Origin of the sequence: Polaromonas aquatica, from assembly GCF_050626995.1 — a bacterium.
Classification (GTDB): Bacteria; Pseudomonadota; Gammaproteobacteria; order Burkholderiales; family Burkholderiaceae_C; genus Polaromonas; species Polaromonas aquatica_A.
In genome coordinates this window covers 723,713-1,620,378 of the sequence record NZ_CP192467.1, presented here as the reverse complement: position 1 = coordinate 1,620,378, position 896,666 = coordinate 723,713, and the positions used below count along the sequence as shown (strand labels likewise).

Sequence of the window (896,666 nt, the reverse complement as noted above, 5' to 3'; positions counted from 1 at the left end):
CGGGTGCTCACAAATCCATAGCTGGTCGCGCGCATTTTGATTGGGCTGGAGCCCGTTTTCGCTTGAATTTTCCGCGCTGCGCGCCGCCGTGAAAGCTTGCATGGCTTCGTAGGTCGGGAGGTAGTCGACCCGGCCCAGAGTGCGTGTTTCGGCCTGCATGACGGCGCTTCTCCGTGCCTGCCTAGAGCACTACTTTGACCATGGGGTGCGTCGACAGCGTGCGGTAAAGCTCGTCCAGCTGCTCGCGGCTGGTCGCCGTGACAGTGATGGTCACGCCCAGGTAGTTGCCGCCCTTGCTTTCGCGCAGTTCAATGGTGGAGGCGTCGAAGGCAGGGTCGAACTGGTGCGCCACCGAAGTAATGGCCGCAACCAGGCCGTCGACTTTGTGGCCCATGACCTTGATGGGGAATTGCGACGGGTACTCGATCAAAGACTCCTGGCGCGAAGGCTCGGTACCGGGAACACCGATGATTTTCGGGAGGTCGGGGGAAGTCGTCATGGCAAGGGGTCCTTTCAGGCCTGTTTGGCGCGCTGGTATTCAGCGTACAGCTTTTTGTAGATGGGGCCGGGCTGGCCTTTTTCCACGCCGTGGCCTACGGGCTGGCCGTCCAGCAGGGTCACCGGCAACACTTCCTTGGTGGCGGACGACAGCAAAACTTCATCGGCGTCCAGCACCTCGGCGCGCGTGATGCGGCGCAGCTCAAAAGGGATGCCCGCCGCGCTGCAGATTTCTTCGATGAGGCCAAAGCGGATGCCTTCGAGCACGAGGTTGTCCTTGGGCGGGCCCATGACTTTGCCGCCCTTGACGATCCAGACATTGCTGGACGCGGCTTCGCTCAGGTAGTCGCCGCGGAACATCACGGTCTCGACCGCGCCGGCGTCCACGCTGATCTGGCGCGCAAACACCGCGCCCAGGAGGCTGGTGCTTTTGATGTGGGCTTTTTCCCAGCGGAAGTCGTCGGCGGTGACGCAGGCCACGCCTTTTGTGCGCGCCTCCTCGCCTGGCAGTTTCATCGGATTGCACATGACAAACACGGTAGGTGTCAGGCCCGGCAGCATGGGGTGGTCGCGCATGGCCACACCGCGGGTGATCTGGATATACACCAGTTGATTGCCTTTTTCGGCTGCAGTCCCTGTGGTTTGTGCGCAACCAGCTATCAATTTAAGAGCAATTTCCAGCCACTCGGCACGGGTCAACGGGTTGGTGATGCGCAGTTCAGTGAGGCTGCGCTCCAGCCGCGCCATGTGATGCGCGAAGCGAAACAGTTTGCCTGCGTACGCGGGCACCACTTCGTAGATGCCGTCGCCGAAGATGAAGCCCCGGTCCATCACGCTGATCTTTGCATCCTTGAGCGGCGTGAATTCGCCGTTGAGGTAGCAGGGTGTTTCGGGAAGGGCACTGGCAATAGGCGTTGTCATGAAGTTTGGAAAGAAGATGAAGTGAAGTGCCGGGGTGGCTGATGGGATGGCCTGAGCCAGATTGTCTAACGTCTACCGCCTGATGGCCTGGCGCCGGCGGCGTTTGAACCAGATGCGAATACGCCAGCCAAGCTTGACCAGCAGGTAGCCGGTAGTGGAGCCGACCACGGCGAAAATACCCATGCCCAGAATGGCGGGCCCGCCGAAAGAGGCCAGCCAGGCCATGATGCCTGCGCCATCCGTCATGGGAATGGGCGGGGGCGCATCCAGGACGAGGCCGCCCACCTGGTAGGCCAGCCAGAGCCAGAAGCCGACCGTAAAGGGGTTGGTGATGAAGGTGATGCCGGCGGCAACCGGAATATTAGCGCGCCACCAGACGCTGTGAATGGCTGCGGCCACAATTTGAGCAAACGGCAGGGCAAACGCCCAGAAAATGCCAATGGCCACGCCGCGTGCCACGGCCTCATGTTGCAGGCGCCACAGCTGGGGCTCCAGTAGCCGGTGTGCGACAGGCCTGAGCCAGGGGTTGGCTACCAATACTTCGCGCGTGGGCACGGACGCCTTCAGCCGGTCGGTCCAGTGTGTGGGCTGCGGCGCCTTCTTTTTAGGCGCACTCATGACGGGCTGCGTTCAAGGTGGTCGGTTCGCCCCGGCATCAAACAAGAAAGATGACCGCGGCGATCGCCAGGGTGCCCAGGACCAGGTTGACTATGGCCAGGGTGGCGATCTGTGCGACACGGCGGCCACCCTCGGGCCAGTCAGATGTTGCGACGGCAAGTTTCAGGCGCCGGAACGGGCCGAAATATAAATGTCCGAACAAGGCAAACATCAAAAGACCGATACCGAACATCAGGTGCCAGCCTATGGGGACGTTTTTCATGCCTACCGACAGCAGCATGGCCAGGCCCGTGACCAGCAGGATGCCGATGGCTGCCCAGACCAGTCCAAAAAACCGGCGGAGTATCTGTGCGATCAATGGCAGCCGTTGTGGCGGCGCCAACTGCTCGGCGGCAACGGGCCTCAGGGCAAACAACATGAAGGCGACCCCGCCCAGCCAGGCAATCGCAGCAGCAAGGTGCAGGAATTTCATCAGGGCGGGCATGGCATCTTTCGTGGGATTTGATTCGCAGCGGGCATACCGGCGGGTGTGCTGCTTCAGCGGTGATTGTGAACCAGCGCCCGTGTTTCGGGATGAAAACCCCCAATCGCCCCAAATTCAGATTCAAACCCTGGGTTTTGCGGGCGCTCAGGGGTTTCTACGTATAATCAAGGGCTTTGCTAATAACGGCTTGCGTAACTTTCCCGTAATTTGTGGTGTCCAGAATGGCAAATTCGGCGAAATCAGCAGCGAGCCCGGGAAACCGGGGCGTTGCACAAGACTTTGAGGCAGGGGAAGAGAGTTTCAAGACCCTAACCCGCGAAGAAGCCCAAAAGCTTCGTGAAGCGAGGCCTCAGGTGTCTCCCTGGTCGGTGTTGGCGGGGCAGTTGGTAGCCGGAATTGTGGTGGCATGTGTCGCCTGGGCTCTGACTGGGCAGCGGTCAATTGGATGGTCGGCGCTCTATGGGGCGTTGGCGGTGGTGATTCCGGCGGCGCTCTTTGCGCGCGGTTTGACCGGCAAGGTTTGGTCGATGAACCCCGGCACTGCGGTGATGGGGTTCTTCTTGTGGGAAATGGTCAAGATCGCCTTGACGGTGGCAATGCTTTTTGCCGCTCCAAGGCTGGTTTCGATGCTGAGTTGGCCGGCAATGCTGGTTGGCCTGGTGGTGACAATGAAAGTGTCCTGGCTGGCGTTAATGTTCGCGGCCAGGCGCAATAAACTTTGAGGCGAGCAATAAATGGCTGCTGAGAATGCTGCTGGACAAGGTGGTCAGACCGCTGGTGAATACATCGTTCACCATTTGACGCATTGGCGTAACAAAGAGCTGGTTGGCCCATTCGATCTGACCGTCATCAATATCGATTCAACGATTTTCAGCATTCTGCTGGGCGTGATCGGCTGCTTCCTGCTCTGGAAGGCTGCTCGCAAGGCCACCTCCGGCGTTCCTGGGCGCTTCCAGGCTGCGGTTGAAATTCTGGTCGAAATGGTCGACGCGCAAGCCAAGGGCATCGTGCACAACGCTGAAAGCCGCAAGCTGGTCGCCCCGCTGGCACTGACGGTGTTTGTCTGGATTTTTCTGCTCAATGCGATGGACTTGCTGCCGGTCGATCTGCTCCCCGCGATCTGGGCTGCCATCTATGGCGCTGCCGGCCTTGATCCGCATCACGCCTACATGCGCTCTGTGCCAACTGCTGACTTGTCCGTCACCATGGGCCTGTCGCTCGGCGTGCTGATCACTTGCCTGGTTTACAACGTCAAGATCAAGGGCGCTGGCGGCTGGGTTCATGAGTTGTTCACGGCGCCTTTCGGCAACCACTGGGCGCTTTACCCCTTCAACTTCCTCATGCAGATGATCGAGTTCGTCGCCAAGACCGTCTCGCACGGCATGCGGCTGTTCGGCAATATGTATGCCGGTGAACTGATTTTCCTGCTGATCGCCCTGATGGGTGGCGCGTTTGCCTCCGTCTCGCTGGGCACCGGTATTGCGCTGGCCATTGGTCACATCATCGCCGGCTCGGCCTGGGCGATTTTCCACATCCTGATCATCACGCTGCAGGCGTTTGTGTTCATGATGCTGACCCTGGTGTACATCGGCCAGGCGCACGATCACCATTAATCAGGTATCCCTGTTTTTCGTTTCTTTTTTCTCTCGTAACCAAGTCCTAAGGAGTCATCATGGAAGTTATTAGTTTTGTCGCTCTGGCCGCCGGCCTCATCATCGGTCTCGGCGCTGTCGGTGCTTGTATCGGCATCGGCATCATGGGCAGCAAATACCTCGAAGCAGCTGCACGCCAGCCTGAGCTGATGGGCGAACTGCAGACCAAGATGTTCCTGCTGGCCGGTCTGATCGACGCGGCTTTCATTATCGGTACGGGTATTGCGCTGTGGTTTGCCACTGCCAACCCATTCCTGGCGCAAATCGCCAACCTGCCTAAGTAAGCAATCATCAAAGTCCCAAGAATGTCATTCCTTCGGGTCGGCCATTGGCTGGGCCCCAAGGGAAAGGATGAGCAGTGAGCATTACCGGTACCCTTATTGTCCAGATGATCGTGTTCCTGATTTTGGTCGGGTTCACGATGAAATTTGTATGGCCACCCATCGCGGCGGCCCTGGACGCGCGTGCGCAAAAAATCGCTGACGGCCTTGCTGCCGCCGATAAAGCCAAGTCTGAACTCTCCGTCGCCAACAAGCGCGTGGAAGAAGAGCTGGCCAAGTCGCGCAACGAAGCGGCCGTGCGCCTGGCTGAAGCCGAGCGCAGGGGCCAGGCCCTGGTGGAAGAAGCCAAGGCCCGGGCAACCGAAGAAGGCAGCAAGATCATTGCCGCCGCCAAGGCCGAAGCTGAGCAGCAATCCGTCAAGGCTCGCGAAACCCTGCGTGAGCAGGTCGCCGCGCTGGCCGTCAAGGGCGCCGAGCAGATTCTGCGCAAGGAAGTCAATGCCAGCGTGCATGCCGACTTGCTGGGCCGCCTGAAGACCGAACTCTAAGCGAGCATCAACATGGCCGAACTAGCCACCATTGCCCGTCCTTACGCCGAAGCCCTGTTCAAGGCCTCCGGCTCTGACCTGGGCGGCACCGCCGTCTGGCTCGATGAGCTGGCCGCCATTGCTGCGAATGAGCAGCTGCAGCAGTTCGCCGGTAACCCCAGCGTGACTTCGGCGCAGGCGTTCGACGTGATTTCAGGCGTTGCCAAGACGAAACTGCCGGACGCCGCAAAGAACTTCCTGCGTACGGTGATCGAGAACGATCGCCTCAGCGTCTTGCCGGAAATCGCCGCGCAGTTTCGCGCGCTGAAAAATGCGCAAAGTGGTTCGTCCGATGCGACTGTCTATAGTGCGTTTGCGCTTGACGGTGCAGCGTTAGCCGATCTGTCGGCAACGCTGGAAAAACGCTTTGGCAAGAAGCTCAACCTTCAGGTTGAGCTGGAGCCGGCCCTAATCGGGGGCGTGCGAGTCGTGGTGGGTGACGAGGTGCTGGACACCTCGGTGAAAGCCCGTTTAGAGCAAATGAAAGTGGCGCTGATTTCCTGAGCCCGGTGCCCAGGCGCCATCACAGGTTTTTAGCCAACAACATACTGAAAGAAGGAAAGAGTCATGCAACTCAATCCCGCAGAAATTTCTGAACTGATCAAGAGCCGCATCGAGGGCTTGGCCGGAAGCAGCGACATTCGCAACCAGGGCACCGTGGTGTCCGTCACCGACGGTATCGTCCGTATCCACGGCTTGTCCGACGTGATGCAGGGCGAGATGCTGGAATTCCCCGCAACCGCTGATGGCACCCCCACCTACGGCCTGGCGCTGAATCTTGAGCGCGACTCCGTCGGCTCCGTGATTTTGGGCGAGTACGAGCACATCGCCGAAGGCGACACCGTGAAGTGCACGGGCCGTATTCTGGAAGTGCCTGTGGGTCCTGAGCTGCTTGGCCGCGTGGTCAATGCACTGGGCCAGCCAATCGACGGCAAGGGTCCGATCAACGCCAAACTTACTGATGTGATTGAAAAGGTCGCGCCTGGCGTGATCGCCCGTAAATCCGTAGACCAACCTCTGCAGACCGGCCTGAAGTCCATCGACTCCATGGTGCCCGTCGGCCGCGGCCAGCGCGAACTGATCATCGGCGACCGCCAGACCGGCAAGACCGCCGTGGCCATCGACGCCATCATCAACCAGAAGGGCAAGGGCGTTTCCTGCGTCTACGTCGCGATCGGCCAGAAGGCTTCGTCGATCAAGAACGTGGTGCGCGCGTTGGAGCAAGCCGGCGCGATGGAGTACACCATCGTTGTGGCCGCTGCCGCTTCCGAGTCCGCCGCCATGCAATACGTGAGCGCCTACTCCGGTTGCACGATGGGTGAATACTTCCGCGACCGCGGCGAAGACGCGCTGATCGTGTACGACGACCTGTCCAAGCAAGCTGTGGCTTACCGCCAGGTCTCGCTGCTGCTGCGCCGTCCACCAGGACGCGAAGCCTATCCTGGCGACGTGTTCTATCTGCACAGCCGTCTGCTCGAGCGCGCAGCTCGCGTGAACGAAAAATACGTTGAAGATTTCACCAAGGGCGCCGTCAAGGGCAAGACCGGTTCGCTGACCGCGCTGCCGATCATTGAAACGCAAGCCGGTGACGTGTCCGCTTTCGTTCCGACCAACGTGATCTCGATCACCGATGGCCAGATCTTCCTGGAAACCAGCCTGTTCAATGCCGGTATTCGTCCCGCCATTAACGCCGGTATCTCGGTATCCCGCGTCGGTGGCGCTGCCCAGACCAAGCTGATCAAGAACCTCTCCGGCGGTATCCGTACCGACCTGGCCCAGTACCGCGAGTTGGCTGCTTTCGCGCAGTTCGCTTCCGACCTGGACGAAGCCACCCGCAAGCAGCTGGACCGCGGCGCCCGCGTGACCGAGTTGCTCAAGCAGGCCCAGTACTCGCCTTTGTCCATCTCCAACATGGGCGCCACGCTGTTCGCCGTGAACAAGGGTTTCATGGACGACGTGGAAGTCAAGAAGGTCCTGGCTTTCGAGCACGGCCTGCATGCCTTCCTGAAGGACAAGAACGCGGCCCTGATGGCCAAGCTCGAAGCCAACAAGGCCATGGACAAGGACGCTGAGGCTGAACTGAACGCGGCCGTGACCGAGTTCAAGAAGTCGTTTGCCTGATCTCGCCTGACGCATCGTCAAGCAAGTAATTAAGCAACCCTCAGGAACCCCTTAGGAATCCATATGGCAGCAGGCAAGGAAATACGCGGCAAGATCAAATCGGTGGAAAACACCAAGAAGATCACCAAGGCCATGGAAATGGTGGCCGCCTCCAAGATGCGCAAGGCGCAGGAGCGGATGCGCGCTGCCCGTCCTTACAGCGACAAGATCCGTAACATCACCGCCAACCTGAGTCAGGCCAACCCCGAGTACACCCACGCGTTCATGGAGTCCAACGACGCCAAGGCCACCGGGTTCATCGTGGTGACGACTGACAAGGGCCTGTGCGGCGGCATGAATACCAACGTGCTGCGTGCTGTGACCGGCAAGCTCAAGGAAGTGCAGGCCGCAGGCCATGACACGAAGGCAGTGGCCATCGGCAACAAAGGTCTCGGTTTTCTGAACCGGGTGGGCGCCAAGGTGGTGTCGCATGCGACGCAACTGGGCGACAAGCCGCACCTGGAAAAGCTGATCGGCCCCGTCAAGGTTTTGCTCGACGCCTACAGCGAAGGCAAGATCAACGCGGTGTACCTGTGCTACACCAAGTTCATCAACACCATGCGCCAGGAGCCTGTGGTCGAGCAGCTGCTGCCTTTGACGGCAGCACACCTGCAGGCCGACAAGGACCAGCATGGCTGGGACTATATCTACGAGCCTGACGCGCAGACCGTGATCGACGACCTGTTGATCCGCTACGTGGAAGCGCTGGTGTATCAGGCGGTTGCCGAGAACATGGCGTCCGAGCAGTCTGCCCGCATGGTGGCCATGAAGGCCGCAACGGACAACGCCGGCAGCGTGATTGGCGAACTCAAGCTGGTTTACAACAAAACGCGTCAAGCGGCGATCACGAAAGAACTTTCGGAAATCGTTGCCGGTGCTGCAGCGGTCTGATGCGCATGAAAACCATCCTCACCGTGATCCTGGCTTCAGTTTTGGCGCTTGCCGGTTGCGGCATCTCGTCGAAGTCGAAGACGCTCAGCAGCAACTCTTCGACGGCGACCAATGTCGCGGGGTTGAGCATGAAAATTTCGGACGCAGCCCGCGCCCGCATGCGGGACAATCCAGGTTTCAAGGAAGACCAGTTGCAGTCAACGATCAAAGATGATCTGACCAAACGCAAGCTGTTGCTGTCTAGCTCGAAGCAAACCCTTGATGTGAATGTGACTGATCTGCGCGTGCGTAATGGCGCGGCTGTCTACTTCGCCGGCGTGTTCGCGGGCAATGACTTTGTGGTGGCCGATGTCATCGTCAAGGACGCGGCTGGCAACATTCTCAAAAGCAGCCAGATTAACGTGACGTTCCGCCTTGCGAGTTGGGCAAGCTTGGGAACCGCCGCGCGCAATGCGCAAATGTATGAGACGTTTGCGCGCCATGTGGCCGCAGTAGTCGATCCTTCCATCTCGGTGGAATGAGTCAAAAATCTGATAACGGAGTTTCAATATGAATAACGCTTCAAAAGCCCAAGGCAAAATCGTTCAGTGTATTGGTGCGGTGGTTGACGTGGAATTTGCCCGCGACCAGATGCCCAAGATCTATGACGCGCTGAAAATGGAAGGCTCCGCGCTGACGCTGGAAGTTCAGCAGCAGCTGGGTGACGGCATTGTGCGTACCATCGCGCTGGGCACATCCGACGGCCTGCGCCGCGGTAACGTCGTGTACAACACCGGCGCCAACATCACGGTTCCCGTGGGCAAAGCCACGCTGGGCCGCATCATGGACGTGCTGGGTGCGCCTATTGACGAGCGCGGCCCGGTTGACCAGACCCTGACCGCCCCGATCCACCGCAAGGCGCCTGCTTATGACGAACTGTCGCCATCGCAGGAACTGCTGGAAACCGGCATCAAGGTGATTGACCTGGTTTGCCCGTTCGCCAAGGGCGGCAAGGTGGGCCTGTTCGGCGGTGCCGGCGTCGGCAAGACCGTGAACATGATGGAACTCATCAACAACATCGCCAAGGCGCACTCGGGCTTGTCCGTGTTCGCCGGTGTGGGTGAGCGTACCCGCGAAGGCAATGACTTCTATCACGAGATGGCCGACTCCGGCGTCGTGAACCTCGAGAACCTCGGCGAATCCAAAGTGGCCATGGTCTACGGCCAAATGAACGAGCCCCCAGGAAACCGTCTGCGCGTGGCGCTGACTGGCCTGACCATCGCCGAGTCTTTCCGTGACGAAGGCCGTGACGTGCTGTTCTTTGTGGACAACATCTATCGTTACACGCTGGCCGGTACCGAAGTTTCCGCGCTGCTGGGCCGTATGCCTTCCGCCGTGGGCTACCAGCCTACGCTGGCCGAAGAAATGGGCCGCCTGCAAGAGCGTATTACCTCCACCAAGGTCGGCTCCATCACTTCCATCCAGGCCGTTTACGTTCCTGCCGATGACTTGACCGACCCGTCGCCTGCCACCACCTTTGCCCACCTGGACTCCACCGTGGTGCTTTCGCGTGACATCGCTTCGCTGGGCATCTATCCCGCTGTGGACCCGCTCGACTCCACCAGCCGCCAGCTGGACCCGAACGTCGTGGGCGAAGACCACTACGCCACGGCCCGTGCCGTGCAGGGCACGCTGCAGCGCTACAAGGAACTTCGCGACATCATCGCGATTCTGGGTATGGACGAACTGGCCCCTGAAGACAAGCTGGCCGTGGCTCGTGCCCGCAAGATCCAGCGTTTCCTGTCGCAGCCTTTCCACGTCGCTGAAGTGTTCACCGGCTCTCCCGGCAAGTACGTCAGCCTGGCCGAAACGATTCGCGGCTTCAAGATGATTGTGTCCGGCGAGTGCGATCACCTGCCGGAACAGGCTTTCTACATGGTCGGGACCATCGACGAAGCCTTCGAAAAAGCCAAAAAGGTGGCGTAAAGCGGCCATTTGGGCGATCCGCGTTGTTGGCGTGCTCAATGTGCATTTGCACATTTCCGCGCGCCGCCTAGCGGCTCATCTCAACTGACCACTTTCCATCCCCCTTTTTAATTGGAGTACGTATGAGCACCATTCACGTCGACGTCGTATCCGCAGAAGAGTCCATCTTCTCGGGCGAAGCCAAGTTCGTGGCATTGCCCGGCGAGGCTGGCGAGCTGGGCATTTACCCGCGCCACACGCCGCTGATCACCCGCATCAAGCCGGGCGCCGTGCGCATTGAAAAGGCCGACGGCACGGAAGAATTCGTCTTCGTGGCTGGCGGCCTGCTCGAAGTGCAGCCCAACTGCGTGACGGTCTTGAGCGACACCGCCATCCGCGGCAAGGACCTGGACGAGACCAAGGCCAGCGAAGCCAAGGCTGCAGCCGAAGAAGCGCTGAAGAACGCCAAGAGCGACATCGACATCGCCATGGCCCAGTCCGAGCTTGCCGTCATGGCCGCGCAGATCGCCGCCCTGCGCAAGTATCGCCAGAAGAAGTAACAGACAAACAAGCCTCCGGTCTAACGGATCGCATCAAGCCCCTGCCGAAAGTCAGGGGCTTTTTTCATGGCCGGGCGACATGAAATGTAAGCCCTTGCTGACAGTACAAACGCCTTGTGGCGCTCAGTAAGCCGGAAACGGCCAGATTAGCATCATTGCCTGACCGGCGCCGGTGTATTGGCTTCGGTTCCCGAACTGCATGCACGGAGCGAGCGCACAGCATGGACCTGATCGTGGCAAGGCCGGAAGGCCTGTATTGCGCGGCGGGCGATTTTTACATCGACCCGTGGCGGCCTGTCGGCCATGCCGTGATCACGCATGCCCACTCGGACCACGCGCGCGCCGGCCACGGCAACTATTTGGCGCACGCCGACAGCGAAGGCACGCTGCGCACGCGGCTCGGGGAGATCAGGCTCCAGACCCTGGCTTACGGCAAAACGCAGGAACGCAACGGCGTCAAGATCTCGCTGCACCCGGCCGGCCATGTGCTGGGCTCGGCGCAGGTCAGGGTGGAGTTCCGCGGTGAAGTGTGGGTCGCCTCGGGCGACTACAAACTCGACGCCGACGGCACCTGCGCGCCGTTTGAGCCCGTGCCCTGCGACACCTTTATCACCGAGTCCACCTTCGGCCTGCCGATCTACCGCTGGCCCACGCAGCAGGCGCTGTTCGCGGAGATCAACGCCTGGTGGCGGGGCAATGCGGATGAAGGTCGCGCGTCGGTGCTGTTCTGCTACGCCTTCGGCAAGGCGCAGCGCATCCTGCACGGCGTGGACGCCGGCATAGGGCCCCTCATCATGCACGGCGCGGTCGAGCCGCTCAATGCGGTGTACCGCGTGGCCGGCGTCGCCTTGCCACCCACGCTGCGCGTGACCGATGCCGGCGTCACACCTGCGCTGCTCAAGCGCGCCCTGGTGCTGGCGCCGCCCTCGGCCCAGGGAACGCCGTGGATGCGGCGCTTCGGTAATTACTCGGACGCCTTCGCCAGCGGCTGGATGCAATTGCGCGGCACGCGGCGGCGCCGCGGTGTGGACCGCGGGTTTGTCATGTCCGACCATGCCGACTGGCCCGGCCTGCAGAACGCCATCGCCGGCACCGGTGCCGGGCGCGTCATGGTCACGCACGGCAGCGTTGCAGTGATGGTGCGCTGGCTCAGGGAGCTGGGCCTGCAGGCCGAAGGTTTCAAGACTGAGTATGGAGACGAGGACGTGGCCGACCGGGCCCAAGCTGAAGCCCCGGCACAAACGGCGGCGGCCACGACTGCGGACGGTGAAAAAACCGGCGACGCATGAAGGCCTTCGCCGCGCTTTACCGCGAACTCGACGCGACCACCTCCAGCCTGGCCAAGCAGGCGGCACTGCAGCGCTACCTGCAGGATGCCGCTCCAGGCGACGCAGCCTGGGCCGTCTATTTCCTGGCCGGCGGCAAACCGCGCCAGCTGGTGCCGACCAAGCTGCTTCGCCTGCTCGCGCAGGAGGCCGCCGGCCTGCCCGAATGGCTGTTCGACGAGAGTTACGAGGCCGTGGGTGACCTCGCAGAGACGATTTCGCTGCTGCTGCCGCCACCCACCGAGCAGCATGACCTGGGCCTCGCCGCCTGGGTGGAGCAGCACCTGCTGCCGCTGCGGGCTTTGGGTAAAAACCATCCGGATGCATTGCCTGATACCTTGCGCGCGCAGTGGCACCGCCTCGCCGAGGAGCGGCTGGTTTACTTCAAGCTCATGACCGGCAGCTTTCGCGTCGGCGTCTCGCGCCTGCAGGTGACGCAGGCGCTGGCAGCCGTGGCTGGTGTCGACGCCAAGCGCGTGGCCCAGCGCCTTATGGGCTACACCCACATCAGCGGCCAGCCCACAGCCGCCGACTATGCCGCGCTGGTTTCCGCAGAAAGCAACGGTGAGCTGGACCAGAAGACCAGCGGCCAGCCCTATCCCTTCTTTCTCGCGCATCCCTTCAACGCCGACGTCGAGCAGTTCGATGCGCTGCTGGGTCCATCGGCCGGCTGGCTGGTCGAATGGAAGTGGGACGGCATACGCGCGCAACTCGTCAAACGCGCGGGCCAGGTCTGGTTGTGGTCGCGCGGGGAGGAGCTTGTGACCGAACGCTTTCCCGAACTCGCCGCCATGGGCGAGACGCTTCCCGACGGCACGGTGCTCGACGGCGAAATCGCCGTCTGGCGCGAAGACAAGGTCAGGCCCTTCGCCGAGCTGCAAAAACGCATAGGCCGAAAGACGCTGGGCCCGAAGCTGCTGCGCGACATCCCGGTGGTGTTGCTGGCTTACGACCTGCTTGAGTGGCAGGGCCGGGACCTGCGCGCCTTACCGCAGGTGGAACGCCGCGTGTTGATGGACGAGCTGGTCACGCAGCTGCAACACCCGCAGCTAATCGCCAGCCCGATGCTGACCGGCGAGAGCTGGCAGGACCTGGCGCGCCAGCGCGAAGCCGCGCGCGAGATGGGCGTCGAAGGTTTGATGCTCAAGCAGCGGCAGGCCGCCTACGGCGTGGGCCGCACCAAGGACGTCGGCACCTGGTGGAAGTGGAAGATAGACCCGTTCAGCGTGGACGCAGTGCTGATTTATGCGCAGCGCGGCCACGGCCGGCGCGCCAGCCTCTACAGCGACTACACCTTCGCCGTCTGGGATGCAGCGCCCGGCACGCCGGATCGCAAGCTCGTTCCCTTTGCCAAGGCCTACTCGGGCCTGACCGACGAGGAGATGGGCCGTGTCGACGCGGTGATCCGCAAGACCACGGTCGAAAGCTTCGGGCCCGTGCGCAGCGTCAAGCCCACGCTGGTGTTCGAACTCGGCTTTGAAGGCATTGCGCGCAGCAGCAGACACAAGAGTGGCATCGCCGTGCGCTTTCCGCGCATGCTCCGCTGGCGCGAAGACAAGCCGGTGGAAGAGGCCGACACGCTGGAAACACTGGCCGCGTTGCTTCCACCATGAATACGGCCTGCCCCGCTGCTCAAGCCGCACCAGACAGCGGCATCGGGGCGCGCGGCTGGAAGTCCTTCAAATTCCGGCGCGAGGTACAAACGGTTCCAGCGAGGCAGTCAGGTCTGCTCCCTGTCAACTTGGGGGATGGCAAATGTACGCCTCTGGTTGGCCATTCTTGGAGTTTTACGGCCCTAGCCCCTTATAAACATGCGCAAGTTGCTATCAAAATAATAGCGAATTGTCGCGTGAAAAATCTGCACCCGCCCAAGCACCGACTGTCCCGTAGGCCGCGCCCAGCAGGCACAGGCCGTGCACCTGATACGGAAGATGCCCTGGTTGGGTGAGACTGGCCGTTGCCGATGAATGACACGGGTTGCCTGGCAGCAAGCGCGGCATGCAGGTGTACCTCGTCCTGTGGCAATGACGGCGGCTGGTTGTGGATCTGGGGTCGATGCGCAGTGGCTGCGGCGCCACATGCGCATTTCACCATGCGGATCCTCGAAGGCATGCACACTCAGGAGAAATATGCGGCTATCCCCATATAGGCTGTGCACAGGCAGCTATCAAATATGAAGCGTTCGCTGAAAAATGACGTGTCTGGTCCGGCGAAGTAACAACTAGACACCCTAAATGACAGCCATGGAGCGGGCTGCCCCTTATCGTGGTGGTGGGTCAAGCCAACAAGGAGGTGCGAAATGGACAGTCTTCTAGACAGCCTGATATGGGGAGAAGAAGCACCAGGACGTCCGGCCAGGCGCGTGCGCAAGACATGGCTGGCGCGGGCCGCGCTCGCCGTGGTTGCTCTCTTTGTGTTGGTCGTGGTTCTGGCGCCTTGACGCGGCCTTATCGGTTCCAGGCGCGCAGCGGCTACCAGCCGGCTATTGCAGCACAGGCGCGTCAGGCAGTTCGTTCGGGTTGTGCAATGCGCTGCCCGGCGTGCCGTCGCCGGAAAAATGCGTCATCAGCAGCGCAGAGGTTTCTTCCAGTGCCTGCGTCAATCCGTCCTCATACCGTTTTTCCCTGAACGCCTTGGCCATGCGGGCCATCATGGCTTGCCACTGCTCCTGGCTTACATGCCGTGCCACGCCGCGATCCGCGACTATTTCAATGGCATGTTCGGCCAGCAAGACATAGATCAGCACGCCGTTGTTGTGCTCGGTGTCCCACACCCGCAATTTGCCAAACATCGTGACTGCGCGCTGGCGCGTGAGCTGGCCGATGGACTGGTGCTTGCCCAGCCGCCACAGATAGCTCATCGGCAGCGAAGCTTCCACGCAGATGCGGATCTCGCCGCTGTGCCTTCGCTCGCTGGCTGCCACCCGCCTGGCCAGCCGGTCAAGCATGTCAGGTGCAATGACGCGCTGGGCATCGGAGGCATCCAGCCACAGGTGTTTGAGAAAGGTTTTGAGCTTGCCTGACATGATGCCTACCAATCTCCTGACGCGCCGCCGCCGCCGAAATCACCGCCGCCGCCACTGCTGAATCCGCCGCCGCCCCAGCTTCCCCCGCTGCTGCCGCCGCCAAATCCACCGCCAAAGCCACCGGTGGTCCAGCCGCCGGAGCGGCCGCCGCGGCTCAAGGCCCCCAGACTGGCCACCAGCGCAAACACCATGGCCGCCACTGTCGCCAGGCCGGCCACGACCAGGCTGCTGGTGAACACCCAGGCCAGCACCCCGACGGCGCCACCGGTGGCGATGGAACCCAGCTTTCGTCCCAGCAGTCCGGCTGCCAGGCGCCCGCCAATTGGCACGGCAAAAAAGAGGAACACCGCGAGGTCAGTCCACTCAAAGCCGCTGTCCGCTATGCCTGACGTTTTCTTTCGCTGGGGCGCCGGCAGGTTTTCACCGCTGATCAGCGCCATGATCTGGCCAGCCGCGGCATCCAGCCCACCGGCAAAATCGCCTTGCTTGAAGCGTGGGGTGATGGCAGTGTCTATCACCTGGCGCGCCGCGAGGTCTGGAATGGCACCTTCCAGCGCCTTGGTAGTTTCGATACGAACCTTGCGGTCGTTTTTGGCCACGACCAGCAACAGGCCGTCGCCCACGTCCTTGCGGCCTATTTTCCAGGTATCGCCTACGCGCTGGGCATAGGCTGCGATGTCTTCGGGCTGGGTGCTCGGCACGATGAGCACCACCACCTGTGCCCCGCGGCTTTGCTCGAACGCCGTGAGTTTGGCTTCCAGTGCTGCGCGCTGCGCGGTGTCCAGCGTACCGGTGCTGTCCATGACATGGGCTGTGAGGGCCGGCACCGGCTGTACGCCTTGCGCCCATGCCGCAAGTGGCAGCCACACGGCAAGCAGCAACGCCGGTACCCAGCGGAGGCTGCGGCGAGACATCCAACCCGCTAGTTGCTGCACGTCAGGACCCGTAAACTTATTTCTTGGTGAAGTCCACCACCGGCGGCGCGGAAATCTGCGCCTCATTGGCCACAGTGAAGTTCGGCTTGACGTTGTAGCTGAAGATCATGGCCGTCAGGTTGCTTGGAAAGCTGCGCGTCAGCACGTTGTACTCCTGCACCGCCTGGATATAACGGTTGCGTGCCACCGTGATGCGGTTCTCAGTGCCTTCCAGCTGCACGCGCAGGTCGCGAAAGCCCTGGTTGGCCTTGAGGTCGGGATAACGTTCACTGACCACCATCAGGCGGCTCAGCGCACTGCCGAGTTCGCCTTGTGCCGCCTGGAATTTCTGGAAGGCGGCCGGGTTGTTCAGGGTCTCCGGCGTCACCTGGATGGAGGTGGCCTTGGCGCGTGCTTCAATCACCTTGGTCAGGGTGTCCTGTTCAAAAGCGGCTTCGCCCTTGACCGTGGCCACAATGTTGGGCACCAGGTCGGCGCGGCGCTGGTACTGGTTCAGCACTTCGGACCAGGCCGATTTGGTTTGTTCATCCAGGCGCTGAAAGTCGTTGTAGCCGCAACCTGTGAGGAGCAGGCCCAGCATGCTGACAAGAATCAGGTTTAAAAAGCGGGAATTCATGGCGATGCCTTTCGAAAATGCAAGCCGCAACACTAACATAGTCGAATGTCGCTGACGTCCCGTTCTTCTACTCCCAACAACCCACTACATGCCCTGCAGGCTGCGTTGCGTCCGTCGCCTGCTGGGACTGAAAAGCCGCGCCTGATGGTTGCCGGCGCCACCGGCGTTTTGGGCAATGAAGTGTTGCGCCGCCTTGTGGGCGGTGGACGGTATGCGCACACCGAAGTGCTGGCCACCGAAGCCATGACTGCGGGAATGGCTGGGGTCGGCATCGTGCTGGCGCAAGACCCGGCATTAATGGAAACATGGAACGCCCGGCCAGGGCAGGTTCATACCGGCCTTGTCATGTTTGAACCACCGCGGCTTTATTACGGACGTGAGCGCACGCTGTGGACGCCGGTGCCGGGGCAACTTCCGGCGTTGGCGCGCTGGCTGAAACGCTGCGGTGCGCAGACCCTGGTCGTGGTGGTGCCCCATGCCTCGGGGCGGTTGCCTGACGCACTCAAGCGTGGGCTGGCCGATCTTGATGAACAGGCGGTCGCGTCGCTGGGTTTCGAGCGCGTGCTGCTGGTGCGCTCGGCGCGCAAGACGGAAGGCATTGCGGGCGCCAATTTTTTCGAGAAGACGGCGTCGTGGATGCTGTCGACCCTCAGGTTCATGATTCCCGCTGCCGAGCAGCCAGTGCGCCCCGCCAAGCTGGCGGAATTTATCGACGCCGCACTGCAGGTCCTGCCGCCCGGTACCCACGTCGCGGCGCCCGAACTGCTTTGGCAGGCCAACCAGAGTGGAGGCCACGGCTGGCGGGCCAAGGCAGAAGACACCGGTATGCAAAGTGTCGTACGCTCGTGGCTTGCTGCGAGGGGTAATCCCGAGCAGAATTCAACACCCAACGCCAAGCCGGACTGACGCCTTCCATGCCCAAACCCAAAGTCCCGCCCGCGAGCAGCGGCAACGCCGATGACATCGAGGCGGCTTTTTACGAGGCGCTGCAAAGCGGCGATATTGAAAAGCTCATGGCTTGCTGGGGCGATGAGGATGACATCGTCTGCGTGCATCCGGGTAGCGCCCGGCTGGTGGGTCCGGCGGCCATACGCGCTACCTTTGACGCCATGTTTTCCAACGGCACCATCAACGCCCAGGCCATCAAGGTGCGCAAGGTCGAAACCATGAGTGCCTGTGTGCACAGCGTGCTCGAACGCATCGAAGTGCTGACTGACGAAGGGCCACGGCATGCCTACGTGATTGCCACCAACGTCTACCACAAGGGTGCACAAGGCTGGCGCATGGTGGCCCACCATGCGAGCCCCGGCACGCCGCGCGAAATGCAGGAAGTGTCGGAAACGCCGGCCGTCCTGCACTGAAGAGGAATGCGATGAACTACGCAGCACCCTGGTGGCTGCCGGGCGGCAACTTGCAAACCATCTGGGCTGCGCTGCGGTCACGCCGCTACCTCGGCCCGCCGCCTGTGTTTCGGCGCGAGCGTTGGGATACTCCCGACAGCGATTTTGTCGACGTGGACTGGCTAGATGATGCCCCCACACTTGTCACTGCGTGTACTACGCTGCCCCCCGGGGGGGCTGGCCTTGCTTGGGGCGGCCCGGGGCTGCAGCCTTCGGCTGCTCAGCGGCCGCTTCTGGTGGTGTTCCATGGGCTGGAGGGTTCATCTGCCAGCCACTATGCCGAAGCGTTTGCCGACGTTGCCCGCGAGCGTGGCTGGGGCTGCGCCATTCCGCATTTTCGGGGCTGTTCAGGTGAGCTGAACCTGGCGCCACGGGCGTATCACTCCGGGGATTTCGCAGAGATCGACTGGATACTGCGGCGTTTCGCACAATTTCATCCGGGGCCGATCGTTGCCGTAGGCATTTCATTGGGCGGCAATGCGTTGATGCGCTGGGCCGGGGAGCTTGGCGCAGAGGCTCGCGAAGTGGTTGCCGGCATTGCGTCAGTCTGTTCACCACTGGACCTGACAGCTGCCGGCTGGGCGATAGGGCAGGGATTCAACCGTCAGGTCTATACCCGGATGTTTCTCAGGACCATGGTGCCGAAGGCGCTGAAAAAGCTGGAGCAGCACCCGGGTCTATTTGACCGCGACCGATTGCTGGCCGCACGCGATTTGTACGCCTTTGACAATGTATTCACCGCGCCGGTCCATGGGTTCAAGGATGCGGATGACTACTGGCTGCGAGCCTCTGCCAAACCGCATTTGCGCAACATTGCCGTGCCAGCGCTCGCCTTGAACGCATTGAACGATCCCTTTGTGCCGGCCGGCAGCCTGCCGCAGGCCGCGGATGCGGGCGCCCATGTCACGCTGTGGCAGCCGGCACAAGGCGGCCATGTCGGATTTCCGTCGTCGCCGTTCCCGGGGCATGTGCGCGTCATGCCGGAGGCCGTCACCGGTTTCCTGGCCGCGCATCTTTAATGCGGCCTTAACCCTGCGGGAATCACGTGTGCCTGGCGCGGCGCAAAATGGCGGCATGGATGACATCGTCAGGCAAGCCATCGCCAAGTGGCCCAACGTTCCCGATTGCTATGGCTGGCTCGGGCTGGACGCGCGCGGCAACTGGTACATGCGTGACGACAGGGCCCAGGCTGCCGGTCCCTTCGGCGGGACTCCAGGCCTTGATGCTGCGCGCAATGCGGCCAGCAAGGGCTCACTGCTCAAGCACGACAAGCTGATCGATTTCATCCAGCGGAACTACGAAAGCGACGCTGCCGGACAGTGGTTTTTCCAGAATGGCCCGCAACGCGTATATGTGGAACTGGAGGCGACGCCGCTGATCTGGCGCGTGGGGGCTGCGCCTGTTTTTGAGGTCACTTCCCACACCGGTCAAACCGCGCGGCCCCAGCGGTGCATCGTGGACGAATCAGGCCGGGTGTATCTGGAAACCGACCTCGGCTTTGGCCTGGTGCACACGCAGGACATGACGCATGCCGCCGACGCGGTGGAGCAGGGCCTTTGGGTACCCGAGGAATCGCCCGCGGGTGACTTGCCTTCGCGGTTCGGCTATGTGCGCAGCCCTCAGGCGCTACAAAAAATATAGCATTCCGCGCAGGTGTTTCCTGGGCTACACGTTCTTTTTGCTTGAGAAATCAACAAAAAAGCCGGTCAAGACCGGCTTTGTGAGAGTGCAAGGCAGCTTACTTGGCGGCACTGGCCGCTGCTTGCGGCGCGGAAGCCGCGGCGGCAGGCGCTTTGGGTTCGGCAAATTTGCCACCGGCGGCTGCCGTCAGGTAAACCACGGCCTTGCCGATTTCAACATCTTCAAAGTCGCCGCCGCCCTGTGCGCCCATTGCGCCTTTGCCCTTCAGGGCCGAATGCCAGAGATTGTCGAAACCTGTCTTGATGCGTGCAGCCCAGGCGCCTGCATCGCCAAACTTCGGGGCACCTGCTGCGCCCGTGGCATGGCAGGCTGCGCACTGCGCCTTATAGACTTCTTCGCCGGATTTGAGAGGGCGATTGGCATCGCGAATTTCAACGGCGCCGATCTTCTGGATACGCTGCGCTACTGCTTTTGCGCTTTCGTCCGCGCCGGCAGCGGGTTTGTTGGCCGAGGCCACGTAGTACACCAGCCCGATGATGGCAAAAACGGGAACGACGAAAGAGAAAAAAACCGCGGCCAGCAGTTGCTGTGGGGTCTTGATAGGGCCGGTGTGGGCTTCTTCGTGGGCCGTGGTGTGGTCGTTTGCGCTCATGGCGTCCTCAAAAAACTAAAAATCGGGGGGCTATCGTATGGATGTTGCACTCTTGAGGAGCGCTCGCTCAGCAACCTCGCATTATAACTGGGGCTCCGCCGCACACTGAAGGGGCCGTGGCTGGCTGGTAGAATCAAGCGCTCTGCACAGTGCCTGTCATATGTGCAGTGCAAATTGCCTGAAGCCCGCCTTGCCGCAGGCTCCTGCGCAAACAATCTTCAGCGTTGCGGCTGTAGCTCAGTGGATAGAGTATTGGCCTCCGAAGCCAAGGGTCGTGGGTTCGATCCCCGCCAGCCGCACCAATTGCCGTCGTCGCGCAGCGGCATCATCACCATCATTGGCCACGCGAATCAGCGCGACTCCCGCCAGAAAAAGCGAGCCTCGAAGGCCGCTGTTGTGCATCGCGGCAGCCACGGACATTGGTGCGCTTAGGCTCTTCGCACTCGACAGCTGCACAGACCACGTTATCGGGAAACGTTAACCCCGCTGCATTGGCCCACTCGCCGAGCCCCCCCGTTTGCTCGCGCCGCGCGTTGCGTATTCGCTCTCCCGCTTGGTGCGTGATAGGGGCCAGTGGAAGGCGGATCCCATTTAAATACTTTAAAAGTATCAAGTGGATGAAATCTAGATATTTTACATGCGGCAAATGCGTTCCTAGAATCGCCAAAAGCCCGGTGATTTGCAAGTTGTTACAAACACGCTTCCCCCGGTAGCTGACAAAAAAGAATCGTGAAGGAAACGCTGGATCCGTGATCCATCTGTGGACGTATGCCGGGGAGAGACGGGCATTCGGGCACAAAGCGTCAATCCTTTCGATACCTGTTTTTTGACAAGGCGAGATAACAATCATGACGCGTAGTCGTAATAGATGGTTACAAGTAGTCGTGGCGGTGGGTCTGGCGTTCTTTGGTGCGCGGCTTTTCGCCGCAGCCGACAAGACAGCCGGCCAGCAGCCTGAGGAACAGGTGATCGATCTGGAGGCGGCGGGCGTCGCATACCCCTTTGCGGTCTATTCCAACATCGACATGCGCAGGCCGGTCGCCGGCATCAGCCGCGCAATCGTTTTTGTGCATGGTGTGAAGCGCGATGCCGACCGCTACTTTGGCGTGGGCCTCCGGCTGCTCGAGGCCGCGCGGCTCGATTCATCAAACACCTTGCTGCTGGTGCCCCACTTCCTGACCCAGTCGGATAACTCGCCTGACGGCAGTATTCCGCTTTGGCGCGGCGGTAACTGGATGCAGTGCCATGAATCCCGTGGCAAGGAGGCCATCAATTCCTGCGGCGTGCTGGACGACATCGCCCGCTACCTGAGCAACGGCAAGCGTTTTCCGGTGCTCAAGGAGATCGTCTTCATCGGCCACTCCGCTGGCGGCCAGCTGATGCAGCGCTACGCCGTGTTGAACAACAGCGAGGAAGCCCTGGGCAAGACGGGCATCCGTGTGCGTTATGTGATTTCCAGCCCGTCTTCCTACTTGTATCTGGATGGCAACCGTCCCGAGGGCGGGAGCTTCAAGCCGGTGAATACCGTTCTTTGTCCCGGCTACAACAACTTCCGCTACGGCCTGGGCAACATGGTTCCCTATGGACAGGGCCTGGACGGCGAACAGCTGTTCAAGCGCTATGCAGCGCGCGAGGTTCTCTACCTGGTCGGGGCACAGGACAACGACCCCGCTTACGAGTCGCTCGACAAAACCTGTGGTGCCGCCATGCAGGGCACGGACCGGCTGGACCGGCACAGGAACTACCTGCGCTACGAACAATTTTTGGCCCGGAAGTGGCAGACCCCGGTGACTCGCGGAGTCATGGTCGTGCCGGGTGCGGGTCACGAGGCGGCCGATATCTTTGAGTCGCGCGATGTCGCCGCAAAAATTTTCCAGGGAACTGACAAATAGCGGCGAGACGACAAGCACCAAGCCGGGAGCGGCAAAAAGAGAGCGCAAAAGGCGCGAAGCCACAACGAAAAGAAGACCACAACGAGAAGAAAACCAACCATGATGATCCCTCCACGTCTTGCCAAGCACCGCCGAAAAATCCTTGCCTCGCAAATCTGCGCGATGCTGGCCGCCGCGCCTTTTGCCACCCATGCACAAACGGGACCTAGCGCTGGCACCCTGTTTGACGCCAACCGGCAACAGCTTTCGCCTGCAGAAAACACCGGTGTGCCGGCGACGATGCAGCGCCCGGCGCGGATCGAGAAAGAGACCGAAGGCAGTGATGAGGGCCAGGGGCCTTCCGCGGGCGGGCCGGGCATCCAGGTCACTGGCTTTGTGCTGAGCGGCAACCGGTCCTTGCCGGCTTCCGAGCTGCAGGCCGAACTGCGGGAATTCGTCGGCCTTGAACTGGACTTCGCGGGGCTGGGCAAAGCCGCCACAAAAATCACGGCCTACTACCGTGCCCGGGGCTATCTGGTGGCGCGTGCATACCTGCCCGCGCAGGAAATAGCGGGCGGCCTGGTCACCCTCGGGATCCGCGAAGGCGTCATAGGCCGGGTGGTGGCCGAGCCCGATGCCAACGTGCGCCTGGACCGGACCCTGATAGATCGTCACCTCGCCGGATTGCGCCCGGGCGAGGTGATCCAGGAAAACGACCTGGAAAACACGCTGCTGCGATTGACCGATATCGCCGGCGTAACGATCAAGGCAGTGTTGCGTCCGTCGGCTGAGCCGGGCGCTACCGACATCGTCGTCAAGATCAGCGAGATGAGCGCGATCACCTCGCGCGTCAGCATCGACAACGCCGGCAGCTACTACACCGGTACCAACAGATTGTCCGCCAACCTGAGCCTCAATGATGCCCTGGGACAGGGCGAAACCTTCAGTCTGAACACGCAGCAGTCGTTTGAAGGCATGCGTATCGCCGGTATCAGCTACGCGCAGCCTATCGGCGCTACGGGCCTGTCTGTTGGCGCCGGTTTCGCCGGGCTGCAATACAACATCGGGAAGAACCTCAAGGAGGTGCAAGCCAGCGGTGAAGCCCAGATCAGCACAGTGTTCCTCAACGCTGCGCTGCTGCGCAGCCGGCGCGCCAACATCAATTTGTCGCTGGCCGCGGAAGACCGCCGCTTCCAGGATACGACAAGCGCTACGACTGTCGACAAATCCGCAAACTTCCTGAGCGCCGGCCTGTCTGGCGACTGGCGTGACGACTGGACCGGAGCGCCGGCCAGCAACAGCTGGAATGTGCGCGGCGGCCTGGGCCATTTGAAAAAGGAAACACCCAACGATGCCGCGCTCGACCGCTTCACTGCCAACGCGGCTGGCGACTATAAAAAACTCAACCTGTCTTTCAGCCGTCTGCAGCAACTGGGTGGTGGTTTTTCCCTGCTGGGCGCGGTTACGGCGCAGTATGCTGACAAGAACCTCGACGCGTCGGAAAAAATGAGTCTGGGCGGCGTCAACGGTGTACGCGCTTACCCGGCTGGTGAAGCTGCGGGCGACGAAGGCCTGCTCGCACGGCTGGAGCTGCGTAAAACCTTGGGCGTTGTCGGCAACTCCGTCGTGGAAGGCGCGCTGTTCGCTGACGCGGGGCGCGTGACGATCAACAAGAGGCCTTGGGACAACAGCGAAAACCGTGCAAGCCGCTATGGCTACGGCGTAGGCCTGAACATCTATAACAAGGATCTGGTATTCAATGCCAGCATTGCGGTGTCGCCCGGCGTTAATCCGTCCAGCGAGCCGAAGAGCGCGCGCCGCCTGTGGCTGTCGGTGTCGGGTTCGCCCCAAGCCTTCACGGGGTTGGCCTCCAGCAACCGCAGCCGAAGCGAGGATTTCGAGGAAGCGGAGGACGGCATGCTGCTGTACGGCTCGCTGGGCGTGATTCCCGAATACGTGGACCGCGCAGGCGCCACGCCTGCGGCACCTGCCGATCAAAGCAAGCTCGCCACGCCCAACGGGCGCAACATGTCGGGTTTCTGGCGCGCGCGTGACAACGTGTCATATATAGGCGCGCGGGGCGGCATCCCGATTCATGAGCGGTGGAAGCTGCTGTGGCAGCTGGAGCTGGGCCTGTCGCTGAGCGTAGGTGCTCCTGGTCCGGACCCCACACCGGATTGGACGCACAGGCAAGAGCTGCGCAATACCGGCGTGGCCGTCGCCCATCCTGACGCCGGCACCGCCATGTATGGCAATTGGGACATGCCGCTCAAGGAGAGCACCTCTTCCTTCGACCCTTTTGGGTCTACCACCAGCGCGGCCCACTACAACATCATCGGCTCGCCGGGCTTCGCGACCAGCATCACCCGGAACTCCGGGCCGGTGGGCACGGCGGCGGTAAACAACAATGACGACGCTGCCTTCAATCGCCGCCAGGCAGGTGTGTTCGGCTACTGGACGCCCAAGATGGGCGGGTTCCAGCTCAAGCTGGCGTATTCGAACAACGGCATGAAAGCCGCGCCGGACGTCGATACCGGCTACCTCTACGGCGGCAGCCTGTCGTATGAGCGCGGTGGCTTCTCCGCCGTGGTGGCAGTAGAGCAGCACGTGAACTACTTCGGCATCGCCAGCCTGGGCCGCAACGCGCGCGGCGTAGGCACCAACACTCACGTCACGCAGGGCACGTCGTCGAACGACTACAGCGTGCGCTATGGCGTAGCCTACGATTTCGGTGATACCAAGGTATCACTGATCGCCGACGAGCTGCACTATGCCGAGTCTGGCGTCATCAATACCAGCCTTACCTCGAGCGATCTTTCCAGCTACCGCCGCCATGCCTACATGCTCGGCGTCTCGCACAAGATAGGCGCCTGGCAGTTGCGCGCCAGCCATGCCAAGGCCTTCGCGGGCGACTGCACCATGATTTCCGGCAATGGTGTCAACTGCTCGACCGATGGCATGGGCGCAACCTCCCAGGCAATCGGCTTCTCCTATGCCTGGAGCAAGCAGCTCAGGATCTTCGGGCAGTACGTGGTGCTGCGCAACCAGCCGCTGGCCAACTACAACTATGCCGTCGCGGGTGTGTTTGGGTCCTCTGGCGTCGGCACCACGATTCGCGCAATCGGCTTCGGTATCAACTACACATTCTGAGGGGCTCGCATGACACACCACTCTTCCCCGGCCTTCCCACGTAAAAGCAGGCCGGCGCTGTCGCCGCTGAGCGCCGCCATCCTGTCGGCGCTGTGCAGCATCTACCCGGTTCGCCTCTATGCGCTGGACGCCAACGCCTTGCCAACCAACGGGCAAGTCACGGCCGGCAGCGGCAGCATCAGCCAGAGCGGCAATGTCATGAATGTGGTGCAGGGCACTGACCGCATGGCCGCTACCTGGAATACGTTCAACATCGGCAGTGCGGCCAAGGTCAATTTCGTGCAACCCTCGGCCTCGTCGGTTGCTCTCAACCGCGTCACATCCAGTGACGCATCGCAGATCATGGGGCAGCTCAATGCGAACGGGCAGGTGTACCTGATCAACCCCTCGGGCATCCTGTTCGGCCAGGGTTCGGCCGTCAACGTCGGTGGCGTGGTAGCCAGTTCGCTGAACATCTCGGATGCCAACTTCATGGCCGGCAACAACCGGTTTGAGGCCGGTGGCGCGGGCGGCGCCGTGATCAACGAAGGCAGCATCGTGGCGGCTGATGGAGGGTACGTGGCGCTGCTCGGTGCACAAGTGCGCAATGCAGGAACCATTACGGCCCGCCTGGGCAGCGTGATGCTGGGCGCCGGCAGGAATATCACGCTGGACTTCAACGGCGACGGCCTGATCAATATGCAGGTGAGCGACCCTTCGCTGGGCGCCAGCGTGGTGAACCAGGGATTGCTCAAGGCCAACGGCGGTGTGGTCGTCATGTCGGCGCGGTCCGGCGATGCGTTGCTGTCCAATGTGGTCAACAACGAAGGCGTAATCGAAGCCACCAGCCTGCAGCGCCGTAACGGCACGGTGCTGCTGGACGGTGGCGACGCAGGCATCGTCGCCGTGAGCGGCCGCATCGATGTCTCGGGCCGAAACGCCGGCGAAACCGGCGGCAGCGTCAAGGCCCTGGGCCAGTACGTCGGCGTTTTCGATGGCGCCCGCATCGACGCCTCGGGCGATGCCGGCGGCGGCGCCGTGCTGGTAGGCGGCAATTACCAGGGAACAGGTACCGAGCGCCAGGCCGTCGGAACTTACATGGGCGAAAACGCCCGCATCCACGCTGACGCGCTGAACAGCGGCGATGGCGGAAAAGTCATCCTGTGGTCCACCGGCAGCACCCGCTTTCACGGCGGCATCACCGTGCTGGGCGGCGGGCAGACCGGCAGCGGCGGCCTGGTCGAGACCTCGGGCCACCACCTGGATGCAACGGGTTTGGTGGATATCAGCGCGGCCTCCGGCAAGGGCGGCACCTGGCTGATCGATCCCTACAACATCAACATCACGAGCACGGCAAGCGTCGGCGCGACCGGGAGCTCACCCTTCACCTCCAGCGGCGCGGCCAGCTCCAACCTGAGTTCGGCCGTGCTCAACGCCTCGCTGTCCGAAGGCGCCAACGTGATAGTCCAAACCTCCGCCGTCGGCGGAACCTCGGGTGACATCAATGTGCTGGACAACGTCAAGGGTGTGGGCAATGCCTCGCTGACCCTGCAGGCGCACCGCAACATCATCATCGGCAGCGGCCGTGTCATTTCCAACGGCACCGGCAAAACCCTTAACGTCTCGCTGGTCTCCAACTACGGCAACACCGGCAACGGCTCGGTGGCATTGACGGGCAGCACCATCACGACCAACGGCGGGGCCATCACCATCAGCGGTGGCAGCAATCCACTGACCGGCTACGCCAGCACCAACCAGAGCGGCGCCTCGGGTGTGGCGCTGAATGGCGCTTCGCTGAACACCAGCGGCGGCGACATCACGATACGCGGCGCTTCCACCTCGACAAGCTCCACCACCAATGCGGTGAATATATCCGGCGCCTCCACGCTCAATGCCGGCGGCGGCAACATCTCCATCCTGGCCAATGTCGCGAGTGCCAGCGCGACCGGCGACGCTTTTGTGCTCACCGGCGGCAGCAATGTCCTCACCAGCGGGGCCGGTTCCATCACGGTGGACAGTACCAACCTGGGTAGCGGCAACGGCACGCGCATTTTCAGCACCAACAACACCCTGGCCGCCAGCGGTTCCGGCAACCTGACGATCAGCGGCAATGCCAGCTCGGGCTTCGGCGTGCTGATCTGCTCCACCGCCAGCGCCTCCACGCAACAACTCACCGTAGGCAGCGGCAACCTGACCGTGCAGGCCAATGCCAACGGCTTCGCAGGCTCGGGCCGCGGTGTGTACCTGGCCGCATCCGGCAGCGGCGCCGTGATGCTCAATGCCACGGCGGGCGGCGCCATCACGCTGGGCGGCAGCAGCACCGGCAGCTATGGCACGGTACTCAACTCGACGGGGGCCGGCTCATCCATCAGCATTTTCTCCGACGGCAACATCACGGTGGCCGGTAATACCTCAGGGGGCACAACGCCCGCGTTGGGGCTGCTGAGTTCGGGCAGCGGCACCAGCGCGGCCACCGCTTCGAAAATCAACATCACTACCACGGCGGGCGCGCTCAAGCTGCTGGCCAACAACAGCGTGGTCAATCCCACCACGGGTTCCTTCAAGGCTGTATCGCTGGACGCCAGCGGCGCCTACGCCAGCATCAACCTGGGCACGCAGTCGGGTGCGCTGACGCTGGACGGCACCAGCCACTCGGGGCGAGGCGTGGACATCGCGCCGTCCGGCACCAATGCGGCGATCAACATCACGACCGGCAGCGGTGCTGTTGCCGTCAACGGCAACAGCACCAGCAGCTTCGGCGGCTACGGCATCGTGCTGAACTCCAGCGGCAATTCCATCGGCGTCAACGTCAGCACCGTGAGCGGCGACATCACCTTTAAGGGCGATTCCATAGGCACCTCAGACGCCATCGCCCTGACCGGCAGCGCTTCCAGTACCAGCTCGGTCAACAATATCGCCTCGCAGGGCGGCAACATCACGCTGCTCGGTAATTTCCACTCGCCGAACACCGGGGAGCTGGATCACGGCATCGCCATCCAGAACGTCGCCAACCGCATCCAGACCACCGGCGCGGGCAACGTGACGCTGGTCGGCAGCGCCGCCGGCCAAGGCAACGGTGTCAGCATCTACGGCGGCGGCAAGGCTTCGCTCAGCGTCGAGAACGGTGCGCTTGCGATCACCGGCAGCGGCGTTCAAGGCGACGGAGTAGGTGTGTTGACCGGCAACAACGTCATACGTGCCACCGGTAGCGGTTCTGTGAGCCTGGCGGGCAGTTCCGCCTCCGGCAGCGGCGTCACCATCTACCCTTCGACGGCGACCAGTTCCGCCGCCATCTCAACGGTATCGGGCAAGCTCTCGATCACCGGCAATAGCGGGGCGGCGTCCACGGCACCAGCGGTTTTGCTGCGCAGCGCTGCCTCCGGCCCGAGCAACGGCGTGAGCATCACCTCGTCCAGCGGAGATATCGCCATCAAGGCCAGCACGGCCGGTTCCGGCGAGGGACTGTCCATTGTTGGCAGCAGCGCCAGTGCCTTCAACACTGTCAGCACCAGCGGCACCGGCAACCTGAGCATTTCAGCCTCTGGCGGGGCTTACGGTATGCGCATAGACGGCGGTACCAACAAGCTGCAGGTGCAGGACGGCCTTTTGTTCATTAACGCCAGTGCACCCAACGGACAGGCATTCAGCCAGTCCTCGGATGTCACGACGATTTCCGCTACCGGCTCCGGTGCTGTGCTGCGCAGTTTTGGCGGCAGGATAAGCAGCAGCCTGACCAGCGGGGATTCGGCTGCGGCCACCGCCGCGCTGCAGTCAGACATGGCAAGCAACAACTGGATGGCGCCATTGGCCGAAACCGTATTCCCACCCTCCGGTAGTGGCCCGGACAAGCTCACCATTTCCGTGGTTTCGTCCAATCCGTCCAGCAAAGGCGAAGAATGAAAACTCCTGTAGTCTCATCCGGCACGGCTTTTAGCTTCTCCACGCTGTCACGCCGAGCCGGGCGGCTGGCGCTAGTCCCGCTGTTGTTGGTGTCGCTGTCCGCCATGGCGGATGGAAAGGCAGGGAAGACCGAGCACGACAATTTCCATTTCCTCGGCGAGATGAACAAGGCCTCGACTGTCATGGTGGTTGAAACCAGGATCGTTCCACCTGAGCTCGGCAAGAAGATTGCATTGGCGGTCGGCCAGGTGATCAGGGACGGCAACCAACCCGGTGCGAAGCGCCCCGGGGATTATCTGCAGTACGAGCCGTTGATACTGGCGCTGGCCGGTCCCGACGGCTCGCGCGTGCATTCCGGCCGTAGCCGCCAGGACATCCTGTCCACTACACGGCGCCTGATGCAGCGGGAGCGCACGCTTGCCCTGATGGAAGCGATGATCCAGTCAAAAACGCAGTTGCTGGCCGTGGCAGAGAAGAACCTGGACACCATTGTGCCGGCCTATACCAATGGCGTGCAGGCTCAGCCCACCACTTACGCACACTACCTGCTGGCTTTCTCCTCGGTTTTCGGGCGCGACAGTGCGCGCCTGAAGGAGGCCCATGCACGACTCAATATGAGCCCGCTGGGCGCCGGCGCGCTCGGCACCTCGAGCTTTCCGGTGAATCGCCAGCGCCTCGCGGAGCTGCTGGGTTTTGACGGCGCAGTGGAAAACTCCTACGACGCGACCCAGCTCGGCGCACTTGACCAGGGTGTGGAACTGGTGAGTCTGTGCAGCAATGCGGCGCTGATGATGGGCGTCCTGGTGCAGGACATGCATACCCAGTACCACCAGACCGCCCCCTGGATCGCAATCCAGGAAGGGCGCCTGACCGGCACGAGCAGCATCATGCCGCAAAAACGCAATCCTTATGCCCTCAACGTGCTGAGGTTACAGGCCAGCGAGGTGGTGGGCGGTGCCTTCACTTACCAGCTGGAGGCGCACAACGTCACGCCCGGCATGCCTGACTACAAGCGCGACCAGGTCGAAAAAACCCTGGACCTCACGACCGGTGCCTTTGTGAAGCTGGCCGACCTGATGAGCAACCTCGTCATTGACCGCAACCGTGCCCTGCAGGAAGTCGACGCCGAGTATTCGACCACCACCGAGCTGGCGGACATCCTGCAGCGAGACGCCGACATCCCCTTCCGGGTTGGCCATCATTTCGCTTCGGACCTCGTCAACTACGGCCGCGCCAACAAGCTCAAGCCCGCCGAGATTCCCTTTGACGTCGCCAGACAGTTATATGCCGAGGCGGTGAAGGCCTTCAATTTTCCGCGGACGGAATTCCCGCTGACGCAGGAGCGTTTCCGGATGTCGCTGACTGCGCAAAACATGCTGGCCTCCAGCAAGGGCCTGGGCGGCCCGCAGCGCGCGGAGACGGTCAGGATGCTGGCGGCCGAGAAGGGCCGGCTGGACCAGGATATAGCTTGGCTCAAGGGACAGCGGGACAAGCTCGCGCGTGCCCAGGACAACCTGGACCGCAGCTTCTCCCGGCTGGGCCAGTGAAGGAGAAGGTGAAACGGGCATCAGCGGTGATACTGGCGCTGCCGGCACGGCTACCGCCGGTTTTCCGCAACGGGAGCACACCGTGACTGACAATGTTTTTTCCCTGGAAAACTTCGAATATCTGTGCTATTCCCGGCAGCAGGAGCCGGCCGCGCGCGAGCTGGTCAAACTGTTGCTTCTGATAGACAGGAACTACGGCAACCTGGACGGTAACTTTGCGCTCAGCCTGTCGACGGCCATAGGCGCGCAGGAGCGCGATGCGCACGGCCTGACCCGCATCACGAGCGCCATCTCGGCCCTGTTTTCCGACCCGGGCTTTCACGTAACGCCCGGCGGCTTTGGACAGCTCATCAACTTCCAGCGTTGGCTCTCGGCGCTGTTTGCCGCCAGCGCTTTCGTCAACTGTGACCACATCCTGAAGTCGCTCAACTTTCTGGGTCCCGGCTCGCCGGAGTTTCATGTGAGCGAGCAGAACCTGGTGAAGTTCTGCATCCTGTATTCACCCGAGTCGGAAATTCCGCTGGACGCGGAACTGCTGTGGCGGCAGAACAAAAAGCTGGCCGCGGCACTGTTCACGGCTTTGCTGTCACCGCGTTTCCTCGGCTCTCCCGCCGCGCACTCCAAGCGCGAGGCACTGCTGGCCTGGCTACCCGCCCATCTCGAAGAAATCGACACCCTGGACCTGCTGCCGCTGGGTATCCTGCACGATGTGTACATGCACTGCAGCTATGCCGACCAGCCCGGCCGCCACGAAATCAAGCGGCCCATCAACCGCCTGGTCCGCAAGAAGCTCGAAGCGCTGGGTCTGGACCGTGTTACGCCCGCGCTCGCCGTGAGAAGCGTGGACAAGCCCATCATGCTGGTGTTGCTCGAGTGGTTCTCCGGCGGACATTCGATTTACCGCACGCATTCCAGAACCCTGGAGGCCGCGCGCCGGCATTTCCGCCTGGTGGCCATTGCCTACTCCGGCAACATCGACGAACTGGGCCGGGCGGTGTTTGACGAGGTGATTGATTTTGCCGCGCCCAACGACATGATCGCCTGCCTGCGTCAGCTGCACGCGCTGGCGGGCGCCCTCAGGCCGGCCGTGTTCTACATGCCCAGCGTCGGCATGTTTCCCATCACCATGTTCGCGGCCAACCAGCGCCTGGCGCCCGTGCAGGTGGCCGCGCTGGGACATCCGGCCACCACGCACTCCGACCGCATTGACTATGTCAGTGTGGAAGACGATTTTGTCGGCGATCCCGCCTGCTTCAGCGAAACCCTGTTGCGCTTGCCGAAAGACGGGCAGCCCTACAGGCCGTCCGCTATTGAGGTCTCATTGGTGCGGCAGCAGCGGCAGGATTCGAGCGTCGTCAACATCGCCGTGGCCGCGACCACCATGAAGCTCAACCCGAAATTCCTGCTGGCCTGCCAGAAGATCAAGGTGAGCGCGCGCAGGCAAGTTCGTTTCCACTTCCTGATCGGGCAGGCGACAGGGCTGATCTATCCGCAGGTGCGAAGGGTGATACACCGCTACCTGCCGGATGCCGAAATCTACGCGCACCAGCCCTATCCAGACTACCTCGCGACCTTCAGCCGCTGTGACATGTTCCTGAGCCCTTTTCCTTTCGGCAACACCAATGGCATTACCGACGCGGTGACGGTCGGCCTGCCCGGTGTGTGCAAGACAGGGCCCGAGGTGTTCGAACATATTGATGAAGCGCTGTTCCGGCGAGTGGGCCTGCCAGACTGGAGCATTGCCGCCAGTGTGGAGGGCTATGTCGCCGCTGCCATCCGCTTGGCCGACGATTACGCGGAGCGGGCCGCACTCTATCAACGGCTGGAGCGGCCTGAGCGCTTGAACGCTTTATTCGAAGGCCGCCCTGAGTGTCTGGGCGAGCGCCTCCATCAGATCTGGTCGGCGATGGGTGAAGCGGCTTTGCCAGTTTTGCCAGACAGGGCGTGATGCATGGCATGACGGTCGAGCGATTTTTCCCAGGCGCACACAGCGACGCAGGCCACACAATTGCCCATCATATTGGTAAGAGAGCGGCATTTCATCAGCCGCTCTATGCCCAGCAACAGGACAATGCCTGCCACCGGAATGAGGTTCAGGCTGGTCAGCGTCGCGGTCAGGGCCAGGAAGGCCGAACCGGCGACGCTGGTGGCGCTCTTCGAAGTCAGCATCGCGATGCCTAGCAGTGACAGCAATGACCAGAAGCCGAGCTCTATATGCGCCACCTGCGCCAGGAAGATCGCCGCCATGGCGATGTAGATGTTGCTGCCGTTCAGGTTGAAGCTGTAGCCGGTCGGCAGCACCAGATTCACCACCGGTTTGGCGCATCCCAGTCTTTCCATTTTTCCGACAAGGCTCGGCAGGGCGGCGATCGATGAGCTGGTGAAAAAAACCAGCAGCAACTCTTCCTTCACATAGGCGACCAGACGGAAGATGTTGCAGCCGGCGGCTCGCGCGATGAGGCCCATCACCACGCAGACAAACAGGATGCTGACGAAGTAGATCGCGGCGAGAAAATGCAGCAGCGGCAGCACGGAGGACATCCCGTAGCGGCCGATCATGAAGGCCACAGCGCCGAAGGCAGCCAATGGCGCCAGCTTCAACACCATGCCCACCATGCTGAGCAATACTTGCTGCACCGCTTCAATGAAATTCAGCAGGCTGCGGCCGCGTTCACCCACGCGTGCCAGTGCGATGCCCGAGAGCAGCGCCAGCAGCAGGACCTGCAGGTTGTTGTTGCCGGTGAAGGCTCCGACAAATGTCGAAGGAATGATGTCGAGCAGAAAGCCCGTTGTGGTTTGTGCGGCCGCTTTTGGTGCCGCCTGTGCGGCATCGACGGAAAAATCCGGGGGGAAACCTTTGCCGGGCGCCAGCAGCACGGCACCCAGAATACCCGCCAGCAGAGAGATCAGTGTCATGGCCTCGAAGTAGATGATGGCCTTGACGCCCACCTGCGTGGCCTGCAGACGGTTGCGCATGCTGGCGATACCGGACGCCACCAGGCAAAAAATCAGCACGCCGATCAGCATGCCGATCAGTCGCAGAAAGCCGTCGCTAAGGGGTTTCATCAGCGCGCCGGTTGACGGCGAAAAGTGCCCGAGCAGCATTCCCGCGGCAAAGGCGAGGGCCATCTGCGCGATGGGATGGCAAAGCGTTTTTCTGATTCTGATCATCGCCCGGCCAGTCTACGGGTGATCCCTGTAGATGCCCGGCGGCCGCGCCATACGGTGGTTTTTTGAGGATGGACGGCATGGGCAATGACGCGAAGGTGTCACGCGCCGCCACAGGTATATACATAAAATCCGGAAACACGATCTCTAATACAAAAAAAAGATGGACTGACGCGATGGAACTGAGGCACCTGCGCTACTTCCTGATGGTTGCCGAGGAGCAGCATTTCACGCGCGCTGCCGAGCGGCTGAACATGCAGCAGCCACCCCTGAGTCACCAGATCCGGTTGCTCGAGGAAGAGCTGGGTTTCGAGCTGTTCCGCCGCCACCCCAAAGGCGCGGCGCTGACGGCTGGCGGCGCGGTGTTTGTGCAGGAAGCCCAGGCCATCTTGCGCAGCGTTGAGCAGGCTTCAGCACGCGCTGCGCGCGCCGCGCAGGGCTTTGAGGGCACACTGGCCATTGGCTTTACCAGTTCAGCCGCGGCCCACCCCTTGATTCCGGGAATCATCCGGGCCTACCGCGGCGCCTATCCCGATGTGCACCTGGACCTCAGGGAGGCCAATGCGGCCGAGCTGACCGAAGGCATAGACAGGGGCAAGGTCAATGTCGCAATTTTGCGTACGCCCGTCAGCCATCCGCATGGCGTGAGCTTTTTCCCCTTGCTCGAAGAAGAACTGCTGTTGATCCTGCCGGTGGGCCACGCATTGGTGGCGGGCGCCGCGAAGGGCAAGATGCCGGTCATTGACTTGAAATCCCTGGTCGATGAGCAATTCATTCTGGTGCGCAGGCACGGCGCGCCAGGCATGTATTCGGATCTGATCGAAGCGTGCGAACAGGCAGGCTTCACACCCAAAATCGCCTCGGAGGTCGAGCGTATGCTGACCAACATCAGCCTGGTCGCGGCGGGCGCGGGCGTTTCTGTGGTTCCCGCATCCATGAAGGATTTCCACCGCGAGAGCGTGGTGTACTGCCGCATCCGCTATGCCAAGCCCGCACTGATGGCGCCCATCACGATGGTGAACCGGGACGACAGCAACTCACCGGCCGAAAAGAATTTCATGGACCTGGCCAAGAGCCTGGCGCGGCAGTACAAAGCCTGAGCGCGGATGCCTGGGCATCAAACACCTCAGCCCCAAGCCAGTTCCGGTGCAAAATGAAGCTGGTAGTCACCTGGGTTTGGTGCATTGTGTTAATTCCGGTTTCAGTCCTTTGGCCGTGTGCCAGGGATGCCAGAAACAACATGGCAGTGTTCGGCACGGCTTCAGCGGGAATGGCAAGATGCCAAACGCCGTTGCTTCAGCCTGCCGCGATCCGCTGGACGCGACTTTGAGGCGGGCGCCACGGTGCCAGGGGCGGGAGCGTTCTGGCGAGGCGGAGATATCAACGTCCATGAACCCAATCATTCAATCATTCAATTTCAGGCAGAGGTGTGCCATGAGGGCATTTAAATCAGGTTCAAGTTTTGTGATTGTCGCGGCGCTGTTGGCGGCCGGCTGTGCGTTTACGCCGGTAAAGCCCGGCATGACCCGCGAGGAGGTCTTCGCTCTTCGCGGGACACCGTCCAGGGTGTTGCCGCTGGATGCGGGGACCCGGCTGCAGTATTCGGGCCAGCCGCTCGGCCAGTTCGCCACCATGATCGACCTGGACGCCTCTGGCAGGGTCGTCAGTGTCCGCGAGGTCTTGACGCCGGCAGAGTTTTCAAGAGTCCAGCCGGGCAAGTGGACCCGCGCGGACATGGAGCGTGAATTTGGCCGACCCGCAAGGATTGACCGTGTCGCCTCCTGGTCGGGAGACATCATGACTTACCGCTGGCGGGACAACGACCAGCCGATGTTTTTCTGGGCATATCTGGACGGCAACAACGTGATTCAACGCACCGGCCAGGGCATGGAATTCCCTTTGCGGGTCAAAGACCGTTAAAGGGTGTATTCCCCGTTAATCGGGCGTCGCGGAGCGGCCGATATCCGGCCACCGGTGATGCAGGTAGACCCAGGCCAGCAAGCCGATACACATCATCCCGAGCGAGACTGCGGCCAGCGCGCGCGTTGAGTGCATTGCCAGCGGGGCAATGACACCGGCAACAATGCCGTTGGCGGTGGATCCCACGAAGGCTTGCAGCGAAGACGCCATGCCGCGCCGCGCGGGATAAAGGTCCAGCACCAGCAGCGTGACCACCGGCACCATCAGCGCCCAGCCGAATGCAAACACGGCGATGGGAATGAGGGACCAGGAAACATGCGGAGGAAACAGCATGTTGGCCGCCAGGTTGAGCACTGAGGTGACCAGCATGATGACAAAGCCGTGCCGTATCTGCTGCTTGGGGGCAATCTTCCCCGCCAGGCGGCCGCTCAGCCAGGCGCCGGACATGATGCCGGAAATGGTCAGGACGAAAAACCAGAAAAATTCGGTAGGCTGCAGCGCCAGGTGCGCTCCCAAAAACTCTGGCGCTGACAGTACATACAAAAACATGCCGTTGAAGGGCACGCCGCTGGCCAGCGCCAGCAATAAAAAGCGTGGACTCGAACCCAGCTGCCAATAGCCCCGCATCAGGTGCCTGACCTCAAACGGCTGGCGTTCCAGCGCCGGAAGCGTCTCTGGCAAAAAACGGAAGTTGGTAACCCACAGGATCGCGCCCACTCCCGTCAGGAACCAGAAAATGCTGTGCCAGCCCAGATGCACAAAAAGCCAGCCGCCGACGATTGGGGCCAATGCAGGCGCCACCCCGAAATAAATGGTGACCTGACTCATCACCTGCTGTGCCTGGGCTGGCGGGTACATATCCCGTATGACGGCGCGCGACACCACGATGCCAGCGCCAGTCGACAGGCCCTGTACGGCCCGGAAGAAAACCAGTTGCCCGATGCTTTGCGACAGCGCGCAACCTGCCGACGCCAGGGTGAACAGCGCGATACCCCACAGCACTACCGGCCGCCGGCCGAAACTATCGGCCAGCGCGCCGTGAAACAGGTTCATGAAGGCAAAACCGAACAGGTAAGCCGACAGTGTCTGCTGCATCTCTACGGGCGACGCCCCCAGCGACTGCGCCATGCCGGCAAACGCCGGAATATAGGTGTCGATGGAAAAGGGCCCGAGCATGCCGAGGACGGCCAGCAGGGCGGCAAGGGTCCAGCGCGGGGCACGCCAGAGTTCGTCGGCGTTCGGGTTCATTCTTTCTTCAGTTTGAGGGCCGTCTCGTACAGCTCGTTGCGGCCCATGCCTGTGATTTCCGCGGCGACTTTCACGGCGGTCTTGAGAGGCAATTCCGCCAGCAGCAGCTGCAGGACCCGTGTGCCATCTTCAGGGCTATCGGCTGCAGCGCAAGGATGCAGCACCAGCGCAAACTCGCCGCGCGTGCGCTGGGATCCAGCGGCCAGCCAGCCGGAAAAATCCTGCGCCGGCACAGTGGCAATTTCCTCGAACTGTTTGGTCAGCTCGCGGCCGATTGTGACCAGGCGGCCTTGCAGTACAGCCAGCGCTTTGGCAAGTGCTTCAATGCGGTGCGGCGCTTCCAGAATCACGATAGCTCGCGTATCGGTTTGCAGCGCCTGGATAGCCTGGTCGCGTTCACCGGCCTTGCTCGGCAAAAAACCCGCAAACACAAAACCTGTTTCGCCCCCCGGGCTGCCGAGCCCGGCCACGCTCAGCACTGCGGTGACGCTGCTGGCGCCTGGCAAAGGCATGATGGCCAATCCAGCCGCACGAACGGACGCAACCAAACGTGCGCCAGGGTCGCTTACGGCCGGCGTACCGGCGTCGCTGATATAGGCCACACGCTCACCTCGCTGCAGGCGTTCGATCACAAGGCCCGCGGCCTCTGCTTCATTGTGTTCGTGCACCGCCAGCAAAGGCTTGTCAATGCCGTACTGGCGAAGCAGGGGCTGGGAATGGCGCTTGTCTTCGCAGGCGATGGCGTCAACCAGTTGGAGCACCTGCAGGGCGCGCAGGCTGATGTCGGCCAGGTTTCCGATGGGCGTGGCCACGACATAGAGCGCACTTTCCGGATAATGCTGCATGCCTGCTGCGGCACGTGCCGCATCCAGTGCCAGGTCGAAAGAAGCGTTCAATGTGGTTTTCCAGAAAACAGGTTGCCAAGGTGCTGCCGGGCGGTGCCGTGAATGGCACCCGATCAACAGGCACCCAACCGTCACCCGGGCAGGTTACCACCAAGTCCCGGGGCGACGCTGCCGAGTCCGCTGCGCTCGCCTATCTGCTGAAGGCCGGTCTCAAGCTGGTGGAAGTCAATTACAAAACACCCGGCCGTGGCGGTGGGGAAATCGACCTGGTGATGCGCGCGCCAGACGGTACGCTGGTGTTTGTGGAGGTGCGCCAGCGCACGGGCAATCTGCATGGGGGGGCGGGCGCCAGTATCAGCACCGTCAAGCAGCAGCGCATCATTTTTGCGGCGCGTCATTACCTTACGCGGTTTGCCAGTCCGCCGCCGTGCCGCTTTGATGTGGTTCTGGTCAATGGTGCGCTGGGTGGCTCGGTGGGTGGGGCGCCGGCCTCTTCTGCCGGCATTGAGTGGCTCCCTGCGGCGTTTGATGCCTCATGATGTGCCTGGAGAGGCCTTCCATTCGTTTTTTTACATAAAATAGGCCTCATGCCCTTTAGGGCCGCGCGCTAGCAGCTATCAAATTGATAGCTATTGGTGCTATCACGAGGCGTCACTGAATGACGCCTGCAGCCCTGGGGCCTGCCATGTGCGTTGGCGCGTCGCCCTGTAGCGGGAACACAAACACTCACAAATCACCTTCCCACGACAAAGCCATGGGGCCTCTGTAAGTTATTGATTCATATAGCGCGTTGCACCGGTTTCGCGAGGCAAACGGGGCTTCACCGCTGAAGGGCAATCATGACCCGCTATCATTGGCGCCATGCTTGAACAACGTATCGAACAGCAGTTCATTGACAGCGCCGACTTGAAATACCAGGCAGCGCAAGTGCTTTCCAAGCCGATTGCGGCTGCTGTACAGGCCATATTGGCCAGTGTCACCAGTGGCGGCAAGGTGCTGGCCTGCGGCAACGGCGGGTCGGCGGCCGATGCCCAGCACTTCGCTGCCGAGTTTGTGGGACGCTATGAGCGCGAGCGGCCGGAATTGGGCGCGATTGCGCTGACCACCGACAGCTCCATCCTCACGGCGATCGCCAACGATTACGACTTCACGGTGATCTTCTCGAAGCAGGTGCGTGCCCTGGGCGGCGCTGGCGACGTGTTGCTGGCTATCAGCACCAGCGGTAACTCCGCCAATGTGCTGGCCGCCATCGAAGCGGCGCACGAGCGTGAAATGACCGTGGTAGCGCTGACAGGCCGGGGCGGCGGCAAGATGACGCATGCCCTGCGTGAAACCGATGTGCATATCTGTGTGCCGCATGAAAGAACCGCGCGCATCCAGGAAGTCCATCTTCTCGTCCTTCACTGTATTTGCGACGGTGTGGACACCCAGTTACTTGGTGATCAGGAGACCTCTGTATGAAATTTGCCTCGTTGAAGCGGCTGAGTTTGGCCATCGGTACATCGGTGTTGATCGGCGGGACGCTGACGGCCTGTTTTCCTTTGGTGGTGGGTGGCATGGCCGGCGGCGCGCTGGTTGCCACTGACCGCCGCACATCAGGCGCGCAGCTGGAAGATGAAGGCATTGAATTGCGGGCCGCCAGCCGGATTCGCACCAACGTGGGCGACCGCGTGCATGTCAATCTGACCAGCTACAACCGCCAGGTGTTGCTGACAGGTGAAGTGCCCAGTGCGCAGGACAAGCAGCTGGTCGAGCAGATCGTTTCACGTGTGGAAAATGTGACCTCGGTGGTCAACGAGCTGGCCGTGATGGGCAACTCGACGCTGACGCAGCGCTCATCCGACACGTTCGTCACCGGCCGTGTCAAGGCAATGCTGGTGGATGCCCGAGACTTGTCCCTGAACGCTTTCAAAGTGGTAACCGAGCGTGGTACGACCTACCTGATGGGACGTGTGACGCAGCGCGAGGCGGATCGCGCCACCGAAGTGGTCCGTTCTACCCCGGGGGTGCAAAAAGTCATCCGCATGTTCGAGATCATCAGCGAGGAAGAGTTGGCCCGCATGCTGCCAAAGCCTGATGCACCGCCTGCCGCCGCCAAGCCCGCGGGCGGCTGAAAACCGGGGCTGGCGGCCCCTGCCTGGGCCGCTTAAATCTTTCCCTCGTTCCCTTCGGCCGTCCTGACGTTTATTTCAGGCGTTTGATCAGGCTGGAAGTGTCCCACCGCTGGCCACCCATGGCCTGCACATCCGCATAAAACTGGTCCACCAGTGCCGTGACGGGCAGGCGTGCCCCATTGCGCTTGGCCTCGTCGAGCACGAGGCCAAGGTCCTTGCGCATCCAGTCGACAGCAAAACCGAAGTCAAACTTGTCGGCCACCATGGTCTTGCCGCGGTTGTCGAGCTGCCAGCTTTGTGCGGCCCCCTTGCCGATGACGTCGAGCACCTGGTTCACATCCAGCCCGGCTTTCTGGCCAAACGCGACCGCTTCACTGAGGCCCTGCACCAGCCCGGCAATGCAGATCTGGTTGACCATCTTGGTGAGTTGGCCCGCGCCGCTTGGGCCCATCAGGGTGAAGGCTTTTGAAAAGGCCATGCCGACCGGCTTCACGGCGTCAAACGCCACAACATCACCGCCACACATCACCGTCAGCGCGCCGTTCTGCGCGCCAGCCTGGCCGCCTGACACGGGGGCGTCAATGAACTGGAGGCCAAGTTTGATGGCTGCTGCCGAGAGCTCGCGTGCCACGTCGGCCGAAGCGGTGGTGTGGTCGACGAAAATCGCGCCTGGCTTCATGCCGGCAAACGCGCCGTCGGCGCCCAGCGTGACGGAACGCAAATCGTCATCGTTGCCGACACAGCAAAACACAATGTCGGCATCTGCTGCAGCCAGACGCGGCAGCGGAGCATGCGCCGGTGTTGCTGCAGACGCAAACTCTGCACACCAGGCCTCTGCCTTGGCGGGGCTGCGGTTGTACACCGTGACCCGGTGGCCGGCAAGCGCCAGATGCCCGGCCATGGGATAACCCATGACACCAAGGCCCAGAAAGGCGACTTTGCGGGCCGGCGAGGGATCGTACGTTTTAGTGGTGGTGCTGGACATGGATTTGAAGTGCGCTGAGGTTGCAGGGCGGAGCGAAATGGCGAAAAAATAATGACCAAAAGACGGCGGCGGAAGGCGTGGCGGAAACGGCTGCGCCAATCAAACCGCGGGCGTGAAACCAGGCCCGCGGGGTGCTTTATACGATGGCGAAGTTTTCGGTGCCTGCGGCCAGGTCCACCGACTTGGCGCGTTGCGAATTGAGCTTGATCTGCAAGCGCAGGTCGTTCACCGAATCCGCATTGCGCAAGGCATCTTCATAAGTGATGAAGTGGCTCTCGAACGCGTCATACAGCGCCTGGTCGAAAGTCTGCATGCCCAGGTTGCGGCTCTTCTTCATGATCTCCTTGATTTCGGAGACTTCGCCTTTGAAGATCAGGTCGGAGATCAGTGGTGAGTTGAGCATGACTTCGACCGCCGCAAAACGGCCCTTGCCGTCCTGCTTGGGCACCAGGCGCTGTGAAATCATGGCCTTGAGGTTGAGTGACAAGTCCATCAGCAATTGGGTGCGACGCTCTTCAGGGAAGAAGTTGATCACGCGGTCCAGCGCCTGGTTGGCGCTGTTGGCGTGCAGAGTGGCCAGGCACAGGTGGCCTGTTTCGGCAAACGCGATGGCGTGTTCCATGGTTTCGCGGTCGCGGATCTCGCCCATCAGGATCACATCGGGCGCCTGGCGCAACGTGTTTTTCAGGGCCGCTTCCCAGCTGTCGGTGTCCAGACCCACTTCGCGCTGTGTGATCACACAGTTCTTGTGCGCATGGACAAACTCCACCGGGTCTTCAATGGTGATGATGTGGCCGAAGGATTGTTCGTTGCGCCAGTCGACCATGGCCGCCAGCGTGGTCGATTTGCCCGAGCCGGTGGCGCCGACCAGGATGGTCAGGCCGCGCTTGCTCATCACGACTTCTTTCAGCACCTGGGGCACACCCAGTCCGTCGATGGTGGGCAGCACGGCTGGAATCGTCCGCATCACCATGCCGACCTTGCCTTGCTGGATGAAGGCATTGACACGGAAGCGCCCCACGCCGGGCGGCGAAATCGCAAAATTGCATTCCTTGGTGCGCTCAAACTCGGCAGCCTGCTTGTCGTTCATGATGGAACGGGCCAGCGCCAGCGTGTGGCCGGCGTTCAGCGGCTGCGGCGACACCTTGGTCACTTTGCCGTCGACTTTCATGGCCGGCGGAAAGTCGCCCGTGATGAACAAGTCACTGCCATTACGGCTGACCATCAGTTTGAGAAGGTCGTTAATGAATTTACTAGCCTGGTCGCGTTCCATTTGCGACTCCTTTCAAACAGATTGCAGTGGTCAACGGAAAGACGGCGAAATTGACGGACCAGCAATTTTTCGCCGGGCCGCCCCAAGAAAAATTAGCCCCTCGGGGGGCAGCGCATTACACGAAGTGAAAAACGTGGGGGCCATGCCTAACCCGGGAAATTCTCCGGAATCTTGGCTTTGCCGCGTGCCTCCGCGGCGGAAATCACATTGCGCTTGACCAGGTCGGTCAAATTCTGGTCCAGCGTCTGCATGCCCACGCTGTTGCCGGTCTGGATGGAAGAGTACATCTGTGCGACCTTGGCTTCACGGATCAGATTGCGGATGGCGCTGGTGCCCAGCATGATCTCGTGCGCAGCAACCCGGCCCGCGCCGTCCTTGGTCTTGCACAGCGTTTGCGAGATCACCGCCTGCAGCGACTCCGACAGCATGGAGCGGATCATTTCCTTTTCTTCGGCCGGGAACACGTCGATGATCCGGTCAATCGTTTTTGCGGCGCTGGACGTGTGCAGCGTGCCAAACACAAGGTGGCCGGTTTCAGCGGCCGACATGGCCAGGCGAATGGTTTCCAGGTCGCGCATTTCACCCACCAGGATGGCGTCCGGATCTTCACGCAGCGCGGATTTCAGCGCGGCGTTGAAGCTCAGGGTGTGCGGGCCGACCTCACGCTGGTTGATCAGGCATTTTTTGGATTCGTGCACGAATTCAATCGGGTCTTCCACCGTGAGGATGTGGCCGTACTCGGTTTCGTTCAGGAAGTTGACCATGGCGGCCAGAGTGGTGGATTTACCCGAACCCGTGGGCCCCGTCACCAGCACCATGCCGCGCGGCTTGAGTGCCAGGTCGCCGAAAATCTTGGGCGCGTTGAGCTGTTCCAGCGTCAGGATCTTGGACGGGATGGTTCGCAGCACAGCGCCGGCGCCGCGATTCTGGTTGAAGGCATTGACCCGGAAGCGGGCCAGCCCGTCGATTTCGAAGGAGAAGTCGACTTCCAGGAATTCTTCATACGTTTTGCGCTGGGTGTCGTTCATGATGTCGTACACCATGGAATGCACCTGCTTGTGGTCCAGCGGATCGATGTTGATGCGCCGCACATCGCCGTGAACCCGGATCATGGGGGGCAAGCCTGCCGACAAATGCAAGTCAGACGCCTTGTTCTTGACGCTAAAAGCCAGCAGCTGCGTGATATCCATCCCGGGGCCCTTTGAAAATGGTTTCCAAACTTAAGTTTACAGTTCGATTATGACCACGATTGTGCGCAATCTCCAGCTTGTCCGTGACCGGATAACCACGGCTTGCTTCGCCGCCAACCGCAATCCGGCTACCGTGCGGCTGCTGGCTGTATCCAAAACCTTTGGCGCCGACGCGGTGGCGGATGCCGCCTCGGACGGCCAGCGCGCCTTTGGCGAAAACTACATTGCCGAGGGCGTAGAGAAGATCCTGGCGCTGCGGACGCAAGCTGGCATGCCGGCGCTCGAGTGGCACTGCATCGGCCCGGTGCAAAGCAACAAAACCCGGGTGGTGGCCGAGCACTTCGACTGGGTACAGTCGGTGGATCGCCTGAAGATCGCCCAGCGCTTGAGCGAGCAACGGCCGCCTGATCTGCCGCCGCTCCAGATCTGCCTGCAGGTCAACGTAGACGGCGGCGCCAACAAGTCAGGCCTGCCGCCTGATGAGGTCCTGGCGCTGGCGCGAGAGGTGGCCCAGTTGCCGCGCCTGGTGCTGCGTGGTTTCATGTCGATTCCAGAGCCTGCTATTGATTTTATAGCGGCGTGCGCAGTACATGCGCGGGCCAAGGCCATTTTTGATGAGATAAATGCATCGGGCGTGTTGCCCACGCGCATGGACACCTTGTCAATGGGCATGACGGGCGACCTGGAGGCAGCCATTCATGCCGGCAGCACCATGGTTCGCGTAGGGACTGCCATCTTCGGTGATAGATAGACCCCCACGGTCGCTCACTGCGTGTAGCTTCCTGCCCCCGAGGGGCCGCTGCGCCTGCGGCCCGGCAAAGCCGGTTCCGCGGCCCCTGCTGGTGAAGATGTCCCCGCCTCGGGAGCTGCTTCTACTTCCTGGGTGGCGCGATGGGTTTGATATTGCCGCAGTCGGCTGACAGCCATTTGCCCGCGGCGTCCATGGTCATCTTCTCGGGCTTGCCTTTGACGGTGGTCGTGGCGTTCATTTTCATCGTGTAGGCGGTGTCACCGTTGAAGGTAATCACCCCTTCACCGCTGGAAGGGGGCTGGGTGCAGACGTAGGAGAGCTTCATGGTGTTGCCACTGCGCGGCGACTGGGTGGTCTTGCAGTCGCCCTGTTGCTGTTGCGGCAACTCGTTGCGATCGGCCATCTCCTTCGTAATACACATTTTCATGCTCATGCCGCCGCCGGCGGCCGTGCCCATGGACATTCCCTGTTTTGCCAGCATGTCCTGCATCTGTTTGCGTTGTTCTGGCGGCATGCTTGCTATCTGTTTTTCCATGTTGGCCATGGCTTTTTCCATCTCGCCGGAGCTCGATTGCATCTTGTTTGTCATCTCCCACAGTCCCGGTTTGGTGGTTTGAGCCATCGCGGGCAGGGCAGTCAGGATCAGCAGGCCCAGCAATGTGGTGCGTGGGGCGGATAAAGGATTCAGCAAGCTCTTGTTCATGGATTCTCCAAAGGCCACCGATTGCGGCGGCCCAGTCTAGGATGGGTATGCGCATTCATGCAAGTGCGAAATTTCCCGAAACGGCATGCAACTCCGGTCGGCTCCCCCAAAGCGCATCGAGTGTGCCGCCGGGATTCCAGGACGCAGGAAATCGTAGCGCGGGCGGAATGCAGCAGTGCCGGGTGTTGTTGCAAGTCAACAGGGACTGGGGGATTTCGCTTCAGGTGAAGGCGGCCATGGTTTTGGGCGTTACGGGCATCATTGCTAGCGGACAAACCGGCCGCCCCGTCCAATGATGGTCAGGTCGGTATAACGCGAGCCTTCGTGATTCTTGGGTCCATAGCTCACGATGAAGCCGCCAAGGTTGACCTCGCGCATCGACTCCAGCCCGGTAACCAGGCCCTCGCGCGTCAGTGTCTTGCCGGCGCGGCGCAAGCCTTCGGTGAAGACCTTGGCCGCCATGAAACCCTCCATGCTGGAGAAGTCAAAATCCTTGTGGCCGGCTTCTGTCATGCGCTGCTGGTATTCGCGCACGATGGCCGATGACGGTGTGTAAGGGAAGGGCACTACCTGCGAAATCGTCACCCCTGCGCCTGTGTCGCCCAGCTCCTCGGCCAATGCCTTTGAGCCGACAAAACTGACGTTGAAGAACTGGCCGCCATACGCCTTGGCCCGGGCCTGCTTGATCAGCGCCGCGCAGGACTTGTAGGCGCTGATCTGGATCACCGCTTCGGGCGCCGCCTTGAGGATCTCCGCCAGCGGCGCTGTCACGTCCACGCTGTTGCGCTCGACCGTGACGCTGGCCGCCGGCTTGAGGTTGCGTTTGGCCAGCGCCCGCGTCACGCCTTCGAGTCCGGCCTTGCCGTAGGAGTCGTTCTGGTAGAAGACGGCAATCTTGGTGATGCCGACGGTACTCAGGTGCTGCACGATACGCTCGGTTTCATCAAAGTAGCTGGCGCGCACATGGAACAGGTTGCGGTTGAAGGGCTCGCGCAGCGCCTGCGCTCCGGTGAAGGGGCCCACCAGCGGAATGCCCGCCGCATTGATGGCCGGTACCGCGGCCAGTGTCGTCGGCGTACCGACCGAGCCGATCAGTGCGAACACCTTGTCTTCTTCTATCAGCGCCTTCACTGCGGCCGCCGCTTTTTCCGGCTCATAGCCGTCGTCACGTGAAACCAGCTTGAGGGTGCGGCCGTTGACGCCGCCCGCAGCATTGACGGCATTGAAATGGGCCAGGATACCCATCTGCATGCGTTTGCCCAGCTCGGCCGCGGGCCCGGTCTGGGCCGCGAACTGCCCGATGCGAACTTCAGTATCCGTGACGCCGACTTCCGCCGCCTGGGCGGCGCCGGCGGCTGCGAGTGCGCAGACTGCAGCAAAGGTTTGCAACATTGCGCTGTACGAGAACCATGGCTTGACGTTCATCTGGAGGACCCTCCGAAGGCTCAATGGCCGATGTTGTCTGGCTGTATTGGACTTATGCAATCCGCTTCTTATGTGCTTGCAAGGTATTCCAATGCCGGTGGTTTGGCAACGCGGTAAGCCCGTGACTGGGCGGTTTAGGGTCCAGATTCGTGAAAAAAGCCGGATTTTGGGCCCAGATGTGAGCGCTGGTTACACGCCCAATGCCAGCCGGGTCGTGTTTTTCACTTCTTCCATGACCGCGTAGGTGCGGGTTTCGCGCACGCCTGGCAGCTGCCAAAGCACCGTACCGGCAAAGGAGCGGTAGGCGGCCATGTCGGCCATGCGGGTCTTGAGTAAATAGTCAAAGCCGCCGGCCACCATATGGCATTCGGTGATTTCGGGGTGCACCTGCACCGCCGCCTTGAAGGCTTCAAACACGTTGGGCGTGGTGCGGTCCAGCAGCACTTCGACAAACACCATCATCCCCGCGCCCAGCTTGAGGGGGTTCAGCAGCGCTTCATACCCCAGGATGTAGCCATCCCGGGTGAGGCGCTGCACACGGGCCAGCACCGCCGTAGGGGACAGCGCCACGCTTTCAGCAAGTTTGAGGTTGGAAACCCGGCCGTCCTGCTGCAGAACATTCAGGATTTTCAGGTCAATGCGGTCAATGTCTGGTGATGTTTCGAGCATGAGTAGTGAATTATTCGGAGAATTGTCCAAATTTAGCGGGAAATTCAGCATGCTTCAAGAGAATATCGCCATATCGAGCCTGAATTGGCTGCTTTCACCGTGAAACCCTCTATGGAGTCCCCAAATGCCAATGTCCCCCCGCCTGCCGTTTCCCTATCGCCCTGAAGCCGACATCGTCGCTGGCCATCTGCAGGGTCTGGCAGGCGCGCTCGACTGGGCGGCGGCGGCGCACTCTGCCCAACCTTGGGTGCAGGCCGTGCGCGACAACCCGCCGCCCTTCTGGGCCATGGAAAGCCTGCTCAAGGAATACCCGATCTCCAGCGCCGAGGGCCTGGCCCTGATGCGCCTGGCTGAAGCGCTGCTGCGCGTCCCGGATGCGGAAACCGCGATTGCGCTCACGGCCGACCAGCTGGGCCGTGCTGATTTTGACGGCGCAGGTGATGGTGTGATGGCGCGGCTGTCGGCTTCGGCGATCGCGATGTCCAAGATGTTTTTGCCCGAGGGCGGGCACCCAAACCTCATGAGCAAGCTGGGCGCGCGCACCGTGGTGGCTGCCACCTTGCGCGCGGTGCAATTGCTGGGCCGGCAGTTTGTACTCGGCCAGACGATCGGTGATGCCATGGCCGAGGCCGACGACAGCCGCAAAAAAATCCCCAATCTGCGTTTCAGCTACGACATGCTGGGCGAGGGCGCGCGTACTGGCACCGACGCGCTGCGTTATCTGGCCAGCTACACGAACGCTATCAAATCAATAGCTACTCGCGCTCAATCGACTGGGGCTACAGAGAAAAATGATGGAATTTCCATCAAGCTCAGCGCGCTGCACCCGCGCTACGAGGACGCCCAGCGTGAGCGTGTGATGGCCGAATTGGTGCCGCGCGTGTGGGGCTTGTGCGAGCTGTCGGCCCGGGCCAATATCAACCTGACGATTGACGCGGAAGAGGTCGACCGGCTGGAGCTCTCGCTGGACGTATTTGAGGCGCTGGCTGCTCTCGTGGCAAAACATCACCCGCAGTGGCAGGGCTTTGGCCTGGCCATGCAGGCTTACCAGACCCGCGCGCTGGAGCTGATCGGGCACATCGCCGCCATCGGCCGCAAATACAAGCTGCGCCTGATGTGCCGGCTGGTCAAGGGCGCGTACTGGGACTCGGAAATCAAGCGCGCGCAGGAGATGGGGCTGCCGCATTACCCGGTGTTCACGCACAAGCACCACACCGACGTGTCTTACCTGGCTTGCGCGCAGGCGCTGCTGGCCGTGCCGGATGCGATCTACCCGCAGTTTGCAGGCCATAACGCCGCCACCATCGCCGCGATTTTGCAGATGGCGTCGCGCAATGCAGTTCCGTTCGAGTTGCAGCGGCTGCACGGCATGGGCGAGGGTGTGTTTCGTGAGGTGCTGAAGAACCCGTTGATCAGCTGCCGCGTGTATGCCCCCGTGGGCGCCCACCGGGACCTGCTGGCCTACCTGGTGCGCCGCCTGCTTGAGAACGGCGCCAACTCTTCGTTTGTGCACCAGCTGGCCGACGAGTCGATCGGTATGGGCGAACTGCTGACGTCCCCGCTGCGCCTGGAGTCCGAATCGTCGCTGCCGCTGCCGCCCGTGCTGTATGGCCCGGGCCGGCCCAACAGCCGGGGGCTGGACCTGACGGTTCAGAGCATGCGCGCGCCGCTGCTGGACGCGCTGGCGACCACGCGGGTTCCCGTGGTGCCGGAGTTCGATGTCAAATCGGCCGCCAGCGCAATCATGACGGGCGCAAACAGCTATCAAAAGTGGAGCAAAGTGCCCGTTGCCGAGCGTGCCGCCGTCCTGCGCCGTGCCGCTGACGCGCTGGAGCAGCAGATGCCGAAATTTTGTGCGCTGCTGGTGAAAGAAGCCTTCAAGACCTGGGGCGACGCGGTGTCCGAAGTGCGCGAGGCGGTGGACTTTTTGCGCTACTACGCCAACGAGGCGGAACGCATCATGCAGCCGGTGGCGCTGCCCGGCCCGACGGGCGAGACCAACGAGCTGCGCCTGGCGGCGCGCGGCGTCTGGGTCTGCATCAGTCCCTGGAATTTCCCGCTGGCCATCTTCACCGGCCAGGTCGCGGCAGCGTTGGCGACAGGCAATGCGGTGGTCGCCAAACCCGCCGAGCAAACGCCCGGCGTAGCCTGGGAAGCCGTGAAGCTGTTGTATGAAGCCGGCGTGCCCGAGGGCGCATTGCAGTTGGCCCACGGTCCCGGCGACACCGTGGGCGCCGCGCTGGTGGCAGCGCCGCAGGTGGCCGGCGTGGTGTTCACCGGCTCCACCCAGGTCGCCAGGATCATCAACCGCGCGCTGGCCGCCAAAGACGGTCCCATCGTCCCGCTGATCGCCGAGACCGGCGGCATCAACGCCATGCTGGTGGACAGCACAGCCCTGCCCGAGCAGGTGACCGACGCCGTAGTGCAAAGCGCATTCCGTTCCGCCGGCCAGCGCTGCTCGGCGCTGCGCCTGCTGTGCGTGCACGAAGGCATCGCCGACCACGTGATCGAGATGATCAAGGGCGCCGCGCAGGAACTCGTGGTGGGCGGGACGGCCGACCTGGCGACAGACGTCGGCCCGGTGATTGACCGCGAAGCCTTTGACAACATCCAGAAGCACCTGGAGCGCCTGAATTCAACGTCAAAAGTGGTTGTAAGCCAGGTAAATAATGCACAAGCCGCTCCTGATTTAATAGCAAATACCGTTCCTCCCTCAGCCTTTGAAGTGAGCAGCCTGGCAGAGGTGAAAGATGAAATCTTCGGCCCTGTGCTGCAGATCGTGCGCTGGGGCAGCGGCGAGCTGGCCACGCCGGAGGCCGTCACCGCGCAGATCAATGCGCTGGGCTACGGCCTCACGCTCGGTATCCAGACCCGCATCGATTCGCGGGCACAGGCGCTTGCGGCCAGCGCCCATGTGGGCAACATTTATGTGAACCGCAACATGATCGGCGCGGTGGTCGGGGTGCAGCCGTTTGGTGGTGAAGGCCTGTCCGGAACGGGGCCCAAAGCGGGTGGGCCGCATTACCTGTATCGCTTTTGTGCGGAGCAGACGGTGACAGTGAATACGACGGCGGCTGGGGGGAATGCGGCGCTTCTGGCTGGAGGGGCTTGAGGGCAGGTCGCTGTTTGTACCGACAGGGCGCTCTTTTCTAAGTCCTGCTGGCCGGGGGTAGCCCGGCAGCTACTCACTTTTCTTTTGCTTCGCCAAAAGAAAAGTAAGCAAAGAAAAGGCGACCCTGCTGTCTGCGTCCCCTTCGCTGCGCTCCGGGGCAACCTGCGGTGCTCGGTCCAGCCGGGGTCAAAAACAACTCGCTCCGCTCAAACAAGTTTTTGCCCTGATCCGTCTGGCCCTCCGCTCCTCGGCGCATACAGAAGGGGTGGGAAGGGAACCAATATCCAACAGCCCAAGACAAGAACCCGATACCTGGAGAAACAAGGACACGCCATGGCGTGTCCTTGTTGGTATTCGTCTTTGTATTCGAATTCGGACTTCCCCGTTCTGGCTGGGCCGAGCAGCGCAGACGGAGGCGGAAGGTCGGGCCGCAGTTGTTTGAGCGAAGTGCAACGTAGCGAGTTCTGCGGAACGCCGCCGGAGTCGAGCAGCGCAGGTTGCCTGAAGCGAAGCGTAAGGACCCAGACTGCGGGTCGCCTTTCTTTTGGTGACTTTTCTTTGGCGAAGCAAAGAAAAGTTACTTGCAGCCGGGCAACCCCCGGCCAGCCACTCTCAGCAGAGCGCGCAACAATAGCAATAAAGACTGATCAACCGAGTGGATCTGCCGCTGGACAGGGCACTGCGTGCCGAAGCGTCAGATCTCCCCCGCACAAACCTCCCGAACACAACTCCGTAGCCATCGATGCGCCGGATCCGCATCCAGGCGCGGATGCCAGAGCAATGACACCGTGATCTCCGGCGTGAAAACCGGCAGCGCAAAACTATGCATTCCGGCGCGCAGGTTTCCTGTGTGCCGTTCAGGAACCGTGGCGATCAAGTCCGAAGCCCGGGCCAGTGCCAGCGCCGCCGCAAAACCGCCAACGATCGTGGCGATCTCCCTTTGCAGCCCCAACGGCGCCAGGGCACCATCCACCGGCCCCTGGCCGAGGCCCCGCCGCGAGACTTCGATGTGCCTGCCGGCCGCATAGCGGGCGGGCGTGATTTCGCCTTCGCTGAGCGGGTGCCCCATTCGCACGACGCCGATGAAACGGTCCCGAAACAGTGCCTGCACGCGCAGCTCCGGTGCTGCCGTCTTTCCCACCACGCCGGTTTCCAGGTCTACGAGCCCGTCGCGAAGGGGCGTGCTGTCCTTGTCGAGTTTTTGTATGAAGCACAGCCGCACGCCAGGTGCCTCCTTGCCGACGCGGGCAATGAGCGCCGGCCCGAAGTTCTCCACAAAACCTTCGCGCGTGCGCAGCGTGAAGGTTCGGGCCAGTTGTTTGAGCTTGAGCTTTTGGGCGGGACGCAGCACCGCTTCGGCGTGCTGCACGAGCTGGCTGACTTGTTCACGCAGCTCGATGGCGCGCGGTGTGGGAACGAGGCCGCGCCCGGCCCTGACGAGCAAAGGGTCGCCCGTCGTTTCGCGCAATCGGGCCAGCGCCCGGCTCATCGCCGAAGGGCTTAGCCGCAGGCGCCGGGCCGCGCCCGCGACGCTGCCTTCCGCGAGCAGCACATCCAGGGTGACAAGCAGGTTGAAATCGGGCGTGGACATGCACGGACCATAGCGTATTTGCGCATGATATGGCGTCAGACACACATATAAAGTGCAAATGGTGCGTCTTCCGCCATGTCAATCAAAGCACTACGCTTCAGGCAGCTCCATTTTTGGGGCTACCAACCCGTCTTCACTGGATTGATCTTGACCACTTCCGACGCTTCCGACGCTTCCGACGCTTCCCACGCGTCCCCGCGCTCATCCCAAAACGCAAATACCGAACCGGAGCCGTCCGTGCGGTGGGTGCTTGCCAGCCTTTCGCTGTCGATGCTGCTGTCGTCGCTTGGCACCAGCATCGCCAATGTAGGCTTGCCGACGTTGGCCCAGGCTTTCAATGCATCTTTTCAGGAAGTGCAGTGGATCGTCCTGGCCTATCTGCTTTCCATCACCGCTCTGATCGTCAGCGCCGGACGGCTTGGGGACCTGATGGGCCGGAAGCGCGTGTTGCTGGCGGGCATCTTCCTGTTCTCGGCGGCCTCGATCCTGTGTGCCGTCGCGCCCACGCTATGGCTGCTGGTTGCTGCCCGGGCGGCACAAGGGCTGGGGGCGGCCGTGATGATGGCGCTCACCATGGCGCTTGTTGGCGAGGCGGTTCCAAAAGCCAGGACCGGCAGTGCCATGGGACTGCTCGGAACGATGTCCGCGGCCGGCACTGCGCTGGGGCCGTCGTTGGGTGGCGTGCTGATCGCCATATCGGGCTGGCAGGCCATTTTTTGGGTCAATGTACCGCTGGGTATCCTGACTTTTTTCCTGGCCCGTCGCTACCTGCCTGCTGGCCCCAACGGACCAACGGCGGCGTCCCCGCGCTTTGATCATGGGGGCACGCTGCTGCTGGCACTGACGCTCGCGGCTTATGGGCTGGCCATGACAACGGGGCACGGCAATTCTGGTTTGCCCAACATGGCGCTGCTGCCGGCGGTTGTTCTCGGCGCCGGCCTTTTTGTGTTCGTCGAATCGAAAGCGAAATTTCCCCTGGTCCGGCTCGCGATGTTCCGCGCCCCAGGTTTCAGTGCAAGCCTTGCCGCGAACATGCTCGTTGCGACGGTGATGATGGCAACGCTCGTCGTCGGGCCGTTTTACCTGTCTCGTGCTCTCGGGCTCAACGCCGCGCTGGTCGGCGCCGTCATGTCGATGGGCCCCATCATTTCCGCATTGAGCGGCGTTCCGGCCGGCCGCATGGTGGATCGCCTGGGAGCACCGTCCATGGCCATCGCCGGTCTCATCGCCGTTGCCGCCGGCGCGGCGGCGCTGGCCGCGCTCCCGGCGTTGGTGGGTATTGCGGGTTACGTGGCCGCCATGTTTATCCTGACTCCCGGCTACCAGCTGTTCCAGGCTGCCAACAACACGGCAATCATGGCGAATGTTGCTTCGGACCAGCGGGGCGTCGTTTCCGGCATGCTCAGCCTGTCGCGCAACCTGGGGCTCATGACGGGAGCCTCCGCGATGGGCTCCCTGTTCGCGTTCGCATCGGCGGCCACCGACATCACGGCGGCTAGCCCGGGGGCTGTTGCCACCGGCATGCAGGTCACGTTCGCGGTTGCGGCGGTGCTGGTTGTCATCGCAATCACAATCACTATTGCTTTCGGAGGCCGTGTGCGCGCAAAACCCAGGCTCAGCCAGTAGCCTTCTCTTCTTTTGTCACCAGCCAGATCCCGTAGCAAACCAGCAATAAGGCCAGCCCGTTTTTCCACTCCAGGAATCTCTCATCCAGAAACACCGCCGACAGCAGCGTCCCAAAAATCGGGATCATGAAGTTGAATACCGTGATCATGCTGACCCGGTTGTACTTCAGCAAAATCGTCCACAGTGAAAATGCCGCTGACGAGAGCACCACAAGGTAAACCATCAGCAGGGTCGACTGGAGCGTGAAGCCCGTCAGCGTTCCACCGGTCGCAACACCGATCAGCAGCAGGGCCAGGCCGCCTATGGCCAGCTGCCAGCCTGTGAGCACCACGGAGTCCACGCGCTGCGACACCTTCTTGCCGTAAATGCTGGCAGCGGACAGCACAAAGGCAGCGATCACCACAAAGCCTTCGCCCAGCAGCGTGAAGTCGAAAGCCAGCAGGCCTTCGCTGAAGTTGACCACCATCACGCCGGCAAAACCCGCCACGCAACCCAGCACCTTGTTGAAGCTGAGCCTGTCGTTCTTGTAGATGTAATGCGCCAGCAGCACGCTGAAGAAGGTGCCCGTTGCATTCATGATCGAGCTCTTCACGCCCGTGGCGTAGGCCAGGCCGATGTAGAAGAAAACGTACTGCAGACTGGTTTGCGTGAGCCCCACGAGTGTGACCTGGCCGAAGGTGCGACGGTCCAGCTCGAATACCGGCTTCTTGCTGAGGAGTGCGAACACCAGCAGCACCAGGCCGGCAAACACAAAACGCCAGCCCGCGAACACCAGCTTGGAGGGAATGTCATCGGCGGCGATGTGGAACAGAGCGTAGCCGTTCTTGATCGCGGGGTAGGCGCTGCCCCAAAGCAGGCAGCACAGCGAAGCCAGCAGGAAAACGACTTTGCGCTGGGTGAAAAACGTGGAGCTATTCAAAACCTGGATCCGTTGAAAAATAGATGAAAGGGACGCGGGCCGGGGGCAAGAGCCGCTCACAAAGCCCAGCGAAGCGGTCCTGGCTAGGCGCGCCGCCGCAGACAGTGCACCAGCACGGCAAGGCGGCGCAACAACGCCAGGAGGGATTTGAGCGGCTCTACAGCAGGCGTGCCAGATAGCGCCCGGTATGACTTGCCGGATTGGCCGCGATGTCTTCCGGCGTTCCCACGCCCACGACGGTACCGCCGCCCGCGCCGCCTTCCGGCCCCATGTCGATCAGCCAGTCGGCTGTCTTGATGACGTCCAGGTTGTGCTCGATCACCACAATCGTGTTGCCCGCGTCGCGCAGCTGGTGCAATACCTTGAGCAGCAGGTCGATGTCGGCGAAGTGCAGGCCGGTCGTCGGTTCATCGAGGATGTACAAGGTGCGGCCGGTGTCGCGTTTGCTCAGCTCCAGCGCAAGCTTGACGCGCTGTGCCTCGCCACCCGAAAGCGTGGTGGCGGCCTGGCCCAGCTTGATGTAGGACAGGCCCACGTCGAGCAGGGTGTGCAGTTTGCGTGCAATGGTCGGCACAGCCTTGAAGAACTCGGCGGCAACTTCCACCGTCAGGTCGAGGATCTGCGCGATGTTCTTGCCCTTGTATTGCACCTCGAGTGTTTCGCGGTTGTAGCGCATGCCCTTGCAGACATCGCAGGGCACATACACATCGGGCAGGAAGTGCATTTCGACTTTCACCACGCCGTCGCCCTGGCAGGCTTCGCAGCGGCCGCCGGCCACGTTGAAGCTGAAGCGGCCGGCGCCGTAACCGCGTTCGCGCGCCGTGTTCATCTCGGCCATCAACTCGCGGATCGGCGTGAACAGGCCGGTGTAGGTGGCCGGGTTGCTGCGCGGTGTGCGGCCGATCGGTGACTGGTCCACGTTGATGACCTTGTCGAAATGCTCGATGCCTTCAATGGCTTCGTGCGGCGCTGGTTCTTCATGCGCACGGTACAGCGTGCGCGCCACGGCGGCATACAGCGTGTCGTTGACCAGGGTCGATTTGCCGGACCCGGAGACGCCCGTCACGCAGGTGAGCAGGCCCACCGGGAACTCAACGCTCACGCCCTTGAGGTTGTGGCCGGTGGCGTTGATGACGCGCAGCGCCTGCATGTCGCCCAGCGTGGCCTGGTGAATCGCTTCGCGGGCGGCGCGGCGTTCGGCGGCCGGGCTTTGCGGAAAGCGCGAGACCTTCTTTTTCTCGGCCGCTTCCACCGCCTTGACGGTTGGCAGCCAGGGTGTGCGGCGCTGGGGCACGGCGATCTTCAGTGTCTGCGCCAGGTACTTGCCGGTCAGCGAATCGGGGTTGTTCTTCACCTCGTCAAACGTACCCTGGGCCATCACACGCCCGCCGTGGATGCCGGCGCCCGGCCCCATGTCGATCACGTGGTCGGCGGCGCGGATCATGTCTTCGTCGTGCTCGACCACCAGCACGCTGTTGCCAATGTCGCGCAAATGCTTGAGCGTGCCGATCAGGCGGTCGTTGTCGCGCTGGTGCAGGCCGATGCTGGGCTCGTCGAGCACATACATCACGCCGGTCAGGCCCGAGCCGATCTGCGACGCCAGGCGGATGCGCTGCGATTCGCCGCCCGAAAGCGTTTCGGCGCTGCGGTCCAGGCTGAGGTAATTGAGGCCCACGTCATTGAGGAACTTCAGGCGCAGGCCGATCTCACGCACCACCTTGGCGGCAATCTCGGCTTTGGCGCCTTCCATCTTGAGGCCGTTGAAATACTCAAAACTCTCGCGCAGGGTGGCGCGGCTGATCTCATAGATCGCCTTGCGCTGGGGCTGGTCAGCGCCCTCGGGCGCGCTAACCAGGTAGACGTGGCGCGCCTCGGTGCGCAGGCGCGTGCCTTCGCAGTCGGGGCAAGGCTGAACGCTGCGGTAGCGGGCCAGCTCCTCTCGTACGGCGGCGGAGTCGGTTTCGCGGTAACGCCGTTCAAAGTTGGTGATGACGCCTTCAAACGGATGTTTTTTGGTGATTTTTTTGCCGGCGAAATTGCCTGAATCCATCACGTAGCTGAATTTGATTTCTTCTTCGCCCGAGCCGTATAGAACAACCTGCCGCACGTTGTCGGGCAGGTTCTCAAAAGCGGCGTCGATGTCGAATTTGTAGTGCTTGGCCAGGCTCTCGAGCATCGAGAAGTAGTAGCCGTTGCGCCTGTCCCATCCCTTGACGGCGCCGCTGGCCAGGCTCAATGACGGGAAGGCCACCACCCGCGCCGGGTCAAAAAATTCCATGTGGCCCAGGCCGTCGCAGGTGGGGCAGGCTCCGACCGGCGAATTGAATGAAAAGAGCCGCGGCTCCATCTCGCTGAGCGAGTAGTCACACACCGGGCAGGAAAATTTCGCGCTGAAGAGGTGTTCTCTGGCTGTGTCCATTTCGAGCGCGATCGCCTTGCCGTCGGCCAGGCGCAGCGCCGCTTCAAAGCTTTCGGCCAGCCGCTGCTGCATGTCCGCGCGCACCTTGATGCGGTCAATCACCACGTCGATGTTGTGCTTCTCGGTCTTCTTGAGCTTGGGCAGGTCGTCAAACTCATAGGCCGTGCCGTCGACGCGAAAGCGCACATAGCCTTGCGACTGCATTTCGGCGAACACGTCGACGAACTCGCCCTTGCGGTCGCGCGCCACAGGCGCCAGGATCATCAGCTTGGTGTCTTCGGGCAGGGCCAGCACGGTGTCGACCATTTCGCTGACGCTTTGCGCCTGCAGCGGCAAGTCGTGGTTCGGGCAGTAGGGCGTGCCGGCACGGGCGAACAGCAGGCGCAGGTAATCGTGAATTTCAGTCACCGTGCCCACGGTAGAACGCGGATTGTGCGATGTCGCCTTCTGCTCGATGGAGATCGCGGGCGAAAGGCCCTCAATCATGTCCACGTCGGGCTTGTCCATCAGCTGCAAAAACTGGCGCGCGTAAGTGGACAGGCTTTCGACGTAGCGGCGCTGGCCCTCGGCATAGAGCGTGTCAAAGGCAAGGGACGACTTGCCCGACCCGCTCAGCCCGGTGATCACCACAAGCTGGTTCCGCGGGATATCGAGGTCGATATTTTTGAGGTTGTGCGTGCGCGCACCCCTGATGCTGATGCGCTGGGCTGCAAGCACTTTGGCAAGGTATTTGCTATCGTCAGGAGAGTTCAAAATGTGGGCGCCGCAAAACTCTCCATCATAGACCGAAGCACTGTTTCAAGCACAATAGCCGGTTGGGTACCGGCCGGACGGCTGGGGGTTGTTGTGTCTCGAAGGCCGATTCCCGTTTTGACCCCTTCTTAGTCCTTGCTCAGCCCTTTTTCAGCCCCTTTTTGCTCCTTTTTATCCCTTGACTGCGCCTTCCGCCCCTTTGTCCTTCCCGATGACAGCCACCGAGCGGCGTGCCAGTGTTTCGCTGGCGTCGATTTTTGCGCTGCGCATGCTGGGCCTTTTCCTGGTGCTGCCCGTGTTTGCGCTGGAAGCGGCGAAGTACCCCGGCGGTGATGACCCGGTACGGGTCGGGCTGGCCATGGGCATTTACGGCCTGACCCAGGGATTGCTGCAAATTCCGTTTGGCATTGCATCGGACTGGTGGGGCCGAAAACGTGTGATTATTTCCGGGCTGGTGATTTTCGCGCTGGGCAGCCTGATGGCGGCCTGGGCGCCTGACCTCAGCTGGTTGATTGCCGGCCGTTCACTGCAGGGCGCTGGCGCCATTTCGGCTGCCGTGACTGCGCTGCTGGCCGACGCCACGCGGGACGAGGTGCGCACCAAGGCCATGGCGTTGGTGGGCGGCAGCATTGCGCTGATGTTTGCGCTGTCGCTGGTGGCGGCCCCGTTGCTGGGTGGGCTGATCGGCCTGCACGGCCTTTTTGCGCTGACGGGCGTGCTGGCGCTGGCCGGCATCGCGGTGGTGGTCTGGTGGGTGCCGCCTGAGCCGCAAGAGCACATCAGCCGCCCGCGCGGCAGCGTGGCCGAAGTGCTGAAAGACGTGGCCCTGCTGCGGCTGGATTTTGGTGTGTTCATCCTTCACGCCGTGCAATTGGCCATGTGGGTCGCCATTCCAGCCCTGCTGGTTGGCGCCGGGCTGGACAAGGCCGGCCACTGGCAGGTCTACCTGCCGGCGGTGCTGGCATCGTTTGTCGTGATGGGCGTGACGCTGTTCCCGCTGGAAAGGCGGGGCTACCTGCGGGCCGTATTCCTGGGGGCTATCGGCCTGATCGGGCTGGTTCAGCTGGGCCTGCTCTGGGCGACTGTGGTGGCTTCGGGTTCTGGCGCTTTGCCGGCACCGTATGGCATGGGCGTGCTGGCGGTTTTGCTGTTTCTGTTTTTTTGCGGGTTCAATGTGCTGGAAGCGACGCAGCCCAGCCTGGCGTCCCGCGTGGCGCCGGCACATGCGCGCGGCGCGGCCCTGGGGGTGTACAACACGCTGCAGTCGCTCGGTTTCTTCGCCGGTGGCGCCGTGGGCGGCTGGCTCACCAAAACACAGGGGGCTGAAGGGCTTTTTGCCGTGTGCGGCGGCCTGATGCTGCTGTGGCTGCTGGTGGCCTGGCCCATGCGGGCGCCCAGCCGGCACGGGGCCGCGGCAGTTACAGGCGGGCATGGCGCTGCCCGGCCAGCCAGTTAAACTCTGATGTCAGGTTAGACCAGGAAGATCAGGAGAACACCCCATGGCATCCGTCAATAAAGTCATCGTCGTCGGCAATCTCGGCCGCGACCCCGAAATGCGCACTTTCCCCAGCGGCGACCAGGTCGCCAACGTCACCATTGCCACCACCGACAAATGGAAAGACAAGCAGAGCGGCGAAATGAAAGAAGCCACCGAGTGGCACCGCGTGGTGTTCAACGGCCGCCTGGCGGAAATCGTCGGCCAGTACCTGCGCAAAGGCTCGCAGGTCTATGTCGAAGGCAGCCTGCGCACGCGCAAGTGGACCGACAAGGACGGCATCGAAAAATTCACCACCGAAATCCGCGCCGACCAGATGCAGATGCTGGGCAGCCGCCAAGGCATGGGCGGCCCCGGGGGCGATGACGGCGGTGGCGGCGGCTATGAAGCCCCGCGCCAGTCTGCGCCAGCGCGTGCACCCGCTGCGGCGGCACCCCGGCAGGCGCCTGCGGCCTCCAGGGCGGCCAGCGGTTTTGACGACATGGACGACGACATCCCATTCTGAAACCTGCGAAGCATTCCGGCCTCCGGCAACGGGCAAGGCCCCATTAAAGCCCGCTTGTGCGGGCTTTTTCTTTTTCGTTTCACCCTTTCCACTCCCTCTTCTTTTGCTATCTATTTAATAGCTGTCTGCCCAGGGTTTGCATGAGCGAGAGCCGGATTTGCGCCGCAAAAAGAATGACCCATCGTCAACCGCTGCGCAAATGCGGCATGGTGGCCTAGGCGTTGAATGCGCGTTCTCTTACAAGTGGCGGGGCACACAGGCGTTGTTCATGGATAGCATCGGAAATGATCGGCTATCCCGCCTGGGCAACCCGGTTCTCTCCCAGAACAATAGATCCACATGAAACGCCTCCCGTTCTATCGCGCTTCTCCATTTTCTGTTTTCGGGCCCGTTGGCGCGGCCTTGTTGGCCGGCCTTTGCGTCATGGCACCGGCCCAGGCGGGCGGCAACACCGAGCCGCTCACCGATATCCTCTCGACACCCGGAAGCGCGGGGCTGGGCTTTGTGACCCGTATCGAGCGCTCGCCCTACAAAGATGCGGGCACGCGTTATGACCTGCTGCCGCTGTATCTGTACGAAGGCGAACGGCTTTTCCTGCATGCCAACCGCGGCGGGGTGAAGCTGATCAACGGCACCGAGCAGCGTCTGGACCTTTTTGTGGAGCAACGCCTGGAAGGTTTCCCGGCCGACCGTCTGCCTGCCAGTCTCACCGGCATGTCGCCGCGCGATTCCGCCATTGACCTGGGCCTGGCGTATCGATGGCGCCAGCCCTGGGGAACGCTGCAGGCCGAACTGGTGCAGGACGTCAGCAGCACCTACAAGGGCAACGAATTTCGTATCGGCTACACCTACGACTGGCGCTCCGGCCCGTGGATGCTGCGCCCCAGCCTGACGGTGGCGATGCGCGACGCCAGGCTCAACAACTATTACTACGGCGTGCAGGCCAGTGAGGCCACCGCCGGCCGCCCTGCCTATGCACCGGGTGCGGGCGTGCAGACCTCGATCGGCCTGTATGGCTCCTATGACATGACCGAGCGTTGGCGGCTGCTGGCGGGTGTTTCGGCGACCCTGCTGGACAGCAAGACCAAGAACAGCCCCATCGTGCAAAAAGGCGTGCTGCCGGCGGTGTATGTGGGAGCGGCCTACGACTTCGGCGGCCACAAGCGCGAATGGGCTGAAGAGAGCTCGCCCACCTACTTCAAGCTGCTGTACGGCAAATCCACCGAGGACGGTTGCCACCTGGCCAAAATCATCACGGCGCAGTGCCTGTCGACGGCAAAAGTCAATTCGACCCGCATCACCGGCATTCAGGTGGGCAAACCCTTCCTGAACAACGTGAACGGCTGGCCGCTGGACTTCATCGGCTACGTCGGCCTCACCCACCACGACGAACGCGGCCTGCAGGCCAACGGCGCGCAACTGGACCTGTTCATGAAAGCGGTTTATTCAGGCTTCCCCTGGAGCGACCGTGTGAAGACCCGCCTGGGCCTGGGCGTAGGGGTGTCGGTAGCGCAGCGTGCACCCTACACTGAGGCCACCAGCCAGGCCGCCGCCGGCAAGTCGCCTTCGCGCGTCCTGAATTTCCTGGACCCGACGCTCGACGTGAGCCTGGGCGACCTGATCGGCTACCGGCCGCTGAAAGACACCTATATCGGCTTCGGTGTGTCACACCGTTCCGGCATCTTCGGCTCGTCGCGCCTGCTGGGCAATGTCAACGGCGGCTCCAACTACATCTACACCTATATCGAATCGGCGTTGTAGCGGCTGAAGCCGCTGGTCCGCCGGTTGGTGTGCGGCGTGATGCTATGAATTCAGGAGCTGCCGGCGCCCGTAATTATTGGGCTAAGCCCTGATTTGAGTAACAACCAGTCCGTGAAGCAGCTGAAGCAGCGTTACAGTGCGCCCCAGCCCGAACTCATGTCCATGGCATGGATGACGTCATCCGTCGCCATCTTGAGCGCCGACACGTCCATCATGACGAGCCGTATGCTGGCTTTCCCCGTGAGGTCATCCTTGTACATGCGCGCCTGGGCGTTTACGTAAAGGGGCAACTGCCGGGTTCGCCGGACTTCCAGCGAAGACGAGAAAACTTCCTCACTGCTTTCCTGCGCCGCTGCCAGCAGCTTGTCCGCACTGGCCGCGCACGTCGCACCAAAAAATTCCCGCAGGTTGCGGCCTGTGAGGGCATTGGGGCTTTGCCCCAGCAGCATGGCCGCGCGGCCGTTGAGCTCCAGAATTTTCCCGTCCATCGAAAGCGTGAAGTAACCGACTGGGGCGGATTCATAAAGGTCCTGGTATTTGGCCCGCAGTTCGTTGGCCTGGGCAAAGGCCTCGGCAAGCATCTCGTTTTGCATTTCCAGTTCGATCTGGTGCACCTGCAATTCGTGGATCAGCTTGAGATGATCCGTTTCGTTGTCGGGCAGCAGCCAGGCCTTTTGGGCTGCAAGCTGTTTTTCAGCCCTGCTGCGCAGCACTTCAGGGCTTAAGAGGGACATATTCATGGATCTCCTCGGGGTGCCGCGGCCGGGATATGCTGCGGCGTAGACTATCGGATCATGCGAAGCAACGGCCCCCAGTTTTACCAAACATGACATCCCAATACAAGCCAGCCTCTCCTGCTGCGGAGGCAAACCCGATAGCCGTTGTGGGTATTGGCGCCTCTGCAGGCGGGCTGGAGGCGCTGGAGCAATTTTTCTCCCATCTGCCGGCGGACAGCGGCTTTGCCTGTGTGGTGGTGCAGCACCTCGATCCTGACAAGGACAGCGCGCTGGTGCCTTTGCTGCAGCGCGTGTCGCTGGTGCCCGTGGTGCAGATCAAGGACCGTACACCGCTGGCACGCGACCATGTCTATATCGCCCCGCCGGGCTTTGAGGTGTCCATCCTGCATGGGGTGCTGCACCTGCTTAAACCACCGGCTTCGCAAGGGCCGGGGCTTCCCATCGATTCGTTCTTTCGATCTCTGGCGCTGGACCAGCAGATCAGGGCCGCCGGGGTGGTCCTCTCGGGCATGGGCTCCGACGGCACCCTGGGGGCGCGCGCCCTGAAGGAAAAGGCCGGCATCGTGCTGGCGCAATCGCCTGAATCTGCCAGGTTCAGCGCCATGCCCCGCAGCGTGATCGATGCCAGCCTGGCTGACATCGTTGCGTCTCCCGGACAGCTGCCCCAAAGGATCGGGGCTTACTTCACCCATCTCATGAGGACAGGCGATATCGCGGACGACGAGGCCGAACCGCGGGCGGAAAGCCTGCATTCGATGCTGGAGAAGGTGCTGATCCTGGTGCGCAACCAGACGGGCCACGACTTCAGCCTCTACAAAAAAGGCACGGTGTACCGGCGCATCCAGCGGCGCATGGCCATCCATCAGATCGACACCGCCGACGCCTATGTGCGCCATATCCAGGACAACGCTTTCGAGGCCGATCTGCTCCACAAGGAACTGCTGATCGGCGTCACCTGTTTCTTTCGCGATCCGCAGGTCTGGCAGCAGCTGCGGCAGGAGGTTTTCCCGCGGCTGATCCAGGACAGCCCCGCAGGGAGCGCCTTGCGCGCCTGGGTGGCGGCTTGCTCCACCGGTGAGGAAGCTTTTACGCTCGCCATGGTGTTTGCCGAGGCTGCCGCCGAATTCGGCAACCCTCATGGGGTGACGCTGCAGATTTTTGCGACGGACCTGGAAGAAGATTCGGTGGCCAGCGCGCGCAAGGGCTTCTACCCGGAAAACATCTCGGCCGATGTGTCGCCGGAGCGGCTGGACCGGTTTTTCACCGCAGTGGCGGGCGGCTACCGCGTCAAGCAGGACATACGCTCCATGGTCGTCTTTGCCCAGCAGAGCATCGCCAGCGACCCGCCCTTTGCACGGCTGGACATACTGACCTGCCGCAACCTGCTGATTTACCTGGAGCCCGAGCTGCAGCAAAAACTGCTGCCGCTGTTCCATCGCAGCCTCAATCCCGGCGGCATCCTGGTGCTGGGCACGGCCGAAACCATCGGCCAGTCCAGCGACCTCTTCACCCCCCTGGGCGCGAAAACCCGGATTTACCGCCGCCTCGACGTATCCACGCGGCCTGCCAATCTCCCGCCCTATCCCGAACTGCTCATGCCCACACCCGCGCATTCTGCATCTCCACGCCAGCCCTCTCCGGGCACCGGCAGTCTGCAAGTTCTGGCCGACCAGGTCCTGGCGCGAAAGTACGCCCCGGCCGCAGTACTGGTCAGCGCGCAGGGAGACATCGTTTATTTCAGCGGCAAGACCGGCAAATACCTGGAACCCGCCGCAGGCAAGGCCAACCTGAACCTTTTTGCCATGGCGCGTGCCGGACTGAGCCAGCCGCTGAGCGAGGTGTTCTATCGCGCTCTGCGGCAAAAGGCCGCGGCGGTGCTGGATCCGGTGACGGTCGATGTGGATGGAAAACCTCTTGCCTTTGCTGTCACGGTGGAGCCGCTCAACGCGCCCGAATCGCTGCAGGGCCTGGTTCTGGTGGTGTTTGCCGATGTGCCGCTGCCTTTCGCGCGGCCGGCCAGCGCCGGTGCGGACAGCGAGGCCGGGACCGACCATGAACGGCAGGTGTCGGATCTTTTGCGCGAACTGGCCCGCTCGCGCGAGGAACACCAGGCTACGCGCAACGAAATGCAGGCGGCCCAGGAAAGCCTGATGTCCGCCAACGGAGAACTGCAATCGGCCAACGAGGAGCTGACCACGTCGTGCGAAGAGATGCAGTCCATCAACGAAGAGCTGCAGACTGTCAATGCCGAGCTGCAGGCGCGCGTGGACGCGCTGGCGCGCGCCAGCGACGACATGGAGAACCTGTTGAACGCCACCGACATCGCGACGGTATTTCTGGACCAGCGCCTGAACGTGCGGCGCTTCACCACACGCAGCCGCGGGCTCTTCAAACTCATTGCCGGCGACGTCGGCAGGCCCATCACCGACATCGTGTCCGAGATGGATTACCCGGACCTTGCCAGTGACGCCCGTGAGGTGCTGCGTACGCTGATGTTCCAGGAGAAGGAGGTGACCGCCAGCGGTGACCGCTGGTTCATGGTGCGCACCATGCCGTACCGCACGCAGGACAACCGCATCGACGGCGTTGTCATCACCTTCACCGACATCAGCGTGGCCAAGCGGCTGGAAGCCTCGCTGCGCAAGGCCGGGGCCGGCACCGCACAGGCGAAGGCCACCCAGGCAAAACCGGCCAGCCGCCGCAGCACCAAAAAGAGCGGGCAGGCTGGCCCTGGCGAACAGGGCACCCAGGATGGCGGAGAAGACTGAATCTGCTGAACCTGGTTTGCTATTTAATTAATAGCGAGTTGCGCCCAATTTTATTGGGCTAGAGCCTGTTTTTTCTCATAAACGGGGGCATGGCCGGCGGTCACGGGCAGGTTTTGCACATTGCTGGCTGCAATCACGCCGCCCCCCAAGCAGACATCTCCCTGGTACAGCACGGCCGACTGGCCCGGCGTCACTGCCCACTGGGCTTCGGTAAACGCCAGTTCGCAGGTTGCGCCGGTAGCGCTGCGCAGCTCGCAGGAGGCGTCCGCCTGCCGGTAGCGTGTTTTGGCTGCCAGGGCGCCGGGTGCTGGCGCGCTGCCGGCCACCCAGCTGCAGTCCTGCGCCTGCAGCACGGTCGATTGCAGCCAGGGGTGGCCATGGCCCTGCACCACCCACAGCGTATTCGTTTCAAGGTCCTTGCGCGCCACGAACCAGGGCTCGTGTTCCCCCACGCCGCGCAGCCCGAGTGCCTGTACCGCCTTGAGCTCGGCGCCCTTGGCCTTCACGCCGCCTATGCCCAGGCCCTGGCGCTGGCCGAGTGTGTAGAAGGACAAGCCCACATGTTCGCCCAGTACGCGGCCCTTGTCGTTCCTGATGGGGCCGGGTTCTTTGGCGATGTAGCGGTTCAGGAATTCGCGGAAAGGCCGCTCACCAATGAAGCAGATGCCGGTGGAGTCCTTTTTCTTCGCGTTGGGCAGGCCGATCTCGTCGGCGATGCGGCGTACCTCGGTCTTGCGCAGCTCACCCACAGGGAACAGCGTTTTGGACAGCTGCGCCTGGTTCAGGCGGTGCAGAAAGTAGCTTTGGTCCTTGGCCGGGTCCAGGCCTTTGAGCAGCTCGTGCAGGCCGGTGGTTTCGTTGTGGCGAACCCTGGCGTAATGCCCGGTCGCGATTTTTTCAGCGCCCAGCCGCATGGCATGGTCCAGAAAAGCCTTGAACTTGATCTCGGCGTTGCACAGGATGTCCGGGTTGGGTGTGCGGCCGGCCTGGTATTCGCGCAGGAATTCGGCGAAGACGCGGTCCTTGTAGTCGGCGGCAAAGTTGACGTGTTCGATCTCGATGCCGATCACGTCCGCCACGGCCGCGGCGTCGACAAAATCGATGTTGGACGAGCAGAATTCGCTGTCGTCGTCATCTTCCCAGTTCTTCATGAAGATGCCGATGACCTCGTGGCCCTGCTGTTTGAGCAGCCAGGCAGTAACGGCGGAGTCGACCCCGCCGCTCAGGCCGACGACGATCCGTTGCCGCCTGCCGTCGTGGCTGTGTGTGCTGATTTGCGTGTTGCCCATGCCCCATTGTAAAAAGGCGAGGGCTTTTGCGCCGGCTCCGGGCCTTCCGGCCCTGTTGGCCATGCGGCCGACGGCCGGCGAAGGGTGCCCGTCGGGGGTAAACCGCTGGTTGGCGAGCCATTCGGACTATTGTCGATGGCCGCACCGCGCCGGCGCAGTCGTTTCCAGCACAATGGAAAGCCTCATTTTTGCAGGAGCTGCCACTTTGCAACGACGTCACTTTCTTTCCCGTACCGGGCAGGCCGTCACGGCTGCCGGCATGGCCACCGGGCTGCCATGGCTTTCGTCACTGGCCCAGGCCGCAGGCCTCAAACCCGTGGGCAAGGCCCAGGCTTTCGACTACGCGACTCTCAAGGGCCAGGCGCGCGAGCTGTCGGCCAAACCCTACCGGCCCCGGTCAACGGCCTTGCCGGCCGGTATTTCGGACCTGAACTGGGACCAGCACCAGGCCATCCGCTTTCGGGACGACCATGCCTTGTGGGGCGATGACAAGCTGCGTTTCGTGGCGAAGTTTTTCCACCTCGGCCTGTTTTACAAGACGCCGGTGCGCATGCATGAAGTGAGCAACGGCCAGGCGCAGGAACTGGCCTACGACCCGGCCATGTTTGATTACGGGAAAAGCGGCGTGCGGGGCGACAAACTGCCCGCTGATCTCGGTTTTGCCGGCTTTCGCCTGAATTTTCATACCGATCCTGTGCGTGACGTGGCGGCATTCCTCGGCGCGAGCTACTTTCGCGCCGTGGGCGGCGAATGGCAGTATGGCCAGTCGGCACGGGGCCTGGCCATCGACACGGCGCAACCTTTCCCGGAAGAGTTCCCGGATTTCATTGGCTATTGGCTCGAAAAACCGGACCCGAAATCCGCTTCGCTGACCGTTTATGCGTTGCTGGACTCGCCGAGCGTCAGCGGTGCCTACCGCTTTGTGATCACGCCCGGCGACACGCAGATCATGGACCTGGACGTAGCGCTGTACCCGCGCAAAACCATTGACCGCCTGGGCATTGCGCCGTGCACCAGCATGTTCCAGACCGGCGAGAACGACAGGCGCATGGGCTGGGACTGGCGTGGGGAAATCCACGACACCGACGGCCTGGCCATGCACAGCGGCACGGGCGAATGGCTGTGGCGCCCGTTGACCAACCCGGCGCAACTGCAGTTCAACGCCTTCCAGGACAACAATCCGCGCGGTTTTGGCCTGATGCAGCGCGACCGGAACTTTGACCATTACCAGGACGACGGTGTGTTCTATGAAAAACGCCCGAGCCTGTGGGTCGAGCCCAGGGCCGGCTGGGGCGCGGGCACGGTACAGCTGGTGGAAATCCCGACCGTGGACGAAACCTTTGACAACATCGTGGCCTTCTGGAACCCGAAAGATAAGCCGCAGGCAGGGCAGGAGCTGCTCTTTTCTTACCGGCTGCACTGGGGTGGCGAGCCGCCCGCCGCGCAAGGCCCGCTGGCGCGTTGCGTGGCCACGCGCACCGGCCTCGGCGGCGTGGTCGGGCAGAAGCGCACTGCCTACTCACGGCGGTTTGCGGTCGATTTTGCGGGCGGAGACTTCGCCTTGCTGAACCGCGGGGCCCAGGTCAAGGCCGTGATCACCGCCTCGCGCGGCACGATTGAATTGACGTCGGCCCGGCCGCTGGATGCCATCAAGGGATGGCGCGCCATGTTCGATCTGCGCCCTGATGGCGACAGCACGGCGCCCATCAACCTGCGCATGCATTTGCAGGTCGACGGCCAGTCAATGACGGAAACCTGGCTGTACCAATGGACGCCGCCGCCGGTGGCGCAGCGGATTCTCTACTGAGGACTGCGCTGGCCCAGCGGTGCATGCACGCTGGGATCCGTGGTCACCAGCCCCAGCGGGTAGCGCTTGCCGGCCAGGTAGTCTTCCATGCAAGTCAGCAGCAGGGGGCTGCGGTGCATGGGGACGCTGGCCCGGATTTCGTCGGCCGTCAGCCACAGGGTGCGCACAATACCTTCGTCCAGCGCCTGGCCGGGCATGTGCTCACCGAGTTCGCCGCAGAACGCGAAGCGCAGGTAGGTGATGTCCAGCGGCTCGTCCTGGCCGGGTATGGCCCGCTCGAAGCGCGACAGGTAGACGCCGACGATGGCGGTGGGCTTGAAGTGGAAGGCGGTTTCTTCCAGCGTTTCGCGGGCGCAGCCCTGCACCGGGCTTTCGCCCGGGTCCAGGTGGCCGGCGGGGTTGTTGAGTTTCAGGCCGTCCCGGGTTTCCTCTTCCACCAGCAGGAATTTGGGGACGCCGTCGATTATTTTTTCTATGACCGCAGCGACCGTGACGCTGGGCTTCCATCGATTGTTCATGGCCGTGATTATCCGTGTCGCGGATGACAGTTCTTCCGGGTATTTTTTTCCCGGCCCGGGCGAGCGGGGCTCTAGGGCATCGGCGCCGTGTGGGCGGCGCCGAATCCCCGGGCAAAGCTTTCGCGCAGGTGCTCGACAAAATACTGCACCGCTTTGGGCACCTGGGCCGACCAGGGCCGCAGGGCGTAGATGCGCTCGCCGAAAAAACCCTGCACCTGCCAGTCGGGCAGCACGTGCACCAGGGGCGGCCGTCCCGATGAAGCCCCGCCGCCCGCAGGCACGCTGAAGTCCGGCAGCAGGCCAATGCCCAGGCCGGCTATCAGCGCTTCGCGCAGGACCTCGCTGTTGTTGGCTTTCAGGGTGCCGGTGATGTTGACGCCGACCTGCTCGCGCGATTTGCGCTTGCCGCTGCGCACAAAGGTCCAGCTCGCGGTGTTGTGGCTGCCCAGGTAGAGCAGGCAGTCGTGCGCGGCGAGTTCCGCCGGCTGCGTGGGTATGCCGCGCCGCGCCAGGTAGTCGGGGCTGGCCAGCAGGGTGGAGCGCGTCTCGCACAGCACCCACGCCACATGGGTGTCGGGCGGCGCGTTGGTGTGGCGTATCGCCAGGTCAAAGCCCTCGTTGGCCAGGTTCACAAAACGGTCGGTCAGCTCGAGCTCGATGTGGATGTCGGGAAATCGCTTGAGGAAGGCCGCCACGCAGGGCGCCAGGTGCTGGCGTCCCAGCGCGACCGGCGCCGTCACGCGGATCAGCCCGCGCGGCGTGCCCACCAGGTCTTTCACGGCCGAATAGCTCTCGCTGATGCGGTTGAAGGCCGGCTGCATGCCGTTGACCAGCTGCTGGCCGGCCTCGGTCAAGCCTACCGAACGTGTGGTGCGCCGCACCAGCGTCACGCCTGCGGCGCGCTCCAGTTCGCTGATGCGCATGCTGGCCGAGGCCTTGGAGACACCAAGGCGTCGCGCCGTCTCGGTGAAGCTGCGGGTGGCAGCCAGCACGGTCAGCAGGTGCAGGTCGGCCACAAGGGGAGAAAGCTGGTCGGAGGACATCGGTAAAGCGCCCTAAGGGCGGGTGATTGTTCAAAAATATGAACAATGTAATCACAAATGAGGGAGTTATCAATCCGGCCCCGCGCGCCTAGACTGCCATCAAGCCGACCCTTTCGGCGCTTGCAACCCGCCGCCAGGCCCTTCCAGAGGATTCCCCCATGTCTTTATCCCCCGCCGCCACCGCTCCTCAGGCCACCATAGGCCACTACCTGAACGGGCGCGTCGCCGCGCCTTCGTCGGGCCGCAGCCAGGAAGTCTTTAACCCCGCGACAGGGGCGGTATCAGGCCATGTGGCGCTGGCCAGCACGGCGGAAGTCGATGCTGCCGTGGCGTCCGCGCAGGCGGCCTTCCCGGCGTGGGCGGACACGCCGCCGCTGCGCCGCGCGCGTGTGCTGTTCAAATTCCTGGAGCTGCTGAACCAGAACAAGGACAAGCTGGCCCACATGATCACCGCCGAACACGGCAAGGTCTTCACTGATGCACAAGGCGAGGTCTCGCGAGGCATCGACATCGTGGAATTCGCCTGCGGCATCCCCCAACTTCTCAAGGGCGACTTCACCGACCAGGTCTCCACCGGCATCGATAACTGGACGCTGCGCCAGCCGCTCGGTGTGGTGGCCGGCATCACGCCCTTCAACTTCCCTGTGATGGTGCCGATGTGGATGTTCCCGGTGGCGATCGCCGCCGGCAACTGTTTTGTCCTGAAGCCCAGCCCGATCGATCCGAGCCCCAGCCTCTTCATGGCCGACCTGCTCAAGCAGGCCGGCTTGCCCGACGGCGTCTTCAATGTGGTGCAGGGCGACAAGGAAGCGGTCGATGCGCTGCTGGTGCACCCGGATGTGAAGGCCGTGTCCTTCGTCGGCTCCACCCCGATCGCCAACTACATCTACGAAACCGGCGCGCGCCACGGCAAGCGCGTGCAGGCCCTGGGCGGTGCAAAGAACCACATGGTGGTCATGCCTGACGCCGACCTCGAGCAGGCGGTGGATGCGCTGATAGGCGCGGGTTACGGCTCGGCTGGCGAGCGCTGCATGGCGATCTCGGTGGCCGTGCTGGTGGGCAATGTGGCTGAGAAGCTCATTCCCATGCTGGAAGCGCGCGCCAAAACACTGGTGATCAAAAACGGTGTGGAACTTGACGCAGAGATGGGTCCCATCGTCACATCGGCCGCGCACCAGCGCATCACCGGCTATATCGACACCGGTGTGAAAGAAGGCGCCAAACTGCTGGTCGACGGCCGCACCTTCACTGGCGCCAAGGCCGGCAAGGGCTGCGACAAGGGATTCTGGATGGGTGGCACGCTGTTTGACCACGTCACGCCCGGGATGCGCATCTACAAGGAAGAAATCTTCGGCCCGGTGCTGGGCTGTGTGCGCGTCAAAGACTTCGCCGAGGCGGTGAACCTTATCAACGCCCATGAGTTCGGCAACGGCGTGAGCTGCTTTACCCGCGACGGTAACGTGGCGCGCGAATTCAGCCGCCGCATCGAAGTCGGAATGGTCGGCATCAATGTGCCGATTCCGGTGCCCATGGCGTGGCACGGGTTCGGCGGCTGGAAAAAGAGCCTCTTCGGCGACATGCACGCCTATGGCGAAGAAGGCGTGCGCTTCTATACCAAGCAAAAGTCCATCATGCAGCGCTGGCCCGAGAGCATCGGCAAGGGCGCCGAGTTCGTGATGCCTACAGCCAAATAGCGCTTCAGCCATCAAGGCAAGCCAGCCTCACCCGCCATGCGCTGGCCGGTGGGGCTTTTTTATTGCGCGGCTTGACTCGGGTCAAAAACTGTAGACTGCCCTGACAAAAATTTGCAAAAAACTCATGTAAGCTTCATGACAGGTACAAAAACGGATACGCAGACAGACATACCAAAGCAGATCGCGCGCAAGCCCGTCCTGGGCTGACGTCAATCAAACCAACACCAACGTACTGAGGAGAGACCCATGCTCATTGGGGTACCCGCCGAAATCACGGCCGGAGAAACACGCGTCGCCATCACGCCTGAAACGGCCAAAAAACTCAAGGCCCAGGGGCATACCGTTCGCGTGCAGTCGGGCGCTGGCGTGGCAGCCAGCGTTCCCGACGAGGCTTACACCGCCGTCGGCGCGGAAATCACCGATGCAGCAGGCGCTTACAGCGCCGACATCGTCCTCAAGGTGCGTTGCCCGCTGGACAGCGAAATGGGCCTAGCCAAAGCCGGCGGCGTGCTGGTCGGCATGCTCAACCCTTTTGACGCCGCCGGCCTGCAGCGCCTGGCCGCGGGCAAGCTGACATCGTTCGCGCTCGAAGCCGCGCCGCGCACCAGCCGCGCGCAAAGCATGGACGTGCTGTCCTCCCAGGCCAATATCGCCGGCTACAAGGCCGTGATGATGGCGGCCGACCGCTACCAGCGTTTCTTCCCCATGCTGATGACGGCGGCCGGCACGGTCAAGGCCGCGCGCGTGGTGATCCTGGGTGTCGGCGTGGCCGGCCTGCAGGCCATCGCCACGGCCAAGCGCCTGGGCGCGGTCATCGAGGCCAGCGACGTGCGCCCCAGCGTGAAGGAGCAGGTCGAATCGCTGGGCGGCAAGTTCATTGACGTGCCCTATGAGACCGACGAAGAGCGCGTAGCCGCCGTCGGTGTGGGTGGTTATGCCAAACCCATGCCGCCGAGCTGGCTGGAACGGCAAAAGGCCGAGGTCGCCAAGCGCGTGGCGCAGGCCGACGTGGTCATCACCACGGCGCTGATTCCGGGCCGCGCGGCCCCGGTGCTGGTTACCGAGGACATGGTCAAGGCCATGAAGCCCGGCAGCGTGATCGTCGACCTGGCCGCGCCGCAGGGCGGAAACTGCCCGCTCACCGAAGCCGGCAAGACCGTGGTCAAGCACGGTGTGACCCTGATCGGTGAAACCAATGTGCCGGCGCTTGTCGCCGCCGATGCCAGCGCGCTGTACGCGCGCAACCTGCTCGACTTCCTCAAGCTCATCATCACCAAAGAGGGTGAACTGAAGATCGACCTCGAAGACGACATCGTGGCAGCCTGCCTGATGACGCAGGGCGGCGACGTCAAACGTAAATAAGCGCACCGGACCGACCGGACCCTTCGGACCCAACGTAACAAGCCGGCGCCAGCCGGCGCAGCTCTCGGAGAAGACCATGGATGCAGTGTCACCCACCATCATCAACCTGATTATTTTTGTACTGGCCATCTACGTGGGTTACCACGTGGTGTGGACCGTCACGCCGGCCCTGCACACGCCGCTGATGGCGGTGACCAATGCGATTTCGGCCATCGTGATCGTGGGCGCCATGCTGGCGGCCGCGCTGACCGAAACCCCTCTCGGTAAAACCATGGGTTGGCTGGCGGTGGCGCTGGCGGCGGTGAACGTCTTCGGCGGCTTTCTGGTGACGCGCCGCATGCTGGAGATGTTCCGCAAGAAAGACAAGAAAGCTGCCGCGCCCGCTGAAGGAGCCGCCAAATGAGCATGAACCTCGTCACGCTGCTGTACCTGGTGGCTTCGGTCTTTTTCATCCAGGCGCTCAAGGGCCTGTCCCACCCGACCACGTCGATACGCGGCAACATCTTCGGCATGGCCGGCATGACGATTGCCGTGCTGACGACCGGTGCGCTGATTGTTGAAACCTCAGGCGGCAAGGCCGTGGGCATGGTCTATGTATTGAGCGCCCTGCTGGTCGGCGGCACCGCAGGTACGCTGATGGCCAAGCGCGTCGAGATGACCAAGATGCCTGAGCTGGTCGCCTTCATGCACAGCATGATCGGCCTTGCCGCAGTGTTCATCGGTGTCGCAGCCGTTGCTGAACCTCATGCTTTCGGCATCGTTGCCAAGGGCCAGCCGATTCCCGCAGGTAACCGGCTGGAGCTTTTCCTGGGTGCGGCCATCGGCGCGATTACCTTCAGCGGCTCGGTCATTGCCTTCGGCAAGCTCAGCGGCAAGTACAAGTTCCGCCTGTTCCAGGGCGCGCCGGTCACCTTCTCCGGCCAGCACATGCTGAACCTGGTGCTGGGTCTGGTCACCATTGGCCTGGGCCTGACCTTCATGCTGACCGGCAACTGGACCGCGTTTTTTGTCATGCTGGCGCTGAGCTTCGTGATGGGCGTGCTGATCATCATCCCGATCGGCGGCGCCGACATGCCGGTGGTGGTGTCCATGCTCAACAGCTACTCGGGCTGGGCGGCGGCCGGTATTGGTTTTTCGCTCAACAACTCCATGCTGATCATCGCCGGCTCGCTGGTCGGCTCGTCGGGCGCCATCCTTTCGTACATCATGTGCAAGGCGATGAACCGCTCCTTCTTCAACGTGATCCTGGGCGGTTTCGGCGGTGAGGCCGGTACGGCCGCCGCGGGTGCCAAGGAACAGCGTCCCGTCAAGTCGGGCTCCGCTGACGATGCGGCCTTCATCCTGGGCAATGCGGAAACCGTGATCATCGTGCCGGGCTACGGCCTGGCGGTCGCGCGTGCGCAACATTCGGTCAAGGAACTCGCGCAAAAGCTCATCGAGAAGGGCGTCAACGTCAAATACGCCATCCATCCGGTGGCCGGCCGCATGCCGGGCCACATGAACGTGCTGTTGGCCGAGGCCGAAGTGCCTTACGACCAGGTGCATGAAATGGAAGACATCAACGCCGAGTTCGGCCAGGCCGACGTCGCCATCATCCTGGGCGCCAACGACGTGGTGAACCCTGCCGCGCACGTCAAGGGCAGCGCCATCTACGGCATGCCCATCCTGGAGGCCTACAAGGCCAAGACGGTCATCGTCAACAAGCGCTCCATGGCGGCCGGCTATGCGGGCCTGGACAACGAACTTTTCTACATGGACAAGACCATGATGGTGTTCGGCGATGCCAAAAAAGTGATCGAAGACATGGGTAAGGCCATCGAATAAGCCCTGGCCACCGGGTTCCCGCGGCTCTGCGCTGCGGGCCTCTGCTGATTTAGAGAGCTTTCCCTCCTGATTTCCCGGTTTTCCTAGGGAAAACGCAATAGCCACGAAGAGGGCACACCATGAGAATCCATGGCAGTAAGCAACACGTAATGGAGAAGACAAACATGAATGCAGCGATCAACCCAGGGGTGATTGACCGCCCATGGCTCAAAGCCTATCCACCGGGCGTTCCTACCGATATCGACGCGTCCCAGTACCCGTCGCTGGTCGCGCTGATGGAGGAAAGCTTCAAGAAGTACGGCAGCCGCGTGGCCTACAGCTTCATGGGCAAGGACGTCACCTTCGGCCAGACGGACAGCCTGTCGCTCGCCTTCGGCGCCTACCTGCAGAGCCTGGGCCTGGCCAAGGGCGACCGCATCGCCATCATGATGCCCAACGTGCCGCAGTACCCGGTGGCCGTGGCCGCCATCCTGCGCGCCGGGTATGTGGTGGTCAATGTCAACCCGCTGTACACCCCGCGCGAACTGGAGCACCAGCTCAAGGATTCGGGCTCCAAGGCGATTGTCATCATCGAGAACTTCGCCAATACGCTGGAGCAGTGCATTGCCGCCACGCCGGTCAAGCACGTGGTGCTGTGCGCCATGGGCGACCAGCTGGGCATGCTCAAGGGTGCACTCGTCAACTATGTGGTGCGCAACGTCAAGAAAATGGTGCCGCCCTTCAACCTGCCCGGCGCCGTGCGTTTTAACGACGCCGTCGCGCAAGGCACGCGCCTGACGCTCAAGCGCCCCGACATCAAGCCCGAAGATGTCGCCGTGCTCCAGTACACCGGCGGCACTACCGGTGTCTCCAAAGGCGCCGTCCTGCTGCACCGCAACGTGATCGCCAACGTGTTGCAGTCCGAAGCCTGGAACAGCCCGGCCATGGCCGCCTTGCCGTCCGACCAGCAGCTCACGTATGTCTGCGCGCTGCCGCTGTATCACATCTTCGCCTTCACGGTGAACATGATGCTGGGCATGCGGACCGGCGGCAAAAACATCCTGATCCCCAATCCGCGCGACTTGCCCGCGGTGCTCAAAGAGCTGTCCAAGCACAAGATCAACAGCTTTCCCGCGGTCAACACGCTGTTCAACGGCCTGGCCAACCACCCTGACTTCAACACGGTCGACTGGTCGCACCTGAAGATTTCGCTCGGCGGCGGCATGGCGGTCACGGGCGCGGTCGCCAAGCTGTGGCTCGAAAAAACCGGTTGCCCCGTCTGCGAAGGCTACGGCCTGTCCGAGACCTCACCCTCGGCCAGCTGCAACCCGACCAACAGCAAGGCCTTCACCGGCACCATCGGCGTGCCGATTCCCGGCACTTACTTCAAGCTGCTTGACGACGACGGCAACGAAGTGCCGCCCGGCCAGCCCGGCGAGATCGCCATCAAGGGCCCGCAGGTCATGGCAGGCTACTGGCAGCGCCCCGATGAGACGGCCAAGGTCATGACACCCGACGGCTACTTCAAGTCCGGCGACATCGGCGTGCTCGATGAAAACGGCTTCTTCAAGATCGTCGACCGCAAGAAAGACATGATCCTGGTGAGCGGCTTCAACGTCTACCCGAACGAGATCGAAGACGTGGTCTCCAAGCTCGAGGGCGTGATGGAATGCGCCTGCGTGGGCGTGGCCGACGAGAAGTCCGGCGAAGCCGTGAAACTCGTCATCGTCAAGAAAAACCCCGACCTGACCGAAGCCCAGGTGCGCGAATACTGCAAGACCAACCTGACCGGCTATAAACAGCCCAAGGTGGTGGAGTTCCGCACCGATCTGCCCAAGACACCGGTCGGCAAAATCCTTCGCCGCGAACTGCGCGACAAAAAATAAACAGCAAGTTTCAGAGCTCGCCGCGCTTGCGCGGCAAGTTTTCTAGAGGGCGGCGCAGGCTGCCCTTTTTTCTGGGCGCTAGTATTGAAAGCACGGGCAGAATCAGGGCATGACTTCCGTTGACACATTTCCCCAAGCCCCCACCGCCATCCTCAGCGCCCTTGCCGAAGAACAGTCCGGCCTGATTGATCTGCTGGAAAACGCGCGGCGGGTAAAGCACGCTGGCCGTGAGTTCTGGCTTGGCATCCTGCACGGCCACCCCGTCGTGCTGGTGCTGGCACGCATCGGCAAGGTGGCGGCAACCACCACGGCAGTCGCGCTGATCGAGCACTTCAAAGTCGGCCGCATTATCTTTACCGGTGTAGCCGGCGGGCTGGGCGAAAGCGTGAATGTGGGCGATGTGGTGGTGGCCGACAGTTTTGTGCAGCATGACATGGATGCATCACCGCTGTTTCCCCGTTATGAAGTGCCGCTGTATGGCAGGACGGTTTTTGAAAGCAACGCAGCATTGACGGCGTTGTTGCACGCGGCGGCGCTGGCTGCCGGTACGGTGCCGGCGTATCCATCTGCGCGCGTCCATCGCGGGCTGATGATCAGCGGTGATCGCTTTGTCTGCGGCGCCCAGGAAGCAGCCGGTATCCGTGCAGGGCTGATGGCTGCAGGCCATACGCCGCTGGCGGTCGAGATGGAGGGCGCGGCCGTGGCGCAGGTTTGCCATGACTACGGCGTGGCGTTTGCGTCGGTGAGAACGATTTCCGACCGTGCCGACGACACCGCGCACGTGGACTTTCCGGCATTTGTGGCAGAAGTGGCCAGCGTCTATGCGCGCGCCATTGTCGAAAAGCTGCTGCCGGAAATTTCTGCCTGAACGAATGCTATTAATTTGATAGCTGTTCGCGCTGGTCTTTATTGGGCTGGAGGCTTATTTCGTACAAAATTCAGCGCCACAGGCCAACTCAGAGCCGCCCCAAGCGGTCCGGAACGCGGGAGACCGCCTTATTGCAGCCAGCCGCGCTTCCTGAAGTACCACATGGGCACCACCGCGCTCGCAATCATCAGCCCCAGTGCATACGGGTAGCCATAAGCCCATTCCAGTTCGGGGAAGTAGCCCTTGAAGTTCATGCCGTACACACTGGCGATCAGCGTGGGTGGCAACAGGGCAACGCTGGCCACCGAGAAGATCTTGATGATCTTGTTCTGGTTGATGTTGATGAAACCGACCGTCGCGTCCATCAGGAAGTTGATCTTGTCGAAAAGGAAGGCGGTGTGTGAATCGAGCGAGTCGATGTCGCGCAGAATCTGACGCGCCTCCTCGAACTGCTCGGCATTGAGCATTTTGCTGCGCATCATGAAGCTCACGGCGCGGCGCGTGTCCATCATGTTGCGGCGGATCCGGCCGTTCAGGTCTTCGTGGCGTGCGATGGCGCCCAGCACTTCACCGGCCAGGGCGTCGGTCACATCGCCCGACAGCACCTGCGCACTGACCTTTTCGAGCTCGACATAAACGCCTTCCAGCGTATCGGCCGAATACTCCGCATCGGCGTCAAACAGCTTGAGCAGCACTTCCTTGGCGTCTTCAATCAGTCCGGGTGCACGGCGCGCGCGCATGCGCAGCAGCCTGAACACCGGTACATCCTCATCGTGGATGGAAAACAGCACGCCCTTGCTTTTGAGGTCGTCGTTGACCAGGTTCAGGATGAAGGCGACACGCACCGTGCGCGGCTCGGCATCATCGGCGATGAGGAAGTCGGAGCGGATGTGCAGTTCGCCGTTGTCTTCTTCATAGAAACGCGCGGACTCCTCGATGTCCTCGTCCATAGCGTCTTCGGGAATGGACAGGCCGTAGTACTGCTTGATCCAGCGTTTTTCTTCGAGGGTGGGAGATTCCAGGTCGACCCAGATGGGCTGGAATTTCGAGAGTTCTTCCAGGGACTCGATTTCTTCCTGGAAAAGCCGGCCGTTGGCAAGCGTGAAAATATTGAGCATGACTGGCTGCCTATCGGTTCAGGAGCGTGCGCAAGGCATGCGGCGGGGCCTTGCGCAAAGCGCGGTAAAGGGCGGTGGGATGTGGCGTCGCTTTCAACCCCCTTCAGCGCCAGCCTTTGCAAGCCTGCGTCAGTCTGCGGTGTTGAAAGCTAGCGACTAGGGCTGCTTTCCAAGGATTTCTCCGTAATGAATAAGCGGCGATTATGGCATTCCAATCCTGGTTTATCCACCGTCGGTTCTACATAAAGAAGTCGATGAGTTCGCTTTTGCGTGCATAGGCATCGCGCTCTCCCAAGGCCATCAGCGCCTTCACAAAGCCCGGCTCGAAAAGCAGGTAGCTCGCCAGCGCGGCGCCTCCCGGGCTGCCTTTGGCGCCCAGCGCACCAAGGCCTGCGAGCGCGTTGTAGGTGCCGGCCGGCAGTTCGCCCGCGTGGGCCTGGGCCAGCGCGTCGAGTGACTGCGAAGGCGCGATCGCCAGGATGTCTACGGGCCGGTAGGGCATGACGGCCGCGATTTCCCTCGGCATTTGCCGCACGGTCTTGCTCACGCGCTGGGCTTGTTCCACGTCAGCCTGCAGCGTGTCCTGAAACACGCTGGCCATGGCGTGGCCGGCAATGGCGCCCAGCGTCGGCTTGCCGCTTACGCTGGGCCCGTTGCCGCCCACAAAACCGGCACGCTCGGGCTGCCCGACCCCAATCACCAGCACTTTGCTTGCCCCCAGGTGCAGGGCCGGCGACAGGGGCGAACTCTGGCGCATGGAGCCATCTCCAAAATACTCGCGGTGACCATCCACCCAAAGCGGCGTGGAAGGGAACAGGAAAGGGATGGCGCTGGAGGCCATCAGGTGTTCGATGGTGACGGGTTGAAACTCCGCTCGCCGGCCCGGCCGGCTCCACAGGTCGGCATGGCGGCCGGCGGCCATCTGGCAAAACGTCCAGTGCAGGCCGCTGCTATAGCTGGACGCTGTGATGGCCAGCGCATGAAGGGTTTTTTCCTGGAGGGCCTGGTCGATATGGCTCAGCGAGATGGCGTGGTGCAAGGTATCGACCAGAGGGGTGTTGTCCAGCAGGGACTGCTGCGCACGCACCTGCTGCGATAAAAACAGCGCTGCCGCAATCCGGCTTGAGCGGATCCATGCCGGAACCTTGAGTTTGTAGACCTGTGACGAGCGCAAGGTGGTCCAGAAACTGGCCAGCTGGCCAAACGCCTGCAAACCCTCACCGGCACGGGCGGCGAGAAAGGCGGCATTCAGTGCGCCAGCCGAGGTGCCCACCAGTATCTTGAACGGGAATGTCTGGTTGGCCGCGCCGCCCTGCAAACCGAGCATGGTCGACAGGGCGTGCAGCACACCCGCTTGGTAGGCGGTGCGTGCACCGCCGCCCATGAGGACGAGTGCATTTTGATCCTCGTCAGGCCGGGTCAGCGCGGAGGAAATGATGGTTTCAAGCGACATGGCCGGGCCGGATGTGCGGCGAACGCGTTGAAAACAAGGGGGGCATCGCTGGTATGGCTGGTTGTTATGGTTTTGGACCGCGGCGGGAACTTCTTTTTGATTGTTTTGCCATGGCTCGCGGCTGCAGGTCACCGCGGGCAAAGTCCAAAGTCAATTGTTTCAGCATGATGCCGACACGGAGGACTTCCTGCAAGCGTGCTGCCCCAGCCGCTGCGCCGTATGAGGCCGCGGAAAAGCCAGAAGAATCAAGGGCTCTCAGGCCTCGGCGGGATGAAGCGCTGGCACTGCCACGCGCTGCGAAATGAGGGTCAAGGTGTTTTTCATAAGGTTTCATTATTTATTGCAGCGCAAGGTTGCAATTGCAGGGTATAGCGCGCATAGTAAATCCAAGAGAGTGTCCCCGTCTGCTGCTTCGCCGCATGGGCCCTGCAGTGTTTTCAACCCAGCTCCAACCTTGGAATAGGAGTCTCTTTATGAACTTGACGATCAGCGGCCACCATCTTGAAGTTACCCCCGCGCTGCGCGGTTATGTGACAAGCAAGCTGGATCGGATTACCCGGCATTTCGACCAGGTAGTAGATGTAAAAGTCCTGTTGACAGTGGACAACATGAAAGAAAAGGAAAGACGCCAGCGGGCTGAATGCAATGTGCATGTCAAGGGCCGCGACCTGTTTGCCGAGAGTTCCCACGCTGATCTTTACGCCGCCGTTGATGAGTTGACGGACAAGCTGGACCGCCAGGTTGGACGTTACAAAACCAAAACCCAGGATCACCACCACGTTGCCGCCAAGCGTCAGGCCTGAAGGCTCCCACCGGTATTGCCTTTGCGCGGTGTACGGCTACCGGAAGGAGCCGTATTTCCTGCAGATTCCCTGTAGTGTGAAGGCGCAAACCCCCGCCGCAGGCCGTCCTCGAAGTAGTGAGTTGCGGGGCGCCTGCAGGGCCAGTGCAAAACAGGTGCAAAAGCCGCTTGTGTCGTCAAGCGGCTTTTTTATGCCATTTTTTGCAGTCAACCCGCTGCAAAGTGCATAATTCGGCGACTAAAAGATTGTTATGAACCGTCTTTCGCAAATTTTGCCCTCCTCCCAGGTTCTGGTTCGTGTTGAAGCGACCAGCAAGAAACGTGCTTTTGAAGAAGCCGGATTGCTGTTTGAAAACCAGCACGGCCTGAACCGCGCGTTGATCACTGACAGCCTGTTCGCACGTGAGCGCCTGGGTTCCACCGGGCTTGGCCACGGTGTGGCGATTCCGCACGGCCGCATCAAGGGCCTTAAAGCGCCCATGGCCGCGGTTTTTCTGCTGCAGTCGCCCATTGGCTTTGATGCGCCGGATGAACAGGCCGTGGCCTTGCTGATTTTTTTGCTGGTCCCCGAAGCCGCCACGCAGAAGCACCTTGAAATCCTTTCGGAAATTGCCGAGTTGCTCAGCGACAGCACCTTGCGCGAGCAACTCAAGAGCAGCACCGATGCCGCTGGACTGCACAACCTGATCGCTTCCTGGCACTCTGTCCACGAAGTCAGTTCTTAGTACGGGCCTGTCCCGAATCACAGGACGGCATGAAGCCCACCGTTGTCAGCGCCGACGTTTTATTTGAAGATCACCGCGCCGCCCTGAAGTGGGAATGGGTGGCTGGCCTTGGGGCATCCGAACGGCGCTTTGACGAAGTGGCCGTGCGTGCCGCGCGCTCCGGCGCCGACCTGGTCGGCTACCTTAATTACATCCATCCCTATCGCGTTCAGATCCTGGGCGAGCGCGAGGTTGCCTACCTTACCAATGCCAGCCCCGAGGACTGCGCCCGCCGCATTTCGCGCATCATCACGCTGGAGCCTCCCGTGCTGGTGGTTGCCGATGGGCAGACTGCGCCGGACACGCTGCTGTCGATGTGTGAGCGTGCGCAGTTGCCCATGTTTTCCACGCCGGAGTCCGCTGCTTTCGTCATTGACGTGCTTCGGGCCTATTTGTCCAAACACTTTGCCGACCGCACCTCAATGCATGGCGTGTTCATGGATATCCTGGGCCTGGGCGTCATGATCACCGGTGAATCCGGTCTGGGCAAAAGCGAGCTGGGCCTGGAGCTGATCTCACGCGGGCACGGCCTGGTGGCCGACGACGCGGTGGACCTGTACCGGATCAACCAGACCACGATTGAGGGGCGTTGCCCCGAACTCCTGCAGAACCTGCTGGAAGTGCGGGGTATCGGCCTGCTGGACATCAAGGCCATTTTTGGCGAGACGGCGGTTCGCCGCAAGATGCGCCTCAAAATGATCGTGCACCTGGTGCGCCGCGAGACCCTGGAGCGCGACTATGAACGCATTCCCTACGAGCCACTGACACAGGACGTGCTGGGCATTCCCGTGCGCAAGGTCATCATCCAGGTGGAGGCGGGCCGCAATATCGCCGTGCTGGTTGAGGCCGCAGTGCGCAATGCGATTCTGCAGCTCCGCGGCATCAATACCTACCAGGAATTTGTGGAACGGCACCGCAAGGCCATGGAACAGGATGATTAGCCCCCACGCTTTTCACTGCGTGTAATGCGCTGCCCCCGAGGGGGCAGCTGCGCCTGCGGCCCGGCAAAGCCAGTTCCGCGGCCCCTGCTGGTACAGAAACCTGGCGGTTTCCAGCTCCGGTCCTCAGCGCGACCTCGAACCGCTCGCTACGGTTTCTTCACACCTTCGCCGTCTCAATCCATCTGCTATCAAGTTGATAGCTGCCTGCCCACGCCGGTAACGGGCTAGGGTCATTTTTACTCAAAAATCAAGCGTGATGGTGCCGCACCGGTGTGCCGGTGCGGTTGGGGCACTTGTCCTTGGTGCAGTTGGCATAGATCGACAGCGAATGGTCGGCAATGGCGAAACCTTTGCCCTTGGCGACGGCGTTCTGGCGTTTTTCGATCTCGGCGTCGTAAAACTCTTCAACTTTGCCGCAATCCAGGCAGACCAGGTGGTCATGGTGCTGGCCTTCGTTGATTTCATAGACTGCTTTGCCCGACTCGAAATTGCTGCGGTTCAGCAGCCCGGCCTGCTCGAACTGGGTCAGCACCCGGTAGACCGTGGCCAGGCCGATGTCCGACCGGTCTTCCAGCAACACGCGGAACACATCTTCGGCTGTCATATGGCGTTGTTTGCCTGCCTGGAAAATTTCCAGGATTTTCAGGCGCGGCAGGGTTGCCTTGAGACCGGTGTTCTTCAACTCGTCAATGTTGCTCATGGAAACTCTCTGGGTGAAACCGCTGTGTAAAGCGGTGGTGCGACCCTTCTGGGCGAGTGCCGGCCGGGAGCCCCCAGCCGCTACAATGAACAATCATATCGCTACACCTCCTTACTATGTCAGCCATGCCTGCAAATCATCGTTACAGCGCCCAAACCGCGCTCTTGCTTCTGGCCTGCACGGTACTGGCATCCTGCGGCAGCCTGAGCAAGGTGAGCGACAGTTCAATTAATCCGGTTAACTGGGTCACCCCCTATAAAGTGGACGTTATCCAAGGCAATTTTGTCTCCAAAGAGCAGGTTGAGCTGCTTCGCCCGGGCATGGCACGCGACCAGGTGAAGGCCATCCTGGGCACACCCCTGATGGCCAGCCTGTTCCATGGGGATCGCTGGGATTACGTCTTCACCCTGAAGCGCCAGGGCGTGGAACCCCAGTCGTACAAGTACACCGTATTCTTCAAGGGTGACCAGCTGGAGCGTTTTGAAGGTGACGCCATGCCCAGCGAGAGCGAATTCATCGCCAAACTGGGTAACAAGCGCAAACTGGGCGAAATCCCGGTGCTGGAAGCCACCGAGGAGCAGCTCACCAAGGCCGCAGCCAAGTCCAGGCCCGCTTCGGAAACTGCTTCGGCGCCCGCCAGCGTGCCTGCCGGCTCACCGACTGCCTCCTATCCGCCGCTCGAGAGCCCGAAACAGTGAGCGCGGCCAGCTCTATCCAGGCGACCCAGGCCCGACAGCACCGGGTCGCGGTGGCGGGTGCCAGTGGCCGCATGGGCCAGATGCTGATTGAAGCGGTCAACGCCAGTACCGATTGCCAGCTGACCGGCGCGCTCGATATAGCTGCCAGCCCGTCTATCGGCATCGACGCCGCCGCGTTCACTGGTCGCGCCAGCGGTGTCCTCATCGGCGCTGACATACGCCAGGGCCTGGAAAATTCCGGCGTACTGATTGACTTCACACGCCCTGAAGGCACCTTGGCTCATCTGGCTGTTTGCCGCGAGCTGGGTGTCAAGCTGGTGATCGGAACGACCGGTTTTTCCGACGCGCAGAAAGCCGAAATCGCCGCGGCCGCCAAAGACATTGCCATCGTCATGGCACCCAACATGAGCGTGGGCGTCAACGTCACGTTCAAGCTGCTCGAGATGGCGGCCCAAGCCCTGTCGACGGGCTATGACATCGAAATCGTCGAAGCGCACCACCGTCACAAGGTCGACGCGCCCTCCGGCACCGCGCTCAAGATGGGCGAGGTCATCGCCGAAGCGCTGGGCCGCGACCTGAAAGACTGCGGCGTCTATGCCCGCGAAGGCGTGACGGGCGAACGCGACCCGCTGTCCATCGGCTTTTCCGCCGTGCGCGGCGGCGACGTCGTGGGTGACCACACCGTCATGTTCCTGGGCACCGGAGAGCGCATAGAGATCAGCCACAAGTCGTCAAGCCGCAGCAACTATGCCCAGGGCAGTCTGCGCGCGGCCCGGTTCCTGGGCGCCCATGCCACCGGTCTTTTCGACATGTTTGATGTGCTGGGCCTGAAAAAATGAATCCGGCGCCGGTCACGCCAGCGCTGCAGGACTGACGCTGATGGACTTCATGAGCCTGATGACCCAGGGCGGCGCCGTCAGCATGATCGTGGCCTTGCTGCTGCTGGCCATGTCGGTCGCCAGCTGGGTCGTAATTCTCTGGAAGGCCTGGCTGCTTCACCGCGCCGGCGGTGACGTGGCGCGCAGCACCGCCGCATTCTGGCAATCAAGCTCTGTGGAGCAGGCACGCGAGAAAGTGACAGCCTTTGACCGCGAAGCGCTGGTGCTCCCGCTCATCGCCGCCACAGACATCCAGGCCAGCGGCACGCTGGCCTCGGCAGGCGACAAATCCCAGCAACTCACCCGCGTCCTGCGTGACGCGCTGCACGGCGTGTTGCACAAACTGCAATTCGGCCAGGTGCTGCTGGCTACCGTCGGCTCTACCGCCCCCTTTGTGGGCTTGCTGGGCACGGTTTGGGGCATCTACCACGCGCTGGTGGGCATCGCCTCGGCCGGGCAGATCACCATCGACAAGGTCTCAGGCCCCGTCGGCGAGGCGCTCATCATGACGGCCGCAGGCCTGGCGGTGGCCATCCCGGCTGTGCTGGCCTACAACGTGTTCGGGCGCTACATCGGCCGCATCGAGGCCGATCTTGAAGGCTTTGCCCGCGATTTACGCGAGCTGTTAACGCACAAGGGCTAGCCAGATGGCTTTTGGACGTTTAGAGCGCACACAAGGCCCGCAGCCCATGAGTGACATCAACGTCACGCCGCTGGTTGACGTGATGCTGGTGCTGGTCGTGATCTTCATCATCACCGCGCCCTTGCTGGCCAGCACCATCCCGCTCAGCCTGCCCAAAACCGATGCCGCCCAGCCGGCCGCCACACCGAAGTTTGTGACGCTGGTGGTCGACAAAACCGGCGAGGCCTTCCTGAACGACCGGCCGCTCAGCCTCGACGAACTGGCGCAGCAGCTGGCCGAAACCGCCCGCCAGAACCCCGACACCGAGATCCAGTTGCGGGCCGATGAAGGCGTGGCGTACGGCAAGGTGGTGCAGGTGATGGGCCTGGCGCAAAAGGCCGGCCTCAATCGCATCGGTTTCGTGGCTGACCCCGGGCCGCTTGTGGCCGCCCCGCGCAAGTAACCCGCCCGGCGCGGCCCAGCCCCTAAAATCGGGGATTCGCGTCGAAAAGACTGTGAGGCCCGCCCGGCCAGCCTTTTCATCGCTTCCTGGCTTTTTGCCGCTTTCGATTTCCGTACTTTTCGTTTTCCGCTTTCCGGTTCTCCATGCAAGACAAATACAACCACCTCGACGTTGAGCGCGATGCTCAAGCCCACTGGACCGCAGCCGACGCCTACCGCGTGACGGAAGACGCCAGCCGCAAGAAGTACTACGCCTGCTCCATGCTGCCCTATCCAAGTGGCAAGCTGCACATGGGCCATGTGCGCAACTACACCATCAACGACATGCTCACGCGCCACCTGCGCATGAAGGGCTACAACGTGTTGATGCCCATGGGCTGGGACGCCTTCGGCCTGCCGGCCGAGAACGCCGCCATGAAAAACGGCGTGCCGCCGGCGAAGTGGACCTACGACAACATCGCCTACATGAAGAAACAGATGCAGGCGATGGGACTGGCCATCGACTGGAGCCGCGAAGTCGCCACCTGCGACGCGAGCTATTACAAGTGGAACCAGTGGCTCTTTTTGAAGATGCTGGAAAAAGGCATCGCCTACCGCAAGACCCAGGTCGTGAACTGGGACCCGGTCGACCAGACCGTGCTGGCCAACGAACAGGTGATTGACGGAAAAGGCTGGCGCACCGGCGCCGTGGTGGAAAAGCGCGAGATCCCGGGCTACTACCTCAAGATCACCCAGTACGCCGACGAGCTGCTCGACAGCGTCAGCAACAAGCTGCCCGGCTGGCCCGAACGCGTCAAGCTGATGCAGGAAAACTGGATCGGCAAGAGCGAAGGCGTGCGCTTTGCCTTCACGCACGACATCCAGGATGCTTCCGGCAAGCTCATCGGCGACGGGAAGATGTATGTCTTCACCACACGCGCCGACACCATCATGGGTGTGACCTTCTGCGCCGTGGCGCCCGAGCACCCGCTGGCCCAGCATGCCGCCGCGTCCAATCCAAAGATCGCTGCCTTCATCGAAGAATCCAAAGCCGGCGGCACGACCGAAGCCGAGCTCGCCACGCAAGAGAAAAAAGGCGTGGCCACAGGCCTCTTCGTCACGCACCCGCTCACCGGCGACAAGGTCGAAGTCTGGGTCGGCAACTACGTGCTCATGAGCTATGGCGACGGCGCCGTGATGGGCGTTCCCGCGCATGACGAACGCGACTTCGAGTTCGCCCAAAAATACAAGCTGCCGATCAAGCAGGTGGTTGACGTCAAGGGCCAGTCCTACAGCCTGGATGCCTGGGCCGACTGGTACGGCGACAAGCAGCAGGGCGTGACCATCAATTCCGGCAAATACGACGGCCTGGGCTTCAAGGCTGCAGTAGACGCCGTGGCCGCCGATCTCGCAGCCAAGGGCCTGGGTGAGAAAAAAACCACCTGGCGCCTGCGCGACTGGGGCGTGAGCCGCCAGCGCTATTGGGGCACGCCGATCCCCATCATCCACTGCGAAGCGCACGGCGCCGTGCCGGTGCCTGAAAAAGACCTGCCTGTGGTGCTGCCGCAAGATTGCGTGCCTGACGGCTCGGGCAACCCGCTGCACAAACACGCGGGCTTTCACGCCGGCGTGGTCTGCCCCGTCTGCGGCAAGCCAGGCCGCCGCGAAACCGACACCATGGACACCTTTGTCGATTCGTCCTGGTACTTCATGCGCTATTGCGACCCGAAGAACGACGAGAAGATGGTGGCCGAAGGCGCCAACTACTGGATGCCGATGGACCAGTACATCGGCGGCATCGAGCACGCCATCCTGCATTTGCTCTATGCGCGCTTCTGGACCAAGGTCATGCGTGACCTCGGCCTGGTGAAAGTCGACGAGCCTTTTACGAAGCTGCTCACGCAGGGCATGGTGCTCAACGAGGCTTTCTCGCGCGTCACCACCGGCAAGCAATATTTCTGGGCGCATGAGCTCGACATCGTGCGCGACGAGCACGCTAAGGTGATCTCTGCCACCTCCAAGGCTGACGGCCTGCCGGTGCCTTACGAAGGCTGGACCACCATGTCCAAGTCCAAGAACAACGGCGTCGACCCGCAGGACCTGATCGAGAAGTACGGCGCGGACACCGCCCGGCTCTACACCATGTTCACCGCGCCGCCCGACACCACCCTCGAGTGGAACGACGCCGCGCTGGAAGGCTCTTACCGCTTTTTGCGCCGCGTCTGGAACTTCGGTGTCAAGCTTCATGCTATGAATTCAGGAGCTGATGACCAAGGCGACACCTCGGCTGCAGCCTCTTTTGACAAGGAAGCCAAGGCACTGCGCCTGGAAATCCACACGGTGCTCAAGCAGATCGACTACGACTACCAGCGCATGCAATACAACACGGTGGTGTCGGGCAACATGAAATTGCTGAACGCCATGGAGGACTTTAAAGGCGCGCCATCGGCCGGTGCAAATGCGGCGCTGCGCGAAGGCTTCAGCATCCTGCTGCGCTGCCTCTACCCGGCTACGCCGCATCTGGCGCATGCGCTGTGGTCCCAACTTGGCTACGCCGCGCAGCACGGCGAACTGCTCGACGCTCCCTGGCCTGAAGTCGACGCGGCCGCGCTGCAGCAGGACGAGATCGAGCTGGTGCTGCAGATCAACGGCAAACTGCGCGGGTCTGTCACCGTTCCCGCTGGGGCCGACAAAGCTGCCATCGAGGCCGCGGCGTTGGCGTCGGAGGCTTTCACGAAGCAGGCCGCGGGCGCACCCCCCAAGAAGGTGATCGTGGTGCCAGGCCGGTTGGTCAACATCGTTGTCTGAGTTTTTGAGACCGCTTCACACAAAGAGAAGGCAGCCCATGCAGCGTCGCACACTCCTCATCTTGTCGGCCTCCGCCGTCGCACTGAGCCTGAGCGGGTGCGGCTTCGCCCTGCGCAAGGCGCCTACCTTTGCTTTCACCACGCTCTATTCGGGCCTGGCTGAAACTTCGCCGCTGGGGGTGGAGCTCAGGCGCTCGCTGCAGGCCACCCGGAAGGTGGAGGTCATCACAGAGGCCCGCAGGATCAATGAGGCGCAGGTCATCCTTGATGTGGTGAACGACTTGCGCGAAAAAGTAGTCCTGAGCCGCAATGCTTCAGGGCAGGTGCGTGAGTTCCAGCTGCGCCTGATCTTTCGCTTCAAGCTTCGCACCCTGGCGGGCAAGGAGCTTATTCCTGAAACTGAAATCACGCAGCAGCGTGACATCAGCTTCAATGAATCCGCCGTGCTGGCCAAGGAAGCGGAAGAAGCCCTGCTTTACCGGGACATGCAGAGCGATATTGTCCAGCAGATCATGCGCCGCCTGGCCGCAGTGACGGAGCTGTGAAGCTCCAGTCCGTCAGGCCCGCATCAGCGTGCTCTTGCCGAACAGGCTCTCAATCAAATCCACCGCCACTTCAGCCGTGCCATTGCGCACGTCCAGCGCCGGGTTGAGTTCCATCACATCGAGCGAGCCCAGCAGGCCGGTGTCGGCGATCATCTCCATGCACAGCTGCGCCTCGCGGTAGGTGGGCCCGCCCTTGATGGCAGTGTCCACGCCGGGCGCGATGGACGGGTCCAGGAAGTCCACGTCAAAGCTCACATGCAGGTGCGTGTTGGCGTCCATGCCAGAGAGTGCTTTTTCCATGGTGTGGCGCATGCCCATCTCGTCGATGAAGCGCATGTCGAACACCTCCAGGCCCTCTTGCCGCACAAAGCGCTTTTCGCCTTCGTCTACGCTGCGGATGCCGATTTGGCGGATCGCCTTGGGGCTCATGGCGGGCACGGTGCCGCCGATGTTGGTGAGCTCGGCCGGGCCGTGGCCGCACAGCACCGCCACCGGCATGCCGTGCACATTGCCGGTGGGCGTGAGGGCGTTGGTGTTGAAGTCGGTATGCGCGTCCAGCCAGAGCACACGCAGCATCTTGCCGGTGTCACGGCAGTGCCGCGCCACGGCGCTGATCGAGCCGATACCCAGGCAGTGGTCGCCGCCCAGCAGGATAGGCAGGTGGCCGCTGGCTAGGCTCTGGTACATCGCTTCGTGCACCGACCTGTTCCACGCGACCACTTCGTCCAGATGCCGGTAGCCTTCGTCGGGCGGCAGCCAGGGATTGGTGGGGCCGGCGAGGTTGCCGGTGTCGACCACTTCGAGCCCGCGGCCATGCAGCGCTTCGCGGATGCCCGCCACGCGCAAGGCTTCAGGGCCCATCGAAGCGCCGCGGCTGCCCGCGCCGATGTCGGTGGGGGCGCCAATCAGGGCTACAGAAGTGATCATCAACGTGCCATTTCAGGGATGGGGGAAATACGTGGTGCTTTGGCGGCGGGGGCTGCCGCTGGCGCCAGCAGGCCGAACAGGTTTTTGGGGTTGTCCAGGTGCGGGACCAGGTCGATCTGGCGGCGGTTGGCAAGGTCTGCCAGTTGCAGCTTGTGCAGGTAGCGCAGCGCCGAATAGTCTTCCAGTGCAAAACCGACCGAATCAAAAATCGTGACTTCCTCCGCCGAGGCGCGACCTTGGGCCGTGCCTTTGAGCACGTCAGCGAATTCGGCCACCTTGAAGTCGTCGGGCATTTGCTGGATTTCGCCTTCAATGCGCGACTGGGGCTCGAATTCCACCACGACACGGGCGTCCTTGCGCAGCAGGATGTCGGCATGCAGTTCGGTCTTGCCGGGGCAGTCGCCGCCGACGGCGTTCAGGTGCATGCCGGGCTGGATCATCTCTGGCGTCAGGATGACGGCGTTGCGCTTGTCGGCGGTGATGGTGGTCACGATGTCGGCTCCTTGCACGGCCTCAGCCGCTGACTGGCAAATCGCTACGCGAAGGCCCTGCAGCCCCATGGCATGCAGGTTACGGGCCAGTTTATCGCTGGCGGCGGCATCGATGTCAAACAGGCGCATCTCGCGGATGCCCAGCATGTGGTGAAAGGCAATCGCCTGGAACTCACTTTGCGCGCCGTTGCCGATAAGGGCCATGACGCGGCTGTCCGGCCGGGCCATCCACTTTGCAGCAAGGGCCGACATGGCCGCGGTGCGCAAAGCGGTGGTGATGGTGAGTTCTGAGAGCAGCAGTGGGTAGCCGGTGTCCACATCGGCCAGCACGCCGAAAGCCGTCACCGTCAGCAAACCCAGCTCGGTGTTTTTGGGGTGGCCATTGACGTACTTGAAAGAGTACTGGTGGCCGTCACTGGTGGGCATGAGTTCAATCACGCCGTCGGGCGAATGGATCGCGTGGCGTGCCGATTTGTCAAAGTCGTTCCAGCGCCGGTAGTCGTGCTCAATTTCGCCAGCCAGGCCTTCGATAAAGGCGGCGGCGCCGCGCTGGCGGACGATTTTCTGAATGCTTTCAATGCCAATGTAGTCAACCATGATGGGGCTCCCGGTCTTGCGTTGATTTCCATTGTCCGCAGCCGCAGTGCTAAAGAAAAGACAGTAAGTTGACCAATTTCATTCATTGTTTGTACAAATAGACAGTCTAAACTCACGTTTCGCCAATAAAATCAGTCCATGGACGACACCGACCGCCAATTGCTTTCCCTGCTGCGGGACGACGCCCGGGCTTCCGTCGCTTCCATCGCCAAGGTTTTGCGCGTCTCTCGCGGTACGGTACAAAACCGGCTGGCCAAGCTGGAGGCTGACGGCACCATCACCGGCTACACCGTGCGGCTCAAACCACAGGCCGAGGGCCACCGCATCCGCGCCTTCATGACGGTGGCGGTCGAGGGCAACCGCACCGACGCGGTGCTGGCCGCCTTGCGCGGCGACCCGGCCGTTAGCGCGCTGCACACCACCAACGGCCGCTGGGACATGGTCGCAGAGTTACAGGCAGACAGCCTGGAAGCCTTTGACCGCGTGCTGAGCCGCATCCGGCTGCTCGAAGGCATTGCCAATACTGAGACCAGTTTGCTGCTGTCGACCACGAAACTCTGACCTCAAACTCATGCCACCCACTAAACTCCCGTCATGAATCTGGCCCCAGCCCAACTCCAGGAACACCTCAAGCGCGGCTTGAAAAGCCTGTACACCTTGCACGGCGACGAGCCCCTGCTGGTGCAGGAGTTTGCGGACGCGCTGCGCGCAGCGGCGCGTGAGCAGGGCTACACCGAGCGCACGGTGCACACCGTGGCAGGTGCGCATTTCGACTGGAGCGAGGTGCTGGCCAGCGGCGGTTCGCTGAGCCTTTTCGCCGACAAACAGATCGTCGAGATCCGCATCCCCAGCGGCAAGCCCGGAAAAGACGGCTCGGTCGCGCTGCAGCAGATCGCCGAACGCGCACAGGGCGACGACTCCACCCTCACCCTGGTCATGCTGCCGCGGCTGGACAGCATGACAGCCAAAGGTGCGTGGTTCGGTGCGCTTGAGAGCTTCGGCGTCACCGTCAAGTTCGACCCGATAGACCGGCGCAGCCTGCCACAGTGGATCGCCCAGCGCCTGCAGCAGCAGGGCCAGCGCGTGGCCGCCGGTGAAGAAGGCCAGCGCACGCTGCAGTTTTTTGCCGACCGGGTGGAAGGCAACCTGCTGGCCGCGCATCAGGAAATCCAGAAGCTGGGGCTGCTGTACCCGGCCCAGTCCGGCGGCAGCGACGGCATCCTTACGTTTGACCAAGTCGAAAACGCCGTGCTCAATGTGGCGCGCTACGACGTCTTCAAACTCTCTGAAGCCGTGCTGGGCGGTCAGTCGGTCCGCGTGGCGCGCATGCTCGACGGCCTGCAGTCCGAAGGCGAATCCGAAGTGCTGGTGCACTGGGCGCTGGCCGAAGACATCCGCAGCATGAAGCGCGTGAAAGATGCGATTAGCGCCGGGCGCCCCATGCCGATGGCCCTGCGCGAGAACCGCGTCTGGGGCATCAAGGAAAAGTTGTTTGAACGCGTGCTGCCGCAAATCGGCGACACCACCCTGGCCAACCTGCTGCACGCCGCCCACAAGGTCGACGGCATCGTCAAAGGCCTGAAGCAGCCCGACTGGCCGGCCGATGGCTGGCAGGCGCTGCACCGGCTGGCGGGGATGGTGTGTGAGCAATGCGCCATGCAAGGAACGGGGCGCACGAGGCAAGCATAGCCCCCAGCGCACCAGGCGCGCGTCCGAAGCCTAAAATGGTGCGATGAACGCGCCTGACTCCCACAAAGCCCTTTCTTCCTCCAGCGACATCGCCAGCGATGTTCCGGGGTTAATGCAAGCGCTGGGATCCAAGGCAAAAGCGGCCTCAGCCCAGGTAGCTCGGGCGCAAGCAGCTATCAAAAACAGAGCGCTTCTGAATCTGGCCGCCTTGCTGCGCCAGAACGTGGCGGCGCTGGAAACCGCCAACCAGCGTGATACCGAGCGCGCCACTGCTTCAGGCCTGGCCGGCCCCATGCTGGACCGGCTCAACCTCACACCCAAAATCATCGAAACCGTGGCGATTGGCTGCGAACAGCTCGCCGTGATGCCCGATGTGATCGGCGACATCATCGGTATGAAAGAGCAGCCCAGCGGCATCCGCGTAGGGCAGATGCGTGTGCCGATCGGCGTCTTCGGCATGATTTACGAGAGCCGGCCCAATGTGACGATTGAGGCCGCGTCGCTGGCCATCAAGAGCGGCAATGCATGCATCTTGCGCGGCGGCTCTGAAGCGATTGAATCGAACAAGGCGCTGGCCGCGCTGGTGCAGCAGGCCCTGGTCGATGCTGGTCTGCCGGCTGATGTCGTGCAACTGGTGCCCACCACCGATCGTGAGGCGGTTGGCCACCTGATCGCCATGCCGCAGTATGTGGACGTGATCATCCCCCGCGGCGGCAAGGGTTTGATCGAGCGCATCAGCCGCGACGCCAAGGTGCCAGTCATCAAGCACCTGGACGGCAACTGCCACGTTTACGTCGACGACCCTTGCGATATCGACATGGCGGTCAAAGTAGCCGACAACGCCAAAACGCAGAAATACAGCCCCTGCAATGCCAGCGAAGGTTTGCTGGTGGCGCGCGGTGTGGCGCCGCAGTTTCTGCCGAAGATCGGTGCGATTTACGCCGCCAAAGGCGTGGAAATGCGCTGCGATGCCGAAGCCCAGGCCATCCTGGCGAACGTCAAAGGCGCGAATTTGAAGGCCGCGACTGAGCAGGACTGGTACGAGGAATACCTCGCACCCATCATCAGCATCAAAGTGGTGGCAGGTATTGATGAAGCGATCGCCCACATCAACCAGTACTCCAGCCACCATACCGACGCCATCCTGACGCGCGACCACATCCATGCCCAGCGCTTTTTGCGCGAGGTGGATTCGGCCAGCGTGATCGTGAATGCGAGCACCCGCTTCGCCGACGGATTCGAATTCGGGCTGGGCGCCGAAATCGGCATCAGCACCGACAAGTTCCATGCGCGCGGGCCGGTAGGCATTGAGGGGCTGACGTCGCTGAAATACGTGGTGCTGGGCCAGGGCGAAGTCCGCTCCTGAAGTCATGCCGGGCCGCGACGCCGGCCCACGGATTTTTGGACGCCTTGCGTCGGCGTTACCCCTTGTAACCCTCAGATCCGACCCCAATCTCCCTAGAATTCGGTCAGATATAGCCGAAGCAAATAACAGATTCCCTACTCGAAAGTGGCCGAATGGTTCCGCACCTCATCACCGCCCTGAACGGCCCCATCAACGAACTCGAACAACGCGTCCTGGACTCCACGCCAGCGATTGAGCGCTGGTTCAGGCTGGAGTGGATGGAGCACACGCCGCCGTTTTACAGCTCGGTCGACATCCGCAACGCCGGCTTCAAGCTGGCCCCGGTCGACACCAACCTTTATCCCGGCGGCTGGAACAATCTCACACCCGAAATGCTGCCGCTGGCGGTGCAGGCCGCCATGGCCGCGATCGAAAAGATCTGCCCCGAAGCGCGCAACCTGCTGGTCGTGCCCGAGAACCACACGCGCAACAGCTTTTACCTGTCCAACGTGCTGCAGCTCAAGCGCATCTTTCACCAGGCCGGCCTCAACGTGCGCTTCGGCTCGCTGAGCGCCGATATCAAGGAACCCACCACATTGAACCTGCCGACCGGCGAGACCATCACCATCGAGCCGTTGATCCGCAACGACCGGCGCCTGGGCCTGAAAGATTTCGATCCCTGCACCATCCTGCTGAACAACGACCTGTCGGCCGGCATTCCGGGCATCCTGGAAGACATCAACGAGCAGTACCTGCTGCCGCCGCTGCACGCGGGCTGGTCGGTGCGCCGCAAGTCGCACCACTTCAAGGCTTATGAAGAAATTTCCAAACGCTTCGGCAAGCTGCTGGGCATAGACCCCTGGCTGATCAACCCGATGTTTGCGCAATGCGGTGAAGTCAACTTTGCCGAGAACACCGGCATGGAGTGCCTGACCACTAACGTCGACGCGCTGCTGACCAAGATCAAGCGCAAGTACAAGGAATACGGGATCAACGAAAAGCCGTTTGTTGTCGTCAAGGCCGACAACGGCACCTACGGCATGGGCATCATGACGGTACGCGACGTGAAAGACCTGGACGTCCTGAACCGCAAGACCAAGAACAAGATGAGCACGACCAAAGACGGCCAGCCGCTGTCTGAAGTGATCATCCAGGAAGGCGTTCTGACCAACGAGCGCGTGAATGACGCGGTGGCCGAACCCGTGGTCTACATGATGGACCGCTATGTGGTGGGCGGCTTTTACCGCGTGCATGCCGAGCGCGGCGTGGACGAAAACCTCAACGCGCCCGGCGCGAGTTTTGTGCCGCTGGCCTTTGCCGACAGCGGCCGCCTGCCGCAGCCCGGTGAAAAGCCCGGCTCCAGCAATCCCAACCGCTTCTATATGTATGGCGTGATTGCCCGCCTGGCGATGCTGGCGGCGAGCTATGAACTCGAAGCTACCGATCCAGACGCCGAGGTGTATGACTAGACCTTGGCGCACCCCTATCTTCCTCACTACGCTGCGCTTCGTTTAGTTCCTTTCCCCCCTTGGTAGGGACGCCGCAAGGCATTCGGGAAAGCCGGCCGGCCCGCGGCCGCTCTGTAAGTCGGGCACCCTCTGTGGCGAAGACGGGCCGAAGTATATGAGTCTTTACGCCTCTAGCCCAAGCAATCCGTGCACTACCAGCTATTAAAAGGATAGCGCCAGAACTCGCGCGTCCGCATTCGTTCGATCAGCATCAGTCAGCCAGTTTTGTTACAAGTTGTTGCGGTGCAACAAAATCGGGATTAGTTGGATTTAGGGGTGTTCGCCGACTTGCAAGCGGGGGCTCCGGGAGCAAAATAGCGTTCCCAAAGGTAACCATTCCCGCCGTTTTGTCCCCCGCCTGGAGCAGGCCAAACGCAAAAAGACGGGAAGTTTTTGTGTCCAGTAAAAAATCATCACTTGCGGCGCTCACCCTGAGCGCCATCGGCGTCGTCTATGGCGACATCGGAACCAGCGTCCTGTATGCCGTCAAGGAAGTTTTCGGTTCCGGGCACGTCCCCTTCACCCCCGACAACGTCTACGGCATCCTGTCCATCTTCTTCTGGACGCTGACCGTCATCGTTTCGATCAAGTATGTGGCGCTGGTGCTGCGTGCCGACAACAACGGCGAGGGCGGCCTGATCGCCATGCTGGCGCTGGCCTCTACCGCGGTGAAGGACAAGCCCCAGCTTCGCAAGACGCTGCTGATCGTCGGCATCTTCGGCACCTCCCTGTTTTACGGCGACGGCGTCATCACGCCGGCCATCTCGGTGTTGTCAGCGGTGGAAGGCCTGGAAGTCGTCTCGCCGGCCTTCAAGCAGGGGGTGATCCCGATCACGCTGATCATTTTGTTTGCCCTCTTCGCGGTGCAAAAGCACGGCACGGCCGGCATCGGCAAGTTCTTCGGGCCCATCACACTGATCTGGTTTGCCGTGCTGGCGCTGCTGGGCATTGCGCAGATCGCGACCAACCCCGGCATCCTGGTGGCGCTGAGCCCGCATTACGCCGTCATGTTCATGTGGGCCAACCCCGGCACCACCTTCATCATCCTGGGCGCCGTGGTGCTGTGCGTGACCGGTGCCGAGGCGCTGTACGCCGACCTCGGCCACTTCGGCAAGAAGCCGATCCGCCTGGCCTGGTTCTCGGTGGTCATGCCCTCGCTGGTGCTCAATTACTTTGGCCAGGGGGCGCTGCTCATCAGCAACCCCTCCGCCGTGAAAAACCCCTTCTACCTGATGGCGCCCGAATGGGCACTGCTGCCGCTGGTGGGCCTGGCCACCATGGCCACGGTGATCGCCTCGCAGGCGCTGATCACCGGCGCTTTCAGCGTGACCAAGCAGGCCATCCAGATGGGCTACTTGCCGCGCCTGAACGTCCAGCACACCAGCGTGCGCGATACCGGCCAGATCTACATGCCCTTCGTCAACTGGGGCCTCTTCATCACCATCGTGCTGGCGGTAGTGATGTTCCGCTCGTCGAGCAACCTGGCGGCGGCCTACGGCATTGCGGTCTGCACCGACATGCTGATCACCACCATCCTGACCTTCTACGTGATCCGCTACGGCTGGAAATACCCGCTGGGCCTGTGCATCGCGGCCACCGGTGTTTTCTTTCTCGTCGACTTCGCCTTCTTCGCCTCCAACCTCATGAAGCTGTTCGCCGGCGGCTGGTTCCCGCTCGTGATCGGCGGCGCGGTCTTCACGCTGATGATCACCTGGAAGGAAGGCCGGCACCTCCTCAACGAAAAGCTGCGCGCCGACGCGATAGACCTGCCCAGTTTCCTGGACGCCGTGTTCGTCAGCCCGCCGGCCCGCGTTGAAGGCACGGCCGTATTCCTGACCGCCGAGCCCGGCAGCGTGCCCAACGCGCTGCTGCACAACCTCAAGCACAACAAGGTGCTGCACGAGCAGAACCTGTTCGTGACTGTGCGCAACCACGAAGTGCCCTGGATTGGCATGAACAAACGCCTGGAGATTGAATCGCTGGGCCATGACTGCTGGCAGGTCAGCGTTCACTACGGCTTCAAGAATGACCTGGACCTGCCCAAGGCGTTGCAGCAGATCAAGGGCCGGGGTTGCGAGCTGGAGTCCATGACCACCAGCTACTTCCTCTCGCGCGACACCGTCATCCCGACCATCGGCAGCGGCATGGCACCGTGGCGGGAGAAGCTTTTTGCGCAGATGCACCACAACGCCAGCGGCGCGGCGGACTTCCTGAACTTGCCGAACAACTCTGTGGTGGAGTTGGGCAGCAAGATCGAGATTTAAGACGATTTCTTGGACTTTTAATGCGCTGAGCCCATAAAAATGGGCACAAACAGCTATCGAATTGATAGCATTTGGTCTTTTGATCTGGCTTAAGCGTGCCCCAGGGCGACGCTACGGCTGCTCCGGGGCCGTCAAGCGCAACCTCATTGTGCCCGCGTTGCCATTACACCAATAGCTGCTCGCGCCTGTGCAATTGGGCCGGAGGCCAAACGTCAACCAGGACCACCTACCACCAGCTGAAAAGCAGGCCGTCTTTCCCCCACCACCACGCCGCGTGCATTCACGATCTCCCGCGCCCGCCACGGCGCAAGCATCTCCCGCTGGGCATCATCCAGCCATCCCAGCTGGTCCAGTACCTCCACAGTCGCGGCATGCAGCGCCACCTTGTTGGCATCCATGATCTTCAGCGCCATCGCTTCACCGCGAGATTTGCTGCCCACCACTTGCACTCCGTCTGCACCAATCTTGGTGACCCAGTCGCCCCGGCCCGCGCGCATGAAAGCGAGGTCGTTTCGGCCCGTGCCAGACACCAGTTCCGGGTGCGATGTCATGGCCTCTCCCAATGCTGAAAAGCTCTCCCCGAATTCGGGGTCCCGCGCGCCGCTGGCCAGCCGAGCGTAACCCCGCGCCAGATGGGTCAGGGGCAATGCGTAGTTGGGCGCTGAGCAACCGTCGATGCCCATCCTGAGTTCGTTGGCATCCATGCCCACGGCGCGGGCGACGTCGCGGCGTATAGCCTGTTGCAGGGGATGGCCAGGCGCGATGTAGTCGTCCAGGCTCAAGCCGTGCTGCACGCAGTAGGCCAGGAAGCCGGCGTGTTTGCCGCTGCAATTGTTGTGGCGTTCGTCAAACAGAAGGCCGGGCGGCGGCGCCTGCTCCAGTTGCGTGAAGATGCCCGGCACGTGGCATCCGCAACGCAGCGCCTTGTACGTCAGCCCGGCTTTGTCCAGCATGCCCTGCGTTTCGGCCACATGCATCTCTTCGCCGTTGTGGCTGGCGCACAGCATCGCCAGTTGCCGGGTGCTGAAGCCAAACTGTGCGGAGCCTCCGCTTTCCATGAAGGGCAGGGCCTGCAAGGCCTTCAGGGTGGAACGCGAGAAGGTCAGCCAGTACGGGTCCCCCGCGTGGGCCAGCAGCCGGCCTTCAGTGTTAACGACGGCCACGGACCCGAGGTGCAGGCATTCCAGCGTGCCGCCACGGGTCAACTCGATCAGGGGTAAGTGCTTCATGCGGGCATTGTGGCCCATACACCGCCACCGGTGGGCAACGGGTTTGGGTTGTCAATGCCCGTCAATCCGGCTAAGGCCGGCTGGCATGCGGCCAGGTCAGGTCAGGTCAGGTCAGTGGGCATGATGGTGGGTTTCCCTCCAGACCCTGAACTTGTCATAAAGCACACGTTCCAGGGCCCAGCCGGAGGTGAGCGTGACCAGAAAGCCCATGACCACCGCATTGAGCATGGCGTTGTCGTGCCCGGCGTAACCCCATACCCAGGGCGAAATCATCAATCCGATGCCCAGCAGGGCATTGGCCCAGTCATCCATATGGTTGGGCAGGAAAAGGTCTTGCGACGCGAGGACGATGATGGCAACGCCGACTGCCACGGCGCACCAAGCCGCTGCTGCGGGCAGCACCAGTGCCCAGGGCGCGATGCATAGCCAGAGTCCGACAAAAATTTCCAGCCTGTCTTGCCAACGATTGAGGGTATCCATGACAACCTCCATATGTAGCTAAGGGAATTTCAGTGTAAAACTCCCACCGGAATAAGCAACGGAGCCGTGCCGACCCTGAGGCTGACGCTGTCTTTGCCTGCGGGGCGCGCCTAGCTACCCTTGCCCCGCATGATGCCCGCGGCAACGTCGGCCGGCGCTTCCGCATAGCGTTTGAACTCCATGGTGTAAGTTGCGCGGCCCTGCGTGAGCGAGCGCAGCGTGGTCGAATAGCCGAACATTTCCGACAGCGGCACCTCGGCGCGCACCAGCTTGCCGCCGCCGCCCGCGATGTCTTCCATGCCCTGCACCATGCCGCGCCGTGACGAGAGGTCGCCCATTACATTGCCCATGAAGTCCTCGGGCATTTCAACCTCGACCGCCATCACGGGCTCCAGCAACACCGGTTTGGCGCGGCGCATGGCTTCCTTGAAGGCGAGTGAGCCGGCCATGCGGAATGCGTTCTCGTTCGAATCGACGTCATGGTAGGAGCCGAACACCAGCGTGGCCTTCACGTCGACCACCGGGTAGCCCGCCAGCACGCCGGCCTTGAGCGTTTCGACAATGCCCTTATTGACGGCCGGAATATATTCACGCGGAATGACACCGCCCTTGATGGCGTCGACAAACTCAAAGCCTTTGCCCGAAGGCTGCGGCTCCAGGTTGAGCACGGCGTGACCGTACTGCCCGCGCCCGCCCGACTGCTTGATGAACTTGCCTTCGACGTCGTTCACCGCCTGCCGGATCGTTTCGCGGTAAGCCACCTGCGGCTTGCCCACATTGGCTTCGACGCTGAACTCGCGCTTCATGCGGTCGACCAGAATCTCAAGGTGCAACTCGCCCATGCCAGAGATGATGGTCTGGCCCGACTCTTCATCGGTGTGCACGCGGAATGACGGATCCTCTTGCGCCAGGCGGTTCAGTGCGATGCCCATCTTTTCCTGGTCGGCCTGGGTCTTGGGTTCCACGGCTTGTGAAATCACAGGCTCGGGAAACACCATCTTCTCCAGGATGATGACGTGGGCCGGGTCGCACAGCGTGTCGCCGGTGGTGGCTTCTTTCAGGCCGACAGCGGCCGCGATATCGCCGGCGCGCACTTCCTTGACCTCGTTGCGTTCATTGGCGTGCATCTGCAGGATGCGGCCCAGGCGCTCGCGCTTGCCCTTGATGGGGTTGTAGACCGTGTCGCCGGCCTTGACGACGCCCGAATACACGCGAAAGAAAATCAGCTGGCCCACGTAAGGGTCGGTCATGATCTTGAAAGCCAGCGCCGAGAAGGGCTCATCGTCGTTGGGGTGGCGCTCGGCCTCGCCATCGTTTTCTGTGTGGCCCAGGATGGCGGGTACATCCACTGGCGAAGGCAGGTAGTCGATCACAGCGTCCAGCATGGCCTGCACGCCCTTGTTCTTGAAGGCGCTGCCGCAGAGCATGGGCACAATCTCGTTGGCCACTGTGCGCTGGCGCAGGCCGCTTTTGATTTCGTCTTCGCTCAGAGCATCTCCCGCCAGGTATTTGTTGAGCAACTCGTCGTTGGCTTCCGCGGCAGCCTCAATCATTTTGGTGCGCCACTCATTGGCGGTGTCCACCAGGTCTGCCGGGATGTCGCCGTATTCAAAATGCAGGCCCTGGCTGGTGTCGTCCCAGATGATGGCTTTCATCTTGACGAGGTCGACGACACCCTGGAAGTGGTCCTCGGCGCCGACCGGAATCTGCACCGGCACGGCCACACCTTTGAGGCGCTCGCTGATCTGGCGCTGAACGCGGAAAAAATCCGCGCCTACGCGGTCCATCTTGTTGACGAAGGCCAGGCGCGGCACCTTGTATTTGTTGGCCTGGCGCCAGACGGTTTCCGACTGCGGCTGCACGCCGCCCACGGCGTCATACACCATCACCGCGCCGTCGAGCACGCGCATGGAGCGCTCGACCTCGATGGTGAAATCGACGTGGCCCGGCGTGTCGATGATGTTGATGCGGTGCTCGGGATAGTTGCCGGCCATGCCCTTCCAGAAGGCGGTGGTCGCGGCCGACGTAATGGTGATGCCGCGCTCCTGCTCCTGCTCCATCCAGTCCATGGTGGCCGTGCCTTCATGGACTTCGCCGATCTTGTAGTTCACGCCTGTGTAAAAAAGGATGCGCTCGGTCGTGGTGGTTTTGCCGGCATCAATGTGCGCACTGATGCCGATGTTGCGATAACGCTCGATGGGGGTGTGGCGGGGCATGGCGGACTCCTTTTGGCCAACCCGCACTTGTTTGATTTGTGGCGCGGCTGGGCCTGCCAGTTTGCGCCAAAGTAACGGTTTTTGCTCGGCTTCCTGCAGCACCCACGTTGTGCGTGGGCCTTGTTGTCAGGACGCCTGCAGCATCGCCGCCATGAAGGCAGGCAAGGGCCTTCCGTCGGACAGCAGATATTTCGCCATGGGAACCACCGTGCTTTGGACCGACGGCCGCGCGCTCATCCTGTCCCGCCAGGCCAGCAGCAGCGGTGTGGCAGGTGTGAGGGGGGCGCCCAGGCGTTCGCCGAACAGCATCGCCATATACAGCGCGATGTCGGCAAAGGAAAAGGTTTCCATCATGAATTCGCGGCCGCGCAGGAGGTTTTCAAGCCGCGTGTAGAAGTCCCGCGCGCCGGCGATCGCGGTGACGGCCTGCGGGTCGTTCAGGTCGTGCTGCAAACCCATGAGCCGGATGATGTGAGGGAAGTAAACCTCGTCTGACATGTGCTCCATCTGGCGGGCCCGTGCGCGGGCGGCAATGCCGGCAGGCCACAGCGCAGGCTCGGGTTGCAGGTCCTCCAGGTACTCCAGGATCTGCGTCGAATCGAACAGCTCCAGGTCGCCGTTGATCAGCACAGGTACCTGCTTTTTCGGGTTGATGCGAACGACCTCCGGGTTCTTGGGCGAGTAGCCCTCGGTCTGCGTGAAAGGCACCATGACGATGTCTAGCGGAATGCCTTTTTCAAATGCGGCGATTTGCACCTTGGCGCCGAACATGCTGAGCGCGGCCGAGTACAGGCGAATGGAGGGCGATGCAGTGCCAAGGATGGAGGACATGGGCGACAGGTTTCCGTGTGAGGTTGAAGATTCAGTGCGTCATTGCATCATGACGTGGAATGCGGCGGTTCGCGGTCAAACAGGCCGGGCGCGCCGCCGATCTCGGCGCCCTCAATCAGCAGCATGCGCAGTTTGGTCGACACGCCGCCCGGCGCGGAGAACCCGCCCGACTGCGCACCGGACGCCAGCACGCGGTGGCAAGGCACGATGATGGGAAACGGGTTGCGTCCCAAGGCTTGGCCCACGGCGCGCGCCGAGCCGGGCTCACCCAGCTGGGCTGCAATGTCGCCGTACGTGCTTGTCTTGCCCGGAAGAATGTCCTGCGTAATGGCGTACACCCGGCGATGAAAAGGTGGCGTGTGGCGAAGGTCCAGCGTGCAAAAACGCAAGTCGCGAGCTTCACCCCCGAGCAAGGCGGTCATGGCCTCTATGGCCTGCTCCATGTCTGGCGGCGGTGTAGCGGGCGCCAGTAGCGAAAACTGGCTGTGCAGGCGGGAAAGCATCCTGGCCTCCGACGTCTCTGGCAGTTGCACGGCCGCGATCCCGTGGTCGTTCCACACCAAGGCGCACTGCCCAACGGCTGTGCCAAAAAGCGCAAGGGCATGAAGTTCGCTGTCGGTGGGCATGGTGTGCGACATGCTACACGCGACTGGTATTTTTGGCGCTGCGCGTGGCGTAGAGAAAGGGTAGGGGCCAATCGGCATTGACTCTCCGCGATGTGGGGCAAGTGGTGTGGCCTGAATGGCATGCGTGGTCATCATGAAGATTGGATTGGACGGGTGGACGGCATGCTGCATCGCTGTCCAGCAAGTGGACTGCTTTCGCATGCCACGCGTTTCCCTCGAAGCGAAAACTGCAGCAACCAAGGGTCAGCCACGAATACACAACTGGATGTAAGAATTAATTTCGTTACCTATCTTGCATACCGCTGAAGCTTTTAATTTTTTGCAGACGTACCATGCGTTCTTTTTGAAGGAACTCACAATGGCAACACCGTTCTTTGGCAAGCGAGAAAATGAGACGCAGACGGGCTTGCGTCATGGCCCCGGAAATGGCTATGGCACGTCCGGTTCCTCCGGTGCGTTGCAGCCCGGGGCGTCATCCTTGAATGCGAACCCGCTGAACGCCGCCAAGGCCGTGACCGAGTCCCCGGCGGCGGCTGCCGCCGGTAAAGAGGGCGGCAGCAAGCTGACGGTGGGTCCCAACATCAAGCTCAAGGGCGTTGAGATCACGGACTGCGATACCCTCGTGGTTGAAGGTTTGGTGGAGGCCACCATGGATTCGCGAGTGATCCAGATCTCCGAGCAGGGCGCGTTCAAGGGCTCCGCGGAAATCGATGTGGCTGAAATCCGCGGCGAATTCAACGGTAACCTCACCGTGCGTCAGAAGCTGGTGATCTATTCAACTGGAAAGGTCACAGGCATCATTCGCTACGGCAAGCTTGTGATTGAAGAAGGCGGGCAGCTCTCGGGAGAAATTCTGTTCGGCGCCCTGGCGGCCGCCAAGCCCGCGAGTGTGGCCAAACCCGGTTTGCAGGCGGTGTAGGAGACAGTTAAAGCAACAATTCGGCAGCGCCATGCTGCCGCCCACCTGAACACCCGCCCCATCCTTGCCGCCCGCGGCAGGGATGGGGCGGGTTGTTTGCTGGGTTCTGTCAAAACCGTCTGCCGCCCCGGTGCCAGTCCGGCCCCGGCATCCGCACCCCTGTTGGCTGCAAGAGACGCTTGCAGGCATACGACCGTCCACAGCAAAGCAGGATGCTGGCTCAGGGAAGCCTCGCCCGAGTGCCTGGGTGGCCTGCGTCAACGCGACACCGTCAGCTGCCGCCGTCAAGCCGAAAAGCTGGCCGAGCGGTAAGCCAGCTCCGCAAACACCGGGAATGTGGCGGCTCCTCCGAATGCTCTGGCCGGAGTGTTGCCGCGGTCCCGTAACAGGTGCGCTGTCATACAGCAGCCGACAAACCGGCTGATCTGCGCGTTAATTACCGCCAGTAGCATGTGCACGCCGTCCTGGTTTGCCCGCAAAAGATGGGTCGGCCACCCACACCGGCAGGCACAAAGAGTAACGAAAGGTGTGAGAGCCGAAAGTCTGCGCACACTGACGCAGTGTGCCGCGCCGGATCTAAACACTGGTCGGCGAGCGACAAACACTTGTCGATCACAGGTGCGAAAACCCGAGAAAAAACCGCGTTAGCTGCTCAACGATGGATTGCAGCAATCACCAGACGATTCGCGCGTGGGTGCCAGGTTGCCTAAAAGCGCGGCAAATCCGGATGGCTGATCTGGCCGCCCCGCACCAGCATTTTTCCGTATTCGGCGCAGCGATTTAATGTCGGAATCACCTTGCCCGGATTGAGCAAGCTCTTGCTGTCGAAGGCACGCTTGACGCCGAACATCTGCTCGTTCTCTTCAGCCGAAAACTGCACACACATGGAATTGAGTTTTTCCACGCCCACGCCGTGTTCGCCGGTCACGGTGCCACCCATGGCAACACTGGTTTCCAGGATGTCGGCGCCGAAGAGTTCGCAGCGGTGCAACTGGTCGGGGTCGTTGGCGTCAAACAGAATCAAGGGGTGCAGGTTGCCGTCGCCCGCATGAAACACGTTGGCGCAGCGCAGCTGGTATTTTTTCTCCATCTCCGCGATCGCCAGCAGGATGTCGGCCAGGCGCTTGCGGGGAATGGTCGAGTCCATGCACATGTAGTCGGGGCTGATTCGGCCTGATGCGGGGAATGCGTTTTTGCGTCCGCTCCAAAAGCGCAGGCGTTCGGCTTCGTCCTGGCTCACGGCAATGGCAGTGGCGCCGCAGCGGCGAAGCACGTCGCTCATGCGGCCAATTTCCTCTTCGACTTCTTCAGGCGTGCCGTCGCTTTCGCACAGCAAGATGGCTTCGGCGGCGAGGTCGTAGCCGGCGTGCACGAAGTCTTCCACCGCGGCCGTCATCGGCTTGTCCATCATCTCAAGACCCGCAGGAATGATGCCTGCGGCAATCACGGAAGCCACGGCATCGCCGGCTTTGCGCAGGTCGTCAAAGCTGGCCATGATGCAGCGTGCCAACCTGGGCTTGGGGATCAGCTTCACGGTCACTTCGGTAGTGACGGCCAGCATGCCTTCGCTCCCGATGATCACACTCAGCAAATCGTAGCCTGCGGCATCCAGTGCATTGCTGCCGAACTCGACCTCTTCGCCTTCGATGGTGAAGCCCTTGACCTTGAGCACGTTGTGCACCGTCAGGCCGTACTTGAGGCAGTGCACGCCTCCGGAGTTTTCAGCCACGTTGCCGCCTATGGTGCAAGCGATCTGGCTGGAAGGATCGGGTGCATAGTAAAGGCCCAGCGGCGCGGCGGCTTCGGAAATGGCCAGATTGCGCACGCCGCCTTGCACGACTGCCGTACGGCTGGCGGCATCGAGCTTGAGGATCTTGTTGAACTTGGCCAGCGATAGCGTGACGCCCAGCTTGTGCGGCATGGCGCCCCCGGAAAGTCCGGTGCCCGCACCGCGGGCTACCACCGGCACATCCAGCGCATGGCAGGTTTTGAGGACAGCCTGTACCTGCTCATAAGTTTCCGGCAGGGCCACGACCAATGGCCGCTGGCGGTAGGCGGTCAGGCCGTCACACTCGTACGGTGTGGTGTCTTCGTTGTTCCACAGCAGCGCATGCGCGGGCAATACGGCTTGCAGCGCACGAACGACCTGCAATTGCCGCTCTGATCGCTCAATCAGGCTGTTTTGCTCAGGTGAGGCGGGGGCGTTCATGAGTGGCTTTGGGGGATGAAACCGGTTCTCGCAGGTGATGAAGGCACTTTAAGGCAAAGCCGGGCTGGCGGCGTGAAGAAAATGGGGTTGTTTTGTGAAAATGAATCTGCTATTAATTAGATAGCTGCTCGCGCACAAAAACAAAGGGCTGTAGGCATAAAACCTGATACCAGGCGAAAAGAGCTTGCTGGGATTTTTAGCCACTCGGTAAAGGCTTTCCTTTTCAGCGGTCCATCATGCACATTCGCCGCGCTTCGCCCCTTGGTCACTCCTTGCGGATGTCGAATAGCTCCAGAGTCTCGTCGATAAGAAAGGTACTGCCGCCCGTTCCGCCGCGCGCTTTCGCGTCAAATCTCACGATGCGGCCAAGCTCAGGCGCATACCATGCGTTGGCGGTGAAAACTCCCGCGTTAGGAACCCTGATGTGACTTCTGCGTTCTGTAAACCCGGTGAACTCAACCCGCATGATCTGGAACTCCCGGTCACCAATGCGCATAGTCGACTCATCAGTTGCGCGGGCCTTGAGGCTCATTCTGATCGGCTGGTTCTGTACCTGGTTTTCGTACCGAAGCTGCCATGTCTGCCCGCGCTCCGGTGTCTTGGTTATCCAGCCACGCGGCGGCATTGCCACCTCATATTCTCCGGCCACGACGCTGGCCAGTGTGACAACCTCGCCACCAGCCCGCTCCACCCGGCCTCCCTGGTTGAAGATCAGTTGATCTCCATCAATGCGGTCCAGCCGGTACCTGATGTTCCGCGTCAATCCGGTGACTCGGTCGCGCAGTCGATACTCGAAGACTTGCGCAACTCCTGCCTGAGTGGTCGTGACGGGTTTGGGTTCACTGCGAGTGGCCAGCGCTGCCGCCGCACGCGCAGGGACTTCGGCAATCCAGGCGGACGGCAAGGCGAAATTCAGGTTTTGTGAATCACGCAAGCCAAAGGTGGTGATGCCAATCAGACGGCCTTGCGCGTCGAAAAGGCCGCCGCCGCTGGAGCCATGCGAGATGGGTACCGTGATTTGCAGCGCGACGAACTCATCGTTGGCTGTACGACGGATGCCAGACAGAAGGCCATCGCTGATCGTCATTTCCAGCCCGCGCGGATTTCCAATGGCATAGACCCTGGAGCCGATTTTCGGCGTTTCTGAAGGAGCTACGGTGACCGGCGGCGCGTTGAAATTTGCCACCTTGAGCTGGCACAGGTCGCGCGCGGTGTCCGCATGCTCCAGGGTGGCGCCGTAAGCGACGTTTTCGCGTGTGACCGAAACCTTGCGTGCCTTGGCCAGCACATGGCAATTTGTTATGAGGGTTCCGGCTTGAATGACAACCGCGCTGCCTGTAGCAATTGGTTTTCCTGCGTCATCAAAGGTCTTGACAACCCAGATACTGGGTGACAAGCGCTCAAAGAGTTGTTCGGCGCTCGGTGTTGCATTTTGCGCAAGAACACTGGAGCCAACAAGAAACAGGCCTATGCCGCGAAGCATGAATTGAAATATCACAGTGCACCTCATGGAGCGTTTGGTTTATCGTGCGGGAGGCAGCAGGCCGCTCAGGTCGTCGAGCGTCACGGGGCCGGATGGGCGGTTTCGTTCATCGGCGCTGACCGCTGCCGTGTTGTTTACGGCCTTGGCGCGCGGTGTACGCGGCGCGACAGGAATTCCGCCGGTATAAGCCAGACGAGGTAGGTGTTGCACTGCCGCATTTTCGCTCTGAAGTGTCAGCCTGGGATGGCCCACAAAGAGGCCTATCGTGATACTGCTCTGAACATAGGTGGTGCGGCCTTCCACCAGTTCGGTGTCCAGAACTGTTTCGACTTCTGTGCGAGCACTGACGGTATATTTGCCCGCTGCGCGGTCAACGAAGAAGAAACCATTGGGCTGTGATTTCCCGATAATTTCGCCATTGAGTTTGATGTCTGGCTGGACCGCCGCCCCCAAGCCACCCGAGCGGTAGATTATCAGGCGTCCATAGCCCGAACGCAGGGTGGGGAAGCTGGCCTCAACTTCGGCATATCGCGGGCCAGTGGCGGCACAACCGGTAAGAAAAATTGCTGCAGCAATAACAAGCAATCGAAAAATTTGCATCCCATCCCCCTCATTTTTTGTTCGACTCGCGTGAGTCTAGCATTCAGTCGGCCTGGTGATGGGCTGAGAAAAGCGGGCCCAGAAGGGCCGGACGCGAGCGCTTCAAACCGATGCTTTTACGAAGCTAATCGGCAAGAGGCGCATTTTCACTGTTCATCAAGCCGGCTGAGGCTGCGCCGCATTGCGCATCAGGCCGATGCCATTGAACTGCGGGCTTTCCACCCGCTTGTGCGAGTCCAGGTTCTCAGGATTTGGTGCCGGAGGCGGCTTTGCTTGCGCCCGGCACGTCATAGAACTTGACCTTGCCCGTCTTCACGTCGTACATGGCGCCCACGATCATGATCTCGCCCTTTTGCTCCATCTCGCGCAGGATGGGGCTTTTTTCGCGGATCGTTTCCACCGTGAGGTGCACGTTGCTCTCGGCCACCATCTCGACAAAGGCATAGTTCTTGGACGTGCGGTCCTTGATGTCGGCGGACACCAGGCTCGCGGCCGGCTTGATCTTGCCGATAAGGCCCGTCAGGTTGCCGAGTTGGGCATCGTCGCAAGCACCTTTGATGGCACCACAGCTGGTGTGGCCCATCACCACCAGCAGCTTGGCGCCCACGACTTTGTGCGCGAATTCCAGGCTGCCCAGGATGTCTTCGTTGACGATGTTGCCCGCCACGCGCGCATTGAAGAGGTCGCCTATGCCCTGATCGAAAACGATTTCGGCCGGCGCGCGCGAATCGATGCAGGACACTACGCTTGCCAGCGGGAACTGGCCGTCCGCGGTGGCCTTCATTTCCTTGAGGTAGTTCTGGTGGCGCGGCTTGCCCGAGACAAAGCGCATGTTGCCGGCTTTGAAGCGCGACAGGATTTGCGCGGGCGTCACGGCGTCCTGGCATGCCTTGGCGTCCTGGATGGTGCAGAAGGTGCCGGGCTTGACGGCCTTGGCCTTAGCCGCCTTGCCTTCGGCGTGAACCGCAGGCGACAGGGCGAGCATTGAGAACAGTACTCCGGCCACGCCGATGGCTAATTGATTTTTCCGCATGAGAATTTCCCTCGTTAAACAAGTTGGTTTTGACTATGTGCCGCTGGCCGCACCCTCAACCGGTGTCACGGCCAGCCCATAATAGGTATGAGCCGGCATGGGCGCACAACCACTTGTCGGACGCCTGGGGGATTGCTAATGCTATTGGCGTACGCAAAATGCGCTACAAATCAAAAGGCCTTGAGCAAGGTGCAAAACCCAGGCGGGGTGAATCCACGTTCAGGCGTTTGCAACGCCGGGTAGCCGGTAAGGAGTTCTCATTCAAACGCCCTTGGGGCCCTAGCCCAGACTTTTTTGCAGCCAGTCCGCAAACGCCGCGCATTCCCAGCGGTCCATGGTGCCGGTACGCCAGCACAGGTAGTGTGCGTGCGGGCTGGGGACGTTGCCGGCGAACACCGCGTTGCTGCCCAGGCGTACCAGCGAGCCGTTTTCCAGCCAGGGCGCGCCCAGCTTGAGGCGTATCAACGCAATGCCCATGCCGGCGGCTGCGGCGTCGCACATCAGGCCTATGTCGTTGAACTGGGAACCGTCGGGGGGTTCCGGCCAATCGAGTTTGTGGGCGGCAAACCAGGTACGCCAGGGCTCCAGGGGCGAGCGCAACAGGCTCTCGCCTTCGAGGTCTTCGGCCGCTTCAAAGGGGCCGTTCTCACGTACAAAAGCGGGCGAAGCCAGTGGCGCCACTTCGTCCTTGCTGAGGCAGACATGTTCAAGGTCCGCATAACGGCCAGTGCCGAAGCGCACGATGAGATCGGCGTCCTCGGCCACCACGTCCAGCAGCGGGATTGACACCTGCAAGGTCAGGTCGATCTCGGGGTAGGCGTCGGTGAACTGGCGCAGGCGCGGGATCAGGATGGAGCGCGCGAAGGTCGGCGTAACCGCCAGGCGCAGCTTGCGCTTGCCGGGCGTGGTGCTTTGTCCGGCGGCACCCGGAAATTTCTGCAGCGTGGCCAGGCCTTCACGCACATGGGCGAGGTATTCGCTGCCTTCGGTGGTCAGCGAGAAATCGGCGCGGCCGAAGAGCTTGGTGCCGATGATCTGCTCTAGCTGCTTGACGCGGTGGCTGACGGCGCTGGGCGTGACGCACAACTCCTCGGCCGCCTGCGTCACGCTGCGCAGCCGCGCCAGCGCCTCGAATGTCAGCAGGCATTGAATGGGCGGGATTCGCGCCGGCGTGGCCATGTTGCTTATTTAAAAATGACCGTCTTATGGCCGTTCAAAAGCACGCGGTGTTCGCTGTGCCACTTAACGGCCCGCGCCAGCACCTGGCTTTCGGTGTCGCGGCCCATGGCGGTCAGGTCTTCCACGGTCTTGCTGTGGTCGGCGCGCGCCACGTCCTGCTCGATGATGGGGCCTTCGTCAAGGTCGGCCGTCACGTAGTGCGCGGTCGCGCCGATCAGCTTCACGCCGCGGTCGTGCGCCTGGTAATAAGGTTTGGCACCCTTGAAGCTGGGCAGAAACGAATGGTGGATGTTGATGGCGCGGCCTGAGAGCTTCTGGCACAGGTCATTTGACAATACCTGCATGTAGCGCGCCAGCACCACGAGTTCGGCGCCTTCGGATTCGATGATCTCCAGCTGCTTCGCCTCGGCCTGGGCCTTGGTGGCCGCTGTGACGGGGATGTGGTGAAACGGGATGTTGTAGCTGGCCGCCAGCTGGTAGAACTCGCGGTGATTGGAAACGATGGCGCGCACCTCAATCGGCAGCAGGCCGGACTTGCAGCGAAACAGCAGGTCGTTGAGGCAGTGGCCCTCTTTGCTGACCATGATGACGGTGCGCATAGGCTGGGTGGTGGCGTGCAGCTTCCAGTTCATGCCGAAGGGCTCGGCGAAGGCCTTGAGCTGACTGGAGAGTTCCTCGTGGGTGAGCTTGTCGCAGGCGAACTGCACGCGCATGAAAAACAGGCCCGTGTCGTGGTCGTTGTACTGTGCGGCCTCTTCGATGTTGCCGTCGTTGTCCAGAAGGAAGCCGGACACGGCATGAACAATACCCATACGGTCCAGGCAGGACAAGGTGAGGATATAAGCGTGATTCATAGGGGATGAATTGTCGCAGGTGAGGCCCGCTTCCGCCCGGACGGGGCCCCAATCAACGCTGCGCCGGGACGGCAACGGTGCCAGAATGCCGGAAACCCCTTTTCCAGACGCAGGAGACACGCCATGGCTTACCAGAATTTCAACATGGAGCACCAATGGCTCCCGTTCACGCCCAACCGGAGCTTCAAAAAAGACCCGCGCGTGTTTGTGGCCGCCGACGGCATGCATTTCACGACCCATGACGGGCGCCAGGTCATCGACGGCATCTCCAGTCTTTGGTGCGTGGGCGCGGGGCATAACCGCAAGCCCATCAACGAGGCGATCAAGAAGCAGCTCGATACGCTTGACTACGCGACGGCCTTCCAGGCCAGCAACGACCAGGCCTTCAAGGCTGCCGAAATCATTGCCGGCATGGCGCCGGGCGACCTGAACAAGGTGCTGTTCTGCAATTCAGGCTCGGAAGCGGCCGACACATCGCTCAAGGTCGCGCTGGCCTACCACCGTGCGCGCGGCGAGGGTCACCGCAACATCTTCATAGGCCGCGAGAAAGGCTATCACGGCGTCGGCTTTGGAGGCATGAGCGTGGGCGGCATTCCGGCCAACCGCAAGGTCTACGGCGCGGCGCTGCTGCCGCGCGTGGACCACCTGCGCTTCATCCATGATCCGGTCAACCATGCCTACATCAACGGTACCGAGCCCGTATGGCAGGAAGACCTGCTGCTGGAATTGGAGAACCGTATCCTGCCGCTGCACGACCCGAGCAATGTGGCCGCCGTCATTGTCGAGCCGGTTTCCGGCAGCGCCGGTTGGTATTTGCCGCCCAAGGGCTACCTCAAGCGCCTGCGCGAGATCTGCGACAAGCACGGCATTCTGCTGATTTTTGACGAGGTCATCACCGGCTTCGGCCGCCTTGGAACGGGCTTCGGTGCGGACTACTACGGCGTCGTGCCTGACATGCTCAACTTCGCCAAGTGCGTGACCAATGGCGTCATCCCGCTGGGCGGCGTGATCTGCTCGGACCGCATTTACGACGGCATGATGAACGCCAACAGCGGCGCGCCCGAACACGCCATCGAGTTTTTCCACGGCTACACCTACTCGGGCCACCCGGTGGCCTGTGCCGCCGCTATTGCCACACTGGAACTGCTCAAGAAGGAAAAATTGTATGAGCGCGCCGGCCAGATGGGCAGGGTGCTCGGCGATGCAATGCATGGCGCCTTCAAAGGCCTGCCCAACGTGATCGGCATTCGCAGCCTGGGGTTAGCTGGCGCGGTGGAGCTGGCATCGGTGGCCGGTGCCCCGGGCAAGCGCGCCTATGACATTTTCATGGACTGTTTCCATCAGGGCGTGCTGGTGCGTCCGGCAGCCGACAATATCGTCATCTGCCCGCCCTACATCATCGAAAACGAGCATGTGGACCGCATCATCAACGTAGTGGCCGACGCGATTCGCAAAAACGCCTGAGCGGCTGGGGACTCAGGGTTTGGGAGCCAATCTTTTCTCCAGACCCGCACAGTAGTCCTTCTCGGGCAACGCGGGTGTGGTCCACACTGCATCAAAGACCTCGGGCTGTTCGTTCCCAACGCCTCCCGCGCGCAGGCGGACGGCTTTTGCCTTCAGGTCTGCCGGCAGATGTTGTGGCACGCCCAGCTGGCGGTCTGCATGGCCACTGCCGGCCAGCAGCAGCACGGTTTTGCCAGGCAGCGCCGCCTGGGCCAGCGTATTGGCCATGGTGATGTCCTTGGCGATCTGGATTCGGGTCATGGGGGTGATCTGGCTTTCGGGCAACAGATTGCAGTGGCCGGTACGTATGAGCTGCTGCTGCGCCTTCAGGGCCGGCCCCGGCAAGCGGGCATCAAGCTGGCTGTCGGCCATGCTCGCCGGCATCTGCGCCCGGGGCAAATTTGCGCCTAATACCGGCACGCCAGCGCGCACGGCCGTCATCACGGCGGGACCATAGGCAACCCATGGCCAGCCCTTGTCGTTCCATTTCAGGGCATTGCGCACCTGTTGTTCGGTGGCGCTGGGTCGGAGTGTGGAAGTGCTTGCGCCCGTGTCAGCCATCTCTAGCGCCACGGCAGCCAGCACCCCTTTGGCCGCCAGAGCGGTGACCACCTCCTGTTCGATTGTCTGGTGTTCAACAGCATCGTGCTGTTCCCCGAGGATCAGAACGTCGGTGGGGAGAAGCGTCTCCAGCCGGGTGGATATTTGCGCGGTATCGTTGCCAGGGGCCTGCAAAATGGGCGCTTCCGGCCTTGCTGCACAGCCGCTCAACAAAGCCATCATGGCGATGCAGACAAGGCATGCCAGAGCACGAGAAGTGAGGAAATGGCGCATCGATGGATACTACCGCTTCCAGCGGCAGTTTCACACCGTAGTGCTCTGCATACCCTACCTGGTTACGTGCCGCCGCAGCTGTGGCGGTCAGTGCAATGAAATGGGGGTATTGGCAAGCCCGCTGTAGCCTTCCAGCGTGTCTTCGATTTCTTCCTGCGTGGGGGTGTTTTGCGCCCAGGCGCTCAGGCGCTGCTGGAACATTTCGGCCCACGAACCATCCAGGTAGACCTCCTTGCCTGAACGTTTGTCCACAATTTCAAAGCCATGGCGGGCTAGCTGTGGAACGGCCGGTGCAGGCGCGGATTCCTCCGGGGCATTGGCATGAATCTGCATAACAACAAAAGATTCCGAGTCGTAAAGCATGTGCATGGTGTGGTCCTTTGTCTTCAGATAGCAACGATGAGGCCAAGTTCAAGTGCAAGGGCCTTTAGGCACGCAAGTGTTCGGTAAAGAGGCGCTAAGCCGTGTAAAACCGCACAAAAAGCGCGCCTCACTGTGCGTCATAACAACGCGGCCACCGGCTTCAATTCTTGCTGAGTGCATTGAGCTGCTGGTCAACAAAATCCCCGTTGAACTGGGTTATTTTGTTGCGCACCGGCAGGTAGCCCAATGAGGGCGCGAACCAGATCTCGACTTTGGTGTCGAACTCCCTTCGCGGCAGCCGGGTGAGCTTGACGGTGTCTATCTCGCCTAAGGGCAGGCGAAGTTTTTCCTCTTTTTCCACCCGGAAAGTCCAGGTGTCGGCCTCGCGCGGCCCGACGGTGTAAATAGAAATGCTGGACTCCACTGGGAAACCTGACGGATTGGCAGCCAGCATGCCGGCCAACTGAAAGAACACGCTGATACGGTCTTGCGCGCCCTTGGCCCAAGGCGCCGTTGGTGTGTTGGCGCTGAAAATGATCAAACCCTTGTCAGGTTCGAAATGTGCGGCGACCTCGCTGCGCGATCTCTCAAAGTAACGAATCGGAGAAAGCCCCTCGGCATTGATCTGGCCGGTGCTGCCCACGCTGCGCGAGCCCAGACCCCACGCGCTGGCTTCGACGCGAGCGTCGTAGCCGTCACCGCGGTTTTGCCACCGGAGTTCCGCGGTCGCATGCCATGACAACCCTCTCGCGTTACTGGTCATCTTGTATTCCAGCTGGACGCTCTCAGGCAGCGCGACAGCCGTCACTGGCGTCTGAGCAGGGCCGGCGGGCGCTGCGGGCGCGCTTGCCGCGGATTCCGGTACGAGGGCGGCTGCCGCTTCCTGGGCAGATGTTTTGCCTGCGCCTTCAGTGGCGGGGGATTCGCTGGGAACGGGTATTTCGAGGGATGGGGTCGCTACAGAATTGATAGCGAAAGGCTCAAGCGATGATTGGGCTGGAGGTGTTTTTGGCTTGAGAGATTTTGGACGAGGCCGCGGAGGCGCCGGCTGAGGTGCCGCCGCGGGTTGCACCACAGGCGGCGGGGCGATGCTGCGGGTGATCAGGGGCCGGACGCGTTGTGGGGCTGGGTCCAGCTCGGGGCCAAACCGCACAGGCGAAGACATAAGCACCAGTGCGTGTATGCCAAGCACGGCCGCTGCCAGCACGGCCAATGCGCCCCAGGGCGGTGCAGCGTCATGGCCGCGCGTGATGCCGGCTTGCGTGGCCGCCAACATCGTCATTCCTGTTTGAACCCCAAGTCGCGGGAAAGTTGCCGCGCTGCTGCCGCCAGGGGCCGGGCGACGGCGCCGTCCCAGGCGGTATCAAAAGTAGCCAGCGAGCCCAGCGCGACCATGCCCAGCACCAGGTGGCCGTCGGCATCAAACACCGGTGCGCACAAGCCGGCCACACCGGGCAGCAGAGTGTTGACGGCGCGCGCCATGCCGCGCAGGCGCACTTCTTCGAGCAGGGCGGCTACCTCGGCCATGCTGGCGGGAACGTCCTTGCGCGCGAGCTTCTGGTTCCGTACGAGTTCGTCTTTGACGAGCAGCGCCAGTCGGCTTTGCGGCCGGGCGCCAGCCGCCAGGCGGGGAAGTGAAAACGCCGCGAAACACAGGCCTGTGGCCGACGACAGCAGCGGCATGACATCGCCCAGCCGCAAGTTGACCGTTACGGCCTGAGGTGATTCTTCCCAGTGCACCAGCGTGGGTCCCTGGTTGCCCCAGACGGCCAAGGCCAGGGTCTGCCCGGTTTGCGCCATCAGCGTGGGCATCAGTTGCCGGGCCAGCTTCACACTGTCGAGCCGCGACAAGGCGGCCAGACCCAGCTTGAGTGATGCAGGGCCCAGGTTGTAGCGGGTGGTGCCGCTGTCCTGGGTTACCAGGTCCAGGCGTTGAAAGCTCACCAGGTAGCGGTGGGCTTTGGCCGCGCTCATGCCGGCAGCCGCTGCGAGGTCACGCAGCATAAGCGGGCCGGGCGAGGTAGACAGAACCTCCAGCAAGGCAAAGCCGACTTCGACCGACTGGATGCCGGCGCGCTGCGGCGCCGGGCTGCTGCGGACGGGAGAGGTTGCGCCGGGACTTGCTTTCATGGAGATGAATAGAATTTCAGATGACGCGTCGGGCGGGATGGATGGATCGTAACGCGGGGGCCGGGGACATGCCGCTCCGGAAGACGCTGCCGGCACGGCACAATCAGTCCTTTAGCGATGCCGACACTGCCCTATCAGGATACCGATGAAACTAGCCACTTACAAAGACTCTTCCCGCGACGGCCAACTCGTTGTGGTTTCGCGTGATCTCTCAACGGCGCATTATGCGACGGGCATCGCCAGCAAACTGCAGCAGGTGCTGGACGACTGGAACTTCATGTCGCCACAATTGCAGGACTTGTATGAGGCCCTGAATAATGGAAAAGCACGGCACGCTTTCCCGTTCGAGCCGTCGCGCTGCATGGCCCCGTTGCCGCGCGCCTACCAGTGGGCCGACGGTTCGGCTTTCATCAACCATGTGGAACTGGTACGCAAGGCCCGCAATGCTGAGGTGCCCGAAAGCTTTTACACCGACCCGCTGATGTACCAGGGCGGTAGCGACGATTTCATCGGTGCTTGCGACAATGTGGTGGTGGCCAGCGAAGATTTCGGCATCGATTTTGAGGCGGAAGTCGCCGTCATCACGGGGGACGTGCCCATGGGGGCCACGCCTGCCCAGGCACTGGAAGGCGTGCGTCTTCTGATGCTGGCCAACGATGTCTCGCTGCGCAACCTGATTCCCGACGAACTCGCCAAAGGCTTCGGCTTCCTGCAAAGCAAGCCGGCCACAGCCTTCAGCCCGGTCGCGGTGACGCTGGACGAGGTGGGTGATGCCTGGGACAAAGGCCGCCTGCACATGACATTGCAAAGCACCTGGAACGGCCGCAAGGTCGGCATGTGCGAAGCCGGCCCCGAGATGACCTTTCATTTCGGCCAGCTCATCGCCCATATCTGCAAGACCCGCAATGTGCGCGCCGGCAGCATCGTCGGTTCAGGCACCGTCAGCAACAAGGACTGGAGCCACGGCTACAGCTGCATCGCCGAAAAGCGTGCGATCGAAACCATCGAAGACGGCAAACCCAAGACAGAGTTCATGAAATTTGGCGACACCATACGCATCGAAGCCAAGGGCAAGGACGGAATGTCGGTGTTCGGGGCGATTGACCAAAAGGTCGCTGCAGCGAACTGAGCACTTTGTAGTGCAGACTACCTTGAATAAGCCTTTCTCGAGCCGTCTTCAAACACGGCATCGTCGCGCAGCGGCTTGCCTTCATCGTCCCAGCTTCTCTCGCGCGTGATGCGCCCGCGCTCGTCGTAGCTTGATTCCGCCACCAGCTTGCCGGCCTCATTGAAGCGCTGGTGCGTGCCCAGCGGCAATTGCCGGTAGCGGTTGGAGGCGTTGAAGCGGCCGGTCGCGGCGGTTTTTCCGCTGTCGAAAAACTCGGTGATCTGCAGCCATGCCGCGTCGCCCTCGCCGCCGTATTCGGTCTTGCTGCGCGGCTGGCCGTTGAGGTAGTAGCTCTGGTCGCTGACGGGTTTGCCGGCCGACCAGCGCCTGTCGCGCGTCAGCGCGCCGCTGTCGGCGAACTCCTGCTCCCGTTCCCTGAGGGACGTCTTGCCGTCGAGCTGCCACTGGATTTCACGCCGCTTGACACCGGCATTGTTGAAATGACGTTCGGTGCGCGTGCTGCCCGAGAGCTCTTCCTGGTAATCCGGCTTGCCGCCTTCGCCCAGCGTCTCATGGCGCACGCGCTTGCCGGCCAGGTAGCTGCTGCGTCCTTTGAGCACGCCTTTGCCGCTGAACAGGTCAAGCTGCGAGGTGCCACCTGAAAAACCGCACCAGCGGGCATCGTCGGCCGGCGGCGCCAGCAAGGGCTTGTCACCGCAGCGCAGGGCCTGGAGCTGGCCGCTTTCGTTGAACTCGGCATAGGCCTGCTCGATGCTGCCGCCCTCGCGCGGCCCGTAAAACACGATGCGCTGCAGCTGCCCGTTGGCGTGGAAACTGCGCGCCAGCCCCATCTGGCTGCCGTTGTCGTAGACACTGTCGCGCAGCACCTGTCCGCCGGGCGCGAAGTCGCGCGAGCGGCCGTGCTGGTTGCCGCGCTCGTTCACGCTGTACTCGCGCTGTAGCTTGCCATCTTTGTAATAGCGCACCAGGCCCATGAACTTGCCGCCCTGCAGCTCCTGCTCGCGCGTCGGCAGCCCGGAGTCGCGATCCTTGCAGCGCATGATGCCGGTCTTGCCGGCAGTGGTGCCGCCGTGGTGGGGGTTGACGCTTTCTCCATTGAGTTCGCAGTCCTGCACCGCATGCGCCCAGGCCGGCGCCAGGAGGCAGATGCACAGCAGGGCGATCCGGTGCGCGGCCTTCACGCGGCGGCCCCGGCCTGGCTGATGAAGAGGCGTATGCCGCGCAGGAACATCTCGACCGAAATTGCCACCAGGATCAGGCCCATCAGCCGTTCAAACGCCATCATGACGCGATCGCCGGCCACACGCTGGATGCGCTCGGACAGCACCAGGACCACGGCGCAAACGGCCATGGTGACGCACAGTGCGGCGATCCACTCGAGCCTGCGCGCCGGCGCCTGAGACACCAGCAGCATGACTGTGGCCAACGCTGAAGGACCGGCCAGCGCGGGAATTGCCAGCGGCACGATCAGCGGCTCGCCCTGCAGGGGCGCGGCTTCGGGCTGGTCCGACGGGAAAATCATGCGCAGCGCGATCAGGAACATGACAACGGCGCCGGCAATCTGGAGCGACAGATCGCTGAGGTTCATCAGACGCAGAAAACCGTCGCCGACGAACATGAAGGCCAGCAGCAGCAAGAATGCGATCAGCACCTCGCGCAGGATGACGCGCATGCGCCGCTCGGGCGCTACGCCCTTGAGGGCGTTGACAAAAATCGGGATGTTGCCGAAAGGGTCCGTGATGAGCAGCAACAGCACGGTGGCGGAAGCAAAGGTGTAGGCCATGATCCAAGCTTAGCAGGGCAGTCCCGTGTTGGCGGGCATGGGCCCGCTTTTGGGCGATGTGAGAGGCTATGCGTTGCTAGAGATATGCTATTAAATCAGGAGCTGTTTGCGCACGATTAATAAGGGCTGCAGCCTATTTTTGTCATTAATGCGTTGCGGGGGCCATTTGTGCCGGTTCGATTCTGGCATTCGCTTCCAGAGGATAAAAACCGGTTGACGCGCCGCTGTGGCGTTGCACAATGAAGGTGTGTGCCGGGCTGCCCGGCATCCCCCGCTATCGATGCAATCATGCACAACTTGCCAGGAGACATCCATGAGTGACGCAGACAATCCATCTTTCCCCGGTTTTGGCAAGCTGGTGCCCGGTTTCGATTTTCTGCAGAACCTGACCAAGCAGGCGGCCGGTAGTGCGGCGCAGAGCATTCCCCAGCTGCCCAACCTGGGCAACTGGGTGGCGCCGACACTCAATGTCGAGGAGCTCGACAAACGCATTGAAGAACTCAAGGCCGTCCAGTTCTGGCTAGACCAGAACGCCATGGCGCTTAAGGCCACCATCCAGGCCCTTGAGGTGCAGAAGATGACGCTGGCCACCCTTAAAGGGATGAATTTCAACATGGGCGACGTGGCCAACGCCTTCAAACTCAAGGTGGCCGACAGCGTGGCGGGGGGCGTGCAGCGGGTAGCCGACAAGGCCCGCACGTTCTCGGGGCTGGAGGTTCCGCCGACCAACTTTGGTACGGACAAGCCCGCCGCCAAACCCAAAGCCAAGGCGCCCGCAGCTGCCAAGGCCGCCGCGCCGGCAGCCGGCGTGGTGGACCCGATGCAATGGTGGGGCGCGCTCACGCAGCAGTTTCAGACCATCGCGACGGACGCTATGAAGGAAGCCGCCAAAAAGACAGCAATGGACACTACCAAGAGCCTGGCCACGGGCCTGGCCAAAGACGCCATGAAAACTGCCACCGGCATGGCAACAGGCATGGCCCGCAACATGGCCGAAACCGCCGGTAAAACGGTGGCGGGCGGCGCACGCGCGGCCATGAACACCGCACTGCGCAGCAGCCAGGGCTGGCCGACGCCCACCGCTGGAAAAGTCGCCGCCAAACCCGCCACTAAACCTGTCACCAAAACGGCCGCCAAAGCAAAACCCAAGGCACCGGCGCGCAAGGCCGCGCGTAAAACGGCGCGTTGATCCGCACGCTAATCCGTGCACTGATGTACGCTGGAACCTTACTGAATTTCCGTTGAATTTCACCAGGATCTCATGAAGCTTTTCCCCTACGGTCACGCCACCCATCCGCAATGGCAGATGGCGGCCGGCCTCGTGCTCGCGCAGCTGCGTGCCTACCTGGCGCTGCCCGGTTATGCGAAGTCGCCGACGCTGGCACTGCTTTACATCACCGACCATTACGCCCCCCATGCGCAGGACATCCTCGACCACCTGAGCGCCGAATTACCCGACATCACCGACTGGAGCGGCACGGTGGGCGTAGGCATCGCGTCCAACAACGTCGAATACTTCGACGAACCGGCTCTCACGGTGATGCTGTGTGAGCTTCCGCACGACCAGTACCGCGTGTTCTCCGGTGTGTCGCCGTTGCCTCAAGCAGGCCAGGGAAGATTCAAGGCGCATACGGCGCTGGTGCATGCGGACGCCACCACGCCCGACGTCGCCGAGCTGATTGACGAAATGGCGCAGCGAACCGGCAGCGGCTATGTGTTTGGCGGCCTGGCCTCAAGCCGCTCCGGCACAGTGCAGTTTGCGCTCAGCGGCCACGGCAATGTCAAGGGCCAGGGTGCAGCTGGCGGCGCCTTTACCGGTGGCCTGAGCGGTGTGGCTTTTGGGCAGGGTGCGGCACTGATGTCGCGCATCACGCAGGGTTGCAGACCCGTGTCGGCGCATCACGAGATCACGGCATGTGAGTCCAATGTGGTGACAGAACTCGACGGCCAGCCCGCACTGGATGTGATGCTGGCCGACCTTGGCGTATCGCTGGATGAGCCCCGGGAAGCCCTGGCCAAAGTGCGAAGCACACTGGTCGGCCTGAGCCGGCCGGCGGATATTCCCCATGATGGCGCGGGCCATGCCGCCCGCCGGCACGGCCAGTTTGGCGCGGAGGTGCTGGTTCGCCACCTGATCGGGCTGGACCCGGCGCGCAAGGGTATTGCCATCGCGGAGGTGCCTGCCGTGGGCATGAAGCTGGCATTCTGCGAACGCAATGTGGAAGCTGCACGCGCCGATCTGGTTCGTGTGTGCGCCGAGATCCGGGAGGAATTGGAGCCGGAAGAGGTCACGCTGGAAGTGGCCAGCGCCTTGAGCGCGTCAGAGGCAGAGTCCGCGCCGCATGCAGCCCGGCGCATTGCGGGTGCCGTGTACGTCAGTTGCTCCGGCCGTGGCGGCCCGCACTTCGGTGCGCCCAGCGCTGAACTGCAGATCGTTCGGCGCGCGTTGGGTGATGTGCCGTTGGTCGGGTTTTTCGCCGGCGGTGAAATCGCCCGCCATCATCTGTACGGTTACACCGGCGTGCTGACGGTGTTTACCTCGCAGGAATAGGCTCGCCCCTATCGGAGGCCACTGCGTGTAGCTCCATTGCCCCTTTCAGGGGATGGTGTCTCGGCCAGGCAAAGCTGGTTCCGCGGCCGCGCTTGAAGTGACCGTGGAACTATAAGACCTGAGCTTCCAGCAATTCCACGGGGTCGCCGTAACGCGCTGCCAGTGCCACCACTGACGGGTCGCGCAACGCGCACAAAAAACCGTCCTTGATCAGGGTCTGGTCACCCGCTGTGACGGTGCCGTCCAGTGTGATCAGGTCCATGTGCACGGGCGGCTCTTCCCAATCAGGCATGACGCGGCGTATGTAGTCGCTGGGCTGCGCCAGGTCAATGCCGAAGTGCAGCGCGCCGGGTGCGTTGGAGCCGGCCGGGTACACGGTGTGGCGCGGAGCCTTGGGGTTGAAACCACAGCCTCCGCCTTCGATCATGCGGCCGCCCACCAGCATCTCGCGCAGGATCACCGCCTCTTCGGAAATGCCTTCAACCGAAGAAATCGTGTCGCCTTCAAAATGCACGGCGATTCTTTCTTCAAAGGGTTCTGCAAAGCCGACGGCCCATTGCGGATAGAGCACGCCGGCCATGGGCACCACGGCCTTGAAGTCATTTTTGACCGAGTTGTGGTCCCACAGGTTGGGGCCGTGCGTGGGCAGATAGTGCACGTAACAGCCGTCTTCCTCGGCCGTCATCTGCCCGCGCCAGCGATTGGTGGCCAGCTGGTTGGTGCGCATCTCCTGTGTGAACGTGATCCGGAAATCGCTGCCGCGCGGATCGGTAAACCGCAGGTCGAAGTCGCCTTCAGTGGGGTAGCGGCTGGCCGTGTTGCGGATGATCTCACCGATGAGATCGATCGGAAAGCGGGCCTGCGGTGTGTGCAGCAGATCGAGGTTGCGAAAGTAAGTGATCTTGACCCAGCGCTGCCCACCGCGGCGCAGATTGATGCACAGCGGATCCAGGATGGAGCAGAACCAGGTCGACACCACAAAGGTGGCCTTCTTCAGCATGGCATGCACTTCTTCAGGCACGGCAGTCACCTGCGTGCTCGGCTCCATATAGATGCGCACCTCTGCGCCGCGCGACCTGGCAATGCCGATAACCGCATCGATCACGCGCGGATCCAGCAGCGGATCCGCCAGCATCAGCACCCGGTCGCCTGGACGTATCGCCATCACGCGCGAGAAATTGTCCAGGGCCTGGAAAAAGTACTTCGTCTCGGTGAGGTTGGCCGCCACGGGGATGGGCAGGCCAACGTAGGTGGAGGTGGTGTTCATTGTGGTTTGGTGAAAGTTGCACGCATAGAGCGCCATGCGGGTTTTAATTGATTGAATATTACCGCCAGCCGCCAAACTACTTAACTGCCCCAATGTGAGCGGCTTGCCGGTCGAAGGCGCCCCTCTGAAGATGCTGCTGGCGACCTGCATGAGCTGGACGGGGTGCTACCTCCTTAGTGCAGCGAAGGCCTCGAACTCCCAGCTGCGCATTGCCAGCAGTAGCGTGAAGCCCTCACGGTCCTTGTCGCCCAGCTTCTGGTCGGTCTGGTGCTGCTGCGCGAAGTCCTGCGCTACGCGTTGCATGCGCTCTAAAAAGGAGGGGGCCAGTCCCCGGCTGATGGACCCGTGCACCAGCAACAGGCCTTCGCCATTGCCGTCAAAGCCGCCCGAGAAGTAATCGAGCAAGGCGTTGTCGCGAAAATAGTCCATCACCGGGCCATGCGGGCGCCAGCGAAAGGTTTTGGCGAGTTTGAGCCGGTAGCGGTTCAGGGGTTTGAGTTCAATGATGCCGATGCGATCCAGTTGCGCCAGGTATTTGATGCACTCTGCTTCCGATACGCGGTAGCTGGTGGTGATTTGTTCCAGCGTCCATTGCGACAGCACGCATATGGCGGCCAACAACAGCTTTTTGTCGGCCACCACGGCTTTTTCCTGCGCTTCGGTAAGTTCTGCCAGCAGGGGCTGTGTGTCGGCCACGCGCCGGGCCAGGTCGGCAAAGTCCAGCTTCAGCGCGCGGCAGATGGCGTCGATGCGCGACAACGGCATGTCACCCTTGGCCAGCATGCGCTTGACGCTGGATTCCGCCATGCCCAGCTTGGCGGCCAGGTCCGCATAGGTCATGCGGGCGGCCTTGAGTTCTTTTTTGAGGAGGGTGACGAGGTCGGCGGTGGTGCTCATGGGTATCGATTATCGGTACTTGTGGTGTGAAATACCGCCTTTATGTTGAATTTTTGATGCCTTATGCCATCCTTGCCCAGCACAGTGTGAGCCACTTAACAACCAAGGGCTCCGCATGCAAACCACCTCTCCCATCCCTCATCGCCGGGTCAAACCGCTCCCTTGGCACGTGCGCCCGGCGGCCCTTGCCTGGCGCCGCGAATGCGCGCTCGCCGGGCTGCTGCTTGCGCTGCTGCTGGGCGCGTTGTTCGGCCCCTCAGTGGCGCAGCCCTCGCACTATCACGACTTTGCCGACCAGCGCAGCTGGGGCTGGTTGCCGCATGCGATGGACGTAATCAGCAACCTGCCCTTTGCGCTATGGGGCATGGTGGGCATGTGGGCGATGTTGCGGGCAATGCGCGTGCGGGCCGTCAGTGGTGCGGCCGCAGCCATGGCGGCGCTGTTTTTTGGCGGCTTGTGGGTAACGACGGCCGTGTCCGCGGCCTATCACCTGCAGCCTGACGATGCGGGCCTGGTCTGGGACCGTGCCGGCATGGTGGTGGCCTTTGCCGGCTTGCTGGGCCTGGCGGTGATGCAGACAGTCAGCACCCGTGCCGGCCTGGCGCTGGCTGCCGCGGTGCTGGCGCTAGGGCCGCTGTCGGTGCATGTCTGGTCGTTAACCGGCAATGTGCTGCCGTGGGCGGTGCTGCAGTTTGGCGGCATGGCACTCATCCTGGCGTGTGCGTTTATGCGGCCCACGCTGGTGCGCGCATTGCCGGTTCGTTGGGGGCTGTTGATTGCGATCTACGCGCTGGCCAAGCTACTGGAGCTGGGCGACCACGCGGTGTTTGAATGGACGGGGCACATCGTGTCGGGCCACAGCCTTAAACATGTGGTGGCCAGCTTTGCCGCCTGGCCCGTGGTGTCTGCCTTGTTAGCCGCCCGGAAAATCAAGGCAGAATCCAGAGCAATATCCACATCCACCAGAGAGCAGGCGAGCCGTTCGGCCAAAGCCCGCCGCACAACAACTGAAATGAGGGGTCAAGCATGAGTGTTGATAAGGCCGCACCGGTGTCACCACCGCCTGTTCACGGGCATCCAAACCAGTTCGCGTTGCTCAGGCAACGCCGCTTCGCACCTTTTTTCTGGACGCAATTCTCAGGCGCTGCCAACGACAACCTCTTCAAGTTTGCCTTCACCGTGATGGTGACTTATCAGCTCAGCGTGAGCTGGCTACCACCGGCGCTGGCGGGGCTGGTGATCGGTGCGTTGTTCATACTGCCATTTTTGCTGTTCTCCGCCACCAGCGGGCAACTGACCGACAAGTTTGAAAAAACGCGCGTCATCCGCTTCGTCAAAAATCTGGAGGTGGTGATCATGCTGATCGCCGCGGCCGGTTTCATGAGCCCCAATCCGGATGTCCAGGTGCCTGTGTTGCTGGCCTGCACCTTCCTGATGGGCTTGCACTCCACCATCTTCGGCCCGGTCAAATTCGCCTACCTGCCCCAGGCGCTCAGCGAGCGCGAATTGACCGGCGGCAACGGCATGGTCGAGATGGGTACCTTCGTAGCCATCTTGCTGGGCCAGGTGGTCGGCGGGCTGATGGTGGCTGTGCCGCTTGTGGGACCTGACTATGTGGCCATCGCCTGCGTGGCCCTGGCACTGGCCGGCCGGGTTGTTTCGCAGTTCATTCCGCTTACGCCGGCGACCGATCCGGGCCTGAAGATCAACTGGAACCCCGTGACGGAAACCTGGCGCAACCTCAAGCTCGCCAAAGAGAACACGGTGGTGTTCCGCTCCATGCTGGGCATCAGCTGGATGTGGTTTTTCGGTGCCGTATTTTTGAGCCAATTCCCGAGTTTTGCCAAGGAAGTGCTGCACGGCAATGAGCAGGTGGCTTCGCTACTGCTCGTGGTGTTTTCCATCGGCATTGCGACCGGGTCTTTGCTGTGCGAAGTGCTCAGCAAGCGCCACGTTGAAATCGGGCTGGTGCCGGTAGGGGCGATCGGCATGAGCGTGTTTGCGATCGATCTATATTTCGCCTCGCGTGGCCTGCCCGCCATGCCCGTCATGAGCGTGGCCGCTTTCATGTCGCAGCATGCGCACTGGCGCGTGATGATCGACCTGGCCTTGCTCAGCCTCTTCGCTGGTTTGTACAGCGTACCCATGTATGCGCTGATCCAGCTGCGCAGCCAGCCCACGCACCGCGCCCGCATCATTGCGGCCAACAACATTCTCAATGCGCTGTTCATGATCGTCAGCGCGATTCTGGCCGGTGCGCTGCTGAAAGCCGACTTCAGCATTCCGCAGATATTCCTCTTCGTAGGCTTGGCCAACGCGGTGGTCGCGTTCTACATCTTCCTGCTGGTGCCCGAGTACCTGCTGCGCTTTATCGCGCTGATCGCCTCGCGCCTGGTGTATCGCTTCAAAATCACCGGTGACGAGAACATCCCGGCGCAAGGCGCGGCCGTGCTGACCTGCAACCATGTCAGCTTTGTCGACCCGGTGCTGCTGATGGCCGCCAGCCCGCGCCCGATCTATTTCGTGATGGACCACCGCATCTTCAAAATGCCGGTGCTGGGCTGGCTGTTCCGGCTGGCCAAGGCAATCCCGATTGCGCCGCGCACTGAAGACCCAGCGCTGTACGAGGCGGCGTTTGAGGCCGCTGCCAAGGTGCTGCGTGACGGTGACCTGCTGGCCATCTTCCCTGAGGGCGGTATCACCAAAAACGGCGAGCTCCAGGCCTTCAAGGGCGGCATCATGAAGATTCTTGAGAACGCCGAGCGCGACGGGCTGCAGGTGCCGGTAGTGCCCATGGCGCTGACCAATCTGTGGGGTTCCTTCTTCAGCCGTGTGGAAAAAGGCACGGCTATGGTCAAGCCGTTCCGCCGCGGCATCTTCAGCCGGGTGGGCCTGAACGCGGGGCCCGCCCTGGCGCCGGTAGAGGTCCAGCCCGAAGCTTTACGGGATCGTGTCGCTGCGCTGATGACGATCTAAAAGTATCAGTAAACGGTACCTGAGAGCTATTTTCAGGAAACTGTATCGATATCTGCATGGTTCTGAGGGGCCCCGGCGCACATTAGGGGCTCCTCAACAACCTCAAAGGTTTTTATGCAGACGCTGATACACCGTGACTCCAAACCCTGGCAGTTCCAGGTCTGGGCTTCGTTCCTGATCGCCGTTTTCCTGTGTGCCGTGGGCTTGTCCTGGCTGCCGGGCAAGGACCTGGACCGGGCTTTCATGATCATGGGCTACTTCTTCTGCCTGTCGGCCGCCTTTGTGCTGGCCAAGTATGTGCGTGACCAGGAGCAAAGCCGGGCCGAAGGCCGGCTCACCGACACCCCGATGTTCAAGCTTGTGGTGTGGGGCGGTTTTTTCCTGGCGATGTCACTGACCGGTTGGGGTCTCTGGCGCATGGAGATCAATGAAACCTACAAGGCCTTTCTGGGCGTGAGCTGGCTTTACCTGATTACCTGCAGCTTTACCCTGGCCAAAACCCTGCGCGACCGACACGAAGCCGACCTGAGCGAAGCCCGCATGGCTGGCCGGATGTCCCGCAGCCACGCCGCCAGTGAATAAAACCCGACATACGAACACAAGGAGTACGTCATGAAAAATCGATTTGCTACATATTTGATAGCTGCTTCCATAATATTTGCGACGGCTGGAGCCTCTTTTCATGCTAAAGCCCAGTCGGAGGCCTCTGCCTTGAGTGCTGTCTCGGCATTGCCGGTGGCCTCGGTTGTGGTGGGCGCCAGCGCCGCGGCAGGGGCGGTGGTGGCAGTCCCGGTGGTGCTGTCCACGGCGGGCACTGTGCTAGTGGTCAAGGCCGTGGAGAGCACGGCGCGCGGCACGGTGTATGTGCTGGAGCGCGCATCGGACGGCGCCCGCGCCAGCATTGAAGTGGTGGGCAAGGGCGTTGCGGGCGTTTCCATGGTGGCGGGAACGGCGGTGGTGGTGAGCGTGGTCGGTGCGGGCATCGTCCTGTCTGCCGCGGGTGAGGCCATTGCCTTTATCCCGAATGCGCTGGGCCGCGCCTTGCTACACAACGAACGGCTGACTTACTGATCCCGCAAGAAAGCTGAGTCATCCATGAAAACTCTGAAGCCTTTTCTTTCTCTGTTACTGGCAGCCGCTGTTTTGGCGGTGGCCCCGGCCGCGCATGCGGGGCGCTCTTGCGAAGCCCGCAAGACCACTCCCCAGACCGTTGAGCGCGGCATGACGCTAGCCGAGAAAACGCTGGCGTCGCTCAACGCCAGCGGCGACAAGGTCGTGGTGCTGGCGCGGGCCGGCCAGGACTTGGGCAAGTACGGGGTGCGCTATTCGCACCTGGGCCTGGCGTATCAAGTGCCTGATGGCCAGGGCGGCATGACCTGGCGCGTGGTGCACAAGCTCAACACCTGCGGTACCAGTGAGTCGGCGGTTTACCGCCAGGGGCTGGGCGAATTTTTCCTGGACGACCTGTGGCGCTACGAAGCCGCCTGGGCTGCCCCGTCGCCGGAGATTCAGTCAAAACTGCTGGCGTTGTTGCAGGACCCAGGCCGGATGACGGCCATGCACCACAAGCCCTACAGCATCGTGAGTTATGCCTGGGGGACCCGATACCAGCAGTCCAACCAATGGGCGATTGAAACAATGGCGGCCGCGATGGAGCCGGGCGTCGGCGGGCGGCAGCAAGCGCAGGCGTGGTTGCAGTTCAAAGGCTACGAGCCCACTGCGCTGAGGCTGGGGCCTTTGACCCGGCTGGGCGGGCGCCTGACCGCGGCGAATGTCGCGTTCGACGACCACCCCAACGACAAGCGCTTTTCCGATCGCATTGAAACCGTCACCGTGGATTCGGTGTTCAGCTGGCTGCAGCGTGCCCGCATGACAGACGGCAAGCTCGTGAACATCGTAAAGCTGTGAAAAGCTTTCTGAAATTTTTTAGAAGACAGAGATAACCATGGCCAATACCTTGCGATTGACTGAAAAATGGATGCACCGCGGCCTCTGGCTGGTGGCGTTGGTGTTTTCCGGCTTCCTGATCGGGCTGGGCGGCACGGTGGTAGGCGACTTGCCGAAAGTCGAGAAGCAACTCTCGCTTGATGACTACATGGATCCCGCCGCCACCAGTGCGCTGCGCGGTGCGATCAAAACGGCTGAGCGCAACGAGCGCGACGCGCAGGCTGCGCTCGAGCAAGCCCAGCTCAAACGCCGGGCGGCCCAGGCGGACTCGGCCGTCGCCCGCGAGACCTTCGACAACTGGCTATCGACGCGGCGTGCTACGCAGCTGGCTGAGCAAGACACCGAACTGCTGTCGCGCACGCGTGCGCTGGACGCCTTGAAAGACCGCGAGCGTGCAACCGGTGTCGCGGTGGAGGCCCAACAGCAGGCCGCGCTGGATGCGCGGCAAGGTGCAACGCGCGAACGCCGCAAGCTCAGGGAACTGGAAGACGCCGCGCAAGTTCAGCTCAATGCCGAATACCGGCGCGTGGAACTGCGCGTCTTCTTGTACCGCCTGGCCCTCACGCTGCCGCTGCTGGTGGCGGCAGGCTGGCTGTTCGCGAAAAAACGCAAAGGGACTTACTGGCCTTTTGTCTGGGGCTTCATCTTCTTTGCCGTGTTTGCGTTCTTTGTCGAGCTGGTGCCGTATCTGCCGAGCTACGGCGGTTACGTCCGTTACATCGTGGGCATCATCGTGACGGCGCTGGTAGGCCGGCAGGCCATCATTTCGCTGAACCGCTACCTAGAAAAGCAGAAGCTGGCCGAACAACTGCCGGACGCGCAGCGCCGCGAAGAACTCAGTTACGACACGGCGCTGACGCGCTTGTCAAAAAGCGTGTGCCCCGGCTGTGAGCGGGCTGTCGACTTGAAGAATACGGAGATTGATTTTTGCCCGCATTGCGGTATTGGCCTGTTTGACCACTGCTTCAAATGCACGACCCGCAAGAGCGCGTTTGCCAAGTTTTGCCACGCCTGCGGCACCACGGCGGACAAGAAGCTCAACCTGCCACAGACCGGTGCGGACGAGGTGCCGGCGCTCTGACCGGCTGATTTAGAGAGGGCGGCCGAAGAATGGGTAGCCCGGGTCGTTGTAGCCATGGCTCGACGCATGGCCGGGTACCACCAGTTCGTTGACAAAGGTTTCGTCGTCCTTGTCCAGCACGATGTCTAGTGCTCCGTACACGTCCTCCAGATGAGACAGTGTGCGCGGGCCGACGATGACCGAGCTGATCAGGGGATTGGCGAGCACCCAGGCTGCCGCAAACTGCCCGGGCACCTGGCCTCTGGCCTCGCAGCGCGCCTTGATCTTTTGCGCGATGACCAGTGACTCCTCTCGGAATTCGGTTTCCAGGATGCGCTTGTCGCCGCTGCCGGCGCGCGTGCCCTCGGCAGGCGGCAGGCCCGGCGGGTACTTGCCGGTGAGCACGCCGCGCGCCAGCGGGCTGTAGGGCACCACACCAATACCATAGTGGCCGCAGGCCGGCAGGATCTCGACCTCGGGGCCGCGGTTGAGCAGGTTGTAGTAAGGCTGGCACACGGCAGGTTGTGGCACGCCCAGTTCCTTGCACAAGCGCACCACTTCCGCGATGCGCCATCCCCGGAAGTTGGACAAACCAAAGCTGCGCAGCTTGCCCGCGCGGATCAAATCGCCCAGTGCGCGCACCGCCTCTTCAAGATTTTCTTCGTGGTAGTCGCGGTGCAGGTAGAGGATGTCCAGGTAATCCGTCTGCAGCCGCGCCAGGATGGCATCGGTTTGCTGCAGGATCCAGCGGCGCGAATAGTGGCTTTCGTTGACGGCTTCGCTGACGGGGTTGCCCAGCTTGCTGGCTAGCACCCAGTGGTGCCGCTGGCCGGCCAGCAATTTGCCCACATCTTTCTCGGACTGCCCCTGGTTGTAAACATCAGCGGTGTCGATGAAGTTGATGCCGTGCTCACGAGCCGAGGCCACGATACGGCCAGCATCCTCAAACGGTGTTTGTTTGCCAAACATCATGGTGCCAAGGCACAGGGCGGAGACTTTGAGGTTGCTGTTTCCGAGGCGGCGGTATTGCATGGGCATCTTTGAGGCAAAAAAGAGGAAACCGTGATGGTGCCTGAGCTTGCGGCTTTGCGCTGCGGGCCGGGATTTTCGTAGGTGAAAGCCTGGTGCGTGATGCCTGTCACGGGGATGCCGATTTTCGGTGAAGTATCTTTTGGCGATCCTTTTCGTACATTGCAAGTAGCCTTGTATCTTTAGAAGAAACTTTTCGGTCATCACGCCCCACACTGCGTTCACAAGCATTTGCTTGGGCCTTCGGGTAATTTATGAAGATCGATTCGACCCTGTTTTCCATATCACGCATGGCACGCCTTTCACGCCGCAAGGCCGTGGCTGCGGCCTTGCTGGGTACGGTGGCACTGACGGGCTGCTACGTCGTGCCGGTTCAGCCCGCTCATCCGGTCACTTCTACTGTGTATGTCACGCCGGCCATGCCGGCCAGCACGACCTTCGCGGCGCGCTTGTACCCGGCCAACGATGCCGCCAAGGTTTACGGCATGGTGGGCGCGGTGGTAACCAACGACATGAACGGGCGCGGGACCTTCACGACCAACATCAATGGCGAGAGCTTTACCGGTGAAGCCACGCGCATTGCGGGCTCTTCAACGCGTGAAGGTGTGGCCAATGGCTCGGGCAACCGCGGCAGCTACATCAGCTGCCGCTACCAGATGAACTCGTCCACCCTGGGAACCGGGCAGTGCAAACTGTCCAATGGGGCGCAGTTCACGATGCACGTGGGTGGTTGATCAGCCGGCAGGCGAGCTGACTATTGCCTCAGTTGCTCCGCTGCCACCATCAGTGGGGCCGCCTTGAGATGGCCCACGTACTTCAGCGGCTTGTGAATCATGATGGAGGGCACATCGCCCTCCCGCATGTGCAGCAGGTCGCCGGGGTTGATCAGGCGCGGGTCGGCATCGGTGAGCGGCAGGCCCGCGCTGCGATAGGCCTCCAGGATGAACTGCGAGCAGAAGAACTGGTCGTTGCGGCCCAGCCCGAGCTGCACAGCCGCGATGCCGCGAATGCAGAAGTCCCTCACCAGGGAAGGCACCAGCGGCAGCTCGCACAGGCGCCGCTCCAGTGCGAAAGGGGCTTGCAGCATCACGCCGAGGTAGTTGTATTTTTTGCCTTCATGACCGGCTACGAAGGTGTTGATCCGGACAGCCTGCCCCGCGGTGAGGTCCGGGTGGCGAAAGGCCACTACCGTCGCTTCGTCGCCCAGCATGGCATCCATGCTTCGAATGCGTATGCCCGAACCGACGGCTTCGGCGATTTGCTGGTTGCCCATGTAAATCGCGGCATGGCTGACGGGCGAGAGTGTGATCAGGCGAATGCCTACCGAGTTGAGACCGTTTTCGGCGGTGAGGATGATGTCGCCTGGCATCAGGACGTCGGGTGCGATCAGCTCTCCACCGTTGCCCGGGTGAAGGGCTTTATTCTGAAAACCCAGCATCGGTGCACCGGTTTCCGCATGCGGCTTGATGGCCGTGGCGCAACCGCCGAGGGCAAGCAGCAAGGTGCCCAGGACAGTCATCGACGACAGAAATCGGGCCATCGCGGCTTGTGGTGAAGGTTTAGGCATGCGTCGGTCCAGTTAAATACGGCGATGAAATCAGGAAAGCAAGCAGCGCGCTCATGGCGCGGCGCGCTCGACCAGGTATTCGCGGGCATACCAGAACGTTTCGGGCGATTTGAATGCGCCCAACGTGCCTTCCCTCTCGTCCTGCCGTGAACGCAGGTCCCAGCGGGTGTCGATGATGCGGCAACCGTCGCAGGGTTTTTCACCCACCCGGCGCTGCACCAGTGCGTAGCGCGTATTCTTGAACAGGGCATCGACGTCTTGGTAGTCCACCGGTTGAGCGGCAAAGTAGGGAACGATCTTGGCGCCCGGGATGATGAACTCGTAACGCTCGAAGTGCCCGTTGAAGTTGCTCGGCACCGAAATGGGCTGGCCTTTGAGCAATGCGTCGGTTTCGGGACGGAAGTGGCCCATGTCGCCGTTGAAGGGCGACGTCACCCATGCCAGCGCAAAGAGCACGGCGAAGCTGCTTAGCGCTGCGACCGGTCGCGTGAGCTCGCGCCTGGCTATGCCGGCGATGCATGCCACCGCAAGAGCCCCTATAAAGAACCAGTAAAGCGGTGAATACAGCCAGGAATCCTGCGTGGCCCGCAGGCCGCCAAAGGCAATCAGTCCCATGGCCAGCGCGCCACCCAGGCACAGCAGCAAAGTCAGGCTGAACCAGATGCGCGAGATGCGCTCCCAGTACAGTGCGATCAGCACGGCCAGCGCCGGCATGGCGGGAATCAGGTAGCGGGTGGAGCGCTGGGTGGGCACCATAAACACCAGCGCAAAGGCCAGCATCCATATCCACATGGCTTTTTCGGCATCACTGATGGCCGTGCCAGTGCCCTGGCGTTGCCGCCAGGCCCGCCACGCCGCCACACAACAGCCTACAGCAACGGGCAGCAGAAAGAGGGCGTTGGAAAAATAGCCCGTCAATATCGTCAGCAGGCCGCTGCTGCCGCTGAAAGCTATGGCGAAATAGCCGCGCGACGAGTTCAACTTGCCGGCGTTTTCGCCGACGACGAACTCGCGCCAGACCTCTCCGGGCTGTGGATCGATGGCAAACCACAAGCCGAAAATGGCCAATGCCAGCATGCAAATGCCAGCGACCTTGGCGCCGTCGGCCACAACGCCGGGGCGAAATATTTGCCACGGTGCTTTTCGCGCGCCCAGAGTTTGATAGCACAGGGCGAGTGCAAACCCGACCGGCACCACCATGACGAAAGACTTGTAGAGGCATCCCATGCCAATGGCCAGCCCGGCCAGCAGCGGGAACTTCCAGCGCGAGGCCATCAGTCTTGTCGGCGCCCAGGCAATGGCAAACAGCACACCAAACAGCCAGAAGGTTTCAGGCGCGCTGGTGAGATATGGCCTGCCATAGCGGTATGTGGTGAAGAAAGACAGGTAGACGATGGTCGCGATGGCGCCCATGGTCAGGGCGTGGTGGTGATTTCCGGCTGAATGCATCCGGTCTGCGGGATCTTCCGTGCCAGTGACAAGGGGGGCTGCCGTGTTCCGGACGGTCTTCCAGGTCAGCAGCCCCACCATGAGCGCAATTCCCCAGGTGTACACCACGCTGGGCAGCCGTAGGTTTAACAGCGTCCAGTGCTCTCCCCATCCGCCAGCCACCATCGCCTGCCAGAACAGCACAGGCGGTTTGGTATTGCGCATGAAGTCATACGAACTGACCAGCGGCAGCCATTTTCCGGTTTCTGCCGTCAACTTCGCGATGTGGGCATAGACGAGCTCGTCGCCATTGCGCGGGATGTGGTCACCGCCGAGGCCGAATAAATAACCGAGAGCTACCAGGAGGGCCAGTCCTATCCAGAGGCGATGGACGGGAAAGTGGTTCTTCAGTGACTCAAGGCTTGTCATGGGTATCAGGTGAAGGTTCTTCGTCGGGGCTCACCATCTTGGCGCGGCGGCGGAACGTCATGCGGTCGTTGGCCACAAAATTGCACACGCTGGACAGCGCAATCGACAGAACGTTGGCCAGGAGGTAATGCATATGCAGGGCTAGCCATTTTGTCAGCAACGACTGCAGCACGATGGCCAGCCCGGCAGCCATCACGTACTTGGAAAACAGGAACAGCGCCGAGTGATGCACTTCATGCTTGCGGTCACGCCAGGTCAGGCGCCGGTTCCAGTAGAAGTTGTTGAACGTGGCGACGGTGATCGCCAGCGCAATGGAGTAGTTGAGCCGCGAGTGGAAATCCACGATCCAGCTGAACAAAAATTCCTGCGCGACGTACAGCACGGCGACGTTGACCACCGTGCCACTGGCGCCAACCACGCCAAACTTGATGAAACGCCAGCGGACCATCGGCTGAAGGCGCGCAGGGAGGCGGCTGATGACCGCCTCTGCAATGGATCTGAGTGTTGGCATCAGGCGTTGGCTGTCATCGGGGCCGCCAGGCATTCTCGCGCTTTGGCCAGAACGGCAGCTGGCTCAATGACCTTCAGGCACTGGTTGTCGCCGTCGCAATAGGACGAACGATGGTTGTAGGCGGTCAGGCAGGGAGAACAGGGCCAGTGGCTGTAAAACGAATGACACTGCGGCGTCAGTGGCGCATACAGGCCAGGGGTCTCGGGGCCGAACAGCATCAGCGTCCAGATGGGCGTCAACGCAGCGAACTGCCCCGGCCCGCCGTCGTTGGTGACCAGCAGGCGCGCTACGTGAAAGAGCGCCAGCAGCTCGGAAATGGACCGGGTATAACCGGTCAGGTCAATTACGGGGCTTCCCGGGAAGGCCATTTGCACATTGGCCACGAGCTGTTGTGCCAGAGCCTGGTCGTCTTTCAGTCCAATGACGGCCACTGCACACCCGTCGGCCACCAGGCCCTCGCACAGGGCGGTGTAGGAAGCCAATGGCCAGGCGCGTATCGGCAAAATGCCCCCGCCTGGGTAGACCAGCACCAGGGGCTTGTTAGCGACCGTGGGGAAGTCTTGCGCGAGGCGGGCCTGGATGCCGGGCACCCGTGCCGCGTCCAGCTGCACGTGCGGCGGCGGCTTGCCAATGCCAGTCGCCGCCATGTTGGCCGGAAGCTTTGACTTCGGTACGGCAGTCGAATCAATCGCGCGCGCCAGCGTCAGGAACTGCGCGCTGATGTGGTGATAGGGGTTGTAGGGCACGGGGCGGTTGATGTGCGAGCCGCGGTAGAGGCCTTCTTGCGTATGGCGGTGAAAACCCACGCGGATGCGCGCGCCGCTGGCATACGACAGCAGGCTGCTGATGCGCGAGAACAGCTCGCAGTCGATCGCCACATCGACGTTCGCCCGGCGCAGCTCGCCAATCGCCTTCCACAGGCTCGACAGCAGCCCGCCCAGCGATTTGTCATTGACCGTGTGCACGTTGGCCGGATCCACGACCTTCATCAGGTCGAGGATCTCGCGGTTTTTCCCGAAGAGCAGCGCATGCAATGGTGCGTCGGGGTAGCGCTGCTTCAGGCGCGCAAACATCTCGTGCGCCAGCACCAGGCTGCCCATCTCAGACAACAAAATCACCACGATGGCACGCGGCGCCTTGTCGGCGCTGTCGTCCCTGCGGAAGCGGCGCATGGCCGCATCAATGCCCGACACAGCCGCGCACAGCGGAATGCCCGCCCATCGGTCTATCCAGCGTTGCAGGTTGATGTTCATCACACCCCCCGCTGCCGGTCGCCGCGGAACTGCGCAGCGAATTCGCCAAAGCGCCCCGCATCAAGCGCATCGCGGATCTCCTGCATGAGGTTGAGGTAGTAGTGCAGGTTGTGGATGCTCGACAGCATGGGTCCCAGCATCTCGCCGCAGCGGTCCAGGTGGTGCATGTAGGCACGCGAGAAGTTTTTGCAGGTGTAGCAGCTGCAGGTTGCGTCCACCGGCTGGTCCTCGGTCTTGTAGCGCGCGTTGCGGATTTTCAGGTCGCCGAAACGGGTGAACATGTGGCCGTTGCGCGCATTGCGGGTCGGCATCACGCAGTCGAACATGTCGACGCCGGCCGCGACGCCCTCGACCAGGTCTTCGGGTGTACCGACGCCCATCAGGTAGCGCGGCTTGTTCGTTGGCAGGCGATGCGGCGTGTGCGCCATGATGCGTTGCATCTCTTCCTTGGGCTCGCCCACGCTCACACCGCCGATTGCGTAGCCCGGCAGGTCGAGCTCAACCAGCGCATCCAGCGATTCCTGACGCAGGTTTTCAAACATGCCGCCCTGCACGATGCCGAAGAGCGCGTTGGGATTCTCGAGCTTCTTGAACTCGGCGATGCAGCGGCTGGCCCAGCGCAGGCTCAGCTCCATCGAGCTGCGTGCTTCGCTTTCGGTGGTGATATGGCCTTTGGTGTCGTACGGCGTGCACTCGTCGAACTGCATCACGATGTCGCTGTTGAGCACGGTCTGGATCTGCATCGAGATTTCAGGCGTCAAAAAGAGCTTGTCGCCGTTCACGGGCGACGCGAACTTCACACCTTCTTCGGAAATCTTGCGCATCTCGCCCAGCGACCAGACCTGGAAGCCGCCGCTATCGGTCAGGATGGGTTTGTTCCAGCTTTCAAACTTGTGCAGGCCGCCGAACTTTTGCATCACATCGAGGCCGGGACGCATCCAGAGATGAAAAGTGTTGCCCAGGATGATTTGCGCGCCCATGTCGTGCAGCGATTGGGGCATCACGCCCTTGACGGTGCCGTATGTGCCGACTGGCATGAAGATGGGGGTTTGCACCACACCGTGGTTGAGCGTCAGCTTGCCGCGCCGGGCATAGGAGCCGAGGTAGGCGCCGGCCCCTTCGCCGGCCGGGGCATCGGTCTTCAGAACTTCAAATTCGAGCATCTTGGGATTGTCGCAGGTGTGCGCAGGAGATTCAGACGGCCTCAGGCGCGTACCAATGGGGGTTTGCGCGCCAGCAGCATGGCGTCGCCATAGCTGAAAAAACGATAGCGCTCCGCAATCGCGTGGCGATACAGCGCCATGATGTGTTCGTAGCCCGAAAACGCGCTGACCAGCATCATGAGTGTGCTTTTGGGCAGGTGAAAGTTCGTCAGCAGCAGATCGACGACGGCAAACTCAAAGCCGGGTGTGATGAAGATATTGGTGTCGTTGCAGTCCGGGCCGAATTTGGCGTGGGACTCCAGCGCCCGCACGGTGGTGGTGCCCACCGCCACCACCCGGCCGCCGCGCGCCTTGCAGGCCGCGATGGCTTCTTGCGTGGCGGGGGGGACCTCAAAACGTTCGAAGTGCATGGTGTGGTCGGCAATGTTTTCGGCCTTGACCGGCTGGAAAGTGCCTGCACCCACGTGCAAGGTTACGCTGGCGCGCCGGATGCCGCGCGCCTCCAGCTCGGCCAGCACGGCCTCATCAAAATGCAGCGCGGCCGTGGGCGCCGCCACGGCGCCAGGGTTTTTGGCAAACACCGTCTGGTAGCGCTGCTCGTCGTCGGCGGAATCCGTGTGGGTGATGTAGGGCGGCAACGGCACATGGCCGTGCTGCGCCATCAACGCATACGGGTCGCTGCTCAGGCGGAAGCGATAAAGCGGCCCGCTTTCTTCGGGCCAGCGGCCCAGCAAGGTAGCGGTAAAGCCGCCGTCCATCTGCAGCACCGCGCCCGGCAGAGGCTTCTTGCTGACCTTCATATGGGCGGCGACTTCATGGCCTTCGTCCGCATGGGGCGATAGCACACGCTCGATCAGCAGTTCGAGTTTTCCGCCGCTGGCCTTTTGGCCGAAGAGCCGCGCCTTGACGACTTTGGTGTCGTTGAAGACCAGCAGGTCGCCCGGCAGCAGCAAGCCGGGAAGCTCGGTGAACCGGCGGTCCACAGGCGGGTCGTCCCGGCCGTCAAGCAGGCGCGACGCGCTGCGCTGGGCCGCGGGGTGTTGGGCTATGAGTTCTGCGGGCAGTATGAAATCAAAATCGCTGAGGCTGAAATGAGTCTTCTTCATGAAGGCACAATTGTCCCATGTCGCCACCTGGTGCCTCCGCCCCAAAAGCCGCCTCGCCCGAGGCCGGGGACAGGGGTGCGCTCCGGCCGCTGGCTGCAAAAGCCCCGCCCAAATCCCCCGCGCAAAAAGCGCTCGAGAAAATGGGCCTGCGCCGCGACATCGACCTGGCCTTGCACCTTCCCCTGCGTTATGAGGACGAAACCCGCATCGTGCGGCTGGCCGATGCACGCGATGGCGACCTGGTGCAAATAGAAGGCGAGGTGACACACAGCGACATCGCCTTTCGGCCGCGCCGCCAGTTGCGGGTGACCGTGGACGACGGCAGCGGCACCTGCGTGTTGCGCTTCATCAATTTCTATCCGGCCCACCAGAAGACGCTCAGCGTGGGCGCCCGCGTTCGGGTGCGCGGCGAGATTCGCGGCGGCTTTGTGGCCCGTGAAATGATTCACCCCGCCTTCAGGCTGGCGGGCGGCGAGTTGCCGGGGGCGCTGACGCCGGTGTACCCCACCGTGGCCGGCCTGCCGCAGAACTATCTGCGCAAGGCGGTGCTCAGCGGCCTGGCGCGCGCCGATCTGCGTGAGACGGTTCCGGCGGAATTTTTAAGCAAAAACATGCCGCAGTCCCTATGGAACCTGCGCGACGCGCTACAGTTTTTGCACCACCCCACGCCGGATGTGGCGCTGTCCACGCTTGAAGATCGCAGCCACCCGGCCTGGCAGCGCCTGAAGGCCGAGGAGCTGCTGGCACAGCAGCTGTCGCAATTGCAGGCCAGGCGCATACGCGCCGCCATGCGCGCGCCGGCGCTCACCGGCCCGGCGATGCGCGGCACGCAGTGCACGCTGGAGGAGCAGTTGCTCGAGCGCCTGCCGTTTCGCCTCACGGGCGCCCAGCAGCGCGTGTGCAACGAGATCGAGGCCGACCTGAAGAAAAACATTCCCATGCACCGTCTGCTGCAGGGCGACGTGGGCGCCGGCAAAACGGTGGTGGCGGCCCGGGCCGCAGCCCGATGCATTGACGCAGGCTGGCAGTGCGCCCTGATGGCGCCCACGGAAATCCTGGCCGAGCAGCATTTCAGCAAGCTGATCGGCTGGCTTGAGCCCCTGGGCATCAAAACTGCCTGGCTGACCGGCAGCCAGAAGGCCAAGGAGCGGCGCGAGATGCTGGCGCTGATTGAAAGCGGCGCGGCGGGCCTGGTGATAGGCACGCATGCCGTGATCCAGGACAAGGTGAAGTTCAAAAACCTGGCACTTGCCATCATCGACGAGCAGCACCGCTTCGGCGTGGCGCAGCGGCTGGCCTTGCGCAGCAAGATGACCGAAGGCGGGCAGGAGCCACACCTTTTGATGATGACCGCCACACCGATTCCGCGCACGCTGGCGATGAGTTATTACGCTGACCTGGATGTGTCCACCATCGACGAGCTTCCACCCGGCCGAACGCCTATCGTGACAAAGGTAGTGAGCGATGCGCGCCGTGATGAAGTGATTACGCGCATCCGTGGCCAGCTGGCTGAAGGGCGGCAGATTTACTGGGTCTGTCCGTTGATCGAGGAAAGCGAGTCCATCGACCTGGTCAATGCCACACAGACACACGAAGCGCTGAGCGCGGCACTGCCCGGCGTCAACGTGGGGCTGCTGCATTCACGTATGCCGGTTGCCGACAAAAAAGCCGTCATGGGTCTTTTCACCGCCGGGAAAATGGGCGTTCTGGTCAGCACCACGGTGATCGAGGTCGGGGTGGACGTGCCCAATGCCTCACTGATGGTGATTGAGCACGCCGAGCGCTTTGGCCTCAGCCAGCTGCACCAGCTGCGCGGGCGGGTGGGACGGGGTGCGGCGGCTTCTGCCTGCGTGCTGCTGTATTCGACCGGTGAATCTTCGCGGCTGGGCGAAATGGCACGCGAACGCCTCAAGGCCATGGCGCAAACCAATGATGGTTTTGAAATCGCCCGGCGTGACCTGGAAATCCGCGGGCCCGGCGAATTCCTGGGGGCGCGGCAGTCGGGAGCGCCATTGCTGCGTTTCGCGGATCTCACGGTGGACACGCAATGGCTGGACTGGGCAAGGGATTTGGCACCCAGAATGCTGGATCACTACCGGCCATTGGCAAATTTGCACATCGCCCGCTGGTTGGGTGGAAAATCGGAATACCTCAAGGCTTGAGTGATCGGCCAACGGGGCAGGCAAAAATGATTTCAACAACACTTCACTAATAGACAAAGAGAGGGAAGACGAATGAACTGGATGACCAAATGCGCCGCTCTGGCACTGGCTGTAACCTTGACAGGCTGTGCCGGGACAAAATTCGTGAGACCAGCCGACAGCGAGCTGACATTGGGAAAAACCACCGAACAGGAGGTGATGGCTCGCTTGGGCAAACCCTTCCAGGAGGCAAGCGGCCTGTCCAATGGCAAGCAGATCCGCACGCTGGGATATGCCTACGCCTCCATGGGCGGTCAGGCCAAGACCGCGGGCGTGACGCCGGTTTATGCCTTGACCCTGGTGTTCAGTGAGGGCAAACTGGTCTCCAAGGCCTATTTGTCCAACATGAAGGATGACGCCACCGATTTCGACGAGAGCAAGGTTCCCTTGGTTGAGGTCGGCAAGACCACCGTGGCCCAGGTCAATACCCTGTTCGGGCCTGCGCCAGGCGAGGCGATTTTTCCGGTGATCAAACAGCCGGCAGGCCGTGCCGCGATATACAACTACCAGGAGATGAGGGGTTTCACGCCTAGCCAAAAAACCCTGATGGTGGTGTTTGATGTCCAAGGTGTCGTTGCCGACGTGGACTATAAGAACCAGGGTAAGTGGAAATAGGCGAAAGCCTGGAATCGCGAGACGCCATGACGCTGACCGAACTCAAATACATCGTTGCCGTTGCCCGGGAAAAGCATTTCGGCAAAGGGGCCGATGCGTGCCACGTCTCGCAGCCCACGCTCAGCGTGGCCATCAAGAAGCTGGAAGAAGAGCTGCAGGTCAAGCTCTTCGAGCGCAACGCCAACGAAATCACCGTGACGCCTCTGGGCGAAGAAATCGTGCGACAGGCTCAGAGCGTGCTCGAGCAGGCCGACAACATCCGTGAAATCGCCAAGCGCGGCAAGGATCCGCTGGCCGGGGCACTGCGGCTGGGCGTGATTTACACCATTGGCCCCTATTTGCTGCCGGATCTGGTGCGACAGGCCATTGCCCACACGCCCCAGATGCCGCTGATGCTTCAGGAAAATTTCACGGTCAAGCTGCTGGAAGAGTTGCGCACCGGGGAAATTGACTGCGCCATCCTGGCCGAGCCTTTTCCCGACACCAACCTGGCCATTGCGCCCCTGTATGACGAGCCTTTCATGGCGGCGGTGCCCAGCGCCCATGCGCTGGCGTCGCGCAAGAGCGTGACGGCCGAGGAACTCAAGAAGGAAACCATGCTGCTGCTCGGCACCGGCCATTGCTTCCGCGACCATGTGCTTGAGGTCTGTCCCGAATTTGCGCGCTTTTCCAGCAGCGCTGAAGGCATCAGCAAAAGCTTTGAAGGCTCCTCGCTGGAAACCATCAAGCACATGGTGGCGGCGGGCATGGGCATCACGCTGGTGCCCCGACTCGGTGTGCCCAAAGAGGCACTGGCCGAACAGGCTGCGGCCAAAAAGCCTGCCAAGGGGAAAACTGTCGCAGGCCGCAGCAAGGTCGCGGCAGAGCAGCCATCCTTCATCAAATACCTGCCGTTTGATGGCGATGTGCCGAGTCGGCGCGTAGTGCTGGCCTGGCGTCGCAGCTTCACGCGTTATGAGGCCATTGCCGCATTGCGCAACGCAATTTACGCTTGCGAGTTACCCGGGGTTATTCGCCTGTCGTGAGCCCGTCTGTGTCGGGTATTGCGGGCGGCCGCTGCGGCCCTCACCCTGATTTCGTAAAGTTAAAGTTACCCCTGCATTTTTAAAAAAGGAAACACCATGGCCAAGTCTTCTGCCAAGCCAGCCGGCAAAACCACCGGAAAGCCTGCACCTGCCATCAATATCGGCATCAGCGAAAAAGACCGCGCGGCAATCGCCAAGGGGCTGAGCCGCCTGCTGGCCGATACCTACACGCTCTACCTCACCACCCATAACTTCCACTGGAACGTGACCGGGCCGATGTTCAACACGCTGCACCTGATGTTCATGGCGCAGTACACCGAACTCTGGGCCGCGGTCGACCCGGTGGCGGAGCGCATCCGCTCGCTGGGCCACCCCGCACCGGGCTCCTACGCCCAGTTCAGCAAGCTGGCTTCCATTCCGGACGTGCCGGTGGTGCCGCCCAAAGCACTGGAGATGGTGCGCATTCTGGTGCAGGGCCATGAGGCTGTGGCACGTACCGCGCGCGAACTGTTTCCGCTGGCCGACAAGGCCAGCGATGAACCAACGGCCGATTTGCTGACGCAGCGCCTCACGGTGCATGAGCAGACGGCCTGGATGCTGCGTTCGTTGCTCGAAGAGTAATGTCCTCTGGCTTGCTGAAGCAAAAGCTCGGCCTCTACCTTCAGCTCGTTCGCTGGAGCCGTCCCGCGGGCTGGTTGCTGCTGCTCTGGCCCACGCTGTCGGCGCTTTGGATTGCGTCGCATGGCTTTCCGGGCTGGCATCTCATCGCAGTGTTCACGCTGGGAACCATCCTGATGCGCAGCGCGGGCTGCTGCATCAACGACGTGGCTGACCGGGAGTTTGACCGCCACGTCAAGCGCACCGCAGAACGGCCCGTGACTCGCGGGGCTGTGTCGGTGCGGGAGGCTCTTATCGTCGGCGCGGTGCTGGCGCTGCTCGCCTTTGGCCTGGTTCTCACCACCAACGCCGCCGCCATCGCCTGGTCATTTGCCGCGCTGGCCGTCACGCTGGTCTATCCGTATGCCAAGCGTTATGTTTCCATGCCGCAGGCAGTGCTGGGCGTTGCCTTCAGCTTCGGCATTCCGATGGCGTTTGCCGCTGTGCAGTCGCGGGTACCGATGCTGGCCTGGGTACTGCTGTTCGGTAACCTGTTCTGGGTGATCGCCTATGACACCGAATACGCCATGGTGGACCGTGACGATGACCTCAAGATAGGCATGAAAACTTCGGCCATAACGCTGGGGCGTTTTGACGTTGCAGGCGTCATGCTCTGCTACCTCCTTTACTTGTCAATTTGGGCTTGGGTCCTTATGGGCATTGTTCAGTCAGCTATTTATTTGATAGCGAGTGGAGTGGCCCTGGCGCAAGCACTGTGGCATGGCTGGCTGATCCGCAAACGGGAACGCGACGACTGCTTCAAGGCTTTCCGCCTGAATCACTGGCTGGGTTTTACGGTGTTTGCGGGGATTGCGCTGTCTTACCTGGGCCGTTGATGCGAAACCCCATCCATGAAAAAAGCCCGCGCTTCGCGGGCTTTTTGGGTAGCGTCTGCGATCAGACTGCGCCAGGATCATTTCGCTATTAAAAGCATAGCAACATGCGCCAATGTTAATTGGGCTAACGGCTATTTAGCCTCTAAATCTCAGCCGACGCCAAATTCATCACCCAGCTCGGCGGCGCGCTGCCGGGCAGCGTGAATGGCACGCATGAACTGCATCTTGACGCGGTCCTGTTCCATGGAAGTCAGTGCCGCATAGGTTGTCCCGCCCTTGGAAGTGACCCTCGCGCGCAACTCCTGGGGCGGCTCATCGGAGGCTTGCGCCAGGGCTGAAGCGCCCACAAAGGTGCCGATCGCGAGCTGGCGCGCCTGCGCGGGCGGCAGGCCCATGTCGGTACCGGCCTCGATCATCGCTTCGATGAAATAAAACACATAGGCCGGGCCCGAGCCGGACAGTGCGGTGACCGCGTCCAGCTGGGTTTCGTCCGCCAGCCACAGGTAATCTCCCGTGGGCTGGATAACTTTTTCGATCGTCAGCCGATCGGTGTTGGTGGCGGCAGTCCGGGCAAACAGCGCCGTCATGCCTTTGCCCACCAGCGCCGGCGTATTGGGCATGGCGCGCACCACCCGGTGCGTACCCAGCCAGTGCGCGATGCTGCTGGAGCGCACGCCCGCCGCCACGCTCAGGTGCAGCGCAGCTTTGGTATGAAGCTGCGTTTGCAGCGCCGCGTCCTTGAAGGTCTGCGGCTTGACGGCCCAGACCACCAGGCCAACGGTGGCCAGCGACGCGCCCGGCGCTTCATGGACCTGCACGCCGAATTGCTGCGTCAGCTTGGCGCGTTGCTCGGCGAATGGCTCAACGACCTGAATCTGGCCGGCGGGCAAGCCCTGCTTGATCAGGCCGCCAATGATGGCGCTGGCCATGTTGCCGCCGCCAATGAAGGCGATGTGCCCGTTGTTTGCGAGAGAGGTGGGTGTCATGCGTTGTCAGTCCAAAAATTCAAAGGCCAGCCATTGGCTGATTTGCCGGGAGCTGAAATTGTCGTCGCTAATGAAGACCAGGCTGCGGTTTCCGTTCGGAAGCACCGGGCCCCAAGCCATGCCCTCGGTATTGTCCAGGCGCTCCAGCCGCCGGCCGGGGCCTGGACCGGTGAAGGCGGAGAAGTCGGCAATGAGGGTTTTGTCCGCGGCGCGCCAGGCGCCAGCCTGCAGGGCGGGCGTTGCCAGCGTATCGGAACCCTGCCGGGTGTCGATGAGGTACAGGCGCAGCGAATTACCCCTTTCCGGGCCCCAGCCAGCCATATAAGCCCGCTCCAGCACCAGCATGCGGTCCGCATCGAGCATCAGGATTTCCACCACGCCGTTGTCGGCTTGGGTGGCCGGCGCGACAGGCGCGCGCGGAATGGCGTCGGGAACGTAGGCGATTTGCCGCAATACTTTCGCGTTGGCAAGATCAATTTGGGTGAAGCGGCAAGGTCCGCCCGGTGCCTGCACCGTGGGCATGGGGCCATCCTGGCGCATGGCGCTTTCCATGGCGATCCAGGCTGTCTTCCCATCGGGTGTCAGGGCCAGGCCTTCGAGTGCCCGATTGATGCGCGGCCCCCGGGTGAGATGAAAATCAAACATGGCCGGCAGCGTAAATTCGCGAACCAGTGTCCCGTCAGCCCGGCTTTCGCGCAGCTCCGGTGCCACGCCCGTCAGGGAATGCCCCTCAGTAATCCACAGCAGCGTCTGGCTATCGGAGCGCCAGCGGATCGCTTCCGGATCGGGAGCCTGGATGCCCCGCAATGCAGCGGCATACGTGCTGCTGTCGCCCTGGCGCAGGGGGGTGACGCCCAACAATTCCGGTGGACCCAGGCTGTTCATGCCCAGCGCGATGCGTGCGGTGTAAAACCGGGCGGGGTTGATGTTGGAACCATCGTCGCTGACGAGGTAATACAGGCCGCTGGCGGCGTCGTAGTCAATGCCCGAGAGCCCGCCCACCGTGGTGCCCTGGAATTGCAGGCGGTGCGCGATGCGGGACTCGCCGATCAGGCGCAGGCGCGTCGGCGCCAGCTGAGTGGACGCGGCCACCGGCTGCGGCGCTCCGCAGCCGGCCAGGCCCAGGACGGCCGCCGCGCCGGCTCCGAAGACCAGCCGGCGCCTTGAGGGTGTTGTGGCATACGCATTCATGCGGCCAAGTCTAGCGGCCGCGTTTGTGGGGAATGTGACAAGGCAGGGCACGCAGCCCGTATCGGGGCAGGGCGCGCCTACTGCAGCACGGTTTGCCGGACGGCGCGTTCCCACTGCTCCATGAGCGCGGCGGCCCGGTCCGCACCCAGTGTGGGCAAGAACTTGCGCTCGGCGCGCCACATGCCGGAGAGTTCGTCGATGCTGCTGTATACACCGCTGGACAACCCCGCCAGATAGGCTGCACCCAGCGCAGTGGTTTCGATCACGGCCGGCCGAATCACCGGGATGCCCAGCAAGTCGGCCTGGAACTGCATCAACAGGTCGTTGACACAAGCGCCGCCGTCCACTCGCAGCTCGGCCACGGGCGCGGCGCCGGCGCTCACTGCGTCGCGGCTCATGGCCTGAAGCAAGGCCGCGCTTTGGTAGGCGATGCTTTCCAGTGCGGCGCGCGCGATGTGGGCCACCGTGGTGCCGCGTGTGAGCCCGGTGATGGTGCCGCGCGCGTCGGGTTTCCAGTAGGGCGCGCCCAGGCCGGTGAAGGCCGGCACCATCATCACGCCGCCCGAGTCGGGCACGCTTTCGGCCAGGCCCTGCACTTCGGCGCTGCCCTTGATGGCGTGCAGGCCGTCACGCAGCCACTGCACAACCGCGCCGCCGACGAACACGCTGCCTTCGATGGCGAACCGGGTTTCTGTAGTCGCCTGCGCTGCACTGGTGGTTAATAGCCCGTTGTGCGAAGTTTGAAATTGCCCGCCGGTATGCATCAGCATGAAGCAGCCCGTGCCGTAAGTATTTTTGGCCATGCCGGCCTTGAAGCAGGCCTGGCCGAAGAGGGCGCTTTGCTGGTCGCCGGCCACGCCGCCGATAGGGATGGCATGGCCCAGCAACTCGGGACGCACCTCTGCGTAACGCGCACTCGAAGGCAGCACGCTGGGCATCAGCGAGGCCGGGATGCCCAGCAAGTCCAGCAGCTCGGCATCCCACTGGTTGGTATGCACATTGAACAGCATGGTGCGGGACGCATTGCTGACGTCGGTGGCATGCAGCGTGCCGCCCGTGAGCTGCCACATCAGCCAGCTGTCGATGGTCCCGAAAGCCAGTTCGCCGCGCTCTGCCTGCGTGCGCGCGCCGGGCACGTTGTCGAGCAGCCATTTGAGTTTGGTACCGGAGAAGTAGGCGTCGATCAGCAGACCGGTCTTGGACTGGATCAGGCTTTCCTTGCCCTGTTCGCGCAAGGCGGCGCAGGTGGCTTCGGCGCGCCTGTCTTGCCAGACGATGGCGTGGTGGACCGGCTGGCCGGTCTTGCGGTTCCAGACGGCGGTGGTTTCGCGCTGGTTGGTAATGCCCAGCGCACGGATATCGCTGGCCTTGATGTTGGCTTTGGCCAGCACTTCGCGCGCCGTGGCCAGCTGGGTGCGCCAGATTTCCATCAAGTCGTGCTCGACCCAGCCTGGCCTGGGGTAGATCTGCGGCAGCTCCTGCTGGGCCAGGGCCACTATGTGGCCGTGTTCGTCAAACACGATGCTGCGGGAACTGGAGGTCCCCTGGTCAAGGGCGAGGAGGTAGGTCATGCGCTGGAGTGTATGAAAAGGGGCCGGCGGCGCACAAGTGCGGTGGGATCAAGGGTGGGCGACTTCGCAGTTGACGTCAGCCTCGGCCAGCAAGGCCGGAAAGGGCTCGGGTGGGGGCAGGTCGGTGAACAACCGGTCAATCTGGGAGAGCGTGGCCAGTTCCACCATGGCGGGCCTGTTGAACTTGCTGCTGTCGGCTGCCAGCCAGACCTCGCGTGCGTGCTCAATGATGGTCTGGGCAACCTTGACTTCTCGGTAGTCAAAGTCGCGCAGCGAACCGTCGGACTCAATCCCGGAGATGCCGATGACGGCGATGTCGACCCGGAACTGGCGGATGAAGTCGACCGCCGCCTCGCCCACAATGCCCCGGTCACGTGCGCGCACCACGCCGCCGGCCACGATGACCTCGCAGTCGGTGTTGTCGCAGAGTATGGCCGCCACATTGAGGTTGTTGGTAATGACGCGCAGTCCCTTGTGGCCGAGCAGCGCCTTGGCGATGGCCTCGGTGGTCGTCCCGATATTCAGGATCAGCGAACAGTCATTGGGGATCCGCCTCGCCACCGCCTGGGCAATGCGCGCCTTGCCCTCGGCGTTGAGGCTTTCGCGCTGGCGGTGCGCAATGTTTTCAATGGTCGAGCTGGGCATGCGCACGCCGCCGTGAAAGCGTGTGAGCAGGCCTGCCTCGGACAGCCGCTGTACGTCCCGCCGAACGGTCTGCAGGGTGACGTCGAGTTTTTCCGCCAGCTGCTCGACGGAGGCCGAGCCATGGGTTCGCACAACGTCAAGAAGTTTGATTTGCCTGGGGTTGGAGTTCACGCGGGTCCGACTCTGGAGGATGTAGAAACTTTATATCGAAACAAAAGGAAACCGATTAGGGAAAACAATTAGATAAAACAAACACAAAAGAAGAAAAATAGAAAAAAATCGAACTTCACCCAGTTTCACCCAAAAGTTTCGCCGGGAGTGTTTTTCTTTGTTTACTTCGTCACGTTTTCTGTTTGCCGTGTGCCGGGCAGGGACGCCATCTGGCGTCCTTGTCTCTGTACAACACGGCTGTTCAGCCCGGCTTGACAGGGGAGCGCGATGATGCAGCTGGCCCTGGACCACATCACTAAAAAGGTGGGCGCCGAGCAATGGCTGTATGAGATGAGCCTTGCGCCGCGCAGCGGTGAAGTCACTGTGCTGCTGGGGGCAACGCAGGCTGGAAAAACCAGCCTGATGCGCATCATGGCGGGCCTTGATGTTCCCACGCAAGGCAAAGTCCTGGTCAATGAAGCCGACGTGACCGGCATGCCGGTTCGCGAACGGAACGTTGCGATGGTCTATCAGCAGTTCATCAACTACCCTTCGCTCCGGGTGGCGGACAACATCGCTTCACCTCTCAAGCTGCGCGGCGAAAAGAACGTTGACCAGACAGTGCGCAAACTGGCAGAGCGTCTGCATATCGAGATGTTCCTGGATCGTTATCCGGCGGAGCTGTCAGGCGGGCAGCAACAGCGGGTGGCCCTGGCGCGCGCTCTGGCCAAGGGTGCTCCCCTGATGCTGCTGGACGAGCCGCTGGTCAATCTGGACTACAAACTGCGCGAGGAATTGCGTGAAGAGCTGACCCAGCTTTTTGCGGCTGGCGATTCCACCGTGATCTATGCCACCACCGAGCCTGGCGAAGCCCTGCTGTTGGGCGGCTACACCGCAGTGATGGATGGCGGTGAATTGCTGCAGTACGGCCCGACGGCCGAGGTATTCCACTCGCCACGCTCGCTGCGCGTGGCCCGGGCTTTCAGTGACCCGCCCATGAACCTGATGGCGGCGCTGCCGGCCGCGCAAGGCCTGCAGCTGGCTGCAGGCCCGACCCTGGCGGTGGACTTGCCTGATGCGCCGGCGCAAAACCTCGCAACCCTCACGGCCGGTGTTCGCGGCAGTGCCTTGCGCGTCGAAGCGCGTGAAGGCGATGCAGCGTTGCCGGGAAAGGTCGAACTCGCAGAAATTTCCGGCTCCGACACGTTTGTCCACGTCGCCACGGCGGTGGGCGAGCTTGTGGCGCAACTGACCGGTGTGCATTACTTCGAGCTGGGCGCACCCATCACCCTGTTTCTCAGTCCGGCGCAGGTGTATGTGTTTGACGCGACCGGCACCCTGTTGCTGGCGCCTGAGCGCAAAGGGGGATCCGCATGAAGCATCTTCTTGCGCCGGCGGCTGCATTGTGGAGGTCTTATGGCGCGTATTGATCTTGATCTGGCCCACGCCTACCGGCCCAACCCTCGGGAGGACAGCGACTACGCGCTGCTTCCGTTGACCATGAGCTTTCGTGACGGCGGCGCCTATGCGCTGCTGGGCCCCTCGGGCTGCGGCAAGACCACCATGCTCAACATCATGTCGGGTCTGCTGGTGCCGTCGCAGGGTACGGTCAAATTTGACGGTGTGGATGTGACGCATGCTTCGCCGCAGCAGCGCAATATCGCACAGGTGTTTCAGTTCCCGGTGATCTACGACACCATGACGGTGGCGGAGAACCTGGCCTTTCCGCTGCGCAATCGCAAGGTGCCGGAAGACCAGATCAAAAAACGCGTCGGTGAAATCGCCGAGATGCTGGACATGAGTGGCCAGTTGAATCACCGTGCGGCCGGGCTGGCGGCGGACGCCAAGCAGAAAATCTCGCTCGGCCGCGGTTTGGTACGGCCTGATGTATCTGCCGTGCTGTTTGACGAGCCGCTCACGGTGATTGACCCGCATCTCAAATGGCAGCTGCGGCGCAAGCTCAAGCAGATTCACCATGAACTGAAGCTGACCCTGATTTACGTCACGCACGACCAGGTGGAGGCATTGACCTTTGCCGAGGAGGTGGTGGTCATGACCCGCGGCCGTGCGGTGCAAACCGGCTCTGCCGACGCGCTGTTCGAACGGCCTCGCCACACGTTTGTGGGGCACTTTATTGGCTCGCCGGGTATGAATTTCTTGCCGGCCACGGTTACCGATGGTGCACTGCGTGTCGCGGGCCGGCCCCTGGCCTTGCCGCAAGAGCGTGCCATGCCAGACGGCGAACTCAAGCTGGGCGTGCGTCCTGAATACGTGGTGAACACGGCGGCAGGCGATCCGGCGGCGTTGCCTTTTACTGTCACGCTGGTGCAGGACATCGGCACACATCTGATGCTGACGGCGCGGATTGGCGAGCACACGCTCAAGGCGCGTTTGAATCCGGCCTCCCGCGCGCCACAGGTGGGGGAAGAGGTTTGGCTGCAGGTCATGGGGCCGCATACCTGCCTGTATCTCAACGACGAATTGGTGGATGTATGAGCGCAGCGCAGAACCGCTTCAAGCAAGCTCCGGCCCCCTCGGGGGGCAGCGCAGTACACGCAGTGACAAGCGTGGGGGTAAATCCATGAGCACAACGACTAAACCGGTGAACCAGAAGGCCTGGCTGCTGGTGTTGCCAGTCATCATTTGCGTGGCGTTTTCTGCCATTCTGCCGCTCATGACGGTGGTTAACTATTCGGTGCAGGACATCATTTCGCCGGAGCGACGTGTGTTTGTCGGTACGGAATGGTTTGCATCGGTGATGCGCGACGAAGAACTTCATGCGGCGTTATGGCGGCAACTCACCTTCTCGCTGGCGGTGCTGGCCGTTGAAATTCCACTGGGCATCGCGCTGGCGCTGTCTATGCCCGCCCAAGGCTGGAAAGCCTCGCTGGTATTGGTGCTGGTGGCGCTCTCGCTGTTGATCCCGTGGAATGTGGTGGGCACGATCTGGCAGATCTATGGCCGGGCCGACATCGGGCTCCTGGGTGCCATGCTGCAAAAAGTGGGGTTTGACTACAGCTATACCGGCAACGCGGTGCATGCCTGGGTGACGGTGCTGTTGATGGATGTGTGGCATTGGACGCCGTTGGTGGCGCTGCTGGGTTACGCCGGCCTGCGCTCCATCCCGGACGCTTACTATCAGGCCGCGCGCATTGACGGGGCCAGTAAATTCGCGGTGTTCCGCTACATCCAACTGCCAAAAATGCGCGGCGTTCTGATGATTGCCGTGCTGCTGCGTTTCATGGACAGCTTCATGATTTACACCGAGCCTTTTGTGCTCACGGGCGGCGGGCCGGGAAATGCGACCACCTTCCTTTCGCAATACCTCACGCAAAAAGCCGTCGGTCAGTTCGACCTGGGACCGGCGGCGGCTTTCTCGTTGATTTACTTTTTGATCATCCTGTTGCTGTGCTTCATTCTCTACAACTGGATGCAGCGCGTGGGCACGCAGGAAAAGGAGGGTGGCAATGAATAAGCCCAAATTCCAGGCGCGCACGCTGTTCCTGGTTGCCTACATCGTTTTCGCGCTGTTGCCCATCTACTGGATGGTCAACATGAGCTTCAAGACAAACGCTGAAATTCTGTCGAGTTTCTCATTCTTCCCCCAGCACTTCACCTGGAACAACTACAAGACGATCTTCACCGACCCGTCCTGGTATTCGGGCTACATCAACAGCCTGATCTATGTGGCCATCAACACGGTGATTTCGGTGACGGTGGCGCTGCCGGCAGCCTACGCGTTTTCGCGTTACAGCTTCCTGGGCGACAAACACGTATTTTTCTGGTTGCTGACCAACCGCATGACGCCGCCGGCGGTGTTTTTGCTGCCGTTTTTCCAGCTTTACACCACAGTGGGGCTGATGGACACGCACATCGCCGTGGCGTTGGCGCATCTGCTGTTCAACGTGCCGCTGGCGGTGTGGATCCTGGAAGGTTTCATGAGCGGCATCCCGCGCGAGATTGATGAGACGGCATATATCGACGGCTATTCCTTTCCACGCTTCTTCGTGCGCATCTTCCTGCCACTCATCAAGGCCGGTGTTGGCGTGGCGGCCTTCTTCTGCTTCATGTTCAGCTGGGTGGAGCTGTTGCTGGCACGTACGCTGACCAGCGTCAACGCCAAACCCATCGTCGCGACCATGACACGCACGGTGTCGGCATCCGGCATGGATTGGGCCACGCTCGCCGCGGCGGGGGTATTGACCATCGTGCCGGGCGCCATCGTGATCTGGTTTGTGCGCAACTACATCGCCAAAGGCTTCGCAATGGGCAGGGTATGACCCCGTGCGAAAGAAAAGGAGAAGACCTTATGACCATCATTGGACCTATCAAGCGGCCGCCGCGGAACTGGCTTTGCCAGGCCGCTAGCGGCGCCCCCTTGAGGGGGAGCGCCGCAGGCGCACGGGGGGGAGCCCATGTTTGAGTGGATGGCCTGGACGACGCCCGTGGCAATTTTCTTTACCTGCATTGTGCTGATGCTGGTGGGCATGACGGTGTGGGAGCTGAAGTCGCCGACGACGATGCGGCGCGGCTTTTTGCCGCTGGAGACTACCCGCGGCGACCGGCTTTTTATCGGTCTGCTCAGTGCTGCGTACCTCAATCTTATCTTTGTGGGCATCAGCGGCAAGCTGGCCGGGTGGCTGGGCCTGGAGGGCGACCCGTCGATCTGGATCAGTTTTTTGCTGTCGATGGCTTTGCTCGCGTTCGTCATGCGCAAGGGATAGAAGTCAGAAAAAGGAACCCGGCTCATATTCCCCGGAGCCGAACAAGCCTTCAACCACGGGGAGTGAACCAATGAGGAGACAAATCATGAAGATGCGTTATACGGCCCTGGCAGTGGCCGCAGTGTGTGCCATGGCCAGCCCCAGCTGGGCCGACGAGGCGGCGGCCAAGAAATGGGTTGACAACGAATTCCAGCCTTCGACGCTGGCCAAGGACAAGCAACTGGCGGAGATGAAATGGTTCATCGATGCCGCCAAGAAGTTGCAGGCCAAGGGCGTGAAGGAAATCTCGGTGGTGTCCGAGACCATCACCACCCATGAGTACGAATCGAAGACGCTGGCCAAGGCCTTCGAGGAAATCACCGGCATCAAGGTCAAGCACGACCTGATCCAGGAGGGCGACGTGGTCGAGAAGCTGCAGACCTCCATGCAGTCCGGCAAGTCGATTTATGACGGCTGGATTTCCGACTCCGACCTGATCGGTACCCATTACCGCTACGGCAAGGTGCTGAACCTGACCGACTACATGGCTGGCAAGGGCAAGGAATACACCAATCCAGGCCTGGATCTCAAGGACTTCATCGGCACGAAGTTCACTACCGCCCCTGACGGCAAGCTCTACCAGCTGCCCGACCAGCAGTTCGCCAATCTGTATTGGTTCCGCGCCGACCTGTTTGCGCGCAAGGACCTGCAGGACAAGTTCAAGGCCAAGTACGGCTATGACCTGGGCGTGCCGCTGAACTGGAGTGCCTACGAGGACATTGCCGAGTTCTTCACCAACGATGTGAAGACCATTGACGGCAAGCCGATCTATGGCCACATGGACTACGGCAAAAAGGATCCCTCGCTGGGCTGGCGTTTCACCGATGCCTGGCTCTCGATGGCCGGCACCGCCGACATCGGTGCGCCCAACGGCCTGCCGATCGACGAATGGGGCATTCGCGTGGGGGCCGACAAGTGCACGCCCGTTGGGGCCTCGGTAGCCCGTGGTGGTGCGACGAACTCGCCAGCCGCCGTCTATGCGCTGACCAAGTATGTGGACTGGATGAAGAAGTACGCGCCCAAGGAAGCCACCGGCATGACTTTCGGTGAAGCCGGCCCGGTGCCTGCCCAGGGGCAGATCGCCCAGCAGATCTTCTGGTACACGGCTTTTACCGCCGACATGACCAAGAAGGGCTTGCCGGTCGTGAATGCTGATGGCACGCCGAAGTGGCGCATGGCGCCCGGCCCGAACGGCCCTTACTGGAAACAGGGCATGCAGAACGGCTACCAGGACGTCGGCAGCTGGACCTTCTTCGCCGCACACGACGAGAACAAAACGGCGGCCGCCTGGTTGTACGCGCAGTTCATCACCGCCAAAACCACGTCGCTGAAGAAGACCATCGTCGGCCTCACGCCGATTCGTGAGTCGGACATCCAGTCCAAGGCGATGACGGACATGGCGCCCAAGCTGGGCGGCCTGGTGGAGTTCTACCGCAGCCCAGCCCGTGTGGCATGGTCGCCGACCGGCACCAACGTTCCCGACTACCCCAAGCTGGCCCAGCTGTGGTGGAAGAACGTGGCGCAGGCCGTGACCGGTGAGAAGACACCGCAGGCCTCCATGGACACACTGGCCAATGAAATGGACGATGTGATGGGCCGACTCGAGCGTGCCGGCATGGCCAAGTGCCCGCCCAAGCTCAACCCCAAGGGCGACCCCGCCAAATGGCTGAGCGACAAGGCGGCGCCTTGGGCCAAACTGGCCAATGAAAAGCCCAAAGGCGAAACCATCAACTACGACAAGTTGCTGCAGGCCTGGAAAGACGGAAAAGTACGCTGATCCCGTGGCCGTGCAGTTCGCAAGTGCTGCACGGCCCTTTTTTTTCGGGATTCAGGTTAATGCAACAAGCGCCGGGGTAAGCTCGGCGCATTTTTATCAATGGGTTTGTATGGAAACGGGAAACAAGGCCCATGACGACTGAATTAGCGCCTGCGCAAACGCGGCGCCAGGATTTGATGGCCCGGCTCGCCGAGCCGCAGCATTACGACATCGCAATCATTGGCGGCGGCGCTACCGGCCTGGGGGTTGCACTGGATGCGGCCGCCCGTGGATTCTCCGTCGTGCTGGTCGAGTCGCACGACTTTGCCAAGGGAACATCATCGCGCGCCACCAAGCTGGTGCATGGCGGGGTGCGTTACCTCGCGCAGGGCAATATTTCCCTGGTGCGCGAAGCTTTGCACGAACGTACGACGCTGCTGGCCAATGCGCCGCACCTGGCGCAGCCATTGCCTTTTGTCATGCCTTCGTACAAATTCTGGGAAGCTCCGTTCTACGGTATCGGGCTCAAGATGTATGACGCGCTGGCCGGCAAGGCGGGCCTGGGTGCCACGGAATTCCTGAACCGCCAGGAAACCCTGGCCTGCCTGCCGACGGTGCAGGCGCACGATCTCAAAGGCGGTGTCAAGTACTGGGATGGCCAGTTTGACGACGCACGGCTGGCTTTGGCGCTGGCCCGCACCGCGGCCCGCCAGGGTGCGTTGCTGGTGAACTACTGTGCGGCCACGGGCCTGATCCATGAGGACGGGAAGCTGGTCGGCCTGCATGCGCGGGACCAGGAAACAGGACAGGCATTTGAGATCAGGGCCCGTTGCGTGGTGAATGCGGCTGGCGTCTGGGTGGACCAGCTGCGGCTGCAGGATGGGCAAGCCATAGGGCGCGATGCCAAGCCTATGGTGGCGCCCAGCCAAGGTGTTCATATTGTGGTGGACCGATCGTTTCTGCCCGGCGACCACGCCCTGCTGGTACCCAAGACGGCGGATGGCCGGGTGCTGTTTGCCGTGCCCTGGCTGGGTAAAACCATCCTCGGAACCACCGACACGCCACGCCACGACCTGGCGCGCGAGCCACTGCCTTTCCGGGAAGAAGTGGACTTCATCCTGCGTGAATCGGCCCGCTACTTGAGCCGTGCGCCCGGCCCGGCTGACATCAAAAGCATCTGGGTGGGGTTACGGCCACTGGTCAAGCCGCCGGACGAGGAGGCAGGAAGTACCCAGGCGCTGTCGCGTGAGCACACTGTGATCGTCAGCAAAAGCGGCCTGGTCACGGTGACGGGAGGGAAATGGACCACTTACCGGGCGATGGCGGAAGACGTACTGGACAAATGTTTTGGTGCGGCCTTGTTGCCGGCGCGGGGGGCCGGTGCTACTACGCATCTAAAGTTAGTTGGCGCTCACAACTCGAGCCGCAAGATCAGTGAGGCGCCGGGAGCTCATCTTTATGGCAGCGAGGCTGCCGCCATGGAATGCCTGCCGGGCGCCAGTCACGAGCTGGGTGGTGGCCTGACAGAAGCCATGGTGCGTTTCGCTGCCCGCTATGAATATGCGCGCACCGTGGAAGATGTGCTGGCACGGCGTTCGCGCCTGTTGTTCCTTGACGCGGCACTGGCCAGAAACCTGGCACCGGAAGTGGCCATCCTGCTGCAGCAGGAAAACGGCGTGGATCCCCAACTGGATAAATTCCTGACGCTGTGTGGTCAATACCTCAGCCTGCCAGCCTGATCTGCTGCGGGTTGCCTCCCTCGGAGGGGTCAGGATTTGATTCTCTGGACAGGATTTGCTATCTATTTGATAGCTATTGGCGCCCAAATATATTGGGCCGCAGCCATATTTAATGCCAAAAATCTGCGCCCTGCGCAAACCCAAGGCGCAGGGCCGCGCCGGCGGTTTTTCGGGCTTTGGATGGCTCGCCGCTTTATTGTGGGGATATTTTCACAACAAGCGGTTGACAGTGGCTTTGCACTCAGTCATAATCGTGGGCTTCGCTCTAAAAAGCGAGGAATTCTGCCTAACGGAAGCATTGCAAGTGGTTTGCGGTGTGGACGACAGGCCCAAGACTGATTGGTCGGTGATCCCAAGGGGTTGCCTTCCGGTGCAAGTTGGGAACACATTTAAATGATTCAAACGCAATCCAAGCTCGATGTTGCTGACAACACGGGTGCCAAGTCCGTGATGTGCATCAAGGTTCTGGGCGGCTCCAAGCGCCGGTATGCCAGCGTTGGTGACGTCATCAAGGTGAGCATCAAAGAAGCCGCTCCGCGTGGCCGCGTCAAAAAAGGCGAGGTTTACAGTGCTGTGGTTGTTCGCACCGCCAAAGGCATCCGCCGCGGTGACGGCTCCCTTGTCAAATTCGACGGCAACGCAGCAGTGTTGCTTAACGCCAAGCTGGAGCCCATCGGCACCCGCATCTTCGGACCAGTGACGCGCGAACTGCGCACTGAAAAGTTCATGAAGATCGTGTCCCTGGCTCCTGAAGTTCTGTAAGGACTCGCCATGAACAAAATCCGTAAAGGCGACGAGATCATCGTGATCGCTGGTCGCGACAAAGGCAAGCGCGGCAAGATTTCGCTGCGCAAAGACGACAGCTATGTGCTGGTGGATGGGATCAACCTGGTGAAAAAACACACCAAGCCCAATCCCCTCAAGGGCACCACCGGCGGCATCGTCGAAAAAAGCATGCCGATTCACCAGTCGAATGTGGCAATCTTCAATGCCGCTACCGGCAAGGCGGATCGTGTTGGCATCAAGCTCCTGGCAGACGGCAAAAAAGTACGCGTCTTCAAGTCCAGCGGCGAAGAAATCAAGGCTGCATAACATGGCAAAGACCACCCCTGTACAAGCCGCTCCGCAGGCCCGCCTGCAAGCCCAGTACCGCGAAAAAATCGCCCCGAGCCTGATTGAAAAATTCGGCTACACCTCGCCCATGCAGGTTCCCCGCATCACCAAGATCACGCTCAATATGGGTGTGAGTGAGGCTGTTGCCGACAAGAAGGTCATGGACAACGCCGTCGGCGACATGACCAAGATTGCCGGCCAGAAGCCTGTCGTGACCAAGGCCAAGAAGGCTATCGCCGGTTTCAAGATCCGCGAAGATTTGCCTATTGGCTGCATGGTGACCCTGCGCGGCGTGAAGATGTATGAATTCCTCGATCGTTTCGTCACCGTGGCTCTGCCGCGCGTGCGTGACTTCCGCGGTATTTCCGGCCGGGCCTTTGATGGCCGCGGAAACTACAACATCGGCGTGAAAGAGCAGATCATTTTCCCTGAGATCGAGTACGACAAGGTTGACGCCTTGCGCGGTCTCAATATCAGCATCACCACCACGGCAAAGACCGATGAAGAGTGCAAGGCGCTCCTCACCGCTTTCCGTTTTCCGTTCAAGAACTGAGGCGGGACATGGCAAAACAAGCTTTACTGCAACGTGAACTGAAGCGCGAGAAACTCGCGGCCAAGTTCGCCAAAAAATACGCTGAACTCAAGGCGACGTCTAACGATGCCAAGCGCTCTGATGAAGAGCGCGCTCTGGCCCGTCTTGAGCTGCAAAAATTGCCCCGTAATGCGAACCCGACCCGCCAGCGCAACCGCTGTGCGATCACGGGCCGCCCACGCGGTACGTTCCGTCAATTCGGTCTGGCTCGCGCCAAGATCCGTGAATTGGCATTTGCTGGTGATATCCCTGGTATCACCAAGGCAAGCTGGTAAGCATAGGAGAACCACAAAATGAGCATGAGTGATCCTATCGCCGACATGTTGACCCGCATCCGCAATGCACAGATGGTTGAAAAAGCCGTCGTGCTGGTGCCGTCGTCAAAAGTCAAAGTTGCCATCGCGCAGGTTCTGAAGGATGAGGGCTACATCGATGGCTTCTCCGTCAAGACCGACGAAGGCAAGTCCCAGCTGGAAATCGCCCTGAAGTATTACGCAGGCAAGCCCGTGATTGAGCGCATTGAGCGCGTCAGCCGCCCCGGCCTTCGTGTTTACAAAGGCCATGGCGCCATCCCCCAGGTTATGAACGGCCTTGGTGTGGCAATTGTCACGACCCCGCAAGGCGTCATGACTGATCGTAAAGCCCGCGCTACCGGTATCGGTGGTGAAGTGCTTTGCTACGTGGCCTAACGGCGGCATTGAGGAGAAACTGAAATGTCTCGTGTAGGAAAAATGCCAGTGACCGTGCCCCAGGGTGTGGACGTGGCCATGAAAGCAGACCAGATCAATGTCAAGGGTGCCCTTGGCACCCTGGCGCTGACGCAGAACGCGCTTGTCACCATCAAGAACGATGCCGGCAAGCTGACCTTTGTGCCAGCCAATGATTCGCGTGAAGCCAATGCCATGAGCGGCACGATGCGGCAGCTCGTGAACAACATGGTGACGGGCGTGACCAAGGGCTTCGAGAAGAAGCTCAGCCTGATCGGCGTGGGTTACAAGGCCCAGGCCCAGGGCGCCAAGCTGAACCTGACCGTCGGCTATTCCCACCCTGTGATCATGGATATGCCTGCTGGCATCACCGTCGCAACTCCGACCCCCACAGAAGTGGTGATCAAGGGTTCTGACCGCCAGCGCGTCGGCCAGATCGCCGCTGAAGTTCGTGCTGTTCGTCCTCCCGAGCCTTACAAGGGCAAGGGCATCCGTTACGCGGATGAGAAGATCACGATCAAAGAAACCAAGAAGAAATAAGGAGCTGCATCATGTTGACCAAAAAAGAGCAGCGCCTTCGTCGTTCACGCCAGACCCGCATCCGCATTGCCACGCAAGGCGTTGCCCGTCTGACCGTCAACCGCACCAATCTGCACATTTACGCCAGCGTTATTTCTGGCGACGGCACCAAGGTGCTGGCTGCCGCTTCCACCGCGGAAGTCGAAATGCGCAAGGAAATCGGCGCCTCGGGTAAGGGCGGAAACGTTGCTGCCGCGCAAGCCATTGGCAAGCGCATTGCCGAAAAGGCAAAAGCGGCAGGTGTAGAAAAAGTGGCGTTTGATCGCGCTGGTTTTGCGTACCACGGCCGCGTCAAAGCGCTGGCTGATGCGGCCCGCGAAGCTGGCTTGCAGTTCTAAGCAGACTGGAATTAAGTATGGCTAAGTTTCAAGCAAAATCGAACAACGACGCTCCAGACGATGGTCTGAAGGAAAAAATGATCGCGGTCAACCGCGTGACCAAAGTCGTGAAGGGCGGCCGTATCCTCGGTTTCGCTGCACTCACGGTCGTTGGTGACGGTGATGGCCGCGTTGGCATGGGCAAGGGCAAGTCGAAAGAAGTGCCAGCTGCCGTGCAAAAGGCGATGGAAGAAGCGCGCCGCAACATGACCAAGGTCTCGTTGAAGAACGGCACCATTCACCACAATGTGTTCGGCCACCACGGTGCGGCCAGCGTCATGATGGCGCCGGCTCCCAAGGGTACCGGCATCATTGCCGGCGGTCCGATGCGCGCTGTTTTCGAGGTGATGGGCATCACGGATATCGTCGCAAAGAGTCACGGCTCCAGCAACCCATACAACATGGTGCGCGCGACGATGGATGCACTGAACAACTCCACGACTGCTTCGGAAATCGCGGCCAAGCGTGGCAAATCCGTCGAAGAAATCTTCGGCTAAGGCGGCACTGAAATGACCAAAGAAACCAAAGTAAAAGTCCAGCTGGTTCGCAGCCCGATTGGCACCAAGGAATCGCATCGCGCCACCGTGCGCGGTCTGGGCCTTCGTGGCGTCAACAGCGTGAGCGAGCTGCAGGATACGCCCGCAGTGCGCGGCATGATCAACAAGATCGCGTACCTGGTCAAGATTGTCTGAGCTCCGGCTCGATAGGAATTCAAAATGGAACTGAACGGAATCAAGCCAGGCCAAGGCGCCAAACATGCCAAGCGCCGTGTTGGCCGCGGCATCGGCTCCGGCCTTGGCAAAACGGCCGGTCGTGGTCACAAGGGCCAGAAATCGCGCTCGGGTGGTTACCACAAGGTGGGCTTCGAGGGTGGTCAAATGCCCATGCAGCGTCGCTTGCCCAAGCGCGGCTTCAAGTCGCACCTGCTCAAGTTCAACGCCGAAGTCACGCTGGCTGCCCTTGAGCAGCTGGGTCTGGCTGAAGTCGACCTGCTGGCACTGAAGACCGCTGGTCTCGTGGGTCAACTCGCCAAGAACGTCAAGATCGTCAAGACCGGTGAACTGACCAAGGCTGTGAAGCTGAATGGGATTGGTGCAACGGCAGGCGCGAAATCGGCTATCGAAGCGGCTGGCGGCTCGATCGCCTAATTACTGAACGTAACTGACAGGATCCATCAGTGGCAACCAGCTCGGCTCAAATTGCAAAAACCGGCAAGTACGGTGACTTGCGCAATCGGCTCGTCTTTTTGTTGCTGGCTCTGGTGGTGTATCGCATCGGCGCACACATCCCGGTGCCGGGCATTGATCCTGGTCAGTTGAAAGAATTGTTCAAGGGTCAGCAAGGTGGCATATTGAACCTGTTCAATATGTTCTCCGGCGGTGCTCTGTCGCGTTTCACGGTGTTTGCCTTGGGCATCATGCCGTACATCTCGGCCTCGATCATCATGCAACTGCTCACGTACGTTGTTCCGACGTTCGAGCAGATGAAAAAAGAGGGTGAAAGCGGTCGTCGCAAGATTACCCAGTACACGCGCTACGGCACACTGGCGCTGGCTTTGTTCCAGTCCATGGGGATTGCGGTGGCGCTGGAAAGCTCACCGGGTTTGGTGTTGATGCCAGGCTTTGGTTTTCGCATGACGGCGGTGTTCAGTCTGACGGCTGGCACGATGTTCCTGATGTGGTTGGGTGAGCAGATTACAGAACGTGGTTTGGGCAACGGTATCTCGATCCTGATTTTTGCAGGTATCGCGGCCGGTTTGCCGAGTGCGATGGGTGGTTTGCTCGAGCTGGTGCGTACAGGCGCCATGAGCATTTTGATCGCCATTGTGATCGTTGCCGTCGTGGTGCTGGTGACCTATTTCGTGGTGTTTGTGGAGCGTGGGCAACGCAAGATTCTTGTGAATTATGCGCGGCGTCAGGTGGGTAATAAGGTCTACGGTGGCCAATCATCGCACTTGCCGCTGAAGCTAAACATGGCAGGTGTGATTCCTCCCATCTTTGCTTCGTCGATCATTCTGTTGCCTGCGACCGTGGTGGGGTGGTTTAGCTCGGGTGAAAGCATGCGCTGGCTGAAGGATATCGCCAGCACGCTGACACCGGGCCAGCCCATCTATGTGATGCTGTACGCCAGTGCGATTGTGTTCTTCTGCTTTTTCTATACGGCGCTGGTGTTCAACAGCCGTGAAACGGCGGACAACCTGAAAAAGAGTGGTGCGTTCATTCCTGGTATTCGTCCGGGCGACCAGACGGCTCGCTACATTGACAAAATCCTGGTGCGTTTGACATTAGCAGGTGCGGTTTACATCACATTTGTATGTTTGCTGCCGGAGTTTTTGATTTTGAAATACAACGTGCCTTTTTACTTTGGCGGCACGTCGTTAATGATTATTGTCGTGGTGACCATGGATTTCATGGCCCAAGTTCAGAACTACATGATGTCGCAACAGTATGAGTCGTTGCTTAAAAAGGCGAACTTTAAAACGTCACTGGGCGGTTAACTGAGTATTTGATGGGATATGTCTAAAGACGATGTGATCCAGATGCAAGGTGAGGTTGTAGAAAACCTCCCCAATGCGACTTTCAGGGTGAAGCTGGAAAACGGACATGTTGTACTGGGACATATCTCGGGGAAAATGCGTATGCACTACATCCGCATCCTTCCCGGTGACAAGGTAACGGTTGAATTGACGCCTTACGATTTATCGCGCGCACGTATTGTTTTCCGTGCCAAGTAAGCACAGAGTGAAAGTTTAGGAGAATAGAAATGAGAGTTTCAGCTTCGGTCAAGAAGATTTGCCGTAACTGCAAAGTTATCCGTCGCAAGGGCGTTGTCCGTGTGATTTGCACGGATCCGCGTCACAAACAGCGTCAAGGCTGATTTCAAGAGTTTTAGAGGACGAACATGGCTCGTATCGCTGGTATCAATATCCCGCCGCAGCAGCACGCCGAAATCGGTTTGACTGCTATCTTTGGCATCGGTCGCACGCGCGCTCGCAAAATTTGCGAGGCATGCGACATCGCCTACGCCAAGAAGGTCAAAGACCTGACCGACGGCGATCTGGAAAAAATCCGTGAGCAGATCGCCCTGTTCACCATCGAAGGTGACTTGCGTCGTGAAACCACGATGAACATCAAGCGCCTGATGGACATCGGCTGCTACCGCGGCTTCCGCCACCGTCGCGGTCTGCCTATGCGCGGCCAGCGCACTCGGACCAATGCCCGCACCCGCAAGGGTCCGCGCAAGGCCGCTGCAGCTTTGAAGAAATAATTGAGAGGTCGTCATGGCAAAATCACCAAGCAATAACGCCGCACAGCGCGTTCGCAAGAAAGTTCGCAAGAACGTGGCCGATGGCATCGCCCACGTCCACGCTTCTTTCAACAACACGATCATCACCATCACGGACCGCCAGGGCAATGCCTTGTCCTGGGCTTCCTCCGGTGGTCAGGGTTTCAAGGGCTCGCGCAAATCCACGCCTTTCGCAGCGCAGGTCGCTTCTGAAGTGGCAGGGCGTGCCGCCATTGAGCAGGGCATCAAGAACCTTGACGTTGAAATCAAGGGCCCTGGTCCTGGTCGTGAATCGTCTGTCCGCGCCTTGGGCGCACTCGGCATCCGGATCAATTCGATTGCCGACGTGACCCCGGTTCCGCACAACGGCTGCCGCCCGCAAAAGCGCCGCCGCATCTAATTCTCCGAGCCTGGCTATCCGGTGGACTTCAATCCCTCGGTTACCAGGCATTTTTACCAAGCCCACCGCCGGCAGGTCACGACCTCCGGCTCCTGCATGTAAATGCAGCAGATGACAAAAGGACACTCAAGTGGCACGTTATCTAGGCCCCAAGGCCAAACTATCCCGCCGTGAAGGCACTGACCTGTTCCTGAAGAGCGCACGCCGCGCCATCAGCGACAAGGCCAAATTCGACTCCAAGCCGGGTCAGCACGGTCGTACCTCCGGTACCCGCACTTCCGACTTCGGCCTGCAGCTGCGCGAGAAGCAAAAAGTCAAGCGCATGTACGGCGTGCTCGAGAAGCAGTTCCGCCGCTACTTCGAAGAAGCCGACCGCCGCAAGGGCAATACCGGCGCCAACCTGTTGTTCATCCTGGAATGCCGCCTGGACAACGTGGTTTACCGCATGGGCTTCGGCTCAACCCGTGCTGAAGCACGCCAGCTGGTGTCGCATAAGGCCATCACCGTCAATGGTGGTTCGGTCAACATTCCTTCGTATATGGTCAAGGCCGGCGATATCATCGCCGTGCGCGACAAGTCGAAGAAGCAGACCCGCATTACCGAAGCCCTCGAGCTCGCAAAACAGGTCGGCCTGCCCGCCTGGGTCGATGTGAACGCCGACAAGGGCGAAGGTACCTTCAAGAAGGTTCCTGACCGCGACGAGTTTGCCGCCGACGTCAACGAATCGTTGATCGTCGAGTTGTACTCACGCTAATTTTTCGTTCCTGCGATACGGGGCACCGTATCGCCAGGGTGTGCTTCGCCGGCCTTATCGGTGTAACGAACCGAGGGTATTGAGAGGAAGACTGCATGCAGACCAATTTGTTGAAACCAAAAACCATTAATGTTGAGCAGCTTGGCGCTAACCGCGCCAAGGTGACTCTGGAGCCGTTCGAGCGTGGCTACGGCCATACGCTGGGCAACGCGCTGCGCCGCGTACTGTTGTCTTCCATGGTCGGCCACGCCGCCACCGAAGTCACCATCGCGGGTGTCCTGCACGAGTACTCGTCCATCGACGGTGTGCAGGAAGACGTCGTCAACATCCTGTTGAACCTCAAGGGAGTGGTGTTCAAGCTCCACAACCGTGACGAAGTCACGCTGAGCCTGCGCAAGGACGGCGAAGGCCCCGTCACCGCCGCCGACATCCAGACCCCGCACGACGTGGAAATCATCAACCCTGAACACGTGATCGTGAACCTGTCGCACGGCGGCAAGATCGACATGCAGATCAAGGTGGAAAACGGCCGCGGCTATGTGCCAGGCAATCAGCGCCGCTATGGTGATGAATCGCCAAAATCGATCGGCCGTATCGTGCTGGACGCGTCGTTCTCGCCCGTCAAGCGCGTGAGCTACACCGTGGAAAGCGCTCGCGTCGAGCAGCGTACCGACCTCGACAAGCTCGTGCTGGAAATCGAAACCAACGGCGCTGTGACGGCTGAAGATGCTGTTCGTGCTTCGGCCAAGATCCTGGTTGAGCAGCTGGCTGTGTTCGCGCAGCTCGAAGGCAACGAACTGGCCGCGTTTGACGCACCCGTTCAGCGCAGCTCACAGCAGTTTGACCCGATCCTGCTGCGCCCCGTCGATGAGCTCGAACTTACCGTGCGCTCGGCAAATTGCCTCAAGGCTGAAAACATTTACTACATTGGCGACCTGATCCAGCGCACTGAAAACGAGCTGCTGAAGACGCCTAATCTGGGCCGTAAATCGCTCAACGAAATCAAGGAAGTGCTTGCATCGCGCGGCCTGACCCTTGGTATGCGCCTTGAGAGCTGGCCACCCGCCGGCCTCGACAAGCGTTAATTTGAACCACAAGATCCCGCCTCAACGGGGATCTCGCACGGGCAGTACCTGATACGGCTGCCTGGATTTTAAAAAAGGAAACACCATGCGCCACGGACACGGACTACGTAAACTCAACCGCACCAGCGAGCACCGCCTCGCCATGCTGCGCAACATGATGAATTCGCTGCTGCAGCACGAAGTCATCAAGACCACCCTGCCAAAGGCCAAGGAATTGCGCCGCGTGGTGGAACCCATGATCACCTTGGGCAAAGAACCCACGCTGGCCAACAAGCGCCTGGCATTCGACCGCCTGCGCGACCGCGACATGGTCGTCAAGCTGTTTGCTGAAATCGGCCCGCGCTATAAAGCTCGTCCCGGCGGCTACACGCGCATCCTGAAGATGGGTTTCCGCGTTGGTGACAATGCACCCATGGCTCTGGTCGAACTGGTGGACCGCCCTGATGTGTCGGAAGACACTACCGCTGACGCGGCCAAGGCAGAATAAGCTACAATATAGATATACCGCGCGGTGGAGCAGCCTGGTAGCTCGTTGGGCTCATAACCCAAAGGTCGTAAGTTCAAATCTTGCCCGCGCAACCAACACGTGAGTCTCCGGACTCACAGCAAAACGCCTGCATCAGCAGGCGTTTTGCTTTCCGGCTCGCATTCTTCCGTGCGCCATGATTGAGCCCCTCAGCGGCGATGCATGCATCGCCACCCGATGGGCCCGGACACTCAGTCCGGCACCACCGCCGTTACTTCAATCTCCACCCGCGCGCGGTCTTCAACCAGGCCCGACACCTCAACGCAGGTCATGGCCGGGAAGTTCTTGCCCATGACCTCGCGGTAGGCGCTGCCCAGCTCTTTGAGTCTGGCTACATACTCCACGCGGTCCACCACGTACCAGGTCATGCGCACCATGTGTTCGGGCCCGGCACCGCCGGCCTGCAGAACCGCCAGGATGTTCTGCAACGCCTGCTTCGTTTGCGCAATGAAGTCGTCACTCTCGAACTCCTGCTTCGCATTCCAGCCGATCTGGCCGCCCACGAACAGCAGCGCGCCGCGCGCGAGCATGCCGTTGGCGTAGCCCTTGGGTTCGGCCCAGCCGGGGGGGTGTAGTTTCTTGATCATGTGTCTCCAGGGGATGTTTGCAGATAGGGTAGCAACGCGCTGCGCAGCGCTTGGGGAATGCGCACAGGCTTGCCGTGGGGGACTTCGGAATAGACGACCACGCCGTGCGCTCGTAACTTGATGGCTCCGGCCTCACCAGGCGCGGCCGGCGCGCCATGGATCTCATACAGCATGCCCATGCTCGAGTTGCCGATGCGGGTGAGCTCCAGCGTGATCGTGAGCGCATCGCCGTTGCGGCACATGCCGAGGAATTCGGTCTTCAGGTCGACGATGGGCACACCGATGCCGCCGTCGATCAGCTTGTGCTCCGGAAAACCGATGTGAGCCAGGAAGTCTTCCTGCACCTCATGTAGCAGGTAAAAAAACTGCGGGTAAAAAACAATGCCGGCCGGGTCGCAGTGGTGGAAGCGCACGCGTTTGGGAACGGTGAACTTCATGGCTGGCGCAGCTTGAAGCGTTGCAGCTTGCCGGTCTCGGTGCGCGGCAGCTTGTCCACGAACTCGACCTGGCGGGGGTACTTGAACGGCGCCAGTGTGGCCTTGACGTGGTCTTGCAGGGCCTTGGCCAGCGTGTCGCCGGCGGCCTCGCCGGGCTTGAGCACGATGAAGGCCTTCACCACCATGCCGCGGTCCTCGTCGGCCAGGCCGACCACACCGCACTCGGCCACGGCAGGGTGCTTGAGCAGTGCGTCTTCCACCTCCGGGCCGGCCACGTTGTAGCCCGCCGTGATGATCATGTCGTCGGCGCGGGCCTGGTAGAAGAAGTAACCATCGGCGTCCTGCATGAACGCATCGCCGGGGTAGTTCCAGCCGTCCTTCACATAGTTGCCCTGGCGAGCGTCCTCAAGGTAGCGGCAACCGGTCGGCCCCACCACCGCCAGCTTGCCGACGGTGCCACGCGGCACCTCCGTGCCCGTGTCGTCTACCACTTTGGCGGTATAGCCGGGCACCACCTTGCCGATGGCGCCGCGGCGCACGTCGGCCCCGGCCGCAGAGATGAAGATGTGGAACATCTCGGTCGCGCCTATGCCGTCGATCAGCTCGATGCCGGTGGCATCCTTCCACAGTTGACGCGTGGCGTCCGGCAGGCTTTCGCCGGCGCTCACGCACAGCCGCAGGCCGGGCACGCCATGCTGCCTGGCAAAGGGAGCCATCTGCCGGTAAAACGTGGGCGCGGTGTAGCAAATCGTCGCGCCGACCTGTTGGATGAGCTTGACCATCGCTTCTGGCGTGTAGCCGATGGAGGGGTAATACACCGATGCGCCGGCCCACATCGGGAAAATCAGCATGCCGCCCAGGCCGAAGGTAAAGGCCAGTGGCGGCGAACCAACCACGATGTCGTCCGGTTTCGCCTTGAGCACATGGCGCGGCCAGGCCTCGCAAGCGGCCAGCACATCGCGGTGCGTGTGTACAGCGGCCTTGGGCTTGCCGGTGGTGCCAGAGGTAAACGCCATCAAGGCGATGTCATCGGCAGACGTTGGACAGGGCGTGAACTTGCCGTCCTTCTGCGCCGACAGCACGGCCAGCGATCCCGGCGCGTCCATCACATTGAAGGGCACGATGGCGGGCAGCGTATCGCTTCGCGCCTGCGCCGCCCGCAATTCGTCCAGCAGGCCGGCATCGCACAAGGCCAGCGCGGGCCGCGCTTTTCCGATGATCTCGCCGAGCTCCTTGGCGCGCAGCAGCGGCATGGTGGCCACCGCCACCAGCCCGGCCTGCACCACACCCAGCCAGGCCAGCGCCATGCCTATCGAATTGCCACCGCGCAGCAGCACGCGGTTGCCCGGTTTGAGGCCGAAGTCTTCGGTCAGCACCTGCGCGATGCGGTTCACGCGCTCCAGCGTGTCGGCGTAGGTTAGCGTAATCTTGTCCGAACGCAGTAGCGGCTTGCCCGCACGCCCCTCACGAAAGGCCTTCTCGAACAGGTTCTGCACGAGGTTGGCCCGCTCCGGGATGCGCAGTTCGGGCAGCGAATACACCATGCGCGGCAGCTGTTCGGGCGGCGGCAGGCGCTCATGCACAAACCGGTCCACCTGCGCTGAGGGTGCCGCGGGAGCCGTTTCGGTAGAAGGAAGCTCGGGGTCGGAAACTGAGGTGCTCATGATTGCAATACCGCCTTTCCAATGATGAGTTGTTGCACTTCGGTCGCGCCTTCATAAATGCGCAGCGAGCGTATGTCGCGGTACAGGCTTTCCACCTTGGTACCCACCTTCACGCCCAGGCCGCCGTGCATCTGCAGAGCCATGTCGATGACTTTCTGCGCGTTCTCCGTCGCCGTCATCTTGGCCATGGCGGCCTCGGCTGTGATGCGTGCGCCGCTGCCCAGGCGTTCGCTTTCGTCGCGCATCCAGGCCGCGCGGTAGGTCAGCAGCGCGGCCGCGTCGACCAGCGCCGCCATCTCGCCGAGCTTGGCCTGCGTGAGCTGGAAGTCGGCCAGGGTCTGGCCGAACATCTTGCGCTCTTTCGAGAAGTGCACCGCCTCGGCCAGCGCGCGGCGCGCCATGCCCAGCGCGGCAGCAGCGACGGAGGCGCGGAAGATGTCCAGTGTCTGCATGGCCAGCTTGAAGCCGCCGTGCAGCGCACCCAGCTGCGCGTTCCGCGGCAGCTTGCAGTGCGCGAACTTCAGCGTGGCCAGCGGGTGTGGCGCCATCACGGCGATATGCTCGCTGCTGTCCAGGCCAGCGCTGTCGGCATCAACGATGAAGGCCGTGATGCCGCGCGTGCCGGCCTGCAGGTCGGTCTTGGCGAAGGTCACATAAAAATCCGCGATCCCGCCATTGCTGATCCAGGTCTTGCTGCCGTTCAGGGTCCAGCCTTCGCCGGTGTCCGTGGCCGCGGTCGCCATGGCACCGGCATCCGAGCCCGCGTCCGGCTCGCTCAAGGCGAAGGCCGCGATCTTTTGGCCGCTCGCTACCAGCGGTAAATACGCCGCCTGCTGTGCCGGCGTGCCCGCCAGTGTGATGGCGCCGCTGCCCAGGCCCTGCATCGCAAAGGCGAAGTCGGCCAGGGGCGAATGAAAGGCCAGCGTCTCACGCAGGATCACCAGCGCGCGTGAATCGAGTTTTTCCAGCGCGCCGCCCAGCGCGCCGTCCTTGCCGGCAGGCACGCAATAGCGCAGCCAGCCCTCAGCGCCCAGCAGGCTCACCCACTCCTTGCAGGCCTTGCGGTCGTCGCTCTCGTCGATGTGCTGCCGGGGCATCCACCCGGCCAGGCGTGAGCCCAGCTCACGGTGAACTTCGTCAAAAAAAGGCAATGCAAGGTGGGCAGTCGTCGAGTTCATCTTCAATCACCCTGGAACACGGGTTTCTGTTTGGCCGAAAACGCCTGGTAGGCGCGCGTGAAGTCCTGCGTCTGCATGCAGATGGCCTGCGCCTGCGCCTCGGCTTCAATGGCTTGATCGAGCGTCATGGCCCATTCCTGGTGCAACATGGTCTTGGTCATGCCATGCGCAAAGGTCGGTCCGTCGGCCAGCTCCTGCGCGAGCTTCTGCGCCTGCGCAAGCACCTCCTGCGGTTCATGCAGCGCATTGAAGAAGCCCCATTGCAGGCCTTCCTGCGCGCTCATGGCCCGGCCAGTGAACAGCAGCTCCGAGGCGCGACCCTGGCCGATCAGGCGCGGCAGCAGCGCGCAGGCGCCCATATCGGCGCCGGCCAGACCCACGCGAGTGAAAAGGAAAGCCGTCTTGGCTTGCGCTGTTCCGAGCCGCATGTCGGCGGCCAGCGCCATCATGGCCCCGGCCCCGGCACAAATGCCGTCTATGGCCGCAATGATGGGCTGCGGGCACAGGCGCATGGCCTTGATCAGGTCGCCCGTCATCCGGGTGAACTCCAACAACTCGGGCATGGTCATTTTGGTGAGGGGGCCAATGATCTCGTGTACGTCCCCACCCGAGCAGAAGTTGCCGCCGGCGCCGGTGATCACCACGGCCTTTACGTCAGTGGCACTGTTCAACGTGCGAAACAGGTCCCGCAGCTCCGCATAAGAGTCGAACGTCAACGGGTTCTTGCGCTCCGGGCGATTGAGTGTCAACGTCGCCACCCCCGCGTCGAACGAATACGCAAAGTGTTCCGCCTGGTGATGGGCCAGCGCATCAAACTGCGCGTGCATGGGATTTCCGAGCTTGATGTAGTGCTTCATATCGTTTCCAGTTTGGCGTCGAGTTGGGCATTGTGGTGGTGCTTGACCTTGCCCAGCAGTTTGTGCAGGGATTCGACTTCGCGCGGCGACAGGGCCTCGAAGGCCGCCACGATCCAGGCCTCATGTTCCTTCGCCATTTCGTCAAACAGCTTGCGGCCGCGTGCCGTCAGGCGTACGCGGTAGGCGCGGCGGTCGCCTTCCACGTCCACGCGTTCCACCAGACCTTCAGCCACCAGCTGGTCGGTGATGCCGGTGATGTTGCCGCCGGTCACCATCATGCGGCGCGACAGCTCGTTCATTTTCAGTCCTTCCGGGTTGCGCTCCAGTTGCGCCATCAGGTCAAAGCGTGGCAGGGTGGTGTCAAACTGTTCACGCAGCTGGGCGCGCACCTGCTTTTCCACCAGCTGCGTACAAGTCAGCATGCGCAGCCAGAGCCGCAAAGCCTCGGGGTGTTCACTGTGGCCTCTTGCTTCCATGTCCATGACTTGTCTCCTTGGTGTGTTGGTTGCGTGCTATTTATTTGATAGCTATCTGCGCCTGATTTGCTTGGGCTGCAAGGTCTTTTTGCTTTGAAATTTCACGATAGAGCTGGTCCCGGCCGCTCAGGTAGGGCTGCGGCCAGCTCACATGCCGGCTTTGCAGTTTGGCGGCCTCGTGCAGCGTCCAGGCGGGGTCGGCCAAGTGCGGGCGGGCAATGGCACACAGGTCGGCGCGCCCCGCCGCGATGATGCTGTTGACATGGTCCACCTCCGAGATCGCGCCCACGGCGATGGTCTGTATGCCCACCTCGTTGCGGATGCGGTCGGCAAACGGTGTCTGGTACATGCGGCCATAGACCGGCTTGGCCGCGCGGGTGGTCTGGCCGGACGACACGTCGATGAAATCGCAGCCGGCAGCCTTGAACATCCGCGCAATGGCCACCGCGTCGTCCGCCGTGTTGCCGCCCGGCGCCCAGTCGTGCGCGGAGATCCGCACACTCATCGGCAGATGTTTCGGCCAGACTTCGCGCATGGCGGCAAACACCTCGAGCGGAAAGCGGCAGCGGTTTTCCAGGCTGCCGCCGTACTCGTCGGTGCGCTGGTTGGTCAGCGGTGTGATGAAGCTCGACAGCAGATAGCCGTGCGCGCAGTGCAGCTCCAGCCAGTCAAAACCGGCTTCAGCTGCGTAGCGGGTGGACTGGACGAACTCCGCCTTGACGCGGTCCATGTCTGCGCGCGCCATCGCTTTCGGTACCTGGTTGGTTGGGCCGTAGGCGACAGCGCTAGCCGCCAGTAGCGGCCAATTGCCGGCGACGAGTGGTTCATCGGGCTGCTCCCAGCCGACTTGCGTCGAGCCCTTGGGTCCGCTGTGGCCGAGCTGCATGCCGATCTTCGCGCCAGCGCCTGATGCGTGCACAAAATCCACAATGCGCTTGAAGGCCTTGGCCTGTGTTTCATTCCAGAGGCCCGGGCAGCCAGGGGTGATACGGCCTTCTGCGCACGGTGCGGTCATTTCGACAAACACCAGCGCAGCGCCGCCCAATGCGCGCGCGCCAAGGTGAACCAGGTGGAAGTCTTGCGGCACGCCGTCAATCGCGCTGTAGGTGGCCATGGGCGAGACCACGATGCGGTTCTTCAGTGAAAGCTCGCGAACCTTGAGTGGCAACAGCATCGGCGGAGGCGCCGGCTTGCTATCCGCCTGACGGGCCAGCCACTGCTCATAGCCCTGCAACCACGCAGCATCACGCACACGCAGATTTTCATGGCTGATGCGCTGCGAGCGTGTCAGCAGCGAGTAAAAGAACTGCTCAGCCTCCATGCCGCTGTAGCGGTCAACGTTCTCGAACCATTCGGTCGAGTTGCGTGCCGCGTTCTGGATCTTCAGCACTTCGACCGATCGCAAGGCTTCATACGCCTGCAGCGCCGAAGCCGCATCGGCATGCTGTGCGAAACAGTTGGCCAGCTCGATCGCATCTTCCAGCGCCAGCTTGGTGCCGCTGCCGATCGAAAAATGCGCCGTGTGCGCCGCATCGCCCATGAGCACGATGGGCACCTGTTTGCCGTTGATGGAAGCCTCATGCACCCAGCGCTCACACACCACGCGCGGAAAGCGGATCCAGATCGCCGAGCCGCGCACATGCGTAGCGTTGTTCATCAGCGCATTGCCGTCCAGGTACTTGGCGAATAGGCGCTCGCAGAAGGCGATGCCGTCTTCCTGGCTCATCTGGTCGAGGCCGTGGGCCTTCCATACTGCCTCGGGCGTCTCGACGATAAAGGTCGAGGTGTTTTCGTCGAACTTGTAGGCGTGCGCGGCGAACCAGCCATGCTCGGTCTGCTCAAACGCGAAGGTGAAGGCGTCGAAGGTCTTGCGCGTGCCCAGCCAGACAAAACGGCAGGCGCGCAGCTCCACGTCGGGCTTGAAGGTTTCCGCATAACGGTTGCGGATGCGGCTGTTCAGGCCGTCGCTTGCGATCACTACATCGGCGCCATAGTGCGCGGCAATGGCCTGATCGTTCTGTACGTCGGTTTCGAACACCAGGTCCACGCCCAGCGCCATGCAGCGCTCCTGCAAGATGTTGAGCAGGCGTTTGCGCCCAATGCCGCAAAAACCATGGCCGCCCGAGCGTACCGAGCGCCCCTTGAAGAAGACCTCGACGTCGTCCCAGTGGTTGAAGGCATCGCCGATCAGCTGCGCGCTGACCGGGTCGGCCGAGCGCAGGTTGCCCAGCGTCTGGTCGGACAGCACCACACCCCAGCCAAAAGTGTCAAAGGGCCGGTTGCGCTCGACCACGGTCACCTGGTGTGCCGGGTTTTGCAGCTTCATCAACAGGGCGAAATACAAACCTGCGGGACCGCCGCCCAGGCAAAGAATGTGCATGAATGCGACTCTCTAGATTAATTTAACCTTAATTGTTTAGGTTTAAACTAAATCCGTCAAGCGGGTTTTCCGGCATCTTTCGCAACACTGGAAAACGGGTGTTACCGCGGCGGCGGTGGGGCGCCGGGTATTCCCGTGGCCGGGCACCGGCTGCGTATCAGGGAGCTTGGAAACCGGCTGCCCGGTAAGTGAGCACCAGCGTGTCCCTGAAGCCGCTGCCGGCCCGATCGTCGGCAGGGAGGATGGGCGTGGTCTCATGAATTACCCGGGCGTCGTCCAGCAGCAGGGCTGTCAGAGGCTCCTGCATGACAAAGCGCACACCGTGCGGACCGTTCGCATCAAACACCCGGGTTTCTCCGCCTTTGACACCGTGCCGCGCGACCATCATCACCACCACGAAGTCCACGCCATCGCGGTGTGCGCCCTCTGGCGTGGGTCGGCCTACGCCGCCTTCGGTATCAATCCGGAACTGGTGCGCCTCGATGTGCCAGCGCCCGACAGGCTGTACCTGTGCAAACAGCCTGCCCAGGCCTGCGAGCAGATCCGTCCATGCCGAGGCTGTGGCCACAGCGGGCTCCACCGGGTCGAACCAGCGCTCAAAGCCGCCGTGCAGCGCGTTGTAATCCGTGGGCTGCCAATGCGCGCGGTGGGGCGTCTGCGTCAGAGTGCCCGCTGCGAGTTCCTGGACAAAGCAGGAATGGCGGCGCTTGCGGTAATGCCCGCCGTCTTTGAGATGCGCGTCCGGAGGCAGACGATCCCAGGAGCCTGTGAGCGCATGCCAGCCTGGTGCCCAGGTGGCGTTGTCGAGTTCCAGTGTAGCGGTCAGCTCTGCGGGTTTGAGCAGGCTCAGGCCGTCCTGGCTGAGCGCCTGGCGGGCCGACTTGGGAACAGTGGCGATATTGAACATAGGCCGCTATTTTGCTTGAGCCGCGCGGCCGGGCCGCTGCCCGTGCCCGTAAACCCCCGCTGCCCCTGGAAGTGGAACCTGCCTACATACACAAGCTTCAAAACTTTCCATAATGGGGCTGTCCAACTTGAGGAGCCATCCATGCTTTACAAATTCAAATCAAAAGACGCCGGCGACGTGATCATGCTGGAAGCCAATGGCCGCAAGGTTCTCGAAATCATCGGCAAGGATGCCGGCCCCAAAGGCATCATCCTGCCCGAGCAAATGCCGGCGGCCATCGCCGCGTTGCAGGCCGCGATTGCCCACGAAGAGTCGCAGGACCCCGACGAAGGGGCGGTGCCGGGGGACGGATTGGGCTTGCGCCAGCGTGCCATGCCCTTTATCGACATGCTCCAACGGAACCACAAAGGCGGCCACGAAGTGGTCTGGGGTGTCTAGGCGCGGCCAGCCCCAGCCCCCGGAAAGCAAAAAAGCCCTGGTGACAGGGCTTTTTGCTTTCCGGGGGCGTGCGCGGTGGCGGTCAGTCGACCTTGGCGCCTGACGCCTTGACAACCTGCGCCCACTTCTTGTGCTCGGCATTAATGAAGGCGGTGAACTGCTGGGGCGTGTTACCGCTGGGAATCGCTCCCTGCGCCAGCAATTTTTCCTTGATGGCCGGCGTGTTGAGCGCCTTGGAAGTTTCCTGCTGGATACGGTTGATGATGTCGGGTGGCGTACCCGCAGGGGCCAGCAAGCCAAACCACGAGCTGGCATCAAAACCCTTGAGGGTCGGGCCGCCGGCCTGCTCCACGGTAGGAACATCCGGCACCGCGGCCGACCGCTCCGAACTGGTCACGGCCAGCGCCTTGAGTTTGCCGGACTTGATCAGCTGCATCGATGACGGCAGATTGTCGAACATGACATCCATGTCGCCACCCACCATCGCCAGCAGTGCCGGACCGGAGCCGCTGTACGGGAAGTGCGTCATATAGGTGCCACTCATGGTTTTAAACAGCTCGCCGGCCAGATGGATGGAAGTGCCGTTGCCGCTGGAAGCCATGTTGAACTTGCCAGGGCTGGCTTTGGCTACGCGGATGAAATCAGCCACATTGTTGATACCAGCCGCCTTGGCTTTCTCGGTGTTCACCACCATCACGTTTGGTACACCCGCTACCAACGTGATGGGCGCAAAGTCTTTTTGCGGATCGTAGGTCATCTTGCTGTAAAGCGACTTGTTGATACCGTGGGTGCCGACGGTTCCCATCAGCAGCGTGTAGCCGTCGGGCGCGGACTTGGCGACCACGTCGGCACCTATGTTGCCGCCGGCGCCGGCGCGGTTCTCAACCACAAAAGGCTGGCCGAAGGCTTTCGACAGCTCAGGTGCCATGGCGCGGGCCAGGATGTCGGTGGTGCCGCCGGGTGCGAAGGGCACAACGATCTTGACGGGCTTTGCCGGCCAGCTGGCGCTCTGCGCCCAGGCAGAAGGCGTTGCCATAAAGGTCGCGACGGCGGTCAGCGCAGTGGCCAGGAAGGCGCCGTACCGATGGGAAAGAAGGGGTTTGCTGTTCAAAAGTGTCTCCGGGGAATGGCCGGCACACGGCCGGGGGTCATACGAACATAGCGTGCGTACGCGGGCGCTTCAAGAGGGTTTAAACCCAGCCACTATAAAAAAAGCCGCCCGGCATTAACCGGGCGGCTTGCAAACTCAGCTTGAAACCAGTCAATCAGTCGGCAAATTTGCCGGCGGCTTCGACCACGGGCTTGATCTTGCTGATCTCGGAAGAAACAAAGGCTTTGTGGGCCGCAGGGTCCACGCGCTTGTCGTTCACCACGACGGCGCCCAGGCCTTCCTGCTTCTTGATGAACTCGGGGTCCTTGAGGGCGACCTTCAGCGCGTTGTTGATCTGGGTGATGACGGCCGCAGGGGTGCCCTTGGGCGCGTACATGCCGTGCCAGATCGTCAGGTCAAAGCCCTTGAGTCCCATTTCCTGCAGCGTCGGATAGTCTTTCAGCAGCTTGTTCTTCGACAGCGGTTTGGCGGTCGTTACGGCAAAGGCCTTGACGCGGCCGGCCTCGATCTGCCCGGTGGTGTTGGTTGTCTGGTCGCACATCATGTCAACCTGCCCGCCCACCAGTGCATTCATTGCCGGCGCGGTGCCGCCAAAGGGAATGGTGGTCATTGCGTCTTTGGCGTTGATTGCCGCTTGCCACATCAAGCCACACAGGTGCGATGCGGAGCCCAGCCCGGCATGGGCGATGTTGAGTTTGCCGGCATTGGCGCGAATGTAGTTTTCGAAGTCCCGGTAGTTGTTGGCTGGTAACTGTGGTTTGCCGATGATGGTCATGGGCACTTCGTTGATCATGCCCAGGAACTCGAAGTCTTCCAGCACCTTGTAGGGAAGTTTGCGATACAGGGCTGGAGCGGCCGCCATGCCGATGTGATGCACCAGCAGCGTATGGCCGTCCGGCGCTGCGCGGGCTACCTTGGCCGCACCGATGGTGCCGCCGGCGCCGTTGACGTTTTCGACGACGAAGTTGGCGCTGCCGCCCATGGCTTTGCGCATGGCTTCGGCCAGGTCGCGCGCGACGCGGTCGGTCGGGCCGCCGGCCGCGAAGGGCACCACCAGGGTGACAGGCTTGGAGCCGGGGAATGCGGGTGCTTGCGCGTGGGCAACAAAGGCTGTCGCGGCGGCAGCGAGGATTAACAGGCGTTTCATGAGCGTCTCCTTTAAATGAACGCGCCCAGTTTACGTTTCCATTATCGGCAGAACATCGCGGGAACTACGTAAGGGCAAGCCCCCGGGTCCCTCAACGGGTAGCGCGCAACTCCTGGGAGTTCAAACCAGCAGGGGCCGCGGGACTGGCTTCGCCAGACCGCAGGCGCAACGCCCCCTCGGGGGCAGCGCATTACGCGCAGCGAAAAGCGTGGGGGCCTACTTGTAACTCCGTGCATCTTCAATAACCTTGCCGTCGTTGGGGAGACTGCCGGGCGGCAGAAGTTGCACCGTTCCGCGCAGCTTGGTGACGTCGCGGACCGCTTCGCCGATACGTTGGTCCAAGCCCTCCGGAGTGGCTGTGGTTTCAACCTGGAAGTGCATGCTGTCGTTGGCCATCTCACCGCTCACCACCAGCCTGGCCTTGAGCACTTCCGGAAAGCGCCGGGCGATGTCGGCGACCTGGCCCGGGTGCACAAACATCCCGCGCACCTTGACGGTCTGGTCGGCCCGGCCCATCCAGCCCTTGATGCGCGTGTTGGTACGGCCGGTGGGGCAGCTGCCCGGCAGTACGGCCGAGAGGTCACCGGTGCCGAAACGGATCAGCGGGTAGTCGGGGTTCAGCGTGGTAACCACCAGCTCGCCGACCTCGCCCTCGGCGACCGGGTCGCCGGTGCCGGGACGCACGATTTCCACGATCACGCCTTCGTCGAGTACCAGGCCTTCGCGGGCCTCGGTTTCGTAGGCAATCAGCCCCAGGTCGGCCGAGGCGTAGCACTGGTAGGCGGCGATGCCGCGCTCGGCCAGCCAGTCGCGCAGGCTGGGCGGGCAAGCTTCGCCCGAGACCATCGCGCGCGCCACGCTGGGCAGCGCCACCTTCATCTCGGCGGCCTTGTCGACAATGATCTTGAGGAAGCTCGGCGTGCCCACATAACCGGCGGGCTTGAGCTCGGCCATAGCTTGCACCTGCTGCTCGGTCTGCCCGGTACCGCCCGGAAACACCGTGCAGCCCAGCGCATGGGCGCCGCTTTCCATCATGGTGCCGGCCGGCACGAAGTGGTAGCTGAAGCAGTTGTGCACCAGTTGCCCCGGCCGGAAGCCGGCGGCGTGCAGCGCGCGGGCCATGCGCCAGTAGTCCTTGCGCGTGCTGTCGGGTTCGTAAATCGTGCCGGGGCTGGCGAACACGCGCGGCATCGCGGCGCCGTAGTGCAGCGCACTGAAGCCGCCGAAAGGATCACCGCCCGCCTGGCGCGTGGCCTGCTGTCGCTCCAGCAGCTCATATTTGCGCGTTACGGGCAGGCGCGCCAGCGCGGCGCGGGAGCTGACGGTTGCGCCATTCACGCCCTTGAGGATGGCGGCAAAAGCTGGCGCATGCGACTGCGCATGCGCGATCTGCTGCGGCAGCGCGGCCAGCTGAGCGGCCTCGCGGCTGGCATGCGGCCGGTGTTCCAGGGTGTCGTAATGTGTTGTCATTCGATATCGTCCAAATCCTGTCAATACCTCAGCGCGAAATCCGAAACCAGCAGGGGCCGCGGAACCGGCTTCGCCGGGCCGCAGGCGCAGCGCCCCCTCGGGGGCAGCGACCCCCGCAGCGACGGAGCGTGGGGGCTCTATGCAAGCCAGCGTTTGCGGCGCTTGTAGCTTTTGACATCTTTAAAACTCTTGCGCTCACCACCACCTACGCCCAGGTAAAACTCTTTGACGTCCTCGTTGTTGGCGAGGTCGGCGGCCGCGCCGTCCATCACCACGCGGCCGCTTTCCATGATGTAGCCGTAGTCGGCGTACTTGAGCGCCATGTTGGTGTTCTGCTCGGCCAGCAGGAAGGTGACCTGCTCCTTCTGGTTCAGGTCTTTCACGATGTTGAACACTTCCTCGACGATCTGCGGTGCCAGGCCCATGGAAGGTTCGTCCAGCAGCACCATCGAAGGGTTCGCCATGAGCGCGCGGCCGATGGCGCACATCTGCTGCTCGCCACCGGAGGTATACGCGGCCTGAGAGGTGCGCCGGGTCTTGAGGCGCGGGAAGTAGTTGTAGACCTTCTCCAGATTGGCGGCCACTTCGGCCTTGCTACTTCGCGTGTAGGCGCCGGTCAACAGGTTCTCCTCGATGGTCAGGTGGGCAAAGCAGTGCCGCCCTTCCATGACCTGCACTACGCCGCGCTGTACCAGATCGGCCGGCGAAAGGTTTTCAATACGCTCGCCGCGAAGCTCGATGGAGCCCTTGGTGACCTCGCCGCGCTCGCCTCTAAGCAGGTTGGAGATGGCGCGCAACGTGGTGGTCTTGCCCGCGCCGTTGCCGCCCAGGATGGCCACGATGCGGCCCTGCGGGACCTGCAGCGAGACGCCCTTGAGCACCAGGATCACGTGGTTGTAGATAACCTCGATGCCGTTGACGTTGAGAACGATGTTAGGTGTGTCCATAATTTTTCCTGACCAATCTTGAGGGCTGCCGGTAAGGCAATCAGCCCTCAAGGCTGGCGGCTCGCGAGAGCCGCGCCCCTCCCGCTTGGCGGGGGAGGTTAGGGTGGGTGCCGTCAGTACCTGGCAAAGCCAGCTGAGCGGCTACGCCGCTCAAGACTGGCAGTCGGCCGGCGTGCGCGCCGTCAGCTTTTTCTCGGCGGCGTATTTGGCGGCAGTGGTCTTGACCAGGGGCTTGATCACCTGCTCATCGGCCTGCAGCCAGTCGGAGGTGAACTTCCATTCCTTGCCGTCCCAGGTGTGGATGCGGGCCCATGCCGAACCCATGTGGTCGGTGCAGGAGGTGCTGATAGGCCGCATCACCCCGGCAAAGCCCAGCGCATCCAGTTTGGCCTGCGTCAGGTTCAGGTTTTCCAGGCCCCAGCGCACTTGTTCGCCGGTCATGATCTTTCCCTTGCCGAAACGGTCTTGTGCCGCGCGCAAACCTTCCACGCCCAGCATGGCGCTCATGGCGCCGCGCATGTAGAGCACCTGGCCGACTTCTTCTTTCGGGCCCGTGCCTTGGCCTTTGCCGTGCACCAAAGCCATGACGTCCTTGACCAGCTTGGAGTTCGGCTCTGCGCCGTGCTGCATGGTCACCGCGTTGTAGCCCTTCGCGCCATCGGCCACGTCTTTCACATCAGGCTCGGCGCCGGCCCACCACACGCCGTACATCTTCTCGCGCGGGTAACCGGTGGCTTGCGCTTCCTTGATGGCTGTGGTGTTCATGATGCCCCAGCCCCATAGCGCCACATAGTCAGGGCGCGACTGGCGAACCTGCAACCAGGTGGCTTTCTGCTCGACGCCGGGCGCGGTGACGGGCAGCAGTTGCAGGGTAAAACCGTGCATGGCGGCACGCTCCTGCATCAGGGGAATAGGTTCCTTGCCGAAGGGCGAATCGTGATAGACCAGCGCAACGCGCTTGCCCTTGAGCTTGTCGAAGCCGCCTTCCTTCTTGGCGATGGCCTGCAGGATGGCGTCAGCGGCGACCCAGTAGGTGCCGGCGATCGGGAAATTCCACTTGAAGATGGAGCCGTCAGCACTCTCGCTGCGTCCGTAGCCGACGGTCACCACGGGAATCTTGTCGACAGGGGCTTTTTCGGTGATGGCAAATGTGGCGCCGGTTGACAGCGGTTGTACCAGCGTGGCGCCGCCGTTCTTGCCTTTGAGGCGCTCATAGCATTCCACGCTGCGCGCGGTGTCGTAACCGGTTTCGCACTCTTCAAACGAGATCTTCACACCGTTGATGCCGCCGCGCGCGTTGACCAGCTTGAGATAGTCCACATAGCCGTTAGCCCAGGGCACGCCGTTGGGCGCGTAGGGTCCGGTGCGGTAAGACAGCACCGGAAAGAATTGCTCCTTCGCCTGGGCGAATGCGCTGGTCGCCGTCAAGGACGAGGCGCCGGTGGCGAGGATGGCCACCGCCAACATCAATTTACGAATCTTCATTGTTGTCTCCTGGAAAAATTTATAAACACCCTGAAAAACTGACACCTCAGTAAACGACCTAAGCCTCTGCAACGCATCGGTGATTTCGAGTAGTCCTTAACCCTATAAGCGGTAGCGCGGAAAGGTTCAGTGCGGAAAGGGCCATAGCCTGAGTTTTTGTTTACCCACTGCCCACAGCTTGGCCAACCCATGCGGCTCGACAATCAGGAACCACACGATCAGCCCGCCGAAAATCATCAGCTCCGCGTGCGAGATGCCCGCCGTGGAGATCGAGAGGCCCAGCCAGCCCGCCAGCACCGGCAGCAGCTGGCTCAGCACAATCGGCAGTACCACGATGAAGGCCGCGCCGAAGAAGCTGCCCATGATCGCGCCCATGCCGCCGATGATCACCATGAACAGCAGGCGGAAGGAATAGTCCACCGAGAAGGCGGCAGGCTCCCAAGCGCCAAGGTAAATAAAGGCCCACAGGCCACCGGCGATGCCGATGATGAAAGAGCTGACCGCAAAAGCGCTGAGCTTGGCGTACATCGGGCGTATGCCGATCACCGCGGCGGCCACGTCCATGTCGCGAATCGCCATCCACTCGCGGCCGATGGCGCTGCGCACCAGGTTTTTGGCCAGCAGGGTGATCACCACCACGATGGCCAGGCAAAAGAGGTACTTGCTCAGCGCGCTTTCAATCGGCAGGCCGAACACCTGCAGGTTGGACACGGACACCGAGCCCGAAGGCGTGTCCATGGTGAACCACTTGATCCGCAGGAACATCCAGTCGCTGAAGAACTGCGCGGCCAGCGTCGTCACTGCGAGATACAAGCCCTTCACGCGCAGGCTGGGCAGCCCGAACAGGATGCCGAACAGCATGGAGCACAAACCGCCCAGGATCAGCGCCGGAATCAGCGGCATACCGGGAATGCGCACAAAGAAGTTGTAGGCCCCGTAGGCTCCGACAGCCATGAAGGCGCCCGAGCCCAGCGAGATCTGCCCGCAGTAACCGACCAGGATGTTCACCCCGACAGCAGCCAGCGAAAAGATCAGGAAGGGAATCAGGATGGCGCGGAACAGGTAGTCGCTGGCTAGCAGCGGGACGGCAATGAAGGCAAAGGCCAGCAGCAGGGCTATGGCGATGCGGTCTTGCAGGATCGGGAAGATTTGCTGGTCCGCCCGATAGCTGGTTTTGAACTGGCCGTTTTCTCTGTAGAACATAAAGGTGAGCCGCCGTTAGATCGCAATAAAAGAAGTTGTGCGCTGGGCTTTACCGCAGCCAGCAGGGGCCGCGGAACCGGCTTTGCCGGGCCGCAGGCGCAGCGGCCCCCTCGGGGGGAAGCGCAGTACACGGAGTGACAAGCGTGGAGGCTTCATGTTTAAACACGGTCAATAATTTTCTCGCCGAACAGACCCTGGGGCCGCACCAGCAGGACACACAAGGCGAGGACATAAGCAAACCAGATCTCGATACCGCCCCCCACGTAGGGCCCGAGAAAAACCTCGGCGAGTTTTTCGCCAACGCCAAGAATCAACCCGCCGACAATCGCGCCCGGAACCGACGTCAGGCCGCCCAGAATGACAAGCGGCAGCGCCTTCAACGCCAGCACCGACAGCGAAAACTGCACGCCCAGCTTGCTGCCCCAGATCACGCCGGAGACCAGCGCGACGAAGCCCGCCACACTCCAGACAATCACCCAGATGCGGTTCAGCGGAATGCCGATGGATTGCGCGGCCTGGTGGTCGTCTGCCACCGCGCGCAGGGCCCGGCCTGTGCTGGTGTACTGGAAGAAGGCGGCCAGTGCCGCCACCAGGGCGGTGGCGATCAGCGCGGCGACCAGGTCTTCCTGGTTCACCAGCAGGCCGCCCTGGAACACGCCTTCCAGCAGGAACATCGGGTCCTTGGGCATGCCCACGTCGATCTTGTAGATGCTGGAGCCGAAGATGGTCTGGCCAAAGCCGTCCAGGAAATACGAGATACCCAGCGTCGCCATCAGCAGCGCGACACCTTCCTGGTTCACGAGTTTGCTGAGCACCAGTTTTTCGATCAGCCAGGCAATCACCACCATGATGGCGAGGGCGGCCGCGAAGGCCAGCGCGTTGTTGATGAACTTGCTGTCCAGGCCTGTCCACTGCGGGATCCATTCCGAAAACCGCGCCATGGCCAGTGCCGCGAACAGCACCATCGCACCCTGCGCGAAGTTGAAGACACCCGAGGCTTTGTAGATCAGCACAAAGCCCAGTGCGACCAGCGAATACAGCATGCCCGACATCAGGCCGCCAATAATGGTTTCAAGAACTGAACCTAGCATTCTGGGCTCCCCCCTGTTGCGGACTCACTTCGTGTAGCCGCCTCTCCCCCTCCGGGGGACGCCGCTTGTGGCCCGGCAAAGCCGGTTCCACTGCGGCCACTGGCACGAACGGGTACCGTCCGTTGGTAAGCGTTGAACACCGGCGTCTTGTCGTGGTTCATATTCATATCAGTGGCTGGTTCCGAGGTAGGCCCGGATCACGTCTTCGTTGTTGCGTACTTCGTCGGGGGTGCCGTCGCCGATTTTTTTGCCGTAGTCGAGCACCACCACGCGGTCGGAAATGTCCATCACCACGCCCATGTCGTGCTCGATCAGCACGACGGTGGTGCCGAACTCGTCATTGACATCGAGTACGAAGCGGCACATGTCCTGTTTTTCTTCCACGTTCATGCCGGCCATGGGCTCGTCGAGCAGCAGCACTTGCGGTTCCATCGCCAGCGCACGTCCCAGGTCCACGCGCTTTTGCAGGCCATAGGGCAGCTGGCCCACCGGTGTTTTGCGGTAAGCCTGGATTTCCAGGAAGTCGATGATTTTTTCGACTGCCTCGCGGTGCATGATTTCTTCTTTTTCGGCGGGGCCTATACGCAGCGCCTGCAGCAGCAGGTTGCTTTTGATTTTGAGATTTCGGCCCGACATGATGTTGTCGAGCACGCTCATGCCTTTGAAGAGCGCCAGGTTCTGGAAGGTGCGGGCCACGCCCATCACCGCCACCTGGTGGCTGTTCATGTGCTTGAAGGTTTGGCCGCGAAAGGTGATGGAGCCCTGCTGCGGCGCATAGACGCCGTTGATGCAGTTCAGCATGGAGCTTTTGCCCGCGCCGTTGGGGCCGATGATGGCGCGGATCTCGTGCTCTTTCACATTGAAGGAAATGTCGGACAGCGCTTTCACGCCGCCGAAGCTGAGGGAGATGTTGTTGACGTCAAGAATGACGTCGCCTATTTTTTTTGTCATCAAGCGGCCGCCTTCACGGGTGCAAACTTTGCCCCCACGCTTTTCACTTCGTGTAATGCGCGAGGCCTTGCAGGCCGCGGCTCGCGAGACGCTTCGCCTCTGTCGCCCGTCCAACCCTGCTCAAGCAGGCTTGGAGCCGCGGGCTCCAGCCCCTCTGGGGCCGCCCGCCTGTGGCCCGGCAAAGCCGGTTCCACGGCTTGAACTTGGATGGAGCCCGATAGCTGCCGGTTGTTCATGCTGCTGCCTTCACGGGGGAAAATGTTTTGGTGTCATCGATCTTCAGCGTCGCACTGACACTGCCTGACCGGCCGTCCTCAAACTTCACGACGGTTTCAATGAACTGCTCGGTCTTGTCGCCATAGAGCGCATCGATCAGCGGCTGGTATTTCTCGGCAATGAAACCGCGCCGCACCTTGTTCGTCCGTGTGAGTTCGCCGTCGTCCGCGTCCAGCTCCTTGTGCAACACCAGGAAGCGGCTGACCTGTGATCCGGCCAATAAGGCGTCCACGCTCAGGTCGGCGTTGACCTTCTCGACGCACTCCTTGATGAGCTGGTAGACCTCGGGCTTTTGCGCCAGGTCGGTGTAGCCGGCATAGGGCAGGTTGCGGCGTTCGGCCCAGTTGCCCACGGCGTCGAAGTCGATGTTGATCATCACGCAGACTTTTTCGCGGCCGTCGCCGTAAGCCACGACTTCCTTGATGTGCGGGAAGAACTTGAGTTTGTTCTCCACATACTTGGGCGCGAACATGGCGCCATCGTTGGCGCCGCCCTTGATGCGGCCCACGTCTTTTACGCGGTCGATGATCTTGAGGTGGCCGCTGGCGTCAATAAAGCCCGCGTCGCTGGTGTGGTACCAGCCGTCGGCGCTCAGCACCTCGGCCGTCGCCGTGGGGTTTTTGTAGTATTCCTTGAGCAGGCCGGCGGACTTCACCAGGATTTCCCCGTTGTCGGCCACCTTGATCTGCACGCCGCTGATCGGAACCCCGACCGTGTCGGCGCGTGCCTCGTTGTCCGGCTGCAGGCATACGAACACAGCGGTCTCGGTCGAGCCATACAGCTGCTTGAGGTTGATGCCGATGGAGCGGTAAAAGGTGAAAAGGTCGGGGCCGATGGCCTCGCCGGCGGTGTAAGCCACCCGCACACGCGAAAACCCCAGCGTGTTGCGCAGCGGGCCATAAACCAACACGCTGCCCAGCGCATACAGCAACCTGTCCATGGCGGCTACGGGCTTGCCGTCCATCAGGGCCGGGCCGGCGCGTTTGGCCACGCCCATGAAATAGTGGAACATGCCGCGCTTGATGCGGCCCGCGTCTTCCATGCGGATCATCACGGTGGTGAGCAGGCTTTCGAAAATCCGCGGTGGCGCAAAGTAATAGGTCGGGCCGACTTCCTTCAGGTCGATCGTCACGGTGCTTGCGCTCTCGGGGCAATTCACCACATAGCCGCAGGCCAGCCACTGCGCGTAACTGAAGATGTTCTGGCCGACCCAGGCGGGTGGCAGGTAAGCCAGCACTTCCTCGCCGGAGGTGAGTTTGTCGAAGTCGGCGCCGGCCTTGGCGCGGTCCAACAGGGTGTTGTGGGTATGGACCACGCCCTTGGGGTTGCCTGTGGTGCCCGAGGTGAAAAACATCGCGGCCACGTCGTCCGGCTGGGCCTTGTCGACTTCAGCCTTGAAGAAGCCGGGCTGCCCCGCGGCAAAGGCCTCACCCTTTTCCAGCAAGGCGTCCAGCGACTGCAGGCCGTCTTCCGCATAGTTGCGCAGGCCGCGCGGATCGTCATAAACGATCTGCGCCAGCTGCGGGCACTGGCCGCGGATCTCCAGCAGCTTGTCGACCTGCTCCTGGTCTTCCACCAGCGCAAAGCGCACGTCGGCGTTGTTAATGGGATAGATGCACTCGGCGCCCACCGCGTCCTGGTACAGCGGAATCGGCACGGCGCCCAGAGCCTGCGCGGCCAGCATGGTGGCATAGAGACGCGGCCGGTTGGCGCCGATGATCACCATGTGTTCGCCGCGCTGCAAGCCCAGCTGGTGCAGACCGCAGGCGATGTGCTCGACCAGTAGCGCCATATTGGCCCAGCTGTGCGCCTGCCAGATGCCGTACTCTTTTTCGCGCATGGCCGGGGCGCCTGGGCGCTCGGCCGCATGTTTGAGCAACAGTCTGGGAAAAGTGGTCTGCATGGTCCTTGTCTCGCGGTCGTTATGCCTTCGGGCCCGGCTGCTTGTTTGCCCGATAGCCCGAAAGTCGTCTTGTGAAGTGCATGGTAGGCATGCATTTGACGTTAAGTTGTCGTTCGGACGACAATTCAAGGGTGATTACTCCCCCGGACTTTCCCTTAGCCTCACCCTTGGCCTCAATCTTTTTCAAGGTGCGCACATGGTGACGATGACGGGCCAGTCGATGCAGATCCGCGCCCGCATGCCCGACGCGCAGGAGCTTGCCGGCATCCATTGGCTGAACGAGCTGCGGCCGGCCGAGCGCGAGCGCGCCGTGGCGAGCGTGCGCGTGGGTGACGCCAACGTCGGTGACTACGTCTGCCGTGTCGGCAAGCCGGTGACCTACTGGTTCGGCGTCGTCGAAGGGCTGCTCAAGATGAGCACCGACAGCGAACAGGGCGCCACCATGACCTTCACCGGCCTGCCGCCGGGCGCCTGGTTCGGCGAGGGTACGGTGCTCAAGCGCGAGCCGTACCGCTACAACATCCAGGCACTGCGCAAGACGGTGGTGGCGGGGCTGCCGGTCGACGATTTCCACTGGCTGCTGGACCACTCCATCGGCTTTAACCGCTTTGTGATGAACCAGCTCAACGAACGCCTTGGGCAGTTCATTGTCGCGCGCGAGATCGACCGCATGAACAATCCCGACATTCGCGTGGCGCGCAGCCTGGCCACGCTGTTTAACCCGGTGCTATACCCGGGTGTAGGGGAAATCCTGCGCATCACGCAGCAGGAAATGGCTTATCTGGTGGGCCTGTCGCGCCAGCGCGTGAATAAGGCGCTGAGCACGCTGCAGGCCCGGGGGTTTATCCGCATCGAGTACGGTGGCCTGCGCGTACTGGACCTTGGGGCCCTGCGGTCCAGTGTTTTCTCAAGCAAATAGTCGCTGCAGGCCCATTCGGGCGGGCGTAAGCTGCTATTGAATAAATAGCATGGCTTGAGCGTTCAAACTGTCCCGGAAACCCTTTCGGGCCGTTGGGCGCGCATTGATGTTTTATGTCAAAAGCGCCTGTAGTCCCAATCAAATTGAGCTCTAAACGCTATGAAATCAGTAGCAATCGGGCGTGACGGGAGACCTCGCCCTCAGGAAAGAAACGAAATCAAAACAGATATTGTGGCAACCGCCCAATTGGCCCGGTTTGCGGCTTGAGCGTGCTCCTTGAGGATCGGCGAAAGCGTTTCGCGCTGCCAGGCCCACACGTTGTAGGCCGCCGCCAGAAGGTAACCTGACAGCCCCGCCAGCCATGAGTTGGTTAAAAAGCCGACAAAGATGGCCACCATCATGAGGATGGATGTCAGGACAAATGTGCCGCCGGCGGCGCTGCTCAGAACATGCGAGAGACCTCCGCACAAGGTGCAGGTGGCGGGGTTGCCACGGCTGGAGAAACGCTTTTCCCAGGATTTGATTCCGGCCTGGCGGCAATGGGGGCAGGTGTTCATTGCGTGAGAGGGCTGGTTGCTGAAGCCGCGGCGGCAATCGCTTTGCACAGGTTCTCGCGTGCACGCGCCTCCAGCGTCTCGCGAAAGTACGCAGTGCTGTAGATCACGGGCCGGTCCAGAAAACCCTGCAGGATTTCGCTCCGCTTTTGCCTGAACAGGGCCGCGGGCACAAAGGCATACTCGTCCCGGATCTGCCGCTCGTATTCCGCAAACCTGTCCGGACCGGCGCCCAGGATGGAGAGGTCGATGTCAACCAGCAGCTGTTCGTCGGCAGAGACCGGTAGCGCGGTATGGCGGGTGGCCATGACCAGGTCGTGAACGCGCTGGGCAGTGGCCGCAGAGGCGCCGTGCGCCAGCAGCGCGTCCCGTGCCCAGCCGGCGCTTTTTTCCTCGTTATCGTGGCGCTGTGTGTCGTAAATCGCATCGTGGAACCACAGCGCCATCTCGATGTCGTCGGGCTGTTCAGCCAGATGGCGAGCGGCCTCGAAGTGCATGAGGCATTCGCACAGATGCTGCGCGGTATGGTATTTGCGGTGGGGCTCCGAATACCGCGCCAGCAGTTCGCCAAACATCCTGCTTTCAATGGTGTGGGGCACAAGCGCATGGGTGCAGCGTTGCCACGAGCGGGCCAGCAGGCCCATGGTTTCAGGGACGTCGCCTGACATCAGTACAGCGTGGACTTCTGCCGCGCGGGCAATTCACGGTCGTATTGTTCGCCGTCGATGGCCGCCGCCGTCAACGCCTGCAGCATGGCGCCCGGCGTGGGCACATCCGGACGGCTTTGCGATGCGGCCTGCCAGAGCTTTGAGCGCTGGATGGCCCGCGCGCACTGGAAAAATACCGACTCGACATCGATCACCATGACGCAATGGGGCAGCTTTCCTTCCATGGCAAAACGCTGCAGCATGTCGGGTGCGGTGGTGATACGGGCCCGGCCGTTCACGCGCAGTGTCTCGCCAGCGCCGGGAATCAGGAAAAGCAGCGCCACACGCGGGTCGGCCAGCAGGTTGCGCAGGCTGTCGATGCGGTTGTTGCCGCGGCGCTCCGGCAGCAGCAGGGTTTTGTCGTCCTGGATCACCACAAAACCCGGCGGATCGCCGCGCGGCGATGCGTCCAACCCGCCGGGCCCTGCCGTGGCCAGCACCGCGAAAGGCGAGGCCTGTATCAGCGCCTGGTAGGCCGGATGCAGGAAGTCCACTTCTTTCTTGAGCGACGCTTCGCCTATGTTGCCGAACAGCGCCTCCAGCTGCGGCAGGCTGGTGACGGCGTGCGGGTCGGCTTGCGGGTCAGCGTGTGGTTTGATGGTTTGCATGGGCATGACTTTATCGCCTGGCTGATCGGCTTGCGCGTTGAGGGCCCGGCGCCGAGGCCGGCGCGCACAGAGCCTCCACCAGCCGGATCGCCGGCAGCGACAGCTGGTCAAAGCGGCGCGCGCAAATCAGCAGCTGCCGGTCGGCCCAGGCGTCGGTCAGCGTGAGGACACGCAAGCGGCTCGCGCCTGCATGACGCTGGGCCGCGACGGCCGGCACTACGGCCACCCCGACGCCGGCCTCCACCATGCGGCAGACTGCATCAAAACTGCGAAGCCGGATGCGGGTGCGCATGCGTTGCCCCAGGCGTTCGGCCTGCAGCGCCAGGTGCTGCTGCAGGGCGCTGTCTTCCCCGAGGCCGACGAAGTCGTAGGTCAGGGCTTGCTCGAACGCGACTTGCCGTTGCCGGCCGAATCCGCTGCCGGCGGGCACCACCAGCACCAACTGGTCGCGCCGGAAGGGTTTTGATTCGAGGCTGGCGATGCCGGCGGAGTCGGCCACGATGCCGAGGTCGGCGGCCTGGGCCAGCAGCTGCGAAACGATCAAATGGCTGGGGCGCTCTTCCAGTTCCACGTCGATGGCCGGATGGGTGTTGAGGAAATACGCCAGCGCCTGCGGCAGGTAGTCGGTGATGGCGGCTGTGTTGGACAGCAAGCGCACCTTGCCCGCCAGGCCGCCCGCATAGTCGTCGATTTCGCCGTGCATGCGCTCGATTTGTTGCAGCACCAGCCGCGCGTGGTGGGCCACGGACACCCCAGCCTTGGTCGGCTTGATGCCGGAGCGCAGGCGCTCGAGCAGCGGCACATCCAATGCGTCTTCCATGCCGCGGATGCGTGCGCTGGCCGAGGCGAGCGCCAGATGCGAGAGCTTCGCGCCCGCGGTGATGCTGCCGGTGTCCGTGACATGCAAAAACAGGCGGAGGTCAATAAGGTCAAAGCGGATGTTGGCAACCACAGGCTTCTCCTGGCCTTCGAAAATGACGAAGGCTGGCAGCAGATATTACAGCTTGAACCCGCGGATGCACTTGCCCAAAATGAAAGCCATGACCACCGCCAACATTGATCAAAATGGTGCCGCCGCCATCGTAGGTTCGGGGCAGGAAGCCTTCATCCTCGGCGTAGTCGTGGCGGTATTCCTGCTGGCCGGCCTGGTCAAAGGCGTGGTCGGGTTGGGGCTACCGACGCTTTCCATGGGGCTGCTGGCCAGTGTCATGTCGCCCGCCCATGCCGCCGTGATTCTGATCCTGCCTTCGTTTTTGACGAATGCCTGGCAGATGTGGGACGGCGCTGCGCTGGGCCAGCTGGTGAGGCGGCTCTGGCCTTTGCAGCTGGGCGTGATCGCCGCAACGCTGTGGGCGCCGGTCAGCCTTGTCACTCTCGATGCCAATGTGGCCTCGGCGGGATTGGGCGCCGCGTTGATGGTGTACGCCGTGCTGGGGCTCGCCGCTGTGCCGCTGTCAGCGCCCCGACGCGGCGAGCGGCTTTTATCCGGCGCCACCGGTTTGGTCACCGGTGCCATCACAGCGGCCACGGGTGTTTTTGTCTTTCCAGCGGTGCCTTATCTGCAGGCCTTGTCGCTGACGAAAGATGAGCTGGTGCAGGCACTGGGACTGTCGTTCACCGTTTCCACCCTTGCGCTTTTCGCTCGCCTGGTGCTCGAAGGATCATTCACGGCAGGCGCGATGCCCGGCGGTTGGGGCTGGCTGGCGGCTTTGCCTGCGGCCTTGCTGGGGATGGCGGCGGGCCAAATGCTGCGGGGGCGGCTGGACGAGAGAAATTTCAAGCGTCTGTTCTTTGCGGGCTTGCTGGCCATCGGCCTATATATGGTCATCGGCAGCGCCATACGCTGGCTTGCGGGATAAAGGCAAAATCAGGGGGCCGCATCTATGCACATTGCCTCTGGGTGGTCTGAAGGCCGTAGCCGGCGGCATTTAAGTGCCAAATACGCCTGCGACCCAAGAATAACCTGCGCGAGCAGCTATAAAATAGATAGCAAATGACAGAACCCTTGAAACCCGGATCGGGCCCCAAACCCGTCGGCGTCGCCGTACGAATCCAGAAAACCCCGCCAGCAGCGGCTGCGCCGGGCGCGCCAGCTGCCACCGTGCGGCTGAACAAGCGCATGGCCGAACTGGGGCTGTGCTCGCGCCGTGAGGCCGATGACTGGATTGCCCGCGGCTGGGTGCGTGTGAATGGTGCGCCGGCCGTCATGGGACAACCCGTGGCCGTGGATGCCCGCATCGAGATTGACCGCCAGGCCGAGCAGCAGCAGCGCCAGCAGGTCACCATCCTGATCAACAAGCCGGTCGGTTATGTCAGCGGCCAGGCAGAAGACGGACATGAGCCGGCGGTGGTGCTGGTGCAGCCGCAAAACCGCTGGCGCGAATGCAACAGCCGCATGCGCTGGGGCCATGAGCAGTTGCGCGGCCTCGCGCCGGCGGGACGGCTGGACATTGATTCCATCGGGCTGCTGGTGCTGACGCAGGACGGCCGTGTGGCGCGCCAGCTCATCGGCGAAGACTCGGAGATTGAAAAAGAGTATCTGGTGCGGGTCAGCTACGGACCTGAGTCTGTCAACGTACAGGCTTTGTTCCCGCGCGAAAAACTGGCCCTGCTGAATCATGGCTTGAGCCTGGATGGCCAGCCGCTCAAGCCTGCACAGGTGTCCTGGCAAAACCCCGAGCAGCTGCGTTTTGTCCTGAAAGAAGGCAAAAAGCGCCAGATCCGCCGCATGTGCGAGCAGGTGGGCCTGTTTGTTACTGGCCTGAAGCGTGTGCGTATCGGCAATGTCAACCTGGGCCATTTGCCGGTCGGCCAATGGCGTTATCTGGCACCGCACGAGCACTTCTAGCCTACACCGTCCGGGCTTGGCGGGCAGCTCGCTGTGGGGGCCTCTGTCCTACCCGGATGCGCGCCAACGGATGGCAGGCTCCCGTGGGCTGCGGCCTAAAGTGGGCGCATGGCACTAATTACCTACCTGGTTGAGGACAACGAGATCGTTCTTGAGAACCTGATAGAGGCGCTCAAGGAGATTGCCGCAGTCCAGGTGACAGGCCATGGTGCCACCCAGACCGAGGCCACCCGCTGGCTGAAGCTCCACAACGGCGAGTGGCATCTGGCCATCGTGGATCTTTTCCTGAAAGAGGGCAGTGGTTTGGGCGTGCTCGCGGGTTGCCGCAATCGCGAGCCCTACCAGAAGGTCGTCGTCCTGAGCAACTACGCGACGGATGAAATTCGCAGGCGCGCCGCCGAACTGGGGGCTGACGCCGTCTTCGACAAGTCCAGCGAGCTTGACAGTCTGTTTGACTATTGCCAGGTACAAACGGCCCTGCATTGATCGAGCATGATGGCCCGTGTTTGCAGCTGGCGCGGGTTGAAACCTTTTAGCTATTAAATTGATAGCTATTTGCGCCCGTATTGCTTGGGCAAACGCCGCTTTTTATTCATGAAACTGCTGCCGCGGCTGTACCGGCGTGCTGCCCGCTGGCGCATCGCCGTCTATAGCGCCACAATCGCGCCATGAGCACACCAGACCGGCCCGGCGCCACGGCAGCCACCTCCACGCCCGGGGCTTCCAGGCTGCCGACCTGGTTGCATGTCTCCGACATCCAGGGGTTGGCGCAGCTTGCCACGCAGGCAACCCTGGGCGTCACGGGCCTGGCCGAAACCGTGCAGGGCAATGTGTACAAGGCCGTCGCCGCACCGTTTGGCCTGCTGGGCTCAAGGTTCGTCGACAGCACGCCTGGAAGCAGTGGCGTCAAATCTTCCGGGATTACCGGACTGGTTTACGGCAGCGTCAAGGGCGCGACGCGGCTGGCGGGCGGCGCTGTCAATGCAATGTTGTCGCGTGCCGTTCCCCTGGCCGGTGCGCAGCCCTCTTCGCCTTCGCGCGAGGCCATGCTCTCTGCCCTCAACGGCGTGCTGGGGGACCTTTTGCTCGACACGGCCAATCCGCTTGCCATCCCCATGAGTTTGCGCCATGAAGGCCGGTCGCTGGTGCTGGATCCGCAGGCGCTTGCCGTCAGCTTGCCGCAGGCGACGGGCAAGATTCTGGTGCTGGTCCACGGCCTGTGCATGAATGATTTGCAATGGCGCGGCGACACCGCTGCCGCGTTGGGCCATGGCGGGCACCTGGCGCGCGAATTGGGCTATACCCCGGTGTACCTGCACTACAACACCGGCCTGCACACCTCGGCCAATGGTGAGCAGCTTGCCGGTTTGCTGCAGCAATTGGTCAAGGCCTGGCCGCAGCCCGTGCAAGACTTGACGCTGCTGGTGCACAGCATGGGCGGTCTGGTGGCGCGCAGCGCCTGTCACCATGCAGCGCAGGTTGGCCACAGCTGGCTGCAGCAACTCAAGTCACTGGTATTTTTGGGAACGCCGCATCACGGCGCACCGCTGGAGCGGCTGGGCAGCTGGGTGGATGGCGTGCTGGGCAGCAACCTGATCACGCGGCCCTTCGCGAGAGTCGGCCAGTTGCGCAGCGCCGGTATCACGGACTTGCGCCATGGCAACGTGCTGGAACCCGACTGGAAGCAGACCGGACGCTTTGAACGCGGCCCAGACACCCGGACGCCTGTCCCGCTGCCTGCGTGCGTGGATTGTTATGCGGTAGCCGCGACCACGCTGTCAGCTGGGCGCGGCCCGCTGATGCCGGCCAGGGATGCACTGGCGCGCAAGGTCGTCGGTGATGGACTGGTGTCGCTGGAAAGCGCCTTGGGGTTGCATGAAGAGCTGGATCGCACGCTGGCGTTTGCGCCGGAGAACCAGTGGATTGCGCAAGGCATGAATCACATGGAATTGCTGAGCCGTCCTGAAGTCACGCGCCAGCTGGTCCAGTGGCTGCGCAGCGCAGCGGGCCGTCGTGGTTTCAGGGGGTCGCCAGGCTCACACTGACGGGCCAGTTGAGACTGGAGGCCTGGGTGGCTGTGCCTGGATGGCGGTCCTTCAAACTGAAAGCGTGTTGCAGCGCCAGTTCAAAGCGGCCGGGACGCGTTGCACAGACCCGGTAGCCGCCTTCGGCTGCCTCGACCCGTGTGCCGGCGCTCCCGCTGACGTTCAGCTGCCAGCCTGCAACCTGTTGCTGATTGAGCTGCAAATCCATGCAAAAGCCCTTGCCCAGGGTCGATACAAGCACCATGCGCTGTGTGGCCGAAATGAGGGATCCCGCCGTGTCGGCAGAGAGCAGGGCTGCCGGATGGCTGTTTTCCAGGATCCGGAGCACGGCCGGAATGACGATGGCGAAATCCAGCTTGGCGCTGGCTTGGGGTTTGTCAACACTCAGCATTTCGCCGGCGCGTGAATTCAAAGATGTGCAAAGCAGGCCCACCACCAGCGTTGCCAGCGCCATGAAGCGGCTGAGAAGCGTTGGGTAGGTAGTGCAGGAGGACACGGAGCGAAGCCTGTGAATTGATTAAGTACGCCTCAATAGTAACTAAATTGATAAAAGTGATGCAAGTCATTAATGACTGTAAGTTTGTGACATATTTCCGTGTTTTTGGCTTTTATTGTCAAATTTTGCGTGGATTTTGGAGATTTCATCAGATTCTGGCCGTGCTTTGGACCGGAATTTATCAATTTCGCCTCTGCCAGAGCTATGCGCAGTGTTAGCGCATAGGGGAGAAACGAGATATCGCACCCAGGAGCCAGCAGCCTGAGCCTCAAGCGAGACCGGCACTTTTAGGGGCTTTTTTTCAGCGTTCGCGTTGTACGGCGAAGTCGAGCGAGTGGGTTTGCCGTACGAATACCACGGTCTTCGCGGGGTCGCGAAGCGCGGGACTCCAGGGCAGGGGGACGTTGTCCGGAGAGACTTCGATCAGGTGCTCCCCGGCTGCCACAAACGGAAATTCGTAGCGCCCCTGGCCGTCCGTTCGTGTCACGTAGCGCCTGTCAAGAATGACCGTCACGCCGGGCACACCAGCTTCAGACGCCTCCCTGCGGCCATTGCCGTCGGCGTCATAAAACACGGCGCCTGTCAGCCCGCCGGAGCCGGTTCCGGGCAAGCCGCCGAGCGGAGCCGTTGCGGTGCCTGCCCGGTCTTCATAGCGCAGCAGCAGCTGGATGCTGCGATTGGTTTGGGTGGTGGGAATCGTCTGCAGTGTTGCCGCCGTGAGGGCGGATACGACCAGCGCCGGCAGCGGCTCCTGCCCGCGTGACTCGGTATACCGCAGGGAAAGTGACCAGCCGCCGTAAGGCTGCCAGCTCACCCCGATATTGGCGTTCACCGATTCGCCGCCGTCGCTGCGCTGCGCGCCGCGCACCGCGCCGTCGATAGACCATTGCGACCAAGGCGACAGGGTGCCCAGAATGCCCCATATCAGGCCTGTGGTCGGACTGATATTGCCACTCATGCGCTCCCAAGCCAGGGAGGTGCCGAAGGTGGCCGGCACTGCGACCGGCCAGCTCTGGTCCACCCCGAAACGGGTCGTTCGGATGCCGGATGCGTTGGCCAGATCGGCGCGCCATTGTGTCTGGCCCCAATCGCTGGTGCGGTTCCACGACAACTGTGCAGACTGCCCGGGGCTGGTGATGGTTCGAAAGCTCAGGGCTGCGCCGACTGAATTGCGCGAATCGAGCAGGTAGCGGCCATTGAGGTTTAGAAAAGCACTGCGTCCTGAAGCGCTTCCGGTCGATCCTCCGCGGCTGACGCTGTCGCTCAGCTCGACGGCAAAACCGGCTTGCCACTGCCGCGTGGAGGTGTCTGCCTGCCAGTAGAGGCCTTGCAGGTCGCTGGCAAGAACGGTGGTGCCCCAGCGGAGATTGGGTTCAAAGCGGAAAACGCCCGCAGCATTGCGCCAGCGCTCGGTTCGCCATGCGGCGTCCATCCAGAGGCCGGTGGCGCCGCCTTCCCGCGAGCCCTCACTCTGCACTACATTGGCTTGCATACGCAGCCCGCCAACGCGTTCGCTGGCTGAACCATAGCCGGCAGGCAGGCCGGATCCCCACGGCGCTGCGCCTTCCCAAGAGGCCGCAGCAAAATAGGCGCGGGTATTCAGGACGCTGCCGGATCCGCCGTCTGAAATATTTTTGCCGTCAATCAGCTGCAATGCGGCGTCGCTGCGGCCCCCCACACCAAGCGCTTCGCCCAGCGGCAGGCGAAATTGCGCCCCCACGGATCCGATGCTGCCGCCTGAAGTTTGAAACCCCGCGGCATCCAGTCCGCTGAAGAGCCCGGTGCGGCCCGCAGCTGCGTTCAGGTCGATGGAGTCGTTCAGGTACCACTGCCCGCCGACGCCCCGGATGGGCGTGGCCGGAACGGATACCCGGCCCATGCCGCGCGCCAGCCGCGTACTGACGGTGTTGATGTCGCCGGCGTTGTGGTTGGCAAACCAGCCGCCGTCCAGCGGCAGGGCACGCTGGTCAATGCGCCAGGTGCTACCGCTGTTTTGCGCCTGGTTGCCTGGCGCGCTGGATTGCTGCTGAACCAGGTTGGCATTGATCGAGAGCGCACCGTGGTTGGGTGTATCCACGAATCCGCCGAGGCCCAGCGCGCGGGATGTTGTGTCGCCACCGCCCGTTTGCCGGAACAGTGAATAGTCAACACGCCAGCTTCGCGGCCAGCCTGCTTCGTTGTATTCGCTGGACTTTAGTTGCAGCGCGCTGTCGGGGTCCGGCAGGCCTTCAATGACGCGGTCCACATAGGGCTGGCCGGCATCGGGCGTGGCGGGTGTTGCCTGGGCCAAGGCAGCGGCCGCCGCAAAGCCCCCGCTGAGCCCCAATAGCCCGATGCGCCACCACTTCAGTAGGAAGGAAGAAGGAATGGTCGGCGTGTGTGCCTGTCGCTTCATGGGGCGAAGCGTTGCTCGATACTTTGTGTCTGGCCTTTGCCCCACTCGAGCTTGCCACGCACCGTCACGGGAAAGCGGATTTGTGCCGCGGTGTCCTGGTCTCCGGGACGTGTCGCGCTCAACGGGATGGTTCGCGTTTCACCGGGCAGTATGGGGGTGTTGGCAGGTGAAAATTCCAGGGACGTGTTCGAGGCATCGGTACCGCTCAGGAAGCCGGTGACGCGGCCATGGGCGGTGCCGCTGTTGCGGATCTGCAGGACCGGGGTGGGCTTGCCATTCACGGTCTGGACACCCGCCCCGGCTACGCTCAGCTCCGGTGTGGCGTCGCCGATGGTGACGTAAACCACCACCCCGAGACGCGCGGAAAATGGAATAGGCGGACCCGATTCCATGCGGGTGATCTGTTCCTGCCCTTCCAGCATGATGGCAAAGCGGCATTGCCCTGGCTTGGCATCGGGCGGCACGCTGACTTCATAGCGAAACCGGTACGGACGGCCACCCGCAATGGTAAGTTCCCGACGTTCAATCGCCACCCATGGGCGGCAGCTGCCGGGCTGCACTTCATCAAGAAATGTGACCGAGTTGTCCATGCCCAGCCGCCAGTCCGCGGTTTTGATGCCGAAGGTCGTAGAGGCGGCTGACGCATTGGTTATTTCCATGATCTGGCGGCTTCGCTCACCGGGTTTTAGCTCGAGCTCAAACCGTGGGGGGGAAACTGCCAGTGCGAATTCGCTTGCCGTTGCACAAGGCGCAATCAGGGCACAAGCCAGGCCAAGAAGGCTGGCCGCACACCGCGGGAGTGCGGGGAACCGAAGGCGGATCATGGGGTGTCTACCTCAAAATAGAACTGCAGTGCTTGTGAAGATACCAGCGCGCGGCCGTCGGTCCTGAGCGTCAGCTCGATGGTTTCCTCCAGTGAGGCGGTACTGGCCACACCGTCAAAAATCAGTGTGCGACCGCCAGACCGGACTGCGCCCGGCAACAGGCGGCCCTGGGTGCGCCAGGTGACAAAAATCGGCTCGCCCGCCGCCGGCGCAAGCGCCATGTAGAGCCTGACCGGCTGGTTGAGCCAGCGAGACAGGTTCAGGCGCAGGGCAACCCGCACGCTGGCTTCCACTGAATTGTCGGCCCCGCGGCCGGGGACCAGTTGCCGCCAGCGCATGGGGACAACGCTCTGGGTGACCACGGTACCGGTGTCGTCCACGCGGGTCGTGGCAGCCGCTGCGTAGTGCGGCGTCAGCACGCTGGCAGCAAACAGGCAAGGGGCGAATATAAAAACAAGGCGGCGCGGCAGGCTGATCAGTCGTTTCATCATGGAGCGGTCAGGGTGTAACTGACCCGGCCGGTAAAGGTGCCGGAGCCTACCAATTGCGCGTTGGCGTAATTGAACTGCAGGCAGCTTTCAAACCACGTGTTGCGCGTGACACTGAGCAAAGTCTGTGACGTGCCACCGACAAAAGTACCGCTGGGAATGGTGGCTGTTGGATCCGATGCACCGCCTGAAACCCAGGAGATGGTGTTGAACGGGATGGTGTTTCCGCTGGCGTTGACCAGCGAAGCCGGTGCCGTGGCACTGAGGGTGGCGTTGGCGGCCGCGCCCGGTGTGCGGTAAAAACCACCCACGTAAACCTGCGCGGGTACCGTGCAAAAAGCAAAACCGTCGTAAGGGCTCGCCGTGACGGTGCTGTCGGTCGTCATGGCACTGGTGCCAGCTCCGAGGTTGGCAGCTGGAATCGTGACCGAGACGCGATTGATGGTGGAGTTGTTGCCCGGCGTGCCTCCGGAGTTGAAGGTGCCGCCGGTCATGGCTCCTGCGCCCACCTGCAAAAACAGGGAGCGGGTACCTGCGGCAATGTTCACAACAAAGGCCTGGGCACCCGCGCAGGCCAGTGCGCCACTCGTCAACAGGATGATACGCAGCAGGGGCAACATACCGCCGCCGGGAGACAGGAAGAGGTCGGGTTGGGCGCGCATGAGTATTACTTTACGCTAACTGGCAAGTATCAACAAAAATAAAAATGGCCCCGCCAGGCGGAGCCATTTGTAATAGGCCGCTAGTTCAGACTTGCGTGGCGGTATAAGTTACGCGGCCTTTATTGGCCACTGTGCCGCCGTAGGTGCCTGCTGCGGGCAAGGTGGTATTGAGGTAGGTATAGGTCCAGCGGCCCTCAACACGGACCAGCTTGTTAGTCGCTGTCAAGGTAGTGGCCGTTCCCGCTCCGCCAGCGCCGCCAAGATTAAATGCAGGGTGGGCAATGGCTGCGTTGGTAAAACCAGGGGTTGTTGCACCAAGCGCAGCGCCTGCCACACTGATCTGGCTCCACGGAATCGTTTCGCCGGCTACACCCGTTGTCAGTGGTCCATCGGTGTTTGAGTTCAGAGTAATGTTGCCGCCGTTGCCGTAAACGCGCACTGTTACAGCGCCTGCAGTCAAGTCGCCGTTCACACCTGCGATCACGCTGCTGTCACCGACATTGGCGCCCGGAACCGTGAAGATAATGTTGTCAACCGTGCCGGTAGTCGATGTGTTGCTGGCGCTGGTGCCAACACGCAGAAACAGAACCTGCGGGATGGTGATAGTCATGTCGACGCGTGCAGTGGCAGTGGAACCAGACACTGCAGCTGCGTTGAATGTGGACTCGGCGTGGGCGGTTGCGCTCAAAAGGCCGGCAAAGCCCATGGTGCTGACAAGAAGGATTTTTTTCATGATGTATTTCCTGAGTTTTTGGGGTTAAGTTGACGGGTTAAACTTGTGCGGCGGTATAGGTCACGCGGCCTTTATTGGCGACGGTGCCGCCGTAGGTGCCGGCTGCGGGCAGGGTGGTATTAAGGTAGGTGTAGGTCCACCGGCCTTCAACACGCACCAGTTTGTTGGTGGCAGTCAAAGTGGTTGCCGTGCCTGCCCCGCCGGTCGCACCGAGGTTGAATGCGGGGTGGGTGATGGCGGCATTGGTGAAGCCCGCGGTGGTGGCCCCGAGCGCAGCGCCTGCCACACTGATTTGGCTCCAGGGAATCGTTTCGCCAGCGACGCCTGTTGTCAGTGGTCCATCGGTGTTTGAATTCAGTGTGATGTTGCCGCCGTTGCCGTAAACGCGCACCGTCACAGCCCCTGCAGTCAAGTCGCCGCCCGTACCTGCGATCGGGGTGCTGTTGCCAAGGCTGGCAGCAGGAACGGCGAACGTGAGCATGTCGATCGTGCCGGTGGTCGATGTATTGCTGGCGCTGGTGCCAACACGCAAAAACAGCACTTGTGGGATCACGATCGTAAAGTCCAGACGTGCGGTGGCAGTGGAGCCAGATACTGCAGCCGCATTGAATGTGGATTCTGCGTGAGCGGGTGCGGCCAGCAGACCTGCCAGGCTCAAGGCGCTTGCAAAAACAATCTTTTTCATCAATGTTCTCCAGATCGTGGACGGGTGAATCGGGTTCGGGTTTCCGGTTTTTCTGAACGTGAATGGACTGTAACCAAGCGTTTCGAAAAAAGGTGGCTTTACATTCGTAACACGAGCCTCAATTGGTAAATCCGTCACGGTTAAGTCGTTGAAAACAATGAGTTTCTACGAAATAGCGACGAAGGTGACGGTTTCAGAAGTGGTTGTAACGACTGTCGCTGTTCGCGATCTGTGAGATATTTCCCAAAACTCTGTAACTATCGGGAAACAATTTCGATGACGTGCCAAGCGGTGCACTTTTCCCCTTGCCAGCGGACCAAGAAGGAAATTAAGCCGGTCAGATGCTTCTCGTAGAGGGTGTCAATAAAGGTCGCGTAGCGCCCTCATTCAGTCAAGGCGGGCGTGAAGCGGTCACTCGGCGACAGAGGTGGAGATGGATGGCCAAGGGCCACGTGCCTCTAGCCGTAGGTGGCAAGCGTGCCTGTGACATAGATGGAGATAGCGCGCTCTCTTGTGATCGCGCGGGGTTGTGTCATGCGCGCAGCGCAGGCAACCGGATCAATGGCGTGTTGGTGGGCGTCTTGCGACGGCTTCCGCCAGAACCATCAGCCAGCGTGCTGAGTCGCTGTCACGCTAGCGGATTGATCGAGGTGTTGTGAACACGGTCCGCTGGCGCCCGGTAACTCGCGCCTTGTTTGTCGACGTGGATCGCGATGTTGCCGCTTGCCAGGCAAGGCTTGATGTCCTGTATGGGCGGTGCCGGCGTACGGGATGACGAACTTGGGTGCCGCGTCAAGCGGCGTGTTGGCCGCTGCTTACCAGGAAATGGTCAATTCAACCGGATCCCGTGAGTTCATGGGCTTGCCTGCCACCACGGCAAGGCGGCTGCCTGCATCGGAATCGGTCATGGCGTTCATGCGCTGTGTCTGGCCTGTTCTGCTGGTCGATGCGGCGGCAATGGCCTGAATGTCCACAGTGGCCGGGCAACTGATACGCAAGGTAGCTTGGCTGCCGTCTGGCTGGCCGCGATGGGTGCAGCGATGGTCTGCCGTGACGGCTTCACTGAAGCTGCGCAACATGATGGTGACACCAAAGGAGCCGGACGTTTGCGCTTGAGCGGCGCCGTGAATCCCGAGCAGGGACTGGGCGACCAGGGCGGCAGCAAAAACAAATTTGATGGTTTTCATGGTGCAACTCCTTAAATTTCTCAGTTGTTGCAGTCATGCTATCGAATTTGACAATTTGAATCAATTGGTAAAAGTGGCCACAAAACTGTTAATTAGTGACATTTCACACAAATTGAATTTTAAATTTGATTTTTCCTTGAGTTAATGGTTTGTTGGTATTTTTATCACTTTAATGGGGTGCTGCCATCAATTGAGCGGGATGGCGCTGTGGAATGGTGCCTCCTTAGGTCTAAAACGCCAGAGTATTGGTTTACCCGGGCACAGGCGGGCTGCGCTGGCGTTATGTCGAGGGCGGACTAGCTTGGCTAGTAGGTGACAGTGACCGTGACCCCGGGCTGGGTGGCGGTGCAGGTGGCTGTGGAGCAGGTGCCTGCCTGATTTGCTGGAATGGTGCCTGTGACCGTGTAGGGCTGGGCGAAGCCCGTACCCGTTGCCCCTGCGCCGCTTAGCGCAAGGGTGTAGTTAAGGCCCAGCAAGGTGCCTGCTGTCGGCGAGAGTGCGAGGGTGTAGGTTGTGTTTCGGGTGCAGTCCACTGTGAAATTCATGGTGGCCGTTTGAGGCGCCAGTGCAAAAGAGGTGTAGTTCAGCGTGAGGGTTGACGGCGAAATAGCCCCTGGGGCGGTATTGCCGGAGGCAACCTGGCCGACGAAGCACGCAGCAACGATACTCACGGTGGGCGTGAACGCCGTAGTCGCGACGACTGGCCCATTCGTGGTGAGTTGCAGGTTAGTGACAAAGATGTCATCGTAAATGCCAAAGGAGTTGCCGTTCTGACCGGATGTAACCCGAAAGTTATAGGTTAACACCACGCTTGCGTTCAGGGCGGCGCCAAAATTCAGCGTTCCGTTGACGCGTCCGCCCCCGGTATTGGTCCAGTTGGTTGCAGTGCCGTTTTTGAAGATGCTGACGTTGAGGCGGTCTGCGTCAGCGGTGCCTCCTCCGTGGCGGAAGATACGGCGGGGAATACCCGCTTGGGTTCCAAAACCGATACTGACCCAATAGTTCTGGGTGTTTAAGTCGCTTGCCAAGCGTGTGCAGTTCAGCGTGATGTTGCCGCTGGCATTTGCGTTGGTGCCCTGGTTGTTGACGTAGTTAAGGCTGACCGAAGTGGCCGTCAATGTGCAGGTTACGGCTGCTTTGGCGTGCAGCGCGCAAGTGCACAGCAGGGTTGCCAGAGCAATGCGCAATGCGTAAGAAACACTCATCAATGGACTCCGTTAGTCGTCCGGCCTTTTCTGTCGGGACGGCTCTTGACTGCTGATGGTAACGTTTTGTAGCAGTACTGTGCATGGTGCCGTTATTGCGCCGTTCCGGGGATATAGGCGGCACAAATTTGTGACAAAAATCACGCCGGCGGACAACAAAGGTGGTATCAATAGGTGATGGTCAGGGTCCGCGTCTGCGTGCTGGTACACATGCCCGTGGCGCAGGTGCCAGATTGGCCACCCGGGATGGTTCCGTTGATCGTGAAATTCTGCGGGAAGCCGGTACCGGTCTGACCTGTGGGATTGCTCAAAGCCAGGTTGTAATTGAGCGCGAGCAGGTTTCCTGCCGTCGCGTCCAGCGCCATGGTGTAGGTTTCGCCGATGGTACAGCGCACCGCATATGCTGTGCTGGCTGTGGCCGCGGCGAGCTGAAAGGATGCGTAGGTGAACTGGATATTGCCCGGCGGCGTGCTGAGCAGGCAGACGGACTGGTTGTTAATGCTCACGGGGAATGTGGGGAAGGCATCCACATTGCCTGGGCCATTGTCATAGCGCAGGCGCATGGTCACGGTGTCGCTAAAGAGCTTGGCGCTCTTGTTGAGCCCGGCCGCAATGCGGCTGTAGAAGACATGGGTGGCACTGGCGGTCAGGGCGCCACCGAAGTTGATCGTTCCGGCGAAGTCCGTGGCCGCGGTTCCACCCCATGCGCCGTTGCCCGGGGCCGTCCTGTAAAGCTCGTAAGCGATCCGGTTGGTCTGGCCGTTACCGTTGACCGCCTGGTTGGTGTTGCCGATGGGGTTGAAGCCGTTATCGGCCTGCAAGGTGTAGTCTGTGCTGGCTGGATCTGTGGGGCCGCGTGTGCAGCTGATCGTCACGGTCCACGCGTCGTCTGTGGGATTCGGGTCGTTCTCAAAGTACACCGTCTGTACGGGCGTCGCTGCGGCATTGCAGACCAAGGCGGCCGAAGCCGGCGCCGCGGCCAGAAGGGGCAGACATAGTGCGGTGGCAATGCGCCAGGGGTTGGTGTAAATCATCGTTTGACTCCACTGCAGCGTACCGGCCCCACCCGGGCGATGTCTTCCAGGTTGCCGGGCGGCAATTCCACCGCAAATGTGCAGGTAGCTCCGTTCCACTTCAGGCGCAAGCGGTTCTGGGCCTGCAGGCCAGTCACAAAAGCCTCGCCGCGGCGAGCGGTGAAAAACTCTTTCTTGTCGCCTATCAGTTCGACTTCAGCGCCGGAAGGCGCCGGCTCGCCATCGTCGAACTCAATGCGAATCAGGGCGCCTCGCCCTGAGCGGACGGGAAACGCGATCTTGACCGCGCCGCGAAGGGCCGGAACGGCTTCGAGTTCGATAGAGTCGAGTTCGGCGCTGATTGGCAATTCGCTCGGATCCAGCCGTACGCTGTTGCGCTGGAAGGGCAGCAAGCGCGGTAGCAGCGCGACGCCGTCCGCATTGGTGCGGGTCAGGGTGCTGCCCTGGAAGCCGACTCCTACATTGGCGTAACCCGGCACCTCCACAATGGCAAAACTTTCCTGCACGCGGCGGGTGGCGAAGACTTGCCCCTCGGCCGCCACCATGCCCCCGATCAGGCCCAGGCGCATGTTTTGCTGACTTTCGCCGCTGCTGACGTCGGCCGAAAACAGGCCTTTGGTGCCCTGGTAGTAGGCGCCGCCTTCCACGTAGCGACCGTCCACACGAGAGCCCAGCGCCGTGCGCCAGCCCCAGCCGGTTTCGGCACTCAATGCGCGGCTGGCGTTTACATAGCCTTCAGTGGTACCGCTGCGGGTGGTGACGCCTGCGGCGATGGTGATGCGATTTTCAAGCGGCACGATCAGGGTGGCGCCTACCGAATTACCCGAGCTGATGCCGCTGAGGCGGGTCGCGCTCAGGGTCAGGGCTGCGCGCTGGCCGAGGCGCACGGTGTAATTCAAGCTGACAGTCCTGAGCCTTCCGAGGTCGTAGTTGTCAAAGCCGGCGTAACTCACGTTGAACGCGCCGAAGTTGTCAGTGCTGTAGCTGTAACTGGCGGTCGTTTGCAGGCGGGGTGACAGCGTGTCGATGCCGATTTGCCGGTAGCTGCGCGATGCCCCCTCCGCGCTGAGCGACACACCGTGCCGCAGTCCGCTGCGCTCGATCCCCACCATCCAGTTGGCACCCTGGCCCGCCGCGTCGCTGCGGCTGACCGAAAATGCTGTCTGCCCCAGCATCTGGAAGGGCAGCTCATAGCTGGCGCCGGCACCGGCGCGCATCAGGGACTTCGACCATTCGCCGTTGGCCTCGACCGTGAGGCTTTTACTCAAGCCCTGGCGCCAGAGGCCTGAAAAAAAACGATCTCCGTAATCGGCGTTCTCGAGCCCGAGGTCACGGCGTACGGCGCCCAGCTCAAAGCTCCAGTCACTGAGATTTTCTTCCAGCAGGTTGGCATTACTGAAGAATGATTGGGTGATGACGGTTTCCCGGCCCAGGATGTCGCGCACCACCACACGGGCTTCCCCGGCGCCGGTGAGCGCGGGAAAGTTGTCGATGCTGAAGGGGCCGGACGGCACTTTCGAGGTTTGCCGCAACGCGTCGTTCACATAGAGCTCAACGGTGCTGGGCGCGGCCGACAGACCGGTAACCGTGGGAATGGGCTGGGTGACGAAGCCCGGCTGGAGTGAGAAGTTCTTGCTGAACTGTATCCCGCCGAAATACACCTGACGCCCCGAAATGCCGGTGCGCGTGCTGCTGTCGCCCAGGCGCAGGGAGCTGTTGCTGTCCAGGAAATTTCGGGTGTAAGTGGTTTCAAGCCGGCGCCATGAAGGCCTGAGCGTCGGGTCCTGGCTGACGAGGTTGCGTCCCACATAGCTGCTGGTCAACAGTCCCAGCTCTCCCGACATGCCAAACTCTGTGAGGGCGCCGAGGTCCTTCGAATCCGTGGTGTTGCCGGCAATGCGGTTGCGCGTGGTGATGTAGTTCAGGTCGTAGTTGGCAAATGCGGCGGGGATCGAGGGTGACAGCGGGGGACGCATGGCCGACTCCTGCGTCAGGCGCACGGCGTTGAAGGCTGCAGGCGAAAACACCAGATCCACGGACTGGTCGGCGAAATTAAGCCGCGCTTCGAATCCCGGAATAGCCGAAAGCGGGAACCACTTTTGACCCTGAAAATCAACATCCTGTGCACTGGGCCGGTGATTCAGCCGCCATTCTTCAAAGGCATCCTGGGGTGCGTACAGGATGCCGTTGCGCTCCAGCAGGGTCCAGACGCCTCCCTTGGTGCTGTTGATGAAAACTTCTAGCGGAAGGAGACGGTCATTGACTGACCGGGCCGCAGGCGGGGCATTGGAAGAGGGCGGTATCTGGGCATGGGCCATCAAGCCGTAACAAAGGCCTGCAATGCCTAGAGCTACGGGATGCTTTTGTAAAGTCCACCAGCGCCTCATTGAAATCGGGTGCCATCAAGGCAGCGTGATGCTGGTCGTCAGGCTTTGTCCGTCATCAAAGGTCACCACCAGTTGGGCGTCCCCTTTTGTAAGGGCCTGCTCTGCCTTAAGCCCGACCGTTTTACGGGCACCGGGCAGGATGTAACTGCCGCCCTCAAACCGGGCCAGGACTTGCGTGCTGCGCGTGACAGTCGCTTCCCGTATCTGGGCGTAAGCCGTGCCGGTATTGCTGCATTGCAGGTTGAGGGTTTTGGCGTCCGCAACCTGGTTGGTGCAATTGACCTGGCGTTTGGCCGCCGGCGGAGTAACGAACACCGGCATGCTCAGGGCCAGCGCGATCGGAACCTGGATGCCTGTTGCAGGCACGGCCTCGGGAACTTCGCGAATGATCATGCGGTAGGTCAGCTGCCGGCTTGCATCTGCAGGTTTGAGCATGGCCAGGCGCACTACCTGCCGGGCTTTTGGAGCCAGCTTGATGATGGGAGGCGCCAGGATCAGGTCTTCTGTCAGCACGAGTTCGTCAGTGCCGTCCGCTTTCTGGCTCCAGGTATTGATATCGGCCTGCAGCACGACTTCGGTGTCGGCTTCGTTGGACAGTGTGACTGCAATCGCGCGATCGCGCGGCGTCATGTAAAGACGCACCGGTGTGACGGAAAAAACGCCTGCTGTGGCAGCCGCCCAAGGTCCTAACAGGCTTATCAGGACGGCGTAGGTAACAAGCTTGCTTCGGCGCTGTAGGACGTTCATCCTCAGAAGGATACCAGCATCTCTACCGATCCAGCATGGTTGCCGGCGTGGGCGAGGTGCAGTGCGGTCACAGTGCCACGGTCATCCTGAAGCCGCAAACGCGCCTGTTTTTCAGTTGCCGCGGCTTCTGTATCCAGCGCATAACGCCGGCTTTCGATTTCCCAGCCATCATCAGACTCTTCTCCGGCCGTCGCGACCTGGCGCTGGTCCTGAAGCCGGCAGGTATAGCGGGCTCCTGGGTCATTGCGGGACAACTCATTGCGGCAATAGTCAGGCAGCAAGGAATCCCGCGTGGGCCGGTAACCGGGCATGAATCGGGCGTTTCCCAGCCGGACCTGCGCGATATTGACAAAGACATTCGAGTTGCAGGTCACCTGTACCGAGGCACCGCTGCCGCCAGAGCCGGTGGCGCTGGTACAGGCGTTGCCATTGCCGGTGGTGTTTCCCGGGACGTTCAGCGTGATCCGGACCGACAACTGCCCCGCCGCCGCGCCCGCGAAGCAGGCAGCAGCGGCCAGCATCAGGAGAACACCGAAGGCGGCCTTGCGGATCATGGCGGTCTACGTGGCTGGCATCAGGCCCGGGGTGATCAGTAGGTGATCGTCAGGGTCTTGACTTTGTTGGTCGCGGCCGTGTTGGTGCAAGTCGCTGCGGCGCAGGTGCCGGCTTGGCCAGCGGCCATGGTACCGGTGACCGTGAAGGCCTGGTCGGTGCCGTTGCCGGTGCCGGATGCGGCGCTCAGTGCCAGGGTATAAGCCAGGTTGACGGCATCATCGGTCACACCGGAGTTGCTCAGTGCCAGGGTGTAAGGCAGGGAGTTGGTGCAACGAACGTTGAAGCCGCCGCCGGTGGAGGTAGCCGCCGTGGTTTGGAACGAGGTGTAGTTGAACACCACGTCGTTGATGACCGCGCCGGTGGCAGCGTTGGTGGAGTTGATCTCGCACTTCGAGGTCAGGTTGATCACGACATTGAAGGTGCCGGCTGCTGTTGCAGCGTAGACGGGCAGGGTGGCAATAGCGGCAAGGCCGAGGGCGATTACTAAAATGAGCTTTTTCATGACTGTTCTCCAGTTAAAAAACGAATAACAAACAAGGGAAATGTGAAGGTGAATGGACTGTAACCAGATATTTCTTAAATCGGTTGATTTGTATCTGTAACAGCGCATCTAATGGGGAATTTGTCACGTCAAACCGTTGAAATTATTGAGTTTATTCGTAAATTAGATCAAAAGAACTACAGGTAACAAGCGTAAATACTGACATTTGAACCGGCCTTTCTCTCCAATCTTTCGGTGAATTAGTAACAAACCTGAAACAACTATGCCTCAGACCATGCAGAAACAAACCCTGTCTTTTCAAGCCGAAGTAGCCCAGCTGCTCAAGCTGGTCACGCACTCCCTGTACTCGAATCCGGACATCTTTTTGCGCGAGCTGGTTTCCAATGCATCGGACGCCTGCGACAAGCTGCGCTTCGAAGCGCTGAACGATGCGTCCCTGTATGAAAGCGACCCCGACCTCAAGGTGAAAGTGAGCTTTGACAAGGCGGCCGGGACGCTGACCATTGCCGATAACGGCATCGGCCTGTCGCAGCAGGAGGCCATCGACAACCTCGGCACGATTGCCAAGAGCGGCACGCGCGACTTCATGGCCAAACTCTCGGGCGACCAGAAGAACGACGCGCAGCTGATCGGCCAGTTCGGCGTGGGGTTTTATTCGGGCTTTATCGTGGCGGACAAGATCACGGTGGAAAGCCGCCGTGCAGGCCTTCCGGCCAACCAGGGCGTGCGCTGGAGCAGCGACGGCACCGGCGAGTTTGAAGTCAGCGAGATCGAACGCGCCGAGCGCGGAAGCAGCATCATCCTGCACCTGAAGGAAGAGTCGCTCGACTACCTGAACGCCTGGAAGCTCAAGGGCATCATCAACAAATACTCCGACCACATCTCGCTGCCCATCCTGATGCAGAAGGAAGAGTGGAAAGAAGGCGAAAACGACCAGCCCGGCGAGATGGTCGTGACCGGTGAATGGGAAACCGTCAACCAGGCGGCCGCGCTTTGGACCCGCGCCAAGAAGGACATCACGCAAGACCAGTACGACGAGTTCTACAAGCAGATCAGCTACGACAGCGAAGCGCCGCTGGCCACCACGCACAACCGGGTGGAAGGCGCCACCGAATACACGCAGCTGCTGTTCATCCCGGCCAAGGCGCCCATGGACATGTTCAACCGCGACAAGGCCGCGGGCGTCAAGCTTTACGTCAAGCGCGTTTTCATCATGGATGACGCCCAGGCGTTGATGCCGACCTACCTGCGCTTCGTCAAGGGCGTGGTGGACTCGTCCGACCTGCCGCTCAATGTCTCCCGCGAACTGCTGCAGGAAAGCCGCGCCGTCAAGGCGATCCGCGAAGGCTGCACCAAGCGCGTGCTGTCGATGATTGAAGACCTGGCTGCCAACGACGCCGACAAGTTCAAGGCTTTTTATGGCGAGTTCGGCGCCGTGCTCAAGGAAGGCCTGGGCGAAGACTTTGCCAACCGCGAGCGCCTGGCCAAGCTGCTGCGGTTTGCTTCATCGACGACCGACACCGTCAGCGTGGGTTTTGCCGACTACAAGGCCCGCATGAAGGAAGGCCAGGACGCGATTTACTACATCACTGCCGACACGTTAGCTGCCGCGAAGAACAGCCCCCAGCTCGAAATCTTCCGCAAGAAGGGGATCGAAGTGCTGCTGATGGCCGACCGTGTGGACGAGTGGGCGCTCAATTACCTGCACGACTTTGACGGCACGCCACTGCAGTCGGTGGCCAAGGGCGCGGTTGACCTGGGCAAGCTGCAGGACGAGGACGAGAAGAAGGCTGCTGAAGAAGCGCAGACCCAGTTCAAGCCCATCCTCGACAAGCTGAAGAAAGCGCTGAAAGACAAAGCCAAGGATGTGCGCGCCACCTCGCGCCTCGTGGATTCACCCGCCTGCCTCGTCGTGCAGGACGGCGACATGTCGACCCAGCTGGCCCGCATGCTCAAGCAGGCCGGCCAGGCCGTGCCAGAGTCCAAGCCCATCCTGGAAGTCAACGCCCAGCACCCGCTGGTCAAAAAACTCGAGGCCGGTGTGGACGGCGCGCATTTTGACGACCTGGCGCACATCCTGTTTGACCAGGCCTTGCTGGCTGAAGGCGGCATGCCGGAAGACCCGGCGGCGTACGTGCGGCGGGTGAACGCGTTGCTGGTGTAAGCAACACCTGCTGATTCAGCGGCACAGCCAGCGGCAATGCAAAAAGAGGCGATATCGCCTCCTTTTGCATTAAATCGGCCTGTAACCCTTTAGGGTCGTGCGCGAGCAGCTATCAAATAAATAGCAGTGTTGGGCGCGCGCGCTGCGCATCCAGCGCCTCAGCACACCAGCGGCGGATCCTGCATCGCCTCGGTCTGCTCTTCCAGCATGTCGACCTGGCCCTTCCAGTAATCACTGGAGCCAAACCATGGGAAGTTGATCGGGAAGATCGGGTCATGCCAGCGCTGCGCGAGCCAGGCGCTGTAGTGCACCAGGCGCAGCGTGCGCAGCGGCTCGATCAGCGCGAGTTCGCGTCGGTCGAATTCGCGGAACTCCTCGTAGCCGTCTACCAGCGCACCCAGCTGGCGGGTGCACTGCGCGCGGTCGCCCGACACCAGCATCCACAAATCCTGCACTGCCGGCCCGGTGCGCGCATCGTCCAGGTCGACAAAATGCGGACCGGCCAGCGGCAGGCCCTCGGGCGTCCACAAAATGTTGCCGGGGTGGCAGTCGCCATGCAGGCGCAGGTTCTTCACGTCGCCCACGCTTTCAAACACGGTTTGCGCCACCAGCATGGCTTCTTCAAAGGCCTTGCGCCAGCGTGACTCCATGTCGAGCGGGATGTATCCGTGTGTCCCGGAGCTCCCGCCCAGCAGGATGTCGCGCGGAGCAAGGCCAAAGGTCTGCAAGTTCAGGGCCGGACGATGGACAAACGGTTTGGCGCTGCCGACGGTGTGGATGCGAGCCAGGAAGCGGCCTATCCATTCCAGCACCTCCAGGTTGTCCAGCTCGGGCCTGCGCCCGCCGCGGCTGGGCGACACGCTGAAGCTGAAGCCCTTGAAGTGATGCACCGTGCGGCCTTCCAGCACAAGCGCGCCCACCACCGGGATCTCTGCGGCCATCAGCTCGGCGGCAAAGGCGTGCTCTTCGGCGATCTGTTCGTCGGTCCAGCGGTCCGGCCGGTAAAACTTGGCCACCACCACGTCGCCCGCCAGGTCGGCGTCTCCCACCGGGCTTTCCAGGTGGACTTGGTAGACCCGGTTCTCGTAGCTTGAAAGCGCCATCAGCCGACCATCGCCCAGCAAACCGACGCTGGCCAGCGCATCGAGCACCACATCGGGTGTCAATGTCTCGTACGCGTGCACCTCGGCCTTGTGTTTTTCTGTCATGCCTGATTGTCGGCGCAGATGACGGTGCGCTGCCAGCAGGGGCTTGTAAACGCCTGTTTCTCAAGCGAAAAATGCCTGCAAGCCAATAAAGACGGGCGCAAGCAGCTATAAAAACCGTAGCGCCTTTCCATTGAAGGCGGAAAAAATCAGGGCTGCAGGATGTGGCCGGTGCGCGGATCTCCCTTGCCGGCCAGCACCGCCTGGTAGGCCGCTGCACCGCAAGACCTACTGTTTGCCAGCCACTCTATTGAGCGCTATCGCCTCACCGAATTGCACCGCATGCCAAGCACCTGGGTAAGCGGAAACCGGAGCTATAGCCTGGAGGGGTGATGGTTGCGGACACTACCAACCAGATAGACCGCCTTGTGGCTTCGCATTGAGCAATTATGTTTTTGAGGCCAGCAAATTGATATTCTGGCGAGGACATGCTTTTCGGCGGTACGGGTACAGGAGTCGGGGGGGAGAGGTGAGGGGCACCATCAAATACTCTGAACGGGCAGTTAGCTCAGCGCGTACTAAGAGAATTCATAAACCGAAGAAAAATTCACGTTGCTCTAGACGTTCAGCTTTAACGGGAAGCAAATATGGCCTACGTAGTTGAAAAAGTTACAGCTGCAGATCAAGAATCCTGATGGAGCTTGAGTCTGAGCAGCAAAAAATAAACCTAGTAGAAAGTCCAAGAAAAACTCTCTCTAGGGAAAAATCATGTTGGCGCGCTCACATGGTGCGACCATCACCAACACAACAGTCATAAGGGAAAAAGAATGCGTGATTACTGGTTAACGAAAGACCTGCTGCAAGCCGCAGGCATCGGTTTTTTACTGCTGGCCTTGATTGGAACTGGACTGGCGTTGTGGTTGCCCAAGAAATGGTGGGGAAAGCTGCTGGCAGTCTTGGCGGTGGGATTCGTGATTGCCATACCGATTTACAAGGCCATTCAGGATAACCATCAGCAGCAGGTGGCGGTGGATGACTACAAAGAGCGGCTTGCCAAGGCAGAAGCGCTGTTCGAGAAGCGATGCAAAACGGCGGGGGAGAAGATTTACAAGGCTGTTGATAACGTGGAGGGCGTGTTTTTGATGAAAGTTAGACCCGATGGGATCAATTTCTCAAACCAATATGCAATGGACGACCCGTATGGTCGTGATGTTGGCGGGAAGGGCTATATCGGCTCGTTCGTACGCTCCACTGCTGGCGACTCCTTAAACCCACGGGTGGCTGAAGGGCGTCGGGCTGGGTTTTCATTTGTAGAGGTAAAAGATACCGCCGACAACAGGCTTTACAGCTATAGAGGTGTGATCAAAGCCGTTGACGGACGTGATCCAAATTTTGAGCTTGAGGTTAGCGAAGTGAGTAACGCAAAAGCCCGCTACGGAGTTACTTATGAAGACATTTCGACTCGCGAAGATCGAGAGAGTTGGATTGCTGGCGGCATACTCAAGGTGGTCGATATGAAGACGGATGAAGTCATCGGTCAGCGAATTGGATACATATTTGACCCGGCTCTCGGCGATATCACTGGAGGACGTGGTCCTTGGGAGGCTGCAATTGCATGCAAGGGTGCTGAACGCAAGTATGGGCACAACGCTCAATTTGTATTGAAGACTCTAGCGCCGTCCACGGCGAAATGATCATGGCAAACGAAATCTCGACCTATCTCAAGTTTTCTAGTGTGCAGATGGCTGCGGAAGCGGACTATAAGGACGTTACAGACTTTAGTGACCAAGCCTCTATTAAAGTGGCATTAACTCGCGGTAACAATGGGCTGTTTTAAGGGCTGTACGACCGCTTGACAGCTTTTTGGTGAAAGACCTTTTATCGCCCCACCTTTAGAACCGTCGATTTCAATGCCGTGGCCCTGGACTAATACAGATGCGCAAGCTGCTATAGATTTAGATAGCTGTTCCCGCACGTGGATATTGGCCAGAGGGCTAATTTGAATGTTAAAGAGGACTGCTGGAGACGCTTTGCCCCGCTGGCGCCGAACTGCTACTTCCATACCGAAAAAAATAGCCAGTTTTCAGCATAAAAATTGGCTGTAACCCATTAAAGACGCGCGCAAGCAGCTATAAAAATCATAGTGGGTGCTGGTCGGGAAGGATGATCAGGGCTGCAGGATGTGGCCGGTGCGCGGATCTCCCTTGCCAGCCAGCACTTCCTGGTAAGCGGCTTGCACTGCAGCCTGCCCGGCATGCTGCTGGGCGATGAGCCAGGGCGTTTTGGCGCCCGTCACCTGCCGCGTGAAATCTCGCCAGGCGCGTACCAGCTGCTTTCCAAAGCCTTCTTCACCCCAGTCGGTGATGCGTTTTTTCACCTGTGAGGGCGCAAAGAACAACGTAGCCCGCGGGCCGGGCAAGTCTTTCGCGCTGCCTTTGGCGGCCAAGTCGTCCACATGCGTGCCGCCTATCGAGCAGTTGTAGCGAAGCTGGTCAAAGCGGCTGTGAATGCGCTGGCGCAAGCTGGCGCTGCCCGCGAAGTCGACGTAAGCGCAAGCCGTGTCGGCGGCAATCGCATCGAGCTGGTCATAGGTCAGCACCCGGCTGTAGCACCCCAGGCTTTCGCAAAAAGCGACATTGCCTGGCGACGTGAGGGCGATCACCTCGATCCCCGGCCGCTTGGCCAATTGAAAGGCGGTGCCATACGCCGTTTTGCTGGAGGCGCTGGACAGCAGCATGGCATTGGCGCCGAAGAAACCGTTGTCCGCCAGGAAGTCATCAATCAGGAAGGAGGTGATGAACAGTGGACGTAGCAGCGACTGCACATCCTCGGTGGCCGCGTCGTAAAAGGGGTCCGCGCTGCAGCGCATGTACTGGTTGTAGGCCACGGGCAAGGCCCTCCGGTGCGCGGCTCCGTCAAAGAACCCGGCGGGTGTCACCCGCGCCGGCTGCAGCACCAGCTCACTGGCCATGGGGTAGTAGCCGTAGAACTTTTCCCCGACGGCCACGCCTTCACATTGCGATTCCGCCACCGTGGCAAACCCCCAAACGGGGATGCAGCCCCAGCCCTCTTCACCGGTCGGGAAAAACTGCCAGTAGCTCATTGCGTCACCGAAGGCAGCGTACGTGATGTTGTTGGAGGTCAGCGCAAATGATTTGATGCCAAGCCGCACCTGGCCGGGCGTGAGCGGCAAATGGGGATCGGCGTGCCAGCGGGTGTCGGAAAGCACGTCCTTGCGGACCTGGAAGGTGGTGGGGGCTGCGGTGCTCATGCGCACACCGTAAATGAAACGGCCCGCCGGTTCAACACCGGCGGGCCGCGTAGGTGACAACCACCCCCGTCCAGGCTCACTGCGTGTAGCCTGTTCCCCCTCAAGGGGGCGGCGCCTGCGGTCTGGCAAAGCCAGTCCCGCGGCCCCTGCTGGCTTTATTTCAGGGTAATGGTCACGTCAATATTGCCGCGGGTGGCGTTCGAGTAAGGGCAAACCTGGTGTGCAGCGTCAATCAGGTCTTGCGCGGCGGCGCGGTCCATGCCGGGCAGGGTGATGTCCAGACGCACGGCGATGCCGTAGGCGTTCGGGATCTTGCCCAGGTCAACGCTGGAGTCGATGGACACGTCGTCAGGGACAGCGATCTTCTTCATGCCGCCGACAGCCTTCATCGCACCGATGAAGCAGGCTGCGTAGCCGGCTGCGAACAGCTGCTCTGGGTTGGTGCCGGTGCCGGCGGTGCCGGGCGAGCTCAGCGTGACGTCCAGGCGGCCGTCGTCGGTTTTGGACTTGCCGTCACGGCCGCCGGTGGTATGTGCGTGGGCGGTGTAGAGAACTTTTTCGAGCTTGGTCATGGTGGTTTCCTTTGGAGAATGCCCCGGATCGGGACGGGTTTAAAAAACAGAAAGGTGAATATGTCAGGCCGTGAGGCGCTGGCGAAATGACTGGACTTGCTGCGTCAGCGACACCAGCTCAGGGACAGAGCATTGGGTGGCGCTCATGATGCAGCCGGGAATCTTGGCGGCCCTGGCCTTGAGCTTGCGGCCCGCGGCCGTCAGCGTGATGTGCACACGGCGCTCGTCTTCGACGGCACGGATGCGTGAGACGAGCCCGGCCGATTCCATGCGCTTGAGCAGCGGCGTCAGCGTGCCTGAGTCCAGGTACAGCCGTTCGCCGAGTTCCGAGACCGTGAGGCCGTCCTGCTCCCACAGCACCAGCATCGCCAAGTATTGCGGGTAGGTCAGGCCCATCTCTTCGAGCATGGGCTTGTACAGCTTGGTCATGGCCAGGGAGGTGGAATACAGCGCAAAACACAGCTGGTTGTCCAGCTGCAGCATGGCGTCAGCGGCATTCGCGGTGTCGGTTTTGTTCGGCATGTCTGAATTATGGCGAACAATTGAATTGTGTGCAAGTTAATTGCTTCGGAATGTTCCAGCCTGCTTTCCAGGGGCTTTTAACCGGCTCAGCCTGTACCGGGTACACGCCACTAAACTTGAGGCATGCAAACACCCAGCTCCGCGCGCGCGGCAAAGCCTATGAAGGGGGCCGCAAAGCCCGCACCCGCAGCACAAGCTATTGAAGAACTCCGCCCAGGCCAGTCGATCGAGCTGCTCAAGGAACTGCACATCCTCACGCGTGAGGGAAAACTAAACCAGGACACGCGGCGCAAGCTCAAGCAGGTCTACCACCTGTACCAGTTCATCGAGCCACTGCTCAATGAGGTGGCGGCGGAGAAGGCGGATTTCACACTGGCCGACCACGGGGCCGGCAAGTCTTATCTGGGCTTCATCCTGTACGACCTGTTTTTTAATGTCGCGCACCGCGGCGAAAAAATCGACGGCCATGTCTACGGCATTGAAACGCGCGCCGAGCTGGTCGACAAGTCACGCGTGCTGGCCCAGCGGTTGGGCTTTGGGCGCATGTCGTTCCTGAATCTGTCCGTGCAGGAGGCCACCACCTCGGCCGAACTCCCGCCTACTGTGGACATCGTCACCGCCCTGCACGCCTGCGACACCGCCACCGATGACGCCATTGCGTTCGGCCTGGCCAAAAACGCCCGCCACATGGTGCTGGTGCCGTGCTGCCAGGCCGAAGTGGCCGGTGTGCTGAAGAAAAGCCGTGCATTGTCACTGTCTCGCACGCCCCTGGCCGAGCTTTGGCGGCACCCGCTGCATACGCGCGAATTCGGCAGCCAGATCACCAATGTGCTGCGCTGCCTGCAGCTCGAAGCCCATGGCTATCAGGTCACCGTGACCGAGCTGGTGGGCTGGGAGCATTCGATGAAGAACGAACTCATTCTGGCCAGCCGGCCCGCGCAGCCGCAGCTCGGCAAAACACGCGCAGCCCAGACGCGCTTGCGCGAGGTGCTGGAGGAACTGGGCCTGGGTGAGCTGACTGCCCGCTTTGCGGCGTAAACCGCGCCGGCCTGAAAACTAGGGAAAGGCCGATGCCTCGTTGCGGCGTTCCGCGGCCAGCACGCGTATGGTGGCGATCAGCTGATGCTGTGCTTCGGTAGGCGCCATGTCGGCGCGCAACGTCAGCCCCACCAGTTCTTCGGTGCCGGCCATGCTGACGGGCAGGCGCGCCAGCGTTCCCTTGTCCAGGTCCGGCCGGACAGCCCCTAGCGGCGCCAGCCACACAGCATCGCTTTGCAGCGTGTAGCCGCGTGCGATGGACACCGACAGCGTTTCGACCAAGCGCACAGGCGGCGGCAAGCCGCGTGTGAGGAAAAAGCCGTCGGCGGTATGGCGTATGGCCGTGCCCTGCGTGGGTAGGATGGTCGTGAAGCCTTGCAAGCCGGCCAGCGCATCGGCCTTGTACCCGGCCTGCGCCAGCAACGGGTGGCCGGGGCGCACCGCCAGCACCAGCGGGTCTGCATACAGGTGCTCAAACGTCAGGCCCAGCATATGGGCGGGTTCTGCGAAACGCCCGATCACCAAGTCCAGTTCGCGCTGGCGCAGGCTGGCCAGCAGTTCGGGGTTCGAACCAGTCTGGATGCGAAGGCTGGTTTGCGCCTCTGGCCCGGCCTGGGCCTCTTGCCGCACCAGCAGCAAGGGCATCAGCCACGGCGCCACGGTGGGAAGCACGCCGATGGCAATCACCGCGCTGCCCTGCCGCCGTGTCTGCGCGACGCTGGCGACCGCTTCGCGCAGCGCACTCACGCTGGCGCCGGCATGCCGCATAAAAGCTTCGCCTTCGCGTGTAGGCACGGCGCCCTTGCGTCCGCGCTCAAACAGCCGCACGGTGAGGAGGTCCTCAAGTTCTTTCAGCGTTTTGGACACTGCGGGCTGTGTGATGGCCAGCACGTCGGCGGCCTTTTGCAGGCTGCCGTGCTGCGCCACCGCCAGGAAACACTGCAGGTGCCGGTATTTGATGCGTTCATCGACCATGCTCCAATTGGAACATTTGGTTATGGATAAGTCGAGAAAATGTCAATATACATAACCATTAAGGCCGATTACAGTCACGGCAGCGTAGAAAAGCGTGCCCGCTACAAGGGCGCCAGCGCATGCAACCCAATGGAGACACCATGAAACCCGACCTGAACAACAGCTTTCTGGCCCCACGCGACTGGACCAGCCATTCGCCCCATATTTATCCCGGCTACAAATCCACGCTGCTGCGCGGCCCCAAGCAGCCGCTGGTGCCCATCAAACAGGCGCTCGCACAGCTCGATGCGCCGGTTTACGGCGCCGAACAGCTGGGTTCGCTCGACAACGACCTCACCAAAAACGCCGTGAAGAATGGTGACCCGCTGGGTGAACGCATCATCGTCACCGGCCGCGTGCTGGACGAGGACGGCCGGCCGGTGCGCAACACGCTGGTGGAAGTCTGGCAGGCCAATGCCGCCGGCCGCTACGTGCACAAGGTCGACCAGCACGACGCGCCGCTGGACCCGAACTTCCTGGGTGCCGGCCGCTGCATGACCGACAACGAAGGCCGCTACAGCTTCAAGACCATCAAGCCCGGCGCCTATCCCTGGGGCAACCATCCCAACGCGTGGCGGCCGCAGCATATTCACTTCTCGCTGTTCGGTGATTACTTTGCCAGCCGCCTGGTCACGCAAATGTATTTCCCGGGTGATCCGCTGCTGGGCTACGACCCCATGTACATGGGCGCGCCCGAAAGCGTGCGCGAGCTGATGGTCTCGAAATTCAGCCTCGACGTGACCCAGGCCGATTACGCGCTCGGCTATGTGTTCGACATCGTGCTGCGCGGCCCCAAAGCCACGCGTTTTGAATAAGGACGGGACAACAACATGAGCCAGCTCAAACAAACCCCTTCCCAGACCGTCGGCCCTTTCTTTGCCTACGGCCTCACACCCACGCAATATGGCTACGACCTCAAAAGCCTGTTCACGCCCGTGCTGGCCCAGCCCACTGCGAAAGGCGAACACATCCGCATCACCGGCCAGGTGTTTGACGGCGCCGGCAATGCCGTGATGGACGCCATGGTCGAGATCGCCCAGCCCGACGGCAGCGGCCAGTCCATCGCTTCAGTCGCCGATGCCGAAGCACGGGGCTTTACAGGGTTTGGCCGCTGCGGCACCGGCACCTTGCCGCAAAGCCATTACGAGTTTTTCACCGTCAAGCCCGGTGCTGTGGCGGGGCAAGCGCCCTTCATCAACGTCTGCGTCACCATGCGCGGCCTGCTGGTGCATACCTTCACGCGTATCTACTTTGATGATGAGGTGGATGCGAACGCCAAAGACGCCGTGCTGGCCAGCGTACCGGTCGAACGGCGGGGCACACTGGTTGCCCAGCGCAGCATGACGGGCGCCGGGCCGGTTTACCGCTTCGATATCCGCATGCAGGACAGCGCGGCCGGCAAGGAAACGGTGTTCTTTGATCTGTGAGCGCGCACCCTGAGAGATTGTTCTGCTATCAATTAAATAGCTGATTGCGCCGCAATTATTGGGCTGCGGTTGTTTTTTTGCGAAAATTTTCGGGTTCCAACTGCCCTTCAGCGCGGTTGGCTGCAGGTGCAGCGTATAGCCGCCATAGCGGCAATACCGCAAGGAAGGTTGTACGCGCGCCGCTGTGCAGGCGCGGCGCGACCGGGCTATAAAACAGGCCATCACCCTAAGGAGCTTGCCATGACCATTCACCTTGACCACTTCATCGTATCGGCACGCGACAAGGTGGCCTCTGCCAGACTTCTGGCAGAGCTGCTGGGCGTACCCTGGGCTGAAACCACGATAGGACCCTTCTCAGCCGTCTACATCAACGACGGCCTGACGCTGGACTTCATCGACACCGACGAAGACTTTCCCGTCGAGCATTTCTGCTTTCGCGTGAGCGATCAGAAGTTCGATGCGATCCTGGGACGCATCCAGGCCGCCGGCATTAAATACCGCAGCTCGGTGCGCGGCCCCATGGACATGCAGGTCAGCACATATCTTGGCGGCAAAGGCATTTACTGGAATGAGCCCGAGGGGCACCAGTGGGAGATGTTGACTGTGAGCTATGCGAGGCAGGCTGGGTGAGGCTTTAACGAATGCCTTCGCAGTCAAAGGATGCCTCCTTTGAGAAAAGGCTGATATAACTCGGACGATTGCATCAAAAGCACCACTCATGCAGCGAGGCGCTGGCGTGGCTACTGATCTCGAACGCTAGGTCTACGTATATGCGCCAAGTCACCGATTTTTTTGCGACGTCCGCCGATAAGTCTCTATTTCACTATACGGGGGTTGGTTCCCTCCTCGGAATTGCAAAGTCAGGCAAGGTCTGGGCAAGCCATATCTATTACCTCAACGATTCAAAAGAAATAGTACATGCATGTGATTTACTTCGGGACGCGCTTGAGCCGCGCTTGATGTTCGATCAACTATTAACTGCAGAGGATCGTGCTTTTGGGGAGCAATTCCAATCATGGGCCAAGAGTTTTTACAACACCCATTACTGCCTATTCGTCTTCTCCCTCTCCGAAAAAGAATCTCTGCTCAGTCAATGGCGAAGCTATACGCCACATGGCAAAGGGGTCAGCATCGGGTTTAGCCCTGAGCTCCTCAATGAATTGATCCAGACCAACGATCTGAAGATTGCTCGCTGTGTGTATGACCCTGTCGAGCAGAGCACACTCCTCTACAGTCTCTTTGGCAAGCTCCTGACAACATTTCGGCAGGAGCGACCAATATTCGATCCGCATCAGGCGACAGTAGACACGCGATACTTTCCTTTTCTGGAGCGCTTTCGCGGAGAGGTTTTACAGGTCTTAGCAATCATGAAACATAGGGCATTTGAGGAAGAGCAGGAATGGAGGCTCATCACTCCATACTTCCCTAGTTACGCAACTCCCGCTATTCAATTTCGCGAAGGAGCATCCCTTTTAGTGCCATACACCGAACTTTCGCTAAGCGAATCGCGCCCGATTTTTGAAAAGATCATCCTCGGACCTACCGCTCACGAAAATCTATCGATGTCAGCTTTGTCAATGTTCCTGAGTAATCAGGGACTATGCAATCAAGTTGTCAATAGCCACATTCCTTATCGAGAGTGGTGAGACTCAGGTCCACTACCCGCAGGACTTACGAGCTCAATCCTCACCATAGTCATGGTCCGGGTGATTGACGGTGCCCAGCTTCCAGTAGCCGCGACCCACGACGAGGCTGCGCTCTACGCCCAGCTCTTCAATCAATAGTTTCCGGATGCGGCGCATGGCCGCGGCCTCGCAGGCCAGGTAAATGCGGGTGCCGGGTGCGGGCGCGCCGGCTTTGCGCAACGCGGCTTCGAGTGCTTGGCCGGCTTGGGTGTTGTCGCTGCCACGTGCGGTCCAGTGCGCATCCACTTTGGCAGCGCTGTGCAGCGGACGTTCTTCTGCCGCATCCACCACTTCAATCAGCACGCGAGCCTGGGCCGTGGCGGGCAGCGCGGCCAGGATGGTTTCAAACGCGGGCAGGGCGCTGTCGTCGCCGATCAAAAAATGCGCCGGCGCGTCCAGCGCGACTTTGTAGCCCGGGCCTGGGCCCATCAAATACAGTACCTGGCCCGGCTGCGCCTGTGCAGCCCAGGTGGATGCGGGGCCGTCGCCGTGCAGCACAAAGTCAACGTCCACCTCATGCACATCGGCACGCACCGCCAGCGGCGTGTAAGTGCGCATGGATTTCGCACGCGGCCCGTCGGGCAGTGGGCGGTCAGGTTCGGTCTGCCCCGGCTCGGGAAAGATCAGCTTCATGTAGCAAGCCGGGTCTGCCACCTCAAAGCCTTCCAGCTCCGCACCTTGCAGCGTGATGCGGCGCATCAGCGGGCTTAGCGTCTGCACGCGGGTGACCTGTACGCGACGAGGCGGCCGCCGCTTGCGCGGTGCGGCCTCGGGAGAAGGAGATGCGGCCGTGGGCGCTGGAGTGGCGGCCGGGTTGGTTGTGGACATGGGTGTCTTTCAGGGCGGCGCATCGCGCTGCAAAGGTTAAAGAGGGTTAAAGATGGTAAAGCTCTAATTGAGAATAATTATCATCTGAATGCAATGGACTGGTAGTGCGCAGGGGAAAGACTGGCACGTGTCCTACTTGGAGCGTGGCTCCGCTGCAGTAGAGTAAATGAGAACGAGCAAGGTAAAAAGCCAGCACGCGCTGTTCCCCGGGTCCAGGGCCACCGGCCCCCCGGCGTTTTCCTGTTCTTCCGCTCTCCTTCTTGCGTTCCTTCTTCCGTTTTCCGTTGCCACTTCATCTCCAGCGTATGACCACCATTGGAATCCCCGCTTCCCCCATGCCAGCCGAGCCATGCTGCACGGCTGCGGCGAGCCGGCCAGGGAACTCCCTGAAACACGCCTGGGCCTGCAATGAACCTCGCTGAACTCCTCTCCTGGGCGGACGACTCTTCCCTGCACGTGCTGCTGGCAGCGGGCGTCAGCGTGGCACTGGCCCTGGTGGTGCACTCCATAGGCGCTGTTATTGTCCTGCGCCTGACGCGCTCCATGCCGGTGATGGCCAAGGTCGTCGAACAATGCCGCTCCCCCGTGCAGGTGCTGCTGCCGCTGATTGCCCTGCAGGCCGTATGGCACGGTGCGCCGGATACCTTTCCGCTGATCAGCGGCGTGCGCCACGCCAATGGCCTGCTGCTGCTGGCCGCACTGACCTGGGCGGGCATGCGCGCGGCGCGCGGGGCTGCGCTGGGCGTGGTCGGCCTGCACCCGGTCGATGTGGAAGACAACCTCAATGCCCGCCGCATCCACACGCAGACCCGCATGCTGGCGCGCACCGCCATGTTCATCGTGCTGCTGACCGGGCTGGCACTGATGCTGATGACCTTTCCCGGCGCCCGCCAGTTCGGGGCCAGCCTGCTGGCTTCTGCGGGTGTGGCGGGGCTGGTGATCGGTATCGCGGCCCGGCCTGTGTTCAGCAACCTGATTGCCGGGCTGCAACTGGCGCTGGCACAGCCCATCCGCCTGGACGACGTGCTGATCGTGCAGGGCGAATGGGGCCGTGTGGAGGAGATCACCGGTACCTACGTGGTGCTGAAGATCTGGGACGAGCGGCGCCTGATCGTCCCGCTGCAATGGTTCATTGAAAACCCCTTCCAGAACTGGACACGTACGGGCGCGCAGATCATCGGCACCGTGTTCCTGTGGGTGGACTACCGCATGCCGATCGAGCCCCTGCGTGATGCTGCCCGCCGCGCCTGCGAGGAAGCGCCCGAGTGGGACAAGCGCCTGTGCCTGCTGCAGGTGGTTGAATCAGGCGAGCGCAGCATGCAGCTCCGGGTACTGGTGACCTCCGCCAACTCCAGCCTGAACTGGGACCTGCGCTGCAAGGTGCGCGAGGCGCTGGTGGACTTCATGCAGCGTGAATACCCGCAGCATTTGCCGCTGGTGCGCACCGAATCGGCCGAACCGCGGCCTCCTGCCGAGCCGCCCGCGGACGGCTCGGCCGGTGAGCTCAGGCGGCCTTGAGGCGGGCGGGCTGCTGGCCCTTGCTCACGCAGTGCATGAAGGCGTGGCTGTCGATCAGCGGAAAGCTTTTGGCGTCCGGCAGCTGGTAATGCCACCACTCGTTGGGGTGATGCACAAAACCCGCTTCCAGCATGATGGTCAGCAGCCTCATGCGGTTGAGCTGGACGGCCACGGAATGCGCCGCATGAAAATGGTGTGACGCTGTGCTCATGGTGTCGACGGGTGTGCCCATGTCCAGTTCCTGCCCGTCCGGGGACAACAGCGTGACGTCAAGCGCTACGCCCCGTGTGTGGTTGGAGCCCTTGGCCGGGTCTGCAATGTAGGCGGGGTTGGGGGCCACAGCCCAAAGTGCCTCCTGGGCTTCCTGCGGCCTGAAAGCATCAAAGATCTTGAACTGAAAGCCCATGCCTTTCGCGGCGGCTATGGCCTTGCGCAGGCCGGCGTCGGCTTGTGGATGCAAAAAGCACAGCGCGCTGTCATAAATCACCTGGCCGGTGAAGTTGTTTGTGCCTGCGTAGATCAGGTCGATTACCACGCCATGGCTTGCTTCTGTGACGGGAACGAGCGGTAAAAGGGAGTCCATGGAGTGGTTCTATGTATGAAATTGGCCTGTAGCCCAATGATATTGGGCGCAATGAGCTATCAAAAAGATAGCAATTAGTGATTCTACTGGAACGCGACTTCCGAAAAACTGCGCAGTTTGCGGCTGTGCAACTGGGTGATGCCTTCGGCGCGCAGCAGTTCGATGGCACGTATGCCGATGCGCAGGTGCTGGTCGACGCGTTCGCGGTAGAAGTGGTTGGCCATGCCGGGCAGCTTGATCTCGCCGTGCAGCGGCTTGTCGCTCACGCACAGCAGGGTGCCATAGGGCACGCGAAAGCGAAAACCGTTAGCGGCAATCGTGGCGCTTTCCATGTCCAGCGCCACGGCGCGGCTCTGGCTGAAGCGGCGCTGCGGCTGGTTGCCCGGCAGCAGTTCCCAGTTGCGGTTGTCGGTGGAAGCCACCGTGCCGGTGCGCATGATGCGTTTGAGGTCAGGGCCTTCCGCATGCGTCACGTCAGCCACGGCTTTTTCCAGTGCCACCTGGATTTCGGCCAGCGCCGGGATCGGCACCCACAGCGGCAGTTCCTCGTCCAGTACATGGTCTTCGCGGACATAGCCGTGGGCCAGCACATAGTCGCCCAGCTGCTGGCTGTTGCGCAGGCCGGCGCAGTGGCCCAGCATGATCCAGGCGTGCGGTCGCAGCACGGCGATGTGGTCGGTGATGTTCTTGGCATTGGCCGGGCCCACGCCGATGTTGACCATCGTGATGCCGGTGCGGTCGGCGCGCAGCAGGTGGTAACCCGGCATCTGCGGCAGGCGGGGCGGCTGCACGCCAAGCTCGTCGCCGGGCTCGGCGGGCAGGCCGGTGCGCCGGGTCACCACATTGCCGGGCTCGATGAAAGCGGTGTACTCGCTGTTGGGGTCGGCCATGGCTTCGTGACCCAGGCGCACGAACTCGTCGATGTAGAACTGGTAGTTGGTGAACAGCACGAAGTTCTGGAACCAGTGCGGCGAAGTGCCCGTGTAATGGCGCAGGCGCTGCAGCGAATAGTCCACGCGTGCCGCTGTGAACAGCGACAGCGGCTGCGGCTCGCCCGGCAGGGGTTCATACGTTCCGTTGGCGATGCCGTCGTCCATGGCGGCCAGGTCGGGCAGGTCGAACACGTCGCGCATCAGCATGCGACGCGCGGCATCCATGCTGCCCTCGATATGGTCGTTCTCCGCAAACGAGAAGTGAATCGGGATGGGCTGCGTGCTCGTGCCTATTTCCAGTTCCACATCGTGGTTCTGCATCAGCAGGCGGAACTGCTCGAGGTAGTAGTTGCCATAAAGGTCTGGGCGGGTCAGCGTGGTCTCAAAACGGCCGGGCCCCGCCACAAAGCCGAAACTCAGCTGCGAGATGTCCGGCGTCTCCAGGATGGCCCTGGCCACCGTGTCGGTGTGGATACGCACGAAGGGATAGCAGGCGCGCACATGGCCGGGCAGGGTTTCGCCGGCCACGTAACGCTGCATGGCGTCGCGCAGGTGGGAAATCTGCTGGTCATAGATGGCACGCACTTGCGCCAGTGCGGCGGCTGGGTCCCGATAGCGGGTGGGGGCAATGAAGGGCGGCAGGTAGGGCATCAAAAAGCCTTGTTGTTATGAGGCAGGGAGGGCGGGTACAACGGATGAATATCGGCAAGCGTAGCACCGCGGGACATGCGCATCATTGTGCGGCAAGTGCCACGGCACACCCTAGAATGCCCTGATGAAACACCACAATCCCCCGGGGCACCTGCGCGCGGCGGCAGCAGCCTTGCTGTGTGCCCTGTGCATGCATCTTGCCCAGGCGCAGGCTCCCGTACCGGGCCGCGCCCCGCAGGCACCGGCGGCCGCACCTGCCCAGATTTCCCGCGACGCCCAGCGCGCTTATGAAACCACGCGCGACAAGCTGGTGCAGATCCGCACGTTGCTGCGCAACTCCAACACGCAAGCCAGCGTGGGATCAGGCTTTTTTGTGTCCGCGAACGGGCTGATCATCACCAACTTCCATGTGGCCAGCCAGCTTGCGCTGGAGCCTGAGCGTTACCGCGGCGTTTACGTGCCGGTGGACGGCAAGGAAGCCGAAGTCGAACTGCTCGCCTTCGATGTGCGCAACGACCTGGCCCTGCTGCGCGTGAAGACACCGGCCACGCAAATGCCGCAGCTGGCTTTTCGCGGCGCCGACAGGCCTCTGGCACGCGGCGAGCGGATTTATTCGCTCGGCAATCCGCTTGATATCGGCTTTGCCGTCACGGAAGGCACTTACAACGGCCTGGTGCAGCGCAGCTTTTACCCGCGCATCTTTTTTGGTGGCGCGCTGAACCCCGGCATGAGCGGCGGCCCGGCACTGGACGATGCCGGCCAGGTGGTCGGTGTGAACGTGTCCAAGCGCCTGGATGGCGATTTGCTGAGCTTTCTGATCCCCGCCGAATTCGCCCAGGCCCTGCTGGCGAAGGCCGCGTCAGCCAAACCCATCACCAAACCCGCACATGCCGAAGTGGCGCGCCAGCTCGGTGAACACCAGGCGCTGCTGACGCAAAAATTCACGGCGGCTCCCCTGACGGGGCAAAAGCACGGCGGCTACAGCGTGCCTGTACCCGATGACGCGCTGGCCCGCTGCTGGGGCCGCGGGCGCGAGCCTGACTTCAAGGCCTTCGACCTGGAGCGCACCGACTGCCAGATCGACAGCCATGTGTTTGCGGGCGACTTCAACACGGGGTATATCCGCCTGCGCTATGAGGCCTATGACGCGCCGAGACTAGGTCCTCTGCGTTTTGCCGCCATGTATTCGCAAAGTTTTGGCAATGAATATTTCTCCACACGGGGTTCCCGCAAAGCCACGCCGGCCGAATGCTCGGAACGTTTTATCGAGACCGGTGGCATGCCGATGCGCGCCGTGGTGTGCATGAGCGCTTACCGCAAGCTGCCCGGCCTGTACGACGTTTCAGTGCTCACCATGTCGGTCAACCAGTCCACGCGCGGCGTGCAGGGCCGCATGGATGCGCAGGGCGTGAGTTTTGACAACGGCCTCAAGTTGGTCGCGCACTACCTCGGCGGCTTCAAGTGGGAGGCCGCACCATGAGCGCCGGCAACCTGGGCCTGCTGCAGGCCACCGACCGTAACGGCGCGCTGGTGGGCTGGCATGACATCAGGCACTGGCCCGTGACTGTGGGCCGCTCCCTGCAGGCCGACATGGTGCTTGATGACAGCCACGTCGCCGCCGAGCACCTTCGCATAGACCGTTCGCCTGAAGGCGAGGTGCTGGTGCAGGTGCTGGACACCGTCAATGGTGTGGCGCTGAACCGTGCGCAACATGGCCGCGATACGCAGTTCACCTGGCCGCCTGGTGAGACCTTAACGCTTGGGCGCCTGAAGCTCGGCCTGCGGCTGGCGGAAGAGCCGGTCGTTGCCGAAGAGCCTTTGCCGCACTTTCCCTGGCGCACGGTCGGCTGGACGGCGCTGGCGGTGGCGGGCATGCTGGCCCTGGTGGTGGGCCAGTCGTGGTTAACGTTGACGGAGCCGTCGCAGCTGGCGCGTCAGCTGCCCGGCCTGGTGGCCGTGGTGGTGATGGCGGTGGCCGTCTGGGCGGGGCTATGGGCGCTGGCGACCAAGCTTTTCACCCATCGCCTGCAGTTCTGGCGCCATGTGCGCATCGCCTGCACCAGTTCGTTGGCCATACAGTTTGTTTCCACACTGGCCGGCATGCTGGCCTTCATGTTTTCGCTGGAAAGCCTGGCGCGATTTGAGTTACCGCTGGTGCTGCTCGGCACTGCAGCGGCGATCTACGTACACCTGACGGTCATCGTTCCGCAACGCCGCCGTGGCCTGGCGGGACTGGTGGCCGGCGTGGCCGTGCTGGGCATTGTGGCGATGCTGGGGACCAACTGGCTGCAGAACAAGCGCCTGTCCAACAAACTCTACATGTCCACCCTCTATCCGCCATCCCTGCGCATGGCGCCTGCGGTGCCGGTCACGCAGTTTCTGGATGAAGCCGGCGCCATTCGCCAGCGGCTGGATGAACGCCTGAAGGACCGCGAACCGGATTCCGATACCCCGGAAGATCCGGACGTGGACTGAACCAGGCCTGGGCGTGCGGCTTACGTCCGTCCCTGGCTGGCCAATGCCTGCTTGATCTTCTGGTCCGTCTTGTACTGGCTGAGCGCATAAACCGCCCAGATTGTGGCCGGCAGCCATCCGATCAGGGTGATCTGCAGCAGCAGGCAGAAGATGCCTGCAAACGGTCGCCCGATGGTGAAGAAGGTCAGCCACGGAAGAATCAGCGCAATCAGCAATCTCATTTTTCTTTCTCCTCAGTCGTTAAAAAAATGCTGGCCCCTCCACGGGTCATTGGCACTAGGAATGGCACCGGCGGATCGTGAAGTCAGCCTTTGACCGGTTCGCGCATGGTGACAAACTCTTCCGCCACGGTGGGATGGATGCCGATGGTGCTGTCAAAAATCGCCTTGGTCGCGCCGGCCTTCATGGCCACCGCAAATCCCTGCACGATCTCGCCGGCATCCGGCCCGACCATGTGCAGGCCCACCACGCGGTCGGTGGCGTCCTCGACCAGCAGCTTCATCAGCGTGCGTTCGGTACTGCCGCTCAGCGTGTGCTTGAGGGCCTTGAAGTCGGCCCGGAACACCGTGACCTTGCCGAATCTCGCGCGCGCATCGGCTTCTGAATACCCGACCGTGCCGATATTGGGATGGGTGAAAACCGCCGTCGGGATGAACTCGTAGCTCATGCTGCGCGGCTTTTTGCCTGCGGCGGGGCCGAAGAGCTGATCCACCACCACCATGGCTTCGCCTGTTGCCACCGGGGTGAGCTGTATGCGCGCCGTCACGTCGCCCAATGCATAGATGGACGGCACCGAGCTCTGGTAGTGCTCGTTGACCTGTATCGCACCGGCTGCGTTCACCGCCACACCCACCGTTTCCAGCCCGATGCCGCTGGCGTTGGGCACACGGCCCGTGGCGTAAAGCACCGCGTCCACTTCGAGGCCGGCGGCGCCGCCCTTGAAAGCGATTCGCAAGCCGGTGTCCGTTTTGGTGATGGAGTCCACTTCGGTGCCCAGCTGCAGCTTGACGCCGGTCTTGCTCATTTCGGCAGCGATGAAGCGGCGCACGTCGTCGTCAAAACCTGTGAGCAGCATGTCGCGGCGATGCACCTGCGTGACCTCGGCCCCCAGGCCGTTGAAGATGGAGGCGAACTCGCAGGCGATGTAGCCGCCGCCCACCACCATCAGGCGCTTGGGAAAGGGATCGAGGTCGAACATGTGGTCGGAGGTCAGCACATGCTCACGGCCCGGCAGTGCGGGCACGGTGGCGGTGCCGCCCGTGGATACCAGGATGTGTTTCGCGGTGAATTTTTTATCGTCGACCTCGACGGTGTGCTCGTCGAGCAGCCGGGCCCAGCCCTTGACGATTTTCACGCCGGCGTTTTCGAGCAGCTGCACGTAAATGCCGTTGAGCCGTGCGATCTCGCGCGCGCGGTTGGCCTTCAGGACGTTCCAGTCGAAGACCGGTGCCTCGCCGCTCCAGCCGAAGCCGCGGGACTCTTCAAAGCTGTCGCCGTAATGGGCGGCGTAGCTGTAGAGCTTTTTCGGAATGCAGCCGACGTTGACGCAGGTGCCGCCCATGGCCGCGAACTCGGCCAGGCCCACGCGCGCACCGCGCTGCGCCGACATGCGCGCGGCGCGAACGCCGCCGCTGCCGCCGCCGATCACAAAAAGGTCAAAGTCAAAAGTCTGCATGCGCTGTGTTCCTTGTTCTGCTGTCTGCTGGTCGTGGTTTTTTCGGATGCCTGGATGGCGGCCCTCAGGGCTGGAATTCCCGGAGTTCCTGTTTCATCCACTCAATGAACACCCGCGTGCGCATGGGCAGCAGCCGGGCGTGCGGGTAAACGATGTTGATGGGCCGGGGCGGTGGCTCGTACTCCTCCAGCACGGTGCGCAATTGTTTGGCCTTCAAAAATGGCGCCACCTGGTAGGACAAAAACGACCCGAATCCCGTCCCGGCCGCGCAGGCCGCCACGGCCGGTGCGATCTGGTTGAACTCCAGATTACCACTGACCGCCAGCCGAAGCGGCCGGCCCCTGTCATTGAACGGGCCCCATGTGGGGGAATGGTCGGTGATGCGCACGCAGTTGGCCTTGAGCAGGTCTTTGGGGTGCTTTGGCACGCCGTGGCGGCGAATCCAGGCCGGGCTGGCCACCACGAGGCGCCGGATGGTACCCACCTTCTGCGCCACCAGGCTGGAATCTTCGGGCTCGCCTATGCGTATGCCTACGTCGATGCCTTCCTCCAGCAGGTTGACCACGCGGTCCAGCAGCACCATGGAGCAGCGCATCTTCTCGTGCTGCTGCACAAAGCGCGTGACAGCCGGCGCCACATGCATTTGCCCGAACAGCATGGGCGCGGTGATGGTCAGGTGGCCCGCCGGCTCGGCCGCGTCGGCCGAGAGTGCTGCCTCGGCATCGGCGAGTGCTGCCAGCAGCTGACGGCAGCTCTCCAGGTGGCGCCGGCCTTCCTCGGTCAGCGAGATGCGGCGCGTCGTGCGGTTGAAGAGGCGCACGCCTAGCTGCGCCTCAAAACCGGCCAGTGTGCGCACCATGGCCGGCAAGGATGACTCCATGACCTGGGCCGCGGCCGTGAGGCTGCCTTGTTCGGCAATGTGAATAAAGGCCTGCATGGCTCTGAGTTTGTCCATGGGCGCCATGCTACGCCTGTTCAGGTGATTCATCCAGTTAATGGATTAGTCAAATACATCTTCAGACATTTATTCAGGATAACGGTTCAAACAGAATCCATTCCCGAGAGCCTCTCTTTCACTTCAACCTTTTTCGACCCACAGAAAGTCCGCCATGAGCACTCCCGCAGCCAAAGCCCAGCCCGCCCAGCCCATACGCCTGTACCGTGTCGCCGTCTCCGGCCATTCGCACCGGGTGGAACTGTTTCTTTCGCTGCTGGGCCTGCCCTTCGAGCGCATCGAGATCGACCTGGCCACCAAGGGGCACAAGACGCCGGCCTTCCTGGCCATGAACGCCTTCGGCCAGGTGCCGGTGATCCAGGACGGCGAGGTCACGCTGGCCGACTCCAATGCCATCCTGGTCTACCTCAACGCGCGCTACGCACCGGATGCCGAGCAGTGGCTGCCGCGCGACCCGTTGGCCGCTGCGGCTGTGCAGCGCTGGTTGTCGGTTGCGGCCGGGCAGCTCGCCTACGGCCCGGCGGCCGCGCGAGTCATCCAGCTGTTCAAGCGACCGGAAAGCCCGGAAGCCATTGAGCGCGCGCACGCCCTGTTCGCGGTAATGGAGCAGCAACTCGGCCAGTCGGCCTTTCTTGCGGGCAGCACACCCACGCTGGCCGACATTGCCAACTACAGCTATTCGGCCCATGCACCCGAGGGCAAGGTTTCGCTGGAAGCCTACCCGCGCATACGCGATTGGTTGGCCCGCATCGAGGCCTTGCCGCGTTTTGTGCCTATGGTCAGGACACCGATAGGGCTGGCTGCATGAGCACCGCCACTTTCCATGAAGGCGAGCGCGCCGCGCAGGCGCGCGTGGGGGCTGCCGTGCGCGCACGCATGGCGGAAATCGGTCCACGCGTGATCCGCGACTTCATGCCCGACCAGCACCGCGAGTTTTTTGAGCAGCTGCCTTTTGTGGTCGCCGGCACGGTGGATGCCGCCGGCCAGCCCTGGGCTTCGGTGCTGGCCCAGCCGCCGGGGTTTATCCAGTCGCCCGATGCGCGTCATTTGACTTTGCGTGCCCAACCGCTGTCGGGCGACCCCCTGCAAGGCACGTTGATGGATGGCGCCGCGATAGGTTTGCTGGGCATAGAGCCGCATACGCGCCGGCGCAACCGCATGAACGGCATCGTGCGCGGCGTCAATGCTTCGGGCTTCGCGGTGGAACTGAGCCAGAGTTTTGGCAACTGTCCCAAATACATCCAGGCGCGCGAGCCCGTCTATGTGGACCGTCCTTCGCCCGCGAATGGGCCGGTCGTCCACGAGTCGGCGCAGCTGAGCGATGCGGCGCGCCGCATGATTGAGCAGGCCGACACGCTGTTCATCGCCACCGCCTATGCGGGCAACGGAAGGGCCAATAGCGAACAAGCCGGCCGCGCCGGCGGCGCCGATGTTTCGCACCGCGGCGGCAAGCCCGGCTTTGTGCGCGTGGAGGCCGACAGCACGCTGACCGTGCCGGACTTCGTCGGCAACTACTTTTTCAACACGCTGGGCAACCTGGTGGTCAACCCGCGCGCCGGCCTGCTGTTCATTGACTTCGACACCGGCGACCTGCTGTACCTGGCCGTCACGGCCGACATCATCTGGGAGGGCCCCGAGGTTGATTCCTTCGCCGGGGCGCAGCGCCTGATGCGTTTCAAGGTGCAATCCATGCGCCTGGTGGAATCTTCCTTGCCGCTGCGCTGGGGCGAGGCGGAACTGTCGCCGATGCTGGAGGCCACAGGAACCTGGAATTGAATTTCAGGCTTGAGTTCTAGACAAGGCGAGGGCGAGGTTCAGCTGATTTTTTTGGAATGCATCATCCTGTGTTGAACCAACCCCAGAGGCCGGTTTAAGGATTTGAGGGCCAAAGCCGATAATGGGGGATGAGTTCCTCTTCTGCATCTTCTTCCGCCTCTTCTCCCAGCAACACCGACTTCGCCAGCCTGCCGCTGAACGCCGCCGTGCTGGCCAATCTGCAGCAGCTCGGCTACCTCAGCATGACACCTATCCAGGCTGCCAGCCTGCCGGTGGCGCTGCTGGGCAAGGACCTGATTGCCCAGGCCAAAACCGGCAGCGGCAAGACCGCTGCCTTTGCGATCCCGTTGCTGGCCAACCTGAACGCCAGGCGCTTCGCGGTGCAAGCCATGGTGCTGTGCCCCACGCGTGAGCTGGCCGACCAGGTGGCGACTGAAATCCGCCGCCTGGCGCGCGCCGAAGAAAACACCAAGGTCGTGGTGTTGTGCGGCGGTGTGCCGCTGCGCAACCAGACCGCCAGCCTGGAAAACGGCGCGCACATCGTGGTGGGCACGCCCGGCCGCATCATGGACCATCTGGCGCGCGGCAACCTTACGCTGGAGGCACTCAACACCCTGGTGCTCGATGAAGCCGACCGCATGCTGGATATGGGATTTTTCGAAGACATCGTTACCGTCGCCAAGCAGTGCCCGAAAGAGCGGCAGACCCTGTTGTTCTCGGCGACCTACCCCGAAGGCATCGCCAAACTGAGTCAGCAGTTCATGAAGACGCCGCAAACCATTAGGGTAGAGGCCCAGCATGAGAAAACCAAGATCCAGCAGCGCTGGTACCAGGTACCCGACAGCGACCACGACGAAGCCCGGCTGGGCGCCGTCGCGCAGGTGCTGCGGCACTTCCGCCCGGCCAGCACGCTGGCTTTTTGCAACACCAAGTCGCAGTGCCGCGCACTGGTGGCCTATTTAAAAGAGCAGGGCTTCAGCGCACTGGCCCTGTTTGGTGAGCTCGAGCAGCGCGAGCGCGACCAGGTGCTCGTGCAGTTTGCCAACCGCAGCTGTTCGGTGCTGGTCGCCACCGATGTGGCTGCACGCGGCCTGGACATCGCGCAACTCGCGATGGTCATCAACGTCGACGTCACGCCCGACGCCGAGGTACACATCCACCGCATAGGCCGCACCGGCCGCGCCGACGAAGAGGGTTGGGCCATCAGCCTGGCCAGCATGGATGAGATGGGTTACGTCGGAAAAATCGAGGTGCTACAGAAGGCCGAGTCCGAGTGGCACAAATTGTCCGAACTGACGCCTGCCAGCAATGAGCCACTGCTGCCACCCATGGTGACCCTGCAAATCGTCGGCGGCCGCAAGGAAAAAATTCGCGCCGGCGACGTGCTGGGCGCGCTGACCGGCGAGGCAGGCTTCACACGTGAGCAAGTCGGCAAGATCAACGTCAACGAGTTTTCCACCTATGTGGCGGTGGACCGCGCGATTGCCGCTGAAGCTCTGCACAAGCTGTCCACCGGCCGCGTCAAGGGCAAGAGCGTGAAGGTGCGGTTGCTGGATGACGAGCGTGAAGGCCGCTGATCCGGATTTGAGAGCCAAATTGGCCTCTGGCCCAGGAATTCAAGCAGTCTATTGCTATTAAATTAATAGCAAATTGTGGACTGGGTGGCGGGGATGCGTGCTTGATGTAGGCGTCCGCGCTACCGGCAAGCCGGACACCACATCCAGATGCTGGGCGCCAAAACCGCAAACTGCTGATCCGCTACCTGGGGAGGTCCACAATGACCGCTACACCAGGTCAGCGCCATTTGTGACATGGGCTGCGCCGCAAGAGGGACCGATTGCGCTGGTGAAATGCTCCCCCTTTTCATTGATTGAAGGCTGCGCGGCGCACGGCCCATTCGGGCTTTGCTTCTGTAATGTCGGCAAAGAAAGAACGCCATGGTCAGGCTCCAGTTCTCTGTTGAACTCAACTACGAGGTCGCGCCTCCCGGCGGCGACTTCATCTTTAATGTGCATGCTGCGCACACGCAGCAGCAGGTCGTGCTGAGCGAGAACCTTCTGCTGAGCCAGCAAGTGCCCTACACCATAGACACCGATCCGGCGAGCCGGAACCGCTACCTGCGCTTGCAGGCCCAGCCGGGCCCGCTGCAGGTGCGCTATGAGGCCGCAGTTGATATTTATCACCACACGGCGTCACCGGCTGAGCTGGGCGAAGTGCCGGTCTGCCAGCTCCCCGGCGCCGTGCTGCCCTACATCTACCCGAGCCGCTACTGCCAGTCAGACCGGCTGCAGAAGCTGGCTTCCAATGAGTTCGGCCATTTGCAGCAGGGTTACAGCCGGGCGGAAGCCATTTGCCAATGGGTGCAGCAGCGCGTGAGTTTCGAGTCCAACAGCTCGCACGGCAGCACCTCGGCGATCGACACGGTGGTTGAACGCGTCGGCGTGTGCCGCGATTTTGCGCACCTGATGATCGCGCTGTGCCGGGCTCTCAACCTGCCGGCGCGTTTTGCCACCGGCATTGATTACGGCGCCGATCCGGCCCTGGGTCCCCCCGACTTCCATGCCTATGTCGAGGTCTACCTGGGTCATCGCTGGTACCTGTTCGACCCGTCGGGCACCGCCATTCCCATGGGGTTTGTGCGTTTTGCCACCGGCCGTGACGCCGCCGATGCGGCTTTTGCGATGCTGTTCGGCAGCGTCACTTCCAGCGCGCCCACCATCCACATCCGGGCCGTGCCCGATGGCTACGGGCAGCTGGTGGTGCCCCAGCATGTGAGCCAAGCGCTGTCGACCGACGGCCTTTGAGCGCGGAGCGGCTCGTGACATGCCCCGGTGCTTAACGTGCTGCCAATGCCGCGTGGTTGGATGCGAGCACGTTGTTCTTCTCCAGCCGGCCGCCAGCCTGGATTGCAGCGATCCATGCATCGGTGGAGCCCGTGGCGGCAAAACGCGAGTGAAACACCACGCTGAACACGCGGTGGATTTCTTCGGCGCTGGCCCGGCCGGCTTCATTGGCATAAGGCAGCGCACCACTGGCGTCTTGTAAAAACTCCACATGCAGCCCTTGGTGCGTGGCCTCAAAAATCGTGGAGGCATCGCAGTTATGCGTCATGTAGCCGACGACTGTGAGGGTGTCGATGCGGTTTTTCCCCAGCCACGCGGCGAAGTCCGTCCCGGTGTAAACGCTGGGCCAGGACTTTTCGATGTAATGGTCGCGCGGGCGGCTGGCCACAGTCTCATGCAGTTCCCACGTGGCTGAGCCTTTGGCGAACACCGGCGCTGCAGCCGACTCGCTGTGTTGCACCACGATGACCGGAATGCCCGCTGCGCGTGCAGCATCCATGGCGCGGCCGATGTTGGGCAGTGTCTTTTCTACCGGCGGGTATTCGATCAGCAGGCCGCCGCCGCTGAAATATTCCTTTTGCACGTCGATGACGACAAGGGCGCGGCGAGGTGACGGGGTGTTGGGTGTTGTAGCTGGCATGGAGGTTCCTGGTTGATGAATGAAAGTGCATGAATGAAAGTCGATGGGTTGATTGTTGAGCTGCGAAGGTGTTTTCAAAAGTGGCCCAATTGACAATATTCGATAGAATCGGGCCATGTCGCGCATGCCTACGCCCAAAGCACCCCGTTCAACCACCACTGCAAAGACCGCACCGCGTGGCCGGGCGCGTGCTGCCGTCAGCACCGTCGCCGTCATCGCCTTCGATGGCATCAGTCCGTTCCACCTCTCCGTGCCGTGCATGGTGTTCGGCAATGATTTTTCGGGGCCAGACCTGCCGCGCTTCAGGCTGCAGGTATGCGCCGAAACGCCGGGTAACCTGCGCACGACTGCCGGCTTCACCATCGCGGTGGAACACAGCCTGAGCGCGCTGGCCAAAGCACAAACCGTGGTCGTGCCGTCGTGGCGGGATCCGATGGAGCGGCCTTCCGAAGCCTTGCTGAAAGCGCTGCGGGCGGCGCATAAGCGCGGCGCGCGCATCGTCGGCCTGTGTCTTGGCGCTTTTGTGCTGGCAGAGGCCGGCCTGCTGGATGGCCGCCCCGCCGCCACACATTGGGCGCTGGCGCCGGCCTTTGCCGCGCGCTACCCGCAGGTCAGCCTGCGGCCCGATGTGCTGTATGTGGACGACGGCGATGTGCTCACCTCGGCGGGCACGGCCGCCGGCATTGACTGCTGCCTGCATTTGCTGCGCCGGGACTTTGGCGCCGAGGTGGCTAACCGCGTGGCACGCCGCATGGTGGTGGCGCCGCAGCGGCAGGGCGGGCAGGCGCAGTATGTGGAGCAACCCTTGCCCGCCACCGGCTCTGACCACAGGCTGTCGGCCATTCTGGCGTGGGTACAGGAAAACCTGCGGCAGCCCCACAGCCTGGATACGCTGGCCGCGCGGGCCCTGATGAGCCGGCGTACCTTCACCCGGCACTTTCGGCAGATCACCGGCACCACCGTGGGCCAATGGCTGGCCAGCCAGCGCCTGGCGCTGGCGCAGCGGCAACTCGAATCCACCAGCCGCTCGATGGAGCAAATCGCGCAGGATGCGGGATTTGGCTCGGCCGTGTCCCTGCGGCAGCACTTTGCGGCGACCTTGGGTACATCACCGTCCATGTACCGGCGCGAGTTCCATCGAACTGATTTCTAAGAAAAGAGAAGCTGTAGCCCAATACTTTCGGGCACAAATGCTATTAAAACAATAGCACGGCGACGCGCTTGAAAGACATTTGGCGGACTTGCGCTACACCGGCTATTGCTCGCGGTTGCGGCCGGGCCCACCATCTCCGCGCGGGCCGCGCGGGTTGGCGGCGTCCGCCTGGCGGGTGATCGGCCGGTTCTGGGCCGCTTCCCTGCTGCGCTGCGCGGCTTCGCGCTGCGCCTGCTGCTGTTGATGCAGTTGCTGTTGCTGTTGTTGTTGCCTTTGCAGTTGCTCCTGGACTTGCGCCTGCGCCTGTCGTTGTTGCTGCAGTTGCTGCTGTTGTTGCAAATGCTGTTGCCGTTGAGCGGCCTGCTGCTGGCGCACATTCTCTTGCTCGCGTTGCGCCTGTTCGCGCAGGGCGCGCTGGCCTATCGGTTCTTCGCCCAGGCGGCGTTGTTGTTCCAGTTGCGGTGCCTGCAGCAGTTCCCGCTGTGCCCTCTGCTGGCGTTGCTGCTCGCGCTGGGCTTGTTGCTGGCTACGCTGCATCTGTTCGGCTGCGCGGGCTTCGGCATGGGCTGCCTGGGCGCGCTCCTGGGCTTCGCTGCGGGCCCGCGCATCCCGCTGGGCCTGCTCGCGCAGCGCGCGCTGTCCTATGGGTTCTTCACCGAGGCGGCGTTGTTGTTCCAGCTGGGGCGCTTGCAGGTGCTCTTGCCGCTCTCTTTGCTGGCGCTGCTGTTCGCGCTGCGCGCGGGGGCTGATTTCGAGAGCGCTGCGCTCCGGTCCGGACCGCACGGTGGGGGGTTGTGCATCGCGATCCCTGTTGTCATCACGCCGGCTGTCGCGGCGGTCATCACGTCGGTCATCACGCCGGTCGTCACGGCTGCTGACGACGGGGCGAGCCACGACGGCCGGTGGCGGCAAGGCGGCCGCGGCGACAGGCCGCTGTTGCTCACGCAGCCCGGACTGGGCGGGACGCTGCGGCAGGGCGGCGCGGTCCGCCACGAGCTGTGCGCGGCTCAGGTCTGCGCTGCTGAGCCGATGCTGCTGCCTGTGCACCGGCCGGCCACGCATGAAGTCGTCGCGGCTGACAGCCGTCACGGCCGCGGGCTGGCGCTGGTAGCGGTAAACGTTCGTGATGTTGACGGTGTTGTTGACCACGATGTTGTGGTTCACACGGTTGATGTAGCGAGGGCTCACCCGGTAAGCCGGGCGGAAAGCCTCGCCGGGGGCCAGCGGGAACCAGCCCACGCCAGGCCGCGGCGCGCCACCGATGGAAATGTTCCAGTTCACACCGCCGCTGCTGCCGCCCACAAAGGCGACGAGGGCGGGCGCATAGGCAGGGCGTGGTGGCAGCCGGCCGGGCACCCAGGCCCAGCGGGGCCCTATTTGAGCCCACCGTCCATAGTGAAACGGTGCAAACCCCCAGGGCGCGTCATCCACCCAGGTCCATCCCCAAGGCGAAACCCAGGCCCAATGGCCGACGCGGTAAGGCGCCCAGTTGGCGGGCACGGCGCGAGGCATCCAGACGGCGCCATAAGCCGGGTCCTGGCTCCAGGTGCCGTAGGTGTCGAGCTGCTGGTAGCCGACGGTTTCGCGCGGAACGTAACGCGCCGACACCGACTGGTCTTCAAGCCGGTCGCGGTCGGCGGCCCATAAATCAAAACTGTCCTGCTGTGCGGCGCCTGGTGCGGCCGGGGTGAGTTGTGTGCCGCTGAAGTTGGCTTGCTGCCGGCTTTCCAGCGTGACGGGGGCGACGCCATCGCCGTAGATGACGCCACTACCCGACTGGGCCACCACGCGCGTGGTGTTGCCGGCAGGGTCTACATCCAGGCGGTAGTCACCGGGTTGGGACACCACAAACGCCAGGTTGGGTGTGTCCACCTCCAGGCGCTGGCCTTCATACAGTGCCCGTACACGCAGCTTGAGCGTACCCTGGGCCAGCCGCAGCTGGGTGGTGTTGTCGTCCAGCGCCTGGAAATCCAGGCTGGTCTGGCTGTTCATGCGCAGCGCGGTGGAGCCCACGTACAGCTCCGCCCGCGCTCCTGAGCCTGTCCACAACCTGTCGCCTGCTGTCAGTGGCCGGTTGAGCACGGCAGGCGTCCACGCGGAAGATCCTGCCGGGTTGCCGCTGTCGCCCGGCGCGAAACTCACAGCGCCCTCGACCAGGTTCAGCCGGGCTACCTGGCCGGGTGGATCCAGCGGGGTGGGCTCTTGCGCCCAGGCAACAGGCTGCAGCAGGGCCAGCAGGAATGTGAGGACCAGCAGCATGATGTACCAGCAAAGGTGCGCGGGCCGGAATGCTGAAAGGGTGGGGCGGGAAAAAGTTGTGCCGGTGTCGGATGCTGTCATGTTGAACGCTCTCTTCCTGTCTTGCGGGAGATGGATGGACTGGATGCTGGGTGATCCGTGTGGGTGATCCGTGACCATCGTTGATCGTCCCGATAAGGGGACCTTACCCAGTACAACGTGCATCAAGATGGATTGAGTGCTAACAGGCGGTAAAGATTGCGAGATGGAAGCTGGGAATGAAACGGGATGTAATGCCCACAGCGGGCGATATGTCTGCCGGGTTCATTTCTATAAATAAAAAATGCCCCCAGCCCAATAAGAACGGGTGCGAGCAGCTATTAAAAGAGGAGCGTCCGGCACGCGCTGGAAAAGTGCCGTGTGCAATATGAGACGATTGCACCATGCAAGATTTCTGGCCCTCCAGCGGCTTTTCACACCTCCAGCGCAACCCACGCGGCTGGCTCCTGCCCTCTGACGACTACCTGCGGCTTTTTCTTGCGCGGCCGGAGCTCGCTCTGGTGGAGGAGTCCTGCGGCGCCGAGCGTGCCCTGCATGCCGCGCTGGTGGCCGCGCCGTCCCGGCCGGTAGCGCCCGCTGAGCTCGCTGCCCTCCAGGATGCGGATGCGCGTGACAACTACGCGCTGTTCTTGCGTTTTCGCGATGGCCTGCTTTCCGCCGGCACGCTGGAGGCGTACTACCTCGGCCTGTTTCCGCGGGACGGAACCGGCCGCATCGACATTCCGCCTTTGTTCATCGACCTGATTGCCCAGGCCATCGTCCACAGCCTGCTGGAAGCCTCTACCGATGCATATGAAGTGCGCGCCGCCGAAATGCTGTTTCGTCCGCAGCGCATCAGCACACAGGACGGCCAGGTGCTCAGCGGCGACCGCGAGGTCATCGACATGTTCAACGAAACCGGCGGGGTGGGCGACTTCGGCCGCTTCCTGGCGGAGGCCAAGGCGCCCATGCCTGTGGTTGAGCTGCAGGTGCTCAACGACGGCAACGCCTTCGCCTACTGGCAGCAGGCGGGCCGTCACCGCTTTTTACTGGACCTGACGCATGAGGTCAGCAATGACCTGAGCCACGGCCTGGTCTTGACCATGGTGCGCGCCCGCTCCGGCCTCAAGGCACTGGCTGGCGTGCTGCAGAAGTGGATAAGGCATTTCCTGGGCATTGAAGTCACCATCCGGCCCGTGCAAAAAGTGGACGACGAAGCCTGGCGCTGGCATGTGGGGCTGGATACGGACGCCACGGCGCTGCTCAATGACCTGTACGAGGAAAGGGACGTTGCGCCGGACCGCCTGCAGCGCCTGGTCAGCCTGTTCCGGCTGGAGTTTGCCGACCCACGGGAAATGCGTGCCGATGTGGCCGGCAAGCCGGTGTACCTGGGGCTGATGATGAACGCGGAAGGCGTTGTCAGGTTGAAGCCGCAAAACCTGCTGGTGAACTTGCCGTTGTCAGCCATGGTTGCCTGAAGCACGGCGGATTCAGTGGCGCCTCTGCGCCGGGGTTTATTCGCTGCCTTCCACCTCTACTACCAATATGCGGGCCGGGCCCTGCGGCGCTGCAACATGCTCGGTGCCGACGCTGGCGAAAAAGATGTCGCCGGTTTCCAGCATCACCGAGCATTGCCCGCAGTTGTCGCGGTAGCGCATTTCCACGCGGCCATCGAGCACCGCAAACACTTCTTCTCCCTCATTGATATGCCACTTGTAGGGTTTGTCGGTCCAGTGCAGCCGGGTGGTGATGCCGTTCATGTTGGCCACTGTCAGGGCGCCCCAGGCGCGGTCTGCTGTGAAGTCCTTGCTGCGAATGATCTTCATGTCTGTCTTTCATTGTGAGGATGCGGCTCATGAAAAGGCCCCCACAAATGCTACGCCGCAGCGCCGGTTGAACCATGATTTCTTCGGCCGGAATTGATTCCCTTTGCGCATCATTGACGTATTCGCAGGCCTCGGGCGTGCCGCGCCGGTAGTCGCATCGGGCCATCCCCTGGCATCTGGTGCGGCGCTAAGATGGCTTGATGAAAAACGTATTGATGCCTTGCGGCGAAGCCGTACCGGCCCTGGGCATGGGAACCTGGAACATGGGCGATGCCCCGGCGCGGCGCGCCGACGAACTGGCAACCTTGCGGTCAGGCCTGGACCTGGGTTGCACACTGGTCGATACGGCGGAAATGTACGGCGAAGGCCTCTCGGAAGAACTCGTCGGTGAGGCTTTGCAAGGGCGGCGCGATGAAGCCTTCATCGTCACCAAGGTGTATCCGCACAATGCCTCAAAGGCCGGAACGGTGGCGGCGTGCGAACGCAGCCTGCGGCGGCTGCGCACTGATCGCATCGACCTTTATCTGCTGCATTGGCGGGGCTCGATTCCCCTGGCTGAAACCATGCAGGCCCTGGTGACGCTGCAGAGGGCTGGCAAGATCCGGCATTACGGTGTGAGCAACCTTGACCTCGCCGACATGCAGGAGCTGTGGCAAGTGCCCGGTGGGCAGGGTGTACAAACCAACCAGCTGCTGTACAACCTCACACGCCGCGGCATCGAGTGGAACCTGCTGCCCTGGCTGCGCGAGCGCAACGTACCGGTGATGGCCTATTCGCCGATCGAGCAGGCGCGGCTGCTGCGTCACGCAGGCCTGACCCGTTTCGCCGCGCGCCACGGCATGCAACCCGCTCAGGCGGCACTGGCCTGGGTGCTGGCACAGGAGGGCGTCATCGCGATCCCCAAAACCAGCCATCCGGACCGGCTAAGGGAAAACGTCGCGGCCGCGCAGATCGAGCTCAGCCGCGAGCAGCTGGCCGAACTGGATGCGCTGTTCAAGCCGCCGTCCCGCGCTACTCCTCTGGAGATGATCTAGGGGGCGATGGGTCAGCGCGTCAGCCACATCCCCACTGCCAGCAAGGCCGCCTGGGCGGCCATGGCGATGTAGAGCGGCTTGTTGGACGGCGTCGCGGCGTTCTGCAGCATTTCCCCAATGCGCTGCGTGAGCAGGGCACGCAACACGGGATCAGGCGCGCCGGGCGCAGGGGCCGCCTCTGCGGCGCGGCTCTGCTGCCATTGCACCATCAGGTCACTCAGCGGCAGACGATCCAACACGAAATTGATCACGCCGCGCACGGCACGGCCCTGGCCCAGCACGGGCGCCAATTGCTGGCCAATGGCATCGGGTGACAGCACGTCCGACACCCGCTCCAGCGCGCCCTTGGTTCGGGGCATGGCCTCGATGCGTCCGGCAATCACGTCCGTCACGCGCTGCGACATGGCTTCTCCATGACCCATCACGAATTGCTGTATGGCACGGCTGCGGCCACGCGCCACGCCCAGCATCAGGTAAATCGGTACAAAGGCCAGCAGCAGCATGCTGACGAGCAATGGCGGCGAAAACAGCAAGGCAGGCATGCCCGGGCCGGACAGCCGGCTCAGGTAGAAGAAGAACACCCCGCCACCCAGCAGCAAAGCCAGCAAACCGCCGATTGCGACGGAGCTGGCAAAGGCCGCACCGGCTTTGGCACCCGTGCGCACCATGGATGGCGCGGCGGAAGAATTTGATGACATGTTCGGCCTCCCTTATTTTGAAGGCCTGATCATATTGGGGCGCTTGCGGCGCTTGCGGCGGCGGCGAAGGGCTCGCATGGCCGCATGCTGCCACGTCCGGCCATCGCCGATAGAGACGCCCGTCCCCGCGGATCACGGTCCGGACATGTGGCACCGCCATGTTGTATAGACAGGCCGGCGAATAAAATCGAACACCAAACCGGCTGCATGCGAGAGCGTTTTTTTTATTCGCTCTATGCTTGGCAGCCCCATAAGGAGACCTTCCCCATGCTTCGCAAGTTTCTGTCTTTCATTGCCCTCGCGCTCATGCTCTGTGCCGCGCAGGCCCAGACCTACCCGGCCAAACCGATTCGCCTGATTGTTCCCTTCCCGCCCGGCGGCGGCACCGACATCCTGTCGCGCCTGGTCGCCAGCAAGCTGACCGAGGTGAGCAAATGGAACGTGGTTCCCGACAACCGCGGCGGCGCCGGCGGCACCATCGGCATTGCCGAGGCCGTGCGTGCAGCGCCCACGGGCTATGACATGGTCATGGGCCAGAAGGACAACCTGGTGGTCGCGCCGTGGCTCTATAAAAACCTCAGCTACGACCCAACCAAGGACCTGGTGGCCGTGGCCCATGTTGCGTACACCCCGGTCGTGATCGTCACGGGTGTGCAGTCGCGCTTCAAGACGCTGGCCGACGTGGTGGCTGCGGCCAAAGCTGCACCAGACTCCGTCACGTACGGCTCACCCGGCAATGGCACAACCATTCACCTTGCAGGCGAGATTTTTAACGGTGCGGCCCATATCAAGCTGCGCCATGTGCCGTACAAAGGCTCCAACCCGGCCATGATGGACGTACTGGCGGGCAACGTGGACCTGATGGTCTCGTCGCTGCCTTCGGCCATCGCCCAGATCAAGGCAGGCAAGCTGCGCCCGCTGGCCGTCACCTCGGCACGCCGCAGCACCTCCATGCCCGACATTCCTACTGTGGCCGAACTGGGATACAAGGACTTTGATGTGAGCACCTGGTATGGCCTGTTCATGCCGGCTGCAACGCCCAAGGACATCGTGGCCACGGTCAATGCCGAGGTCAACAAGCTGCTAGCCACACCCGAGATGAAGGCCGCCATTCACGCCCAGGGCGCTGAGCTGCAGAGCATGACACCCGAGCAGTTTTCCACGCTGCTGAAAACCGACTACCAAAAGTGGAAGGGCATTGTGCAGGCTTCCGGCGCGACCATCGAGTAAGGGTCAGGGCCCCCCGCTTTTCACCGAAAAGGCGACGCCCGGTCGGGTGCCGCCTTTTTTCTGGCCGGACGCTGCTTTTTGTGCGCTGCCCGCCGTCCGGACGGGGCTCGGAACCCCCGCGCACGGCCCCTGCCCGGAGTGGCTTAAAATCACGGGCTACGCCATTTTTAACCCGGAGTCTTCCATGCCCAAGAAAATCAGAGTCGAAGCCGACATCTGCGCCCCCAAGCCAGTCCCTCCCAAGGGCTACACCATCACGACCGGCCGCGGCCAGAAGATCAGCCTGGAGCGCGGTTCGCACACCCGCAGCAAAAAGAACCCAGGCAAGCGCCCGCACCAGGGTTGAACCGGTTTGCCGATGCGGCCGCCAGGTCGCATCCATGAAAAAAGCGCCTTTTCAGGCGCTTTTTTCATGGTCAAAACAGCTGGCGTTCGGTGAATTGGGTTCGACGCGCATCCAATCCAGATTAAAAACCCCTCTTGATGAAAGACGGCCATGATGTTTAATCCATGGATAACGTCAACGGGGGAGTACTGAAAGATGTTGTCCAGAATTGCAGTTTTCCTGGCATTGATACTGGGACTTGGATGTTTTTCCATTTCAAGCAGCCAGCCCGTCGCAAAACCCGTCGTAACAATAGATCCAAGCGTGCCGCATGCATTTCCCGTGGCGATCTACCGCAATATCAGGGCGGATCATTTGAATCAAATGCTGGTTGATTCATTTTCGGAGTTCAATTTTTCCCTGTTTGCCAAAAGAAGAGATTCGGATGACAGCACGATCTTCCAGTTTTCCTATCCTATTGATAAGAACGGAAAATCCGGAACTGTGATCTTCGAATTCAAGGTCGACGGCACCGTTGTCAAGAACAAGTGCATGAATTGCTTTTTGCGACGGGGACGAATACTGAACGGGGGTGACGTCGGAAAACTGCCATGGATGGCGCAGTACGATTTGAGCAGCCGGCTCTACCCGGACATCGATCAAGCGTATGCGTCAATTAAAAGCAAGTCCCAGAACTACCTGGATCCGCAGCACGGGTTTGATTACAAAAACATGTGGATGGGGGAGCGTAATCGCCCAGGTTACGACAACTCGTACGCCAAGATCAAATTGCCGGATCTGAAGCGGGAGGTGGCCCGCGCCTTTACGGATTCCGGATTCATCCTGCTGCGCGACAGCAATCCTGCCGCCGATGCTACCGATTCTGTTCTGGCATTTTCATTTCCGGTTGACGGTGATAAACCTGCCGGAGTGGCCTATTCGATTCAATTCGCGAGTCAGTTTGACATCGATGGCTTTTGCTACCCTTGCGAAACAGCGCGGCTGTATAACCCCTATCAAACACTGCAGCCCGCAGGAGTGTCCGCCATGTCCAGCAGACTGACACTGGCTTCGCGGTTTGAGTCCAGCCTCAGCAGCGCAAACGAGAAAACCAGGGCGTCAACGGAGCGGTATCTTCGGCCGGGAACGCAGTACATTCAACCGCCAAAATCTGCTTCGCTGGGCTCTGCACGGCCACCACCCCCTCCTCCGACATGAGTCCGCACTGGCCGGTCGGTACTGTCAATCACGGTCCGCTTCTCTTCGGACCGTGGTTTGACAGGCTGTTCATCTTTGGCACAGCCGGCATTGCGCTGGTGCTGGGTGCCTTGGCGACGATCTCGCCCGCGATATTTTTGGTGGTGGTACTGGTCGATATCTGGTTGTTTGCCAGCCCACACGTCATTGCGACCTATACCCGGATCGGCTTTGACAAAGACCATGTCAAAAAGCACTGGTTCCTGATTTTTGGTTTGCCGCCCATCGTGCTTGTCGGGGTCACGATGGTCGCGCTGGCTTATGAGCTGGGCGGCCTGTTTACCTTGTATTTCATGGCTCAAACCTACCATGTCACCCGGCAGTCGTTCGGTATTGCAAGGGCGTACAGAAGGGCTGATCCGCAAGCAGCGGGCCCGGATCGTTTGTCGGAAAGCCTGATCTACCTCTTTCCGCTTTGGGGCTTGATGCACCGGTGTACAACGTCCCCTGAATTCTTTTATGGCTATCCCATTTACCTTCCGCCTGTGGACGCCGCGCTGACCGGTGCAACAGGCATCGGCGCCGTCTTTGTGTGCGCATGGTGGGGGTACCGGCAGGTGCGCCTTGCGCTGGCCGGGCGACTCAACGTGGGGCATTGCGTGTTTGTGGCATCGCACCTGCTTGTCGTTGCGGTCGCTTACCTCTGGGTCACGGACATCACTTCGGGGTGGCTGATAGTCAATATCTGGCACAACCTGCAATACCTGCAGTTTGTATGGCTACAGAACGTTCGCCGTGACGCGCAGTTGCCGGGCGCGGACGGCCAACGATCCCCCGGGAGCCCGGACATTCAGCGCCTGGTCAAGCCATTCAAAAATGCGGCCAAATACCTCGCCGTATGCCTGGTGCTGGGCGCGGTGATGTACGAAGCGCTTTCGGTAGTCGGGCAGCAACTGATCTGGCTAGGTCTGCCAACTGTGTTCATTTTGCATTTCACCGTCAATTTCCACCACTATTTGGTGGACGGCGTGATCTGGAAAAGGCGCAAATCCGCTGCTTGATCTGTTTGCGCAAGCCGCGTCTGCCTGGGAACAGGTGGTGCCGCAGGGTGCTGCCACCTTGCCAAACTCGGTTTACCGACCTCAGAAGTCCCCGAGCCTGCAAGTTGGGTTGAAAACTGCTTATTTTGAGTCGAATTGGCATCCAGCCCAATAAAAATGGGCGCAAGCAGCTATAAAAAACATAGCAAGCTGATTGCGATGGACGCTTGCCTTGTCCTGGTCGCGAGCCGGATACCCGTTCCGGTACTGGTATTGAGGCCAACTCACTGCCGGGCCGCATATTCAGCCGGTTTCTGCAACAGTCGTGTGCAGGCGTCAACATGGAAAATTCATCCCGCAGGCATGGGCGGACATGGCCCGCCGCCGGTTGGACAGTGGTGGCGTACATCGGCCATAATGAGAATAATTCCCATCTACGACGCGCGCATCAGGTCAGCCGCCGCCACATCTCGACGTCAGCTGTTGAGGGAATCCTCCACTCCATGGCATTGACCGACCTGTGCTTGAGCGCTACTACCAAGAACTGCTGAATTTCTGTTTCCGGACGATGCGAAACCGCGATGCCGCGGCCGATGTCGTGCAGGAAAGCTACGCGCGCGTCCTGGCGTTGCAGCATTCGGGCCAGCCGGTGGCTGAGCCGCGTGCGCTGCTTTACCGGACGGCCCGCAATCTGCAGATTGATCAATACCGCCGCAGCGAAGTACGTGGCGAAGCGCTGCAGCCAGATGCTGAGGCATACGCCGCCGAACTCGACAACCTGACCGCACCCGAGGCCTGTGAACCCGATGCGGCCGCCGAATCCGCGCAAGGGGTGAACGCCCTCCTGGGCGCGATTGATGCGCTGCCGCTGCGCTGCCGTGAAGCCTTCATCCTGCACAAGTTCGACGGCTTGCCACATGCGGAAGTGGCTGAGCGGATGAATATATCGCGCAAGATGGTCGAGCAGCACATCAAGCTCGCCATGGAGGCCTGCCGGCGTTGCAAGGACCTGCTGGACGCCGTGCCGGCCACGGCTGAAACTCCGGTACTGCGGCGAAGAAAATCTGCTCGCCAATGAGTTTTTATGGGCAGTTTCCCTCCCTGGCATGGGGTTTTGGGCTGCTCGTGCGTCTACATCCAAGAATCGCCAAGAATTTAACAAACAAGACATGACTACCCAGCCGCCAGCCAACCCGCCAGCCGCACCTTCCATAGATCCCGATGAAGCAGCGCTGGACTGGTTCGTGCGCCGCAGCGGAGGCGGGCTTGATGCCACTGAAGAGGCCGCGTTCGAGGGCTGGCTCGCTGCGGATCACGCCAATCGCGCGGCCTTCAAGCGCCGGCAGAGCGACTGGGACACGCTCAACAGGTTGCCGGCCGGCGGCCTGCGTACGCTGAGGGAGAACCTGGCTGACGACAAGGCCGCTGCACGCCCGCAACCGCTGCGGAGTGCCTGGTGGCGGGCGTTAACGGACTGGGCGCCGCATGGAGCGGTGGCCGCCACGGTTGTCATGGCCATGGGCGGGGGTTACCTGGCGTGGGGTTATTGGCAACAGCAGCCAGTCTTTGCGCAGGGATTTTCCACCACGCGCGGCCAGCAGCGGGATGTGACATTGCCGGACGGCAGCCGCTTGCGTCTGGACACCATCACCCGCGCCGATGTGGCGCTTTATCGCCAGCGCCGCGAGGTTCGTCTGCCCGAGGGGCAGGCGATGTTTCAGATCAGGGGCGACGCCGGCCGGCCTTTCGATGTGCTGGCCGGGCCATTGCGTATCACGGTCGTCGGTACGCGCTTTTCGGTGCGCTACACGCCCGGTGTACCGGGCAACGAGGGCGTACACATTGCAGTGGAAGAGGGCCGGGTACGCGTGGCGCGCGCCGAAAGCCCGGCAAACGGCGCCCCGCAACAGGCGAGCGAGGCCGTTGTCGAGCTTGGTGCCGGCCAGCAGATTGCCAGTGACATGGCGGGCATGCTCGGGGCGGTGTCTGCTGTGCCCGTGACGGGCATTGCCCCCTGGCGCGAAAGCCGGATCAGTTTCGACAATACGCCGCTGGACCAGGCCCTGACGGAATTCGGGCGCTACGGCCCGGTGCACCTGAGGGTGCGGGACCCTGCGGTGGCCGCACTGCGCGTGACCGGTACCTTTGATCCACGCCGGCTTGACAACTTCTCGCGCCTGTTGCCGCAGGTGCTGCCGGTGCGCTTGCGCGAACTTGGCGGCGAAGCTGAAATAGTTTCCAGTCGTTAGCGATTGTGTGTTTGATTGATCGTTTATGGGTCGTTGGTTGTCAGTTCTAGTGGCTCTTCTACTGTCTCTATAAGTTAGTAACCATTGGGCGAGGCTGCGTGCCCCCTGCGTGGTCTTGCCGTTTCGCGGCGTCCAAAAAACTTTGCGGCCGACCTAGGGTTTCCCCAAGCCCGTGCGTCTACATGAGAAGGATTCTTATTTAACCCCTTCTCGGAGATTGCACGCATGCCCCGTCCCCGCTTCCGCTTACCCCCGTTGGCCCTGGCTTTGGCCCTCGGAAGTACAGCGGCTTATTCCCAAACCACCGGCAGCGCACGTGTCTCCACACCGGTGCAGATCAGCATTGCGGTGCAGCCCTTGGCTCAGGCGCTCAACGACCTGGCGCAGCAGGCCCGGCTGGAGTTGATGGTTGAGCCGGCCCTGGTGGCGGGCAAGACGGCGCCAGCCGTGTCCGGCCAGTTGACGCCGCAGCAAGCGCTGGACCGGCTGCTGGCCGGCAGCGGCCTGGCGGCGGCCATTGACGGCAATGTGTTTGTCGTGAAGGCGGCTTCTGCCGCGCCGGGCACGCGGACCCTGCCGGTGGTGACCGTGACGGCCGACGCGGAGACCGCCACCAGCGGCGGCAATGGCTACGTCGCTAAACGCAGCGCTTCAGGTTCCAAGACCGATACACCCATCATAGAAACGCCCCAGTCCATTTCGGTGGTAACCAAGCAGCAACTGGAGGACCAGAAGCCGCGCAGCGTTCCCGAGGCGCTGAACTACGCGCCCGGCGTCTTCACCGGGCTGGTGGGTTCCTCCAACCGTTACGACTACGTGGCCCTGCGTGGTTTCAAGGACAGCAGCGTCGACAGCACCCTGCTGGACGGACTGCGCATGTTGAGCGACCAGGGCAGCTACACGTCGATGCAGGTGGACCCGTATTTCCTGGAGCGCATTGACGTGGTGCGGGGCCCGGCTTCCGTGCTGTATGGCCGCGCATCACCGGGCGGCCTGGTGGCGCTGACCAGCATGACCCCCCACTTCCAGCCTTACCGGGAAGTGCAGGTCACCACCGGCAACCGCAACCGGCGCGAAGCGGCAATCGATCTTTCGGGGCCTATCGACAAAGATGGTGTGGCGGCCTTCCGCCTGACGGCGCTGACACGCGCGCTCGATTCACAATTCAGTACGGTCAAGGAAGAGCGCCAGGCGATTGCCTCATCCCTGGCGATCCATCCGTCCAAAGACACGCGCCTGCTGTTGCAGGCTTATCTCCAGGACGACCCGGAAGGCAGTTATCACAGCGGGGTTCCAGCAGACGCCAGCCTTAACGCGAACCACAACGGCCGCCTGATTTCACGCTACTTCTTTGATGGAGATTCCAGTGTCGAGAAATACAAGCGCAAGCAGCGATTTTTCGGCTACCAGCTGGAGCATGCCTTCAACGATGCCTGGAAGTTCCGCCAGAACTTCCGCCACGTGACGGCGGACACCACGCTGCGCCAGATCTACGGCTTCGGATGGGCCAGCGCCAACGAGCTGACGCGTTTTTATTCCGGCGCTACGGAGTCAACACGCGGCAACACAGTCGATAACCAGCTCGAAGGCCACTTCCAGACGGGCGCATTCAAGCACACCCTGTTGACCGGGCTGGATTTCCAGAAGCGCCGCGTCAACGGAAGCTGGGAGTCGGGCAGCGCATTGCCCATCAACGTATTCAATCCGAGCTATGGCGCACCAGGCCTCACGGGTGTGACCCGCGACCCTATTGACCGCCATCTTGAGCAAACCGGCCTCTACCTGCAAAACCAGACGGAGCTGGACCGCTGGCGCTTCACGTTGGGTGGCCGCATGGACTGGGCCAAGGCTTCCAACCAGTATGGTGCGGGCAATCCGGCGCAGTGGAGCGGCTCAAAGTTCACGAAGCGTGCCGGTGTTGTCTACCTGTTTGACAACGGCGTCGCGCCCTATGTGGGCTACTCGGATGGCTTTAACCCCAGCCTGCGCAATGACCAGCGGGGCAACAACCTGCCACCGGCCGAAACCAGCCAGGTGGAAGTCGGCATCCGTTACCAGCCCAAGGGCTCGAACACTCTGCTGTCGGCGGCGGTGTACGACCTGTCGCAGAAGAATGTCGCCACCCGTCCGGTGGGTGCCACCTACTTTGAGCCAACCGGCAAGGTGCGCTCGCGGGGCCTGGAGCTGGAGGCGCGCTCGCAGTTGACGAGCAAGGTGTCGGTGCTGGCGAGCTACACCTATACCGACATGAAGTTCACCGAATCGTCGGACGGTTTCACCGGAAAAACACCCTACCAGGCGCCGCGTCACATGGCCTCGATCTGGGGCGACTGGAACTTCGCACAGGGCTACACCATGGGTGCGGGCGTGCGCCACGTGGGCTCCAGCTGGGTTGACAACGCCAACAGCATGAAGGTGCCGCCCTACACGCTGGTGGACCTGATGCTGCGCATAGACCTGGCCCAGCTGAACCCGTCGCTCAAAGGCGCCAACCTTCGCTTGAGCGTCAACAACCTCCTCGACAAAACCTATGTGGCGTCGTGCCTGAGCCAGCAGTATTGCTACTGGGGCGACGCCCGCAGCGTGAACGCGACCCTGACGTATCAGTGGTAGGGCGCGGCCCGGTGCCGTATCCGGCCCGGGCATTCTTTTGATCACCATGCGCCGGATGGCGTGCCAGAAATCAGGGAGTTCAGTGCAATGAGAAATGATGTCTATGACTTTATTGCCATCGGGCTTGGCCCTTTCAATTTGAGCCTGGCCTGTCTGGCGGAGCCGATCGCCGAGGTGAACGCAGTCTTTCTGGAACGCAATGCGGAATTCAATTGGCATCCCGGGATGCTGATCGACAACACTACGCTGCAAAACCCTTTCCTGGCCGACCTGGTGAGCCTGGCGGACCCCAAGAGCTGCTTCAGCTTCCTGAACTACTGCAAGGAAGAAGGGAAAATTTACTCGTACTACTTCCGTGAAAGCTTCTACCTGACACGGGCGGAGTACAACGCCTACTGCCGCTGGGCGGCGGCGCGGCTGTCCAAAGCCCGCTTCGAGTACGACGTGCAGGAGATCGTCCACGACATCGAGAACGGCTGCTATGTCGTGACCGGTGTACAGGGCCCGCAGCGCGAGCCCTTCATCATGCGCTGCCGGAAACTGGTTCTGGGCGTCGGCTCGAAGCCCCGTTTCCCCCAATGCTGCACACCGGACGGGCACCGCTACCTGCACACCGCCGACTACATCACACGCAAGGCCGAGCTGCAGAGAAAGCGCTCCATCACCGTCGTCGGCAGCGGACAGAGCGCGGCCGAGGTCTACCATGACCTGCTCAAGGAGGCCGGGGACCATGACTACAGCCTGACCTGGATCACCCGCTCCTCGCGCTTCTTCCAGATGGAGACCACCAAACTCACGCTGGAAATGTTCTCCCCGGACTACATCGACTACTTCTACAACCTCGACGACGGGAAAAAGGAGCGCATTGTTCGCGCGCAGGACAGCCTCTACAAGGGCGTGAACGCCAGCCTGATCAACCAGATCTACGACCTGCTCGACGACAGGCGAAAGCAGGGGCCGCTACGCACGCACCTCATCACCAATTGCGAGCTGCAGGGCTGCCGCTACGACGCGGAAAAGGGTTGTTACGACATCGAATTTCGCCAGCTTGACTGCGATGCGCGTTATGCGCACCGTAGCGAGGGGCTGGTGTTTGCCACCGGCTACCGCGAGAACATCCCGCCTTTCGTCGACGGCATTCGTCACCGCCTGCGCTGGGACGAACACGGGCGCTACCGGCTGGCGCGCAACTATGCCGCCGACTTCAACGGCAATGAGATCTTCGTGCAGAACGCCGGCCAGCACACCCACGGCATGACCAACCAGGACCTGGGCATGAGCTGCTACCGCAACTCCTACATCCTGCGCGAACTCACGGGTGTCGAGCACTACAAGATAGAGCGTCGCGTCGCGATCCAGGATTTCACCATTCCGTCCACCGCGGACTTCGTCCTGCTTTGAGGCTTGAGACGCACCCCATGAACCTCAGATTCCACATCATCACCATGACGGTGCTCGCCGTCATCAGTGACGCCATCCTGATCCCTTTCTACCCGCAGTTCTTCAGTGCGCGTTACGGGATCGACAGCCCCGTGCACGTGGGCGCCTACGTAGCGGCGATTTCCATCGCCGTGATGTGCACGCTGCCTTTCTGGGCGCGCGTGGCGCGCCGCGTCGAGCCACTGCACCTGCTGGTCTACACGCAGTTTGCGGCCGGCACTTTCAGCCTGCTGAGCGACTGGGCGCCCACCGTGGAAATCTACTGGGTGCTGTCGATGCTGATGTTCATGTGCAAGAGCAGCTACCTGCTGATGTACCCCTACATGATGCGCCTGACCCCCAAGGACCAGCATGCGGCAACCATTGGCATCCTGTCAGTGGTGGTTCACTTTGGCGCCATCTTCGGAGCGGTGGTGGGCGGCTTTGTGCTGCAGACCTGGGGGCCGCGCGCCAGTATTTTTGCCATGGCCGCCGGAGACTATTTCCAGATGGCAGTTTGCTTCTATCTAATCCGCAGCGGGAAAATCATCCGTGTCAACACCGGCGAGCAGGCGCTGGCGGAAGCGACCGAAGCGAAGCGCGTCGGCCTGCTGGCACGCCTGCCGGTACTGCGGCTCGCGCTGGTCATGCTGATGTTCGACTTCAGCGCCTACCTGATCCGCCCTTTCTTCGCGCTGTACTGGCAGAAGATCACCAGCAACGACAGTGAACTGCTGTCGGGCATGGCCTTCGCCATCCCGGGCGTGGTGGCCATCGTTGCATTGCGCCTGCATGCCTGGATACGGGCGCGCGGCGGTGAGCTGCCCGACCACACGGTGGGCAACCTGCTGCTGGGCGCGGCCGGCTTGCTGCTGCATGCAGCACCTGATCCTTTTCTGGTTGTGCTGGGGCGTGTGCTTTACGGCTGGGCCTTCTTCCAGATCATCGTCAAGCTCGAAGTCAACCTGTTCCGCCTCTCCACCCCCCAGCGCTATGCGCAGGACTACAGCATCACCAACTTCTTCCAGAACATGGGCGTGCTGCTGTCCTCGTTTGCGGCCGGCGCCATCGTCAACCAGTACGGGCTGCACGTGCCTTTCCTGCTGGCCGCCGGCGGTTTTGTGCTCACCGCGCTGCTGGACCGCCTGATCCTCAAGGTGCCCAGTGCAGGACACATGGATGAAGCCAGCAACGCCGCAAATTCCTCGCCATTGAAGGAGCCCGCCCATGCCAACTGATACGCTGCACCGCCGCGCCGACGCCGTGCAAAAGCCGTACCGCGACGAGGCCGGTTTTGTGTTCCTCCCGCTGCGGATACCGGACGACATCCCGACGCTGCACCGCTGGTTCACCCAGGAGCGCGCCGCCTTCTGGCTGATGCAGGAAAAAACAGAAGCAGAAGTGCGCGAGGCCTACCAACGCATGATGGATTCGGGCACTGCCACGCCCTACATCGGCTGGCACGAAGGCCGCCCGGCCTTTCTGGCCGAATGCTACGACCCCGCACAGGACCGCATCAAGGCCTTCTACGCAGTGCGGCCCGGCGACCTGGGCATGCACATCTTTATTGGGCCGCCCGAGCGGCGCATCGCCGGTTATTCGCGCACCGTGTTCCATGCGCTGATGCGCTTCATGTTCGAACACCTGGGCGCGCAGCGCATCGTCGTCGAGCCCGACGCCAGCAATCACAAGGTCCATGCCTTGAACCGGTCGGCAGGCTTCGCTTACGACCGTGATGTGGTCTTCCCCGAGAAGATCGCCAGCCTCGCCTTTTGCACACGGCGGGATTTTGAACAGGCTACGGCCGCCACCCTAGAGGAAGTCCATTCATGAACGTCACCATTGCCAACCAGATCGCGCACGAACCGGCGCAGTTCGCCGCCCACCTGACGCCTGAGGCCTGGGCCCAGGCCAACCGGCTGTTGCTGCGCAAGGCCATCGCCGAATACGCCCACGAACTCATCGTCGAGCCCGAACAGCTGCGCCCGCGCGAAGGCGGCTTTGCGCTGTACCAGCTGTTCTCGGATGACGGCACCGCCTGCTACCAGTTCGAGGCGCGTCGCCTGGCGCTGCGCCACTGGTTCATCAAGCCTGAATCCATCCACAAGTACCTGAAGGGCGCTGAGCAGCCGCTGGATGCGCTGCAGTTCATCATCGAGTGCCGACAGCGACTGGGCATACGCGAGGAGCTGCTGCCCATCTACCTCGACGAGATCAGCAGCACGCTTTTCGGCAGCGCCTACAAGCGCATGAAGGCCGACGCGCCCAGCAGCGCCCAGCTGGCGGACGCCACCGACTTCCAGGCCATCGAGGTCGCCATGACCGAAGGCCATCCAGGCTTTGTCGCCAACAACGGACGACTGGGATTTACGGCAGCTGATTACCAGGCCTATGCGCCGGAAGCGGGCTCTGAGATCCGCGTGATCTGGCTGGCCGTGCACAAGGACCATGCGGCTTTCTCCAGCATCTCCACACTCAGCTACGAACAGCTGCTGCTGGAAGAACTCGGCCAGGAGACGGTGGATGGCTTTACCCGCGAGGTCGCCGCGCTGGGCGTGAATCCTGCCGACTACAACTTCATGCCGGCGCACCCCTGGCAGTGGTTCAACAAGCTGTCGATTGCCTTCGCTGGTTATGTCGCCCAACGCAAGATCATCTGCCTGGCCTATGGCCGCGACAACTACATCGCCCAGCAGTCGATACGCACCTTTTTCAACACCAGCGACCGCAGCAAGCGTTACGTCAAGACCTCGCTGTCCATCCTGAACATGGGCTTCATGCGCGGTTTGTCACCGTATTACATGTCGGGCACGCCGGCCATCAACGAGTTCATCAAGGGCCTGGTGTCCGGCGATGCCTTCCTGCGCGCCAACGGTTTCACCATCCTGCAGGAGGTTGCCTCCATAGGCTTTCGTAACCACTACTACGAAGCCGCGATACCGGTTGATACGCCTTACAAAAAGATGTTCTCGGCGCTATGGCGCGAAAGCCCGCTGCCGCTGCTGAAGCCGGGCGAGCGCCTGATGACCATGGCCGCGCTGCTGCATGTCGACAAGGACGGCCATGCCCTGTTGCCGGAACTCATCCGCCGTTCGGGTCTGAGTACAAAGGCCTGGATGAAAAGCTATCTGCAGGCTTACCTGACGCCGCTGCTGCATTGCTTCTACAAGCACGACCTGACCTTCATGCCGCACGGCGAGAACCTGATCCTGGTGCTCGACAGGCATGTGCCGGTGCGCGCCATCATGAAAGACATCGCCGAAGAATGCGCCATCCTCAACATTGAAGCCAAGGCAACGCTGCCGGAGCGCGTCAATCGGCTGGCGGTCGATGTGCCCGACCACTTCAAGCTGCTGGGTATCTTCATCGACGTGTTCGACGGCGTGTTGCGCCACATCAACCAGGTACTGGTCGAAAACGCCTGCTGCAGCGAGGACGACTTCTGGAAATCGGTGGCTGATTGCGTGTCCGACTATGAAGACGGCCATCCCGAAATGGCCGCGAAGTTCGCGCACTACGACATGTTTGTGCCCGAGTTCCTGCATTCCTGCCTGAACCGGCTGCAGCTCGGCAACAACGTGCAGATGGTCAACCTGGCCGACCCCGCTTCCAGCCTGAAGATGGCCGGCAACCTCGTGAATCCGATTGCCGGATTGCGCCGCCGTGCCGCTTCCCGCGCCCAGGCGGAAACGGCCCTGGAAAGCGTTGCATGAGCCTGGACATGCGGGCAGAAGCATCGGCGCACGACAGCGCATCGATGCAGGCGTGGGCCTACGAGCCCGACGCTGACCTCGCCCGCGTGTTGAAACTGGCCGCACGCCTTGCACCCGCGCTGCGCGGCGAGCAGGGCGATGCGCCGCTCCCCGGCGCGCTGCGCCACGGCGATGGGGCGGTGTGCGGAACGAGCGCATTGCAGGCGTTGTGCCGTCATTGGGCGGACGCTTATCCGGAAGCCGGCGCTCACTATGTAGCGCTGCGTTGCTGGGGGCTGGCGATCTGGCAGCCTATCTATCTCTGTGTGATCGCCGCGCATCTTGATACAAACGTGCCTCGGCTTGCCGGCCTGGCGCAGCCCGTGGTGGACGGGTTTCCCAGCGGCTTTCAATTGCCGATGCATACCCCGTTGAAGGCCGCGGCGCTGCCTTCGCGCATTCGCCTCGCTGCGGATGAGTTACGCATTTTGTGTGACTCCACGCGCCGTGCGCTCATGCCCATGGTGGCGCTGCACGCTCGCGCCGCGGACCGGCTGCAAGCAGAGTGCGTGTTGGGTGCCTTGCTGTTGGTCCATCGCAGCATGCCCGGTCTGGGTGATGCCGAGGTCAGGGCGATCGGAGAGGACTGGCTGCTGCAGTTGGGCATTGCCGGAGGCTGCGGATTCTTTGCCTACCGTGCGCGTGACGGGACGCCTGCGCTCGCCCTCGACCGCAAGGTGTGCTGCCACTACTTTCGCCGCCATGACGGCGAGAAGTGCAGCACCTGTCCCAAGCTCCCGCTCGACAAGCGCATCGCCCGATTGCAGGCCGATCCTTCGTAGTCCGGGCCTTTGATTTCGCGATGAGGCCGTGCCGTTCAGGCCGGTGTGCTTCGCCACGCCCTGGAGAATTCCATGAACGATATCGCGCGCCTGGTGCATGTTCTGCCGGAAACCCCGCAATTGCCCGTCAGCGCCTATTTTGATGAGAGCCTGTTTGCGCGTGAGCAGGCATTGATTTTCGACAGGTCCGCCCGCTACCTCGGCCATGAAAAAGCCGTGCCGCAGGCTGGTGACTGGCGCCGGCTCGCGCAGGAAGGGGGAGGACGCGTGCTGGTGCGCAACCCCCAGGGCGTGGAGCTGCTGTCCAATGTCTGCCGTCACCGGCAGGCCCTGATCCTGGGCGGTGAAACCGGTGATGTGAGTGGGCCGGCCAATCCCAAAGGCAACCTGGCTGCGGCGGGCGGGAACATTGTCTGTCCCCTGCACCGCTGGACTTACAACAGCAATGGCGAGTTGCTGGGCGCGCCGCAGTTCGAGCAAAAGCCCTGCAAGAACCTGCAGCGCTTTCCCCTGCGCAACTGCCATGGCCTGCTGTTCGAAGGCGCACGCGATCCGGCAGAGGACATGGCGCCGCTGTTCAAACGGCCGGAGTTCGATTTCTCGGACTACGTGCTCGACCATGTGGAAGTGCACCAGTGCAATTACAACTGGAAGACCTTCATCGAGGTCTACCTCGAGGACTATCACGTTGCGCCGTTTCATCCCGGTCTGGGCAGCTTCGTCAGCTGCGATGACCTGACCTGGGATTTTGCCGACTGGTACAGCATGCAGCGTGTGGGCGTGCACGAGGCGCTGGACGCGCCGGGCTCGGACATCTACAGCGCCTGGCACGACCGCCTTCTGAACTACCGTACCGGGACGCCACCTGATTTCGGCGCGGTGTGGGTGACGTATTTCCCCACCCACATGATCGAGCTGTATCCGCACGTGCTGGTCCTGTCTACGCTTTACCCCAAGGGTCCGCAGGACACAGTCAATGTCGTGGAGTTCTACTATCCTGAGGAGATCGTGGCCTTCGAGCCCGAGTTCATCGAAGCGCACCGCGCGGCTTATATGGAAACCGCCAGGGAAGATGACGAGATCGGCGAGCGTATGGATGCGGGTCGCGGCGCCTTGCTCGCGCGAGGCGTTTCGGATGTGGGGCCCTACCAGTCACCGCTGGAAGATGGCATGCAACATTTTCACGGGTGGTACCGGCGGATGATGGGCGCGTTATGAAAGCCGGACCGGATTGCGGGATGCCGGCTGGCAGTCTGCATGCTATGAATTTCGTAGCTTTTCGCCCACGAATGTATTGGGCTTGAGCCGCTTTTTATGAAAAATCTCCGGTTCCCCGGTTTTTTGGCTGCGCTCAACTTCCCGCTCGACAAACCTGGCGCTGTCGACAATGTGCTGCGCGGTCGTTTGCCTGATGCGGGTGCCGGCTATGCGTACCGTGGTCGGGCCGGCTGCAGGCTGGTTTGAATGGGATATGGAAAGCAAGCTTTCCCGAAGGCGCGCAGGCCTGGCCGGTTCAGGTCTCGAGCGCAGCCGCCATGCGGTGGGGCATGAGGCGTTCGCGTGGCGCTTCGCCGCCCCACAGGCTCAGCATCAGGTCCACGATAGCCGGTCCGAAATCCTGATGCGGAATTTTGACCGAGGTGAGCCACGGGGCGAGCCAGGCGTTGATCGGGTTGCCGTCGATGCCGACCAGCTCGCAATCGCCGGGCACCCGGATCCCGTTCTCGCGGGCCACGCGGTGCACCCCATAGGCGACCTGGTCGCTGATGCACATCGCGCCACGCGGCCAGGCACTGGGCGCCGCGAACTGGGCCGCGGCGGCGTAGCCGATTTCCAGGTGCGAGATGCCCGGGGCCTCCACCTGACGGATCCGGTCGGCTGACAGGCCTCTGGCGGCGGCCCGCTCGCAGAAGCCCTGCACGCGTTCCCTGGTGGTGGACGATCCGCGCGACGGAAATACCACGGCCGGCGCGTCGATGCCGCGGTCGAGCAGGTAGTCTGCGGCGGCGGCGCCGGCCGCCAGGTTGTCCGGCCCCACGAAGGCGCAGGTGCCGAACGGGCTGCGCCGGCTTACGAAGACCATAGGCGCACCGCGCTCCACGAAGTCACGCAGGCCGGCACTGGGCTGAGCCGCGACCATCACGTAGCCCTGCACGACTTGCGAACGCATGGCGTTGAGATAGTCGTCCTGCAGCTCCGGCCGGTCGTGCGTGTCGCACAGGATCATCGTGTAGCCGGCCTCGCGCAACGCGGCCTCGGTGGAGGCGGCCAGCGTGGCCATCACCGGGTTGTCGAGGTTGGCGGCCAGCATTGCGACCAGGCGGCTCTCGCGGCTGCGTAGCGCGCGCCCCAGCTGGTTCGGGTGGTAGCCCACTGTCCTGATCGCCTCGCGTACGCGCGCCAGCGTTTCCGGCGAAGCCCGCCGGGTCTCGCCGTTCACGATGCGCGAGACGGTGGAGATGGAGACGCCGGCCTGCACGGCGACTTCGCTCAGCGAAACCGGGCCGACGCCCTTGCGCCTGCGCGGGGTGTCGTCGCTCATCGGTGTGGGCGGCAGGCCTGCCGGGTCTGGACGCCGCAGCGAATATCGGGTTGGCGCGAAGGCCGGTCATGCGGATGGCGGGGGGTGAGTCCGGCGAGTGGAAAGCGAAGCATCAATGGGTCGTATTTTGGAAAACAAGGGGCGGCGGCGGGCGGCCGGCCAACGGCGCGATCTGTGTGTGCCAAGACAACATATAACCGAGAAAACCGCGACTGACAAGTATGGCAAACGATTGCCAAGCTTTGGCAAACGTTTGCCATAATAGTCCAAAAGTGAGCAACGATCTCAAAAGAACGACACAAAACGACATGGTTTTCACCTCCAGCAGCACGCACAGCGACGGTAAGCCCCTGCCGATGCTCATGCTCGATCCGTATCTGCGGACCGAGGAAATGCTGACCCGAGGTGGAACGGATGCCGCGCTGGGTTCCGTCGCGCACCTTGAATCCCATTTCGGCTCCGTTGCACCTGCGGCCGACGCGCATTCCTGAAGCCGGCGACCGATCGGCCCCCACCCTTCCTTTTTTCCAGAAAGAGACAACCATGAACTTCCAGTTTCGTTCCTTCGCCAGGCACGCCACTCGCGCCGGCCTCCTGGGCGCCGCCGTCGCCACGTTCGCTACCAGCGCCTTCGCCGACATCCGGGTCATGTGTTACCAGGACGGCAATGAATGCGATGTCACGGCCGACCTCATCAAGCGCTACGAGGCCCAGAACGCCGGCGCCAAGGTCATCCTCGACATCGTGCCCTACAAGACGGTGGTCGAGCAGCTGCCCGTGCAGCTCGCGGCCGGGCAGGGACCCGACATCGCGCGTGTCGCCGAGATCGGCGGCCTGTCGAAAAACTACATCGATATCAGCGCCCATGTGAAGGACCGCAAGTACTGGGAAGACAACTTCGGCAGCACCTTGCCCTGGATGCGCAACAAGGCGGGCGACAAGGGCATCTACGGTTTCCTGTCGCAGATGACCATGACTGGCCCCTTCGTCAACAAGACCCTGTTTGAGCAGGCCAAGGTGCCGATGCCCGGCCCCAAGGCCACCTGGGAAGAGTGGGCCGATGCGGCACGCAAGGTGGCCAAGGCCACGCAGACCCCGGCCGCCATGGCCTGGGACCGCTCGGGTCACCGCTTCGCGGGCCCTGCAGTCAGCTACGGTGCGAAGATTTTCGACGCCAAGGGAAACCTCACGGTGGATGCGGGCTACAAGAACGCTGTGGGCAAGTTCGTTGCCTGGCACAAGGACGGCACCATGCTGAAGGATGTCTGGGGCGGCTCGGGCGGCTCCAGCTATGCCGATGCGGTGGGCGAGTTCAAGAACGGCCGCGTGGTGATGATTTTGTCGGGCTCATGGCAGATCAACCGCATGCAAAAGGAAATCGGCAACGCCTTTGACTGGGTCGCCGTGCCCAACCCTTGCGGTCCTGCCGCCTGCTCGGGCATGCCCGGTGGCGCGGCCTGGGTGGCGCTGAAAACCACCAAATCGCCGAAGGAGGTGGGCCACTTCCTGGACTTCATGGCGCAGGAAGCCAACGTCGCTGAATTCGCTTCCCGCACCAACAACATCCCGGCCCATGCCGGCGTAGCAAAAAAAGGCGTGAGCTATCCGAGTGCCGGCCCCGCGGCGCGGGCGGCGCTGGAGACGTTCACCAGCGGCACCTCCACCATCGCGCAGCCGGCCTATGCACTGCAAGGCTACAAGTACAACCGTGCCCTGATGCTGCCGACCGTGACCCGCGTCACCCAGGCCATCGTGGGGGAAATCAGCGTCGACGAGGCCGTGACCAAGATCGGCACCGACATGGCCGAAGCGGTCAAGCAAGCCGAGAAATAGGCGCACCCCCGTGGCGCGCACTGCGTGCGCGCCTCCCCCTTGCAGGGGGCGACACCTGCGGCCTGGCGGAGCCAGTTCCGCGCTGTCACTGGCATAAGGCAATGCGCTAGCGGCGTCATAGGTACAGATCGGAGTCGGTATGTCGGTTTTTTCCGCCTTCCTGGGCTTTTTGTTCAACCTGTTCGAGCCGGTCTTCCGGCTGGGCCAGAAATGGCTGGGTGCTTCGCGCATCGGCTGGTTGTTCGTCGGACCCAACCTGGTGGTGATCAGCATCTTCACCTTTTTGCCCATCGTGGTGAACCTGGTGTATGCAGTGACGGGCGGGGTGAATTTGCTGCCCACGCAGCGGCCGTTCACGGGGCTGGAGAACTTCGCCATCCTGCTTGAATGCCGTGACTACACCGACCTGCAGACCTGCCGCACCGACATCTTCTGGCGCTCCATCGCCAACACGGTGAAATTCAGCCTGATCCAGGTGGCCTTGATGGTGTTCTTCTCGCTGGTCACGGCCCTGGTGCTGAACCGCAAGATCGTCGGCCGCGGTTTCTGGCGCGGCGTGTTCTTCTACCCCGTGCTGCTGTCGCCGGTGGTGGTGGCGCTGATCTGGAAATGGCTGCTGCAAAGCCAGGGCGTGTTCAATGCCGGGCTGGTGGCCATGGGTGCCTCGCCCATGGACTGGTTGCTGGACCGGCACTGGGCTTTTTTCTGGGTCGTGGTGGTGTCGATCTGGGCCCACATGGGGTTCTACACGCTGATCCTGCTGGCCGGCCTGCAGGCCATCCCGAAGGATGTGTATGAAGCCGCCGAGATGGATGCCGCGCCGCCATTCCGCGTGCTGCGGCGCATCACGTTGCCGTTGCTCATGCCCAACCTGATCGTGGTGCTGGTGCTCGTGATGATCCGCGCGGTACAGAGCTTTGACGAAGTGTTTGTGCTCACAGGCGGCGGACCGGGCTCAGCCACCACCTTCATCGTGCAGTACATCTACCAGACCGGTTTTGCCGAGCAGATCCACCTCTACGGCCTGGCCGCCGCGGCCTCGCTGATCCTGGCCGCCGGCCTGATGGCCCTGACGCTCGCGCAACTGCGGTTGTCCAAAGCCGGCGAGGCCGGAAAAATCAAGAAGTAAGGAAAAAAAGCGATGGCAAATTTCCTGACTCGCACCAGGGGTCACAAATACGGCGGCACCAGCCTGCATTGGACCGACTGGGTCTCCTACGCCTACCTGCTGGCCGGCCTCCTCGTGATGTTCGGCCCGGTCCTGTGGCTTGTGATGTCGTCCTTCAAGACCGAAAGCGCGCTGAGCCAGTTTCCACCGACCTTTCTGCCTTACAGCCAGAAGGAAGCTGTGGTGGCGGGTTACGACAAGCCTTTGCCGCTGTTCATGGCCAAGGACGAGTCGGGCCGCGTCCGTGAACTGGCGCAGGTGCGCCGCATAGGACTGGTCGCCACTATGGTCGACCCGGCGGCGCCGCAGACCGAACTGCGCGTGAACATCAATGACCGCAAGCCGGTGAATGAGCTCAAGTTCGCCGGCGGCAACTACACCGAGCTGTTCGGCAAGTTCGCCTTCGGTACTTACCTGTGGAACAGCGTGTTCATCACCGTGGTGGCCACCATCCTCACGCTGCTGTTCAACTCAATGGCGGCGTTCGCGCTGTCCAAGTACCAGTTCACCGGGCAAAAGACAGTGTTCGTTCTGATTATCGCCACGCTGATGATCCCGCCCACCATCATTCTGGTGCCCGCCTTCCTGGTGATCTCGGAATTGAACCTGCTGAACAACCTCTGGGGCGTGATCCTGCCCGCGGTGGCCACGCCCACCGGCGTCTTCCTGCTGCGCCAGTACATGCTGACCATTCCCGACGAACTGCTGGAGGCCGCGCGCATGGACAACGCCAGCGAGTGGCGCATCTACTGGAAGATCATCCTGCCGCTGGCCGCGCCGGCCATGGCGGTGCTGGCCATCTTCTCGTTCATGTGGCGCTGGAACGATTTTCTCTGGCCGCTGATCGTGCTGTCCAAGTCGGAGCACTTCACCTTGCAGCTCGCGCTCAACGCCTTCCAGGGTGAACTCAACACGCAGTGGCACTACCTGCTGGCGATGACCGTGATTACCCTGATCCCGATCACCCTGGTCTTCGCCTTCCTGCAGAAATACATCGCCACCGGCATTGCCAGCGCCGGCGTCAAATAACCGAGGACTCTTCCGTGGCCACTCTTGAACTCGCCAGCGTCGTTAAAACCTTCGACAAAATCACCATCATCCACGGCGTGGATCTGACCGTTTCCGACGGTGAATTTGTGGTCTTCGTCGGCCCCTCAGGCTGCGGAAAATCCACCCTGCTGCGCATCATCTCGGGCCTGGAGCCCGCCAGCGCCGGCGACATACGCATCGACGGCCAGCGCGTCAACGAGGTCAGCGCTGCGCACCGCGGCTGCTCCATGGTGTTCCAGTCCTATGCGCTGTACCCGCACATGAGCGTCTACGACAACATGGCCTTTGGCCTGGAAAACCTGGGCGTGGCCAAGGCGGTGATCGAAAGCAAGGTCAACGCCGCCGCCACCATGCTGCAACTTACGCCGCTGCTGCAGCGAAAGCCCACCCAGCTCTCCGGCGGACAGCGCCAGCGCGTGGCCATAGGCCGCTCCATCGTGCGCGAACCCAAGCTGTTTTTGTTCGACGAGCCGCTGTCCAATCTGGACGCCGAACTCCGTGTTTCCATGCGCGCCGAGATCCGCGACCTGCACGCCCGCCTGGGCGCGACCATGATTTACGTCACTCACGACCAGGTCGAGGCCATGACCATGGCCGACAAGATCGTGGTGCTGCGTGCCGGCCGCATCGAGCAGGTCGGCTCGCCGCTGGAGCTGTACAACAAGCCCTGCAACCAGTTCGTGGCCGGCTTCATCGGCAGCCCGCGCATGAACTTCGTGCCGGTGGCGCAGATGCCCGGCGCCAGGCCCGGCACCTCCACCGTGGGCATACGGCCCGAGCACGCACAACTGTCCAACGACGGTCCGCTGCAGATGAAGGTATCGCAGGTCGAGCAACTGGGAAGTACCAGCATCCTGCATGGCAATGTGGTGCCCGATGCGCCTTTCGAAGTCATCCTGGGTGGACAGACCAGCATCCAGCGCGGCGACACCGTCAAGGTGACCGCTCCTTCGGAGCACCTGCATTTCTTTGACCAGAACGGCTTGCGTCTTTGAGCGCCGTACCTTCCCTATCTGACCCGCTGACCATGCGCCTGGACCATCCCCCCGTATTCGCCCTGCAATCCCGCAACGACAACCACCTTGTGCTGGCCAGCGACGACGGCGCCGTGGCCCACATTTGGGTGCTCGAAGAAGACATCGTCCGCGTGCTGGTGCTGCCGCAAGGCAAGCTGCAAATGCCGCGCAGCTGGACGGTGGCGCCCGGCCTGGAAAACCTGCCCGTCGAAGGCCGTGACCGTTTTGACGTGAGCGGCTTTTCCTTGCCCGCGTTCGAGCTCAAGGAAGAGGGCGCGCAATTGCAAATCACCACGCGTGCTGTGCGCCTGACCGTCGCGCTCAAAGGTTTTTTCTGCCGCTGGGAAAGCCTGCACCAGGGCCGTTGGCAAGCTACTGCCGCCGACCGTTCCACGCAAAGCTACAACTTCGGCTGGTGGGATGAAAAGGTCTACCACTACCTGCAGCGTGACCGCGGTGAAGCTTACTTCGGCCTGGGCGAGCGCGCCGGCGACGCCAACCGCGCCGGCCAGCGTTACCGCATGTGCAACCTGGATCCCATGGGCTACAGCGCGCGCAGCACCGACCCGCTGTACAAACACATCCCGTTCTACATCACGCGAAAATCAGGTGATGGTGGCGAGCAGGACGCGGGCCTTTGTTATGGCTTGTTCTACGACACCCTGTCCGACTGCAGCTTCGACATGGGCCGCGAGATGGACAACTACCACGGCCACTACCGCTACTTTGTGGCCGACCATGGCGACCTCGACCTGTATTACATCGCCGGCGACGGCCCGGCGGCCATCACGCGCCGCTACACATGGCTGACCGGCCGGCCCATCTTTCCGCCGCGCTACGCGCTCGGTTACTCGGGCTCGACCATGAGCTACACCGACGCGCCGAACGCGCAGGAGCGCATGGGTGAGTTCCTCGAGCGCTGCGAAGAACACGACATTCCCTGCGACTCCTTCCACCTGTCCTCGGGCTACACCTCGATAGGCGACGGCCGCTATGTCTTCAACTGGAATCGCGAGAAATTTCCTGAACCCGCACGCTTTGTGAAGAGCTACCTGGACCGCGGCGTGCGCCTGGTACCCAACATCAAGCCCGCGCTGCTCGGCAACCACCCGCGTTTCGAAGAGGCCAGGCAGGCCGGCCTGCTGGTGCAGGACCCGGACGGCCAACCCACCGCCATCCAGTTCTGGGACGGCACCGGCGCCTACCTCGACTTCACAAACCCCAAGACCATCGCCTGGTGGAAGCAGCAGGTCACGGAGCAGTTGCTCGAATACGGCATTCCAGCCACCTGGAACGACAACAACGAGTACGAGATCTGGAGCGACAAGGCGCTGGCCCACGGCTTCGGTGCGCCGCGGCCTGCGCGCGAGACGCGCCCGCTGCAGACCCTGCTGATGATGCAGGCCTCGCACGCCGCGCAGACCGAGTTCGCGCCCGAGGAACGGCCCTACCTGGTGTCGCGCTCCGGCGCCGCCGGCATGCAGCGGTATGTGCAGACCTGGTCGGGCGACAACTACACGGCTTGGGAAACGCTGCGCTACAACATCCGCATGGGCCTGGGCCTGGCAATGTCCGGCGTCTCCAACACCGGCCACGACATCGGCGGCTTCTCAGGCCCAGCGCCGGGCCCTGAGTTGTTGGTGCGTTGGGTGCAGCACGGCATCTTTCTGCCGCGCTTCAGCATCCATTCATGGAATGACGACAAAACCGTCAATGAACCCTGGATGTACCCTGAAGCGACGCCCCAGGTACGCGAACTGATTCGCCTGCGCTACCGGCTCATGCCTTACCTGTACGACCTGGTGTGGCGTTACCACAGCGCTTATGAGCCCATCATCCGGCCCACCTACCACGACTTCCCCGAGGATGCGCGCTGCCTGGAAGAAAACGACGACATGCTGCTGGGTGCCAATTTGCTGGCGGCGGCGGTGGTTGAACCCGGCCAGACCGAGCGTCGCGTTTGGTTGCCCGGCACCGGCGGTTGGTACGACGCACACACGGCACGGCATCTGGACGCCGGCCAATGGGTGGCGCTGGAAGCGCCGCTGGATGGTCCACCTCCGCTGCTTGCGCGCGAAGGCTGCGCCATTCCGCTAAACCTCGGTGAGATCCATTTTGCGAAAACCGAAGATGTGCGCGGCTTCCAGGTGTTCCCCTTCAAGGGCCACGGCAGTTTTGAGGCCACGTGTTTTGAAGACGACGGCCACACCCAGGCCTGGCGCAGCGGCGCGTATGGGCAGTGGCGCCTGCGCGTCGAGTCCACCGCACATGGCCTGCGCATCGCGGTTTCCCGCGAGGGCGCGCGGCCGCCTGAGCAAGACAGTCTCATCTTGTTGTTGCCGGCGGCAGAACGGCGTGCGCTGGTTTTTGCCGGCGCAACGCTGCTGCAGGATCAGCCGGAAGGCGCCTGGCGGCGGCTGACATTGAAGCTCTGAGCCGGTACCAGGGTCGGCTGTGGCCCAGATGCCCCGCGACCCGGCATTGCGGACCACCCCGCTTGAGGCAACGCCATGATAGCGAGACTCCAACGTACGGAAGTGTGATGCGGCAGTTGTGGCACGTCCTTTGCATGCTGCCCTGCAGTGACGACATTCACTACGGAAGGCTTCAAATGTTGGACCTGATCTTGCGACCCCTTGCATCTGTCGGCCTGGCGGCTGCTTTCACAACAACCGGCCTACACGCCTCAGACGTCGTCGCAGGCCGCCCAGCCAGTCCAGCCAGCCAAACGCAAGCCCCGCGTGCGCCGGAGGCCAAGGGCAAGCCGGCGAAAACCGGGGCCACGGCAAAACGCACGCTGGGTATAAACCCGGCGATGCCGCTTTGGGAAGGCCCCTGGGGTCCTCACCATTGAGGTGGACTTCGACGGAATTTGTGACTTAGCCCATTGCACTCTCCGGCGTCTCCGGTTTGATTGGCCGAGAGCAGCAACTTTGCGCGTTGATCAGTCTCTGGACCACGCCGCCTCTGCCTCATTCACCTGGCCGCCGCCGGAGCGTCAAGGGGAAGGCGGCGACTGGCTCGTCAACCACTGGCGCAGCGATTGGATTACGGGCGCCTTGGCGCGCTCGTTCGTCGTCACCAGAAAGTAACTGCGCGGCGAAATAAAGGGCTTGTCATTCAGCTTGACCAGGCGCCCGGTCTGCAGTGCCGATGCGCTCACATAGTCCGGCACCAATGCGACACCCAGACCGGCCTCCGCTGCCGTCAATGCAAGCGACAGCAGACCGTAGTGGGCGCCCGGCATCGGGACTTCTACAGATGCGCCCAGCTGCCGCAGGTAGGCCGGCCATGAGTTGGGGACCATGCTCTGGTGCAGCAAGGGCAGCGCTGCCATTTGCGTGCCCGTTAGCGGCGCCGCCAGCCGGCTCAGCGTGGGCGCCGCAAGAGGAAAGGAGTGCAAGGGGTGTAGCAGGTCGGCCACGCAGCCGGGCTCCGGCCCTTCGCAGTAGACGATGGCCGCGTCCAGCCCTGAGTCGCGCATGCTGATGGGCCCGGTATGCGTGGCCACGTCCAGCTGGATTTGCCGGTGCGCGATGGCGAAGGCGCACAGCCGAGGCATGGCCCACAGCCTGCCAAAGGTGGTGGGCACAGACAGCCGCAGTATCTTGCCTGGCATGGAGCCCATGGACGCGGCGATGGTCGCTGACTCCAGCTCGTCCAGCAGGGTTCGCACCCGCCGCAGGTAGCTCGCACCGTCAACCGTCAGCTCCATCCCGCTAGTTGTGCGCCGGCACAGGGCAACGCCGACAAAGCCCTCCAGGTCCGACAGCTGGCGGCTCACCGCGCTTTGCGTGAGGCCCAGTTCATCCGCTGCGGCAGTGATGCTCAGGCGCCGTGCAATCACCTCGAAGGTGTTGAGGTTGACGATGGAGGGCAGGTGGCGCTGCGTCGGATATTTCATGGTGGGTGCGGCCATTATTGGCATGGCATCCGTTCGCCCGCAATGAAAATGACTATGCGGGCATGAAATAAATGCAAGGGGGTATGCGGTTATTCCGTTGGACAGTCCGGCGCTCATGCTTGATATTCAGGGCGCCCTAGTGGGCAGCCCATCAAGAACAGAACGTTGGAGTCACAGATGCTGAAATTTCAAACACGCCTTGCGCTGCTGTTGGCGGCGGCCGCGCTGGCTGGCCCCGTCCTGGCGGCGGACTGGCCGACCGCCCAGCCCGTCAAGCTGATCGTACCCTCGGCCGCCGGCGGCACGCCCGACCAGACCAGTCGCAAGCTGGCCAACTACCTGCAGGACAAACTCAAGCAATCGGTGACCGTCGATAACCGCCCCGGCGCGTTAGGCACCATTGCAATGCTGGCGGTGGCCAAAGCCCAGCCCGATGGCTACACGCTGGGCTTCGGCAACATCGTGACCATGGCGATCAACCGCAGCCTGATTCGCAAGATGCCTTACAACCCCGACAAGGACCTGGTGCCAGTGGCAGTGCTCTCGCAGGTGCCCAATGTGCTGGTGGTCCGCCAGGGTTTTCCTGCGACCTCGGTGCGCGACCTGATCATCGCCGCCAAGAGCAAGCCGGGTCACTTCAACATGGGCTCGGGCGGCAACGGCACGACCAGCCACCTCAGCGGCGAAATCCTCAAGGATAAGGCCGGTATCAGCTTCAACCACATCCCCTACAAAGGTGCCCCGCAGGCGCAGACTGACCTGATCGGCGGGCAGATCGATTTCATGTTCGACAACCTGCCGTCCATGCTGAGCGCCATCCAGGCAGGCAGGGTGCGCCCGCTTGCGGTTACCAGCAAACGGCGCTCGGCGATGCTGCCCAATGTGCCGACCATGGAAGAAGCGGGCATTGCAGGCTTCGAGGTGGTGGCCTGGGGCGGCATTGTGGCACCGGCTGGCACGCCTCGGCCGGTGATCCTGCGCCTGAACCGCGAGATCAACAATTGGCTGCAGGCGCCTGCGACCAAGGCCGAAATGGCGCAAGTGGGGCAGGTCGCGCTGGGGGGAACGCCCGAGTTTTTCAAGACGCATATCGACAGCGAGGTAAAAAAATGGGGTGACGTCATCCGCAACGCCGGAGTGCAGCTTGACTGAGCGTGCCCTGCCTTCTCGTGTAGACCTGCTGCTGCGTGTCTGCCATTCGTTCCACGCCCGGTTGCGCCGATAGGCGCAACTACATACCAAATCACGCCCCAAGTACAAGCATGCTCAGTTCCCATATCCCCGCTACCCAGGTTCTCGCGCACTGGGCTGCCACGGTCCCCCATCGATGGGGTGAATCCACCCTGCGCACGGCAGAGCACTCCCTGGAGGACACCATCGCCGCCATGGTGGCAGGCGCTGGGGACCCGGTTTGCGCCTCAGTACGGGCGGGCTTGCGCGCCACGGGGCCGGTCCCGGTGGTCGGTAGCAGCATTGGGACTTGTGCCGCCTTCAGTGCGCTGGCCAACGGCACGGCCGCCCATGCGCGGGAGCTGGATGAGATGTTTTTCGTCGCCGGGGGGCATTTTGGCTGCGCCGTGATCCCAGCCATCCTGGCGCAAGCCCACGAGATGGATGCCACACTGGACGCCGTGCTGGACGCGCTGATCGTCGGAAGCGAGGTGATGGCCCGCGTCGGGATGGCGATGGACCGGTCCCATGCCGAAAAAGGCTGGCACGGCACTCAAACCATTGGTGTAATTGCTGCCGCAGTAGCTTGCGGCAGACTGCTTGGGCTGGACGCGGCCAGGATGACACATGCCCTGAGTCTGGCCGTTTCCATGGCAGCTGGACCCAAGGTCCAGTTCGGCACCGACACGAAACCCGTACATGCTGGACTGGCGGCTCAAGGCGGTGTGCTGGCCGCATCGCTTGCAGCGTCGGGCGTCACGGGCAGCGATAAAGCCCTGGAAGGCCCGCATGGGTTTGGCGCACTGTATGCTGGCGACTCGGCTGCCAACTGGCAGTCCGTGGCGGCGGTCAACGACGGCCCGCTGGCGATCGACAGCCACGGCCTGGGATTCAAGCTGTATCCCAACTGTGCGTCCACACACCGCTGCCTGGACGCGTTGCAAGCCCTGGCCACCGAATACCGATTCGGCATGGAGGACGTTGAGCGTGTCGAAACACTGGTTGGGCGCGTCAACCTGGTGAACCTCAAATACCCGGAGCCCCGGGATCCCCGTGAGGCCATGTTCTCCATGCCTTATGCGGTGGCAACGATGCTGCGTTACGGCACGGTCACGTTGGCCGACTTCACGCCGCAAGCGGTGCAGGACGATGTGACCCGGCGCCTCATGCCACGCGTCGCAATGCACCTGGACTCGACACGCGTAGAAACCGCAACGCAGCTGCTTCCCCACACCACAGTCGTAACCTTGAAGGACGGACGGCACCTGGAGCGCGTAGTTCACCACGCCAAGGGGTCGTTCCTGAATCCGTTTTCTGCGCTGGAGCGGCAAATCAAATTCGAACAATGCACGTCGGGCATCCTTCCGGAAGAGCGCTTGGCACCGCTTCGCGACAACCTGGCTCGACCGCAAGGCGTCAAGGTTCGCCAACTGCTGGCACTGTTGCAGTTCGAAGCCCGGGTCGATGACGGCACGCGTTTCGGCCGTCCACGAGGAGGCGGGCCGGGCCCCCTTCCTTGATCCATGGAATCCAGCCCCTGCTCAGGCGGGCCCGAACCCGACGGTTTCCCCGCCGGGATCACAGTCGAAACGGCGCTGGCAACGGGGAGTCCGCGTTTGGAAATGACCGAGTTTGCAGCAGGTTGACCACTGATCGATACCCAAGCGCGTCAGATTCGCAGCACAAAAGGAAACTCTTATCATGCGCAACCGTTGTTTATCGTCGGCCTTCGCCAAGGCCCTGATGGCACTGGCCGTGGGTGCCCTTGTGACGGGAACTGGTCCGTTACTCGCCGCAGAGATCATCGTGGGCCAGGTCGGCCCCATGTCAGGGCCGGAGGCCGGTCAAGGCCGCGCTTACGCCGCCGGCATGCAATTGCATTTCAACGCCATGAACAAGGCCGGCGGCATCCACGGTCATAAGCTCACACTCTTGCGCAAGGATGATGGCGGGAGGCCCGACGACACGGTCGCTTTGACCAAGCAGATGATTGCCGAAGATAAGCCGCTGGTCCTGGCCGGCTACTTTGGCGGCAAGAATGTTGCAGACTTGGTGTCTGCGGGGATTTTGGCAAAAGAAAAGATCGCTCTGGTGGGCTACCGTACTTCAGAGATCCAGCCGGACGCTCCGTATCTATATGGAGTTCGGGCGGGCCTGCGCGACGAGATTTCCAAACTCATTGAGCATTTGGCCACCATTGGGATTAAGCGCCTGGGGCTTTTTCATGAGGCTGGGCCGGGCTCGACTGCGGCAATCGCCGCGGCCGAGGACGCGACTAGGAAAGTCAGGGCAACGATCGAAGGACGCGCCTCCTACGCCGCTAACACGGTCAACGTCACTGATGCAGTGGACACCTTCATAAACATGCAGCCGCAAGCGATCATCATGATCTCCAGTGGGTCTGCTGCGGCCGGATTTATTGAGAAGTACCGTATCGCTGGTGGCGCGGCTCAACTGCTTGCACATTCGGGTGCCGACATCGAGCAGCTTTCGAAGCGGTTGTCTCCGGAGCAGATGCAAGGTGTGGCTATCGCTCAGGTGACGCCAAGTCCGTATAAGGTCTCCAACCAGCTCGTCAAGGAATTTACTGACACTGCAGCCAAGATACATAACCTGGAAGTGCCTGTGAGCTACGCCATGATGGAGGGCTATATCGCCGCCCGCGTCATTTCTGAAGCGATACGCCGCCAAGGCAGCAGGCCCAGCCGCGAAGGGACCGTTCTAGCCTTGGACAGCATGAGTAATTTTGATCTTGGCGGTTACTTGATCAGCTTCAAGCCTGGACAGCACACTGGTTCTGGCTTTGTCGAATTGTCCATCGTCACCAGTGCCGGCAAGATCCGTCAATAGCCGAAATAACTTGCGCGCACCGCCTCCACCAACACCTCGAACACATTGAGGTTTTCGATCACGGCCTGCTCCAGGCGCTTGAGCGTCGAATCCACCGCGCAAGGCCTGAACATCGCGGTGCTCCGTGATGGCGCACGGCCGCCCGTGCAAGACAACCTGGTCTTGCTGTTGCCGGTGACAGAGCAACGCCCGCTTGGCTTTGATGGCGGGGCGGTGGGGCAGGACCAGCTCGAAGGCGCCTGGAGACGATTGACCTTGAAGCTCTAGCGGGCATCCACGAGGTCCTGGCCCGCATGGCTCTGGATCTTGTAGAGCAGCCACGAAACTGACTTCTGCTTGCGCAGGTAGAAGCGGACCGAGCAATTGAAAAAATTAAGCTGACCTCCGCCGGGTCAGGGTCCTGGTTGCCGGCCAGGCGGCGAAGCCAGTTGCCGTTGGTCTGGAAGGGCGTGACCGAGGTCGGGTTGGCGCAGCTGCGCAGCCGGGCTTTCCAGCCAAGGCCGGTTTCCACGCCTTTGATGTAGGCATGGGTTGCGGCAATGGCTTCCACCGGCATGTGTTCGAGCTTGACCCGGAAAGCCAGCAAGGCCGCGGCGAGGGTGGACACCAGGACTTTGCGCACCAGGCTTTGCCCGCTCGCGGGTCTCCCTCAACCCTTGCCCAGCGGAGGTCTTCCAAACAAGGTCGACGCGTTGCTGATAGGCCCCAGCTCCGCACTTGCCGCCTGGAGCACCGGCGCCAGCTCATGCACGCGCTCGCTGCTCAGGCGCGTACGCGGCCCTGCGATGCTGATGACGCCGATGGCCGCCTTGCGGTGGATCACCGGCACGGCCATGGCCGACATGCCCGGCGCAAACACCTCGTCGATCATCGCGTAGCCGCGCACACGCGCGTCGTGCAGGAAACCGAGCAGCGCCTTGAGCGTGGTGGGCGCCTTCGGCCCGTATTGCGCCGGTGTGCCGAAGCCCTGCTTGCTGACGAGTTCCAACGCCCGTTCGTCGCTCAGCGTCATCAGCCACGCGTGCCCGGATGAGGTGCACGACAGGCGCACATCCATGCCCATGTCCGGGTCGTAGCGCAGGCCCGACTGCCGCTGGCCCTGCGCCTTGGCTACAAAGGTGAGGCGATGCTCGTCGACGATGGACAGGCGCACCAGCTCACCTGATGTTTGTGCCAGCCGCTCCAGCAGCGGTTCGGCGATGTTGACGATGCCGGCGCTGCTGAGGAATCCCAGACCCAGCGACACGACTTTGGTGGTGAGCACGTAATCGCCCTGTTTGCGGGCCTGGCGCACATAGCCCAGGCGCTGCAGGTCCGCCAGCACGCGGTGGCAGGCGCTCAGCGGTATGTCCAGTTCCGTCGCGATCAGCGACAGCGGCGAGCCCTGCGGGAAGTGCGCCAGGTGCTCCAGCACGGCGAAGCCGCGGTCCAAGGCATTGCTCATGTCGTCATATGGAAAGGGTTTCCAGTCTGGAAAGATTGTGGCACAGCGGGGCAAGAATCGGATCGCGCACGTGATGAACCCTGTGAGAAAAGCAATGCAAGCGAAGACGATCTACGTCCTGAACGGTCCCAACCTCAACCTGCTCGGTGTGAGGGAGCCGCATCTCTATGGCAGCACCACGCTGGCTCAAGTGGAAAAGCTGTGCCGCCGCGTTACGGACGAGCTGGGCTATGCCTGTGAGTTTCACCAGACCAATCACGAGGGCGTGATGGTGGACTGGGTGCAGGAGGCGCGCGAGCGCGCCGCGGCCGTCGTCATCAATCCCGCCGGCCTCTCCTTCCGATCCATCCCCTTGCTGGACGCGCTCAAGACGCTGGACGTGCCGATTGCCGAAGTGCACGTCACCAATATCCATCGGCGCGATGTGCTGTACCAGAACTCGCTGGTGTCCCTGGCGGCCACGGGCGTCATCTGCGGCTTCGGCCCCTTCGGTTACGAGCTGGCGCTGCGGGCACTCGCGCAGCGCCTAGCCTCTTAGGGATCGATTGCCTCGGCTGCAAATTTCGCAGATTTCATTTCCCTCGTTTCATTCACCCAATACATCAAAGGAGACAAACATGAGCCATCCTGTCCAAAATCCTATCGCCCGGCGCGCGCTGCTCGGCGTGGGCGCCGCGCTGGCCGCCGGCGGCGCCCTGCCGGTCTGGGCCCAAGCCCCCGCCACCATACGCTTCGCCGCCGTGTTCTCCGACAAGGACATTCGCGCCGAGATGATGAACCAGTTTGCCAGGGACGTCGCCGCCGACTTCAAGGTCGAGATGCACCTGAACTCCACGCTGTTCCGCCAGGGGACCGAGCTGGTCGCGCTGCAGCGCGACAACCTGGAGATGGGCAATATCGCGCCGCAGGACATCTCCAAGCAGGTGCCGGCCTGGTCTATCCTGACTTCGGCCTACCTGTTTCGCGATGCCAACCACCTCAACACCTTCTTCGCCAGCGAGCAGGGCGCGCAAATGAAGAAGATGGTGGAAGACCAGCTGAAGGTGAAGATCCTCGGCCCGACGTTCTTTGGCACGCGCCATGTCGGCCTGAAGGGCAAGAAGAAGATCAACACACCCGCAGACCTGGCCGGTGTGAAGCTGCGCATGCCCCCTGGCGACGCCTGGCAGCTGCTGGGCCGCTCACTCGGCGCCAACCCCACACCCATGGCCTACGCGGAGACCTACACCGGCTTGCAGACCGGCGCCATCGACGGCCAGGACAATCCCTTGCCCAATGTGCAGAACATGAAGTTCAACGAGGTGATGGGCCAGCTGGTGCTGACCTCGCACCTGGTGGGCTTCGACTTGCTTACCGTCAACATGAAGACCTGGAACAGCATGCCCCCCGCGAAGCAGCGCACCTTCCAGGCTGCGGCAGACAAGGCCATCGCCTGGAGCACGGCGGAGCACCAGAAGCGCGAAGCCGAGCTGGCCGAGAGCTTCCGTAAGGGAGGGCTCGATGTCTACGTGCCCAACATCGCCGCCTTTCGCGAGCATGCGCAGAAGGTCTACCTGGCGTCGGACGAAGCCAAGGCCTGGCCTGCCGGCCTGCTGGCGCAAATCAATGCCATGAAGTGACGCGCGGTCCATGCTGACCCGAGTGCTGAAAGCGCTGCACCGCTTCGCCGAAGCGGTGGCGGCCGGCCTGCTGGCCGTGATCTTCATCGCCTTTCTGGTGCAGATCGTCATGCGTTACGCGTTCAATGCGCCGGTGGGCTGGACCCCCGAGCTGTCGCTGGTGTGCTGGCTCTGGCTGGTGCTGTGGGGCGCGGCCTTTGTGCTGAAGGACGATGAGGAGATCCGCATCGACATGATCAGTTCGCGCGGCAGCTACCGCACGCGACGGGTGGTCGGTGGCGCCGTGGCAATCGCCATCATCGTGCTGTTCGGCATGTCCTTGCCCGGCGCTTGGAGTTACGTCACCTTCATGAAGGTCGAAAAGAGTTCCTACCTCGGTGTCCGCATGGACATCACCTATTCAATCTACATTGTCTTCGTCGTGGCGGTCATCCTCCGCGCGGTGCGTCAGCTGACACGCGGGCCTGGCAAGGCCATCCGCGACATGCCGTCCTCAGCGTCCGCCCTATGAATTTCACAAGTCCCTTTTCGCTGGCGATCGTCGCCATCGTCGCTTTGAGCCTGCTCGGCGCACCCATCGGCCTGGCCATGATCGCCGGCTCGGTGCTGTACCTGTACATGAAAGGCATGGACGTCGGCGCCGCGGCCGAGCAGCTGCTCAATGGCACCTATTCCAGCTTCCTGCTGCTGGCCATTCCGCTGTTCATCCTGGCGGCAACTTTCATGAGCACAGGCAGCGTCATGGACCGGCTGCTGCGCTTTTGCAATGCTATTGTCGGCCGCTTCCCGGGCGGGCTGGCACAGGTCAATGTGCTGCAAAGCGTGGTCTTCGCCAGCATGTCGGGTTCGGCCCTGGCGGACGCCGCGGGCTCGGGCAAAGTCATGCAGGTGATGATGACCCGCGAGGGAAAGTACACGCCGGCCTTCGCTGCGGCCCTGAGCGCTGTGTCGTCGGTCATAGGGCCGATACTGCCGCCGTCCATCCCCATGGTGCTCTATGCGCTGGTGTCCGGAACGTCCATCGGCTACCTCTTCATCGGTGGTGTGCTGCCCGGCCTGTTGCTGGGCGCGGTGCAGATGGTGTTGATCTGGTTGCAGGCCAAACGGCGCGGTTTCCCTGTGGAAGAGCGGGTGCCCTTGTCCGAGATGCCGCGCATCACAAAAGAGGCCTTTCCCGCGCTCATGCTGCCAGTGATTTTGTTGGGCTGCTTATACAGCGGCATCACCACGCCGACCGAGGCGGCGGGTGTCGCCGCCGCCTATGCCCTGCTGATCTCCGCCGGCCTGTACCGCAGCATGCGATGGACCGACATTTACGATTCGCTGCTGTCCAGTGCGAAGATGAGTATCTCCATCGGCATGCTGATTGCCGGGGCGTTGGTGTTCAATTACGTCATCACCTCAGAGAACATTCCCACCCACCTGAGCGGCGTGCTCAAGGGCATGGAGATGACGCCCCTCGCCTTCCTGCTGCTGGTCAACCTCATCCTGCTGTTGCTAGGCGCCTTTCTTGAAGGCTCGACCATCATCCTGATCATCCTGCCGGTGCTGCTGCCCACCGCGGTGGCGCTGGGCATTGATCCGGTGCACTTCGGCGTGATGGCTGTGCTCAACATCATGATCGGGCTGGTGACGCCGCCGTATGGCTTGTTGCTCTTCATGATGATGAAGATCGCCGATGTCTCGTTTTCCGAGCTGATGGCCGAGGTTTGGCCTTATCTTCTCGTCATGCTCGGCGCGCTGGCCCTTGTGACCTTCTGGCCGGGCATGGTGCTGTGGCTGCCGCGCATGGCCGGGTACACCGGGTGACTACATATTCCGCCGGTACTGCCCACCCACCTCAAACAGTGCATTGGTAATTTGCCCCAGCGAGCAAATCTGCACGGCCTCCATCAGCACTTCGAACACGTTGAGGTTTTCAATCACAGCCTGTTGCAGGCGCTTGAGCATGGCCGGTGATTCGGCCGCATGGCGGCGGTGGAAATCGTCCAGGCGCTTGAGCTGGTTTTGTTTTTCTTCTTCGGTGGAGCGGGCCAGTTCGAGCTTGTCCTGCACCGCGTCGCCGTGCGGGTTGCGGAAGGTGTTGACGCCGATGATGGGCAGCTCGCCGGTGTGCTTGAGCATCTCATAGTGCATGGACTCGTCCTGGATGCGGCCGCGCTGGTAGCCGGTCTCCATGGCGCCCAGCACGCCGCCGCGCTCGGCGATGCGCTCGAACTCCTGCAGCACGGCTTCTTCGAGCAGCTCGGTGAGTTCTTCGATGATGAAAGCGCCTTGTGACGGATTCTCGTTCTTGGCCAAACCCCACTCGCGGTTGATGATGAGCTGGATGGCCATGGCACGGCGCACCGATTCTTCGGTGGGCGTGGTGATGGCTTCGTCAAACGCGTTGGTGTGCAGCGAGTTGCAGTTGTCGTAAATCGCGATCAGCGCCTGCAGCGTGGTGCGTATGTCGTTGAACTGGATCTCTTGCGCGTGCAGGCTGCGGCCCGAGGTCTGGATGTGGTATTTGAGCTTCTGGCTGCGCTCGTTGGCGCCGTACTTTTCTTTCATGGCCACGGCCCAGATGCGGCGCGCGACGCGGCCCATCACGGTGTATTCCGGGTCCATGCCGTTGCTGAAGAAGAAGCTCAGGTTGGGCGCGAAGTCGTCGATGTGCATGCCGCGCGCCAAATATGCTTCGACAAAGGTGAAACCGTTGGACAGCGTAAAGGCCAGCTGGCTGATGGGGTTGGCACCGGCTTCGGCGATGTGGTAACCGCTGATGGAAACACTGTAGAAGTTACGCACCCGGTTGTGCACAAAGTACTGGGCGATGTCGCCCATGACCTTGAGGCTGAATTCGGTCGAGAAGATGCAGGTGTTCTGGCCCTGGTCTTCTTTGAGGATATCGGCCTGCACCGTGCCGCGCACGTTCTCCTGCACCCACCCGCGTATCTTGGCAGCCTCTGTCGCCGTGGGGTCGCGGCCGTTGTCTTTCCTGAACTTGTCGAGGTTCTGATCAATCGCCGTGTTCATGAACATCGCGAGGATGGTCGGTGCCGGGCCGTTGATGGTCATGGAGACCGAGGTCGACGGGTTGCACAAATCGAAGCCGTCGTACAGCACCTTCATGTCGTCCAGCGTGGCGATGGAAACGCCCGAGTTGCCGACCTTGCCGTAGATGTCGGGCCGCAGGGCCGGGTCGTTGCCGTAGAGCGTGACGGAGTCAAACGCGGTGGATAGGCGCTTGGCGGCCATGCCTTCGCTGAGCAGCTTGAAGCGGGTGTTGGTGCGAAAGGGGTCGCCTTCGCCGGCGAACATGCGGGTCGGGTCTTCACCTTCGCGCTTGAAGGCGAAAGTGCCGGCGGTGTAGGGGTAGCTGCCGGGCACGTTGTCCAGCATCAGCCACTTGAGGATTTCACCGTGATCTTCATACTGCGGCAAGGCCACCTTGCGAATGGTGGTGCCAGAGAGAGATTTGGTCGTCAGCGCGGTGCGGATTTCCTTGTCGCGGATTTTCACCACGTATTCGTCACCGGCATAGGCGGCCTGCATGTCGGGCCATTGGGCGAGCAGGGCGCGGGCGTCGGCGTCCATGCGGGCCTTGCGATGGCCGGCCAGGTCCAGCGCGGCTTCTGCGGCGGGTGCGCGGTCGGGCTTGTCGATCTTGAGCATGGCGGCTGCCGCCTTGAGTTGCTGCACTTCGCGCGCCAGCTGGGCCTGCGCCCGGGCGCGCTTTTTGTAGCCGCGCACGGTGTCGCTGATCTCGGCCAGGTAGCGCGTGCGCGCAGCAGGCACCACAGGTGTCTGGTTGGTGCTGTGGCGCACGTCGGTTGCGGGCAATGCCCCGCTCTCAAGCGCCAGGCCCAGCGCGGCAAGGCGGGGCTTGAGTGCCTGGTAGAGCGCAGTCACGCCGTCGTCGTTGAAGCGTGCGGCCATGGTGCCGAAGACCGGCATCTTTTCAGCCGGCGTGCCCCAGGCTTCCTTGTTGCGCTGCACTTGTTTGGAGACATCGCGCAAGGCATCGAGAGAGCCCTTGCGGTCGAACTTGTTGATGGCGATGAATTCGGCGAAGTCCAGCATGTCGATTTTTTCGAGCTGGCTGGCCGCGCCGAACTCCGGCGTCATCACATACATGGGCACATCCACGTGCGGCACGATGGCGGCGTCGCCCTGGCCTATGCCCGAGGTCTCGACCACGATCAGGTCAAAACCCGCACATTTGCAGGCGGCGATCACGTCGGGCAGGGCCTGGCTGATTTCGGAGCCGAAGTCGCGTGTGGCCAAAGAACGCATGAAGACGCGTTGCCCGCTGTCGGCGTTCTTCTGCCCGGCCAGCGGCACCGTCCAGGGGTTGATGGCGTTCATGCGGATACGGTCGCCGAGCAGGGCGCCGCCGCTCTTGCGGCGTGACGGATCAATGCTGATGACGGCCACGCGCAGTTTGTCGTTCTGGTCCAAGCGCAGACGGCGGATGAGCTCGTCGGTCAGTGAGGATTTGCCAGCGCCACCGGTGCCGGTGATGCCGAGCACGGGGATCTTGCGGGTGGTGGCTTGCGTGCGCACCTTTTCAACCAGCGCGGCATCGGCTTTTCCGTTCTCCAGCGCAGTGATCAGCTGGGCAAGAGCCCGCCAGTTCATCTCGCCGTGGCCTGCTATGGCCTTGACGGTTTTGGGTGCGAAGCCGGTCAGGTCCTTGTCGCAGCGCATGACCATTTCACCGATCATGCCGGCCAGGCCCATCTTCTGGCCGTCTTCGGGGCTGTAGATGCGGGTGACGCCGTAGGCATGCAGTTCGCGGATTTCGGGCGGCACGATGACACCGCCGCCGCCGCCGAACACCTGGATGTGCTCGCCGCCGCGGCTTTTGAGCAGGTCGACCATGTACTTGAAGTATTCGACGTGCCCGCCCTGGTAGGAGCTGATGGCGATCCCCTGCGCGTCTTCCTGCAGGGCGGCCGTTACGACCTCGTCGACGCTGCGGTTGTGGCCCAGGTGGATGACCTCCGCGCCCATGCTTTGCAGGATGCGCCGCATGATGTTGATGGCCGCGTCATGACCATCGAACAGGCTGGCTGCCGTGATGAAACGCACCTTGTGGGTGGGGCGATAGCTGGCGAGCGCTTTGTATTCAGCGGACATGTCGGTCATGCGTGTCTCCGGGAGGGCGGGGGTGCCGCCGGCCTGTGGCCTGTAAATTGACGTTTACGTAAACGTCAATCTTACTGCGTTCCCCGAAAAATACAAAGGGGCGCCCGCAGCGCCCCTTTCCTTGTGTTTCGGTCGTCCGCGAGGTCAGCGGCTGTATAGCAGTTGCGGTAGCCACATGCCAATGCCGGGAAACATGTACAGCAGGACGATGGCCACGAGCTGGATACCCATGAAGGGCAGCATCCCCATGAATATCTGGTTCAGGGTGACGTGCGGCGGACTCACGCCCTTCAGGTAGAACGCGGCCATGGCCACCGGCGGGCTGAGGAACGCTGTTTGCAGGTTCAGCGCCACCAGCAATCCGAAAAACAGCGGGTCGACCCCGAAATTGTCCAGTAGCGGGATGAAGATCGGCATGAAGATCACGATGATTTCCGTCCATTCCAGCGGCCAGCCCAGCACGAAGATGATGACCTGCGAGAGGATCAGGAACTGGGTCTTGGACAGGTTCATCGACAGCACCCAGCGCTCGACCAGTTCCTGCCCGCCCAGCAGCGCAAAGGCCGCCGAGAAAATGGCTGAGCCCACGAACAGCCAGCACACCATGGCGGACGTCTTGGCGGTCAGGAATACGCTTTCCTTGACGACTGAAAGAGTAAGCTGCCGGTAGGCCACGGCCAGCAGGAAGCCGCCCAGCGCACCCACGGCGGCCGCTTCGGTCGGCGTGGCCAGTCCCATCACGATGGATCCCAGCACGGCCAGGATGAGAATCAGCAGCGGAAAGAAGCTGGTCAGCAGCATCTTGAAGACTTCCAGCCGCGTGAAACTCAGCAGGCCATAGAACAGCACCAGGGCCGCGGCGCCGGCGGCCACGCCGATCCAGTAGCCTTTGGGTGCCGGCACATCCCGGGCCGGCTGGGCCGCGCCGGCGGCCGCCGGCGCCGCGCCGGGCGGCTCCTGGACGCTGCCGCTCGCCGGCGGTTCCGCGACACTTCCGCTTCCCGGCGGCTCCTTGAGCGCTTCGGTTCCGGGCGGTTCCTGCAGGCCGCCTGAGGGTGGTGGTTCCTTGAGGGCATCGTCAGACGGCGGCTCGGCCAGGCCGCCTTCCTGGGGCTTGGCGGTGGCGGCCTCGGTATCGCCGATCCGCGTCATGGTGGAGACTTCTTCGACCGCCACGGTGGTGACGCTGCGATAGCTCCACAAGGCCACAAACACAAACAGCAGCAGGGGCAGCAGAACGATCAGGAGCTGCCGCAGGATGTAGCCCGTGGGTACGCCCTGGTTGCGGCTGCCCTTGAGGGCTTTCAGCAGGCCCGGCAGGGCGCGTGTGCCGTGCGAGGGCGCGATTTTTTCCGTCAGGGGCGGTAGCGGCACATAACGGTCCGCCATCGACAGCGGCGGTGCCATCGACGGCCTGAGTTTGGCCACGATGATCACGTAGAGGATGTACAGGCCCGCCAGCATCAACCCCGGAAAGAAAGCACCGGCGTACAGCTGCACCACCGACACCCCGGCCGTCGCGCCGTACACGATCAGGAGCACGGAGGGCGGGATCAGGATGCCCAGGCAACCCCCGGCGGTGATGGCGCCGGCCGACAGCTGCACGCTGTAACCCGCGCGCAGCATGGCCGGCAGGGCCAGCAGGCCCATCAGCGTCACGACCGCGCCGACAATCCCGGTGGCGGTGGCAAACACCGCGCAGGTCACCAGCGTGGCCACCGCCAGCGCGCCCGGCAGGCGAACCATGGCCAGGTGCAGGCTGCGGAAGAGCTTTTCGATCAGGTTGGCGCGCTCCACGAGGTAGCCCATGAAAACGAAGAGCGGAATGGAGATGAGCACGTCGTTGCCCATGACCTTGAAGGCCGACTGCACCATCAGGTCCAGGGTCTTGGTGGTGTCGCGGTCGTAGGCCAGCCAGGTGAAGATCATGCCCATGCCCATCAGCGTGAACGCGGTGGGAAATCCCAGCATGATGGCGACCACCACCAGCGACAGCATGAGCAGGCCGACGTGGCCGCTTTCGATCCTGGGCACGCTGACCAGCATGTACAGCGCGGCCAGCACGATCAGCCCCATGAGGATGAAGCCGAACCAGAGTTCCTTGCGGATTTTCATCGCGCGGCTCCTTCGCGGGCCACGAACTTGTCGAGCGCCTGGATGTCCTCGTCCTTGACGTTGACCATGGCCTTGAGCTTGTCCACGTCAACTTCCTCCACGTCCTCGCCCCGGGAGGGCCATGCCCCCTCGCGGATGCAGATGATGCAGCGCGCGATCTCCACCAGTCCCTGCAGCAGCAAAATGGCGCCGGCGAAGGGAATGAAAAACTTGAAGGGGTAGACCGGGATGGGATCGGCATTGAAGGTCTGCTCGCGGATCGCTACCGATTCGGTGAAGAAGTTCCAGCCGGCCCAGGTCATGGCCACCACACCGGGCAGGAAAAACAGGAAGTAAAGGATCAGGTCCAGCGTGGCCTGAGTGCGCGGCCTGAAGAATCCGTACAGCACGTCTCCGCGCACATGGCCGTTCTTGGACAAGGTATAGGCGCCCGCCATCATGAACAGCACGCCGTACAGCATGATCTGCACGTCCAGCATCCATGCGTGCGGTGTGCCGAGCACGTAGCGCGAGAACACTTCCCATGAAATCGAAAGAGTCAGCAGCACGATCGCCCATGCGAAGAACTGGCCCAGCCATGTGGATAACTTGTCAACGCCCAGCAGTAGTTTTTGCATTTTGTTGTGTCTCCAGCCATAAAAAAGGGCGGCCGCTGCGCAGCCGCCCTCCATCAAGCGAACCGCCGGCTCAGGCCTTCTTGCCCTTGCTGAAATAACGGTTGTAGGCCATCTTGAAATCGACCATGTAATCGTTCTGCCACTGGCCGGCACGCTCCGCGAAGGCCTTCTGCGAATCCAGCACCTTCTTGAACAGCGCGTTTTCGCCCGCCTTCTTGGCGATGACCTTGTCCCAGGCGTCCAGCTGGGCTTTCAGGATGGAGTCGGGCGTTTTATAAAAGCTGATCTTGTCCTTGGTCTTGAGTTCGATGTAGTCCTTGGAGTTGCGGTCGATGGCTTTCCAGCTCATGTCGGCCGACGAGGCCTGCACGCCGTAGTCAATGATGGCCTTGAGCTCGGCCGGCAAGGCGTTGTATTTGCCTTTGTTGAACAGTATTTCAAACTGCTCGCCGCTTTGGTGGAAGCTCTGCAGCATGCAGTTCTTGGCCACGTCCGGAAAGCCGAGCACGCGGTCGGACGATGCATTGTTGAACTCGGCCGCGTCGATCAGGCCGCGGTCCAGCGCCGGGACGATTTCGCCGCCGGGCAGCGGGTTGACCGCCGCGCCGAGCTCGGTGAACACATCCACGGCCAGCCCGACGGTGCGGAACTTCAGGCCCTTCATCTGCGACACGTTGGACACCGGTTTCTTGAACCAGCCCAGCGGCTGCGTGGGCATGGGGCCGTACAGGTAGGACACCACGTCCATGTTGATGGATTTGTAGATTTCTTCCAGCAGCGCCTTGCCGCCGCCGTAGTTGTGCCAGGCCAGGACCATGTTGGGATCCATGCCGTACGCGGGGCCGGAACCCCACAAGGCCAGTGCCGACTGCTTGCCGTAGTGGTAGGCCACCACGCCGTGGCCGCCATCCAGCGTGCCCTTGTTCACCGCGTCCAGCAGCTGGAAGGCGGGAACCACTGCGCCGGCGGGCAGCACTTCAATCTTCAGGCGGCCGCCGGCCATGTCATTGACCTTCTTCGCAAAATCGTTGGCGTACTCATGGAAGATGTCCTTGGCCGGCCAGGTGCTCTGGAAGCGCAAAGAGGTTGTCTGCGCCATGGCGACCATGGGGGCTGACATGGCGCCGGCGGCAATCGCGGCGCCTTTCAGAAGGCCGCGCCTGCGGGGGCTCTTGCTCTCAGTCATGACTTGTCTCCTGTTGTTTGGGAAATGGTAAGAGCACTCATCATTCCGCCTGGTCCCTGGCTTACAAAGAGGGTTTCCACCAACGCTAAAGGTTCGTTACCCTTTACCAGTTGAAACTGTTTATGACAACACAGGTGAATTTGCCCGCACCTTCAGATGCCCTTCAGAGGACCTTCAGATCACCTTCAGTCCTTTGAGTGCGGGATCGCCCGGCGGGAACCGCAGTTTCAACGCCTGCAGCCTGGCTCGAACCACCGTGGCGATCATCAGATTACGGTGCGTCTTGGAGTCGGATGGCACCACTGTCCAGGGCGCCCAGGATGTGCTGGTGGCCTGAAGCAGCGCTCCATAGGCCCTTTGGTATTGCTTCCACTGTTTGCGGACCTCCAGATCACCGTGGCTGAATTTCCAGTGCTTGGCGGGGTCATCGAGCCGCTCCTGCAGCCGTTTCCGCTGTTCGTCCGCACTGATGTGCAGCATGAACTTGAGTATCACGGTGCCGGTTTCGGTAAGCATGCGCTCAAAGTCGTTGATATGCCGAAACCGCTGCAATGTTTGCGCCGGTGTGATCCATCTGTTGACGGGCGGCACCAACACATCCTCGTAGTGACTGCGGTTGAAAATCGTGATTTCGCCGGACCCTGGCAACTGCTGGTGGATTCGCCAAAGATAGTCATGCGCGCGCTCATCTTCGGTTGGCGCTTTCCAGCTCACCGTCTGCACGCCCAGCGGGCTGATGCGCCCAAATACACCGCGTAGCGTCCCATCCTTGCCCGAGGTATCGGTGCCTTGCAGGATCACCAGAAGCTTGTAGCGTTTGTCCGCATAAAACAGGTTTTGCAACTCGTCAATTTCCACAGACAGCGCATCGACGGCTGCTTTGTCAACCAGCTTGTCACCCATTGAAAACGGCTTGGCGGCCGGATCAAGGCGGGCAAGAGAAAATCCTTTGGGCGCCGAAGGGGCCGGCTGCCACAAGGCCAGGGTTTTGGCCAGCGCTTTGGCGCTGGCCTTGCCAGGCAGTACCTCTTTGGAAGAGGCCGTGTCAGTGTTGTTGTGGGGCATCCGGGTCTCCTGCGGTACATCAGTATCGCGATTGTGCATCTCCGGTGATCGGCAGGAAGAGCACGCGACCCGCCTGCCTATTCCCTCACCGCCTGATGGGTGGTTTCAGCGCGATAAACTGGATCGACCAGTTTCCAGGCCGTGGCCACGCGATGCGTGGACGGCGGACCGACATGTCCCATCAACATCCATTGAGAGGCTCCTCCGTGAAAAAAACAACTGCTGAAAATGCATCCAGTCCGGCTGGCATCCAGCCTGCTTCCGGTTATGCCGGTGATATTCCTGCGCAACTTGCCTTTGAATGGATGCAGTCAGGCGAAGCCGTGCTGGTGGACGTACGCACCGATGCCGAGCGCGAGTGGGTGGGCTATGTGCCCGGCGCCGTGCCTTTGGCATGGAAACAGTGGCCCGGCATGGCGATGAACGCCGGTTTCGATGAAGGACTGAAAGCCGCCGTGCCCGCTGGAAAAAAAACTGTGCTGCTGTGTCGCAGCGGCGTGCGCTCGGTTGCTGCGGCGAAACGCGCGACGGAACTGGGCATGGAGGCATACAACATCCTCGAAGGCTTTGAGGGCGATGCCGATGAGCAAGGACAGCGCGGCCGAAAGGGCGGCTGGCGTTTTCGGGGCTTGCCGTGGAAACAGGGTTGAGGTAACTGCAGCCTTCGGTGGTCGGCGTATCTACTTTTTGTAACCTGAAGATGTAAGCAAATAGCGATTGGACTTCCTCGAAATGAGGTGAATAGTTCACACCACGGTGCCGCAAATTTGGTGTATTGATGTACCCCCTGTTAATTCTGACAGGGGGTAAGACGTATCAATTTGTTTGAGCGCTTTCAATGGGGTTCCCCTTTTTAACGGAGCTCCTCATGCAAGTACTCGAACGTAAACTTTCCCCTGACGTCACCCCTTTCCCCAACCCCACTCTGGGGGCCCAGCTGTGCCGGCGCATCTCGCGTGATTTCACGCCGCGCTGGAACCAGCAGTGGGGCGGAAAGTTCATGCTTCATGGCAGAACACCGGATTCCAATGCCATCCGCCTGGACGGCAATGACTATCTCAGTGTGACAGGCCATCCGCACATCGTCCACGCCCAGGTAGAGGCCTTGCGCAAAGAGCAGGAGTTCGTCGTGCAGTCTGGGGTGTTTCACCTGAACCAGCACCCCACGCACACGCTGGAGATGGCGCTGGCCGGCTGGGTAGGCAAGGACGACGGCTTTATCTGCCAATCGGGCTACGCCGCCAACGTCGGCCTGCTGCAGGCGATTGCCGACGCGCAAACACCGGTCTACCTGGACACCCTGGCCCATGCCTCACTGTGGGAGGGTGCCCACGCGGCGCGTGCCCCGGCTTTTTCCTTCCGCCATAACGACCCCGTTCATCTCGCCCGGGTGATCGCCAAAAATGGGCCAGGCATTGTGGTGGTGGATTCTGTTTACAGCACCACGGGCGCCATTTGCCCCCTGACGGAAATTGTCGAGGTGGCCGAGCAGAATGGTTGCATGATCTTGGTTGACGAGTCGCATTCGCTGGGCACCCATGGCCCGAAAGGTGCAGGGCTATGTGCCGAACTGGGACTCACCGGACGCGTGCATTTCATCACCGCCAGCCTGGCCAAGGCCTTTGCAGGCCGCGCCGGCTTCTTTACTGCGCCGGCGCACATGCGCTATTACATCCTTTGCTCGAGCTTCCCCAATATCTTCAGCTCCAGCCTGCTTCCGCACGAAATTGCGGGTCTTGCTGCCACGCTGGAGGTGATCCGCAACAGCGACGACGCGCGAGCGCGGCTTCACGCCCACACCCGCCGGTTGCGGTCTACCCTGAGCGAGCTGGGTTACCCCATCCACCAGGGCAGCCAGCAGATCATTGCACTGGAAGTCGGCCTGGAGTGCGACACCATGGTGCTGCGGGACCGGCTCGAGGAGCGCAATGTGTTTTCATCCATGTTCTGTGCTCCGGCCACCAGCAGCAAACGCGCCATGATGCGTTTGACTCTGAACGCCGGCCTGATGGATTCCGAGCTGGACCATGTGGAGGCGGTCGCACGCGAGATCGCGCCGATCGTGAAACCATGGGACTGGCCTATTGCGCGGCGCGCACGGGCCGGCCAGGAAGCATGACGTCGGCGTCAGTCCAGCAGGTGCCTTTCGCCCGCGGTCGCAATAAACCGTTCATGGCTGCTCATGAAGCCGGGGGTGAAGGGCTCGCCGATGCTGAAGAGGGCGGCGTGGAGGACGGCCGAGCCGGACGCGATGGCGAAAGCCTGCCGCGGCTGGGGCTTGTGGCCGGCCCCCAGCGCGAGTTGCAGTTCCAGGTCGATGAGCTTCCGGCCCGCCGCCACGTCCTGCACGGTCGCGGCGTCCCAGCCTTGCGAAGCGGCCATTTCGGCCAGCTCGGGCAGGTTTTCGGCGGGCTCCAGTTGCAGCCAGCTGACGCCGCCCTTGCGGTCAAGCGCCAGCACGCCGAAGGGTGCTCCTATGACCACGTGCTCGATCCAGCCCTGCCGCAGCGCCAGGTTTTCCAGCTCCTGCGCGATGGATGTCTCACACAGCAGCGCGTGCTGCTTGCGGGAAAGGGTGGCCCGCCAGGTTTGCTGGTGCCGTGCGTCAGGCTGGCGCAGCAGCGCTTGTATTGCATCCGTCAGGCGCAGCCGGATTTCCGGAGACTGTTTGGGAATGAATTGCTCGATCAGCCCGCGGTTGAAGGCCGATACGGCAAGCTGCTCGTCGGCGCGGCCGGTCAGCAGCACGCGGGAGCCCGACCAGCCGTTCAGCTCGCTCAGCACCCGCAATCCGCTCATGGCCGGCATGGAATAGTCCACCACGCAGACCTGGGTGAGCGAAAAACGGGTCGCGCCGTCTTCGCGCCAGTACTGCAGCACCTGCGGTATCAGGGCCGTTCCTTCGCGCCAGCGGTTGATGATCTCCTGCTGGCGCCAGGCGTCGGCCTCCCAGCGCGCCGGCTCCTGCAGCAGGAGGTCGATACAGGCCACGGGGCGCAGGAACAGGCGTACATACCAGTCCAGCGGCATGACTTCGGCCAGCATTTCAAGGTAATCGGGGTCGTCATCCAGAAAGACCACGCCTCCGGGACGGCGATAGAGTGCAAAGGACATGTTTGTCAGTCTAGCTTGTCAAAAGCAGTCATGTGCTATCAGGTTGCAATAGGCAGCTCAATGGTAAAGGCTGCTCCCACCGCAAACTCCGATTTCACATGGATGGTGCCACCCGCACTTTGTACCACTTGCTGGCAAAAGGCCAGGCCCAGGCCGTGTCCCGTGCCGCGGTTGCTTGAGAAGAACGGTTTAAAAATCTGCGGCAGCAAGGCAGCGTCGATTCCCATGCCTTCGTCAGCCACCATGATCCGGCCGCGGGTTCCCCCCCGTCCGACCTCAATGCGCAGCGCACCGGGCGGGTATTTCGAGTCAGCTGCCATCAGGGAGTGCAGCGCGTTCTTGATGAGATTGTCCAGCACCTGGGAAAACTGCGTGGCGGACGAACGGAAAGTGAAATCATCGTGAACAATCACCCGCACGCACTCCTTCTGGCGGCTGGACTGGTAGGGATACGCTGCCACGACGTCCTGCGCCAGCTTTCCCGCCGCCACCAGTTCGATGTGCCGCGGCAGCTGCAGCAGCTTGGCGTTCGCGATCTGGGTATCGATCTGGTGGTTCATGTTTCGGACAAGCGCATGAAGGCGCAGTGCCAGCTTGTCGAGCTGCAGCGCGCGCGGGTTGTCGGGCTGGCGCTGCACTTCCAGCTGGATTGCGTCGCCCAGCAGCGCGGCCGTCGACAGCGGCGTGCGCAGCTCATGCGCCATGATCCCTATGGTGGTCAGCGTACTGGAGAGCTGCTCCCGCCGCAAGTTGGCAGAAGAAAGGTTGAGCACCAGCGCGATCGACCAGGCAAACGCAAATACCACAGCATGTACGGTGCGTTGGCCTTCCGGCAGTGCGGGCACGGCAGGCCCTGCGTACTGGAACATGACCAGGGCCAGCAGGCCGCCCGTGATGGTCCCCAAGGTGGCCAGGCGCCAGTCGGTAACGTGGTAATAGATCAGCACCATGGCTGCCAGCGTGGCCAGCCACACGGTATTGCCGCTGTTGCACAGGTACATCCAGCTGAAGAGGACCGGCAGCTCCAGCCAGAACACCACGCCAAACACGCGTTGCGCCAGACGGCTGCGCGGGTCGTGGTTGACGCGCTTGGTCATCAGGCTGTAGCCCAGGACGCTGGCCACCACGCGCAGCGGCAGATTCTCATAGGGCTGCGGCAGCCAGACCGACCAGATCCAGGCAAACAGCGCATTGCCCGAGAAAAAAGAAAGACCCAGCCACCACAGGCGCCGCGGCGATGGATGCAAAATGGGTTCCAGGGGCGCAAGGACCAGTTCCTCGCGCAGCCACTGAAGCAAAGGGCGCTGCGCAAGCCACGCATGGAAGCGGGCGCTCCTCACGTTAAAAACTTCTCCAGCACAACCGGGAAACTGACTGATGATGCATTTGACATGTGACTGTATTGTCCCGGTTCTTTTTCCGTCAAGCTAATGCTGTTACCTGCCAACTTTGACAGCGTCAGCCTGGACGGCGTCATCAGCGACTGGCTGTGCGCCCTGCGCGAGTTCTCGGTCGAGGCCCTCATGGTGCTGGGCCCCGACCCGTTTGGGGGCCAGGAAGACCGGCTCGTGCTGGCCATCCACCCCCCACGCCTGCTGGATGCCGCCGAGGCCCTGGCAGAGAGCCGGGACTTCGGCGCCCCGTGGCGCGACTCCGATGCGCCCCTGGTGGCCTGGCAGGACATCTCAAAATCCGCGTTCGAAAACCTGGGGCGCTGGCGCCGGCTCTGGCTGGCCCATGGCTACCAGAGCGTGGTCCGCATCGCTTTTCCGCTCACGGTGGGGCGCGCCTTCGAATGCTACCTCTTCAGCCCGCGCCAGTGGCATGACCGCAGTGAGGCGGCGCTGCTGGCCTGGTCGGCCCTCAACATCTGGCCTCTCCTGAAGCGCGCACTGGCCGAAGCGCGCAGCCCGCTGAGCCCGCGCGAACTCGAATGCCTGAGCCTGGCTTTCCAGGGAATGACGGCACGCGAGACCGGCGAATTGCTGGCCTGCAGCGAACGTACGGTGAACTTCCACCTTTCCAATGCCATGACCAAACTCAAGGTCGACAACAAGCTCGCTGCCATTCAGCGCGCCTGCTGGTTTGGCTTGATCTGAACACGGGCCGCCGGGGCAGGCCCTACTGGAAAACGTGTAGGCCTCAGTCCAGAGGTTGGCTGCAAACCTGTTCATAATCCGCCAAATGACTTTTCTAGCGCTTGACGTGGGTAATACCCGGCTGAAATGGGCCCAGTACGAAGCCCCCGCACGCGGGGCAAAGCTGCTGGCGCATGGCGCAGTGTTCCTCGAAAACATCGACAAGCTCGCGGAAGAGGAATGGGGTGCCATGCCAGCGCCGTCGCGCATCCTGGGTTGCATCGTTGCCGGTGACGCCATCAAGCGGCGTGTGGCCGAGCAGATGGAACTCTGGGAGGTGGCGCCGCGCTGGGTCGTTTCCAGCCCCCAGGAGGCGGGCCTTACCAATGGGTATGACCATCCGGCCAGGTTGGGCGCCGACCGCTGGGTGGCCATGATCGGTGCGCGCCACCGTCTGCTGGCCCGCGGCCTTGACAAACCCTGCGTGGTGGTCATGGTGGGCACTGCCGTGACAGTCGAGGCGATCGATGCCAGTGGAAAATTTCTCGGCGGTTTCATCCTTCCGGGCCACGGCATCATGCTGCGCGCGCTGGAGTCCGGCACTGCCGGCCTGCATGTGCCGACCGGCGAAGTGCGCGATTTCCCCACCAACACCAGCGACGCACTGACCAGCGGCGGTACCTTCGCCATTGCCGGCGCAATACATCGCATGGTGGAAAACGTCGCCCGCCACTGTGGTGAAGCGCCCGAATGCATCATGACCGGCGGTGCCGGCTGGAAGATGGCGCCCAGCATGTCGGTGAAGTTCGAACTGGTGGACAGCCTGATTTTTGATGGACTGCTGGAGATCGCCTCGCGGCGCTTCGCCGGTTGATTGGTACACCCCTGTTGAGGCTCACTTCGTGTAGCCTCCTCTCCCCTTGCAGGGGACAGGCGCCTTGCGGCCGGCGAAGCCGGACCGCGGCCCCCGCTTGAAGAGGCCACGCGCCCATCTCTAATTGCTATTAAATTAATAGCTATTAGTCAAGACTTTACCTGGGCTAGAGGTCTAAAACGCTTAAAGGTCTTGGGTCGCCCACTCATTCACCCCAAGGCAGCATCAGAGTGACGATCGAGAGTTTGGCGAATTCGGGCACAAACTCGTCGATGATGCGCTGCGGCTCGGGGCACAGGGTGCTGTCGGTGATCACGCCGAACTGCACGCCGCCGCCATAGCTCAGGATGGACACCCCCAGGCCTACATCGCCCGACTGCGGCACCCAGAACATGCTTTGCTCCAGCGTGGACCCGCAAAACTTGAGTTTCTCGCGCGGACCCGGCACGTTGGTCATCACCGCCGTGGTCTTCTTGGCGAAGAGATTGAGCATCACGTCCTGCGCGGGCTTGATCAACAGGCCCGCCACCGCCAGCAGGCTGAAGGCCAGCAGCGGCTGGTAGCTGCCCTTGAGCGCGGCCATGCGCCGGCGCACCTCGTACACGCGCTCAATCGGGTTCTCGACGCCAATGGGCAGCACCAGCGGAACCAGGCCGAAGCGGTTGCCCAGCTTGTGCGCCTGGTCCATGGGGCGCAGGTTCACTGGCACCATGGCGCGGATTTCCTGGCCCGCCACATCGTCGCCGAAGGTTTTTAAATATTCGCCGAGAGCCCCGGCCACGCAGCTGAGCAGCACGTCGTTGATCGAGCAGTTCAGCGCCTTGCCCACCGCCTTGACCTCGTCCAGCGGAATCGGCTGGCACCAGGCCACCTTCTTGGCGCCGCCGGGCTTGCCCTTGAGCCGGGTCTTGGAGTCGTCGGGCATCAGCGCCAGCGCCGCCGAGTCCGACAGCAGCTGGAACAGCACCTTGGCCATGTCAAAAGAGCCGCTCACCCCTTGCTCCATGCCCTTCTTCGGGTCGCCCAGCATGCCCAGCGATCGCGCCGCACCTTCACCCACCGCGCCCAGCGCTTTGACAGTAATGTCGGTGAAAGGCTTAAGCAGCGTGTCGGCAATCCAGTCCTCCGCGCCTGCCGCGGGCTCCTTTTTACGCCGCTCGGGCGGAGGCGCACCGCCGTCAACCAGCGACATGGTCACCGAGATCAGCGCGATACCGTCGGCAATGCAGTGGTGGATGCGCACGATCATGGCGCTGCCCTTGACGCCGTCGGGCCCGGTGTAGTCCTCGATCAGGTGGATTTGCCACAAGGGGCGTTTCGGGTCCAGGGGCAGGGTCGCCAGCTCGGCCACGCGATCCTGCAGGGCCTGCTCCTGGTTGGCCGACTTCGGCAGCTTCTCGGGCACCACATGGTTGGCCAGGTCGAAGTTGCGGTCCATCACCCAGGTTGCGCCGGCGGCGTCTTCCATCACGCGCTGCTTGAAGCGGTCGTACTTGAGCAGGCTGTTCTCAATGCGTTCGCAGACGGCGGCATGCTTGACACCTGGCGCCAGTTGCCACACACCGACGATCATCATGAGGTTGGCGTCGCTGTCCATGCGCAGCCAGGCCGTATCGACCTTGCTCATGCGCTCCCCCGAAATGCCCAAGGTTCCCGAGACGGCCCGCTTGACGTTCTTCTGGACGTTTTTTGCCACTTTGCGGCCAGCGGCCTGGGCGGTAACGCGTGTAACCATGAGCACTCCCGATGCGAAACTGATGCGAACTCACCCCGGATGGGGTAACTTCCCTATTTTGCAAGCAACGGCCTCGCTAAGATACCGGGCAGTTACCCCAAGCACCTTCATTGGTGACCCACTTCTAAAAACGGAGATCCCTCATGTCAGACCTGAAAGCCGCCTTCGACAAAGCCATGGCCGATTCGAAAAACCTCAGCGAGCGCCCTGACAACGCGACGCTGCTGAAGATTTACGCGCTCTACAAGCAGGGCAGCATCGGCGACAACACTGAAAAGAAGCCCGGCTTCGGCGACATGGTGGCCCGTGCCAAATGGGACGCGTGGAACAACCTCAAGGGCACGTCGCAGGACGATGCGATGCAGCAGTATGTGGATTTGATTGAGTCTTTGAGCTGATGGACCAATCAGTGTCCGGCTGGTTTTTGGTCGGCGCTGATGTGTCTTCGGTACCGTTTGAGGCGAGGTGCATGAGCCACCTTGCCGACACATGCCCTTTCGATTGAAGGGCTGGTCATCTTCTGCGTTGGCTCACAGTCGCTATTGCTTGGCTTGACGACAAACAGTCCTGGCCTACGCGCCTGGAAAGAACACCCGCCACAGGATAAAGAGAATGCTGCCTAAGACGAGGCCGCCTGCAACTATGGCTACAAGCGCCCCCTTGCGGAATTTCGTCGATGACTCTCCAAGCAGATGTTCGTCCGGATCCCCCAGAGTCATGGCGAAAAGAAGAAATGGAGCAACCGCAATCGCCACGAGCCATTTCGGAGCATCAAATTCCGCGGCCGCCCAAGGCGGAATTGCGAGCACCAACAACCAAACGTACTTGAGCATATTTTCCTTTGCAGGGTATCAATAGCGTAGCAACTGGTCTCTCACCCCACAATCCCACGCTCCCTCAACACACCGATCTGCGTCTCCGTCAACCCAATCTCACGCAATACCGCATCGGTGTCCTGGCCCAACGCGGGCGCATTGCGATGCTGGCTGCCGGGTGTGGCTGACAACTTGGGTACAAAGCCGGGCACGGCGATTTCCGAGCCGTCGTCCATGCGCACTTTTTGCAGCATGCCGCGCGCGGCGTAATGCGGGTCGGCGGCGATGTCGGCCACGGTGTAGATTTTTCCTGCGGGTACTTCGGCGGCTTCCAGCGCTTCTAGCACTTCCTCTACCGTCAGTCCCGCCGTCCATTGCCCAATCGCGGCGTCAATTTCCTGCACGCGCGCCACGCGGCCGGCGTTGTCTGCCAGGGCCGGATCGGTGGCGAGGTCCTGGCGATTCATCACCGTCATCAGGCGCTTGAAAATACTGTCGCCATTGCCTGCGATCAACGCGTATCCATCATCCTTGCAGCGGTAGGCGTTGCTGGGTGCAATGCCGGGCAGTGCGCTGCCGGCCGGGCCGCGCACTGCGCCGAAAGCGCTGTATTCGGGCAGCAGGCTTTCCATGCAGTTGAAAACAGCTTCGTACAGCGCCACGTCAACGACCTGACCTTTGCCCGAGGCATGGCGGTGCTGCAGCGCCAGCAGGATGCCGATCACGCCGTGCAGCGCGGCCAGCGTATCGCCTATGCTGACGCCGACGCGCACCGGCACGCGGCCGGGCTCGCCGGTCAGGTGACGCAGGCCGCTCATGGCTTCGGCCACCACGCCAAAACCCGGGCGGTCGCGGTAGGGCCCGGTCTGGCCGTAACCGCTGATGCGCAGCATGATGAGCCGGGGATTGAGGGCCAGCAACTCATCAGGCCCCAGGCCCCAGCCCTCCATCGCGCCGGGGCGGAAGTTTTCAATCAGCACGTCGGCGTCTAGAGCGAGCTTGCGCACGATGTCCTGCGCTTCAACCTGTCGCAAATCAAGCGCCACCGAGCGCTTGTTGCGCGACTGGACTTGCCACCACACCGAGGTGCCGTCTTTCAGCAGCCGCCATTTGCGCAGCGGGTCACCACTACGGGGCGCTTCGATCTTGATGACGTCGGCGCCAAAGTCGGCGAGTGTCTTGGCGGCAAATGGCCCGGCGATGAGCTGGCCCAGCTCCACCACTTTCAGGCCAGTCAAGGGACCCGAAGAGGCAGTCATTTCGTCGCGGGCTTCTTTTTTGCGTCGGCTTTCTTCGGCGCGGGCTTCTTTGCGATCAGGGTGTCCAGGTTTTTCACGATTTCCTCCTCGATCCTGTCCTTGAACGCACCGAGCAGGAAACCCAGCCTGGCCTCAAGTTCGAAGCGGTCTTTGGTGACGGTCAGGGTGCCGCTGACGCCCGAGCGGGTGAAGCTGACCAGGTCTTCGGTTTTACCCTCTTCATAGGTGCACTCCATGTCGAACTTTTCTTCGGCCTGCTCGGCCCATTTGAAGGCGATCTTGCGCGCCTCCGCAAGGCCAAGGGTGTGTTCGCGCTGGATCTGGATGTCAGCCATTCGGGGTCTCCGTGTTGTTGTCGGTGTTGTTCGTTTGAAGTGCCTTGTGCCGCTCATCCTTGGGAAGGCGGGCCAGCTTTTTCACTGCATCATAAAACCGTTGCCAGTCACGGCCCTCACGTTCGAACAGCGCTTCAAAGCCAGGCACCAGGTCGTCGTACGCGGCTTGTGCGCCAAATGAGGCGTTGTTGGCATTCGCCACCCACCGGTCATAGCCGGCGAAGCCGCCCCATGACGCCTTGAGTTCAGCGTAGGCGTCACGAAAACGCTGGTACGCTATCATTTTGGTAGCTGCTTGCGCAGATTTTGATTGGGCTGCGGCATCTTTTTGTTCATAAACGGCGGCCAATTCGCGGCGTGTGGCCAGCGCCAGCGCCCGGAACTGCCGGCGCCGCCCGTCAAACACGGCGTAAGCCTTGCGCGCATCGTCACCAGCCTGTGTGGCCAGCCAGCGCTCGCTGCCCAGGCGCTCGACAGCGGTGGCAAACGATTCATTGAACATCGTGTCACCCGCTGCAAACACCACCTGGTGCGACAGTTCATGGAAGATCAAGCGCGCCAGTTCGCCCTCCGGGTAGCCGATGAAGGTGTTCAGCAAAGGGTCGCCGCCGGCCCAGTTCATCCAGCCCAGGGTGGAGTAGGCGGGCACGCCATAGACGCTGGCCTCCAGGCCCTCGGCCTTGAGCCGCTCCGCTTCGGCGCGGGCGTCGGCCTCGTTGAAGTAACCGCGGTAGCCGACGCAGCCCGTCACCGGGAAGCACCATGTTTTGAGCGTGAGCGAAAACTCCGGCGCCGCCACCACGTTCCACACCACAGCGCTGCGGCGCAGGTCGGCATACCGGCGGTAACTGGGGTTGTCGGGCAGGTTGAGTTCGGTCACGGCAAAACTGCGGATCCGCTGTGCCAGCGCCAGCCGGGTCTTGAGTTGCCCGGAGGCTTCGGCATCGCCCAGCCATTCATCCACAGGTCGGGCCGCGTTAAGCATCTGCAAATGGCCGCTGACGGACTGCCAGTAGTAGCCCAGGTCGGCGCAGCCCGCAAGACCGAGCAAGGCCAATGCAACAGCCAGCGCCGCGGCGCGGTTTCTTTTGACCGTGATGGGCTTCACGTGAATCTCAGGCAGCCTCAGCTTCGCGCTGCACCTCGACCAGGCAGTCATAGAACACCGGCCCGCGGCCCATGTCGGTCAGGTGTTGGCTGGTGAGCTGGTTGACGTTGGTGCCGTCCAGGCCCAGCTTGCGCCACCAGATGCCCAGGCCATTGACCACGCCTGGGCGCGCCCGTGTGGAGACCTCGGCTTTCACGCGGTATTCGCCGCGCTGGTTGAAGACTTTGACGATGGCGCCGCTGGTAATGCCGCGCAGCGCGGCGTCATCGGCGTGCATTTCCAGCACGGGCTCGGTCTCGATGTCGCGCAGGCTTTTGACGTTGACGAAGCTGGAGTTGAGGAAGTTGCGCGCCGGCGGCGAGATCATGGCCAGCGGGAACTGCGTGGACGAGCCCACGGGCTCATGGTTGGGCACGTGGTCGGGCAAGCCGTCCGCGCCGTCCGCCGCCAGGCGCGCGCTGAAGAATTCGCAGCGGCCCGAAGCCGTGGGGAAGTTGCCTTCGGCAAACGGCGCATCAGGCAGCTTCAAGGTGGCAAAACCCTTGTCCAGCAGCTGCTGGAAGTCCACCTTGTCACCATAGGCCGCACGGCAGAGCAATTCATCGCTCTCGGCAAAGCACGGGTCGGTATAGCCCATGTGAGCGGCGAGTTCGCGAAAGATCTGCGTGTTGGGCTTGGCTTGGCCCATCGGCACGATAGCCGGGCGATTCAGCAACGCGTCGGTGTGGCCGTAGGAAGCATGCACATCCCAGTGCTCCAGCTGTGTGGTGGCCGGCAGGATGTAGTCGGCGTAGTCGGCGGTGTCGGTCTGGAAGTGCTCCAGCACCACGGTGAAGAGGTCTTCGCGCGCGAAACCCTGCACCACCTTGCCGGATTCGGGGGCCACTGCCACGGGGTTGCTGTTGTAGACGATCAACGCCTCGATCTTCGGGCCGAACTGCGTTGATGCGGGCTCAAGCAGCGCGTTGCCAATCGTGCTCATGTTGATGGTGCGCGGCTGGCGGCCCTTGAGCAGGTCGGGCCGCTGCAGTGCGGCTTTGTCGATCGGGAACAGGCCCGAGCTGCTCAGCAGCACGCCGCCGGCACGGTGCCGCCACGCGCCCGTCAGCGCGGGCAGGCATGCCACTGCGCGTGCCGCGTTGCCGCCGCCGCGCACGCGCTGCATGCCGTAGTTCAGGCGGATCGCTGCGGGTTGCCGCTTCAGCATGCATTCGCCATAGTCGCGGGCCAGCGAGCGGATCTGTTCCACAGGAACGCCGCAGACCTGGGCCGCGCGCTCAGGCGGCCACTGCAGCGCACGTTCGCGCAACCCGCCTTCCGGGCCCTGCCAGCCCAGGGTGTGTTGCGCGATGTAGTCGTGGTCGAGCCAATCGTGGGTGATCAGTTCGTGCATTAAGGCGAGTGCCAGCGCCGCGTCGGTGCCGGGCAGCAGGGCGATGTGTTCGTGGCATTTTTCGGCGGTTTCGCTTTTGCGCGGATCAATGCAGACGAGCCTGGCACCGTCTCGTTTGGCCTGCTGTGCGTAGCGCCAGAAATGCAGGTTGCTGCCGATGGAGTTGCTGCCCCAGATGATGATGAGTTTGGATTCGGCGAAAAACTCCACCCGCATGCCGACTTTGCCACCCAGTGTTTGCGTCAGGCCCTCGCTGCCCGCCGACGCGCAGATGGTGCGATCCAGCAACGAGGCACCCAGCTGGTTGAAAAAGCGCCCGGCCATGCTCTCACCCTGTACCTGGCCCATGGTGCCGGCATAACTGTAGGGCACGATGCTTTCGGGATTGCGCGCAGCGATGGGTTTCAGGCGTGCCGCGATGCCGGCCAGTGCGGCCTCCCAGCTCACGGGCTCGAAGCGGCCGCTGCCCTTGGGCCCGCTGCGCTTGAGCGGATGCAGCAGGCGCTCGGGGTGGTAGGTGCGTTCCGTGTAGCGAGAGACCTTGTTGCACAACACGCCGCCGGTATGGGGATGGCCAGGGTTGCCCTGTACACGGGTGGCGACACCGCCTTCCACCGTCGTCAGCAGCGAGCAGGTATCGGGGCAGTCGTGCGGGCACGCACCCAGCACCTGCACCGCGGCGGGCTTCAGCCCGCTGTCAGGTTCGGCCGTCGTGCTAGGGGAGATGCTGATGGTATTGCTCATGGTTCAACTTTATATTGGTCCTCATCGCTGGATCACGGGGAGACACATCATGACAACAACAATGAACGGAATGCGGCCATTCCGCGCCGCCGCCAGAATCACCATGGTAGCGGCACTCGCCGCCCTGATGGCGGCAGGGGCCATGGCCCAGGACGGCGTCAGCAAGACGGCCGTCACGCTGGGGCAGTCTCTGGCCATGACGGGCCCTGGTGCGACGCTGGCCATGCCGTTTGCGCAAGGCGCGCGCCTTTATTTTGACCGCGTCAATGCGGGCGGCGGCGTCAACGGCCGCAAGATCGAATTGACCACGCTCGACGATGCGGGCAACCCTGAGACCGCTGCGGCCAATACCCGCAAGCTCCTGGACCAGAAGGTGTTTTCGCTGTTCGGCTACTACGGCTCACCGCAGGTCACGGCGGTCAACCCGCTGCTCAAGGACACCGACATCCTGCTGTTTGCTCCCATGGCCGGCGCCGACGAGTTGCGCGGCTCGCTCTACCCCAATGTGTATTCGGTGCGGCCCGGGTATTCGGAAGAAGCCGCCGTGATCACAAAGCATGCCGAAACCCTGGGCATGCGCAAGCTGGCCATCCTGCACGGCAAGGATGCCGAATCGCTGGCGGCGCTGGACTCCGCCGAACGCACGATGGGCGGCCTGGGCGCCAACCTGGTGGCGAAGGCGGCCTTGTCGGGCGGCAGCGTTGACCAGGTGCTCGCCAAAAAGCCGGAATCGGTGCTCGTCATCAGCGACGCACCCGGTGCTGCCGGCGTGATACGGGATTTGCGGGCCAAGGGCTTTCGCGGGCCGATTTACGGCTTTTCCAGCACAGGCGAAAGCCTGCTGGCCGAGCAGCTTGGCGCGGCTGGCGCGGGGGTGGTGGTGGTGCGTGTCACACCCAAATCAGACAACGCCAAGAGCATCCTGGTGCGTGAATTACAGGCCGATGCCGTAAACGCCAAGCTGGGCAAGTCCAATGTTTACATGCTTGAAGGCTATATCGCTGCCTGGGCCTACACCGAGGCCCTGCGCAAGGCCGGAAAGGACCCGACGCGCGCCAAACTGCGCAAGGCGCTGGACACCATGCAGGAGCTGAACCTGGGCGGATTTCGCGTTCACTTTGATGGGGACCGCGTGGGTTCCAAGCTGGTGGAGCTGAGCCTCATCGATGCTACAGGCCGTGTGCGGGAGTAGGCCTGAAAGGCGGGGGCTGCAGCCTTAAAGCTGGCAGTTTCCTGAATTTAGGGCCTAAAACAACGCCGGGAGGGGCTCATAGCGCTCTGAAACAGTGATTGATGTCACGAGGTTGCCTTCTGTTACGAAGCCGGTAACCAACTTGTAAGGTGTGTTGCGAGAATGAAGCAATGACCTCTATAACCACATCTATCCCCACACTCACGCGCAGAAAATTTTCCGTCGTTGCCGGCGCGTCGATGCTCGCCGGCTTCAACCTGGCCCGCGCGCAGAGCGACAAAATCATCCTCGGCCAATCAGCCCCCTTCACGGGCCCGGCCGCGCAGCTGGGTATCCAGTTCTACCAGGGTGCGAAGGTGTACTTCGACCAGGTCAACGAACAGGGTGGCGTCAACAAGCGGCTGATTGAAATCCGCAACCTGGACGACGGCTACGAGCCCGCCCGCTGCGCCGAAAATACCCGCAAGTTGATTGACGGCGATGTGTTTGCGCTGTTTGGCTATATCGGCACACCCACCAGCGTTGTTGCCCTGCCGATGGCCATCAAGGAGAAAGTCCCGTTCATTGCGCCGTTCACCGGTGCCATGGCCCTGCGTGAACCCTTCAACAGGTATGCCTTCCATGTGCGCGCTTCCTACAACGACGAAACCGGCCTCATCGTCAAACAGCTGACCGCCCTGGGACTGAAAAAAATCGCCGTGTTCTACCAGAACGACGCCTACGGCAAGGCCGGGCTGGACGGTGTCACGCTGGCCCTGGGTGCGCAAAACCTCAAGCCCGTGGCTTTGGCGACAGTCGAGCGCAATACGGTGGACGTGGCCAAGGCCGTCGCCACGCTGGTGGCCGCAGGTCCCGATGCGGTGGTGCAGATCGGCGCTTACAAGGCTTGCGCCGCGTTCATCCGTGAAGCCCGCAAGGCCGGCTACGGCGGGACGTTCTACAACGTATCGTTTGTCGGTACGCAGGCGCTCGCCGATGAGCTGGGCAAGGATGGCGCCGGTGTGGTGGTGTCGCAGGTCATGCCTTCGCCCTACAACGGAGCGCGGCCGATCGTGCGCGAGTTTACCGATGCGGTGAAGGCCGCTGGCAAGGACGCGCAGGTCAATTTCTCCAGCATGGAAGGCTATGTGGCCGCCAAGGTGCTGGTGGACGGCCTCAAGCGCGGCGGCGCCAAGATGAGCCGCGAATCGCTGATTGCGGGCCTGGAGGGAATGGGCAACCAGTCGCTGGGCGGCTTTTCCGTGACGTTCTCCCCGACCGACCATGTGGCGTCCCACTTCGTGGAGCTGTCCATGCTGACCGGTGACGGCCGGATACGGACGTAACCCCCCGAAGCGGCCTGCGGCCGCCTCCCTCTAAGGGGGCGCCACCTGCGGCCCGGCAAAGCCGGTTCCGCGATGGCCTGCGCGAAAGCCAGCCTCTAGCGAAGCTCGCTGGTGTTCGCCAAGCCTTGCATGAAGTCCTCGCAGCGCGAGAGCTGTTCCAGGCTCACGAATTCATCGGGCTGGTGCGCCTGGTTGATGCTGCCGGGCCCGCAGACCACGGTGGGAATACCGGCGTTCTTGAAAAGGCCTGCTTCGGTGCCAAAAGCGACCAGCGTGGTTTCTTTCGTGCCGGCCAGGCGCTGGGCCAGTTGGGTCACCGCGTCACTGGCGGAGCCGAGGAAGGCCGGCACTTCACAAATCGTCTCAAAACTGAAGCCGGCGTCTGGCGCTATCTTTTTCATAGCTGGTTGTGCCCGTTCCGTATAGGCGACAAGCTCTCTTTGCATAAGAATTGCGTCCGCAGTGGGCAGGTTGCGGAATTCATAGCGGAACTCCGCGTCGCGCGGCACCACGTTGTCGGCAATGCCGCCATGGAACTGCCCGACGCTGGCGGTGCTGAAGGGTACGTCGAAACCTTCATAGCGCGGCTCGTTCGCTTCGAAACCGTCGGCCATGTCACGCAGCTTGCCGACGACACGCGCCGCCATCTCGATGGCGTTGACGGATTGCGGTGTGAGCGAAGAGTGCGCTTCCTTGCCGCGCACACAGCATTTGTAGCGGTACACGCCCTTGTGCGCGGTAGCCGGCACCATGCTCGTTGGCTCACCGATGATGCAGGCGAGCGGCGCGATGCCCGCGTCTTTCATGTCGGCGATCAGCTCCCGCACGCCCAGGCAGCCGACTTCCTCGTCGTAGCTGAGTGCCAGGTGCACCGCAAAAGGCGCCGGGCTGTTCAGAAAGCCCTCGGCGTGGGCCAGTGCCAGGCCAATAAAACCCTTCATGTCACAACTGCCGCGGCCATAGAGCCGGCCGTCACTGACCGTGGCTGACAACGGGTCCAGGGTCCAGTCCTGGCCGTCCCAGGGCACCGTGTCGGTATGGCCCGAAAGGATGATGCCGGCCGGCTTGCCTTCACCCAGCGTGGCGAACAGGTTGGCCTTGGTCTTGTCGGTATTGGTGGTGATGCGGCTGGTCACGCCGAGCTTTTGCAGCTCATCGCGCACGAAATGAATCAGCGCCAGGTTGGAGTTGTGGCTGACCGTGTTCATGCGGACCAGCGTCTGGACCAGCTGCAGGGCGCGGGGGGAGACAGAAGAAGGTGAAGAAGGAGACGAAGAAGGATGTGAGGTCAAGGTAGGGGCCGGGAGTGTGGAAGGAAAGGCACGGAAAAAGACAAGGAAGCGATGGCCTATTTTGGCCGGATTCCCGGATATCTGGCGCCGTCCCGTCAGGTATGCTTCAACGTCGCTTTCCTACGGGGCGTTTTTGCCCATCCTGATGTCTTCCCTGTCCCCTTCCTTGTTCTCTTCCCTGCTTGCATTGGTGCGGCTCATGCGGCCGCACCAATGGGTCAAAAACGTCTTTGTGTTCGCCGGCCTGGTATTCAGCCAGAGCTGGCAGGACACCGCGCTGGACCTGCGCGTGTTTTACGCCTTTGCCGCGTTCTGCTGCCTCTCAAGCATGGTCTACATCATCAACGACTGGCATGACCGCGCGAGCGACGCCCTGCACCCCACCAAGCGCCACCGGCCGCTGGCCAGCGGTGCGGTCGCCGCCCCGGTGGCGCTGGTGCTGGCGGGCCTGTTGCTGGTGGCCGGCCTGCTGCTGGCCGCGGGCAACCGCACGCTGCTGGTGCTGCTGGCCCTCTACGCGGCGCTCAACCTGGCGTATTCATGGCGGCTCAAGCAGGTGCCGGTGGTCGATGTGTCCATCATTGCGTCGGGCTTCATGCTGCGCCTGCTGGCCGGCACCGTGGCGGTGGGGATTCCGCCTTCGCGCTGGCTGCTGCTCACCGGCATTTTTGTGGCCCTGTTCCTCGGTTTTTCCAAACGCAAGGCCGAAAGCTTTCATGAAGAAGCCAGCCAGCGCGCCGTGCTGGCGCACTACCCGGCGGCCTTGCTCGACACCTTCATGGCTGTGACCATGACGGCCACGCTGACCACCTACAGCCTGTTTGCCACCAGCCCCGAAGCGCAGCTGCAACACGGCGAACGCCTGCTCTACACCGTGCCGGTGGTGATCTTCGGCATGCTGCGCTACACCTACCAGGTGCACCGCGGCCATGGCGAAGACGTGGCGCGCGACATGCTGCGGGATCCGTGGATCCTGGCCGCCGGCGTGCTCTGGCTGGCTATCTTCCTGAGCCGCTGGTTGTGATCCCCGAGGGCGATTCGCCGCCAGCGCAGGGCGTCTTGCCGTTCAAGCGGCTTTTGCTGGTACTCGGCGTGGTAGCCACCGCTTATGCGGTCGTGCTACTGCTCTGGGGCGACAGCCCCCGCACGTCGCTCGCGCTGCTGTGGTCCTGGACGGGCGCACAGGCCGCAGGCCTGTGCCTGCTCAATTACCTGCTGCGCGGCCTGCGCTGGCGTCTCTGGATGGCTCATTTTGGGCGCCACTTCGGCTGGCTGCAGGGATTGCGGCTGTACTTGGCCGGTTATGCCTTCACCCCCACGCCGGGCAATGTGGGTGAAGCGGTGCGCGGCCTGATGCTGGCGCAGCAACCGCTGGGCACCGCGCAAAGCCTGGCGATCTTCGGCGCCGAGCGGCTGGCCGATTTGCTGTGCCTGTTGCTGCTGAGCCTGCCGGCCCTGGGTTGGGTCTTGGGGCACGGCGCGCTACAGGCTGTGTCCACGCTGATAAGCGCTTTGCTAGCGGTCGCTGTGGTGTTGCTGCTGGCGGTTGCGGGCCTGCTCTTCAAACACCGGGACCGGGTCTTCGCGAGCCTGCCCTGGCTGCAAGAGGCCTGGTATTGCCTGTCGGTTCGGCCCTGGCTGTGGTTTGGCCTCACGCTGGCGGCCTGGGCCGCGCAGGGCCTGGCGGTCTGGCTGATTTGCCGTGCGATGAATGTCCATCTTGAGCTGTTGACGGCCACTGGCTTTTACGCGGTGGCCATGGTGGCCGGCGCCTTGTCGGCCCTGCCGGCCGGCCTGGGCGGCACCGAAGCCGTGCTGACCGGCCTCCTGGTGGTGCAAAGCGCTACGCCGGCTGCGGCCTTGTCCATCACGGTGATGGTGCGGCTGCTCACGCTGTGGCTGGCCGTCGCCATTGGCGTGGTGGCCTTGCTTTATAGTGCGGCCATCCGCAAGGAAATCAGTTTTCGCTAGCCCCTGCGGGCCTTCTTTCCTGGCCTTCCCCGGCGACGTGCCGAGCCGCCCGACCTACCCGTTCTTTCCCCCAGTTCTCCCAGTTCTCCCCAGTTTCATGCCCCAGAACCAAGACACCGCCGCCTTCCCCGTCACGCTGAGCCGCTGGCTGCTGGCCGCCGGCCTGCTCTCGCTTCTGTTGCGCCTGTGGATTTCCGTCACCTTCCCCGTCACCGGCGACGAGGCCTTTTTTTACTGGTGGGGGGTGTACCCCGCCTGGGGGTATTCCGACCATCCGCCCATGGTTGGCTGGCTGATCGCGCTGATGCGTTCCACGCTGGGCGACACCCTCTGGTCGATACGCCTGCCCATCGTGCTGCTGCCGCTGGCGCTGGGCGGAGCGCTGTGGTGGGCGCTCAAAGGTGTTGACCGCGTGCGTGCGGCCTGGGCTGTGCTGTTTTTCTGGCTCGCGCCGCTGAACTGGCTCAACGTCCTGATCACCACCGACACGCCGCTGATTTTCTGGTCGGTGCTCTCGGTGGCCGCGCTGATGCGCGCCGAACGCCGGCCGCAGCTGGACCGCGCCGCCTGCGGGCTCTACGCCCTGTCGGGCCTCTTTCTGGGCTGTGCCTTTCTTTCGAAGTACTTCTCGGTGGTGCTCGGCTTCAGTTATCTCGTCTACTTTGTGTTGTACCGGCGTGAACGGTTCGCGGGTTTTGCGCTGCTGGTGCTGTGCGCCTTGCCCGGCCCGGCCATCAACATCGCCTACAACATGTCGCACGGCTGGTCGAACATCATGTTCAACGTCTACAACCGCAATGAAGGCGCGGTGTTTGAATGGCGCAAGCCGTTGACCTACATCGGCATGATGGCCTACCTGATCACGCCTGCCGCGCTCTGGATGGCGGTGCGCTACCGCCATGCATTGCTGGCTGCCGCGCGAGGCCAGCGCCTGCTGGCTTGCCTGGTGGTGGTGCCGCTGGTGTTTTTTGCATTGCTGTCGACCAGGAAAATCATTGGCCTGCATTGGGTGCTGTCGTTTTACCCTTTTGGTTTTGCCTTCCTGGCGTTTGCCTTGCCGGCTGACAGGCTCAAGGCGTGCGCCCAGGGGCTGGCCGTGTTTGCCGGCCTGCACGTACTGGTGGTGGCGGGGCTCTACATGACCTCGCTCGACAACTGGAAGGACACCCGGCTTTATCCCCAAATCATCCGCAGCTACAAGACCGCCGAGATGCTGAAGCAAGTCAGCGCGCCCGGTGTGGTGCTGATGGGCGAGGCCTACACGCCCGCATCAATTTTCGGTTTCGAACGCCGCGAGTACATGCCGGTGTTCGGCGTCGGCAAGTTCCATGCGCGCCAGGACGACATGCTGGTTGATTTTTCGCTTTACCAGGGCAAGACGGTGCGTGTCATCGTCACCGGCAAACCGAGGCTGGAGGAGTTTGCACCTTACTTCGAGTCGGTGCGTGTGCTCAGCTTCGAGCAGGACGGCGTTCCCTTTTACGCGGTCGAAGGCACGGGCTTTAATTACCAGGCTTACCGCGAAGGCGTGCTGGGCACGATTTTCAAGCGCTACTTCAACATCCCTTCGTGGCTGCCCATGACGGGCTGCCCGTTCTGCGTGCGCTACTGCGGGCAGGTGCGATGCCCGAGGTGAATGCTGAAGGGGCCGTGCCCGTTGTCGCCGCCTTTGACTTCGACGGCACGCTGACCCGCGGCGACACCCTCACGGTCTTCCTGGCTCGCGGCCTGGGCTGGCCGCGGTTCCTATGGGCCCTGGTGCGCTGCTTTCCCTGGCTGGCCGGCTATGCATTGCGCCTGGTGCCCAACCATGTCGCCAAGGGCAGGCTGATGCAGGCCACGCTGGCCGGCCGCAGCCTGGCCGAGATGCAGGACTGGACAGCCCGTTGGCTCGCCCACGATTTCCCGGGCCAGTTGCGCGAAGACGCCATGACGCGTCTGGCCTGGCACCGCGAAGCCGGGCATTGCTGCGTGATGGTGAGCGCGTCGCCCGACATCTACCTGCAGGTGGTCGCACTGCAGCTGGGGTTTGACGCGCTGCTCTGCACCGAAATGGAAGTGGTGGGTGAGGGCGAGAGCGAACGCCTCACCGGCCGCATGCGCACACCCAACTGTCACGGCGAGCAAAAGGTGCTGCGCCTCCAGGCCTGGGCGCTGGCGCGCTTTGGAGCAACGGCGCTGGGCGGCGTCACCCTGTATGCCTATGGTGATACCTCCGGCGACAAGCCCATGCTGCGGCTGGCCCGGCATGCGTGGTACCGGGGCAAGCCGTGGGGGGATGCGGCACGGCGGGTGTGAAGGGCTGAGCCGCTGGCCTTGTACATGCCGCCGGGCAGGCGTGTGACGCGATGTGACGGTGTGAGGCGAGGACCGGTCGGCACTGTTGTTGCTATGCTTTTAATAGCTGCTCGCGCAGATTCCTCATGGGCTGCAGGCATTTTTAATGCCCAAAAACACCTCAAAACGGCCTGCCAGGCCAGAAAATCGCCAAAACGCCATCTACAACACTGCCAGAAAGCTCCCTGCAGGCCTTTTGGCTCGTTTTTGAGCATCAATTTGGCCGCTAGCCCAATGGTTATGTGTGCGAGGAGCTATCAAAATAATAGCAAAGCAGGCCGGGCCCGCACGCCTTGCGACGCGGGGCCCTGCCGGGCGTGCTTGCGATGAGGCGGCGGTGCCGGCTCAGTCCTCGAGCTCGGCCTTGGCCATCTCCACGTCCAGCCGTTCGGTGGCGTCCAGCGGTTTGCTGGCTGCGGCCTGCTCGTACAGCTTGGTCGCTTCCTTCATTCTCTTGTCGCCTTCCAGCATGACCAGGCCATTGGCGTATTCGATCATGCCGATGGCCGAGCCCGGGTTCAGCTTGAGCGCGTCCTTGTAGAGCGCCAGGCCGATGTCTTTTTTGGCGCCGTAGGTCATGCCGCCGATCAGTGAACCCACCTTGTCGATCACTTCGGCATGAAAGGCCGCCAGCGCAATGTGCGCGTCCGCGTGTTTGGGGGAGAGCTTGATGGCCTGCTCCAGCGAGTTCTTCACCTTGGTTCCCAGGCCCTGGGCCAGCGCCTTGGCCACGCTGATGCCCTGGCTGTAGCGGCCCAGTGCGTAGGCCTGCCAGTACCAGGCGTTGGCGTTCTTCGGGTCGTTCTTTTGCTGGGCTTCGGCGCGCGCGGCGACTTCCATGAACATGTCCAGCTTGGCTTTTTCCTTGGTTTCCAGGTAGGTGGCGTACATGCTGGTGGCCTTATTGGCCACCGTGATGCCGTCCCCGCCGGCCTTGGTGCCAGCCTCTGCGGCCTTCTGGAAATCACCGTTATGAAACAGCACCCAGGCCTGCAATACATCGGCATCCTTGGGCAGCGGTTCGCAGTCGCCCTGGTGCAGCCGGGTCCAGCTCTTTTTCAGGCTGGCGGCATCAAATGTGTAGTCGCCGGCGTGGGGAAAGGCAGTCCATTTGGCCATTTTTGTTGTCTCCTTGGTAAAAATTGTTGGTGTTATGTATTCGGCATTTTGAGGGAACTCAAGCCGGGTTGCTGTAGGCGCCCACCAGCGCCTGCAAATGCGCGCGCTGGCTTTGCTCGAGGTAGGGAATCAGCAGGTTGAGCACGTGGTGCGCGCCGCGCAGCAGTGCGGCCTGCGCGTTGGCCGGCTCCAGCGCGTTGCGCGGGTCGCGCACGTACTCAAAACTCAGCCAGTACGTCAGCACCACCACCATGCTGGTGGCCGTGGCTTCGACCTCGCGCGAATCGATCGCCACGGCGCCGGTACGGCTCATGCCGTCCAGCAGGGCTTTCACGGCGCGGGTCTTGTTTTTGAGGACCCACTGGAAGTGCGTTTCGAGCCGGCGATTTTTGCTCAGCAGGTCGTTGAGGTCGCGGTACAGGAAGCGGTATTGCCAGATCAGCTCGAACAGCGTGTGCATGAAAAACCAGGCGTCTTCCACATCGCGCACGCCGTCGCTGGCGTTGAGCAGTTCGCTCAGGGACTTCTCATAGCGGTCAAACAGCGAGTTGATGAGCTCGTCTTTGGCGGGGTAGTGGTAGTACAGGTTGCCTGGGCTGATGTTGAGCTCGGCGGAGATCAGGGTGGTCGACACATTGGGCTCGCCAAAGCGGTTGAACAGGTCCAGGGTGACCTCCAGGATCCGCTCTGCTGTACGGCGCGGCGCTTTTTTCGCCATAAGTTGTCTACCTTGTGTTGTTCTTTACTCTAACCCAGCGTTTCCCTGCGCGGCACTAGGGAAGTCCATCAATCCGCAGGCGCTTCGCGGCGGTGTGAGCGGCTGGTGCGCTTTCCCCAAATCTTTGGCAAACCTTTGGGTTACGCTGCGGCAGAAGCCGAAGCGGGCCGCAGCGCGTGGCTCAGGTCTTCCATCACATCTTCCAGTGTGGCAATGGCGCGTCCCACCCGTGTGGCAGCAGGCCTTTCCGTCACCAGGTGGCGCCTGGGGTCTTCCAGCACGTCCAGGTTCAACGATACGCCGTGCCGCGCCAGTGTGGCCGACAGCGTGGTCTTGCGGGAGCGCAGCATCTCCCGGGTCTTCTGGTAGGCGTGTTCGGCCAGCTCGCGGCGCTGCCGGTAACTGAACGTATTGGCCAGGAACATCTCGGCGTCACGGGCGTCGGGCTCCAGCAACACGATGTCGGTGCCGGGGTAGGCGTGCGCGTAATGCTTCATGCCAAGCTCCAGCCGCGAATGGATCATCGAGCGGAAGGTCTGGCTCATCACGGCCGTCAGGCCGCCGTTGACGATGCGTGGAATGGCCTGTTTTTCGGCCGGCAGGCCGCGGCGCATGACGCGCTGGTTCATGGCCAGCGCGGGCGCGCGGGTGGCGTTAAAGGGCACCAGCGGGTTCAGGCAGAACATCAGGTCAACGCCATCGTCCAGGGCCACGCCGGCATGCATGGTTTTTTTCAGTGCGCCGTCCACGTAGTAGTGGCGGTCGATCTCCACCGGCGGAAACAGGCCCGGTAGCGCCGAGCTGGCCTGCACGGCTTTGGAGATCGGCACGTGGTCCCAGCCGGGGCGGCCAAAGGGCGCGGCATCGCCGCTGTCCAGGTTCGTGGCCACCAGTGTCAGGCGCGTGCGGAGCTGGCGAAAGTCATTGGTGCGGCCGGGCTTTGAAAACAGCGCGGCCAGGCGTGTGTCGATTTCATCGTTGGAGAAAACGCCTGTCGGCAAGGCTGGGCCCAGCGCCTCCAGCGCATTGACCAGCGACTTGCGCCCGAAGGTGGCGCGCCAGGCAGCCGACGCCAGCAAGCCGGGCAGCATGACGCCGCGCCGCAAAAATTCACCATACGCCGGCACCATCAGCCACGCCGGGTCAAACACCTCCGACGCCTGGTCGCCGTTTTCAATGAAGGCGGCGCAGAGCTCGCGCGGTGTCATGCCGTTGGCCAGGCCTGCGGCAATAAAGCCGCCGGCGGAAACACCGACATAGTGGTCCAGTTCGGTGAATGACAACCCCTGCAGCGATTCGTCGAGTGCGCACAGCGCGCCGATTTCGTAGATGGCGCCCAACGGGCCGCCGCCAGAGAGTGCCAAAGCAATGCGCGGCTTGGCGGCGGCCCGTTTCGTCATTTTTGCCGGATCGGCTGGCTGCGCAGCAGCTAGATGACCGCCGCCAGAGAGAGCCAAAGCAATGCGCGGCTTATCGGATGAGGGTTTGCTTTTAGAACGCTTGGCTGAAGTCATGAAAAGAAAGTGTAGACGGCGGCTGAAGAAATATTTGCTGCTTTGCAGCAAAACGCCGCAGGTGGGCAGGTATGCACGGGCGTAAAAAAAGGGACGACATGTCCCTTTCTTGTGAGGTCGCCGTGCTTAAGCCGATTTGCGTGCAGCAGGGCGTTTTGCCGCGGGGCGGGCCGCCTTTTTTGCGGCGGGTTTTGCCGCTGCGGTTTTGGCTGCTGGCTTACCGCCCATTTTTTGCACATTGCGGTTGAGCTCGTCAATGCGTGCGATCAGGGCGTCCACGTCTTTGGCCGAAGGCACGCCGAGTTTGTTCAGGGCCTTGGCCACACGGTCTTCGAAAATGTTTTCCAGCTTGTCCCACTGGTGGCCGGCTTTGGACTGGATGTCGGTGGCCATGCTGGCCATCTTGTTGGTGGCTTCAGAGATTTTCCCTTCGGCCACTGCCTGGGTCTTGCGCTGGATGGACAGGCCTTCCTTGACCAGGGTCTCAAACACTTTGCCGCCTTCTTCCTGTGCCTTGGAGAAGGCGCCCAGGCCGGCGAGCCAGATTTGCTGGGCAGACTCCTTGACGGCACCGGACAGCTGGGGACCGGATTTTTTGTCGGCGCTCATTTTTTGCAGTTTCTTGACCATGGTGTACTCCAGACAGTTTGGTTATGGAACGTCGCGGGGCAGTATGCCGCACGCATCCGGAAAATATAAGCCCTCCCCATGGCAGCGTTTAGGTGCTACGTTCTAGAACGTTAGGGATACAGCTCTATGGAAAAGCAGGCGCAGCTGGGCTGAGCGCGGGTTTCTGCTGAATAGAGACCTATGCGCTTTAAGCAAGAATCGCTTTTTGACTTGGTCGTTCAGCGGAGGAAACACAAATGCATTATTTCGTTACAGGGGCCACAGGCTTCATTGGCAAGCGCCTGGTTAAAAAACTTCTGGAACGAAAAGGAACGACCGTTCATTTCCTGATCCGCAAGGAAAGCGCCGGCAAAGTGGCGGCGCTAAGGGAATTCTGGGGCGTGCCAGCAGCCCGCGCCGTTGCTGTGCACGGCGACCTCACCAGCAAAAAACTCGGTGTCAGCAGTGAAGACATCAAGCAACTCAAGGGCCAGGTCGACCATTTTTATCACCTTGCCGCGGTTTATGACCTGGGCGCCGATGAGGAAAGCCAGGTCGCCGTGAATATTGACGGGACCCGCAACACCGTGGAATTTGCCAAGGCCATCGACGCCGGCCATTTTCACCACGTGAGCTCCATCGCCGCGGCGGGCCTGTATGAGGGCGTGTTCCGGGAAGACATGTTCGAGGAGGCCGAAAACTACGAGCATCCTTACTTCATGACCAAGCACGAGAGCGAAAAAATCGTGCGCAAGGAATGCAAGGTCCCCTGGACGGTGTTTCGGCCGGCTATGGTGGTCGGCGACAGTACCACCGGCGAAATGGACAAGATCGACGGGCCGTATTACTTCTTCAAGCTGATCCAGCGCATGCGGCAGCTGCTGCCGCCCTGGATGCCGGCAGTGGGGCTTGAAGGCGGGCGGGTCAATATCGTTCCGGTCGACTTTGTCGTCGATGCGCTGGACCACCTCAGCCACAAAACCGGCATCGCCAAAAAATGCTTCCACCTGGTGGACCCTGTGGGTTACCGGGTTGGCGACGTGCTGGACATCTTCAGCCGTGCGGCGCATGCGCCCAAGATGAACCTGTTCGTGAATGCCGCCCTGCTGGGCTTTATTCCGCGCGGCGTCAAAAAGAGCCTGATGGCGTTGGCGCCGGTGCGCCGTGTGCGCAACGCGGTGCTGGCCGACCTGGGCCTGCCCGAAGACATGCTGACGTTTGTCAACTACCCGACCCGCTTTGACTGCCGCGATACCATGGCCGCGCTCAAGGGCTCGGGCATTGAGTGCCCGAACCTCAAGGACTATGCCTGGCGGCTCTGGGATTACTGGGAGCGCCACCTGGACCCGGACCTGCACATCGACCGCTCGCTGCGGGGCACGGTCAACGGCAAGGTGGTACTGGTCACCGGGGGGTCATCGGGCATCGGCCTGGCGGCGGCGCACAAGTTTGCCGACGCCGGCGCCATCACCATCATCTGCGGGCGTGACCAGGACAAGCTCGACGAAGCCTGCAAGGAAGCCAAGGCCAAGGGTTATAACTTCGTGGCTTACCAGGCCGACATCGCTGACATGGCGGACTGCGACCGCTTCATTCAGGAGCTGATCGCCAACCACGGCGGCGTGGATTTCCTGATCAACAACGCGGGCCGGTCCATCCGCCGCGCCATTGAGGCCAGCTACGACCGTTTTCACGATTACGAACGCACCATGCAGCTCAACTACTTTGGCTGCCTGCGCGTGACCATGGGCCTGCTGCCAGGCATGGCGGCCAAGCGCAAGGGACATGTTGTCAACATCAGCTCCATCGGCGTGCTGACCAATGCGCCGCGCTTCTCGGCGTACGTCGCCTCCAAGGCCGCGCTGGACGCGTGGACGCGCTGCGCCTCGAGTGAGTTCGCGGATGTGGGCATCAGCTTCACGACCATCAACATGCCGCTGGTGCGCACGCCCATGATCGCGCCGACCAACCTGTACAACAACGTGCCCACGCTGTCGCCTGAGGAAGCCGCCGACATGATTGCGCAGGCCTGCATCTTCAAGCCGGTTCGTGTGGCCACCCGTCTGGGCATCACCGGCCAGCTCCTGCACGCGCTGGTGCCGCGCATCGCCCAGATCGCCATGAACACCAGCTTTCGCATGTTCCCCGACTCATCGGCCGCCAAGGGCGAGAAGGCTGCAAAACCGACGCTTTCGGCCGAAGCGGTGGCGATGCAGCAGATGATGCGCGGAATTCATTTCTGATCGCCGATTCGCGGCGGTGATTCTAGGCGGGCCTGTTTTTCAGGCCGGTTTTTCGTGAGGCTCGGCCGGCGACTGAGGGATAATCCCGGTCCCAGGCGCCGTCACCGCACGCGCCTCTATCAAAGGCTATCCATGATTCTGGTCACCGGTGGCGCCGGATTTATTGGCGCCAATTTCATTCTGGACTGGCTGTCGTTGCACGATGAGCCGGTCTTGAATCTCGACAAGCTGACCTATGCCGGCAACCTGGACAATCTGCGTGTGCTCGATGGCGATCCCCGTCACGTGTTTGCGCAAGGTGATATCGCCGATGCGGTACGGGTGGCGGGTTTATTGACCCGGTACAGGCCGCGTGCCATCATCAATTTTGCGGCGGAATCGCACGTGGACCGCTCGATTGCCGGCGGCGAAGAGTTCATCCAGACCAATATTGTCGGCGTTTTCAGACTGCTGGAGACCGCTCGCGCCTACTGGAGTAACTTGCCGCCAGAGGAGCGCGATGGCTTCCGCTTCCTGCAGGTCTCGACAGATGAGGTCTATGGCTCGCTTTCTCCTTCAGCTGCAGCCTTTCAGGAGTCAGACCGTTACGAACCCAACAGTCCGTATTCGGCCAGCAAGGCCGCCGCGGACCACTTGGTCCGTGCCAGCTACCGCACGTACGGCCTGCCCGTGTTGACCACGAACTGCGCTAACAATTATGGTCCGTGCCAGTTTCCTGAGAAACTGATTCCGCACATGATCGTTGCTGCGTTGAATGGGCAAACCTTGCCGGTCTACGGTGATGGCATGCAGGTGCGCGACTGGCTCTATGTGAAGGACCATTGCAAGGCAGTCCGCCGGGTACTGGAGGCGGGCCGGCCCGGCGAGACCTACAACATCGGATCGCGGGACGAGAAAACCAATATCGAGGTGGTGCGCTCGATCTGCAGGCTACTCGACGAGCTGCGGCCGGTTGATGGCGGCTACGAAAAGCTGATCAAGCATGTCGCGGACCGGCCTGGTCACGACGTTCGGTATGCGATCGATGCAAGCAAGATCAGCGACGAACTGGGCTGGAAGGCCGATCAGAGTTTCGAGGCGGGTCTCCGCGAAACCGTGAACTGGTATCTGGCCTATCCCGCGTGGGTGGAGCGGGTGCGTTCGCACGCGCAGGCGGTGTGACCGCATGCCCGGCATTTTGCTGTTTGGACAGGGCGGGCAGCTTGGCGCAGAGCTGTCGCGCAGCCTCAGCGCAATCGGCGATGTGCTGGCGCCTGCGCGCGCCAGCGACGCGCCGGCAGGCGATTTGAGCGATCCTGCCGGGGTGGCGGCGACGGTACGCGCGCTGAGGCCCGACATCGTAATCAACGCGGCGGCGTGGACCGACGTCGATGCTGCCGAACGGCATCCCTCGGCCGTCTACCGTGTCAACGCCGAGGCCCCCGCCGCGCTGGCCGAAGCCGCGCACGATGTCGGTGCCTGGTTGGTGCATTATTCGAGTGATTATGTTTTCGACGGAAGTGGCGACCGGCCGTGGACCGAAGGTGATACCCCGCGGCCGCTTAATGTCTATGGCCAAAGCAAGCTGCTCGGCGACCTCGCGGTGTCGCGGAATTGCCCGCGCCATCTGATCTTTCGTTCGAGCTGGCTTTACGGTGCTAATGGCGAGAACTTTGTGACGAGGATCCTGCGCAACTTTCGCGACAGTGGCACGCTCACGGTGGTGGACGATCAGATCGGCGCACCGACGGCAACGCGCTGGCTGGCCGATCTGACGGCCAACGCGCTCTGCAAGGCACAACGCGATGCCGGTGTGGCAGGGCTCTATCACGCTGTAGCCAGTGGTGCGACTTCGCGGTATGACTACGCCCGGTTTATCGTTGCCGAAGCGGTCCGCCTGGGCCTGCTTCCGGAGACCTCGGCGCAGCGTGTCGTCGCCGCCGCGTCGGTGGCGCGGGCCGGCCTAGCTCTGCGGCCACTCAATTCGCGCCTCGATACGACCCGGCTGCTACAGGTTTTTGGGCATCCTCAGCCGCCTTGGCAGGAGGGGATCACCGATATGCTGGAACACCTGTCATGAATGTCACGCCGACCACGATACCCGAGGTGCTGCTGATCGAGCCGCGGGTGCACGAGGACGATCGGGGCCTCTTCTTCGAGAGTTTCAACCAACGCGACTTCGCTCGCGAGACTGGCGTCGATGCGCATTTCGTGCAGGATAACCATTCGCGCTCCGCGCGCCATGTACTTCGCGGTATGCATTATCAGGTGGTACAGCCGCAGGGCAAGCTGGTGCGGGTCGCCTACGGCGCGGTGTTTGACGTAGCCCTCGACCTGCGCCCACGGTCCCCGACCTTCCTGCGGTCGGTTGGGTTGGAGTTGACTGCACTGAACCGTCGTCAACTCTGGATTCCGCCGGGATTTGCCCACGGATACCTGGTCTTAAGTGAATTTGCCGACTTTTTGTATAAAACAACAAAGTATTACAGCCCTGCGCATGAGCGCTGTGTACGCTGGGACGACCCGGCATTCAGCATTGCCTGGCCACTGAGTGCTTCTGTACGCCTGTCGACACGCGATGCTAATGCAGCACCTGTGATCTTTCCAGGTTTTTCGGGAGCCGACGAAGTCTCTTAGTCACCTGGAGGACTCTCCCGGCCGGACAGGTCTTCGCCGTACAATATCGAGGCACCAAATAGCAGCGGTAAACGCTGCGTAAACGGTATCGTCAGCGGACGAGACCAGAAACTACCGGTCGACAACGACCAAACCCGCAAACAGCATGAATAGAAAAATAGCAATGGTTGGGCTGGGCTACGTGGGCCTGCCCGTCGCAGTGGCATTCGGAAAAACCCATCCAGTTATTGGATTCGACATCAAGGCCGCCCGCATCGCAGAGCTTCAGGCCGGCAAGGACAGCACCGGGGAGGTCGCGCCAGCCGATCTGGCTCAGGCGAATATCCGCTACACCGATCGCATCGAGGACCTCAAGTCCTGCGACTTCTTCATCATCGCCGTCCCTACGCCTGTTGACACCGGTAACAAGCCCGATCTGTCGCCGCTGGTTGGTGCTTCAACCTCGGTTGGCAAAGCGCTCAAGAAGGGCGATATCGTGGTCTACGAGTCGACTGTCTACCCGGGCGCCACCGAAGAAGAATGCATCCCGGTGCTGGAAAAGCATTCCGGCCTCAAATTCGGTGTTGACTTTACGGTCGGCTACAGCCCCGAGCGTATCAACCCGGGCGACAAGGAGCATACGTTCACGAAGATCAAAAAAATCGTCTCAGGCTCCGACGCCGCGACGCTTGAGATCGTCGCTGACGTTTATGGCTCAGTCGTGACGGCAGGTGTGCATCGCGCCAGCAGCATCAAGGTGGCAGAGGCTGCCAAGGTCATTGAAAACACCCAGCGTGACCTGAACATCGCACTTATGAACGAACTGTCGGTGGTATTCAAGCGCATGAATATCGACACCCAGGAGGTGCTTGAGGCCGCCGGCAGCAAATGGAATTTCCTGCCGTTTCGGCCGGGGCTGGTTGGCGGTCACTGTATCGGTGTCGATCCGTATTACCTCACGCACCAGGCTGAAAAGCTCGGCTATATACCGCAGGTTATCCTGGCCGGCCGCCGCATCAACGACAACATGGGGCGCTTTGTCGCACGCAACACCATCAAGCAAATGATCGCGCAGGGCATCGATGTCGCGCGTTCGCGTATCGGCGTCCTCGGCATTACCTTTAAGGAAAATTGCCCCGACACCCGAAATTCCAAAGTGGTCGACATCATTCGGGAACTGCAGGATTACGGCGTGGAAGTCGTGGTTTGCGACCCCCAGGCCGACGCCGCCGAAGTTCACGAAGAATACGGCCTCAAGCTCGGCACGGTCGACGCCAGCCAGCCGGTCGATGCGCTTGTTATCGCGGTTGCCCACAGTGAGTACAAAGCCCTTTCGCCGGCCGAATTGCGGGCCATGGCGCGCGGCGACAAGCCGGTGCTGATCGACGTCAAATGCATCCAGCCGCGTCAGGCCCTCGAAGCCGTCGGCTTCACCGTTTGGCGCTTGTAACAGGAACATCTCATGAAAAGCACCGTCAGCGGCCGCAAGATCCGCTTTGCCCTCGTCGGCTGTGGCCGCATCTCGAAAAATCACTTCGATTCGATTACCCAGCATGGCGACCGCGCTGAACTGGTTGATGTTTGCGACATTAACGCCGCGGCGCTTGAGAGCGCCGTCAAGGCGACCGGCGCGAAGGGTCATGCCAGCCTGACCGCAATGCTCGAAGCTACCACGGCCGATTGCATCGTCGTCACCACGCCGAGCGGCCTGCATCCGCAGCAGACGGTCGAGATCGCGCGCAGCGGCCGCCATGTGCTGACCGAAAAGCCGATGGCCACGAAATGGGAGCATGGCGTGCGCATGGTGCGCGCTTGTGAAGAGGCTGGCGTGCACTTGTTTGTGGTCAAGCAGAACCGCCGCAACGCCACCTTGCAGTTGCTCAAACAGGCCGTCGACAAAAAACGTTTCGGCCAAATATATATGGTCACGCTGAACGTCTTCTGGCAGCGTCCGCAGGTTGGTTATTACGACCAGGCCAAGTGGCGCGGCACCTGGGAGATGGATGGCGGCGCCTTCATGAACCAGGCTAGTCATTACGTCGACCTGCTTGAGTGGATCGTTGGCCCCATCGAGTCGCTGCATGCTTATACCGCGACCTTGGCGCGCGATATCGAAGCCGAAGACACCGGCGTGCTCAGCGTCAAGTGGCGCAACGGTGCGCTCGGCTCACTCAATTGCACGATGCTGACCTATCCCAAGAACCTCGAGGGATCGATCACGATCCTTGGTGAAAAGGGCACAGTCCGGGTCGGTGGTGTCGCCGTCAACGAAATCAAGGAATGGCAGTTCGCCGACGTCGATGCTGACGACGAGAAGATTAAGGAAGCCAGCTACGCCACGACTTCGGTCTACGGCTTCGGTCACCCGCTCTATTACGACAACGTGATCAAGGTGCTTCGCGGCGAGGCTCAACCTGACGTCGATGGGTGGGAAGGACTCAAGTCGCTTGAGGTGCTGATCGCTACCTATCGATCGGCGCGGGACGGCGTGCGCGTCGGACTGCCGCTCGAACTCTGAACCGTTCTGCATCACAAGCCTAAACTTCATGAGCTACACCGCCCATCCCAGCGCAATCGTCGACGTAGGCGCGCAAATCGGCGCTGGAACCCGAATCTGGCATTGGGTGCACGTCAGCGGGGGCGCGCGTATCGGCGAGCGCTGCTCGTTCGGTCAGGGTGTCTATGTTGGTAACGAGGTGACCGTCGGTGACAATGTCAAGGTCCAGAACAATGTTTCGGTCTACGACGCGGTGACGCTAGAGGACGACGTCTTCTGCGGCCCGAGCATGGTTTTCACCAATGTCTACAATCCGCGTTCGGCCGTTGCCCGCAAGGACGAATATCGGCGAACGCTGGTGCGGCGTGGCGCAACGCTCGGCGCCAACTGCACGGTAGTTTGCGGAACGACGATAGGCCGCTATGCCTTCGTCGGCGCTGGCGCGGTGATCAACAAGGATGTGCCGGATTTCGCGCTGATGGTTGGCGTGCCGGCACGCCAGATCGGCTGGATGAGCCGCTTTGGCGAGCGCCTGGCGCTGCCGCTGCAAGGCGACGGCAGCGCCACCTGCGAACACACCGGCGAACGCTACCAGCTCAGTGACGGCGTCTGTACGCTGATCGAATGAACCCATTGCACTCTCGAGGAAACCCATGAATGCCGTGTTGAAAGAAACCCCTGTCCAGCCAAAGATCGAATTCATCGACCTCAAGGCCCAGTACCGGGCGCTGCAGCCGAGCATCGATGCGCGCATTAAGAAGGTCCTCGACCACGGCCAATACATCATGGGCCCCGAGGTCGCCGAACTCGAGCAGCAACTCGCCGCCTACACCGGCAGCAAGCACTGCATCACCTGTTCGTCCGGCACCGAAGCCCTGCTGATGTCAATGATGGCGCTGGGCATCGGCCAGGGCGACGAGGTCATTACCACTCCCTTTACCTTTGCCGCGACGGCCGAGATGATAGTGCTGGCCGGCGCCACCCCGGTGTTTGTGGACATCGAGCGCGATACCTGCCTGATCGACGTTTCCAAAATCGAAGCCAAGATCACGCCGCGTACCAAGGCCATCATGCCGGTCTCGCTGTATGGCCAGGTGTGTGACATGGACGCCATCAACGCACTGGCCACGCGCCACGGAAATATTCCCGTGATTGAGGACGCGGCGCAGAGCTTCGGTGCGAGCTACAGCGGCGATACCGGCGTCAAAAGGAAAAGCTGCAACCTGTCGACGATCGGTTGCACCAGCTTCTTTCCGAGCAAGCCACTCGGCTGCTACGGCGACGGCGGCGCCATTTTCACCAACGATGACGCACTGGCCAAGGCAATGCGCGAAATCCGTGTGCATGGGCAAGAGCGTCGTTATTACCATACGCGCGTTGGCGTTGGCGGCCGCATGGACACCATTCAATGTGCAATTGTGCTCGGCAAGCTCGAGCGTTTTGACTGGGAAATCGAGCGCCGGCTGGCGCTCGGTGACTCCTACCGCAAGCTGATCACCGAAGCGGGTGTGCCGGTCAAGTTGATTACGGTACGTCCAGACCGCGACTGCGTCTGGGCTCAGTTCACCGTCATCGTCGAGAACCGCGCCGAGCTGCAAAAGCACCTTCAGGAACAGGGTGTTCCAACCGCAGTGCATTACCCGTTGTCGCTGAACCGCCAGCCTGCCTATCGCAATGATGCATCGGCCGCGGAGACCGTCAACAGCCACTGGGCCGGCGAACGTGTGATGAGTTTGCCGCTGAGTCCTGATCTAGACTCCGCGACGCAACAGCGCGTTGTTTCCGCAATTATTGAGATGGCAAACAGATGAAAATTCAAGGTTCGAAAATCCTCGTTATCGGCGGTGCTGGCTTCATCGGCAGTCACGTCGTGGCGGAGCTTCTTAAGACCGACGTGGCTGAAGTCGTCATTTATGACAACTTCGCGCGCGGCAAGCGTTCGCACATCACCCCCTACCTCAAGGACCCGCGCTGCCGGCTTTACGCCAATGGTGGCGACGTGCGCGAGACCGACCTGCTTGACGATGCGATGCGCGGCATGGATGGCGTGATCCACCTGGCGGCCATGTGGCTTCTGCATTGCAAGGATTTTCCGCGCACTGCGTTTCACGTGAACATCGAAGGCACCTTCAATGTCCTCGAGGCTTGTGTGAAAAACAATATCAAGCGCCTGGTGTATTCGTCGTCTGCGTCTGTTTACGGCGACGCGGTCGAAGTGCCAATGACCGAAGCTCATCCGTTCAAGAACCGCAATTTCTACGGCGCTACCAAGATCGCCGGCGAAGCCATGTGCCGTGCTTATGGCGACCGTTACGGTCTGTCGTATGTCGGTCTGCGCTACATGAATGTCTATGGCCCCCACCAGGACCAGACGGCAGCCTATACCGGCGTGATTCCGATCATGCTCAACAAGATTGACGTCAACGAGTCTCCAGTCATCAATGGCGACGGATCGCAGGCTTACGACTTCATCACGGTCGAGGATGTTGCGCGCAGCAACGTGCTGGCATTGCAGTCCGATGTTACCGACGAGTTTTATAACGTGGGTTCCGGCGTGCAGACCAGCATCAAGCAGCTCTGCGACCTGATTCTCGAATTGAAAAAATCCGACCTCAAGGTGACGTACAAGCCCTACAGCGCTGATGACGCGCGTCGCATGGTGCAGAACCGTATCGGCTGCCCCAAGAAGGCCGAGGCCGACCTCGGTTTTGTCTATAAGGAAAGCCTTCGCGAAGGGCTTCTGAAGTTGATCGCGTGGCGCGAGAGCAATATGGCGGAGCCGAGTAAGCCATGAAGCGTTCCATCCAGATTTCGCTGCCCAGTACCGGGGAAGACGAATGGCAAGCCACACGCGAACCATTAATGAGTGGCTGGCTTACGCAGGGGCCCAAGGTGGCGGCTTTCGAAAAAGCATTTGCGGCGCGGCACCAGGTCGCGCACGCACTGGCCACAACCAGTTGCACCACCGGTCTGCATCTGATCCTTGCCGGCATGGACATCGGTCCCGGGGATGAGGTAGTCGTCCCGGCCTTTACCTGGGTGGCTACTGCTAACGTCATCGTGTATTGCGGCGCCACTCCGGTTTTTGTCGACGTTGATCGTTCCACCAACAACCTCGATCTCGAAGATCTGGTGCGCAAAATCACCCCGAAAACCAAGGCCGTGATCGCAGTGCATCTTTTTGGTTTGTGCGCAGACATCGATGCGATCCGTAAGGCTGTTCCAGCCCAGGTGAAGATCATCGAGGATGCTGCTTGCGCCGCTGGCGCAAGCCTGGACGGGCGACCTGCCGGCGGACTCGGCGATGCCGCAGCTTTTTCGTTTCACCCGAGAAAGTCGATCACCACGGGTGAAGGAGGCATGGTCACGACGCAGGATCCGGCGCTGGCTGACCGCATGAACATGCTGCGCAACCACGGCGCTTCGATTTCCGAAGAGCAGCGGCATAACGGCGCGCGGCCCTATTTGCTGCCCGACTTCAATCTGCTGGGTTTCAACTACCGGATGACGGATCTCCAGGGTGCAGTTGGTTTGGTGCAACTTGAAAAGCTGGACCGCTTCATCGCCGAACGCCAGCGCTGGGCTGAGTTCTATATTGCGCAATTGGCGGACCTGCCTTGGCTTGGCATGCCGAAAATGCCACAAAATGGCTCACACGCATGGCAGGCGTTCGTCACCTATGTGGATCCGGACCGCGCGCCGATGCCGCGCAACGACATCATGGCCCGTTTGCAAGAGCAAGGTATCGCGACCCGTCCAGGCACCCACGCTTGCCACATGCTGGGCTACTACCGTGACCGCTTCCATACCAAAGCGGATGATTGCCCAGGTGCACGAGATTGCGACGCCTACACCATGGCCATTCCGCTGCACAATCGCATGAGCGCCGATGATTACAAATATGTCGTCGACGCCCTGCATTCGCTGAATTGATATGTGTGGCATTGCCGGCTTGATCCATCTGCGGGGTGAGCCGGTCTCTCCTGTCGTGCTCAAAAAAATGACGGATGCCATTGCGCACCGCGGGCCGGATGGCGAAGGGCAGTGGATAGAAAACAATGTCGGCATGGGTCATCGACGGCTTGCGATCATCGACTTAACATCGGGCGGCCATCAGCCCATGGTGTCGGTCGATCAACGCTACGTATTGAGTTACAACGGCGAGGTCTACAACTATCGCGAGGTCCGCGCCGAGCTGGAGGCTCTGGGGCGTCGCTTCCATTCCGCGTCGGATACGGAGGTGGTGCTTGGCGCTCTGGCCGAATGGGGTCCCAGGGCCGTCGAACGATTCAACGGCATGTTCGCAATCGCACTGTGGGATCGCGTCGCCCAAGAGCTTTTTCTGGCGCGCGATCGCTATGGCATCAAGCCGCTTTACTACAGCGAGCAGGGACACGATTTCGTATTCGGATCCGAGCAGAAAGCTTTGCTGGCCCGGCCAGAATTCGAGCGCAAGGTCGACAAGGCGGCGTTGCTGGAGTATTTCACTTTCCAGAACATATTCACCGACCGGACTTTGCTCGAGGATGTCAGGCTGCTTCCGGCCGGGCACTACGGCATCATCAAGCTTCGGGACAGCCACCCGAAACTGAAGCTCACGCAGTATTGGGATTTTGATTTTCGCGAACCCGAATTGGCGGCAAGCGACGACGAATACCGCGAGGAGCTTGACCGACTTTTTCGGCAAGCCGTCAATCGACAACTCGTGACAGATGTGGAGCTAGGTAGCTATCTCAGCGGAGGCATGGACTCCGGGTCCATCACCGCGGTCGCCGCCCGGTCTTATCCGTATATGAAGACGTTCACTTGCGGTTTCGATCTCAATTCGGCGTCGGGCATAGAGCTGGGTTTCGATGAGCGGTCCAAAGCCGAATACATGTCTTACCATTTCAAGACCGAGCACTATGAGATGGTGTTGAAGGCCGGTGACATGGAGCGCGTACTCCCCAAGCTGGCATGGCACCTCGAAGAGCCGAGGGTCGGCCAGAGCTACCCCAACTATTACGCCGCGAAATTGGCGTCCAAATTCGTCAAGGTGGTGTTGAGCGGCGCTGGCGGTGACGAGCTTTTCGGCGGCTATCCGTGGCGCTACTACCGCGCCGTCGTGAACGACGATTTCGAGCATTACATCGATAAGTACTACGCGTTCTGGCAAAGGCTCATACCCAACACACAGATCAAGCAGGTTTTCTCGCCGATATGGGGCGATGTCGACAAGGTGTGGACGCGTGATATTTTCCGCGACGTATTCAAACACCATGCGGAAAAATTCACCAGTCCTGAGGACTACATCAACCATTCGTTGTACTTCGAGGCCAAGACCTTCCTGCACGGGCTGCTTGTCGTCGAGGACAAGCTCAGCATGGCGCACGGCCTGGAGAGCAGGGTGCCGTTCCTGGATAACGATCTGGTGGATTTTTCAATGCGCTGCCCGGTCCGGCTCAAGTTGAACAACCTTTCCCAAGTCTTGCGCATCAACGAAAACGAAATGGGCGGCAAGGCCAACCAGTACTTCCAGAAAACCCGCGACGGCAAGCAGATTCTGCGCGATGTCATGCAGCGGCATCTGCCTGGCGATATTGCAAAGGCAGAGAAGCAGGGGTTTTCTGCGCCCGATGCTAGCTGGTTCAAAGGCGAAAGTATCGACTTTGTGCGGCGCAAACTGACGGCTGGCCAGCCTCTTTTGTACGCGTATCTTGATCGCGATGCCGTTACCAAACTTCTTCAAGAACATCTTTCGGGTGAGCAAAACAGACGACTATTGATATGGTCATTGCTTAGCATCGAACAGTGGTTGCAGTGCCACTTGGGGGGGCGGAGGGTAGGATGAATATTCCACATTCAGCTCCTTGGATTTCTGCTGACGACATTTCTAGTGTTTCCGCAGTGCTCGCCCGCGGAATGCTTGCCAATGGAGTTTTGGTTCAAGAGTTCGAAGCGGAGTGCCAACGGTATTTGCAGCTCGATAGGGCGTGGGCGACAACAAGCGGACAAGCAGCATTGGTTCGTGCGTTACTTGCTCTGGGCGTGGGCTCAGAGGGAGAGGTTGTGATGCCAACTTACGTGTGTCAGTCGGTCGCTGATGCGGTGCGCGCTATAGGTGCGAGACCTGTTTACTGTGACGTCGGTGAAGACTGGTGCATTAATGCAGCTAGCGTTTCTTCTGTTCTTTCGTCAAAAACAGTGGCCATTGTTGCTGTTCACGCTTTTGGAGTCTTTGCGGATGTCCAGGCACTACTGCAATTTGGAGTTCCAGTTATTGAGGATTGTTGCCAATGTTTTTCTCCACAAGTTGGAGCGATCGGGGCTGTTGCAATTTATTCGCTTCATGCCACAAAGTGTTTGACTGGCGCCGAGGGTGGGCTAATTGCCACGGCTCACCCCGAAATCGCAAAAGCCATCACAAACAGCTACGAGCGTACACCGGAGAGCGGGAGATTTTCCGATTTGCAGGCAGCACTTGCACTAAGTCAATTGCGACGTTATCCGGAAATGCTTCATAGGCGAGCGTTGCTGGCTAATACCTATTTTGAGAGCCTGCCTCCCGAAGCGACCAAGCGCTTGTCCAGGGTTAAGAATCGATGCATGTTCTTTCGATTTCCATTGTCTTTGGCTTCTGGATTCGACGCATTTTCTGAGAATTTTCAGATATATGGCGTGACGACGCGCAGGGGTGTTGACCAACTTCTTCATCGGCAGCAGACGACTGATGACAGGAACTTTCCTGTTGCTGCCGAACTGTATAGAACTACATTGTCCTTGCCGTTATATCCATCGCTGCAGCAGACGGACTTAAATCATATTCTTGAGGTCGCGACAAAGGTTCTGGCATGAATTTCACTGTCGAACTTCTCACCGAAGATACGGAACCTGAGTACGAAGCTTTCATTGCCTCGATTCCGACAGCGCTGATATATGCGTCTTTACGATACCGAAACCTTTTAAGGGACTTTTTGGGGGGGGCTGATGATCGTTATCTCATTGCTAGAAATAGCGCAGCCCAGATAGTCGGCGTACTTCCAGCATTTGTGAAAAGCATTCCTGGAAAAGTGGGCGTTGCCAATTCAATGCCGTTTTACGGTAGTCATGGCGGCCCAATTATTCGTGAAGGAAATGCCCAAGTTGGGCAACTTCTATTGAAGTACTTTAACGACCTCGCTGTGCAAATGGGCTGCGGTAGCAGTACGATTATTTTCTCCCCTTTGACGGCTAAGCATGACGTAAAAGAATGGGGCGCGAATGTAAAGGTTACGGACTCAAGAATTGGTCAAATGACGCGATTGCCTGAAAATAGTGATGAGCCACGATCTGCCGTAATGACATTCTTGCAACCCAAAACGCGAAATATGGTGCGGAAGGCAGAAAAATTAGGTGTTACTGTGGCTCACTCCGAAACGGTGGCCGCGATGCAGTTTTTATCTGATACCCATGCATCAAATATGTTGGAACTCGGTGGACTGGCAAAACCCAAACTTTTTTTTGAACTCTTAACGAAGCACTTCCGATATGGATCTGACTACCGAATTTATACAGCGACGATTGAAGGGGCCCCGATTGCCGGCCTCCTTTTGTTTTACTTTAATAGAACAGTCGACTACTTTACGCCTGTAATTGTCAAGGAGCATCGCTCGACTCAGGCGCTAAGCATGCTGATATCTCACGCAATGGCCGACGCCGTTGCCGAGGGAATGACGTGGTGGAATTGGGGCGGTACGTGGCATAGTCAATCCGGGGTATATAAATTCAAGCAAAGTTGGGGTGCAATTGATATGCCTTATCACTATTCGACGACCATTATGGACAAGAGTTTGCTTGAGCAATCGAAGGAGGATCTAATTCGAGATTATCCCTACTTCTATGTGGCTCCATTTGCCTGGCTCAAGGCATGAGAATTGCCTTTCTAAGCGGTGGCGCACGCGAACATGCGCTTAGATTTCTGTTAGAAAAAGGCGAGAATGTGTGCGGTGTAATCACACCCGCGCTCACGCCTCAGAATCGTCGATTCGAACGTGTGGTTACTACCGCTATCGAGTTCTTCGTGCCAGTTATTCCGACAAAACGTAACGGACTCGGTGCCATCTTGGATCAGCTCAAGCCAGATGTTATTGTGTCTTGCGGCTATCCCTACGTGATTGACCGTCGCCATATAGCGTCTGTTCGCCATGCAATCAATGTGCATCCAACGCTCTTGCCGAAATACAGAGGATATCGGAGTGGGCCCTTTGTGCTGATCAATGGGGAAAAAAGAACCGGCGTCACTGTCCACTTCTTGACTAACGAACTGGATCGCGGAAATATCATCATTCAGAGAGAAGTAGAGCTCAGCAGTTTTGATACTCCTAAAAGCATGTATCGCAAGTGTCAGGAAATAGAGCCTCAGGCTTTATATGACGCAATTCAATTATTAAAAACCGGAAACGTTGTCGGGCATCCTCAGGATGAAATGTTGGCCTCGGAGTACTTGAAGCTGCGGACTCCTGAGGACTCCGAGATTGACGCGACAAAATCCTTACTTTCGCTTTTCAACTCGATCCGTGCCTGCGACCCCGTTAGTTATCCCGCATTCTTTTTTGTAGAGGGGCAGAAGGTCTGCATCACACTATGGCGCCCTGAGCGACCAGATGGAGATGGCGATGACACGTTATAACCGCAACCGATCTTTCAGAACTCGTATTGAAAGTACAGATGAATTCGTCCGAAATCTGTCTTTAGTGAGTTTAGTAATGACCCGCACTTTTGGGGCGAAGCTTTTCTATGGGACGCATCCCTCGCTGCGAAACACTTGCATTCTCCAAATCAATGAGTTGCTCAATGCATAGTAGGCGAGAACGCGATCACGCCGGGACTGCTTCGTACAGGCCGGTGTCCTTTGCGAAAATATCAGAGTGTGTGATTACGCCCACCGTCGAGCTGAAGTCAGAGATTCATTTAACGTTCGATATTGATTGGGCGCATGACGAAGTGCTCGCAGACACCATTGAGTTGGTCGAGGCAGCTGGCGTCGCGGCAACTTGGTTCGTAACTCATGACACTCCCTTGCTGAGTCGACTACGGGGTAACCGCAGGTTTGAACTCGGTATTCACCCGAACTTTAATTTTCTCCTTCAGGGTGACGACAGAAATGGACGAACAGCTGCGGAAGTTATTGATCGCCTGCTTCAATTCGTGCCCGAGGCTAAATCAGTGCGAAGTCATTCGATTACACAAAACACAGGGGTGCTCGACCTTTTTAGGTCTCGCAAGTTAACCCACGATTGCAATCACTTTATTCCGGAGCAGACTCAAATCGAACTTAAGCCGTGGATTCACTGGAACGGTTTAATCCGGGTCCCCTATTTTTGGGAGGATGATGTTTGGTGCCTGAGCGACGAAAACACTGCACTTGAAGCGCTGATTCAACGAGCTGGCTTGAAGGTATTCAACTTCCATCCCATCCATATTTTTCTAAATACCGAGCGTCTAGATCGCTATGAACGCACTCGCTCTTTGCATCAAAGACCGGATGAGCTAGAGAAACATCGTTACGATGGAATCGGTACACGTACCCGTATGCTGGACCTCTTGGCAATGACGAGTGCGGTACAAGAGCGGAAAGCAGGCGGGCTGTGAGAGTCAGTATTATTGGCCGGACAGAAATCTTGTTCGAAACCGCCAAATTTCTTAGGAAAAATGGACATGAAATTGTTCATATCATTACCGCCAAAGAAGCTCCGGAATACACCAAGACCGCAGAGGATTTTCGCATTCTGGCCGCGCAGTGGGATGTGCCATTTATCCAATCCGGACGCATCGAAGGGCAGGAGGCCTTTATCCGGCGTGACTTTCCAGATATCTGTGTCAGCGTTAATTACAGTAGCGTCATACCAAATTCCGTGATCGAACTCTTCCCACTTGGTATTTTGAACGCGCATGGCGGGGACCTGCCTCGTTATCGCGGGAATGCTTGTCAGGCTTGGGCGATCATCAATGGCGAAGATAAGGTTGGGTTGTGCATCCATCGCATGATCGGTGGTGAACTGGACAGTGGTGATATCGTTGCGCGTGACTATTTTCCGTTGTGCCTTGATACCAAGGTGACCGCCGTCTATCAATGGATGAATGAGCGGATTCCAGATTTGTTTTTGGATGCGCTGAATCACCTTGGGGCGGACCCTAATTTTGTACTCGAAACTCAGTCAAAAGACCCAGGGAGAGCTCTTCGTTGCTATCCTCGAAAACCGGAAGATGGGCGAATCGACTGGGGTAAAAGCGCTGTCGAAATTCTTCGCTTGATTAACGCCTGCAACAAGCCATACGCAGGAGCATTTTGCAACTTCGAAACGCAAAAAATCATTGTCTGGGATGCCGAGCTTGCGCCGGCAGAAAATTTTCTCGCAATTCCTGGGCAGGTGACGCTGATCGGCGAAGGCTTTGTTGAGGTGGCTACGGGAGTGGGGAAATTGAGACTGAAAGAAATTGAGTCGCCGAACGGGGAAAAGATGCCTAATCAGCTCGTTCGATCTATAAGGCAGAGATTCGCCTGATGAAGATTTAAGATTTGCAGAATGAGTGCGTTCAAATTAAACCAAATAGAAGACTTCACTACTGCGCAATATGTGGAATTGTTGCGGCTCGCCAAACTAAATTACAAATTTATCGATTATCGCGAGCTTGCTTTTGAGGAGCGAGGGGTGCTTTGGCGGCACGACTGTGACTATTCTCTTAATCGTTCTTTGCGATTGGCACAACTCGAGTCCCAAGAGTCGGTGAACTCAACTTATTTTTTAAATCCACACTGCGAATTTTATAATCTGCTTGAGAAAAGGCAAACCGAAATCGTCGAGAAAATTCTTCTTCTCGGGCACGATATCGGGTTGCACTTTGATGCTGCGTACTACGACATTGAATCCGAAGATCAATTAGACGCGCTCGTTAAGCGCGAAGCAGGTTGGTTGAAGAATTGGTTTGATGTTGAACCTGTCGCTTTCAGCTTTCACAATCCCACTCAATTTTTGCTGTCGTGCGAACGCGCCACCTACGGTGGGCTGATTAATTGCTACTCTCGAACACTCAAGACGGCCATTCCTTATTGTTCAGATTCCAACGGATATTGGCGTTTCAGACGTTTGCGAGAGGTTCTAGAAAGCGCACAAGACCCCTGTCTGCAGGTTCTGACGCATCCGGGTTGGTGGCAGGAAACGCCTTTGCATCCTCGTGAGCGAATATTCCGAAGTGTTTACGGTCGAGCTCATTCTGTGATGAATCATTATGATCATGGCCTTCAAACGCATGAGCGGAAAAATCTAGCTGGACCCGCTGGGAGTCTTCAATTCCTTAAAAAAATTAGTATCGTTCAGTATCAACTTTGCGACTTCCTTTGGAACAGCGGGCATCTGAATGAATTGCTCCTGGAGTTGTACCGCTTGCACATTCGGCAGCTTAAAAGCTTCTTCCGAGCAGCTGCAGTCAACTACTGGCATGTTCGGCCGTCTGATGTTGATGAGTTTTTGCAGCAAATTGAGCTGGAGAGGTGCATAAGCCAGCTGACTCCCGCAGTCTGTGATGTGGCGTGGGACGTCATAACCAGTACTTCGGATATTGAGTATCAGCGCTGGTCCCAGATTTGCAGAACGCTTTTTAGGCAGGGGCACGACGTTTCGTCCGATATCGCCGAAGAGGGGTGCTTATATTTTTGCAAAATACTTGCGAGCGCTGCGGTATGGGGAGGGGCAGAAGACGCGATTTTTAACGAGGGAATCTCAGTTATTGAATCCGTTGAGATGCCACTCAATACTAAGACTCGGAGGCAAACATCTCCGTTGTTGGGTTCGCAAAAATGGAGGGCTCTCAAGCAGAAGTTTGCAACCGATCCATAACAGTAGGCTTATAGCCGTAATATGAAGAAAATAGTATTGGTAGGTGACCTCCACGGCATCCCGGAGTTACTAGAAAGAATTCCGCGTTCCCGCATCGCCGCGGTGGTTGTCGCCGGTATACGCGGTCACGAGCACGAACAGCTTCTGAAGCTGGCAGACCTGTCTGGGTTGCCTCTGATCGTCCAGCCGCGTAAAACATCGGCAGAGTACGCCAATTTCCAATCGAGTATCTCGCGGCTTCGACCAGATGGGTTGATATGCCATTCCTACTCGATGCTCATTCAAAAAGAGATTCTTGATCTTGTTGAGGGGCGGGCATTCAATGTCCACATGGCTTTATTGCCCCGCAACCGCGGTCCCAACCCTGTTCAGTGGGCACTGATACATGGGGAGAGTCAAACCGGCGTGACGCTGCACTTGATGGACGAGACCTTCGACGCTGGACCGCTCATTGCGCAAGAATCCACGGAAATCGGCATCACAGACACCTGGGTCACGCTCAGCCTTAAGTTAAAGGCGTTGACAAAGCAGCTGCTGGATAGGGCGCTACCAGATATTTTGAGTGGCAACTGGACCGCGGTCCGTCAAAACGAGGCCGAGGCAACCAGCAATTCCCGAATTTCCAAGGACAGCTTCGCGATTGATTTCGCTGTAATGGATGATCTCCAGATTTACAACCTCATCAGGGCTCAAGTTGCGCCACTCGCCGGTGCTTATCTGCAAACGGCGGCAGGCCGCCAGCATTTCTCGGAACTGATTTCAATCGAGCAAATCGCTCAAATGCGGTGCCGTGATGAATAGCCATTCCGTTGTAGAACCTGCACCTGTAGTTGTTGCCATTCACCAGCCCAACTTCTTTCCGTGGCTAGGCTACTTCGACAAAATTCGTAGAAGTGATGTATTTGTCTTTCTCGACCACGTTCAGTTGCCCAAGACCGGCGGCACCTGGTCTAACCGCGTCAAATTGCTCGTTTCGGGTGAGGCAAAGTGGGCGACGGTGCCGATAGACCGATCATTTCATGGCGTTCGTGCGATCAATGAAATGTATTTCCAGTCCAGCGTCTCGTGGCGAGGAGACTTTCTGGGCTTGCTCGAAAGAAGTTATCGCAACGCACCCTGCTACGGTGAAGTGATGCCTATCTTGATACCTCTTGTATCTAATCCGGAGAACAATATGGCTCGATACAACGCCAACGCGGTGATGGAGCTAGCTAAGACGCTTGGCGTGTCCCGGGAGAAATTTCGTTTATCGTCGGAGATGGGTTCGGTGGGGCAGTCCAACCGTATGTTGATATCGCTTGTACGCGCCGCGAAGGGGGATGTTTATATGTATGGAGGCGGGGCGGATGGTTATCAAGATGAGTCCTTGTTTGCCGCCGCTCAAATCCGCTTGGCGAGCCAGGGTTTTATTAGTCCCGTATATCCCCAGTTCGGCGTCGATAGCACGGTACACGGTTTGTCAATAATTGATGCCTTAATGCAACTCGGTTTTGAGGGGGTCACGCGACTGATCGGCGGGAATCGCGATTCGGGGAGCATGGTATGAGCGGAAAGTTTATTCGCTGGATATGGCGGCGTAGCGGATTTCGTCGGCTGATGCAACTTTTGAATGCGTCGCTGAAGGCTGAATTGAGGGCCGAGTTGAAGGTCGAGCTAAAAGCTGAATTGAAGGCGGAACTGCGAGAGGAGGTCATCGATGATCTTCACCGTCATTTCGAGCTGCCTGCCATCGTCGGTACTTTTATCAATCGTATTTCTGCAGAACTGGCTTTGGCCTCGGGGCCCGAGCAGGTCGCCAAATCGCTAGACAGTCTGAGCGACGAGTGGAGAATGACGGTACGTGAACTAGTGGGACTTAGGTCGGAGTGGAGCGAGGAGGGCGGGCAGCAGGATTTACTGGCGGAAATGGCGTTCCTTCGCAAAAACCAGAGATTATTGGCGCCGGTTTTTCAGGCGCTCTCCGGAAAAAGAGTTCTTTATGCCGGTCAGGCTTATTACAACGCCTGGTATCTCTCACGCATGCTCAGGCAGTTTGGTTGGAAGGCAGATCTCCTTAACTGGGATGTCAATCCGGACGCGCAAATTTATTACCACGGGGAGGATTTTCGGTTTGGGGCTGCCGGCCTGTCCTCTTTCGACACAAGGTTGGAGTTTTACCTTTCTTCTTTATATCGCTATGACGTGTTTCATTTCAGCAATGCGCATGGCATAAGTTTTGGCGGAGAGCTTCAGGAATTTATGCGGCAAAAATTCGGAATGCACAGCGAGATTCAACTTCTGAAGGCTTTGGGGAAGAAGATCGTGTACAGCAACAATGGCTGTCAGGACGGTGTCTCGCAAACCGCATTTTCCAGATGGAGCCCCGAATCGGTATGCGCGATTTGCATCTGGAAAGATCGGCCACTTGTGTGTAGCGATGAGAAAAATTTGTCTTGGGGGAAATTCAGAAATTCTGTCGCAGACTTTCAATGCTTGCTGGGAGGCAACAGGGTCGACTACAACGACGACGCGAGAGTTCATGAGGTACCTGAATTTTATTGTTTGGATTCGGAAGTCTGGCACCCTGACATCGAAATACCCGCCGCCTATCGCATCAGTCGTGTTGCGTCTGATGCCCTGGTGCTTTATCACGCGGTCGGGAATAAAATGGATCGAACCAGCAAGGCCGGCGTGAATATCAAGTCGTCGCATATCTACATGCCCTTGATAGAGAAACTTAAATCCGAAGGAATGCCGCTCCAAATGATCGAGCCGCTCGGCATCCCGAATAAGGACGTGCGGTTCCTGCAGGCGCAGGCTGATATTTTTCTCGAGATGCTGACTTTCGGCTGGTTTGGCGCCAATGCGCGTGAAGCCATGATGCTCGGCAAGCCCGTAGTCTGCTACATCCGGCCGGCCTGGCTCGACAGCGTGCGCGAAGAAATTCCCGAGTATGCTGACGAGCTTCCGGTGGTCAGTGCAACACCCGCCACCGTGGAGGCCGTGCTTCGTGGCCTGATTGCAGACCCGGAGCGGCGGCGCGTAATCGGCGAGCGCTCGAGAGCCTTTGCCGTCAAATGGCATTCCGCAGAGGCTGCCGGGCGCCGCTTCGACACCATTTATTCGAAACTGCTGGCGGGTGACGCCTTGCTGCGAGAACCATTGCCAGGAGTCACTCCATGAGTCTTCCGTCGGTGCTGGCGCTCAAATGCGTCGATGTCAGCAAAAGCTATCCGGTCCAAAAAGACCTGAAGGCCTGGCGTGTGTTGCTGGGCGCGCCTGTGCGGGGGGAAAGCATTCGTGCGCTGGACGGTATTTCGATGGAAGTTCCGCGCGGGAAGATTCTGGGCGTACTTGGTAAAAACGGTGCCGGAAAAAGCACCTTGTTGCGCGTGCTGGGTGGTGTTTACGAGCCGACCTCCGGATATGTGGAAAGCTATGGCCAGGTTGCCGGGCTGTTCGAGCTCGGTGGCATGGGAAACCCGAATCTGACGGGGCTGGAATATGCGACGCGATATCTCCGACTGACGGGGGCAGAGACGCATGAGCTAGGAAGGTTGCTGGAAGATATTCTGGAGTTCTCGGAGCTGGGGGACGCTTTCGGTCAGCGTATCCGGACCTATTCCTCAGGCATGCGTGCGCGTCTTTATTTCGCGACCGCCACGGTGCTTCAACATGAGATATATCTGATCGACGAGTTGCTTTCCGTCGGGGACGAACATTTCCAGGCTAAGTGCTGGCGTCGCATGCGGCAACGCTTGTTGAGCGGCGCGTCCGGCGTTTTGGTGACCCATGACTGGGCGGCGATTCTGCGGCTTTGCGAACAGACCAGCCTCATCGATCGCGGACGTTTCGTTTTTTCGGGTGCCAGCGACAGGGCAGTTGTCCGCTATCTCGATCTCAAGCCGATTGACCTCAGCGTCGCAGAGTTCTCGCCCGAAAATACGGGGCGCTATGTTGCGCGGGCGGGGCAAGACACCGAGTTCGTTTTCCAGGTCAATCTACTGGAGGATGCGCCGGTCGATTTTTCGATATCGATCGAAGTCCTGCGGGTCGGCATTGGCTGGGAGATCGTATTGCTGTCGGATGCGCGAGCAGTCGGCGACGTCGCCGGTAAGTACGCCGTTCGCGTGAACGTGCCCCAACTGCCGCTGGTGGCCGGCTCCTATTCCGTCAACGTATTTCTGAGCAGCAGAAAAGCCACACCGCTCGAGCCATCCGTTGCCTACGACGCGCGAACATGGACAGCCGGCAACGGGTATTCGCTGGTCGTCGAAGGTTCCGGGTCCACGGCTGCAGTGCGGCTGCCTTTTTCGGTGGGTGACACCCGGAGGGGCAGTTAAATGGTTCCAAATATCGACATCGACGGACTGACCAAGGTTTTCTCAAAAGGCAATTCGCTGGGTAGCGACCTGACCGCGATGTTTCGCGCCTTGTTGCCCGGGGAAGGAAAGGTCGCGGTCGACAACCTTTCCCTGACCATCCGCCAAGGGGAGCGACTTGGAATTGTGGGGCGCAACGGTGCCGGCAAGTCTACTTTGCTGCATCTTGTAGCTGGATTGTCTACGCCCAGTTCCGGTCGCATCACCAGTACCGGCAAGATCACCTCCATCCTTACTTTGGGCGTCGGTTTGCGTGAAGACCTTACCGGACGCGAAAACATCTATATCGACGCGGAGATACAGGGCAAAGCGAAAAGTGCGGTAGATCTTGCAATCAACGAGATCATCGAATTCGCCGATCTCGGCGAGTTCATCGATTACCCCATTCGTACCTATTCCACCGGGATGAAAGCCCGGTTGGCATTCTCTATGATCGCTCACGTCGATCCTGAAATACTGATCATCGACGAGGCCCTCTCGGTCGGTGACGCCGCGTTCTCCGTCAAAGCGACGCAACGCATACGGGATATTTGCGCACGTGGAAAAATCGTCATCATCGTTTCCCATTCGATGCAGGCGATTGAGAGTATCTGCAATCGCTGCATCTGGATGGATGCGGGTCGGGTAGTGATGGATGGACATCCGGGGGACGTGACCAGGGCCTATATCGACGCGGTCAAGGCCGAGGATGAGGCACAACTCGTCGCGAAGTTCAGGTCATTGATCGGAACGCGATCGCACCGTGACGGCTGGCTGATACGAAGCGTGACCTGCCATGTGGGTGACGAGGTATCCGCGAGAAGCCTTCTCGAGGTCGGTTCGCCCGCCCGCTTCGCTGTGAGCGGCGGGGTTCCTGTGGATGTCGTTAACGCCACCATACAAATCCGGATGGTCAGACTCGACGGCGTGGTGGTTTTCGACGAGGCATTCGAGCTGCGGGATCACCTGCAGCTGGACGGGGTGTTACGGCTGGAAATCGGGATGACACCGCTAGTTCTTGGGATCGGAATCTATCGGTTGGATGTCGTTCTGACAGATGGAGGTGCCACCAGGGCGGAAAGCACTAGCATTTTCGAAGTACGCTCTGAGAGGGTGCCCGCCGGCGGCAAGCCCATGTTGCTTTATCCCATCGCCGTTAACTGCGAAAACTCTTAAAGAAAAATGTATATGTTCGGGTTCGTTAAACAGGATTTACGACTTGCGTTCAATCTGCTGAAGATGAACATGCGTGATCGTTATCTAGGGTCCTCGCTTGGCAGTTTCTGGGCCATTGCGAATCCACTCTTCATGTTAGGGCTTTACACCTTTGTTTTTGGCTTTGTTTTCAAGGTTCGTTTACCGGGCGCCGACACAACGCTCGCGTATGTCGTCTGGCTGATCAGCGGCTACGGTCCCTGGTTGGCGACGGTGGAAGCTCTGTCTGCTGCTACCGCCTCCGTAGTCGGTGCGGCGGGGATGGTGAAAAATATGGCGTTCAAGACGGAACTTGTTCCGATTGCCGCGGCACTGGTCGGCATGGTTTCCCTGGTGGTCAGCATCGTCTTTCTGTTCGTGCTTCTTTTCGCCGCCGGAAACCTGCCGAGTTGGCACGTGATCTGGCTGCTCTTGATCGTCGTGCTTCAGTTTTTTCTGATCGTTGCCATCGGTCTGTGGCTCTCCGCGTTGAATGTTTTTTTTCGCGACTTGAGCGTCGTCCTGCCTAATCTCCTGACGATCATGATGTTTGCTACGCCTATTTTTTATCCTCTTGATGCCATGCCGGTAGTGGTTCAGAAGCTCAGTCTCGCCAATCCGTTTTATCTGATTTCGACGGCATATCGCGACGTCATGTTGCAGCACCAATCACCTAGCACGTGGGGTATTTTGTATGTCTTTCTGCTGGCTTTGGTACTGTTCTGGGGTGGTCTCAAAGCATTCAGACGGGCCAAAGGTTACTTCGACGCTGCGCTTTGAACGGGCGCGCCAGAAAACCTCCGATAATCATGAAAAACTCTTAACCGCTTACGGATACTCATGGCTACCCAAGAAGACATCAACACCCAGAACTCCGAATTCTGGAACACGCTATGCGGCACAAGTCTCGCACAGGGTATCGGCATCAAGGACGGCAGTCGCGAGTCTCTCGAGATTTTCGACAAGTGGTACATGGATTTATACCCATATCTCCTCGATCGGGTCCCTGTGAATACGATGAAGGACAAAGCGGTACTTGAGATCGGTCTTGGATACGGCACTTTGTCGCAGAAAATTGCCGAGGCGGGGGCCAGGTACCATGGCCTGGATATCGCCAGCGGGCCGGTTGCCATGGTTAATTCGCGCATGGGAATGCTTGGTGTCGATGGGCTTGCGCAGCAGGGAAACATGCTCGAATGTCCGTTTGAGGACGGGACTTTCGATGCGGTGGTGTCGATTGGCTGCTTTCACCACACTGGAGATACACAGCGTTGCCTCGACGAAACCTTCCGGGTTCTCAAGCCGGGTGGGCATGCGTATCTGATGGTCTACAACCAGTTCTCTTTTCGGCAGTGGGTCAGATTTCCAAAGGAAACTTGGGAAAAGTTGCGGCGCGAGCGTGCGGGCTACGCTGGTTATGTGCGCGTCGAAGGAACAGAAGCGCAGCGCAAGGCATATGACGCTGATATGAGTGGCAAGGCTGCACCTGAGACCGATTTCTTCTCCATCAAGCAACTGCAGCACATGATGCGCAGGTATAAGTCGGTGCACTGCCGCAAGGAGAACTTTGATCCCCTGTGGCGCATTCCACGCAAGAATCTGCTCGGAAATTTTGGGCGTATCGCTGGCCTCGATATATATATCCATGCGGAAAAATGAAAGTACTCGTTTTTTTTGAGACTCGGCAGACTTTTACAAACACCGTTCTCGAGCACGTCAGCAGTTTCGCGAAACATTCGGAAAACGACTATTTTTTCTGCGACAGCGGGCAGACGATCACCGTCGACCTCGACAGTTTCGATGCAGTGATACTGCATTACACGCTGCGCCTTCCATTTGACCTCGTCAACGACAGCTTGGCCGCCAAGCTAGAGGCCTATCGTGGGCTGAAGGCTTTGTTTATTCAGGATGAGTATGACCATACCTATCGCGCCTGGTACTGGATCAAGCGGCTTGGCATCGCGCTGGTATTCACGGTGGTCCCCAAAGACGGAATAGCGCGTGTTTATCCTCCTGAGGAGTTTCCGGATACACGCTTTGTCAATAACCTGACAGGTTATGTGCCGGAGAAGCTGCCCGTCGCTTCCGGCGTGCTGACCTCCGCGCGGCCCTTGACAATCGCTTACCGTGGTCGCTCGCTGCCAGTCCAATACGGCCAACTCGGCTTCGAAAAAATCGAAGTCGGCCAGATGGTCAAGGCCTACTGCGTTGAGAAAAACATCGCTCACGATATTGCCTGGGACGAAAAGTCGCGCATCTACGGAGCCGACTGGTACAGGTTCATGGCGTCCTGCCGCAGCATGCTGGGCTCTGAAAGCGGATCGAACGTGTTCGACTGGGACGGAACTTTGGCAAGAGATGTGGCCGCCTATCAGGAGAAAAACCCGAGGGCTGGTTTGTTGCAGGTCTACCGCGACGTGGTCAGCGCTCGGGAGATCCCCGGTCTCATGAATCAGGTGTCGCCGCGGGTCTTTGAGGCGATCGCACTGCGTACGGCACTTGTCATGTTTCGGGGGAACTACTCCGGTGTGGTGGTCGCTGACGAGCACTACATCCCGCTTGACAAGGATGGCGGAAATCTACCGGAGGTGTTTGAAAAACTTGCCGATAGCGCGTATGTCGATGCGATGGTTGATCGGGCTTATCGTGATGTTATTGCATCCGGGAAATACACCTATGCGGCTTTTGTCAGGATGGTCGACGCAGAACTCGGGGTGAACCGGGTACCCGGCGTACCTGCGGTACGCGACGTGCTGCGCGATGCCGAAGATCTCATCAACCCACCTGCCCCGCTTTTGCGAGCTCCTGGCCCCTATGTTCCGCCCAAGCCCAGCCGTTCGCCAGTAGATTTCGTGTGGAGAAACCTGCCGGAAGAGCTGAGGGTAATCCTGCGGCCGTTGGTGCCGTCGTTTCTGCGAAGAAAGAAGAAGTGACGATTTATGTGTGGAATATTCGGTTTCCTGAGTAATACCCCCCAGTCCCGGGATACGGCCGCGGCCGAGATCTCAAGCGGTCTCGACATCATCCGCCATCGCGGTCCCGACGGCCGAAGCCAGTGGGTTTCCCCCGACGGGCAGGTCGGTCTGGGACACGTGCGGCTGAGCATCATCGACATCGAAACCGGCGCTCAGCCGATGCACAGCGAAAGTGGTCGTTACACGATCATTTTCAACGGCGAAATCTACAACTACATCGAGTTGCGCGAAGAGCTCGGCGGTCGCGCGAGCTTCCGCACGGCGTCAGACACCGAGGTGATCATCCGGGCTTTCGAGCGCTGGGGCATCGATTGTGTGACCCGCCTGCGCGGCATGTTCGCGTTCGCCATCTGGGACGCACAGGACAAGAAGCTGTTTCTGGCGCGCGATCGATTTGGCATCAAACCACTGTATTGGGCGAAGACTCGCAAAGGGCTGTATTTCGCTTCGGAAATGAAAGCCCTGAAACCCTTTCTCGACGGCGCTCGAGTCAGCAAGGCTGCGCTCTCGGACTACTTCACCTTCCAGTTCTGCCTCGGCGAAAAGACCTTGCTGGATGGCGTTTTTCAGATGCCCGCGGCGCACCATGCCGTGCTGGCGCCTGGTCAGGGGCTTCAACCCCAGCGCTACTGGGAGGTGCACTACGACATAGATTATCAGCACGATGAAAAATGGTTCACTGAGCGCTTACGCGAACTCATGGCCGATTCCGTCAATGTACACATGCGGGCCGATGTCGAAGTTGGCAGTTATGTCAGCGGCGGCGTCGATTCGAGCTTGATCGCAGCCATGGCGCGTGAGGTTCGGCCCGAAGGTCGGTTCCAGGCGTTCAACGGGCGGTTCACCGATAGCGCGGATTTCGACGAATCGCACTATGCACGCGCGTTAACCGACGCCCAGGGCATGCAACTGCATGTCGCCGATATCACCGAGCGTGACTTCGTGGACAACATCTCTAAGGTCATCTGGCACCTCGACCAGCCGGTGGCGGGCCCAGGTTCCTTTCCGCAGTACATGGTGTCCAAACTCGTCAAAAGCCATGTCAAAGTCGTATTGGGTGGCCAGGGTGGCGACGAAATATTCGGTGGCTATGCGCGCTATCTGGTGGCCTATTTCGAGCAGTGCATCAAGGGAGCCATCGAAGGCACGCTTCACAATGGCAACTACGTGGTTACCTACGAATCGATCATCCCCAACCTTGAAACGCTGCGGCAATACAAGCCGATGATCAAGGAGTTCTGGGCATCGGGCGTGTTCGAGGAGCGCGACCGACGTTACTGGCGCCTAGTTAACCGAGCCAACACTTTCGCCGGCGCATTGTCGGCCGATGTGATCGACGGCGAAAGCACTTTCCGTGAGTTCGGCCAGATCTTCTGGGGCAGCAACGTGGGCAAAGAGTCGTATTTCGACTCGATGACGCATTTCGATTTCAAGACCCTGTTACCCGCCTTGCTGCAGGTCGAAGACCGCATGAGCATGGCGCACGGCGTCGAGTCCCGCGTTCCTTTCCTGGATCATCCGCTGATCGAATTTGCCGCAACCGTGCCAGCAGACGTCAAATTCCGCAACGGTGAACTTAAGCGCCTGCTCAAGACCGTATTCAGCGACAAGCTGCCACCGGCGATCCGCGATCGTAAGGACAAGATGGGTTTTCCGGTGCCGTTGACGCTCTGGCTGCGCCAAGGTGGGGCAGCCGCGGAATTCGTCAAGGACACCTTCAGCAGCAGGGCGGCACGCGAACGCTCGTATCTGGCCGGTCCGGTGGATATGGACCAGGTCCTCAGCGGGCAAAGCGTCTATAGCCGCAACCTCTGGGCGCTGCTGTCGCTGGAGCTTTGGCACCAGCAGTTTATCGACTGACGACTCCAGTAAAATGGCGGATCGCCGCGAAAAGCGGCATTTCGGGTTCCGGCAGGGGCCTTCGACAACTATTATTAGGAAAACATCATGAAGGTACTTGTTACTGGCGGTTTGGGCCAGATTGGCTCGCATGTGTGCGAAATGCTGCTGGCGCGCGGCGATGACGTCGTGGTCATCGACAATCTCGCGACCGGTCAGCGCCATCACCTGGCCGAACACCCCAAATTGACGATCGTGATCGAGACCATCGCCAACCGCGAAGCGGTATATGCGCTGGCAAAAGAGCACAACTTCGGCGCCATCGTGCACACCGCAGCTTCCTACAAGGAGCCCAACGACTGGTACAACGATACCCTGACCAACTGCGTAGGCGGTACCAACTTGATACAGGCCGCGCAGGAGTTCAAGATTGGCCGATTCATTTATTTCCAGACCGCGCTGTGCTACGGTACCAAGCCGCTACAGCAGCCGATCCGTCTGGACCACCCCAAGTTCCCGGCCAACAGCAGCTATGCAATCTCCAAGACCGTTACGGAAGACTACCTTGAGATCTCAGGCGTTGACTATGTCTCGTTCCGCTTGGCCAATGTGATCGGCCCGCGTAATGTCAGCGGTCCGCTGCCGATCTTTTTTCAGCGCCTCAGCGAGGGCAAAAAGTGCTTTGTGACCAAGGCGCGTCGTGACTTCTGTTTCAACCAGGATCTGGCGCGCGCGGTTATCAAGGCTGTCGATGGCACCGGCACCGGCGCCTACCATTTCTCGTCGGGCAAAGACGTGGCGATCAAGGAGCTCTACGATGCGGTTGTGAAAGCCATGGAACTGCCGACCTACCCTGAGGCTGAAGTGCGCGAACTCGGCCCCGATGATGCGGCCAGCATCCTGCTCGATCCATCGCGCACGATGGAAGATTTCGGCCCGATCGAATTCACACCGCTTGACGAGATCGCGCGCCAGGCCGTGGCGTACTTCCGTAAACACGGCGCCAGCGGCGGCTACACCCACCTCAAGCACGAGGAAAAGAAATAATGCGCATCCTGATCACAGGCGGGGCCGGCTGCCTGGGCTCCAACCTGATCGAGCATTGGCTGCCGCAGGGGCATGAGTTCATGGTGCTCGACAACTTCGCAACCGGCAAGCGCGAGGTGGTTCCGGAGGTCGCGGGCCTCGAGGTCCGCGAAGGTCACATCGCCTCGGCAGATTTTGTGGGCAAGGCATTTGCAGACTTCCGGCCTGAGGTCGTGATCCATTCCGCCGCTTCCTACAAAGACCCGGAGAACTGGCAGGAGGACGCGCTGACCAACGTGCAGGGCACGATCGAGGTCGTGCGGGCCAGTGAGAAGGCTGAAGTTGCGCGCCTGATCAACTTCCAGACCGTGCTGTGCTACGGCAAGTCGGGTGTCTCGCCAATCCCTGTTGACCACCCGGTCGCACCGTTCACCAGCTACGGGATCTCCAAAACCGCTGGCGAGCAGTACCTGCTGCAGGCCAGGGTGCCGGCGGTGTCGCTGCGGCTTGCCAACGTGACTGGTCCCCGTCTGGCGATCGGCCCGATCCCAACCTTTTACAAGCGGCTCAAGGCCGGTCAGAAGTGTTTCTGTTCGGATACCGCGCGCGATTTTCTCGACATGTCGGACTTCCTCTCGATGATGGATCTGGCCGTCAAGCCGGGTGCCGCGTCAGGCGTTTTCAACGTCGCGTCGGGTGAGGCCCACTACATCAAGGAAATCTTCGAGCTGGTGGCGAAGCACCTGAAGCTCGAACCCGGCGATGTGCCGGTGACGCCACCGGCTGCAGACGACGTGCCTGTGGTGGCGCTTGACTCGAGCAAAACCACGCAAGCCTTCGGCTGGAAGCCTCTGTTGGGATTCGAAGAGACGATCCAGCGCCAGCTGGCCTGGTACGACAAATACGGCGTCACCGACGTCTTCAGCCACCTCAAAGCGGCCAGCTAAATACGGACGACGGACAAATGACTCAGGAAACAGGATTCAAAAATGCGCGCATTCTGGTAGCCGGTGGCGCCGGCTTCGTCGGCAGCAACCTGGTGCACATGCTTCTGGCCGAAGACCCGAAGCAAATCATCGTGGTCGACAACTTGCTGTCGTCGGATGAGGTCAATGTGCCATCAGACAAGCGAGTCAAGTTCGTGGTTGGCTCGGTGACCGATACGCAGGTTCTGGCTAACCTGCCGGACGATCTCGACTACGCTTTCAACTTGGTCTGCTATCACGGCAACCAGTCGTCGATCGCCAACCCGATGGCCGACCATGACAACAACCTGTTGCCTGCGCTGACCTTGTTCGACCGCCTCAAGGACATCAAGACATTGCGTCGTGTCGTTTATGCCGCCGCTGCTTGTGCGGTCGCCGAAAAAACCTATGACGATCCAAGTCCGACGACGGAAGAGCAGCCGGTGTCGCTGGTGCATGACAGCCCGTATTCGATTTCCAAGCTCGTCGGCGAGCTCTACGGCAATTACTTCCATATCCGTCATGGCCTGCCCATAGTGAAGGCGCGTTTCAGCAACGTTTACGGCCCGCGGGAAATTTTGGGTGCCGGCCGCTGGCGCGGCACCGCACACACGGTATGGCGTAACGTCACGCCGACGTTTGTCTGGAAGTCGCTCAATGGGGAGTCGTTGCCGCTGGATAATGGCGGCAATACCAGCCGCGACTTCATCTTCGTAGAAGACATGGCGCGAGGCCTCATGGCTTGTGCGCTGCGCGGCGAAGCCGGCGGCGTGTACAACCTGGCGACCGGGCGCGAGACCACGATTCTCGAGCTGGCCAATGCGATCAATGCGGCGACCGGCAACAAGTCACCGCTCGACCTGAAACCTGCGCGCGACTGGGACCGCTCGGGCAAACGTTTTGCCTCTACCGAAAAGGCGCGCACGCAGCTCGGTTTCGAGGCCAAAGTGTCGATTCAGGAAGGCATCAACCGCACGGTCGAATGGACCCGGCAAAACACCGCTGTGATCCAGACCTGCATGGACCAGCACCGCAAGCAGTTGTCGCAGCTCGGTTGACCATGAAGATATTTACCGTCGTGGGCGCGCGACCGCAGTTTGTCAAGGCGGCAGTCGTTTCCCGCGAAATCAACCGCCTCGCCGGCACCGGACTCGCGATCTCGGAATGTCTGGTCCATACGGGCCAGCACTACGACGAAAAAATGTCGGACATTTTTTTCGACGAGATGCATATTCCCAAGCCAGTTCATCGCCTGCAGATTGGGGGCATGTCGCATGGCAGCATGACCGGTCGCATGCTCGAACAGCTGGAGCCGCTAATGCAGGCCGAAGCACCCGATTGGGTTTTGGTCTATGGGGACACCAACTCGACGCTCGCCGGAGCATTGGCGGCCGCGAAGTTGCACATTCCCGTGGCGCATGTCGAAGCCGGCCTGCGCTCGTTCAACCGGGCCATGCCCGAGGAAATCAACCGCGTGATGGCCGACCATCTGGCCAGCCTGTTGCTGGCTCCGACCGACCAGGCGATTCGCAACCTGGCCGCGGAAGGTCTGACCGGCGGTAAGGTGGTTCCCAGCGGCGACGTGATGTACGACGCTTCGCTTTATTACAGCAAGTTGGTCGGGCAGACCGATCTTTTGCAGCGGCTCGGCGTCACTGCGGGAAACTATTTCCTCGCGACGATCCATCGCGCCGAAAATGTCGACGACGCTGCCAGGCTGGGCGTGATCGTCGAGGCGCTGGCGCAATCCTCGAAGCGCCAGCCCGTGGTCTGGCCGATACATCCGCGTACCCACAAGGCCTTGCGTGAACTGAAGTTGCTCGAAGGCGACCGCCTCGCGAATGTCCGCCTGATAGATCCAGTCGGTTACCTCGAGATGGTGCAACTCGAGCAGCACGCCAGTGTGATCCTGACCGATTCCGGGGGCGTGCAGAAGGAAGCCTATTTCTTCGAGGTGCCCTGCGTCACGATCCGGCACGAGACCGAGTGGGTGGAGCTGGTCGAGTGCGGCGCCAATCGCCTCGCACCACCAGACAGTGCCGAATCGATTGTTGCTGCAGTTGACGCTGCCTTGCAGACGGGCGTATTTCCGGCCGGCGGGCTTTATGGTGACGGCAACTGTGCCCAGGCTATCGTCGCCGCATTGCTGGCCGCGCCGGCGAGCAGGGTGCGCCGGGGGTGAACGCAAAACTCAACGTCCTGCTACTGTGTAATCGGCCGGTGGGTAACGCGGACGCCTCGACCATTACCGACCACCTGGATGCGATCAAGGGCTGCGGCCACAACGTCCTCGAGCTGTCTTTCCTGCGCAATCTGCCAGTACGTCTCGACCTCGATCGTTTCGACGTGATCGTCGTCCATTATTCAATCGCGCTCGGCTATCTCAGTGACCACTACATCAGCCCCGAATCTCGCCGCCAGGTAGCGGCCGCAAAAGGCCTCAAGGTAGTCTTCATCCAGGATGAATACCGCAGCATCAACAGCGTGCTGAAGATACTCGCCGAACTTGATGTCGGGCTGTTGTTCACCTGCATACCGACGCCCGAGATTGAAAAGGTCTACCCGGCGGCGCAGCTTCCGAATACCGTGCGCCTGAACACTCTGACCGGCTATGTACCCAGCGCGCTGCTCGGCTATCCCAAGCTGCCTGTGGCGCAGCGGCCCATCGATGTCGGTTACCGCACCCGCAAACCGCCGTTCTGGCTCGGTGAGCTGGGCTACGAAAAATGGACGATCGCCGATCGATTCCGCGAAGCCGCAGAAGGCACCGGGCTGGCGCTTGACCTGTCCTACGACGAGTCCGCGCGCATCTACGGTCCGAAGTGGACTGAATTTGTCGTCGGCTGCAAAGCCATGCTCGGCGTCGAAAGCGGTGCCAGCGTTTTTGATTTCGAGGGCGATCTTCAGTCGCGCGTCGATAGCTACGTGTCCGGGCATCCGGAGACGACGTTCAGGGAGGTGCACGACAAGTTCCTGACACCGTATGAGGGGCTGATCCGGCACAACCAGATTTCGCCGCGCTGCTTCGAAGCGGCCGCTCTGAAGACCGTGCTGGTGCTCTACGAGGGTGAGTACTCGGGCATCCTGAAACCCGGGCGGCATTTCGTTCCGCTCAAGAAGGACTTCAGCAATTTTGCAGAGGTGCTGGCGGTTCTCCGCGATGTGGCCCGCATGCAGCAGATCGCCGACGATACGTTCAACGAGGTCGCGATGAATCCGCTGTATAGCTACGAGCAATTCGGCAAGACTTTCGCCGCAGAGGTGGCCGGGCGGTTTGCCACCGCGGCCATCACGCCAACCTCTAGGCCCTATTCGCCGGCCGAATTTCGCTTTGCCGTGGTGACCAGTGTCCGGTTCATCGTGCATCGTGTGTCGGCACAAGGGCTGCAGAAAATCCTGCTCGGCACCGCTTTGCGAAAAATCATTTTCAGGCTGTGGGGCATGACGCCATTTGCGCTGCGCAACGCCCTCAGGCCGTTGCTGCGCGTGATAGGGCGCTGATCGCCTGGTCGCCATGGTCTGCTGCACGAGACCCGCCAACGGCACTGCTAACAGGGAAACAACATGTGTGGTTTAGTCACGGTCATCGGCCCGGCGCCATCCCTGTCGGATGCGATGATCGGCGCGATGCGCGATCGTCTTGCGCACCGCGGTCCGGATGGCGCGGGCCTGGTCGTCAAGCATCTTGGCGCCATGAGTATCGCCATGGCGCATCGCCGGCTGTCCATCATCGACTTGACCGAAGCGGCCAGCCAGCCGATGACGAGTGACGATGGCCGGCTCACCATCGTGTTCAACGGCGAGATTTACAACTACATCGAATTGCGCGCGCAACTGCAGGCCGAGGGCGTGAGCTTTCGCACCTCGAGCGACACCGAAGTGCTGCTGGCCTGCTATCGGCACTGGGGTGCGGAGTGTCTTTCTCGCCTTAATGGAATGTTCGCGTTCGTGATTCTCGACGAAGGCAAAGGCCAGGTCATTGTGGCGCGCGACCGCTTCGGCGAAAAGCCGCTGTTTTTCTCGCGAGTCGACGAGGGCGGCGTCGCATTTGCTTCGGAGATCAAGGCGCTGTTCGCCCATCCGCGTATCGCTGCACGGGTCAACCCCAAAGTGGTTGAGAAGTATACGGCGGGGACTTACCACGAGGACTCCGCGGAGACGATGTTCCTCGACGTCTATCGCGTCCTGCCGGCTACCGCGATGATCCTCGACAGCACGGGCCAGGTGCTGCGCTCATGGCGTTACTGGATACCAGACTACGGGCAAGTTGCGGATCCGGCACCCATTGAACAAAAGATCGAGGAGTTCTCGGCTCTGTTCGAGCGCAGTCTCAGGCTGCGCCTGCGCGCCGACGTCCCGGTAGGCACCAGTTTGTCGGGAGGGCTCGACTCTTCGATGATCGCCGGTTCGCTTTCGCGCATGAGGCTCCAGGGTACGGCACTGACGCAAAATTCTTTCTCTGCCCGCTTCGATGCAGATCCCAGCTTATCGGAGGGCGAATTCATCGACCTGGTGGTCGATCACACGGGGGTCAACTCGCATTCGGTTTCACCGACCCCGACCGGACTGATGAGCGAGTCGCGCGCGTTGCACTGGCATCAGGAGGAGCCCTTCCTGTCGGCGTCGATCTACCTGCAATGGTGTGTTGCCCGCTGCGCGCGAGCCAACGCCACGACGGTGCTGCTCGACGGCCAGGGCGCTGACGAAATCCTGGCCGGCTACCAGTACTACTTCAGAAGCCACCAGCTTGACCTCGCCGAAAAATTTCGGTGGAGAGATCTTTTCAATGAAACCCGGTTGTTCGACGCTCGCTTGCGTTCGGCTAGTGAAAAATACCCCGATAGCGCCAGGCGCTTCAACCATCAGGTGTCGTTGTCGGCAATACGGTTGGTGCACGCTCTGGCGTTCCGTGCTCCCCGGGCACATGCCGGCCACTACGAGATCGGTGTGCCGTTGCCGCAGCGTGGCATGCGTCTCAAACGCCAACTAGCCGAGGCCGTGCAATACAACTCACTGCCCGCGCTGCTGCGTTATGCGGACCGCAATTCAATGGCGTTCGGCTTGGAATCTCGTCTGCCTTTCCTCGACTACGAACTGGTGGACTGGTGTATCCGGCAACCCGAAGATGTGCTGATTCGTGACGGCTGGCAAAAGTATGTGATGCGGCGCGCTGGCGAGGGCCTATTGCCTTCGCAGGTGCAGTGGCGTGCCGACAAGGTTGGCTACGCCGCGCCGCTGGATATCTGGCTGCGCGGTGAAATCAAGGACTGGGCCCACAGCATGTTGTTTTCGGGTTCGTTGCACGAGTTAGCGGGATTTGATGCTGCTGAGGTGAGTCGGATGTGGGATATGCACCAGTCCGGTCGGGCTAACCTGTCCTGGGCCCTGTGGCGATGGATCAGCCTTGGAGAATGGCTGTCCATGCACGATGAAGGCGTTTGGTCGTCGGGACTTTGAGCGGCGCTCAACTGCCCAGATCGGTCGGATTGAAGGTTTTTCCGGCACCCATGCGCACCCTGCTGCGTAGGTCTCGCAGCGCTCGGTAGGCTGAGATCATCAGCGAGTAGGGCTCAAAAAACCAGTGCCAGCGCTGGCTTTTACGACCGAGCAAGGTGGCAATGTGTTGGCGCCAAGCGTCATCGGGCGCTGGTGTCAAGCCACGGTCAGCAAGCTGCGCGAGGTCCTCAGCAATGGTCGCGCGGATGCGCGCGAACTTGTTGTCATAGCCCTCGCGCTGTGCCACACCAATCAGTTCCTGTACTTGCCGTGGGTTCATCGACGCGCGGTCCAGATGCCGAACGGCGTCGATAAACTGTTCCGCCGTCGATGTGACCACAATTGCATCGGCAAGTCCCTGCAGCGGCTTCATGAGAGTCGATACGACGGGCAGTCCGCTTGCACCCATTTCGAGCGCTTTCAGCGGGAAGCCGCTTTCTTTAATCATTGGTGTGGCGAGATAAGGAATGATTCCTAGATCCGCCCCGGCGTAAAGATTACGCAACTGCTCTGGTGTAGCGGCGCCGAGGTAACGGAAGTTAGGGGTCGCTAGCAACTGTTTCCACGACTTCAGATCATGCCCGGACAGGTCGGCTAAGGGACCAAAAAGCACGAAATGTGTCTCGGGCAGGCTGACGCAGGCGCGCAAAATCAGCGCGAAGTCGAGTCGTGCGTTGACGTTGCCTGCATAGATTGCCACGCGCCGGTCCAATTGGGCCAATTTGATGGGATGTTGCCGCACTTTGGGATCGGCGTAAAAATCAAAATCGCAGCCGTTGGTTTCGATAGTGACTCGTCGCGCCGCCGCGTGGGTCGCAATCGAACTTGCTACGCCGCTGGACACCGCCACTACAAGATCGCTCAGGTCGATAGAGAAAATCAACTGTGGAATCAGCCCTCGTTCAGGACCACTGAAGCGAAAGTAGTCCTCGGTTGCATGAAAAACTCGATAGGCTGCGGGTAGCCGCGCATAGAGGTCGCTAAGCCCGGGGTTGTAGGCCCATAACAGGGGGCGCCGGACTTGGTGTTGCTCCATGTCTCGCTCCACCTGTGCCAGCTGAATATCGAGCTGCGTCGACGCGTCGAAAAATGGCGAAGCACGGAGCGACTGAATCTTCAGCACGCGTGCGCCGGGAATCCGCCGCTCGGGCGTCGAATCCGGCCTAGGAGAGGGGAAATTCTGGGTCGGCTGAATTAAGACAACCGGAGCATGACGCGCCCAGCGAGAGATAAAGTGCCAACGATTTGAGCGCATCTCGTTCTCCCAACCGGGAAACATCAGAAAATAGACTGCGTCGAAAGAATCGTTATTCATAGGGAAAATGCGGCCAAACTAGAAGCTTAAATCAAGCTAGGCGTGACAAAGCTCGTTCTTCAGGCAGCATAAGGCTAAACTTGTTTCGAAATCCTCTCTCCTTTCCTATGCACGTCTGTTTCGTCCTTACAACCCCGTTTGCCCTCAATGCGTTTGTTGCGCCGGCGATCCGCGCCCTGCTGGCGCGCGGCGACCGCGTAACAGTCGTCGTCAACGCCGACTCGGGGCCGATCGCCAAGGACATCTATGGCCGCATCGAGATCGTCAACCTTGAGATCGCCCGCGCGATTGCGCTGTTGCACGACCTGGCGGCGTTGCACACGCTGTTCGACCTGTTTCGCGCACGCCGCTTCGATGTCGTCCACAGCGTAACGCCGAAAGCCGGCTTGTTAGCGATGATGGCGGCGCGACTGGCCGGGATATCAGTACGCATCCACACCTTCACAGGCCAGGTATGGGCCACGCGCAGCGGCACGATGCGCTGGTTGCTGCGCTCGATTGATCGGTTGCTGGCGGCGTGCGCTAGCTCTTTGTTGGTCGACAGCGCTTCGCAGCGCGATTTTCTCGTTGCCGAAAACATCGTGGCACCGGGCCGCCTGCATGTGCTCGGTGAGGGCTCGATCGCTGGGGTCGACACCGTGCGCTTCGCACCGCAGCCGCAATGGCGTGCCGAGGTGCGTAGCCAACTGGGCGTGCCGGAGCAAGCCTCGCTGCTGCTTTACATTGGCCGTATGCATGTCGAGAAGGGCTTGCTGGAACTGGCTCAGGCGTTTGCGGAACTGGCTCTGCGCGATCCGGCCGTGCATCTGTTGCTGGTCGGGCCCGACGAAGGTGCGTTACAGCCGGCGCTGACTTTTGCCGGCGCGGCGCGCGAGCGCGTACATGTAGTAGGTCTCACCTCGGAACCGCAAAAATACATGGCGGCCGCCGACATCTTTTGCCTTGCAAGCTATCGAGAGGGTTTTGGGCTATCGCTGATCGAAGCTGCCGCCGCCGGTTTGCCGTGCGTGGCCTCGCGCATCTACGGCATCACCGATGCAGTGGTGGAGGGCGAAACTGGGTTGCTGGTGCCGGCGCGCGATGTGCCAGCCCTGACCGGCGCCCTCGAGCAATTGCTGGGTGATCCGGTGCGCCGCGCCGAACTCGGCGCTGCGGCCCGGCTGCGCGCCCAGCGGCAGTTCTCGCAGCCGGTGGTCGTGGCGGCTTGGCTGGAATTTTACGATCATCAGCTGCGTCGATAATCGCACCAAAGAGTTTGGGAGCGCCATGGTTTTCCTGTTGTGTCTGAGTTTCGCGGTGTCATTGGTTTCGGCCGTGCTGGTCATCCGCATGGCGCATGACCACGCCGCGGCATATGACACCGCGAAGCCGCAGCGTTTTCACGCCGGGCATGTGCCGCGCCTCGGGGGCGTCGGCATACTGGCAGGGCTGTTGATTGGTTGGACTGCGGCCGTGCTGACGGTTGGCCGCTTCCAAGTACCGGTTACTTGGCAGATGGCGCTGGCGCTGGCCGCGATGCTTCTGCCTGCTGTGGTAGGCGGCATCTATGAGGACATGACACAGCGACTGGCGGTGCGCTATCGGTTGTTACTTACCGCACTGTCGGCCGCTCTGGCCTGCACCTTGCTTGGGTTGTCGGTGCCGAGGCTCGGCATACCGGGCGTCGACAGCCTGCTGGCAGTTGTGCCAGGGCTCGGCATCGCCTTGGCTTTTCTTGCGATCTGCGGACTGCCGCACGCGTTTAACATCATCGACGGGTACAACGGTCTGGCGGGCACTGTCACGATCTTGATCAGCCTGTCTATTGTCTATGTCGCACTCCAGCTCGGGGACCGACAACTTGCGGGCATCGTGCTTTGCTTAGCCGCCGCGACCGCAGGGTTCTTGTATTGGAATTACCCGCGAGGTTTGATTTTCGCGGGTGACGGCGGAGCCTATCTCTGGGGCGTTGTGATTGCCGCGACGTCTATCTTGCTAGTGCAGCGTCACGAATCGGTATCGCCGTGGTTTCCTATGCTGCTGTTGATCTACCCGGTATGGGAAACGGTGTTTTCGATCTATCGCAAGCTTGCACGTGGTGGGTCGCCCGGTGTTGCCGACGCGCTGCATTTCCACCAACTGATATTCCGTCGAATCGTACGTGGCGTGTTCCACGACGATGCTTCGCGTCGTATGCTGATCCGCAACAACCGCACTTCGCCGTATCTCTGGAGCTTCACGCTGATGACAGTAGTGCCGGCGGTGCTGTTCTGGCGTGACACTTCGATACTGATGCTTTTCTGCGCGCTATTCGTCGTCTCTTACGTTAGCTTTTACGTGGCCATCGTGCGCTTCAAGGTACCGAAGTGGCTTCGCCGCTGAGGTGCATAAGGCATCGCTTGATGCGGCACAATTCGGATATCTATCCTTTCAACCATCAAGGCCAACCCGAATGACCGCCTCTACCGACCCAGACCTCTCCCATGTAGGCCCGCGCGACAAGGCCGAAATCCTTGCCCAGGCGCTGCCTTACATCCGCAAGTTCCATGGCAAGACCATGGTCATCAAATACGGCGGAAATGCCATGACGGACCCGGCCCTGCAGGCGGATTTTGCGGAAGATGTGGTGCTGCTCAAGCTGGTGGGTATGAACCCGGTGGTGGTGCACGGCGGCGGCCCGCAAATCGAGACCGCGCTGAACCGCCTGGGCAAGAAGGGCCACTTCATCCAGGGCATGCGCGTCACCGATGAGGAAACCATGGAAGTGGTGGAATGGGTTCTGGCAGGCCAGGTGCAGCAAGACATTGTCGGGTTGATTAATCAGGCCGGCGGCAAGGCAGTGGGCCTGACGGGCCGCGATGGCGGATTGATCCGCGCGCAAAAACTCAAAATGGTCGATAAGGACGACGCCACGAAGGAGCATGACATCGGTTTTGTCGGCGACATCGTCAGCATTGATCCCAGCGTGGTCAAGGCGCTGCAGGATGATGCCTTCATCCCGGTGATCAGCCCCATAGGTTTCGGCGAGGAAAACGAGAGCTATAACATTAACGCCGACGTGGTGGCCGGCAAGCTGGCCACTGTGCTGAAAGCCGAAAAGCTGGTGCTGCTGACAAACACGCCCGGCGTACTCAACAAGGCCGGCGAGCTGCTCACCGACCTGAGCGCCCGCGAGATCGACGAACTATTCGCCGACGGCACGATTTCAGGCGGCATGCTGCCCAAAATCGAAGGTGCGCTGGATGCCGCCAAAAGCGGCGTGAATTCGGTCCACATCATCGACGGCCGGGTGCCGCATGCCATGCTGCTGGAAATTCTGACCGATCAAGCATACGGCACGATGATTCGTTCGCACTGAGCAAGTATTGCTATCGAGGCGGGAAAAAAGAACCGCGATTGCGGCACTTTTTATTGCTGCAGTCCGGATGGACCACCGGTCCTCGACACCTCGAAATTAATGTGCTTATGCTCGACTGCAAGCAGACGTTTCATGATGTTCGACGACCGTATTGGAGTGCCAACCAGAACAAAGCACAAACGAATCGAGGACTGGTGACGGCACAGTCAGCGGAGGCACTTTTCGCGGGAAGTCAGGCCGATGGGCTGTGTGGCACCGCTGCAAGGGCGAGCATTGCCCGGGCTTCATGTAAGACGCCATCAATGGAAGTGAAGTAGGGTTTGTAGCCGAAATCTGCGGCACGACGGTTGAGTGAGTAGTAGTACGGCTTGCTGCCTGTGGCGTTCACCGTCGAGCCGTTGTCAGTCACCTCATAACGCAAACCCAGAGCGGTGTGCATGGCTTGGAGCAATGCGGGCTTGTCTACTGGTGCGGCGCTGTAGCAATCGATGGCTGTATTGGCTGGAGGTGCCTGCAACAGCGCTTCGATTAACTGATAGAAGTCGGACGGGTGAATGTAGTCGCGAACCATGTAATCGCCTGAGGTCTTGAGTATCGCGCCGTCGCGCGCCGCTCTCAAAAGATCGGTAATGAAAAATCTGGCTGAAATATCCTGGGTACGACTGAAGTAGTTGAAGACCCGGACATCCGTAATGGGCAGGGCGGGTAGCGCTCTGTGGCGGCACTCTGCATACAGCTTGGCCACTGCATACCAGTCCTGCGGCTTGAGTCCGTTGATTGCGACGTTCGCTACCGTGTCGGCATCCACCGGTTCCTCGAATGTGGAGCCATATGCTGCGCCGCTGCTGAGGAAGATATAGCGACAGGCTTGATGAGTCTGGATATAGTCCAGGGCCATCATGTCGTGGATCAGTGTGACGTCGAAGATTGCAGCACCCATGGCCTCGGTTTTTGCAGGGTTACCAACGCCAACAAAGTTGATGATTGCGTCATAGTTGTGGTCCGACCCGAAGGCCTCAAAACTGGCGACCGGAAACATCCGTGGCAACCGGGCGCGCTGTTGCCACTCCTGTACCGCCGTAGGCCTACGTGCAAAGAGTCCCAGCGCATGTTCGCTGTCAGTTGAAAAAGCCTGAATCAAGTCAGATGCGATCTGACTGGACGCGCCGAGAATGGCTATCCGCATAACATCGCAGCGGTCAGGCCGCCCTCCGCATTTAGCGTAGCCTGCTTTCCGACCATGCCACAGACTCTGGCGTCGAGCGCCTTGATACGCAGGCGTGCGAGAAGAGCCGGTTCTGCGCAAGCGGCTTCAAGCAGCCAACTACCGAAGCCGCCATCCATCAAGTGGTCTTCTACTGTGACTGTTGTTTCGAAGGCGGCGATCTGACGGGCCTGGGCGGGTTTGGTTTTCATGCTCCACAACGGCATGGAGAAAAGCGTGCAATCCCGCATGTCGGACTGGTCGACCAGCATGCGGTGCACAGCTTCCAGTGCCGCGCCGGTTGTGAGATAGGCTTGCCCTCCAGATCTGCCGTGGCGAACAGCAACCCATTGGCCGGGTTGAACGACCGGAATATCTCCATGGATGCGAGGTTCACCGGATTTCCCCAAGCGAAGGTAGCTGGGCTGAGGGTTGTCGACTAGATAACGCATACAGGCTTGTACCTCCAGAGGATCCCCGGGAGCAGCGATCAACATGTGCGGTAGCACGCGCATCAGGGCGTAATCTTGAACGGCATGATGCGAATAACCCAGATTGCCGTACGCCAGCCCACCGCCAACTGCGACAACGGTCACTGATAGTTGGTGGTAGTCCACATCGTTGCGGATCTGCTCCGCGCAGCGAAAGGTCGGGAAATTGGCAATGGAATAGACGAAGACATGAAACCCTTCGGATGCAAGGCCAGCTGCCAGTCCCATCATATTTTGTTCGGCCACTCCAGCATTGAAGAAGCGCTCGGGAAAGCGAGTGGCAAAGGGTTCGACCACTCCGTAGCCCAAATCACCGACGACGAGAGCAATTTTTTTATTGTGTTCTGCCGCTGCGATGAGTTCGCTGATGAAGGCGTTACGCATGAGCTCGCTCCAGTTCAGCAAGTGCCTCGGCTAGTTGAACTTCACTCGGGTTCTTGTAGTGCCACTCTACACGGTTCTCCATGAAGCTGACACCTTTCCCCTTGATGGTATGCGCGACCACGACGGTCGGTGTATAGGGGGTGATTTTCTGCAGCGCTGTGAGAAGCTGCGAGTGGTCGTGCCCGTCCACTTCATGAACTGTGCACCCGAATGCGTGCAGTTTGTCGACGAGAGGCTCCAGGCCCAGTGTTCTTGCAACGGTATCCAGACTCTGGAGTTTGTTGTAATCGATAACGGCGGTCAGTCGGTCGAGCTTGTGGTGGGCGGCGAACATCAGAGCTTCCCAATTCGCGCCCTCGTCCATTTCACCATCGCTCAGTAGCACGAAGGTGCGCCACGATTCGCTTCGACTTTGCGCTGCTAACGCCTTGCCCACGCCGAATGGCAGGCCGTGCCCCAACGCTCCGGTTGAGAACTCCACTCCGGCCACCTTGTGGCTAATGTGGTTCATCAACCAGGAGAAGTCTTCGCCGTAAGTCAGTAGTTGCTCACGGGCAATGATTCCCACTTCAGCGAGCGCCGCGTACACCGCGACGCATGCATGACCCTTACTCAGGATAAAGCGGTCCCGTGAGGGCTCGGCTGGGTTTGATGGTGCGTATTGCATCACTTCGCCATACAGCACGGCCAGGATGTCGACGATCGACAGCGCGCTTCCGATGTGAGATGCCTTGGCCTTGCAGGCCATCGACAATGCGTTTTTCCGGATGTCTCTGGCAAGCGTCAACGTGGTTGTCATCAGAAGTTTACGCCCAAGTAGGTTTCTATCTTGCTGCACGAATACTCCATCATGCTTTCTGTAAGCGACGGCTGCACGCCAATCCAGAATGTGTTATTCATGACGTTGTCTGTGTTGGTCAGCTCGCCGCTGATGCGATATTGTTGTTCCTTCATATAAGGCTGGCGAACCAGGTTGCCGGCGAACAGCAGCCGAGTGCCGACCTTGTTCTGGTCCAGATAGGTTAGCAGGTCCAGCCGCGTTACCGGGGAGTTCTCCTTGAGGGTAATGGGAAAGCCGAACCACGACGGGTCGGAATGCTCGGTGGCTTGCGGCAGGTATACGAATTCCTCGCAAGCCGCCAGACGTTTCTTGAGGAATTTAAAGTTGTCCTTGCGCGCCTGGATGAATGCTGGTGCCTTGTCGAGTTGCGCCAGTCCGCAGGCGGCTTGCATGTCCGTGATTTTTAAGTTGTAGCCGAGATGACTGTAGGTGTATTTGTGGTCGTAGCCCTCGGGCAGGTTACCCAGCTTCCAGCAAAAGCGTTTGCCGCAGGTGTTGTCCTTGCCGGGGGGGCAGTAGCAGTCGCGACCCCAGTCCCGAAAACTCTCGGCGATGACCTTGAGCTCGTCATTGTTAGTGAACACCGCGCCGCCTTCACCCATAGTGATGTGGTGCGCGGGGTAGAAGCTCAATGTAGCGATGTCGCCGAAGGTGCCGACCATCTGACCGCGGTAAGTGGTGCCCAGCGCGTCGCAGCAGTCTTCGACCAGCCACAAATGGTGTTTCTTGCAGATCGCGGTGACCACGTCTAGGTTGAATGGGTTGCCTAGCGAATGAGCCAGCATGATGGCCTTGGTTTTCGGCGAGATCGCCGCTTCGATCTTGGCAGCGTCGATGTTGTGCGTGAGGCGGTCGACGTCCACGAAGACCGGCACGGCGCCGAACTGCAGGATGGGGTTGACGGTAGTCGGGAAGCCGGCGGCCACACCAATCACTTCATCACCGCGCTGAATCGCTCGTTCGCCCAGCCTTGGCGAAGTTAAGGCGCTGAAGGCCACGAGATTGGCAGATGAGCCCGAATTTACCGTGATCAAGTGTTTGATGCCAATGAATGCTGCCAGCCTTTTCTCGAACTCCACATTGAACCGGCCGGTCGTTAGCCAGCCATCCAAGCTGGCTTCCACCATGTTTTTGAGCTCTGCTGAATCTAGGACCTTGCCTGAGGGAGGAATCGCCGACATGCCCGGCATGAAGGGATTAGGGGTCAATGCAATGGCTGCATATTCCTCAACCAGCAGTGCTATCTGTTGCCTGAGGGCGTGCGTTTTGTCATTCTGCATTTTTAATTGAGAGTAATGGTCTGGCAGGTTTGGCAATAGGCCTGTATTTGGGCCAGGCAGAGCTTGCGCAAGCTGGCACCCGCCTGCTTTTGCTGTGTCCAGTCCACGATCATGCTAAGTGCGTCGTTCAGTCGTAAGATCGGTTGCCAGCCGAACCGGCTACGCACTTTGGAAATGTCGAGTTTCAGGTAGGTAGCTTCATGGGGGTGTATCGACTCGTCGGTTTGCCAGCTCGCGCCTACACCCCACCGGATGGCAAGTTGTTCTGCGATCCAGCCGACGTTCCGCGCATCTTCATCATGGGGGCCGAAATTCCAGGCTTCAGCGAAGGTTGTGCCTTGCTGGTAAAGATGTTCTGCCAAGGTCAGATAGCCGCGAAGTGGTTCCAGCACATGTTGCCACGGCCTGACAGCATGCGGATTGCGGATAACCGCTGGCCGGCCTGATTCGAAGGCAGTCAGGATGTCAGGTACCAATCTGTCACTAGCCCAGTCGCCGCCGCCAATGACGTTGCCAGCACGTGCGGTTGCAATCGCTACACCGTGTTGGTTATATTGAAGAGGATTAAAGAATGACGATCTATAGGCCGCGCTTACCAGTTCGGCGCAGCCCTTGCTGCTACTGTAGGGGTCGTAACCGCCCATGGGTTCATTTTCTCGGTAGGCCCAAACCCATTCCCGGTTTTCATAGCATTTATCAGTTGTTACATTGACCACGGCCTTGACGCCGGGAGTGCAGCGTACTGCTTCGAGCAGGTGAACCGTCCCCATGATGTTAGTTGCGTAGGTTTCAACGGGACTGATGTATGACCGGCGGACCAGTGATTGGGCAGCCATGTGGATAACTATTTCAGGCTGGGCCTCTCGCAGCGTCGCACCGAGCTTGGACAGATCGCGGATATCGCCGATGACCGACTTCATGCCCGATTCAACATGGGCTTCGCTATAGAGATTGGGTATCGTCGACGGTGCAAGCGCGTAACCCGTGACCTCGGCGCCCAGATCCTGAAGCCATAGGGACAACCAACTGCCTTTAAACCCAGTATGTCCAGTCAGGAAAACACGCTTGCCCTGCCAGAAACCGGGGGTCATTTCCAGGCTTTCCAAGGCGCCTGCCCGGCGGCCCAGAGAGCTTCCAGGTAGGTCTTGTCACGTAGAGTGTCCATGGGTTGCCAGAACCCAGTGTGCTGATATGCAGCAAGCTGACCCTCTTGCGCTAGCCTTTCCAGCGGCTCACTCTCCCAGGCGGTGTTGTCGTCCTGGATGTAGTCAATGACCTCAGGAGAGAGGACAAAAAAGCCACCGTTGATCATGCCGCCGTCGCCTTTGGGTTTTTCACGAAAGCTGCGCACCCTGGAACCTTCGAGGTCCAGTGCGCCAAAGCGTCCCGGCGGAAAAGTTGCCGTCATGGTGGCCTTTGTGTTCCCGGATTTATGATATGCGATTAGATCCGTGATGTTGACGTCGCTCACGCCGTCCCCATACGTAAAACAAAATGCGTCCTCGCCCTCAAGGTAGGTTGAGACACGTTTCAGGCGCCCCCCAGTCATGGTTTCCTCGCCGGTGTCGATCAACGTTACACGCCAAGGTTCGGCGCTACGCTGGTGAACTTCCATGCTGTTTTTGCTCATATCAAAAGTAACATCGGACATATGAAGGAAATAGTTGGCGAAGTATTCCTTGATGACATAGCCCTTGTATCCGCAACAGATTATGAAATCGTTGACGCCATGCGAAGAATAAATTTTCAGGATGTGCCAGAGTATGGGCATCCCACCGATTTCTATCATGGGCTTGGGTCTGGTGTGCGTTTCTTCTGAAATGCGTGTTCCCAGGCCACCGGCGAGTATGACTGCTTTCATTGTTTACAGACCTCGGTAAGTTATCACTGATTTTAGGTGGAAGCGGTTGCGAATCCATGGGCCGTCGGGGTCTGGCTTCTGGCCCGCCCAAACCCTTTCGAGGGGGCGTTCCAGCTGTTGCTGCAAGGGCTTCTTGACAAAAGGCTGTCTGGCGGTGCGCTGCTGGTGTATTCCCGATGAGTTCCCTTATCTGCAGCCCCTATGCTTAGAGTATGAGACTCCTATTGGTAGAAGACGACGTGATGGTAGCCAGCGGCATCAAGCTGGGGCTCAGCGACGCCGGTTATGCGGTCGACTGGGTCGGCAGCGCCGAACGCGCCGAGGAGGTGCTGCAGGGCGAGTCGTTCGATGCCGCGATCATCGACATCGGGCTGCCGCGTATTGATGGGCTGGAACTGACCCGGCGCCTGCGCCGCGGCGGGATGTCCATGCCGGTACTCATCCTGACGGCGCGCGATGCCTTGCAGGACCGTGTCCAGGGGCTGGATCTGGGGGCGGATGACTATATGGTCAAACCATTCGAACTACCCGAACTGCTGGCGCGCCTGCGCGCGCTGCTGCGACGTTCGCAGGCTGCCACCAGCGCCACCTTGAGTTTTGGAGCGCTGGAGCTGGATACTGCCAACCGCGAGGCTCGCGCCAATGGCCAGCTGATGGAGCTCGGACCTCGCGAATGGACGGTGATGGAATATTTACTGATCCACGCTCCCAAGCCCGCCAGCAAGGACAAGCTCCTGCAGGCCATGACCGGCTGGGACAAGGAAATCACGCCCAACGCCATCGAGGTCTACATCTCACGCCTGCGCGGCAAGCTCGAGCCGCACGGCATCGCCGTGCGCTCGATTCGCGGTTTTGGCTACCGCCTGGAACTGACGGAAGCCGTGTCCGGCACGCCCGGCGCGGGCGCCGAGTAAGCATCGCGCATGGACGACGCCCCTGGCCATCCCTGGGCCGTCCGCCTGAAGGCCCGCCTGGCCGGCCTGGCCGTACGAACCGGCAACAGCCGCCTGGTGCCGCCGGCCATGAAGTCCGGCCTGCAGCGCCGCCTGCTCCTGCTCCTGCTGGTGCCGCTGGGGATTTTTGCGCTGATCAGCGTTTACTTCGATTACCAGACCGCCGGCAGCGTCGCGCTTCAGAAAGACCAGCAACTTGCGCGGCTGATTCCCTTGTTGGCGGACTCTGTGGTGGGACCCGGCATCACGCCCGGGGGGCGCGAACCCTTGCTGTTGCTGGCACCTGCGGTGGACGACTTCCTCAAGGGCCGTGTCGGCTCCGCCGGGTTCCGGATTTCCGATGCCCAGGGCGAATTCATGGCGGGAGAGGACTGGATCCCCGACCTGCTGCCTGCCACGCATGAAACCGAGTTCCACAGCATCGAACACAAGGGCGTGACCTACCGCATCGCGGCCCAGCGCGCCAACACAGCCGCGGGCGGGCTGATCGTGCAGCTGGCAGACGGCTCCGACCCGCGCCAGCAATGGGTGCGCTCCGTGCTGATAAAGGTGCTGCTGCCCAACCTCATCCTGGTGCTGGCTGCGGGCTTCGCACTCAACTGGGCCGTGACGCGGGCACTCAAACCATTGATTGAACTCAAGGACGCTGTGGAGCGCCGCAACCCGCGTGACCTGAGCGCCATCGACCCACTGGCCACACCGGCCGAAGTTCAGCCGCTGGTCAGTGCCTTGAATCGCCTTTTTGGCCTGGTGAACGACCAGGCGGAAGGGCAGCGCCGGTTTGTGGCCGATGCCGCGCACCAGCTTCGCACGCCTTTGGCGGGGCTTCAGGCGCAGGTCGAAGCCTGGGCACAAGCCGCCAAAGTGGCTCAGGCTGCAGGCTCGGATGGTGCTGTTACGTTATCCGCCGAAAAAATCATCAAGCTGCGCAATGCCACGCGACGGACGTCGCAGCTGGCCAACCAGTTGCTGGCGCTTTCACGTGCCGACGCGTCGGCCGCCGGCGCCCAGCCCATGCAGCGGGTGGACCTGAAGGAACTCTGCGAATCTATCTTGCCGCTGCACCTGGATGCCGCCATGCGCAAAGGCATCGACCTGGGGCTGGAAACGCAGCCTGCGCAGGTCAGCGGGCATGAGTGGCTGCTGCGCGAGCTGCTGGGTAATCTGGTGGACAACGCCGTCAAATACACACCACCGGGCGGCACAGTCACCATCCGTTGCGGCCGGGTGTCGGGGTTGATCGCGTCAGATGCGCCCACACCGCCGGTTCCTGGCAGCAGTGGCGCCGGGCAGCCGCGCTGGGGCTTCTTTCTGGAGGTAGAAGACGACGGCCCTGGTATTGCCCCCAACGAGCGCGGGATGGCGCTGCAGCGCTTTTACCGTGTGCAAGGCACTGCCGGCGAGGGCAATGGCCTTGGATTGGCCATTGCCGATGAAATCGCCCGGGTCCATCATTCGCAGCTGGAGCTGGACTACGCTGGCACTGGCCCTGCCGGACCGTATGGATTGCGGGTTCGATTGAGTTTGTAGCTCGTCCACCACAGTAAGCGCTTGCTGTTACGAAACAGAACGTTGCGCCTTTGCCTCACCCATTAAAACCCGGGCATGGTGAGAGGCGAACTGTCACTTGGCTGTGCGAGAATCAATTGCAACGATTCCCGGTTTTTTGAAACATTCTTCATTTCCTTCCATCGCCTATGTCCGACTTAGCGTCTGAATCCGAAGTGAGCCCGCAGGCCACGCCAGCTTCTGCCGAGCCTGCGGCGCGCAAGCGCCCCAAACCGGGGGAGCGCCGGGTTCAGATTCTGCAGGCGCTGGCGACCATGCTGGAGCAGCCGGGTGCTGAGCGCATCACGACGTCGGCACTGGCGGCCAAGCTGGATGTGAGTGAGGCCGCACTTTATCGTCATTTCGCCAGCAAGGCGCAAATGTTCGAAGGCCTGATCGAATTCATCGAGCAAAGCGTCTTCACGCTGATCAACCAGATTGGTGAACGCGAACCCGACCATTCTGCCCGCACCCGCAAGCTCGTCATCATGATTTTGCAGTTCGCTGAAAAGAACCCCGGCATGACGCGCGTGATGGTGGGCGATGCGCTGGTGTTTGAAAACGACCGCTTGCAAGAGCGCATGAACCAGTTCTTCGACAAGCTCGAATCCAGCCTCAAGCAGAGTCTGCGCGACGCCGCTACCGCCGGCGGTGCGGCAACCCCCACCGTTGATGCCCAGGTGCGCGCCTCCGTTATCGTCGCTTTTATGGTCGGCCGCCTGCAGCGCTTCGCCCGCTCAGGCTTCAAGCGCCTGCCATCTGAGCATCTGGAAGCCAGCCTGGCTAACCTGCTGGGCTGACCCTATCGGACGCGCACGGCGTGTCGTGCCTTTTCTTCCTTCCAGGGGGTGGCGCCTGCGGCCGGGTAAAACCCGTTTCGCGCCCCCAACTGGCAAATCCCGCAGGAACCAGCAAATGGTGATTCTTTTTCAGCCGGGCGCCGGCTCGCCGGTGATGAAGCCGCCCATCGGGTGCGCCAGAAAAAGCATGCCGTGGGTGAACGGCACGTTCGCAGGAACGGCTCACCGGTATCTTCTGGCGCTGCAACCTGCCGCTACAGGACGTGTCGTGACCTTGTCTTGAATCGGCGGGAGGATGGTTTCCCGGGAGATTGAGAGTCGTTTCAGCCAATGGCCCTGATGCCACGAGCGCAAGCAGCTACTGATTTAATAGCGCTCGGTGCCTAGTCCTGCATATCTACGCCGACCTTTTGGCCGGCTGCGACAATTTCGCGCCAGGTTTCACCGTCTATTTCAATGCCGTCCTGTTCGCGCGCCAGGCGCGCGCGGCGTTCGGGTTCACCGGCAATCTGCACGGCATCCACGCCGTCGGCCGGCGGGCTTTTGCGCAGCCATTCGACGAAAGCCAGGGCTTCGGTCTCCATGGCTGACTGGGTGCCCAGCTTGCCGGGGTCGATCAGGATGGTGAGCATGCTGTTGTAGACCGCCCGGCCGCTCACCGTGGGGTGGTGCCAGGTGCCGCCACCGGTGAGCGCGCCGCCCAGCAGCTCGCAGGCCACCGCCAGGCCGTAGCCCTTGTGTTCACCGAAAGGCATGAGTGCGCCAAAGAGCCCGTTGGCCTGCGGCACGACTACAACGCCGGGGGTAGTGGTCGGTTGGCCGTGTTCGTCGATCAACAGGCCCGGCTGGACGGATTTCCCCTGGTTGTGCGCCACACGCATTTTTCCCTGGGCCACGCGGCTTGTTGCGAAGTCGAGAATGAAAGGCGGCTGGTCTTTCAGCGGTATGCCGATGCAGCAGGGGTTGGTGCCGTAGCGCCCGTCCGCGCCGCCCCACGCGGCCACGACCGGCCGCGTCATCACGTTCACAAAGTGCAGTGACACCAGCCCCTGGGCAACGGCCATCTCGGCGAAATGGCCTATGCGGCCCAGGTGATGGGATTCCGCCAGCGCGATGATGCAGCTTCCGTGGGTTTTGGCGCGCGCCATGCCGAGCGTCATCGCCTGCTCGCCGATCGACTGGCCGTAACCGCGCTGGCCGTTCAGGCTGAGCAGCGAGCCGGTGTCGAGCAGGGTTTTGACCTGCGCGTTCGGCGTTAGTCCACCTTCGAGCACGGCGTCGACATAGCGCGGCAGCATGCCGATGCCGTGCGAGTCGTGGCCGCTCAGGTTGGCCATGACCAGGTTGGCGGCGACCTTTTCCGCTTCAGCCGCCGTACTGCCGGCTGCTATCAAAATAGTAGCTGTTTGTGCCCGAAGATATTGGGCTTGAAGCACTTTTTGCATGTAAAAGCCCTCTTACATCACCGCGCCGACTTGCCACGGCACAAATTCGTTCTGGCCGTAGCCATGTTTTTCGCTCTTGCTGGGCTCGCCCGAGGCGGTGGCCAGAACCATCTCGAAAATGCGCTGTCCCATTTCCTGCACCGACACGCCGCTGTCGATGATCTCGCCGCAATTGATGTCCATGTCTTCCTCCTGCCGCTGCCACAAGGCCGAGTTGGTAGCGAGCTTGAGCGAAGGCGAAGGCGCGCAGCCATAGGCCGAGCCGCGGCCGGTGGTAAAGCAGATGATGTTGGCGCCGCCTGCCACCTGGCCCGTGGCGCTGACCGGGTCGTAGCCCGGTGTGTCCATGTAGACGAAGCCGTGGTCCTTCACGGGCTCGGCGTATTCATACACCGCCTCCAGGTTGGAGGTGCCGCCCTTGGCCACTGCGCCCAGCGACTTCTCAAGAATCGTGGTCAGCCCGCCGGCCTTGTTGCCTGGCGAGGGGTTGTTGTTCATCTCACCCTCGTTGATCTGGGTGTAGTGCTCCCACCACTTGATGCGCGAGATCAGTTTCTCGGCGATGTCGGGGCGCACGGCGCGCCGCGTCAGCAAATGCTCGGCACCGTAAATCTCGGGCGTTTCGCTGAGGATGGCGGTGCCGCCGTGGGCGACCAGCAGGTCCACCGCCGCGCCCAGTGCGGGGTTGGCGCTGATGCCCGAATAGCCGTCGGAGCCACCGCACTGCAGGCCGATGGTGATGTGCGCGGCGCTACAGGGCTCGCGCTTGACCTTGTTGGCCTCGGGCAGCATCTCCTTGATCATCGCGATGCCCTTGGCCACCGTCTTGGCGGTGCCGCCCGTGTCCTGGATGCTGAAGACGCGCAGGGTTTCGCCTTCCCGCAGGCTGCCATGGGCCAGCCAGGCATTGATCTGGTTGGACTCGCAGCCCAGGCCCACCACCAGCACGCCGGCAAAGTTCGGGTGCGTGGCATAACCCGTCAGTGTGCGCTGCAGGATCTGCAGGCCCAGGCCGTCCGAGTCCATGCCGCAGCCCGTACCGTGCGTGAGCGCCACCACGCCGTCGACGTTGGGGAAGTCTTGCAGTGCCGACGGATTGTTCTGCCGCGAAAAATGGTCGGCGATCGCGCGTGCCGCCGTGGCCGAGCAGTTCACGCTGGAAAGGATGCCGATGTAGTTGCGCGTGGCGACACGGCCATCGGGCCGCTTGATACCCATGAAGGTGGCTTCCCGCTTTGCGGGCGCGGGCTTCACGTCGGCGCCAAACGCGTAATCCCGCGTGAAGTCGCCCTTGTCGGGGCCCATGTCGAGGTTGTGCGTATGCACATGCTCGCCGGGCGCGATGGGCTTGCTGGCAAAACCGATGATCTGGTTGTAGCGCCGCACGGGCTCGCCCGCAGCCAGCGCGCGGGTGGCAATTTTGTGGCCGGCAGGGATCAAGCCGCGCACGGCGATGTTTTCGACCTGGGTGCCGCCCACCAGCTGCGCGCGGGCAATCAGGACGTCATCGGCAGGGTGGAGGCGGATAAAGGGGGTCATGGCTCGGCTCTGTGTGATTTCCACCTGCGGCCACCGCGGAACCGGCTTCGCCGGGCCGCAAGTGGCGCCCCCTTGAGGGGGAAGCGCCGAAGGCGCTTCGGGGGTGGTTGGTTTATTTGCGCTTCTGGGGTGATTGTTTCATCTTCAGTAAAACATCTTCGGCAACCAGAGTACCAATTTGGGGAAGTACGTGATGACCACCAGGCTGCCCAGCAGCGGAAACAGCCACGGAAGGATCGCGATGGTCGTGCGTTCCACCGACAGTTTGGCCACCCGGGCCAGCACAAACAGCACCATGCCCATGGGCGGATGCAGCAGGCCGATCATCAGGTTGAGCACCATCACCAGTCCGAAATGGACGGGGTCGATGCCCAGTTGGTGGACGATGGGCATCAGGATAGGCACCAGGATGGTGATGGCGGCGGTGGGCTCCAGGAAACAGCCGACGAACAGCATCAGCAGGTTGGCCAGCAGCAGGAAGACCCAGGCTTCCTTGGTGAAGCCCAGCACCCACTGCGAGATCGCGGCCGTGACGCCGGTGGCCGTGAGCATCCAGCCGAAGATGCTGGCCGCCGCCACGATGAACATCACCGTGGCCGTGGTCTCCACCGTATCCAGGCAGACCTTGACAAACATCTTCCAGTTGAGGGTGCGGTACCAGGCCAGGCCCAGCACCATGGCCCAGATGCACGCGGCGATCGCGCCCTCGGTGGGCGTGAAGATGCCGGTGGTCATGCCGCCGATGAGCAGCACCGGCGTCATGATGGGCAGCACCGCCTGGAAGTTGAAGAACTTGTCTGCGGCGAACAGCGCCAGCAGGCCGGCAAATACTGTGACCTGCGGCGGGAAGCCGAGTTTGACGATCAGCACCCACAGCACCAGCGGCCAACCGACAACCACCAGTGTCTCGGCCAGCGCCTTGATGACGCGGGGCCACTCGAACTTGATATCTGCCCCCCAACCGTTCTTGTGGGCGAAGTAAGCCACCGTGAGCATCATCAAGCCGCCCATCAGCACACCCGGCAGTATGCCGGCGAGGAACAGGGCGCCGACGCTGACATTGGCCATCATCCCGTAGATCACGAAAGGCAGCGAAGGCGGAATGATGGGCCCCAGCGTGGCCGAAGCGGCGGTCACGCCGACGGCAAATTCCTTGCTGTACCCGTGATCGGTCATGGCCTTGATTTCGATCGTGCCCAGGCCCGCCGCATCGGCAATCGCCGTGCCGCTCATGCCGGCAAAGACCACCGAACCGACCACGTTCACATGGCCCAGGCCGCCCTTGAGCCAGCCCACCAGGGCCAGCGCGTAGTTGTAGATGCGGTTGGTGATGCCGGCGTTGTTCATCAGGTTGCCGGCGAGGATAAAGAAAGGCACGGCCAGCAGCGGGAAACTGTCGATCCCGCTGACCATGCGGTGGATCACCACAAAGGATGGCAGGTTGCCAGTCCACCAGATGTAGATCAGGGACGAGCCGGCCATGGCGATCGCCACCGGAATACCGCCGCTCATGAGAAGAAGAAAAATGATTTTGAGCATGGGTCTTGTTTATTTGTCGTCCATGGAGGATTCGGGACGCTCCAACACCGTGTAGCCGCGCTTGCGGTGGAACAGCGCGACCTGCACCGAACGGAAGGCCATGGCGGCGAAACCCAGCATGCAGATGCCGTATACCCAATTCATCGGCAGGTCGACCATGGTCATGCGCGAATTGCTGCCCAGCTTGACCATCATCATTACCGTGAGGATGGCGGCCGTGGCAAAGAAGCCGATGCGCAACACATCGACGGCCATGGCCATGGCGCGTGCCACCGGCCTGGGCATGAACTTGTAGAAGAAATCGACCTGGATGTGGTTGTTCTTGACCACGCCGATGGTGGCGCCGGTGAACACCACCGCGATCAGCAGGTAGCGGGCGATCTCCTCGGTCCAGGCGGCCGAATCGTTCAGCACATAGCGGGTGAAGAACTGGTAGAAGACCGTCAGGCCCAGGATCCAGAAAAAGCCCAGGGCGACCCAGGCTTCGGCGTTGGTGCCGGAGAAATCCACCGCTTCATCCTGCGCGTGGAATTCTCCGTCCGCCCCCATCACGGGGGCCATGTCGTCGATGGTTTCGATCGTCATGCGGCGGGCTTATTTGATGCCGACCACGCGGTCCCAATCCTTCTTGTCCAGTTTCATGGATTCGAAGGTGATGGCCTTGAGGACACGCTGCTGGAAGTCGTTGCGGTCCACGCTGACCACGTTGATGCCTTTTTTCTTGAACTCCTCGACCAGCTCGCCTTCGCGCTTGCGAATGTCGTTGGTCGCGTTCACGGCGGCTTCCTGCGTCACGTCCGCGAGCATCTTCTGCTCGGCCGGCGTCATTTTGCCCAGGGTGCTGGGAGAGACCACGGTGAGTAACGCGTCGGCGATGTGGCCGGTCAGGATGATGTTCTTCTGCACTTCGAAGAATTTCTTGGCTTCGATGGTCGGCAACGGGTTCTCCTGCGCGTCCACGGTGCCGTTTTGCAGCGCCAGGTAGACCTCGGCGAAGGCGATCGGTGTCGGGTTGGCACCGCAGGCGCGCGGCAGCGCGGTGTAGGCGGGCGCGTCCGGTACGCGGATCTTCAGGCCCTTCATCTCGTCGCAGTTCTTGAACAGCTTGTTGCTGGTGGCGTGGCGCGCGCCGTAGTAGGTCAGGGCCGTCACGGTGTTGCCGGTGGCTTTTTTGTAGCCCTCAGTCAGCTCCTTGAAGATGTCGCTCTTGCCGTAGGCGATCACGTGGTCGGCGTCACGGAAAGTGAACGGGTAGTAGCTGACTGCCAGCCGCGGATAGGAATTGGCTGCGAATGAGGCGCCAGTGAGGATGATGTCCACCGTGCCCAGCTGCAGGCCCTGGTTGATCTCGCTTTCCTTACCCAGGCTGGAAGCCGGGAAGACCTGGATCTCATACTTGCCGTTGGTGCGTTTCTTGAACTCGTCAGCTGCCCAGACCGACCACTTGTGATACGGCTCCGACGTTTCATACACGTGCGCCCATTTCAGTTTGGTCTGTGCCGACGCGATACCGGAAAGGCCCATGGCGCCTATAAACAGGACGCAAGTGGCTATCGTTTTGATAGCATTTCGTTTTTTCTTCAATGCACTCATGATGTCTCCTCTAGGGGGTGGTGGCTGGCTTTGGAAATCCCCGCATGCGCGCCAGTCGCATACGGTCTGCTTTCATCCCGGTGCAGTGGTCTGCTCGCCGGGTTCCTTCAACTCCTGCGCCTCTGTCCAGCTCACGCTGAAACGGGTGTGCGAGTTGTCCATGTGCTGGTGCATCGCCAGGCGGGCACCTGCTGTGTCTTGGTTGCGGATGGCCGCCAGGATCGCCTCATGCTCGACGATGGCCGCGCGCCAGGAATGAACGGTTTCGAAATAGCCGCCCAGCCGTTCGAAAAGCGGCCCGCGGCGTGAATCCCAGAAGTTCTGGACGGTTTCGATCAGCACCACGTTGTCACAGGCTTCCACGATGGCAGTGTGAAAGGCGCGGTCGCCGTCCAGTGGCATGACGCCGCGGTTGGCGTCGTGTTTCATGGACTCCAGCGCCTCTGCCATGGCTGCGATGTCGCGGCTCCTGGACTGGGCCGCCGCCATGGCGGCGGTTTCGCCTTCCACCACGCGACGCGCGCGTATCAGTTCCAGCGGGCCCCATTCATCAGCCGCGATTTGCGTGCGCACATGGTTGTCCGGGCCGGCCGGCATATTCCTGTCCAGCACATAAATGCCGGAGCCTGTGCGCACCTCTACCCAACCCTCAACCTCCATGGCAATCAACGCTTCCCGCACAGAGGGACGGCTCACGCCCAGCTGTTTGGCCAGGTCCCGTTCGGCTGGTAACCGTGTGCCCACGGCAAACTCTCCCGCGGTGATCAACGAGCGCAACTGCTCGGCGATCTGGCGGTAAAGGCGCTTAGGCTCAACGGTGTGCAGTGGCATGCGATGGCGCGGTCAAAAAAAGCTGAAAACGGACCCAATTAAGGGTTAGCCAGAATTGGACAAGTGGTAAGGCCAATTAATAATCCCATGAAACCGCAGCAGAAACATCCGGCAAAACCCTGTAAAGCCTGATGGTTCGCTTTTTTGCGGCCGGCTGTGGCCTCGGCGATGCGCGGCCGCCAACCATTTACCGGCAGCTCAGCGCCCGTTTATCAAGGAGAACACATTGAGATTAAAAGGAAAAAAGGCACTGGTCACCGCAGCCGGACAGGGTATTGGCCATGCAACGGCGCTGGCACTGGCGGCTGAAGGCGCAGAAGTGTGGGCCACCGACCTGAAGCCCGAGCTGCTGGCAAGTTACAAGGGCGTCGCCAATATCACCGCTTTGCCGCTGGATGTATTGGACAAGGCGGCGATCCAGAAACTGGTGGGTGGCTTGCCGCCCATGGACATTCTTTTTAACTGCGCCGGGTTTGTGCATGGCGGTACGGCTTTGCAGGCCACCGATGCAGACCTTGAGTTCGCTTTCAACCTGAATGTGCGGGCCCAGTTCTGGATGATCCAGGCGGTGTTGCCGGGCATGCAGGCTAAAAAAGGTGGAAGCATCGTCAATATGGCCAGCGTCTGCAGCAGCATCAAGGGCCTGCCCAACCGGTTTGTCTATGGCACCACCAAGGCGGCCGTGATTGGGCTGACCAAAAGTGTCGCGGCTGATTTCGTGAGCGACGGCGTGCGCTGCAATGCGATCTGTCCCGGCACCGTGGACACCCCTTCGCTGCAGGACCGTATCAATGCCAACGAGGACCCGGTTGCGGCGCGCAAGGCTTTTATCGCCCGCCAGCCGTTGGGCCGTCTTGCGCAGGCGCATGAAATTGCCCCGCTGGTGGTGTTCCTGGCCAGCGATGAAGCCGCATTCGTCACCGGCCAGGCCTACAACGTGGACGGCGGCATCACCATATGAACCAGCTCGACCTCCGGGGTCGCCATGCGGTTATTACCGGCGGCGCTGTGGGGCTGGGTTACGCGGTTGCTGAACGCATGCTGGCTTCGGGCGCCACAGTCACCCTGTGGGACATCAATCCCGAGTCGCTGGCTGCGGCCAAGGGTGCGCTGGGCGCGGGTGTGCAGGCCGTGGTCGTCGATGTCGCCAGCCATGCGAGCGTGGTGGAGGCGGTCGAACAAACCGTGGCACATAACCCGGCCATTGATGCGCTTGTCAACTCGGCCGGCATCACCGGCCCCAACGTGAAGTTGTGGGACTACCCGCCCGAGCAGTGGATGCAGGTGCAACAGGTCAATCTCAATGGCCTGTTCTTCTGTTGCCGTGAAGTCGTGCCGCACATGCGTTCTCGCAACTATGGCCGCATCGTCAACATCGCTTCGGTGGCCGGCAAGGAAGGCAACCCGAATGCCAGCGCCTACAGCGCGAGCAAGGCAGCGGTGATCGCGCTGACCAAATCGCTGGGCAAGGAGCTGGCCGACAGCGGTGTGCGCGTGAACTGCGTGACGCCGGCCGCGGTGAAAACGCCAATTTTTGCGCAGATGACGCCCGAGTTCATCCAGTTCATGCTCTCGAAAATCCCCATGGGCCGCTTCGGCACGCCCGATGAGGTGGCCGCGATGGTCAGCTGGCTGTGCACCGAAGATTGTTCTTTCTCCACCGGCGCCGTTTTCGATCTCTCCGGCGGCCGCTCAACTTACTGATTACCAACCACAAGGAAAACCATGAAACTCGTTCGTTATGGCAACCCCGGCAAAGAAAAGCCGGGCCTCATCGACGCCAACGGCAAGCTGCGCGACCTGAGCGCTGTTGTCAAAGACATCGGTCCGGATCAGCTTGGCGATGCTGCGCTTGCCAAACTGCGCAAGCTCAAAACCGACAAGCTGCCGCTGGTCAAAGGCTCGCCGCGTTATGGCAGCCCGGTCAAGGGCGTGCCCAAGTTCATCGCCATCGGTCTGAACTATGCCGACCATGCCGCTGAATCCGGCTTGCCGATTCCCGCCGAGCCGGTAGTCTTCATGAAGGCCACCAGCTGCATCCAGGGCCCGAACGATCCCATCATGTTGCCCAAGGGCTCCGTCAAGACCGACTGGGAAGTTGAGCTCGGTGTGGTGATCGGCAAAACGGCGCGTTATGTGTCGCAAAAAGAAGCGCTGGACTACGTGGCCGGCTACTGCACCATCAATGATGTGAGCGAGCGCGAGTTCCAGATCGAACGCGGAGGCACCTGGGACAAGGGCAAAGGCTGCGACACCTTCGGCCCGCTCGGCCCCTGGCTGGTCACGCGCGACGAAGTGCCCAACCCGCAAAAGCTGGGTTTGTGGCTCGAGGTGAACGGCAAGCGCGTGCAGAACGGCAACACCAAAACCATGATCTTCAGCGTCGCCAAGATCGTCAGCTACGTAAGCCAGTTCATGACGCTTGAGCCCGGCGACGTCATCACTACCGGCACTCCGCCCGGCGTGGGCCTGGGCATGAAGCCGCCTGTGTACCTGAAGAAGGGCGACAAAATCTCCCTGGGCATCGAAGGCTTGGGCGAGCAGCACCAGACGGTGGTGGCGTTCAAGAGTAGCCCAAAAAATGTAGCCCCCACGGTCGTTCACTGCGTGTAACTCCCTGCCCCCCGAGGGGGCCGCCCGCCTGTGGCCCGGCAAAGCCGGTTCCACGGCTCATGCTGAGCTAAAGAGTTCTTTGGACACCACCAGTGGGGCCGCGGGTCCGGCTTCGCCGGCCCCAGGCGCCGTCCCCTCGAGGGGGGAACAGGCTACACGCAGTGAGCCTGGACGGGGGTGGACTCATATTGTGGGGTTTACCCTTGTTTTGGTTAGAACTGGGTCCCTATAAGCAGGGGCCTGACAACCCCTGCTTGCAGATGGTCATCAAAGTGTTGCAAAATAGAACGACCGTTCGTTTTATTTTGTAGGCACTCATGTCCGTCACAGAACTTCCCGCTAAAGCCTCCCGCGCCCCGGCAACGGGCGGCGCTGTGGCGAAAAGCCAGCAAAAAGGCCAGCAGACCAAGGCAGCCATTGTGGACGCCGCTCTGGGCCTGGCCACACAAATCGGGCTTGAGGGCCTGAGCATAGGCGCGCTGGCCGAGGTCATGCGCATGAGCAAGTCCGGCGTATTTGCCCATTTCGGCTCGCGCGAAGAGTTGCAGATTTCCGTCATTCGTGAGTACCACGTGCGTTTCGAGGAAGAGGTTTTCTTCCCTGCGCTGCAGCAGCCGCGCGGTTTGCCGCGCCTGGCGGCGCTGTTCCATAACTGGATGAACCGCACCTCCATCGAAATCGACTCGGGCTGCCTCTATATCAGCGGGGCGGTCGAGTTTGACGACCGGCCAGGTCCGGTGCGCGATGCCCTGGCCGGTTCGGTCCGCACCTGGCTTGCCGCCATGTATCGCTCCGTCGTGCAGGCCAAGGAAGCCGGGCATCTGCATCCCGACGCTGACGAGCACCAGATGGCTTTTGAGATACACGGCCTCATTCTCGCCCTGCACTACGAAGCCCGGTTCCTGAAAACACCGGGCTCCATTGACCGCGCCAATACCGGCTTTTCCAACATCCTGGCGCGCTACGGAAGCGCTACTCCTCTATCCACTTTGCCGAAGAAAGCTTCCGGCAAGGCATCTCCTTCCAAACCAGTTTAAGCAAAAGGAATCACCATGCCCCAGTACAACCCACCCCTGCGCGACATGCAATTCGTCATGCACGAAGTGCTCAAGGTCACCGATGAATTCAAGGCCATCCCCAAGCACGCAGATGTCGATCTCGACACCATCAACGCGGTGCTCGAAGAGGCCGGCAAGTTCGCAGCCGAGGTGACTTTTCCGCTGAACATCAGCGGCGACGAAGAGGGCTGCAAGCTCGACAAGACCACACACGAAGTCACGCCGCCCAAGGGCTTCAAGGAAGCCTACGCACAATACGTCGAAGGCGGCTGGGCCGCGCTGAGCTGCGACCCTGAATACGGCGGCCAGGGCCTGCCGTTTGTGCTGAACCAGTGCCTCTACGAAATGCTCAACTCGGCCAACCAGGCATGGACCATGTACCCCGGTCTGTCGCATGGCGCGTACGAGGCCCTGCACGCCCACGGCACGGACGAACAGAAAAAGCTCTACCTTCCCAAGCTCACCAGCGGCGAATGGACCGGCACCATGTGCCTGACCGAACCGCACTGCGGCACCGACCTGGGCCTTTTGCGCACCAAGGCCGAGCCGCAACCCGACGGCACCTACCGCCTGACTGGCAACAAAATCTTCATCAGCGCGGGTGAACACGATATGGCCGCCAACATCGTGCACCTGGTGCTGGCCCGCCTGCCGGATGCGCCCCAGGGCAGCAAAGGCATCAGTCTCTTCGCCGTGCCCAAATTCAACATCGGCAAGGACGGCTCCCTCGGTTCGCGCAACGGCATCTACTGTGGCGGCCTGGAGCACAAGATGGGCATCCACGGCAATGCCACCGCACAGATGGTGCTCGAAGACGCCGTCGGCACCATGGTGGGCGCGCCCAACAAGGGCCTGGCCGCGATGTTCGTCATGATGAATGCCGCCCGCCTGGGCGTGGGCAACCAGTCGCTGGGCCTGACCGAAGTGGCCTTCCAGAATGCGCTGGCCTACGCCAAAGACCGCATCCAGATGCGCTCGCTGTCCGGCGTCAAGGCCAAAGACAAACCGGCCGATCCGATCATCGTGCACCCCGACGTGCGCAAGATGCTGCTGACGGCCAAGGCCTATGCCGAAGGCGGCCGCGCGCTGGCCATCTACTGCACGCTGCTGCTCGACAAGGAACTGCACCACCCCGACGAAAAAGTGCGCAAGGACTCCGGCGAAATCGTCGCCTTGCTCACGCCCATCGTCAAAGCCTTCCTGACCGACAACGGCCACATCTCCACCAATGCCTGCATGCAGGTGTTCGGCGGCCACGGCTTCATTAAAGAGTGGGGCATGGAGCAGTTTGTGCGCGACAACCGCATCAACATGATTTACGAAGGCACCAACACCGTCCAGTCGCTGGACTTGCTGGGCCGCAAGGTGCTGGGCAACAACGGCGCGACGCTGAAGAAATTCGGCAAGGTGATTGGTGCGCTCATCGCCGAAGAAGGCGTCAACGAGAAGATGGCCGAGTTCATCAACCCGCTGGCATATCTTGCCGACCAGATGACCAAGTTCACGACCGAACTGGGCTTCAAGGGGTTCCAGAATCCCGACGAAGTGGGCGCCGCCGCGGTCGACTACCTGCGCGTGGCCGGCCACCTGGTGTTCGGCTATTTCTGGGCGCTGATGGCGCAAACCGCACTGCGCGAAATCGCAGCCGGCAACACCGACAAGTTCTATGTCGCCAAGCTGCAGACCGCACGTTTTTACTTCGCCAAGCTCTTCCCCGAAACAGCGACGCTGATGCGCACGGCACGCTCGGGCAGCAAGGCGCTGATGGAAACCGACGAAGCACTGGCTTGAACCTTTGTACAGATCAACGGGAGACACCATGAAACGCAAATTGCTGGTCCTGGCCTTGAGTCTGGTTGCTATCCCCGCCCTTGCCCAGAACACGCCAGTCGGCTTGTGGCGCGGCTTTGACGAAAAGACCGGCGAGCCCAAAGTCGAGGTTCGCATCGCTGAAGCCGGCGGCGTGTTGAATGGCAAAGTCGAAAAACGCCTGTCCGCAGGTGTCAAGCCTGACGACGTCTGCACCGAATGCACGGACGACCGCAAGGATAAGCCGCGGCTGGGCCTGGAGATCATTCGTGGTGCCAAAAAATCGCCCGATGGTGATGTTTGGGAAGGCGGCAAGATTCTCGACCCCGAGAACGGAAAAAGCTACTCACTCAGGATGACACCTGTTGAGGGTGGCAAGAAGATGGAGGTACGCGGCTCCATCGGACCGTTCGGCCGCACCCAAACCTGGGTGCGCGTGCAATGAGCCTGCTGAAAGTGAGGACTCGCCATGGGTGAAGCAATTTCCCGTTTGCGGTCACTGCCTTTTGGTGGCGGTGGCAGCACTGCGCCGGCCGCGCGCCGCTGGTATGGCCACCACCTGCTCAAGAAACCGTTTTTCGGCCGCTTCATGAAACCCTGGCGCTGGCCGGCAGACGTGCCGCAAGATGGCTGGGACCGGGTGCAGATAGCCAGCCGCAGCAGCAGCCTGCTTGAAGCCATCGTGGCGCGCACGCCGCTGGCCCCGCTCGGTGTGGTGGTGTGCGCCCACCCAATGGGCTTTGCCTGCAAAGGTTTCTGGTTGCGCCACGGCCACGCCCAGGCGCTGCTCGATGCGGGCTTTCATGTGGTGGCTTTTGATTTCAACGGCTTCGGTGAAAGCCCGTCGACCAACTTCGATTACCCGGGTGACGTGATATCGGTAGGCTACTGGGCGCGTAGCGCTTTTGCCGGGCTGCCGGTGCATGCGCTCACGGCGTCTTTCGGCGCGATCAATACGCTGAGCGCCATTGATGAAGCGGATTTTCCTTATGACAAGGTGGTGGCCGAGGCTTGCTCGCCCACCTTGCCCGATTTCTGGAAAGCCTACCCTGTTGCCCATGCGGTGCTCAACATCAGCCGGCGCATCAATCCGCAAGGTGAGCTGCGCCTTCGGCCCACCCATCACCTCGCCCGTATGCGCGACGTGGACGTGCTTCTGATCCACAGCCGGGGCGACCGCTGGACGCCGGTGCATTTCGGCGATGCGCTGCAGCAGGCCGCCTCGAGGCCCGAGCGCATCCAGCGTGTGATCCTCGACAAGGCCGACCATACCCACGGCATGCGCGACGAGCCGCAGCGCTACTGGAACGCGGTGCTCGAATTTTTCAACCAGTCATCTCCCACAAGGTTTTAACCATGTCACCCACGTCACGATTCCAAGTCAAAAAAGTCGCCGTCCTCGGCGCCGGCGTCATGGGCGCTCAGATCGCCGCCCACCTGGTCAACGTCAAGGTGCCCGTGATCCTGTTCGACCTGCCCGCCAAGGAAGGCCCGAAGAACGGCATCGTCATCAAGGCGGTCGAGGGCCTGAAAAAGCTCAAGCCCGCGCCGCTAGGTGTGCCCGAAGACGCGGCGTTGATCCAGCAGGCCAACTACGAAGAGAACATGGAGCTGCTCAAGGAATGCGACCTCATCATCGAGGCGATTGCCGAGCGTATGGACTGGAAGACCGACCTGTACCACAAGATCGCGCCTTTCATTGCCGAAGGCGCCATCGTGGCCAGCAATACTTCGGGCCTGTCTATCACCAAGCTCAGCGAAGCGTTGCCCGAATCTATCAAACCGCGTTTTTGCGGCATCCACTTCTTCAACCCCCCGCGCTACATGACGCTGGTGGAGCTGATCAACACGCCGACCACCGAACCCAAGGTGTTGGATGACCTGGAAGCGTTTGTGACCAGCGCGCTGGGCAAGGGCGTGATCCGTGCGCACGACACGCCTAACTTTATCGCCAACCGCGTGGGTATCGCCAGCATGCTGGCCACCATCAAGGAAGCCGGCACCTTCAACCTGAGCTACGACGTGGTGGACGACCTGACCGGAAAGAAGCTGGGCCGCGCAAGCTCGGGCACCTTCCGCACCGCCGACGTGGTGGGCCTGGACACCATGGCACACGTCATCAAGACGCTGCAAGACAACCTGGGCCCCGGCAAGGTCGAAGATCCGTTCTCCGATGTATACGGCACGCCACCTGTGCTCGCCAAGCTGCTTGAGTCAAAAAGCCTGGGCCAGAAGACCGGCGCCGGCTTCTACAAAAAGCAGGGCCGCGACATCCTGCGCCTGGACCCCGAGAGCATGGAATACGTGCCTGCCGGCGCCAAGGCCAATGAAGTCGTCGGTCGCATGCTGAAAAAACCTGCGGGTGAGCGCCTGAAACTCTTGCGCGAAGCCGAAGGCGCCGAAGCGCGTTTCCTCTGGGCGATCCTGCGCGACCAGTTCCATTACGCCGCTGTGCATCTGGAAACCATTGCCGAAACCGCACGCGACATCGACTTCGCCATGCGCTGGGGTTTTGGTTCCAAGCAGGGTCCCTTCGAGCTGTGGCAGCAGGCCGGCTGGAAGCAGGTCGCCACCTGGATCCAGGAAGACATTGACGCGGGCAAGGCGTTGTCCAAAGCGCCGCTGCCTGACTGGGTGTTCAAAGGCCCGGTGGCCGACGCCGGTGGCGTGCACACGGCAGAAGGCTCGTGGAGCGCCTCGGCCAAAAAATTCATTCCGCGCCGCAAGCTACCGGTGTACGAGCGCCAGTTCTTCCCCGAGGACGTGCTGGGCTCGAAAGCGCCGGCCTTTGAAACAGCGGGTACCACCTTGCATGAAGACGACGCGATCCGCCTCTGGACGCTGGGCGGCGCGAACGACGACGTGCTGATCGCCAGCATCAAGACCAAGATGCACGCCATCAGCCCCGACGTGGCCGAAGGCCTGGCCATGGGTGTGGAACTGGCCGAGAAAAGCTACAAGGGCATGGTCATCTGGTCCAACGACGAGATGTTCTCGGCCGGCGCCGACCTGCAGGCCATGCTGCCCGCCTTCATGATGGGCGGCGCCAAGGCGATCGAGGGAGCCGAGGCTGAACTGCAGAACGTGATGCTCAAACTGCGTTACGCGGCCGTACCCGTGGTGTCGGCGATTCGCGGCATCGCACTGGGCGGCGGCTGCGAAATGGCGGTCTACTCGGCCAGGCGTGTGGCCGCGATGGAAAGCTACATTGGTCTGGTCGAGGTCGGCGTGGGCCTGGTACCCGGCGCCGGCGGCCTGACCTACATCGCGCGCCGCGCTGCAGAAAATGCCGGCACCTCGACCAACAAGGACATCCTGCCCTTCCTGACCGAAGGCTTCACGGCCGCGGCCATGGCCAAGGTCGGCACCAGCGCGATCGAAAGCCGCAAGATCGGCTATTTGCTCGACAGCGACGTGATCGTGCCGAACAAGGACGAGCTGCTCTTCGTCGCGCTCAACGAGGCGCGCGCGCTGTTCAACTCGGGCTACCGCGCGCCGCACAAGCGCCAGTTCCCGGTGGTGGGCCGCAACGGCTGGGCCACCATCAAGGGCCAGTTGGTCAACATGCGCGACGGCGGCTTCATCAGTGCCCACGACTTCCACATCGCCGGCCTGATCGCGGGTGTGGTCTGCGGCGGCGACGTGGACGCCGGCACGCTGGTGACGGAAGAGTATTTGATGACGCTGGAGCGCAAGGCCTTCTGTTCCTTGCTCGAACACCCGAAAACGCAAGAGCGGATCATGGGAATGATGAGCACCGGAAAACCGGTCCGTAACTGATGACCGACCAACAGCCCAACCGCCTGGCGCGGCAACTGCAGCGGCTCGATGACGTGCCGGCCTTTGCGCGCTCCTGGTTCCGTAGCGTGGTGTTGCGCCGCGCCGTGCCTTTCACCGGCACCGCCGGCCTGGACTTCCTTGAGATGGGCACGGGCCGCGTCGAGATCGGCATCAGGAACGAGAAGAAGGTGCAGAACCACATAGGCGGCGTGCACGCCTCGGCCATGAACCTGCTGGCGGAAACCGCCACCGGCATGGTGGTCGGCATGAACGTGCGCGACGACTGCATCCCGCTGGCCAAGGAACTGAAGATGGCGTTCAAGAAGCGCGCCACAGGGGCCCTGCGCGCCGTGGCCACGCTGAGCGATGAGCAGCGCGCGGCCATGCAGGCCAGCGACAAGGGTGAAGTCACCGTGCCGGTCATCGTGACCGATGAAGCCGGCGTGAACCCGGTGGAATGCGAATTTGTCTGGGCCTGGATTCCCTCCGGCCCACGGAAAAGTTAACTGAGAAATTGAAGGAAACCATCATGGCCAAACAAGTCCAGGAAGCCTATATCGTCGCCGCCACCCGCACGCCTATCGGACGCTCGGGCCGCGGCTATTTCCGCAACATGCGACCCGACGACCTGCTGGTCAAGGCGCTGCAGGCGGCGCTGGCGCAAGTGCCTTCGCTCGACCCCAAGGCGATTGAAGACATCATCTGCGGCTGCGCAATCCCCGAAGGCCCGCAAGGCCTGAACGTGGCGCGCATCGGCGCGGTGCTGGCGGGGCTGCCCACCAGCGTGGGCGGTATCACTGTCAACCGCTTCTGCGCATCCGGCCTTTCGGCGATCCAGATGGCGGCGGACCGCATCCGTGTGGGCGAAGCCGATGTGATGATCGCTGCCGGCACCGAAAGCATGAGCATGGTGCCCATGTCGGGCAACTCGCCGTCGCTTTCGCCCAATATGTTCATGGACGACGAAAACGTCGGCATTGCCTACGGCATGGGCCTGACAGCCGAGAAGGTCGCGCAGCAGTGGAAGGTCTCGCGTGAAGCGCAGGACCAGTTCGCGCTCGAGTCGCACCTCAAGGCCATCAAGGCGCAACAGGCCGGTGAGTTCGCCAATGAGATCACGCCGGTCGAAGTGACCGACCGCAGCGCCAATCTGGAAACCGGCGAAGTCATCAGCAAGACGCGTACTGTGAGCCTGGATGAAGGTCCGCGGCCCGATACCTCGCTGGAAGGCCTCGCCAAACTCAAGACGGTGTTTGCCGCGCGCGGCTCTGTCACGGCCGGCAACAGCTCGCAGACGTCAGACGGCGCGGGCGCTCTGGTGCTGGCCAGCGAAAAGGCCGTCAAGGATTTCGGCCTGAAGCCACTGGCCCGTTTTGTCAGCTATGCCGCCAAGGGCGTGCCGCCCGAGATCATGGGCATCGGCCCGATCGAAGCCATTCCCGCCGCCTTGCGTTACGCCGGCCTCAAGCAGGAAGACATCGACTGGTTTGAATTGAACGAAGCATTTGCCGCGCAGTCGCTGGCCGTCATCAACACGCTCAAGCTGGATGCGTCCAAGGTCAATCGCATGGGCGGCGCGATTGCGCTGGGCCATCCGCTGGGCGCGACCGGTGCGATCCGCGCCGCGACCGTGATCCACGCATTGCACCGCCACCAGCTCAAGTACGGCATGGTGACCATGTGTGTGGGGATGGGACAGGGCGCAGCCGGTATTTTTGAACGCGTGTAAAGTCGGCGGCCGCGACGGGTGTCGCGCTTGCGGCAGCGTACTTCGCCGCTGCGGAGCAGACTGGGATTTCCTGACTGGAGGCAGAAGATGGAGCGAACCACGGTTCTGACCCAGGACTCCTGGGCGCTGGCCGCGACGGTATTTACAGCGGCTTCCACAGAGGGCTCGGTGCGCGGCGGCGTCTTGCTGGCCGGTGCCATGGCCACGCCGCAGCAGCATTACGAACCCTTCGCCCGCTGGCTTGCCGCCCAGGGGTTCACCGTAGTGACGCTTGATTACCGCGGAACGTTTGCCTCGGGCGGTGAGCGCGTGGCGTCTACCGACGCGACATTTGATACCTGGGGCCAGCAGGACGTGAGTGCGGCCGCACGCTTCTTGCAGCAACGCGTGCCAGGCCTGCCGCTTTATTACCTGGGCCACAGCCTGGGCGGGCAATTGTTCGCCAGTTCGGAAACCACACACCTCTTTCAGCGTGCCGTTCTGGTTGCCAGCGGCAGTGGTTACTGGCCCCGTCTGCGCAAGGCCGTGCCACGCTGGGGCCTCTTTGCCGCCACGCAGATCTGGGCGCCGCTGCTGGTGCCATTGTTCGGCTATTTCCCGGGCCAAAGACTGCGCAAGGTGGGCAACATTCCCGCAGGGGTGATGCGGCAATGGACGCGCTGGTGTCGGCATCCCGACTACCTCGCGCGTGATGCCCATCAGCGTGAACGTTTTGAACGCGTAGAGACGCCGATCACTTACTTCAACTCCAGCGACGACGAGGTTTTTTCACAGTGGTCCGCGGACCGGTTTGTGGCCTTGTTCGGTGCGCGGCGTGAACCGGTGCAATGCCTCACCCTGGAGCCGAAACACCTGGGCGTCAGGCGTATCGGCCACTTCGGGTACTTCCGTGACAAGCTGCGCGCCAGCTTCTGGCCGCAGCTGGTGCAACACCTGCACGCATGACGCGTGCACCTCTTTTCAGTCCAGACATTTCAAGGAGCATGTGATGCAGATGCAAACCCTCAGTTCAGGGACGGCGCAACTGGCCACCCGTGTATATGCGCCTTCCATACCTGCACGCGCCAGCGTGGTCATTGGCGGCGCCATGGGTGTGCGGCAAGACTATTACGCGCCGTTTGCCCAATGGCTTTCCGTCCAGGGCTTTCGCGTCACCACATTCGACTACCGCGGCTCGGGAGAGTCCCTGCCCGACACCGCCAGCGGCAGTCTGCGCGGTTTCAAGGCCGACCTGCTCGACTGGGCTGCCGACTATGAAGCGGTGGTGGATGCCGCCAAGGCGGCCTTGCCCGATGCACCGCTTTACCTGCTGGGCCACAGCCTCGGTGCACAGCTGCCAGGTTTTCTGAACAACCAGGACAAGGTAGCCGGCCTGGTCAGCATCGCGGCGGGAAGCGGTTACTGGCGCGACAACACGCCCCAGCTCAGGCGCATGATTTTGTATTTCTGGTATGTGCTGGTGCCTCTGGCTACGCGCCTTTGCGGTTATTTTCCCGGGCGCAGGCTGAGAAAGGTTGGTGATCTGCCAGCGGGGGTGATGCTGCAGTGGCGCAAATGGTGCCTGGATCCGCATTACAGCGTTGGGGCGGAGGGGGAAAGCGCGCGGCTCAGTTATGGGCGCGTCAGTTTTCCGGTGACCGCGCTGTCCATGACAGACGACGAGCTGATGACCTGGCGCGGCACGCAAAACCTGATCAACCTGTATGCCAACGCGCCGCGCACTTTTGAGCGCATCGCGCCGGCTGACCTGAAGGTCAGGCGCATCGGGCACTTTGGTTTCTTCCGCGAGCAGTTCAACCAGTCCCTGTGGCCGCGCGCGCAGCAGATCATCGAAGGCATGACGGGTGTCGCCAAAAGGGCGGCGTAAAGCGCCGGGCATCCGCATACTGCTGGCATGACGACATCACCCCATTCCTTTGACCAGGCGCTGCGGCTCGAAGCCGCCGGCAGCGATCGCCCGGACACATGGCTGGGCCACACCAGCCCTGACTACTGGAACATGGTGGGGCCGTTTGGCGGCACCACCGCCGCCACGGCCCTGCGCGCCATCCTCTTGCATCCGGCCTTGCTGGGTGAGCCGGTTGCACTCACCGTCAACTACGCTGCCGCGCTGGCCGAAGGGCCGTTCGCGGTCACTGCCAGGGCGGTGAGAACCAACCGCTCCACCCAACACTGGACGGTGGAGCTTTCACAGACCGATGCGAACGGTGGTGCAGGTGTGGTGATGACCGCCACCGCCGTGACAGCTGCGCGTCGCGAGACCTGGAGCCAGAACGACACGCCCATGCCGGCGGTCACGCTGGCTGACGCGTCCGGCCGGCTGAAATTTTCAACTTCCGCATGGACCCACCGCTACGACATGCGGCCGGTGCGCGGCACCATGCCGCAGGTCTGGGACGGCAGCGGCACAGGGAGCCTCACCCAGCTGTGGGTGCGCGACGACCCGCCGCGGCCCCTCGATTTTCCGGCGCTGGCCGCCATGTCGGATGTGTTCTACCCGCGCGCCTGGCTGCGCCGTGCTACGCGCGTGCCGGCCGGCACGGTTTCGATCACGACCTACTTCCATGCGGACAGCAGGCAGCTCGCGGAATGCGGCGAGGGTTTTTTGCTGGGGCAGGCAAAGGCGCAGGCTTTTCGCAACGGCTTTTTCGACCAGACTGCGCAACTGTGGAGCGAAGCCGGCGTGCTGCTGGCCACGAGCACGCAGATCGTCTATTACAAAGAATGAGAACGGCTTCCAAGGCCCCTACACTTGGCGTCTCAACGGAAAACACCATGAACACTCCAGCCCCTATTCCCGAAGTCCTGAGCCACATCGACGCGGGTGTGATGACCATCACGCTGAACCGCCTGGACAAGAAAAATTCCATCACTTCTGCGATGTATGGCGCGATGGCCGATGCGCTGGAGTCGGCCCACCACGACGGGGCTGTGCGTGTGGTGGTGATCCAGGGACATGAAACCATTTTTTCCGCCGGCAACGATATCGGCGATTTCCTGAACAAGCCGCCTTCAACGCCCGACTCGCCGGTCTTCCGTTTCCTGCGTGGCATCAGCAGCTTTCCCAAGCCGCTGGTTGCCGCCGTGTGCGGCCCCGCGGTGGGCATAGGCACTACGCTGCTGCTGCATTGCGACCTGGTCTATGCTGGGGACAACGCTGCGTTTTCCATGCCTTTTGTCAACCTGGGCCTGTGCCCTGAAGCGGCTTCCAGCTTCCTGGTGCCACAGCTTATGGGTTACCCGCGCGCCGCGGAGGCACTGCTGTTGGGTGAGCCCTTCACGGCCGAGACCGCGCTGGAGATGGGCCTGATCAACCGCATCGTTCCACCCGCCGAAGCCAACGCGCTGGCCCAGCGGCAGGCGCAAAAACTGGTCGCCAAGCCGCTCAGCGCGTTGATGGAAACCAAGCGCCTCATGAAAAAAGGCAACGCTACCCTTGTAGCCGAGCGCATGGCCGAAGAGGGTGCCAGCTTTGGTCGCATGCTGGGTGAGCCCGCTGCGCGTGAAGCGTTCTCGGCTTTCATGGAAAAGCGCCGGCCAGACTTCAGCGCAGTCTGAAGTCTGCGCCCGAAGGGCGACTGCGAAGCAGGCCGGCGGTTTCGCTAAAAGCGCAAGCCGGATTTCAGCGCAGTCTGAGTTTCCCGCTCCTTTCCCCGAGGGGAAGGAGTCCAGTCTCGCAGCAAAGCGACCGGTTTAAATCTCGAAACGTATGCCCTGGGCCAGCGGCAGGCTGGATCCGTAATTGACGGTATTGGTTGCCCGGCGCATGTAAGCCTTCCAAGCGTCCGAGCCAGATTCGCGTCCGCCACCGGTTTCCTTCTCGCCACCAAAGGCCCCCCCTATCTCCGCGCCGCTGGTGCCGATGTTGACGTTGGCGATGCCGCAGTCGGAGCCCCGCGCCGAGGTGAAAATCTCGGCCTCGTGCAGGTCCTGCGTGAAAACGGCTGACGACAGGCCGTGCACCACGGCGTTGTTCATCGCGATGGCCTCCTCAAAATTGTCATAGGGCACGACGTAGAGGATGGGCGCGAAGGTCTCGTGCAGCATGGGGCCGGTTTGTGCCTTGAGCTCGACGATGGCGGGGCGCACATAGTGGGCCGAGCCTTCGCCGGCTTGTTTGTCGCCGAAGTGAACCGTGGCGCCCAGCTTCTTCGCATCGGCCAGCGCCGCCTGCATGGCCTCAAACGCGCGGCCGTCGATCAGTGGGCCGACCAGCGTGCCGTCTTTCAGTGGGTTGCCGACGGGCAGGCGTTCAAAGACCGCGACCATGCGTTTGACCAGTTCAGGATAGATGGACCGGTGCACGATCAGGCGGCGCAGGCTGGTGCAACGCTGGCCGGCGGTGCCTGCCGCCGCGAAGGCCGCGCCGCGCACCACGAGTTCCAGGTTCGCTGACGGGCAAACGATGGCGGCGTTGTTGCCGCCGAGTTCGAGCAGTGAGCGCTTGAACAGGCCGGCGCAAGCCATCGCCACGTTCTTGCCCATGGCGGTGGAGCCGGTCGCGCTGACCAGTTTCACATGGGGGTGATTGACCAGCGCCTCACCGGTGGCACGCTCACCGATCAGCAATTCGCTCAGGCCTTCCGTCCCCAGGCCCAGGTCTTTCGCCGTTTGCAGCAGCAGTCCGTTCAGCGCGATGGCCGACAGCGGTGTTTTTTCCGACGGCTTCCAGGCCAGGGTGTTGCCGCAGACCAGCGCCAGCGCGGCGTTCCAGGCGAACACCGCCATCGGGAAGTTGAAGGCCGAGATGATGCCGACCACGCCCACGGGGTGCCAGGTTTCCAGCAACTTGTGGTCGGGGCGCTCGCTGGCGATCGTCAGGCCGTAGAGCTGGCGCGACAGGCCGACCGCGAACTCGCAGATGTCGATGACTTCCTGCACTTCGCCCAGGCCCTCCTGCAAAATCTTGCCGGTCTCCAGCGAGATCAACTGGCCTAGCCCGGCCTTGTGTCGGCGCACGGTTTCGCCGAAGGCGCGCACCAGTTCGCCGCGCTTGGGCGCTGGCACGTTGCGCCACTCAAGAAAACGCTGGTGCGCGGCGTTGAGCGCGCTGTCCACTTCGGCCGCGCTGTGCACCGCCACACGGGCCAGCGGGCTGCCGTCGATAGGTGTGGCCACCGTGAGGGCCGCAGGTGCTTTGCTGGCCAGCTCGGCGTTGAGGCCCAGGGCCTTGAAGAGGGATGAAACGTCGTTGGCGTGACTCATGATGAAGTCCTTTCGTGGGTGTCTTGAAATCAGGTGTTGGTGACGAGCTCGCGGAGGCCACCGCCCAGTCGTTCGGCGCCTTGCCGAAGTGTGATCGGCGTGGGGTTGGCAAAACTCAGGCGCAGCCAGGGCTGTGGGTTGTTGCTGACGCTGAAGGCGGCGCCCGGCACCACCAGCACCTGGTGTTGAAGGCCGAAGTCCACCCAGGCTTGTGTGGGCAGCAGGGGCAGGGCAGCGCTGAGCTTTGCCCATATGAACATGCCGCCCCGCGGCGCGTCAAATTCAAGCATGCCGCCGCAGTGAGCGCGCAAAGCCTGGTCCAGCGTTGCGCCCTTGGCGGCGTAGGCCGGGCGCAGATCTGCCAGGTGAGGCAGCAGGCGCCCGGAGGCCAGCATGGCAGCCATCGTCAGCTGCTCCAGCGAACCGCTGTGCACGTCGGCCGCCTGCTTGGCCAGCACCACGCCGCGTGTGATCTCGGCCGGGGCGAGTAGCACGCCCAGGCGCAAGGCCGGCGCAACCACCTTGGAGTAGCTGGTCATATAAGCGATCTGCGCGGGTGAACCTGCCTGCTGGTTAAGCTGCGCGAGCGAAGGCGGCGGCGCTTCATCAAACCAGAGTTCGCCATAAGGATCGTCTTCGATCAGCGTGACGCCGTACCGCGCGGCCAGTTCCAGCAGGCGCAGACGGCGCGACAGCGGCATCACGGCGCCGGTCGGGTTCGCGAAATTGGGTACGACGTAAAGCACACGCGGGCGGTCGGCCTGAAGGATGGGTTCGAGCTGGTCGACGTCCATGCCTTGCGCGTCAGTCGGCACCTCAACCAGCCGCGCGCCCGCGAAACGGAAGGCCTGCAGCGCGGCCGGGTAGTTGAAGGATTCCAGCGCCACGCCCTCGCCGGGCTCAACCAGCACCCGCGCGAGCAGGTCTATGGCCTGCTGCGAGCCGGTGGTGATCAGCACGTCGCCGGCCTGTGCCGCGAGGCCGCGTTGCTGCAGCAAGGCCGCGCTGGCCTCGCGCAATGCGGTCAGGCCTTCGGTGGCGCCGTATTGCAGGCTGCGGCCCTGCAGCTGGCCGGCCACTTCCAGCAGCGACTCGCGCAGCCAGTCGGCGGGCAGCAGCGCCGGGTCGGGATGGCCGCCGGCCAGTGAAATCATGCCGTCGCGGCCGGCGAGCGCCAGCATGGCGCGTATCGGCGAGCCGCTGGCCTGCGCATACAGCGGGCGCAATGCCCCGCGCGCGTCTGTCATGAGCGGGCGGCCGTCATGCCGAAGATGCCAGTGGCATTGCCGGCGTCAAAGGCCAGATCCAGCCGCGGCTGCACCGGGTCGTTGGCCGCGCCGGCTGTTTGCAATTCGTCGCGCGTGATGAACTCGTAGAACGAGCCGGGCACCTCGCGCGAGACGCGGCCTTCGGCGGTGATGAAGTCGCGCCGCACACTGGCGGCGCGAAAGGCGGTTTGCCGCACGCGGCCGCTGGCCGAGACCTCGACCTTGTCCTTGATGGGCCGGCCCAGCGCGCGCTGGCGTTCGGCCACCGCATCGACGTCGTCCACGCGATCGGTCGCATGGTTGAAGGCATTGCCTTCGGTGGAAATCCAGGCCATCTCGGCGGATTCGGCCAGCAACAATTCATAGTCACCCATGTCAAAGACGCCGTGCTGCCGGTCAAAGCACTGCAGCAGTTGCGGCAACAGGCGCAGCGCTTGCGCCAGCGGCAAAACACCATCGCGCGTGAGCTGCTCCAGGTCGGTGACGTCCTGTGGCCCCAGCGGGTCGCGCGAGCTGGCCAGCACGCGTGTGACGGCGGACTGGAAGGGTGCGGAGAACTGCTCGGGGTGCAACTCGGAAACGAAGAACTGCGCGATGTCTTCGGGGAAATCACAGTGGCTGTAGGCACGTCCGGTCATCTTGAGGCGCGGCAGCGGGTAAGTGCCCTGCAATTCAAAGCCCAGCGGGCGGAGTACACGCGTAAAGGCCGCTTCGCCGGCCGGCAATGCTCCGCTGGGCCAGCGCACCGTGCGCAGCGCGCCGTGGTCGAACACCACCTTGCGCTGCTGCCCCATGACGTCGCTCGCGATGTAGTCCTGCCCGGCCGGCACGCGTTGCACCAAGCCGTGGAACAAGGCCATATTGAGCGCCTGGGCCAGTTCCGCGCGTGTCACCGTGCCGGAAGCGGCTTGCTGCAGTCCGGAATGGACGTACATCTGCTCATGGATTGTTTTGACGGCTTCGGGCGGCAGTACAGCGGCGAGCAGCTTGTGGAGATGAGTCATTTCAGGTGTATTTTGTGCAGTTGAAGGCCGGATTTTCGGCAATTATGGTATCCGGGGCAAAGGATGAATTTCAATGCATGCATGAGATATATTCATGTGATGCGCCGGAAAATCCCCTCTACCCAGGCCCTGCTGGCTTTTGAAGCCGCCGCCCACCGCGCCAGCTTCACCTTGGCGGCGCAAGACCTGTCGGTGAGCCAGAGCGCCGTCAGCCACCAGATCCTGGGGCTGGAGCAGGAGCTGGACGTGAGCCTGTTTCGCCGCCTGCCGCGCCAGTTGGAACTCACCGACGCCGGCCGTTCGCTGCTGGCGCGCGTCAGCCCGGCGCTGGATTCGCTGGAGGCCGCGATGCTGGATCTGGTCTCGTCCAAAGGCGAGGGCGGCACGCTGGAGCTGGGCGTGGTGCCCACTTTTGCCACGAAGTGGCTGATCCCGCGCATGCCGTCTTTCCTGAAGGCGCACCCGCATGTGACCTTGAACCTGGCGACGCGCCTGCAGCCTTTCGATTTCTCGCTGACGGGGCTGGATGCCGCCATCCACTATGGCCGGCCCGACTGGCCGGGCACGGAGTCTGAATACCTGATGGGCGAAGAAAGCGTGGTGGTGTGCAGCCCGGCGCTCATCAAGAAACGCCAACTCCGCAAGCCGGCTGACGTGCTGAAGTTCACCTTGATCCACCAGAGCACGCGCCCGAACGCTTGGCGCGACTGGTTCCAGTTGGCCGGTATCGCCGACACCCAAAGTGCAGCCACAGGCCCCAAGTACGAGCTGTTTTCCATGATCGCCCAGGCTGTCAAGGCTGGCCTGGGCCTGGCCGTGCTGCCGCGCTTCCTGGTGGCCGACGATATCGCCGACGGCACGCTGGCCGTGCCGTTTGATCTTTCGCTCAGTTCGGACTTCGCCTATTACCTGGTCTGGCCTTCGCAGAAAACCAGCTGGCGGCCGTTGGTGCAGCTACGCGGCTGGTTGCGCGAAGAGGCGACAGCGCGTTAGGGCGTCACACGCTGTCAGCAGGCGCCAGGCTTTGCGCCGGCCTTCGCAGCGTGCTGTCAAATGGATTGATCTGCGCGCTGATGGCCGCGGCTTCGCGCTTGAGCAGTTCCACCACCGTGGGCAGGCGGTCCGGGCTCAGGCGTGAAGAGATTGTGCCCACGCTGAGCGCGGCGACGGCGCGGCCTTCGCGGTCCAGCACGGGCACACCGACACCGGCCATGCCATCCAGCAGACCGGTGTTGCGCCCGGCGTAGCCGAGCTGGCGCACGCGTTCGATCTCGGTGCGCAGGTAGACCTCGTCATACACGCCGAATTCGCGCACGCGCGGCAGGTTGTAGCGGATCACTTCTTCGCGCTCTGTCTCCGGCAGAAAGGCCAGGATGGCCAGGCCGCCTTGGCCCATGCCCAGCGCTACACGCCCGCCGATGTCTCCGGTGAAAGAACGGATGGGGAACGGGCCTTCGCTGCGGTCCAGGCAGACCGCGTCAAAGCCGCTGCGCACCAGCAAAAAGATGGTGTCGCCCAAACTGGCGCACAGGCGAAGCATGGACGGCCGGCACAGGCCGCGCAGATCCATGGAATTGCCGGCCTGGGCGGCGAGCGCGAAAAATTCGATGCTCAACCGGTAGAGCTTGGAGCTCGCCTCCTGCTCCACCACGCGCTCGGCCACCAGGCTTTGCAAGATACGGTGGGTGGTCGCCTGGGTCAGGCCAGTGGCCTTGGCGATATGCGTGATGCGCCCGCCCTTGGCTTGCGTGGCGGCCAGCGCACGGATGATGGAAAAGGCGCGCTGCACGCTGCTGGAGCTATTGTCTTCGTCTTTCAAGGCATCTCCTTTGGCGGAATCAGTGTTGGGTTAAGTTTATATAAATTCCGTTAAATGGAATAAGTTAAATAAAAATATCTCTATACGGAATAACCTATTGACGATTTTTTGGTGGATGCCCTAGCATGAAGTCATCAAGGTGTCATCGTTTTGCACATCGTTTGTACGTGCGGCGGTGGCCACCCCTTGTTGCAGAGGTGCTCCCCATGTCTTTTCTGACCCTGGCGAACGTGAACAAGTCCTATGGCGCGACGCGCGCCGTAGCCGACATGAACCTGTCGGTGGACAAAGGCGAATTCGTCTCGCTGCTGGGCCCCTCGGGCTGCGGCAAGACCACCACCCTGCAGATGATCGCGGGCTTTTGCGAAGTGACCTCGGGGCAGGTCACGCTGGACGGCCGCGACATCACTCACGCCAAACCCAATTCGCGCGGCCTGGGCATCGTGTTCCAGAGTTATGCGCTGTTCCCGCACATGAGTGTTTATGACAACGTGAGCTTCGGCCTGGAAATGCGGCGTGTCGACAGGCGGGAGCGCGCCGAGCGCGTGAAGGCCTCGCTCGCGCTGGTGCACCTGGAGGCGCACGCCGGTCGTTACCCACGCGAGCTTTCGGGCGGGCAGCGGCAGCGCGTGGCCCTGGCTCGTGCCCTCGTTATAGAGCCGCCCGTGTTACTGCTCGACGAGCCGTTGTCCAACCTGGACGCCAAGTTGCGCGAGGAGATGCAGTTCGAGCTGCGGCAGATCCAGCGCAAGGTCGGCACCACCACGGTGATGGTCACGCATGACCAGACCGAGGCCATGTCCATCAGCGACCGCGTGGTCGTGATGGAAGCCGGCCGCGTCACGCAGATCGACCAGCCGCACCGTCTCTATGAACACCCGCAGACCCGCTTCATCTCGAGTTTTGTCGGCAAGGCCAATTTGCTGGAAGGCCGTGTGACGGCCGTCGGCCCCTGGGCCACGGTGAACGTGGGCGGCAATGTGCCGCTGGAGGTCGAGGCGCCCGGCGTGTCCGAAGGCGAGGCCGTGGTGCTGAGCCTGCGCCCCGAAAAAATCCGGCTGGTGCCCGAGTCCCACGGTCGGTTAGGCGGCACGGTCAACGAGCGCTTTTTCCTGGGCAGTCAGTGGCTTTACCAGGTGTCCACCGCCGCCGGCGAACTCGCGGTGGTGTGTCCCAATGACGGCACGGCACCGGCGGAAGAAGGCGCCAACGTGGGCCTGGACTGGACCGCGCAGCAGGTGCGCCTGCTGCCCGGCGCCTTAGGGGTGCCGGCATGAGCAGCGCCGCTGTGGCCATAGCCGCGCCGTCGGCATCGCCGCAAGGACCCAGCGCATCGCGTGCGCCCTGGCTGCTGTCGGCGCCGGCCTTCACGCTCTTCGCATGCCTGTTGCTGGTGCCGCTGGCGCTGACCGCCGTGCTGTCTTTCCAGGTTTTCGACCATGCGACCGGCGTCAAGAACAGCTTCACGCTTGCGCACTACGCCGCCGTGCTGACGGACGACTATTACCACGGCATCTTCTGGCGCACGTTGTGGATTTCGGCGCTGACCACGCTGATCTGCGTACTCGTGGGCGCGCCGGAAGCCTATGTGCTGAGCCGCATGCGTAGCCCCTGGCGTTCGATTTTGCTGCTGGTGGTGCTGGCGCCGCTGCTGGTCTCGGTGGTGGTGCGCGCTTTCGGCTGGAGCATGCTGCTGGGCCCTGAGGGCGTGGTCAACCAGGCCATGCGCGCCGTGGGCCTGCCCTCCATGCGCATCCTCTATACCGAGGCGGCCGTGGTCATTGCGCTGGTACACGTGATGCTTCCATTCATGGTGATCCCGGTGTGGACCTCGCTGCAAAAACTCGACCCAGGCGTGGAAGACGCGGCGCTGTCGCTGCAGGCCTCCCACTTCACCACCTTGCGCCGCATCATTTTTCCGCAGGTCTTGCCGGGCATCCTCTCGGGCAGCCTGATCGTCTTCGGCCTCTCCGCCAGCGCCTTCGCGATCCCGGGCCTGCTGGGTGGACGCCGCCTGAAGATGGTGGCCACCGTGGTCTATGACGAATACCTGCACGAACTCAACTGGCCGCTGGGCGCGGCCATCGCGCTGACCTTGCTGCTGGCCAACCTGGCCATCATGCTGAGCTACAACCGCGTGCTGGAGCGCTCCTACAAAAAATCACTCGGGTAATTCCATGCCTACTTCAGTCCGATACGTCGTTGCCCCGCCTTGCCGTGCTGTAGCACTGTCTGCGGCAGTGCGCCTGGTCTCGAACTGAATTAGACATGGAATAGAAAGTCAAACATGTCCAAAAACGGCCCCCTCGCGCTGCTCTTCAACGCGCTGGTCATCACCTTCATGCTGGCGCCGCTGGTCATCGTCTGTGTGGTGGCCTTCACGCCCGGCAACACACTGGCCATCCCGACCACGGAATTTTCGCTGCGCTGGTTCCGCGCGGTGTTCGCGCATTCGGATTTTGTGCAGTCCTTCAAAAACAGCCTCTGGCTGGCCGCGATTTCGGCCACGCTGGCGACGGTGCTGGCCGTCCCGGCCGGGCTGGCCATCGCGCGCCATACCTTTCCCGGCCGTGATTTTCTCAACGGCCTGTTCCTGTCGCCGCTGATCATTCCGCACCTGGTGCTGGGCGTTGCGCTGCTGCGCACCTTCTCCCTGATAGGCGCCACCGGCAGCTTCTTCTGGCTGGCGCTGGCGCACGTGGTGATCGTCACGCCCTATGTGCTGCGCCTGGTGCTGGCCTCGGTGGCGGGCAGCGACCGCAGCGCCGAGCAAGCGGCCCTGTCGCTGGGCGCTAGTCAGGCGACAGTGTTCACCCGCGTCACGCTGCCCATGATTTTGCCCGGCGTCACGGGCGGCTGGTTGCTGGCCTTCATCAACAGTTTTGACGAAGTCACCATGTCCATTTTCGTCACCGCGCCTTCGACCGTGACCCTGCCGGTGCGCATGTATATGTATGCGACCGAGTCCATAGACCCGCTGATGGCGGCGGTATCGGCGCTCATGGTGGCGCTGACGGCGGTGGCCATGCTGGTGCTGGACCGCATCTACGGCCTTGACAAGATTCTTGTGGGACACAAATGACGCTTCCCGTTGAAACCCCCGTTAAAAGCCCCGCGCTGCTCCAGCGCCTGGCCGAAGCCGACCGCAAGCCTGTCGGCTTTGTGCTCAACGGGCAGCCGCTGACGGCGCTGGCCGGTGACACCGTGCTGACGGCGGTGCTCACGCACAGCGCACGCCTGCGCTTCAGCGAATTCAGCGGCGAGCCGCGCGCCGGCTTTTGCCTGATGGGCGCCTGCCAGGACTGCTGGGTCGCCACCGAATCGGGCAAGCGTCTGCGCGCCTGCGGCACCTTCATTGAAGAAGGCATGCGGCTGGTGACCGGCGCGGAGGGGCTGGCATGAGCGTGCAGCCCGTGATTGTGGGCGCCGGCCCGGCCGGCGTGCGCGCGGCCCAGGCCCTGGTGGCGCACGGCTTGCGGCCGGTGGTGGTGGACGAAGCGCCGCGCTGGGGCGGGCAGATCTACCGCCAGCCGCCCGCGGGTTTCACGCGGCCCAAAGAAGCGCTTTATGGTTTTGAAGCCGGGCGCGCCGATGCATTGCACAGCGCCATGGCCGGCATCCTGGACAAGGTCGATTACAGGCCCGACACCCTGGTCTGGAGCGCCGAGGGCGGAAAGCTGGACTTGCTCCATCACGGCGCCATGAGCACCTTGCCCTACAGCCATTTGATCGTTGCCACCGGCGCGACCGACCGAGTCCTGCCTTTCCCAGGCTGGACCCTGCCCGGCGTCTACACCTTGGGCGCCGCGCAAGTGGCGCTCAAGTTCCAGGGCTGCTCTATCGGTTCGCGTGTGGTGTTTGCCGGCACCGGGCCGCTGCTGTATTTGATCGCCTACCAATACGCGAAGGCCGGCGCCACGGTGGCCGCGGTGCTGGACACTGCAGGCTTCGCGGGAAAGCTCGCCGCCGTGCCGGCCATGCTGCGCCAGCCGGCGCTGCTGGCCAAAGGCCTGTATTACCTGGGCTGGTTGCGCGCTCACGGCATTGTCGTGCACCAGGGCGTGGAGCTGGTCCGCGCTGAAGGCGGCGATCGTGTGCAGGCCATGCACTGGCGCAAGGCCGGCCGCGAACACCAAATCGCTTGCGACGGCGTGGGCTTTGGCTACGCGCTGCGTTCCGAGACACAACTGGCCGACCTGCTGGGCTGCCGCTTTTCTTATGACGGCCTGCAGCGCGGCGCACTGCCCGAACGCGACGCCGTGGGGCGTTCCAGCGTGGCCGGTGTCTACCTGGCCGGCGATGGTGCCGGCATCATGGGCGCGGACGCCGCCGAGTGGGCCGGTGAACGCACCGCGCTGGCGCTGCTTGCGGACACCGGGCATCGCATTGACCTCTTACGCGCAGCCTGGCTGGAGCGGCAGCTGGCGCGCACCGCGGCCTTTCGCCAAGGGCTGGAGCGCGCCTTCCCGTTTCCGGTGCAGTGGGCCGCCAACGCACCCGACGAGCTCGTGGTCTGCCGCTGCGAGGAAATCACGGCGGGTGAATTGCGCCGCTGCGTGGCCGACACCGGCGCGCGCGAAATGAACCGCCTCAAGGCGCTGACGCGGGTCGGCATGGGCCGCTGCCAGGGCCGCACCTGCGGCGTGGCGGCGGCCGAGATCCTTGCGCACGCCTGCAGCATGCAACCCGATGCCGTGGGCCGGCTGCGCGGGCAGTCGCCCATCAAGCCGCTGCCGTTTTCGGCCACGGCTGCACCTGCGCTCCTGCAGGAGGCCGCATGATGGAGCGCATCACGGCCGATGTGGCGATTGTGGGCGGCGGCATCATGGGTGCGTCGGCCGCGCTGTTTTTGCGCCGCATGGGTTTTTCAGTTGTGCTGCTCGAGCGCGACCTTTGCGGCTCCCGCTCCAGCGGCGTGAACTACGGCGGCGTGCGGCGGCAGGGCCGGCCGCTGAGCCAGCTGCCGCTGTCACAGCGCGCGCAGGACCTGTGGGCACGCCTGCCCGAACTCATCGGCATAGACGGCGAATACCTCCAGTCAGGCCACCTCAAGATCGCGCGCAGCGAGGCCGACATGGCTTCGCTTGAAAGCTACCGCGAGCGTACGCTGGGCTTCGGCATGGACTTGCAAATGCTGTCCACGCGCGCCCTGCGCGAGCGCTGCCCCTGGCTGGGTCGGGCCGCCGTCGGCGCCTCGCTGTGCCCCGGCGACGGCCAGGCCAACCCGCGCCTGGTGTCGCCGGCCTTCGCGCTGGCTGCGCGCAACCTGGGCGCCCACATCCGCGAGCAGACCCGCGTGGACGAGGTCGCGCATGACGGCGAGCTGTTTGTGCTGCGGTCGGGCGGGGCGCTGGAAGTGCGCGCCAAACATTTGCTCAACTGTGCCGGCGCCTGGGCCGACCGCATCGCCGCGCAGTTCGGCGAGACCGTGCCCATGGAAGCCGGCCACCCCGAGATGGCGGTGACCGAGCCGCTTCCTGTGTTCATGAACCTGAGCCTGGGCGTAGAGGGCGGCGGCGTTTACGCCCGCCAGGTTGCGCGCGGCAACTGCGTCATAGGCGGCGGCCGGGGTTATGCGCTCGACGACCAGCGCGCCCGCGTGCAGCGCAGCGGCCTGTCCGGCCTGATGCAGCAGACCGTGGAGCTGCTGCCGGCGCTGAAAAACGCCCACATCATCCGTACCTGGAGCGGCACCGAAGGTTACCTGCCGGACCGCCTGCCGGTCATAGGCCCCAGTGCCACCACACCGGGCCTGATTCATGCATTCGGCTTTGCCGGCGGCGGCTTCCAGCTGGGGCCGGGCGTGGGCGCGGTGCTGGCCGACCTGGTCTGCGAAGGCCGCAGTGCTACACCGATTGATGCCTTTTCGATTGAACGTTTTTCTTCAAGCCCGCGTGCGGCAACCACCGGGCTTGCCTCTTCCGCCGTTGCCTAGCCATCTTCCTTTCACTGCCATTTCTTCACTGTCATTTCTTTTCACCCACGCCACAGGAGCTTTCCATGCACACCTCCCCACGATTCCCGACCGCCCGCGCCACCGCGGTATCGCTTGCCGTTCTCGCGGCGAGTTTTACCGGGCTGACTAGCAGTAGCGCCATGGCCCAGACCAAGACGCTGTACATCGGCATGAACGGCGGCACCATGGAAAAGACCTACACCGAACACGTCTTCGGCGCATTTGAGAAAGCCAACAACGTCAAGGTCGTGGTCGTGCCCGGAACTTCCTCGGACATCCTGGCCAAAGCCCAGGCCAACAAGGACAACCCGCAGATGCACGTGATGTTCCTGGACGACGGCATCATGTACCGCGCCATCGGCATGGGCCTGTGCGAAAAAATGCAGGCCACCCCCGCGCTGAACGACCTGTTCCCGACCGCGCGCTTCAAGGGCGACATGGCCGCCGGCGTCAACGTCGGCATGACCGGCATCGCCTACAACAAGAAGATGTTCACCGAAAAGGGCTGGACGCCGCCCACCTCGTGGATGGACATGGCCAATCCCAAGTACAAGGGCAAGGTGGTGTTCCAGTCGCTGTCATCGTCGACCTTCGGCCTGCACGGCTTCCTGCTGTTCAACCGGATCCAGGGCGGCAACGACAAGAACGTGGAGCCCGGCTTCAAGGCCTGGCCCACCACCATAGGCCCCAACGTGCTCGAGTACATCCCGAGCTCGGCCAAGCTCGCCGAAATGGTGCAGACCGGCGAGGCCGCGATGTTCCCGCTCACGCCTACCGCCGTCGGCGTGCTGAAAGACAAGGGCCTGCCGGTGGAATACGTGCAGCCCAAGGAAGGCTCGGCCGTGCTGACTGTCGGCGAATGTGTGATCGCCAAAAACAGCGAACCCGCGCTGGCCCACAAGCTGGCGCAGTATCTGCTGTCGCCCGAAGCCCAGGCCGCGGCGCTGGAACACGGCGACCAGATCCCGTCCAACCCCAAGACCAAGGCCAGCGGCAAGGCCGCAGCGCTGGTGACCCAGATGAACACTTACATGAAGACGGCGACCACGGTGGACTGGGACGCGATCAACGAAAACCGCCCGGCCTGGAACGCGCGCTGGAACAAGACCGTCGAGCGCTGAGCGCTGCTCCGGCCGGATGACGCCGCCTCACTCGCGGGAGGTGGTTGGTCAGCCCGTTTTTTGACGAGCCTGCGAAATCAGCTCCCGAAGCGAGGGATCGACCTGCATGGTCATGAATGCGCTTACCGTCGCGCGCCCGCTGTTCCCGGCGGGAAGCCGGCCTGCCAGATGCCCGAAGGGCACCAGGCTCAGGCGCATCAGCTGGCCTCTTGCTTCGCGGTAGTCCCGCGTTTGTAGCGCAAACCGCAGCATGGCGATGTGACTGCGCCAATGCAAACCGAAATCCTGCTGGCCCACAATGTGCGCGGCCATCAGCCATGTCCAACGTGCTTCAAGGTCCTGGCCGGTGTCTTCCTGAAAACCGAGCATCAATTGCCGGTAGGTGCGGCGGCTGTGTTCCTGCGCCATTGCCTGTGTTGATGTGGCGCCCATCATGGGTTCTGCTTGCGCAGCAGACGCAGGCCATTGCCCACCACCAGCAAGCTGGCGCCCATATCGGCAAACACCGCCATCCACATCGTGGCGGTGCCGAAGACGGCCATCACCAGGAAGATGCCCTTGATGCCAAGCGCCAGGCTGATGTTTTGCCACAGGATGGTGTGCGTGCGTTTCGACAGGCGCACGGTTTCGGCCACACGCTCCAGGTTGTCGTTCATGATCACGACGTCTGCCGCTTCCATGGCCGTGTCGGCGCCGGCCCCGCCCATGGCAAAACCAATGTCGGCCTGCGCCAGCGCCGGCGCATCGTTGATGCCGTCGCCTGTCATGCCGGTGATGCCGTAGCGCTGCTGCATCTGCTGGATGGCGGTGAGTTTGGCCTCGGGCAGCAAGTCTCCGCGTGCGTCGTCAATGCCGGCCTGCGCGGCGATGGCTTGTGCGGTGGCGGCGTTGTCGCCGGTCAGCATCACGGGGGTGACGCCCAGAGCTTTGAGGTCAGCAATCGCTTGCCGGGAGCTTTGTTTGATGGTGTCGGCGACGGCGAAGAGGGCCAGCACGCGCACGTCGTCAGCCAGCAAGGTCACAGTGCGGCCTTGTTGTTCATGCAGCGCGAGTTCGGACTCCAGTGCCACCTCGCACAAGCCCCGTTCATGTATCAACCGGTGATTACCCAGCACGAGGCGTTTGCCCCCGATGACGCCCTCAACACCCCGGCCTGGAAAAGCCCTGAAGGCTTGCACGTCGGCGGCTTCAACACTCAAGCCCGCCGCAATCGCTTTGGACACCGGATGATCGGAGCGTGATGCCATATCGGCGGCCAGCTGTGCGGCCATCGATGCGTCTGCGTTTCCCCAGGCGCGCCAATCCACGAGTCGGGGCTTGCCCTCCGTGAGGGTGCCGGTCTTGTCGAGCGCGACGGCTTTGAGCAGGCGCGCTTGTTCAAGGTAGGTGCCGCCCTTGATCAGGATGCCCCGGCGCGCAGCGGCTGACAGGCCGCTCACGACAGTGACCGGTGTGGAAATCACCAGCGCGCAGGGGCAGGCAATCACCAGCAGCACCAGCGCTTTGTACAGCGACTCTTGCCAGGTAAGGCCTCCCAGCAGCGGCATCAGCACCGCCACCGCGACGGCGATGGCAAAAACCGCCGGCGTGTAGACGGCGGCAAAGCGGTCGACAAAGCGCTGTGTCGGTGCGCGGCTGCCTTGTGCCTGCTCGACGGCATAGATGATGCGCGCCAGCGTCGTGTTGCCGGCCGTGGCCGTGACGCGGACCTCGATCTCGCTGGTTTCATTGATGGTGCCGGCAAAAACGCTATCACCGGGTTCCTTGTCGGCCGGAATGCTCTCGCCCGTGATGGGCGCCTGGTTGACCGCGCTGCTGCCAGCGGTGACCACGCCGTCCAGTGGCAGCCGCTCACCCGGCTTGATGCGCACCACAGCCTCCAGCGGTACAGCGGCCACAGGTGTTGCCAACCAGGTGCCGTTTGCGCCCCGCATCAGCGCTTCCTCAGGCGCCATGTCCAGCAGGCCCTTGATCGCATTGCGGGCGCGGTCCACCGCGCGGGCTTCGATCAGCTCGGCAATCGCGTAGAGCGCCATCACCATGGCGGCTTCCGGCCATTGGCCAATCAGGAAGGCGCCGGTGACGGCCACCGACATCAGGGCATTGATGTTGAGCTTGCCGCGTAGCAGCGCAGCCAAGCCTTTTTTGTAGGTGTCCAGGCCGGCCAGGGCAATGGCCAAAGCAGCCACCGCCATGCCGGTGATCTTCCAGGCCAGCAGCTCGGGTGCAAAAAAAGACACCAGCTCGGCCCCCGCAGCCAGCGCCAGTGCCGCGGCCAGGCGGATACCGCCACCGGAATCGAAACCACCTTCATGGCTGTGGCCGTGCTCATGTTCATGCACTTCATGGACACGGGCGCCGTCTTGCGCGGCAGGACCCGCCAGGACCGGGTGGGGATCAAACCCGGCCTTGCGGATTGCCTCCAGGGCTGGCGTGTAAGCCTCTTCGCTGGCGACTATTCTGAGAGTGCGCGCGCCCAGCTGAAAGCCAAGCGAACGGATGCCGGTGACCGGCTCCAGCGCCCGCCGTATATCCGATTCCTCGGCGCTGCAGTCCATGCTGGCGATGCGAAATAACCGGCCCGCGGTTCCCGCCGCGGCGGGAACGGGCGCGTGTGCTGCATGGGCTCTGCCGCAACAGTCGCCGGTAGGGGTTTGCGGGCCGGAAACAAGGTGTTTTTCAGATTTCATGGCTTAATTGGAAACCCTGTAGCGGCCTTAGAGTCAAGCTTGCTGAGTACCCCTACAGCGCTGTTGGGACGATGTTCAAGGAGTCGCCATGAAAATCGGAGAACTGGCAAAAACTGCGCATACCCAGACGGAAACCATTCGTTACTACGAACGCGAGGGCCTCCTGCCCGAAGCGGCGCGCACCGAGGCCAATTACCGCATCTACGATGAAAGCCATGTGCAGCGGCTCGCCTTTATCCGCCACTGCCGGTCGCTGGACATGACGCTGGCCGAAATCCGCACCCTGCTGAGCTTCAAGGACACCCCGGATGACAGCTGCGCCGATGTCAATGCGCTGCTGGATGAGCACATCGGCCATGTCGCGAGCCGCATCCGTGAACTCAAGGCGCTTGAAAAGGACCTCAAGCTGCTGCGCGAGCAATGTGCCAGCGGCCAGGCCAGCGCCTCATGCGGCATCTTGAGCGAGTTGGAAAAGGCCGCGCTCCAGCACAGCCGCCTCCCTGCGGACAAAGGCCACGCCGCACATATCCACGGGGCGCATCCCCAGGTCAGGGTGACGGACAAGGATGGCCCGGTAGAAACGGCAACCGGGAAGAAAACCTCCACGCGCTGACAGGGTGCTATCGCCCAGATATTTTTACAAAGCACGTGCTTGCTAAAAATATCGGGTTTTGATAAGGTCTGCCCTCATGGACAAACCCGCTGCGCGATCGCGCCTCCACGCACGTGCCACACGCGCCCTTGCGCCGGCCAGAACCCAACCCCAGTCCGAATCCGGCGCCACCGAAAAACGCCCGCGCGGCCGCCCACGCAAGACGCTGGACGAGCGCGACGACGGCAACCGCCGTGTTGAACTTGTCAACACCGCCGCCCGGCTGTTTCGCAAAAAAGGCTTTGACGCCACCAGCACGCGCGACATCGCGGCCGCGGTCGGCATGCACAGCGGCTCACCCTTCTACCACTTCAAAAGCAAGGGTGCGCTGCTCAATGCCGTGATGGAGGAAGGCATGCGCTCAGCCCTGCAGCGCCAGGCGGCGGCCCTGCAAGCGGCGGCGGCGGGGCTTTCCACCGCGGAGGCGCCGGCGCTGTTTCGCGTGCTGATTCGCAACCACTTCGATGTGTTGCTGGGCCCCGGCAGTGACTTCATTCCCGTGATGCTGTACGAGTCGCGCTCCATCACAGCCCGGCAGCGCGGCCTGCTGGCCAAGTTGCAAAGCGACTATGAAGCGGTGTGGGAGCCTGTGCTGGCCGCACTGGCCAAAGCGGGGCAAATCAAGGGGCCGGTGAAGCTCGCGCGCCTGCTGATCTTTGGCGCGCTCAACTGGTCGGTGCAGTGGTTTGATGTCAACAAAAATGCCTCACTCGACGACCTGACGGACGCTGCCATGGCGTTGTTCATTGGGGAAAAACCTTCCAAAACACCGGCAAGAAAGATCCGCACATGACTTACCAATCCGTCTTCCAGCCGGGCCTCTTTGCCGGCCAGGTCATCGTGGTCACCGGCGGCGGCTCCGGCATTGGCCGCTGCATCGCGCATGAGCTGGCCGCGCTGGGCGCGCATGTGGTGCTGATAGGCCGCAACACCGAAAAGCTGCACAGCGTGGCCGGTGAAATCGTAGCCCAGGGCGGGCGCGTGAGTTTTCATCCCTGCGACATCCGCCAGGAAGAGGCCGTCAAAACCACCATCACCGCCATCGCGGTGGCGCAGGGCCGCATCGACGGACTGGTCAACAACGCGGGTGGCCAGTACATCACACCGCTGGAGTCCATCAGCGCCAAGGGCTGGGAAGCCGTGATAAACACCAACCTGACCGGCGGTTTTTTAATGGCGCGCGAATGCTACCTGCAGGCCATGCGGGAAAAAGGCGGCAGCATCGTCAACATCGTGGCCGACATGTGGGGCTCCATGCCCAGCATGGGCCACAGCGGCGCGGCGCGTGCCGGCATGGTGAGCTTTACCGAAACCGCGGCCGCCGAATGGGCCCACAGCGGCGTGCGCGTCAATGCGGTCGCGCCCGGGTACATCGCCTCCAGCGGCATGGACCACTATCCGCCAGAGGCTGGTCCCATGCTGCGCGAGATGCGCAACACCGTGCCGCTGGGCCGCTTCGGCACCGAGAGTGAAACCTCGGCCGCCGTCGTCTTCCTGCTCAGCAAGGCCGCCAACTTCATCAGCGGCAGCACCTTGCGTATTGATGGCGCCCGGCCCCAGGTGCGCATGGGCTGGCCCATGAAGCGGCCTGATGCAGAGGCTTTGCAGCGCAATGCCATCAAGCCGTTTGAAGGTTTTCACCTGGCCGAAACACCCAAGGTCTTCCAGTCATGACGGTGTTCCAGTCGGCATGGAACGCGGACGGGGCTGTGGCCCTGCAGCGGCGAGAAGCGATGCTCGCGCGCATCGCTGCGCTGCGCGCGCTGGAAGAGCGCAGCGCCGAAACGTCAGCCAAATCCCGGCCTGCGTTTGACAAGCGCGGACAGCTTCTGCCGCGTGAGCGTGTGGCGCTGTTGCTGGATGCAGGCGCGCCCTGGCTGGGCCTGTGTTCCCTTGCAGGCTATTTGCAAGACAGCAAGGACGCCGCGCAGTCGGTGCCCGGCGGCGGCGTGGTCGCCGGCATCGGCTTTGTGAGCGGTGTGCGCTGCATGGTGGTGGCCAGCGACTCGGGCATAGAGGCCGGTGCCGTCCAAGCCATGGGGCTGGAAAAGATTCTGCGCGTGCAGGAGATCGCGCTGCAAAACAAGCTGCCCTTCATCCATCTGGTGGAAAGCGCGGGCGCCAACCTCATGCGCTACCGGGTCGAAGGTTTTGTGCACGGAGGCAGCCTGTTTCGCAACCTCGCGCGGCTGTCGGCGGCGGGAATTCCCGTCATCACCGTGCAGCACGGCTCGGGCACGGCGGGCGGCGCCTATATGCCGGGCTTGAGCGACGTCGTCATCATGGTGCGCAAGCGGTCGCGCGCCTTTCTCGCGGGCCCGCCGCTCTTGATGGCGGCCACCGGCGAGGTGGCCACGGAAGAAGAACTGGGTGGCGCTGAAATGCACACCGGCGTGTCGGGCCTGGGGGAGCAACTGGCCGAGGACGACCGCCACGCGTTGGGACTGGCGCGCGAGGTGGTTGCACGGACTTCATGGTCAAATCGGCCTTTTGCCCAGGAAAGTTTTGGGCAAGCAGCTATTAATTTGATAGCGAAAGAGGCAAAACCTCTCGAACCGCTGTACCCGGCCGATGAACTCCTGGGCCTGGTCCCCAGCGACCTGCGCCAGCCCCTGGACATGCACGAGGTGATTGCGCGGCTGGTAGACGGCTCGGACTTTCTACCCTTCAAGGCGCTCTATGGCGCCGCCACCGTGTGCGTGCAGGCGTCGATAAACGGCCATGCCGTCGGCATCATCAGCAACAACGGCCCCATCGACGTGGCGGGCGCCAACAAGGCCACGCACTTCATCCAGCTGATGTGCCAGCTGGGCCACCCCATCATCTATTTGCAAAACACCACCGGCTACATGGTGGGCAAAGAAAGCGAGCAGGCCGGCATGATCAAGCACGGCTCCAAGATGATCCAGGCGGTGACCAATGCCACCGTGCCGCAAATCACCATCCAGTGCGGCGCATCGTTCGGCGCGGGCAATTACGGCATGTGCGGCCGCGGTTATGCACCACGCTTTCTCTTCAGCTGGCCCAGCGCCAAGACGGCGGTCATGGGCGGCGAGCAGGCCGCGCGCACCATGCAGATCGTCGGCGAAGCGGCGCTGGCGCGCAGGGGCGTTGCGCCAGACCCGGCCCAGTCGCAAGCCCAGTACAACAAGATCGTCGCGATGTTTGAGGCCCAGGCCGATGTGTTCTACACCTCCGGCCTGGTGCTGGATGACGGCGTGATCGACCCGCGCGATACGCGTGCCGTACTGGCGCAATGCCTGGCGATGTGTGTCGAGGCTGAAGCGCGGCAACTGCGACCCATGCAATTTGGCGTGGCGCGTATGTAGGCCAGTCGCGAACGGAAAGAACCGGAGACAAAATGCAGTACACCCACGAACATCTGGAAATCCAGAAAACCCTCAAGCGCTTTATAGACGCCGAGATCAACCCGCATGTCGACGAATGGGAAGCCGCCGAGATATTTCCGGCGCATGAAGTCTTCAAGAAGCTGGGCAATCTCGGCCTGCTGGGCCTGACCAAACCCGAAACGTACGGTGGCGCCGGGCTGGACTACTCCTACGCCATGGCCATGGCCGAAGCGCTGGGCCACATTGATTGCGGTGGCGTACCCATGGCCATCGGCGTGCAGACCGACATGTGCACCCCGGCATTGGCGCGCTTTGGCAGCGACGAACTCAAGCATGAATTCCTGGCGCCTGCGATTTCTGGCGACGCTGTCGGTTGCGTCGGCGTCAGCGAGCCGGGAGCCGGAAGCGACGTCGCCTCCATCAAAAGCCACGCCCGCAAGGATGGCGGCGACTACCTCATCAGCGGCCAGAAGATGTGGATCACCAACAGCCTGCAGGCTGACTGGATGTGCATGCTGGTTAACACCGGCGAAGGCCCGGCGCACAAAAACAAAAGCCTGGTCATGGTGCCCATGCGCGAAGGCGGCAAGCTGCGCAAAGGCATCGAGGCGGCGAAGAAGATCAGGAAGATCGGCATGCATTCGTCCGACACCGGCTTGATTTACTTTGACGAAGTGCGTGTGCCGCAGCGGTACCTCATCGGCACCGAAGGCTCGGGTTTTGTCTACCAAATGATGCAGTTCCAGGAAGAGCGCCTGTGGTGCGCGGCCAGCTGCATCCAGTCGCTTACCAACTGCATTGAATGGACGGTCGAGTGGGCCCATGAACGCAAGCTCTTCGGCGCGGCCCTGGCCGACCAGCAATGGGTGCAGTTCAAGCTGGCCGAGATGAAGACCGAAGTCGAAAGCCTGCGGGCCATGACTTACCGCGCTTGCGAACTCTATGTACAGGGCCAGGACGTGACCGAACTCGCTTCCATGGCCAAGCTCAAGGCCGGGCGGCTGAACCGCCTGGTGCCCGACACCTGCCTCCAGTTCTGGGGCGGCATGGGCTACACCTGGGAGAACAAGGTCTCGCGCATGTTTCGCGACGGCCGGCTCGGCTCCATAGGCGGCGGCGCCGACGAAGTGATGATGGGCATCATCGCCAGGATCATGGGTGTTGCCAAATCCGGCAAGAAGCCTGCTGCATGACCAACATAAAAACCCTGCTGGTCGCCAACCGCGGCGAAATTGCGCGCCGCATCATGCGCACCGCGCAGGCCATGGGTATGCAGACGGTGGCGGTGTACTCAGACGCCGACGCCGGTGCGCTGCATGTGCGTGAGGCGGGAAGCGCGTTTGCGCTGGACGGTGTCAGCTCGGCCGACTCGTATTTGCGCATCGACAAGCTGATTGCCGCGGCCAGGGACAGCGGCGCCGATGCGGTGCATCCCGGCTACGGTTTCCTCAGTGAGAACGCCGCGTTCGCCGACGCGGTGCTTGCAGCGGGCCTCACGTGGGTAGGGCCGCCGCCAGCCGCCATACGGCAGCTCGGCAGCAAGTCGGCCGCCAAGCAGCTTGCGGCTTCGCAGGGTGTACCTTGCTTGCCCGGCTACCAGGGCGATGACCAGTCTGTTGGCCGGTTTGCGTCCGAAGCCGAACGCATCGGCTATCCGCTGATGGTCAAAGCCGTCGCCGGCGGCGGCGGACGCGGCATGCGGCTGGTGCATGAGGCTGCGCAGTTGCTGGCGGCTCTGCAGAGCGCGCGTTCGGAAGCGCTTGCGGCTTTTGGCAGCGCGGAGCTGCTGATCGAACGGGCTCTGCTGAACCCGCGCCACGTGGAGGTCCAGGTGTTTGCCGATGCGCACGGCAATTGCATTCACCTGGGTGAGCGCGACTGCTCGGTGCAGCGCCGCCACCAGAAGATCATTGAAGAGACGCCCAGCCCGGCGGTGGATGCGGCGCTGCGCGCGCGCATGTGTGGCGCGGCCGTGTCGCTGGCGCAGGCCGCGGGCTACGTTGGGGCGGGGACGGTGGAGTTTCTTGTCGAGGGGCCGGAGTTGAGCGCCGCCGGGCCGCCCCAAGGCGCGAAGGCCCCCTTGGGGGGCAGCGCACACGAAGTGGCAAGCGTGGGGGCCAATTTCTTCCTGATGGAAATGAATACCCGTTTGCAGGTGGAACATCCGGTGACGGAAGCGGTGACCGGGCTTGACCTCGTTGATTGGCAGTTGCGCGTGGCGCGAGGAGAGACGCTGCCTCTCACGCAAGAGCAGGTGGTATTCACCGGCCATGCGATTGAAGTGCGCCTGTGCGCCGAAGACGAAAACTTCACGCCGCACACGGGCACGGTGCAGCGCTTTCGGGAACCCGGTGGCGTCCGCTTTGACCACGCGCTGTTTGAAGGGCAGGTGGTTTCGCCGCATTACGACTCGATGCTAGGTAAGCTGATTGCACATGCCTCGACGCGCGGCCAAGCCATTGACCAGTTGACGGCGGCGCTGGGCCGCACCGAGGTGCTGGGGTTGCCGACCAATCGGCGCTCTCTGGCGGCTTGCCTTGGGCACCCGGTGTTCCGCTGCGGCCAGGCGCTAGTTCCTTTTTTGACTGAGCAGGGCGGGGTAATCAGGGGGTTGCTACAAAAGGAGGAGCTGAATGCGCAGGTGATTGCTGGGCTATCCGCCATTTTTACTAAAAACTCTGATCTGCCATGTCCTTTTCCCAAACCGGTCAGGCTGCGACACCGTGCGAAGTTGTTGGACTTGCGCGTCCGCGAACTCGGCCGGGGAGAACTGGAAGTTGAAGTGGGAGGCGAAGTACTGCGCGCCGCAATCACGCCGCAAGCCGATGGGACTGTGGCGGTAAGCATGGGCCAGATGCTGCAGCACGTATCTGTTGTGCGCCTGAAAGAAGCTGCGGGTCAATCGGCTGTGCGTTGGCATGTTCAGATGGGCGCCGTTGACCTGTTTCTGGAAGATGCCACGTTTGAACCCGCAACATCTGGCGGTACGGTCGCCGCGCAGGAGTTGCGCGCACCGTTCAACGGCAAGATCATCGCGGTCCACGCCGGGCCCGGCCAGGCCGTGAAGCGCGGCGAGACGCTGCTGGTGATTGAATCCATGAAACTGGAGCATGCGATCGACGCCCCGCATGATGCCGTGCTGGCTGCCGTGATGGCAGAGGTGGGCCGGCAAACCAGCCCTGGCCAGGTGCTGCTGAGGTTTGAAGCATGAGCGCACCGCTTCAACCAACGCATCACGAAGATGCTGAGGCCGTTGCGGCCATGGTAGATACCGTACGCCGTTTCGCCGAACGCGAGATTGCGCCGCATGTCACGCGGTGGGACGAAGCCGGCGGGTTTCCGCGCCAGCTTTATTCACAGGCCGCGGCATTGGGCTTGCTGGGGCTGGGCTACCCTGAATCACTGGGTGGCACGCCTGCCTCTTGGCGGCTGCGCAATGCGGTCACCCTGGCGCTGTGTCGTTATGGCGGCAGCGGCGGCGTCATGGCCAGCCTCTTCTCCCACAACATCGCGCTGCCGCCGGTGCTGCGTCACGGCAGCCCGGCCTTGCAGCAAGAGGTCGTCGCGCCCGTGCTGCGCGGTGAAAAAATCGCAGCGCTGGCCGTCACCGAGCCGGGGGGTGGCTCCGACGTGGCCTCTATGCGAACGACAGCGCGGCGGGACGGCGCTGACTATGTGGTCAATGGCGAGAAGGTCTTTATTACTTCGGGCATGCGGGCCGACTTTCTGACGGTGGCGGTACGCACGGGCGAGGCCAAAGGCCCGAGCGGCATTTCCATGCTGGTGGTGCCGGGCGATGCGGTGGGCCTCTCGCGCAGCCCTTTGCAGAAGATGGGCTGGTGGTGCTCGGACACGGCGCATTTGCGCTTTGACCATGTGCGCGTGCCGGCCCGCTATTTGATCGGCGAAGAAGGTACCGGCTTTCGCATGGTCATGGGCAACTTCAATGGCGAGCGCATGGCCTTGTCGGTGGCTGCATTGGGTTTTGCCCAGGCCTGCCATGACGAAGCGCTGGACTGGGCGCGCCAGCGCCAGACCTTTGGCGCGGCGCTGGTCGAGCGCCAGGTGATACGCCACAAACTGATGGACATGCAGATGCGCATCGCATCGACCCACGCCTGGGCCGATGCGCTGGCCGCGCGTGCCGATGCGGGTGAGGAAGCCGCGGTCAACGCGGAATGGGTCGCGCAGGTGTGTCTGCTGAAGAACCACGCCACGCAAACCATGCAGTTCTGTGCCGACCAGGCGGTGCAGATTCTGGGCGGCATGGGCTATATGCGCGGCACAAAAAGCGAGCGTATCTACCGCGAGGTCAAGGTCATGATGATTGGCGGCGGTGCTGAAGAAATCATGAAAGACCTCGCTGCACGACAATTGGGCCTATGACCAAAGCTTCCATCACCCCCGCCGACACGATTGAGTTCGAGCCCGAATTCGTTGCCAGCCTCAAAGAGCTGTTTGAAGAAAAAATCGTTTTCAACAAGCTGTTGGGGCTGAAGATCACCTCGGTGACGGCTGAACAGGTCACCGCACGCATCGACATGCGCAACGAGCTGATAGGCCACTATGCGCACAACCGCATTCACGGCGGCGTGATCAGCGCGGGGCTTGATGCGATGGGCGGGCTGGCGGTGATGGCGGCCATAGGTGCACGCCACATGGACGAATCGCCGACGCAGCGGCTGCACCGATTTTCCAAGCTGGGCACCATCGATCTGCGGGTGGATTATTTGCGGCCCGGTATCAGTGAGTTTTTTGAGTTGCGGGCTGAGGTGATGCGGCTTGGGTCGAGGGTGGCGAGTACGAGGATGGAGTTTTTGGGTGCCGACGGGAAGCTGTTTTCTACCGGGGCTGGGGCTTATATCGTTTCTTAGTGTTTTGCTTTTTGCTGAGAGTGGCTGGCCGGGGTTGCCCGGCTGCAAGTAACTTTTCTTTGCTTCGCCAAAGAAAAGTCACCAAAAGAAAGGCGACCCGCAGTCTGGGTCCCTACGCTTCGCTTCGGGCAACCTGCGCTGCTCGACTCCGGCGGCGTTCCGCAGAACTCGCTACGTTGCACTTCGCTCAAACAACTGCGGCCCGACCTTCCGCCTCCGTCTGCGCTGCTCGGCCCAGCCAGAACGGGGAAGTCCGAATTCGAATACAAAGACGAATACCAACAAGGACACGCCATGGCGTGTCCTTGTTTCTCCAGGTATCGGGTTCTTGTCTTGGGCTGTGGGCTGTTTGGTATTCCTTCCCCACCCCCTTCTGTATGCGCCGAGGAGCGCAGGGCCAGACGGATCAGGGCAAAAACTTGTTTGAGCGAAGCGAGTTGTTTTTGACCCCGGCTGGACCGAGCACCGCAGGTTGCCCCGTAGCGCAGCGCAGGGGTCGCAGACAGCAGGGTCGCCTTTTCTTTTGCTTACTTTTCTTTTGGCGAAGCAAAAGAAAAGTGAGTAGCTGCCGGGCTACCCCCGGCCAGCAGACCTCAGAAGTACACGCTAAAGCCGGAGCAAGACCGACTCAACTAAGCTGGCCCCTCATACCCAAGCGCATTCAAAAACTCCTTCCGCCACCAGTGCACATCGTATTCGCGGATTTTCTTGAGCAGCTTCTGGTGCCTGGCCTGGCGCTCTTCCAGGGGCATCTGCAACGCGCGCTGTACGGTGTCAGCCGTGCCGTCGGTATCGTAAGGATTGACGAGCAGCGCGTCCTCAAGCTGCTCGGCCGCACCTGCAAAGCGCGACAACACCAGCACCCCCGGATCGGCCGGATCCTGCGCGGCGATGAATTCCTTGGCCACCAGGTTCATGCCGTCGCGCAGTGGCGTGACCAGCGCCACTCGGGCTACGCGGTACAGGCCCGGCAGGCGCTTGCGCGCCACGTTGCGGTGAATATAGCGAACGGGCATCCAGTCAAGCTCGCCGAAATTGCCGTTGATGGCGCCGCACAGGCTTTCAAGTTCCTGCAACAGATCGGTGTAGGTGCCCATGTCTTCGCGGCTCGGTGATGCGATCTGGATCAGCGTGGCACTGCGGATGTTTTCCGGATATTTTGTCAGCAGGGTTTCAAACGTCCGAAGCCGCTGCGGCAGGCCTTTGGAATAGTCGAGCCGCTCCACGCCCAGCAGCAGCTTGCGGCGTGAATATTCTTCCTTCATGCGTTCGTACATATCGCGCGCATCCTGTGCATGCGTGAGCGCCGCGAACTCGTCCACATCGAGGCCGATCGGGAAGGCGCCTGCGCGCACCGTGCGGTGAAAAGCCCTGAAACGGTGGTCGCCCAACGCTACGGCGCCGGCTTCTGCCTGGACGTAACGCGAGAAGTGCAGCAAGTCGTTTTCGCTCTGGAAGCCGACCAGGTCATAAGCGAACAAGGCGCGCATCAGCCACTCATGCTGGGGAATGGCGGCAAGCACCTGCTGCGGTGGCAGCGGAATGTGCAGGAAAAAACCGATGCGGTTGTTGCATCCCATGGCACGCAGTTCCGCGGCCATGGGGATCAGGTGGTAGTCGTGGATCCAGATGATGTCGTCAGGCCGCAGCAGGCTCATGAGCTTGTGGGCAAACAGCCGGTTGACGCGGCGGTAGGCCTCGATGAAGGCCGCATCGAAGCGCGCCAGGTCCAGCCGGTAGTGAAACACCGGCCAGAGCACACCATTGCTGTAGCCCAGGTAATAGCCTGCGTGATCTTCAGTCGACAAATCCACCGTGGCCAGCTTGACGTTGCCCGCCTGCTGCACATGCAGCTCGCCTTCGCCCGGCGCGCCACCCTCAACGACCGTGCCGCTCCAGCCAAACCACAGACCGCCCGTGGCGTTCAGTGCATCGCCCAGTGCGACTGCCAGGCCACCGGCTGCGGCTTTGCGCGGATCAGCCACGCGATTCGAGACAACCACCAGGCGACTCACGACATGCCCCCCACGCTTGTCACTTCGTGTACTGCGCGAGGCCTTGCAGGCCGCGGCTCGCGAGACGCTTCGCCTCTGTCGCCTGTCCAAACCTGCGCAGGCAGGCTTGGAGCCGCAGGCTCCAGCCCCTCGGGGGCCGTTTTTTCCTTGGGGTGGCCCGGCGGAAAAATGGCGCTCATACCTGTGACTCCCAAGGCATTGAAAGGCGCACGGCCGCATTGATGATGCCTACCATCGAATACGTCTGCGGAAAATTTCCCCACATCTCGCCGGTCACGGGATGTGTGTCTTCCGACAGCAGGCCGACGTGATTGCGGGCTGCCAGCATGGTCTTGAAAATCTCGCGCGCCTGCTCCTTGCGGCCTATGCGTGCCAGCGCGTCGATGCGCCAGAAAGTGCAGATGTTGAAGGCGGTTTCGGGTTTGCCAAAGTCGTCGGGCGCCTCATAGCGGCGCATGTAGGGGCCGTCGCACAAATGGGTTTCCAGTGCATCCACCGTGGCGATGAAGCGCGGATCTTTCGGGTCGATGAAACCCACCTCAATCATCAGCAGGACGCTGGCGTCCAGGTCGCGCCCGCCAAAGCTTTCGGCAAAGGCCTGCCGCTCTTCGCTCCAGGACTCGCGCAGGATGCGTTCCTGCATCACGGCAGCGTGGCTGCGCCAGTAATCGGCCCTGTCGGGCAGCGCCAGCACCAGTGCGATCTTGGCCAGCCGGTCGGCGGCCGCCCAGCACATCAGGGCCGAAGAGGTATGGATGCGTGCGCGTGTGCGCAGTTCCCACATGCCGGCGTCGGGCTGGTCGTAGTTGCGCACGGCCTGTTCGCCGACGTCCTCCAGCCGCTTGAACTCGGCAATGCCCGCGCGGTGGAGCAGGCGGTGGTCGTGGAAGGACTGGGCCGCGCCCAGCAGCACATTGCCGTAAACGTCGTGCTGGAAGTGCTCTTGTGCCTGGTTGCCTACGCGTACGGGGCCCATGCCGCGGTAGCCGCCCAGGTGCACCATGATGGATTCGGGCAGCTCGCGCTCCAGGCCTATGCCGTAGAGCGGCTGGATATGCCCGCCATTGGATTGCACCACCACATTGCTGAGCCAGCGCAGGTAGTCTTCCATGGTGCCGACTTCCGACAAGCTGTTGAGCGCGCGCACCACGAAGAATGCGTCGCGCAGCCAGCAAAAGCGGTAGTCCCAGTTGCGCTGGCTGCCGGGTGCCTCGGGAATGCTGGTGGTCATGGCCGCGACGATGGCGCCGGTGTCCTCGAACAGCGAAAGCTTGAGTGTGATGGCCGCGCGTATCACGGCCTCCTGCCACTCCAGCGGAATGTGCAGGCGCTGGCTCCATTTTTTCCAGTAGGAGATGGTTTCCTGCTCAAACAGGCGCGCCGTGTCGGCGATGCCGTCGGCAAGCGACTCGTCGGCGCCCAGCAAAAAATTGTGCTCACGCGTCAGCACAAACGGCTGTTTTGACAGCAGGTGGGAAATCGACACGTCGGTGTTCAGGCGCAGCGTGAATTCGTCGCCCACATAGCGCAGGTGATTGCTCCCCTGTGTGATGAGCGGCTTGCGCCGGCCCCAGTCGAAGCGCACGTCAAGCGACACGCGGATGCGCGGCGCGCCATGGATGGGTTTGACGCGGCGCACGATCGTCATCGGCCTGAAGAAGCGCGAGCGGCTGAAAAAGCGAGGCGCGAAGTCGGTGATCTCTATACCCTGTCCGCGTTTGTCGAACAGCTGGGTGCGCAGCACGGCGGTATTGGGCTCATACCACTGCCTGGCCTCGGCGAAGTCTTCGATTTCGATGGCGAAGGCGCTGGCCTGCGAGTCCCCCGAACCAGGGGTTGTCGCATCGGCTTGCCCAGGCTGCGGCTCCAGCAGCGCATTGAACACGGGGGCGCTGTCAAACCGCGGCAGGCAGCACCAGACGATGCGGCCGCGCACGTCAATCAGTGCGCTGAACGCGCAGTTGCCGATGACACCCATCGCCAGGGACGGCTCGGCCGGCGGTGCAAAGCGAATGGAGTCGTCCGTGACGCTCATGGGCGGCTTTCCTGGATGGCTGCCTGCCGCTGCGGGCCCCTTGCGCCAGCCGTGTCTTCCGCGGGGCCGCCCAGGGCGGCGTGCAACCACTGCCGCAGGTGGGCCGGCGATGCGCAGCGGTGCTGCGCAAGCGTCGCGCCTTCGCCGACCTTGATGCCTTTTCCGCCCAACAGTTGAACTGCGGAGAACCCGTCTTCATCGGTAGTGTCATCCCCCGCGAAGATGGGTTGGCGTCCGGCAAAGGGTGGCTCGGTCATGAAGGCCCTGATGGCAATACCCTTGCTGACGTTGGCCGGTTTGACTTCAAATACAAACTTGCCGCTCAGCAGTTCTACCCCCGGCGTGCTGTCCGCGGCTTGTTGCATGACCTCCAGGCACAGCGCCTCGAGCGTTGGCGCATGGCGGTAGTGCAGGGCGACCGCTGCTGATTTGATTTCCACACGAAGGCCGTCGTGGTGTGCCGCCAGTTCCGCGGCGCGGCGCGCCACTTCCTGCACATCGGGGGCTGCCAGGCTGACGACGCGGCCATCGGCCTGGCGGCGCAGGGCGCCGTGTTCGGCTGCCGCGGGCAGCCGCAGCGGCGCCAGGAAGCTGTCCAGGTCGGCCAGCCTGCGTCCCGACACGATAGCCAGTGCACCCCCCAGCTGTTCTGAAAGCCGGACCAGGGCCGGAATCACGCCTGATGCCAATTCAACGCCCTCAGGCTCGGACGCGAGGTCGGCGAGCGTGCCGTCAAAATCCAGGAAGAGGGCCGTCTGCAGACCTATGGTCGGTAATGCCGCCGAAAGCGGTGTAAGCGCCGGTGATGGGGACAGTGGGGATGAGGAGGAGGGAGGGAGATGCATCGCCCTCCACCTTAGCAGCGCCTTTTTCCCGCAGCTGTAGGTCAGTTTCGCTTTTTCACGTTCAGCCGGGCGCTACGACGCCCCGGCCACCCCGGGGCGTGCATCCTGTACGGCCTTGACCCGTGCCTGGTGAATGACTTCGCCGATTTTCCGGCCATCCTGCCCTGCAGCTTGCGCATTCAGCGCCAGCGGCTGCGTTTGCACAGCCTGCGCAGCGGCCAGAGCCTCCAGCAGCCGTGTGCGCTGGGGATAGGGAGAGTCCTCCAGGCCCAGGCGGCCGCGGGCGTCGCACTCACAGGCCAGCAGCACATCGGCAAAGCGCTGTGGCTTGCGAAAGGCGTCGCAGCGCTCCAGCAGGCGCACCACTGCGGCCGCGCTGAAGTCCTCGCTGCGGTGGATGTTGCCGTGTTCGCGTGCCACCACGTCGGCCATTTCCCGGCACTCCACGGGTACGCGCAGGCGTTCGCAAACATCCTTGAGCAGGAAGGCGCTGCGCTCCTCGTGGTTGATGTGCCGCGGCAGGATATCCGCGGGTGTGGTTCCTTTGCCCAAATCGTGGCACAGGCAGGAAAAACGCACCGCCAGGCCGGCTTGCAGCCGCGCCGACATGTCCATCACCATCGTCAGGTGGACACCGGTGTCGACTTCGGGGTGGTAGTCGGCCCGCTGGGGAACGCCCCAGAGGCGCGCCACCTCGGGCAGCAGTTTTTGCAACGCACCGCTTTCGCGCAGCACTTCGAGCATGCGCGATGGTTTTGTTTCCATCAGGCCGCGCGCCAGCTCCTGCCATACGCGCTCGGGCACCAGGGCATCGACCTCGCCGCCCTCCACCATGTCCTGCATCAAGGCCATGGTTTCAGGTGCCACCGAAAAGTCCGGAAAGCGCGCCGCAAACCGGGCCAGCCGCAGGATGCGGACGGGGTCTTCACGGAAGGCGTCTGTTACGTGGCGCAACACTTTGTCCCGGATGTCCTGCTGCCCGCCGAACGGATCGATCAATGCCGAAAAATCAGGATCAAAAACGGCTGAAGCCGTTTCTGAACGGGCGGGAGCAGCTATCGAATTGATAGTAAGGTCGCGCCGCGCCAAATCCTGTTCCAGCGTGACGTCGGGCTCGGCATGCACCACAAAGCCACGGTAGCCGCGCGCCGTCTTGCGCTCGGTGCGGGCCAGCGCGTACTCTTCGCGGGTGTCGGGGTGCAGGAACACCGGAAAGTCTTTGCCGACCGGCAGGTAACCCTGCGCCACCAGCGTTTCAGGGGTGGCGCCTACGACGACCCAATCGTGGTCCTGCACAGGCAGGCCCAGCAAGGCATCTCGCACCGCGCCACCAACCATGTAAATTTCCATGAAGCCAGTTTAGCGGCTTGGGCTTTGGCTGGGGCATCCGCCCTCTGCCGAGGGCCAGGAGCTCAGGAGAAAACCGGCCGGAAGAAACTGCGTTCGTAGCTGATGATGCAGCCCGTGGTTTCGGCGTACTTGAAGGCCGCCAGGCAGTCCTGGTCGGCAAAGGAGTCCTTGCGGTAGATCTCATAGGCTGCCAGGCTCTCAAAGGTGAACAGGGCTAGCGCAATGTTGTTGGCACCTTCGCTGGGCATGAAGTAGCCGTGGTGTGTACCGCCGAATTTTTCGACCAGCGGAATCCACAGCTTCGCGTAGTGCTCGAACTCCTTGAGCCTGGCGGTGTTGAGCACGTAGCGCAAATAGATGGTGACCATGAGCGGATCCTGATTACCGCTTGATGCGGTAAGGTTCTTCGAACTCGCGAAAGTCGTTTTCCGCCAGTGCGTCGTCGATCCAGGCCTTGACACCGGGCAGGGCGCTGACGCGCTGGATGTAAGCGCTGATCTGTGCAGGCACCGGCAGGCCGTAGCGGCTCAGGCGCATGCAAACCGGCGCAAAGAACGCGTCGGCAATGCTGAATTCACCAAATAAAAAATTGGCCCCCACGGTCGACTCCGTCTCCCTGCCCCCCGAGGGGGCGCTCGCACCTTGGGGCGGCCCGGCGGTGCGATGGCCCTTGTATTGCGCGAGCAACTCGGTCCACATGTCCACCAGCCGCTGCACGTCCGCCCGCACGGCCGGTTTGTCACGCCAGATCAGCTGGCCCACCTCCGAAAGGTCCGCCTCGATGTTCATCGGGCAGGCCGAGCGCAATGCGCCAAAGCCGCTGTGCATCTCGGCGCACACGCTGCGCGCCCGGGCACGCGCTTTCACGTCCTGCGGCCAGAGTTTTTTGTCGGGAAAGCGTTCGGCGGCGTATTCGGCAATCGCCAGCGTGTCCCACACCACAAAACCGTCGTCATCCAGCGCCGGCACCCGGCCGGTCGGGTTCACGCCGCCGATTTTTTCCTTGAAAGTCGAATTTGCGTCGAACGAATCAAAACGCAGCTTGATCTCTTCAAAAGGAATGCCCACCTGCTTGAGCAGCACCCAGGGGCGCATCGACCAGGAAGAGTAATTTTTATTGCCGATATAGAGCTTGAGCATGATGTGCCTGTTCTGCTGACGATGAAGGAAAGAAGTCAAATTGAAACGACTTTCGATGCTACCGCCGTGCGAAATCCGGATTGATGCAAAAAATCCTCGAAATTAATGCGACACCCATGCCGAATAAGAAGGGCGGTTTCCCTCTTCAGGCCAGCCGGGGCCGCGGAACCGGCTTTGCCGGGCCGCAGGCGCAGCGCCCCCTCGGGGGGCAGGGAGCTACACGAAGTGAGCGACCGTGGGGGCTCTATTCCACCGTGGGGGCTCAGAACCTGCCGGCCGTCTTGCGTTTGGCCGTCAGTCCGCTGCGCAAACCCTGCGCACCCAGATAGGAAGGGCCGATGGCATCCAGCGCAGCAGGGTGGATGCCCAGCGCCTGCAGGCCGGGCAGCTTGCCGGTGGCCACGTTGTCCGTGGCCATGGCGTCCAGGTTGTCGCGGCTCAGCAAGGGGTCACCGGGAGCAAGTTCCATGAGGCGCGCCTGCAGGCGCGCCAGCACCGCCGGCAGCGCGATCACGGGCCGTCCCTTGCCACCGTTGATGCCGGCATAGCGGCCTGCCAGTTTTACCAGCTGCTGCAGCGTGAACACCTCAGGCCCGCAGATTTCATAGATCTGGCCGGCGGTATCGGGGTTCTGCAGGCACCGCACGATGGCACTGGCCACATCTTCCACCCACACGGGCTGAAAGCGCGCGTTGGCGGCGGCCAGTGGAACGACCGGGAACATTTGCTGCAGCTGCGCGAAGGTGTTGAGGAACCTGTCTTCGGCGCCAAAGATCACGCTGGGCCGCAGCACGGTCACGTCCAGCCCGGTGCTGAGCAGCACGGCTTCGCCGCGCGCCTTGGTGCGCTGATACATCGATGCCGAGCCGGGTGACGCGCCCAGTGCGCTGATGTGAATGATGCGCCTGAGGCCGCTGGCCTCGCAAGCGCGGGCGAGTTCCAGCGGCAGTTGCACATGCGCTTTGTTGAACGCAGCCTCGGTGCCGTGCAGGATGGCGATCAGGTTGACCACGGCGTCGTGGCCGGCCAGCAGCGGCGCCAGTGAGAGCGCGTCATGGGCATTAGCCTCTATCACGTCGACCAGCGGCAGCATCTGCAGGTGCCGGGCATTGACGCTGCGGCGTGTGACGACGGTGACGCGGCATTGCAACTGGGCGAGTTTTTCGCAGACGTGCTGGCCGACAAAGCCAGTGCCGCCAAGGAGGAGAATTTTGTTCATAGACCGCTAATTTAGCGCGCTTCGGCTGCCTTTGCCGGTTTTAGCGCTGGCGGCACATGCCGCAGCATCATTTTGGGCATTCACCCAGGTGGAATGGGTGAAGGTAGCTATCAATTTGATAGTGAATGGGCAGACTCCATCTCCTCAGATTTCGTCTTTGGACTACACGGCCGTGCCAGGCCGGCTCGCACAATGGCCTGATGAACATCTTTGAAGCACTGCGAACAAGCCACGAGAACCAGCGCACCCTGGCCGATCACCTGATCAGGACGCAGGGTGACAGCAAGGAAAGGGACTCACTGTTCAAGGAGCTCAAGCGAGAGCTGGCAGCGCATGCTGCCGCCGAAGAACGGTTTTTTTATGTGCCGCTGATCGCGCATGACATGACGCAGGAACCCTCGCGGCATGGCATTGCGGAACACCACCAGATGGACAAGCTGGTCGAAACACTGGAGGAGACAGACTTCAGCTCACCGGCCTGGCTGGCCACGGCCAAAGAGTTGCACCACAAGATCTACCATCACCTCGAAGACGAGGAACAAGGCGTGTTTCAACTGGCGGGCAAGGTATTGTCCGACGTGGAGAAGTTGTCCCTGGCCAAGGGTTACGAAGGCGAATTTGTCTCGCAGCGCATGAAGGACTGAACCGGCTACTTAAGCTGCTCACCGAACTTGAGCAGGTTGCCGCGCGGGTCGATGACACGATGACAGGCGGCGTCGTGTGGATGCGGGCTGGTTCATGGTTTACCTTCGGGCTTGTTGCCATCGGTCAGCAGCGGCTCGGGCTTCTCAAAAATGCGCACGAGGCGGGGCACTAGCGCCAGGATGCCGAGCGCCAGCAGGGCGCTGAGCACAGCCGTGGCCTCGCGCCCCATGCCTGCTGCCATGCCGATGGCCGCAGTCAGCCAGATGCCGGCCGCAGTGGTCAGGCCCTTGACCTGCTCCTCGTCGCTGAGGCCTTTGAAGTGGCCCTTGATGATGGTCCCCGCGCCGAGGAAGCCAATGCCGGCGGTGACCCCCTGGATCACCCGGCTCAAGTCGGCTGTGATCATGCCGGCCTGCTGGGACACCAGCACGAACATGGCAGAACCCATGGCCACCAGCATGTGCGTGCGCACACCGGCCGCTTTGCCTTTTTGCTCGCGCTCTATGCCCAGCAGGCCGCCCAGCAAGGCTGCGAGCGTGAGGCGAATCATCACGCGGGTCGCCTGCTCGGCATCCGGCAAATCCGAAAACTCCGAGATGATGGTTTCACCGACTTGTTGCCACCAGGTGGACGCCATGCGGACTCCTTTGGATCGTAAACAGGTTCTTACGTGTTCGGTTGATGGGAGGGGTTCGATCAATTGAATGTACCGTGTATGCCCAGCCGCGTCACCGCAAAGCCCCGTCTGCTTTCAGGGGTGGATTTTTTCGCCGCGCTTGAGCATGTCCGCAAACTTCACCAGCCGGCGCTCGCGTGTCTCGCTCTTTTTGGCGGCCTGCAGCCTGAACAGAATCGCGAAACGGTTGCGTGAGTCCAGTGATTCGAAGAAGGCTTTGGCCTTGATGCTTTTTGCAAGCAGCGCCGCCAGGTCTTCGGGTACCGTCATCTTGCTCTGCGCGTCGTAGGCGGCATCCCAGCGGCCATCGGCCCTGGCGCGTTCGACTTCGGCCAGGCCCGCCGGCTGCATGGCGCCGGATTCAATCAGCGCCAGGGCCTTGGCGCAGTTCACCTTGGACCAGGTGCTGCGTGCGCGGCGCGGGGTGAACTTCTGCAAAAAGTACTGCGCGTCCATGGCGTTGCGCTGGCCATCTATCCAGCCCTGGCACAGGGCTGCTTCCAGCGCTTCTGCGTGGGTGATGGAGGCTATGCCCGAATCCTTTTTCGCGATCTGCAGCCGCACGCCTGCGCTGCTCCCATGGTGTTTGGCCAGCCACTGGGTGAAGGCCTGGGTGTCTTTGCAGCGTATGGTGGAGAGCGCCGGCGCAGGGCTTTTGGCGGGAGTTTTCGCGGAGGCCTTCGAGGCAGCTTTGGAGGCGGGTTTGGCGGAGGTGGGCATGCCGCATTTTGCGTGACACAAAGGGCTTCCGGCAAGGCACGACCGGCAGGAGCCCGGCGCGATCTGCTACAAATTCAGGAGCTACCTGTGCGTATGAATAAAGGGGCGCATTGTGTTTTGGCATAAAAAAACCACCCGAAGGTGGTTTGGGAAAGCGTCTGACAACTTCACTGCGTGATGTAGTCAGACACCACTTTCCAGCGCGCGTCCTGCAAGACCGACAGGCGCGACTGGTTGTTGCCCAGGCGCTTTTGCGGGCCGAACTTGCCTTCGGCGCTGCCAAAGATGTCGGGTGGGTAGACCATGGTGTCCATGGCCTTGATGAAGCTGTCGGTCGAAAGGTTGGCGCCGGCTTTCTGCGATGCGCGCAGGAAGCTGTCGATCACCGTATAGCCGTAGACCGAGAACACCGTCGGGTCTTCATTGAAGGCGGTCTTGTACTTGTTGGCCCAGAAGCGGATGGGCTGCGAAGCCTCGTCCAGGTAGGGGTTCTGCACGGTCATGGTGGCGTAGAGGCCGTCCATGGCCTTGCCGCCCAGCTTGTGGATCAGGTCGGTGTAGGCGGCGCTGGAGCCCAGGAAGACCGGGTTGTAGCCAAGCTTGCGCGCGGTGCCGATGCCGCCAATGGTTTCGCGGATGATGGTGCCCAGCACCACCAGGTCGCACTCGGATGCCTTGAGCTTGGCGATCTGCGATGAGAAGTCGGTGGCGCCGCGCTTGAAGGAGGTTTTCTCGACCATGGTCATGCCGATGGTCTTGAGGCCGTCATCGGCGCCGCGCTGCACCTCCAGGCCGAACTCGTCGTCCTGGTACATCGAGCAGACCTTTTTGGCGTTCTTTTCCTTCACCAGCTTGGGTACTGCCGATTTCATCTGGTCGTAGTAGGTGGCGGCGAAGGAGTACTTGAGCTTGTGAAAGGGCTCATACATTTCACGCGCAGCCGTCACCGGGAAGAAGTTGATGACGTTTTTCTCGAACTGCACCGGCATGGCGGCCAGGTTTTGCGCGGTGCCCAGGTGGCCCACCATTGCGAAGATCTTGTCCTGGTTCACCAGCTTCTGCGCAGCCAGCACCGCCTTTTTGGGGTCATAGCCCGAATCCTCGACGATCAGCTTGACCTTGCGGCCGTTGATGCCGCCTTGTTCATTGAGCTCGTTGACGCGCAGCATCATGCCGTTGCGGATCTGCTTGCCGAAGCCCGCGAGCGGGCCCGACAGATCCTGGATGGAGCCGAGCGTGATCTCGGTTTTGCTGACGCCCTGGCTTTGCGCCTGCGCTGTAGCAGCCGTGAGGGCTGCCGCACAGGCCAGTACGCAAAGTGCGGCGGTTGATTTCAGTTTCATGATGTTGTCTCCTGTAAAGGTTCTTGCTCTTGTTGACTTGATGCACTGTGCTTGGTACTCAATACATGGCCTCAATCTGCGGCGCGTATTTTTTCTCCACGAGCTTGCGCTTGAGCTTCATGGTCGGGGTCAGTTCTTCGTCCTCGGCGGTGAGCTGTGTGTCGAGCAGGAAGAATTTCTTGATCTGCTCGACCCGCGCAAACTTCTTGTTGACCCGGTCGATCTCTGCCTGAATCAATTCTTGCACTTCGGTTGCGCGCGTCAAGCTGGCGTAATTACTGAAGGGTATGTCCGCATCCTGGGCGAATTTCTCGACGTTTTCCTGGTCGATCATGATGATGACGGTGAGGTAGGCTCGCTTGTCGCCGATGACCACCGCGTCGGTGATGTAGGGCGAGACCTTGAGTTCGTTCTCCAGCTCGCTGGGGGTCACGTTCTTGCCGCCGGCGGTGATGATGATGTCCTTCATCCGGTCGGTGATGCGGAAAAACCCTTCCTCGTCCACGACGCCCACATCGCCGGTGTGCAGCCAGCCTTCGGCATCCAGCGTTTCGGCGGTTTTTTCGGGCTGGTTGAGGTAGCCCATGAAAACATTGGTGCCGCGCACCAGGATTTCGCCGGTGGCCGGGTCCAGCCGCATTTCGTTGTAGCCGGCGGCCGGGCCTATGGAGCCGGGTTTCATGCGGCTGGCCGGCACGCCGCTGGCGGCGCCGCAGGTCTCCGTCATGCCCCAGACCTCCAGCATGGGCACGCCCAGCGCCATGTACCACTTCACCAGGTCGGGCGAAATGGGCGCCGCGCCGGTGACGCAAAAACGCGCCTTGTGAATGCCGATGAGCTTGCGCGTGTTGTTCAGTGCCAGCCAGCGCGCTAGCATGAACCGGGCCTTGAGCGATGCGCTGACCGGCTGGCCGGCCAGCACGGTGTCGGCAATGCGCATGCCCACGCCAATGCTCCAGGCGTACGTCGCTTGTTGAAGCCAGCTGGCTTCCTTCAGCGCGATCATCACGCCGGAATAAAACTTTTCCCACACACGCGGCACGGCGGTGAATACCGTGGGGGCGATCTCGCGTACGTTCTCGGGAATGGTTTCGGGGTTTTCGACAAAGTTGAGCTTGGCCCCCGCGTACATCGAGAAGTATTCACCGCCCATGCGTTCGGCGATGTGGCACAGCGGCAAGAAGCACATGCGCTCGTCGTTCTCGTCCTGCGCCACCAGCGTGTTGTAGCCGCGCGCGGTAAACACCAGGCCGCGCTGGCGGTGCATCGCGCCCTTGGGCTTGCCGGTGGTGCCTGAGGTGTAAACCAGGATGGCCAGGTCTTCAGGTTTGCAGGCGTCGGCGCTGTCTTTCACGGCATCGGGGTGGTCGGCCAGGTAGCTGCGGCCCAGCGCGCGCAGTTCGTCCAGACCCATCACGCCTGGGTCGTTCAGGTCGCGCAGGCCTTCGGTGTCAAACACGATGACCTTGCGCAGCAGCGGCAACTGCGGCCGCACTTCCAGAGCCTTGTCGAGCTGCTCGTCGTCTTCGACAAAGAGCACGGTGGTGCGCGAGTCTTCGCAGAGGTAGTGCACCTGCGATGCGGCGTCGGTGGGGTAAATGCCGCTGCAAACGCCGCCGCAGCTCAGCACCGCCAGGTCGGACAGTACCCATTCGATAACGGTGTTGGAAAGAATGGATGCGCATTCACCGCGTGCAAAGCCCAGGCTCATCAGGCCGGCAGTGATCTCGCGCACCGCATCGCCGGTTTGAGCCCATGTCCAGCTGCGCCAGATGCCGAGCTTTTTCTGCCGCATCCATGTTTTATGGCTGCGCTGCTCCACCGCGTTCCAGAACACGGCGGGAATGGTTTCGCCCGGCATGACGATGGCATGCTCGGGTTGAATGTGGCTCAGATCCCAAAGATTGCTCATTCGAAACTCCAATGCCGAAACACAGCAGGCTCAGTGCAAGGATGCCGCGGAACCGGCTTTGCCGGGCCGCCAGCATCGCCCCCCAGTGGGGGGAGGAGGCCGAAGGCCGATTCAGGGGGCGCCTTTCTCATCTCCAGGTCTTTTTTTTCTTCCAGCGCCGCTCGCCACGCACGCCGTCCTCTTTCATCCCGAGGTAGAACTCCTTGATGTCCTCCTTCTCGCGCAGGCGGGCGCAGGTATCTTCCATCACGATGCGTCCGTTTTCCAGCACATAGCCGTAATCGGATGCGTTGAGCGCCATGTTGGCGTTCTGCTCGACCAGCAGGATGGTGGTGCCGCGCTCGCGGTTGATGCGCACCACGATCTCGAAAATCTCCTTGGTCAGCTTGGGTGACAGGCCCAGGCTGGGCTCGTCCAGCAGGATGAGGTCGGGCGAGGCCATGAGTGCGCGCGAGATCGCCAGCATCTGCTGCTGCCCTCCTGAGAGCAGCCCGGCATCTTGCAGGGCGCGCTCTTTCAGAATGGGGAAGTAGCTGTACACCGACTCCATGTCGAGTGCCACGCCGTCGCGGTCTTTGCGGGTGTAGGCGCCCATCAGCAGGTTGTCGCGCACGCTGAGCAGCGGAAACACTTCACGGCCTTCAGGCACATGGCTCAGGCCTTGCTGCACGATCAGCGCCGGGTCTTGCGCGGTGATGTCCTGGCCCTTGAACTCGATGGAGCCCTTGCGCGGGTCGAGGATGCCGGAGATGGTTTTCAGGATGGTGGACTTGCCCGCGCCGTTGGAGCCCAGCACGGTGGCGATCTCGCTGCGCCGCACCTGCAGGCTCACGCCGCGTATGGCTTTGATCGGGCCGTAGGAGCTCTCGACGTTGAGGAGCTTCAACACCGGCTGGTCGCTGACGGGGGGCGGCACTGCGCTCATGACGTCCTCCGCAAGGAGGTAACTTCGTCAACGGAACCCAGGTAGGCCTCAATGACGCCAGGATCGTTTTGCACCTCACGCGGCGTGCCCACAGCCAGCACCTCACCCTGGTTCATGGCCAGGACGCGGTCAGACACGCGGGAGACCAGTGACATGTCGTGCTCGACCATCAGCACCGTGATGCCCAGCTCGTGCTGGATGTCCTGGATCCAGAAAGCCATGTCACCGGTTTCTTCCACATTGAGGCCGGAGGAGGGCTCGTCGAGCAGCAGCAGTTGCGGCTCGGTGCACAGGGCGCGCGCCAGTTCGACCACCTTGCGCACGCCGTAAGGCAGGCCTGCCACCATCGAATCGCGGTGGTGCTGCAGGTCGAGGAAATCAATCACCTGTTCGGCTTTTTCGCGTGCCAGCAATTCAGCCTCGCGCGCCTTGGCGGTAAAGAAAAGATCGTGCAGCAAGCCGGTTTGCCGGTGTGTATGCCGGCCGATCAGCAGGTTGTGCAGCACGGTGGCGTGTTCAAACAGCTCGATGTTCTGGAAGGTGCGCGCAATGCCCAGGGAGGCGATCTTGTGCGGCGGCTGGTGGGTGAGCTTTTCACCGCGGTATTCGATCTCGCCGGCGGTGGGCGTGTAGATGCGGCTGATCAGGTTGAACACCGTGGTCTTGCCTGCGCCGTTGGGGCCTATCAGCGTGAAGACTTCACCCTGCTTGACGTCAAAGCTCACGTTGTTGACGGCCAGTACACCGCCGAAGCGCACACTCAGATTTTTGGCTGAAAGAAGTGTCATGTTCATTTCAGGCGATCTGACTTCTGGAAAGATTTCTGCCGCTTGAACAGGCCTTTGCGATAGAAGGGAAAGAGCTGCAGGTAGGTCCGAATCTTGAGCCAGCGGCCATACAGGCCCATCGGCTCAAACAGCACAAAGGCAATCAGCACAATGCCGTAGACGGCCGCCTGCAGGCCGGGCGCCTGGCCTATGGTGGTGGGCAGGTAATCTTTGGTGAGGCCAATCACCTGCGGCATGGAGATCAAAAAAATGGCACCCAGAAAAGCGCCGTGCACTGAGCCTACGCCCCCGATCACGATCATCAGCAACAGGTCGATGGATTGCAAAATGTTGAACTGGTCAGGCGAGATGAACTGCAGCTTGTGCGCATAGAGCGCGCCGGCCACGCCAGCCAGCGCGGCGGACAAGGCGAATGACAGCGTCTTGTAGCGCGCCAGGTGAATGCCCATGCTTTGCGCGGAAATTTCGGAATCACGAATCGCCACAAAAGCCCGGCCTGTGGGCGAGCGCAGCAGGTTGAGAATGCCCAGCGTGGCGGCCACGGTGATGATGAGGCAGAGGAAATAAAACGACTCGCCGCTGGCCAGCTTCCAGCCGAACATGTCGGGCACCTTGATGTGGATGCCTGCATTGCCGCCGGTGACGCTTTCCCAGCGCGCAAACACTTCTTCAACAATAAAGCCGAAAGACAGCGTGGCCATGCCGAGGTAAATACCTTTCACCCGCAGTGCGGGCAGGCCTACGACCAGGCCGACCGCAGCCGACAGGCCGGCGGCGCACAACAAGGCAATGGGAAAGGGCAGGCCGGCATTGGTCATCACTGCCTGCGTGTAGGCGCCCACGCCCAGGAAGGCCGCATGTCCCAAGGAGAAGAGGCCGGTAAAGCCCGCGAGCAACATCAGGCCCAGGCCGGCAATCGCATAGATCATCACGAAGGTGAGTTGGGCGAGCCAGTATTCGGGGAACAGCCAGGGCGCGGCCAGTAGCAACAGCATTAACGCGCCGTACCAGAACACATGGCCGGCGTGCTTGGCCAGCTTGATGTCTTGCCCGTAATCAGTTTTGAAAATAAAGCGCATGGGTGATCAAACTTTCTTGCGCAATTTTTCGCCGAACAGGCCGCTGGGCTTGACCATCAGCATGATGAGCACCACCACATAAGCAGCGATGTCCTTGAAGCCGTCGGGCAAATAAAAGCCCGAGAACGATTCGACCAGGCCAATGACAAGGCCGCCCACAATGGCGCCGGGCAAGCTGCCGAAACCGCCCACCACCGCAGCCGGGAAGGCCTTGAGCCCGATGAAGCCCATGTTGGCGTGCACAAAGGTGATGGGCGCGAGCAAGAGGCCTGCGATGGCGGCGACGGCCGAGGCCAGCGCCCACACCAGGCCGTTCAGCCGCTTGACGGGAATGCCCATGTAATACGCGGCCAGCTGGTTTTGTGACGAGGCCTGCATCGCGATGCCCAGCTTGCTGTACTTGAACATCGCAAACAGGATGAGGCACAGCACCGCGGTGGTGACGATGATGGCGACCTGCTCGACGTTGATGACCAGCGTGCCCAGGTTCCAGATCTGGTCTTTGTAGGGCACGGGCAGCACATAGGTTTCAGTGCCGATGCCGGGGATCATGGTGATGAGGCCACGCGCCGTGTAGCCCACGCCGATGGTCAGCATGACGATGGAAAACGCGGGCTGGCCGAGGATGGGACGTATGACGAGGCGCTCAAGCACCATGCCGAAGAGCGCCATGCCCGCGATCGCGCTGATCACCGAGAGCCAGAAGGGAAAGCCCAGCAAGGTCATGCAGGCCAGGCCACCGAATGCGCCCAGCATCATCAGCTCGCCCTGCGCGAAGCTGACCGTTTCGGTGGCTTTGTAGATGAGTACAAAGCCCAGCGCGATCAGCCCATAGATACAGCCTTGGGCAATGCCGCTGATGAGCAGCTGCAGAAATTGCAATCGCGTCTCCTTAGTGAGACTTGGTTATAGCTGTCACCTATTGGTCTGTCGCTAGGGGTTGTTCCGAATACGTGTCACCTTGGTGATCAAGCGTAATCCCTTAGCATGGGTTCATGCGGGTGCTGGGCCACCAACTCATCCCGATTGCCCCCGGCCTGATCCCCCACAAAATCGTAAGCAGGTTCTATATGCAAGGAAATATTCGAATCGGCGCCGGCTTGGGTTTCTATGGCGACGCATGGGAGCCCGTGGCCGCGAGCATTGAGCGTGGTGGTGTGCACTACATCGCGAGCGACCATCTCGCCGAGTTGACGCTGGCCATCCTGCAGAAAGACCGGCAGCGTGATCCCTCGCTCGGTTACGCGCGCGACGTGGTGCCCATGCTGATGAAGCTGTGGCCATTGATGCAGGCGCGGGGCGTGAAGTTCATCTGCAATGCGGGCGGGCTCAATCCTGCGGGGGCAGGTGCCGCATTACGTGCGGCGTTTGCGATCAAGGGATGGCAAGCGCGCATCGCGGTGGTTACCGGCGATGAGGTGCTGCCACAGCTGGCAGCGCTCGCGCCGCCGCATATGTTCAATGGCCAGGCTTTTGAATCCGTGCGCGAGCGCATGGTGTTTGCCAATGCCTATGTCGGTGCGCGGCCCATTGTTTCGGCGTTGCAGCAGGGTGCCGACATTGTGGTGACGGGGCGCGTGGCCGATGCGGCGCTGTTTCTGGCGCCGCTGGTGCATGAGTTCAACTGGAAGCTGGAGGACGCAGAGACGCAAGCCGATCTCGACCGGCTGGCGCAAGGCCTCGCGGTGGGGCACTTGCTGGAATGCTCGGGCCAGGGCAGCGGCGGCAACTTTGGCAGCCAGGAGGCTTGGAAGGCCATTCCCGATCTGGCGCATATCGGCTACCCGATTGCAGAAGTGAGTGAAGACGGCAGCGCGCTGATCACCAAGGCGCCCGGCACCGGCGGGCGCATCAACTTTGACACCGTGCGCCAGCAACTTTTGTATGAAGTGCACGACCCGGGGCACTACGCCTCGCCCGACGTGGTGATGGATTTGTCGGCCGTGCGGCTGGAGGACCTGGGCAACGATGCCGTGCGCATGACCGGCGTTCGCGGCCATGCGCGGCCCGCGCAGCTCAAGGTAGTGGGTGGGTTTCGTGACGGCTACAAGGCCGAAGTCACCTGGGGTTTTAGCTGGCCCGATGCGTATGACAAGGCGCTGGCGGCGGTGGAGATGGTGAAGGCGCAACTGGCTGACAAGCGCATGGCGCATGACGAGTTGTTTGTCGAATTTCCGGGGCTTAACTCGGCGCACGGCCCGCTGGCGCCGCTGCCGGCGCCGGAGGTGCTGGCTGAACTCAATGAAGTCTGGATGCGCGTGGTCATCAGAACGCAGGACAAGGCGGTGGCCGACGGCTTCGGCCGGCTGTTTCCATGGATGGCCTTGAGCGGGCCGGCCTACACCTGCGGCTTTCACGGCCTGAACAATGCCAGTGAGCTCCTGGGCATCTGGCCTGCGCTGATAGACCGGCAGGCGGTTGAGGCGGCGGTGCGCATGGAGGTGCTGCCATCATGAAAGTGCCACTGGTGAAACTGGCCCACGCGCGCAGCGGCGACAAGGCCGACTGGGTGGACTTCGGCCTTTTTGCGTGGAATGAAGCCGGCTACCGGCTGATGGAGCGCGAGGTGACGGCGGAGCGCGTGCAGGCGCACTTTGCGCCCTGGTTGCCGGGCGATGTGACGTGCTGGCGCTTGCCAAATATCCTGGCGCTCAAGCTGGTGCTGAAGGGCGCACTGCAAGGCGGCGGGGCGCGCAACCTGCGCATGGACAACCTGGGCAAGTCCATGGCGGCGGCCTTGCTGCGCATGGAAATCGAAGTGAGCGCGGAGGAGCTCGCCGGAGCCGGCGCCGCGCCGCGTGTGGGGTGGTGGCCGGATCGACGCGGGTAGGGTGAGATTAAGAATGAAAAAGCCCTGTAGCCCAGGAATTTGCTGGGTTAGTAGCTATCAAAATAATAGCAACCGCAACGTGCTCAGTTCCTGGCAATCTTGCGCGGCTTGCCGAAATCATCGATGGCTACATAAGTCAGGCTCGCTTCGGTGACCTTGATGTAGCGGCCCTGCGCGCGAAAGCGCTCGGCATAGACCTCGACCTGCACGGTGATGGAGGTGGTGCCAATCCGGGTGACGCCGGCAAAAAACGAGAGGATGTCGCCGACGCGCACCGGCTGCTTGAAGATGAACTGATTGACCGCTACGGTGGCCAGGCGGCCGTCGACATGGCGGGCCGGTACGACGGATCCGGCCAGGTCGACCTGCGCCATGACCCAGCCGCCGAAGATGTCGCCGTTTGCGTTGCAGTCGGCCGGCATGGGAATGACCTTGAGCACCAGCTCCTTGTCGGTGGGCAGCTGGACGTTGAGGGCATCCTCGGCGTGAATGTCCGTAGGGGTGCTTGATTCGGTAGACATAGGCACAATCTGAAAAGTCAAAAGTTATTACAACAACCCCCACGATTGTCCCTCATGCGCTCCCGAGCTTCCGCTGCTGATTCTTCCCTTGCCGTGCCGGCAGTTGCGACCGCTGTGAGTACCGGCAAAACGCCAGCGCCCCAGCGCTCCGACCTGGACACCCTGAAACGGCTCTTCCCTTATTTGTGGGATTACAAGTGGCGCGTGCTGGCGGCCCTGAGCTTCATGGTGGGCGCCAAGATGGCCAACGTCGGTGTGCCGGTCTTGCTGAAGAACCTGGTTGATACCATGAACTTCAAGCCCGGCGACGCGCAAGCGGTGCTGGTGGTTCCGGTGGCACTATTGATTGCCTATGGCCTGCTGCGCCTGTCGACCACGCTTTTTACCGAACTGCGTGAACTGGTGTTCGCCAAGGCCACCGAAGGCGCAGCGCGGCGGATTTCGCTGGAGGTGTTCAGGCACCTGCATGCGCTCAGCCTGCGTTTTCACCTGGAGCGGCAAACCGGCGGCATGACGCGCGACATCGAGCGCGGCACGCGCGGCGTGCATTCGCTGATCTCCTATTCGCTTTACAGCATCATCCCCACGCTGATCGAAGTGACCCTGGTGCTTACGCTGCTGGCGGTGAAGTTCGACGCCTGGTTCGCCGGCATCACCGGTATCGCGCTGGTGTTCTATATCTTCTTCACGGTCACCGTGACCGAATGGCGCACGCAGTTCCGCAAGACCATGAATGAGCTGGATTCGTCGGCCCACAGCCGCGCCATCGACTCGCTGCTGAACTACGAGACGGTCAAGTATTTCAACAATGAGGAGTTCGAGGCCGCCCGCTACGACGAGAACCTTCAGCGCTACCGGCGCGCCGCCATCAAGAGCCAGAACACGCTGAGCCTGCTTAACACCGGCCAGCAGCTCATCATCGCCATCGGGTTGGTGGCGATGCTGTGGCGCGCGACGCAGGGCGTGGTCGATGGCCGCATGACGCTGGGCGACCTGGTCATGGTCAACGCTTTCATGATCCAGCTTTACATCCCGCTGGGATTTCTGGGGGTGATTTACCGCGAGATCAAGCAAAGCCTGACCGACCTTGACAAGATGTTTGTGCTGATGGAGCGTGAACGCGAAATTGCCGACCAGCCGGGTGCCCAGCCGCTTCATATTGAGGGCATGCCGGCGGTGCGCTTCGAGAACGTTAATTTTGCGTACGACCCGGCGCGGCCAATTCTGCACAACGTGAGCTTTGAGATCCCGCCGGGGAAAACGGTGGCGGTTGTGGGTTCGTCCGGCGCTGGCAAATCCACGCTGGCGCGACTGCTTTACCGGTTTTACGATGTCCAGCAGGGCCGCATCACCATCGCCGGCCAGGACATCAAGCAGGTTACCCAGTCCAGCGTGCGCCAGTCCATTGGCATCGTGCCGCAGGACACCGTACTTTTCAATGACACGGTGGAATACAACATCGCGTACGGCAAGCCGGGCGCCACCCATGCCGAGGTGGAAGAAGCCGCACGCGCGGCGCGCATCCACAGTTTCATCGCCTCGACGCCGCTGGGCTACCAGACCATGGTGGGCGAGCGCGGCCTGAAACTGTCGGGTGGCGAAAAGCAGCGTGTGGCCATCGCCCGCACCTTGCTCAAGAACCCGCCGGTCGTGATTTTTGACGAGGCGACCTCGGCGCTGGATTCGGCCAACGAGCGTGCCATCCAGGCCGAGCTGCGCACCGCCGCGCAGAACAAAACCACGCTGGTGATTGCGCACCGCCTCTCCACCGTGGTGGATGCGCACGAAATCCTCGTGATGGATGCCGGGCGCATCGTGGAGCGCGGAACGCATGCGCAGTTGCTGGCGTTGGAGGGCGCTTATGCCCGCATGTGGGCGTTGCAGCAGAGTTCGGCTGAGGCTTGAGATTTAGGTGAAATCCCGGCTTTTCCCATAACTGACGGGACGAACAGCTATTAAATTTATAACGGTCTGGCGCCTGGCCATGTGGCCAGGAATTTCCGGTTTCTCTGCAGCCATGGGATTCCCCGTAGGTCGAAATGCTTCAGGCCTCGCATAATTGCTTCATGGAAACCAAATGGCTGGAAGATTTCGTGAGCCTGGCTGAAACCCGCAGTTTCAGCCGCTCCGCCCAATTGCGTCACGTCACCCAGCCTGCGTTTTCACGGCGCATCCAGGCGCTGGAAGCCTGGGCCGGCACCGACCTGGTAGACCGCAGTTCCTATCCCACGCGGCTGACGCCGGCGGGCGAAACCCTGTACAGCCAGTCGCTGGAAATGCTGCAGGGCCTGCAGTCCACCCGTGCCATGCTGCGCGGCCATACCTCCGCTGGGCAGGACGTCATTGAGTTCGCGGTGCCGCATACGCTCGCTTTCACTTTCTTTCCCGCCTGGGTCAGCAGCCTGCGCGAGAAGTTCGGCCCCATCAAAAGCCGGCTGATTGCCCTGAATGTCCATGATGCCGTGTTGCGGCTGGTTGAGGGCAGCTGCGACCTGCTGATTGCCTACCACCACGACTCCCAGCCTTTTCAGCTCGATCCGGACCGCTATGAGATGGTGTCGCTGGGCCAGGAAGTGCTGGCGCCTTTTGTGCGGGCCAATCCGGCGGGTCAACCCGAGTTCAGCCTGCCGGGGCGCGCCGGCCAGCCCCTGCCATACTTGGGGTATGCGCCGGGCGCCTACCTGGGCCGCATGGTCGACATGATCCTCAAACAATCCAGTACGGCCATTCATCTGGACCGGGTTTACGAAACCGATATGGCCGAGGGCCTGAAGGCGATGGCCCTGGAAGGCCACGGCATCGCGTTTTTGCCACTCAGCGCAGTCAAAAAGGAATTGCGCGCCAAAAAGCTGGTCAGCGCCGGTGGTAACCTGGAAATGACCATGGACGTGCGTGTGTACCGTGAGCGGCCCACGTCCAAGGAGTCCGCCAAAAGCCACGCGCAGGCCCTGTGGACCTACCTGCAGGCGCAACCTGGCGGCAAGGACAAGGCTGGCAGCCGCGTTAGCAGCAGCCCGGCCTTACGCTGACGGGTTGGCAGGCACCCGCGGGGCGGCAGGCCCATTGACGGATGCTGGTTCTCAGCCGACGACTAGTAGTAACCCTAAGTGGTTATAAGAAAAACGCATAGAAGATCGTCGAAACAGCATTGGTCTTTTCAAACCTGCAAACTTACAGTTCGTGACGTTCAAATTTTGATGGTGGCCCGTGCTTCTTGATTCATCTACTGCTTCCGTAACCAGCCCTGTTGCCGTGCCCGGCGCGGCGACACGCACCGAGCACGATTTCCTCGGCGAAAAGCAGATCCCCGTGACGGCCTATTGGGGCGTCCATACCGCGCGTGCGGTAGAAAATTTCCCCATCTCCGGCACCCGCATTTCAGCGATGCCCGACCTGATCCGCGCGCTTGGTTTTGTCAAAAAAGCCGCCGCACGCACCAACCAGCAGCTAGGCGCGCTGGACGCCAAACGCGCCGCCGTCATCATGGCTGCCTGTGACGACCTGATCGCAGGAAGGCACCATGCCGAATTCGTGGTTGACGTGATCCAGGGCGGCGCGGGTACCTCCACCAACATGAATGCCAACGAGGTGATCGCCAACCTCGCGCTGGAAAAAATGGGCGTGGAAAAGGGCCGCTACGACGCGCTGCACCCGAACGACCATGTCAACGCCTCGCAAAGCACCAACGACGTTTATCCCACGGCCGTGCGTATCGCCCTGTGGTTTGCCATTGAACGCCTGCTGGCCTCGATGGCCATCCTGCGCGCCGGCTTTGAAGCCAAGGCGCACGAGTTCAGGGACATCCTGAAAATCGGCCGTACCCAGCTGCAGGACGCCGTGCCTATGACGCTGGGCCAGGAGTTCCTCACCTACGCCGTCATGATCGGCGAGGACGAAGCGCGTTTGCGCGAAGCCCGCGTGCTGATCCAGGAAATCAACCTGGGCGCCACGGCCATCGGCACCGGCATCAATGCACCCGCTGATTACGCCGAGCTGGCCTGCCGCTACCTGGCTGAGGAAAGCGGGATCCCCGTCGAAAAAGCCGCGAACCTGATCGAGGCTACACAAGATACAGGTGCATTTGTGCAGCTCTCCGGCGTGCTCAAGCGCGTGGCGACCAAGCTCAGCAAAATCTGCAACGACCTGCGCCTGCTCTCAAGCGGTCCGCAGGCCGGCTTTGGCGACATCCGGCTGCCGCCGCGCCAGGCTGGTTCGTCCATCATGCCCGGCAAGGTCAACCCGGTGATTCCAGAGGTCATGAACCAGGTTGCCTTTGAAGTGATCGGCAACGATATGACCGTGACCATGGCTTCCGAAGCCGGGCAGCTGCAGCTCAATGCCTTTGAGCCCATCATGGGGTGGAGCCTCTTCAAGAGCATTGAGCATTTGAGCCAGGCGTGCCTCACATTGCAAGCAAACTGTGTGGCAGGCATCGAGGCCAACCGCGAACTTCTGGCCAGGCGGGTGCGTGAATCTGTCACGCTGGTCACCGCGCTTAACCCCATCATCGGCTATGAAAAAGCGGCGCTGATTGCCAAGACAGCCATTGCCACCGGTGCGCCAATTGCCGAGATCGCGGAGTCGTTGGGCATCATGACGCAAGCCGAAGTTGAAGCCTTGCTGGTGCCTGACAAGTTGACGCAACCGATGCGTCTGGTGGTTTGAGCCTCACTGGCACAAAGACTGCTTACATCTACCGTATAGTTCCGGACTTCTTTTATGCGTGCACCACTTTGGAAAACTCCGGCAACGGCTATTGATGCCGCAGGGCCACAAAGTCCATCCACGCGATCCGTTCCCCATTTTTAGAGGCCGGGTAAACCTAGGTTTGTCCCCGGGTACCATCTCTCTAGAATAGTTTGCTAACCGTTTCATTCATTACAGGAGATTCCATGAAACTCAAGCTCGTTGCTCTGTCTGTCGCCCTGCTCGCCACCGGCGGTGCATTTGCCGACACCCTCTCCAAAGTCAAGGCTTCCGGCGTTGTCACCATGGGCGTTCGCGACTCCTCCGGCGCGCTGTCTTATACTTTGGGCGACGGTAAATACACCGGCTACCACGTTGAAATCTGCCAGCGTATCCTGGCCGGCCTCGAAAAAGCCGCCGAACGCAAGCTGGAAGTCAAGTACCAGCCCGTGACCTCACAAAACCGCATTCCCCTCGTGCAAAACGGCACGGTCGACATCGAGTGCGGCTCCACCACCAACAACGCGACCCGCCAGAAAGACGTGGCCTTCGTCGTCACCACCTTCGTGGAAGAAGTCCGCATTGCCGTGAAGGCCGACTCCGGCATCACGTCCGTGGCCCAGCTGAAAGGCAAGACCGTGGCGACCACTACCGGTACCACGTCCGTGCAGACGCTGCGCAAGAACAAACGCGCCACCGGCGTCGAGTTCAAGGAAATCTTCGGCAAGGACCACTCCGACAGCTTCCTGCTGCTCGAGTCCGGCCGCGCTGATGCGTTCGTCATGGACGGCTCCATCCTGGCCGGCAACATCGCCACCGCCAAGAAGCCTTCGGACTTCAAGATCGTCGGTGAAGTGCTCAACGTGGAGCCCATCGCCATCATGATCCGCAAGGACGACCCCCTGCTCAAGCGCCTGGCCGATGACACCGTGAAGGGCATGATCAAGTCCGGCGAAATGAACAAGCTCTGGACCAAGTGGTTCCTGTCGCCGATCCCACCGAAGAACACCAAGGTTGGCCTGGCACTGAGCGCCAGCACCAAGGCTGCCTGGGCCAACCCGAACGACAAGCCGATGGAAGAGTACGCCCAGAAGTAATTCTGGTCAGGTAAATTGACAAACCCCGCCGGTCGCCTTGCTCTGGCGGGGTTTCTCGTTTACCGTGGCATGGGACAACAACACAACAACCATTTGCTGGAGCCGCGATGACTTGGGATTGGCAGGTATTTTTAAATGATGACGGTAGTGGTCGAACCTACCTGCAGTGGATGTTTGACGCCTGGGGTTGGACACTGTCCGTTGCCGGTGCATCCTGGGTGATTGCCATGCTGTGCGGTGCGTTGATCGGCACGCTGCGCACCTTGCCCAACAGCCCGTGGCTGGTGCGTTTTGCCAATGCCTGGGTCGAGCTGTTCCGCAACGTTCCCCTGCTGGTCCAGATTTTCATCTGGTACTTCGTGGTCCCCAAGATTTTCCCAGTGATGAAAGACCTGCCCAGCTTTGTCCTGGTCGTGTTTGCGCTCGGTTTTTTCACCTCGGCGCGTATTGCCGAGCAGGTGAGGGCGGGCGTTCAGGCGCTGCCCCGCGGTCAACGCTATGCCGGCATGGCCATGGGCTTTACCACCCTGCAGACCTATCGCTATGTCATCTTGCCGATGGCCTTTCGCATCATCATTCCGCCGCTCACCAGCGAGTCGATGAATCTCCTGAAGAATTCCTCCGTGGCTTTTGCAGTGTCGATCGCCGAGCTCACCATGTTCGCGATGCAGGCGCAGGAAGAAACCTCGCGCGGTATTGAAATTTACCTAGCAGTGACGGCTCTTTATGCAGTTTCCGCCTTCGCGGTCAACCGGGTCATGGCCTTTGTTGAAAAGAAAGTCCAGATCCCCGGCTTCGTTGTAGCCGGCTCAACAGGCGGAGGGCACTGACATGCTTGGACTCGACATGAGCTTCCTGAACTGGGAGATGATTTCCCAGTTCGTGATCAAAGGCTTTATCTTCAGCATCCAGCTGACCATCATTGCCACCATTGGCGGCATCATCTTCGGCACCGTGCTGGCTCTGATGCGGCTGTCGGGAAAAGCCTTTCTCACCATTCCCGCGACGTTTTATGTCAACGGCATGCGCTCCATTCCGCTGGTCATGGTGATCCTGTGGTTCTTCCTGCTGGTGCCAGCGTCGTTTTACGGCCTGATTCCCGGCGGCAGCAACTACCGCGCAGAGATCTCCGCCATCATCACCTTCGTGGCTTTTGAAGCGGCTTATTTCAGCGAAATCATGCGCGCGGGCATCCAGTCCATCTCGCGCGGCCAGGTCAATGCCGGGCGCGCCCTGGGCATGAGCTACGCGCAGAACATGAAGCTGATCATCCTGCCGCAGGCTTTCCGCAACATGGTGCCCATCCTGCTGACGCAAACCATCATCCTGTTCCAGGATACGTCGCTCGTCTACGCCATCGGCGCTTATGACCTGCTCAAGGGTTTCAGCACCGCCGGAAAGATTTATGGCCGCCCTGAAGAGGCTTACCTGCTGGCCGCCGTAGTTTATTTCGTGATCTGCTTCGGGCTGTCCTATATGGTCAAGCGCCTGAACAGCAGAATCGCCATCATTCGCTGAGGCGCTGTTCGCCGAAACACGCAACCTCAAAGAGAACACTGGAGAAGAAGATGATTGAGCTGAAAGAAGTTTCCAAATGGTACGGTGACGTGCAGGTTCTCAACAACTGCACCACCAGCATCAAGAAGGGTGAAGTTGTTGTGGTCTGCGGCCCTTCGGGCTCGGGCAAGTCAACGCTCATCAAGACCATCAACGCGCTGGAGCCTTTCCAGAAGGGCCAGATTTTTGTCGACGGCAAGGCTGTGCACGACCCCAAGACCGACCTGCCCAAGCTGCGCAGCCGCGTCGGCATGGTGTTCCAGAATTTTGAGCTGTTCCCGCATTTGAGCGTGACGGAGAACCTGACGCTGGCGCAGGTCAAGGTGCTGGGCCGCAAGCCTGATGAAGCCAAAAAACACGGCCTCAAGTACCTGGACCGCGTGGGCCTGATGGCGCACAAGGACAAGTTCCCCGGCCAGCTCTCTGGCGGCCAGCAGCAGCGTGTGGCGATTGCCCGTGCTCTCAGCATGGACCCCATTGCCATGCTGTTTGACGAACCCACTTCCGCGCTCGATCCCGAAATGGTGGGCGAAGTGCTTGATTGCATGATGGGCTTGGCCGTCGAGGGCATGACCATGATGGTGGTGACCCACGAAATGGGCTTTGCCCGCAAGGTCGGCAGCCGCGTGATTTTTATGGACGTCGGCGGCAAGATCCTGGAAGACTGCTCGAAAGACGAGTTCTTCAACCATCCCGAGAACCGCCAGGCGCGGACCAAGGACTTTCTCAACAAGATCCTGTCTCACTGAAGCACTGAAAAATCATCGCAACTGCAAAAAGAAGAAGAAACAAGAAAGCCCCGCATTGCGGGGCTTTTTTCATGGCGCTGCCTGGCGCCTGCTGCCGTGCCTGCTGCCGTGCCTGCCGTACCGTATCCTGATTTTCAATCAAGGATGGATACGCACTCCCCACGCCCCGGCCAGATGGCGTAAAGCGGCTTTGCCGGCCCCGCGGTGCGACAATTCAGCCCATGACTTCAGCCACCAGCACCCCCGCTTCGACCCGGACCTCCGCCCTGACGATTACGCGCCCCGATGACTGGCACCTGCACGTGCGTGACGGCGAGGCCCTGCACACCGTGGTGCCGCATACGGCGGCGCAATTCGGCCGGGCCATCATCATGCCCAATCTGCGCCCGCCCGTGACTACGGCCGCGCAGGCCGTGGCCTACCGCGAGCGCATCCAGGCCGCGGTGCCCGCCGGCGTGAAATTCGAGCCGCTGATGACGCTCTACCTCACAGACAACCTGCCACCCGACGAAATTGCCCGCGCCAAAGACGCTGGTGTGGTCGCAGCCAAGCTCTACCCGGCCGGTGCCACCACCAACAGTGACGCCGGTGTGACTGATCTGCGCAAGACCTACAAGACGCTGGAAGCCATGCAGAAAGCCGGCCTGTTGCTGCTGGTGCACGGCGAGGTAACTTCCTCCGACATCGACCTGTTCGACCGTGAAGCCGTGTTCATCGATACGCAGCTCATTCCACTGCGCCGTGATTTTCCCGAGCTCAAGATCGTTTTTGAGCACATCACCACCCGCGAAGCCGCCCACTACGTGCGAGATGCCGGCAAGTTCACGGGCGCGACTGTCACCGCGCATCACCTGCTCTACAACCGCAATGCGATCTTCACCGGCGGCATTCGCCCACATTACTACTGCCTGCCGGTGCTCAAGCGCGAGACCCACCGCCTGGCGCTGGTCGAGGCCGCCACCAGCGGCAATAACCGCTTCTTCCTCGGCACCGACAGCGCGCCGCATCCCGCGCACCTCAAGGAACACGCAACGGGCTGCGCAGGGTGCTACACCGCCCACGCTGCCATGGAGCTTTACGCCGAAGCGTTTGATGACGCCGGCGCGCTGGACAAGCTTGAGGCCTTTGCCAGCTTCAATGGTGCCGACTTTTACGGCTTGCCGCGCAACACCGGCAGCATCACGCTGAAGAAGGAGAGCTGGCATCCGCCCGAAAGTTATGCCTTCGGCGAAGCTGAACTCAAACCGTTGCGCTCGGGTGAGAACCTGCCTTGGAAACTGCATGCTTCCGAAAGCCCCTGATGGAACATAAGCCGCGCGTTGCCTTGCTCATAGACGCCGACAACTCGCCGGCGTCCAAAATCGACCTCATCCTCAACGAGTTGTCGACCTTCGGCGAGACCAGCATCCGGCGCGCTTACGGCAACTGGAAAAAGAACGAACTCAAGGGCTGGGAAGAGGTGCTGCATGAGCATGCCATCCGCCCCATGCAGCAGTTTGATTACACCAAGGGCAAGAACGCCAGCGACATGGCCATGGTGATCGATGCGCTGGAGTTGCTCTACACCGACCGGTCCGACGCGTTCGGCATCGTTTCATCGGATGCCGACTTCACGCCGCTGGTGATGCATCTGCGTGCCAAGGGCGCGGCGGTTTACGGCTTTGGCGCGCAGAAGACACCGGAGCCTTTCGTCAATGCGTGCTCGAGATTCCTGTTCCTCGACAAGCTGCGTCCCATCGCCGTCAATGATGCGGTGGGCAGTACCCAGGCGGACAGTCGTGACGACGGCGAGGCGGTTTCCGCCGCGCCCCTTCGGGCCACACCGGCCCAGCTCAAGCAGGACGCCAAGCTGGTCATGCTGCTGCGCAACGCTGTCCAGGCCGCTGCCGACGATGAAGGCTGGGCACGCGTGGGCGCTGTAGGTACCCAGATTGCCAACCAGGCTTCGTTTGACCATCGCAACTATGGCTACGCCACATTGACCAAGCTTCTGGTGGCCACCCAGCTCTTCGATATCGCGGACGAAGGAAAGTCCACCGTCGCAGTGCGCGACAAGCGCCTGAACAAGGCGTCGCGTACCTAGGAGTTGCCGGTGCGAGCTTCCGTAGCTTTACCACCAGCGACGGCGATGCCGCTTCCGGCATGGCACCAGCCCTGGCTGCGGTCCTGGCAGGAATCTGGCGAGCGTGTGGCCCAGGCGGTAGCAGAGGGCGCTGCGTTGCACCAGGCCCTCAATGCCGGGCCGCGCGCCCCGGTGCGCTTTGTCCCCCAAAGTGCATTGCCCGCCGGTGAAGCCTACGAGAGCTTTATTTTCAGGACGGGCGAATGCCCCACCCGCGAAGGCCTGCATGATTTTTTTAACGGCCTGTGCTGGATGTGTTTCCCTGAAACCAAAAAGAAGCTCAACCAGCTGCAGGCTGCAGAAATCGCGCGGGCCGGTGTTCAGCAGGTGCGCGGCCCGGTCCGTGACGCGCTCACGCTCTTTGATGAAAACGCCGCTTTCCTGCTGGCGCCCCAGCCCTTGTGGAATGCCTTGGTGGTCCAGGATTGGCAGCAGCTCTTTGTAGGTTTGCGCCCACTCTGGCAACAGGCCCGGCTGGTGCTGTTTGGCCACGCTTTGCTTGAAAAACTGGTTGATCCACGAAAAGCGATTACAGCCCATGTATATCGGGCGCAACCAGCTATCAAATCAATAGCGGATCTGGACCGGTGGATTGCCGGCGACCTGCGTACGGAGAAACTAGCTGGCAAGCCTTTTGCACCCTTGCCGGTGCTGGGCGTGCCCGGATGGTGGGCCGGGAACGAGAACTTTTCCTTTTATGATGACTCCCTTGTGTTCCGACCACCACGGCTGCCAAACAACAGATAGAAATCGGCCACCGGCTTGCGGCGCAGCTTGAACTGGGCTGGCAAGCCCTCATATCCTGCGCAAGGCGGGCTTTTTTACCGACCCCACGGAGAACCCATGAAACGTATTTTCCTGTTTGTCCTGACCAACATTGCCGTCGTGGCGGTGCTGGGCATCGTCGCCAGCCTGCTGGGCGTCAACCGCTACCTCACGGCCAACGGCCTGAACCTGACGGCGCTCCTCGGCTTTGCGCTGATCATGGGCTTTGGCGGCGCCATCATCTCGCTGTTGATCAGCAAGCCGGTCGCCAAATGGAGCGCCGGCGTGCGCGTCATCAACGAAGCGCAGAACGCTGACGAGGCCTGGATCGTCGAGACCGTGCGCAAGCTGGCCGACAAGGCCCAGATCGGCATGCCTGAAGTCGGCATCTTTGAGGGCGCGCCCAACGCCTTCGCCACGGGCGCATTCAAGAACTCTTCGCTCGTGGCCGTGTCCACCGGTTTGCTGCAAGGCATGACCAAGGAAGAAATTGAGGCCGTGCTGGGCCATGAGATCGCCCACATCGCCAACGGCGACATGGTCACCATGACCCTGATCCAGGGCGTGATGAACACCTTTGTGGTCTTCCTCTCGCGCGTGATCGGCTACGCCGTCGACAGCTTCCTGCGCCGCGGCAGCGACAACAACTCCGGCCCCGGCATCGGTTATTACGTCAGCACCATCGTGCTGGACATCGTGCTCGGTTTCGCCGCCGCCATCGTCGTGGCCTGGTTCTCGCGCCAGCGCGAATTCCGCGCCGACGCCGGTGCCGCGCAGCTGATGGGCCGGCGGCAGCCCATGATGAACGCCCTGGCCCGCCTGGGCGGCATGCAACCGGGCGAGCTGCCCAAGGCCGTGGAAGCCATGGGCATCACCGGCAGCATCGGCAAGCTGTTTGCCACGCACCCGCCGATTGAAGAGCGTATCGCGGCGCTGCAAAACAGCCAGGCTTGAATATCCAAGGCGCCCCGCAAGGGGCGCTTTTTTTTGCACGGAATTCACGGGAGCACGAGTATGAAAAGCTGGATGAAACAGAATCGTGGTTTTCTGGTATTTCTGCTGTTGTTCGGGCTGTTCCGCACCGCCATCGCGGACTGGAACCCGATTCCCTCGGGTTCCATGCGGCCCAACCTGCTCGAAGGCGACGTGGTTTTTGTCAACCGGCTGGCCTATAACGTCAAGGTCCCGCTGACCGACACGGTGCTGGCGCGCACGGCCGACCCTCAGCGCGGCGACGTGGTCACGTTTTCCTCACCGGTGGACGGCGTGCGCCTGATCAAGCGGTTGGTGGCACTGCCGGGTGATGTCGTGGAAATGCGCGCGAAGGTGCTCGTCATCAACGGGCATGCGGCGCGCTATGAAGCGCTGGATACGGCGCTGGAGCCGGCGGGCCCCGTGGGCGTGCTGGTGGCCACCCATGTAAAAGAGAGCACGGCCCAGGGCCAGCATGAAATCCAGTGGCTGACCGGCGTGGCAGCCAAGGACACCTGGGGCCCGATCACGATTCCGCCCGATCACTTCATGATGCTGGGCGACAACCGTGACAACAGCGCCGATTCGCGCTACATCGGCCTGGTGCCGCGCCAGCTGCTGATAGGCCGGGCCGAACGCATCCTGGTGTCGGCCGACATCCTCGAGAAGTGGCAGCCCCGCTTCGAGCGCTTCGGCCGCTCGCTCTACTGACGCTGCCTTATTGAGGCTGGGCCGCGCCGGCCTGCCGCGTGCGTTCCACCGCCTGGGCGACGTCCGCCGGTGCCATGCCGTACATCTCGGCAAACTGCTCCACCGTCTTGCCGCTGGCCTCAAAAGCCCGCATCAGGGCCTCGCGTTTCGCGGTCTGCACCGCGATTTCGGCAAAAGCCTCTTCGAGCAGCGCGTTGGCGGCCTCATCCTGCGTGCGGGTGCGCTCGGCGTATTCGTCGCGGCTCAGGCCCGAGGCTTCGATGGCCGCGACCAGGCGGGCAACCACCTTGGGACGCAAATCCTCCTTGGATCGCGCCTGGCGGCGCCGGAAGACTTCCATGATGGCGTGGTGCACGTGCTCGGGCGCCACGGGCTCCACCGCCTCGCCCTGCAGGTTGTGGCGCGGATGGCCGGCTGCCACGCATTCGAGGTAGCGGGTGGAACGCGCGTGCAGGCCCAGTGCCACCTTGAGTTCGTCGCGTTTGAAAACGTCGGGGTTCTCGGCCAGCAGGTCCTGGAAGGCACCCAGCTTGAGTGGCAGGAACTGCGCGCCGAACATCTTGGGATAGAGCTCGAACAGCTTTTCCAGCACCGGGTGGACTTCGCGCGTGCGCTGCTGTTGCTGCGGCGGGCCGGCGGGCCGGGTGCGCTGTGCCGGGCGGGGGCGCTTGGCGCGCGGAGTGGGGGTGGTGGTGTCGGTCATGTGATGGGGTGAAAAAGTGGAGTGCCGGGGTGCCTTGGCCGCCTAACGTGGCCTGAACATGCGAAAGAGGTTGTCGGGGGTGACGGCGAAATAGTCGGCCGGCCCGCCGCCGCGAAGAATCGGTTCGGCGGCCGCCGTGTCGTAAATGCCGTCCTTGAGCAGATGCCTTGCAATGTACACGCCGACCACCTCGCCCAGGACCAGCCAGGTGGGCACCGGCACGCCGTCCGCGCCCTGCAGCTGCAGGATTTGCGTCAGCCGGCACTCGAAGGACACCGGGCTTTCCAGCACGCGCGGCGCGGCGATGCGCTGCGAGGCTACCGGCGTGAGGCCGGCCAGCTCGAATTCATTGACCTCGGGCGCCACCATCGCACAGGAGCGGTTCATGGCCTCGGCCAGCGGGCGGGTCGCCAGGTTCCAGCCGAACTCACCGGTTTCGCGGATGTTGCGCAGGCTGTCCTTGGCGCCAATGCTGGCAAAACCGATGATTGGAGGCGTGTAGTTGAAGGCGTTGAAAAAACTGTAGGGCGCCAGGTTCAGCTGTCCTTTCGCGTCCTGCGAAGAAATCCAGCCTATGGGCCGCGGCCCCACCATGGCGTTGAAGGGATCGTGCGGCAGGCCGTGGCCGTTGACCGGCTCATAAAAGTGAAAATCGTCGTGAGCCATCATGCTGCCACTCGCTGCCGTTCAGCATCCTGCAGCACGCTACGCGCCAGCGCCTCGGCGACCTTGATGCCGTCCACCCCGGCCGACAGGATGCCGCCCGCGTAGCTGGCGCCTTCGCCGGCCGGGTAGAGGCCGCGTACATTGACGCTTTGCAGGTCTTCGCCGCGGCTGATGCGGATGGGCGAGGAGGTGCGTGTTTCCACGCCGGTCAGTACCGCGTCGTGGGTGTCGAAGCCCTTGATCTTCTTGCCGAACACGGGAAAAGCCTCGCGCATGGCGGCGATGGCGTACGCGGGCAGGGCCGACGACAGGTCACCCAGGGTCACGCCCGGTTTGTAGGACGGGGTGATGCTGCCCAGCGCGGTTGAAGGGCGGCTGGCCAGGAAATCACCGACCAGTTGCCCCGGGGCGTTGTAATTGCCGCCGCCCAGCACAAAGGCGTGCGATTCGAGCTGGCGCTGCAGCGCGATGCCGGCCAGCGCGTCGCCGGCTTCAAAGCCGGGGTAGTCGCGCGGGTCTATGCCCACCACGATGCCGGCGTTGGCATTGCGCTCGTTGCGCGAGTACTGGCTCATGCCGTTGGTCACCACGCGTCCAGGCTCCGACGTGGCGGCCACCACCGTGCCGCCCGGGCACATGCAAAAACTGTAGACCGAGCGGCCATTGCTCGCGTGGTGCACCAGCTTGTATTCGGCCGCGCCCAGCGAAGGGTGGCCGGCATGGCGGCCCCAGCGCGCGCGGTCGATGATGCCCTGCGGGTGCTCGACCCGAAAGCCGATCGAAAAAGATTTGGCCTCGATGTACACGCCGCGCGCGTACAGCATGGCGAAGGTGTCGCGTGAGCTGTGGCCCAGCGCCATCACCACCTGGTCGGCGCGCATCTCGTGGCTCTGGCCCGTGGCCTGGTCCAGTACCGTGAGGCCGCGCAGTTGCTTGCCCTCGCGGCCGTCCTCGATCAGCACGTCAGTTACGCGCTGCTCGAAACGGATTTCGCCGCCCAGTGCGACGATCTGCGCACGCATGTTCTCGACCACCTTCACCAGTTTGAAGGTGCCTATGTGCGGATGCGCCTCGAACAGGATGTCGGCGGGCGCGCCGGCTTTCACGAATTCATTCATCACCTTGCGGCCCAGGTGGCGCGGGTCCTTGATCTGGCTATAGAGCTTGCCGTCGGAAAAGGTGCCGGCGCCGCCTTCGCCGAACTGCACGTTGGACTCGGGGTTCAGCACGTTCTTGCGCCACAGGCCCCAGGTGTCGCGGGTGCGCTGGCGCACTGTCTTGCCGCGCTCCAGCACGATGGGCTTGAAACCCATTTGCGCCAGCAGCAGCGCGGCGAACATGCCGCAAGGCCCGAAGCCGACGACGACAGGGCGCAGAGGCAGGCCGACAGGCGCCTGGCCGACGCTGCGGTAAGCCATGTCGGGCGTGGGCAGGATGTGCGGGTTGCCGGAAAATTTCGCGAGCAGCGCGCTTTCCAGGGAAGCATCGGCCAGCGTGACGTCGACGATGTAGACCTTGAGCAGGTCGGCCTTGCGCGCGTCAAAGCTGCGTTTGTGGATGTGGACGTTTTGCAGCTCGGCCGCGGCGATGCCCAGGGTTTGGGCCGCCAGGGCGGGCAGGGCGTCTTCCGCGTGGTCCAGCGGAAGTTTGAGTTCGGTCAGGCGAATCATGGAAAGGGGCTCGTGTTGATCAAGCAACCCGCATTTTAAAGGCTTGGCGGATAATAGACCCCGTGAAGCCTGCCAGACCGCCGCTGGTGCAATCTGGGAAACCAGGCACTGGAGGAACGTCCGGACTGCACAGGACAGCGTAGGAGGTAACACCTCTCCACCGTGAGGTGAGGATCAGAGCAACAGAGACGAGTCGGCCTTGGGGCAACCCCGGGCCGGGTGAAACGGGCAATCTCTACGCGCAGCAATACCAAGTAGGCCAGCGTTGATGTGGTTCCGCAGAGTTGGCGGGTAGGTAGCATTGAGCCGCGGGGGCGACCCCCGGCCCAGATTAATGGCGGTCACGCCGGGCCTTCTCCAAGGGGGCCCGGTGCACAGAATCCGGCTTATCGGCGGGCTTCACACTAATAAAAAAAGCCCCGTTCAGCGGTGAACGGGGCTTTGTCTTTCAGGGCGTTGCCAGCCCTGCCTGTGCCTTATTTGGCGGGAGAGGCGGCGGCAGCTGGTGCCGATGCTGTGCCAGCGGTTGCGGCTGCAGCGGGGGCCTTGCCGAAGTACTGGGCGTAAATCTTGTCGTACGTGCCATCGGCCTTGATGTCCGCCAGGCCCTTGTTGAGTTTTTCCAGCAGCTCGGTGTTGCCCTTCTTCACGGCCAGACCGTATTGCTCAGGCGCAAAGCTGGCGTCGGCGATGGTCTTGAACTGGGTGCCGCTGTTGTTGTTGACGTAGTGCTCCACCACGCCGTTGTCGGCCACCACGGCATCCACGCCGCCGGCTTCCAGTTCTTTCAGCGCCAGGGGCGTTGCTTCAAAGCGCTTGATGTTGGGGCTGTCCTTGCCCTGCAGCTTGGTGATGACTTCATCGCCCGTGGTGCCGTTCTGCACGCCGACCTTGAGTTTTTTCAGGTCGTTGAACTTGGCGATCTTCGAGTCCTTCTTCACGGCGATCAGCTGCTGCGCGTCGAAGTAGGGCGTCGAAAAATCCATGGTCTGCTTGCGCTCGGCCGTGATGGTGATGGCGGATACCAGCAGGTCGCGGTCGCCCTGGTTGAGCGAGTTGAAGATGCCTTCCCACGGCGTGTTCAGGAATTTGACCTCAATGCCGGCTTTCTGTGCCACGGCCTTGACGATCTCAATGTCAAAGCCGACGATCTCGCCCTTGTCGTTCTGCGACTCAAAAGGTACGTACGCGGCGTCCGTGCCGACGACATACACCTTGGCAGGGGCGGGTGCTGCTGCTGCGGGTGCGGAGGCGCCAGCGGCCGGTGCGGGAGGCTCCTGCTTCCCGCAGGCTGCCAAAAGCAGGCCAGCCAGCAGCATGCCGGCGCCTTGAAGGAAATGTCGGGTCGTGATGGAAGACATGAAAAAAACCTCGCTGAATGTTGAATGCGTGAGTTCAGAATCCCGCGGAAAAGGCGGGCTGGTGGCCCGGATTCCCGGCAGGTATGAGAAAAAAAGTATAAACCGTGGCCGCCAAAAACCTAGCAATTGGTGTGCCCGAAGTGACGGAGTTTCAAAATAGCCCACCGCTGACTGGCCGCCGCCTGCGTATTCCGTTGTGGCGGACGGACATGGCGGGCAGGGTTGCAGACGCGACGCGCAGCGCTACAGGTTGGCAAATCCCTGTGACTCAATGCGCTCTACATGCGCGAGCAGTGAACGTTTGGCCACCGGCCAGATACGCGGATCCACGTCGTCGTATGCGGCCGCAACCCAGTCGTCTGTCGTGCCCTCCGGCCGGCTCTGCATCACGCCGATGATCTTGGCCTCGCGCTTGAGGCGGTGCGCCTTGAGCTGGGCAATCGTGCTTTTGGCCCCGCCGATCACATAGCCGTGCGCGGGGGCGATGAATTCGACCTGATGCGCATCGCATGCTGCACTGAGTGCGTCCAGCGAATCCAGGTAGGCATTCATGTTGCCGTCCGGCGGATCTATCACCGTGGTGCTGCCGTTGAGGATGTGGTCACCGCTGAACAGCAGGCCGTCCTCCAGCAGCACCAGGCATACATGGTTGGCGGCATGGCCGGGCGTATGCAGTACCTTCAGGGTATGGGTGATTTCCCCATCCAGCCCTTTTCTGACAAGCGTCAGATGCTCCTGATTTAATAGCGCACGATCTGGCGTGAAGGTGCTGGCGGCGCGCGCCGTGGGTGCCGAAGGCAGGCCCAGGATGGGCGGCGCAACGCGGCACATGGCCTGTAGCGGCCTCGCGCCGGGCGAATGGTCCGGGTGGGAATGGGTGCACACAATCATGCGGATGTCACCGCCTGCCGCGCGCCACAGCCGCTGCAGATGCTCGTGATCGGCCGGGCCGGGGTCGATGGCGATGTAGCCGCTGCCCGGCTCACCGACAAGGTAGCTGTTGGTGCCTGGCCCGGTCATCACGCCCGGGTTGGGAGCCGTCAGGCGCATGACGTTTTTGAGCAGAGCCACGGGCTGTGATGTCTGCCAGTCAAGCGGGTGCACGATCTGCCCGTCCGGGCAGGTCAGCGCCAGCTCGCCGTAAGGCGCTTCATGCTCCATGTAGCGTGCCTCCTTGCCGGCCAGCATCCCGGCGCGCGGGCAGGAGGTCCAGAGCGGAACTTCAGACGCGCAGGCCGCCAGCACCGAACCGACATCACGGTAGTGCTGCAACTTCTCCAGCGTGCGTATGGTCGGAAAGATGATGAAGAAGCCTCCCGCCAGGTGCCGCGCCAGTGCGTCGGCCGGCCGGACCCAGACGGGCTCGAACTGTTCGGCCTCGTCGGCCACCGGGTTCTGGCCTTCTGGCATGCGGGCAACGAGAAAAGGCACGTCAAAGCGGCGCGGCAGGTCGCGGTCCGTGATCCAGTGCGCCAGAACAAACACCTCGTCGCCCGCCAGCGTCAGGCCGCGCTCCTTGCACTGCGCGGCAAACGGTGCCTTGCGGTCCAGTGCTGCGATATCTGCCGTGGTGGCATGGCTGCCGTCGGCATGGCGCGCCAGCAATACACCGAGTTCTTCAAAGCTCTCCCGGATGGCGGCGATGGCCTGCGTCAGGTGCAGGTCGCTTTGCGTGGCCCGCCGTGTGGATTGCGCATGCGCCTGCGCATCGGCCGGGTCGATGCCGCCGCCGGGGAAAACGTACGCCCCCGGGGCAAAACTGGCGGTCATGGAGCGCCGCGTCATCAGGACTTCAATACCTTGCGGGGTGTCGCGCAGCAGCAGGACTGTGGCTGCGGGCCGAAGGGGCGCGGGGTCGCGCGGGGGGTGGAGCAGTTGGGAAAGGCGCGGCATCCACAAATTATGGCGTCAGAGTTGTGCGGGCGCTGAACGCTGGTCCTGAACGGTTTTCGCCAGCGAACCGGAACAAATCGTGCGTACTGCGCGGAATTCCTTTAAAACAACGGTGGGCAGGCGAGAAATGACCCATTCACCTCTTCAAGCGCTGTCTTCGCAGCACCGATAATTCCTTCCATGCGAATCCGATTCACCAAAATGCAAGGCGCGGGCAACGACTTCGTCATGCTCGACGAAACCCAGAAGCCGCTGGGCTTGACCACCGCGCAATACCGCTTCCTCGCCGACCGTCACTTCGGCGTCGGCGCCGACCAGATCCTCACCGTACGGCCGCCGCCCAAGGATGCCGGCGAAGGCATCGACTTTGAATACGTGATCCACAACGCCGACGGCGGCGAGGTTGAGCAGTGCGGCAACGGCGCGCGCTGCTTTGTGCGCTTTGTGCGGGAGCAGGGCCTGACAACCAAAGACGTCGTAAGGGTCAAAACGCTGAGCGGCGTCATCGAGCCGCGCATGCAGGCCGACGGGCGCGTGACAGTGGACATGGGTGCGCCGGTGTTTGAGCTCACGCGCGTTCCCTTTGACGCGTCCGGGCTACGCTCCCAGGTTCAGGGTTCGTGGGAAAAATGGCCGTTAGCCCTTGAGAAATCAGCGCAGGCAGCTACTATTTTGATAGCAGCTTTGTCGATGGGGAACCCACACGCGGTGCAGCTGGTGGATGACGTGGACACTGCGCCGGTGCTGCAGAACGGCCCGCTGATTGAAAACCATGCGCGCTTTCCACGCCGCGTGAACGCCGGTTTCATGCAGGTGGTTTCGCGCGGGCAGATCCGCCTTCGGGTGTTTGAACGCGGCGTGGGTGAAACCCTGGCCTGCGGCACGGGTGCCTGCGCGGCGGTGGTGGCCGGCATACGCTGGGGCTTGCTGGATACTCGGGTAGAGGTGATGACACGGGGCGGCCAGCTCACCATTGAATGGCCGGGGCAGCTTGATGCACCCGTCATGATGACCGGGCCGGCGACCACGGTGTTCGAGTCCGAAATCGAGATTCCCGACGGGATCTAAGTCCACCCCCGTCCAGGCTCACTTCGTGTAGCCCGTTCCCCCCTTCCAGGGGGCGGCGCCTGGGGCCGGCAAAGCCGGACCCTCGGCCCCCGCTGGTGGAATGCCTCGTTAGTTACGCCCATCGGCCTCTTCAAGCCAGGGTGCCGTGGAACCGGCTTTGCCGGGCCGCAGGCACCGTCCCCTGCAAGGGGAAAAGGGCTACACGCAGTGAGCCCGATAGGGGTGTGCCAATTTTTCGGCTTTGCCGGGCCGCAGGCGGGCGGCCCCCTCGGGGGGCAAGGAGTTACACGAAGTGAACGACTGTGGGAGCCCATTTACGGCCCATTTCCCTACAATGCCCGACATGAACCCTACCGAACACCCCATCACCGAAGACGACATCGCCAATTTCCTGGCCAACACGCCCGATTTCTTCGAGCGTCACGCCGAGTTGCTGGCTTCGGTGCAGCTGTCCAGCGGCCACGGCAACCGCGCCGTCAGCCTCCAGGAGCGCCAGGCACTCATGCTGCGTGAAAAAATCAAGGGGCTGGAGACGCGGATGGTCGACATGATCCGCCACGGCCAGGAAAACGTGGCCATTGCCGACAAGATGCAGCGCTGGACGCGCAAGCTCCTGCAGGCGACGCAGGCGCGCGACCTGCCCGGCGCCATCGTCGAAGGCATCACCACCGAATTCCTGATTCCCCAGGCCGCCATCAAGGTCTGGGACGTTAACGGAATCTTTTCCGATGAGAGTTTCGCCACCGATGTGAGTGAAGACGCCAAAACCTTTGCGTCTTCATTGAGTGCGCCGTACTGCGGCGTCAATTCGGGTTTCGAGGCGGTCAACTGGCTGCCCGAACCTGCCGTGGCGCTGTCGATGGCCCTGATACCGCTGCGTGCGGCAACGGGCGCGGAGGTCTCGGGCCTGCTGGTACTGGCTTCACCCGACCCGGAACGCTTCCACAGCGGCATGGGTACTGACTTCCTGGAGCGGCTCGGCGAGCTGGCGGGTGCGGCGCTGACACGCCTGCGGCCCCAGCAGGTTGCCGCCCTCTAAATACCCCGGCCATGACGCAAATATCGCCTCTTGCGTCTGGACCCGGCGGCGCGCAAACGGAAGCGGCGCCTGCGTTGCCGCCTCCCAATCCACTGGTGGAGCGTTATCTCGAGCATGTGCGCGTTGAAAAACGCCTGGCCCAGCGCACGGTGGAGCTCTACGCCCTCGACCTGCAAAAACTTGAGGCCAATGCGCACCAGGCCAACGTGGCGCTGACAGCGGTGCAAAACATGCACATGCGGCGCTGGGTGGCGCAGATGCATGGCGCTGGGCGCAGCGGCCGGGGCATTGCGCTGATCCTCTCGGGCTGGCGCGGTTTTTACACCTGGCTGGGCCGGGAAGGGCTGGTCAACGGCAATCCCGTGCAGGACGTGCGTGCCCCCAAGGCCGCCAAACCCCTGCCCAAAGCGCTGAGTGTGGACGAAGCCGTGCAGCTGGCCGCCTACCAGGCTGACGTTTCTGATGGAGACCCCCTGCTGGAGTCGCGCGATGAATGCATTACCGAGCTGCTTTACGGCTGCGGGCTGCGCATTGGCGAGCTGGTGGGGCTGGACGTGCAGGCCAGCGCAGGGGCGCGGGGCTGGATCGACAGGGACGCGGCAGAAGCCCATGTGCTGGGCAAAGGCGCCAAGCGGCGTAGCGTGCCGGTCGGCCAGGCAGCGCTGCGGTCGTTGCAGCGTTGGCTGGCCGCGCGCGCCGGCTGGGCAGGGGAAGACCCTGCCCTCTTTATCAGCCAGCGCGGCACCCGCTTGACGCCGCAGCATATTCGCGTACGGCTGAAGCGGCGCTCCCTCAACGCCGGGCTGGCCACGCCGGTGCATCCGCACATGCTGCGCCATTCCTTTGCCAGCCATGTGCTGCAGTCCAGTGGCGACCTGCGCGCGGTGCAGGAATTGCTGGGCCACGCCAACATCACGACCACGCAGGTCTACACCCGGCTGGATTTCCAGCACCTGGCCAAGGTGTATGACGCGGCCCATCCGCGGGCATTGTCGAAAACGCCAGCGCGCCCCGTCGTTGCGTCCGCACTGGCGCCGGAGCAAGCCGCTGCCGAATTTTCGGGCGAAAGCAAGAAAAAAAGCTGAATCAGGTGCGAGTCCTCCATCGGCTTGCGGAGCTGTGAGCGGCTTACAGGAAACCCCGCGGCCGCAACCGTGAGCGCGGTGGCGGCCTGGCCGGCGGTGCTTCACCCAGCATGAATACCGCGCGCTTGCCGTCAGTGGGCGCAGCGGCCAGACGCTCCTCAAGCTGCGTCAGCAGGCCCTGCGCGTTGGAGCCCTGGTGGGGGACCAGCGCATAAGCCACATGCACCTGTGCCACACAATCCACATGCAGGCCTTTGTAGGGCATGAGGCAGCGCGCCACGATGCGCGGCCCGAGCGTGGCGGCATCTTCGGCGCTGAAGGGCCCTTCCACCAACATGCCGAAACGCCGCTCCGACAGCCGTGCGGCGCTGTCGATTTCCCGTGCCGTGGACAACAGCCGCTCGGCCACGCGCAGCGGCAACTCGTCGGCCGCCTTGCGCCCGAAGTCCCGCTGTACCTGCTCGGAGTTGACCAGGTCGATGATCATCACCGCGCTTTGGTGGCGCAGCCGCTCGGAGCGCGCAATCATGCGGATCAGCCGCTCGGCGAATACGTGCCCGTTGATGAGGCCGGTCGCCGGGTCCACCCGGTCCAGGCCCTGGATGCGGCGGATGTTTTCGCGCCGGTGCTGGCTGCGCAGCATCAGCACCAGCATCACGATGGGCAGATGCAGCGCCACGCCGAGCTGCATGCCGTGTTGGGTGAAGAAGTCAATGGGTACCAGCTCGGCGTTTCGGGCCATGGTCCAGCCGGCGGCAGCCAGCACCGGTACATAGGCCAGCATCAGCCAGGGCGCGAAACGGTCCCCACGTCGCCAGGCCCATGCCAGGACCAACAGGCTGCTGAACGCCAGCAGCAGCACGATGGGAATGAACACGTCCATGCGTGTGGCTGCGGGAACAAGCGCCAGCACCACGGCGGCCAGGACGCCCAGCACGGTCTGGCCGACCATCAGCCGATGCAGCCGCAATGCACGCTGGGGAAGGGATATCGCCGCCGAGATGAACAGCAAGGTAGCCGAGACCGTCAGCATGGGCAGCACCGACGTCGCAATGTCGCTCCATGCCGGCCATGAGGGCCACAGGTGCAGCCCCGCGATGCCGGTGACCGTGGCTTGGGTCAAGCCCATCAGGGTCACGCAGAGTGCGTAGTAGCCGTAGGCGGCGTCGCGCAGCGAAACCGCGCCCAGCGCCGAAATCAGGGCGGCCAGCCCGGTCAATCCAAAAAAAATGCCCAGGATCAGCGAAATACGCTGCTCGGAATAGCTCAGGCGGCCCTCGCTGATGAATTGCAGCGGAGCGCTGAAGGCGTGGCCATTTTCCAGGCGTAGCAGGTAATTGGTGGGTACCTCGGCCGACAGCGCGATAGGCAGCAGGGGGTGGCGGTGCGGTACCGGCCATTGGTCCACCGCTACCAGATCGCCTGCGTGTTGTTCATTCCATTGGCCGGCGCTGTCCAGTGTGTACAGCGAAGCCCGGTTGACGGACGGGTAGGGCACTTCAAGGTACCAGCGTTCCGCGTCGGGCGCCGGCGGCACGTTAAAGCGCACCCACATGGCCTGCCCGCTGGTGACCGGGTAGATGGCATCACCCCGTGTCGGTTTCCAGGGAATGCCGGGTGTGGCAGCGACCTGTCCGGGCGTGAACCGGCCGGTCGTGTCTATCCAGTAATCTCCCCAGTCCTGCAGTGCCACGGGTTCCGAGCGCGTGTCCAGGTCCAGTACCGTGCGCGACTGCGCCTCCACGCTGGTCAGCGCCAGCAGTGCGCCCATGAAAAAACTGATAACCAGGCCCAGCAACACGGTGCGGACGGTTTCGGGCGTGCGGAAGCCCGGGCTTGCCAGCGGCCCGTATTTTTTCCATCGCCGCGAAAAGAAGGTTAAAAACATCAACCCGGGATTGTCGCAAAAACTTTCACGAAAATTACACAGAGCTGTCAAACCGCTGTCGACCCGTCCGTTGACCTGCTCGAGGTCCAGGGCCCTGGAGGCGGCCGCCACCAGCCGCGACAATAGCGTCATGAAAATTATTCGATTGCGGGACGGCAAGGAGCGCTCATTGCTGCGGCGCCACCCCTGGATTTTTGACGGCGCCATCGCCAAAGGCGGAGGCGACGCGGGCGAGACGGTGCGGGTGGAGAGTCATGCGGGCCAGTTTCTGGGCTGGGCGGCTTTTAGTCCGGCTTCCAAGATCAGGGCAAGAGTCTGGAGCTTTGACGAGGCCCAGCGCATTGATGCGGCTTTCTTTACTGGGCGCATCGCCCAGGCGCTCAAAGCCCGGGAGCTGTTCGACATCCAGAGCGACGGCCGGCGGTTGATCCACGGCGAATCTGACGGCCTCCCGGGTTTGGTCGTAGACCGTTACGCCGATACGCTGGTGGCGCAGTTTTCCAGCTGCGGCGCAGAAAAGTGGAAAAGCGTGATTGTCGACGCCTTGCTCGCGCAGACCGGTCTCTCGCGCCTGTACGAACGCTCCGACGCCAGTTCACGCGTCCTGGAAGGTCTGCCTGAAGTCACCGGCTGGCTGGCCAGCTCGGGTAAGACGGGCATCACCATTACCGAACACGACTGGAAACTCAGCCTGGACATCGCTGAAGGTCATAAAACCGGTTTTTACCTGGACCAGCGCGACAGCCGGCACAAGTTTGCCGCCTATACGCGGCGCCTCGGGTTCCAGAATGTGCTCAACTGCTACAGCTACACCGGTGGTTTCACCGTGGCTGGGCTGGCCGGGGGGGCGGGCCATGTCACCTCGATTGATTCATCCGGGCCGGCCATTGAACGCGCCAGGGCCAACGTGGCGCTGAATGGCTTTGACGCAGGACGTACCACCATGCTGGATGCCGACGTGAACGCTTCGCTGCGCCAGTACCAGAAGGAGGGACGGATGTTTGACGCCATCGTGCTGGATCCGCCCAAATTCGCGCCCACGGTGACACATGCAGAGCGGGCGGCCCGTGCCTACAAGGACATCAACCGCCTGGCACTGTCGATCCTGGCGCCCGGCGGCGTGCTGTTTACCTATTCCTGCTCGGGCGGCATCAGCGCCGACCTGTTCCACAAGATCGTGGCCTCGGCCGGCATCGATGCCGGGGTGGATGCTTTCATCTCCGAGCGCATGGGCGGCGCGCCCGACCACCCCATGACGGTAGCCTTCCCGGAAGGTGAATACCTGAAGGGCTTGGTGCTGGTGAAGCGCGTGGGCGGCTGATTTTTGCATAAATAATGGCCTCGGCCCAAGAGAAACGGGCGCCGTATGCTATTAAAATGATAGCAAAATACGAGGACGCAAGTGGCCGGCCGGAGCTGCTGCCGGGAGCCGTGCACTTGACACAACCTGTAAAGTAACTGGTGGGCAAGGTGGTATTCACCGGGGCTGCGCGACGGGCTTGAACCCGCCGCTAAACTCCCCCACCTGTGTGCTGCGACCTGACCCGTTTCCCCATGTGCCGCCACTCCTGCAATCTTCCTGTTTTTAGGTAACACCATGAGCTTGATCCCCGTCACCATCCTCACCGGCTTCCTGGGCTCCGGCAAAACCACGTTGCTCAAGCGTGTCCTGACCGAAGCGCACGGCCAGAAGATCGCCGTTATCGAAAACGAATTTGGCGAGGAAAACATCGACAACGAAATCCTGGTCAATGACACCGAGGAAAACATCATCCAGATGAACAATGGCTGCATTTGCTGCTCGATCCGCGAGGATTTGCGCGAAACGCTGCAGTTGCTGGCGGCCAAAAAACGCAAGGGCCTGCTGGATTTTGAACGTGTGGTGATCGAAACCACCGGGCTGGCCGACCCGGGCCCGGTGGCGCAAACGTTTTTCATGGACGAGGAAATTGCCGAGCAGTACCTGCTGGACTCGATCCTGACCCTGGTCGACGCCAAGCATGCCGCTACCCAGCTGAACGACCGCCAGGAAGCGCGCCGCCAGGTCGGGTTTGCCGACCAGATATTCATCAGCAAGACAGATCTGGTGGCCAAGGACGAAGTGGACGCGCTCATGCACCGCCTCAAGCACATGAACCCCCGCGCGCCCCAGAAGGCCGTGCACTTCGGGGAAGTTGCCATCAAGGATGTGTTCGACCTGCGCGGTTTCAACCTCAATGCCAAGCTGGACATCGACCCTGATTTTCTCAAGGAAGACGGCCACGCCGGGCATGACCATGAACACGACCATGTGCACGGCGAACATTGCGACCATCCTTCCCATGCCCACGACGGCAAGGATGGCCATGAAGGCCACGGCCATCACCACCACCATGACGACGACGTCAAGAGCTTTGTCTTCAGGTCCGACAAGGCCTTCAGCCCCGCCAAGCTGGAGGATTTCCTGGGTGCGGTCGTCAATATTTACGGCCCGCGCATGCTGCGCTACAAGGGTGTATTGAACATGGAAGGCACGGACCGCAAGGTGATTTTCCAGGGCGTGCACCAGCTCATGGGCAGCGACCTTGGCCCCGCCTGGGCCGAGGGCGAGAAGAAAAACAGCAAGATGGTCTTCATCGGCATCGATTTGCCCAAAGATATTTTCGTGCAGGGCCTGGAGCAGTGCCTGGTTTGAGGTAGGCTGTCCGCCTGTGGCCTGTAATAGGCGGAGGGCTCCATGTTTGTGTCGATTCTCCAACGATTTGTTTTAAGGGCGGTACGGCTGGCTGGCCAGCCGCTACAATCGCGCGCCGACCAAAATACCCGAAAAGTGAAATCGGGAGGCCAGTCAGGCACAAAACCAGCTACAAAGCAGGTTGAGAGCCGCCTTGGTGCGGTTTTCGCGACTGGCAGGCGGCAGACAAACCAGGAAATCTGGCAACAGGTAGGGTTGAACTGCGCTGCAGTAGTTTGGCCAGAAAGCCGCCGCGAAAGCCCAAGGGCCATTTCGGGGTTGCTTTCCAGAGGAGACACATTGTGAAAGCCCAAGCAAAGAAGACCAAGACGCCTGCAAAACCGGCCCCCAAAGCCAAGCCGGCGCAAAAGGCTGCTGCCAAAACCGTGAAAAAGGCTGTCAAGCCTGTCACCAAAGCCAAACCGGCGCCTAAACCCGTCGCCAAAAAAGCCGCCAAACCGGCTGTCAAGGCGGCCGCCCCGAAAAAACCTGCTCCCGCAGCTGTCAAGAAAACCGCTGCCAAGCCTTTGCCTAAAGCCAAGGCCGTTGCCAAACCCGCCAAGCCTGTGCTCAAAACATCTCCCAAACCTGCAGCGAAGCCCGTCGCAAAATCAGCCGCGAAACCGGTTGCCAAGCCGGCGACGCCTGTTGCTGTCGCCGTTGCGCCTGCGCCGGCTCCCGTGAGAGCTGGGCTTGTGGCTCCGCCGCCCCTCAAACCCGGCCGGCGCAGTTCGGCCCGGGTCGCCACCCAATCACCCCCTCCCGCACCGATGGTGCCAACCCATGCGCCCGACGCAGCCAAAGCCAGTTACTCCACAATGACCGAACGCGTGATTGCGCCGCCACCCCAGGCGGCGGCCAAAAAAGATCCCAAGCTTGCCAACAACTGGAAAACCAAATCCGCTGAGCAGCTGACAGACGACGAAGTCAAGGCGATGCCTGACTCCGAGTACATGAACGAAAAGCAGCTGGCGTTCTTTCGCCACAAGCTGTCGGTCCTCAAGCAGGACATTCATAACAGTGCCGGTGAAACCACTGAACACCTGCGTGAAGATACGGTCGTGGTGCCCGATCCTGCAGACCGCGCTACCATTGAAGAAGAGCATGCACTGGAATTGCGTACCCGTGATCGCGAGCGCAAACTGCTCAAGAAGATCGAGCAATCCATCGCCCGCATCGACTCCGGTGATTACGGTTACTGCGACGAAACCGGCGAACCTATTGGGGTGGGCCGGCTGATCGCCCGCCCGACGGCCAATTTGTCGCTGGAAGCGCAGCAACGCCGGGAGCTCAAACAGAAGATGTTTGGCGATTGACGCCAGACTGTCGGTTGATGTTTTTTTAATCGTCCTGCCATGTCCAAAGAAGATACCGCTTCAGGCTTGTTGTCCAAGATGGTGAAGTTCGTCCGGAATCCGGCCACGAACTGGTCGGATCTGGACGCCGCGCAAACGGACCGTGACGAAGCCATGAGCAAGCAGTTGCTCAAGGAAATGATTGAGCGCAAGCGGCAGAACGACTTTGTGCGCAAGCGTGAATTTGACATGCTGCGCAAGATGCGCAAGCGTGAGGCAATGGTGGGCATCGGCCAGGACCCGGGCGGGAGACCGTCGTTCTTTCAGAGCAGCATGCCTTCAAAGCCCGATGACCGGGCCTCTACGCTCAAGAAAATCGACGAGATCGAAGCGCAGATGTCCATGCAGTGGTGGAAGACCAAGAATGGCGGCATGCCGGACAATTCGGTGCATGCGCCTTTGTCGCATGGTGCCGCGACGCAGCCACCCATGCTGGACAATGCGTTGCCCACCGCATACCGGGCTACCGCGCCGGCAGGTTTGCAGCACATGAATGCCGCCAAAATGGCTGAGCTGCAGGCTGCGCGGGAGGCTGCTGCCCAGGAGGCCTCCCAGACTGAGCCCGATTCCCTGTCAGTTGCGCTGGCTGCAGCCCGGTCTGCTCCCCAGCCGCTGCCCAAGCCCCCTCCTGCGATGGGGGCGCCGACCGGGGTCGGTGGTGGCTATGACACCACAGGTGCATCCGGCTTTTCCCCTTCCAAGATCACTGCGGTGGATGTGGAGGAGGTGGTTGCCCATGACGCCGAACTGGAGGAAGCCGCTATCCGATTCGCCAATGGCGACGATGCCGGCGCCGAAGCCGGCTTGCTGGAAATTCTCGCCCCCGGCGCGGTTCGCGCAGGCCATCCCGATACCTGGCTAACCCTGTTTGACCTGTACCGCGCCACGGCCCAGCAGGATAAATTTGAAACGGCCGCCATCCAGTTTGTGGAACGGTTTGACCGGTCAGCACCGCAGTGGTTTTCCATGCCTGACATGGTGAAAATGCTCAGCGCGCCAGCAGCGGGCAAAGCCGCTACAAACGGCCCTGCGGTCGATTGGGTATGTCCGTCTGTGCTGGGCATACAAACCGTGGCAGCCCTCAAGGCGGCTATGGCCAAGGCACCCATGCCGTGGCGCCTAGACTGGAACAATCTTAAAAGCATCGAACCCGCTGCCCTTGAGCCTTTGTACAAGGTCTTTAGCGGCTGGGCCGCACAACCCGTTCAGCTGCGCTTCATGGGTGATGCTCAGCTGCAGAAGGTGCTTCAAAACGCCACGCCTTCAGGAAGCCGCGACACTGAACAGAACTGGTGGCTCTTGCGCATGGAGGCGCTGCGCGTGACGCACCGCCCCGACGATTTTGAACTGGCTGCGCTCGACTTTTGCGTCACCTATGAGGTTTCCCCGCCCGCATGGGATAGTGCACGCTGTGAGTACAAGCCGCTCGATGCACAGGGAGGCGTCATGAGCGGACGGGCGATCATCGGCGATGTGTACCGTGATTCCGTGTCTTCCAGCCTCAGCGCCATTGATGGGGATACCCAGATCGATGCGCCGAGTTCCCAGATGAGCAACGTGCTGTCGGTTGAGCTTTCAGGCCAGATCCAGGGCGATGCGATAGCGGTGCTGGACAAACTGGAAGTCAAGTTGATGGGTGCAGACATGATGATGATCTCCTGCGCCAAGCTTATTCGCGTGGATTTTTCTGCTGCCGGAACACTGCTGAACTGGGTATCGGCCCGCGAAGACGAAAATCGGTCCGTGCAATTTACAGAGGTCAACCGCCTCGTCGCAGCCTTCTTCAACGTGATCGGGATCACCGAGCACGCAAGGGTGACGGTTCGCATCGACTGAGGTTTGCAATGAATCTCTGAGGTGTTTTGCAACCAGCGTGCCTGGCTGCATTTCAGCTCAACTTTCGCCATGTCGCTCGACTGGCTTGAACTTTATCCATACAGCGAAGCGAGCAGCAAGGCAGCCGGCGGATGCCTTGTGTACTGTCATTACTTCGCTATATCTTTTATAGCGAAGCCGGGTTGCGTGCCGTGAAAACATGTTGCCCAACCTCGATGGATGATGGAAATAGTCACCTACTTTTCGTGGGTTGCCGGCATTCAAACTCTATTGGCTTAAAGCAATACTTTCAGTGCATCTTCTAAGTGCTTAATTTAGAACGACTTTTAATTTCCGCCTTTCATTCGGAGGCGCTCCTAAGTCCTTGATTTCATTGAAAAAATTTGTTTCAAATCCCTTGCTTGCAAATGGTTTCCTGCTAAAGTGGGGAAAAGTGCAATTTAGTGGTGAAAAGTGCTTTTCAAGGGTTTGTAGCAGTGTTTCAAGGTGCCTCATCGTTAGTTCTCGATACCAAAGGTCGGCTCTCAGTGCCGACCCGGCATCGTGACGTGCTGAGTGCCACTGCTTCCAGTCAACTCACCATCACCAAGCACCCACACGGTTGCCTCATGATCTTCCCCCGCAGTGAGTGGGAAAAATTCCGCGACCGGATAGCTTCGCTGCCGATGCAGGCGCAATGGTGGAAACGCATCTTCCTTGGCAATGCGATGGACGTGGATATGGATGCTACCGGCCGTGTGCTGGTGTCTCCCGAGCTGCGCGCGGCCGCTGGCATCAGCAAAGATACCGTTTTACTGGGCATGGGCGGTTACTTCGAACTCTGGGATGCCGCAACCTACGCGGCCCAGGAGGCGGAGCAAATGAAGGGCGAGATGCCCGATGTCTTCAGAGACTTTTCGTTCTGAAAGAAGACGGTGAACGGCACATGGATACACCGCACCGTCCTGTTGAACGAAGCCATAGAGGCGCTTCTTGTCAACCCGGACGGCCACTACGTCGACGCGACCTTCGGACGCGGCGGGCACTCGCGGTTGTTGCTGTCGCGGCTGTCGCCCCAAGGGCGGCTCACCGCCTTCGACAAGGACCTCGACGCCATCGCCGAGGCACAGACCATTACCGACCCGCGCTTTTCCATCCGCCACGAGGGCTTTATGCATTTGGGCCAGTTGCCGGCCGCCAGTGCGGCTGGCGTGCTGATGGACCTGGGCGTGAGCTCGCCGCAGATCGACAATCCGGTGCGCGGTTTTTCCTTTCGGCAAGAGGGACCTTTGGACATGCGGATGGACACCACACGTGGCCAGAGCGTGGCCGAGTGGTTGGTGGATGCATCCATAGAAACCATGGCGGAGGTGATTCGTGAATATGGCGAAGAACGGTTTGCTCAACAGATTGCAAAGGCGATTGATCGTCGCCGACAGGAACGGGGCCCTCTTCGAACCACCGCTGAGCTGGCCGAAGTCGTGGCTGGCGCGGTCAAAACCCGCGAGCCGGGCAAGGACCCTGCAACGCGCACATTTCAGGCTCTTCGGATTTTCATCAACGCCGAGCTTGAAGAGCTGCAACAGGCGCTAGCTGCGTCACTGAAAGTTCTCCAACCGGGAGGCCGTCTGGTGGTGATCAGTTTTCATTCGCTCGAAGACCGGATCGTCAAGCAATTTATCGCCACACACTCGCGCGAGGTGTACGACCGCCGCGCGCCTTTTGCCGAACCCAAGGCGATGCAACTCAAGGCGCTCGGCCGCATCAAGCCCAGTGAGGAAGAGGTGGATGGCAATCCGCGCTCGCGTAGCGCCGTGATGCGCGTCGCCGAACGCACCGGGGTGGCCGCATGAACGGCACGGCACTTCGGGCGGCAAGCGTGGGGGCCGGGTTTTTCCGCCGGGCCGCCCCAAGGAAAAATGCAGCCCCCTCGGGGGGGAGCGCAGCACGCGAAGCGACAAGCGTGGGGGCCATATCATGGCCAGGCTAAACCTCGTACTGCTTCTCGCAGTACTGGCCAGTGCGCTGTATCTGGTGCGCACCCAGTATGAGTCGCGTCGCCTGTACGTCGAACTGGAGAAGGCGACTGCAGAGAGCCGGAAACTCGAAACTGAGAACGAGCGGTTGCAGGTGGAAAAACGCGCCCAGGCTACGCCCTTGAAAGTTGAAAAGCTTGCGAAAGACCGCTTGCAGATGCGCACGGTCACGCCGGCCATTACGCAATACGTGACATACACGGATGCCGCGACGACGCCAGAGCCTTCGCAGGAAGGCCTGAGGCCATGAGCCGTAGCGTCCTGTACTCCTCCAGTCCTCTCCTGGCCAGCAAAACGCCGGTGTGGCGCAGCAAATTTATTGTGGCTGGCATTGCCCTGGCCTTTGTCGGGTTGGCGGGCCGGGCGGCATATATCCAGATATTTGGCAATGAGTTCTTCCAGCGCCAGGGTGAGGTGCGCTTTGCGCGCACGCTGGAGCTGCCCGCCAACCGCGGCCGTATTCTGGATCGCAATGGCCTGATTCTCGCGTCCAGCGTGCCTGCACCCAGCATCTGGGCGATTCCGGAAGATGTCGAAGCGAGCAAGGCCCAGCTTGCGGAGCTTGCCAGGCTGCTTGAAATGCCTCTTCCCGATCTGAAGAAAAAGCTGGGTAACGAGGATAAAACTTTTGTCTGGCTGAAGCGCCAGGTCGATGAGCCTGTGGCGCAGAAGATCCACGCCATCGGGATCAAAGGCATTTACCAGCGCAAGGAATACAAACGCCAGTACCCGGAAGGTGAGACAACGGCCCACATTGTCGGTTTTACCAATGTGGAAGACCGCGGGCAGGAGGGCATGGAATTGGCCTTCAACAAGGACCTGGCGGGACGCGCAGGCTCGCGCCGGGTGATCAAGGACCGCCTGGGCCGCGTGGTGGAAGATGTGGGAGAGCAGGTGCCGCCCGTTGACGGCAAAGACTTGCAGCTGTCCATTGACAGCAAGATGCAGTTCGTCGCTTATCAAAAGCTGCGCGATGCGGTGATTGCCAACAAGGCGCATGCCGGCAGCGTGGTAATGCTCGATGCCGTCACGGGCGAAGTGCTTGCCATGGCCAACTACCCCAGTTATGTGCCGGACAAGCGGCAGAACATGACGGGAGCACAGTTGCGCAACCGCGCTTTGACTGACACCTTTGAGCCAGGCTCGGTCATGAAGGCGTTCACCGTCGGGTTGGCGCTTGAGTCCGGCCGGGTCAAGCCCGAAACCCAGATACAGACCGCGCCCGGCCGTATCCAGATCACCGGCTCCACCATCAGTGATTCGCACGCGAACGGCATGCTGACGGTGCAGCAGGTGATCCAGAAATCGAGCAATGTCGGTACGGTCAAGATGGCTATGCAAATGCAGCCGCGCGAAATGTGGGAGACTTTTTCCCAGGCCGGTTTCGGACAAAAACCGCAGCTCGCCTTCCCGGGCGTGGTATCCGGGCGCCTTCGTCCCTACAAGACCTGGCGGCCCATTGAGCAAGCCACGATGTCTTATGGCTATGGCCTTTCGGCGTCATTGTTTCAAATGGCGCGGGCGTACACCGTGTTCGGCCACGATGGGCAGATTATTTCCGCCACCATGCTAAAGAGCGAAGAGCCCGCAGTGGGCGTGCAGGTGTTTTCTCCCAAAACGGCGTTTGAGATACGCAAGATGCTGCAGATGGCCGCCGGGCCTGGCGGCACCGGCCAGAAAGCGCAAACCCTCGGCTACTCGGTCGGCGGGAAATCCGGTACAGCGTACAAGCAGGTTGGCAAGGGCTACGGCACTGATAAGGACCGCAAATACCGAGGCTGGTTTGTTGGCATGGCACCCATCGACAAGCCTCGCGTGATCATCGGCGTGATGATTGACGAGCCAAGTGCGGGCAAGTACTTCGGCGGCGACGTGGCCGCCCCCGTGTTCAGCGAAGTGGTGCAGCAGACGTTGCGCATGATGGGCGTGCAGCCTGACATGAGCGTCAAGCCGCAAATCACCACCCAGGCCGTTGAGGAATCGTTTTGAGCACGCAGCTCCACACCCCTGAACAGGCCGCGGGCTGGTTGCGCGAACGCGTGACCGGCAGCCTGCGTACGGACAGCCGCAAGCTGGCCCCGGGTGACGGTTTTATCGCCTGGCCTGGCGCCGCGACCGACGGTCGCAAATTTGTCGGCAGTGCGTTGGATGCGGGCGCCAATGCATGCCTGGTTGAGCAGGAAGGCGCAGCTGCCTACGCTTTTGAGGATGGCAAAGTCGCGGAATATGCCGACCTCAAGGCCGCGACTGGTCCCATCGCTGCCGTCTATTTCAAGGAGCCGAGCCGGCAGTTGCGGATTTCCGCCGTCACCGGCACCAACGGCAAGACTTCGACCGCCTGGTGGCTGGCCCAGGCCCTGGACCGGCTGGGACACAAATGCGGCCTCATCGGCACGCTGGGCATAGGCGAGCCGGGTGCCATGGTTTCCAACGGCCTGACTACGCCTGACCCTGTGCTGTTGCAACAGGAACTGCGGCGCTTCGCCGATGAGGGTTTTGCCGCCTGCGCGCTGGAGGCCTCCTCCATCGGCCTGGTCGAGCACCGCCTGGACGCGACCGCCATCGAGGTTGCCATCTTCACCAATTTCACGCAGGACCACCTCGACTACCACGGCTCCATGCAGACCTACTGGGAGGCCAAGGCCGCGCTGTTCGGCTGGCCGGGGCTGAAGGCAGCGGTCATCAACATCGACGATGCCAAGGGCGCCGAGCTCAAGGACTCCCTTGCCGGCAGCGGCCTGGATCTCTGGGCTGTCTCCTGCGTGGAGCCGGCCCGCCTGCAGGCGCGCAATATCGAGCATGGCACCGATGCCCTGAGCTTTGAAGTGGCCGAGGGTGTCGAAAGCCATACGCTGGCGACCCGGCTGGTGGGCCAGTACAACGTGTCCAACCTGCTCGGCGTGCTGGGGGCCCTGCGCGCCATGGGTGTGCCGCTGGCTGATGCGGTGAAGGCCTGCACCGGCCTGTTGCCCGTGCCCGGTCGCGCCGAGACCCTGGCCGTGCCGGGCCGGCCGCTGGTGGTCATCGATTACGCGCATACACCCGACGCCCTCGAGAAAGTGCTGCTCGCGTTGCGGCCGGCGGCGGCGCACCGCGGCGGCCGGCTGTGGTGCGTGTTCGGCTGCGGTGGCGACCGCGACGCAACCAAGCGTCCGCTGATGGCGGCCGTGGCTGAAAAGAACGCCGACCAGGTGGTGGTCACCAGCGACAATCCGCGCAGTGAGAACCCGCTGGCCATCATCTGCCAGGTGTTGCTGGGTCTGAGTCACCGTGACGCCGTGCATGTGCAGGCAGACCGGGCCGCCGCCATCGCTTACACCCTGGGCCTGGCCCGCCCCGAAGACGTGGTGCTGTTGGCCGGCAAAGGCCACGAGAGTTTCCAGGAAGTGGGCAGCGTCAAGCTTCCTTTCTCCGACCGCGAGCATGCGCAGGCGGCGCTCGATGCTTTGAACACACATCCGCGAGGTGCGCAATCATGATGCGCCTCCAACAAGCCCTCGATTGGCTGCCCGGTGCCCGCCTCGTGGGTGACGGCGGCGTGCAGGCTTTGCGCGTCAACACCGATACGCGCAGCCTGCAGGCCGGTGACCTGTTCGTGGCGCTCAAGGGTGAGCGCTTCGACGCCCACGACTTCCTCGCGCAAGCCCGGGCGCAGGGCGCCGTCGCGGCGATTGCCCACCACGGGCTGGCGCAAGCCGGTATGCCGGGACTGGAAGTGGCTGACACGCGCCTGGCGCTGGGGCGGCTGGCGGTGGGTTGGCGTTCGCAGTTTCGGCTTCCGTTGGTGGCGGTCACGGGCAGCAACGGCAAAACCACAGTCACGCAGATGATCGCCTCGATACTGCGTGCCTGGAAAGCCGACAAGGCGTTCGCCACCGAAGGCAACCTCAACAACGACATCGGCGTGCCGCTTACGCTGCTGCGGCTGTCGGCCGCGCATGAAGTGGGCGTAGTCGAACTCGGCATGAACCACCCCGGCGAGATCGCCTACCTGGCCGAACTCACAATGCCCACCGTCGCGCTGGTCAACAACGCGCAGCGTGAGCACCTCGAATTCATGGCCACGGTGGAAGCGGTGGCGCGCGAAAACGGCTCGGTGTTCGCGTCGCTGGATGCGGGCGGCACGGCGGTCTTTCCTGCTGACGACGACTACACCCCGCTGTGGCGTGAGCTGGTCGGCAAGCGCAAGGTCCTGACCTTCGCGCTCTCGGGCGCCGCCGATGTCACAGGCACCGCGCAATGGGAGGGCGGCTGCTGGAAGGTGGCCGCATCCACCCCGGCGGGCAACACCGATTTCTCGTTGCACATCGCGGGCCGGCACAACGTCAAAAACGCACTGGCCGCCGCGGCCTGCGCGCTGGCGGCGGGTGCGCCCCTTGCCGCTATCTCCGCGGGTCTGTCGGCTTTTGTGCCGGTCAAGGGCCGTTCCCGCGCCATCGCCGTGGCCTTGCCGGGCCGGGTGCTGACGCTGGTCGACGACAGTTACAACGCCAATCCCGACTCGATGCGCGCCGCGCTGGAGGTGCTCGCCGAACTGCCCGGTCCGCGCCTGATGGTGATGGGCGACATGGGCGAGGTCGGCGACCAGGGGCCACAGTTCCACGATGAAGCCGGGCGCTATGCGCGCACGCTGGGCATTGAAAAATTATTCACTTTGGGTGAGCAATCAAAACAAGCCGCGGCCAGTTTCGTTGGGGCGCAAGTTTTCGAAGGCATGGATGAACTCGCTGCCGCCGTGCTGGCTGAGCTTCCGAACACCGGTAGCGTGCTGGTCAAAGGTTCGCGTTTCATGAAGATGGAACGGGTGGCCCAGGCCATCACGAATCATGCGCTCGATCAAGCTCAACATCAACAAAACCATAAGGGAGGGCCCCATGCTGCTTAGTCTGGCCCAGTGGCTTCAGTCGATTTCCCCGGAATTCGGGTTCTTCAGGGTATTTCAGTACCTGACTTTTCGCGCCGTCATGGCCGCGCTCACCGCGCTGCTCATCGGCCTGCTGGCGGGCCCCTTCGTGATTCGCCGGCTCATCTCGCTCAAGATCGGCCAGCCCATCCGCCAATACGCGATGCAGACGCATTTGAGCAAGAGCGGCACGCCCACCATGGGCGGTGTGCTCATCCTGCTGGCCATCGGCATCTCCACGCTGCTGTGGTTCGACCTCTCCAACCGTTTTGTCTGGATTGTCCTCATCGTCACGCTGGGCTTCGGCGCCGTCGGCTGGGCCGACGATTGGCGCAAAGTGGTGCTCAAGGATCCGGAAGGCATGCGCTCGCGTGAGAAATATCTGTGGCAGTCGATCATCGGCCTGATCGCGGCGCTGTACCTGGTGTTCAGCATTTCCGAGAGCTCCAACATGCGCGTGCTGGAGCTGTTTTTCAGCTGGGTGCAGTCCGGCTTTGACGTGGATCTTCCGCCCAAGGCGGGCCTTCTGGTGCCTTTCGTCAAGGAAATCAGCTACCCGTTGGGGGTATTCGGCTTCGTGATCCTGACCTATCTTGTGATCGTTGGCTCCAGCAATGCCGTCAACCTGACGGATGGGCTGGATGGCCTGGCCATCATGCCGGTGGTCATGGTCGGTTCCGCACTCGGCGTGTTCGCCTACGTCACTGGCAGCTCGGTTTACTCCAAATACCTGTTCTTCCCGCACATTCCAGGCTCTGGCGAGTTGCTGATTTTTTGCTCAGCTATGGCTGGCGCCGGTTTGGCCTTTCTGTGGTTCAACACACACCCGGCCCAGGTTTTCATGGGAGATGTGGGTGCGCTGGCTTTGGGCGCCGCGCTTGGCACCATCGCGGTCATTGTGCGGCAGGAAATCGTGCTGGCCATCATGGGCGGTATCTTCGTTGTTGAGGCCTTGTCCGTGATGATGCAGGTGACCTGGTTCAAGTACACCAAGAAACGCTACGGCGAAGGCCGTCGCCTTCTCAAGATGGCACCGCTGCACCATCATTTCGAAAAAAGCGGCTGGAAAGAAACGCAGGTGGTCGTCCGGTTCTGGATCATCACCATGCTGCTGTGCCTTATCGGCCTCTCCACCTTGAAGCTCAGGTAAACAGGCATGCGGCATCTACAAGACCAAACCGTGTTGATCCTGGGCCTGGGTGCGTCCGGCCTGGCCATGGTGCGCTGGTGCGCGCGCCACGGGGCGCATGTGATGGTCGCCGATACGCGCGAGGCGCCGCCCCTGCTTGCCACGCTGCGCGAGGAGCTGCCGGGCGTCGTTTTTGTCGGCGGCGCTTTCACGCCAGAACTGGTGCAGGGCACGGCAGTGCGCGCCGTCTACCGCTCGCCCGGTCTGGCGCCGGCGACTATTGCCCCTGTGGCTGATGCCGCACGCGCGATGGGCCTGCCTGTGGGCGGTGAATTGGACCTGTTTGCACGCGCTTTGGCAGATTTGCGCGAGCCGCCGGTCGCCGAAGCGGCTGAGGCATCCGGCGAAGAGCTTGCATCTCCCGAGACATTGAGCGAGTCGCCTTCGCCCCATGCACTTGATGCGTCCGATACGTCGGATGCACCGAGCGAAAGCGATACGATTGATGAAGGCGCTGCGGCCCTTGATGAGCCTCATGCACCTGATGCATCTGACGGTGAGGCAGCGCTGGCGGCCGATGCCGTCAGAGACGTTCACGAGGCAAGTGCAGCGATCGTCCCGGACGCCGCGCCTGCCCCTGACGAGGCCGGCGAAGAATCGGCGCTGCCCGCCTTGCTGGCACTCGCTCAAGCCGAACCGGAGCCTGGCTACCGTCCCGCGGTGCTGGCCATCACAGGCACCAATGGCAAGACCACGGTGACTTCGCTGCTGGGCCAGTTGGTGCAGCGCGCCGGCAAAACCGTGGCTGTGGCCGGCAACATAGGCCCGACGCTGCTGGATACCTTGTCGGCCCATATGGACGCGCAAACCCTGCCGCAAGTCTGGGTGCTGGAACTGTCCAGTTTCCAGTTGGCCGACGTGCAGGGCTTTGAACCAACGGCCGCCGTGGTGCTCAACATCACGCAGGATCATCTCGATTGGCACGGCGACATGGACGCCTATGTCGCGGCGAAAGCCAAGATCTTCGGCAGCACAACCTTCATGCTGCTCAACCGCGACGACGACCGCGTGATGGCCATGCTGCCGCCTCCCGTCAAGGTGCGCCTGAAACCGCCGCAATTGCGACCGCATGCCACCTTTGGTGTGGGTGAGCCGCAGCGGCCCGGCGACTACGGCATAGAAACCGTCAATGGCATGACCTGGCTGGTGCGCGCCGCCGAGGCCGATGAGACCATCAAACGCCGCAAGGACGAAGAGGTGGAGCTTCACGTGCAGAAGCTGATGCCGATTGAAGCCCTGCGCATACGCGGACGCCACAACGCCACCAATGCCCTGGCGGCGCTGGGCCTGGCCGTGGCCGCGGGCTGCACTCTGGCGCCCATGCTGCACGGCTTGCGCGAATATCGTGGCGAGCCGCATCGCGTGGAGTCGGTGGCGGTTGTCAATGATGTCGAATACTTCGACGACAGCAAGGGCACCAACGTGGGCGCCACCGTAGCGGCTCTGACAGGGCTGGGCCTGGAGCGCAAGCTGGTGGTGATCCTGGGCGGCGAAGGCAAGGGGCAGGACTTTTCGCCGCTGGCCGACCCGGTGCAGCGCCATGTGCGGGCTGTGGTGCTGATAGGGCGCGATGCACCTCTCATCAAGGAAGCCTTGCCGCGAAATATTCCTATGTTTGACGCCGCCTCGATGGAAGAAGCCGTCACCCTGGCGGCGCAGCACGCGCAGACCGGGGACGCCGTGCTGATGTCTCCGGCTTGCGCCAGCTTCGACATGTTCGACAACTACGAGCATCGTGCCAAGGTATTTTGCGAAGCCGTCCGGACCTTGGCGCAAGAACAGGGGCAGGTATTGTGACGGCCGCTGCGCGCTTTTTCGGCTGGTTCTCCGGTGTCGGTAAGGCTGCGTCGGACGTTCTTCCTGTACGGCTTGGCGGACACAGCCGGCCGCAGACGCTGGCCACGCCTCCCGTGCGCATGGCGGGGTTTGACCAGGCACTGCTCTGGGTTACCGTAGCCTTGCTGATGTGGGGCCTGGTGATGGTGTACTCCGCCTCCGTCGCCATGCCCGACAACCCCAAGTTCGCGCGCTATGCGCACACCCATTTCCTGGTGCGCCATGTGTTGTCGCTGGCGGTCGCCTTCACTGTCGCTGTTCTGGCCTTCCAGGTGCCGCTGGCGACGTGGGAGAAACTGGCGCCCTGGCTGTTTGTGGTGTCCCTGTTGCTCTTGATTCTGGTGCTGGTTCCGTTCATCGGCAAGGGCGTGAACGGCGCCCGCCGCTGGATATCTCTCGGGGTCATGAACTTTCAGCCCTCGGAGCTTGCGAAGTTTGCGGTGCTTCTTTACGCGGCGGATTACATGGTGCGCAAGATGGAAGTGAAAGAACGCTTCTTTCGTGCCGTCATGCCTATGGCTGTCGCCATAGCGATTGTCGGGCTGTTGTTACTTGCGGAACCCGATATGGGCGCCTTTATGGTGATCTCGGTCATCGCCATGGGCATTCTCTTTCTCGGTGGTGTCAATGCCCGCATGTTCTTTGTCATCGCCGCAGTCGTGGTGGTCGCTTTCAGCCTGATGGTGATGCTTAGCGAGTGGCGGCGCGAGCGGATTTTTGCCTATCTGGATCCGTGGAGCGACAAATATTCCATGGGCAAGGGCTACCAGCTTTCGCACTCGCTGATCGCCTTCGGCCGCGGCGAAATCTTCGGCGTCGGCCTGGGCGGCAGCATCGAAAAACTGCATTGGCTCCCTGAAGCCCATACCGATTTCCTCATGGCCGTGATCGGTGAGGAATTCGGCTTGTTGGGTGTACTGGCCGTCATAGGAATGTTCATGTGGATGACCCGGCGCATCATGCACATCGGCCGGCAGTCGATTGCACTCGACCGCTTGTTTGCCGGACTGGTGGCGCAGGGCGTAGGCATCTGGATAGGCTTTCAGACTTTCATCAACATAGGTGTGAACCTGGGTGCATTGCCAACCAAAGGCCTGACCTTGCCGCTCATGAGTTACGGGGGTTCCGCCATTTTGATGAACCTCATTTCCCTGGCCGTCGTGCTGAGGATTGATTATGAAAACAGGCTATTGATGCGCGGAGGCCGCGCATGAGTAGTCAACGCTGCGCCCTTGTTATGGCAGGTGGGACCGGCGGGCATATCTTCCCGGGCCTGGCTGTGGCGGAAGCTCTGCGCGATCGCGGCTGGCGTGTGCATTGGCTGGGCGGGCGCGGCAGTGCGGGACGCCCCAGCATGGAAAGCCAGCTGGTGCCGCCACGTGGCTTCCCTTTTGAATCCATTGATTTTTCCGGCGTGCGGGGCAAAGGCCCGGCTACGCTGGTGTTTCTGCCGCTGCGCCTGCTTAAGGCCTTTTGGCAAAGCATCCAGGTGGTGCGCCGCGTCAAACCCGATGTGGTGGTGGGGCTGGGTGGTTACATCACCTTTCCGGCCGGGATGATGAGCGTGCTGCTGGGCAAGCCGCTGGTGTTGCATGAGCAGAATTCCGTGGCCGGCATGGTCAACAAGGTGCTGGCGGGTGTGGCCGACCGCGTCTTCACGGCATTTCCAGGCGTGCTGCCCAAAGCCGAATGGATAGGCAACCCCTTGCGGCCAGCGTTCACCCGGCAGCCGGGTCCTGAAGAGCGTTTTGCCGGCCGCAGCAGCGCTCTGAAACTGCTGGTGATCGGCGGTAGCTTGGGTGCACGTGGGTTGAACGAACTGGTGCCCAAGGCCCTTGCGATGATTCCTGAAGCAGAGCGGCCGCAAGCCATTCACCAAAGCGGAGCGCTGCAGATCGAGGAGTTGCGTGCCAACTATGCAGCAGCGGGCGTGCAGGCTGAACTCACCCCCTTCATTGAAGACACCGCACAAGCCTTTGCCGACGCCGACATGATCATTTGCCGCGCGGGTGCCAGCACGGTGACTGAGATCGCAGCGGTCGGCGCTGCGGCGCTGTTTGTGCCTTTCCCTGCTGCGGTGGATGACCATCAGACTGCCAACGCGAAGTTCCTCGTGGACCAGGGCGGCGGCTGGTTGATCCAGCAGCGGGACCTGACGCCCGGAAAGCTCTCGGAAATGCTACAAAAAACAGAGCGCCTTGAGCTTATCCAACGGGCGCTACAGGCCAAAAAAATGCAGAAAACTGATGCCACGGCACGCGTAGTGGCCGCTTGTGAGGAACTGGCGACATGAAACACGCGATCAAGAACATTCACTTCATCGGCCTGGGTGGTTCCGGCATGTCCGGCATCGCCGAGGTGCTGCACAACCTGGGCTATGCCATTTCAGGGTCTGATCTTTCGGACAGCCCGACGCTGCGGCGCCTGGCCAAGCTCGGCATCAAGACCTTTGTCGGCCATGCCGCCAGTAACCTGGCCGCCGTTGATGCGGTGGTGACTTCCACGGCCGTGCAGGCCGACAACCCTGAGGTACTGGCGGCGCGCGAAAAACGCATTCCCGTGGTACCGCGCGCTTTGATGCTTGCCGAGTTGATGCGCCTGAAGCAGGGCATCGCGATTGCGGGGACGCACGGCAAGACCACTACCACCAGCCTGGTTGCCAGCGTGCTGGCCGAAGCCGGCCTGGATCCAACCTTTGTCATCGGCGGGCGGCTCAATAGCGCCGGCGCCAACGCCAAACTCGGCTCGGGCGACTACATCGTGGTGGAGGCCGACGAGTCGGATGCTTCATTCCTGAACCTCCTGCCTGTGATGGCGGTCGTCACCAATATCGACGCCGACCACATGGAGACCTATGGCCACGACTTCGGCAACCTCAAGAAGGCCTTTGTCGACTTCCTGCACCGCATGCCCTTTTACGGAACAGCGATCCTGTGTACCGACGATCCAGCCGTGCGCGAGATCGTGCCACAGGTCTCCTGTCCCATCACCAGCTACGGTTTTGGCGAAGACGCGCAGGTGCGCGCCGTCAATGTGCGGCCGGTGGGGGCCCAAATGCATTTCACCGCGCAGCGGCGCAACGGTGTCACGCTGCCCGACCTGGAGGTAGTGCTCAACCTCGCCGGCGAGCACAACGTACTCAATGCGCTCTCTGCCATTGCGATCGCGGTCGAACTCAATGTTCCGGACGCGTCGGTGCAGAAAGCGCTGGCTGAATTCCGGGGTGTGGGGCGGCGTTTCCAGAGCTACGGCGACCTGCCGGCCAGAGGTGGCGGTCGCTTCACTGTGATCGAAGACTACGGTCACCATCCCGTCGAGGTGGCCGCTACGCTGGCCGCCGCGCGCGGCGCCTTCCCCGGCCGCCGCCTGGTACTGGCCTTTCAGCCACACCGCTATACCCGCACGCGCGACTGCTTCGAAGACTTCGTCAAGGTGATCGGCAATGCCGATGCCGTGCTGTTGTCGGAGGTGTATGCCGCCGGCGAAGCACCTATTGTGGCCGCCGACGGCCGTTCCCTGGCGCGTGCACTGCGCGTCACCGGCAAGGTGGAACCCGTCTTCGTGGACGAGATCGAAGCCATGCCGCAAGCCATCCTGGAGAACGCGTTGGATGGCGATGTGGTGATGTGCATGGGCGCAGGATCGATCGGTCAGGTGCCGGGCAAAGTCGTTGAAATGCTGGAGCCGGCAGGAGCCAGAACATGAAAGAGAACACCGTGAACTTTGGGAAAGTCGCCGTTCTGATGGGCGGCATGTCGGCAGAGCGTGAGGTTTCGCTGATGTCGGGCAATGGCGTGCTGAAGGCGCTTCGTTCGCGCGGTGTGGACGCCCACGGTTTTGACCCGGCAGAGCGCGACCTGAGTGAGCTCAGGAAGGACGGGTTCGACCGCTGCTTCATTGCACTGCATGGACGTTTTGGGGAAGACGGCACAGTGCAGGGCGCGCTTGAGCTGCTGGGCATTCCCTACACCGGCTCGGGTGTCATGGCCTCCAGCATGGCCATCGACAAGGTCATGACCAAACGCGTGATGATTTCCGAGGGTTTGCCGACGCCACAATATCGCCTGCTGCGGCGCGGCACCTACAACGCAGCCGACATTGCAGCCTTGCCGGATGCGCTTGGGCTGCCGCTGATCGTCAAACCTGCGCGTGAAGGTTCATCGATCGGGTTGACCAAGGTGACGGAGCGTTCCGGTATGGCGGAGGCTGTGGTACAGGCCGAAAAACTCGATGCCGATGTGCTGTGTGAACAGTTCATCAGCGGTGATGAAGTGACGTGCCCGGTTCTGGGAACCGGTGCCAAGGCGCGCGCGCTGCCCGTCATCCGCATCGTGGCGCCGGACGGCAACTACGACTACCAGAACAAGTATTTCACGGACACCACGCAGTACCTGGTGCCCTGCGGGCTTCCAGAAGGCGAAGAGACAGCCATCCAGCAACTGGTGCTGGATACCTTCCGGATCCTCAACTGCCGCGGCTGGGCGCGCGCCGACGTGATGATCGACAAGGCGACACGCAAGCCCTACTTGCTGGAAATCAACACGTCGCCGGGCATGACCAGCCATTCGCTGGTGCCCATGTCCGCGCGCGCGGCCGGGATCTCGTACGAAGACCTGTGCGTCGAAGTGCTCAAGACTGCCACCCTGGACCACCAGAAACAGGGGGAGGCCTGATTTGAACCGCCGAACGCCCATGCCCACCGCCATGCCACTGGACGTCAAGCTCATGAACACCTTTTCGGTGGTCCTGGGCCTGGCGTTTGCCGCCATGGTCGTGGCGCTGGGCGTAGCCTGGGTTTTGCGTCAGTCGCTGTTCAGCCTGAGCGCCATCCGCGTGCAGGGGGACCTTGCGCACAACAACGCCGTGACGCTGCGTGCCAATGTGGCGCCCCGGTTGTCCGGCAATTTTTTCACGGTGGACCTGGGCGCCACGCGCGCGGTGTTCGAGTCGGTTCCCTGGGTGCGCAGGGCGCTGGTGCAGCGGGAGTTTCCTAATCGCCTGAAGGTCGTGCTGCAAGAACACAAACCGGTTGCCTTTTGGGGCACTGAAGGGGATGCCCGGCTGGTCAACAGCTTCGGTGAAGTGTTTGAGGCCAACCAGGGCGACGTCGAGGCGGAAGACCTGCCGGTGCTCAATGGGCCGCCGGGTCAGGCGGCGCAGGTGCTGCAGGCCTACCAGATGCTGGCGCCGATGTTCGATGAAACAGACGCCACACTGGAGCAGTTGCAGATGACCGGCCAGGGTGGCTGGCGCGCCCAGCTGGACAGTGGCGCCGTGATTGAGCTCGGGCACGGCTCGCTGGATGAAATACAGGCGCGTACCCGCCGCTTTATTGCCACGGTGACGCAGGTGTCATCCAGGTATGGGCGGGACCTGGAGTCCGCCGATCTGCGTTATGGCAACGGTTATGCGATCAGGCTCAGGGGCGTCACCACGGGAAGCCCCGCTGACAAAGACGACGGAAAGAAAAAAAGGTAAACATATGGCCAAGGAATACAAAGATCTGGTGGTCGGGCTGGACATCGGAACCAGCAAGGTCATGGCGGTGGTCGCCGAGGTCATGCCGGGCGGGGAGCTCAAGCTCGCCGGCCTGGGCATCGCGGCGAGCAACGGGCTCAAGCGCGGCGTGGTTGTCAATATCGACGCCACCGTGCAAAGCATCCAGCAGGCCCTGAAAGAGGCCGAACTGATGGCTGATTGCAAGATCGCCCGTGTCTATACCGGCATTACCGGCAGCCATATCCGCGGCATCAACTCCAGCGGGATGGTGGCGGTCAAGGACAAAGAAGTCACGCAGGCCGATGTAGCGCGCGTGATCGAGACGGCCAAGGCCATCAACATCTCGACCGACCAGCGCCTGTTACTGGTGGAGCCGCAGGAGTTCGTCATTGACGGCCAGGATGTGCGCGAGCCCATCGGCATGAGCGGCATACGCCTGGAAGCCAAGGTGCACATCGTGACAGGGGCCCAGAGTGCCGCTGAAAACATCATCAAGTGCGTGCGGCGCTGCGGGCTCGAAGTGGACCAGCTGATGCTCAACCCCCTGGCCTCCAGCCTGGCGGTGCTCACGCAGGACGAGCAGGAGCTCGGTGTGGCAATGGTCGACATCGGCGCGGGAACCACCGATGTGGCCATCTTTACCGGCGGCGCCATCCGGCATACCGCGGTGATTCCAATTGCCGGCGACCTGATCACCAGCGACATCGCGATGGCACTGCGCACGCCCACCAAGGACGCCGAAGACATCAAGGTCGAAAGCGGTTATGCCAAGCAGTTGCTGGCGGACCCGGATACCCAGGTAGAAGTGCCGGGCCTGGGTGACCGTGGGCCTCGCATGCTCAGCAAGCAGGCACTGGCGGGCGTCATCGAGCCGCGCATCGAGGAAATTTTCTCTCTGGTCCAGCAGGTGATCCGGGAGTCGGGCTACGAAGAGGTGCTGTCTTCCGGCATCGTCATCACCGGCGGCAGCGCCGTCATGCCGGGCATGGTGGAGTTGGGCGAGGACATTTTCCTCAAGCCAGTGCGCCGCGGCATCCCGCGCTACAACAGTGCGCTGTCAGACATGGTGGCCCAGGCCCGGGCGGCCACGGTCATGGGTTTGCTGGAAGAAGCCCGGTTGGCACGCATGCGTGGCTACAAGGTGTCCCAAAAGGCGGGCAGCGTACACAACGCATTTGGCCGGGTCAAAGACTGGTTTGTGGGGAATTTCTGATCATGAATACCTATTCCACTTTCATTGGCCGGCCATCGCGTTGCATGCATTCAGGCGGGGCGGATCCCCCTGCGTGAGAAAGCCATGTCAACCATAAATACAAATTTCCAACTATTGGCAACTGCAGTTTATTGAATTAGGAGGCTCCCAATGAGCATCGAAATGATTGAAATCGAAGAATTCAACCAGGGCACACAGATCAAAGTGATCGGTGTGGGCGGCGGCGGCGGTAACGCTGTCGGGCACATGATCGAATGCGGCGTGCAAGGCGTCGAATTCATCTGCGCCAATACCGACGCGCAGGCGCTCAGCCGCGGCAGCGCGCACAAGACCATCCAGCTGGGCGCCAGCGGTTTGGGCGCGGGCAGCAAGCCCGACAAGGGGCGCGACGCCGCTGAACTGGCGGTGGACGACATCCGCAGCGCCATTGCTGGTGCTCACATGCTGTTCATTACCGCAGGCATGGGCGGCGGCACGGGTACCGGCGCGGCACCTGTGATCGCACGTGTGGCCAAAGAAATGGGCATCCTGACCGTTGGCGTGGTGACCAAGCCGTTTGACTTTGAGGGCGGCCGCCGCATGACCAATGCCGACCTCGGCCTGGCGGAGCTCGAAGCCAACGTTGACTCGCTGATCGTGGTGCTCAATGAAAAGCTGCTTGAAGTGCTGGGTGACGACGTGACGCAGGACGAGGCTTTCGCGCATGCCAATGACGTGCTGAAAAACGCTGTGGGCGGCATTGCCGAAATCATCAACGTTCCCGGCCACGTGAACGTCGACTTCGAGGACGTGCGAACCGTGATGGGTGAGCCCGGCAAGGCCATGATGGGCACCGCCAAAGCCAACGGACCGGATCGCGCGCGCATTGCTGCCGAGCAGGCCGTGGCCTGCCCGCTGCTCGAAGGCATCGACCTGTCGGGTGCAAAGGGCGTGCTGGTGCTGATTACCGCGGCCAAGGGCTCGCTCAAGCTGAGTGAATCCAAGCTCGCGATGAACACCATCCGTGCCTACGCATCACCCGATGCGCATGTGATCTACGGTACGGCTTATGACGACGAGCTGGGCGACGACATCCGTGTGACGGTGGTCGCTACGGGTCTCTCTCGCCAGGGTGTGCGCCGCCATGCGCCGCCGCTGCAGGTGCTGCGTACGGGTACCGACAATGTGCCGTTCAACGTTCCCACACTGAGCACAACGGCCAATGGCGCCGGCACGGCGCAGACGGCCATGGGATCGGTTCAGCCCGACTACGGCAATATGTCGGTGCCCAGCGTGTGGCGTACCAACCGGACGCAGGCGGCTGCAAAGGTGGATGCATTGGCTTCTGGCGGGATGGACGATTTCGAGATCCCGGCCTTCCTCCGCAAACAAGCCGACTAATCGATTAATGGGTGTAAAGCTACTGCGCAACCCGATCTTGAGGCTGTGGTGCTCACCGTACCTGAGTACGGTTCCGCGCCTCGCCTCAACCTCGGGCTGCTCGCTACGCTTTCCATCCCATTAATCGCCGTTGGGCAGTGGGCCGGGCGCTCGTCGCTAGCGCCCAATGCACTCTGCCTATGCCCGGCATTGTTATCCCCTACCCTTGAAATGGCCTTGCGCCACCTAAAATAGAGACCATGCTTGCCCAAAGAACCCTTAAATCACTGACCAAAGCCGTAGGTGTGGGCCTGCACAGCGGGCAGCGGGTAGAGCTGACTCTGCGGCCTGCGGCGCCCGACACGGGCATTGTGTTTCGTCGGGTGGATTTGCCGCAGCCGGTGGATATTGTGGTTTCAGCGCAGGCTGTTACCGACACGCGGCTGGCCTCTACGATTTCCAGCGGCGCGGCCAAGGTGCATACGGTAGAGCATCTGATGTCGGCCTGTGCGGGCCTGGGCATCGACAACCTGTATGTCGACATTACGGCTGAGGAGGTTCCCATTCTTGACGGCTCGGCCTCTTCATTTGTGTTCTTGCTGCAATCGGCTGGCATTGCGCTGCAGGCGGCGCCCAAGCGCTTTATCCGTGTGATCAAGCCTGTGGAGGTGCGTGATGGCGGGGGCGCCAATACCAAATGGGCGCGCCTGTCCCCCTATGAAGGCTACAAGCTCAGTTTTGAAATTGACTTCGACCACCCTGCGGTGGACTCCACCGGCCAGCGCGTGGAATTCGACATGGGCTCGGGTGCCTACACGCGCGACATTGCGCGAGCCCGTACCTTCGGTTTCACCAAGGACGTCGAAATGATGCGCGCCAACGGCCTGGCGCTGGGCGGCGGGCTGGACAACGCCATCGTCATGGATGACTACAAGGTGCTCAATAGCGACGGGCTGCGCTACAACGACGAGTTTGTGAAGCACAAAATCCTCGACGCCATGGGCGACCTGTATGTGCTGGGCAAGCCGTTGCTGGCGGCCTACAGCGCGTTCCGCTCCGGCCATGCGATGAACAACAAGCTGCTGCGCGAGCTGCTGGCGCACCAGGATGCCTACGAAGTCGTCACCTTCGAAGACGAGAAAAAAGCACCACAGGGTTTCGCCAAGCTGGCGCGGGCCTGGTAGAACCGGACAAGATTTGCCATGCTGCTGTTTCGCTGGCTCATCCTGCTCTTTTTGTTGGCTGCGGTGGTGTCGTTCATGCTGTACGCAGGCACCGGGCAACCGCGGTTCAAGCGGTTCGGGCTCACGATTCTCAAGTGGACGCTGATCGCCGCATTTGGCTTTTTTGCGGTGCTGATCCTCGAACGCGTCGCTTGAGGCCACGGCCTCCCCCTACATTTCCGCTGCAACAACAGCTCCATTCAACGGCTGCGTCCACCCCGGTAATTTCCTGTCATCTGTGAAGCGGTGCCGCCGGCCTGCGCCAGCCGTGCCATGGCGGTGCCTACATGAGCGTGGGTAATCGCCAGTCCCAATGCATCGGCTGCGTCCTTGCCGGGCAGGGAGGGCAGCTTCAGCAGGCGCATCACCATCTCCTGCATCTCAGCCTTGCCTGCTTTGCCGTAACCTGCAACCGCCTTTTTGAGTTGAAGTGCGGTGTATTCGGCCACCGACAGCTGGCTGGAGACCAGCGCTGTGATGCAGGCCCCGCGTGCCTGCCCCAGCAGCAGCGTTGCTTGTGGATTGACGTTGACAAAGACGATTTCGACGGAGGCCGCATCGGGCTGGTAGCGCTCCACCACTTCGCACACGCCTTCAAACAACACCTTCAGCCGGCCCGGCAGGTCGCTGCGTTCCATGTGCGTGGTCTTGATGGTGCCGCTGGCCACATAGTGCAGGTGCTGGCCGTCCATGTCGATCACACCAAATCCTGCAACCTGCAGGCCGGGGTCGATTCCAAGGATTCTCATTTGCTATACATTTGGTAGCAGCTTGCGCCGGTATTTATTGGCCTAGAGGCCAAAATACCATCTAACCGAATGAAAGAAGACGGGTGCGCCAAAACACAGCGCATCCACCCGGTCCAGCAGGCCGCTGGCGCCGGTGACGCCCACGCCGCGGTTGCCCCAGTTGGGAATGCCGCGGTCACGCTTGAGGGCTTTCATCACCAGGTGCCCGAGCGAGCCCGACACGCAGGCGATGAAAGCCATGGCCACCGCCTGCGCCGGTTTGAAGGGCGTGAGGCCCGCCAGCAGGCCGCCCAGGAAGCTGGCCACAACGACGGCGATCAACCAGCTGGTCCAGTTAAAGCTCTTGCTGACATTGGGCGCATTGGCCGGCCGCTTCAGCTTGCGGCCCACCAGGTGCTGGACGATCATGCAGCTTTGCACCACAAACACCAGGAAGAACACCAGAAAGGCGTTTTTGCCCTGGTAATTGGGAAATTTCAGCAGCAGCAGGGCCGGTACATGGCTGATGCCGTAGATGCAGACCATGATGCCCCATTGCAGCTTGGCGTTGCGCTCCAGGAAGCGGTGCGGGTCGTCGGCCAGCGCGCTCACCACCGGAATGGCCAGGAATACATACACCGGTATGAACACGGTCACCAGGTCAAAGTGCCGCGTGATCACCAAGGCAAACTGCACCGGCAGCACGACAAAAAACGCCAGCACCAGGCTGCGGTGGTCGCCCTGCCGGGTGGGGGAGAGCGTGATGAACTCGCGCAGTGCAAAAAAGGCCACCATGCCGAACAGTACGGTCGCCACGGTTTCTCCCAGCGTCCAGCCGATCCAGAACACTGCGGACATGAACCACGAGGTGCGTAGCAGGCCGTTGAACTCCTTCAGTTTCTGGGTGTGCAGGTCGTCCCCATGGGTGTCCTTGAGAGACATCACGAACGCGGCCACACTGATGAGTGCCAGGATGCCGAACACCAGCACGAACAGCAGGCCGACCTGGTGCGAAGGCGAAAGATTGCGCAAAAAGGTGTTCATCAGGATTCCAGGCCTTGTGTCAGGTTTCCCTCAGCGCCATGACGGCCTGACGGGCGCGCGCCAGGAATTCGCCGCGGTCTTCACCCGCGCTGAGCGCAATCGGCGCGCCAAAGGTGACCGAACAGAGAATGGGTACGGGCACGACTTCACCTTTGGGCATGACGCGCTGCACATTGTTGATCCAGGCCGGCACAAGCACCACCTGCGGGAACTTCAGCGCCAGGTTGTAAAGGCCGGCCTTGAATTTTTGCGGCTCTTCCTGGTTGCCACGTGTGCCTTCCGGAAACAGGATGATCGAGTCGCCGCTGTTCAGGGCATCGATCAGCGGTTCCAGCGGGTCCTGGTCGCCGGTCTTGGCGCGGTCCACGTAAATCGCGTTGAAGACCGCTGTCGTGATCCATTTCTTGAACGGCGTTTTGGTCCAGTAGTCCTTCGCGGCAATCGGCCGTGTGATGCTGCGAAGCTCCTGCGGCAGCGCTGCCCACATCAATACCAGGTCGGCGTGACTCTGGTGGTTGGCAAAATAAATGCGCTGCTCCGCTTTGGGCGGGCAGCCTTGCCAGCGGGCCTGCGCACCGGTCAGTGTGCGGATCAGTCCCAACAGGAAAAGTCCCATCAGCTTGGCCAGGATCGGAGAAAACTTGTCATTCATGGGACGGGGCCTTTTTGCCTTTCAGCATTCAGGGTAGTTCCACGCCGCCCATGCGGGCCGTGATGGTGCTGGCGCGCGAAGCCAGGTAGCCGGAGCCGGGCCGTGTTTCAAAATACTTCGGCCGCGGCAGCATCACGGCCAGCCGTGCGGATTCGTATGCGCTCAGTTTTGACGCGGGCTTGCGGTAGTAGTGTTGCGCAGCCGCTTCAGCGCCAAAAATGCCTTCGCCCCATTCCACGCTGTTGAGGTAAATCTCCAGGATGCGCTCCTTGCTGAGCAAGGCTTCGAGCAGCAGTGTCAGCAACAGCTCCTGGCCCTTGCGCAGCAGTGTGCGCTCACCCGACAGGAAAAGATTTTTAGCCAGTTGCTGCGTGATGGTGGAGCCACCCACAATCTTGGGGGGCTTGGCCGGTGCTGCCGCCGCTTTGGACGGGGCCAGCCGGCTGGCTGACTGCGCGGCACGCAGCTGGGCCTTGGCATTTTTGTCCCAGGCTTTTTCCAGCGCTTCCATGTCCACGCCATCGTGCTCGGCAAAGCTGGCATCTTCGGATGCGATGACCGCGCGTTTGAGGCTGTCCGGCAGGTCGGCATAAGGCACCCACTGCTGCCGCCATTTCAGCGAACCGGTGTTGCGCACCACCAGGTAAGCCTCCGAGCGCTGGAAAGCCGTGGACTCCGGGTTCACCACGGCCATCATGGCGATGCGCGCCACAAAAAAAATCTGCAGCGCCAGACCCGCCAGCAGCCCGAGGCCGATGAGCCTGAAGATGGCTTTCATGGCGTATACACCTTCATGCCAGCTGCGCCCGCATTTCCTGCAATACCTGGCCGGACGGCGGACGAACCCCGCGCCATAGTGCAAAGGCCTCGGCGGCCTGCTCTACCAGCATGCCGAGTCCGTCGCGCGGCGTGGCACCATTGTCCCGGGCCCAGGCCATAAAGCCCGCCGCTGCGGGACCGTACATCATGTCGCAGGCGAGGGCACCGGGTTTGAGCACGCTCGCCGGGACTGGCACGTCCGCGCCTGCAAGGCTGCTTGCGCTGGCGTTGATAACCACATCAAAATTACCCGTGAGCCCTTGAAGATCCTGCGCGAGCAGCTCCGTTTTTTGTAGCAAACCCTGCATGGAAGTGTGCGCCAGGTGACGTGCCACCAGCGCGTCGGCTTTTGCCCGCGTGCGGTTGACCAGCACCAGGCGGCGCGGCCCGGCCGCCATCAGGGAGGCCAGCGCACCTGCGCCTGCGCCGCCCGCCCCAATCAGCAACACATCACGCCCGTCCAGTGAAACACCGGCGTTGTTCTGGATGTCGCTGACCAGGCCCACGCCGTCGGTGTTGTCGGCATGGATGGCACCGCCTTGCAGCACCAGGGTGTTCGCCGCCTGGGCCAGCTGCGCCCGGTCGGTCCGCGTGGCAGCGGCGTCAAAGGCTTGCAGCTTGAAAGGCACCGTGACATTGCAGCCCTTGATGCCATCCTGGACCAGTTCGGCCAACGTGGCGGTGAAGCTCTCCAGCGGTACCAGCAGACGTTCGTACTGCAGCGACTGGCCGGTGAGCTCGGCAAAACGCGCATGGATCAGCGGGGATTTGCTGTGCGCGATCGGGTTGCCGAGGACGTAGTATTTATCCATGGCGGGGCCGGGTGTTCATGGGTGGCAGTCGGGAGGCGGCGGTCGGCTTAGCGGCTGGTGAGTTTGGTCTCAAGCGTGTCGTCGCGTGTGAACTTGAAGCGGGATACCACCACGATCTGGTCCGCTTTGCGGCGCATCGCATCGTTGAACTTGCCGAAAGGCCCGGTGCCGCGCACGATGCTTTGCGCGCGCCGGTCCAGGGTCAGGTTGCCAGAGGTCTGCACGACTTCCGTGTCGAGGATGCTGCCGTCGAAATTGACGGTGACGACCATGGTGAGCTCGCCATACAGTTTTTTGCCGGCCTGCTCGGGGAAGTTGACGGTACCCTTGTCTTCAATCTTCCGGCGCAGCTCGTCGTAATACACCGCGTAGACTTCTTCGCGCGTGGCCGGGCTGATGTAGCGTTTCTTGGGCCGCGCATTTTCTTCATTGATGCGCCGTTCGATTTCCGCCAGGATCTTGATCAGTTGCTTGCGTTTTTCCTCGCGCTCGGCCTGGGCCGGGCTGTTGGCGGGCTGGGTCAGGTCGGGCGGTGGCATGGAAGCCAGCTGTTTCTTGATCTGCGCCAGCAGCTGGGTCTGCTGCTCTTGCAGCGATTCGACCTTGCGCTGTGCATCTTCGGTGGCGTCGCCCAACTCCATCAGGGCCGAAGGCGGCAGGGGAGAGGTGGCTCGGCCTTTTTCAGCCTCGCCACCGCCGGCCAGTGAGGCCTGGGCGATGGCCTTGGCAAAGTCGGGTTTCTCGTTGGACTTTGCGTTGACCAGGATGACCTCGAGCGGGGTGTCCTGGAACACGCGGTTGAAGCGCTCGGGGTCGACAAAACGCACCGTCAGCAACACCACATGAAAGGCGATGGATGCGCCGAGGGCAATTTGTAGTGTGCTGGGTGACTTCACAGAAAGAGATTATCCGGGTTTATGCGCGTATTTCGGTGTTAACCAGCCACCGGAGCGGCAGCAGCGGCGTCGGTTTGTGGTTCATTGACATCGACTGCAATCGAGATCGGGCCGGCGGCCATCTCGGACTCGCCATCGTCTTCGCCCAGCGGGTCGGGCGACTCATCAATTTCAACATCCAGCCGCTCGACCACTGTGCCCGAAATATCCAGCGTGATCTCGTCAATCTCGCCCAGCTTGACACGCACCTTCGCACCGCGCGGCAGGCCTTGCGCGCCTACGGCGGGCAGTACCAGCGGCAACTCGTCGGCACGCACCAGGTTGTCCTTGAAGGCGGTGGCCGTCAGTTCGGTGATGCTGTTTTGCTGCAGGTATTTGAGTGTCCAGTAACGCTCGATGCCGGCCTGAAAGCCGTTGTAGGCACTGTAGGCTGCATCAAAGCCCGAGATGATGGAAAACAGCTCGGCGTCTTTGGGTTTGAAGGGCGCAGCCAGCGCGGCTGTGCGGCCATGGCGCGCACAGGCAATGATTTGCCACTGGTTGACCAGGTCGGTGTAGCGGCGCAGCGGCGAGGTGCTCCATGCATAACTTTTGACGCCAATGCCTGCGTGCGGCAAGGCCTTGGTGCCCATGCGCACTTTCACGCCTGGCGCGAGGCTTGCCTGGCTGCGGTAAATGCCGGGCACGCCGTGCTCGGCCAGCCATTGGCCCCAGGTGCTGTTGGCCAGGATCATCGCTTCGGCCACAATCAAATCCAGTGGCGCGCCGCGCTGGCGTGTGCTGATGCTGACCGTCTCGTTGCCCTGTGGTTCGCCGCCTGTGGGGTTGTCCAGGCGGAAGTTGTAATCAGGCCGGTTGAAGTTTTCCGGCTTGCCGCGCACGACTTCGCGCTGCGCCTTGAGGTGTTTGGCGAGGCGGTGCAAAAAGGTCAGCTCCACACCCCATTGCACGCCGGTGGGCGGGCTGGTTTGCGCGGCTTCAAAAAAGGCCTCGGTAAAGGTGCTGTCCAGCATGTCGTGGCGCAGGTTGCTCACGATGGGCACCTGCTCCAGCCGGGTTGCGCTGTCCTTGATCTCCAGCGTGGCTTCGTCCAGCGTGAGGTAGAGCGACAGGGCCGGGCAGTTGCGGCCTTCCTGCAAGGTGTAGCTTTTGACGATCTCGTCGGGCAGCATGGTTAGCTTGTAGCCCGGCATGTAAACGGTGGAAAGCCGCGCGCGGCCCACGGTGTCGATCGGGCTGCCGGGCAGCACCGCCAGGCCCGGCGCGGCGATGTGGATGCCCAACGTGACAGTGCCGGTGCCCAAACCTTGCACCGAGAGCGCATCGTCGATTTCGGTCGTGGCCGAGTCATCGATGGAAAACGCCTTCACGTCAGCCAGCGGCAACTCGTCTTTGACTTCAGGCGCCTGCAAAGCCGGAAAGCCGGTTCCCTTGGGGAAGTTTTCGAACAGGAAGCGCTTCCAGTGGAACTGGTAGGGCGAAGCGATGGCGCCGGCCTTTTGCAGCAGATCAAGCGGCGCAGTGTGCGTGGCACGCGAGGCCTCAACCACGGCCTTGTATTCTGGGCTGTTCTTGTCGGGTTTGAAGAGGATTTTGTACAGCTGCTCACGCACGGGTGCCGGGCATTCGCCTCGGCCCAGCTCCTCGGCCCAGGCGGTGATCTGCGCCGCCACCTGTTTTTTCTTCTCGATCGCAGCCAGCGCCTGCTGCAGGATTTCTGCGGGCGCTTTTTTAAACCGGCCTTTGCCGGCGCGGCGGAAGTAGTGCGGCGCGTCGTAGAGGCGGAACAGCGCGGCGGCCTGCTGCTCCAGCGTGGCGGGTTTGCCGTCAGCACTGAAATAGTCGCGGGCAAGGTCGGCAAAGCCGAATTCCTCTTCGCTGGCAAATTCCCAGGCCAGGTCCAGTTCGATGTCCTGGCTCAGTTTCTGGCCCGCGGCCACCATCTCGGCGGGCGAGGGTTTTTCAAATCTCAGCAAGGCGTTGACGCCCTTGACTTTCACGCGCTTGCCCGAGTCGAGCTCGACCTGCAGCGAAGCGTCGCTCTCGGACAAAATGCGGCCGGCCAGGAACTTGCCGGCTTCTTCAAACAATACAAACAAAACGGGATCCCTTTGGTGTCTTTGATGACTTGGGACTAGTGTAATCAGGCCGATTTCCGGAAACCGGATCAGGCTGCTTCAGGCTAAAACCAGAAAGTCCAGAATGGCCGGCAGATGCTGGTCAAAGTCGCTCAGGGCGTGGTCCCCGCCTTCGAGAAGCCGGATGTGAGCGCCCGCATAACGGGCAGTCATTTCACGCCAGTCCAATACTTCATCCCCCTTGGCAATGATGGGAAGGTAATTTTGCGGTGCTTTCAGCGGCCCGGCATGCAGTTCTTTCAGCTCATCCACAAAGCGGGGCTCGAAGAAGAAGTGCTCGTCCGGGTTGTGCCAGGCCGTTTGCGCACCAATATAGCGGGCCAGGTCGCGCGCGGGCTCAACAGCGGGATTGAGCAGCACGGCTTTGCAACCGGTCTGTTCGGCCACCGCAGTGGCGTAGAAGCCGCCTAGCGAAGAACCCATCACCGCCATGCTTTCGTATCCGGCCTTGCTCGGCCAGCCGGCAATTTCGTTCTTCACCATGTCAAGCGCGGCGTGCGGGGATGGCGGCAGTTGCGGGCACCACCAGTGCACCGCGGGGTGGCGCTGCTGTACCGCAGCTGCCATTTTCTGTGCCTTCACGGACTGCGGGGAAGAGCGGAATCCGTGGAGATAAAGCAGGTGGGTGGTACGCATGCCGCATGTTAGACGGCAGGCCACCTGGATGTTTGGTATGGGCTGATTTTTGCGGTTTCGCAGTGTTTCACGCAATTTTCAAATCAAACAGGGCTGTAGCCCAATCAGAACGGGCGCAGACAGCTATCTAATTGATAGCGATATACGCTCCCGCGGGATAGACTCAGCCCGTTTGTGGCTGCAAGCCTGACGGATAATCCGGGCATGGCTGCCGTTTTCGACAAACCCTCCCTTTATCAGCGAACCCTGCCCCTGCTCCAGGGTTTTGACGGCTTGCTGGCGTTTGCCGTGTTTTTGCTGGCCTGCGCCGGGCTGCTCATCATGTATTCGTCGGGGTATGACCACGGCACCCGCTTTATCGACCACGGCCGCAACATGCTGATTGCCGGCGCCATCATGTTTGTGGTGGCCCAAGTCCCGCCGCAGCGCCTGATGGCATTTGCCGTGCCGCTGTACATCGCCGGGGTGGCGCTACTGGTGGCGGTGGCCGTCTTCGGCATCACCAAAAAGGGCGCGCGGCGCTGGCTCAACGTGGGCGTGGTGATCCAGCCCAGTGAAATCATGAAAATCGCCATGCCCCTGATGCTGGCCTGGTGGTTCCAGAAGCGCGAAGGGCAGTTGCGTCCGCTGGACTTCTTCGCCGCGCTGCTGTTGCTGGCCGTGCCCGTCGGGTTGATCATGAAGCAGCCCGACCTGGGGACCTCGTTGCTGGTCATGGCGGCAGGCCTGGCCGTGATTTTTTTTGCCGGGCTGAGCTGGAAGGTGATAGTTCCACCCGTACTGTTGGGCCTGGTCGGCATTTTTCTCCTGGTGTGGTTCGAGCCGCAGATCTGCGCCGACGGTGTGCGCTGGCCCATCCTGCACGACTACCAGCAGCAACGCATCTGCACCCTGCTGGACCCATCGCGTGATCCGCTGGGCAAAGGATTCCACATCATCCAGGGCATGATTGCCATTGGTTCCGGGGGTATCACCGGCAAGGGGTTTATGGCCGGTACCCAGACGCACCTGGAGTTCATCCCCGAGCGCACCACCGACTTCATCTTCGCGGCGTACTCCGAAGAGTTCGGCCTCCTGGGAAACCTGCTGCTGATCGCTGCTTTCATCTTCCTGATCCTGCGCGGGCTGGCCATTGCGCTGGAGGCGTCCACCCTGTTTTCACGCCTGTTGGCCGGCGCGCTGACGATGATTTTTTTCACCTATGCTTTTGTCAACATGGGTATGGTCAGCGGAATCCTTCCCGTCGTGGGTGTGCCCCTGCCTTTTATCAGCTACGGCGGCACGGCCATGGTGACACTGGGCCTTGCCGTCGGTATGCTGATGTCGGTTGCCAAGGCCAAGCGGCTGGTGCAATCCTGAACAGCGCAAACGCGCCGGAGGATAGCTGGCACCGGGATCGCCGAGTCAGTTGGCAAAGCCCTTGGGCTGTGTCTGGAGGCGCGGCCGGGCTTGGACACTTGAGGGGCAGACTGCCTACAATGACCGCATGACCTCACTCCGCTCCACACCCGCCTCCGCCTCTAACAAGTCCACGGCTTCATCGACGACCAAGCCGACGGCGGCGTCCACCTCGGGGCGGCTGGAGATCGCAGAAAAGCTGTTGCTGGCGCCGTTCGGCCTCACGCACGCGCATTTGGGCCGTGCGCTGGGCGAAATCACCTCCCACGGCGCCGACGACGCCGACCTGTATTTCCAGTACACCCGCAGCGAAGGCTGGAGCCTGGAAGAGGGCATTGTGAAGACAGGCTCGTTCAGCATTGACCAGGGCGTCGGCGTACGGGCCGTGAGCGGTGAGAAAACCGCCTTTGCCTATTCGGACGACATTTCAGAAGCCTCGCTGCTCGACGCGGCGCGCACCGTGCGCAGCATTTCGGCGGGAGGAAAATCGGCCCGCGTGAAAACTCCGTCCGCAAGAATTGCCGGCAGCCGCTCGCTCTATCAGGGGCTGGACCCGATCGCCACGCTGGACAGCACCGCCAAGGTCAAGCTGCTGGAAAAGGTCGAAAAGCTCGCCAAAGCCAAAGATCCGCGCATCGTGCAAGTGATGGCGGGCCTGGCCAGCGAATACGACGTGGTGATGGTCGCGCGCGCAGACGGCACGCTGGCCGCGGATGTGCGCCCCTTGGTGCGGCTGAGCGTGACAGTGATTGCCGAGCAAAAAGGCCGGCGCGAAGTCGGCTCCGGCGGCGGTGGCGGCCGTTTTGGCCTGGCCTATTTTGACGACGCCCAGATCGCCGAATATGTGAACGACGCGGTCAAGGCCGCGCTGACCAACCTGGATGCGCGCCCGGCACCGGCCGGTGAAATGACCGTGGTGCTGGGTTCCGGCTGGCCCGGCATCTTGCTGCACGAAGCCATCGGCCACGGCCTGGAGGGCGACTTCAACCGCAAGGGCTCCAGCGCATTCTCCGGCAAAATCGGCCAGCGCGTGGCGGCCAAAGGCGTCACGGTGCTGGATGACGGCACGATTGCCGACCGCCGCGGCTCGCTCAATGTGGACGACGAAGGCAACGCCAGCCAGCGCAATGTGCTGATCGAAGACGGCATTTTGAAGGGCTACATCCAGGACTCGCTCAATGCGCGCCTGATGAAGGTCAAGCCCACGGGCAACGGCCGCCGCGAAAGCTACGCCCACGTGCCCATGCCGCGCATGACCAACACCTACATGCTGGGGGGCGACAAGCAGCCCGAAGAAATCGTGGCCAGCATCAAGAAGGGGCTCTACGCCACCAACTTCGGCGGTGGCCAGGTCGACATCACTTCGGGCAAGTTCGTGTTTTCGGCCAGCGAAGCTTTCTGGGTTGAAAACGGCAAGATTCTGTATCCGGTGAAGGGCGCGACGATTGTTGGCAATGGCCCTGACGCGCTGACCCGCGTCACCATGATGGGCAACGACATGGCGCTGGACAGCGGCGTGGGCACCTGCGGCAAGGAAGGCCAGAGCGTACCGGTGGGCGTCGGCCAGCCGACGCTGCGCATCGACGGCCTTACGGTGGGCGGAACGGCCTGATCCGGGCCTGAAAAAGGCCCCCACGCTCCCCACTTTGTGTGGTCGCTGCCCCCCGAGGGGGCGCTTTTCATCTTGGGGCGGCCCGGCGATGAAAAAACCTGTTTTTGACCTGTGCTACATTTCAGTTTATGAATTCGGCCAAGTTTTACTTCGGTTACTTTTGGTTCTCAAGCGCTTCCGGCGGTAGAGAGATCAAGGCGTGACCCGATAAAACGCACCGATTCTCCAAAAACCGCCGGACCCCGGCGGTTTTTTTTTTGCCCGTTCAATTTTTCAAATGACCTGACTTGTGACGACCTGATTGATATCCCGAAAGAAAAGGAAAACAGCGATGAATGCCAAGCCAACCTCCGCCAGCGACAACTGGTATGCGACCGTCGAAAAGACCAGCCAGACCGACGACGAACGCATCAAGGACATCACCGTGTTACCCCCTCCCGAGCATCTCATCCGCTTTTTCCCGATCCGCGGCACCGCCGTCGAGACGCTGATCAGCAAGACCCGCAAAAGCATCCACAACATCATCCAGGGCAAGGATGACCGCCTGCTCGTCGTCGTCGGGCCTTGCTCCATCCACGACCCGATGGCGGCGCTGGATTACGCCCGCAAGCTGGTCGAGCAGCGCAAGAAGTACGAAGGCACGCTGGAAATCGTCATGCGCGTCTACTTCGAAAAGCCGCGCACCACCGTCGGCTGGAAGGGTCTGATCAATGATCCGTACCTCGATGAAACCTACCGCATTGATGAAGGCCTGCGCATCGCGCGCCAATTGCTGATCGACATCAACCGCATCGGCTTGCCTGCGGGCAGCGAGTTCCTCGACGTGATTTCCCCGCAGTACATCGGCGACCTGATTTCCTGGGGCGCCATCGGCGCACGCACGACAGAAAGCCAGGTGCATCGCGAACTGGCTTCGGGCCTGTCGGCGCCTATCGGCTTCAAAAACGGCACTGACGGCAACATCCGCATCGCGACGGACGCCATCCAGGCGGCGGCGCGCGGCCACCACTTTTTGTCGGTGCACAAAAACGGCCAGGTCGCCATCGTGCAGACCAACGGCAACAAGGACTGCCACGTCATTTTGCGCGGCGGGAAGGCACCCAACTACGACGCGGCCAGCGTCGCCGCCGCCTGCAAGGAACTCGAAGCGTCCAAGCTACCGGCCACGCTGATGGTCGACTGCAGCCATGCCAACAGCTCCAAGCAGCATGAAAAGCAGGTCGAAGTTGCGCGCGACATCGCCGGACAGGTCGCTGGCGGTTCGCGCCACGTGTTCGGCCTGATGGTGGAAAGCCACCTCAACCCCGGCGCGCAGAAATTCACGCCCGGCAAGGACGACTCCAAAGCGCTGGAATACGGCAAGAGCATCACCGACGCCTGCCTTGGCTGGAACGACTCGCTGGACGTGCTGGAAATCCTGTCAAACGCGGTGCAGACACGCCGGGCCAAAAAATAAGGCTACCGACGCGCGGGTTTGTGCGAATAGCCGCCGGGCCCGCAAGTCGCCGACCATGAATCCTTGATCAGGAGCCCATCATGCGCAGCGAAGTCAGTGTGACCTTCAAGGGCCATCCGCCCATACGCCTGGATCTCAATGAAGTGCAGCCCATGCCGCACGATGCAGCAAGGGCGTGGCTGGACGGTGAGTTCACCCGGATGGAATGCGAGCCGCTGCGGCCGACCGGCAAACTGCTGACTGCCGACAAGGTAGTTGTCATTGCCCAAGCCGCCGGGCCGGGGAAATTTGCCGATGCCGACTGGGCGCAGGCGTTTGCCCGCGCAGCCAGCGCGGCTCTGGCCAAACCTGTCGTGCATGTAGATGTAGATGTACTAAGCATCAGCTATTAGTGTGGACCAGGCGAGCCGGCAATGGCACCTGCCCGGTACCCGCAGATAGCATCGCTTTATCCCCAAATTTCAAGCAAAAAAGGCCTTCAGGCCAATAAAAACCCGCGCAAGCAGCTATTAAATTGATAGCGTCATTCGCGACGGATCAGCCTTTCAGCGCCTCCAGCAGCTTGGCGTGGATGCCGCCAAACCCCCCGTTGCTCATGCACAGCAAATGGTCGCCAGGCCGTGTCGCGGCTTTGACCTGACTGAGGAGTTGGTCAATGGTGCCGGCGACCTGGGCGCGTTCACCCATGGGCGCCAGCGCGGCGCGCGCGTCCCAGTCCAGCCCACCGGCGTGGCAGAACGCGAGATCGGCCTGCTCCAGGCTCCAGGGCAGCTGGGCCGTCATGGCGCCGAGTTTCATGGTGTTGCTGCGCGGCTCGAAGATGGCCAGGATGCGTTCGCTGCCACGGCCAGCGCTTTGCAGCTGGCGACGCAGGCCGTCCACTGTGGTGTGGATGGCTGTCGGGTGATGGGCGAAGTCGTCATACACCGTGATGTCGCCATCTTTGCGCGAAATCACGCCGCGCACTTCCATGCGGCGCTTGACGTTCTGGAACTCCGCCAGCGCCCGGGCCGCAGCCTCGGGTGCCACGCCCACATGTTCCGCAGCCGCGATGGCGGCCAGCGCGTTGAGCTGGTTGTGCACACCGCTGATGCCCCACTGCACGTGGGCAACGGCCTCGCCGGCCTTGAGTACGTGGAAGTCATGCGGTTCGCCGTGGGCCATGAAGCCACTCTTGTTCAGCAGTCCGCTGCCAAAGAGCAACTGCTCACTCCAGCAGCCCTGGGCCAGCACGCGCTGCAGGCTGGCTTCGGCCGCATTAACAACTACGCGGCCTTGCGACGGCACGGTGCGCACCAAGTGGTGGAACTGCCGCTCGATTGCGGCCAGGTCGTCAAAAATATCGGCATGGTCGAATTCGAGGTTGTTCAAAATGGCAGTGCGAGGGCGGTAGTGCACAAACTTGCTGCGCTTGTCGAAAAAGGCCGTGTCGTATTCGTCGGCTTCAATGACAAAGGTGTTGCCTTCGCCCAGCCGGGCCGACACGCCGAAGTTCAGCGGCACGCCTCCGACCAGAAAACCCGGTTTGAGACCCGCGTGCTCCAGGATCCAGGCCAGCATCGCTGTGGTGGTGGTCTTGCCATGCGTTCCGGCCACGGCCAGTACATGGCGCGGGCCGGTGGCGTGGTGCGTGGGATGGTGCAGTACGTGGCCCGAGAGCCATTGCGGACCGCTGGTGTAAGGCTTGCCGCTGTTGAGGATGGCTTCCATGAGCGGGTATTTGGCGCTGCCGTCGGGCTGCCGGGCCCGCGACACTACGTTGCCGACCACAAACACATCCGGCTCAAAGGCCATCTGGTCGACGCCGTAACCTTCGATCAATTCAATTCCCAAACTGCGTAGCTGGTCGCTCATGGGCGGGTAGACGCCGGTGTCGCAGCCAGTCACTTTGTGCCCCGCCTCCCGCGCCAGGGCGGCCAGGCCGCCCATAAAGGTGCCGCAGATTCCCAGAATATGTATGTGCATGGCCTGTATTCTAGGCAGGGCTTCCCGGGGGATCGCGGGACCCGCGCCGGGTGGGAACGTCAAAATTTGTAGAAAAAGTGCCTGCCGGGCAGTGTGCACCGGCGCAACAGCTATGGGTTTTATAGCGGCGCGATGTGCGGGGAGCGGGTGAACTTTCGCCTCATGTGGGGACCTAACTCAAGGCACAATCGCTTCGCCTCCCCATCTGGCAATTCGCCACCCCATCTCCAGATTACCCGCCTCCCCACCAACCCATTGACCCCGATTCGGCCTTTTTGGCCGAGGCCAGCCGATCTTGACACCTCAAACCCTCAAATCCGAAATCGCCGCCACGGCCGCCGCGCTGGTAGTCGAAGAAGGGCTGGAATATGGTCCGGCCAAGCGCCGCGCCGTCAAACAGATGGCGCTGCCTGCCCGCACCGAGCTGCCGGGCAATGAGGAGCTGGAAGACGCCGTTCGCGAATACATTGCGCTTTTCTGTGCTGACACCCAGCCCGCCGAGCTGGCGGCGCTGCGGGAACTGGCGCTGGTCTGGATGGAGCGGCTGGTGCAGTTCCGGCCGCACCTGGGGGGGGCAGTCTGGCACGGAACGGCCACACGGCTGTCTGATATCTACATCCAGCTGTTTTGCGATGACCCCAAATCAGCCGAGATTGCGCTGATTGAGCACAATGTCGACTATGAGCCGCGCACCGTGACCGGTTTTACCGGCGACAGCGTGGAAGCGCTCAGCCTGCGAAGTGTGTGCAAACCTTTGAACGAAACAGTGGGTGTGCACTTGATGGTTTATGACCACGACGACCTGCGCGGTGCCCTGCGGCCCGACGCCAAGGGCCGGACGCCGCGGGGCGACCTTGCCGCCGTGAAAAAATTACTGAATCCCCAACCCGGAGCATCAGACACGTGAATCGCAGAAACATGCTTTATGGCGCCGCCGCAGCCATAGCCGGTGTGGCGGGTGCCTCGGTTGCCTGGTGGAAATTCCAGCCGCACAGCGTTGAAGCCGCCGCGCCTGCCGAAGCGGGCCTCGTGGGCTCGGCAGGCAATGCGTCGGATTCGTTCTGGAGCCTGAGCTTTGATACGCCGGATGGCAAAAACCTGTCGATGAGCAGCTTTCGCGGCAAAGTCCTGCTGGTGAATTTCTGGGCGACCTGGTGCCCTCCCTGCGTCGAGGAGCTTCCGCTGCTGGACTACTTCTTCCAGGAAAACAAGGAAAAGAACCTGCAAGTGCTGGGATTGGCTGTTGATCAGCCCAGCGCGGTACGAACCTGGTTGCAGGCCAGGCCACTGCATTTTCCTGTCGGCATGGCTGGATTGGGTGGGACGGAACTCAGCAAGTCACTGGGTAATATCGCAGGGGGCTTGCCATTTTCGGTGGTGTTCAGTGCGACTGGAGAACTGCTGCATCGCAAGATTGGTAAAGTCCTGCCGGAAGACCTTGCACAGTGGGCCCGGTTGCAATAGTTCGCGGCCTTATTCAGCCCCGTGTGCTCCAACTTCTGCGAAAGTGCGCCTAATTGTGCGTTTCTGATGCGTAATTTGATTTCCATCAAATAATTTTTCAGGCGAAAACAATGCTTTGCTTGATGTACACTCTGCGCTTTCACAGGCTGGCCGGTGCGGCAGGGTCCTGGAGTAATTAACTGATAAGCGCTTTAAAGCGTAAAAGCAGAAAGTAAGTGAAAAAAGAAAGAAGATCCGGCATTGTCTGCCGGGACTTCCATTTTCAGACTTCCTTTTCAAAAAGCTGCGTGCTGATCTTTGCCGCCCAGCATCTACCGTCGTTGGAGAACCCATGGATCTAAGAAAACTCAAGACCCTGATTGACCTTGTCTCAGAGTCCAATGTGTCCGAACTCGAAATCACCGAAGCCGAAGGCAAGGTACGCATCGTCAAATCCAGCGGTGCCCCGCTCGTGATGCAGCAGCCGGTTGCCATGGTAGCAGCTCCCGCAGCGGCCCCCGTAGCCGGCGCGCCTGCCGCACCGGTGGCCGAAGCCGCGCCCGCAGCGCCTGCCGGGCATGCCGTCAAGTCGCCTATGGTGGGCACCTTCTACCGCTCTGCCAGCCCCGGCGCCAAGCCTTTTGTCGAGCTGGGCAGCGTCATCAAGGAAGGCGAGACCATCTGCATCATTGAGGCCATGAAGATCCTCAACGAGATCGAAGCCGACAAGTCGGGCACGGTCACCAAGATACTTTCGGAAAACGGCCAGGCTGTCGAATACGGCCAACCCCTCTTCATCATTGAGTAAGCGGGCCCCCTGCCTCCTTTCCAAACCGGGCTTACCGACGCATGTTCAAGAAAATACTGATCGCCAACAGGGGTGAGATTGCCCTGCGCATCCAGCGCGCCTGCCGTGAACTCGGCGTGAAGGCCGTGATGGTCTACTCCGAAGCCGACCGCGAGGCCAAGTACATCAAGCTGGCCGACGAGTCGGTCTGTATCGGCCCCGCCCCGTCAGCCCAGAGTTACCTCAACATGCCGGCCATCATCTCGGCAGCAGAGGTGACGGACGCGGAAGCCATACACCCCGGATACGGCTTCCTGAGCGAAAACGCTGACTTCGCCGAACGGGTGGAAAAAAGCGGCTTCAAGTTCATCGGCCCCACGCCCGAGTCGATCCGCATCATGGGCGACAAGGTTTCCGCCAAGCAGACCATGATCAAGGCGGGCGTGCCCTGCGTTCCCGGCTCCGAGGGCGCTCTGCCCGATGACCCGGTTGTCATCAAGCGCACGGCCAAACAGGTGGGCTATCCAGTCATCATCAAGGCGGCAGGCGGCGGCGGCGGTCGCGGCATGCGTGTGGTGCATACCGAGGCGGCGTTGCTGCACGCGGTGCAGACCACCAAGGCCGAGGCCGGTGCGGCCTTCGGCAACCCCGAGGTCTACATGGAGAAATTCCTGCAGAACCCGCGGCACATTGAAATCCAGATCCTGGCCGACCAGCATAAAAATGCGGTCTGGCTGGGCGAGCGCGACTGCTCCATGCAGCGGCGCCACCAGAAAGTCATTGAAGAAGCGCCGGCGCCCGGCATTCCGCGCAAGCTGATCGAGCGCATTGGCGAGCGTTGTGTCGCGGCCGTCAAGAAGATCGGCTACCGCGGCGCTGGCACCTTTGAGTTCCTCTACGAAAACGGTGAGTTCTACTTCATCGAGATGAACACCCGCGTGCAGGTGGAGCACCCTGTCACCGAGTGGATCACCGGCGTGGACATCGTGCGCACCCAGATCATGGTGGCGGCCGGCGAGAAGCTGCCTTTCGCCCAGCGCGACATCGAACTCAAGGGCCATTCCATCGAATGCCGCATCAATGCGGAAGATCCCTACAAGTTCATCCCCTCGCCGGGCCGCATCACGACCTGGCACACGCCCGGCGGGCCGGGCGTGCGCGTGGATTCTCACATTTACGCCAACTATTTCGTGCCCCCCAACTACGACTCCATGATCGGCAAGATCATCGTGCACGGCGACACGCGCGAGCAGGCCCTGGCCCGCATGAGCACGGCGCTGGCCGAAACCGTGGTCGAAGGCATCAACACCAATATCCCGCTGCACCGCGAACTGATGGTGGACGCCAAGTTCATGGATGGCGGCACCAACATCCATTACCTCGAAGAGTGGTTGTCCAAACGAGAGCGTTAGCCCCCACGCTCCCCCACTGCGTGTGGGTCGCTGCCCCCTGAGGGCCGCCCGCCTGCGGTCTGGCAAAGCCAGTCCCGCGGCTCATGCTTGCTGGGGATTGCCAGTTGACTCCAACCTCCAATGCGTTAAATCATGTTTGAACTGATCCTGCTGGCTCCCGTCGATGAGGTGGAAACACTCAGCGAGGCGCTGGACGCGCTCGATGCGCTTAGTGTGTCGGTGGAAGACGCTGACGCCCAGACACCCGCCGAGCAGGCGCTGTTCGGCGAACCCGACATGCCGCCGCCCAAGGCGGGCTGGGAGCGCTCCCGCATCGTCTCGTTGTTTGCCACAGAAGCCCTGGCGCGTGACGCGGCCGGTGTGCTGGCGGCGCAGGATTTTTTCGCGGGCTGCCGTGTGGTCGCCATCCAGCCCGTGCCCGAACAGGATTGGGTTCGCCTGACGCAGTCGCAATTCGAGCCGGTGGACATCACGCCTGAATTCTGGATCGTACCGACCTGGCACGAGCCGCCTGCCGGGGCCAAACAGGTGATTCGCCTGGATCCGGGCCTGGCATTTGGTACCGGAACCCATCCCACCACACGCATGTGTCTGCGATGGATAGCAAGCCAGGGTTCCGCCGGTAAGGATTTGGGCCGTGTCCTGGACTACGGCTGCGGTTCCGGCATCCTGGCCATCGGCGCGGCGAAGTTCGGCGCGCTGGACATTGATGCCGTCGATATCGACCCGGCCGCCGTGGAATCGACACGCGCCAATGCTGAGGCCAACCACGTGGCGCTCAACGCCGGATTGCCCGACAAGGCCTCCGGCCAGTACCAGACCGTGCTGGCCAATATTCTCGCCACGCCACTCAAAGTGCTGGCGCCGCTGCTGTGCGCACATGTCAGGAAGGGCGGCCACCTCGTGCTGGCCGGCATCCTGGAGCGACAGGCTGAGGAGTTGAAAGAGGCCTATGCGCCGTATTGCCGGCTCACGGTACATGATGCGCAAGAAGGCTGGATACTGATGACCGCTGGCTTCTAAGTCGGCCCGGTTCGGGTGCATGATGGTTTCCGCGTTTTAGCGGTGGCGCGACCCCTACAATACAGCGCTACATGAGCCTGATTACGCGCTGCCCCGCATGCGGCACGATGTTCAAAGTCGTGACCGACCAACTCAAAGTCTCGCAAGGCTGGGTGCGATGCGGGCACTGCACTGAAGTTTTTGACGCATCAGCGCACTTGCTGCCACGCGACATGGCGTCGCTTGCCTCCTCTGCTTCGTTTCAGGCCGCTGATACGGAACCCATGCCCTTGCCTGAGGTTGCAGCATCTGCGCCTCCGCCCCCTCCATCTCCACCGCAAGTTGTGTCTGCAGCGGACCCGCAAGAGTGGGCACCGGCCAGGACATTTGCCGACCGGGTCCCCTTGAGGCCTTCCGGTGCGGGTTTTCTGGAGGCGCAGGATAGCGCCGCTGATTTTGACCCTGTGCGCTGGAAACGCGCACAACAGGAGCGTCAGCTGGATCCTCTGGAGTTGCCTGGCAGCCCGGCTGCCGCCGGGCTACCTCCCCGACCAGCCATGATGCGCGAAGCCATCGAAGATGATTCCAGTTTCGCCTATTCGGATGTGGATTCGGGCATGCCGGATTCGCGGGTGGAACACGACGTCTCTTTTGTGCGGGAAGCCAGGCGCAAGGCCTTCTGGAAAAGGCCGCTGACCCGCTGGATCATGTCCTTGCTGTCCCTGGTGCTGCTGGCTATGCTGGTGTTGCAGTGGAGTATCCAGCAAAGAGATACGCTTGCCGCGCTGGAGCCACGGCTCTTACCGCTGCTGCAGGCTATTTGTGGCCCGCTTCACTGTGAGATCCGCGCACCCCGGCACATTGAGGCACTGGTAATCGACAGTTCCACCTTCAACCGCATCGGGCCTGATGCGTACCGCCTCAGCTTCATGCTCAAGAACACGGGCGTGACGCCTCTTGAAATGCCGTCCCTGGAAGTGACCTTGACCGACACCCAGGACCAGGCTGTTGTGCGCCGCATCCTGGCGCCGGCGCAGTTTGGCGCAAAATCGCCAACCTTGGCAGCCGGCTCCGAGGTGCCAGGTCTTGTCATCATGAAAATATCCGGCGACGCGGGCGTTTCTGCGCCCTTGTCCTCACCTTCCGCGCCAGCCGCCCCCCTTCGGGTAGCCGGCTACCGTGTCCTGGTTTTTTATCCCTGACTGAAACGAGAGAACTGAATGTCTGCTGTTATCTGTGGTTCCCTGGCGTTTGACACCATCATGACTTTTGAGGGGCGCTTTTCCGAGCAGATACTGCCCGATCAGTTGCATATCCTCAATGTGTCTTTTCTTGTGCCGGCCCTGCGCCGTGAATTCGGCGGCTGCGCCGGCAACATTGCCTATAGCCTGCAGCAGCTTGGCGGTAAGCCGCTGCCCATGGCCACAGTCGGCACCGATGGTGCGGAGTACGTGGAACGCATGAAGGCCCTGGGCGTCAGCACGGAGTTTGTCCGCCAGGTCAGCGATACCTACACCGCGCAGGCCATGATCATGACCGACCGCGATAACAATCAGATCACTGCTTTTCACCCCGGTGCGATGATGCAGGCTCACGTAACCCGCATTCAGGCGCGCAGCGACATCAAGCTGGGCATCATTGCCCCGGACGGGCGCGATGCCATGCTGCAGCACGCCGAACAGTTCAAGGCGGCGGGCATTCCGTTTGTGTTTGATCCGGGCCAGGGCCTGCCGATGTTTGACGGCAAGGAGCTGGCGCATTTTGTCGAGCTCGCAAGCTGGGTCACGGTTAACGACTACGAAGCCAAGATGCTGTGCGACCGCACGGGCCTGTCTTGTGCCGAGCTGTCGCGCAAGGTCGAAGGTTTGGTGGTGACGCTAGGCGCCGAGGGCTGCGAAGTCTGGGTGGGCGGTGAAAAAACGCTGGTGCCGCCCGTCAAGGCTGACGTGGTGGTGGACCCGACCGGCTGTGGCGATGCCTTCCGCGGCGCTTTGCTGTATGGCCTGGAGCAGGGCTGGTCACTAGCGCGTTGCGCCGCACTGGGCAACCGGGTTGGCGCGCTCAAGATCGCCACGCGTGGCGGCCAGAATTACACCCTGACTTCGGATCAAATCGCTGCCTAGCCCAATAATTACTTGGGTATTTAGCTGCTAAATTGATAGCATTTGTTGCTGGTCCCGAGTTCGCCCTTACGGCGCGGGCCCACCCGTCACCTCCAGCAACTCATCCCAGGTGGCCTGACTTGCCGCCGAGGCTTGCACGCGCAACTGCTTGCGTCTGGAGGTTTCCCCCCGCGCCAGCGTGACGGCTTGTTGGGGGATGCCCAGGCAGACTGCCAGCCATTTCATCAGCGCCTGGTTGGCCTTGCCGTCCACCGGGGGCGCCTGCAGCCGCAGGCGCAGCGCCATCTGGCCAGCCTCGCCGTACAGACCCACTGCCTGGGTTTTGGCGGCATTCGGCACCACGTGCACGTCCAGCAGCACATCACCGTTTTTTTCCACCCGGATGAAGGGCAGGTCAGGCAACGTGGCGGATGTATTCATGGCGGCAAAAGGTGTGAAGGGGGCAGGTGAACTGTAAAAACGGGACAGGCATGAAAAAAGCCCGACACCTTTCGATATCGGGCTCCAAGCAGAAATACCTTACTGCTTACGGCTTGCTGGCTGTTGGAAACGGCCAGGCAGCTTGCGGGTTCAGAGTAGTCTGAGCCGCAGGGGCAGCCGCTGCAGCAGGCGCTTTCGCAGCTTTGGCAGCAGGTTTTTTCGCGGCTTTCTTCGCAGCGGGCTTTTTCGCTGCTTTCTTGGCGGCAGGCTTTTTCGCAGCGGCTTTCTTGGCCGCTGGTTTCTTCGCTACCTTTTTCGCGGCCTTCTTGGCTGCTGGCTTTTTCGCTGCAGCTTTTTTCGCTGCTGGCTTCTTGGCCGCTACCTTCTTGGCTGCTGGCTTTTTCGCAGGCGATTTTTTCGCAGCTGGCTTCTTGGCCGCTACTTTTTTCGCTGGCGCTTTTTTAGCCGGAGCTTTTTTCGCTGCTGCTTTTTTCGCAGGAGCCTTCTTAGCCGCTACTTTTTTCGCAGGGGCTTTCTTTGGAGCAGCTTTTTTAGCCGCAGTTTTTTTCGCAGTTGCCATAGTTTTCTCCTTGATCACGTTGCAAAGAGCACTTCACGGTTGGAGTACGTAAAGCGATTCACGGCGTTGGGCAGCGGATAAACCGGGCCCAGCGCCGCGAACACAGGAGCAATGCTCAATGCGCACTCTTCGGTGCTGTCATTGATCATTGCAATTCTTGAAATCATTGGTCGCTTGTCTCGCGTATTTTTTCTTGTCAATCAATCCCAGGAAAGGGCACCACCGGATTGGTACTCGATCACACGGGTTTCAAAAAAGTTACGCTCTTTTTTCAGATCGATCATTTCGCTCATCCATGGGAACGGATTCTCCTCGTTAGGGAAGAGAGTTTCAAGTCCGATCTGCGTGGCGCGGCGATTGGCAATGTAGCGGAGGTAGCCTTTGAACATGGAGGCGTTGAGGCCGAGCACGCCGCGGGGCATGGTGTCTTCGGCGTAGCGGTATTCCAGTTCGACGGCTTTCATGAACAAGGCCTTGATCTCGGCCTTGAACTCTGCGGTCCAGAGATGGGGGTTTTCCAGCTTCAGCTGGTTGATCAAGTCAATGCCGAAGTTGCAGTGCATCGACTCGTCGCGCAGGATGTACTGGTACTGCTCGGCAGCGCCGGTCATCTTGTTCTGGCGGCCCAGGGCAAGAATTTGCGTGAAGCCGACGTAGAAGAACAGGCCTTCCATCAGGCAGGCAAACACGATCAGCGACTTGAGCAGGGTCTGGTCAGCTTCGGGCGTACCGGTCTTGAAGTGCGGGTTGGAGATGACTTCAATGAAAGGGATCAGGAACTGGTCCTTGTCCTTGATGGACTGGACTTCGTTGTAGGCATTGAAGATCTCGGCTTCGTCCAGGCCCAGCGACTCGGTGATGTACTGATAGGCATGGGTGTGGATGGCTTCTTCGAAAGCCTGGCGCAGCAGGAACTGGCGGCACTCGGGCGCCGTGATGTGGCGGTAAGTACCCAGCACGATGTTGTTGGCTGCCAGCGAGTCGGCCGTCACAAAGAAGCCCAGGTTGCGCTTGACCAGGCGGCGCTCGTCTTCGGTCAGGCCGTTCGGGTCTTTCCAAAGCGCGATGTCGCGCGTCATGTTCACTTCCTGCGGCATCCAGTGGTTGGCGCAGGTGGCGAGGTATTTTTCCCAGGCCCATTTGTATTTGAACGGCACCAGCTGGTTGACGTCGGTCTGGCCGTTAATGATGCGCTTGTCGGAGGCCTTGACGCGTTGCGCCTTGGCAGGTTCGGCAGAGACAGGAGCCGAGGGAGTTGCGGCTGGCGCAGGTGTGAATGCGCCGTCGTTGAGCATGCGCACTTGCGCTTGGGGTTGCTCGGCGGTATTCAAAGAAAGAGGCGGAAGTTCCATCGAGCGGCCTTCGGGCGTGCCGCTGTTATGAGATGTTTGCAACGATGGTTTGACTTCTTCGTCCCAGGTCAACATAGAGGTTTCCAATACTTTGGGATTATGAAAGCAGCGATACAAAATGAAAAGTGTTCATTCACATCGCTACAAAATTGTGTTGCTCAATTACATCGAATCGTGCAGTGAAGCTCAGCGCACGGTTCGATTTTTTATTGGCAGGCCTCGCAACCCGGATCATCGATCGCACAGAACTTGATGTCAGTCGCAGGCGTTGCATTCATCTGCGCTTGCGCCGCGGCAGCTGCCGCTTCAAGCGCGCTCATGCTGCTGCTCGCAGTCGCGGTGCCGGAGGAAACCGAGTTCATCTTGCCTGCCGTCACGGTTGACTTCTCGGCGTGCGTAGCGCTCTGGGTGCGCAGGTAGTAAGTGGTTTTGAGACCGCGCAGCCAGGCCAGCTTGTAGGTGTCGTCGAGCTTCTTGCCCGAAGCGCCCGCCATATAGATATTGAGCGACTGGGCCTGGTCGATCCATTTCTGGCGGCGCGCCGCCGCTTCGACGATCCAGGAGGTCTCGATTTCAAACGCCGTGGCGTAGAGCGCCTTGACGTCCTGCGGCACACGGTCGATCGGGCGCAGCGAGCCATCAAAGTGCTTCAGGTCCACCACCATCACGTCGTCCCACAGGTTCAGGCGCTTGAGATCGCGCACCAGGTAGTGGTTGATGACGGTGAATTCGCCGGACAGGTTGGACTTGACCGAGAGGTTGCCGAAGCAGGGCTCGATGCAGGCGTCCACGCCAATGATGTTGGAGATGGTGGCTGTCGGGGCAATGGCGACGCAATTGGAATTGCGCATGCCGTCCTTGGCGATCTTCTTGCGCAGCGCTTCCCAGTCCAGTGTGGCGGAACGGTCGACTTCCACATAGCCGCCGCGTTGCTCGGCCAGCATGTCCAGTGTGTCCAGCGGCAGGATGCCCTTGTCCCAGAGCGAACCTTTGTACGTGGCATATTTTCCGCGTTCCTTGGCGAGCTCGGTCGATGCCCAGTAAGCGTGATAGCAGACGGCCTCCATGGACTTGTCGGCAAACTCGACGGCTTCCTGTGATGCATATGGCACGCGCAGCTCATACAGGCAGTCCTGGAAACCCATGATGCCCAGGCCCACGGGGCGGTGGCGCATGTTGGAGTCGCGGGCCTTCTTGACGGCGTAGTAATTGATGTCGATCACGTTGTCCAGCATGCGCATGGCCGTGGTGATGGTTTTCTTGAGCTTCTCGTGGTCGACCGCGCCGTCTTTCAGGTGCTGGACGAGGTTGACCGAACCCAGGTTGCAGACAGCGGTTTCGGTGTCGCTGGTGTTGAGCGTGATCTCGGTGCACAGATTGGACGAGTGCACGACGCCGGTGTGCTGCTGCGGCGAGCGCACATTGCAGGCGTCCTTGAAGGTGATCCAGGGATGGCCGGTCTCAAACAGCATCGACAGCATCTTGCGCCACATGTCGGTGGCCTGCAGCTTGCGGGACGGCTTGATCTCGCCGCGTTCGGCCTTGGCTTCGTAGGCGGTGTAGATTTTCTCGAAGTCCTTGCCGAACTTGTCGTGCAGGTCGGGCGTGTCGGACGGTGAGAACAGCGTCCAGGTGCCCTTTTCCATCACGCGGCGCATGAAGAGGTCGGGAATCCAGTTGGCGGTATTCATGTCGTGCGTGCGGCGGCGGTCGTCGCCGGTGTTCTTGCGCAGTTCCAGGAACTCTTCAATATCCAGGTGCCAGGTTTCCAGGTAGGCGCAGACAGCGCCCTTGCGCTTGCCGCCCTGGTTTACCGCCACGGCGGTGTCATTGACGACCTTCAGGAAAGGCACAACCCCTTGCGATTCGCCGTTGGTGCCCTTGATGTGGGCGCCCAGGGCGCGCACTGGCGTCCAGTCATTGCCCAGGCCGCCTGCAAATTTGGACAGCAGGGCGTTTTCCTTGATGGCGTCGTAGATGCCGCCCAGGTCGTCGGCCACCGTGGTCAGGTAGCAGGACGACAGCTGTGAGCGCAGGGTGCCGGCATTGAACAGGGTGGGCGTGCTCGACATGAAGTCAAAGGACGACAGGATCTCGTAGAACTCGATGGCGCGTTCTTCGCGGTTGATCTCGTTGAGCGACAGGCCCATGGCCACGCGCATGAAGAACGCCTGTGGCAGCTCGATGCGCTGCTTGCGCACGTGCAGGAAATAGCGGTCAAACAGGGTCTGCAGGCCGAGGTAGTCGAACTTCAGGTCGCGCTCGGGCTTGAGCGCGGCGCCCAGGCGGGCCAGGTCGAACTGCTGCAGCTTTTCGTCGAGCAGCTCGTTCTGCACGCCCTTGGCGATGAATTGTGGGAAGTATTCGGCATAGCGGACGGCCATGTCTTCCTGGTTGACTTCCTCGCCCAGCACTTCCCGACGGATGGTGTGCATCAGCAGGCGCGCGGTGGCATAGGTGTAGTCGGGGTCTTTTTCAATCAGGGTGCGCGCCGCCAGGATGGACGCCTTGTAGACCTCGTCGATGGGCACGCCGTCGTAGAGGTTGCGCATGGTTTCCGCGACGATGGGATCGGGCTTGATGTCGGCGCCCAGGTTGGCACAAGACGCTTCAATCAGCGCCTGCAGGTTGCGCACGTCGAGGGCCACGCGGTTGCCGCGGTCGGTCACGTGGATCAGCGGCGCTGCGGGCGTCTGGGTTTGCGGCTGGCGTGCGCGCTCTTGCGTGCGCTTTTCGCGGTACAGCACGTAGGCGCGGGCAATCTCGTGGTGGCCGCCGCGCATCAGGCCGAGCTCGACCTGATCCTGCACGTCTTCTATATGAAAGGTGCCACCGCCTGGGCGCGAGCGCATCAGGGCGCGAATGACCGCCTGGGTCAGGCCGTCGACCGTTTCGCGCACGCTGGCCGAGGCAGCGCCCTGCGTGCCGTGAACGGCCAGGAAGGCCTTCATCATGGCCACGGCAATCTTGTTGGGCTCGAACGGCACGACACCGCCGTTGCGGCGGATGATCTGGTAATGGGCGAGCGGGTTGCTTTGCGCGCTGGTATCGGCGGGGGCTGGATTATTTGCCAGAGCGCTCGACGTGACTGGCACCGCGTGTTGTGCTGTTTGCATGACTTCCTCTTTGCTTTGTTTTTGGGTGGTTTGATGTGCTGTTCGTGGTCTCTGGATATCTTGAGGTGTTGCACAGGCCAATCAACCTGTCCCTTCATTTCCTGACCCGAATTACATCAAACTGAATTAGGGCTTAGACACTATACCTAGGGTGTAGGGGGAATACAAGCCACTACAGGTAGTGTATCGCTGTCTTGATTGACCGTTACGTTTTGTGGCTTTTTTGTCCGGTTTCCAGGCATCCTGATTGGGCTTGCGGAGCGGCCCTCAATCTCTGCGTGAAGCCTGATGGCATCAGGCTTGGGAAGCCAAAGGAGATGGCCGGCATACCTTCGCAAGACTCTGGCCTGGCGGCGCTGGTCATTGCCGGCACGGTAAAAATTACCCGAAGGTTTTCCTAAAAAGACGCACTGCATTGGTGGCCTCGCGAGACCGGGCCGTCACATGATGTCGGGAAAATACCTAGCCGGCGACGACAGTGAGTTCTGCAGCAAGGGCCAGTCGAAGCCAGCGCCTGGATCCTGCTTGCGGCCAGGCGCAATGTGCTCATGCCCGGCGATGTGCTCTATGGGGTAGGCCTGAAGGAGTGAGGCGCATAGCCCCGTCAGCGTTTCATACTGGGATGCTTCGAAGGTACCTCCTTCAAGGCCTTCCAGTTCGATGCCAATGGAGTCGTCGTTGCAATTGGAGCGCCCGCGGTAGTGGGACTCTCCGGCGTGCCAGGCACGGTCCGTACAGCTCACGAATTGCCACAGCGCGCCGGTGCGGGCGATGAAAAAATGGGATGAAACCTGCAGGCCGCGAATGTCCTGGAAATAAGGGTGTGCTTCCCAGTCAAGCTGGTTGGTAAAAAGGCGCTGGATGTTGCCATTGCCGAACTCACCAGGCGGCAGGCTAATGGAGTGAATGACGATCAGGTCGATGCGCGCATCGGACGGGCGTGGCCCAAAGTTGGGCGAAGGCTGTGCACGCGCATACCGGTACCAGCCGTCTTGCCACAAGGGCCGGGAAGGAGCGTCCTGGCTTTCAGGTGGGGTCATCGGCAGGGTCAAGTCCATCGGCAAGGTCGTCGTTGCCCGGGGTGGCGATATTCAGGCGGGCAATGCGGTAGCGGATCTGCCGCAGGCTCAGGCCCAGCTTGGCGGCGGCTGCGGTGCGGTTGAAGCCCGTTTCCAGCAATACCTTGGTCAGAATATTCCGTTCCTGCCCATCGAGATAGTCCTGCAGATTTTCCGGGATGACGACATGTTCTTCAACCGGTGCATCAAAATGCAGCGCGTTTCCTTCCCCCAGCGCCACGGCGCGGTGCAGGATGTTTTCCAGCTCCCTGACGTTGCCGTTGAAAGGCCGGGACTGCAACTGCTCCATCACGGAATCCGTCAGCTCGGGCATCCTGAACCCGGACTCGTGGCAAATTCGGGTAAGCAGGGCGTTGCAAAGGGCTGGCAGGTCTTCCCTGCGTTCGCGTAATGCAGGTACGGCAATTTCAATCACATTGAGCCGGTAATAAAGGTCTTGGCGAAAGGTCCCCTCCTGGGCTTCCGTAGCCAGATTTTTGTGTGTTGCGCTGACAATGCGCACGTCCACGGTATCTTCCTGCGGCGAGCCCAGCGGCCTGACGGTGCGCTCCTGAATGGCGCGCAGAAGTTTGGATTGCATGGCCAGCGGCAGGTCGCCGATTTCATCGAGGAACAAGGTTCCGCCCTTGGCTGCCTGGAAGTAGCCTTGCCGATCCTGCGCCGATCCGGTGTATGCGCCCTTGCGAGCCCCGAAAAATTCCGCTTCGAGAAGGTTCTCGGGTATGGCACTGCAATTGACGGCCACAAAAGGCCCTGCGGCGCGGTGGCTGCAACCGTGCACGGCGCGTGCCACCAGTTCTTTGCCGGTCCCGGATTCCCCCTGGATGAGAACGGGCGCCATGCTGCCCGCCACCTTGACGATGCGCGACTTGACGGCGCGCATGACCGCCGACTCACCAACCAGTTTATGCAGAATCGCTGCGCCTTCAGTGCTTTTTTTCTGGCCTGGAACTGATGGCGAAGTGCCGGGTTCCGGCATATTTCGATCACCTTTGGCCATTGCTGCCGGATGTTTGGCTCCCTGTACTGCAGATGCCACCACGCTGCGGAACTGTTTGAGGTCGACTGGTTTTGTGAGGTAGTCAAACGCGCCGGCCTTGAGCGCTTCCACCGCATTTTCAGCCGAGCCGTGCGCTGTAATCACCACGCATCGCTCGGCTCTTTGCTGGTCCACCATATCCCGCAGCAATTCGAGGCCCAGGCCGTCGGGCAAGCGCATGTCGGTGATCACCGCATCGAAATGGTGTGCTTTGAGCTGTTCGCGGGCCTGCAGCAGGTCGCCAGCCGCCTCTACCCTGTATCCCTCCCTGAGCAGTGTCAGCTCATACAGTGTTCGCAGGTCCGGCTCATCATCAATGACGAGAATACGGGCCTGCTGGGGGATGTGGGCTGGCGTGCTCATGTTTCAAGTAGGCATTGTGGCAAAAGATGCAGTGGGTAAAGCCAGCGTTGAACCGGAAGGGCTGAACATGACGAAAAACTCGTTTCCCTCAATGCCGGCGCGCTGCACGCGCTGGTAGCCAATCAGGGCGCCATAGCGCTCGCATAATTCGCGGCAAATATACAGGCCCAACCCGCTGGAGCGGCTTTCAGAAGAGAAAAATGGCTCGAACAGGTGTGTCTGCACAGTTTGCTCCATGGGCTGCCCATCGCTCCATACCGACAGGCGTGCCTGCCCCGGCGTGACGAGTTGAGTCGAGACTTCAATAGCCCGCTCAGACGTGCTGGCATAGCGCAAGGCGTTGTCCAGCAGATTGATCATCAGACGTCGCAGGTGTTCCGGTTCAAAACGTACAACGGCATTGTTTGAGTCCGCAGTAATTCGCATGCGTTGAGAGGCTGCGGTTTGTCCTGCCCAGTCCGACGCGATTTTCTGGACAGTTTCATCAAGCGCCAGAGTGGTCGCTTGCGGCGAAGGCAGTTGGGTCTGGGCACGTGAGATATTCAGCACCTCGTCGACGATTCTGGCCAGGCGCTGTGCGTTCTGCCGGATCATGCCGGTGAGTTGGCGGTGTGGCTCGTCCTGCAGGTCTTCTTCCAGCAAGGCATTGGCTTGGGAAATGGCCGCTAGCGGATTTCTGATTTCGTGCGCCACCGCGGCCGACATGCGCCCCATGGCCGCCATTTTCTCGGTCCTCACGCGCGCTTCCATTTCCCGGAGATCTTCCAGGAACATGACACAAAGGCTTTCGTGGGTGCCGTTTTTTGAGGAAGCAAGGCGGGTGCGCACGTGAAGCCGCCGGGTATTGCTGCCCGGATATTCAAGGCCGATGTCCGCTTCCTGGGGGACCTGCGTGCTGAATGTGCTGTGCATCAATTCTGCCAGCGGCAGCCAGGCTGCTTCCATGACAAGGATGAACGGTCCGCTCCGAACCGTATCCCGAACCCCCAGCAGGCGCCTGGACGCCGGATTGGCCGACCGGACGATGCCATTGATATCGACCACCAGCACCCCATCGGCCAACGTTTCGATGACCAGTTCGTTCACCTGCGTCTGCATGCGGGCAGCGGACTGGCTGCGCTTTGCCAGTTGTTCTTCACGTGCCAGGCGCAACGCCAGATGGTTGGCGAGCAGCGCAACCAGGAAAAAACCGGAGCCACTCAGACCCGACTGCAGGAATCGTGCGTTGAAATCGCCGAACGCCTGGAGTGAGCTCCACCAGGCATCGGCCAGCAGCAGCAACGTCACGCTGGCGGCGGTTCCGAAGGCAAGCAAAATCGGCCCGAGGATGGAGGCCAGGAGCACCGGCAAGGCAAACAGCGGCGTGTAATTGATGCCACTTGACTGCAGGGCATTGAGTGCAGAGAACGTGATGACGTCCACGCCGATGGTCAATACCCACTGCGCGTCAAAAGTGCTTCCCGGTGGCCGCGGCTTGGCCCAAACGCGCACGGCCAGTGTGGCGCACAGATAGGCTATGCAAACCGCAATCGACCAGCGATTGGTGATGCTGCCCAGAGCATAGATAACCGCCTGCAAAATGACGAGCACCGTGGCGATGGCAACGCGCGCCGTCATGAAAACGCGCCACAGGCGGCCGAAGGATCCCAGTTCAGGGACCGCCTCCCACGCACCTGATGCCCTGCCTCCGGTCTCAAACCAGTGGGATGGCGTGCTCATCTAGTCTCCTGCCTGCCGGCGGTGTGCGTCACTGCAATAGATGCCTTTGCCGCCTGTCAGGGCGTCAGACTTCGGAAGATGCACGTGGCAGACATCGCATGCAACCATCTCTGCAACGGCGGCCTCGCGGTTAGGTGCCTGACGCGGGCGGGTGGCTGCAGCGTCTTTTCTTTCCGCATCGCGGTTATGGCGCCAGAGCCAGAAAACCACCAGCACGAATCCCATGACCAACAGGTATTTCATGCCCGCCTCAAGATGACTTCAAGCACGAAACGCGAACCCGCATAGCCCAGCAGCAGCAGCCCGGAGCCCAGGTACAACACATGCACCGCCTTGCGGCCACGCCAGCCCAGGCGGGCCCGACCTATCAGCAGCCCGGCGAATGTCAGCCAGGCCAGAACGGAAAACACGGTTTTATGATTCCACTTCCAGGCCAGGCCAGGTCCGTAAAGTGTTTCGGCGAACAGCCAGCCCACAAACAGCGTGGCTGACAGCAGTACAAAGCCGGCCTCCACAAAGCGGAAGGTGAGGCGCTCCAACGTCAGCAGTGGTACGCCCTCATCGGTTTGTGCGGCCAGCCGGATGGAACGCTCAACACGCGTCATCAGCCAGCCATGCACCACGGCGGCGGCAAACAGCCCGTAGGACGCAATTCCCAGCGCCCAGTGCAGCGGCAGCCAGGGTGATGCGATGGCGTGATAAGTAGTGCCGGGAAACATGACCGTCAAGATGACTGCTGCGCTTCCCAGTCCCGCCAGCGCCCAGTGGGCCTGAAGTTGCGGAAACAGGCGGCTTTCGATGGCGTAAACGGTCAGCACCAGCCAGACTGTCATGGACAGCGCCGGTGCAAAACCAAACCGGGGGGGCTCGCCCAGCAAGCCATCGGCCAACGCCAGTGCGTGCAGCAGCCAAGCTGCAACCAGCATCCTCCGGGTGGCTGAGGGGCCGAGGCGCGGCGAGGCCAGCGCCAATGCCGCGTAGGCGATAGCAGCGCCGGCCGCCGCCGCAAGACCCCACCAGTCGCTCAAAGCTAAAATCATGGCTAGAGTTTAGCCTTTACTGCCTTGCGGCTGCCTCCCCGCTGCCCTTCTATTCCACCTAACTGCTCCACGTTCGTGGCGCCCTCTCATGGCTTCAGCCCTTACCGACAAGTTATCCCGCCTCGTCAAGGAAATGCGAGGCCAGGCCCGCATCACCGAATCCAATGTGCAGGACATGCTGCGCGAGGTGCGAATGGCGCTGCTGGAGGCCGACGTGGCCCTGCCGGTGGTGCGCGACTTCATCGCCCGGGTCAAAGACAAGGCGCTCGGCCAGGAGGTGATGGGATCGCTGTCACCGGGCCAGGCGCTGGTTGGCATCGTCAACCGCGAGCTGGCCGCCACCATGGGCGAAGGCGTGAGCGACATCAACCTGGCGGCCCAGCCGCCGGCTGTGATCCTGATGGCAGGCCTGCAGGGCGCGGGTAAAACCACCACCACGGCCAAGCTGGCCAAGCACCTGATCGAAAAGCGCAAGAAGAAGGTGCTGACGGTGTCGGGCGACGTCTACCGCCCTGCCGCCATTGAGCAGCTCAAGACAGTGACCAAACAGGCCGGCGCCGAGTGGTTTCCCAGCACGCCTGATCAGAAGCCCGCCGACATCGCCCGCGCCGCGATTGACTACGCCCGCAAGCATTTCTTTGATGTGCTGCTGGTCGACACGGCTGGCCGGCTGGCGATTGACGAAGCCCTGATGGCCGAAATCAAGGAGCTGCATTCAATCCTGAACCCGGTCGAAACTTTGTTCGTGGTCGATGCGATGCAGGGCCAGGACGCGGTCAACACCGCCAAGGCCTTCAAGGAAGCGCTCCCGCTCACCGGCATCATCCTGACCAAGACTGACGGCGATTCACGTGGTGGCGCGGCGCTGAGCGTGCGGCAGGTCACCGGCGCACCCATCAAGTTCTCAGGCACCAGCGAGAAGATCGACGGCCTCGAAGTGTTCGACGCCGAGCGCCACGCCGGCCGCATTCTGGGCATGGGCGACATCGTGGCGCTGGTCGAGCAGGTGGCAGCCGGGGTGGACATGGCTTCGGCGCAGAAGCTCGCGGCCAAGATCAAGTCCGGCGACAGTTTTGACCTCAATGACTTCCTGAGCCAGCTGCAGCAGATGAAAAACATGGGCGGGCTGTCCAGCCTGCTCGACAAGCTGCCCGCGCAGATGGCCGCCAAGGCTGGCCAGGTCGACATGGACAAGGCCGAAAAAGACATCAAGCGCAAGGAAGGCATCATCCAGAGCATGACGCCACTGGAGCGCCGCAAGCCCGAGCTCATCAAGGCCACACGCAAGCGCCGTATCGCCGCCGGCTCCGGCGTGCACGTTCAGGAAGTCAACCGCCTGCTCAATGAGTTCGAGCAGATGCAGGGCATGATGAAGAAGATGAAGGGCAGCGGCATGATGAAGATGATGAAACGCATGGGTGGCATGAAGGGCATGCCCAAGTTCTGATATGCCAGTTGTTGATAAAAGAAACCCTTAGCCCAATAAATACGGGCGGCAGAAGCTATTAAATCTATAGCAAACACTGACGGGGCAACATGAAAAAAGCCGCTTCAAGCGGCTTTTTTCATGTTCGGCGTATCCCAGGGCTCAAGCGGCCACATTCAGCCGCGGCTTGGCCAGCCGGCTTGCATGCAGCCAGGCGCGGCGCAGCACCGCCGGCGAACGGGTTTCTTCGGGAATCAGCAGGTAGTTCTGCGCGCGCAGGGCCGTGCCCACGCCGACCTTGCTGGTGAGCACCGTCATCGGAATCGCCAGCAGCAGCGGCAGGCCCACCGGGATCAGCCAGATCAGCGCGCGCGCATCGATCACGGCAATGCCGACGGCCAGCAGCGCGATGATTCCCGACATGGGCGCCAGTTGCGCCAGCGCATGGCGCCAGGGTACGGCGGCCGCTTCGCGCGGAGGCGACTTCCATTCCAGTTTGAGGCCGGTCAGGGCCACCACCACAAACAGCGAATGCGCCAGCATGCGGATGGGCGCCTGCAGGAGCGCAATCAGCGTTTCAAGCAAAGCACTGCGCAGCAGGGCGACGGTGCCGCCGTAGGATTGCTGCTGGCGGTTGACCAGCACGGCCACGATGCCCAGAACGCGCGGCAAAAACAGCATGCACAGCGTCCAGCCCCAGAGCGCCATCAGCTCGCCGGGCAGCAGCGTCCAGTCGGCGATCATGGGCGAGCCCGACAGCCACAGCGCCGTGCCCAGCGTGAGGAAACACAGCCACAGTGGCGCCGAAAGATAGGCCATCGCGCCGGTTCCGAACATCGAGCGGTGCACGGGGTGGATGCCCGGTTCGGCGATCAGGCGGGAGTTTTGCAGGTTGCCCTGGCACCAGCGGCGGTCGCGTTGCAGCTCGGCCAGCAAATCGGGCGGCTGCTGCTCGTAGCTGCCTACCAGGTCGCCCACCAGCCACACGTGGTAGCCGGCGCGGCGCATCAGCGCGGCCTCAACAAAATCATGCGACATGATGCTGCCGGCCATGCCGCCAGTGCCCTTGATGTGTGCCAGCGCGCAATGCTTCATGAAGGGCTCAATCCGGATGATGGCGTTGTGGCCCCAGTAGTGCGACTCGCCCATCTGCCAGTACTGCATGCCCAGCGTGAAGAGACGTCCCGTCACGCGTGAGGCAAATTGCTGCGCGCGTGCGTGCAGCGTCACATGGCCAATGGCCTGCGTGGCGGTTTGAATAATGCCGGCCTTGGGGTTGGCTTCCATGAGCTTGACCATGGAGACCAGGCAATCACCGCTCATCACGCTGTCGGCATCCAGCACCACCATGTAGCGGTAATCCTTGCCCCAGCGGCGGCAGAAGTCGGCCACGTTACCGGCCTTGCGGTCGGTGCGGCGTTTGCGCAGGCGGTAGTACACCTCGATCTGCGGCTGGTCCGGATGGCCGGCCAGTTGGGTGCGCAGGTCTTCCCATGCGGCGCGCTCGGCCTGGATGATGGCCGGATTGTTGCTGTCAGACAGCACGAACACGTCAAAGCTTTGCACATGGCCGGTCATCGCGACGGACTCGCAGGTGGCGCGCAGGCCGGCGAACACGGTGCGCACGTCCTCGTTGCAGATCGGCATGATGATCGCCGTGCGTGTGGAGGCATCCAGCGGCACATGCTGCACTTTTTTGGCGGACAGCGCGTGCTTGTCACCGCGGATTGTCACGTAAAAACCCATCATCGCGGTCATAAAACCAGTCACCACCCAGGCCGAGAGCAGCGCAAACAGGCTGATCTGGCCGTATTGCAGCCAGGCGCTGTCGTAGTCGGGCTGCATGTCTGCAAAGATGCTGGTGGCCAGCACGGTGCTGACGAGCGTCAGCAACAGGAACACCGTGCGGCGGCGTTTTGCCGCTCGCTGCCAGGGCTCCGGGCGCGCGGCGGGCAGGGGCCGAAGCGCCGCAGGGTCAGCCGCCCTGAAGAGCGCCAGCACGGGCAGCAGCGCGGCTGTGGCCATGCTGTTCCAGAAGCCGCGCCAGGGGCGCGGCACCATCGAACCACGGTTCAGCGGCGGCGCCGTGACCGAATTCGGATGACGTTCCTCGCGCAGGGGGCTGCGTGCGGCAGCGACGGTCAGAGTGTGATCAGGTTGGTCCATGTTTCGCTTACGGTATGGTTGTCGTGTTGAAGGAGGTGGGCGAATTGAGATGGCTGAAAAAGCGCGCGCTGCCCTGGCCCAGGTTGTCCCGCGTCTCAGGTGACAACCTGTTTTTTCCGAAATTGAAAGTTGCGGGATCGCAGGGCAGGTGCTTCACGCCAGCTGTCGTGATTTCCTGAGTGCACACCGAATCACCGCGCCGGCCGACGTGGAAAAAACTCGCTTCAGTGGGCGTTTTTTCCAGGCCGGAGAAGTGCGCCTCGCTCGCAGCAGGCGTCAGCGCCACGAGGCTTGCGCAGGCTGCGATGCGGTCTCGCAGGCGCGAATCGGGCCGGTCGGTGGAGGCACCGGCGTCGATAAAAAAAGGCAGGGGAAAGGCTGGCATGCCATGACTAGGGCAAACCCTGTGCCAGCTTGAAAAAACTGTTTTAAATCAATGAGTTAAACGTGATACTTGATTTAACCAAATGTAATCCAGCTAAAAAGTACCCAGAATCGCCGTTTTTGTCGCCAACGAGCGACAGCCATACATGGGGAGCGGATTTTATCGTTATAAATCAACAGTTTAAGGCTGTCGCCAGCCAGCGACGCCGCGCTGTGGCGCAGCGACAGACTCAGGAGGAGCCAGAGCTCTCAGCTTTGAAATGTCCTGGCGTCAGCCCGTGCTTTTGCATGAGGCGGTAAAACTCGGTCCGGTTGCGGTCGGCCAGCCGGGCCGCGTCGGCCACGTTGCCGTCGGTCAATTTGAGCAACCCGACCAGGTAGTCGCGCTCAAAGTGCTGCTTGGCCTCGGCAAAAGTGAGCACCTGCACGCTCGGTGAGCGCAGGGCCCGCTGCACCAGTGCCAGCGGCACCAGCGGTGTGGTCGACAGCGCACAGACCTGTTCCACCACGTTGTAGAGCTGGCGGACGTTGCCCGGCCACGCTGCGGTGGTCAGGGCCTTTAGGGCTTCGGGCGCGAAGCCGCTCAGGCGTTTGTTGTATTTGGTGGCGAGCTTCAGCAGGAAATGGTTGGCCAGCAGAGGGATGTCCTCGCGGCGTTCAGACAGCGGGGGCAGGGTCAGCGTGACCACGTTGAGCCGGTAATACAGATCGGCGCGGAATTGGCCCTCCGCCATGGCGGCGTCCAGGTCGCGGTGTGTGGCCGAGATGATGCGCACGTCCACCGGGATAGACTGGCTGGAGCCCAGCGGCCGGACCACGCGCTCCTGCAGCACGCGCAGCAGCTTGACCTGCAGCGCAGGCGGCATGTCACCGATTTCATCGAGCAGCAGGGTGCCGCCGTCCGCCGCCTGGAAGAGGCCCTTGTGATTGGCTACTGCGTCGGTGAAGGCGCCCTTGACGTGGCCGAACAGCTCGGATTCCAGCAGGGCTTCCGGGATTGCGCCGCAATTGACCGCAATGAAAGGCTTGCTGGCCCGTGCGCCTGCCTGATGGATGGCCTGGGCCAGCAGCTCTTTGCCGGTGCCGCTTTCACCGCGTAGCAGCACACTGGCGTCCGACTGCGCCACCATGCGTGCTTCAGCCAGGGCTTCCGCCATGCGGCTGGAGCGGCTGATGATCTGGTTCTGCCAGGCATCGGGGCTGCCCCGTTTGGCTGGGTTGGTAGGTGCACTGAGCGCCAGGGCCTGGGCGATCTTGTCGAGCAAACCCTTGCCGTCAAAGGGCTTGGTGAGGTAGGTGAACACACCGCGCTCCGTAGCCTCCACGGCGTCGGGAATGGTGCCATGCGCGGTCAGCAGAATTACCGGCAGCGAGGGGTGTTGCTGGCGGATGTCATCAAACAGCGCCAGGCCGTCCCGGCCGGGCAGGCGCACGTCGCTGAGCACCAGCTGCGGCCGCTCGATATGCAGCTGGGTTAGTGCCGCCTCGGCCGAGGTGACTGCGGTGACGCGATAACCCGCCGCGGTGAGCCGCATGGTGAGCAGGCGCAGCATGTCGGCGTCATCATCCACGACAAGCAGGTGGGGCGCGGTCAGGGCTGGGTCGCTCATGGCGCAGTGGGGCGGGCCCGGCTGGCGGGGGGTATGGGGGCTGAGGCCGTTGCCGCCGGCTGCCGGCTGGTCAGGCTGCGTTCAATGGCCTTGAGCGCTTCGAGGCGCTCGTTGGTCTGGTCCAGCTTGCGCTGCGCGTCGCGCAGTTGCTGGCCCTGTTTGTCAAGCTGCTCTTCAAGGCGGCGCTGCTCGGCATAACGTGACGCCAGCAGGCGGGCCAGGGGGTGCAGGGGCTGGGCATCGGCATTGCCCAGCACACGGGCGAGCAGCTCCTGGGCGCGTATCAGGTCGGGCAGCTGCCGCAACTGCGCGAGCACCAGGGAGAGCTGCAGCTGGGTTTCGGGGCTGGCTGCGTCGCCGAGCCGGCCGGCCTCCTGGGTAAGTTCGGTCGGCGGCATGACGCGCACACGTTCGGCGTAAGCCAGCATGCGCAAAGTCATGCCGCTGGCGAAAACAACCGCCTCCGGTAGTGGCGGGGGCTGGCTGGCACTGGCCCGTGCGGCTTCGGCGGCGGAGGCTGCGGCTCGGGCGGCAAGGACCGCGGCTGTGTCGGCGTCGGCCCGCTCGTTGGCGGGACCATCGCTGCTGCAGGCTGCCAGCGCGAGCGCCGCCATCAAGGCCAAAGCCGGTCGCAAGCCGCGCCCAGCCGGGCGGGCCGCAAGTGAATGGTGGGAAATGTCAGTGCTTGGAAGCATGGGGAAGCTCTATTCTGAAGTGTGCACCAGGTTGATCCGGCATCAAGGCAATACTTCCGCCGTGCGCAGCAATGTACTCGTGCACGATGGAAAGGCCAATTCCGCTGCCACGGACCACGTCGTTCGGCTGGCGCTCGCCGCGGTAAAAAGGCTCGAACACGCGGTCGCGATCGGCCTCTGCCACGCCCACGCCCTGGTCATGGATATCGATACGGGCAAACCCCTTGAGCTGGCTGAGCTCCAGCCGGATCATGCCTTTGTGCGGGGAATAGCGAATGGCGTTGGAAAGAAGGTTGGCCACCGCAGTGCCGATTTTTTCGGGGTCAATTTCCATCACCAGCGGTTCGCCAACGACAGTGACCGTCAGTTCCCGCGCGCGCCACTGCAGGCGCTGGGCATACACCTGCTCTTCCAGGAGTTGCAGCAGGTCGATACTTTGGCGGTTCAGGTGACGCGCCTCGAACGCGGCGGTATTAAAGCGCAGCAGGTCCTCGATCTGGCTTTGCAGTACGCCGGTGTTGTGCCTGAGGATTTGCGCTATTTCGCGTTGGTCATTGCTCAGCGTGCCGGCCACGCCGTCTTCCAGCAGCGACACCCCTTCGCGCAGCGACGCCAGCGGTGTTTTGAGTTCGTGCGAAATATGGCGAAGGAAGCGCGATTTGTCGGCATCCAGCTCGACCAGCCGCAGGCGCAACCAGTTCAAACGCTGTCCCACCAGGGCGAGGTCGGCAGGCCCCTGGATGGTGATCACCTGGTCGAGGCGGTTCTCGCCCAGGCCCACGATGGCGCTTTCCAGGCGCCTGAGCGGCAGCGTAAACCACACCCCGAATGCCAGCGCCATGGCGATGGCCAGCACGATGGCCCAGGTCACCTGCTGGGTCAGCCGCTGGCGGCTGGCCTCCAGCTTGCCTTCGAGCAACCTGTTGCGCTGCTGGATTGCCTGTTGCACTTGCACCGCAATGGCGGCGTTGACACTTTCCAGTTCGCGGAATTCCAGTGCCAGCTGGCGTTCGCGGTCCAGCGCCGTGCCCGCCGGCCCGGTCAGCAAATCCTGGATGTTTTGCATGTGCGTGCGCCATTGCCGGGCCTGGGCGACTGGTATGTCTTCGCGCGCCAGACTGGTCAGGATGTCCGCGGCTTCACGGGCTTCATCACCGAAGCGCTCACGCAGTACCCGGTCGTCGAGGACGACCGATTGGCGGGATGTGCGTTCCATCGATACGCTGCGCTCGGCCAGGGACTGCGCGGCGCTGCTGAGCTCGAGCGCGCGGGCAGCGTTGCTCCGGCTTTGCAGCGAAAGGTCTTCCAGGGTAAACAGCGCCCGCAGTGAAGCGGCGCCCAGCAGGGCGGCAATCAACAGGAACGCGATGACCAGGAGTTGCCGGAACGAAAACCGTTGCAGCATGTGCGTGGGGCGTGTCAGCAGTGGTTTCAGGCCGCCAGCGCGACGTCCTGTATGAGGACTTCACCGCGCAGCGAGCGCTGCGTGGCCTGGGTGATGGTGATGTCCAGCATCTGGCCGATGAGGCGCGGCTGGCCCTTGAAGTTGACCACGCGGTTGCATTCCGTGCGGCCCATGAGCTCGGTTGGGTCCTTGCGCGAGGTGCCCTCGACCAGGATGCGCTGCACCGTGCCTTGGCGGCTGGCGCTGATGGCGCGCACGCTGTCGTCGATGGTGGCCTGCAGGTGCTGCAGCCGCCGCAGCTTGACCTCGTGCGGCGTGTCGTCGTGCAGCGCGGCGGCCGGCGTGCCGGGACGCGGGCTGTAGATAAAACTGAACGAGGTGTCGTAGCCGATCTCGTCGATCAGCTTCATCATCTTGCCGAAGTCGTCTTCGGTCTCACCGGGAAAACCGACGATGAAATCGCTGCTCATCGCAAGATCCGGGCGAATGGCGCGCAGCTTGCGGATGGTGCTCTTGTATTCCATGGCGGTATAGCCGCGTTTCATGGCCATCAGGATGCGGTCGGAGCCGTGTTGCACCGGCAGGTGCAGGTGGTTTACCAGCTTGGGCAGTTTGGCATAGGCATCGATCAGGCGCTGCGTGAACTCATTGGGGTGGCTGGTCACATAGCGGATGCGTTCAATGCCGGGGATGTCGGAGACGTATTCGAGCAGCGTCGCGAAGTCGGCGATCTCGGCGGTGCCGCCCATGGGGCCGCGGTAGGCGTTGACGTTTTGCCCAAGCAGTGTGACTTCCTTGACGCCCTGGTCGGCCAGTCCGGCGACTTCGACCAGCACGTCCTCAAAGGGCCGCGAGACTTCTTCGCCGCGGGTGTAGGGCACGACGCAGTAGCTGCAGTATTTGGAGCAGCCTTCCATGATGCTCACGAACGCACTCGCGCCCTCCACCCGCGCCGGCGGCAAGTGATCGAATTTTTCGATTTCCGGGAAGCTGATGTCGACCTGCGGCTTGCCCAGGCGCGCCCGGCTGGCCAGCATCTGCGGCAGGCGGTGCAGGGTCTGCGGGCCGAAAACGACGTCGACATACGGCGCGCGCTGGATGATGGCCGCGCCTTCCTGGCTGGCCACGCAGCCGCCTACACCGATCAGTACGCCTTTTTCCTTGAGGTGCTTGACACGGCCCAGGTCGCTGAAGACTTTTTCCTGCGCCTTTTCGCGCACCGAGCAGGTGTTGAAAAGGATCAGGTCGGCCTGTTCCATGTCCTGCGTCGGCTCGTAGCCCTCGGCGGCATGGAGCACGTCGGACATCTTGTCCGAGTCGTACTCGTTCATCTGGCAACCGAAGGTTTTGATGAAGACTTTTTTGCTCATGATGCTGACCCTGACCGATTGGCGTTTTCCGTTGGCCTGCCGCGATTGCTATTAAATTAATAGCTGCTTGCGCCCTTATTTAAGGGGCATGAGGCCAATTTGATGCTTGAAGAAGTGGACGTTACTGCTTGTAGGCAGGTAACTGGTCGTACGGTGTCTTGCCGTTGTCCACTGCCTTGGCTGGGGCACCGCTGCCGAAGTTGAAAATCGTGCCAGTATTGCCGCCGGGCCGCTTTTCCCTGGCCTCTTCTGCGTTGAGGATCCAGACCTCATGCACCTCGCCGGTGTTGCTGCGCACATAGTTCACCACCAGCTTTTGGTTCAGGAATGGGCCGGACAACACAAAATTGTTGTTGATGTCACGTATGCGTGCACCCACTGACAGTTTGTCCTGCCTGCCATCCATGGTGATGACCGGCGGTGCCACCACTACCATTTCGCCGCGGACGGCTTTTGGCGGGAATTGCCGGACGTTGGGTTTGACAGGCTCGGCCGGGTCGGTCTGCGCCAGCGCAGGCAGGCCTATCAGGCCGGCAGAGGCGCTCAGGGCCGCGAGGAGGGGAATTAAACGGGAGCAGCGGTTCATGGTATGTGTCCAGAGGCTGTTGTGAATATGAAAAGGATAGCAAAGAATGGCCAAAACGCGCCACGAAATGCCATAAAGGGCCAGGAAGACCCAAAACACAATGAACAAAGCCCCAGGGGAGGGGACCCTCTGGGGCTTCGAAAGCATTCTTGGTGGTCGTAGGTGGACTTGAACCACCGACATCAGCATTATGAATGCTGCGCTCTAACCAACTGAGCTATACGACCGACAGCCGATGATTATAGCCAAAACTTGAGCCATCCCGCAACGCCGGGCACCCAAAACTAGCCAGTCCAGCACCACTGGTAGTGCCCAAAGAATTCTTCAAGCCATGCGCCCCGGCACCGGCTTTGCCGGGCCGGAGGGCGGGCAGCCCCTCGAGGGGCAGGAAACTACACGAAGTAAGCGGCCGTGGGGGCTCTTTTTCTATCGGTGTTTGAAGACGGGTTTGCGCTTGTTGACGAAGGCGTCCATGCCTTCTTTCTGGTCTTCGGTGGAAAACAACGAATGAAAGAGGCGGCGCTCGAACATCACGCCGTCGCTCAGGCCGCTTTCAAACGCGCGGTTGACGGCTTCCTTGGCGGCCATGACGCTGGGCTGGCCAAAGGTACAGATCATCAGCGCAGCGCCCAGCGCCTCGTCCATGAGTTTTTCCAGCGGCACCACGCGGCTCACCAGGCCTGAGCGTTCGGCCTCCTGGGCATCCATCATGCGGCCGGTCAAGGCCATATCCATGGCTTTCGCCTTGCCTACGGCACGAGGCAGGCGCTGCGTGCCGCCGGCGCCGGGGATGATGCCCAGCTTGATTTCGGGCTGGCCAAATTTGGCATTATCAGCGGCGATGATGAAGTCGCACATCATGGCGAGTTCGCAGCCGCCGCCCAGTGCGAAACCGCTGACAGCGGCAATCACCGGCTTGCGGATGCTGCGGATCTGCTCCCAGTTGCGGGTGATGTAATCGTTGTTGTACACATCGGCAAAGCTGTACGTGGCCATGGCGCCAATGTCGGCGCCGGCGGCAAAGGCTTTTTCACTACCGGTCAGGATGATGCAGCCTATGGTTTCATCGGAATCAAACGCTTTGAGCGCCCGGCCCAGTTCATCCATGAGCAAGTCGTTCAGGGCGTTAAGTTGTTTGGGCCGGTTGAGCGTAACGATGCCAACCTTGCGGCCATCCGGGCCTTCGCTGCGTGTTTCAATGGTTTCGTAGGGTGCGGCAGGCATGAAATAAGTCCTTTTGGCTGAGAATGCGTCCGCAATGATGCCACGGGGTCTTCCCGTTCCGGTCAGTCGCTGATTCCCCGAGTTCGGGGGACTGAGCCAGTCAGGCCTTGGGCCCCAGCCACTGGTCCATCAGCGCAGCATCCTGCACCGCCAGGCGCCAGGTCGTGAGTGCGGGTGGCATGGCCAGCACCAGCCGCATCAGGCGCTTGTCGCGGGAGACCAGGGCGATGACCTTTTTTGCGCTGCCGGCGTAGTGCGTCACGTCGTCGAGCCGGCTCATGCGCCAGCCGCTGTCGGCTGGCCGGCCGGCCGATTTGCCCACTGATTCCACGCCTAGCCATTCGTCACCCGCAGCAAAGCCAGCGCGCTCGGCGGTGCCGCCGCGCAGCACAGCCTTGATCTGCACCACGCCCTGGGCTTCACTGACGCGCAGACCCAGCCGATGGGCAAGTTGCGCCGGCTCTTCCGTGACTGCCACACCATGTTGCTGCAGCAGGGTTTTGAGCGGGAGCTCCTCCCGCCCATGGACCCAGCGGGCCAGCTCGGCGGCAAACGAGCGATGGCCCGCCGCTGCAAGTTCCTCCGCAAAATCCGCCTCGCGCATGGGCCCGGCCTTGCAACGCTGCCATAGCGCCCGCATCACATTGTCCAGCGTCGCGCCTCTTGTAGCCCCGCCTTCTGTCCGAAGCGTCAGGTCAAAACACAGCGCCACCAGCGCCCCCTTGGTGTAGTAGCTCACGGTGGCGTTCGGGGTATTTTCATCCTGGCGGTAGTACTTCACCCAGGCGTCGAAACTGGCCTGGGCCACCGACTGCACCAGCCGTCCCGGCGTCTGCATCACCTGGTTAATGGTTTTGTTGAGGACCTTCAAATAACCCGCGTTGTCCAGCAGGCCTGCGCGGCGCAGGAACAGATCGTCGTAGTAGCTGGTAAAGCCTTCGAAAAACCACAGCAGGCTGGTGTAGTTCTCGCTGCTGTAGTCGTAGCTTTCAAATTCTGCGGGACGCAGCTGTTTGACGTTCCAGGTGTGGAAGTATTCATGGCTGATGAGGCCGCGCAGCGTGGTGTAGCCCTCAGCGGTGCGGGATTCACCCACGCGCGGCAAGTCCTTGCGGTTGCAGATTAGCGCGGTCGAGTTGCGATGCTCCAGCCCGCCATAACCGTCGTCCACCGCATTGAGCATGAAGAGGTAGTTCCGGAAGGGCGGTTTTTTGGTGCCGTGCCAGAAGCGGATTTCCGTTTCGCAGATCTTCTGGGTGTCCGTCAGTAGCCTGTCGCCATCAAAGCTGGCGGCGGCTCCCGCCACCACCAGCCGGTGCGGCACACCGCGGGCCATGAAAGTGCCACTCCAGAATGTGCCCATCTCCACGGGGCAGTCCACCAGCTCATCGTAGTTGGCTGCCTCATAGGTACCGAAGCCCTGTTTGCTGGTGTGGCGCGGCGTCAGGCCGGTGGCCAGCGACCAGCCCTTGGGGGATTGGGGCGCCGGGACTTCCAGCGCATGCACTGCGTTTTCGCGGCCATGCACCTTCAGGCACAGGCTGGTTCCGTTGAAAAAGCCGCGATGGGCATCCAGCCAGGCGCTGCGTACGGAGTTGTCGTTGGCATACACCTCATAACGCAGCACCAGCGGCCGGACTGGCGAACACTGCACTTGCCAGGTGCATTTGTCGAGTTGCTCGACATGAAGCGGCGTGCGGCCCGTCTGGCGCGCATCCAGGTGCTGCAGGTTTTTGGCGAACTCCCGCACCAGATAGCTGCCGGGGATCCATACGGGCAACGAGACCCGCTGCAAGGCTTCGGGTTGCGCAATCGTGAGGGTTACGCGAAAGAGATGGGCGTGCAGGTCGCCTATTTCGACGCGGTAATGAAGGGGGAAGGGAGAGGTTTTTGGGGTGCCTGGCATCTTGTGGACAGAATACCCCAGGTCTGCCGCAAGCTGCCTGAGCGCTCCTGTAGATCGAATCACTCAGCTGAAGTGTGCTATCAAAAAAGGAGCTGATCGCGCTGGTTGTATATGGGCTGGCGGCTTGCTTTTATGAAATTAGGCTGTTTGGCCTCACTCTCAGGGGGTTTTGGCACTGAGCAACATTTTTTCGACCTCTTGGGCGCTGACTGCACCTGGCGCGCGGGACCCATCGGCAAAAATCAGGGTAGGCGTGCCGGTGATATTGTATTTCTGGCCAAACTCGCGGTTTCGCTTGATGGCCGAAATGTCGCATTCGGCAGCCGCAGGCGCGGTGTTGCGAAGCATCCAGTCGTTCCAGGCCTTTGGTTTGTCTTTGGCGCACCAGATGTTGCGTGACTTGGCTAGGGAGTCCGGCCCAAGTACCGGGAACAGAAAGAGATAAACGGTGACATTGTCGATGTTGGTCAGCTCCCGTTCGAACTGTTTGCAATAACCGCAATTCGGATCCTCGAACACCGCCAGCTTGCGTTTGCCATCACCACGGACAATCTTGAAAGCGTCCTTCAAAGGAAGTTTGTCGAAGTCGACCGCGCTGAGTTTCCCGATGCGTTCTTCGGTCAGATTCTTACGGGCTCTTACATCCATAAGCTGGCCCTCCAGCAGGTAATTGCCCTGCTCATCGGTATAGAAAATGTTAAACCCGACACGCACTTCATAAAGGCCATTGATCGGTGTCTTGCTGACTTCATCGATCTTGGCAAAAGCGGGGAATTTTTCGGAGAGGTTTTTGCGTATGACGGCTTCCTGCGCAAATGCAGGGACAAGGCTGAATGCCAGCAGGCCGAGCGCGGTGATCAATTTCACGATTTTCATTTCAGTTCCAGTGTGTTTCGCTCTCGCTACAAACCTGCGGCCTGCCGCGCCAGCCAGCCCTTGAGCAAACCGCTGCGTTCAAACCCTTTCATGCCCCAGTTGCGCAAAGCCTGCCAGCGTTCGTCGGTTTGCGCAAAAATCCCGTGCAGGCCGTCAGTCACCGCGCCCATTGCCGCTACATCGGCCTTGCGGGCTCTTTCGTAGCGCCGCAGCAGCTTTTCGTCGCCCAGTCCGCGCCAGTATTCCCGTTTGGAAACCACCTCGGCCAGGCACACCGCATCGGCCAGCCCCAGGTTCAAACCCTGGCCGGCCAGCGGATGCACCGTGTGCGCTGCATCTCCCGCCAAAGCCCAGCCTGGACCCACCCAATGCCCGGCGCTTGACAGGGAGAGCTGCCAGCTGGCCCGCTCGCTTGTCAGCTCCAACCGGCCGGTTTCCAGGCCGCAGACGGCTTCAAGGGCGCTGCAAAATTCCTCCGGCGGCAATTTCTCCAGCATGCCGGCGCGCTGTACCGGGACAGACCACACCAGCGCCGCCAAGTTCCCGTTCGCACCGGATAAAGGCAAAAGCGCGAGTATGTCGCTGCCAGTAAACCATTGGCGGGCGATTCCCCCATGGGGTTTATCCATTTCAAGCCTGGCTGCGATGGCCTTTTGCGGATAGGGTTTGACGGTCCAGTTGACCGGCCGGGTCTGTGCGAATTCGTCGCGGCTCGCGCTTTTTTGCCCTTCGCAGATGACGGTGAGTGCAGCTTTGGCGGGAGCCTCCACCGTTTCGATCTGCGGCTGGTAGCGCACTGCCTGGATCAGTTGCTGCTCCAGTGCGGGAACATCCACGATCCAGGCCAGCGCTTCCTGACCGGCACTGCGTGCCGTGAAATCCACCTTGCCGCCACCGTCCCCCCAAACCTGCATCTCAACCACCGGTGTGGCAAACGCCGCATCAGGCCAGGCGCGCAGGGTTTCCAGCACCTTGCGTGAGGCGTTGTTAAGGGCGTATGCACGCACATCTGCGACCGGATTCGACCCCGCGGGCTTTTCCGGCCGGACAACCAGGGCTACACGCAGGCGCTCGCGCGCCAGCAGCAGGGCCAGCGTGCGGCCCACCACGCCGTCGCCGCGAATACAGACATCAAAGGTCTTGGACATGCCCCATTTTAGGAGGCAGGGCAAAATTGAGGCTGGGGCCAACAATCATTCCGCACTTTTGCCCCGGCACCCGTGAACATAAAGGCTGAAAAAGTGAGCGATCCGTTAAACCACACATTGCCGGCTGATGCGCCGTCCGACCTCAGCGCCGTGATTTCACGTCTCTACGTATATCCGGTGAAATCCTGCGCCGGCGTGCAGGTGCAGGATGCCCTCCTGACCGAAACCGGGCTGGAATTTGACCGTGCCTGGATGGTGGTGGACGACAAGGGGCATTTCCTTACGCAGCGCGAATTGCCGCGCATGGCGCTCATCAAGCCCCAGTTGAGGCATCACGACATGGTGCTTCGCGCACCCGGCATGCTGGCGCTGCATATCGCACTGGACCAGGTGGAAGAGCCGGTGCGCGTGCAGGTCTGGAAGGATGAGGTTCACGCTTACGACATGGGCCCGATCGCGGCGCAGTGGTTCACTGATTTTCTCGGGCAGACGGCGCGCCTGGTGCGGTTTGATCCGGAGCACAAGCGGGTGAGCAGTCCGCAGTGGACGGGCGATGTGGAAGCTCTCAACCAGTTCAGCGACGGCTACCCGCTGCTCATGCTCAGCGAGGCTTCATTGGCGCAATTCAACGAAAAGCTGGCGGCTGCAGGCGCGCCCGCTGTGGGTATGGAGCGCTTTCGGCCCAACATTGTGTTGGGCGACGCAACCGGCGCTGATGGCCTGGCGCCGCATGACGAGGACCGCATTGAGATATTGCACATCGCAACGGAGCAGGGCGTAGTCCAGCTCAAACCGGTCAAACCCTGCCCGCGCTGCCCGATTCCCAATATCGACCCCGCCACGGCCGTCAGCAGCCCGGAGGTGGGCGACATGCTGCAAACCTATCGCCAGGACGCCCGGGTGAACGGCGCGTTGACGTTCGGCATGAATGTCATCGTGCTGGCGGGTGTTGATCATCAACTCAAGGTGGGTCAGCAGGTGGGGGCGAACTATCTGTTTGAATGACTTTTGACAGCGCGCAGGTGTGGCGGCGCGTGGGCTGCTGCGGGAGGGGGAAGCACCTGCGGCGCCTGCGGGCCGCTTGAAAGGCTGTCGAGGGCTGATTCGGTGTCCAGAGGCATTGGATGTGTGGACTCCGGCTCGAGGAAGCGGATGGGCCTGCGCGTGCGGGATGCCATGCTGTGCAGCAGGTCGCCCAGGGCCGTGGATATCTGCTCATGGCTGCCAAGACGTTCGCTGAGGAGTACGCCCGCGACATGAAACTGCAGCACTACTTCCGGCTTGAGGCCTTTGAGCGGCATGAGGCCTGCCGCGATCAGGCGCGCCGCCAGCTCGGTGACCGGCGAGCGTGAGGCAACGCCTTCGAGGATCAGGCCGAAGCGCGCCTCGTCAATACGACCCACCGTGTTGACATCACGCAGGATGCGGCGCAACTTGATGACACTGCGCAGCAGGCTTTGCTCGGCTACGGCCGTGCCCCAGGTTTTCTTGATGTACCGGTAGTTGACCAGTTCGATGTACACCACGGCGGCAGGCTCCTGATGGCGTTGGGCCCGGCCCACCACCTGCTTGAAACGGTCATGGAAAAGATGGGCGGCGAGGAGGCCGGTCAGGGCGTCCTGGCTGGACATGGCCTGCTCGCGCGCTTCCACCGCGTGGCGTTCGTGCGAGCGTGTGTTCAGCGCTATCAACAGCAGGGGCACCTCTAGGGTCAGTGCCACCATCAGGCCGTACTGCGACAGCCATGAAACAGAATACAGGCCGAAGATGCTGGTGACAGTAAAGAGTGTCACCAGCCCCAGCGGAGTGAAGGCCGCCATTACCCAGAAGCCCACGATGTCCTGGCGGCGCCAGGTCATGTAGGCCCGGCTTATCCCGAGCAGGACCACAGCAATCAGGTAAACACCAATAAGACGAACGCCCGATCCACGTTCCAGAAAAAGATATACCAGTGCAAGCGGCACGCCGGCCACACCGGTCCGGTAAGCAAACCGTTCAAACCACTTGTAGCGCGGGCCCGGACCGCACAGGTGATGCACCACCAGCAGCGCCGAGCCACCGCCCAGAATGGCCAGGCAACCCTGCGCCATGTTGTTCCAGGTGCTGAAATTGCCCCACAGGATATGACCGGCCAAGCCCGTCCAGGCGGCCACCACCAGCGCCATGATGGTTGCATACACGGCATACCAGCCATAAGCCCGGTCGCGGTAAATCCAGCTCTGCACCGCGCAGGCAATGATCAGCAGCACCAGTGCGCCGAATACCGCGCCGATGGCAAGGTATTCCAGCTGAAGCCGCTGCGCCAGGCTGCTTTGGGTGCTGACGCGAACAGGAATGCTGATTTCCGTCTGGTGCTGTATGCGCACATAAACGTCGTGCACGCCGCTGTCAGGCAAATTCAGGCGAAAACGCCCGTAACGGCCCGGTTCGGGCCAGGTGGAAACGGCCACGGTGTCCCCGGCAGTTTTTGAGGTCCACCCGCCTGATGGGGTGCGCTGGTAAACCGTCACCAAATCCAGCAGAGGTATTGGGAACTCCAGCAACCAGTCCTGGCGCGAGTCGGACGCCTTGCTAAGCCGGTAATGCAGCCACAGCGCTGCGTTGGGCCCGAGCGAATAAACCGCGCGATCCCCGGCCGGCACAAAAGCGGCGCCCGGCCGGCCCCCCGCCAGCTGGTCGATGCCGGCCTGGCCGTCGGGGTCAACCCAGGCGGAGCTTGCTGTGCTGACGTCCAGCGTCGGGCTGGTGTCGTTCAATGACACGACGGGCTGGGCACGCACTGAACCGGCAAGCATCCCCAAAGACCCGGCCAGTAAAAAGGTGGCGAACGCCTGCCACAAAGCGCTCCATCCCCGGCCGCCCGCGCATCGAATACACTTCTCAGCCTGTTTTTGAAGGTTTGTCATGAGTTTGAAGTGCGGCATTGTAGGCTTGCCTAACGTCGGTAAATCCACCCTTTTCAATGCGTTGACCAAGGCGGGGATCGCGGCTGAAAACTACCCCTTTTGCACCATTGAGCCCAATGTTGGCATCGTGGAAGTACCCGACCCTAGGTTGGCGCAATTGGCAGAAATCGTCAAGCCCGAGCGCATTGTTCCGGCGATCGTCGAATTTGTGGACATTGCCGGCCTGGTGGCAGGCGCCAGCACGGGGGAGGGCCTGGGCAACAAGTTCCTGGCTCACATCCGCGAAACCGACGCCACGGTCAATGTGGTGCGTTGCTTTGAAGACGACAACGTGATCCACGTCGCCGGCAAGGTGGACCCGATTTCCGACATCGAAGTCATCCAGACCGAACTCTGCCTTGCGGACCTGGCTGCGGTTGAGAAAGCCCTGCACCGTGTGACTAAAACCGCTCGCTCTGGCGACAAGGAGTCCATCAAGCTGGTGGCCATCCTGGAGAAATGCCAGGCCGCGCTCAATGAAGGCAAGCCGGTACGTACCGTGGATTTCAGCAAGGAAGAAGCACCGCTGCTCAGCCAGTTTTTCCTGATCACCGCCAAGCCAGCCATGTTTGTGGCCAACGTGGCCGAAGACGGCTTCGAGAACAACACTTTCCTCGACCGCCTCAAGGCTTATGCGGCAGAGCAAAAGGCACCGGTCGTGGCGATCTGCGCCAAGATGGAGGCCGAAATGGCCGACATGGAAGAAGAAGACAAAAAAATGTTTCTCGCGGAGATCGGCCAGGACGAGCCGGGGCTCAACCGCCTCATCCTGGCGGCGTACAAATTGCTGGGTTTGCAGACCTACTTCACCGCAGGCGTGAAGGAAGTGCGTGCCTGGACCATCCACGTAGGTGACACCGGACCGCAGGCCGCGGGCGTGATTCACACGGACTTCGAGAAGGGCTATATCCGCGCCCAGACCATTGCGTTTGCCGACTTCATCACCTACAAAGGTGAGCAGGGCGCCAAGGATGCGGGCAAGATGCGCAGCGAAGGAAAGGAATACGTCGTCAAGGATGGCGATGTGATGAACTTCCTGTTCAGCAGCTGAGCTGCAGTGTCTGGCGCCTGAAGGGCCGGGCATCAGGGCCCCGGCCGCGCCACAATACGACACAACAGCCCGCATAGCGGGAAATGCTGGGCTGCTTGAACTTCGCACGTGATGTCCCCTTCACCGGCCCGCAGGCAGATATTCCCCGTTAACACATCCCTTCGAAAGAAAACACATGTCCATCCAGCGCATTGAAACCGGCCCACGCATGTCCCAGGCTGTCATCCACAACCAAACCGTTTATCTCGCAGGCCAGGTGGCTGGCGACGACGCCGGCCCCGGTGTGTACGAACAGACCCGCAGCATCCTGGCCAATATCGACCGCCTGCTGGCCGCCTCCGGCAGCGACAAGTCGCGCCTCCTGAGCGCCACCATCTGGCTGACTGACATGGACAGCTTTGGCGAAATGAACCGCGCCTGGGAAGCCTGGGTCGTGCCGGGTGCCACGCCGGCGCGCGCCACGGTCATGAGCCCGCGCCTGGCTGCAGCCAAATACCATGTTGAAATCGGCGTGGTGGCGGCGCAAGGCTGACATCTGTTTGACGCCTGTGCCGTCATAAGGCCTGCCGCGATGACAGAACCCGTTCGCCTTGCCAAGCGTCTGGCTGAAATGCTGTCCTGCTCTCGCCGTGAGGCCGAACAGTACATCGAAGGCGGCTGGGTCACTGTTGACGGCGTGACCATCGAAGAACCCCAGTTCCGGGTATCGGGCCAGGCTGTCGTGCTGGACAGGGATGCCAGCCTGCTGGCGATGACCCCGGTGACCATGCTGCTGCACAAGCCGGCCGGCCAGGAAGCGCAACCCGAGGGCGGTGCGGCACAGGCGGCCCAGTTGTTGTCGGCCGCCACGCAATCGCCCGATGACCGCTCCGGTATCCGGCCGCTCAGGAAGCATTTCTCCACAGCGGAACTGGTGACGCCGCTGGCAACGCCTGCCAGTGGGTTGGTCGTACTGACGCAGGACTGGCGCGTCGTGCGCAAGTTGCGCGAAGACGCGCGTGTGATGGAACATGAGGTGATCGTCGATGTCAGCGGCAACATCAAGCCTGGCGGGCTGGACCGGTTGAACCGTGTGGACCACGGGTTTACTTTCAGGGGCGTTCTGTTGCCCCCGGCCAAGGTGAGCTGGCAAAGTGAAACCCGGTTGCGCTTTGCCCTCAAGGGAGAAATGCCGGGGCAGATTGCCTATATGTGCGAAAGCGTGGGGCTGGTGGTGGAAGCCATGAAGCGGCTGCGCATAGGCCGTGTATCGATGAGCCAGCTGCAGCCCGGGCAGTGGCGTTACCTGTTGCCGCACGAACGCTTCTGATCCCTGCGGCGGCTAGCCGGTGACGACGCCGGGAAACGCCCAGATCAGGCTGCCCGTCATCATGAAGTAGCGCAAAAACTTGCCGATTGCCATATAGGCCAGGCAAGGCCAGAACGGAAACTTGAGCCACCCCGCCACTGCGCAGAGCGGGTCTCCGACCACTGGCAACCATGCCAGCAGGCAGGCTTTGGGGCCGAGTTTTTCCAGCCACCGGACGGCTCGGCCGTGGTGTGACGAATGCTGATATTTGTCTACCACCTTGTGGGCGCCGTAGCCTATCCACCAGTCCAGCGCGCCGCCTAGAGTGTTGCCCGCAGTGGCGACCAGCACCGCTGGCCAGAACATGGCGGGGTTCAGTTTGACCAGGCCAAAGACCACTGGCTCCGAGCCCAGCGGCAGCAGCGTGGCCGAGATGAAGGAAACCACAAACACCGTGCTCAGACCGTATTCGGGCAGGGCCAAAAGTTCTATCAGGCGTTGAATCCAGGCTTCCATATATCTATTTGAGTATAGGCAAGGTGAGCTTGCCGCCGCGTCAGGAAGACACTTACAACTCCGTTTCCAAATTTCAATTGCTGAAATTTTGGGCAGGTACAATCGTGCCTCCTTTTTCAGCAACTCGCAGCGCTCACCCTCCATGAACATCGGCCCCTACGCTTTGGCAAACAACCTGTTTGTCGCGCCCATGGCGGGTGTCACAGACAGGCCGTTTCGCCAGTTGAGCAAGAAGCTGGGTGCGGGTTATGCCGTCAGCGAAATGGTGACGTCGCGCCGCGACCTGTGGGACACGCTGAAGACCTCGCGCCGTGCCAACCACGAAGGTGAGGCCGCACCCATTGCCGTGCAGATTGCCGGTACCGATGCGCAGATGATGGCTGAAGCAGCCATGTATAACATCGACCGCGGCGCACAGATCATCGACATCAATATGGGTTGCCCGGCCAAAAAGGTGTGCAATAAATGGGCGGGCTCGGCGCTGATGCAGGACGAACCCCTAGCCCTGCAGATTGTGGATGCCGTGGTGGCCGCCTGTGCGCCGCGCAATGTGCCTGTGACGCTCAAAATGCGCACCGGCTGGTGTCAGGCTGAAAAAAACGCCTTGGCCATTGCGCGTGCGGCCGAGAGCTCCGGCGTGCAGATGGTCACAGTGCATGGCCGCACGCGCGAGCAAGGCTACAAGGGCCACGCCGAATACGACACGATTGCCGCCGTGAAAGCTGCGCTGCGCATTCCGGTGGTCGCCAACGGCGACATCACCAGCCCCGAAAAAGCGCGTGATGTGCTGGCTTACACCGGCGCAGATGCCGTGATGATCGGCCGTGCGGCGCAGGGGCGGCCCTGGATTTTCCGCGAGATTTCGCATTTCCTTTCAAGCGGCACGCATCTTGCGCCGCCGCTGGTGGCAGAGGTCGAACGCCTGCTGCTGGACCATCTGCGCGACCATTACGATTTGTATGGCGAATACACCGGCGTGCGTACAGCGCGCAAGCATATCGGCTGGTATGTGAAGACCTTGCCGGGCGGTGAAGCATTTCGCGCACGAATGAATTTGCTGGAAGACTGTGAAGCGCAACTGAAGGCGGTGGGAGATTTTTTTGAGGAACTGGGCACGCAGATGGACCGGATTCCGGTGACTGCCGCCGAGGTGTATGACGAGGGCGTGCCTGCGCAGGCACGGGTGGACAAAGATAAAAACCAGGAAAATCAGGAAGAAGCAGCTGCATGAGCAAAAAACACATCGAAGAGTGCATACGCACCAGCCTGGAAGGTTATTTCAAGGACTTGCGCGGCACCGAGCCCGACGGCATGTACGAAATGATGGTCAAGGTGGTGGAAAAACCGCTGCTGGAAGTGGTCATGCAACATGCCGAACAAAACCAGTCGCGCGCTGCCGAATGGCTGGGCCTGAACCGCAACACCCTGCGCAAGAAGCTGGTTGAGCACAAGCTCATCAAATAAAAATACGCTCCCCGTTGCCCGGACCTCTTGCCGGTCATCCTCCTTTTGAGAAGACAAAAATGAACGCACTGATTTCCGTATCGGACAAAACCGGCATCCTCGAATTTGCACAGGCGCTGCATGCCCTGGGCATCACGCTGCTGTCTACAGGCGGCACGGCCAAGCTGCTGGCGGATGCCGGCCTGCCGGTCACCGAAGTCGCCGACCACACCGGCTTTCCTGAAATGCTCGACGGCCGGGTCAAGACATTACATCCAAAGATCCACGGCGGCCTGCTGGCGCGGCGCGATGTGCCCGAACACGTGGCCGCATTGAAAACCCACGGCATCGACACCATCGACTTGTTGGTGGTCAATCTCTACCCGTTCGAGTCGACCGTCGCCAAGCCAGGCTGCACGCTGGAAGACGCGATTGAGAATATCGACATTGGCGGCCCGGCCATGGTGCGGTCGGCGGCGAAGAACTGGAAAGACGTCGGTGTGCTGACCGATGCGTCGCAGTACGCGGGCGTGCTGGATGAGCTGAAATCCGGTGGCAAGCTCAGCGACAAGACCAAATTCGCCCTGTCGGTGGCCGCGTTCAACCGCATCAGCCAGTACGACGGCGCGATCAGTGACTATCTCTCCGGCATCCAGGCCGACGGCAGCCACGGCATGTTCCCCGGCCAGGCTAACGGACGCTTCGTGAAAGTGCAGGACCTGCGTTACGGCGAAAATTCGCACCAGCAAGCCGCGCTGTACCGCGACCTTTATCCCGCGCCTGGTTCGCTGGTGACGGCCAAACAATTGCAGGGCAAAGAGCTCTCGTACAACAACATCGCCGACGCCGACGCTGCCTGGGAGTGCGTCAAGAGTTTTGACTTGCTGAAAGACGGCGCCGCCTGTGTGATCGTCAAGCATGCCAACCCTTGCGGCGTGGCGGTGGGCAAGGACGGCCTTGAAGCCTACGGCAAGGCCTTCAAGACGGATCCGACTTCGGCTTTCGGCGGCATCATTGCCCTCAATTGCCCACTGGACGAACGCGCCGCGCAACAGATCTCGAAGCAGTTTGTTGAGGTGCTGATGGCACCTGCTTTCACGCCTGAAGCGCTGGAAGTCTTCAAGACCAAGGTCAACGTACGGATTTTGCAGATCGACTTGCCCCCCGGCGGTGACACAGCCTGGAAACAGGGCCGCAACCTGATGGACGTCAAGCGCGTGGGTTCAGGCCTGCTGATGCAGACAGCCGACAACCACGAGCTGGCCATTGGCGACCTGAAAGTCGTCAGCAAGCTGCAACCCACGCAGGAACAGCTGCACGACTTGCTGTTTGCCTGGAAGGTCGCCAAGTACGTCAAATCCAACGCCATCGTCTTTTGCAAGGACGGCATGACATTGGGCGTCGGTGCCGGCCAGATGAGCCGAATTGACTCGGCGCGCATCGCCTCCATCAAGGCCGCCAACGGCGGGCTGACGCTGCAGGGCTCGGCGGTGGCGAGTGATGCCTTCTTCCCGTTCCGTGACGGCCTCGATGTGGTGGTGGATGCCGGCGCGACCTGCGTGATCCAGCCCGGCGGCAGCATGCGGGATGACGAGGTTATCGCGGCAGCCGACGAGCGCGAAGTGGTGATGGTGCTGACCGGGGTCCGGCATTTCCGGCATTAAGTCACGGTTTAAGCATTTTTGATCGGTATGCCAATAGAGATGGGCGCTAGAAGCTATCAAATTTATAGCGCAGCGCGTCTCTTTTCCGTTTCGGGTGACAGGTCAGGAGGAGCGGAGCAAGAACACTTCCGCACCTTGATCCCCGGATCACTGTGCGATTGCTATTGATTTAATAGCTACTGACGCCCGCCATGATTGGGCTGCAGCCAAAACACTGCAACATATGGTGAGGACTCTGCTTCAGGCAGCGGCGAAGAACCTGGCCGCTGCCGCAACCGTCGCCTCGATGTCCGCGTCCGTATGCGCTGAACTCACGAAGCCCGCTTCATACAGCGCTGGCGCGTAGTACACGCCACTGTCCAGCATGGCGTGAAAGAAGCGGTTGAAGGCCGGGCTGTCGGTCGTCATCACGGTCGCGTAGTTCTGTGGCAACTGGTTGAGCAGGAAAAAGCCGAACATGCCGCCTTCGCTGTCACCGCAAAACGGTACGCCGGCTTTGCTGGCCGCCTGCGTCAGGCCTGTGACCAGGCTGCGGGTTCGCGTGCCGAGGGCCTCGTAAAACCCGGGTTTGGCGATCTCACGCAAGGTTGCCAGGCCGCAGGCTGTGGCTACGGGGTTGCCTGAGAGCGTGCCCGCCTGGTAAACCGGGCCCAGTGGCGCCAGCTGTTCCATCACGGCACGGGTGCCACCAAAAGCTGCCAGCGGCATGCCGCCACCTATCACCTTGCCCATGACGGTCATGTCGGGCTTGAAGCCGGGAATGCTGCGGGCATAGACGCTTTGGGCGCCGCCCAGCGCCACGCGAAAGCCGGTCATGACCTCGTCGAACACCAGCAGCGCGCCATGCTGCGTGCACAGTTCGCGGCAGCGCTTCATGAAGGGTACGCTGGCGCGCACAAAATTCATGTTGCCGGCGATCGGTTCGATCATCAGGCAAGCGATGTCCTTGCCGTGCAGCGCGAAGGCTTCCTCGAGCTGGGCGAGGTGGTTGTATTCGAGCACCAGGGTGTGTTGCACCACTTCGGGCGGCACGCCGGCGCTCGTCGGGTTGCCGAAAGTGGCCAGACCTGAACCTGCCTTGACCAGCAACGCATCGGCATGGCCGTGGTAGCAACCTTCGAACTTGATGATCTTGCTGCGGCCGGTGGCACCGCGTGCCAGGCGGATGGCGCTCATGGCGGCTTCGGTGCCGGAACTCACCAGTCGAACCATCTCGAGCGAAGGCACCAGCCGCACAATTTCTTCGGCGAGCTCCACTTCGCGTTCGGTCGGTGCGCCGTAGGAAAAACCTTCCAGCACGGCTTGTTGCACGGCTTCGACTACCGCCGGATGGCCATGGCCCAGGATCATGGGGCCCCAGGAGCCGATGTAGTCGATGTAACGCTGACCATCCGCATCCCAGAAGTAGGCGCCTTGGGCACGCTGGATAAAACGGGGTGTGCCGCCCACTGCCTTGAAGGCGCGGACGGGGGAGTTGACGCCGCCAGGAATCAGTTTTTTGGCACGCTGAAACAGCGCATCGTTACGGGAAAGCTCAGCGGGAAGAGGCTTGGCGGGGGGCTTAGTGTTTGGTTGTTCCATTGGGGGGCAGGTCAATTTCAGTCTTCAAAACCAGGGCGGCGTCATCGCCTGACTCGGCATCGGCCGCTTCGTCTTCGGATTCATCGACATCCGCCTGCGCCCAGAACAGGCGGTCCGGCACGATATTCCCCATGCCGGGGTGAAAGCCGGCGTCCAGGCTGTGGTCCAGGTAAGTCAGTGCCTCGGAGGTGGCCGCCTGCAGGTCGTGGCCATTGGCCAGCAACGCACAAAGGGCTGCGGAAAGCGTATCTCCCGCACCGGCGAAGACCGCCTCGAAGCGTTCGAATTTTTCACTGTAGAGCACGGCTTGCGGCGTGGCCAGTACGTTGTCGATGAATTGGTCGGGCAGGGGGATTCCGGTGACCAATGTGTAGGGAACACCGAGATCGGCGGCGGCCTTGGCAATGTCCCGGGCAGAGGGATTGCGCTCTCCTGACCAGTCCGGCAGGAGCCAGCGCCACAGGCTGCTGTGGTTGCCGACCAACACTGTGGTCTGCGGCAGCATCAACTCGCGAAAGGCGTCCAGGTAGCTGTCAATTTCACTTTCTTCCCACCACGACAGGTTGGGCATATAGGCAATCAGCGGCACGTCGGCGTAATCCGTGGCGATCTCGGCAATGGTGCTGATGTTCTCGGGGCTTCCGACAAATCCGACCTTGATGGCGGATACCGCCATGTCTTCCAGCGCTGAACGGGCCTGGTCGGTCACGGCCTCCTCGTCGAAGGGAAAGTGGTCAAAAATTTCAGCCGTATCTCGCACATAAGCGCCAGTTACAACTGCCAGCGCATGGGCTCCGGCCGAAGTGATCGAGGCAATGTCCGCTGTCAGCCCGCCGGCCCCGCTGGGGTCGTTGGCGTTGAATGTCATGACGCAGGCCGGAGATGCGTCGGTGTCCTCGATTTGGAGTTGTCGGCTGTCCAGGGGAGGATTTTGGGGGTTTGCCATAGGCTACGATTTTGCCTTGTACGCGAATAAGCAACGCCGCCTCGATACAATTGTTGCATTCTATTCGAAGGCAACTTAAGCTGTGACTCAAACAATGACCTGGATGTGTTTAATTTGTGGGTGGATTTACGACGAAGCTGCCGGTGCACCCGAGCATGGGATTGCCGCCGGAACGCCTTGGGTGCAAGTGCCCATGAACTGGACCTGTCCCGAATGCGGAGCCCGCAAGGAAGACTTTGAAATGGTTCAGATTTAAGCGTCTTAGGTACTTGCCTGGACAATCGCGGGCCGGCATTTGCCGGTGCCCGCAACATGAGGAGCATAGGCAGTGAGTATTCCCAGTTCCGGACTGAAGGTTTTGGTCATCGATGACAGCAATACCATCCGGCGTAGCGCCGAGATATTCCTGAAGCAGGGAGGGCATGAAGTATTGCTGGCCGAAGACGGGTTTGATGCCCTGTCCAAAGTTAACGACTACGAACCCAACCTGATCTTCTGCGACATTTTGATGCCTCGCCTGGACGGCTATCAAACCTGCGCGATCATCAAGCGCAATGCGAAGTTTGCGGGTGTTCCAATTGTGATGCTGTCTTCGAAGGACGGTGTTTTCGACAAGGCGCGGGGACGCATGGTGGGGTCTCAAGACTACCTGACCAAGCCTTTTACAAAAGATCAGCTGCTGCAGACCGTGCAGGATCTCGGCAGCGCTAAACAAGGAGCAGTGTGATGGCAATCAAGAAAATACTGGTAGTGGACGACTCCAAGACCGAATTGATGTTTCTGACCGATTTGCTGGTCAAAAATGGGTTCACGGTCAAAACCGCTGAAAATGCGGAAGATGCATTCCGCCGTCTGGCGGAAGACAAGCCTGAGCTGATCCTGATGGATGTGGTGATGCCCGGGCAGAACGGATTCCAGCTGACGCGTGCCATCACGCGCGACCCGCTGTACTCTGATATCCCCATCATGATGTGCACCAGCAAGAACCAGGAAACTGACCGCGTCTGGGGTATGCGGCAGGGCGCTCGTGATTACATCACCAAGCCTGTGGATGCTGATGAGCTGATGGCCAAAATCAAGGCCCTTGGCTGATTTACGGCGTAAAACCAAAGCATGGCGAATAGACAAGCGCTTAGAGAGCTACAAACCCGGCTGGCCGACAGGCTCCAGATTGCGCGGACGCAAGGTGTCGCTGCTTCGTGGCTGGCCGTAGAGGCGGGCGGAAAAAAGTACCTGTTTCCCCTGAGTCAATCCGGGGAGATTTTCCCTTGGGTCAATACGCAACCTGTGCCGTATACGCAAGCCTGGTTTGCCGGCGTTGCCAATTTGCGGGGCGGCCTGTTTGGCGTCGTGGATCTGGCGAGTTATGTCAGCGGCCAGGCTCCCCCTCCCAAAAACGAGCTTGCACGCACTGACTCCAGGCTTGTTGCACTCAATAGCGCGCTTGAAGTTAACTGTGCCCTGCTGATTGACAAGCTATCCGGATTACGCAATCAGGAGGCGTTCAGCGACTTCTCTGAAAAAGCGCCCGATGCGCCCGATTTCTTTGGCAACCAGTATGTTGACCTCAATGGTGCAACCTGGCAGGAAATCAACCTTCAGTTGCTTGCTCAGCAAGCGCATTTTTTGACGATAGGCGCATAGCGCACACTGTTTCTCTCCCGGAAGGCTCACCATGTCTGTAATTGAAAATATCCAGAAGCTATTTAAAACCAAGCCCGACCAGCCAGAGGACAGCATGGACATGGCCTCCGTTGGTACGCCTGATCCTCTTGCGACGGGTGCCATGGATGAAGCTTCGCTCCAGACCGCAGCAGTTCGGCAGCCGGGTGGTAATGATGGTGCTTTTGCAGCCAGCCGCATGGCAACGGCCGAGGATGGCGCGCCAGCGGTAAATCAGGAGCTGCTGCGTCTGCCTCTGTTGGGCCGCAGGACCATCAGTCAGCATCAGCGAATTCTGGTGCTCCTCCTGGCATTGGCTGTCGCGGCTCTCGGCACGGTGACGTTCCTGGCGCTGAACCAGGCGGACAAAGTGGCTCAGCAGGTGGCTGCAACCGGCCAATCACTGATGCAGTCCCAGCGCCTGGCGAAATCGGTGTCTCAGGCGCTGGTGGGCAGTGCCCAGGCCTTCCCTGACGTGCGCGAGAGTTCCGATGTCCTGGCTAAAACCGTACGCGGCTTGAAGGATGGCGAAGAGAGCCTGCGTTTGGCACCGGTCAGCGAAGACTTGCAACCTGACGTGGAAAAGGTTACCCCTTTCATGGAGCGCGCCGAAAAGAACGCGAAAACCGTGATGGGTCAGCAAAATATTCTGACGCAAGTGGGCAACGCTCTGCGCACCATTAATCGCCAGTCTTCGGACTTGCTGGAAATCGCGGAAACCGTGTCATCGCTCAAACTTCAGCAAAATGCGGCCCCCGCGGAAATCTCAGCTTCCGGCCAGCTGGTGATGTTGACCCAGCGGATTGGTAAATCGGCCAATGAGTTCTTGACGATGGAGGGTGTGAGCCCTGAAGCCGTGTTCTTGTTGGGTAAAGACTTGAATTCGTTCAAGGAAATTGCGCAGGGTCTGCAGGAGGGCAGCCCCGAGTTGCGTTTGGCAGGATCCAAAGATCCGCAAACACGCGAGCGGCTGGAAGCTCTGATGGCGCTCTATGAGCAAACGCGCGTGCAGGCTGGTGCCATTCTGGGTAACTTGCAGGGTCTGGTGTCCGCCCGTGAAGCGCAATCTTCGATCATCGCAGACAGCGAACCCCTTCGCCGCGGCCTTGAGGATTTGCAGGGCAAGCTGTCGCTCCAAACCGGCCTGAGCGCTTTATCGCTGGCCATCCTCGCGGGTGCCGCTACCTTCGCGCTGTTGTGTGCCGCGGGCCTGGCCAAACTGCAGGTGGAGGATAGCAAGCAGCGTCAGGCTGTCGCCGAAACGCAGCGTCAGGAAGCGAAGGGCCAAGAGCAGGACGCCAAACGCGTCAACGACGCTAACCAGGCCGCCATTTTGCGTTTGATGAATGAGTTGCAGACAGTGGCTGAAGGCGATTTGACTCAGGAAGCAACTGTGACTGAGGACATCACCGGCGCTATCGCTGACTCGGTGAACTACACGGTGGAAGAGTTGCGCCAACTGGTAGGTAACGTGCAAAACACGGCTACACGGGTTGCACAGACGACGGCGCAGGTGGAAAGTACGTCTACCGAACTGCTGGCGGCGTCCACGGAGCAGCTGCGCGAGATTCGCGAAACCGGCCAGTCCGTGCTTGACATGGCATCGCGAATCAATGAGGTGTCTACGCAGGCACAGGAATCTTCCCAGGTGGCGCGTCAATCGCTGACTGCCGCAGAATCCGGCCTTCAGGCTGTGCAAAACGCCATCGGCGGTATGAACTCCATCCGTGACCAGATCCAGGAAACCTCCAAACGGATCAAACGGCTGGGCGAATCGTCCCAGGAGATTGGTGAAATTACCGAGCTGATCTCGGACATTACCGAGCAGACCAACGTGCTGGCGCTGAACGCAGCTATTCAGGCGGCGTCTGCTGGTGAAGCCGGGCGAGGCTTCTCAGTGGTTGCGGAAGAGGTGCAGCGACTGGCTGAACGTTCTGCAGATGCTACACGTCAGATTTCGGCACTGGTGAAAGCCATTCAGACTGATACGCAGGATGCCGTGGCTGCTATGGAACGATCCACGCAGGGTGTGGTTGAAGGGGCAAAACTGTCCGATAACGCAGGTACCGCGCTGACCGAGATTGACCAGGTGTCACGCCGTCTTGCTGACCTGATTGAGCAGATTTCCAATTCCGCCTCCCGCGAAGCCGCATCGGCCAACGTGGTGGCAGGCAACATCCAGCATATTTTTGCGGTGACGGAACAGACCGGAGAGGGTACCCGCTCCACGGCGCAACAGGTGCGTGATCTTTCCCGCATGGCTGAAGAGCTGCGCCAATCGGTGTCCCGATTCAAGATTGCCTGATGCCAGTTTGTTGTGTTTTCTGCAGCTTTCGCCCCTTGACCGATTTCTGAACCGGCCCGTTATTTATGCAATCCAACGTCCCGAATTCAACAGCTGCTGAGCTCGACCTCGCTGTCAATGACTTAGGCCCACTGGCTTGGGTGCTTGACGAACTCCGCAAGTCGCTGGATGGTGCAGCCAAGGCTCTCAAGCGTTTTGTCCGGGATGCAGAAGCTGCTCGCGGATCTGATCTTGCGGCGCTTGATGCCAGCCAGTTGCGAATAGCTCGGCAGCAATTGCACCAGGCGGTCGGTGCGCTCGAGATGGTGGGTCTCGCCGGGCCGGCGCTGGTGCTGCGGGCAATGGAGGCGGCGGTGCAAAAATTTGTGCAGCAACCTGAACAATGCAACCAGGATGCCGCCGGAAAAATCGAACGCGCCAGCTTTGCCCTGACGGAATACCTCGAAGGAGTGCTGGCTGATAAGCCTGTCTCTGCGGTCTCGCTGTTTCCTCAGTACCGGGACGTGCAGGAGTTGGTGCGAGCTGACCGTATCCATCCTGCCGATTTGTGGCCATTCGAATGGCGCTGGCTGGAGCCAGAGCTGACGGCAACAGCTGAGCCCCGTAACTACGATGACGGTGCGCGCGCCGTCATGGACCAATCGGTGCTTCAGATCATGAAGGGTAAAGCGCCGCAGGCTGCCAAAACCCTCAAGGAGCTCAGCCTTGGATTTTCGGCCAGGCAGGCAGATCGTCAACCTCGCATATTCTGGAAGATCGCGGCAGCCTATTTTGAAGCGGTTGCGAATCAGCTGCTCGGTTCAGATATTTATGTAAAACGTGCCGCCTCCCGGATACTGATGCAATATGCCTCTCTGGCCAAGGGCGATACGGGGGTGTCTGACCGGTTGGCGCAGGATCTGCTGTTTTTCTGCTCGCAAGCTGTTTCTCCACGTGCCAGCGACACGCCTGCACTTTCGGCAATACGTTCAGCATTTGGCCTCAATCGGTTCAAGCCGGTGGACTATGAACTCGTCCAGTTCGGGCGCTTTGATCCGGCTCTGCTTGCCCAAGCCCGCAAGCGCATCACCTCGGCGAAAGAAACCTGGTCGTCGCTTTCCGCTGGAGATGCCAACAAGTTCAAGTCCGTGGCCGATCAGTTCAGCCTTGTCACGGACTCTCTGCTCAAGCTTCACCCACCCAGCGAACCGCTTGCACAGGCATTGACTCGCGCTGTAGATACGACGGTTCGGTCTGGCCAGGCTCCCGGGATAGAACTGGCCATGGAAGTGGCTACCTCGGTGCTGTACCTCGAAGCTGCTTTTGATGACCTGGATCCGAACGATCCACAGCTGGCTGTCAGGACCGCCAATCTTGCGGAACGTCTGGAAGGCGTCCGGGCAGGCGGGGAGCCACAGCCGCTGGAAGGCTGGATGGAGGAGTTGTATCGCAGGGTCAGCGATAAGCAGACCATGGGTAGCGTAGTCGGTGAGTTACGCGTGTCATTGGGTGAGCTTGAAAAGTCGCTCGATGTATTTTTCCGGAATCCACAAGACAAGGTCGCGCTGCAATCCGTCCCTGGGCAGCTTTCACAGATGCGTGGTGTGCTGTCCGTCCTGGGACTTGACCAGGCTTCGCACGCAGTTCTGCGTATGCGTGACAGCGTCGAACAGATGCTGGTCACTGAAATTGATGAACAGCGCGCGCGCAGCGCTGGAACATTCGAGCACCTCGGGAACAACCTCGGCGCCCTGAGCTTCCTCATCGACATGTTGAACTACCAGCCTGCGCTGGCGAAAAAACTGTTCGTTTATGACGAGGAGAAAGGCGAGCTCAAGCCTTTGATGGGCCGCGCCCAGAATGCGGCCAGTGCTGCGACCTCTGTCACAGTCAACAATGATTTTCTGTCACAGGAAGTGATTTCTGTGGTGCAGGACGCGGGTCTCGGCGCGACTGACCAAAACTTGACGCTCAAACTCGACACCCTGGCAACGCATGCCGCGCTTGCTGAGCAGCCTGCGCTCGCGCAAAGTGCGCGTGAGGCTGCGGTCGCTGTTTCCGGAAGTGATGCGATCGCGACGGCGGACGCGCTGACGACGCTGTCATTTGCCGTCACGCCAGCGCAGGCGGTACCTGAGAGTCCCGCTGTTTCGGATGATTTTGAAGAGGATGACCTCCGCGATATTTTCCTTGAAGAGGCTCGTGAGGTCATCGGCAACGGCCAGGAAGCATTGGCTGCGCTTGTCAGCGATCCAGGCGACGTGTCGCAACTCACGGTGCTGCGGCGCGCCTTTCATACGCTCAAGGGCAGCTCACGCATGGTGGGCCTCAATGAATTCGGCGAGGCGGCTTGGTCGCTTGAGCAGATGCTCAATAGCTGGCTGGCCGACCAGAAGGTAGCAACCGACGAATTCAGGGCATTGTCCACCGAGGCCATGGGCGGTTTTGCCGACTGGATTGCCGACATCGCCGCCAACAAGGATGGTGGCTGGTCGGCATCGATCTTTCGCGCCAGCGCCGATGCGATGCGCACCGAAGGTCGCTACAGCCCGTTGGTCTTTGGCGCCAGCTCGGCTGTGCCGGCCGCGCCTGTTGCTACCGCCGTCGATGCGGTACCCGCCGCAGAGCCAGTTGCCGTCGAGGCAGTTTCTGTGCCTGAATTCGAACTGGACGCCGGTGTGCCCGACGCCGCGAGTGCGATGCCTGCCGATGCGCCGGCCGTCGCTAGCGACCTGGACTTTGATCTGGTGTTTGAAGGGGTAGATCTTGCGGCGCCAGCCGGACCCACTGAGCCAATGAATGTGCCTGCGGCCGAGATTGCAGGCATCGATTTCGACAGCCTGTCGGCGATTTCCACGGATGCTGGAGTCCCCGCTCCCGCTGCAATGGCCGACGCCGGATCGGCGATAGAGCTGGAGCTGGATGGGACGGAAGCCATTGAGTTGTCCGACGCGGACTTTGACAAGCACTTTCATGCCGAATCGGCCGCGCCTGCTATGGCCGACGTGCCAGCCGATCTGAACTTCGATTTCTCAACATCCGCGCAGTCGGTTGTGGCGCCGTCTCAGGCCCCTGTCTTGAGCGTGTCCGTTTCCAGCGAGCCGCCCGTTGGGGAGCTGGATGCCCTGGACAGCATTGAGGCCACCGACAGCACGTTGTCGGCGGAGGGCAATGGCGACGAACAGGTCAAGGTTATCGGCACCTTGCGCATCGGAATTCCGCTCTATAACGTCTACCTGAATGAAGCTGATGAATGGTCACGCAGGCTCGTGACAGAAGTCACCGAATGGTCACTTGAGCTGAACCAGCCTGTCAGTGATTCCACCGTCGCTCTGGCGCATTCCCTTGCCGGCAGTTCCGCGACAGTCGGGTTCGATGCCCTGTCCGGGATGGCTCGGGCGCTTGAGCAGGCATTGCAGCAATCAAGAGCGCACCATAACAATGGCGCGGGCAGGTATGGGCAGGTGTTTGTTGATGCAGCGGAAGACATCCGCAGGCTCCTGCACCAGTTTGCCGCCGGGTTTCTCAAGGAGGCAGATGCAACCGTTCTGGACCGGTTGAAGCAGCTCGACTTTACGGATTCGGTTTTACCCCCAGGCAACGATTTTTCTGACTACGACTTCTCCGCTGAACCGGTTCAAGTGGAAACCGTATCTATAGAAGCTGTGCAATCATCAGTGCCGGAAGTGGTTCAGGCCCCGATCATTGAAACGCCTGCTCCTGTGCAGGTCACGCCTGTGCCCCCACCTGTTGCTGTGGTCGCACCGCCTGTCCGGTTGGTACCTGCCGCTGCTGCGCCGGTGACAGCGAGCTTCAAGGAAGACGAGGACGATGAAATCGACGCGGTCGATGCAATCGACCCCGACCTGTTCCCGATTTTCGAAGAAGAAGCCGCGGAACTCATGCCTCAACTGGGGGGAGCGCTGCGGCAGTGGTCTTCACGCCCTGATAACCAGGGCGCGCGTATGGAAGTCCTGCGGGCTCTCCACACGCTCAAGGGCAGTGCCCGGCTGGCAGGAGCCCTGCGGCTTGGTGAAATGGCTCACCGTATTGAATCGGAGATTGAGCATCTTGGTTCCGATGCAGCGGCAACTCAGGAATTCGACCCGCTGATAAACCGTTTTGACGCCATGGAGGCCACATTTGAGGCCTTGCGCCGTGCCGATGCGGCCGCTGCGGCTGCCCCGGTTCAGCTTGCGCCTATTTTGGCGGCTGCGCCCGAACTGAAGCCGAGTGTGCAGGACAAGCCAGCCCCAGCTGCGGATGTGCCCGAAATTCCTGCTGAGAACACCGCTGCAGCTGCCACCGGTGCAGGCCGCAAGCTCACGGTGCCCGCACCGCAGGCCATGGCCATGCAGCCATTGCGGCAGGCGGCTTCCGCTTCAATTCGTGTGCGCTCTCAACTGCTTGACCGCATGGTCAACCAGGCCGGTGAGGTCATGATTACGCGCTCGCGACTGGAAGCCGAGCTCAGCCAGCTGCGTGGTTCCCTGAACGACATGAGCGGTAACTTGAACCGCTTGCGCCAACAGCTGAGGGACATTGAACTTCAGGCTGAAACCCAGATGCAATCACGTCTGGCCCAAGCCAAGGAAGCTCAGGCCGGGTTCGATCCGCTTGAATTTGACCGCTTTACACGCGTGCAGGAGCTGACGCGAATGATGGCCGAGTCGGTCAATGACGTGGCGACCGTGCAGCGCACCTTGCAACGGACGGTCGAAGCGACCGAGGACGACTTGATCGCCCAGGCCCGTCAGACCCGTGAACTGCAGCGCGATCTGCTGCGCACCCGCATGGTGGAGTTTGAAGGCATTTCCGAACGCTTGTACCGCGTGGTGCGCCAGGCTTCCAAGGAAACCGGTAAGCAGGTCCGGCTGGATTTGCTGGGCGGCACCATGGAAATGGACCGCGGCATGCTGGACCGGATGACCCCTGCTTTTGAGCATTTGCTGCGTAACTGTGTGGCTCATGGCATTGAAAGCACCCAGGTTCGCACTGATGCAGGCAAGGACCCTGTCGGCCTCATCACCGTCCACCTCAAGCAGGAAGGCAACGATATTTCTGTCGATTTCAGCGATGACGGCGCCGGTCTGGATCTGCGCCGCATTCGCGAAAAAGCCATCAGCCTCGGAATGATCACGGCGGACCAGCCCCTGCAAGATAGCGACGCCGCCAATCTGATTTTTATGCCGGGATTCTCCACCGCCGCGCAGGTGACCGAACTGGCAGGACGTGGCATCGGCATGGACGTGGTCCGCTCCGAAGTCAACGCGCTGGGTGGCCGCATCGAAACTTCCACGGTCGCGGGCAAGGGAACGCATTTCAAGCTGGTGCTTCCACTGACCACTGCTGTGACGCAGGTGGTGATGATCCGGTCAGGTAACCTCTCCGTTGGCGTGCCCGCCAATGTGGTGGAAACCGTCAGGCGCGCTTCCGCCAAAGAGCTGCAGCAGGCCTACAACACCGGCACGCTGGAGATTGCCGGGGAATCCATGCCCTTCTTCTGGTCCGGCGCCTTGCTGCAGGCCTCGCATCACAGCGCCGAGGTCCAAGGCAAAACTACGCCTGTCGTGATCTTCCGAAGTGCCGCGCAGCGCATTGCCCTGCACGTCGATGAAGTGTTGGGTAACCAGGAAGTTGTGGTCAAGAACCTGGGCCCCCAGTTGTCCCGCTTGCCCGGCCTTGCGGGCATGTCTGTGTTGGCTTCCGGTGCCGTGGTGCTGATCTACAACCCGGTGGCTCTGGCTTCTGTTTATGGCCAGCAGGCGCGCGCCTGGAGTTCAGACCGGGCTGAGCCTCATATGCTGGAAGGATCTGGCGCAACGGCGGCAGTCACGGGTACAAGCAGCATTGCGAAAGCGCCTGCAATAGCGGCTGCGCCTCAGATTCCGCTGATTCTCGTGGTGGACGATTCCATCACCGTTCGCCGTGTCACGCAGCGTCTGCTTCAGCGTGAAGGCTACCGTGTCTCCATGGCGGCCGACGGCCTGCAGGCGCTCGAACGCCTCCAGGAAGAACGGCCGGCCGTGGTGTTGTCGGACATCGAAATGCCGCGCATGGACGGCTTCGATCTGGCGCGCAACATCCGGGCTGACGTGCGTCTCAACAACCTGCCCATCATCATGATCACGTCCCGCATCGCCGAGAAGCACCGTGAGCATGCGAAGGAGCTTGGCGTTGACCACTACCTGGGCAAGCCGTTCTCTGAAGAAGAGTTGATGAGCCTGGTGCGGCACTACTGCGCTGCTGAGGCCGCCGTATCCGCTTGAGGCAAAAAATCAGCAAAATCAGGCTGTAGCCCAAGCATAATGTGCGAATGCTGCTCCTGAAATCATAGCAAGGCCTGAGATAACCCTCAGGCCTTTTTTACGACCGCATAGCGCTGCAGCGTCAGCGCTCGTGCTTCATCGTGCTTTACGATGGGCAGCGGATAGTTTTTACCCAGCACTACACCTGCAGTGGCCAGCTCCAGTGGTTTTGCCCGCCAGGGACTGTGCAGCGCCTTGTCAGACAGCTGTGCCAATGCTGGGACATATTTGCGGATGAATTTCCCTTCAGCGTCAAACTTCTCGCTCTGGCTGACTGGGTTGAAGATGCGGAAATAAGGCTGCGCATCACAACCGGTGCTGGCCGCCCATTGCCAGCCACCGTTGTTGGCCGACAGGTCAAAGTCATTGAGCTTTTCGGCAAAGTAACGCTCACCCCAGCGCCAGTCGATGCCAAGGTCTTTCACCAGGAAGCTGGCGGTCACCATGCGCAGGCGGTTGTGCATGTAACCTGTCTGGTTGATCTGGGCCATTGCCGCATCCACCAGCGGGTACCCCGTGCGGCCCTCGCACCAAGCCTGAAAAAGCACCCGGGCTTTGTCCCCGCTCTCCCACTGGATCGCGTCATAGTCCGGTTTGAATGCACCGCCGACGGCATGCGGGAAATTGGCCAGAACCTGCGCATAAAAATCGCGCCAGATCAGTTCGCTGAGCCAGGTGGCGGCGCCTTCATTCCCCTGGCTCCCGCTGTTTTCCGGATTCATGGCGCGCAAGGCGACCGAAGTCGCCTGGCGTATCGACACCGTACCGAACCGAAGATGCACGCCCAGATAGCTTGGCCCCTTGATGGCCGGGAAGTCACGCGTCGCCTGGTATTGCGACATACGGCCAACGAAATCTTCAAAAAGCTGAGCGCCGCCTTCGCTACCGGTGGGAATCTTCAGCGCTGACAGGTTGCTGGGCCCAAACCCCAGATCGTCCAGTGACGGGACAGGGCGCCTGCCTGTCGAAACGGGCGCCAGGGCCGCGCCATATTTTTCGACAGGGTAAGGCTTGAGGTAAAAGTCATCCACCTTCTTCAGCCAGGCATTTTTGTAGGGTGTGAAAACGGTGTAAGGCTTGCCGGCCAGAGTCAGCACCTCCTGCCGTTCAAAAATGACGTGATCCTTGAAGCTGTGGAAGGCCTTGCCTGCAGCGTCGAGCGCGGTCTGCACTGCGGCGTCGCGCGCCAGCGACCGGGGCTCATCATCGTGGTTAGTAAAAACGGCATTGGCGCCCAGCTCTGCCGCCAGCCGCACGACTGCATCTACCGCCCCGTCATGGGCTGTCAGCAGGCCGGCGTCGGGGTTACCGGCCGCGGCACCCAGGTTCCGCAGCTGGCCATTCAGGCTCAGCACCGATTCCCTTATGAATTCCACGCGGCGGTCGATGCGCGGCAGGCCGTCCAGAATGTCCCGGTCAAAAACAAATGCGCAATACACCTGTTTACAGGACTTCAGCGCGTAGTACAGCGCCGCGTTGTCATGGACGCGCAGGTCGCGCCTGAACCACATCAGCCCTGTCTCATACTTTTGCATCGGTCGATGGTAGCGAAAGCTGCCGCCTGCTGCCTGATTCCGGGCGGATCGGCAGGGCAGTCTCCCCGAGCCGTCCCCGTCCGGCGTAAAATCCCTTTATGGCCACGGATTCCGCATCGATCAATCTCACGCATCACTTTCTCATTGCCATGCCGGGAATGGATGACGAGGCTTTTGCCAAAAGTGTGGTGTACATGTGCGAACACAGCGACCGGGGTGCGCTGGGACTGGTCATCAACAAGCCCAGCGACATCAACCTCAAGAATCTGTTCGACAAGGTCGAGTTGCCTTTGCGGCGCGACGACCTCACCCAGGCCCCGGTATTCCAGGGCGGCCCGGTCCAAACCGAGCGGGGCTTTGTCCTCCATGAATCCATGATGCCCGGCAATGAGTCGGTCTATGCCTCGACGATGACGATTCCCGGCGGCCTTGAAATGACTACCTCCAAGGATGTATTGGAAGCGCTTTCTACCGGCGCGGGTCCGCGCAGGGTGTTTGTCTCCCTCGGTTACTCCGCCTGGGGCGAGGGCCAGCTGGAATCGGAGATATCGGACAACAGCTGGCTTACCGTGGCCGCTGACGTCGGCGTGATTTTTGACACACCCGTCGAGCAGCGCTACGACAAGGCGCTGATGCTGCTGGGTCTCCAGAGCTGGATGCTCTCTCCCGAGGCCGGCCACGCATGAGCCTCGCGGCCATGCCTTCCCGGGCCCCAAAGGCCTCCCAAAACCTTCATACCTTTCTGGCTTTCGACTTCGGTCTCAAGCGCACCGGTGTTGCCACCGGCAACGTGCTGACCCGCACCGCCACACCCCAGCCCACCATAACCGCCGAAGGCAGCGATGCCCGGCTGAAGGCCGTCGAGGTGCGCATCAGGGATTGGCAGCCTGATGCCCTCGTGGTCGGTGTTCCCTTTCACCCTGACGGCGCCAGCCACGACAATACCGTGCGGGCGCAGAAGTTCGCCCGCCAGCTTCGTGGGCGCTTTGGCCTTCAGGTCTTTGAAGTGGATGAACGTTATAGCACCACCGAGGCGCTGGCCGGCGGCGCAGCCGATGCGGATGCCGCCTCGGCCTGCATCATCCTTGAGCAGTTTTTAAGGAGTTTTCCATGAGCAGTCTGACCCTGGACGCCGAGGCGCTGTACAGCGACCTGTTGCGCGGGATGCGCCAGCAACTGGTGTCTCATCCCCACCCATCCAAGCTGGTCGGTGTAGCTTCGGGTGGCGCCTGGCTGGCGCAGCGTCTGCAGAAAGACCTGGGCCTGGAGGGCGAGGCCGGTGTGCTGTCTTCCTCCATGCACCGCGATGACTTTTCGCAGCGGGGCCTCGCTTCCAGCGGCCAGACCCTGCTGCCCTTTGACGTGAACGGCGCGCACCTCATCGTGGTCGACGATGTGCTCTACACCGGGCGCACCATCCGCGCAGTGCTCAATGAGCTGTTTGATTATGGCCGGCCCGCCAGCGTCAAACTGGTCGTATTGGTCGACCGCGGCGGCCGCGAGCTGCCTGTTCAACCCGACCTGGCCGTGGCGCGCGTGACCTTGCCCGCTTCGCAGTCGCTTGAGCTGGCCCGTACGGAAGACGGCAAGTTCAGCTTCCAGGTTCAGGGTTGACTCACCACACTGTCAGTCCACGCCCAAAAATCGATAAAAATCAAGAGACCCCAAGGAGTCCGCCACATGCTGTACCGACGAAATCCGCAACTCAACAAGAACGGCGAGCTCATTCACCTGCTGTCGATTGAAGGCCTGCCCAAAGCCACGCTGACGCAGATCCTCGACACCGCCGCCAACTTCGTCAGCGTCAACAACCGCGAAGTCAAAAAAGTCCCGCTGCTGCGCGGCAAGAGCGTCTTCAACCTCTTCTTTGAAAACTCTACCCGCACCCGCACCACTTTCGAGATCGCTGCTACCCGACTGTCGGCCGACGTGATCAACCTGGACATCGCACGCTCCTCGGCCTCCAAGGGCGAGTCGCTGCTCGACACCATTGCCAACCTGAGCGCCATGGCGGCGGACCTCTTTGTTGTGCGCCACAGCGAATCGGGCGCGCCCTACCTGATTGCCCAGCACGTCGTGCCGCACGTGCACGTGATCAACGCTGGCGACGGCCGCCACGCGCATCCCACGCAGGGCCTGCTGGACATGTACACCATACGGCACTACAAAAAGGACTTCAGCAAGCTCACTGTCGCCATCGTCGGCGACGTGCTGCACTCGCGTGTGGCGCGGTCCGACATCCATGCGCTCACCACGCTGGGCTGCCCCGAAGTGCGCGTGGTCGGGCCCAAAACGCTGGTGCCCGCCGACATGGCGCAGATGGGCGTGCGCGTCTGCAACACGCTGGAAGAAGGCATCAAGGGCGCCGACGTGATCATCATGCTCAGGCTGCAGAACGAACGCATGTCGGGCGCATTGCTGCCCAGTAGCCAGGAGTTCTTCAAGAGTTTTGGCCTCACCACTGAAAAACTGCAACTCGCCAAACCGGACGCCATCGTGATGCACCCCGGGCCTATCAACCGCGGAGTTGAAATTGACTCTGCCGTTGTGGATGGCACGCAGAGCGTGATCCTGCCGCAAGTCACTTTCGGTATAGCCGTCCGCATGGCGGTGATGAGCATAGTCGCTGGGAATGAAGCCTGATCGCGGAGAAAAAGAATGAAGATACTGATAAAAAACGGCCGCGTCATGGACCCCGGCTCCCGCTTTGACGAAGTTTGCGACGTGGCAATTGCTGCGGGCCGCATTGTTTCGCTCAAAAGCACGCCAGCAGATTTCGCCCCCAACAAGACGATTGATGCGACCGGCTGCATCGTTGCGCCTGGCTTGATCGATCTATCCGCCCGGCTGCGTGAACCCGGGCACGAGCATGAAGGCATGCTCGAAAGCGAACTCGCTGCAGCAGTGGCCGGTGGCGTCACCAGCCTGGTCTGCCCGCCCGATACCGACCCGGTGCTCGACGAGCCTGGCTTGGTGGAGATGCTCAAGTTTCGCGCAGAAAAACTGCACCAGTCGCGCGTGTTCCCGTTGGGTGCGTTGACCCGCGCGCTCAAGGGCGAGACGCTGACCGAGATGGTCGAGCTGACGGAATCCGGCTGCGTAGGCTTCAGCCAGGCCGAGGCACCGCTGGCCAATACCCAGGTCATGATGCGCGCCCTGCAATACGCCTCTACCTTCGGCTACACCGTCTGGTTGCGCCCGCAAGAGATGTACCTTGGCACCGGCGTCGCAGCGAGCGGCGCACTCGCCACGCGCCTGGGGCTGAGTGGCGTCTCCGTCGCCGCCGAAACCATCGCGCTACACACCATCTTCGAACTAGTGCGCGCCACTGGGGCGCGCGTCCACCTCTGCCGCATCAGCAGCGCTGCAGGGGTGGCGCTGGTCGCCAAGGCCAAGGCCGAGGGCCTGGCCGTGACCTGTGACGTCAGCATCAACAGCCTGCACCTCACCGACGTAGACATCGGCTACTTCGACAGCCGCATGCGGCTGGACCCGCCGCTTCGCCAACAGCGTGACCGTGATGCCATTCGCCAGGGCCTGGCCGACGGCACCATTGACGCGCTGGTGTCGGACCACACGCCGGTCGACGAAGACGCCAAAACCTTGCCCTTTGCCGAAGCCGAACCGGGTGCCACCGGGCTCGAATTGCTGCTGGGCCTGGCCTGCAAATGGGGCAGTGATAGCGAAGCCGGGTTGCAGCGCGCGCTGGCTGTGCTCACGAGTGAGCCCGCACGGGTTCTGGGTAATGCGCTGGGTACCTTGCAGGCCAGCGCCGGGCGCTTGGTCAAGGGCGGTGTGGCGGATGTCTGCGTGTTCGACCCGGCCGGCGAATGGACGGTGGAATCTGCCGTCCTGCGCAGCCAGGGCAAGCACACACCGTTCTCCGGCCACCAGATGCCTGCGCGCGTGCGCTGGACCATTGTGGGCGGGCAACTCGCCTATGAAGCTCCTGAAGCCTCGCACTGAACGGGCCCGTTTGCGTATGAGGTGTGTATGAAGTGGCTTCGCTTTGTCTGGACTTTGCTGCGTGCTGTCGTGCATGCGGTGAAGGGCTTCTGGACGATCAAGACTGTTTTCCCCAGGCTGCCCCAGGTTGAGCAAGAGGCCCGCGTGCAAGCCTGGGCTGGGGCGATGCTGCGCATCGTGGGTATTGAGCTGATGGTCAAGGGCACGCCGCCGGCTACTGGCCCGGTGTTGCTGGTGGCCAACCATATTTCATGGCTCGACATCCTGGTTATGCATGCCTCGCGGCACTGCCGCTTTGTCTCCAAGGCGGATGTGCGCGAATGGCCCTTTGTGCGCACGCTGTCCGACGGTGCTGGCTCCTTGTATATCGAGCGCGAATCGCGGCGCGACGCCCACCGCGTCGTTACGCAAATGGCAGACCGCCTTCGTGCGGGTGATATCCTGGCCGTGTTCCCGGAAGGCACCACCGGCGACGGCATCACCCTCAAACACTTTCACGCCAACCTTATCCAGGCGGCCATCGAGGCGTCGGTGCCGGTGCAGCCGGTGGCGCTGAAGTTCGTCGATGCGGCAAGCGGCGCGACCAGCTTTGCGCCCAGCTACGTGGATGACGAAACCCTGGTCGGCTCGATCTGGCGCACCCTGACCGCGCCGCCGCTCAAGGCGGTTGTCACGTTTGGTCAGGCGCAGGCGCCGCAAGGGCAGACACGGCGGGCGTGGGCAGAGACGCTGCGCGAAGATATCGAACGCCTGAGGCAGACGCAGGTTTAAGACGTATCAAATGGGCGTTGTGGCCGGCGCCGCGCCGGTCTCGCGCGGAAAGGTCACCACGTGGTCGACTTCGGCGCGAATCCCTATCCACTCGCCCAGCGCGTGGTTGTGGTGTGAAGGCACATGCGCCATCACCGTCTCACCCGTGTGCAGCTTGAGGGTGTACAAAAACTCCGAGCCTCGAAACGCCTTGCGCACGATTTGCGCTTTCACCGGCGCACTGTCGTCATGCACGATGTCGTCGGCCCGCAGCAGCACATCGCACAAGCCGCCGGCATAGGCACCGGGCAAGGGGCATTCGAGCATGTCTGTGAGGTCGCCCAGTGCAGTGTGAACCACTACGTCGTCGCCGCGCTGCTCGATGTGCGCTGGCGTAAACACACCGTGGCCGATGAAGTCGGCCACAAAGCGCGTGGCAGGGCGGTGATACAGCGCATAGGCCTCATCCCACTGATGCAGCTGCCCCTGGTGCATCACACCGATACGGTCGCCAATGGCAAAGGCTTCCAGCTGGTCGTGCGTGACAAACAACGCTGTTGCGCCGGCCGCCTTCAGGATGCCGCGCACCTCATGCGCCAGGCGCTCTCGCAGGTCAACGTCCAGATTTGAAAAGGGCTCATCCAGCAGCAGCAGGCGCGGCTGGGGCGCCAGTGCGCGTGCCAGCGCCACACGTTGTTGCTGCCCGCCCGAAAGCTCATGCGGAAAGCGCTTGTGCACATTGCCCAGGCCGACAAGTTCGAGCACTTCGCTGACGCGCTGATCGCGCTGGGCTGGTGGCAAATGCGTCAGGCCGAAGGCGACGTTGTGCGCCGCATCAAGATGTGGAAAGAGCGCGTAATCCTGAAACACCATCCCGATGCGGCGCGATTCGGCCGGCACATGCTGGGCGGCGCTGCTCACAACATCCTGCGCTAGTGTGATGCTGCCGGCATTGGCCCGTTCGAGGCCTGCCACTGCGCGCAACAGGGTGGTTTTGCCGCAGCCCGAAGGCCCGATAAGCACCCCGATCTCCCCCGCCTGGAGGCTAAAAGATACGCGGTCTACGGCGGGTTTTGAGCGGCCGGTGTAGTGCACGCCCAGCTGGGAGATATCCAAAAACATGCAAATGATTGTAGATGCTTACAATTCTCATTTGCAGTGACTGCTGCAAGACCATGGCGAACGCAGGCGGGGGCAGGGCCCCTTCCCGCGAGAGGCCTTTTTGTTAAGAACCTGCTCAATGTCTTTTTGGAGTCGCACAAGTACCTTTTCGGGATGGGATGCAAGGCGCGGTGTGCGGCCCATAGCCCGGCTATGGGCAAGCGCCGCAACGCCGCAGACCGCCCGAAAAGGCACTTGCCCGAAGGGTTGGCGTGAAATCGGGCGATTGAACGCTCCGGCTGCTTGCATGGGCATCAGCCCATGCGGCGTATCCGAAGCATCCACTCATCCCGATTGCACGCCAATGCGATCTCCAAAAAGACATTGAACAGGTTCTCAGGCTTTCCGGGGCTCCATGTTTCGCCGATATTTCCCTCCTGTTGTGCTCTTTGTACTGGTCGGGCTGCTGACGCTGCCGGTGCTGGCCGTGGCTTTGTCATGGCTGCAATTCAACAGTGAAGCGCAATCCATCCTGCTGCAGATGCTGCAGACCGTGTTGCCCGACTACACCTGGACCTCATTGCTGCTGTGCTTGTGCGTGGCCATGGGTGTGGCAGTGGTCGGCATGACCACCGCCAGCATGGTCACGCTGTTCGACTTTCCGGGGCGCCGGGTATTTGAGTGGGCTCTGCTGCTGCCGCTGGCCATGCCGGCTTATGTATTGGCTTATGCCTACACCGATTTCCTGCAGTACGCCGGCCCGCTGCAAACCTGGCTGCGTGCAACCTTCGGCCTTCAGGGCAGGCTGCTGCCAGAAGTTCGCAGCCTCGGCGGCGCCGTGCTGGTTTTTACCGTGGCGCTCTACCCGTATGTGTATTTGCTGGCGCGCACGGCCCTGTCCGAGCGCGCCGTGCACCTGATGGAAGCCGCACGCCTGCTGGGTGCTCCGCTGTCGCGCCGCATCCGCGGTGTGGCGCTGCCGCTGGCAAGGCCCGCCGTGGCGGCCGGTGTGGCGCTGGCCTTGATGGAAACACTGGCCGATTTCGGTGTTTCCAGTTATTTCGGTATCCAGACTTTCACCGCTGGCATCTACAAGGCATGGCTGTCGATGGACAATCGCACCGCCGCCGCGCAGCTGGCCACCGTGCTTTTGTTTTTTGTGGCGGTGCTGCTATGGATAGAACATAGCGCGCAAAAACGCATGCGCTTTGCCACCGGACGCGGCGCGCGCGCCGGCGCGCAAGACGCCGCCCCTGTGCAACTGCTCGGTCTGCGCGCCGTGTCGGCCTGGCTGGTGTGCGCCGTACCCATCACGCTGGGCTTTGCGCTGCCGGTGCTCTTCATGCTGCGCCCGCTGGTGCTGGGCTGGGACAACCTGCTCTGGGACAAATTCATCGGCTGGACGCTCAGCAGCATCGGCCTTGCGGGCCTGAGCGCCTTGCTGGCCACCGCGCTGGCCGTGGGCCTGGCCTTTGCGGTGCGTAGACAACCGGGCCTGCTCACCCGCGCGGCCATACAACTGGCGGGCCTGGGGTATGCCGTGCCCGGCGCGGTGATTGTGGTCGGACTCTTGCTACCCGTGGGCTGGCTGCAAGCTGCCGCGCCGCAGACCAGTGCAGGCTACTGGGTCACCGCCACCGTCCTCGGCGTGGTTTGGGCCTACCTGGTGCGTTTCAGCGCCGTGGCGCTGCAGAGCCTGCAAAGCGGCTACTCGCGCGTCCCGGCCAGCTTTGACGACAGCGCACGCATGCTCGGCACCACCGGGCTGGGCATCCTCAGCCGCGTGCATTGGCCGCTGCTCAAGCGCTCCGTCGCGGCGGCCGGTCTTCTGGTGTTTGTCGATGTAATGAAAGAGCTACCCGCCACGCTGGTGCTGCGGCCTTTTAACAGCGACACCCTGGCCGTGATCACCTACCAGCTCGCACGCGACGAGCGCCTGGGCGAAGCCGCCTTGCCCGCGCTGGCGCTGGTGCTGGTGGGCCTGCTGCCCGTTGCGCTGCTCAGCCGCACGCTGCGGTCGAAGTAAGCGCAACAAGTCGATTCACCACGCCGCTCTCAGGCCTTGGCCTTGATGTAGCGGTATTCCTGCGTCAGGCCGCCAAAACCGTAGGCCTCGGCGCGCACATCGTGCACATAGATATAGCTTTCTTCGTGCATATTGCCCAGCAGCTTGCTGAAGGCGGCGAAGGCTTCAGCGACGTACTGCGCCTTTTCGTCTTTGGTGTTGGTGCCGTCCACGACCTTGATGTCGAAATAAAAACTGTTCTTGCCCTGGCTGGCCAGTGTGCTGCCGCCCACGATCCAGTGCTCGGGCGGCACGAAATCAATCGCAATCGCGGTAAGTTCGCGCTTCTTGCGCAGAATGCGCGTCGTCAGCTCCAGCAAGGTCTCGGCGATGTTGTGGGTCAGCTCGGCGCTGGCGGGCTGGCTGACTTTGACGTTGAGGATAGGCATGAAGTTTCTCCAGTGATTTAAGTGATACTGCTTATATAGTTAGCTATGCAACTATATGATTAAAAAAAAGGGAAAATAAGGGGATGATTTATTTCAGGGCGGAAGACACGCTCCTGACGCGGGCTACGGTTTCATCGAAGTTCTCCTTTCCAATTCTTTGCTGAATGCGGCGGGTGACCTCGCCGCTGGCTTTGTTGATCCCCGCCTGCATGGCTTCAGCCTCTGCGGTCGGGAAGACGGCCCAATGCCGGCCGTCGAATTCAAGACTGCGGCGCTCGACCAAACCCAGCGCCTGCAGGCCGTCCAGCAGGCGCGTGGCGGTGGGCCGCGAGATCGTCAGCTCGTCGGCGATTTCGTGCTGCGGCATGCCCGGCTGCTTGAGCACCAGGCGCAGCATGAAGCCCTGGGGCGGCGTGACACCAAACGGCTTGAAGGCCTGCGTCCACTCTTTGTCGACCAGACGGGCCAGCGCGGTGGTATTGAAATAGAGACAGTGATCAAACATGAAATGAAGCTTAGCAGGAATTGGTTAGCTATGCAACTATATGGCCGAATTCAAAAAAATCGTTACATATTTTTCTGAAGTTTCTTTGCGCACTGGCGCGCATCCCCAATGCCGCACTGATGTAAGCATGAGCCTACGCCTATCAAATACAGGAGCCTACGGTGCATACGCGGGAAGGAACGTAAGGTTTGTCCATGCCGCCCCGGTGCTGACACGCACATGCTGCGGGGCGGTTCACCAACTTGACATCTAGGAGGACACCATGAACAAAGACCGCGTGGAAGGCAATTGGCTTCAGCTCAAAGGCAAGGTCAAAGAACAGTGGGGCAAGCTTACCGACGACGACCTCGACGTGATCGCCGGAAAGCGCGACCAGTTGCTGGGCCGCATTCAGGAGCGCCACGGGCTCAGCAAGGAAGAGGCGGAAAAGCAGGTTGATGCCTGGAAAGACCGCAACCCGACCGACTTTTTTGAGCGCTATTGAACTGCGCGCCCATTTATCACTTCAACTCATCGAAAGGAAAACCATGAAAACCAAACTCCTGATGCTCACCGCCGTAATGTCTTGCGCCTTTGCCGGCCAGACCCTGGCGCTGACCAAAGAAGAATACAAAGCCCAAGGTGATCGCATCGCGGCCGACTATAAAGCCGGTCGGGATAAATGCGGCGCGCTCAAAGACAATGCCAAGGACATCTGCATGGCTGAAGCCAAGGGTGCTGAAAAAGTCGCCAAGGCCGAGCTGGAAGCCCAGTACAAGCCCAGCCCTCGCAATGATGAGAAATTGGCTGTGGCCAAGGCTGACGCCGCCTATGACGTGGCCAAGGAAAAATGTGACGACCAGTCCGGCAACGGCAAAGACGTCTGCATCAAGGACGCCAAAGCTGCACAGGTAAAAGCCAAGGAAAGCGCCAAGGTCGCCAGGGCCAGCACCGACACCAACAGCTCCAACAAGGCAGCGAATGTCTCCGAGACGAAAAAGGACGCCACCGCCGAAAAGCGCGAAGCGGACTATAAAGTTGCCAAAGAGCGTTGCGATGCTCTTTCCGGCAACGCCAAAGACAGCTGCCAGAGCGACGCCAAGGCGAAGTTCGGCATGAAATAGATAAAGACAAACGGCGGCGAGGAAGCTGCGGCCCTCTGCGGCGCCCACATGACTATGAGTGTGGGCGCCGCAGTCACGTCAGCGCTACGCTGTCTATCGCGGAGTCCGGCCGCCGTCTAAATACCATGCTCAGAAAATGACCTGTCCGGCCTGTTGCGTGCTCACTTGATGCTATCAAATAGATAGCAAATATCGCGGATAACTATTGGGCTGGCAGCCTGTTTTACCAACAAACTGCTCCGCAGGCCGCACGGGAGCTGATGCCGGGCCGGTCCGGCGCACCCCTTTACCCAAGTATCGCTGATCAGCTGCCGACGCAATACTGCGATCCATGGGTGTGCCGGCGTAAAGTGATGGCTCCCATCCGTCCCGGTGGTGCTCTTAAAATAAGCGCCTCGCGGCGTCGATTTGACTCGACCTCTCCTGTTTGCCGCCCGCCCCAAACAAAGGTCTCAATCTCAATGCTTGTTCAGGATGGTTTGCCCACACGCGAGCGTTTTCGGGCGCTGCTGGTCATCATCCTCGGCATCGTCATGGCGGTGCTGGACGGCACCATCATCAACCTCGCGCTGCCCGACATCACGCGTGAGCTCAACGCCACCGCCGCGCAGTCCATCTGGGTCATCAATGCCTACCAGGTCGCCACACTCGCGCTCTTGCTGCCCCTGGCCGCGCTGGGCGACATCGCCGGCTATCGCCGCGTCTACCTGGCCGGCATGGCGGTATTCACCCTGGCCTCGCTGCTCTGCGCACTCGCCGATTCGTTGACAACGCTGGCGCTGGCTCGTGTACTGCAAGGCCTGGGTGCTGCGGGCCTTATGAGCGTCAACACGGCACTGGTGCGCCTCATCTACCCCAAACACCTGCTGGGCCGCGGCATCGCCATCAGCTCGCTGGTCGTGGCCACCGCCTCTGTGGCCGGGCCCTCGATCGCTGCGGCCATCCTCTCCGTGGCCTCCTGGCCCTGGTTGTTCGCGCTCAACGTGCCTTTCGGATTGCTGTCGCTATGGCTGGGCCGCAAGGCCCTGCCCGACAACCTGTCCAGGTCCGAGGGCCGGCTGTCTCCCCTCGACGTGGCACTCAATGCATTGATGTTCGGCCTGGTCTTCCTGGGCGTCGATGGCCTCAGTGTCCGTATCGAAGCGGTGCCCGGCGGCGAACCTGCCGGCGCGTTGTGGCTGCCGCTGGCCGAGCTCGCGGCGGGCATCGTCATCGGCGTGGTGTATGTGCGGCGCCAGCTGGCCCAGCCGCTGCCGCTGTTTCCGCTGGACTTGCTGCGCATCCCGGTGTTTGCGCTGTCCATGGGCACGTCCATAGGCGCTTTCTGCGCGCAGACCCTGGCTTATGTCAGCCTGCCTTTCCTGCTGCTGGGAAACTACGGCTTCAGCCACCTGCAGGCCGGTCTGTTGCTGACGGCCTGGCCGCTTGCCATTGTGGTGACTTCACCCGTGGTCGGGCGCCTGATAGGACGTTATTCAGGCGGCCTGCTGGGCGGCACCGGCATGGCGCTGCTGTCGCTGGGCTTGGTCCTGCTGGCCGTGCTGCCGCCCCATCCGTCGCAGCTCGACATCGTGTGGCGCATGGTGCTGTGCGGCGTGGGCTATGGCCTCTTCCAGTCCCCCAACAACCACACCATCATCACCTCGGCGCCACCGCACCGCAGCGGCGGCGCCAGCGGCATGCTGGGAACGGCGCGGCTGACCGGCCAGACCTTGGGCGCGGTGTTACTCGCGATGATTTTTGCGATGTTCGACCCCCAAGGCGGACACGGCTCTTTTGTGGCCTTGTGGCTGGCGGCCGGCTTCGCGGCGGTCGCTGGGATCTGCAGCGCGCTGCGGATGCGCCAGGCTTGAAGGAGCCACTCACAAAGCCCGGCGAAGCGGTCCTGGCTAGGCGGTGCAACAACGCCAAGAGGCTTTTTGAGTGGCTCTATATGCGGGCGACCGCAGCGGCTTGCTGAATGCTCCGCAGCGTGATACGGCCCAGCGGCTTGCCCTCCGCATCCACAATGCCGGCCTCATTCGCGCCTGCGTCCAGCATCGCCGACAAGGCATCGCGCAGCGGCGTCGTGGCCGGCAGGCGCGGTGCGCCGGCGGCGGGGATTCCGCTCTCCACATAGGGCCCGGCCGTCAGTAGAGCCAGCCGTTTGAGCGAGCGGTCGCCACCCACAAAGGATTCAACGAAGGAATCGGCCGGGTGCGCGAGGATGCGTTCCGGTGTGTCGTACTGCACCACCTTGCCGCTGCGCAGAATAGCGATGCGCGTGCCCATGCGGATGGCTTCGTCGATGTCGTGCGTGACAAACACAATCGTTTTTCCCAGCTCGCGCAGGATGCGCAGGAATTCGTCCTGCAGGCGCGCGCGTGTGATGGGGTCTATGGCACCGAAGGGCTCGTCCATCAGCATCACGGGCGGGTCGGCCGCCAGCGCGCGGGCAACACCAATGCGCTGCTTCTGCCCGCCTGAGAGTTCGCGCGGGAACCGGCCGCGGTAGATCGATGGGTCCATGTGCACCATGTCCAGCAATTCATCCACGCGTTTGGCAATGCGGGCCGAGTCCCAGCCCAGCATTTTCGGCACGGTGGCCACGTTCTCGGCCAGCGTCATGTGCGGGAAGAGGCCCACCTGCTGGATCACATAGCCGATGGACCGGCGCAGCTCCACCGGGTCCATTTTTGTGACGTCGCGCCCGCCGACCTCGATGCGGCCTGAATCGGGCTCGACCATGCGGTTGATCATGCGCATGGTGGTGGTCTTGCCACAACCTGAGGGGCCGATCAACACGCAAATCTCGCCTGTATTGATCGTCAGCGACAGGCCGTCGACGGCAGACTGTGTGCTGCCGCCAAAGGACTTGGTAAGGCTGTCGAGTGTGATCATGCGCGAAGCCCTTGGGGAGTCATGCGGCGCTGCAGCGCGCCAAAAAGAAAATCAGTGCCCAGCGCCAGCAGCGCGACCGGGATGGCGCCCACCAGCAGCTGGGGCACGGCCATCATGGCGATGCCGGCTGTGATGAAGTCCCCCAGCCCGCCGCCGCCGATAAAAGCAGCCAGCACCGCGCCGGAAATGATCTGTACCGCCGCCGTGCGCAGGCCGGCAAAGATGACAGGCATCGCCATGGGCAGCTCAACCTGCCACAGCAGGGCGGTGCGTGTCATGCCCATGCCAATGGCGGCATCCACCGCGTCGGCATCCACCCCGCGCATGCCGACGATGGTGTGCGTGACGATGGGCGGCAATGCGATCAGCGTCAGGGCAAACAGCGCGGGCGCAAAGCCGGTGCCGAGTATCGGCATCACCAGCGCCAGCACGGCCAGCGAGGGCAGGGTGCGCCCTACGTTGGCGACATTCACCACGGCGAGCGAGAGCCCGTTCTTTCGTGCGACGGCAATGCCCGCCGGAATGCAGATCAGCGCGGCGATGAACAGCGCCGAGGCCGACAGCGCCACATGCACGCCCAGCGCGCGGTAAAACTGCGCGGGGTGCGACAGAACATAGTTCCAGGCATCGGCAAGCATCATGGCCTCTTGGGGGTTCAGGCTGCGCGCCGGTTTTTCAACCGCCGCTCAAGCAGGGCCAAGCCCATATCGACAACGACGGAGAGCAGGCAGACGGTGAGCGCGCCGGTCCAAATCTTGGCCGGATGGTCGCTGGCAATGCCATTGAAGATCAGCGTGCCCAACCCGCCCGCGTTCACGTAGGCGGCCACCACCGTCACGCTGATCACGGTAACGGCCGAGACACGCAGGCCCGCCACGATCAGCGGCAGGGCCAGCGGCAGCTCGATGCGGCGCATGATCTGCGCTTTGTTCATGCCCATGCCGCGCGCCGCGTCGATGATGTCGGCCGGCACCTCGCGGATGCCGGTGGCCACGCTGCGGATCAAAATCATCAGCGAAAACGCCACCATGGTGATGATGGCGTTGGTGCGGCCCAGGCCGACCACAGGGATCAGGAAGGCCAGAAAGGCCAGTGTCGGGACGGTGTACAAAAGACCTGAAACCGTCATGACCACGCCGTAAAGCCTTTCACGCCGCGCAGCCACGATGCCGATCACCAGCGAGAGCGCAAAAGCGATGACGAGTGCCGTCAGCGAGATGGCAATATGCTCCCACAGCGAATGGAGCACGTCGGGCCAATTGCGTAAAAACCAGTTCATGCGGCACCTCCGCCATCAAGGCTGAAGACGCCTGCGGCGATGGCGCTGTGGATGCGGTCGATGTCAGGGCCCAGCGGGCGGTCTTCGTCCAGCATGGGCACCAGCTTGCGCACCTGCGCGAAGGTGCGCCGGGTGCCTTCACCCATCTGGGCGATGTCCAGTTCGCGCAGATCCACTGCCTGCGCGGATATCAGCAACTCGATGGCAATCAGGTAGCGCACCCGCTCTACGAGTTCGCCGAGTTTTTCAGCCACGCCCAGCGCCATGCAGGCGTGGTCTTCCAGCGCTTCAGACACCGGCATGTAATCAAGCGAGCCCGGGTTGGCGCGCAAGCGCACCTCGGCCCAGAGTGCGGTCAGGGTTTTTTGCACCGTGGCAAAACCCGAATGGGCCGGGCCGTGGCGTGTGAGCTGCAGCGGCAGGCCCGTGAGTGCGGGGGACATAAAGCGCTGGCTGCGGGCCACCGACATGCTGGCTGCCTGCGCCAGCGCAATGGCAGAGGCGTCCAACGCCAATGCGAGCGCCGGCACATGGAAGTTGCCGTTGGAAAGCATCAGCCCCTCTTCGGGCAGCACCAGCGGGCTGTCAGCCGCGCTGTTGAGTTCGATCTCGACCTGCGCACAGGCGGCGTCCACCATGTCGCGCGCGGCGCCATGCACCTGGGGCACCACGCGTGTGGATACCGGGTCTTGCACGCGGCGAGCCGCACCGGGCGCGAGCAGGGCGCTGCCCTTGAGCAGTTCGCGCAGCTGGCGCGCCACCTCAACCTGGCCGGCGGCAGGCCGGGCCGCAACGGCGCCGGGATGCAGCGGCGACAGGTTGGCTCTGAAGCCTTCATAGCCAAGCGCCACAGCGGCCAGCCAGGCATCCAGCGCTACATTGGCTTCGTGCAGCACCAACGCGGCACGCGCGGTGGTGGCAGCGTTCGAGCTGATCAATGCCAGGCCGTCTTTGGCGCCGAGGGCCACGGGCTCAAGGCCCGCGCGTTCAAGCGCGGCGGAGCCGCTCAAAACTTCTCCGCGCACCTCGGCCTCGCCTTCACCAAACAGCGGCAGGGCCAGGTGCGAGAGTTGAGGCAAATCGGCCACGCCGATGGAGCCAAAGCGCGGCACCACCGGGTGCACCTGGAAGTTCAGCAAGTTGATGCAGGCGTCGAGCACGGCGGGCGAGACACCCGAACCGCCGCGCGACATGCCGGCAATGCGTGCGAACTGCATCGCACGCACGGAGGTTTTGTCATAGGCCGGCCCAACCGCTACGGCCCGGGCGCGCACGGCGCGGCGCTGGTAGTCCTCCAGGTCGCCTTCGGCCAGCACCGCGCCGGTGTTGGCGCCCAAGGCTGAGTTGAGTCCATAGACAGGCTGGCCCGAGGTGGCCAGTTGCATCACCAGCGCACGCGCGGCGGCCACGCGCTCACGCGCGGCGGGCGCCAGTGCCACGGGCTCGCCGGCGCGAGCCACGCGCACCAGGTCTGCGATGCCCAGCCATTGTTCCCCGACCTCAAGCGTCATGGCGTACCCGCTCTCACGGTGATGCGTTGAAAAAAGAGGCTTACTTGACCAGGCCCTTGGCCTTGAGGAAGTCGCGCGCCACCTCTTTGGGCTCCAGCTTGTCGCCATCGACCTGGTAGTTCATCTGGGCCATGGTGGTTTCGTCGAGCAGGGCGCTGACGCGATTCAGCACTTCACCGATCTTGGGGTTGGCGTCGAGTGCTTCCTTGCGGATTACCGGCACCACGAAGTACGGCGGCCACAGGCTCTTGTCGTCGCGCAGGCGCTTGAGTTTCATGGCGCTGATCATGCCGTCGGTGGAATAGCCGTTGACGACCTGAATCTGGTCGTTGCGCAGCGCCTGGTAGCGCAGGCCGATGGCCATCTGCAGGTCTTCACCGAAGACCATGTCGTATTTGGCCTTCAGGCCCGGCAAGCCGTCCTTGCGGTCGCGGAATTCGGGGCCGGCGCCGACCTTCAGGTCTTTGGCGACTTTGGCCAGGTCAGACAGGGTTTCGAGCTTGAGCTTTTGCGCCGTTTCGGCGCGCACCACCATCACATAGCCGTTGTTCAGGTTGGACTGGTTGAGCAGTACAAAGCCCATCTTGGCATAGGCTTCCTTGACCTTGTCATAGACGGCCTTGGGGTCGGTCATGGGCTCCTGCTTGAGCACGGCCAGCAGCATGGTGCCGGTGTACTCGGGGTAGAAGTCGATCTGCTTTTCTTCCATCGCCTTCTGGGCGATCAGCGTGCCGCCCAGATTGAGCTTTTTCTCTGTCTTGATGCCTGCGGCTTCGAGGGCCTGCGCATAGATTTCGGCCAGCACGAACTGCTCGGTGAAATTTTTGGAACCGACGCGTACCGCCTGCTGGGCTTGAGAGGCGAGCGGCGCGAAGGCCGCCAGCGCGAAAGCGGACAGGGCCAAAAGTTTGCTGATCTTCATAGTGATCTCCGTATAGGTTGCGGCGAAACTGAAAAAGGAATCTTCTGGCCCGTTGCATGCACATCCCGTGCCTGGAAACCACGCCATCTTGGTGCTTCCAGTGCCTCAACTTGTATATACAACCTAATAATAGTAGCATATGAAAATAGCGTGTGCAAGACGGAAATTCACCGGATGATCCCTGTTTTCCGCATGAACCAGACAACAGCCGGAAGCCTTGCCGCCGGTGCCTTTTCGCCTTATTCCGGTTTCATCACCGGTTCCATCTCCCGTGTCCTTTCTTCCTTCCGTCTCCCTTCTGAAAGCCAGCGTGCCCGGCGCCATGGTGTGTGTGGTCATCGCGCTGGCGGCGACCTTTCTGTCAGAGCATTACGGTGGGCCGCAGCTGCTCTATGCCTTGCTGATCGGCCTGGCCTTTCACTTCCTGAACAGCAACCCCACAGTCAAGACCGGGGTTGATTTCTGCGGCCGTGTTTTGCTGCGTGTCGGCGTGGCCTTGCTGGGCGCACGCATCACGCTGACCCAAGTCGCCAAGCTCGGCATCGAGACGGCGCTGGTCATCGTGGCGGCGGTGGCACTCACCATCGCCTTCGGCCTGCTGCTGGCGAAGTGGCTTAAGCGCCCACGTGAAGAGGGTGTGTTGTCGGGCGGGGCTGTGGCCATTTGCGGTGCGTCAGCCGCCCTGGCGATTTCGTCGGTATTGCCACACACCAAAGAGAACGAGCGCTTCACCTTGCTGGCAGTCGTTGGCGTCACGGTGCTTTCCACACTCAGCATGATTCTTTACCCGTTTGCCCTCAAACTGATCGGCCTGGAGCCGGCGCAGGGTGGCATCTTTCTGGGCGGCACGATTCATGACGTGGCGCAGGTGGTGGCGGCCGGCATGATGCTGGGCCCCGAGGTCGGCGATACGGCCACCGTGGTCAAGCTCTTTCGCGTGATGTTGCTCATGCCCATCGTGCTGTTGATCGCTGTCAGCTACCGCAACCACCCCGACACCCAGGCGGTGGATGAAGAAGTGCCGCTGGTGCCCGGCTTCCTGCTGGCCTTTATCGTGCTGGTGCTGCTGGCAACCATCGGCGCCTTCACCCCAGCGATGACGCAGGCGGCCAGCGACACCTCGCGTTGGTTGCTGGTCACGGCCATTGCGGCCGCCGGTATCAAGACCAGCTTTGAAGACCTGATGAAGCTGGGCTGGCAGCCTGTGGCCATGCTAGTGGGCGAGACGGTTTTTATTGCCGCCCTGGTGCTCGGTGCGGTGATGGTGTTGCGGCTCGGCCTTTAGCCTTTAAGCAGCCGGGGCTTGCAGGCCCGCAGCCTTGTGCACCTCAATGCGAATCTCTTCGGTCAGCCGTGCCTTCAGTTCGGTAAACACCGGCGCCGTCTTGACCGAGTAATGGCGTGGATGTGCCAGCGGTACAGGGATGTCGCACTTGATTCGCCCCGGCCGCGCACTCATCACCACCACGCGGCTACCCATAAAAATGGCCTCGTCGATATCGTGCGTCACAAACAGCACGGTTTTCTGTTCGGCTTCCCAGATGCCTTGCAGCAACTCCTGCATCAGTTCGCGTGTCTGATGGTCCAGTGCACCGAAGGGCTCGTCCATCAGCAGGATGCGCGGGTCATTGGCCAGCGCCCGCGCCAGCGCGGTGCGCTGCTGCATGCCGCCCGAGAGCTGTTTGGGAAAGTGATTCTCAAAACCCTGCAGCCCCACCTTCTTGATGAACGGGTGCGCGATGTCTTTCTGGGCGTCCAGCGCCATGCCCTTTTCACGCAGGCCAAAGCAGACGTTCTGCAAGATGGTGAGCCAGGGAAAGAGGGTATAGCTCTGGAACACCATGCCGCGGTCGGCGCCCGGGCCGGTGATGGGTTTGCCGTCCAGCACGATGGTGCCGCTGGTGGGTGTGTCCAGGCCGGCCACCATGCGGAGCAGCGTGGACTTGCCGCAGCCTGAGGGACCCAGGATGGTGATGAAGTCGTTCTCGGCAACGCTCAGGTCGGTGGCTTGCAGCGCAACTGTGCCTGGGCCTTTGGTAGCCGCGAAGGTTTTCGACAGTTGGGTGACGGTCAGGATCGGTGCTGGAGAAGAAGTCATCGGCCTAACTGAGCCCAGGGAAAGAGTTTGCGGTTGAGCGCCTTGAAAGCTAAATCGGTCACGAGGCCAAAAACACCAATCACGATGATGCCGAAGATGATCTGGTCCGTCGCCAGCAATGCCTGGCTGTCGGTGATCATGTGGCCAATACCGCTCGATGCGCCAATCAGCTCGGCGACGATCACATAGGTCCAGGCCCAGCCCAGCACCATGCGCAGGGTTTCGGCAATCTCGGGTGCGGCGCTGGGCATTAACACACGCACCACAATGCCGCGATCGGCCGCACCCAGTGTGTAAGCCGCCTCCACCAGGTCGCGTCGCGTATTGCCAACGCTCACGGCAATCATCAGTACGAGCTGAAAGAACGAACCGATAAAAATCACAGCGAGCTTCTGTGCTTCGCCAATGCCCGCCCAAAGAATCAGCAAGGGAATAAAAGCCGAGGCAGGCAGGTAGCGCGCAAAGCTCACAAAGGGCTCAAAGAACGCCTCGACCGGTTTGTAGGCACCCATCATCACGCCCAGCGGCACCGCCAGCAAGGCGGCAATCGCAAAACCGCCCAGCACCCGCCAGACCGTCATGCCGATGTCCTTGATAAAGCCCTGGTTGGCCAGCAGGTCGTAGCCCGACTTCACCATGGTGATCGGGTCGGCCAGGAATGTCTTGGAGACGTACCCGCCCAACGTGAAGATGGCCCACATCACGAAGAAGAGGATAAAGAAGCTCACACCCAGCGCGATGCGCGCGCCGGGGGAAACGGGCTGTAGTGGCCGCATGCGTTCGCTGGCTTACTTGAGAAAACGCGTGTCGGCGAGCTTGCTCATGTCCGGTAGCGACTTGATGATGCCGGCTTCCAGCAGCAGGTCAGCCGCTTCCTTGCTGAAGGCTGCGTGTTCGCCGGCAAAGAATTTCTGGTTGGCCGCACGGTCTTGCCAGCGCAGGTATTTGGAGGAGGCTTCAAAGGCTTCACCAGTCTGCTTCACGTCGGCACCCATGATCTCGAAGCTTTTCTTCGGTTCTTTCTGGATCATCTCGACCGCCTCAAAGTAGCTGTCGGCCAGGGCCTTGGCTGCCTTTGGGTTCTCGGTCAGGAACTTGGGCGTGCAGCCGAAGGTGTCCATCACCATGGGGTAGTCCAGCGTGGTGGCAAGAATCTTGCCGGCCTCCGGCTTCGCACGCACCGCGCCCAGGTAAGGTTCGTAGGTCATCGCGGCATCTACACCGGCGGTGCCGGCAATCATGGCGTTGGCCGCGGCCTGCGGTTCCAGGTTGACGACCTTCACGTCCTTGGTGCTCATGCCGTTTTTCTTCAGCATCCAGGCCAGGGCAAAGTAAGGCGAGGTGCCGGGCGCGCTGGCAGCCACGGTCTTGCCTTTGAGGTCAGTGATTTTGGTGATGTCGGACTTGACCACCATGCCATCGGCGCCATAGCTTTTGTCGAGCTGGAAGATTTGCGTAGTGGCCACACCGTTGGCGTTCCACACCACCCAGGTCTCTACCGTGGTGGCGGCGCACTGTACATCGCCCGAGGCAATCGCCAGGTGGCGGTCTTTCTGCGGAATCTTCTTGATGGAGACATCGAGCCCATTTTTCTTGAAGATGCCGGCTTCCTTGGCCAGGGTCAGCGGGGCAAAACCCGTCCAGCCCGAAATGCCGACGGCGACCTTGGTCTCCTGTGCGTGGGCGCTGCCGATCGCCAGGGCGCCTGCGAAGGCCAGCAGGGAGTGGGCAAGTTGTTGCTTCATGAAGAGGCTCCTGTGTGGTTAGAGATAGCGCTGAAGGTATGGCTAATGTATGCAGGCTTCATGCCAGCCGCAAGTCGGTTAACTCGGTGATTTGGGCCTCTCCGGCCAGGCCAATGCGCCCGCCCGCCACCAATTGGTGCACCTTCTCCATGTCGGGCGCCAGGCTGCGGTCATGCATCATGGCCGGCGAGGCCTGGCGCACCAGTTGCAGGACGCCTTCGAGCACCGCGGAGCTTTTGAGGGGACGCAAAAACTCAATGCCTTGCGCGGCCGCCAGCAGTTCGATGGCAACGATGTATTCGGTGTTGCGCAGCATGGGCTGCAGCCGGCGTGCCGCGAAGGTGGCCATGCTCACGTGGTCCTCCTGGTTGGCAGAGGTGGGCAGGCTGTCGACGCTGGCGGGATGGGCCAGCGATTTGTTTTCAGAAGCCAGTGCGGCGGCGGTCACGTGCACGATCATGAAGCCGGAGTTCAGACCTGGCTCAGGTGTGAGGAAGGCTGGCAGGCGAGAGGCCACGGTGTCGACCAGCATGGCAATGCGGCGCTCGGTGATGGCGCCAATCTCGGCAATCGCCACGGCTAACGCATCGCAAGCCAGCGCAACCGGTTCCGCATGGAAATTGCCACCGGAAAGCAGCGTCTCATCATCGGCAAACACCAGCGGGTTGTCGGTGACAGCATTCGCTTCGCGCATCAGCACTTGCGTGGCGTAGCGCATCTGGTCCAGGCAAGCACCCATCACTTGCGGCTGGCAGCGCAGGCAGTACGGGTCTTGCACACGGTCGTCGCCCTCAAGGTGCGAGCGGCGGATTTCGCTGCCGGCCATGATGGCGCGGTAGGCAGCGGCGCAATCGATCTGTCCCGGCTGGCCGCGCACCGCGTGGATGCGCGGGTCAAACGGACCGTCGCTGCCGCGCGCAGCGTCCAGCGTGACGGCGCCCGAGATCACGGCGGCTTCAAACAGGCGGTCGGTAGCGAGCAGCGCATCCAGCGCCAGCGCGGTCGAGACCTGCGTGCCATTGATCAGCGCCAGGCCTTCCTTGGCGGACAGCTTCACCGGCGTGATGGCGGCCTGCTTGAGCGCATCGGCAGCGGCCATGCGTTTGCCCTCGTAGAAGACCTCGCCTTCGCCAATCAACGGCAGGCACAGGTGAGCCAGCGGTGCGAGATCGCCCGAGGCGCCGACGGAGCCCTGGCAGGGAATCACCGGCGTCAGGCCTTTGTTGTAGAGCGCCATCAGCGTGTCGATGACCATTTCACGCACGCCCGAAAAACCGCGCGCCAGGCTAGCGGCCTTGAGCAGCAGCACCAGGCGCACCACGCGCTCGGGCATGGGCTCGCCCACGCCCACGGCATGCGAGCGCAGCAGGTTGAGCTGCAGTGTCTCCAGGTCGGCCTGCGCGATACGCTGGTTGGCCAGCTTGCCGAAGCCGGTGTTGACGCCGTAGACGGCGTCCCCGCCGTGCGCGGCCTTCTGCACCAGCGCGGCGCTGGTGCGAATGCCGGCTGTGGCCGAAGGGTCGATGGCGAGCGTTTGCCGGCTGGTGTGGATGTCGCGCAGCTGCGCCAGCGTGAGCAGGCCGGGTTGGATGGTGAGGGTCATGGTGGTGTTATTCGGGTTTGATGTTTTTTTGGCGGATCACGTCGGTCCAGCGCAGGGTGTCGGCCTGGATGGTGGCTGCGAGGTCTGAAGGCTTTCCGGTTGCGGCATCCATACCCAGTGCGGCCAGTTTTTCCTTGAGCGCGGGCGTGGCGAAAAGCTTGCCGGTTTCCGCGTTGAGCCTGTCAATGACTGCGCGCGGCGTGCCGGCCGGCACCATCAGCGCATACCAGGACACGGCCTCGAAGCGCGGCAGGCCTTGCTCGGCAATGGTGGGCGTGTCAGGCATCACAGGTGAACGCTTGAGGCTGGCCACACCCAGCGCACGCAGCTTGCCGCTCTTGATGTGCGGCAACACCGAAGACATCTGCGCAAACATCATGCTGACCTGGCCGCCCAGCAAATCGTTGATGGCCGGGCCTATGCCTTTGTAGGGCACATGCAGCAATTGCACGCCGCCGTTGAGTGCCATCAACTCGCCCGCTAAATGCGCCTGGCTCCCGGCGCCTGGTGAGGCAAAGCTGATGCTGCCGGGTTTCTGCGCGGCCAGCGCCAGCAGTTCCTTGACGGAACGCGCCGGCACAGCGGCATTGACCACCAGCACGTTCTCCACTGTGGCCAGCATGGTGACGGGTGCCAGGTCCGAAGCCTTGTAGGGCAGGCTGGGGTAGAGCGCCGGGTTGACGGCGATATTGCCCAGCGGCACGATGGCCATCGTGTAGCCATCGGGTGCTGCCTTGGCGGCCTGGTCGATGCCGATATTGCCTGCGGCACCCACCTTGTTTTCAACCGTAGCGGGCTGGCCCATAGCGTCCGAAAGGCCTTGCGCCAGTAGGCGGCCCAGCACATCGACAGGCCCGCCAGGCGGGAAGGGTGCGATGACGTGCAGCGGTTTTGAGGGGTAAGTCTGGGCTGTTGCTCCCAACGAGGCAAGGGCGAGCAACAGGGCAAGAAATGCAGATCGTGTTGGCAGCAGCTTCATCAGATGTCATCCAGTGCGGGTGCAGGCCCGCCGTCCATGGCTGCCAGCGGCAGGTAGGTGGCGGGGTCGGGGAAAGCAAAACCCGCCAGCAGCAGGCGCTGCATGAGCGGTGCCAGTTCGGGTGCGGTGGCCGTCGCCAGCAGTGCTGCACGCACGCGTGCCAACACTTCCACGGGTAGATCGGCAGTGGCCACCAGCGGCGGAATCGGCAACGTCGCGGTGCTGGCGATTGTGCGCACCCGCGCTGCAAAAGCGGGGTCATGCGCTTTGAGCAAGTCGTGGTAGTAGCTGTCCAGCGGACCGGCGTCGATACGGCCGTCAGCCAGTGCGGTTATCACGCCGCGCGCATTGATGAGCTCGCCCACGGCTTTACGGTAAAGACGTGAATCCTGCGCCCTGCGATAGGGCGCCAGGTGATGGCGCAGCGCCACGCCGCCCGACATGGAATCAGCCAGCGTGTAGCCGATCACGCCGCCAAAGGTGTCTTCCAGCGTGCGGTAGGGTGCATCGGTACGCACCACGATGTCGGTGAAGTACACCGGTTTGCCGCCATAGCGTGCCGGCGAAGGAATGGGCGCCGCAACCAGCATGGGCAGCTCGCCGCGCCTCGCAAACGGCAGCCCGCACATCATCGCCAGGCCCAGATCATTTCGCGCCCACAGCACCGACAGCGGCGCGGGTGCGTCGTAGTCGATCAGGTCCCAGGGTAATTCGGCGCGCGCCAGCACCCAGGCCAGCAAGGCCTTCCAGTCGGCCTTGACTGAGGGCGTGGCCGAATACATGCGGGCATTGGCGATCAGTGCCTGCACGTCTGGCCCAGCCTGTGGTGTGTTCACGGCGTTCACCCTATGTGATTTTGCTCAGCGGAACCGCAGCTTTTGCCCCAGGCCCATGCGCTTGGCTTTCTCCAGCATGAAGGCGCCCAATGCAATGTCTGACAGCGAGAGGCCGCGGTGCCAGAACAGATTGGTTTCGTCATCGCTCTCGCGCCCGGGTTTGAGGCCCGCGACGATCTGGCCGAGTTCGGCATGCAGCGTGGCCTCCGAGAGCTTGCCGACATCCACGTGGGCACGCAGCGCGCCCAGCGGGCCGGCCTTGGCCTGGCCCCAGTCGTCCATCACCATCTTGTCCATGATGTCGGTGAGCGAGAGCTCGACCGCGCTCATGGTGCCGTAGGGAATCACGCACGCGCCTTTTTTGATCCACTCGGTCTTCAGCATGGGCGTGGGTTTTTCCAGGCGCGAGGCCTCGACCACGATGTCGGCGCCGCGCACGCAGGACTCCCAGTCCTCGGTCACGGTGATCTTTTTGCCCAGGTCCTTCTCGAGCTTTGCGGCGAAGGCGTTGCGGCTTTCGGGCCGGCGCGAGTGCACGCGGATCTCGTCGAAGTTGTAGATCGAATCGAGCAGGCGCACATTCCAGTAGGAGGTGCCGCGCGCGCCTATGTGGCCCAGGATTTTCGAGTTCTTGCGCGCCAGGTGCGTGGCGCCCAGCGCGGTGATGGCGCCGGTGCGCATGTCGGTGATGTCCGAGGCGTCGATGATGGCGATCGGCGAGCCGTTCTTTGGGTCAAACAGGTTGAGCACTGCCAGCTCCGAAGGCAAACCCTGCTCGTAGTTCTTGTAAAAATCGCCCACCACCTTCACGCCGGCCAGGCCCAGAGGGCGGATGTAGCCGCGCAACACATTGAAGTGGCCGGGGTAGTCTTTTTCCGGCACCAGGTGCATGCGCGGCTCGATGGTGGTCTGCTTGTTGCCTTGTGCATGCAAGGCTTGCTCGACGGCGGCAATGATCTCGGCGTCGGTCAGCGCCAGGGCCTGGACGTCGGGATGGTTCAGGTAGGTGAGATGGATCTCGGCGGTGCTGTCGGACATCGGTTTCAGCTTCCTATCATGGGCAGGTTCAGCCCGTTGTCTTTGGCGCTTTGTTTCGCGATGTCATAGCCCGCGTCGGCATGGCGCATCACGCCGGTGGCCGGGTCGTTGAAGAGCACGCGCGCGAGTTTTTCCGACGCGTCGGCTGTACCGTCACAGACGATGACCACGCCCGAATGCTGCGAGTAACCCATGCCCACGCCGCCGCCATGATGCAGGCTGACCCAGGTTGCGCCGCTGGCGGTGTTGAGCAGGGCATTCAGCAGCGGCCAGTCGCTCACGGCATCGCTGCCGTCTTTCATGGCTTCGGTTTCGCGGTTCGGAGAGGCGACGGAGCCGCTGTCCAGGTGGTCGCGGCCAATCACGATGGGGCCTTTGAGTTCGCCGTTCTTGACCATCTCGTTAAAAGCCAGGCCTGCCAGGTGGCGCTCGCCCAGGCCTATCCAGCAGATGCGCGCCGGCAGGCCCTGGAAGGCGATGCGCTCTTCGGCCATGTCCAGCCAGCGGTGCAGGTGTTTGTTGTCGGGGAAGAGTTCTTTCATCTTCGTGTCGGTCTTCCGGATGTCTTCCGGGTCGCCCGAAAGCGCTACCCATCGGAAGGGGCCGACACCGCGGCAGAAAAGCGGGCGGATGTAGGCCGGCACGAAACCGGGGTAGTCAAAGGCGTTGTCCAGGCCGAAGTCCTTGGCGACCTGGCGCAGGTTATTGCCGTAGTCCACCGTGGGGATGCCCATTTCATGGAAGGCCAGCATGGCCTTGACGTGGACCACGCAGGATTCGCCTGCGGCTTTTGTCAGCGCGGCGTGCTGCCCAGGGTCTTTTTGCGCGGCGCGCCATTGCGCGACCGTCCAGCCCGCCGGAAGGTAGCCGTTGATGATGTCGTGGGCCGAGGTCTGGTCAGTCACGATGTCGGGGCGTATGCCGCCGGCTTTGGCGCGTTTGACCAGCTCGGGAACGATCTCTGCCGCATTGCCGCACAAGGCGATAGAGACAGCCTCCTTGCGCGAGGTGTGGTGTTTGATCATTTTCAGCGCTTCGTCAAGATCTTTGGCTTGCTTGTCGACGTAACGCGTGCGCAACCGGAAGTCGATGCTGGACTGCTGGCATTCGATGTTGAGCGAGCAGGCGCCGGCAAACGTGGCGGCCAGCGGCTGCGCGCCGCCCATACCGCCCAGGCCGGCGGTTAGCACCCAGCGGCCTGACAGGTCGCCGTTGTAATGCTGGCGGCCCGCTTCAACAAACGTCTCATACGTGCCCTGCACGATGCCCTGTGTGCCGATGTAGATCCAGCTGCCGGCCGTCATCTGGCCGTACATCATCAGGCCCGCGCGGTCCAGTTCGTTGAAGTGTTCCCAGGTCGCCCACTTGGGCACCAGGTTGGAGTTGGCAATGAGCACGCGCGGCGCGCCCGTGTGGGTGCGGAACACGCCCACCGGCTTGCCCGACTGCACCAGCAGGGTTTCGTCGGCCTTGAGTTTTCGCAGGGAGTCGAGGATGGCGTCAAAAGCCGGCCAGTTGCGGGCAGCCTTGCCGATGCCGCCGTACACCACCAGCTCGTCCGGGTTTTCGGCGACTTCCGGGTCCAGGTTGTTCTGGATCATGCGGTAGGCAGCTTCGATCTGCCAGTTGGCGCAGCTCAGCGTGCTGCCGCGGGGCGCCCGCACCGGTCGGGCTTTGCTGTCGAGGAAAGGGGTTTGGGAAGGGTCGGACATGGGCTGCTCCGGAAATAAAAACAAAAAAATTTTCGGGCGTTTTCAAAAAAGAAATGTGCGGCGACTGGTATAAATCGTAGTTGTCTATACAACTTGTGTCAACTGGAGTAATCTACGGTTTGTGCACGCAAGGGCTGCGGAGGATCGCCCGTAGCCTTTTGCGGTGACAATGATTTTTTCTTACACACCCGCTGAAACATGGTCACCACACCACTGCCTGCCTATGGCCAAGTCAAGGCATTCATCAAGAAGCGCATCAGCGCCGGTACCTGGAAACCGGGCGACCCGGTGCCCAGCGAAGCCGTGCTGATGGAACAGTTCGGCGTGAGCCGCATGACGGTGAACCGCGCGCTGCGCGAGCTGATGGGCGAGGGCCTGGTCACCCGCATCCAGGGCTCCGGCACCTTTGTGGCGGAGCTGCACCGCATTTCGTCCACGCTTACCATCCGTGACATTCACGAGGAAGTCATAGAGCGTGGCCATGTGCACACTTCGCGCGTGCTGCTGGCCGAATCCGAAAAAGCCAGCGCCAACCTGGCACGCACCCTGGGCCTGCGGTCGGGTGGCCGGGTGTTCCATACCGTCTTGATCCATCTGGAGAACGGCGTGCCCATCCAGTATGAAGACCGCTACGTCAACCCGGCGGCGGCGCCACGTTACCTGGAAACCGATTTCAGCGAAACCACCCCCACGCACCACCTGCTGGCTGAAGCACCCTTGACCGAGGCCAGCTATTCAATTGAAGCCTGCCTGCCGTCGGCGCTCGAGGCCAGGCACCTGGAGATCAGGCTGGGCGAGCCCTGCCTGGCCATGATGCGGCGCACCGTAAGCGGTAGCAACATCGCCAGCGTGGCGCGCCTGGTGTACCCGGGCTCACGCTACAGCTTTGCAGGGAAGTTCCAGGCATGAGGCCGCTGGGTCGCCCCAAGGGTTCATACCGCAGCGCGGCAGCCCGGAGGTTTTTTGCATGAACTCTGGCAACAGCTCCGGTTGGAACATCGTGCGGCTGGACGACATCCCTGCGACGCCCTGGCGCAATGGCGGCGGCGTCACGCGCGAATTGGCCATGTGGCCCGATGCGGGTGACTGGGCCTGGCGCATGTCGGTGGCTGACGTCGACAAGAGTGGGCCCTTTTCGAAGTTTGAAGGCATTGATCGCTGGTTCGCGGTGCTGGAAGGCGCGGGCGTGCAACTGGATGTGGCGGGTGTACCGCACCGCGTCACTTCAGCTGAGGCACCGCTCTTTTTTGATGGCGCCGCTGAAACCGGCTGCGAGCTGGTCGACGGCAAGACGCGCGATTTCAACCTGATGGTTAGGCGCGGGAGCGGGGCCTCGCGCATGGTTCGTGTGGAAGGGCGTTTTTCAGAAACTCTGGATGCTATGAAAACAATAGCAATATATGCCTATAAATCAAGGGCTACAGTGCTATTTGATGAAGAAGTTTTGCGGTTGGAGCCAGCCACGCTGGCCTGGCGCACGGTAACGGGCAGTGCCGCGGTGCGTGTCGCCGCGCAGGGCGCCCTCTGGATGGAGATTTCCGCATGAGCCTGCAACAATGGACAAACTGCCGGGCCGCCACCCTGCAAGCCAGCGCTGCGCAGCCTTATGGATTGATTGAAGACGCCGCGCTGGTGGTGGAGGGTGAATCCATTGCCTGGGTCGGCAAGCGTGCCGACATGCCTGCGGACCTTATCGCCCGCTGCACAACGCAACACGACGCCGGCGGTGCATTGATCACCCCTGGGTTGATTGATTGCCACACACACCTTGTTTACGGCGGTGACCGTGCCCACGAATTCGAGTTGCGCTTGAACGGCGCAACCTATGAAGAGATTGCCCGTGCCGGCGGCGGTATCGCCTCTACCGTCAAGGCCACCCGCTCTGCCAGCGCTCAGCAACTGCAAGAGGACGGTGCAATGAGGTTGAAGCACCTGGTCGCGGAAGGCGTGACCACGCTCGAGATCAAGTCTGGCTACGGCCTGGCGCTGGAGCATGAACGCAAGACGCTGTCGGTCGCGCGGGCGCTGGGGCGGGTCCATCCCGTGGACATACGCACCACCTTCTTGGGCGCGCACGCTGTGCCGTCCGAGTTCGCGGGCCGCACGGATGCCTACGTCGACGCCGTTCTGGAAATGCTGCCGCTGCTGCATGCCGAGGGCCTGGTCGATGCGGTCGATGCTTTTTGCGAACGCATCGCCTTCAGCACCGCGCAGACCGAACGCGTCTTTGCCGCAGCCAAATCGCTGGGAATTCCGGTCAAGCTGCATGCAGAGCAACTCAGCGACAGCGGCGGCGCCCAGCTCGCGGCGCGTTATGGCGCGCTCAGCTGCGACCATCTTGAATGGTTGTCAGCCGACGGTGCGCAAGCCATGGCGGCGGCCAGCACCGTGGCGGTGCTGCTGCCAGGTGCGTTTTATTTTCTGCGCGAAACCAGATTGCCGCCCGTGGCCTTGCTCCGCGAGCACGGCGTGCCAATGGCAGTTTCTACCGACTGCAATCCAGGCAGTTCCCCTTGCACCTCCTTGCTGCTGATGCTCAACATGGCGTGCACGCTATTCCGCCTGACACCTGAAGAAGCACTGGCCGGTGTCACGCGTCACGCGGCCGTGGCTCTGGGACTTCGTGATCGAGGTGTGCTGGCCGCCGGCATGCGGGCGGATTTTGTGCTGTGGGATGTCGAGCGGCCGGCGGAGTTGAGCTACGCCATCGGCGCGAACCCACGCCTGCAAACTGTTTTCAAGGGGCACCCCCAATGAGCAAATCCATGAGCGACGTTTTTACATTGCACGAAGGTACGGCTCCTCTGCTGGTCAGCATGCCGCATATCGGCACCGAGATCCCGTCTGAGCTGAAGGGCGGCTACATGGCCGAAGCGCTCAAGGTCGAAGACACTGACTGGCACTTGCACCAGCTCTACAACTTTCTGCCCCTGCTGGGCGCCAGCGTGCTGCGGCCGCGCTACTCGCGCTATGTGATAGACCTGAACCGCCCGCCCGACGATGCGCCCATGTACCCGGGCGCGTCCAACACCGAGCTGTGCCCCACGCGTTTTTTCAGCGGAGAACCGCTGTACCAGGCCGGACGTGAGCCCGCTGCCGATGAGCGCGCGCGGCGGCGCGAAGCCTACTGGCAGCCCTACCATTCGGCCTTGTTTGCCGAACTGGCGCGGCTGAAAGCGCAGCACGGCTTTGTCCTGCTGTGGGACGCGCACAGCATACGTTCGCAAATCCCCTGGCTGTTCGAGGGCAAGCTGCCCGACCTCAACATCGGCACGGCCAGTGGCGCCAGCGCGCATGCTTCCATCACCGCCGCGGTGGCGCAGGCCTGCGATAGCGCGCCCCACATCAGCACAGCCATCAACGGCCGCTTCAAGGGCGGCTACATCACACGCTGCTACGGCCAGCCCGCTCAGGACGTGCATGCCGTGCAGCTGGAGATGTGCCAGAGCCTTTACATGCAGGAAGTGCCGCCTTACGCCTATGACGAGACGCTGGCCTCGCAGGTGCAGCCCCTGCTGAGAAATATGGTGGCCGGCGCGCTGCATGCTGCCAACCATCTGTACGCCTGAGGCACCATGATGAGCAGCGGCATCAAGACATTTTTCGCACCCGAGGCCTGGGTGCAGGGCGCATGGGCCAAAGACGTCCTGCTGACGGTGGCAGCCAACGGTAGCTGGCACAGCGTGTTGCCTGGCGCCACGGCGCAGCAACAGCAAGGCGCAACACGTTTGCCCGGCCCGGTGCTGCCCGGCCTGGTCAACGCGCACAGCCATGCCTTCCAGCGTGCCATGGCCGGCCTGACCGAACGCCGCAGCGCCGGCGCCCATGCCTCGGACGATTTCTGGAGCTGGCGCGACCGCATGTACAGCGCGGCCAACCGCATCACCCCGGAGCAGCTCGAGGCCATTGCGACCCAGCTCTATGCCGAACTGCTGGCGGGGGGATACACCCAGGTCTGCGATTTCCATTACCTGCACAACGATGTGAGCGGCGCCGCCTATGCCGATCCGGCCGAGATGTCGCTGGCCCTGGTGCGCGCGGCGCGGCGAACCGGCATAGGCCTCACGCTGCTGCCCACGCTCTATATGCGCTCTGGCTTCAAGGCCGCGGGCCTGCGCGAGGACCAGCGCCGCTTTTCCTCGACGCCCGAGCATGTGATGCGTGTGGCCGAGCAGATCCAGCGCGAGGCCAAAGGCGATGCGCGCGTCAACGTCGGCGTGGCCGTGCACTCGCTGCGCGCCGCCGGGCCGGCAGCCCTGCACGAACTCAGCACCGCCGCCAAAGAGGCCGGCCTGCCGGTGCACATCCACATCGCCGAACAGATGCAGGAGGTCGAGGACTGCCTGGAACACACCGGCCAGCGCCCCATCGAATGGCTGCTGAACAATGCCGGCATCGACGCCCGCTGGAATCTGGTGCATGCCACCCATGCCACGCCGGCCGAGTTGCTGGGCGTGCAGGGCACGGGCGCGGCCATTGTGATCTGCCCCGCGACCGAGGCCAACCTCGGCGACGGCGTGTTCGACCTGCCGGCCTACGCCGCCGCGGGCGGCCGCTGGTCGATCGGTTCTGACAGCCACGTCACCCGCAGCTGGCCCGAAGAGCTGCGCCTGCTCGAATATTCACAGCGACTCGCGCTGCGCCAGCGCAACATCGCCGCGCGCGTCCTCGGGAATGAGAGCAGCGCGGCCGGTCTGTTCGAGGCCGCGCTGGCCGGCGGATTCCCCGCGACGGGCCGCATGCAAGCCGGCCTGGCGCCCGGCCACCGCGCCGATTTTGTGACGCTGGACCTGGAATCCCCCGCGTTGCTGGGCGTGCCGGCCGGCCATCTGCTGGATGCGCTGGTGTTTTCCAGCCCGGGGGCGGCGTTTGGCGAAGTGTTTGTGGCGGGCGAGCGCGTCGCCGCGCCTTCGCCGGAGCGCGCACAGGTTTTTGCCCGTGCCATGCACGAACTGTGGGACGGAGTGCGCTAGCGGGCAGCGCAGCGATCCAGGAGGCGTATCCCAGTTCCTTTCCCATCTTTTTTCTGGGGCACGGTATTTTTGGGGGCCGACAGCGCCTCGAGCCCGTCCGGATAGGCCTGCATGCCCGACAATCAGGGCTTCGCGCGGCACTGCGATGCAGGCGCCAGGCCCGGGCCTGACCCATAGACTATGCCTGCCAGGCAGCCTGCTGACCTGGCCCGAAAAGAGAATCGATACAAGGGGGAGTTGAATGACCATGAACGCCACGTCGGCCGTCGACGCATTTGTTGAGGAGACCGGCTTCGGCAACTGGTTCCTGCGCACCATGACCTGGAAGGTCCATGTGCTGAATCGAGCCCTGAACGACCTGCAGACGCTGCTGCCGCCCGGCGCGCGCTATGACCGGGTGCTCGACGTCGGCTGCGGTTTCGGCCATTCCTTCGCCGAGCTGTCAAAGCGTTTCTCCCCGCAGCTGATCGTCGGCATGGACATGGACCCGGACCTGCAGCGGCGCGCGGGCGCCGAGGCCCGGGCCTGCGCCAGCCCGGTGGAACTGCATGCCGGCAATGCTTCGCGCATGCCGTGGCCAGACAACCATTTCGACATGGTCTTTTGCCACCAGACCTTCCACCACATCGTGGCCCAGGAAGAGGCCATGGCCGAGTTCTTCAGGGTGCTCAAGCCTGGGGGCGTGCTGCTATTCGCCGAGTCGACACGCAAGTACATCCATTCGCTGCCCATACGCGTGCTGTTCCGCCACCCCATGGACGTGCAGCGCACCGCGCCCGAGTACATCGCCATGGTCAGGCGCGCCGGCTTTGAGCTGCCGGACGCCCGCGTCTCGCTGCCTTACCTGTGGTGGAGCCGGCCCGACCTGGGCTTTCTGGAATGGATAGGCAGGCCGCTGCCGGCCGATCGCGAGGAAACCCTGGTCAATGCCGTGGCGGTGAAACCTTGAGCGGCGCTGTCGCCGCGCCCGCCGCCCGTGCCGCCCGCGGGGGTGTGCCTGCCGTAGTGAACGGCTTTATCTTGGGCCATATCCGCACCATCGAAATGATCGGCGTGCTGATGCGCATCTTCAGCTTCGGCCTGGTCAGCTGGATGGGACCCGCCAGTCCCTTTCTGTTTGTCTGGGCCTTCAACACCGTTGACGCAGTGATGTTGTCATGGTGTTCACTGCTCAAGCGTGATGCGGCTTATTCGTTGCTGAACCTGTTCTGGATTCTGGTGGGTGTTGTCGGGATGCTCAGGGCTGGCGGGTTGATAGGGAGCTAAACAAATAGTGGCAGGGATAGAAGTGAATTTCAACCGGCAAATTTCCAGTTGGTCCACTGCACTTGCCCCAAGGCGCCACCCGCCGATTGCAACATGCCAGGCGTGGCAGGGTAAACCGCCACGGTGAAGGCCGCGCCTTGTCCCACCATGGCCGTGCCGCCATCAGCCTCGCAAGGCGTGAACCGGGCCGTCCGCATGGAAGGCCGTGGCACCGGCGCGGGATTCGCTGAGGTCACCTGCTTGAACCAAGCCTCCTTGAGCGTCCACTGCGCATAAAACCAGGCTTGCTGTTCCCCCGGATCGGCGGGCATGTCCTGCAAGACCTGGGGTTCATGCATCCATTCATTCAGCGCCGGGAAATCGCGCGTGCGGTCACTGCATTCCACATCGACGCCGACGGGCTGCTGCGAGACGGCGCAGGCCAGCCAGTCCCCGCTGTGGCTTAGCGAGAAATACCAGGAGCCGGACACCGGCGCGGCCAGCAGCTGCGGCGCGCCATAATCGGGTGCCGAGAGGGCATAGTCCTGCCAGCGGCCGCCGGCCCGGACAGCCAGGCATTGACGGGCCAGCCAGCGCCCCGCGATGAACTGGGCACGGCGGCGCGCGGCGGTCATGGCGGACAGGCTGGCCTGCTCAGCCTGGCTCAACCAGTCAAAGCTTACGCCGGACAGGCCTGAATAGACGGCTTCAACGCTTTCGAGCGTGAGGCGGGTAAGGGGACCGGGCATGTTGGCGCTCATCGCTTGCCCGGTGGCCGCTCAGATCTTGACCAGCTCGCCGCGGATAGATTCCTTAAGGTCCGCCACCCACTTGTTGTAGAACGGGTGGATGACGGGCTCGCCGTTACGCTGGCCGTAATCCATATCGATACTGTCTTGATAGATCAGGGAATATTTCTCGGGCGTGTAGGCAATCTGCACAATGACGGTATGCTTGCCGCGCACCTTCAGCGTTGCCTGGAGCTTGCCGTCAGCTTGCTGAGCGACCGTCCAGTTCTTGGCGGTGGCGCCGGCCTGAATGGCTTGCTTGACGCGCGCCGCGCTGGGTACGGCGCCGCTGCTAGTAACGACGGGGATGTCGGGATAGTTGACGATGGGCATGGGCCAGCGCGCGCTGGCGGGGCCGGCGACAAAAGCCATGGCAAGAATCAGGCCGGCAAAAAATTTTGATTTCATGGTGTGTTCCCTCTCTCTTTGGTTGACGACTATGCTGGCTTATCCGGCCGGCTGCTTTCATTCAGGCGCGAGGACGCTCCTCCGGACCTTCGTGATGGCGGATGGCCGGGCCCAATGGCAGGTCCGACCGGTGAAATCTCGGTGCGCATTCAATCGGGCCAGCGCCGAAGGATCAGCGAGGTGTTGATCCCGCCGAAGGCGAAGTTGTTGCTCATGACGATGTCGGTCTGCAGGCTGCGCCCGCCTTCGCGCACATAGTCGAGCTCGCCGCAGCGCGGATCCACATTGCGCAGGTTGATGGTGGGCGCGAACCAGCCGTCGCGCATCATCTCCACGCTCATCCAGGCTTCCAGCGCGCCGCAGGCGCCCAAGGTGTGCCCCATATAACTTTTAAGCGTGCTGATGGGGGTGCGGCCGCCGAAAACCTCGTGCGTGCCCTGGCTTTCGGCGACATCGCCGTGCTCGGTGGCAGTGCCGTGGGCATTGATGTAGCCGATGGCCTCGGGCGGCAAACCGGCGCAAGCCAGTGCCAGGCGCATGGCTTGCGCCATGGTGCGCGGATTCGGCTGGGTCACGTGCGTGCCGTCGCTGTTGGTGCCGAAGCCGATGATCTCGGCCAGGATTTTTGCGCCGCGTGCCTGCGCATGTTCCAGTTCTTCGAGCACCAGGGTACAGGCACCTTCGCCCAGCACCAGGCCGTCGCGCTCGGCGTCGAAGGGGCGCGGGCTCAAGTGCGGCGTGTCGTTGCTGGTGCTGGTGGCGAACAGGGTGTCGAACACGGCGGCGTCGGTGGCGTCGAGCTCTTCGGCGCCGCCGGCCAGCATGGCGACCTGCCGGCCGCTCTGGATGGCCTCAAAGCCGTAACCCAGGCCCTGGCTGCCGGCCGTGCAGGCGCTGGATGTGGGGATAATGCGCCCGGTGACACCCAGGAACACGCCCATGTTGACCGCGGCCGAGTGCGACATCATGCGGATGTAGGTGTTGGCGTTGATCCCTTCGGTGGTCTTGCGCGAAATCATGTTGCCGAAGTCACCCATGGCGGCGGGCGAGCCTATGGAGGAGCCGTAGGAGATGCCCATCTTGCCGCTGGTGACCAGCGGGTCGCCGGCCAGGCCCGCGTCGGCCAAGGCTGTTTCGGCGGACAGGGTGGCCATGATGGCGACGCGGCCCATGCTGCGCGTGACCTTGCGGTTGTAGCGTGCGGGCAACTCGAAGGGTGCGGCGCGGGTACCCAGCCGCGTGTTCAGGCCTTCGTACTCGTCCCATTCGTGGATGTACTGGACCACGTTGCGCTCTTCGCGCAGGCGGGCGCGCACGGTGGGCCAGTCGTGGCCCAGTGGGCTGATGGCGCCCACGCCGGTGATGACGACGCGCTTCATCCGATCATCCCTCCGTTGACGGAAATCACCTGGCGTGTGATGTAGGCGGCGTCCGCCGAAAGCAGGAAGGACACGGCGGCCGCCACTTCTTCGGGGCGGCCCATGCGGCGGGCGGGAATCATGTGGAGGGCTTCCTCAAGCACGTGGGGTTCAATCATGTCGGTATCTATCAGGCCGGGGGCCACGCAGTTCACGGTAATTTCGCGCTTGGCCAGTTCCACCGCCAGCGCCTTGGTGGCGCCTATGATGCCGGCCTTGGCTGCACTGTAGTTGGTTTGGCCGCGGTTGCCCATCAGGCCGGACACCGAGGACAGCGTCACGATGCGCCCGGCCGCGCGCCTGCGCACCATGGGCATGACGACGGGGTTGAGCACGTTGTAGAAAGCGTCGAGGTTGGTGTGGATGACGGCGTCCCAGTCCTCGCCGCTCATGGCGGGAAAGGCGTTGTCGCGCGCGATGCCGGCGTTGCAGACCACACCGTAGTAGGCGCCGTTGGCCTCAACGTCGGCCAGCAGCATGTTGCTGGCCTGGGCGCGGTCCGTCACGTCAAAGCACAGCACGCGCGCTTCGCGGCCCATTTCCAGGATGGCGTTGGCTACCTCTTCGGCCTGCTCGCGTTGCTGGCGGCAATGCACGGCTACGTCATAGCCGTCCTTGGCCAGGCGCAGCGCCACGGCCCGCCCTATGCCCCTGCTTGATCCCGTGACCAGTACGCAGCGGTTCATGATGTTTCTCCCTTTTTGCTATCCATAAACGCCCCGCCTTCGGGGGGCTCAAACACCGACAGGTTGGCCGAAGCCGCGAGCTCGCCGCCCACCAGTATCCGGCAGGCGAACATGCCCAGGCCGTTATCGGCCATCAGTTCGCAATTGGCCTCGATGCGCAGGCATTCGCCCGCCTTGAAGGACTGGCGATGCACATCATAGCGACGGGTTCCCACCAGGAAGCCCAGCGCGACGGCGCGGCCCTCGCGGCGCGCCCGCTGCCCCGCCCAGGCCGCGATGGTCTGGGCCATGTATTCGATGCCTATCCAGGCGGCCAGTCGCCCGTCGCGCAGGAACAGGCTGTCCTCGGTGATATCGGCCTCGGCCACCACGCGCTCGGTGTCAACGCTGAGGATGCGATCCAGCCAGCTCATGGTGCCTCGGTGCGGAACCAGGTCCGCCACCACAAGGGATGTGTCTATCGCGCTCATTCAGTTACTCCCCAGAAGGACGCTGGCATTGCTCCCGCCGAAAGCGAAGGAGTTGCTCAGAACGTGGCGCGGTGCGCGGCCCAGGCTTTCGCCGGGCGCCACCAGGCGCAGCGGCGCCAGCGCGGGGTCGGTCTCGCCGTCCCACCAGTGCGGCGGCAGCCGGCCTTGCGGGTTGTCGACCAGCGTCAGCCAACTGAAGGCTGCTTCGACGGCCCCGGCGGCGGCCAGGGTATGGCCGGTCAGTGGTTTGGTGGAGCTGACCGGTACGCCGGTGCCCAGCACCTCGGCCACGGCGAGGCTTTCCATGATGTCGTTGTGCGGTGTTGCGGTGCCGTGAAGGTTGAGGTAGTCCACCGCACCGGGCGCCACGCCGGCGCGCTGCAAGGCTGCCTGCATGGCGCGCATTGCGCCGCGGCCGGTCGGGTCGGGCGCCGACATGTGGTGGGCGTCCGAGCTTTCGCCCCAGCCCGCCAGGCGCACCGGCGCTTCCTCGCGCGTCATCAGGAACAGTGCCGCGCCTTCGCCCAGGTTGATGCCGCGCCGGTTCAGCGACATCGGGTTGCAGCGCGTGGCCGACACTGATTCCAGCGCCGAAAAGCCGGCCACCGTGAAAGCGCCCAGCGCGTCGCAGCCGCCGGCCACCACGGCGTCGGCCATGCCGGCGTTGAGCAGCCGCGCGCCGCTGGCCAGCGCCTTGGCACCCGAAGAGCAGGCGGTCGAGATGACGTGCGCGATGCCGGTGAGGCCCAGTTCGGCGGCCAGGAAGTCGGCGAGGTTGCCGAGTTCCTGCTGGGCGTAGCTGAATCCCGCAGGCCAGCTGCCGCTGCGCTCGTGCAGCGCGCGCGCGGCCTCACCCTCGGCCAGGCCCGAGGTGCTGGTGCCGACCACGACGGCGACACGCGAGGGGCCGACGCGGTTGATGGCGGCCTCTACGGCCGGGCGAATTCCCTCAAGGGCCAGCAAGGCGATGGCATTGTTGCGCACGCGGAATTGCGGCGCGGCATGGTCCAGGCTGGGCAGGGCCGACGGGACTTCGCCCAGCGGCAGGCTGCGCCCCGGCGAATAACGCTCGGTCTGCACCAGCCCGCCGGGTCCGGCCGCATTCCACAGCGCTTCGCGCACCTGGGGCAGGCCGTTGCCCAGTGCGCAGATCAGGCCGGGTGGGTGGAGGTAAATGGTGCTCATGGCGATGAAAAGGCGGGCGATGCGCCGCGGGTATGAATCTGCACGGTATAACCTTCGGCGTGCTGGACCAGCTCGACGTGTTCGGCCGCCAGTTTGCGCACCGACACGCGCACACGGCCATCATGGCTCAACTCGCGCGTTTGCGCCGATTCGGCCAGTTGCCAGCCCGGCGCCAGGCCCGCGCGCACGGCCGCGGCCGGCCACCAGACCAGTTGCAGGTCGCTCAGCACGCGCTCGGCGCTGACCACCTTGGGCCAGCCCGGCGCCAGGCTTTGCTCCAGCTGCCGTCCGTCCCATTCAAGGCGCGCCACGGTCTGGCCCAATTGCAGGAAAGCCATGCGCACCGACAGGGCGTCGACTTCGAGTGCCACGTCGAGCGAACGAACTTGGCCCGCGGCCTGGATGTCGAGCTGCTGTACCACCGCGAGTTCGCGGCCCAGCGATGCCGGGGCCAGGCGCAGCAGCGGCGTGGTGACCGGTGGCTGCGTTGCACAGCCCGCCAGCACCAGCACGCCGGTGAGCACGGCGGCAAGGTACTTCAGGCCGAACACAATTCCTCCAGCACGGCGAGCCGCCGTTTGGACTCGGCGACGTAAGGGTTGCCGGTGTCCCAGGCATAACCGGCCAGGATGGACGAGATCATGCGGCGTATCTCGGGGCTGGCGTTTTCGTGAAAGATGACTTTCTGGAAGCCGCCGGCATACCAGGATTCGACGAACACCCGGAAGGTATCGACACCGGCCTTGAGGGGGCGCGCATAGTCGCTTTCCCAATCGATGCTTTCGCCCGCCGCCTGGCGCTTCAGGCAGGCGGCCGCGAGGCTAGCGGACTTGAAGGCGATGGTCACGCCGCTGGAAAACACCGGGTCCAGGAATTCACCGGCGTTGCCGAGCAGGGCGTAGTTCTTGCCCCACAGCGACTTGACGTTGGCCGAGTAGCCCGTGATGCTGCGCGCCGGGGTGTCCCACACCGCATTCGCATACAGGGCGCGCAGGCCGGGCGCTTCGCTCACCAGCGCTTGCAGGCGCTCGGTGTCGCTGCCTGTGTACTGCGCGAGGAACTCGGTGCGCGCGACCACGCCCTGCGAGCAGCGGCCGTCGGAAAACGGGATGGTCCAGTACCAGACGTCGCAATGTTCGGGGTGCACGGTGACCAGGATTTTTTGCCGGTCAAAACCCGCACCGGCCGGAACGTTGTCCTGCACGTGCGTGAAGATGGCGCCGCGCGTGGGAAAGCCCGAGGGGTATTCCAGGCCCAGCAGCCGCGGCAGCACGCGGCCGAAGCCGCTGGCGTCCAGCAGGAAGTTGGCGGTCACGCCGTAGCTGCGGCCGTCGGCGCCCCTCACCTGCACGCTGGGCCGCTCGCCGGCCACGTCCACCGCCAGCACCTCGTGGCGGTAGCGGACTTCGGCACCCATGCGGGCCGCCTCGTTGGCCAGCACCTCGTCGAAGCGGGCGCGCTGCACCTGGTAGGTGGTGCCCCAGCCTTGCGAAAATTTATCGCGGAAGTCGAATTCGGTATGCTGCTCGCCGCGGGCAAAAGCCGCGCCGTTCTTGTACTGGAAGCCGGCCTCGACGACGGCCCGCAGCATGCCGGCGGCCTCGATGTATTCCATGCTTTGCGGCAGCAGGCTCTCGCCGATCGAAAAGCGCGGGAACTGCTCGCGCTCAAGGATCAATACCTGGCGCCCCTGCTGGCGCAGCAAGCCCGCGGCCACGGCGCCCGCCGGGCCGGCCCCGATGATCAGGATGTCCGTGTGTTCTTGTTGTTCTTGTGTCATGCCTGCCTTGGGTGGGGTTGATGTAAACGAAAGAGGGGCGCGAGCAGGCACACCAGTGCCAGCCCTGTCAGCAGCGTCAGCCCGAAAGCATGCAGGGCCGGTGTCGCGGACAGGGCCAGCAGGCCGAAGGACAGGCCGGTGCTGAGCGCACCCAGCAGCACGGCCAGCCAGGCGTGGCCCTGGTCCTCGCCCTGGTGCTCGAGCAGGAAAATCCCGTAGTCGACGCCCATGCCCAGCAAGAGCATCAGCGCCAGCAAATTGAAGAGCTGGAAAGGTTCGCCCAGCCAGCCCAGCGCGGCCAGGCAACCCAGCGACGCCAGCGCGGTCGGCAGCCAGGCGCGCCAGGCCGATCGCCCGTAGCGCAGGGCCATGGCCGACCATACCACCACATGCCCTACCAGCAACAGCCAGCCCATGGTGACGCGAAAGCGCCCTAGCAATCCCGACATGTCGCCGGCGCGGTCTACCCAGTGCACGCCTTCGATTTGTTCGCCGAGCGCGTGCAGCGCCTCGGCCTGGGCCCGGTTGGCCAGGCCGCGTATCAGCACGGCACTGGCATAGCCGCCATCGATGGGCCCCAGCCATTGGGCCCGCGTCGCAGCCGAGGCGGGGCTGGCCAGCCAGGCTTGCAGTTCCAGCGGCGCCGGGTTGAAGGCCGGACGTTGCAGGTCTTCGCCCAGCGCCTGGCTGACTTTGCCGAGCACCGCCTGTTCGGTTTGTGACGTCAGCCGGCGGTTGTCCGCCTGCCGCGCGGTGGACGGCACCCAGTCGGAGACGGCGCTCAGCGCGGGCGTGTCGGCCTTGGCCGAATCGCTTTGCAGTTTGTCCTTGAGCGCTTCTTCGCGCTGCAGCACGGCCTCGGGCGTGGCGCCGCGCACCACGAAAAACTGCGCCGGGCTTGGTATCTGCAGCAGGCGGCTGACTTCTACCTGGTCCTTGACCAGCTCCGGCGGCGAGGACTGCAGCTGGCGCAGGTCATCGTTGGCCTGCAGGCGCGAAACGCCCCAGGCGCACAGCATGGTGAAGATCACCAGCAAGACCCACAGCCGGCGTCCCTTGAGCGCGGGCCAGCGCGCGAGGTTGGCGGCCACTGTGCCGGCCATGCGGCTGCCGCGCAGCGTGCCGGGATCCAGCGCGGGAAACCAGCAGACGGCGGTCAGGAAGGCAGCGACCAGTCCCACGGACGAGAACACCGCCATCTGCCGCAGGCCGGGGAAAGGCACGACGGCCAGCATCAGGTAGCCGAGGACGCTGGTCAGCAGCGCCAACGCCAGCCCGGGCAGCAGGTGTTTCATCAGCGGCCAGCGCTCGGTTTTGGGTGAAGCCAGCCGCGAGGTGAAGTAGTGAATGCCGAAGTCCTCGGCCACGCCGACAAGACTGGCGCCGAACACCAGCGTCAGCAAATGCACCTGGCCGAACACCCACACCGTGACCGACAGGGCCGCAGCGCAGCCCACCAGCAGCGATACCGCGATCAGCGCCACCGGCCGAAGCGCGCGGAAGGCCCACCACACGAGTGCGATGACGGCGGCCAGCGAACCCCAGCCTATGGTGTTCATCTCACGGCTGCCCTGGGCCGCACCGGCTTCGGCATGCAGGGGCACGCCGGCGCGCAGCAGCGTCACCGGCCCGGCTTCGGCCGCGGCCCGGCCGGCCGCATCCAGCGCATCGCCCCAGCGGCGCTCGCCGTCGAGGCGAAAGGCCGAGCCCTCGGTTTCATACAGCAGCACCGCCCAGTCGCGCCGGCCGTCCGGGTCGGCCACCCACAGCAGGCCGTCGCGCGGCCGGGCCGCCGTCAGGCCCGCGCGCTGCGACCACCAGGCGGTCCACAGGCCCAGCGGGTCGGCCAGCCAGGCCGTGGGCTGGCCGGTGTTCAGGCTGTGCAGCCGCTCCAGCGCCTGTGCGGCCAGGGTTGAGGTGTCCGCGCTCCGCAGCTCCGCGCGTTGGCCGTCGGTGAGCAGCGCATCGCGCCAGGGCCGGTAAAAATCCAGCGACTGCGCGGCCACGCCGCCATCGCCCGCGCGGCGCAGGCCCGCCTGCGCGGCTGCCAGGGACGCATCAAAGCGCGCGGCCGCATCCTGGGCGCCGCGCCAGTCGGGCGCGCCCAGCATGACCACCACACGGCGCTCGCCTTGTTCCCCAAGCTGGCGCATGGCGCGCTGCGCGACCGGGGCTTTTTCGTCCTGAGGTAACAGCGCGAAAACGTCGGTGTCCAGCAGAGGCGCCTGCCAGAACTGCCACTGGTGCCAGCCTATGGCCGCCACCACCAGCAGCCAGGCGAGGGCCAGCCACTGCGGTGTGCCCAGGCGGGCCGATAGCTTCATGGGCCGAAACGCCCGGCTTCGGCCGGGCTCAGGCTGGACGCTGCGTGGTTAAAAAAGCGGATACGGCTGGCGTCGCCCGAAGCCTCGTGCAGGTTCACGCTGTCGACGTGGCGGCTGCCTTCAAGTTCTATGCGCATGATGAAGCCGGCCAGGCCGGCGTCGCGCGGCTTGAGCGCCAGGCGCCAATCCTGCGCGCCCTGCAGCGCACCTTCGGCCTGGAAGCGTTCGGCCAGGGCCTTGACATCGCCGGCCAGCAGCGCCATCAGCATTTCATTGACGGCCTTGAGGCCCGGCTCCTGGCGCGTGTCGATCTGGCGGCTCGCGCCGCTTTCGCCCAGCGTCAGCAGGCGTTCACGCGTGACGACCACGGTGGACGCGAAAGGCTGGGCCGTGACCCACTGCACGCCCTTGCCTGCCGCCATCACAAAGCTGCCCTTTGACACCAACGGGCGCTTGAAGCCTTTGATGGTCTTGGTCTGCTCGAATTCGCCGCGCAGCACGGCGGGGCTTTCCAGGCGCCGGCCGATCTCGGCCAACAGCTCGGGCGCGGTTTGCGCGTACGCGGTGCCGTCAACGGCCGCCAGGCCGGCCGGCAGCAGCGTGAGGAAAGCGCGGCGCCGCATCATGCGCCCGGTCCCTTCACGCCCAGGCGTTCCCATAACACCGGCGGGCAGACCCAGCACATTTCACCGGTGCGGATGTCGAGCGCGACCTGGATGGTGCTGGCCTTGTTGAGCCGCGCATTGGTTTCGGCGCACAGGATCAGGTATTCGATCTTGAGCCGGTTTTCCCATTCGACGATGCGCGTGCGTATGCGTATGCGCTGGCCGTAGCGCACCGAACCGACGTATTTGACGCGCAGGTCGACGATGGGCCAGGCGTAGCCGGACTCGTGCATCTGCGGGTAGTCGTAATTGAACCTGGCCATGAGCGCATTGCGTGCCAGCTCCAGGTACTTGACGTAGTTGCCGTGCCAGACGATGTTCATCGGGTCCAGGTCATGGAAGGCCGGGCTCAGTTCGATTTCGTGGCTGAGGTCGGGAGCGCTTGAGATGGGTGTGGATGGTTCAGCCATGGTAGGGGCTCCATTGCCCCGCGCGCATGCCGGCGAGCAGGCGCTGCAGGTCGGCGTCCAGCGCGCGGTCTTCCTGCACCAGCGCGATCTCATTCGACAACCGTTCGAGGAAGCCGGCCAGCGGGGCGGGCAGCGGCAGCTTGCTCAAAGGCAGGCGCAGCGCCAGAGCTTGCCGTGCGGCGATCAGCATTGCGGCGACCACCTGCTCGGTCAACTCCAGCACGCGCAGCGCGTCGCGCGCGGCGATGGTGCCCATGCTGACCTTGTCCTGGTTGTGGCACTCGGTCGAGCGCGAGAACACCGAGGCCGGCATCGTCTGCTTGAGCGCCTCGGCGGTCCAGGCCGAGACGCTGATCTGCAGCGCCTTCAGGCCGTGGTTGATGGCTGCGCGCGGTCCGGTGGCCGCCGACAGGTTGGCCGGCAGGCCATGATTGAAACGCGTGTCCACCAGTTGCGCGAGCTGGCGGTCCAGCAGGTCGGCGACGTTGGCGACCACGTTCTTGAGCGTATCCATGGCGAGCGCGATATGGCCGCCGTAGAAGTGCCCGCCGTGCAGCACGCGCTCCTCGTCGGGCTCTATGAGCGGGTTGTCGTTGGCGCTGTTGAGCTCGTTTTCGATCAGCTGGCGCAGCCACGGCATCGCGTCTTCGAGCACGCCGATGACGTGCGGCGCGCAGCGCAGCGAATAGCGGTCCTGCAGCCGGCTCTCGTTGCGGGCCGGCCGGTCGGATAGCAAATCCTCGCGCAAGCGGCGCGCGACCAATTGCGGTCCCGCATGCGGCTTCAGTGAAAAAAGCGTTTCATCGAAGTGGTGGGCGTTGCCGTCGCTGGCCCAGACGTTGCAGGCGGTCAGCCGGGTCGCCAGGCGCGCCACCCCGTCGGCGCGTTCCCAGGCCAGACAGGCCAGGCCGGTCATGACCGAAGTGCCGTTCATCAGCGCCAGTGCCTCTTTAGGCCGCAGGCGCAGGGGCTGCCGGCCGATGCGGGCAAGCGCTTCGGCGGCAGGCTGGCGCCGGCCTTCAAACAGCACCTCGCGCTCGCCGCACAGCACCGCAGCCACATAGGAAAGCGGCGTCAGGTCGCCGCTGGCGCCCACTGAGCCCTCGGCCGGTATCAGCGGCAGCAGGTCGTGCACCAGCAACTGCTCGAGCTGCACCAGCAGTTCCCAGCTCACGCCCGACACGCCTTGGCACAGCGAGGCCAGGCGCGCGGCCAGCACGGCGCGGGTTTCTTCGGGCGTCAGCCAGCGGCCTGCGCCTATGCCGTGGAAGGTGTAGAGGTGATGTGGCAGTTCGGCGACCAGCTCGGGCGGGATGCTGACGGTGCAGGAATCGCCGTAGCCAGTGGTCACGCCGTAGACCACGCCGTCCTCGCGCAGCAGCCGGTCCAGGAAAGCCGCGCCGCGCACGATGCGCTCGCGAAAGGCCGGCGCCTGGCCCAGCGCCGCGGGACGGGCACGCGTCGACAGCGCGACGACCTCGTCCACGCCCAAGCGGCGGCCATCAAAAATCACGGGGTCCAGATGTTCAGCGGTCAGGGTCATGGTCGTTGTCGTGTTTAGCGTGTGCGGTGCGCGAGGGTTCAAGCCCCTGCGCCCAGAAAGGAAAAAAATTGAACCAGGCCAGCGGCGCGCGCGCCAGCAGCGTTTCGAGCCAGCCGGAAAATTGCTGCGCATGGGCGGCCAGCGCCTCGCGCCGGGCGTTGCGGGGCAGTGCTACCTGTTCGGCCAGGCAATGCACACGCAGCACGTAGCCGCTGCCTTGCACGCCGCTTTCGCGCACGCAGGCCATGGCATACAGCGGGCACTTGAGCAGGGCGGCCAGCACATAAGGGCCCACCGGCCATTGCGCCTCGTGGCCCATGAAGCGGGCCGGCACAGACATGCTCTGGCGCACTGGCACGCGGTCGCCGGCGATGGCGACGAACTCGCCCTGCGCCACCTTGTCGGCCAGCAGCATGGCGGTAGCCGGGTTGACCTCGGTGACCTGGATGAAACGCACTTCGCTATCCGGGTGCAGTTGCTGCAGGATCCGGTTGAAGCGTTCCGCGTGCCGCGTGTGAACCAGCACGTTGAGCCGCACGCCGCGGTGCCGTTCGGCGCTGATGCGGCACAGCTCCATGCAGCCGATGTGGCCGGTGACGATCACCGCGCCCCTGCCTTGGCTGGTCAGGACCAGCAGGCCCTGCTCGCCTTCCGTGCGAAGGTTGGTTTGTCCGATGCTGCCGCTCACGGCCAATAGCTTGTCGAGGATGGCGTCGGCAAAGGCCAGGAAATGCCGCAGGGTGTCGCGCCACGCAGGCGCATGGCCCAGGCTGCCGGTGGCTGCCTCGAGTTTTTGCAGGTAGTCCAGCGAAGCGCGCCGCGCATTGCCGCGCGTCGCCCAGTAATACACCACCACCGGATACAGGCAAACGCGAAAAGGCAGGCGCCCCAGCACGCGGTAGACCCAGAACAGCAAGCGTACGCCGGCGACAAAGGTATGTTCGCCCAGGCTGGCCCAGTGCGGCGCGGCGGTCGGCGCGACGAAGGGTTGCATCACGATGTGACCTTGCGCCACAGCAGCAGCGGCAGGCGCAACAGCATGCCGGCCAGCATGCGCGCGTGCATGCCGGAGATCAGCACGTTGTCCCGTACCAGCTGGAAGTGCGATACGCCGTCGGCCGGGTAGCGCACCCGCGTCGGCAGGTTGACGATGCGCACGCCGCGCCAGTGCAGGCGCACCAGCAGCTCGGAATCGAAGTCCATGCGCCGGCCCAGGCGGGCCTGGTCGAACAGCTTCACGACGGGTTCCAGCGGATAGACGCGAAAGCCGCACATCGAATCGGCGATGTCCAGCGACAGAGTGTTGATCCAGACCCAGACGTGGGTCGCGTAACGACCATAAAGCCTGGCCTTGGGAACGGACTCGTCATAAATGGGGACGCCGCAGACCACGGCATCGGGGTGGCTTGCCGAGGCTGCGAGGAAGTGGGGAATGTCGGCCGCTTCATGCTGGCCGTCGGCATCGATCTGCAGCGCATGGGTATAGCCCAGCGACAAAGCATGCCGCAAACCGGCCATCATCGCGCCCCCCTTGCCCTGGTTGTGGTCCAGCCTCAGCAGTACCATGCCGGCGCCATGCAGCGCGGCGAGTTCGTCCAGCACGTTGGCGCAGGCCGCGTCGCTGCCGTCGTCGACCACCACCACTTCAAGGCCATGGGTGCGCACCGCGGCCACCATGGTCCCTATCGTCTGCGGATGGTTGTAGCAGGGAATTACGGCCACTGCCTTATGCATCGACGGCTCCCGGCTCATAGGACCAGACCGCGCGGCCGCTGGCGTGCTCGTTCGGGGCGGCGCCGGCGGCGTCCGCGCCCTCAAACGAATACAGGCGAAAGCCCAGGCTGCACAGGCTCGCGTCGGCCAGCCGTGGCTTGAACTGCAGGGCCATGTACAGGGCCGTGCCGGGCTGCACTGGGCGCACGAATTTGAGGGCCTCCAGGCGCACGAAGTGTTGCGGAAGGGAAAAACATTCGCGCCCCAGCGACAGGGCCCAGTCCAGTTGTGCGACGCCCGGCAGAATCGGCGACACCTCGAAATGGCCGTCGAACACCGTGAGGCCCGCATGAATGTCCAGCGTGACCAACGCATCGGTGTCGCCGCGCTCCAGCCATTGCACGGCCGGCATTTCAGGGCGCGCCGCGGGTGCCTGGGCTGCGAAGAGCGCCGCCAGCAAAGCTTCCGTCGACTTGCCCTGGGCATTGACCGGCAGGGCTTCCACAAAACGCCAGCGCTTCGGGATGGCCAGGGCCTCCACGCCGCTGGACAAAGCTTCGCGCAGCGATTCGAGCAGGCCGCGCCGTCCCTGGCTATCCAGATCGCGACCCGCCGGCGTAAGCACTGCCACCACGCCCACGCGGGCGCCCACGGCGGTGTCGACCACCAGGGCTTTGGCCTCTTGCACCCAGGGTGTCTTCAGCAGCAGTTGCTCGACCGCGCTGAGCGAGACGCGTTTTTCCTCGATCTTGGCAATGCGGTCAACGCGGCCCAGCAGGCGGAAGCTGCCGGCCCCGGCCGGTGCGGCGCGGTCGCTGGTGGTCCACCATGCGGTGTCGGGCAGGCGTGGCGACTGCACGGCCAGGCAATCGCCGTCCAGGCGCCATTGCACGTCGGCAAAGGGCTGCCAGGGCTGGTCCGCGGCGGTGCTCTGGCGCCAGGCGATGCCGCCGGTTTCCGAGCTGCCGAAGACCTCGATGGGCGCGCGGCCAAGGATCACGGCCGCGGACTGGGAGACCTCAAAGGGCAGGGGCCCGCCCGAAGAAAAGACGGCGCGCAGCTGTTGCCGGGCCTGCTGCCAATCCGGCGGCTCGGCCAGGCGTTTGAGGTGGGCCGGGGTGGACACCAGGATGGATGCCTGGGCGCCCAGGCAGGCGGCCAGGTCTTCGGGATAGAGCAGCCGGCGCAGGCCGAAGGGCCGGCCGGCCGCCAGTGGCCACAGCACCAGGAACAGCAGGCCATAGATGTGCTGGTGCGACACCGTCGCCCACACCGTGGGTGCGCCATCGTCCAGCCACTGACCGAAAGCCTCTTCCAGCGCGCCCACTTCGGACGCGAGCTGGTCCAGGCGTTTGTCAATCGCCTCGGGACGGCCTTGCGATCCGGAGGTGTAGAGCCGTAGCCGCGTCTGTGCCGGATCCAGCGGCTGACGTTGTGTTGTTTGGGCGCCGGCGCCGGGTTGCAACGCATCGGGCAGGTCGCCGGCCAGCAGATAGCCGGCTTCCACCATGGCAAGCAGGGTGTCGGGCCGGTCATCGCCGGGCAGCACCGCAGTTTTGCCTGCGTGCCAGACGGCCAGTAAAGCCGCCGCGAACTCAAAGGGGTCGTTGAAATATATGGCGCAGTGGGACTCCGGCCTCGCGGAGAAGACGCTTTGCCAGGCGTCTGTCCGTTGCAGCAGGTCGGCATGGGAGAGATGCCCACCGTCGGTGCGCAGTGCCACCCGGCGGCCCGTCTCAGGCGAGCGGCAGGCGAGATCGTTCAGTGACCACCAGTCGGCCATCGCTTAGCTCCGCACAGTATTTGCCAGGGCGATGCGGGCCCGCACACGGCGGCGAACCAACCACTCTGCGGCCATCAGCACGCCGATGAGACAGTAGGAAAGCAGGCCGTTGTACAGCGTCCAGACCGCGTCGCTGGCCCAGAGCGCCGTGGCAAAGGCTGCGGCGCCGTTGAAGATGAAAAACAGGCACCACACCTGGGTCACGCGGCGGGTGTAAGCCACGGCTTCAGGCGGTAGATCGGGTTCGCGCAAACGCGCGAAACGCTCTATGGCGCTGGGCGGATAGGCCAGGCTGGCAGCAAACAGCGCGAGCAGCACGGCGCTGACGACCACCGGGTAGAGCTTGAGCGGCATCCATGCATTGCCGGCCCAGCTGAAGACGGCCAACAGCAGGGCGCCGGCGGCAAAGCCCCAGGTGACGGCCGTGCGATTCACCGCCACGCGCATTAGCGCCAGGCCCAGCAACAGCAGGGCCAGCCAGCGCGGCTCGAGCCGGCCCAGGCTGAGGTAGACGATCAGTGGGTAGGCTAGCGTGACAAGCGTCAGCAGCACGCCGACGACCGGCCACTTCCATTTAGGCATCGGCCGCCTCGTGCCCCGACGTCAGCCGGTGCAGGGCGTCGACGACGTCGCTCACAGTGCGCACCATCTTGAAGGCTTCGGGCTGCAGTTTTTGTCCCACCAGCGGCTTGAGCTGCACCATGAGGTCGACCGCGTCAATGCTGTCGATGTCCAGGTCGTCGCGCAGCCGCGCTTCAGGCACGATGCGCTCGGCTTCGATGCCGAAGGTCTCCACAAGAATGGTCACGATGCGCTGGAATATTTCGTTTTTGGTCATGATGGCGTCCTTGCAAATGAATTCAACGCGTGCGCTGCGAGCCGACGAAGGCCGCCAGCGCCTGCACGCTGGAAAAGTAGTTACGCGTCTCTTCGGAATCGGCCGAGACGCTGACGCCGTAGCGCCGCTGCAGGGCCAGCCCCAGTTCAAGGGCGTCGATGGAGTCCAGCCCCAGGCCCTTGACGAACAGCGGCTCGGCGGCATTGATGTCATCGGGCGTCAGGTCCTCCAGGGCCAGGGCGCTGATGATCAGCTCCTTGATCTCGCCCTCAAGCGTTTGCGTGTCGTGGGTCACTGCGTGTCTCCGTGGTGAAATAGTCGGCCAGGTGTTCGGTCAGGCGGCGCGCGGCCAAGGCTTCGTTGCCGCAGCTATCCACGAGGGAAGCGATGGGCACGTCGTCGCGCACCTCGATGCGGAAGTGCGGGCGGCGCGCCGGGATCCGCCACCACGGTACGCCCTTGGCGAGCATGGAGGGGCTGCACTGGATCAGCACCGGCGTCACGTCCACTTTTCCCCGCACTGCCACGTTGGAGGCGCCGCGCTGGAGTTTGCCGGGCGCGCCGTTGATTGGCGTGCGCGTGCCTTCGGGAAAGATGATCAGGTTATTGCCCGCCCGCAGCGAGGCCACGCTGTCTTCAACCATCGCCGGGCCGCCGTTGTTGCAGATAAAGCCCGCGGCCAGCACCGGTCCGCGCGTGAAGGGATTGGCCGCCAGTGCAGCCTTGACCACGCAGTCGGCCCGGGCGGTGAACGAGATCAGGAAGACCACGTCGATCAGCGACGGGTGGTTGGCCAGAACCAGCAGGCCCTGGCGATCGAGTTTTTCGAGGCCGTGCGTCTCATAGCTGAAGATACCCAGACCGTGCATCAGGCCCACGAAGGCGCGAAAGGACTGGTGGATGACCCAGCGCGCCGAAACCGACAGGCGCCGAGGGTCGCGGATGAACAGCGACAGCGCCGGAAACACCACGATCCACAGCAGCAGGCCGCCCAGCCCGAAGCAGGTAAAACTCAGCGCGGTCGCGAAAAGACGCCAGGCGTAGTTCAGGCGCCTAAGCATGCGCGCTCCAGGTCCAGCGCGCGCCGGTCCTGTCATGGCGCACCAGCGCCTGGGGTGCTGCGGTTTCCTGGGGGGCGATGGCCTGGAGCACCTGGCGCAGCACGGCCAGGCCGGCGGGCCAGGTTGCAGAGTCGGGATTCGTGATGCTGCCGGGTTCGCCCGCGGAGAGTTCCAGGCTCAGCACCGGTGAATCACCACGGTCTGCATGTCCTGGGTGCGCCACGCGCCAGGCCCAGGCGTACTCGCAGGCGGCCTCGTCTTCAAATCCAGCGTAGCTGGCGGGTAAGGGGGCTTCGTAGTACACCACCAGCACCTCGGGTGCGCCGTCGGCCAGCAATGCCGCCGCTTCAGCCAGTGCTGCTGCGACGGTGGCGCGACCTGCGGCAACGACCACAGTGTTGCCAGTGTGACCCTGCGCAATGGAATACAGGGCCGAGACGGCGTTATGTACGGAAAGGCCAAACCCTGCGGGCGACAGCGGTTCGTTTCGGACCAGGTCACCCAAAAGAGACAGGGAGCGGGCGGCATCGCCATACCGCGAGGCAAACACCATCGGTGTAGCGTCAGCAGGATGGCACCAATACGCTACCTGACAGGCCAGGCGGCCCAGGCGATCCACGCGGCGGCGCATCATGGCGGGCATTTCGGCCAGCGCAGGCACGGTTTCTACGGTTGGGCCCGGGAGTTGTGGGAAACCATCCGCCCACTTCAGCCAGTCATCGCGGTGGATGAGGCCGTCGGCATAGGCTGACCACTCAAGAATGATGAATTCGAACTGCAAAACTGACTCGTTGGTTGATGACCTCAATAACCTGATCGGGCCGATCACAAACCATTTCACCGTGCAGCGGGCCCCCCTTTGGCCCTGGGGAAGCAGGGCCATCTTGTTTTCTGGTTGATTTTACATGTGGTTCGAGACGAAACCGTGGTTTACAGCCCCTGCAAACCCTCACGGGGATAAAAGCGGGTTAAGGTGTATCTCCCACTCCACAAAATGGCGATTTCACGGGTTGCGTGCCGGGGGCTCCGGACCCTCTGCGTTGTTACAGGGGACATCAGGTCTGGCAGCCGCGCGAGCCTCTGGACGGGCGGGCTGGCAGGTGGAATCGGCGCACCGCGGGTGGTGCATCTTCAAGCCGTAATCATGAAGATTTCGGCCTGTAGCCCTTGTCTGTACGGCGCGAGAAGCTATAAAAATAATAGCAATTGGTACCACCAACAGGAATCGAACCTGTATCTAGCGCTTAGGAGGCACTCGTTCTATCCATTGAACTATGGCGGCGTTTTCCGGTGGAAAGCCCCGGATTGTATTCGGTGGCGGTGGCAGGTGTTTCAGTCATAGGGCACCGTGAAGATCAAATCAACCGCACTTTGTTGCCCGGCTTGGGCGCGCACCGTGAAGCGTTGCGACAGGTCGTAAAACACATAAAGCGTGCCCAGGGCGCCTGAGATCGTGCGTTCGTAGGCGGCGTAAAAATTACGTGAAAACCGCTTGCCCAAGGTGAGGGCGCTTTCGGTTGTGCTCCCGTCGGTGTTGCTGGAGGCACCGCGGTAGGACAGCTCGTCCAGTCCCAGCGAGGCGGCCAGGCCGCCCGACATGCCGCCCCCCTTGCTGCCCAACAGCGCCAGGGCTGCTTGCTGCAGCAACGCGGCTTCGGCGCCACCCGAGGCCGAGGACCTCCCCACCACCAGCCAGGAGAGTTTTTCGGCGTCAGGCAGTTCGGGCTGGGCGTAGAGGCGCACGCGGGGCAGCAGGGCGGTGCCGGTGATCTGCACGCCGACGCGCTGGGTGAGGTTGGGGCGTATCGCCAGGATGTCCAGCGTGGGGTTGTCGAGGGCGCCGGTGAAACGCAGCATGCCTTGTTCCACATCCAGGCGCTGGCCGTAGGCGCGGTACTGGCCGCCTGCCGTGTTGATGGTGCCGTTGAGCTTTGGGTCGCGCAGGGTGTCGCCGCTCAGGGCCAGCGTGCCGCGCACGCGGGTGTCGATTCCCTTGCCCTGGATACGGAAGTCGCGGCCCAAGTCCAGCTCCACGGCCAGTTTGACGGGGCGGGCGTCGCGGTCAGCGGTTTCGCTGCTGGTTTGCGCCGGCGCTTTCTGGCCGGCTGCCGCGCCGCGCGTGCTGCGCACTACTACGTCGTCGCCGAGCTGCGGTGTGCCCTCATCGGGCAGGATGATGCGGGCCTGGTCGACCACCAGCTTGCCGGTGAGTTCGCTCTGCTGGCCCTTGAGGCCGGCCTGCACCTCACCGGAGACCGTGAGCTGGCGGTCGGTGCGTATGCTGGCGCGCAGACGTTCGAGTCTGGCGTTGAGCTGCACCTGGGGTTTGCCTTCGACCCAGCCGGCCTCGCCTTGGGCCGTGAGGAGGCCGCCCGTGCCTTTGTCGCCGGCGCCCTGCAGCGTGAACTCGTTGATGCGCATGCGGGTGCCGTCGAGTTTGGCACGCAGCCGGCCGTTGCCGAACTCAATACCGTCGACTACCGAGCGCAGGGCCAGGTCGTCGGCCTGCAGGTCGCCGGCCAGTTGCGGCGCGGCGCGTGTGCCGCTGATGGCGACGTCGGCGCCCAGCGAGCCGCGCAGCCGCCAGCCCGGCGGCGCGAGCACCGACCACACGCCTATGCGCGGCAGCTGCGCGCGCAGCTGGCCGGCCAGGGGCGCGTCGGCGGGCCAGAGCCAGCCGCCACCGGCTGTGGCGGGCGCGCGCGCCAGGCGTGTGCGCAACTGGCCGTCGGCGGTGCCCGCGCGTTCGCTGTCCCAGCGCAGCATCAGCGTGACGGCCTCGCCTTCGCTTAACAGCGAGAGCCGCGCTTCCTTGACGCCGGCCGCCACACGCGCCGAGCTGCCTTGCGCGGTTTCGGCCTGCACGGTGATGTCGCCGCTGCTGCGTGCCAGGCTGGCCTTGAGGCGCAGGGTGTCGCCCAGCGTGGCGTCCCACTCGCCGTCCAGCAGCAGGGTACCGCCCAGGCCTGCGCCGGCCATTTGCGGGCCGGCGAAGAGTTCTATCCAGGCCAGGGGCAGGCCGCTGAGCTTGCCGGCGGTGACGAGCTCGCGGCCCGGCCGCCAGCGCACGGGCTGCCATGCCAGTGTGGCTTGTGAGGGTGTGGCTGTGCCTGAAGCGCCTGAAGCAGGCGCGGCCAGCAGCGCTTCACCGGCGCCGCTTTCAAACATGCCGCCGTTGCGTGAGGGCGTCCATTTGAGCGGCACGGCATTGCGGGTTTTGAGCTGCCAGGCGCCTGTGCCGAGTGCGGGGTCTTGCACGCTGAGGCTGAGCTGCTGGAGCAAGCCTTGCCAGGGCGATTCGGCCAGCGGCGTGTGGCGCGCCGCGGCGCCGCGCCCGCCTTGGGCCGCGAGTTGCAGTGTGTAGCGACGCGCGCCGGCCTCGACGCGGCCCTGGGTGTTGAGCTGGGCCTGGCTCAGGCGGCCCGAGAGTGTGGCTTGGAAGGCGCGGACCTTGACCAGCCCGGCATCTGGCGTGGCGCTTGTCGTTGTGGTGGTTGTTGTGGTGGTGGTTGTTGTTGTTGTTGTTGTTGTTGTTGCGGCGGTGGGCGCTGGCGCCGCCATACGCCAGTCCAGCGAGGGCAGGTCCAGCCGCGCCTGCAGGGCTGGGTCCTGCCAGCCGCCTTGCCAGTTGGCCTGCAGCTCGGTGCTGCCGGCAGCCGATGCGGACTTGAGCGCATTGGGCATGCCGGGCAGCTTCTGCAGCCAGCGCAGGGCTTGGGCCATGTCGCGGCCGCGCAGGCTGATGTCGCCCTTGCCGCTGCTGGGGCGCAACTCGCCCTGCACTTGTGCATCGAGTCCGGGCGCGGTGAGCACCAGCTTGCCTTTGCCGCCTTGCGCAGCGGGCTGGGCTTCGAGCTGGCCGCTCAGTTCGGCATCGTCGCTGCGCACGCGCAGGGCCGAGAGTTGCAGGGTGCCGCCTGCCTGTTCGGCGTTCCAGCTGCCGGTGGCGCTGGCGTCGCGCAGGCGCAGCGCGCCCAGGGGGTTGTTCCTGGCGTTGGCCACGTCGTTGCGCGCGGCCTGCAGGTTCGCGTCAAACGCAATCGCCGCGCCCTGGCTGTGGGCCTGGGCCTTGCCGTCCAGCGGCAGCGGCGCGAGCTGGCTGTGCAGCAGGGCGGGGTTGACGTGTTGCAGGCTGGCTTGCAGTTTCCAGGCCGGTGTACTGGACGCGGTGGCACCGGCGGGCGCATCGGCCCATCCGCCGCTGGCCAGCAGCTCGCCGCCGCCCAGCCTGGCCTTGAGCGTGCGCACCAGGGCTGCGCCGCCGCGCCATTCGCCCTGCCCCTCGAGCCGCTCCAGCGGGAGTTTGCGCTGGTCCCAGGGGCCGGGCTGGGCATTGGCGAGCTGCAACTGCAGCAGCCATGCGGAAGTGGAGGACGCGGGGGTGCTGTCGGCCGGCCGCACGCCGGCGCTGCCGGTCAGCTGGGTGAAGGGGCCTTCGGGCCAGAAGGCGGCGACATCGAGGTCACGGAAGCTGGCATCGGCTTGCGGCAGCGGCTGTGGGGCCCAAGGCATGACGCGGGCTGTGGCGCTGGCTTGCGGTTGCGGCTGGCCTTTGCGTGCCGGCGTTTGCATCTGCAAATCAGCCTTGACGAGCAGCTCGGCCAGCGGGCCTTTGGCCGTGGCTTTGAAGGCTAGCGGCACGGGGGCCTTGCCGCCTGGAAGGGGCGCATCGAGCGCGCCGTTGAGGCTGGCATCGAGTTGCAGTGCACCGCTTGAAGACAGTGATGCCTTGCCGCTGTAGCGGCCTTGCGCGAATTGTGCGCTGAGCAATTCAAGCTGGTGCGACAGGCCGTTGAAGGCGTAGTGGCCTGTGATGCCCGAGGCGGAAAATGCCGCGCCGCCGGTCCACTGCAGCCGGCCCACGGAAAAACCTTCGAGCAGCACCGGCAGCGGCAGGCCCAGCGCCGAGGGCGGCACGGAGGGCGTGGTGGAAGGCGGGCGCTGGTCGTCGACCTGCACGCCGGCGGCGGCCAGGCGGTTCACCTTGAGCGTGCCGTGCAGCAGCGACCACGGCTGCCAGGCCAGGGTGAGGTCACGCACGTCCACACGCAGGCCGTCCTGCTGCCAGACCAGTTGCTCAACACGCCCGCCTTCGCGCAAGGAGCCCGTGACACGTTCGGCACTCAAGGGCTGCGAGCGGGCGATCCAGGCGAGTGCGGTGGCCAGCGAGCCGTCGGTGCCGGCCCACCACCAGGCGCCGCCTGTGGCGGTGACGGCGAGCGCGGCGACAGCGGCCGCGGCCCAGGCAGTGGCGCGCAGCCAGCGGCGCGGTGGGCGGGGCGGTGCGGCTGCTGGTGTGGAATTGCTGGGTTGGGCGGGCGTGTCCATCAGAAAACAAATCCCACGCTGACGTGCAGGCGGAACTGCTTGGGCTTGACGCCGTAGGCCAGGTCGATCTGCAGCGGGCCTATGGGGCTTCGCCAACGCACACCGGTGCCCAGGCCGACGGAGGGTTTCATGTCCTTGGGGTTGTCGGCCACAGCGCCGGCGTCGATGAAGAAGGTGTTCTCCCACTCGCTGGGCCGACCGTCTTTCATCATGGGGCGCTGGTATTCGACGCTGCCGACGGCCACGTAGCGGCCGGGGCCGATGACGCCATTGCCGAGCTGGATGCCGATATCGCGATAGCCGTAGCCGCGCACCGTGGTATCGCCGCCGGTGCGAAACAGCTGTGTGCTTGGAATGCGGGCCGAATCCCTGGCCAGCACGGCGCCGCCTTCGGCGCGCATGGCGATGCGGCCTCGCTCCAGCGGCAGGATACCCAGCCAGCGCCCCACGGTGCGGGCAAAGGGTTGGCGGTCCTGGCCCAGCGTGCTGCCGCCGCCCAGCTCAAAGCCCAGGCCGTAGCCTTTGCCGGGAAACGGCAGGCTGTCGAAATAGCGTCCCGTCCAGACATAGTTGGCCGTGAGTGCAGAGCCGTCACCGGTGTCAGCGGCGGAGTTGCCGAGCAGGCCGGCGCCGCTTACCCGCGCCCGGTCGTATTGCAGGTAGATGTTGCGGTCTATCTTCTCGCCGGCCTGTGTGCGGCCAACGCGCAGGCGTTCGCCGCGTGTGATGAGTTCATCGTCGTCAACGCGTTCGGTGCGTGCCAAGGCCACCCAGCGCCAGCTGGCTTCGTCGGGAATGGAAGTCCATTCGGTCTGCGCGAACGGAGATTTCTTTTCGAGCTGCAGCTTGGTGACGGCGCGCCAGTTGGTGCCCGGCACGCGCTGATGCGTGTGTTCCACCGATGCTCGCGGTCCGCTGTCAGTGGTCACGCCCACGCCCAGGATGACCTTTTGCAGTTTGGCCTCGCGCACTTGTACCTGTACTGGCGCTGCTTGCGGATCACTTTCGGGGTCGACAAAGATATAGGCCGAATCGAAATAACCGCTGGATGCCAGCCTCTGTTGCGCTTCGGTCAGCTGTTTCTGGTCGTACACGGCGCCGGCATTCAGGCGTGCCAGGCGCGGCACCAATACGGGGTCGTAGCGCTCGACTCCTGTAACTTGCATGGGACCCAGGCGATAGAGTGGGCCTGAGTCGAGCTTGAGGCTGAGGGCTGCGCTGTGTTCAGGTGCATCCACATCGGCCAGGCTGCCAGCCAGTCTGCCGGCCGGGTAGCGTCGGGCTACCAGGTCGCGCAAGGCCTGGGTTTTGGCGCCATCCCAGGCGTCCTGTGTGAAGCGCTGGCCTATGGGCAAACGCCAGTCACGCTGGATTTCCGAGCGTTGGGACTGGGCATCCCGGTCCGGCGATTCGGCGATATCGCCTGCAAAGTCGATGGTGACTGCGCCGATCCTTGTAACCTGGCCCGGCTCCACCGCCACCACAATGGTCGGCCGCTGGCCCGATCCCACGGTGGAGTCGCCTTCTCGTGTGATGGCGATGGTCGGGCTGAAGTAGCCCAGTGTGCCGACCAGGTTGCGCACGTTGCGCTCAGCCAGGACGATCAGGCGGGCCAGCTCGGCCTCGTCCAGGTCGGTCACGGCGCGGTAGCGCTGTAATTCGATGTGTTTCTCCAGCAGCTCCTGGACGTCTTTCGGTGCGCGCACCGCGATGTCAAAAGCCGAGGCTTCAGGCTGGGCACTGGTGGGGCCGGTAGCGCCCCGCGGTGTGGGCTCAGGCGTGACTTTCTGCGGCGGCGGAGGCGGGGCAGGCGCGGTTTGTGTGACGCCGGACGGTGGTGTCGCCATGCCGCGCCCCGTGCTGGGGGCAGGCTGTGCAGGCGCAGGCGTTTGCGCGGCGGCCAGGGACGCCAGAAAAATCGCAAGGAAGGCAAAAGCAGGGATGAAGCCGGCGCTGGTCGCCAGTCCTGTCGGGGTGGCCGTCCGTGCGCAGCAGGTACTGTGGGTGCTGGGATGGGTCACGGGGGCAGTTTACTTGAGCGTCCCAGTGCCCTCATGTAGGAGACGAGCGCTTGGAGCGCTCTTATTTGGACAGCATTCGCATGGCCTCTTCAAGACCTTTGATGGTCAGGGGGTACATACGCTGGTTCACCAGCTGCTGGATCACACTGATGCTCTGGCGGTATTGCCAGACACCTTGCGGCTCGGGGTTGATCCAGGCGAACTTGGGAAAGGCGTTGGTCAGGCGCTGCATCCATTCGGCGCCGGCTTCTTCGTTGTTGTATTCCACGCTGCCGCCGGGCTGCAGAATTTCGTAGGGGCTCATGGTCGCGTCGCCGACGAAGATGAGTTTGTAGTCCTTGTTGTACTTGCGGATGATGTCCCAGGTCGGGAACTTCTCGCTGAAGCGGCGGCGGTTGTTCTTCCACATGAAGTCGTAGACGCAGTTGTGGAAGTAGTAAAACTCCAGGTGCTTGAACTCGGCCTTCACGGCTGAGAACATTTCCTCGACACGGTGGATGTGCTCGTCCATGGTGCCTCCCACGTCCATCAGCAGCAGCACCTTCACGTTGTTATGGCGCTCGGGCACCATCTTGATGTCCAGCCAGCCGGCGTTGGCCGCGGTGGAGCGTATGGTGTCGTCGAGATCCAGTTCCTCGACATTGCCCTGGCGCGCGAACTTGCGCAGGCGGCGCAGTGCGACCTTGATGTTGCGCGTGCCGAGTTCCTGGGTGTCGTCGTAATCCTTGTAGGCGCGCTGGTCCCAGACCTTCACGGCGCTCTTGTTGCGGCTTTTTTCCTGGCCTATGCGTATGCCCTGGGGATTGAAGCCGTTGGCGCCGAAGGGCGAGGTGCCGCCCGTTCCTATCCATTTGCTGCCGCCTTCGTGGCGTTCCTTCTGTTCCTCAAAACGCTTCTTGAGCGTTTCCATGAGCTCGTCCCAGCCCATTTTTTCGATTTTGGCTTTTTCTTCGGGGCTGAGTTCAAGCTCCAGGTTTTTGCGCAGCCATTCGAGCGGGATGTCTTTCGTGAAGTCGGCCAGCATCTCCACACCCTTGAAGTAGGCGGCAAAGGCGCGGTCGAACTTGTCGTAGTTCTTTTCGTCTTTCACCAGCACCGTGCGGCTGAGGTAATAGAAGTCGTCGATCTTCCATGCGCCTTCGCCTTCCTGGGCGTCCGGCTTGTCGCTGTTGGGGCCGACGACGCCTGCCTGCAGTGCCTCAAGCAGCATCAGGTATTCCTTGACGGAAACCGGCAGCTTGGCCGAGCGCAGGGTGTAGAAAAAATCGATCAGCATGGAGTACTCCTCGGCGCGGGACGCTTCAGGCTCGGGGTTTGTCCAGTAAGTACAGCAGCTGAGCCTTGACTTCGGGCCATTCGCCGTCAGCCAGGCTGTACATCACCGTGTCGCGTATCGTGCCGTCCCGGCGCAGCGCATGACCGCGCAGCACACCGTCCTTGCGGGCGCCCAGGCGTTCGATGGCGCGCTGCGAGGCGTGGTTGAAGTTGTCGGTGCGCCAGCCCACGATGTTGCAGCCCAGCGTGTCGAAAGCATGCGTAAGCATCAGCAGCTTGCAGGTGGTATTGACATGGGTGCGCTGGCAGCGCGCGGCGTACCAGGTGTAGCCGATCTCGACGCGCTTGAGGTTGGGCACGATATCGTGATAACTCGTAGAGCCCAGCACTTCGCCGGTAGCGGCGTCGGTGACCGCAAAAGCCAGGCGGTTGGCAGTGGCCAGCGCGGTCTCGATGTAGCTGCGGGTTTCATGGGGCTCGGGCACGGAGGTGACGCGCAGTTTCCAGAGCTCACCGTCGGCGGCTGCGGCCTTCAGTCCTGCTTCGTGCGCCAGCGCCAGCGGGACGAGGCGCACGCCTCGCGCTTCCAGTGTCACGGGGTCGACAAACGCCATGCTCAGTTTCCCCCTCCGGTCTTTTGCCGGTTCCTCCAGCGTCTGGCCAGTTGCAAGCCCAAGCCGCCGCCCAGGCCCACCAGCACGATGCCGGCAATGGCGCCGTTGCCATAGCCGGCTTCAAAAATATCGAAACCGAGCAGGTGACCAGCCCAAAAGCCGAGCAGCGCGCCGCCCATAAAACCGATTGCGTCGGACAGGCCTTCGACCAGCATGGATTTTTGACTCATATTTTTGTCTCGTGTTCAGCGATTGTTGCGCTGCATGAAAACCAGCTTTTCGAACAGGGTCACGTCCTGCTCGTTCTTGAGCAGTGCACCTACCAGCGGCGGCACGGCGACCTTGTCGTCCTTGCTTTGCAGTGCGTCAAGCGGAATGTCTTCAGCGACCAGCAGCTTGAGCCAGTCCAGCAGCTCGCTGGTCGAGGGCTTTTTCTTGAGGCCGGGCAGGTTGCGCACGTCGTAGAAAGTTTTCATGGCCGCGGTCAGCAGCTCTTTCTTGAGGCCTGGGAAGTGGACGTCGACGATCTGCTTCATGGTGTCGGCGTCGGGGAACTTGATGTAGTGGAAAAAGCAGCGACGCAGAAACGCGTCGGGCAACTCTTTTTCATTGTTGGACGTGATGAACACCAGCGGTCTGTGCTTGGCTTTGATGAGTTCGCGTGTTTCGTACACATAGAACTCCATCCGGTCGATTTCGCGCAGCAGGTCGTTCGGGAATTCGATGTCGGCCTTGTCGATCTCGTCGATCAACAGCGCCACCGGCTGGTCGGCAGTGAAGGCCTGCCAGAGGACGCCCTTGACGATGTAGTTATGGATGTCCTTGACCTTCTCGTCCCCGAGTTGCGAGTCACGCAGGCGGGAAACTGCATCATATTCATACAGGCCCTGCTGGGCCTTGGTGGTCGATTTGATGTGCCATTGCAACAGTGGCAGGTTCAGCGCCTGAGCCACTTCCTCAGCCAGCATGGTCTTGCCGGTACCCGGCTCGCCCTTGACCAGCAGTGGCTTTTTCAGTGCGGCCGAGGCGTTCACGGCGAGCATCAGGTCCTGCGTGGCGACGTAGTTCTTGGATCCTTGAAATTTCATGGTCTGGCGTTAAGGTAAGCGGGTTTGAGGGCGACTGCCCTTGTTTGAAAGCAGCCGGTGCCTTGGGGCAACAGGCCCAGATATAATCCGGGGTTGTTTATAAGATGATTCCCACCTGATTGTGCGCGCAAAATGAATAAGCTGTTCACCACGATATTCGCCGTAACTGTCTCTTGCGTGACGGTTGCAAGCCTTGCCCAGGAGATCAAGGGCGATGCCAAAGCAGGCGAAACCAAGAATGCCATGTGCATTGGTTGCCACGGTATCAAGGGTTACCAGGCATCCTTCCCGGAGGTCTACAAGGTCCCGATGATCTCAGGCCAAAGCGCCAAATACATCGTCGCCGCTCTCAATGAATACAAAAAAGGCGAACGCAAGCATCCCACCATGCGCGCTATTGCCGATTCGTTGACGGATCAGGACATGGCTGACCTGGCCGCGCATTACAGTGCTGATGGCACGGTAGCTGCGGCCCAGCCGGTCAAGGCCGTCAAGGAGCCGAGTGCCGAAGTCAAGGCCCTTCTCAACAAGGCCAATTGCGCGTCTTGCCACGGTGCTACGTTCAGCAACCCGATTGACCCCAGCTATCCCAAGCTGGGCGGCCAACATGCCGACTACCTTTTTGTGGCGCTCAAAGCCTACAAGGTCGACAACAACCCCAAGGTCGGCCGCAGCAACGCCATCATGTCCGGCATGGCCAAGCAGTACACCAATCCCGAGCTGAAGTTGCTGGCTAATTACCTGGCGTCAGTAGACGGCGACCTGAAGACCATCCCGCAAAAGAAATTCCGCTGATCCGGAATTTCCCGCACACAAAAAAGCCGCTGTTCCAGCGGCTTTTTTTATGGCCCGGTTTTCCCGCGCTCACCTGCAGGCAGGCGGTTTCTTGGGGGCTTAATCTTTTGTTGCCCTGCGCTGTACGCAATCTATATAGGCGGCCCCGTCGGGCGGGCGCCCGGCCCGTTGGCTTTCCCACACCATCTGCCCCAGGCAGTCCATGGTTTCGTGGTGTGCGTCGTGCAGGGAATCCCGCCTGGCTGTCAGCAGTTCCACGGCCTGACGGATGCCGCGTGGCTGGTCGATGGAACACTGCTCGCTGATCGACAGGTGCATGGACAGGTGCAAGAACGGATTGGTCTTGCCGGCTTCCACGTCGTACATTTTTTCCAGCGCACCGTCCGCGTCGGCAAAGTCCGCGTGGTATTCGGGATGCTCTTCGATCCACTGGCTTGCTATTGTTTCGATAGCTTCCATCGGTTGACCGCTGCGGGCCTTGGCATATACAGAGCAGAAAAACCGACGTACGTCGGCTTGCGAGGGCGTGAACATGGGCAAAGGTTATCACGCATGCCTTTTCCGCCTTCGGCGTGGTGATTTGCCTTTCAGCCCTTGAGCCACGGGGCTCACCGGTGCCGTCCTACAGACAGCTTTTACCGCGCTGCCTACATTACGAGGCACGGTGGCGCAGTTCCGGGGCCGTCCACTTCACAACGATTCACAAGCCCGGCGAGGAGATTTTTCACATGAACGCAGCACGCATTACAGGCATTGTCCTGATCGTTTTGGGCCTGGCCGGTTTTTTCACTGGCGGCTTCAGCTTCACCAAGGACACGACGGCAGCCAAGCTGGGCCCGATCCAGCTGACGGTAAAAGAAAAAGAATCGGTCAACATTCCGCAGTGGCTGAGCCTGGGCGCTGTCGTTTTGGGTGCCGTCGTCCTCGTCGTCGGCTTCAAGAAGTCATAACCCCAGGCTCCGCCCCAAACCAGCAGGGGCCGCGGGACTGGCTTTGCCAGACCGCAGGCGCCGTCCCCTTGAGGGGAGAACAAGCTACACGAAGTGAGCTTGGACAGGGGCGGTCCTATTTCACCGCGGGACTGGCTTCGCCAGACCTCAGGCGCCGTCCCCTTGAGGGGAGGACAGGCTACACGCAGTGAGCCTGGACAGGGGTGTAGCTAGACCAACATGCGGGAGATCGCATGCGCCGCCTCCAGCAGCTGCGGCAGCATGGTTTCCTGCATCGCCTTGGCGCTGGTGCGGTTGGCCTGGCCGCTGATGTTGAGGGCTGCCACCGTCTGTCCGGCCCGGTTGGTGATGGGCGCCGCCATCGACACCAGCCCTTCTTCCAGCTCCTGATTGACCAGCGACCAGCCCTGCTTGCGCGCCTGCGCGATCCTGGCCATCAGCTCTTTCACGTCAGTCACGGTGTACTTGGTGCGGGCTGTGAGTTCGGAGGCATGCAGGCATTTCATGGCCTCTGCCTCGGGCAGGGCCGACAACAGCATGCGTCCCATCGATGTGCAATAGGCCGGCAGGCGCGAGCCCACCCCCAGGCTGATGCTCATGATTTTGTGTGTGGGCACGCGCAGCACATAGACGATGTCTGTGCCATCCAGCACCGCGGCCGAGCATGACTCTTTGACCTCGCCAACCAGTGCTTCCATCACCGGCTCGGCCAGGTTCCAGATCGGCATGGAGGAGAGGTAGGCAAAGCCCAGGTCCAGGATCCGCGGCGTCAGGTTGAATAGTCTGCCGTCGCTGTGGACATAGCCCAGCGTTTCCAGTGTGAGCAAAATGCGGCGCGCACCTGCACGCGTTAGGCCGCTGCGTGCAGCGACCTCCGTGAGGGTCTGGCGCGGCGCCTCTGCGCTGAAGCAGCGGATGACCTCCAGCCCGCGCGCGAACGACTGTACATAACCGTCGCCCGGTTTGGGACTCGATGCGGGGGTGGCTGCGGTGTTTGCCATGGAACGCAAAATCTCCTAAAATTCATTATACGAACTATTGTTCTTATATCGAACAAATTTTCACGACACATTGCTGTGATGCAGCGGGCCAGTCAGGCCTGCCACCAAGGCCGTCGTGCAGGAGACTATTGGATGATCAACAAGATTGCCGCTTCGGTGGCGGAAGCGCTTGCCGGCATAAAGGACGGCTCCACCGTGCTGATCGGCGGCTTCGGCACGGCCGGGATTCCCAATGAGCTGATTGACGGCCTGATCGAACAGGGCGCCAAGGACCTGACCGTCGTCAATAACAACGCAGGCAACGGTGAGACGGGCCTTGCTGCGCTGCTCAAGACAGGCCGGGTGCGCAAGATCGTGTGCAGCTTTCCGCGCCAGGCTGATAGCCAGATTTTTGATGGCCTGTACCGCAGCGGCAAGCTGGAGCTGGAACTGGTGCCCCAAGGTAACCTGGCCGAACGTATCCGTGCGGCGGGCGCCGGTATAGGCGCATTCTTTTGCCCGACCGGCTTCGGGACCGAGCTCGCGGGCAAGCGCGAGACGCGGGAAATCAACGGGAAGCAATACGTGCTGGAGTACCCGATCCACGGTGACGTGGCTTTTGTGAAAGCCGAGCGTGGCGACCGCTGGGGCAACCTGACCTACCGTATGGCCGCGCGCAATTTCGGCCCGGTCATGGCAACAGCCGCGAAAAAAACCATTGCCACAGTGCACGAGATCGCCGAGCTCGGCACGCTGGATCCCGAAACCATCGTCACGCCGGGTATCTTTGTGCAGCATGTGGTGAAGATTGACCGGGTCGCCACGCAAGCCGGCGGCTTCAAAAAAACAGGAGTTACGGCATGACTTACCAACGCCGCACCAAGGACCAACTCGCCGCCCGTGTCGCGCAGGATATTTTTGACGGCGCGGTTGTCAATCTCGGCATCGGCCAGCCCACGCTGGTGGCCAACCACTTGCCGGCCGGCCGCGAAGTCATCCTGCAAAGCGAAAACGGCATCCTCGGCATGGGCCCCGCGCCAGCGGCAGGCGCCGAAGACTATGACCTGATCAATGCCGGCAAACAGCCGGTGACCTTACTGGCAGGCGGCTCCTTCTTCCACCACGCCGACAGCTTTGCGATGATGCGCGGCGGCCATCTGGACATCTGCGTGCTGGGCGCCTTCCAGGTTTCAGCCACCGGAGACCTGGCCAACTGGAGCACCGGCGAAGGGGGCGCCATACCGGCCGTAGGCGGAGCCATGGACCTCGCCATCGGCGCCAAGCAAACCTGGGTCATGATGGATCTGCTGACCAAGCAGGGCACAAGCAAGCTGGTCGGCAAATGCACGTACCCGCTCACTGGTATTGGCTGCGTCAAACGGGTGTATTCCGACATCGCCACGCTGGAATGCACGCCCGGCGGGCTCAAGCTGGTCGACACGGTCGAAGGCCTCAGCCACGCCGAGCTTGAAAAACTGGTCGGCCTGCCGATCGCCGCCTGACAACTTTTTTGGAAAAAGACACACGACATGACTGACGCTTTCATTTGCGATGCCATCCGTACTCCGTTCGGCCGTTACGGCGGTGCCCTGAGCAGCGTGCGCGCTGACGACCTTGGCGCGATTCCGCTCAAAGCGCTGATGGCACGCAATCCCAAGGTTGACTGGCAGGCGGTGACCGACGTCATCTACGGCTGTGCCAATCAGGCCGGTGAGGACAACCGCAACGTCGCGCGCATGGCTGCTTTGCTGGCCGGCCTGCCAATGGATGTGCCGGGCGCCACCATCAATCGCCTGTGCGGTTCGGGCCTGGACGCACTCGGCACTGCCGCGCGCGCCATCAAGTCGGGCGAAGCCACCTTGATGATTGCCGGCGGCGTCGAAAGCATGAGCCGCGCACCCTTCGTGATGCCCAAAGCCGAGAGCGCCTTCAGCCGCGCCAATGCGGTTTACGACACGACCATCGGCTGGCGCTTCATCAACAAGCTGATGAAGGAAAAATACGGCGTGGACGCCATGCCCGAGACCGCCGAGAACGTCGCCACTGACTACAAGATCAGCCGTGAAGACCAGGACAAGATGGCGCTGGCCAGCCAGCTCAAGGCCGTGGCTGCGCAAAAAACCGGTTACTTTGACGCTGAAATCACGCCCGTGACGATTGCCCAGAAAAAGGGCGACCCTATTGTGGTGAGCAAGGACGAGCATCCACGCGAAACCTCGCTTGAGGCACTGGGCAAGCTCAAAGGCGTGGTGCGTCCCGACGGCACGGTGACCGCCGGCAACGCCAGCGGCGTGAACGACGGCGCCTGCGCGCTGCTGTTGGCCGATGCGGCCACCGCCGCAAAGAATGGCCTCACGCCGAAAGCGCGAGTGGTTGGCATGGCAACCGCCGGCGTCGCGCCGCGCATCATGGGCATCGGCCCCGCGCCTGCCACGCAAAAAGTACTGGCGCTCACCGGCCTGACCATCGAACAGATGGACGTGATCGAGCTCAACGAAGCTTTTGCCGCACAAGGCCTGGCTGTGTTGCGCCTGCTTGGCGTGCAGGACGACGACCCACGCGTCAACCCCAATGGTGGAGCGATTGCCCTCGGCCACCCGCTCGGCGCCTCAGGTGCACGCCTGGCCACCACGGCGGTCAACCAGTTGCACAAGAGCGGGGGCCGCTATGCACTGGCCACCATGTGCATCGGCGTGGGCCAGGGCATCGCGGTGATTCTGGAACGCGTCTAGGCGGGTCGATGGCCAACGCTCTTTGCGTGCTGTATGCCCGCAAAGACACAGATGTACAGAAATAGCCATTCCAGGAATGGCCTGTGGTGAAATACATGCCGGCAGCCAGACTGCTATTGTTTTTATAGCTGCTTGCGCAGACTCTGCTTGGGCAGAAGGCACTTTCGCTCTAAATTCATGAATTTCCCACTGATCACCGATCCCTTCTTCTATGCCGTGGCGATTCCTGCCGTGCTGATGCTGGGCATCAGCAAAAGCGGATTTGGTGCGGGTTTCGGCTCACTGGCAGTGCCGGTGATGGCATTGGCCGTCACGGTGCCACAGGCGGCTGCCATCCTGATGCCCGTGCTTCTGCTGATGGACCTGCTCGGATTGGCGGCTTTTCGCAGGGATTTCGACATCAGGTTCCTGAAATTCCTGATCCCTTTTGGCCTGGCCGGCACTCTGGTGGGTGCGCTGCTGTTCAAGGTTCTGGACGCCAGGATGGTGGCGGGCATCGTGGGAATATTCACGCTGTTGTTTTTGGCGCAGCGCCTCCTCTTTCCGCCCAAGCCCGACAGCCCGCCGCCGCCCAGGTGGCTTGGCGCCATCCTGACGGTGACTTCGGGTTTCACCAGCTTTGTCTCCCACGCGGGGGGACCGCCGCTGAGTGCTTACGTGATCCCCATGCGCTTGAGCCCGGTCAAGTTCACCGCCACCATGGCGGCTTTCTTTTTTGTCATCAACCTCTCCAAGTGGGTCCCCTATGCCTGGCTGGGGCTGCTGGATCTGCGCAACATGGCGACGTCGCTGGCTCTGTTGCCGCTGGCGCCGCTGGGGGTATGGATAGGCGTTCGTATGGCGCGCAGCATCAGTCCCGTGCTGTTCTACCGGCTGCTGTACGCCGGCATGCTGCTGACAGGCTGCAAGTTGATCTGGGATGGTTTCCACTGAAATCCGGGGTCGGCCACGGCGGGCCTTCTTTCTTTTCACGCGGCGCCTTACTGGTATTTTCCTGCCTCGTCTACTGCCGCCGGGTGAAGCCGCGTGTTTCGGTAGGGCTCTTGCCGGGACCCGGGACTTTTACCGTCCTCCGCGCTGCGAATTTCTGTAAGAATCTCCTGCATGACCATCAGAAGCACGCGCTGCGGCTAACGCCCCTCCATGACCACAGTCGTGTTTGCTGATCTTGTGGGCAGCACCAGCATGTTTGAACGGCTGGGCGATGAAACGGCATCACACTTTGTGACCCAGCTCATCGGCGTCCTGAGCCAGGTTTTCCAGCAGCACCAGGGCCGGGTGGTGAAGTTGCTGGGTGACGGCCTCTTCGTGGTGTTCCCCCACGAGGGGGACGCGCTGTCGGCCTGCATCAGCATCCAGAAACGCCTCCAGGAAAAACCGATCAGACCGGGCGGCAGCGGCGCCCCTGTACAAATGCAGATGGGTATCGAGTCGGGTGAAGTGGTTGAAATCGACGGCGACTGTTTCGGTGATACGGTCAATTCCGCTGCCCGGCTTGCAGACCTTGCGGGTGCCGCCCAGATCCTCACGACTGAAAATGTCTGGGCCGCGCTGCTGCCGGTCCAGAAGGCATCCCTGCGCAGCATGGGCCCCATGTACCTGCGGGGCAGGGCCGAAGCCAGCCATGTGTACCGGGTGGAATGGCAGGCCGGCCGTGACGAGGACGCCACGATGGCCGGGCGCTCGATGTTTTCCTCGCCCAGCCAGGCGTTTCTGGAACTCACATTTGCGGAGCAGACGGTCCGGCTGGATGCCAAGAGCAGCAAGCTGGCATTGGGCCGGGCGGCCGACGCGGCACTGACGCTCAATGACCCCCGTGTCTCGCGCACGCACGCCACGCTGGAATGGCGCGGCGGGCATTTTGTATTGACCGACGCCTCCAGCTACGGCACCTGGGTGTACCTGGGCAACCAGAGCGAAGCTGTGGTGCTCCGCCGCACCGAGTGCTACCTGGTCGGTAGCGGGCAGATTGTGCCGGGTTGTGACCGGACTGATGAAAACGCCCCGCTGGTCTCGTTTTCGATCAGGACTTGAGCCGCAAGGGCCAAGGCCAGAGCCCGGACTTTCAAGGCTTTCTGTCTCTGCATGATGCAAGCTAGAATCGATTTTTGTTTCAAGACGTAGCCGGATTTCAGGGCCGCATCAGGGCTCCCGCCGGTTTCGCCCATTTTCATTCCTTCATGAGTCTCAAGAAGCTTGGCCGTTACGATCTCATCCGCGTCCTCGGCAAGGGGGCGATGGGGCTGGTGTATGAAGGGCGCGACCCCAATCTGGACCGCCGCGTGGCGATCAAGACCATCAAGGTCGAGAACCTCTCGGAAGAGGCGGCTGCGGAATACGAAGTGCGCTTCCGTACGGAGGCCCGGTCTGCAGCACGCCTGCAGCATCCCCATATCGTCAGCGTCTATGACTCCGACCGCGACGGCGACATCGCCTTCCTGGTCATGGAATTCATCGCTGGCGACGACCTCAAACACCACCTGGACAAGGGCGACCTCTATACCCTGGAGCAGACGCTGGGCATCATGGGCGACCTGCTGTCGGCGCTCGAGTACGCCCACAGGCAAAGCATCGTCCACCGCGACATTAAACCGGCCAACCTGCTGATTGAGACCAGCGGGCGCGTCAAGCTCACCGATTTCGGCGTCGCGCGCATCCAGGATTCCGGCGAAGCTACCCGTACGCAGGGTTCCATGGTGGGCACGCTCAAGTACATGTCGCCCGAGCAGGTGCAGGGCCGCCCGATTGATGCCCGGGCCGACCTGTTTGCGGCCGGCATTGTGCTGTACCAGCTGCTCACCGGTAAACGGCCGTTTGACGGCGACACGGACTTCGCCACCATCCAGCAGATTGTGGGTCATACGCCCGTCATGCCCAGTGCATTCAATGCCCAGTTGCCTGCCGCGCTGGATGCGGTGGTGGCCAAAGCCCTTGCCAAATCACGCGAGCAGCGTTATGCCAGCGCGCAGGAATTCCTTGCCGCATTGCAGCTCGCAGCACGCGAAGCTCCCGATACCTCGGTGGTGCCGCCGGCTGTGGCACCCGGGCCCGGCAGCAATTCAACCTGGACATCCACCATGCTGTCTGGCGAAGCGTTGGTAGACCAGCCCTCGGGCACCAGCGCCAATATCTCGGTAGTAACGCAAGAGCTTGAACTGGTTTATTGGAAAGACATCAAGGAGTCGATGGATGTCGAGGACATCCAGGGCTTCCTGGCGAAGTTTCCGTCTGGCATATACGCCGACCTGGCGCGCCGCCGCCTCAAAAAGCTCGGTATGCCTGGCGGCGAGGACTCGGACATCGGCCGGCGTCTGGGCACTGGCACGCTGGTTGTCCCGCGTCCCGGCACGCAGCCGGGCCAGCCGGCCCCCGCGGCAAATGCGCCGACCCCGGGGACAGGTACCAATGCCGAGATGGCCTGGAAATCTCTGGAAGAGGCTGCTGCCAATACCCCTGTGCCGCCTTATGTGCCGGCGAAGCCCGCTGCTGACGACCCGGATGCCACGCGCCTGGGCGCGCCGGTGATGGCGGTAGCGGTGGAGGCCGGCCAGGACGATCATGAGTCATCTACCGACTGGCCGGAAACCGTGTTCAGCGATTCGCCCTTGACCCCGGCCCCATCCAGACCAGCCAGCATGCAGTCCGAAAAGGCCGCGGTAGCTGCGGCAACCGCCACAGCAGTCGTGGCCGCAAACGCAAAAACAAAAGAGCCGAAAGAGTCAAAAGAGTCGAAAGAGTCGAAAGAAGCCGTGCCGCCACAGGTGAAGCCGGCACGAAGGCGCAGCCCCCTGGCCTCGCCCGTTCCGGCAAAGGATTCCGCCCCCGCTCCTCGTTATCTGGTGTGGGGCGTGGCGGGCCTGGTGGCGTTGGCCGCAATTGGCTTCGGATGGAAATCCCTGTCGAGCCGAAGTGCCCCTCCTGCGGCCCCGTCTGCCATGCCGGCTGACGCAGCGGCTGGCACGACAGCAGAGGCGGTACCGGCATCTTTCCCTGCATCTGCCTCTGCGGGCGCTTTGCCGGCCACGGCGGCCACAGCCCCCGCAGCGCAAGCTGCACAGGCGCAGCCTGCAGCCCCGGCTGCTTCGTCGGTGGCAAGGGCCCCCACGCCTGCTGCATCCAGGGCAGCGCTTGCAGCATCGGCCGTTGCCAGGAGGGCCGCGCTGGAAAAAGAACGGCAGGAACGGCAGGCCGCCAAACAGGGCCCGCTCAAACCCGGGGCGGTGGCTTCACCTGCGGCAACCGAGCACCCCGCGACTCCGGCGGCGGTGGCTCCGGCCGGCAATCCGCGTCAAGCCTGCGAAGGCCGCATCCTTCTCGGTTTCCAGACATGCATGTCGGAGCAATGCGCCAAGCCAGCTTTCACCCATCATCCTGTTTGCGTGGAGCGGCGTGCCATGGAGCAACGGCGCCGCGACGAGCTGTCGAACCGGTAATCGCAGCCGGCAGCCGTGCATACGCTATAAAAAGAATAGCAACTCCCGCCCGTTATCAAGGAGTTGGAGTCAGTTTTCTTACTGAAAATCCTGGTTGTGCCATGCTGCAGGCCGGCGCAGCGCCTGTTGCTGCCGTTCCTGGGCGAGTTGTTCTTCAAGCTGCAGGCGCCCCTGCGTCGCCACGGCGATGACCTTGGTGCGGTCTTTGCGGTGCGGATACATGCGTTCGAACAGCTCCAGGTTGTGCTGGCGAAACCGCATGGCGGCCTGGCGCGCCTCATGGGGCGGTTGGCCCAGCAGCTCCAGCACGGTGCGCGCGCTGCGCAGGCTGGACTCGAACACCTCGCGTTCCACTTGCATGACGCCCCGGTCACGCAGTGCGTTCCAGTGCGTCACGTCGCGGGCGCGGGCAACGATCTGCATCTGCGGAAAATGCTCACGCGCCAGGTCGACGATCCTGAGCGACTGCTCCATGTCGTCGACTGAAAGCACCAGGATTTTGGCGGTAGCGGCGCCGGCAGTGCGCAGCAAGTCCAGCCGTGTCGCATCGCCGTAGAACACCCGGTAGCCGAAGGCGCGCACGGTTTCCACCATTTCGGCGTCGTGGTCCAGCACCGTGGCCGGGATGCCCTGGGCCAGCAGCATGCGGCCGACGATCTGGCCGTAGCGGCCGAAGCCGGCGATGATGATGGGCGCAGCCTGTTGTTCGGAGATTTCCTCCAGCTGCGGCGTGTCGCAGCCGGCCCAACGCGGCAGCAGGATTTTGTCGACGGCCACCAGCAGCAGCGGGCTGAGCAGCATGGACAGCGCCACTGCCCCTATCAGCAGTGAAGCGGTTTCGGCGGAAAACACCTTCGCCCCAGCAGCCGCCTGGAACACCACGAAGGCGAATTCGCCGCCCTGCGCCAGCAGCACCGCAAATACCGGGCGCTCCTGAAAAGGCAGCTTCATGAGGCGCGCCAGGCCATAAATCACCACCAGCTTCACTCCCAGAAAGCCGAACAGGATGGCAGCCATGAGGCCGGGCGACTTCCATAGCACGCCGAAATCGATGCTCATGCCCACGGCAATAAAAAAGAGCCCCAGCAGCAGGCCCTTGAAGGGCTCGATGTCGGTTTCGAGTTCGCGCCGGTATTCGCTTTCGGCCAGCAGCACGCCGGCCAGAAAGGCGCCCAGTGCCATCGACAGGCCCACGAATTGCATCAGCGCTGCGATGCTCACCACTAACAGCAAAGAGGCCGCCGTGAAGATCTCCGGCGTGCCGCTGTTGGCGATCCAGCGCAGCAGCGGACGCAGCAAAAGGCGCCCACCCAGGATGATGGCAGCGATGGCTGCTACGATTTTGAGAGCTTCAAGCCAAGTGTTGGCTTGGGCTGCAGCCTCATTTCCTGCAGATACCGCGCCCAGCAAAGGAAGCAGGGCCAGAATCGGAATGGCCGCCACGTCCTGAAACAGCAAAATGGAAAATCCGGCCTGCCCGCTGGAGGTCGGCATCATGTGGCGCTCGCCGATGGCCTGCAGGGCAATCGCGGTGGACGACAGTGCGAGGCCCAAACCGGCTACCAGCGCGATTTGCCAACTGACGCCAAAAGCCATGGCCACACCGGTCAGCAGCACGGCGCAGCCCAGCACCTGTGCGCTGCCCCAGCCGAAGATGGGACGCCGCAAGTTCCACAGGCGCTTGGGTTCGAGTTCGAGGCCGACAAGAAAAAGCATCAGCACCACGCCGAATTCGGCAAAGTGAAGGATGTCTTGCACGTTGGTGACCAGGCCCAGGCCCCAGGGGCCGATGGCGATGCCTGCGGCGAGGTAGCCGATGATGGAGCCGAGGCCGAGTTTTTTGGCCAGGGGTACTGCGATGACCGCAGCGGCTAGATAGATAAGGCTGTTAGTCAGCCAGGCGGGTGCATGCTCCATGGTTATAGGGCCCCCACGCTGTTCACTTCGTGTAAGGCGCTGCCCCCCGAGGGGGTTAATTTTCCTTGGGGCGGCCCGGCGGAAAATTCGCTCCCATCGTCGTTTGCCACAGACCGGTCTCGCATCGGCACCACACACGCGGCGCATTGTTCCAGGTCTTCCAGCTCAGGCCAGTCGGGATAGCTTTGCAAGCGCTGGCTGAAGGTTTCGACATGGCTGACCACGGTTTGCCTGTCGACGGTGTGGGCACCGTGCAGCATCAGCGGTGGCAGGAACCGCATGCCACACAGGGCCGCCGTCTGTTCGTAAGGAGGAAGGAAGGCATCAAAGAAATAGCGGTTGTAGCCTTGCGGGTGGTAGGACTCCTCGGGACCACCGGTAGTGGCTACCAGCCAGAGATCTTTGCCCTCCAGCGCCCGGCCCCGGGCTTCTTCACCTCCGCCGTAGGCCCAGCCGTAGGTGAGCACATCATCGAGCCAGAGTTTTTGCAGCGGCGGCATCGAATACCACTGGATGGGGTGCACCAGGACTACCAGCCGGGCGCGTTCAAGGGCGGCCTGTTCCCGCTGAACGTCGATGGCATAGTCGGGATAGCTGGAGTAGAGATCTTGCACCTGCACGCGCGGCAGGGCCTTGGCGGCCTCCATCAGCGGGCGGTTGACCCGGGATTCACGCCACGCTGGGTGGGCAGCAATGACATAAATGTCAGGGTTTGCCACATCGTCTGTGGTCTTATGAGTGGTTGTGAGAACTGTGTCCATGCCGTTACCATAGCGGAAAAGCAAGAGCAAGATCAGGGCTCTTCCCTGAACACCGAGGAGATTCGCATGCCCGTGGTTGTGATCGCCAATCCGAAGGGGGGCGTCGGCAAGACGACGCTGGCCACCAATGTTGCCGGCTACTACGCCAGCAAAGGCCATTCGGTCATGCTGGGAGACGCCGACCGGCAACAGTCTTCACGGCTGTGGCTGGGTCTGCGTCCGCCGGCCGCCCGCCCGATCGCCACCTGGGATGTGAACGCCGACCTGATCGTCAGACCCCCCAAGGGCACGACGCATGTGGTGCTCGACACGCCGGGCGGGCTGCACGGCTGGCGCTTCAACGATGTTTTAAAGCTCGCCGACAAAGTCATCGTGCCGCTGCAACCCAGCGTCTTCGACATCTTTGCCACCCGCACTTTTCTGGACCAACTGGCCGAGCACAAGCATGCCGGCAAGATGCAGGTCGGCATTGTCGGCATGCGCGTGGATTCGCGCACGATTGCCGCCGACAAGCTGCGCGGGTTCGTCGAAGGCCTGGGCCTGCCGGTGCTGGGCTACCTGCGCGACACGCAAAACTACATCCATCTGGCGGCCCGCGGCCTGACCGTGTTTGACGTGGCTCCGAGCCGGGTTGAAAAAGACATGGAACAGTGGCAAGGCATTTGCCAGTGGCTGGACCGCTGAACTTTTGAGCGCCGCGCCGGTTTGTCGCTGAGCCGACATGCCCTGCTCATCCGTGCCGCTACAGTGGCGGAATGAAAACTTTTGAAACCCTGGCTGACGTGGCAGCCTGCATCGGCCAGGAAGTCGCCGTGAGCGACTGGATCACCATCACGCAGCAGCAGGTCAATCTGTTTGCCGAGGCCACGGGTGATCATCAGTGGATTCATGTCGACGTCGAAAAAGCGGCGGCCGGCCCGTTTGGCGGGCCCATTGCCCACGGCTTCCTGACGCTGTCGCTGCTTCCGCGTTTTTTTGAGTCGTCGTTTGAGATCACCGGCTCGCGCATGGGCGTGAACTATGGCCTCAATAAAGTGCGCTTCACCTCGCCTGTGCCGGTGGGCAGCCGCCTGCGCGCGCGCATGAAGCTGCTGGCCGCCGAAGCGATTGCCAATGACGGGATGCAAATGACTTGGGAAGTGACGGTAGAACGTGAGGGGTCAGCCAAGCCGGTATGCGTCGCCGAGTCACTGGTACGGCGCTACCCCTGAACGCTTTGATGGCCGCTGGATCTAGATGCGCGTCAGCTGGCTGGCCGGCAGCCAGCCTTCAAAAACCCCGATCAGGCCGTTGATGCGTTCAGCCGCTTCGGTCTGGGTATGCGCATGCGCGATGCATTGGTGCAGGTCGCTGCGCAGCAACCACAGGTCGGAAGGGGTTTTGGCGAGGTTGATCTTGTAGATCACCCGCGGGGTGCGTGGATCTTCGCAATCATGCAGGAGGCTGCGCAGACTTTCCTGAATCTGCTCGATGGAAAGCCGGTTGACGGTTCTGGCGGGGCTGGACGCACGGGACGTGCTGCTGCCGAAAATACGCTGGATGACCATATTCACTGTGTTTTCCTTCCAGTCTTGTGGACTGGGCGGTGGGGAAGGGATAACGCAGGGAAAGGCCGGGTATGGCAATCCGCACGTTCGGGGCCTGCAACAAGAACTTTAGGCTTGAAGCATTAAAGTATAGGGTTTTCACCTAGGCATTGACAAGCCGGGGCGTGCCGAAAGGCGGCAAAAGCGGACTTATGTCTCACCCGGGCGATCCTGCAAACCCGTTTTGCCGCCAGGCCTCAAACACGGTAACGGCCACGGTATTGGAGAGGTTCAGGCTACGCTGGCCCGCCAGCATGGGAACCTTGAGGCGCTGCTGTGGCGCAAAGGATTCACGTAACTCTGGCGCCAGGCCGCGGGTTTCGGCGCCGAAAACCAGCCAGTCGCCCGGCAGGAAGCGCGCGTCGTAGACACTGCCGGATCCGTGCGTGGTCATGGCAAAGAGCCTGTCAGAGGGCGGTTGCTCACTTTCAAGGAAGGCTTGCCAGCTGACATGCCGCAGCACCTGGGCGTACTCGTGGTAATCGAGCCCCGCCCGGCGCATGTGTTTGTCGTCCATCGAAAACCCCAGCGGTTCTACCAGGTGAAGCCGGCAGCCGGTATTGGCCGCCAGCCGGATGACGTTACCGGTGTTGGGAGGGATTTCGGGTTCGACCAGAACAATATTGAACATGACTGGATTGTCGTGCGGCCCGCCGTCATCCAGCGATAAAAAAGCCAGCCGGGGGCTATTGCTGCGTTCGGGCGAGGACGAGGGCCGTAATATGCGCAGCACCCGCATCCCGCAAAACCTGCGCGGCGGTGTGAAGCGAAGCGCCGCTCGTCATCACGTCGTCCACCAGCACCACACGCCGGCCTTGCAATTGAGCTGCGCGCAGCGGGTCGACCTGAAAGGCACCTTTGACATTGGCCAGCCGGTCTTTGCGTTTGAGCTGGCTTTGCGGGCGTGTGTGTTTTACCCGCAAGAGCAGTTGGGCATCGACATGCGCTTGTGTTTTTGCCTGTCGGGCCAGCGCAATGCACAGTGCCCATGCCTGGTTGAACCCCCGAGCCTGCAGGCGCTGTGTTGACAGCGGCATCGGAGCGATCCAGTCACAAGAATCCAGCCCGCCCAAGAGCTCGGTCACACCGGGCGGCTGGAGCATCAGGCCGGCAAAAAAAGCGGCCCAGCCGTGTTGTTCACCGAATTTATAACCCGCAATCAGGGTGGACCAGGGGTAGGCATAGTGCACAGCGGCAAAGGCGCCGTCCAGCGGCGGTGGACGGCTGACACAGGCGCCGCACAGCTGTGGACCGGTCCGCAGACCCATGGACAGATCGCCAGGCAGGGAGAGCGCGCAACGACTGCAACGGGGCAGGGTAGCGGCGAAACGGGTTACACATGCCTCGCATACCTGGCGCGCCGGCCAGCTTCGGCATACAGCGCACTGGCTGGCAACGCTATGGAAAAGGCTGAGGCCGGGCAGGCGAGGCAGCCCGGCGGCAGAAACAAGCAGGCGATTGAACACCGTGTCAATATACTCGCGTACTTTCCCCGCCCACTTTCAGCGAGCCCGTCGCGCCCTTCATGCCCTCCACACAGCGCCCACCTACGCTCGATCCGATTGCCGTCGGCCGTTGGAATCGCACCGCGCCCCTGGCATCACCATGGCTTCATGAAGAGGTGGCAGGGCGCATGATGGACCGGTTGCAGTGGATCAAGCTGCAGCCGCGCACCTGGGTGCATTGGGGAGCGCTGCGCGGGGGGGTGAAGGCGCACGCGGAACTGACCAAAATCTACCAAAACGCCAAGTGTTTTGTGCATGAGGCCGGCGCTGAACGTGCGCAAGAAGCTATTAAAAAGATAGCAAATTCCTGGTGGAGTCCCCGGCGATGGACTGCAGCCCCGGTGCGCTTTGAGGCGCCGCCGCCAGGAAGTGCCGACATGCTGTGGGCCAACATGGCGCTGCATGAGTCTGCTGATCCGCAAGCCCTGCTTGCGCAATGGCACCAGACGCTGAAGGTGGGTGGCTTCCTGATGTTTTCATGCCTCGGCCCGGACACCGCGAAAGAACTGCGCGATGTGTACAGACAGCTGGGATGGCCCCCCGCTGGGCATGAATTGACCGATATGCACGACTGGGGCGATATGCTCGTGCAGGCGGGATTTGCCGAGCCCGTGATGGACATGGAGCGCATCACGTTGACCTACGTGACAGCGGCACGGCTGCTGGAGGATCTCCGGGAGCTGGGGCGCAATTTCCATCCCGCAAGGTTTCCGGCCCTGCGGGGGCGGGCCTGGAAGGCGCGGCTTGAAAGTGCGATGTCCCGCCACCTGATAAAAGGCGAAGACGGGCGGCTGTCCCTCACCTTTGAAGTCATCTACGGCCATGCACTGAAAGCAGCGCCCAGGATCAAAGTCAGCACGCTGAGTGCTGTGTCCGTGGCCGACATGCGCAGCATGCTGCAGGGCGAGCGATCCGGCACCTGAGGCGCCGGGTGTTGCGCTGGCGCCAGCCGACGCGCGCAATTGCCGGGACAAGGGGTGTTTTCAGGGGGGCGGCAGGCCAAACCCGGCTACAATTCAAAGCTGAATTTTTGGGTATGTTCCCAAGCCTCATGCGGCCAATGCCTGGCATTGACCGCAGTTTTTTGAGGGTTGCCACATGCTGCAGCCAACACCAGCGTTTCGTTTTGCCACCTTGCCCGCGCAGGGCGCCCACAGCCACGATGCTGTGTTGTGGCTTCTCAAGCGTCACTGCTCACTCACACCGGCACAGCTGGGGTGGCTGTATGTGTCGTTATGCGGCGTGTCATTGGGAATTGCCGCATTTTTCTGGCTGCAGGGAGCCACCATGGTGATGCCTTTTGCATGGATCGAGCTGGTGGCGGTGGGAGCCGCATTTGTGGCATATGCCCGGCATGCGGGGGATGGCGAAAAAATTGTCCTTCAGGGTGGGCAACTCGTGGTGGAGCTGGAAACAGCAGGGCGCACCGAGCGGGCTGAATTCAACCGCGAATGGGTCCGAATCGAGCCCAAGGGTGGGGATGGGTCGCTGATTGAGGTGTTCGGGCAGGGCCGTTCCGTTCAGGTCGGGCGGCATGTGCGGCCGGAGCTGCGCCCCGCACTCGCACGTGAGATCCGTATGGCGTTGCGGGCAACTGACAACGCCTGAAAGACTTGTGTCAGTTCGGGTGCGGCGGGAAGACTTGCCGCTAACTTTATAATCAGCAGGTTAATTTGGTCGGTAACGTCGGTAATTGAAGCAGAAAAAGTGATCACGATGAACGTAAGCAACACCATGAGCAAAATGACACGGCTTGGCATGCAGCATGCGGGCGCAACTCTGGCATCTGCGGCAGCCTGGGTCAGCACCGCTGCTTACGCTGTCAACGACCTGCCGGGCGGCCCGGCCGTCAATCAGCTGAACCTGCATCCGGCAGCCACCAAGATCGCCGCCGAGCAGCAGTGGCTGCATTGGTTCATGATGGCCATCTGCCTTGTGATCTTCGTGGCGGTGTTCGGTGTGATGTTTTACTCCATCGTGAAACACCGCAAATCGGTAGGCCACAAGTCGGCCAATTTTCACGAGTCCACCGCGGTGGAAATCGCCTGGACCGTCGTGCCTTTCCTCATCGTGATTGCCATGGCACTGCCGGCCACCAAAGTGCTGGTCGCCCAGAAAGACACCACCAGCGCCGACCTCACCATCAAGGCCACCGGTATCCAGTGGAAATGGGGCTACGACTACATCAAAGGCGAAGGCGAGGGCATTGGCTTCGTCTCAACGCTCGACAATACGCACCGTGAAATGTCTGACAACGGCGGGCCTAAAGCCGGCGAAGCTCCCGACAACTACCTGCTCAAGGTCGACAATCCGCTGGTTGTTCCGGTCAACAAAAAAATCCGCATCATCACCACCGCTAACGACGTGATCCATGCTTTCGCGGTGCCGGCCTTCGGTATCAAGCAGGATGCGATTCCCGGTTTCGTGCGCGACACCTGGTTTCGTGCGGAAAAAGAAGGCGACTACTACGGCCAGTGCCAGGAACTTTGTGGCAAGGAGCATGCCTACATGCCTATCCATGTGAAGGTCGTTTCCGCAGCAGACTACAGCGCATGGGTAGCTGTCAAGGCCAAAGAAGCCGCTGCCAAGGCGGATGATCCGTCCAAAGTCTGGACGTTGGTGGACCTGAAGGCCCGGGGCGAAAAAGTGTACGCCGCCAACTGTGCCGCCTGCCACCAGGCCAATGGCAAAGGCGCCGGCCCGATCAAGGCTCTGGACGGTTCGCCAGTTGTTCTGGATGCGGACCACAAAAAGCAGATCGCGATTTTGCTGAACGGCGCCGCTGGTGGTGCCATGCCGTCGTGGAAAGCGCTGAGCGATACCGATCTTGCGGCCGTTGCCAGCTACACCAAGAACAACTGGTCCAACCAAACCGGCCAGATTGTCCAGCCTGCTGAAGTGCAGGCTGCCCGCAAATAAGCCAGATACGTCCCCACGACCAGAATCCGCCGGCGCGACCCGTGCCGGCCGCCAAGATAAAGCTACAGGCCAAAGCCACCAAAGGAAGCCAAGATGAGTGCAGTTCTAGACCATCACGATCACGCACATGATGACCACGATCACCATGCCCCCACGGGCTGGCGTCGTTGGGTGTTTGCGACTAATCACAAAGACATTGGCACGCTGTACCTGTTGTTCAGTTTCTTCATGTTGATGTTCGGCGGCTTGCTGGCGTTGATGATTCGTGCTGAGCTCTTCCAGCCCGGGCTGCAACTGGTCAATCCCGAGCTGTTCAACCAGCTCACCACCATGCACGGCCTGATCATGGTGTTCGGCGCCATCATGCCGGCCTTTGTTGGTTTTGCGAACTGGATGATCCCGCTGCAGATCGGCGCGGCTGACATGGCTTTTGCCCGCATGAACAACTTCAGCTTCTGGCTGATGATTCCTGCCGGCATCATGCTGGCCGGCTCATTCTTCATGCCAGGCGGCGCGCCCGCCGCGGGCTGGACGCTCTATGCACCGCTCACGCTGCAGATGGGTCCGTCCATGGACGCCGGTATTTTTGCGATGCATATCCTGGGCGCTTCGTCCATCATGGGCTCGATCAACATCATCGTGACCATCCTGAACATGCGCGCTCCCGGCATGACGCTGATGAAGATGCCGATGTTCTGCTGGACCTGGCTGATCACTGCTTACCTGTTGATCGCCGTGATGCCCGTGCTCGCGGGCGCCATCACCATGACGTTGACTGACCGCCACTTCGGCACCAGCTTCTTTAACCCCGCCGGCGGCGGCGACCCGGTGATGTACCAGCACATCTTCTGGTTCTTCGGCCACCCCGAGGTCTACATCATGATCTTGCCGGCCTTCGGCATCATCAGCCAGATCATTCCCGCCTTCTCGCGCAAGCGCCTGTTCGGCTACGCCTCCATGGTGTACGCCACCGGCTCCATCGCCATCCTGAGTTTCGTCGTGTGGGCGCACCACATGTTCACCACCGGCATGCCTGTCACGGGCCAGCTGTTTTTCATGTACTCCACCATGTTGATCGCCGTGCCCACGGGCGTGAAGGTGTTCAACTGGATCGCCACGATGTGGCGCGGTTCCATGACCTTTGAAACCCCCATGCTGTTTGCGGTGGGCTTCATCTTCGTGTTCACGATCGGCGGCCTGACCGGCGTGATCCTCTCGGTCGCACCCATCGACACACAACTGCAGGACACGTATTACGTCGTGGCCCACTTCCACTACGTGCTGGTGGCCGGATCTCTCTACGCCTTGTTTGCCGGCTACTACTACTGGTCGCCCAAATGGACGGGCGTGATGTACAACGAAACCCGCGGCAAGATCCATTTCTGGTGGTCGCTGATTTCCTTCAACGTGACCTTCTTCCCGATGCACTTCCTGGGCCTGGCCGGCATGCCGCGCCGTTATGCCGATTACCCGATGCAATTCGCGGACTTCAACGCCGTGGCCAGCGTGGGCGCCTTCTTCTTCGGTTTCGCCCAACTGTATTTCTTCCTGTTCATTGTGGTTCCCACGATGCGCGGCAAAGGTGTGCCCGCCAAGCAAAACCCCTGGGTGGATGAAGGTGGCAAGGGCGCCGAAGGTCTCGAATGGGAAGTTCCATCCCCTGCGCCTTTCCACACCTATGAAACGCCACCCAAGCTGGATGCCACGGCAACCCGCGTGATTGGCTGATTGACCTGAACCGGTAACAACGCATGACACCCGAGCAAAAGAAAAGCAACCTGAAGCTGGCGCTGATACTCGCTTCGGTGGCGGTCGTCTTTTTTGCTGGCTTCATGGCCAAAATGATTTTTCTGGCCCGCTGAGCCAGCCTGATTGACTGCAGGCTCAAACCGATACCCCCTGTGATGCGGCTCAAGCGCGAAAACTTCAACATGATGGGCAAGCTGGCCGTGATCGTGCTCGGCATGTTTGCCTTCGGTTATGCACTCGTGCCCATCTACAAGGCGATTTGCGAGATGACCGGCATCAACGTGCTGGCGCTTGGTGACCAGCGTATTCCAGGTGCCACGGCGACCATTCCTGCCAACACGCAAGTGGACCGCACACGAACCATCACGGTTGAGTTTGATGCGAATTCACGTGGCCCCTGGCATTTCAAGCCTGCCCAGAACTCAGTGCAGGTGCATCCCGGCGAGTTGACCACGGTGATGTACGAATTCCAGAATGTGCAGGACCGGACCATGTCTGCGCAAGCGATCCCCAGCTATGCGCCAGCACAAGCGGGTGCTCATTTCAACAAACTCGAATGTTTTTGCTTCAGCCAGTACACCTTGGCGCCCGGCGAGAAAAAACAGTGGCCGGTGGCATTTGTGATCGACCCGAAACTGTCCAAAGACGTTGGCACGATCACCTTGTCGTATACCTTTTTTGAAGTGGGCGGCAAGACGCCGGCCGCGCCGGCAACGACCAAGGCGACGACAGCTGCCACCGTATTTGTGAACCAGGCAGGCGCATGAGCATGGCCACGGCACCCGTCAAACCCTCTTTCTGGCGTACGGTCAAGGCGGTGGCCTGGTCGTTCGTAGGCCTGCGTGCGCGCGGTGATTACGAAGAAGACGTGAAGAACTTGAATCCTCTTTACATCATCGGGGTTGGGTTGATTGCCGTGTTTGTGTTTGTCGCAGCCCTGGTGCTGCTGGTGAACTGGATGGTGGCGCGCTAAACGGTGCGTCGATCCAGCAACCGCGGTTTGAACTAAAGATTATTTGGAAATTCGAGAGAAAAACAGGAGTCGAGCGATGTCATCAGCAACCCACGGGTCAACCCCCCATTACTTTGTTCCCAGCCCGTCCAGCCATCCGGTCATGGCGGCTATCGGCCTGTTTTTTGTCATCCTCGGTGCCGGCCAATGGATTAACGGCGCCTCGTGGGGCGCCTGGTCGCTGGCTTTCGGCATGGTCTGGTGGCTGGTGACGCTGTTCCGCTGGTTCAGCGAGTCCATCGCTGAAAGCGAAGGCGGTATGTACGGCCGCAAGATTGATTTGTCTTTCCGCTGGAGCATGAGCTGGTTTATTTTTTCCGAAGTGATGTTTTTCGGCGCCTTTTTTACCGCGCTGTGGTGGGCTCGCTCACACTCCTTGCCCGCGCTGGGCAGCCTGGAAAACGCACTGCTCTGGCCTGACTTCAAGGCGGCCTGGCCTTCGATCGTGGCCGGTGCCACGACCTCGCCGGCAGACATCATCGAGCCGTTCACGGCCATGAAGCCGCTTGTGATAGGCGGCGGCCTCTGGGCCAGCATCATGGGTTCTTTGCCTACCGTCAACACGGCCCTGTTGCTCAGCTCCGGTGTCACCATCACCATCGCCCACCATGCCTTGATCGAAGGCAAACGCGCACGGACCATTGCCTTTATGTGGGCGACCGTCGCACTCGGCGTGGTCTTCCTGTTCGTGCAAGGTTATGAATACTTCCATGCCTACACCGAGATGAATCTGAAGCTTTCGTCCGGTGTGTACGGTTCGACCTTCTTCCTGCTCACGGGTTTCCACGGCTTCCACGTGTTTGTCGGCATGCTGATGCTGCTGTTCATTACCCTGCGCCTGCAAAAAGGTCACTTCACGCCAGAGAAACACTTCGGTTTTGAAGGCGCCGCCTGGTACTGGCACTTTGTGGATGTGGTGTGGCTGGGCCTCTACATCCTGGTGTACTGGTTGTAAGGGACCAACTGCGGCCAAGGCCGCTCAACCAAAGGCCGCTTGATGCGGCCTTTGTTATTTTTTCGTCACGGGAGTGGCGCTTATTTACCGGCCGGGATGCCGGTGGGCTGGATATAACCGAGCTTCCACGCAATCAGAATGCAGACAAACAGCAAGACTGAAAACCCGATACGGAACGCCAATGCGCGCGCCATATTGCTGGTTTTGCGTTTGCTCCCTTCTTCGTTGTTCTGGCCGCCTTTAAGCATGAAGAAAAGCGCTGAAGCCAGGCTGGCGAAGATGGCGATAAATGCCAGTGCAATGAGGTAAGTCATGAACAGGATTATCGGCTCATGACACATGCTTTGCACTCCCGGCGCTTCTGGCTTCTCACCGTGGCCGCATTGGTGGTTGCCGGCACGACCTTTTCGCTGGGGCAATGGCAGTTGCGCCGCGCCGCGCAAAAAGAAGGGCTCCAGGCCGCCATCGACTCAAAAGGCAGGCTTCCCGTGCTGGATGCGCGCTCGCTAGTGGCGGCTCCAAACGTCACCGACGAGGTCCATCGGCCTGCCGCGCTCAAGGGAACATGGTTGACGGAACACACGGTTTACCTCGACAACCGCCCCATGAGCGGCAAGACGGGCTTTTTGGTGGTGACGCCCTTGGCGCTCGAAGGCACGTCGCAGGCCATCCTGGTGCAGCGCGGCTGGGTGCCGCGTAACTTTGCCGACCGCACACGCCTGCCGGATGTTTCAACGCCTCCGGGCGGCGTGACGGTCGAGGGGCGCATTGCCCCGCCGCCTTCAAGGCTCTATGAATTCACCGGGGTTGAGCGCGGCCGGATACGGCAAAATCTGGACTTGTCCGCTTTCCGCAAGGAAACCGGTTTGCCCCTGCTGGAAGTCTCGCTGCTTCAGACCGGCGCTGCCAGCCAGGGCCTGCTTCGTGAATGGGCCGCACCCAATGTGGGCGTGGACAAACATTACGGATATGCCTTCCAGTGGTTCGGGCTTTGTGGCCTGGTGATCATCCTGTATGGCTGGTTTCAACTGCTTCTTCCTCTTCGTGCCCATATGCGCAATCAATCACACGGCCAGCCAACGCCGTGACAACTCCCGTGACAAACGATACGCCTGACACTTCTTCAACCCGCGCGGCATCCGCCGTGCAAGACCAACCCCTGGGCCTGACGGTGCATGCAATGCCCGTACTCGACCAGACCAGTACGCGCGCGCCCAGCACCATCGCCGGCCGCTGGAAAATGCTGGCCGTGCTGCTGGTATGCGCATCGCCGGTGATCGCGTCCTATTTCACCTACTACGTGATCCGGCCTGAAGGCCGCCGCAATTTCGGCGAATTGATCGATCCGCAGCGGCCGTTGCCGCCGCTGGTGACGCGCGCACTGGATGGCCGGGCCGGAACCTTGACTGCGCTCAAAGACCAATGGTTGCTGGTCAGCGTGTCCGGTGGTGCCTGTGATGCGAGGTGTGAGCAGAACCTGTATTTCCAGCGCCAGCTCCGTGAGTCGCTGGGCAAGGAAAAAGAGCGCCTGGATCGTGTCTGGCTGGTGATGGATGAAGCACCTGTGCGCGATGCATTGCTCCCGGCTTTGGCGTCATCGTCGGTGTTGCGTGTCGCGCCTGCCGACCTGACGCAGTGGCTGCAGCCGGAGGCGGGCAAGCGCCTCGAAGACCACCTTTACCTCGTTGACCCTATTGGCAACTGGATGATGCGTTTCCCGGCCGACATGGACGCAGCCGCTGCCGCCAAGGCCAAGCGTGACCTGGATCGCCTGCTCCGTGCGTCCAACAGCTGGGACAAGGAAGGCCGGTAGATGACGCCCCCACGGTCGCTCACTGCGTGTAGCTCCCTGCCCCCCGAGGGGGCCGCTGCGCCTGCGGTCTGGCAAAGCCAGTCCCGCGGCCCCGGCTTGCCTGAATACCTTCAGGACGTTGCGGGTTACCGTTACTTTTGATCATGACCGCGCAAAACCTTTACGACCTGAGCCCCGCCCTGCGCCTGATGATCATGGGCCTGGTGGTTGCGCTCGGGCCGTTAGCCTGGGTGTGGATGCACAACAAAAATGCGTCGGTGACGCAGCGCTTGCGTGTGTTAACGCTGGTCACACTGTTCCTGACGTTTGACCTGGTGATCTTCGGCGCCTTCACCCGGCTCACCGATTCTGGCCTGGGTTGCCCTGACTGGCCCGGTTGTTATGGCAGCGCCAGCCCGGTGGGCGCACAAATCCACATCGAAGCTGCGCAGACGGCGATGCCGACCGGCCCGGTCACGCACTCCAAGGCGTGGATTGAGATGATCCACCGCTATCTGGCCACCGGTGTCGGCGTATTGATCCTTACGCTCACGGTCACCAGTTGGCTGGAGCGCAAGCGGATATCGTCCGACCGACGGGCAGCCCTTAGGTCGGACAGCCCCCTTGGGGGGCAGCGCATTACACAAAGTGAAAAGCGTGGGGGCTCAGTTTCCCCTTGGTGGCCCACTGTGACTTTGATCTGGGTGTGCCTGCAGGGCGCATTCGGCGCGCTTACTGTCACGATGAAACTCTTTCCCGCCATCGTCACGATGCACCTGCTGGGCGGTCTGGGTTTGCTGGCCCTGTTGCGCGCGCAGGCGGTGCGGTATGCGCAGGCGTACGGCGACAACGTCATCATTCTTTCCGGCGGCCTGCGCCTGGCAGTACTCGCGGCCTTTGCATTGCTCTGGGTGCAGATCGCCCTGGGCGGCTGGGTCAGCACCAACTATGCCGTGTTGGCCTGCACCGACTTTCCGGCTTGTCAAAACTCGCTCTGGCCGCCCATGGACTTCAACCAGGGCTTCACGCTGTGGCGCGGGTTGGGGGCAGGCCATGGCGGTGCCAATATCAGCTTTGAAGCGCTCACGGCCATTCACTACGTTCATCGCCTGATGGCTTACTTTGTGTTTGCGGTGTTTCTGGCGCTGGCCTTTTACCTGCACCGCGTTTCCGCTTTTCGCACCTCCGCGCGCTGGCTGGCGGGGCTCGTCCTGTTGCAGGCTGTCACAGGCGTCAGCAACGTCGTGCTGGGCTGGCCCCTGCTTGCCGCGGTGATGCATACCGGCGGCGCGGCGGCGCTTGTCATTGTGCTCAGTGGCGTGGTTTTTTCGAGCCGAAGCGAGCCCTTTGCAGCACATGCGTCAAAATTGACTACCCCTTCCCCATGAATCCCAGCACCCCGTCAGCCGCTCCGGCTTCCGCCGCGCCCCACGTTCCGTCGAAGTTCGCGCAGTTTTATGCGCTGACCAAGCCGCGCGTGGTGCAACTCATCGTGTTTTGCGCCCTGATCGGCATGGTGCTGGCCGTTCCCGGCGTGCCCGCCTGGCCTGAGGTGAAGCTCGCGCTGATTGCTTGTGCCGGCATCTGGCTGGTGGCCGGCGCCGCTGCCGCCTTCAACTGCCTGGTCGAGCAGCAGATCGACGCCCGCATGCGCCGCACGGCATGGCGCCCCACGGCCAAGGGCGAACTCAGCAATCCGCTGACGCTCTCTTTTTCGGCCGCACTGTGCGCGCTCGGTTCGTGGATTCTGTATGTATGGGTCAATCCGCTCACCATGTGGCTCACCTTTGCCACTTTTATTGGCTATGCAGTGGTCTACACCGTGATCCTGAAGCCGATGACGCCGCAGAACATCGTGATCGGCGGTGCCTCGGGCGCCATGCCGCCGGTGCTGGGCTGGGCCGCCATGACCGGCTCGGTCGGGCCAGAGGCATTGATCCTTTTCCTGATCATTTTTCTCTGGACGCCGCCGCACTTCTGGGCGCTGGCACTCTACCGCGTCGAGGACTACCGCAAGTCCGGCCTGCCCATGCTGCCCGTCACCCACGGCAACGAGTTCACGCGCCTGCAGGTGTTCTTGTACACGCTGGTACTTTTCCCTGCCTGCCTCATGCCCTTCATCTTCAAGATGAGCGGCTGGCTCTACCTGGTGGTTGCCGTGGTGCTCAGCATCGGCTTCAGCTGGTATGGCTTTCGCCTGTGGCGCAATTATTCCGACGTGCTGGCACGCAAGACCTTCCGCTTTTCGCTGATACATCTTTCGGTGCTGTTCGCAGCGCTGCTGATTGACCATTACCTCGTCTAGGCCTGCCTCATGAAACTTCACGTTACGCGCCCCTCTGATTTCTCCGGCCGGCGATCGGCTATCAAAAATATAGCAAGTAATGTGGCATTGGTGCTGGCTGCGGGCGCTTTTGGCTTGTTGGCTGGCTGCGCACCTGACAAGCCGCAGTTCAAAAGCATTGACCTCACCGGTGCCGACTACGCGCAGGGTTTCACGCTTGCCGACCACAATGGACAGGTGCGCACGCTCAAGGACTTTGCCGGCAAAGTGGTTGTGGTGTTCTTCGGTTTCACGCAGTGCCCCGACGTGTGCCCGACCTCTATGGCCGAGCTGGCCGAGGTCAAGAAGCTGCTGGGCGCCGACGGTAGCAAGCTGCAGGCGATCTTCATCACCGTCGACCCGGAACGCGATACGCCCGAACTGCTAAAGGCCTATATGGGTAATTTTGACCCGACCTTTGTGGCGCTGCGGCCCACGATGGATCAGTTGCCTCAGGTCGCCAAGGACTTCAAGGTGTATTACAAAAAGGTCGACGGCAAGACACCTGGCAGCTACACCATGGACCATTCCGCGGGCAGCTACATTTTCGACGGCCAAGGGCGCGTTCGCCTGTACAACCGTTACGGCAGCGGCGCTGAAGGCCTGGCATCGGACATCCGCCTGCTGCTGAAAAACACCTGAGTGGTTGGTCCCGCCTTGCATCTGCGGCTTGATTCATAGTCGACGCCGCATCAGCAGGGGGCACGAGTAGGGAACAACCCGCTGCGGAAAAGAAAAAGCCCGCACGTTGCTGTGCGGGCTGTCTTTAGAAGGTGAAGAACTGCTAGCTGCAGTTTTTATGCGTAAGCCGCCAGCACCTTCTTCATTTTCTTCATGGCCGCTACTTCAATCTGGCGAATGCGTTCTGCACTGACCTTGTACTCGTCGGCCAGGTCGTGCAGCGTCATGCCGCCTGAACCGTCGTCGTTTACCTTGAGCCAGCGCTCTTCCACGATGCGCCGCGAACGCGGGTCGAGATCTTCCAGCGCTGCGGTGATGCCATTCGATGCCAGATTGTCGCGCTGGCGCGACTCCATCAGCGCCGTCGGCTCCTGCGTGGCGTCGGCCAGGTAGGCAATCGGGCCAAAGGCGTCTTCGCCGTCATCGCTCGGGCTCGGGTCCAGCAGCACGTCACCGCCCGACATGCGCTGCTCCATCTCCATGACTTCCTCGCGCTTGACGTTCAACGTCTTGGCCATCGAGTCGATCTGGCCTTCCGTCAGGGTGTCGCGGTGCGTCGCCACATCGGCGTCGTCCTTGTAGCCCTGCTTCATTGAGCGCAGGTTGAAAAACAGCTTGCGCTGGGCCTTGGTCGTGGCGACCTTGACCATGCGCCAGTTTTTCAGGATGTACTCGTGGATCTCGGCCTTGATCCAGTGCATGGCATAGCTCACCAGGCGCACGTTCTGGTCCGGGTCGAAGCGCTTGACGGCCTTCATCAGGCCGATATTGCCTTCCTGAATCAGGTCGCCATGCGGCAGGCCATAGCCCAGGTATTTTCGCGAAATCGACACCACCAAACGCAAGTGAGAGAGCACTAACTTACCGGCAGCATCAAGATCATTGTTTTCCTTGAGTTTTTTGGCAAATTCCTGCTCCTGCTCCAGAGTGAGCATGGGAAGACGGTTTACGGCGGAAATATAAGCGTCCAGGTTGCCCAGCGGGGGCACCAGCGACCAAGGGTTGACGGCTGTGGACGGGCCGGATTTCGGCGCGACAGCGGTCAAAGAAGCGGGGGAAAGAGCATAAGACACAGCAAGACTCCTTTCGTCTGGTGCTAAATATTAGCACTCTGTTTGAGAGAGTGCTAAGCAATAGGTTCAATGACTCGGATAGCGCAAGGCTAATAAGTGGAAACCCTTGGTATGAGCAGAATTGTGAGTCATTGGTTCAGGGGGATTGGTTTCTGTCTTGTAAATGCGCGGTATCGGTTTGTACCGTTGCCAAACCGCTTCCAGATCCCCGAGTGCTATCGATTCAGTAGCGGCTGGCGCCCATCCTTATTGGGCTGGTGAGCGATTTGATGTGGATGCTAGCTTCCCGGGGGGGGGGGGGGTTACCAATCTTGGGTGGCAAAAAAGCCTCTGGCCAAGGCGGAATCTGCGGGGGGTGCTATAAATTTAATAGCAATGGGCGGTTTCAGCCCAGCCGGGATCTGGCGTCGCGCATAAGGAGATGCTGTGCCTTGAATCAGTGAAAAATTTGGCATTTTTGGCAGCGTTGCCGACTGTTACCGGGCGTCTCCACGGCAACAAAGCAACAAGCCGTATTCTCCCGGGAGTTTTAACTGGAGGGAGAAGGGTGCAATGTTGATTCGAAGCCTGTTTATGGGAGCCTTGGTGCTGGTTTTTGTCGCTGGCGCGGGAGCGCAGGATGTGAAGGGCGGCAAAGACCATCCGCTGATATCCCGCTATCAGGGATCGCGGCTGGTGGCCTGGCGTGCTGCGCCATTTGCCGAAGTCAAACCCCTGAAGCTGCTGACGGAAGCTGTCGCGAAAGAGAAAAAGCTGGATGCCGGGCTGGCCGTGGAAGGTGAGGTGCAGGAGCTTTTTTATGTCTCACCCAAGGGCCGCAATGCGCTGGAAGTCCAGCGCAACTACGAAACAGCCCTGCAGCAGGCCGGCGCCACGCTGATCTACACCTGTGTGGACGGCACCTATGGTTGCCACAGCCGCGGCGGCCCGGCTGGAGACATCCTGCTGAACGGCCCCATCCCGGATTCGCAACGCATCAATAGCGGCGTTTATGTGGTCTTTGGCGCCCTGGCGACCAACTTGCGGTTTTCCCTTTTCAAACTGAACCGTGGCGGCGTCGACAGCTACATCACCGTCTATTCAGTCGATGCACCCGCTGACGCCAAAGACTACGCGGGCTCAGCCGCGACTTACCTGCAAATAGTACAACCCAAGACCGTGGAAACCGGCAAGGTGAGTGTTCTCAATGCCAAACAGATCAGCATGGGCCTCAGCACCGACGGCAAGATTTCGCTCTACGGCATTTCCTTCGACACCGGCAAGGCTGACATCAAAACTGAATCCAGACCGCAGCTGGCCGAGATGGCCAAATTGTTAAAGGACAACAGTGCCTTGAAAGTTTTCATCGTCGGCCACACGGACAACCAGGGGTTGTTTGACGCCAACCAGACGCTGTCCCAGCGCCGGGCCGAGGCCATCGTTGCCGCGCTGGTCAAGGACTACAAGCTCGATGCCAGGCGGCTGTCAGCACGCGGTGTTGCCAACATCGCACCGGTGGCCAGCAACACCAGCGAGGCCGGCCGGGCGAAAAACCGCCGTGTGGAGCTGGTGGAGCAGTAAGTAAAGATAAAGAAGAAGCAGTGGAGCGTCTGCTGCTTTTACGGCAGGCGCTTGTCGTCGCGCACTTCGCGTACTTCGACGTCCACCACATCACCCGGGCGAGAACTGGCCGGGTCGCCTTGGGCAGGTCCGCCTGGCCACATGCCCTGGGGTGAATAGCGCTGAAAACGGCCAAACACCATCGCCGGCGCCGGCTTGCGGCCGGTGACCAGCGACTTCAGGAGACTTAGCGCCACGACAATCAGCGCTGCGACCAGCAGGCTGACGGCAAACACCGCCGCGAAGATGCCAAAGAGCAGTCTGAAGAAAAAACGCAGAATTTTGCTGATCAAGCGAGATGTCCGTGAGAGGTTTAAACCTTTTAACTGGAGGTTGGCAGCTTGTTTTCAAGCTGGATGGATCACCAGCGTATACCTAGACGCGTAAACAATTTGCTCAGCACAAACAACGGCCCGACCCAGAGGTACTGGATATCTTCAAAAAACGAGGGTTTCTTGCCTTCGATCTTGTGGCCGATGAACTGCAGGATCCAGGCCCCCACAAAGATGCCAGCGCAGATCGGCAGTACCAGTGACCCCATCGCCAGCAACACGCCCAGGAATACGGCCGACCACAGCGCCATACTGACAAAGAATACCGCTGACAGACGTGCGTAATAAACCATGCTGGCTGCGACAAACGCGTACGCGACGTAGGGATGGAGGGCGAACAGCATGCCGACCAGGCTCAACATGATGAGCGGAATGGCAATGAAGTGGATCAGTTCGTTGCGCGGGTTTTGGTGGCTTTCGCCGTAATGCGCCAGCAACTGGTCAACCTTGCGTGATCCGGCAAGGGCAGGGGAGGTGTCCGCGATGTCGTTCATTGATATGTCTCCAGTGGGAATGCTTTTCTGCCTTTTCCCACCGGACTTTAATCCACAGGCGATGTTTTACAAAGCCCATGTGCGACACGCGTGCCCCCCGCGGGATTTTCGGGGCTTCAGGTGGGCGTAATCTTCGCGGTCTTGATGATGCGGTTCCAACGATCGATTTCGCTCTTCAGGAAGCGGCCGAATTCGTCAGAACCTTTTTGTGTAACACGAAAGCCCTGCTGTTTGGCGCGTTCTTCCACTTCGGCGCTGTACATGATCTTGATCATCTCGCGCGAATACTTGTCTACGATCGCATCGGGTGTTTTGGCGGGAAGCATGGCTGCCGTCCAGTTCTCGACAAAGAGGCCAGGCATGCCAGCTTCCAGGGCTGTCGGTACGTCGGGCACTGCCGGATGCCGGCCCAGGCTGCAGATCGCGATCGCACGCAGCTTTCCACCTTTGACGTGGGCGATGGATTCCGGGAAGTTGGAGAAAATCACGTCCAGCTGGCCGCCGATCAGATCGGTCATCGAGGGAGCGCCGCCACGGTAGGGGACGTGGATCATTTTTGTTTTGTTCAATTCGTTGAACAAGGCCATGGTCAGGTGCGGCGGTGTGCCATTGCCGCTGGAGCCGGCGCTCAGCTGTTTGGTCTTGGACACCGCAATCAGGTCCTTGAAGTCCTTGATGGGACTGGCTGCGGGAACGACAATGAGCATCGGCGAGCCGGCCAGCAGGGCAACCGGACGCAGATCTTTGGTAAAGCTGTAGGGGGCATTGGGATACAGGGACACGTTCGCAGCATGCGTCAACGTGATGGCCAGCAGGGTATTGCCGTCGGGCGCTGATTTGGCGACCTGTTCGGCGCCGATCTGCGCGTTTCCGCCGGCTTTGTTTTCCACCACCACGGGAACCTTCCACGCCTCGGTCAGCTTCTGGGCAACCGTGCGGGCCATGATGTCGGTCAGACCGCCAGGCGGGAACGGAACCACATACTTGATGGTGCTGCCCGGCTTGGGAAAAGCCTGCTGGGCCAGCCCCAGGCCTGGAACACCCGCCAAGGCTGCACCTGCTGATGCCAATACGATGTCACGACGTTTCATGGTTACTCCTCTTGATTGAATAATTGTTAACTCACTAACTGATCCAACTGCGATTTGAGTCCGTCGGGAATGCTGACTCCCGTTTGTAGTGCTTTCGTTTCGAGTGCAATCCGCCGTGCACCTGCCAGGCGCACGCCATCATCCAGCAACATCTCGGCGATCAAGGTCTCCATGCGTTCGAAGTAGCTGTCTGTGCCCGCAAGCGCACCTGGGTCGATCAGGATGAAGGCCTGACCGATACGTGGCTGATTGCCTTCATCGACAAAAAATGATGATGCCTCAAAAGCAAATTGCGCGCCGATCACGGCAGTGACCAGCAACTCGACCATCAGCGCGAGCATCGAGCCCTTGGGGCTGCTCACGGCACCCAGCGGTAGCATGGAACCTTCCAGCGCCGCCTGTGCATCGGTGGTAGGCCGGCCTTCTGTGTCCAGTGCCCAGCCCAGTGGAATGGCCTTGCCTTCCTTGGCGGCGACCATCACCTTGCCGCGCGCTACTTCGCTCAGTGACAGGTCAATCAGCAATGGATCGGCATGTCTGCGGGGAAATGCCGCCGCGATCGGATTGGTTCCAAAGACCGGATGTTTGCCCCCCGCCGCCGGCATGGCCGCAGGTGCGTTGGCAAAGCCCAGGCCGACCAGCCCCGCGCCAGCGGCGGCGCGCAGATGGTCAACGAGCACACCGCAATGGTGGCTGTTGGTCACACCTGCAAAACACACGCCCAATTCGCGGGTGGTTGTTATGGCGGTAGAGATCGCCAGGTCGCAAGCGGGGAAGGCCAGGCCTTGCTTTGCGTCCACCAGCACGGCGGCCCCTTTTTTGTGCGCCACGGCAGCGACAGCGTTGCCGTTTGCCCGGCCATTGCGAAGATGGGTGACGTATTGCGGCACGCGGCTCAAACCATGGGAGGCGAGCCCTTGTGCTTCGGCGCGAACCAGCGCTCTTGCGGTGGCGGCTGCCATGGCCTCTGCCGCGCCCGCCTTGCGCAGTGCAATTGTGGCAAGGCGGGTTGCTTCTTCAATAGACAGTTGGACCATTACTTCAGGCTCTCCAGCACTCTCTCCGCGATCATGAACGATACGCGTTCATTTGACTGCATGCTGAGACCCGAAATGTGTGGTGTAAGCAACAGGTTGGGACATCCTTGCAACACTGCGCTCGCGGGCAGGGGTTCGGCATCAAAAACATCGATGGCCGCACCACCCAGGTGCCCGGACCGCAGGGCAGCGCTGAGCGCCGAGATGTCCACGATGTGACCGCGCGAGGTATTAATTAGTACTGCGCCTTTCTTCATCTGGCCAATCCGCGCCGCACTGAAAAGCCCGCGTGTCGCATCGACCAGGGGCACGTGCAATGTGACGGCGTCCGACGCGCTGATGAGGTCGTCAAGGTGGCCGTACTGCACCCCCGTTTGCGCGAAAACCGGGGCATCGGGCATTAGCGCGGGGTCATAGGCGATCACGCGCATGCCCAGGCCCAGCGCCAGGCGCGCGGTAGTCTGGCCGATAGAGCCGAACCCGATGATGCCCAGCGTCTGTCCGGCCGCTTCACGGCCGTTGCTCAATGCAGCGCGCGGCCACTGGCCGGCTGCCACGGCCTCGGTGGAAGCAAACGCACCGCGCAGCAGCATCATGGTGCTGGCAACAACGTATTCGGCGACGCTGAGCGCATTGGCGCCCGAAGCCGGTATGACCTTGATGCCGCGTGCTTCGCAGGCCGCCAGATCAATGTTGTCCAGTCCCACCCCCAGCCGGCCCACCACCTTGCAGCGGGCCATCGCAGCAAGCAGCTCGCCGCGCACCTGCGTGAGGTTGCGCACGATCAACACATCCGCCTGGCCCGCCTCCGCCCGCAGGCGGGCAGCGTCGCCGACCAGCTGCGGGTCATAGAGCACGTCGTGTGCCGCTCCAAGCTGCGCCACCGCGCGCTCGTCCATGAACTCACAGATGACAATGCGAGCGCGCGTCATGAACGAACCGCCTCCACGAAAGTGAAAAGCGTGGGGGCCACGTTTCCCGTCGGGCCACCCCAAGGAAAATGCGCCCCCTCGGGGGGCAGCGCATTACACGAAGTGAAAAGCGTGGGGGTCATATGTTCAAGCGGACTCAAACAGGCGCGTCAGTACGAACTCGCGGTGGCCGAGCGCTTCTGCTGCGGTCAGGCGGCCGTTGGCGGTGCGCAGCATGTTCTCCAGCAGCTTGTCGCCGGCTTGGTCGAGCGTGATCTCGCGCTGCAGCAGCCCGGAGGTGTCCACGTCGATGTGTTCGCTCATCAGGCGCACGGTGCGGGGGTTCGAGCAGATCTTGATCACGGGAACAATCGCATTGCCGATGACATTGCCCTGGCCGGTGGGAAAGAAATGCACCGCGTAACCTGAAGCTGCGCACAAGGTCACCATCTCGGCGGCGGCGCTGGACGAGTCCATGAACCACAAGCCCGGGTGCGTGGGCATCTCGGCCTTGTCGATGACGCCGTCGACCGTGCAGACCTTGCCGATCTTCTGGATGTTGCCCAGTGCTTTTTCCTCGATGGTTGTAAGGCCGCCGGCAATGTTGCCCTTGGTCGGCTGCGAATCCGACAGGTCACTGGTCTTGTGGCGGTTGATCATGTCCTGGTAGCGGTTGAACATGAACATGAACTGGTCGCGCACCGCGTCGTTGGCGCAGCGGTCAGCCACAATCTTTTCTCCGCCGGTGATCTCGGAGGTTTCACCGAAGCACAGGTAGTTGCCGAGCGGGTGCAATTTGTCGAAGGCGTTGCCTACCGTGGGATTGGCGCCGCATCCTGAGGTGGTGTCGGACTCGCCGCATTTGGTGGACACCCAGAGTTCGGAGATAGCGCAGACTTCACGCTGCTTCTCGCTGGCCCATTGCACGTATTCACGCGCCGCCTTGGACGCCTTCATGATGGTCTCGTGGTCGCCATGGCCTTCGATGCCGAAGCCCACCACCGGTTTGCCGGTCCGGGCGATGCCGTCGACCACTTTTTTGGTCCAGCTGTCTTCAATGCCGATCACCACCACGGCGGCGACATTGGGGTTGCAGCCGGCGCCGATCAGGGTGCGAAAGTGCAGTTCCAGGTCGGCGCCAAACTGCAGCCGGCCGTAGGGATGCGGAATCGCCATGCAGCCCTTGATGTTGTGCGCCACGGCTTCGGCGGCTGCATTGGAGAGGTCATCCAGCGGCAGGATGATGACGTGGTTACGCACGCCGACGCGGCCGTTCTCCCGGCGGTAGCCCAAAAACGTGGTGTCTTTATCGATGACTGACATGGGGGATCCTTTTAAAGTTTTTTAAGTGGATGGTCTGGATGGCGTAGCGAACGGACGGCAGGCAAGCCGCAAACCGCGGACGGGTTTTCGCCCGGCGAGGGTTTGCAACGCGGCATCCCGCCTGCGCAGTAGCCAGGCAAGCCATCAACTACCAGCGTTTGGTTTTGATGTTGTGCACATGGGCGTGCTGGCCGGCCTTGATGTTGGCAACGACCTTGCCCATGTCAATGCCGTACTTGAGCACGGTGTCGCCGACAGCCATGTCCTTGAGGGCCACCTTGTGCCCAATGGGAATGTCCTGCTGGGCCTGCACATTGATCATGCGGTCCTCGTCCATGATCCAGCCGGTCATGGCGGTTCCCGCCTTCACACCTTCCACCACCACGACAGCCACGGTGTCCTTGGCGTCATGTAATACGAAATGAATCATGGGGTCTCCGAATGGCCTGGGTTAAATCGAGTTGCCAGTTTTAGGGGCGGGCCGCGCCTTGTCAAATTACTCATATATATGACTTGTACGACCGGTTCATCGGTGTTTCAATGGCGGCCGTGAATGTCAAAAACAGACCGGCTCCGTTGCGGCCACTGATGAGTGAAGAGGCCATGCCGCTTTATCGCCAGGTCAAGCGCGAGCTGCAAAAACTCATTGAAACCGGGCATTACGGTCCTGATAAGCCCCTGCCCAGCGAGGCGGATATTTCCGCAGGCCTGCGGGTCAGCATAGGCACCTTGCGCCACGCCGTGGACGAGCTGGTTCACGAGCATGTGCTGGTGCGGCGCCAGGGCAAGGGAACCTTTGTGGCGCCGCATAACAATGCCCGGTTCATGTTCCAGTTTTTTCACGTGGAGCCGCGCTGGAATTTTGGTGACGATGATGCGGCGCGGGACCGTGACTACCCGGAAATAGACTGCATCGCATTTGGGCGGGAGCGGGCCACAGAGCAGGAGGCAGCTGCGTTGCGCATCAAGGTGGGTGAGCCCGTGTTCAGGGCAGAGAACCGGCTCGCCCTGCAGGGGCGGGTGGTCATGCATGACCACTTGTCCGTTCCTGCGGCGCTGTTCCGCAACCTCACCGAAAAGCGTTTTGTGGAAAGACCCAGCACGATCTACGCGCTCTACCAAACGGAGTTTGGCATCACCGTGCTGCGGGCCCAGGAACGCGCGCGCGCCACGGCGGCCGACCGTACCCATGCCCGCCTGCTGGGGCTTGCGGCAGGCGCGCCGGTGATGGAGGTGCACCGGCTGGCACTGACGTTTGGAGACAAGCCTGTGGAGTATCGGATATCCACCATCAACACTCAGGCGCATGACTATGTCAGTGTGCTGTCCAAAAGGGCATGAACATGGACCTTGCTGTCGTACTGGACAAAGCCCGGCTCGCAGGCCTGGAGGCAGCCACCCGCATCCGTCAAGTGCAGGGGGAATTGCTGCCTGTGGATGTCCGCCAAAAATCCCCGGGCGACTGGGTCACGCGATTTGATCGCGAGGTGGAAGACGGTTTGAAGGTCGCCTTGCAGCAATCCTTGCCGCACAGTGGTTTTGTCGGAGAGGAAAGCGGCGGCGAATTAACGGAGCAACCCACCTGGCTGGTCGACCCGATTGACGGCACCGCGAACTTTGCCCGCGGCTACCCCCAGTACGCAGTATCGATTGCCCTGTGTGTGGACCGGCAATCCGTGCTGGGCGTGATCGTGGATCCTTCCCGCCACGAAGTTTTTACCGCGGCAACGGGCCTGGGCGCACACCTGAACGGGCAGCGCCTGGTATGCGCTGCTGCGCGTAGCGCGAGGGAGTGCATGATTTCGACGGTGTTTCCGAAGCCGGATGCACCCTTCATGGCCGATTACCTGCGTGAATTTGGCAATGTACTAACAACGTTCGGCCAGGTCCGCAGAAGCGGCTCCATGGCACTGGAGCTGGCCTATGTAGCGGCAGGCAGGGCTGATGCCTTCTGGGAGCGCGGCATGGGTGCGTGGGACGCTGCGGCCGGACTGGTACTGCTGCGCGAGGCCGGTGCCGCGATGCTGCCGCTGGACGGTTTGCCCCTGCTGCAAAGCCAGATGCTGGTGGCGGGAAGCCCCGCCGGTGCGGTGTTGCTGGAAAACGTCCTCCAGCGCCATCACGGCGGTCAAGATCGCTCGCCTCGTTCTCCAGTTACTTCTATTTAATACCCCCAATGATTCTTCAATGGCGCCTGGCGCTGGTTTCCCATTTTCCCGGCGTACTGGTCTGCCTGGTGATCGCACTGGCAGCGACTTTTATTTCCGAGCACCATGGAGGCCCCCAGTTGCTCTATGCCTTGCTGATCGGCCTGGCATTTCATTTTCTCAACAGCCACCCCCAAGCGGCCAAGGGCATCGGCTTTTGCGGCCGCGTGGTGCTGCGTGTTGGTGTGGCACTGCTGGGCGCCCGCATCACGTTTGCACAAGTGGCCCAGCTGGGCGCTGGAACTGCGGTGGTCGTCGTGCTGGCGGTTGTGCTGACGATTTTGCTGGGCGTACTGCTGGCGCGCTGGCTGAAATGTTCGCGCGATGAAGGGCTGCTGTCGGGCAGCGCCGTGGCCATTTGCGGCGCTTCGGCGGCGCTGGCCGTGTCTTCAGTGCTGCCCCAGACGAAGGAGAACGAACGCTTCACGCTGCTGGCGGTGGTGGGCGTCACGGTACTGTCCACGCTGGCAATGGTGGTCTACCCCTTCAGCCTGCAATTGATCGGGCTCCTGCCAAGCCAGGCGGGCATCGTCCTCGGAGGCTCGATCCATGATGTTGCGCAGGTGGTGGCCGCCGGCATGATGCTGGGGCCGCAGGCGGGCGACACGGCCACCGTCGTCAAGCTGTTTCGCGTCATGATGTTGATGCCCATCGTGCTGTTGATCGCCGTGCTGTACCGCAACCATCCGGCCGTCAAGGTGCCGGAAACAGAGGTGCCGCTGGTGCCGGGCTTCCTGATCGCTTTTGTCGTGCTGGTCATGCTGGCCAGTGCCGGCCTGATCGCGGCGCCGGTGGTTCAACTGGCCAGTGATGCGTCGCGCTGGATGCTGGTGACGGCCATAGCCGCGGCAGGCGTGAAGACCAGCTTTGAGGACCTGCTCAAGCTGGGCTGGAAACCTGTGGCACTGCTCCTGGTGGAGACGATCTTTATCGTGGCCTTTATGGTGCTCTCGGTGCTGTTGCTGAAGCTCGGCATGCCCTGAGCGCTGGCCGCGCCATCCGGCTCAGCCCAGCAAGGCCTGTGCGAACTCGCGTGCGTTGAAGGTTTCCAGGTCTTCCAGCTGCTCGCCCACCCCGATGAAATAAACCGATACCGGGCGCAGCGTGGGTGAGGCAATGGCGCGCTCACGGGCCCACAGTGCAATGGCCGCCAGCACGCCGCCCTTGGCCGTGCCGTCCAGCTTGGTCACGATGAGGCCGGTCAGTTGCAGTGTGTCGTCAAAGGCCTTGACCTGGGCCAGTGCGTTTTGCCCGGTGTTGCCGTCAATGACCAACAGCACCTCGTGGGGTGCGGTGGCATCCGCTTTCTGCACCACGCGCTTGATCTTGCGCAGCTCTTCCATCAAATGCAGCTGCGTTGGCAGGCGGCCGGCGGTGTCCACCAGCACCACGTCCTTGCCGCGCGCCTTGCCTGCGCTCACGGCATCAAAACTCACGGCCGCCGGGTCACCGCCTTCCTGGCTCACGATTTCGACTGTATTGCGGTCGGCCCAGACGCTGAGTTGCTCACGCGCGGCTGCACGGAATGTGTCAGCGGCCGCCAGCAGCACCGAGGCGCCTTCATGGGCCAGGTGCCGCGTGAGTTTGCCGATGGACGTGGTCTTGCCGGCGCCGTTGACGCCGGTCACCATGATCACGGTAGGTTGGTACTGGCCGATCACGAGGGGCTGCTCCAGCGGTTTGAGCAGTTGTGCGATGGAGTCCACCAAGGCGTTCTTGACAGCCACCGGATGTGTCATGCCACCTTCCTTGACCCGGCGCCTGACATCGGCCAGCAGGTGTTCGGTGGCCTTGCTGCCGGCGTCGGCCATCAGCAGCGCGGTTTCCAGGTCTTCGTAAAGCGCATCGTCAATGCGGCTGCCGGTGAACACGGTCGAGATGCTGGAGCCGGTCTTGCGCAAACCCGCCTGAAGCTTGCCGAGCCAGCGTTTCCGTTCCGGCGCCACGGCACCGGGAACCGGGATGTTGATCGGGGTCACCAGCGTACTGCCGATCAATCCTCCGCCCGCGGGGGCAGGCGCCGGCGCGGGTATGGGGTCCGGGGTGGATCCGCCGGCCGGGGAGGGCGCATCGGGCGCAGGATGCACCGATGGGGCAGGAGGGGGGGATTTTTTCTTGAAAAAACTGAACATTGGGTATGCTTTGGAGTCTAGGGGTCTGTGAATACTATTTTTGCAAATGCGAATGGAGTGAGAAAGCCGCCAATCAAGGCGCGTGACGACGCCCAGACTTTCGTCTGGGCTAGGAGCGCAACGCCGAGTGGCGGTTTTCTCACTCCATTCCCTCCGGGTTGCGATCAAAAAGGCCCTGCGCGGCGTTGCAAAGCCTTGACGGGGTTTACCCCGCCTGCGTTTTGCGCCTTGCTCAAGGCCTTTTTGACTCACAACGCATCTGCAAAAATAGTATTCACAGACCCCAAGGCTGTTGCACCATCGCGGGGCAACGTACAGCGCCACCCAGCTATTCTATGAAACACCCTAGGCAATCCCCTTTGACCTGTCCAGTATCCCTTTCCCGCCCCGTTTTTCGTTTTTTCCGTGTCCCGGCCGGCTTGCTTGCGCTGTGCCTGGCTGGCGCCGCCCTTGCGCAGGCGCCCGCCCGTCCGCCGGTCGAGCAGTTCACGCTGGCCAATGGCCTCACAGTCATCGTCAAGCCGGACCACCGCGCCCCCACCGTGGCACACATGCTGTGGGTGCGCGCAGGTTCCATGGACGAGGTCGACGGCACCTCGGGCGTGGCCCATGTGCTGGAACACATGATGTTCAAGGGAACTGCGAAGGTCAAACCGGGTGAGTTTTCAAAACGCGTGGCCGCCCTGGGTGGACGCGACAACGCCTTCACCAGCCGCGACACCACGGCCTACCACCAGCAGATTCCGGCCAGCAAGCTGGAGGACGTCATGCGCCTGGAGGCTGACCGCTTCACGAATAACCAGTGGGCCGACGACGAATTCAAGCGTGAGATCGAGGTCGTCAAGGAAGAACGGCGCCTGCGAACCGAAGATTCACCGCGCGCGCTGCTGTACGAGCAGATGACGGCCATGACCTTCACCGCCTCACCCTACCGGCGCCCCGTGGTCGGCTGGATGAGCGACATCGAGGCCATGACGCCTGCCGATGCGCGCGAGTTTTACCGCCGCTGGTATGTGCCCGCCAATACCGCGGTGGTGATCGCCGGTGATGTGGATCTTGCGCAGGTTAAAAGGCTCGCAGAAAAATACTACGGCGGCATCCCGTCGCGTGCCGTCCCGGTGCGCAAGCCGCGCACTGAGCCCGTGCAGGCCGGTGTGCGCCGCATGGACTTCAAGGCGCCGGCCAGCCAGGCCTATGTCAGCATGGCCTTCAAGGTGCCCAAACTGGAACCGGCGGACCTGGCTGCACCGGGGGCCGGCGCCAGCCGTGACGCGCTGGCCCTGACGGTGCTGGCCGCCGTGCTGGACGGCTACACCGGCGCCCGGCTTGACCGCGCGCTGGTGCAGCAATCCCGGGTGGCCGACAGCGCCGGTGCGTCGAATGGCCTCATGGGACGCGGACCGCAGGTTTTCTCGCTGGACGGTGTGCCTGCTGCCGGTAAAACCACCCAGCAGGTGGCCGACGCGCTGCGGGAGCAGGTGGCCAAGGTGGCACGTGAAGGCGTGAGCGATGCCGAACTCAACCGCGTCAAGACGCAGTGGGTGGCCAGCGAGACCTACAAGCTCGATTCCGTCTTCAACCAGGCGCGTGAGCTGGGCTCCTACTGGGTGCAGGGCCTGCCGCTGGATGCCAGCGAGCGGATCATTGCCGCCTTGCGCAGCATCACGGGCGCCGAGGTGCAGGCTGTGGCCGCGAAATATTTTGGCGACGACCAGATGACCATGGCGACGCTGTTGCCGCAGCCGCTGGATCCGAACCGCAAGCCGCGCTTGGGCAACGCGCCCGCCGGTGACCTGCAGCGTTGAGCTGCACCACGCATCGAAAATGGTTGTTCACATGATTGCTATTAAAACCATAGCTGTTTGCGCCCGTCGGATTGGGGCTGCAGGCATTTTTTGCTTATTTTCCCACTCGCTTGCGCTGGCCGCACTGCCCATCCAGCATTGGACTCAGCCCAACGGCGCAAAGGTGTACTTCGTCGAAAGCCCGGCGATCGCGATGCTCGATGTGCAGATCGACCTGGACGCGGGCAACCGCCGCGACCCCGCTGACAAAGCAGGTCTGGCCAGCATGATGGCTGGCCTGCTGGAGAAAGGCATCGCTGCCAGAAACGGCGACCAGGCTCTTGACGAAAACGCCCTCAGCGAAGCCTGGGCGGATCTGGGGGCGCAGTTCGGCGCAGGTACCACTTCCGACCGCCTGAGCTTTTCGCTGCGCACGTTGACGGATCCGGTGCTGCTGGACAAGGCCGCGGCGCTGGCCGCGCGCGAGATCGCCGAGCCGGCGTTTCCCGATGCCGTGTGGCAACGCGAACGCGCGCGCCTGCAGGCTTCGATCCGCGAGTCCTACACCCGCCCAGCCAGCGTCGCCAGCCGCGCCTACACGCCGGCGGTGTACGGCACGCATCCCTATGGCTATGAAGTCACGGAAGAGAGCCTGGGGCGCATCAGTGTGGATGACATGCGCGCTGCGCACGCCACTGGCGTGACCGCTTGCCGTGCGCGCATCAGCATGGTGGGCGCGGTGACGCGTGCGCAGGCGGATGCCATCGCCGCGAAATTGCTCTCGCGCGTGCCGCAAACGGCGTGCGCCAGCCTGCCGCCGCTTCCGGCCGTGGCGGAGGTCGGGCCGCTGGCCGCTGCGGTCGAAAAACGTATCCCCTTTGCCTCGGCGCAGGCGCAGGTGCTGATCGGCCAGCCCGGCTACAAACGCTCGGACCCGGACTACTTTGCCCTAACGGTGGGCAACTACATCCTGGGCGGTGGCGGTTTTGTCTCGCGCTTGGCCAACGAGGTGCGCGAAAAGCGCGGCTTGACGTACGGCGTGTCGAGTTATTTTTCCCCCGCCCTGCACGCCGGCGCCTTCACCATCAGCATGCAGACCCGGCCTGACCAGGCCGCGCAGGCGGTGGACCTGGTCCGCAAGGTGGTGGCTGACTTTGTCGCCAACGGCCCACTGGAGGCCGAGCTCAAGGCGGCGAAGGACAACCTCGTCGGCGGCTTTGCCTTGCGCATTGACAGCAACCGCAAGCTCCTGGACAACGTGTCGAGCATCGCCTGGAATGACCTGCCGCTGAACTATCTGGATACGTGGACGCAGCAGGTCGACAAGGTCACCGTGGCCGACGTCAAGGCGGCTTTTGCACGCAAGCTCCAGCCGGAAAAAATGGTCACTGTTATTCTTGGTGCCGCACCATGAAGTACACGCCCGCTCCCACCCCAGCTCCCGCCCACCCCAAAAGCCCACGCGCCAAAAGCGGCAAGGTGGTGGCCCGGAAAACTGTGCCTCCGGGCGAGATCCGCATCATCGGCGGCTTGTACAAGCGCACCAAATTGCCGGTGCCCAGCAAGCCCGGCCTGCGCCCCACGCCCGACCGCGTGCGCGAAACCCTTTTCAACTGGCTGGGCCAGGACCTGACGGGCTGGCGCTGTATCGACGTGTTTGCCGGTACCGGCGCGCTGGGCTTCGAGGCCGCGTCGCGCGGCGCTGCCGACGTGCTGCTGTGCGAGCAGGATCCAGCGCTGGCGCAGCAGCTCAAAACGGTCCAGGCCAAACTCAAGGCTGACATGTGCCGAATCGAGCGGGGCGATGGGTTGAGCACCCTGAAGCGCGTTGCGCCTGGCAGCCTGCAGCTGGTGCTGCTCGACCCGCCTTTCGAGTCCACGCTGTACGAATCCACGCTCAAAGCCGCTGCGCAGGCCATCGGCCCCACCGGCGTGGTCTATCTGGAGGCGCCCAAACCCTGGACAGATGAAGAATTGGCGCCGCTGGGCCTTCAGGTGCACCGCAGCGGCAAGGCCGGCGCCGTGCATTTCCATTTGCTGGCCGCCCTGGGCACATCGGCAGCCTGAATCGCCGGCAGGCCTTGCCTGTCTCGTGGTTACGGGCCGGAAATTGGCAGTAAAAAGGGCGGGGCGGGCATAATTCTCCTATGGCCACCTCCCGCACCGCTGTTTATTCCGGCACGTTTGACCCGTTCACGCTGGGCCATGAGGACGTCGTGCGGCGCGCTGCCGGGTTATTTGACCGGCTTGTCATTGCCGTGGCCGCCGCCCATCACAAAAAGACCCTGTTTTCGCTGGAAACCCGTGTGGCGCAGGTGCAGGCGGCAACCCAGGGAATCACCGGTGTCGCCGTGCTGCCGTTTGACGGCCTGATCATGGATTTTTGTGCTGCGCAGAAAGCCTCAGCCGTGGTGCGCGGCATCCGCAACATCACCGACTTCGACTATGAAGCGCAAATGGCGGCCATGAACCGCAAGCTCCGTCCGGAAGTCGAGACTGTGTTCCTGCTGCCCGACGCGCCGCTGCAATGCATCAGCAGCACGCTGGTACGCGAGATCAGCAAGCTGGGCGGGGACGTCGGCCAGATGGTCAGTCCCGCCGTGGCGGCTGCCCTGGCGGCGGCACACCAGGCCCATAAAGCCAGCAAAGGGAACTGACATGGCCTTGATGATCACCGACGAGTGCATCAACTGCGACGTCTGCGAACCCGAGTGCCCCAACCAGGCGATCTACCTGGGCAAGGAGATCTACGAGATCGATCCGCACAAATGCACCGAATGCGTGGGCCATTTCGATGAGCCCCAATGCGTGCAGGTTTGCCCTGTGGCCTGCATCCCTCTGAACCCGCAGCACATTGAAACGCGGGAGACCCTGTGGGAAAAGTACCAGCGGCTGCAGACCATCATTCCGGTTGTGACGGCCCGGTAATTTATAGCGAAATCAGTGCCTTTCCCAGGCGATACCTTGGCTTGTAGCTATTACAAAGATAGCGTCAAGCGAATCCGGATTCAGTCTTCCGTATCGATCTTGCGCGGTGGCTTGGGCCGCGGCGGCGTGCTGGTGTGAATCATCATCGTGGCTTTTTCCATCTCACCCTTGAGGAGCTCCGGCACGGCCTTGATGCAGCGCGCGATGCATTCTTCAATCGCCACACGGTGTTCTTGTGAAGGTTTCTTCAGCACCCAGTTGACCACCTCGGCCTTCACGCCCGGGTGACCCACGCCGATGCGCAGGCGCCAGTAATCGGCTGTGCCCAGTTGCGCATGGATGTCGCGCAGACCGTTGTGGCCGGCGTGGCTGCCGCTGAACTTGAGCTTGACTTGCCCAGGCACGATGTCCATTTCGTCGTGCGCCACCAGCACCTCTTCAGGCGCGACCTTGAAGAAACGCGCGAGGGCCGCCACCGATTTTCCAGACACATTCATGAAGGTCAGCGGCTTGAGCAGCCAGACGTTCTGGCCATTCACCGTGATGCGCGCTACCTGGCCGTGGTAACTCTTGTCCAGGCTCAACGGGGCCTTGAGCTCCTGCGAGAGGGCGTCGATGAACCAGAAACCGGCGTTGTGGCGGGTGGCTTCGTATTCAGGACCCGGATTTCCCAGACCGACAAAAAGTTTAATCATTTGGATGTTTCCATAAATCCAATTCTAGGGGCGCGTGGTCTTGTGTCTTACAGGCTCGCTGCAGGGTTCCAGACGGGCGCACCAAGAAAAACGGCCCTTGTCCTGCAAGAGGACAAGGGCCGTGAGCCTTTTCAGGCCTGTAGCGGGAAGTGGATTACTTCTTGGCGGCAGGCTTGGCTGCGTCGGCCTTGGCGCCGGCTTTGGCTTCCTTGGCGGCAGCGGCTTTAGCGGCTTTCGGGTCCACCGGTGCGGCAGCGGCAGCGGCTGCTGCGGCATCGGCTTCGGCTTCTTCGGAAACGGCAGACACCGACACCAGCACCGGGTTGTCCTGGCCCTTGGCCACGAACTTCACGCCCTTTGGCAGGGTGATGTCCTTGATGTGCAGCGGCGAACCCTTCTTCAGGCCCTTCAGGTCGACGGCGATGAACTCTGGGATGTCAGCCGGGAAGCAGGACACGGTCAGCTCGGTGATCACGTGGTTGACCAGGCAGTTCTCGGTCTTGACGGCCGGAGACTCTTCTTCACCGCTGTAGTGCACGGGCACTTTCACAGTCATCTTGGTCTTGGCTTCCACGCGCTGGAAGTCGATGTGCAGAATCTGCTGCTTGTACGGGTGCATTTGCAGGTCACGCAGCAGAACTTTGTGTTCTTTGCCTGCCAGTTCCATCTGGAGGATGGAAGCATGGAACGCTTCTTTCTTGATGGCGTGGAACAACGCGTTGTGATCGATTTCGATCAGCGTGGGTTCACCGGTGCCACCGTAAACAATACCGGGCGTACGGCCGGTGATGCGGAGACGGCGGCTCGCACCCGTGCCCTGCTTTGCGCGCTCAAAAGCGACGAATTTCATAATTGACTCCAATAAAGAACGGACCGCGACCAGTCTCGTCCTGCTTTAAAAAGCTGCCTCAATCCAACAAACCGGTGAAGTACCTGGACTTCGGGTTCGCGGGTAAGGCAGCCGCTTTTTGTTTCAGATCAGAACAGGTTGTCCTGGTCCGAAAACAAACTCATGACCGACTCTCCCTTGGCGATGCGCTGAATCGTTTCAGCGATCAGCGGCGCCACGGAGAGCTGGCGAATCTTTGTGCAACCCACGGCATGGGGGCTCAACGGGATGGTGTTGGTGATCACCACCTCATCGAGCGCGTCGCCCTTGGCGATGCGGTCAATGGCCGGTCCCGAAAAAATCGGGTGCGTGCAGTAGGCGTAAACCTTCTTGGCGCCGCGTTCTTTCAGCACTTCGGCTGCCTTGACCAGCGTGCCGGCCGTGTCGATCATGTCGTCCATGATCACGCAGTTGCGGCCTTCGATGTCGCCGATCACGTGCATCACTTCCGACACGTTCGCCTTGGGGCGGCGCTTGTCGATGATGGCCATGTCGCAGCCCAGTTGCTTGGCCAGCGCCCGGGCGCGCACCACGCCGCCCACATCGGGCGACACGACCATCAGGTCGGCGTAATTCTTCTGCCGCAAGTCGCCCAGCAGCACCGGCGACGCATAAATGTTGTCGACGGGAATATCAAAAAAACCCTGGATCTGGTCAGCATGCAGATCCATCGTCAGGACACGCGACACGCCCACGGCCTGCAGCATGTTGGCCACCACTTTGGCCGTGATCGGAACGCGTGCCGAGCGCGGACGGCGGTCCTGCCGGGCATAGCCAAAATACGGGATCACCGCGGCGATGCGCTCGGCCGAAGCGCGTTTCAGCGCGTCGACCATGATGAGCAGTTCCATCAGGTTGTCATTGGTCGGTGCGCAGGTTGACTGCACCACAAACACGTCACGGGCCCGCACGTTCTGCTGGATCTCGACAGTGACCTCACCATCCGAAAAACGTCCAACATGGGCTGCGCCCAGTGAAATGCCCAGGTGCTGGGCGATGTCGGAGGCCATGCTCGGATTGGCATTGCCGGTAAAAACCATGAAATCGGGGTGGTGCGTTTGCATGTGGGGCCCAGCTGCTACAAGGACTTGAACGTGGCTGAAATTTTTATCGAAGCAAAATACGCACGAGGACAACACGCTGCAACGGGGCTTGGCAGTGAGCGCCGCTTGCCTGTTTCCAAAAACACACAGACCCGCTGATACACATCACGCGGGTCTGTCAGGAGTCATGCGGCCCGCTCCGGGCGGGACCGCAACACTGAAGGCTGTAGCCCTCAGTCTTAAATTTGGCAGGGGTGGAAGGATTCGAACCTGCGAATGCCGGAATCAAAATCCGGTGCCTTAACCAGCTTGGCGACACCCCTACACAGGACAGTTGTTGTTGCCAACAACAGACCTATAAACTTTTCATTTAGGTCGCTTGGACACGCATTTTCAAGAGCGGCTATTTTACCAACCGGCCAGAGGATGCGCCTCCAAATTGCTGCATGTCCGGACTTTCCAGCCATCGGGCAAACCCGAAAGATCCGTCAAATCCGTGCCACGCGGCAGTTGCGCAAATACAGCACTTCCGGAGCCGGTCATGCGCCCTTGAAGGTGTTTCGTTTTCAGCCAGTCGAGCGACTGGCCAATTTGCGGACACATCTCCTGCGCTACCGGCTGCAAGTCGTTGCGGCCAAATCCGAAATCAACTGATTTCTTCCGGCCTTCAGCATTTGCAGCAAAGCCTTGGATTGTAGCAGTTTCTGTGTCCCGTTTGAGCGCCGGGGCGCTGAAAATTCCTGGTGTGGAGACTCCGGCTGGGGGTTTGACCACCACAAAGCGGGCCGATGGCAAGGCCAGTGGCGTGATTTTCTCGCCGATGCCTTCCACCCGCGCGTGGCTGCCCGACAGAAAAAAGGGCACGTCGGCACCCAGTGACAGGGCGATGGCCTGCAATTGCGGCGGTGGCAAGCGCACGCCCCACAGCCGCTGCAGCGCCAGCAGGCAACTGGCGGCGTCGGATGAGCCCCCTCCCATGCCGGCTTGCGAAGGGATGTTTTTTTGCAGGCCGATGTGGACGCCTAAAGGCGTGCCGCAAGCCGCCTGCAGTGCCCTGGCTGCCCGCACGCACAAATCCTCGGGGGGTAATGTTTCGGGCTGGTCGCTACCGTTCCTGTCCTTGTGGTCCAGGTCTTCCCGGGTGATCTGTCCATCGGGGCGCAGCTCAAAGTTCAGGGTGTCGCACCAGTCGATCAGCATGAACGCGGATTGAAGCAAGTGGTAGCCATCGGACCTGCGCCCGGTGATGTGCAGGAAAAGGTTCAGTTTGGCAGGCGCCGGCACGTCGTACAGCGCCGTGAGTGGCGGTGCGGTGGAGGCAGAAGCAGGGTGCGTCGTCATGAGCTGGAGGCGCCGGAGCAGGGAAAGGAAAGGGGAAAGGGAAAAAGAAGGAATTAAAGGGAGGGCGACGGCACGATGGCGAGGGTCAAGCGCGCAGGGCCTTACTGGTCCAAAACAACACGCAGGTCGACCTGCGGGGCAGGCTGCGCTCTTTTGGCCGAGATGCGGCCTTCCGGATAACGGGACAGATCCGCGGACCAGCCGCTGGCGCTGGCATTGTCGCCCTGCAACCAGGCAAATAAGGCCCTCAGCGGGACGGCTGCGCCGGTGGCCTGGGCCATCAGCTCCTCTACCGAGGAAAACCGCTGGACCTTGCCGTTGCCTGAGTCCAGCACGGCTTCGTCCGGCGACCAGCGAAGCACGCCCAGCAAGCTGCCCAGCGGGCTGATCAGTGAGAGTTCACCGCGTTCCGGCTGGCCCTTGAGCTCGAAGCTGGCCGAAAAGAACTGAACGGGCTCGCTTTGCACCTGCAGGCTGATACGGCCCGTCCAGAACTCATTTTTTAAGCCATTTATGCCTGGAGCCCTTGATGGTTGGGCGCAACCAGCTATCAAAAAAGGAGCGAAAAAGAATGCGCACAGGAACCCCAGGCGAGCCAGGCGCGTGCGTAAGACAAGCGGCACAGTGAGCATTCCGGGTTACAGCTTCACGCGCAGGCGTTTGAGTGTCTCGAGCAATGTTTCGTTCTCGGGGTTGATCATCCGGCCTTCCTTCCAGATAGCCACGGCGCGATCCCGCTGGCCCAAGGCCCACAGCACCTCGCCGAAGTGCGCCGCGATTTCCGCATCGGGCTTGGCCTTGTAGGCTGCTTCAAAGATCCTGGCGGCTTCCGCTGTGTTGCCCATGCGGAACTCGACCCAGCCCAGGCTATCCCTGATAAAGGGATCGGAAGGGGCAAATTCAAGTGCCTTGCGAATCAGCTCGCGCGCTTCCGGCAGGCGCACGCTGCGATCAGCCAGCGAATAGCCCAGGGCGTTGTAGGCATGGTGGTAGTCGGGCTTGAGCTGGATGACACGCCGCAACAGCCGCTCCATTTCACCTAATGCGCCCAGCTTTTCGGCCATCATGGCCTGGTCATACAGCAGTTCGGTTTCGTCGGGATTCCTGGCCAGTGCCTGCGCTAGCACGTCGTGGGCGAGCTGGTATTGCTTGAACTCACGAAGCAGGCCGACCTCCGCGTTGAGCTTCAGCCGCGCGTCGGCGGCGTTGCGTTCGGGGAGTTTGCGGATCAGCTGCCGGCCTTCCTCCAGCTTGCCCTGGCTGGCGAGGATGGAGGCGCGCCGGGTTTGGGCCTGGGTCAGGTCGGCGGAATTGTCTATTTTGGCCAGCCAGCCTTCCGCCGCTGCATAGTCCTTGCGTTTTTCGGCCAGCTGCGACAGCGAGAGATAGGCTTGGGCGAGGCCGCGGTTGCGTTCGCCTTCGGCCGTCTGCTGTTGCGCCAGGGTGACGTAGCGTTCCAATGAGGTTTGCGCCTGCGCGAGCTGGTTGTCCTGCAGCTGAAGGGACCCCAGTACCAGCCAGCCTTCGGGAAGTTCAGGTTTTTCGCGCGTCACCACCTGCAGCTGGGCGGCGGCTTCGGCGTAGCGCTGGGCATCGAGCAGCGCGCGCGCATAAGCCATTCTGATTTCAGGCAGGGCCCCCGTGTTGCCTTCAAAGTATTTACGGACGAGGCCTTCTGCTTCGGGTTGTTTGGGGTCCATCAATTCCAGCGCGACCAGCGCAGGGCCTTCGGCGAGCCGGTTGGCCGCTTGTGCGCGTTTGGCGGCTCCGAGCGCGCCATTGCTGTCGCCTGCCGCCAGTCGCATGCGTCCTACCGTGGTCCAGGCGGCACTGGCGGTAGCAGGGCTGTTGAGGTAGGCGGCCAGCGCTCCTTCGACCACCATGGCGGCCAGTTTTTTGTCCGCCATACGGGCGTAGATCCGGGGTACTGCAGTGAGGGCCGCAGACCGCTCCCCCTCCGGGGCGAGCCGGATTTCAGTTTGCAGGGGCTCGGTCGTGTCGACAATCCGGTTAAGTGCCACCAGGATCTGCAGCACATAACGGTTCGCCTCACGCGAGGTGGGTTGGTGGGCTTTCCAGGCTTGTGCAGCTTGCAGCGCCGCGTCGCCTGATCTGGATTGCAGTGCGATATCCGTGGCGCGCTGATAGAGCTGTACGTCGCCGGTTTTCCTCGCGGCGTCCAGCATGAGGGCGAAGCCAGCAGCGGGCTCACCCTCCTGCAGCGTCATTTCACCCACCAGCAGCTGGTAAAAAAGGGCGCTGTCCAGGGACGAAGTCGGTGTTGCTTCCTGCGCGGCTTTCGCCTCGCCAAGCGTCGAAGGTGCGGCCGAAAGCGGTTCGGCCGTCTGTGCCAGGACCAGGGGGGCAGCCATCAACAGGCCGCTGAGGGCAAGGCCAAGTTTTTTCTTCATCGAACCATGATAATTGAAGCCTACGGGCAGCGCAGCCGCTTTACGCCGTGGCCCTGATGCCGGCCTGACGCGGGCAATGCCCGGTGCTGCCTTCTTGCGCCGTGCCATAGCGCCCTTATTTGCACACCTATGCCTGAACTGCCAGAAGTTGAAGTCACCCGGCTGAGCTTTGCGGACCGTATCGCCGGTGCCGTGATTGATCGCGTTCAGATGGGTAAACCCCTGCGCTGGCCGCTGGGCTGCGCGCCGAAGGCGCTTGTCGGCCAGCAGGTGCTGGCGGTTCGCCGCCGCGGCAAATACCTTTTGGTGGACCTGAGCGACGGGCTCTTGCTGGTGCACCTCGGAATGTCCGGCAGTGTGGCTTTCGGAGACGGTCTGCCTGCCCTGGGCAAGCACGACCACTTTGAAATGGCCACCAGCCAGGGCACTTTACGGTTGAACGACCCGCGCCGTTTCGGGGCTGTGGTGTATGCAAGCCATGAAGGTGCGCCAGCCGCCCAAAAGCTGCTTGGCCGGCTTGGCGTTGAACCGCTGACAGACGCATTTAATGCCGCAAGCTTTCACCAGGCGCTGAAATTGCGCCAAACGGCGATCAAGCAGGTGTTGCTGGGTGGAGAAGCTGTGGTCGGCGTGGGCAATATTTATGCTTCGGAAGCTCTGTTCCTGGCGGGAATCCGGCCGACTACCCGGGCAAACCGGATCAGCCGGCCCCGTGCAGCCTTGCTTCATGGGGCGATCCGCCAGGTACTGGCGCAGGCTGTTACAAAGGGGGGCAGCACTTTGAGGGACTTTTCGAATGCACAGGGTGAATCGGGATATTTCCAGCTGGAAGCCATGGTGTATGACCGCGCCGGTTTGCCGTGCCGGGTGTGCGCGGCACCCGTGAAGACCCTGAAGCAGGGCCAGCGCTCCACTTTTTACTGTGCGAATTGCCAGAAACCTTGAGTCCGTAGACGCGCCAATGGTTCTTTCGGGTTGGCGATGCTATATTGACCGACCACACTTTACGGTAGAGCGATGTCTTTTAACGAACAATTTGACCAGCACGGCACGTGGAGGCGCGAATTTGCCTTACGCCTGAAACTGCTTGCAGAGTGGATGAAGGACCATGACCTGCTGGATGCGGCGGTTGAGGAGCGCCTGCAGCGGCTCGAATCACAGGTACGTTCTGACAAGGTCATGGTGGCCTTTGTGGCCGAATTTTCGCGCGGCAAGTCCGAGTTGATCAATGCGATCTTTTTTGCCGGTTATGGACGCCGCATCATGCCGGCGAGTGCAGGCCGCACTACCATGTGTCCCACCGAGCTGGGCTATGACGCGGATGTGCCGCCTTGCCTGCGCCTGCTGCCCATCGAGACACGCCTGCAGAAACAAGCCCTCATGGAGTGGCGCGCGGTACCTGAAAAATGGACGCGGATCGACCTGGACGTGAACGACCCGGCGCAGCTGGCACAGGCGCTCGAGAAAGTAGCCGAAGTTCGTCATGTCACTCAGGACGAGGCGCGCTCCCTGGGTTTTTGGCATGACAGCAGCCCGGAAGACAACCCACGCGTCGGGGCCGATGGTTTGATCGAGGTGCCCAAGTGGCGCCATGCGCTGATCAACATCGCGCACCCGCTTCTCAAACAAGGCTTGGTCATCCTGGATACGCCGGGCCTCAATGCCATTGGTGCAGAGCCCGAGTTGACCGTGAGCCTGATTCCCCAGGCCCATGCCGTGGTGTTCATCCTGGCGGCGGATACCGGTGTCACCAAGTCCGACCTGGCCATCTGGCGCGAGCATTTGATCACCGAGGGCGACGGCACCGATGCGCGCCTGGTGGTGCTCAACAAGATCGACACCCTCTGGGATGCCTTAAGCACCCCTGAACAGATACAGGCACAGATCGACAAGCAGCGCGCGACGTCTGCTGAAATCCTGGGTCTGCCTGAATCCCAGGTGATTCCCGTGTCGGCTCAAAAGGGTTTGGTGGCCAAGGTCACGCGCGACAAGGCCTTGCTGGAGTCCAGCCATCTGCCAACCCTTGAGCTGGCATTGGGCCAGGGCGTGATGGGGCAGCGCCAGAAAATCCTGCGCACGGCAGTGTCGGGCGGTATAGGCGAGCTGAGAACCGAGGCCGGGCGGGCCATGCACATCCGTCGGCGTGACCTGGCCGAACAGATGATCGAGCTGCGCGGCCTCAGAGGCAAGAATGTCTCGGTGATCAAACACATGCGCAGCCGCATCGAACAGGAGCAGGCTGAGTTCGATACCAGCGGCTCGAAGATTCACGCGGTACGTTCAGTCCACCTGAAATTGCTTCGCGATGTATTCACTTTGCTCAGTACCCCAACCCTCAAGGCCGAGCTGGCGGAGCTGACACATGCGTTGAAGCAGCCAGGCATCAAACTGGGCGTCAAAAAGGCGTATGGGCAGACTTTTTCCCGTCTTCGCGAAGGACTGCAGAAGTCGCAGATCATGAGCAGTGAAATCCAGTCCATGCTGACTGCATCCTTTCGTCAGCTCAACGCCGAATTCAGTTTTTCGCTGCAGGCGCCAAAAGAGCCCGAACTGATCCGTTATGAGCAGGACCTGGAGCAAATAGAGCGTAGCCACTTGCAATATCTCGGTGTAGGCAATGTGTTGAGGCTTTCCCAGCCGGAGTTTTCCGAGCGGTTGGTCCGTGCCTTGGCTACACGTCTGCGAGTGGTGTATGAATCCGCGCTGGGCGAAGTGGAACTCTGGAACAAGTCGGCCGCATCGCAGCTGGATGCGCAACTGCGTGAACGGCGTCGCAATTTCGGCCGCCGGCTTGAGGCTATCGAGCGCATCCAGCAAGCCGCTTCAGGCCTGGATGAACGGATCGCCGAAATCGATATCCAGGAGCGCGTGCTCGATGAGCTGGACAATAAGCTGACGGAGTTAACTTCCCACCTGATGGGTTCTCCTGCGCAGTCCGGCGGCCAGGATGAGGCTGCCAACGCGAAAAATCCCGCCGTACCTGAGGCTGCCTGAGCGTTGGCGCGGGCTGAGACCACCCTTGGGGCCTCACCAGGCAAAAAACCGGCTTTGAAGCGAACGGCCTCCAGCATGCTGCCCGGATTTTCCTGGGAAATTGTGCGCTGGCAGGAGGCGCACGGGCGAAACAGCCTTCCGTGGCAAAACACACGTGATCCCTACCGCGTTTGGCTGTCTGAAATCATGCTTCAGCAGACCCAGGTGGCAACAGTCCTTGACTATTACGCACGGTTCCTTTTGCGCTTCCCGACGGTCAAGGAACTGGCTGCGGCTGGTGAAGATGAAGTGCTCGGCCTATGGAGTGGGCTGGGTTATTACAGCCGTGCGCGCAATCTGCATCGCTGCGCTCAGGATGTCATGGCATTGCATGGCGGGCAATTCCCGGAGACGGCAGAAACGCTTCAAACTCTGCCGGGCATAGGCCGTTCAACTGCCGCGGCAATCGCCTCGTTTTGTTTTGGCGAACGTGTTGCCATCCTGGATGGCAACGTCAAACGGGTGCTCACGCGAGTGCTGGGTTTTTCCGCCGACCTGGCCCAAAGCGCCAATGAGCGCGCGCTGTGGGACAACGCCGCAGAGCTGCTGCCCGAGCAGGATCTTGCTGAAACCATGCCGCGCTACACCCAGGGTTTGATGGACCTGGGGGCCACAATTTGCGTGGGCCGCCAGCCTCAATGTCTGCTTTGTCCGGTACAAAACCTGTGCCAGGGTTTTGCGGCTGGGGATCCCGGCAAGTATCCCGTCAAGACACGCAAACTCAAGCGCAGTGCGCAGGCGTTGAGTTTGCTGTGGGCGAAGAAGCCGGATGGTTCAGTCTGGCTGGAGAAGCGCCCGGCCAGGGGCGTTTGGGGTGGACTTTATTGTCTGCCGGTTTTTGAAAGTGACGACGCGCTGGCAGCGGATTTGCCCTCCTCCTTGCGGGAGCGGCTCGATCCCTTGCCGGGTTTCGTTCACGTGTTGACACACAAGGACTTGCACCTGTCGCCGTGGATCGCAAGCTTCCGGACCGGGCAAGCCATGCCTAAATCCCTGGTCTCGGATGAACGGCCCGGTGCATGGTTCAGCCCCGCTGAATGGCCTGCATTGGGGCTGCCTGCACCCATACGCAAATTACTGGAGCGGGACGCTTAAGAGCCCGATGTATGTGCTGCGGACGCAGCTCGTGGCGGCTTATGTGGATTCAAACGGCATCGAGCTCGCGATGCCGCTGCAACGTTCGCCACTGTTGGCCGAAAGCTGCTGCCAGCTCTTCGACCAGGTAAACCGAACGGTGTTGGCCGCCGGTACAACCGATGGCTACTGTCACGTAACTCCGATGGTCACGTACCAGCGCGTGCAACCAATAATTGAGAAACTGCTCGATTTGGCGGAACATCTCGCTTACTTCTTCGTGAGCTTTGAGGTAGCTTGCAACGGCTTCATCGCGCCCCGTGAGATGGCGCAGGCCCGATTCATAGTGCGGGTTAGGCAGCATGCGAACGTCAAACACGTAGTCGGCGTCAAGCGGTACGCCACGCTTGAAGGCAAAGGATTCGAACACCAGCGTGAGCTGCGTGCTGGGAGCCGAGATCAGGGACTTCACATAGCCCTGTAGCTGCGATGAGCGGATCATGCTGGTGTCCAGCACATGCGCCTGCTCACGCATGTCACCCAACAACTCGCGCTCCAGCTCTATGGCGTCTACCAATGCCCGGTGCTGGTCGGAGGCGTCGATGCGCGACAGGGGATGAAGCCGGCGTGTTTCGGAAAAGCGGCGTACCAGGGTTTCGGTGTTGGCATCCAGAAAAAGGGATTGCACCGCCACGCCGGAAGTGCGCAGTTGCCGCAGCTGCTGGGGGACAAGTGGGAGCGAGACGGCGCTTCGCACGTCCATGGCAATGGCAACTTTTTGCGCGCCGTGCTGTTGCTCCAGCGCGACGAAGGGCGTCAGCAATTCCGGGGGAAGGTTGTCTACGCAGTAATAGCCGGCATCTTCCAGCGCATGCAGGGCCACCGATTTGCCGGAACCTGACATCCCGGTGATAAGAACCATTTCCAGCGCGGCCATCACTGCCCCAACATTTCCTTGGCGTGGGCCAGCGTGGTGCCGGAGAGCCGCTCACCGCCCAGCATGCGGGCAATTTCAGCTACGCGCTGCTCTCCGTTGACATGGTCTACGGTGCTGATGGTGGTGCCGTTTTCGGCGCGCTTGGCAACAACAAGATGCTGGTCGGCGCAGGCCGCTACCTGGGGCAGATGCGTGACGGCCATGACTTGCCGGTCTTTGCCCAGCTGTTTCATCAGCCGTCCGACGGTTTCAGCCACGGCACCTCCTACCCCTGAATCCACTTCATCAAATATGAGAGTTTGTGCTTGACCCAGCTGGCTGGTGGTGACCGCAATGGCCAGCGCGATGCGCGACAACTCGCCGCCGGAAGCCACTTTGCCGACGGGGCGTGGTGTGCTGCCGCTATGGCCCGCGACCAGAAATTCGGCTTGCTCCAGTCCGTGCTGGGCCGGCTGGTCCAGCTTGCTGAGTGCCACGTCGAATTTGCCGCCCTGCATGCCCAGTCCCTGCATGGCCTGGGTAATGGCCTTGGCGAGTTTGGGCGCCGCCTTGCCGCGTGCCTTCGACACCTGGCTAGCCTCGTCCAGGTAGGCTGACTTTGCCAGGCTCTCGAGTTTTTCAAGTTGAACCAGATCGGCGGCTTCATCGAGTTTGTGCAGCTCGGCTCGCCACGAAGCCAGCAATTCAGGTAGCTCCGCGGGAGTGCGTTTGTAGCGCCGCGCCAGGCTGACCCATAGCGACAGGCGTTCGTCGAGTGCAGCCAGCCGCTGTGGTTCCAGCTCAGCGTGCCGTGCGTAGCCGTTGAGCGAATGCACTGCGTCTTCCATCTGGGCCAGAGCGCCATTTAACACCTCGAGGATGTCTTTGAACTCGGGTTCGATGTGCTCCTGGCTTTGCAGCGATGTAATGGCCCGTCCAAGCAATGCTGTGGCGTTCTCGTCAGACTCCTGCAGTGCGTCGACGGCCGCCTGCACGGCATCGCGCAGAGCTTGCGCGTTGGACAGCCGCCCGTGTTGGGAATTCAATTCGTCCCACTCGGCGGCTCCGGGCGCCAGCTTGTCGAGCTCGCTGATTTGCCAAGCGAGTCGCTCACGTTCACGCTGCAGACTGTCTTGAGCTTCGCGCGCGTCGTTCAATGTTTTCTGGGCCAATCGCCATTGTTGCCACCGGCGTGACAATTCGGCGGTAGACACTTCCGCATAGGAGTCGAGCAAGCCGCGAACCGCATCGGGACGGGTCAGGCTTTGCCATGCGTGCTGACCGTGGATGTCCACCAGCTGGTCGGCGATGTCCTTGAGCTGGGTGGCTGTTGCTGCGCTGCCGTTGATCCACGCCCGGCTCTTGCCCTGTGCATCCACCGTACGCCTGAGTAGCAGGGTTTCGCTGGAGTCAAACCCGGCCTGTTCCAGCCAGGACGCCAAGCCGGCGGGGCTGTCAAACTCGACGCTGATTTCGCAGCGTGCGGCGCCTTCGCGGACCACGCCGGCATCGGCCCTGGCGCCAAGCGCGAGTTGCAACGCGTCTATCAGGATGGATTTTCCCGCACCGGTTTCACCGGTGAGTACCGAGAAACCGCCGGACAAATCCAGCTCAAGCTTGTGGACGATGACAAAGTCGCGAAGCGATATGGTTTTAAGGCTCATAACTTGAATTTCGGCCGCTCAGGCCACGCCTTCGTTCCAGTGCAGTTTTTTCCGGAGCGTGTCGAAATAGCTCCAGCCTTTGGGATGCAGGAACCGCATTTGATGCTCGGAACGCCGGACGGTGATGCGGTCACCGTGCAGCAAGCTGGCCAGCGACTGCATGTCGAAGTTGGCGCTGGCGTCGCGACCGGCGACTATTTCGATGGTGATTTCGCCCGAGTCCGACAGCACAATGGGCCTGTTGGACAAGGTATGCGGTGCGATGGGTGCCAATACCCAGCCGGCAATCGAGGGGTGTAGCAAAGGACCGCCCGCTGAAAGGGCATAGGCCGTGGAGCCGGTTGGCGAGGCAATGATCAGGCCGTCCGCACGCTGGTTTGCTACAAAGCGGCCATCCACTTCTACGCGGAGCTCCACCATGCCGGCGGTTGCTCCGCGGTTTACGACGACATCGTTCATGGCGGTGGCACTGAAGACGCAGCGCCCGTCACGCACGACCTTGGCCTGCATCATCCAGCGGCAGTCTTCTTCATATTCACCGCGAAGCATGGGAATCAAAGTGTTCTGGTAATCCTCAAAAGCGATGTCGGTGATGAATCCGAGCCTGCCTTGGTTGATCCCCACCAGGGGAATGCCGAACTGGGCCAGTAGCCGGCCTATGCCCAGCATGGTGCCGTCCCCGCCAACCACAAGGGCCAGGTCGCACTGGGCACCTATGCCGGCCGCATCCAGCGTCGGGAATTGCGTGAGACCGGTGTTGCTGGCGGTGTCCTGCTCGATCGCCACCTCGCAGCCCTGGGTGCCCAGGAAATGCGCGATCTCCTCCAGCGCCGACCTGGAACCTTGTGCGTGGTACTTGCCGATCAGGGCGACATGGCGGAATTGCGACTTCATCGGCAAATTACATCACAACATGCGGTTCAGGCTTCGTAGAATATCGGCATGCTTGATGATCGTGCGCGGTTGCTTCTCAAGGCGCTGGTGGAGCGCTACATTGCCGACGGACAGCCGGTGGGGTCGCGCACGCTGTCGAAGGCTTCGGGCCTGGAGCTGTCCCCCGCCACCATACGCAATGTGATGAGCGACCTTGAGGAGCTCGGCCTGATCGTCAGCCCGCATACCTCGGCCGGCCGCATTCCCACGGCCCGCGGCTACCGCCTCTTCGTTGACACCATGCTGACCGCGCAGCGCGATCCGTTCCCCACCGCCGGCCAGATAGGCGCACCCCGGCTGGCGCCCGACCAGCCGCAAAAAGTGATCAGCAACGCGGCGCACATGCTGTCCAGCCTCTCGCAGTTCGTTGGTGTAGTCATGGCGCCGCGCCGTACGTCGGTGTTTCGACATATCGAGTTCCTGCGCCTGTCCGAAAAACGTTTTCTGGTCATCATCGTTTCACCTGACGGTGACGTGCAAAACCGGGTCATCTTCACCGAGGCGGATTACACACAGTCCCAGTTGGTCGAGGCCGCCAACTTCCTCAACTCACACTACGCCGGCATGGCGATTGAAGAGGTCCGGGAACGCCTGAAGAATGAGGTGGAAGCCCTTCGGGGCGAAATCGCCACATTGATGCAAGCGGCAGTCAAGGTCAGCTCGGAGGCCATCGAATCGCGCGACGAGGTGGTTATTTCCGGCGAGCGCAATCTGCTCGCCGTCAGTGACTTTTCGGGTGACATGGGTAACCTGCGCAAGCTCTTTGACCTCTTTGAGCAAAAGGCGCAGCTGATGAGACTCCTCGATGTATCGAGCCGTGCCGAAGGCGTCCGGATTTACATAGGCGGCGAAAGCCAGGTCATTCCCTACCAGGAACTGTCCGTGGTAACGGCGCCTTATGAGGTCGACGGACAGGTCGTGGGGACCCTTGGGGTAATAGGACCCATGCGCATGCCTTACGAAAAAATGATCCAGATTGTCGATATCACCTCCAAGCTGGTCAGCACCGCGCTGAGCCATAGCAAGTAGGCCCTTACAATCAACCTCTTGAGTGGGGCGTTAGCTCAGTTGGTTAGAGCAGAGGACTCATAATCCTTTGGTCGTTGGTTCAAGTCCAACACGCCCTACCAGAATTTGAGAGGGACTGGCTGTCATGGTCAGTTCCTCTTTCCTTCTGGTGTAGCCAAAGCGTAGCTCTGAAACAGATTATCCAGCCTGTCGGCCGCGACTTGCAAGCCTTCCGGGGCAACATGCGCATACCGCTCGACCATCGCCAAGGTCTTCCACCCCCCTAAATGTCGTAATTCATGCGTTGGCGTGCCCGCCTGGCGGTGCCATGTGGCAAAGGTATGACGCAGGTCATGCCACCTGAAATCCTTGATTCCGGCGCGTTCCAAGGCCAACCACCATGCCTTTGTAGACACGTTGGCAATCGGTTTACCGGCATAAACGAACACATTTTTCTCATGCTGGCCCAGCTGCTGCATCAAAACCCCCATGGCCGTGGCATTCAGTGGTACGGCGTGAGGTTTTCCGTTTTTATGCTGGGCAGCCTCAATCCATGCGTGCCGGCGTTCTAGGTCGACTTGCGCCCATTGCAAATCCCTCACATTTGCCTGTCGTAGTCCCGTTGCAACGGAAAACAGCGCCATGGCGGCCAGATGCGAAGGCAGCTCGGCATAAAGGCGATCAAATTCTGTCCGGGTGAGCGAGCGAATACGGCCTGTATTCTCGCGATACAAAGTGACTTTTGGTGCGCGATCCAACCACTCCCACTCGTGCCACGCTTTACGCAAGATTGAGCGGATAAGGGCGAGATAACGATTGGCCGTGCTTTCACTGCCAACCTTGAGCCGTGCCGCTTTGATCTCGTCAATCAAGGCGCGGTCCACCTCATCGAGGTATTTCCCCCCCGTCCAAGGGTCTAGCCATCGAAGAATGGCGATATCCTTGGACTGGCTACGCTTGTGCGCAGTCTCCTCGATGAATTTCACAGTGGCCTCGTGCCAAGTTCGCCGCGGCTTGGCACCGAGCTTGTCTTGCTCCCACCGCTGGGCTTTGAGCTGGTCGTGAACCTGCTGGGCTTTGCGCTTGTTGGCAGTCCCAGAACTTGCCTGTAGCGGGCCTCGTTCACCCCGGATGGCCGGTAATTTGATCCACCAGTAAGGCGAATCCTTCCTTCTGTAGAGCGACATTCGGATTTCTCCTGAGTATCGGCCACAGACACACGCGAGAGTGATTGTGCCACCAGATACTGAGTCAATAGGTGTTCGACAAAGACCCACTTTTTCCCGACCTTGCAGCCGGGTATGACGCCTGTTCTAGCTCGCGTCTTGAGGGTTTGTGGATGGATATGCAGCAATAGGGCTGCTTGAGCTGCGGTAAGGGTGCGAAGGGCACTTGATGCGCCATCGTAGACATGGGGTTGCACCCCATGCCCCTTGTCGCCAGTGAAGGAGGTCACCCGACCGCCGCAAGCGTTAAACAGCGATCAAAGGGCTTTAAGCGGCCCGGAACGCCTTCCCGCTGGAGAGTCTTCAAAATATCCTCTGAAGACCATTTAAGCTCGTTGTAGAGCACGTTCAGCAGCTTGCCGACTGCTTGTTTAGCATTGCTGACCGCCTGCAGGATCGTGACCTCCACCGCCGTCTTCATCGTTTTGATTCGGTCTTGAATAGCCGATATGAAGGCAAGGGCAGGGTAGCTACCTGCGAGATATACGCCTGGGCTTGTGAGGACGTCATAGGGGATCACTCGATCCTTAGCCCGCCATTCAACTTCCGCACGAAACCAGTTGCTTGATTTGTCTCCGAGCTGCTTACCCTTTTGATAGCCACGGAACATCTTTCCGTTTTTTCTGCCACCGACATAAAGCGTGCAGCCTTTACCTGTGCCGAGGTCATCAATCAGCCTGCGATCTGGTTCCCGTTTTCCCAATGAGAAAAGGCCATCTTCAAGCCATTGCTTGCAAAGTTCTAGATTGATTGTTTTACCCTCGTGGTCATCATGCGCAATATCCACACGAGTGATTTTTGCCTCCATGAGTTCCAGCCATTCACGGAGCTTCGGCCAGTCTGTTATCGCGGCGCAACCTTTGGCCGTGAGTTCGCAGTGAAGGGTGTTTTTTTGATGTTCACCACCCCAAGCGAGCTTGCCACAGCCGTACTCAATATCGCGTGAGTACTTGTAGCCCATCCAACCTTTGCGGTTGTCGTCATAGGTGAAAAATCCGCTGAGCGAATGGAATTCCAGAAGGAACCACATCAACGGATCACTGTCGCCGAGGTCGGCGATATTGATGGTAAATCCGAGCCAATCGACGTGCGCCAATTGCTGCGTAGAGCAAGGCGATATCGTTGGGATCGATATTTGATTTTGTGTGTCGTTGGAGGGAAAGAAATTTCCCCCCGTAGTTACTACATGGGGGGAACTTGCGTCATCTGACGCAAGACAATTGGCTGACGCGAGCATAGGCACTCCAAGGATTAGCGTCCTCCGGGTGCCTCCGGCGGTCTGATTGAAGACTGGATTTAAACGTAGCCGCTAAGACTTGTCAAGCTACGTAGCAGGCTGCACCCCGGAGGGGCACTGGTCGGCGCTGCGCGCTCGCCCATGCCCCTTCCGGTGTGCCTCTAGCTATCGCTTAACGGGAACAAACGTGTTCCACACGCCCTTAGGCATCTTGCGATCATCTATGGATTCATCTTCAAAGCCGAGATCTTCCAACTTATCGGAGAGATACATTTCCTGCGCCATCCCGGTGATGGTGCCATAGCGATAAATAACTCCATCTTCATTCTTGAACCCGATGATCGAAGGCCCACTCCCACCAAGTTTGCGGTTTGCCGCTGCCAGGGCTTTGACTACGGCAGCATCTTTTGGGTGTGGCGCAACACCCTCGACCAAACCAACATCAATTTTTTTGGGCAAAACTTTCATTGCAGCTCCCTATAAACGTTTTGATTTGAAAACGCGCTCATTGAACATCGTCCAATGCAGCACAGGCCAACGCACTTACGCCCATCATTGTGGTCAACCAACGCTCCACCACACGCGCATCCGGCTCAGGACTTGCCTTAGCGACACGCAGGAGTAGGGCAGCACCGCGCCCCATCTGTCCAAGCAATTCAGCATTGAGGCGAGCTCCATCGGAAACCGCCATAAAGGCCTGCCAATGGGCATCGACACTTCCCGTAACCCCTTCAATAGCCATTTTTGAACTTTTAATAGTTCGATCATGATTAATCATACGTAGCTCCTTCGTAGCGTCAGACAGCGAGGTAGAGCTACGCTTGGCACCCGGTTAAGACGTGCGTGTGTCTGTAGACCGTGGGTCAGGGCGGTTTGACAATTATGGGTTCGCACTCATAATCCTTTGGTCGAGTGTTCAAGTCACTCACGCCCTACCATTTAAATAAGCTATAATTTGAGGCTTAGCGGCTGTAGCTCAGTTGGATAGAGTACTTGGCTACGAACCAAGGGGTCGTGGGTTCAATTCCTGCCAGCCGCACCACTTTTCAAGTGATTTCAATAGCCTAGAGGCTCACCCCTCTAGGCTATTTTCTTTTGCGCGGGGCATTTGTAGGCCGTTTTTATGCCACTTCGCTGAGCGATAGTGGTTTTCCTAGGGTGGGGCGGCACCGGACGGGCTGTACGTCCAGCAAGAGCTCCGCTATTCTGGAAGCCTAATTCCGGAGGAAAACATGGGATCACAGAATGTCGAGGACCACGGCGAGTGGCTCAGTTTTGGCTTGTCGTATGCGGGCGGCACCATTCCCGTCAGGATTTCCCGCGAGGCGATGGAGGAATTCTTCGGCGCCGTACCAGGGCCGGATTCCCTGAAAAAAGCCTATGAACAGGATGCAGAGATGATTCATGCCCGGGCTGCCGACATGGTTGTGGCCGGTGTGAGTTACACCCCCGACAATCCCCTTGTGCTGAAAATGGAAGATTTTTAGGCGCATTCGCGGCTGGCCGTCGTGGATGCTATGGTGGCCGGAACATGAATAAAGCCTTCACCAAAGAAACCGAACCGGAAGAGGACGAGCCAGCGCTCGCGCCCCTGCCCGCAGGCGGCAAGAACTACATCACCCCGCAGGGCTATGAACACCTGCGTAGTGAACTCCTGGATCTGATCGACAATGAGCGTCCCAAAATGGTGGAAATCGTCCATTGGGCCGCAAGCAATGGAGACCGCTCTGAAAACGGTGACTACCATTACGGCAAAAAACGGTTGCGGGAAATTGATCGGCGAATCCGGTTTTTGACGCAAAGACTGGAAATTGCCGAAGTCAGCAATCCGTCAGTGCATCACGGCCACGACCAGGTGTTCTTTGGCGCGACGGTGATTTACGCCGATGGCGAAGGAGCCGAGCGGGTCGTGACCATTCTTGGCATTGATGAAGCCAACAGTGCCCTCGGGCAGATCAGCTGGATATCGCCCGTCGCCAGAGCGCTACTTAAGTCGCGTGTTGGCGATGAGGTGAGTCTCGCGACCCCGCAAGGCGTACAAACGCTTGAGGTGCTCAAAGTGGACTACCCGGCGCCGGATAAATCGGCAGCGGATTAACCGGACGATTTTGCGCGTTGCACCCGCAGTACGGAGGGCGTGCGCTTCACGCTGCGCAAGGCTGAAGCCAGATGGATGCGGTCGCGCACGGCCACGCCAAAGCGAAGGTCCGTGGCGTCATGCGACGGCTCTTGCCCCATGTCTACATGGGTAATATCCGCTTCGGCGCTGGCCAATGCAGCGGCGACGCGCGCCAGGACCCCCTTGCCGTTGGAGACGGTGACCAGGAGGTTTGTTTCAAAGGTGCGCACTGGCTCGTCTGACCAGTCCACGGCGATAAAACGTTCGCTATCCCGGTGTTGCAGACGCTTGGCGACCGCGCAGTCGTCGGTATGGATCACCAAGCCCTCTCCGCGCCCCAGGTAGCCGACGATGCCGTCGCCCGGGATGGGCCGACAGCAGGGTCCGAACTGCACTGAAGCGCCTTCGCTGCCGTCGATCACCAGAGCACCTTGCGACACTGACTCATGGGCTGTGTAACGCTCACGACTCATGAGCAGCGCGTTCGGTTTTTCTCCGGTTTCAGCGAGTAGGGCCACGATGCGTTTTGCCACCATGCTGGCGATGCGCTTGCCTAACCCGATGTCGGTCAGCAAATCTGCTCGCGAACGGTTGCCGGTAAAGCGCAGAATTTTTTCCCATGTAACCCGGTGTGCCTCGTCATCTTCGGGCAATCGCTCGCGTTCTATGCCTTCAGCCCGCAGCGCCTGGGCGAGCATTTTTTCACCCAGATCCTGCGATTCCGAAAGCGCCATGGTTTTCAGGTGATGGCGAATTTTGGACCGGGCCTTGCCTGTGCGTACAAATCCCAGCCATCCAGGATTGGGGCTGGAGACTGATGCTGTAACAATTTCAATCACATCACCGTTGTGCAGTTCGGATCGTAGTGGGACCTGTTCGCCATTGACCTTGGCGGCTACGGCGCGGTGCCCCACGTCGCTGTGGATCGCATAGGCAAAGTCCACGATGGTTGCTCCGCGTGGCATGGCCATGATCTGGCTTTTTGGCGTGAACACATAAACTGCCTCTGGGAACAAGTCGATCTTGACGTGGTCCCAGAACTCGGCCGCGTCACGCGTTTCGTGCTGGATATCGAGTAGCGACTGCAACCATTGGGTTCCCAGTCGCTGTGAAGCGTCACCGTCCGGGTCGGTGGCCTTGTAAAGCCAGTGAGCAGCAACTCCGGATTCCGCCACGACATGCATGGCCTCGGTGCGCATCTGAAATTCTATGTTGGTGCCGAAAGGGCCGACCAGGGTGGTATGCAGCGATTGGTAGCCGTTGATCTTCGGGATTGCAATGTAGTCTTTGAATTTTCCGGGCAGGGGTTTGTAGAGCTGGTGCAGAACACCCATAGCCGTGTAGCAGGCTGTCAGGTCTTTCACTATCACCCGAAAACCGTACAGATCAGTCACTTGGGCAAACGAAAGGTGTTTTTCGTCCATCTTGCGGTAGATGGAATAAAGCGTCTTTTCACGCCCCGAGATCGTCACCGGCACCTGGGCCCCGGAAAAGGCTGACTCGACCTCTCCCTGCACCCGCTTGATCACGTCGCGCCGGCGGCCGCGGGCTCTCTGTAGCGCCTTGGTCAGGGTGGCATAGCGCCAGGGGTGCAAGTGCTGGAAAGAAAGGTCCTGCAACTCCCTATAGGTGGTGTTGAGGCCCAGGCGATGCGCAATGGGTGCGTAAATGTCCAGGGTTTCGCGCGAGATCCGGGTCCACTTGGCGCGCGGGACGTCCCCTAGCGTGCGCATGTTGTGCGTTCGGTCGGCCAGCTTGATCAGGATGACCCGCACGTCGCGCGCCATGGCCAGCAACATTTTGCGGAAGGATTCGGCCTGGTTTTCCTCGCGGGTATTGAATTCCAGTTTTTCGAGCTTGGTCAGCCCATCCACCAGTTCGGCCACCGGCGCACCAAAACGTTCGATCAGCTCAGGCTTGGTGACGCCACAGTCTTCAATGGCATCATGGAGCAGGGCTGCCATGAGCGCTTGGGCGTCCAACTTCCATTCCGCGCACTGTTGTGCCACGGCGATAGGGTGGGTGATATAGGGCTCACCACTGTTACGCAGCTGGCCCAGATGGGCTTCATCGGCAAAGCGGTAGGCGCGGCGGACGCTGTCAACGTCAGCAGCGCTCATGTAGTCCAGCTTCGCCGTGAGCGCAGCAAAGCTCGCAGCCGCTGCGTTAGCTGCGGCTGGGGTCGACTTGCTGGAAACGACGGGCGAAAGCATGGCGCTCATGCCTCAAATGTATCGCGGCATGAATAAATCATGAAAAAAATGGACTTTATGCGGCCATAAATGCAAAAAGCACCGCATTGCGGTGCTTTTTTGCACATGCGCCTGACTTCAGGAAGGCACTTTTTTCAGCATTTCGAGGCCGATCTTGCCTTCGGCGATTTCACGCAGGGCAGTGACGCCAGGCTTGTTTTTGCTTTCAATCTTGGCGGCGTGCCCCTGGCTGAGCATTCGTGCGCGGTACGTGGCGGCCAGGACCAGCTGGAAGCGGTTCGGGATTTTTTCGAGGCAGTCTTCAACGGTAATGCGGGCCATGGTGATCTCCGGTGTGATCGATAACGGATAAAAGCGGTGAAATCAGGGAATTTGAAGGGCCTGGAAGGTTTCGGCGCGGGCTCGCCGCTGGGCCGAAAACTTGAGCCGCTGGGCATGCACAATGGTTTTCAGGTCGAAAACTGCCCGCTCAAATAACTCGTTAATTATAACGAAGTCGAATTCCCGGGCCTGAGCCATCTCAGTGGCCGCGTTTTTAAGCCTTAGTTCGATGACTTCAGCGCTGTCCTCTCCCCGCCGCTGCAGGCGCGAACGCAACTCTTCCCAGCTTGGCGGGAGTATAAAAATCAGCACCGCATTGGCAAAAATCCGCTTGATATTGATTGCGCCCTGGAAGTCGATTTCCAGGATCACGTCTGCGCCGGTGGCGACTCTTTCCTCGATGGTCTGGCGCGAGGTGCCATAGCGGTGGCCGTGCACATGTGCCCATTCCAGAAAGGAGTCGCGCAGCACCATGCCGTCAAAGTCCTCGGGCGAGAGAAAAAAGTACTCCCTGCCGTGCTTTTCCTGGCCGCGCGGGGGGCGTGTGGTGTGCGACACCGCAGGCTGGATACGTGAATCCAGCTCCAGAAGGGCTTTGACCAAGCTGGATTTGCCGGCCCCGCTGGGGGCGGCTACAACAAAGAGGTTTCCGGGGTAGTCCATGCGTCCTGGGCTTTGATTTTCAGTATTTTGAGGTTGGCCGGCGGGGCTATTCGATGTTCTGCACTTGCTCGCGGATCTGCTCTATCAGCACTTTCATATCGACAGAAATGCGTGTTAGTTCAAGGGACGCCGATTTGGAGCCCAGTGTATTGGCTTCGCGGTGCAGCTCCTGGATCAGGAAGTCGAGGCGTTTGCCCAGTTCACCGCCGTTCGCCAGAAGCCGGTCAATCTCATCCAGATGCGAGGAGAGGCGGGTGATTTCTTCCGCGACGTCAATGCGGATGGCAAAGGCTGTGGCCTCGGCCAGCGCCCGGTCCTGTGCAATTTCCGGCAGCGTGGCGCCGTCCGACAGCGCCATGGCTTCTTTCCAGCGCTCCAGAAAGCGAGCTTTTTGTTGTTCCACCAGTTTGGGCACCATGGGCACCGCCAGCGCCGCCAGTGCACGCAGCTGTGCTGTGCGGTCAAGCAGCATCTCGGCCAGCCGCGCTCCTTCGCGTTCACGGGCTGCCATTAGCTCTTTCAGGGCTTTTTTGGCCAGTTTGAGCAGCTCATCGCTGTAGTCGTGTGGCTTTTTGTCCTCATTTGTGGCGATCCGCAGAATATCTGCCACGCTGAGCGCGGGTGCCTGCGGTAGCCAGGATTTGATGCTGTCCTCCAGCGATCCAAGCCGTTGCAGCGTGGCTGAAGACGGCGCACGCAAGGTGCTGGTGGACGTACTTTCCAGCGAAACCCGCACTTCCACCTTGCCGCGCTTGAGTTTGCCGGTGAGCAGCTCGCGCAGTGCGGGCTCAGCCTGCCTTAATTCGTCGGGCAGGCGAAACGCCAGATCAAGGAAGCGACTGTTGACCGAGCGTATTTCTACGCCCAGACGGGAGCTGGCATCCCCGCCCGACTCAGTTTCCGGGGCGGATTGCGCCATGCTCGATTGCACGGCTGCATAACCCGTCATGCTGTAAACTGACATTTAAAAATACGCTTTACTAGAGAGAGAACAAGACCCAGACTGACCAAGTCATCTGGCTCATCCCAAATTATGTCAAAGGTCAAGCCCGCACCATTGCCGCCCGACACCGTGATTGGTGGCTATCGTGTTGTGCGAAAGCTTTCAGCCGGTGGCTTTGGCGTAGTTTACTTGGCCGTTGACAACGAGGGCCAGCAGGTCGCCATCAAGGAATACCTGCCATCGTCCCTGGCTGGCCGGGCCCCGGGGGAGTTGCTCCCGCAGGTTCAACCCGAAAAACTCTCGCTGTACCGCCTGGGGCTTAAAAGTTTCTTTGAAGAAGGCCGCTCACTGGCCCAGATTTCACACGGCTCCGTCGTCAGCGTGCTGAATTTCTTCCGCGAAAACGAGACCGTTTATATGGTCATGAACTACCTCGAGGGCGGGACCCTCCAGGATTTCATCATCACGGCCCGTGAGCTGAAAAAGCAGAAGGTGTTCCGCGAGTCAACCATCCGTTCGCTCTTTGATGAAATCCTTCGCGGGCTGCGCATCGTGCACCAGCACAAGATGCTTCACCTGGACATCAAGCCTGCCAACATCTTCATTACCGACGACAACCGCGCCGTCATGATCGATTTCGGCGCCGCCCGCGAGGTGCTGAGCAAGGAAGGCAACTTCATCCGCCCTATGTACACCCCGGGCTTTGCTGCGCCAGAGATGTACCGCAGGGACTCTTCCATGGGCCCCTGGACCGACATTTACGCTATCGGCGCCTGCATTTATGCCACCATGCAGGGTTATCCGCCCAATGATGCGCCGCAGCGCCTCGAAAAAGACCGTTTGTCGCTGGCCCTGTCTCGCCTGCGTGGCGTGTATTCCGACAACCTGATTGAGGTTGTAGAGTGGTGCATGTCCCTTGACCCCTTGTCGCGGCCGCAGTCGGTATTTGCATTACAAAAAGAATTGAGCAGGGAAGGTGAGCGTCGTTACACCAAACTCACCGTCAGCGAAAAGGTTCGCCTTCAGTTTGACAACATGGTGTCTGACACGAAAAAAACAGCGCGCAAGGCCACTGGCTATGCGACGAAATTCAAATGAAATTCTCAGTCTTTCAGGTAAGCCGAAAAGGCGGGCGTGAGAAAAACGAAGACCGCATGGGCTATTGCTACACGCGCGAATCGGGCCTGTTTGTGCTGGCCGACGGCATGGGTGGCCATCCTGAAGGTGAAGTGGCGGCGCAGCTCGCGCTACAGACGATTTCTGCGCTGTACCAAAAAGAAGCGCGTCCCGTCATAGAGGACACCACCGAGTTTCTTTCCACCGCATTGATGGCGGCGCACCATCAGATCATTCGGTATGCCAGCGAAAAAGGGATGCTCGACACGCCGCGCACTACGCTGGTGGCGGCGATTTTGCAGGGCACCGGCGCTACATGGGTTCACTGCGGCGATTCGCGCCTGTATGTGGTGCGGGACGGAGAATTGCTGACGCGCACCCGTGATCATTCCTACCTTGAACAACAGAGCGCTGGCGTCATCAAGCTCGAGCGCATCAACCGCAACATCCTCTTTACCTGCCTGGGTTCGCCCACCAAGCCCGTCTTCGACGTCGCCGGCCCCGTCACCCTGCAGCAAGGCGACAAGCTGCTGCTGTGCTCCGACGGCCTGTGGGGCAGCCTGAGCGACGAGGAAATTGTCCGCCAGTTAGCCAGCAAGGGTGTTTCGGATGCCGTCCCCGATCTGGTCGAAAATGCCCTGCGCACAGGAGGTGAACACAGCGACAACGTCACCGTGCTGGCCATGGAGTGGGAAACCCCTGACGCCTTCGAATCCACCCGTGGGGTGTCTACCGACAGCATCATGGACGGCGTCTTCGCTTCTACCATCCAGGCTGGCGTGCTGGATACGGTGGTTGATGACCTTGACGAAGCGACCATTGAGCGCTCCATCGCCGAGATCAACGAAGCCATTCGCCGCTCGGCCGCAAGAAAAGCCTGACACTCAGGTTCGTTGTTTCGGTGGCTGCGCCCAGGCGCGGCTTGCCTTTTCTATTCCTGTTTCCACTTTTCAACTCCGCTATTCAGTCCGGCGACTTGCCAGAAAGCTATCCATCATGAGTCAGTTTGAACGAAGCGGCGCCCGTGCGGTCGACGCCCTGCGGCCCGTGCGCATTACCCGCCACTACACCGCCTACGCCGAAGGCTCGGTGCTCATCGAGTTCGGCGGCACAAAGGTACTTTGCACTGCTTCAGTTGAAGAAAAAGTACCTGGCCATAAAAAAGGCAGCGGCGAAGGCTGGGTGACGGCTGAATACGGCATGCTGCCCCGAGCCACGCACACCCGCGGAGACCGCGAAGCCGCCCGCGGCAAGCAAAGCGGCCGCACGCAGGAGATCCAGCGCCTCATCGGCCGCTCGATGCGGTCGGTGTTTGACCTGAAGAAACTCGGCGAACGCACCATCCATCTCGATTGCGACGTGATCCAGGCCGACGGCGGCACCCGCACAGCCAGCATCACCGGCGCTTTTGTGGCTGCTCAGGACGCCGTCAATACCTTGCTCGCCAGTGGCAAACTCCAGCAAACACCCATCATCGACCACGTGGCCGCAATCTCGGTTGGCATCGTGCAGGGTACGCCCCTGCTGGACCTGGAGTACACCGAAGACTTCGCCTGCGACACCGACATGAACGTTGTCATGACCGGCGCCGGCAATTACGTGGAAGTGCAGGGCACCGCCGAAGGCGCCGCGTTTTCGCGCAAGGAAATGGACGCGCTGCTGGTGCTGGCCGAAAAAGGCATCGGTGAGCTGGTCGGCATGCAAAAACAGTCGCTATCAAATTAATAGCTGCTCGCGCATGTTTCTCTTGGGCTAGAGGCATATTTTGCTTAAGAAAATCGTACTTGCGTCCAACAACAAGGGCAAACTCGCCGAGCTCAAAGCCATGCTCAACCCCTTGGGGTTGACATTGGTCAGCCAAGCCGAGCTAGATCTGCCGGAGGCCGACGAACCCTTTCGCACCTTTGTGGAGAACGCTCTCGCCAAGGCCCGCCAGGCTTCCCGCCTTAGCGGTTTGCCCGCACTGGCCGACGATGCAGGCTTGTGCGTGGACGCTTTTGGCGGATTGCCCGGCGTCGACACCGCGTTTTACGCCACGCAGTTCGGCTACGCCAGGGGCGATGACAACAACGTCAAGGCCTTGCTGGAGCAGATGGCTGGGCTGGCGGAGCCCGCCCAGCGCCGTGCGGCGCTGGTCAGCACGCTGGTGGCAGTAAGGTCGGCTGAAGATCCGGAACCATTGATTGCCTCCGGCCGCGTCGCCGGAGAAATTGCGCCTGCACCTGTCGGTAGCAACGGCTTCGGTTTTGACCCGGTGATGTACATCCCCGAGTTCGGGAAAACCTTCGCGCAGCTGCCCGTTGAAGTCAAGAACGCTAACAGCCATCGTGGTAAAGCCGCACGCCAGATGATCGAGCTCATGCGCGAGCGCTGGCTGTAACCATTCCCCATTCCATGGCCCAGCAAGATATTCAGCACTATATGCGCAGCGGCACGCTGCAGCTGGCCGCATTGCCGCCGCTGTCACTGTATGTGCATTTGCCCTGGTGCCTCAAGAAATGCCCTTACTGCGACTTCAACTCGCACGAGGTTGCCGGTGAGATGCCCGAGCAGCGCTACATCGATGCCGTGATAGCCGATCTCGAGGCAGCGCTTCCCCTTATCTGGGGACGCATGGTGCACAGCATCTTCATCGGCGGCGGCACGCCCAGCCTGTTTTCACCGCAGGCCATAGACCGTCTGCTCGCCGATATCCGCGCACGCATTCGGCTGGAGGCTGATTGTGAAATCACGCTCGAAGCCAACCCCGGCACCTTTGAGAAAGATCGCTTCAAGGCCTTTCGCAGTGCCGGTGTCACGCGCCTGTCCGTTGGCGTGCAGAGTTTCGACGACAGGCAGCTCAAAGCCCTGGGCCGCGTGCACGACCGGGCCCAGGCCGTCGCCGCGGTAGAAGAAGCCGCACAAGCCTTCGATACCTTCAACCTCGACATCATGTACGCGCTGCCGGGCCAGACCATGGAAAGCCTGGAGCGGGACATGCGGCAGGCGCTGGCGCTGCAGCCACCCCATATCTCGATTTACCACCTGACCATCGAGCCCAACACCTATTTCGCCAAGTTCCCGCCCGTAGTCCCCGAAGAAGACACCGCCTACGCCATGCTCGACAAGATCACCGAGATCACGCAGGCCGCCGGGCTGCAGCGCTATGAGGTGTCGGCCTACGCCAAGCCCGGCCATCGTTGCTTTCACAACCTCAACTACTGGCAGTTTGGCGACTACCTCGGCATAGGCGCCGGCGCCCACAGCAAGCTCAGCTTTGCGCACCGCGTGATCCGGCAGGTGCGTTACCGGGAGCCCAAGCTTTATATGGAGAAGGCCCTGGCCGGCGAAGCCATTACGCAAGAAACCGAAGTCAGCCGCGCCGACTTGCCTTTCGAGTTCATGCTCAACGCCTTGCGCTTGCGCGACGGTTTCAAGTTGCAGGACTTCACCGAAAAGACGGGATTGCCCGTCACCGCCATCCAGCGCGGCCTTGAAGAAGCCGAGCACAAGGGCCTGATCGAACGCGACTTCGTACGCGTCAAACCCACCGAGCGCGGCTTTGACTTTCTAAACGACCTGCAGTCATTGTTTTTGGCCGATTAGCGCCCACGCCACGGAACACCCCATCTAAAGACCCATGGAAACACCAGCCATCATTTTTCTGGTTATCAGCTGCGCCGTCAGTTTCGCGCTGGGCCGGCTGTTTGTGCACTTTCGTGACAAGAAGCGCAAAGAAAAATTGCAGGCCCGGGAAGCCGAAGCATTGCGCAACCGCCCCCCAGAGCCCGAGTCCCTCAACAAGGCCAAGCGCAAGCGGCAGCTTCAGCAGCTCGAAAAAGAAGGCAAGGGTCGCAAGCACTGAGCGCTGCGAAAACGGTAGCGTTATCCGCAGTTGACGCGCGTGACGCGGCCAGCGTCATCCACAGACAGGCTCAGTCGCTCCGCGTTGAACTCCATCGTCACCACCTGTCCAGGCTTGAGCACCCGGACCGTTCTGGCGCCAGCCCGTACGCGGGCATCGTTCACAAGCGGCGCATCTGCCTGACGCCCCACAATGAATTGGGCTGGGGCCGCATTGCAAGGGGTGGCGGAGGGAGGTGGCATCTGCTCGGCAGGGTTCGGGGTATTGCTGCAGGCCGATACCAACAGAAGCGTCGTGCCGAAAACAGTGGCTGATCTCAAATTCATGATGATCCCTATTCAAAATTTAACGAATCAATGTCACACAAACTCAAGAGAAGTAGGCGTGGAGATATGGTGGATCCTAACAATCCCTCACAGTGGATAGCTAAGCCGTTAGGCCCGAATGGCCATTCGATGTTCCCCAAAAACTGGACTGTGGATAGGATCAAGGTTGAAATAGATGGTGCTTGGAACGATCCTGGGAAAACGGTGATAGGTAATAAGTGGGTTGGCAAAACACCTTCAGGCGTTAAGGTTGAAGGTTATCTTTCTCCAAACACTACGGTATTCCCGGTCTATCAAAGTGCCCATAAATGAAACTGATCTTTACCTATAAAAATGTTAGAGCTCACGTCAACGAAATTGACTTGAGGTGTTTTGCTTCAATCGAAGGCTGCGAATCTAATTGGCAACTTCCGTATAACAAATATCTCTGTAGCTGGTTGAGTTGTGATGTGGACACCACTCAAAGTTGCACTAGCATACTTGCCCAAATCGAGCAGCTGGAACGTGGTGAGAAGGAGCTGGCTTATGGTGGTGGAAATGCGTGGTTCGTCACTATCTATCGAGATCATGTGGACTTTGAACTCCAATCCGAGAACGAGCATCCAGACTGGCCAATTTGGAAATGCAGCCTTGCGGAAGTCAAGACCGCCTTGATCGGTTGGAGGAAATTTCTGAAAATGCCAAAGCGACTTGACAGCGCGATGGAGATTGAGCTGTCACCTTCGCCAGCTTGAGCTGGCAAGTACTGAATATGCCGAAATACTCTTGCCATTGCGGCCATGTGATGAACTTGTCAACGGGATGGTCTGACTTCGAGTTACAGCTCATCTCTCAACAGAACATTGGAAACATCGAGGATGCACTGGCTACGCCGGACAAGCCGACGTCAGAAAAATTTTATGAAATGGTAGATGCCGGCAGCATCAATGTGCTGCGATGCACGCAATGTGACAGGTTGCATTTAAAGAGTGAGTCTGGCTATACAACTTACGTACATCAGGAATGATGCTGAGACGCCGTCAATTTAACGATAGACGGACCAGAATGAAAAGCAAATCATCACGTTGCCTCGCAAGCCGTGGTGCCGACGGCCGGTGAGAAATACCTCGTGAAGTTGCTTGCCGATGGTCCGAAGTCTTGCAAGATCATCATTACATTCAGGGACGGACGGCCTGCGCTCGATTCAGCGTCGGGGCTGGAGACGATTGACTTGATCTCGACGTGGTCGATCCGTCTGCAAAGAGGCTAGGCGAGTCAATTGGGATGGATAGCGTGAACCAATATGATGACCGCGCCCAAGGCGTGCGGCGATCCAGTCTCAGGCATCACAACTCTTGTTCGAAATTTGCAGCAGCTGTTCGCTCAAAGGATCCGGTTAAACCAAAGCAGCGACAATCCCGCCGACATCAGCGCCAGCGCAGCCGCCACCAGCGCCAGCAGCCCGGAAACTTCGGTTTCCTTTTTCTCGATTGCCAGACGTGAGCTGAGAGTTTCATACACCTTCTTCAGGTCAGCTGCCGTCCCTGCGTAGAAGTACTCGGCCTGTGTCGCCCGAGCAATGCCCTTAAGGGTTTCCTCGTCGAGTTTGACGCGCATGGACCAGCCTTCAAAGCCGATCGTTTCGCCATCCACTGTGCCCACGCCGACGGTATAGATGCGTACACCACGGTCTGCTGCCAGCTTGGCCGCATCCAGGGAATCCACGCCGGTGGTGCGCTGGCCATCGGTCAGCAAAATGATGGCAGCCGAGGTGTAGGAGCCGGGTGCGACCGGGGTGAATTCCTTCTTCGCATTCTTGTCGGGGTTCAGAGCCTGGTCGAGTGACGTTCCGCGGGGTTTTTCCCGTCCGTACTGCATGGACGCGATGTCGATGCCTGCATCGGGAAATAATTCGGCCAGTGACACGACGATGCCGTTGCCGATAGCGGTGCCGCGCTGCAGCTGGAATTTGTCAATCGCTGCCGTCAGATCTTCGCGGCTGAGAGTGGGCTGCTGTACGACGGCGGCGGTACCCGCAAAGGCGACGATGCCGACGCGTACGTTGCGCGGCAAGTCGGCCAGGAAGGCTTTAGCGGCGTTCTGCGCTGCGACGAGGCGGTTGGGCTGGACGTCTGTAGCGCGCATGCTGCCCGAGACGTCCATGGCGAGAATGATGGTCTCGCGTTGCGAAGGCAGGCTGATCACGGCGAAGGGACGTGAAGCCGCCACCAGCATGGCGGCGATGGACAGCAAGAACAGCAGGGGCGGAATGTGCCGGCGAAAGCTTTGGCCCCGGCCCATGGCCTCGCGCACGATGGAGAGGCTGGCATAGCGCAGCGCCATTTTTTTCTTGCGGCGCAGCAGCCATACATAGACGGCCACCAGCAGCGGAATGGCCAGCAGCAGCCATAAAAACTCCGGCCAGAGGAAAGTCGGCAAGGGAAGCTTTGGGGTGAATGAAGTCAACCAGCTGAAGTTCATGGGGGTTCCTTGGCGGCTTCAGGCTGCATGTTTCAGGTGGGCCGGCAGCTTGCCGCCTGCTGCATTGGCGCCTGATGTCCGGCTGCGCCGTTTGCGGAGTTCGGTAAACCGCATGATGGCGTCAACCAGGTTGTCGTCGGTGGAGAGTTCGAGCGCGTCCACGCCGGCGCGCGCCAGTGACTGGCGCAACTCGGCTTCGCGCTGGGCTGCGATGCGTGCAAAGCGTTTGCGAAAACCCGCATCGTGCGTGTCGACCAACAGCTGCTCGCCAGTCTCCACATCACGGATGGGGATCAGCCCCAGATCGGGTAGGTCCAGTTCCAGCGGATCAAGCAGGCGCACGGCCACCACCTCATGGTGGCGGGCGAGCTGGCCAAGGGGTTTTTCCCAGCCGGGTTCGCTGATGAAGTCTGAAACCACAAACACGGTGGAGCGCCTGCGCACCAGGTTGGCGGCGGACTCGAGCAATTCATGCAGACGGGTGGGGCCGAGGTGTATGGCTTCCGGCCGGTCCTGCAATGTGTGCAGCAGATGCAGCACGTGGTGACGGCCGCCACGCGCGGGAATCACGGCGTCAACACCGGAGCCATAAAGCATGGCGCCTACGCGGTTGCCGTGGCGCGTCAGCATGCGGGCCAGTACGGCGACGAATTCGGCGGACACGTTCCGCTTGCGCTGCTCGCTGGAACCAAAGTCCATCGAAGGGCTCAGGTCCAGCAAGAACCAGGCACTCATTTCACGGTCTTCGGTAAAGACGCGTACGTGGGGTTGTTCGAGCCGAGCGGTGACGTTCCAGTCGATATGCCGCACGTCGTCGTGGTGCTGGTATTCACGCAGGTCAGCCAGGTCCATGCCGGTGCCGCGCAGCAGGGTACGGTAGTCGCCCTGCAGCAGGCCGTCGAGCCGGCGCAGCACCGTCCACTCCAGCCGGCGCAGCAGTTGTTCGGCGCTTGCGACGGGAGTGGGGGCTGGACTACGCTGCGAGTTTTTCATGCTCTAAGGGTTTGGCGGGCGGGGGAATCTTGGCCATGATTTTGGCAACCAACCCATCGGCCGATAGCCCTTCGGACAGCGCTTCATACGACAACACCAGTCTGTGGCGCAGCACGTCGGGTACGAGGTCGGTCATGTCTTCGGGCAGGGCGTAGCTGCGTCCGCGCAGCATGGCCAGCGCGCGAGCACCTTCGGTCAGATTGATGGTGGCGCGCGGACTTGCGCCGAAGGTGATGAAACGCTGCAAGTCTTTCAGGCCATGTCTGGTCGGATTGCGGGTGGCGGATACCAGACGCACGGCATATTGCACAAGGGATGGGTCAACATAAATACGGCGGCACTCGCGCTGCAGCGCTGCCAGCTGTTCGGTGGTGGCCACGGCGCCGACGGCCACGGCCGGACCGGTGACGCGCTGGACGATCACGAATTCCTCTTCGTCGGTGGGGTAGTCCACCAATACCTTCATCATGAAACGGTCGACCTGCGCTTCCGGCAGCGGGTAGGTGCCTTCGGTTTCAATCGGATTTTGTGTGGCCATCACCAGAAAGGGCTCGGGCACCTTATGGGTAGCGCCGGCAATCGTGACCTGGCGCTCCTGCATCACCTCCAGCAGTGCGCTTTGTACTTTGGCGGGTGCGCGGTTGATTTCATCGGCCAGCAGCAGGTTGGTAAACACCGGCCCGAGCGAGGTGGTGAATTCACCGGTCTTCTGGTTGTAGATGCGTGTTCCCACCAGATCGGCCGGCACGAGGTCGGGTGTGAACTGGATGCGCTTGAAATTGCCTTGCACGGTGTTGGCCAGCGTCTTGATGGTGAGCGTCTTGGCCAGGCCCGGAACACCTTCGACCAGCAGGTGGCCCTGTGCCAGGATGGCGACCATGACGCGTTCGAGAAAGCGGTCTTGCCCCACCACTACACGTTTGACTTCGTACAGGATTTGCTCCATCAGCTGCGCAGTGTCGTGGTTGGCAGCGGAGTGTTCGGGCGTGTGCTGTTCCATGCGTCGATGTCCTTAAAGTCTTTAGAAGGGGGGCATGCCTGCGGCGGAGGCCGCATTTTCAATCGGCACCGCGAAACCGATGCCGACAAACGTGCGCTGCTGGTTAGGGTTGAAGATGGCGGTCACGATGCCAATCACTTCGCCGTCCATGGTGACCAGCGGGCCGCCCGAATTGCCGGGGTTGGCGGCGGCATCGAACTGGATCAGGTTGCTCATCATCTGTTTGCCTTCGGGCGAACGGAAGTTGCGTTTGAGCCCGGAAATGACGCCGGCCGATGCCGAAGGCCCTATACCAAAGGGATAGCCCACGGCCATGACCTGGTCGCCCGGCGCCAGCTCGGCAGTGGAGCGCATGGTGGCCGCGATCAGGTCGTCAGGGATCTTGTGGGCCTGCAGTACGGCCAGATCGTTTTCGGGTTGCACGCCAGTGATGCTGGCGGTGGACTCCAGGCCATCCGCAAAGGTGACCTTGATGGTCTGGGCGCCCTGCACCACATGCAGGTTGGTCAGAATGATTCCTTTGTCGACGATGACGACGCCGGTGCCCACGCTGCGCTCGCCCTCTTCCTTGCCGTCCTTGTCTTTGCCCAGGCCCACGATGCGCACGACTGAGGGAATGATGGTGTCGTAGGCGTGGGTTCCGGGGGACGGCAGGATGGTGGTTTCCAGCGTCTTCAGGACGGCCGCGTTGATGTGTTCCTGTGTCAGTTTGCGAACGGGGTTGCGCAGTGGCGAAGCAAAACTGATGGCCAGCAGCAGGGCCAGCAGGCCAACGACCGACCACAGCAGGTAAAGCTGGTGGCGTGCCAGGCGTTTGGCGAGGCGGGAAAAACGGGAGGGTGGAATGGGGAGGGATTCGGTAGTAGGTTGCCCAGTCGCCTGTGCGCCGGCATCACCCGCGCCTTGCGCCGGACGGTTTGAACTGCTGTAAAGGGCTGGCCTGCGCATCCGTTCACCTGTGAGGTCAAAAATGTCAAAACCGGGCTGATACCACCGGGCGTGAAAATCTGCTTCAGGCCCTGTATTTACAGTTGCACCGTATCACGATTTGTGCATCCGTGCACGTGATTTGGGTATAGGCGTGGGAAGCTTTGTAAAGCGCCTGTTACTGCGCAGTTTGGGGCTTGTTTCAGGCCTGGTTTTGCCGTTGCGGCCTGGAGTGTTTCTGGCGCTTCAGGTGCCTGGGCCGCCGACGGGCTTGCGCAGCAGGGTCAACGCCAGGGCGGCAGAGGCCACCATCAGGAACAGGCTGACGGCATTGAGCACCGGCGTGGCCCCTTCGCGCATGCGGCCGTACATCATGACGGTCAACGGTGCGTCCGAGCCGACCAACATCAAGGTGGTGTTGAAGTTCTCAAAGGACATCAAAAACGAGATCGCGGCGGCGCCGATCAGCGCGGGCTTCAGGTAAGGCAGGGTGATGGTGGTGAAGACGGCAACGCGGGAAGCGCCCAGGTTGTACGCCGCCTCTTCCAGGGTGATGTCAAAACGCTTCAGGCGGGCGGAAATGATGAGTGTGGCAATCGACACAATGTAGGAAAACTGGCCCAGTACCACCAACGGGAGCCCCGGCCGCAGGAAATCCAGCTCCAGCCCCCACCAGTCGTCTGCAACCTGGGCCAGGCGGCTGGCAAAAGCCAGGATGGAAATACCCAGGATGACGCCGGGGATCACCAGTGGCGCCAGCATCAGCATGGACAGCATCTGCTTGCCCGGAAAGCGGCTGCGCTCAATCAAAAACGCGTTGGTCGTGCCGACCAGCACCGCCAGTAGCGTGACCCAGCTGGCCACCACGACGCTGGTCCAGAGACTGGCGAGCATGGGGCGATCGGCAAAAAGCCCGGTACGCCCCGCCTTGCTGCCAAAAAACCAGTCGAGCGTGAAACCGCGCCAAGGTGGAGCCGGATAGGGTGCGTCGTTGAAGGCAAATACCGCGACCACCATCAGCGGCAGGAACAAAAATGCAAAGAAGGCCAGCGCGTACACGACCGTGCCTGTGCGAAGCCAGGCAGGGCGGGGCAGGGAGGCGATCATCTAAAACCCTCCCACAAATCTTCGCCAGAGACTGCGCGGAACCGGCTTTGCCGGGCCGCAGCTGTTGCGCCCTGCAAGGGGAATGGAGGCTACACGAAGTGAGCAAGCGAGGGGGTGTGTCATGTTTTGCGCATCACTTCGCCAAACTTCTGACCCGTTAATTTAAGGCCAATCCAGACGATCGCTGTTGATAAACCCAGCAACAAAAAACCAAAAGCCGCGCCTTGCTCCCAGTTAAAGCGTGTGATGAACTGCGTATAAATCTGCTCGGTAAACCATAGCGAGTTTTTGCCACCCAGCAGTGTGGGCGTGAGGTAGTTGCCCAAGGTCAGCATAAAGACCACGATGCAACCGGCCAGAATGCCGGGGGCGGCATGCGGAATGACAATTTGCCGCAGGATGGACGGGCCGTTTCCGCCCAGGTCATAGGCCGCTTCAATCAGTGTGTCGTCCAGGCTTTCAAGTGCGCTGATCAACGGCACCACCATGAAGAGCATGGAGGTATAGACGAGGCCGACCAGGATGGTCGCGTCGCGGTAGAGCAACTCGACGGGCGCTGCGGTGAGGCCCAGTTGCACCAGCACTGCGGGCAGCACGCCGGATTCGCGCAGCAGGATCATCCAGCCCAGGGTGCGCACGGTTTCGCTGACCCAGAAAGGGATCAGGCACATCACCAGCAGCAGCGACTTGGCGCGGCCGCGCACCAGTTTGGCAATGGTCCAGGCGATGGGGAAGGCCAGCAGCAGAGTGATCAGCGTCGCCAGGATGGACATGACGGCCGTACGCACAAACGTATGCCAATACAGTGGTTCGTCGATGAAGGTGCGGTACTGCGCAATGCTGGGCGCATATTGCCGGGGTGCGACGCGCTCGCGCAGCGACAGGATGGCCAGGTCGATGTGCGGCAGTACGATCAGGCCGACCAGCCAGATCAGTGCCGGCGCCAGTAACAGCACCAAGATGAGTTTGGCCTGCGCCGATGCCGCTCCAGAATTCGTTGTGGGCATGATGGCTGCGGCTCGCATGATCTGCAGGCGCTAGGCGCCGGCAGTCCCAAAACAGGTGGCTTGGACGGGATCGAAGCTGAAGGCCACCGTTTCACCGACGCGCAAATCGGCAAAGCGGCCCGTCTGCGGCAGCGCGATGCGAAATTCCGTGCGGCTGGTGGTTTCGCGCAGCAACACGGCTGAGTTGGCGCCGTCAAACAGGAGGCTTTCGACCTGGCCGGCATAGGCCGTATGGGCGGAGGGCAGTTCTGCGGCGTCACGGGCCAGGGTGACCGCTTCGGGCCGCACGAACGCCTCTAAGGCCTGGCCAGGCAGGATTTTCCCGGCAGCGCGGGCGTGCAGAGCAAAGCCCTGGCTGGTTGCCAGCGCCACCACGTTGCCGGCTTCTGCGCCTGCGGTCGCACTGCCGTGCAGCTTGTTGTTGGCGCCCACAAAACCCGCCACAAAAGGTGTCTGCGGCTGGTAGTACAACGCCTGTGGGGTACCCACCTGCTCAAAGCTTCCGGCATTCATGACCGCCACATGGTCAGACAACACCAATGCCTCGGACTGGTCGTGCGTGATGTAAACAAAAGTGGTGCCGAATGCCGCCTGCAGCTGCTTGAGTTCGACTTTCATGTGCTCGCGCAGTTTCAAATCGAGCGCACCCAGCGGTTCGTCGAGCAGCAGCAGCGTGGGCTCCAGCACCAGGCTGCGCGCAATGGCCACGCGCTGGCGCTGCCCGCCCGAGAGCTGATCGACGCGCTTGTCCTGCATACCGGGCAGGCTCACGCGTTCGAGCATGGCACCCACCTTGCCGTTGATGTCGGCGCGCGAGAGTCCGCGCCGCGCCAGGCCGTAGCCCACGTTTTCGCCGACCGACATCATGGGAAATAGCGCCAGATGCTGGAACACCATGTTGACGGGCCGCTGGTTGGGCGGCACGCCATTCATGGGTTTGCCGCCGATGTGGATCTGGCCCGCATCGGGCGACAGAAAGCCGGCGATCATGCGCAGCAGCGTGGTCTTGCCGCAGCCCGAGGGGCCGAGGATGGAGAAAAAGCTGCCGCGCTCCACCGTGAAGGACAGGTCCTTCACGGCGGGCTGGCCGGCGTAGGTTTTACCGACGTGCTCGGCTTGCAAATCCGCGTGCATGGGTGACGCGCCTGCTTTAGTCATCCACCGCGGTTGCCAGCGGCCGGATGCTTGCCACACAACGAGCGAAAGGCCAGCGAAAGCGCGGAACCGGCTTTGCCGGGCCGCAGATTTCGTCCCCCTGGGGGGAAGGCGCGAAGCGACTCAGGGGGGTACTCAATTGGCTGCTTTGACGCGGTCCAGGACGCGGCCTTCGATGTCTTCAATGCCGGCGGGCACTGCGGGGTACCACTTCACATTCTTCAATGCGGCCTCAGGGAAGCTGGCGGCGAACTGGGCCTTGAGCTTGGGGTCGGCCAACTGGTCAGCGCCCTTGGACGCGGTGAAGTTGCCCGCGGAACCTGCAACCTTGGCGGCAATTTCGGGGCGCATGTTGAAGTTGATCCAGGCGTAGGCGGCAGCGTCGTTGCGCCCCTTGGCGGGGATGGCGAAGGTGTCAATCCAGCCGAGCGCGCCTGACTTCGGTGCGATGAACTGGATTTCGGGCTTTTCGGCGTTGAGCTTCCAGCCGCCGGTGTCCCACATCATCGCGCCCACCACTTCACCGGCGCGCATGCCGTTGAGCAGCTGGTCCTTGTTGTCCCAGTAGAACTTGATGTTGCTCTTGCAGGCGATCATGGTCTTGCCGACTTCGTCCATCAAGGCGCCATAGGCTTTGGGGTCCTTGTAGAGTGCGAACGGATCTTTTCCCGAGGCGAAGGCGAAGGCCAGCAGGGTGGGGCGCTTCAGGCGCACGGCGGTCTTGCCCTTGACGTCGGCCTTGCAGAGGTCTGGGTAGTCGGCCATTTTGGTCAGCTTGGTGTTCACGACCAGACCGTCGGTGCCCCAGATGTGCGGCAGGCCGTATACCTTGCCGTCCAGTGTGGTGTTTTTCTTGGTGGCTTCCAGCATGGACGGGATGAACAGATCGGACTTGATCTTGCTGAGGTCCATGGGCTTGTAGATGCCAAACTCCTGCTGCGGGCCGGTGATGCGGTCCTGCGAGGGCTGGGCCAGGTCAAACCCAGCGCCGCCGGTGGCACGCAGCTTGGAGATCATCTCTTCGTTGTTCGAAAGGGTCAGCTCAACGTCGATCCCGGTTTCTTTCTTGAACTGCGCCAGGACATCGGCGGGTACATAGTCGGCCCAGGTAATCAGCCGCAACTTCTGGTCTTGTGCCCAGGCGGGGCTGGCCATGCTTGAAACAATGAGGCCGGCTCCGAGAATGTGGCTCATCAGACGGGATAATTTCATGTTGGCTTTTCCTTAGGGTTATCAGTCGACGGTGGTTGACAGAGATTGACGAAAAGAGATCGGGTGCAAAAAACGTTCACGAATTGCGTGTGCATTTCCTCAAAAAAAGCATAGCGTGTCCCGATTTCATTTCTGTGTCAACATCTTCTGCAAGCAAGGCCCGCGCCAGGTTCTTCCCTTTTCGCCTATCTTTTCTTTTCGCACCACGGGTGCCTTACCGCATTGAGTCAATGACTTTCTGGATAGACACACACTGCCATCTTGACGCCGGTGAACTGTCCGCCGATGTCGCTGAAGTCCGTGCGCGGGCAACCACTGCAGGCGTTGCGCATTGCGTGCTTCCGGCTGTGGGCGTGTTCAATTTCGAGGCGGTCCGTGTGTTGGCGCACCGGTTTTCAGACAGCTACGCCTTGGGTATTCACCCGCTTTACGTGCCGCGCGCGCAAGAGGCCGACCTGCAGGCGCTGGACAGCGAACTCGCGCTGAGACGGTCCGATCCGCGGCTGGTCGCAGTGGGAGAAATCGGCCTGGATTATTTTGTGCCTGCGCTGACGCAAAGCCCGATGCGTGAACGCCAGGAGCACTTTTACCGCGAACAACTCAAACTGGCGCGCAAGCACGGCCTGCCGGTCATCCTGCATGTGCGGCGATCGGCCGACAAGTTGCTCAAGCACCTGCGCGACCTGACGCCGGAGGGCGGCTGGCATGGCATTGGCCATGCGTTCAATGGCAGCGAGCAGCAGGCGGCTGAATTCATCAAACTCGGATTGAAGCTGGGCTTTGGCGGTGCCGTCACGTTTGAGCCGGCCCTGCAACTCAGGCGCCTGGCGGCTGAACTGCCGCTCGAGGCGCTGGTGATGGAAACGGATTCGCCCGACATTCCGCCGCACTGGATTTACAGGACTGCGGCGCAGCGCGAAGCCGGCCAGGCCCAGGGCCGCAACGAACCGGGCGAGCTGCCGCGTATCGCGCAGCAGGTGGCGGACTTGCGGGGAATTTCACTGGCGTCGCTGACGAGCGCGACGACCGCTAACGCACTGCGGGCGTTGCCGAAATTGGGAGCCTTGCTGGCGTGAAGGAGACTCAGGACACTGTTAAACCTCCGCTGGCGGGTCTGGCGCCGCTGGTGTCTCCTGACACCCGCCTGCTGGTACTGGGGAGTTTTCCGGGTGCTGCCTCGCTGGCCGCGCAGCAATACTACGGCCATCCGCAGAACCATTTCTGGAAGATTTTGCAAGCCGTTTGGCCTGATAGCCCAATAAAAACGGGCACAAGCCGCTATCAAATTCGTAGCGAATGGCTCTTGTCCAAAGGCCTGGGCCTGTGGGACGTGTATGCAGCCTGTGAGCGCGAGGGCAGCCTGGACAGCAATATCCGCAATGCGCAGGTCAACGACCTCGCCAGCTTGCGGCGACTGTGCCCGGCGCTGGAGGCGATTGCCCACAACGGCGGTGAAAGCTTCAAGCATTCATTGGTTGTAAAGGCCGCCCTGAGCGCCGCCGGGCCGCCCCAAGGCGCGAGCACCCCCTCAGGGGGCAGCGGGGACACGTCAGTGCCGAGCATGGGGGTCCAGCTCTACAAGCTGCCTTCGACAAGCCCGGCGAACGCCTCCTGGAGTTTTGAGCGCAAACTCGCTGCCTGGCGTGAGGTTTTTGAAAAGCATGGATTGGTTTGATGTCAAAAAAAGAAACAGCAAAAACAGCGGCTGAATTACCCGAAGTCAATTTTTCCGACTACGGCGAGGTGCGGTTTTTGCACCTGGGCACTGAATGGGTGCAAGGTTCCATGCTGCGCGACGCGCCGTATGACATCGAGCTGGAGTATGTTCAGCGCATGATGGCGGGACTGCTGTTCACGGACGTGGCAGCAGTGTCGAAAAAGCACGCGATGCAACTGGGCCTGGGTTCTGCCGCGCTCACCAAGTTTTGTTATAAAAAACTGCGCATGAAGACCACGGCGGTGGAAATCAATCCGCAGGTGATCACGGCCTGCCGGCTCTGGTTCAAGCTGCCTCGGGACGACCTGAGGCTGCATGTCATTGAGGCTGATGCGGCGCAGGAAATCCAAAAACCTTTGCACCAGGGAACGGTGGACCTTCTGCATGTCGACCTGTATGACCATGAAGCAGCGGCGCCAGTACTGGACAGCGCAGATTTTTACGAAGACTGCCGCGGGCTTCTTGCTGAAGACGGGGTGATGACTGTGAATCTTTTCGGTCGTGACTCCAGTTACGTGCAGTCACTGACAAAAATCGCGGAAGCGTTTGGGCCCGAAGCGGTCTGGACATTCCGGCCGACGCGCGAAGGCAACACTGTGGTACTGGCCCAACGCGACCCGACACGCCCCGAACGGGCCGATCTACTGCAGCAAGCAGGGATCATTGAATCGCGCTGGGATCTGCCCGCCAAAAAATGGCTGCGGCTTTTCGTTCCGGCGGCTTAGCGGCGCTATGCTGCGGATGGTAAAGACCGCTGCGGATGGGGTACAGTGCGACCCATGAGCGCCGTGACGCACCCCAAACACTCCAAAGACCCGCACGTTAAAAAGCCCCACGCTGGGCCGCTGGACTGGCGCATGCTGGTTGAATGGCTCAGCGAGGATGGTGTGATCAGTGCCACCGAAGCGCAGCGGACGATTGCGCGTTGCTCGCAGGTGCAGAGTGCACAGCCTCCGCTGACGCGCCTGGCCAGTGTCGGCATGACGCGGCTGGCTGACGGCAAGCCCCTGGACATCGAAACGATTACGCAGTGGCTGGCTGAACGCGCGGGCCTTGCCTATTTGAGGATTGATCCGCTCAAGGTTGATGTGGGCAAGGTGGCGGACACCATGTCCGCCATGTATGCCGAGCGGCACAAGGTACTTCCAGTGCAGGTGACCTCCAGCGAAGTAGTCATTGCCACTTCCGAGCCGTTCATCACCGACTGGGTGCAGGAAGTCGAACGGCAAGCCAAGCGCAGCGTGCGGCTGGTCGTCGCGAGTCCGCTTGAAATCACCAAGTTCACCGCCGAATTTTTTGCACTGGCCAAATCGGTCAAGGCCGCTACCAAGTCGGGTGGCAATTCCGGGTCCGCCAGCTTTGAGCAACTGGTTGAGCTGAACAAAAGCAACAAGCAGCTGGACGCCAACGACCAGGGCGTGGTGCAGGTGGTGGACTGGCTCTGGCAATATGCCTTTGACCAGCGCGCCAGTGACATTCACCTGGAGCCCCGGCGGGAACAGGGCGTGATCCGCTTTCGCATCGATGGCGTGTTGCACCCGGTCTACCAACTCCCCATGGGCGTGCACAACGCCATGACCGCCCGCATCAAGCTGCTGGGCCGCATGGATGTGGTGGAAAAGCGCCGTCCGCAGGACGGCCGGATCAAGACCCGCAACCCGCGCGGCGACGAAATTGAGATGCGGCTGTCGACCCTGCCCACCGCGTTCGGTGAAAAAATGGTGATGCGGATCTTTGACCCGGATACGACGGTCAAGGACCTGAGTGCGCTGGGGTTTTCGCAGCACGATGCCGAACGCTGGGAGCAACTGGTCCAGCGCCCCTATGGCATTGTCCTGGTCACCGGGCCTACCGGGTCCGGCAAGACCACTACGCTGTATTCAACGCTCAAGCGGCTCGCGACTGAAGAGGTCAATGTCAGCACGATTGAAGATCCGATCGAAATGATCGAGGCCTCTTTTAACCAGACGCAGGTGCAGGCGCATCTTGATTTTGATTTCCCCGAGGGGCTGCGCGCATTAATGCGGCAGGATCCGGACATCATCATGGTGGGCGAAATCCGGGACCTGCAGACGGCTGAGATGGCCGTCCAGGCGGCACTGACCGGCCACCTTGTTTTCAGCACGCTGCATACCAATGACGCCCCGTCCGCGGTGTCACGACTGATGGAGCTTGGCGTTCCTTCCTATCTGATCAACGCAACGCTGCTGGGCGTGCTGGCGCAGCGGCTGGTGCGCACCTTCTGCGGCAATTGCCGGGAGCCCGACGAGGCCGCTTCACGCGAAACACTCGCTGAGCTGGTCAAGCCCTGGCAAATTAGCGGCGGCTATCGGCCCTACAAGCCGGTGGGTTGCGTGGATTGCCGGATGACCGGCTTTCGTGGGCGCATGGGTCTCTATGAACTGCTGACGGTCACGGAAGGATTCAAGGAAAGGGTTTCGAAAGAGCCCAACATTGATGCCTTGCGCCGTCAGGCCGTCAGCGAAGGGATGCGTCCCTTGAGATTGGCCGGCGCACTTAAAGTGGCGGAGGGCCTGACCACTATTGAGGAAGTGCTGGCTTCCACCCCACCCCTGTCCTGATGAGCCGGCGTTGGGGTATTTCGCGAGATTTGGCAGAACTTACGCGTTCTTGACGTCACCTGACGCATAGGTGAAAGCCACATGCTGGGTAAGGGTGATTGAATGCACAATCCAGCGATTCCTTTCTTTTATCTGTATTGAGGAGACAGCCGTGAATATCAAGAGTCAGAAAGACTTTTTCTGCGGCCTCATGTTCATGGGCGTCGGTGTGGCGTTCGCATGGGGTGCAACCACCTATAACGTGGGCGAGGGCGCCCGTATGGGCCCAGGCTATTTCCCCCTCATGCTGGGAATACTGCTGGCCGTGATTGGCATGGCAGTCACTTTTACGGCCTTGGTGATTGAAAGCGCGGACGGCGCCAAAATCGGCAAATGGGCCTGGAAACCGCTGTTTTTCATCATTGCGGGTAATGTGACCTTCGGTATTTTGCTGGCAGGCTTGCCTTCCCTCAAAGTGCCGGCCATGGGCCTTATCGTGGCCATCTATGCCTTGACCTTTATCACCAGTATGGCTGAAGCGGGCTGGAAATTCAGGACCACATTTATCCTGGCAACCGTGCTCGCGATCGGCAGTTACCTGGCTTTCGTGATTGCGCTGAAGCTGCAGTTCCCGGTGTGGCCTGCGTTTATCACCGGTTAAGGAAGAAAAAAAATGGATCTCGTATCAAATTTGTCTTTGGGTTTCAGCGTCGCGTTTACGCCGATTAACCTGCTATATGCTTTTATTGGTTGCGTGCTCGGTACGCTGATCGGTGTGTTGCCCGGCATTGGCCCGGTTGCGACCATCGCCATGCTCTTGCCGGCAACCTACGCCCTGCCGCCGGTGTCGGCGCTGATCATGCTGGCGGGTATTTACTATGGCGCGCAATACGGCGGCTCCACTACCGCCATCCTTGTGAACTTGCCGGGAGAGTCCTCATCGGTGGTGACCTGCATTGACGGCTACCAGATGGCGCGAAAAGGGCGAGCGGGGCCGGCGCTGGCTGCAGCGGGTCTGGGGTCATTCTTTGCCGGTTGCGTTGGCACGCTGATCATCGCGGCTTTCGCCCCGCCGCTGACCGAGCTCGCTTTCAAATTCGGCCCCGCCGAGTACTTCGCGCTGATGGTGCTGGGCCTGATTGGCGCTGTCGTGCTTGCCTCGGGTTCGTTGCTCAAAGCCATCGGCATGATCGTGCTGGGCCTGTTGATGGGCCTGGTCGGTACGGACGTGAATTCCGGTGTGGCGCGTTTCAGCTTTGATATTCCTGAACTGACCGACGGCATTGGCTTTACCGTGATTGCCATGGGCGTGTTTGGTTACGGTGAAATCATCAGCAACCTGGCGCAGCCCGAGCATGAGCGCGAGGTGTTTACTGCCAAGGTGACCGGCTTGTTCCCGACCAAGCAGGACTTCAAGGACATGGCGCCGGCTGTACTGCGCGGCACCGCACTGGGTTCCTGCCTGGGCATCTTGCCGGGTGGCGGCGCCTTGCTGTCGGCTTTTGCCGCCTACACCATCGAGAAAAAAATCAAGGGCCGTGCCGGCCAGGTGCCTTTTGGCCAGGGCAACATCCGCGGTGTAGCCGCACCTGAGTCGGCCAACAATGCCGGCTCGCAGACTTCCTTCATTCCCTTGCTGACGCTGGGCATCCCGCCCAACGCCGTGATGGCCTTGATGGTGGGGGCGATGACGATCCATAACATCCAGCCCGGCCCGCAGGTCATGACCAGCAATCCGGAACTGTTCTGGGGCCTGATCGCCTCGATGTGGATCGGCAATGCAATGCTCGTGATCCTGAACCTGCCGCTGATCGGTATCTGGATCAAGCTGCTGACGATTCCCTACCGTCTGCTGTTCCCTGCGATCGTGTTGTTCTGCGCCATCGGGGTGTACTCGACCAACAACAACACCTGGGATATCTGGATGGTCGCGATCTTCGGATGCATCGGTTACCTGTTTATCAAGCTTGGCGCCGAACCCGCCCCGTTGCTTCTGGGCTTCATCCTGGGCCCCATGATGGAAGAAAATCTGCGCCGGGCTTTGCTGTTGTCCCGCGGCGACTGGAGTGTCTTTGTCACACGGCCTCTTTCCGCAGGCCTGCTGGGCGCCGCCCTCCTGTTGCTGGTCATCGTGCTGTTGCCGGCGGTCAAGAACAAACGGGAAGAAGCCTTCGTCGAGGCTGACTGATAACAGAAGACTTCCTGCGGCGTGAAAGCGTCCCGCGAATCAAAGAAAGGCACCTTCGGGTGCCTTTTTGTTTGGCCTCATTGCCCGCTTGCAGCATAGTCGGTGCTCAAAAATCGTTGCACAATGGCCCAATGAAACGTAAACATATGATTTCGCTGGCTGCCGCTTTGCCGATGGTTGTCGCTACGATTTTTGCCGCAACGCTTGCCGGGCCAGCCATGGCCCAGGCCTATCCGTCCAAACCCATCCGCATGATCGTGCCTTTCCCCGCAGGCGGTGCAACCGACATCCTGGCGCGCGCCCTGTCGCAAAAGCTGGGTGAAAAAATCGGCCAGACGGTGGTGGTCGACAACCGTCCGGGCGCCGGCGGCACGATAGGCGCCGACGCGGCTTCCAAGTCACCGGCGGACGGCTACACATTGCTGCTGGCCACCTCGAGCACACACAGCATCGGCCCGGCCATCAACCCGAAAATTCCCTACAACGCCGAAACCGATTTCACGCCCATCGCCTATGTGGCGAGTTCGCCCAATGTCGTGCTGGTGCCCAACTCGTCGCCGTCCAAAACGATGCGGGAGTTTATTGACCATGCACGCAAGAACCCGGGGCGCCTGAACTACGCCTCCAGCGGCAATGGCACCATCGTCCATCTGACGAGCGAATACTTCAAGGCGCAGTCGGGCACCTTCATCCTTCACATCCCCTATCGCGGCACGGCGCTGGCCATGCCGGATTTGATCAGCGGCAAGATCGACGTGCTGTTTGATTCGTTTGTCACCGGCATGCCGCACGTCAAGGACGGCAAGCTGCGGGCGCTTGCGGTCACCACCCTGAAACGCACGGCGCTGGCACCCGATATGCCAACGGTGTCGGAAGTTTTACCCGGCTTCGAGTCGGTCACCTGGTTTGGCGTGTTTGGCCCCAAGGGCATGCCGCCCGAGTTGGTGGGCAAGGTCAACCAGGCAGTGAATGCCGCTTTGGCCGATGCCGACGTGAAGGACCGTTTCGCCCGTTTGGGCGCGGAACCCGCGGGCGGCACGCCGCCGGCGTTTGCGGCGATGGTCAGGGCCGACACCGCCAAGTGGAAAAAAATCATTGCCGAGCGGAAAATCACCACGGATTGATTTGCCGAGTGGCCTTCCGATGGATCTCTCTCCATGCGGCACGCACATGCTGCACTCAGGCGCCGCAGGCAGGTGCGTACGGGGCTTGCTTGCCATTGGCTAACCGTTGGTCTTTAGCCCGGCAGAACTAGTTTTTTTTCTTTTGCCTTGCCTTACCTTCAATAGGTGACTCACTCATGAACTTCAACTACAGCAACCCCTACACCTCCACCCGCCTGCCGCTGTTTGCGCGCAATGTGGTGTCGACCTCGCATCCGCTGGCCGCGCAAGCCGGCCTTCGCATGATGCTCAAGGGCGGCAATGCGGTGGATGCGGCGATTGCCGCCGCGGCCGCGATGACCGTCGTCGAGCCCGTCAGCAACGGGCTGGGCAGCGATGCCTTTTGCATCCTGTGGGATGGCAAGGAGTTACACGGGCTCAACGCCTCCGGCCGCGCGCCGCAAAGCTGGACGCCCGAATACTTCAGCCGCAAATATGGCGCTGGCGCACAGACGCCACCCAAGCGCGGGATGGATTCCGTTACCGTGCCAGGCGCGATCGCCAGCTGGGTGGCGCTGAGCAAACGCTTTGGCAAGTTGCCGTTTGCCGACCTGATGGAGCCGGCCATCGAAATCGCCGAACGCGGCTACCTGCTGCCGCCCGTGGTGCAACAGAAATGGGCGGCCGCTACGGCAGAGCTGCAATCACTGCCGGGCTTTGCGCAGTCTTTCCTGCCCTGGGGCCGTGCGCCCAATGTCGGCGAGCTGTTTCAGTTCAAGGCCGCGGCAAAAGCTTTGCGCGCCATTGCCGAAACGAAGGGCGACGCCTATTACGGCGGCGCGATTGCCCAGGCCATCGAAAAGTTTTCTGCGCAAAACGGCGGCAGCATCACCGCCAAAGACTTCGCCAGCTATCAGCCCGAATGGGTCAAGCCCATCGGCAAGGACTATCGCGGCTACACGCTGCATGAGATCCCGCCCAACGGGCAGGGCATTGCCGCGCTGATTGCGCTGGGCATCCTCGATAAATTCGATGTCGCCGGCCTGCCTGTCGATGGTGTGGATTCGCAGCATTTGCAGATCGAAGCCATGAAGCTGGCGTTTGCCGACATTTACAAATACGTAGCCGAGCCTTCGTCGATGGAGGTGACGGCCGAGCAAATGCTCGATGACGCCTACCTCACATCCCGTGCCAAACTTATCGATATGAAAAAGGCACAGGACTTTGGCGCGGGCAACCCCGTTAAGGGCGGCACGATCTATCTCACGGCGGCCGACGAAGACGGCATGATGGTGAGCTTCATCCAGAGCAACTACATGGGCTTCGGCTCGGGCTGCGTCGAGCCCGAATTCGGCATCAGCCTGCAAAACCGCGGACACGGATTCAGCCTGCAGCCGGGCGCCAACCAGGTTGCGCCAGGCAAGCGGCCTTTCCACACCATTATTCCGGCCTTCCTCAGCAAGGATGGCAAACCCGTGATGAGCTATGGCGTGATGGGCGCCAATATGCAGCCGCAAGGCCATATGCAGACGCTGGTGCGCATGCTGGACTACGGCCAGAGCCCGCAGGTTGCTTGCGACGCACCGCGCTGGCGCTACAACGCCGGCCTCGAGATCAACGTTGAAGCGGCGATGGACCAACGCACCGTGCAGGGCCTTGCCGACCGAGGCCATCGCACGGAGGTCATCAACGACTCTTACCAGGACTTTGGCGCCGGCCAATTTATCTGGCGCGCCGGAAATCCCAAAGTCGAGGGTTATGTGGCAGCCAGTGATCCGCGGCGCGATGGCCAGGCCGTGGGTTTTTAACAAAAATAACCTTGACCGATAAATTTGATGAAAATCGGCCTGCAACCCAGGCATTACCAGCGCAAGCAGCTACAAAAAGCATAGCGGCCGGGCTGCTGCTGGCCACTTTCGGCGCTATCGCTTTCAGCGGCAAGGCAATCATCGTCAAGCTGGCCTATCGCTACGGCGTCGATGCCGTCACGCTGATCATGTACCGCATGCTGTTCGCGCTGCCGATCTTCGCCGCCATGGCCTGGTGGGCCAGCCGGGGCAAGGCGCCGCTCACGCGCAAGGACTGGCTGGGTGTGCTGTGGCTGGGCTTCACCGGTTACTACCTCGCGAGCTTCCTGGATTTCGCCGGCCTGGCTTACATCAGCGCCTCGCTGGAGCGGCTGATCCTTTATCTCAATCCGACGCTGGTGCTGCTGCTGGGTCTCGTGATGTACAAGCGCCGTGTCAGCGCTGCGCAAATCATCGGCATGGCCATCAGCTACTGCGGCGTGGTGCTGGTGTTCGGGCACGAGATTACGTTTCAGGGTGCGGACGCAGCATGGGGTGCGCTGCTGGTGTTCCTGAGCGCGGTGAGCTATGCGCTTTATCTGGTTTACAGCGGTGAAATGGTCACGCGGCTGGGCTCCCTGCGCCTGGTGGGTCTGGCCACCACCGTGGCGTGTCTGCTATGCCTGTTGCAGTTCGTGTTGCTCCGGCCCATAAGTGCTGCGGCCGTGGCGCCTGAGGTGATCTGGCTGTCGCTGCTCAATGCCACGCTGTGCACCGCCGTGCCGGTACTGATGGTGATGATGGCCATCGAACGCATCGGCGCCGGCATGGCCGCGCAAACCGGCATGGTGGGCCCGATGTCCACCATCCTGATGGGCGTGCTGATCCTGGGTGAGCCGTTCACGGCGTGGGTGGCGGCCGGGACGGTGCTGGTGATTGCCGGCATTTTCGTCTTTACCAAAGGCAGATAAGAGCCCCCACGCTCCCCCACTGCGTGTGGGTCGCTGCCCCCCGAGGGGGCCGCCCGCCTGCGGTCTGGCAAAGCCAGTCCCGCGGCTCATGCTGGGTTAAGGATTCCCGTGCGCACCGAAGCTGCTTAGGTATCAAATCGGCCTCTAACCCAGTTACTACGTGTGCAATCAGCTACTAATTTGATAGCGCGTGGTGTCAGAGGCGCTGCTACTTCTTTGCGGGTGTACGCATCGACGCAGGCGCTTGCGCCGTAGGCCGGCGGTTCGCACCGCTCATGCGCTGCGCCACCGTCACAGAAGGCTGGCCCGCATAAGCATCAAGGCGATTACCCATGGCCTGCTCGAGCTGGTTCAGGCGCGTCTGTGCCGGTGGATGCGTGCTGAGCGAGAGGGCAAACAGCGCGTCATCGGGCGCTGCGGTGCGCAGTTGCTGCAACACCGCGACAAGGCCATAGGGGTCAAAGCCCGCGCGCGCGGCCAGGGCCACACCGGTGCGGTCAGCATCAAATTCATCTTGCTGGTCCAGTCCCTTGGTGTACATGTTGCGGCCCAGCGCCAGCAGTTGCGACGACACCAGACCACCCAAGTCGTTTTTCAGCTGCGAGCTGATCACCTGCGTGAGCAGGCCGGCGCGCGCCGCCTTGTTCATGGCGATCAGATGGTGTTTGGCGGTGACATGGGTGATTTCATGGGCCAGGATGCCCGCCAGTTCGCCTTCGTCCGCGACGCGGTCCATCAGGCCCTTGGTGACAAATACATAGCCCCCCGGCGTGGCAAATGCATTGAAACCAGGGTCATCCAGGACAGCGAAGGTCCAGGGCAGGTCCGGGCGGGAGGATTGCAGGCTGATCCAGCGGCCCAGCTGGTTGAGGTAACGCTGCATGGCCACGTCAGGGTAGAGCGGTTTGCTGCCCAGCAGCACGGCTGCCAGCTGCTGGCCAATCTGGATTTCGCGCGGCTCGTCGATCTGGTCCAGCGACTGCGAAAGCAACTGAAACAAGTCGCCACCCTGTGCCGCCTGTTGCCCGCCCGGCGTGAGGCTAGCGCCCAGTAGCGCGCCGGCCAGGCCGGCCGCGGAGTTGGGTTGCGCGGGCGCCGGCTGCGCGGGCTGGTTGGGGCGTATCAGCGACTGGAACAGGCCGCCCAGCGCCTTGGCCGGATCCTGGGCCTGGACGGTGAAAGGGCTGAGACTGACCAGCAGGACGAAGGCCCAGGCCGAATGGCGCACAAGCTGTGCGGGCGTCAGGGTGTTTTGCAGGTTCATGGCATCCCTCTTGTTATGCTTTTTATGGTTCTTACCGGTCGCTGCCAGTCGAGCTCTGTACGGCTGCCGGCGGTGACGGCGTGGGCAGGGGGTCGACCTGCCGGCTGTTCAGTGATGCACCGCCCGCAAACTGCCGGGCCTGGGCTGCGTTCGCGCGGTTAGCGTCGGCCTGCGCCACGGCCGCCAGGTTGGGCACCGCATTGGCCAGGTCCTCCGCGCCCAGGCCGCGGATGCCGACCGTGGACGTGGCCACCGAGCCACCGGGAGCTTGCGCGCTGCCTTTGTTGAAAAAGCTCGACAAGCTGCGTAGGGCGCTGGTGCCTGCGCCGGCTTGTGAGTTGGCGGCGGTGATGTCAAACATGTGCACCCAGCCACTGGCCCCGTCGGCCATGCGGACCTTGATCCATGCACCCTGGCGCTCGCCAAGCCGCGTCACGGGTGTCTGGACCGGAAGCGGTGCGAGACTGCGAGCCGAATCACCCGGCGCTTCGCGCAGTTGGGAGTCGCGTTTGATCAATGCGGCTTCGCCTTGAGGCTGGGCCTCTGCCACGGCGCTGAACAGCAGCACGGCAGAGATAACCATCCCCGCCTGCATTTTGAATTTACTCAGTATCATGAGCCGCTCTCCCCCGTGGTTGTAATGAGGAATTATTATGGATTTGGGTATTGCAGGCAAATGGGCGCTGGTGTGCGGCGCCAGCAAAGGTTTGGGCCTGGGTTGCGCCGAGGCGCTGGTGCGCGAAGGCGTGCATGTGCTGATCGTCGCGCGCGGCGAGGAAACGCTGAAGGCCGCGGCTGAAAAGCTGAAGGCGGACAAGGGCAAACCCGCGGGCGCCAGCGTCCAGTACGTCGCAGCCGACATCACCACACCCGAAGGCCGCGCCGCGGTGTTCGCGCTGCGCAAGGATTTCGACATCGTGGTGACCAACGCCGGCGGCCCGCCGCCCGGCGACTTCCGCGACTGGGACCGCGACGCCTGGCTCAAGGCGGTGGACGCCAACATGCTGACCCCGATCGAGCTCATCAAGGCCACGGTCGACGGCATGGCGGCGCGCGGCTTCGGGCGCATCGTCAATATCACCTCCAGTTCGGTCAAGTCGCCGATCGACATCCTGGGCCTGTCCAACGGCGCGCGCAGCGGGCTGACCGGTTTTGTCGCCGGCGTGGCGCGCACCAAGCTCGCGGCGCAAGGTGTGACCATCAACAACCTGTTGCCGGGCGCTTTCGACACCGACCGCCTGCGCGGCACCATGAGCGGCGCGGCGCAGAAGAGCGGCCAGCCGCTGGAAGCCATCATGGACGCGCGCCGCAAGAACATCCCAGCCCAGCGCTTCGGCACGCCCGAAGAGTTCGGCGCCATCTGTGCCTTCCTGTGCAGCACGCACGCTGCCTACATGACGGGGCAGAATGTGCTGGCCGACGGCGGGGCTTATCCGGGCACTTACTGAACCCACTGGGTATCTTTTCTTGAGCCTGGACTACCTCCACTTCGACTACGCGGAAGGCAGCGATGGCACGGGGACGCTGGAAGCCGTTGCGTCAACCTGGCCCGATCAGGTGCCGGCCGTCCATACGGAAGTGATCCAGGTGCTGGACTGGGCCCACGCGGAATTCCCCGGGCGGCGCGGCCCGCTTGAGGACGGCTTGGACTGGGACTACGACCTGCACGGCATGCAGGAGCTGACGGCGCCTGAGGCTTTGCTTTATGACGAGGCGGCGCACCGGCTGTCTGTCGAGGCCGGCCCACCCGGCAAGCTGCGGCATACGCTGACCTTGTCCCTCAGCGGGACCGCGGAGTTTTGCGATGCCTTCAGACGGCGCTTCGGCCTGGATCCGGATTGAGCGCCTCGCATTCAAGTTAGCGTTAACATTCGGGCATGAAGTCACCCACAGAGACGCTGCGAAAAGCAAAGCGCGCCCCGCGACCCGGTACCGGCGGCATCACCCTCAGTGACGTGGCCAGCCTGGCCGGCGTGTCGGCCATTACGGTGTCGCGCGCGCTCAACACGCCGGCCGCCGTGTCGCCTGAAACGCTGGAGCGTGTGCGCAGCGCGATTTCGCGTAGCGGCTATGTACCCAACTTGCTGGCCGGCAGCCTGGCTTCCAACCGCAGCCGGCTGGTGGCGGCGCTGGTGCCCACCATCGCCGGGCCGGTTTTCCTGGAAACCATTCAGGCGCTGACTGACGCGCTGGCTGAGGCCGGCTGCCAGCTGATTTTGGGCCAGAGCGGCTACAGCGGCGCACGTGAGGACGCGCTGATAGACACCATCGTGGGCCGCCGGCCCGACGGCATCGTGCTGACCGGCATCATGCATTCGCCGGAAGGGCGCAGGCGCCTGCTGGCCTCGGGCATCCCCATCGTCGAGACCTGGGACATCACACCCACGCCCATCGACATGATCGTCGGTTTTTCACAGGAGAAAGCCGGCGCCGAAGTGGCAGATTACCTTTACCGCAAAGGCTATCGCAGACCTGCCCTGATCACTGCGGACGACCAGCGCGCCATGCTGCGGCGGTCTGGCTTCGAGCAGCGCTTTGCGGCGCTGGGCGTGCCTTCCATTCCAGTCTGCACGGTGCCGGCGCCTTCGTCGTTGGCCAACGGGCGCTCGGGCTTTGCGCAGTTGTGGGCGGAACATCCTGAAACCGATGTGGTGTTCTGCGGCTCGGACGTGATAGCGCAGGGCGTGATCACCGAAATGCAGGCGATGGGCATGAATGTTCCCGGCGACATGGCGGTCATGGGTTTTGGCGACATGCCCTTTGCCGCGCATATCCATCCCGCGCTGAGCACTGTGCGGATTGACGGCACTTCCATTGGCCGCCAGGCGGCGCGGTTTATCCTGGACCGCGTCGAGGGCCTGGATCCGGGCCCCAAGGTCCGCGACCTCGGGTTTTCCATTGTCGAAAGAGTCAGCGCCTGACTTGACGGCATTTGTTTTGCTCATTATCATCCAATTGTTAGCGCTAACATATATGCCAAACTAAAAATACATCAGTTACGGGCTGCCGGCCAAGCGAACGGGCGGGGCCGAAATACATCAGGAGACATTAATGAGCACTCATTTCACGCGCCGCAAGGCGCTGGGCAGCTTGGGCGGACTAAGCCTGGCGGCAACTTCCGCCACCTGGCCTCTGCGCGCGCTGGCCGCCGACGTCGCCACGCCGGGCTGGCCGGCCAAACCCATTGCCTACATCGTTCCCTTCACGCCCGGGGGTTCCACCGACGTTATAGGCCGGACGCTGTCGCAAAAGCTCTCGGACATCCTGGGCCAGCCGGTGGTGGTCGACAACAAGCCAGGCGCGGCTGGCGCCGTGGGCGCGAGTTATGTGGCCAAAGCGAAGGCCGACGGCTACACGCTGTTCGGCGGCACGATCAGCACGCACGCCATCAATGCCAGCCTCTATAAAAACCTGCCCTATGACCCGATAAAGGATTTCGAGCCGATCTCGCTGGTGGCCATGCTGCCCAACGTGCTGATCGTCAACCCGGCGCTGGGCGTGAACTCGGTGGCCGACCTGGTGGCGCTGCTCAAGCGCGACCCTTCCAAGCGCTACTTCGCCTCCTCGGGCGCGGGTACCTCGACACATCTGGCGGGCGAAATGTTCGCCGAACTGATCGGTGTGCCGCTCACGCATGTGGCCTACAAAGGCACACCGCCCGCGATGATGGACGTGGTGGCCGGCCAGGTGCCTTTCATGTTCGACCAGATGACAGCCGCCGTCTCGCTGGTACAAGCCGGCAAGCTCAAATTGCTGGCCGTCACCACCGGCAAGCGCATCGCGCTGGCGCCCGCGTTGCCCACCATGATGGAGTCGGGTATCGCAAAGTTCGAGATGTCCTCCTGGCAGGCGGTGTATGCGCCCAAAGGCACGCCGCAGCCCATCGTGCAGCGCCTCAACGCCGAGATCACCAAAATTTTGAAGATGCCCGACGTGGTCGCCAAGCTGCACGACCAGCTGGGCATGGAAATCATCGCGAGCTCGCCTGACGAACTCGCCGCCCACATGAAAAGCGAAATCACGCGCTGGGCCGAACTGGTCAAAAAATCCGGAGCCACTGCAAGCTGACATATGAGAAACAAAGACATCCGCATCACCCACGCCCGCGTCACGCCCATCGCGTTCCGCGACGGCCCGCTGCTCAACGCCAGTGGCATCCACGAGCCCTGGGCCCTGCGCAGCATCATCGAACTCGAGACCTCGGATGGCCGGCTGGGCATTGCCGAAACTTACGGCGATGCGCCCATGCTGGCCGTGCTGGAGCAGGCGCGTGTGCTGGTTGTAGGCCTCTCGCCCTTTGACCTCAATGTGATGGAGCAGCGCGTGCGCGCCAGCATCAAGCCGGGGCAGGGCGGCGGCGTGCAGTTTGAATTGGCGCCCGGTTCCCACACCGCCAAGAACGCTGAGAAGGTCATCAGCGCGCTCGAAGTCGCGATGCTCGATTTGCAGGGTCAGCTGCTGAACCTGCCCATTTGCGACCTGTTGGGCGGCGCGGTGCGGGATGCCGTGCCCTACAGCGCCTACCTGTTCTACAAGTACGCAGAACATGTGGACAAACCCTATGCGCCCGACGCCTGGGGCGAAGCCGTGACGCCAGCGCAGCTCGTCAAGCAGGCCCAGGCCATGGTGGACCAGTACGGCTTCAAGAGCATCAAGCTCAAGGGCGGCGTGTTTCCGCCCGCCGAAGAGATCGCAGGCATAAAAGCCTTGCGCAAAGCGTTCCCAAAGCATCCGCTGCGGCTGGACCCGAACGCCAACTGGTCGCTGCAGACCAGCATTGATGCCGCGCCCGAGCTCGACGAACTGCTGGAGTATTACGAAGACCCGACACCGGGCCTGGAAGGCATGGCCCAGCTCGCCGGCCACTGCCGCAGCCCGCTGGCCACCAATATGGTGGTCACGACCATGGACGAGTTCCGGCGCAACGCATCGCTCAATGCGGTGAAGATCCTGCTGTCCGACCACCACTACTGGGGTGGCCTGCGCGCCACGGCATCGCTGGCGCGCATGTGCGAGGTCTTCGGCATGGGCATGTCGATGCATTCGAACTCGCACCTGGGCATCAGCCTCATGGCGATGACGCACGCGGCCGCCGCGATTCCCAACCTGACCTACGCCTGCGACACACATTACCCGTGGCAGGAAGAAGAGGTCATCAAGGGCGGCCGGATCAAATTCGACCAGGGTGCCGTGAAGGTGCCGACGGCACCCGGCCTGGGCGTGGAGCTCGACCCGGCGCGGCTGGCCGAGCTGCACCAGCAATACCTGGACTGCGGCATTCGCAACCGCAACGACCTCGCGCAGATGCGCAGGTATCAGCCGGAATTTTCGGGTATCAGTCCACGGTTCTAGCGCAGGCGGGGCCATTCAAAGTGATTGCCTCACGATAAACCATACAGCCAATCACCTGATTTCCGGCGGGTCTGGTTCATCCGGCTGGACGGCGCGCACTATACAGTCATGCCCAAGGGCGTGACTGCCGCCTCCAAATCCGTCGTGCTGCGGTGGCCGGAAGCCCGCTGCACCAGCGCGTGTTGCAGGCAAAACACCTGAAGCTGCTCCGCATAGGGCTCAAGCATCTCCTCCCCCTTTGCGATGGCCACACCCACGAGGCTGGCCATCTGCTCGCTGGTGACCTGGCCGTGCGCCAGCAACTTGTCCACGATGCGTATCAGCAGAGCTGAATCTGCTTTGAGAATCCCCTGCGCGCGCGCGTACTCCTGCGTCAGCAGGGCCTCAATCCCGGCGTTGGTCGGTTCCACATCCGTGTTGAGGTTTTCCTCGGTGCTGTCGGTCACGTCGGTGCGGCTCAGCCGGTTGCCGAAACCGAAATGGCGCACAAACCGTGCAGCCAGCGCGGTGGCGTTCTTGAAGTCACTTTCGCTGCCGGTAGTGCAGGCGTCATCGCCGAACACCAAGGCTTCGGCGGCGCGGCCTGCCAGGCCCACGCAGATGCGGTCCAGGCAGCTTTGCCGGGATTCCGCCTTCATGCGCACATAGCTGTTGTAACCGCCCTCGAAAGAGGCCACGTTGATCTTCACCTCCTGGGGCGCGTGGCCAAACAGCCGGGCGTAGGCCAGGCCGTGGCCCGCCTCGTGTACAGCCAGCAGAGCCCGGAAGTCCGGACCGGCGCGCTCCTTGAGCTGGTTGAGTTCCAGAGGCACGAGGTAGGCAACGCTGGGGCCGCCTTCCTTGCCGAGGTTGACACGCAGCGACTGTGCCGTCGCATCGAGCCTGACGTGCAGCGTGCTGTCCGCCGGAACATCTTGCTCAAGGGCCCACAGCACGGCATTGACGAGCGGCGCGCTCAGAATGGCGTGAATGGACGAAAACAATGGGCGTGTGCCCTGGGCCGGGAAGACCGCGTTGGCATAGATGCCCTGGTACACCGATTCATCCAGCTCAAACGACAGCCCCGCGCTTGCCCGCATTTCATCGACATAACGCGCGCAGGTGCCGCGGATCAGCCGCTCATAGGTGGCCTGGCTCAGCGAGGGGTAGATCACATGGTTGTTGCCCAGCCTCGCGATCTGCTCGGGCTTGAAGCGTTCGCCCAGCGCCTTCTTGACATCGATCATCGACAGTTTTTTCGTCATGGTGTGAAAGATGTCGGCGTCGGTGTCGCAGTCTTCCACGCGTTGGGCCATACCTTCGTACATCTCATCGAGGTTGCCCGAGACGATGATGAGCAGGCGGCTGTAATCCGTTTCCCAGGAGTCGCTTGATGACTTGAACACCAGCATCCGCTCCTGCAGTTGTTGAGGCGTCCAGGTCATTACCTCTTGCAGCGGCTCCTTGAGCTTGAGGCTTTGCCGGAACTCCTGAGCCTGGTAGGGTGAGAGAGCGAACTTCAGTTTTTTAGGCGGGGTACCGTCCGCGACGGGCTTCGCTTCAGCCTCACCCTCGCGCTCGTTGTCGTACAGCGAGTAGGCCAGGGACGATTCCAGCTCCTGCAGGAAGGACAGCGAAGGCGGCAGGCGCCCGTCGGATAGCAGCTGCCACACGTCCTGGTAGCGCTTGACGGCAAAGTCTTTTCCTTTTTCATCGACGGTGCGAAAGCGCTGGAACTCGTCCAGGACCAGAATGCCGGGCTCACTCTCGGCGACGCCGGATTCCGCCAGCATCGCGCTGATGGAGTCGGCGCTGCGCCAGCTGCTGCCGTTGCTGAAGCCGTCCATCTGCACTTCGACAAAGCGGTCGTAAAAGCCCAGCTTCCGCGCCAGGCTGCGGGTGAGCTGGGTCTTGCCGGTGCCGGTGAGGCCCCACAGGCACACGATCACCGGGCGGCGAATGATGTGCGGCAGCACGTACCAGGCGCGGATCGACTCGATCACCCGGTCGATGATGTCGTCAATGCCGAACAGTTCGGTCTTCAGCTCGGCAGCGACCAGGCCCAGATGGGCACTGCGTTCACGCATGAGCTCGGGCGGCACGCGGGCTGCGGCTACCGTCTCGGTTGTCATATCGTTCTTCATGTCAATCAGTCAAATTTTTGAGGGCCTTTTGCAAAGCCACGGTTTCAGCCCGGCGATGCGCGCCGGTGCTGCGAATATGTTTGCCCGCACCCGACGTGATGGCACGTTGGACGAGGGAACGCACCACAGGGTTGCGTGGTGTGGGTGACGGCAAGGTCAAAGCCAGCGGCTGCTTCATGCGCCGCAAATGCTTGACCTTGCCGTTGGCAAAGTCACGGGAAAAAGTTTTGGCACTCATGTGCGCACTCCAGAAAGCAAAAAACCCCGGCGAAAAATCAGCCTGGGGTTTGCGGAGCGCGCTTCACACGTGAAGGCACGGCACCGACTGCCCGCAGGGCTGGGTATGGTTGGCACCACATCCAGCCGGGGGCAGTGGAGGGTGCGTCAGGTGTGAGTGAACAAAGTCATGGTGTTTAAGGGCTTCAAGGTGTTTATCGCGCAAGGTTGTTCGTTGCGCGGCGGCTCAAAGCAAGGATCGGATTCTGAAGAGGCTGCGCGGGCTTGGCAAGTTTTATGCGATGGTTTTTCGCGATGTGTTGTGAAAATCAAACCATTGCGGTGACGCTCGCCGTTCAACTCAGCGCCGCGACGACACCACGATGCCGCCCACGATCAGCACAAAGGCCGCTGCGTGATAGAGGTGCGGTAGCTCGCCGAGAAACGCCGCCGACAGCAGCGCGGCGAACAACGGGGTGAGGTTGGAAAAGAAGCCCGCGATCGCCGGCCCGACGCGTTGCACGCCCATGCCCCAGCAGCGGTAAGCAATCACCGCCGGCCCGACAGCCACGTACAGCAGGGCTGCCGCGAGTGGCCAGCCCCAGACGATGTGCGTATCGGTCAGCGCCCACTCACCAGCGGCAAACGCACCCGACCAACCCAGCCCGAAAACGATCTGCGCCATCAGGAAGGCGGCCCAATCGCGGCGGATTTCAGCCGGCTCTTTGGGCTGCGACAGCAGCCAGCTGTAAAACGCCCAGGCCAGCGTGGCCAGCAGCACATAGAGGTCTCCGGGTACCAGTTGTACCTGCATCAAGAGTTCCCACTGGCCGCGCGAGAGCACCACCAGCACGCCGGCAATTGACAGCACGGCGCCGGCGATCTGGCGCTTCGACACGGGCTGGCCAAAAAACAGCGCACCCACGACCAGCATCCAGATCGGCACGCTGGATGCCACCAACGTCACATTGAGGGGTGTGGAGGTTTTGAGCGCCAGGTACTGGAGGGCGTTGTAGCAGCCTACCCCCAGAAGGCCCAGCATGGCAAAGCGCCTCCAGTGTGGCCACAGGTTGCCGTCTGGTTTCAGCACTCGCCACGCCAGCGGCAGAAGAATCACAAACGCCAGCGCCCAGCGCAGGAAATTGAGCGTCATGGGCGGTACCAGGCCGGTGACGAGACGACCGACCACCGCATTGCCGGCCCAGAGCATCGGAGGAATCACCAGCAGCGTGGCGGTGGCAGGCGAGAGGCGTGGGGTCATGGTGCTGACTTTACCAAGCGATGCCGGTTTCCCCGGTCTGGCAAGGCTTCAACTCTCAATGCCGGCAGTCCATTTCGATTCATGGCACCATGGCGGCCGACCTTTTCTTTCCCCACCTGCACCCTAGCAAGGAAAACCCCATGGCCTCCTTTCCCTCCAAAGCCGTACGCATCAACCAGCACGGCGGTCCCGAAGAGCTCACATTGACAGACGTGACAGTGGGTGACCCCGGACCCGGTGAAATACGCATACGCCACAAGGCCATCGGCCTGAACTACATCGATGTGTATCAGCGCAGCGGTGTCTATCCGTTTGCCATGCCGTTGCAACTCGGCATGGAGGCTTCAGGTGTCGTCGAGGCCGTAGGCGAAGGTGTCACTCACCTTAAGGCTGGCGACCGCGCTGCCTATGCCAGCCAACCCCCCGGCAGCTATTGCGAACTGCGCGTGATGCCGGCCAAGTGCGTCTGCAAGCTGCCCGATGCGATCCCGTTTGAAACCGGCGCCGCCATGATGCTCAAGGGCCTCACCACGCAGTACCTGCTGCGCCGCACACAGCCGCAGGGTGGCCTGCAGCCCGGTGACTACGTGCTCTTCCATGCGGCGGCTGGTGGTGTTGGCCTCATTGCCTGCCAGTGGGCCAAAGCCATGGGCCTGCAGCTCATCGGCACAGCCGGCTCTGATGAAAAATGTGCGCTGGCCAAATCACAAGGCGCGGCCTTCGCCATCAATTACGCGAAGGAAGACTTTGTCGCGCGCGTCAAGGAGATCACAGGTGGCAATGGCGTCAAGGTGGTGTATGACTCGGTGGGGCAGGACACCTTCATGAAGTCGCTGGACTGCTTGCGACCGTTTGGCTTGCTTGCCAACTTCGGCAATGCTTCGGGCAAGACTCCCCCGCTGGATATTGGTGTTCTGGCCGCCAAAGGCTCCCTGTACGTTTCCAGGCCAACGCTTTTTACCCACATCTCGACCCGTGAGACCACCCAGGAAATGGCTGATGACCTGTTCGCTATGGTGACTAGCGGCAAAGTCCAGATTCCGATTGACCAGCGCTTTGCCCTGGCCGATGTGGCTGACGCACACCGCGCCCTGGAGGCACGCAAAACCACAGGTTGCACCATCCTCACGTTGTAAGGCCGCCGGGCCGTTCTCCCGCACGCCAGTCCAACGCGCCGGTCTCTTGCCGGTAAACCTGTGTAAAGCCGCAGGCTGCGTTCAACGCAAGGAGGCTCCGATGCGTTAAAAAGGGCCGCAGGAGAACACCATGCCCATAGCGACAGTGATCACCCAGGCCGGCGTGCTGGCAGCTTTGCTGGTTTGCTCAGCCGGTCAAACGGCCTTTGCACAGGGCGATGCTGCACCGTCCCCAGTCAACGCCGCCGCTGTGTGGCGTGCTGCATCCCGCCTGGGTTATGCGCCTACACCGGCTTCCGTGCAGGCTGCAGAAGCGGCGCCGCGCGTCTGGGCGCTGCAGCAGATCGATGCGGCCTACGCGGCAAGCCGCCGCCCGCCTGCCATTCCCGCCGAGCTTGCAGGGATCAATGCGCCACTGGGCGACATCGTCCGTGGCTTTCACGCGGAACGGGAGGCGCGCAAAAACCGGCGTGAGGACGCCGGACCGGATGCCAAGCCCGGCGCCGCTATGCACGACGCCAATGCGGGGCCTGAAAAATTCAGCCGTGAGATGGCGCAAAACGCTGCAGCCTGGCGACTGATGGCCTGCAGCGACCCGACGCTGGAAAACCCCTTGCTGGCCCGCATGACCGAATTCTGGTTCAACCACCTCAACGTGTTTGTCGGCAAAGGCTCCGTGCGCCCCTTCGTCGGCCACTATGGGGCCAATGTGATCCGTGCCAACGCGTTGGGCCGCTTTGAAGACCTGCTGCTGGCCAGCGCCAGGCACCCCGCCATGCTGTTCTACCTGGACCAGGCGCAGAGCAACAATCGCGGCATTAACGAAAACTACGCCCGTGAGTTGATGGAGCTTCACACGATGGGCGTGAACAGCGGCTACACGCAAAAAGACGTGCATGAACTGGCCCGCATCCTGACAGGCTGGACGGTCAACCTCAAGGGCGGAGAAGGTTTCCGGTTTGCCGAGCGCCTTCATGACAGGGAGAGCAAGGTGCTGCTGGGCCGTACCTTTGGTGGTGAAGGCATTGCAGAAGGCGAGGAAGCCATCCGCTATTTGGCCCGCCGGCCCGAGACGGCGCGTCGCGTCTCCACGCGGCTGGCCAGTTTCTTTGTGGCCGACAAGCCGTCGCCTGCATTGGTCGAGCGGCTGGCGACCACCTTCACGGCCACGCAGGGTGATATTCGCTTGGTGATGCGCAAGTTGGTGGAGTCACCAGAGTTCTGGCTTCCCGGTAACCAGCTCTTCAAAACCCCGCTGGACTTTGCCTGCTCGGCGCTCACGGCGGCCGGTGGTGTGAAGGAACGCCGCGACATCGTGCAGACCCTGGGCTTCCTCGCGCAGGCCGGCCAACCCATGCATGGCTGGCAAACGCCCGACGGCTACAAAACCGATGCCGGTACCTGGCTTGCGCCCGAGGCTTTGACGCGCCGTGCTGATTACGCGATGGCATTGGCACAGCGCACGCCCGAGCCGTCTTACCTCGACGCCTTCTTCAGTATTGCCACACGTGAACGCATTGCCCGCGAACCGGTGCAACTGCGCACGGGGCTGAGGCTGGCCAGCCCTGACTTCATGCGCAAATAACCCGTCGTGAGGATCTCCATGAACCGCAACTCTGCTTCATCGTCGAAACCGTTGCAGCGCCGGCAGCTGCTGGGCCTGGGCGCGCTGTCCGCGCTGTCGTGGGGTATGCCGGGCGTGTGGGCGCAGTCCCTGCCGGCAGGCCGGTCAGGCCTGGACGGTGGTCGCCTGATCGTCGTCTTCCTGCGCGGCGCGTATGACGGCCTCTCCGCCTTCGTGCCTTATGCCGACGGTGACTACTACGCCATGCGCCCCAATATCGCCATCGCAGCGCCTGACGGCACGGTGCAAACGGCGATCCGGCTCGACAAGACCTTTGCCTTGCACCCTGCGCTCAGCCCACTGCTGCCGCTGTGGCATCAGGGCGTTCTGGGTTTTGTTCCCGCTGCGGGTTTGCCGGCGCCCAACCGCTCGCACTTTGATGCGCAGTACCAGATGGAGATTGCGCAAAGCGGCAAAACCAGCAGCGCGCCGGGGTGGTTGAACAACGCGGCTTCGCTGGCCAAAGCCCATCCGGACAGTGCCGCCGCACTGGGCGTTGGCGAGGCCAACCCCGCCATCCTGGGCGGACAGGCTGCCGTCAGGTTGATCCCGCGTGGGCAGTCGGCTGAGCGTACCGGGGTGCTGGCCAACGACAAGACCCGCCAGGCCTTGCTCGACCTTTACGCCGGCGACGACAAACTCGGCGAGGCTTTTCGCCAGGGCGCAGGCAGCCGCATGCAGAGCGCGCAGGAACTCACGATGCAAAGAGCCCAAAGAGCGGAAATGGCTGCGGAAAAGACGGTGCAGGACAGCCGGCGCATGGCCGACAAAAGCCTGGACCGCGATGGCACGCCTGCCAGCCCACAGGCCCAGACCGCGCAAATGCTGGCGGCCAGCAACGGTGCCGCCGACCCGGTGGGCCTGCAGCTGGATGCGCAGCACTTGGGTACGCTGATGCGGAACGACCGCCGCTTGCGCATCGGATTCCTGTCAGCGGGCGGCTGGGACACCCATGCCAACCAAGGCGCGGTGAACGGCCAGTTGGCCAACAACTTCGGTAACCTGGCGCGTGGGATTGCGCAACTGCGGCAAGATTTTTCCGAGCCCGGCGACGTGATCGTGGTGATGAGCGAGTTCGGCCGCACCAGCGCCGAGAACGGCACACGCGGCACCGACCACGGCTTTGGCAACGCCATGTGGCTCATCGGCAGCCGTGTGGCCGGTGGGCGCTGGCACGGCCAGTGGACCGGTCTGGCACGGGGAAATCTCAATGAGGGCCGCGACCTTCCGGCTCATCATGACTACCGCGCGGTGCTGGCCCAGGTGATGCGCAGCACCTTCGCCCTCGGCGATGCGCAACTGGCCAGTGTCTTGCCCGGCACCCATTGGGACAAGCGCCTGGACGGTTTGCTTACCAAATCCTAGTTTGTTGGCCCTGGCCGCTGGATCCTAAGGGAATTAGCTGCTTTGCCCAATGAAGATGGGCGCGAGTAGCTATTAAATAAATAGCAAATAAACGCCGAAGTAGATGCGTTTTGTTCTGCCGGCCGGTTTGCAGCGGTGCGTACCGGCGAAGTAAACTGCTCAGCACAATCCCGGAGGGCCCGTCCGCCCGCCTTCCTGCAATCCACGGCCCCAGCCGTGGGCCACCAAGGACGCATGATGATGCCGCCAGCTTTTGATGCCCAATGGTTGCAAGCCCTGCGCGCCGGCGCGGTCCAGCCGCCACTGCGCCCACGCGTGCCGCTGTGGGCCGGCGAGTCGGTAATCGGCTCGGTGGAGCCGGGCTTCTTCCACAAGCTGGCTCTCCATGCCATGACAGACGGTCACCACCCCCTGCTCAAGGAGGAGCACCCTGGCGGGCTGGGCTGGCGCTTGATGGGCGATGTGACGACGAGCCTGAACAAGATTGCGGTGGCGCTGCACGAGGCCCGCCTGGCCGGCGCCTGGCGCAACGAACAGCTCGCGGTGCCCGACCAGTTCGGCCATCGCAAAGGCACGGTGGAGCGTGCGGCCGTGCGGCCCCTGGGCATTACCACGCTGGCGGTACATCTGGTGGGGCAGGCGCCTGACGGACGCTTCTGGGTGCAGCAGCGCGCCTTCAACAAGTCCAATGACCCGGGCCTGTGGGACACGCTCATGGGCGGTATGGTGTCGGCCGCAGATACGGTGGAGACGGCGCTGTCGCGCGAGACCTGGGAAGAAGCCGGCCTGCGCGTAGCCGAGTTGCAGGCCATGCGTTACGGCGGGCGCCTGACGACACGGCGCCCAGCCACTGACGGTAACGGCGCGGGTTATGTGGTGGAAGACATCGACTGGTATGTGTGCACCGTGCCCGAGGGGATGGTGCCTGACAACCAGGATGGTGAAGTGGAGCAGTTTCGCCTGATGGATGCCGCCCAGCTGGTGGAGGGCATGCAACGCGGTGAATTCACAACGGAAGCCGCGTTGATCCTGTCGGACGTTATGGGCTTGCCCTAGGCGCTGTTAGCGGCCTTGCCCGGCTGCTCAGACCTGGTCGGTCAGTGCCGGCTGGCGCAAACGGTTGGGGGCCAGCGCACCTGCCGAGTCAAGGATGGGATAGGCGATCGAGCAGATGTGCGAGTTGATGCGCTTGAGTTCGCTGATCAGGTCAATGTGCAGCGAACTGGTTTCCAGGCTTTGCACCGTGTTGGCCGACAGGCGGCCCAAATGGGTGGTGGCGTAGGCCCGTTCCAGATCGCGAAAGCGGGCTTTTTCCTCGAGCAGTTTTTGCGCATCGCGCACGGTACCGTTCAGGAACACGCTCATGCCCAGGCGCAGGTTGTCGACCAGTCGCTCATGCAGTTCGACGATTTCGGCCATGCCGGCTTCCGAAAAATTGCGGCCCGGCTTGATCTTCTTGTCTTCAATGTCGATCAGCACGCGCTCGATGATGTCGCCGATCTGCTCCATGTTGATGGTGAAGCTGATGATGTCCGTCCAGCGGCGGCTTTCTTCCTCGGCCAGCGCCTCGCGCGAGATTTTGGTCAGGTAGTACTTGATCGACGAATACAGCTCGTCAACGGCATCGTCCATTTTGCGCAGGTCTTCTGCGAGCTTGAGGTCGTTGTTCTTGATGACCTCCAGCACGCCCAGCAGCATGGTTTCGACCACGTCGGCCTGGTGCAACGCTTCACGCGCGGCGCACGAAATGGCTAACGATGGTGTCGCCAGGGCCGAGGGGTCCAGGTGATGAGGGCGGCCACGAGCCTTGTTTTTTTCCGGTTTGGGAAGGAGCCTTTCCACCCAGCGCGCGATCACCTGCGTCCAGCCAATGAAGACGGTGCCCACCAGCAGATTGAAGGTCAGGTGAAACAGCACGACCACGGTGGCCGCCTCGCCCAGGTAGGGCCGCACGTGACGCAGCCACAAGCCGATAAAAGGCGCGGCAATGGCGACTCCCAGCAGCTTGAACACCAGGTTGCCCAGAGGCACCTGCCGCACTTCCACGGTCGAGCGGAGTGTGGTCAATACAGCCAGCAGACCGCTGCCCAGGTTGGCGCCCAGCACCAGGCCCAGCGCCACGTCGATGGGGATGACACCCGAGGCGGCCAGCGTGGCGGTGAGCAGGACGATGGCGAGGCTCGAGTACGACACGACCGCCAGGAACGCCCCGGCGGTGATCTCCAGCAGCAGGTCGCTGCTGAGCGAGGCCAGCAGGGCCTTGACCGCAGGCGCCCGCGTGAGAACTTCGGTCGAGTCCGTGACCAGCCGCAGCGCGAGCAACATCAAACCCAGGCCGATGAGCACGCGGCCAAAACGGCCGACGTTGGTGTCCTGGCGTGAGATGAACAGCACCACGCCCACAAAAATGAAGAGCGGCGAGAGCCAGGAAAGGTCAAAGGAGAACACCACGGCCATCAGGCTGGTGCCGATGTCCGCGCCCAGCATGACGGCCAGTGCCAATGGCAGCGTGACAAGGCCCTGGCCAACGAATGAGGAGACGATGAGGGCGGTGGCCGTGCTGGACTGCACCAAGGCAGTGACGCCGATGCCCGAGACGGCTGCGGCCAGGCGGTTGCTGATGCTGACCGCGAGCACATGGCGCAGATTGGCACCGAACACCCGCAGGATGCCGGTACGAACGAGATGGGTGCCCCATACAAGCAGCGCAATGGCTGCCAAAAGATTCAACAAATGCTTCATAAGGTCAGAGCCACTATACCCTTGAAGCGGGTGGCTGCCGTCAGTCTAGCCACCGTTATCGGGCGCGCCGCACGCGAATCAGTTCGTCCAGGATGAGGCAGACCGCGCCGATGGTGATGGCTGCATCGGCAATGTTGAACGAAGGGAAGTACCAGCCGCGCCAATGGAACTGGAGGAAATCCACGACATAGCCATGCAGTGCGCGGTCAATCACGTTGCCCAGCGCGCCGCCCAGGATGCAGGCCAGGGCGAAGGAAAACAGTTTTTGACCCGCGTGCGAGCGCAGCAGCCACAGGATGAACAGCGCCGCCGCAATGCCGATGGCCGTGAAGAACCAGCGCTGCCAACCCGAGGCCGAGGCCAGGAAGGAAAACGCTGCGCCGGTGTTGTGAACCCGCACGACGTTAAAGAAGCTGGTCACATAGGTGGAGTCGCCCAGGCTGTAGTAACCCAGGATCAGCACCTTGGTGAACTGGTCGGCGATAAGAATAATCAGCGCCAGGCCCAGCCAGGGAAGAACCGAATTGGGGGATTGGGTGAAGGTGGTTTTTGCCATATCAATGCCCGCCCGGCCGCCCGAAGGGCATTGAGCGCCCCCTGGGGGGGCAAGGAACGAAGTGAGTGTGGGGGCTGGTCATTTACGCGAATTTCCGGTCTTCACCCGCGCCGAACAGGTTGCTGGTGCAGCGGCCGCAAATCGTCGGGTGGGCGGGGTCGTGGCCCACGTCGGCGCGGTAGTGCCAGCAGCGCTCGCATTTGGTGTCGGAACTGGCTGTTACCCGCGTATTAACCGACTGAGACGCTACTAAATCGATAGCAGATGTGATGAAGACGAACTTGAGGTCTTCGCCCAGTGAGGCCAGCAGCGCATGGTCTTCGGCGGCCACTTCCAGCGCCACATTGGCCTGCAGCGACGAGCCCACCTTGCCGTCGGCGCGCAGGGCTTCGATGTCCTTGTTCACCGCATCGCGCAGCTCGCGGATACGCGACCATTTGGCCAGCAGCGCCGCGTCGGGCGCGGGGAACTCGGCATAGGTCTCCATAAAGATGGATTCGGACGAGCCGAACACCTTCCAGGCTTCTTCAGCCGTGAAGCTGAGGAATGGCGCCATCCAGCGCAGCATCGCGTGCGTGATCTGCCAGAGCGCGGTCTGCGCGCTGCGGCGGGCCAAGGATTTGGGGCCGGTGGTGTAGAGCCGGTCTTTCAGGATGTCGAGGTAGAAAGAGCCCAGGTCTTCGCTGCAATAGATCTGCAGCTTGGAGACCACCGGGTGGAATTCATACACCTCGTAGTGCGCCAGGATGTCGGCCTGCAGCTGCGATGCACGGCTGAGCGCGTAGCGGTCGATTTCCAGCATCTGCTCAAACGGCACAGCGTCTTTGGCCGGGTCGAAGTCGCTCACGTTGGCCATCAGAAAGCGCAGCGTGTTGCGGATGCGGCGGTAGGCGTCCACCACGCGGGCCAGGATTTTGTCGTCGATGCCCAGGTCGCCCGAATAATCGGTCGAGGCGCACCAGAGACGGATGATCTCTGCGCCCAGCTTGTCGCTGACTTCTTGCGGCACCACGACATTGCCTTCGCTCTTGCTCATCTTGCGGCCCTTGCCGTCGACCGTAAAGCCGTGCGTGAGCAGGCCCTTGTAAGGCGCGTGGTCATACATCGCGCAGGCGGTGAGCAGCGACGAGTGGAACCAGCCGCGGTGCTGGTCGTGGCCTTCCAGGTACAGGTCGGCCGGCCATGCCGATTGCGCGGCGTGGCTGTGGCGGAGCACATGGTCATGCGTGGTGCCCGAGTCAAACCAGACGTCGAGGATGTCGGTGCTCTTGATGTAGTCGGGCGCATCGGCGCCGATGATGGATTCGGCCGTGGCCTTGCTCCAGGCTTCGATGCCGCCGGCTTCGACCATGCTGGCGGCCTGGTCCATGATCTCCATGGTGCGCGGATGCAGCTCGCCGGTGGCGGTGTGGATGAAGAAAGGCAGGGGCACGCCCCAGTTGCGCTGGCGGCTGATACACCAGTCGGGACGGCCGGCGATCATGTCGCGCAGGCGGACTTTTCCGTTTTCCGGGTAGAAGCTGGTTTCTTCAATGGCCGCCAGGGCCAGCTTGCGCAGGGTTTGCGGCGCCTTGTCTTTGGTGAAGACGCCTTCGCCTTCGTCCATGCGCACAAACCACTGGGCCGCCGCGCGGTAGATCACCGGCGTCTTGTGGCGCCAGCAGTGCGGGTAGCTGTGCAGGATGCCTTGCGTGGCAAACAGGCGCCCGTGCTCGCGGAGCTTATCAATGACCAGCGGCGCGGCCTTCCAGATATTGAGGCCACCGAACATCGGCAGCTCATCGACATAGCGGCCGTTGCCTTGCACCGGGTTCAGGATGTCGTCATAGGCAATACCGTTGGCCACGCAGGAGTTGAAATCCTCTACACCGTAAGCGGGCGACGAATGCACGATACCCGTGCCGTCGTCGGCCGTGGCATAGTCGGCCAGGAAGACCGGGCTGAAGCGTTTGTAGCCGGCATCAACATCGTAGAACGGGTGCTCGAAGTTGATCTTCTCGAGGTTTTGCCCCTTGGTGACGGCGATGACGCGGCCCTCCAGCTGAAAGCGCTCCAGGCACTTTTCGACCAGCACCGATGCCAGCACCAGCAGGCCGCGCTCGGTGTCCACCAGCGAGTACTCGAGCTCGGGATTCAGGTTCAGCGCCTGGTTGGCGGGGATGGTCCATGCGGTCGTCGTCCAGATGACGGCAAAGGCATCTTTGCGCAGCGTGGCCTGGCCGAAAGCCAGCGCCAGCTTTTGCGGCTCGGCGCATTTGAAGCCGACGTCCAGCGTCTGCGATTTTTTGTCGGCGTATTCGATCTCAAACTCGGCCAGCGACGAGCCGCAGTCAAAGCACCAGTACACGGGCTTCAGGCCGCGGTAGACAAAGCCGCGTTCCATGATGCGTTTGAGCGCGCGGATTTCATTGGCTTCGTTGGCGAAGTCCATGGTGCGGTAGGGGTTGTCCCATTCGCCGAGCACACCCAGGCGCTTGAAGTCAGCCCGCTGGCCTTCAATCTGCTCGGTCGCGAAGGCGCGGCTTTTGGCCTGCACCTCATCGCGCGGCAGGTTGCGCCCGTGCAGTTTCTCGATCGCGTTTTCGATCGGCAGACCGTGGCAGTCCCAGCCGGGTACGTAGATCGCATCCATGCCCTTGAGCTGGCGCGCCTTGACGATCATGTCTTTGAGGACCTTGTTGACCGCGTGGCCGATGTGGATCTTGCCGTTGGCGTAGGGCGGGCCGTCATGCAGCACGAACTTCGGCTTCCCCGCACGCACGTCGCGCAGCTTTTTGTAGATGCCTTTCTCGTCCCACTCTTTGGCCCAGCCGGCTTCGCGCTTGGGCAGGTCGCCGCGCATAGGGAAGGGCGTGTCGGGCAGGTTCAGGGTGCTGCGGTAATCGGTCTTGGTCTCGGACATGGGGTGCTTTTTTGTTAAGGCGATGGGGTGGCCTGAAAAGGCCGGAGCCGCCGGAAATACGGTGGGGAGGTAAGCCGCTCGCCAGGTGGAAGACAGTCAAGGCGAGGTCAGAGGCGACGAGATCGTCTAAATTCGGTCGCGCGTGGTCTGGCGGCTGGTTTCCGTGTGCATGGCGGCCGAAAACGCCTGCGGCGCCTGGGCAAAAAACGCCCGCGCCTCATCGCAGTCCTTGGCGATGCCCGTTTTCAGGCTGTCCAGGCTGTCGTACTTCAGTTCGTCGTGCAGTTTATGAAGCAGTTCCACGCGGATGATTTTACCGTATGCCCCCTCGGGGCCAAGGCTGGCGGGCCATTCGAGGCAATGCGTCTCCAGCAGCACGCGCCCGCCGTTGACGTCGGCCGGATCCAGCGAGGGCCGTATGCCGAGGTTGGCTACGCCGGGGATAGGCTGGTCGGCCAGGCCATGCACCTGCACCGCAAAAATCCCGCTGGCGGCCGGTTTCCAGTGGGAAAACCGCAGGTTGAGTGTGCGAAACCCCAGGTCGCGCCCCAGTTTTCGGCCATGCACGACGTGGCCAGAGATGCTGTAGGGCCGCCCCAGCAGGGCGGCTACCCTGTCCATCCGGCCTTCGGCCAGCGCCTCGCGCACAGCAGAGCTCGACACCCGGGTGCCGTGCACCTCATAGCTGTTCATGCGCGCCACGTCAAAGCCCAGACGCTCGCCGGCGGCGTCCAGCATGGCGTAGTCGCCCACCCGCTTGGCGCCAAAACGGAAGTCGTCGCCCACCAGCACGTACTGCACGCCCAGTCCTTTGAGCAACACTTCCTCGATAAACATCTCGGCCGGTTGTGAGGCCAGCCGGGCGTTAAAGGGCAGAACCACGCACTGGTCGATGCCGCAGCGGGCCAGCTCGGTGAGCTTGTCGCGCAGCGTGGCGATGCGCGCGGGGGCCAGCTCGGGCTTGCGGGCCGCGCCAGCGAAATAGTCCCGCGGATGGGGCTCGAAGCTCATGACGCAACTAGGCACGCCGCGGTGCTGCGCCTCATTTCTTAGCAGCGCCAGCATGGCCTGGTGGCCGCGGTGCACACCATCAAAGTTGCCGATGGTCAGGGCGCAGTGCGCCGCGAGCTGGGGATGGTGGTAGCCGCGGAAAATTTTCATGGGGCAATTATCGTTTTTATAGCGCTTGAGCCCGGCTCAACGGGGGCTTAACGTGGTTTATGGGGGATTTGAACCTGTTTGCCATGATTTCACTGTATATTGATACACAGTCAGCCCGTTCAGCCAGCCGAGCGCCGCGTTTTTACCCGGTGCCCACCATGATGGAGGTTCGTTTTGAAGGTCTTGAAGCTCTCAGCCCAGGGATTGCCGCAATCCTGGATCAGCCTTGAACAAGCCGTGTTGCATTACGCGGCTGACGAGGTGCGCTGGGAGATGGGCGCGCGGGTTGTCACCTTCCATGGCGGCCACAACGCCATCACGGGCGAACAGTCCATCATCACCGTCAACAGCATCATCGGCACCAAGGGTGTGCCGAACATCAACCCGTTCGACCTGAAACCGGGCCTGACCAATGGCAAGCTGTTTGCCCGCGACCGCAATGTATGCGCTTACTGCGGCGGGCACTTCCACGAAGAAGACCTGACGCGCGAGCACATCATTCCGTTTGCGCAAAAAGGCATAGACACCTGGATGAACGTGGTGACGGCCTGCCGCGCCTGCAACCACCGCAAAAGCAGCCGCACGCCCGAGCAGGCCCACATGCCGCTGCTGTACACGCCCTATGTGCCCAGCCTCTGGGAAGACTTCATCCTGCGCAACCGCCGCATTTTGGCGGACCAGATGGAGTTTTTGATGGCGCATATTCCGAAGACGTCGCGCTTGCATGCCTGAGGGATTCCGAGCGCCTTGAGACGAGACGTGCGCTGGAAAAGGCCCTCACTCCAAGTACCTGTCGGGCCTCCTTCAAATGCCTTCTTTTGAACTAATCGCCAAAGTCGCGGTTTTGATTTTGGTATGGGCGGCACTTTCGTTGCCAGTGTTTGCGGCAGCGTTTCTCACGGGCAGGGGTATGAAGCGTCGGGGCCTTTCGTCGCGGCCCGCCGCAGTTGTATTGGGTTTAGTGGTTGCTGTCCTGCTGGCGCCTGTGCCGACCCCCATCATCACCTTTTTCGCTCCGAACGGCTTCATGCTTTTCAGCCCAGACTACTACGCCCGCGTGTTCGGCGATGATGGGTTGTATAGGCAACTCCGACCGTGGGTGGCGATATCGGTCACGATGACATCGATTGTCAGTGTCGCCGTCACGCTTCGCCTTTTTGCCGAACCCGACGAGCCGGCTTTGCGGCTTCGGCCACCAGGCGCCTGATCCGCCTGATCCTTTTGCGGCTTAGGCAAATACGCCGGCCGTCTCCTGCATCCGGCTCGACACCTCGCCCAGGTGGTGCAGCGTGTCGCCAAAGGTCATTTCCAGCTGCGTCAGCTTCTTGAAGTAGTGGCTCACGATGTACTCGTCGGTCACGCCGATGCCGCCGTGCAGCTGCACCGCCTGCTGGCCCACAAAGCGCATCGACACGCCGAGCTGGTATTTGGCGCGTGCCAGCGCCCGGGCGCGTTCGTCGGCGGGTGCATTGAGCTTGAGCGAGGCGTAATAGCTCATCGAGCGCGCCAACTCCAGCTGCATCTTCATGTCGGCCACGCGGTGGCGCAAGGCCTGGAAGCTGCTGATGGCCACGCCGAACTGCTTGCGGGTGTTCATGTATTCGACGGTGATGGCCAGCGTTTTATCCATTACGCCCACGGCTTCAGCGCAGGTTGCGGCGACGCCGATGTCGACGGCGTGGGCCAAGGCAGTAAGGCCGTCCAGGGTGATCAAAGAGGCGGGAGCATTCTTCAGCGCCACTTCAGCCGCGCGTCCGCCGTCCTGCGTGCCGTAGCCGCGGGTCGTTACACCCGCCGCTGTGCGATCAACGAGGAACAGCGCCAGCTTGCCGTTGGCCATGGCCGGCACGATAAAGGCATCAGCCTGGTCGCCCGCTGGTACTATGCTTTTTGTAGCGGTAAGCGCCCATTTTTCTTGGGCTAGGGCCGCTTTTGCTTCACATTTTTCAAAGTCGTAACGTGCCGCGCGCTCTTGGTAAGCCAGCACCACCAGGGCCTCACCTGAGGCGATTTTCGGCAGCCAGGCGGCTTTGACGGCTTCGGACGCGTAGCCGGAGAGCACTCCGCCCGCAATCAGCGCCTGGGCAAAAGGCTCCAGCACAATGCCACGCCCCAGCTCTTCCATCACCACCATGCCCTCGACGGGGCCCATGCCCAGGCCGCCGTCGGCTTCGGGAATGTAGAGGCCGGTCAGTCCCAGCTCGGCGATCTGGCTATAAGCCTCGCGTGAGAAGCCGCCCGCTTTGGCGATGCCGCGGCGGCGCTCAAAGTCGTAGCCTTTGTCCACCCATTTGCGTACGGCATCGCGCAGCTGTTCCTGGTCATCGGTGAAATCGAAATCCATGATGTTTTCCTTTAAACCGGAATGAACTGATCGGGTTAGCCGAGAACGACTTGCGACACGATATTGCGTTGCACTTCGTTGGAGCCGCCGTAAATCGTGGTCTTGCGCATATTGAAGTAAGTGGACGCCAGCGGCGCATCACCCGGCAGGCCGCCGGGGAAGTCGCCTTGCCAGCCGGCTTCCATGGCTTCTTCGATAAAGGGCAGGCTGAAGGGACCGGCGGCCAGCATCATCAGCTCGCTGTAGCGCTGCTGGATTTCGCTGCCGCGAATCTTGAGCAGGCCCGCGATGTCCAGCGAGTTCTTGCCCGACTTTTCAGCCGACAGCACGCGCAGCACCAGCATTTCCAGCGCCACCACGTCGACTTCCAGCTTGGCGATCTCGTCACGAAAGCGCAGGTCGTCATACACGCCTTCTGCCTTGGCGATGCGCTTCAAGCGCTCAAGCTCGCGCTTGGCGCGGTTCACGTCGGCGATGTTGGTGCGCTCGTGGCTCAGCAGGTGCTTGGCGTAGGTCCATCCCTTGTTTTCTTCGCCAATCAGGTTTTCAGCCGGCACTTCGACGTTGTCGAACCAGACCTCATTGACTTCGGCCTCGCCGTCCAGCAGCACGATGGGTCGCACCGTCACGCCGGGCGACTTCATGTCGATCAGCAGAAACGAAATGCCGGTTTGTGGTTTGCCTTCGGTGCTGGTGCGCACCAGGCAGAAGATCCATTCGCCGTACTGGCCCAGCGTGGTCCAGGTCTTCTGGCCGTTGACGATGTATTTGTCCCCCTGGCGTTCGGCCCGGCATTTGACAGAGGCGAGATCAGAGCCTGAGCCCGGCTCGCTATAGCCCTGGCTCCACCACACTTCGCCGCTGGCGATGCCGGGCAGGAAGCGCTTTTGCTGCTCGGGGCTGCCGAAAGCCATGATCACAGGGGCCACCATCACCGGGCCAAAGGGCACGACGCGCGGCGCGCCGGCCAGCGCGCACTCTTCTTCAAACAAGTGCTTTTGCACGGCGTTCCAGCCGGGGCCGCCGAATTCCTTGGGCCAGCCGTGGCCCAGCCAGCCTTTTTTGCCGAGGATCCTGGCCCAGCGCTGCATATCGTCACGCGACAGGCGCAGGGCGTTGTGCACCTTGTGCGAAATATCTTTGGGCAGGTTGGCATGAACCCAGGCGCGTATTTCTTCGCGGAAAGCCTGTTCTTCAGGCGTAAAAGCTAAATCCATGATGGAGTGTCTCCAGGCCGGTGGGCAAAGGTGTACGGTCGGTTTTCTATTTTTAGCACGGTCGTTCGCAATTTTATGTCTCAGTTGGGACATCGTGTGCCGTTGGGATTGGCGGGTGCGGCAAGACACGCCGGCGCGCCGCGACCCGCCGCGTTCTAAACTAGAGGGCTATGGCAACTGCGCAGAAAAATATCGTCATCCTGATTTCCGGCGGCGGCTCCAACATGGCGGTCATTGCCCGAACCGCTGAAAAAGAGGCGTGGCGCAGCCGGTGGGGTGTGCAGGTGGCCGCCGTCATCAGCAACAAGGCGAGCGCCGGGGGACTGGAATTGGCAAAAGGCATGGGTATTGCCACGGCCGTGGTCCCGCATACCGCGTATGCGTCGCGCGAGGCGTTTGATGCCGAGCTCATGGCGCAAATCGACAGGCATTCGCCTGCGCTCGTCGTGCTGGCCGGTTTCATGCGCATCCTCACCCCGGGGTTTGTTGCGCACTACGCCGGGCGGCTCATCAACATCCATCCTTCGCTGCTGCCGGCCTTCCCCGGTCTCCACACGCACCAGCGCGCCATCGATGCCGGCTGTACGGTGGCGGGCGTCACGGTGCACCAGGTGACGGCTGAACTCGACCATGGCGAGACGCTGGCGCAAGCGGTGGTGCCGGTCTTGCCGGGAGACACGGCCGAGACGCTGGCCGCGCGCGTGCTCACGCAAGAGCACCTGATCTACCCGAAGGCCGTGCGCGCCTTCTTCGAACGCGCCGCTTGACCGGGCGGCGTGCCGCGTGAGCGGATGCTGCCGACTTGCTTACGCTTTGTTGCCATGATGCGCACGCAAAAGTGTTGATGCCTCATTTGTTTTGAATCCAGCGGAGCCTGCCCTCCGTATTCATGACAGCCGCTTGAATCATTCCGATTTCGGCTCACGGTACGACTTTGATCGGCCTTTTGCTTCAACACTTTCAAGGAATTCACATGCAGACAAAACACAAACTCGCGTCCATCGGCGTGGCCATGGCGCTGTCATTCGCGGCGATTCCCTCGTTCGCGCAGGTCATGGTGGGCGGTGCGCCCATGCTTGCCAGCAAGGACATCATCGACAACGCGGTCAACTCCAAAGACCACACCACACTGGTCGCTGCCGTCAAGGCCGCTGGTCTGGTTGAGACGCTCAAGGGCCCGGGCCCGTTCACCGTGTTTGCACCGGTCAACGCGGCCTTCGCCGCACTGCCTGCCGGCACGGTAGACACCCTGCTCAAGCCTGAAAACAAGGGCATGCTGACCGGCATCCTCACGTATCACGTGGTACCCGGCAAGTGGGACGCCGCCGCCATCAGCAAGATGATTGCCGACGGCAAGGGAATGGCTTCCATCAAGACGGTGGCCGGTGGCACGCTGGTAGCCAAGTCCGCCGGCGGCAAGGTCATGGTGACCGATGAAAAGGGTGGCGTGGCGACGGTGACGATTGCCGACGTGTACCAGTCCAACGGCGTGATCCACGTGATCGACAAGGTGCTGTTGCCCAAGTAATCCAACGCGGCCTTGCCGGGGCCCGTGCGCGGTTTGACCGCACACGGGCTTTGGCGTGTTTGTGTAACGGCTTACTTTGGATGGAGCATGTGCAGCGCTGCCTTCACGATGCTTTGTGCATCGACGCTGAAGAATTCGCGAAGCGCGGCGCGTGTGTCACTGCGGCCAAAACCGTCGGTGCCTAGGGTGAGGTAACGCCGGCCTTCTGGCACAAAGGCGCGAATGCTTTCGGGCACGGCGCGCACGTAGTCGGTGGCGGCCACGATGGGGCCAGTGCTGCCCTGCAACTGCTGCGCGATAAAGGGCGTGGTCGCCGTGCCGCCGTTGATGGCCTGCTGCTGGCATGCCGCACCGTCGCGCGCAAGTTCGCTCCAGCTGGTCACGCTGTACACCGTCGCTTCTATTCCCTGCGCGGCCAGCTGCTGCGCCGCCTTGATGACTTCCGTGAGGATGGCCCCTGAGCCCATCAAAGCGACTTTCTTAAGAATTTTAGGACTCTGGTCAGCATTTTGATTAGGCATGTAGCTATTGAATTGATAGCAGCCGCGGATAATGCCGGCCTCAATGCCCGTGCGCAGATCAGGCTGCGCGTAGTTCTCGTTCATCAGCGTGATGTAGTAGAAGACGTCTTTTTGCTCCACCATCATTTCCTGCATGCCGCGGTCCAGGATCACGGAGAGCTCGCCGGCAAAGGCGGGGTCGTAAGCCTTGCAGTTGGGGATGGTCGCGGCGATCAGGTGGCTGGTGCCGTCCTGGTGCTGCAGGCCTTCGCCGCCCAGGGTTGTACGGCCCGAGGTTGCGCCCAGCAGGAAACCGCGGGCGCGCTGGTCGGCGGCGGCCCAGATCTGGTCGCCTACACGCTGGAAGCCGAACATCGAGTAGTAGATGTAGAAGGGCAGCATCGCCAGGCCGTGCACGCTGTAGCTGGTGGCCGCGGCCGTCCAGCTGGCCATGGCGCCGGCTTCGCTGATGCCTTCTTCCAGGATCTGGCCGTCGAGTGCTTCGCGGTAGCTCAGCACCGAGCCGATGTCTTCGGGCGCATAACGCTGGCCCACGCTGGAGTAAATGCCCACCTGCTTGAACAGGTTGGCCATGCCGAAGGTGCGCGCCTCGTCGGCCACGATGGGCACGATTTTCGGGCCCAGCGCCGGGTCTTTGAGCAAGCCGCCCAGCATGCGCACAAAGGCCATGGTGGTGCTCATGTCCTTGCCGTCCGCCGCCAATGCGAACTGTGCGTAGGAGGGCAGGGCCGGAATGTTCACGATGTCGGCAGTCGTCTCACGGCGGGGCAGGTAGCCGCCCAGCGCCGCGCGCCTGGCATGCATGTACTGCATCTCGGCGCTGTCGGCAGCCGGTTTGTAGAAGGCCAGGTTTTTGGCCTGCTCGTCAGACAGCGGCAGGTTGAAGCGGTTGCGGAATTCGATCAGGTCCTCGCCGTCGAATTTTTTCTGCGAATGCGTGGTCATCTTGCCCTGGCCGGCGCTGCCCATGCCATAGCCTTTTTTGGTGTGCGCCAGGATGACCGTGGGCTGGCCCTGATGGTTGGCGGCTGCGGCGTAGGCGGCATGGATCTTCACCAGGTCGTGGCCGCCGCGCTTCAAGCGGTCGATCTGCTCGTCCGTCATGCCCTGGGCCAGGCGTGCGAGTTCTTCGCTCTGGCCGAAGAAGTTGTCGCGGTTGAAACGACCGTCTTTGGCGGCAAAGGTCTGCATCTGGCCGTCGACTGTCTGCGCAAACGTCTGCGCCAGCGCGCCTGTCAGGTCGCGCGCGAAGAGGCCGTCCCAGTCGCTGCCCCAGACCAGCTTGATGACGTTCCAGCCTGCGCCGGCAAACAATTTTTCGAGCTCATCAATGATGCGGCCATTGCCGCGCACCGGGCCATCCAGGCGCTGCAGGTTGCAGTTGACGACCCAGACCATGTTGTCCAGGCCTTCGCGTGCGGCCAGGGTCAAGGCGCTCATCGATTCGGGTTCGTCCATCTCGCCGTCGCCGAACACGCCCCAGACTTTTCGCCCTGTGCAGTCAAGCAAACGCCGGTGCGTGAGGTAGCGCATGAAGCGCGCGTGGTAGATCGAGCTGATCGGGCCTATGCCCATGGAGCCGGTCGGGAACTGCCAGAAGTCCGGCATCAGGTACGGGTGCGGGTAGCTGCACAGGCCTTGCGCGCCCTGGCTGGGCGCGGTCAGCTCCTGGCGGTAAAAGCCCAGGTCTTTTTCGTTCAGGCGGCCTTCAAGGTAGGCGCGCGCATACACGCCCGGCGCGCTGTGCGGCTGAAAGAACACCAGGTCGCCGCGGTGCTGGCCCTCACCAACGCCTTCGCGTGCACGGAAGAAATGGTTAAAGCCGGTTTCAAACAGGTCGGCCGCGCTGGCGTAACTCGCGATGTGGCCGCCGAGCTCCGCTGAACCGCCGGTCTCGGCCTGGTTGGCGCGCACCACCATCGCCAGCGCATTCCAGCGCATCAATGACGCCAGACGCTCTTCCATCGCCAGGTCGCCGGGGAACACGGGCTGCTCGTCAACGCCGATGGTGTTGACATAAGGCGTGGCCAGTTCGGGCTGCCAGCCTATGCGCTGCTTGCGCGCGACGCGGCTCAGCTCATGCAGCATCTCGCGTGCGCGGGCCGGGCCTTGCGTGCGGGCCAGGGCTTCAAACGCCTCGCGCCATTCGGCGGTTTCTTGCGGATCAGGGTCGGCAGAAGAAGCGGTGTCAGAAGCGGCTTGCATCAGTAAATGGTGGGGTGTGGAATCGTTCATGGCATCAGGTCCGCGGAATCATGTTCATGGCCAAACCACTGTACGCAGATTTGCCCGAAAGGTGTAGCTTCAATATCGGGCATAAGCAGTATTTAAAAGCATAAAATGCTGCGAATAGTTACTTTCGAAGATGATGAATCTTGATAACCTCGATTTAAGGATCCTGAACGAGTTGCAGCGCGACGGCTCGCTCTCCAATGTGGAGCTGGCCCGGCGTGTGCACCTGAGCCCGTCGCCATGCCTGGCCCGCGTCAAAGCGCTGGAGGCTGGCGGCGTCATTGACCGCTATGTGGCAATTGCCAATGCGGCGGCGCTGGGTTTGGGCCTGAATGTGTTTATCTCCATCAGCCTGCGCACACAAAGCAAGGCGTCGCTCGCCGACTTCGAGCAGCGCATCGCCGAGCACGACGAGGTGATGGAGTGCTATTTGATGTCGGGCGACAGCGACTATTTGATTCGCGTGGCGGTGGCCGACATTGGCGCGCTGGAAAAATTCATCCTCGAGCAACTGTCGCCGATCTCCGGTATCGAAAAAATCCGCTCAAGCTTTGCGCTCAAGCAGGTCAGGTACAAGACAGCGTTGCCCTTGCCGCTGGCGAAGGTAGCCGACTCCGCCGTGAAGGGCCTAGCTGCCCGGGGCTGAAGCCTGCTCGCTGGCCAGGGCCGGATGCGATATTTCTATCTCATTGATCTTGGCCAGCAAGTCTTCGCGCCGGCTCAGGTCTTCACGTACATCACTCACGGCATCACTGGGTGAATCGACAAACTGCACATAGCGCTTTGTTCCCGAGGCCATCTGGTGCAGGCGGGACTTGAGCCTTTCAACGACTTCCTGTGCGCTTGTCTGGGCGCTGGGCGTGTCATGCCACAGGGCGATGTGCAGCTCAAAGGCATTTGCCTCGCCCAGCTTTTCCGATGCGCGTATGCAGTCGGCCAGGACCTTGGTTGAAACTTCCGAAAGGGTGTTGCGGGTGACGGGGCCTTCGACCAGCATCATGAAGTCGTTTTCGCCATGGCGAACCACCGTGTCCACGTCGCGCGCCGCTCCGCGCAGGATTTCGCCGATTCGGGAAAGCGCCGCGCCACGCTTCTGGTCACCGGCTTCGTCATGGCTGGGGGCCTGGTTGAGCCAGCGCAACATCAACACGCCGAAGGCCGACTTCTGCCGCCGGGCGCGCAGCAGCATGGGCGGCAGCCTGTCGTCGATGATCCGCGGCAGCATCAGCCCGCTGGCCGGGTCGTAAGTCGCCAGTGCGGCGCTGCGGTGATTGGCAAACAGCGCCGCCCGGCTGCGCCACGCCAGCACCAGGAACACCCAGAGCAGGCCCAACATGGCCGACAGCACACCGGCCGCCTGTGCCGCCTCAACATTCCAGACCCAGCCCGCGTTGTAGGCAAGCCGGGCCAGCGCGGCCAGCCCGATGGGTGCTGCACCCAGCAAAATGAGAAGGTTCCAGGTCTGCCCCCGCAAGGACATCCACAGCAGGCTTCCCATGATGGCGAGGGTGGAAAACGCCAGCCACAGGTTGCGAAGCTCACGCGGCACCAGGTTCTGGCTGGATGCCATCAGGCAGGCCATGAACAGGCTCCCTGCAGCCACGGCAAGCAGCAGGCGGTGTATGCGGGGATAGCCGCTCTTGGCATAACTGGCCCGGGTGCAAAACCATGCACCGGCGGCCATGCTCACTGAGGCCGACACCCAACCCATGACCTGATTCAGGTGGGCGCTGTGCGGCCAGATGCGCCAGCCGCCATAGCCGATCAGCACCAGTTGCGTGAACATCAGCGTGACCACGACCGTGCCGAACCACAAAAACACCTTGTTGCGTGCCATGACGAAAGCCGCCAGGCACAGCAAGGCCAGCAGGCTGAACATCCCCCACATCAGGCCGATCACCACGCCAACCCGCGACGCGCCGTCGATGTACTCAATGGGCGAGAGCAGCATGGGCCGCGCCGTGATGGCCCTGCGATGCTCAAAACGCAGGTAGTAGGTCTGCATGGCGCCGCCGCGCGTTTGCAGTTCAAAGCTCGGTACACGGGTGCGCAGGGACCAGGCGGCCGGGGCAATGGCCTCGCCGGCGGACTGGACCTGCCAGCCGCCTTGCGGGTTTCGCGAAAAAAGGCTCGCCCTGAAGATTGCCTGGCCCGGCATGCGGATGTACCAGGTCTGCAGGGCTTCAGTGGCCGGCAATGAAAAAGTGGCCCAGACGTCCTGTGTGTTCGAGGTGGGAAGGATGGCGTCGTCCGTGTAGGGCTGAAAGCTCCATGGCCCGGTTGCGGGAGCGCTGGCCGCCAACGCATCGGGCGACTCGATGGCGCCCTTGGGAACGGCGACCCATTGCAGCGGCTCGGCCAGCGTGATCCTGGGGCTGTCTTCATACAGGCGGTCAAAGACCTGTGCATGGCCCACGCCGGAGAATGAGAATGCGCAGAGCAACATCAGGGAAAAAACTCGCAGGCTTGCCGTTCGATACATCTGCATAGCTTATGGCAAAAGACGGTGACCGCCCGGAAGGTCATACCTGCCGCGCGGCGTCTGCTGTGGACCGCGGCCTCTGTGTGTAATCAGGGCGTCATATGCATTCGCCACGATCCGACTTTCTTCAACAGTGGATCACCCATGCCTTCTTTCCGTTTTGCCGCCAACCTGCGCCCGGCATTCAACCCTCTTTTCAAAGCCATCTTTCCTGCGCTGGCGGCCGTTGCGCTGGTCGCGCCGCTGCAAGCCCAGACCGCGTTTCCGGCCACCCTGGCTGGCCACGTGGTGGTGCCCGCCCAGTCGTTCATTGCCGCGCCCAAAAACGCACCGCGGGACCTGCAGGTCAGCGGCAAGTTCACCACTGGCAAGCGCACCGAAGCGCTGGGCACGATGGAAGGCATGTCTGCCGGCAGGCCTACCGGTGTGAGCGTGCCTTTCAGGGGCCAGCCTTTGCAGGGTCATTCAGGCATCAAGAAAATGCCCGACGGCAGTTTCTGGATCCTGACCGATAACGGCTTTGGCTCCAAAGCCAATTCGCCGGACGCGATGCTGTACCTGAACCGCTACCAGATTGACTTCACGGGCGGCACCATGAAGCGGCTGGAAACCATTTTTCTGCATGATCCCGACAAAAAGGTGCCGTTTCGTATCGTTCATGAAGGCACCAGGCAGCGCTACCTCACGGGAAGCGACTTTGACACCGAAAGCTTCCAGTTCGCCGGTGGTGCCTTGTGGATCGGTGATGAGTTCGGGCCGTTCCTGATCAAGGCCGACATGAAAGGCAAGATTCTCGGTGTGTTTGAAACGCAGGTCGACGGCAAGGGTGTGCGTTCGCCCGACCATCCCGCGGTAACAACACCGGGCGCCCCTGGCGGCGCGGTGGATTTCCAGGTACGCCGGTCCAAGGGGTATGAAGGCATGGCCGTGTCGAAAGATGGCAGCAAGCTGTACGCGCTGCTTGAGGGCGCGCTGTATGACGCCTCCACCAAAGGCAATGAAAACGTGGGCGGCAAGGATTACCTGCGCGTGCTGGAGTTTGACGTGAAGAGCGAATCCTGGACGGGCCGCCACTGGAAATACATGCTGGAAAGCAATAGCCACGCCATCGGCGACTTCAACATGGTTGATGCCAACACGGGCCTCATCATCGAGCGGGACAACGGCGAAGGCACGGCCGGAAAGGCTTGCCCGGAGGGCCAGAAACGCACGGACTGCTTCCACGACGTCGCGAAGTTCAAGCGTGTCTACAAGGTGGAATTGAGCGATGCCAATGCCGGCGGTGCGCTGCGCAAGATCGGCTACATCGACCTGATGGCCATTGCCGACCCGGCGAAGCTGGCGCGCAAGCCCTTGAACAATGGCGTGCTGACCTTCCCGTTCTTCACGATTGAAAACGTGGAGGTGGTGGACGCCACGCATATCGTGGTGGGCAACGATAACAACCTGCCGTTTTCCAGCAGCCGCGAGCCGAACAAGGCGGATGACAACGAGTTGATCCTGCTGGAAGTGGGCGACTTCCTCAAGGCCCAATAAGTCAAGGCCCAAGCCGATGTTTCAGGTGAGGGTGAGGGTGAGGGTTGCTATAAAATTTATAGCTACTTGCGCCCGTTTTCATCGGCCTGCAGGCCAAAAGCGCTTACATTTTTGACTGGAAAACCAGCCCGGCGTGCTCACGCAGCGCATGGAACTTGATCTTGGGCCACTGTTGCTCCACAGCGCGCAGGGTGGCGCTGTGGTCCACCAGCAGAGTGGGCGCATCAACAGCGTCCAGCGCCACGCGGTGGGCGTTGGCATCCATGAATTTTTTCAGCTCGTTGGCGTCGTCGCTGGTGACCCAGCGCGCCAGGTTGAAGTTGCTGCCCATGATGCGTGCCTTGACGCCGTACTCGTGTTCCAGGCGGTGAGCCACCACTTCAAACTGCAGCTGGCCAACGGCGCCCAACAGCAGCAATGAGCCGGCAATCGGGCGGAACACCTGGATCGCGCCTTCTTCACCCAGCTGCGTAAGGCCGGCGCGCAGCTGCTTGCTGCGCAGTGGGTCGGCCACCTCCACCGCACGGAACATTTCAGGCGCGAAGAAGGGCAGGCCGGTGAACTGCAGGGCCTCGCCTTCGGTGAGCGTGTCGCCCAGTTGCAGCACGCCGTGGTTGGGGATGCCGATGATGTCGCCGGCAAAGGCGGTGTCGAGCAGCTCACGGCGCTGGCTCATGAAACTCACCACGGTGTTGGGTCGCAGCTCCTTGCCGCTGCGCACCACCTTCAGGCGCATACCGCGCGTGAATTCGCCGCTGGCCACGCGCAGGAAGGCGATCCGGTCGCGGTGGGCCGGGTCCATGTTGGCCTGGATCTTGAACACCACACCGGAGAATTTTTTCTCTTCGGGGTGCACCACGCGCTGGATGGCCGGGCGTTCAGCGGGCGCCGGCGCCAGGTCGACCAGCGCGTCCAGCACTTCCTGCACGCCGAAGTTGTTGATGGCCGAGCCGAAGAACATCGGCGTCTGCTTGCCGGCGAGGAACTCTTCGCGGTTGAATTCGGGTGTGGCGCCGGCGACCAGTTCGATCTCGCCCTGGGCCTGCGTGTATTCGGCGCCGAAACGTTTGGCGGCTTCTGCATTGTCCAGGCCGGCCAGGATTTCATCGTCACCGCCGGCTTTTTCCTCGCCGGGGCTGAAGACGCGCATGCGGTCTTCGCGCCTGTCATAGACGCCGTGAAAAAGCTTGCCCATGCCGACGGGCCAGGTGAAGGGAATGACCGTCATGCCGAGTTCGCGTTCGATCTCGTCCATCACGCTCATCGGATCCTGCACCTCGCGGTCCATCTTGTTGACGAAAGTCAGGATAGGCGTGTTGCGCGCGCGGCAGACCTGCAGCAGGCGGCGCGTCTGCGGCTCGACGCCGTTGGCCGCGTCGATCACCATCAGCGCCGCGTCCACCGCGGTCAGCACGCGGTAAGTGTCTTCCGAGAAGTCCTGGTGGCCGGGGGTGTCGAGCAGGTTGATGACGCAGTCGCGGTATTCCATCTGCATGACCGAGCTGGCGACCGAGATGCCGCGCTGCTTTTCGATCTCCATCCAGTCGGAAGTGGCGTGGCGCGCGGCCTTGCGGGCCTTGACGCTGCCGGCGATCTGTATCGCACCCGAGAACAAGAGCAGCTTCTCGGTCAGCGTGGTTTTACCCGCGTCGGGGTGGGAAATGATGGCAAACGTGCGGCGGCGCTTGACCTGTTTTTCAATTTCGGTGGAAGCTTGGATTTCGGACATAACCCACGATTATCGGTGACGTGGCCCCTACGCTTGCCGTTACGCGGTAATGCACTGTCCCGAGGGGGCTGACCTTGCATGGGGTGGCCCGGTGCTGGGACGCGGCCTCCGCGCTCCGCCGCTGCGGTCGCTGCTTGCTGTCAGGGCCTGCAGTGCTTAACCAGGTTGCCGGGCGAAACGCGGCTGTCTCACGCCGTTGATCACGATCTCTCCATTGAACATGGACGCGGGCCGCACCCACAGGTCTTTTTCACCGAGCACGCGGTAGAGCGTCATCGGCTCAAGGGTTTCGCTGTGGCGGACGGTCCCGATCACCTCATATAACTTGTCTTTGTAGTGGCGATACAGGCCGGTGGGGGTTTCTATCAAAGGCGGGAGGTCTTGGCTCATGGGTAAGATTGTCGCCAATAAAAAGGAGGAGGGCTGATGGATCGCGCAGAGTTCATTCATTTGGTACGCCTGAGCGAGCACGCCAGCGCCGACGACAGCAAGGCCTACCGCCGCAGCGTGGCGGCCTTCGCCGCGTTGGGCTACGCCTGGGTTGTCGGTTGCCTGCTGCTCTCGGCCGGGCTGCTGATGTGGGTCGCCAACGCCATGCTCCACGGACGCTTCAAGGGTGTCTTCATCGGCCTGATCCTGGCGGCTGGAGGGCTGTTGTGGACCAGCCTGCGGGCGTTGTGGTGCCGCTTCGACGAACCGGAAGGCGTGGTACTTCAGGCGAGCGACGCACCTGCGCTTTTCGAAGCGCTGGAACGCATTCGCAAGAAAATCAAGGGCCCACCCATCCACCGTGTGTTTCTGGACGCTGATTTCAACGCCAGCATCCGCCAGCACCCCCGCTTCGGCCTGTTCGGCGGCGGCGTCAACTACCTCAGCATAGGGCTGCCGCTGCTGATGGCGCTGGACCGTCCACGTTTTCTGGCCGTACTGGCCCATGAGTACGGTCATTTGCGGGGCGACCACGGCCGCTTTGCCGCCTGGATTTACCGCACTCGCCTGAGCTGGGCCATGTTGAACCACGGGCTGCGCGATGATGAAGGGCCGGTAGCCGCGGCCACGCAAGCATTTTTGCGCTGGTACTTTCCGCGCTTTTCGGCCAGGACCTTTGCGCTGGCCCGTCAGGATGAGTACGAAGCGGACCGTATCTCCGGCAAACTTTTGGGCAGGGATATTGCAGCCGCCGCGCTGACCGAGATTGCCGTCAAGGGCGACTGGATAACCCGCGAGTTCTGGTCGGAGCACTGGAGCATTGCCTCCGCTCAGGCCCTGCCGGTGGGACCTTACGCGGCCATGCGCCCCCTGCTTGGCCTGGCGCCGCCGGGGGATTTCGCACGTGAGTCGCTGCGGCAGGCCCTGCGCCGCATCAGCGATGTGGATGACACCCATCCGGGCTTGCGCGACCGGCTTGAGGCGCTTCAAGCCGCCACGAGTTTGCCGGCATGGTCTTCTGCTTCCCGGTCTGCGATGGACCTGCTGGGCGCCGGAGGGGCGAAATGGATCGCACATTTCGACAAACAATGGTGCAGGGACAACGCGAGCGACTGGAAGCAGCACCATGCGTACCTGGGGCGGGTGCGGGCCCGCGCTGCCGAATTGACCGCCGGCGAAAAGCGCAACAACGCCGAAGAGATGGTCGAACTGGGTCATCTGCAGCGGCGGCTGGATGTGCGGGCCGATGTGCGCCGCCATTACGAGCGTGCCCTGCAGCTCACGCCTGGTCATCCCGGCGCCCTGCGCGGGCTGGTGCAGTGCCTGCCGCCAATGGAACGTACGCTGCGCCTGAATTGCCTGGGCCAGCTCTTCGAGGAGAGTGTTGCCAACCGCTGGTGGGCCTGCCGTATGGCGGTGCCTGAAATGGAAAAGCCCGCCGCAGATGGCAGCTTCGATGAAAAATCCCTCGCCCTTTGGCGCGAAAGACTCAAACAGGCCGAAGAAGCCGAAAGGCGCGCCTGGGAGGAGCTGACCGGGACGCCATTCTTCGAAGCAATCGGGCGTCATGACCTCGGCAACTTTGAGATGGGCGAAGTTCAGGCGCAATTGGCGCGTTACAAACCGGTGGCGCGAGCGTGGCTGGTGCGCAAGAACCTGAAGGAATTTGCGCACCGCCGCTGTTACCTGGTTTTTGTCGAACTGCCTGGGCTGGACGACGAGGAACGCTACGTGCTGTGCCGCGAAATGGAGCATTCGCTGGATCTGCCGGGCCAGGCACTGGTCTTGTGGGCCGGCTATTCCCCTACGCTTGCTGAGATCGAGCGCAATGCTTTCGACGCTGTATACGTTCGCACCGTGACCTGAGATGCGCTGGGCTTGGCCTGCAAGGGTGGGACAATGGGGCTATGCATCCTAAAGCCTTACTCGACAGTTGTTCCGAGCTTCTCAAGCAGGTCCTCAAATTTGATCACCCCGCCGACATGGTGGTGTCGCGTTATTTCCGCGACTACCGCCTCGGCCCCCGCGAACGTGCCACTGTGGCGGAAACGATTTACGGTGTTCTGCGCAAGAAAAATCTTTATACCTATCTGGCCCAGCACGGCAGCGGCGCGCCGGAGCGGCGTCTTGCCATCCTCGGTTTTGCGGCGGACCGTGACTTCCTTCTGGGTGCGCTGACCGACCAGGAAAAAGACTGGTTGTCGCGCTGCGACCAGGTCAAGCCGGCTGATTTGATGGAGTTGCATCGCCACAACCTGCCGCAGTGGCTGGTGGAGCCGCTGAAAGAACAGTTGGGTGACGATTTCTGGCCGCTGGTGGAAAGCCTGAACGCGCCGGCCGGGCTCGATCTGCGCGTCAACACGCTCAAGGATAAACGGGCTGAAGTCCAAAAGGAACTTGGGAAGGCAGCTATTAAAACAGTAGCAACGCCGTATTCACCCTGGGGTTTGCGGATCGATGGCAAGCCGCAGCTGGGCAAGCTGGATGCTTTTACGCGCGGCGCCATCGAGGTGCAGGACGAAGGCTCTCAGCTGCTTGCCCTGCTGGTGGATGCCAAACGCGGTGAAATGGTGGTCGATTTTTGCGCCGGCGCGGGTGGCAAAACCCTGGCCTTGGGTGCCTCCATGCGCAACACCGGACGCCTCTACGCCTTTGATACCTCGGGGCACCGGCTGGACGCGCTCAAGCCACGGCTGGCGCGCAGCGGCCTTTCCAATGTACATCCGGTGGCCATTGCCCATGAGCGTGACGACCGCATCAAGCGCCTTGCCGGGAAGATAGACCGGGTCTTGGTTGATGCGCCGTGCTCTGGATTGGGAACCTTGCGGCGCAATCCCGACCTCAAATGGCGGCAGACGCCCAAGGCAATTGAGGAACTCAGGGCCAAGCAAACTGCGATTTTGCAGAGCGCGGCGCGGCTGTTAAAGCCCGGCGGACGCCTGGTTTACGCGACCTGCAGCGTCTTGCGTGAAGAAAACGAAGCCATTGCGGAAGCCTTCAGCGAGGCGAACAAAGAGTTCAACGTCCTTGAAACTGGTCCTTTATTGACCCATCTGGGGGTGGAACATGCAGAAAAACTCTGCCGCGGCCCCTACCTTCGGCTTTGGCCTTACCTGCATCAGACGGACGGGTTTTTCGCTGCAGTATGGCAAAAGTCGTGATATTTTTGGCGACAAAAGACGACACATAGGCTGAAGTTACATATTCATTCGTGATTTTTCGCACTGTTTTGACCTTAGGTCCTGTACTGAAAGTGACTTGGCGTTTGTGGGGTATCACCTTACAATAAGAAGTTATTTTTTGCAGCGCCTGGAGACACATCTGGATGGGCGACTGCTTCAGGTTGTTTAAAGGATTTTTATGATCTTGTTTGATGCGGCCCTCGACTGGCTTGCCAATGGGTTGCTTGCCGCCAGCTGGTGGCAAATCGTGTTGTATACGCTGGTGACCACCCATATCACCATTGCCAGCGTCACCATCTACCTGCACCGCCACCAGGCGCATCGCGCCATGGACCTGCACGCGATTCCGTCGCATTTTTTCCGTCTCTGGCTCTGGCTGGGTACTGGCCAGGTGACCAAGGAGTGGGTCTCCATCCACCGCAAGCACCACGCCAAGTGTGAAACCGCTGAAGATCCACACAGCCCTCAGGCTTACGGCATCAAGAAGGTTTTCTGGGAAGGTGCAGAGCTGTACCGCGCCGAAAGCAAGAACAAGGAAACCATGGCCAAGTTCGGCCACGGCACGCCCAATGACTGGGTTGAGCGCAATGTGTACACCCGCTACAGCTGGCAAGGTGTGGGCCTGATGATGATCATTGACCTGGCGCTCTTCGGTGCAGCAGGCCTGGCTGTCTGGGCTGTGCAAATGGCCTGGATTCCCGTGACGGCAGCCGGCATCATCAATGGTATTGGTCACTACTGGGGTTATCGCAACTTCGAAGCGCCTGATGCCAGCACCAACATTTCGCCCTGGGGCATCATGATTGGCGGCGAAGAGCTGCACAACAATCACCACACCTATCCGACATCGGCCAAGTTCTCGGTGAAGCCCTACGAATTCGACATTGGCTGGGTTTATATCCGTGCCATGGAAAAAGTTGGCCTGGCTTCCGTCAAGAAGGTGCCACCCAAGCTCCAGCTGGGCTCCATCCAGCCCGTGGCTGATGAAAAAACACTGGAAGCCCTGATCGCCCATCGCTATGAAGTGATGGCGGGGTTCGCCCGGGAGCTGCGCCGTGCCAGCAAGGCCGAGCTCGAAGTGCTCAAGGCGAAAAAGGCCGACGTGTCTGTGCTGCGCGCAGCCAATCGCTGGCTGCACCGTGATGACGACAAGGTGCCAGCTGCTGCCAAGCCACAGCTGGCCCAGGCCCGTGCTGAACATCCTGTACTGGACAAGATGGTCACCATGCGCGAAGAACTTCGCCAGATGTGGCTGAGCACTTCTGCATCCCGCGAGCAGCTCGCGTCCGACCTGCAGAATTGGTGCCACCGCGCTGAAGAAAGCGGCATTGCCGCCTTGCGCGAGTTCTCCATGAGGCTGCGGGCAGCCCGCACCTGAACTGAGATAGCCATCATCGCCGGCTTGGGCCGGCGCACTGACTTCTAATAAAACCGCCTCCATGTTGACTCATGGAGGCGGTTTTTTTGGTCATCTCCATGAACTTTGCCCATGGTACCCGCTGAGCGCGTGAGGGCGAATCCTCCGCAAGAAGGAAGGAGGGGCAAGCCAATCCTGGGCCCATAAAAAAACCCGCCGGGATGCGGCGGGCTTTTTTTAAAGGAGAAGCTGAATTACTTCAGCTTGATTTCCTTGTACTCCACGTGCTTGCGTGCCTTGGGATCAAACTTCATGATCAGCATTTTGTCGGGCGTGGTCTTCTTGTTCTTGGTGGTCGTGTAGAAGTGACCGGTGCCGGCAGTCGATTCCAGCTTGATTTTTTCGCGTGCGCCTTTTGCCATGATGGTGCTCCTTAAGCTTGGCCGCGTGCGCGCAGGTCTGCGAGCACGGTATCAATACCCTTCTTGTCGATCAGGCGCAGTGCAGCGCTCGAAACGCGCAGGCGGACCCAGCGGTTTTCGCTCTCGACCCAGAAGCGGCGGTATTGCAGGTTCACGAGGAACCGGCGTTTGGTTTTGTTGTTGGCGTGGGAAACATTGTTTCCGACCATTGGGCCTTTGCCCGTGACTTCACATACGCGTGCCATATGCACTCCAGTATCTATACAGCAGTCATGTCGCAAGGCACTTGCTGCCTGTCGTCATTCCTGCCTCACCTCGCCAGAATAGGGTGGCGGTAACCCAAACTGCCAAACCGGGCCCTTTTGGGGGCGAATTTAGCAAAGCCTTGAATTATAAGGGATTTCTGGCTTACTCTGTCTGTTCCAGGAAACGCTGGGCATCCAGCGCGGCCATACAGCCGGTTCCAGCACTGGTGATAGCCTGGCGGTAGATGTGGTCCTGCACATCACCGGCGGCGAACACACCCGGCACGCTGGTCATGGTGGCAAAGCCCTGCAGTCCGGTTTTGGTGATGATGTAACCGTCCTTCATCTCCAGCTGGCCGGCAAAAATGTCGGTATTGGGCTGGTGGCCAATCGCGATGAAGCAACCTTTGAGGGTGAGGTCCTGCGTGGCGCCGTTCTGGGTGCTTTTGAGCCTTACACCGGTTACGCCGGATGCATCGCCCAGCACCTGGTCCAGGGTGTGGTGCAGTTTGAGTTCGATCTTGCCGGCTGCGACTTTCTCATGCAGCCTGTCGATCAGGATGGCTTCAGCCTTGAATTTGTCGCGGCGATGTACCAGCGTGACCTTGCTGGCAATGTTGGACAGATAAAGAGCTTCCTCGACCGCTGTGTTGCCGCCGCCTACGACGCAGACTTCCTGTCCCCGGTAAAAGAAACCATCGCACGTGGCGCAACCGGAAACACCTCGGCCCATGAAGGCGGATTCTGACTCCAGGCCCAGGTATTTGGCGGAGGCGCCGGTGGCGATGATCAGCGAATCGCAGGTGTAGATCCCGCTGTCGCCCGTCAGGGTAAAGGGGCGCTTGCTGAAATCAACCTTGTTGATGTGATCAAAAATAATTTCGGTTTTGAAGCGTTCGGCGTGCTCCAGAAAACGTTGCATCAGATCGGGCCCCTGCACACCGTGCACATCGGCAGGCCAGTTGTCGACCTCGGTGGTGGTCATGAGTTGGCCGCCCTGCGCAATGCCGGTGATCAGTACGGGGTTGAGATTGGCGCGCGCTGCATAAACAGCTGCGGTGTAACCCGCAGGGCCTGAACCGAGGATGAGAACTCTGGAATGTTTCATGATGAAAAACTGATTGGGAAAGTGTAAGAACTCATGTAGAGTCATGCCGCATAAGTACAGCGTCAAGTAAAAACAGCTGCTAGTACTTTTTCGGCATTTGGTTTTCTTTTTAATTACTTGCCATTGTAAGAACTCACGCGACTAGCCGTCGGATGTGAGGTTGGGAGATATCTGCTATGACAACGATGGTGTCCAACCTGGAATTGATTCGCCGGGTCCCTCTTTTTTCCGTGTTGACTGCCAGCCAGGCTGCATCGGTCGCCGATACCGTGGTCAAGCGCCGCTTCAAGCGCGGTGAGCCTATCGTGGAGCAGGGCAAAAAATCCAATGCCCTTTCCATCATCCTGACAGGCCGTGCACGCGTCATCACCACGGATTCCCGTGGCCGGGAGGTTATTTTGGCCACCATGCACCCCGGCGACTACGTGGGCGAAATGAGCCTGATTGACAACGAACCTCACTCCGCGACGGTGCGCGCCGAGATTCAGACCGATGCCCTGATCCTCGGGCGTCTGGAATTTGCACGCTGCCTACCGGAAAACAGCTCCATGGCGTATGCCGTGCTGAAGGGACTGGTCCAGCGCCTGCGCCATGCGGACCGGCAGATCGAGTCGCTGGCGCTGATGGACGTGTACGGTCGCGTCGCCAGGGCGTTGCTCGAATTTGCCAATGAAGATGGCAGCGGAAACGCCGTCATTCGCGACAAGGTTTCGCGGCAGGATCTGGCCAAAATGGTTGGGGCCTCGCGCGAAATGGTCAGCCGGGTGATGAAGGACCTTGAGGAGCGCGGGTTCATCGAAACCCGGGATGACGGTTCGCTTCTGGTGAAAGAACGCCTTCATACCTTGGGCTAGGACTTTCGCAGTCGTCCGTGACCACGTTTGGTGCCTTGGCGGCCCTCAAAGCCCTTACCCAACTGCGGTAAGCTCCTGGTACTGCAACCCGAAAATATCGAAACATGAAAGCATGTCTTCGCATCCATGGCGGCGTTGCGACCTTGGCGAAGGCATATAGCTCTTGCTGCGGTTCGCGCCCTCCTGTCCTGGGGTGCGCTTCATTCCTTTCATTTTGTCGCGCTATTTCCGGTTTACCGCATTAGCCGGCCATGACTTACTCACTCGATACCCTGAACTCCAGAAACTCCCCTGCAGCGGATGCGCCCAGTGGCATCAAACGCTTTGCCCATGAAGTCAGCCTTATTTTGGGCCTGCTCGGCCTGATTTTCTGGCTGGCAGCACTGCTGAGCTATTCACCCCAGGATGCAGCCTGGTCCACTTCCGGTACCACTGAAGCCGCAGGTATCGCCCAAGCCGTGGCTCACAACTGGGGCGGGCGTGTCGGCGCCTGGCTGGCCGACGCCAGTTATTTCCTGCTCGGGTTCTCTGTTTGGTGGGCGCTCGCGGCGGGTGTCAACGTGTGGTTGTCGTCACTGGCGCGCTGGCTGCGCGGTGATCCGCATGCTACTGACGACGACATCAGGGCATCGGGCCGTATCCGTTTCTGGCTGAGTCTGCTGCTGCTTTTAGCGGCCAGCGCAGCCCTGGAATGGTCGAGGCTTTACCGCTTTGAATTCAGGCTGCCCGGGCATGCTGGTGGTGTGCTTGGTTATCTGGCCGGCTCGCTGGGCGTGAAATGGCTGGGCTTTGCAGGGTCCGGCCTGGTGTTTATTGCGCTGGGTGTGATTGCGGTCTCAGCGGTGTTCGGTTTTTCATGGGCGCATGTGGCTTTGCGCGTGGGCGCATGGATCGACAATCTGATCGATTCCCGCCGCGAAAAACGTGAAATCGCGGAAGACCTTGCCTTCGGCAAGCTAGCTGCTCGGGAGCGTGAAGAAACCCTGATCGACGAGCGTATCGAAATCGAAGAACACCACCCGGTGCCGGTCCTGATCGAACCCACGCTGGTCGACATTCCTAAAAGTGAACGCGTCGCCAAGGAACGGCAAAAACCACTTTTCAGTGAAATGCCCGACTCCAAGCTGCCGCAGGTTGACCTGCTCGACGGCGCGCTGACGCGCCAGGAGACGGTGGCCCCCGAGACGCTTGAGATGACTTCGCGCCTGATTGAGAAAAAACTGAAGGATTTTGGCGTTGAGGTGCGTGTGGTGGCTGCGGCGCCTGGCCCGGTCATCACCCGTTATGAGATTGAGCCGGCCACCGGTGTCAAGGGCTCACAGGTCGTCAATTTGGCCAAGGACCTGGCCCGTGCCCTCAGTCTGGTTTCCATCCGCGTGATTGAAACCATCCCCGGTAAAAACTACATGGCGCTGGAGTTGCCCAATGCCAAGCGCCAGTCCATCAAGCTCAGTGAAATCCTGGGCTCGCAGGTGTACAACGAAGCCAAGTCCATGCTCACTATCGGTCTGGGCAAGGACATCAGCGGCGCTGCGGTTGTAGCCGACCTCGCCAAGATGCCGCACTGCCTGGTGGCTGGCACTACCGGTTCGGGCAAGTCAGTCGGTATCAACGCCATGATTTTGAGCCTGCTTTACAAGGCCGATGCGCGCGACGTACGTTTGCTGCTGATCGACCCCAAGATGCTGGAAATGAGTGTCTATGAAGGCATTCCGCACCTGCTGGCGCCGGTTGTCACCGACATGCGCCAGGCCGCACACGGCCTGAACTGGTGTGTGGCCGAAATGGAAAAGCGTTACAAGCTCATGAGCAAGCTGGGCGTACGCAACCTGGCCGGCTACAACGCCAAGCTCGATGAAGCCAAGGCCAAAGGCGAATTCATCTACAACCCTTTCAGCCTCACACCCGAACAGCCTGAACCGCTGGAGCGCCTGCCTTACATCGTGGTGGTGATTGACGAGCTGGCCGATCTGATGATGGTGGTCGGCAAGAAGATTGAAGAATTGATTGCCCGCCTGGCACAAAAAGCCCGTGCCGCCGGCATCCACCTGGTACTGGCCACCCAGCGCCCCAGCGTGGACGTGATCACCGGCCTCATCAAGGCCAATATCCCCACCCGGCTGTCTTTCCAGGTCAGCAGCAAGATCGACAGCCGCACCATCCTTGACCAGATGGGCGCCGAGGCATTGTTAGGAATGGGTGACATGCTTTACATGCCGAGTGGTACAGGCTTTCCAATTCGGGTGCATGGTGCGTTTGTGAGCGATGACGAAGTGCACCGTGTGGTGGCCTACCTCAAGCAGCAGGGTGAACCCAATTACATCGAAGGCGTGCTGGAAGGCGGCACGGTCGACGGCGAAGACGGCGATCTGCTGGGAGATGGTAGTGGCGGCAACGGCGGCGGCGAAAAAGACCCGATGTACGACCAGGCTGTAGAGGTTGTGCTGAAGAACCGCAAGGCCAGCATTTCACTGGTGCAGCGTCATCTCAAGATCGGCTACAACCGCGCGGCGCGGCTGGTCGAAGACATGGAAAAAGCCGGGCTGGTCAGCGCCATGAGCGGCAGCGGCCAGCGCGAAATCCTGGTGCCCTCACGGGCGGAGTGACGATCATGAAGAAATATTTTGCTACTGTTTTGATAGCTGCCTTCGCATATCCCGCTTGGGCTGGTGGCATGGAAAGTCTTGAATCTTTCGTGAAAACCGTCAGCAGCGGCCGTGCCGAGTTCACGCAAGTTGTCACCGCTCCGGCCAAAGACGGACAGGCTGCGCGCAGCAAGACCTCTACCGGCACTTTCGAATTTTCACGGCCCAACCGTTTTCGCTTTATCTACAAAAAGCCCTTCGAACAAAGCATCGTGGCTGACGGCCAGACACTGTGGCTGCACGACGTTGACCTGAACCAGGTCACCTCACGCAAGCAAGCCAGCGTGCTGAACTCCACGCCCGCAGCCCTGATTGCCGCCGCCCCGGATTTGCGTGCGCTGCAAGCCGATTTCACGCTGGCCGATGCGCCGGATGCCGGCGGCCTGCAATGGGTGGTCGCCACGCCCAAGGGCAAGGATGGTCAACTGCAGTCGGTACGCGTGGGTTTCCGCCCGGGGGAAAAATCCTCAGGCCTGGCCGCGCTTGAAATCGTTGACAGCTTTGGGCAGCGCTCCGTGCTGAACTTCAGCAAAGTCGAGGTCAACCCCAATTTGCCGGCCGATACCTTTCGCTTCGTACCGCCTCCCAAGGCGGATGTGATCAGGCAGTAAAGACAGGCAATACGCCGATAGCCCGTCGGCAAGCCGCTGGTTTCCGCCGGGGCATGGCGCCGGGCGTTCAAGGCGGGACGGCGCAAGGACTTCATGACCAGCTCCAAATCTTCTCATCAACCCTTGGCCGAGCGGCTGCGCCCCAAAAATCTGGGTGAAGTCATTGGCCAGCAGCATTTGCTCGGTGAGGGGATGCCACTGCGCATCGCGTTTGAGTCCGGCCAGCCGCACAGCTGCATTCTTTGGGGCCCGCCCGGTGTTGGCAAGACCACTATCGCACGGCTCATGGCCAGCAGTTTTGACGCGCACTTCATCACTATTTCCGCCGTGCTGGGCGGCGTCAAAGACATCCGGGAGGCGGTTGAACAGGCGTCTATCTGGCAAGGGCAGGGCGGCAAGCGCACGATTGTGTTCGTCGATGAGGTGCACCGCTTCAACAAAAGCCAGCAGGACGCATTTTTGCCGCACGTGGAAAGCGGCCTATTCACCTTCATTGGCGCCACTACTGAAAATCCTTCGTTCGAGGTGAACTCGGCCTTGCTCTCACGCGCGGTGGTGTATGTATTGCAGCCGTTGGATACAACAGATCTCAAGCAAATCGTCGCCAAGGTGCTTGCTGAACGTGCGCTACCAGCTATCGAAACCATAGCGGATGAGGCCGTTGACCGGCTGGTGGCTTACGCCGACGGCGATGCGCGGCGCCTGCTGAATACGCTTGAATCGCTGAGCGTGGCGGCCAAAGCAGAGAAAGTCACCGAAGTCACCGATGCCTGGCTGCTCAAGGTGCTGGGCGAACGCCTGCGCCGCTACGACAAGGGCGGCGAGCAGTTCTACGACACCATTTCGGCCCTGCACAAGTCGGTGCGAGGCTCAGACCCTGACGCGGCGCTCTACTGGTTCATGCGGATGCTCGACGGCGGTGCCGAGCCGCGCTACATGGCGCGCCGGCTGGTCCGCATGGCGAGCGAAGACATCGGCCTGGCCGACCCGCGTGCTTTGCGCATGGCGCTGGATGCTGCCGAGGTCTATGAACGCCTGGGCTCGCCGGAAGGTGAGCTGGCGCTGGCCCAGTGCGTCATCTACCTGGCGGTGGCGCCCAAGTCCAACGCGGTCTACAAGGCCTTCAATGAAGCCAAGGCGTTTATCAGCAAGGACGGCACCCGCCCGGTGCCCCTGCATTTGCGCAATGCACCAACAAAGCTCATGAAGCAGCTCGACTACGGAAAAAACTACCGTTACGCGCACGATGAGGAAGACGGCTTTGCCGCCGGTGAGAATTATTTTCCCGAGGGCATGTCGGCTCCGGAGTTCTACAGGCCTGTCAACAGAGGGCTGGAGATACGCATCGCAGATAAGCTGAACGAGTTGAAAATTAAGAACAATAAGAAAGACTGATAAAAAACAAAAGCCGCTGATAAAGGCGGATTGAACCCCGAAAACCCACCTCCTCAAGGGTAAACCCCGCGAAAACCGCATCGCTGGCTCGATTCTCGCTAGAGACGCTTGGCTACAATTCGCGGATTAGCTCGCCACCTTCACCCAGTCATCTGGCTTTGATCGGCGGGCTTTTTGTTAACTCAAGTCCAGACACCGGCGATCCCGGTGAATGGTGGCCGCCAGGCGGAGTTCGCAATTTCATCAATTGGACGGGAGAGTGAGTTATGGAAGTATTGCTACAGCAGATCATCAATGGTCTGGTCCTGGGCAGCATGTATGCCTTGATCGCCTTGGGCTACACCATGGTGTACGGCATCATCAATCTGATTAACTTCGCACACGGCGAAGTCCTGATGGTCGGGGCGTTAACCAGCTGGACCATCATCGGCCTGATGCAGGATTCGATGCCGGGAACACCGGGCTGGATTATTTTGCTGATATCGCTGCTGATTGCTTTTGTCGTCTGCGGGGCCCTCAATTTTGCGATCGAAAAAATCGCCTACCGGCCTCTGCGAAACTCTCCCAAACTGGCCCCGCTGATCACCGCCATCGGCATGTCGCTGCTGCTGCAGACACTGGCCATGATCATCTGGAAGCCCAACTACAAACCCTATCCCACTCTGCTGCCAAGCGAGCCTTTCCAGGTCGGCGGCGCTGTCATCACCGTGACCCAGCTCTTCATCCTGGGCGCCACCGTTGTCTCCCTTTCCGTGCTGATGTGGCTGGTGCATTACACCAAGCTGGGCCGCGCGATGCGCGCCACCGCTGAAAACCCACGCGTCGCCGCCCTGATGGGTGTGCGCCCCGACACGGTCATCTCGGCCACCTTCATCATCGGCGCCGTCCTGGCGGCGCTGGCCGGCGTTATGTATGCCTCCAACTACGGTACGGTGCAGCACACCATGGGCTTTTTGCCGGGCCTGAAGGCCTTCACGGCGGCCGTGTTCGGTGGCATCGGCAACCTGGGCGGCGCGGTGCTTGGCGGCATTTTGCTGGGCCTGATCGAATCCATCGGCGCCGGCTATATCGGCCCGCTGACGGGCGGCGTGCTGGGCAGCCAGTACTCCGACATCTTTGCCTTTATCGTGCTGATTTTTGTGCTCACGCTGCGCCCCTCGGGCCTGCTGGGTGAGCGTGTAGCGGACCGGGCGTGACGCCGCGTCCATCCGATACGCAAGGAGAACCCTCATGAATTCTGTAAAAACCAAAAAACTGGTCACCTTCCTGATCGTCGCGGCGGCACTGCTGGTGCTGCCTTTGATCCTGCAACAAGGCGGCAACGCCTGGGTGCGCATTCTCGACATGGCACTGCTGTACGTGTTGCTGGCCCTGGGCCTGAACATCGTGGTCGGCTACGCCGGCCTGCTGGACCTGGGCTATGTTGCCTTCTTTGCCGTCGGCGCCTACCTGTTTGCGCTGCTTGGTTCGCCCCATCTGGCCGATGCCTTTCCCTGGATTGCGGCGCAATTCCCCAACGGGCTGCATTTGCCGATCTGGGCCATCATCCCGATGGCTGCGGCGCTGGCGGGCTTCTTCGGCGTCCTCCTCGGCGCACCGACCCTCAAGCTGCGCGGCGACTACCTCGCCATCGTCACCCTGGGCTTTGGTGAAATCATCCGCGTGTTCCTGAACAACCTGGACCGTCCGATCAACCTGACTAACGGGCCCAAGGGCATCAACCAGATCGATTCGATGAAGTTTTTCGGCTTCGACCTGGGCAAGCCGCATGAGTTTTTCGGCTTCGAGGTCAACTCGGTGTCGATGTATTACTACCTCTTCCTGGTGCTGGTGATCGTCTCGGTCGTGGTTTGCCACCGCCTTGAGAACTCCCGTACCGGCCGCGCCTGGATGGCGATCCGCGAAGACGAAATCGCCGCCAAGGCCATGGGCATCAACACCCGCAACCTGAAGCTGCTGGCTTTCGGCATGGGCGCCACCTTTGGCGGTGTGTCAGGGTCAATGTTCGCCGCTTTCCAGGGTTTTGTGTCTCCCGAATCCTTCAGCCTGATGGAGTCGGTCATGATCGTCGCCATGGTGGTGCTGGGCGGTATCGGCCACTTGCCGGGCGTCATTTTGGGCGCCTTGCTGCTGGCCGCGCTGCCTGAAGTGCTGCGCCATGTGGCCGGCCCGCTGCAGGCCATGACCGACGGCCGCCTCGACTCCGCCATCCTGCGTCAATTGCTGATCGCGCTGGCCATGATCATCATCATGCTGATGCGTCCGCGCGGCCTCTGGCCCGCAGCGGAGCACGGCAAGTCGCTGAACAAGCCTGTCGGTCCAGATCCTATTCAGTCAATCAATCCCTAAGGAGAATGGACATGAGTGAAACCATTCTTAAAGTCTCCGGTGTCTCCAAACGCTTCGGCGGTCTGCAGGCCCTGAGCGATGTCGGCATCCACATCGAACGCGGCCAGGTCTACGGCCTGATCGGCCCCAACGGCGCCGGCAAAACCACCTTCTTCAATGTGCTGACAGGCCTGTACACGCCCGACAGCGGCACCTTCGAGCTGGCCGGCAAGGCCTACAAGCCCACAGCCGTGCATGAAGTGGCCAAGGCAGGCATTGCCCGCACCTTTCAGAACATCCGCCTCTTCGCCGACATGACGGCGCTCGAGAATGTGATGGTCGGCCGGCACATCCGCACGCATTCCGGCCTGATCGGCGCGGTATTCCGCACACCGGGCTTCAAACAGGAAGAAGCCGCCATTGCCAAGCGCTCGCAAGAGCTGCTCGACTATGTGGGCATCGGCAAATACGCCGACTTCAAGGCGCGCACGCTGAGCTACGGCGACCAGCGCCGCCTGGAAATCGCCCGGGCCCTGGCCACCGACCCGCAATTGATTGCGCTCGACGAGCCGGCGGCCGGCATGAACGCGACTGAAAAAGTGCAACTGCGCGAGCTGATCGACCGCATCCGCAAGGACAACCGCACCATTTTGCTGATCGAGCATGACGTGAAGCTGGTCATGGGCCTGTGCGACCGCGTGACCGTGCTCGACTACGGCAAGCAGATCGCCGAAGGCGCGCCCGCGGATGTACAAAAAGACGAAAAAGTGATCACGGCCTATCTGGGCACGGGTCATTGAAGGAAAGCAAGAACATGGCAGCAAACACACTCCTGAAGGTGACCGGCCTGAAGGTCGCCTACGGCGGCATCCAGGCGGTCAAGGGCGTTGACTTCGAAGTCAATGACGGCGAACTGGTCACACTCATCGGCTCCAACGGCGCCGGCAAGACCACCACCATGAAAGCCATCACCGGCACCTTGCCGATGCTGGACGGCGACATCGAATACCTCGGCAAGAGCATCAAGGGCCGTGGCGCTTGGGACCTCGTCAAAGAAGGCCTGGCCATGGTGCCGGAAGGCCGCGGCGTTTTCACCCGTATGACGATCACCGAAAACCTCCAGATGGGCGCCTACATTCGCAGCGACAAAGCCGGCGTTGCCGAAGACATCGAAAAGATGTTCGTGCTGTTCCCGCGCCTGCGAGAGCGCAAGGATCAGCTGGCCGGCACCATGTCGGGCGGTGAGCAGCAGATGCTGGCCATGGGCCGCGCGCTCATGAGCCGGCCCAAGGTGCTGCTGCTCGATGAACCGTCCATGGGCCTGTCGCCCATCATGGTCGACAAGATCTTCGAAGTGGTCAAGGACGTTTCAGCCCGCGGCGTGACGGTGCTGCTGGTCGAGCAGAACGCCAGCCGCGCGCTCGGCATTGCCAACCGCGGCTATGTCATGGAGTCGGGCAACGTCACCATGAACGGCGACGCGAAAGAGCTGTTGAATGACCCGCGTGTCAGGGCTGCGTACCTCGGCGAGTGAACGAGTGCCCCCCGCGTGCCAGCTGGCGCAGCGGGGCGCACATTCAAGTCGTAATTCTGGCAAACTGCGCAGGGCATAAATGCCTTGCGGCACTAAATCTTTCCGCATAGAGTTCGAAGGATGCGCACCATGCGCATTCCGACCCGGTCCATTCCGGCTCGGTTTTTTAGGAGTGCAAAAAATGAACCGATATGTTGTTCGCACTGCTGTCGTGGTGTTCGCCTTCCTGGCGTCATCCTTGTTTACGGGGGCTTCTGCCCAATCGCTGCGCTGCAAGGGTGACCTCGCGCAAATAGGCAACTCGAAGGGCACCATCCTGCAAAAGTGCGGTGAACCTGTCATGAAGGACACGTTCTGCAAGCCCACGCAGGACACCGTGTCCAGCTCGACCGTCGTGACGCCGGCCCAGCCGGGTTCTGCCAACAGCACTACCAACATCACCGTCAATACCTGCCAACAGGTGGAAGAATGGACTTACAACCCCGGTTACGGACAGTTCATGACCATGCTGTTATTTGAGGGCGGATCCCTGAAAAGCATTCGCTACGGGGATCGCGTAATGAAATGAGCCCCCATGGTCGCTCACTGCGTGTAGCTTCTTGACCCTCGAGGGGTCGCTGCGCCAGCGGCCCGGCGAAGCCGGTTCCGCAGGCCCTGCTTGAAAAGGCGGGACTTCACGCGTTGAGGAATTGAAAAGGCCGGTTTCCGCAAGGAGCCGGCCTTTTCTTTGGGTGTCAGCAGCGCCGACGGAGGTTATGGCCTGCAAAGGCGCTATAAATTTAATAGCTGCTTGCGCCCGACCTTTAAGGGCTACGGCACTAAAACGCTTAATTTCTACGATCTGGCGAGCCCAGGCGGGCTTGCCTGTCCGGTCAGTCCACCTTGGCGCCTGACGCCTTCACCACTTTTTCATACTTCACCATCTCGCTTTTCATGAAAGCGCCGAACTGTTCGGGCGTGTTGCCCACCGGTTCGGCCATCAGTGTGGCAAAGCGGGTTTTGGCTTCGGGCGTGTTCAGCGCGGCGACAAACGCCTGGTTGAGCTTGGTGACCACGTCTTTTGGTGTGCCCGCAGGCGCCACCAGGCCCCACCAGGTGTCAATCTCAAAACCCTTGAGCGTTTCGGCCACGGCAGGCACATCGGGCAGCATGGCGCTGCGTTTGGCGGTAGTGACCGCCAGTGCCTTGAGTTTGCCGGACTTGATGTTGGCCGATGCCGTGGCCAGGTTGTCGAAGTTGTAGTCCACCTGGCCGCTCAGCAGCGCGAGTTGCGCCGGATTGCCGCCGTTGTAGGGAATGTGCAGCGCAAAGATGCCGGCCTGCGCCTTGAACATTTCGCCAGCCAGGTGGCCCGCGCTGCCATTGCCGCCGCTGGCGTAATTAAGTTTGGCCGGGTTGGCCTTGGCGTACTTGATCAAGTCTCCGAGGGTGTTGATCTTCAGCCGTTGCGCGGCGTCGGCGTTGATCACCAGCACGTTGGGTACGCGCACCAGCTGCGTGATGGGTGCGAAGTCCGTGGCCGCGTTGTACGGCATCTTGCTGTAAAGCCAGGGATTGATAGCGTGGGTTGCGACGGCGGAAATTCCGATGGTCATGCCGTCGGGTTGTGCCTTGGCGACGGCGTCGACGCCAATGTTGCCGCCGCCGCCGGGCTTGTTTTCAATGATGACGGTGCCCAGCGTGTCCTTGACGCGTTCGGCCATCAGTCGGGCCGTCACGTCGATCGGGCCCCCTGGCGCATACGGCACGATGATGCGCATGACTTTGGTCTGGGCGTGGGCCAGGGGGGCGGACAGCGCGATGCCGGTGATGAAAAGTGTGCCCAGGCATTTGCCGAGCAGGGAAACAAGGGGGGAAATGGGTCGAATGTTCATGGTTCTATTGTTGCAAAAAATTGACCGTGATATGGCTATCCGGTGTGGGCCATCCGGTTTTAAGCCATGACAGTCTGCCAAGGAGGTGGGGCTTTGAGCGCCATTTGCCCGCGCATAAAAAAGCCCCGGCTGACGCATCAATCGGGGCGTTTCTTTTTCTTCTTCTTTTATTCTTCTTGTTTGTCGGGGTGTGCCGCCAGGAAATCCTGGAAGCCGTCAAAACGCACTCAGATCTCAGCGGGCACGGTCGCCTGGGCTTTTTCCTTTTCGGTCACAAAAGAGTCGGCGTAAAACTCGTCGTCCGGCAAACCCGCAGCCGTGTAGGCGGCCTGGGCCGAGTCCACGACGATTGGTGCGCCGCAGGCATAAACCTGGTAGCCGGACAGGTCGGAAAAGTCTTCCAGTACAGCCTGGTGGACAAAGCCGGTGCGGCCGGTCCAGTTGTCCTCGGGCAGCGCATTGGAAATCACCGGCACATAACGCAAATTCGGCATTTCGGCTGCCTTGGCCTTGACCCACTCATCCATGTACAAATCGGCCGGCCGGCGTCCGCCCCAGTACAGCACGGCCGGACGCGTGATGCCCTTGAACTGGAGGTGTTCGATCAGTGCCTTGATGGGCGCAAAACCGGTGCCCGAGGCCAGCAGTACCATGGGTTTGTCGCTGTCTTCACGCAGGTAGAAGCTGCCAAAGGGGCCCTCAATGCGCAGGATTTCCTTTTCCTTCATGGGACCGAATACATGCTCAGTGAACTTGCCGCCCGGCATGTGGCGAATATGCAGTTCCACGCCCGGGTTGTCGGCCTGGGTGTGCGGGGCATTGCCCATCGAGTAGGCGCGGCGGTCGCCGTCGCGCAGCAAAAATTCCACATACTGGCCGGCGTGGTACTTGAACACATCACTGGCCGGCAACTGCAGGCGCACCACCATCACGTCGTGCGAGGCCTTGGACAGGCTGTTGACGCGCACCGGCATCTTCTTGATCGGGAAGGCGCTTTCATCGGTGACGTGGCGTGATTCGAGGACAACATCGCTCGTGGCCCTGGCGCTGCAGGTCAGGATGAAGCCGTTCGCCTCTTCCTCGGGTGACAGGGCCTTGACCTGGTGCGCGCCGTGCAGCACGCTGCCCTCCAGCTTTTTGGACTTGCAGGAACCGCAGGCACCGTCCTTGCAGCCGTAGGGCAGGCCGATTCCCTGGCGGATGGCGGCGGCCAGCAGGGGCTCATCCACCTCGGCCACGAATGTCCTGCCACTGGGTTGCACGGTCACGTTAAAGCTCATATTCGGTATCCTTGCGGTATCTGTTCTCGACTCAGCCGGTTTCCCCGGCAACCCCCAATTTTGCCCTCAAACCTGAATCCCTTAGGCGCGCTGCCTTTCCGCTTCCGCCGCGAGCGGGTTTTGATCGTCGGCTGCGGTGATGTAGGGCTGCGCGTGGCCCGGCTGCTGCCGCGCAATGTCCGGCTGTTGGCACTTACCTCGTCGCGGGAGCGGTTGCCCGCCCTGCGCGCACAGCGCATCACGCCGCTGCAGGGCAACCTGGACGATGGCGCTTCCCTGCGGCGCCTGGCGGGGCTGGCTACGCGGGTCGTGCACCTGGCGCCGCCGCCTGGCGACCAGCCCGACTGGCGCACGGATCCGCGCACGCAGGCGCTGCTGCGTGCGCTGCGCCTGCGCAGCCTGCCGCAGTCGCTGGTGTACGGTTCCACCAGTGGGGTGTACGGAGACTGTGGTGGGGAGTGGGTGCGCGAGACGCGGCCCTTGAGCCCCCGCACACCGCGTGCCCAGCGGCGTGTGCATGCCGAAGGGCATCTGCGGCTCTTTGGCCGGGCCACAGGGACGCACGTGCACCTGCTGCGCATCCCCGGCATCTATGCGCCTGACCGCGAAGGCGGCACGCCGCGCGGCCGGCTGCTCAAAGGTACGCCGGTGCTGCGTGCGGAAGACGACGTTTATACCAACCATATTCACGCCGACGACTTGGCACGCGCCTGCCTGGCGGCCTTGTGGCGCGGCAAGCCCCAGCGTGCCAGCAACGCCAATGACGACACGCAGTTGAAGATGGGTGACTATTTCGACCTGGCGGCCGATCTCTACGGCCTGCCACGGCCGCCGCGTCTGGCGCGCGGCACGGCGCATGAAGAGCTTCCGCTGATGCTGTTGAGTTTTATGAGTGAATCACGCCGGCTGGACAACACCCGCCTGAAGCGGGAGTTGCGGCTTCGCCTGCATTACCCGACGGTAGAACAAGGCCTGCGCAATTGTTGAGGTCTGGTGCGCGCGGCGGATTCGAAGGCAAGGCCGCCGGTCTCCTTTAAGCGGGAAATCGCTGCTTGCTACCCGCTTGACTCGTTCTTGCTGTGTTTTTTGCACAACAGTACCTGGGTCAAATGTTACAACCAAAGAAGTAACTATTTGCAACTTTTTGCTACGACCTGGAGCACGTTTCCATTAAGCCCAAAAAGAACTTTTTTTAACCCGATGTGCCGCGATTCCTTTGTGCATACCATCGCCCGAATAACCCCTCTTATCAAGAAACTGATGCAGAGGGACTTGTGGGATGTAAAAAATGCACAAAAAAAGCTCGAAAAATTCGCGTCCGGTAGCGCAAGTTGTAACAAACATCGGCCGGCGCACGCCCGCCACGGCGCCGCCATTTTTTGATGTATTCGGCCGGATGGCCGGTGGCGCTGCGGGCAGATGGACTCTGCGCAAGCCCGTAACGGCGGTTTTGCTGCTGGGAGCGGCAACGGCCCAGGCCGGCCCGGTGGACGGCCAGGTCACCTCGGGCGCAGCCAGCATCTCGCAGAACGGTAACAGCACCACCATCAACCAGTCCAGCCAGAATGCTTCACTGACCTGGAAGAGCTTTAACGTCGGCGCGCAGGAAAGCGTCAATTTTGTCCAGCCCTCGGCCAGCGCCATCGCGGTCAACCGTATCCTGGACACCCACGGCAGCCAGATCCTGGGGCAACTCAATGCCAACGGGCAGGTCTTCCTGATCAACCCCAACGGCATCCTGTTCGGTGCCGGTGCCCAGGTCAATGTGGGCGGCCTCGTAGCATCAACGCTGGATGTCAAGGATGCAGACCTTAACAGCAGCAAGCGCAGTTTCAGCGGCCCAGGTGCAGGCAGCGTGGTCAATCAAGGAAGCATCAATGCCGCCACGGGCGGCTATGTCGCCCTGATCGGCAATACCGTGCGCAACCAGGGCACCATCAGCGCCCCGCAGGGCAGCGTGGCGCTGGCGGCGGGCAGCGCGGCCACCCTGATCTTTCAGGGCAACCAGCTGCTCAAGGTCGAGGTAGACCAGAGCGTTCTCAACAGCCTGGCCGAGAACGGCGGATTGATCCTGGCCGACGGTGGGCAGGCGCTGATGAGCGCCGGTGCGCGGAATTCACTCTTGGCCAGCGCAGTGAACAACACCGGGGTGATCCAGGCACGCACGGTGGAAAACCGCAGCGGCACCATCATCCTGCTGGGCGGCATGGCAGCCGGCACCGCCAACGTTGCGGGCACGCTGGACGCTTCGGCACCCAACGGCGGCAACGGCGGTTTCATCGAGACTTCGGGTGCGCATGTGAAGATCGCCGACAGCGCCCGCATCACCACCGCAGCCCCTGCAGGCCGTAGCGGCACCTGGCTGATTGACCCGGTGGACTTCACCATTGCCGCCGCGGGCGGGGACATCACCGGCGCAGCCCTGAGTGCCAACCTGGGCGGCGGCAATGTCATCATTCAGAGCACCAGCGGTGCCACGGGCACGGCAGGCGATGTCAATGTCAACGACGTAGTGAGCTGGAGCGCCAACCAGCTGACGCTCAATGCGCAGAACAACATCAACATCAACGCCAATCTCAATGCTTCGGGCACGGGCAAGCTGGCGCTGGAATACGGCCAGGGCACCGGGGCCGGCACCGGTAACGGCTACAACTTCAACAACGGCGCGAAGATCACCCTGCCGGCGGGCAACAACTTCAGCACCAAGCAGGGCAGTTCCGGCATCCCCGTCACGTACACCGTCATCACCGACCTTGGTGCCGCAGCCAGCACCACCGGCACCGATTTGCAGGGCATCAGCGGCAATCTCAATGGGCGCTATGTGCTGGGCGCCGACATCGACGCATCGTCGACCAGCACCTGGAACACCGGGAGTGGATTCACGCCCCTGGGCAGCAGCGCGGCGCAGTTCACCGGCACACTGGATGGTTTGGGCCACACCGTCACTGGCCTTACCATCAACCGGCCCACCGCCGAAGAAATCGGCCTGTTCGGCCGCGTGAGCAGCTCAGGCCGCATCAACAATCTGGGCCTTGTCGGCGGCAGCGTCTCGGGCCTCAGCAAGGTGGGTGCGCTGGCCGGATGGCTCGGCGGCAAGATCCACAACAGCTATACCGACAACACGCCTGTGACGGGCAGCAGCACGGTTGGCGGGCTGGTTGGGCTGAGCCAGGGTTCCATCACGAACAGCCACGCCGGTGGTGCGGTGAGCGGCGGGCTCTCCGTGGGAGGACTGGTCGGCTGGAGCCAGGAGGCCATCGTCAACAGCTATGCCACCGGTAACGTCACTGCCTCCAATCAGTGGGCTGGCGGTCTGGTCGGCGACATGCTCAACAGCGCGACCATCAGCGGCAGTTACGCAAGCGGCAACGTCACCAGCACCAGCCAATATGTTGGCGGGCTGGTGGGGCGATGGAACAGCAATAGCAGCCTGGTTGCGGCCATCAGTAACAGCTATGCGACCGGCGCTGTGACCGGTACGAGCCATGTCGGTGGCCTGGTGGGGCATAAGGAAGGTGCCGGAGGCGCGATCGACAACAGCTACGCGGCTGGGGCCGTAAGCGGCACCAGCAATCTGGGTGGCCTGGTCGGCTTGTGGAGTACCGGAACGGCGATCAACAACAGTTTCTGGGACGCCACCACGACCGGGCGTGCCACCAGCTCGGGTGGCGGCACGGCCATGACCACGGCCCAGATGCAACAACAGGCCAACTTCAGCTCGGCCACGGCCGCCAACGGCAACGTCAACCCGAACTGGGATTTCACCAGCGTCTGGCGCCTTTATGAGGGAAATAGCCGTCCCCTGCTCAAGGCACTCATGAAGGCTACTACGGTCACCGTCGCCAATACCAGCAAGACCTACGACAAGCTGTCCTGGAATGGTGGAACCAGCGTCAGTTGCTCCGACGTGGCCTGCGGCAGCCTGTCGGGGAGCATCGGTTTCGGGGGAACCGCCCAGGGCGCGGTCAATGCCGGAAGCTATACCGTGACGGCGTCCGGCCTGTATTCCAACCAGCAAGGCTACGACATCAGTTATGCCAATGGCACGCTGACGGTGAATCCCGCCAGTCTGGCGGTCACAGGCGTGGGCGCGGACAACAAGGTGTATGACGCCGGCCTGGGTACCACCTTGAACGGCACAGCCAGTGTCACGGCGATTGCCGGCGACACGGTGAACGTGGCCGGCACGGGCAGCGGTGCTTTCGCCAACAAGAATGTGGGCAACGGCAAGGCCGTCACGGTCACGGGCTACACCTTGAGCGGCGCCGATGCCGGCAACTATGTCATCGTTCAGCCCACGGGCCTGACCGCGAACATCACGCCGGCCAGCCTTGTCGTTGGCGGCGTGACGATCCAGAACAAAGTGTACAACGCCAACGACGCCGCCACCATCAACGGCACGGCCAGCGTCGCAGCTTTCGCCGGTGATACGGTGAACGTGGCCGGCACGGGCATCGGTCGATTTGCCGACAAGAACGTGGGCAACGGCAAGGTAGTCACCGTGACCGGCTACACACTGGGCGGCGCCGATGCCGGCAACTACACCGTGGTGCAACCCACAGGTTTCACGGCAAACATCACGCCCGCAAGCCTGGCTGTCACAGGTGTGGGAGCCAACAACAAGGTCTACGACACCACGAACACGGCTACGCTCAATGGAACAGCGGCCGTCACCGCTCTCGCCGGAGACGCGGTGAGTGTGAGTGGCGGAAGCGGCACCTTCGCCGACAAGAATGTGGGCAACGGCAAGGTAGTGACCGTGACCGGCTATACGCTGAGTGGTGCCGACGCCGGTAACTACACCGTGGTGCAACCCACCGGTGTCACGGCCAACATCACACCAGCCAGCCTGGCTGTCACGGGTGTGGGAGCCAACAACAAGGTCTACGACACCACGAACACCGCTACGCTCAACGGAACAGCAGCCGTCACGGCGCTCGCCGGCGACACGGTGACCCTGGGCGGAACGGGCAGCGGCACCTTCGCCAACAAGAACGTGGGGAACGGCAAGGCCGTCACGGTCACGGGCTATACATTGAGTGGCGCTGATGCCGGCAACTACACCGTGGTGCAACCCACCGGTGTGACGGCAAACATCACACCAGCCAGCCTGGCTGTCACGGGTGTCGGTGCCAACAACAAGGTCTACGACACCACGAACACCGCTACGCTCAATGGCACAGCCGCTGTGGCCGCATTGGCCGGAGACGCGGTGAGTGTGAGTGGCGGAAGCGGCACCTTCGCCAACAAGAATGTGGGCAACGGCAAGGTCGTGACGGTCACGGCGTATACATTGAGCGGCGCTGACGCCGGCAACTACACCGTGGTGCAACCCACCGGTGTCACGGCCAACATCACACCAGCCAGTCTGGCTGTCACAGGTGTGGGAGCCAACAACAAGATTTATGACACCACGAACACCGCTACGCTCAACGGAACAGCAGCCGTCACGGCGCTCGCCGGCGACACGGTGACCCTGGGCGGCGCAGGCAGCGGCACGTTCGCCAACAAGAACGTGGGCAACGGCAAGGTAGTGACCGTGACTGGTTATACATTGAGCGGAGCCGACGCCGGCAACTACACCGTGGTGCAACCCACTGGCGTCACGGCAAACATCACACCAGCCAGTCTGGCTGTCACAAGTGTGGGAGCCAACAACAAGGTTTATGACACCACCAACACCGCTACGCTCAACGGAACAGCAGCCGTCGCGGCGCTCGCCGGCGACACGGTGACCCTGGGCGGAACGGGCAGCGGTACCTTCGCCAACAAGAACGTGGGCAACGGCAAGGTCGTGACCGTGACCGGCTATACGCTGGGTGGTGCCGACGCGGGCAATTACACCGTGGTGCAACCCACCGGCGTCACGGCAAACATCACGCCGGCCAGCCTGGCTGTCACGGGTGTAGGAGCGAACAACAAAGTGTATGACGCCAGCAATGCTGCCACCCTCAATGGCGCAGCCGCTGTGGCCGCGCTGGCCGGCGACGTAGTGAGTGTGAGCGGTGGTAGCGGCACCTTTGCCGACAAGAATGTGGGCAACGGCAAGGCCGTGACCGTGACCGGCTATACATTGAGCGGTGCCGATGCAGGCAACTACACCGTGGTGCAACCAACGGGGTTGACCGCGAACATCACTCCCGCCAGTCTGGCTGTTACGGGTGTGAATGCCAGCAGCAAGGTGTATGACACGACCACTAACGCCACGCTTGGTGGAACGGCGGCAGTAGCTGCATTGGGCGGCGATGTCGTAACTTTAGGAGGAACGGGCAGCGGCACCTTCGCCAACAAGAATGTAGGCAACGGCAAGGCCGTGACGGTGACCGGCTATACGCTGAGCGGTGCCGACGCCGGTAACTACACCGTGGTGCAGCCCACGGGTTTGACCGCGAACATCACGCCAGCCAGTCTGGCTGTGACCGGTGTAGGGGCAAACAACAAGGTGTATGACGCGAGTACTGCCGCCAGCCTCAATGGCACGGCCGCGGTGACTGCATTGGGCGGCGACGCGGTGACTGTGAGCGGCGGCAGCGGCACCTTCGCCAACAAAAACGTTGGCAATGGCAAAGCCGTGACCGTGACCGGCTACACCTTGAGTGGTGCCGATGCAGGCAACTACACCGTGGTGCAACCAACGGGGCTGACTGCAAACATTACACCGGCAAACCTGACAGTCACGGGTGTGGGAGCGAACAACAAGGTCTACGACACCACGAACACCGCTACGCTCAATGGAACGGCAGCAGTCACGGCGATTGCCGGCGACACGGTGAACGTGGCCGGCACGGGCAGCGGTGCTTTCACCAACAAGAATGTAGGCAACGGCAAGGCCGTGACGGTGACCGGCTATACGCTGAGTGGTGCCGACGCCGGTAACTACACCGTGGTGCAACCCACCGGTGTCACGGCCAACATCACACCAGCCAGCCTGGCTGTCACGGGTGTGGGAGCCAACAACAAGGTCTACGACACCACGAACACCGCTACGCTCAACGGAACAGCAGCCGTCACGGCGCTCGCCGGCGACACGGTGACCCTGGGCGGAACGGGCAGCGGCACCTTCGCCAACAAGAACGTGGGGAACGGCAAGGCCGTCACGGTCACGGGCTATACATTGAGTGGCGCTGATGCCGGCAACTACACCGTGGTGCAACCCACCGGTGTGACGGCAAACATCACACCAGCCAGCCTGGCTGTCACGGGTGTCGGTGCCAACAACAAGGTCTACGACACCACGAACACCGCTACGCTCAATGGCACAGCCGCTGTGGCCGCATTGGCCGGAGACGCGGTGAGTGTGAGTGGCGGAAGCGGCACCTTCGCCAACAAGAATGTGGGCAACGGCAAGGTCGTGACGGTCACGGGCTATACATTGAGCGGCGCTGACGCCGGCAACTACACCGTGGTGCAACCCACCGGTGTCACGGCCAACATCACACCAGCCAGTCTGGCTGTCACAGGTGTGGGAGCCAACAACAAGGTCTACGACACCACGAACACCGCTACGCTCAACGGAACAGCAGCCGTCACGGCGCTCGCCGGCGACACGGTGACCCTGGGTGGCACCGGCAGCGGCACGTTCGCCAACAAGAACGTGGGGAACGGCAAGGCCGTGACCGTGACGGGTTATACATTGAGCGGCGCTGATGCCGGCAACTACACCGTGGTGCAACCCACCGGTGTGACGGCGAACATCACGCCAGCCAGCCTGGCTGTCACGGGTGTCGGTGCCAACAACAAGGTCTACGACACCACGAACACCGCTACGCTCAATGGCACAGCCGCTGTGGCCACATTGGCCGGCGACGCGGTGAGTGTGGGTGGCGGAAGCGGCACGTTTGCCAACAAGAACGTGGGCAATGGCAAAGCCGTGACCGTGACGGGTTATACATTGAGCGGCGCTGATGCCGGCAATTACACCGTGGTGCAACCCACCGCCGTTACGGCAAACATCACACCGGCCAGCCTGGCTGTCACGGGTGTGGGGGCCAACAACAAGGTCTACGACACCACGAACACCGCTACGCTCAACGGAACAGCAGCCGTCACGGCGCTCGCCGGCGATACGGTGACCCTGGGCGGAACGGGCAGCGGTACCTTCGCCAACAAGAACGTGGGCAACGGCAAGGTCGTGACGGTCACGGGCTATACATTGAGCGGCGCTGATGCCGGCAATTACGTCATAGCCCAGCCGGCCGCCGTCACCGCAAACATCACGCCGGCCAGCCTGACCGTCACCGGTGTGAATGCTCAGAACAAAGTCTTTGACGGTACAACCGCGGCCACTTTGGGCGGTACCGCCGCTGTGGCAGCCTTGGGCGGCGATGTGGTCGGCGTCAGTGGCGGCAGCGGTGCTTTTGCCAATGCGAATGTGGGCAACGCAAAGCCCGTGACCGTGACCGGCTATACCCTGACCGGGATCGACGCGGCCAACTACACGGTGGTGCAACCCACCGGGCTGACCGCCTCCATCACCGCACCGCCTGTCGTGCCAGTGTCCGCGCCTTCAGGAACACCTGGGAGGGGATCTGCTGGTGAAGGTGCCGATGCTGCCATGCAGCAGGCTATGGATGGGACACGTTCCAAATCCGGCCTGATCGAGGTATCGCCCATCCTCCGGGTAACTCGCAGCGCAAGCAGTGATGCCTCTGGCGGGGAAGAGCTGGTGGTTTCCAGCGGGGCCGTCGAAGTGCCGAAAGATGTGATTCCCCGCGGAAGAAAAGACCCGCGCCTGCACATCGTTGACGGCGGCGTGCAGCTGCGCAGCAGTGTGTTGGCTGCTCAAAAATAAGTCCGGTGTGCCGCACAGAAGTTTTCTCATGAAATGCAACGTAATTGGCAAACATGCTGTGCTGCTGTTGGCAGCCGCGCCCCTGTTCACGGCCCAGGCGGCAGATCCGCTGCCGGTTGATATCGGCACCATCCTCCATCAGGTTCAACCGTCCCAGCAAACCGTCCCATCGCCCCGCGGGGATAGGCCCCCCCTCAATAATCAGCAGGACACCCCGCCGCCGCCTCAACGACCCGCGGTGGCGGTGGATGTCAAATCGATCAATATCGTCGGCAACACCTTGTTCGAGACAGCCACGCTGCACGCGCTGGTTGCCGATGCCGAAGGGAAAAGCCTGACGCTTGACCAGCTCGACGAAATGGCCTCGCGTATAGGCCAGTATTACCATGGCCGCGGCCAAACCTTTGCGCGGGCCGTGGTGCCCGCGCAGGTGATCCAATCGGGCGTTGTGCGCTTTCTGGTGATCGAGGCGCGCTACGGCAAAGTCGGCATCAACAACCAGACGCGTGTGAATGACCTGCTGCTGCAGGCGACAGTAGCGCCGTTGCAAACCGGCCACCCGGTTGAGCAGGCCTTACTGGACAAGTCCCTGCTGCTGCTGTCGGACATACCGGGCGTGGTGGTGCAGGCGACCTTGCGGCCCGGCGAAGGAATGGGTAACTCCGATCTGACCATTGATGCCACGCCCGGCCAGGCGGTTTCCGGAAGCCTGGTCCTGGACGGTTACGGCAACAAGTACACCGGCAGAGCCCGCCTTGGCGGTACGGTGTACTTCAACAACCCTTTGAAGCAGGGCGATGTTCTCAGCCTGAGCGGGCTGAGCTCCGGGACGGGAGTGAACTATGGGCGGGTGAGCTACGAGTCCCTATTGAACGGCCGCGGCACGCGCGCCGGTGCCGCCTATTCCTCGCTGGACTACAAAATTGGCAAGTTCCTTGAGGTGCTGGGCGCGCATGGCTCCGCCGAAACCGGCAGTCTTTGGGGCAAACATCCGTTGGTGCGAAGCCAGACGGTCAACCTCTACGGACAGATTCAGTACGACACCGTGCAGTTGCGCGAACGCGTCGACCTCGCGGGGATAAAAACAGACCGGCATCTCGATAGCTGGACTTCCAGTCTCACCGGGGACTGGCGGGATACGGTGATGTCCGGTGGCATCAATACCTGGAGCCTGGGATGGACCCGGGGCCGGGTGGTTTTTGATGCTGCCGAGGCCCAGCTGGATGATGCGGCCAGTGCAAAAACACAGGGCGGGTTTTCAAAGACCAATCTGAGTTTCTCCCGTCTTCAGCGCCTGGGGCAGAACGGCACCTTGCATTTTTCATGGGCCGGCCAGTGGGCGAATACCAACCTCGACTCGTCGCAAAAGATGTCCGTGGGAGGACCCCATTCGGTACGTGCCTATGACGTGGGGGCGTTGTCGGGTGATACAGGTTACCGGGGGAGCATTGAGGTGCGCTATGACCTGGGGCAGGCCGGTGGCGGAAGGCTCCAGGCGGTGGCGTTCTGGGATGGTGCCTACCTGAAGATCAACCAGCGCCCCTGGGTGGCAGGTACCAACACCGCCACATTGAGTGGAGCGGGGTTCGGCCTTGACTGGACCGGGTTCAACCAGTGGCGGGCCCGGGCTTATTTCGCTTCGCCCCTCGGGCCGGTCCCCGAGCTGGTCAAGACCACGGATTCTGCGCGCGTGTGGACCGAGGTTGCTTACAGGTTTTGAAGGCTCCGCTGCTTGTGCCCGCTCCCCCGCTCCCGGCCATTGGTGCGAAGGCTGCCAACTTTCGTAGCCAATATTGCTATCAAATTAATAGCTGTTTGCGACGGTTTGTAAGGGATAGCGCCTGTTTTCCTAAAAAAATCAGATGCCGGCGGGTTTTTTGAGCGTCAGCATCCGGTCCTGCGCCTTCAGGACAATGGTCTTGACTTCCGCACCCTGCAGTACCGTTAGTTTGACTTCCGCATCGGGTGCGGCCCGGTCCCACAGCTTTTTATAAAAAGCCTCGAGCGTGGCGACCTTGGCATCGTCCACCGCCAGCACGACGTCGCCTGCCGTCAGCCCGGCCAGGTCCGCAGGGCTTTCTTTGCTTACCCGAAGAATCTGTATGCGCCCGCCCTGGTCGTTGGAAGTGATGCCCAGCCATGGCCTGCGGCTCTTCGTACTCAGGCCCGCACGCTGCAGCTCTGCGAGGATGGGTCGGAGCAAATCCACCGGCACAAACATATTGCCCGGCAAGCGGCGGTTTTCGCCGGTGGCATCAGATACCAGCAAAGAGCCTATGCCCATCAGCTCGCCCTTCTGGTTAAAGAGCGGGGCGCCGCTGTGGTTGCCGCCGCTGGCCATCACCGGCGGGCTGGTGAACAACGCCGATTCGATGTGGTATTCCCAGCTGCCGGAGAATGCGCGCCGGCTGACCAGCCGGGTCATGCTGACGTCGCCGTCGTCATCGGGTTGCGGGCCGGTGACGGCCATCAGCGGTTCACCGGGCTCCAGGTCCTTGCTGCTGCCCAGGGCCGCCACGCCGACACCACGCAGCGGCAGCAGCGGGCGTAGCAGCCCGAAGCCGGTGGCCAGGTCGTAGGCCACGGCGCGCGCCGGCAATGTCCGGTTGTCCTGGGTCACGATCTCGATGTGCTCCGCCTCCAGCATCAGGTAGCCGATGGTCAGGATGAGTCCGTCCTGATTGATCTGCACTCCCGTGCCGGCACGGCGCAAGCCCAGTGTTTCGGCCGAGTGAGCATCTTCCATCGCCGTGGCCTTGATGCCGACCACCGCTGTCGTTGCCCGGGTCAGTGCATCCATCATGGCCTGTGCGGCCGGTGGCTGCAAGGTGGCCGCGTGCGCGGTGGGTAGCCACAGCATGCAGGGCAATAAGGCGCTTGAAAGAAGGATGCAGAGCCACTGACGCAAGGTGCACATGACGGACTCCTGAAGCGGCAGGAAATTTCTGCCCGCAGTTCAAGAATGCACGTTCTTAAAAGGCGTGACAAGCGGCGGGGTTAAAAGATCGCACCGGAAAGGTAACAAGCCGCAGTGTTGAGCCGGCTGGAGGCGGGGATGACCGTTGCTGCGAATACGGCGAGTTCCGTCATCGGGGAATATGCCGGGTAATTTTCCTTGCCGCTCGTCCCCTTCCTTGTATTTCTGTGCAATTTGATAACGGTAATCGGAAAGGCCCTGCAATATTTGGAATGGCTGACTTAAGCGTGGCACAAACTTCAAAAGTTCAAAAGCGACTGCCATTTCGAAACCTGAATGTCCAAGTAATTAGTACCCAATCCAGCAACTCACTTCCTCAAAAAATAAGGTAACTGATCTCGCAGTTTTTGCTTATTGCGATACAGTTTGGAACAAATATGAGGGAGGGCTCCTTATGGAGCGTAGGACATGTCAGTCAGTCCAAACGGCTGGAGAAGACTTGCGCAAAGCATGTGGTCGACAGCATGGGCCCTGCCGCTGCCATTTTTTTTCCGAGACGGCAGTAGCTTTAATTGATGCCTGCGAGCGTAGTGGCCCCAGGATTCCCCGTCAGCAGCGCCGGGGTTCTACCGTCTCATCTATGGGGCTCCCGCTGCTTCTGGGGGTGCGCGTGGCGCCCGGGCCATGGCCGTGATTCGCAATCCTGTACCCGTGTTAGCCACTCATCCTGAATTCATGGTGAAAACATGAAACAACCCCGCTGAAACCGCTTTACGCCGCTCATTTTGCGGTCAAGGAAAAAATGAAACTCCACACAAAACCTGGCATCCTGGTTGGCATTGGGCTTTCCCTCGCTGGATGGCTTTGTTGCACCATGGCATTGGCGCAAGCGCAGGATTGGACGGTACAGACCTTATCTCACCGTACAGCGGCCACCGGAGAGCGGGCTAAGCTTGCCATTGCCATATACAAAGCACCGTCTGGGGCCGACCCAGGCAACGCGCAGCCCGTGCGGCATGTGCTCGTATACCCAAGATCGGCGGGCGACCCCGTGTTCAAGATCGAAGCCGGCGCAACGGCTCTGTCGTTGGGCGGGCCCTGGGTGCGGGGTGTGGCGCAGTTGCAGGCGCAAGGCGTCGCAGTCGTCTATGTGGATACACCCAGTGATGCCGCAGGCCGCGGCATGACGCAACGGCCGCCCCGTGAGTTCAGACAAGACCTGGCCGCTGTCGCCAAGGAGGTGCGACAGCGGTTTCCCGGCGCGCAAATTCACCTGGCCGGCCTCCTCTGGGTGGCTCCGCTGCTGGACATTGCGGGGGATATGGAAGATTTCGGAAAAATCGTGCTGGCCGCCAGCGGGCTGCTCGATAACCGTACCAGCGACTGGAGTAACTTGCGCAAACCCGTGCTGATGTTGCACACGTCCACCGCTCAATGCGACGCCACCCCATTTCTCGAAGCCCAGGCGATTGCCAAGCGCAGCCGTTTTACCTTCGTCCAGGTCGGCTATAGACGGCAGGAGGAAAAAGACGACTGCGGGCGCAACAGCCAGTTTTTGATGGCGGGGCAGGAGGCGCTGGTTGCAAAAGCGGTAGCCGAATGGTTGGATGGAAAAGAGGTGGCGGCCACCATTGGGCAGACCAATCCACTCATTGCCTGGCGCGAAGAAATTGTGAGCTATCAGGCCCCCGGCACCTTTGGCAGCAACCGGCTGGAGGCCACCTTGCTGTTACCCGAAGCCCGTCGCTTCGGTGCCGGTCCTTATCCTGTCATGGTCTGGAACCATGGCGATGTAAGCCTGGATCACCCCGCCGTGCGCTACAAAAGCCGCATCCGCGACTTGGGCCTCGCTCGTGAATTTTTGAACTTGGGCACAGCCGTGCTGATGCCGGCGCGCAAGGGTGTGGGCATGTCAGAGGGGACATATCCCAGAGGATTCAGAGCAGGGGATGCGGATCCCGTCTATCTGGCGCGTGTGCATGCTGAAGACATCGTGCCTGCTCTGGCCTGGCTTAAAACCCGGCCTGAACTTGATGCGAACCGGGTGATATTGGCTGGCCAGTCGGCAGGCGGTTTCACCGCCATGTACCTTGCCAGCCAGAACCTCGGGGGCATGATAGGCGCCATCGATTTTGCCGGCGGGCGGACCAATATGTCGGAAGCGCAGAGCCCCACCTACCTCAACCAGATGATGGTTGATGGTTTTGCGGAACTGGGCAAAACCACCCGCATTCCCACGCTCTGGGTTTTTGCGGAAAACGACAGCCGTTACACCGCCGAGACCATTCGCACTTCCTATGACGCCTTTCAGGCGGCAGGGGGCAAAGGGCGTCTTTTATTGAGCCCGCCACTTGAGGGTGATGGGCACTTTATTTATGCCAAACCCGGGCTTTGGCGTGCGGCGCTCAAAGAGTATTTGAGTGAGATAGGAGTAGTCACTTATGCCAAATAACCCTGCCAAGTAATTGCCAAGTTGTTGGCAAGCCAGGTGCAGAATTTGGTAAGGAGCCATGGGTTTCTCGCCTCCAGTGGCAAGGCAAACCTCCCGGCTTTCCAACTATTCAACTGCACTTGCGCTGGTGACAGCCGCCAACTGGCAATAGCTCCAGAATATCCTGCCTATCAATGTCCTACATTCCCGTCACCTTGAATCATTTTCGGGCCCTAAAGGCCTGGGCCGACAGCTCCAACGCCCAGGTCGACCTGGACATCAGAACTTTTAACCTTGAGGTAAAGCTCCGCAATCGTTACTACACACTCAAACCCAGGTTTTTGCTGAATAAAAACGGGCAAATGGCCTATTCGACCGAGTTGGCGAGAAACGTCACGGGGTTCATCGGCTGGCTGCCCTATGACATCCTGCGCTGGGATATTTCCCAGGACAAGCTGCTGTTCAAGGGGTTTCTGAAAAAAGCCGAACTCGGTTTTCCGGCAACTTGGCCGTCCATCAGCGATGCTGAAGGTGGTTTTCTGGTGAAGCAACCGACGGGATCATTCGGTTACCAGATTTCGGGTCCCTATCGCAACGTTGGCGAAGTGCCAGCTGTAAAAGATGCCGTGTTGGAGAACAAAAGCGTGGGCATTGATTTTGCCGAGCAGTTTATTGTCGGCACCAACCTCAAAGTCTGGTTTTGGGGCGCTACGGCGTTTTATGCGCACGTGCACGCATATCCGACTGTGATGGGCGACGGCGTGTCTACACTGCAGGTCTTGATTGAATCGCGCTTGGCGCAGACGGGAAAAACGCTGGGCGCAGATGAGGGCAGTGCAAACGTGCTCTGCTCGTTGAATTTTCAGCAAGTCAAGCTCGCGGACATCCTGCCCAGGGGGCGCGAAGTGTGGATCGATTTTCGCTACGGGCGCCAGTACGCGTCCACGTCGCCCACTGCGGAGTCGGACAACGATCTGGGCCGGGTCAATGCGCACATCAGGCAGCAGATTGATGCGATGGGCGTAAAGGTCGGGCAGGAATGCCTTCGCCGTTTCAAGGCGCCCGTACTTTATTCGGTTGACGGCGTTACTGATGAAGCCGGCAAGGTCTGGTGGCTTGAAATCAATTCAAACCCCATACTCCCTCCAGACGGGTATCCGCTCGTTTTCTTCTCTCTGTTCGGCGCGGACAAGAAATCCTGATATGACCGTGATGTCCCGCGCATCCCCCTCCCGAAGACCTGCCAACCTGGCGCTCAACATCGTTCTCAATGAGGCAACGCCTGCGGATGTCAGGGGGAGCTTTACGGATCCCGGCCGCCTGTCTCCAATGATGGCCGGGTCTTGCCGGCTTGAGGGCGCCCTGCTTGTTGTTCGCAGTGCCACGCAGGATGTGGAAGTGCGAGCACCAAAGGCCATGCTGGCGCAAGTGTTTAAACTTTGTGACGGTACGCGAACGGTGCGCGAGATATTGCAGTGCTTGCCTGCGAGTTTTAATGCGGAGGAGTTCCAGCAGTTCATCGAATTTCTGCTGGATCAAGACGCCTTGATTGATGCCAACTTGGTCAGCGCCCACGCGGCTCGCTATGCATTTCAGGGCAGCCCTTTTGGCCTGTCGGCGGATGCAGCCACTACGAACCAGATATGCCGGAGATTCCTGTGGAACAAAGAGGGGGCCGCGGGGGAGCTTCCGCCAGGCAGCCGCAGAGTGACGGCGATGCCGCTCCGGGATTTTTTTACTGATCGCGTGTCGACTTATACCTTTGCTGAAAAGGATATTTCGGAACGTGCACTGCTGGGACTGCTGTGGTCGGTGGCCGGTGTAGTGAGCGTCAAACATGAACGGGTCGGTTACGTCACGCCGAAGCGGACCATTGCCTCGGCCGGTGGAATGCAGCTCGTGCAGGTGTTTGTGGCCTTGCAGAAAAAAGTTGGCACATACAAACCAGGGGTCTATCGGGTCAGCTATCCGGATGAGAGAGTGGTTGCCCTGGAACTCCTGGGCGATGGGCAGCGGCTGATGCCAAGGGCATTTTCGAAGCCTTGGGAGTTGACCTACGCCACCGGTGCTGTTTTCCTGGCAGCCGACCCTCGGGTGGCCGCCATGCGGTATCGCAATCGCTCCCTGCAGTACCTTTTTATGGAGGCCGGTGCCGGCCTGCACAACGCCGGCTTGAGTGCTTCGAAGCTGGGCCTCGGCTTCGCGACGATAGGGGGTTATTACGAAAGCGTCGTCAGCAAAATGTGCCGTCTGCAGGCGGGGGTATTGGTGTTGGGTTCGGCGATATTCGGTGCAAAACCCACGGCAGAACAAATCGGCCTGATTGATCGTTCACCCGATCTGGATTTTGCCTGGGTGGATGGTGATTCGGCCCGCTTTGCCATGCCGTTTCACCTGGCCCGTGCCAAAGTGATTACATCGGGCGACGGCAGACCCCACACCTGGGGCAGGGATGCGGACCCCTGGCTTGCCTTTCGCAAGGCCGCCGCAGAAGCCGTTGAGCGCGAAGGGTTTCGGGAACCTCGCCAGCTCACATGGGGGCGTCTGGACACGCTTTCGAACGGGCTTGATCCGACGCAGTTTGTGAAGTATTCCGAAAAGCAATATGCGAGCCCCTCATTTCCCTACGAGCGCTTCGATGCGGAAGTACCTCACCTGTGGACTGCAGGGGTGGATTTAAAGTCCGGAAGCGCAGTGCAGGTGCTTGCAGAGCTGGTGTTCTCACGACAAAGCCTGGCGCCGCATACAAAACTTCAGCGACGGCCTTTTTCGCAGGTCACCTCGTCAGGCTGTGCCGCTGGCACTTCAAGGGATGACGCGGTTTTCAGGGCGCTTCTTGAAGTTGTGGAACGCGATGCCTTCATGAGGCATTGGCTTGCCCAGTCACCTGGCGCTATGGTGAAACACTCCTCTGTGTCATCGACTGTCCACAATCGCATCAGAATCCTTGAACAGGCCGGCTGCAAAGTAGCCGTGCAAAAACTGGACTCCCCATGGGCACATGTGTGCCTCGTTGCGGCCCAGAGCCAGACATATCACTTCACCACCATGGGCACCGCGGCCAATGCGGATTTCAGGAAAGCACTTGAAAGCGCACTCGATGAGACTGAAGCACGAGTCTACGCATGGATTCACGGCCATGAGCCAAAGATATCAATCCCGGCAGATGTCACCACAACAGACCATCACTTTGAGCTGTATGGTTTAAAGCGCTACTTTCGGCGCGCCGATCGCGTTCTTTTCCCCGAAGCTGAAACCGCTGACGCGCGCCTTGCGCCCCTGCAATTCAGGACCCTGTCGCAATTGGTCAACCGGTTTGCGATCCAGGGGTTGAGTCCGGTCATGGTTGACATCACACCCGAGCATTGTTTTGTCGACCAGGGAAGAACGCCGCTTTCAGTGGTAAAAGTACTGGTCCCTGGCTTACTGCCTATTTCGTTTGGGTATCAGCAGGAGCCTTTGGGACTGCTGCCTCACGTCCATCCCGGATCAAAATTTCCGCATCCCTTTCCTTAACTTCAAGAAAGACGGCATGAAAAAACAGCCAACCCCCAAACCCCAAACAGCCAAAGGAATCCCGGAGCGTGAGCAGGAGATCAACCCGGTGGGCAACACCCTGGGTGCCCACAGCAAATGGAGCGCCGTGCAGCGCGTGCGTTTGCCACATAAAGTTGGCCTGCCCCTGGGCTCCGGCGGTGGTGGCGACAGCATTGAGCGCTAATCAAAAAAGGTAATTCCGCTGGAATGAAGCTTCGTTTGTCGCCGCGCCTGGCCGTCTGGGTTTATTCGATTTTCCTTAGGGCCCGTACATGCTTTTAGGATCGAATGTCAAGATCGCTGACGACCTGTTTTCAGTCGAATTCAAAGAGCGTTTGATCGAAACAATGGCATGGGTGCCCATGCATTTTCTGAACCGGTGGGAGCGCTTCAAATCCCATGAACTGGATATGCATTGGTACTACCCCATCGCATTTACCGACAAGCCTTTCACGGAAGACGTAGAGCCGAAATTGCTGGCGCTGGATGACAGCCTTCAGGTGGTCACCGATTGCTGGAACCAGGTCAAGGCCCGGTTAGGGTTTCCCGTGCGCTTGTATGAATGCATGTTGAGCGCCAACACGTTCGGCACAGAGGGCCAGGTGCACCAGGACATTGTGGAAGAGGATCAACGAAGCAGCCATGTGACGGTGCTCGTGTACTGCAGCAAGGAATGGAATATCGCGTGGGCGGGCGAGACACTATTCTTTGATGATCAGGATGAAATTACCGCCGCGGTCATGCCGAAACCTGGCCGCGTGGTGATCGCTGAAGGGGATCCGAAGCATGTTGGGAGGTCGGTATCGCGGATTTGCCCCAACGACAGGCGCGTGCTGGTGTTCAAATTCTGGCGGTTGCCGGCCTGCTCATGACTGAATCCTGCCTGTAGTTTTTCTTTAAAGCCGGCACAACAACCACGTGCGACAAAAAAAAGCCGGATCGGTCTGAAACCGTCCGGCTTTTCGGGATGTGGTGCCCGGGGCCGGAATCGAACCGGCACGCCTTGCGGCGGGGGATTTTGAGTCCCCTGCGTCTACCAATTTCACCACCCGGGCTGCGAGGAGCGAAGCCTCAAATTATGGCACAGTGTGGCCATGAACTATCCAACCATTGAAGACGCGATTGGCAAGACGCCTCTGGTCGCGCTGCAACGCATTTACGCCGCCGAAAACGCCGCGCGCGGCAATGTCATTCTGGGCAAACTCGAAGGCAATAACCCAGCTGGCTCTGTGAAAGACCGTCCGGCGCTCTCGATGATCAAACGCGCGGAAGAGCGCGGCGATATCAAGCCGGGCGACACGCTGATTGAAGCCACTTCGGGCAACACGGGCATCGCGTTGGCCATGGCCGCCGCCATCAAGGGCTACAAGATGGTCCTGATCATGCCGGAGGATCTGAGCATCGAACGCGCCCAGACCATGAAGGCTTTTGGCGCGGAATTGATCCTGACGCCAAAAAGCGCCGGTATCGAATATTCCCGCGACCTGGCCGACCAGATGCAAAAAGAGGGCAAGGGCCGGGTGCTGGACCAGTTTGCCAACCCGGACAATCCACGCATCCATTACGAGACCACCGGGCCCGAAATATGGACAGATACGTCAGGCAAAGTGACACATTTTGTCAGTGCGATGGGTACAACCGGCACGATTACCGGCGTTTCCCGCTATCTGAAAGAGAAAAACCCAGCCATCCAGGTCATCGGCGCCCAGCCCAGCGAGGGCTCGCGCATCCCCGGTATCCGGAAATGGCCGCAAGAGTATTTGCCCAAGATTTACGACGCCAGCCAGGTCGATGAGCTGGTGCTGGTGAGCCAGGCGGACGCTGAAGACATGTGCCGGCGCCTGGCGCGCGAGGAAGGCATTTTTGCCGGCATCTCGGCCGCCGGCGCCTGCTGGGTGGCGCAGGAAATTGCCAAAACCGTGAAAGACGCGGTGATTGTCTTCGTCGTCTGCGACAGAGGTGACCGCTACCTGTCGACCGGGGTATTTCCGGCCTGAGCCATTTTTAAGGCATAAACGGGCTGTAGCCCAAATAAAGCGGGCGCCAGCAGCTATCAAAACAATAGCAAATTGCCATCCCTATTTCCTCTTTCTGCCTTCTTTTCCTCATCTGACCATGACCCACGAATTCAGGTTTTGCCCCAACTGCGCAACCCCGCTGGCCATGGTGTCGCAGATGGAAGACGGCGGCGAGAAGGCGCGCCTGCGCTGCCCAGCCTGCGGCTTCACCCACTGGAACAATCCCACGCCCGTGCTGGCGGCGGTGATTGAATACAACGGCCAGGTGCTGCTGGCGCGCAACGCGGCCTGGCCGGGCAAGATGTATGCGCTGATCACGGGTTTTATGGAGGCGGGCGAGACGCCGCAGGGCGGGATTGAGCGCGAAATCAAGGAAGAAACCAGCCTGGAAACGACTTCGCTGGACCTGATAGGCGTCTACGATTTCCAGCGCATGAACCAGATCATCATCGCCTATCACGCCGTCTGCACGGGAGAGGTCAGCCTCTCGCCCGAACTGGTGGATTACCGGCTTTATGACCTGGACAAGCTCAAATGCTGGCCTGCGGGCACAGGCTACGCGCTGGCCGACTGGCTCCGTACGCGCGGGCATGAACCCGAGTTTGTGGAATGGGCCAAGCGGGTGGAATAAAGCTGGCGATTCTGGGAGGAGTCCCGTGAAGGGGCTTTGCCCATTGCTTAAAATCGCGGCAACCCAAGGATTTTCATGAACATCGACAAAGAACTCGACACCCGCGGCCTGAATTGCCCGCTGCCCATCCTGAAAGCCAAAAAAGCGCTGACCGAAATGCTCAGCGGCCAGCTGCTCCGTGTGGTGTCAACCGACGCTGGCTCTACCCGTGATTTCCAGGCTTTTGCCAAACAAACCGGCAACGAACTGGTCGAGCAGCAGGTCGCCGGCAGTGACTTTATTCACGTTTTAAAGCGCCGTTGATTCTGTAACAGACGGTTATCAGGCCGCCTGTTTCCGGCGTTCCCGTCCTGACCAGCCAATTTGCAGGTTGTCTAGGTAATTCCGGAAATAAACGCCCACTTCAGGGTGCTCCAGCGCCAGCTCTACGGTCGCCTCCAGGAAGCCTTCCTTGCTTCCGCAGTCATAACGTTTGCCCTGGTACTGGAAGGCGTACACGCTCTCATGGCCCAGCAGGCTTGAAATCCCGTCGGTGAGCTGCAGCTCACCGCCCACGCCGGATGTCTGCTTGCGGATGTGCTGAAAGATCGCTGGCGTGAGGATGTAGCGGCCCGCCACACCCATTCGTGAAGGTGCCACCTCCGGCGCCGGTTTTTCAACGATCTTCTTGACTTTCATGAGGCCGGTGCTGGCCCCTTCGGTTGCCACAATGCCGTAGCGTTTGGTCTGGTCCTGTGGCACTTCCTGCACGGCCAGAATGGACTGCTGCAGCGTGGCGAACTGCTCGGCCATCTGCGCCAGCACTGGCTTGCCACCCTTGGGACCGACCATCAGGTCATCGGCCAGCAACACGGCAAAGGCTTCCTGGCCTACCAGGTGCTCGGCACACAGCACGGCGTGCCCTAAACCCAGGGAGCGAGGCTGGCGCACATAGGAAAAATTCATGTCGTCCGGCTGGACTGAGCGCACCAGCGACAGCAAAGCGTGCTTTTGGGCTACTTCAAGCTCATTCTCTAGTTCGTAAGCAGTATCGAAGTGATCCTCTATGGCCCGTTTATTGCGTCCAGTTACAAAAATCATGTGTCGGATGCCGGCCGCATAGGCCTCTTCCACAGCGTATTGGATCAATGGCTTGTCGACCACTGGGAGCATTTCTTTGGGTTGGGCTTTAGTCGCCGGTAGAAAGCGGGTACCAAGGCCGGCAACCGGGAAGACAGCTTTGTTTAATGTAAATTTTTGCATCGACTTTGATCCGGGAAAAGAATAAAGTGTTGCGTTGTTGGTACAGCGCGGGAGTCGGACAATCGCTCGACTTTGCGTGGGCAAGCGACGCGACTGAATGATGGCAGGAAAAGGATTGACTGAGTGGACATCTTACTTCTTGATGCGTTGGTGCCCGAAGCGATGACCTGGCTGGAAACCAGGCATGGGGTGGGGTATCACCCTGAACTCGCGGACGACCTGACTTCCCTGCGCAAGATCGCGTACAAAACCAAAGGCATCGTTTTCCCGCGCCAGACCGTGGTTACGCGCGACTTTCTCGACTTTCTGCCAAAGCTCAAGGCGATCGGGCGCTTGCATGTGGGCACCGACAACACCGACCTGGAGGCCTGCAAGGAGCGCGACATCAAGGTCGTGCATGCCAGCAGCGCCAACGTCCGGTCCAATGCCGAATACCTTTTGAGCAGCCTGCTGCTGCTATACCGCCGCGGCCTTGTGTCGGCCCTGATGGGACGCCGTCACCCCACGACCCAAATGGGGCGCGAGCTTCACGGCAGTACCGTCGGCATTCTGGGTTTGGCTCCGACAGCGCACACGCTGGCCGGCATGTTGAGCGGGCTTGGCGTGCGGCTCATCGGGTATGACCCGGCGGTGCACCACACGGCGCCTATCTGGGAGCGCTTGCGCATACAACCTGTTTCCCTGCCCGAGCTGGTCAGCCAGGCGGACGCCGTGTCCGTGCAAATGCTTTATGCCACCCGGTTCCGCGGCTTCGTGAACGACAAGCTTCTGGCGGGTTGCAAGCGCAGCCAGTTGTGGGTCGGCATCAGCCGCAGTGAATTGTTTGATGAAGGCGCGCTGGCCGCTGCGTTGTGCGACGGCCGCATTGAGGCCTGCATCCTGGATGGCGCCGAAGCGAGTTTCCTCGGTGACACTTCGCCACTCAAAGGGCTGAAGAATCTGTTTGTGACGCCGCGCCTGGGCTCCCACACACGCGAGGCGCGCCTGCGGTCCAGCTGGTATGTCGCGCATCGCATGCATGAAGCCATCAGTGCGCAACACAGCGGGATGGACCAACTGACCAGTGCGCCTATGGATCTGGAGTTGCCTGGTGGTGTTTCGTCTTCACAGTGGTCTGAGCCTGAGGCCATAAGCAGGTAACTGTTGGCCCCCACGTTCGCTCGCTTCGCGTAGCTCTCTGCCCCCGAGGGGGCGCTGCGCCTGCGGTCTGGCAAAGCCAGTCCCGCGGCCCTGCTGGCGAAGAGGACACTTATCTGACCGGGCATGTTGACCTTGTTAGGGCTCGCTTCACATCTCCATCAACAAAAAAAGCCCCGCATTGCGGGGCTTTTTACTGGGTTACCCGTTGACTATTTCAACCGTGCCAGCTGTTCGCGGATCTTGGCCAGGGCTGCCTGGTTATCGGCCAGGCGTTTGCGTTCCTGCTCCAGCACCGCCGGGGGCACCTTGTTGACGAAGGCATCATTGGCGAGCTTGGTTTCGGACTTGATGATCTCTCCTGCCAGCCGAGTTTCTTCCTTTTGCAGGCGAGTCTTTTCCGCTGCCAGATCGACTTCCATGTAAAGGCACAGGCGCGCTTCGCCGACGATGGCCACCGGTGCAGACTGCGCTGCAGCAGCCCAACTAGCCTCTTCGTCGAACACCTTCACTTCGCTCAGTTTGGCAAGTGCCTTGAGCACCGGGGCGACGTCCTGCATGAAGGCCGTGTCGCCCAGCACATAAAGCGGCATGCGCGTGGCAGGAGACACCTTCATCTCGCCGCGCAGGTTACGGCAGGCATCCACCAGCGTCTTCAGCTTGGCCACGTACGCTTCGGCCTTCTCGTCGATCTTTTCAGGCTGGCTTTGCGGATAAGGCGCCACGCCGATGAACTTGCCTGTCTTGCCCGCGATGGGGGCCACGGTTTGCCACAGCTCTTCCGTGATGAACGGAATGACCGGATGCGCCAGGCGCAGGATGGCTTCCAGCGTGCGGATCAGGGTGCGACGCGTGGCGCGCTTTTGCGCATCACTGCCATCCCTGATTTGAACCTTGGCGATTTCCAGGTACCAGTCGCAGAACTCATTCCAGACAAACTGGTAGATGCTGCCGGCGACGCTGTCGAGGCGGTAGTCGGCAAAGCCCTTGGCCACGTCGGCTTCGACGCGCTGCATGGTCGACGAGATCCAGCGGTCGGCCTGAGAAAAACTCAGGTAGTTGTGAAACTCTCCGCCGGGTGCGCATTGTTCCTTGCTGTGTTCTTCAAGCCCGCAATCCTGGCCTTCGCAATTCATCAAAGTGAAGACAGCGGCGTTCCAGAGCTTGTTGCAGAAATTGCGATAGCCCTCGCAGCGCTTGCTGTCGAAGTTGATGCTGCGGCCCAAGCTGGCCAGCGAGGCAAAGGTAAAGCGCAGCGCATCGGCGCCGTAGCCCGGGATACCCGCGGGAAATTCCTTCTCGGTGTTCTTGCGCACCTGGGGCGCAGTCTCGGGCTTGCGCAGGCCTTGCGAGCGCTTTTCCAGCAGGGGCGCGAGTTCGATGCCGTCGATCAGATCGACGGGATCCAGCACATTGCCTTCGGACTTGCTCATCTTCTTGCCCTGCGCGTCCTTCACCAGGCCGTGGATATACACGTGCCTGAAGGGCACCTGGCCGGTGAAATGCGTGGTCATCATGATCATCCGGGCCACCCAGAAGAAGATGATGTCGTAGCCGGTGACGAGCACGCTCGACGGTAAAAAGAGGTCGAGCTCTTTTGTTTTCTCAGGCCAACCCAAAGAGGAGAAGGGCACCAGCGCCGACGAGTACCAGGTGTCCAGCACGTCTTCATCACGCGTGAGTTTTTTACCGGGCGCCTGCTTTTGCGCGTCGGCTTCGCTTTCGGCCACATAGACCTTGCCGTCTTCGTCATACCACGCCGGGATCTGGTGGCCCCACCAGAGCTGGCGCGAGATGCACCAGTCCTGAATGTTGTTCATCCACTGGTTGTAGGTGTTGACCCACTGCTCGGGCACAAACTTGACCTCGCCGCTGGCCACCGCATCGCGGGCCTTTTGCGAAATGGATTTTCCGGTCGGGTCCTGCTCGCTCACTTTGCTGAGCGCTACAAACCACTGGTCGGTCAGCATGGGCTCGACCACCGCGCCGGTGCGCGCACACACCGGCACCATGTTTTTATGCGGCACGGCTTTTTCTAGGAAGCCCTGTTCTTCCAGGTCTTTCAGCACCGCTTTGCGGCAGTCATAACGGTCCAGACCCTGGTATTGCGCTGGGCCGTTTTCGTTGATCTTCGCGTCCAGCGTGAAGATGGTGATCAGCGGCAGGTCATGGCGCAGGGCGACCTGGTAGTCGTTGAAGTCGTGCGCGCCGGTGATCTTTACCACGCCGCTGCCGAATTCCGGGTCGACGTAGCTGTCGGCGATCACCGGAATCTGGCGGTCGCACAGCGGCAGGTCGACCATCTTGCCCAACAGGTGCTTATAGCGCTCGTCGTCGGGGTGCACCGCCAGCGCGCCGTCGGCCAGCATGGTTTCGGGCCGCGTGGTGGCGATGTGCATGCCGCGCAGTGGCGAGCCGTCAGCAGCCTTTTGCGGGCCGTCGCTGAAGGGGTATTCGATGTGCCACATGAAGCTGTCGCGCTCTTCGTTCTCGACTTCCAGGTCGGACACGGCGGACTTCAGGATCGGGTCCCAGTTCACCAGACGCTTGCCGCGGTAGATGAGGCCTTGTTTGTACAACTGCACAAAAGTCGAGGTGACCACCGTCGACATCTTCGGGTCCATGGTGAAGTACTCGTGCTTCCAGGCTACCGAGTCGCCCATGCGGCGCATCTGGCGCGTGATGGTGGTGCCGGATTCTTCCTTCCATTCCCACACTTTGGCGACAAAGTTCTTGCGGCCCAGGTCATGGCGATTTTTGCCTTCGCCCTGCAGCTTGCGCTCCACCACGATCTGCGTGGCGATGCCAGCGTGGTCGGTGCCGGGCACCCACAGCGTGTTGTGGCCGCGCATGCGGTGGTACCGCGTGAGCGAATCCATGATGGTCTGGTTAAAGGCGTGGCCCATGTGCAGCGTACCCGTCACGTTGGGCGGCGGCAGCTGGATGGAGAACGAAGGCCTGGCCGCATCCAGGGTGGGTTCGTACTGGCCGCTTTGCTCCCATTCGGGGCTCCAGCGGCTTTCAATCGCGGCCGGCTCGAAGGATTTGGCCAGGCCGTCCAGCCCCGGTGTGGCGGCTTTCACGGCCCCAGGGGCGGTGTTGGCGGTATCTGCGGGGGTGGCAAGGGTGGGGGCGGCAGCGTTGGTCATGGGGCAATGAAAAACGGCATCGAAGGGATGCCGCCTTGGGTTGGGTGAAACACCCCTGATTTTATTCGACTGGCAGGTTGGCCCCGCCCCGCCGCCGGGGTAGCCCATGCCTGCTCAGGTTTTACGCGCCGCGGTTATGCAGGCCTTCAGCACCACCGTGTCGCCCAGCTGGTTGGCCATCAGCAGAATCAGCCGGGCGTTCAGCAGCTCGGATTCCTCCCGGGAGAGTCCCTGGTGGGCGTCCAGCAGGCATTCATAAAACGCGTCGGCATCCTGAAAATGCAGGCGTGTGGTCAGTGGGGTATCGGGTTTCATACCGTGTCCTTTTCTGTCTGCATGGCTGTGCCCAGTGCGGTGGCTACCGCATGAACCACCGAGGCATCCAGGCTTTCGCCGGTGGCCGCGATATGGCCGTCGGGCCGCAGCAGCGCCCAGGCATGGCCGAAGACATGGCAGGTCGCCTGCAAATGGCCCTCACGGTCGGTCACGTGCTCCACCGCGGTGGCCCGTTCGGCAGGCCCTACTACCTGCACGCAGCGAATGCCAGCTTCTCGGGACAGCGCCGCCAGCCGCGCCAAGCCTGCGGGAGACACATCGCCAAACACCAGCAGCAGCAGGCGCCCTTGGGCCCAGGCCAGCAAGTCCAGCACCTCGCCTGGGCTGCCGTCCGCCCAGGTGAAGCCCACGTTTTGTGTGGGCCGCCCGCCGCCAGCGCCGCAAACGCCGGAGCGCGTGTACTGGTTCGGCGCCGACATGCGCCCGGTGTTGACGAGCTGCCGTGCAAATACGTGCTCGCGCGCCAAGCTAAGCGCTGCCGTGCGAAACAGCCGCTCCGCGCCGTCGGCCGGCCGCAAAAAGCGCGCGGTGCGGTTGGTGACGAGCACGTTGTGCTTCGCCGCCTCATGCCGTTCGTGGTGATAGCTGTCGAGCAGCGCGGGCGCAGCGCGACCCTGCAGCACTGCAGCCAGCTTCCAGGCCAGGTTGTCGGCGTCCTGCACGCCCGAGTTGCCGCCCCGCGCGCCAAAGGGGCTCATCACATGCGCCGCATCGCCGGCAAAAAACACGCGGCCATGGCGAAGACTGTCCAGGCATTCGCTGCGGTAGGCGTAGGGCCCTACCCAAACGATTTCGTAGTCGGCATCGTCCAGCACCTGGCCCGCCTGGCTTTTGAACTGCGCCTTTAGCCGCGCGCGCACCACGTCCTCGCGGCTGACTTCTTCGGGGTTGGCGTGGGGCGGCATCTGGTAGTCGATGCGCCAGACGCCATCGGCCATCAGGTGCTGCCACACGGCACGCCCTTCATTGAACGGCGCTTCTATCCAGGTGTGGCGCTCCACCGGCGGCGGGTTTTTAAAGCGCACGTCGGCAATGCACCAGCGGTCATCGCCTTTTTGCGCGGTGACCGCCGCGCCGCACCAGGCGCGGAACGGGCTGCGCGAGCCGCTGCAGTCGATCACATGGTGGGCTTGCAGAGAGTAGGGGCCGGCTGGCGTTTCAAGCTGCAGCGTGGCAAAGTTGTCGTTCTGCTCAAAAGCAGTGACGCGGTGGCACCAGCGGATGTCGATCAGGCGATTCGCAGGCGCAGGCTGGTAAAGCTGCTCCACCAGAAAGCCCTCGACATAAAACTGCTGGATGTTGATAAAGGGCGGCTGCCGGCTCAGCGAATGCGTCTGCTGCTGGCGCAGGTCAAACGAATACACCTCGTCGGCGCCGGCAAAGGTGCGGCCCACGCTCCACTGCACGCCTTTGGCGGCGATGTGTTCATAAATGCCCAGGCGCTTGAAGATCTCGAGCGTCTTTTGCGCGTAGCAGATGCCGCGCGATGACGCGCCCTTGACGCCCACCGTGTTGTCTTCGTCCAGCAGCAAGGCCTTGACGCCGTACTGCGCCAGCGCGCAGGCCGTCGTCAGGCCCGTGATGCCACCGCCCACAATCACGACGGCGTGGCGTTTGACCTCGCCTGTTTTCAGTTCGGGCGGCTCTACAAAGGGATATTCGGGCAGGACATAGCCTGTTCCCCGGGAAAATTCATAGCAGTTGGTAAACGTGGCCGGCAGTGTGATCGCCGCGGCGCGGCCCTGGCTTGTGTTTGTCTCCGGCATGGACTGCTCCTGCGGTTTTTAAGTGTTTTAGACGCTTCAGCCATACAAATCCGGCGCTAGTAGCTATCAAAAAGATAGCAATCTGGTTTCAATGCCCCGTTGACCTTCTGGCAGGACGGGGCACTGATGGCTTGGGTGTGTATGTTTACCTATCCGTAATCAATTTACCATAACGTAATTGACATTGAAGAAGGCGGAACGCATGGCGCATGCAATCGAAGTCTTGCCCCTGACAGGCACCGGGAGCGACGGGAGTGCCGCCGCGGCGCAGGCGCAAAAACGGCGACGCGCCGGTGAAACGCAAGCTGCCCCCGGCTCACCGACGGCAGACCGTATCGGTTTTCCACTGTGCCGCGCGCCCTGTCGTAAAGTGGGGGTTTCGCCTTATCTCCCGAACCCAAAGCATGCTGTTTCTCATCTCACCGGCCAAATCCCTGGACTACGACACACCGCCACACGTCGCCACCCACACCCAACCGCTTTTTACCCGGCAGTCCGCCCAGTTGATCGACGTGCTCAAAACCCGCACACCGCAGCAGATCAGCACCTTGATGAAGCTTTCCGATGCTTTGGCCGGCCTGAATGTGGCGCGCTACCAGGCCTGGTCGCCCCGGTTCACGGCCAAAAACTCCAAGCAGGCTGCGCTGGCTTTTGATGGCGATGTGTATGGCGGCCTTGATGCCAAAACACTAAGCGCCCAGCAACTCGACTGGGCACAGGACCATGTCTGCATCCTGAGCGGGCTTTACGGTGTGCTGCGGCCGCTCGACCGGATGCAGCCTTACCGGCTCGAAATGGGCACCGCGCTGGCCACGCCGCATGGGAAAAATCTTTATCAATTCTGGGGGACGCAAATTTCCGATTACCTGAACCAGCGCGCGGCGGCGGACATCTCGCCGGTTATCGTCAACCTCGCCAGCGAAGAGTATTTCAAGGCGGTGGACCGCAAGGCGCTCAAGGCGCGTGTGGTGAGCTGCGTGTTTGAAGAGTTCAAGAATGGTAAATACAAAATCATCAGCTTCAACGCCAAGCGTGCGCGGGGGCTGATGGTTCGCTATGCCATCGAGAAGAAGCTGGGCACCGTCAAAAAGCTGGAGGGCTTCGACGCCGAAGGCTGGCGCTTTGATCCCAAGGTGTCCGAACCCGACCGGCTCGTGTTTCGCCGCAAACAGGCGGCCTGAACAGCCTTACGCGCATGAGCTCCCCAGCCCGCACTGACCAGCAGCTCACGCCGGAAGTGCTCGCGTGGATGATGGCGCAGGCAAACCTCGGCCACTCCCGGGAAGAAATTTTCAACGCCATGCTGGCCGCCGGCTGGAACCGCGATGCCGCTACGCGCGCAGTGCAGCTGACGCCAGAAGACCTGGCGGCCGTCGTCGTGCCTGCGCTGGCCCTGCCGATCAGCAACAACATGGTGGATGCCGGCGACAAGTGGGTGGAGATACTTTTTTATGCCCAGCAGCCGAATGTCATCGTGCTGGGGAACCTGTTGGGCCCGAATGAATGCGAGGCGCTGATGGAGGCCGCGCGGCCACGCCTGGCACGGTCGCGGACGGTGGACACCAAGACCGGCGGCGAGGAGCTCAACCCTGACCGCACCAGCGAGGGCATGTTTTTCAGGCGCGCTGAAAACGCCGTGGTGCGCCAGGTGGAGGCGCGCATTGCCAGAATCTTCGGCTGGCCGCAGGAAAACGGTGAAGGACTGCAGGTCCTTCACTACGGCCCCGGCACCGAATACAAACCGCATTACGACTACTTTGACCCAACCGAGCCCGGCACGCCCGCCATCCTGCAGCGTGGCGGCCAGCGCGTGGCAACACTCATCATGTACCTGCACGAGCCCGAGGAGGGTGGCGCCACGGTGTTCCCGGATATTGAAGTCCGGGTGGCACCGCGCCGCGGCAATGCGGTGTTTTTCAGTTACCCGCTGGCACACCCCGCCAGCCGGACTCTGCATGGCGGCGAACCGGTCACCGTCGGCGAGAAATGGATTGCCACAAAGTGGCTTCGGCAGCGGGAGTTCATTTGACACCCCCGTCCAGGCTCACTTCGTGTAGCCCGTTCCCCTCAAGGGGGCGGCGCCTGCGGCCTGGCGAAGCCAGTTCCGCGGCCCCTGCTTGCGGGTGAGCCATGTTGACGCATGGGGGACGCGGCGATTGACGTGACTCGGAGTGTGCGGACCATAATCAGTTATGAAAATACGCACCAACAACATCGATATCGAGATCGAAGACACCCACCCCGGCGACGCTACGGACCGGCCTGTGGTGCTGCTCATCATGGGGCTGGGCATGCAGCTGATTGCCTGGCCGCCGGCCATGGTGCGGGCGATCGCCGACGCGGGCTTTCGGGTGGTGCGCTTTGACAACCGCGACATCGGGCTTTCGCAGCACTTTGACCATCTCGGCTCACCCAGCCTGCTGTGGGAGGGCCTCAAGTTCCGCATGGGCTGGCGCATCCGGCCGCCTTACAGCATCGAAGACATGGCGGCTGACACCATAGGCGTGCTGGATGCGCTGAACATTGGCAAGGCGCATGTGGTGGGGGTGAGCATGGGCGGCATGATCGCGCAGCGCATGGCGGTGCTGGCGCCATCGCGCCTGCTGAGCTTGTCGAGCATCATGAGCTCCAGCGGCGCACGCGGCCTGCCGGAGGCCAGCCCGGCGGTGGCCCGTGTGCTGCTCAGCCGGCCTGCCGGCAGAGGCATGCAAGCCGCCATCGACCACACGGTGAAGCTGCTCAAGGCCATTGGCAGCCCGGGCTTTCCCATGGACGATGCCGAGATTCGCGAAAAGGTCACCGCTGCGGCGCAGCGCAGCTTCCACCCGCAGGGGGTGCTTCGGCAGATGGTGGCCGTTGCCGCCGACAGTGCACGCGCCACGGCGCTGGCCAGGGTGGCGGTGCCGACGCTGGTGCTGCACGGCCAGGCAGACCGGCTGGTACCCATGGCCTGCGGGGAAGACACGGCACGAAGAATTCCCGGTGCGCGTTTCGAAAGCATCGAAGGCATGGGCCACGATTTGCCGCCCGGTGTTGTTGACCGTTTGTTGGCGCTGCTGATTCCGCATTTCAAAGCGGCCAGCTGATATAGCCCCACAGCCCGGGGCTTTGGGCAGGCGGTTCTGGCCTGGAGCCGCTTAGCGGCGAAAATGGGCGCATGAACACCCCTGAACAATCCCAGCTCGGCAAGTCGTCGGCCTATGTCGACCAATACGACGCCTCGCTGCTCTTCCCGATCCCGCGTGAAGGCAAACGTGCCGAGATCGGCATTACCGGCACGCCGCCGTTTTTCGGCGCCGACATGTGGACGGCCTTTGAGCTCAGCTGGCTCAATATGCGCGGCAAGCCGCAGGTGGCGCTGGCGCAGGTCACCGTGCCCTGCGAGTCACCCAACATCGTGGAGAGCAAGTCCTTCAAGCTCTACCTCAACAGCTTCAACAACACCCGCTTTGCCGACGCGCGCGATGTGCGCGAGCGCATACGCGCAGACCTCAATGCCGTCGTCGGTATGGGTGTCGGCATCAAGACGCTGGGCCCCGAGCTGTTTGACCGCGAGCCTGTACATGAGCTTGATGGCCTCAACCTGGACCGCCTGGACGTCGAATGCATCCACTTCACGCCTGCGCCCGAGCTGCTGTTTGCCGAATTCGACGAGCCGCCGGTGGAAGAGACACTGACCAGCAACCTGCTCAAAAGCAACTGCCTGGTGACCGGCCAGCCCGACTGGGGCAGCGTGCAGATCCGTTATGCGGGCTCGCAGATCAACCAGGAAGGCCTGCTGCAATACCTGGTGAGCTTTCGCAACCACAACGAGTTCCATGAGCAGTGCGTCGAGCGCATCTTCATGGACATCTGGACACGCTGCAAACCCATGAAGCTTTCCGTGTATGCGCGCTACACACGGCGAGGCGGGCTGGACATCAACCCGTTCCGCACCAGCCATCCGCAGGCGTTGCCGCCTGCCGTTCGCACCGCCCGCCAATAATTGCTATTAAATCAATAGCTGCTTGCGCCCGTCTTGTATTGGCTAGAGACCGAATTCATTGAAATTCTTGATGGGTGTAAGTGCGGGAAAACCGGCCGCGCGCTTCTCCTTCATGGCCGTTACCGCCTCACGCACATGCGCGTTGCTCCAGATCGCGCCCTGCAGCCAGCCCATCTGCTTGAGCGCGTCATCCACTGAGTGGTCGCGGGTGTAGTGAATCGCCTGCTTGGTGCCCCAGATCGCCACGGGCGGTTTGGCGGCTATTTCCGCGGCGCACTGCATGGCCCCCGCCAGCATGGTTTCGGCTGAATCAAACACTTCATTGACCAGCCCGTAGCCCTGCGCTTTAGCCGCTGGCATCCGCCGCCCCGTGTAGGCCAGTTCCTTGACGACGGCCAGCGGCACCAGCTTGGGCAGGCGCTGCAGCGTACCCACGTCGGCCACCATGCCGATATTGATTTCCTGGATGCAGAAGAATGCGTCGGCGGTGGCGTAGCGCAGGCAGCAGGCTGTCACCATGTCGACCGCGCCGCCGATGCAGCCGCCCTGGATCGCCGCGATCACCGGGATGCGCAGGGTTTCGAGCTTGGTGAAGGTGGACTGCATGTCCCCCAGCATGTCAAAGATGGCGGCGCGGCCTTCGGGACTGGTGTCGTCCAGGGCGATCTCGCTGCCAAAGGTTTCCAGTGCCATGCCGGCGCTGAAATGTTTGCCCGTGCTGGAGATCACCAGCACGCGCGCCTCGCCGGCCTTGTGGAGGTGTGTGAGCACCGCATCCAGCTCGCGCCAGAAGGTGGGGTGCATGGTGTTCATCGCCTCAGGGCGGTTCAGCACCAGGTGGGCGACGTGGCCGGTGGTCGAAAGTTGAAAGCAGGTGAGAGGACTCAGAGGGGTGAGGGTAGTGGCGTTCATGTCGCCACTCTAAGTGAGGCCCACTCAGGTCACAAGGTCCAGCCAGTCACACCTGAGACGCCTCGCCGCATGTGCCCGTGCCCGCGCATACACATAAAGCCGCGGCGCCAGGATGCCCAGCACGCACAGCGGATAAGCCCATACCGCCTCGAAGGCGTAGGCCGGCAGCCAGCCCGTCCAGCCCAGGAGCCAGGCCGTCAGGACCACCTCCCAGAGCTGGCATTCGAGGGGATGCGTTGAGCGCTGCGCCTCGCGCCAGTCCTTGACGCGCTGCAACTGCGCCAGCGTGACGTGATGCCAGTACGGCGGTGGGGCGGACGTGGGCGAGTGGGGACGGTCAGACGGGTCAAACATACAGCAGCCTCCGTGCGGAAGCTTCAATGTAAGTTTCGTGAAAGTTTCTGTCAACGACCCGAAAGGCCTGAAAACCGCAAGAAGCGCGTCGAAAGGTTTCCGGATTGACGGGAGTGCCGTCCGGCTAATCCTAAAACCTAAATCCGGCGGCGGCGCGGCACGACGCTGAGCTGCAGCGTAAGTTTGGCGGGTGAGCCTGTCACGGTGTAGTTCTGGGGCGGGATATCGATCAGCTGGTCGGCATGCCAGACCCTGATCTGTGCGGTGCCTTCAGGCAACTGTTCAATCTGCGCCATGCCGTCGGCGCCCGTCAACGCGGCCCACGGCGATTCGCTCACATACACGTGCCCGCGCATGGAGCCATGGATATGGCAGCCCAGCAGTACCGCGCCGGCCTTGGTGAAGGTTGCGTCTGCGGTTTTGGCCGGTTTGCCTTCAGGTTTGCCGTCGAGCCGAAGTTCGAACCCCTCACCTGCGGTGGCGTTGAACTGCGCGGCACCTGCGGCCGAACCGCGCACATGGTGTTCCCAAGGGTCGTTGTTGACGAACTGGGCTTTGGCGCCCACGGCCACCACGCTCACGGCCGGTACAAAACGCATTTTTTCCTGGGAGATCGTCACCTGGGTAGGCAACGGAGTTTTAGGCGTGCCGGTTTTGCTGGCGGGCATGATCACCACCACTGCGTCGGGCGCCGGTTTGCCTTCCTTGTCGAGCACTTGAATGGAAATGTTTCCGGCTGCAGACCATATGGGTATTGCGCAAGCAGCTATGAAAAACAGAGCGGATGGCAGTATCCGGGAAGCAGGGCGTGTTAGCTTGGGCATGGGATTCTTTCGGCTTAAGCTTCGCGGGGAGTCAGCAATGCCAGCACAGCCGCGACCGCGAACAGCGCCAGGACATCACCCCAGAGATGGCCCATGTTGTGGTGGCCCTGAAACGACTGCACTGCCATCACCCCGCCGTGTGCAATGCTGGACCAGACGGTAAACCAGATGAGGCTGCGGTGCAAGAGAGGGTTACGGGCGGCGAGCATGAGGAAGATCCCCAGCGTTGCATAAAGGGCGAGGATCATCTCCAGGTAGTACGAACGCCCTTCCGCATGCCACGACCAGCCTGAAGGCCAGACGACGGTGAGCGGCCACAGGCCGAAAGTGAACGTCACCCCTATCAGCACCAGGGCAATGCGCAGGTATTTGATGCGATCAGCGTCAGTCATTGTTTTCTTTCGGGTCAACAGAGGCCGCGCATTCAGAGGCTGGCTCTTGTGTGCGCCGGGAGGCGAAAAGCCCTGGGCATCGCCTGGGAGGTGAACGGCAACAGGAAACCATTGCAGCGCATGCCGCGCCGCAATGGTGGCGGTTCAAGGGCGGCTTACTTGGCGGCTGGCTTGTACTCGGCCACGGCCTTGGCCAGGTCACGGGTTTCTTCACAGCTGGCGCAAATCGCCTGCAGCTTGGCCAGCTGCGCGTCGGCCTGGGCTTTCTGGTTGGTCTTCAGGTAGGCAATACCTGAATATTCCAGCGCGCCCTTGTGCTTGGGGTCCAGCGCCAGCGCCTTGCCGTAGGCGGCAAAGGCCTCGTCGTACTTGCCCATCCAGCGGTTGGAGTAACCGAGGTAGTTGTAGGCGTCGGCATTTTTCGGGTCCTTGGCCACCACCTTGTTAAAGCTGCTCACGGCCTCCGACCAGTTCTTGGCGCTGATGGCTTTCTTGCCGGCGGCAAAGTCGTCGACCTGGGCGTTTTTGGCCGGTGTGGTTTCGATGTCGGCCGCCATCGCTGCACCGGCCAGGGCCAGGGCGATCACGGGGAATGCGAAGAAGTTGCGGATGGAAAAAGTGGTCATGTCGGGCTCCTTGAATATCGGTTGATTGAGATGCGCTGCAAATCAGCACCTAAGACAAACGAGGAAAGCTGAAAAACGGATGCAGGTCAAGTTGTAATTTATTTGTAAATCCCCTAAACCAGCTCATGCATGACCCGTGCTGTCCCTGACACCTTGATCGAGGCGCCGGGGCTGGGTGGAATTTCCGCGCGCAGGCAGGAGCGCATGCCCATGTCTTCACCCTGCACGATATCAATCGCGCCGCCGTGCGGCCACTCCAGGTCGCGCAGATAACCTGCAAAAGCGGCTGTTGCCGCGCCTGTGGCCGGGTCTTCGTACACGCCGCCGGAGGCAAAGGGATTGCGGGTGTGAAAAAGCCGGGGTGTTTGCGCATAGGCCAGGAGGATGGTCACCAGTCCCGCCTTGTTCATCAGTTCGCGACCCGTGCCCAGGTCGTATTGCATGGCCGCCAGTTTGTCGCGGCTTTTCAGAGCCAATACCAGGTGGTCTGCGCCGCCATGGGCCAATGCGGGCGGAATACGGGGATCCAGGTCATCCGGCGTGTAGCCGAACAGCGCCAGGGCTGCCAGCACCAGCGGCTGTGGGGCAGCCTGGCTGCGGGTGGGCGGCGATTGCAGCGTTCCGGTGATCGTCTCCCCGTTGCGCCGGCCTTCAACCGTGATGCTGGCCTGGTTCAGGGTCAGCGCAAACACGCCATCGCCGTGCTGAAGGGCCAGGGCTGCGCCCAGGGCTATCGTTGCATGGCCGCAAAACGGCACTTCGGATTCCGGCGAAAAGTAGCGCGCCCGCCAGCCAGCGCCGCTTGCAACGGCAAATACTGTTTCCGAGAAGCCCAGCTCCGCGGCGATCCGCTGCATCTCACGGTCGTCCGGAAATTGGTCGGCGATCATCACGCCAGCGGGGTTGCCGCCGGTGTTTCCGTCAGAAAAGGCTGCAATCTTCAAGACACTCATCGTTTTCCTTGTGAAATGGAACGCGGGCTGCCTGCCCGTGCGGCGCAATTCAAATGGCGCGCTGCCAGCGCAGGCCAAAAGGCAGTACCCGCGGGCCGAACAAAAAATGCAGCACCCTGCGCATGTTGCCGCCGGTGGATCTGGACGAAGCATGCAGCAGCAGCGGGCGCATGGCCATCGCGCTGCCTTGCCCGGCCGTGCAGGTGAACTCGCTTTGGACCTGGCGGGCTGCTGCAGCATCCTTCGCTTGCATGCGGCCGTACAGGTGGGACCCCGGCACCACGCGCAGCGGGCCGTCACTGGCGCCGCAGGCATCGATGTGCAAACGCACCGCCACCAGCTGCTCCAGCAGCTCGGCGGGCGGTCGGACATAAAGCGTGCCTTCTTTCCTGGACCAACCGCTCAGGCTCGCGTGTTCCACATGGTCTGCCACTGGAATGCTCAGGTCCTGGTGCACCGGAACCAGCCAGTTGCGCGACGCCGATTTCTCGAAGTAGGTACATTGCACCGCCGCAAAACCGGCCGGAACCAGGGGGGCCATCGATGCATGCCGGCGCACTCTTGCTGCGAGCGCCTGGCACCAGGCCTCCGACAACAGGCAACGTGTTCCCGCCGAGTTGGTGGACATCCCGGCAAGCCGCGAGGCCGCCGCTTCACACTGGGTGGCAGTCAGCACCTGCGGAACGAGTGCGAAGCCCTGAGTGGTGAATGCGGCGTGGTCCATCACGGCGTGTTTTGCAAAGAGGTGTTGAATGCTCACAGCATCGACTGAAACAGCGAAAGGTACTGGGGATGCTGCGAGACCATGTTGTGGGAGGTTCCGGGCAGCACCTTCAGCACGGCCGTGCTTGCTTGAAGTGCGTGTGCAACTGATCGGTGCCAATCAGGATGATCCGGTCCAAAAGGCCACGAACAAGGTTCAACGGATGCGCCGCATGGAGTGAGTGCCTGAATAACTCAGTTCAGCCGCATGTCTGCACTGAGTTGTTTGACCAGCTCTGCACTCGTTTCCACATACTTCAAAAATGCCACTTCATCCTTGTTGATGGTCTTGCGTGCCATCATGTCGTTCAGGCGCGCGTCCAGGCTTTGCCAGTGAATTTGGCGATTGCCCACCAGATACACCGGAACCCTGGTCAGCTGCCTGCTTTTGATGATCTCGATGATCTGGAACATTTCCCATTCGGTGCCGGTCCCTCCTGGCGCAATCACGATGGCGGCCGAGTGCTTGATCATCGCCAGCTCGCGGATGGAGATGCTGGAAAAAATCAGACCGTTGGTCACATAGGCATTCAAGGCCTGCTTCGGGTCGCCACCATAGGGCTTCAGCGCGTCGCTGGCCGTCGATCGGTCGTAGTAGGTGGTGTACCCGACGCTGGGGCCTCCCGCCTCTTTTGCACCGCGGTTGCCGGCTTCCATCAGGCCCGGGCCCGCGCCCGTCATGATCGGGTACTGCTTGCCATAACGCGTGGTCCATGCGTAAGCAAAATTCCGGATGTCTGCGTAGATGGCATCGTTTGCCGCCCTGATGGTGTCGTTGCAGTTCTCACCGCGCGCGTCGCAGGCGGCATTTTTCTCGCGGATACGGGAGCTGCCATAGATGGAGACAAAGCCCCGCGGGAAATGCATGGCCTTCAGGGCGTCAGAGCAATAGGTGTCCTGAGCCATCAGTTTCACGGGGACGATGTTTTCAACGCCCGCATAGGGACCGACGTAATCGGCGTTCGGGACATCTGCTTTGGCTACCGCGCACTCCAGCCGCAACTCCGTGGGCTTGATCGCAGACGTTGCCGTGGTCGGCGGTGGTGTTGCACACCCGAGGAGGGTAGCGGTGACCACACCGAGGGATAGAAAAAATTTGAGGCTGGCGTTCATGCTGGTTCTCCTTTTTTTACGGTACCTACCTGGATTGGGGCCGTTGCCTCCCGTGCAAAGGGTACCACTGGCGGCAACTCTCCCCGACGGGATGCCGCAAACCCGGCATCCCGCATTTTCCTGCATGCAATAGTCGGGCCGGGGGCGCCAATAGCGCTCATGGCCGGAAAATCACAGCACCGATTGCAGCAAGGGGAGGTAGCGGGGACTGTCCGAGATGGTGTTGTGGGATGTGCCCGGCAACACTTCAAACGTAGCCGTGCCCGGTTTGAAGCGCGCAAACAGCTGCTCTGAACTCTGCTTTGGAATCACCTCATCGTTTTCCGCCGCGATGAGCAAGGAGGGCGCGGTGATCTGGCCTGCGTGCTTCCAGGACTCGAACCTGTCGGTCAACAGCCACTTGACCGGGAACCACGGGAACTGGTTCATGGCGAGCTCTTGCAGGCTGTTGTAAGGGGTGACCAGCACCAGGCGAGAGACCTCCCTTTTGCTGGCGACCTGAATGGCAACGCCCGAGCCCAGGCTGCGGCCCACCACAGCAATGTTGGGGTGCGTCCTGCGCACATGGTCAAACACGGCGAGCGCGTCGCTTTGAATCGCTTTTTCCGTCGGGCTTCCGGTGCTTCCCCCGTAGCCTCTGTAGTGCAGCAGATAGATGGCGTGCGCAGGGAAAGCATCTGAAAAAGACGGCAGGTTGGCCGACACGTCTTCGCCGTTGCCTCCGAAATAAAGAATGGCTTTGGGGCCGGCCGCCGGTCGGGTTGTCAGCACCAGGTCCGCGTCGGGTGTCTGAAGGTGGAGCGTCGTGGCCGGGCCGCCCCATGACTTCGGCTGGGGGAAGTAGATCAGCGAACGTTGAAATGCAAACAAAGCCGCGCAGATGCCCAGATAAGCGAGCACCACGACCACGAGAAAAACAGTCACCGCGCGGCGCACCATAAAAGAAGGAATTGCATGCCGTGAAGCCTGGATGCCGGCCCGCTCACCACAGCTTGGCGCAGTTGCCGCTGAACACCACCGTTGCGCTGGGGGTGGCGGGTGTGGCGCTGGCCTCCAGCGTCACCACCAGCTTGCTGACCTTGGACAGCAGCTTTTCCGATGTGTCGGGCAGCATGGACACCGCCGAGCCGCTGGCCGGCACGGTGCCCAGCGAGAACGCCGGGCCGCTGGCCGGCACCGCCCACAGCACCAGGGTGCCGGTGGCCGGCGGCGTGATCGGGCCTATGACCTTGACCGTCATGGTCTTGCCGTGGCGCAGTGAGCTCACCAGCAGCTTGCCGTTGCCCTGGGCGTCGGTGAGCAGGCCCACATAACTTTGCGGCAGCCTTTCGCCCGAGCGCATCGCGAGCTGGTCGCTGGACATGAACAGTGTCGGCATGGCAAGAAAGAACGCGCTGGCCGCGACCACACCCGCAGCCAGGCCGCCCAAGCCAAAACCTGCCGGCTTGAGCCAGCCCAGCCAGGACGGTTTTGCCTGCAGCGCCCGTTGCGGTGCCGTGGGCTTGGTGCGTGCGGCGATGGCGGCCCATACCTTTGCGGAAGGTTTGTGCGCCGGCACCGATGTGGCTAGCTGACCCAGCCTGGCTTCCCATTGCGTGACCCGTGCGCGTACATCGGCGCGGTCGCGCAACAGGCGCTCAAAGCGCCGGCGCGCGCCACCGTGCAGCGTGCCCAGCACATAAGCCGATGCAAGGTGTTCGAGCAGTTCGGGGCTGGTGTATCTCATGACGCCACCACCCCTTGCGCCGCCAGGCAGCCCTTGAGCTTATCGAGCCCGCGCCGTATCCACGCCTTCACTGAACCCAGCGGCGCGCCCATTTGCGCCGCCACTTCGGTGTGCGACAGGCCCTGGTAATACGCCAGTGCCAGGCTTTGGCGGTAGCTGCCTTCCAGTGCGTTCATGCAGCCATCAATATGCAAGGCTTCAGTGGCTTGCTCCAGCAGCTGCATGGCGCTGGGGCTTGGCGTGGCCGTGGTTTCGGTGTCTTCCTCATCCACATCACCGGATTCGGGCAATTCGCTTTCCTTGCGGCGCGTGCGGGCGCGCAAGGCGTCCAGCGCCTTGTTGCGGACGATGGCGATCAGCCACGTCATCGGTTGAATGGGTTGGCCGTCTACCTCGCTGCGGTAGGCGGCTGCGTTTTTCCAGATGCTCACGTACGCCTCTTGCAGCACATCTTCGGCCGCGTGTCCTTGTCCCAATATACGTACGGCAACGCCAAACAGATGCGTATGGGTGCGTTCATAAACCTGGGCAAAGCAGGCGTGGTCGCCTTGCCCCGCGCTGGCGATCAGCGCCTGCAGGCTGCGGGTGTCCGTGTCGGGGGCCGGCTTCATGCGGCTGAGTATAGGGAGTTCCTGGGGCGTTTCGCCGCTGCCGCAGGCGTGGACGGGGGAAGCGCCTTTTTTTGAAAAACCCTGCATCCGATTGCCGTCGGGCGGCGTTTGTCTCGGGTAGGCCGGACGCCGCGCCGGGCCGCACCCCCTCCGGCCATGGGGTTGTTGGGGCTTTTTTACTGTCTTTTTTACTTTCATTTAACCCGGGGACCTGTCACTATTTGCAGGGCTCCCTCTCAGGAGATCGCCATGACACCGATTGCACCCGCCACCCCACCCCGGTTCCACGCCCGCTTTTCGGCCGCCGCGCTGTTTACCGGACTGCTGCTCAGCGCCTGCGCCGGTGGGCCGGCCGCACCGGTCGATGCCGGCAAGCCGGCTCCCGCTGCGCTCAAGCCGGCCGATGGCGAACGCGTGGCTTTCACCTGGCACGCGGTGGGCTCGCAGATTTACGAATGCCGCGCCAGCGACAAGGGCGGTTGGGCCTGGGTGTTTGTGGCGCCGGAGGCAGACCTCTTCAACCAGAAAGACGAAAAAGTCGGCACCCATGGCGCTGGTCCACACTGGACTGCGCTGGACGGCAGCAAAACCGTGGGCACCGTCAAAGCGCGCGCCGACGGCGAGCGTCCCGCCGACATCCCGCTGCTGCTGTTGACGGCAAAATCCGCCGGCACCCGGGGCAAGATGGCCACCGTCACCAGCGTGCAGCGCCTGAACACCGAGGGCGGCAATGCACCGGCCAAAGGCTGCGCCACGCCGGCCGATGCGGGAAAACGCGTCAAGGAAGGCTATACCGCCGACTACGTGTTTTTCACCGCACCCCACGCCTGACCCACACAGCCTGACCATAAAGCCAGAGGAAGCGAGGCCCCGCAATGTCCGTGCTCAAGAACCTTTTCAGCGCCAGCAAGAGCCCCAAGCCCGAGGTCACGGGGCCGGAAACGGGGCCGGTCAAGATGAACCTCGACGAGCGCATGGAGTTCAGGCGCGAGATGCTGTTTGAGGCCATTCGGGTGACCATGCAAGCCCACGGTATTTTGTCGGCCAGCTACAAATTCCGTGTGGTGCGTAACGACAAGCGAGGCCACCAGTACCTGGTGCTGGTGGACCTTTCCACGGACTTTCTGGATAACCGGGAAGGCGGGCCGGCCCGGCTGGCCGAGGTGGGTGCGGCCATCGTCAAAAATGCCGTTGCGCGTTACAACCTGCTGGTCAGCGGCGTGTACTGGCAGGTCAATGAACAGATCCAGGGCTTCGGGAGCAGCCGGCCCGTCCCCTTGCGCACGGCTCAGGACGCGGCCGGCTCACCGCCACCGGTGCGGCGCCGGGAGCACGCCACGGCGGAAGAGCTCGCGGCCTTTGAAGCTGCCTGGGAGAAGGGCCGGGCGATGCAAATAGGCGACCGTGTGTATTCATCCGACCTGGCACCGCTGGAGCCGCTGGAGCGGGATTCCCAGAAAGACGACAGCCGGCGATGAAAACCCACAGATAAGAACCAAGAACCTACAGGTCCTGATGCGCGCGGCTATGTGCCGAGCTTGCTCAGGACCTGCGCCGCCGCGGCACCACCGTGAGCTGCATGACGTTCTTGGCCAGCACGGCTCCCACGGTGACCTGCTGCGGCGCGATGTCCACCAGCTGGTCGGGGTGCCAGACCTTCAGCTGTGCGGCGCCTTCGGGCAGGTCCTCAAAAGTCGCGATGCCTTCAGAACTGGTTTTGGCCGCCCAGGGAGATTCACTGGCGTAGATATAGCCGCGCATTGAGCCATGGATAAAACACCCCAGCAAAGTGGCCCCGACCACCCCGGCCCTGTCCAGTGTCACTTCGCTCGACTTGCCCGGCTTTCCGTCGGACTTGCCTTCCAGCCGTAGCTCGAAGCCGGCGTTCGTGGTGTTGAATTGGCCCATGCCGGCCGGTGAGCTGCGCACATGGTGATCCCAGGGGTCGTTGTTCATGAAATTCACCTTGGCCCCCACGGCAACCACCGTCACTGCCGGGATGAACTGCATCTTTTCCTGGCTGATTGTGGCCTGCGCCGCCAGAGGCGTTCTGGGCAGCGCGCTTTTGTTGGCCGGGACCACCACAACCACGGCGTCCTGCACCGGTTTACCGTCCTTGTCGAGAACGGACACCACGAGATTGCCCGCCTGCGCTGCCGTACCCATGGCGAGGAGCGTGCCGAGTAACGTGCCGATGGTTGTGAGCCTGATCACCAGGCGCGGGATTGCTTTCCTCATGGCCTGGCCGCCGTTTCTGGGGGCGTGATGATGTCCCGGTTCATGGGCGCCAGCAGCGCCAGCATTTCATTTTGTTTGCGAAAAGGAATGCCCCTGGCGTCCATGCTTTGCTGCAGCACTTCCACAAGGGCGTGGAAGTCCGACTTTTTGATCTCGAGGTTGGCGTGCGCGCTTTTCATGTCTGCGCCCTTGTAGGTGCAGGGGCCGCCGCTCAGGGCGCAGAGCTGGTCCACCAGTTGCTCTTTCACGCGCTGCTGGTTGGACGGCTTGAAGTGCGGGCCGGTGCGCGGGTCGACCAGCAGGCGGACCATGAAGTCGTCCATCAGCGCGACCAGACCGGCCTTTTCGCCGAAGGCCTTGTAGAGCTGGTCGTCTTTGGGTGCCGTCTGGGCAAATGCAGCGCCTGCCACGAGCAGGCCAGCCGCGAGGGTAAGAGAAATAAAAGGGTTTTTCATGGGGCGGTTCCTTGAATGGTCGTGAGGGTTCGTCAGGCTCAGAAAGCGACCTGGGCCGACAGGTAGTACCCGGTCTGTTTTCGGCTGGCCGTGGTGGCCGGCACGATCACGCCCAGGTCGACATAGGCCAGCGTGAGCGAGAGGTTTTTGGTCGGCGCCCAGGCAATGAAGATGTCTTTCCAGTCTCCGGAGCGCAACCCGTTGCCCAGGCCGGCTGCGCGGCCGGCGCCCTCGAGCTTGTTGCGCATGAAGCGGTATTCAGCGCCGATGGCAACGTTTTTGCTGACCAGCCAGGCTACCGAGAATTCCGGCTGCAACGTGTATTTGTCTTCATTGCCGCCCAGCGTGGCGCCGTAGCCCAGCAGGCCGTTCTGGTTGGCCCTGGTGGCGCGCAGCGTGCCGTTGACCAGCACGCTCTGCCCGAGAAAGAGCTTGGTGGCGCTGACATACACATCCACGCCGTGGCGTTTGACGCCCAGTGCAGTGAGTGTGTTGTCCAGCCCGGTGGAGCCCAGCGTCTTGTACTGCACGCCCACTGCCACCTGCGGCATCAGCGTGTCGCTGTCGAGTACGGCGTCTCCCAGCACGCGCACCTTGGCGCCGACGATGGTCTGCTTCAGGTGCAGCCCGGGCAAGCCCAGCGCCACGCCGGTGCCGCGGGTGTTGAAGTCCTGCTGCGCGATCGACAGCTCATAACGGTCGTGGATGCCGACCGCAGCGCCGTACACATTCAGCCCATAGTCGGTGGTGCCGACGTGGGTGATATAGGCGGAGCCGCCGATCTCATCGGCAGTGGCGTTGCTGCCGATGACGGCCCATGGCGTGAGGCCGCCGCCGGCCGCGCCTTCAATCGTGCTGACGCCGCCGGTCAGGAGGAGCTTGCCGGTGTCGGCGTGGGCACCTGCGCTGATCAGCAGGCCTGCTAGCAGGGGGAGTGGGGTGAAGATTTTGCGCATGGTTTTGGGGGTGGTGTCGGCTGGGTGAGACGGTGGGGCAGGGGATTCGAATAAACGTGCTTGTTGGTTGGAATACGGGGGGTGGAGGGGACTGGATTCAACTTTTTTGGGAATTGCCTGATTGGGGGTGTTTGGTTGGTTTGATTGAGTGCTCTTTGCTGAGGGTTGCTGGCCGGGGGTTGCCCGGCATGCAACTCACTTTCTTTTGCTTCGCCAAAAGAAAGTAAGCAAAGAAAAGGCGACCCTGCTGTCTGCGTCCCCTTCGCTGCGCTACGGGGCAACCTGCGGTGCTCGGTCCAGCCGGGGTCAAAAACAACTCGCTTCGCTCAAACAAGTTTTTGCCCTGATCCGTCTGGTCCTGTGCTCCTCGGCGCATACAGAAGGGGGTGAGGAGGGAATACCAAAACCGGAAGAAACAAGGACACGCCGTGGCGTGTCCTTGTTGGTATTGGTGTTCTCTCTTCGGACTTCCCCGTCCTGGCTGGGCCGAGCAGCGCAGACGGAGGCGGAAGGTCGGGCCGCAGTTGTTTGAGCGAAGTGCAACGTAGCGAGTTCTGCGGAACGCCGCCGGAGTCGAGCAGCGCAGGTTGCCTGAAGCGAAGCGTAGGGACCCAGACTGCGGGTCGCCTTTTCTTTGGTGACTTTCTTTTGGCGAAGCAAAAGAAAGTTACTTGCCGCCGGGCAACCCCCGGCCAGCCGCCCTCAGACGAGCGCGCAACGAAAAAATCCTATCTGCCAATAGCACCATGAATCCATGGGTGACGAAGCTGCGTATCCCCACCAGTCGCGTCGCACCCCACCGTGCACCGCTTCCTTAACATTTCAAAAGCGAGATGAATAAATGCCCACTGACTCTTCGCTCGCACCCTTCGGTCTGTTCGTCCAAACGTGCTGCGCGATGTTTCTGCTCGCCGCGGGCATCCTCACTTCGGCGAATGCCCAGCCAGCCCCGCCCCGGGAGTGGACCAGCCCGCCACCGGGCGACATCGCACGCGGCAGGGCGCTGTACCAGGCGCGCTGCACGGCATGCCATGCGGTGGACGGCAACAAAATTGGGCCAGCGCACCGGGGCGTGATGGGCCGCCGCGTGGGCAGCCTGCCGGGTTACCAGTATTCAGAAGAACTGGCGCGGTCGCGGTTGCGCTGGACACCGCAAACGCTCAACGCCTGGCTGGAAGACCCCGAGCAACTGGTGGCCGGCCAGCGCATGGGTTTCCAGGTGGAAAGTGCGGCGGAACGCGCCGACCTGATTGCCTATCTGGCTACATTGAAGTGAGGCACCGTTGAGGTGAGACCCCAGCCATGAGATGAAGTGCCGCGCACGGCGGCGGTGCTGAAGAAGCTCATGCCGCAGTTTTTTTCGTTTTCACCTGCTTTCCGGCCGCTGCGGTTTGCGCTTTCAGCATACGGTGGCGCCGATTCAGAAATGCCAGCAACCGGTGCTCGGCCGCATAGAGACGGCGCAATTTTTTGCCGGATTCCAGTTGGGGCCACAAGGTGCTCATGGCTGCGGCGTCCTGTGCCAGGCTGGTCCCCAGCGCCAGCACGGCCGGATGGATATAGGATTTTTTGCAGACGGCCGGTGTGTTTCCCAGCAGGCGGGCCACCTCCTGCAGGACAGCTTTGGCGCTATAAGCGCTGGCTGCTCCGGCTGCGCCATTACCGTTGCCGCCGCACGCCAGCCGGGTCAACTCGAGTGCCTGCACCGTGCCGTGCCAGGTGCGGAAGTCTTTGGCCGTGAAATGTTGCCCCCACGGTTGTTCACTGCGTGTAGCGTCCTGCCCCCCGAGGGGGCCGCTGCGCCTGCTGCCTGGCAAAGCCAGTTCCGCGGCCCCTGTTTGATGGGGAACTTGTGTCGACGCATGTCTGCTTCTTGTGGATGGAGCCGTTATCTCCGCCAGGTAGTCGTTGACGTCCCCCGAACCCACGGCGCGCAACTCGCCTTTTTCATCTTCATACTGAAACAGCAGTTGTCCCGGCAACTGCTGGCAGCGCCGCACCACGGACGCCACTTTGGGGTCGTCCACCTTGAGCTCCTGCATCACGCCGCTCTTGCCGCGAAAGCGCAGCTGCAGCGTTTTGCCGCGCACGCCGGCATGCGGATTGCGCAGGGTGGTCAGGCCGTAGGAGCCGTTTTCCCGGGCGTACTCGTCGTTGCCGACGCGCACATACGTGGTGTCCAGCAAACGCACCAGTGTTGCCAGCACCAGGCTGCGCGTGACGGGCTGGTTGCGGTGCGGCACCAGATCGCGCGCCACACGCGCACGTATGCGGGGCAGGGCCTCGCCGAAGGCCTGCAGCCTTTCGAATTTGCTGTCGTTGCGCTGGGTCTGCCAGTCAGGGTGGTAGCGGTACTGCTTGCGGCCCCGCGCGTCGTAGCCGGTGGCTTGCAGGTGGCCGTTGGGCTGCGGGCAAATCCAGACCCGGCTGTAGGCCGGCGGAATCGCCAGCTTCTGGATGCGCCGGATTTCCTCCGGGTCCTTGATCCACTGGCCTGCGGCGTTGCGGTAGCGAAAGCCTTTGCCGCTTTTCAGCCGGCTCAGCCCAGGCATGTCGTCGCTCACATACACCAGGCCGGTGCCCCGCAGGCCGGGTTGGGTTTTGGCTGAAGGTGAGGTGGGGCGTACGCCTGGCATTGGAGATGTTTGTGGTGTCTGAAGGATGTTTTACTATGAATTTGATAGCATGTTGCGCCCATTTATAACGGCCTGGAGGCAGTTTTATCAGGGATATGCAGCGGAAGTCCGGTGCCCCGGCGCTGCAAACCAGGAGGACATTCTGGAGACAGCCGCAGCGCCGGGCCTGTAGGACTCAGCCGTTTGATGGACCTGCCGGGTTCTGATCTTCACGGCGCGGCCAGCCGGCGGTGTCGCCATCGTGCCAGGGCGTTTGTTCCGGCGTGACGGCCTGGCTGTACCATCGCAGCCATGAAACGACGCGACTTTCTAGCCACCACCACACTGGCTTTCACCGGAGGATTTGTCATGGCCGATTTGCCCAAAGTTCAGTCGCTGGATGAAGCGCTGCGCTGGCTGGACAAGGTCGACCAGGCCGCCAGCGTCAAAACCACCGGCCCATGGCCCCTGGTGTCGGTGATGGAGCATATGGCGCAAAGCGTGGAAATGAGCCTGGACGGTTTTCCGCAGCCGAAAAGCGCGGCGTTCCAGAACACGGCGGGCGCCGCAGCCTTCGCGTTTTTTAAATGGCGCGGGCAAATGAGCCACAGCCTGAGCGAGCCCATCCCGGGCGCTGCGGCACTTAGCCGTGAAGGCGACTGGCGGCCTGCTTCGGCGCGGCTGCGCGCGGCCATCACCCGCTTTGCCGGGCACCAGGGCGCGCTCAAGCCGCACTTTGCCTACGGCGCGCTCAGCAAGGCTGATTTTTCACTGGCCCACACCTTCCACATCGCCAACCACCAGGATGAGATTGTCCTGGTGGCGCGCTAGCGGAGCCGGTTAAAGCCGGTTAGAAGAGCTGGTCGGTTGCTATCGATTCAGGAGCTGTTTGCGCCCGTCCTGATTGGGGAGTAGGCATTTTTTGTTCATAAATGCCTTCTTCGCCGGGCTTGGCCAGCGTGGACGCGCGAACGCCCAGCAAGCGCAGTTTTTTGTCCAGCGGTACCCGTTTGAGGCACAGCCCCGCCAACTGGCGGATGGTTTTTCCATCCGCGGTGTAAGTGTCTGAAGTCTGGTCGCGTGTCGCGATCTTGAAGTCGTCATAGCGAAGCTTGATGCCAATGGTTTTGGCCACATAACCCTTGCGCTGCAGGTCCTCACCCAGCCGTTCACACAGGTCGGTGAAGATCGCGCCCAGCGTCGCCTTGTCGCGCACCGCATGCAGGTCGCGGTCAAAGGTGGTTTCGCGGCTCATGCTGACCGGCTCGCTCTCGGTAACCACCGGGCGGTCATCCCGGCCCCAGGCAGCCTCGTGCATCCAGGCGCCGGTGGCTTTGCCGAAGTTGTCGATCAGCCATTGCGGGTCTTGCGCGGCCAGCTCGCCGATGGTGTGGATGTGCAGCCTCGCCAGTTTGTCACCAGACTTCGGGCCGATGCCGTTGATCTTGCGCACGTGCAGCGGCCAGATCTTTTCCTGCAGGTCCGCCTCGTAAATGATGGAAATGCCGTTGGGCTTGTTGAGCTCGCTCGCCATCTTGGCCAGCAGCTTGTTGGGCGCCACGCCGACGGAGCAGGTCAGGCCCGTCTTCTCGAAAATCGCTTTCTGGATCAACCGCGCCAGCACGCGCCCGCCTTCGCGCTGGCCGCCCGGCACGTCGGTGAAGTCGATATAGACCTCGTCCACGCCGCGGTCCTGCATGAGCGGCGCGATGTCGGTGATGGTGCTTTTAAAGAGCTGCGAGTATTTGCGGATCTCCGAAAAATCCACCGGCAGCACGATGGCCTGCGGGCACAGCTTGGCAGCCTTCATCATCCCCATGGCCGAGCCCACACCGAACTGCCGCGCCGCATAGGTGGCCGTGGTGATCACGCCGCGACCCACATAGTCCTTGAGTAGCGGAAAGCTTTCCACCGGAATAAAGCGCAGCGCCCGCTCGCCCTGTGCCGCTCGTAGTTCCTCGTCAACCTTGCGCCAGCCGCCGCCTATGACGACGGGCAGGCCCTTGAGCTGCGGGTAGCGCAGCAGCTCGACAGACGCGAAAAAAGCGTCCATGTCGAGGTGGGCAATGCGGCGGATTTTGGCTGGGGTGGAAGGGGACGGGGCACTCACCCGGCAAGCATAGCAATTAGCCTGTATCTTGCGCGTGGGTCCGGCGCTATAGCCCGCATCTGGCATCAGCTGTTATGACAGGATTTGGCCCTATTTGATTTGCTTTGCCCTCCTGGGGGCACCCATGCACAGGCAAATATTTACCCTGTCATTTTCTTGGGAGACTTTCTAAAATCTCGCCTTTGCCCAAAAACAGCACAGGCGTGCGAATGTGGCGCAGCAACACGTCGGGCGAGCCCGCACGCAACGAAGACGGGGCAAGACGCGATGAAGCGATGGATCAAATGGACTGCCGGCCTGGTCGGCGTGGCGGTGGTACTGGTGGCCGGTGTGGCCGTAGTCGGTAGCCAGATGGCCGACAGCAAAAGCCAGCGGCAGATCAAGGTCAGCGTGCAGCCGGTGACCATTCCGGCCACGGCCCAGGCATTGGAACGCGGTGCCTATCTGTACAGCTCACGCGGTTGCGCCGACTGCCACGGCGCTGCCGGCGCCGGCCGCGAATTCATGAATGACGGCAAGATGCGCCTGGCCGGCCCCAACATCACGCCCAGTGAGGGCAATGTGGTGGCGCGCTACAGGACCGAAGACTGGGTGCGCACCGTGCGCCACGGCGTCAAGCCCGACGGCCGTCCCGTGTTCGTCATGCCCAGTGAAGACTACAACAGATTCACCGACGAAGACCTGGGAGCGTTGGTAGCCTATGTGAAAAGCCTGCCACCCACGCCAGGCGGGGCGGCCGTGCTGGATGTGCCGATGCCGGTGCGCATTCTCTATGCTTTTGACCTGATCAAGGACGCCGCACAAAAGATCGACCACGCGCTGCCGCCAGCCAGGCCCATTGCCGAAGGCGTGACGCCGGCTCACGGTGCCTATGTCGCCAATATGTGCATAGGCTGCCACGGCGCGACCCTGGCCGGCGGCAAGATCCCCGGCGGCCCACCCGACTGGGCACCCGCCGCCAACCTGACACCGGGGGAGGGCAGCGCGATGCCGCGCTACAAAAACGCCGACGCCTTTGTCGCCATGCTGCGCAGCGGCAAGCGCCCCGACGGCACGGCGATTGCCGTAATGCCTTTTGAGTCGCTGCGCGCGCTGAATGATGTCGATGCGCAGGCGCTGTATGCGTATTTGAAGACGGTACCGGCCAGGCCGTTTGGGCAGAGGTAGACCAGAGCAACAGCGGCGATACTGATTTCCATGCGAAATTCCGCTGAGTATTTACACTTGAAGCCAGGAAGTCCTTTGCCTCCTGTGACAGTACAACCGCCGTATCGAGCGGTCGTGGTGATTGATGCCGAGGTTTCACGGTTCTGGCAAACCGAATTGAGCAACTGGCTTGTCCGCTCAGGCTGTCTGTACATGATGGCTTGGGGTTCCAGTTGCAGCTCATGGGATGACTCGGTGGACATGGCCAACATAGAGCAGTTCGAGTTCGCAGACATTCCTGAGGACAAGTTCGTGATGACGACCTGGCATGCTGATGAGCCTCTTTCCGAAGCGTTCTGGTTCTCCAAGAACTGCGCAACTCACCCAGTGATTAAGCTGGAGCGAACTGTGGTCATCCACATCGCTGGCGAAGCACTGGAAAAAGAACTCCTGACGGTATATCGCGATGCCTGATGATTTTGCGTACTGGCTGGCAACCTCGGATTGATCGCACCTGCCGGTTCGGGCATCATCAGCGGCTTTGCCCCCTCTCTTGAAAGCCAACGCTATGCCCACTCACGCCACCGGAACCTTTGAAGTCAAACTCCTGCCCCAACCCCTGGCCAATGCGGACGCCGGGCCGCTGATGGGACGCCTCTCCATCAATAAGACCTTCAGCGGTGACCTGCAGGCCACCAGCCAGGGCGAGATGCTGAGCGCCGGGACGGCAGTCAAAGGCTCGGCAGGCTATGTTGCGATGGAGCGCGTGACCGGCATGTTGCACGGCAAAAGCGGTAGCTTTGTGCTCCAGCACAGCGGCACCATGAACCGTGGTGTGCCGCAGCTGAGCGTCAGCGTGGTGCCGGATTCGGGCACCGATGAACTCGCGGGTTTGAGCGGAGCGCTCACCATCCAGATCGCTGACGGGAAGCATTCGTATGTGATGGACTATGAGATATCGTCTCAGGCCTGAGATGGCGAAATAGTCATGCCCCAACTTCACCGGTTCTGGTTTTCTTTCAAAGACCTCCCGCCCTTTTCCATATTGGGCGCTGGTTGTGGCGTAACCGCCTATAGCCATGACGACGCCGTTCAAATACTGAAAGACCGCGTGTTTCAGCAGTCGTTGCCGGCCTGCTCTGTGATTGCAGATGTTGATGTCAACACGCTGGACGAGCACCACGTGCGGCCCAATATAGGCGTGGTGACGCAACGCGGCGTGTGGTTTCCGTTGGGTTATTGACCCGGATTGGTACGCAGCGACTCACCTACGGTTTTCTGGCCCTCACTTCAAGTCATTTGCACTGGCAGCACAGGCCAACTGGTAGCGTCCGGCCAGCGCGCCGGGCAGGGCGCCGTGGCGCTCGATCTCTTCGCCGAGCGTCTCCCGCTGCAGGGCATCCAGCGCCGACGCTTCATAGGCAATGGCGACCACGATCCAATCAGCCGCCTTGTCCTTGCCTCCGCGAATTTGCTGCTCCTTTGTGCTGGCGGCCTGGGGCGTCTCGGTGCGCAGCACATGAAATGCGACGCCGCCGGGCTGGCTGGCGAATGACGCGCCCATCGCAGAGAAATGCTTCAGCAGCTCCGCATCGCGGCCTTCGGCAGGTGACAGCCGCAAGGTCAGTGCATGACCGCCGATACCGCCTCCGCTGCTGTGAAGAAGGCGGCACTGGCTTCGAACCATGTCCTGGTGGTGCGGCATCATCTTGGTGGACCAGGGCGTCGGGTTGTTCAGGCGTTCCCTGTAGCCGGGAGATGTGAGGACTTCATAGTTCTCCAGCTCATACAGGACGAAGAAACCTTCCGCGCTGTCGACGCTGGACCAGCGTGAGCCGCGCAGAAAACCAGGGATGCCCATGCGCTCGGGAAAGTGCTCGTGGGAATGCCAGTGTTCGAACTCTTCCCGATGCTCGGCCGCCATGTTCCACCACATTGCGACGGCAGCTTGTCCCAGGAAGGCCATGGTGTTTACCGCTCAGGCTCAGTAAGTACCCGGCACAAAAATGCTGGTATCCACCGCCTTGATGTCGGTGCGCCCGCAGAAGGCCATGGTCAGGTCCAGCTCCTTGTGGATGATCTGCAGTGCCTTGGTCACGCCTTCTTCACCCATCGCACCGAGGCCATACAGGAAAGCCCGGCCGATGTAAGTGCCCTTGGCGCCCAGGGCAGTGGCTTTGAGCACATCCTGGCCGGAGCGGATGCCGCCGTCCATATGCACCTCGATCTGGTTGCCGACTGCCGCGATGATTTCTGGCAGGCACGAAATGGAAGACATTGCGCCATCCAGCTGGCGGCCGCCATGGTTGGACACCACCAGCGCATCCGCGCCTGAATTGACGGCGAGCTTCGCGTCTTCAACATCCTGGATGCCCTTGAGGATCAGCTTGCCGCCCCAGCGCTTCTTGATCCACTCCACGTCGCCCCAGTTGAGCGCGGGGTCGAACTGTTTGGCTGTCCACTCCGAGAGCGAACCCATGTTTTCGACGCCCTTGACGTGGCCGACGATGTTGCCGAAGCCGCGGCGCGGGGTGCCCAGCATGCCCAGGCCCCAGCGCGGCTTGGTCATCAGGTTGAGGATGGTGGAGAGTGTCGGCTTGGGCGGTGCGCTCAGGCCGTTCTTCAAATCCTTGTGGCGCTGGCCGAGAATCTGCAGGTCCAGCGTCAGCACCAGCGCCGAGCAATTGGCCGCCTTGGCGCGGTCTATCAGGCTTTCAATGAAGGCCCGGTCCTTCATCAGATAAAGCTGGAACCAGAAGGGGTGGCGGTCGGTACCGGCGGCCACGTCTTCGATGGAGCAGATGCTCATCGTGGACAGTGTGAACGGGATACCGAATTTTTTGGCGGCGCGCGCACCGAGAATTTCACCGTCGGCATGTTGCATGCCCGTGAGGCCCGTGGGCGCGATGGCCACCGGCATGGCCACGGGCTGGCCGATCATGGTGGTGGCTGTGCTGCGGTTTTCCATGTTGACGGCTACGCGCTGGCGCAGCTTGATCTTCTGGAAGTCGCTTTCGTTGGCGCGGTAGGTACTTTCCGTCCATGAGCCGGAGTCGGCGTAGTCGTAGAACATGCGGGGCACCCGTTTTTTGGCCAGAACGCGCAGGTCTTCGATGTTGGTGATCACGGGCATGGAGTCTCCAGACGGTATTTTTGGGGAAAGCTGCCGCCATGGTAGCGCTCGTCCTTGCGCTGCTGCGTGAATTCTGGTCCTGCGGCTTTGAAATTATTGATAAGCCGTGTGGCCGGTTGGCTTTGGTCCCATATCCTGTCCCGCATAATCTGGCCCGGTGCGCCGTGGTGGCGCTACCTTAAAAAACGGCGCTCCCCGGCCTGCATGGCCGCCACCAGGAAATGACCATGAAACGCACTATCTTCACGCTGATTCCAGTCCTGACACTCGCACTGCTTGCCGGGTGTACCCGTATTGAAACCGGTGAAGTGGGCCTGCGCATCAATTTTGACAAGACCACGGACCCGACGGAACGCCTTCCGGGTTCCTTTAACCAAACGCTGATCGGGGACATCGTGACGTTCAAGATCCAGGATGTGGCGGTGGCGGTGGACAACATGACGCCCCTGGCGTCCGACAACTCAACCGTCAAGGACTTTGACATGACGGTGGTCTACAACGTCAACCCGACGGCTGTTTCCGAACTGTGGACCACCAAAAACAGGACCTTTCATGGCCTGTCTGAAAAAGGCGGCGACATCCTGCTGATGCAGAACTACGTGGCGATGAGCGCGCGCAACGCGGCCTACAAGGTCGCGCGCGAATATGAATCACTCAAGATGGCCGATAACCGGCCGGCCATTGAGCAGAAAATCCGCGAAAACGTCATCAAAACATTGAGCGAAGAAAAACTGGCGGACAAGATCACGGTGTCCCAGATCCAGGTGCGTGCCATCACACCCGCTGACGTGATCGTCCACAGCGCCAACGAGCTGGTGCGTGCGCAAAACGAGTTGAAGACCAAGGAAGTTGAGGTCCAGACCGCCAAAAAAGAGGCAGAACGCATTGCCGCCCTGAACGCCAACGCGGGGGCGATCGGCTACATGAACGCCATGGCCAACCTCAAGATCGCCGAAGGTGTTGCCGCGGGCAAGGTGCACACGATTGTGGTGCCCTATGACTTCAAAGGCATCGTGAACGCGAAGTGAGCCTGGGCCGGACGCGCATCCGCCGTTGGCAAGGCTGAATTATTTTCATACCCCGCCGCTGCCGGCATCTCCTACCAGCTGCCGGACGACCCACCGCCGCTGCTGGAGCCGCCCGACGAACTCCGGCTGCTGGAGCTGGAGCTTGAACTGCTGCTCGACGAGCTGCTGCCATCCCGGTCATCGCGCCCACTGTTTCTGCCGTTACCACCCGTGAAGAAGCCGAACAGCATCGCCAGCCCGAATGCCATGCCTGTCGGCAGCCAGGATTCCCAGTCAGATAAAAGCAGGTCTGGCGGGTTTTGGAACGCCACATATCCCACAACGCAGGCCACCAGGGCGCTGCGCACGGCAAACTCCACCAGGCTGCGTTTGTAGGCCGCGCGCATACCCATGGCGACCAGGCCGAGCATCAAGCAGCCTATACCGCCCCCCAGGGAATAGAGCAGGCCCAACCCGAAGCGGTTGGCGCCGACCACGAAGGCAATGCCGACCATGGCGCTGATCGCCAGCGCGATACCACCCGTCACCAGGCGCACCGTGCGGGAACGGCCGCAGCCGAACCCCAGCGCAAACGCCAGCGGCACGGGGAAAGAGAGCAGGATGGCTCCGATGGCAACATTCTTCAGCAGGACCGCCGTCACCACCGGTGCCGCGGCGACAACGCCGATCGTCACGGGCCACTTCCAGGTGCGGCGCGCCCGAACCACGCCCACGGCAAAACCCCACAGCAGCGCGGCAAAAAACGCCCAGCCAAAGGGCGTGATGCCACCGGGGCTCGCTTCCGGGGGCTCAATCTCGCCTCGCAACAGCGCGCCGATGTGGCTGACGGCCGCTTCCAGTCCGCCCCCGTAGTCGTTGCGCTTAAAGCGCGGCTTCATGTCCTGGTCAATGATGCGGCCCGCCAGCACGTCGGGCACGGTGCCCTCCAGGCCCTGGCCGACCTCGATGCGCATGTGCCTGTCCTCCAGCGCCACCAGAATCAGGATGCCGTCGTCCCGCTCGGTGTCGCCGAGTTTCCATTTCTCAAACACGCGCGTGGCGTATTCCTCGATGGAGTCTTCGCCCGTGGTCGGCAGCATGTACACGACGACTGCTGCGCGCGTGTCTGCTTCGATTGCCAGGATCTGTTCGTTCAGGGCCGCGACCTGGGCTGTGTTCAGCGTGCCTGTGGTGTCGAGCACGCGCGCGCTGTAAGGCGGAACCTGCACCCGGACGGCATCGGCGGGCGTGGTGATTTGCGCGGTATCAATCGGCGTGGCTTCCTGTGCGGCATCGGATGGCACGGCTATTTGCCTGGCACGCGCTGGCGCTGCCAAGGCATCACCCGCCGCCAGCATGCACAGCGCCATCCACAGGACAACCAGCGTTTTATAAAAAAAGCGCCGGATTCCAGCAGCTGATGAAAATGACGGGGCGTATTGAAGGTGAAGCATGGAAGGTTCGGGGTAAAGCGTGGCCGGTACAGTGTTGTCGAGTGCCGGCACTGGAAGGATCAACGCGCTGCAGCCACGCCACCACGCACGCTGGCTTCGCGCACACCGGCGCCGCGCACCTCGAGCCTGATCTCGTCGGCCACCTTGCCGCCGGCATCGACCAGCTGCACCACATGGCGGCCCGGCCAGGGCATCCACTGTGCCCGAGGGCCGCGCGCAAACTCCTTGCCGTCCATCAGCCAGCGCGTGCCGCGGCCTTCGGCGCTGAAGCTGACGCGCTGGTGTTTGGGCGGGATGTCCGGGTCCAGCGCAATGATGGTGCCCGAAGCGGGTGCAGTGATGCGGGGCGGGGTGTCCGGCTGGGCAGACGGTCTTTTCAAGCCATTTCGGCCTGTAGCCCCTTCCAAACGTGCGGGAGTAGCTCCTGAATTCATAGCAAAAATCGTCTGCTCCGTCCCTTTGAGAAACCATTCGGTACGGGTTGCTTCCAGCGGCGTACCGTCCTGGTTGCCAAACCGGATCTGGCTTTGCACCAGGCCGGCGGGCGGTGTGGGAGCGCGGCTGGCTTCGGTTTTGTGCAGGTAATTCATGACGGCGGCCCAGATGGGCGCGGCGCCTGTGGTGCCGCTGACGTCCCACATGGGCGCACCGCTGGCATTGCCGACCCATACGCCCACGGTGTAGCGCTGTGAAAATCCCATGGCCCAGTTGTCGCGCATGTCCTTGCTGGTGCCGGTTTTCACGGCGCTCCAGAAGCGTGTGGCAAGGATGCTGTCGGTGCCGAAGGTGCGGGCGCGTGCCATCGGGTCGGCCATGATGTCGGTGGCGATGAAGGCCGCGCGCGCGTCCAGCGCGGGCTTGAAGACCGGCTTGGGGTTTTTCACCAGCGAAGGCGCGCTGTAGCGCCCACCATTGGCCAGCGTGCGATAGGCATTGGTGAGGGACAGCAAAGACACCTCGCTGCTGCCCAGCGCCAGGCTGTAGCCGTAGTAGTCGCCGGACTCTTTCAGCGGCAGGCCGACGGCCTTGAGCTGTTTGTGAAAGGCGTCGGGCGACACCATCACCAGCGTGCGCACAGCCGGCACGTTCAGCGACGCACCGAGTGCGGTGCGCGCTGACACCAGACCCTTGAACTGCCGGTCGTAGTTTTGCGGAATGTAGAGGCCGCCGGCGGTCGGAATTTGCGACGAAGAATCTTCGAGCAGCGATGCCGCGGTGATGCGGCGCTCGGCAATGGCCTCTGCATACAAAAACGGCTTGAGCGTGGAGCCCGGCTGGCGCAGCGCCATTACGCCGTCAACCTCGGCCGCGCCGCTCAGTTCGCCCGACGAGCCTACCCACGCCAGCACCTCGCCGGTGGCGTTGTCCAGCACCACAATGGCGCCGTCCTCCACGTGGCGGCCCTGCAATTCACGCAGGTGTTGGGTCAGGGTCTGCACCGCAAAACGCTGTAGCGGCGCGCGTGCGGTAGAGGCCAGTGTGCGGGGTACGCCGCTACGGCCGGGGGTATCTGCCTGGGCGGCGAGCAGCCGGCGCGCCAGGTGCGGCGCCACGCCTTCGCTGGGGTCAAACGCCTTGCGCTGCAAGGCGGCGGTGGCAAACAGGTCCAGGCCTTCGCAGTCGGCTTTGGCCGGTGCCTGCATGGTTTTAAGTACGCCGCAGGCCCGCTGCGACACCTGCGCGGCTTTGGCATTGGGGGCGCGCACCAGCGCAGCGGCAATCGCCGCCTCGCGTTCATCGAGCCCATGCGCGGCCTTGCCAAACAGCGTGCGGCTCAGTGCGTCAATGCCCACCATCTCGCCCCGAAAAGGCACGAGGTTCAGATACGCTTCAAGAATCTGGTCCTTGCGCCAGCGTGCCTCCAGCACCTGAGCCGACACCGTTTGCCCCACCTTCTGCACCATGCTGCGGCCACCCGCGCCGGCACGCCAGTCTTCATCGAGCAGTCCTGCCAGTTGCATGCTGAGGGTCGAGGCGCCGCGGGTTTTGGTGTTCCACAGATTGCCCCAGGCGGCGGCGGATACGGCCCTCCAGTCCACACCGCTGTGTTCGTAAAAGCGTTTGTCTTCACTCAACACCAGCGCCGTACGCAGGGCAGGCGACACATCAGGCAAAGCCACCCACTGGCCACGCCGCACGGCGCTGTCGGTGCGCAGGCGCTGGATGACTTCGCCACTGCGGTCGAGGATCAGGGTGTCGGAAGGGCGGAAGTCGCGTTTGACTTCGTCGAAGGTGGCGACGGCATGTGCAGGCGAGATCGCCCCGCCCGCCAGAGCAAGGGCCAGCGTCAAGCTTGTGAAAATGCGTTTCGGCTCGCGATTCATTTCTTTGTGCAAAGTCTCAGGTTGGTCCGGGTGGCTTGCACCACCGGCAGATAGGCGTCTGAATCGCTAGGAGGGTAGCTCCCCTTGATTTCATCGTCAGACTTTGCGGCGTCAGGCGCGAGGCCTTGTAAAGTCTTGATGCAGGCCGCGCGGTCACCCAGCTTGAATTGTGTGAGGGCAAGGTCGTTCAATACCCAGGCCGATTCAATCCAATGGAGGAATGACTTGCACTGCGTTGCAACAGGCTGGATCACAGCCAAAGCGGCAGCGTAGTCTTTCGCCACATAACTCTTCTTGAAATTCTTCTTCGACTCATTAATGCTCTTGCGCACGCAAAGAGGCTCAGGCTTGCGGTACGTCCCCTCAAACCATGCCCGCATGCCGCAGAAATCGCGGCATGCGTCGGCGCCGTTGGTTGAGACCTTGACATCCTGGCCCTCGGTCTTGAAGCTCACCTGGCATGCGGATTTCCCGATCCTCGACTTGCCATCGACGATCACGCCATCCAGGTCGCATACGTGTGCGTTGGCTCCCTTGGTCTCTATCGCGAACTTTCCGCGCGGCTGAACCCGCAGCGTGCCCGATGCACCGTCACTGATCACGTATTCACCCTCGGCAGGCGTGCTGAACTGTGCAAGGGCCAGGTTGGCGCCCAGGAGCATGAATGCATAAAGGGCAAGTTTCACTTTAAAGCCTCTAGCCTGTTTCATGCCGGCAACCCGACCTTCGTCGCCGCGCCAAACATCTGCAGCAGCTGCGCCTGCCACGGCCCCTCGGCCTCCACGGCGGTCTGCACCAGCACAGTTTGCGTCACCCGGTCTACCAGCACGCGCTGTCCGTGGTGGCCATTCATCATCATCCAGCTGCCGTCGGCCTTGGGATGCCAGAAGAAATTCTTGTAGCCGAAGCCGCGCATGGCCGTGCCGTGCCGGACCTGTGCATCGGCGGCCGACCATGAGGAGCATTCGTCAACCCACTTCTTGCTTACGACCTGGCGGCCTTCCATGATGCCGTCCTGCGCGATCAACTGCGCCAGCCGCGCCCAGTCGCGCAGCCGTGCGCCAAAGCCTATGCAGTTGAACTCCTTGCCTTTGCTGTCGCACAGCCAGCTGGCGCTGCCCTCTGCGCCCAGCGGCTGCCACAGGGCTTCTTCGCAAAAGGCTGCCAGCGGTTTGCCGGTAACCTGGCGGATGACCATGCCGACGGTCAGTGGGCACAGTTCGTTGTAGTTGTAGCGTGTGCCGGGCGGCTCCTGCACGGCGTTCCAGCCGCGCACTACCGTCTCCAGGTCGCTGCCGCTGCCGAGGAAGGCGCGCGGGTAGATGGTGGGATTGTCGCGGTCGTGCAGGACGGCCGCGCCGCTGGACATATTGGCCAGGTGGCGCAGGGCAATACCGCCGTGCAGCGTTCCCTTGAGTTCGTCCACATACATCTGCGGCGTGTCGTCCATGGAACGGACCAGGCCTCGATCCAGGCAGATACCCAGCAGCAATGACGTCACGCTCTTGGCCATGGACCAGCTCGTCATGCGCATGTCGGGTTTGCGGTCGAACTGGTAGGACTCCAGCAGCACCGTACCCTTGCGCGCGATGAGCAGGCCTGTCACGGGCCAGGCCTTGAGGTAGTCCGCCGCCGATTCCGCAATGGGCGCGAATGCCTTGAGGCTTTCGGCCGGTGCCGTCTTCAGGGTGGAAGCCTGCGCCGGTGCGGCGATGGGCCGTGCCCGGAGCATGGTTTCATAGCCGCCGGAATAATTGCCAATGCGGTAGTCCTTGTCGGTCCAGTTGCGGTTGCCGCCCCAGCCCGTCGGGTAAGCGAAGCGTTGCTGCCAGTCGGCGGCGGCCGCCCCGCGCGGCAGGGCAATGCCCGCAGCCAGTGCGACGGCTAGGGAACGCCGCTGGATCATTTTGCGGCTTCCACTTTCACCCGCGCATTCGGGAACTCCCCGAACATTTCCGGCGCATACATGGCCTCGACCCGGCTAGGCGGCAGTGCGAAGTCGCCGACGTTGTTCAGGCGCACGGTGTATTCCATCTTCACCACGCCTTTAGGCAGGTATTCGTAGTAACTGCGGAAGGCTTCGAAGCTGCGTTCTTCAAATGCCGGCCAGCCTGCACCGGTTTTCTTTTCGCCGCTGGTGGCGATTTCGGAGTCACGGCCCAGACTGCCGCCGAGGATCGTCGCGCCGCCCGGCACCGGGTCGCTGATCACGACCCAGGTCATGTCGGCGCTGGCGTTGACTTCCAGCGTGATACGGATCACGTCGCCGCGCGTGTAGATGCCTTTGACGGCCTGCTCCACCGGGGTGATCGTTTTCTTGATCTGATAGCCGGCGTTGAAAGGCGCCTTCAGCTGGATGGCCGCGATGGATTGCAGCGTGAGCCACGGTTTGCCCGCGCCCTGGTGCGTCACGGTCAAGGTGTCCTTCGCTGCGCTGCCCCATGGCAGGAACATGCTGTTGTTGCGCAGGTTGCCGGGGGAAGCCGGCGCGCCGAAGAAGGTGGTCTGGTTGGGGGCTCCGGCCGCGTCAGTTGTCTTGACGCGGTCAACCTTGGCCCAGTCCACGTTCGCCGCACTGGCGGCCGCTGCTGCCAGCGTGGCCTTGGTCACACCCGCTACCGGCGTCGCTTCAAACTTGGCCGAGAACTTGTCCAGCGCCAGGCCGCCCCACAGGTTGGCCGTGGTGGTGTGCCACGCGCCCTTTTGCTGGCGCGCGATAAAGCCGTTGGCCAGGCGCCCCATGTCGTCCTTCCATGTGGGGTCGTCCATCACGGCCAGCATCAGGCGCGCGGTGTTGACGTCGCCGTTGGTCATCAGCCACCACCAGTAGTCGTCCTTCTCGGTGCTGAAGACCAGCTTGGTGCCCTGGAAGGACAGGCGCGAACGCAGTACCTGGTTGGCTTCGGCGATGCGCTGCTCGCGCTGCGGCACATCGGCCACGCGTTTGAGGATGTTGAGCCAGTCAATCACCGCATGCGTAGGCCACTGGTTGGGCGCAATCGTGATGCTGCCCAGCATGCGGCCCTGTGCCTTGCCGTAACGCGAGAGCGCCTCCAGCGCGGCCAGCTTGCGCACGTCCAGGTCCTTGCGCGGGCTCCAGAACTCGCGCTGGATGCGGCCTTCCACAAACGCGATCAGGCCGCGTTCCATCGGGGCACGCGCATCGTCGGGCAGGGCAAACGCCGGGTTGATGCCTGAGGCTTCGTGCGTGGCAGCCAGCAGGTAGGCTGTCAGTGCATCGCTGCCGCGGTTGGCTTCGCCGTCGCGCGGCGGGAAGTAATTGGCCAGGCCATCGCTGTCGAGGTAGCTGGGCAGCTGTGCCAACACCGTTTGCCACAGCTTGCCGTCGCGCAGGCCGACCGACTTGCTGGTTTTTTGCTCCAGGCAGATGAACGGGTACATCGCGAAATAGTCGCGCACACCGTCCATGCCTTCGGCCAGTTTCGGCTGCAGCGACATCTTCAGGCCGCCGCGGCCGGGCAGGGCGTCAGCCGGTGGATTCACGTCCAGCGTGAAATTGCCGTCGACCTGTACCAGCGTGGCTTGCTGCACGGTCAGTGGCACTGCCGGGATGATGCGCTGGCGTGCCTTGAGGCCGTCGCGTGCGCCGGAAATCGTGTCTTTGGCTTCGATCTCCCACAGGATGGCTTCAGCGCGTGTCAGCGCGAGCTGCGCCGGCGCAGTGACCATCCAGGCCACCTCACGCGCTTCGCCCGCGGGGATGTCCACCGTTTGCGGCTTCAAGTCCAGCAGCGTGGCGCGCGGGCTCACTTCGACCTTCATCGCCGCCTTGGTCGTGTTGCGCACCGTGATCTGCGCGCGGAACTGGTCGTCCTCACGCACCAGCGGCGGCAGGCCGCTGATAATCTGCAGGTCCTGTGTCGCGCGGATCGAGGTCTGGCCCGTGCCGAAGAGGCTGGTGCCGCTGTCGGCCACTGCCACGATCTTGAAGGTGGTCAGCGCATCGTTGAGCGGAACGGTCACCACGGCCTGGCCCTTGGCGTCCAGCACGATGTTCGGGTTCCACAACAGCAGGGTGTCCAGCAGTTCGCGCGTGTTGCTGCGCCCGCCGCCGCCGCCGGCCGCCACGGCCTTGCGGCCAAAGTGCCTGCGGCCGATGATTTCCATTTGCGCAGTCGACGTCTCTACGCCCCATGACCGGCGCCTAAGCATGGCGTTCAGCAAATCCCAGCTGTCGTTGGGCATCAGCTCCAGCAGGGCCTGGTCCACTGCGGCCAGTGCCACTTCGGCATTGGCGGCCGGCTGGCCATTGGGCAGTTTTGCGGTGATGGTCACCTTGGCCTGGCCGCGCACGGCGTAGCTTTCCTTATCGGCTTTTACGCTCACGTCCAGCTGGTGCGCCTTGGTGCCTACGCGAATCTCGGCCACGCCCAAGCGGAAGGCGGGCTTGCTCAAGTCCACCAGCGCGGTGGGCGCGACGTATTCACGGCCTTCGTACCAGAAGGAGGTCCACCATTCACGCGGCGCCTTGTAGCCCCAGGTGAAGAAGCTGTACCACGGCACTTCGCGCAGGCGGCCGCGCAGGGCCAGCACGCTCACGTACACATTGGGGCCCCAGCCTTCCTTGATCTGGAGGTTGATGGTCGGGTCTTGCCCGTTGAGCTGCACCACCTGCGTTTCGATGATGCCTTCGCGTTCAATCCCCACCAACGCGGTGGCAAAGCGGAAGGGCATGCGCACCTGGAACTTGGCGGTCTCGCCGGGCTGGTAGCTCTTCTTCTCGGGCAGCACGTCCATGCGGTCATGGTCTTCACCGCCAAACCAGAGCTCGCCCTGGCGCGTGACATACACATTACCGGCGGCCTGGATGGTGTTGCCGTCTTTGTCTTTGGCGGTCACGATCAGTTCGACCTCACCCGGCTCGCCGAGTTTGGTTTCGCACAGCAGCAGGCCGCGCGAATCGCTTTTGCCGCTGCAAACGCTGCCGAGGTTTTTGGTCTCGGTCTTGTTGTCGTAGGTGTAGAAGCCGCCCACCATGCGCTTGCGGCTGGTGGTGGTGATGCGCGCCACGGCATTCACCTCGAGCGACACGCCCGGGGCGATCTTGCCGGCCAGGTCAAGCGCCAGCGCCTGGAACTTGATCTTCTGGCTGCTCGATACCCAGCCTTCGGTCTTGATGCCGGCCACCACGGCGGCCGGCCAGACGGTAGAGACGCTGCGGATGGTCTGCACTTCGCCGTTCGGGTCGGCGTAAGTGGCTTCCATCAGCAACTCCTGCGGTTGCCTGTGCCGGGGGATGTCGTTGATGGTGAGCTTGCCCGCACCGTTGCGGTCCAGTGTGAGTGGCAGCTTGTCGGCGATCACCCGCTGGTCCTGCGAGGAGGTGGCTTCTTCATCGTCCGACCTGGCGGCCTGGTCGCGGTTGATGCGCGGCGGGCTGAAGTTGAATTCTTCGTAGTCGCTGTAGCTCAGGTTTTTGGGGCGCACCAGCGCCGACACGCGTACCGGCAAATTGACGGCGCCGCCCCCCGACACATAGTTGATCTGCACGTCGGTGGGCACCGCCTGCACATTGACCAGTGCTTTTTTCTCGGCAGGGGTTATGCGGCCTTCGAGCACCGGCAGGCGAAACTCTTCGACGCGGAACTGCCCGCTGGTAAAGCTGCGGTTGCGGCTACCCCGGCCCTCATTGCCGCTGTCGCCGCCGCCCTTGAGTTGCACGTCATACACGCCCAGCTTGGCAGCCGGCGGAATGGCGAACGTGTTCTCGGCGCTTTGCCCGCCGGTGGCGGTCTTTCGCCAGACGATGGGCTGGGTGTATTGCTGGCCGCTGCCCACATGCGTGATGACGAGCGTGGCAGGCGCAGTTTCAGGCAGGCCAAAACCTTTGCTGGTTTCGGTGCGCAGCACATGTTTCATCGACACGGTCTCACCGGCGCGGAACAGCGTGCGGTCAAAAATCGTGTGGGCCAATGCGTCGGGCACCGGATCGCGGCTGGTCGGCACGTTAAAACGCCAGGGTTCAATGCCCTTGTGCCAGTCGCTCCAGGTAAACGCCAGATCTTCCACGCCGCCAACCGTGCTGCGTGCGCTGACAAAGTAGGCATTGCGATAGTCTTCGCCCGAGCAGCGTGGCGGTCCGGAAGACAGGCCGTCGAAATTGGCGATGCCCTGTGCGTTGGTGACGGCCTTGGCAATTTCGGCGCCGTTGCAGCCGGAGACGCGCACCGTGGCGCCGGCCACCGGCGTGCCTTTGTCGAGCGTGGTGACCCAGGCCAGCGAGTTCTCCCGGCCCAGCTTGAAGTGCACGCCCAGGTTGGTCACCAGGGCGGAAGTGCGCACATACATGGTCCGGCTGTTGCCATAACGTTCGTCGAGCAGGGAGCCGCCCAGTTTTTGCGAAGCGATTTCGACCACATGGAAGCCGGGCGTCAGCGGGATGCCGACTACTTCGAAAGGACGCGGGTCGGTTCCTGCGGCGGGCTTGGGCAGGTCCAGCGTCTTCACGCCGGTCTGGCCGGCCAGCAGAGACACCATGCGCGTCTGCACGTAGTCCCGATCACGTGCCTCCAGCGATTTGGGAATGGGGCCCTTGATGTCGGCTGCGGCCGTCTTGCGCGAAACCTGGTAGTCGTCATAACGCTGCACCTTGCGGAACCACGCGATGATGTCGGCGTCGGTGCGGGGCTGGAGGTCACTGACTTTTCCGGCGGCACCAGGCGTGAGTCCTTTCAAGGCCAGCAGCGCTTCGACATTGCGCAGCGTGACGGGCAGGAGCGCCGGGTCGCCTGGTTTGGTGTTGGGCTCGGCAAAGCGCTCGACGATGCCGAAAGGAGAGGCGGCGAATTTGGCCAGCGGCGGCATGGAGCCGGTGGCCACCTTGAGCGGGAAGCTGTCGGCATTGCGTAGCGTGCGGCCCGAAGCGTCCTTGAAACCCCTGGGCAGCTCGAGTGTGAACTGCGCCTGTTCGGGGAACAGCGGCTTGAAGCTGATGTTGCTGACCACGCTGTCACCGTCGCTGTTTTCGCTGTCGAACACCGGCTTGTGCGTGTCCTTGTCGCCCTTCAGGCGAATCGCCTCGGCCAGCTTGCGCGGCACGGGGGTGTTGAAGTTCAGGGTCATGGGCCGCATCGGCAGGCAGGCCGACTGGGCGTTTTCCCGTTCGCAGGTAAAGCTTGCCGCAAACGGCTCGCGCACCTGGAAGTTGTAGCGTTTTTCCACCGAGTTGGGGATGCCGCTGGGTGTGCTCACGCCTTTGCCGTACACCAGTTGCACTTTGACGCCCGATGTCAGGCGCCGGTTGCAGGTCAGGGTGGCGTAGCGCAAGGGTTCCTGGGCTGCGGCCTTCTCCAGGCCCAGCGACTTGAGCAGTTCGTTGCGCTCGTTACCGTCGATGAGTTTGACAGGAACACGTTCACCCAGGCCTTCCACGTTGCACCAGACGTTCTCGCGAACGCTGGCCAGTGTGGCGGCACCGTTGAACTGCAGCACGAAGTATTGTTCTTCGTCGATGCGCTCGTAAGTGCCGGGCCGAAGGTTCTGGATGAAGGGGCCGCCGGTGTTGAATTTATAAGAGGTGTTGCCGCCAACGGGCTGGCTTTTGGGCGACTTGAAGGTGCTGACCACCTGCAGCGAACAGCTCACGCCGGGCGGCAGGTCGTTTTCAAATTCGAAAGCCCATTCGCGCTCATTGATCCAGCGGCCGGAGCCCTTCGTGGCCTGCGCATCACTGCAGCTCAGTGACAGCGGGGCTGGCGCCTTGGGGTCGCCGAAGTTGACGGCTCCCTCGTCGAATTTGGCGACGATTTGCCTGACACGCGCGACTTCGCCTTGCGGCGAAAGACTGGTGATTTGCAGGGCATGGGCATGCAGCGAGACAGCCGCGATCAGTGCCAGGGCGGCTTTTTTCATTATTGGGCTCACGTTTTCCTCTCCTTCGGGAGGCCAAGCGTAGCCGATATGGATGTAACAAAATGTCCAACGGCGCAGGAAGAAACGCCCAAAAAAAGCGGGCCTGGGCCCGCTGATGGTGTTTTACCGAGGGGACTTCCTGCAAAGCGGAGATCCCGGGCGTATTGATGTTCAGCCGAAGTTGACTGGCACAAAAATTTTGCTGTCGCCCCGCTGTATCAGAAGCGCCACGGATTTCTCGGCTTTGGCCACGGTGGCACGCACCTGGTCGATGTTTTTCACGGGAATGCCGTTGATGGACAGCAGCACGTCGCCGGGCTGTACACCCGCCATGGCCGCCGGGCCGCTCACCTGTTGGACCACCAGGCCGTTGTCCACGCCGGCTTCCTGTTTTTCTTCGGGTTGCAGCGGGCGCAGGGCCAAGCCCAGCTTGCCCTGGTTGGGAGCGTCTTTTCGGGGTGTGGCCTCGGCTGTTTTATCGTTGGCGCTGGCCAGCCTGGCGGTGATGACCTTGGCGGCGCCCTGCCGCCAGATGTCCAGCCGGACGCTGTCGCCGGGCGTTGCTAGGCCGATCAGCGCGGGCAGGTCACCTGAGGAAACGATGGGCTGGCCGTTCACACCGCGGATCACGTCACCCGGCTGCAGGCCGGCCTTGTCTGCCGGGCCGCCTTTTTCCACGCTGGAGACCAGTGCGCCTTCGGGCTTGTCCAGCTTGAAGGAATCGGCAAAGGACTGGTTGACCTCCTGCACCGCCACGCCCAGGCGCGCGTGCTCGACCTTGCCGGTCGCCACGATCTGGTTCTTGATGCGAATCGCCACGTCCACCGGGATGGCAAAAGACACCCCCTGGTAGCCGCCGCTGCGTGTATAGATCTGCGAGTTGATGCCCACGACCTCACCGCGCGCATTGAACAGCGGGCCGCCCGAATTACCCGGGTTGACGGCTACGTCGGTCTGGATGAAAGGTACTGCGCTGTCGTCGGGCAGTGAGCGGCCCTTGGCACTGACCACACCGGCGGTCACGGTGTTTTCAAAACCAAAGGGTGACCCGATGGCCAGCACCCATTCACCGACCTTGAGTTCGCTGATCTTGCCGAGCGTCACCACGGGCAGGTTTTTGGCGTCGATGCGTAGCACCGCCACGTCGGTCTTGGGGTCGGCACCCAACACCTTGGCGCGGTATTCGCGCCGGTCGGTCAGTTTCACGGTGACTTCTTTGGCGCCGCGCACCACGTGGGCGTTGGTCAGGATGACGCCGTCAGGGCTGACGATAAAACCTGAGCCCTGCCCGCGGGTGGGCATTTCCTGCTGGCCGCCGGGGCCTTGCTGGAAGCGTTTGAAGAACTCGAAGAACGGATCGCCTGGAAGTTCGTCGTCGCCGTCATCTTGTGCCAGCGGGGAGTCGTTTCGCACTTTGGTGGAGCCGGTCACGCTGATGTTGACGACTGCCGGGCCATAGCGTTCCGTGATCTGGGAGAAGTCCGGCAGGGCCAGCGGCGCGGAGCTTGTGCTGCCCGCGACGATGGCTGGCGGAACGGCCGCGGTGGCGACGGGGTGCAGGGCATTAAGCGCGCTGACGCCGGCGCCGCCGATGGCGCCCGCGGCCAGAAGCGCAGCGACCAGCCGGGTATTTTTCAATGCTTCAGATTTCATGGATGGCTTCCTAAGGTTGAGGGCACACACCGGTGCCGATGGGTACAACTATGGGGAGGCAGCCTTAGGAGGAGCTTAAATTTGCGCAGCGGAGGAAGAGCGCTGCATTGCGGCTGGGAATTCTGGCTAAAATAGGCTGTAGCCCAAGTGAAATGGGCGCAGATAGCTATCAAAAAGATAGCAAAATACGGCGGTCAGCCAGTGATTTCGCTCACCAGAAAGCGCACCTCAACCCGCAGCCCCCCCAGTCGCTCCGACGTGCCCAGCTGCAGCGTCGCACCGTGCCGCTCGGCGATCACCTTCACGATGGCCAATCCCAGGCCGCTGCCGGTTTCGGGTGTTAACACGGGATGGGCCGGGTTGGCCGATTCGCCCGCCGCAGCCGTGACGCTGGCGGCGCGGTAGAAGCGGTCAAACACGCGGTGCCGGTCTTCTGCGGCGATGCCCGGTCCGCTGTCTTCCACCAGCAACACCGGCTGCCCATCCTGCAGGCCCAGCGACACATCGACCTGGCCCCCCACCGGCGTGTATTTGACGGCGTTGTCCAGCAGGTTGCGCAGCAGGATGCGCAGGGCCTCGCTATGGCCCTTGACCTGCACGGCCTTCAGCGGCTCGGTGCCCGACAGGCCCAGATCAATTTGCCTGTGGCCGGCATGCGGCAAAACATCGGCAACAGCCAGCTTCACGATGTCCCGGAGGTCCACGAGCGTGGCGGCGACTGAGGCAAGGCCTGGGCTGGCCCCGTCTTCCGTTTGTGCCGTGCCGGCGGCTTCCTCGCGTGCCAGCACCAGAAGCTGCTCGACCAGCCGTATCGCCCGGTCTATCCCCTGGTTCAAGCGGGCAATGGCGGCCTCACGCGCAGCGGGCTCTTCGTCATTGCGGCGCAGGGCTTGCGCCTGCAGCTTGAGCGCCGTCAGCGGCGAGCGCAGCTCGTGCGCCGCATCGGCCACAAAATGCCGCTGCGCCTCGAAAGCGCCGCGCACCCGGCCAAACAGCAGGTTCAGCTCTTCCACCAGCGGCCGCACTTCGTCGGGCAGGCCATCGTTGGCCAGCGGCGACAGATCGTCGGCCAGGCGCCCCGCTACCTGCCGCCGGGCACGCTCGATGGGTGCCAGTGAGCGGCTGATGACCCACCACACGGCCAGCATCAGCAGCGGAGTGAGGTAGGCAAAAGGCAGCACGGCGCGCAAGGCCAGCGTGCGCGCGCGCGCCGACCGCGCATCCAGGTCCTGCGCGATCTGCACGGTTTGCAGCGCGGTCTGCAGGGTGTAAACGCGGTACCGGTTTCCGTGCGCTTCGACATCTGAAAAGCCGAGCACCGCGCGCGGTGGCAGGGCCGAGCGGGTCGAGCGGAAGATCTGCGTGCCATCCTGGCCCCAGATTTGCACATACACCTCGAAGCGGTCGTCCTCGTCGGCTTCTTCCATCGGGACATTGAGTGGAATACCGCTGCGCAGGGAACGCGCCATCTGCTGCAAATGGTCGTCGAACATCGCATCGGCCTGCTGCAAGGCGCCGCGATAAGCCGTGGCCGCCTGCAGCAGGGCGGCGAGGAAGATGGCGGCCAGTACAAACCAGAGCAGCCTTCTCCTCAGGGAGTGACTTGCCGGCTTCTTCATTGTTTGGGCACCAGATAGCCGAGGCCACGCACAGTCTGAATGATGTCGTTGCCCAGTTTTTTTCGCACACCGTGGATATACACCTCGACGGCGTTGCTGCTGATGTCGTCCTTCCAGCTGAAGAGTTTTTCTTCAAGCTGCGCACGCGACAGCACCACACCCGGGCGTACCAGCAGAGGTTCGAGCACGGCCCATTCGCGTGCCGAGAGCGACACCGACTGGCCGTTGAGGCTGGCTTCGCGCGTGGCCGGGTTCAGGCTCACGCCTTTGTGTTCAAACACCGGTTCGGCCCGGCCGGCGCTGCGGCGTATCAACGCACGTATGCGGGCCAGCAGCTCGTCCGTGTCATAAGGTTTGACGACATAGTCATCGGCACCGGCGTCCAGCCCGGCAATGCGGTCACCGACCGCATCGCGCGCCGTGGCCACCAGCACCGGGGTCGTGTTGCGGCGCGCACGCAAGGCGCGCAGCACTTCCAGGCCGTCACGTTTGGGCAGGCCCAGGTCCAGCAGCACCAGGTCGTACTGTTCGCTGTTCAGCGCCTCGTCGGCCATGCGGCCGTCACGCACCCAGTCCACTGCGTAGTGCTCGGCACGCAGCACCTGCAGCACGGTCTCGCCGATCATGGCGTCGTCTTCAACCAGCAATAAGCGCATGTTTCTTTCGTCAAGGGTGAGGCTGCCTGGCTTTTGCAAAGATTATGCGGCGACGGGGCTTAGGCGGACCTTAAACCCGAGGGCAGGCTCTTTTTGTCCCATGCCTTGCCCAGGCGGAGAGCTTGCCGAAAGGCTGCCCCTGTAGCGATTCCGGCGCACTAAAATGGCACCACAACAAGGGGGAGCTGAGATGGGAGAGTTCATGCAGGTGAGGCGGTTCGTCACAACACACGGCGCTCTTTAGACATGGTGGCCCGCAGTTCCGCGGTCAAGCCTTTCTGGCACCGCCTCAACAAATTCTTTGCCTTCCCGTTCCAGGCCACGCCGGTAGCCTATGCGCTTTTCCTGGCGTTCTGCAGCCTTCTGCCGGAGGTGCTTTTTTTCCTTCCGCGGGTATTCATGTGGGTGATTGTCGAGCTCGGTATATTGCTGGCCGCGAGCCAGTACGGCTTCAAGGTCGCCGTGCTTGGCTCGCGCGGCATATCGCGCGCGCGTGATTTTCCGTCGCGGCTTGAGGACGAGTGGAGCAGCCTTCCCTGGAAACTGTTCGGCGTTTTTGTCGTGCAGGCTGTTGTCCTGGGCGTGGTGGCATCGGTCAACAGCAAGCTCGCCACGGCGGCGACTTTCGTGTTTTCATTCCTGCTTCCAGCGACCGTCATTGTCCTGGTGCAGTCGGGCAGCGCGATGCGCTCGCTGAACCCTGCCGCGATCCTGGGTGTCGTGCGTGTGATCGGCGCGCCCTACCTCGCGTTGTGCCTGTTCCTGTTTCTTTTGAGCAGCGGTGCGCAGGTCGCGCTGACGCTGCTGTTGCCCCTGGTCAGCCTCTGGCTACTGGTGCCGTTGTTCAATTTTGCATTCATCTATTTCGGCTGGGTCATGGCCAGCCTGCTCGGCTACGTCATGTACCAACACCATGAGGGGCTCGACATTGACCTGCTGCCCGGTGCGGGCGCGGACGAGGCGCCACCCGAGCGCCGCAGTCCCGAACAGATCGCCCGACAGGAAACAGACGCGTTGGTCGCCGAACTGGTAACTGAAGGGGATATCCCCGCCGCGCTCGATATTGCCTATGAAGACCAGCGTTTGCGGCCCAACGACGTCGCTGCGCTGCGGCGTTATCACCGCGTATTGCTGATGACGGACAAGGTGCCAGCGCTCATTGAGCATGCGAAGCGTTTTATTGCGCTGTTGCTTCAGCAGGAGTCGGGGACGGAGGCGGTCAAGGCCTGGCAGGACTGCCGTACGCGCGAGCCGGCGTTTGTTCTTGAGGATGCGGGCCAGACGTTGGCCCTGGCGCGTGCAGCCTGGCGCACAGGTGACGCACAGGCGGCGCTTGCCATGCTGCGCAGTTTTGACAAGCGGTTTCGCGGGCACGCCGCGATTCCGCAGGCTTACGAACTCATCGCGCGGGTATTGACACAAGGTATGAACCGTGCCGATCTGGCTCGACCGGTGCTGGCCGTACTGGAGGAACGCTACCCCGACAGTGAGCCGACGCGCGAGGTGCGCTGGCTGCTGCGCGATCAACCAGCGGCCTGAAGCCGGGGAGTGGCGGCTCAAGCCTGCGCGAGAGCGCGCGTGGCCATGTCGTTGGGCGCAATCCGTTGCAAATGCGGCAGCCAGTACAGGGCGCGCTCGCGCTGCCCCGCACGCAACCAACCCTGCGCGCATATACCCAGCGTGTCAGCGAGTCCCGAATGCTCAGGGGCGCTCTTGAGTAGTGCGCGGCACAGTTTGTCGGCGTCCTCGAACTGGCGGGCACGCATGAAGCGGCGCGCCAGCCGTGCCATGTCGTCGGGTTTGAGCCGGGCGCCGGGTTTAGCTTGATCCAGGTAGGTTCGATAGCTGGCATGCTGCAGTTCCAGCGTCGAGTCATCGCTGGGCCTGAGGCGGAAGATGCAGTGCGCCGCGCTGTGGAAGTCTTCGCCGGCTGGCTGCAGTCGCGCAGTGTTGAACCAGGCGCGCAGCACCTCGCCGTCGGCGGGCCGCAGTTTCGCTGCGGCGCGCCATTGTGCGCAGGCAGCGTCGAATTTCATCCCGCCCGCGAGCCTTTTCGCCTCGGCAACATGCTGTTCAAAGCCGTCGCCGGCTTGCACGGCAGCCACGGGCGGCGGCGTAAGTTTGCGCCAGCGCATTGCCGCGGCCATCAGCAGCGCGCCGGTGAGTAGCCCACCCAGATGCGCCATATAGGCCACACCCTTGCCGCCGATCATGTGTTGCAGAAGCTCGTTGGCGATCCACGCCGGCAGCAGCAGCAGCGCGGGCGCAGTAACGTAATTGAAATAGAAAAACAGCTGGTAAAAAAAGCGGATGCGGCGCAGGCGATACATCACTGCATACATGCCCATCAAGGCGGAAATCGCGCCTGAAGCGCCCAGGCCATAACCGCCTTGCCCGGCGTAGGCCCAACCCGCCAGCAGTGAAGCACCCAACGCACCCGCGAGATAAAACGCCAGGTAGAGGCTGCGGCCCAGCGCAAGTTCGACGGAAAAACCAAACAGGAAGAGAAACACCATGTTTCCAATCAGGTGGCTGGTATCGGCATGCAGGAAAGCCGCCGTGATCCAGGTCACGGGCCGAAACGGCGCGTCCTTTGTGTTGTCCTGAGCCCAGTGTGCTGTGAACGGCACCGGCTGCAATTTTTCGTACTGGCGCCGGTCCTGCTGCCACTGTTGATGGCCCGGATGCCCGGGCGGGATGACGAGGCCGCCGTGCAAGCGCGCCAGGAAGGTTTTTTCGTATTCCAGGTCGTCCAGCAGTGCGCTGTAGCGGCGCTGCTCCAGCATGCGTTTAGCCGACGATGCGCGCGGTGACCTTGTCTCTTCAAGCCAGCCAACGAAGGCCGGCAGTTCCAGCGCTGGCAGACTGCTCGAAAGATAAAACGCCGCTGCTTTTTCCTGTGCACGCTCTTCGGCGCGCTGCGGCCCCCAGAAGACGGCGATGTTCACGAGGATCAGCAGAATCGTCAGCCACGGCGGGTTCCGCCAGGTTGGACGGTTTTCCAGCGGAATTGCGTAAAACATGCCTCCGCCGGCCGTTCAGTTCAGACCAGCCGCGCGCGGTGCCGCGCGATCTGCGCCTTCACCTGCGCCGGCGCGGTTCCGCCCAGGATGTTGCGGGCGTTGAGCGAGCCGCGCAGGCTCAGGCAGTCGTACACATCTTTTTCGATCTGGGGATTGAATTCCTGAAGTACGGAGAGCGGAAGCTCCGACAAATCGACCGCGTGTGAGGTCGCCGCCTTGACGGCGTGGGCCACGGTTTCGTGGGCGTCCCGGAAGGGCAGGCCTTTTTTGACCAGGTAGTCGGCCAGGTCGGTGGCGGTGGCGTAGCCGCGCAGTGCGGCTTTTTCCATCGCTTCTGGTTTTACGGTGATGCCGGCCACCATCTCGGCAAAGATGCGCAGCGTGTCTTTGAGCGTGTCGACGGTGTCGAACAGCGGCTCCTTGTCTTCCTGGTTGTCCTTGTTGTAGGCCAGGGGCTGGCCTTTCATCAAGGTGATCAGGCCCATCAGGTGGCCGACCACGCGGCCGGTCTTGCCGCGTGCGAGCTCGGGCACATCGGGGTTTTTCTTCTGCGGCATGATGGACGACCCTGTGGTGAAGCGGTCGGGGATGTGGATGAAGCCAAAGTTCTGGCTCATCCACAAGATCAGCTCCTCGCTCATGCGGCTGATGTGCACCATGGCCAGCGAGGCGGCGGCCGTGAACTCAATCGCGAAGTCGCGGTCGCTCACGGCGTCCAGGCTGTTCTGGCAGACCTGCGGCTTGCCGGTTTCATCCACCATACCCAGCGTTTTGGCCACGCGTTCGCGGTCCAGCGGATAGCTGGTGCCAGCCAGTGCGGCGGCGCCCAGCGGCAGGCGGTTTACGCGTTTCCTGATTTCCCGCATGCGCTCGGCGTCCCTGCTGAACATCTCCACATAAGCCAGCATGTGGTGGCCAAAGCTCACGGGCTGCGCTACCTGCAGGTGGGTAAAGCCCGGCAGGATGACTTCGGCGTTGGTTTCGGCGATGTCGACCAGCGCCTTTTGCAGGTCGGTCAGCAGGCCGCCAATCAGGTCGATCTCGCTGCGCAGCCACAGGCGCACATCAGTGGCCACCTGGTCGTTGCGGCTGCGGCCCGTGTGCAGGCGCTTGCCGGCGTCGCCCACCAGCTGGGTCAGGCGCGCCTCGATGTTGAAGTGCACGTCTTCGAGGTCCAGCTTCCATTCAAAGGCGCCGGAATCGATTTCAGCGGTGATCTGCGCCATGCCCTTCTGGATGCTGGCGTAGTCGGCAGCGGGAATGATTTTTTGCGCGGCCAGCATCTCGGCATGGGCGAGCGATCCGGCGATGTCGGCCTGCCACAGGCGCTTGTCGAAGAACACGCTGGACGTGTAGCGCTTCACCAGGTCGCTCATGGGCTCGGAAAAGAGGGCGGACCAGGCTTGGGACTTTTTGTCGAATTGATTCACGTCAGGGCTTTCTTTGAGGCAGTCGCTGGCTGGTCTGTGGGGTAAGCGCGCCATTTCGGGCAGATGTGCAGCCGGCCAGCCTAAATAGTGTTTAACCCATGGCCGAACGGACCCGGGCGGTGCAATACTCTTCCCTGTGATTTTATCTGCGCGCCGGGCCTTGCGGAGAAACCCGCTGCGCCTGGCCCCCACCGATCCGTTCTCGCGATACCCCGAAAAGCCCCTGACCCCCATGAAGCCAGTGCCCGATCCGAAGAATTTTGGCGAATCCACGTTGGTGGGCAGCTTTATTCCGGGTGATGAAGAAGAGGCGGCACGCCTTTCCACCCGCACCAGCATGTTTGACGCCTGTCATGTGGGCGTGGTTTTGCGCGCTGTGCTGTTTGTGGAGGCCGTGACGGGCGTGTGCGTGATGTTCGCCGCACGCGAGCCCCTGGACTGGCTGCTGAGTTTTTCGCTCCTCACGGGCGGTGTGCTGCCCGCCACCCTGGCCTGGCTGATTGGGGTGTGCGCGCTGAAGGGACACCTGAACCGGCTGGAATCTTCACATCAATGGGTGGCAGGCATTGTGCTTGGTGCCGTGTCAGGGGTATACGGCTGCGGCTTGCTGGCCCTCCTGGGCTTGCTCCAGCCTGCACCGTGGTGGGCCAGCGCGGCAGCGGGCGCGCTGCTGTCGGCCATGATGCTGGCGGGGCTGTTCTGGCGGGCCAAGGCGCGCACGCCGGCAGCCACCGCCGCGCGGCTGGCAGAGCTGCAATCCCGCATCCGTCCACATTTCCTTTTTAATACCCTTAACAGTGCCATCGCACTGGTGCGTGCCGAACCTGTGAAGGCCGAGGCGGTGCTGGAAGACCTCAGCGAGCTTTTTCGTCACGCGCTGGCCGACCCGGCTGAATCGGTCACGCTGGGGCAGGAGATCGCGCTGGCGCAGCGTTACCTGGCCATCGAGCAAATCCGCTTTGGCGAACGCCTGCAGGTGCAGTGGAGCCTGGATGCCAATGCGGAACAGGCCAAGCTGCCGCCACTGTTGTTGCAGCCCCTGGTGGAAAACGCCGTCAGGCACGGCGTGGAACCGAGCGCCAGCGGCGCGCAATTGAAAATATCCACACTCAGGCGCGGCAGTACGGTGGTGATCAAAGTCACCAACTCAACCCCTGCGGGTGCAGGCGAGCGCGGCCATGGGCTGGCGCTGGCCAATGTGCGGGAGCGTCTTTCGCTGCTGCATGATGTTGAGGCGAAATTCAAGACCGTGTTCAAGGACGGCATATTTCAGGTCCGGCTGGAGATTCCCGCATGATGCTCAAGCTATTGGTGGTTGATGATGAGGCGCTGGCGCGTTCGCGCTTGCGCACCTTGCTGGGCGATTGCACTGCGCCGGCTGCAGTGGCGGCAGCCGAAGCTGCCGATGCGGTTCAGGCCATGAAGGCTCTGCAGCATGAATCATTCGATGCAGTGCTGCTTGACATTCGCATGCCCGGCGTTGACGGCATGGCACTGGCCCGCGCCATTGCCGCACTGCCGCAGCCTCCCGCTGTGGTGTTTATCACCGCACATTCCGAGCACGCCGTACAGGCCTTTGAGCTGGAAGCCGTGGACTACCTGACAAAACCGGTGCGCCTGGAGCGCTTGCAGCAGGCATTACAAAAGGTAGAGCGGCTTGGGCAATCCCCCGGGAGGCCCGCTACCCAGGAGGCCGAGGAAATGCTCATCATCCAGGACCGCGGGCGCACAGAACGTGTGCCTCTGGCCGAGGTGCTGTATTTCAAGGCTGAACTCAAATACATCACCGTACGCACCGCGAGCCGCAGTTACATACTGGACGGCTCGTTGAGCGAGCTCGAAGAGCGCTACGCCACACGTTTCATGCGCATTCACCGCAACGCACTGATTGCGCGCAGAGCCGTGCGGTCGCTGGAGAAACACTTCGACCCTGAAGAGGGTGAGGGCTGGGCGGTACGGCTCAATGGTGTGGACGAGCTGCTGGCAGTGTCGAGGCGCCAGCTGAGCGCCGTGCGCGAAGCCATCTCGGGCTGATTCAACATCCTCGCACGACTTGCCGAATCCTTTTTTTTGACTCCATCAATTCCATGCCCAAACACGCCGACTTCACTCAACGCCGCATCAACCGTTTTAGCAACGAACCCGCCATTGAACGGCAGCTGGTACAGGACTTCTTCAGCGGCGGTTTGGGCTTTTATGTGGATGTGGGCGCCAACGATCCGGTGCTCGATTCGCAGTCGCAGCATCTCGAGGCGCTCGGCTGGACGGGGTTGCTGGTGGAACCCGATCCGGACTGCTGTGAGCTGCTGCGCCGGAGCAGAAAGGGCGTGGTGATTGAGATGGCCTGCTCAAGCCCCGAAAACGCCGGAAAGCAGCTTCAGCTCAATCGCGCGGGCCCGCATTCCACACTCGAAGACCGCCCCATCGCGCTGGGTGCCGTGGTTCGCTCCACCGTGCAGGTGCACTGCGAGACGCTGGACACCATGCTGCGTGAGAACGGCGCGCCAGTGGGTTTTGATTTGCTGTCGATCGATATTGAAGGTCACGAACTGGTCGCCCTTTCGGGCTTTGATTTCGGCTACTGGCAGCCTCGCCTGGTATTGATTGAGGACCATGTCACCCACCATCAGAAACATGCGCTGATGCGCAAGAACGGATACCAGTTAATTTTGCGGACTGGCTTGAACAGCTGGTACGTTCCGACGAAAGCGTCCTACACATTTTCCTTGCCGGCTCGGTTGGAATACCTACGCAAGTATTACCTGGGGCTTCCGGTGCGCAAGTTCCGCTATTCCCGCCCGGCCGCAAAAAACGGAGACTAGGACCACCATGACAGAAGAGCATGCCGAGCATGTGACGCGTGCGGAGCCTCCGGCCGCGCCGGGTGAGCCTGAACAGCTGCATGTTCAGGTCCCGGTCGACATCCGCAGTATGTCGCTGCTGGTGCTTGCGGGCCTGGCCTGTCTGTTTGTGCTGCATTGGGCCAAGGCCGTGTTTATTCCAGTGATGCTTGGTGTGTTGTTCAGTTATGCATTTTCGCCGGTGGTTAACTGGCTTGAAACGAAACGCATTCCACGCTGGCTGAGCGCCGCGGTGGTGTTGCTGACGATTGTCGGCGGCATCATGACGACTGCGTATTCGCTCAGCGATGAAGCGGCGCAGTTGCTGGAGTCACTCCCGGCTGCAGCGCAGAAATTCCGCCATGCAGCAAAAGTCCGCACCAATCGATCCGACACCGCACTTGAAACTGTACAGAAAGCGGCCGCACAGATCGAACAGGCGGCGCAGGAAAGCGCGGCGGCCAGCAACACACGCGGTGCGATGCGTGTCATCGTGGAGCCAGCACGTTTTAACATCAAGAACTACCTATGGTCAGGCACGATAGGGTTGATCGCCCTGATTGGCCAGGCCACCGTGGTGATTTTCCTGACGTATTTCCTGATGCTTTCGGGTGATACCTTCCGGCGCAAATTGATCAAGCTGGCGGGCTCCAGCCTCAGCAGCAAGAAGATCACCTTGCAGGCACTCAATGAAATCACCCAGCAGATCCAGCGCTATCTGCAGGTGCAGTTGTTGACCAGTGCGCTGGTGGGCGTTTTAACCTGGCTCGCCCTTCTGGCGCTTGGACTTGACAACGCCGCGGTCTGGGGAGTTGCGGCAGCCGTGCTGAACCTGGTCCCCTATGTGGGCGCGCTGGTCACGGCATCGGCTTCCGCCCTGGTCGGTTTCATGCAGTTTGGCTCCCTCAACATGGCGGTGGCCGTCGGCGGTGCCTCGCTGGTCATTCACACCATTGTGGGCAACCTGTTGACACCATGGCTCACCAGCCGTGCCAGCCGCATGAGCCCGGTGGCGGTGTTTATCGGGCTGCTTGCCTGGGGGTGGCTCTGGGGCGTATGGGGCTTGTTGCTCGGCATTCCCATCCTGATGATGGTCAAGTCGATTTGCGATCGTGTCGATGACTTGAAGCCGATTGGTGAGTTTCTGGGAAGCTAATGCCCCCACGCTTTTCACTTCGTGTAATGCGCTGCCCCCCGAGGGGGCGCTGCGCCTGCGGTCTGGCAAAGCCGGTTCCGCGGCCCCTGCTGGTAAAGAACGGGGTGACGTTTGTAATCTTGTTGGATAAAAACGAAAGGTAAAGCCATGATGGAACTGCTGACGGATCCGCAAATGTGGATCGCCTTTGCAACGCTGACAGCGCTGGAGCTGGTGCTGGGCATCGACAACATCATCTTCATTTCCATCCTGGTGGACAAACTGCCCAAGGACAAACAGGAGCTGGCGCGTCGGCTGGGCCTTTTTATGGCGATGTTCATGCGCATTGGGTTGCTGCTCGTGCTGTCGTGGATCATCGGGCTGGTGGAGCCGCTTTTCACTGTCCTGAAGGAGGAAATTTCGGGACGCGACCTGATCCTGATTGCCGGCGGCCTGTTCCTGATCTGGAAGAGCACCGGCGAAATCCACCAGTCGATGGAGGGCGAGGAAGGGCATGCGTCCAGCACTGTCAAGGCAACTTTCGCAGCCGTGATCGTGCAGATCATGATTGTGGACATGGTGTTCTCGCTGGATTCCATCATCACGGCGGTAGGCATGGTGGACAACCTGGTCGTCATGATCGCCGCGGTCATTGCTTCGGTCGGCCTGATGATGCTGTTCGCGCCGGCCATTGGCCGCTTTGTCTCCAGCCACCCTACCATCAAGATGCTGGCGCTGTCCTTCCTTGTCGTGGTGGGCGTGGTGCTCATCGCCGAGGGCCTGGACCATCATGTACCCAAGGGCTATGTGTACTTTGCGATGGCGTTTTCTGTGGCGGTGGAGATGCTCAACATCCGCATGCGGCGCAAGACTGCCACACCGGTGCAGCTGAGGAACGCCTACGCGGATGACAACAAGGTCGATACCAACGGCCGCCGCAAGTCCTGATGCCGGGTCATTGCCCGTGACGCGACCGCGCTGCGCCGCGTGCCTTCGCCCGCAAAGCGCCTGCATTTGCAAGTGGGTCACGCCCACAGAGCATGAAGCGGACGTGCTGATCCTTCAGCATCCGCTGGAAGTCGACCACGCCAAGAACAGCGCGCGCCTGCTGCACCTGAGCCTGCCGCGCAGCCGGATGCTGACGGGTGAGGTCTTTAGCGAGAGCGAATTGCGTGATTCATGGCACGACCCCAGATACACCGTGCTCCTGTATCCACAGGCGCCGGAAGATCAGGCACCTGCCCTTGACCCTGCGCAACTCAAAGACCCGGCGCGGGTGCGGTTGGTGGTGCTGGACGGTACCTGGCGCAAGAGCCGCAAGATGCTGCACCTGAGCCCGCTGCTGCGGCAGTTGCCGCTCCTGTCGCTGGAGGGTGTACCGGTGTCGAACTACCTCATCCGCAAGGCCCACAAGCCGGGACAGCTGTCAACGCTGGAGGCAAGCTGTGCGGCGCTGGCTCAGCTGGAAGGCAGCGCTGAAAGGTACAAGCCGCTGCTCAAGGCGTTTGACGGTTTTGTGGCGCAGCAGCTGGCGTTTATTCCGGAGTAGATGGCTTTCAGTTAGTCGCCAAGGTCGATCACACCGGCCAGCGGCACACCAGTGGGAGCGGAGTAGTCCGCGATCACGGCAGCGCGGCCCGGTTGCGCAGAAATGTCCTGAAGCTGTTGCTTCACGAAAGCAATCGAGGGTGCGTCCAGCGCGGCGAAAGGCTCGTCGATCAGCAACAGCGCGGCGCCGGAGGCAAACGCTGCTGCCAACCAGACCTTGCGCTTCGATCCTGTGGACAGCATGAAAAGCGGCTTGTGCATATGCGGCTCGAGTCCCAGACCTTCGACCAGCGGGTCTATCAAATCCGCATCAAAACCCGGGTACCGGCCACGAGCGGTTTCGAAATATTGCGGCGGTGTGAGCTGGTCAAATGTGTCCGCGCGCGGCTCCATCCAGAACAGCTGCTGGCGGTAGGCTTCGGGTTTTTCCTTGAGCGAGATATCGTTAAGCCGCAACTGCCCCGCATCGGCCTGCAAGGCGCCCGCCATCAGACGTAGCAGGGTGCTCTTGCCGCGCCCGTCGCCACCTTGTACCAGCGTGACGCCCTGCTGGATTTCGCCGAACCAGTTGGTGAGGATCTCGACCGGCGGGTTGGGATAGCGAAACCACAGTGCTTCGATGGTGAGCATGGCGGAGTGTTTGATGGAGTGGCCTGATGGTTATGAGGTGATGTGATCGTCAGCGGTAATGTTAATCTGCGTTCTCTGTGAGACATCGCCCCGTTAAAACGGCCAGGACTTCACCATGTCAGATCGCACAGTTCCAAGCTTGTACGAATGGGTAGGCGGCCTCGACGCCTTGACCCGATTAACCACGCATTTTTATGAACACGTGAAGAAGGACGCCTTGCTGGGGCCTGTCTTTGCGCATATGGACGACAGCCACCCGGCCCATGTCGCTGCATTCCTGGGCGAAGTACTGGGTGGGCCAACAACGTATTCAGAGCAGCACGGCGGTCATCCGCACATGATCCGGCAGCACCTGAACCGGCATCTGGTGCAAGAGCAGCGGCGGCGCTGGGTGGCCCTGCTGCTGGAGACAGCGGACGAACTGGGCATGCCCGACGACCCTGAGTTCAGGTCGGCCCTGGTGGGTTACCTGGAGTGGGGCTCGCGGCTGGCGGTGATCAATTCGCAGCCGGGTGCCACGGTGGACGCCGATGCACCCATGCCGCGATGGGGCTGGGGTGAGGTCAAGGGGCCCTATGTTGGCTAACCCTTCCGTTGGAGGAGGAATTGCCCCATGAGTTTTGGCAAAGGCGATGCCGTCGATGTTTGGCGATCTGACGCGCTTGAGGCGCTGTGGAGCGTTGCGGCAGTGTTTTATAACGAAAATAGCCCGTAGCCATTATTTGACGGGCACAAGCTGCTACTAAATAAATAGCAATTTGTTTCAGGCTGCTGCAGCCCGAACCAGCAGCATGGCCTGCGCTGGCAGCTCGGCCAGCACCACGACCTGTCCCGGCGTGATCACGTGGTCAGGTTTGAAGCTCTCTTGCACCGCAAGCTCGGCGCGCTGCCAGCGAAGCGTCACGACACGCCCTTGCAAACACAGCGTGATCTCAAACGACGGCCAATGCGCAGGTACGCGGGGTGACAGCGACAGCGCGCCTTGCTCGATCTTCAGGCCCAGGATGTTTTCGACCGACGCGCGGTGCAGCCAGGCGGCTGAGCCGGTATACCAACTCCATCCGCCGCGGCCCACATAGGGCGCTGCGCCGTAGATATCGCCGGCCATCACATAAGGCTCCAGCTCATACGCGGGCCCGCGCAGCGGGTGCTCGCTGCGGTGGGCAGGGCTCAGGGCCTGAAAGCTTTCCCATGCCGCTTCGGCGTCGCCGGTGGCGGCCTGGGCCATCATGGCCCAGACGGCGGCGTGGGAATACTGGCCGCCGTTTTCGCGAATACCGGGCGGGTAGGCCTGGATGTAGCCCGGGTTGTCGGCCGAGTGCTGCAACGGCGGCGTGAGCAGGCGCAAGAGGCCGGCCTCAGGGTCGACCAGCTGCTGGTTCATGGCCTGCATGGCCGGGACCGTGAATTCATCGGTGGACGCGCCGGACAGCACGGCCCAGGCCTGGGCGATCAGGTCGATGCGGCATTCGCTGTTGACGGCGGAGCCCAGCGGCGCACCGTTGTCAAAAAAAGCGCGACGGAACCAGGCGCCGTCCCAACCGTCCTTGTGCAGGGCGTTGATCCAGCCCTGGCGCGCGGTCAGCCAGCTGTCAGCGCGGCCGGTGTCGCCGCGCGCACGGGCCAGCGGTTCAAAGTCCTGCACCACGCAGCACAAAAACCAGGCCAGCCACACCGATTCGCCGCGGCCTTCATGGCCGACGCGGTTCATCCCGTCGTTCCAGTCGCCGGTACCCATCAGCGGCAGGCCGTGGGCGCCGGTGGGCAGGCTTTTGTCGATCGTGCGCGCGCAGTGCTCAAACAGCGTAGCCCTTTGCGCGCTGGTTTGTGGCGCGTAGTAGGCGTCTTCCGCACCGTCGGGAATCGCCGGGCCTTCGATAAAGGCAACCTGCTCATCCAGGATGCTGGTGTCACCAGTGACCTGCACGTAGTAAGCACAGGCATAGGGCAGCCACAGCAGGTCGTCGGAAAAATGCGTGCGCACGCCTTCTCCGCCGGGCGCGTGCCACCAGTGCTGCACATCGCCTTCAGGGAACTGGCGCGAAGCATTTAAAAGAATCTGCCTGCGCAGGCGCTCGGGCTCAATAACGGAAAAGGCCATCGCGTCCTGCAACTGATCGCGAAATCCGAAGGCGCCACCGGCTTGATAAAAACCAGCTTTGGACCACAAGCGCGAGGCCAGCGTCTGGTAAAGCAGCCAGCGGTTGACCAATGCATCAAAGAGAGGATCGGGTGTTCGGACCTGCAGCTTGCCCAGCAGGGCTGACCAATATGCCTTGACCTTATCCAGTGTTTGCGCGGCATCCCGTATTTGCCAGTTGCTGGCCAGTTGTTCGGCGGCTGCCGGATCGGCGGCATGCCCCAGCATGAAAGTCAGCGAGATGCTTTGCCCCGGAGCCAATGTGAAGTCGCCAGCCAGCGCCGCGCAGGGGTCCGCACCGCCGAGGGTGCTTTGGCCCAGCGCGGCGGGAATCACTAGATGGCCTGCGCCGTCAAAAAATTCGCTTCGGTCGCATGTCCACTGCAGCGCGCCGGGCAAACCGGTGAGGGCCAAAAAGGCCGTAGCGCCGCCGAAGCCGGCGCGGCTTTCGCGCTGCCTGGCGAACACGGCCGTGAGGGCCGGGCTGTCAGGCTTCCAGGCGCGGATGGTGCGGCGTTCGTGGCGGCCCGCGCCCATCTGCCACTCAACCATGGCCAGGGCGCGCAGCCACCGGCCTTCGCCGCCCGCGTTGTGAAGGCGCAGTTGCACCAGTTTGACGGGTTCGTTGATGTCGGCGAAATAGGTGGTTTCTACCTTCAGTGCGCCATGCAGGGATTCAAACGCGCTATAGCCCTGGCCGTGGCGCACGCGGCAAGATGCACCGCTGTCAGCCGCGGCGTGCAGGGGAAGCAGTGCCCGGGTGTCCAGGTCCTGCAGCAGGTAATGTTCAAAGCAGGGATCGGTCACCGGGTCGTTGGACCAGGGCGTGACCTGGTGCAGCCGGCTGTTGACGGCCCAGGTGTAGCCGGCGCCGGCTTCAGAGACCTGAAAGCCGAAGCCGGCGTTGGCGATCACGTTGACCCAGGGACGGGGCGGGCGACGGGCTTCGTCCACCACAAACTGGAATTCGCCGGTGGCGGGGTCAAAGTGGCCTTGCGGCGGCTGAGCGGCGACGTGAGGCGCTGGCAGCAAGAGCCTGGCGGGCATGCCGGTGCGCTGCGGGCTGCCGATGGCCTGCAGCGCCGCGGCCTGCACCTCCAGCGGGCGCCCATCGGCCACCAGGATGACCCGCGCCAGGCCGGTGAGGGCGGCTTTCTCTGAAGGCACGATTTCCTGCTCGCGCAGCAAAAAGAAGCCGCCGGCATCCCGGCCCGGAAAGCTGTTCTCGGCCTGCTGTAGCGTGCGGTCGCGCAGCGCGAGGATGTCGCGCTGCAGCGGCATCAGGTAGGAATTGACTTCGCTGTTGAGGATCACCACATCGGCGGCCAGGCCGCAAAAGCTCCACCACGGCTGGGCCTGCAACAACGAGTGCACCAGCGCCATGCCGTTGCTGGAATGGATGAGCACCAGCACGATGGGCTTGTCGCCGGAAATGCCGAAACGCCAGAGCTGGCGCTGGTCGACCAGGCCGCGCTCGGCCACGGGGCGGGTGCAGCTGTACATCAGGGCCGTGTTGATGTCCTGCAGCGCCGCATTTTCCTGCGGGTCTACGCCCATATCGCGCAGGCGCACCTGGGCCAGTGTGGCGGCCATGCGGGTGGCGCGTTCCACATGCATGGGCTGCAGGTATTTATCGATGCGCGCGGCCAGTTCGTCAACGGCCGGCGCAGCCGCGGTGGCAAAGCTGAGCCTGGCCACGCTGCCTGCCGGTATGCGTATGCGCACGCGCAGGCCGGCCACCGGGTCCAGCCCGTTGATGGGCGCGCCATCCTGGGCGCGGGCTTCTGCCCGCAGTGCGGGTTCTGCGGGGCCGCGGTTGCGCCCGAGGAAAGCGCGGCGGTCCGAGATGAAGTCGATAGCCCGCACATTGGCCTCGGAGTCGGCCAGGAAATGCGCGACCGCCATGGCCGGATCGCCTTGCAGCCGAGCCCTGCGCGACAGCAGCAGGGCGCGCCACTCAGCATGCCACTGCGTCTGCACAAACAGGTTGGAAAAGGCCGGATGGGCCTCGTCGGCACGTGGGTCGGTCAGCACGGCCTCAAAGCAGGACACCACGTCGAGCGTGATCTCGGCGCCGGAGACGTTGTGCAGCGTGACGGTGCGGATCTCGGTGTCGTCTTCCGGGCTGACGAGCACGGTGGTGCGCATTTCCAGCTGGTCCGAAGCGGCGTCAAACTGCACGCGGTCGGCCAGGAAGGTGGCCTTGTAGCGCCAGCCGGGGTGCGGCGCGGGGTGCAACGTGAGGGACGAGAGCCGGTCTTGCCCCGCCAGGCGCAGGTAGATGAAGGTGCCGCAGGCGTCGCGCAGCAGGTCGTCGCGCCAGCGCGTGATGTTCCAGGTCTTGTCGCCGCTGCGCCAGCGGCTCACGCCCGCGCCGTTGGCGCGCAGCGCCACGCTGTAGCGCCCGTTCGACAGCAGCTGGGTGGGCTGCCAGCCGGGTGCGGTGGGGTCGAGTTCGCGCGAGTGGTACAGCCGGGCCTGGACCGCGTCGTCGGGCTCGGGAAGGGCGCGGGGGTCGGCGCTTTCGATGATCTGGCGCGGTGTTTTTTCATGCAACAGCGATTCAAACGCCTGCATCAGCGGCGCCGAGGAGAACCAGCGCCGTGGCGCCTCGTTGCACAGCACATTGCACAACGCCACCAGCGACATGCCCTGGTGGTGCGCCATGAAGGTGTTGACCAGGCTCAACGCCTGCGCGCCGGGTTGCCGTGCGACGGTGAAGTCCAGTGCGTCGACAAAGCCGTACTCGCCCCGGGCGCCCCATTGGTCGATCTGGCGCAGGTTGGCCACGGCCTGCTGCGGATCAAACTGTGTGGCCATGATGCTGGCATAGGGGGCCACGACGCGGTCAGTCGGTGGCGTACGGCGCAGTGCCAGCCGCGGCACACCAAAAGGCGAATACTGGTAGGCCAGCGTGTGGTCTTGCGCGAAATAGGCGGACTCCGAGACACCCCAAGGCAGACGCTGCGACTCACCGTAAGCTTGCTGCTCCTTCACCGCGGCCAGTCCCGAGATATGCAGCAGGCCTTCGTCAGGTTCCATCATCACCAGTGAGGGCATCAGGTATTCAAACATTGAACCCGACCAGGACTTGAGGCCGGGCGTCACGCCAACGGTAAGGAAGGTGCGGCCCAGTGCCTGCCAGTGGCGCCGCGGCACATCGCCTTTGGCAATCGCCAGGAAGCTGGTCAGGCGCGATTCGGACGCAAGCAGGTCGTAGAAGCTGGCGTCGAGCGCCTGCTCATGCACACGCAGGCCGATGTGAAAGAGGTGGCGCTTGGTGCTGTAAAGGCCGCTGAAGTCCATCGCCATACACAGCTTTTCGCAGCGCTCGCCCAGCATCGTCAAATGGGTGACTTCGGCTGGTACGGTGCCTGGCTGCGCCGCGAGCTGGCGGAGGGACTGCCCCACCGCGAGCAGGTGGCCCGCGAGGTTGCCGCTATCGACGGTGGAGACATAGGCCGGAAGAAGCACCTGCAGTGTGCGCGTTTCATACCAATTGAAGAGGTGACCGTTGTGCTTGGGCAGGCGTTCCACTGTGTCCAGTGTCGCGGCCAGCCGTTTGGCCATTTCCGTGCCGGTGATCCAGCCAAACTCGCGCGCGCAGGCCACTGCCATCAAATAAAGGCCAATGTTGGTGGGCGAAGTGCGGTGGGCCAGTGTGGGCTCAGGCTCCATCTGCAGGTTGTCGGGTGGCAGGTGGTTGTCCTCAGGACCGACGCAGCGTTCAAAGAAATTCCAGGTCTGGCGAGCCAGCTTCAAAAGGTAGTCGCGGTCCGCGAGGCTCAGCGCTCCGTGGGGTGCACGTACGGCGGGTTGGCTGCCCCGCCAGGCGACCAGTGGCGCCAACGCCCATAGCAGGAAGAGCGCGGGGCCGGCAACCGGATGGGGACTCCAGGCTGCCGCCACGGCGAGCCCCGCGCAGACGGCGGAGGCGCCCGCATGGCTGCGCACAAAGGTGTCCAGTGTGTATTGCGCCGAAGCCTGCGCCTGGGCAGCGGTGGTCCATTGCAGAAGGTGGCGACGGCTGACGGCCATGCGCCAGAGAGCGCGCGCGACGGCGTCGAGCATGAGGCCGGCTTGCACCGCCAGCTGGCTGAACTGCCAGGCCGCCTGCGCCAGGCTGCGCCCCACGTCGCGCATGCCAACGTCAAAAAAGTGCAGCCATGCAATGCCGCGGCGTGTAGGGATCAGCCCGGCCAGTGCACCCATCAGCGGCCCGGCCAGGAAAGCCAGGAAGGTGAACACCAGGCCGACCGGAAGGGGTAGGGAGTCCGTGAAAATCACCCAGGCCAGGAGGGCGAAGCAGGCCGGCGAAATCAGCGAACGGCGAAGGTTGTCCGCCATGCGCCACAGGCCCAGGGCGTCGATGCCGAAATGCCCGGGACGCAGCATGAGGGGGAGCAGCTGCCAGTCGCCGCGCGTCCAGCGGTGCAAACGTGATGCGGCCACGCCGGCATGGTGCGGGTGGCCTTCCATCAGCACGACATCGCCCACATAGCCGCAGCGCGCGACGCTACCTTCCAGCAGGTCGTGGCTCAGGATGGCGCCTTCGGGCAGGCGGCGGTCCAGCACGGCGTGCACCGCTTCGACATGCAACAAACCCTTGCCGGTGAAGTTGCCCATGCCGAACACATCCTGGTACAGGTCCGAGGTACCGCTGCTGTACGGGTCCAGTCCGCGCTGGCCGGCAAACAGGGTATGAAACAGGGAGCGTTCATGGTGCGCCGACAGCGGCGTTGCCACGCGAGGCTGCAGGATGCCGTAGCCGGCTGTCACGCGCCGGTTTTCGCGGTCGATGTGCGGGGTGTTGAGGGGGTGCGCGGCAATCGACACAAGCTCGCGCAGTGAGCCTGCCGGCAGAGTGGTGTCGCTGTCCAGCGTGACCACGTAACGTGTACCTTCGGCCAGCTGCATGTCGGCGCCGACGGGCAGGAAACCGGGAGCGGAGCGCTCAGCCAGATGCCGCAGCAGCATCTCGAGTTTGCCTCGCTTGCGCTCCCAGCCTATCCAGCGGCGTTCGCTGGCCGACCAGGTGCGCGGACGGTGCAGCAGCACAAAACGCGCGGAGGCGCCGTGGCCTGCGGGGTAGGCCGCGTTCAGGGCACGCAGCCTTGCCAGCGCGTCATCCAGGAGTGTCCGGTCATCGGGCGCGTTTTCAGTATCGGCGTCAGCCCAGTCAGTCAGCAAGGCAAACTGCGCATGCTCCTCCCTGCTGGCCAGCCAGTGCAGGTGCAGGCGGTGCGCCAGCTCTGTGTTGGCTTCTATCGACGCCAGCATGGAAGGAATGACCACCAGCACGCGGTGCTCGGACGGGATGCCGGCGCTGAAGTCCAGGCGGGCCAGCGGCTGTATGCGGGTGGATTCGGCAATAAGGCGATGGATCAGCGCAACCACGGCTTCCGAGGCCGGCCATGCCATCAGGAAAACCGCTACCCAGGCTTGCCACTGCAGCGCGTCCAATGGATGCACGCCCCAGGTCAGAAACGCGGCGGTGCCGGTAGCCCAGGCTGCGGCGAACAAGGGCAGGCGCCAGCTGCGCGGCGTTTCGGTGGCGGGCAACGCCTTGTGCGGCCCGGCCGAAGGACGCAGTGCGGCCTCAAGCAGCGGGCGCCCCGGGCCTATCAGGTAGTAGCCCGCAGTGCGCGCGACCATGGAATTGTTGGGCTGCTGCGCGGCGGCCAGCACAGCTTCGGCCACCACCCGTTCAGATTTCCCGGTTTGTTGTGCAAGCCTTTCCATGGCGCGCGTGATCTGCTGGCGCGTCAATTCACTTTCCCTGGAAAAACTGGGCAAGCGGCGCAGCACCTGCAGGGAATGGCTTACGGGTTCGATCAGCTCGACCCATTCCACCTGCCCGATCAGCCGCAAGGTCGTGATGATGTTGCTGACGGTCAGGTTGGCCGCCACCTGCGCGGTTTGTCCTTCACTGATCATGCCCAGCGCGTCGGTGCAATGCTGCGCCGTCCAGCGTGTCAGGAGCAGGGCCGGATGCAGTTCGGATTCCGTCCGCTCGACAGGCATGCGTTGCCACAGCTGCGTGAGATAGCTGCGCTCCAGGCCGTGAACCCGCATCAGGGCCAGCAGTTCATCGAGGTCGCGCAGGCTGAGGGCGTCGGCCTTGTCCCAGGCCGCATGTGCCACTTCACGCGCCACCTTGTTCCAGGCGATGCGGTCGGCCATGCGGCGCAGGTTTTCCAGCAGCACCACGCGCAGGGTGGTCGGCAGGGCCCAGAGCTCACCCAGATTGAGTTCGCTCACTTCCTGGTAGGCGTGCAGGAAGGCTGTGAAGAGCACCGGGTCCAGCACGCTGTCGGTGTGTGCCACATAGGCCCAGGCGATGCCATAGACGCGCGGCAGGCCCTGCAGGGGTTTGTCAGCCAGTTTGGGCAGGTCGGCGTAATAACGGTGTGGCACGCCCTCCTGGATCTGCTGGAGTTGCGCTTCGACCAGGTGGAAGTTGTCGAGCAGCCATTCGGCCGCGGGCGTAACGTAGTGGCCGCTGAGCGACGTCAGCGCGATGTAGTCGTAGGCCAGGCGGATCGCGGCGATGTTTTCCTGCACGCGAGGAAAAAAAGGCGGGCCGGTTTCGGAACTGCCGGCAGGCAGTACGGCCTGCGCTGCGGCCAGGCTGCGGCCGTGCTCTTCAAAACGCTGGGCACCGAACAGCTCGGCGCGTATGGGTTGCTGTATGTCGCTGCGGCGCGTGGCAAGAAGTTGCCGGGCGTAGGCGCTTAAGGTGTCCAGCCGCTCAATGACAGCCGCAGTCACACGCTCAGGCTACGGCAAGAAGGCCAAGGCAAATCGCCATGATCGCTGCGACCGTCACGACGCGCGGCGACATCATTGAGTGTGCAGATTGAAGACCCGACTGGAGGCTGAAAAACCGGCCGCGTGAATGCGCGCACTGGTCCATGTGCGACGCCAGCTCGGCGGCGTCGGTGGAAACAAAATCGTCGTGAATGGCCGACGGGGTATCGGCCATGATCTCCATAGTGGTCATGATTTTGCGCTCCGGGGTAGCTGGTTTTAGAGCGATACCTGGCGTTTGCCTGCATCGCTGCGTGGTTAAACCATGCTACGGACCGGAGCCTCCATGCGCCATCGGAAGACGCTGGAGTTTGGCTAGGACAGGGCCTACAGCAAGCCGGTCGTTTTTCCCATTAACCAGTATTTCGCAGGCCGGCCGCGATACCGTTGATCGAAATATGAATACCGGTCTGCACCTTCTGGTCGGATTGGCCGGCACGGTAACGCCGCACCAGTTCGACCTGCAGGTGATGCAGCGGGTCGATGTAGGGGAAGCGGTGGCGTATGGAACGCTGCAGCGCGGCGTTGCCGGCCAGGCGCTGTTTTTCGCCGGTGATCTGGCTCAGTGCTTCGGCGGTGCGGTGCCATTCAGCTTCGATCGCGGTGAAGATTTTCTTGCGCAGGCGTGCGTCGCCCACCAACTCGGAGTAGCGCGAGGCCAGCGCCAGGTCGCTCTTGGCCAGCACCATGTCCATGTTGCTGAGCAAGGTGCGGAAAAAGGGCCATTGCTTGTACATTTTTTGCAGCAGGGCAAGCGCTTCCTTGCGCGAGGCGGTTGTGCCGCCTTGGGCCAGGATCTGCTCGATCGCCGAACCGAAGCCGTACCAGCCCGGCAGCGTAAGGCGGCATTGGCCCCAGCTGAAGCCCCAGGGGATCGCGCGCAGGTCTTCGATTTTTTGCGAGGCTTTGCGCGATGCCGGACGTGAGCCGATGTTGAGTTCGGCAATCTCGCGGATGGGGGTGGCGCCGAAGAAGTATTCGGTGAAGCCCGGGGTGTCGTACACCAGCGCACGGTAGGCGGCCATGCTGGCTTCCGACAACTCGGCGGCGGCCTGCAGGAAGGCCTTGGTGGCCGGTTTGGTGGGCTGCAACAGCGTGGCTTCCAGCGTGGCGGCCACCAGGGTTTCAAGGTTGCGCCGGCCGATCTCAGGATTGGCGTACTTGGAGCCGATCACTTCGCCTTGTTCGGTCAGGCGAATTTGCCCGCGCACCGTGCCGGGCGGCTGCGCCAGGATAGCCTGGTAGCTGGGGCCGCCGCCGCGGCCGACGGTGCCGCCGCGGCCGTGGAACATGCGCAACTGGATGTTGTGCGAGTTGGCCAGCACGTCGAACAGTTCGACCAGCGCGATTTCGGCGCGGTAGAGCTCCCAGTTGCTGGTGAAGATGCCGCCGTCCTTATTGCTGTCGGAGTAGCCGAGCATGATGTCCTGCTCGGCGCCGCTGCGCTTGACCAGTGGGGCAATGCCCGGCAGGGCGTAGAACTCACGCATGATGGGCGCGGCATTGCGCAGGTCTTCGATGGTTTCAAACAGCGGCACGACGATGAGATCGTTGGTGGCGTGGCTGTCGAGCGTGCCGTGCATGAGGCCGACCTCTTTTTGCAGCAGCAGCACTTCGAGCAGGTCGCTCACCGTTTCGGTGTGGCTGATGATGTAGTGGCGGATCGCCTCCTTGCCGAAGCGCGCGCGCGCTGTGCGGGCAGCTTCAAAAATGGCCAGCTCGCCTTGGGTGTGGGCGGAATACGCGGTACCGACCACCCGCAATGGCCGTGCGTCGTTAAGCAGGCTGACCAGCAATGTGCGCTTGGCGGCTTCGTCGAGTTTTGCGTAGTTTGGTTCGATGCGAGCGACGGCCAGCAGTTCGGCCACCACTTCTTCGTGTTTGTCGGAACTCTGGCGCAAGTCGACTGTGGCCAGGTGAAAACCGAACACTTCCACCGCACGGATGAGCGGATGCAGGCGCTGGGCGATCAGCGCTTCTCCATGGTGGGCCTTGAGCGAAGCTTCGATGGTGCGCAGGTCGGCCAGGAAGTCTTCGGACTTGAGGTACGCGTTCTGCGGCGCCACGGCATGGCGTGCGGCATCACCGCCGGTCAGCTCCTTGAGCGTGGCGGCCAGGCGGGCGTAGACGCCGGTGAGCGCGCGGCGGTAGGGCTCGTCCTTGCGGTGTTCGCTGGTGTCGGGTGAGCTTTCAGCCAGCAACCGCATCGCGGGGCTGAACTCGACCAGCATGGCCGACAGCGAGAGTTCGCCGCCCAGGAAGTGGACCTCGGTGAGGTAGTGGCGCAGCGCTACCTCGGCCTGCCTGCCGAGCGCGTAGTTGAGCGTGTCGGCGCTGACATTGGGGTTGCCGTCGCGGTCGCCGCCTATCCACTGGCCCATGCGCAAAAAGCTGTGCACCGGCTGGTTGCCGAGTTCACGCTCCAGGTTGGCGTAGAGCTTGGGGATCTCGCGCAGGAAGGTGGCTTCGTAGTAACTCAGCGCGTTTTCAATCTCGTCGGCCACGGTGAGCTTGGAAAAGCGCAGCAGCCGGGTTTGCCACAGCTGCATGACGCGGGCGCGCAGCTGGGCTTCATTGGCGGCCAGCTCGCGCGGCGTGAGGGCGTCTTTGGCGGCGTTGTGGGCTTGCGCCAGGGCCTTGATGTCGTCGCGCGCCGTGAGCAGCTGGGCAATGTCGCGCTCGGCATCCAGAATGCTTTTGCGTTGCACTTCCGTCGGATGGGCAGTGAGCACCGGCGATACAAAGCTGTGCGCCAGCGTGCTGGAGATGGTGCGGGTCGAGATGCCGGCCCAGCGCAGGCGGGCCAGCGCCACGTCGATGCTGCCTTCCTGTGTGTCGCCCGCGCGTTCGTGGACGGCGCGGCGGCGGATGTGGTGGCGGTCTTCAGCCAGGTTGGCCAGGTGGCTGAAATAGGTGAAAGCGCGGATCACGCTGACCGTCTGGTCGCCCGACAGGCCCTTGAGCAGCTTTTTCAGTGACTTGTCGGCTTCGGGGTCGGCGTCGCGCCGGAAGGAGACGGAGAGTTTGCGCACCTGCTCGATCAGTTCGTAGGCGGCAACGCCTTCCTGCTCGCGGATCACGTCGCCCAGGATGCGGCCCAGCAGGCGGATGTCTTCGACCAAAGGGCGTTCGTTGTCCCTTGAACGTGTGGACTTTGCGCCCCCACGTTCGCCTACTGCGTGTGGCTCTCTGCCTCCCGTGGGGGCTGGCCTTGCTTGGGGCAGCCCTGCGCTGCGGCCGCGGCTCTTGTCGCTGACTGCGGAATTGTTGTTCTTGGCGCGCGCGGAAGTGACCATTTCTACCCTCTAGTTCTGGAGTCTTGTCTTGAGCCTTGCATGCTAGCATTCACTTCCCCCAAGTATTACAAGCAGGTTACGAGTGTCAGCATCGTTTCAGCCATCCAGCCCCCCTGAAGTCAAGAAGGTCGTCATCGCCACCCGCGAGAGCCGGCTGGCCATGTGGCAGGCCGAGCATGTGAAAGCGCTGCTTGAGGCGCGCCTGGGCTGGCAGGTCGAGTTGCTGGGCATGACAACCCAGGGCGACCAGATCCTGGACCGCTCGCTCAGCAAGGTGGGCGGCAAGGGGCTGTTCGTCAAGGAACTCGAGGTGGCGCTCAGCGAAGGCCGGGCCGACATCGCCGTGCATTCGCTGAAAGACGTGCCCATGGACCTGCCCGAAGGCTTTGCGCTGGCCTGCGTGCTGGAGCGCGAAGACCCGCGCGATGCTTTTGTCTCTAACCAATTCGCCTCGCTGGCCGGGCTGCCGCAGGGCGCCATCGTGGGTACCTCGAGCCTGCGCCGGCTGGTGCTGCTCAAGGCGATGCGGCCTGACTTGGTGATACATCCGCTGCGCGGCAACCTCGACACGCGCCTGCGCAAGCTCGACGAAGGGCAATACGACGCCATCGTGCTCGCAGCGGCGGGTTTGAAGCGCCTGGGGCTGGAATCGCGCATACGCGGCACGTTTGAGCCCGCCGAAATGCTGCCGGCCGCAGGGCAGGGCGCACTGGGCATTGAAGTGCGTGCGGACCGCGCCGACCTGCTGGCTGCGCTGGCCACGCTGGCGCATCAGCCGACCTGGCTGGCGGTGACGGCCGAGCGCACGGTGTCGCGCGCGATGGGCGGCAGTTGCTCCATGCCGCTGGCGGCCTTTACCCACGGCGCCAGCGGTGACAACATGCAACTCAATGCCGCCTGGGGTGACCCTGCGACGGCCGAGGCATCGGCCACAGCGGGCCCGCTGGCGCCGCTGGTGCAAGTCAAACAGACCGCTGCGGTACGCAACTTTGCTGAAGCAGAAGCTTTGGGTGAGGCCGTGGCGGCGCAATTGCGCGCCGGTGGCGCCGTGTGGGCTGGCAAAGCCCCGGGCGTCTGATGCCTCAGGTGCGGGTGCCTTCGCCTGGCGCCGCAGCCCGCGTCATCGTGACGCGGCCCCTGCACGACGCGCAGCACTGGGTTCAGCAGCTGCGGGAGGGCGGCTTTGCCGCCGAAGCGCTGCCGCTGATCGACATTGCGCCCGCTTCCGACGCTGAAGCAGCCAGGCACGCCTGGCGCTCGCTGAACAGCTACGTGGCCTGCATGTTTGTCAGCGGCAACGCCGTGGAGTATTTTTTCAAGCAAAAAATGGTCCTAGCCCAGGCAAAAACTGGACAGGTAGCTACTAAAACGATAGCAAACAATGATTGGAGCCTGCCGGCGTCCCTGCGCTTCATGGCGCCTGGGCCGGCCACGGTGGCGGCGTTGCTGGCCGCGGGCGTTCCAGCCGCGAAGATCGATGCACCCGCCGCCGATGCCGCCCAGTTTGACTCCGAAGCCTTGTGGGCCGTGGTAGGCCAGCGCGACTGGCAAGGCCGGCGCGTGCTGGTGGTCAGGGGTGAAAGCCACGAGGCGGGCGGTGTGTCTTCGGGACGCGACTGGATTGCCCGCCAGTGGCAGGCCGCCGGCGCAGAGGTGGACTTTGTGGGTGTTTACCAGCGCCGCGCGCCGGTGTTCACCGATGCGCAAGTGCAACGCGCCCGCGCTGCCAGCACTGATGGAACGGTGTGGCTCTTCAGCAGTTCTGAAGCGGTGGCCAATCTGACGGACGCGCCCGCCCTTGCCGGGGTCGATTGGCGCCGTGCCCGCGCGGTGGCCACGCATCCCCGAATCGAGGAGGCCGTGCGCGCCGCAGGCTGGGGTGTTGTTGTGGCGTCACGTCCTGCCCTGAAGGACATCAGGGACACATTGGCCTCGATAGAATCTCTTTATCCATGAGTGACAGCCCCAACGCCCAGCCCCCATCCTCCACGCCCGACAACGAGCCTGTGCTGGAGCGCGCGCTGGTGCCGCTTTCCCCCCAACCCATTCCCGCAGACGCATGGCTTGTTCCGCGCAAATGGGCCCTGCTGGTCGCCGTGCTGGCTGCCGCTGGGCTGCTGGTGAGCGGACTGCTCTGGCACAAACTCGGCAATATCCAGGAAGAACTCGCCCGCCGCAGCATTGACTCCGGCGCGCAGGCCATTGAGGCGCGCACCTTGGCGCGCCAGGCTCAAGAAGGCATGCGTGAGCTCTCGGCGCGGCTGGCCATCCAGGAAACCCGCATCAGCGAAGTCAGCCTGCAGCGAAGCCAGCTGGAAGAACTCATGCAGAGCCTGTCGCGCTCACGCGATGAAAACCTGGTGGTCGATGTGGAATCGGCCCTGCGCCTGGCCCAGCAGCAGGCCCAGCTCACCGGCAGTGCCGAACCCCTGCTCGCCGCGCTCAAATCGGCCGACCAGCGCCTTTCGCGTGCGGCCCAGCCGCGCCTGAATCCGCTGCAGCGCGCCATTGCCAAAGACATGGACCGTATCAAGGCTGCGACGCTCACCGACGTTCCGGTTTTGATGTTAAAGCTCGACGAGTTGGTCCGCCTGGCCGATGACCTGCCGGTAGCCAACGCCATGGTGGCCAATAGCCAGCCTCGCATGGCCGCTGCTTCGGCTGTCCAGGCTCCCGCGCCGCGCGCCGCTGCGTCTGCCGCCAGCAAGCCGTCCCCGACAATGTTCGACAAGCTGGCGCTCAATGCATGGGCACAGCGCACGCTGGACAACCTGCGTGACGAAGCGCGCAAACTGCTGCGCGTGAGCCGTATTGAGCAGCCCGAGGCGTCTTTGCTGTCGCCCGAACAGTCCTTCTTCCTGCGAGAGAACCTGAAGCTGCGCCTGCTCAATGCACGCCTGGGCCTGCTGTCGCGCCAGACCGAGGCGGTGCGCGCCGATCTGGGCAGCGCCAGCGCCTGGCTCGGCAAATACTTTGACCCTTCTTCCCGCAAGACGCAGGCCGCCGCCCAGCTGCTGGCGCAGGTGCAGGGCCAGCTGAAGACGAGCGAACTGCCCCGTCTGGACGACACCATGGCCGCGCTGGCCACGGCGGCTGCAGGCCGCTGAGCGGGAAAGGCAGGACAGCAGCATGCGCGCCGCCCTCTGGCTTTTGGCCCTGTTTGGTGTGGCTGTGGCCGTGGCCCTGTTCGCAGGGAACAACCAGGCTGTGGTCACCATCTTCTGGCCGCCTCACCGGGTCGATATTTCCTTCAACCTGATGGTGATGCTGCTGGCGGCGCTGTTCCTGGTGTTGTACCTGGCCCTGCGCGCCGTGTCGGCCGTGTTTTCCCTGCCGGCGGAAGCCAGCCGCTGGCGCGCCCAGCAAAAGGAGCGCGCCATGTACGGCGCGCTCATGGACGCGCTGGCGCACCTGCTGGCGGGGCGTTACATCCGTTCCACCAAATCCGCCCAAAATGCGCTGGCCCAGGCAAAGAGCCTGAACCTTCTGACTGACGAGTCCGGCCATGTGACAGGCCACAGCTCCAGCCGCGGAAAACAGCTGCGTTCGCTGGCCCATCTCCTGGTGGCCGAGGCCGCGCAAGCGCTCCAGAACAAGAGCTTGCGCGACCAGCACCTGCAATTGGCGTTGAAGAGCTCACGCCATGCGCAGGAAGTGCGTGAGGGCGTGCAGTTTCGCGCGGCGCGCTGGGCCCTGGACGACCGTGATGCCGGTGCGGCGCTCGACTGGCTGGCCCAGCTGCCGCAAGGCGCCTCACGCCGCACGCTGGCCCTGCGCATGAAGCTGCGCGCCTCGCGGCACGCACGGCAGACATCGCAGGCGCTGGAGACCGCGCGCCTGCTGGCCAAGCACCGTGCGTTTTCGCAGGCTGCAGCACAAAGCATCGTGCGCGGCCTGGCGCTGGAACTGCTCAACGATGCGCACGACCCCGTACAGCTACAGCAGGCCTGGCTCTCCCTTGATGAAAGCGAGCGCGCCATGCCCGAGCTGGTCGTGCACGCCGCATCGCGCCTGATGGCGCTCCACGGCGACCCGGAACTGGCGCGGTCCTGGCTGCTGCAGGTCTGGGACCACATGATGCAGCCGCGCTCGGACATCGGCGACAACCTGCGCATCAAATTGATCACCGTGCTCGAAGCAGGTCTGGATACGATTGATGCCACCTGGCTGGCCCGCATCGAGACGGCGCAACTGAGCCGTCCACGCGATGCCAACCTGCAGTATCTGGCCGGCATGGCCTGCCTGAGCCGTCAGCTTTGGGGCAAGTCCCGCCAGCTGCTGTCGCAGGCCGCACCGGCGCTTCAGGACGTGACGCTTCACCGCAACGCCTGGCGCGCACTGGCCTTGCTGGCTGAACAGCGTGAGGACGAGGCGGGCGCTGCGCAAGCTTATAAACGGGCGGCGCAAATTTAAACGGCCTCATCGCAGGCCTTCCGCGGCCCCTGGCCTGCAACGGCCATTGACCAGTTCGGACGCCCGGACTGTCGATCGACAGCGTCTCGCAAGCTCTCCGTGTCCTTCACACTCGCACCACTGCGCACCACTGCGCACGACCGCGCATGACGGGGTATCCGGCGCGTTGCGGGACTCTGGTCGCCGTGTTCACCCTTGCGCTTATGTTCGTGCATCCGTACGTTGGCTGTGTCCGGCCAAAGAAAAAGGCCCGCATGCGGGCCTTTTCAGGGTGCCGCTTATGCGGCAGAGGTCGGGGTTTACTGCCCGGCCGATTGCTCGAAAGGCAGCTTCATGGCACCCAGGTCGCGTTTGGTCTCGACCAGCACCAGCGGACCTTCGTCGGCGACCACCAAGGGTGGACGCTCACGCGGTACGTGGGCCGGTTTGACTTCGGCGGCGATGGCGGCTTTGGCTTCGGCGATCTTGGCGGCGTCGGAGTTGATCCACTGCAGGCCTGAAGACTGGGCGACCTGAACCAGATCCTGCAACGGCAAGTCGTAAGACTGGATTTTCGGCAGGCTGGTGGCTACCGGCGCAGCAGCTGGCTTTGGTACGGAAGCTGGTACTGCAACCGGTGCGGCAGCGGCCACAGGTGCTACAGGTGCCACGTAGGCGGGGGCAGGCGCTGCAATGGGAGCGGCAGCCACTACATCTGCTGCAAATTCAGGAGCTGCTGGCGCACGCAGTTCCTGGGCTTGTGGCTGGTTTGGCTCTGAAAACTCGCCCTGGACGCCAGGTACGGCGGTTTCTGCGGGTTGCTCATTGCGTTCACCGTTTTCACCACGCTCGCGGCGGTCCCGGCCATAGCGGTCACGGCTGCGGCGTTCGCGTGGCTGGCGCTGTTCGTCGCCCTGGCCGTTCTGTGCCGGTGCGATGACATTGCCGGCTTCGTCCAGCACCGGGGCTGCTGCAGTGGCTTCAGTATTGAAACCGGCTGTTGCGCCTTCAGCGGCAGCGTTCTGGCCTTCTGCGGCGCCTTCAGGACGGTCGCCACGGCGGTCATTGCGACGGCCGTTGCGGTCGCCGCGGTCACGGCGGCCTTCACCGCGCTCTCCGCGTTCGCCACGCGGCTCACGATTGCCTTGTGGACGTTCGCCGTCTTGCGGCGCGCGTTCCTGGCGAGGCTCACCGGCTTCACCGCCCATGGCGGCTGCCATCGCGGCCTGGTTGGCCAATGCGAGGTCCTGCTCTGCCGGGTCGCGCTGAATGCGCTCGCCGCCGCGTTCACCGCCACGCTCGCCACGTTCACCGCGCTCGCGGCGGCCCCGGCCTTCGCGGCCTGGGTTTTCGCTGCGGGGCTGGCCGTCGCTGGCGTTTTCGGTGCGGCCTTCGGCGCGCGGTTCACCGGCTGGACGTTCCTGGCGGCCGGCTTCATTGCGGCCTTCGGGGTTGCGTTCACGGCGCTCGCCGCCACGGCCTTCATTGCGGCCTTCGCCACGACTCTGGCCTTGGCCCTCTGGGCGTGGTTCGCGACCTTCGCCGCGACCTTCGCCGCGACCTTCACCGCCACGTCCTTCGCCGCGGCTACGGCCACCACGGCGGCCGTCACGGCCTCCGCGTTCGCCGCCACGGTCTGAACGTTCACCGCGATCACCGCCACGGCCTTCCCGCCGGCCTTCGCCGCGTTCGTCTTTTTTCACTTCCCGGGCAACAGGTGCCGGGGCCGGCGCTTCCGCGCCGCCGAACAGGCTCTTGATCCAGCCGAAAAAGCCTTTTTCTGCGGGCGCGGCTGCAGCCGCAGGTGCAGTGCGGGGCTGGGGCTTGTGGGCCACGGCCGGTGCGGGTTCCGGCTTGGGTGGGGCTACAGGGGCCGGTGCATCGGGCAGCACACCTTTGATGACGGGCTCCTGCTTGTTGTGCTTTTCCTGGCTGCGGCGAGTGACCGTGGTCGGGTCTTCCATCTCGTCGGCCATCTTGTAGCTGGCCTGGATGTTGTCGAGGCGCGGGTCGTCATGTTTCAGGCGCTCGAGCTTGTAGTTCGGTGTTTCCAGGGTCTTGTTGGGCACCAGCAGCACGTTGATGCGCTGCTTCATTTCGATCTTGGCGATTTCCGAACGCTTTTCGTTCAGCAGGAAAGAGGCGACGTCGACCGGGACCTGGCACAGCACTGAAGCCGTGCTGTCCTTGAGGGACTCTTCCTGGATGATGCGCAGGATCTGCAGTGCCGAGCTCTCGGTGTCGCGGATGTGGCCTGAGCCGCCGCAACGTGGGCAGGGGATGGATGCGCCTTCGGACAGGGCAGGGCGCAGGCGCTGGCGGCTCATTTCCATGAGGCCGAACTTGCTGATGGTGCCGAACTGTACGCGGGCGCGGTCCTGGCGCAGCGCATCGCGCAGGCGGTTTTCGACGTCGCGGCGGTTGCGCGACTCTTCCATGTCGATAAAGTCGATGACGATCAAGCCGCCCAGGTCGCGCAAACGCATCTGGCGCGCGACTTCGTCGGCGGCTTCGAGATTGGTACGGGTGGCGGTTTCTTCGATGTCGCCGCCCTTGATGGCGCGGGCCGAGTTGACGTCGACCGAGACCAGGGCCTCGGTGTGGTCAATGACGATGGCGCCGCCGGACGGCAGCTGCACGGTGCGGGCGTAAGCCGACTCGATCTGGTGCTCGATCTGGAAGCGGCTGAACAGCGGCGCGTCGTCGCGGTAGCGTTTGACGCGGTGTTCGTGCTCAGGCATGACATGCGCCATGAACTGGCGCGCCTGTTCGTAGACGTCGTCGGTATCGAACAGGATATCGCCGATGTCGCTGTTGAAATAGTCGCGAATCGCGCGGATCACGAGGCTGGATTCCTGGTAAATCAGGAATGCGCCCTTGCCGCCCTTGCCGGCGCCGTCAATCGCGGTCCAGAGCTTGAGCAGGTAGTTCAGGTCCCACTGCAATTCAGGCGCGCTGCGGCCGATGCCGGCGGTGCGCGCAATGATGGACATCCCGTTGGGATATTCCAGCTGGTCCATGTTTTCTTTGAGCTCGGCCCGGTCTTCACCTTCGATACGGCGGCTCACGCCACCGCCGCGCGGGTTGTTCGGCATCAGGACCACATAACGGCCTGCCAGCGAGACGAAGGTGGTGAGGGCTGCGCCCTTGTTGCCGCGTTCTTCCTTTTCGACCTGGACCAGCAGTTCCTGGCCTTCACGGATCACATCGTTGATGCGTGCCTGGTTGACGGGCACGCCCTGGGCAAAGTATTGCTTGGAGATTTCCTTGAACGGCAGGAAGCCGTGGCGGTCTTCGCCATAGTCGACGAAGCAGGCTTCCAGCGACGGCTCGACGCGCGTGACGACGGCCTTATAGATGTTGCCCTTGCGCTGTTCGCGCCCTTCAATTTCAATTTCGTAGTCGAGGAGTTTTTGTCCATCGACGATCGCCAGGCGGCGTTCTTCAGCCTGTGTGGCGTTTACCAGCATCCGTTTCATGGGTAGCCTTCCTTATCGTTCTTCGTTTTGATGTCATGTCAAACATCAATCACATGCCCAAAATGGGCTAACGACGCCGGAGGGACGCAGTGCGAACGGAAGGAATTGCCGGAGAGCTTTTGACGGCGCGCGGCCGACCGAAATGAATCGGTCAGCGACGTGGTCTGGGCGTAGGCGCGTGGATGGAGCGAGCAGGGGTCAAACGGGTGGGTGCTACAAAAAGAGTAGCTGCTTGCGCCCACTGTACAAGGGCTGGCGGCTGATTTATGCCAAAAGCGGGGCCCACGAATATCGTGAGGCGCCGCAGGCATATGTAAATCAGACTGACCAGTGTTGTCATCAGAGGGCTACCGTTAAGGACTTGATCTCGACTGGATCCGCATGCAGCCTGTTGTTCATGACTTGGGCTGCACACATGGTATTCCGTGGTTGTGTTCGCAAAACGTCGACTCGTCTACCGTGCAAAGACGCTCGCCGCGAGGTGCCTGGCACTCGTCGCTTGCGGGCAATTGCCGGCGTGGGCATCGACCTTCCAGCAAGGCTGCTTGTCTGCCTTTTCAGGGCTGGGGACTTGCGTGGACTAAACTCCAGACAAATCAACCACTTACAGCGCATCGCTAGTGAAACACATTATAGGGTCAGCAAAGGGCTTGGCAAGAAAACCCGGGAAAACACCCGTGTGGCCACCCGCGACCGTGGCCGCGTCCACCCCGGCACCATCCATTCCCCCAGCGGCGGCCCCCGCCACGCCGCAAGCCACACTGGTGACGGTGGATGAAGACTACGCCGGTCAACGGCTGGACAATTTCCTGATCCGCCAGCTCAAGGGCGTGCCCAAAACCCATGTTTACCGCATCATCCGCAGCGGTGAAGTGAGGGTTAACAAAGGCCGCGCGCAGGCTGAGACGCGTGTGGAGGCCGGTGACATCGTCCGCCTGCCGCCAGTCCGCACTTCGGAGCGTGCCGGGCAAAAGGCCGAGGCCATGGCCCAGGAAATTGCCCGGTATGGCGCCAGTTCCACCACCGGCGGCTACGCACCTTCCCGTGAATTCCCCATATTGTTTGAAGACGATTTCGTGCTCGCCATCGACAAACCGGCGGGTGTGGCCGTGCATGGCGGCAGCGGGGTGAGTTTTGGCGTGATCGAACAGCTGCGCATGGCGCGGCCGGAGGCCGACTTCCTTGAACTGGTGCACCGGCTGGACCGCGAAACCAGCGGGATCTTGCTGATCGCGAAGCGGCGCATGGCGCTCAAGCTGCTGCAGGAGCAGTTCAGGGAACGCGAAACCGACAAGGTCTACCTGGCCCTGGTCGGCGGCGACTGGCCGGCCAACCACCGTGTGATCGACAAGGCGCTGCACAAATACCTGTTACCTGACGGCGAGCGGCGCGTGAAGGTGGTCCCTAACGAACACCCCGACGGCATGCGTTCGGTGACGCTGGTCAAGGTGAAATCGACTTTCCCCGCGAGCCCCCTGGCCCCGGCGACACCGTTCACTTTGCTGGAAGTCACCATCAAGACCGGCCGTACGCACCAGATCCGCGTCCATCTGTCGAATGAGGGACACCCGATTGCCGGTGACGACAAATACGGCGACTTTGAATTGAACCGGGCGCTGCAGCGGTCCGCCCCGGGCACGGCATCGCTCAAACGCATGTTTCTTCACGCCTGGAGCCTCAAATTCAACCATCCCAAGCTGCGCAAGGTTGTGCACCTGCAGGCGCCTTTGCCGCCTGAGTTGCAGCAGTTTTTGCCGGCGCAGGTTTCCACATGATTCACGACGCTCCTGAAGCGTTTGATTTCAAGAGCCCGGCCAAGCCAATCCGGGGGAAGCTCCGCGGCCTGGCCGGAACAGTGTTGATGTTTGTCTTTGCCGGTCCCGCCCTGTACGGTGTGGCGTATTACCTGGTGGCTGGTGAGCTTGGGCGCGGCGAATTCCGGTGGAGCGAAGTGCCCTCGGTCATCTTTTGGCCGCTTCTGACGGAGTTCATGTTCTGGATGTCGTGGGGGTATGTTGAAACCATGCTTTTGTTTCCGCTTCCCACCCTTTTGGCCGCCACGTTTTTTTGGCTGCTGAACGAGCGGGTGATACCTTCCTTGAACGCCATGCCTGCATTTCGTTTTGTTGTTTCCCGATCAGCAATCTGCCTGGTGGTTTGTGTGGGCGCGTTTGTGGCCTTGAATCCAGGGACAATGACGCAGGGATGGGATGCTCTGTATTTTTACAATCCCCGCACCCGGCATCCCTTCGACGACACGGGGCGGGGGTTTCTTGAAAACTATGGGCCACTGTTCCACTTGACGGTACTCAGCCTGGCAAGCGTCTTGTTAGGCGCAGTTCACGGGCTCTCGTCGTGGTGGCTGGGTAAAAGCCGGCCCAACTGATATCTGCATTTCAACGCTTGTCCCTGTGCGCGTATGGACGGGCCTTCCCTAAGACAATATCGCCATGCAAACCCGAAATTTCGACCTGATTGCCTTCGACTGGGACGGCACGCTGTTTGACTCCACCAGGATCATCGTGCGCTGCATCCAGGCCGCGGTGCGCGACGTGGGCGGTACAGTGCCCACCGACAAAGAGGCCGGTTATGTGATCGGCCTGGGGCTCATGCAGGCACTGGCCCACGCCGCGCCTGATGTGCCGCCTGAAAAATATCCCCAACTTGGCGAGCGTTACCGCCACCACTATGCCGCCCACTATGACGACCTGAGCCTGTTTGACGGCGTGCTACCGCTGCTGGACGAGCTGAAGGCACGCGGCCACCTGCTCGCCGTGGCCACCGGCAAGTCGCGCCGTGGCCTCGACGAAGTGCTGCGTACGGTGGAACTCAAGGGTGTGTTTGACGGATCACGCACCGCCGATGAGACAGCCGGAAAACCCGACCCGCTGATGCTGCACGAGCTGATGGCCGAGTTCGGCGTTGAGCCTGAACGCGTGTTGATGGTAGGGGACACCACCCATGATCTGCAAATGGCGGTCAATGCCGACTGCGCCGGTGTGGGGGTGAGTTACGGCGCGCATGAGCCGGAGACATTTGGAGTCCTGGCACCGCGCCATGTGGCGCATTCGGTGCGGGAATTGCACGACTGGCTTCTGGTCAACGGCTAGATTGGCTTCAGACGGTTTTGGCGGTAAAAGTCCATGGATGAACGGCAAGCGTTATGCAATACCCACGATCTGCTGGAAGGCGGACTGGCTGTGCCTTTTGATGTGGTGTTCGCAGGGCAGACTTGCCGCGCCTTTGCCGTCCGTTTCGAAGGCGTCGTCCATGCCTACCTTAATCGCTGCACCCATGTCGCGATGGAACTGGACTGGCAACCGAACCGGGTGTTCGACGCCGAGGGACGGTGGCTTCTGTGCGCCAGCCATGGCGCGGCCTACCGGCCTGACACCGGCCAATGTGCCGGCGGCCCATGCCAGGGTGGACTGGTCAAAATTCAACTTTCGGAAGCAGCGGGAGTTGTTTACTGGCATTCTGCTTACAACCTCAAACCGCTACAGTTCTAATACCTCTCTAAACTAGTGCCCATGAACGATCCCCATCGCCCCGACCCTCCCATGGACTCTGATTCGCTGCGCGAATCGGATTTCCGGCCTAACCAGCCTGACTCCCTGCCGCCGCATTCGGCCTCAAAAAAATCTGCAGCAGACCCGACAGTCGCCCCAGGCTGGGAGCGTGCCACGCTGGAAAAACTGGCTTTTGCATCGTTGAACGAGCAAAAGGCCACGCGCCGCTGGAAGACTTTTGTGCGCCTGGCCTGGCTGGCATTTTTTGTGGCGCTGGTGTGGATGGCGCTGCACCGCGGCACGCCCGCCAGCGATGCCACCGTGCCCCACACGGCTGTGGTGGAAATCAAGGGAGAGATCGCCGCCGGGGCTGATGCCAGTGCCGAGTTCGTCAATGCGGCGCTGCGTGCCGCCTTTGAAGACGACGGCGCCAAAGCCGTCGTCCTGCTCATCAACTCCCCCGGCGGCAGCCCCGTGCAGGCCGGCATGATGAATGACGAAATCCTGCGCCTGAAAGCCAAGCACCAGAAACCGGTTTATGCCGTGGTCGAAGAGACTTGCGCATCTGCTGCTTATTACATCGCCGTGTCCGCCGACAAGATTTATGTCGACAAGGCCAGTATTGTGGGAAGCATAGGCGTGCTGATGGACGGCTTTGGATTCACCGGCCTGATGGACAAGCTGGGGGTGGAGCGCCGGCTGTTGACGGCAGGCGAAAACAAAGGCTTCCTGGATCCGTTCAGCCCGCAAAGCGAAAAGCAGAAGGTCTTTGCGCAGGCGATGCTGGACCAGATTCACCAGCAGTTCATCACAGTGGTCAAAGCCGGTCGCGGCAAACGCCTGAAGGAAACCCCGGAGATGTTCAGCGGCTTGTTCTGGAGCGGGCAACAGGCGGTTGAGCTGGGCTTGGCCGACCAGCTCGGCAACCTGGAGTATGTGGCGCGCGACGTGGTCAAGACCGAAGAGATCATTGACTACACACGCCGCGACAATGTGGCCGAGCGCCTGGCCAAAAAATTTGGTGCGGCAATGGGTGAGGGCGCGATGAAGGCCTTCAAGGCGATGCCGGCACTGCGTTAAGACGATCCCATGCGAGCCAGGTCCCCGGCTCTGAAAAAAGCCCGCTCATGCGGGCTTTTTGTTTAACGGCCGATGCAAAACACGGTTGGTAAATCGAGCGGGGCCTGGGGCTTGTCGCGTTTCCAGCCGCTGACCTGCGCGCTGCGCGACCAGCCTGCGGTCATTGTCAGGCCGCAGCTCAACGCCAGCCGGGTGTTTCCTTGTAGCGTCTGCAACAGCGATTGAAACAAGGCGGCATTGCGGTAGGGCGTTTCGATAAAGAGCTGGGCCTGCCCGGATTTCAGGGCCAGTGATTCAAGTTCACGTATGCGCTGTACCCGCTCGGCGGGTGTTTGGGGCAAGTAACCTGCGAACGCAAAATTCTGTCCGTTGAGGCCGCTTGCAGCCAGCGCCAGCATCAGCGACATCGGGCCCGTCAGCGGTACAACTTCCAGCCCGAGGTCATGCGCAGCACGCACCACGGAAGATCCCGGGTCGGCAATCGCGGGCATGCCCGCCTCGCTGACCAGACCCATGTTGCAGCCCTCCATGGCCGCCCTCAGCAAGGGGCGTGCGTCGAAATTGCCAGTGTGGTCACCCTTTTTGTGGACCTCACGTGGCAGCTCCTGAATTTGTTGCGATTGCAGCGGCGCACTCAGGGGCTGCAGCGCGTCAATCCTTTTGAGATAGGCGCGCGTGCTTTTGGCGTTCTCGCAAATCCACCGGGTCAGCTGTGACGCAATCCGCAGCGTTTGCAGCGGCATGACGTCCTGAAGCGGCGCCTGGACGTCGCAGCCAAAGTCCAGCGGCGCGGGTACCAGGTAGAGCTTGCCCTTGATGACGGCGTTCACGGCCGGCTCCCGCTGTTCGAGACGCCTGACAGGAGCTTGACGCCAGCCGCCTGAATCATCCGGCAGGTGCGGATCAGCGGGAGGCCGACTAATGCCGTCGGGTCATCGCTGTCAATGGATTCGAGCAGCGCAATGCCGAGGCCTTCGCTTTTGGCGCTGCCTGCGCAGTCGTAAGGCTGCTCGATGCGCAGGTAGTTTTCGATTTCATCATCCGTCAATTCGCGGAATTTCACCTTCACCGCCGCCAGGCTTTGCGCCTGGTACCCGTTCTCCAGGCACACCACGGCTACGGCCGTTTGGAAAATAACGGTCTGTCCCCTCATCTGGCGCAATTGGGCGACCGCTTTTTCGTGGGTGCCGGGTTTCCCGAGCGGCAGGCCGTGGAGGTCGGCGACCTGGTCGGAACCGATGATGACTGCCTCGGGGCATGCTGCAGCAACTGCTCGGGCTTTGGCCAGGGCCAGCCGTTCGGCAAGTGCGGCAGGAGGCTCACCGTCACGGGGCGTCTCGTCCACATCGGGAGCCATCACCTCAAAGGGAACTTGAAGCCTCTGCAGTAGTTCACGGCGATAGCGGGAGGTTGATCCTAATATCAATGAGCGGTTGTGCCCGGCGTTTCCGGAAATGAGGGGGAGGTCGGGGACAGGATTCATGCCTTGATTCTCTTACACTGCATCCATGTCCAGATCCCTTCAGCCCAACCGGCTCAACATAAAAGCCTTCGCCCAGGACGGCGCGGCACTTGCCGAAACTACTCCGCTACAAAATATGGAGCGCCTGGCGCAGGAAACGCAAGGCCTGCAGCCCGATTCGGTGGTGAAATGGCAGGCGACAGGAGAGTTGCGCCCGCGTCCGGGTGCCGAGGACGATGTGTGGCTGCATCTGACGGCTGAGGCTATCGTTCCGCTGACTTGCCAGCGCTGCATGGGTACCGTGGCGACGCCGGTCGAAGTGAATCAGTGGTACCGCTTTGTGGCCAGCGAAGAAGTTGCCATGGCGGAGGACGATCAGTCTGAAGAGGATTTGCTGGTCATGGAGGCCCAATTCGACTTGCTCGCGGTGCTGGAAGACGAGTTACTGATGGCTTTGCCACTCGTGCCCATGCATGAGAAATGCCCGGTTGCCCCCAAGCTTCAGGCCGGTGACCTTGGAGAACCCGAAGCCGGAGAGGCGTCCAGCGAGAAGCCCAATCCTTTTGCGGTGCTGGCGCAGCTTAAAAACAAAAAGTAGTTAATTTGTACTATTTCTGTGGTGAAAAAGCTGAGCCAGCGCGGGACATTTGGACGCCTGACGGGGGCAATATGAAAAACGCCTCGCATCAAGCTATAATCAAAGGCTTCGCGTACCAATGCGGTGAATACGGTGACATGGCGCCCAGGCTGCCACGGCCCGATATTCAGGTCCAGCTGTCTGAACTCGGAATTTGGTGCGTAATTTACCAACCTTACACCCCATCAGGAGCGGATCATGGCCGTCCAGCAGAACAAAAAGTCACCTTCCAAGCGCGGTATGCACCGTTCGCACAACGCACTCACCGTGCCAGGCATTGCCGTGGAATCCACCACCGGCGAAACCCACCTGCGCCACCACATCAGCCCCACCGGTTTCTACCGTGGCCGCAAGGTGCTGAAAACCAAATCCGAAGCGTAATTCCACGCTTTGAGCATGGGCCCGCACTCATCCTGCGGGCCTTTCTTTTGCCTGAATTCCACCTCTTGACTGCACCGGTCGCCCCATGATCAGGATCGCTGTCGATGCCATGGGCGGCGATATCGGCCCCGCCGTGACGATCCCGGCCAGCCTGGCTTTCCTGGATGGCCACTCGGACGCCGCTGTAGTCCTGGTCGGCCAGCCCGAAGCGCTGGCGGCGCACCCCCTGCACGCCCGGCTCCTGGCCCATCCACGTTGCCAGATGGTCCCGGCCAGCGAGATCGTTACCATGGACGATCCCATCGAAATCGCCCTGCGGCGCAAAAAGAATTCCTCAATGCGGGTCGCGATGAACCAGGTCAAGGACGGCGCGGCCCAAGCGGCTGTGTCGGCCGGCAATACCGGCGCCTTGATGGCGATTGCCCGCTATGTCCTCAAAACCCTGGAAGGCATAGACCGCCCGGCAATCGCCACCCAATTGCCCAATGCCCTGGGCGGTGCCACGACGGTGCTGGATCTTGGCGCCAATGTCGACTGCACCGAAGACCACTTGCTGCAGTTTGCCGTAATGGGCTCTGCCCTGGTAGCCGCCATCACCACCAACGCCGCGCCCAGCGTCGGGCTGCTCAATATCGGTGAGGAAGCGATAAAAGGCAGTGAAATGATCAAAAAAGCCGGAGAATTGCTGCGATCGGCTTCTAATTCCGGCGATTTGAATTTTTATGGAAATGTCGAAGGCAACGATATTTTCAAGGGAACGACGGATATCGTCGTCTGTGATGGCTTCGTAGGAAATGTGGCGCTCAAGGCCAGTGAGGGCTTGGCCAGCATGATTGGCGGTTTTATGAAGGCTGAGTTCTCTCGCAATATTTTCACGAAAATTTCCGCCATCATTGCCTATCCGGTGCTAAATGCATTTAAAAATCGGGTTGATCACAGGCGTTACAACGGTGCGGCGCTGCTGGGCCTGCAAGGTCTGGTCTTCAAGAGCCATGGCTCGGCCGATGCCTTCGCGTTCGAGAGGGCGCTAAATCGGGCTTATGATGCGGCTCGGAACAATTTGCTTGAGAGAGTTCGCGAACGTATTGCCCATGCGGCCCCTCTGTTGGTGGCGGCGCAGGCGGCACCTTCCCCTAATGCGCCTACCGAGGCTTTCTCAATGCCAGTTGACTCAGCAGTTTCAACACCGGCCACTCATTAATGACCCGTTACTCACGCATCACCGGCACCGGTAGTTATTTACCGCCGCGCCGACTGACCAACGCCGAACTGGCCGCCGACCTAGCCACCCGAGGCGTGGAAACTTCCGACGAATGGATTGTGGAGCGTACCGGCATCCGGGCCCGCCACTTCGCCGCGCCCGACGTGACCAGCAGCGACCTGGGCGTGGAAGCAGCCAAAAACGCCCTGCAGGCCGCAGGCCTGCAGGCATCCGACATCGATCTCATCATCGTGGCGACGTCGACGCCCGACATGGTGTTTCCGTCCGCCGCCTGCATTTTGCAGAACAAGCTCGGCATCGCCGGTTGCGCGGCTTTTGACGTGCAGGCAGTGTGCAGCGGCTTCGTCTATGCCCTAACCGTGGCCGACGCCATGATTCGTACCGGTTCGGCCAGCAAAGCGCTGGTGATCGGGGCAGAAGTGTTCTCGCGCATCCTGGACTTTTCGGACCGCACCACCTGCGTGCTGTTCGGTGACGGCGCCGGCGCCGTGGTGCTCGAAGCATCCGAGACACCCGGCATTCTCGCCAGCGACTTGCATGCCGACGGCAAGCACGTAGGCATTCTCTGCGTGCCCGGCAATGTTGCGGGCGGCCAGATTCTCGGCGACCCCCTGCTCAAGATGGACGGCCAGGCCGTGTTCAAGCTGGCCGTGGGCGTGCTCGAAAGCGCGGCTCGCGCCACGCTGGCCAAGGCCAACATGACCGACGCCGACATCGACTGGCTGATTCCGCACCAGGCCAATATCCGCATCATGCAGAGCACGGCCAAAAAACTGAAGATGCCGCTCGAGAAGCTGGTGGTCACCGTCGACCAGCACGGCAATACCTCCGCAGCCTCCATCCCGCTTGCTCTGGATGTGGCTGTGCGCAGCGGCAAGATCCAAAAAGGCGACACCCTCATGCTCGAAGGCGTGGGCGGTGGCTTTACCTGGGGTGCGGTGCTTCTTAACTACTGAGCGGCTCCCACCCATCCGCCAGGCTTTCACAGACAGGTGGGCAATTGAATTTCAAACTATCCGGTGTATCGGAGCGCTTCGCAGCAGCCTTGCTGGTGCTGGCCTTCGCCCTGGCCGGATGGAAAATTCTGCAGCGACCGCCGGCTTCACCGTTCGTGGCTGCTCCAGCGATCAAGCCTCTATTACGCACAGCCCCGCCCGCGCAGCAACGCTCGCCGGACAGCCGCTTCCGTTTTGACGCGCAGTTTGTTTCATCGTCCCCCGGCCAGGCCGTGCATGCGGCGTCCCTCGTGGAGCTGCGCGATGGCCGCTTGCGGGCGGTCTGGTTCTCGGGCTCGCGTGAAGGTGCCGGGGACGTCACCATCCAGAGCGCTGTTACGGACGCCACCGGTTTGCGCTGGGGGGCGGAAAGCACCTTGTTTGACCGCCAGACTCTCCAGCAAGGCCTTTGGCGCTACGTCAAGAAGCTGGGCAACCCGGTGATCGCTCGCGCGCCCGACGGCTCGCTGACGCTGTGGATGGTCAATGTTTCGCTGGGGGGATGGGCGGGCAGTTCCATCACCTGGGCACGCTCCACCGACGAGGGCGTAACCTGGAGCGCACCGCGCCGCCTGGTGACTTCGCCTTTCCTGAACATCAGCACACTGGTCAAAGGCGCTCCGGTCAGTTTCGGGAACGGTGAAACCGGCTTGCCGGTGTACCACGAGTTCGTCACCAAATTCGGCGAAGTCCTGCGTATCAATGCGCAGGGGCAGGTCGTCGACAAAATCCGCATTCCTGGCAGCCGCACCGGCCTGCAGCCGGTTGTACTGGTTTCAGGGCCGGAAAAGGCCCAGGTTTATATGCGCTCGGGCAATGCCAGGGCACTGATGACTTCAGGCACCACCGATGCCGGCAAGACCTGGTCGACCACTCATGCCAGCCTCTGGCCCAACCCTGACTCCGCTTTGGCCGGCGCCGTGACGAACACCGGCACGCAATGGCTGGCCCTGAACCCGGCGCCCCGGGACCGCGAAATCCTGGCTCTACTGCAAACGGGGGCAGGCGGTTCGTTTGACGGCGTGGCGCCATGGGTGGTGGAGTCGTCCGCCAATCTCCGGGCTCGTACGTCCCTCGCTGACTACGAGCGACTGCTGACGCAGGAACTCAAGGCCCGCGGCACCCGTGACGATGAAGCCCGGGACTATGTGGCCAGCGCCCGACGCCAGCTGTGCGGCGGCCAGAGCTGCTCCCAGGAGTTTTCCTACCCCTATCTGCTGCAAAGCCGCGACGGCTACCTGCACCTGGTCTATACCTGGCACCGCACGCGCATCAAGCATGTGCGGTTGGACCCTTTGCAAACTCTTGAGGCCGCACAAGCGGCGCCCGGCCATGTTTCCCCCGGCAAATGATCTGATCGCCTTGCTCGGCATCAACCTGGTGCTCAGCGCCGGTTGCCTGCGCCTGCTGAGCTGGCGACGCGGCGTCACGCCGTGGGCAAAAGTTTTTACTGCCGCAGTGTTTGTACTGCTGTGGTGCCCGGTCGGCCCCGCCCGTTTGCCGCTCGTGGCTTATGTGCGCGGCATCAGTTCGGACCTGAGCATTTCCCTGGTGGCCGTCGCTTGCCTGGGCATGTACCAGCGCCTGCGCGGCTTCCCGTTAGTGGCGCAGCGCGAGCGCGTGTCAGTGAACCTGGCCTTCGCGGCCGGCGCCTTGTTCCTGTATCCGTTGGCCCTGGGGTGGGGCGATTGGGATGCCTACCGGGTAGGCTGGGGGTCTTGGGCGCTCTGGGCGACGCTTCTGGTGCTGTCGCTTGCCTGCTGGGCACAAGGGTTTCGGCTGTTGCCCGCATTGGTGGGCCTGGCACTGCTGGCTTGGGTGGCGGGCGCGCTGGAGTCCATCAATTTGTGGGACTACCTTATCGATCCCTGGCTGGCCGTTGCGGCGATCTACCAGTGCATCAAATCGGCGATTGGCTGGGGGCTTGCGCGGCTGGGGGTTGCGCGTCGTGGCGCCATGCCATCTTCAGCCTGACCGGCCGCGTTTTAAAAAGTGGCTGTTCATCTTCTTAAAATGCAGGCGGATGCTTTTCAGCGATCCGAGAATTCGACCCATGGAGTAATCATTTGAAATCGTTTGCTATTGTTTTTCCCGGCCAGGGCTCGCAGTCGGTCGGCATGCTGGACGCCTGGGGCGACCATCCGGTGGTCACACAGACGCTGGCCGAAGCCTCCGAGGCACTCGGCGAGGATATCGGCCGGCTGATCAAGGAAGGCCCCAAGGAGGCGCTGGCGCTGACCACCAACACGCAGCCCGTGATGCTGGTCGCCGGCGTGGCGGCCTACCGCGCCTGGATGGCCGAGACCGGCGCCGCGCCGGCCGCCGTGGCGGGCCACTCGCTGGGCGAATACTCCGCGCTGGTGGCTTCCGGCGTGCTGACACTCGCACAGGCCGCGCCGCTGGTGCGCTTTCGTGCGCAGGCCATGCAGGATGCCGTGCCGGTCGGTGTGGGCGCGATGGCGGCCATCCTCGGCATGGAAGCCTTCAAAGTGATCGAAGGCTGCGCCGAAGCCGCGCGCAGCTTCGGCGCCAATACTTCCGAAGTGGTGGAAGCCGTCAATTTCAACGACCCGATGCAGACCGTTATCGCGGGCAGCAAGGCCGCGGTCGAGAAAGCCTGCGAAGTGCTCAAGGCGAACGGCGCCAAGCGCGCCTTGCCTTTGCCGGTGTCGGCGCCTTTCCATTCCAGCCTGATGAAACCCGCGGCCGAGAAGCTGCGCGAAAAGCTGGCCGCCGTCGATTTCGCGGCGCCGCAAATCCCGGTCATCAACAACATCGAAGTGGCCGTCGAAACCGACGCGGACCGCATCCGCACAGCACTGTATGGTCAGGCTTTCGGCCCGGTGCGCTGGGTGGAGTGCGTGCAGGCCATCAAGGCGCGCGGCCTTACAACGCTGGTCGAGTGCGGGCCGGGCAAAGTACTGGCCGGCATGGCCAAAAGAATCGACCCCGAATTGACCGGCGTCGCCCTGTTTGATCCCGCCTCGCTGGCGGAAGTGAAGGAGTTACTGGCATGAGCGAAGTGAAATTTGAAGGCCAGGTCGCGCTGGTCACGGGAGCGTCGCGCGGAATCGGCGCGGCCATCGCACTCGAGTTGGCCCAGAACGGCCTGAAGGTCATCGGCACGGCGACCAGCGACGAAGGCGCGGCCAGGATCGGCCAGGCCCTCGCGGCTTTCCCGGGTTGCGCCGGCAAAAACCTGAACGTGAACGACGCCACCGCCGCCGAAGCGCTGATCGAGACCATCGTCAAGGAGCACGGCGGCCTGCAGGTGCTGGTCAACAACGCGGGCATCACGCGCGACATGCTCGCGATGCGCCTCAAGGATGACGACTGGGATGCGGTGCTGGACACCAACCTCAAGGCCGTGTTTCGCATGAGCCGCGCGGTCATGCGCACCATGATGAAGCAGCGCTACGGTCGCATCATCAGCATCACCTCGGTGGTTGGCGCCTCGGGCAACGCGGGCCAATCCAATTACGCGGCCGCCAAGGCCGGCGTGGCTGGCATGACGCGCGCGCTGGCGCGTGAACTCGGTTCGCGCAATATCACCGTCAATTGCGTGGCGCCCGGCTTTATCGAGACCGACATGACCGCCGGCCTGCCCGAAGAACAGCAAAAAGCGCTGCTGGGGCAGATTCCGCTAGGCCACCTGGGCAAGCCGCAAGACATTGCGCACGCTGTGGCCTTTGTGGCCAGCCCGCAGGCGGCTTACATCACCGGCCAGGAGATTCACGTCAACGGCGGCATGTATATGTAGGCCTTGGCCGTCAACCCGGGGTTTCATGAAAACCGCGGGTTGACAGTGGTAAAACACAGGAAATCGAAGCCGGTTTTTATCCGTCCGGCGCGGTGCTTAGGGAAACGACTCTAACGCGGTAAAATCACGGATTAATTTACAACCCTCAGAGGGAACTATGAGCGATATCGAAGCACGTGTTAAGAAAATCATTGCCGAACAACTCGGCGTGGAAGAAGGCCAGGTCACCAACGAAAAGGCCTTTGTGGCCGATCTGGGCGCAGACTCCCTTGACACCGTAGAACTGGTTATGGCTCTGGAAGACGAGTTCGGCATCGAGATTCCCGACGAAGACGCCGAGAAGATCACCACCGTCCAGAACGCGATTGACTACGCGAACACCCATCAAAAGGCCTGAGGCCGCAGGTTTTCGCCTGTGACTCTGCCGTCATCAAGCCTGAAAAGCCACAGGGCCTTTTCAGGTTCTTTTCAGGATTTCTGAATGAGCCGTCGTCGTGTCGTCGTGACAGGTCTGGGTTGCGTCAGCCCGGTAGGTAATACCGTGGCCGAGTCCTGGGCCAATCTTCTTGCCGGCAATCCCGGCATTGACCTTGTCACCGGGTTTGATGCCAGCAACCTCGCCTGCAAATTCGCCGGCGAGGTCAAGGATTTCAACATCGCGGATTACATCCCCGAAAAAGAAGCCCGGCACATGGACCGCTTTATCCACCTGGGACTGGCCGCGGCTTTCCAGGCGGTGGCCGATAGCGGCCTGCCGACCGGCGAGGCGTTAAGCGACGAAATGGCCACGCGCATCGGCTGCAATATCGGCTCGGGCATTGGCGGCCTGCCCATGATCGAGCAGATGCATTCGGAATTGGTGAATCGCGGCCCGCGCCGTATCTCACCTTTTTTTGTGCCTGCCTCGATCATCAATATGATTTCCGGGCATGTATCCATTAAATTTGGCTTCAAGGGTCCCAACATCGCGGTCGTCACGGCCTGCACCACCGGCCTTCATGCGATCGGCCTGTCGGCCCGCATGATCGAATACGGTGATTGCGACGTGATGGTCGCGGGTGGCGCGGAGTCCTGCGTGTCTCCGCTGGGCATAGGTGGCTTCGCGGCCGCTCGCGCCCTGTCCACCCGCAATGAAGACCCGAAAACAGCCTCGCGCCCCTGGGATAAAGACCGCGACGGTTTTGTGCTGGGTGAGGGCGGCGGCGTGCTGGTGCTCGAAGAATACGAACATGCCAAGGCGCGCGGCGCCAAGATTTACGCTGAGCTGACCGGCTTCGGCATGAGCGCCGACGCGTACCACATGACCGCGCCCGACGTCGATGGTCCGCGCCGCTCGATGGTGATGGCCCTCAAGAACGCCGGTGTCAACGCCGACGACGTCCAATACCTCAACGCGCATGGCACATCCACGCCGCTGGGTGACCTGAACGAAACCAATGCCATCAAGGCGGCCTTCGGCGGCCACGCCAAGGATTTGGTAGTCAGCTCCACCAAGTCCATGACCGGTCACCTGCTGGGCGGGGCGGGCGGTATCGAATCGGTGTTTACCGTGCTCTCGCTGTATCACCAGAAGATCCCGCCGACCATCAACATCTTCAACCAGGATCCCGAGTGCGACCTCGATTACTGCGCCAATACCGCGCGTGACGCCAAGATTGAAGTTGCCGTCAAAAACAACTTCGGCTTTGGCGGTACCAACGGCACGCTGGTTTTCAAGCGCGCTTGATTCGACTCACGCGCACAATCACCTCGTCTTGACTTCGCATAACGCTCCACCGGTTATTTATCCGCTGGAGCGTTCGCGTTTTCTGGGGATCGTGATTTTGGGTATCTGGCTGTCCGGCCTGCTTTTAACCGCGTTCTGGTGTTTTTCTGGGATCCATTCGCTGGATTGGCGAGTCGGCCTTGCGGTGGCTTCTGTATTGGGGGCCGGCGTTGCGGCTCGCATTGGCTGGCAAAGCTCGCCCATCGGCCAGCTTGCATGGAGTGGGGAAACCTGGCGCTGGGAAAGCCCAGGCTACCAGGCAGGAGTTGCGGAGTACGAACTCTCGGTTGTTATCGATTTCCAGCATGTGCTGCTGCTCCGGCTTGAAAACCAAACCCATAAGCGATTGTGGATGTGGGTGGCGCGCAGCGCCATGCCGGAGCGCTGGCTGGATCTGCGTCGTGCGGTGTACTCTCCGCACAAGTTGTCTCCAGCATCATCGCAGCACGACTATCTGCAGTTCGATCTTGCGCCGGCTGTGGCAGTATCGGGGGCTATGCGCCCTGCTGATACCACGCAAAAACACCCATGAGTGCTGACCTGCCTCCTGTACAAGCGGAGAATGCGACAGACAGCGACGCGATGCTGGTGGAGCGCACAGTCGCGGGTGACCAAAAAGCGTATGAACTGCTGGTTATCAAGTATCAGCGGCGCATCCAGCGCCTCATTGGCCGCATGGTGCGCGATGTGGACCTCGTGGAGGATATTGCCCAAGAGACGTTTATCCGGGCTTACAGAGCTTTGGCGCAGTTCAGGGGCGAGGCTCAGTTTTACACCTGGCTTTACCGGATTGCGGTAAATACCGCAAAAAAGGCCCTCATGGACCTCAAACGGGATCCCACCGTTTCTGAAAATTCCTTCAAATCGGGCCAAAGCGATGAAAGCGATGAAACTTCCCCGCTGGAAAACGAACTAACAAGCTCGGAAACGCCGGAAGCCGTGCTGGCCAGCAAGGAAATTGCGGAAATTATCAATACCGCCATGGAAGCTTTGCCGGAGGAACTTCGCCAAGCCATCACCTTGCGTGAAATTGAAGGGTTGAGCTATGAAGAAATTTCTGAAGCCATGGATTGCCCTATAGGGACGGTGCGGTCCCGGATATTCAGGGCACGCGAAGCGATTTCCCAGAAGGTCAAGCCCTTGCTGGAAAACCAGAGCGGCAAGCGCTGGTAAGCAAGCGGCCTCACTTAGGAGCCATTCATGAACCCATGTGTCACATCAGGTCTTTTCAGCCCACCCGGACGGCAGCCGCGTTGCCCATAAATATCATGAAATCGTCCATGAAAACCAACGAACTCATGTCTGCCTTGGCCGATGGTCAATTGAGTGGAGAAGACTTTGCTGCCGCGCTCCATGCCAGCTGTCACGACGATTCAGCCGTCGTTGCGTGGGACACCTATCACCTGATTGGCGATACGCTGCGATCTCCTGCGATCCAGGCCCGGGGCGCTGACATGGCATTTCTGAAACGCCTGAACCAACGTCTTGCCCAAGAGTCTTCGTTCAATACGCGTCCGTACGTTGCCGCAACAGGTGTGGAAGTTGTGCAGACACCTGTGGAAGTGCAGTATCCCCGCGCGCAGGCCGCCAACCAAAGTGACTTTCGGTGGAAGTTGGTGGCGGGAGTTGCGTCACTTGCCGCGGTTGCCGCGATCGCCTGGAATGCCAGCGGTCTGCTGGAGCCTGCCAGTACGCAGCAGCTTGTAATGGCACCGGCATCGCAACAGTTAGTGGTCGCGTCGCCGCAGGGCCCCATGGTACGAGATGCCCGGCTTGAAGAGTTATTGGCTGCGCATAAGCAACTGGGGGGCACATCTGCCTTGCAGGAGCCTTCAGGGTTTTTGCGAAATGCCACCTTTGAAATACCACACAATGCGGGGCGCTGAGCGGGTGCCGGCTTCCTCCAGGGTGTCCGAAATACCATGAAATTCAAGCTCTTTCGCCTTATAGCCCTTCCAGGATGTGCGCTATTAGCTATGAATTTTGTAGCGGCACAGGTGCCGTCGACCGCTGTTGCAGCTCCCGTTGAATCCCGAAACATCAACGATTGGCTGATGCGCATGCACGAGGCTTCAAAGAAGCGCTCGTATGTCGGCACTTTTGTCGTCTCCTCCGGCGGCGCCATGTCCAGCGCCAAGATATGGCATGTCTGCGAAGGCGATCAGCAGATGGAGCGGGTTGAAACACTCACGGGTGCGCCGCGCTCGATCTTCCGGCACAACGACCAGGTGGTGACCTTCATGCCGGACCACAAGGTGGTCCGCAGCGAAAAGCGTGAATCACTGGGCATGTTCCCCCAGCTGCTGCAGTCAACCGACAACCGGATCGCCGATTACTACAAGGTACGGCAGGAAGGCACTGAACGTGTCGCAGGCGTCGAGGCCGATATCGTGGTGCTGGTACCCAAAGACAATATGCGGTTTGGTTACCGCGTCTGGACCGAGCAGAAAAAAGGCTTGGTCGTGAAGCTGCAGACTCTGGATACCGACGGCAAGGTGCTGGAGCAGGCGGCTTTTTCGGAGCTGCAGCTCGATGCGCCCGTCAAGATGGACAAACTCCTTCACATGATGGGCAAGATTGACGGCTACCGCGTGGAAAAACCTGTCCTGGTGAAGACCACGGCCAGTGCGGAAGGCTGGCTGTTGAAGGCGCCGGTTGCAGGTTTCAAACCCATGAGCTGCTACAAACGTCCTGCTACTGCACAGGCGCCGACCAGCTCCGTGGCCGGTGAAGAGCCTCTGCAGTGGATATTTTCCGACGGGTTGGCGTCGGTGTCCATCTTTGTGGAGCCGTTCGACCGGCAACGCCATGACAGGGAATCTAGTCTCACGATGGGCGCCACCCAGACGATTACCCGGCAACTGGACGCCTATTGGGTCACTGTGATGGGCGAGGTTCCGATGGTCACCTTGAAGCTTTTTGCCAATGGGCTGGAGCGCAGGAAATAATAAATACAGGCATACCCCAAGGATTCCTTGGGCGGCCAGATGCAACAGATTTTTTCGCAGGCAGTGACGCTATTTGCTGCCGGGATGATTGCCAGATAACCAACATTTATGACGAGGCTGATGATGCTTGAATTGAACTGGAAACCATTGCGCTCCTGCCTGACAGCTATCGTCGTAGCTGCTACCGCAGTCTGTACGCTGGTGCCCGCTTCGCCGGCGTGGGCGCAGAGCCGCACACTGCCGGATTTCACGGACCTGGTTGAGCAGGTGGGCCCTTCGGTGGTCAACATTCGCACCCTTGAGAAAGCCAAGGCCGCGGCCCCCGGAAGCGCAGATGAGCAGATGCTGGAATTCTTCAAGCGCTTTGGCATCCCGGTTCCTCCCAACATGCCACGTGCCCCCCGGCCTGATCGCAGCCCTCAGCCCGACGAAGACCAGCCACGCGGCGTGGGATCCGGCTTCATCCTGACGGCAGACGGCTTTGTCATGACCAACGCCCACGTGGTGGAGGGCGCCGACGAAGTTCTTGTCACCCTGACCGACAAGCGCGAATTCAAGGCCAAGATTATCGGCACCGACAAACGCAGCGACGTTGCCGTCGTCAAGATCGAGGCGACGGGGTTACCCGCCGTCAAAATTGGCGATATCAACCGCCTCAAGGTGGGGGAATGGGTGATGGCCATTGGCTCGCCATTTGGCCTGGAAAACACCGTGACCGCGGGGATCGTGAGTGCCAAGCAGCGGGATACCGGCGATTACCTGCCTTTTATTCAGACCGATGTGGCCATTAACCCCGGTAACTCCGGTGGGCCCCTTATCAACATGCGCGGTGAGGTGGTGGGTATCAATAGCCAGATCTATTCGCGCTCTGGTGGCTTCCAGGGGATTTCATTTTCCATTCCGATAGACGAAGCGGCACGCGTGTCCGATCAGTTGCGCACGAGCGGCAAGGTCACGCGGGGCCGCATTGGCGTGCAGATCGACCAGGTCACCAAGGAAGTGGCGGAGTCAATTGGTCTGGGCAAGGCTCAGGGCGCCTTGGTGAGGGGTGTTGAAAGCGGTGCACCTGCGGAAAAAGCGGGCATAGAAGCTGGGGACATCATCATCAGGTTTGACGGCAAGCCGATTGAAAAATCCAGCGACCTGCCGCGCATGGTCGGCAACGTGAAACCGGGCACCAAGGCCGTGGTGACTGTTTTCAGGCGTGGCGCCAGCAAGGATCTTTCCGTCACGATCGGAGAGGTCGAGGCTGAGAAACCCGCACGTAAGGCTTCGGCAGGCCCCGAACCCAAACCCCCCGTAGCGGGCGCCGCCCAGGCTTTGGGTCTGGCCGTGAGCGAAGTGCCCGATGCACAGAAGAAAGAGCTCAAGATCAAGGGCGGCGTCAAGGTGGACTCGGCCGAAGGGTCTGCTGCACGAGCTGGCCTGAAAGAGGGTGACGTAATTGTTGCGATTGCCAACTCCGAAATCACCAGCGTCAAAGAGTTTGAAGCAGCCCTCGCCAAAATCGACAAGTCCAAAGCCATCAACGTACTGTTCCGCCGGGGCGAGTGGGCACAATATGCGTTGATCAGGCCTTCTCGCTAAGCCATTCATCGACAATGAAATGAGACTCTTGCGGCGACGCGGCAAGAGCGGCAATGAAGCAGTTTGCCCCCATACCCTGCCGGGCTATGGGGGTTTTGCCATTTGGGGCGGGAATTTGTCGCTTCGCAAAATATATTTTTGCGAGGAAGTGAGTCTACTTATTGTTAGTGAATGCTCACAATTAAATGCTCCATGGACCATTTTCGGTAGAATATGAGCTCTCCCCTGTGCTGTTTCGATATATCAAAATGGCCGAAGAGTCGGTTTCTCTCTTTATTTTGAGTAATACCGAACGCTCCACAGATCACCCACAAGTTGTCCAGAGACAACCGGTAGAAAATTGTGAATAAGTTGTGCATAAGATTCATGTTGCTAGCCTGCAACGACAAAAATATGGCGATTTCGGGACTGTTCGGTTCCGGCTTTTTGCCTACAATGAAGTTCCAACTATCGCAGTTGCCATAGATTGTTGGTTCAGGGCGCGTCGCTACTCGACGCGCCCTTTTTTATGGCCCTCGCGAATTACGTTCAATCTCTTCGCAATACTTTCAAGTACTTAGGCGTTCTCGTTGATGAATCACATCAGAAATTTTTCGATCATTGCCCACATTGATCACGGCAAATCCACGTTGGCTGATCGTCTCATCCAGCGCTGCGGCGGTTTGCAGGACAGAGAGATGAGCGCGCAGGTTCTGGACTCGATGGATATTGAAAAAGAGCGTGGGATAACCATCAAGGCGCAGACCGCTGCGCTCAAATACAAGGCACTCAATGGCGAGGTCTACAACCTCAATCTGATCGACACGCCGGGCCACGTCGACTTCTCTTATGAAGTGAGCCGCTCGCTGTCTGCATGCGAGGGCGCGCTGCTGGTGGTGGACGCCAGCCAGGGCGTGGAAGCGCAGACCGTTGCCAACTGCTACACCGCGCTGGACCTCGGCGTGGAAGTCGTGCCGGTGCTCAACAAGATGGACCTCCCGCAGGCCGACCCCGAGAACGCGAAGCAGGAAATCGAGGAAGTGATCGGCATCGACGCGACCGACGCGATCCCTTGTAGCGCCAAGACCGGCATGGGCATCGATGAAATCCTGGAGGCCATCGTCGCCCGGATTCCTTCACCCAAGGGCAACCCCGACGGCCCGCTGCGCGCCATGATTATCGACAGCTGGTACGACGCCTACGTGGGCGTGGTCATGCTGGTGCGCGTGGTGGACGGCCGGCTCGCCAAGGGTGACCGCATCAAGCTGATGGCCAGTGAGGCGATGTACAACGCCGAGCAACTGGGTGTCTTCACCCCGCATACCGAACCCCGCCAGTCGCTCGAGCCCGGCGAAGTGGGTTTCGTGATTGCAGGCATCAAGGAGCTGCAGGCCGCCCGTGTGGGCGACACCGTCACCTTGGTCAAACCCGGCACCGGCGGCGCGGCCTTCACCGCCACCCAGGCGCTGCCCGGTTTCAAGGAAATCCAGCCCGCCGTTTTTGCCGGCCTCTATCCCTCCGAAGCCAGCGAGTACGAGTCCCTGCGCGACGCGCTGGAAAAACTCAAGCTCAACGACGCCTCGCTGCACTACGAGCCGGAAGTCAGTGAAGCCTTGGGTTTCGGCTTTCGCTGCGGCTTCCTGGGCCTGTTGCACATGGAGATCGTCCAGGAGCGGCTGGAGCGGGAGTTCGACCAGGACCTGATCACGACCGCGCCCAGCGTGGTCTATGAGGTGCTCAAGTCCGATGGCGACACCATCATGGTCGAGAACCCGTCCAAAATTCCGGACGCCGGGAAAGTCAACGAGATCCGGGAGCCCATCGTCACCGTGCACTTATATATGCCGCAGGACTACGTGGGCGCCGTCATGACGCTGGCCAACCAGAAGCGCGGCGTCCAGCTGAACATGGCCTACCACGGCAAGCAGGTCATGCTGACCTACGAGATGCCGCTGGGCGAGATCGTGCTGGACTTCTTCGACAAACTCAAATCCGTCTCGCGCGGCTACGCGTCCATGGACTACGAATTCAAGGAGTTCCGGGCTTCCGACGTGGTGAAGGTCGACATCCTGCTCAACGGCGAGAAGGTGGACGCGCTGTCCATCATCGTCCATCGCAGCCAGTCGGCCTACCGCGGGCGGGCGGTGGTAGCCAAAATGCGCGAGATCATTTCGCGCCAGCAATTCGACGTCGCGATCCAGGCGGCCATTGGGGCCAACATTATTGCGCGTGAGACAATCAAGGCGCTGCGCAAAAATGTGATCGCCAAGTGCTACGGCGGCGATATTTCACGCAAGCGCAAGCTCCTTGAAAAACAAAAAGCGGGTAAAAAACGCATGAAACAAATCGGTTCCGTTGAAGTACCCCAGGAAGCCTTCCTGGCCATTTTGCAGGTGGAAGACTGATGCGCGGCGTAATGAGCACGATTACGGCCGTGGTGCTGGCAGCTTTTGTGGGCTACGGCGCAGCCTGGTATTTCGGCGCCGTCGAGGGTAATTTCTCCCTGCTGTTGTTCCTGGCGTCGGTGGTCACTGGCATTTACTGGCTGGCTGAGCGCTTCTACTTTTTGCCGCAGCGATACCGTGAGGCCGCAGCGCTTGAAGAAAGTGCCGCCCGGCGGCAAACCGAGCTGGCCGGCAAGGGCATCAGCCAAGTCGACATGAATGTTGATGAAGCCAGAACCCGGCTCATCATGCAACCTTGGTGGCTGGACTGGACTGCCGGCCTTTTCCCGGTGATCGTGGTGGTTTTCCTGCTGCGCTCTTTCTTGTTTGAGCCCTTCAAAATTCCCTCGGGCTCGATGATTCCGACCCTGCTCGTCAATGACCTGATTCTCGTCAACAAATTCCATTACGGAGTTCGCCTGCCGGTGCTCAATATCAAGGTGCTGGATAACAACAGCCCGCAACGCGGCGATGTCATGGTGTTTCGCTATCCACCAAAACCGAGCCTGGATTACATCAAGCGCGTGGTGGGCGTGCCAGGGGATGAGGTGGCTTACCTGAACAAGAAGCTGACCATCAACGGCAAGCCTCTGGTCAAGACGCCTTTGCCCGACTTTTTTGACGAAGATGTTTTGCGCTATGCCAAGCAGTTCGAAGAGGTCAACGGGGTCAGAAAATACCGCCTGCTCAACGATGAATCACGGCGCGCCGGTCTCGATGAGCGGGAGGTCATGGACTTTCCATTCAAGCAGAATTGCCGTTACAGTAGCGAGGGCGTCGTCTGCAAGGTGCCAGAGGGGCAGTACTTCATGATGGGTGACAACCGCGATAATTCGCTGGATTCCCGCTACTGGGGTTTTGTCCCGGAAAAAAACATTGTGGGCAAAGCTTTTTTTGTCTGGATGAATTTCGGCAACCTTAAACGCATCGGTTCTTTCGAGTAGCCAATATGGCGCACTTGGTGTGCCAATTGGCAACGCGATAAAACTTCCCAGTCGAGCAGGAGAAAAAATGAAGCATCATCAACGCGGTATTTCCTTTATTGGCGTCCTGTTTGTGGGCGGTGTTCTTGTCTGTGGCGGTATTCTGGCCGCCCAGGTTTTTCCGACGCTGGTGGAATTTCAGGCGATCAATAAAGCCGCCAACAAGGCTCGGGATGGCAACACTGTTGCAGAAGTAAGGTCAATATTCGACAAGGCCGCCCAGATTGACGACATCAAATCGATTACGGGCAAGGACCTGGTGGTGACCAAAGAAGGTGATAAAACCGTGGTGGCTTTCGCCTATAACAAGGAAATTCACATGGCTGGACCGGCTTATCTGCTGCTCAAGTACAACGGCCGATCCAAGTAAGTGCGAGCCAGTGCCACCTCAAGTCCTGGCCTGCTGGCACTGCAAAAGCGCCTGCAGCATGATTTCTCCGACCCGAAGCTGCTCCAGCAGGCGCTGACGCACCGCAGTTTTTCGGCTGACCATAATGAGCGCATCGAGTTCCTGGGCGATTCTGTCCTGAATCTGGCCGTTGCGGGGCTGCTCTATGAGCAATTGAGCTCTTTGCCAGAGGGCGACCTTTCACGCGTGCGGGCTAACCTGGTCAAGCAGGATACCCTGCACAAGCTTGCCGTCGTGCTTGGCTTGCCTGAATTGGTGCGGCTGGGCGAAGGCGAGGCAAAGTCCGGCGGACAGAAACGGCCCTCCATCCTTGCCGATGCGCTGGAAGCCGTGATCGGTGCGGTCTATCTGGACGCTGGTTTTGAGACTGCCGACCGGTTGGTGCGCCGCCTGTTCAAGGACGTAGAAATCAATCCTCAGATGCAGGCTATCGGCAAAGACCCGAAAACCGAATTGCAGGAGTGGTTGCAGGGGCGCAAAATGAACCTGCCCATTTACCGTGTAGTGGGTACCATGGGTGCGGCCCACAAGCAGACTTTCGACGTGGAATGCGAGATCACCGAGTATGGCCGTGCCGAGCGTGGCATCGGCGGCTCCCGCCGTGCCGGCGAACAGGCTGCAGCGGCGGCCATGCTCATGTTTGTCAAGACACTGGATTCCTGACTCCGCGCCGGTGGCGCCCGAAGGCTGCAGGCCAACACACCAATATTATGAGTACAGGTAAAAAAGAACCGAAGAAACCGGGGACTGCTGCGGCAGCTGCCCCTGCAGCCGCGCCGAAAAAGCGACAAGCCAAAGCCCCGGAAGCCGTCCAGCCGCCGGATGCGCTGGAAGCCATGCTGGCGCAGGCGCTGTCCTTACGCGGCGCGGCCATGCCTGCCCCCGATACTGCTCCCGCCCCCCCTGCCGGCGAGCAGCGCTGCGGCCTGATCGCCATCGTGGGCAAGCCCAACGTGGGAAAGTCGACCCTGCTCAACGCCTTGGTCGGACAAAAGATCAGCATCACCTCTCGCAAGGCCCAGACCACGCGTCATCGCATCACCGGCATGCGCACGGTCAAGGCGACGCAGTATGTTTTCGTGGACACGCCGGGCTTCCAGACCCGGCACGGTAACGCGCTGAACCGCTCGCTGAACCGCACTGTGGTCGGCGCTGTGAACGATGTCGACCTCATTATTTTTGTGGTCGAGGCCGGACAGTTCAACCAGGCCGACGCCAAGGTACTGGCCCTGCTGCCCGAAAAGACGCCGGCAATTTTGCTGGCCAATAAATTCGATTTGATTCACCGCCGCGCCGAGATCGCGCCGTGGCTCAAGGAGATGCAGGAGCGGCACAATTTCGCCGAGTTCGTGCCCATGTCGGCCAACAACGCCAAGGACATTGAACGCCTGTTTGGCATCTGTGAGAAATATTTGCCTATCCAGCCCTGGATGTATGGCGCCGAGGAATTGACCGACCGCAGCGACCGCTTCATGGCGGCCGAGATCATTCGCGAAAAGCTGTTCCGGCTGACTGGGGACGAGCTTCCCTACACCTCGACGGTCATCATTGACAAGTACGAGGAAGAGGGGAATTTGCGAAAAATTGCCGCGACCATCGTGGTGGAGCGCGACGGCCACAAGGGGATGATCATTGGCGAGAAGGGCGAAAAGCTCAAACGCATCGGCACCGAAGCCCGGCACGAGCTCGAGACTCTCACCGGCGGCAAGGTGTTCCTGGAAATCTGGGTCAAGGTCCGCTCGGGCTGGGCGGATGACGAGGCACGCGTCAAGACCTTCGGGTATGAGTAGGGCCCCCACGCTAGACGTGGCCCCCACGGTCACTCACTTCGTGTGTTCCCTGCCCCCCGAGGTGGCCGCTGCGCCTGCGGCCCGGCAAAGCCGGTTCCGCGGCCCCTGCTGGTGGATAGCTTCCTGTGACCTCCGCCTAATGGCCTGATCATGGCCGCTAGACGCATCGGCGACGAACCAGCCTACGTCCTCCATCGCTACGACTGGAGTGAATCCAGCCTGATTCTGGAGGTGTTTACCCGTAAATATGGGCGAGTGGCGCTGGTGGCGCGGGGGGCCAAAAAACCCAGTTCCAGTTTCCGGCCAATTTTGTTGCCGCTGCAGCCTTTGCACATTGCCTTCGGCGGCGATGCTGAAATCCGCACCCTGAAGAGCGCCGAATGGCAGGGCGGCCATGTCATGCCTACAGGCGACGCTTTGCTGTCGGGTTATTACCTCAATGAACTGCTCATGCGGCTAATGGCACGTGACGACCCGCATCCCGTCTTGTTTGACGCCTATGCAGCTACTGTACAGCTTCTCGCCGCGCAAAGTGCCGAAACCCTGCAGTTGGCATTGCGCGCGTTCGAGCTGCGCCTATTGCGCGATATCGGTCTGCTGCCCCTGCTGGATGCCGAAACGGCCACCCTGTCTCCCCTGTTGCCCGACAGCCGCTATGTACTGGTGCCTGAAGCGGGGCTACGCCAGGCGCATGATGATGACCGCGTGAGCTTGCCCGGTTCGCAGTGGCAGGCGCTGCAGCAGGCCCTGGGTGACGAGGCGCTGTTCTCTGACACGGTGCGCGCCTGTATCCCCGGCTTCAATGAGCTTAAAACCCAGTTGCGCGGGCTGCTGCACTACCATTGCGGCGTGAAGGTCCTGAAAACCCGGCAAATGATGATGGACCTGCAAGCCTTCTAGAGACCACTGCCATGAAAACTCTTCCTCCTGCCCATGTGACGGCTGCGTCCCCTGCGGCGTTTCAGAAAACCGCCTTGTCCGTCAACGTCAACAAGGTCGCCTTGCTGCGCAATACCCGTCACCTGGATATCCCCAGCGTGCGGCGCGCCGCTGAACTGTGCCTGGAGGCCGGCGCCCAGGGCATCACCGTGCATCCGCGGCCCGACGAGCGGCATATCCGACCCGATGACGTCTTTGAGCTCGCGGCGCTCATGAAAGACTGGCCCGACCGCGAATTCAACATCGAGGGAAACCCGTTCCAGAACCTGATGGGCTTTGTGCACGACCTGGCCGCCCGGGGCTTGCCACTGCACCAGTGCACCTTTGTGCCCGATAGCGAAGACCAATTCACCAGCGACCATGGCTGGAATTTCCCCGAAGACGCGGAACGCCTGCTGCCCCTGATAGAAGAGGTGCACGACCGCCGTGTGCGGGTCAGCCTTTTTATGGACCCGGTTCCCGAAGCCATGGCAGCCGCCAAAGCGGTGGGTGCCGACCGGGTCGAGTTTTACACCGAGACCTACGCGCGCGCCTGGGCCACCCCTGAAAAGGCCGAAGTCCTGGCCCGCTTTACCCGGGCGGGCCAGGCCGCCGCGGCAGCCGGCCTGGGTATCAACGCCGGCCACGACCTGAACCGCGATAACCTGACGGAGTTTGTGCGCGAAGTCCCCGGTGTGCTGGAGGTCTCGATAGGCCATGCCTTCGTGGCTGACGCGCTGGAACTGGGTTACGCCGCGACCACCCGCAGCTACCTGCACTGCATCAACCGGGCATTTGCTCCCGCATGACTTGCCTTCGCTGCCTCAAGCCAGCCCTGAAAAACCAGAATAAGCCGCGGAACTGGCTTTGCCGGGCCGCAGGTGGGAAGCCCTTTACCCAGTGCAAGGGGTCAGGAGGCGCCGCAGGCTCGAAGTGGGCGATCCTGGGGTCGCCATGATCTACGGGATAGGCACCGACATTTGTGATGTCCGCCGCATCCGGGCCAGCCTGGAGCGGCATGGTGAACGGTTTGCCCGCAGGATCCTGAGCGACGGGGAGCTCGCTACGTGGAAGCACCGCAGCGCCCGCTGGCCCGACCGCGGCGTCGCCTACCTTGCCACCCGGTTTTCGGCCAAAGAGGCCTTCAGCAAGGCCATCGGCACCGGCATGCGCATGCCCATGACCTGGCGCAGCTGCGAAATCGCCAAGGCATCCAGCGGCAAGCCCGAGATCGTGCTGCACGGCATACTCAAGGCCTGGTTTGAGGAGCGCCAGCTCACCGCCCATGTTTCCGTTACCGACGAAGCCGATTACGCCGCCAGCTTCGTAGTTGTAGAGAAAAACAGCCTCTAGCGCCCATCATTCGCGCGCCACCCGCTATCAATTTAATAGTAATAATTCCCGATCTTTAGCCATGACCCAGCACGCCCCTCTTATCATCGACATCGCCGGCCTCACACTGACCAAGGCCGACCGGCGCCGCCTGAAACATCCCTTGACCGGCGGCATCATCCTGTTTGGCCGCAACTGGCAGGACCGCCGGCAACTGAGCGCGCTCTGTGCTGAAATCAAAAGCCTCCGCCAGGATTTGCTGATTTGCGTGGACCACGAAGGTGGCCGCGTGCAGCGCTTCAGGACGGATGGTTTTACCCATCTGCCGCCGATGCGCGCACTCGGCACGTTGTGGATGAAAGACCAGCTTGCCGCCACCAACGCCGCCACCGCCTGCGGCTATGTACTGGGCGCCGAGCTCCGCGCCTGCGGCATTGATTTCAGCTTCACACCAGTGCTGGACCTGGACTGGGGTGAAAGCGGTGTCATCGGCGACCGGGCTTTTGGCCGCGATCCGCGCGTGGTCACGCTGCTGGCCAAAAGCCTGATGCACGGGCTGCTGCAAGCCGGCGTGGCCAACTGCGGCAAGCACTTTCCTGGTCACGGCTTTGTCAAGGCCGACTCCCACACCGACATTCCGGTCGACAGGCGCAGCCTGAAGGCGATTCTGACCGACGATGCCGCGCCTTATGAGTGGTTGAACACCACGCTGACCAGCGTGATGCCGGCACATGTGATCTACCCCAAGGTGGACGCCAGGCCGGCGGGCTTCTCTGAAAAATGGCTGACTTACATCCTGCGCGGCCAGCTGGGTTTTGGCGGTGCGATTTTCAGCGACGACCTGAGCATGGCCGGCGCCCGCCTCATTGACGGCAAGGAAGTCAGCTACACCGCGGCTGCGGTCACAGCGCTTAACGCCGGCTGCGACATGGTCCTGCTGTGCAATCAGTCGCTGGGGGAGGGAAAACCGGTAGACGAACTGCTGGACGGCATGGCTGAGGCGTTGCTCAAAGGCCAGTGGGAAGCACTGGAGTCCAGCGAACTGCGCCGCCTGGATTTGCTGCCCGCCACACCGGCTCATGAATGGGACGAATTGATGCTGCATCCGGCCTACATGCATGCGATGGGACTGATTCCCTGAAAACGCCTTCGGGTTTTTCCGGCCTGCTACTAAATAGATAGCAGATTGCGCCCGTATTTATTGGGGCTAAGGCTTATTTATCATAAATTTCCCACGATGGACGGTCCATGCAAGTCATCTGGCTGAGTCGTAATCTTCAGGCCGATGGCCACTCCAGCCTGCCCGCCGCATCCATATGCGTCAGGTACACCCGCAGGTCAAATTCATACTGGTGGTACCGCGGCTCCATATGGGTGCAGAGCTGGTAGAAAGCCTTGTCATGCGCTTTTTCCTTGATGTGGGCGAGCTCGTGCACCGTGATCATCCTCAAGAACTCTACCGGTACTTCCCTGAATAGCGTGGCCACGCGGATCTCACGCTTGGCCTTGAGTTTGCTGCCCTGGACCCGGGAAATGGTGGTGTGCGTGCCCAGCGCATGGGCAATCACATGCAGCTTGCTGTCAAACGCGACTTTGGAGAGCGGCTCCGAACTGCGCAGGAATTCGCTTTTAAGCCCCATTACATAGTCGTACAGAGCCTTGTCCGTCCGCACACCATGGGCGAGAGGGTATTTGGCAAGCAGCACCTCGCCCAGACGGCCCTTAGCCAGCAATTGCTGCACCTGGGCCTGCAGGCTGTCGGGGTAGCCAAGAAGATATTTGAGTGGCGTCATAGATCAACAGGCCCGGTAAAGCCAATCCCGCGGCCCCCGCTGGTTGTGCCTACAGAACTCTTCAACCCAGCATGAGCCGCGGGACCGGCTTTGCCGGACTGCAGGCGGGCGGCCCCCTCGGGGGGCAGGGAGCGATACGAAGTGCGCGACCGTGGGGGCTCAGGCCTCGCGGCGCAATGCCGGGAACAGAATCACGTCACGAATGCTGGGACTGTCGGTCAGTAGCATCATCAGCCGGTCTATACCGACGCCGCAGCCGCCCGTCGGGGGCATGCCGTACTCCAGCGCGCGGATGAAATCATGGTCATAAAACATGGCTTCATCGTCACCGCTGTCCTTGGCAGCCACCTGTGCGTTGAAGCGGGCAGCCTGCTCTTCAGCATCGTTCAGCTCGCTGAAGCCGTTGCCGAACTCGCGGCCTGTAATGTAGAGCTCAAAGCGTTCCGTTACTTCCGGCCTGTTGTCATTGGCGCGAGCCAGCGGGGAGATTTCTGTCGGGTGTTCCATGATGAAAGTCGGTTGCCAGAGCTTTTCTTCGACCAGTTCCTCAAAGTACAGCACCTGCAGGCTGGCCAGCGAACGCGCCGAGAGACGGTCTTTTTCCTCGTTCATGCCCAGCTTGCGCAGCGCATTGGTCAGCCACACGGCATCATCGACGTTGTTGCCGGCTTCAGTGTGCTTGAGGATGGCTTCACGGATCGTCAGACGGGCAAACGGTTTGGCGAGGTCGACTTTTTCTTCCTTGCCGCCATAGCTCAGCTGCAGTGTGCCCACAGCCTTTTGAGCCGCGTCGCGAATCAACGCCTCGGTGAAGTCCATCAGGTCGTTGTAGTCCCAGTAGGCTGCATAGAACTCCATCATGGTGAATTCGGGGTTGTGCCGCACCGAGATACCCTCGTTGCGGTAGCTGCGGTTGATCTCGAAGACACGGTCAAAACCGCCGACGATCAGGCGCTTGAGGTAGAGCTCCGGCGCGATCCGCAGAAACATCTCCTGGTCCAGCGCGTTATGGTGCGTCTTGAAAGGCTTGGCATTGGCGCCGCCGGGGATCGGATGCAGCATCGGCGTTTCGACCTCGAGGAAGTCGTGGCTGACCATGAAATCGCGAATCGAACTGACGGCTTTGCTACGGGCGGTGAAGCGCTTGCGTGCCTGCTCGTCGGTGATCAGGTCGACATAACGCTGGCGGTATTTTTGCTCCTGGTCGGCCATGCCGTAAAAATCGCCGGGTAAAGGGCGCAGGCTCTTGGTCAGCAGGCGTACGCTGGTGGCGTGGATGGATAACTCGCCGGTTTTGGTCTTGAATACCTTGCCTTCTGCCGCGATGATGTCGCCCAGGTCCCAGTGCTTGAAGGCGGCATAGGTCTCTTCACCGATTTCGTCACGTGTGAGGAAAATCTGGATGCGGCCGGTGCTGTCCTGCAGGGTGGCAAAACTCGCCTTGCCCATGACACGCTTGAGCATCATGCGGCCCGAGATCCTGGCTGAAACCGCTTCGGCGGCCAGTGCGTCCCCATCCTTGCCGCCGTGCGCGGTGTGCAGTTTGCCCGCATGGTCGGACGGCTTGAAGTCGTTCGGGAAGGCAATCCCCTGGCTGCGGATGGTTTTGAGCTTTTCGCGGCGTTCCGCGATCAGCTTGTTTTCGTCTTGGGCAGGGGGCAGGGTGTTGTTATCGGACATGGTCAGAAGGTATGAAAACGATCGGGGCGCTGCCAGCAGGCCGCTCTGTAGCTGTTGCGAAGAAAGCGCCAAACCGTTGATTTTAGTTTTTTAAGTGGGCGGTTTCCCTGTTCAGGGCCGGCGGCCCCTATTTAAGCCTTGATAATCCCGCTTATGTACCTGCGCGCCGGCGTTTTTTCCCTGGGTTTGCTCCTGGTCAGCCGCCTGCTCGGTCTGCTGCGGGAATCGGCCCAGGCTGCCGCATTCGGAGCTACCGGGCTTGGCGACGCTGTGATTGTGATGTTCACCTTGCCGGACTTGCTGGTGGGTATATTGTTTAGCGGCGCACTGGCATATGTGTTGTTGCCGGAGTGGGCTCGGCAAACGCCTGCACAGCAGGACGCCAGCCAGAAAAAGGTCGCACAGGCGCTGATCGGTATTGGCCTGGGCCTGGCGGTGTTGATCTGGTTGCTGCGGGATGTGTTGTCCCATGCGCTTGCACCGGGCCTGCGGGACGACATGGCCCTGCTAGGCCGTGACTCTCTCGGCTGGAGCGCTGCCGTTCTGCCGCTGGCCATGCTGGCCGCGCTTTGGGTCACACGGCTTCAGCATGAACGGGATTTCATCGGCATGTATAGCGCCAATCTCGTGGTTAACCTGTTGCTGGTTTTGGCGCTATTCCTGGTGCCGCAAAACAGCGCAAACCGAGCCGTCTTTATCCTGGGTTGCTTCCTTATGGCGGCTATGGTTGCGCGTCTGGCCTGGTTGGCCTGGCGGCTTCCCAAAGCTGCGTCGGGCCCCGTTGCGACGGGTCGAGTCCTGCCTGTGGCCGGCATATGGATCTGGGCCGGCCTGTCATCGGGCCTGTTGTTGCTATTGCCTCTACTTGGGCGTAGCCTCGCGTCCCGCGCTGGGGAGGGGGCACTTGCCGACTTCAATTACGCCTGGAAGCTGGTGGAGCTACCGCTGGTGCTCGCAATACAACTCGTGGCCAGCCTGGCTTTTCCAGCAATTACCCGTACCGAAACTGGCTCCGCAGAGCGCGACAGGGCCCTGCAAATCGCTTTTCTCCTGGCATGGGCCCTGGCTTGCGCGGCGATCGCCGTGGTAGGCAGCTTTTCGTTGCCGCTTGCGCAACTGTTGTTCGGATGGGGTCGCATGGATTCTGAGCATCTCGAAGTTATTGCGCGCTGGGGGGCCATCGGCATCTGGTCGTTGCTGCCACAGGCTCTGATCGCGGTATTACTGACGGCTATGGCTGCGTCGGATCATATGCACCGTGCAGTCTGGGCTTATGCAGCTGGTTTGGCCATGCTCGCCGGTGCTGCTTGGGCCGGGCTTGTCGGAGGCGCGCCTGTGATGGGTGCTCTCAATGCCATATTGGCTGGCATCACCCTCGCCATGTTGTTTACTGAGCGCGAGCAGATTCACCGGGCGTTGCCATGGCGTGCCATGCTTGCCCCATTGGGCGCTTGCCTGCTTCTGGTAGGGGCCAGTCGCTGGTTTGGCCACTGGGGTTTGCTTCCCAGCGCGCTGGTAGCCGGCCTTTTCGCGGTTGTGGTGTTGGGCAGCGCGCTGCTCGCCAGCCCCCTGTTGCGCAGTTTTGTGGTCCGGCAGCCGTTGGCTGTGCCGCAAGCTGGCGGGCAATAATGGCTTATTCCTTTGTCGCCCCATGATTGACTTACTGACCATTACCAACCAGCCAGAGCTGGCGAAGCGCTGTGACCAGATGCCGGGCATGCGGCTGTTTGTGGACCTTGAACGCAATGGCAAGGCCGAGCGCCAGGCCGGGCGTAACACTTTCATCAGTATGCATCAAATTGACGATGTGGGCCGTGTCAAGACGGTCTTACGGAACTCGCGTCTCATGGTTCGCGTCAATCCCTACCAGCCGGATCAACCCGCAGCATCCCGTGCGGAGGTCGATGCTGTGCTTGCGCAGGGGGCCGACCTGCTGATGCTTCCGATGTTTTCGACGGTGCAGGAATTGCGGAGTTTTTGCGAGATCGTTGATGGCCGTGTGCCGATTGTGCCCCTGCTCGAAACCGTGGGTGCGCTCGAATCACTCGAGCAATGGCTGGACACGCCGGGGCTTGGAGAGATCTTTGTCGGCCTGAATGACCTGCACCTGGCGATGGGCTGCCGTTTCATGTTTGAGCCGTTGGCTCAGGGCCATGTTGACCGCGTAGCTGCGGCGGCAAGGCGGCGAGGTTTACCGATCGGCTTTGGTGGTATAGCCCGCGCAGACGAGGGCTTGCTTCCTGGCCGCGATGTTCTGGGTGAGCATCTGCGCCTGGGTTCGCGGGCAGTGATCCTTTCGCGGACTTTCAATCGACCCGACGGTGAACAGCCGTTCGAGGGGGCGGTGGAGGCGCTTCGCGAGGCCGAGTCCACGCTTGCGTTGCGCAACGCCGCACAAATCGAAGCCGACCGTGTCCGTGTGGCCGCGTTGATCAACCAACTCGCACAAGCGGACCAATCCGCATGAAACGCCTGATGGACGTGGCGCTGTCGTTAACGGCGCTGCTGCTGCTGTCGCCTTTGCTGCTTTTGGCGGCTTTGGCAATCAAGCTCGATAGTGGCTGGCCGGTGTTTTTCAGGCAGACCCGGATCGGAAAAAATGGCCGGGAATTTGAAATGTACAAATTCCGCAGCATGGTCAGGAATGCACCAGGACTTGGGCCGCACTTCACCGCGAATAATGATCCGCGCATTACACGGGCGGGTCGCTTGATCCGGCGCACCAGCATTGACGAGCTCCCTCAATTGGTCAATGTGCTGCGTGGCGACATGAGCCTGGTCGGGCCGAGGCCGCATGTGCCTGCCGAACGCTCCCTGTATACAGCCGCCGAATGGGAAAGCCGCTGCAGCGTGTTGCCCGGAATTACCGGGCTGGCGCAGATCAGCGGGCGTTCGGACATCTCGTTTGAGCAACAGCGCGCCCTTGACCTGCAATATGTCCAGGAAAATTCATGCTGGCTCGATATCCGGATTCTCTGGGGAACGGTACGCCAGCTCGGCGGTAAACATGCCAATTGAGAGGACATGGCGGCTGTCCGCTTCAGCAGGGCCGGACCCTATAATCCCGCTATCGCAGCCGACTCCCCAAAGCAGCGCTCTGGCCGCTGAAACAACGTGAATCAAAGACAAGCTGAATCTCACATGGAGCAAAAGCCGCTAGGCTACAACGTTCACACGGGCTCCGACCGGCAGTCGATGCTCGAGGCGATGGGACTTTTTTCGGTGGAACAGCTGTTTGCGGACGTGCCGCAGCAAGTCCGCCTCCGGCGCGAGCTTGACATCCCTGCGGCGCTCAGCGAATGGGAACTGATGCGTGATGTCATGGCGATGGCCGGGATGAACCAGACGGTGCTCACGCATTCAAATTTTCTCGGCAGTGGCGCTTACGAGCATTACATTCCGGCGGTCGTCGACGCCATCGTCTCACGGGGTGAGTTCCTCACCGCCTATACGCCGTATCAACCCGAAATGAGCCAAGGCCTGCTGCAGGCCCTGTTTGAATTTCAGGTTCTTGTCGGCCGCTTGCTGGGCCAGGAGTCGGTCAATTGCTCGGTGTATGACGGCGCGACGGCGCTAGCCGAGGCTTGCTGGATGATGTGCTCGGCCAGTGGCAAGCGTCGCATTGTGGTGACCCAGGCCCTTTGGACCGAATACCACGAAGTGCTGGTGACTTATCTGGAGCCGCGCGGCGTGCGGCTCGACAGCTTCGGGCATGACGCGGCCACCGGCCAGATCGACCCGGCGGCCCTGGCCGCAATGCTGGGGTCCGGCGACATTGCCGGAGTCGTGGTGCAGAGTCCCAATGCCCTTGGCGTTGTCGAAGACGTTGCAGCGCTTTCGCCGATTTGCAACAAGGGGCAGGCAATGCTTGCTGTGTGTGTCAATCCGCTGCTTTGTGGCTGGATAGAAGCACCTGGCAGGCTCGGGGCGGACATCGTTGTCTGCGAAGGTCAGTCGCTCGGTCTGCCACTCAGCGCGGGCGGACCGTATGTCGGCATCATTGCCTGCAGCAAACCACTGGAACGCTATCTGCCGGGCCGGCTGGTGGGCCGAGTGCACGACCTCAACGGCAAACTGGGTTATGCGCTGGTCAAGGAAGACCGCGAGCAGCACGTGGCGCGGGACAAGGCTACCAGCCACATTTGCTCGAACCAGGCGCTCAATGCGATTCGTGTTGCGGTCTACCTGGCCTGCCTGGGTGACGCCAATTTCTTGCGGATCGCCGAGGCGAACGCGGCCAATGCGGCTTTGTTGCACGAGCTGCTGGTTGCGCTGCCGGGTGTCAAGCCGCTGCGCAGCGGCGCTTTTTTCAACGAATTTTCGATCGAGTTGCCTGTTGCTGCCACCGTCTTTTGCGCGCGCATGCACAAGCACGGATTTTTTGCGGGTGTTCCCGTCGCGGCCGGTCTGGCAGGGCACGCGCGGGGGTTATTGGTTGCGGTGACTGAAACCAAATCCCGCGCTGACATCGAAGCCTACGCTGCGCAGGCGCGGGCTTGCCTGCAGGAGTGCTGAGATGGCTGCTACTTCCGCCTCCCAGACGATCATCGAACTGCACCGCCCAGGCGCGGCCAGCGATGTTTTTGCCGGGCGCCTGCCCGGTAAGGCACCTATGCCCCCGGCTTTTGCACGAGCCCGTACGACCATTGGGCTTCCCGAGGTCAGCGAGGTTGACGTCGTCAGGCACTTCACGCGCCTGAGCCAGGAGTCCCATGGTGTGGACAATGGGCCCTATCCGTTGGGGTCGTGCACCATGAAATACAACCCGAAGCGCAATGACGAGCTCGCACGCCTTCCGGGTTTTGCCAATGCCCACCCGATGCAGGATCCGGCCAGTCTGGGCGGCGTCTGGGAAATGTACGAGCGGTTGCAGTCCATGATTTGCGAGATCACGGGCATGGATGCCTGCTGCCTGGCACCTGCGGCGGGTGCCCATGGCGAGCTTGCAGGCTTGCTGGTGATTCGCGCACATTTCGCGCAACTCAATAAGCGGCGCCCGGTGGTACTGGTGCCTGACTCGGCGCACGGCACCAATCCCGCGTCGGCTGCAATGGCGGGTTTTGACTGCCGCATCGTGCCGTCGGACCTCAAGGGCCGGGTTGACCTTGCTGCGCTGCGGCAGATGCTTACCCCCGATGTGGCGGCTTTCATGCTAACCAATCCTTCAACCCTTGGCCTGTTTGAAGATCAGATTGTCGAGATTGCCGACGCGGTTCATGACAATGGTTCACTGCTCTATTACGACGGAGCTAACCTCAACGCGCTGATGGGCATCGTGCGCCCCGGCGACATGGGCTTTGACGTGGTTCATGTCAATGTGCACAAGACCTTTTCGACACCGCATGGCGGCGGCGGCCCCGGGGCCGGTCCGGTTGCGGTCAAGGCCGCACTGGCTGCCTATCTGCCGAGTCCGGTGGCAGTCCGAAGGAGCGGCGTGGCGCAGCGCGATGATGAGCGGCCGTTGTCGATTGGCCGTATGAAAAGTTTCCACGGCCATGTCGGCGTATTGCTGCGTGCCTATGGCTACCTTCGCACCATGGGCGGAGCCGGCTTGCGTCAGGCATCCGAAAATGCGGTGCTGAATGCCAACTACCTGCAGCACCGGCTAGCGCCCATGTTGCCGCCGGTTTACGACCAATTCTGCAAACATGAGACCCTGCTGTCGGGGGAAAAACTCAACACTTCGGCACGCCAGTTCGCCAAGCGTCTGATTGACTATGGCATTCACCCGCCAACACTGGTCGGCGCGGGCTGCGTTTATTTTCCGGGTGACCTCAAGTCGGCGATGCTGATTGAGCCGACTGAAACCGAAACCAAGGCCAGCCTGGACTATCAGGTGGACATTTTCCGGCGGGTCTTTGATGAGGATGCGACCGACGAAGCACTCGTCGAAAGTGCGCCGCTGAGCCGAAAAATTGCACGAATTGATTTGAAGACTTAAGGATTTGCCATGTGTGGAATAGCTGGCGTGGTCAACGCTGCGGGTACGAGCAAAGACGATGTGTGGAAAATGATCGACTGCATCAAGTATCGCGGCGTCGACGAGCAGGGAGTCGAGGATCTTGGGAGAGCGGTACTCGGCCACGCGCGGCTTGCGGTGGTTGACCCGGAAAACGGCATGCAGCCCATGTCCAGTACCGACGGTAAGGTCTGGGTTGTTTTTAATGGCGAGATTTTCAATTTCATCGAGTTGCGTGAACAGCTTAAAGCCAAAGGCTATAAGTTCAAGTCGCGTTGCGACACCGAGGTGCTGGTGCACCTGTGGTGCGAAAAAGGCGAAAAGATGCTCGACGACCTGGTCGGGATGTTTGCTTTTTTCATCTGGGACCAACGCACGGAAACTGGCATGCTCGCGCGGGACCGCCAGGGTATCAAGCCGTGCTTTTACGCGCCCTATCAGGACGGCCTGGCTTTCGCCAGCGAGATAAAAGCCATCCTCGCGCTGCCGAAATTTGAACGCAAGGTTAACGAAACCGCGCTCGGCAATGTCTTTACTTTTAACTATTGCCCACCGCCAGAGACGTGCTTTGAAGGCGTTCGCCACCTGCCGCCCGGCACCTTCATGCGTTATGGCGCGGGCAAATTTTCGGAACCTGTCCGCTACTGGAGCTGGCCGCTGGATGGCCCTCGCATTGATGCTTCCCAGGAACAACTGGAGCAGGCGCTCAACGAGGCAATCAAGCTGCAAATGCGATTTGACGTCGACGGTGGGCTCTTTCTTTCCGGCGGCGTTGATTCGTCCGTGATCGCCAATCGGCTGGTGCCGCAGTGGAATCGGCCGAAGCTCGACGCGATCGGCTTGCGCATCGAGGACAAGGGGTTTTCGGAGTACTCCTATGCGGAACGTGTGGCTTCAGAACTCGACATCAATCTGAAGCCACTCGACATCACGCCTGGCGATATTCCCGAGATTGCACAAACCGTGGTGCGTCATGCGGAACAGCCCCACGGTGATTTTTCCTTCTTTCTATTCTTCCTTCTTTCCCGCGAGGCGCACAAGCAAGGGAAAATCGTGATGTTTACGGGTGATGGTCCCGACGAGGTGATGCTCGGTTTTCGTCACAACGAGCAGTTTTTCTCCGAAATGACGCGCACCAATTTCCCGATGCGCAGTTACTTCGACCTGATCAGCTACAGCACTGAAAAAGACCGTCAGCGCATGATGAGCCCAGGTTTTTTCCCGAATACCCAGGGGGCGCTCGACAGGTTCATGGAAATCATCGAGCCGTTCGGTGATCTGGAGCCGGCGGAACAGGTAGCAGCCTACGAGCTCAATTCGCTGATGCCGGGCAACAATTCGGTCAAAGGCGACCGTATGGGAGCCTGTTGGTCAATTGAAGGCCGGGCGCCTTTTCTTGATCACCGCGTCAGCGAGATGTTTGCGCGTCTTCCGGTAACTTCAAAGTTTCGCGACGGCATCGGTAAGCATTTTCTCAAGCAGGCGGCGGCGAGCTATTTCGACCACGATTTCGTCTTCCGTCCCAAGACCATGCCAACCCTGCCGATTGGTGAATGGATCAAAGGGCCGCTTTATACCTGGGCGCGCGATGTGCTGAACCTGCCTGATGGCAATCGCTTCGACCGCAATGAGTTGCTGGTGATGCTTGAGGAGCATCGAAGCGGCCTGCACAATCACACGAAGCAGCTGCGCACCCTGTTGATGACAAAGCTTTGGCTGCAGGAATTTTTCCCCGAAAACGCATAACAAAAAACGGAAGGCCGGACATGGCAGATTTTGATTACTACCTGGCGCAGTTTGTCGATATCCATGGCCGGCCCAAGGCCAAGCTGGTGCCGGGCAAGCACAAGGAAATGATCTTTGGTGCAGGAGCTGGTTTCGCGGGCTTCGCGATCGCAGGCATGGGAATGGAGCCACATGGGCAGGAGTTCATGGCTGTTGGTGACCGCAGCAGTGTGCGTGCCGTGCCCTGGATGCCCTCGACCGCCAGTGTTAGCTGCGACGGACATGTCGACGGAAAACCGCATCCGCTTGATTCCCGCGTGATCGCCAAAAAAGCGCTGGCAGCTTTTCGCGATGCCACCGGGCTGGAATTCTTCTCCGGCCTTGAGCCCGAATTTTTTCTGCTAAAGGCAACCGCAGGCGGTGGGTACGAGGTTGCGACCGGCTCCGAATCGCTTGACAAGCCCTGCTACGACTTCCGGCACCTGTCGTCGGTCTCGGATTTCCTCATGGAACTGCGCTCCGCGTTAGAGGGGGCGAATATCGATGTCTACCAGATTGACCATGAAGACGCGAACGGTCAGTTCGAGATGAACTTTACCTATGCCGACGGCCTGCGTACGGCAGACAATTTGACATATTTCAAAATGGCAGCGACGGCAATCGCAAAAAAACACGGCATGTTGTGTTCATTCATGCCGAAACCCTTTTCCGAGCGTTCGGGCAGTGGATTGCATATGCATATGTCGGCCGGAAAAGGATTCGGTAACAACGCCTTTGAGGACAAAACCGATCCGCGCGGCATGGACCTAAGCCCATTGGCCTATCATTTCCTCGGAGGATTGATGGCTCATGCTGCGGGGCTGACGGCAATTGCCGCTCCTTGTGTCAACTCTTACAAAAGGCTGGTTTCGCGCGGCTCGCGCTCTGGCGCGACCTGGGCGCCTGTCAATATCGCCTGGGGCAACAACAACCGGACAGCCTTTGTGCGCATTCCTGGCGGTCGGCTTGAGCTGCGCGTGCCTGACGCTTCCTCAAATCCGTATCTGCTGACCGCCGCCATTGTTTATGCGGGGCTGGATGGCATCGAGCACAAGCTCGATCCTGGTGTGCCATGCAACGATAATCTTTACCAAATGAGCATGGATGAGCTTGGCACGCGGGGGATTCGGCGCCTGCCAGATTCATTGCCCAACGCACTCGAGGCACTGAGGGCGGATAACGCGTTGTGTGCCGGCCTTGGTCAAGCTTTTATCGAGGAATTCATAAAGATAAAGAGTGTCGAGTGTGACGAACTGCTGCTTCATGTTGCGCCTGCTGAGTTTCGGCGGTACGTTGATTTCTTCTAGTGCGATAGACGACTCCCAAGCGAAAGACCGCGCATGAAGAAAGTTCTGTTTGTCGCTTATGGTAGTGGCCACGTGCGGATGGTGGTACCCGTGGCCAAGGCACTTGCTCAGACGGGAGCAGTTCGGGTCCAAATTCTGGCTTTGACCACAGCCGCTCCGATTACAAGGGCTGCGGGGCTCGAAACTCTGCAATTCAAAGACTTTGTGACACAAGCCGATGTTGGTGCTCTTGAGCATGGCCGGCGCCTTATGGCGGAGATGCGAGAGCCCCCCGACGATCCTGCCGAGACCATAGCCTACCTAGGACTATCGTACGCGGAGCTGGTTGAAGATGTCGGTGCTCAAGAGGCTGAAAGGCTTTACCGTCGTGAAGGTCGCCAGGCATTTTTACCTGTACGTACCTTGCGGCGCATCCTAGCAAAGCTGGCGCCGCAATTGGTGATTGCTACTAACTCGCCTCGGGGTGAACGCGCTGCGATTGTGGCAGCGCGTAGCCTTGCTTTGCCTTCGATCTGTCTAGTGGACTTGTTCTGCCTCGATGAAGTCAAATGGATAGGTGCGCCAGACTATGCCGATCGCATTTGTGTCCTCAACGACTCTGTACGACAATTTTTGATCAACACGGGCCGCGATCCGGCGCAGGTCGTGGTAACTGGTAACCCAGCCTTTGATGAGCTGGGCCACCCTGAGCATGAAACTGCAGGCCGGACCCTGCGGCAGGGTATGCAATGGAGCGGCAAGCATGTGTTGCTCTGGCCAATGCAGGTTGAGCCAGCCTATCACCCTTTTAATGGCAAGCCGGGTAATACTGACTTGCCTGAAAAAGCGCTTGCCGCAGTAATGGCTTGGGTGTTATCACGGGATGATGCTGTGCTGTGTGTTCGCCCGCGCGCAGGTGAGGCGGCGCCGTCTTTGCCGGATGATCGGCGCATTGTGTTGACCGGACAGAATTTCAGCCTGCCGGATCTTCTGTATGCGATCGATATCGTTGTGACACTCAATTCGACAGTCGGCCTTGAAGGCCATCTTGCCGGTGCGCGGGTAGTCCAGGTGCTTGGCTCCGTGTTCGATGATGCTATGCCGCTCCTGGACTACGGAATGGCCGACGCCGCGGTCGCCGTGGACGGAGTAGGAGTGGCGTTAGACCGTTGTAAGGGTCTGCCACGCCGACTTTCAGGCAATCACTTGGGAAGTGCCCGCAATGCAGTGCTGAAAGTGGTGAGCGGATTCCTATAATGAACAATTTGCATTGAGATCAGGCAAAACAGCGCAACTCCTATCGGATTTTCATGCCCCTTATTAAAGCCCCTGTCCCGATCGACATGTCGCCATTTCTAGTCGGTGATGACGAAGTCCAAGTCAAGTATGGACTGCCGCGCTATGTTCATTTTTGCAAGCGCTGCGTTATTTCCAACCAGCGACCTAATTCGACCGTTGAATACCAGCATACCAAAGCAAGCAAGAAGGCCACAATTGCTTTTGACGAAGATGGAGTTTGCGACGCTTGTCGTTTTGCGGAGCAAAAACATGGCACGATTAACTGGAAGGATCGCGAGGATCAGTTGGCTGCACTTTGTGACAAGTTTCGCAGCAAGTCAGGGTACGACTGCCTGCTGCCAGGTTCCGGCGGCAAAGATAGTTTTTATGCGTCGCATATCTTGAAGACGCGTTTTAACATGCACCCCTTGACAGTGACTTGGGCCCCACATGTCTATACCGAGTGGGGATGGAAGAACTTTGAATCCTGGTTGCACGCGGGCTTCGATAATTACCTCATGACACCAAATGGCCGCGTGCATCGTTTGCTGACTCGGCTGGCTGTGGACAATCTGTTCCATCCTTTCCAGGCATTTATGTTCGGCCAGAAGTCCCTGGCACCAAAGATGGCCATACTGCA

821 protein-coding genes, 8 tRNA genes, 1 other RNA gene and 1 pseudogene (2 of these 831 running past the window's edge) are annotated in these 896,666 nt (G+C 61.7%); 471 read left to right on the top strand and 360 right to left on the bottom strand.

Features of this window, described 5'->3' with window-relative positions; genetic code table 11:
• The 5 genes from lipB to ACQ4MS_RS07715 form a co-directional block, all read right to left on the bottom strand.
• Window positions 1-159 carry the beginning of a lipoyl(octanoyl) transferase LipB gene (gene lipB / locus ACQ4MS_RS07735; RefSeq protein ID WP_431098838.1) on the bottom strand. 552 nt of this gene lie to the left of the window's left edge, so 159 of the gene's 711 nt are visible here — the first part of the coding sequence; its start codon is at window positions 157-159; the stop codon falls past the left edge of the window.
• A 22-nt stretch (window positions 160-181) separates the two neighbouring features.
• Entirely contained in the window at window positions 182-499 is a 318-nt protein-coding gene (locus ACQ4MS_RS07730) for a YbeD family protein (protein WP_431098837.1), read from the bottom strand.
• A 14-nt stretch (window positions 500-513) separates the two neighbouring features.
• Window positions 514-1,419, bottom strand: coding sequence for a D-amino acid aminotransferase (locus tag ACQ4MS_RS07725; protein ID WP_431098836.1), 906 nt, complete (start codon window positions 1,417-1,419; stop codon window positions 514-516).
• Window positions 1,420-1,491: 72 nt separating this feature from the next.
• Entirely contained in the window at window positions 1,492-2,037 is a 546-nt protein-coding gene (locus tag ACQ4MS_RS07720; protein WP_431098834.1) for a DUF2062 domain-containing protein, read from the bottom strand.
• Window positions 2,038-2,074: 37 nt separating this feature from the next.
• Window positions 2,075-2,521, bottom strand: coding sequence for a DUF4149 domain-containing protein (locus ACQ4MS_RS07715; RefSeq protein ID WP_431098832.1), 447 nt, complete (start codon window positions 2,519-2,521; stop codon window positions 2,075-2,077).
• A gap of 221 nt (window positions 2,522-2,742) precedes the next feature.
• Between ACQ4MS_RS07715 and ACQ4MS_RS07710 the strand changes: the two genes are divergently transcribed.
• The 13 genes from ACQ4MS_RS07710 to ACQ4MS_RS07650 all read left to right on the top strand — a co-directional run bounded on the left by ACQ4MS_RS07710 (window position 2,743) and on the right by ACQ4MS_RS07650 (window position 14,361).
• A complete protein-coding gene (locus ACQ4MS_RS07710; protein ID WP_431098831.1) occupies window positions 2,743-3,243 on the top strand; it encodes an ATP synthase subunit I in 501 nt (166 codons plus the stop codon).
• 12 nt (window positions 3,244-3,255) lie between these two features.
• On the top strand, window positions 3,256-4,134 hold the full coding sequence (gene atpB, locus ACQ4MS_RS07705) for a F0F1 ATP synthase subunit A (protein WP_431098830.1): 879 nt from the start codon (window positions 3,256-3,258) through the stop codon (window positions 4,132-4,134).
• 59 nt (window positions 4,135-4,193) lie between these two features.
• Window positions 4,194-4,457 carry a F0F1 ATP synthase subunit C gene (atpE, locus tag ACQ4MS_RS07700; RefSeq protein ID WP_007868969.1) on the top strand — a complete coding sequence of 88 codons (264 nt, stop codon included), beginning with the start codon at window positions 4,194-4,196 and terminating at the stop codon, window positions 4,455-4,457.
• 74 nt (window positions 4,458-4,531) lie between these two features.
• Window positions 4,532-5,002, top strand: a complete 471-nt coding sequence (locus ACQ4MS_RS07695) for a F0F1 ATP synthase subunit B (protein WP_431098828.1) — start codon at window positions 4,532-4,534, stop codon at window positions 5,000-5,002.
• A 12-nt stretch (window positions 5,003-5,014) separates the two neighbouring features.
• The gene (locus ACQ4MS_RS07690) at window positions 5,015-5,545 is read left to right on the top strand and encodes a F0F1 ATP synthase subunit delta (protein ID WP_431098826.1); all 531 of its coding nucleotides are present in this window, start codon (window positions 5,015-5,017) and stop codon (window positions 5,543-5,545) included.
• A gap of 63 nt (window positions 5,546-5,608) precedes the next feature.
• On the top strand, window positions 5,609-7,162 hold the full coding sequence (gene atpA, locus ACQ4MS_RS07685) for a F0F1 ATP synthase subunit alpha (RefSeq protein ID WP_431098825.1): 1,554 nt from the start codon (window positions 5,609-5,611) through the stop codon (window positions 7,160-7,162).
• Window positions 7,163-7,225: 63 nt separating this feature from the next.
• Window positions 7,226-8,092 carry a F0F1 ATP synthase subunit gamma gene (gene atpG, locus ACQ4MS_RS07680; RefSeq protein WP_431098824.1) on the top strand — a complete coding sequence of 289 codons (867 nt, stop codon included), beginning with the start codon at window positions 7,226-7,228 and terminating at the stop codon, window positions 8,090-8,092.
• A gap of 5 nt (window positions 8,093-8,097) precedes the next feature.
• Entirely contained in the window at window positions 8,098-8,613 is a 516-nt protein-coding gene (locus tag ACQ4MS_RS07675; protein WP_431098823.1) for a hypothetical protein, read from the top strand.
• Between the two features lie 28 nt (window positions 8,614-8,641).
• Window positions 8,642-10,057: a F0F1 ATP synthase subunit beta gene (gene atpD / locus ACQ4MS_RS07670; RefSeq protein WP_431098822.1), complete on the top strand. Its 1,416-nt coding sequence runs from the start codon at window positions 8,642-8,644 to the stop codon at window positions 10,055-10,057.
• Between the two features lie 122 nt (window positions 10,058-10,179).
• The gene (locus tag ACQ4MS_RS07665) at window positions 10,180-10,596 is read left to right on the top strand and encodes a F0F1 ATP synthase subunit epsilon (protein ID WP_007868942.1); all 417 of its coding nucleotides are present in this window, start codon (window positions 10,180-10,182) and stop codon (window positions 10,594-10,596) included.
• 221 nt (window positions 10,597-10,817) lie between these two features.
• Window positions 10,818-11,885 (top strand): ligase-associated DNA damage response exonuclease, encoded by a 1,068-nt coding sequence (locus ACQ4MS_RS07660; protein WP_431098821.1) that lies wholly within the window; start codon window positions 10,818-10,820, stop codon window positions 11,883-11,885.
• Window positions 11,882-13,534, top strand: a complete 1,653-nt coding sequence (locus ACQ4MS_RS07655) for an ATP-dependent DNA ligase (RefSeq protein WP_431098820.1) — start codon at window positions 11,882-11,884, stop codon at window positions 13,532-13,534. The genes ACQ4MS_RS07660 and ACQ4MS_RS07655 overlap by 4 nt, the downstream gene beginning before the upstream one ends.
• Window positions 13,535-14,220: 686 nt before the next feature.
• Window positions 14,221-14,361: a hypothetical protein gene (locus ACQ4MS_RS07650; protein ID WP_431098819.1), complete on the top strand. Its 141-nt coding sequence runs from the start codon at window positions 14,221-14,223 to the stop codon at window positions 14,359-14,361.
• 42 nt (window positions 14,362-14,403) lie between these two features.
• Here ACQ4MS_RS07650 and ACQ4MS_RS07645 read toward each other — a convergent pair whose 3' ends face one another.
• Genes ACQ4MS_RS07645 through ACQ4MS_RS07635 form a run of 3 tightly spaced genes read right to left on the bottom strand, consistent with a single transcriptional unit; the run spans window position 14,404 to window position 16,497 of the window.
• On the bottom strand, window positions 14,404-14,946 hold the full coding sequence (locus tag ACQ4MS_RS07645) for a TPM domain-containing protein (RefSeq protein WP_431098818.1): 543 nt from the start codon (window positions 14,944-14,946) through the stop codon (window positions 14,404-14,406).
• 5 nt (window positions 14,947-14,951) lie between these two features.
• On the bottom strand, window positions 14,952-15,860 hold the full coding sequence (locus tag ACQ4MS_RS07640; protein WP_431098817.1) for a TPM domain-containing protein: 909 nt from the start codon (window positions 15,858-15,860) through the stop codon (window positions 14,952-14,954).
• 37 nt (window positions 15,861-15,897) lie between these two features.
• Window positions 15,898-16,497 (bottom strand): LemA family protein, encoded by a 600-nt coding sequence (locus ACQ4MS_RS07635; RefSeq protein ID WP_431098816.1) that lies wholly within the window; start codon window positions 16,495-16,497, stop codon window positions 15,898-15,900.
• A 45-nt stretch (window positions 16,498-16,542) separates the two neighbouring features.
• Here ACQ4MS_RS07635 and ACQ4MS_RS07630 point away from each other — a divergent pair, with 45 nt between their 5' ends.
• The 4 genes from ACQ4MS_RS07630 to ACQ4MS_RS07615 are packed head-to-tail and all read left to right on the top strand — an operon-like array spanning window position 16,543 to window position 19,538.
• A complete protein-coding gene (locus ACQ4MS_RS07630) occupies window positions 16,543-17,403 on the top strand; it encodes a hypothetical protein (RefSeq protein WP_431098814.1) in 861 nt (286 codons plus the stop codon).
• An 8-nt stretch (window positions 17,404-17,411) separates the two neighbouring features.
• On the top strand, window positions 17,412-17,858 hold the full coding sequence (locus ACQ4MS_RS07625) for a YybH family protein (protein WP_431098812.1): 447 nt from the start codon (window positions 17,412-17,414) through the stop codon (window positions 17,856-17,858).
• 11 nt (window positions 17,859-17,869) lie between these two features.
• A complete protein-coding gene (locus ACQ4MS_RS07620) occupies window positions 17,870-18,916 on the top strand; it encodes a YheT family hydrolase (RefSeq protein WP_431098810.1) in 1,047 nt (348 codons plus the stop codon).
• A gap of 55 nt (window positions 18,917-18,971) precedes the next feature.
• A complete protein-coding gene (locus ACQ4MS_RS07615; RefSeq protein WP_431098808.1) occupies window positions 18,972-19,538 on the top strand; it encodes a DUF2946 family protein in 567 nt (188 codons plus the stop codon).
• Window positions 19,539-19,635: 97 nt separating this feature from the next.
• Here ACQ4MS_RS07615 and ACQ4MS_RS07610 read toward each other — a convergent pair whose 3' ends face one another.
• The gene (locus tag ACQ4MS_RS07610; RefSeq protein WP_431098806.1) at window positions 19,636-20,190 is read right to left on the bottom strand and encodes a c-type cytochrome; all 555 of its coding nucleotides are present in this window, start codon (window positions 20,188-20,190) and stop codon (window positions 19,636-19,638) included.
• 226 nt (window positions 20,191-20,416) lie between these two features.
• On the opposite strand from ACQ4MS_RS07610, the gene ACQ4MS_RS07605 reads away from it, so the two are divergent.
• The 6 genes from ACQ4MS_RS07605 (at window position 20,417) to ACQ4MS_RS07580 (ending at window position 32,585) form a co-directional block, all read left to right on the top strand.
• A tRNA-Arg gene (locus ACQ4MS_RS07605) sits at window positions 20,417-20,492 on the top strand.
• 546 nt (window positions 20,493-21,038) lie between these two features.
• Window positions 21,039-22,082 carry an alpha/beta fold hydrolase gene (locus ACQ4MS_RS07600; RefSeq protein WP_431098805.1) on the top strand — a complete coding sequence of 348 codons (1,044 nt, stop codon included), beginning with the start codon at window positions 21,039-21,041 and terminating at the stop codon, window positions 22,080-22,082.
• 99 nt (window positions 22,083-22,181) lie between these two features.
• The gene (locus ACQ4MS_RS07595; RefSeq protein ID WP_431098803.1) at window positions 22,182-25,211 is read left to right on the top strand and encodes a ShlB/FhaC/HecB family hemolysin secretion/activation protein; all 3,030 of its coding nucleotides are present in this window, start codon (window positions 22,182-22,184) and stop codon (window positions 25,209-25,211) included.
• A gap of 9 nt (window positions 25,212-25,220) precedes the next feature.
• Window positions 25,221-29,090 (top strand): beta strand repeat-containing protein, encoded by a 3,870-nt coding sequence (locus ACQ4MS_RS07590; RefSeq protein ID WP_431098800.1) that lies wholly within the window; start codon window positions 25,221-25,223, stop codon window positions 29,088-29,090.
• Complete coding sequence (locus ACQ4MS_RS07585) at window positions 29,087-30,637, top strand: lyase family protein (RefSeq protein ID WP_431098799.1); 1,551 nt, start codon at window positions 29,087-29,089, stop codon at window positions 30,635-30,637. Before ACQ4MS_RS07590 ends, ACQ4MS_RS07585 begins: the two co-directional genes overlap by 4 nt.
• Window positions 30,638-30,719: 82 nt before the next feature.
• Window positions 30,720-32,585 carry a peptide transporter gene (locus tag ACQ4MS_RS07580; RefSeq protein ID WP_431098798.1) on the top strand — a complete coding sequence of 622 codons (1,866 nt, stop codon included), beginning with the start codon at window positions 30,720-30,722 and terminating at the stop codon, window positions 32,583-32,585.
• Here the strand turns inward: ACQ4MS_RS07580 and ACQ4MS_RS07575 are convergent.
• On the bottom strand, window positions 32,528-33,808 hold the full coding sequence (locus ACQ4MS_RS07575; protein WP_431098797.1) for a cation:dicarboxylate symporter family transporter: 1,281 nt from the start codon (window positions 33,806-33,808) through the stop codon (window positions 32,528-32,530). The two genes, ACQ4MS_RS07580 and ACQ4MS_RS07575, sit on opposite strands and share 58 nt — an antisense overlap.
• A 173-nt stretch (window positions 33,809-33,981) precedes the next feature.
• Between ACQ4MS_RS07575 and ACQ4MS_RS07570 the strand changes: the two genes are divergently transcribed.
• Window positions 33,982-34,905: a LysR family transcriptional regulator gene (locus ACQ4MS_RS07570; protein ID WP_431098796.1), complete on the top strand. Its 924-nt coding sequence runs from the start codon at window positions 33,982-33,984 to the stop codon at window positions 34,903-34,905.
• A gap of 334 nt (window positions 34,906-35,239) precedes the next feature.
• The gene (locus ACQ4MS_RS07565) at window positions 35,240-35,725 is read left to right on the top strand and encodes a hypothetical protein (RefSeq protein ID WP_431098794.1); all 486 of its coding nucleotides are present in this window, start codon (window positions 35,240-35,242) and stop codon (window positions 35,723-35,725) included.
• Between the two features lie 15 nt (window positions 35,726-35,740).
• Here ACQ4MS_RS07565 and ACQ4MS_RS07560 read toward each other — a convergent pair whose 3' ends face one another.
• Window positions 35,741-36,973: a multidrug effflux MFS transporter gene (locus tag ACQ4MS_RS07560; RefSeq protein ID WP_431098792.1), complete on the bottom strand. Its 1,233-nt coding sequence runs from the start codon at window positions 36,971-36,973 to the stop codon at window positions 35,741-35,743.
• Window positions 36,970-37,818 carry a 16S rRNA (cytidine(1402)-2'-O)-methyltransferase gene (gene rsmI / locus ACQ4MS_RS07555; protein ID WP_431099555.1) on the bottom strand — a complete coding sequence of 283 codons (849 nt, stop codon included), beginning with the start codon at window positions 37,816-37,818 and terminating at the stop codon, window positions 36,970-36,972. Before rsmI ends, ACQ4MS_RS07560 begins: the two co-directional genes overlap by 4 nt.
• A 50-nt stretch (window positions 37,819-37,868) precedes the next feature.
• Here rsmI and ACQ4MS_RS07550 point away from each other — a divergent pair, with 50 nt between their 5' ends.
• The 3 genes from ACQ4MS_RS07550 to ACQ4MS_RS07540 all read left to right on the top strand — a co-directional run bounded on the left by ACQ4MS_RS07550 (window position 37,869) and on the right by ACQ4MS_RS07540 (window position 39,932).
• On the top strand, window positions 37,869-38,357 hold the full coding sequence (locus tag ACQ4MS_RS07550; protein ID WP_431098790.1) for a YraN family protein: 489 nt from the start codon (window positions 37,869-37,871) through the stop codon (window positions 38,355-38,357).
• 322 nt (window positions 38,358-38,679) lie between these two features.
• The gene (locus ACQ4MS_RS07545; protein ID WP_431098788.1) at window positions 38,680-39,279 is read left to right on the top strand and encodes a phosphoheptose isomerase; all 600 of its coding nucleotides are present in this window, start codon (window positions 38,680-38,682) and stop codon (window positions 39,277-39,279) included.
• A complete protein-coding gene (locus tag ACQ4MS_RS07540; protein ID WP_431098785.1) occupies window positions 39,276-39,932 on the top strand; it encodes a BON domain-containing protein in 657 nt (218 codons plus the stop codon). Before ACQ4MS_RS07545 ends, ACQ4MS_RS07540 begins: the two co-directional genes overlap by 4 nt.
• A 70-nt stretch (window positions 39,933-40,002) precedes the next feature.
• Here ACQ4MS_RS07540 and ACQ4MS_RS07535 read toward each other — a convergent pair whose 3' ends face one another.
• The 3 genes from ACQ4MS_RS07535 to ACQ4MS_RS07525 all read right to left on the bottom strand — a co-directional run bounded on the left by ACQ4MS_RS07535 (window position 40,003) and on the right by ACQ4MS_RS07525 (window position 43,380).
• Window positions 40,003-40,917, bottom strand: coding sequence for an NAD(P)-dependent oxidoreductase (locus tag ACQ4MS_RS07535; protein WP_431098783.1), 915 nt, complete (start codon window positions 40,915-40,917; stop codon window positions 40,003-40,005).
• 136 nt (window positions 40,918-41,053) lie between these two features.
• The gene (locus ACQ4MS_RS07530) at window positions 41,054-42,190 is read right to left on the bottom strand and encodes a PilT/PilU family type 4a pilus ATPase (protein WP_431098781.1); all 1,137 of its coding nucleotides are present in this window, start codon (window positions 42,188-42,190) and stop codon (window positions 41,054-41,056) included.
• Window positions 42,191-42,336: 146 nt separating this feature from the next.
• Entirely contained in the window at window positions 42,337-43,380 is a 1,044-nt protein-coding gene (locus ACQ4MS_RS07525; protein ID WP_431098780.1) for a type IV pilus twitching motility protein PilT, read from the bottom strand.
• A 49-nt stretch (window positions 43,381-43,429) separates the two neighbouring features.
• Here ACQ4MS_RS07525 and ACQ4MS_RS07520 point away from each other — a divergent pair, with 49 nt between their 5' ends.
• Window positions 43,430-44,131, top strand: a complete 702-nt coding sequence (locus ACQ4MS_RS07520) for a YggS family pyridoxal phosphate-dependent enzyme (RefSeq protein ID WP_431098779.1) — start codon at window positions 43,430-43,432, stop codon at window positions 44,129-44,131.
• Between the two features lie 121 nt (window positions 44,132-44,252).
• Here the strand turns inward: ACQ4MS_RS07520 and ACQ4MS_RS07515 are convergent, their stop codons facing one another.
• From ACQ4MS_RS07515 to ACQ4MS_RS07505, 3 genes are all read right to left on the bottom strand, one after another.
• Window positions 44,253-44,834: a DUF3617 domain-containing protein gene (locus ACQ4MS_RS07515; RefSeq protein ID WP_431098778.1), complete on the bottom strand. Its 582-nt coding sequence runs from the start codon at window positions 44,832-44,834 to the stop codon at window positions 44,253-44,255.
• Between the two features lie 264 nt (window positions 44,835-45,098).
• On the bottom strand, window positions 45,099-46,259 hold the full coding sequence (locus ACQ4MS_RS07510) for an ABC transporter substrate-binding protein (RefSeq protein WP_431098777.1): 1,161 nt from the start codon (window positions 46,257-46,259) through the stop codon (window positions 45,099-45,101).
• 189 nt (window positions 46,260-46,448) lie between these two features.
• A complete protein-coding gene (locus ACQ4MS_RS07505) occupies window positions 46,449-46,928 on the bottom strand; it encodes an Lrp/AsnC ligand binding domain-containing protein (protein ID WP_431098776.1) in 480 nt (159 codons plus the stop codon).
• 124 nt (window positions 46,929-47,052) lie between these two features.
• On the opposite strand from ACQ4MS_RS07505, the gene ACQ4MS_RS07500 reads away from it, so the two are divergent.
• Window positions 47,053-50,040 (top strand): L-glutamate gamma-semialdehyde dehydrogenase, encoded by a 2,988-nt coding sequence (locus ACQ4MS_RS07500; RefSeq protein WP_431098775.1) that lies wholly within the window; start codon window positions 47,053-47,055, stop codon window positions 50,038-50,040.
• Between the two features lie 694 nt (window positions 50,041-50,734).
• Here ACQ4MS_RS07500 and ACQ4MS_RS07495 read toward each other — a convergent pair.
• Window positions 50,735-51,631 (bottom strand): LysR family transcriptional regulator, encoded by an 897-nt coding sequence (locus ACQ4MS_RS07495; RefSeq protein WP_431098774.1) that lies wholly within the window; start codon window positions 51,629-51,631, stop codon window positions 50,735-50,737.
• 141 nt (window positions 51,632-51,772) lie between these two features.
• Here ACQ4MS_RS07495 and ACQ4MS_RS07490 point away from each other — a divergent pair, with 141 nt between their 5' ends.
• Window positions 51,773-53,257, top strand: a complete 1,485-nt coding sequence (locus ACQ4MS_RS07490) for an MFS transporter (protein ID WP_431099554.1) — start codon at window positions 51,773-51,775, stop codon at window positions 53,255-53,257.
• Here the strand turns inward: ACQ4MS_RS07490 and ACQ4MS_RS07485 are convergent.
• Both ACQ4MS_RS07485 and uvrA read right to left on the bottom strand, forming a co-directional pair.
• Window positions 53,247-54,176, bottom strand: coding sequence for a DMT family transporter (locus ACQ4MS_RS07485; protein WP_431098773.1), 930 nt, complete (start codon window positions 54,174-54,176; stop codon window positions 53,247-53,249). The two genes, ACQ4MS_RS07490 and ACQ4MS_RS07485, sit on opposite strands and share 11 nt — an antisense overlap.
• A gap of 157 nt (window positions 54,177-54,333) precedes the next feature.
• Window positions 54,334-57,348: an excinuclease ABC subunit UvrA gene (gene uvrA / locus ACQ4MS_RS07480; RefSeq protein WP_431098772.1), complete on the bottom strand. Its 3,015-nt coding sequence runs from the start codon at window positions 57,346-57,348 to the stop codon at window positions 54,334-54,336.
• Between the two features lie 211 nt (window positions 57,349-57,559).
• Here uvrA and ACQ4MS_RS07475 point away from each other — a divergent pair, with 211 nt between their 5' ends.
• From ACQ4MS_RS07475 to ACQ4MS_RS07465, 3 genes are all read left to right on the top strand, one after another.
• On the top strand, window positions 57,560-58,804 hold the full coding sequence (locus tag ACQ4MS_RS07475; RefSeq protein ID WP_431098770.1) for an MFS transporter: 1,245 nt from the start codon (window positions 57,560-57,562) through the stop codon (window positions 58,802-58,804).
• 43 nt (window positions 58,805-58,847) lie between these two features.
• Window positions 58,848-59,348: a single-stranded DNA-binding protein gene (gene ssb, locus ACQ4MS_RS07470; protein ID WP_431098769.1), complete on the top strand. Its 501-nt coding sequence runs from the start codon at window positions 58,848-58,850 to the stop codon at window positions 59,346-59,348.
• A gap of 339 nt (window positions 59,349-59,687) precedes the next feature.
• Window positions 59,688-61,109 (top strand): MipA/OmpV family protein, encoded by a 1,422-nt coding sequence (locus tag ACQ4MS_RS07465; RefSeq protein ID WP_431098768.1) that lies wholly within the window; start codon window positions 59,688-59,690, stop codon window positions 61,107-61,109.
• A gap of 131 nt (window positions 61,110-61,240) precedes the next feature.
• Here the strand turns inward: ACQ4MS_RS07465 and ACQ4MS_RS07460 are convergent, their stop codons facing one another.
• A complete protein-coding gene (locus tag ACQ4MS_RS07460) occupies window positions 61,241-61,849 on the bottom strand; it encodes a PAS domain S-box protein (protein WP_431098766.1) in 609 nt (202 codons plus the stop codon).
• A gap of 86 nt (window positions 61,850-61,935) precedes the next feature.
• Between ACQ4MS_RS07460 and ACQ4MS_RS07455 the strand changes: the two genes are divergently transcribed.
• Window positions 61,936-64,614: a chemotaxis protein CheB gene (locus tag ACQ4MS_RS07455; RefSeq protein ID WP_431098765.1), complete on the top strand. Its 2,679-nt coding sequence runs from the start codon at window positions 61,936-61,938 to the stop codon at window positions 64,612-64,614.
• Window positions 64,615-64,664: 50 nt separating this feature from the next.
• Here the strand turns inward: ACQ4MS_RS07455 and mnmA are convergent, their stop codons facing one another.
• On the bottom strand, window positions 64,665-65,903 hold the full coding sequence (mnmA, locus tag ACQ4MS_RS07450) for a tRNA 2-thiouridine(34) synthase MnmA (RefSeq protein WP_431098764.1): 1,239 nt from the start codon (window positions 65,901-65,903) through the stop codon (window positions 64,665-64,667).
• Window positions 65,904-66,108: 205 nt separating this feature from the next.
• Here mnmA and ACQ4MS_RS07445 point away from each other — a divergent pair, with 205 nt between their 5' ends.
• A complete protein-coding gene (locus ACQ4MS_RS07445) occupies window positions 66,109-67,710 on the top strand; it encodes a glucan biosynthesis protein (protein WP_431098763.1) in 1,602 nt (533 codons plus the stop codon).
• Here the strand turns inward: ACQ4MS_RS07445 and ACQ4MS_RS07440 are convergent.
• Both ACQ4MS_RS07440 and ACQ4MS_RS07435 read right to left on the bottom strand, forming a co-directional pair.
• On the bottom strand, window positions 67,704-68,228 hold the full coding sequence (locus ACQ4MS_RS07440) for an NUDIX hydrolase (protein ID WP_431098762.1): 525 nt from the start codon (window positions 68,226-68,228) through the stop codon (window positions 67,704-67,706). The genes ACQ4MS_RS07445 and ACQ4MS_RS07440 overlap by 7 nt on opposite strands.
• Window positions 68,229-68,299: 71 nt before the next feature.
• The gene (locus tag ACQ4MS_RS07435) at window positions 68,300-69,271 is read right to left on the bottom strand and encodes a LysR family transcriptional regulator (protein ID WP_431098760.1); all 972 of its coding nucleotides are present in this window, start codon (window positions 69,269-69,271) and stop codon (window positions 68,300-68,302) included.
• Window positions 69,272-69,429: 158 nt separating this feature from the next.
• Here ACQ4MS_RS07435 and ACQ4MS_RS07430 point away from each other — a divergent pair, with 158 nt between their 5' ends.
• The 6 genes from ACQ4MS_RS07430 (at window position 69,430) to ACQ4MS_RS07405 (ending at window position 76,884) form a co-directional block, all read left to right on the top strand.
• Entirely contained in the window at window positions 69,430-70,965 is a 1,536-nt protein-coding gene (locus ACQ4MS_RS07430; protein WP_431098759.1) for a CoA-acylating methylmalonate-semialdehyde dehydrogenase, read from the top strand.
• A 246-nt stretch (window positions 70,966-71,211) separates the two neighbouring features.
• Window positions 71,212-72,327, top strand: coding sequence for a Re/Si-specific NAD(P)(+) transhydrogenase subunit alpha (locus ACQ4MS_RS07425; RefSeq protein WP_431098758.1), 1,116 nt, complete (start codon window positions 71,212-71,214; stop codon window positions 72,325-72,327).
• 76 nt (window positions 72,328-72,403) lie between these two features.
• Window positions 72,404-72,730 carry an NAD(P) transhydrogenase subunit alpha gene (locus ACQ4MS_RS07420; protein WP_431098756.1) on the top strand — a complete coding sequence of 109 codons (327 nt, stop codon included), beginning with the start codon at window positions 72,404-72,406 and terminating at the stop codon, window positions 72,728-72,730.
• On the top strand, window positions 72,727-74,151 hold the full coding sequence (locus tag ACQ4MS_RS07415) for an NAD(P)(+) transhydrogenase (Re/Si-specific) subunit beta (RefSeq protein WP_431098754.1): 1,425 nt from the start codon (window positions 72,727-72,729) through the stop codon (window positions 74,149-74,151). The genes ACQ4MS_RS07420 and ACQ4MS_RS07415 overlap by 4 nt, the downstream gene beginning before the upstream one ends.
• Window positions 74,152-74,339: 188 nt before the next feature.
• Window positions 74,340-76,016 carry a long-chain-fatty-acid--CoA ligase gene (locus ACQ4MS_RS07410; RefSeq protein ID WP_431099553.1) on the top strand — a complete coding sequence of 559 codons (1,677 nt, stop codon included), beginning with the start codon at window positions 74,340-74,342 and terminating at the stop codon, window positions 76,014-76,016.
• A gap of 109 nt (window positions 76,017-76,125) precedes the next feature.
• Window positions 76,126-76,884, top strand: coding sequence for a 5'-methylthioadenosine/adenosylhomocysteine nucleosidase (locus ACQ4MS_RS07405; protein WP_431098753.1), 759 nt, complete (start codon window positions 76,126-76,128; stop codon window positions 76,882-76,884).
• A 128-nt stretch (window positions 76,885-77,012) separates the two neighbouring features.
• On the opposite strand, the gene corA is transcribed toward ACQ4MS_RS07405, so the two are convergent.
• Both corA and ACQ4MS_RS07395 read right to left on the bottom strand, forming a co-directional pair.
• Complete coding sequence (corA, locus tag ACQ4MS_RS07400; protein WP_431098751.1) at window positions 77,013-78,002, bottom strand: magnesium/cobalt transporter CorA; 990 nt, start codon at window positions 78,000-78,002, stop codon at window positions 77,013-77,015.
• Window positions 78,003-78,240: 238 nt separating this feature from the next.
• Window positions 78,241-79,455, bottom strand: a complete 1,215-nt coding sequence (locus ACQ4MS_RS07395; protein ID WP_431098749.1) for a patatin-like phospholipase family protein — start codon at window positions 79,453-79,455, stop codon at window positions 78,241-78,243.
• Window positions 79,456-79,928: 473 nt separating this feature from the next.
• On the opposite strand from ACQ4MS_RS07395, the gene hpf reads away from it, so the two are divergent.
• From hpf to hprK, 3 genes are all read left to right on the top strand, one after another.
• A complete protein-coding gene (gene hpf / locus ACQ4MS_RS07390; RefSeq protein WP_348049304.1) occupies window positions 79,929-80,258 on the top strand; it encodes a ribosome hibernation-promoting factor, HPF/YfiA family in 330 nt (109 codons plus the stop codon).
• Between the two features lie 250 nt (window positions 80,259-80,508).
• On the top strand, window positions 80,509-80,982 hold the full coding sequence (locus ACQ4MS_RS07385; protein WP_431098748.1) for a PTS sugar transporter subunit IIA: 474 nt from the start codon (window positions 80,509-80,511) through the stop codon (window positions 80,980-80,982).
• A gap of 29 nt (window positions 80,983-81,011) precedes the next feature.
• Entirely contained in the window at window positions 81,012-81,962 is a 951-nt protein-coding gene (gene hprK, locus ACQ4MS_RS07380; RefSeq protein WP_431098746.1) for an HPr(Ser) kinase/phosphatase, read from the top strand.
• A 247-nt stretch (window positions 81,963-82,209) separates the two neighbouring features.
• Here the strand turns inward: hprK and fur are convergent, their stop codons facing one another.
• On the bottom strand, window positions 82,210-82,662 hold the full coding sequence (gene fur / locus ACQ4MS_RS07375; protein WP_431098744.1) for a ferric iron uptake transcriptional regulator: 453 nt from the start codon (window positions 82,660-82,662) through the stop codon (window positions 82,210-82,212).
• A gap of 125 nt (window positions 82,663-82,787) precedes the next feature.
• Here fur and ACQ4MS_RS07370 point away from each other — a divergent pair, with 125 nt between their 5' ends.
• From ACQ4MS_RS07370 to lptE, 6 genes are all read left to right on the top strand, one after another.
• A complete protein-coding gene (locus ACQ4MS_RS07370; RefSeq protein WP_431098743.1) occupies window positions 82,788-83,360 on the top strand; it encodes an outer membrane protein assembly factor BamE in 573 nt (190 codons plus the stop codon).
• Window positions 83,357-84,199: a 4-hydroxy-tetrahydrodipicolinate reductase gene (gene dapB / locus ACQ4MS_RS07365; RefSeq protein WP_431098742.1), complete on the top strand. Its 843-nt coding sequence runs from the start codon at window positions 83,357-83,359 to the stop codon at window positions 84,197-84,199. The genes ACQ4MS_RS07370 and dapB overlap by 4 nt, the downstream gene beginning before the upstream one ends.
• Window positions 84,200-84,239: 40 nt before the next feature.
• Complete coding sequence (locus ACQ4MS_RS07360; protein ID WP_431098741.1) at window positions 84,240-84,881, top strand: MotA/TolQ/ExbB proton channel family protein; 642 nt, start codon at window positions 84,240-84,242, stop codon at window positions 84,879-84,881.
• A gap of 4 nt (window positions 84,882-84,885) precedes the next feature.
• Window positions 84,886-85,323, top strand: coding sequence for an ExbD/TolR family protein (locus tag ACQ4MS_RS07355; protein ID WP_431098740.1), 438 nt, complete (start codon window positions 84,886-84,888; stop codon window positions 85,321-85,323).
• Window positions 85,324-85,466: 143 nt separating this feature from the next.
• Window positions 85,467-88,109 carry a leucine--tRNA ligase gene (leuS, locus tag ACQ4MS_RS07350; RefSeq protein WP_431098739.1) on the top strand — a complete coding sequence of 881 codons (2,643 nt, stop codon included), beginning with the start codon at window positions 85,467-85,469 and terminating at the stop codon, window positions 88,107-88,109.
• A 37-nt stretch (window positions 88,110-88,146) separates the two neighbouring features.
• Window positions 88,147-88,653: an LPS assembly lipoprotein LptE gene (lptE, locus tag ACQ4MS_RS07345; RefSeq protein ID WP_431098738.1), complete on the top strand. Its 507-nt coding sequence runs from the start codon at window positions 88,147-88,149 to the stop codon at window positions 88,651-88,653.
• Window positions 88,654-88,665: 12 nt separating this feature from the next.
• On the opposite strand, the gene rocF is transcribed toward lptE, so the two are convergent.
• Both rocF and ACQ4MS_RS07335 read right to left on the bottom strand, forming a co-directional pair.
• Window positions 88,666-89,580 (bottom strand): arginase, encoded by a 915-nt coding sequence (gene rocF / locus ACQ4MS_RS07340; RefSeq protein ID WP_431098736.1) that lies wholly within the window; start codon window positions 89,578-89,580, stop codon window positions 88,666-88,668.
• Window positions 89,580-90,668 (bottom strand): ornithine cyclodeaminase, encoded by a 1,089-nt coding sequence (locus tag ACQ4MS_RS07335; protein ID WP_431098735.1) that lies wholly within the window; start codon window positions 90,666-90,668, stop codon window positions 89,580-89,582. The genes rocF and ACQ4MS_RS07335 overlap by 1 nt, the downstream gene beginning before the upstream one ends.
• A 138-nt stretch (window positions 90,669-90,806) precedes the next feature.
• Between ACQ4MS_RS07335 and ACQ4MS_RS07330 the strand changes: the two genes are divergently transcribed.
• The 5 genes from ACQ4MS_RS07330 to ACQ4MS_RS07310 all read left to right on the top strand — a co-directional run bounded on the left by ACQ4MS_RS07330 (window position 90,807) and on the right by ACQ4MS_RS07310 (window position 97,474).
• A complete protein-coding gene (locus tag ACQ4MS_RS07330; protein ID WP_431098733.1) occupies window positions 90,807-91,229 on the top strand; it encodes an Lrp/AsnC family transcriptional regulator in 423 nt (140 codons plus the stop codon).
• Window positions 91,230-91,262: 33 nt separating this feature from the next.
• Window positions 91,263-92,357 (top strand): DNA polymerase III subunit delta, encoded by a 1,095-nt coding sequence (holA, locus tag ACQ4MS_RS07325; protein ID WP_431098732.1) that lies wholly within the window; start codon window positions 91,263-91,265, stop codon window positions 92,355-92,357.
• 112 nt (window positions 92,358-92,469) lie between these two features.
• A complete protein-coding gene (locus ACQ4MS_RS07320) occupies window positions 92,470-93,723 on the top strand; it encodes a glutamate-5-semialdehyde dehydrogenase (protein WP_431099552.1) in 1,254 nt (417 codons plus the stop codon).
• 152 nt (window positions 93,724-93,875) lie between these two features.
• Entirely contained in the window at window positions 93,876-95,171 is a 1,296-nt protein-coding gene (gshA, locus tag ACQ4MS_RS07315) for a glutamate--cysteine ligase (protein WP_431098730.1), read from the top strand.
• 434 nt (window positions 95,172-95,605) lie between these two features.
• Window positions 95,606-97,474: a potassium transporter Kup gene (locus ACQ4MS_RS07310; RefSeq protein WP_431098729.1), complete on the top strand. Its 1,869-nt coding sequence runs from the start codon at window positions 95,606-95,608 to the stop codon at window positions 97,472-97,474.
• Between the two features lie 212 nt (window positions 97,475-97,686).
• Here the strand turns inward: ACQ4MS_RS07310 and ACQ4MS_RS07305 are convergent, their stop codons facing one another.
• From ACQ4MS_RS07305 to ACQ4MS_RS07285, 5 genes are all read right to left on the bottom strand, one after another.
• The gene (locus tag ACQ4MS_RS07305) at window positions 97,687-98,703 is read right to left on the bottom strand and encodes an asparaginase (RefSeq protein WP_431098728.1); all 1,017 of its coding nucleotides are present in this window, start codon (window positions 98,701-98,703) and stop codon (window positions 97,687-97,689) included.
• A 111-nt stretch (window positions 98,704-98,814) separates the two neighbouring features.
• Window positions 98,815-99,183, bottom strand: coding sequence for an SPW repeat protein (locus ACQ4MS_RS07300; protein ID WP_431098726.1), 369 nt, complete (start codon window positions 99,181-99,183; stop codon window positions 98,815-98,817).
• Between the two features lie 110 nt (window positions 99,184-99,293).
• Window positions 99,294-101,399 carry an elongation factor G gene (fusA, locus tag ACQ4MS_RS07295; protein WP_431098724.1) on the bottom strand — a complete coding sequence of 702 codons (2,106 nt, stop codon included), beginning with the start codon at window positions 101,397-101,399 and terminating at the stop codon, window positions 99,294-99,296.
• 126 nt (window positions 101,400-101,525) lie between these two features.
• Window positions 101,526-102,230 (bottom strand): glutathione S-transferase family protein, encoded by a 705-nt coding sequence (locus ACQ4MS_RS07290; RefSeq protein ID WP_431098723.1) that lies wholly within the window; start codon window positions 102,228-102,230, stop codon window positions 101,526-101,528.
• Window positions 102,231-102,277: 47 nt separating this feature from the next.
• Complete coding sequence (locus tag ACQ4MS_RS07285; RefSeq protein ID WP_431098721.1) at window positions 102,278-102,868, bottom strand: methylated-DNA--[protein]-cysteine S-methyltransferase; 591 nt, start codon at window positions 102,866-102,868, stop codon at window positions 102,278-102,280.
• A 346-nt stretch (window positions 102,869-103,214) separates the two neighbouring features.
• Between ACQ4MS_RS07285 and ACQ4MS_RS07280 the strand changes: the two genes are divergently transcribed.
• The gene (locus ACQ4MS_RS07280; RefSeq protein ID WP_431098719.1) at window positions 103,215-103,775 is read left to right on the top strand and encodes a bactofilin family protein; all 561 of its coding nucleotides are present in this window, start codon (window positions 103,215-103,217) and stop codon (window positions 103,773-103,775) included.
• A gap of 706 nt (window positions 103,776-104,481) precedes the next feature.
• On the opposite strand, the gene ACQ4MS_RS07275 is transcribed toward ACQ4MS_RS07280, so the two are convergent.
• From ACQ4MS_RS07275 to purU, 6 genes are all read right to left on the bottom strand, one after another.
• Complete coding sequence (locus ACQ4MS_RS07275; protein WP_431098717.1) at window positions 104,482-105,984, bottom strand: FAD-linked oxidase C-terminal domain-containing protein; 1,503 nt, start codon at window positions 105,982-105,984, stop codon at window positions 104,482-104,484.
• Window positions 105,985-106,249: 265 nt separating this feature from the next.
• The gene (locus tag ACQ4MS_RS07270; RefSeq protein ID WP_431098715.1) at window positions 106,250-107,467 is read right to left on the bottom strand and encodes a S1C family serine protease; all 1,218 of its coding nucleotides are present in this window, start codon (window positions 107,465-107,467) and stop codon (window positions 106,250-106,252) included.
• 39 nt (window positions 107,468-107,506) lie between these two features.
• A complete protein-coding gene (locus tag ACQ4MS_RS07265) occupies window positions 107,507-108,067 on the bottom strand; it encodes a DUF2846 domain-containing protein (protein ID WP_431098714.1) in 561 nt (186 codons plus the stop codon).
• Between the two features lie 244 nt (window positions 108,068-108,311).
• Entirely contained in the window at window positions 108,312-109,100 is a 789-nt protein-coding gene (locus ACQ4MS_RS07260) for a carbonic anhydrase family protein (protein WP_431098712.1), read from the bottom strand.
• Between the two features lie 279 nt (window positions 109,101-109,379).
• Window positions 109,380-110,279: a LysR substrate-binding domain-containing protein gene (locus ACQ4MS_RS07255; protein WP_431098711.1), complete on the bottom strand. Its 900-nt coding sequence runs from the start codon at window positions 110,277-110,279 to the stop codon at window positions 109,380-109,382.
• A 5-nt stretch (window positions 110,280-110,284) separates the two neighbouring features.
• The gene (gene purU, locus ACQ4MS_RS07250; RefSeq protein ID WP_431098710.1) at window positions 110,285-111,133 is read right to left on the bottom strand and encodes a formyltetrahydrofolate deformylase; all 849 of its coding nucleotides are present in this window, start codon (window positions 111,131-111,133) and stop codon (window positions 110,285-110,287) included.
• A 123-nt stretch (window positions 111,134-111,256) separates the two neighbouring features.
• Here purU and ACQ4MS_RS07245 point away from each other — a divergent pair, with 123 nt between their 5' ends.
• Window positions 111,257-112,597, top strand: a complete 1,341-nt coding sequence (locus tag ACQ4MS_RS07245) for an aminotransferase class III-fold pyridoxal phosphate-dependent enzyme (protein WP_431098708.1) — start codon at window positions 111,257-111,259, stop codon at window positions 112,595-112,597.
• A 12-nt stretch (window positions 112,598-112,609) separates the two neighbouring features.
• Here the strand turns inward: ACQ4MS_RS07245 and ACQ4MS_RS07240 are convergent, their stop codons facing one another.
• From ACQ4MS_RS07240 to ACQ4MS_RS07225, 4 genes are all read right to left on the bottom strand, one after another.
• A complete protein-coding gene (locus tag ACQ4MS_RS07240) occupies window positions 112,610-113,419 on the bottom strand; it encodes a ChaN family lipoprotein (protein WP_431098706.1) in 810 nt (269 codons plus the stop codon).
• Window positions 113,420-113,557: 138 nt separating this feature from the next.
• Entirely contained in the window at window positions 113,558-113,839 is a 282-nt protein-coding gene (locus ACQ4MS_RS07235) for a BTH_I0359 family protein (RefSeq protein WP_431098705.1), read from the bottom strand.
• 154 nt (window positions 113,840-113,993) lie between these two features.
• A complete protein-coding gene (locus ACQ4MS_RS07230) occupies window positions 113,994-115,109 on the bottom strand; it encodes a DUF3108 domain-containing protein (RefSeq protein WP_431098703.1) in 1,116 nt (371 codons plus the stop codon).
• 2 nt (window positions 115,110-115,111) lie between these two features.
• Entirely contained in the window at window positions 115,112-115,963 is an 852-nt protein-coding gene (locus ACQ4MS_RS07225) for an IclR family transcriptional regulator (RefSeq protein WP_431098702.1), read from the bottom strand.
• Between the two features lie 145 nt (window positions 115,964-116,108).
• Between ACQ4MS_RS07225 and ACQ4MS_RS07220 the strand changes: the two genes are divergently transcribed.
• Complete coding sequence (locus ACQ4MS_RS07220) at window positions 116,109-117,092, top strand: fumarylacetoacetate hydrolase family protein (protein WP_431098700.1); 984 nt, start codon at window positions 116,109-116,111, stop codon at window positions 117,090-117,092.
• Window positions 117,093-117,109: 17 nt separating this feature from the next.
• Here the strand turns inward: ACQ4MS_RS07220 and ACQ4MS_RS07215 are convergent, their stop codons facing one another.
• Both ACQ4MS_RS07215 and ACQ4MS_RS07210 read right to left on the bottom strand, forming a co-directional pair.
• Window positions 117,110-118,273, bottom strand: a complete 1,164-nt coding sequence (locus ACQ4MS_RS07215) for a hypothetical protein (RefSeq protein ID WP_431098699.1) — start codon at window positions 118,271-118,273, stop codon at window positions 117,110-117,112.
• Window positions 118,270-118,875: a MarC family protein gene (locus ACQ4MS_RS07210; RefSeq protein WP_431098698.1), complete on the bottom strand. Its 606-nt coding sequence runs from the start codon at window positions 118,873-118,875 to the stop codon at window positions 118,270-118,272. The genes ACQ4MS_RS07215 and ACQ4MS_RS07210 overlap by 4 nt, the downstream gene beginning before the upstream one ends.
• Window positions 118,876-119,188: 313 nt before the next feature.
• Here ACQ4MS_RS07210 and ACQ4MS_RS07205 point away from each other — a divergent pair, with 313 nt between their 5' ends.
• Both ACQ4MS_RS07205 and ACQ4MS_RS07200 read left to right on the top strand, forming a co-directional pair.
• Window positions 119,189-120,064, top strand: coding sequence for a PhaM family polyhydroxyalkanoate granule multifunctional regulatory protein (locus ACQ4MS_RS07205; RefSeq protein WP_431098697.1), 876 nt, complete (start codon window positions 119,189-119,191; stop codon window positions 120,062-120,064).
• A 72-nt stretch (window positions 120,065-120,136) separates the two neighbouring features.
• Window positions 120,137-121,426 (top strand): FIST signal transduction protein, encoded by a 1,290-nt coding sequence (locus tag ACQ4MS_RS07200; RefSeq protein WP_431098696.1) that lies wholly within the window; start codon window positions 120,137-120,139, stop codon window positions 121,424-121,426.
• A gap of 109 nt (window positions 121,427-121,535) precedes the next feature.
• Here the strand turns inward: ACQ4MS_RS07200 and ACQ4MS_RS07195 are convergent, their stop codons facing one another.
• Both ACQ4MS_RS07195 and ACQ4MS_RS07190 read right to left on the bottom strand, forming a co-directional pair.
• Window positions 121,536-122,693 (bottom strand): hypothetical protein, encoded by a 1,158-nt coding sequence (locus ACQ4MS_RS07195; protein ID WP_431098695.1) that lies wholly within the window; start codon window positions 122,691-122,693, stop codon window positions 121,536-121,538.
• A gap of 165 nt (window positions 122,694-122,858) precedes the next feature.
• The gene (locus ACQ4MS_RS07190; protein WP_431098694.1) at window positions 122,859-123,590 is read right to left on the bottom strand and encodes a helix-turn-helix domain-containing protein; all 732 of its coding nucleotides are present in this window, start codon (window positions 123,588-123,590) and stop codon (window positions 122,859-122,861) included.
• Between the two features lie 115 nt (window positions 123,591-123,705).
• On the opposite strand from ACQ4MS_RS07190, the gene ACQ4MS_RS07185 reads away from it, so the two are divergent.
• From ACQ4MS_RS07185 to ACQ4MS_RS07160, 6 genes are all read left to right on the top strand, one after another.
• A complete protein-coding gene (locus tag ACQ4MS_RS07185; protein ID WP_431098693.1) occupies window positions 123,706-124,620 on the top strand; it encodes a hypothetical protein in 915 nt (304 codons plus the stop codon).
• A complete protein-coding gene (locus ACQ4MS_RS07180; RefSeq protein WP_431098692.1) occupies window positions 124,617-126,566 on the top strand; it encodes an MFS transporter in 1,950 nt (649 codons plus the stop codon). The genes ACQ4MS_RS07185 and ACQ4MS_RS07180 overlap by 4 nt, the downstream gene beginning before the upstream one ends.
• Window positions 126,567-126,680: 114 nt before the next feature.
• Window positions 126,681-127,148: a YiaA/YiaB family inner membrane protein gene (locus ACQ4MS_RS07175; RefSeq protein ID WP_431098691.1), complete on the top strand. Its 468-nt coding sequence runs from the start codon at window positions 126,681-126,683 to the stop codon at window positions 127,146-127,148.
• Window positions 127,149-127,178: 30 nt separating this feature from the next.
• Complete coding sequence (locus ACQ4MS_RS07170) at window positions 127,179-127,637, top strand: hypothetical protein (protein ID WP_431098690.1); 459 nt, start codon at window positions 127,179-127,181, stop codon at window positions 127,635-127,637.
• A gap of 24 nt (window positions 127,638-127,661) precedes the next feature.
• Window positions 127,662-128,474 carry a DUF2145 domain-containing protein gene (locus ACQ4MS_RS07165; RefSeq protein WP_431098689.1) on the top strand — a complete coding sequence of 271 codons (813 nt, stop codon included), beginning with the start codon at window positions 127,662-127,664 and terminating at the stop codon, window positions 128,472-128,474.
• Between the two features lie 37 nt (window positions 128,475-128,511).
• Window positions 128,512-129,594, top strand: a complete 1,083-nt coding sequence (locus tag ACQ4MS_RS07160; RefSeq protein ID WP_431098688.1) for a serine endopeptidase — start codon at window positions 128,512-128,514, stop codon at window positions 129,592-129,594.
• 9 nt (window positions 129,595-129,603) lie between these two features.
• Here ACQ4MS_RS07160 and ACQ4MS_RS07155 read toward each other — a convergent pair whose 3' ends face one another.
• Window positions 129,604-130,605 carry an aldo/keto reductase gene (locus ACQ4MS_RS07155; protein ID WP_431098687.1) on the bottom strand — a complete coding sequence of 334 codons (1,002 nt, stop codon included), beginning with the start codon at window positions 130,603-130,605 and terminating at the stop codon, window positions 129,604-129,606.
• A gap of 287 nt (window positions 130,606-130,892) precedes the next feature.
• Here ACQ4MS_RS07155 and ACQ4MS_RS07150 point away from each other — a divergent pair, with 287 nt between their 5' ends.
• Complete coding sequence (locus tag ACQ4MS_RS07150; protein WP_431098685.1) at window positions 130,893-131,336, top strand: hypothetical protein; 444 nt, start codon at window positions 130,893-130,895, stop codon at window positions 131,334-131,336.
• Window positions 131,337-131,356: 20 nt separating this feature from the next.
• Here ACQ4MS_RS07150 and ACQ4MS_RS07145 read toward each other — a convergent pair whose 3' ends face one another.
• Genes ACQ4MS_RS07145 through queA form a run of 6 tightly spaced genes read right to left on the bottom strand, consistent with a single transcriptional unit; the run spans window position 131,357 to window position 138,059 of the window.
• Window positions 131,357-132,169: a distant relative of cell wall-associated hydrolase gene (locus ACQ4MS_RS07145; protein WP_431098684.1), complete on the bottom strand. Its 813-nt coding sequence runs from the start codon at window positions 132,167-132,169 to the stop codon at window positions 131,357-131,359.
• Between the two features lie 51 nt (window positions 132,170-132,220).
• On the bottom strand, window positions 132,221-134,026 hold the full coding sequence (locus ACQ4MS_RS07140; protein ID WP_431098682.1) for an ArnT family glycosyltransferase: 1,806 nt from the start codon (window positions 134,024-134,026) through the stop codon (window positions 132,221-132,223).
• Window positions 134,013-134,537, bottom strand: a complete 525-nt coding sequence (locus tag ACQ4MS_RS07135) for a GtrA family protein (RefSeq protein ID WP_431098681.1) — start codon at window positions 134,535-134,537, stop codon at window positions 134,013-134,015. The genes ACQ4MS_RS07140 and ACQ4MS_RS07135 overlap by 14 nt, the downstream gene beginning before the upstream one ends.
• Window positions 134,537-135,790, bottom strand: a complete 1,254-nt coding sequence (locus ACQ4MS_RS07130) for a glycosyltransferase family 9 protein (protein ID WP_431098680.1) — start codon at window positions 135,788-135,790, stop codon at window positions 134,537-134,539. The genes ACQ4MS_RS07135 and ACQ4MS_RS07130 overlap by 1 nt, the downstream gene beginning before the upstream one ends.
• Window positions 135,790-136,953, bottom strand: a complete 1,164-nt coding sequence (gene tgt / locus ACQ4MS_RS07125) for a tRNA guanosine(34) transglycosylase Tgt (protein WP_431098679.1) — start codon at window positions 136,951-136,953, stop codon at window positions 135,790-135,792. Before tgt ends, ACQ4MS_RS07130 begins: the two co-directional genes overlap by 1 nt.
• 41 nt (window positions 136,954-136,994) lie before the next feature.
• Window positions 136,995-138,059 (bottom strand): tRNA preQ1(34) S-adenosylmethionine ribosyltransferase-isomerase QueA, encoded by a 1,065-nt coding sequence (queA, locus tag ACQ4MS_RS07120; protein WP_431098677.1) that lies wholly within the window; start codon window positions 138,057-138,059, stop codon window positions 136,995-136,997.
• A 17-nt stretch (window positions 138,060-138,076) separates the two neighbouring features.
• On the opposite strand from queA, the gene recG reads away from it, so the two are divergent.
• The 5 genes from recG to ubiA all read left to right on the top strand — a co-directional run bounded on the left by recG (window position 138,077) and on the right by ubiA (window position 143,393).
• On the top strand, window positions 138,077-140,221 hold the full coding sequence (recG, locus tag ACQ4MS_RS07115; RefSeq protein WP_431098676.1) for an ATP-dependent DNA helicase RecG: 2,145 nt from the start codon (window positions 138,077-138,079) through the stop codon (window positions 140,219-140,221).
• 72 nt (window positions 140,222-140,293) lie between these two features.
• Window positions 140,294-140,875, top strand: a complete 582-nt coding sequence (locus ACQ4MS_RS07110; RefSeq protein ID WP_431098675.1) for a hypothetical protein — start codon at window positions 140,294-140,296, stop codon at window positions 140,873-140,875.
• A gap of 26 nt (window positions 140,876-140,901) precedes the next feature.
• Window positions 140,902-141,900, top strand: coding sequence for a LysR substrate-binding domain-containing protein (locus ACQ4MS_RS07105; protein ID WP_431099551.1), 999 nt, complete (start codon window positions 140,902-140,904; stop codon window positions 141,898-141,900).
• A gap of 96 nt (window positions 141,901-141,996) precedes the next feature.
• Window positions 141,997-142,521: a Dps family protein gene (locus ACQ4MS_RS07100; RefSeq protein ID WP_431098674.1), complete on the top strand. Its 525-nt coding sequence runs from the start codon at window positions 141,997-141,999 to the stop codon at window positions 142,519-142,521.
• Window positions 142,521-143,393 (top strand): 4-hydroxybenzoate octaprenyltransferase, encoded by an 873-nt coding sequence (ubiA, locus tag ACQ4MS_RS07095; RefSeq protein WP_431098673.1) that lies wholly within the window; start codon window positions 142,521-142,523, stop codon window positions 143,391-143,393. The genes ACQ4MS_RS07100 and ubiA overlap by 1 nt, the downstream gene beginning before the upstream one ends.
• Before the next feature lie 149 nt (window positions 143,394-143,542).
• On the opposite strand, the gene proC is transcribed toward ubiA, so the two are convergent.
• The 4 genes from proC to ACQ4MS_RS07075 form a co-directional block, all read right to left on the bottom strand.
• Window positions 143,543-144,379 carry a pyrroline-5-carboxylate reductase gene (gene proC / locus ACQ4MS_RS07090; protein ID WP_431098672.1) on the bottom strand — a complete coding sequence of 279 codons (837 nt, stop codon included), beginning with the start codon at window positions 144,377-144,379 and terminating at the stop codon, window positions 143,543-143,545.
• A 6-nt stretch (window positions 144,380-144,385) separates the two neighbouring features.
• Window positions 144,386-145,570: an esterase-like activity of phytase family protein gene (locus ACQ4MS_RS07085; RefSeq protein ID WP_431098671.1), complete on the bottom strand. Its 1,185-nt coding sequence runs from the start codon at window positions 145,568-145,570 to the stop codon at window positions 144,386-144,388.
• A gap of 77 nt (window positions 145,571-145,647) precedes the next feature.
• Window positions 145,648-147,141: a glycerol kinase GlpK gene (glpK, locus tag ACQ4MS_RS07080; protein WP_431098669.1), complete on the bottom strand. Its 1,494-nt coding sequence runs from the start codon at window positions 147,139-147,141 to the stop codon at window positions 145,648-145,650.
• 48 nt (window positions 147,142-147,189) lie between these two features.
• Complete coding sequence (locus tag ACQ4MS_RS07075) at window positions 147,190-147,957, bottom strand: DeoR/GlpR family DNA-binding transcription regulator (protein ID WP_431098668.1); 768 nt, start codon at window positions 147,955-147,957, stop codon at window positions 147,190-147,192.
• A 270-nt stretch (window positions 147,958-148,227) separates the two neighbouring features.
• Between ACQ4MS_RS07075 and ACQ4MS_RS07070 the strand changes: the two genes are divergently transcribed.
• The 26 genes from ACQ4MS_RS07070 (at window position 148,228) to ACQ4MS_RS06945 (ending at window position 165,668) form a co-directional block, all read left to right on the top strand.
• Complete coding sequence (locus tag ACQ4MS_RS07070) at window positions 148,228-149,313, top strand: ABC transporter ATP-binding protein (RefSeq protein ID WP_431099550.1); 1,086 nt, start codon at window positions 148,228-148,230, stop codon at window positions 149,311-149,313.
• Window positions 149,314-149,352: 39 nt separating this feature from the next.
• The gene (locus tag ACQ4MS_RS07065) at window positions 149,353-150,432 is read left to right on the top strand and encodes an ABC transporter ATP-binding protein (RefSeq protein ID WP_431098667.1); all 1,080 of its coding nucleotides are present in this window, start codon (window positions 149,353-149,355) and stop codon (window positions 150,430-150,432) included.
• Window positions 150,433-150,517: 85 nt separating this feature from the next.
• A complete protein-coding gene (locus ACQ4MS_RS07060; protein WP_431098666.1) occupies window positions 150,518-151,411 on the top strand; it encodes a carbohydrate ABC transporter permease in 894 nt (297 codons plus the stop codon).
• Window positions 151,404-152,216: a carbohydrate ABC transporter permease gene (locus ACQ4MS_RS07055; protein ID WP_431098665.1), complete on the top strand. Its 813-nt coding sequence runs from the start codon at window positions 151,404-151,406 to the stop codon at window positions 152,214-152,216. The genes ACQ4MS_RS07060 and ACQ4MS_RS07055 overlap by 8 nt, the downstream gene beginning before the upstream one ends.
• Window positions 152,217-152,351: 135 nt before the next feature.
• Complete coding sequence (locus tag ACQ4MS_RS07050; protein WP_431098664.1) at window positions 152,352-152,660, top strand: DUF2160 domain-containing protein; 309 nt, start codon at window positions 152,352-152,354, stop codon at window positions 152,658-152,660.
• An 85-nt stretch (window positions 152,661-152,745) separates the two neighbouring features.
• Window positions 152,746-154,476 (top strand): ABC transporter substrate-binding protein, encoded by a 1,731-nt coding sequence (locus tag ACQ4MS_RS07045; protein ID WP_431098663.1) that lies wholly within the window; start codon window positions 152,746-152,748, stop codon window positions 154,474-154,476.
• Between the two features lie 131 nt (window positions 154,477-154,607).
• Complete coding sequence (locus ACQ4MS_RS07040) at window positions 154,608-156,194, top strand: FAD-dependent oxidoreductase (protein ID WP_431098662.1); 1,587 nt, start codon at window positions 154,608-154,610, stop codon at window positions 156,192-156,194.
• A 393-nt stretch (window positions 156,195-156,587) separates the two neighbouring features.
• The gene (gene rplN, locus ACQ4MS_RS07035) at window positions 156,588-156,956 is read left to right on the top strand and encodes a 50S ribosomal protein L14 (RefSeq protein WP_007869247.1); all 369 of its coding nucleotides are present in this window, start codon (window positions 156,588-156,590) and stop codon (window positions 156,954-156,956) included.
• Window positions 156,957-156,965: 9 nt separating this feature from the next.
• A complete protein-coding gene (gene rplX, locus ACQ4MS_RS07030) occupies window positions 156,966-157,286 on the top strand; it encodes a 50S ribosomal protein L24 (protein ID WP_122954344.1) in 321 nt (106 codons plus the stop codon).
• 1 nt (window position 157,287) lies between these two features.
• Window positions 157,288-157,860: a 50S ribosomal protein L5 gene (rplE, locus tag ACQ4MS_RS07025; RefSeq protein ID WP_431098661.1), complete on the top strand. Its 573-nt coding sequence runs from the start codon at window positions 157,288-157,290 to the stop codon at window positions 157,858-157,860.
• Between the two features lie 8 nt (window positions 157,861-157,868).
• The gene (rpsN, locus tag ACQ4MS_RS07020; RefSeq protein WP_011481458.1) at window positions 157,869-158,174 is read left to right on the top strand and encodes a 30S ribosomal protein S14; all 306 of its coding nucleotides are present in this window, start codon (window positions 157,869-157,871) and stop codon (window positions 158,172-158,174) included.
• A gap of 18 nt (window positions 158,175-158,192) precedes the next feature.
• Entirely contained in the window at window positions 158,193-158,588 is a 396-nt protein-coding gene (gene rpsH / locus ACQ4MS_RS07015) for a 30S ribosomal protein S8 (protein ID WP_371436766.1), read from the top strand.
• 24 nt (window positions 158,589-158,612) lie between these two features.
• A complete protein-coding gene (gene rplF, locus ACQ4MS_RS07010) occupies window positions 158,613-159,146 on the top strand; it encodes a 50S ribosomal protein L6 (RefSeq protein WP_431098658.1) in 534 nt (177 codons plus the stop codon).
• A gap of 11 nt (window positions 159,147-159,157) precedes the next feature.
• Window positions 159,158-159,523, top strand: coding sequence for a 50S ribosomal protein L18 (gene rplR, locus ACQ4MS_RS07005; protein WP_293470188.1), 366 nt, complete (start codon window positions 159,158-159,160; stop codon window positions 159,521-159,523).
• Between the two features lie 17 nt (window positions 159,524-159,540).
• Window positions 159,541-160,059 (top strand): 30S ribosomal protein S5, encoded by a 519-nt coding sequence (rpsE, locus tag ACQ4MS_RS07000; RefSeq protein WP_092130234.1) that lies wholly within the window; start codon window positions 159,541-159,543, stop codon window positions 160,057-160,059.
• 12 nt (window positions 160,060-160,071) lie between these two features.
• On the top strand, window positions 160,072-160,254 hold the full coding sequence (rpmD, locus tag ACQ4MS_RS06995) for a 50S ribosomal protein L30 (RefSeq protein WP_431098656.1): 183 nt from the start codon (window positions 160,072-160,074) through the stop codon (window positions 160,252-160,254).
• A gap of 24 nt (window positions 160,255-160,278) precedes the next feature.
• Window positions 160,279-160,710 (top strand): 50S ribosomal protein L15, encoded by a 432-nt coding sequence (gene rplO, locus ACQ4MS_RS06990; RefSeq protein ID WP_431098655.1) that lies wholly within the window; start codon window positions 160,279-160,281, stop codon window positions 160,708-160,710.
• A gap of 29 nt (window positions 160,711-160,739) precedes the next feature.
• Complete coding sequence (secY, locus tag ACQ4MS_RS06985; RefSeq protein ID WP_431098654.1) at window positions 160,740-162,059, top strand: preprotein translocase subunit SecY; 1,320 nt, start codon at window positions 160,740-160,742, stop codon at window positions 162,057-162,059.
• 18 nt (window positions 162,060-162,077) lie between these two features.
• On the top strand, window positions 162,078-162,296 hold the full coding sequence (infA, locus tag ACQ4MS_RS06980; RefSeq protein WP_007869286.1) for a translation initiation factor IF-1: 219 nt from the start codon (window positions 162,078-162,080) through the stop codon (window positions 162,294-162,296).
• A 29-nt stretch (window positions 162,297-162,325) separates the two neighbouring features.
• Window positions 162,326-162,439 carry a 50S ribosomal protein L36 gene (rpmJ, locus tag ACQ4MS_RS06975; protein WP_028820150.1) on the top strand — a complete coding sequence of 38 codons (114 nt, stop codon included), beginning with the start codon at window positions 162,326-162,328 and terminating at the stop codon, window positions 162,437-162,439.
• A gap of 24 nt (window positions 162,440-162,463) precedes the next feature.
• Entirely contained in the window at window positions 162,464-162,829 is a 366-nt protein-coding gene (gene rpsM, locus ACQ4MS_RS06970; RefSeq protein WP_074579313.1) for a 30S ribosomal protein S13, read from the top strand.
• Window positions 162,830-162,842: 13 nt separating this feature from the next.
• The gene (gene rpsK / locus ACQ4MS_RS06965; protein ID WP_007869288.1) at window positions 162,843-163,247 is read left to right on the top strand and encodes a 30S ribosomal protein S11; all 405 of its coding nucleotides are present in this window, start codon (window positions 162,843-162,845) and stop codon (window positions 163,245-163,247) included.
• A 130-nt stretch (window positions 163,248-163,377) separates the two neighbouring features.
• Window positions 163,378-164,001, top strand: a complete 624-nt coding sequence (rpsD, locus tag ACQ4MS_RS06960; RefSeq protein WP_348045240.1) for a 30S ribosomal protein S4 — start codon at window positions 163,378-163,380, stop codon at window positions 163,999-164,001.
• A 95-nt stretch (window positions 164,002-164,096) separates the two neighbouring features.
• Window positions 164,097-165,086 (top strand): DNA-directed RNA polymerase subunit alpha, encoded by a 990-nt coding sequence (locus ACQ4MS_RS06955; protein ID WP_007869294.1) that lies wholly within the window; start codon window positions 164,097-164,099, stop codon window positions 165,084-165,086.
• Window positions 165,087-165,171: 85 nt separating this feature from the next.
• Window positions 165,172-165,573, top strand: a complete 402-nt coding sequence (gene rplQ, locus ACQ4MS_RS06950; RefSeq protein WP_431098653.1) for a 50S ribosomal protein L17 — start codon at window positions 165,172-165,174, stop codon at window positions 165,571-165,573.
• An 18-nt stretch (window positions 165,574-165,591) separates the two neighbouring features.
• A tRNA-Met gene (locus ACQ4MS_RS06945) sits at window positions 165,592-165,668 on the top strand.
• A gap of 135 nt (window positions 165,669-165,803) precedes the next feature.
• On the opposite strand, the gene ACQ4MS_RS06940 is transcribed toward ACQ4MS_RS06945, so the two are convergent.
• The 8 genes from ACQ4MS_RS06940 to ACQ4MS_RS06905 all read right to left on the bottom strand — a co-directional run bounded on the left by ACQ4MS_RS06940 (window position 165,804) and on the right by ACQ4MS_RS06905 (window position 174,098).
• A complete protein-coding gene (locus tag ACQ4MS_RS06940) occupies window positions 165,804-166,199 on the bottom strand; it encodes a RidA family protein (protein ID WP_431098652.1) in 396 nt (131 codons plus the stop codon).
• Window positions 166,196-166,636 (bottom strand): acyl-CoA thioesterase, encoded by a 441-nt coding sequence (locus tag ACQ4MS_RS06935; protein WP_431098651.1) that lies wholly within the window; start codon window positions 166,634-166,636, stop codon window positions 166,196-166,198. The genes ACQ4MS_RS06940 and ACQ4MS_RS06935 overlap by 4 nt, the downstream gene beginning before the upstream one ends.
• Window positions 166,633-168,300: a benzoate-CoA ligase family protein gene (locus ACQ4MS_RS06930; protein ID WP_431098649.1), complete on the bottom strand. Its 1,668-nt coding sequence runs from the start codon at window positions 168,298-168,300 to the stop codon at window positions 166,633-166,635. Before ACQ4MS_RS06930 ends, ACQ4MS_RS06935 begins: the two co-directional genes overlap by 4 nt.
• Complete coding sequence (locus ACQ4MS_RS06925; RefSeq protein WP_431098648.1) at window positions 168,297-169,478, bottom strand: acyl-CoA dehydrogenase family protein; 1,182 nt, start codon at window positions 169,476-169,478, stop codon at window positions 168,297-168,299. Before ACQ4MS_RS06925 ends, ACQ4MS_RS06930 begins: the two co-directional genes overlap by 4 nt.
• Before the next feature lie 2 nt (window positions 169,479-169,480).
• A complete protein-coding gene (locus ACQ4MS_RS06920; protein WP_431098646.1) occupies window positions 169,481-170,335 on the bottom strand; it encodes an enoyl-CoA hydratase family protein in 855 nt (284 codons plus the stop codon).
• The gene (locus ACQ4MS_RS06915) at window positions 170,332-170,817 is read right to left on the bottom strand and encodes a MarR family winged helix-turn-helix transcriptional regulator (protein WP_431098644.1); all 486 of its coding nucleotides are present in this window, start codon (window positions 170,815-170,817) and stop codon (window positions 170,332-170,334) included. The genes ACQ4MS_RS06920 and ACQ4MS_RS06915 overlap by 4 nt, the downstream gene beginning before the upstream one ends.
• Before the next feature lie 34 nt (window positions 170,818-170,851).
• Window positions 170,852-173,191 carry a bifunctional salicylyl-CoA 5-hydroxylase/oxidoreductase gene (locus tag ACQ4MS_RS06910; protein WP_431098642.1) on the bottom strand — a complete coding sequence of 780 codons (2,340 nt, stop codon included), beginning with the start codon at window positions 173,189-173,191 and terminating at the stop codon, window positions 170,852-170,854.
• Window positions 173,192-173,348: 157 nt separating this feature from the next.
• Complete coding sequence (locus ACQ4MS_RS06905) at window positions 173,349-174,098, bottom strand: 2OG-Fe dioxygenase family protein (protein ID WP_431098640.1); 750 nt, start codon at window positions 174,096-174,098, stop codon at window positions 173,349-173,351.
• Window positions 174,099-174,239: 141 nt separating this feature from the next.
• Here ACQ4MS_RS06905 and ACQ4MS_RS06900 point away from each other — a divergent pair, with 141 nt between their 5' ends.
• A complete protein-coding gene (locus tag ACQ4MS_RS06900) occupies window positions 174,240-174,536 on the top strand; it encodes a DUF1840 domain-containing protein (protein ID WP_431098639.1) in 297 nt (98 codons plus the stop codon).
• Window positions 174,537-174,618: 82 nt separating this feature from the next.
• Here the strand turns inward: ACQ4MS_RS06900 and ACQ4MS_RS06895 are convergent, their stop codons facing one another.
• The 9 genes from ACQ4MS_RS06895 to ACQ4MS_RS06855 all read right to left on the bottom strand — a co-directional run bounded on the left by ACQ4MS_RS06895 (window position 174,619) and on the right by ACQ4MS_RS06855 (window position 186,120).
• Window positions 174,619-175,572, bottom strand: a complete 954-nt coding sequence (locus ACQ4MS_RS06895; protein WP_431099549.1) for a Bug family tripartite tricarboxylate transporter substrate binding protein — start codon at window positions 175,570-175,572, stop codon at window positions 174,619-174,621.
• Between the two features lie 229 nt (window positions 175,573-175,801).
• Window positions 175,802-176,794, bottom strand: a complete 993-nt coding sequence (locus tag ACQ4MS_RS06890) for a tripartite tricarboxylate transporter substrate-binding protein (RefSeq protein WP_431098638.1) — start codon at window positions 176,792-176,794, stop codon at window positions 175,802-175,804.
• Between the two features lie 216 nt (window positions 176,795-177,010).
• Window positions 177,011-178,264, bottom strand: coding sequence for a phenylacetate--CoA ligase family protein (locus ACQ4MS_RS06885; protein WP_431098636.1), 1,254 nt, complete (start codon window positions 178,262-178,264; stop codon window positions 177,011-177,013).
• Between the two features lie 137 nt (window positions 178,265-178,401).
• Complete coding sequence (locus ACQ4MS_RS06880) at window positions 178,402-179,211, bottom strand: ABC transporter ATP-binding protein (RefSeq protein WP_431098634.1); 810 nt, start codon at window positions 179,209-179,211, stop codon at window positions 178,402-178,404.
• A 150-nt stretch (window positions 179,212-179,361) separates the two neighbouring features.
• Complete coding sequence (locus tag ACQ4MS_RS06875; protein WP_431098632.1) at window positions 179,362-180,696, bottom strand: ABC transporter substrate-binding protein; 1,335 nt, start codon at window positions 180,694-180,696, stop codon at window positions 179,362-179,364.
• A 126-nt stretch (window positions 180,697-180,822) separates the two neighbouring features.
• The gene (locus ACQ4MS_RS06870) at window positions 180,823-181,899 is read right to left on the bottom strand and encodes a branched-chain amino acid ABC transporter permease (RefSeq protein ID WP_431098630.1); all 1,077 of its coding nucleotides are present in this window, start codon (window positions 181,897-181,899) and stop codon (window positions 180,823-180,825) included.
• A 158-nt stretch (window positions 181,900-182,057) separates the two neighbouring features.
• Window positions 182,058-182,990 carry a branched-chain amino acid ABC transporter permease gene (locus ACQ4MS_RS06865; protein ID WP_431098628.1) on the bottom strand — a complete coding sequence of 311 codons (933 nt, stop codon included), beginning with the start codon at window positions 182,988-182,990 and terminating at the stop codon, window positions 182,058-182,060.
• A gap of 168 nt (window positions 182,991-183,158) precedes the next feature.
• Window positions 183,159-183,944: an ABC transporter ATP-binding protein gene (locus ACQ4MS_RS06860; protein ID WP_431098627.1), complete on the bottom strand. Its 786-nt coding sequence runs from the start codon at window positions 183,942-183,944 to the stop codon at window positions 183,159-183,161.
• A gap of 229 nt (window positions 183,945-184,173) precedes the next feature.
• A complete protein-coding gene (locus ACQ4MS_RS06855; protein ID WP_431098625.1) occupies window positions 184,174-186,120 on the bottom strand; it encodes an AMP-dependent synthetase/ligase in 1,947 nt (648 codons plus the stop codon).
• Window positions 186,121-186,325: 205 nt separating this feature from the next.
• Here ACQ4MS_RS06855 and ACQ4MS_RS06850 point away from each other — a divergent pair, with 205 nt between their 5' ends.
• The gene (locus tag ACQ4MS_RS06850; protein WP_431099548.1) at window positions 186,326-187,039 is read left to right on the top strand and encodes a Crp/Fnr family transcriptional regulator; all 714 of its coding nucleotides are present in this window, start codon (window positions 186,326-186,328) and stop codon (window positions 187,037-187,039) included.
• Window positions 187,040-187,239: 200 nt separating this feature from the next.
• Here the strand turns inward: ACQ4MS_RS06850 and ACQ4MS_RS06845 are convergent, their stop codons facing one another.
• From ACQ4MS_RS06845 to ACQ4MS_RS06830, 4 genes are read right to left on the bottom strand one after another with little or no spacing between them, the layout of a single operon-like run.
• Window positions 187,240-187,596 carry a hypothetical protein gene (locus ACQ4MS_RS06845; protein WP_431098624.1) on the bottom strand — a complete coding sequence of 119 codons (357 nt, stop codon included), beginning with the start codon at window positions 187,594-187,596 and terminating at the stop codon, window positions 187,240-187,242.
• Entirely contained in the window at window positions 187,593-188,261 is a 669-nt protein-coding gene (locus tag ACQ4MS_RS06840; protein ID WP_431098622.1) for an HD domain-containing protein, read from the bottom strand. Before ACQ4MS_RS06840 ends, ACQ4MS_RS06845 begins: the two co-directional genes overlap by 4 nt.
• Window positions 188,261-188,908: a pyridoxamine 5'-phosphate oxidase family protein gene (locus ACQ4MS_RS06835; protein WP_431098620.1), complete on the bottom strand. Its 648-nt coding sequence runs from the start codon at window positions 188,906-188,908 to the stop codon at window positions 188,261-188,263. Before ACQ4MS_RS06835 ends, ACQ4MS_RS06840 begins: the two co-directional genes overlap by 1 nt.
• A gap of 10 nt (window positions 188,909-188,918) precedes the next feature.
• Window positions 188,919-189,848 carry a LysR substrate-binding domain-containing protein gene (locus tag ACQ4MS_RS06830; protein WP_431099547.1) on the bottom strand — a complete coding sequence of 310 codons (930 nt, stop codon included), beginning with the start codon at window positions 189,846-189,848 and terminating at the stop codon, window positions 188,919-188,921.
• A gap of 100 nt (window positions 189,849-189,948) precedes the next feature.
• Between ACQ4MS_RS06830 and ACQ4MS_RS06825 the strand changes: the two genes are divergently transcribed.
• From ACQ4MS_RS06825 to ACQ4MS_RS06810, 4 genes are all read left to right on the top strand, one after another.
• A complete protein-coding gene (locus ACQ4MS_RS06825; RefSeq protein WP_431098618.1) occupies window positions 189,949-190,767 on the top strand; it encodes a sulfite exporter TauE/SafE family protein in 819 nt (272 codons plus the stop codon).
• Between the two features lie 134 nt (window positions 190,768-190,901).
• Window positions 190,902-191,756, top strand: a complete 855-nt coding sequence (locus tag ACQ4MS_RS06820; protein ID WP_431098617.1) for a pseudouridine synthase — start codon at window positions 190,902-190,904, stop codon at window positions 191,754-191,756.
• Window positions 191,757-191,864: 108 nt separating this feature from the next.
• Window positions 191,865-192,242 carry a response regulator gene (locus tag ACQ4MS_RS06815; RefSeq protein ID WP_431098615.1) on the top strand — a complete coding sequence of 126 codons (378 nt, stop codon included), beginning with the start codon at window positions 191,865-191,867 and terminating at the stop codon, window positions 192,240-192,242.
• A gap of 182 nt (window positions 192,243-192,424) precedes the next feature.
• Window positions 192,425-193,801, top strand: a complete 1,377-nt coding sequence (locus ACQ4MS_RS06810) for an esterase/lipase family protein (RefSeq protein WP_431098614.1) — start codon at window positions 192,425-192,427, stop codon at window positions 193,799-193,801.
• On the opposite strand, the gene ACQ4MS_RS06805 is transcribed toward ACQ4MS_RS06810, so the two are convergent.
• The 14 genes from ACQ4MS_RS06805 to ACQ4MS_RS06740 all read right to left on the bottom strand — a co-directional run bounded on the left by ACQ4MS_RS06805 (window position 193,776) and on the right by ACQ4MS_RS06740 (window position 207,701).
• On the bottom strand, window positions 193,776-194,297 hold the full coding sequence (locus tag ACQ4MS_RS06805) for a hypothetical protein (protein ID WP_431098613.1): 522 nt from the start codon (window positions 194,295-194,297) through the stop codon (window positions 193,776-193,778). The two genes, ACQ4MS_RS06810 and ACQ4MS_RS06805, sit on opposite strands and share 26 nt — an antisense overlap.
• Before the next feature lie 301 nt (window positions 194,298-194,598).
• Complete coding sequence (locus ACQ4MS_RS06800) at window positions 194,599-196,692, bottom strand: SdrD B-like domain-containing protein (protein WP_431098611.1); 2,094 nt, start codon at window positions 196,690-196,692, stop codon at window positions 194,599-194,601.
• Window positions 196,689-197,351, bottom strand: coding sequence for a hypothetical protein (locus tag ACQ4MS_RS06795; protein ID WP_431098610.1), 663 nt, complete (start codon window positions 197,349-197,351; stop codon window positions 196,689-196,691). Before ACQ4MS_RS06795 ends, ACQ4MS_RS06800 begins: the two co-directional genes overlap by 4 nt.
• A gap of 161 nt (window positions 197,352-197,512) precedes the next feature.
• On the bottom strand, window positions 197,513-198,004 hold the full coding sequence (locus tag ACQ4MS_RS06790; protein ID WP_431098608.1) for a hypothetical protein: 492 nt from the start codon (window positions 198,002-198,004) through the stop codon (window positions 197,513-197,515).
• A complete protein-coding gene (locus ACQ4MS_RS06785; protein WP_431098607.1) occupies window positions 198,004-198,666 on the bottom strand; it encodes a hypothetical protein in 663 nt (220 codons plus the stop codon). The genes ACQ4MS_RS06790 and ACQ4MS_RS06785 overlap by 1 nt, the downstream gene beginning before the upstream one ends.
• A gap of 85 nt (window positions 198,667-198,751) precedes the next feature.
• Window positions 198,752-199,399 carry a hypothetical protein gene (locus ACQ4MS_RS06780; protein ID WP_431098605.1) on the bottom strand — a complete coding sequence of 216 codons (648 nt, stop codon included), beginning with the start codon at window positions 199,397-199,399 and terminating at the stop codon, window positions 198,752-198,754.
• Between the two features lie 37 nt (window positions 199,400-199,436).
• Window positions 199,437-200,222, bottom strand: coding sequence for a hypothetical protein (locus ACQ4MS_RS06775; RefSeq protein ID WP_431098604.1), 786 nt, complete (start codon window positions 200,220-200,222; stop codon window positions 199,437-199,439).
• Between the two features lie 677 nt (window positions 200,223-200,899).
• A complete protein-coding gene (locus ACQ4MS_RS06770; RefSeq protein ID WP_431098603.1) occupies window positions 200,900-201,271 on the bottom strand; it encodes a hypothetical protein in 372 nt (123 codons plus the stop codon).
• Between the two features lie 305 nt (window positions 201,272-201,576).
• A complete protein-coding gene (locus tag ACQ4MS_RS06765) occupies window positions 201,577-202,476 on the bottom strand; it encodes a hypothetical protein (protein ID WP_431098602.1) in 900 nt (299 codons plus the stop codon).
• Window positions 202,477-202,643: 167 nt separating this feature from the next.
• On the bottom strand, window positions 202,644-203,510 hold the full coding sequence (locus ACQ4MS_RS06760; RefSeq protein ID WP_431098601.1) for a spore coat protein U domain-containing protein: 867 nt from the start codon (window positions 203,508-203,510) through the stop codon (window positions 202,644-202,646).
• Window positions 203,507-205,828 (bottom strand): fimbria/pilus outer membrane usher protein, encoded by a 2,322-nt coding sequence (locus ACQ4MS_RS06755; RefSeq protein ID WP_431098598.1) that lies wholly within the window; start codon window positions 205,826-205,828, stop codon window positions 203,507-203,509. The genes ACQ4MS_RS06760 and ACQ4MS_RS06755 overlap by 4 nt, the downstream gene beginning before the upstream one ends.
• Window positions 205,829-205,912: 84 nt before the next feature.
• Complete coding sequence (locus ACQ4MS_RS06750) at window positions 205,913-206,644, bottom strand: fimbrial biogenesis chaperone (protein WP_431098597.1); 732 nt, start codon at window positions 206,642-206,644, stop codon at window positions 205,913-205,915.
• A gap of 2 nt (window positions 206,645-206,646) precedes the next feature.
• Window positions 206,647-207,198, bottom strand: coding sequence for a hypothetical protein (locus ACQ4MS_RS06745; RefSeq protein WP_431098596.1), 552 nt, complete (start codon window positions 207,196-207,198; stop codon window positions 206,647-206,649).
• A gap of 35 nt (window positions 207,199-207,233) precedes the next feature.
• Window positions 207,234-207,701 carry a spore coat protein U domain-containing protein gene (locus ACQ4MS_RS06740; protein WP_431098595.1) on the bottom strand — a complete coding sequence of 156 codons (468 nt, stop codon included), beginning with the start codon at window positions 207,699-207,701 and terminating at the stop codon, window positions 207,234-207,236.
• Between the two features lie 274 nt (window positions 207,702-207,975).
• On the opposite strand from ACQ4MS_RS06740, the gene htpG reads away from it, so the two are divergent.
• Complete coding sequence (gene htpG, locus ACQ4MS_RS06735) at window positions 207,976-209,865, top strand: molecular chaperone HtpG (protein WP_431098594.1); 1,890 nt, start codon at window positions 207,976-207,978, stop codon at window positions 209,863-209,865.
• Window positions 209,866-210,023: 158 nt separating this feature from the next.
• Here htpG and ACQ4MS_RS06730 read toward each other — a convergent pair whose 3' ends face one another.
• Complete coding sequence (locus ACQ4MS_RS06730) at window positions 210,024-211,073, bottom strand: serine/threonine protein kinase (protein ID WP_431098593.1); 1,050 nt, start codon at window positions 211,071-211,073, stop codon at window positions 210,024-210,026.
• 764 nt (window positions 211,074-211,837) lie between these two features.
• On the opposite strand from ACQ4MS_RS06730, the gene ACQ4MS_RS06725 reads away from it, so the two are divergent.
• Both ACQ4MS_RS06725 and ACQ4MS_RS06720 read left to right on the top strand, forming a co-directional pair.
• Window positions 211,838-212,704 (top strand): hypothetical protein, encoded by an 867-nt coding sequence (locus tag ACQ4MS_RS06725; RefSeq protein ID WP_431098592.1) that lies wholly within the window; start codon window positions 211,838-211,840, stop codon window positions 212,702-212,704.
• Window positions 212,705-212,706: 2 nt separating this feature from the next.
• Window positions 212,707-212,847 (top strand): hypothetical protein, encoded by a 141-nt coding sequence (locus ACQ4MS_RS06720; protein ID WP_431098590.1) that lies wholly within the window; start codon window positions 212,707-212,709, stop codon window positions 212,845-212,847.
• 330 nt (window positions 212,848-213,177) lie between these two features.
• On the opposite strand, the gene ACQ4MS_RS06715 is transcribed toward ACQ4MS_RS06720, so the two are convergent.
• The 3 genes from ACQ4MS_RS06715 to ACQ4MS_RS06705 all read right to left on the bottom strand — a co-directional run bounded on the left by ACQ4MS_RS06715 (window position 213,178) and on the right by ACQ4MS_RS06705 (window position 215,375).
• Complete coding sequence (locus tag ACQ4MS_RS06715) at window positions 213,178-214,281, bottom strand: DUF2855 family protein (protein WP_431098589.1); 1,104 nt, start codon at window positions 214,279-214,281, stop codon at window positions 213,178-213,180.
• Between the two features lie 155 nt (window positions 214,282-214,436).
• Window positions 214,437-214,853, bottom strand: coding sequence for an organic hydroperoxide resistance protein (locus tag ACQ4MS_RS06710; protein WP_431098587.1), 417 nt, complete (start codon window positions 214,851-214,853; stop codon window positions 214,437-214,439).
• Window positions 214,854-214,916: 63 nt separating this feature from the next.
• Window positions 214,917-215,375, bottom strand: coding sequence for a MarR family winged helix-turn-helix transcriptional regulator (locus ACQ4MS_RS06705; protein WP_431098585.1), 459 nt, complete (start codon window positions 215,373-215,375; stop codon window positions 214,917-214,919).
• A 123-nt stretch (window positions 215,376-215,498) separates the two neighbouring features.
• Between ACQ4MS_RS06705 and ACQ4MS_RS06700 the strand changes: the two genes are divergently transcribed.
• The gene (locus ACQ4MS_RS06700; protein WP_431098584.1) at window positions 215,499-216,413 is read left to right on the top strand and encodes a class I SAM-dependent methyltransferase; all 915 of its coding nucleotides are present in this window, start codon (window positions 215,499-215,501) and stop codon (window positions 216,411-216,413) included.
• A gap of 18 nt (window positions 216,414-216,431) precedes the next feature.
• Here the strand turns inward: ACQ4MS_RS06700 and pcaQ are convergent, their stop codons facing one another.
• A complete protein-coding gene (gene pcaQ / locus ACQ4MS_RS06695; protein ID WP_431098582.1) occupies window positions 216,432-217,388 on the bottom strand; it encodes a pca operon transcription factor PcaQ in 957 nt (318 codons plus the stop codon).
• Between the two features lie 140 nt (window positions 217,389-217,528).
• Between pcaQ and pcaH the strand changes: the two genes are divergently transcribed.
• The 4 genes from pcaH (at window position 217,529) to ACQ4MS_RS06675 (ending at window position 220,500) form a co-directional block, all read left to right on the top strand.
• Entirely contained in the window at window positions 217,529-218,242 is a 714-nt protein-coding gene (gene pcaH / locus ACQ4MS_RS06690; protein WP_431098581.1) for a protocatechuate 3,4-dioxygenase subunit beta, read from the top strand.
• A 15-nt stretch (window positions 218,243-218,257) separates the two neighbouring features.
• Window positions 218,258-218,854, top strand: a complete 597-nt coding sequence (gene pcaG / locus ACQ4MS_RS06685; protein WP_431098580.1) for a protocatechuate 3,4-dioxygenase subunit alpha — start codon at window positions 218,258-218,260, stop codon at window positions 218,852-218,854.
• A 240-nt stretch (window positions 218,855-219,094) separates the two neighbouring features.
• A complete protein-coding gene (locus ACQ4MS_RS06680) occupies window positions 219,095-219,484 on the top strand; it encodes a VOC family protein (RefSeq protein WP_431098578.1) in 390 nt (129 codons plus the stop codon).
• Window positions 219,485-219,624: 140 nt separating this feature from the next.
• Window positions 219,625-220,500 (top strand): DUF2971 domain-containing protein, encoded by an 876-nt coding sequence (locus ACQ4MS_RS06675; protein ID WP_431098577.1) that lies wholly within the window; start codon window positions 219,625-219,627, stop codon window positions 220,498-220,500.
• A 33-nt stretch (window positions 220,501-220,533) separates the two neighbouring features.
• Here the strand turns inward: ACQ4MS_RS06675 and ACQ4MS_RS06670 are convergent, their stop codons facing one another.
• Window positions 220,534-221,367 carry a siderophore-interacting protein gene (locus ACQ4MS_RS06670; RefSeq protein ID WP_431098576.1) on the bottom strand — a complete coding sequence of 278 codons (834 nt, stop codon included), beginning with the start codon at window positions 221,365-221,367 and terminating at the stop codon, window positions 220,534-220,536.
• Window positions 221,368-221,775: 408 nt separating this feature from the next.
• Between ACQ4MS_RS06670 and ACQ4MS_RS06665 the strand changes: the two genes are divergently transcribed.
• A complete protein-coding gene (locus ACQ4MS_RS06665; protein WP_431098575.1) occupies window positions 221,776-222,885 on the top strand; it encodes a mechanosensitive ion channel family protein in 1,110 nt (369 codons plus the stop codon).
• On the opposite strand, the gene ddpX is transcribed toward ACQ4MS_RS06665, so the two are convergent.
• Window positions 222,872-223,468 (bottom strand): D-alanyl-D-alanine dipeptidase, encoded by a 597-nt coding sequence (gene ddpX / locus ACQ4MS_RS06660; protein WP_431098574.1) that lies wholly within the window; start codon window positions 223,466-223,468, stop codon window positions 222,872-222,874. The two genes, ACQ4MS_RS06665 and ddpX, sit on opposite strands and share 14 nt — an antisense overlap.
• Before the next feature lie 83 nt (window positions 223,469-223,551).
• Window positions 223,552-225,051, bottom strand: coding sequence for an AMP nucleosidase (locus ACQ4MS_RS06655; protein ID WP_431098573.1), 1,500 nt, complete (start codon window positions 225,049-225,051; stop codon window positions 223,552-223,554).
• Window positions 225,052-225,175: 124 nt separating this feature from the next.
• On the opposite strand from ACQ4MS_RS06655, the gene ACQ4MS_RS06650 reads away from it, so the two are divergent.
• Together ACQ4MS_RS06650 and ACQ4MS_RS06645 are read left to right on the top strand one after the other, a co-directional pair.
• Window positions 225,176-226,531, top strand: coding sequence for a S1 family peptidase (locus tag ACQ4MS_RS06650; RefSeq protein ID WP_431098572.1), 1,356 nt, complete (start codon window positions 225,176-225,178; stop codon window positions 226,529-226,531).
• Entirely contained in the window at window positions 226,528-227,526 is a 999-nt protein-coding gene (locus ACQ4MS_RS06645; RefSeq protein ID WP_431098571.1) for an FHA domain-containing protein, read from the top strand. Before ACQ4MS_RS06650 ends, ACQ4MS_RS06645 begins: the two co-directional genes overlap by 4 nt.
• A 20-nt stretch (window positions 227,527-227,546) precedes the next feature.
• Here ACQ4MS_RS06645 and ACQ4MS_RS06640 read toward each other — a convergent pair whose 3' ends face one another.
• The 3 genes from ACQ4MS_RS06640 to ACQ4MS_RS06630 form a co-directional block, all read right to left on the bottom strand.
• Complete coding sequence (locus ACQ4MS_RS06640) at window positions 227,547-227,747, bottom strand: YqaE/Pmp3 family membrane protein (RefSeq protein ID WP_431098570.1); 201 nt, start codon at window positions 227,745-227,747, stop codon at window positions 227,547-227,549.
• An 83-nt stretch (window positions 227,748-227,830) separates the two neighbouring features.
• On the bottom strand, window positions 227,831-229,201 hold the full coding sequence (gorA, locus tag ACQ4MS_RS06635) for a glutathione-disulfide reductase (RefSeq protein WP_431098569.1): 1,371 nt from the start codon (window positions 229,199-229,201) through the stop codon (window positions 227,831-227,833).
• Between the two features lie 64 nt (window positions 229,202-229,265).
• Entirely contained in the window at window positions 229,266-230,156 is an 891-nt protein-coding gene (locus tag ACQ4MS_RS06630; protein WP_431098568.1) for a LysR family transcriptional regulator, read from the bottom strand.
• A 154-nt stretch (window positions 230,157-230,310) separates the two neighbouring features.
• Between ACQ4MS_RS06630 and ACQ4MS_RS06625 the strand changes: the two genes are divergently transcribed.
• The 4 genes from ACQ4MS_RS06625 (at window position 230,311) to ACQ4MS_RS06610 (ending at window position 234,736) form a co-directional block, all read left to right on the top strand.
• A complete protein-coding gene (locus ACQ4MS_RS06625) occupies window positions 230,311-230,964 on the top strand; it encodes a glutathione S-transferase family protein (protein WP_431098567.1) in 654 nt (217 codons plus the stop codon).
• Window positions 230,961-231,932, top strand: a complete 972-nt coding sequence (locus ACQ4MS_RS06620) for a pyridoxamine 5'-phosphate oxidase family protein (RefSeq protein WP_431098565.1) — start codon at window positions 230,961-230,963, stop codon at window positions 231,930-231,932. Before ACQ4MS_RS06625 ends, ACQ4MS_RS06620 begins: the two co-directional genes overlap by 4 nt.
• 128 nt (window positions 231,933-232,060) lie before the next feature.
• The gene (gene dbpA, locus ACQ4MS_RS06615; RefSeq protein ID WP_431098563.1) at window positions 232,061-233,509 is read left to right on the top strand and encodes an ATP-dependent RNA helicase DbpA; all 1,449 of its coding nucleotides are present in this window, start codon (window positions 232,061-232,063) and stop codon (window positions 233,507-233,509) included.
• Window positions 233,510-233,869: 360 nt separating this feature from the next.
• A complete protein-coding gene (locus tag ACQ4MS_RS06610; protein WP_431098562.1) occupies window positions 233,870-234,736 on the top strand; it encodes a transglutaminase-like domain-containing protein in 867 nt (288 codons plus the stop codon).
• A 31-nt stretch (window positions 234,737-234,767) separates the two neighbouring features.
• On the opposite strand, the gene ACQ4MS_RS06605 is transcribed toward ACQ4MS_RS06610, so the two are convergent.
• The gene (locus ACQ4MS_RS06605; protein ID WP_431098561.1) at window positions 234,768-235,415 is read right to left on the bottom strand and encodes a cysteine hydrolase family protein; all 648 of its coding nucleotides are present in this window, start codon (window positions 235,413-235,415) and stop codon (window positions 234,768-234,770) included.
• A 124-nt stretch (window positions 235,416-235,539) separates the two neighbouring features.
• Between ACQ4MS_RS06605 and ACQ4MS_RS06600 the strand changes: the two genes are divergently transcribed.
• Entirely contained in the window at window positions 235,540-236,568 is a 1,029-nt protein-coding gene (locus tag ACQ4MS_RS06600; RefSeq protein WP_431099546.1) for a GlxA family transcriptional regulator, read from the top strand.
• A 102-nt stretch (window positions 236,569-236,670) separates the two neighbouring features.
• On the opposite strand, the gene ACQ4MS_RS06595 is transcribed toward ACQ4MS_RS06600, so the two are convergent.
• Window positions 236,671-238,908, bottom strand: a complete 2,238-nt coding sequence (locus ACQ4MS_RS06595; protein ID WP_431098559.1) for a DUF6600 domain-containing protein — start codon at window positions 238,906-238,908, stop codon at window positions 236,671-236,673.
• Between the two features lie 341 nt (window positions 238,909-239,249).
• Between ACQ4MS_RS06595 and ACQ4MS_RS06590 the strand changes: the two genes are divergently transcribed.
• On the top strand, window positions 239,250-240,323 hold the full coding sequence (locus tag ACQ4MS_RS06590) for a DUF6352 family protein (protein WP_431098558.1): 1,074 nt from the start codon (window positions 239,250-239,252) through the stop codon (window positions 240,321-240,323).
• 36 nt (window positions 240,324-240,359) lie between these two features.
• Here ACQ4MS_RS06590 and ACQ4MS_RS06585 read toward each other — a convergent pair whose 3' ends face one another.
• Window positions 240,360-240,671: a cupin domain-containing protein gene (locus tag ACQ4MS_RS06585; RefSeq protein WP_431098557.1), complete on the bottom strand. Its 312-nt coding sequence runs from the start codon at window positions 240,669-240,671 to the stop codon at window positions 240,360-240,362.
• A 200-nt stretch (window positions 240,672-240,871) separates the two neighbouring features.
• Between ACQ4MS_RS06585 and ACQ4MS_RS06580 the strand changes: the two genes are divergently transcribed.
• Window positions 240,872-241,705 (top strand): aldo/keto reductase, encoded by an 834-nt coding sequence (locus tag ACQ4MS_RS06580; RefSeq protein ID WP_431098556.1) that lies wholly within the window; start codon window positions 240,872-240,874, stop codon window positions 241,703-241,705.
• A gap of 11 nt (window positions 241,706-241,716) precedes the next feature.
• Here ACQ4MS_RS06580 and ACQ4MS_RS06575 read toward each other — a convergent pair whose 3' ends face one another.
• Window positions 241,717-242,403 (bottom strand): hypothetical protein, encoded by a 687-nt coding sequence (locus tag ACQ4MS_RS06575; protein ID WP_431098554.1) that lies wholly within the window; start codon window positions 242,401-242,403, stop codon window positions 241,717-241,719.
• Between the two features lie 267 nt (window positions 242,404-242,670).
• Here ACQ4MS_RS06575 and ACQ4MS_RS06570 point away from each other — a divergent pair, with 267 nt between their 5' ends.
• The 13 genes from ACQ4MS_RS06570 (at window position 242,671) to ACQ4MS_RS06510 (ending at window position 258,228) form a co-directional block, all read left to right on the top strand.
• Window positions 242,671-243,633 (top strand): Bug family tripartite tricarboxylate transporter substrate binding protein, encoded by a 963-nt coding sequence (locus ACQ4MS_RS06570; RefSeq protein WP_431098552.1) that lies wholly within the window; start codon window positions 242,671-242,673, stop codon window positions 243,631-243,633.
• 184 nt (window positions 243,634-243,817) lie between these two features.
• Window positions 243,818-243,979 carry a hypothetical protein gene (locus ACQ4MS_RS06565; protein ID WP_007863796.1) on the top strand — a complete coding sequence of 54 codons (162 nt, stop codon included), beginning with the start codon at window positions 243,818-243,820 and terminating at the stop codon, window positions 243,977-243,979.
• A 195-nt stretch (window positions 243,980-244,174) separates the two neighbouring features.
• On the top strand, window positions 244,175-245,176 hold the full coding sequence (locus tag ACQ4MS_RS06560) for a hypothetical protein (protein ID WP_431098550.1): 1,002 nt from the start codon (window positions 244,175-244,177) through the stop codon (window positions 245,174-245,176).
• Complete coding sequence (locus ACQ4MS_RS06555; RefSeq protein ID WP_431098548.1) at window positions 245,173-246,216, top strand: hypothetical protein; 1,044 nt, start codon at window positions 245,173-245,175, stop codon at window positions 246,214-246,216. Before ACQ4MS_RS06560 ends, ACQ4MS_RS06555 begins: the two co-directional genes overlap by 4 nt.
• Window positions 246,217-246,715: 499 nt before the next feature.
• Complete coding sequence (locus tag ACQ4MS_RS06550) at window positions 246,716-247,273, top strand: sigma-70 family RNA polymerase sigma factor (protein ID WP_431098546.1); 558 nt, start codon at window positions 246,716-246,718, stop codon at window positions 247,271-247,273.
• 91 nt (window positions 247,274-247,364) lie between these two features.
• A complete protein-coding gene (locus ACQ4MS_RS06545; protein WP_431098545.1) occupies window positions 247,365-248,444 on the top strand; it encodes a FecR family protein in 1,080 nt (359 codons plus the stop codon).
• Between the two features lie 225 nt (window positions 248,445-248,669).
• Window positions 248,670-251,057 carry a TonB-dependent siderophore receptor gene (locus ACQ4MS_RS06540; protein ID WP_431098544.1) on the top strand — a complete coding sequence of 796 codons (2,388 nt, stop codon included), beginning with the start codon at window positions 248,670-248,672 and terminating at the stop codon, window positions 251,055-251,057.
• An 87-nt stretch (window positions 251,058-251,144) separates the two neighbouring features.
• Window positions 251,145-252,458 carry a lysine N(6)-hydroxylase/L-ornithine N(5)-oxygenase family protein gene (locus ACQ4MS_RS06535; protein WP_431098543.1) on the top strand — a complete coding sequence of 438 codons (1,314 nt, stop codon included), beginning with the start codon at window positions 251,145-251,147 and terminating at the stop codon, window positions 252,456-252,458.
• 17 nt (window positions 252,459-252,475) lie between these two features.
• Window positions 252,476-253,714: an MFS transporter gene (locus tag ACQ4MS_RS06530; protein WP_431098542.1), complete on the top strand. Its 1,239-nt coding sequence runs from the start codon at window positions 252,476-252,478 to the stop codon at window positions 253,712-253,714.
• The gene (locus ACQ4MS_RS06525) at window positions 253,704-254,309 is read left to right on the top strand and encodes a GNAT family N-acetyltransferase (protein WP_431098540.1); all 606 of its coding nucleotides are present in this window, start codon (window positions 253,704-253,706) and stop codon (window positions 254,307-254,309) included. Before ACQ4MS_RS06530 ends, ACQ4MS_RS06525 begins: the two co-directional genes overlap by 11 nt.
• A complete protein-coding gene (locus tag ACQ4MS_RS06520; protein ID WP_431098539.1) occupies window positions 254,306-256,189 on the top strand; it encodes an IucA/IucC family protein in 1,884 nt (627 codons plus the stop codon). Before ACQ4MS_RS06525 ends, ACQ4MS_RS06520 begins: the two co-directional genes overlap by 4 nt.
• Window positions 256,190-256,197: 8 nt before the next feature.
• Entirely contained in the window at window positions 256,198-257,010 is an 813-nt protein-coding gene (locus ACQ4MS_RS06515; RefSeq protein ID WP_431098537.1) for a siderophore ferric iron reductase, read from the top strand.
• Window positions 257,011-257,082: 72 nt separating this feature from the next.
• Window positions 257,083-258,228 carry an aromatic ring-hydroxylating oxygenase subunit alpha gene (locus ACQ4MS_RS06510; RefSeq protein WP_431098536.1) on the top strand — a complete coding sequence of 382 codons (1,146 nt, stop codon included), beginning with the start codon at window positions 257,083-257,085 and terminating at the stop codon, window positions 258,226-258,228.
• A gap of 295 nt (window positions 258,229-258,523) precedes the next feature.
• Here the strand turns inward: ACQ4MS_RS06510 and ACQ4MS_RS06505 are convergent, their stop codons facing one another.
• Complete coding sequence (locus ACQ4MS_RS06505; RefSeq protein ID WP_431098534.1) at window positions 258,524-259,552, bottom strand: LacI family DNA-binding transcriptional regulator; 1,029 nt, start codon at window positions 259,550-259,552, stop codon at window positions 258,524-258,526.
• Between the two features lie 308 nt (window positions 259,553-259,860).
• Between ACQ4MS_RS06505 and ACQ4MS_RS06500 the strand changes: the two genes are divergently transcribed.
• The 6 genes from ACQ4MS_RS06500 to ACQ4MS_RS06475 all read left to right on the top strand — a co-directional run bounded on the left by ACQ4MS_RS06500 (window position 259,861) and on the right by ACQ4MS_RS06475 (window position 267,054).
• The gene (locus ACQ4MS_RS06500) at window positions 259,861-260,043 is read left to right on the top strand and encodes a hypothetical protein (RefSeq protein ID WP_431098533.1); all 183 of its coding nucleotides are present in this window, start codon (window positions 259,861-259,863) and stop codon (window positions 260,041-260,043) included.
• A gap of 52 nt (window positions 260,044-260,095) precedes the next feature.
• The gene (locus tag ACQ4MS_RS06495; RefSeq protein ID WP_431098531.1) at window positions 260,096-261,385 is read left to right on the top strand and encodes an ABC transporter substrate-binding protein; all 1,290 of its coding nucleotides are present in this window, start codon (window positions 260,096-260,098) and stop codon (window positions 261,383-261,385) included.
• Between the two features lie 139 nt (window positions 261,386-261,524).
• Window positions 261,525-262,514, top strand: a complete 990-nt coding sequence (locus tag ACQ4MS_RS06490; RefSeq protein ID WP_431098529.1) for a carbohydrate ABC transporter permease — start codon at window positions 261,525-261,527, stop codon at window positions 262,512-262,514.
• A gap of 12 nt (window positions 262,515-262,526) precedes the next feature.
• Window positions 262,527-263,582, top strand: a complete 1,056-nt coding sequence (locus tag ACQ4MS_RS06485) for a carbohydrate ABC transporter permease (RefSeq protein WP_431098527.1) — start codon at window positions 262,527-262,529, stop codon at window positions 263,580-263,582.
• 14 nt (window positions 263,583-263,596) lie between these two features.
• The gene (locus ACQ4MS_RS06480) at window positions 263,597-264,598 is read left to right on the top strand and encodes an ABC transporter ATP-binding protein (RefSeq protein WP_431098525.1); all 1,002 of its coding nucleotides are present in this window, start codon (window positions 263,597-263,599) and stop codon (window positions 264,596-264,598) included.
• Window positions 264,599-264,630: 32 nt separating this feature from the next.
• A complete protein-coding gene (locus ACQ4MS_RS06475) occupies window positions 264,631-267,054 on the top strand; it encodes a TIM-barrel domain-containing protein (RefSeq protein ID WP_431098524.1) in 2,424 nt (807 codons plus the stop codon).
• A 563-nt stretch (window positions 267,055-267,617) separates the two neighbouring features.
• On the opposite strand, the gene ACQ4MS_RS06470 is transcribed toward ACQ4MS_RS06475, so the two are convergent.
• Complete coding sequence (locus ACQ4MS_RS06470; protein ID WP_431098522.1) at window positions 267,618-268,523, bottom strand: LysR substrate-binding domain-containing protein; 906 nt, start codon at window positions 268,521-268,523, stop codon at window positions 267,618-267,620.
• Between the two features lie 177 nt (window positions 268,524-268,700).
• On the opposite strand from ACQ4MS_RS06470, the gene ACQ4MS_RS06465 reads away from it, so the two are divergent.
• The 4 genes from ACQ4MS_RS06465 to ACQ4MS_RS06450 all read left to right on the top strand — a co-directional run bounded on the left by ACQ4MS_RS06465 (window position 268,701) and on the right by ACQ4MS_RS06450 (window position 272,810).
• Window positions 268,701-269,675 (top strand): Bug family tripartite tricarboxylate transporter substrate binding protein, encoded by a 975-nt coding sequence (locus ACQ4MS_RS06465; RefSeq protein ID WP_431098521.1) that lies wholly within the window; start codon window positions 268,701-268,703, stop codon window positions 269,673-269,675.
• A gap of 110 nt (window positions 269,676-269,785) precedes the next feature.
• Window positions 269,786-271,213, top strand: a complete 1,428-nt coding sequence (locus ACQ4MS_RS06460) for an MmgE/PrpD family protein (RefSeq protein ID WP_431098519.1) — start codon at window positions 269,786-269,788, stop codon at window positions 271,211-271,213.
• A 181-nt stretch (window positions 271,214-271,394) separates the two neighbouring features.
• Entirely contained in the window at window positions 271,395-272,543 is a 1,149-nt protein-coding gene (locus tag ACQ4MS_RS06455) for an ABC transporter substrate-binding protein (protein ID WP_431098517.1), read from the top strand.
• A gap of 144 nt (window positions 272,544-272,687) precedes the next feature.
• Window positions 272,688-272,810, top strand: a complete 123-nt coding sequence (locus ACQ4MS_RS06450; RefSeq protein WP_431098516.1) for a hypothetical protein — start codon at window positions 272,688-272,690, stop codon at window positions 272,808-272,810.
• Between the two features lie 382 nt (window positions 272,811-273,192).
• Here the strand turns inward: ACQ4MS_RS06450 and ACQ4MS_RS06445 are convergent, their stop codons facing one another.
• Window positions 273,193-273,987, bottom strand: a complete 795-nt coding sequence (locus ACQ4MS_RS06445) for an IclR family transcriptional regulator (protein ID WP_431098514.1) — start codon at window positions 273,985-273,987, stop codon at window positions 273,193-273,195.
• Window positions 273,988-274,081: 94 nt separating this feature from the next.
• On the opposite strand from ACQ4MS_RS06445, the gene ACQ4MS_RS06440 reads away from it, so the two are divergent.
• The 4 genes from ACQ4MS_RS06440 to ACQ4MS_RS06425 all read left to right on the top strand — a co-directional run bounded on the left by ACQ4MS_RS06440 (window position 274,082) and on the right by ACQ4MS_RS06425 (window position 277,415).
• On the top strand, window positions 274,082-274,525 hold the full coding sequence (locus ACQ4MS_RS06440) for a type II 3-dehydroquinate dehydratase (RefSeq protein ID WP_431098513.1): 444 nt from the start codon (window positions 274,082-274,084) through the stop codon (window positions 274,523-274,525).
• A 79-nt stretch (window positions 274,526-274,604) separates the two neighbouring features.
• Entirely contained in the window at window positions 274,605-275,606 is a 1,002-nt protein-coding gene (gene dctP, locus ACQ4MS_RS06435) for a TRAP transporter substrate-binding protein DctP (protein ID WP_431098512.1), read from the top strand.
• Between the two features lie 10 nt (window positions 275,607-275,616).
• A complete protein-coding gene (locus ACQ4MS_RS06430) occupies window positions 275,617-276,117 on the top strand; it encodes a TRAP transporter small permease (RefSeq protein ID WP_431098511.1) in 501 nt (166 codons plus the stop codon).
• Entirely contained in the window at window positions 276,114-277,415 is a 1,302-nt protein-coding gene (locus ACQ4MS_RS06425; RefSeq protein WP_431098509.1) for a TRAP transporter large permease, read from the top strand. The genes ACQ4MS_RS06430 and ACQ4MS_RS06425 overlap by 4 nt, the downstream gene beginning before the upstream one ends.
• On the opposite strand, the gene icmF is transcribed toward ACQ4MS_RS06425, so the two are convergent.
• From icmF to ACQ4MS_RS06400, 5 genes are all read right to left on the bottom strand, one after another.
• Window positions 277,416-280,739 (bottom strand): fused isobutyryl-CoA mutase/GTPase IcmF, encoded by a 3,324-nt coding sequence (icmF, locus tag ACQ4MS_RS06420; RefSeq protein WP_431098507.1) that lies wholly within the window; start codon window positions 280,737-280,739, stop codon window positions 277,416-277,418. It lies immediately after the preceding gene.
• A gap of 144 nt (window positions 280,740-280,883) precedes the next feature.
• Window positions 280,884-282,854 (bottom strand): TRAP transporter large permease subunit, encoded by a 1,971-nt coding sequence (locus ACQ4MS_RS06415; protein WP_431098506.1) that lies wholly within the window; start codon window positions 282,852-282,854, stop codon window positions 280,884-280,886.
• Entirely contained in the window at window positions 282,851-283,471 is a 621-nt protein-coding gene (locus ACQ4MS_RS06410; protein WP_431098505.1) for a TRAP transporter small permease subunit, read from the bottom strand. Before ACQ4MS_RS06410 ends, ACQ4MS_RS06415 begins: the two co-directional genes overlap by 4 nt.
• A gap of 70 nt (window positions 283,472-283,541) precedes the next feature.
• Complete coding sequence (locus ACQ4MS_RS06405; RefSeq protein WP_431098504.1) at window positions 283,542-284,657, bottom strand: TRAP transporter substrate-binding protein; 1,116 nt, start codon at window positions 284,655-284,657, stop codon at window positions 283,542-283,544.
• Window positions 284,658-284,831: 174 nt separating this feature from the next.
• Window positions 284,832-285,722, bottom strand: coding sequence for a PPK2 family polyphosphate kinase (locus ACQ4MS_RS06400; protein WP_431098503.1), 891 nt, complete (start codon window positions 285,720-285,722; stop codon window positions 284,832-284,834).
• 206 nt (window positions 285,723-285,928) lie between these two features.
• Between ACQ4MS_RS06400 and ACQ4MS_RS06395 the strand changes: the two genes are divergently transcribed.
• Both ACQ4MS_RS06395 and cqsA read left to right on the top strand, forming a co-directional pair.
• Window positions 285,929-286,372: a rhodanese-like domain-containing protein gene (locus ACQ4MS_RS06395; protein WP_431098502.1), complete on the top strand. Its 444-nt coding sequence runs from the start codon at window positions 285,929-285,931 to the stop codon at window positions 286,370-286,372.
• Between the two features lie 218 nt (window positions 286,373-286,590).
• A complete protein-coding gene (cqsA, locus tag ACQ4MS_RS06390) occupies window positions 286,591-287,841 on the top strand; it encodes an alpha-hydroxyketone-type quorum-sensing autoinducer synthase (RefSeq protein ID WP_431098501.1) in 1,251 nt (416 codons plus the stop codon).
• An 8-nt stretch (window positions 287,842-287,849) separates the two neighbouring features.
• Here the strand turns inward: cqsA and ACQ4MS_RS06385 are convergent, their stop codons facing one another.
• Window positions 287,850-288,836: a response regulator gene (locus ACQ4MS_RS06385; RefSeq protein ID WP_431098499.1), complete on the bottom strand. Its 987-nt coding sequence runs from the start codon at window positions 288,834-288,836 to the stop codon at window positions 287,850-287,852.
• A 38-nt stretch (window positions 288,837-288,874) separates the two neighbouring features.
• Window positions 288,875-290,176, bottom strand: coding sequence for a sensor histidine kinase (locus ACQ4MS_RS06380; RefSeq protein WP_431098498.1), 1,302 nt, complete (start codon window positions 290,174-290,176; stop codon window positions 288,875-288,877).
• Between the two features lie 90 nt (window positions 290,177-290,266).
• On the opposite strand from ACQ4MS_RS06380, the gene ACQ4MS_RS06375 reads away from it, so the two are divergent.
• Window positions 290,267-290,935 carry a helix-turn-helix transcriptional regulator gene (locus ACQ4MS_RS06375; RefSeq protein WP_431098497.1) on the top strand — a complete coding sequence of 223 codons (669 nt, stop codon included), beginning with the start codon at window positions 290,267-290,269 and terminating at the stop codon, window positions 290,933-290,935.
• An 85-nt stretch (window positions 290,936-291,020) separates the two neighbouring features.
• Window positions 291,021-291,788 (top strand): type III pantothenate kinase, encoded by a 768-nt coding sequence (locus tag ACQ4MS_RS06370; protein WP_431098496.1) that lies wholly within the window; start codon window positions 291,021-291,023, stop codon window positions 291,786-291,788.
• Between the two features lie 205 nt (window positions 291,789-291,993).
• Here the strand turns inward: ACQ4MS_RS06370 and ACQ4MS_RS06365 are convergent, their stop codons facing one another.
• Entirely contained in the window at window positions 291,994-293,523 is a 1,530-nt protein-coding gene (locus ACQ4MS_RS06365; protein ID WP_431098495.1) for a wax ester/triacylglycerol synthase family O-acyltransferase, read from the bottom strand.
• A 143-nt stretch (window positions 293,524-293,666) separates the two neighbouring features.
• Between ACQ4MS_RS06365 and ACQ4MS_RS06360 the strand changes: the two genes are divergently transcribed.
• A complete protein-coding gene (locus tag ACQ4MS_RS06360) occupies window positions 293,667-293,921 on the top strand; it encodes an acyl-CoA-binding protein (RefSeq protein ID WP_431098493.1) in 255 nt (84 codons plus the stop codon).
• 174 nt (window positions 293,922-294,095) lie between these two features.
• Here the strand turns inward: ACQ4MS_RS06360 and ACQ4MS_RS06355 are convergent, their stop codons facing one another.
• Genes ACQ4MS_RS06355 through ACQ4MS_RS06335 form a run of 5 tightly spaced genes read right to left on the bottom strand, consistent with a single transcriptional unit; the run spans window position 294,096 to window position 299,177 of the window.
• Window positions 294,096-294,356: a hypothetical protein gene (locus ACQ4MS_RS06355; protein ID WP_431098492.1), complete on the bottom strand. Its 261-nt coding sequence runs from the start codon at window positions 294,354-294,356 to the stop codon at window positions 294,096-294,098.
• A 41-nt stretch (window positions 294,357-294,397) separates the two neighbouring features.
• Complete coding sequence (locus ACQ4MS_RS06350) at window positions 294,398-295,597, bottom strand: CaiB/BaiF CoA transferase family protein (RefSeq protein WP_431098491.1); 1,200 nt, start codon at window positions 295,595-295,597, stop codon at window positions 294,398-294,400.
• Window positions 295,594-295,932, bottom strand: a complete 339-nt coding sequence (locus ACQ4MS_RS06345) for a polyhydroxyalkanoic acid system family protein (protein WP_431098490.1) — start codon at window positions 295,930-295,932, stop codon at window positions 295,594-295,596. Before ACQ4MS_RS06345 ends, ACQ4MS_RS06350 begins: the two co-directional genes overlap by 4 nt.
• Complete coding sequence (locus ACQ4MS_RS06340; protein ID WP_431098489.1) at window positions 295,925-297,040, bottom strand: aminopeptidase; 1,116 nt, start codon at window positions 297,038-297,040, stop codon at window positions 295,925-295,927. Before ACQ4MS_RS06340 ends, ACQ4MS_RS06345 begins: the two co-directional genes overlap by 8 nt.
• Before the next feature lie 7 nt (window positions 297,041-297,047).
• Window positions 297,048-299,177 (bottom strand): molybdopterin-containing oxidoreductase family protein, encoded by a 2,130-nt coding sequence (locus ACQ4MS_RS06335; RefSeq protein WP_431098488.1) that lies wholly within the window; start codon window positions 299,175-299,177, stop codon window positions 297,048-297,050.
• A 49-nt stretch (window positions 299,178-299,226) separates the two neighbouring features.
• Between ACQ4MS_RS06335 and ACQ4MS_RS06330 the strand changes: the two genes are divergently transcribed.
• Together ACQ4MS_RS06330 and ACQ4MS_RS06325 are read left to right on the top strand one after the other, a co-directional pair.
• On the top strand, window positions 299,227-300,369 hold the full coding sequence (locus ACQ4MS_RS06330; protein WP_431098486.1) for an ABC transporter substrate-binding protein: 1,143 nt from the start codon (window positions 299,227-299,229) through the stop codon (window positions 300,367-300,369).
• A 170-nt stretch (window positions 300,370-300,539) separates the two neighbouring features.
• On the top strand, window positions 300,540-301,694 hold the full coding sequence (locus ACQ4MS_RS06325; RefSeq protein WP_431098484.1) for an ABC transporter substrate-binding protein: 1,155 nt from the start codon (window positions 300,540-300,542) through the stop codon (window positions 301,692-301,694).
• A gap of 95 nt (window positions 301,695-301,789) precedes the next feature.
• Here ACQ4MS_RS06325 and argE read toward each other — a convergent pair whose 3' ends face one another.
• Complete coding sequence (gene argE / locus ACQ4MS_RS06320; RefSeq protein ID WP_431098483.1) at window positions 301,790-302,986, bottom strand: acetylornithine deacetylase; 1,197 nt, start codon at window positions 302,984-302,986, stop codon at window positions 301,790-301,792.
• Between the two features lie 145 nt (window positions 302,987-303,131).
• Between argE and ACQ4MS_RS06315 the strand changes: the two genes are divergently transcribed.
• The 4 genes from ACQ4MS_RS06315 (at window position 303,132) to ACQ4MS_RS06300 (ending at window position 307,255) form a co-directional block, all read left to right on the top strand.
• Window positions 303,132-304,010 (top strand): decaprenyl-phosphate phosphoribosyltransferase, encoded by an 879-nt coding sequence (locus ACQ4MS_RS06315; RefSeq protein WP_431098482.1) that lies wholly within the window; start codon window positions 303,132-303,134, stop codon window positions 304,008-304,010.
• On the top strand, window positions 303,953-304,957 hold the full coding sequence (locus tag ACQ4MS_RS06310; protein ID WP_431098481.1) for a lysylphosphatidylglycerol synthase transmembrane domain-containing protein: 1,005 nt from the start codon (window positions 303,953-303,955) through the stop codon (window positions 304,955-304,957). Before ACQ4MS_RS06315 ends, ACQ4MS_RS06310 begins: the two co-directional genes overlap by 58 nt.
• Before the next feature lie 97 nt (window positions 304,958-305,054).
• The gene (locus ACQ4MS_RS06305; RefSeq protein ID WP_431098479.1) at window positions 305,055-306,593 is read left to right on the top strand and encodes an ArnT family glycosyltransferase; all 1,539 of its coding nucleotides are present in this window, start codon (window positions 305,055-305,057) and stop codon (window positions 306,591-306,593) included.
• A 14-nt stretch (window positions 306,594-306,607) separates the two neighbouring features.
• The gene (locus ACQ4MS_RS06300) at window positions 306,608-307,255 is read left to right on the top strand and encodes an HAD-IB family hydrolase (protein ID WP_431098478.1); all 648 of its coding nucleotides are present in this window, start codon (window positions 306,608-306,610) and stop codon (window positions 307,253-307,255) included.
• Between the two features lie 384 nt (window positions 307,256-307,639).
• Here ACQ4MS_RS06300 and ACQ4MS_RS06295 read toward each other — a convergent pair whose 3' ends face one another.
• The 4 genes from ACQ4MS_RS06295 to ACQ4MS_RS06280 form a co-directional block, all read right to left on the bottom strand.
• A complete protein-coding gene (locus tag ACQ4MS_RS06295; RefSeq protein ID WP_431098476.1) occupies window positions 307,640-308,413 on the bottom strand; it encodes a tetratricopeptide repeat protein in 774 nt (257 codons plus the stop codon).
• Window positions 308,414-308,471: 58 nt separating this feature from the next.
• Entirely contained in the window at window positions 308,472-309,131 is a 660-nt protein-coding gene (locus ACQ4MS_RS06290; protein WP_431098475.1) for a TetR/AcrR family transcriptional regulator, read from the bottom strand.
• A gap of 140 nt (window positions 309,132-309,271) precedes the next feature.
• A complete protein-coding gene (locus ACQ4MS_RS06285; RefSeq protein WP_431098474.1) occupies window positions 309,272-310,531 on the bottom strand; it encodes a patatin-like phospholipase family protein in 1,260 nt (419 codons plus the stop codon).
• A gap of 240 nt (window positions 310,532-310,771) precedes the next feature.
• Complete coding sequence (locus ACQ4MS_RS06280) at window positions 310,772-311,275, bottom strand: phasin family protein (RefSeq protein ID WP_431098472.1); 504 nt, start codon at window positions 311,273-311,275, stop codon at window positions 310,772-310,774.
• 236 nt (window positions 311,276-311,511) lie between these two features.
• On the opposite strand from ACQ4MS_RS06280, the gene ACQ4MS_RS06275 reads away from it, so the two are divergent.
• The 32 genes from ACQ4MS_RS06275 (at window position 311,512) to asnB (ACQ4MS_RS06120) (ending at window position 348,240) form a co-directional block, all read left to right on the top strand.
• On the top strand, window positions 311,512-313,497 hold the full coding sequence (locus tag ACQ4MS_RS06275) for an SDR family oxidoreductase (RefSeq protein ID WP_431098471.1): 1,986 nt from the start codon (window positions 311,512-311,514) through the stop codon (window positions 313,495-313,497).
• Between the two features lie 132 nt (window positions 313,498-313,629).
• Window positions 313,630-314,658, top strand: a complete 1,029-nt coding sequence (gene rfbB / locus ACQ4MS_RS06270) for a dTDP-glucose 4,6-dehydratase (RefSeq protein WP_431098470.1) — start codon at window positions 313,630-313,632, stop codon at window positions 314,656-314,658.
• A gap of 4 nt (window positions 314,659-314,662) precedes the next feature.
• Window positions 314,663-315,556 (top strand): dTDP-4-dehydrorhamnose reductase, encoded by an 894-nt coding sequence (rfbD, locus tag ACQ4MS_RS06265; protein ID WP_431098468.1) that lies wholly within the window; start codon window positions 314,663-314,665, stop codon window positions 315,554-315,556.
• A complete protein-coding gene (rfbC, locus tag ACQ4MS_RS06260; protein ID WP_431098467.1) occupies window positions 315,553-316,113 on the top strand; it encodes a dTDP-4-dehydrorhamnose 3,5-epimerase in 561 nt (186 codons plus the stop codon). Before rfbD ends, rfbC begins: the two co-directional genes overlap by 4 nt.
• 145 nt (window positions 316,114-316,258) lie before the next feature.
• A complete protein-coding gene (locus ACQ4MS_RS06255; RefSeq protein ID WP_431098466.1) occupies window positions 316,259-317,542 on the top strand; it encodes a nucleotide sugar dehydrogenase in 1,284 nt (427 codons plus the stop codon).
• A gap of 12 nt (window positions 317,543-317,554) precedes the next feature.
• A complete protein-coding gene (locus ACQ4MS_RS06250; protein ID WP_431098465.1) occupies window positions 317,555-318,610 on the top strand; it encodes a Gfo/Idh/MocA family protein in 1,056 nt (351 codons plus the stop codon).
• 28 nt (window positions 318,611-318,638) lie between these two features.
• The gene (locus tag ACQ4MS_RS06245; RefSeq protein ID WP_431098464.1) at window positions 318,639-319,217 is read left to right on the top strand and encodes an acyltransferase; all 579 of its coding nucleotides are present in this window, start codon (window positions 318,639-318,641) and stop codon (window positions 319,215-319,217) included.
• Between the two features lie 64 nt (window positions 319,218-319,281).
• Window positions 319,282-320,400, top strand: a complete 1,119-nt coding sequence (locus ACQ4MS_RS06240; RefSeq protein WP_431099545.1) for a DegT/DnrJ/EryC1/StrS family aminotransferase — start codon at window positions 319,282-319,284, stop codon at window positions 320,398-320,400.
• Window positions 320,397-321,383, top strand: a complete 987-nt coding sequence (locus tag ACQ4MS_RS06235; RefSeq protein WP_431098463.1) for an NAD-dependent epimerase/dehydratase family protein — start codon at window positions 320,397-320,399, stop codon at window positions 321,381-321,383. Before ACQ4MS_RS06240 ends, ACQ4MS_RS06235 begins: the two co-directional genes overlap by 4 nt.
• Window positions 321,380-322,522 carry a DegT/DnrJ/EryC1/StrS family aminotransferase gene (locus tag ACQ4MS_RS06230; RefSeq protein WP_431098461.1) on the top strand — a complete coding sequence of 381 codons (1,143 nt, stop codon included), beginning with the start codon at window positions 321,380-321,382 and terminating at the stop codon, window positions 322,520-322,522. The genes ACQ4MS_RS06235 and ACQ4MS_RS06230 overlap by 4 nt, the downstream gene beginning before the upstream one ends.
• Before the next feature lies 1 nt (window position 322,523).
• Window positions 322,524-324,419: an asparagine synthase (glutamine-hydrolyzing) gene (gene asnB, locus ACQ4MS_RS06225; protein ID WP_431098460.1), complete on the top strand. Its 1,896-nt coding sequence runs from the start codon at window positions 322,524-322,526 to the stop codon at window positions 324,417-324,419.
• The gene (locus ACQ4MS_RS06220; RefSeq protein ID WP_431098459.1) at window positions 324,416-325,423 is read left to right on the top strand and encodes a DegT/DnrJ/EryC1/StrS family aminotransferase; all 1,008 of its coding nucleotides are present in this window, start codon (window positions 324,416-324,418) and stop codon (window positions 325,421-325,423) included. Before asnB (ACQ4MS_RS06225) ends, ACQ4MS_RS06220 begins: the two co-directional genes overlap by 4 nt.
• Window positions 325,420-326,478 carry a GNAT family N-acetyltransferase gene (locus ACQ4MS_RS06215; RefSeq protein WP_431098458.1) on the top strand — a complete coding sequence of 353 codons (1,059 nt, stop codon included), beginning with the start codon at window positions 325,420-325,422 and terminating at the stop codon, window positions 326,476-326,478. The genes ACQ4MS_RS06220 and ACQ4MS_RS06215 overlap by 4 nt, the downstream gene beginning before the upstream one ends.
• Window positions 326,475-327,236 carry a methionyl-tRNA formyltransferase gene (locus ACQ4MS_RS06210; RefSeq protein WP_431098457.1) on the top strand — a complete coding sequence of 254 codons (762 nt, stop codon included), beginning with the start codon at window positions 326,475-326,477 and terminating at the stop codon, window positions 327,234-327,236. Before ACQ4MS_RS06215 ends, ACQ4MS_RS06210 begins: the two co-directional genes overlap by 4 nt.
• Before the next feature lie 242 nt (window positions 327,237-327,478).
• A complete protein-coding gene (locus ACQ4MS_RS06205) occupies window positions 327,479-328,198 on the top strand; it encodes a hypothetical protein (RefSeq protein WP_431098456.1) in 720 nt (239 codons plus the stop codon).
• Window positions 328,195-329,112, top strand: a complete 918-nt coding sequence (locus ACQ4MS_RS06200; protein ID WP_431098455.1) for a methionyl-tRNA formyltransferase — start codon at window positions 328,195-328,197, stop codon at window positions 329,110-329,112. The genes ACQ4MS_RS06205 and ACQ4MS_RS06200 overlap by 4 nt, the downstream gene beginning before the upstream one ends.
• A 21-nt stretch (window positions 329,113-329,133) precedes the next feature.
• Window positions 329,134-330,444 (top strand): hypothetical protein, encoded by a 1,311-nt coding sequence (locus ACQ4MS_RS06195; protein WP_431098454.1) that lies wholly within the window; start codon window positions 329,134-329,136, stop codon window positions 330,442-330,444.
• A 21-nt stretch (window positions 330,445-330,465) separates the two neighbouring features.
• Window positions 330,466-331,245: a methionyl-tRNA formyltransferase gene (locus tag ACQ4MS_RS06190; RefSeq protein ID WP_431098453.1), complete on the top strand. Its 780-nt coding sequence runs from the start codon at window positions 330,466-330,468 to the stop codon at window positions 331,243-331,245.
• Window positions 331,238-331,990, top strand: a complete 753-nt coding sequence (locus ACQ4MS_RS06185) for a WbqC family protein (RefSeq protein WP_431098452.1) — start codon at window positions 331,238-331,240, stop codon at window positions 331,988-331,990. The genes ACQ4MS_RS06190 and ACQ4MS_RS06185 overlap by 8 nt, the downstream gene beginning before the upstream one ends.
• Entirely contained in the window at window positions 331,987-333,606 is a 1,620-nt protein-coding gene (locus tag ACQ4MS_RS06180; protein ID WP_431098451.1) for a glycosyltransferase, read from the top strand. Before ACQ4MS_RS06185 ends, ACQ4MS_RS06180 begins: the two co-directional genes overlap by 4 nt.
• On the top strand, window positions 333,603-334,766 hold the full coding sequence (locus ACQ4MS_RS06175; protein WP_431098449.1) for an ABC transporter ATP-binding protein: 1,164 nt from the start codon (window positions 333,603-333,605) through the stop codon (window positions 334,764-334,766). The genes ACQ4MS_RS06180 and ACQ4MS_RS06175 overlap by 4 nt, the downstream gene beginning before the upstream one ends.
• Window positions 334,767-335,960: an ABC transporter ATP-binding protein gene (locus ACQ4MS_RS06170; RefSeq protein WP_431098447.1), complete on the top strand. Its 1,194-nt coding sequence runs from the start codon at window positions 334,767-334,769 to the stop codon at window positions 335,958-335,960.
• A gap of 12 nt (window positions 335,961-335,972) precedes the next feature.
• Window positions 335,973-336,758: an ABC transporter permease gene (locus ACQ4MS_RS06165; protein WP_431098446.1), complete on the top strand. Its 786-nt coding sequence runs from the start codon at window positions 335,973-335,975 to the stop codon at window positions 336,756-336,758.
• Window positions 336,759-336,818: 60 nt separating this feature from the next.
• Window positions 336,819-337,637: a class I SAM-dependent methyltransferase gene (locus tag ACQ4MS_RS06160; RefSeq protein WP_431098444.1), complete on the top strand. Its 819-nt coding sequence runs from the start codon at window positions 336,819-336,821 to the stop codon at window positions 337,635-337,637.
• Complete coding sequence (locus ACQ4MS_RS06155; RefSeq protein WP_431098443.1) at window positions 337,634-338,911, top strand: hypothetical protein; 1,278 nt, start codon at window positions 337,634-337,636, stop codon at window positions 338,909-338,911. The genes ACQ4MS_RS06160 and ACQ4MS_RS06155 overlap by 4 nt, the downstream gene beginning before the upstream one ends.
• Before the next feature lie 6 nt (window positions 338,912-338,917).
• Window positions 338,918-340,813: an asparagine synthase (glutamine-hydrolyzing) gene (gene asnB, locus ACQ4MS_RS06150; RefSeq protein ID WP_431098441.1), complete on the top strand. Its 1,896-nt coding sequence runs from the start codon at window positions 338,918-338,920 to the stop codon at window positions 340,811-340,813.
• Window positions 340,814-340,900: 87 nt separating this feature from the next.
• Window positions 340,901-341,839: an NAD-dependent epimerase/dehydratase family protein gene (locus ACQ4MS_RS06145; RefSeq protein WP_431098439.1), complete on the top strand. Its 939-nt coding sequence runs from the start codon at window positions 340,901-340,903 to the stop codon at window positions 341,837-341,839.
• Window positions 341,839-342,765, top strand: coding sequence for an NAD-dependent epimerase/dehydratase family protein (locus ACQ4MS_RS06140; RefSeq protein WP_431098437.1), 927 nt, complete (start codon window positions 341,839-341,841; stop codon window positions 342,763-342,765). The genes ACQ4MS_RS06145 and ACQ4MS_RS06140 overlap by 1 nt, the downstream gene beginning before the upstream one ends.
• 17 nt (window positions 342,766-342,782) lie before the next feature.
• Window positions 342,783-343,841: an NAD-dependent epimerase/dehydratase family protein gene (locus ACQ4MS_RS06135; protein WP_431098435.1), complete on the top strand. Its 1,059-nt coding sequence runs from the start codon at window positions 342,783-342,785 to the stop codon at window positions 343,839-343,841.
• A gap of 2 nt (window positions 343,842-343,843) precedes the next feature.
• The gene (gene wecB, locus ACQ4MS_RS06130; protein ID WP_431098433.1) at window positions 343,844-344,965 is read left to right on the top strand and encodes a non-hydrolyzing UDP-N-acetylglucosamine 2-epimerase; all 1,122 of its coding nucleotides are present in this window, start codon (window positions 343,844-343,846) and stop codon (window positions 344,963-344,965) included.
• Window positions 344,962-346,284: a hypothetical protein gene (locus ACQ4MS_RS06125; RefSeq protein WP_431098431.1), complete on the top strand. Its 1,323-nt coding sequence runs from the start codon at window positions 344,962-344,964 to the stop codon at window positions 346,282-346,284. The genes wecB and ACQ4MS_RS06125 overlap by 4 nt, the downstream gene beginning before the upstream one ends.
• 63 nt (window positions 346,285-346,347) lie before the next feature.
• A complete protein-coding gene (gene asnB / locus ACQ4MS_RS06120; protein ID WP_431098429.1) occupies window positions 346,348-348,240 on the top strand; it encodes an asparagine synthase (glutamine-hydrolyzing) in 1,893 nt (630 codons plus the stop codon).
• Window positions 348,241-348,247: 7 nt separating this feature from the next.
• Here asnB (ACQ4MS_RS06120) and ACQ4MS_RS06115 read toward each other — a convergent pair whose 3' ends face one another.
• Window positions 348,248-349,594, bottom strand: a complete 1,347-nt coding sequence (locus ACQ4MS_RS06115; protein ID WP_431098427.1) for a glycosyltransferase — start codon at window positions 349,592-349,594, stop codon at window positions 348,248-348,250.
• 107 nt (window positions 349,595-349,701) lie between these two features.
• On the opposite strand from ACQ4MS_RS06115, the gene ACQ4MS_RS06110 reads away from it, so the two are divergent.
• The 3 genes from ACQ4MS_RS06110 (at window position 349,702) to argB (ending at window position 352,931) form a co-directional block, all read left to right on the top strand.
• Window positions 349,702-350,835, top strand: coding sequence for a glycosyltransferase family 4 protein (locus ACQ4MS_RS06110; protein WP_431098425.1), 1,134 nt, complete (start codon window positions 349,702-349,704; stop codon window positions 350,833-350,835).
• Window positions 350,836-350,860: 25 nt separating this feature from the next.
• Entirely contained in the window at window positions 350,861-351,955 is a 1,095-nt protein-coding gene (locus ACQ4MS_RS06105) for an MraY family glycosyltransferase (RefSeq protein ID WP_431098423.1), read from the top strand.
• A 70-nt stretch (window positions 351,956-352,025) separates the two neighbouring features.
• Window positions 352,026-352,931 (top strand): acetylglutamate kinase, encoded by a 906-nt coding sequence (argB, locus tag ACQ4MS_RS06100; RefSeq protein ID WP_431098421.1) that lies wholly within the window; start codon window positions 352,026-352,028, stop codon window positions 352,929-352,931.
• Window positions 352,932-353,163: 232 nt separating this feature from the next.
• Here argB and ACQ4MS_RS06095 read toward each other — a convergent pair whose 3' ends face one another.
• The 6 genes from ACQ4MS_RS06095 to rfbF are packed head-to-tail and all read right to left on the bottom strand — an operon-like array spanning window position 353,164 to window position 358,992.
• On the bottom strand, window positions 353,164-354,117 hold the full coding sequence (locus tag ACQ4MS_RS06095; protein WP_431098419.1) for an NAD-dependent epimerase/dehydratase family protein: 954 nt from the start codon (window positions 354,115-354,117) through the stop codon (window positions 353,164-353,166).
• Window positions 354,108-355,010, bottom strand: coding sequence for a transketolase family protein (locus ACQ4MS_RS06090; RefSeq protein ID WP_431098417.1), 903 nt, complete (start codon window positions 355,008-355,010; stop codon window positions 354,108-354,110). The genes ACQ4MS_RS06095 and ACQ4MS_RS06090 overlap by 10 nt, the downstream gene beginning before the upstream one ends.
• Window positions 355,003-355,809 (bottom strand): transketolase, encoded by an 807-nt coding sequence (locus ACQ4MS_RS06085; RefSeq protein WP_431098415.1) that lies wholly within the window; start codon window positions 355,807-355,809, stop codon window positions 355,003-355,005. The genes ACQ4MS_RS06090 and ACQ4MS_RS06085 overlap by 8 nt, the downstream gene beginning before the upstream one ends.
• Entirely contained in the window at window positions 355,809-357,131 is a 1,323-nt protein-coding gene (gene rfbH / locus ACQ4MS_RS06080) for a lipopolysaccharide biosynthesis protein RfbH (RefSeq protein WP_431098413.1), read from the bottom strand. The genes ACQ4MS_RS06085 and rfbH overlap by 1 nt, the downstream gene beginning before the upstream one ends.
• A 2-nt stretch (window positions 357,132-357,133) precedes the next feature.
• On the bottom strand, window positions 357,134-358,222 hold the full coding sequence (gene rfbG / locus ACQ4MS_RS06075) for a CDP-glucose 4,6-dehydratase (RefSeq protein ID WP_431099544.1): 1,089 nt from the start codon (window positions 358,220-358,222) through the stop codon (window positions 357,134-357,136).
• A complete protein-coding gene (rfbF, locus tag ACQ4MS_RS06070; protein ID WP_431098412.1) occupies window positions 358,219-358,992 on the bottom strand; it encodes a glucose-1-phosphate cytidylyltransferase in 774 nt (257 codons plus the stop codon). Before rfbF ends, rfbG begins: the two co-directional genes overlap by 4 nt.
• A gap of 212 nt (window positions 358,993-359,204) precedes the next feature.
• Here rfbF and ACQ4MS_RS06065 point away from each other — a divergent pair, with 212 nt between their 5' ends.
• From ACQ4MS_RS06065 to slmA, 3 genes are all read left to right on the top strand, one after another.
• Window positions 359,205-359,906, top strand: a complete 702-nt coding sequence (locus ACQ4MS_RS06065; protein ID WP_431098410.1) for a response regulator — start codon at window positions 359,205-359,207, stop codon at window positions 359,904-359,906.
• Between the two features lie 108 nt (window positions 359,907-360,014).
• Entirely contained in the window at window positions 360,015-361,475 is a 1,461-nt protein-coding gene (locus ACQ4MS_RS06060; RefSeq protein ID WP_431099543.1) for an ATP-binding protein, read from the top strand.
• Between the two features lie 167 nt (window positions 361,476-361,642).
• Window positions 361,643-362,293 carry a nucleoid occlusion factor SlmA gene (gene slmA / locus ACQ4MS_RS06055; RefSeq protein WP_431098408.1) on the top strand — a complete coding sequence of 217 codons (651 nt, stop codon included), beginning with the start codon at window positions 361,643-361,645 and terminating at the stop codon, window positions 362,291-362,293.
• Window positions 362,294-362,676: 383 nt separating this feature from the next.
• Here slmA and ACQ4MS_RS06050 read toward each other — a convergent pair whose 3' ends face one another.
• The 6 genes from ACQ4MS_RS06050 to ACQ4MS_RS06025 all read right to left on the bottom strand — a co-directional run bounded on the left by ACQ4MS_RS06050 (window position 362,677) and on the right by ACQ4MS_RS06025 (window position 369,240).
• Window positions 362,677-363,738 (bottom strand): malate/lactate/ureidoglycolate dehydrogenase, encoded by a 1,062-nt coding sequence (locus ACQ4MS_RS06050; RefSeq protein ID WP_431098406.1) that lies wholly within the window; start codon window positions 363,736-363,738, stop codon window positions 362,677-362,679.
• A 12-nt stretch (window positions 363,739-363,750) separates the two neighbouring features.
• On the bottom strand, window positions 363,751-365,277 hold the full coding sequence (locus ACQ4MS_RS06045) for a UxaA family hydrolase (RefSeq protein WP_431098404.1): 1,527 nt from the start codon (window positions 365,275-365,277) through the stop codon (window positions 363,751-363,753).
• Window positions 365,278-365,421: 144 nt separating this feature from the next.
• Window positions 365,422-366,816: a TRAP transporter large permease gene (locus ACQ4MS_RS06040; protein WP_431098402.1), complete on the bottom strand. Its 1,395-nt coding sequence runs from the start codon at window positions 366,814-366,816 to the stop codon at window positions 365,422-365,424.
• A 9-nt stretch (window positions 366,817-366,825) separates the two neighbouring features.
• Window positions 366,826-367,401, bottom strand: coding sequence for a TRAP transporter small permease (locus ACQ4MS_RS06035; RefSeq protein WP_431098400.1), 576 nt, complete (start codon window positions 367,399-367,401; stop codon window positions 366,826-366,828).
• A 9-nt stretch (window positions 367,402-367,410) separates the two neighbouring features.
• Window positions 367,411-368,409, bottom strand: a complete 999-nt coding sequence (locus tag ACQ4MS_RS06030) for a sialic acid TRAP transporter substrate-binding protein SiaP (protein ID WP_431098398.1) — start codon at window positions 368,407-368,409, stop codon at window positions 367,411-367,413.
• A gap of 72 nt (window positions 368,410-368,481) precedes the next feature.
• Entirely contained in the window at window positions 368,482-369,240 is a 759-nt protein-coding gene (locus ACQ4MS_RS06025; RefSeq protein WP_431098396.1) for a FadR/GntR family transcriptional regulator, read from the bottom strand.
• Between the two features lie 226 nt (window positions 369,241-369,466).
• Here ACQ4MS_RS06025 and ACQ4MS_RS06020 point away from each other — a divergent pair, with 226 nt between their 5' ends.
• The 14 genes from ACQ4MS_RS06020 (at window position 369,467) to ACQ4MS_RS05955 (ending at window position 383,787) form a co-directional block, all read left to right on the top strand.
• Complete coding sequence (locus ACQ4MS_RS06020; RefSeq protein ID WP_431098394.1) at window positions 369,467-370,201, top strand: SDR family oxidoreductase; 735 nt, start codon at window positions 369,467-369,469, stop codon at window positions 370,199-370,201.
• Window positions 370,198-370,944, top strand: a complete 747-nt coding sequence (locus tag ACQ4MS_RS06015; RefSeq protein WP_431098392.1) for an SDR family NAD(P)-dependent oxidoreductase — start codon at window positions 370,198-370,200, stop codon at window positions 370,942-370,944. Before ACQ4MS_RS06020 ends, ACQ4MS_RS06015 begins: the two co-directional genes overlap by 4 nt.
• 21 nt (window positions 370,945-370,965) lie before the next feature.
• Window positions 370,966-371,853 (top strand): fumarylacetoacetate hydrolase family protein, encoded by an 888-nt coding sequence (locus ACQ4MS_RS06010; RefSeq protein WP_431098390.1) that lies wholly within the window; start codon window positions 370,966-370,968, stop codon window positions 371,851-371,853.
• Between the two features lie 317 nt (window positions 371,854-372,170).
• The gene (locus ACQ4MS_RS06005; RefSeq protein ID WP_431098388.1) at window positions 372,171-372,890 is read left to right on the top strand and encodes a TetR/AcrR family transcriptional regulator; all 720 of its coding nucleotides are present in this window, start codon (window positions 372,171-372,173) and stop codon (window positions 372,888-372,890) included.
• Window positions 372,891-372,905: 15 nt separating this feature from the next.
• The gene (locus tag ACQ4MS_RS06000; protein WP_431098386.1) at window positions 372,906-374,702 is read left to right on the top strand and encodes an acyl-CoA dehydrogenase C-terminal domain-containing protein; all 1,797 of its coding nucleotides are present in this window, start codon (window positions 372,906-372,908) and stop codon (window positions 374,700-374,702) included.
• A gap of 28 nt (window positions 374,703-374,730) precedes the next feature.
• The gene (locus tag ACQ4MS_RS05995; RefSeq protein ID WP_431098384.1) at window positions 374,731-375,165 is read left to right on the top strand and encodes a DUF2147 domain-containing protein; all 435 of its coding nucleotides are present in this window, start codon (window positions 374,731-374,733) and stop codon (window positions 375,163-375,165) included.
• Between the two features lie 24 nt (window positions 375,166-375,189).
• Window positions 375,190-376,074, top strand: coding sequence for an alpha/beta hydrolase (locus ACQ4MS_RS05990; RefSeq protein ID WP_431098383.1), 885 nt, complete (start codon window positions 375,190-375,192; stop codon window positions 376,072-376,074).
• Window positions 376,075-376,076: 2 nt separating this feature from the next.
• The gene (locus ACQ4MS_RS05985; protein WP_431098381.1) at window positions 376,077-378,500 is read left to right on the top strand and encodes a 3-hydroxyacyl-CoA dehydrogenase/enoyl-CoA hydratase family protein; all 2,424 of its coding nucleotides are present in this window, start codon (window positions 376,077-376,079) and stop codon (window positions 378,498-378,500) included.
• Window positions 378,500-379,006, top strand: coding sequence for a DUF4442 domain-containing protein (locus ACQ4MS_RS05980; protein ID WP_431098379.1), 507 nt, complete (start codon window positions 378,500-378,502; stop codon window positions 379,004-379,006). The genes ACQ4MS_RS05985 and ACQ4MS_RS05980 overlap by 1 nt, the downstream gene beginning before the upstream one ends.
• Window positions 379,007-379,029: 23 nt before the next feature.
• Window positions 379,030-380,229, top strand: a complete 1,200-nt coding sequence (locus ACQ4MS_RS05975) for an acetyl-CoA C-acyltransferase (protein ID WP_431098378.1) — start codon at window positions 379,030-379,032, stop codon at window positions 380,227-380,229.
• Between the two features lie 87 nt (window positions 380,230-380,316).
• The gene (locus tag ACQ4MS_RS05970) at window positions 380,317-381,174 is read left to right on the top strand and encodes an alpha/beta hydrolase family protein (RefSeq protein WP_431098376.1); all 858 of its coding nucleotides are present in this window, start codon (window positions 380,317-380,319) and stop codon (window positions 381,172-381,174) included.
• 43 nt (window positions 381,175-381,217) lie between these two features.
• A complete protein-coding gene (locus tag ACQ4MS_RS05965) occupies window positions 381,218-382,096 on the top strand; it encodes an alpha/beta hydrolase family protein (RefSeq protein ID WP_431098374.1) in 879 nt (292 codons plus the stop codon).
• 27 nt (window positions 382,097-382,123) lie between these two features.
• Window positions 382,124-382,957: an acyl-CoA thioesterase gene (locus ACQ4MS_RS05960; RefSeq protein WP_431098373.1), complete on the top strand. Its 834-nt coding sequence runs from the start codon at window positions 382,124-382,126 to the stop codon at window positions 382,955-382,957.
• Between the two features lie 47 nt (window positions 382,958-383,004).
• Window positions 383,005-383,787 carry an enoyl-CoA hydratase gene (locus ACQ4MS_RS05955; RefSeq protein ID WP_431098372.1) on the top strand — a complete coding sequence of 261 codons (783 nt, stop codon included), beginning with the start codon at window positions 383,005-383,007 and terminating at the stop codon, window positions 383,785-383,787.
• Window positions 383,788-383,922: 135 nt separating this feature from the next.
• Here the strand turns inward: ACQ4MS_RS05955 and amaB are convergent, their stop codons facing one another.
• From amaB to ACQ4MS_RS05940, 3 genes are read right to left on the bottom strand one after another with little or no spacing between them, the layout of a single operon-like run.
• Window positions 383,923-385,434, bottom strand: coding sequence for an L-piperidine-6-carboxylate dehydrogenase (amaB, locus tag ACQ4MS_RS05950; RefSeq protein ID WP_431098370.1), 1,512 nt, complete (start codon window positions 385,432-385,434; stop codon window positions 383,923-383,925).
• 29 nt (window positions 385,435-385,463) lie between these two features.
• Entirely contained in the window at window positions 385,464-386,681 is a 1,218-nt protein-coding gene (locus tag ACQ4MS_RS05945) for a PLP-dependent aminotransferase family protein (protein ID WP_431098369.1), read from the bottom strand.
• Complete coding sequence (locus ACQ4MS_RS05940; protein WP_431098368.1) at window positions 386,678-387,706, bottom strand: DUF1338 domain-containing protein; 1,029 nt, start codon at window positions 387,704-387,706, stop codon at window positions 386,678-386,680. Before ACQ4MS_RS05940 ends, ACQ4MS_RS05945 begins: the two co-directional genes overlap by 4 nt.
• 81 nt (window positions 387,707-387,787) lie before the next feature.
• Here ACQ4MS_RS05940 and ACQ4MS_RS05935 point away from each other — a divergent pair, with 81 nt between their 5' ends.
• Window positions 387,788-388,699, top strand: a complete 912-nt coding sequence (locus ACQ4MS_RS05935; RefSeq protein ID WP_431098367.1) for a LysR family transcriptional regulator — start codon at window positions 387,788-387,790, stop codon at window positions 388,697-388,699.
• Window positions 388,700-388,703: 4 nt separating this feature from the next.
• On the opposite strand, the gene ACQ4MS_RS05930 is transcribed toward ACQ4MS_RS05935, so the two are convergent.
• A complete protein-coding gene (locus ACQ4MS_RS05930) occupies window positions 388,704-389,525 on the bottom strand; it encodes an IclR family transcriptional regulator (RefSeq protein ID WP_431098365.1) in 822 nt (273 codons plus the stop codon).
• A 206-nt stretch (window positions 389,526-389,731) separates the two neighbouring features.
• Between ACQ4MS_RS05930 and ACQ4MS_RS05925 the strand changes: the two genes are divergently transcribed.
• The 7 genes from ACQ4MS_RS05925 (at window position 389,732) to ACQ4MS_RS05895 (ending at window position 396,602) form a co-directional block, all read left to right on the top strand.
• Window positions 389,732-390,802 (top strand): ABC transporter ATP-binding protein, encoded by a 1,071-nt coding sequence (locus tag ACQ4MS_RS05925; RefSeq protein ID WP_431098364.1) that lies wholly within the window; start codon window positions 389,732-389,734, stop codon window positions 390,800-390,802.
• Window positions 390,799-391,698 (top strand): ABC transporter permease, encoded by a 900-nt coding sequence (locus ACQ4MS_RS05920; RefSeq protein WP_431098362.1) that lies wholly within the window; start codon window positions 390,799-390,801, stop codon window positions 391,696-391,698. Before ACQ4MS_RS05925 ends, ACQ4MS_RS05920 begins: the two co-directional genes overlap by 4 nt.
• A 114-nt stretch (window positions 391,699-391,812) precedes the next feature.
• The gene (locus ACQ4MS_RS05915) at window positions 391,813-392,607 is read left to right on the top strand and encodes an ABC transporter permease (RefSeq protein ID WP_431098361.1); all 795 of its coding nucleotides are present in this window, start codon (window positions 391,813-391,815) and stop codon (window positions 392,605-392,607) included.
• Window positions 392,604-392,927 (top strand): (2Fe-2S)-binding protein, encoded by a 324-nt coding sequence (locus ACQ4MS_RS05910; RefSeq protein ID WP_431098360.1) that lies wholly within the window; start codon window positions 392,604-392,606, stop codon window positions 392,925-392,927. The genes ACQ4MS_RS05915 and ACQ4MS_RS05910 overlap by 4 nt, the downstream gene beginning before the upstream one ends.
• A complete protein-coding gene (locus ACQ4MS_RS05905) occupies window positions 392,924-394,306 on the top strand; it encodes an FAD-dependent oxidoreductase (RefSeq protein ID WP_431098359.1) in 1,383 nt (460 codons plus the stop codon). Before ACQ4MS_RS05910 ends, ACQ4MS_RS05905 begins: the two co-directional genes overlap by 4 nt.
• Window positions 394,303-395,460 carry an NAD(P)/FAD-dependent oxidoreductase gene (locus ACQ4MS_RS05900; RefSeq protein WP_431098358.1) on the top strand — a complete coding sequence of 386 codons (1,158 nt, stop codon included), beginning with the start codon at window positions 394,303-394,305 and terminating at the stop codon, window positions 395,458-395,460. Before ACQ4MS_RS05905 ends, ACQ4MS_RS05900 begins: the two co-directional genes overlap by 4 nt.
• Before the next feature lie 65 nt (window positions 395,461-395,525).
• Entirely contained in the window at window positions 395,526-396,602 is a 1,077-nt protein-coding gene (locus ACQ4MS_RS05895) for an ABC transporter substrate-binding protein (RefSeq protein ID WP_431098356.1), read from the top strand.
• Between the two features lie 48 nt (window positions 396,603-396,650).
• Here the strand turns inward: ACQ4MS_RS05895 and ACQ4MS_RS05890 are convergent, their stop codons facing one another.
• Both ACQ4MS_RS05890 and ACQ4MS_RS05885 read right to left on the bottom strand, forming a co-directional pair.
• Complete coding sequence (locus ACQ4MS_RS05890; protein ID WP_431098355.1) at window positions 396,651-397,037, bottom strand: DUF3703 domain-containing protein; 387 nt, start codon at window positions 397,035-397,037, stop codon at window positions 396,651-396,653.
• Window positions 397,034-399,292 (bottom strand): heavy metal translocating P-type ATPase, encoded by a 2,259-nt coding sequence (locus ACQ4MS_RS05885; protein WP_431098353.1) that lies wholly within the window; start codon window positions 399,290-399,292, stop codon window positions 397,034-397,036. Before ACQ4MS_RS05885 ends, ACQ4MS_RS05890 begins: the two co-directional genes overlap by 4 nt.
• Before the next feature lie 88 nt (window positions 399,293-399,380).
• Here ACQ4MS_RS05885 and cadR point away from each other — a divergent pair, with 88 nt between their 5' ends.
• The 8 genes from cadR (at window position 399,381) to ACQ4MS_RS05845 (ending at window position 408,168) form a co-directional block, all read left to right on the top strand.
• On the top strand, window positions 399,381-399,905 hold the full coding sequence (gene cadR / locus ACQ4MS_RS05880; RefSeq protein ID WP_431098351.1) for a Cd(II)/Pb(II)-responsive transcriptional regulator: 525 nt from the start codon (window positions 399,381-399,383) through the stop codon (window positions 399,903-399,905).
• Window positions 399,906-399,981: 76 nt separating this feature from the next.
• Window positions 399,982-400,737, top strand: coding sequence for a TetR/AcrR family transcriptional regulator (locus ACQ4MS_RS05875; protein WP_431098350.1), 756 nt, complete (start codon window positions 399,982-399,984; stop codon window positions 400,735-400,737).
• Complete coding sequence (locus ACQ4MS_RS05870; protein WP_431098349.1) at window positions 400,734-401,618, top strand: SDR family oxidoreductase; 885 nt, start codon at window positions 400,734-400,736, stop codon at window positions 401,616-401,618. The genes ACQ4MS_RS05875 and ACQ4MS_RS05870 overlap by 4 nt, the downstream gene beginning before the upstream one ends.
• Window positions 401,615-403,273 (top strand): acyl-CoA carboxylase subunit beta, encoded by a 1,659-nt coding sequence (locus tag ACQ4MS_RS05865; protein ID WP_431098348.1) that lies wholly within the window; start codon window positions 401,615-401,617, stop codon window positions 403,271-403,273. Before ACQ4MS_RS05870 ends, ACQ4MS_RS05865 begins: the two co-directional genes overlap by 4 nt.
• A gap of 32 nt (window positions 403,274-403,305) precedes the next feature.
• A complete protein-coding gene (locus ACQ4MS_RS05860; protein WP_431098346.1) occupies window positions 403,306-404,487 on the top strand; it encodes an acyl-CoA dehydrogenase family protein in 1,182 nt (393 codons plus the stop codon).
• Window positions 404,484-406,505, top strand: a complete 2,022-nt coding sequence (locus tag ACQ4MS_RS05855) for a biotin carboxylase N-terminal domain-containing protein (protein ID WP_431098344.1) — start codon at window positions 404,484-404,486, stop codon at window positions 406,503-406,505. Before ACQ4MS_RS05860 ends, ACQ4MS_RS05855 begins: the two co-directional genes overlap by 4 nt.
• Window positions 406,502-407,680 (top strand): acyl-CoA dehydrogenase family protein, encoded by a 1,179-nt coding sequence (locus tag ACQ4MS_RS05850; protein WP_431098343.1) that lies wholly within the window; start codon window positions 406,502-406,504, stop codon window positions 407,678-407,680. The genes ACQ4MS_RS05855 and ACQ4MS_RS05850 overlap by 4 nt, the downstream gene beginning before the upstream one ends.
• Entirely contained in the window at window positions 407,677-408,168 is a 492-nt protein-coding gene (locus ACQ4MS_RS05845) for a thioesterase family protein (protein ID WP_431098342.1), read from the top strand. The genes ACQ4MS_RS05850 and ACQ4MS_RS05845 overlap by 4 nt, the downstream gene beginning before the upstream one ends.
• A 632-nt stretch (window positions 408,169-408,800) precedes the next feature.
• On the opposite strand, the gene otsA is transcribed toward ACQ4MS_RS05845, so the two are convergent.
• The 7 genes from otsA to ACQ4MS_RS05810 all read right to left on the bottom strand — a co-directional run bounded on the left by otsA (window position 408,801) and on the right by ACQ4MS_RS05810 (window position 416,772).
• Window positions 408,801-410,183, bottom strand: coding sequence for an alpha,alpha-trehalose-phosphate synthase (UDP-forming) (gene otsA / locus ACQ4MS_RS05840; protein ID WP_431098341.1), 1,383 nt, complete (start codon window positions 410,181-410,183; stop codon window positions 408,801-408,803).
• A gap of 175 nt (window positions 410,184-410,358) precedes the next feature.
• A complete protein-coding gene (locus ACQ4MS_RS05835; protein ID WP_431098340.1) occupies window positions 410,359-412,218 on the bottom strand; it encodes a glycoside hydrolase family 15 protein in 1,860 nt (619 codons plus the stop codon).
• Window positions 412,215-413,063, bottom strand: a complete 849-nt coding sequence (gene otsB, locus ACQ4MS_RS05830; protein ID WP_431098339.1) for a trehalose-phosphatase — start codon at window positions 413,061-413,063, stop codon at window positions 412,215-412,217. The genes ACQ4MS_RS05835 and otsB overlap by 4 nt, the downstream gene beginning before the upstream one ends.
• Before the next feature lie 72 nt (window positions 413,064-413,135).
• Window positions 413,136-414,413, bottom strand: a complete 1,278-nt coding sequence (locus ACQ4MS_RS05825; RefSeq protein WP_431098338.1) for a multifunctional CCA addition/repair protein — start codon at window positions 414,411-414,413, stop codon at window positions 413,136-413,138.
• A 62-nt stretch (window positions 414,414-414,475) separates the two neighbouring features.
• Window positions 414,476-414,781 (bottom strand): NIPSNAP family protein, encoded by a 306-nt coding sequence (locus tag ACQ4MS_RS05820; protein ID WP_431098337.1) that lies wholly within the window; start codon window positions 414,779-414,781, stop codon window positions 414,476-414,478.
• 13 nt (window positions 414,782-414,794) lie between these two features.
• Window positions 414,795-415,553 carry a glutathione S-transferase family protein gene (locus tag ACQ4MS_RS05815; RefSeq protein WP_431098335.1) on the bottom strand — a complete coding sequence of 253 codons (759 nt, stop codon included), beginning with the start codon at window positions 415,551-415,553 and terminating at the stop codon, window positions 414,795-414,797.
• 262 nt (window positions 415,554-415,815) lie between these two features.
• A complete protein-coding gene (locus ACQ4MS_RS05810; RefSeq protein ID WP_431098334.1) occupies window positions 415,816-416,772 on the bottom strand; it encodes a complex I NDUFA9 subunit family protein in 957 nt (318 codons plus the stop codon).
• A gap of 200 nt (window positions 416,773-416,972) precedes the next feature.
• On the opposite strand from ACQ4MS_RS05810, the gene ACQ4MS_RS05805 reads away from it, so the two are divergent.
• Window positions 416,973-417,416 (top strand): hemerythrin domain-containing protein, encoded by a 444-nt coding sequence (locus tag ACQ4MS_RS05805; protein WP_431098333.1) that lies wholly within the window; start codon window positions 416,973-416,975, stop codon window positions 417,414-417,416.
• Between the two features lie 92 nt (window positions 417,417-417,508).
• Here ACQ4MS_RS05805 and ACQ4MS_RS05800 read toward each other — a convergent pair whose 3' ends face one another.
• The 8 genes from ACQ4MS_RS05800 to ACQ4MS_RS05765 form a co-directional block, all read right to left on the bottom strand.
• Entirely contained in the window at window positions 417,509-418,054 is a 546-nt protein-coding gene (locus ACQ4MS_RS05800; RefSeq protein WP_431098332.1) for an MgtC/SapB family protein, read from the bottom strand.
• A 114-nt stretch (window positions 418,055-418,168) separates the two neighbouring features.
• Window positions 418,169-418,813 carry a YdeI/OmpD-associated family protein gene (locus ACQ4MS_RS05795; protein WP_431098331.1) on the bottom strand — a complete coding sequence of 215 codons (645 nt, stop codon included), beginning with the start codon at window positions 418,811-418,813 and terminating at the stop codon, window positions 418,169-418,171.
• A gap of 167 nt (window positions 418,814-418,980) precedes the next feature.
• Entirely contained in the window at window positions 418,981-420,156 is a 1,176-nt protein-coding gene (locus ACQ4MS_RS05790) for an ABC transporter substrate-binding protein (RefSeq protein ID WP_431098330.1), read from the bottom strand.
• Between the two features lie 58 nt (window positions 420,157-420,214).
• Window positions 420,215-422,068 carry an AMP-dependent synthetase/ligase gene (locus ACQ4MS_RS05785; protein ID WP_431098329.1) on the bottom strand — a complete coding sequence of 618 codons (1,854 nt, stop codon included), beginning with the start codon at window positions 422,066-422,068 and terminating at the stop codon, window positions 420,215-420,217.
• Between the two features lie 127 nt (window positions 422,069-422,195).
• Complete coding sequence (locus ACQ4MS_RS05780) at window positions 422,196-422,993, bottom strand: ABC transporter ATP-binding protein (protein ID WP_431098328.1); 798 nt, start codon at window positions 422,991-422,993, stop codon at window positions 422,196-422,198.
• Window positions 422,990-423,787, bottom strand: coding sequence for an ABC transporter ATP-binding protein (locus tag ACQ4MS_RS05775; protein WP_431098327.1), 798 nt, complete (start codon window positions 423,785-423,787; stop codon window positions 422,990-422,992). The genes ACQ4MS_RS05780 and ACQ4MS_RS05775 overlap by 4 nt, the downstream gene beginning before the upstream one ends.
• The gene (locus ACQ4MS_RS05770) at window positions 423,784-424,860 is read right to left on the bottom strand and encodes a branched-chain amino acid ABC transporter permease (RefSeq protein ID WP_431098326.1); all 1,077 of its coding nucleotides are present in this window, start codon (window positions 424,858-424,860) and stop codon (window positions 423,784-423,786) included. The genes ACQ4MS_RS05775 and ACQ4MS_RS05770 overlap by 4 nt, the downstream gene beginning before the upstream one ends.
• A gap of 6 nt (window positions 424,861-424,866) precedes the next feature.
• The gene (locus ACQ4MS_RS05765) at window positions 424,867-425,742 is read right to left on the bottom strand and encodes a branched-chain amino acid ABC transporter permease (protein ID WP_431098325.1); all 876 of its coding nucleotides are present in this window, start codon (window positions 425,740-425,742) and stop codon (window positions 424,867-424,869) included.
• Between the two features lie 188 nt (window positions 425,743-425,930).
• On the opposite strand from ACQ4MS_RS05765, the gene ACQ4MS_RS05760 reads away from it, so the two are divergent.
• Together ACQ4MS_RS05760 and ACQ4MS_RS05755 are read left to right on the top strand one after the other, a co-directional pair.
• A complete protein-coding gene (locus tag ACQ4MS_RS05760; protein WP_431098324.1) occupies window positions 425,931-427,316 on the top strand; it encodes an acyclic terpene utilization AtuA family protein in 1,386 nt (461 codons plus the stop codon).
• Complete coding sequence (locus ACQ4MS_RS05755; RefSeq protein WP_431098323.1) at window positions 427,313-427,690, top strand: AtuA-related protein; 378 nt, start codon at window positions 427,313-427,315, stop codon at window positions 427,688-427,690. Before ACQ4MS_RS05760 ends, ACQ4MS_RS05755 begins: the two co-directional genes overlap by 4 nt.
• An 83-nt stretch (window positions 427,691-427,773) precedes the next feature.
• Here ACQ4MS_RS05755 and ACQ4MS_RS05750 read toward each other — a convergent pair whose 3' ends face one another.
• A complete protein-coding gene (locus ACQ4MS_RS05750; RefSeq protein ID WP_431098322.1) occupies window positions 427,774-428,211 on the bottom strand; it encodes an acyl-CoA thioesterase in 438 nt (145 codons plus the stop codon).
• Window positions 428,212-428,265: 54 nt separating this feature from the next.
• On the opposite strand from ACQ4MS_RS05750, the gene ACQ4MS_RS05745 reads away from it, so the two are divergent.
• The 12 genes from ACQ4MS_RS05745 (at window position 428,266) to lepB (ACQ4MS_RS05690) (ending at window position 440,870) form a co-directional block, all read left to right on the top strand.
• On the top strand, window positions 428,266-430,116 hold the full coding sequence (locus tag ACQ4MS_RS05745; RefSeq protein WP_431098320.1) for an ABCB family ABC transporter ATP-binding protein/permease: 1,851 nt from the start codon (window positions 428,266-428,268) through the stop codon (window positions 430,114-430,116).
• 161 nt (window positions 430,117-430,277) lie between these two features.
• Window positions 430,278-431,240, top strand: coding sequence for a LysR substrate-binding domain-containing protein (locus ACQ4MS_RS05740; RefSeq protein ID WP_431098319.1), 963 nt, complete (start codon window positions 430,278-430,280; stop codon window positions 431,238-431,240).
• Window positions 431,241-431,463: 223 nt separating this feature from the next.
• Window positions 431,464-432,876: an aspartate ammonia-lyase gene (locus tag ACQ4MS_RS05735; protein WP_431099542.1), complete on the top strand. Its 1,413-nt coding sequence runs from the start codon at window positions 431,464-431,466 to the stop codon at window positions 432,874-432,876.
• Between the two features lie 227 nt (window positions 432,877-433,103).
• Entirely contained in the window at window positions 433,104-433,994 is an 891-nt protein-coding gene (locus ACQ4MS_RS05730) for a transporter substrate-binding domain-containing protein (protein WP_431098318.1), read from the top strand.
• Between the two features lie 107 nt (window positions 433,995-434,101).
• The gene (locus ACQ4MS_RS05725; RefSeq protein WP_431098316.1) at window positions 434,102-434,824 is read left to right on the top strand and encodes an amino acid ABC transporter permease; all 723 of its coding nucleotides are present in this window, start codon (window positions 434,102-434,104) and stop codon (window positions 434,822-434,824) included.
• A gap of 1 nt (window position 434,825) precedes the next feature.
• Window positions 434,826-435,512 carry an amino acid ABC transporter permease gene (locus ACQ4MS_RS05720; RefSeq protein ID WP_431098315.1) on the top strand — a complete coding sequence of 229 codons (687 nt, stop codon included), beginning with the start codon at window positions 434,826-434,828 and terminating at the stop codon, window positions 435,510-435,512.
• Window positions 435,513-435,562: 50 nt separating this feature from the next.
• On the top strand, window positions 435,563-436,300 hold the full coding sequence (locus tag ACQ4MS_RS05715) for an amino acid ABC transporter ATP-binding protein (RefSeq protein ID WP_431098314.1): 738 nt from the start codon (window positions 435,563-435,565) through the stop codon (window positions 436,298-436,300).
• Between the two features lie 221 nt (window positions 436,301-436,521).
• Window positions 436,522-437,601, top strand: coding sequence for a dihydroorotase (gene pyrC / locus ACQ4MS_RS05710; protein WP_431098313.1), 1,080 nt, complete (start codon window positions 436,522-436,524; stop codon window positions 437,599-437,601).
• Window positions 437,601-438,383 carry an NYN domain-containing protein gene (locus ACQ4MS_RS05705; protein ID WP_431098312.1) on the top strand — a complete coding sequence of 261 codons (783 nt, stop codon included), beginning with the start codon at window positions 437,601-437,603 and terminating at the stop codon, window positions 438,381-438,383. The genes pyrC and ACQ4MS_RS05705 overlap by 1 nt, the downstream gene beginning before the upstream one ends.
• A gap of 45 nt (window positions 438,384-438,428) precedes the next feature.
• Window positions 438,429-439,169 carry a DUF3025 domain-containing protein gene (locus tag ACQ4MS_RS05700; protein ID WP_431099541.1) on the top strand — a complete coding sequence of 247 codons (741 nt, stop codon included), beginning with the start codon at window positions 438,429-438,431 and terminating at the stop codon, window positions 439,167-439,169.
• A gap of 96 nt (window positions 439,170-439,265) precedes the next feature.
• Window positions 439,266-440,141 carry a protease HtpX gene (gene htpX, locus ACQ4MS_RS05695; RefSeq protein ID WP_431098310.1) on the top strand — a complete coding sequence of 292 codons (876 nt, stop codon included), beginning with the start codon at window positions 439,266-439,268 and terminating at the stop codon, window positions 440,139-440,141.
• Between the two features lie 60 nt (window positions 440,142-440,201).
• Entirely contained in the window at window positions 440,202-440,870 is a 669-nt protein-coding gene (gene lepB, locus ACQ4MS_RS05690) for a signal peptidase I (RefSeq protein WP_431098309.1), read from the top strand.
• A gap of 7 nt (window positions 440,871-440,877) precedes the next feature.
• On the opposite strand, the gene ACQ4MS_RS05685 is transcribed toward lepB (ACQ4MS_RS05690), so the two are convergent.
• From ACQ4MS_RS05685 to ACQ4MS_RS05675, 3 genes are read right to left on the bottom strand one after another with little or no spacing between them, the layout of a single operon-like run.
• Entirely contained in the window at window positions 440,878-441,573 is a 696-nt protein-coding gene (locus ACQ4MS_RS05685) for a ProQ/FINO family protein (RefSeq protein WP_431098307.1), read from the bottom strand.
• Between the two features lie 42 nt (window positions 441,574-441,615).
• Window positions 441,616-442,242 (bottom strand): flavin reductase family protein, encoded by a 627-nt coding sequence (locus tag ACQ4MS_RS05680; RefSeq protein WP_431098306.1) that lies wholly within the window; start codon window positions 442,240-442,242, stop codon window positions 441,616-441,618.
• On the bottom strand, window positions 442,239-443,909 hold the full coding sequence (locus ACQ4MS_RS05675; RefSeq protein WP_431098305.1) for an NAD(P)/FAD-dependent oxidoreductase: 1,671 nt from the start codon (window positions 443,907-443,909) through the stop codon (window positions 442,239-442,241). Before ACQ4MS_RS05675 ends, ACQ4MS_RS05680 begins: the two co-directional genes overlap by 4 nt.
• Before the next feature lie 64 nt (window positions 443,910-443,973).
• On the opposite strand from ACQ4MS_RS05675, the gene rnpB reads away from it, so the two are divergent.
• An RNA gene (gene rnpB / locus ACQ4MS_RS05670) (RNase P RNA component class A) lies at window positions 443,974-444,314 on the top strand.
• Window positions 444,315-444,385: 71 nt separating this feature from the next.
• Here the strand turns inward: rnpB and ACQ4MS_RS05665 are convergent.
• Both ACQ4MS_RS05665 and ACQ4MS_RS05660 read right to left on the bottom strand, forming a co-directional pair.
• On the bottom strand, window positions 444,386-445,270 hold the full coding sequence (locus ACQ4MS_RS05665) for a basic amino acid ABC transporter substrate-binding protein (protein ID WP_431098304.1): 885 nt from the start codon (window positions 445,268-445,270) through the stop codon (window positions 444,386-444,388).
• Between the two features lie 243 nt (window positions 445,271-445,513).
• Window positions 445,514-447,163: an MBL fold metallo-hydrolase gene (locus ACQ4MS_RS05660; protein WP_431098303.1), complete on the bottom strand. Its 1,650-nt coding sequence runs from the start codon at window positions 447,161-447,163 to the stop codon at window positions 445,514-445,516.
• A 180-nt stretch (window positions 447,164-447,343) separates the two neighbouring features.
• Here ACQ4MS_RS05660 and dapF point away from each other — a divergent pair, with 180 nt between their 5' ends.
• From dapF to ACQ4MS_RS05645, 3 genes are all read left to right on the top strand, one after another.
• The gene (dapF, locus tag ACQ4MS_RS05655; protein WP_431098302.1) at window positions 447,344-448,231 is read left to right on the top strand and encodes a diaminopimelate epimerase; all 888 of its coding nucleotides are present in this window, start codon (window positions 447,344-447,346) and stop codon (window positions 448,229-448,231) included.
• A 343-nt stretch (window positions 448,232-448,574) separates the two neighbouring features.
• Complete coding sequence (locus tag ACQ4MS_RS05650; RefSeq protein ID WP_431098301.1) at window positions 448,575-449,270, top strand: DUF484 family protein; 696 nt, start codon at window positions 448,575-448,577, stop codon at window positions 449,268-449,270.
• An 11-nt stretch (window positions 449,271-449,281) separates the two neighbouring features.
• Window positions 449,282-450,355 (top strand): tyrosine recombinase XerC, encoded by a 1,074-nt coding sequence (locus ACQ4MS_RS05645; protein ID WP_431098300.1) that lies wholly within the window; start codon window positions 449,282-449,284, stop codon window positions 450,353-450,355.
• 43 nt (window positions 450,356-450,398) lie between these two features.
• Here the strand turns inward: ACQ4MS_RS05645 and ACQ4MS_RS05640 are convergent, their stop codons facing one another.
• Entirely contained in the window at window positions 450,399-452,375 is a 1,977-nt protein-coding gene (locus ACQ4MS_RS05640) for a sensor domain-containing diguanylate cyclase (RefSeq protein WP_431098299.1), read from the bottom strand.
• Here ACQ4MS_RS05640 and ACQ4MS_RS05635 point away from each other — a divergent pair.
• From ACQ4MS_RS05635 to ACQ4MS_RS05535, 21 genes are all read left to right on the top strand, one after another.
• Window positions 452,374-453,564, top strand: coding sequence for a class I SAM-dependent rRNA methyltransferase (locus ACQ4MS_RS05635; RefSeq protein WP_431098298.1), 1,191 nt, complete (start codon window positions 452,374-452,376; stop codon window positions 453,562-453,564). The genes ACQ4MS_RS05640 and ACQ4MS_RS05635 overlap by 2 nt on opposite strands.
• Window positions 453,565-453,840: 276 nt before the next feature.
• Complete coding sequence (locus tag ACQ4MS_RS05630) at window positions 453,841-454,917, top strand: CobW family GTP-binding protein (RefSeq protein WP_431098297.1); 1,077 nt, start codon at window positions 453,841-453,843, stop codon at window positions 454,915-454,917.
• Window positions 454,918-455,258: 341 nt separating this feature from the next.
• A complete protein-coding gene (gene dksA, locus ACQ4MS_RS05625; protein ID WP_431098295.1) occupies window positions 455,259-456,272 on the top strand; it encodes an RNA polymerase-binding protein DksA in 1,014 nt (337 codons plus the stop codon).
• Between the two features lie 39 nt (window positions 456,273-456,311).
• Window positions 456,312-458,147: an STAS domain-containing protein gene (locus ACQ4MS_RS05620; RefSeq protein WP_431098294.1), complete on the top strand. Its 1,836-nt coding sequence runs from the start codon at window positions 456,312-456,314 to the stop codon at window positions 458,145-458,147.
• Window positions 458,148-458,623: 476 nt separating this feature from the next.
• Window positions 458,624-459,052 (top strand): division/cell wall cluster transcriptional repressor MraZ, encoded by a 429-nt coding sequence (mraZ, locus tag ACQ4MS_RS05615; protein WP_431099540.1) that lies wholly within the window; start codon window positions 458,624-458,626, stop codon window positions 459,050-459,052.
• A 9-nt stretch (window positions 459,053-459,061) separates the two neighbouring features.
• Window positions 459,062-459,979, top strand: a complete 918-nt coding sequence (gene rsmH / locus ACQ4MS_RS05610) for a 16S rRNA (cytosine(1402)-N(4))-methyltransferase RsmH (protein WP_431098293.1) — start codon at window positions 459,062-459,064, stop codon at window positions 459,977-459,979.
• A 124-nt stretch (window positions 459,980-460,103) separates the two neighbouring features.
• Window positions 460,104-460,412, top strand: coding sequence for a cell division protein FtsL (gene ftsL, locus ACQ4MS_RS05605; protein WP_431098292.1), 309 nt, complete (start codon window positions 460,104-460,106; stop codon window positions 460,410-460,412).
• Complete coding sequence (locus ACQ4MS_RS05600) at window positions 460,409-462,151, top strand: peptidoglycan D,D-transpeptidase FtsI family protein (protein WP_431098291.1); 1,743 nt, start codon at window positions 460,409-460,411, stop codon at window positions 462,149-462,151. The genes ftsL and ACQ4MS_RS05600 overlap by 4 nt, the downstream gene beginning before the upstream one ends.
• Window positions 462,148-463,641 (top strand): UDP-N-acetylmuramoyl-L-alanyl-D-glutamate--2,6-diaminopimelate ligase, encoded by a 1,494-nt coding sequence (locus tag ACQ4MS_RS05595; RefSeq protein ID WP_431098290.1) that lies wholly within the window; start codon window positions 462,148-462,150, stop codon window positions 463,639-463,641. Before ACQ4MS_RS05600 ends, ACQ4MS_RS05595 begins: the two co-directional genes overlap by 4 nt.
• Complete coding sequence (locus ACQ4MS_RS05590; RefSeq protein ID WP_431098289.1) at window positions 463,638-465,047, top strand: UDP-N-acetylmuramoyl-tripeptide--D-alanyl-D-alanine ligase; 1,410 nt, start codon at window positions 463,638-463,640, stop codon at window positions 465,045-465,047. Before ACQ4MS_RS05595 ends, ACQ4MS_RS05590 begins: the two co-directional genes overlap by 4 nt.
• Complete coding sequence (mraY, locus tag ACQ4MS_RS05585; RefSeq protein WP_431098288.1) at window positions 465,037-466,215, top strand: phospho-N-acetylmuramoyl-pentapeptide-transferase; 1,179 nt, start codon at window positions 465,037-465,039, stop codon at window positions 466,213-466,215. The genes ACQ4MS_RS05590 and mraY overlap by 11 nt, the downstream gene beginning before the upstream one ends.
• A gap of 6 nt (window positions 466,216-466,221) precedes the next feature.
• Window positions 466,222-468,051, top strand: coding sequence for a UDP-N-acetylmuramoyl-L-alanine--D-glutamate ligase (gene murD / locus ACQ4MS_RS05580; protein WP_431098287.1), 1,830 nt, complete (start codon window positions 466,222-466,224; stop codon window positions 468,049-468,051).
• Window positions 468,048-469,304, top strand: a complete 1,257-nt coding sequence (ftsW, locus tag ACQ4MS_RS05575) for a putative lipid II flippase FtsW (RefSeq protein ID WP_431098286.1) — start codon at window positions 468,048-468,050, stop codon at window positions 469,302-469,304. The genes murD and ftsW overlap by 4 nt, the downstream gene beginning before the upstream one ends.
• Window positions 469,301-470,383 carry an undecaprenyldiphospho-muramoylpentapeptide beta-N-acetylglucosaminyltransferase gene (murG, locus tag ACQ4MS_RS05570; protein ID WP_431098284.1) on the top strand — a complete coding sequence of 361 codons (1,083 nt, stop codon included), beginning with the start codon at window positions 469,301-469,303 and terminating at the stop codon, window positions 470,381-470,383. The genes ftsW and murG overlap by 4 nt, the downstream gene beginning before the upstream one ends.
• Complete coding sequence (murC, locus tag ACQ4MS_RS05565) at window positions 470,380-471,795, top strand: UDP-N-acetylmuramate--L-alanine ligase (protein WP_431098283.1); 1,416 nt, start codon at window positions 470,380-470,382, stop codon at window positions 471,793-471,795. Before murG ends, murC begins: the two co-directional genes overlap by 4 nt.
• Entirely contained in the window at window positions 471,792-472,763 is a 972-nt protein-coding gene (locus ACQ4MS_RS05560; RefSeq protein WP_431098282.1) for a D-alanine--D-alanine ligase, read from the top strand. The genes murC and ACQ4MS_RS05560 overlap by 4 nt, the downstream gene beginning before the upstream one ends.
• A 19-nt stretch (window positions 472,764-472,782) precedes the next feature.
• On the top strand, window positions 472,783-473,568 hold the full coding sequence (locus ACQ4MS_RS05555) for a cell division protein FtsQ/DivIB (protein ID WP_431099539.1): 786 nt from the start codon (window positions 472,783-472,785) through the stop codon (window positions 473,566-473,568).
• 4 nt (window positions 473,569-473,572) lie between these two features.
• Window positions 473,573-474,802 (top strand): cell division protein FtsA, encoded by a 1,230-nt coding sequence (gene ftsA / locus ACQ4MS_RS05550; protein ID WP_431098281.1) that lies wholly within the window; start codon window positions 473,573-473,575, stop codon window positions 474,800-474,802.
• Between the two features lie 150 nt (window positions 474,803-474,952).
• Entirely contained in the window at window positions 474,953-476,182 is a 1,230-nt protein-coding gene (gene ftsZ, locus ACQ4MS_RS05545; RefSeq protein WP_431098280.1) for a cell division protein FtsZ, read from the top strand.
• 239 nt (window positions 476,183-476,421) lie between these two features.
• Complete coding sequence (lpxC, locus tag ACQ4MS_RS05540) at window positions 476,422-477,345, top strand: UDP-3-O-acyl-N-acetylglucosamine deacetylase (RefSeq protein ID WP_431098279.1); 924 nt, start codon at window positions 476,422-476,424, stop codon at window positions 477,343-477,345.
• An 18-nt stretch (window positions 477,346-477,363) separates the two neighbouring features.
• On the top strand, window positions 477,364-477,540 hold the full coding sequence (locus ACQ4MS_RS05535) for a hypothetical protein (protein WP_431098278.1): 177 nt from the start codon (window positions 477,364-477,366) through the stop codon (window positions 477,538-477,540).
• 44 nt (window positions 477,541-477,584) lie between these two features.
• On the opposite strand, the gene ruvC is transcribed toward ACQ4MS_RS05535, so the two are convergent.
• The 8 genes from ruvC to ACQ4MS_RS05495 all read right to left on the bottom strand — a co-directional run bounded on the left by ruvC (window position 477,585) and on the right by ACQ4MS_RS05495 (window position 485,109).
• Complete coding sequence (gene ruvC, locus ACQ4MS_RS05530; RefSeq protein WP_431098276.1) at window positions 477,585-478,133, bottom strand: crossover junction endodeoxyribonuclease RuvC; 549 nt, start codon at window positions 478,131-478,133, stop codon at window positions 477,585-477,587.
• A 42-nt stretch (window positions 478,134-478,175) separates the two neighbouring features.
• Entirely contained in the window at window positions 478,176-479,156 is a 981-nt protein-coding gene (locus ACQ4MS_RS05525; RefSeq protein WP_431098274.1) for a phosphatidate cytidylyltransferase, read from the bottom strand.
• 19 nt (window positions 479,157-479,175) lie between these two features.
• The gene (locus ACQ4MS_RS05520) at window positions 479,176-479,808 is read right to left on the bottom strand and encodes a lysophospholipid acyltransferase family protein (RefSeq protein WP_431098273.1); all 633 of its coding nucleotides are present in this window, start codon (window positions 479,806-479,808) and stop codon (window positions 479,176-479,178) included.
• 28 nt (window positions 479,809-479,836) lie between these two features.
• The gene (locus ACQ4MS_RS05515; protein WP_431098272.1) at window positions 479,837-480,586 is read right to left on the bottom strand and encodes a transglycosylase domain-containing protein; all 750 of its coding nucleotides are present in this window, start codon (window positions 480,584-480,586) and stop codon (window positions 479,837-479,839) included.
• Between the two features lie 13 nt (window positions 480,587-480,599).
• Entirely contained in the window at window positions 480,600-481,439 is an 840-nt protein-coding gene (gene aroE / locus ACQ4MS_RS05510; protein ID WP_431098271.1) for a shikimate dehydrogenase, read from the bottom strand.
• Window positions 481,440-481,486: 47 nt separating this feature from the next.
• Window positions 481,487-482,335, bottom strand: a complete 849-nt coding sequence (locus ACQ4MS_RS05505) for a TonB C-terminal domain-containing protein (protein WP_431098270.1) — start codon at window positions 482,333-482,335, stop codon at window positions 481,487-481,489.
• Between the two features lie 38 nt (window positions 482,336-482,373).
• Window positions 482,374-484,434 carry a ribonuclease catalytic domain-containing protein gene (locus ACQ4MS_RS05500; RefSeq protein WP_431098268.1) on the bottom strand — a complete coding sequence of 687 codons (2,061 nt, stop codon included), beginning with the start codon at window positions 484,432-484,434 and terminating at the stop codon, window positions 482,374-482,376.
• A gap of 78 nt (window positions 484,435-484,512) precedes the next feature.
• Window positions 484,513-485,109 carry a YqiA/YcfP family alpha/beta fold hydrolase gene (locus tag ACQ4MS_RS05495; protein ID WP_431098266.1) on the bottom strand — a complete coding sequence of 199 codons (597 nt, stop codon included), beginning with the start codon at window positions 485,107-485,109 and terminating at the stop codon, window positions 484,513-484,515.
• Between the two features lie 204 nt (window positions 485,110-485,313).
• Between ACQ4MS_RS05495 and rodA the strand changes: the two genes are divergently transcribed.
• From rodA to ACQ4MS_RS05475, 4 genes are all read left to right on the top strand, one after another.
• On the top strand, window positions 485,314-486,468 hold the full coding sequence (gene rodA / locus ACQ4MS_RS05490; protein ID WP_431098265.1) for a rod shape-determining protein RodA: 1,155 nt from the start codon (window positions 485,314-485,316) through the stop codon (window positions 486,466-486,468).
• A gap of 127 nt (window positions 486,469-486,595) precedes the next feature.
• Window positions 486,596-488,119, top strand: coding sequence for a metalloprotease TldD (tldD, locus tag ACQ4MS_RS05485; RefSeq protein ID WP_431098264.1), 1,524 nt, complete (start codon window positions 486,596-486,598; stop codon window positions 488,117-488,119).
• Window positions 488,120-488,450: 331 nt separating this feature from the next.
• Window positions 488,451-489,575 (top strand): 3-deoxy-7-phosphoheptulonate synthase, encoded by a 1,125-nt coding sequence (locus tag ACQ4MS_RS05480; RefSeq protein WP_431098262.1) that lies wholly within the window; start codon window positions 488,451-488,453, stop codon window positions 489,573-489,575.
• Between the two features lie 80 nt (window positions 489,576-489,655).
• Window positions 489,656-489,967, top strand: coding sequence for a hypothetical protein (locus ACQ4MS_RS05475; protein ID WP_431098260.1), 312 nt, complete (start codon window positions 489,656-489,658; stop codon window positions 489,965-489,967).
• 145 nt (window positions 489,968-490,112) lie between these two features.
• On the opposite strand, the gene mpl is transcribed toward ACQ4MS_RS05475, so the two are convergent.
• Entirely contained in the window at window positions 490,113-491,540 is a 1,428-nt protein-coding gene (mpl, locus tag ACQ4MS_RS05470; protein WP_431098259.1) for a UDP-N-acetylmuramate:L-alanyl-gamma-D-glutamyl-meso-diaminopimelate ligase, read from the bottom strand.
• 292 nt (window positions 491,541-491,832) lie between these two features.
• Here mpl and ACQ4MS_RS05465 point away from each other — a divergent pair, with 292 nt between their 5' ends.
• The 7 genes from ACQ4MS_RS05465 (at window position 491,833) to ACQ4MS_RS05435 (ending at window position 498,307) form a co-directional block, all read left to right on the top strand.
• Entirely contained in the window at window positions 491,833-492,447 is a 615-nt protein-coding gene (locus ACQ4MS_RS05465) for a hypothetical protein (RefSeq protein ID WP_431099538.1), read from the top strand.
• Window positions 492,444-493,004, top strand: a complete 561-nt coding sequence (locus tag ACQ4MS_RS05460) for a TlpA disulfide reductase family protein (RefSeq protein WP_431098258.1) — start codon at window positions 492,444-492,446, stop codon at window positions 493,002-493,004. Before ACQ4MS_RS05465 ends, ACQ4MS_RS05460 begins: the two co-directional genes overlap by 4 nt.
• A gap of 331 nt (window positions 493,005-493,335) precedes the next feature.
• Window positions 493,336-493,791: an acetyl-CoA carboxylase biotin carboxyl carrier protein gene (accB, locus tag ACQ4MS_RS05455; RefSeq protein ID WP_431098257.1), complete on the top strand. Its 456-nt coding sequence runs from the start codon at window positions 493,336-493,338 to the stop codon at window positions 493,789-493,791.
• 41 nt (window positions 493,792-493,832) lie between these two features.
• Complete coding sequence (gene accC / locus ACQ4MS_RS05450; protein ID WP_431098256.1) at window positions 493,833-495,182, top strand: acetyl-CoA carboxylase biotin carboxylase subunit; 1,350 nt, start codon at window positions 493,833-493,835, stop codon at window positions 495,180-495,182.
• Window positions 495,183-495,314: 132 nt separating this feature from the next.
• The gene (gene prmA, locus ACQ4MS_RS05445) at window positions 495,315-496,205 is read left to right on the top strand and encodes a 50S ribosomal protein L11 methyltransferase (protein ID WP_431098254.1); all 891 of its coding nucleotides are present in this window, start codon (window positions 495,315-495,317) and stop codon (window positions 496,203-496,205) included.
• 71 nt (window positions 496,206-496,276) lie between these two features.
• Window positions 496,277-497,386 (top strand): DUF3426 domain-containing protein, encoded by a 1,110-nt coding sequence (locus ACQ4MS_RS05440; RefSeq protein ID WP_431098253.1) that lies wholly within the window; start codon window positions 496,277-496,279, stop codon window positions 497,384-497,386.
• Window positions 497,387-497,404: 18 nt separating this feature from the next.
• Window positions 497,405-498,307 (top strand): carbohydrate kinase family protein, encoded by a 903-nt coding sequence (locus tag ACQ4MS_RS05435; protein ID WP_431098252.1) that lies wholly within the window; start codon window positions 497,405-497,407, stop codon window positions 498,305-498,307.
• Between the two features lie 66 nt (window positions 498,308-498,373).
• Here ACQ4MS_RS05435 and ACQ4MS_RS05430 read toward each other — a convergent pair whose 3' ends face one another.
• The 10 genes from ACQ4MS_RS05430 to ACQ4MS_RS05385 all read right to left on the bottom strand — a co-directional run bounded on the left by ACQ4MS_RS05430 (window position 498,374) and on the right by ACQ4MS_RS05385 (window position 509,015).
• A complete protein-coding gene (locus ACQ4MS_RS05430) occupies window positions 498,374-498,727 on the bottom strand; it encodes a DUF167 domain-containing protein (RefSeq protein WP_431098250.1) in 354 nt (117 codons plus the stop codon).
• Window positions 498,728-498,833: 106 nt separating this feature from the next.
• Window positions 498,834-499,307, bottom strand: coding sequence for a histone H1-like DNA-binding protein (locus ACQ4MS_RS05425; RefSeq protein ID WP_431098248.1), 474 nt, complete (start codon window positions 499,305-499,307; stop codon window positions 498,834-498,836).
• 14 nt (window positions 499,308-499,321) lie between these two features.
• Window positions 499,322-499,474: a hypothetical protein gene (locus tag ACQ4MS_RS05420; RefSeq protein WP_431098247.1), complete on the bottom strand. Its 153-nt coding sequence runs from the start codon at window positions 499,472-499,474 to the stop codon at window positions 499,322-499,324.
• 33 nt (window positions 499,475-499,507) lie between these two features.
• Window positions 499,508-500,734: a ribonucleotide-diphosphate reductase subunit beta gene (locus tag ACQ4MS_RS05415; protein WP_431098245.1), complete on the bottom strand. Its 1,227-nt coding sequence runs from the start codon at window positions 500,732-500,734 to the stop codon at window positions 499,508-499,510.
• Between the two features lie 131 nt (window positions 500,735-500,865).
• Window positions 500,866-503,775, bottom strand: coding sequence for a ribonucleoside-diphosphate reductase subunit alpha (locus tag ACQ4MS_RS05410; RefSeq protein WP_431098243.1), 2,910 nt, complete (start codon window positions 503,773-503,775; stop codon window positions 500,866-500,868).
• A gap of 440 nt (window positions 503,776-504,215) precedes the next feature.
• Entirely contained in the window at window positions 504,216-504,833 is a 618-nt protein-coding gene (ampD, locus tag ACQ4MS_RS05405; RefSeq protein WP_431098242.1) for a 1,6-anhydro-N-acetylmuramyl-L-alanine amidase AmpD, read from the bottom strand.
• The gene (locus tag ACQ4MS_RS05400; protein ID WP_431098240.1) at window positions 504,802-506,256 is read right to left on the bottom strand and encodes a sigma-54-dependent transcriptional regulator; all 1,455 of its coding nucleotides are present in this window, start codon (window positions 506,254-506,256) and stop codon (window positions 504,802-504,804) included. Before ACQ4MS_RS05400 ends, ampD begins: the two co-directional genes overlap by 32 nt.
• Before the next feature lie 3 nt (window positions 506,257-506,259).
• On the bottom strand, window positions 506,260-507,975 hold the full coding sequence (locus ACQ4MS_RS05395; RefSeq protein WP_431098239.1) for a sensor histidine kinase: 1,716 nt from the start codon (window positions 507,973-507,975) through the stop codon (window positions 506,260-506,262).
• The gene (locus tag ACQ4MS_RS05390; RefSeq protein ID WP_431098238.1) at window positions 507,976-508,218 is read right to left on the bottom strand and encodes a PP0621 family protein; all 243 of its coding nucleotides are present in this window, start codon (window positions 508,216-508,218) and stop codon (window positions 507,976-507,978) included.
• The gene (locus tag ACQ4MS_RS05385; RefSeq protein ID WP_431098236.1) at window positions 508,215-509,015 is read right to left on the bottom strand and encodes a cytochrome C assembly family protein; all 801 of its coding nucleotides are present in this window, start codon (window positions 509,013-509,015) and stop codon (window positions 508,215-508,217) included. The genes ACQ4MS_RS05390 and ACQ4MS_RS05385 overlap by 4 nt, the downstream gene beginning before the upstream one ends.
• Before the next feature lie 88 nt (window positions 509,016-509,103).
• On the opposite strand from ACQ4MS_RS05385, the gene ffh reads away from it, so the two are divergent.
• The gene (gene ffh / locus ACQ4MS_RS05380) at window positions 509,104-510,462 is read left to right on the top strand and encodes a signal recognition particle protein (RefSeq protein ID WP_431098235.1); all 1,359 of its coding nucleotides are present in this window, start codon (window positions 509,104-509,106) and stop codon (window positions 510,460-510,462) included.
• A gap of 141 nt (window positions 510,463-510,603) precedes the next feature.
• Here the strand turns inward: ffh and mdoH are convergent, their stop codons facing one another.
• The 12 genes from mdoH to ACQ4MS_RS05320 form a co-directional block, all read right to left on the bottom strand.
• Complete coding sequence (gene mdoH, locus ACQ4MS_RS05375; RefSeq protein WP_431098234.1) at window positions 510,604-512,607, bottom strand: glucans biosynthesis glucosyltransferase MdoH; 2,004 nt, start codon at window positions 512,605-512,607, stop codon at window positions 510,604-510,606.
• A gap of 7 nt (window positions 512,608-512,614) precedes the next feature.
• A complete protein-coding gene (locus ACQ4MS_RS05370) occupies window positions 512,615-512,992 on the bottom strand; it encodes a hypothetical protein (RefSeq protein ID WP_431098232.1) in 378 nt (125 codons plus the stop codon).
• Window positions 512,993-513,221: 229 nt separating this feature from the next.
• Window positions 513,222-514,601 carry a sigma 54-interacting transcriptional regulator gene (locus tag ACQ4MS_RS05365; protein ID WP_431098231.1) on the bottom strand — a complete coding sequence of 460 codons (1,380 nt, stop codon included), beginning with the start codon at window positions 514,599-514,601 and terminating at the stop codon, window positions 513,222-513,224.
• A complete protein-coding gene (locus tag ACQ4MS_RS05360) occupies window positions 514,598-515,296 on the bottom strand; it encodes a hypothetical protein (protein ID WP_431098229.1) in 699 nt (232 codons plus the stop codon). The genes ACQ4MS_RS05365 and ACQ4MS_RS05360 overlap by 4 nt, the downstream gene beginning before the upstream one ends.
• Window positions 515,280-516,701: a sensor histidine kinase gene (locus ACQ4MS_RS05355; protein ID WP_431098228.1), complete on the bottom strand. Its 1,422-nt coding sequence runs from the start codon at window positions 516,699-516,701 to the stop codon at window positions 515,280-515,282. Before ACQ4MS_RS05355 ends, ACQ4MS_RS05360 begins: the two co-directional genes overlap by 17 nt.
• 26 nt (window positions 516,702-516,727) lie before the next feature.
• Entirely contained in the window at window positions 516,728-518,071 is a 1,344-nt protein-coding gene (gene miaB, locus ACQ4MS_RS05350) for a tRNA (N6-isopentenyl adenosine(37)-C2)-methylthiotransferase MiaB (RefSeq protein ID WP_431098227.1), read from the bottom strand.
• Between the two features lie 121 nt (window positions 518,072-518,192).
• Window positions 518,193-518,657, bottom strand: coding sequence for a hypothetical protein (locus tag ACQ4MS_RS05345; RefSeq protein ID WP_431098226.1), 465 nt, complete (start codon window positions 518,655-518,657; stop codon window positions 518,193-518,195).
• Window positions 518,658-518,807: 150 nt separating this feature from the next.
• Window positions 518,808-518,884, bottom strand: a tRNA-Met gene (locus ACQ4MS_RS05340).
• Window positions 518,885-519,083: 199 nt separating this feature from the next.
• Window positions 519,084-519,881 carry an enoyl-CoA hydratase gene (locus tag ACQ4MS_RS05335; protein ID WP_431098225.1) on the bottom strand — a complete coding sequence of 266 codons (798 nt, stop codon included), beginning with the start codon at window positions 519,879-519,881 and terminating at the stop codon, window positions 519,084-519,086.
• 100 nt (window positions 519,882-519,981) lie between these two features.
• Window positions 519,982-521,787 (bottom strand): M61 family metallopeptidase, encoded by a 1,806-nt coding sequence (locus ACQ4MS_RS05330; protein WP_431098223.1) that lies wholly within the window; start codon window positions 521,785-521,787, stop codon window positions 519,982-519,984.
• A gap of 159 nt (window positions 521,788-521,946) precedes the next feature.
• A complete protein-coding gene (locus tag ACQ4MS_RS05325; RefSeq protein ID WP_431098222.1) occupies window positions 521,947-522,663 on the bottom strand; it encodes a DsbC family protein in 717 nt (238 codons plus the stop codon).
• Window positions 522,664-522,689: 26 nt separating this feature from the next.
• Entirely contained in the window at window positions 522,690-523,811 is a 1,122-nt protein-coding gene (locus tag ACQ4MS_RS05320; RefSeq protein ID WP_431098221.1) for an FAD-dependent monooxygenase, read from the bottom strand.
• A 93-nt stretch (window positions 523,812-523,904) separates the two neighbouring features.
• Here ACQ4MS_RS05320 and ACQ4MS_RS05315 point away from each other — a divergent pair, with 93 nt between their 5' ends.
• Complete coding sequence (locus tag ACQ4MS_RS05315; protein WP_431098220.1) at window positions 523,905-524,816, top strand: MOSC domain-containing protein; 912 nt, start codon at window positions 523,905-523,907, stop codon at window positions 524,814-524,816.
• Here ACQ4MS_RS05315 and ACQ4MS_RS05310 read toward each other — a convergent pair.
• Entirely contained in the window at window positions 524,801-526,606 is a 1,806-nt protein-coding gene (locus tag ACQ4MS_RS05310; RefSeq protein ID WP_431098219.1) for a sensor domain-containing diguanylate cyclase, read from the bottom strand. The genes ACQ4MS_RS05315 and ACQ4MS_RS05310 overlap by 16 nt on opposite strands.
• Window positions 526,607-526,715: 109 nt before the next feature.
• On the opposite strand from ACQ4MS_RS05310, the gene ychF reads away from it, so the two are divergent.
• The 3 genes from ychF (at window position 526,716) to ACQ4MS_RS05295 (ending at window position 529,116) form a co-directional block, all read left to right on the top strand.
• Window positions 526,716-527,807 carry a redox-regulated ATPase YchF gene (ychF, locus tag ACQ4MS_RS05305; protein WP_431098218.1) on the top strand — a complete coding sequence of 364 codons (1,092 nt, stop codon included), beginning with the start codon at window positions 526,716-526,718 and terminating at the stop codon, window positions 527,805-527,807.
• Between the two features lie 175 nt (window positions 527,808-527,982).
• Complete coding sequence (locus ACQ4MS_RS05300) at window positions 527,983-528,339, top strand: RidA family protein (protein ID WP_431098217.1); 357 nt, start codon at window positions 527,983-527,985, stop codon at window positions 528,337-528,339.
• Between the two features lie 39 nt (window positions 528,340-528,378).
• Entirely contained in the window at window positions 528,379-529,116 is a 738-nt protein-coding gene (locus tag ACQ4MS_RS05295; protein WP_431098216.1) for an rRNA pseudouridine synthase, read from the top strand.
• A gap of 12 nt (window positions 529,117-529,128) precedes the next feature.
• Here the strand turns inward: ACQ4MS_RS05295 and ACQ4MS_RS05290 are convergent, their stop codons facing one another.
• The gene (locus ACQ4MS_RS05290) at window positions 529,129-529,611 is read right to left on the bottom strand and encodes a YqaA family protein (protein WP_431098215.1); all 483 of its coding nucleotides are present in this window, start codon (window positions 529,609-529,611) and stop codon (window positions 529,129-529,131) included.
• Window positions 529,612-529,753: 142 nt separating this feature from the next.
• Between ACQ4MS_RS05290 and dusB the strand changes: the two genes are divergently transcribed.
• Genes dusB through purH form a run of 3 tightly spaced genes read left to right on the top strand, consistent with a single transcriptional unit; the run spans window position 529,754 to window position 532,718 of the window.
• Window positions 529,754-530,842 carry a tRNA dihydrouridine synthase DusB gene (dusB, locus tag ACQ4MS_RS05285; protein WP_431098214.1) on the top strand — a complete coding sequence of 363 codons (1,089 nt, stop codon included), beginning with the start codon at window positions 529,754-529,756 and terminating at the stop codon, window positions 530,840-530,842.
• Window positions 530,839-531,075 carry a Fis family transcriptional regulator gene (locus ACQ4MS_RS05280; RefSeq protein ID WP_431098213.1) on the top strand — a complete coding sequence of 79 codons (237 nt, stop codon included), beginning with the start codon at window positions 530,839-530,841 and terminating at the stop codon, window positions 531,073-531,075. The genes dusB and ACQ4MS_RS05280 overlap by 4 nt, the downstream gene beginning before the upstream one ends.
• A gap of 59 nt (window positions 531,076-531,134) precedes the next feature.
• Complete coding sequence (gene purH / locus ACQ4MS_RS05275; RefSeq protein ID WP_431098212.1) at window positions 531,135-532,718, top strand: bifunctional phosphoribosylaminoimidazolecarboxamide formyltransferase/IMP cyclohydrolase; 1,584 nt, start codon at window positions 531,135-531,137, stop codon at window positions 532,716-532,718.
• Between the two features lie 240 nt (window positions 532,719-532,958).
• On the opposite strand, the gene hemL is transcribed toward purH, so the two are convergent.
• Together hemL and thiD are read right to left on the bottom strand one after the other, a co-directional pair.
• Complete coding sequence (gene hemL / locus ACQ4MS_RS05270) at window positions 532,959-534,299, bottom strand: glutamate-1-semialdehyde 2,1-aminomutase (RefSeq protein WP_431098210.1); 1,341 nt, start codon at window positions 534,297-534,299, stop codon at window positions 532,959-532,961.
• On the bottom strand, window positions 534,280-535,245 hold the full coding sequence (gene thiD, locus ACQ4MS_RS05265; RefSeq protein WP_431098209.1) for a bifunctional hydroxymethylpyrimidine kinase/phosphomethylpyrimidine kinase: 966 nt from the start codon (window positions 535,243-535,245) through the stop codon (window positions 534,280-534,282). Before thiD ends, hemL begins: the two co-directional genes overlap by 20 nt.
• Window positions 535,246-535,327: 82 nt before the next feature.
• Here thiD and ACQ4MS_RS05260 point away from each other — a divergent pair, with 82 nt between their 5' ends.
• From ACQ4MS_RS05260 to ACQ4MS_RS05235, 6 genes are all read left to right on the top strand, one after another.
• Window positions 535,328-535,501 (top strand): rubredoxin, encoded by a 174-nt coding sequence (locus tag ACQ4MS_RS05260; RefSeq protein WP_431098207.1) that lies wholly within the window; start codon window positions 535,328-535,330, stop codon window positions 535,499-535,501.
• 72 nt (window positions 535,502-535,573) lie between these two features.
• The gene (locus ACQ4MS_RS05255) at window positions 535,574-535,972 is read left to right on the top strand and encodes a response regulator (protein ID WP_431098206.1); all 399 of its coding nucleotides are present in this window, start codon (window positions 535,574-535,576) and stop codon (window positions 535,970-535,972) included.
• Complete coding sequence (locus ACQ4MS_RS05250) at window positions 535,972-536,337, top strand: response regulator transcription factor (protein WP_007864987.1); 366 nt, start codon at window positions 535,972-535,974, stop codon at window positions 536,335-536,337. Before ACQ4MS_RS05255 ends, ACQ4MS_RS05250 begins: the two co-directional genes overlap by 1 nt.
• 21 nt (window positions 536,338-536,358) lie before the next feature.
• Window positions 536,359-536,889 (top strand): chemotaxis protein CheW, encoded by a 531-nt coding sequence (locus tag ACQ4MS_RS05245; protein ID WP_431098205.1) that lies wholly within the window; start codon window positions 536,359-536,361, stop codon window positions 536,887-536,889.
• Between the two features lie 31 nt (window positions 536,890-536,920).
• Window positions 536,921-539,212: a methyl-accepting chemotaxis protein gene (locus ACQ4MS_RS05240; protein ID WP_431098204.1), complete on the top strand. Its 2,292-nt coding sequence runs from the start codon at window positions 536,921-536,923 to the stop codon at window positions 539,210-539,212.
• Between the two features lie 65 nt (window positions 539,213-539,277).
• Entirely contained in the window at window positions 539,278-545,460 is a 6,183-nt protein-coding gene (locus ACQ4MS_RS05235; protein WP_431098203.1) for an Hpt domain-containing protein, read from the top strand.
• Between the two features lie 86 nt (window positions 545,461-545,546).
• Here the strand turns inward: ACQ4MS_RS05235 and ACQ4MS_RS05230 are convergent, their stop codons facing one another.
• Window positions 545,547-547,034 carry a cryptochrome/photolyase family protein gene (locus tag ACQ4MS_RS05230; protein WP_431098201.1) on the bottom strand — a complete coding sequence of 496 codons (1,488 nt, stop codon included), beginning with the start codon at window positions 547,032-547,034 and terminating at the stop codon, window positions 545,547-545,549.
• Between the two features lie 98 nt (window positions 547,035-547,132).
• Between ACQ4MS_RS05230 and ACQ4MS_RS05225 the strand changes: the two genes are divergently transcribed.
• The 6 genes from ACQ4MS_RS05225 (at window position 547,133) to ACQ4MS_RS05200 (ending at window position 551,771) form a co-directional block, all read left to right on the top strand.
• Window positions 547,133-547,720 (top strand): YqgE/AlgH family protein, encoded by a 588-nt coding sequence (locus ACQ4MS_RS05225; protein WP_007864998.1) that lies wholly within the window; start codon window positions 547,133-547,135, stop codon window positions 547,718-547,720.
• The gene (gene ruvX / locus ACQ4MS_RS05220) at window positions 547,717-548,148 is read left to right on the top strand and encodes a Holliday junction resolvase RuvX (protein WP_431098199.1); all 432 of its coding nucleotides are present in this window, start codon (window positions 547,717-547,719) and stop codon (window positions 548,146-548,148) included. Before ACQ4MS_RS05225 ends, ruvX begins: the two co-directional genes overlap by 4 nt.
• Window positions 548,145-548,648, top strand: coding sequence for a bifunctional pyr operon transcriptional regulator/uracil phosphoribosyltransferase PyrR (gene pyrR, locus ACQ4MS_RS05215; RefSeq protein WP_431098197.1), 504 nt, complete (start codon window positions 548,145-548,147; stop codon window positions 548,646-548,648). Before ruvX ends, pyrR begins: the two co-directional genes overlap by 4 nt.
• Window positions 548,649-548,714: 66 nt before the next feature.
• Entirely contained in the window at window positions 548,715-549,677 is a 963-nt protein-coding gene (locus tag ACQ4MS_RS05210; protein ID WP_431098195.1) for an aspartate carbamoyltransferase catalytic subunit, read from the top strand.
• A gap of 15 nt (window positions 549,678-549,692) precedes the next feature.
• Window positions 549,693-551,000, top strand: a complete 1,308-nt coding sequence (locus ACQ4MS_RS05205) for a dihydroorotase (RefSeq protein ID WP_431098193.1) — start codon at window positions 549,693-549,695, stop codon at window positions 550,998-551,000.
• A gap of 27 nt (window positions 551,001-551,027) precedes the next feature.
• Complete coding sequence (locus tag ACQ4MS_RS05200; protein ID WP_431098192.1) at window positions 551,028-551,771, top strand: lysophospholipid acyltransferase family protein; 744 nt, start codon at window positions 551,028-551,030, stop codon at window positions 551,769-551,771.
• 6 nt (window positions 551,772-551,777) lie between these two features.
• Here ACQ4MS_RS05200 and ACQ4MS_RS05195 read toward each other — a convergent pair whose 3' ends face one another.
• Window positions 551,778-552,872 carry an ABC transporter ATP-binding protein gene (locus ACQ4MS_RS05195; protein ID WP_431098190.1) on the bottom strand — a complete coding sequence of 365 codons (1,095 nt, stop codon included), beginning with the start codon at window positions 552,870-552,872 and terminating at the stop codon, window positions 551,778-551,780.
• Between the two features lie 394 nt (window positions 552,873-553,266).
• On the opposite strand from ACQ4MS_RS05195, the gene ACQ4MS_RS05190 reads away from it, so the two are divergent.
• Window positions 553,267-554,877, top strand: coding sequence for an ABC transporter permease (locus ACQ4MS_RS05190; RefSeq protein ID WP_431098188.1), 1,611 nt, complete (start codon window positions 553,267-553,269; stop codon window positions 554,875-554,877).
• Window positions 554,878-554,906: 29 nt separating this feature from the next.
• Here the strand turns inward: ACQ4MS_RS05190 and ACQ4MS_RS05185 are convergent, their stop codons facing one another.
• On the bottom strand, window positions 554,907-555,305 hold the full coding sequence (locus tag ACQ4MS_RS05185; RefSeq protein ID WP_431098186.1) for a tautomerase family protein: 399 nt from the start codon (window positions 555,303-555,305) through the stop codon (window positions 554,907-554,909).
• Window positions 555,306-555,393: 88 nt separating this feature from the next.
• Window positions 555,394-555,810, bottom strand: coding sequence for a MarR family winged helix-turn-helix transcriptional regulator (locus tag ACQ4MS_RS05180; protein WP_431098184.1), 417 nt, complete (start codon window positions 555,808-555,810; stop codon window positions 555,394-555,396).
• Window positions 555,811-556,072: 262 nt separating this feature from the next.
• Between ACQ4MS_RS05180 and ACQ4MS_RS05175 the strand changes: the two genes are divergently transcribed.
• The 3 genes from ACQ4MS_RS05175 to ACQ4MS_RS05165 all read left to right on the top strand — a co-directional run bounded on the left by ACQ4MS_RS05175 (window position 556,073) and on the right by ACQ4MS_RS05165 (window position 558,766).
• Window positions 556,073-556,294, top strand: a complete 222-nt coding sequence (locus ACQ4MS_RS05175) for a CsbD family protein (RefSeq protein WP_431098183.1) — start codon at window positions 556,073-556,075, stop codon at window positions 556,292-556,294.
• A 43-nt stretch (window positions 556,295-556,337) separates the two neighbouring features.
• Entirely contained in the window at window positions 556,338-556,913 is a 576-nt protein-coding gene (locus ACQ4MS_RS05170; RefSeq protein ID WP_431098182.1) for a hypothetical protein, read from the top strand.
• Window positions 556,914-557,374: 461 nt separating this feature from the next.
• Window positions 557,375-558,766, top strand: a complete 1,392-nt coding sequence (locus ACQ4MS_RS05165; protein ID WP_431098181.1) for an MFS transporter — start codon at window positions 557,375-557,377, stop codon at window positions 558,764-558,766.
• Between the two features lie 76 nt (window positions 558,767-558,842).
• Here the strand turns inward: ACQ4MS_RS05165 and ACQ4MS_RS05160 are convergent, their stop codons facing one another.
• The 5 genes from ACQ4MS_RS05160 to ACQ4MS_RS05140 are packed head-to-tail and all read right to left on the bottom strand — an operon-like array spanning window position 558,843 to window position 563,505.
• Window positions 558,843-559,793 (bottom strand): ABC transporter ATP-binding protein, encoded by a 951-nt coding sequence (locus ACQ4MS_RS05160; protein ID WP_431098180.1) that lies wholly within the window; start codon window positions 559,791-559,793, stop codon window positions 558,843-558,845.
• Window positions 559,790-560,431 (bottom strand): ABC transporter permease, encoded by a 642-nt coding sequence (locus tag ACQ4MS_RS05155; protein ID WP_431098178.1) that lies wholly within the window; start codon window positions 560,429-560,431, stop codon window positions 559,790-559,792. Before ACQ4MS_RS05155 ends, ACQ4MS_RS05160 begins: the two co-directional genes overlap by 4 nt.
• Before the next feature lie 17 nt (window positions 560,432-560,448).
• Window positions 560,449-561,072, bottom strand: coding sequence for an ABC transporter permease (locus ACQ4MS_RS05150; RefSeq protein ID WP_431098177.1), 624 nt, complete (start codon window positions 561,070-561,072; stop codon window positions 560,449-560,451).
• Window positions 561,069-562,583 (bottom strand): HAL/PAL/TAL family ammonia-lyase, encoded by a 1,515-nt coding sequence (locus ACQ4MS_RS05145; protein WP_431098176.1) that lies wholly within the window; start codon window positions 562,581-562,583, stop codon window positions 561,069-561,071. The genes ACQ4MS_RS05150 and ACQ4MS_RS05145 overlap by 4 nt, the downstream gene beginning before the upstream one ends.
• 40 nt (window positions 562,584-562,623) lie before the next feature.
• The gene (locus ACQ4MS_RS05140) at window positions 562,624-563,505 is read right to left on the bottom strand and encodes a glycine betaine ABC transporter substrate-binding protein (protein WP_431098175.1); all 882 of its coding nucleotides are present in this window, start codon (window positions 563,503-563,505) and stop codon (window positions 562,624-562,626) included.
• 322 nt (window positions 563,506-563,827) lie between these two features.
• On the opposite strand from ACQ4MS_RS05140, the gene ACQ4MS_RS05135 reads away from it, so the two are divergent.
• Window positions 563,828-564,790, top strand: coding sequence for a YeiH family protein (locus ACQ4MS_RS05135; protein WP_431099537.1), 963 nt, complete (start codon window positions 563,828-563,830; stop codon window positions 564,788-564,790).
• A gap of 3 nt (window positions 564,791-564,793) precedes the next feature.
• On the opposite strand, the gene ACQ4MS_RS05130 is transcribed toward ACQ4MS_RS05135, so the two are convergent.
• The 8 genes from ACQ4MS_RS05130 to hutU are packed head-to-tail and all read right to left on the bottom strand — an operon-like array spanning window position 564,794 to window position 573,516.
• On the bottom strand, window positions 564,794-565,603 hold the full coding sequence (locus ACQ4MS_RS05130; protein WP_431098174.1) for an ABC transporter ATP-binding protein: 810 nt from the start codon (window positions 565,601-565,603) through the stop codon (window positions 564,794-564,796).
• Window positions 565,600-566,379 carry an ABC transporter permease gene (locus ACQ4MS_RS05125; protein WP_431098172.1) on the bottom strand — a complete coding sequence of 260 codons (780 nt, stop codon included), beginning with the start codon at window positions 566,377-566,379 and terminating at the stop codon, window positions 565,600-565,602. The genes ACQ4MS_RS05130 and ACQ4MS_RS05125 overlap by 4 nt, the downstream gene beginning before the upstream one ends.
• A 12-nt stretch (window positions 566,380-566,391) precedes the next feature.
• Window positions 566,392-567,348: an ABC transporter substrate-binding protein gene (locus ACQ4MS_RS05120; RefSeq protein ID WP_431098170.1), complete on the bottom strand. Its 957-nt coding sequence runs from the start codon at window positions 567,346-567,348 to the stop codon at window positions 566,392-566,394.
• A 58-nt stretch (window positions 567,349-567,406) separates the two neighbouring features.
• Window positions 567,407-568,951 carry a histidine ammonia-lyase gene (gene hutH, locus ACQ4MS_RS05115; protein ID WP_431098167.1) on the bottom strand — a complete coding sequence of 515 codons (1,545 nt, stop codon included), beginning with the start codon at window positions 568,949-568,951 and terminating at the stop codon, window positions 567,407-567,409.
• A gap of 7 nt (window positions 568,952-568,958) precedes the next feature.
• Window positions 568,959-569,930 carry a Bug family tripartite tricarboxylate transporter substrate binding protein gene (locus ACQ4MS_RS05110; RefSeq protein WP_431098165.1) on the bottom strand — a complete coding sequence of 324 codons (972 nt, stop codon included), beginning with the start codon at window positions 569,928-569,930 and terminating at the stop codon, window positions 568,959-568,961.
• Window positions 569,930-570,766 carry a phosphate/phosphite/phosphonate ABC transporter substrate-binding protein gene (locus ACQ4MS_RS05105; RefSeq protein ID WP_431098163.1) on the bottom strand — a complete coding sequence of 279 codons (837 nt, stop codon included), beginning with the start codon at window positions 570,764-570,766 and terminating at the stop codon, window positions 569,930-569,932. The genes ACQ4MS_RS05110 and ACQ4MS_RS05105 overlap by 1 nt, the downstream gene beginning before the upstream one ends.
• 24 nt (window positions 570,767-570,790) lie before the next feature.
• Window positions 570,791-571,804 carry an ornithine cyclodeaminase family protein gene (locus tag ACQ4MS_RS05100; RefSeq protein WP_431098161.1) on the bottom strand — a complete coding sequence of 338 codons (1,014 nt, stop codon included), beginning with the start codon at window positions 571,802-571,804 and terminating at the stop codon, window positions 570,791-570,793.
• Window positions 571,805-571,809: 5 nt separating this feature from the next.
• On the bottom strand, window positions 571,810-573,516 hold the full coding sequence (hutU, locus tag ACQ4MS_RS05095; RefSeq protein ID WP_431098160.1) for a urocanate hydratase: 1,707 nt from the start codon (window positions 573,514-573,516) through the stop codon (window positions 571,810-571,812).
• A 198-nt stretch (window positions 573,517-573,714) separates the two neighbouring features.
• Here hutU and hutC point away from each other — a divergent pair, with 198 nt between their 5' ends.
• The 7 genes from hutC (at window position 573,715) to ACQ4MS_RS05060 (ending at window position 579,755) form a co-directional block, all read left to right on the top strand.
• Window positions 573,715-574,425: a histidine utilization repressor gene (gene hutC, locus ACQ4MS_RS05090; protein ID WP_431098158.1), complete on the top strand. Its 711-nt coding sequence runs from the start codon at window positions 573,715-573,717 to the stop codon at window positions 574,423-574,425.
• A 58-nt stretch (window positions 574,426-574,483) separates the two neighbouring features.
• Window positions 574,484-575,062: a HutD/Ves family protein gene (locus ACQ4MS_RS05085; protein ID WP_431098155.1), complete on the top strand. Its 579-nt coding sequence runs from the start codon at window positions 574,484-574,486 to the stop codon at window positions 575,060-575,062.
• Window positions 575,059-576,273 (top strand): imidazolonepropionase, encoded by a 1,215-nt coding sequence (gene hutI / locus ACQ4MS_RS05080; protein ID WP_431098153.1) that lies wholly within the window; start codon window positions 575,059-575,061, stop codon window positions 576,271-576,273. Before ACQ4MS_RS05085 ends, hutI begins: the two co-directional genes overlap by 4 nt.
• Window positions 576,274-576,281: 8 nt before the next feature.
• Window positions 576,282-577,085: an N-formylglutamate deformylase gene (hutG, locus tag ACQ4MS_RS05075; protein WP_431098152.1), complete on the top strand. Its 804-nt coding sequence runs from the start codon at window positions 576,282-576,284 to the stop codon at window positions 577,083-577,085.
• Window positions 577,086-577,094: 9 nt separating this feature from the next.
• The gene (locus ACQ4MS_RS05070; RefSeq protein WP_431098151.1) at window positions 577,095-578,489 is read left to right on the top strand and encodes a formimidoylglutamate deiminase; all 1,395 of its coding nucleotides are present in this window, start codon (window positions 577,095-577,097) and stop codon (window positions 578,487-578,489) included.
• A 241-nt stretch (window positions 578,490-578,730) separates the two neighbouring features.
• Window positions 578,731-579,438 (top strand): class I SAM-dependent methyltransferase, encoded by a 708-nt coding sequence (locus ACQ4MS_RS05065; protein WP_431098148.1) that lies wholly within the window; start codon window positions 578,731-578,733, stop codon window positions 579,436-579,438.
• Window positions 579,435-579,755 carry a hypothetical protein gene (locus ACQ4MS_RS05060; protein ID WP_431098146.1) on the top strand — a complete coding sequence of 107 codons (321 nt, stop codon included), beginning with the start codon at window positions 579,435-579,437 and terminating at the stop codon, window positions 579,753-579,755. The genes ACQ4MS_RS05065 and ACQ4MS_RS05060 overlap by 4 nt, the downstream gene beginning before the upstream one ends.
• A gap of 29 nt (window positions 579,756-579,784) precedes the next feature.
• On the opposite strand, the gene ACQ4MS_RS05055 is transcribed toward ACQ4MS_RS05060, so the two are convergent.
• The 27 genes from ACQ4MS_RS05055 to ACQ4MS_RS04925 all read right to left on the bottom strand — a co-directional run bounded on the left by ACQ4MS_RS05055 (window position 579,785) and on the right by ACQ4MS_RS04925 (window position 607,132).
• Window positions 579,785-580,483 (bottom strand): 4'-phosphopantetheinyl transferase family protein, encoded by a 699-nt coding sequence (locus ACQ4MS_RS05055; RefSeq protein ID WP_431098144.1) that lies wholly within the window; start codon window positions 580,481-580,483, stop codon window positions 579,785-579,787.
• A 30-nt stretch (window positions 580,484-580,513) separates the two neighbouring features.
• A complete protein-coding gene (locus ACQ4MS_RS05050) occupies window positions 580,514-580,930 on the bottom strand; it encodes a hypothetical protein (protein WP_431098143.1) in 417 nt (138 codons plus the stop codon).
• Between the two features lie 149 nt (window positions 580,931-581,079).
• Complete coding sequence (locus tag ACQ4MS_RS05045) at window positions 581,080-582,309, bottom strand: beta-ketoacyl-ACP synthase (protein ID WP_431098141.1); 1,230 nt, start codon at window positions 582,307-582,309, stop codon at window positions 581,080-581,082.
• Window positions 582,306-583,034: a 3-oxoacyl-ACP reductase FabG gene (fabG, locus tag ACQ4MS_RS05040; protein ID WP_431098139.1), complete on the bottom strand. Its 729-nt coding sequence runs from the start codon at window positions 583,032-583,034 to the stop codon at window positions 582,306-582,308. The genes ACQ4MS_RS05045 and fabG (ACQ4MS_RS05040) overlap by 4 nt, the downstream gene beginning before the upstream one ends.
• The gene (locus ACQ4MS_RS05035; protein ID WP_431098138.1) at window positions 583,031-583,504 is read right to left on the bottom strand and encodes a hypothetical protein; all 474 of its coding nucleotides are present in this window, start codon (window positions 583,502-583,504) and stop codon (window positions 583,031-583,033) included. The genes fabG (ACQ4MS_RS05040) and ACQ4MS_RS05035 overlap by 4 nt, the downstream gene beginning before the upstream one ends.
• Window positions 583,505-584,689 carry a beta-ketoacyl-ACP synthase gene (locus tag ACQ4MS_RS05030; RefSeq protein WP_431098137.1) on the bottom strand — a complete coding sequence of 395 codons (1,185 nt, stop codon included), beginning with the start codon at window positions 584,687-584,689 and terminating at the stop codon, window positions 583,505-583,507.
• Complete coding sequence (locus ACQ4MS_RS05025) at window positions 584,686-585,240, bottom strand: DUF3261 domain-containing protein (protein WP_431098135.1); 555 nt, start codon at window positions 585,238-585,240, stop codon at window positions 584,686-584,688. Before ACQ4MS_RS05025 ends, ACQ4MS_RS05030 begins: the two co-directional genes overlap by 4 nt.
• On the bottom strand, window positions 585,228-586,469 hold the full coding sequence (locus ACQ4MS_RS05020; protein WP_431098134.1) for an NAD(P)/FAD-dependent oxidoreductase: 1,242 nt from the start codon (window positions 586,467-586,469) through the stop codon (window positions 585,228-585,230). Before ACQ4MS_RS05020 ends, ACQ4MS_RS05025 begins: the two co-directional genes overlap by 13 nt.
• The gene (locus tag ACQ4MS_RS05015) at window positions 586,466-588,793 is read right to left on the bottom strand and encodes an MMPL family transporter (protein WP_431098131.1); all 2,328 of its coding nucleotides are present in this window, start codon (window positions 588,791-588,793) and stop codon (window positions 586,466-586,468) included. Before ACQ4MS_RS05015 ends, ACQ4MS_RS05020 begins: the two co-directional genes overlap by 4 nt.
• Window positions 588,790-589,419 carry a LolA family protein gene (locus ACQ4MS_RS05010; protein ID WP_431098130.1) on the bottom strand — a complete coding sequence of 210 codons (630 nt, stop codon included), beginning with the start codon at window positions 589,417-589,419 and terminating at the stop codon, window positions 588,790-588,792. The genes ACQ4MS_RS05015 and ACQ4MS_RS05010 overlap by 4 nt, the downstream gene beginning before the upstream one ends.
• Window positions 589,416-589,868, bottom strand: coding sequence for an acyl-CoA thioesterase (locus tag ACQ4MS_RS05005; protein ID WP_431098129.1), 453 nt, complete (start codon window positions 589,866-589,868; stop codon window positions 589,416-589,418). The genes ACQ4MS_RS05010 and ACQ4MS_RS05005 overlap by 4 nt, the downstream gene beginning before the upstream one ends.
• The gene (locus tag ACQ4MS_RS05000; protein ID WP_431098128.1) at window positions 589,861-591,411 is read right to left on the bottom strand and encodes an HAL/PAL/TAL family ammonia-lyase; all 1,551 of its coding nucleotides are present in this window, start codon (window positions 591,409-591,411) and stop codon (window positions 589,861-589,863) included. The genes ACQ4MS_RS05005 and ACQ4MS_RS05000 overlap by 8 nt, the downstream gene beginning before the upstream one ends.
• A complete protein-coding gene (locus tag ACQ4MS_RS04995; protein WP_431098127.1) occupies window positions 591,395-592,405 on the bottom strand; it encodes an acyltransferase in 1,011 nt (336 codons plus the stop codon). Before ACQ4MS_RS04995 ends, ACQ4MS_RS05000 begins: the two co-directional genes overlap by 17 nt.
• Window positions 592,405-593,145 carry a glycosyltransferase family 2 protein gene (locus ACQ4MS_RS04990; protein ID WP_431098126.1) on the bottom strand — a complete coding sequence of 247 codons (741 nt, stop codon included), beginning with the start codon at window positions 593,143-593,145 and terminating at the stop codon, window positions 592,405-592,407. The genes ACQ4MS_RS04995 and ACQ4MS_RS04990 overlap by 1 nt, the downstream gene beginning before the upstream one ends.
• Window positions 593,138-594,907 carry an AMP-binding protein gene (locus ACQ4MS_RS04985; protein ID WP_431098124.1) on the bottom strand — a complete coding sequence of 590 codons (1,770 nt, stop codon included), beginning with the start codon at window positions 594,905-594,907 and terminating at the stop codon, window positions 593,138-593,140. Before ACQ4MS_RS04985 ends, ACQ4MS_RS04990 begins: the two co-directional genes overlap by 8 nt.
• A gap of 3 nt (window positions 594,908-594,910) precedes the next feature.
• Window positions 594,911-595,489, bottom strand: coding sequence for a hypothetical protein (locus tag ACQ4MS_RS04980; RefSeq protein WP_431098123.1), 579 nt, complete (start codon window positions 595,487-595,489; stop codon window positions 594,911-594,913).
• A complete protein-coding gene (locus ACQ4MS_RS04975; protein WP_431098122.1) occupies window positions 595,482-595,745 on the bottom strand; it encodes an acyl carrier protein in 264 nt (87 codons plus the stop codon). Before ACQ4MS_RS04975 ends, ACQ4MS_RS04980 begins: the two co-directional genes overlap by 8 nt.
• Before the next feature lie 22 nt (window positions 595,746-595,767).
• On the bottom strand, window positions 595,768-596,040 hold the full coding sequence (locus ACQ4MS_RS04970) for a phosphopantetheine-binding protein (RefSeq protein WP_431098121.1): 273 nt from the start codon (window positions 596,038-596,040) through the stop codon (window positions 595,768-595,770).
• On the bottom strand, window positions 596,015-596,806 hold the full coding sequence (locus ACQ4MS_RS04965; protein WP_431098120.1) for a lysophospholipid acyltransferase family protein: 792 nt from the start codon (window positions 596,804-596,806) through the stop codon (window positions 596,015-596,017). The genes ACQ4MS_RS04970 and ACQ4MS_RS04965 overlap by 26 nt, the downstream gene beginning before the upstream one ends.
• Window positions 596,799-597,587: a beta-ketoacyl synthase chain length factor gene (locus ACQ4MS_RS04960; protein WP_431098119.1), complete on the bottom strand. Its 789-nt coding sequence runs from the start codon at window positions 597,585-597,587 to the stop codon at window positions 596,799-596,801. Before ACQ4MS_RS04960 ends, ACQ4MS_RS04965 begins: the two co-directional genes overlap by 8 nt.
• Window positions 597,588-598,013: 426 nt before the next feature.
• Window positions 598,014-598,088: transfer RNA gene (locus ACQ4MS_RS04955), tRNA-Arg, on the bottom strand.
• Between the two features lie 50 nt (window positions 598,089-598,138).
• Window positions 598,139-602,134: a translocation/assembly module TamB domain-containing protein gene (locus ACQ4MS_RS04950; RefSeq protein WP_431098118.1), complete on the bottom strand. Its 3,996-nt coding sequence runs from the start codon at window positions 602,132-602,134 to the stop codon at window positions 598,139-598,141.
• Entirely contained in the window at window positions 602,134-604,155 is a 2,022-nt protein-coding gene (locus tag ACQ4MS_RS04945) for an autotransporter assembly complex protein TamA (RefSeq protein WP_431098116.1), read from the bottom strand. The genes ACQ4MS_RS04950 and ACQ4MS_RS04945 overlap by 1 nt, the downstream gene beginning before the upstream one ends.
• A 61-nt stretch (window positions 604,156-604,216) precedes the next feature.
• Window positions 604,217-605,431: a vWA domain-containing protein gene (locus ACQ4MS_RS04940; protein ID WP_431098113.1), complete on the bottom strand. Its 1,215-nt coding sequence runs from the start codon at window positions 605,429-605,431 to the stop codon at window positions 604,217-604,219.
• A gap of 25 nt (window positions 605,432-605,456) precedes the next feature.
• Window positions 605,457-606,044 (bottom strand): GNAT family N-acetyltransferase, encoded by a 588-nt coding sequence (locus ACQ4MS_RS04935; protein ID WP_431098112.1) that lies wholly within the window; start codon window positions 606,042-606,044, stop codon window positions 605,457-605,459.
• Window positions 606,045-606,046: 2 nt separating this feature from the next.
• On the bottom strand, window positions 606,047-606,274 hold the full coding sequence (locus ACQ4MS_RS04930; protein ID WP_431098110.1) for a hypothetical protein: 228 nt from the start codon (window positions 606,272-606,274) through the stop codon (window positions 606,047-606,049).
• 15 nt (window positions 606,275-606,289) lie between these two features.
• Complete coding sequence (locus ACQ4MS_RS04925) at window positions 606,290-607,132, bottom strand: AAA family ATPase (protein ID WP_431098108.1); 843 nt, start codon at window positions 607,130-607,132, stop codon at window positions 606,290-606,292.
• 132 nt (window positions 607,133-607,264) lie between these two features.
• Between ACQ4MS_RS04925 and ACQ4MS_RS04920 the strand changes: the two genes are divergently transcribed.
• Window positions 607,265-607,927, top strand: a complete 663-nt coding sequence (locus ACQ4MS_RS04920) for a c-type cytochrome (protein ID WP_431098105.1) — start codon at window positions 607,265-607,267, stop codon at window positions 607,925-607,927.
• A gap of 99 nt (window positions 607,928-608,026) precedes the next feature.
• Here the strand turns inward: ACQ4MS_RS04920 and ACQ4MS_RS04915 are convergent, their stop codons facing one another.
• Window positions 608,027-608,461 carry a DUF1841 family protein gene (locus ACQ4MS_RS04915; protein ID WP_431098103.1) on the bottom strand — a complete coding sequence of 145 codons (435 nt, stop codon included), beginning with the start codon at window positions 608,459-608,461 and terminating at the stop codon, window positions 608,027-608,029.
• A gap of 194 nt (window positions 608,462-608,655) precedes the next feature.
• Here ACQ4MS_RS04915 and ACQ4MS_RS04910 point away from each other — a divergent pair, with 194 nt between their 5' ends.
• Window positions 608,656-608,877, top strand: coding sequence for a hypothetical protein (locus tag ACQ4MS_RS04910; protein ID WP_092131784.1), 222 nt, complete (start codon window positions 608,656-608,658; stop codon window positions 608,875-608,877).
• A 209-nt stretch (window positions 608,878-609,086) separates the two neighbouring features.
• On the opposite strand, the gene ACQ4MS_RS04905 is transcribed toward ACQ4MS_RS04910, so the two are convergent.
• Window positions 609,087-609,878 (bottom strand): IclR family transcriptional regulator, encoded by a 792-nt coding sequence (locus tag ACQ4MS_RS04905; RefSeq protein WP_431098102.1) that lies wholly within the window; start codon window positions 609,876-609,878, stop codon window positions 609,087-609,089.
• A gap of 132 nt (window positions 609,879-610,010) precedes the next feature.
• Here ACQ4MS_RS04905 and ACQ4MS_RS04900 point away from each other — a divergent pair, with 132 nt between their 5' ends.
• The 6 genes from ACQ4MS_RS04900 to ACQ4MS_RS04875 all read left to right on the top strand — a co-directional run bounded on the left by ACQ4MS_RS04900 (window position 610,011) and on the right by ACQ4MS_RS04875 (window position 617,022).
• Entirely contained in the window at window positions 610,011-610,721 is a 711-nt protein-coding gene (locus ACQ4MS_RS04900) for a 3-oxoacid CoA-transferase subunit A (protein WP_431098100.1), read from the top strand.
• Window positions 610,718-611,359, top strand: a complete 642-nt coding sequence (locus tag ACQ4MS_RS04895; RefSeq protein ID WP_431098098.1) for a 3-oxoacid CoA-transferase subunit B — start codon at window positions 610,718-610,720, stop codon at window positions 611,357-611,359. The genes ACQ4MS_RS04900 and ACQ4MS_RS04895 overlap by 4 nt, the downstream gene beginning before the upstream one ends.
• Before the next feature lie 27 nt (window positions 611,360-611,386).
• Window positions 611,387-612,589 (top strand): 3-oxoadipyl-CoA thiolase, encoded by a 1,203-nt coding sequence (gene pcaF / locus ACQ4MS_RS04890; RefSeq protein WP_431098096.1) that lies wholly within the window; start codon window positions 611,387-611,389, stop codon window positions 612,587-612,589.
• A gap of 177 nt (window positions 612,590-612,766) precedes the next feature.
• Entirely contained in the window at window positions 612,767-613,522 is a 756-nt protein-coding gene (locus ACQ4MS_RS04885; protein WP_431098094.1) for a sulfite exporter TauE/SafE family protein, read from the top strand.
• Between the two features lie 210 nt (window positions 613,523-613,732).
• Window positions 613,733-614,623, top strand: coding sequence for an adenylate/guanylate cyclase domain-containing protein (locus ACQ4MS_RS04880; protein ID WP_431098092.1), 891 nt, complete (start codon window positions 613,733-613,735; stop codon window positions 614,621-614,623).
• 146 nt (window positions 614,624-614,769) lie between these two features.
• A complete protein-coding gene (locus ACQ4MS_RS04875; protein ID WP_431098090.1) occupies window positions 614,770-617,022 on the top strand; it encodes a protein kinase domain-containing protein in 2,253 nt (750 codons plus the stop codon).
• A gap of 78 nt (window positions 617,023-617,100) precedes the next feature.
• Here ACQ4MS_RS04875 and kefC read toward each other — a convergent pair whose 3' ends face one another.
• Complete coding sequence (gene kefC / locus ACQ4MS_RS04870; RefSeq protein WP_431098088.1) at window positions 617,101-618,939, bottom strand: glutathione-regulated potassium-efflux system protein KefC; 1,839 nt, start codon at window positions 618,937-618,939, stop codon at window positions 617,101-617,103.
• A 2-nt stretch (window positions 618,940-618,941) separates the two neighbouring features.
• Complete coding sequence (locus ACQ4MS_RS04865; protein ID WP_431098087.1) at window positions 618,942-619,700, bottom strand: NAD(P)H-dependent oxidoreductase; 759 nt, start codon at window positions 619,698-619,700, stop codon at window positions 618,942-618,944.
• Between the two features lie 66 nt (window positions 619,701-619,766).
• On the opposite strand from ACQ4MS_RS04865, the gene ACQ4MS_RS04860 reads away from it, so the two are divergent.
• Window positions 619,767-620,384 carry an AAA family ATPase gene (locus tag ACQ4MS_RS04860; RefSeq protein ID WP_431098086.1) on the top strand — a complete coding sequence of 206 codons (618 nt, stop codon included), beginning with the start codon at window positions 619,767-619,769 and terminating at the stop codon, window positions 620,382-620,384.
• A 71-nt stretch (window positions 620,385-620,455) separates the two neighbouring features.
• The gene (locus tag ACQ4MS_RS04855) at window positions 620,456-620,911 is read left to right on the top strand and encodes a MaoC family dehydratase (protein ID WP_431098085.1); all 456 of its coding nucleotides are present in this window, start codon (window positions 620,456-620,458) and stop codon (window positions 620,909-620,911) included.
• Window positions 620,912-620,932: 21 nt separating this feature from the next.
• On the opposite strand, the gene ACQ4MS_RS04850 is transcribed toward ACQ4MS_RS04855, so the two are convergent.
• The 3 genes from ACQ4MS_RS04850 to ACQ4MS_RS04840 all read right to left on the bottom strand — a co-directional run bounded on the left by ACQ4MS_RS04850 (window position 620,933) and on the right by ACQ4MS_RS04840 (window position 622,554).
• A complete protein-coding gene (locus ACQ4MS_RS04850; RefSeq protein WP_431098083.1) occupies window positions 620,933-621,253 on the bottom strand; it encodes a hypothetical protein in 321 nt (106 codons plus the stop codon).
• A 190-nt stretch (window positions 621,254-621,443) separates the two neighbouring features.
• Window positions 621,444-621,917, bottom strand: a complete 474-nt coding sequence (trmL, locus tag ACQ4MS_RS04845; RefSeq protein WP_431098082.1) for a tRNA (uridine(34)/cytosine(34)/5-carboxymethylaminomethyluridine(34)-2'-O)-methyltransferase TrmL — start codon at window positions 621,915-621,917, stop codon at window positions 621,444-621,446.
• A gap of 55 nt (window positions 621,918-621,972) precedes the next feature.
• Complete coding sequence (locus tag ACQ4MS_RS04840; RefSeq protein WP_431098080.1) at window positions 621,973-622,554, bottom strand: ComF family protein; 582 nt, start codon at window positions 622,552-622,554, stop codon at window positions 621,973-621,975.
• Window positions 622,555-622,811: 257 nt separating this feature from the next.
• Between ACQ4MS_RS04840 and ACQ4MS_RS04835 the strand changes: the two genes are divergently transcribed.
• The 8 genes from ACQ4MS_RS04835 (at window position 622,812) to ACQ4MS_RS04800 (ending at window position 629,426) form a co-directional block, all read left to right on the top strand.
• Entirely contained in the window at window positions 622,812-623,714 is a 903-nt protein-coding gene (locus ACQ4MS_RS04835) for a biotin synthase (RefSeq protein WP_431098079.1), read from the top strand.
• 175 nt (window positions 623,715-623,889) lie between these two features.
• Complete coding sequence (locus ACQ4MS_RS04830) at window positions 623,890-624,399, top strand: DUF2244 domain-containing protein (RefSeq protein ID WP_431098078.1); 510 nt, start codon at window positions 623,890-623,892, stop codon at window positions 624,397-624,399.
• 126 nt (window positions 624,400-624,525) lie between these two features.
• A complete protein-coding gene (coxB, locus tag ACQ4MS_RS04825) occupies window positions 624,526-625,710 on the top strand; it encodes a cytochrome c oxidase subunit II (RefSeq protein ID WP_431098077.1) in 1,185 nt (394 codons plus the stop codon).
• A gap of 93 nt (window positions 625,711-625,803) precedes the next feature.
• Window positions 625,804-627,438 (top strand): cytochrome c oxidase subunit I, encoded by a 1,635-nt coding sequence (gene ctaD / locus ACQ4MS_RS04820; protein ID WP_431098076.1) that lies wholly within the window; start codon window positions 625,804-625,806, stop codon window positions 627,436-627,438.
• Window positions 627,439-627,461: 23 nt separating this feature from the next.
• Window positions 627,462-627,572, top strand: coding sequence for a cytochrome oxidase small assembly protein (locus tag ACQ4MS_RS04815; RefSeq protein ID WP_431098075.1), 111 nt, complete (start codon window positions 627,462-627,464; stop codon window positions 627,570-627,572).
• Window positions 627,573-627,614: 42 nt separating this feature from the next.
• Window positions 627,615-628,226, top strand: coding sequence for a cytochrome c oxidase assembly protein (locus ACQ4MS_RS04810; RefSeq protein ID WP_431098074.1), 612 nt, complete (start codon window positions 627,615-627,617; stop codon window positions 628,224-628,226).
• A complete protein-coding gene (locus tag ACQ4MS_RS04805) occupies window positions 628,223-628,432 on the top strand; it encodes a DUF2970 domain-containing protein (protein WP_431098073.1) in 210 nt (69 codons plus the stop codon). Before ACQ4MS_RS04810 ends, ACQ4MS_RS04805 begins: the two co-directional genes overlap by 4 nt.
• A 76-nt stretch (window positions 628,433-628,508) precedes the next feature.
• Complete coding sequence (locus tag ACQ4MS_RS04800; RefSeq protein WP_431098071.1) at window positions 628,509-629,426, top strand: cytochrome c oxidase subunit 3; 918 nt, start codon at window positions 628,509-628,511, stop codon at window positions 629,424-629,426.
• Window positions 629,427-629,506: 80 nt separating this feature from the next.
• Here ACQ4MS_RS04800 and ACQ4MS_RS04795 read toward each other — a convergent pair whose 3' ends face one another.
• On the bottom strand, window positions 629,507-629,740 hold the full coding sequence (locus ACQ4MS_RS04795; RefSeq protein ID WP_431098070.1) for a twin transmembrane helix small protein: 234 nt from the start codon (window positions 629,738-629,740) through the stop codon (window positions 629,507-629,509).
• 18 nt (window positions 629,741-629,758) lie between these two features.
• Here ACQ4MS_RS04795 and ACQ4MS_RS04790 point away from each other — a divergent pair, with 18 nt between their 5' ends.
• The 5 genes from ACQ4MS_RS04790 (at window position 629,759) to ACQ4MS_RS04770 (ending at window position 634,183) form a co-directional block, all read left to right on the top strand.
• Window positions 629,759-630,514, top strand: coding sequence for an SURF1 family protein (locus ACQ4MS_RS04790; RefSeq protein ID WP_431098069.1), 756 nt, complete (start codon window positions 629,759-629,761; stop codon window positions 630,512-630,514).
• A 92-nt stretch (window positions 630,515-630,606) separates the two neighbouring features.
• Window positions 630,607-631,239, top strand: coding sequence for a hypothetical protein (locus ACQ4MS_RS04785; RefSeq protein ID WP_431099536.1), 633 nt, complete (start codon window positions 630,607-630,609; stop codon window positions 631,237-631,239).
• 143 nt (window positions 631,240-631,382) lie between these two features.
• Window positions 631,383-632,606, top strand: a complete 1,224-nt coding sequence (locus ACQ4MS_RS04780) for a COX15/CtaA family protein (protein ID WP_431098067.1) — start codon at window positions 631,383-631,385, stop codon at window positions 632,604-632,606.
• A complete protein-coding gene (cyoE, locus tag ACQ4MS_RS04775) occupies window positions 632,603-633,523 on the top strand; it encodes a heme o synthase (protein WP_431098066.1) in 921 nt (306 codons plus the stop codon). The genes ACQ4MS_RS04780 and cyoE overlap by 4 nt, the downstream gene beginning before the upstream one ends.
• A 9-nt stretch (window positions 633,524-633,532) precedes the next feature.
• Window positions 633,533-634,183 carry an SCO family protein gene (locus ACQ4MS_RS04770; RefSeq protein WP_431098065.1) on the top strand — a complete coding sequence of 217 codons (651 nt, stop codon included), beginning with the start codon at window positions 633,533-633,535 and terminating at the stop codon, window positions 634,181-634,183.
• Between the two features lie 155 nt (window positions 634,184-634,338).
• Here the strand turns inward: ACQ4MS_RS04770 and rpoH are convergent, their stop codons facing one another.
• Complete coding sequence (gene rpoH, locus ACQ4MS_RS04765; protein WP_431099535.1) at window positions 634,339-635,268, bottom strand: RNA polymerase sigma factor RpoH; 930 nt, start codon at window positions 635,266-635,268, stop codon at window positions 634,339-634,341.
• 579 nt (window positions 635,269-635,847) lie between these two features.
• Here rpoH and ACQ4MS_RS04760 point away from each other — a divergent pair.
• Entirely contained in the window at window positions 635,848-636,855 is a 1,008-nt protein-coding gene (locus ACQ4MS_RS04760) for an OmpA family protein (RefSeq protein WP_431098063.1), read from the top strand.
• A gap of 38 nt (window positions 636,856-636,893) precedes the next feature.
• On the opposite strand, the gene ACQ4MS_RS04755 is transcribed toward ACQ4MS_RS04760, so the two are convergent.
• From ACQ4MS_RS04755 to ACQ4MS_RS04725, 7 genes are all read right to left on the bottom strand, one after another.
• The gene (locus tag ACQ4MS_RS04755; protein ID WP_431098062.1) at window positions 636,894-637,187 is read right to left on the bottom strand and encodes a hypothetical protein; all 294 of its coding nucleotides are present in this window, start codon (window positions 637,185-637,187) and stop codon (window positions 636,894-636,896) included.
• A 68-nt stretch (window positions 637,188-637,255) separates the two neighbouring features.
• Window positions 637,256-637,720, bottom strand: coding sequence for a DUF962 domain-containing protein (locus ACQ4MS_RS04750; protein ID WP_431098061.1), 465 nt, complete (start codon window positions 637,718-637,720; stop codon window positions 637,256-637,258).
• 116 nt (window positions 637,721-637,836) lie between these two features.
• Window positions 637,837-638,811, bottom strand: a complete 975-nt coding sequence (locus ACQ4MS_RS04745) for a Bug family tripartite tricarboxylate transporter substrate binding protein (protein ID WP_431098060.1) — start codon at window positions 638,809-638,811, stop codon at window positions 637,837-637,839.
• A gap of 26 nt (window positions 638,812-638,837) precedes the next feature.
• Window positions 638,838-639,848, bottom strand: a complete 1,011-nt coding sequence (locus ACQ4MS_RS04740) for an Ldh family oxidoreductase (RefSeq protein ID WP_431098059.1) — start codon at window positions 639,846-639,848, stop codon at window positions 638,838-638,840.
• Window positions 639,848-640,780, bottom strand: a complete 933-nt coding sequence (locus tag ACQ4MS_RS04735; protein WP_431098058.1) for a hydroxyacid dehydrogenase — start codon at window positions 640,778-640,780, stop codon at window positions 639,848-639,850. Before ACQ4MS_RS04735 ends, ACQ4MS_RS04740 begins: the two co-directional genes overlap by 1 nt.
• 126 nt (window positions 640,781-640,906) lie before the next feature.
• Window positions 640,907-642,082, bottom strand: coding sequence for a UxaA family hydrolase (locus ACQ4MS_RS04730; protein WP_431098056.1), 1,176 nt, complete (start codon window positions 642,080-642,082; stop codon window positions 640,907-640,909).
• Window positions 642,083-642,230: 148 nt separating this feature from the next.
• On the bottom strand, window positions 642,231-642,512 hold the full coding sequence (locus ACQ4MS_RS04725) for a UxaA family hydrolase (protein WP_007862870.1): 282 nt from the start codon (window positions 642,510-642,512) through the stop codon (window positions 642,231-642,233).
• A gap of 158 nt (window positions 642,513-642,670) precedes the next feature.
• Between ACQ4MS_RS04725 and ACQ4MS_RS04720 the strand changes: the two genes are divergently transcribed.
• Genes ACQ4MS_RS04720 through ACQ4MS_RS04710 form a run of 3 tightly spaced genes read left to right on the top strand, consistent with a single transcriptional unit; the run spans window position 642,671 to window position 645,272 of the window.
• The gene (locus tag ACQ4MS_RS04720) at window positions 642,671-643,423 is read left to right on the top strand and encodes a GntR family transcriptional regulator (RefSeq protein WP_431098054.1); all 753 of its coding nucleotides are present in this window, start codon (window positions 642,671-642,673) and stop codon (window positions 643,421-643,423) included.
• A 2-nt stretch (window positions 643,424-643,425) separates the two neighbouring features.
• The gene (locus ACQ4MS_RS04715; protein WP_431098053.1) at window positions 643,426-644,250 is read left to right on the top strand and encodes an inositol monophosphatase family protein; all 825 of its coding nucleotides are present in this window, start codon (window positions 643,426-643,428) and stop codon (window positions 644,248-644,250) included.
• An 8-nt stretch (window positions 644,251-644,258) separates the two neighbouring features.
• A complete protein-coding gene (locus tag ACQ4MS_RS04710) occupies window positions 644,259-645,272 on the top strand; it encodes a YeiH family protein (RefSeq protein WP_431098052.1) in 1,014 nt (337 codons plus the stop codon).
• A gap of 21 nt (window positions 645,273-645,293) precedes the next feature.
• Here ACQ4MS_RS04710 and ftsY read toward each other — a convergent pair whose 3' ends face one another.
• Window positions 645,294-646,421 (bottom strand): signal recognition particle-docking protein FtsY, encoded by a 1,128-nt coding sequence (ftsY, locus tag ACQ4MS_RS04705; protein ID WP_431098051.1) that lies wholly within the window; start codon window positions 646,419-646,421, stop codon window positions 645,294-645,296.
• Window positions 646,422-646,756: 335 nt separating this feature from the next.
• On the opposite strand from ftsY, the gene ACQ4MS_RS04700 reads away from it, so the two are divergent.
• The 5 genes from ACQ4MS_RS04700 (at window position 646,757) to ACQ4MS_RS04680 (ending at window position 651,133) form a co-directional block, all read left to right on the top strand.
• Window positions 646,757-648,226 carry a M16 family metallopeptidase gene (locus ACQ4MS_RS04700; RefSeq protein WP_431098050.1) on the top strand — a complete coding sequence of 490 codons (1,470 nt, stop codon included), beginning with the start codon at window positions 646,757-646,759 and terminating at the stop codon, window positions 648,224-648,226.
• A 31-nt stretch (window positions 648,227-648,257) separates the two neighbouring features.
• Window positions 648,258-649,619: a M16 family metallopeptidase gene (locus ACQ4MS_RS04695; protein WP_431098049.1), complete on the top strand. Its 1,362-nt coding sequence runs from the start codon at window positions 648,258-648,260 to the stop codon at window positions 649,617-649,619.
• Window positions 649,616-650,272: a 16S rRNA (guanine(966)-N(2))-methyltransferase RsmD gene (gene rsmD, locus ACQ4MS_RS04690; RefSeq protein WP_431098048.1), complete on the top strand. Its 657-nt coding sequence runs from the start codon at window positions 649,616-649,618 to the stop codon at window positions 650,270-650,272. Before ACQ4MS_RS04695 ends, rsmD begins: the two co-directional genes overlap by 4 nt.
• An 80-nt stretch (window positions 650,273-650,352) precedes the next feature.
• Window positions 650,353-650,862: a pantetheine-phosphate adenylyltransferase gene (gene coaD / locus ACQ4MS_RS04685; RefSeq protein WP_431098047.1), complete on the top strand. Its 510-nt coding sequence runs from the start codon at window positions 650,353-650,355 to the stop codon at window positions 650,860-650,862.
• Window position 650,863: 1 nt separating this feature from the next.
• Complete coding sequence (locus ACQ4MS_RS04680; RefSeq protein WP_431098046.1) at window positions 650,864-651,133, top strand: YfhL family 4Fe-4S dicluster ferredoxin; 270 nt, start codon at window positions 650,864-650,866, stop codon at window positions 651,131-651,133.
• Between the two features lie 80 nt (window positions 651,134-651,213).
• On the opposite strand, the gene pth is transcribed toward ACQ4MS_RS04680, so the two are convergent.
• The 7 genes from pth to ACQ4MS_RS04645 form a co-directional block, all read right to left on the bottom strand.
• Window positions 651,214-651,828 (bottom strand): aminoacyl-tRNA hydrolase, encoded by a 615-nt coding sequence (gene pth, locus ACQ4MS_RS04675; RefSeq protein ID WP_431098045.1) that lies wholly within the window; start codon window positions 651,826-651,828, stop codon window positions 651,214-651,216.
• Between the two features lie 154 nt (window positions 651,829-651,982).
• Complete coding sequence (locus ACQ4MS_RS04670) at window positions 651,983-652,678, bottom strand: 50S ribosomal protein L25/general stress protein Ctc (protein WP_431098044.1); 696 nt, start codon at window positions 652,676-652,678, stop codon at window positions 651,983-651,985.
• Window positions 652,679-652,806: 128 nt separating this feature from the next.
• Complete coding sequence (locus ACQ4MS_RS04665; RefSeq protein WP_431098043.1) at window positions 652,807-653,781, bottom strand: ribose-phosphate pyrophosphokinase; 975 nt, start codon at window positions 653,779-653,781, stop codon at window positions 652,807-652,809.
• A gap of 225 nt (window positions 653,782-654,006) precedes the next feature.
• A tRNA-Gln gene (locus ACQ4MS_RS04660) sits at window positions 654,007-654,083 on the bottom strand.
• Between the two features lie 85 nt (window positions 654,084-654,168).
• Window positions 654,169-655,101 (bottom strand): 4-(cytidine 5'-diphospho)-2-C-methyl-D-erythritol kinase, encoded by a 933-nt coding sequence (gene ispE / locus ACQ4MS_RS04655; RefSeq protein ID WP_431098042.1) that lies wholly within the window; start codon window positions 655,099-655,101, stop codon window positions 654,169-654,171.
• Window positions 655,102-655,202: 101 nt separating this feature from the next.
• Window positions 655,203-655,733: an outer membrane lipoprotein LolB gene (locus tag ACQ4MS_RS04650; RefSeq protein WP_431098041.1), complete on the bottom strand. Its 531-nt coding sequence runs from the start codon at window positions 655,731-655,733 to the stop codon at window positions 655,203-655,205.
• Between the two features lie 6 nt (window positions 655,734-655,739).
• A complete protein-coding gene (locus ACQ4MS_RS04645) occupies window positions 655,740-657,512 on the bottom strand; it encodes a tetratricopeptide repeat protein (protein ID WP_431098040.1) in 1,773 nt (590 codons plus the stop codon).
• Window positions 657,513-657,641: 129 nt separating this feature from the next.
• Here ACQ4MS_RS04645 and mutM point away from each other — a divergent pair, with 129 nt between their 5' ends.
• The 3 genes from mutM to mutY all read left to right on the top strand — a co-directional run bounded on the left by mutM (window position 657,642) and on the right by mutY (window position 661,640).
• Window positions 657,642-658,457, top strand: coding sequence for a bifunctional DNA-formamidopyrimidine glycosylase/DNA-(apurinic or apyrimidinic site) lyase (gene mutM / locus ACQ4MS_RS04640; RefSeq protein ID WP_431098039.1), 816 nt, complete (start codon window positions 657,642-657,644; stop codon window positions 658,455-658,457).
• A gap of 72 nt (window positions 658,458-658,529) precedes the next feature.
• Complete coding sequence (locus ACQ4MS_RS04635; RefSeq protein WP_431098038.1) at window positions 658,530-660,506, top strand: dynamin family protein; 1,977 nt, start codon at window positions 658,530-658,532, stop codon at window positions 660,504-660,506.
• A 75-nt stretch (window positions 660,507-660,581) separates the two neighbouring features.
• Window positions 660,582-661,640 (top strand): A/G-specific adenine glycosylase, encoded by a 1,059-nt coding sequence (mutY, locus tag ACQ4MS_RS04630; RefSeq protein WP_431099534.1) that lies wholly within the window; start codon window positions 660,582-660,584, stop codon window positions 661,638-661,640.
• 49 nt (window positions 661,641-661,689) lie between these two features.
• On the opposite strand, the gene rapZ is transcribed toward mutY, so the two are convergent.
• Genes rapZ through ACQ4MS_RS04615 form a run of 3 tightly spaced genes read right to left on the bottom strand, consistent with a single transcriptional unit; the run spans window position 661,690 to window position 665,093 of the window.
• Window positions 661,690-662,556 carry an RNase adapter RapZ gene (rapZ, locus tag ACQ4MS_RS04625; RefSeq protein ID WP_431098036.1) on the bottom strand — a complete coding sequence of 289 codons (867 nt, stop codon included), beginning with the start codon at window positions 662,554-662,556 and terminating at the stop codon, window positions 661,690-661,692.
• A complete protein-coding gene (gene recN, locus ACQ4MS_RS04620) occupies window positions 662,556-664,199 on the bottom strand; it encodes a DNA repair protein RecN (RefSeq protein ID WP_431098034.1) in 1,644 nt (547 codons plus the stop codon). Before recN ends, rapZ begins: the two co-directional genes overlap by 1 nt.
• An 18-nt stretch (window positions 664,200-664,217) precedes the next feature.
• Window positions 664,218-665,093 carry an NAD kinase gene (locus ACQ4MS_RS04615; RefSeq protein ID WP_431098033.1) on the bottom strand — a complete coding sequence of 292 codons (876 nt, stop codon included), beginning with the start codon at window positions 665,091-665,093 and terminating at the stop codon, window positions 664,218-664,220.
• Window positions 665,094-665,141: 48 nt separating this feature from the next.
• Here ACQ4MS_RS04615 and hrcA point away from each other — a divergent pair, with 48 nt between their 5' ends.
• Together hrcA and ACQ4MS_RS04605 are read left to right on the top strand one after the other, a co-directional pair.
• Entirely contained in the window at window positions 665,142-666,161 is a 1,020-nt protein-coding gene (gene hrcA / locus ACQ4MS_RS04610; protein ID WP_431098031.1) for a heat-inducible transcriptional repressor HrcA, read from the top strand.
• A 24-nt stretch (window positions 666,162-666,185) separates the two neighbouring features.
• A tRNA-Ile gene (locus tag ACQ4MS_RS04605) sits at window positions 666,186-666,262 on the top strand.
• A gap of 27 nt (window positions 666,263-666,289) precedes the next feature.
• On the opposite strand, the gene ACQ4MS_RS04600 is transcribed toward ACQ4MS_RS04605, so the two are convergent.
• From ACQ4MS_RS04600 to ACQ4MS_RS04580, 5 genes and pseudogenes are all read right to left on the bottom strand, one after another.
• Complete coding sequence (locus ACQ4MS_RS04600; RefSeq protein ID WP_431098029.1) at window positions 666,290-667,327, bottom strand: tyrosine-type recombinase/integrase; 1,038 nt, start codon at window positions 667,325-667,327, stop codon at window positions 666,290-666,292.
• A gap of 68 nt (window positions 667,328-667,395) precedes the next feature.
• Window positions 667,396-667,563: pseudogene (locus ACQ4MS_RS04595) on the bottom strand (helix-turn-helix domain-containing protein); the annotation flags it as partial.
• 29 nt (window positions 667,564-667,592) lie between these two features.
• Window positions 667,593-668,603, bottom strand: a complete 1,011-nt coding sequence (locus tag ACQ4MS_RS04590; RefSeq protein ID WP_431098027.1) for a replication initiation factor domain-containing protein — start codon at window positions 668,601-668,603, stop codon at window positions 667,593-667,595.
• A 165-nt stretch (window positions 668,604-668,768) separates the two neighbouring features.
• Window positions 668,769-669,071, bottom strand: a complete 303-nt coding sequence (locus ACQ4MS_RS04585; protein ID WP_431098026.1) for a hypothetical protein — start codon at window positions 669,069-669,071, stop codon at window positions 668,769-668,771.
• 37 nt (window positions 669,072-669,108) lie between these two features.
• Window positions 669,109-669,381 (bottom strand): hypothetical protein, encoded by a 273-nt coding sequence (locus ACQ4MS_RS04580; RefSeq protein WP_431098025.1) that lies wholly within the window; start codon window positions 669,379-669,381, stop codon window positions 669,109-669,111.
• Between the two features lie 187 nt (window positions 669,382-669,568).
• Between ACQ4MS_RS04580 and ACQ4MS_RS04575 the strand changes: the two genes are divergently transcribed.
• From ACQ4MS_RS04575 to greB, 3 genes are all read left to right on the top strand, one after another.
• Window positions 669,569-669,645: transfer RNA gene (locus ACQ4MS_RS04575), tRNA-Arg, on the top strand.
• 190 nt (window positions 669,646-669,835) lie between these two features.
• Window positions 669,836-670,090, top strand: a complete 255-nt coding sequence (locus ACQ4MS_RS04570) for a hypothetical protein (protein ID WP_431098024.1) — start codon at window positions 669,836-669,838, stop codon at window positions 670,088-670,090.
• A gap of 44 nt (window positions 670,091-670,134) precedes the next feature.
• Window positions 670,135-670,701, top strand: coding sequence for a transcription elongation factor GreB (greB, locus tag ACQ4MS_RS04565; RefSeq protein ID WP_431098023.1), 567 nt, complete (start codon window positions 670,135-670,137; stop codon window positions 670,699-670,701).
• On the opposite strand, the gene ACQ4MS_RS04560 is transcribed toward greB, so the two are convergent.
• The 4 genes from ACQ4MS_RS04560 to ACQ4MS_RS04545 all read right to left on the bottom strand — a co-directional run bounded on the left by ACQ4MS_RS04560 (window position 670,698) and on the right by ACQ4MS_RS04545 (window position 674,883).
• Window positions 670,698-672,944: a RelA/SpoT family protein gene (locus tag ACQ4MS_RS04560; protein WP_431098022.1), complete on the bottom strand. Its 2,247-nt coding sequence runs from the start codon at window positions 672,942-672,944 to the stop codon at window positions 670,698-670,700. The two genes, greB and ACQ4MS_RS04560, sit on opposite strands and share 4 nt — an antisense overlap.
• Before the next feature lie 108 nt (window positions 672,945-673,052).
• Window positions 673,053-673,256, bottom strand: a complete 204-nt coding sequence (gene rpoZ / locus ACQ4MS_RS04555; RefSeq protein WP_011482283.1) for a DNA-directed RNA polymerase subunit omega — start codon at window positions 673,254-673,256, stop codon at window positions 673,053-673,055.
• A 42-nt stretch (window positions 673,257-673,298) separates the two neighbouring features.
• Window positions 673,299-673,919, bottom strand: coding sequence for a guanylate kinase (gene gmk, locus ACQ4MS_RS04550; RefSeq protein WP_431098020.1), 621 nt, complete (start codon window positions 673,917-673,919; stop codon window positions 673,299-673,301).
• A gap of 46 nt (window positions 673,920-673,965) precedes the next feature.
• A complete protein-coding gene (locus ACQ4MS_RS04545; protein ID WP_431098018.1) occupies window positions 673,966-674,883 on the bottom strand; it encodes a YicC/YloC family endoribonuclease in 918 nt (305 codons plus the stop codon).
• 69 nt (window positions 674,884-674,952) lie between these two features.
• On the opposite strand from ACQ4MS_RS04545, the gene ACQ4MS_RS04540 reads away from it, so the two are divergent.
• From ACQ4MS_RS04540 to ACQ4MS_RS04515, 6 genes are all read left to right on the top strand, one after another.
• On the top strand, window positions 674,953-675,960 hold the full coding sequence (locus ACQ4MS_RS04540; protein ID WP_431098017.1) for a serine/threonine protein kinase: 1,008 nt from the start codon (window positions 674,953-674,955) through the stop codon (window positions 675,958-675,960).
• Window positions 675,957-676,859 carry a PP2C family protein-serine/threonine phosphatase gene (locus tag ACQ4MS_RS04535; RefSeq protein ID WP_431098016.1) on the top strand — a complete coding sequence of 301 codons (903 nt, stop codon included), beginning with the start codon at window positions 675,957-675,959 and terminating at the stop codon, window positions 676,857-676,859. The genes ACQ4MS_RS04540 and ACQ4MS_RS04535 overlap by 4 nt, the downstream gene beginning before the upstream one ends.
• A 115-nt stretch (window positions 676,860-676,974) precedes the next feature.
• Complete coding sequence (gene rph / locus ACQ4MS_RS04530; RefSeq protein WP_431098015.1) at window positions 676,975-677,703, top strand: ribonuclease PH; 729 nt, start codon at window positions 676,975-676,977, stop codon at window positions 677,701-677,703.
• 40 nt (window positions 677,704-677,743) lie between these two features.
• A complete protein-coding gene (gene rdgB / locus ACQ4MS_RS04525; RefSeq protein WP_431098014.1) occupies window positions 677,744-678,358 on the top strand; it encodes an RdgB/HAM1 family non-canonical purine NTP pyrophosphatase in 615 nt (204 codons plus the stop codon).
• A gap of 14 nt (window positions 678,359-678,372) precedes the next feature.
• Window positions 678,373-679,563: a radical SAM family heme chaperone HemW gene (hemW, locus tag ACQ4MS_RS04520; protein WP_431098013.1), complete on the top strand. Its 1,191-nt coding sequence runs from the start codon at window positions 678,373-678,375 to the stop codon at window positions 679,561-679,563.
• A gap of 34 nt (window positions 679,564-679,597) precedes the next feature.
• Complete coding sequence (locus ACQ4MS_RS04515) at window positions 679,598-679,822, top strand: hypothetical protein (RefSeq protein WP_431098011.1); 225 nt, start codon at window positions 679,598-679,600, stop codon at window positions 679,820-679,822.
• A gap of 20 nt (window positions 679,823-679,842) precedes the next feature.
• On the opposite strand, the gene ACQ4MS_RS04510 is transcribed toward ACQ4MS_RS04515, so the two are convergent.
• Entirely contained in the window at window positions 679,843-680,148 is a 306-nt protein-coding gene (locus ACQ4MS_RS04510) for an I78 family peptidase inhibitor (protein ID WP_431098009.1), read from the bottom strand.
• Window positions 680,149-680,214: 66 nt separating this feature from the next.
• Between ACQ4MS_RS04510 and ACQ4MS_RS04505 the strand changes: the two genes are divergently transcribed.
• Window positions 680,215-680,460: an EndoU domain-containing protein gene (locus ACQ4MS_RS04505; RefSeq protein WP_431098008.1), complete on the top strand. Its 246-nt coding sequence runs from the start codon at window positions 680,215-680,217 to the stop codon at window positions 680,458-680,460.
• Complete coding sequence (locus tag ACQ4MS_RS04500; RefSeq protein ID WP_431098007.1) at window positions 680,457-680,882, top strand: hypothetical protein; 426 nt, start codon at window positions 680,457-680,459, stop codon at window positions 680,880-680,882. The genes ACQ4MS_RS04505 and ACQ4MS_RS04500 overlap by 4 nt, the downstream gene beginning before the upstream one ends.
• Before the next feature lie 628 nt (window positions 680,883-681,510).
• Here ACQ4MS_RS04500 and ACQ4MS_RS04495 read toward each other — a convergent pair.
• The 8 genes from ACQ4MS_RS04495 to ACQ4MS_RS04460 all read right to left on the bottom strand — a co-directional run bounded on the left by ACQ4MS_RS04495 (window position 681,511) and on the right by ACQ4MS_RS04460 (window position 690,009).
• On the bottom strand, window positions 681,511-682,608 hold the full coding sequence (locus ACQ4MS_RS04495; RefSeq protein WP_431098006.1) for a VWA domain-containing protein: 1,098 nt from the start codon (window positions 682,606-682,608) through the stop codon (window positions 681,511-681,513).
• Window positions 682,609-682,626: 18 nt separating this feature from the next.
• Complete coding sequence (locus tag ACQ4MS_RS04490; protein WP_431098005.1) at window positions 682,627-683,601, bottom strand: DUF58 domain-containing protein; 975 nt, start codon at window positions 683,599-683,601, stop codon at window positions 682,627-682,629.
• A complete protein-coding gene (locus ACQ4MS_RS04485; RefSeq protein ID WP_431098004.1) occupies window positions 683,582-684,601 on the bottom strand; it encodes an AAA family ATPase in 1,020 nt (339 codons plus the stop codon). The genes ACQ4MS_RS04490 and ACQ4MS_RS04485 overlap by 20 nt, the downstream gene beginning before the upstream one ends.
• A gap of 21 nt (window positions 684,602-684,622) precedes the next feature.
• Window positions 684,623-685,549: a S1C family serine protease gene (locus ACQ4MS_RS04480; protein ID WP_431098003.1), complete on the bottom strand. Its 927-nt coding sequence runs from the start codon at window positions 685,547-685,549 to the stop codon at window positions 684,623-684,625.
• Window positions 685,550-685,774: 225 nt separating this feature from the next.
• Window positions 685,775-686,635, bottom strand: a complete 861-nt coding sequence (locus tag ACQ4MS_RS04475; protein ID WP_431098002.1) for an ABC transporter permease — start codon at window positions 686,633-686,635, stop codon at window positions 685,775-685,777.
• Window positions 686,636-686,754: 119 nt separating this feature from the next.
• Window positions 686,755-687,642 (bottom strand): ABC transporter permease, encoded by an 888-nt coding sequence (locus ACQ4MS_RS04470; protein ID WP_431098001.1) that lies wholly within the window; start codon window positions 687,640-687,642, stop codon window positions 686,755-686,757.
• 30 nt (window positions 687,643-687,672) lie between these two features.
• Window positions 687,673-688,776, bottom strand: a complete 1,104-nt coding sequence (locus tag ACQ4MS_RS04465) for an ABC transporter ATP-binding protein (protein ID WP_431098000.1) — start codon at window positions 688,774-688,776, stop codon at window positions 687,673-687,675.
• Between the two features lie 156 nt (window positions 688,777-688,932).
• Window positions 688,933-690,009, bottom strand: coding sequence for an extracellular solute-binding protein (locus ACQ4MS_RS04460; RefSeq protein WP_431097998.1), 1,077 nt, complete (start codon window positions 690,007-690,009; stop codon window positions 688,933-688,935).
• Window positions 690,010-690,239: 230 nt separating this feature from the next.
• Between ACQ4MS_RS04460 and ACQ4MS_RS04455 the strand changes: the two genes are divergently transcribed.
• The 9 genes from ACQ4MS_RS04455 (at window position 690,240) to ACQ4MS_RS04415 (ending at window position 700,336) form a co-directional block, all read left to right on the top strand.
• Window positions 690,240-691,085: a TatD family hydrolase gene (locus ACQ4MS_RS04455; protein ID WP_431097997.1), complete on the top strand. Its 846-nt coding sequence runs from the start codon at window positions 690,240-690,242 to the stop codon at window positions 691,083-691,085.
• Window positions 691,082-691,684, top strand: a complete 603-nt coding sequence (locus ACQ4MS_RS04450; protein ID WP_431097996.1) for a DNA-deoxyinosine glycosylase — start codon at window positions 691,082-691,084, stop codon at window positions 691,682-691,684. The genes ACQ4MS_RS04455 and ACQ4MS_RS04450 overlap by 4 nt, the downstream gene beginning before the upstream one ends.
• A complete protein-coding gene (locus ACQ4MS_RS04445) occupies window positions 691,684-692,451 on the top strand; it encodes a spermidine synthase (RefSeq protein ID WP_431097995.1) in 768 nt (255 codons plus the stop codon). The genes ACQ4MS_RS04450 and ACQ4MS_RS04445 overlap by 1 nt, the downstream gene beginning before the upstream one ends.
• A gap of 54 nt (window positions 692,452-692,505) precedes the next feature.
• Window positions 692,506-694,308, top strand: a complete 1,803-nt coding sequence (locus ACQ4MS_RS04440; RefSeq protein WP_431097993.1) for a GspE/PulE family protein — start codon at window positions 692,506-692,508, stop codon at window positions 694,306-694,308.
• A 151-nt stretch (window positions 694,309-694,459) separates the two neighbouring features.
• Window positions 694,460-694,948, top strand: coding sequence for a tripartite tricarboxylate transporter TctB family protein (locus tag ACQ4MS_RS04435; RefSeq protein WP_431097992.1), 489 nt, complete (start codon window positions 694,460-694,462; stop codon window positions 694,946-694,948).
• Between the two features lie 12 nt (window positions 694,949-694,960).
• Window positions 694,961-696,475 carry a tripartite tricarboxylate transporter permease gene (locus tag ACQ4MS_RS04430; protein WP_431097991.1) on the top strand — a complete coding sequence of 505 codons (1,515 nt, stop codon included), beginning with the start codon at window positions 694,961-694,963 and terminating at the stop codon, window positions 696,473-696,475.
• 131 nt (window positions 696,476-696,606) lie between these two features.
• Window positions 696,607-697,599 carry a Bug family tripartite tricarboxylate transporter substrate binding protein gene (locus ACQ4MS_RS04425; RefSeq protein ID WP_431097989.1) on the top strand — a complete coding sequence of 331 codons (993 nt, stop codon included), beginning with the start codon at window positions 696,607-696,609 and terminating at the stop codon, window positions 697,597-697,599.
• 176 nt (window positions 697,600-697,775) lie between these two features.
• On the top strand, window positions 697,776-699,386 hold the full coding sequence (locus tag ACQ4MS_RS04420) for a gamma-glutamyltransferase family protein (RefSeq protein WP_431097988.1): 1,611 nt from the start codon (window positions 697,776-697,778) through the stop codon (window positions 699,384-699,386).
• 80 nt (window positions 699,387-699,466) lie between these two features.
• Window positions 699,467-700,336: a DMT family transporter gene (locus ACQ4MS_RS04415; protein ID WP_431099533.1), complete on the top strand. Its 870-nt coding sequence runs from the start codon at window positions 699,467-699,469 to the stop codon at window positions 700,334-700,336.
• A 208-nt stretch (window positions 700,337-700,544) separates the two neighbouring features.
• Here ACQ4MS_RS04415 and ACQ4MS_RS04410 read toward each other — a convergent pair whose 3' ends face one another.
• Together ACQ4MS_RS04410 and ACQ4MS_RS04405 are read right to left on the bottom strand one after the other, a co-directional pair.
• Complete coding sequence (locus ACQ4MS_RS04410; RefSeq protein ID WP_431097986.1) at window positions 700,545-701,600, bottom strand: M48 family metalloprotease; 1,056 nt, start codon at window positions 701,598-701,600, stop codon at window positions 700,545-700,547.
• A gap of 31 nt (window positions 701,601-701,631) precedes the next feature.
• Window positions 701,632-702,183 carry an SH3 domain-containing protein gene (locus ACQ4MS_RS04405; RefSeq protein ID WP_431097985.1) on the bottom strand — a complete coding sequence of 184 codons (552 nt, stop codon included), beginning with the start codon at window positions 702,181-702,183 and terminating at the stop codon, window positions 701,632-701,634.
• A gap of 70 nt (window positions 702,184-702,253) precedes the next feature.
• Between ACQ4MS_RS04405 and ACQ4MS_RS04400 the strand changes: the two genes are divergently transcribed.
• The 5 genes from ACQ4MS_RS04400 (at window position 702,254) to ACQ4MS_RS04380 (ending at window position 706,952) form a co-directional block, all read left to right on the top strand.
• Complete coding sequence (locus ACQ4MS_RS04400) at window positions 702,254-703,048, top strand: SDR family oxidoreductase (RefSeq protein WP_431097984.1); 795 nt, start codon at window positions 702,254-702,256, stop codon at window positions 703,046-703,048.
• Window positions 703,049-703,067: 19 nt separating this feature from the next.
• Window positions 703,068-703,442, top strand: coding sequence for a hypothetical protein (locus ACQ4MS_RS04395; RefSeq protein WP_431097983.1), 375 nt, complete (start codon window positions 703,068-703,070; stop codon window positions 703,440-703,442).
• A gap of 35 nt (window positions 703,443-703,477) precedes the next feature.
• Window positions 703,478-704,521: a LacI family DNA-binding transcriptional regulator gene (locus ACQ4MS_RS04390; RefSeq protein WP_431097982.1), complete on the top strand. Its 1,044-nt coding sequence runs from the start codon at window positions 703,478-703,480 to the stop codon at window positions 704,519-704,521.
• Window positions 704,522-704,651: 130 nt separating this feature from the next.
• Entirely contained in the window at window positions 704,652-705,668 is a 1,017-nt protein-coding gene (locus tag ACQ4MS_RS04385; RefSeq protein ID WP_431097981.1) for a Bug family tripartite tricarboxylate transporter substrate binding protein, read from the top strand.
• A 3-nt stretch (window positions 705,669-705,671) separates the two neighbouring features.
• Window positions 705,672-706,952, top strand: coding sequence for a glucarate dehydratase family protein (locus ACQ4MS_RS04380; protein ID WP_431097980.1), 1,281 nt, complete (start codon window positions 705,672-705,674; stop codon window positions 706,950-706,952).
• A 98-nt stretch (window positions 706,953-707,050) separates the two neighbouring features.
• Here ACQ4MS_RS04380 and ACQ4MS_RS04375 read toward each other — a convergent pair whose 3' ends face one another.
• The 3 genes from ACQ4MS_RS04375 to ACQ4MS_RS04365 form a co-directional block, all read right to left on the bottom strand.
• A complete protein-coding gene (locus ACQ4MS_RS04375) occupies window positions 707,051-709,063 on the bottom strand; it encodes an AAA family ATPase (protein WP_431097979.1) in 2,013 nt (670 codons plus the stop codon).
• A gap of 13 nt (window positions 709,064-709,076) precedes the next feature.
• Entirely contained in the window at window positions 709,077-709,313 is a 237-nt protein-coding gene (locus ACQ4MS_RS04370; protein WP_431097977.1) for a hypothetical protein, read from the bottom strand.
• A gap of 339 nt (window positions 709,314-709,652) precedes the next feature.
• Window positions 709,653-710,552: a DMT family transporter gene (locus ACQ4MS_RS04365; protein WP_431097976.1), complete on the bottom strand. Its 900-nt coding sequence runs from the start codon at window positions 710,550-710,552 to the stop codon at window positions 709,653-709,655.
• A gap of 140 nt (window positions 710,553-710,692) precedes the next feature.
• Here ACQ4MS_RS04365 and ACQ4MS_RS04360 point away from each other — a divergent pair, with 140 nt between their 5' ends.
• From ACQ4MS_RS04360 to ACQ4MS_RS04345, 4 genes are all read left to right on the top strand, one after another.
• Entirely contained in the window at window positions 710,693-711,688 is a 996-nt protein-coding gene (locus tag ACQ4MS_RS04360) for a quinone oxidoreductase family protein (RefSeq protein WP_431097975.1), read from the top strand.
• A gap of 130 nt (window positions 711,689-711,818) precedes the next feature.
• Window positions 711,819-713,273 carry a DUF1800 domain-containing protein gene (locus tag ACQ4MS_RS04355; protein ID WP_431097974.1) on the top strand — a complete coding sequence of 485 codons (1,455 nt, stop codon included), beginning with the start codon at window positions 711,819-711,821 and terminating at the stop codon, window positions 713,271-713,273.
• An 18-nt stretch (window positions 713,274-713,291) separates the two neighbouring features.
• Complete coding sequence (locus ACQ4MS_RS04350) at window positions 713,292-714,677, top strand: DUF1501 domain-containing protein (RefSeq protein ID WP_431097972.1); 1,386 nt, start codon at window positions 713,292-713,294, stop codon at window positions 714,675-714,677.
• A 234-nt stretch (window positions 714,678-714,911) separates the two neighbouring features.
• The gene (locus tag ACQ4MS_RS04345) at window positions 714,912-715,733 is read left to right on the top strand and encodes an NUDIX hydrolase (protein WP_431097971.1); all 822 of its coding nucleotides are present in this window, start codon (window positions 714,912-714,914) and stop codon (window positions 715,731-715,733) included.
• Between the two features lie 27 nt (window positions 715,734-715,760).
• Here the strand turns inward: ACQ4MS_RS04345 and ACQ4MS_RS04340 are convergent, their stop codons facing one another.
• The 4 genes from ACQ4MS_RS04340 to ACQ4MS_RS04325 all read right to left on the bottom strand — a co-directional run bounded on the left by ACQ4MS_RS04340 (window position 715,761) and on the right by ACQ4MS_RS04325 (window position 722,038).
• Window positions 715,761-717,419, bottom strand: a complete 1,659-nt coding sequence (locus ACQ4MS_RS04340; RefSeq protein WP_431097970.1) for a Na/Pi cotransporter family protein — start codon at window positions 717,417-717,419, stop codon at window positions 715,761-715,763.
• 55 nt (window positions 717,420-717,474) lie between these two features.
• Window positions 717,475-717,975 (bottom strand): signal peptidase II, encoded by a 501-nt coding sequence (gene lspA / locus ACQ4MS_RS04335; RefSeq protein ID WP_431097969.1) that lies wholly within the window; start codon window positions 717,973-717,975, stop codon window positions 717,475-717,477.
• Window positions 717,976-718,057: 82 nt separating this feature from the next.
• Window positions 718,058-720,877, bottom strand: a complete 2,820-nt coding sequence (ileS, locus tag ACQ4MS_RS04330; RefSeq protein ID WP_431097968.1) for an isoleucine--tRNA ligase — start codon at window positions 720,875-720,877, stop codon at window positions 718,058-718,060.
• A gap of 126 nt (window positions 720,878-721,003) precedes the next feature.
• A complete protein-coding gene (locus ACQ4MS_RS04325; RefSeq protein ID WP_431097967.1) occupies window positions 721,004-722,038 on the bottom strand; it encodes a bifunctional riboflavin kinase/FAD synthetase in 1,035 nt (344 codons plus the stop codon).
• A gap of 174 nt (window positions 722,039-722,212) precedes the next feature.
• Here ACQ4MS_RS04325 and ACQ4MS_RS04320 point away from each other — a divergent pair, with 174 nt between their 5' ends.
• Together ACQ4MS_RS04320 and ACQ4MS_RS04315 are read left to right on the top strand one after the other, a co-directional pair.
• On the top strand, window positions 722,213-722,770 hold the full coding sequence (locus ACQ4MS_RS04320; protein WP_092128654.1) for an HNH endonuclease: 558 nt from the start codon (window positions 722,213-722,215) through the stop codon (window positions 722,768-722,770).
• Between the two features lie 76 nt (window positions 722,771-722,846).
• Entirely contained in the window at window positions 722,847-723,245 is a 399-nt protein-coding gene (locus tag ACQ4MS_RS04315; protein ID WP_431097966.1) for a hypothetical protein, read from the top strand.
• 21 nt (window positions 723,246-723,266) lie between these two features.
• Here the strand turns inward: ACQ4MS_RS04315 and ACQ4MS_RS04310 are convergent, their stop codons facing one another.
• The gene (locus ACQ4MS_RS04310) at window positions 723,267-724,382 is read right to left on the bottom strand and encodes an acyl-CoA dehydrogenase family protein (RefSeq protein WP_431097964.1); all 1,116 of its coding nucleotides are present in this window, start codon (window positions 724,380-724,382) and stop codon (window positions 723,267-723,269) included.
• 35 nt (window positions 724,383-724,417) lie between these two features.
• Window positions 724,418-725,599, bottom strand: coding sequence for an acyl-CoA dehydrogenase family protein (locus ACQ4MS_RS04305; protein WP_431097963.1), 1,182 nt, complete (start codon window positions 725,597-725,599; stop codon window positions 724,418-724,420).
• A 170-nt stretch (window positions 725,600-725,769) separates the two neighbouring features.
• Here ACQ4MS_RS04305 and purN point away from each other — a divergent pair, with 170 nt between their 5' ends.
• Together purN and ACQ4MS_RS04295 are read left to right on the top strand one after the other, a co-directional pair.
• The gene (gene purN / locus ACQ4MS_RS04300; RefSeq protein ID WP_431097962.1) at window positions 725,770-726,366 is read left to right on the top strand and encodes a phosphoribosylglycinamide formyltransferase; all 597 of its coding nucleotides are present in this window, start codon (window positions 725,770-725,772) and stop codon (window positions 726,364-726,366) included.
• Window positions 726,367-726,572: 206 nt separating this feature from the next.
• Window positions 726,573-727,127, top strand: a complete 555-nt coding sequence (locus ACQ4MS_RS04295; protein ID WP_431097961.1) for a fasciclin domain-containing protein — start codon at window positions 726,573-726,575, stop codon at window positions 727,125-727,127.
• Window positions 727,128-727,198: 71 nt separating this feature from the next.
• Here the strand turns inward: ACQ4MS_RS04295 and mdeB are convergent, their stop codons facing one another.
• Window positions 727,199-729,883, bottom strand: a complete 2,685-nt coding sequence (gene mdeB / locus ACQ4MS_RS04290; RefSeq protein ID WP_431097960.1) for an alpha-ketoglutarate dehydrogenase — start codon at window positions 729,881-729,883, stop codon at window positions 727,199-727,201.
• Window positions 729,884-730,016: 133 nt separating this feature from the next.
• On the opposite strand from mdeB, the gene ACQ4MS_RS04285 reads away from it, so the two are divergent.
• Window positions 730,017-730,526 (top strand): Lrp/AsnC family transcriptional regulator, encoded by a 510-nt coding sequence (locus ACQ4MS_RS04285; RefSeq protein WP_431097959.1) that lies wholly within the window; start codon window positions 730,017-730,019, stop codon window positions 730,524-730,526.
• Here the strand turns inward: ACQ4MS_RS04285 and ACQ4MS_RS04280 are convergent.
• Window positions 730,509-732,326 carry a sensor domain-containing diguanylate cyclase gene (locus tag ACQ4MS_RS04280; protein ID WP_431097958.1) on the bottom strand — a complete coding sequence of 606 codons (1,818 nt, stop codon included), beginning with the start codon at window positions 732,324-732,326 and terminating at the stop codon, window positions 730,509-730,511. The two genes, ACQ4MS_RS04285 and ACQ4MS_RS04280, sit on opposite strands and share 18 nt — an antisense overlap.
• A gap of 180 nt (window positions 732,327-732,506) precedes the next feature.
• Between ACQ4MS_RS04280 and ACQ4MS_RS04275 the strand changes: the two genes are divergently transcribed.
• Complete coding sequence (locus ACQ4MS_RS04275; protein WP_431097956.1) at window positions 732,507-733,898, top strand: esterase-like activity of phytase family protein; 1,392 nt, start codon at window positions 732,507-732,509, stop codon at window positions 733,896-733,898.
• A gap of 103 nt (window positions 733,899-734,001) precedes the next feature.
• Here ACQ4MS_RS04275 and ACQ4MS_RS04270 read toward each other — a convergent pair whose 3' ends face one another.
• Both ACQ4MS_RS04270 and ACQ4MS_RS04265 read right to left on the bottom strand, forming a co-directional pair.
• Entirely contained in the window at window positions 734,002-735,627 is a 1,626-nt protein-coding gene (locus ACQ4MS_RS04270) for a peptide chain release factor 3 (RefSeq protein ID WP_431097954.1), read from the bottom strand.
• Window positions 735,628-735,783: 156 nt separating this feature from the next.
• Window positions 735,784-736,017 (bottom strand): DUF1653 domain-containing protein, encoded by a 234-nt coding sequence (locus ACQ4MS_RS04265; RefSeq protein WP_431097952.1) that lies wholly within the window; start codon window positions 736,015-736,017, stop codon window positions 735,784-735,786.
• Between the two features lie 36 nt (window positions 736,018-736,053).
• On the opposite strand from ACQ4MS_RS04265, the gene ACQ4MS_RS04260 reads away from it, so the two are divergent.
• The 3 genes from ACQ4MS_RS04260 (at window position 736,054) to ACQ4MS_RS04250 (ending at window position 740,616) form a co-directional block, all read left to right on the top strand.
• Complete coding sequence (locus tag ACQ4MS_RS04260; RefSeq protein ID WP_431097951.1) at window positions 736,054-737,922, top strand: M48 family metalloprotease; 1,869 nt, start codon at window positions 736,054-736,056, stop codon at window positions 737,920-737,922.
• Between the two features lie 41 nt (window positions 737,923-737,963).
• On the top strand, window positions 737,964-739,217 hold the full coding sequence (locus ACQ4MS_RS04255; protein WP_431097950.1) for an RsmB/NOP family class I SAM-dependent RNA methyltransferase: 1,254 nt from the start codon (window positions 737,964-737,966) through the stop codon (window positions 739,215-739,217).
• A gap of 199 nt (window positions 739,218-739,416) precedes the next feature.
• Window positions 739,417-740,616, top strand: coding sequence for a DesA family fatty acid desaturase (locus ACQ4MS_RS04250; protein ID WP_431097949.1), 1,200 nt, complete (start codon window positions 739,417-739,419; stop codon window positions 740,614-740,616).
• Window positions 740,617-740,849: 233 nt separating this feature from the next.
• On the opposite strand, the gene rpmG is transcribed toward ACQ4MS_RS04250, so the two are convergent.
• The 3 genes from rpmG to trxB form a co-directional block, all read right to left on the bottom strand.
• Window positions 740,850-741,017, bottom strand: coding sequence for a 50S ribosomal protein L33 (gene rpmG / locus ACQ4MS_RS04245; protein ID WP_007863188.1), 168 nt, complete (start codon window positions 741,015-741,017; stop codon window positions 740,850-740,852).
• Between the two features lie 11 nt (window positions 741,018-741,028).
• A complete protein-coding gene (rpmB, locus tag ACQ4MS_RS04240; protein WP_413329935.1) occupies window positions 741,029-741,262 on the bottom strand; it encodes a 50S ribosomal protein L28 in 234 nt (77 codons plus the stop codon).
• 163 nt (window positions 741,263-741,425) lie between these two features.
• The gene (trxB, locus tag ACQ4MS_RS04235) at window positions 741,426-742,370 is read right to left on the bottom strand and encodes a thioredoxin-disulfide reductase (RefSeq protein ID WP_431097947.1); all 945 of its coding nucleotides are present in this window, start codon (window positions 742,368-742,370) and stop codon (window positions 741,426-741,428) included.
• Between the two features lie 176 nt (window positions 742,371-742,546).
• Between trxB and ACQ4MS_RS04230 the strand changes: the two genes are divergently transcribed.
• The 9 genes from ACQ4MS_RS04230 (at window position 742,547) to ACQ4MS_RS04190 (ending at window position 752,305) form a co-directional block, all read left to right on the top strand.
• A complete protein-coding gene (locus tag ACQ4MS_RS04230) occupies window positions 742,547-743,224 on the top strand; it encodes a Crp/Fnr family transcriptional regulator (RefSeq protein WP_431097946.1) in 678 nt (225 codons plus the stop codon).
• 251 nt (window positions 743,225-743,475) lie between these two features.
• Window positions 743,476-745,830, top strand: coding sequence for a DNA translocase FtsK (locus ACQ4MS_RS04225; protein ID WP_431097945.1), 2,355 nt, complete (start codon window positions 743,476-743,478; stop codon window positions 745,828-745,830).
• Window positions 745,831-745,835: 5 nt separating this feature from the next.
• Window positions 745,836-746,480: an outer membrane lipoprotein chaperone LolA gene (gene lolA / locus ACQ4MS_RS04220; protein WP_431097944.1), complete on the top strand. Its 645-nt coding sequence runs from the start codon at window positions 745,836-745,838 to the stop codon at window positions 746,478-746,480.
• A gap of 93 nt (window positions 746,481-746,573) precedes the next feature.
• Window positions 746,574-747,875 carry a replication-associated recombination protein A gene (locus tag ACQ4MS_RS04215; RefSeq protein ID WP_431097942.1) on the top strand — a complete coding sequence of 434 codons (1,302 nt, stop codon included), beginning with the start codon at window positions 746,574-746,576 and terminating at the stop codon, window positions 747,873-747,875.
• A gap of 266 nt (window positions 747,876-748,141) precedes the next feature.
• Window positions 748,142-749,071 carry a branched-chain amino acid ABC transporter permease gene (locus ACQ4MS_RS04210; RefSeq protein WP_092128601.1) on the top strand — a complete coding sequence of 310 codons (930 nt, stop codon included), beginning with the start codon at window positions 748,142-748,144 and terminating at the stop codon, window positions 749,069-749,071.
• 34 nt (window positions 749,072-749,105) lie between these two features.
• Complete coding sequence (locus tag ACQ4MS_RS04205; RefSeq protein ID WP_431097941.1) at window positions 749,106-750,224, top strand: ABC transporter permease subunit; 1,119 nt, start codon at window positions 749,106-749,108, stop codon at window positions 750,222-750,224.
• Window positions 750,225-750,235: 11 nt separating this feature from the next.
• A complete protein-coding gene (locus tag ACQ4MS_RS04200) occupies window positions 750,236-751,003 on the top strand; it encodes an ABC transporter ATP-binding protein (protein ID WP_431097939.1) in 768 nt (255 codons plus the stop codon).
• A 14-nt stretch (window positions 751,004-751,017) separates the two neighbouring features.
• Window positions 751,018-751,737 (top strand): ABC transporter ATP-binding protein, encoded by a 720-nt coding sequence (locus ACQ4MS_RS04195; RefSeq protein WP_122957366.1) that lies wholly within the window; start codon window positions 751,018-751,020, stop codon window positions 751,735-751,737.
• 181 nt (window positions 751,738-751,918) lie between these two features.
• A complete protein-coding gene (locus ACQ4MS_RS04190) occupies window positions 751,919-752,305 on the top strand; it encodes a DUF2845 domain-containing protein (RefSeq protein ID WP_431097938.1) in 387 nt (128 codons plus the stop codon).
• 304 nt (window positions 752,306-752,609) lie between these two features.
• On the opposite strand, the gene ACQ4MS_RS04185 is transcribed toward ACQ4MS_RS04190, so the two are convergent.
• Entirely contained in the window at window positions 752,610-753,611 is a 1,002-nt protein-coding gene (locus tag ACQ4MS_RS04185) for a Bug family tripartite tricarboxylate transporter substrate binding protein (protein ID WP_431097937.1), read from the bottom strand.
• Between the two features lie 227 nt (window positions 753,612-753,838).
• Complete coding sequence (locus tag ACQ4MS_RS04180; RefSeq protein WP_431097936.1) at window positions 753,839-754,891, bottom strand: CDP-6-deoxy-delta-3,4-glucoseen reductase; 1,053 nt, start codon at window positions 754,889-754,891, stop codon at window positions 753,839-753,841.
• A gap of 60 nt (window positions 754,892-754,951) precedes the next feature.
• On the opposite strand from ACQ4MS_RS04180, the gene ACQ4MS_RS04175 reads away from it, so the two are divergent.
• The 3 genes from ACQ4MS_RS04175 to ACQ4MS_RS04165 all read left to right on the top strand — a co-directional run bounded on the left by ACQ4MS_RS04175 (window position 754,952) and on the right by ACQ4MS_RS04165 (window position 765,402).
• Window positions 754,952-755,878 carry an NAD-dependent epimerase/dehydratase family protein gene (locus ACQ4MS_RS04175; protein ID WP_431097935.1) on the top strand — a complete coding sequence of 309 codons (927 nt, stop codon included), beginning with the start codon at window positions 754,952-754,954 and terminating at the stop codon, window positions 755,876-755,878.
• Window positions 755,879-756,179: 301 nt separating this feature from the next.
• Window positions 756,180-763,682, top strand: a complete 7,503-nt coding sequence (locus ACQ4MS_RS04170) for a beta strand repeat-containing protein (RefSeq protein ID WP_431097934.1) — start codon at window positions 756,180-756,182, stop codon at window positions 763,680-763,682.
• Window positions 763,683-763,710: 28 nt separating this feature from the next.
• Complete coding sequence (locus ACQ4MS_RS04165; RefSeq protein WP_431097933.1) at window positions 763,711-765,402, top strand: ShlB/FhaC/HecB family hemolysin secretion/activation protein; 1,692 nt, start codon at window positions 763,711-763,713, stop codon at window positions 765,400-765,402.
• Between the two features lie 138 nt (window positions 765,403-765,540).
• Here ACQ4MS_RS04165 and ACQ4MS_RS04160 read toward each other — a convergent pair whose 3' ends face one another.
• Together ACQ4MS_RS04160 and ACQ4MS_RS04155 are read right to left on the bottom strand one after the other, a co-directional pair.
• Complete coding sequence (locus ACQ4MS_RS04160) at window positions 765,541-766,599, bottom strand: S1C family serine protease (protein ID WP_431097931.1); 1,059 nt, start codon at window positions 766,597-766,599, stop codon at window positions 765,541-765,543.
• Between the two features lie 39 nt (window positions 766,600-766,638).
• Window positions 766,639-766,923: a hypothetical protein gene (locus ACQ4MS_RS04155; protein WP_431097930.1), complete on the bottom strand. Its 285-nt coding sequence runs from the start codon at window positions 766,921-766,923 to the stop codon at window positions 766,639-766,641.
• 727 nt (window positions 766,924-767,650) lie between these two features.
• Here ACQ4MS_RS04155 and ACQ4MS_RS04150 point away from each other — a divergent pair.
• The 5 genes from ACQ4MS_RS04150 (at window position 767,651) to ACQ4MS_RS04130 (ending at window position 773,439) form a co-directional block, all read left to right on the top strand.
• Window positions 767,651-769,051 (top strand): alpha/beta hydrolase family protein, encoded by a 1,401-nt coding sequence (locus tag ACQ4MS_RS04150; RefSeq protein ID WP_431097929.1) that lies wholly within the window; start codon window positions 767,651-767,653, stop codon window positions 769,049-769,051.
• Window positions 769,052-769,224: 173 nt separating this feature from the next.
• Window positions 769,225-770,232, top strand: coding sequence for a hypothetical protein (locus ACQ4MS_RS04145; protein ID WP_431097928.1), 1,008 nt, complete (start codon window positions 769,225-769,227; stop codon window positions 770,230-770,232).
• A gap of 1 nt (window position 770,233) precedes the next feature.
• Window positions 770,234-772,546, top strand: a complete 2,313-nt coding sequence (locus tag ACQ4MS_RS04140; RefSeq protein WP_431097926.1) for a YcaO-like family protein — start codon at window positions 770,234-770,236, stop codon at window positions 772,544-772,546.
• A 16-nt stretch (window positions 772,547-772,562) separates the two neighbouring features.
• Entirely contained in the window at window positions 772,563-772,751 is a 189-nt protein-coding gene (locus tag ACQ4MS_RS04135; protein WP_431097924.1) for a hypothetical protein, read from the top strand.
• Window positions 772,752-772,839: 88 nt separating this feature from the next.
• A complete protein-coding gene (locus ACQ4MS_RS04130; protein WP_431097922.1) occupies window positions 772,840-773,439 on the top strand; it encodes a 2OG-Fe(II) oxygenase in 600 nt (199 codons plus the stop codon).
• Window positions 773,440-773,537: 98 nt separating this feature from the next.
• On the opposite strand, the gene ACQ4MS_RS04125 is transcribed toward ACQ4MS_RS04130, so the two are convergent.
• Window positions 773,538-773,622: transfer RNA gene (locus ACQ4MS_RS04125), tRNA-Leu, on the bottom strand.
• Window positions 773,623-773,661: 39 nt separating this feature from the next.
• On the opposite strand from ACQ4MS_RS04125, the gene cysM reads away from it, so the two are divergent.
• From cysM to ACQ4MS_RS04110, 3 genes are all read left to right on the top strand, one after another.
• Window positions 773,662-774,564: a cysteine synthase CysM gene (gene cysM / locus ACQ4MS_RS04120; RefSeq protein WP_431097921.1), complete on the top strand. Its 903-nt coding sequence runs from the start codon at window positions 773,662-773,664 to the stop codon at window positions 774,562-774,564.
• A gap of 118 nt (window positions 774,565-774,682) precedes the next feature.
• Entirely contained in the window at window positions 774,683-775,216 is a 534-nt protein-coding gene (locus ACQ4MS_RS04115) for an NUDIX hydrolase (protein WP_431097920.1), read from the top strand.
• Window positions 775,217-775,291: 75 nt separating this feature from the next.
• Window positions 775,292-775,519: a sulfurtransferase TusA family protein gene (locus tag ACQ4MS_RS04110; protein ID WP_007867181.1), complete on the top strand. Its 228-nt coding sequence runs from the start codon at window positions 775,292-775,294 to the stop codon at window positions 775,517-775,519.
• 18 nt (window positions 775,520-775,537) lie between these two features.
• Here ACQ4MS_RS04110 and galU read toward each other — a convergent pair whose 3' ends face one another.
• The gene (galU, locus tag ACQ4MS_RS04105) at window positions 775,538-776,458 is read right to left on the bottom strand and encodes a UTP--glucose-1-phosphate uridylyltransferase GalU (protein WP_431097918.1); all 921 of its coding nucleotides are present in this window, start codon (window positions 776,456-776,458) and stop codon (window positions 775,538-775,540) included.
• A gap of 123 nt (window positions 776,459-776,581) precedes the next feature.
• On the opposite strand from galU, the gene ACQ4MS_RS04100 reads away from it, so the two are divergent.
• Window positions 776,582-777,598, top strand: coding sequence for an NAD(P)-dependent oxidoreductase (locus tag ACQ4MS_RS04100; RefSeq protein ID WP_431097916.1), 1,017 nt, complete (start codon window positions 776,582-776,584; stop codon window positions 777,596-777,598).
• A gap of 209 nt (window positions 777,599-777,807) precedes the next feature.
• On the opposite strand, the gene ACQ4MS_RS04095 is transcribed toward ACQ4MS_RS04100, so the two are convergent.
• From ACQ4MS_RS04095 to ACQ4MS_RS04085, 3 genes are all read right to left on the bottom strand, one after another.
• Window positions 777,808-780,744 carry a valine--tRNA ligase gene (locus ACQ4MS_RS04095; RefSeq protein ID WP_431097915.1) on the bottom strand — a complete coding sequence of 979 codons (2,937 nt, stop codon included), beginning with the start codon at window positions 780,742-780,744 and terminating at the stop codon, window positions 777,808-777,810.
• 114 nt (window positions 780,745-780,858) lie between these two features.
• Entirely contained in the window at window positions 780,859-781,059 is a 201-nt protein-coding gene (locus tag ACQ4MS_RS04090) for a DUF2783 domain-containing protein (RefSeq protein WP_431097914.1), read from the bottom strand.
• Window positions 781,056-782,846, bottom strand: coding sequence for an FAD-dependent oxidoreductase (locus ACQ4MS_RS04085; RefSeq protein ID WP_431097912.1), 1,791 nt, complete (start codon window positions 782,844-782,846; stop codon window positions 781,056-781,058). Before ACQ4MS_RS04085 ends, ACQ4MS_RS04090 begins: the two co-directional genes overlap by 4 nt.
• Before the next feature lie 404 nt (window positions 782,847-783,250).
• On the opposite strand from ACQ4MS_RS04085, the gene yaaA reads away from it, so the two are divergent.
• The 4 genes from yaaA to queF all read left to right on the top strand — a co-directional run bounded on the left by yaaA (window position 783,251) and on the right by queF (window position 786,831).
• Window positions 783,251-784,027: a peroxide stress protein YaaA gene (gene yaaA, locus ACQ4MS_RS04080; protein ID WP_431097911.1), complete on the top strand. Its 777-nt coding sequence runs from the start codon at window positions 783,251-783,253 to the stop codon at window positions 784,025-784,027.
• A 14-nt stretch (window positions 784,028-784,041) separates the two neighbouring features.
• A complete protein-coding gene (locus ACQ4MS_RS04075) occupies window positions 784,042-784,875 on the top strand; it encodes a 2OG-Fe(II) oxygenase (RefSeq protein WP_431097909.1) in 834 nt (277 codons plus the stop codon).
• A gap of 163 nt (window positions 784,876-785,038) precedes the next feature.
• Entirely contained in the window at window positions 785,039-785,932 is an 894-nt protein-coding gene (locus ACQ4MS_RS04070) for an alpha/beta fold hydrolase (RefSeq protein WP_431097907.1), read from the top strand.
• A 71-nt stretch (window positions 785,933-786,003) separates the two neighbouring features.
• Window positions 786,004-786,831, top strand: coding sequence for an NADPH-dependent 7-cyano-7-deazaguanine reductase QueF (gene queF, locus ACQ4MS_RS04065; protein WP_431097905.1), 828 nt, complete (start codon window positions 786,004-786,006; stop codon window positions 786,829-786,831).
• Between the two features lie 42 nt (window positions 786,832-786,873).
• Here queF and ACQ4MS_RS04060 read toward each other — a convergent pair whose 3' ends face one another.
• The 11 genes from ACQ4MS_RS04060 to ACQ4MS_RS04010 all read right to left on the bottom strand — a co-directional run bounded on the left by ACQ4MS_RS04060 (window position 786,874) and on the right by ACQ4MS_RS04010 (window position 795,104).
• Window positions 786,874-787,743 carry an enoyl-CoA hydratase-related protein gene (locus ACQ4MS_RS04060; protein ID WP_431097903.1) on the bottom strand — a complete coding sequence of 290 codons (870 nt, stop codon included), beginning with the start codon at window positions 787,741-787,743 and terminating at the stop codon, window positions 786,874-786,876.
• 24 nt (window positions 787,744-787,767) lie between these two features.
• Window positions 787,768-788,097 (bottom strand): hypothetical protein, encoded by a 330-nt coding sequence (locus ACQ4MS_RS04055; protein WP_431097901.1) that lies wholly within the window; start codon window positions 788,095-788,097, stop codon window positions 787,768-787,770.
• A 137-nt stretch (window positions 788,098-788,234) separates the two neighbouring features.
• Window positions 788,235-788,813 (bottom strand): cupredoxin domain-containing protein, encoded by a 579-nt coding sequence (locus tag ACQ4MS_RS04050; protein ID WP_431097900.1) that lies wholly within the window; start codon window positions 788,811-788,813, stop codon window positions 788,235-788,237.
• A 122-nt stretch (window positions 788,814-788,935) separates the two neighbouring features.
• A complete protein-coding gene (locus ACQ4MS_RS04045) occupies window positions 788,936-789,313 on the bottom strand; it encodes a DUF6632 domain-containing protein (protein WP_431097898.1) in 378 nt (125 codons plus the stop codon).
• Between the two features lie 155 nt (window positions 789,314-789,468).
• A complete protein-coding gene (locus ACQ4MS_RS04040) occupies window positions 789,469-789,939 on the bottom strand; it encodes a tetratricopeptide repeat protein (RefSeq protein ID WP_431097896.1) in 471 nt (156 codons plus the stop codon).
• Between the two features lie 113 nt (window positions 789,940-790,052).
• A complete protein-coding gene (locus ACQ4MS_RS04035; protein WP_431097895.1) occupies window positions 790,053-790,892 on the bottom strand; it encodes a PhzF family phenazine biosynthesis protein in 840 nt (279 codons plus the stop codon).
• A 49-nt stretch (window positions 790,893-790,941) separates the two neighbouring features.
• Complete coding sequence (locus tag ACQ4MS_RS04030) at window positions 790,942-791,616, bottom strand: phytanoyl-CoA dioxygenase family protein (RefSeq protein WP_431097894.1); 675 nt, start codon at window positions 791,614-791,616, stop codon at window positions 790,942-790,944.
• A 233-nt stretch (window positions 791,617-791,849) separates the two neighbouring features.
• Window positions 791,850-792,767: an LOG family protein gene (locus ACQ4MS_RS04025; RefSeq protein ID WP_431097892.1), complete on the bottom strand. Its 918-nt coding sequence runs from the start codon at window positions 792,765-792,767 to the stop codon at window positions 791,850-791,852.
• Between the two features lie 171 nt (window positions 792,768-792,938).
• Window positions 792,939-793,691, bottom strand: a complete 753-nt coding sequence (locus tag ACQ4MS_RS04020) for an alpha/beta hydrolase (protein WP_431097890.1) — start codon at window positions 793,689-793,691, stop codon at window positions 792,939-792,941.
• Between the two features lie 58 nt (window positions 793,692-793,749).
• Window positions 793,750-794,493 carry an anti-sigma factor gene (locus ACQ4MS_RS04015; RefSeq protein WP_431097889.1) on the bottom strand — a complete coding sequence of 248 codons (744 nt, stop codon included), beginning with the start codon at window positions 794,491-794,493 and terminating at the stop codon, window positions 793,750-793,752.
• Window positions 794,490-795,104, bottom strand: coding sequence for an RNA polymerase sigma factor (locus tag ACQ4MS_RS04010; protein WP_431097888.1), 615 nt, complete (start codon window positions 795,102-795,104; stop codon window positions 794,490-794,492). The genes ACQ4MS_RS04015 and ACQ4MS_RS04010 overlap by 4 nt, the downstream gene beginning before the upstream one ends.
• 249 nt (window positions 795,105-795,353) lie before the next feature.
• On the opposite strand from ACQ4MS_RS04010, the gene ACQ4MS_RS04005 reads away from it, so the two are divergent.
• Together ACQ4MS_RS04005 and ACQ4MS_RS04000 are read left to right on the top strand one after the other, a co-directional pair.
• On the top strand, window positions 795,354-795,935 hold the full coding sequence (locus ACQ4MS_RS04005) for a DUF3455 domain-containing protein (protein ID WP_431097887.1): 582 nt from the start codon (window positions 795,354-795,356) through the stop codon (window positions 795,933-795,935).
• Window positions 795,936-795,979: 44 nt separating this feature from the next.
• Window positions 795,980-796,582 (top strand): hypothetical protein, encoded by a 603-nt coding sequence (locus tag ACQ4MS_RS04000; protein ID WP_431097886.1) that lies wholly within the window; start codon window positions 795,980-795,982, stop codon window positions 796,580-796,582.
• A gap of 64 nt (window positions 796,583-796,646) precedes the next feature.
• Here ACQ4MS_RS04000 and ACQ4MS_RS03995 read toward each other — a convergent pair whose 3' ends face one another.
• The 3 genes from ACQ4MS_RS03995 to ACQ4MS_RS03985 are packed head-to-tail and all read right to left on the bottom strand — an operon-like array spanning window position 796,647 to window position 798,753.
• Window positions 796,647-797,342, bottom strand: a complete 696-nt coding sequence (locus ACQ4MS_RS03995; protein ID WP_431097885.1) for a cupredoxin domain-containing protein — start codon at window positions 797,340-797,342, stop codon at window positions 796,647-796,649.
• Window positions 797,339-797,797, bottom strand: coding sequence for a group I truncated hemoglobin (locus ACQ4MS_RS03990; protein WP_431097883.1), 459 nt, complete (start codon window positions 797,795-797,797; stop codon window positions 797,339-797,341). The genes ACQ4MS_RS03995 and ACQ4MS_RS03990 overlap by 4 nt, the downstream gene beginning before the upstream one ends.
• 38 nt (window positions 797,798-797,835) lie before the next feature.
• A complete protein-coding gene (locus ACQ4MS_RS03985) occupies window positions 797,836-798,753 on the bottom strand; it encodes a DUF3034 family protein (RefSeq protein WP_431097882.1) in 918 nt (305 codons plus the stop codon).
• A gap of 841 nt (window positions 798,754-799,594) precedes the next feature.
• On the opposite strand from ACQ4MS_RS03985, the gene ACQ4MS_RS03980 reads away from it, so the two are divergent.
• Window positions 799,595-800,029: a c-type cytochrome gene (locus ACQ4MS_RS03980; protein ID WP_431097881.1), complete on the top strand. Its 435-nt coding sequence runs from the start codon at window positions 799,595-799,597 to the stop codon at window positions 800,027-800,029.
• A gap of 67 nt (window positions 800,030-800,096) precedes the next feature.
• On the opposite strand, the gene ACQ4MS_RS03975 is transcribed toward ACQ4MS_RS03980, so the two are convergent.
• A complete protein-coding gene (locus ACQ4MS_RS03975; RefSeq protein WP_431097880.1) occupies window positions 800,097-801,389 on the bottom strand; it encodes a DNA topoisomerase IB in 1,293 nt (430 codons plus the stop codon).
• Window positions 801,390-801,680: 291 nt separating this feature from the next.
• On the opposite strand from ACQ4MS_RS03975, the gene ACQ4MS_RS03970 reads away from it, so the two are divergent.
• Window positions 801,681-802,199, top strand: coding sequence for a DUF1569 domain-containing protein (locus ACQ4MS_RS03970; RefSeq protein WP_431097879.1), 519 nt, complete (start codon window positions 801,681-801,683; stop codon window positions 802,197-802,199).
• Window positions 802,200-802,218: 19 nt separating this feature from the next.
• Here the strand turns inward: ACQ4MS_RS03970 and ACQ4MS_RS03965 are convergent, their stop codons facing one another.
• Window positions 802,219-803,478, bottom strand: a complete 1,260-nt coding sequence (locus ACQ4MS_RS03965) for a Y-family DNA polymerase (protein ID WP_431097877.1) — start codon at window positions 803,476-803,478, stop codon at window positions 802,219-802,221.
• Window positions 803,479-803,745: 267 nt separating this feature from the next.
• On the opposite strand from ACQ4MS_RS03965, the gene ACQ4MS_RS03960 reads away from it, so the two are divergent.
• The 4 genes from ACQ4MS_RS03960 (at window position 803,746) to ACQ4MS_RS03945 (ending at window position 805,867) form a co-directional block, all read left to right on the top strand.
• A complete protein-coding gene (locus tag ACQ4MS_RS03960) occupies window positions 803,746-804,645 on the top strand; it encodes a c-type cytochrome (RefSeq protein WP_431097876.1) in 900 nt (299 codons plus the stop codon).
• Between the two features lie 30 nt (window positions 804,646-804,675).
• Window positions 804,676-805,098: a DUF7684 family protein gene (locus ACQ4MS_RS03955; protein WP_431097875.1), complete on the top strand. Its 423-nt coding sequence runs from the start codon at window positions 804,676-804,678 to the stop codon at window positions 805,096-805,098.
• A 94-nt stretch (window positions 805,099-805,192) separates the two neighbouring features.
• On the top strand, window positions 805,193-805,597 hold the full coding sequence (locus tag ACQ4MS_RS03950) for a DUF3224 domain-containing protein (protein ID WP_431097874.1): 405 nt from the start codon (window positions 805,193-805,195) through the stop codon (window positions 805,595-805,597).
• Window positions 805,598-805,612: 15 nt separating this feature from the next.
• A complete protein-coding gene (locus ACQ4MS_RS03945; RefSeq protein ID WP_431097872.1) occupies window positions 805,613-805,867 on the top strand; it encodes a hypothetical protein in 255 nt (84 codons plus the stop codon).
• Between the two features lie 42 nt (window positions 805,868-805,909).
• Here the strand turns inward: ACQ4MS_RS03945 and ACQ4MS_RS03940 are convergent, their stop codons facing one another.
• Both ACQ4MS_RS03940 and ACQ4MS_RS03935 read right to left on the bottom strand, forming a co-directional pair.
• Window positions 805,910-806,590 carry a hypothetical protein gene (locus ACQ4MS_RS03940; protein WP_431097871.1) on the bottom strand — a complete coding sequence of 227 codons (681 nt, stop codon included), beginning with the start codon at window positions 806,588-806,590 and terminating at the stop codon, window positions 805,910-805,912.
• Between the two features lie 18 nt (window positions 806,591-806,608).
• The gene (locus ACQ4MS_RS03935) at window positions 806,609-807,757 is read right to left on the bottom strand and encodes an alpha-hydroxy acid oxidase (protein WP_431097870.1); all 1,149 of its coding nucleotides are present in this window, start codon (window positions 807,755-807,757) and stop codon (window positions 806,609-806,611) included.
• A gap of 227 nt (window positions 807,758-807,984) precedes the next feature.
• Here ACQ4MS_RS03935 and ACQ4MS_RS03930 point away from each other — a divergent pair, with 227 nt between their 5' ends.
• The gene (locus ACQ4MS_RS03930) at window positions 807,985-808,785 is read left to right on the top strand and encodes an SPFH domain-containing protein (RefSeq protein WP_431097869.1); all 801 of its coding nucleotides are present in this window, start codon (window positions 807,985-807,987) and stop codon (window positions 808,783-808,785) included.
• A gap of 71 nt (window positions 808,786-808,856) precedes the next feature.
• On the opposite strand, the gene ACQ4MS_RS03925 is transcribed toward ACQ4MS_RS03930, so the two are convergent.
• From ACQ4MS_RS03925 to ACQ4MS_RS03890, 8 genes are all read right to left on the bottom strand, one after another.
• Entirely contained in the window at window positions 808,857-810,218 is a 1,362-nt protein-coding gene (locus ACQ4MS_RS03925) for a TPM domain-containing protein (protein WP_431097867.1), read from the bottom strand.
• 59 nt (window positions 810,219-810,277) lie between these two features.
• Window positions 810,278-812,542, bottom strand: coding sequence for a penicillin-binding protein 1C (gene pbpC, locus ACQ4MS_RS03920; protein WP_431097865.1), 2,265 nt, complete (start codon window positions 812,540-812,542; stop codon window positions 810,278-810,280).
• Window positions 812,539-813,309, bottom strand: a complete 771-nt coding sequence (locus ACQ4MS_RS03915; RefSeq protein ID WP_431097863.1) for a hypothetical protein — start codon at window positions 813,307-813,309, stop codon at window positions 812,539-812,541. The genes pbpC and ACQ4MS_RS03915 overlap by 4 nt, the downstream gene beginning before the upstream one ends.
• Window positions 813,249-814,448, bottom strand: coding sequence for a serine hydrolase domain-containing protein (locus ACQ4MS_RS03910; protein ID WP_431097861.1), 1,200 nt, complete (start codon window positions 814,446-814,448; stop codon window positions 813,249-813,251). The genes ACQ4MS_RS03915 and ACQ4MS_RS03910 overlap by 61 nt, the downstream gene beginning before the upstream one ends.
• A complete protein-coding gene (locus ACQ4MS_RS03905; RefSeq protein WP_431099532.1) occupies window positions 814,445-820,414 on the bottom strand; it encodes an alpha-2-macroglobulin family protein in 5,970 nt (1,989 codons plus the stop codon). The genes ACQ4MS_RS03910 and ACQ4MS_RS03905 overlap by 4 nt, the downstream gene beginning before the upstream one ends.
• Before the next feature lie 171 nt (window positions 820,415-820,585).
• Window positions 820,586-822,067, bottom strand: coding sequence for a DegQ family serine endoprotease (locus tag ACQ4MS_RS03900; protein WP_431097860.1), 1,482 nt, complete (start codon window positions 822,065-822,067; stop codon window positions 820,586-820,588).
• 194 nt (window positions 822,068-822,261) lie between these two features.
• Window positions 822,262-823,686 (bottom strand): ATP-binding protein, encoded by a 1,425-nt coding sequence (locus tag ACQ4MS_RS03895; protein ID WP_431097859.1) that lies wholly within the window; start codon window positions 823,684-823,686, stop codon window positions 822,262-822,264.
• Entirely contained in the window at window positions 823,683-824,342 is a 660-nt protein-coding gene (locus tag ACQ4MS_RS03890) for a response regulator (protein WP_431097858.1), read from the bottom strand. Before ACQ4MS_RS03890 ends, ACQ4MS_RS03895 begins: the two co-directional genes overlap by 4 nt.
• A gap of 246 nt (window positions 824,343-824,588) precedes the next feature.
• Between ACQ4MS_RS03890 and ACQ4MS_RS03885 the strand changes: the two genes are divergently transcribed.
• Window positions 824,589-825,881, top strand: a complete 1,293-nt coding sequence (locus tag ACQ4MS_RS03885) for a tetratricopeptide repeat protein (RefSeq protein WP_431097856.1) — start codon at window positions 824,589-824,591, stop codon at window positions 825,879-825,881.
• 17 nt (window positions 825,882-825,898) lie between these two features.
• Here the strand turns inward: ACQ4MS_RS03885 and ACQ4MS_RS03880 are convergent, their stop codons facing one another.
• Window positions 825,899-827,365 carry a rhomboid family intramembrane serine protease gene (locus ACQ4MS_RS03880; RefSeq protein ID WP_431097855.1) on the bottom strand — a complete coding sequence of 489 codons (1,467 nt, stop codon included), beginning with the start codon at window positions 827,363-827,365 and terminating at the stop codon, window positions 825,899-825,901.
• Between the two features lie 20 nt (window positions 827,366-827,385).
• A complete protein-coding gene (gene argH / locus ACQ4MS_RS03875) occupies window positions 827,386-828,795 on the bottom strand; it encodes an argininosuccinate lyase (RefSeq protein ID WP_431097854.1) in 1,410 nt (469 codons plus the stop codon).
• Between the two features lie 232 nt (window positions 828,796-829,027).
• On the opposite strand from argH, the gene ACQ4MS_RS03870 reads away from it, so the two are divergent.
• The 6 genes from ACQ4MS_RS03870 to ACQ4MS_RS03845 all read left to right on the top strand — a co-directional run bounded on the left by ACQ4MS_RS03870 (window position 829,028) and on the right by ACQ4MS_RS03845 (window position 834,319).
• The gene (locus tag ACQ4MS_RS03870) at window positions 829,028-830,092 is read left to right on the top strand and encodes a sensor histidine kinase (RefSeq protein ID WP_431097853.1); all 1,065 of its coding nucleotides are present in this window, start codon (window positions 829,028-829,030) and stop codon (window positions 830,090-830,092) included.
• A complete protein-coding gene (locus tag ACQ4MS_RS03865; RefSeq protein WP_431097852.1) occupies window positions 830,089-830,829 on the top strand; it encodes a LytR/AlgR family response regulator transcription factor in 741 nt (246 codons plus the stop codon). The genes ACQ4MS_RS03870 and ACQ4MS_RS03865 overlap by 4 nt, the downstream gene beginning before the upstream one ends.
• 53 nt (window positions 830,830-830,882) lie before the next feature.
• Complete coding sequence (locus ACQ4MS_RS03860) at window positions 830,883-831,617, top strand: FkbM family methyltransferase (protein ID WP_431097851.1); 735 nt, start codon at window positions 830,883-830,885, stop codon at window positions 831,615-831,617.
• Window positions 831,618-831,624: 7 nt separating this feature from the next.
• A complete protein-coding gene (locus tag ACQ4MS_RS03855; protein ID WP_431097849.1) occupies window positions 831,625-832,791 on the top strand; it encodes an AI-2E family transporter in 1,167 nt (388 codons plus the stop codon).
• Window positions 832,792-832,938: 147 nt separating this feature from the next.
• The gene (locus tag ACQ4MS_RS03850) at window positions 832,939-833,718 is read left to right on the top strand and encodes a TerC family protein (RefSeq protein ID WP_431097848.1); all 780 of its coding nucleotides are present in this window, start codon (window positions 832,939-832,941) and stop codon (window positions 833,716-833,718) included.
• Window positions 833,678-834,319 carry a tRNA-uridine aminocarboxypropyltransferase gene (locus ACQ4MS_RS03845; protein WP_431097846.1) on the top strand — a complete coding sequence of 214 codons (642 nt, stop codon included), beginning with the start codon at window positions 833,678-833,680 and terminating at the stop codon, window positions 834,317-834,319. The genes ACQ4MS_RS03850 and ACQ4MS_RS03845 overlap by 41 nt, the downstream gene beginning before the upstream one ends.
• An 11-nt stretch (window positions 834,320-834,330) precedes the next feature.
• On the opposite strand, the gene ACQ4MS_RS03840 is transcribed toward ACQ4MS_RS03845, so the two are convergent.
• Window positions 834,331-834,948 carry an ABC transporter ATP-binding protein gene (locus ACQ4MS_RS03840; protein WP_431097844.1) on the bottom strand — a complete coding sequence of 206 codons (618 nt, stop codon included), beginning with the start codon at window positions 834,946-834,948 and terminating at the stop codon, window positions 834,331-834,333.
• A gap of 115 nt (window positions 834,949-835,063) precedes the next feature.
• Here ACQ4MS_RS03840 and ACQ4MS_RS03835 point away from each other — a divergent pair, with 115 nt between their 5' ends.
• Entirely contained in the window at window positions 835,064-835,534 is a 471-nt protein-coding gene (locus tag ACQ4MS_RS03835) for a group II truncated hemoglobin (protein ID WP_431097842.1), read from the top strand.
• A gap of 177 nt (window positions 835,535-835,711) precedes the next feature.
• Here ACQ4MS_RS03835 and ACQ4MS_RS03830 read toward each other — a convergent pair whose 3' ends face one another.
• The 3 genes from ACQ4MS_RS03830 to ppc all read right to left on the bottom strand — a co-directional run bounded on the left by ACQ4MS_RS03830 (window position 835,712) and on the right by ppc (window position 847,194).
• Complete coding sequence (locus ACQ4MS_RS03830; RefSeq protein WP_431097841.1) at window positions 835,712-843,859, bottom strand: GH36-type glycosyl hydrolase domain-containing protein; 8,148 nt, start codon at window positions 843,857-843,859, stop codon at window positions 835,712-835,714.
• A 4-nt stretch (window positions 843,860-843,863) separates the two neighbouring features.
• Window positions 843,864-844,091, bottom strand: a complete 228-nt coding sequence (locus tag ACQ4MS_RS03825; RefSeq protein WP_431097840.1) for a hypothetical protein — start codon at window positions 844,089-844,091, stop codon at window positions 843,864-843,866.
• 160 nt (window positions 844,092-844,251) lie between these two features.
• Window positions 844,252-847,194, bottom strand: a complete 2,943-nt coding sequence (ppc, locus tag ACQ4MS_RS03820) for a phosphoenolpyruvate carboxylase (protein WP_431097839.1) — start codon at window positions 847,192-847,194, stop codon at window positions 844,252-844,254.
• A gap of 160 nt (window positions 847,195-847,354) precedes the next feature.
• Here ppc and hemC point away from each other — a divergent pair, with 160 nt between their 5' ends.
• From hemC to ACQ4MS_RS03800, 4 genes are read left to right on the top strand one after another with little or no spacing between them, the layout of a single operon-like run.
• Window positions 847,355-848,272 carry a hydroxymethylbilane synthase gene (hemC, locus tag ACQ4MS_RS03815; protein ID WP_431099531.1) on the top strand — a complete coding sequence of 306 codons (918 nt, stop codon included), beginning with the start codon at window positions 847,355-847,357 and terminating at the stop codon, window positions 848,270-848,272.
• Window positions 848,272-849,150: a uroporphyrinogen-III synthase gene (locus ACQ4MS_RS03810; protein WP_431097838.1), complete on the top strand. Its 879-nt coding sequence runs from the start codon at window positions 848,272-848,274 to the stop codon at window positions 849,148-849,150. The genes hemC and ACQ4MS_RS03810 overlap by 1 nt, the downstream gene beginning before the upstream one ends.
• Window positions 849,147-850,301: a uroporphyrinogen-III C-methyltransferase gene (locus ACQ4MS_RS03805; RefSeq protein WP_431097836.1), complete on the top strand. Its 1,155-nt coding sequence runs from the start codon at window positions 849,147-849,149 to the stop codon at window positions 850,299-850,301. Before ACQ4MS_RS03810 ends, ACQ4MS_RS03805 begins: the two co-directional genes overlap by 4 nt.
• A gap of 22 nt (window positions 850,302-850,323) precedes the next feature.
• The gene (locus ACQ4MS_RS03800; RefSeq protein ID WP_431097835.1) at window positions 850,324-851,607 is read left to right on the top strand and encodes a heme biosynthesis HemY N-terminal domain-containing protein; all 1,284 of its coding nucleotides are present in this window, start codon (window positions 850,324-850,326) and stop codon (window positions 851,605-851,607) included.
• A gap of 299 nt (window positions 851,608-851,906) precedes the next feature.
• Here ACQ4MS_RS03800 and ACQ4MS_RS03795 read toward each other — a convergent pair whose 3' ends face one another.
• Complete coding sequence (locus ACQ4MS_RS03795) at window positions 851,907-855,065, bottom strand: Rne/Rng family ribonuclease (RefSeq protein WP_431097833.1); 3,159 nt, start codon at window positions 855,063-855,065, stop codon at window positions 851,907-851,909.
• A gap of 677 nt (window positions 855,066-855,742) precedes the next feature.
• Here ACQ4MS_RS03795 and ACQ4MS_RS03790 point away from each other — a divergent pair.
• The 5 genes from ACQ4MS_RS03790 (at window position 855,743) to ACQ4MS_RS03770 (ending at window position 859,654) form a co-directional block, all read left to right on the top strand.
• Window positions 855,743-856,840 carry an RluA family pseudouridine synthase gene (locus ACQ4MS_RS03790; RefSeq protein ID WP_431097831.1) on the top strand — a complete coding sequence of 366 codons (1,098 nt, stop codon included), beginning with the start codon at window positions 855,743-855,745 and terminating at the stop codon, window positions 856,838-856,840.
• Complete coding sequence (locus ACQ4MS_RS03785; RefSeq protein WP_431097830.1) at window positions 856,837-857,451, top strand: hypothetical protein; 615 nt, start codon at window positions 856,837-856,839, stop codon at window positions 857,449-857,451. Before ACQ4MS_RS03790 ends, ACQ4MS_RS03785 begins: the two co-directional genes overlap by 4 nt.
• Before the next feature lie 64 nt (window positions 857,452-857,515).
• Window positions 857,516-858,175 carry an HAD family hydrolase gene (locus tag ACQ4MS_RS03780; protein ID WP_431097829.1) on the top strand — a complete coding sequence of 220 codons (660 nt, stop codon included), beginning with the start codon at window positions 857,516-857,518 and terminating at the stop codon, window positions 858,173-858,175.
• A gap of 33 nt (window positions 858,176-858,208) precedes the next feature.
• Entirely contained in the window at window positions 858,209-858,574 is a 366-nt protein-coding gene (locus ACQ4MS_RS03775; protein WP_431097828.1) for a Rieske (2Fe-2S) protein, read from the top strand.
• Window positions 858,575-858,595: 21 nt separating this feature from the next.
• Entirely contained in the window at window positions 858,596-859,654 is a 1,059-nt protein-coding gene (locus ACQ4MS_RS03770; RefSeq protein WP_431097827.1) for a S49 family peptidase, read from the top strand.
• Window positions 859,655-859,716: 62 nt separating this feature from the next.
• Here ACQ4MS_RS03770 and ACQ4MS_RS03765 read toward each other — a convergent pair whose 3' ends face one another.
• Window positions 859,717-860,484 carry an SAM-dependent methyltransferase gene (locus ACQ4MS_RS03765; RefSeq protein ID WP_431097825.1) on the bottom strand — a complete coding sequence of 256 codons (768 nt, stop codon included), beginning with the start codon at window positions 860,482-860,484 and terminating at the stop codon, window positions 859,717-859,719.
• Window positions 860,481-861,137 (bottom strand): Maf family nucleotide pyrophosphatase, encoded by a 657-nt coding sequence (locus tag ACQ4MS_RS03760; protein ID WP_431097824.1) that lies wholly within the window; start codon window positions 861,135-861,137, stop codon window positions 860,481-860,483. Before ACQ4MS_RS03760 ends, ACQ4MS_RS03765 begins: the two co-directional genes overlap by 4 nt.
• Window positions 861,138-861,162: 25 nt before the next feature.
• Here ACQ4MS_RS03760 and ACQ4MS_RS03755 point away from each other — a divergent pair, with 25 nt between their 5' ends.
• The 24 genes from ACQ4MS_RS03755 (at window position 861,163) to nagZ (ending at window position 883,407) form a co-directional block, all read left to right on the top strand.
• Window positions 861,163-861,714, top strand: coding sequence for a YceD family protein (locus tag ACQ4MS_RS03755; RefSeq protein ID WP_431097822.1), 552 nt, complete (start codon window positions 861,163-861,165; stop codon window positions 861,712-861,714).
• A 237-nt stretch (window positions 861,715-861,951) separates the two neighbouring features.
• Window positions 861,952-862,134 (top strand): 50S ribosomal protein L32, encoded by a 183-nt coding sequence (gene rpmF, locus ACQ4MS_RS03750; RefSeq protein ID WP_007873878.1) that lies wholly within the window; start codon window positions 861,952-861,954, stop codon window positions 862,132-862,134.
• Window positions 862,135-862,219: 85 nt separating this feature from the next.
• Entirely contained in the window at window positions 862,220-863,335 is a 1,116-nt protein-coding gene (plsX, locus tag ACQ4MS_RS03745) for a phosphate acyltransferase PlsX (protein WP_431097820.1), read from the top strand.
• Entirely contained in the window at window positions 863,335-864,312 is a 978-nt protein-coding gene (locus ACQ4MS_RS03740; protein ID WP_431097819.1) for a beta-ketoacyl-ACP synthase III, read from the top strand. Before plsX ends, ACQ4MS_RS03740 begins: the two co-directional genes overlap by 1 nt.
• A 44-nt stretch (window positions 864,313-864,356) precedes the next feature.
• On the top strand, window positions 864,357-865,703 hold the full coding sequence (locus ACQ4MS_RS03735) for a sialidase family protein (protein ID WP_431097818.1): 1,347 nt from the start codon (window positions 864,357-864,359) through the stop codon (window positions 865,701-865,703).
• The gene (locus ACQ4MS_RS03730) at window positions 865,684-866,325 is read left to right on the top strand and encodes a hypothetical protein (protein ID WP_431097817.1); all 642 of its coding nucleotides are present in this window, start codon (window positions 865,684-865,686) and stop codon (window positions 866,323-866,325) included. Before ACQ4MS_RS03735 ends, ACQ4MS_RS03730 begins: the two co-directional genes overlap by 20 nt.
• A gap of 92 nt (window positions 866,326-866,417) precedes the next feature.
• A complete protein-coding gene (fabD, locus tag ACQ4MS_RS03725; protein ID WP_431097816.1) occupies window positions 866,418-867,368 on the top strand; it encodes an ACP S-malonyltransferase in 951 nt (316 codons plus the stop codon).
• Entirely contained in the window at window positions 867,365-868,111 is a 747-nt protein-coding gene (fabG, locus tag ACQ4MS_RS03720; RefSeq protein ID WP_431097814.1) for a 3-oxoacyl-ACP reductase FabG, read from the top strand. The genes fabD and fabG (ACQ4MS_RS03720) overlap by 4 nt, the downstream gene beginning before the upstream one ends.
• A 157-nt stretch (window positions 868,112-868,268) precedes the next feature.
• Window positions 868,269-868,508 (top strand): acyl carrier protein, encoded by a 240-nt coding sequence (gene acpP / locus ACQ4MS_RS03715; RefSeq protein WP_007873885.1) that lies wholly within the window; start codon window positions 868,269-868,271, stop codon window positions 868,506-868,508.
• 84 nt (window positions 868,509-868,592) lie between these two features.
• Entirely contained in the window at window positions 868,593-869,837 is a 1,245-nt protein-coding gene (gene fabF, locus ACQ4MS_RS03710) for a beta-ketoacyl-ACP synthase II (protein ID WP_431097812.1), read from the top strand.
• A gap of 28 nt (window positions 869,838-869,865) precedes the next feature.
• Window positions 869,866-870,408: a hypothetical protein gene (locus tag ACQ4MS_RS03705; RefSeq protein ID WP_431097811.1), complete on the top strand. Its 543-nt coding sequence runs from the start codon at window positions 869,866-869,868 to the stop codon at window positions 870,406-870,408.
• Window positions 870,405-871,049: an RNA polymerase sigma factor RpoE gene (gene rpoE, locus ACQ4MS_RS03700; protein ID WP_431097809.1), complete on the top strand. Its 645-nt coding sequence runs from the start codon at window positions 870,405-870,407 to the stop codon at window positions 871,047-871,049. The genes ACQ4MS_RS03705 and rpoE overlap by 4 nt, the downstream gene beginning before the upstream one ends.
• Window positions 871,050-871,156: 107 nt before the next feature.
• Entirely contained in the window at window positions 871,157-871,762 is a 606-nt protein-coding gene (locus ACQ4MS_RS03695; protein WP_431097808.1) for a sigma-E factor negative regulatory protein, read from the top strand.
• Between the two features lie 90 nt (window positions 871,763-871,852).
• Window positions 871,853-872,824, top strand: coding sequence for a MucB/RseB C-terminal domain-containing protein (locus tag ACQ4MS_RS03690; protein WP_431097806.1), 972 nt, complete (start codon window positions 871,853-871,855; stop codon window positions 872,822-872,824).
• 123 nt (window positions 872,825-872,947) lie between these two features.
• On the top strand, window positions 872,948-874,411 hold the full coding sequence (locus ACQ4MS_RS03685) for a DegQ family serine endoprotease (RefSeq protein ID WP_431097805.1): 1,464 nt from the start codon (window positions 872,948-872,950) through the stop codon (window positions 874,409-874,411).
• Between the two features lie 572 nt (window positions 874,412-874,983).
• The gene (gene lepA, locus ACQ4MS_RS03680) at window positions 874,984-876,795 is read left to right on the top strand and encodes a translation elongation factor 4 (protein ID WP_431097804.1); all 1,812 of its coding nucleotides are present in this window, start codon (window positions 874,984-874,986) and stop codon (window positions 876,793-876,795) included.
• Entirely contained in the window at window positions 876,795-877,778 is a 984-nt protein-coding gene (gene lepB, locus ACQ4MS_RS03675; RefSeq protein WP_431097802.1) for a signal peptidase I, read from the top strand. The genes lepA and lepB (ACQ4MS_RS03675) overlap by 1 nt, the downstream gene beginning before the upstream one ends.
• Before the next feature lie 67 nt (window positions 877,779-877,845).
• Entirely contained in the window at window positions 877,846-878,187 is a 342-nt protein-coding gene (locus ACQ4MS_RS03670) for a DUF4845 domain-containing protein (protein WP_431099530.1), read from the top strand.
• Window positions 878,188-878,889, top strand: coding sequence for a ribonuclease III (gene rnc, locus ACQ4MS_RS03665; protein WP_431097801.1), 702 nt, complete (start codon window positions 878,188-878,190; stop codon window positions 878,887-878,889).
• A gap of 173 nt (window positions 878,890-879,062) precedes the next feature.
• Window positions 879,063-880,016, top strand: a complete 954-nt coding sequence (gene era, locus ACQ4MS_RS03660) for a GTPase Era (RefSeq protein ID WP_431099529.1) — start codon at window positions 879,063-879,065, stop codon at window positions 880,014-880,016.
• Between the two features lie 150 nt (window positions 880,017-880,166).
• On the top strand, window positions 880,167-880,916 hold the full coding sequence (recO, locus tag ACQ4MS_RS03655; RefSeq protein ID WP_431097800.1) for a DNA repair protein RecO: 750 nt from the start codon (window positions 880,167-880,169) through the stop codon (window positions 880,914-880,916).
• An 11-nt stretch (window positions 880,917-880,927) separates the two neighbouring features.
• The gene (locus ACQ4MS_RS03650; RefSeq protein ID WP_431097799.1) at window positions 880,928-881,743 is read left to right on the top strand and encodes a pyridoxine 5'-phosphate synthase; all 816 of its coding nucleotides are present in this window, start codon (window positions 880,928-880,930) and stop codon (window positions 881,741-881,743) included.
• A gap of 145 nt (window positions 881,744-881,888) precedes the next feature.
• A complete protein-coding gene (acpS, locus tag ACQ4MS_RS03645; RefSeq protein WP_431097797.1) occupies window positions 881,889-882,287 on the top strand; it encodes a holo-ACP synthase in 399 nt (132 codons plus the stop codon).
• Window positions 882,288-882,348: 61 nt separating this feature from the next.
• Entirely contained in the window at window positions 882,349-883,407 is a 1,059-nt protein-coding gene (gene nagZ, locus ACQ4MS_RS03640; protein WP_431097795.1) for a beta-N-acetylhexosaminidase, read from the top strand.
• Between the two features lie 136 nt (window positions 883,408-883,543).
• Here nagZ and ACQ4MS_RS03635 read toward each other — a convergent pair whose 3' ends face one another.
• On the bottom strand, window positions 883,544-884,059 hold the full coding sequence (locus tag ACQ4MS_RS03635) for a YgjP-like metallopeptidase domain-containing protein (protein WP_431097794.1): 516 nt from the start codon (window positions 884,057-884,059) through the stop codon (window positions 883,544-883,546).
• Window positions 884,060-884,218: 159 nt separating this feature from the next.
• Window positions 884,219-885,739 carry a lysine--tRNA ligase gene (gene lysS / locus ACQ4MS_RS03630; RefSeq protein WP_431097793.1) on the bottom strand — a complete coding sequence of 507 codons (1,521 nt, stop codon included), beginning with the start codon at window positions 885,737-885,739 and terminating at the stop codon, window positions 884,219-884,221.
• 153 nt (window positions 885,740-885,892) lie between these two features.
• Here lysS and ACQ4MS_RS03625 point away from each other — a divergent pair, with 153 nt between their 5' ends.
• The 9 genes from ACQ4MS_RS03625 to ACQ4MS_RS03585 all read left to right on the top strand — a co-directional run.
• Window positions 885,893-887,368, top strand: coding sequence for a lipid II flippase MurJ (locus ACQ4MS_RS03625; protein ID WP_431097791.1), 1,476 nt, complete (start codon window positions 885,893-885,895; stop codon window positions 887,366-887,368).
• A 22-nt stretch (window positions 887,369-887,390) separates the two neighbouring features.
• Complete coding sequence (locus tag ACQ4MS_RS03620) at window positions 887,391-888,206, top strand: aldolase/citrate lyase family protein (RefSeq protein WP_431097790.1); 816 nt, start codon at window positions 887,391-887,393, stop codon at window positions 888,204-888,206.
• Window positions 888,203-888,757: a sugar transferase gene (locus ACQ4MS_RS03615; RefSeq protein WP_431097789.1), complete on the top strand. Its 555-nt coding sequence runs from the start codon at window positions 888,203-888,205 to the stop codon at window positions 888,755-888,757. The genes ACQ4MS_RS03620 and ACQ4MS_RS03615 overlap by 4 nt, the downstream gene beginning before the upstream one ends.
• A gap of 123 nt (window positions 888,758-888,880) precedes the next feature.
• A complete protein-coding gene (gene gcvPA / locus ACQ4MS_RS03610; RefSeq protein ID WP_431097788.1) occupies window positions 888,881-890,254 on the top strand; it encodes an aminomethyl-transferring glycine dehydrogenase subunit GcvPA in 1,374 nt (457 codons plus the stop codon).
• A 1-nt stretch (window position 890,255) separates the two neighbouring features.
• Window positions 890,256-891,680, top strand: a complete 1,425-nt coding sequence (gene gcvPB, locus ACQ4MS_RS03605) for an aminomethyl-transferring glycine dehydrogenase subunit GcvPB (RefSeq protein WP_431097787.1) — start codon at window positions 890,256-890,258, stop codon at window positions 891,678-891,680.
• 9 nt (window positions 891,681-891,689) lie between these two features.
• A complete protein-coding gene (gene asnB / locus ACQ4MS_RS03600) occupies window positions 891,690-893,444 on the top strand; it encodes an asparagine synthase (glutamine-hydrolyzing) (RefSeq protein ID WP_431097785.1) in 1,755 nt (584 codons plus the stop codon).
• A 20-nt stretch (window positions 893,445-893,464) separates the two neighbouring features.
• Window positions 893,465-894,769, top strand: a complete 1,305-nt coding sequence (gene glnT, locus ACQ4MS_RS03595; RefSeq protein WP_431097784.1) for a type III glutamate--ammonia ligase — start codon at window positions 893,465-893,467, stop codon at window positions 894,767-894,769.
• A gap of 33 nt (window positions 894,770-894,802) precedes the next feature.
• Window positions 894,803-896,005, top strand: coding sequence for a UDP-glycosyltransferase (locus ACQ4MS_RS03590; protein ID WP_431097783.1), 1,203 nt, complete (start codon window positions 894,803-894,805; stop codon window positions 896,003-896,005).
• A gap of 53 nt (window positions 896,006-896,058) precedes the next feature.
• Window positions 896,059-896,666, top strand: partial view of an N-acetyl sugar amidotransferase gene (locus ACQ4MS_RS03585; protein ID WP_431097781.1) — the 5' portion only. The gene runs 709 nt beyond the window's last position; only the first 608 of its 1,317 coding nucleotides appear in the window; the start codon lies at window positions 896,059-896,061; its stop codon lies beyond the right edge, outside the window.

Excerpts from the sequence above, each read along its gene's own strand:
- rfbD (WP_431098468.1), top strand. The coding sequence starts at position 314,663 with ATGCCCGGCATTTTGCTGTTTGGACAGGGCGGGCAGCTTGGCGCAGAG.
- ACQ4MS_RS05180 (WP_431098184.1), bottom strand. The coding sequence starts at position 555,810 with ATGTTTGATCACTGTCTCTATTTCAATACCACCGCGCTGGCCCGTCTG.
- ACQ4MS_RS06650 (WP_431098572.1), top strand. The coding sequence starts at position 225,176 with ATGAAACACCACAATCCCCCGGGGCACCTGCGCGCGGCGGCAGCAGCC.
- ACQ4MS_RS05560 (WP_431098282.1), top strand. The coding sequence starts at position 471,792 with ATGAAAGAGAACACCGTGAACTTTGGGAAAGTCGCCGTTCTGATGGGC.
- ACQ4MS_RS07690 (WP_431098826.1), top strand. The coding sequence starts at position 5,015 with ATGGCCGAACTAGCCACCATTGCCCGTCCTTACGCCGAAGCCCTGTTC.
- ACQ4MS_RS05780 (WP_431098328.1), bottom strand. The coding sequence starts at position 422,993 with ATGAGCGCAGTGCCGCCCCCCGTCAGCGACCAGCCGGTGTTGAAGCTC.
- glnT (WP_431097784.1), top strand. The coding sequence starts at position 893,465 with ATGGCAGATTTTGATTACTACCTGGCGCAGTTTGTCGATATCCATGGC.
- ACQ4MS_RS07145 (WP_431098684.1), bottom strand. The coding sequence starts at position 132,169 with ATGCCTAAACCTTCACCACAAGCCGCGATGGCCCGATTTCTGTCGTCG.
- ACQ4MS_RS07265 (WP_431098714.1), bottom strand. The coding sequence starts at position 108,067 with ATGCAAATTTTTCGATTGCTTGTTATTGCTGCAGCAATTTTTCTTACC.
- ACQ4MS_RS07255 (WP_431098711.1), bottom strand. The coding sequence starts at position 110,279 with ATGGCCACGCCGGCGCGAATCCCGCCCATTCAATGCCTGCTGACATTC.
- ACQ4MS_RS05915 (WP_431098361.1), top strand. The coding sequence starts at position 391,813 with ATGTCCAAAAACGGCCCCCTCGCGCTGCTCTTCAACGCGCTGGTCATC.
- ACQ4MS_RS07455 (WP_431098765.1), top strand. The coding sequence starts at position 61,936 with ATGACATCCCAATACAAGCCAGCCTCTCCTGCTGCGGAGGCAAACCCG.
- ACQ4MS_RS07235 (WP_431098705.1), bottom strand. The coding sequence starts at position 113,839 with ATGCACATGCTTTACGACTCGGAATCTTTTGTTGTTATGCAGATTCAT.
- ACQ4MS_RS07405 (WP_431098753.1), top strand. The coding sequence starts at position 76,126 with ATGACTTCCGTTGACACATTTCCCCAAGCCCCCACCGCCATCCTCAGC.
- ACQ4MS_RS04795 (WP_431098070.1), bottom strand. The coding sequence starts at position 629,740 with ATGACTTACCTCATTGCACTGGCATTTATCGCCATCTTCGCCAGCCTG.
- ACQ4MS_RS05330 (WP_431098223.1), bottom strand. The coding sequence starts at position 521,787 with ATGCCAGGCACCCCAAAAACCTCTCCCTTCCCCCTTCATTACCGCGTC.
- ACQ4MS_RS05515 (WP_431098272.1), bottom strand. The coding sequence starts at position 480,586 with ATGAAAGCCATCTTCAGGCTCATCGGCCTCGGGCTGCTGGCGGGTCTG.
- ACQ4MS_RS05920 (WP_431098362.1), top strand. The coding sequence starts at position 390,799 with ATGAGCAGCGCCGCTGTGGCCATAGCCGCGCCGTCGGCATCGCCGCAA.
- mpl (WP_431098259.1), bottom strand. The coding sequence starts at position 491,540 with ATGCACATACATATTCTGGGAATCTGCGGCACCTTTATGGGCGGCCTG.
- hutU (WP_431098160.1), bottom strand. The coding sequence starts at position 573,516 with ATGTCCGACCCTTCCCAAACCCCTTTCCTCGACAGCAAAGCCCGACCG.
- ACQ4MS_RS06195 (WP_431098454.1), top strand. The coding sequence starts at position 329,134 with ATGAGTGCGTTCAAATTAAACCAAATAGAAGACTTCACTACTGCGCAA.
- ACQ4MS_RS05150 (WP_431098177.1), bottom strand. The coding sequence starts at position 561,072 with ATGAACTGGTTTTTACGCAATTGGCCCGACGTGCTCCATTCGCTGTGG.
- ACQ4MS_RS06375 (WP_431098497.1), top strand. The coding sequence starts at position 290,267 with ATGCTGTTACCTGCCAACTTTGACAGCGTCAGCCTGGACGGCGTCATC.
- ACQ4MS_RS05360 (WP_431098229.1), bottom strand. The coding sequence starts at position 515,296 with ATGCTTCCAAGCACTGACATTTCCCACCATTCACTTGCGGCCCGCCCG.
- rplF (WP_431098658.1), top strand. The coding sequence starts at position 158,613 with ATGTCTCGTGTAGGAAAAATGCCAGTGACCGTGCCCCAGGGTGTGGAC.
- ACQ4MS_RS06745 (WP_431098596.1), bottom strand. The coding sequence starts at position 207,198 with ATGATCCGCAAGGCCGCCTTCGGTGTTCTCCTGATGCTGGCCGCTGCT.
- ACQ4MS_RS03860 (WP_431097851.1), top strand. The coding sequence starts at position 830,883 with ATGCCCAAACACGCCGACTTCACTCAACGCCGCATCAACCGTTTTAGC.
- ACQ4MS_RS04570 (WP_431098024.1), top strand. The coding sequence starts at position 669,836 with ATGGGATCACAGAATGTCGAGGACCACGGCGAGTGGCTCAGTTTTGGC.
- ACQ4MS_RS05290 (WP_431098215.1), bottom strand. The coding sequence starts at position 529,611 with ATGGAAGCCTGGATTCAACGCCTGATAGAACTTTTGGCCCTGCCCGAA.
- ACQ4MS_RS04740 (WP_431098059.1), bottom strand. The coding sequence starts at position 639,848 with ATGGTCCAACTGTCTATTGAAGAAGCAACCCGCCTTGCCACAATTGCA.
- ACQ4MS_RS04505 (WP_431098008.1), top strand. The coding sequence starts at position 680,215 with ATGGTGGATCCTAACAATCCCTCACAGTGGATAGCTAAGCCGTTAGGC.
- gcvPA (WP_431097788.1), top strand. The coding sequence starts at position 888,881 with ATGGAGCAAAAGCCGCTAGGCTACAACGTTCACACGGGCTCCGACCGG.
- ACQ4MS_RS05800 (WP_431098332.1), bottom strand. The coding sequence starts at position 418,054 with ATGGCGTCCACCTGGTGGCAACAAGTCGGTGAAACCATCATCTCGGAG.
- ACQ4MS_RS06700 (WP_431098584.1), top strand. The coding sequence starts at position 215,499 with ATGCAAACACCCAGCTCCGCGCGCGCGGCAAAGCCTATGAAGGGGGCC.
- rpoE (WP_431097809.1), top strand. The coding sequence starts at position 870,405 with ATGAGTGCTGACCTGCCTCCTGTACAAGCGGAGAATGCGACAGACAGC.
- ACQ4MS_RS06165 (WP_431098446.1), top strand. The coding sequence starts at position 335,973 with ATGTTCGGGTTCGTTAAACAGGATTTACGACTTGCGTTCAATCTGCTG.
- ACQ4MS_RS05910 (WP_431098360.1), top strand. The coding sequence starts at position 392,604 with ATGACGCTTCCCGTTGAAACCCCCGTTAAAAGCCCCGCGCTGCTCCAG.
- ACQ4MS_RS05825 (WP_431098338.1), bottom strand. The coding sequence starts at position 414,413 with ATGGAAATTTACATGGTTGGTGGCGCGGTGCGAGATGCCTTGCTGGGC.
- ACQ4MS_RS03690 (WP_431097806.1), top strand. The coding sequence starts at position 871,853 with ATGAATTTTGTAGCGGCACAGGTGCCGTCGACCGCTGTTGCAGCTCCC.
- ACQ4MS_RS07140 (WP_431098682.1), bottom strand. The coding sequence starts at position 134,026 with ATGACAAGCCTTGAGTCACTGAAGAACCACTTTCCCGTCCATCGCCTC.
- wecB (WP_431098433.1), top strand. The coding sequence starts at position 343,844 with ATGAAGATATTTACCGTCGTGGGCGCGCGACCGCAGTTTGTCAAGGCG.
- ACQ4MS_RS03795 (WP_431097833.1), bottom strand. The coding sequence starts at position 855,065 with ATGAAACGGATGCTGGTAAACGCCACACAGGCTGAAGAACGCCGCCTG.
- glpK (WP_431098669.1), bottom strand. The coding sequence starts at position 147,141 with ATGACCTACCTCCTCGCCCTTGACCAGGGGACCTCCAGTTCCCGCAGC.
- ACQ4MS_RS07275 (WP_431098717.1), bottom strand. The coding sequence starts at position 105,984 with ATGAACGCCCCCGCCTCACCTGAGCAAAACAGCCTGATTGAGCGATCA.
- mraY (WP_431098288.1), top strand. The coding sequence starts at position 465,037 with ATGCTGCTTAGTCTGGCCCAGTGGCTTCAGTCGATTTCCCCGGAATTC.
- ACQ4MS_RS03755 (WP_431097822.1), top strand. The coding sequence starts at position 861,163 with ATGTCCAGATCCCTTCAGCCCAACCGGCTCAACATAAAAGCCTTCGCC.
- ACQ4MS_RS05050 (WP_431098143.1), bottom strand. The coding sequence starts at position 580,930 with ATGAAATCAAAATTTTTTGCCGGCCTGATTCTTGCCATGGCTTTTGTC.
- ACQ4MS_RS03810 (WP_431097838.1), top strand. The coding sequence starts at position 848,272 with ATGCCTCAGGTGCGGGTGCCTTCGCCTGGCGCCGCAGCCCGCGTCATC.
- ACQ4MS_RS05875 (WP_431098350.1), top strand. The coding sequence starts at position 399,982 with ATGGACAAACCCGCTGCGCGATCGCGCCTCCACGCACGTGCCACACGC.
- gmk (WP_431098020.1), bottom strand. The coding sequence starts at position 673,919 with ATGGACTACCCCGGAAACCTCTTTGTTGTAGCCGCCCCCAGCGGGGCC.
- rfbC (WP_431098467.1), top strand. The coding sequence starts at position 315,553 with ATGAATGTCACGCCGACCACGATACCCGAGGTGCTGCTGATCGAGCCG.
- ppc (WP_431097839.1), bottom strand. The coding sequence starts at position 847,194 with ATGGTCACTTCCGCGCGCGCCAAGAACAACAATTCCGCAGTCAGCGAC.
- ACQ4MS_RS04130 (WP_431097922.1), top strand. The coding sequence starts at position 772,840 with ATGCTTTTAGGATCGAATGTCAAGATCGCTGACGACCTGTTTTCAGTC.
- ACQ4MS_RS07190 (WP_431098694.1), bottom strand. The coding sequence starts at position 123,590 with ATGAGCACCACCGCCGACCTCGTCACCCTCCTCAAAAAAGAACTCAAG.
- ACQ4MS_RS05295 (WP_431098216.1), top strand. The coding sequence starts at position 528,379 with ATGACAGAACCCGTTCGCCTTGCCAAGCGTCTGGCTGAAATGCTGTCC.
- ACQ4MS_RS06800 (WP_431098611.1), bottom strand. The coding sequence starts at position 196,692 with ATGAAGCGACAGGCACACACGCCGACCATTCCTTCTTCCTTCCTACTG.
- ACQ4MS_RS06545 (WP_431098545.1), top strand. The coding sequence starts at position 247,365 with ATGACTACCCAGCCGCCAGCCAACCCGCCAGCCGCACCTTCCATAGAT.
- ACQ4MS_RS05395 (WP_431098239.1), bottom strand. The coding sequence starts at position 507,975 with ATGAGCACGCCATCCCACTGGTTTGAGACCGGAGGCAGGGCATCAGGT.
- ACQ4MS_RS06305 (WP_431098479.1), top strand. The coding sequence starts at position 305,055 with ATGCCCCAGAACCAAGACACCGCCGCCTTCCCCGTCACGCTGAGCCGC.
- ACQ4MS_RS06445 (WP_431098514.1), bottom strand. The coding sequence starts at position 273,987 with ATGAGCAATGCCTTGGACCGCGGCTTCGCCGTGCTGGAGCACCTGGCG.
- ACQ4MS_RS04855 (WP_431098085.1), top strand. The coding sequence starts at position 620,456 with ATGAAAACTTTTGAAACCCTGGCTGACGTGGCAGCCTGCATCGGCCAG.
- ACQ4MS_RS06500 (WP_431098533.1), top strand. The coding sequence starts at position 259,861 with ATGGTTTTCACCTCCAGCAGCACGCACAGCGACGGTAAGCCCCTGCCG.
- ACQ4MS_RS04815 (WP_431098075.1), top strand. The coding sequence starts at position 627,462 with ATGACACCCGAGCAAAAGAAAAGCAACCTGAAGCTGGCGCTGATACTC.
- ACQ4MS_RS07050 (WP_431098664.1), top strand. The coding sequence starts at position 152,352 with ATGTTTGAGTGGATGGCCTGGACGACGCCCGTGGCAATTTTCTTTACC.
- ACQ4MS_RS06315 (WP_431098482.1), top strand. The coding sequence starts at position 303,132 with ATGTCTTCCCTGTCCCCTTCCTTGTTCTCTTCCCTGCTTGCATTGGTG.
- ACQ4MS_RS06570 (WP_431098552.1), top strand. The coding sequence starts at position 242,671 with ATGCTTCGCAAGTTTCTGTCTTTCATTGCCCTCGCGCTCATGCTCTGT.
- ACQ4MS_RS07600 (WP_431098805.1), top strand. The coding sequence starts at position 21,039 with ATGACGCGTAGTCGTAATAGATGGTTACAAGTAGTCGTGGCGGTGGGT.
- ACQ4MS_RS05125 (WP_431098172.1), bottom strand. The coding sequence starts at position 566,379 with ATGCGGCCACTACAGCCCGTTTCCCCCGGCGCGCGCATCGCGCTGGGT.
- ACQ4MS_RS07370 (WP_431098743.1), top strand. The coding sequence starts at position 82,788 with ATGCCTGCAAATCATCGTTACAGCGCCCAAACCGCGCTCTTGCTTCTG.
- ACQ4MS_RS07720 (WP_431098834.1), bottom strand. The coding sequence starts at position 2,037 with ATGAGTGCGCCTAAAAAGAAGGCGCCGCAGCCCACACACTGGACCGAC.
- ACQ4MS_RS06345 (WP_431098490.1), bottom strand. The coding sequence starts at position 295,932 with ATGGCTGACATCCAGATCCAGCGCGAACACACCCTTGGCCTTGCGGAG.
- ACQ4MS_RS04560 (WP_431098022.1), bottom strand. The coding sequence starts at position 672,944 with ATGAGCGCCATGCTTTCGCCCGTCGTTTCCAGCAAGTCGACCCCAGCC.
- ACQ4MS_RS06460 (WP_431098519.1), top strand. The coding sequence starts at position 269,786 with ATGCTCAGTTCCCATATCCCCGCTACCCAGGTTCTCGCGCACTGGGCT.
- hrcA (WP_431098031.1), top strand. The coding sequence starts at position 665,142 with ATGCTTGATGATCGTGCGCGGTTGCTTCTCAAGGCGCTGGTGGAGCGC.
- ACQ4MS_RS06370 (WP_431098496.1), top strand. The coding sequence starts at position 291,021 with ATGACTTTTCTAGCGCTTGACGTGGGTAATACCCGGCTGAAATGGGCC.
- ACQ4MS_RS04055 (WP_431097901.1), bottom strand. The coding sequence starts at position 788,097 with ATGTTTGACCCGTCTGACCGTCCCCACTCGCCCACGTCCGCCCCACCG.
- ACQ4MS_RS06045 (WP_431098404.1), bottom strand. The coding sequence starts at position 365,277 with ATGACCCCCTTTATCCGCCTCCACCCTGCCGATGACGTCCTGATTGCC.
- ACQ4MS_RS06475 (WP_431098524.1), top strand. The coding sequence starts at position 264,631 with ATGCGCCTGGACCATCCCCCCGTATTCGCCCTGCAATCCCGCAACGAC.
- ACQ4MS_RS06620 (WP_431098565.1), top strand. The coding sequence starts at position 230,961 with ATGAGCACCGCCACTTTCCATGAAGGCGAGCGCGCCGCGCAGGCGCGC.
- ACQ4MS_RS03950 (WP_431097874.1), top strand. The coding sequence starts at position 805,193 with ATGCCCACTCACGCCACCGGAACCTTTGAAGTCAAACTCCTGCCCCAA.
- ACQ4MS_RS03975 (WP_431097880.1), bottom strand. The coding sequence starts at position 801,389 with ATGCCAGGCGTACGCCCCACCTCACCTTCAGCCAAAACCCAACCCGGC.
- ftsA (WP_431098281.1), top strand. The coding sequence starts at position 473,573 with ATGGCCAAGGAATACAAAGATCTGGTGGTCGGGCTGGACATCGGAACC.
- ACQ4MS_RS06575 (WP_431098554.1), bottom strand. The coding sequence starts at position 242,403 with ATGTCATCAAATTCTTCCGCCGCGCCATCCATGGTGCGCACGGGTGCC.
- aroE (WP_431098271.1), bottom strand. The coding sequence starts at position 481,439 with ATGGATAAATACTACGTCCTCGGCAACCCGATCGCGCACAGCAAATCC.
- ruvC (WP_431098276.1), bottom strand. The coding sequence starts at position 478,133 with ATGAGAATCCTTGGAATCGACCCCGGCCTGCAGGTTGCAGGATTTGGT.
- ACQ4MS_RS07730 (WP_431098837.1), bottom strand. The coding sequence starts at position 499 with ATGACGACTTCCCCCGACCTCCCGAAAATCATCGGTGTTCCCGGTACC.
- ACQ4MS_RS07210 (WP_431098698.1), bottom strand. The coding sequence starts at position 118,875 with ATGGCCTACACCTTTGCTTCCGCCACCGTGCTGTTGCTGCTCATCACG.
- ACQ4MS_RS04365 (WP_431097976.1), bottom strand. The coding sequence starts at position 710,552 with ATGACCCCACGCCTCTCGCCTGCCACCGCCACGCTGCTGGTGATTCCT.
- ACQ4MS_RS03935 (WP_431097870.1), bottom strand. The coding sequence starts at position 807,757 with ATGCCCGTGATCACCAACATCGAAGACCTGCGCGTTCTGGCCAAAAAA.
- ACQ4MS_RS05005 (WP_431098129.1), bottom strand. The coding sequence starts at position 589,868 with ATGGCTGAACCATCCACACCCATCTCAAGCGCTCCCGACCTCAGCCAC.
- ACQ4MS_RS05415 (WP_431098245.1), bottom strand. The coding sequence starts at position 500,734 with ATGTTGACCTGGGACGAAGAAGTCAAACCATCGTTGCAAACATCTCAT.
- infA (WP_007869286.1), top strand. The coding sequence starts at position 162,078 with ATGTCTAAAGACGATGTGATCCAGATGCAAGGTGAGGTTGTAGAAAAC.
- ACQ4MS_RS07520 (WP_431098779.1), top strand. The coding sequence starts at position 43,430 with ATGACCACGATTGTGCGCAATCTCCAGCTTGTCCGTGACCGGATAACC.
- ACQ4MS_RS05035 (WP_431098138.1), bottom strand. The coding sequence starts at position 583,504 with ATGAGCGCGATAGACACATCCCTTGTGGTGGCGGACCTGGTTCCGCAC.
- rfbF (WP_431098412.1), bottom strand. The coding sequence starts at position 358,992 with ATGAAAGCAGTCATACTCGCCGGTGGCCTGGGAACACGCATTTCAGAA.
- ACQ4MS_RS06365 (WP_431098495.1), bottom strand. The coding sequence starts at position 293,523 with ATGGTTACACGCGTTACCGCCCAGGCCGCTGGCCGCAAAGTGGCAAAA.
- ACQ4MS_RS04965 (WP_431098120.1), bottom strand. The coding sequence starts at position 596,806 with ATGCTTAGGCGCCTGAACTACGCCTGGCGTCTTTTCGCGACCGCGCTG.
- hutI (WP_431098153.1), top strand. The coding sequence starts at position 575,059 with ATGAGCCTGCAACAATGGACAAACTGCCGGGCCGCCACCCTGCAAGCC.
- ACQ4MS_RS04810 (WP_431098074.1), top strand. The coding sequence starts at position 627,615 with ATGCGGCTCAAGCGCGAAAACTTCAACATGATGGGCAAGCTGGCCGTG.
- ACQ4MS_RS06110 (WP_431098425.1), top strand. The coding sequence starts at position 349,702 with ATGCACGTCTGTTTCGTCCTTACAACCCCGTTTGCCCTCAATGCGTTT.
- ACQ4MS_RS06865 (WP_431098628.1), bottom strand. The coding sequence starts at position 182,990 with ATGCTAGGTTCAGTTCTTGAAACCATTATTGGCGGCCTGATGTCGGGC.
- ACQ4MS_RS03955 (WP_431097875.1), top strand. The coding sequence starts at position 804,676 with ATGCGAAATTCCGCTGAGTATTTACACTTGAAGCCAGGAAGTCCTTTG.
- ACQ4MS_RS07655 (WP_431098820.1), top strand. The coding sequence starts at position 11,882 with ATGAAGGCCTTCGCCGCGCTTTACCGCGAACTCGACGCGACCACCTCC.
- ACQ4MS_RS07595 (WP_431098803.1), top strand. The coding sequence starts at position 22,182 with ATGATGATCCCTCCACGTCTTGCCAAGCACCGCCGAAAAATCCTTGCC.
- ACQ4MS_RS05370 (WP_431098232.1), bottom strand. The coding sequence starts at position 512,992 with ATGCCAGCCTTTCCCCTGCCTTTTTTTATCGACGCCGGTGCCTCCACC.
- ACQ4MS_RS04905 (WP_431098102.1), bottom strand. The coding sequence starts at position 609,878 with ATGGCAAACACCGCAGCCACCCCCGCATCGAGTCCCAAACCGGGCGAC.
- ACQ4MS_RS04140 (WP_431097926.1), top strand. The coding sequence starts at position 770,234 with ATGACCGTGATGTCCCGCGCATCCCCCTCCCGAAGACCTGCCAACCTG.
- atpA (WP_431098825.1), top strand. The coding sequence starts at position 5,609 with ATGCAACTCAATCCCGCAGAAATTTCTGAACTGATCAAGAGCCGCATC.
- ACQ4MS_RS04515 (WP_431098011.1), top strand. The coding sequence starts at position 679,598 with ATGGAAACACCAGCCATCATTTTTCTGGTTATCAGCTGCGCCGTCAGT.
- ACQ4MS_RS06765 (WP_431098602.1), bottom strand. The coding sequence starts at position 202,476 with ATGAGTGTTTCTTACGCATTGCGCATTGCTCTGGCAACCCTGCTGTGC.
- ACQ4MS_RS06335 (WP_431098488.1), bottom strand. The coding sequence starts at position 299,177 with ATGAGCAATACCATCAGCATCTCCCCTAGCACGACGGCCGAACCTGAC.
- ACQ4MS_RS05725 (WP_431098316.1), top strand. The coding sequence starts at position 434,102 with ATGACTTGGGATTGGCAGGTATTTTTAAATGATGACGGTAGTGGTCGA.
- rpmB (WP_413329935.1), bottom strand. The coding sequence starts at position 741,262 with ATGGCACGCGTATGTGAAGTCACGGGCAAAGGCCCAATGGTCGGAAAC.
- ACQ4MS_RS06025 (WP_431098396.1), bottom strand. The coding sequence starts at position 369,240 with ATGCCACTGCACACCGTTGAGCCTAAGCGCCTTTACCGCCAGATCGCC.
- ACQ4MS_RS06535 (WP_431098543.1), top strand. The coding sequence starts at position 251,145 with ATGAGAAATGATGTCTATGACTTTATTGCCATCGGGCTTGGCCCTTTC.
- ACQ4MS_RS06935 (WP_431098651.1), bottom strand. The coding sequence starts at position 166,636 with ATGAAGTTCACCGTTCCCAAACGCGTGCGCTTCCACCACTGCGACCCG.
- ACQ4MS_RS06855 (WP_431098625.1), bottom strand. The coding sequence starts at position 186,120 with ATGCAGACCACTTTTCCCAGACTGTTGCTCAAACATGCGGCCGAGCGC.
- ACQ4MS_RS06040 (WP_431098402.1), bottom strand. The coding sequence starts at position 366,816 with ATGCTCAAAATCATTTTTCTTCTTCTCATGAGCGGCGGTATTCCGGTG.
- ACQ4MS_RS06060 (WP_431099543.1), top strand. The coding sequence starts at position 360,015 with ATGAAGTCCGGCCTGCAGCGCCGCCTGCTCCTGCTCCTGCTGGTGCCG.
- ACQ4MS_RS03615 (WP_431097789.1), top strand. The coding sequence starts at position 888,203 with ATGAAACGCCTGATGGACGTGGCGCTGTCGTTAACGGCGCTGCTGCTG.
- ACQ4MS_RS04385 (WP_431097981.1), top strand. The coding sequence starts at position 704,652 with ATGAGCACTCATTTCACGCGCCGCAAGGCGCTGGGCAGCTTGGGCGGA.
- ACQ4MS_RS04085 (WP_431097912.1), bottom strand. The coding sequence starts at position 782,846 with ATGCCGGAGACAAACACAAGCCAGGGCCGCGCCGCGGCGATCACACTG.
- ffh (WP_431098235.1), top strand. The coding sequence starts at position 509,104 with ATGGCTTCAGCCCTTACCGACAAGTTATCCCGCCTCGTCAAGGAAATG.
- ACQ4MS_RS06870 (WP_431098630.1), bottom strand. The coding sequence starts at position 181,899 with ATGTTCTACAGAGAAAACGGCCAGTTCAAAACCAGCTATCGGGCGGAC.
- ACQ4MS_RS06385 (WP_431098499.1), bottom strand. The coding sequence starts at position 288,836 with ATGTCCTTTGCACTCTATCGCCGTCCCGGAGGCGTGGTCTTTCTGGAT.
- ACQ4MS_RS04480 (WP_431098003.1), bottom strand. The coding sequence starts at position 685,549 with ATGCGCAGGCCAGCCCTTTACAGCAGTTCAAACCGTCCGGCGCAAGGC.
- ACQ4MS_RS06095 (WP_431098419.1), bottom strand. The coding sequence starts at position 354,117 with ATGCGGATAGCCATTCTCGGCGCGTCCAGTCAGATCGCATCTGACTTG.
- ACQ4MS_RS07100 (WP_431098674.1), top strand. The coding sequence starts at position 141,997 with ATGGCCAAGTCTTCTGCCAAGCCAGCCGGCAAAACCACCGGAAAGCCT.
- ACQ4MS_RS07130 (WP_431098680.1), bottom strand. The coding sequence starts at position 135,790 with ATGAACATCAACCTGCAACGCTGGATAGACCGATGGGCGGGCATTCCG.
- ACQ4MS_RS06230 (WP_431098461.1), top strand. The coding sequence starts at position 321,380 with ATGAAGCGTTCCATCCAGATTTCGCTGCCCAGTACCGGGGAAGACGAA.
- ACQ4MS_RS04005 (WP_431097887.1), top strand. The coding sequence starts at position 795,354 with ATGACACCGATTGCACCCGCCACCCCACCCCGGTTCCACGCCCGCTTT.
- ACQ4MS_RS06515 (WP_431098537.1), top strand. The coding sequence starts at position 256,198 with ATGCGGGCAGAAGCATCGGCGCACGACAGCGCATCGATGCAGGCGTGG.
- ACQ4MS_RS07640 (WP_431098817.1), bottom strand. The coding sequence starts at position 15,860 with ATGTCTCGCCGCAGCCTCCGCTGGGTACCGGCGTTGCTGCTTGCCGTG.
- rfbG (WP_431099544.1), bottom strand. The coding sequence starts at position 358,222 with ATGACCCCCGGTTTCTGGCAGGGCAAGCGTGTTTTCCTGACTGGACAT.
- ACQ4MS_RS07625 (WP_431098812.1), top strand. The coding sequence starts at position 17,412 with ATGCCCAAACCCAAAGTCCCGCCCGCGAGCAGCGGCAACGCCGATGAC.
- ACQ4MS_RS04465 (WP_431098000.1), bottom strand. The coding sequence starts at position 688,776 with ATGCACGCGGATTTGCAAGCCGAGCACGTCGGTAAAACCTACGCCGGC.
- ACQ4MS_RS07055 (WP_431098665.1), top strand. The coding sequence starts at position 151,404 with ATGAATAAGCCCAAATTCCAGGCGCGCACGCTGTTCCTGGTTGCCTAC.
- ACQ4MS_RS06585 (WP_431098557.1), bottom strand. The coding sequence starts at position 240,671 with ATGAAGATCATTCGCAGCAAGGACTTCACAGCAGACCGCGCCTGGGGC.
- ACQ4MS_RS04030 (WP_431097894.1), bottom strand. The coding sequence starts at position 791,616 with ATGGACCACGCCGCATTCACCACTCAGGGCTTCGCACTCGTTCCGCAG.
- ACQ4MS_RS03775 (WP_431097828.1), top strand. The coding sequence starts at position 858,209 with ATGGATGAACGGCAAGCGTTATGCAATACCCACGATCTGCTGGAAGGC.
- ACQ4MS_RS05760 (WP_431098324.1), top strand. The coding sequence starts at position 425,931 with ATGCAAGGAAATATTCGAATCGGCGCCGGCTTGGGTTTCTATGGCGAC.
- ACQ4MS_RS05175 (WP_431098183.1), top strand. The coding sequence starts at position 556,073 with ATGAACAAAGACCGCGTGGAAGGCAATTGGCTTCAGCTCAAAGGCAAG.
- ACQ4MS_RS05435 (WP_431098252.1), top strand. The coding sequence starts at position 497,405 with ATGTCTGCTGTTATCTGTGGTTCCCTGGCGTTTGACACCATCATGACT.
- kefC (WP_431098088.1), bottom strand. The coding sequence starts at position 618,939 with ATGGAGCATGCACCCGCCTGGCTGACTAACAGCCTTATCTATCTAGCC.
- lysS (WP_431097793.1), bottom strand. The coding sequence starts at position 885,739 with ATGTCCGATAACAACACCCTGCCCCCTGCCCAAGACGAAAACAAGCTG.
- ACQ4MS_RS06760 (WP_431098601.1), bottom strand. The coding sequence starts at position 203,510 with ATGATTTACACCAACCCCTGGCGCATTGCCACCGCACTATGTCTGCCC.
- ACQ4MS_RS05390 (WP_431098238.1), bottom strand. The coding sequence starts at position 508,218 with ATGAAATACCTGTTGGTCATGGGATTCGTGCTGGTGGTTTTCTGGCTC.
- ACQ4MS_RS07200 (WP_431098696.1), top strand. The coding sequence starts at position 120,137 with ATGAAGCTTTTCCCCTACGGTCACGCCACCCATCCGCAATGGCAGATG.
- atpB (WP_431098830.1), top strand. The coding sequence starts at position 3,256 with ATGGCTGCTGAGAATGCTGCTGGACAAGGTGGTCAGACCGCTGGTGAA.
- ACQ4MS_RS04910 (WP_092131784.1), top strand. The coding sequence starts at position 608,656 with ATGAACGCAGCACGCATTACAGGCATTGTCCTGATCGTTTTGGGCCTG.
- ACQ4MS_RS05400 (WP_431098240.1), bottom strand. The coding sequence starts at position 506,256 with ATGAGCACGCCAGCCCACATCCCCCAGCAGGCCCGTATTCTCGTCATT.
- ACQ4MS_RS05715 (WP_431098314.1), top strand. The coding sequence starts at position 435,563 with ATGATTGAGCTGAAAGAAGTTTCCAAATGGTACGGTGACGTGCAGGTT.
- ACQ4MS_RS06105 (WP_431098423.1), top strand. The coding sequence starts at position 350,861 with ATGGTTTTCCTGTTGTGTCTGAGTTTCGCGGTGTCATTGGTTTCGGCC.
- ACQ4MS_RS04735 (WP_431098058.1), bottom strand. The coding sequence starts at position 640,780 with ATGACGCGCGCTCGCATTGTCATCTGTGAGTTCATGGACGAGCGCGCG.
- ACQ4MS_RS03845 (WP_431097846.1), top strand. The coding sequence starts at position 833,678 with ATGACAACAAGGTCGATACCAACGGCCGCCGCAAGTCCTGATGCCGGG.
- ACQ4MS_RS04255 (WP_431097950.1), top strand. The coding sequence starts at position 737,964 with ATGCATCCTAAAGCCTTACTCGACAGTTGTTCCGAGCTTCTCAAGCAG.
- ACQ4MS_RS04720 (WP_431098054.1), top strand. The coding sequence starts at position 642,671 with ATGAGTGAAGAGGCCATGCCGCTTTATCGCCAGGTCAAGCGCGAGCTG.
- ACQ4MS_RS03930 (WP_431097869.1), top strand. The coding sequence starts at position 807,985 with ATGAAACGCACTATCTTCACGCTGATTCCAGTCCTGACACTCGCACTG.
- ACQ4MS_RS04760 (WP_431098063.1), top strand. The coding sequence starts at position 635,848 with ATGTTGATTCGAAGCCTGTTTATGGGAGCCTTGGTGCTGGTTTTTGTC.
- ACQ4MS_RS05160 (WP_431098180.1), bottom strand. The coding sequence starts at position 559,793 with ATGATCACACTCGACAGCCTTACCAAGTCCTTTGGCGGCAGCACACAG.
- ubiA (WP_431098673.1), top strand. The coding sequence starts at position 142,521 with ATGTCCTCTGGCTTGCTGAAGCAAAAGCTCGGCCTCTACCTTCAGCTC.
- ACQ4MS_RS03895 (WP_431097859.1), bottom strand. The coding sequence starts at position 823,686 with ATGAAGAAGCCGGCAAGTCACTCCCTGAGGAGAAGGCTGCTCTGGTTT.
- pcaQ (WP_431098582.1), bottom strand. The coding sequence starts at position 217,388 with ATGGTCGATGAACGCATCAAATACCGGCACCTGCAGTGTTTCCTGGCG.
- ACQ4MS_RS06415 (WP_431098506.1), bottom strand. The coding sequence starts at position 282,854 with ATGAAAATCCGCAAGGAACTCTGGTTCGGCTTCATCCTCATGGGGCTG.
- ACQ4MS_RS05775 (WP_431098327.1), bottom strand. The coding sequence starts at position 423,787 with ATGAACATGACACTTCTTTCAGCCAAAAATCTGAGTGTGCGCTTCGGC.
- hemC (WP_431099531.1), top strand. The coding sequence starts at position 847,355 with ATGTGGCAGGCCGAGCATGTGAAAGCGCTGCTTGAGGCGCGCCTGGGC.
- ACQ4MS_RS05900 (WP_431098358.1), top strand. The coding sequence starts at position 394,303 with ATGATGGAGCGCATCACGGCCGATGTGGCGATTGTGGGCGGCGGCATC.
- ACQ4MS_RS04210 (WP_092128601.1), top strand. The coding sequence starts at position 748,142 with ATGGAAGTATTGCTACAGCAGATCATCAATGGTCTGGTCCTGGGCAGC.
- ACQ4MS_RS06030 (WP_431098398.1), bottom strand. The coding sequence starts at position 368,409 with ATGAGTGCATTGAAGAAAAAACGAAATGCTATCAAAACGATAGCCACT.
- ACQ4MS_RS06215 (WP_431098458.1), top strand. The coding sequence starts at position 325,420 with ATGAATTTCACTGTCGAACTTCTCACCGAAGATACGGAACCTGAGTAC.
- rfbH (WP_431098413.1), bottom strand. The coding sequence starts at position 357,131 with ATGCAGAATGACAAAACGCACGCCCTCAGGCAACAGATAGCACTGCTG.
- ACQ4MS_RS04665 (WP_431098043.1), bottom strand. The coding sequence starts at position 653,781 with ATGCAAACGCACCACCCCGATTTCATGGTTTTTACCGGCAATGCCAAT.
- ACQ4MS_RS05110 (WP_431098165.1), bottom strand. The coding sequence starts at position 569,930 with ATGAAGCTGCTGCCAACACGATCTGCATTTCTTGCCCTGTTGCTCGCC.
- rplR (WP_293470188.1), top strand. The coding sequence starts at position 159,158 with ATGTTGACCAAAAAAGAGCAGCGCCTTCGTCGTTCACGCCAGACCCGC.
- icmF (WP_431098507.1), bottom strand. The coding sequence starts at position 280,739 with ATGACCGACATGTCCGCTGAATACAAAGCGCTCGCCAGCTATCGCCCC.
- ACQ4MS_RS04680 (WP_431098046.1), top strand. The coding sequence starts at position 650,864 with ATGGCCTTGATGATCACCGACGAGTGCATCAACTGCGACGTCTGCGAA.
- ACQ4MS_RS07425 (WP_431098758.1), top strand. The coding sequence starts at position 71,212 with ATGCTCATTGGGGTACCCGCCGAAATCACGGCCGGAGAAACACGCGTC.
- ACQ4MS_RS06135 (WP_431098435.1), top strand. The coding sequence starts at position 342,783 with ATGACTCAGGAAACAGGATTCAAAAATGCGCGCATTCTGGTAGCCGGT.
- ACQ4MS_RS04495 (WP_431098006.1), bottom strand. The coding sequence starts at position 682,608 with ATGAACTTCAGCTGGTTGACTTCATTCACCCCAAAGCTTCCCTTGCCG.
- ACQ4MS_RS04835 (WP_431098079.1), top strand. The coding sequence starts at position 622,812 with ATGCCCTCCACACAGCGCCCACCTACGCTCGATCCGATTGCCGTCGGC.
- ACQ4MS_RS06930 (WP_431098649.1), bottom strand. The coding sequence starts at position 168,300 with ATGAGCACCTCAGTTTCCGACCCCGAGCTTCCTTCTACCGAAACGGCT.
- ACQ4MS_RS05590 (WP_431098289.1), top strand. The coding sequence starts at position 463,638 with ATGATGCGCCTCCAACAAGCCCTCGATTGGCTGCCCGGTGCCCGCCTC.
- ACQ4MS_RS05635 (WP_431098298.1), top strand. The coding sequence starts at position 452,374 with ATGAAAATTATTCGATTGCGGGACGGCAAGGAGCGCTCATTGCTGCGG.
- accB (WP_431098257.1), top strand. The coding sequence starts at position 493,336 with ATGGATCTAAGAAAACTCAAGACCCTGATTGACCTTGTCTCAGAGTCC.
- murD (WP_431098287.1), top strand. The coding sequence starts at position 466,222 with ATGCGGCATCTACAAGACCAAACCGTGTTGATCCTGGGCCTGGGTGCG.
- hutC (WP_431098158.1), top strand. The coding sequence starts at position 573,715 with ATGGTCACCACACCACTGCCTGCCTATGGCCAAGTCAAGGCATTCATC.
- ACQ4MS_RS06670 (WP_431098576.1), bottom strand. The coding sequence starts at position 221,367 with ATGTCCACAACCAACCCGGCCGCCACTCCAGCGCCCACGGCCGCATCT.
- ACQ4MS_RS04250 (WP_431097949.1), top strand. The coding sequence starts at position 739,417 with ATGATCTTGTTTGATGCGGCCCTCGACTGGCTTGCCAATGGGTTGCTT.
- fur (WP_431098744.1), bottom strand. The coding sequence starts at position 82,662 with ATGAGCAACATTGACGAGTTGAAGAACACCGGTCTCAAGGCAACCCTG.
- ACQ4MS_RS07280 (WP_431098719.1), top strand. The coding sequence starts at position 103,215 with ATGGCAACACCGTTCTTTGGCAAGCGAGAAAATGAGACGCAGACGGGC.
- ACQ4MS_RS07590 (WP_431098800.1), top strand. The coding sequence starts at position 25,221 with ATGACACACCACTCTTCCCCGGCCTTCCCACGTAAAAGCAGGCCGGCG.
- recO (WP_431097800.1), top strand. The coding sequence starts at position 880,167 with ATGGCCGCTAGACGCATCGGCGACGAACCAGCCTACGTCCTCCATCGC.
- ftsZ (WP_431098280.1), top strand. The coding sequence starts at position 474,953 with ATGAGCATCGAAATGATTGAAATCGAAGAATTCAACCAGGGCACACAG.
- ACQ4MS_RS05720 (WP_431098315.1), top strand. The coding sequence starts at position 434,826 with ATGCTTGGACTCGACATGAGCTTCCTGAACTGGGAGATGATTTCCCAG.
- fabG (WP_431098139.1), bottom strand. The coding sequence starts at position 583,034 with ATGAACCGCTGCGTACTGGTCACGGGATCAAGCAGGGGCATAGGGCGG.
- rph (WP_431098015.1), top strand. The coding sequence starts at position 676,975 with ATGAGTCAGTTTGAACGAAGCGGCGCCCGTGCGGTCGACGCCCTGCGG.
- ACQ4MS_RS05865 (WP_431098348.1), top strand. The coding sequence starts at position 401,615 with ATGACGGTGTTCCAGTCGGCATGGAACGCGGACGGGGCTGTGGCCCTG.
- rplQ (WP_431098653.1), top strand. The coding sequence starts at position 165,172 with ATGCGCCACGGACACGGACTACGTAAACTCAACCGCACCAGCGAGCAC.
- ACQ4MS_RS05955 (WP_431098372.1), top strand. The coding sequence starts at position 383,005 with ATGAACACTCCAGCCCCTATTCCCGAAGTCCTGAGCCACATCGACGCG.
- dusB (WP_431098214.1), top strand. The coding sequence starts at position 529,754 with ATGAACATCGGCCCCTACGCTTTGGCAAACAACCTGTTTGTCGCGCCC.
- ACQ4MS_RS03870 (WP_431097853.1), top strand. The coding sequence starts at position 829,028 with ATGAAGCCAGTGCCCGATCCGAAGAATTTTGGCGAATCCACGTTGGTG.
- ACQ4MS_RS04510 (WP_431098009.1), bottom strand. The coding sequence starts at position 680,148 with ATGAATTTGAGATCAGCCACTGTTTTCGGCACGACGCTTCTGTTGGTA.
- ACQ4MS_RS05970 (WP_431098376.1), top strand. The coding sequence starts at position 380,317 with ATGGAGCGAACCACGGTTCTGACCCAGGACTCCTGGGCGCTGGCCGCG.
- ACQ4MS_RS05935 (WP_431098367.1), top strand. The coding sequence starts at position 387,788 with ATGAGATATATTCATGTGATGCGCCGGAAAATCCCCTCTACCCAGGCC.
- ACQ4MS_RS05030 (WP_431098137.1), bottom strand. The coding sequence starts at position 584,689 with ATGAGCACCATTTACCTCCACCCACCCGGCCTGATCTGCGCACTGGGC.
- greB (WP_431098023.1), top strand. The coding sequence starts at position 670,135 with ATGAATAAAGCCTTCACCAAAGAAACCGAACCGGAAGAGGACGAGCCA.
- ACQ4MS_RS03985 (WP_431097882.1), bottom strand. The coding sequence starts at position 798,753 with ATGCGCAAAATCTTCACCCCACTCCCCCTGCTAGCAGGCCTGCTGATC.
- ACQ4MS_RS07570 (WP_431098796.1), top strand. The coding sequence starts at position 33,982 with ATGGAACTGAGGCACCTGCGCTACTTCCTGATGGTTGCCGAGGAGCAG.
- coxB (WP_431098077.1), top strand. The coding sequence starts at position 624,526 with ATGAGCAAAATGACACGGCTTGGCATGCAGCATGCGGGCGCAACTCTG.
- lpxC (WP_431098279.1), top strand. The coding sequence starts at position 476,422 with ATGCTTGCCCAAAGAACCCTTAAATCACTGACCAAAGCCGTAGGTGTG.
- ACQ4MS_RS03890 (WP_431097858.1), bottom strand. The coding sequence starts at position 824,342 with ATGCGCTTATTGCTGGTTGAAGACGACGCCATGATCGGCGAGACCGTG.
- ACQ4MS_RS06010 (WP_431098390.1), top strand. The coding sequence starts at position 370,966 with ATGAAACTCGTTCGTTATGGCAACCCCGGCAAAGAAAAGCCGGGCCTC.
- pbpC (WP_431097865.1), bottom strand. The coding sequence starts at position 812,542 with ATGAATCGCGAGCCGAAACGCATTTTCACAAGCTTGACGCTGGCCCTT.
- ACQ4MS_RS05815 (WP_431098335.1), bottom strand. The coding sequence starts at position 415,553 with ATGCTCAAGCTCTATATCGGCAATAAAAATTACTCTTCCTGGTCGATG.
- ACQ4MS_RS05675 (WP_431098305.1), bottom strand. The coding sequence starts at position 443,909 with ATGATTCGCCTGACCGAACTCAAACTTCCGCTGGACCACGCGGAAGAC.
- ACQ4MS_RS05045 (WP_431098141.1), bottom strand. The coding sequence starts at position 582,309 with ATGAAGCGCGTCGTCATCACCGGCGTGGGCGCCATCAGCCCACTGGGC.
- lepB (WP_431098309.1), top strand. The coding sequence starts at position 440,202 with ATGAAAAGCTGGATGAAACAGAATCGTGGTTTTCTGGTATTTCTGCTG.
- ACQ4MS_RS05890 (WP_431098355.1), bottom strand. The coding sequence starts at position 397,037 with ATGATGGGCGCCACATCAACACAGGCAATGGCGCAGGAACACAGCCGC.
- ACQ4MS_RS05200 (WP_431098192.1), top strand. The coding sequence starts at position 551,028 with ATGAAGTGGCTTCGCTTTGTCTGGACTTTGCTGCGTGCTGTCGTGCAT.
- ACQ4MS_RS05685 (WP_431098307.1), bottom strand. The coding sequence starts at position 441,573 with ATGACCGACACCACCACCCCCACTCCGCGCGCCAAGCGCCCCCGCCCG.
- purN (WP_431097962.1), top strand. The coding sequence starts at position 725,770 with ATGGCAACTGCGCAGAAAAATATCGTCATCCTGATTTCCGGCGGCGGC.
- ACQ4MS_RS06910 (WP_431098642.1), bottom strand. The coding sequence starts at position 173,191 with ATGCACATTCTTTGCCTGGGCGGCGGTCCCGCAGGTTTGTATTTCGCC.
- ACQ4MS_RS07440 (WP_431098762.1), bottom strand. The coding sequence starts at position 68,228 with ATGAACAATCGATGGAAGCCCAGCGTCACGGTCGCTGCGGTCATAGAA.
- ACQ4MS_RS04165 (WP_431097933.1), top strand. The coding sequence starts at position 763,711 with ATGAAATGCAACGTAATTGGCAAACATGCTGTGCTGCTGTTGGCAGCC.
- pth (WP_431098045.1), bottom strand. The coding sequence starts at position 651,828 with ATGATTAAACTTTTTGTCGGTCTGGGAAATCCGGGTCCTGAATACGAA.
- ACQ4MS_RS04285 (WP_431097959.1), top strand. The coding sequence starts at position 730,017 with ATGAATCTTGATAACCTCGATTTAAGGATCCTGAACGAGTTGCAGCGC.
- ACQ4MS_RS04615 (WP_431098033.1), bottom strand. The coding sequence starts at position 665,093 with ATGAAGTCGCAATTCCGCCATGTCGCCCTGATCGGCAAGTACCACGCA.
- ACQ4MS_RS05620 (WP_431098294.1), top strand. The coding sequence starts at position 456,312 with ATGTCCAAAGAAGATACCGCTTCAGGCTTGTTGTCCAAGATGGTGAAG.
- ACQ4MS_RS06640 (WP_431098570.1), bottom strand. The coding sequence starts at position 227,747 with ATGAGATTGCTGATTGCGCTGATTCTTCCGTGGCTGACCTTCTTCACC.
- ACQ4MS_RS05240 (WP_431098204.1), top strand. The coding sequence starts at position 536,921 with ATGTCTGTAATTGAAAATATCCAGAAGCTATTTAAAACCAAGCCCGAC.
- cqsA (WP_431098501.1), top strand. The coding sequence starts at position 286,591 with ATGCAAGTACTCGAACGTAAACTTTCCCCTGACGTCACCCCTTTCCCC.
- ACQ4MS_RS07360 (WP_431098741.1), top strand. The coding sequence starts at position 84,240 with ATGGACTTCATGAGCCTGATGACCCAGGGCGGCGCCGTCAGCATGATC.
- ACQ4MS_RS04225 (WP_431097945.1), top strand. The coding sequence starts at position 743,476 with ATGACTTACTCACTCGATACCCTGAACTCCAGAAACTCCCCTGCAGCG.
- ACQ4MS_RS06580 (WP_431098556.1), top strand. The coding sequence starts at position 240,872 with ATGAAAAACGTATTGATGCCTTGCGGCGAAGCCGTACCGGCCCTGGGC.
- dctP (WP_431098512.1), top strand. The coding sequence starts at position 274,605 with ATGAGCCATCCTGTCCAAAATCCTATCGCCCGGCGCGCGCTGCTCGGC.
- ACQ4MS_RS06295 (WP_431098476.1), bottom strand. The coding sequence starts at position 308,413 with ATGGCCAAATGGACTGCCTTTCCCCACGCCGGCGACTACACATTTGAT.
- ruvX (WP_431098199.1), top strand. The coding sequence starts at position 547,717 with ATGAGCCTCGCGGCCATGCCTTCCCGGGCCCCAAAGGCCTCCCAAAAC.
- ACQ4MS_RS06350 (WP_431098491.1), bottom strand. The coding sequence starts at position 295,597 with ATGACTGCCTCTTCGGGTCCCTTGACTGGCCTGAAAGTGGTGGAGCTG.
- ACQ4MS_RS04860 (WP_431098086.1), top strand. The coding sequence starts at position 619,767 with ATGCCCGTGGTTGTGATCGCCAATCCGAAGGGGGGCGTCGGCAAGACG.
- ACQ4MS_RS03800 (WP_431097835.1), top strand. The coding sequence starts at position 850,324 with ATGCGCGCCGCCCTCTGGCTTTTGGCCCTGTTTGGTGTGGCTGTGGCC.
- atpD (WP_431098822.1), top strand. The coding sequence starts at position 8,642 with ATGAATAACGCTTCAAAAGCCCAAGGCAAAATCGTTCAGTGTATTGGT.
- rpmF (WP_007873878.1), top strand. The coding sequence starts at position 861,952 with ATGGCCGTCCAGCAGAACAAAAAGTCACCTTCCAAGCGCGGTATGCAC.
- hemL (WP_431098210.1), bottom strand. The coding sequence starts at position 534,299 with ATGGAACAACCAAACACTAAGCCCCCCGCCAAGCCTCTTCCCGCTGAG.
- rpsM (WP_074579313.1), top strand. The coding sequence starts at position 162,464 with ATGGCTCGTATCGCTGGTATCAATATCCCGCCGCAGCAGCACGCCGAA.
- ACQ4MS_RS07500 (WP_431098775.1), top strand. The coding sequence starts at position 47,053 with ATGCCAATGTCCCCCCGCCTGCCGTTTCCCTATCGCCCTGAAGCCGAC.
- ACQ4MS_RS05000 (WP_431098128.1), bottom strand. The coding sequence starts at position 591,411 with ATGACCCTGACCGCTGAACATCTGGACCCCGTGATTTTTGATGGCCGC.
- rsmD (WP_431098048.1), top strand. The coding sequence starts at position 649,616 with ATGAAGTACACGCCCGCTCCCACCCCAGCTCCCGCCCACCCCAAAAGC.
- ACQ4MS_RS03625 (WP_431097791.1), top strand. The coding sequence starts at position 885,893 with ATGTACCTGCGCGCCGGCGTTTTTTCCCTGGGTTTGCTCCTGGTCAGC.
- ACQ4MS_RS04865 (WP_431098087.1), bottom strand. The coding sequence starts at position 619,700 with ATGGACACAGTTCTCACAACCACTCATAAGACCACAGACGATGTGGCA.
- rpmJ (WP_028820150.1), top strand. The coding sequence starts at position 162,326 with ATGAGAGTTTCAGCTTCGGTCAAGAAGATTTGCCGTAACTGCAAAGTT.
- ACQ4MS_RS07530 (WP_431098781.1), bottom strand. The coding sequence starts at position 42,190 with ATGGAACGCGACCAGGCTAGTAAATTCATTAACGACCTTCTCAAACTG.
- ACQ4MS_RS05995 (WP_431098384.1), top strand. The coding sequence starts at position 374,731 with ATGAAACGCAAATTGCTGGTCCTGGCCTTGAGTCTGGTTGCTATCCCC.
- ACQ4MS_RS04425 (WP_431097989.1), top strand. The coding sequence starts at position 696,607 with ATGAAACGTAAACATATGATTTCGCTGGCTGCCGCTTTGCCGATGGTT.
- ACQ4MS_RS07665 (WP_007868942.1), top strand. The coding sequence starts at position 10,180 with ATGAGCACCATTCACGTCGACGTCGTATCCGCAGAAGAGTCCATCTTC.
- ACQ4MS_RS05835 (WP_431098340.1), bottom strand. The coding sequence starts at position 412,218 with ATGAGCGTCACGGACGACTCCATTCGCTTTGCACCGCCGGCCGAGCCG.
- ACQ4MS_RS05475 (WP_431098260.1), top strand. The coding sequence starts at position 489,656 with ATGCGCAGCGAAGTCAGTGTGACCTTCAAGGGCCATCCGCCCATACGC.
- ACQ4MS_RS07540 (WP_431098785.1), top strand. The coding sequence starts at position 39,276 with ATGAAATTTGCCTCGTTGAAGCGGCTGAGTTTGGCCATCGGTACATCG.
- ACQ4MS_RS06330 (WP_431098486.1), top strand. The coding sequence starts at position 299,227 with ATGACAACAACAATGAACGGAATGCGGCCATTCCGCGCCGCCGCCAGA.
- ACQ4MS_RS06235 (WP_431098463.1), top strand. The coding sequence starts at position 320,397 with ATGAAAATTCAAGGTTCGAAAATCCTCGTTATCGGCGGTGCTGGCTTC.
- ACQ4MS_RS07545 (WP_431098788.1), top strand. The coding sequence starts at position 38,680 with ATGCTTGAACAACGTATCGAACAGCAGTTCATTGACAGCGCCGACTTG.
- ACQ4MS_RS06015 (WP_431098392.1), top strand. The coding sequence starts at position 370,198 with ATGAACCAGCTCGACCTCCGGGGTCGCCATGCGGTTATTACCGGCGGC.
- ACQ4MS_RS06275 (WP_431098471.1), top strand. The coding sequence starts at position 311,512 with ATGCATTATTTCGTTACAGGGGCCACAGGCTTCATTGGCAAGCGCCTG.
- ACQ4MS_RS04075 (WP_431097909.1), top strand. The coding sequence starts at position 784,042 with ATGAGCTCCCCAGCCCGCACTGACCAGCAGCTCACGCCGGAAGTGCTC.
- ACQ4MS_RS05070 (WP_431098151.1), top strand. The coding sequence starts at position 577,095 with ATGAGCAGCGGCATCAAGACATTTTTCGCACCCGAGGCCTGGGTGCAG.
- ACQ4MS_RS05135 (WP_431099537.1), top strand. The coding sequence starts at position 563,828 with ATGGTGTGTGTGGTCATCGCGCTGGCGGCGACCTTTCTGTCAGAGCAT.
- ACQ4MS_RS05820 (WP_431098337.1), bottom strand. The coding sequence starts at position 414,781 with ATGGTCACCATCTATTTGCGCTACGTGCTCAACACCGCCAGGCTCAAG.
- ACQ4MS_RS07430 (WP_431098759.1), top strand. The coding sequence starts at position 69,430 with ATGTCTTTATCCCCCGCCGCCACCGCTCCTCAGGCCACCATAGGCCAC.
- ACQ4MS_RS05145 (WP_431098176.1), bottom strand. The coding sequence starts at position 562,583 with ATGACGCTTGAGGTCGGGGAACAATGGCTGGGCATCGCAGACCTGGTG.
- ACQ4MS_RS05645 (WP_431098300.1), top strand. The coding sequence starts at position 449,282 with ATGACGCAAATATCGCCTCTTGCGTCTGGACCCGGCGGCGCGCAAACG.
- tgt (WP_431098679.1), bottom strand. The coding sequence starts at position 136,953 with ATGCTCGAATTTGAAGTTCTGAAGACCGATGCCCCGGCCGGCGAAGGG.
- ACQ4MS_RS07060 (WP_431098666.1), top strand. The coding sequence starts at position 150,518 with ATGAGCACAACGACTAAACCGGTGAACCAGAAGGCCTGGCTGCTGGTG.
- ACQ4MS_RS07205 (WP_431098697.1), top strand. The coding sequence starts at position 119,189 with ATGAGTGACGCAGACAATCCATCTTTCCCCGGTTTTGGCAAGCTGGTG.
- ACQ4MS_RS03910 (WP_431097861.1), bottom strand. The coding sequence starts at position 814,448 with ATGATCCAGCGGCGTTCCCTAGCCGTCGCACTGGCTGCGGGCATTGCC.
- gshA (WP_431098730.1), top strand. The coding sequence starts at position 93,876 with ATGGTTCCGCACCTCATCACCGCCCTGAACGGCCCCATCAACGAACTC.
- ACQ4MS_RS06555 (WP_431098548.1), top strand. The coding sequence starts at position 245,173 with ATGAGTCCGCACTGGCCGGTCGGTACTGTCAATCACGGTCCGCTTCTC.
- coaD (WP_431098047.1), top strand. The coding sequence starts at position 650,353 with ATGGCCACCTCCCGCACCGCTGTTTATTCCGGCACGTTTGACCCGTTC.
- ACQ4MS_RS04420 (WP_431097988.1), top strand. The coding sequence starts at position 697,776 with ATGAACTTCAACTACAGCAACCCCTACACCTCCACCCGCCTGCCGCTG.
- ACQ4MS_RS06665 (WP_431098575.1), top strand. The coding sequence starts at position 221,776 with ATGAACCTCGCTGAACTCCTCTCCTGGGCGGACGACTCTTCCCTGCAC.
- ACQ4MS_RS06820 (WP_431098617.1), top strand. The coding sequence starts at position 190,902 with ATGACAGAACCCTTGAAACCCGGATCGGGCCCCAAACCCGTCGGCGTC.
- ACQ4MS_RS06035 (WP_431098400.1), bottom strand. The coding sequence starts at position 367,401 with ATGACGATCGAAACCATCGACGACATGGCCCCCGTGATGGGGGCGGAC.
- ACQ4MS_RS03995 (WP_431097885.1), bottom strand. The coding sequence starts at position 797,342 with ATGAGGAAAGCAATCCCGCGCCTGGTGATCAGGCTCACAACCATCGGC.
- ACQ4MS_RS05940 (WP_431098368.1), bottom strand. The coding sequence starts at position 387,706 with ATGACTCATCTCCACAAGCTGCTCGCCGCTGTACTGCCGCCCGAAGCC.
- ACQ4MS_RS05525 (WP_431098274.1), bottom strand. The coding sequence starts at position 479,156 with ATGAACACCTTTTTGCGCAATCTTTCGCCTTCGCACCAGGTCGGCCTG.
- ACQ4MS_RS04830 (WP_431098078.1), top strand. The coding sequence starts at position 623,890 with ATGCTGCAGCCAACACCAGCGTTTCGTTTTGCCACCTTGCCCGCGCAG.
- ACQ4MS_RS07135 (WP_431098681.1), bottom strand. The coding sequence starts at position 134,537 with ATGCCAACACTCAGATCCATTGCAGAGGCGGTCATCAGCCGCCTCCCT.
- ACQ4MS_RS05335 (WP_431098225.1), bottom strand. The coding sequence starts at position 519,881 with ATGCCTGCCGCACCCTACGAAACCATTGAAACACGCAGCGAAGGCCCG.
- ACQ4MS_RS05495 (WP_431098266.1), bottom strand. The coding sequence starts at position 485,109 with ATGCGTACCACCCACCTGCTTTATCTCCACGGATTCCGCTCTTCCCCG.
- ACQ4MS_RS07575 (WP_431098797.1), bottom strand. The coding sequence starts at position 33,808 with ATGATCAGAATCAGAAAAACGCTTTGCCATCCCATCGCGCAGATGGCC.
- atpG (WP_431098824.1), top strand. The coding sequence starts at position 7,226 with ATGGCAGCAGGCAAGGAAATACGCGGCAAGATCAAATCGGTGGAAAAC.
- ACQ4MS_RS06325 (WP_431098484.1), top strand. The coding sequence starts at position 300,540 with ATGACCTCTATAACCACATCTATCCCCACACTCACGCGCAGAAAATTT.
- queF (WP_431097905.1), top strand. The coding sequence starts at position 786,004 with ATGAACACCCCTGAACAATCCCAGCTCGGCAAGTCGTCGGCCTATGTC.
- ACQ4MS_RS07620 (WP_431098810.1), top strand. The coding sequence starts at position 17,870 with ATGAACTACGCAGCACCCTGGTGGCTGCCGGGCGGCAACTTGCAAACC.
- ACQ4MS_RS04400 (WP_431097984.1), top strand. The coding sequence starts at position 702,254 with ATGGATTTGGGTATTGCAGGCAAATGGGCGCTGGTGTGCGGCGCCAGC.
- ACQ4MS_RS07615 (WP_431098808.1), top strand. The coding sequence starts at position 18,972 with ATGGATGACATCGTCAGGCAAGCCATCGCCAAGTGGCCCAACGTTCCC.
- ACQ4MS_RS04280 (WP_431097958.1), bottom strand. The coding sequence starts at position 732,326 with ATGTTGCTCTGCGCATTCTCATTCTCCGGCGTGGGCCATGCACAGGTC.
- ACQ4MS_RS07155 (WP_431098687.1), bottom strand. The coding sequence starts at position 130,605 with ATGCAATACCGCCGCCTCGGAAACAGCAACCTCAAAGTCTCCGCCCTG.
- ACQ4MS_RS04195 (WP_122957366.1), top strand. The coding sequence starts at position 751,018 with ATGGCAGCAAACACACTCCTGAAGGTGACCGGCCTGAAGGTCGCCTAC.
- ACQ4MS_RS07150 (WP_431098685.1), top strand. The coding sequence starts at position 130,893 with ATGGCACGCCTTTCACGCCGCAAGGCCGTGGCTGCGGCCTTGCTGGGT.
- ACQ4MS_RS05245 (WP_431098205.1), top strand. The coding sequence starts at position 536,359 with ATGGCGAATAGACAAGCGCTTAGAGAGCTACAAACCCGGCTGGCCGAC.
- ACQ4MS_RS07320 (WP_431099552.1), top strand. The coding sequence starts at position 92,470 with ATGCAAGCGCTGGGATCCAAGGCAAAAGCGGCCTCAGCCCAGGTAGCT.
- ACQ4MS_RS06655 (WP_431098573.1), bottom strand. The coding sequence starts at position 225,051 with ATGCCCTACCTGCCGCCCTTCATTGCCCCCACCCGCTATCGGGACCCA.
- murG (WP_431098284.1), top strand. The coding sequence starts at position 469,301 with ATGAGTAGTCAACGCTGCGCCCTTGTTATGGCAGGTGGGACCGGCGGG.
- ACQ4MS_RS05740 (WP_431098319.1), top strand. The coding sequence starts at position 430,278 with ATGGAAACCAAATGGCTGGAAGATTTCGTGAGCCTGGCTGAAACCCGC.
- ACQ4MS_RS04915 (WP_431098103.1), bottom strand. The coding sequence starts at position 608,461 with ATGTTCACGCCCTCGCAAGCCGACGTACGTCGGTTTTTCTGCTCTGTA.
- ACQ4MS_RS04585 (WP_431098026.1), bottom strand. The coding sequence starts at position 669,071 with ATGAAAGTTTTGCCCAAAAAAATTGATGTTGGTTTGGTCGAGGGTGTT.
- ACQ4MS_RS05230 (WP_431098201.1), bottom strand. The coding sequence starts at position 547,034 with ATGCAAAAGTATGAGACAGGGCTGATGTGGTTCAGGCGCGACCTGCGC.
- ACQ4MS_RS06455 (WP_431098517.1), top strand. The coding sequence starts at position 271,395 with ATGCGCAACCGTTGTTTATCGTCGGCCTTCGCCAAGGCCCTGATGGCA.
- ACQ4MS_RS06740 (WP_431098595.1), bottom strand. The coding sequence starts at position 207,701 with ATGAAAAAGCTCATTTTAGTAATCGCCCTCGGCCTTGCCGCTATTGCC.
- hutG (WP_431098152.1), top strand. The coding sequence starts at position 576,282 with ATGAGCGACGTTTTTACATTGCACGAAGGTACGGCTCCTCTGCTGGTC.
- ACQ4MS_RS05860 (WP_431098346.1), top strand. The coding sequence starts at position 403,306 with ATGCAGTACACCCACGAACATCTGGAAATCCAGAAAACCCTCAAGCGC.
- rplN (WP_007869247.1), top strand. The coding sequence starts at position 156,588 with ATGATTCAAACGCAATCCAAGCTCGATGTTGCTGACAACACGGGTGCC.
- ACQ4MS_RS06520 (WP_431098539.1), top strand. The coding sequence starts at position 254,306 with ATGAACGTCACCATTGCCAACCAGATCGCGCACGAACCGGCGCAGTTC.
- gorA (WP_431098569.1), bottom strand. The coding sequence starts at position 229,201 with ATGCAGACTTTTGACTTTGACCTTTTTGTGATCGGCGGCGGCAGCGGC.
- ACQ4MS_RS06925 (WP_431098648.1), bottom strand. The coding sequence starts at position 169,478 with ATGAACTCGACGACTGCCCACCTTGCATTGCCTTTTTTTGACGAAGTT.
- ACQ4MS_RS07225 (WP_431098702.1), bottom strand. The coding sequence starts at position 115,963 with ATGAAAGCAAGTCCCGGCGCAACCTCTCCCGTCCGCAGCAGCCCGGCG.
- ACQ4MS_RS06825 (WP_431098618.1), top strand. The coding sequence starts at position 189,949 with ATGACCACCGCCAACATTGATCAAAATGGTGCCGCCGCCATCGTAGGT.
- galU (WP_431097918.1), bottom strand. The coding sequence starts at position 776,458 with ATGCAAAAATTTACATTAAACAAAGCTGTCTTCCCGGTTGCCGGCCTT.
- ACQ4MS_RS05235 (WP_431098203.1), top strand. The coding sequence starts at position 539,278 with ATGCAATCCAACGTCCCGAATTCAACAGCTGCTGAGCTCGACCTCGCT.
- ACQ4MS_RS07260 (WP_431098712.1), bottom strand. The coding sequence starts at position 109,100 with ATGCGGAAAAATCAATTAGCCATCGGCGTGGCCGGAGTACTGTTCTCA.
- ACQ4MS_RS04185 (WP_431097937.1), bottom strand. The coding sequence starts at position 753,611 with ATGAACATTCGACCCATTTCCCCCCTTGTTTCCCTGCTCGGCAAATGC.
- ACQ4MS_RS07070 (WP_431099550.1), top strand. The coding sequence starts at position 148,228 with ATGCAGCTGGCCCTGGACCACATCACTAAAAAGGTGGGCGCCGAGCAA.
- rplX (WP_122954344.1), top strand. The coding sequence starts at position 156,966 with ATGAACAAAATCCGTAAAGGCGACGAGATCATCGTGATCGCTGGTCGC.
- mnmA (WP_431098764.1), bottom strand. The coding sequence starts at position 65,903 with ATGGGCAACACGCAAATCAGCACACACAGCCACGACGGCAGGCGGCAA.
- ACQ4MS_RS04950 (WP_431098118.1), bottom strand. The coding sequence starts at position 602,134 with ATGGACACGCCCGCCCAACCCAGCAATTCCACACCAGCAGCCGCACCG.
- ACQ4MS_RS04900 (WP_431098100.1), top strand. The coding sequence starts at position 610,011 with ATGATCAACAAGATTGCCGCTTCGGTGGCGGAAGCGCTTGCCGGCATA.
- ACQ4MS_RS07240 (WP_431098706.1), bottom strand. The coding sequence starts at position 113,419 with ATGATGGCTTTGTTGAGCGGCTGTGCAGCAAGGCCGGAAGCGCCCATT.
- ACQ4MS_RS07585 (WP_431098799.1), top strand. The coding sequence starts at position 29,087 with ATGAAAACTCCTGTAGTCTCATCCGGCACGGCTTTTAGCTTCTCCACG.
- ACQ4MS_RS04095 (WP_431097915.1), bottom strand. The coding sequence starts at position 780,744 with ATGACCAACGCTGCCGCCCCCACCCTTGCCACCCCCGCAGATACCGCC.
- ACQ4MS_RS05770 (WP_431098326.1), bottom strand. The coding sequence starts at position 424,860 with ATGCGCTTTATTTTCAAAACTGATTACGGGCAAGACATCAAGCTGGCC.
- ACQ4MS_RS05100 (WP_431098161.1), bottom strand. The coding sequence starts at position 571,804 with ATGTCCGACAGCACCGCCGAGATCCATCTCACCTACCTGAACCATCCC.
- ACQ4MS_RS07335 (WP_431098735.1), bottom strand. The coding sequence starts at position 90,668 with ATGGTTGACTACATTGGCATTGAAAGCATTCAGAAAATCGTCCGCCAG.
- ACQ4MS_RS05985 (WP_431098381.1), top strand. The coding sequence starts at position 376,077 with ATGTCACCCACGTCACGATTCCAAGTCAAAAAAGTCGCCGTCCTCGGC.
- ACQ4MS_RS04940 (WP_431098113.1), bottom strand. The coding sequence starts at position 605,431 with ATGCTGATCGATTTTTTCTACACCCTGCGCTCGGCCAAGCTGCCGGTT.
- ACQ4MS_RS04980 (WP_431098123.1), bottom strand. The coding sequence starts at position 595,489 with ATGCCTAAATGGAAGTGGCCGGTCGTCGGCGTGCTGCTGACGCTTGTC.
- ACQ4MS_RS06720 (WP_431098590.1), top strand. The coding sequence starts at position 212,707 with ATGGCAAACGAAATCTCGACCTATCTCAAGTTTTCTAGTGTGCAGATG.
- ACQ4MS_RS07550 (WP_431098790.1), top strand. The coding sequence starts at position 37,869 with ATGTGGTTTTCCAGAAAACAGGTTGCCAAGGTGCTGCCGGGCGGTGCC.
- ACQ4MS_RS05410 (WP_431098243.1), bottom strand. The coding sequence starts at position 503,775 with ATGCAAACAGCACAACACGCGGTGCCAGTCACGTCGAGCGCTCTGGCA.
- ACQ4MS_RS04270 (WP_431097954.1), bottom strand. The coding sequence starts at position 735,627 with ATGTCCGAAATCCAAGCTTCCACCGAAATTGAAAAACAGGTCAAGCGC.
- hutH (WP_431098167.1), bottom strand. The coding sequence starts at position 568,951 with ATGACCCTCACCATCCAACCCGGCCTGCTCACGCTGGCGCAGCTGCGC.
- ACQ4MS_RS05700 (WP_431099541.1), top strand. The coding sequence starts at position 438,429 with ATGCCGCTTCCGGCATGGCACCAGCCCTGGCTGCGGTCCTGGCAGGAA.
- ACQ4MS_RS06680 (WP_431098578.1), top strand. The coding sequence starts at position 219,095 with ATGACCATTCACCTTGACCACTTCATCGTATCGGCACGCGACAAGGTG.
- ACQ4MS_RS06175 (WP_431098449.1), top strand. The coding sequence starts at position 333,603 with ATGAGTCTTCCGTCGGTGCTGGCGCTCAAATGCGTCGATGTCAGCAAA.
- ACQ4MS_RS04040 (WP_431097896.1), bottom strand. The coding sequence starts at position 789,939 with ATGACCACTTTTTCCATCCGCAACTTCTTCGCATTCCCCGTGATCGCC.
- cyoE (WP_431098066.1), top strand. The coding sequence starts at position 632,603 with ATGAATCCCAGCACCCCGTCAGCCGCTCCGGCTTCCGCCGCGCCCCAC.
- ACQ4MS_RS05705 (WP_431098312.1), top strand. The coding sequence starts at position 437,601 with ATGGAACATAAGCCGCGCGTTGCCTTGCTCATAGACGCCGACAACTCG.
- ACQ4MS_RS05280 (WP_431098213.1), top strand. The coding sequence starts at position 530,839 with ATGAGCAAAAAACACATCGAAGAGTGCATACGCACCAGCCTGGAAGGT.
- ACQ4MS_RS06405 (WP_431098504.1), bottom strand. The coding sequence starts at position 284,657 with ATGACTGAGAGCAAGAGCCCCCGCAGGCGCGGCCTTCTGAAAGGCGCC.
- ACQ4MS_RS06250 (WP_431098465.1), top strand. The coding sequence starts at position 317,555 with ATGAAAAGCACCGTCAGCGGCCGCAAGATCCGCTTTGCCCTCGTCGGC.
- ACQ4MS_RS06890 (WP_431098638.1), bottom strand. The coding sequence starts at position 176,794 with ATGAAACGCCTGTTAATCCTCGCTGCCGCCGCGACAGCCTTTGTTGCC.
- ACQ4MS_RS06005 (WP_431098388.1), top strand. The coding sequence starts at position 372,171 with ATGTCCGTCACAGAACTTCCCGCTAAAGCCTCCCGCGCCCCGGCAACG.
- ACQ4MS_RS05020 (WP_431098134.1), bottom strand. The coding sequence starts at position 586,469 with ATGACACAAGAACAACAAGAACACACGGACATCCTGATCATCGGGGCC.
- ACQ4MS_RS04325 (WP_431097967.1), bottom strand. The coding sequence starts at position 722,038 with ATGAAAATTTTCCGCGGCTACCACCATCCCCAGCTCGCGGCGCACTGC.
- ACQ4MS_RS06190 (WP_431098453.1), top strand. The coding sequence starts at position 330,466 with ATGAAGAAAATAGTATTGGTAGGTGACCTCCACGGCATCCCGGAGTTA.
- ACQ4MS_RS04370 (WP_431097977.1), bottom strand. The coding sequence starts at position 709,313 with ATGAGTGCCAAAACTTTTTCCCGTGACTTTGCCAACGGCAAGGTCAAG.
- ACQ4MS_RS05535 (WP_431098278.1), top strand. The coding sequence starts at position 477,364 with ATGCTGCTGTTTCGCTGGCTCATCCTGCTCTTTTTGTTGGCTGCGGTG.
- ACQ4MS_RS04975 (WP_431098122.1), bottom strand. The coding sequence starts at position 595,745 with ATGACCAAAAACGAAATATTCCAGCGCATCGTGACCATTCTTGTGGAG.
- dbpA (WP_431098563.1), top strand. The coding sequence starts at position 232,061 with ATGAGTTCCTCTTCTGCATCTTCTTCCGCCTCTTCTCCCAGCAACACC.
- ctaD (WP_431098076.1), top strand. The coding sequence starts at position 625,804 with ATGAGTGCAGTTCTAGACCATCACGATCACGCACATGATGACCACGAT.
- ACQ4MS_RS05355 (WP_431098228.1), bottom strand. The coding sequence starts at position 516,701 with ATGCTGCAACGGTTTTCGTTCCGGCAACTCCTGGTCATCGCGTTCCTG.
- ACQ4MS_RS07560 (WP_431098792.1), bottom strand. The coding sequence starts at position 36,973 with ATGAACCCGAACGCCGACGAACTCTGGCGTGCCCCGCGCTGGACCCTT.
- ACQ4MS_RS05520 (WP_431098273.1), bottom strand. The coding sequence starts at position 479,808 with ATGAATGACAAGTTTTCTCCGATCCTGGCCAAGCTGATGGGACTTTTC.
- ACQ4MS_RS04590 (WP_431098027.1), bottom strand. The coding sequence starts at position 668,603 with ATGCTCGCGTCAGCCAATTGTCTTGCGTCAGATGACGCAAGTTCCCCC.
- gcvPB (WP_431097787.1), top strand. The coding sequence starts at position 890,256 with ATGGCTGCTACTTCCGCCTCCCAGACGATCATCGAACTGCACCGCCCA.
- queA (WP_431098677.1), bottom strand. The coding sequence starts at position 138,059 with ATGAAGAAGACTCATTTCAGCCTCAGCGATTTTGATTTCATACTGCCC.
- ACQ4MS_RS05905 (WP_431098359.1), top strand. The coding sequence starts at position 392,924 with ATGAGCGTGCAGCCCGTGATTGTGGGCGCCGGCCCGGCCGGCGTGCGC.
- ACQ4MS_RS07710 (WP_431098831.1), top strand. The coding sequence starts at position 2,743 with ATGGCAAATTCGGCGAAATCAGCAGCGAGCCCGGGAAACCGGGGCGTT.
- ACQ4MS_RS06540 (WP_431098544.1), top strand. The coding sequence starts at position 248,670 with ATGCCCCGTCCCCGCTTCCGCTTACCCCCGTTGGCCCTGGCTTTGGCC.
- ACQ4MS_RS06495 (WP_431098531.1), top strand. The coding sequence starts at position 260,096 with ATGAACTTCCAGTTTCGTTCCTTCGCCAGGCACGCCACTCGCGCCGGC.
- ACQ4MS_RS03945 (WP_431097872.1), top strand. The coding sequence starts at position 805,613 with ATGCCCCAACTTCACCGGTTCTGGTTTTCTTTCAAAGACCTCCCGCCC.
- ACQ4MS_RS06850 (WP_431099548.1), top strand. The coding sequence starts at position 186,326 with ATGACGGGCCAGTCGATGCAGATCCGCGCCCGCATGCCCGACGCGCAG.
- ACQ4MS_RS04305 (WP_431097963.1), bottom strand. The coding sequence starts at position 725,599 with ATGGATTTAGCTTTTACGCCTGAAGAACAGGCTTTCCGCGAAGAAATA.
- ACQ4MS_RS07535 (WP_431098783.1), bottom strand. The coding sequence starts at position 40,917 with ATGTCCAGCACCACCACTAAAACGTACGATCCCTCGCCGGCCCGCAAA.
- fabG (WP_431097814.1), top strand. The coding sequence starts at position 867,365 with ATGAGCGAAGTGAAATTTGAAGGCCAGGTCGCGCTGGTCACGGGAGCG.
- slmA (WP_431098408.1), top strand. The coding sequence starts at position 361,643 with ATGTCCGACTTAGCGTCTGAATCCGAAGTGAGCCCGCAGGCCACGCCA.
- ACQ4MS_RS04410 (WP_431097986.1), bottom strand. The coding sequence starts at position 701,600 with ATGAACCTGCAAAACACCCTGACGCCCGCACAGCTTGTGCGCCATTCG.
- ACQ4MS_RS06645 (WP_431098571.1), top strand. The coding sequence starts at position 226,528 with ATGAGCGCCGGCAACCTGGGCCTGCTGCAGGCCACCGACCGTAACGGC.
- recN (WP_431098034.1), bottom strand. The coding sequence starts at position 664,199 with ATGAGCCTTAAAACCATATCGCTTCGCGACTTTGTCATCGTCCACAAG.
- ACQ4MS_RS05980 (WP_431098379.1), top strand. The coding sequence starts at position 378,500 with ATGACCGACCAACAGCCCAACCGCCTGGCGCGGCAACTGCAGCGGCTC.
- ACQ4MS_RS05120 (WP_431098170.1), bottom strand. The coding sequence starts at position 567,348 with ATGAAGCAACAACTTGCCCACTCCCTGCTGGCCTTCGCAGGCGCCCTG.
- rplE (WP_431098661.1), top strand. The coding sequence starts at position 157,288 with ATGGCAAAGACCACCCCTGTACAAGCCGCTCCGCAGGCCCGCCTGCAA.
- acpP (WP_007873885.1), top strand. The coding sequence starts at position 868,269 with ATGAGCGATATCGAAGCACGTGTTAAGAAAATCATTGCCGAACAACTC.
- ACQ4MS_RS04350 (WP_431097972.1), top strand. The coding sequence starts at position 713,292 with ATGAACCGCAACTCTGCTTCATCGTCGAAACCGTTGCAGCGCCGGCAG.
- ACQ4MS_RS06185 (WP_431098452.1), top strand. The coding sequence starts at position 331,238 with ATGAATAGCCATTCCGTTGTAGAACCTGCACCTGTAGTTGTTGCCATT.
- ACQ4MS_RS05425 (WP_431098248.1), bottom strand. The coding sequence starts at position 499,307 with ATGGCAACTGCGAAAAAAACTGCGGCTAAAAAAGCTGCTCCAAAGAAA.
- ACQ4MS_RS07185 (WP_431098693.1), top strand. The coding sequence starts at position 123,706 with ATGCAAACCACCTCTCCCATCCCTCATCGCCGGGTCAAACCGCTCCCT.
- pcaG (WP_431098580.1), top strand. The coding sequence starts at position 218,258 with ATGAGCCAGCTCAAACAAACCCCTTCCCAGACCGTCGGCCCTTTCTTT.
- rpsH (WP_371436766.1), top strand. The coding sequence starts at position 158,193 with ATGAGCATGAGTGATCCTATCGCCGACATGTTGACCCGCATCCGCAAT.
- ACQ4MS_RS05310 (WP_431098219.1), bottom strand. The coding sequence starts at position 526,606 with ATGCTTGCCGGTTCAGTGCGTGCCCAGCCCGTCGTGTCATTGAACGAC.
- ACQ4MS_RS05990 (WP_431098383.1), top strand. The coding sequence starts at position 375,190 with ATGGGTGAAGCAATTTCCCGTTTGCGGTCACTGCCTTTTGGTGGCGGT.
- ACQ4MS_RS04600 (WP_431098029.1), bottom strand. The coding sequence starts at position 667,327 with ATGTCGCTCTACAGAAGGAAGGATTCGCCTTACTGGTGGATCAAATTA.
- ACQ4MS_RS07330 (WP_431098733.1), top strand. The coding sequence starts at position 90,807 with ATGGACGACACCGACCGCCAATTGCTTTCCCTGCTGCGGGACGACGCC.
- ACQ4MS_RS06505 (WP_431098534.1), bottom strand. The coding sequence starts at position 259,552 with ATGAGCGACGACACCCCGCGCAGGCGCAAGGGCGTCGGCCCGGTTTCG.
- ACQ4MS_RS05430 (WP_431098250.1), bottom strand. The coding sequence starts at position 498,727 with ATGAATACATCCGCCACGTTGCCTGACCTGCCCTTCATCCGGGTGGAA.
- trxB (WP_431097947.1), bottom strand. The coding sequence starts at position 742,370 with ATGAAACATTCCAGAGTTCTCATCCTCGGTTCAGGCCCTGCGGGTTAC.
- ACQ4MS_RS06905 (WP_431098640.1), bottom strand. The coding sequence starts at position 174,098 with ATGTTCAATATCGCCACTGTTCCCAAGTCGGCCCGCCAGGCGCTCAGC.
- ACQ4MS_RS06835 (WP_431098620.1), bottom strand. The coding sequence starts at position 188,908 with ATGCAAACCATCAAACCACACGCTGACCCGCAAGCCGACCCGCACGCC.
- ACQ4MS_RS06565 (WP_007863796.1), top strand. The coding sequence starts at position 243,818 with ATGCCCAAGAAAATCAGAGTCGAAGCCGACATCTGCGCCCCCAAGCCA.
- ACQ4MS_RS07725 (WP_431098836.1), bottom strand. The coding sequence starts at position 1,419 with ATGACAACGCCTATTGCCAGTGCCCTTCCCGAAACACCCTGCTACCTC.
- ACQ4MS_RS06510 (WP_431098536.1), top strand. The coding sequence starts at position 257,083 with ATGAACGATATCGCGCGCCTGGTGCATGTTCTGCCGGAAACCCCGCAA.
- ACQ4MS_RS04725 (WP_007862870.1), bottom strand. The coding sequence starts at position 642,512 with ATGATTCATTTCGTATTACATGACGCCAAGGACACCGTGGCTGTCGTG.
- purH (WP_431098212.1), top strand. The coding sequence starts at position 531,135 with ATGAACGCACTGATTTCCGTATCGGACAAAACCGGCATCCTCGAATTT.
- ACQ4MS_RS04710 (WP_431098052.1), top strand. The coding sequence starts at position 644,259 with ATGATTCTTCAATGGCGCCTGGCGCTGGTTTCCCATTTTCCCGGCGTA.
- ACQ4MS_RS06590 (WP_431098558.1), top strand. The coding sequence starts at position 239,250 with ATGCAAGATTTCTGGCCCTCCAGCGGCTTTTCACACCTCCAGCGCAAC.
- ACQ4MS_RS06785 (WP_431098607.1), bottom strand. The coding sequence starts at position 198,666 with ATGCGCGCCCAACCCGACCTCTTCCTGTCTCCCGGCGGCGGTATGTTG.
- lptE (WP_431098738.1), top strand. The coding sequence starts at position 88,147 with ATGCAGCGTCGCACACTCCTCATCTTGTCGGCCTCCGCCGTCGCACTG.
- trmL (WP_431098082.1), bottom strand. The coding sequence starts at position 621,917 with ATGTTCAATATTGTTCTGGTCGAACCCGAAATCCCTCCCAACACCGGT.
- lepA (WP_431097804.1), top strand. The coding sequence starts at position 874,984 with ATGAATCACATCAGAAATTTTTCGATCATTGCCCACATTGATCACGGC.
- ACQ4MS_RS07505 (WP_431098776.1), bottom strand. The coding sequence starts at position 46,928 with ATGCTCGAAACATCACCAGACATTGACCGCATTGACCTGAAAATCCTG.
- ACQ4MS_RS07715 (WP_431098832.1), bottom strand. The coding sequence starts at position 2,521 with ATGCCCGCCCTGATGAAATTCCTGCACCTTGCTGCTGCGATTGCCTGG.
- ACQ4MS_RS07045 (WP_431098663.1), top strand. The coding sequence starts at position 152,746 with ATGAAGATGCGTTATACGGCCCTGGCAGTGGCCGCAGTGTGTGCCATG.
- amaB (WP_431098370.1), bottom strand. The coding sequence starts at position 385,434 with ATGAGTCACGCCAACGACGTTTCATCCCTCTTCAAGGCCCTGGGCCTC.
- pyrR (WP_431098197.1), top strand. The coding sequence starts at position 548,145 with ATGAGCAGTCTGACCCTGGACGCCGAGGCGCTGTACAGCGACCTGTTG.
- thiD (WP_431098209.1), bottom strand. The coding sequence starts at position 535,245 with ATGGCAAACCCCCAAAATCCTCCCCTGGACAGCCGACAACTCCAAATC.
- ACQ4MS_RS04265 (WP_431097952.1), bottom strand. The coding sequence starts at position 736,017 with ATGAGCCAAGACCTCCCGCCTTTGATAGAAACCCCCACCGGCCTGTAT.
- ACQ4MS_RS06180 (WP_431098451.1), top strand. The coding sequence starts at position 331,987 with ATGAGCGGAAAGTTTATTCGCTGGATATGGCGGCGTAGCGGATTTCGT.
- fusA (WP_431098724.1), bottom strand. The coding sequence starts at position 101,399 with ATGCCCCGCCACACCCCCATCGAGCGTTATCGCAACATCGGCATCAGT.
- ACQ4MS_RS07110 (WP_431098675.1), top strand. The coding sequence starts at position 140,294 with ATGAACTGGATGACCAAATGCGCCGCTCTGGCACTGGCTGTAACCTTG.
- ACQ4MS_RS04875 (WP_431098090.1), top strand. The coding sequence starts at position 614,770 with ATGAGTCTCAAGAAGCTTGGCCGTTACGATCTCATCCGCGTCCTCGGC.
- ACQ4MS_RS07660 (WP_431098821.1), top strand. The coding sequence starts at position 10,818 with ATGGACCTGATCGTGGCAAGGCCGGAAGGCCTGTATTGCGCGGCGGGC.
- ACQ4MS_RS07105 (WP_431099551.1), top strand. The coding sequence starts at position 140,902 with ATGACGCTGACCGAACTCAAATACATCGTTGCCGTTGCCCGGGAAAAG.
- ACQ4MS_RS03865 (WP_431097852.1), top strand. The coding sequence starts at position 830,089 with ATGATGCTCAAGCTATTGGTGGTTGATGATGAGGCGCTGGCGCGTTCG.
- ACQ4MS_RS06895 (WP_431099549.1), bottom strand. The coding sequence starts at position 175,572 with ATGGCAACGCCTTCTGCCTGGGCGCAGAGCGCCAGCTGGCCGGCAAAG.
- rapZ (WP_431098036.1), bottom strand. The coding sequence starts at position 662,556 with ATGGCCGCGCTGGAAATGGTTCTTATCACCGGGATGTCAGGTTCCGGC.
- ACQ4MS_RS06430 (WP_431098511.1), top strand. The coding sequence starts at position 275,617 with ATGCTGACCCGAGTGCTGAAAGCGCTGCACCGCTTCGCCGAAGCGGTG.
- ACQ4MS_RS05325 (WP_431098222.1), bottom strand. The coding sequence starts at position 522,663 with ATGAAAATCGTGAAATTGATCACCGCGCTCGGCCTGCTGGCATTCAGC.
- ACQ4MS_RS04315 (WP_431097966.1), top strand. The coding sequence starts at position 722,847 with ATGCCTTCTTTTGAACTAATCGCCAAAGTCGCGGTTTTGATTTTGGTA.
- murC (WP_431098283.1), top strand. The coding sequence starts at position 470,380 with ATGAAACACGCGATCAAGAACATTCACTTCATCGGCCTGGGTGGTTCC.
- ACQ4MS_RS04375 (WP_431097979.1), bottom strand. The coding sequence starts at position 709,063 with ATGACAACCGAGACGGTAGCCGCAGCCCGCGTGCCGCCCGAGCTCATG.
- ACQ4MS_RS04580 (WP_431098025.1), bottom strand. The coding sequence starts at position 669,381 with ATGATTAATCATGATCGAACTATTAAAAGTTCAAAAATGGCTATTGAA.
- ACQ4MS_RS06145 (WP_431098439.1), top strand. The coding sequence starts at position 340,901 with ATGAAGGTACTTGTTACTGGCGGTTTGGGCCAGATTGGCTCGCATGTG.
- ACQ4MS_RS06770 (WP_431098603.1), bottom strand. The coding sequence starts at position 201,271 with ATGAAAACCATCAAATTTGTTTTTGCTGCCGCCCTGGTCGCCCAGTCC.
- corA (WP_431098751.1), bottom strand. The coding sequence starts at position 78,002 with ATGCTCAATATTTTCACGCTTGCCAACGGCCGGCTTTTCCAGGAAGAA.
- ACQ4MS_RS05195 (WP_431098190.1), bottom strand. The coding sequence starts at position 552,872 with ATGTTTTTGGATATCTCCCAGCTGGGCGTGCACTACACCGGCCGCTCA.
- ispE (WP_431098042.1), bottom strand. The coding sequence starts at position 655,101 with ATGACGACGCACCCTGCTTCTGCCTCCACCGCACCGCCACTCACGGCG.
- ACQ4MS_RS07675 (WP_431098823.1), top strand. The coding sequence starts at position 8,098 with ATGAAAACCATCCTCACCGTGATCCTGGCTTCAGTTTTGGCGCTTGCC.
- ACQ4MS_RS04035 (WP_431097895.1), bottom strand. The coding sequence starts at position 790,892 with ATGAGTGTCTTGAAGATTGCAGCCTTTTCTGACGGAAACACCGGCGGC.
- ACQ4MS_RS04360 (WP_431097975.1), top strand. The coding sequence starts at position 710,693 with ATGGCCTCCTTTCCCTCCAAAGCCGTACGCATCAACCAGCACGGCGGT.
- prmA (WP_431098254.1), top strand. The coding sequence starts at position 495,315 with ATGTTTGAACTGATCCTGCTGGCTCCCGTCGATGAGGTGGAAACACTC.
- ACQ4MS_RS06875 (WP_431098632.1), bottom strand. The coding sequence starts at position 180,696 with ATGAAGATTCGTAAATTGATGTTGGCGGTGGCCATCCTCGCCACCGGC.
- ACQ4MS_RS04355 (WP_431097974.1), top strand. The coding sequence starts at position 711,819 with ATGCCCATAGCGACAGTGATCACCCAGGCCGGCGTGCTGGCAGCTTTG.
- ACQ4MS_RS07355 (WP_431098740.1), top strand. The coding sequence starts at position 84,886 with ATGGCTTTTGGACGTTTAGAGCGCACACAAGGCCCGCAGCCCATGAGT.
- ACQ4MS_RS06730 (WP_431098593.1), bottom strand. The coding sequence starts at position 211,073 with ATGACAGAAAAACACAAGGCCGAGGTGCACGCGTACGAGACATTGACA.
- ACQ4MS_RS04650 (WP_431098041.1), bottom strand. The coding sequence starts at position 655,733 with ATGCTCACTGTGCCGCTTGTCTTACGCACGCGCCTGGCTCGCCTGGGG.
- mutY (WP_431099534.1), top strand. The coding sequence starts at position 660,582 with ATGCTGCCCGGATTTTCCTGGGAAATTGTGCGCTGGCAGGAGGCGCAC.
- ACQ4MS_RS04190 (WP_431097938.1), top strand. The coding sequence starts at position 751,919 with ATGAACCGATATGTTGTTCGCACTGCTGTCGTGGTGTTCGCCTTCCTG.
- ACQ4MS_RS05170 (WP_431098182.1), top strand. The coding sequence starts at position 556,338 with ATGAAAACCAAACTCCTGATGCTCACCGCCGTAATGTCTTGCGCCTTT.
- ACQ4MS_RS04785 (WP_431099536.1), top strand. The coding sequence starts at position 630,607 with ATGCCCGTACTCGACCAGACCAGTACGCGCGCGCCCAGCACCATCGCC.
- ACQ4MS_RS06915 (WP_431098644.1), bottom strand. The coding sequence starts at position 170,817 with ATGGACATGGAAGCAAGAGGCCACAGTGAACACCCCGAGGCTTTGCGG.
- ACQ4MS_RS05845 (WP_431098342.1), top strand. The coding sequence starts at position 407,677 with ATGACCAAAGCTTCCATCACCCCCGCCGACACGATTGAGTTCGAGCCC.
- holA (WP_431098732.1), top strand. The coding sequence starts at position 91,263 with ATGAATCTGGCCCCAGCCCAACTCCAGGAACACCTCAAGCGCGGCTTG.
- ACQ4MS_RS06845 (WP_431098624.1), bottom strand. The coding sequence starts at position 187,596 with ATGAACACCTGCCCCCATTGCCGCCAGGCCGGAATCAAATCCTGGGAA.
- ACQ4MS_RS06755 (WP_431098598.1), bottom strand. The coding sequence starts at position 205,828 with ATGGCCCATGCCCAGATACCGCCCTCTTCCAATGCCCCGCCTGCGGCC.
- ACQ4MS_RS05630 (WP_431098297.1), top strand. The coding sequence starts at position 453,841 with ATGAGCTTGATCCCCGTCACCATCCTCACCGGCTTCCTGGGCTCCGGC.
- ACQ4MS_RS04500 (WP_431098007.1), top strand. The coding sequence starts at position 680,457 with ATGAAACTGATCTTTACCTATAAAAATGTTAGAGCTCACGTCAACGAA.
- ACQ4MS_RS03635 (WP_431097794.1), bottom strand. The coding sequence starts at position 884,059 with ATGACGCCACTCAAATATCTTCTTGGCTACCCCGACAGCCTGCAGGCC.
- ACQ4MS_RS05140 (WP_431098175.1), bottom strand. The coding sequence starts at position 563,505 with ATGAAGATCAGCAAACTTTTGGCCCTGTCCGCTTTCGCGCTGGCGGCC.
- rodA (WP_431098265.1), top strand. The coding sequence starts at position 485,314 with ATGGCTGCCGTTTTCGACAAACCCTCCCTTTATCAGCGAACCCTGCCC.
- ACQ4MS_RS04110 (WP_007867181.1), top strand. The coding sequence starts at position 775,292 with ATGAACATCGACAAAGAACTCGACACCCGCGGCCTGAATTGCCCGCTG.
- ACQ4MS_RS05480 (WP_431098262.1), top strand. The coding sequence starts at position 488,451 with ATGAATGCCAAGCCAACCTCCGCCAGCGACAACTGGTATGCGACCGTC.
- asnB (WP_431098460.1), top strand. The coding sequence starts at position 322,524 with ATGTGTGGCATTGCCGGCTTGATCCATCTGCGGGGTGAGCCGGTCTCT.
- ACQ4MS_RS07300 (WP_431098726.1), bottom strand. The coding sequence starts at position 99,183 with ATGGATACCCTCAATCGTTGGCAAGACAGGCTGGAAATTTTTGTCGGA.
- rsmI (WP_431099555.1), bottom strand. The coding sequence starts at position 37,818 with ATGCAGCATTATCCGGAAAGTGCGCTCTATGTCGTGGCCACGCCCATC.
- ACQ4MS_RS06885 (WP_431098636.1), bottom strand. The coding sequence starts at position 178,264 with ATGACAACACATTACGACACCCTGGAACACCGGCCGCATGCCAGCCGC.
- ACQ4MS_RS03740 (WP_431097819.1), top strand. The coding sequence starts at position 863,335 with ATGACCCGTTACTCACGCATCACCGGCACCGGTAGTTATTTACCGCCG.
- ACQ4MS_RS05165 (WP_431098181.1), top strand. The coding sequence starts at position 557,375 with ATGCTTGTTCAGGATGGTTTGCCCACACGCGAGCGTTTTCGGGCGCTG.
- ACQ4MS_RS06160 (WP_431098444.1), top strand. The coding sequence starts at position 336,819 with ATGGCTACCCAAGAAGACATCAACACCCAGAACTCCGAATTCTGGAAC.
- ACQ4MS_RS05795 (WP_431098331.1), bottom strand. The coding sequence starts at position 418,813 with ATGCCCACCTCCGCCAAACCCGCCTCCAAAGCTGCCTCGAAGGCCTCC.
- ACQ4MS_RS05925 (WP_431098364.1), top strand. The coding sequence starts at position 389,732 with ATGTCTTTTCTGACCCTGGCGAACGTGAACAAGTCCTATGGCGCGACG.
- ACQ4MS_RS07385 (WP_431098748.1), top strand. The coding sequence starts at position 80,509 with ATGAACCGTCTTTCGCAAATTTTGCCCTCCTCCCAGGTTCTGGTTCGT.
- ACQ4MS_RS05965 (WP_431098374.1), top strand. The coding sequence starts at position 381,218 with ATGCAGATGCAAACCCTCAGTTCAGGGACGGCGCAACTGGCCACCCGT.
- ACQ4MS_RS07040 (WP_431098662.1), top strand. The coding sequence starts at position 154,608 with ATGACGACTGAATTAGCGCCTGCGCAAACGCGGCGCCAGGATTTGATG.
- ACQ4MS_RS04715 (WP_431098053.1), top strand. The coding sequence starts at position 643,426 with ATGGACCTTGCTGTCGTACTGGACAAAGCCCGGCTCGCAGGCCTGGAG.
- ACQ4MS_RS06840 (WP_431098622.1), bottom strand. The coding sequence starts at position 188,261 with ATGTCAGGCGACGTCCCTGAAACCATGGGCCTGCTGGCCCGCTCGTGG.
- ACQ4MS_RS04115 (WP_431097920.1), top strand. The coding sequence starts at position 774,683 with ATGACCCACGAATTCAGGTTTTGCCCCAACTGCGCAACCCCGCTGGCC.
- ACQ4MS_RS06155 (WP_431098443.1), top strand. The coding sequence starts at position 337,634 with ATGAAAGTACTCGTTTTTTTTGAGACTCGGCAGACTTTTACAAACACC.
- ACQ4MS_RS06355 (WP_431098492.1), bottom strand. The coding sequence starts at position 294,356 with ATGCTCAAGTACGTTTGGTTGTTGGTGCTCGCAATTCCGCCTTGGGCG.
- ACQ4MS_RS07180 (WP_431098692.1), top strand. The coding sequence starts at position 124,617 with ATGAGTGTTGATAAGGCCGCACCGGTGTCACCACCGCCTGTTCACGGG.
- ACQ4MS_RS03685 (WP_431097805.1), top strand. The coding sequence starts at position 872,948 with ATGCTTGAATTGAACTGGAAACCATTGCGCTCCTGCCTGACAGCTATC.
- cadR (WP_431098351.1), top strand. The coding sequence starts at position 399,381 with ATGAAAATCGGAGAACTGGCAAAAACTGCGCATACCCAGACGGAAACC.
- ACQ4MS_RS05205 (WP_431098193.1), top strand. The coding sequence starts at position 549,693 with ATGAAGATACTGATAAAAAACGGCCGCGTCATGGACCCCGGCTCCCGC.
- ACQ4MS_RS04635 (WP_431098038.1), top strand. The coding sequence starts at position 658,530 with ATGTCTTTTAACGAACAATTTGACCAGCACGGCACGTGGAGGCGCGAA.
- ACQ4MS_RS04745 (WP_431098060.1), bottom strand. The coding sequence starts at position 638,811 with ATGAAACGTCGTGACATCGTATTGGCATCAGCAGGTGCAGCCTTGGCG.
- ACQ4MS_RS04345 (WP_431097971.1), top strand. The coding sequence starts at position 714,912 with ATGATGATGCCGCCAGCTTTTGATGCCCAATGGTTGCAAGCCCTGCGC.
- ACQ4MS_RS06595 (WP_431098559.1), bottom strand. The coding sequence starts at position 238,908 with ATGACAGCATCCGACACCGGCACAACTTTTTCCCGCCCCACCCTTTCA.
- ACQ4MS_RS06630 (WP_431098568.1), bottom strand. The coding sequence starts at position 230,156 with ATGGACAAACTCAGAGCCATGCAGGCCTTTATTCACATTGCCGAACAA.
- ACQ4MS_RS03785 (WP_431097830.1), top strand. The coding sequence starts at position 856,837 with ATGATTCACGACGCTCCTGAAGCGTTTGATTTCAAGAGCCCGGCCAAG.
- ACQ4MS_RS07195 (WP_431098695.1), bottom strand. The coding sequence starts at position 122,693 with ATGAACACCACCTCCACCTACGTTGGCCTGCCCATCCCCGTGGCGGCC.
- rpmG (WP_007863188.1), bottom strand. The coding sequence starts at position 741,017 with ATGGCAAAAGGCGCACGCGAAAAAATCAAGCTGGAATCGACTGCCGGC.
- ACQ4MS_RS03590 (WP_431097783.1), top strand. The coding sequence starts at position 894,803 with ATGAAGAAAGTTCTGTTTGTCGCTTATGGTAGTGGCCACGTGCGGATG.
- ACQ4MS_RS05785 (WP_431098329.1), bottom strand. The coding sequence starts at position 422,068 with ATGAGCAATCTTTGGGATCTGAGCCACATTCAACCCGAGCATGCCATC.
- ACQ4MS_RS06955 (WP_007869294.1), top strand. The coding sequence starts at position 164,097 with ATGCAGACCAATTTGTTGAAACCAAAAACCATTAATGTTGAGCAGCTT.
- ACQ4MS_RS04800 (WP_431098071.1), top strand. The coding sequence starts at position 628,509 with ATGTCATCAGCAACCCACGGGTCAACCCCCCATTACTTTGTTCCCAGC.
- ACQ4MS_RS04440 (WP_431097993.1), top strand. The coding sequence starts at position 692,506 with ATGAGCGCCGTGACGCACCCCAAACACTCCAAAGACCCGCACGTTAAA.
- ACQ4MS_RS06485 (WP_431098527.1), top strand. The coding sequence starts at position 262,527 with ATGGCAAATTTCCTGACTCGCACCAGGGGTCACAAATACGGCGGCACC.
- ACQ4MS_RS04485 (WP_431098004.1), bottom strand. The coding sequence starts at position 684,601 with ATGGAACAGCACACGCCCGAACACTCCGCTGCCAACCACGACACTGCG.
- ACQ4MS_RS06605 (WP_431098561.1), bottom strand. The coding sequence starts at position 235,415 with ATGCCAGCTACAACACCCAACACCCCGTCACCTCGCCGCGCCCTTGTC.
- ACQ4MS_RS03650 (WP_431097799.1), top strand. The coding sequence starts at position 880,928 with ATGAAAACTCTTCCTCCTGCCCATGTGACGGCTGCGTCCCCTGCGGCG.
- ACQ4MS_RS04155 (WP_431097930.1), bottom strand. The coding sequence starts at position 766,923 with ATGGCAGTCGCTTTTGAACTTTTGAAGTTTGTGCCACGCTTAAGTCAG.
- ACQ4MS_RS05885 (WP_431098353.1), bottom strand. The coding sequence starts at position 399,292 with ATGAAATCTGAAAAACACCTTGTTTCCGGCCCGCAAACCCCTACCGGC.
- hemW (WP_431098013.1), top strand. The coding sequence starts at position 678,373 with ATGGCCCAGCAAGATATTCAGCACTATATGCGCAGCGGCACGCTGCAG.
- ACQ4MS_RS07645 (WP_431098818.1), bottom strand. The coding sequence starts at position 14,946 with ATGTCAGGCAAGCTCAAAACCTTTCTCAAACACCTGTGGCTGGATGCC.
- ACQ4MS_RS06525 (WP_431098540.1), top strand. The coding sequence starts at position 253,704 with ATGCCAACTGATACGCTGCACCGCCGCGCCGACGCCGTGCAAAAGCCG.
- ACQ4MS_RS07650 (WP_431098819.1), top strand. The coding sequence starts at position 14,221 with ATGGACAGTCTTCTAGACAGCCTGATATGGGGAGAAGAAGCACCAGGA.
- ACQ4MS_RS05960 (WP_431098373.1), top strand. The coding sequence starts at position 382,124 with ATGACGACATCACCCCATTCCTTTGACCAGGCGCTGCGGCTCGAAGCC.
- ACQ4MS_RS03905 (WP_431099532.1), bottom strand. The coding sequence starts at position 820,414 with ATGAAAAAAGCCGCCCTGGCACTGATCGCGGCTGTCTCGCTGCATGCC.
- ACQ4MS_RS04895 (WP_431098098.1), top strand. The coding sequence starts at position 610,718 with ATGACTTACCAACGCCGCACCAAGGACCAACTCGCCGCCCGTGTCGCG.
- fabF (WP_431097812.1), top strand. The coding sequence starts at position 868,593 with ATGAGCCGTCGTCGTGTCGTCGTGACAGGTCTGGGTTGCGTCAGCCCG.
- ACQ4MS_RS04445 (WP_431097995.1), top strand. The coding sequence starts at position 691,684 with ATGTCAAAAAAAGAAACAGCAAAAACAGCGGCTGAATTACCCGAAGTC.
- ACQ4MS_RS06790 (WP_431098608.1), bottom strand. The coding sequence starts at position 198,004 with ATGAAACGACTGATCAGCCTGCCGCGCCGCCTTGTTTTTATATTCGCC.
- ACQ4MS_RS06725 (WP_431098592.1), top strand. The coding sequence starts at position 211,838 with ATGCGTGATTACTGGTTAACGAAAGACCTGCTGCAAGCCGCAGGCATC.
- ACQ4MS_RS07160 (WP_431098688.1), top strand. The coding sequence starts at position 128,512 with ATGGCCAATACCTTGCGATTGACTGAAAAATGGATGCACCGCGGCCTC.
- pcaF (WP_431098096.1), top strand. The coding sequence starts at position 611,387 with ATGACTGACGCTTTCATTTGCGATGCCATCCGTACTCCGTTCGGCCGT.
- accC (WP_431098256.1), top strand. The coding sequence starts at position 493,833 with ATGTTCAAGAAAATACTGATCGCCAACAGGGGTGAGATTGCCCTGCGC.
- ACQ4MS_RS04430 (WP_431097991.1), top strand. The coding sequence starts at position 694,961 with ATGGATCTCGTATCAAATTTGTCTTTGGGTTTCAGCGTCGCGTTTACG.
- ampD (WP_431098242.1), bottom strand. The coding sequence starts at position 504,833 with ATGGACTTGACCCTGCCGATGACCCCACCTGAAAGCCAGGACGCTCCT.
- mdeB (WP_431097960.1), bottom strand. The coding sequence starts at position 729,883 with ATGAACGATTCCACACCCCACCATTTACTGATGCAAGCCGCTTCTGAC.
- ACQ4MS_RS04930 (WP_431098110.1), bottom strand. The coding sequence starts at position 606,274 with ATGAGTCAAAAATCCATGCTGGTCGAAGGCCTGTCCGACGCAATCGGT.
- ACQ4MS_RS04340 (WP_431097970.1), bottom strand. The coding sequence starts at position 717,419 with ATGAAGCATTTGTTGAATCTTTTGGCAGCCATTGCGCTGCTTGTATGG.
- ACQ4MS_RS07085 (WP_431098671.1), bottom strand. The coding sequence starts at position 145,570 with ATGAATGCGTATGCCACAACACCCTCAAGGCGCCGGCTGGTCTTCGGA.
- ACQ4MS_RS06920 (WP_431098646.1), bottom strand. The coding sequence starts at position 170,335 with ATGAAGCACTACATCAAGCTCGGAAATCCCATGCACGCGCAGTTTGAT.
- ACQ4MS_RS04990 (WP_431098126.1), bottom strand. The coding sequence starts at position 593,145 with ATGCATAAGGCAGTGGCCGTAATTCCCTGCTACAACCATCCGCAGACG.
- ACQ4MS_RS04935 (WP_431098112.1), bottom strand. The coding sequence starts at position 606,044 with ATGGCGTTTGTCGACCCCGTGACACTGGAAGCGCGAGGCGTGCGCCTC.
- ACQ4MS_RS07165 (WP_431098689.1), top strand. The coding sequence starts at position 127,662 with ATGAAAACTCTGAAGCCTTTTCTTTCTCTGTTACTGGCAGCCGCTGTT.
- ACQ4MS_RS05250 (WP_007864987.1), top strand. The coding sequence starts at position 535,972 with ATGGCAATCAAGAAAATACTGGTAGTGGACGACTCCAAGACCGAATTG.
- ACQ4MS_RS05010 (WP_431098130.1), bottom strand. The coding sequence starts at position 589,419 with ATGATGCGGCGCCGCGCTTTCCTCACGCTGCTGCCGGCCGGCCTGGCG.
- ACQ4MS_RS03760 (WP_431097824.1), bottom strand. The coding sequence starts at position 861,137 with ATGAATCCTGTCCCCGACCTCCCCCTCATTTCCGGAAACGCCGGGCAC.
- ACQ4MS_RS04670 (WP_431098044.1), bottom strand. The coding sequence starts at position 652,678 with ATGAAATTCGTCGCTTTTGAGCGCGCAAAGCAGGGCACGGGTGCGAGC.
- ACQ4MS_RS06560 (WP_431098550.1), top strand. The coding sequence starts at position 244,175 with ATGTTGTCCAGAATTGCAGTTTTCCTGGCATTGATACTGGGACTTGGA.
- ACQ4MS_RS07395 (WP_431098749.1), bottom strand. The coding sequence starts at position 79,455 with ATGTCGCTTGAAACCATCATTTCCTCCGCGCTGACCCGGCCTGACGAG.
- ACQ4MS_RS04475 (WP_431098002.1), bottom strand. The coding sequence starts at position 686,635 with ATGATCGCCTCCCTGCCCCGCCCTGCCTGGCTTCGCACAGGCACGGTC.
- ACQ4MS_RS06440 (WP_431098513.1), top strand. The coding sequence starts at position 274,082 with ATGCAAGCGAAGACGATCTACGTCCTGAACGGTCCCAACCTCAACCTG.
- ACQ4MS_RS05320 (WP_431098221.1), bottom strand. The coding sequence starts at position 523,811 with ATGTCCAAGACCTTTGATGTCTGTATTCGCGGCGACGGCGTGGTGGGC.
- ACQ4MS_RS04215 (WP_431097942.1), top strand. The coding sequence starts at position 746,574 with ATGACCAGCTCCAAATCTTCTCATCAACCCTTGGCCGAGCGGCTGCGC.
- ACQ4MS_RS05665 (WP_431098304.1), bottom strand. The coding sequence starts at position 445,270 with ATGTCTTCCATCACGACCCGACATTTCCTTCAAGGCGCCGGCATGCTG.
- ftsL (WP_431098292.1), top strand. The coding sequence starts at position 460,104 with ATGGCCAGGCTAAACCTCGTACTGCTTCTCGCAGTACTGGCCAGTGCG.
- ddpX (WP_431098574.1), bottom strand. The coding sequence starts at position 223,468 with ATGGACTCCCTTTTACCGCTCGTTCCCGTCACAGAAGCAAGCCATGGC.
- ACQ4MS_RS07230 (WP_431098703.1), bottom strand. The coding sequence starts at position 115,109 with ATGTTGGCGGCCACGCAAGCCGGCATCACGCGCGGCCATGACGCTGCA.
- ACQ4MS_RS07510 (WP_431098777.1), bottom strand. The coding sequence starts at position 46,259 with ATGAACGTCAAGCCATGGTTCTCGTACAGCGCAATGTTGCAAACCTTT.
- ACQ4MS_RS04920 (WP_431098105.1), top strand. The coding sequence starts at position 607,265 with ATGAATAAGCTGTTCACCACGATATTCGCCGTAACTGTCTCTTGCGTG.
- ACQ4MS_RS06115 (WP_431098427.1), bottom strand. The coding sequence starts at position 349,594 with ATGAATAACGATTCTTTCGACGCAGTCTATTTTCTGATGTTTCCCGGT.
- ACQ4MS_RS05750 (WP_431098322.1), bottom strand. The coding sequence starts at position 428,211 with ATGTCTACCGAATCAAGCACCCCTACGGACATTCACGCCGAGGATGCC.
- recG (WP_431098676.1), top strand. The coding sequence starts at position 138,077 with ATGTCGCCACCTGGTGCCTCCGCCCCAAAAGCCGCCTCGCCCGAGGCC.
- ACQ4MS_RS06210 (WP_431098457.1), top strand. The coding sequence starts at position 326,475 with ATGAGAATTGCCTTTCTAAGCGGTGGCGCACGCGAACATGCGCTTAGA.
- ACQ4MS_RS04060 (WP_431097903.1), bottom strand. The coding sequence starts at position 787,743 with ATGAACGCCACTACCCTCACCCCTCTGAGTCCTCTCACCTGCTTTCAA.
- ACQ4MS_RS06465 (WP_431098521.1), top strand. The coding sequence starts at position 268,701 with ATGCTGAAATTTCAAACACGCCTTGCGCTGCTGTTGGCGGCGGCCGCG.
- pcaH (WP_431098581.1), top strand. The coding sequence starts at position 217,529 with ATGAAACCCGACCTGAACAACAGCTTTCTGGCCCCACGCGACTGGACC.
- ACQ4MS_RS06530 (WP_431098542.1), top strand. The coding sequence starts at position 252,476 with ATGAACCTCAGATTCCACATCATCACCATGACGGTGCTCGCCGTCATC.
- ACQ4MS_RS06085 (WP_431098415.1), bottom strand. The coding sequence starts at position 355,809 with ATGACAACCACGTTGACGCTTGCCAGAGACATCCGGAAAAACGCATTG.
- ACQ4MS_RS03825 (WP_431097840.1), bottom strand. The coding sequence starts at position 844,091 with ATGACCACTATGGAGATCATGGCCGATACCCCGTCGGCCATTCACGAC.
- lspA (WP_431097969.1), bottom strand. The coding sequence starts at position 717,975 with ATGGCAAAAACCACCTTCACCCAATCCCCCAATTCGGTTCTTCCCTGG.
- ACQ4MS_RS07065 (WP_431098667.1), top strand. The coding sequence starts at position 149,353 with ATGGCGCGTATTGATCTTGATCTGGCCCACGCCTACCGGCCCAACCCT.
- ACQ4MS_RS07460 (WP_431098766.1), bottom strand. The coding sequence starts at position 61,849 with ATGAATATGTCCCTCTTAAGCCCTGAAGTGCTGCGCAGCAGGGCTGAA.
- ACQ4MS_RS07610 (WP_431098806.1), bottom strand. The coding sequence starts at position 20,190 with ATGAGCGCAAACGACCACACCACGGCCCACGAAGAAGCCCACACCGGC.
- ACQ4MS_RS04260 (WP_431097951.1), top strand. The coding sequence starts at position 736,054 with ATGGATCGCGCAGAGTTCATTCATTTGGTACGCCTGAGCGAGCACGCC.
- acpS (WP_431097797.1), top strand. The coding sequence starts at position 881,889 with ATGATCTACGGGATAGGCACCGACATTTGTGATGTCCGCCGCATCCGG.
- rpoZ (WP_011482283.1), bottom strand. The coding sequence starts at position 673,256 with ATGGCCCGCATTACCGTTGAAGACTGCCTCGAAAAAATCCCGAACCGC.
- ACQ4MS_RS03970 (WP_431097879.1), top strand. The coding sequence starts at position 801,681 with ATGAAACGACGCGACTTTCTAGCCACCACCACACTGGCTTTCACCGGA.
- lepB (WP_431097802.1), top strand. The coding sequence starts at position 876,795 with ATGCGCGGCGTAATGAGCACGATTACGGCCGTGGTGCTGGCAGCTTTT.
- ssb (WP_431098769.1), top strand. The coding sequence starts at position 58,848 with ATGGCATCCGTCAATAAAGTCATCGTCGTCGGCAATCTCGGCCGCGAC.
- ACQ4MS_RS05850 (WP_431098343.1), top strand. The coding sequence starts at position 406,502 with ATGAGCGCACCGCTTCAACCAACGCATCACGAAGATGCTGAGGCCGTT.
- ACQ4MS_RS05065 (WP_431098148.1), top strand. The coding sequence starts at position 578,731 with ATGACCATGAACGCCACGTCGGCCGTCGACGCATTTGTTGAGGAGACC.
- ACQ4MS_RS04540 (WP_431098017.1), top strand. The coding sequence starts at position 674,953 with ATGTCAAAGGTCAAGCCCGCACCATTGCCGCCCGACACCGTGATTGGT.
- ACQ4MS_RS04135 (WP_431097924.1), top strand. The coding sequence starts at position 772,563 with ATGAAAAAACAGCCAACCCCCAAACCCCAAACAGCCAAAGGAATCCCG.
- ACQ4MS_RS03880 (WP_431097855.1), bottom strand. The coding sequence starts at position 827,365 with ATGTTTTACGCAATTCCGCTGGAAAACCGTCCAACCTGGCGGAACCCG.
- ACQ4MS_RS05805 (WP_431098333.1), top strand. The coding sequence starts at position 416,973 with ATGAACATCTTTGAAGCACTGCGAACAAGCCACGAGAACCAGCGCACC.
- ACQ4MS_RS05385 (WP_431098236.1), bottom strand. The coding sequence starts at position 509,015 with ATGATTTTAGCTTTGAGCGACTGGTGGGGTCTTGCGGCGGCGGCCGGC.
- otsB (WP_431098339.1), bottom strand. The coding sequence starts at position 413,063 with ATGCATCTCCCTCCCTCCTCCTCATCCCCACTGTCCCCATCACCGGCG.
- ACQ4MS_RS04535 (WP_431098016.1), top strand. The coding sequence starts at position 675,957 with ATGAAATTCTCAGTCTTTCAGGTAAGCCGAAAAGGCGGGCGTGAGAAA.
- ACQ4MS_RS06400 (WP_431098503.1), bottom strand. The coding sequence starts at position 285,722 with ATGCCCCACAACAACACTGACACGGCCTCTTCCAAAGAGGTACTGCCT.
- pyrC (WP_431098313.1), top strand. The coding sequence starts at position 436,522 with ATGACTTCAGCCACCAGCACCCCCGCTTCGACCCGGACCTCCGCCCTG.
- ACQ4MS_RS06750 (WP_431098597.1), bottom strand. The coding sequence starts at position 206,644 with ATGAACGTCCTACAGCGCCGAAGCAAGCTTGTTACCTACGCCGTCCTG.
- ACQ4MS_RS05345 (WP_431098226.1), bottom strand. The coding sequence starts at position 518,657 with ATGAACCGCTGCTCCCGTTTAATTCCCCTCCTCGCGGCCCTGAGCGCC.
- ACQ4MS_RS06810 (WP_431098614.1), top strand. The coding sequence starts at position 192,425 with ATGAGCACACCAGACCGGCCCGGCGCCACGGCAGCCACCTCCACGCCC.
- ACQ4MS_RS03900 (WP_431097860.1), bottom strand. The coding sequence starts at position 822,067 with ATGAAATCTGAAGCATTGAAAAATACCCGGCTGGTCGCTGCGCTTCTG.
- ACQ4MS_RS06600 (WP_431099546.1), top strand. The coding sequence starts at position 235,540 with ATGCCTACGCCCAAAGCACCCCGTTCAACCACCACTGCAAAGACCGCA.
- ACQ4MS_RS06410 (WP_431098505.1), bottom strand. The coding sequence starts at position 283,471 with ATGCAAAAACTACTGCTGGGCGTTGACAAGTTATCCACATGGCTGGGC.
- ACQ4MS_RS07290 (WP_431098723.1), bottom strand. The coding sequence starts at position 102,230 with ATGTCCTCCATCCTTGGCACTGCATCGCCCTCCATTCGCCTGTACTCG.
- ACQ4MS_RS04995 (WP_431098127.1), bottom strand. The coding sequence starts at position 592,405 with ATGCAACCCTTCGTCGCGCCGACCGCCGCGCCGCACTGGGCCAGCCTG.
- ACQ4MS_RS07515 (WP_431098778.1), bottom strand. The coding sequence starts at position 44,834 with ATGAACAAGAGCTTGCTGAATCCTTTATCCGCCCCACGCACCACATTG.
- ACQ4MS_RS04770 (WP_431098065.1), top strand. The coding sequence starts at position 633,533 with ATGAAACTTCACGTTACGCGCCCCTCTGATTTCTCCGGCCGGCGATCG.
- ACQ4MS_RS05680 (WP_431098306.1), bottom strand. The coding sequence starts at position 442,242 with ATGATGGCTCACGACGATTTTCACTTTTATGAGCCGGTCAACGGCCAC.
- mdoH (WP_431098234.1), bottom strand. The coding sequence starts at position 512,607 with ATGGACCAACCTGATCACACTCTGACCGTCGCTGCCGCACGCAGCCCC.
- ACQ4MS_RS06625 (WP_431098567.1), top strand. The coding sequence starts at position 230,311 with ATGAGCACTCCCGCAGCCAAAGCCCAGCCCGCCCAGCCCATACGCCTG.
- ACQ4MS_RS04310 (WP_431097964.1), bottom strand. The coding sequence starts at position 724,382 with ATGGATTTCGATTTCACCGATGACCAGGAACAGCTGCGCGATGCCGTA.
- tldD (WP_431098264.1), top strand. The coding sequence starts at position 486,596 with ATGACCTCACTCCGCTCCACACCCGCCTCCGCCTCTAACAAGTCCACG.
- ACQ4MS_RS03940 (WP_431097871.1), bottom strand. The coding sequence starts at position 806,590 with ATGGCCTTCCTGGGACAAGCTGCCGTCGCAATGTGGTGGAACATGGCG.
- ACQ4MS_RS04545 (WP_431098018.1), bottom strand. The coding sequence starts at position 674,883 with ATGTCAGTTTACAGCATGACGGGTTATGCAGCCGTGCAATCGAGCATG.
- ACQ4MS_RS04730 (WP_431098056.1), bottom strand. The coding sequence starts at position 642,082 with ATGTCAGTCATCGATAAAGACACCACGTTTTTGGGCTACCGCCGGGAG.
- ACQ4MS_RS05650 (WP_431098301.1), top strand. The coding sequence starts at position 448,575 with ATGAACCCTACCGAACACCCCATCACCGAAGACGACATCGCCAATTTC.
- hpf (WP_348049304.1), top strand. The coding sequence starts at position 79,929 with ATGAACTTGACGATCAGCGGCCACCATCTTGAAGTTACCCCCGCGCTG.
- ACQ4MS_RS06140 (WP_431098437.1), top strand. The coding sequence starts at position 341,839 with ATGCGCATCCTGATCACAGGCGGGGCCGGCTGCCTGGGCTCCAACCTG.
- ACQ4MS_RS07630 (WP_431098814.1), top strand. The coding sequence starts at position 16,543 with ATGTCGCTGACGTCCCGTTCTTCTACTCCCAACAACCCACTACATGCC.
- mutM (WP_431098039.1), top strand. The coding sequence starts at position 657,642 with ATGCCTGAACTGCCAGAAGTTGAAGTCACCCGGCTGAGCTTTGCGGAC.
- rpmD (WP_431098656.1), top strand. The coding sequence starts at position 160,072 with ATGACCAAAGAAACCAAAGTAAAAGTCCAGCTGGTTCGCAGCCCGATT.
- ACQ4MS_RS06940 (WP_431098652.1), bottom strand. The coding sequence starts at position 166,199 with ATGATCAAGAAACTACACCCCCCCGGCTGGGCCGAACCCAAGGGCTAC.
- ACQ4MS_RS04025 (WP_431097892.1), bottom strand. The coding sequence starts at position 792,767 with ATGAACGCCAGCCTCAAATTTTTTCTATCCCTCGGTGTGGTCACCGCT.
- leuS (WP_431098739.1), top strand. The coding sequence starts at position 85,467 with ATGCAAGACAAATACAACCACCTCGACGTTGAGCGCGATGCTCAAGCC.
- ACQ4MS_RS04145 (WP_431097928.1), top strand. The coding sequence starts at position 769,225 with ATGTCCTACATTCCCGTCACCTTGAATCATTTTCGGGCCCTAAAGGCC.
- ACQ4MS_RS05555 (WP_431099539.1), top strand. The coding sequence starts at position 472,783 with ATGCCCACCGCCATGCCACTGGACGTCAAGCTCATGAACACCTTTTCG.
- proC (WP_431098672.1), bottom strand. The coding sequence starts at position 144,379 with ATGACACCCACCTCTCTCGCAAACAACGGGCACATCGCCTTCATTGGC.
- ACQ4MS_RS07175 (WP_431098691.1), top strand. The coding sequence starts at position 126,681 with ATGCAGACGCTGATACACCGTGACTCCAAACCCTGGCAGTTCCAGGTC.
- ACQ4MS_RS06900 (WP_431098639.1), top strand. The coding sequence starts at position 174,240 with ATGCTTTACAAATTCAAATCAAAAGACGCCGGCGACGTGATCATGCTG.
- ACQ4MS_RS05660 (WP_431098303.1), bottom strand. The coding sequence starts at position 447,163 with ATGCCGCGCCTTTCCCAACTGCTCCACCCCCCGCGCGACCCCGCGCCC.
- rplO (WP_431098655.1), top strand. The coding sequence starts at position 160,279 with ATGGAACTGAACGGAATCAAGCCAGGCCAAGGCGCCAAACATGCCAAG.
- ACQ4MS_RS04490 (WP_431098005.1), bottom strand. The coding sequence starts at position 683,601 with ATGAAAAACTCGCAGCGTAGTCCAGCCCCCACTCCCGTCGCAAGCGCC.
- htpG (WP_431098594.1), top strand. The coding sequence starts at position 207,976 with ATGCAGAAACAAACCCTGTCTTTTCAAGCCGAAGTAGCCCAGCTGCTC.
- ACQ4MS_RS05730 (WP_431098318.1), top strand. The coding sequence starts at position 433,104 with ATGAAACTCAAGCTCGTTGCTCTGTCTGTCGCCCTGCTCGCCACCGGC.
- ACQ4MS_RS05225 (WP_007864998.1), top strand. The coding sequence starts at position 547,133 with ATGGCCACGGATTCCGCATCGATCAATCTCACGCATCACTTTCTCATT.
- ACQ4MS_RS03990 (WP_431097883.1), bottom strand. The coding sequence starts at position 797,797 with ATGAAAAACCCTTTTATTTCTCTTACCCTCGCGGCTGGCCTGCTCGTG.
- ACQ4MS_RS07245 (WP_431098708.1), top strand. The coding sequence starts at position 111,257 with ATGGCTTACCAGAATTTCAACATGGAGCACCAATGGCTCCCGTTCACG.
- ACQ4MS_RS04380 (WP_431097980.1), top strand. The coding sequence starts at position 705,672 with ATGAGAAACAAAGACATCCGCATCACCCACGCCCGCGTCACGCCCATC.
- ACQ4MS_RS07220 (WP_431098700.1), top strand. The coding sequence starts at position 116,109 with ATGAAACTAGCCACTTACAAAGACTCTTCCCGCGACGGCCAACTCGTT.
- ACQ4MS_RS05855 (WP_431098344.1), top strand. The coding sequence starts at position 404,484 with ATGACCAACATAAAAACCCTGCTGGTCGCCAACCGCGGCGAAATTGCG.
- ACQ4MS_RS06490 (WP_431098529.1), top strand. The coding sequence starts at position 261,525 with ATGTCGGTTTTTTCCGCCTTCCTGGGCTTTTTGTTCAACCTGTTCGAG.
- asnB (WP_431097785.1), top strand. The coding sequence starts at position 891,690 with ATGTGTGGAATAGCTGGCGTGGTCAACGCTGCGGGTACGAGCAAAGAC.
- ACQ4MS_RS06220 (WP_431098459.1), top strand. The coding sequence starts at position 324,416 with ATGAATATTCCACATTCAGCTCCTTGGATTTCTGCTGACGACATTTCT.
- ACQ4MS_RS04455 (WP_431097997.1), top strand. The coding sequence starts at position 690,240 with ATGACTTTCTGGATAGACACACACTGCCATCTTGACGCCGGTGAACTG.
- ACQ4MS_RS04275 (WP_431097956.1), top strand. The coding sequence starts at position 732,507 with ATGCCTTCTTTCCGTTTTGCCGCCAACCTGCGCCCGGCATTCAACCCT.
- ACQ4MS_RS04230 (WP_431097946.1), top strand. The coding sequence starts at position 742,547 with ATGACAACGATGGTGTCCAACCTGGAATTGATTCGCCGGGTCCCTCTT.
- ACQ4MS_RS04460 (WP_431097998.1), bottom strand. The coding sequence starts at position 690,009 with ATGAAATTATCCCGTCTGATGAGCCACATTCTCGGAGCCGGCCTCATT.
- ACQ4MS_RS07435 (WP_431098760.1), bottom strand. The coding sequence starts at position 69,271 with ATGTCCTCCGACCAGCTTTCTCCCCTTGTGGCCGACCTGCACCTGCTG.
- ACQ4MS_RS05440 (WP_431098253.1), top strand. The coding sequence starts at position 496,277 with ATGAGCCTGATTACGCGCTGCCCCGCATGCGGCACGATGTTCAAAGTC.
- ACQ4MS_RS04295 (WP_431097961.1), top strand. The coding sequence starts at position 726,573 with ATGCAGACAAAACACAAACTCGCGTCCATCGGCGTGGCCATGGCGCTG.
- ACQ4MS_RS05600 (WP_431098291.1), top strand. The coding sequence starts at position 460,409 with ATGAGCCGTAGCGTCCTGTACTCCTCCAGTCCTCTCCTGGCCAGCAAA.
- ACQ4MS_RS05365 (WP_431098231.1), bottom strand. The coding sequence starts at position 514,601 with ATGAGCGACCCAGCCCTGACCGCGCCCCACCTGCTTGTCGTGGATGAT.
- ACQ4MS_RS04470 (WP_431098001.1), bottom strand. The coding sequence starts at position 687,642 with ATGCCCACAACGAATTCTGGAGCGGCATCGGCGCAGGCCAAACTCATC.
- ACQ4MS_RS06780 (WP_431098605.1), bottom strand. The coding sequence starts at position 199,399 with ATGAAAAAAATCCTTCTTGTCAGCACCATGGGCTTTGCCGGCCTTTTG.
- ftsY (WP_431098051.1), bottom strand. The coding sequence starts at position 646,421 with ATGTTCAGTTTTTTCAAGAAAAAATCCCCCCCTCCTGCCCCATCGGTG.
- cysM (WP_431097921.1), top strand. The coding sequence starts at position 773,662 with ATGAACTATCCAACCATTGAAGACGCGATTGGCAAGACGCCTCTGGTC.
- atpE (WP_007868969.1), top strand. The coding sequence starts at position 4,194 with ATGGAAGTTATTAGTTTTGTCGCTCTGGCCGCCGGCCTCATCATCGGT.
- rocF (WP_431098736.1), bottom strand. The coding sequence starts at position 89,580 with ATGATCACTTCTGTAGCCCTGATTGGCGCCCCCACCGACATCGGCGCG.
- ACQ4MS_RS05945 (WP_431098369.1), bottom strand. The coding sequence starts at position 386,681 with ATGACAGACGCGCGCGGGGCATTGCGCCCGCTGTATGCGCAGGCCAGC.
- ACQ4MS_RS04200 (WP_431097939.1), top strand. The coding sequence starts at position 750,236 with ATGAGTGAAACCATTCTTAAAGTCTCCGGTGTCTCCAAACGCTTCGGC.
- ACQ4MS_RS07270 (WP_431098715.1), bottom strand. The coding sequence starts at position 107,467 with ATGCTTCGCGGCATAGGCCTGTTTCTTGTTGGCTCCAGTGTTCTTGCG.
- ACQ4MS_RS06280 (WP_431098472.1), bottom strand. The coding sequence starts at position 311,275 with ATGGTCAAGAAACTGCAAAAAATGAGCGCCGACAAAAAATCCGGTCCC.
- ACQ4MS_RS03850 (WP_431097848.1), top strand. The coding sequence starts at position 832,939 with ATGATGGAACTGCTGACGGATCCGCAAATGTGGATCGCCTTTGCAACG.
- ACQ4MS_RS05870 (WP_431098349.1), top strand. The coding sequence starts at position 400,734 with ATGACTTACCAATCCGTCTTCCAGCCGGGCCTCTTTGCCGGCCAGGTC.
- ACQ4MS_RS07170 (WP_431098690.1), top strand. The coding sequence starts at position 127,179 with ATGAAAAATCGATTTGCTACATATTTGATAGCTGCTTCCATAATATTT.
- ACQ4MS_RS03925 (WP_431097867.1), bottom strand. The coding sequence starts at position 810,218 with ATGCTTCACCTTCAATACGCCCCGTCATTTTCATCAGCTGCTGGAATC.
- ACQ4MS_RS07305 (WP_431098728.1), bottom strand. The coding sequence starts at position 98,703 with ATGAAGCACTTACCCCTGATCGAGTTGACCCGTGGCGGCACGCTGGAA.
- ACQ4MS_RS03780 (WP_431097829.1), top strand. The coding sequence starts at position 857,516 with ATGCAAACCCGAAATTTCGACCTGATTGCCTTCGACTGGGACGGCACG.
- ACQ4MS_RS04090 (WP_431097914.1), bottom strand. The coding sequence starts at position 781,059 with ATGAAACCCGATACCCCACTGACCACACGCCTGCATTTTCAGGATGCC.
- ACQ4MS_RS06065 (WP_431098410.1), top strand. The coding sequence starts at position 359,205 with ATGAGACTCCTATTGGTAGAAGACGACGTGATGGTAGCCAGCGGCATC.
- ACQ4MS_RS03855 (WP_431097849.1), top strand. The coding sequence starts at position 831,625 with ATGACAGAAGAGCATGCCGAGCATGTGACGCGTGCGGAGCCTCCGGCC.
- ychF (WP_431098218.1), top strand. The coding sequence starts at position 526,716 with ATGAGTTTGAAGTGCGGCATTGTAGGCTTGCCTAACGTCGGTAAATCC.
- ACQ4MS_RS06255 (WP_431098466.1), top strand. The coding sequence starts at position 316,259 with ATGAATAGAAAAATAGCAATGGTTGGGCTGGGCTACGTGGGCCTGCCC.
- ACQ4MS_RS04840 (WP_431098080.1), bottom strand. The coding sequence starts at position 622,554 with ATGGGTCTGCGGACCGGTCCACAGCTGTGCGGCGCCTGTGTCAGCCGT.
- ACQ4MS_RS06610 (WP_431098562.1), top strand. The coding sequence starts at position 233,870 with ATGGTCAGGCTCCAGTTCTCTGTTGAACTCAACTACGAGGTCGCGCCT.
- era (WP_431099529.1), top strand. The coding sequence starts at position 879,063 with ATGCTGGCGCAGGCGCTGTCCTTACGCGGCGCGGCCATGCCTGCCCCC.
- ACQ4MS_RS03695 (WP_431097808.1), top strand. The coding sequence starts at position 871,157 with ATGAAAACCAACGAACTCATGTCTGCCTTGGCCGATGGTCAATTGAGT.
- yaaA (WP_431097911.1), top strand. The coding sequence starts at position 783,251 with ATGCTGTTTCTCATCTCACCGGCCAAATCCCTGGACTACGACACACCG.
- ACQ4MS_RS07635 (WP_431098816.1), bottom strand. The coding sequence starts at position 16,497 with ATGAATTCCCGCTTTTTAAACCTGATTCTTGTCAGCATGCTGGGCCTG.
- ACQ4MS_RS05210 (WP_431098195.1), top strand. The coding sequence starts at position 548,715 with ATGCTGTACCGACGAAATCCGCAACTCAACAAGAACGGCGAGCTCATT.
- ACQ4MS_RS04695 (WP_431098049.1), top strand. The coding sequence starts at position 648,258 with ATGATTGCTATTAAAACCATAGCTGTTTGCGCCCGTCGGATTGGGGCT.
- ACQ4MS_RS07475 (WP_431098770.1), top strand. The coding sequence starts at position 57,560 with ATGACAGCCACCGAGCGGCGTGCCAGTGTTTCGCTGGCGTCGATTTTT.
- rpsK (WP_007869288.1), top strand. The coding sequence starts at position 162,843 with ATGGCAAAATCACCAAGCAATAACGCCGCACAGCGCGTTCGCAAGAAA.
- ACQ4MS_RS03805 (WP_431097836.1), top strand. The coding sequence starts at position 849,147 with ATGAGTGACAGCCCCAACGCCCAGCCCCCATCCTCCACGCCCGACAAC.
- ACQ4MS_RS05810 (WP_431098334.1), bottom strand. The coding sequence starts at position 416,772 with ATGAACAAAATTCTCCTCCTTGGCGGCACTGGCTTTGTCGGCCAGCAC.
- asnB (WP_431098429.1), top strand. The coding sequence starts at position 346,348 with ATGTGTGGTTTAGTCACGGTCATCGGCCCGGCGCCATCCCTGTCGGAT.
- lolA (WP_431097944.1), top strand. The coding sequence starts at position 745,836 with ATGAAGAAATATTTTGCTACTGTTTTGATAGCTGCCTTCGCATATCCC.
- ACQ4MS_RS05190 (WP_431098188.1), top strand. The coding sequence starts at position 553,267 with ATGTTTCGCCGATATTTCCCTCCTGTTGTGCTCTTTGTACTGGTCGGG.
- ACQ4MS_RS04925 (WP_431098108.1), bottom strand. The coding sequence starts at position 607,132 with ATGAAATTTCAAGGATCCAAGAACTACGTCGCCACGCAGGACCTGATG.
- ACQ4MS_RS06815 (WP_431098615.1), top strand. The coding sequence starts at position 191,865 with ATGGCACTAATTACCTACCTGGTTGAGGACAACGAGATCGTTCTTGAG.
- ACQ4MS_RS07285 (WP_431098721.1), bottom strand. The coding sequence starts at position 102,868 with ATGTCGCACACCATGCCCACCGACAGCGAACTTCATGCCCTTGCGCTT.
- ACQ4MS_RS05975 (WP_431098378.1), top strand. The coding sequence starts at position 379,030 with ATGGCCAAACAAGTCCAGGAAGCCTATATCGTCGCCGCCACCCGCACG.
- ACQ4MS_RS05640 (WP_431098299.1), bottom strand. The coding sequence starts at position 452,375 with ATGACGCTATTGTCGCGGCTGGTGGCGGCCGCCTCCAGGGCCCTGGAC.
- ACQ4MS_RS06285 (WP_431098474.1), bottom strand. The coding sequence starts at position 310,531 with ATGACGAAACGGGCCGCCGCCAAGCCGCGCATTGCTTTGGCACTCTCT.
- nagZ (WP_431097795.1), top strand. The coding sequence starts at position 882,349 with ATGACCCAGCACGCCCCTCTTATCATCGACATCGCCGGCCTCACACTG.
- ACQ4MS_RS07525 (WP_431098780.1), bottom strand. The coding sequence starts at position 43,380 with ATGGATATCACGCAGCTGCTGGCTTTTAGCGTCAAGAACAAGGCGTCT.
- rpsN (WP_011481458.1), top strand. The coding sequence starts at position 157,869 with ATGGCAAAACAAGCTTTACTGCAACGTGAACTGAAGCGCGAGAAACTC.
- ACQ4MS_RS03620 (WP_431097790.1), top strand. The coding sequence starts at position 887,391 with ATGATTGACTTACTGACCATTACCAACCAGCCAGAGCTGGCGAAGCGC.
- ACQ4MS_RS04010 (WP_431097888.1), bottom strand. The coding sequence starts at position 795,104 with ATGAAGCCGGCCCCCGACACGGACACCCGCAGCCTGCAGGCGCTGATC.
- ACQ4MS_RS03885 (WP_431097856.1), top strand. The coding sequence starts at position 824,589 with ATGGTGGCCCGCAGTTCCGCGGTCAAGCCTTTCTGGCACCGCCTCAAC.
- ACQ4MS_RS04700 (WP_431098050.1), top strand. The coding sequence starts at position 646,757 with ATGAAACACCCTAGGCAATCCCCTTTGACCTGTCCAGTATCCCTTTCC.
- ACQ4MS_RS04885 (WP_431098094.1), top strand. The coding sequence starts at position 612,767 with ATGAATTTCCCACTGATCACCGATCCCTTCTTCTATGCCGTGGCGATT.
- ACQ4MS_RS03670 (WP_431099530.1), top strand. The coding sequence starts at position 877,846 with ATGAAGCATCATCAACGCGGTATTTCCTTTATTGGCGTCCTGTTTGTG.
- ACQ4MS_RS04160 (WP_431097931.1), bottom strand. The coding sequence starts at position 766,599 with ATGTGCACCTTGCGTCAGTGGCTCTGCATCCTTCTTTCAAGCGCCTTA.
- ACQ4MS_RS06360 (WP_431098493.1), top strand. The coding sequence starts at position 293,667 with ATGTCAGACCTGAAAGCCGCCTTCGACAAAGCCATGGCCGATTCGAAA.
- ACQ4MS_RS04180 (WP_431097936.1), bottom strand. The coding sequence starts at position 754,891 with ATGAGCTTTAACGTGACCGTGCAACCCAGTGGCAGGACATTCGTGGCC.
- asnB (WP_431098441.1), top strand. The coding sequence starts at position 338,918 with ATGTGTGGAATATTCGGTTTCCTGAGTAATACCCCCCAGTCCCGGGAT.
- purU (WP_431098710.1), bottom strand. The coding sequence starts at position 111,133 with ATGAATCACGCTTATATCCTCACCTTGTCCTGCCTGGACCGTATGGGT.
- ACQ4MS_RS06245 (WP_431098464.1), top strand. The coding sequence starts at position 318,639 with ATGAGCTACACCGCCCATCCCAGCGCAATCGTCGACGTAGGCGCGCAA.
- ACQ4MS_RS03980 (WP_431097881.1), top strand. The coding sequence starts at position 799,595 with ATGCCCACTGACTCTTCGCTCGCACCCTTCGGTCTGTTCGTCCAAACG.
- ACQ4MS_RS05015 (WP_431098131.1), bottom strand. The coding sequence starts at position 588,793 with ATGAAGCTATCGGCCCGCCTGGGCACACCGCAGTGGCTGGCCCTCGCC.
- ACQ4MS_RS04015 (WP_431097889.1), bottom strand. The coding sequence starts at position 794,493 with ATGAGATACACCAGCCCCGAACTGCTCGAACACCTTGCATCGGCTTAT.
- plsX (WP_431097820.1), top strand. The coding sequence starts at position 862,220 with ATGATCAGGATCGCTGTCGATGCCATGGGCGGCGATATCGGCCCCGCC.
- ACQ4MS_RS06705 (WP_431098585.1), bottom strand. The coding sequence starts at position 215,375 with ATGCCGAACAAAACCGACACCGCGAATGCCGCTGACGCCATGCTGCAG.
- ACQ4MS_RS05755 (WP_431098323.1), top strand. The coding sequence starts at position 427,313 with ATGAAAGTGCCACTGGTGAAACTGGCCCACGCGCGCAGCGGCGACAAG.
- ACQ4MS_RS04070 (WP_431097907.1), top strand. The coding sequence starts at position 785,039 with ATGAAAATACGCACCAACAACATCGATATCGAGATCGAAGACACCCAC.
- argB (WP_431098421.1), top strand. The coding sequence starts at position 352,026 with ATGACCGCCTCTACCGACCCAGACCTCTCCCATGTAGGCCCGCGCGAC.
- ACQ4MS_RS04045 (WP_431097898.1), bottom strand. The coding sequence starts at position 789,313 with ATGACTGACGCTGATCGCATCAAATACCTGCGCATTGCCCTGGTGCTG.
- ACQ4MS_RS06090 (WP_431098417.1), bottom strand. The coding sequence starts at position 355,010 with ATGCGTAACGCCTTCATCAGCGAACTCATCGCAGCGGCAGAACACAAT.
- ACQ4MS_RS04750 (WP_431098061.1), bottom strand. The coding sequence starts at position 637,720 with ATGAACGACATCGCGGACACCTCCCCTGCCCTTGCCGGATCACGCAAG.
- rpsE (WP_092130234.1), top strand. The coding sequence starts at position 159,541 with ATGGCTAAGTTTCAAGCAAAATCGAACAACGACGCTCCAGACGATGGT.
- ACQ4MS_RS03840 (WP_431097844.1), bottom strand. The coding sequence starts at position 834,948 with ATGCTCACCATCGAAGCACTGTGGTTTCGCTATCCCAACCCGCCGGTC.
- ACQ4MS_RS03730 (WP_431097817.1), top strand. The coding sequence starts at position 865,684 with ATGTTTCCCCCGGCAAATGATCTGATCGCCTTGCTCGGCATCAACCTG.
- ACQ4MS_RS04390 (WP_431097982.1), top strand. The coding sequence starts at position 703,478 with ATGAAGTCACCCACAGAGACGCTGCGAAAAGCAAAGCGCGCCCCGCGA.
- ACQ4MS_RS07415 (WP_431098754.1), top strand. The coding sequence starts at position 72,727 with ATGAGCATGAACCTCGTCACGCTGCTGTACCTGGTGGCTTCGGTCTTT.
- hprK (WP_431098746.1), top strand. The coding sequence starts at position 81,012 with ATGAAGCCCACCGTTGTCAGCGCCGACGTTTTATTTGAAGATCACCGC.
- ACQ4MS_RS04170 (WP_431097934.1), top strand. The coding sequence starts at position 756,180 with ATGCACAAAAAAAGCTCGAAAAATTCGCGTCCGGTAGCGCAAGTTGTA.
- ACQ4MS_RS06880 (WP_431098634.1), bottom strand. The coding sequence starts at position 179,211 with ATGGACACACCTAACATCGTTCTCAACGTCAACGGCATCGAGGTTATC.
- ACQ4MS_RS06000 (WP_431098386.1), top strand. The coding sequence starts at position 372,906 with ATGCCCCAGTACAACCCACCCCTGCGCGACATGCAATTCGTCATGCAC.
- ACQ4MS_RS04405 (WP_431097985.1), bottom strand. The coding sequence starts at position 702,183 with ATGGTTATCTCTGCCGTGCTGCTGTTCAGCGCCGTGGCAGAGGCCCAG.
- ACQ4MS_RS05300 (WP_431098217.1), top strand. The coding sequence starts at position 527,983 with ATGTCCATCCAGCGCATTGAAACCGGCCCACGCATGTCCCAGGCTGTC.
- ACQ4MS_RS04645 (WP_431098040.1), bottom strand. The coding sequence starts at position 657,512 with ATGAAGAAAAAACTTGGCCTTGCCCTCAGCGGCCTGTTGATGGCTGCC.
- ACQ4MS_RS05790 (WP_431098330.1), bottom strand. The coding sequence starts at position 420,156 with ATGAAACTGAAATCAACCGCCGCACTTTGCGTACTGGCCTGTGCGGCA.
- dapF (WP_431098302.1), top strand. The coding sequence starts at position 447,344 with ATGCGAATCCGATTCACCAAAATGCAAGGCGCGGGCAACGACTTCGTC.
- ACQ4MS_RS04805 (WP_431098073.1), top strand. The coding sequence starts at position 628,223 with ATGAGCATGGCCACGGCACCCGTCAAACCCTCTTTCTGGCGTACGGTC.
- ACQ4MS_RS04205 (WP_431097941.1), top strand. The coding sequence starts at position 749,106 with ATGAATTCTGTAAAAACCAAAAAACTGGTCACCTTCCTGATCGTCGCG.
- ACQ4MS_RS05055 (WP_431098144.1), bottom strand. The coding sequence starts at position 580,483 with ATGCCCGGTCCCCTTACCCGCCTCACGCTCGAAAGCGTTGAAGCCGTC.
- miaB (WP_431098227.1), bottom strand. The coding sequence starts at position 518,071 with ATGAGCAAAAAAGTCTTCATCAAAACCTTCGGTTGCCAGATGAACGAG.
- ACQ4MS_RS05895 (WP_431098356.1), top strand. The coding sequence starts at position 395,526 with ATGCACACCTCCCCACGATTCCCGACCGCCCGCGCCACCGCGGTATCG.
- ACQ4MS_RS06290 (WP_431098475.1), bottom strand. The coding sequence starts at position 309,131 with ATGGCGAAAAAAGCGCCGCGCCGTACAGCAGAGCGGATCCTGGAGGTC.
- ACQ4MS_RS03770 (WP_431097827.1), top strand. The coding sequence starts at position 858,596 with ATGAACGATCCCCATCGCCCCGACCCTCCCATGGACTCTGATTCGCTG.
- ACQ4MS_RS05745 (WP_431098320.1), top strand. The coding sequence starts at position 428,266 with ATGCGCTCCCGAGCTTCCGCTGCTGATTCTTCCCTTGCCGTGCCGGCA.
- ACQ4MS_RS05155 (WP_431098178.1), bottom strand. The coding sequence starts at position 560,431 with ATGCTTGCCGATGCCTGGAACTATGTTCTGTCGCACCCCGCGCAGTTT.
- ACQ4MS_RS06170 (WP_431098447.1), top strand. The coding sequence starts at position 334,767 with ATGGTTCCAAATATCGACATCGACGGACTGACCAAGGTTTTCTCAAAA.
- ACQ4MS_RS05420 (WP_431098247.1), bottom strand. The coding sequence starts at position 499,474 with ATGATTTCAAGAATTGCAATGATCAATGACAGCACCGAAGAGTGCGCA.
- ACQ4MS_RS06675 (WP_431098577.1), top strand. The coding sequence starts at position 219,625 with ATGCGCCAAGTCACCGATTTTTTTGCGACGTCCGCCGATAAGTCTCTA.
- ACQ4MS_RS06425 (WP_431098509.1), top strand. The coding sequence starts at position 276,114 with ATGAATTTCACAAGTCCCTTTTCGCTGGCGATCGTCGCCATCGTCGCT.
- ACQ4MS_RS05130 (WP_431098174.1), bottom strand. The coding sequence starts at position 565,603 with ATGACTTCTTCTCCAGCACCGATCCTGACCGTCACCCAACTGTCGAAA.
- ACQ4MS_RS07495 (WP_431098774.1), bottom strand. The coding sequence starts at position 51,631 with ATGTCCACGCCCGATTTCAACCTGCTTGTCACCCTGGATGTGCTGCTC.
- ACQ4MS_RS06715 (WP_431098589.1), bottom strand. The coding sequence starts at position 214,281 with ATGAGCACCGCAGCCCCCACCACCTTCCAGGTCCGCAAGGACGTGCTT.
- ACQ4MS_RS06795 (WP_431098610.1), bottom strand. The coding sequence starts at position 197,351 with ATGGAAATAACCAATGCGTCAGCCGCCTCTACGACCTTCGGCATCAAA.
- ACQ4MS_RS04790 (WP_431098069.1), top strand. The coding sequence starts at position 629,759 with ATGACACATGCTTTGCACTCCCGGCGCTTCTGGCTTCTCACCGTGGCC.
- ACQ4MS_RS06710 (WP_431098587.1), bottom strand. The coding sequence starts at position 214,853 with ATGACCAAGCTCGAAAAAGTTCTCTACACCGCCCACGCACATACCACC.
- ACQ4MS_RS03960 (WP_431097876.1), top strand. The coding sequence starts at position 803,746 with ATGAAGCGATGGATCAAATGGACTGCCGGCCTGGTCGGCGTGGCGGTG.
- ACQ4MS_RS04000 (WP_431097886.1), top strand. The coding sequence starts at position 795,980 with ATGTCCGTGCTCAAGAACCTTTTCAGCGCCAGCAAGAGCCCCAAGCCC.
- ACQ4MS_RS06050 (WP_431098406.1), bottom strand. The coding sequence starts at position 363,738 with ATGCAAAAAGTGCTTCAAGCCCAATATCTTCGGGCACAAACAGCTACT.
- ACQ4MS_RS04880 (WP_431098092.1), top strand. The coding sequence starts at position 613,733 with ATGACCACAGTCGTGTTTGCTGATCTTGTGGGCAGCACCAGCATGTTT.
- ACQ4MS_RS04985 (WP_431098124.1), bottom strand. The coding sequence starts at position 594,907 with ATGGCCGACTGGTGGTCACTGAACGATCTCGCCTGCCGCTCGCCTGAG.
- rfbB (WP_431098470.1), top strand. The coding sequence starts at position 313,630 with ATGATTCTGGTCACCGGTGGCGCCGGATTTATTGGCGCCAATTTCATT.
- ACQ4MS_RS04780 (WP_431098067.1), top strand. The coding sequence starts at position 631,383 with ATGACCGCGCAAAACCTTTACGACCTGAGCCCCGCCCTGCGCCTGATG.
- ACQ4MS_RS05185 (WP_431098186.1), bottom strand. The coding sequence starts at position 555,305 with ATGCCTATCCTCAACGTCAAAGTCAGCCAGCCCGCCAGCGCCGAGCTG.
- ACQ4MS_RS07420 (WP_431098756.1), top strand. The coding sequence starts at position 72,404 with ATGGATGCAGTGTCACCCACCATCATCAACCTGATTATTTTTGTACTG.
- ACQ4MS_RS06470 (WP_431098522.1), bottom strand. The coding sequence starts at position 268,523 with ATGAAATATCCGACGCAGCGCCACCTGCCCTCCATCGTCAACCTCAAC.
- ACQ4MS_RS03835 (WP_431097842.1), top strand. The coding sequence starts at position 835,064 with ATGTCAGATCGCACAGTTCCAAGCTTGTACGAATGGGTAGGCGGCCTC.
- ACQ4MS_RS07565 (WP_431098794.1), top strand. The coding sequence starts at position 35,240 with ATGAGGGCATTTAAATCAGGTTCAAGTTTTGTGATTGTCGCGGCGCTG.
- ACQ4MS_RS05085 (WP_431098155.1), top strand. The coding sequence starts at position 574,484 with ATGAACTCTGGCAACAGCTCCGGTTGGAACATCGTGCGGCTGGACGAC.
- ACQ4MS_RS07465 (WP_431098768.1), top strand. The coding sequence starts at position 59,688 with ATGAAACGCCTCCCGTTCTATCGCGCTTCTCCATTTTCTGTTTTCGGG.
- ileS (WP_431097968.1), bottom strand. The coding sequence starts at position 720,877 with ATGTCCGAGACCAAGACCGATTACCGCAGCACCCTGAACCTGCCCGAC.
- htpX (WP_431098310.1), top strand. The coding sequence starts at position 439,266 with ATGAAACGTATTTTCCTGTTTGTCCTGACCAACATTGCCGTCGTGGCG.